The 902,108-nt window shown below is 64.5% G+C and carries 831 protein-coding genes, 12 tRNA genes, 2 pseudogenes and 2 riboswitches (2 of these 847 running past the window's edge); of the genes and pseudogenes, 390 read left to right on the forward strand and 455 right to left on the reverse strand.

The annotated features are described in order from the left end of the window. From WJU17_RS02785 to WJU17_RS02795, 3 genes are all read left to right on the forward strand, one after another. Positions 1–489: the final stretch of a LysM peptidoglycan-binding domain-containing protein gene (locus WJU17_RS02785; RefSeq protein ID WP_346325819.1), read on the forward strand. It extends 615 nt beyond the left edge of the window; only the last 489 of its 1,104 coding nucleotides appear in the window; the start codon falls outside the window, past its left edge; it ends in the stop codon at positions 487–489. A gap of 115 nt (positions 490–604) precedes the next feature. Next, positions 605–955, forward strand: a complete 351-nt coding sequence (locus WJU17_RS02790) for a hypothetical protein (RefSeq protein ID WP_346325820.1) — start codon at positions 605–607, stop codon at positions 953–955. 10 nt (positions 956–965) lie between these two features. Beyond that, entirely contained in the window at positions 966–2,894 is a 1,929-nt protein-coding gene (locus WJU17_RS02795; RefSeq protein WP_346325821.1) for a pyrroloquinoline quinone-dependent dehydrogenase, read from the forward strand. A gap of 3 nt (positions 2,895–2,897) precedes the next feature. On the opposite strand, the gene WJU17_RS02800 is transcribed toward WJU17_RS02795, so the two are convergent. After that, entirely contained in the window at positions 2,898–3,767 is an 870-nt protein-coding gene (locus tag WJU17_RS02800; RefSeq protein WP_346325822.1) for an ATP-binding protein, read from the reverse strand. Positions 3,768–3,920: 153 nt separating this feature from the next. On the opposite strand from WJU17_RS02800, the gene yajC reads away from it, so the two are divergent. Both yajC and WJU17_RS02810 read left to right on the forward strand, forming a co-directional pair. Next, positions 3,921–4,238, forward strand: coding sequence for a preprotein translocase subunit YajC (yajC, locus tag WJU17_RS02805; RefSeq protein ID WP_346325823.1), 318 nt, complete (start codon positions 3,921–3,923; stop codon positions 4,236–4,238). Between the two features lies 1 nt (position 4,239). Further along, complete coding sequence (locus WJU17_RS02810) at positions 4,240–4,620, forward strand: Mth938-like domain-containing protein (protein WP_346325824.1); 381 nt, start codon at positions 4,240–4,242, stop codon at positions 4,618–4,620. A gap of 61 nt (positions 4,621–4,681) precedes the next feature. Here the strand turns inward: WJU17_RS02810 and WJU17_RS02815 are convergent, their stop codons facing one another. Next, positions 4,682–5,293, reverse strand: coding sequence for a urate hydroxylase PuuD (locus tag WJU17_RS02815; RefSeq protein WP_346325825.1), 612 nt, complete (start codon positions 5,291–5,293; stop codon positions 4,682–4,684). A gap of 149 nt (positions 5,294–5,442) precedes the next feature. Between WJU17_RS02815 and WJU17_RS02820 the strand changes: the two genes are divergently transcribed. After that, positions 5,443–6,291, forward strand: coding sequence for a phytoene/squalene synthase family protein (locus WJU17_RS02820; protein ID WP_346325826.1), 849 nt, complete (start codon positions 5,443–5,445; stop codon positions 6,289–6,291). A 6-nt stretch (positions 6,292–6,297) separates the two neighbouring features. On the opposite strand, the gene trmFO is transcribed toward WJU17_RS02820, so the two are convergent. Both trmFO and uvrA read right to left on the reverse strand, forming a co-directional pair. After that, the gene (trmFO, locus tag WJU17_RS02825; RefSeq protein ID WP_346325827.1) at positions 6,298–7,653 is read right to left on the reverse strand and encodes a methylenetetrahydrofolate--tRNA-(uracil(54)-C(5))-methyltransferase (FADH(2)-oxidizing) TrmFO; all 1,356 of its coding nucleotides are present in this window, start codon (positions 7,651–7,653) and stop codon (positions 6,298–6,300) included. Between the two features lie 69 nt (positions 7,654–7,722). Continuing rightward, positions 7,723–10,581 carry an excinuclease ABC subunit UvrA gene (uvrA, locus tag WJU17_RS02830; protein WP_346325828.1) on the reverse strand — a complete coding sequence of 953 codons (2,859 nt, stop codon included), beginning with the start codon at positions 10,579–10,581 and terminating at the stop codon, positions 7,723–7,725. A gap of 184 nt (positions 10,582–10,765) precedes the next feature. Here uvrA and WJU17_RS02835 point away from each other — a divergent pair, with 184 nt between their 5' ends. From WJU17_RS02835 to WJU17_RS02865, 7 genes are all read left to right on the forward strand, one after another. Beyond that, positions 10,766–11,152 (forward strand): hypothetical protein, encoded by a 387-nt coding sequence (locus tag WJU17_RS02835; protein ID WP_346325829.1) that lies wholly within the window; start codon positions 10,766–10,768, stop codon positions 11,150–11,152. 105 nt (positions 11,153–11,257) lie between these two features. After that, the gene (ssb, locus tag WJU17_RS02840) at positions 11,258–11,746 is read left to right on the forward strand and encodes a single-stranded DNA-binding protein (protein ID WP_346325830.1); all 489 of its coding nucleotides are present in this window, start codon (positions 11,258–11,260) and stop codon (positions 11,744–11,746) included. 97 nt (positions 11,747–11,843) lie between these two features. Next, complete coding sequence (locus WJU17_RS02845) at positions 11,844–13,280, forward strand: DUF4139 domain-containing protein (RefSeq protein ID WP_346325831.1); 1,437 nt, start codon at positions 11,844–11,846, stop codon at positions 13,278–13,280. Between the two features lie 273 nt (positions 13,281–13,553). Beyond that, the gene (gene gyrA, locus WJU17_RS02850; RefSeq protein WP_346327380.1) at positions 13,554–16,235 is read left to right on the forward strand and encodes a DNA gyrase subunit A; all 2,682 of its coding nucleotides are present in this window, start codon (positions 13,554–13,556) and stop codon (positions 16,233–16,235) included. An 11-nt stretch (positions 16,236–16,246) separates the two neighbouring features. After that, on the forward strand, positions 16,247–16,750 hold the full coding sequence (gene coaD / locus WJU17_RS02855; RefSeq protein ID WP_346325832.1) for a pantetheine-phosphate adenylyltransferase: 504 nt from the start codon (positions 16,247–16,249) through the stop codon (positions 16,748–16,750). A gap of 28 nt (positions 16,751–16,778) precedes the next feature. Continuing rightward, the gene (locus WJU17_RS02860; RefSeq protein ID WP_346327381.1) at positions 16,779–17,375 is read left to right on the forward strand and encodes a peptidylprolyl isomerase; all 597 of its coding nucleotides are present in this window, start codon (positions 16,779–16,781) and stop codon (positions 17,373–17,375) included. Between the two features lie 11 nt (positions 17,376–17,386). Continuing rightward, a complete protein-coding gene (locus tag WJU17_RS02865) occupies positions 17,387–17,863 on the forward strand; it encodes a peptidylprolyl isomerase (RefSeq protein ID WP_346325833.1) in 477 nt (158 codons plus the stop codon). A gap of 63 nt (positions 17,864–17,926) precedes the next feature. Here the strand turns inward: WJU17_RS02865 and WJU17_RS02870 are convergent, their stop codons facing one another. Beyond that, a complete protein-coding gene (locus tag WJU17_RS02870; RefSeq protein ID WP_346325834.1) occupies positions 17,927–18,535 on the reverse strand; it encodes a DUF2239 family protein in 609 nt (202 codons plus the stop codon). Positions 18,536–18,659: 124 nt separating this feature from the next. On the opposite strand from WJU17_RS02870, the gene queA reads away from it, so the two are divergent. Further along, a complete protein-coding gene (gene queA / locus WJU17_RS02875) occupies positions 18,660–19,715 on the forward strand; it encodes a tRNA preQ1(34) S-adenosylmethionine ribosyltransferase-isomerase QueA (RefSeq protein ID WP_346325835.1) in 1,056 nt (351 codons plus the stop codon). Here the strand turns inward: queA and WJU17_RS02880 are convergent, their stop codons facing one another. Beyond that, positions 19,716–20,657: a TIGR03619 family F420-dependent LLM class oxidoreductase gene (locus WJU17_RS02880; protein ID WP_346325836.1), complete on the reverse strand. Its 942-nt coding sequence runs from the start codon at positions 20,655–20,657 to the stop codon at positions 19,716–19,718. A gap of 84 nt (positions 20,658–20,741) precedes the next feature. Here WJU17_RS02880 and WJU17_RS02885 point away from each other — a divergent pair, with 84 nt between their 5' ends. The 4 genes from WJU17_RS02885 (at position 20,742) to WJU17_RS02900 (ending at position 25,202) form a co-directional block, all read left to right on the forward strand. Continuing rightward, on the forward strand, positions 20,742–21,473 hold the full coding sequence (locus WJU17_RS02885; RefSeq protein ID WP_346325837.1) for an SDR family oxidoreductase: 732 nt from the start codon (positions 20,742–20,744) through the stop codon (positions 21,471–21,473). A gap of 41 nt (positions 21,474–21,514) precedes the next feature. Continuing rightward, entirely contained in the window at positions 21,515–22,657 is a 1,143-nt protein-coding gene (gene tgt / locus WJU17_RS02890) for a tRNA guanosine(34) transglycosylase Tgt (RefSeq protein ID WP_346325838.1), read from the forward strand. Between the two features lie 182 nt (positions 22,658–22,839). Beyond that, complete coding sequence (locus WJU17_RS02895) at positions 22,840–24,381, forward strand: class I adenylate-forming enzyme family protein (RefSeq protein ID WP_346325839.1); 1,542 nt, start codon at positions 22,840–22,842, stop codon at positions 24,379–24,381. Beyond that, positions 24,378–25,202, forward strand: coding sequence for an SDR family oxidoreductase (locus WJU17_RS02900; RefSeq protein ID WP_346325840.1), 825 nt, complete (start codon positions 24,378–24,380; stop codon positions 25,200–25,202). The genes WJU17_RS02895 and WJU17_RS02900 overlap by 4 nt, the downstream gene beginning before the upstream one ends. A 2-nt stretch (positions 25,203–25,204) precedes the next feature. Here WJU17_RS02900 and WJU17_RS02905 read toward each other — a convergent pair whose 3' ends face one another. Together WJU17_RS02905 and WJU17_RS02910 are read right to left on the reverse strand one after the other, a co-directional pair. After that, the gene (locus tag WJU17_RS02905) at positions 25,205–26,212 is read right to left on the reverse strand and encodes an LLM class flavin-dependent oxidoreductase (RefSeq protein ID WP_346325841.1); all 1,008 of its coding nucleotides are present in this window, start codon (positions 26,210–26,212) and stop codon (positions 25,205–25,207) included. 81 nt (positions 26,213–26,293) lie between these two features. Beyond that, the gene (locus WJU17_RS02910; RefSeq protein ID WP_346325842.1) at positions 26,294–26,593 is read right to left on the reverse strand and encodes a hypothetical protein; all 300 of its coding nucleotides are present in this window, start codon (positions 26,591–26,593) and stop codon (positions 26,294–26,296) included. A gap of 142 nt (positions 26,594–26,735) precedes the next feature. On the opposite strand from WJU17_RS02910, the gene WJU17_RS02915 reads away from it, so the two are divergent. Next, on the forward strand, positions 26,736–28,604 hold the full coding sequence (locus WJU17_RS02915) for an ABC transporter ATP-binding protein (RefSeq protein WP_346325843.1): 1,869 nt from the start codon (positions 26,736–26,738) through the stop codon (positions 28,602–28,604). Here WJU17_RS02915 and WJU17_RS02920 read toward each other — a convergent pair. Next, positions 28,601–28,783 carry a hypothetical protein gene (locus WJU17_RS02920; RefSeq protein ID WP_346325844.1) on the reverse strand — a complete coding sequence of 61 codons (183 nt, stop codon included), beginning with the start codon at positions 28,781–28,783 and terminating at the stop codon, positions 28,601–28,603. The two genes, WJU17_RS02915 and WJU17_RS02920, sit on opposite strands and share 4 nt — an antisense overlap. Positions 28,784–28,938: 155 nt before the next feature. Next, positions 28,939–29,014: transfer RNA gene (locus WJU17_RS02925), tRNA-Lys, on the reverse strand. A gap of 205 nt (positions 29,015–29,219) precedes the next feature. Here WJU17_RS02925 and WJU17_RS02930 point away from each other — a divergent pair. Continuing rightward, positions 29,220–30,008 carry an SDR family oxidoreductase gene (locus WJU17_RS02930; RefSeq protein WP_346325845.1) on the forward strand — a complete coding sequence of 263 codons (789 nt, stop codon included), beginning with the start codon at positions 29,220–29,222 and terminating at the stop codon, positions 30,006–30,008. Positions 30,009–30,114: 106 nt separating this feature from the next. Beyond that, entirely contained in the window at positions 30,115–30,621 is a 507-nt protein-coding gene (locus tag WJU17_RS02935) for a hypothetical protein (RefSeq protein WP_346325846.1), read from the forward strand. A 61-nt stretch (positions 30,622–30,682) separates the two neighbouring features. Here WJU17_RS02935 and WJU17_RS02940 read toward each other — a convergent pair whose 3' ends face one another. Next, entirely contained in the window at positions 30,683–32,308 is a 1,626-nt protein-coding gene (locus WJU17_RS02940) for a peptide chain release factor 3 (protein WP_346325847.1), read from the reverse strand. Positions 32,309–32,460: 152 nt separating this feature from the next. Here WJU17_RS02940 and WJU17_RS02945 point away from each other — a divergent pair, with 152 nt between their 5' ends. The 5 genes from WJU17_RS02945 (at position 32,461) to WJU17_RS02965 (ending at position 38,356) form a co-directional block, all read left to right on the forward strand. Beyond that, positions 32,461–33,468: a TAXI family TRAP transporter solute-binding subunit gene (locus WJU17_RS02945; RefSeq protein WP_346325848.1), complete on the forward strand. Its 1,008-nt coding sequence runs from the start codon at positions 32,461–32,463 to the stop codon at positions 33,466–33,468. Beyond that, complete coding sequence (locus WJU17_RS02950; RefSeq protein ID WP_346325849.1) at positions 33,465–35,822, forward strand: TRAP transporter fused permease subunit; 2,358 nt, start codon at positions 33,465–33,467, stop codon at positions 35,820–35,822. Before WJU17_RS02945 ends, WJU17_RS02950 begins: the two co-directional genes overlap by 4 nt. Positions 35,823–35,937: 115 nt before the next feature. Then, the gene (locus WJU17_RS02955; protein ID WP_346325850.1) at positions 35,938–37,116 is read left to right on the forward strand and encodes an acyl-CoA desaturase; all 1,179 of its coding nucleotides are present in this window, start codon (positions 35,938–35,940) and stop codon (positions 37,114–37,116) included. A gap of 39 nt (positions 37,117–37,155) precedes the next feature. After that, positions 37,156–37,938, forward strand: a complete 783-nt coding sequence (locus tag WJU17_RS02960; RefSeq protein WP_346325851.1) for an SDR family oxidoreductase — start codon at positions 37,156–37,158, stop codon at positions 37,936–37,938. Positions 37,939–37,948: 10 nt separating this feature from the next. Continuing rightward, positions 37,949–38,356 carry a GFA family protein gene (locus WJU17_RS02965; protein WP_346325852.1) on the forward strand — a complete coding sequence of 136 codons (408 nt, stop codon included), beginning with the start codon at positions 37,949–37,951 and terminating at the stop codon, positions 38,354–38,356. A gap of 18 nt (positions 38,357–38,374) precedes the next feature. On the opposite strand, the gene WJU17_RS02970 is transcribed toward WJU17_RS02965, so the two are convergent. Next, positions 38,375–39,184, reverse strand: a complete 810-nt coding sequence (locus WJU17_RS02970; RefSeq protein WP_346325853.1) for a sulfotransferase — start codon at positions 39,182–39,184, stop codon at positions 38,375–38,377. A 70-nt stretch (positions 39,185–39,254) separates the two neighbouring features. Beyond that, entirely contained in the window at positions 39,255–39,851 is a 597-nt protein-coding gene (locus WJU17_RS02975; RefSeq protein WP_346325854.1) for an AAA family ATPase, read from the reverse strand. 110 nt (positions 39,852–39,961) lie between these two features. On the opposite strand from WJU17_RS02975, the gene WJU17_RS02980 reads away from it, so the two are divergent. Both WJU17_RS02980 and WJU17_RS02985 read left to right on the forward strand, forming a co-directional pair. After that, positions 39,962–41,287 (forward strand): NCS2 family permease, encoded by a 1,326-nt coding sequence (locus tag WJU17_RS02980; protein ID WP_346325855.1) that lies wholly within the window; start codon positions 39,962–39,964, stop codon positions 41,285–41,287. A gap of 63 nt (positions 41,288–41,350) precedes the next feature. Next, complete coding sequence (locus tag WJU17_RS02985; protein WP_346325856.1) at positions 41,351–41,818, forward strand: hypothetical protein; 468 nt, start codon at positions 41,351–41,353, stop codon at positions 41,816–41,818. A 67-nt stretch (positions 41,819–41,885) separates the two neighbouring features. Here WJU17_RS02985 and WJU17_RS02990 read toward each other — a convergent pair. After that, positions 41,886–41,959: transfer RNA gene (locus WJU17_RS02990), tRNA-Gln, on the reverse strand. 114 nt (positions 41,960–42,073) lie between these two features. On the opposite strand from WJU17_RS02990, the gene WJU17_RS02995 reads away from it, so the two are divergent. The 6 genes from WJU17_RS02995 to WJU17_RS03020 all read left to right on the forward strand — a co-directional run bounded on the left by WJU17_RS02995 (position 42,074) and on the right by WJU17_RS03020 (position 49,089). Next, entirely contained in the window at positions 42,074–43,126 is a 1,053-nt protein-coding gene (locus tag WJU17_RS02995) for a Ppx/GppA phosphatase family protein (RefSeq protein WP_346325857.1), read from the forward strand. Then, positions 43,110–43,820: an RlmE family RNA methyltransferase gene (locus WJU17_RS03000; RefSeq protein WP_346325858.1), complete on the forward strand. Its 711-nt coding sequence runs from the start codon at positions 43,110–43,112 to the stop codon at positions 43,818–43,820. The genes WJU17_RS02995 and WJU17_RS03000 overlap by 17 nt, the downstream gene beginning before the upstream one ends. Before the next feature lie 73 nt (positions 43,821–43,893). After that, entirely contained in the window at positions 43,894–45,345 is a 1,452-nt protein-coding gene (gene guaB / locus WJU17_RS03005; RefSeq protein WP_346325859.1) for an IMP dehydrogenase, read from the forward strand. Between the two features lie 6 nt (positions 45,346–45,351). Beyond that, positions 45,352–46,623, forward strand: a complete 1,272-nt coding sequence (locus tag WJU17_RS03010; protein WP_346325860.1) for an RsmB/NOP family class I SAM-dependent RNA methyltransferase — start codon at positions 45,352–45,354, stop codon at positions 46,621–46,623. A gap of 10 nt (positions 46,624–46,633) precedes the next feature. Continuing rightward, positions 46,634–48,181 carry a glutamine-hydrolyzing GMP synthase gene (guaA, locus tag WJU17_RS03015; protein WP_346325861.1) on the forward strand — a complete coding sequence of 516 codons (1,548 nt, stop codon included), beginning with the start codon at positions 46,634–46,636 and terminating at the stop codon, positions 48,179–48,181. A gap of 26 nt (positions 48,182–48,207) precedes the next feature. Continuing rightward, the gene (locus WJU17_RS03020) at positions 48,208–49,089 is read left to right on the forward strand and encodes a hypothetical protein (RefSeq protein WP_346325862.1); all 882 of its coding nucleotides are present in this window, start codon (positions 48,208–48,210) and stop codon (positions 49,087–49,089) included. A gap of 164 nt (positions 49,090–49,253) precedes the next feature. On the opposite strand, the gene WJU17_RS03025 is transcribed toward WJU17_RS03020, so the two are convergent. Next, positions 49,254–50,156, reverse strand: a complete 903-nt coding sequence (locus WJU17_RS03025) for a LysR family transcriptional regulator (protein WP_346325863.1) — start codon at positions 50,154–50,156, stop codon at positions 49,254–49,256. A gap of 126 nt (positions 50,157–50,282) precedes the next feature. Between WJU17_RS03025 and WJU17_RS03030 the strand changes: the two genes are divergently transcribed. Together WJU17_RS03030 and WJU17_RS03035 are read left to right on the forward strand one after the other, a co-directional pair. Then, complete coding sequence (locus WJU17_RS03030; protein ID WP_346327382.1) at positions 50,283–50,612, forward strand: nuclear transport factor 2 family protein; 330 nt, start codon at positions 50,283–50,285, stop codon at positions 50,610–50,612. Then, entirely contained in the window at positions 50,609–51,388 is a 780-nt protein-coding gene (locus tag WJU17_RS03035; protein WP_346325864.1) for an SDR family oxidoreductase, read from the forward strand. The genes WJU17_RS03030 and WJU17_RS03035 overlap by 4 nt, the downstream gene beginning before the upstream one ends. 19 nt (positions 51,389–51,407) lie before the next feature. Here the strand turns inward: WJU17_RS03035 and WJU17_RS03040 are convergent, their stop codons facing one another. After that, entirely contained in the window at positions 51,408–52,109 is a 702-nt protein-coding gene (locus WJU17_RS03040) for a glutathione S-transferase (RefSeq protein WP_346325865.1), read from the reverse strand. Positions 52,110–52,295: 186 nt separating this feature from the next. Here WJU17_RS03040 and WJU17_RS03045 point away from each other — a divergent pair, with 186 nt between their 5' ends. The 5 genes and pseudogenes from WJU17_RS03045 (at position 52,296) to WJU17_RS03065 (ending at position 55,968) form a co-directional block, all read left to right on the forward strand. Next, positions 52,296–52,574: a hypothetical protein gene (locus WJU17_RS03045; protein ID WP_346325866.1), complete on the forward strand. Its 279-nt coding sequence runs from the start codon at positions 52,296–52,298 to the stop codon at positions 52,572–52,574. Position 52,575: 1 nt separating this feature from the next. Beyond that, positions 52,576–53,142 carry a DNA-binding protein gene (locus WJU17_RS03050; protein WP_346325867.1) on the forward strand — a complete coding sequence of 189 codons (567 nt, stop codon included), beginning with the start codon at positions 52,576–52,578 and terminating at the stop codon, positions 53,140–53,142. A gap of 262 nt (positions 53,143–53,404) precedes the next feature. Next, complete coding sequence (locus tag WJU17_RS03055; protein ID WP_346325868.1) at positions 53,405–54,016, forward strand: glutathione S-transferase; 612 nt, start codon at positions 53,405–53,407, stop codon at positions 54,014–54,016. A gap of 31 nt (positions 54,017–54,047) precedes the next feature. Next, a pseudogene (locus WJU17_RS03060) lies at positions 54,048–55,010 on the forward strand (pyridoxamine 5'-phosphate oxidase family protein); the annotation flags it as partial. Between the two features lie 64 nt (positions 55,011–55,074). Further along, positions 55,075–55,968: a LysR family transcriptional regulator gene (locus WJU17_RS03065; RefSeq protein ID WP_346325869.1), complete on the forward strand. Its 894-nt coding sequence runs from the start codon at positions 55,075–55,077 to the stop codon at positions 55,966–55,968. A 14-nt stretch (positions 55,969–55,982) separates the two neighbouring features. Here WJU17_RS03065 and WJU17_RS03070 read toward each other — a convergent pair whose 3' ends face one another. Next, positions 55,983–57,224 (reverse strand): acyl-CoA dehydrogenase family protein, encoded by a 1,242-nt coding sequence (locus WJU17_RS03070; RefSeq protein WP_346325870.1) that lies wholly within the window; start codon positions 57,222–57,224, stop codon positions 55,983–55,985. 266 nt (positions 57,225–57,490) lie between these two features. Between WJU17_RS03070 and WJU17_RS03075 the strand changes: the two genes are divergently transcribed. From WJU17_RS03075 to WJU17_RS03090, 4 genes are all read left to right on the forward strand, one after another. After that, positions 57,491–59,020, forward strand: coding sequence for a cryptochrome/photolyase family protein (locus WJU17_RS03075; RefSeq protein ID WP_346325871.1), 1,530 nt, complete (start codon positions 57,491–57,493; stop codon positions 59,018–59,020). Then, positions 59,017–59,187 (forward strand): DUF2256 domain-containing protein, encoded by a 171-nt coding sequence (locus WJU17_RS03080; RefSeq protein ID WP_346325872.1) that lies wholly within the window; start codon positions 59,017–59,019, stop codon positions 59,185–59,187. Before WJU17_RS03075 ends, WJU17_RS03080 begins: the two co-directional genes overlap by 4 nt. A gap of 62 nt (positions 59,188–59,249) precedes the next feature. Next, positions 59,250–59,492: a hypothetical protein gene (locus WJU17_RS03085; protein ID WP_346325873.1), complete on the forward strand. Its 243-nt coding sequence runs from the start codon at positions 59,250–59,252 to the stop codon at positions 59,490–59,492. Between the two features lie 27 nt (positions 59,493–59,519). Beyond that, positions 59,520–60,032: a methylated-DNA--[protein]-cysteine S-methyltransferase gene (locus tag WJU17_RS03090; protein ID WP_346325874.1), complete on the forward strand. Its 513-nt coding sequence runs from the start codon at positions 59,520–59,522 to the stop codon at positions 60,030–60,032. On the opposite strand, the gene WJU17_RS03095 is transcribed toward WJU17_RS03090, so the two are convergent. Next, positions 60,033–61,241, reverse strand: coding sequence for an FAD-dependent oxidoreductase (locus WJU17_RS03095; RefSeq protein WP_346325875.1), 1,209 nt, complete (start codon positions 61,239–61,241; stop codon positions 60,033–60,035). A 134-nt stretch (positions 61,242–61,375) separates the two neighbouring features. Then, entirely contained in the window at positions 61,376–61,918 is a 543-nt protein-coding gene (locus tag WJU17_RS03100; RefSeq protein WP_346325876.1) for an Rrf2 family transcriptional regulator, read from the reverse strand. Between the two features lie 295 nt (positions 61,919–62,213). Here WJU17_RS03100 and WJU17_RS03105 point away from each other — a divergent pair, with 295 nt between their 5' ends. Further along, positions 62,214–64,010, forward strand: coding sequence for an ABC transporter ATP-binding protein (locus tag WJU17_RS03105; RefSeq protein WP_346325877.1), 1,797 nt, complete (start codon positions 62,214–62,216; stop codon positions 64,008–64,010). Further along, entirely contained in the window at positions 64,007–64,732 is a 726-nt protein-coding gene (locus tag WJU17_RS03110; RefSeq protein WP_346325878.1) for a 2'-5' RNA ligase family protein, read from the forward strand. Before WJU17_RS03105 ends, WJU17_RS03110 begins: the two co-directional genes overlap by 4 nt. Here WJU17_RS03110 and WJU17_RS03115 read toward each other — a convergent pair. Both WJU17_RS03115 and WJU17_RS03120 read right to left on the reverse strand, forming a co-directional pair. After that, a complete protein-coding gene (locus tag WJU17_RS03115; RefSeq protein ID WP_346325879.1) occupies positions 64,680–65,147 on the reverse strand; it encodes a GNAT family N-acetyltransferase in 468 nt (155 codons plus the stop codon). The genes WJU17_RS03110 and WJU17_RS03115 overlap by 53 nt on opposite strands. After that, positions 65,147–65,611 (reverse strand): DUF4126 domain-containing protein, encoded by a 465-nt coding sequence (locus WJU17_RS03120; RefSeq protein ID WP_346325880.1) that lies wholly within the window; start codon positions 65,609–65,611, stop codon positions 65,147–65,149. The genes WJU17_RS03115 and WJU17_RS03120 overlap by 1 nt, the downstream gene beginning before the upstream one ends. Before the next feature lie 46 nt (positions 65,612–65,657). Here WJU17_RS03120 and WJU17_RS03125 point away from each other — a divergent pair, with 46 nt between their 5' ends. Then, positions 65,658–66,962, forward strand: coding sequence for a M48 family metalloprotease (locus WJU17_RS03125; RefSeq protein ID WP_346325881.1), 1,305 nt, complete (start codon positions 65,658–65,660; stop codon positions 66,960–66,962). Further along, positions 66,959–72,382: an AAA domain-containing protein gene (locus WJU17_RS03130; RefSeq protein ID WP_346325882.1), complete on the forward strand. Its 5,424-nt coding sequence runs from the start codon at positions 66,959–66,961 to the stop codon at positions 72,380–72,382. Before WJU17_RS03125 ends, WJU17_RS03130 begins: the two co-directional genes overlap by 4 nt. A gap of 6 nt (positions 72,383–72,388) precedes the next feature. On the opposite strand, the gene WJU17_RS03135 is transcribed toward WJU17_RS03130, so the two are convergent. From WJU17_RS03135 to WJU17_RS03145, 3 genes are all read right to left on the reverse strand, one after another. Beyond that, entirely contained in the window at positions 72,389–72,754 is a 366-nt protein-coding gene (locus WJU17_RS03135; protein WP_346325883.1) for a nuclear transport factor 2 family protein, read from the reverse strand. Beyond that, positions 72,751–73,428, reverse strand: a complete 678-nt coding sequence (locus tag WJU17_RS03140) for a YceI family protein (RefSeq protein ID WP_346325884.1) — start codon at positions 73,426–73,428, stop codon at positions 72,751–72,753. The genes WJU17_RS03135 and WJU17_RS03140 overlap by 4 nt, the downstream gene beginning before the upstream one ends. 76 nt (positions 73,429–73,504) lie before the next feature. Continuing rightward, positions 73,505–74,074 carry an SRPBCC family protein gene (locus WJU17_RS03145; protein ID WP_346325885.1) on the reverse strand — a complete coding sequence of 190 codons (570 nt, stop codon included), beginning with the start codon at positions 74,072–74,074 and terminating at the stop codon, positions 73,505–73,507. 184 nt (positions 74,075–74,258) lie between these two features. Between WJU17_RS03145 and panB the strand changes: the two genes are divergently transcribed. From panB to WJU17_RS03170, 5 genes are all read left to right on the forward strand, one after another. After that, positions 74,259–75,074, forward strand: a complete 816-nt coding sequence (gene panB, locus WJU17_RS03150; RefSeq protein WP_346325886.1) for a 3-methyl-2-oxobutanoate hydroxymethyltransferase — start codon at positions 74,259–74,261, stop codon at positions 75,072–75,074. Positions 75,075–75,162: 88 nt separating this feature from the next. Further along, positions 75,163–75,834, forward strand: a complete 672-nt coding sequence (locus WJU17_RS03155; protein WP_346325887.1) for a tetratricopeptide repeat protein — start codon at positions 75,163–75,165, stop codon at positions 75,832–75,834. 13 nt (positions 75,835–75,847) lie between these two features. Then, positions 75,848–77,206: a PQQ-binding-like beta-propeller repeat protein gene (locus WJU17_RS03160; RefSeq protein ID WP_346325888.1), complete on the forward strand. Its 1,359-nt coding sequence runs from the start codon at positions 75,848–75,850 to the stop codon at positions 77,204–77,206. Positions 77,207–77,316: 110 nt separating this feature from the next. After that, positions 77,317–78,672, forward strand: a complete 1,356-nt coding sequence (gene der, locus WJU17_RS03165; protein WP_346325889.1) for a ribosome biogenesis GTPase Der — start codon at positions 77,317–77,319, stop codon at positions 78,670–78,672. 74 nt (positions 78,673–78,746) lie between these two features. Beyond that, positions 78,747–79,553 (forward strand): SDR family NAD(P)-dependent oxidoreductase, encoded by an 807-nt coding sequence (locus tag WJU17_RS03170; RefSeq protein WP_346325890.1) that lies wholly within the window; start codon positions 78,747–78,749, stop codon positions 79,551–79,553. 33 nt (positions 79,554–79,586) lie between these two features. On the opposite strand, the gene WJU17_RS03175 is transcribed toward WJU17_RS03170, so the two are convergent. The 10 genes from WJU17_RS03175 to rpsF all read right to left on the reverse strand — a co-directional run bounded on the left by WJU17_RS03175 (position 79,587) and on the right by rpsF (position 88,293). Continuing rightward, the gene (locus WJU17_RS03175) at positions 79,587–80,306 is read right to left on the reverse strand and encodes an SDR family NAD(P)-dependent oxidoreductase (protein WP_346325891.1); all 720 of its coding nucleotides are present in this window, start codon (positions 80,304–80,306) and stop codon (positions 79,587–79,589) included. Further along, positions 80,303–81,757: an amidophosphoribosyltransferase gene (purF, locus tag WJU17_RS03180; protein ID WP_346325892.1), complete on the reverse strand. Its 1,455-nt coding sequence runs from the start codon at positions 81,755–81,757 to the stop codon at positions 80,303–80,305. Before purF ends, WJU17_RS03175 begins: the two co-directional genes overlap by 4 nt. Positions 81,758–81,853: 96 nt before the next feature. Further along, entirely contained in the window at positions 81,854–82,420 is a 567-nt protein-coding gene (locus WJU17_RS03185; protein ID WP_346325893.1) for a CvpA family protein, read from the reverse strand. 7 nt (positions 82,421–82,427) lie between these two features. Next, a complete protein-coding gene (radA, locus tag WJU17_RS03190; protein WP_346325894.1) occupies positions 82,428–83,780 on the reverse strand; it encodes a DNA repair protein RadA in 1,353 nt (450 codons plus the stop codon). A 1-nt stretch (position 83,781) separates the two neighbouring features. Further along, a complete protein-coding gene (locus WJU17_RS03195; protein WP_346325895.1) occupies positions 83,782–84,555 on the reverse strand; it encodes an ATP-binding cassette domain-containing protein in 774 nt (257 codons plus the stop codon). Further along, positions 84,555–85,340, reverse strand: coding sequence for an ABC transporter permease (locus tag WJU17_RS03200; RefSeq protein ID WP_346325896.1), 786 nt, complete (start codon positions 85,338–85,340; stop codon positions 84,555–84,557). The genes WJU17_RS03195 and WJU17_RS03200 overlap by 1 nt, the downstream gene beginning before the upstream one ends. Further along, positions 85,337–86,794: a replicative DNA helicase gene (locus tag WJU17_RS03205; RefSeq protein ID WP_346327383.1), complete on the reverse strand. Its 1,458-nt coding sequence runs from the start codon at positions 86,792–86,794 to the stop codon at positions 85,337–85,339. The genes WJU17_RS03200 and WJU17_RS03205 overlap by 4 nt, the downstream gene beginning before the upstream one ends. Positions 86,795–87,109: 315 nt before the next feature. Next, on the reverse strand, positions 87,110–87,670 hold the full coding sequence (gene rplI, locus WJU17_RS03210; protein WP_346325897.1) for a 50S ribosomal protein L9: 561 nt from the start codon (positions 87,668–87,670) through the stop codon (positions 87,110–87,112). Between the two features lie 9 nt (positions 87,671–87,679). Further along, positions 87,680–87,931 (reverse strand): 30S ribosomal protein S18, encoded by a 252-nt coding sequence (rpsR, locus tag WJU17_RS03215; protein ID WP_346325898.1) that lies wholly within the window; start codon positions 87,929–87,931, stop codon positions 87,680–87,682. Further along, positions 87,931–88,293, reverse strand: coding sequence for a 30S ribosomal protein S6 (rpsF, locus tag WJU17_RS03220; RefSeq protein ID WP_346325899.1), 363 nt, complete (start codon positions 88,291–88,293; stop codon positions 87,931–87,933). The genes rpsR and rpsF overlap by 1 nt, the downstream gene beginning before the upstream one ends. 222 nt (positions 88,294–88,515) lie before the next feature. Here rpsF and fabD point away from each other — a divergent pair, with 222 nt between their 5' ends. The 5 genes from fabD (at position 88,516) to mltG (ending at position 92,924) form a co-directional block, all read left to right on the forward strand. Beyond that, the gene (gene fabD, locus WJU17_RS03225) at positions 88,516–89,457 is read left to right on the forward strand and encodes an ACP S-malonyltransferase (RefSeq protein ID WP_346325900.1); all 942 of its coding nucleotides are present in this window, start codon (positions 88,516–88,518) and stop codon (positions 89,455–89,457) included. Positions 89,458–89,467: 10 nt separating this feature from the next. Next, positions 89,468–90,205, forward strand: coding sequence for a 3-oxoacyl-[acyl-carrier-protein] reductase (fabG, locus tag WJU17_RS03230; RefSeq protein WP_346325901.1), 738 nt, complete (start codon positions 89,468–89,470; stop codon positions 90,203–90,205). 129 nt (positions 90,206–90,334) lie between these two features. Continuing rightward, on the forward strand, positions 90,335–90,568 hold the full coding sequence (locus WJU17_RS03235) for an acyl carrier protein (protein ID WP_346325902.1): 234 nt from the start codon (positions 90,335–90,337) through the stop codon (positions 90,566–90,568). Between the two features lie 34 nt (positions 90,569–90,602). After that, a complete protein-coding gene (gene fabF, locus WJU17_RS03240; protein WP_346325903.1) occupies positions 90,603–91,868 on the forward strand; it encodes a beta-ketoacyl-ACP synthase II in 1,266 nt (421 codons plus the stop codon). Between the two features lie 93 nt (positions 91,869–91,961). Further along, entirely contained in the window at positions 91,962–92,924 is a 963-nt protein-coding gene (gene mltG, locus WJU17_RS03245) for an endolytic transglycosylase MltG (protein WP_346325904.1), read from the forward strand. A 2-nt stretch (positions 92,925–92,926) separates the two neighbouring features. Here mltG and WJU17_RS03250 read toward each other — a convergent pair whose 3' ends face one another. Further along, positions 92,927–93,760: an SDR family NAD(P)-dependent oxidoreductase gene (locus WJU17_RS03250; protein WP_346325905.1), complete on the reverse strand. Its 834-nt coding sequence runs from the start codon at positions 93,758–93,760 to the stop codon at positions 92,927–92,929. Between WJU17_RS03250 and WJU17_RS03255 the strand changes: the two genes are divergently transcribed. Further along, positions 93,744–94,634 carry a YicC/YloC family endoribonuclease gene (locus WJU17_RS03255; RefSeq protein WP_346325906.1) on the forward strand — a complete coding sequence of 297 codons (891 nt, stop codon included), beginning with the start codon at positions 93,744–93,746 and terminating at the stop codon, positions 94,632–94,634. The genes WJU17_RS03250 and WJU17_RS03255 overlap by 17 nt on opposite strands. After that, positions 94,631–95,275, forward strand: a complete 645-nt coding sequence (gene gmk, locus WJU17_RS03260; protein ID WP_346325907.1) for a guanylate kinase — start codon at positions 94,631–94,633, stop codon at positions 95,273–95,275. The genes WJU17_RS03255 and gmk overlap by 4 nt, the downstream gene beginning before the upstream one ends. Here gmk and rsmA read toward each other — a convergent pair. From rsmA to lptD, 4 genes are read right to left on the reverse strand one after another with little or no spacing between them, the layout of a single operon-like run. Next, positions 95,250–96,095, reverse strand: coding sequence for a 16S rRNA (adenine(1518)-N(6)/adenine(1519)-N(6))-dimethyltransferase RsmA (gene rsmA, locus WJU17_RS03265; protein WP_346325908.1), 846 nt, complete (start codon positions 96,093–96,095; stop codon positions 95,250–95,252). The genes gmk and rsmA overlap by 26 nt on opposite strands. Next, positions 96,092–97,081, reverse strand: a complete 990-nt coding sequence (pdxA, locus tag WJU17_RS03270; RefSeq protein WP_346327384.1) for a 4-hydroxythreonine-4-phosphate dehydrogenase PdxA — start codon at positions 97,079–97,081, stop codon at positions 96,092–96,094. The genes rsmA and pdxA overlap by 4 nt, the downstream gene beginning before the upstream one ends. A 25-nt stretch (positions 97,082–97,106) precedes the next feature. Then, positions 97,107–98,363: a peptidylprolyl isomerase gene (locus WJU17_RS03275; protein ID WP_346325909.1), complete on the reverse strand. Its 1,257-nt coding sequence runs from the start codon at positions 98,361–98,363 to the stop codon at positions 97,107–97,109. Beyond that, the gene (lptD, locus tag WJU17_RS03280; protein ID WP_346325910.1) at positions 98,360–100,636 is read right to left on the reverse strand and encodes an LPS assembly protein LptD; all 2,277 of its coding nucleotides are present in this window, start codon (positions 100,634–100,636) and stop codon (positions 98,360–98,362) included. The genes WJU17_RS03275 and lptD overlap by 4 nt, the downstream gene beginning before the upstream one ends. A gap of 206 nt (positions 100,637–100,842) precedes the next feature. Between lptD and WJU17_RS03285 the strand changes: the two genes are divergently transcribed. After that, complete coding sequence (locus tag WJU17_RS03285; protein ID WP_346325911.1) at positions 100,843–102,348, forward strand: leucyl aminopeptidase; 1,506 nt, start codon at positions 100,843–100,845, stop codon at positions 102,346–102,348. Beyond that, on the forward strand, positions 102,345–102,794 hold the full coding sequence (locus WJU17_RS03290; protein WP_346325912.1) for a DNA polymerase III subunit chi: 450 nt from the start codon (positions 102,345–102,347) through the stop codon (positions 102,792–102,794). The genes WJU17_RS03285 and WJU17_RS03290 overlap by 4 nt, the downstream gene beginning before the upstream one ends. A 3-nt stretch (positions 102,795–102,797) precedes the next feature. Here WJU17_RS03290 and WJU17_RS03295 read toward each other — a convergent pair whose 3' ends face one another. After that, the gene (locus WJU17_RS03295) at positions 102,798–103,202 is read right to left on the reverse strand and encodes an ester cyclase (protein ID WP_346325913.1); all 405 of its coding nucleotides are present in this window, start codon (positions 103,200–103,202) and stop codon (positions 102,798–102,800) included. Positions 103,203–103,305: 103 nt separating this feature from the next. On the opposite strand from WJU17_RS03295, the gene ndk reads away from it, so the two are divergent. Beyond that, positions 103,306–103,728: a nucleoside-diphosphate kinase gene (gene ndk, locus WJU17_RS03300; protein WP_346325914.1), complete on the forward strand. Its 423-nt coding sequence runs from the start codon at positions 103,306–103,308 to the stop codon at positions 103,726–103,728. A gap of 10 nt (positions 103,729–103,738) precedes the next feature. Here the strand turns inward: ndk and WJU17_RS03305 are convergent, their stop codons facing one another. The 3 genes from WJU17_RS03305 to purM form a co-directional block, all read right to left on the reverse strand. Then, positions 103,739–103,879 (reverse strand): hypothetical protein, encoded by a 141-nt coding sequence (locus WJU17_RS03305; protein WP_346325915.1) that lies wholly within the window; start codon positions 103,877–103,879, stop codon positions 103,739–103,741. Positions 103,880–103,963: 84 nt separating this feature from the next. Further along, a complete protein-coding gene (purN, locus tag WJU17_RS03310; protein ID WP_346325916.1) occupies positions 103,964–104,614 on the reverse strand; it encodes a phosphoribosylglycinamide formyltransferase in 651 nt (216 codons plus the stop codon). A 4-nt stretch (positions 104,615–104,618) separates the two neighbouring features. Then, positions 104,619–105,671, reverse strand: coding sequence for a phosphoribosylformylglycinamidine cyclo-ligase (purM, locus tag WJU17_RS03315; RefSeq protein ID WP_346325917.1), 1,053 nt, complete (start codon positions 105,669–105,671; stop codon positions 104,619–104,621). 115 nt (positions 105,672–105,786) lie between these two features. On the opposite strand from purM, the gene WJU17_RS03320 reads away from it, so the two are divergent. The 4 genes from WJU17_RS03320 (at position 105,787) to WJU17_RS03335 (ending at position 111,412) form a co-directional block, all read left to right on the forward strand. Beyond that, entirely contained in the window at positions 105,787–106,881 is a 1,095-nt protein-coding gene (locus tag WJU17_RS03320; RefSeq protein WP_346325918.1) for a DUF2066 domain-containing protein, read from the forward strand. An 18-nt stretch (positions 106,882–106,899) separates the two neighbouring features. Further along, positions 106,900–107,547, forward strand: a complete 648-nt coding sequence (locus WJU17_RS03325) for a DnaA/Hda family protein (RefSeq protein ID WP_346325919.1) — start codon at positions 106,900–106,902, stop codon at positions 107,545–107,547. Positions 107,548–107,662: 115 nt separating this feature from the next. Continuing rightward, on the forward strand, positions 107,663–109,792 hold the full coding sequence (locus WJU17_RS03330) for an RNA degradosome polyphosphate kinase (RefSeq protein ID WP_346327385.1): 2,130 nt from the start codon (positions 107,663–107,665) through the stop codon (positions 109,790–109,792). A 96-nt stretch (positions 109,793–109,888) separates the two neighbouring features. Then, complete coding sequence (locus WJU17_RS03335) at positions 109,889–111,412, forward strand: Ppx/GppA family phosphatase (RefSeq protein WP_346325920.1); 1,524 nt, start codon at positions 109,889–109,891, stop codon at positions 111,410–111,412. A 24-nt stretch (positions 111,413–111,436) separates the two neighbouring features. Here the strand turns inward: WJU17_RS03335 and rnd are convergent, their stop codons facing one another. After that, complete coding sequence (gene rnd, locus WJU17_RS03340) at positions 111,437–112,585, reverse strand: ribonuclease D (RefSeq protein ID WP_346325921.1); 1,149 nt, start codon at positions 112,583–112,585, stop codon at positions 111,437–111,439. 114 nt (positions 112,586–112,699) lie between these two features. Between rnd and aspS the strand changes: the two genes are divergently transcribed. Further along, positions 112,700–114,478, forward strand: coding sequence for an aspartate--tRNA ligase (aspS, locus tag WJU17_RS03345; RefSeq protein WP_346325922.1), 1,779 nt, complete (start codon positions 112,700–112,702; stop codon positions 114,476–114,478). Here aspS and WJU17_RS03350 read toward each other — a convergent pair. Further along, positions 114,475–115,695, reverse strand: a complete 1,221-nt coding sequence (locus tag WJU17_RS03350; protein WP_346325923.1) for a bifunctional alpha/beta hydrolase/OsmC family protein — start codon at positions 115,693–115,695, stop codon at positions 114,475–114,477. The genes aspS and WJU17_RS03350 overlap by 4 nt on opposite strands. 82 nt (positions 115,696–115,777) lie before the next feature. Here WJU17_RS03350 and WJU17_RS03355 point away from each other — a divergent pair, with 82 nt between their 5' ends. After that, positions 115,778–116,929 (forward strand): CaiB/BaiF CoA-transferase family protein, encoded by a 1,152-nt coding sequence (locus tag WJU17_RS03355; RefSeq protein WP_346325924.1) that lies wholly within the window; start codon positions 115,778–115,780, stop codon positions 116,927–116,929. Here the strand turns inward: WJU17_RS03355 and WJU17_RS03360 are convergent, their stop codons facing one another. Together WJU17_RS03360 and WJU17_RS03365 are read right to left on the reverse strand one after the other, a co-directional pair. After that, positions 116,930–117,535: a DUF4136 domain-containing protein gene (locus tag WJU17_RS03360; protein WP_346325925.1), complete on the reverse strand. Its 606-nt coding sequence runs from the start codon at positions 117,533–117,535 to the stop codon at positions 116,930–116,932. It lies immediately after the preceding gene. Between the two features lie 31 nt (positions 117,536–117,566). After that, positions 117,567–119,345 carry an extracellular solute-binding protein gene (locus tag WJU17_RS03365; protein WP_346325926.1) on the reverse strand — a complete coding sequence of 593 codons (1,779 nt, stop codon included), beginning with the start codon at positions 119,343–119,345 and terminating at the stop codon, positions 117,567–117,569. 239 nt (positions 119,346–119,584) lie between these two features. On the opposite strand from WJU17_RS03365, the gene WJU17_RS03370 reads away from it, so the two are divergent. Together WJU17_RS03370 and WJU17_RS03375 are read left to right on the forward strand one after the other, a co-directional pair. Beyond that, positions 119,585–119,857, forward strand: a complete 273-nt coding sequence (locus WJU17_RS03370; protein ID WP_346325927.1) for a DUF1971 domain-containing protein — start codon at positions 119,585–119,587, stop codon at positions 119,855–119,857. Positions 119,858–119,983: 126 nt separating this feature from the next. Beyond that, positions 119,984–121,210 (forward strand): diguanylate cyclase, encoded by a 1,227-nt coding sequence (locus tag WJU17_RS03375; protein WP_346325928.1) that lies wholly within the window; start codon positions 119,984–119,986, stop codon positions 121,208–121,210. Here the strand turns inward: WJU17_RS03375 and WJU17_RS03380 are convergent. Continuing rightward, positions 121,207–122,166 (reverse strand): alpha/beta hydrolase, encoded by a 960-nt coding sequence (locus WJU17_RS03380; RefSeq protein WP_346325929.1) that lies wholly within the window; start codon positions 122,164–122,166, stop codon positions 121,207–121,209. The two genes, WJU17_RS03375 and WJU17_RS03380, sit on opposite strands and share 4 nt — an antisense overlap. Positions 122,167–122,243: 77 nt before the next feature. On the opposite strand from WJU17_RS03380, the gene WJU17_RS03385 reads away from it, so the two are divergent. Beyond that, positions 122,244–123,050: an alpha/beta fold hydrolase gene (locus WJU17_RS03385; protein ID WP_346325930.1), complete on the forward strand. Its 807-nt coding sequence runs from the start codon at positions 122,244–122,246 to the stop codon at positions 123,048–123,050. A gap of 4 nt (positions 123,051–123,054) precedes the next feature. Here the strand turns inward: WJU17_RS03385 and WJU17_RS03390 are convergent, their stop codons facing one another. After that, on the reverse strand, positions 123,055–123,882 hold the full coding sequence (locus WJU17_RS03390) for an SDR family NAD(P)-dependent oxidoreductase (protein ID WP_346325931.1): 828 nt from the start codon (positions 123,880–123,882) through the stop codon (positions 123,055–123,057). Positions 123,883–124,015: 133 nt separating this feature from the next. Here WJU17_RS03390 and WJU17_RS03395 point away from each other — a divergent pair, with 133 nt between their 5' ends. Beyond that, the gene (locus tag WJU17_RS03395; RefSeq protein WP_346325932.1) at positions 124,016–124,555 is read left to right on the forward strand and encodes a hypothetical protein; all 540 of its coding nucleotides are present in this window, start codon (positions 124,016–124,018) and stop codon (positions 124,553–124,555) included. On the opposite strand, the gene WJU17_RS03400 is transcribed toward WJU17_RS03395, so the two are convergent. Then, positions 124,524–124,670: a DUF3096 domain-containing protein gene (locus WJU17_RS03400; RefSeq protein WP_346325933.1), complete on the reverse strand. Its 147-nt coding sequence runs from the start codon at positions 124,668–124,670 to the stop codon at positions 124,524–124,526. The genes WJU17_RS03395 and WJU17_RS03400 overlap by 32 nt on opposite strands. A gap of 174 nt (positions 124,671–124,844) precedes the next feature. Here WJU17_RS03400 and WJU17_RS03405 point away from each other — a divergent pair, with 174 nt between their 5' ends. The 3 genes from WJU17_RS03405 to WJU17_RS03415 all read left to right on the forward strand — a co-directional run bounded on the left by WJU17_RS03405 (position 124,845) and on the right by WJU17_RS03415 (position 127,300). Continuing rightward, complete coding sequence (locus WJU17_RS03405) at positions 124,845–126,665, forward strand: monovalent cation:proton antiporter-2 (CPA2) family protein (RefSeq protein WP_346325934.1); 1,821 nt, start codon at positions 124,845–124,847, stop codon at positions 126,663–126,665. 165 nt (positions 126,666–126,830) lie between these two features. Beyond that, positions 126,831–126,920, forward strand: a tRNA-Ser gene (locus WJU17_RS03410). 143 nt (positions 126,921–127,063) lie between these two features. Continuing rightward, entirely contained in the window at positions 127,064–127,300 is a 237-nt protein-coding gene (locus tag WJU17_RS03415; protein ID WP_346325935.1) for a helix-turn-helix transcriptional regulator, read from the forward strand. A 37-nt stretch (positions 127,301–127,337) separates the two neighbouring features. On the opposite strand, the gene WJU17_RS03420 is transcribed toward WJU17_RS03415, so the two are convergent. The 3 genes from WJU17_RS03420 to WJU17_RS03430 all read right to left on the reverse strand — a co-directional run bounded on the left by WJU17_RS03420 (position 127,338) and on the right by WJU17_RS03430 (position 133,281). Next, positions 127,338–127,652 carry a hypothetical protein gene (locus tag WJU17_RS03420; RefSeq protein WP_346325936.1) on the reverse strand — a complete coding sequence of 105 codons (315 nt, stop codon included), beginning with the start codon at positions 127,650–127,652 and terminating at the stop codon, positions 127,338–127,340. Then, on the reverse strand, positions 127,639–127,806 hold the full coding sequence (locus WJU17_RS03425) for a hypothetical protein (RefSeq protein WP_346325937.1): 168 nt from the start codon (positions 127,804–127,806) through the stop codon (positions 127,639–127,641). Before WJU17_RS03425 ends, WJU17_RS03420 begins: the two co-directional genes overlap by 14 nt. A gap of 204 nt (positions 127,807–128,010) precedes the next feature. Next, positions 128,011–133,281, reverse strand: a complete 5,271-nt coding sequence (locus WJU17_RS03430) for a hypothetical protein (protein ID WP_346325938.1) — start codon at positions 133,279–133,281, stop codon at positions 128,011–128,013. Between the two features lie 299 nt (positions 133,282–133,580). Here WJU17_RS03430 and WJU17_RS03435 point away from each other — a divergent pair, with 299 nt between their 5' ends. From WJU17_RS03435 to WJU17_RS03480, 10 genes are all read left to right on the forward strand, one after another. Further along, a complete protein-coding gene (locus WJU17_RS03435; RefSeq protein ID WP_346325939.1) occupies positions 133,581–134,588 on the forward strand; it encodes a lytic murein transglycosylase in 1,008 nt (335 codons plus the stop codon). A gap of 3 nt (positions 134,589–134,591) precedes the next feature. Beyond that, complete coding sequence (locus WJU17_RS03440; protein ID WP_346325940.1) at positions 134,592–135,428, forward strand: septal ring lytic transglycosylase RlpA family protein; 837 nt, start codon at positions 134,592–134,594, stop codon at positions 135,426–135,428. Between the two features lie 90 nt (positions 135,429–135,518). Further along, positions 135,519–136,733, forward strand: coding sequence for a D-alanyl-D-alanine carboxypeptidase family protein (locus WJU17_RS03445; protein ID WP_346325941.1), 1,215 nt, complete (start codon positions 135,519–135,521; stop codon positions 136,731–136,733). Further along, on the forward strand, positions 136,733–137,362 hold the full coding sequence (tmk, locus tag WJU17_RS03450) for a dTMP kinase (protein WP_346325942.1): 630 nt from the start codon (positions 136,733–136,735) through the stop codon (positions 137,360–137,362). Before WJU17_RS03445 ends, tmk begins: the two co-directional genes overlap by 1 nt. Then, a complete protein-coding gene (locus WJU17_RS03455) occupies positions 137,362–138,468 on the forward strand; it encodes a DNA polymerase III subunit delta' (protein ID WP_346325943.1) in 1,107 nt (368 codons plus the stop codon). Before tmk ends, WJU17_RS03455 begins: the two co-directional genes overlap by 1 nt. Continuing rightward, positions 138,465–140,012 (forward strand): methionine--tRNA ligase, encoded by a 1,548-nt coding sequence (gene metG, locus WJU17_RS03460; protein WP_346325944.1) that lies wholly within the window; start codon positions 138,465–138,467, stop codon positions 140,010–140,012. The genes WJU17_RS03455 and metG overlap by 4 nt, the downstream gene beginning before the upstream one ends. Before the next feature lie 12 nt (positions 140,013–140,024). Further along, positions 140,025–140,804 (forward strand): TatD family hydrolase, encoded by a 780-nt coding sequence (locus tag WJU17_RS03465; RefSeq protein WP_346325945.1) that lies wholly within the window; start codon positions 140,025–140,027, stop codon positions 140,802–140,804. Continuing rightward, positions 140,801–141,556 carry an MBL fold metallo-hydrolase gene (locus WJU17_RS03470; RefSeq protein ID WP_346325946.1) on the forward strand — a complete coding sequence of 252 codons (756 nt, stop codon included), beginning with the start codon at positions 140,801–140,803 and terminating at the stop codon, positions 141,554–141,556. Before WJU17_RS03465 ends, WJU17_RS03470 begins: the two co-directional genes overlap by 4 nt. Positions 141,557–141,570: 14 nt before the next feature. After that, the gene (locus WJU17_RS03475; protein WP_346325947.1) at positions 141,571–142,107 is read left to right on the forward strand and encodes an MAPEG family protein; all 537 of its coding nucleotides are present in this window, start codon (positions 141,571–141,573) and stop codon (positions 142,105–142,107) included. A gap of 146 nt (positions 142,108–142,253) precedes the next feature. Then, positions 142,254–142,937 carry a sulfotransferase family protein gene (locus WJU17_RS03480; protein WP_346325948.1) on the forward strand — a complete coding sequence of 228 codons (684 nt, stop codon included), beginning with the start codon at positions 142,254–142,256 and terminating at the stop codon, positions 142,935–142,937. A 4-nt stretch (positions 142,938–142,941) separates the two neighbouring features. Here the strand turns inward: WJU17_RS03480 and WJU17_RS03485 are convergent, their stop codons facing one another. Next, on the reverse strand, positions 142,942–143,727 hold the full coding sequence (locus tag WJU17_RS03485) for a sugar phosphate isomerase/epimerase (RefSeq protein WP_346325949.1): 786 nt from the start codon (positions 143,725–143,727) through the stop codon (positions 142,942–142,944). A 91-nt stretch (positions 143,728–143,818) separates the two neighbouring features. On the opposite strand from WJU17_RS03485, the gene mazG reads away from it, so the two are divergent. Genes mazG through WJU17_RS03505 form a run of 4 tightly spaced genes read left to right on the forward strand, consistent with a single transcriptional unit; the run spans position 143,819 to position 146,163 of the window. Then, positions 143,819–144,661 (forward strand): nucleoside triphosphate pyrophosphohydrolase, encoded by an 843-nt coding sequence (mazG, locus tag WJU17_RS03490; RefSeq protein WP_346325950.1) that lies wholly within the window; start codon positions 143,819–143,821, stop codon positions 144,659–144,661. Next, on the forward strand, positions 144,639–145,283 hold the full coding sequence (locus tag WJU17_RS03495; RefSeq protein ID WP_346327386.1) for a glutathione S-transferase family protein: 645 nt from the start codon (positions 144,639–144,641) through the stop codon (positions 145,281–145,283). The genes mazG and WJU17_RS03495 overlap by 23 nt, the downstream gene beginning before the upstream one ends. Positions 145,284–145,304: 21 nt before the next feature. Continuing rightward, on the forward strand, positions 145,305–145,814 hold the full coding sequence (locus WJU17_RS03500) for a GNAT family N-acetyltransferase (protein WP_346325951.1): 510 nt from the start codon (positions 145,305–145,307) through the stop codon (positions 145,812–145,814). Then, positions 145,804–146,163 carry a carboxymuconolactone decarboxylase family protein gene (locus WJU17_RS03505; protein ID WP_346325952.1) on the forward strand — a complete coding sequence of 120 codons (360 nt, stop codon included), beginning with the start codon at positions 145,804–145,806 and terminating at the stop codon, positions 146,161–146,163. The genes WJU17_RS03500 and WJU17_RS03505 overlap by 11 nt, the downstream gene beginning before the upstream one ends. Here WJU17_RS03505 and WJU17_RS03510 read toward each other — a convergent pair whose 3' ends face one another. The 10 genes from WJU17_RS03510 to dusB all read right to left on the reverse strand — a co-directional run bounded on the left by WJU17_RS03510 (position 146,164) and on the right by dusB (position 158,251). Further along, positions 146,164–147,246, reverse strand: a complete 1,083-nt coding sequence (locus WJU17_RS03510; RefSeq protein ID WP_346325953.1) for an LLM class flavin-dependent oxidoreductase — start codon at positions 147,244–147,246, stop codon at positions 146,164–146,166. An 85-nt stretch (positions 147,247–147,331) separates the two neighbouring features. Continuing rightward, on the reverse strand, positions 147,332–147,622 hold the full coding sequence (locus WJU17_RS03515; RefSeq protein ID WP_346325954.1) for a co-chaperone GroES: 291 nt from the start codon (positions 147,620–147,622) through the stop codon (positions 147,332–147,334). 101 nt (positions 147,623–147,723) lie between these two features. Continuing rightward, a complete protein-coding gene (gene hflX / locus WJU17_RS03520; protein ID WP_346327387.1) occupies positions 147,724–148,995 on the reverse strand; it encodes a GTPase HflX in 1,272 nt (423 codons plus the stop codon). Positions 148,996–149,097: 102 nt separating this feature from the next. Next, positions 149,098–149,352: an RNA chaperone Hfq gene (gene hfq, locus WJU17_RS03525; protein ID WP_346325955.1), complete on the reverse strand. Its 255-nt coding sequence runs from the start codon at positions 149,350–149,352 to the stop codon at positions 149,098–149,100. A 134-nt stretch (positions 149,353–149,486) separates the two neighbouring features. Beyond that, entirely contained in the window at positions 149,487–150,863 is a 1,377-nt protein-coding gene (gene trkA, locus WJU17_RS03530; RefSeq protein ID WP_346325956.1) for a Trk system potassium transporter TrkA, read from the reverse strand. After that, complete coding sequence (locus tag WJU17_RS03535; RefSeq protein ID WP_346325957.1) at positions 150,860–152,269, reverse strand: sigma-54 dependent transcriptional regulator; 1,410 nt, start codon at positions 152,267–152,269, stop codon at positions 150,860–150,862. Before WJU17_RS03535 ends, trkA begins: the two co-directional genes overlap by 4 nt. 12 nt (positions 152,270–152,281) lie before the next feature. Next, positions 152,282–154,555 carry a PAS domain-containing sensor histidine kinase gene (locus WJU17_RS03540; protein ID WP_346325958.1) on the reverse strand — a complete coding sequence of 758 codons (2,274 nt, stop codon included), beginning with the start codon at positions 154,553–154,555 and terminating at the stop codon, positions 152,282–152,284. A 143-nt stretch (positions 154,556–154,698) separates the two neighbouring features. Beyond that, the gene (gene ntrC, locus WJU17_RS03545; RefSeq protein WP_346325959.1) at positions 154,699–156,141 is read right to left on the reverse strand and encodes a nitrogen regulation protein NR(I); all 1,443 of its coding nucleotides are present in this window, start codon (positions 156,139–156,141) and stop codon (positions 154,699–154,701) included. Then, a complete protein-coding gene (locus WJU17_RS03550; RefSeq protein ID WP_346325960.1) occupies positions 156,138–157,265 on the reverse strand; it encodes an ATP-binding protein in 1,128 nt (375 codons plus the stop codon). The genes ntrC and WJU17_RS03550 overlap by 4 nt, the downstream gene beginning before the upstream one ends. Further along, positions 157,265–158,251: a tRNA dihydrouridine synthase DusB gene (gene dusB, locus WJU17_RS03555; RefSeq protein ID WP_346325961.1), complete on the reverse strand. Its 987-nt coding sequence runs from the start codon at positions 158,249–158,251 to the stop codon at positions 157,265–157,267. Before dusB ends, WJU17_RS03550 begins: the two co-directional genes overlap by 1 nt. A 138-nt stretch (positions 158,252–158,389) precedes the next feature. Here dusB and WJU17_RS03560 point away from each other — a divergent pair, with 138 nt between their 5' ends. From WJU17_RS03560 to WJU17_RS03570, 3 genes are read left to right on the forward strand one after another with little or no spacing between them, the layout of a single operon-like run. Then, positions 158,390–159,544, forward strand: a complete 1,155-nt coding sequence (locus WJU17_RS03560) for a bifunctional 2-C-methyl-D-erythritol 4-phosphate cytidylyltransferase/2-C-methyl-D-erythritol 2,4-cyclodiphosphate synthase (protein WP_346327388.1) — start codon at positions 158,390–158,392, stop codon at positions 159,542–159,544. Continuing rightward, complete coding sequence (locus tag WJU17_RS03565; RefSeq protein WP_346325962.1) at positions 159,541–160,017, forward strand: phosphatidylglycerophosphatase A; 477 nt, start codon at positions 159,541–159,543, stop codon at positions 160,015–160,017. Before WJU17_RS03560 ends, WJU17_RS03565 begins: the two co-directional genes overlap by 4 nt. Beyond that, positions 160,014–160,502 carry a CinA family protein gene (locus WJU17_RS03570; protein WP_346325963.1) on the forward strand — a complete coding sequence of 163 codons (489 nt, stop codon included), beginning with the start codon at positions 160,014–160,016 and terminating at the stop codon, positions 160,500–160,502. The genes WJU17_RS03565 and WJU17_RS03570 overlap by 4 nt, the downstream gene beginning before the upstream one ends. On the opposite strand, the gene WJU17_RS03575 is transcribed toward WJU17_RS03570, so the two are convergent. The 12 genes from WJU17_RS03575 to tpiA form a co-directional block, all read right to left on the reverse strand. After that, entirely contained in the window at positions 160,476–160,931 is a 456-nt protein-coding gene (locus WJU17_RS03575) for a type II toxin-antitoxin system RatA family toxin (protein ID WP_346325964.1), read from the reverse strand. The genes WJU17_RS03570 and WJU17_RS03575 overlap by 27 nt on opposite strands. A 17-nt stretch (positions 160,932–160,948) precedes the next feature. Next, a complete protein-coding gene (gene lipA, locus WJU17_RS03580; RefSeq protein ID WP_346325965.1) occupies positions 160,949–161,878 on the reverse strand; it encodes a lipoyl synthase in 930 nt (309 codons plus the stop codon). A 117-nt stretch (positions 161,879–161,995) separates the two neighbouring features. Next, entirely contained in the window at positions 161,996–162,232 is a 237-nt protein-coding gene (locus WJU17_RS03585) for a DUF4170 domain-containing protein (RefSeq protein WP_346325966.1), read from the reverse strand. Between the two features lie 116 nt (positions 162,233–162,348). Continuing rightward, positions 162,349–163,737, reverse strand: a complete 1,389-nt coding sequence (locus WJU17_RS03590; protein WP_346325967.1) for a 2-oxo acid dehydrogenase subunit E2 — start codon at positions 163,735–163,737, stop codon at positions 162,349–162,351. Between the two features lie 3 nt (positions 163,738–163,740). Further along, positions 163,741–165,147, reverse strand: coding sequence for a pyruvate dehydrogenase complex E1 component subunit beta (locus WJU17_RS03595; RefSeq protein ID WP_346325968.1), 1,407 nt, complete (start codon positions 165,145–165,147; stop codon positions 163,741–163,743). After that, complete coding sequence (pdhA, locus tag WJU17_RS03600; RefSeq protein ID WP_346325969.1) at positions 165,147–166,175, reverse strand: pyruvate dehydrogenase (acetyl-transferring) E1 component subunit alpha; 1,029 nt, start codon at positions 166,173–166,175, stop codon at positions 165,147–165,149. Before pdhA ends, WJU17_RS03595 begins: the two co-directional genes overlap by 1 nt. 204 nt (positions 166,176–166,379) lie before the next feature. Beyond that, complete coding sequence (locus WJU17_RS03605; protein WP_346325970.1) at positions 166,380–166,670, reverse strand: septum formation initiator family protein; 291 nt, start codon at positions 166,668–166,670, stop codon at positions 166,380–166,382. A gap of 124 nt (positions 166,671–166,794) precedes the next feature. After that, entirely contained in the window at positions 166,795–168,069 is a 1,275-nt protein-coding gene (eno, locus tag WJU17_RS03610; protein ID WP_346325971.1) for a phosphopyruvate hydratase, read from the reverse strand. A 37-nt stretch (positions 168,070–168,106) separates the two neighbouring features. Then, on the reverse strand, positions 168,107–169,732 hold the full coding sequence (locus WJU17_RS03615; RefSeq protein ID WP_346325972.1) for a CTP synthase: 1,626 nt from the start codon (positions 169,730–169,732) through the stop codon (positions 168,107–168,109). Between the two features lie 43 nt (positions 169,733–169,775). After that, positions 169,776–170,123: a preprotein translocase subunit SecG gene (secG, locus tag WJU17_RS03620; RefSeq protein ID WP_346325973.1), complete on the reverse strand. Its 348-nt coding sequence runs from the start codon at positions 170,121–170,123 to the stop codon at positions 169,776–169,778. Between the two features lie 62 nt (positions 170,124–170,185). Next, positions 170,186–172,204 (reverse strand): prolyl oligopeptidase family serine peptidase, encoded by a 2,019-nt coding sequence (locus tag WJU17_RS03625; RefSeq protein WP_346325974.1) that lies wholly within the window; start codon positions 172,202–172,204, stop codon positions 170,186–170,188. 51 nt (positions 172,205–172,255) lie between these two features. Further along, positions 172,256–173,017: a triose-phosphate isomerase gene (gene tpiA / locus WJU17_RS03630; protein ID WP_346325975.1), complete on the reverse strand. Its 762-nt coding sequence runs from the start codon at positions 173,015–173,017 to the stop codon at positions 172,256–172,258. A gap of 165 nt (positions 173,018–173,182) precedes the next feature. Between tpiA and WJU17_RS03635 the strand changes: the two genes are divergently transcribed. After that, positions 173,183–175,087 carry a SurA N-terminal domain-containing protein gene (locus WJU17_RS03635; RefSeq protein WP_346325976.1) on the forward strand — a complete coding sequence of 635 codons (1,905 nt, stop codon included), beginning with the start codon at positions 173,183–173,185 and terminating at the stop codon, positions 175,085–175,087. Positions 175,088–175,124: 37 nt separating this feature from the next. Continuing rightward, entirely contained in the window at positions 175,125–176,645 is a 1,521-nt protein-coding gene (trpE, locus tag WJU17_RS03640) for an anthranilate synthase component I (RefSeq protein WP_346325977.1), read from the forward strand. 2 nt (positions 176,646–176,647) lie between these two features. Here trpE and WJU17_RS03645 read toward each other — a convergent pair whose 3' ends face one another. Further along, positions 176,648–177,724, reverse strand: a complete 1,077-nt coding sequence (locus WJU17_RS03645; RefSeq protein ID WP_346325978.1) for a divergent polysaccharide deacetylase family protein — start codon at positions 177,722–177,724, stop codon at positions 176,648–176,650. 122 nt (positions 177,725–177,846) lie between these two features. On the opposite strand from WJU17_RS03645, the gene WJU17_RS03650 reads away from it, so the two are divergent. From WJU17_RS03650 to lexA, 6 genes are all read left to right on the forward strand, one after another. Next, the gene (locus tag WJU17_RS03650; RefSeq protein WP_346325979.1) at positions 177,847–178,431 is read left to right on the forward strand and encodes an aminodeoxychorismate/anthranilate synthase component II; all 585 of its coding nucleotides are present in this window, start codon (positions 177,847–177,849) and stop codon (positions 178,429–178,431) included. Then, entirely contained in the window at positions 178,431–179,447 is a 1,017-nt protein-coding gene (trpD, locus tag WJU17_RS03655) for an anthranilate phosphoribosyltransferase (protein WP_346325980.1), read from the forward strand. Before WJU17_RS03650 ends, trpD begins: the two co-directional genes overlap by 1 nt. Next, positions 179,444–180,238 (forward strand): indole-3-glycerol phosphate synthase TrpC, encoded by a 795-nt coding sequence (gene trpC / locus WJU17_RS03660; RefSeq protein ID WP_346325981.1) that lies wholly within the window; start codon positions 179,444–179,446, stop codon positions 180,236–180,238. The genes trpD and trpC overlap by 4 nt, the downstream gene beginning before the upstream one ends. Then, entirely contained in the window at positions 180,238–180,714 is a 477-nt protein-coding gene (moaC, locus tag WJU17_RS03665) for a cyclic pyranopterin monophosphate synthase MoaC (RefSeq protein ID WP_346325982.1), read from the forward strand. Before trpC ends, moaC begins: the two co-directional genes overlap by 1 nt. Positions 180,715–180,718: 4 nt before the next feature. Beyond that, positions 180,719–181,918 (forward strand): gephyrin-like molybdotransferase Glp, encoded by a 1,200-nt coding sequence (glp, locus tag WJU17_RS03670; protein WP_346325983.1) that lies wholly within the window; start codon positions 180,719–180,721, stop codon positions 181,916–181,918. Positions 181,919–181,993: 75 nt separating this feature from the next. Then, positions 181,994–182,686 (forward strand): transcriptional repressor LexA, encoded by a 693-nt coding sequence (gene lexA / locus WJU17_RS03675; protein ID WP_346325984.1) that lies wholly within the window; start codon positions 181,994–181,996, stop codon positions 182,684–182,686. On the opposite strand, the gene WJU17_RS03680 is transcribed toward lexA, so the two are convergent. After that, positions 182,680–184,818 carry a ComEC/Rec2 family competence protein gene (locus WJU17_RS03680; protein ID WP_346325985.1) on the reverse strand — a complete coding sequence of 713 codons (2,139 nt, stop codon included), beginning with the start codon at positions 184,816–184,818 and terminating at the stop codon, positions 182,680–182,682. The two genes, lexA and WJU17_RS03680, sit on opposite strands and share 7 nt — an antisense overlap. Before the next feature lie 118 nt (positions 184,819–184,936). On the opposite strand from WJU17_RS03680, the gene gltX reads away from it, so the two are divergent. Together gltX and gltA are read left to right on the forward strand one after the other, a co-directional pair. After that, a complete protein-coding gene (gltX, locus tag WJU17_RS03685) occupies positions 184,937–186,367 on the forward strand; it encodes a glutamate--tRNA ligase (protein WP_346325986.1) in 1,431 nt (476 codons plus the stop codon). Between the two features lie 39 nt (positions 186,368–186,406). After that, positions 186,407–187,705, forward strand: a complete 1,299-nt coding sequence (gene gltA, locus WJU17_RS03690; RefSeq protein ID WP_346325987.1) for a citrate synthase — start codon at positions 186,407–186,409, stop codon at positions 187,703–187,705. A 78-nt stretch (positions 187,706–187,783) separates the two neighbouring features. Here gltA and fabZ read toward each other — a convergent pair whose 3' ends face one another. The 13 genes from fabZ to dnaE form a co-directional block, all read right to left on the reverse strand. Next, a complete protein-coding gene (gene fabZ / locus WJU17_RS03695) occupies positions 187,784–188,257 on the reverse strand; it encodes a 3-hydroxyacyl-ACP dehydratase FabZ (protein ID WP_346325988.1) in 474 nt (157 codons plus the stop codon). A 121-nt stretch (positions 188,258–188,378) separates the two neighbouring features. Further along, positions 188,379–188,963: an OmpH family outer membrane protein gene (locus WJU17_RS03700; RefSeq protein ID WP_346325989.1), complete on the reverse strand. Its 585-nt coding sequence runs from the start codon at positions 188,961–188,963 to the stop codon at positions 188,379–188,381. Continuing rightward, positions 188,963–191,290 carry an outer membrane protein assembly factor BamA gene (gene bamA, locus WJU17_RS03705; RefSeq protein WP_346325990.1) on the reverse strand — a complete coding sequence of 776 codons (2,328 nt, stop codon included), beginning with the start codon at positions 191,288–191,290 and terminating at the stop codon, positions 188,963–188,965. The genes WJU17_RS03700 and bamA overlap by 1 nt, the downstream gene beginning before the upstream one ends. A 39-nt stretch (positions 191,291–191,329) precedes the next feature. After that, the gene (gene rseP, locus WJU17_RS03710; protein ID WP_346325991.1) at positions 191,330–192,418 is read right to left on the reverse strand and encodes an RIP metalloprotease RseP; all 1,089 of its coding nucleotides are present in this window, start codon (positions 192,416–192,418) and stop codon (positions 191,330–191,332) included. A gap of 27 nt (positions 192,419–192,445) precedes the next feature. After that, positions 192,446–193,624 (reverse strand): 1-deoxy-D-xylulose-5-phosphate reductoisomerase, encoded by a 1,179-nt coding sequence (locus WJU17_RS03715; protein WP_346325992.1) that lies wholly within the window; start codon positions 193,622–193,624, stop codon positions 192,446–192,448. Then, entirely contained in the window at positions 193,617–194,429 is an 813-nt protein-coding gene (locus WJU17_RS03720) for a CDP-archaeol synthase (protein WP_346325993.1), read from the reverse strand. The genes WJU17_RS03715 and WJU17_RS03720 overlap by 8 nt, the downstream gene beginning before the upstream one ends. A 27-nt stretch (positions 194,430–194,456) precedes the next feature. Continuing rightward, a complete protein-coding gene (locus WJU17_RS03725) occupies positions 194,457–195,194 on the reverse strand; it encodes an isoprenyl transferase (protein ID WP_346325994.1) in 738 nt (245 codons plus the stop codon). A gap of 3 nt (positions 195,195–195,197) precedes the next feature. Next, complete coding sequence (gene frr / locus WJU17_RS03730) at positions 195,198–195,761, reverse strand: ribosome recycling factor (protein WP_346325995.1); 564 nt, start codon at positions 195,759–195,761, stop codon at positions 195,198–195,200. A 9-nt stretch (positions 195,762–195,770) separates the two neighbouring features. Then, a complete protein-coding gene (pyrH, locus tag WJU17_RS03735; RefSeq protein ID WP_346325996.1) occupies positions 195,771–196,490 on the reverse strand; it encodes a UMP kinase in 720 nt (239 codons plus the stop codon). 149 nt (positions 196,491–196,639) lie between these two features. After that, positions 196,640–197,563, reverse strand: a complete 924-nt coding sequence (tsf, locus tag WJU17_RS03740; RefSeq protein ID WP_346325997.1) for a translation elongation factor Ts — start codon at positions 197,561–197,563, stop codon at positions 196,640–196,642. Positions 197,564–197,650: 87 nt separating this feature from the next. Next, a complete protein-coding gene (rpsB, locus tag WJU17_RS03745; protein ID WP_346325998.1) occupies positions 197,651–198,460 on the reverse strand; it encodes a 30S ribosomal protein S2 in 810 nt (269 codons plus the stop codon). A 155-nt stretch (positions 198,461–198,615) separates the two neighbouring features. Further along, on the reverse strand, positions 198,616–199,374 hold the full coding sequence (locus WJU17_RS03750) for an NUDIX hydrolase (RefSeq protein ID WP_346325999.1): 759 nt from the start codon (positions 199,372–199,374) through the stop codon (positions 198,616–198,618). Between the two features lie 4 nt (positions 199,375–199,378). Next, positions 199,379–202,813: a DNA polymerase III subunit alpha gene (dnaE, locus tag WJU17_RS03755; RefSeq protein ID WP_346326000.1), complete on the reverse strand. Its 3,435-nt coding sequence runs from the start codon at positions 202,811–202,813 to the stop codon at positions 199,379–199,381. A 154-nt stretch (positions 202,814–202,967) separates the two neighbouring features. Here dnaE and WJU17_RS03760 point away from each other — a divergent pair, with 154 nt between their 5' ends. Beyond that, positions 202,968–203,474, forward strand: coding sequence for an energy transducer TonB (locus tag WJU17_RS03760; RefSeq protein ID WP_346326001.1), 507 nt, complete (start codon positions 202,968–202,970; stop codon positions 203,472–203,474). Between the two features lie 4 nt (positions 203,475–203,478). Here WJU17_RS03760 and WJU17_RS03765 read toward each other — a convergent pair whose 3' ends face one another. The 33 genes from WJU17_RS03765 to WJU17_RS03925 all read right to left on the reverse strand — a co-directional run bounded on the left by WJU17_RS03765 (position 203,479) and on the right by WJU17_RS03925 (position 234,771). Continuing rightward, entirely contained in the window at positions 203,479–204,159 is a 681-nt protein-coding gene (locus WJU17_RS03765) for an ABC transporter ATP-binding protein (RefSeq protein ID WP_346326002.1), read from the reverse strand. Further along, positions 204,152–205,417: a lipoprotein-releasing ABC transporter permease subunit gene (locus tag WJU17_RS03770; protein ID WP_346326003.1), complete on the reverse strand. Its 1,266-nt coding sequence runs from the start codon at positions 205,415–205,417 to the stop codon at positions 204,152–204,154. The genes WJU17_RS03765 and WJU17_RS03770 overlap by 8 nt, the downstream gene beginning before the upstream one ends. Further along, positions 205,417–206,724, reverse strand: a complete 1,308-nt coding sequence (gene proS / locus WJU17_RS03775; RefSeq protein WP_346326004.1) for a proline--tRNA ligase — start codon at positions 206,722–206,724, stop codon at positions 205,417–205,419. Before proS ends, WJU17_RS03770 begins: the two co-directional genes overlap by 1 nt. 465 nt (positions 206,725–207,189) lie before the next feature. After that, the gene (locus WJU17_RS03780; RefSeq protein WP_346326005.1) at positions 207,190–207,447 is read right to left on the reverse strand and encodes a DUF1467 family protein; all 258 of its coding nucleotides are present in this window, start codon (positions 207,445–207,447) and stop codon (positions 207,190–207,192) included. Positions 207,448–207,457: 10 nt separating this feature from the next. Beyond that, positions 207,458–207,862 (reverse strand): methylmalonyl-CoA epimerase, encoded by a 405-nt coding sequence (mce, locus tag WJU17_RS03785; RefSeq protein WP_346327389.1) that lies wholly within the window; start codon positions 207,860–207,862, stop codon positions 207,458–207,460. Between the two features lie 26 nt (positions 207,863–207,888). Beyond that, positions 207,889–209,553 (reverse strand): ribonuclease J, encoded by a 1,665-nt coding sequence (locus WJU17_RS03790; RefSeq protein ID WP_346326006.1) that lies wholly within the window; start codon positions 209,551–209,553, stop codon positions 207,889–207,891. Positions 209,554–209,561: 8 nt separating this feature from the next. Continuing rightward, the gene (locus tag WJU17_RS03795; protein WP_346326007.1) at positions 209,562–210,308 is read right to left on the reverse strand and encodes a biotin--[acetyl-CoA-carboxylase] ligase; all 747 of its coding nucleotides are present in this window, start codon (positions 210,306–210,308) and stop codon (positions 209,562–209,564) included. A gap of 10 nt (positions 210,309–210,318) precedes the next feature. Next, positions 210,319–211,770, reverse strand: coding sequence for an NADH-quinone oxidoreductase subunit NuoN (gene nuoN / locus WJU17_RS03800; protein WP_346326008.1), 1,452 nt, complete (start codon positions 211,768–211,770; stop codon positions 210,319–210,321). Further along, positions 211,767–213,296 carry an NADH-quinone oxidoreductase subunit M gene (locus tag WJU17_RS03805; protein ID WP_346326009.1) on the reverse strand — a complete coding sequence of 510 codons (1,530 nt, stop codon included), beginning with the start codon at positions 213,294–213,296 and terminating at the stop codon, positions 211,767–211,769. The genes nuoN and WJU17_RS03805 overlap by 4 nt, the downstream gene beginning before the upstream one ends. Further along, positions 213,296–215,230 carry an NADH-quinone oxidoreductase subunit L gene (gene nuoL / locus WJU17_RS03810; RefSeq protein WP_346326010.1) on the reverse strand — a complete coding sequence of 645 codons (1,935 nt, stop codon included), beginning with the start codon at positions 215,228–215,230 and terminating at the stop codon, positions 213,296–213,298. The genes WJU17_RS03805 and nuoL overlap by 1 nt, the downstream gene beginning before the upstream one ends. A 7-nt stretch (positions 215,231–215,237) precedes the next feature. Then, entirely contained in the window at positions 215,238–215,546 is a 309-nt protein-coding gene (gene nuoK, locus WJU17_RS03815) for an NADH-quinone oxidoreductase subunit NuoK (RefSeq protein ID WP_346326011.1), read from the reverse strand. 1 nt (position 215,547) lies between these two features. Next, the gene (locus WJU17_RS03820) at positions 215,548–216,159 is read right to left on the reverse strand and encodes an NADH-quinone oxidoreductase subunit J (protein ID WP_346326012.1); all 612 of its coding nucleotides are present in this window, start codon (positions 216,157–216,159) and stop codon (positions 215,548–215,550) included. A 41-nt stretch (positions 216,160–216,200) separates the two neighbouring features. Continuing rightward, the gene (gene nuoI / locus WJU17_RS03825) at positions 216,201–216,689 is read right to left on the reverse strand and encodes an NADH-quinone oxidoreductase subunit NuoI (RefSeq protein ID WP_346326013.1); all 489 of its coding nucleotides are present in this window, start codon (positions 216,687–216,689) and stop codon (positions 216,201–216,203) included. Between the two features lie 9 nt (positions 216,690–216,698). Next, positions 216,699–217,730 carry an NADH-quinone oxidoreductase subunit NuoH gene (gene nuoH / locus WJU17_RS03830; RefSeq protein ID WP_346326014.1) on the reverse strand — a complete coding sequence of 344 codons (1,032 nt, stop codon included), beginning with the start codon at positions 217,728–217,730 and terminating at the stop codon, positions 216,699–216,701. Further along, positions 217,723–219,783: an NADH-quinone oxidoreductase subunit NuoG gene (gene nuoG, locus WJU17_RS03835; protein WP_346326015.1), complete on the reverse strand. Its 2,061-nt coding sequence runs from the start codon at positions 219,781–219,783 to the stop codon at positions 217,723–217,725. Before nuoG ends, nuoH begins: the two co-directional genes overlap by 8 nt. Positions 219,784–219,797: 14 nt before the next feature. Next, a complete protein-coding gene (gene nuoF / locus WJU17_RS03840) occupies positions 219,798–221,084 on the reverse strand; it encodes an NADH-quinone oxidoreductase subunit NuoF (RefSeq protein ID WP_346326016.1) in 1,287 nt (428 codons plus the stop codon). After that, positions 221,084–221,689, reverse strand: a complete 606-nt coding sequence (nuoE, locus tag WJU17_RS03845) for an NADH-quinone oxidoreductase subunit NuoE (protein ID WP_346326017.1) — start codon at positions 221,687–221,689, stop codon at positions 221,084–221,086. The genes nuoF and nuoE overlap by 1 nt, the downstream gene beginning before the upstream one ends. Beyond that, entirely contained in the window at positions 221,686–222,864 is a 1,179-nt protein-coding gene (locus WJU17_RS03850; protein WP_346326018.1) for an NADH-quinone oxidoreductase subunit D, read from the reverse strand. Before WJU17_RS03850 ends, nuoE begins: the two co-directional genes overlap by 4 nt. Continuing rightward, positions 222,864–223,484, reverse strand: a complete 621-nt coding sequence (locus tag WJU17_RS03855; RefSeq protein ID WP_346326019.1) for an NADH-quinone oxidoreductase subunit C — start codon at positions 223,482–223,484, stop codon at positions 222,864–222,866. Before WJU17_RS03855 ends, WJU17_RS03850 begins: the two co-directional genes overlap by 1 nt. A gap of 8 nt (positions 223,485–223,492) precedes the next feature. Further along, positions 223,493–224,080, reverse strand: coding sequence for an NADH-quinone oxidoreductase subunit B family protein (locus WJU17_RS03860; protein ID WP_346326020.1), 588 nt, complete (start codon positions 224,078–224,080; stop codon positions 223,493–223,495). Next, positions 224,050–224,415, reverse strand: coding sequence for an NADH-quinone oxidoreductase subunit A (locus tag WJU17_RS03865; RefSeq protein WP_346326021.1), 366 nt, complete (start codon positions 224,413–224,415; stop codon positions 224,050–224,052). The genes WJU17_RS03860 and WJU17_RS03865 overlap by 31 nt, the downstream gene beginning before the upstream one ends. A gap of 140 nt (positions 224,416–224,555) precedes the next feature. Then, positions 224,556–224,632: transfer RNA gene (locus tag WJU17_RS03870), tRNA-Asp, on the reverse strand. A 93-nt stretch (positions 224,633–224,725) separates the two neighbouring features. Next, positions 224,726–224,802, reverse strand: a tRNA-Asp gene (locus WJU17_RS03875). 336 nt (positions 224,803–225,138) lie between these two features. After that, a tRNA-Val gene (locus WJU17_RS03880) sits at positions 225,139–225,214 on the reverse strand. Between the two features lie 79 nt (positions 225,215–225,293). Beyond that, positions 225,294–225,566, reverse strand: a complete 273-nt coding sequence (locus WJU17_RS03885) for an HU family DNA-binding protein (RefSeq protein ID WP_346326022.1) — start codon at positions 225,564–225,566, stop codon at positions 225,294–225,296. Positions 225,567–225,732: 166 nt separating this feature from the next. After that, entirely contained in the window at positions 225,733–228,141 is a 2,409-nt protein-coding gene (gene lon, locus WJU17_RS03890; RefSeq protein WP_346326023.1) for an endopeptidase La, read from the reverse strand. A 127-nt stretch (positions 228,142–228,268) separates the two neighbouring features. Further along, the gene (clpX, locus tag WJU17_RS03895) at positions 228,269–229,537 is read right to left on the reverse strand and encodes an ATP-dependent Clp protease ATP-binding subunit ClpX (RefSeq protein ID WP_346326024.1); all 1,269 of its coding nucleotides are present in this window, start codon (positions 229,535–229,537) and stop codon (positions 228,269–228,271) included. Between the two features lie 112 nt (positions 229,538–229,649). Further along, positions 229,650–230,279 carry an ATP-dependent Clp protease proteolytic subunit gene (locus WJU17_RS03900; RefSeq protein WP_346326025.1) on the reverse strand — a complete coding sequence of 210 codons (630 nt, stop codon included), beginning with the start codon at positions 230,277–230,279 and terminating at the stop codon, positions 229,650–229,652. A 120-nt stretch (positions 230,280–230,399) separates the two neighbouring features. Further along, positions 230,400–231,743 carry a trigger factor gene (gene tig / locus WJU17_RS03905; protein ID WP_346326026.1) on the reverse strand — a complete coding sequence of 448 codons (1,344 nt, stop codon included), beginning with the start codon at positions 231,741–231,743 and terminating at the stop codon, positions 230,400–230,402. Positions 231,744–231,796: 53 nt separating this feature from the next. Next, positions 231,797–231,881, reverse strand: a tRNA-Leu gene (locus tag WJU17_RS03910). Positions 231,882–231,976: 95 nt separating this feature from the next. Beyond that, on the reverse strand, positions 231,977–233,431 hold the full coding sequence (locus tag WJU17_RS03915; RefSeq protein WP_346326027.1) for an NAD(P)H-hydrate dehydratase: 1,455 nt from the start codon (positions 233,429–233,431) through the stop codon (positions 231,977–231,979). Between the two features lie 64 nt (positions 233,432–233,495). Next, positions 233,496–233,572 (reverse strand) — tRNA-His (locus WJU17_RS03920). A 44-nt stretch (positions 233,573–233,616) separates the two neighbouring features. Further along, positions 233,617–234,771: an aminotransferase gene (locus WJU17_RS03925; protein WP_346326028.1), complete on the reverse strand. Its 1,155-nt coding sequence runs from the start codon at positions 234,769–234,771 to the stop codon at positions 233,617–233,619. A gap of 205 nt (positions 234,772–234,976) precedes the next feature. Between WJU17_RS03925 and WJU17_RS03930 the strand changes: the two genes are divergently transcribed. The 5 genes from WJU17_RS03930 to WJU17_RS03950 all read left to right on the forward strand — a co-directional run bounded on the left by WJU17_RS03930 (position 234,977) and on the right by WJU17_RS03950 (position 242,288). Continuing rightward, the gene (locus WJU17_RS03930; protein WP_346326029.1) at positions 234,977–235,315 is read left to right on the forward strand and encodes a P-II family nitrogen regulator; all 339 of its coding nucleotides are present in this window, start codon (positions 234,977–234,979) and stop codon (positions 235,313–235,315) included. A 43-nt stretch (positions 235,316–235,358) separates the two neighbouring features. Continuing rightward, on the forward strand, positions 235,359–236,768 hold the full coding sequence (gene glnA / locus WJU17_RS03935; protein ID WP_346326030.1) for a type I glutamate--ammonia ligase: 1,410 nt from the start codon (positions 235,359–235,361) through the stop codon (positions 236,766–236,768). 200 nt (positions 236,769–236,968) lie between these two features. Next, a complete protein-coding gene (parE, locus tag WJU17_RS03940; protein ID WP_346326031.1) occupies positions 236,969–238,951 on the forward strand; it encodes a DNA topoisomerase IV subunit B in 1,983 nt (660 codons plus the stop codon). 160 nt (positions 238,952–239,111) lie between these two features. After that, on the forward strand, positions 239,112–241,382 hold the full coding sequence (locus tag WJU17_RS03945) for a DEAD/DEAH box helicase (protein WP_346326032.1): 2,271 nt from the start codon (positions 239,112–239,114) through the stop codon (positions 241,380–241,382). Between the two features lie 111 nt (positions 241,383–241,493). After that, positions 241,494–242,288 carry an enoyl-CoA hydratase/isomerase gene (locus tag WJU17_RS03950; protein ID WP_346326033.1) on the forward strand — a complete coding sequence of 265 codons (795 nt, stop codon included), beginning with the start codon at positions 241,494–241,496 and terminating at the stop codon, positions 242,286–242,288. Positions 242,289–242,335: 47 nt separating this feature from the next. Here WJU17_RS03950 and WJU17_RS03955 read toward each other — a convergent pair whose 3' ends face one another. The 4 genes from WJU17_RS03955 to WJU17_RS03970 are packed head-to-tail and all read right to left on the reverse strand — an operon-like array spanning position 242,336 to position 245,333. Continuing rightward, positions 242,336–242,698, reverse strand: coding sequence for a TfoX/Sxy family protein (locus WJU17_RS03955; RefSeq protein WP_346326034.1), 363 nt, complete (start codon positions 242,696–242,698; stop codon positions 242,336–242,338). 1 nt (position 242,699) lies between these two features. Further along, on the reverse strand, positions 242,700–243,035 hold the full coding sequence (locus WJU17_RS03960) for a ferredoxin family 2Fe-2S iron-sulfur cluster binding protein (RefSeq protein ID WP_346326035.1): 336 nt from the start codon (positions 243,033–243,035) through the stop codon (positions 242,700–242,702). Between the two features lie 4 nt (positions 243,036–243,039). Then, positions 243,040–244,206, reverse strand: coding sequence for an aminotransferase class V-fold PLP-dependent enzyme (locus WJU17_RS03965; RefSeq protein WP_346326036.1), 1,167 nt, complete (start codon positions 244,204–244,206; stop codon positions 243,040–243,042). Continuing rightward, positions 244,206–245,333, reverse strand: a complete 1,128-nt coding sequence (locus WJU17_RS03970; protein ID WP_346326037.1) for a cysteine desulfurase family protein — start codon at positions 245,331–245,333, stop codon at positions 244,206–244,208. The genes WJU17_RS03965 and WJU17_RS03970 overlap by 1 nt, the downstream gene beginning before the upstream one ends. Before the next feature lie 301 nt (positions 245,334–245,634). Here WJU17_RS03970 and WJU17_RS03975 point away from each other — a divergent pair, with 301 nt between their 5' ends. After that, the gene (locus WJU17_RS03975) at positions 245,635–246,273 is read left to right on the forward strand and encodes an alpha/beta hydrolase (protein ID WP_346326038.1); all 639 of its coding nucleotides are present in this window, start codon (positions 245,635–245,637) and stop codon (positions 246,271–246,273) included. A 26-nt stretch (positions 246,274–246,299) separates the two neighbouring features. Here the strand turns inward: WJU17_RS03975 and WJU17_RS03980 are convergent, their stop codons facing one another. Then, complete coding sequence (locus tag WJU17_RS03980; protein WP_346326039.1) at positions 246,300–247,424, reverse strand: anhydro-N-acetylmuramic acid kinase; 1,125 nt, start codon at positions 247,422–247,424, stop codon at positions 246,300–246,302. A 58-nt stretch (positions 247,425–247,482) separates the two neighbouring features. Between WJU17_RS03980 and tyrS the strand changes: the two genes are divergently transcribed. Next, positions 247,483–248,736, forward strand: coding sequence for a tyrosine--tRNA ligase (gene tyrS, locus WJU17_RS03985; protein WP_346326040.1), 1,254 nt, complete (start codon positions 247,483–247,485; stop codon positions 248,734–248,736). Between the two features lie 35 nt (positions 248,737–248,771). After that, positions 248,772–249,164: a DUF6491 family protein gene (locus WJU17_RS03990; RefSeq protein WP_346326041.1), complete on the forward strand. Its 393-nt coding sequence runs from the start codon at positions 248,772–248,774 to the stop codon at positions 249,162–249,164. A gap of 17 nt (positions 249,165–249,181) precedes the next feature. Here the strand turns inward: WJU17_RS03990 and WJU17_RS03995 are convergent, their stop codons facing one another. After that, positions 249,182–249,658, reverse strand: coding sequence for an isoprenylcysteine carboxylmethyltransferase family protein (locus tag WJU17_RS03995; RefSeq protein WP_346326042.1), 477 nt, complete (start codon positions 249,656–249,658; stop codon positions 249,182–249,184). After that, positions 249,655–252,723: an AsmA-like C-terminal region-containing protein gene (locus WJU17_RS04000; protein WP_346326043.1), complete on the reverse strand. Its 3,069-nt coding sequence runs from the start codon at positions 252,721–252,723 to the stop codon at positions 249,655–249,657. Before WJU17_RS04000 ends, WJU17_RS03995 begins: the two co-directional genes overlap by 4 nt. Positions 252,724–252,859: 136 nt before the next feature. On the opposite strand from WJU17_RS04000, the gene WJU17_RS04005 reads away from it, so the two are divergent. From WJU17_RS04005 to WJU17_RS04025, 5 genes are all read left to right on the forward strand, one after another. Then, entirely contained in the window at positions 252,860–255,865 is a 3,006-nt protein-coding gene (locus WJU17_RS04005) for a bifunctional [glutamine synthetase] adenylyltransferase/[glutamine synthetase]-adenylyl-L-tyrosine phosphorylase (RefSeq protein WP_346326044.1), read from the forward strand. Next, on the forward strand, positions 255,849–256,319 hold the full coding sequence (bcp, locus tag WJU17_RS04010) for a thioredoxin-dependent thiol peroxidase (RefSeq protein WP_346326045.1): 471 nt from the start codon (positions 255,849–255,851) through the stop codon (positions 256,317–256,319). The genes WJU17_RS04005 and bcp overlap by 17 nt, the downstream gene beginning before the upstream one ends. Continuing rightward, positions 256,316–257,137 (forward strand): ferritin-like domain-containing protein, encoded by an 822-nt coding sequence (locus tag WJU17_RS04015; protein ID WP_346326046.1) that lies wholly within the window; start codon positions 256,316–256,318, stop codon positions 257,135–257,137. The genes bcp and WJU17_RS04015 overlap by 4 nt, the downstream gene beginning before the upstream one ends. A gap of 68 nt (positions 257,138–257,205) precedes the next feature. Then, positions 257,206–258,507: a peptidoglycan DD-metalloendopeptidase family protein gene (locus WJU17_RS04020; protein WP_346326047.1), complete on the forward strand. Its 1,302-nt coding sequence runs from the start codon at positions 257,206–257,208 to the stop codon at positions 258,505–258,507. 43 nt (positions 258,508–258,550) lie between these two features. Beyond that, positions 258,551–259,012, forward strand: a complete 462-nt coding sequence (locus WJU17_RS04025) for a polymer-forming cytoskeletal protein (RefSeq protein WP_346326048.1) — start codon at positions 258,551–258,553, stop codon at positions 259,010–259,012. A gap of 83 nt (positions 259,013–259,095) precedes the next feature. Here the strand turns inward: WJU17_RS04025 and prfB are convergent. The 3 genes from prfB to WJU17_RS04040 all read right to left on the reverse strand — a co-directional run bounded on the left by prfB (position 259,096) and on the right by WJU17_RS04040 (position 263,976). Further along, positions 259,096–260,227, reverse strand: a protein-coding gene (prfB, locus tag WJU17_RS04030; RefSeq protein ID WP_346326049.1) for a peptide chain release factor 2 whose coding sequence is annotated in 2 segments (ribosomal slippage) — positions 259,096–260,163 and positions 260,165–260,227 — 1,131 coding nt in all. Because the reading frame shifts where the segments join, the coding sequence is not laid out codon by codon here. Between the two features lie 25 nt (positions 260,228–260,252). Continuing rightward, on the reverse strand, positions 260,253–262,682 hold the full coding sequence (locus tag WJU17_RS04035; protein WP_346326050.1) for a penicillin-binding protein 1A: 2,430 nt from the start codon (positions 262,680–262,682) through the stop codon (positions 260,253–260,255). An 85-nt stretch (positions 262,683–262,767) separates the two neighbouring features. After that, on the reverse strand, positions 262,768–263,976 hold the full coding sequence (locus tag WJU17_RS04040) for an N-acetylmuramoyl-L-alanine amidase (protein WP_346326051.1): 1,209 nt from the start codon (positions 263,974–263,976) through the stop codon (positions 262,768–262,770). Between the two features lie 452 nt (positions 263,977–264,428). Here WJU17_RS04040 and WJU17_RS04045 point away from each other — a divergent pair, with 452 nt between their 5' ends. From WJU17_RS04045 to WJU17_RS04060, 4 genes are all read left to right on the forward strand, one after another. After that, positions 264,429–266,852: a ribonuclease E/G gene (locus WJU17_RS04045; RefSeq protein WP_346326052.1), complete on the forward strand. Its 2,424-nt coding sequence runs from the start codon at positions 264,429–264,431 to the stop codon at positions 266,850–266,852. 75 nt (positions 266,853–266,927) lie between these two features. Beyond that, a complete protein-coding gene (locus tag WJU17_RS04050; RefSeq protein ID WP_346326053.1) occupies positions 266,928–268,358 on the forward strand; it encodes a M48 family metalloprotease in 1,431 nt (476 codons plus the stop codon). Positions 268,359–268,360: 2 nt separating this feature from the next. After that, positions 268,361–269,128 (forward strand): DsbA family protein, encoded by a 768-nt coding sequence (locus tag WJU17_RS04055; protein WP_346326054.1) that lies wholly within the window; start codon positions 268,361–268,363, stop codon positions 269,126–269,128. A 1-nt stretch (position 269,129) separates the two neighbouring features. Continuing rightward, positions 269,130–269,432, forward strand: a complete 303-nt coding sequence (locus WJU17_RS04060; protein WP_346326055.1) for a hypothetical protein — start codon at positions 269,130–269,132, stop codon at positions 269,430–269,432. A gap of 6 nt (positions 269,433–269,438) precedes the next feature. Here the strand turns inward: WJU17_RS04060 and trxC are convergent, their stop codons facing one another. Continuing rightward, a complete protein-coding gene (gene trxC, locus WJU17_RS04065) occupies positions 269,439–269,891 on the reverse strand; it encodes a thioredoxin TrxC (RefSeq protein ID WP_346326056.1) in 453 nt (150 codons plus the stop codon). A gap of 69 nt (positions 269,892–269,960) precedes the next feature. Next, positions 269,961–270,941 (reverse strand): sulfur carrier protein ThiS, encoded by a 981-nt coding sequence (gene thiS / locus WJU17_RS04070; RefSeq protein ID WP_346327390.1) that lies wholly within the window; start codon positions 270,939–270,941, stop codon positions 269,961–269,963. Between the two features lie 81 nt (positions 270,942–271,022). Between thiS and aroQ the strand changes: the two genes are divergently transcribed. Genes aroQ through aat form a run of 4 tightly spaced genes read left to right on the forward strand, consistent with a single transcriptional unit; the run spans position 271,023 to position 273,968 of the window. Beyond that, a complete protein-coding gene (aroQ, locus tag WJU17_RS04075) occupies positions 271,023–271,478 on the forward strand; it encodes a type II 3-dehydroquinate dehydratase (RefSeq protein ID WP_346326057.1) in 456 nt (151 codons plus the stop codon). Between the two features lie 17 nt (positions 271,479–271,495). Further along, positions 271,496–271,939, forward strand: coding sequence for an acetyl-CoA carboxylase biotin carboxyl carrier protein (gene accB, locus WJU17_RS04080; RefSeq protein ID WP_346326058.1), 444 nt, complete (start codon positions 271,496–271,498; stop codon positions 271,937–271,939). A gap of 4 nt (positions 271,940–271,943) precedes the next feature. Beyond that, on the forward strand, positions 271,944–273,287 hold the full coding sequence (accC, locus tag WJU17_RS04085) for an acetyl-CoA carboxylase biotin carboxylase subunit (protein ID WP_346326059.1): 1,344 nt from the start codon (positions 271,944–271,946) through the stop codon (positions 273,285–273,287). Between the two features lie 30 nt (positions 273,288–273,317). Further along, positions 273,318–273,968, forward strand: a complete 651-nt coding sequence (gene aat / locus WJU17_RS04090) for a leucyl/phenylalanyl-tRNA--protein transferase (RefSeq protein ID WP_346326060.1) — start codon at positions 273,318–273,320, stop codon at positions 273,966–273,968. Here the strand turns inward: aat and WJU17_RS04095 are convergent. The 3 genes from WJU17_RS04095 to WJU17_RS04105 are packed head-to-tail and all read right to left on the reverse strand — an operon-like array spanning position 273,920 to position 275,277. Next, positions 273,920–274,363, reverse strand: coding sequence for a DUF2155 domain-containing protein (locus WJU17_RS04095; protein WP_346326061.1), 444 nt, complete (start codon positions 274,361–274,363; stop codon positions 273,920–273,922). The genes aat and WJU17_RS04095 overlap by 49 nt on opposite strands. Further along, positions 274,360–274,866, reverse strand: a complete 507-nt coding sequence (gene mlaD, locus WJU17_RS04100; protein ID WP_346326062.1) for an outer membrane lipid asymmetry maintenance protein MlaD — start codon at positions 274,864–274,866, stop codon at positions 274,360–274,362. The genes WJU17_RS04095 and mlaD overlap by 4 nt, the downstream gene beginning before the upstream one ends. A gap of 30 nt (positions 274,867–274,896) precedes the next feature. Beyond that, entirely contained in the window at positions 274,897–275,277 is a 381-nt protein-coding gene (locus WJU17_RS04105; RefSeq protein WP_346326063.1) for an NADH:ubiquinone oxidoreductase subunit NDUFA12, read from the reverse strand. A gap of 437 nt (positions 275,278–275,714) precedes the next feature. On the opposite strand from WJU17_RS04105, the gene WJU17_RS04110 reads away from it, so the two are divergent. The 3 genes from WJU17_RS04110 to WJU17_RS04120 all read left to right on the forward strand — a co-directional run bounded on the left by WJU17_RS04110 (position 275,715) and on the right by WJU17_RS04120 (position 281,081). Further along, a complete protein-coding gene (locus WJU17_RS04110) occupies positions 275,715–279,362 on the forward strand; it encodes a vitamin B12-dependent ribonucleotide reductase (protein WP_346326064.1) in 3,648 nt (1,215 codons plus the stop codon). A gap of 54 nt (positions 279,363–279,416) precedes the next feature. Beyond that, entirely contained in the window at positions 279,417–279,833 is a 417-nt protein-coding gene (locus WJU17_RS04115) for a YbaN family protein (protein WP_346326065.1), read from the forward strand. A gap of 93 nt (positions 279,834–279,926) precedes the next feature. After that, complete coding sequence (locus tag WJU17_RS04120; RefSeq protein WP_346326066.1) at positions 279,927–281,081, forward strand: GGDEF domain-containing protein; 1,155 nt, start codon at positions 279,927–279,929, stop codon at positions 281,079–281,081. Between the two features lie 3 nt (positions 281,082–281,084). Here the strand turns inward: WJU17_RS04120 and phoB are convergent, their stop codons facing one another. From phoB to WJU17_RS04155, 7 genes are all read right to left on the reverse strand, one after another. After that, complete coding sequence (phoB, locus tag WJU17_RS04125) at positions 281,085–281,777, reverse strand: phosphate regulon transcriptional regulator PhoB (RefSeq protein ID WP_346326067.1); 693 nt, start codon at positions 281,775–281,777, stop codon at positions 281,085–281,087. Positions 281,778–281,798: 21 nt separating this feature from the next. Continuing rightward, on the reverse strand, positions 281,799–282,515 hold the full coding sequence (gene phoU / locus WJU17_RS04130; RefSeq protein ID WP_346326068.1) for a phosphate signaling complex protein PhoU: 717 nt from the start codon (positions 282,513–282,515) through the stop codon (positions 281,799–281,801). Between the two features lie 24 nt (positions 282,516–282,539). Beyond that, positions 282,540–283,334: a phosphate ABC transporter ATP-binding protein PstB gene (pstB, locus tag WJU17_RS04135; RefSeq protein WP_346326069.1), complete on the reverse strand. Its 795-nt coding sequence runs from the start codon at positions 283,332–283,334 to the stop codon at positions 282,540–282,542. Between the two features lie 23 nt (positions 283,335–283,357). Then, positions 283,358–284,674 carry a phosphate ABC transporter permease PstA gene (gene pstA / locus WJU17_RS04140; protein WP_346326070.1) on the reverse strand — a complete coding sequence of 439 codons (1,317 nt, stop codon included), beginning with the start codon at positions 284,672–284,674 and terminating at the stop codon, positions 283,358–283,360. Further along, positions 284,667–286,040, reverse strand: coding sequence for a phosphate ABC transporter permease subunit PstC (gene pstC / locus WJU17_RS04145; RefSeq protein WP_346326071.1), 1,374 nt, complete (start codon positions 286,038–286,040; stop codon positions 284,667–284,669). The genes pstA and pstC overlap by 8 nt, the downstream gene beginning before the upstream one ends. Positions 286,041–286,122: 82 nt before the next feature. Next, a complete protein-coding gene (locus WJU17_RS04150; RefSeq protein WP_346326072.1) occupies positions 286,123–287,148 on the reverse strand; it encodes a substrate-binding domain-containing protein in 1,026 nt (341 codons plus the stop codon). 148 nt (positions 287,149–287,296) lie between these two features. Then, complete coding sequence (locus WJU17_RS04155; protein WP_346326073.1) at positions 287,297–288,604, reverse strand: ATP-binding protein; 1,308 nt, start codon at positions 288,602–288,604, stop codon at positions 287,297–287,299. A 223-nt stretch (positions 288,605–288,827) separates the two neighbouring features. Between WJU17_RS04155 and WJU17_RS04160 the strand changes: the two genes are divergently transcribed. Continuing rightward, the gene (locus WJU17_RS04160; protein ID WP_346326074.1) at positions 288,828–289,961 is read left to right on the forward strand and encodes an acyl-CoA dehydrogenase family protein; all 1,134 of its coding nucleotides are present in this window, start codon (positions 288,828–288,830) and stop codon (positions 289,959–289,961) included. Between the two features lie 20 nt (positions 289,962–289,981). Next, positions 289,982–291,178, forward strand: coding sequence for an acyl-CoA dehydrogenase family protein (locus tag WJU17_RS04165; protein WP_346326075.1), 1,197 nt, complete (start codon positions 289,982–289,984; stop codon positions 291,176–291,178). A gap of 59 nt (positions 291,179–291,237) precedes the next feature. Here the strand turns inward: WJU17_RS04165 and WJU17_RS04170 are convergent, their stop codons facing one another. Both WJU17_RS04170 and WJU17_RS04175 read right to left on the reverse strand, forming a co-directional pair. Beyond that, positions 291,238–292,260, reverse strand: a complete 1,023-nt coding sequence (locus WJU17_RS04170) for an alcohol dehydrogenase catalytic domain-containing protein (protein WP_346326076.1) — start codon at positions 292,258–292,260, stop codon at positions 291,238–291,240. Between the two features lie 3 nt (positions 292,261–292,263). Next, positions 292,264–293,520 carry a cytochrome P450 gene (locus tag WJU17_RS04175; RefSeq protein ID WP_346326077.1) on the reverse strand — a complete coding sequence of 419 codons (1,257 nt, stop codon included), beginning with the start codon at positions 293,518–293,520 and terminating at the stop codon, positions 292,264–292,266. A gap of 150 nt (positions 293,521–293,670) precedes the next feature. On the opposite strand from WJU17_RS04175, the gene WJU17_RS04180 reads away from it, so the two are divergent. Then, positions 293,671–294,768 carry an NAD(P)-dependent alcohol dehydrogenase gene (locus WJU17_RS04180; protein ID WP_346326078.1) on the forward strand — a complete coding sequence of 366 codons (1,098 nt, stop codon included), beginning with the start codon at positions 293,671–293,673 and terminating at the stop codon, positions 294,766–294,768. On the opposite strand, the gene WJU17_RS04185 is transcribed toward WJU17_RS04180, so the two are convergent. Next, positions 294,737–295,633 carry a hypothetical protein gene (locus tag WJU17_RS04185; protein ID WP_346326079.1) on the reverse strand — a complete coding sequence of 299 codons (897 nt, stop codon included), beginning with the start codon at positions 295,631–295,633 and terminating at the stop codon, positions 294,737–294,739. The genes WJU17_RS04180 and WJU17_RS04185 overlap by 32 nt on opposite strands. 136 nt (positions 295,634–295,769) lie before the next feature. Beyond that, the gene (locus WJU17_RS04190; RefSeq protein WP_346326080.1) at positions 295,770–296,342 is read right to left on the reverse strand and encodes a carboxymuconolactone decarboxylase family protein; all 573 of its coding nucleotides are present in this window, start codon (positions 296,340–296,342) and stop codon (positions 295,770–295,772) included. 98 nt (positions 296,343–296,440) lie between these two features. On the opposite strand from WJU17_RS04190, the gene WJU17_RS04195 reads away from it, so the two are divergent. The 8 genes from WJU17_RS04195 to WJU17_RS04230 all read left to right on the forward strand — a co-directional run bounded on the left by WJU17_RS04195 (position 296,441) and on the right by WJU17_RS04230 (position 303,606). Next, complete coding sequence (locus tag WJU17_RS04195) at positions 296,441–296,806, forward strand: limonene-1,2-epoxide hydrolase family protein (RefSeq protein ID WP_346326081.1); 366 nt, start codon at positions 296,441–296,443, stop codon at positions 296,804–296,806. Continuing rightward, complete coding sequence (locus WJU17_RS04200) at positions 296,806–297,198, forward strand: hypothetical protein (protein WP_346326082.1); 393 nt, start codon at positions 296,806–296,808, stop codon at positions 297,196–297,198. The genes WJU17_RS04195 and WJU17_RS04200 overlap by 1 nt, the downstream gene beginning before the upstream one ends. A gap of 244 nt (positions 297,199–297,442) precedes the next feature. After that, positions 297,443–298,171, forward strand: a complete 729-nt coding sequence (locus tag WJU17_RS04205; RefSeq protein WP_346326083.1) for a metallophosphoesterase — start codon at positions 297,443–297,445, stop codon at positions 298,169–298,171. Between the two features lie 149 nt (positions 298,172–298,320). Next, positions 298,321–298,776 (forward strand): very short patch repair endonuclease, encoded by a 456-nt coding sequence (locus tag WJU17_RS04210; RefSeq protein ID WP_346326084.1) that lies wholly within the window; start codon positions 298,321–298,323, stop codon positions 298,774–298,776. Positions 298,777–298,781: 5 nt separating this feature from the next. Beyond that, the gene (locus tag WJU17_RS04215) at positions 298,782–300,128 is read left to right on the forward strand and encodes a DNA cytosine methyltransferase (RefSeq protein ID WP_346326085.1); all 1,347 of its coding nucleotides are present in this window, start codon (positions 298,782–298,784) and stop codon (positions 300,126–300,128) included. After that, positions 300,115–300,948 carry an endonuclease gene (locus WJU17_RS04220; protein ID WP_346326086.1) on the forward strand — a complete coding sequence of 278 codons (834 nt, stop codon included), beginning with the start codon at positions 300,115–300,117 and terminating at the stop codon, positions 300,946–300,948. Before WJU17_RS04215 ends, WJU17_RS04220 begins: the two co-directional genes overlap by 14 nt. A gap of 340 nt (positions 300,949–301,288) precedes the next feature. Continuing rightward, entirely contained in the window at positions 301,289–302,638 is a 1,350-nt protein-coding gene (locus WJU17_RS04225) for an ATP-binding protein (protein ID WP_346326087.1), read from the forward strand. Next, positions 302,635–303,606: an O-methyltransferase gene (locus WJU17_RS04230; protein WP_346326088.1), complete on the forward strand. Its 972-nt coding sequence runs from the start codon at positions 302,635–302,637 to the stop codon at positions 303,604–303,606. Before WJU17_RS04225 ends, WJU17_RS04230 begins: the two co-directional genes overlap by 4 nt. Before the next feature lie 107 nt (positions 303,607–303,713). Here the strand turns inward: WJU17_RS04230 and WJU17_RS04235 are convergent, their stop codons facing one another. The 7 genes from WJU17_RS04235 to WJU17_RS04265 all read right to left on the reverse strand — a co-directional run bounded on the left by WJU17_RS04235 (position 303,714) and on the right by WJU17_RS04265 (position 310,944). Beyond that, a complete protein-coding gene (locus WJU17_RS04235) occupies positions 303,714–304,382 on the reverse strand; it encodes a hypothetical protein (protein WP_346326089.1) in 669 nt (222 codons plus the stop codon). Positions 304,383–304,500: 118 nt separating this feature from the next. After that, positions 304,501–305,256 carry a ThuA domain-containing protein gene (locus WJU17_RS04240; protein ID WP_346326090.1) on the reverse strand — a complete coding sequence of 252 codons (756 nt, stop codon included), beginning with the start codon at positions 305,254–305,256 and terminating at the stop codon, positions 304,501–304,503. Positions 305,257–305,300: 44 nt separating this feature from the next. Continuing rightward, positions 305,301–305,687: a Rieske (2Fe-2S) protein gene (locus tag WJU17_RS04245; RefSeq protein ID WP_346326091.1), complete on the reverse strand. Its 387-nt coding sequence runs from the start codon at positions 305,685–305,687 to the stop codon at positions 305,301–305,303. 8 nt (positions 305,688–305,695) lie between these two features. Beyond that, positions 305,696–307,000: an aromatic ring-hydroxylating dioxygenase subunit alpha gene (locus WJU17_RS04250; protein ID WP_346326092.1), complete on the reverse strand. Its 1,305-nt coding sequence runs from the start codon at positions 306,998–307,000 to the stop codon at positions 305,696–305,698. Between the two features lie 201 nt (positions 307,001–307,201). Beyond that, complete coding sequence (locus WJU17_RS04255) at positions 307,202–308,506, reverse strand: aromatic ring-hydroxylating dioxygenase subunit alpha (RefSeq protein ID WP_346326093.1); 1,305 nt, start codon at positions 308,504–308,506, stop codon at positions 307,202–307,204. Between the two features lie 44 nt (positions 308,507–308,550). Further along, a complete protein-coding gene (locus WJU17_RS04260) occupies positions 308,551–309,393 on the reverse strand; it encodes an enoyl-CoA hydratase (RefSeq protein ID WP_346326094.1) in 843 nt (280 codons plus the stop codon). A 48-nt stretch (positions 309,394–309,441) separates the two neighbouring features. After that, positions 309,442–310,944 (reverse strand): aldehyde dehydrogenase family protein, encoded by a 1,503-nt coding sequence (locus WJU17_RS04265; protein ID WP_346326095.1) that lies wholly within the window; start codon positions 310,942–310,944, stop codon positions 309,442–309,444. Between the two features lie 233 nt (positions 310,945–311,177). Here WJU17_RS04265 and WJU17_RS04270 point away from each other — a divergent pair, with 233 nt between their 5' ends. Beyond that, positions 311,178–311,564, forward strand: coding sequence for a RidA family protein (locus WJU17_RS04270; protein WP_346326096.1), 387 nt, complete (start codon positions 311,178–311,180; stop codon positions 311,562–311,564). A gap of 179 nt (positions 311,565–311,743) precedes the next feature. Here the strand turns inward: WJU17_RS04270 and WJU17_RS04275 are convergent, their stop codons facing one another. Both WJU17_RS04275 and WJU17_RS04280 read right to left on the reverse strand, forming a co-directional pair. Next, positions 311,744–313,306, reverse strand: coding sequence for a long-chain-fatty-acid--CoA ligase (locus WJU17_RS04275; RefSeq protein ID WP_346326097.1), 1,563 nt, complete (start codon positions 313,304–313,306; stop codon positions 311,744–311,746). Positions 313,307–313,483: 177 nt separating this feature from the next. Beyond that, positions 313,484–315,052 (reverse strand): fatty acid--CoA ligase, encoded by a 1,569-nt coding sequence (locus WJU17_RS04280; protein ID WP_346326098.1) that lies wholly within the window; start codon positions 315,050–315,052, stop codon positions 313,484–313,486. 163 nt (positions 315,053–315,215) lie between these two features. On the opposite strand from WJU17_RS04280, the gene WJU17_RS04285 reads away from it, so the two are divergent. Beyond that, a complete protein-coding gene (locus WJU17_RS04285; RefSeq protein ID WP_346326099.1) occupies positions 315,216–315,563 on the forward strand; it encodes an antibiotic biosynthesis monooxygenase in 348 nt (115 codons plus the stop codon). 158 nt (positions 315,564–315,721) lie between these two features. On the opposite strand, the gene WJU17_RS04290 is transcribed toward WJU17_RS04285, so the two are convergent. Both WJU17_RS04290 and WJU17_RS04295 read right to left on the reverse strand, forming a co-directional pair. Then, the gene (locus tag WJU17_RS04290) at positions 315,722–316,957 is read right to left on the reverse strand and encodes a cytochrome P450 (RefSeq protein ID WP_346326100.1); all 1,236 of its coding nucleotides are present in this window, start codon (positions 316,955–316,957) and stop codon (positions 315,722–315,724) included. A gap of 99 nt (positions 316,958–317,056) precedes the next feature. After that, entirely contained in the window at positions 317,057–318,067 is a 1,011-nt protein-coding gene (locus WJU17_RS04295) for an NADP-dependent oxidoreductase (protein ID WP_346326101.1), read from the reverse strand. A gap of 143 nt (positions 318,068–318,210) precedes the next feature. Here WJU17_RS04295 and WJU17_RS04300 point away from each other — a divergent pair, with 143 nt between their 5' ends. Continuing rightward, the gene (locus WJU17_RS04300; RefSeq protein ID WP_346326102.1) at positions 318,211–318,972 is read left to right on the forward strand and encodes a glucose 1-dehydrogenase; all 762 of its coding nucleotides are present in this window, start codon (positions 318,211–318,213) and stop codon (positions 318,970–318,972) included. Positions 318,973–318,992: 20 nt separating this feature from the next. On the opposite strand, the gene WJU17_RS04305 is transcribed toward WJU17_RS04300, so the two are convergent. The 3 genes from WJU17_RS04305 to WJU17_RS04315 form a co-directional block, all read right to left on the reverse strand. Then, positions 318,993–319,319 (reverse strand): hypothetical protein, encoded by a 327-nt coding sequence (locus WJU17_RS04305; protein WP_346326103.1) that lies wholly within the window; start codon positions 319,317–319,319, stop codon positions 318,993–318,995. Positions 319,320–319,434: 115 nt separating this feature from the next. Continuing rightward, complete coding sequence (locus WJU17_RS04310; RefSeq protein ID WP_346326104.1) at positions 319,435–320,343, reverse strand: ThuA domain-containing protein; 909 nt, start codon at positions 320,341–320,343, stop codon at positions 319,435–319,437. An 84-nt stretch (positions 320,344–320,427) separates the two neighbouring features. Continuing rightward, positions 320,428–321,921: a lipopolysaccharide biosynthesis protein gene (locus WJU17_RS04315; protein ID WP_346326105.1), complete on the reverse strand. Its 1,494-nt coding sequence runs from the start codon at positions 321,919–321,921 to the stop codon at positions 320,428–320,430. A 251-nt stretch (positions 321,922–322,172) separates the two neighbouring features. Here WJU17_RS04315 and WJU17_RS04320 point away from each other — a divergent pair, with 251 nt between their 5' ends. Beyond that, a complete protein-coding gene (locus WJU17_RS04320) occupies positions 322,173–322,526 on the forward strand; it encodes a DUF1801 domain-containing protein (protein ID WP_346326106.1) in 354 nt (117 codons plus the stop codon). A 21-nt stretch (positions 322,527–322,547) separates the two neighbouring features. Here WJU17_RS04320 and WJU17_RS04325 read toward each other — a convergent pair whose 3' ends face one another. Genes WJU17_RS04325 through WJU17_RS04335 form a run of 3 tightly spaced genes read right to left on the reverse strand, consistent with a single transcriptional unit; the run spans position 322,548 to position 325,461 of the window. Further along, a complete protein-coding gene (locus WJU17_RS04325; RefSeq protein WP_346326107.1) occupies positions 322,548–323,714 on the reverse strand; it encodes an acyl-CoA dehydrogenase family protein in 1,167 nt (388 codons plus the stop codon). A gap of 35 nt (positions 323,715–323,749) precedes the next feature. After that, a complete protein-coding gene (locus tag WJU17_RS04330; protein ID WP_346326108.1) occupies positions 323,750–324,541 on the reverse strand; it encodes an enoyl-CoA hydratase/isomerase family protein in 792 nt (263 codons plus the stop codon). Positions 324,542–324,570: 29 nt separating this feature from the next. Continuing rightward, a complete protein-coding gene (locus tag WJU17_RS04335; RefSeq protein ID WP_346326109.1) occupies positions 324,571–325,461 on the reverse strand; it encodes an LLM class F420-dependent oxidoreductase in 891 nt (296 codons plus the stop codon). Between the two features lie 99 nt (positions 325,462–325,560). Here WJU17_RS04335 and WJU17_RS04340 point away from each other — a divergent pair, with 99 nt between their 5' ends. The 7 genes from WJU17_RS04340 to WJU17_RS04370 all read left to right on the forward strand — a co-directional run bounded on the left by WJU17_RS04340 (position 325,561) and on the right by WJU17_RS04370 (position 332,382). Then, on the forward strand, positions 325,561–326,292 hold the full coding sequence (locus WJU17_RS04340; protein WP_346326110.1) for a dienelactone hydrolase family protein: 732 nt from the start codon (positions 325,561–325,563) through the stop codon (positions 326,290–326,292). Between the two features lie 210 nt (positions 326,293–326,502). After that, entirely contained in the window at positions 326,503–326,763 is a 261-nt protein-coding gene (locus tag WJU17_RS04345) for a hypothetical protein (protein ID WP_346326111.1), read from the forward strand. A gap of 67 nt (positions 326,764–326,830) precedes the next feature. Next, positions 326,831–327,793, forward strand: coding sequence for a hypothetical protein (locus WJU17_RS04350; protein ID WP_346326112.1), 963 nt, complete (start codon positions 326,831–326,833; stop codon positions 327,791–327,793). 78 nt (positions 327,794–327,871) lie between these two features. Next, the gene (locus tag WJU17_RS04355; protein WP_346326113.1) at positions 327,872–329,563 is read left to right on the forward strand and encodes a tetratricopeptide repeat protein; all 1,692 of its coding nucleotides are present in this window, start codon (positions 327,872–327,874) and stop codon (positions 329,561–329,563) included. A gap of 116 nt (positions 329,564–329,679) precedes the next feature. Beyond that, entirely contained in the window at positions 329,680–330,108 is a 429-nt protein-coding gene (locus WJU17_RS04360) for a peptidylprolyl isomerase (RefSeq protein ID WP_346326114.1), read from the forward strand. Positions 330,109–330,186: 78 nt separating this feature from the next. After that, on the forward strand, positions 330,187–330,726 hold the full coding sequence (locus tag WJU17_RS04365) for a DUF882 domain-containing protein (RefSeq protein ID WP_346326115.1): 540 nt from the start codon (positions 330,187–330,189) through the stop codon (positions 330,724–330,726). A 36-nt stretch (positions 330,727–330,762) separates the two neighbouring features. Next, a complete protein-coding gene (locus tag WJU17_RS04370) occupies positions 330,763–332,382 on the forward strand; it encodes a L,D-transpeptidase family protein (protein WP_346326116.1) in 1,620 nt (539 codons plus the stop codon). Positions 332,383–332,387: 5 nt separating this feature from the next. On the opposite strand, the gene WJU17_RS04375 is transcribed toward WJU17_RS04370, so the two are convergent. Then, positions 332,388–333,224 (reverse strand): aspartyl/asparaginyl beta-hydroxylase domain-containing protein, encoded by an 837-nt coding sequence (locus WJU17_RS04375; RefSeq protein ID WP_346326117.1) that lies wholly within the window; start codon positions 333,222–333,224, stop codon positions 332,388–332,390. Between the two features lie 176 nt (positions 333,225–333,400). Here WJU17_RS04375 and gntA point away from each other — a divergent pair, with 176 nt between their 5' ends. The 5 genes from gntA to WJU17_RS04400 are packed head-to-tail and all read left to right on the forward strand — an operon-like array spanning position 333,401 to position 337,324. Further along, the gene (gene gntA, locus WJU17_RS04380) at positions 333,401–334,066 is read left to right on the forward strand and encodes a guanitoxin biosynthesis heme-dependent pre-guanitoxin N-hydroxylase GntA (RefSeq protein WP_346326118.1); all 666 of its coding nucleotides are present in this window, start codon (positions 333,401–333,403) and stop codon (positions 334,064–334,066) included. A gap of 9 nt (positions 334,067–334,075) precedes the next feature. Next, positions 334,076–334,666 carry an urea carboxylase-associated family protein gene (locus tag WJU17_RS04385; protein ID WP_346326119.1) on the forward strand — a complete coding sequence of 197 codons (591 nt, stop codon included), beginning with the start codon at positions 334,076–334,078 and terminating at the stop codon, positions 334,664–334,666. Between the two features lie 22 nt (positions 334,667–334,688). Beyond that, a complete protein-coding gene (locus tag WJU17_RS04390) occupies positions 334,689–335,783 on the forward strand; it encodes a hypothetical protein (protein ID WP_346326120.1) in 1,095 nt (364 codons plus the stop codon). A 60-nt stretch (positions 335,784–335,843) separates the two neighbouring features. Then, a complete protein-coding gene (locus WJU17_RS04395) occupies positions 335,844–336,620 on the forward strand; it encodes an SDR family oxidoreductase (RefSeq protein WP_346326121.1) in 777 nt (258 codons plus the stop codon). 2 nt (positions 336,621–336,622) lie between these two features. Beyond that, positions 336,623–337,324, forward strand: a complete 702-nt coding sequence (locus WJU17_RS04400; RefSeq protein WP_346326122.1) for a hypothetical protein — start codon at positions 336,623–336,625, stop codon at positions 337,322–337,324. Positions 337,325–337,327: 3 nt separating this feature from the next. Here the strand turns inward: WJU17_RS04400 and WJU17_RS04405 are convergent, their stop codons facing one another. Beyond that, complete coding sequence (locus tag WJU17_RS04405; protein WP_346326123.1) at positions 337,328–338,128, reverse strand: glucose 1-dehydrogenase; 801 nt, start codon at positions 338,126–338,128, stop codon at positions 337,328–337,330. Further along, entirely contained in the window at positions 338,125–338,970 is an 846-nt protein-coding gene (locus WJU17_RS04410) for a hypothetical protein (RefSeq protein ID WP_346326124.1), read from the reverse strand. Before WJU17_RS04410 ends, WJU17_RS04405 begins: the two co-directional genes overlap by 4 nt. Positions 338,971–339,312: 342 nt before the next feature. Here WJU17_RS04410 and WJU17_RS04415 point away from each other — a divergent pair, with 342 nt between their 5' ends. After that, positions 339,313–341,190, forward strand: coding sequence for an LTA synthase family protein (locus WJU17_RS04415; protein ID WP_346326125.1), 1,878 nt, complete (start codon positions 339,313–339,315; stop codon positions 341,188–341,190). A 7-nt stretch (positions 341,191–341,197) separates the two neighbouring features. Here the strand turns inward: WJU17_RS04415 and WJU17_RS04420 are convergent, their stop codons facing one another. Continuing rightward, positions 341,198–341,626: a VOC family protein gene (locus WJU17_RS04420; RefSeq protein ID WP_346326126.1), complete on the reverse strand. Its 429-nt coding sequence runs from the start codon at positions 341,624–341,626 to the stop codon at positions 341,198–341,200. Positions 341,627–341,750: 124 nt separating this feature from the next. Here WJU17_RS04420 and WJU17_RS04425 point away from each other — a divergent pair, with 124 nt between their 5' ends. Both WJU17_RS04425 and WJU17_RS04430 read left to right on the forward strand, forming a co-directional pair. Then, positions 341,751–343,028, forward strand: coding sequence for a hypothetical protein (locus WJU17_RS04425; protein WP_346326127.1), 1,278 nt, complete (start codon positions 341,751–341,753; stop codon positions 343,026–343,028). A gap of 65 nt (positions 343,029–343,093) precedes the next feature. Further along, positions 343,094–343,993 (forward strand): phytanoyl-CoA dioxygenase family protein, encoded by a 900-nt coding sequence (locus tag WJU17_RS04430; protein ID WP_346326128.1) that lies wholly within the window; start codon positions 343,094–343,096, stop codon positions 343,991–343,993. Between the two features lie 12 nt (positions 343,994–344,005). Here the strand turns inward: WJU17_RS04430 and msrB are convergent, their stop codons facing one another. Next, complete coding sequence (msrB, locus tag WJU17_RS04435) at positions 344,006–344,404, reverse strand: peptide-methionine (R)-S-oxide reductase MsrB (RefSeq protein ID WP_346326129.1); 399 nt, start codon at positions 344,402–344,404, stop codon at positions 344,006–344,008. Between the two features lie 85 nt (positions 344,405–344,489). Between msrB and aac(3)-IV the strand changes: the two genes are divergently transcribed. After that, complete coding sequence (gene aac(3)-IV / locus WJU17_RS04440) at positions 344,490–345,284, forward strand: AAC(3)-IV family aminoglycoside N-acetyltransferase (protein ID WP_346326130.1); 795 nt, start codon at positions 344,490–344,492, stop codon at positions 345,282–345,284. A gap of 145 nt (positions 345,285–345,429) precedes the next feature. Next, the gene (locus WJU17_RS04445) at positions 345,430–345,768 is read left to right on the forward strand and encodes a hypothetical protein (protein WP_346326131.1); all 339 of its coding nucleotides are present in this window, start codon (positions 345,430–345,432) and stop codon (positions 345,766–345,768) included. A 1-nt stretch (position 345,769) separates the two neighbouring features. Here the strand turns inward: WJU17_RS04445 and WJU17_RS04450 are convergent, their stop codons facing one another. After that, complete coding sequence (locus WJU17_RS04450; protein ID WP_346326132.1) at positions 345,770–346,801, reverse strand: DUF2235 domain-containing protein; 1,032 nt, start codon at positions 346,799–346,801, stop codon at positions 345,770–345,772. A 462-nt stretch (positions 346,802–347,263) separates the two neighbouring features. Here WJU17_RS04450 and WJU17_RS04455 point away from each other — a divergent pair, with 462 nt between their 5' ends. From WJU17_RS04455 to WJU17_RS04465, 3 genes are all read left to right on the forward strand, one after another. Beyond that, a complete protein-coding gene (locus tag WJU17_RS04455; RefSeq protein WP_346326133.1) occupies positions 347,264–347,734 on the forward strand; it encodes a pyridoxamine 5'-phosphate oxidase family protein in 471 nt (156 codons plus the stop codon). 165 nt (positions 347,735–347,899) lie between these two features. After that, positions 347,900–349,435 (forward strand): GMC family oxidoreductase, encoded by a 1,536-nt coding sequence (locus WJU17_RS04460; protein ID WP_346326134.1) that lies wholly within the window; start codon positions 347,900–347,902, stop codon positions 349,433–349,435. Beyond that, positions 349,432–350,334, forward strand: a complete 903-nt coding sequence (locus tag WJU17_RS04465) for a glycosyltransferase (RefSeq protein WP_346326135.1) — start codon at positions 349,432–349,434, stop codon at positions 350,332–350,334. The genes WJU17_RS04460 and WJU17_RS04465 overlap by 4 nt, the downstream gene beginning before the upstream one ends. On the opposite strand, the gene WJU17_RS04470 is transcribed toward WJU17_RS04465, so the two are convergent. Continuing rightward, positions 350,335–350,817, reverse strand: a complete 483-nt coding sequence (locus WJU17_RS04470; RefSeq protein WP_346326136.1) for an SRPBCC family protein — start codon at positions 350,815–350,817, stop codon at positions 350,335–350,337. Between the two features lie 46 nt (positions 350,818–350,863). Here WJU17_RS04470 and WJU17_RS04475 point away from each other — a divergent pair, with 46 nt between their 5' ends. Next, positions 350,864–351,190, forward strand: a complete 327-nt coding sequence (locus tag WJU17_RS04475; protein ID WP_346326137.1) for a metalloregulator ArsR/SmtB family transcription factor — start codon at positions 350,864–350,866, stop codon at positions 351,188–351,190. A gap of 78 nt (positions 351,191–351,268) precedes the next feature. Here WJU17_RS04475 and WJU17_RS04480 read toward each other — a convergent pair whose 3' ends face one another. Continuing rightward, positions 351,269–351,733: a MaoC/PaaZ C-terminal domain-containing protein gene (locus tag WJU17_RS04480; RefSeq protein ID WP_346326138.1), complete on the reverse strand. Its 465-nt coding sequence runs from the start codon at positions 351,731–351,733 to the stop codon at positions 351,269–351,271. 76 nt (positions 351,734–351,809) lie between these two features. Further along, the gene (locus WJU17_RS04485; protein WP_346326139.1) at positions 351,810–352,457 is read right to left on the reverse strand and encodes a DUF1345 domain-containing protein; all 648 of its coding nucleotides are present in this window, start codon (positions 352,455–352,457) and stop codon (positions 351,810–351,812) included. Positions 352,458–352,654: 197 nt separating this feature from the next. Here WJU17_RS04485 and WJU17_RS04490 point away from each other — a divergent pair, with 197 nt between their 5' ends. Genes WJU17_RS04490 through WJU17_RS04500 form a run of 3 tightly spaced genes read left to right on the forward strand, consistent with a single transcriptional unit; the run spans position 352,655 to position 354,628 of the window. Next, positions 352,655–353,221, forward strand: a complete 567-nt coding sequence (locus tag WJU17_RS04490; protein ID WP_346327391.1) for a LemA family protein — start codon at positions 352,655–352,657, stop codon at positions 353,219–353,221. Further along, positions 353,221–354,009, forward strand: coding sequence for a TPM domain-containing protein (locus WJU17_RS04495; protein WP_346326140.1), 789 nt, complete (start codon positions 353,221–353,223; stop codon positions 354,007–354,009). The genes WJU17_RS04490 and WJU17_RS04495 overlap by 1 nt, the downstream gene beginning before the upstream one ends. Positions 354,010–354,013: 4 nt before the next feature. Then, on the forward strand, positions 354,014–354,628 hold the full coding sequence (locus WJU17_RS04500; protein WP_346326141.1) for a TPM domain-containing protein: 615 nt from the start codon (positions 354,014–354,016) through the stop codon (positions 354,626–354,628). 16 nt (positions 354,629–354,644) lie between these two features. Here the strand turns inward: WJU17_RS04500 and WJU17_RS04505 are convergent, their stop codons facing one another. Continuing rightward, positions 354,645–354,923 carry a DUF427 domain-containing protein gene (locus WJU17_RS04505; protein WP_346326142.1) on the reverse strand — a complete coding sequence of 93 codons (279 nt, stop codon included), beginning with the start codon at positions 354,921–354,923 and terminating at the stop codon, positions 354,645–354,647. A gap of 61 nt (positions 354,924–354,984) precedes the next feature. Beyond that, positions 354,985–355,518 carry a VOC family protein gene (locus WJU17_RS04510; protein ID WP_346326143.1) on the reverse strand — a complete coding sequence of 178 codons (534 nt, stop codon included), beginning with the start codon at positions 355,516–355,518 and terminating at the stop codon, positions 354,985–354,987. A 109-nt stretch (positions 355,519–355,627) separates the two neighbouring features. On the opposite strand from WJU17_RS04510, the gene WJU17_RS04515 reads away from it, so the two are divergent. Continuing rightward, the gene (locus tag WJU17_RS04515) at positions 355,628–355,801 is read left to right on the forward strand and encodes a DUF1328 domain-containing protein (protein WP_346327392.1); all 174 of its coding nucleotides are present in this window, start codon (positions 355,628–355,630) and stop codon (positions 355,799–355,801) included. Between the two features lie 62 nt (positions 355,802–355,863). On the opposite strand, the gene WJU17_RS04520 is transcribed toward WJU17_RS04515, so the two are convergent. From WJU17_RS04520 to WJU17_RS04530, 3 genes are read right to left on the reverse strand one after another with little or no spacing between them, the layout of a single operon-like run. Beyond that, the gene (locus tag WJU17_RS04520) at positions 355,864–356,271 is read right to left on the reverse strand and encodes a DUF350 domain-containing protein (protein WP_346326144.1); all 408 of its coding nucleotides are present in this window, start codon (positions 356,269–356,271) and stop codon (positions 355,864–355,866) included. Between the two features lie 18 nt (positions 356,272–356,289). Further along, positions 356,290–357,420 (reverse strand): glutathionylspermidine synthase family protein, encoded by a 1,131-nt coding sequence (locus WJU17_RS04525; protein ID WP_346326145.1) that lies wholly within the window; start codon positions 357,418–357,420, stop codon positions 356,290–356,292. A gap of 5 nt (positions 357,421–357,425) precedes the next feature. After that, positions 357,426–357,953, reverse strand: a complete 528-nt coding sequence (locus WJU17_RS04530) for a DUF1190 domain-containing protein (RefSeq protein WP_346326146.1) — start codon at positions 357,951–357,953, stop codon at positions 357,426–357,428. Positions 357,954–358,154: 201 nt separating this feature from the next. Between WJU17_RS04530 and WJU17_RS04535 the strand changes: the two genes are divergently transcribed. Genes WJU17_RS04535 through WJU17_RS04545 form a run of 3 tightly spaced genes read left to right on the forward strand, consistent with a single transcriptional unit; the run spans position 358,155 to position 361,246 of the window. Continuing rightward, positions 358,155–359,108 (forward strand): diacylglycerol kinase family protein, encoded by a 954-nt coding sequence (locus tag WJU17_RS04535; protein WP_346326147.1) that lies wholly within the window; start codon positions 358,155–358,157, stop codon positions 359,106–359,108. Then, a complete protein-coding gene (locus tag WJU17_RS04540) occupies positions 359,105–359,929 on the forward strand; it encodes a metallophosphoesterase (RefSeq protein WP_346326148.1) in 825 nt (274 codons plus the stop codon). The genes WJU17_RS04535 and WJU17_RS04540 overlap by 4 nt, the downstream gene beginning before the upstream one ends. Before the next feature lie 39 nt (positions 359,930–359,968). Continuing rightward, complete coding sequence (locus tag WJU17_RS04545; RefSeq protein ID WP_346326149.1) at positions 359,969–361,246, forward strand: cytochrome P450; 1,278 nt, start codon at positions 359,969–359,971, stop codon at positions 361,244–361,246. A 59-nt stretch (positions 361,247–361,305) separates the two neighbouring features. Here the strand turns inward: WJU17_RS04545 and WJU17_RS04550 are convergent, their stop codons facing one another. Beyond that, positions 361,306–362,061 carry a glucose 1-dehydrogenase gene (locus WJU17_RS04550; RefSeq protein WP_346326150.1) on the reverse strand — a complete coding sequence of 252 codons (756 nt, stop codon included), beginning with the start codon at positions 362,059–362,061 and terminating at the stop codon, positions 361,306–361,308. Positions 362,062–362,371: 310 nt separating this feature from the next. On the opposite strand from WJU17_RS04550, the gene WJU17_RS04555 reads away from it, so the two are divergent. Beyond that, positions 362,372–362,803: an SH3 domain-containing protein gene (locus WJU17_RS04555; RefSeq protein ID WP_346326151.1), complete on the forward strand. Its 432-nt coding sequence runs from the start codon at positions 362,372–362,374 to the stop codon at positions 362,801–362,803. Between the two features lie 51 nt (positions 362,804–362,854). Here the strand turns inward: WJU17_RS04555 and WJU17_RS04560 are convergent, their stop codons facing one another. Then, complete coding sequence (locus WJU17_RS04560; RefSeq protein WP_346326152.1) at positions 362,855–363,733, reverse strand: rhomboid family intramembrane serine protease; 879 nt, start codon at positions 363,731–363,733, stop codon at positions 362,855–362,857. A gap of 117 nt (positions 363,734–363,850) precedes the next feature. Further along, positions 363,851–364,558 carry a tetratricopeptide repeat protein gene (locus WJU17_RS04565; protein WP_346326153.1) on the reverse strand — a complete coding sequence of 236 codons (708 nt, stop codon included), beginning with the start codon at positions 364,556–364,558 and terminating at the stop codon, positions 363,851–363,853. Between the two features lie 167 nt (positions 364,559–364,725). Here WJU17_RS04565 and WJU17_RS04570 point away from each other — a divergent pair, with 167 nt between their 5' ends. Continuing rightward, on the forward strand, positions 364,726–365,715 hold the full coding sequence (locus WJU17_RS04570) for a L,D-transpeptidase (protein ID WP_346326154.1): 990 nt from the start codon (positions 364,726–364,728) through the stop codon (positions 365,713–365,715). Between the two features lie 4 nt (positions 365,716–365,719). Beyond that, positions 365,720–366,424 (forward strand): extensin family protein, encoded by a 705-nt coding sequence (locus tag WJU17_RS04575; RefSeq protein WP_346326155.1) that lies wholly within the window; start codon positions 365,720–365,722, stop codon positions 366,422–366,424. Between the two features lie 2 nt (positions 366,425–366,426). Here WJU17_RS04575 and WJU17_RS04580 read toward each other — a convergent pair whose 3' ends face one another. Both WJU17_RS04580 and WJU17_RS04585 read right to left on the reverse strand, forming a co-directional pair. Beyond that, complete coding sequence (locus WJU17_RS04580; RefSeq protein ID WP_346326156.1) at positions 366,427–366,864, reverse strand: hypothetical protein; 438 nt, start codon at positions 366,862–366,864, stop codon at positions 366,427–366,429. Between the two features lie 79 nt (positions 366,865–366,943). Further along, complete coding sequence (locus WJU17_RS04585) at positions 366,944–368,248, reverse strand: aromatic ring-hydroxylating dioxygenase subunit alpha (protein WP_346326157.1); 1,305 nt, start codon at positions 368,246–368,248, stop codon at positions 366,944–366,946. A gap of 152 nt (positions 368,249–368,400) precedes the next feature. On the opposite strand from WJU17_RS04585, the gene WJU17_RS04590 reads away from it, so the two are divergent. From WJU17_RS04590 to WJU17_RS04600, 3 genes are all read left to right on the forward strand, one after another. Next, positions 368,401–369,240 carry a TauD/TfdA family dioxygenase gene (locus WJU17_RS04590; protein WP_346326158.1) on the forward strand — a complete coding sequence of 280 codons (840 nt, stop codon included), beginning with the start codon at positions 368,401–368,403 and terminating at the stop codon, positions 369,238–369,240. 132 nt (positions 369,241–369,372) lie between these two features. Beyond that, complete coding sequence (locus WJU17_RS04595; RefSeq protein ID WP_346326159.1) at positions 369,373–370,449, forward strand: hypothetical protein; 1,077 nt, start codon at positions 369,373–369,375, stop codon at positions 370,447–370,449. After that, positions 370,449–371,747, forward strand: a complete 1,299-nt coding sequence (locus WJU17_RS04600; RefSeq protein ID WP_346326160.1) for a glycosyltransferase family 1 protein — start codon at positions 370,449–370,451, stop codon at positions 371,745–371,747. The genes WJU17_RS04595 and WJU17_RS04600 overlap by 1 nt, the downstream gene beginning before the upstream one ends. Here WJU17_RS04600 and WJU17_RS04605 read toward each other — a convergent pair. The 9 genes from WJU17_RS04605 to WJU17_RS04645 all read right to left on the reverse strand — a co-directional run bounded on the left by WJU17_RS04605 (position 371,744) and on the right by WJU17_RS04645 (position 380,980). Next, positions 371,744–372,583: an FkbM family methyltransferase gene (locus tag WJU17_RS04605; protein ID WP_346326161.1), complete on the reverse strand. Its 840-nt coding sequence runs from the start codon at positions 372,581–372,583 to the stop codon at positions 371,744–371,746. The genes WJU17_RS04600 and WJU17_RS04605 overlap by 4 nt on opposite strands. A gap of 70 nt (positions 372,584–372,653) precedes the next feature. Continuing rightward, complete coding sequence (locus WJU17_RS04610) at positions 372,654–373,079, reverse strand: hypothetical protein (protein ID WP_346326162.1); 426 nt, start codon at positions 373,077–373,079, stop codon at positions 372,654–372,656. After that, positions 373,069–375,258: a glycosyltransferase gene (locus tag WJU17_RS04615; RefSeq protein WP_346326163.1), complete on the reverse strand. Its 2,190-nt coding sequence runs from the start codon at positions 375,256–375,258 to the stop codon at positions 373,069–373,071. Before WJU17_RS04615 ends, WJU17_RS04610 begins: the two co-directional genes overlap by 11 nt. Continuing rightward, positions 375,258–375,905, reverse strand: coding sequence for a tetratricopeptide repeat protein (locus WJU17_RS04620; RefSeq protein ID WP_346326164.1), 648 nt, complete (start codon positions 375,903–375,905; stop codon positions 375,258–375,260). Before WJU17_RS04620 ends, WJU17_RS04615 begins: the two co-directional genes overlap by 1 nt. Beyond that, positions 375,892–376,539 carry an ATP-binding cassette domain-containing protein gene (locus tag WJU17_RS04625; protein WP_346326165.1) on the reverse strand — a complete coding sequence of 216 codons (648 nt, stop codon included), beginning with the start codon at positions 376,537–376,539 and terminating at the stop codon, positions 375,892–375,894. The genes WJU17_RS04620 and WJU17_RS04625 overlap by 14 nt, the downstream gene beginning before the upstream one ends. Continuing rightward, entirely contained in the window at positions 376,536–377,357 is an 822-nt protein-coding gene (locus tag WJU17_RS04630; RefSeq protein ID WP_346326166.1) for an ABC transporter permease, read from the reverse strand. Before WJU17_RS04630 ends, WJU17_RS04625 begins: the two co-directional genes overlap by 4 nt. Further along, positions 377,354–378,562 (reverse strand): capsule biosynthesis protein, encoded by a 1,209-nt coding sequence (locus tag WJU17_RS04635; protein ID WP_346326167.1) that lies wholly within the window; start codon positions 378,560–378,562, stop codon positions 377,354–377,356. Before WJU17_RS04635 ends, WJU17_RS04630 begins: the two co-directional genes overlap by 4 nt. Before the next feature lie 8 nt (positions 378,563–378,570). Then, entirely contained in the window at positions 378,571–379,890 is a 1,320-nt protein-coding gene (locus WJU17_RS04640; RefSeq protein ID WP_346326168.1) for a glycosyltransferase family 1 protein, read from the reverse strand. A gap of 7 nt (positions 379,891–379,897) precedes the next feature. Further along, the gene (locus WJU17_RS04645; RefSeq protein WP_346326169.1) at positions 379,898–380,980 is read right to left on the reverse strand and encodes a polysaccharide biosynthesis/export family protein; all 1,083 of its coding nucleotides are present in this window, start codon (positions 380,978–380,980) and stop codon (positions 379,898–379,900) included. A 465-nt stretch (positions 380,981–381,445) separates the two neighbouring features. On the opposite strand from WJU17_RS04645, the gene WJU17_RS04650 reads away from it, so the two are divergent. After that, complete coding sequence (locus WJU17_RS04650) at positions 381,446–382,198, forward strand: CDP-alcohol phosphatidyltransferase family protein (protein ID WP_346326170.1); 753 nt, start codon at positions 381,446–381,448, stop codon at positions 382,196–382,198. On the opposite strand, the gene otnI is transcribed toward WJU17_RS04650, so the two are convergent. From otnI to WJU17_RS04680, 6 genes are all read right to left on the reverse strand, one after another. Next, positions 382,134–382,913: a 2-oxo-tetronate isomerase gene (gene otnI / locus WJU17_RS04655; RefSeq protein ID WP_346326171.1), complete on the reverse strand. Its 780-nt coding sequence runs from the start codon at positions 382,911–382,913 to the stop codon at positions 382,134–382,136. The two genes, WJU17_RS04650 and otnI, sit on opposite strands and share 65 nt — an antisense overlap. Positions 382,914–382,915: 2 nt before the next feature. Further along, complete coding sequence (locus tag WJU17_RS04660) at positions 382,916–383,677, reverse strand: SDR family oxidoreductase (protein ID WP_346326172.1); 762 nt, start codon at positions 383,675–383,677, stop codon at positions 382,916–382,918. Further along, on the reverse strand, positions 383,678–384,958 hold the full coding sequence (locus tag WJU17_RS04665; RefSeq protein ID WP_346326173.1) for a cytochrome P450: 1,281 nt from the start codon (positions 384,956–384,958) through the stop codon (positions 383,678–383,680). A gap of 163 nt (positions 384,959–385,121) precedes the next feature. Beyond that, the gene (locus WJU17_RS04670; protein WP_346326174.1) at positions 385,122–386,426 is read right to left on the reverse strand and encodes an aromatic ring-hydroxylating dioxygenase subunit alpha; all 1,305 of its coding nucleotides are present in this window, start codon (positions 386,424–386,426) and stop codon (positions 385,122–385,124) included. A gap of 120 nt (positions 386,427–386,546) precedes the next feature. After that, the gene (locus WJU17_RS04675; RefSeq protein ID WP_346326175.1) at positions 386,547–387,188 is read right to left on the reverse strand and encodes a glutathione S-transferase; all 642 of its coding nucleotides are present in this window, start codon (positions 387,186–387,188) and stop codon (positions 386,547–386,549) included. A 34-nt stretch (positions 387,189–387,222) separates the two neighbouring features. Then, positions 387,223–388,575 (reverse strand): aromatic ring-hydroxylating dioxygenase subunit alpha, encoded by a 1,353-nt coding sequence (locus WJU17_RS04680; RefSeq protein WP_346326176.1) that lies wholly within the window; start codon positions 388,573–388,575, stop codon positions 387,223–387,225. 175 nt (positions 388,576–388,750) lie between these two features. Between WJU17_RS04680 and WJU17_RS04685 the strand changes: the two genes are divergently transcribed. Next, positions 388,751–390,421 (forward strand): solute carrier family 23 protein, encoded by a 1,671-nt coding sequence (locus WJU17_RS04685; protein WP_346326177.1) that lies wholly within the window; start codon positions 388,751–388,753, stop codon positions 390,419–390,421. A gap of 22 nt (positions 390,422–390,443) precedes the next feature. Here WJU17_RS04685 and WJU17_RS04690 read toward each other — a convergent pair whose 3' ends face one another. Then, positions 390,444–390,830 (reverse strand): Rid family hydrolase, encoded by a 387-nt coding sequence (locus WJU17_RS04690; RefSeq protein ID WP_346326178.1) that lies wholly within the window; start codon positions 390,828–390,830, stop codon positions 390,444–390,446. A 369-nt stretch (positions 390,831–391,199) separates the two neighbouring features. On the opposite strand from WJU17_RS04690, the gene WJU17_RS04695 reads away from it, so the two are divergent. From WJU17_RS04695 to WJU17_RS04715, 5 genes are all read left to right on the forward strand, one after another. After that, positions 391,200–392,138 (forward strand): beta-1,6-N-acetylglucosaminyltransferase, encoded by a 939-nt coding sequence (locus WJU17_RS04695; protein ID WP_346326179.1) that lies wholly within the window; start codon positions 391,200–391,202, stop codon positions 392,136–392,138. Between the two features lie 67 nt (positions 392,139–392,205). Then, positions 392,206–392,925, forward strand: a complete 720-nt coding sequence (locus tag WJU17_RS04700) for an inositol oxygenase family protein (RefSeq protein WP_346326180.1) — start codon at positions 392,206–392,208, stop codon at positions 392,923–392,925. 20 nt (positions 392,926–392,945) lie between these two features. Continuing rightward, positions 392,946–393,587, forward strand: coding sequence for a glutathione S-transferase family protein (locus WJU17_RS04705; RefSeq protein WP_346326181.1), 642 nt, complete (start codon positions 392,946–392,948; stop codon positions 393,585–393,587). Positions 393,588–393,646: 59 nt separating this feature from the next. Further along, entirely contained in the window at positions 393,647–393,985 is a 339-nt protein-coding gene (locus WJU17_RS04710) for a metalloregulator ArsR/SmtB family transcription factor (RefSeq protein ID WP_346326182.1), read from the forward strand. Then, on the forward strand, positions 393,975–394,442 hold the full coding sequence (locus tag WJU17_RS04715) for an SRPBCC family protein (protein WP_346326183.1): 468 nt from the start codon (positions 393,975–393,977) through the stop codon (positions 394,440–394,442). The genes WJU17_RS04710 and WJU17_RS04715 overlap by 11 nt, the downstream gene beginning before the upstream one ends. 70 nt (positions 394,443–394,512) lie before the next feature. On the opposite strand, the gene WJU17_RS04720 is transcribed toward WJU17_RS04715, so the two are convergent. Next, on the reverse strand, positions 394,513–395,121 hold the full coding sequence (locus tag WJU17_RS04720; RefSeq protein WP_346326184.1) for a hypothetical protein: 609 nt from the start codon (positions 395,119–395,121) through the stop codon (positions 394,513–394,515). Between the two features lie 59 nt (positions 395,122–395,180). Between WJU17_RS04720 and WJU17_RS04725 the strand changes: the two genes are divergently transcribed. Continuing rightward, positions 395,181–395,438 carry a hypothetical protein gene (locus WJU17_RS04725; protein WP_346326185.1) on the forward strand — a complete coding sequence of 86 codons (258 nt, stop codon included), beginning with the start codon at positions 395,181–395,183 and terminating at the stop codon, positions 395,436–395,438. 646 nt (positions 395,439–396,084) lie between these two features. On the opposite strand, the gene WJU17_RS04730 is transcribed toward WJU17_RS04725, so the two are convergent. The 5 genes from WJU17_RS04730 to glk all read right to left on the reverse strand — a co-directional run bounded on the left by WJU17_RS04730 (position 396,085) and on the right by glk (position 400,651). Beyond that, positions 396,085–396,161 (reverse strand) — tRNA-Met (locus WJU17_RS04730). A 66-nt stretch (positions 396,162–396,227) separates the two neighbouring features. After that, complete coding sequence (locus tag WJU17_RS04735) at positions 396,228–396,917, reverse strand: hypothetical protein (protein WP_346326186.1); 690 nt, start codon at positions 396,915–396,917, stop codon at positions 396,228–396,230. 97 nt (positions 396,918–397,014) lie between these two features. Further along, positions 397,015–397,791, reverse strand: a complete 777-nt coding sequence (gene xth / locus WJU17_RS04740; protein ID WP_346326187.1) for an exodeoxyribonuclease III — start codon at positions 397,789–397,791, stop codon at positions 397,015–397,017. 14 nt (positions 397,792–397,805) lie between these two features. Next, positions 397,806–399,584: an SLC13 family permease gene (locus tag WJU17_RS04745; RefSeq protein ID WP_346326188.1), complete on the reverse strand. Its 1,779-nt coding sequence runs from the start codon at positions 399,582–399,584 to the stop codon at positions 397,806–397,808. 77 nt (positions 399,585–399,661) lie between these two features. Further along, a complete protein-coding gene (gene glk, locus WJU17_RS04750; protein WP_346327393.1) occupies positions 399,662–400,651 on the reverse strand; it encodes a glucokinase in 990 nt (329 codons plus the stop codon). Between the two features lie 198 nt (positions 400,652–400,849). Between glk and WJU17_RS04755 the strand changes: the two genes are divergently transcribed. Continuing rightward, a complete protein-coding gene (locus WJU17_RS04755; RefSeq protein WP_346326189.1) occupies positions 400,850–402,631 on the forward strand; it encodes a glycoside hydrolase family 15 protein in 1,782 nt (593 codons plus the stop codon). 119 nt (positions 402,632–402,750) lie between these two features. Further along, positions 402,751–403,119, forward strand: coding sequence for a hypothetical protein (locus WJU17_RS04760; protein WP_346326190.1), 369 nt, complete (start codon positions 402,751–402,753; stop codon positions 403,117–403,119). A 54-nt stretch (positions 403,120–403,173) separates the two neighbouring features. On the opposite strand, the gene mnmA is transcribed toward WJU17_RS04760, so the two are convergent. Beyond that, entirely contained in the window at positions 403,174–404,337 is a 1,164-nt protein-coding gene (mnmA, locus tag WJU17_RS04765; RefSeq protein ID WP_346326191.1) for a tRNA 2-thiouridine(34) synthase MnmA, read from the reverse strand. Between the two features lie 107 nt (positions 404,338–404,444). Between mnmA and cysQ the strand changes: the two genes are divergently transcribed. Genes cysQ through WJU17_RS04785 form a run of 4 tightly spaced genes read left to right on the forward strand, consistent with a single transcriptional unit; the run spans position 404,445 to position 408,010 of the window. After that, positions 404,445–405,224, forward strand: coding sequence for a 3'(2'),5'-bisphosphate nucleotidase CysQ (gene cysQ, locus WJU17_RS04770; protein WP_346326192.1), 780 nt, complete (start codon positions 404,445–404,447; stop codon positions 405,222–405,224). A gap of 55 nt (positions 405,225–405,279) precedes the next feature. Further along, positions 405,280–406,713 (forward strand): class I adenylate-forming enzyme family protein, encoded by a 1,434-nt coding sequence (locus WJU17_RS04775; RefSeq protein WP_346326193.1) that lies wholly within the window; start codon positions 405,280–405,282, stop codon positions 406,711–406,713. Beyond that, positions 406,713–406,982, forward strand: a complete 270-nt coding sequence (locus WJU17_RS04780; protein WP_346326194.1) for an acyl carrier protein — start codon at positions 406,713–406,715, stop codon at positions 406,980–406,982. Before WJU17_RS04775 ends, WJU17_RS04780 begins: the two co-directional genes overlap by 1 nt. Before the next feature lie 44 nt (positions 406,983–407,026). Further along, a complete protein-coding gene (locus tag WJU17_RS04785; RefSeq protein WP_346326195.1) occupies positions 407,027–408,010 on the forward strand; it encodes a hypothetical protein in 984 nt (327 codons plus the stop codon). A 6-nt stretch (positions 408,011–408,016) separates the two neighbouring features. Here the strand turns inward: WJU17_RS04785 and WJU17_RS04790 are convergent, their stop codons facing one another. Beyond that, the gene (locus WJU17_RS04790) at positions 408,017–408,646 is read right to left on the reverse strand and encodes a LysE family transporter (protein WP_346326196.1); all 630 of its coding nucleotides are present in this window, start codon (positions 408,644–408,646) and stop codon (positions 408,017–408,019) included. Beyond that, complete coding sequence (locus WJU17_RS04795) at positions 408,639–409,979, reverse strand: dihydroorotase (protein ID WP_346327394.1); 1,341 nt, start codon at positions 409,977–409,979, stop codon at positions 408,639–408,641. Before WJU17_RS04795 ends, WJU17_RS04790 begins: the two co-directional genes overlap by 8 nt. 130 nt (positions 409,980–410,109) lie before the next feature. On the opposite strand from WJU17_RS04795, the gene WJU17_RS04800 reads away from it, so the two are divergent. The 3 genes from WJU17_RS04800 (at position 410,110) to WJU17_RS04810 (ending at position 412,712) form a co-directional block, all read left to right on the forward strand. After that, the gene (locus WJU17_RS04800; protein WP_346326197.1) at positions 410,110–410,970 is read left to right on the forward strand and encodes a folate-binding protein; all 861 of its coding nucleotides are present in this window, start codon (positions 410,110–410,112) and stop codon (positions 410,968–410,970) included. Beyond that, entirely contained in the window at positions 410,967–411,536 is a 570-nt protein-coding gene (locus WJU17_RS04805; RefSeq protein WP_346326198.1) for a DNA-3-methyladenine glycosylase I, read from the forward strand. The genes WJU17_RS04800 and WJU17_RS04805 overlap by 4 nt, the downstream gene beginning before the upstream one ends. A 120-nt stretch (positions 411,537–411,656) precedes the next feature. Beyond that, a complete protein-coding gene (locus WJU17_RS04810) occupies positions 411,657–412,712 on the forward strand; it encodes a dienelactone hydrolase family protein (RefSeq protein WP_346326199.1) in 1,056 nt (351 codons plus the stop codon). A gap of 126 nt (positions 412,713–412,838) precedes the next feature. On the opposite strand, the gene WJU17_RS04815 is transcribed toward WJU17_RS04810, so the two are convergent. The 5 genes from WJU17_RS04815 to WJU17_RS04835 form a co-directional block, all read right to left on the reverse strand. Beyond that, positions 412,839–413,732: a methylmalonyl Co-A mutase-associated GTPase MeaB gene (locus WJU17_RS04815; protein WP_346327395.1), complete on the reverse strand. Its 894-nt coding sequence runs from the start codon at positions 413,730–413,732 to the stop codon at positions 412,839–412,841. Between the two features lie 57 nt (positions 413,733–413,789). Next, complete coding sequence (gene ppdK / locus WJU17_RS04820) at positions 413,790–416,456, reverse strand: pyruvate, phosphate dikinase (protein WP_346326200.1); 2,667 nt, start codon at positions 416,454–416,456, stop codon at positions 413,790–413,792. A gap of 153 nt (positions 416,457–416,609) precedes the next feature. Next, a complete protein-coding gene (gene glyS, locus WJU17_RS04825) occupies positions 416,610–418,652 on the reverse strand; it encodes a glycine--tRNA ligase subunit beta (protein WP_346326201.1) in 2,043 nt (680 codons plus the stop codon). Beyond that, positions 418,652–419,515 carry a glycine--tRNA ligase subunit alpha gene (locus WJU17_RS04830; RefSeq protein WP_346326202.1) on the reverse strand — a complete coding sequence of 288 codons (864 nt, stop codon included), beginning with the start codon at positions 419,513–419,515 and terminating at the stop codon, positions 418,652–418,654. Before WJU17_RS04830 ends, glyS begins: the two co-directional genes overlap by 1 nt. An 81-nt stretch (positions 419,516–419,596) precedes the next feature. Further along, positions 419,597–420,553, reverse strand: coding sequence for a phosphoribosylaminoimidazolesuccinocarboxamide synthase (locus WJU17_RS04835; RefSeq protein ID WP_346326203.1), 957 nt, complete (start codon positions 420,551–420,553; stop codon positions 419,597–419,599). Positions 420,554–420,733: 180 nt separating this feature from the next. Here WJU17_RS04835 and WJU17_RS04840 point away from each other — a divergent pair, with 180 nt between their 5' ends. After that, positions 420,734–421,027, forward strand: a complete 294-nt coding sequence (locus WJU17_RS04840) for a hypothetical protein (protein ID WP_346326204.1) — start codon at positions 420,734–420,736, stop codon at positions 421,025–421,027. 3 nt (positions 421,028–421,030) lie between these two features. Here the strand turns inward: WJU17_RS04840 and WJU17_RS04845 are convergent, their stop codons facing one another. The 12 genes from WJU17_RS04845 to WJU17_RS04900 form a co-directional block, all read right to left on the reverse strand. Further along, on the reverse strand, positions 421,031–421,786 hold the full coding sequence (locus WJU17_RS04845; RefSeq protein WP_346326205.1) for a serine protease: 756 nt from the start codon (positions 421,784–421,786) through the stop codon (positions 421,031–421,033). Continuing rightward, positions 421,786–423,324, reverse strand: a complete 1,539-nt coding sequence (gene xrtA / locus WJU17_RS04850) for an exosortase A (protein WP_346326206.1) — start codon at positions 423,322–423,324, stop codon at positions 421,786–421,788. The genes WJU17_RS04845 and xrtA overlap by 1 nt, the downstream gene beginning before the upstream one ends. Continuing rightward, positions 423,321–424,514, reverse strand: a complete 1,194-nt coding sequence (locus WJU17_RS04855; protein WP_346326207.1) for a TIGR03087 family PEP-CTERM/XrtA system glycosyltransferase — start codon at positions 424,512–424,514, stop codon at positions 423,321–423,323. The genes xrtA and WJU17_RS04855 overlap by 4 nt, the downstream gene beginning before the upstream one ends. A 3-nt stretch (positions 424,515–424,517) precedes the next feature. Next, complete coding sequence (locus WJU17_RS04860) at positions 424,518–425,549, reverse strand: FemAB family XrtA/PEP-CTERM system-associated protein (RefSeq protein WP_346326208.1); 1,032 nt, start codon at positions 425,547–425,549, stop codon at positions 424,518–424,520. Between the two features lie 24 nt (positions 425,550–425,573). Continuing rightward, positions 425,574–426,398 (reverse strand): XrtA system polysaccharide deacetylase, encoded by an 825-nt coding sequence (locus WJU17_RS04865; RefSeq protein ID WP_346326209.1) that lies wholly within the window; start codon positions 426,396–426,398, stop codon positions 425,574–425,576. 20 nt (positions 426,399–426,418) lie between these two features. Continuing rightward, complete coding sequence (locus tag WJU17_RS04870; protein ID WP_346326210.1) at positions 426,419–427,801, reverse strand: XrtA/PEP-CTERM system-associated ATPase; 1,383 nt, start codon at positions 427,799–427,801, stop codon at positions 426,419–426,421. Positions 427,802–428,012: 211 nt separating this feature from the next. Beyond that, a complete protein-coding gene (locus tag WJU17_RS04875; protein ID WP_346326211.1) occupies positions 428,013–429,485 on the reverse strand; it encodes a TIGR03016 family PEP-CTERM system-associated outer membrane protein in 1,473 nt (490 codons plus the stop codon). A 31-nt stretch (positions 429,486–429,516) separates the two neighbouring features. Beyond that, a complete protein-coding gene (locus tag WJU17_RS04880) occupies positions 429,517–430,464 on the reverse strand; it encodes an XrtA-associated tyrosine autokinase (RefSeq protein ID WP_346326212.1) in 948 nt (315 codons plus the stop codon). A gap of 254 nt (positions 430,465–430,718) precedes the next feature. Beyond that, positions 430,719–432,293, reverse strand: a complete 1,575-nt coding sequence (locus WJU17_RS04885) for an XrtA system polysaccharide chain length determinant (protein WP_346326213.1) — start codon at positions 432,291–432,293, stop codon at positions 430,719–430,721. Positions 432,294–432,538: 245 nt separating this feature from the next. Next, a complete protein-coding gene (locus WJU17_RS04890; RefSeq protein WP_346327396.1) occupies positions 432,539–433,168 on the reverse strand; it encodes an XrtA/PEP-CTERM system exopolysaccharide export protein in 630 nt (209 codons plus the stop codon). Between the two features lie 227 nt (positions 433,169–433,395). Beyond that, positions 433,396–434,607, reverse strand: coding sequence for a pyridoxal-dependent decarboxylase, exosortase A system-associated (locus tag WJU17_RS04895; RefSeq protein WP_346327397.1), 1,212 nt, complete (start codon positions 434,605–434,607; stop codon positions 433,396–433,398). Positions 434,608–434,612: 5 nt separating this feature from the next. Further along, positions 434,613–436,145 (reverse strand): acyl-CoA ligase (AMP-forming), exosortase A system-associated, encoded by a 1,533-nt coding sequence (locus WJU17_RS04900; protein WP_346326214.1) that lies wholly within the window; start codon positions 436,143–436,145, stop codon positions 434,613–434,615. 64 nt (positions 436,146–436,209) lie between these two features. Here WJU17_RS04900 and WJU17_RS04905 point away from each other — a divergent pair, with 64 nt between their 5' ends. From WJU17_RS04905 to WJU17_RS04925, 5 genes are all read left to right on the forward strand, one after another. After that, positions 436,210–437,271, forward strand: a complete 1,062-nt coding sequence (locus WJU17_RS04905; protein ID WP_346326215.1) for a GNAT family N-acetyltransferase — start codon at positions 436,210–436,212, stop codon at positions 437,269–437,271. Next, positions 437,264–437,542 carry an acyl carrier protein gene (locus WJU17_RS04910; protein WP_346326216.1) on the forward strand — a complete coding sequence of 93 codons (279 nt, stop codon included), beginning with the start codon at positions 437,264–437,266 and terminating at the stop codon, positions 437,540–437,542. Before WJU17_RS04905 ends, WJU17_RS04910 begins: the two co-directional genes overlap by 8 nt. A 20-nt stretch (positions 437,543–437,562) precedes the next feature. Continuing rightward, positions 437,563–438,387 (forward strand): hydrolase 2, exosortase A system-associated, encoded by an 825-nt coding sequence (locus WJU17_RS04915; RefSeq protein WP_346326217.1) that lies wholly within the window; start codon positions 437,563–437,565, stop codon positions 438,385–438,387. After that, complete coding sequence (locus WJU17_RS04920) at positions 438,374–439,225, forward strand: hydrolase 1, exosortase A system-associated (RefSeq protein WP_346326218.1); 852 nt, start codon at positions 438,374–438,376, stop codon at positions 439,223–439,225. The genes WJU17_RS04915 and WJU17_RS04920 overlap by 14 nt, the downstream gene beginning before the upstream one ends. Positions 439,226–439,485: 260 nt before the next feature. Then, entirely contained in the window at positions 439,486–440,856 is a 1,371-nt protein-coding gene (locus WJU17_RS04925) for a putative O-glycosylation ligase, exosortase A system-associated (RefSeq protein ID WP_346326219.1), read from the forward strand. Here WJU17_RS04925 and WJU17_RS04930 read toward each other — a convergent pair. From WJU17_RS04930 to WJU17_RS04940, 3 genes are all read right to left on the reverse strand, one after another. Then, entirely contained in the window at positions 440,853–441,938 is a 1,086-nt protein-coding gene (locus tag WJU17_RS04930; protein ID WP_346326220.1) for a glycosyltransferase family 4 protein, read from the reverse strand. The two genes, WJU17_RS04925 and WJU17_RS04930, sit on opposite strands and share 4 nt — an antisense overlap. A 40-nt stretch (positions 441,939–441,978) precedes the next feature. Continuing rightward, a complete protein-coding gene (gene prsT / locus WJU17_RS04935; RefSeq protein WP_346326221.1) occupies positions 441,979–444,702 on the reverse strand; it encodes an XrtA/PEP-CTERM system TPR-repeat protein PrsT in 2,724 nt (907 codons plus the stop codon). Positions 444,703–444,853: 151 nt separating this feature from the next. Then, positions 444,854–446,245, reverse strand: a complete 1,392-nt coding sequence (locus tag WJU17_RS04940; RefSeq protein ID WP_346326222.1) for a TIGR03013 family XrtA/PEP-CTERM system glycosyltransferase — start codon at positions 446,243–446,245, stop codon at positions 444,854–444,856. A gap of 203 nt (positions 446,246–446,448) precedes the next feature. On the opposite strand from WJU17_RS04940, the gene WJU17_RS04945 reads away from it, so the two are divergent. The 5 genes from WJU17_RS04945 to WJU17_RS04965 all read left to right on the forward strand — a co-directional run bounded on the left by WJU17_RS04945 (position 446,449) and on the right by WJU17_RS04965 (position 453,748). Beyond that, positions 446,449–447,873: a mannose-1-phosphate guanylyltransferase/mannose-6-phosphate isomerase gene (locus tag WJU17_RS04945; protein WP_346326223.1), complete on the forward strand. Its 1,425-nt coding sequence runs from the start codon at positions 446,449–446,451 to the stop codon at positions 447,871–447,873. Positions 447,874–448,075: 202 nt separating this feature from the next. Continuing rightward, a complete protein-coding gene (locus WJU17_RS04950; protein WP_346326224.1) occupies positions 448,076–450,232 on the forward strand; it encodes a PEP-CTERM sorting domain-containing protein in 2,157 nt (718 codons plus the stop codon). 120 nt (positions 450,233–450,352) lie between these two features. Continuing rightward, a complete protein-coding gene (locus WJU17_RS04955) occupies positions 450,353–452,248 on the forward strand; it encodes a hypothetical protein (protein WP_346326225.1) in 1,896 nt (631 codons plus the stop codon). Between the two features lie 31 nt (positions 452,249–452,279). After that, positions 452,280–452,882: a TetR family transcriptional regulator gene (locus WJU17_RS04960; RefSeq protein WP_346326226.1), complete on the forward strand. Its 603-nt coding sequence runs from the start codon at positions 452,280–452,282 to the stop codon at positions 452,880–452,882. Positions 452,883–452,938: 56 nt separating this feature from the next. Next, the gene (locus WJU17_RS04965) at positions 452,939–453,748 is read left to right on the forward strand and encodes a phosphatase PAP2 family protein (RefSeq protein WP_346326227.1); all 810 of its coding nucleotides are present in this window, start codon (positions 452,939–452,941) and stop codon (positions 453,746–453,748) included. Between the two features lie 33 nt (positions 453,749–453,781). Here the strand turns inward: WJU17_RS04965 and WJU17_RS04970 are convergent, their stop codons facing one another. From WJU17_RS04970 to WJU17_RS04985, 4 genes are all read right to left on the reverse strand, one after another. After that, positions 453,782–455,518: an amidohydrolase family protein gene (locus tag WJU17_RS04970; RefSeq protein ID WP_346326228.1), complete on the reverse strand. Its 1,737-nt coding sequence runs from the start codon at positions 455,516–455,518 to the stop codon at positions 453,782–453,784. Between the two features lie 33 nt (positions 455,519–455,551). Further along, the gene (locus WJU17_RS04975; protein ID WP_346326229.1) at positions 455,552–456,778 is read right to left on the reverse strand and encodes an aromatic ring-hydroxylating dioxygenase subunit alpha; all 1,227 of its coding nucleotides are present in this window, start codon (positions 456,776–456,778) and stop codon (positions 455,552–455,554) included. 116 nt (positions 456,779–456,894) lie between these two features. Continuing rightward, positions 456,895–459,534, reverse strand: coding sequence for an aminopeptidase N (gene pepN / locus WJU17_RS04980; protein ID WP_346326230.1), 2,640 nt, complete (start codon positions 459,532–459,534; stop codon positions 456,895–456,897). Positions 459,535–459,676: 142 nt separating this feature from the next. Beyond that, positions 459,677–461,776 (reverse strand): 3-hydroxyacyl-CoA dehydrogenase NAD-binding domain-containing protein, encoded by a 2,100-nt coding sequence (locus WJU17_RS04985; RefSeq protein WP_346326231.1) that lies wholly within the window; start codon positions 461,774–461,776, stop codon positions 459,677–459,679. Between the two features lie 153 nt (positions 461,777–461,929). On the opposite strand from WJU17_RS04985, the gene WJU17_RS04990 reads away from it, so the two are divergent. From WJU17_RS04990 to purU, 3 genes are read left to right on the forward strand one after another with little or no spacing between them, the layout of a single operon-like run. Beyond that, on the forward strand, positions 461,930–464,734 hold the full coding sequence (locus WJU17_RS04990; protein WP_346326232.1) for a 2Fe-2S iron-sulfur cluster-binding protein: 2,805 nt from the start codon (positions 461,930–461,932) through the stop codon (positions 464,732–464,734). Next, on the forward strand, positions 464,727–465,305 hold the full coding sequence (locus WJU17_RS04995) for a sarcosine oxidase subunit gamma family protein (protein ID WP_346326233.1): 579 nt from the start codon (positions 464,727–464,729) through the stop codon (positions 465,303–465,305). Before WJU17_RS04990 ends, WJU17_RS04995 begins: the two co-directional genes overlap by 8 nt. Before the next feature lie 42 nt (positions 465,306–465,347). Then, positions 465,348–466,217, forward strand: a complete 870-nt coding sequence (gene purU, locus WJU17_RS05000) for a formyltetrahydrofolate deformylase (RefSeq protein ID WP_346326234.1) — start codon at positions 465,348–465,350, stop codon at positions 466,215–466,217. 8 nt (positions 466,218–466,225) lie between these two features. Here purU and WJU17_RS05005 read toward each other — a convergent pair whose 3' ends face one another. From WJU17_RS05005 to glpD, 3 genes are read right to left on the reverse strand one after another with little or no spacing between them, the layout of a single operon-like run. After that, the gene (locus WJU17_RS05005) at positions 466,226–466,894 is read right to left on the reverse strand and encodes an aspartate/glutamate racemase family protein (RefSeq protein ID WP_346326235.1); all 669 of its coding nucleotides are present in this window, start codon (positions 466,892–466,894) and stop codon (positions 466,226–466,228) included. 60 nt (positions 466,895–466,954) lie between these two features. Beyond that, the gene (locus WJU17_RS05010; protein ID WP_346326236.1) at positions 466,955–468,106 is read right to left on the reverse strand and encodes a tetratricopeptide repeat protein; all 1,152 of its coding nucleotides are present in this window, start codon (positions 468,104–468,106) and stop codon (positions 466,955–466,957) included. Then, positions 468,103–469,605: a glycerol-3-phosphate dehydrogenase gene (gene glpD, locus WJU17_RS05015; RefSeq protein WP_346326237.1), complete on the reverse strand. Its 1,503-nt coding sequence runs from the start codon at positions 469,603–469,605 to the stop codon at positions 468,103–468,105. The genes WJU17_RS05010 and glpD overlap by 4 nt, the downstream gene beginning before the upstream one ends. Positions 469,606–469,628: 23 nt before the next feature. On the opposite strand from glpD, the gene glpK reads away from it, so the two are divergent. Both glpK and WJU17_RS05025 read left to right on the forward strand, forming a co-directional pair. Then, complete coding sequence (gene glpK / locus WJU17_RS05020) at positions 469,629–471,131, forward strand: glycerol kinase GlpK (protein WP_346326238.1); 1,503 nt, start codon at positions 469,629–469,631, stop codon at positions 471,129–471,131. Further along, positions 471,128–471,814, forward strand: a complete 687-nt coding sequence (locus WJU17_RS05025) for a cytochrome b/b6 domain-containing protein (protein ID WP_346326239.1) — start codon at positions 471,128–471,130, stop codon at positions 471,812–471,814. The genes glpK and WJU17_RS05025 overlap by 4 nt, the downstream gene beginning before the upstream one ends. On the opposite strand, the gene WJU17_RS05030 is transcribed toward WJU17_RS05025, so the two are convergent. Further along, a complete protein-coding gene (locus WJU17_RS05030) occupies positions 471,815–472,273 on the reverse strand; it encodes a cytochrome c (RefSeq protein ID WP_346326240.1) in 459 nt (152 codons plus the stop codon). It abuts the gene before it with no gap. Between the two features lie 164 nt (positions 472,274–472,437). On the opposite strand from WJU17_RS05030, the gene WJU17_RS05035 reads away from it, so the two are divergent. Then, positions 472,438–472,947, forward strand: coding sequence for a hypothetical protein (locus tag WJU17_RS05035; protein WP_346326241.1), 510 nt, complete (start codon positions 472,438–472,440; stop codon positions 472,945–472,947). Here the strand turns inward: WJU17_RS05035 and WJU17_RS05040 are convergent, their stop codons facing one another. Continuing rightward, positions 472,948–474,939: a response regulator gene (locus tag WJU17_RS05040; protein ID WP_346326242.1), complete on the reverse strand. Its 1,992-nt coding sequence runs from the start codon at positions 474,937–474,939 to the stop codon at positions 472,948–472,950. A gap of 149 nt (positions 474,940–475,088) precedes the next feature. Beyond that, positions 475,089–476,267, reverse strand: coding sequence for a putative 2OG-Fe(II) oxygenase (locus WJU17_RS05045; protein WP_346326243.1), 1,179 nt, complete (start codon positions 476,265–476,267; stop codon positions 475,089–475,091). A gap of 62 nt (positions 476,268–476,329) precedes the next feature. Here WJU17_RS05045 and WJU17_RS05050 point away from each other — a divergent pair, with 62 nt between their 5' ends. From WJU17_RS05050 to WJU17_RS05060, 3 genes are all read left to right on the forward strand, one after another. Next, positions 476,330–477,880 (forward strand): AMP-binding protein, encoded by a 1,551-nt coding sequence (locus WJU17_RS05050; protein WP_346326244.1) that lies wholly within the window; start codon positions 476,330–476,332, stop codon positions 477,878–477,880. A gap of 184 nt (positions 477,881–478,064) precedes the next feature. Next, entirely contained in the window at positions 478,065–479,774 is a 1,710-nt protein-coding gene (locus WJU17_RS05055; RefSeq protein WP_346326245.1) for an NAD-dependent malic enzyme, read from the forward strand. Positions 479,775–479,821: 47 nt separating this feature from the next. Further along, positions 479,822–480,277: a cupin domain-containing protein gene (locus WJU17_RS05060; protein WP_346326246.1), complete on the forward strand. Its 456-nt coding sequence runs from the start codon at positions 479,822–479,824 to the stop codon at positions 480,275–480,277. A gap of 1 nt (position 480,278) precedes the next feature. On the opposite strand, the gene WJU17_RS05065 is transcribed toward WJU17_RS05060, so the two are convergent. Further along, positions 480,279–481,124 carry an LLM class F420-dependent oxidoreductase gene (locus WJU17_RS05065; protein ID WP_346326247.1) on the reverse strand — a complete coding sequence of 282 codons (846 nt, stop codon included), beginning with the start codon at positions 481,122–481,124 and terminating at the stop codon, positions 480,279–480,281. Positions 481,125–481,331: 207 nt separating this feature from the next. Here WJU17_RS05065 and WJU17_RS05070 point away from each other — a divergent pair, with 207 nt between their 5' ends. From WJU17_RS05070 to WJU17_RS05080, 3 genes are all read left to right on the forward strand, one after another. Then, positions 481,332–482,261: a thiamine pyrophosphate-dependent dehydrogenase E1 component subunit alpha gene (locus WJU17_RS05070; RefSeq protein ID WP_346327398.1), complete on the forward strand. Its 930-nt coding sequence runs from the start codon at positions 481,332–481,334 to the stop codon at positions 482,259–482,261. A 17-nt stretch (positions 482,262–482,278) separates the two neighbouring features. Continuing rightward, positions 482,279–483,289: an alpha-ketoacid dehydrogenase subunit beta gene (locus WJU17_RS05075; RefSeq protein WP_346326248.1), complete on the forward strand. Its 1,011-nt coding sequence runs from the start codon at positions 482,279–482,281 to the stop codon at positions 483,287–483,289. Between the two features lie 82 nt (positions 483,290–483,371). Further along, a complete protein-coding gene (locus WJU17_RS05080) occupies positions 483,372–485,372 on the forward strand; it encodes a PQQ-binding-like beta-propeller repeat protein (RefSeq protein ID WP_346326249.1) in 2,001 nt (666 codons plus the stop codon). A 46-nt stretch (positions 485,373–485,418) separates the two neighbouring features. On the opposite strand, the gene WJU17_RS05085 is transcribed toward WJU17_RS05080, so the two are convergent. The 5 genes from WJU17_RS05085 to tenA all read right to left on the reverse strand — a co-directional run bounded on the left by WJU17_RS05085 (position 485,419) and on the right by tenA (position 493,071). Continuing rightward, positions 485,419–487,263 carry a response regulator gene (locus WJU17_RS05085; RefSeq protein ID WP_346326250.1) on the reverse strand — a complete coding sequence of 615 codons (1,845 nt, stop codon included), beginning with the start codon at positions 487,261–487,263 and terminating at the stop codon, positions 485,419–485,421. 48 nt (positions 487,264–487,311) lie between these two features. Next, entirely contained in the window at positions 487,312–487,755 is a 444-nt protein-coding gene (locus WJU17_RS05090; RefSeq protein WP_346326251.1) for a response regulator, read from the reverse strand. Continuing rightward, positions 487,752–490,370, reverse strand: a complete 2,619-nt coding sequence (locus WJU17_RS05095; RefSeq protein ID WP_346326252.1) for a PAS domain S-box protein — start codon at positions 490,368–490,370, stop codon at positions 487,752–487,754. The genes WJU17_RS05090 and WJU17_RS05095 overlap by 4 nt, the downstream gene beginning before the upstream one ends. 261 nt (positions 490,371–490,631) lie before the next feature. Next, on the reverse strand, positions 490,632–492,329 hold the full coding sequence (locus tag WJU17_RS05100; protein ID WP_346326253.1) for an amidohydrolase family protein: 1,698 nt from the start codon (positions 492,327–492,329) through the stop codon (positions 490,632–490,634). A 79-nt stretch (positions 492,330–492,408) separates the two neighbouring features. Further along, a complete protein-coding gene (gene tenA, locus WJU17_RS05105; protein WP_346326254.1) occupies positions 492,409–493,071 on the reverse strand; it encodes a thiaminase II in 663 nt (220 codons plus the stop codon). Positions 493,072–493,451: 380 nt separating this feature from the next. Between tenA and WJU17_RS05110 the strand changes: the two genes are divergently transcribed. The 6 genes from WJU17_RS05110 (at position 493,452) to WJU17_RS05135 (ending at position 509,171) form a co-directional block, all read left to right on the forward strand. Then, positions 493,452–496,019 (forward strand): TonB-dependent receptor, encoded by a 2,568-nt coding sequence (locus tag WJU17_RS05110; protein WP_346326255.1) that lies wholly within the window; start codon positions 493,452–493,454, stop codon positions 496,017–496,019. A 349-nt stretch (positions 496,020–496,368) separates the two neighbouring features. Then, positions 496,369–498,852 (forward strand): TonB-dependent receptor, encoded by a 2,484-nt coding sequence (locus WJU17_RS05115; RefSeq protein ID WP_346326256.1) that lies wholly within the window; start codon positions 496,369–496,371, stop codon positions 498,850–498,852. A gap of 367 nt (positions 498,853–499,219) precedes the next feature. Continuing rightward, entirely contained in the window at positions 499,220–501,790 is a 2,571-nt protein-coding gene (locus WJU17_RS05120; RefSeq protein ID WP_346326257.1) for a TonB-dependent receptor, read from the forward strand. A 338-nt stretch (positions 501,791–502,128) separates the two neighbouring features. Continuing rightward, complete coding sequence (locus WJU17_RS05125) at positions 502,129–504,825, forward strand: TonB-dependent receptor (RefSeq protein WP_346326258.1); 2,697 nt, start codon at positions 502,129–502,131, stop codon at positions 504,823–504,825. A 177-nt stretch (positions 504,826–505,002) separates the two neighbouring features. Next, entirely contained in the window at positions 505,003–506,097 is a 1,095-nt protein-coding gene (locus WJU17_RS05130) for an efflux RND transporter periplasmic adaptor subunit (protein WP_346326259.1), read from the forward strand. A gap of 2 nt (positions 506,098–506,099) precedes the next feature. Next, positions 506,100–509,171 carry an efflux RND transporter permease subunit gene (locus WJU17_RS05135; RefSeq protein WP_346326260.1) on the forward strand — a complete coding sequence of 1,024 codons (3,072 nt, stop codon included), beginning with the start codon at positions 506,100–506,102 and terminating at the stop codon, positions 509,169–509,171. A gap of 3 nt (positions 509,172–509,174) precedes the next feature. Here the strand turns inward: WJU17_RS05135 and WJU17_RS05140 are convergent, their stop codons facing one another. The 3 genes from WJU17_RS05140 to WJU17_RS05150 all read right to left on the reverse strand — a co-directional run bounded on the left by WJU17_RS05140 (position 509,175) and on the right by WJU17_RS05150 (position 511,074). Then, positions 509,175–510,173, reverse strand: a complete 999-nt coding sequence (locus tag WJU17_RS05140) for a serine hydrolase (RefSeq protein WP_346326261.1) — start codon at positions 510,171–510,173, stop codon at positions 509,175–509,177. A gap of 101 nt (positions 510,174–510,274) precedes the next feature. Then, complete coding sequence (locus tag WJU17_RS05145) at positions 510,275–510,577, reverse strand: hypothetical protein (RefSeq protein ID WP_346326262.1); 303 nt, start codon at positions 510,575–510,577, stop codon at positions 510,275–510,277. After that, positions 510,577–511,074: a nuclear transport factor 2 family protein gene (locus WJU17_RS05150; RefSeq protein ID WP_346326263.1), complete on the reverse strand. Its 498-nt coding sequence runs from the start codon at positions 511,072–511,074 to the stop codon at positions 510,577–510,579. Before WJU17_RS05150 ends, WJU17_RS05145 begins: the two co-directional genes overlap by 1 nt. A gap of 59 nt (positions 511,075–511,133) precedes the next feature. Between WJU17_RS05150 and WJU17_RS05155 the strand changes: the two genes are divergently transcribed. The 5 genes from WJU17_RS05155 (at position 511,134) to WJU17_RS05175 (ending at position 515,931) form a co-directional block, all read left to right on the forward strand. Continuing rightward, positions 511,134–512,219: an SDR family oxidoreductase gene (locus WJU17_RS05155; RefSeq protein WP_346326264.1), complete on the forward strand. Its 1,086-nt coding sequence runs from the start codon at positions 511,134–511,136 to the stop codon at positions 512,217–512,219. 8 nt (positions 512,220–512,227) lie between these two features. Next, positions 512,228–513,298 carry an isocitrate/isopropylmalate dehydrogenase family protein gene (locus WJU17_RS05160; RefSeq protein ID WP_346326265.1) on the forward strand — a complete coding sequence of 357 codons (1,071 nt, stop codon included), beginning with the start codon at positions 512,228–512,230 and terminating at the stop codon, positions 513,296–513,298. 133 nt (positions 513,299–513,431) lie between these two features. Further along, on the forward strand, positions 513,432–514,556 hold the full coding sequence (locus WJU17_RS05165) for a DUF47 family protein (RefSeq protein ID WP_346327399.1): 1,125 nt from the start codon (positions 513,432–513,434) through the stop codon (positions 514,554–514,556). Positions 514,557–514,568: 12 nt separating this feature from the next. Further along, the gene (locus WJU17_RS05170; protein ID WP_346326266.1) at positions 514,569–515,573 is read left to right on the forward strand and encodes an inorganic phosphate transporter; all 1,005 of its coding nucleotides are present in this window, start codon (positions 514,569–514,571) and stop codon (positions 515,571–515,573) included. A 61-nt stretch (positions 515,574–515,634) separates the two neighbouring features. Next, positions 515,635–515,931: a hypothetical protein gene (locus WJU17_RS05175; protein ID WP_346326267.1), complete on the forward strand. Its 297-nt coding sequence runs from the start codon at positions 515,635–515,637 to the stop codon at positions 515,929–515,931. On the opposite strand, the gene WJU17_RS05180 is transcribed toward WJU17_RS05175, so the two are convergent. Continuing rightward, entirely contained in the window at positions 515,932–518,994 is a 3,063-nt protein-coding gene (locus tag WJU17_RS05180) for an efflux RND transporter permease subunit (RefSeq protein ID WP_346326268.1), read from the reverse strand. It lies immediately after the preceding gene. Positions 518,995–518,998: 4 nt separating this feature from the next. Next, entirely contained in the window at positions 518,999–520,153 is a 1,155-nt protein-coding gene (locus tag WJU17_RS05185) for an efflux RND transporter periplasmic adaptor subunit (RefSeq protein ID WP_346326269.1), read from the reverse strand. A gap of 104 nt (positions 520,154–520,257) precedes the next feature. Between WJU17_RS05185 and soxR the strand changes: the two genes are divergently transcribed. Next, a complete protein-coding gene (gene soxR / locus WJU17_RS05190) occupies positions 520,258–520,725 on the forward strand; it encodes a redox-sensitive transcriptional activator SoxR (protein WP_346326270.1) in 468 nt (155 codons plus the stop codon). Positions 520,726–520,750: 25 nt separating this feature from the next. Here soxR and WJU17_RS05195 read toward each other — a convergent pair whose 3' ends face one another. Both WJU17_RS05195 and WJU17_RS05200 read right to left on the reverse strand, forming a co-directional pair. Next, a complete protein-coding gene (locus WJU17_RS05195; RefSeq protein ID WP_346326271.1) occupies positions 520,751–521,002 on the reverse strand; it encodes a hypothetical protein in 252 nt (83 codons plus the stop codon). After that, positions 520,999–521,256, reverse strand: coding sequence for a hypothetical protein (locus WJU17_RS05200; RefSeq protein WP_346326272.1), 258 nt, complete (start codon positions 521,254–521,256; stop codon positions 520,999–521,001). Before WJU17_RS05200 ends, WJU17_RS05195 begins: the two co-directional genes overlap by 4 nt. A 181-nt stretch (positions 521,257–521,437) precedes the next feature. Here WJU17_RS05200 and WJU17_RS05205 point away from each other — a divergent pair, with 181 nt between their 5' ends. The 5 genes from WJU17_RS05205 (at position 521,438) to WJU17_RS05225 (ending at position 531,063) form a co-directional block, all read left to right on the forward strand. After that, positions 521,438–522,952, forward strand: a complete 1,515-nt coding sequence (locus tag WJU17_RS05205) for a L,D-transpeptidase family protein (protein ID WP_346326273.1) — start codon at positions 521,438–521,440, stop codon at positions 522,950–522,952. 103 nt (positions 522,953–523,055) lie between these two features. Continuing rightward, the gene (gene paoA, locus WJU17_RS05210) at positions 523,056–523,694 is read left to right on the forward strand and encodes an aldehyde dehydrogenase iron-sulfur subunit PaoA (protein ID WP_346326274.1); all 639 of its coding nucleotides are present in this window, start codon (positions 523,056–523,058) and stop codon (positions 523,692–523,694) included. Further along, entirely contained in the window at positions 523,691–524,641 is a 951-nt protein-coding gene (locus tag WJU17_RS05215; protein WP_346326275.1) for a xanthine dehydrogenase family protein subunit M, read from the forward strand. Before paoA ends, WJU17_RS05215 begins: the two co-directional genes overlap by 4 nt. A 3-nt stretch (positions 524,642–524,644) precedes the next feature. Then, positions 524,645–526,843, forward strand: coding sequence for an aldehyde oxidoreductase molybdenum-binding subunit PaoC (gene paoC, locus WJU17_RS05220; RefSeq protein WP_346326276.1), 2,199 nt, complete (start codon positions 524,645–524,647; stop codon positions 526,841–526,843). A gap of 161 nt (positions 526,844–527,004) precedes the next feature. Then, positions 527,005–531,063, forward strand: a complete 4,059-nt coding sequence (locus WJU17_RS05225; RefSeq protein ID WP_346326277.1) for a helix-turn-helix domain-containing protein — start codon at positions 527,005–527,007, stop codon at positions 531,061–531,063. Between the two features lie 169 nt (positions 531,064–531,232). Here WJU17_RS05225 and WJU17_RS05230 read toward each other — a convergent pair whose 3' ends face one another. Next, positions 531,233–531,994, reverse strand: a complete 762-nt coding sequence (locus WJU17_RS05230) for a Sir2 family NAD-dependent protein deacetylase (protein ID WP_346326278.1) — start codon at positions 531,992–531,994, stop codon at positions 531,233–531,235. 168 nt (positions 531,995–532,162) lie between these two features. Here WJU17_RS05230 and WJU17_RS05235 point away from each other — a divergent pair, with 168 nt between their 5' ends. Further along, entirely contained in the window at positions 532,163–532,423 is a 261-nt protein-coding gene (locus tag WJU17_RS05235; protein WP_346326279.1) for a DksA/TraR family C4-type zinc finger protein, read from the forward strand. 6 nt (positions 532,424–532,429) lie between these two features. On the opposite strand, the gene WJU17_RS05240 is transcribed toward WJU17_RS05235, so the two are convergent. Beyond that, positions 532,430–533,623 carry a CaiB/BaiF CoA-transferase family protein gene (locus tag WJU17_RS05240; RefSeq protein ID WP_346326280.1) on the reverse strand — a complete coding sequence of 398 codons (1,194 nt, stop codon included), beginning with the start codon at positions 533,621–533,623 and terminating at the stop codon, positions 532,430–532,432. Between the two features lie 106 nt (positions 533,624–533,729). On the opposite strand from WJU17_RS05240, the gene WJU17_RS05245 reads away from it, so the two are divergent. Continuing rightward, the gene (locus WJU17_RS05245) at positions 533,730–534,653 is read left to right on the forward strand and encodes a hydroxymethylglutaryl-CoA lyase (RefSeq protein ID WP_346326281.1); all 924 of its coding nucleotides are present in this window, start codon (positions 533,730–533,732) and stop codon (positions 534,651–534,653) included. Positions 534,654–534,726: 73 nt separating this feature from the next. Then, on the forward strand, positions 534,727–536,229 hold the full coding sequence (locus WJU17_RS05250; RefSeq protein WP_346326282.1) for a hypothetical protein: 1,503 nt from the start codon (positions 534,727–534,729) through the stop codon (positions 536,227–536,229). Positions 536,230–536,237: 8 nt separating this feature from the next. On the opposite strand, the gene WJU17_RS05255 is transcribed toward WJU17_RS05250, so the two are convergent. Further along, complete coding sequence (locus WJU17_RS05255; RefSeq protein ID WP_346326283.1) at positions 536,238–537,497, reverse strand: LLM class flavin-dependent oxidoreductase; 1,260 nt, start codon at positions 537,495–537,497, stop codon at positions 536,238–536,240. Positions 537,498–537,624: 127 nt separating this feature from the next. Here WJU17_RS05255 and WJU17_RS05260 point away from each other — a divergent pair, with 127 nt between their 5' ends. From WJU17_RS05260 to WJU17_RS05270, 3 genes are read left to right on the forward strand one after another with little or no spacing between them, the layout of a single operon-like run. Beyond that, entirely contained in the window at positions 537,625–538,581 is a 957-nt protein-coding gene (locus WJU17_RS05260; RefSeq protein WP_346326284.1) for a DMT family transporter, read from the forward strand. Continuing rightward, on the forward strand, positions 538,582–539,430 hold the full coding sequence (locus WJU17_RS05265) for a TIGR02587 family membrane protein (protein ID WP_346326285.1): 849 nt from the start codon (positions 538,582–538,584) through the stop codon (positions 539,428–539,430). 13 nt (positions 539,431–539,443) lie between these two features. After that, positions 539,444–539,857, forward strand: coding sequence for a TIGR02588 family protein (locus WJU17_RS05270; RefSeq protein WP_346326286.1), 414 nt, complete (start codon positions 539,444–539,446; stop codon positions 539,855–539,857). 67 nt (positions 539,858–539,924) lie between these two features. Here the strand turns inward: WJU17_RS05270 and thiC are convergent, their stop codons facing one another. Continuing rightward, positions 539,925–541,778 (reverse strand): phosphomethylpyrimidine synthase ThiC, encoded by a 1,854-nt coding sequence (gene thiC, locus WJU17_RS05275; RefSeq protein WP_346326287.1) that lies wholly within the window; start codon positions 541,776–541,778, stop codon positions 539,925–539,927. 43 nt (positions 541,779–541,821) lie between these two features. After that, a riboswitch (TPP riboswitch) is annotated at positions 541,822–541,932 on the reverse strand. Between the two features lie 100 nt (positions 541,933–542,032). On the opposite strand from thiC, the gene WJU17_RS05280 reads away from it, so the two are divergent. Then, complete coding sequence (locus tag WJU17_RS05280; RefSeq protein WP_346326288.1) at positions 542,033–543,799, forward strand: hypothetical protein; 1,767 nt, start codon at positions 542,033–542,035, stop codon at positions 543,797–543,799. A 44-nt stretch (positions 543,800–543,843) separates the two neighbouring features. Here WJU17_RS05280 and mtnA read toward each other — a convergent pair whose 3' ends face one another. The 4 genes from mtnA to dtd form a co-directional block, all read right to left on the reverse strand. Then, on the reverse strand, positions 543,844–544,932 hold the full coding sequence (gene mtnA, locus WJU17_RS05285) for an S-methyl-5-thioribose-1-phosphate isomerase (protein ID WP_346326289.1): 1,089 nt from the start codon (positions 544,930–544,932) through the stop codon (positions 543,844–543,846). Continuing rightward, positions 544,929–545,588, reverse strand: coding sequence for a class II aldolase/adducin family protein (locus WJU17_RS05290; RefSeq protein ID WP_346326290.1), 660 nt, complete (start codon positions 545,586–545,588; stop codon positions 544,929–544,931). The genes mtnA and WJU17_RS05290 overlap by 4 nt, the downstream gene beginning before the upstream one ends. A 78-nt stretch (positions 545,589–545,666) precedes the next feature. Beyond that, positions 545,667–546,020, reverse strand: a complete 354-nt coding sequence (locus tag WJU17_RS05295; protein ID WP_346326291.1) for a VOC family protein — start codon at positions 546,018–546,020, stop codon at positions 545,667–545,669. A gap of 50 nt (positions 546,021–546,070) precedes the next feature. Further along, positions 546,071–546,517, reverse strand: a complete 447-nt coding sequence (gene dtd / locus WJU17_RS05300) for a D-aminoacyl-tRNA deacylase (protein ID WP_346326292.1) — start codon at positions 546,515–546,517, stop codon at positions 546,071–546,073. A gap of 73 nt (positions 546,518–546,590) precedes the next feature. On the opposite strand from dtd, the gene WJU17_RS05305 reads away from it, so the two are divergent. Continuing rightward, complete coding sequence (locus WJU17_RS05305) at positions 546,591–547,256, forward strand: MBL fold metallo-hydrolase (RefSeq protein WP_346326293.1); 666 nt, start codon at positions 546,591–546,593, stop codon at positions 547,254–547,256. A gap of 142 nt (positions 547,257–547,398) precedes the next feature. On the opposite strand, the gene WJU17_RS05310 is transcribed toward WJU17_RS05305, so the two are convergent. After that, positions 547,399–549,378 carry an ATP-dependent helicase gene (locus tag WJU17_RS05310; protein ID WP_346327400.1) on the reverse strand — a complete coding sequence of 660 codons (1,980 nt, stop codon included), beginning with the start codon at positions 549,376–549,378 and terminating at the stop codon, positions 547,399–547,401. A 12-nt stretch (positions 549,379–549,390) separates the two neighbouring features. Beyond that, positions 549,391–550,038 (reverse strand): hypothetical protein, encoded by a 648-nt coding sequence (locus tag WJU17_RS05315; RefSeq protein WP_346326294.1) that lies wholly within the window; start codon positions 550,036–550,038, stop codon positions 549,391–549,393. Positions 550,039–550,167: 129 nt separating this feature from the next. Between WJU17_RS05315 and WJU17_RS05320 the strand changes: the two genes are divergently transcribed. After that, positions 550,168–551,202 (forward strand): hypothetical protein, encoded by a 1,035-nt coding sequence (locus WJU17_RS05320; RefSeq protein WP_346326295.1) that lies wholly within the window; start codon positions 550,168–550,170, stop codon positions 551,200–551,202. A 4-nt stretch (positions 551,203–551,206) separates the two neighbouring features. Here the strand turns inward: WJU17_RS05320 and WJU17_RS05325 are convergent, their stop codons facing one another. The 3 genes from WJU17_RS05325 to WJU17_RS05335 form a co-directional block, all read right to left on the reverse strand. Further along, positions 551,207–551,644 (reverse strand): hypothetical protein, encoded by a 438-nt coding sequence (locus WJU17_RS05325; RefSeq protein WP_346326296.1) that lies wholly within the window; start codon positions 551,642–551,644, stop codon positions 551,207–551,209. 307 nt (positions 551,645–551,951) lie between these two features. Further along, complete coding sequence (locus WJU17_RS05330; protein WP_346326297.1) at positions 551,952–554,009, reverse strand: TonB-dependent receptor; 2,058 nt, start codon at positions 554,007–554,009, stop codon at positions 551,952–551,954. Between the two features lie 68 nt (positions 554,010–554,077). Next, positions 554,078–554,494: a DUF2946 family protein gene (locus WJU17_RS05335; RefSeq protein WP_346326298.1), complete on the reverse strand. Its 417-nt coding sequence runs from the start codon at positions 554,492–554,494 to the stop codon at positions 554,078–554,080. 120 nt (positions 554,495–554,614) lie between these two features. Between WJU17_RS05335 and WJU17_RS05340 the strand changes: the two genes are divergently transcribed. Further along, positions 554,615–555,481, forward strand: a complete 867-nt coding sequence (locus WJU17_RS05340) for a pirin family protein (protein WP_346326299.1) — start codon at positions 554,615–554,617, stop codon at positions 555,479–555,481. Between the two features lie 6 nt (positions 555,482–555,487). Here WJU17_RS05340 and WJU17_RS05345 read toward each other — a convergent pair whose 3' ends face one another. Beyond that, positions 555,488–555,883 (reverse strand): hypothetical protein, encoded by a 396-nt coding sequence (locus tag WJU17_RS05345; RefSeq protein ID WP_346326300.1) that lies wholly within the window; start codon positions 555,881–555,883, stop codon positions 555,488–555,490. Between the two features lie 218 nt (positions 555,884–556,101). On the opposite strand from WJU17_RS05345, the gene WJU17_RS05350 reads away from it, so the two are divergent. Beyond that, positions 556,102–556,389 (forward strand): FeoA family protein, encoded by a 288-nt coding sequence (locus tag WJU17_RS05350; RefSeq protein ID WP_346326301.1) that lies wholly within the window; start codon positions 556,102–556,104, stop codon positions 556,387–556,389. Continuing rightward, positions 556,386–558,254 carry a ferrous iron transporter B gene (locus WJU17_RS05355; RefSeq protein ID WP_346326302.1) on the forward strand — a complete coding sequence of 623 codons (1,869 nt, stop codon included), beginning with the start codon at positions 556,386–556,388 and terminating at the stop codon, positions 558,252–558,254. Before WJU17_RS05350 ends, WJU17_RS05355 begins: the two co-directional genes overlap by 4 nt. Here the strand turns inward: WJU17_RS05355 and WJU17_RS05360 are convergent. Next, positions 558,251–558,592 (reverse strand): cupin domain-containing protein, encoded by a 342-nt coding sequence (locus WJU17_RS05360; RefSeq protein ID WP_346326303.1) that lies wholly within the window; start codon positions 558,590–558,592, stop codon positions 558,251–558,253. The two genes, WJU17_RS05355 and WJU17_RS05360, sit on opposite strands and share 4 nt — an antisense overlap. Continuing rightward, positions 558,579–558,782 (reverse strand): ferredoxin, encoded by a 204-nt coding sequence (locus WJU17_RS05365; protein WP_346326304.1) that lies wholly within the window; start codon positions 558,780–558,782, stop codon positions 558,579–558,581. The genes WJU17_RS05360 and WJU17_RS05365 overlap by 14 nt, the downstream gene beginning before the upstream one ends. A 176-nt stretch (positions 558,783–558,958) precedes the next feature. On the opposite strand from WJU17_RS05365, the gene WJU17_RS05370 reads away from it, so the two are divergent. Then, complete coding sequence (locus WJU17_RS05370) at positions 558,959–560,407, forward strand: NAD(P)/FAD-dependent oxidoreductase (RefSeq protein WP_346326305.1); 1,449 nt, start codon at positions 558,959–558,961, stop codon at positions 560,405–560,407. Between the two features lie 4 nt (positions 560,408–560,411). Here WJU17_RS05370 and msrA read toward each other — a convergent pair whose 3' ends face one another. Continuing rightward, positions 560,412–560,948: a peptide-methionine (S)-S-oxide reductase MsrA gene (msrA, locus tag WJU17_RS05375; RefSeq protein ID WP_346326306.1), complete on the reverse strand. Its 537-nt coding sequence runs from the start codon at positions 560,946–560,948 to the stop codon at positions 560,412–560,414. Between the two features lie 87 nt (positions 560,949–561,035). Then, on the reverse strand, positions 561,036–561,836 hold the full coding sequence (locus WJU17_RS05380; RefSeq protein WP_346326307.1) for a DUF4412 domain-containing protein: 801 nt from the start codon (positions 561,834–561,836) through the stop codon (positions 561,036–561,038). Positions 561,837–561,966: 130 nt separating this feature from the next. Here WJU17_RS05380 and WJU17_RS05385 point away from each other — a divergent pair, with 130 nt between their 5' ends. Both WJU17_RS05385 and WJU17_RS05390 read left to right on the forward strand, forming a co-directional pair. Continuing rightward, positions 561,967–562,479, forward strand: a complete 513-nt coding sequence (locus WJU17_RS05385) for a hypothetical protein (RefSeq protein ID WP_346326308.1) — start codon at positions 561,967–561,969, stop codon at positions 562,477–562,479. 106 nt (positions 562,480–562,585) lie between these two features. Further along, on the forward strand, positions 562,586–563,122 hold the full coding sequence (locus WJU17_RS05390; protein WP_346326309.1) for an invasion associated locus B family protein: 537 nt from the start codon (positions 562,586–562,588) through the stop codon (positions 563,120–563,122). Positions 563,123–563,128: 6 nt separating this feature from the next. Here the strand turns inward: WJU17_RS05390 and WJU17_RS05395 are convergent, their stop codons facing one another. Then, positions 563,129–564,328 (reverse strand): putative nucleotide-diphospho-sugar transferase, encoded by a 1,200-nt coding sequence (locus WJU17_RS05395; RefSeq protein WP_346326310.1) that lies wholly within the window; start codon positions 564,326–564,328, stop codon positions 563,129–563,131. Between the two features lie 128 nt (positions 564,329–564,456). On the opposite strand from WJU17_RS05395, the gene WJU17_RS05400 reads away from it, so the two are divergent. Continuing rightward, entirely contained in the window at positions 564,457–565,089 is a 633-nt protein-coding gene (locus WJU17_RS05400; RefSeq protein ID WP_346326311.1) for a PEP-CTERM sorting domain-containing protein, read from the forward strand. A 23-nt stretch (positions 565,090–565,112) separates the two neighbouring features. Here WJU17_RS05400 and WJU17_RS05405 read toward each other — a convergent pair whose 3' ends face one another. Beyond that, positions 565,113–566,249: an alanine--glyoxylate aminotransferase family protein gene (locus tag WJU17_RS05405; protein ID WP_346326312.1), complete on the reverse strand. Its 1,137-nt coding sequence runs from the start codon at positions 566,247–566,249 to the stop codon at positions 565,113–565,115. Positions 566,250–566,496: 247 nt separating this feature from the next. Here WJU17_RS05405 and WJU17_RS05410 point away from each other — a divergent pair, with 247 nt between their 5' ends. Beyond that, positions 566,497–567,021: an invasion associated locus B family protein gene (locus WJU17_RS05410; RefSeq protein ID WP_346326313.1), complete on the forward strand. Its 525-nt coding sequence runs from the start codon at positions 566,497–566,499 to the stop codon at positions 567,019–567,021. 71 nt (positions 567,022–567,092) lie between these two features. Here WJU17_RS05410 and WJU17_RS05415 read toward each other — a convergent pair whose 3' ends face one another. The 7 genes from WJU17_RS05415 to WJU17_RS05445 all read right to left on the reverse strand — a co-directional run bounded on the left by WJU17_RS05415 (position 567,093) and on the right by WJU17_RS05445 (position 580,690). Then, positions 567,093–567,341: a ParB N-terminal domain-containing protein gene (locus WJU17_RS05415; RefSeq protein ID WP_346326314.1), complete on the reverse strand. Its 249-nt coding sequence runs from the start codon at positions 567,339–567,341 to the stop codon at positions 567,093–567,095. A gap of 68 nt (positions 567,342–567,409) precedes the next feature. Beyond that, positions 567,410–567,862: a YaiI/YqxD family protein gene (locus tag WJU17_RS05420; RefSeq protein ID WP_346326315.1), complete on the reverse strand. Its 453-nt coding sequence runs from the start codon at positions 567,860–567,862 to the stop codon at positions 567,410–567,412. A gap of 6 nt (positions 567,863–567,868) precedes the next feature. Continuing rightward, positions 567,869–569,503 carry a tetratricopeptide repeat protein gene (locus WJU17_RS05425; RefSeq protein ID WP_346326316.1) on the reverse strand — a complete coding sequence of 545 codons (1,635 nt, stop codon included), beginning with the start codon at positions 569,501–569,503 and terminating at the stop codon, positions 567,869–567,871. 86 nt (positions 569,504–569,589) lie between these two features. Beyond that, the gene (locus WJU17_RS05430) at positions 569,590–570,591 is read right to left on the reverse strand and encodes an NADP-dependent oxidoreductase (RefSeq protein ID WP_346326317.1); all 1,002 of its coding nucleotides are present in this window, start codon (positions 570,589–570,591) and stop codon (positions 569,590–569,592) included. Between the two features lie 11 nt (positions 570,592–570,602). Further along, the gene (locus WJU17_RS05435) at positions 570,603–572,744 is read right to left on the reverse strand and encodes a molybdopterin-dependent oxidoreductase (RefSeq protein WP_346326318.1); all 2,142 of its coding nucleotides are present in this window, start codon (positions 572,742–572,744) and stop codon (positions 570,603–570,605) included. A 60-nt stretch (positions 572,745–572,804) separates the two neighbouring features. Then, entirely contained in the window at positions 572,805–574,931 is a 2,127-nt protein-coding gene (pbpC, locus tag WJU17_RS05440) for a penicillin-binding protein 1C (protein ID WP_346326319.1), read from the reverse strand. Then, positions 574,928–580,690 (reverse strand): MG2 domain-containing protein, encoded by a 5,763-nt coding sequence (locus WJU17_RS05445; RefSeq protein WP_346326320.1) that lies wholly within the window; start codon positions 580,688–580,690, stop codon positions 574,928–574,930. Before WJU17_RS05445 ends, pbpC begins: the two co-directional genes overlap by 4 nt. A gap of 249 nt (positions 580,691–580,939) precedes the next feature. Between WJU17_RS05445 and WJU17_RS05450 the strand changes: the two genes are divergently transcribed. Then, entirely contained in the window at positions 580,940–581,341 is a 402-nt protein-coding gene (locus WJU17_RS05450; RefSeq protein WP_346326321.1) for an MAPEG family protein, read from the forward strand. A 261-nt stretch (positions 581,342–581,602) separates the two neighbouring features. Further along, positions 581,603–582,229 (forward strand): hypothetical protein, encoded by a 627-nt coding sequence (locus WJU17_RS05455; protein ID WP_346326322.1) that lies wholly within the window; start codon positions 581,603–581,605, stop codon positions 582,227–582,229. Positions 582,230–582,234: 5 nt separating this feature from the next. On the opposite strand, the gene gcvPB is transcribed toward WJU17_RS05455, so the two are convergent. Genes gcvPB through gcvT form a run of 4 tightly spaced genes read right to left on the reverse strand, consistent with a single transcriptional unit; the run spans position 582,235 to position 586,622 of the window. Then, complete coding sequence (gene gcvPB / locus WJU17_RS05460) at positions 582,235–583,782, reverse strand: aminomethyl-transferring glycine dehydrogenase subunit GcvPB (RefSeq protein ID WP_346326323.1); 1,548 nt, start codon at positions 583,780–583,782, stop codon at positions 582,235–582,237. After that, on the reverse strand, positions 583,779–585,122 hold the full coding sequence (gene gcvPA, locus WJU17_RS05465; protein WP_346326324.1) for an aminomethyl-transferring glycine dehydrogenase subunit GcvPA: 1,344 nt from the start codon (positions 585,120–585,122) through the stop codon (positions 583,779–583,781). The genes gcvPB and gcvPA overlap by 4 nt, the downstream gene beginning before the upstream one ends. A 10-nt stretch (positions 585,123–585,132) precedes the next feature. Continuing rightward, a complete protein-coding gene (gcvH, locus tag WJU17_RS05470; protein WP_346326325.1) occupies positions 585,133–585,510 on the reverse strand; it encodes a glycine cleavage system protein GcvH in 378 nt (125 codons plus the stop codon). Between the two features lie 11 nt (positions 585,511–585,521). Continuing rightward, positions 585,522–586,622 (reverse strand): glycine cleavage system aminomethyltransferase GcvT, encoded by a 1,101-nt coding sequence (gene gcvT, locus WJU17_RS05475; RefSeq protein WP_346326326.1) that lies wholly within the window; start codon positions 586,620–586,622, stop codon positions 585,522–585,524. Between the two features lie 170 nt (positions 586,623–586,792). After that, a riboswitch (glycine riboswitch) is annotated at positions 586,793–586,880 on the reverse strand. A 217-nt stretch (positions 586,881–587,097) separates the two neighbouring features. On the opposite strand from gcvT, the gene WJU17_RS05480 reads away from it, so the two are divergent. From WJU17_RS05480 to WJU17_RS05490, 3 genes are all read left to right on the forward strand, one after another. Continuing rightward, a complete protein-coding gene (locus WJU17_RS05480; RefSeq protein WP_346326327.1) occupies positions 587,098–587,262 on the forward strand; it encodes a hypothetical protein in 165 nt (54 codons plus the stop codon). A 22-nt stretch (positions 587,263–587,284) separates the two neighbouring features. Beyond that, on the forward strand, positions 587,285–588,568 hold the full coding sequence (locus WJU17_RS05485; RefSeq protein WP_346326328.1) for a tetratricopeptide repeat protein: 1,284 nt from the start codon (positions 587,285–587,287) through the stop codon (positions 588,566–588,568). Positions 588,569–589,023: 455 nt separating this feature from the next. After that, positions 589,024–589,527: a GNAT family N-acetyltransferase gene (locus WJU17_RS05490; protein WP_346326329.1), complete on the forward strand. Its 504-nt coding sequence runs from the start codon at positions 589,024–589,026 to the stop codon at positions 589,525–589,527. 50 nt (positions 589,528–589,577) lie between these two features. Here WJU17_RS05490 and WJU17_RS05495 read toward each other — a convergent pair whose 3' ends face one another. The 3 genes from WJU17_RS05495 to WJU17_RS05505 form a co-directional block, all read right to left on the reverse strand. After that, positions 589,578–590,039, reverse strand: coding sequence for a hypothetical protein (locus WJU17_RS05495; protein ID WP_346326330.1), 462 nt, complete (start codon positions 590,037–590,039; stop codon positions 589,578–589,580). 161 nt (positions 590,040–590,200) lie between these two features. Further along, the gene (locus WJU17_RS05500; RefSeq protein ID WP_346326331.1) at positions 590,201–590,728 is read right to left on the reverse strand and encodes a hypothetical protein; all 528 of its coding nucleotides are present in this window, start codon (positions 590,726–590,728) and stop codon (positions 590,201–590,203) included. Positions 590,729–590,801: 73 nt separating this feature from the next. Continuing rightward, entirely contained in the window at positions 590,802–591,263 is a 462-nt protein-coding gene (locus WJU17_RS05505) for a hypothetical protein (RefSeq protein ID WP_346326332.1), read from the reverse strand. A gap of 600 nt (positions 591,264–591,863) precedes the next feature. Between WJU17_RS05505 and WJU17_RS05510 the strand changes: the two genes are divergently transcribed. Beyond that, positions 591,864–592,331 (forward strand): hypothetical protein, encoded by a 468-nt coding sequence (locus tag WJU17_RS05510; RefSeq protein ID WP_346326333.1) that lies wholly within the window; start codon positions 591,864–591,866, stop codon positions 592,329–592,331. 1,258 nt (positions 592,332–593,589) lie between these two features. On the opposite strand, the gene WJU17_RS05515 is transcribed toward WJU17_RS05510, so the two are convergent. Further along, positions 593,590–594,252: a transposase gene (locus tag WJU17_RS05515; protein WP_346326334.1), complete on the reverse strand. Its 663-nt coding sequence runs from the start codon at positions 594,250–594,252 to the stop codon at positions 593,590–593,592. A gap of 127 nt (positions 594,253–594,379) precedes the next feature. Here WJU17_RS05515 and WJU17_RS05520 point away from each other — a divergent pair, with 127 nt between their 5' ends. The 3 genes from WJU17_RS05520 (at position 594,380) to WJU17_RS05530 (ending at position 596,049) form a co-directional block, all read left to right on the forward strand. Continuing rightward, a complete protein-coding gene (locus tag WJU17_RS05520) occupies positions 594,380–594,976 on the forward strand; it encodes a cytochrome b/b6 domain-containing protein (protein ID WP_346326335.1) in 597 nt (198 codons plus the stop codon). Between the two features lie 229 nt (positions 594,977–595,205). Next, positions 595,206–595,541, forward strand: a complete 336-nt coding sequence (locus WJU17_RS05525) for a hypothetical protein (protein ID WP_346326336.1) — start codon at positions 595,206–595,208, stop codon at positions 595,539–595,541. A 265-nt stretch (positions 595,542–595,806) separates the two neighbouring features. Further along, positions 595,807–596,049 (forward strand): hypothetical protein, encoded by a 243-nt coding sequence (locus WJU17_RS05530; protein ID WP_346326337.1) that lies wholly within the window; start codon positions 595,807–595,809, stop codon positions 596,047–596,049. Positions 596,050–596,070: 21 nt separating this feature from the next. Here the strand turns inward: WJU17_RS05530 and tesB are convergent, their stop codons facing one another. After that, positions 596,071–596,943, reverse strand: a complete 873-nt coding sequence (gene tesB / locus WJU17_RS05535; protein ID WP_346326338.1) for an acyl-CoA thioesterase II — start codon at positions 596,941–596,943, stop codon at positions 596,071–596,073. Between the two features lie 175 nt (positions 596,944–597,118). Between tesB and WJU17_RS05540 the strand changes: the two genes are divergently transcribed. Continuing rightward, a complete protein-coding gene (locus WJU17_RS05540) occupies positions 597,119–598,744 on the forward strand; it encodes a GNAT family N-acetyltransferase (protein ID WP_346326339.1) in 1,626 nt (541 codons plus the stop codon). Here the strand turns inward: WJU17_RS05540 and WJU17_RS05545 are convergent. The 4 genes from WJU17_RS05545 to WJU17_RS05560 form a co-directional block, all read right to left on the reverse strand. Next, a complete protein-coding gene (locus tag WJU17_RS05545) occupies positions 598,741–600,318 on the reverse strand; it encodes an ABC-F family ATP-binding cassette domain-containing protein (protein ID WP_346326340.1) in 1,578 nt (525 codons plus the stop codon). The two genes, WJU17_RS05540 and WJU17_RS05545, sit on opposite strands and share 4 nt — an antisense overlap. Positions 600,319–600,431: 113 nt before the next feature. Continuing rightward, positions 600,432–601,079 carry a TIGR02466 family protein gene (locus WJU17_RS05550; protein ID WP_346326341.1) on the reverse strand — a complete coding sequence of 216 codons (648 nt, stop codon included), beginning with the start codon at positions 601,077–601,079 and terminating at the stop codon, positions 600,432–600,434. Positions 601,080–601,146: 67 nt separating this feature from the next. Continuing rightward, positions 601,147–601,707: a hypothetical protein gene (locus WJU17_RS05555; RefSeq protein ID WP_346326342.1), complete on the reverse strand. Its 561-nt coding sequence runs from the start codon at positions 601,705–601,707 to the stop codon at positions 601,147–601,149. 20 nt (positions 601,708–601,727) lie between these two features. Next, a complete protein-coding gene (locus WJU17_RS05560) occupies positions 601,728–601,967 on the reverse strand; it encodes a CDGSH iron-sulfur domain-containing protein (protein ID WP_346326343.1) in 240 nt (79 codons plus the stop codon). 141 nt (positions 601,968–602,108) lie between these two features. Here WJU17_RS05560 and thrB point away from each other — a divergent pair, with 141 nt between their 5' ends. Then, complete coding sequence (gene thrB, locus WJU17_RS05565; protein ID WP_346326344.1) at positions 602,109–603,071, forward strand: homoserine kinase; 963 nt, start codon at positions 602,109–602,111, stop codon at positions 603,069–603,071. Continuing rightward, positions 603,071–603,520, forward strand: a complete 450-nt coding sequence (gene rnhA, locus WJU17_RS05570) for a ribonuclease HI (RefSeq protein ID WP_346326345.1) — start codon at positions 603,071–603,073, stop codon at positions 603,518–603,520. The genes thrB and rnhA overlap by 1 nt, the downstream gene beginning before the upstream one ends. 63 nt (positions 603,521–603,583) lie before the next feature. On the opposite strand, the gene WJU17_RS05575 is transcribed toward rnhA, so the two are convergent. After that, on the reverse strand, positions 603,584–604,066 hold the full coding sequence (locus WJU17_RS05575) for a peroxiredoxin (protein WP_346326346.1): 483 nt from the start codon (positions 604,064–604,066) through the stop codon (positions 603,584–603,586). A 232-nt stretch (positions 604,067–604,298) separates the two neighbouring features. Here WJU17_RS05575 and WJU17_RS05580 point away from each other — a divergent pair, with 232 nt between their 5' ends. Beyond that, positions 604,299–604,892 carry a YqgE/AlgH family protein gene (locus tag WJU17_RS05580; protein ID WP_346326347.1) on the forward strand — a complete coding sequence of 198 codons (594 nt, stop codon included), beginning with the start codon at positions 604,299–604,301 and terminating at the stop codon, positions 604,890–604,892. A 13-nt stretch (positions 604,893–604,905) separates the two neighbouring features. Here WJU17_RS05580 and WJU17_RS05585 read toward each other — a convergent pair whose 3' ends face one another. From WJU17_RS05585 to coxB, 9 genes are all read right to left on the reverse strand, one after another. Continuing rightward, positions 604,906–606,168: a pitrilysin family protein gene (locus WJU17_RS05585; RefSeq protein ID WP_346326348.1), complete on the reverse strand. Its 1,263-nt coding sequence runs from the start codon at positions 606,166–606,168 to the stop codon at positions 604,906–604,908. Then, a complete protein-coding gene (gene thrC / locus WJU17_RS05590) occupies positions 606,165–607,565 on the reverse strand; it encodes a threonine synthase (RefSeq protein ID WP_346326349.1) in 1,401 nt (466 codons plus the stop codon). The genes WJU17_RS05585 and thrC overlap by 4 nt, the downstream gene beginning before the upstream one ends. Positions 607,566–607,568: 3 nt before the next feature. Further along, positions 607,569–608,285: an SURF1 family protein gene (locus WJU17_RS05595; protein ID WP_346326350.1), complete on the reverse strand. Its 717-nt coding sequence runs from the start codon at positions 608,283–608,285 to the stop codon at positions 607,569–607,571. 72 nt (positions 608,286–608,357) lie between these two features. After that, positions 608,358–609,176: a cytochrome c oxidase subunit 3 gene (locus tag WJU17_RS05600; protein WP_346326351.1), complete on the reverse strand. Its 819-nt coding sequence runs from the start codon at positions 609,174–609,176 to the stop codon at positions 608,358–608,360. 17 nt (positions 609,177–609,193) lie between these two features. After that, positions 609,194–609,694: a cytochrome c oxidase assembly protein gene (locus WJU17_RS05605; RefSeq protein WP_346327401.1), complete on the reverse strand. Its 501-nt coding sequence runs from the start codon at positions 609,692–609,694 to the stop codon at positions 609,194–609,196. A 46-nt stretch (positions 609,695–609,740) separates the two neighbouring features. Next, positions 609,741–609,878 carry a hypothetical protein gene (locus tag WJU17_RS05610; RefSeq protein ID WP_346326352.1) on the reverse strand — a complete coding sequence of 46 codons (138 nt, stop codon included), beginning with the start codon at positions 609,876–609,878 and terminating at the stop codon, positions 609,741–609,743. After that, the gene (locus tag WJU17_RS05615) at positions 609,878–610,744 is read right to left on the reverse strand and encodes a heme o synthase (RefSeq protein ID WP_346327402.1); all 867 of its coding nucleotides are present in this window, start codon (positions 610,742–610,744) and stop codon (positions 609,878–609,880) included. Before WJU17_RS05615 ends, WJU17_RS05610 begins: the two co-directional genes overlap by 1 nt. 74 nt (positions 610,745–610,818) lie before the next feature. After that, on the reverse strand, positions 610,819–612,450 hold the full coding sequence (gene ctaD, locus WJU17_RS05620; protein ID WP_346326353.1) for a cytochrome c oxidase subunit I: 1,632 nt from the start codon (positions 612,448–612,450) through the stop codon (positions 610,819–610,821). Between the two features lie 31 nt (positions 612,451–612,481). After that, positions 612,482–613,363, reverse strand: a complete 882-nt coding sequence (gene coxB / locus WJU17_RS05625) for a cytochrome c oxidase subunit II (protein ID WP_346326354.1) — start codon at positions 613,361–613,363, stop codon at positions 612,482–612,484. A gap of 272 nt (positions 613,364–613,635) precedes the next feature. On the opposite strand from coxB, the gene tldD reads away from it, so the two are divergent. Continuing rightward, positions 613,636–615,069, forward strand: a complete 1,434-nt coding sequence (tldD, locus tag WJU17_RS05630) for a metalloprotease TldD (protein ID WP_346326355.1) — start codon at positions 613,636–613,638, stop codon at positions 615,067–615,069. A gap of 234 nt (positions 615,070–615,303) precedes the next feature. Further along, the gene (locus WJU17_RS05635; protein WP_346326356.1) at positions 615,304–615,699 is read left to right on the forward strand and encodes a hypothetical protein; all 396 of its coding nucleotides are present in this window, start codon (positions 615,304–615,306) and stop codon (positions 615,697–615,699) included. 3 nt (positions 615,700–615,702) lie between these two features. Here the strand turns inward: WJU17_RS05635 and WJU17_RS05640 are convergent, their stop codons facing one another. Together WJU17_RS05640 and WJU17_RS05645 are read right to left on the reverse strand one after the other, a co-directional pair. Next, complete coding sequence (locus WJU17_RS05640; protein WP_346326357.1) at positions 615,703–617,070, reverse strand: glutamate--cysteine ligase; 1,368 nt, start codon at positions 617,068–617,070, stop codon at positions 615,703–615,705. 66 nt (positions 617,071–617,136) lie between these two features. Further along, positions 617,137–617,901: a 16S rRNA (uracil(1498)-N(3))-methyltransferase gene (locus WJU17_RS05645; protein WP_346326358.1), complete on the reverse strand. Its 765-nt coding sequence runs from the start codon at positions 617,899–617,901 to the stop codon at positions 617,137–617,139. 67 nt (positions 617,902–617,968) lie between these two features. Here WJU17_RS05645 and ubiA point away from each other — a divergent pair, with 67 nt between their 5' ends. The 5 genes from ubiA (at position 617,969) to WJU17_RS05670 (ending at position 622,817) form a co-directional block, all read left to right on the forward strand. Beyond that, on the forward strand, positions 617,969–618,907 hold the full coding sequence (gene ubiA, locus WJU17_RS05650; RefSeq protein WP_346326359.1) for a 4-hydroxybenzoate octaprenyltransferase: 939 nt from the start codon (positions 617,969–617,971) through the stop codon (positions 618,905–618,907). A gap of 9 nt (positions 618,908–618,916) precedes the next feature. Continuing rightward, positions 618,917–620,431, forward strand: coding sequence for a UbiD family decarboxylase (locus WJU17_RS05655; protein WP_346326360.1), 1,515 nt, complete (start codon positions 618,917–618,919; stop codon positions 620,429–620,431). A gap of 43 nt (positions 620,432–620,474) precedes the next feature. Beyond that, the gene (locus WJU17_RS05660) at positions 620,475–621,608 is read left to right on the forward strand and encodes a DUF3089 domain-containing protein (protein ID WP_346326361.1); all 1,134 of its coding nucleotides are present in this window, start codon (positions 620,475–620,477) and stop codon (positions 621,606–621,608) included. 64 nt (positions 621,609–621,672) lie between these two features. Then, positions 621,673–622,248, forward strand: a complete 576-nt coding sequence (locus WJU17_RS05665) for an OmpH family outer membrane protein (protein ID WP_346326362.1) — start codon at positions 621,673–621,675, stop codon at positions 622,246–622,248. Then, positions 622,245–622,817 (forward strand): OmpH family outer membrane protein, encoded by a 573-nt coding sequence (locus WJU17_RS05670; RefSeq protein WP_346326363.1) that lies wholly within the window; start codon positions 622,245–622,247, stop codon positions 622,815–622,817. Before WJU17_RS05665 ends, WJU17_RS05670 begins: the two co-directional genes overlap by 4 nt. A gap of 2 nt (positions 622,818–622,819) precedes the next feature. Here WJU17_RS05670 and WJU17_RS05675 read toward each other — a convergent pair whose 3' ends face one another. Together WJU17_RS05675 and cobA are read right to left on the reverse strand one after the other, a co-directional pair. Further along, positions 622,820–623,605, reverse strand: a complete 786-nt coding sequence (locus WJU17_RS05675) for an enoyl-CoA hydratase-related protein (RefSeq protein ID WP_346326364.1) — start codon at positions 623,603–623,605, stop codon at positions 622,820–622,822. A gap of 10 nt (positions 623,606–623,615) precedes the next feature. Further along, positions 623,616–624,374, reverse strand: coding sequence for a uroporphyrinogen-III C-methyltransferase (cobA, locus tag WJU17_RS05680; protein ID WP_346326365.1), 759 nt, complete (start codon positions 624,372–624,374; stop codon positions 623,616–623,618). A gap of 131 nt (positions 624,375–624,505) precedes the next feature. Here cobA and WJU17_RS05685 point away from each other — a divergent pair, with 131 nt between their 5' ends. Both WJU17_RS05685 and WJU17_RS05690 read left to right on the forward strand, forming a co-directional pair. After that, positions 624,506–626,596 (forward strand): TonB-dependent receptor, encoded by a 2,091-nt coding sequence (locus tag WJU17_RS05685; protein WP_346326366.1) that lies wholly within the window; start codon positions 624,506–624,508, stop codon positions 626,594–626,596. Positions 626,597–626,684: 88 nt separating this feature from the next. Next, positions 626,685–628,415: a hypothetical protein gene (locus WJU17_RS05690; RefSeq protein WP_346326367.1), complete on the forward strand. Its 1,731-nt coding sequence runs from the start codon at positions 626,685–626,687 to the stop codon at positions 628,413–628,415. Here WJU17_RS05690 and WJU17_RS05695 read toward each other — a convergent pair. The 4 genes from WJU17_RS05695 to WJU17_RS05710 are packed head-to-tail and all read right to left on the reverse strand — an operon-like array spanning position 628,394 to position 632,635. After that, a complete protein-coding gene (locus tag WJU17_RS05695) occupies positions 628,394–629,839 on the reverse strand; it encodes a right-handed parallel beta-helix repeat-containing protein (protein WP_346326368.1) in 1,446 nt (481 codons plus the stop codon). The two genes, WJU17_RS05690 and WJU17_RS05695, sit on opposite strands and share 22 nt — an antisense overlap. Positions 629,840–629,855: 16 nt before the next feature. Further along, positions 629,856–630,476, reverse strand: a complete 621-nt coding sequence (locus WJU17_RS05700; protein ID WP_346326369.1) for an LUD domain-containing protein — start codon at positions 630,474–630,476, stop codon at positions 629,856–629,858. After that, positions 630,463–631,884, reverse strand: a complete 1,422-nt coding sequence (locus tag WJU17_RS05705; protein ID WP_346326370.1) for a LutB/LldF family L-lactate oxidation iron-sulfur protein — start codon at positions 631,882–631,884, stop codon at positions 630,463–630,465. The genes WJU17_RS05700 and WJU17_RS05705 overlap by 14 nt, the downstream gene beginning before the upstream one ends. After that, positions 631,874–632,635, reverse strand: coding sequence for a (Fe-S)-binding protein (locus WJU17_RS05710; RefSeq protein ID WP_346326371.1), 762 nt, complete (start codon positions 632,633–632,635; stop codon positions 631,874–631,876). The genes WJU17_RS05705 and WJU17_RS05710 overlap by 11 nt, the downstream gene beginning before the upstream one ends. Positions 632,636–632,778: 143 nt before the next feature. Here WJU17_RS05710 and WJU17_RS05715 point away from each other — a divergent pair, with 143 nt between their 5' ends. Further along, positions 632,779–633,150 carry an EF-hand domain-containing protein gene (locus tag WJU17_RS05715; RefSeq protein WP_346326372.1) on the forward strand — a complete coding sequence of 124 codons (372 nt, stop codon included), beginning with the start codon at positions 632,779–632,781 and terminating at the stop codon, positions 633,148–633,150. A gap of 58 nt (positions 633,151–633,208) precedes the next feature. Here WJU17_RS05715 and WJU17_RS05720 read toward each other — a convergent pair whose 3' ends face one another. Then, complete coding sequence (locus WJU17_RS05720; protein WP_346326373.1) at positions 633,209–633,940, reverse strand: energy transducer TonB; 732 nt, start codon at positions 633,938–633,940, stop codon at positions 633,209–633,211. 125 nt (positions 633,941–634,065) lie between these two features. After that, positions 634,066–635,694, reverse strand: coding sequence for a 3-(methylthio)propionyl-CoA ligase (locus WJU17_RS05725; RefSeq protein ID WP_346326374.1), 1,629 nt, complete (start codon positions 635,692–635,694; stop codon positions 634,066–634,068). Between the two features lie 297 nt (positions 635,695–635,991). On the opposite strand from WJU17_RS05725, the gene WJU17_RS05730 reads away from it, so the two are divergent. The 3 genes from WJU17_RS05730 (at position 635,992) to WJU17_RS05740 (ending at position 637,256) form a co-directional block, all read left to right on the forward strand. Then, positions 635,992–636,225: a hypothetical protein gene (locus WJU17_RS05730; RefSeq protein WP_346326375.1), complete on the forward strand. Its 234-nt coding sequence runs from the start codon at positions 635,992–635,994 to the stop codon at positions 636,223–636,225. Further along, on the forward strand, positions 636,222–636,941 hold the full coding sequence (locus tag WJU17_RS05735) for an autoinducer binding domain-containing protein (protein ID WP_346326376.1): 720 nt from the start codon (positions 636,222–636,224) through the stop codon (positions 636,939–636,941). The genes WJU17_RS05730 and WJU17_RS05735 overlap by 4 nt, the downstream gene beginning before the upstream one ends. 117 nt (positions 636,942–637,058) lie before the next feature. Then, complete coding sequence (locus tag WJU17_RS05740; protein WP_346326377.1) at positions 637,059–637,256, forward strand: hypothetical protein; 198 nt, start codon at positions 637,059–637,061, stop codon at positions 637,254–637,256. Here the strand turns inward: WJU17_RS05740 and corA are convergent, their stop codons facing one another. Continuing rightward, positions 637,257–638,408 (reverse strand): magnesium/cobalt transporter CorA, encoded by a 1,152-nt coding sequence (gene corA / locus WJU17_RS05745; RefSeq protein ID WP_346326378.1) that lies wholly within the window; start codon positions 638,406–638,408, stop codon positions 637,257–637,259. 148 nt (positions 638,409–638,556) lie between these two features. Here corA and WJU17_RS05750 point away from each other — a divergent pair, with 148 nt between their 5' ends. The 4 genes from WJU17_RS05750 (at position 638,557) to WJU17_RS05765 (ending at position 641,397) form a co-directional block, all read left to right on the forward strand. Beyond that, on the forward strand, positions 638,557–639,120 hold the full coding sequence (locus WJU17_RS05750) for a DUF2062 domain-containing protein (protein WP_346326379.1): 564 nt from the start codon (positions 638,557–638,559) through the stop codon (positions 639,118–639,120). A 133-nt stretch (positions 639,121–639,253) separates the two neighbouring features. Continuing rightward, positions 639,254–639,868 (forward strand): hypothetical protein, encoded by a 615-nt coding sequence (locus WJU17_RS05755; protein ID WP_346326380.1) that lies wholly within the window; start codon positions 639,254–639,256, stop codon positions 639,866–639,868. Between the two features lie 121 nt (positions 639,869–639,989). Then, positions 639,990–641,006, forward strand: a complete 1,017-nt coding sequence (locus tag WJU17_RS05760) for an aldo/keto reductase (RefSeq protein WP_346326381.1) — start codon at positions 639,990–639,992, stop codon at positions 641,004–641,006. Positions 641,007–641,010: 4 nt separating this feature from the next. Then, positions 641,011–641,397 (forward strand): DUF4345 domain-containing protein, encoded by a 387-nt coding sequence (locus WJU17_RS05765; RefSeq protein WP_346326382.1) that lies wholly within the window; start codon positions 641,011–641,013, stop codon positions 641,395–641,397. 30 nt (positions 641,398–641,427) lie between these two features. Here WJU17_RS05765 and WJU17_RS05770 read toward each other — a convergent pair whose 3' ends face one another. Next, a complete protein-coding gene (locus tag WJU17_RS05770; protein WP_346326383.1) occupies positions 641,428–641,730 on the reverse strand; it encodes a host attachment protein in 303 nt (100 codons plus the stop codon). A gap of 203 nt (positions 641,731–641,933) precedes the next feature. Here WJU17_RS05770 and WJU17_RS05775 point away from each other — a divergent pair, with 203 nt between their 5' ends. The 4 genes from WJU17_RS05775 (at position 641,934) to arsB (ending at position 644,458) form a co-directional block, all read left to right on the forward strand. Then, complete coding sequence (locus tag WJU17_RS05775; protein WP_346326384.1) at positions 641,934–642,314, forward strand: metalloregulator ArsR/SmtB family transcription factor; 381 nt, start codon at positions 641,934–641,936, stop codon at positions 642,312–642,314. Then, positions 642,311–642,775, forward strand: a complete 465-nt coding sequence (locus tag WJU17_RS05780) for an ArsI/CadI family heavy metal resistance metalloenzyme (RefSeq protein WP_346326385.1) — start codon at positions 642,311–642,313, stop codon at positions 642,773–642,775. The genes WJU17_RS05775 and WJU17_RS05780 overlap by 4 nt, the downstream gene beginning before the upstream one ends. A gap of 11 nt (positions 642,776–642,786) precedes the next feature. Beyond that, the gene (locus tag WJU17_RS05785; protein WP_346326386.1) at positions 642,787–643,302 is read left to right on the forward strand and encodes an arsenate reductase ArsC; all 516 of its coding nucleotides are present in this window, start codon (positions 642,787–642,789) and stop codon (positions 643,300–643,302) included. 64 nt (positions 643,303–643,366) lie between these two features. Further along, positions 643,367–644,458, forward strand: coding sequence for an ACR3 family arsenite efflux transporter (gene arsB, locus WJU17_RS05790; protein ID WP_346326387.1), 1,092 nt, complete (start codon positions 643,367–643,369; stop codon positions 644,456–644,458). A 31-nt stretch (positions 644,459–644,489) separates the two neighbouring features. Here the strand turns inward: arsB and WJU17_RS05795 are convergent. Continuing rightward, positions 644,490–644,565, reverse strand: a tRNA-Ala gene (locus WJU17_RS05795). 219 nt (positions 644,566–644,784) lie between these two features. Between WJU17_RS05795 and WJU17_RS05800 the strand changes: the two genes are divergently transcribed. After that, positions 644,785–646,227, forward strand: a complete 1,443-nt coding sequence (locus tag WJU17_RS05800; protein WP_346326388.1) for a peptidoglycan DD-metalloendopeptidase family protein — start codon at positions 644,785–644,787, stop codon at positions 646,225–646,227. A 68-nt stretch (positions 646,228–646,295) separates the two neighbouring features. Here WJU17_RS05800 and clpB read toward each other — a convergent pair whose 3' ends face one another. The 10 genes from clpB to WJU17_RS05850 form a co-directional block, all read right to left on the reverse strand. Beyond that, positions 646,296–648,950, reverse strand: coding sequence for an ATP-dependent chaperone ClpB (clpB, locus tag WJU17_RS05805; protein ID WP_346326389.1), 2,655 nt, complete (start codon positions 648,948–648,950; stop codon positions 646,296–646,298). A gap of 141 nt (positions 648,951–649,091) precedes the next feature. After that, entirely contained in the window at positions 649,092–649,769 is a 678-nt protein-coding gene (locus tag WJU17_RS05810; protein WP_346326390.1) for a DUF4167 domain-containing protein, read from the reverse strand. 220 nt (positions 649,770–649,989) lie between these two features. Further along, a complete protein-coding gene (gene prmC / locus WJU17_RS05815) occupies positions 649,990–650,859 on the reverse strand; it encodes a peptide chain release factor N(5)-glutamine methyltransferase (RefSeq protein WP_346326391.1) in 870 nt (289 codons plus the stop codon). Further along, the gene (prfA, locus tag WJU17_RS05820; protein WP_346326392.1) at positions 650,860–651,957 is read right to left on the reverse strand and encodes a peptide chain release factor 1; all 1,098 of its coding nucleotides are present in this window, start codon (positions 651,955–651,957) and stop codon (positions 650,860–650,862) included. It abuts the gene before it with no gap. 1 nt (position 651,958) lies between these two features. Next, positions 651,959–653,200 (reverse strand): histidine--tRNA ligase, encoded by a 1,242-nt coding sequence (gene hisS / locus WJU17_RS05825; RefSeq protein ID WP_346326393.1) that lies wholly within the window; start codon positions 653,198–653,200, stop codon positions 651,959–651,961. Positions 653,201–653,222: 22 nt separating this feature from the next. Beyond that, on the reverse strand, positions 653,223–654,350 hold the full coding sequence (gene ispG / locus WJU17_RS05830; protein WP_346326394.1) for a flavodoxin-dependent (E)-4-hydroxy-3-methylbut-2-enyl-diphosphate synthase: 1,128 nt from the start codon (positions 654,348–654,350) through the stop codon (positions 653,223–653,225). A gap of 117 nt (positions 654,351–654,467) precedes the next feature. Further along, positions 654,468–655,049, reverse strand: coding sequence for a helix-turn-helix domain-containing protein (locus WJU17_RS05835; protein ID WP_346326395.1), 582 nt, complete (start codon positions 655,047–655,049; stop codon positions 654,468–654,470). Between the two features lie 155 nt (positions 655,050–655,204). Continuing rightward, positions 655,205–657,475: a phosphoenolpyruvate--protein phosphotransferase gene (gene ptsP / locus WJU17_RS05840; RefSeq protein ID WP_346326396.1), complete on the reverse strand. Its 2,271-nt coding sequence runs from the start codon at positions 657,473–657,475 to the stop codon at positions 655,205–655,207. Between the two features lie 4 nt (positions 657,476–657,479). Next, on the reverse strand, positions 657,480–658,496 hold the full coding sequence (locus WJU17_RS05845; RefSeq protein ID WP_346326397.1) for a nitronate monooxygenase: 1,017 nt from the start codon (positions 658,494–658,496) through the stop codon (positions 657,480–657,482). Between the two features lie 4 nt (positions 658,497–658,500). Continuing rightward, positions 658,501–659,721, reverse strand: a complete 1,221-nt coding sequence (locus tag WJU17_RS05850) for an aspartate kinase (RefSeq protein WP_346326398.1) — start codon at positions 659,719–659,721, stop codon at positions 658,501–658,503. 137 nt (positions 659,722–659,858) lie between these two features. Here WJU17_RS05850 and ubiG point away from each other — a divergent pair, with 137 nt between their 5' ends. Continuing rightward, entirely contained in the window at positions 659,859–660,608 is a 750-nt protein-coding gene (gene ubiG, locus WJU17_RS05855; protein WP_346326399.1) for a bifunctional 2-polyprenyl-6-hydroxyphenol methylase/3-demethylubiquinol 3-O-methyltransferase UbiG, read from the forward strand. Positions 660,609–660,611: 3 nt separating this feature from the next. Here ubiG and WJU17_RS05860 read toward each other — a convergent pair whose 3' ends face one another. After that, positions 660,612–661,037, reverse strand: a complete 426-nt coding sequence (locus WJU17_RS05860) for a DUF1178 family protein (RefSeq protein ID WP_346326400.1) — start codon at positions 661,035–661,037, stop codon at positions 660,612–660,614. A gap of 189 nt (positions 661,038–661,226) precedes the next feature. Between WJU17_RS05860 and WJU17_RS05865 the strand changes: the two genes are divergently transcribed. Further along, positions 661,227–661,757, forward strand: a complete 531-nt coding sequence (locus tag WJU17_RS05865) for a methyltransferase domain-containing protein (RefSeq protein WP_346326401.1) — start codon at positions 661,227–661,229, stop codon at positions 661,755–661,757. Here WJU17_RS05865 and WJU17_RS05870 read toward each other — a convergent pair. From WJU17_RS05870 to WJU17_RS05880, 3 genes are read right to left on the reverse strand one after another with little or no spacing between them, the layout of a single operon-like run. Next, positions 661,754–662,578, reverse strand: a complete 825-nt coding sequence (locus tag WJU17_RS05870; protein ID WP_346327403.1) for a carbon-nitrogen hydrolase family protein — start codon at positions 662,576–662,578, stop codon at positions 661,754–661,756. The two genes, WJU17_RS05865 and WJU17_RS05870, sit on opposite strands and share 4 nt — an antisense overlap. Further along, entirely contained in the window at positions 662,578–662,835 is a 258-nt protein-coding gene (gene grxC, locus WJU17_RS05875; protein WP_346326402.1) for a glutaredoxin 3, read from the reverse strand. The genes WJU17_RS05870 and grxC overlap by 1 nt, the downstream gene beginning before the upstream one ends. Positions 662,836–662,861: 26 nt before the next feature. Then, positions 662,862–663,611 (reverse strand): ComF family protein, encoded by a 750-nt coding sequence (locus WJU17_RS05880; protein ID WP_346326403.1) that lies wholly within the window; start codon positions 663,609–663,611, stop codon positions 662,862–662,864. Positions 663,612–663,664: 53 nt separating this feature from the next. On the opposite strand from WJU17_RS05880, the gene WJU17_RS05885 reads away from it, so the two are divergent. Both WJU17_RS05885 and WJU17_RS05890 read left to right on the forward strand, forming a co-directional pair. Then, positions 663,665–664,588 carry a methyltransferase domain-containing protein gene (locus tag WJU17_RS05885; protein WP_346326404.1) on the forward strand — a complete coding sequence of 308 codons (924 nt, stop codon included), beginning with the start codon at positions 663,665–663,667 and terminating at the stop codon, positions 664,586–664,588. A gap of 48 nt (positions 664,589–664,636) precedes the next feature. After that, on the forward strand, positions 664,637–665,107 hold the full coding sequence (locus tag WJU17_RS05890; protein WP_346326405.1) for a host attachment protein: 471 nt from the start codon (positions 664,637–664,639) through the stop codon (positions 665,105–665,107). On the opposite strand, the gene WJU17_RS05895 is transcribed toward WJU17_RS05890, so the two are convergent. Genes WJU17_RS05895 through WJU17_RS05915 form a run of 5 tightly spaced genes read right to left on the reverse strand, consistent with a single transcriptional unit; the run spans position 665,104 to position 668,343 of the window. After that, entirely contained in the window at positions 665,104–665,754 is a 651-nt protein-coding gene (locus WJU17_RS05895) for a TIGR02117 family protein (protein ID WP_346326406.1), read from the reverse strand. The genes WJU17_RS05890 and WJU17_RS05895 overlap by 4 nt on opposite strands. After that, positions 665,751–666,164 carry an 8-oxo-dGTP diphosphatase MutT gene (gene mutT, locus WJU17_RS05900; RefSeq protein WP_346326407.1) on the reverse strand — a complete coding sequence of 138 codons (414 nt, stop codon included), beginning with the start codon at positions 666,162–666,164 and terminating at the stop codon, positions 665,751–665,753. The genes WJU17_RS05895 and mutT overlap by 4 nt, the downstream gene beginning before the upstream one ends. Before the next feature lies 1 nt (position 666,165). Continuing rightward, positions 666,166–666,696 (reverse strand): GNAT family N-acetyltransferase, encoded by a 531-nt coding sequence (locus WJU17_RS05905; RefSeq protein ID WP_346326408.1) that lies wholly within the window; start codon positions 666,694–666,696, stop codon positions 666,166–666,168. Next, positions 666,693–667,928: a bifunctional glutamate N-acetyltransferase/amino-acid acetyltransferase ArgJ gene (gene argJ, locus WJU17_RS05910; RefSeq protein WP_346326409.1), complete on the reverse strand. Its 1,236-nt coding sequence runs from the start codon at positions 667,926–667,928 to the stop codon at positions 666,693–666,695. The genes WJU17_RS05905 and argJ overlap by 4 nt, the downstream gene beginning before the upstream one ends. Before the next feature lie 52 nt (positions 667,929–667,980). Further along, positions 667,981–668,343: a hypothetical protein gene (locus tag WJU17_RS05915; protein WP_346326410.1), complete on the reverse strand. Its 363-nt coding sequence runs from the start codon at positions 668,341–668,343 to the stop codon at positions 667,981–667,983. 184 nt (positions 668,344–668,527) lie between these two features. Between WJU17_RS05915 and secA the strand changes: the two genes are divergently transcribed. Continuing rightward, a complete protein-coding gene (secA, locus tag WJU17_RS05920) occupies positions 668,528–671,245 on the forward strand; it encodes a preprotein translocase subunit SecA (protein ID WP_346326411.1) in 2,718 nt (905 codons plus the stop codon). A gap of 38 nt (positions 671,246–671,283) precedes the next feature. On the opposite strand, the gene WJU17_RS05925 is transcribed toward secA, so the two are convergent. Genes WJU17_RS05925 through WJU17_RS05935 form a run of 3 tightly spaced genes read right to left on the reverse strand, consistent with a single transcriptional unit; the run spans position 671,284 to position 673,074 of the window. After that, on the reverse strand, positions 671,284–671,697 hold the full coding sequence (locus WJU17_RS05925; RefSeq protein ID WP_346326412.1) for a VOC family protein: 414 nt from the start codon (positions 671,695–671,697) through the stop codon (positions 671,284–671,286). Then, positions 671,694–672,128: a hypothetical protein gene (locus tag WJU17_RS05930; RefSeq protein ID WP_346326413.1), complete on the reverse strand. Its 435-nt coding sequence runs from the start codon at positions 672,126–672,128 to the stop codon at positions 671,694–671,696. The genes WJU17_RS05925 and WJU17_RS05930 overlap by 4 nt, the downstream gene beginning before the upstream one ends. Continuing rightward, positions 672,118–673,074: an acetyl-CoA carboxylase carboxyltransferase subunit alpha gene (locus WJU17_RS05935; protein WP_346326414.1), complete on the reverse strand. Its 957-nt coding sequence runs from the start codon at positions 673,072–673,074 to the stop codon at positions 672,118–672,120. The genes WJU17_RS05930 and WJU17_RS05935 overlap by 11 nt, the downstream gene beginning before the upstream one ends. Positions 673,075–673,218: 144 nt before the next feature. Here WJU17_RS05935 and WJU17_RS05940 point away from each other — a divergent pair, with 144 nt between their 5' ends. After that, on the forward strand, positions 673,219–673,911 hold the full coding sequence (locus WJU17_RS05940) for a DsbA family oxidoreductase (protein WP_346326415.1): 693 nt from the start codon (positions 673,219–673,221) through the stop codon (positions 673,909–673,911). Positions 673,912–674,016: 105 nt separating this feature from the next. Here WJU17_RS05940 and WJU17_RS05945 read toward each other — a convergent pair whose 3' ends face one another. From WJU17_RS05945 to WJU17_RS05960, 4 genes are all read right to left on the reverse strand, one after another. Further along, positions 674,017–674,994: a CoA ester lyase gene (locus tag WJU17_RS05945; RefSeq protein WP_346326416.1), complete on the reverse strand. Its 978-nt coding sequence runs from the start codon at positions 674,992–674,994 to the stop codon at positions 674,017–674,019. Between the two features lie 89 nt (positions 674,995–675,083). Further along, entirely contained in the window at positions 675,084–676,022 is a 939-nt protein-coding gene (locus tag WJU17_RS05950) for a site-specific tyrosine recombinase XerD (RefSeq protein WP_346326417.1), read from the reverse strand. 9 nt (positions 676,023–676,031) lie between these two features. Further along, positions 676,032–677,792 (reverse strand): hypothetical protein, encoded by a 1,761-nt coding sequence (locus WJU17_RS05955; RefSeq protein ID WP_346326418.1) that lies wholly within the window; start codon positions 677,790–677,792, stop codon positions 676,032–676,034. Positions 677,793–677,967: 175 nt separating this feature from the next. Next, a complete protein-coding gene (locus WJU17_RS05960) occupies positions 677,968–678,114 on the reverse strand; it encodes a hypothetical protein (protein ID WP_346326419.1) in 147 nt (48 codons plus the stop codon). An 86-nt stretch (positions 678,115–678,200) separates the two neighbouring features. On the opposite strand from WJU17_RS05960, the gene WJU17_RS05965 reads away from it, so the two are divergent. The 5 genes from WJU17_RS05965 to WJU17_RS05985 all read left to right on the forward strand — a co-directional run bounded on the left by WJU17_RS05965 (position 678,201) and on the right by WJU17_RS05985 (position 682,568). After that, positions 678,201–678,770, forward strand: coding sequence for a shikimate kinase (locus WJU17_RS05965; RefSeq protein ID WP_346327404.1), 570 nt, complete (start codon positions 678,201–678,203; stop codon positions 678,768–678,770). Position 678,771: 1 nt separating this feature from the next. Next, entirely contained in the window at positions 678,772–679,887 is a 1,116-nt protein-coding gene (gene aroB, locus WJU17_RS05970; protein WP_346326420.1) for a 3-dehydroquinate synthase, read from the forward strand. 4 nt (positions 679,888–679,891) lie between these two features. Beyond that, complete coding sequence (locus WJU17_RS05975) at positions 679,892–681,160, forward strand: HlyC/CorC family transporter (protein ID WP_346326421.1); 1,269 nt, start codon at positions 679,892–679,894, stop codon at positions 681,158–681,160. Beyond that, positions 681,160–682,035, forward strand: coding sequence for an AEC family transporter (locus WJU17_RS05980; protein ID WP_346326422.1), 876 nt, complete (start codon positions 681,160–681,162; stop codon positions 682,033–682,035). The genes WJU17_RS05975 and WJU17_RS05980 overlap by 1 nt, the downstream gene beginning before the upstream one ends. Before the next feature lie 167 nt (positions 682,036–682,202). After that, positions 682,203–682,568 carry an Mpo1-like protein gene (locus WJU17_RS05985; protein WP_346326423.1) on the forward strand — a complete coding sequence of 122 codons (366 nt, stop codon included), beginning with the start codon at positions 682,203–682,205 and terminating at the stop codon, positions 682,566–682,568. 19 nt (positions 682,569–682,587) lie between these two features. Here WJU17_RS05985 and WJU17_RS05990 read toward each other — a convergent pair whose 3' ends face one another. Both WJU17_RS05990 and WJU17_RS05995 read right to left on the reverse strand, forming a co-directional pair. Then, positions 682,588–682,860 (reverse strand): hypothetical protein, encoded by a 273-nt coding sequence (locus WJU17_RS05990; RefSeq protein WP_346326424.1) that lies wholly within the window; start codon positions 682,858–682,860, stop codon positions 682,588–682,590. An 8-nt stretch (positions 682,861–682,868) separates the two neighbouring features. Beyond that, complete coding sequence (locus tag WJU17_RS05995) at positions 682,869–683,150, reverse strand: BolA family protein (RefSeq protein ID WP_346326425.1); 282 nt, start codon at positions 683,148–683,150, stop codon at positions 682,869–682,871. 50 nt (positions 683,151–683,200) lie between these two features. Between WJU17_RS05995 and WJU17_RS06000 the strand changes: the two genes are divergently transcribed. From WJU17_RS06000 to WJU17_RS06015, 4 genes are all read left to right on the forward strand, one after another. Further along, on the forward strand, positions 683,201–683,824 hold the full coding sequence (locus WJU17_RS06000) for a J domain-containing protein (protein WP_346326426.1): 624 nt from the start codon (positions 683,201–683,203) through the stop codon (positions 683,822–683,824). Further along, entirely contained in the window at positions 683,808–684,824 is a 1,017-nt protein-coding gene (gene cobS / locus WJU17_RS06005; protein ID WP_346326427.1) for a cobaltochelatase subunit CobS, read from the forward strand. The genes WJU17_RS06000 and cobS overlap by 17 nt, the downstream gene beginning before the upstream one ends. A 12-nt stretch (positions 684,825–684,836) precedes the next feature. Further along, a complete protein-coding gene (gene cobT, locus WJU17_RS06010; RefSeq protein ID WP_346326428.1) occupies positions 684,837–686,693 on the forward strand; it encodes a cobaltochelatase subunit CobT in 1,857 nt (618 codons plus the stop codon). A 68-nt stretch (positions 686,694–686,761) separates the two neighbouring features. Then, entirely contained in the window at positions 686,762–687,037 is a 276-nt protein-coding gene (locus WJU17_RS06015) for a hypothetical protein (RefSeq protein WP_346326429.1), read from the forward strand. Here the strand turns inward: WJU17_RS06015 and WJU17_RS06020 are convergent. Then, positions 687,034–687,825 carry a dienelactone hydrolase family protein gene (locus WJU17_RS06020; protein WP_346326430.1) on the reverse strand — a complete coding sequence of 264 codons (792 nt, stop codon included), beginning with the start codon at positions 687,823–687,825 and terminating at the stop codon, positions 687,034–687,036. The genes WJU17_RS06015 and WJU17_RS06020 overlap by 4 nt on opposite strands. Before the next feature lie 83 nt (positions 687,826–687,908). On the opposite strand from WJU17_RS06020, the gene WJU17_RS06025 reads away from it, so the two are divergent. After that, positions 687,909–688,919, forward strand: a complete 1,011-nt coding sequence (locus WJU17_RS06025) for an esterase-like activity of phytase family protein (RefSeq protein WP_346327405.1) — start codon at positions 687,909–687,911, stop codon at positions 688,917–688,919. A gap of 86 nt (positions 688,920–689,005) precedes the next feature. Here the strand turns inward: WJU17_RS06025 and rpmB are convergent, their stop codons facing one another. From rpmB to WJU17_RS06060, 7 genes are all read right to left on the reverse strand, one after another. Beyond that, positions 689,006–689,296 carry a 50S ribosomal protein L28 gene (rpmB, locus tag WJU17_RS06030; RefSeq protein ID WP_346326431.1) on the reverse strand — a complete coding sequence of 97 codons (291 nt, stop codon included), beginning with the start codon at positions 689,294–689,296 and terminating at the stop codon, positions 689,006–689,008. A gap of 108 nt (positions 689,297–689,404) precedes the next feature. Then, positions 689,405–690,385, reverse strand: a complete 981-nt coding sequence (gene meaB / locus WJU17_RS06035; protein ID WP_346326432.1) for a methylmalonyl Co-A mutase-associated GTPase MeaB — start codon at positions 690,383–690,385, stop codon at positions 689,405–689,407. Between the two features lie 123 nt (positions 690,386–690,508). Beyond that, positions 690,509–691,585 carry a phosphotransferase family protein gene (locus WJU17_RS06040; RefSeq protein ID WP_346326433.1) on the reverse strand — a complete coding sequence of 359 codons (1,077 nt, stop codon included), beginning with the start codon at positions 691,583–691,585 and terminating at the stop codon, positions 690,509–690,511. A gap of 43 nt (positions 691,586–691,628) precedes the next feature. After that, positions 691,629–692,537: an LLM class flavin-dependent oxidoreductase gene (locus WJU17_RS06045; RefSeq protein WP_346326434.1), complete on the reverse strand. Its 909-nt coding sequence runs from the start codon at positions 692,535–692,537 to the stop codon at positions 691,629–691,631. An 89-nt stretch (positions 692,538–692,626) separates the two neighbouring features. Next, positions 692,627–693,919: an acyl-CoA dehydrogenase family protein gene (locus tag WJU17_RS06050; protein WP_346326435.1), complete on the reverse strand. Its 1,293-nt coding sequence runs from the start codon at positions 693,917–693,919 to the stop codon at positions 692,627–692,629. A 151-nt stretch (positions 693,920–694,070) separates the two neighbouring features. Then, a complete protein-coding gene (locus tag WJU17_RS06055) occupies positions 694,071–695,447 on the reverse strand; it encodes an aromatic ring-hydroxylating dioxygenase subunit alpha (protein WP_346326436.1) in 1,377 nt (458 codons plus the stop codon). Between the two features lie 87 nt (positions 695,448–695,534). Next, on the reverse strand, positions 695,535–695,903 hold the full coding sequence (locus WJU17_RS06060; protein ID WP_346326437.1) for a group 1 truncated hemoglobin: 369 nt from the start codon (positions 695,901–695,903) through the stop codon (positions 695,535–695,537). A gap of 101 nt (positions 695,904–696,004) precedes the next feature. On the opposite strand from WJU17_RS06060, the gene WJU17_RS06065 reads away from it, so the two are divergent. Next, positions 696,005–696,946 carry a DMT family transporter gene (locus WJU17_RS06065; RefSeq protein ID WP_346326438.1) on the forward strand — a complete coding sequence of 314 codons (942 nt, stop codon included), beginning with the start codon at positions 696,005–696,007 and terminating at the stop codon, positions 696,944–696,946. On the opposite strand, the gene WJU17_RS06070 is transcribed toward WJU17_RS06065, so the two are convergent. Beyond that, on the reverse strand, positions 696,943–697,479 hold the full coding sequence (locus WJU17_RS06070; RefSeq protein WP_346326439.1) for a DUF6817 domain-containing protein: 537 nt from the start codon (positions 697,477–697,479) through the stop codon (positions 696,943–696,945). The genes WJU17_RS06065 and WJU17_RS06070 overlap by 4 nt on opposite strands. Positions 697,480–697,602: 123 nt before the next feature. Next, complete coding sequence (gene typA / locus WJU17_RS06075; protein WP_346326440.1) at positions 697,603–699,426, reverse strand: translational GTPase TypA; 1,824 nt, start codon at positions 699,424–699,426, stop codon at positions 697,603–697,605. Positions 699,427–699,597: 171 nt separating this feature from the next. Here typA and WJU17_RS06080 point away from each other — a divergent pair, with 171 nt between their 5' ends. After that, positions 699,598–700,896 (forward strand): MFS transporter, encoded by a 1,299-nt coding sequence (locus tag WJU17_RS06080; protein ID WP_346326441.1) that lies wholly within the window; start codon positions 699,598–699,600, stop codon positions 700,894–700,896. 22 nt (positions 700,897–700,918) lie between these two features. Further along, positions 700,919–701,413, forward strand: a complete 495-nt coding sequence (locus WJU17_RS06085; protein ID WP_346326442.1) for a nuclear transport factor 2 family protein — start codon at positions 700,919–700,921, stop codon at positions 701,411–701,413. 19 nt (positions 701,414–701,432) lie between these two features. Here the strand turns inward: WJU17_RS06085 and WJU17_RS06090 are convergent, their stop codons facing one another. From WJU17_RS06090 to WJU17_RS06115, 6 genes and pseudogenes are all read right to left on the reverse strand, one after another. Further along, positions 701,433–702,194, reverse strand: a complete 762-nt coding sequence (locus tag WJU17_RS06090; RefSeq protein ID WP_346326443.1) for an SDR family oxidoreductase — start codon at positions 702,192–702,194, stop codon at positions 701,433–701,435. 540 nt (positions 702,195–702,734) lie between these two features. Beyond that, positions 702,735–703,390 (reverse strand): annotated as a pseudogene (locus WJU17_RS06095) (NAD(P)H-binding protein). Between the two features lie 116 nt (positions 703,391–703,506). Beyond that, positions 703,507–703,593, reverse strand: a tRNA-Leu gene (locus WJU17_RS06100). Positions 703,594–703,798: 205 nt separating this feature from the next. Continuing rightward, on the reverse strand, positions 703,799–704,173 hold the full coding sequence (locus tag WJU17_RS06105) for a hypothetical protein (protein WP_346326444.1): 375 nt from the start codon (positions 704,171–704,173) through the stop codon (positions 703,799–703,801). A gap of 364 nt (positions 704,174–704,537) precedes the next feature. Continuing rightward, complete coding sequence (locus WJU17_RS06110; RefSeq protein WP_346326445.1) at positions 704,538–705,299, reverse strand: competence/damage-inducible protein A; 762 nt, start codon at positions 705,297–705,299, stop codon at positions 704,538–704,540. A 118-nt stretch (positions 705,300–705,417) separates the two neighbouring features. Next, a complete protein-coding gene (locus WJU17_RS06115) occupies positions 705,418–706,875 on the reverse strand; it encodes a VWA domain-containing protein (protein WP_346326446.1) in 1,458 nt (485 codons plus the stop codon). Positions 706,876–707,733: 858 nt separating this feature from the next. Between WJU17_RS06115 and sfsA the strand changes: the two genes are divergently transcribed. The 4 genes from sfsA to WJU17_RS06135 all read left to right on the forward strand — a co-directional run bounded on the left by sfsA (position 707,734) and on the right by WJU17_RS06135 (position 710,769). Further along, positions 707,734–708,435, forward strand: a complete 702-nt coding sequence (gene sfsA / locus WJU17_RS06120) for a DNA/RNA nuclease SfsA (RefSeq protein WP_346326447.1) — start codon at positions 707,734–707,736, stop codon at positions 708,433–708,435. Between the two features lie 24 nt (positions 708,436–708,459). After that, entirely contained in the window at positions 708,460–709,281 is an 822-nt protein-coding gene (gene map / locus WJU17_RS06125) for a type I methionyl aminopeptidase (RefSeq protein WP_346326448.1), read from the forward strand. A 25-nt stretch (positions 709,282–709,306) separates the two neighbouring features. Next, positions 709,307–709,990, forward strand: a complete 684-nt coding sequence (gene radC / locus WJU17_RS06130; RefSeq protein ID WP_346326449.1) for a DNA repair protein RadC — start codon at positions 709,307–709,309, stop codon at positions 709,988–709,990. 101 nt (positions 709,991–710,091) lie between these two features. Next, complete coding sequence (locus tag WJU17_RS06135; RefSeq protein ID WP_346326450.1) at positions 710,092–710,769, forward strand: hypothetical protein; 678 nt, start codon at positions 710,092–710,094, stop codon at positions 710,767–710,769. A gap of 8 nt (positions 710,770–710,777) precedes the next feature. On the opposite strand, the gene WJU17_RS06140 is transcribed toward WJU17_RS06135, so the two are convergent. From WJU17_RS06140 to WJU17_RS06180, 9 genes are all read right to left on the reverse strand, one after another. Further along, positions 710,778–712,736, reverse strand: a complete 1,959-nt coding sequence (locus WJU17_RS06140; protein ID WP_346326451.1) for an acetoacetate--CoA ligase — start codon at positions 712,734–712,736, stop codon at positions 710,778–710,780. Between the two features lie 26 nt (positions 712,737–712,762). Further along, positions 712,763–713,545 carry a 3-hydroxybutyrate dehydrogenase gene (locus WJU17_RS06145; protein ID WP_346326452.1) on the reverse strand — a complete coding sequence of 261 codons (783 nt, stop codon included), beginning with the start codon at positions 713,543–713,545 and terminating at the stop codon, positions 712,763–712,765. A gap of 10 nt (positions 713,546–713,555) precedes the next feature. Continuing rightward, positions 713,556–714,692 carry a patatin-like phospholipase family protein gene (locus WJU17_RS06150; protein ID WP_346326453.1) on the reverse strand — a complete coding sequence of 379 codons (1,137 nt, stop codon included), beginning with the start codon at positions 714,690–714,692 and terminating at the stop codon, positions 713,556–713,558. Positions 714,693–714,841: 149 nt separating this feature from the next. After that, a complete protein-coding gene (locus tag WJU17_RS06155; RefSeq protein WP_346326454.1) occupies positions 714,842–715,330 on the reverse strand; it encodes a pyridoxamine 5'-phosphate oxidase family protein in 489 nt (162 codons plus the stop codon). 142 nt (positions 715,331–715,472) lie between these two features. Then, complete coding sequence (locus WJU17_RS06160) at positions 715,473–716,450, reverse strand: nitronate monooxygenase family protein (RefSeq protein ID WP_346326455.1); 978 nt, start codon at positions 716,448–716,450, stop codon at positions 715,473–715,475. An 11-nt stretch (positions 716,451–716,461) separates the two neighbouring features. Beyond that, a complete protein-coding gene (locus tag WJU17_RS06165; RefSeq protein ID WP_346326456.1) occupies positions 716,462–717,682 on the reverse strand; it encodes an acyl-CoA dehydrogenase family protein in 1,221 nt (406 codons plus the stop codon). 13 nt (positions 717,683–717,695) lie between these two features. Further along, positions 717,696–718,823 carry an acyl-CoA dehydrogenase gene (locus WJU17_RS06170; RefSeq protein WP_346326457.1) on the reverse strand — a complete coding sequence of 376 codons (1,128 nt, stop codon included), beginning with the start codon at positions 718,821–718,823 and terminating at the stop codon, positions 717,696–717,698. 3 nt (positions 718,824–718,826) lie between these two features. Continuing rightward, a complete protein-coding gene (locus WJU17_RS06175; RefSeq protein ID WP_346326458.1) occupies positions 718,827–719,672 on the reverse strand; it encodes an enoyl-CoA hydratase-related protein in 846 nt (281 codons plus the stop codon). A gap of 385 nt (positions 719,673–720,057) precedes the next feature. After that, positions 720,058–720,741, reverse strand: coding sequence for a TetR family transcriptional regulator (locus WJU17_RS06180; RefSeq protein ID WP_346326459.1), 684 nt, complete (start codon positions 720,739–720,741; stop codon positions 720,058–720,060). 150 nt (positions 720,742–720,891) lie between these two features. Here WJU17_RS06180 and WJU17_RS06185 point away from each other — a divergent pair, with 150 nt between their 5' ends. Next, positions 720,892–722,226: an aromatic ring-hydroxylating dioxygenase subunit alpha gene (locus WJU17_RS06185; protein WP_346326460.1), complete on the forward strand. Its 1,335-nt coding sequence runs from the start codon at positions 720,892–720,894 to the stop codon at positions 722,224–722,226. Positions 722,227–722,233: 7 nt separating this feature from the next. Here WJU17_RS06185 and WJU17_RS06190 read toward each other — a convergent pair whose 3' ends face one another. Together WJU17_RS06190 and WJU17_RS06195 are read right to left on the reverse strand one after the other, a co-directional pair. Continuing rightward, positions 722,234–722,959 (reverse strand): hypothetical protein, encoded by a 726-nt coding sequence (locus WJU17_RS06190; protein WP_346326461.1) that lies wholly within the window; start codon positions 722,957–722,959, stop codon positions 722,234–722,236. A gap of 11 nt (positions 722,960–722,970) precedes the next feature. Then, complete coding sequence (locus WJU17_RS06195) at positions 722,971–723,471, reverse strand: type II toxin-antitoxin system antitoxin SocA domain-containing protein (RefSeq protein WP_346326462.1); 501 nt, start codon at positions 723,469–723,471, stop codon at positions 722,971–722,973. 268 nt (positions 723,472–723,739) lie between these two features. Here WJU17_RS06195 and purB point away from each other — a divergent pair, with 268 nt between their 5' ends. Further along, positions 723,740–725,047: an adenylosuccinate lyase gene (purB, locus tag WJU17_RS06200; RefSeq protein WP_346326463.1), complete on the forward strand. Its 1,308-nt coding sequence runs from the start codon at positions 723,740–723,742 to the stop codon at positions 725,045–725,047. A gap of 89 nt (positions 725,048–725,136) precedes the next feature. Here the strand turns inward: purB and WJU17_RS06205 are convergent, their stop codons facing one another. Continuing rightward, complete coding sequence (locus tag WJU17_RS06205) at positions 725,137–725,463, reverse strand: DUF1476 domain-containing protein (protein WP_346326464.1); 327 nt, start codon at positions 725,461–725,463, stop codon at positions 725,137–725,139. Positions 725,464–725,617: 154 nt separating this feature from the next. Between WJU17_RS06205 and purC the strand changes: the two genes are divergently transcribed. The 6 genes from purC to grxD are packed head-to-tail and all read left to right on the forward strand — an operon-like array spanning position 725,618 to position 730,070. Beyond that, positions 725,618–726,385, forward strand: coding sequence for a phosphoribosylaminoimidazolesuccinocarboxamide synthase (gene purC / locus WJU17_RS06210; RefSeq protein WP_346326465.1), 768 nt, complete (start codon positions 725,618–725,620; stop codon positions 726,383–726,385). Then, positions 726,382–726,624, forward strand: coding sequence for a phosphoribosylformylglycinamidine synthase subunit PurS (gene purS / locus WJU17_RS06215; RefSeq protein ID WP_346326466.1), 243 nt, complete (start codon positions 726,382–726,384; stop codon positions 726,622–726,624). The genes purC and purS overlap by 4 nt, the downstream gene beginning before the upstream one ends. Beyond that, positions 726,621–727,283: a phosphoribosylformylglycinamidine synthase subunit PurQ gene (gene purQ / locus WJU17_RS06220; protein WP_346326467.1), complete on the forward strand. Its 663-nt coding sequence runs from the start codon at positions 726,621–726,623 to the stop codon at positions 727,281–727,283. Before purS ends, purQ begins: the two co-directional genes overlap by 4 nt. After that, positions 727,280–729,469, forward strand: a complete 2,190-nt coding sequence (gene purL / locus WJU17_RS06225) for a phosphoribosylformylglycinamidine synthase subunit PurL (protein WP_346326468.1) — start codon at positions 727,280–727,282, stop codon at positions 729,467–729,469. Before purQ ends, purL begins: the two co-directional genes overlap by 4 nt. Positions 729,470–729,488: 19 nt before the next feature. Further along, the gene (locus WJU17_RS06230; protein ID WP_346326469.1) at positions 729,489–729,722 is read left to right on the forward strand and encodes a BolA family transcriptional regulator; all 234 of its coding nucleotides are present in this window, start codon (positions 729,489–729,491) and stop codon (positions 729,720–729,722) included. A gap of 9 nt (positions 729,723–729,731) precedes the next feature. After that, the gene (gene grxD / locus WJU17_RS06235; protein ID WP_346326470.1) at positions 729,732–730,070 is read left to right on the forward strand and encodes a Grx4 family monothiol glutaredoxin; all 339 of its coding nucleotides are present in this window, start codon (positions 729,732–729,734) and stop codon (positions 730,068–730,070) included. Positions 730,071–730,074: 4 nt separating this feature from the next. On the opposite strand, the gene WJU17_RS06240 is transcribed toward grxD, so the two are convergent. Continuing rightward, positions 730,075–730,386, reverse strand: a complete 312-nt coding sequence (locus WJU17_RS06240; RefSeq protein ID WP_346326471.1) for an antibiotic biosynthesis monooxygenase — start codon at positions 730,384–730,386, stop codon at positions 730,075–730,077. 84 nt (positions 730,387–730,470) lie between these two features. Here WJU17_RS06240 and WJU17_RS06245 point away from each other — a divergent pair, with 84 nt between their 5' ends. Next, complete coding sequence (locus WJU17_RS06245; protein ID WP_346326472.1) at positions 730,471–732,474, forward strand: PhoX family phosphatase; 2,004 nt, start codon at positions 730,471–730,473, stop codon at positions 732,472–732,474. An 80-nt stretch (positions 732,475–732,554) separates the two neighbouring features. Here the strand turns inward: WJU17_RS06245 and rpsD are convergent, their stop codons facing one another. The 5 genes from rpsD to WJU17_RS06270 all read right to left on the reverse strand — a co-directional run bounded on the left by rpsD (position 732,555) and on the right by WJU17_RS06270 (position 736,654). Further along, on the reverse strand, positions 732,555–733,172 hold the full coding sequence (gene rpsD / locus WJU17_RS06250; protein WP_346326473.1) for a 30S ribosomal protein S4: 618 nt from the start codon (positions 733,170–733,172) through the stop codon (positions 732,555–732,557). 278 nt (positions 733,173–733,450) lie between these two features. Continuing rightward, positions 733,451–733,741, reverse strand: a complete 291-nt coding sequence (locus WJU17_RS06255; protein ID WP_346326474.1) for a putative quinol monooxygenase — start codon at positions 733,739–733,741, stop codon at positions 733,451–733,453. A gap of 25 nt (positions 733,742–733,766) precedes the next feature. Next, the gene (locus WJU17_RS06260; RefSeq protein ID WP_346326475.1) at positions 733,767–734,513 is read right to left on the reverse strand and encodes an RNA methyltransferase; all 747 of its coding nucleotides are present in this window, start codon (positions 734,511–734,513) and stop codon (positions 733,767–733,769) included. A gap of 13 nt (positions 734,514–734,526) precedes the next feature. Beyond that, entirely contained in the window at positions 734,527–735,012 is a 486-nt protein-coding gene (locus WJU17_RS06265) for a DUF934 domain-containing protein (RefSeq protein ID WP_346326476.1), read from the reverse strand. After that, the gene (locus WJU17_RS06270; RefSeq protein WP_346326477.1) at positions 734,999–736,654 is read right to left on the reverse strand and encodes a nitrite/sulfite reductase; all 1,656 of its coding nucleotides are present in this window, start codon (positions 736,652–736,654) and stop codon (positions 734,999–735,001) included. The genes WJU17_RS06265 and WJU17_RS06270 overlap by 14 nt, the downstream gene beginning before the upstream one ends. 247 nt (positions 736,655–736,901) lie before the next feature. Between WJU17_RS06270 and WJU17_RS06275 the strand changes: the two genes are divergently transcribed. After that, on the forward strand, positions 736,902–738,455 hold the full coding sequence (locus tag WJU17_RS06275; protein WP_346326478.1) for a choice-of-anchor I family protein: 1,554 nt from the start codon (positions 736,902–736,904) through the stop codon (positions 738,453–738,455). Positions 738,456–738,562: 107 nt separating this feature from the next. Beyond that, positions 738,563–739,147 (forward strand): uracil-DNA glycosylase family protein, encoded by a 585-nt coding sequence (locus WJU17_RS06280; protein ID WP_346326479.1) that lies wholly within the window; start codon positions 738,563–738,565, stop codon positions 739,145–739,147. Here the strand turns inward: WJU17_RS06280 and WJU17_RS06285 are convergent. Further along, entirely contained in the window at positions 739,118–740,725 is a 1,608-nt protein-coding gene (locus WJU17_RS06285; protein ID WP_346326480.1) for a tetratricopeptide repeat protein, read from the reverse strand. The two genes, WJU17_RS06280 and WJU17_RS06285, sit on opposite strands and share 30 nt — an antisense overlap. Positions 740,726–740,807: 82 nt before the next feature. Here WJU17_RS06285 and WJU17_RS06290 point away from each other — a divergent pair, with 82 nt between their 5' ends. The 7 genes from WJU17_RS06290 to WJU17_RS06320 all read left to right on the forward strand — a co-directional run bounded on the left by WJU17_RS06290 (position 740,808) and on the right by WJU17_RS06320 (position 746,607). Then, on the forward strand, positions 740,808–741,296 hold the full coding sequence (locus WJU17_RS06290; protein ID WP_346326481.1) for a MaoC family dehydratase: 489 nt from the start codon (positions 740,808–740,810) through the stop codon (positions 741,294–741,296). Positions 741,297–741,304: 8 nt separating this feature from the next. Then, positions 741,305–741,940 carry a carbonic anhydrase gene (locus WJU17_RS06295; RefSeq protein ID WP_346326482.1) on the forward strand — a complete coding sequence of 212 codons (636 nt, stop codon included), beginning with the start codon at positions 741,305–741,307 and terminating at the stop codon, positions 741,938–741,940. A 169-nt stretch (positions 741,941–742,109) separates the two neighbouring features. Then, positions 742,110–743,207: a polyamine ABC transporter substrate-binding protein gene (locus WJU17_RS06300; protein ID WP_346326483.1), complete on the forward strand. Its 1,098-nt coding sequence runs from the start codon at positions 742,110–742,112 to the stop codon at positions 743,205–743,207. Between the two features lie 4 nt (positions 743,208–743,211). Beyond that, entirely contained in the window at positions 743,212–744,354 is a 1,143-nt protein-coding gene (locus WJU17_RS06305) for an ABC transporter ATP-binding protein (RefSeq protein ID WP_346326484.1), read from the forward strand. After that, positions 744,351–745,289, forward strand: coding sequence for an ABC transporter permease subunit (locus WJU17_RS06310; protein ID WP_346326485.1), 939 nt, complete (start codon positions 744,351–744,353; stop codon positions 745,287–745,289). The genes WJU17_RS06305 and WJU17_RS06310 overlap by 4 nt, the downstream gene beginning before the upstream one ends. Continuing rightward, positions 745,286–746,089 (forward strand): ABC transporter permease subunit, encoded by an 804-nt coding sequence (locus tag WJU17_RS06315; RefSeq protein ID WP_346326486.1) that lies wholly within the window; start codon positions 745,286–745,288, stop codon positions 746,087–746,089. The genes WJU17_RS06310 and WJU17_RS06315 overlap by 4 nt, the downstream gene beginning before the upstream one ends. 161 nt (positions 746,090–746,250) lie before the next feature. Continuing rightward, positions 746,251–746,607 (forward strand): hypothetical protein, encoded by a 357-nt coding sequence (locus WJU17_RS06320; RefSeq protein WP_346326487.1) that lies wholly within the window; start codon positions 746,251–746,253, stop codon positions 746,605–746,607. An 11-nt stretch (positions 746,608–746,618) separates the two neighbouring features. Here the strand turns inward: WJU17_RS06320 and WJU17_RS06325 are convergent, their stop codons facing one another. From WJU17_RS06325 to wecB, 5 genes are all read right to left on the reverse strand, one after another. Next, on the reverse strand, positions 746,619–749,204 hold the full coding sequence (locus tag WJU17_RS06325; RefSeq protein WP_346326488.1) for an amino acid adenylation domain-containing protein: 2,586 nt from the start codon (positions 749,202–749,204) through the stop codon (positions 746,619–746,621). Next, a complete protein-coding gene (locus tag WJU17_RS06330) occupies positions 749,162–750,034 on the reverse strand; it encodes a class I SAM-dependent methyltransferase (RefSeq protein ID WP_346326489.1) in 873 nt (290 codons plus the stop codon). Before WJU17_RS06330 ends, WJU17_RS06325 begins: the two co-directional genes overlap by 43 nt. 330 nt (positions 750,035–750,364) lie before the next feature. Next, positions 750,365–750,439 (reverse strand) — tRNA-Gln (locus tag WJU17_RS06335). A 58-nt stretch (positions 750,440–750,497) separates the two neighbouring features. Continuing rightward, positions 750,498–751,745: a UDP-N-acetyl-D-mannosamine dehydrogenase gene (gene wecC / locus WJU17_RS06340; RefSeq protein WP_346326490.1), complete on the reverse strand. Its 1,248-nt coding sequence runs from the start codon at positions 751,743–751,745 to the stop codon at positions 750,498–750,500. A gap of 3 nt (positions 751,746–751,748) precedes the next feature. Further along, the gene (wecB, locus tag WJU17_RS06345; protein WP_346326491.1) at positions 751,749–752,906 is read right to left on the reverse strand and encodes a UDP-N-acetylglucosamine 2-epimerase (non-hydrolyzing); all 1,158 of its coding nucleotides are present in this window, start codon (positions 752,904–752,906) and stop codon (positions 751,749–751,751) included. Between the two features lie 169 nt (positions 752,907–753,075). Between wecB and WJU17_RS06350 the strand changes: the two genes are divergently transcribed. Together WJU17_RS06350 and WJU17_RS06355 are read left to right on the forward strand one after the other, a co-directional pair. Further along, positions 753,076–754,044 carry an NAD-dependent epimerase/dehydratase family protein gene (locus WJU17_RS06350; protein ID WP_346326492.1) on the forward strand — a complete coding sequence of 323 codons (969 nt, stop codon included), beginning with the start codon at positions 753,076–753,078 and terminating at the stop codon, positions 754,042–754,044. Positions 754,045–754,050: 6 nt separating this feature from the next. After that, positions 754,051–754,818 carry a YdcF family protein gene (locus WJU17_RS06355; protein ID WP_346326493.1) on the forward strand — a complete coding sequence of 256 codons (768 nt, stop codon included), beginning with the start codon at positions 754,051–754,053 and terminating at the stop codon, positions 754,816–754,818. Between the two features lie 3 nt (positions 754,819–754,821). Here the strand turns inward: WJU17_RS06355 and WJU17_RS06360 are convergent, their stop codons facing one another. The 5 genes from WJU17_RS06360 to WJU17_RS06380 all read right to left on the reverse strand — a co-directional run bounded on the left by WJU17_RS06360 (position 754,822) and on the right by WJU17_RS06380 (position 760,433). Continuing rightward, entirely contained in the window at positions 754,822–755,622 is an 801-nt protein-coding gene (locus tag WJU17_RS06360) for a dienelactone hydrolase family protein (RefSeq protein WP_346326494.1), read from the reverse strand. Between the two features lie 48 nt (positions 755,623–755,670). Beyond that, complete coding sequence (locus tag WJU17_RS06365) at positions 755,671–756,567, reverse strand: 4-(cytidine 5'-diphospho)-2-C-methyl-D-erythritol kinase (RefSeq protein WP_346326495.1); 897 nt, start codon at positions 756,565–756,567, stop codon at positions 755,671–755,673. Between the two features lie 3 nt (positions 756,568–756,570). Further along, on the reverse strand, positions 756,571–758,214 hold the full coding sequence (locus tag WJU17_RS06370; protein ID WP_346326496.1) for a tetratricopeptide repeat protein: 1,644 nt from the start codon (positions 758,212–758,214) through the stop codon (positions 756,571–756,573). A gap of 146 nt (positions 758,215–758,360) precedes the next feature. Then, positions 758,361–760,007 (reverse strand): electron transfer flavoprotein-ubiquinone oxidoreductase, encoded by a 1,647-nt coding sequence (locus WJU17_RS06375; protein ID WP_346326497.1) that lies wholly within the window; start codon positions 760,005–760,007, stop codon positions 758,361–758,363. 135 nt (positions 760,008–760,142) lie between these two features. After that, positions 760,143–760,433, reverse strand: coding sequence for a DUF1244 domain-containing protein (locus WJU17_RS06380; RefSeq protein ID WP_346326498.1), 291 nt, complete (start codon positions 760,431–760,433; stop codon positions 760,143–760,145). 96 nt (positions 760,434–760,529) lie between these two features. Between WJU17_RS06380 and WJU17_RS06385 the strand changes: the two genes are divergently transcribed. The 6 genes from WJU17_RS06385 to WJU17_RS06410 all read left to right on the forward strand — a co-directional run bounded on the left by WJU17_RS06385 (position 760,530) and on the right by WJU17_RS06410 (position 766,791). Further along, positions 760,530–761,351, forward strand: coding sequence for a uracil-DNA glycosylase (locus WJU17_RS06385; RefSeq protein ID WP_346326499.1), 822 nt, complete (start codon positions 760,530–760,532; stop codon positions 761,349–761,351). Between the two features lie 74 nt (positions 761,352–761,425). Then, positions 761,426–763,174 carry a lytic transglycosylase domain-containing protein gene (locus WJU17_RS06390; RefSeq protein ID WP_346326500.1) on the forward strand — a complete coding sequence of 583 codons (1,749 nt, stop codon included), beginning with the start codon at positions 761,426–761,428 and terminating at the stop codon, positions 763,172–763,174. After that, positions 763,171–763,719: a molybdenum cofactor biosynthesis protein B gene (gene moaB / locus WJU17_RS06395; RefSeq protein WP_346326501.1), complete on the forward strand. Its 549-nt coding sequence runs from the start codon at positions 763,171–763,173 to the stop codon at positions 763,717–763,719. The genes WJU17_RS06390 and moaB overlap by 4 nt, the downstream gene beginning before the upstream one ends. Positions 763,720–763,850: 131 nt before the next feature. After that, positions 763,851–764,957, forward strand: coding sequence for a PA0069 family radical SAM protein (locus tag WJU17_RS06400; protein ID WP_346326502.1), 1,107 nt, complete (start codon positions 763,851–763,853; stop codon positions 764,955–764,957). Positions 764,958–764,983: 26 nt separating this feature from the next. After that, entirely contained in the window at positions 764,984–765,598 is a 615-nt protein-coding gene (locus WJU17_RS06405) for a ribonuclease HII (protein ID WP_346326503.1), read from the forward strand. Positions 765,599–765,705: 107 nt separating this feature from the next. Next, the gene (locus WJU17_RS06410) at positions 765,706–766,791 is read left to right on the forward strand and encodes a site-specific DNA-methyltransferase (protein WP_346326504.1); all 1,086 of its coding nucleotides are present in this window, start codon (positions 765,706–765,708) and stop codon (positions 766,789–766,791) included. Here WJU17_RS06410 and mutY read toward each other — a convergent pair. Next, the gene (gene mutY / locus WJU17_RS06415; protein WP_346326505.1) at positions 766,788–767,849 is read right to left on the reverse strand and encodes an A/G-specific adenine glycosylase; all 1,062 of its coding nucleotides are present in this window, start codon (positions 767,847–767,849) and stop codon (positions 766,788–766,790) included. The two genes, WJU17_RS06410 and mutY, sit on opposite strands and share 4 nt — an antisense overlap. 62 nt (positions 767,850–767,911) lie before the next feature. On the opposite strand from mutY, the gene WJU17_RS06420 reads away from it, so the two are divergent. From WJU17_RS06420 to WJU17_RS06455, 8 genes are all read left to right on the forward strand, one after another. Continuing rightward, positions 767,912–768,397 (forward strand): DciA family protein, encoded by a 486-nt coding sequence (locus WJU17_RS06420; protein WP_346326506.1) that lies wholly within the window; start codon positions 767,912–767,914, stop codon positions 768,395–768,397. A 71-nt stretch (positions 768,398–768,468) separates the two neighbouring features. After that, entirely contained in the window at positions 768,469–769,212 is a 744-nt protein-coding gene (locus tag WJU17_RS06425) for a DsbA family protein (protein WP_346326507.1), read from the forward strand. Between the two features lie 18 nt (positions 769,213–769,230). Continuing rightward, positions 769,231–772,686, forward strand: coding sequence for an AAA family ATPase (locus WJU17_RS06430; protein WP_346326508.1), 3,456 nt, complete (start codon positions 769,231–769,233; stop codon positions 772,684–772,686). A gap of 155 nt (positions 772,687–772,841) precedes the next feature. Next, positions 772,842–773,159, forward strand: a complete 318-nt coding sequence (locus tag WJU17_RS06435; protein ID WP_346326509.1) for an AtpZ/AtpI family protein — start codon at positions 772,842–772,844, stop codon at positions 773,157–773,159. Next, positions 773,159–773,908, forward strand: coding sequence for a F0F1 ATP synthase subunit A (locus tag WJU17_RS06440; protein WP_346326510.1), 750 nt, complete (start codon positions 773,159–773,161; stop codon positions 773,906–773,908). Before WJU17_RS06435 ends, WJU17_RS06440 begins: the two co-directional genes overlap by 1 nt. A gap of 45 nt (positions 773,909–773,953) precedes the next feature. Continuing rightward, on the forward strand, positions 773,954–774,181 hold the full coding sequence (locus WJU17_RS06445; RefSeq protein ID WP_346326511.1) for a F0F1 ATP synthase subunit C: 228 nt from the start codon (positions 773,954–773,956) through the stop codon (positions 774,179–774,181). A gap of 25 nt (positions 774,182–774,206) precedes the next feature. Continuing rightward, positions 774,207–774,704, forward strand: a complete 498-nt coding sequence (locus tag WJU17_RS06450; RefSeq protein ID WP_346326512.1) for a F0F1 ATP synthase subunit B' — start codon at positions 774,207–774,209, stop codon at positions 774,702–774,704. Beyond that, a complete protein-coding gene (locus WJU17_RS06455; RefSeq protein ID WP_346326513.1) occupies positions 774,705–775,265 on the forward strand; it encodes a F0F1 ATP synthase subunit B in 561 nt (186 codons plus the stop codon). A 60-nt stretch (positions 775,266–775,325) separates the two neighbouring features. Here WJU17_RS06455 and WJU17_RS06460 read toward each other — a convergent pair whose 3' ends face one another. Beyond that, the gene (locus WJU17_RS06460) at positions 775,326–775,955 is read right to left on the reverse strand and encodes a glutathione S-transferase family protein (protein ID WP_346326514.1); all 630 of its coding nucleotides are present in this window, start codon (positions 775,953–775,955) and stop codon (positions 775,326–775,328) included. Between the two features lie 215 nt (positions 775,956–776,170). Between WJU17_RS06460 and WJU17_RS06465 the strand changes: the two genes are divergently transcribed. The 4 genes from WJU17_RS06465 (at position 776,171) to WJU17_RS06480 (ending at position 778,631) form a co-directional block, all read left to right on the forward strand. Then, a complete protein-coding gene (locus WJU17_RS06465; RefSeq protein WP_346326515.1) occupies positions 776,171–776,341 on the forward strand; it encodes a DUF1328 domain-containing protein in 171 nt (56 codons plus the stop codon). 41 nt (positions 776,342–776,382) lie between these two features. Beyond that, entirely contained in the window at positions 776,383–776,703 is a 321-nt protein-coding gene (locus tag WJU17_RS06470; protein WP_346326516.1) for a hypothetical protein, read from the forward strand. 122 nt (positions 776,704–776,825) lie between these two features. Further along, the gene (locus WJU17_RS06475; protein ID WP_346326517.1) at positions 776,826–777,152 is read left to right on the forward strand and encodes a hypothetical protein; all 327 of its coding nucleotides are present in this window, start codon (positions 776,826–776,828) and stop codon (positions 777,150–777,152) included. Positions 777,153–777,242: 90 nt separating this feature from the next. Next, positions 777,243–778,631 carry an aspartate aminotransferase family protein gene (locus WJU17_RS06480; protein ID WP_346326518.1) on the forward strand — a complete coding sequence of 463 codons (1,389 nt, stop codon included), beginning with the start codon at positions 777,243–777,245 and terminating at the stop codon, positions 778,629–778,631. Between the two features lie 3 nt (positions 778,632–778,634). Here WJU17_RS06480 and WJU17_RS06485 read toward each other — a convergent pair whose 3' ends face one another. From WJU17_RS06485 to WJU17_RS06510, 6 genes are all read right to left on the reverse strand, one after another. Then, positions 778,635–779,270 (reverse strand): exopolysaccharide biosynthesis protein, encoded by a 636-nt coding sequence (locus tag WJU17_RS06485; RefSeq protein WP_346326519.1) that lies wholly within the window; start codon positions 779,268–779,270, stop codon positions 778,635–778,637. Between the two features lie 31 nt (positions 779,271–779,301). After that, positions 779,302–780,780, reverse strand: a complete 1,479-nt coding sequence (locus WJU17_RS06490; RefSeq protein WP_346326520.1) for a helicase HerA-like domain-containing protein — start codon at positions 780,778–780,780, stop codon at positions 779,302–779,304. 10 nt (positions 780,781–780,790) lie between these two features. Next, a complete protein-coding gene (mtgA, locus tag WJU17_RS06495) occupies positions 780,791–781,435 on the reverse strand; it encodes a monofunctional biosynthetic peptidoglycan transglycosylase (protein ID WP_346326521.1) in 645 nt (214 codons plus the stop codon). Between the two features lie 150 nt (positions 781,436–781,585). Further along, entirely contained in the window at positions 781,586–782,788 is a 1,203-nt protein-coding gene (locus tag WJU17_RS06500; RefSeq protein ID WP_346326522.1) for an epoxide hydrolase family protein, read from the reverse strand. A gap of 70 nt (positions 782,789–782,858) precedes the next feature. Further along, positions 782,859–783,410 (reverse strand): glutathione peroxidase, encoded by a 552-nt coding sequence (locus WJU17_RS06505; protein WP_346326523.1) that lies wholly within the window; start codon positions 783,408–783,410, stop codon positions 782,859–782,861. 33 nt (positions 783,411–783,443) lie between these two features. Beyond that, positions 783,444–785,132, reverse strand: coding sequence for a diguanylate cyclase (locus tag WJU17_RS06510; protein WP_346326524.1), 1,689 nt, complete (start codon positions 785,130–785,132; stop codon positions 783,444–783,446). 324 nt (positions 785,133–785,456) lie between these two features. On the opposite strand from WJU17_RS06510, the gene WJU17_RS06515 reads away from it, so the two are divergent. The 3 genes from WJU17_RS06515 (at position 785,457) to WJU17_RS06525 (ending at position 789,065) form a co-directional block, all read left to right on the forward strand. Next, positions 785,457–786,134, forward strand: a complete 678-nt coding sequence (locus tag WJU17_RS06515; RefSeq protein WP_346326525.1) for an outer membrane beta-barrel protein — start codon at positions 785,457–785,459, stop codon at positions 786,132–786,134. 126 nt (positions 786,135–786,260) lie between these two features. Next, complete coding sequence (locus WJU17_RS06520; protein WP_346326526.1) at positions 786,261–788,156, forward strand: ABC-F family ATP-binding cassette domain-containing protein; 1,896 nt, start codon at positions 786,261–786,263, stop codon at positions 788,154–788,156. A gap of 84 nt (positions 788,157–788,240) precedes the next feature. Continuing rightward, the gene (locus WJU17_RS06525; protein ID WP_346326527.1) at positions 788,241–789,065 is read left to right on the forward strand and encodes a peptidoglycan-binding protein; all 825 of its coding nucleotides are present in this window, start codon (positions 788,241–788,243) and stop codon (positions 789,063–789,065) included. A 3-nt stretch (positions 789,066–789,068) separates the two neighbouring features. Here the strand turns inward: WJU17_RS06525 and WJU17_RS06530 are convergent, their stop codons facing one another. The 3 genes from WJU17_RS06530 to WJU17_RS06540 all read right to left on the reverse strand — a co-directional run bounded on the left by WJU17_RS06530 (position 789,069) and on the right by WJU17_RS06540 (position 791,256). Next, a complete protein-coding gene (locus tag WJU17_RS06530; RefSeq protein ID WP_346326528.1) occupies positions 789,069–789,530 on the reverse strand; it encodes a hypothetical protein in 462 nt (153 codons plus the stop codon). A 91-nt stretch (positions 789,531–789,621) separates the two neighbouring features. Continuing rightward, positions 789,622–789,933 (reverse strand): ferritin, encoded by a 312-nt coding sequence (locus WJU17_RS06535; protein WP_346326529.1) that lies wholly within the window; start codon positions 789,931–789,933, stop codon positions 789,622–789,624. Positions 789,934–789,990: 57 nt separating this feature from the next. Continuing rightward, positions 789,991–791,256: a DUF2254 domain-containing protein gene (locus WJU17_RS06540; RefSeq protein ID WP_346326530.1), complete on the reverse strand. Its 1,266-nt coding sequence runs from the start codon at positions 791,254–791,256 to the stop codon at positions 789,991–789,993. Between the two features lie 463 nt (positions 791,257–791,719). Here WJU17_RS06540 and leuA point away from each other — a divergent pair, with 463 nt between their 5' ends. Beyond that, entirely contained in the window at positions 791,720–793,402 is a 1,683-nt protein-coding gene (gene leuA, locus WJU17_RS06545) for a 2-isopropylmalate synthase (RefSeq protein WP_346326531.1), read from the forward strand. Positions 793,403–793,488: 86 nt separating this feature from the next. Continuing rightward, a complete protein-coding gene (locus WJU17_RS06550) occupies positions 793,489–793,923 on the forward strand; it encodes a DUF1810 domain-containing protein (RefSeq protein WP_346326532.1) in 435 nt (144 codons plus the stop codon). 36 nt (positions 793,924–793,959) lie between these two features. On the opposite strand, the gene WJU17_RS06555 is transcribed toward WJU17_RS06550, so the two are convergent. Continuing rightward, entirely contained in the window at positions 793,960–794,778 is an 819-nt protein-coding gene (locus WJU17_RS06555) for a ThuA domain-containing protein (RefSeq protein WP_346326533.1), read from the reverse strand. A 151-nt stretch (positions 794,779–794,929) separates the two neighbouring features. Here WJU17_RS06555 and WJU17_RS06560 point away from each other — a divergent pair, with 151 nt between their 5' ends. Continuing rightward, positions 794,930–796,744 carry an acyclic terpene utilization AtuA family protein gene (locus WJU17_RS06560; protein WP_346326534.1) on the forward strand — a complete coding sequence of 605 codons (1,815 nt, stop codon included), beginning with the start codon at positions 794,930–794,932 and terminating at the stop codon, positions 796,742–796,744. A 59-nt stretch (positions 796,745–796,803) separates the two neighbouring features. Beyond that, a complete protein-coding gene (locus WJU17_RS06565; RefSeq protein ID WP_346326535.1) occupies positions 796,804–797,175 on the forward strand; it encodes a VOC family protein in 372 nt (123 codons plus the stop codon). Positions 797,176–797,223: 48 nt separating this feature from the next. Here the strand turns inward: WJU17_RS06565 and WJU17_RS06570 are convergent, their stop codons facing one another. Next, positions 797,224–797,892: a DUF3313 family protein gene (locus tag WJU17_RS06570; protein WP_346326536.1), complete on the reverse strand. Its 669-nt coding sequence runs from the start codon at positions 797,890–797,892 to the stop codon at positions 797,224–797,226. 225 nt (positions 797,893–798,117) lie between these two features. On the opposite strand from WJU17_RS06570, the gene WJU17_RS06575 reads away from it, so the two are divergent. From WJU17_RS06575 to WJU17_RS06590, 4 genes are all read left to right on the forward strand, one after another. Continuing rightward, on the forward strand, positions 798,118–799,320 hold the full coding sequence (locus WJU17_RS06575) for an acyl-CoA dehydrogenase family protein (protein WP_346326537.1): 1,203 nt from the start codon (positions 798,118–798,120) through the stop codon (positions 799,318–799,320). 135 nt (positions 799,321–799,455) lie between these two features. Next, the gene (locus tag WJU17_RS06580) at positions 799,456–800,832 is read left to right on the forward strand and encodes an aromatic ring-hydroxylating dioxygenase subunit alpha (protein WP_346326538.1); all 1,377 of its coding nucleotides are present in this window, start codon (positions 799,456–799,458) and stop codon (positions 800,830–800,832) included. A gap of 162 nt (positions 800,833–800,994) precedes the next feature. Continuing rightward, complete coding sequence (locus tag WJU17_RS06585) at positions 800,995–801,831, forward strand: outer membrane beta-barrel protein (RefSeq protein ID WP_346326539.1); 837 nt, start codon at positions 800,995–800,997, stop codon at positions 801,829–801,831. A 168-nt stretch (positions 801,832–801,999) separates the two neighbouring features. Continuing rightward, a complete protein-coding gene (locus WJU17_RS06590) occupies positions 802,000–802,173 on the forward strand; it encodes a Nif11-like leader peptide family natural product precursor (RefSeq protein WP_346326540.1) in 174 nt (57 codons plus the stop codon). A gap of 69 nt (positions 802,174–802,242) precedes the next feature. Here the strand turns inward: WJU17_RS06590 and WJU17_RS06595 are convergent, their stop codons facing one another. Then, entirely contained in the window at positions 802,243–804,705 is a 2,463-nt protein-coding gene (locus WJU17_RS06595; RefSeq protein ID WP_346326541.1) for a TonB-dependent receptor, read from the reverse strand. Between the two features lie 294 nt (positions 804,706–804,999). Between WJU17_RS06595 and WJU17_RS06600 the strand changes: the two genes are divergently transcribed. The 3 genes from WJU17_RS06600 (at position 805,000) to WJU17_RS06610 (ending at position 807,129) form a co-directional block, all read left to right on the forward strand. Next, on the forward strand, positions 805,000–806,328 hold the full coding sequence (locus tag WJU17_RS06600; protein WP_346326542.1) for an aromatic ring-hydroxylating dioxygenase subunit alpha: 1,329 nt from the start codon (positions 805,000–805,002) through the stop codon (positions 806,326–806,328). Positions 806,329–806,345: 17 nt separating this feature from the next. Beyond that, complete coding sequence (locus WJU17_RS06605) at positions 806,346–806,759, forward strand: nuclear transport factor 2 family protein (RefSeq protein WP_346326543.1); 414 nt, start codon at positions 806,346–806,348, stop codon at positions 806,757–806,759. A 115-nt stretch (positions 806,760–806,874) separates the two neighbouring features. Continuing rightward, entirely contained in the window at positions 806,875–807,129 is a 255-nt protein-coding gene (locus WJU17_RS06610; RefSeq protein ID WP_346326544.1) for a GlsB/YeaQ/YmgE family stress response membrane protein, read from the forward strand. Positions 807,130–807,147: 18 nt separating this feature from the next. Here WJU17_RS06610 and WJU17_RS06615 read toward each other — a convergent pair whose 3' ends face one another. From WJU17_RS06615 to WJU17_RS06630, 4 genes are read right to left on the reverse strand one after another with little or no spacing between them, the layout of a single operon-like run. Continuing rightward, positions 807,148–808,506 carry a TolC family protein gene (locus tag WJU17_RS06615; RefSeq protein WP_346326545.1) on the reverse strand — a complete coding sequence of 453 codons (1,359 nt, stop codon included), beginning with the start codon at positions 808,504–808,506 and terminating at the stop codon, positions 807,148–807,150. Beyond that, entirely contained in the window at positions 808,503–809,465 is a 963-nt protein-coding gene (locus tag WJU17_RS06620; RefSeq protein WP_346326546.1) for an HlyD family efflux transporter periplasmic adaptor subunit, read from the reverse strand. Before WJU17_RS06620 ends, WJU17_RS06615 begins: the two co-directional genes overlap by 4 nt. Next, complete coding sequence (locus WJU17_RS06625; protein ID WP_346326547.1) at positions 809,455–810,171, reverse strand: ABC transporter ATP-binding protein; 717 nt, start codon at positions 810,169–810,171, stop codon at positions 809,455–809,457. The genes WJU17_RS06620 and WJU17_RS06625 overlap by 11 nt, the downstream gene beginning before the upstream one ends. A gap of 3 nt (positions 810,172–810,174) precedes the next feature. Further along, positions 810,175–811,320, reverse strand: a complete 1,146-nt coding sequence (locus WJU17_RS06630) for an FtsX-like permease family protein (RefSeq protein ID WP_346326548.1) — start codon at positions 811,318–811,320, stop codon at positions 810,175–810,177. A 95-nt stretch (positions 811,321–811,415) separates the two neighbouring features. Between WJU17_RS06630 and WJU17_RS06635 the strand changes: the two genes are divergently transcribed. From WJU17_RS06635 to WJU17_RS06655, 5 genes are all read left to right on the forward strand, one after another. After that, positions 811,416–812,075 (forward strand): TetR/AcrR family transcriptional regulator, encoded by a 660-nt coding sequence (locus WJU17_RS06635; RefSeq protein ID WP_346326549.1) that lies wholly within the window; start codon positions 811,416–811,418, stop codon positions 812,073–812,075. A 90-nt stretch (positions 812,076–812,165) separates the two neighbouring features. Beyond that, positions 812,166–813,119, forward strand: coding sequence for a LysR family transcriptional regulator (locus WJU17_RS06640; RefSeq protein ID WP_346326550.1), 954 nt, complete (start codon positions 812,166–812,168; stop codon positions 813,117–813,119). A gap of 96 nt (positions 813,120–813,215) precedes the next feature. Next, positions 813,216–814,016 (forward strand): hypothetical protein, encoded by an 801-nt coding sequence (locus WJU17_RS06645; protein ID WP_346326551.1) that lies wholly within the window; start codon positions 813,216–813,218, stop codon positions 814,014–814,016. 17 nt (positions 814,017–814,033) lie between these two features. After that, a complete protein-coding gene (locus WJU17_RS06650; RefSeq protein ID WP_346326552.1) occupies positions 814,034–815,119 on the forward strand; it encodes a putative urea ABC transporter substrate-binding protein in 1,086 nt (361 codons plus the stop codon). Positions 815,120–815,142: 23 nt separating this feature from the next. After that, positions 815,143–816,183: a 2-oxoglutarate and iron-dependent oxygenase domain-containing protein gene (locus WJU17_RS06655; RefSeq protein WP_346326553.1), complete on the forward strand. Its 1,041-nt coding sequence runs from the start codon at positions 815,143–815,145 to the stop codon at positions 816,181–816,183. Here the strand turns inward: WJU17_RS06655 and recQ are convergent, their stop codons facing one another. Then, positions 816,184–818,010 carry a DNA helicase RecQ gene (gene recQ / locus WJU17_RS06660; protein ID WP_346326554.1) on the reverse strand — a complete coding sequence of 609 codons (1,827 nt, stop codon included), beginning with the start codon at positions 818,008–818,010 and terminating at the stop codon, positions 816,184–816,186. After that, positions 818,010–818,990, reverse strand: a complete 981-nt coding sequence (locus WJU17_RS06665; protein ID WP_346326555.1) for an aldo/keto reductase — start codon at positions 818,988–818,990, stop codon at positions 818,010–818,012. Before WJU17_RS06665 ends, recQ begins: the two co-directional genes overlap by 1 nt. 135 nt (positions 818,991–819,125) lie before the next feature. Here WJU17_RS06665 and WJU17_RS06670 point away from each other — a divergent pair, with 135 nt between their 5' ends. After that, positions 819,126–819,932, forward strand: coding sequence for a hypothetical protein (locus WJU17_RS06670; RefSeq protein ID WP_346326556.1), 807 nt, complete (start codon positions 819,126–819,128; stop codon positions 819,930–819,932). 54 nt (positions 819,933–819,986) lie between these two features. On the opposite strand, the gene WJU17_RS06675 is transcribed toward WJU17_RS06670, so the two are convergent. Genes WJU17_RS06675 through WJU17_RS06685 form a run of 3 tightly spaced genes read right to left on the reverse strand, consistent with a single transcriptional unit; the run spans position 819,987 to position 823,691 of the window. Beyond that, complete coding sequence (locus WJU17_RS06675; protein ID WP_346326557.1) at positions 819,987–821,453, reverse strand: amidohydrolase family protein; 1,467 nt, start codon at positions 821,451–821,453, stop codon at positions 819,987–819,989. Next, complete coding sequence (gene allB, locus WJU17_RS06680) at positions 821,450–822,871, reverse strand: allantoinase AllB (protein WP_346326558.1); 1,422 nt, start codon at positions 822,869–822,871, stop codon at positions 821,450–821,452. Before allB ends, WJU17_RS06675 begins: the two co-directional genes overlap by 4 nt. Before the next feature lie 28 nt (positions 822,872–822,899). Next, complete coding sequence (locus WJU17_RS06685; protein ID WP_346326559.1) at positions 822,900–823,691, reverse strand: SDR family NAD(P)-dependent oxidoreductase; 792 nt, start codon at positions 823,689–823,691, stop codon at positions 822,900–822,902. Between the two features lie 318 nt (positions 823,692–824,009). Between WJU17_RS06685 and WJU17_RS06690 the strand changes: the two genes are divergently transcribed. Beyond that, positions 824,010–824,948 carry a LysR family transcriptional regulator gene (locus tag WJU17_RS06690; protein WP_346326560.1) on the forward strand — a complete coding sequence of 313 codons (939 nt, stop codon included), beginning with the start codon at positions 824,010–824,012 and terminating at the stop codon, positions 824,946–824,948. Position 824,949: 1 nt separating this feature from the next. On the opposite strand, the gene WJU17_RS06695 is transcribed toward WJU17_RS06690, so the two are convergent. From WJU17_RS06695 to WJU17_RS06705, 3 genes are read right to left on the reverse strand one after another with little or no spacing between them, the layout of a single operon-like run. Then, a complete protein-coding gene (locus tag WJU17_RS06695; protein ID WP_346326561.1) occupies positions 824,950–826,608 on the reverse strand; it encodes a hydantoinase B/oxoprolinase family protein in 1,659 nt (552 codons plus the stop codon). After that, positions 826,605–828,710 (reverse strand): hydantoinase/oxoprolinase family protein, encoded by a 2,106-nt coding sequence (locus WJU17_RS06700; RefSeq protein WP_346326562.1) that lies wholly within the window; start codon positions 828,708–828,710, stop codon positions 826,605–826,607. Before WJU17_RS06700 ends, WJU17_RS06695 begins: the two co-directional genes overlap by 4 nt. Then, positions 828,700–829,710: a 2OG-Fe(II) oxygenase family protein gene (locus tag WJU17_RS06705; RefSeq protein WP_346326563.1), complete on the reverse strand. Its 1,011-nt coding sequence runs from the start codon at positions 829,708–829,710 to the stop codon at positions 828,700–828,702. Before WJU17_RS06705 ends, WJU17_RS06700 begins: the two co-directional genes overlap by 11 nt. Before the next feature lie 150 nt (positions 829,711–829,860). Here WJU17_RS06705 and WJU17_RS06710 point away from each other — a divergent pair, with 150 nt between their 5' ends. The 12 genes from WJU17_RS06710 (at position 829,861) to WJU17_RS06765 (ending at position 843,178) form a co-directional block, all read left to right on the forward strand. Then, positions 829,861–830,934, forward strand: coding sequence for an ABC transporter substrate-binding protein (locus tag WJU17_RS06710; RefSeq protein ID WP_346326564.1), 1,074 nt, complete (start codon positions 829,861–829,863; stop codon positions 830,932–830,934). 138 nt (positions 830,935–831,072) lie between these two features. Then, positions 831,073–831,864, forward strand: coding sequence for an ABC transporter ATP-binding protein (locus tag WJU17_RS06715; protein WP_346326565.1), 792 nt, complete (start codon positions 831,073–831,075; stop codon positions 831,862–831,864). After that, positions 831,857–832,621, forward strand: coding sequence for an ABC transporter permease subunit (locus WJU17_RS06720; RefSeq protein ID WP_346326566.1), 765 nt, complete (start codon positions 831,857–831,859; stop codon positions 832,619–832,621). The genes WJU17_RS06715 and WJU17_RS06720 overlap by 8 nt, the downstream gene beginning before the upstream one ends. Beyond that, positions 832,618–833,418 carry an ABC transporter permease subunit gene (locus WJU17_RS06725; RefSeq protein ID WP_346326567.1) on the forward strand — a complete coding sequence of 267 codons (801 nt, stop codon included), beginning with the start codon at positions 832,618–832,620 and terminating at the stop codon, positions 833,416–833,418. The genes WJU17_RS06720 and WJU17_RS06725 overlap by 4 nt, the downstream gene beginning before the upstream one ends. After that, positions 833,415–834,197 (forward strand): SDR family NAD(P)-dependent oxidoreductase, encoded by a 783-nt coding sequence (locus WJU17_RS06730; protein ID WP_346326568.1) that lies wholly within the window; start codon positions 833,415–833,417, stop codon positions 834,195–834,197. The genes WJU17_RS06725 and WJU17_RS06730 overlap by 4 nt, the downstream gene beginning before the upstream one ends. 13 nt (positions 834,198–834,210) lie before the next feature. Beyond that, positions 834,211–835,407: a cystathionine beta-lyase gene (metC, locus tag WJU17_RS06735; RefSeq protein WP_346326569.1), complete on the forward strand. Its 1,197-nt coding sequence runs from the start codon at positions 834,211–834,213 to the stop codon at positions 835,405–835,407. Then, complete coding sequence (locus WJU17_RS06740) at positions 835,404–835,820, forward strand: DUF3830 family protein (protein ID WP_346326570.1); 417 nt, start codon at positions 835,404–835,406, stop codon at positions 835,818–835,820. The genes metC and WJU17_RS06740 overlap by 4 nt, the downstream gene beginning before the upstream one ends. Further along, complete coding sequence (locus tag WJU17_RS06745) at positions 835,817–836,206, forward strand: NUDIX domain-containing protein (protein ID WP_346326571.1); 390 nt, start codon at positions 835,817–835,819, stop codon at positions 836,204–836,206. The genes WJU17_RS06740 and WJU17_RS06745 overlap by 4 nt, the downstream gene beginning before the upstream one ends. Continuing rightward, the gene (locus WJU17_RS06750) at positions 836,193–837,671 is read left to right on the forward strand and encodes an aldehyde dehydrogenase family protein (protein WP_346326572.1); all 1,479 of its coding nucleotides are present in this window, start codon (positions 836,193–836,195) and stop codon (positions 837,669–837,671) included. The genes WJU17_RS06745 and WJU17_RS06750 overlap by 14 nt, the downstream gene beginning before the upstream one ends. A 255-nt stretch (positions 837,672–837,926) precedes the next feature. Beyond that, on the forward strand, positions 837,927–839,261 hold the full coding sequence (locus WJU17_RS06755; RefSeq protein WP_346326573.1) for an aromatic ring-hydroxylating dioxygenase subunit alpha: 1,335 nt from the start codon (positions 837,927–837,929) through the stop codon (positions 839,259–839,261). After that, entirely contained in the window at positions 839,258–840,694 is a 1,437-nt protein-coding gene (locus WJU17_RS06760) for a glutamine synthetase family protein (protein ID WP_346326574.1), read from the forward strand. The genes WJU17_RS06755 and WJU17_RS06760 overlap by 4 nt, the downstream gene beginning before the upstream one ends. A 102-nt stretch (positions 840,695–840,796) precedes the next feature. Further along, positions 840,797–843,178 carry a TonB-dependent receptor gene (locus WJU17_RS06765; RefSeq protein WP_346326575.1) on the forward strand — a complete coding sequence of 794 codons (2,382 nt, stop codon included), beginning with the start codon at positions 840,797–840,799 and terminating at the stop codon, positions 843,176–843,178. 223 nt (positions 843,179–843,401) lie between these two features. Here the strand turns inward: WJU17_RS06765 and WJU17_RS06770 are convergent, their stop codons facing one another. From WJU17_RS06770 to WJU17_RS06815, 10 genes are all read right to left on the reverse strand, one after another. Then, positions 843,402–843,782, reverse strand: coding sequence for a hypothetical protein (locus WJU17_RS06770; protein WP_346326576.1), 381 nt, complete (start codon positions 843,780–843,782; stop codon positions 843,402–843,404). A gap of 447 nt (positions 843,783–844,229) precedes the next feature. Next, positions 844,230–844,817 carry a DUF4291 domain-containing protein gene (locus WJU17_RS06775; protein WP_346326577.1) on the reverse strand — a complete coding sequence of 196 codons (588 nt, stop codon included), beginning with the start codon at positions 844,815–844,817 and terminating at the stop codon, positions 844,230–844,232. A gap of 190 nt (positions 844,818–845,007) precedes the next feature. Then, positions 845,008–845,777, reverse strand: a protein-coding gene (locus tag WJU17_RS06780) for an IS5 family transposase (protein ID WP_346326578.1) whose coding sequence is annotated in 2 segments (ribosomal slippage) — positions 845,008–845,460 and positions 845,463–845,777 — 768 coding nt in all. Because the reading frame shifts where the segments join, the coding sequence is not laid out codon by codon here. Positions 845,778–846,328: 551 nt separating this feature from the next. Continuing rightward, positions 846,329–846,643 (reverse strand): hypothetical protein, encoded by a 315-nt coding sequence (locus WJU17_RS06785; protein ID WP_346326579.1) that lies wholly within the window; start codon positions 846,641–846,643, stop codon positions 846,329–846,331. Positions 846,644–846,651: 8 nt separating this feature from the next. Continuing rightward, the gene (locus WJU17_RS06790; RefSeq protein WP_346326580.1) at positions 846,652–846,930 is read right to left on the reverse strand and encodes a hypothetical protein; all 279 of its coding nucleotides are present in this window, start codon (positions 846,928–846,930) and stop codon (positions 846,652–846,654) included. Further along, positions 846,927–847,331: an HNH endonuclease gene (locus tag WJU17_RS06795; protein WP_346327406.1), complete on the reverse strand. Its 405-nt coding sequence runs from the start codon at positions 847,329–847,331 to the stop codon at positions 846,927–846,929. The genes WJU17_RS06790 and WJU17_RS06795 overlap by 4 nt, the downstream gene beginning before the upstream one ends. After that, positions 847,298–847,630: a hypothetical protein gene (locus WJU17_RS06800; protein ID WP_346326581.1), complete on the reverse strand. Its 333-nt coding sequence runs from the start codon at positions 847,628–847,630 to the stop codon at positions 847,298–847,300. The genes WJU17_RS06795 and WJU17_RS06800 overlap by 34 nt, the downstream gene beginning before the upstream one ends. A 627-nt stretch (positions 847,631–848,257) precedes the next feature. Next, the gene (locus WJU17_RS06805; RefSeq protein ID WP_346326582.1) at positions 848,258–848,626 is read right to left on the reverse strand and encodes a hypothetical protein; all 369 of its coding nucleotides are present in this window, start codon (positions 848,624–848,626) and stop codon (positions 848,258–848,260) included. Positions 848,627–848,747: 121 nt separating this feature from the next. Continuing rightward, the gene (locus WJU17_RS06810; RefSeq protein WP_346326583.1) at positions 848,748–849,260 is read right to left on the reverse strand and encodes a hypothetical protein; all 513 of its coding nucleotides are present in this window, start codon (positions 849,258–849,260) and stop codon (positions 848,748–848,750) included. Between the two features lie 115 nt (positions 849,261–849,375). Continuing rightward, entirely contained in the window at positions 849,376–849,930 is a 555-nt protein-coding gene (locus tag WJU17_RS06815; RefSeq protein ID WP_346326584.1) for a hypothetical protein, read from the reverse strand. A 386-nt stretch (positions 849,931–850,316) separates the two neighbouring features. On the opposite strand from WJU17_RS06815, the gene WJU17_RS06820 reads away from it, so the two are divergent. Next, positions 850,317–851,105 carry an SDR family oxidoreductase gene (locus WJU17_RS06820; RefSeq protein WP_346326585.1) on the forward strand — a complete coding sequence of 263 codons (789 nt, stop codon included), beginning with the start codon at positions 850,317–850,319 and terminating at the stop codon, positions 851,103–851,105. A 9-nt stretch (positions 851,106–851,114) separates the two neighbouring features. On the opposite strand, the gene WJU17_RS06825 is transcribed toward WJU17_RS06820, so the two are convergent. Then, on the reverse strand, positions 851,115–851,990 hold the full coding sequence (locus WJU17_RS06825; RefSeq protein ID WP_346326586.1) for a 2OG-Fe(II) oxygenase family protein: 876 nt from the start codon (positions 851,988–851,990) through the stop codon (positions 851,115–851,117). Beyond that, positions 851,990–852,991 carry a 2OG-Fe(II) oxygenase family protein gene (locus WJU17_RS06830; protein ID WP_346326587.1) on the reverse strand — a complete coding sequence of 334 codons (1,002 nt, stop codon included), beginning with the start codon at positions 852,989–852,991 and terminating at the stop codon, positions 851,990–851,992. The genes WJU17_RS06825 and WJU17_RS06830 overlap by 1 nt, the downstream gene beginning before the upstream one ends. 149 nt (positions 852,992–853,140) lie before the next feature. On the opposite strand from WJU17_RS06830, the gene pcaD reads away from it, so the two are divergent. After that, positions 853,141–853,941, forward strand: coding sequence for a 3-oxoadipate enol-lactonase (gene pcaD / locus WJU17_RS06835; protein WP_346326588.1), 801 nt, complete (start codon positions 853,141–853,143; stop codon positions 853,939–853,941). Here pcaD and WJU17_RS06840 read toward each other — a convergent pair. The 7 genes from WJU17_RS06840 to ahpC all read right to left on the reverse strand — a co-directional run bounded on the left by WJU17_RS06840 (position 853,931) and on the right by ahpC (position 860,899). Next, positions 853,931–854,713, reverse strand: coding sequence for an SDR family NAD(P)-dependent oxidoreductase (locus tag WJU17_RS06840; protein ID WP_346326589.1), 783 nt, complete (start codon positions 854,711–854,713; stop codon positions 853,931–853,933). The two genes, pcaD and WJU17_RS06840, sit on opposite strands and share 11 nt — an antisense overlap. Then, positions 854,710–855,573 carry a phytanoyl-CoA dioxygenase family protein gene (locus tag WJU17_RS06845; protein ID WP_346326590.1) on the reverse strand — a complete coding sequence of 288 codons (864 nt, stop codon included), beginning with the start codon at positions 855,571–855,573 and terminating at the stop codon, positions 854,710–854,712. The genes WJU17_RS06840 and WJU17_RS06845 overlap by 4 nt, the downstream gene beginning before the upstream one ends. Continuing rightward, complete coding sequence (locus tag WJU17_RS06850) at positions 855,570–856,346, reverse strand: DUF1445 domain-containing protein (RefSeq protein ID WP_346327407.1); 777 nt, start codon at positions 856,344–856,346, stop codon at positions 855,570–855,572. The genes WJU17_RS06845 and WJU17_RS06850 overlap by 4 nt, the downstream gene beginning before the upstream one ends. A 209-nt stretch (positions 856,347–856,555) precedes the next feature. Next, positions 856,556–857,908: an aromatic ring-hydroxylating dioxygenase subunit alpha gene (locus tag WJU17_RS06855; RefSeq protein WP_346326591.1), complete on the reverse strand. Its 1,353-nt coding sequence runs from the start codon at positions 857,906–857,908 to the stop codon at positions 856,556–856,558. A 222-nt stretch (positions 857,909–858,130) separates the two neighbouring features. After that, entirely contained in the window at positions 858,131–858,538 is a 408-nt protein-coding gene (locus tag WJU17_RS06860) for a GFA family protein (protein ID WP_346326592.1), read from the reverse strand. Positions 858,539–858,645: 107 nt separating this feature from the next. Then, complete coding sequence (ahpF, locus tag WJU17_RS06865; protein ID WP_346326593.1) at positions 858,646–860,226, reverse strand: alkyl hydroperoxide reductase subunit F; 1,581 nt, start codon at positions 860,224–860,226, stop codon at positions 858,646–858,648. Between the two features lie 109 nt (positions 860,227–860,335). After that, positions 860,336–860,899, reverse strand: a complete 564-nt coding sequence (gene ahpC, locus WJU17_RS06870) for an alkyl hydroperoxide reductase subunit C (protein ID WP_346326594.1) — start codon at positions 860,897–860,899, stop codon at positions 860,336–860,338. 162 nt (positions 860,900–861,061) lie between these two features. Here ahpC and WJU17_RS06875 point away from each other — a divergent pair, with 162 nt between their 5' ends. Then, entirely contained in the window at positions 861,062–861,973 is a 912-nt protein-coding gene (locus tag WJU17_RS06875) for a hydrogen peroxide-inducible genes activator (RefSeq protein WP_346326595.1), read from the forward strand. Here WJU17_RS06875 and WJU17_RS06880 read toward each other — a convergent pair. Then, positions 861,970–864,126, reverse strand: coding sequence for a xanthine dehydrogenase family protein molybdopterin-binding subunit (locus tag WJU17_RS06880; protein ID WP_346326596.1), 2,157 nt, complete (start codon positions 864,124–864,126; stop codon positions 861,970–861,972). The genes WJU17_RS06875 and WJU17_RS06880 overlap by 4 nt on opposite strands. 5 nt (positions 864,127–864,131) lie before the next feature. Next, entirely contained in the window at positions 864,132–864,593 is a 462-nt protein-coding gene (locus tag WJU17_RS06885; RefSeq protein ID WP_346326597.1) for a (2Fe-2S)-binding protein, read from the reverse strand. A 110-nt stretch (positions 864,594–864,703) separates the two neighbouring features. Here WJU17_RS06885 and WJU17_RS06890 point away from each other — a divergent pair, with 110 nt between their 5' ends. Both WJU17_RS06890 and WJU17_RS06895 read left to right on the forward strand, forming a co-directional pair. Next, a complete protein-coding gene (locus tag WJU17_RS06890) occupies positions 864,704–865,276 on the forward strand; it encodes a pseudouridine synthase (protein ID WP_346326598.1) in 573 nt (190 codons plus the stop codon). Between the two features lie 417 nt (positions 865,277–865,693). Continuing rightward, a complete protein-coding gene (locus WJU17_RS06895) occupies positions 865,694–865,960 on the forward strand; it encodes a hypothetical protein (RefSeq protein ID WP_346326599.1) in 267 nt (88 codons plus the stop codon). Positions 865,961–866,057: 97 nt separating this feature from the next. Here the strand turns inward: WJU17_RS06895 and WJU17_RS06900 are convergent, their stop codons facing one another. Both WJU17_RS06900 and WJU17_RS06905 read right to left on the reverse strand, forming a co-directional pair. After that, positions 866,058–868,142, reverse strand: coding sequence for a catalase (locus WJU17_RS06900; protein WP_346327408.1), 2,085 nt, complete (start codon positions 868,140–868,142; stop codon positions 866,058–866,060). 299 nt (positions 868,143–868,441) lie between these two features. After that, positions 868,442–868,924: a hypothetical protein gene (locus WJU17_RS06905; RefSeq protein ID WP_346326600.1), complete on the reverse strand. Its 483-nt coding sequence runs from the start codon at positions 868,922–868,924 to the stop codon at positions 868,442–868,444. 139 nt (positions 868,925–869,063) lie between these two features. Here WJU17_RS06905 and WJU17_RS06910 point away from each other — a divergent pair, with 139 nt between their 5' ends. Further along, on the forward strand, positions 869,064–869,663 hold the full coding sequence (locus tag WJU17_RS06910) for a peptidase S14 (RefSeq protein ID WP_346326601.1): 600 nt from the start codon (positions 869,064–869,066) through the stop codon (positions 869,661–869,663). 66 nt (positions 869,664–869,729) lie between these two features. Here WJU17_RS06910 and WJU17_RS06915 read toward each other — a convergent pair whose 3' ends face one another. The 16 genes from WJU17_RS06915 to WJU17_RS06990 all read right to left on the reverse strand — a co-directional run bounded on the left by WJU17_RS06915 (position 869,730) and on the right by WJU17_RS06990 (position 899,108). Then, entirely contained in the window at positions 869,730–870,122 is a 393-nt protein-coding gene (locus tag WJU17_RS06915; protein WP_346326602.1) for a helix-turn-helix transcriptional regulator, read from the reverse strand. A gap of 65 nt (positions 870,123–870,187) precedes the next feature. After that, on the reverse strand, positions 870,188–870,835 hold the full coding sequence (locus WJU17_RS06920; protein WP_346326603.1) for a response regulator transcription factor: 648 nt from the start codon (positions 870,833–870,835) through the stop codon (positions 870,188–870,190). 407 nt (positions 870,836–871,242) lie between these two features. Then, positions 871,243–877,374, reverse strand: a complete 6,132-nt coding sequence (locus WJU17_RS06925) for a DEAD/DEAH box helicase (protein ID WP_346326604.1) — start codon at positions 877,372–877,374, stop codon at positions 871,243–871,245. Then, the gene (locus WJU17_RS06930) at positions 877,371–880,502 is read right to left on the reverse strand and encodes a hypothetical protein (RefSeq protein WP_346326605.1); all 3,132 of its coding nucleotides are present in this window, start codon (positions 880,500–880,502) and stop codon (positions 877,371–877,373) included. The genes WJU17_RS06925 and WJU17_RS06930 overlap by 4 nt, the downstream gene beginning before the upstream one ends. Before the next feature lie 369 nt (positions 880,503–880,871). After that, positions 880,872–882,929 (reverse strand): BREX system Lon protease-like protein BrxL, encoded by a 2,058-nt coding sequence (brxL, locus tag WJU17_RS06935; protein WP_346327409.1) that lies wholly within the window; start codon positions 882,927–882,929, stop codon positions 880,872–880,874. A gap of 7 nt (positions 882,930–882,936) precedes the next feature. Continuing rightward, positions 882,937–885,465 carry a PglZ domain-containing protein gene (locus WJU17_RS06940; RefSeq protein WP_346326606.1) on the reverse strand — a complete coding sequence of 843 codons (2,529 nt, stop codon included), beginning with the start codon at positions 885,463–885,465 and terminating at the stop codon, positions 882,937–882,939. After that, entirely contained in the window at positions 885,462–887,273 is a 1,812-nt protein-coding gene (locus WJU17_RS06945) for a DUF262 domain-containing protein (RefSeq protein ID WP_346326607.1), read from the reverse strand. Before WJU17_RS06945 ends, WJU17_RS06940 begins: the two co-directional genes overlap by 4 nt. After that, positions 887,270–889,171 carry a type II restriction endonuclease subunit M gene (locus WJU17_RS06950; RefSeq protein ID WP_346326608.1) on the reverse strand — a complete coding sequence of 634 codons (1,902 nt, stop codon included), beginning with the start codon at positions 889,169–889,171 and terminating at the stop codon, positions 887,270–887,272. The genes WJU17_RS06945 and WJU17_RS06950 overlap by 4 nt, the downstream gene beginning before the upstream one ends. After that, complete coding sequence (locus WJU17_RS06955; protein ID WP_346326609.1) at positions 889,168–891,069, reverse strand: SAM-dependent methyltransferase; 1,902 nt, start codon at positions 891,067–891,069, stop codon at positions 889,168–889,170. Before WJU17_RS06955 ends, WJU17_RS06950 begins: the two co-directional genes overlap by 4 nt. 3 nt (positions 891,070–891,072) lie before the next feature. Continuing rightward, the gene (gene brxC / locus WJU17_RS06960; RefSeq protein ID WP_346326610.1) at positions 891,073–894,684 is read right to left on the reverse strand and encodes a BREX system P-loop protein BrxC; all 3,612 of its coding nucleotides are present in this window, start codon (positions 894,682–894,684) and stop codon (positions 891,073–891,075) included. Positions 894,685–894,715: 31 nt separating this feature from the next. Beyond that, on the reverse strand, positions 894,716–895,291 hold the full coding sequence (locus WJU17_RS06965; RefSeq protein ID WP_346326611.1) for a BREX protein BrxB domain-containing protein: 576 nt from the start codon (positions 895,289–895,291) through the stop codon (positions 894,716–894,718). Then, positions 895,272–896,057 (reverse strand): BrxA family protein, encoded by a 786-nt coding sequence (locus tag WJU17_RS06970; RefSeq protein WP_346326612.1) that lies wholly within the window; start codon positions 896,055–896,057, stop codon positions 895,272–895,274. Before WJU17_RS06970 ends, WJU17_RS06965 begins: the two co-directional genes overlap by 20 nt. After that, positions 896,054–896,560, reverse strand: a complete 507-nt coding sequence (locus WJU17_RS06975; protein ID WP_346326613.1) for a BrxE family protein — start codon at positions 896,558–896,560, stop codon at positions 896,054–896,056. Before WJU17_RS06975 ends, WJU17_RS06970 begins: the two co-directional genes overlap by 4 nt. 935 nt (positions 896,561–897,495) lie before the next feature. Beyond that, the gene (locus WJU17_RS06980; protein ID WP_346326614.1) at positions 897,496–897,963 is read right to left on the reverse strand and encodes a hypothetical protein; all 468 of its coding nucleotides are present in this window, start codon (positions 897,961–897,963) and stop codon (positions 897,496–897,498) included. Between the two features lie 570 nt (positions 897,964–898,533). Beyond that, positions 898,534–898,779, reverse strand: coding sequence for a hypothetical protein (locus WJU17_RS06985; RefSeq protein WP_346326615.1), 246 nt, complete (start codon positions 898,777–898,779; stop codon positions 898,534–898,536). Beyond that, positions 898,776–899,108, reverse strand: a complete 333-nt coding sequence (locus WJU17_RS06990) for a hypothetical protein (RefSeq protein ID WP_346326616.1) — start codon at positions 899,106–899,108, stop codon at positions 898,776–898,778. Before WJU17_RS06990 ends, WJU17_RS06985 begins: the two co-directional genes overlap by 4 nt. Before the next feature lie 330 nt (positions 899,109–899,438). On the opposite strand from WJU17_RS06990, the gene WJU17_RS06995 reads away from it, so the two are divergent. The 3 genes from WJU17_RS06995 to WJU17_RS07005 all read left to right on the forward strand — a co-directional run. After that, the gene (locus WJU17_RS06995; protein WP_346326617.1) at positions 899,439–899,696 is read left to right on the forward strand and encodes a helix-turn-helix domain-containing protein; all 258 of its coding nucleotides are present in this window, start codon (positions 899,439–899,441) and stop codon (positions 899,694–899,696) included. 120 nt (positions 899,697–899,816) lie between these two features. Beyond that, positions 899,817–901,487 carry a site-specific integrase gene (locus WJU17_RS07000; protein WP_346326618.1) on the forward strand — a complete coding sequence of 557 codons (1,671 nt, stop codon included), beginning with the start codon at positions 899,817–899,819 and terminating at the stop codon, positions 901,485–901,487. 2 nt (positions 901,488–901,489) lie between these two features. Further along, on the forward strand, positions 901,490–902,108 hold the 5' portion of the coding sequence (locus WJU17_RS07005; RefSeq protein WP_346326619.1) for a site-specific integrase. The gene runs 437 nt beyond the window's last position; the window shows 619 of its 1,056 coding nt (coding positions 1–619); its start codon is at positions 901,490–901,492; the stop codon falls past the right edge of the window.

A 902,108-nucleotide genomic window follows, 5' to 3' on the forward strand; every position in this document is an offset into this window, starting at 1 on the left:
TTGCTGGTCATCCCGGCGGCCACCGGCGGCGCGCTCGAGCCGGCGACCTCGGTGGCGGCGGTCGTGCCCGCCACTCAGGAGGCGGCGCCGCGCAAGCAGGAGAAGGTGCCCGGCGGCTTTATCTGGCCGGCCAGCGGTGAAGTGATCGCGACCTTCGGACCTCAGCGGGGCGGGGCCCACAGCGACGGCATCAACATCCGTCTCCCGCGCGGCACCAAGATCCAGGCGACCGCCGCCGGAACCGTCGTCTATACCGGCAACGAGCTCAAAGGCTTCGGCAACCTCATCCTGCTGCGGCATACGGCGGGCTGGGTTTCCGCCTACGCGCATAATGACGATGTTCTCGTCAGCAGAGGGCAGGCGGTCGGGAAGGGCGCCGTGATCGCCCGGGCCGGATCGAGCGGATCGGTCCAGGAACCCCAACTTCACTTCGAACTCCGCCAGGGCGCTCGGGCCGTCGATCCGATGCAATATCTCCCGCCCGTCTGACTTTTCTGCGCGCCATGTTTTCGTGGTAGCCGGTTCCGATTTGCGACTAGAGTGACGCTCCGCCAAACCGCGAGTCCACAATCGCGGGCGGAGCTGTTTCGAACCGGGGAACTTCATGATCGCCATGGCCAGCCAGCGCGCGCCCAGAACTCGGCCGCCGCGCATCTTCGCTTCCATCCTCATGCTCATTGGGCTCGCCTTGCTGGGAGGCGGAGCATGGCTCGCCGTGTTGGGCGGGTCCGTTTATTACGCCCTGGCAGGTCTCGACATCGTCGTCGCCGCGTTTTTGCTGTGGCGCGGCCGGTGGGCGGGCGTGCTGATCTACTGGACCATGCTGATCGGAACAGTGGTCTGGGCGCTCTGGGAAGTGGGGCTCGACGGCTGGCAGTTGCTGCCCCGCCTCTGGCTCTTCACCGTGCTCGGGCTTTGGATGCTGACGCCCTGGGTGCGTCGCGGTCTGGATTGAGGGTCTGATCATGAACATCCTCCACCGGGCGGCGATACTGGCGCTCCTGATCTCCATACCCGCCGGCGCCGCCGCGCAGGACGGCGAATGGCATCACTACGGTAACGATCAGGCCGGAACCCGTTATTCACCCTTGACCCAGCTCACGCCGGAAACGGTGCAAGGGCTGAAACCCGTCTGGACCTTCCGTACCGGCGCCGGCCAGCCAGCCAAAAGCCATTTGCAGGTCACCCCGCTCATGGTCGGTGACAGCCTCTACGTCTGCACCCCGGACAATCAGGTCATCTCACTCGATGCCGAAACCGGTGCCCAGCGCTGGCGGTACACGCCGCCGCCGCCCAACGACAGGCGGCGCACCTGCCGGGGGGTGACCTACTACAAGGTGCCGGACTCGGCCGGGGAGTGCGCGGAACGCATCTACACCAGCACCGCCGATGCCCGCCTGATCGCGCTGGATGCGCGCACGGGGGCGCTGTGTCCCGGGTTCGGGGTGAACGGCTCGGTCGACCTCAAGGCCGGCATGGGAACGGTGCGGCCCAATTATTATTTCGTGACCTCCGCGCCGGCGCTGATCCGGGGCAAGCTGGTACTGGGCGGCTGGGTGGCCGACAATCAGCATGTCAATGAGCCGCCGGGCGTGGTCCGTGCCTATGACGCCGTGACCGGCCAGTTCGCCTGGGCCTGGGATCCGGGAAGGCCGGGCGTGCATACCGAGCCCGGGCCGGGCGAGACCTATACCCTCGGCACGCCGAATTCCTGGGCGCCCATGAGCGCAGACGAAGAACTGGGCCTGGTCTATGTGCCGACCGGCAACGCGACGCCGGACTACTGGGGCGCGCACCGGACGCCGGAATCCGAGGAGTACACGAGCGCCCTCGTGGCGCTCGATGCCGCGACCGGCGAGCCCCGCTGGTCCTACCGGACGGTCCATCACGACGTCTGGGACTACGACGTCGCCTCGCAGCCGACGCTGACGGACATGGTGGTGGGCGGCCGCGCCGTGCCGGTGGTGATCCAGCCGACCAAGCGCGGTCAGCTTTTCGTGCTCGACCGGCGTACGGGCAAGCCGGTGACCAAGGTGGTCGAGCGGCCCGCGCCGCAGGGCGCCGCGCCGGGCGACTGGCTGGCGCCGACCCAGCCCTTTTCCGTCGGCATGCCCAGCTTCGCGGGCGAGACCCTGACCGAGCGGGACATGTGGGGCATCACGCCCTTCGATCAGCTCTGGTGCCGCATCAAGTTCAAGCTCGCCCGCTATGACGGCACGCTGACTCCGCCCAGCGTCAAACCCTTCATCACCTCGCCGGGCTATCTCGGCGGCATGGATTGGGGCGGGGTGTCGGTCGATCCTGAACGCCAGGTCATGATCGTGAACTGGAGCCGGATGCCCAACTACTCCAATCTCATTCCCCGGGCCGAAGCCGACGCCATGGGCATCAAGCCGGGACCGGAAGGGATCGTGCCTCGCAAGCCGAGCGCGCAGGGCGGCACGCCGTTCGCGATCCGCACGGGCGCGTTCCTGTCACCCCTCGGTGTGCCCTGCATCGCGCCGCCTTACGGTCTGATCACGGCCGTCGACCTGAAGACCCGCGAGGTGCTCTGGACAAGGCGCCTCGGCACCGCCAAGGAGAACGGCCCGTTCGGTATCCCCTCCATGGTGCCGCTGACCATGGGCGTGCCCGCCATCGGCGGGTCGGTGGTCACCAAAGGCGGCCTGATCTTCATCGGCGCCAGCATGGACAGGATGTTCCGCGCGATCGACCGCCGCACAGGCGAGGTCGTGTGGGAGGATCGCCTGCCGGCGGGCGGCCATGCCACCCCGATGACCTACATATCGCCGAAAAGCGGCCGGCAGTTCGTCGTCATCGCGGCGGGCGGTCATCTCGGCCTTGCCAGCCCTCTCGGCGATTACCTGATCGCCTACGCGTTGCCTCGGAACTGAACCTTAGTCCAGCGTCCGGCCCAGACGTCCGGCCAGTTCTTGGATGAACTGCCAGGCGACGCGGCCGGACCGGGCGCCGCGCGTCACCGACCATTCCAGCGCCGCGGCGTGGATGTCCTCGCGGTCGCCGGTCAGGCCGTGCCGCGTGCAATAGCCATCGATCATCGCCAGATAGTCTTCCTGGCTGCAGGTATGAAAGCCCAGCCACAGGCCGAAGCGGTCGGAAAGCGACACTTTCTCCTCGACCGCTTCCGCCGGATTGATGGCGGTGGAGCGTTCGTTCTCCATCATGTCGCGCGGCATCAGGTGACGGCGGTTCGACGTGGCGTAGAAGATTACATTGTCCGGCCGGCCTTCCAGGCCGCCTTCGAGCACCGCCTTCAGCGACTTGTAGGTCGTGTCGTCATGATCGAAGGACAGATCGTCGCAGTACAACACCGCCCGGCGGCTCTGGTCGCGCAACCCGTGCAGCAGGCGGGGCAGGGTGGGAATGTCCTCGCGATTGATCTCGACCAGCGCCAGCCCGCCGCCCGTATCCTTGTTCACCCTGGCATGCGCCGCCTTCACCAGCGAGCTCTTGCCCATGCCACGCGCGCCCCAGAGCAGGGCGTTGTTGGCGGGAAAGCCCTCGGCGAACCGGCGTGTGTTCTCCAGCAGGATGTCGCGCACCCGGTCGATACCATGCAGCTGCTCGATGTCCACCCGGTTCACCTTTCGGACGGGTGTCAGCCGATCGGGATCCGGATGCCAGATGAAGGCATCCGCGCCGTCCAGCGACAGCGCCTCGACGGGCGGCGGCGAACGCCGCTCCAGCGCCTCGGCAATACGCGTCAGGGCGGCCAGAATCTCATCGTTACGGGTTGTGTCGGTCACGGTCGATCCCCACATGGGCAAAAGGCGCGGGACGTTACCATGCGACCGCGCGAGGTCCAACGCTCGCCGCCACGAAACCGTCATCGGCCCTGCATTTGCAAACGGGCCGGTGGCTTGTATAGTCCCGGCGCATTCTGAATAGAGGAGACGTTAATGCCCGCTGAAGGCGCAATGGGACAAATCCTGCTGCTGGTCGCCATGTTCGCGGTTTTCTACCTGCTGCTCATCCGGCCGCAGCAGAAACGCGCCAAGGAACACCGCGCGAAGATCGCCGCCATCCGGCGCGGTGACACGGTCATCACCGCCGGCGGCGTGATCGGCAAGGTGATCAAGGTCGAAGGCGAGGAAGTCGTGGTCGAGATCGCCGAGAACACGCGCGTGCGCGTCGTTGCCCCAACCATCGCCGATGTCCGTTCCAAGGGCGAGCCGGTGAAGGTCGCCGACAAGGCGCCCGCCAACGACGCCGGTTGACATGCGGCTCGAGGAACAGGCGCAGCCCGGCGCGCTCCTGGTCCAGGGTTATGGCAGCGGTGGCTTCCGGCTGGGCGGAAAGCGCCATGAAGGATCGCTGATGATCCTGCCGACCGGTCCCCTGGACTGGCCGGTCGTCTCGGCGGAGGGAATTTCCCTCGCGCAGCTCGAACCGGTGCTGGCCCTGGCGGACCGCATCGACATCCTGCTGGTCGGCTGCGGTCTCGCCATGCGCCCCGTCGATCGTACCTTGGCCGAGAGCCTCCGTCAGAGTCACGGCATCTCGGTCGATTTCATGGACACCGGCGCGGCCTGCCGCACCTTCAACGTCCTGATGATGGAAGGCCGCCAGGTCGCGGCGGCGCTGATCGCCATCCAGTAAGGATGCGGGAGACAAAAAAAGGGCGCCGTGAGGCGCCCTTTTCGTTTGTCTGCGAGACGGCTTACATCGAAAAGCCGTTCGAGCTCTGACCGACCATCGCATAAAGCATGGGAATGGACAGCATCGTGTTGATCCGCGAGAACATCTTGGCGCGGGCGGCCGCCTTCGGCTTCTGATCGGCGGGGGCGTCCACCAGACCCAGCGCGATCTTCTGCGCCGGCCAGATGATGAACCACACGTTGAACCACATGATCATGGCGAACCACATGCCGTAGCCGATGCCCAGCTTCAGGGCGAGCGCATCGACCAGATAGTTGGACAGGATCGCGAGCAGCAGGCCCGTGATCAGTGTCGCCATGGCGCCCCAGCGGAACCAGAACAGCGCTTCCGGGGCGATGTGTTTGCTCACGCCGGGCTTATGTTCGTCCGGAATCTTGGGCATGGTCGGGATCTGGACGAAATTGAAGTACCAGAGCAGACCGATCCACATGACGCCGCTGATCACGTGCAGCCAGCGGACGATGAAAGCCGTGTAGCTGCTGGCGTGATCCGGCGCGCCTTGCCAGCCGCCAAGGCTGGCGCCGATGGTTGCCTGGGCCGCGAATACCATGAGAATGGTGAGAATGATGCCGGCGATAATTGTCGCCGGCAAAGAGTCGGTGATCTTAGACATATTGTCTCTCCCCCTTTTGGCTCTAGATCAAGGCCCTGAGCAAGCGTTGATCCGTGGGCGGCGATGATACCACAACATCATGGGGGAACAAGCTGCACAGGCCACAAACAGGCCTTTGCATCCTAGGGCTTACAGGATAAATCCAGCGAATGCAGGCCATCCCCCGACACATCTACCAATGCGCCGCGACCGTTCGCCGCGATGATCACGACAGGTACCTCACCGTGCTTCATGCGCGGACGCAGGACCGTCCCGCATTGTTCGGTCTCTACGCCTTCAACATCGAGATCGCCAAGACCCGCGAAGTGGTGTCCGAGCCGGCGCTCGGCGAGATCAGACTGCAGTGGTGGCGCGAAACCGTGGAACAGCTCTATGCCGGCCAGTGCCGCGAGCACGAAGTGGTGAAGGCGCTCGCCGACATCCTCGCCGCGCGCCCGCTGCCCCAGGCCGCGCTGCTCGATCTCATCGACGCCCGCGAAGGCGACCTCTACGACGAACAGCCCCAGACCCTCTTGGAGCTGGAAGCCTATGCCGAGCGGACCGGCGGCGGCATCCAGGCGCTGGCGGCGCTGTGTGTCGGCGCCACCAATGGCGCGTTGGAAGCCGCCCGCCACGTCGGCATCGCCTGGGCCCTGACCGGCCTGGTCCGCGCGCTGCCCTATCATGCGCGCCAGGGCAGGGTGTACATGCCGGCGGATCTGATGCGAGAGGAAGGTCTGGTCGATCCGCTGCGGCCCGACCGGGAACAGACCGAGGCGCTGGCGCGCATCCTGCGCCGCATCGGCGACCGTGCCCGCGGTCACCTGATCTGCGCCCGCCAGAAGGCCGGCGCCATCGCCGCGCCGGTCCGGCCGATCCTGCGCCTGGCCTGTCTCGCCGACGGCTATCTGGCCTGCTTGGAGCGCAGCGACTACGTGCCCGACACGGTCAACTACGAACGCGGCGCGCTCGGCCGCCAGCTGCGGCTGACCTGGGCCGGCCTGACCCGCAAGTTCTGAGCCGGTCTATTCCGCCGCGGCGCGGTCGGTGACGCCGAGCCACGCATCGAGGTCGCGCAGCGCCCGATGTGCCACGGACTTCTTGCGCTCGTTCTTGCGCACCTTGCCGTCCGGCGGCGGCAGCAGGCCGAAATTGATGTTCATGGGCTGGAAGCTGTCCGGCACGTCGCGGCCGGTGGTGTGGCCGCCCGTGATGTGATTGAGCAGGGCGCCCAGCGCCGTCGTCTCCGGCGGCGGCGAGACCGGCTCGCCCCGCGCCTCGGCGGCGGCGAAACGGCCCGCCAGCAGGCCGATCGCGGCGCTCTCCACATAGCCTTCCACGCCGGTCACCTGACCGGCGAAGCGGATATGCGGCCGCGCCTTCAGGCGCAGCACCGGATCCAGCACTTCGGGACTGTTCAGGAACGTGTTGCGGTGAATGCCGCCCAGCCGGGCGAACTGGGCGTTCTCCAGCCCCGGAATGGTGCGCAGCACCTCGGTCTGGGCCGCGTGCTTCATCTTGGTCTGGAAGCCGACCATGTTGTAGAGGCTGCCCAGCTTGTTGTCCTGGCGCAGCTGCACCACGGCGAACGGCCGGCGCGGATTGTTCGGATCGGTCAGCCCGACCGGCTTCAGCGGTCCATAGGCCAAGGTCAGCGGCCCGCGCTCGGCCATCACCTCGACCGGCAGGCACGCCTCGAAATAGGGCGTGTCCTTCTCCCACTCCTTGAACTCGGTCTTGGGCGCGGCCACCAGCGCGGCGACGAAGGCGTAGTACTGTTCCTCGGTCATGGCGCAGTTGATGTAGTCGGCGCCGTCGCCCTTGTCGTAGCGCGACTGGAACCACGCCTTCGAGAAGTCGATGCTGTCCTTGTAGATGATCGGCGCGATGGCGTCGAAGAAGGCGAGGGAGTCCGTGCCCGTCTCCGCCCGGATCGCCTCGGCCAGCGGCGCCGCCGTCAGCGGACCCGTGGCGATGACCACGCTGCCCCAGTCTTCCGGCGGCAGCGTCTCGACCAGGCCGCGTTCCACCGTGATCAGCGGCTCGGCGCGGATCGCCGCCTCGACCGCCGCGCTGAACGCGTCGCGGTCCACCGCCAGCGCGCCGCCCGCCGGCACCCGGTGCGCGTCGCCCGACGACAGGATCAGCGAGCCGCAGCGGCGCATTTCCTCGTGCAGCAGCCCGACCGCGTTGTTCTCCATGTCGTCGGACCGGAAGGAATTGGAACACACCAGTTCCGCCAGACCCTCGGTCTGGTGCGCGTCGGTCATGCGCAGCGGCCGCATCTCGTGCAGCACGACCGGAATGCCCGCGCGCGTGATCTGCCACGCCGCCTCGCATCCCGCCAGTCCGCCGCCGATCACATGAATGGGTTTGCTCACGCCACTCGCCCCGCATTGTTTTCGCTGCGGCTGATTTAGTGCATTTGCCGCCACGGAGCAAATCCGTGCTCAGGCCCGCTTGCGGCGTTCCTTCGGCTTCAGCAGCGGCGCCAGGAACTGGCCGGTATAGCTCTCCTTGCACGCGGCCACGTCCTCGGGCGTGCCCTCGACCACGATCTGGCCGCCGCCATTGCCGCCTTCCGGCCCCATGTCGATGATCCAGTCGGCGGTCTTGATCACATCCAGATTGTGCTCGATGACCAGCACCGTGTTGCCCGTATCGACGAGCGCGTGCAGCACCTCGAGCAGCTTGCGCACATCGTGGAAGTGCAGGCCGGTCGTCGGCTCGTCCAGGATGTAGATGGTCCGGCCCGTCGCCCGCCGCGACAACTCCTTGGCCAGCTTGACCCGCTGCGCCTCGCCGCCGGACAGGGTCGTCGCCTGCTGGCCCACCTTGACATAGCCCAGGCCAACCCGCTGCAGCATCACCAGCTTGTCGCGGATCGCCGGCACCGCCTTGAAGAACTCCGCGCCATCGTCCACCGTCATGTCCAGCACGTCGGCGATGCTCTTGTCCCGGTAGTGCACTTCCAGCGTCTCGCGGTTGTAGCGCTTGCCATGGCAGACATCGCATTCCACATAGACGTCCGGCAGGAAGTGCATCTCGATCTTGATGACGCCGTCGCCCTGGCACGCCTCGCAGCGGCCGCCCTTGACGTTGAACGAGAAGCGCCCCGGCTTGTAGCCGCGCGCCTGCGCCTCGGGCAGCGCCGCGAACCAGTCGCGGATCGGCGAGAACGCGCCCGTATAGGTCGCCGGGTTCGACCGCGGCGTGCGGCCGATGGGCGATTGGTCGATATCGACGATCTTGTCGATATGGTGCACGCCCTCGACGGCATCGTGCTCGCCCGGATGGCTGCGCGCCTTGTGCAGGGTGCGGGCGAGGGACTGGTAGAGCGTGTCGATCACCAAGGTCGACTTGCCGCCGCCCGACACGCCGGTGACGCAGGTGAAGGTGCCCAGCGGAAAATGCGCGGTCACGTTCTTCAGATTGTTGGCGCGCGCGCCCTTCACCGTCAGCTGCTTCGACTTCTGCAGCTTGCGCCGCGTTGCCGGCACGGCGATCTGCTCCAGGCCGACCAGATACTTGCCGGTCAGGCTGTCGGGGTTCGCCATGATGTCCTCCGGCGTGCCCTCGGCGACGATGGTGCCGCCATGCACGCCGGCGCCCGGTCCCATGTCCACCACGTGATCGGCGGTGCGGATCGCGTCCTCGTCATGCTCGACGACGATCACCGTGTTGCCCATGTCGCGCAGATTGCGCAGCGTCTCCAGCAGCCGCGCGTTGTCGCGCTGGTGCAGGCCGATCGACGGCTCGTCCAGCACGTACAGCACCCCGGTCAGCCCCGAGCCGATCTGCGAGGCGAGCCGGATACGCTGGGATTCGCCGCCCGACAGGGTGCCTGACTGGCGCGACAGGGTCAGATAATCCAGGCCCACATTGTTCAGGAAGCCGAGCCGCTCGACGATCTCGCGCAGGATGCGCGCGGCGATCTCCTGGTCCTTCGGGCGCAGCTTGTCGTTCAGCCCCGCGAACCAGGCATGAGCCTGGGCGATGGACATCTCGGACACCTCGCCGATATGCAGCCCGTCGATCTTGATCGCCAGCGCTTCCGGCTTCAGGCGGAACCCGCCGCAGGCATCGCAGGGCGTGGCGTTCTGGAAGCGGCTCAGTTCCTCGCGGATCCAGGCGCTGTCCGTCTCCCGCCAGCGGCGCTCCAGATTGGGAATGACGCCCTCGAAGGCGCGGGTGGTCTCATAGCGCCGCTTGCCGTCCGCATAGATCATCGGCAGCGCCTCACCGCCGGAGCCGTAGAGGATGACCCCCTGATGCTCCGGCGACAGATCCTGCCAGCGCGCCGTCATCCGGAAGCCGTAGTGCTTCGACAGGCTCTCCAGCGTCTGGTTGTAATAGGGCGACGGCGCCGCCGTGCGCGACCACGGCGCGATGGCGCCGCCCTTGATGGTCAGGTCGTCGTCGGGGATCACCAGCTGCGGATCGAAGGTCAGCTTGCTGCCCAGCCCGTCGCACACCGGACAGGCGCCGAACGGATTGTTGAACGAGAACAGGCGCGGCTCGATCTCCTCGATGGTGAAACCGGAAACCGGGCAGGCGAATTTCGACGAGAACACGATCCGCTCGGCGGTCTCGTCCGCGTACTCGGCGATGGCGAGCCCGTCGGCGAGGCCAAGCGCCGTTTCGAAACTGTCCGCCAGCCGCTGCTGCAACCCGTCGCGCACCACGATGCGGTCCACCACCACGTCGATGTCGTGCTTGATGTTCTTCTCCAGCACGGGCGCTTCGTCGATCTCGTACATCACGCCGTCGATCTTCACGCGCTGGAACCCGCGCTTCTGGAATTCCGCCAGATCCTTGCGGTACTCGCCCTTGCGCCCGCGCACCACCGGCGCGATCAGGTAAAGCCGCGTGCCCTCGGGCAGCGCCATCACCCGGTCCACCATCTGGCTCACGGTCTGGCTCTCGATCGGCAGGCCGGTCGCCGGCGAATAGGGCACGCCGACGCGGGCGAACAGAAGGCGCATGTAGTCGTACACCTCGGTCACCGTGCCGACCGTCGAGCGCGGGTTGCGCGACGTGGTCTTCTGCTCGATGGAGATGGCCGGCGACAGGCCTTCGATGTGATCCACGTCGGGCTTCTGCATCAGCTCCAGGAACTGGCGCGCATAGGCCGACAGGCTCTCCACATAGCGGCGCTGGCCCTCGGCGTAGATCGTGTCGAAGGCGAGCGACGACTTGCCCGACCCGGACAGGCCGGTGATGACGATCAGCTCGTCGCGCGGCAGCGTGACGTCGATGCTTTTCAGATTGTGCTCGCGCGCGCCGCGGATGGTGATGGACTTGTTCATGGAATGTCGTTGCCGGGACTGCACTGTGCTACCGTTCCGCGAGAGGGCATGAAGCCAACGGGCGAAGGCGAGGGACCGTTCCGGGTCCGCCCGATCCGCTCGGCGGCATTGGATGGTGCGGCATGCACGACGTCACCGCCTCGGGCGGTTTCCGGCGTGTCAGACCGCAAAGGTACATGGTGTCATGACGGCGATAAATCTCGCTCTTTTTTTTCTGATCTGCGTCGTCGCGGCTTACCCCGTCGTTGTCGGCCGCAGGCCGGATCGCGCCGTTTTGCTGGACCGCATGCGGCCGTTCCGCGTCCTGGCCGGCGCGGCTGGCCTGTGCCTCGGGGTGATCCAGATGGCGGCGTTCCTGCCCGTACTGGGATTGATGCTCGATCATGTCCCCACGGCGGTGGTGGCGATGATCGTCGGGCTGGAGATCGTGCTCAGCACCATGCTGGTGTATCCGCCTCTCGGCCGCCGTCTGATCGGCAAGCCGGCCCAGGACCCCGTTCTCGTGCAGGCCCCGCTGGCGACGCTCGGCATCGGCCTGGTCGCCATCTGCCTGATCGATCTGGCATCGTGAGCGTTGAGGATGCATAGTGTGCGCGAATGCCCGGTGTTTCTGCTTTGTTCTCATAGCGGTTTACAGTAGGGTTCGACCAATTTCAATCTTCGAAAGGATCGTGCGATGGCCGGGAGCGTCAACAAAGTCATTCTGGTGGGCAATCTGGGCCGCGATCCGGAATCACGCAGCCTGGGCAATGGCGGCAAGGTGGTGAACCTGAACGTCGCCACGTCCGAATCGTGGCGCGACCGGCAGTCGGGCGAGCGCCAGGAGCGCACCGAATGGCACCGGGTCGTGATCTTCAACGAGAATCTGGCCGAGATCGCCGAGAAATATCTGCGCAAGGGCTCGAAAGTGTATCTGGAAGGCCAGTTGCAGACCCGCAAATGGACCGATAATTCGGGCGCCGAAAAATACACCACCGAAATCGTCCTGCAACGCTACCGCGGCGAGCTGACGTTGCTCGACGGCCGGGGTGACGGCGGTAGCGGAAGCGGCGGTGGCGGCGGCTTCGGCGGTCGGGAACAGGACAGCTGGGGCGGCGGCGGCTCCTCGTCCAAGGGCGGCATGGGTGGCGGTGCCAGCGATCTGGACGACGAAATCCCCTTCTGATCACGCCGAATTGTTACGGCGCCGACGCCTCGGGCCGTTGCGGTAACGCTTTGCCGCGATAGCTCTATGTCCAATGCACGGACAATGGAGACCGACCATGACGAACAAGGCCCTGGCGACGGCGCTGATGATTTCCACCGCGTGGTGCGGCGCGGCGCTGGCCGATACCGCCATCGGCACCGACGCACGCAAGTCCCTCAGCGTCACGGTCTATAATGGCGGCTCGGCGTTGGTGCGCGACACGCGCACCGTCTCGGTGGACGCGGGACGCAGTGTCCTGTCCTTCGTCGATGTGGCGGCCCAGATCCAGCCCGAGACCGCGCTGCTCAAGGGCGCGCGCTTCGACGTGCTGGAGCAGAATTTCGATTTCGATCTGCTCAGCCCGGACAAGCTGCTCGAAAAGGCGCTCGGTGGCCCCGTGACCCTGGTCAAGACCAACCCCGCGACCGGCGAGGAAACGTCCCAGCAGGCGACCCTGCTGGGTGCCGCCAACGGCGTGGTGCTCCAGGTCGGCGACAGGATCGAGACCATGAACGGGACCAGCGGTCCCGCCGGTCGTCTGGTTTTCGACACGCTGCCGGCGAATTTGCGCTCGCGGCCGACCCTGTCCATGACCGTGAACGCGGCGGCGCCCGACACCCGCGATCTGATGCTCACCTATCTGACGGACGGGCTGGGCTGGAAGGCCGACTACGTGGCGAATCTGGCCCCGGACGAAAAGTCCCTCTCCCTGCAGGGCTGGATCACCGTTACCAACACCAGCGGCTCCGCCTATCAGGATGCGCGTTTGCAGGTGGTCGCCGGGCAGATCAACCGGGTGTCGCAGGGGATGCGCCGGGATATGGTCGCGGCGGCGCCCATGGCGGGCAAGATGTACGAGTCCGCGCCTCAGGAAGAGTCGTTCTTCGAATACCACCTCTACACGTTGCCCCAGCCTGTCACCCTGGCCGAGAACCAGACCAAGCAACTGACCCTGCTCGAAGCGCCGAAGATCGCCGCGACCCGCGTGCTGGAAAGCCGGGGCGGCGGGTACTGGTACATGTCCCGGGTCGGCGAGATGCAGCCCCAGCCCGCCAACATCAGCCTGAAGTTCGACAATCGCGACCAGGCCGGCCTGGGCCGACCGCTGCCGGGCGGCGTCATTCGCGTCTACAAGGACGATGCCCGCGGCGACGCCCAGTTCGTTGGCGAGGATCGCATGAACCACACGCCCAGGAACGAGGAAGTCGTGCTCAATCTCGGCCAGGCCTTCGACGTCACGGTCAAGCGCACCCAGACGGACTTCCGCCAGCAGAACCGGCCGGACGGCCAGCTGTCCGAGGCGACCTCCACCTGGGAAGTCACGGTGAAGAATGGCAAGAAGGAGCCGGTCGACGTGCGCGTGATCGAGACCATGCAGGGCGACTGGACCGTGACCGCCGAGAGCCTGCCCCACAAGAAACAGTCGGCCAACGAGGCCATCTGGACGGTGCGCGCTCCCGCGGAAGGCCAGACCACCTTCACCTATACGGTCTTGACCCGCAACCAGCCCTGACCATGCCACGCGGTTTTCCGCGTCTCTCCTGGCGGGCAACGCGAGGTTTGCCGCGCGAAACCTTAACGATGGCAAGGGCTTGAGAGGGCCATGAATCCTTGTTCCCCACACCCCGGACTGGTATAGTGTGGCCCTCTTCGCTACCACATGTTGCGCCGCGGTGACGCGGCGCGCTGCATTTCTGGAAGGCAGTCAAGACCCTTGACGGACGATACCAACCTACCGCCGGACCCGCCCGAAGATCTTTCCGCCGGACCCGCTGGCGGCCCAAGCCTGCCCTCGATCACCATCGAAGAAGAGATGCGCCGCTCGTACCTCGATTACGCCATGAGCGTGATCGTGTCCCGTGCGCTGCCCGATGTGCGCGACGGCCTGAAGCCGGTCCACCGCCGCATCCTCCATTCCATGAACGAGAACGGCTACACCCACGACAAGGCCTACCGCAAGTCGGCCCGTATCGTCGGTGAGGTGCTGGGTAAGTATCACCCGCATGGCGACCAGTCCGTGTACGACGCCATGGTCCGCATGGCGCAGGATTTCTCACTGCGCCTGCCGCTCATCGACGGGCAGGGCAATTTCGGCTCCATGGACAACGATCCGCCCGCGGCCATGCGATACACGGAAGCGCGCCTCGCGCTCTCGGCCGAGGCGCTGCTCGACGACATCGACAACGACACCGTCGATTTCGTCGCCAACTATGACGGTCAGGAACGCGAGCCCGTCGTCCTGCCGGCGCGGTTTCCCAACCTGCTGGTCAATGGCGCCGGCGGTATCGCCGTGGGCATGGCGACCAATATTCCGCCGCACAATCTGGGCGAGATCATTGACGCCTGCTGCGCCTATGTGGACGATCCGGGCGTCACCGACGACCGTCTGATCGAACTGGTGCCCGCGCCCGATTTCCCCACGGGCGGCATCATCCTGGGCCGCTCCGGCGCCAATTCGGCGGCGCGAACGGGCAGGGGCTCGGTCATCATCCGGGGCAAGGTCCACTTCGAGGAGATCCGCAAGGATCGCCGCGCCATCGTCATCACGGAAATTCCTTTCCAGGTGAACAAGGCGGGCATGGTCGAGAAGATTTCGGACCTGCACCGGGCCAAGCGTGTCGAGGGCATCGCCGAGTTGCGCGACGAGTCCGACCGGCACGGCATCCGCGTCGTCGTCGAACTGAAGCGTGACGCGGTGCCCGAGGTGGTGCTGAACCAGCTCTACAAGTTCTCGCCGCTGCAAACCTCGTTCGGCGTCAATGCCCTGGCCCTCAATGGCGGCCGGCCCATGCAGATGACGCTGAAGGAGATGATCGCGGCCTTCGTCGAATTCCGCGCCGAGGTCATCACCCGCCGCACCCGTTTCCTGCTCCGCAAGGCGCGCGACCGGGCGCACGTGTTGGTCGGCCTCGCCATCGCGGTCGCCAATATCGATCAGGTCATCGCCCTGATCCGCGCCGCGCCGGACACCGGCACGGCCCGTCAGCAGCTGATGGAGCGCGACTGGCCCGCCGCCGACGTGGAGCCCCTGATCGAACTGATCGCCGATCCGGGCTATGCCGTGGTCGATGGCAAGTATCGCCTGTCGGAAGTCCAGGCCCGCGCCATTCTCGACCTGCGCCTCGCCCGCCTGACGGCCCTGGGCCGCGACGAGATCGGCGACGAGCTGAAGGGGCTCGCGGCGGACATTATCGATTATCTCGAGACGCTGCGGAACCATTCCAAACTGATGGGCATCCTGCGCGCCGAACTGGTGGACGCACGTGAGAAATTCGCCACGCCCCGCCGCACCGCCATCGAGGAAAGCGAATTCGATTTCGAGGACGAGGACCTCATCGCCCCCGAGGACATGGTCGTCACCGTGACTAACGCCGGTTACGTCAAGCGTGTCCCGCTCAGCACCTACCGCGCGCAGAACCGGGGCGGCAAGGGCCGCTCGGGCATGTCGACCCGCGACGAGGATTTCGTCACCCAGCTGTTCGTGGTCAACACCCACACGCCGCTGTTGATCTTCACCGCCAATGGCCGTGTCTTCAAGCTCAAGGTCTGGAAGCTGCCGGTGGGCACGCCCCAGTCGCGCGGTCGTCCGCTGATCAATCTGGTGCCGCTGGACGAAGGCGAGGGCGTCGCGACCATCATGCCGTTGCCCGAGGACGAAACCACGTGGGGCTCTCTCAACGTCATGTTCGTGACCTCCCGCGGATCGGTGCGCCGCAACACGCTGGACGACTTCTCCAACGTCATGTCCAACGGCAAGATCGCCATGAAGCTGGAGGACGGCAACCGGCTGGTCGCCGTGGCGGCCTGCACGCCCGATGATGACGTGCTGCTATCCGCCCGTTTCGGCAAGTGCATCCGCTTCCCCGTCGATGAAGTCCGCGTCTTCGCGGGCCGCTCGTCGGAGGGCGTGCGCGGGATGCGGCTCGCGGAAGGCGACGAGGTCATCTCCATGTCGATCCTGCACCACAACGAGATCACGGTGGAGGAGCGCGACAACTTCCTGCGCGCGCGGCGCCGCGAGGAAGGCGCGCCGCTCGAAGGCATCACGCAGGAGCGGGTCGCCGAGCTGGAAAGCCAGGAGCAGTTCATCCTCAGCATCACCGAAAAGGGCTATGGGAAGCGCACCAGCGCCTATGAGTACCGGATTTCGGGCCGCGACGGTCAGGGCATCATCGATATCGACACCTCGGAACGGAACGGCACTGTGGTCGCCAGCTTCCCGGTCGCCGACACCGACGAGATCATGCTGACCAGCAATGGCGGTCAGCTGATCCGCATGGGCGTCCACGACATTCGCGTCACCGGCCGCGCCAGCCAGGGCGTGACCCTGTTCAAGGTCGCCGAGGGTGAGAAGGTCATGTCCGTCGCCCGTCTCGCCGATGTCGAACAGGACGAGGACAGCCAGCAGGATGACGAACCGGCGGGCGACGATGGTCCGGCCGACGAGAGCCCGGGCGAGGCGGAATAAGCGGAGGTATCATGGGTAAAGAGAAAGTCGGCCTGTATCCGGGAACCTTCGACCCGATCCACAATGGCCATCTCGACATCATCGGCCGTTCGCTGCGTCTCGTGGACAAGCTCGTCATCGGCGTCGCGATCAACGCGGGCAAGGGTCCGGTCTTCACGCTGGAAGAGCGGGTCGACATGGTGCGCCGCGAATGCAGTCGACTGCAGGCGGATGGCGCGGTCGACGTGCGGCCGTTCAGCGGGCTCGTGGTGAACTTCGCCGACGAGGTCGGGGCCACCATCCTGGTGCGCGGCCTGCGCAGCGTCACCGATTTCGACTACGAGTTCCAGATGACCGGCATGAACGCTCGCCTCAATCCGGCGGTCGAGACCGTCTTCCTCACGGCGAGCCTGGGTCAGCAGGCCATCGCGTCGAAACTCATCCGCGAAATCGCCATGTTTGGCGGTGACATCGCCCCGTTCGTACCCGCCGACGTGAAGGAACGCACAATGGCGCGCATGAAGGAACGCGAGTAAACCCATGAAAATATTCCGTCATGTGATCATGGCCGTCATGATGGCCTGCGTCGCGTCGCCGGCTCTCGCCATCGATTGGTCGACCGTCGATCCCGAGAATGTGCTGGTGCTGGAGTTGCGCGATGGCCGCGTTCTCATCGAAATGCGGCCGGACAAGGCGCCGAACCATGTGGCACGCATCAAGGAGCTGACCCGCAAGGGTTTCTATGACGGGCTGAAGTTCCATCGCGTCATTCCCGATTTCATGGCGCAGACCGGCGACCCCAAGGGCGATGGTACCGGCGGCTCGGGCCAGAACCTGAAGGCCGAGTTCAACAGCCTGCGCCATCTGCGCGGCACCGTGTCCATGGCGCGAGGTCCTGACAATGACGACAGCGCCGACAGTCAGTTCTTCATCATGCTCAACGCCAACCGGTCCCTGGACAAGAAGTACACCGTCTGGGGCCGTGTCATCGAAGGCATGGAAGCAGTCGATCTGATCACCAAGGGCACCAAGGAGAATGACGGCAAGGTGGATTTCCCCGACCGCATCGTCTCCCTCAAGGTGGCCGCCGACATGACGCCCGAGGAGCGCGGTCCGTCCACACCATCAACGCCGGCCGCGCCCGCTGACGCCGCCGAATAGGAGAGAAGACCATGAGCAACGACAACACCCTGTATCTCGACCTGAAGAGCGGCCGCGTCACCATCCAGCTGTTGCCGGAGAAGGCGCCGGGTCATGTGGCCCGCATCAAGGAACTGGTCCAGGAAGGCTTCTACAACGGGCTGAAGTTCCACCGCGTCATTCCGGGCTTCATGGCCCAGACCGGCTGTCCGCAGGGCACCGGCACCGGCGGCTCGGGCAAGAAGCTGAAGGCCGAGTTCAACGACGTTCCGCACAAGCGTGGCACCGTTTCCATGGCCCGCGCCATGGACCCGAACAGCGGCGACAGCCAGTTCTTCATCTGCTTCGACGACGCGCCGCACCTTGACGGCCAGTACACCGCCTGGGGCCAGGTCACCGATGGCATGGAACATGTCGACGCCATCAAGAAGGGCGATGCCCGCGCCAACGGTTCGGTCAACGATCCCGACACCATCGTGAAGGCGACCCTCGCCGGCGACACCGTCTGACCACCGAGTTCGAGGCCCATCCGGCTGGCATCTCGCCGCCGGATGGGCCTTTTCTTGATCGGGTCAGGCCGCTTCGCTCCGGAACACCGGCGCCGCCAGGCCGTAGGCGTGATCGCGGATGTCCACGGGCCACGAGCCCGTATGCTGCTCGAACCCTTCCAGATTCCCGGCGAACAGCGCGCGCGTCGCCTCCTCGAACCCCTCGCGGTCGCCCGCCATCACCATCATGAAGCGATAGGCGGCATCCTGCGCCTGCCGGACCCGGTCCTTGCTGTTCGCGGCGCGCCGTGCCTCGTCGACCAACCGGCGCAGCGTCACCGACGCACCGCCGGGCTGCTCGTTCAGCCATTCCCAATGCCGCGGCAGCAGTGTGATTTCCCGGGAGATGACACCCAGCTTCGGGCGGCCGGGACGCCGGACCGGCGCCTCCGGCGACCGGGCCGCTTCCCCGGCCAGGTCGCGCGCCGCGACGCCGCGCAGCACGTCGTCGCGGCTGCCGCGCAGATCCAGGTCGATGACCCGGCTGGTCCGGTCGTCGAAGATCAGCAGGGCCGCGGTCTCGTCGGCCTCCAGCGACTCCTTGACCACCAGAGCCACCCAGGTGAGGTCGCCGGTGGCGATGCGGGACACGCCATTGAAGGCGGTGCAGGTATGTCGGTCGGTGTCGCTCATGTCGGTCTCCCAGAAGATGCCGCTATTTACCCGGGTATAAAGGACGGAGTCAATATCGCCCGGGTAAAAATACCGCCAGAATGTCCTTTCCTTCCGCGGTCTCTTCCGGCATTCACGTGCCACCATGAAAGTCTCGGATTTCGATTTCCATCTCCCCGAAGAACGGATCGCCCTGCGCCCCGTAAAGCCCCGTGACGCCGCCCGCATGCTGGTCATCGGCGATGACGGCCTCATCGATTCCTCGGTCGCGGACCTGCCTGGCCTGCTTTGCGCCGGCGACGTCATGGTGTTCAACGACACCCGCGTCATCCCCGCGCGCCTCCACGGCATCCGCCCGGCCGACACCACGCGCGGCGAGGTCCGGATCGAGCTCCTGTTGCACAAGCGGGTGGACGGCGAGAGCTGGCAGGCCTTCGCCCGCCCCGGCAAGCGCCTGCGCATCGGCGACACGGTCCTGATCGGCGACCTGGCCGCCTCGATCATGATGAAGGGTGATGGCGGCGAATTGCTGGTCCGCTTCGACCGCTCGGGCCGCGACCTCGACCTGGCGATCATGGAGCGGGGCGAGATGCCCTTGCCGCCCTACATCGCCGGCAAGCGGGCGACCGACGAGGGCGACCTCAGCGACTACCAGACCATGTTCGCCGCCCGCGACGGCGCCGTCGCCGCGCCAACCGCGAGTCTGCACTTCACCGAGGGGCTGATGACCCGGCTGGGGGAGGCGGGGATCGGTCATGTCACCCTGACGCTGCATGTCGGCGCAGGGACCTTCTTGCCGGTCAAGGCCGAGGACACCAGCGATCACAAGATGCACGCGGAATGGGGGGAAATCAGCGCCGCGACGGCGAAACTGTTGAACGAGACGCGGCGAAAAGGCGGCAGAATTGTGGCGGTGGGCACCACGTCGCTCCGCCTGCTCGAGAGCGCGGCGGACGAGCAAGGGACGATTCATCCCTTCGCCGACGAGACCGACATCTTCATCACGCCCGGTTACCGCTTCCGCGCCGTGGACGTGCTGATGACCAATTTCCACCTGCCCAAGAGCACTTTATTCATGCTGGTCAGTGCCTTCGCCGGGCTGGACACCATGCAAGCGGCCTACGCGCATGCCATCGACACCGGATACCGGTTCTACTCCTATGGCGACGCCTGCCTGCTGTTTCCCGAACGGGCGGAATAATCAGCGCGCCTCGTGCGCGACCTCGACCAGCGGCGCGAATGTCTCGACCTGGCGCTCCCAGTCATCCTCGGTGCCGTCGTCGAGGAATCGGTTGCTGTCCATGATGACTTCGTCCACGCCGGCGTCCCGGGCGGCGCGCAACTGATCGGCCATTTCCTCAATGGAACCAAACCAGTAGGCGACGATCCTGTCACCGATCTGCTTCGGCGCCTGGCGCTTCGAGAAAGGCGGAATAGCCCAGACGCGCCAGTAACAGGGCAGGCGGCCCCGCCCGAAATCCTCCTGCGCGGCGCGGTTGGCCTCCTGATAATCGGCCATGGCTGTCTCCAGGTCCTTCCCGGCGGTCTGCCAGCCATCGCACAGCTCGGCCGTCCGGCGCTGGCCCGGCTTGGAACTGAAGCCGCCGATGATCGGGATCGCCGGCTCGCCGGCCGCGTTCCGCTGGATCGGCTTGGGACTGGTGGCAGACGGCGGGATATCGAAGAACGTGCCGCGGAACTCGACCGGGTCCTCCTTCCAGCAGGCGCGCAGCGCGTGGATGAACTCGGCGCTGCGCTTGCCGCGGGTATGGAAATCGATATCGCTCTGCCGGTACTCTTCCTTGTTGAGCCCAAGGCCGATGCCCAGCACGGCGCGCCCGTCCGACAGGATATCCAGCGTCGCCGACTGCTTGGCGAGCATGATCGGGCGGTGATACCCCAGCGTGATCACGGAGGTGCCGAGCTTGATGCGGTCCGTGACCGCCGCGGCGAAGGACAGCAGCTCGAGCGGTGATAGATCCTGTCCCGGCGCGTCCGCACGCGGCGGATTTTGCGGGTTGAACAGGCGCTCATGCACCCAGAGGCTGTCGAAACCGGCCGCTTCCGCGTCCATGGCGAAACGCTTGATGACCTTGGGCGTGGCGGCGAGGCCGAGTTGGGGCAGGGCGAGTCCGATGCGCATGGGTGTTTTCGATTGTCCCCGTTGGTTCGTGATCTAGAGTGTCGATCGACACTACCTCATACGAAACAAAAAACGGGAAAGATCATGTTCAGGGATGCGCTCGACTTCACGGGAAAAACCGTTCTCATCACCGGCGGCTCAAGCGGGATCGGCAACGGCATCGCCCGCTGTTTCCGCGACTGCGGCGCGACCGTGGTCATCACCGGCACGAAGGCGTCGGCGGCCGATTATCCCGATACCGATTGCGCGGACATGCGCTTCTTCCAGCTCGATGTCGGCGACGACAAGGCGGTCGAGGCCTTCGATCCCGGGATCGACCGTCTCGACGTCCTCGTGAACTCGGCCGGCACCGTCGCCTACAAGCGGCAGGAGTACGAGATGGAAACGTTCCGAAAGGTGATGGACGTCAACATCATGGGCATGATGCACATGTGCACCAAATTCTATCCCATGCTGGTCGAGACCAAGGGCTCCATCGTCAACGTGACCTCGGTGGCCAGTTTTCGCTCGACGCCCGGCAATCCCGCCTACAGCGCCTCCAAGGGCGGCGGGCTGACGCTGACGCGCACCCTCGCCAATGCCTGGGGCCGCAACGGCGTGCGGGTGAACGCGATCCTGCCCGGCCTGGTGGACACCAAGCTGACCAAGGTGACCCGCGACAATCCGGAGCTTTACGAGGCCTCGATCAAGCGCACGCCGCTGCGGCGCTGGGGCACACCGGAAGAGATGGGCGGCATCGCCCTGTTCCTCGCCAGCCCGCTGTCCGGGTTCGTGACCGGCGAAGGGATCGTGGCTGACGGCGGCGCGAATGTCTGATAGGTCCTGCGCCTGATGACCTCCAGCAAGTCAAAGGGCGCATGAACGATCGTTTCTCCTTCTCCCTGATGGCCCGTGACGGCGAAGCCCGTCGCGGGACTCTGCGCACCGTGCGCGGCTATGTGGAAACCCCGGCCTTCATGCCGGTGGGCACCGCCGCGACGGTCAAGGCCATGATGCCCGAGAGCGTGGCCGCGACGGGCGCGCAGATCATTCTGGGCAACACCTACCATCTGATGCTGCGGCCCGGCGCCGAGCGCGTCGCGGCGCTGGGCGGGCTGCACAAGTTCATGAACTGGTCCGGCCCGATTCTGACGGATTCCGGCGGGTTCCAGGTCATGTCTCTCTCCAAGCTGCGCAAGATCGACGAACAGGGCGTGACCTTCCAGTCGCATCTGGACGGTACGGCCTTCAGCCTGACGCCCGAACGCAGTATGGAGATTCAGCGGCTGCTCGGCTCGAACATCGTCATGGCCTTCGACGAATGCACCAAGTTTCCGGTCGAGAAGACCGAGGCGGCCACCTCCATGCAGCTTTCCATGCGCTGGGCGCGTCGTTCGCGCGAAGCCTTCAATGGCGGCGGGGACCATGCGGCACAGAACGCGCTGTTCGGCATCGTCCAGGGCAGCACGTTCGAGGATCTGCGCCATGAATCCATCGCCGCGCTGACCGAGATCGGCTTCGAGGGCTACGCCGTCGGCGGTCTGGCGGTGGGCGAGGGGCAGGAGACCATGTTCGATGTGCTTGATTACACAGCCCCGGCGCTGCCGCAGGACCGCCCGCGCTACCTGATGGGCGTCGGCAAGCCGTCCGATCTGGTGGGCGCGGTCCAGCGCGGCATCGACATGTTCGATTGCGTGCTGCCGACACGCTCTGGCCGGAACGGTCAGGCGTTCACCCGCCGCGGCACCGTCAACATCAACAATGCGCGCCATCTCGACGACCCGCGCCCGCTGGACGAGGCGTGCGGCTGTCCGGCCTGCCGTCAGTACAGCCGGGCCTATCTGGCCCATCTCGTCCGCTCGGGCGAGATCCTCGGCGCCATGCTGATGACGTGGCACAACCTGCAATATTATCAGGACCTGATGGCAGGCCTGCGCGGCGCCATCGAGCGCCGGGAGATGGCGGCCTTCGTGGCCGAATTCCATGCCATGCACGAGCAGGGCGATATTGATCCGCTGTAGATCCTCGCAAGGACAAATCGCGGTTCTCCTGTGCTTTCCCAACGAAACAGGCAGTCGTTAGGCTTATGAAACAAGACTTGTTGCGCCCTGATAACCACGCCAGTATTCGGGGCAAGCGCCCGCCGGCCCGGAAGCGGTCGACCGTCCGGCCGGCGCCGGATACGCGCAGGGATGAAATCGCCATGACGGCTGCCTGGACCAATGTTACCGACGCCGTGTTCCACCACGCCGCGACGCGCCCGGATGCCGTCGCGCTGGTCGAAGGGCCCACCTGGCTGACCTTCAGCGAGTTCGCATCCCTCATCGCCAAGGCGACGGTTTACTTGCGCCAGCAGGGCATCAAAGCGGGCGATCGTGTCGGCGTGCGCATGACCAACAGCGCCGATCACATCATCCTGTCGCTGGCCTTGCTGCGTCTGGGAGCGGCCAAGTTCGAGCTGTCACCCAACGCGGAGGCGGGCGAACTCGAGGCGATCACGCGCAAGTTCTCGCTGGCGACCCTGTTCATCGAGCCGCCGATGAAGCTCTATCGCGGCGCGCGCTGCTTGCCGGTCGACCTGTCATGGCGCCCGTCCTTGCTGGCTCTCGAGGGAGACGCCCGTCATGATGACGGTATCGAGCCCTTCTATGTCGCCCTGACTTCGGGCAGCTCAGGTACGCCCAAGGCTATTCCGGTCTCGCACCGTCAGATCATCGGCCGCTTCGTCGATCTGGCCAGCGGGCATGCCCAGACCGGCATGATCTCGCTCGAGCGACCGGGTAATTTCATGCTGATCGGCAGCCTTGCCTTCAGCGATTTTCATAATTTCATGCTGACCCAGCTCATGGCGGGCGCCTGCATCGTTGTCCTGCCTGAGTTCGGGAGATTCTATGACATCGTTCGCTATCTGAACCATTACGACGATACCGTGACCATGTTGACGCCGGCCATGTGCGACGCGCTGCTCGCCTGCGCGCCCAAGTCGGGCGTCCTGCTGCCGCGGATGCGGTTCATGACGGTAGGCGGGCAATCCACACCGCCTGATATCAAGAAGGCGATGATCAACCGGGTCACGCCTCATTTCCACGATCTATACGCCTGTCCGGGCGCGGGTGTCATCGCGCTCCAACAGCCGTCCGAAATGCCACGCCGTGGCGACAGCGTCGGGAAGCCGGTGACCGGCGTCGAGGTGGAAATCGTCGACGCCGCGGGCAAGCCACTCGGCGCCAACCGGATCGGATATCTGCGCTGCCGAGGAGACTTCGTCTCGGCTAACTTCCTGATGGGAGAGGACGCCACCTGGGAGCCCGGCGAGGGATTCAGAGACGGATGGTATTATCCGGGTGATCTCGCCAGCATGGACAGCAGCGGCTTCGTGTTCATCAAGGGACGGACGTCGGACATCATCCGCCGGAATGGCATCGAGGTCTATCCTGCGGAGATCGAGGCGGCCATCGCGTCGCACCCGTCCGTGAAGGAAGCGGCGGTAATCGGGCTGCCGGCCAGGCGCGGTGGTCACGACGTCATCGCCATCGTCGTCCCGAAGACACAGCCCGATCACGACGAAATCACCCAGCATTGCGAGACCAAGCTGACGCCTGAAAAGCGCCCCGGCGGGATTGCCTACATGGACGCGCTACCCAGAACCGCCAACGGCAAGGTCAACCGGACCAGAGTCCGCGAACTGGCGCAGATAGCACTCAAACGCGCCGAAGCCATGCGAAAGACCAGAGGGACCGCATGACGCGCGTGGTCGTGACAGGCGGCGCCACGGGTATCGGCGCCGCGACCGTCGATCGCTTGGAGAAGCGCGGATGCCAGGTCATCGTTCTGGATGTGGTGCCACCCCAGGAGGCGTCCGCCGGTTTCATTTGCTGCGATCTCTCCGATCCGGCTGCCATCGAAAGGGCTACCTCCGAGATCGACGGCCCTATCGATGCTCTGGTCAACGTCGCGGGTATTCCGGGACCGAGGCCGGCAGAGCCCGTCGTGGCGGTCAATTTCCTCGGGTTGCGGGCGCTGTCGCTGAAACTTCTGCCCCGCATCGTTCCCGGCGGCAGTCTCGTCATTGTCGCCTCGACCGCGGGCCGGGATTGGCAACGCCGTTCCACCGTCGTCAATCAGTTGCTCGACACCGCCGACTTTGAATCCGGCATCACATGGTGCCGGGAGAATTCCGGTCTCTGGGACAGGGATCCTTACACGTTCTCGAAACAGTGCGCGGTAGCCTGGATGTACCGTGCCGCGGGCCTTGCACTGCCGCGCGGTGTCCGGGTCAACAGTGTCAGTCCCGGCGGCACCCAGACCAGGCTGACCAAGAACTTCACCGAGCAGATCGGCGCGGAGCAGGTGGCCTGGATGAACGAGCGGATTGGCCGAATGGCCAGACCGGACGACATCGCGGCGATCATCGAGTTCGTGGCCATCGGGGATTGCGGCTGGCTCAACGGCATCGACATTGTCGCCGATGGCGGGCTGAGCGCCGGCATTCTGGGAGGCTGGATCGACTTCAGCCAGTCTCCGGCTGCCAGAGCCAAAGCCGCGCGGCAGCCGACCGAGAGCTGAGCCTAGACGGGCATCGGTGCCGGCACCATGCCAGCGACCTCGGCGGCGATCGCGTAGGATCGCTTGCGTGCCTCATGGTCGAAAATCTGCGAGGCGATCATCAACTCGTCGGCGCCGGTACGGGCGATGAAGGCTTCGAGGTCGCGCTTCACGGTCTCCGGCGACCCGATGGCGGAACGTTCCAGGGTCTGCTGGATCAGGTGCCGCTCCGATGGGCCGAGTGTATCCTCATAGTGCTCAACCGGCGGCTGCAACTGGCTGGGGCGGCCGGTGCGCAGATTGACGAAGGCCTGCTGCATGGAACTGGCCAGAAGACGCGCCTCGGCATCGGTCGGCGCCGCGAACACGTTATAGCCCAGCATGAGGTAGGATTTGTCGAGGAACTCGGATGGCTTGAAACGGGTCCGGTAGATCTCGATCGCCTGCATCATCTGGGCCGGAGCGAAATGCGAGGCGAAGGCGTAGGGCAGGCCAAGGGCGGCCGCGAGCTGGGCGCCGAAGGTACTGGAACCCAGAATCCAAACCGGCACATGCGTGCCTTCGCCCGGGATCGCCCTGACATACTGGTTGGGCTGAGCGTCGCGGAAATAGCCGATCAATTCCATGACGTCGCGCGGGAACTCGTTCGGGTCCGACTCCAGGGTCCGGCGCAGGGCGCGCGCCGTCATCTGGTCCGTGCCCGGCGCACGGCCGAGGCCGAGTTCGATTCGTCCGGGATAGAGCGATGCCAGCGTTCCGAACTGCTCGGCGATCACGAGCGGCGCGTGATTGGGGAGCATGATGCCGCCCGCGCCGACCTTGATGGTCGAGGTGCCGGCGGCCACATGGCTGATGACGATGGACGTCGCCGCGCTGGCCACGCCCGGCATGCCATGATGCTCGGCGAGCCAGTAGCGATGGTAGCCCAAGCGTTCGGCATGCCGCGCCAGATCGCGCGAGTTGCGGAACGCGTCGCCGGGCGTGCCGCCTTCAACGACGGGGCAGAGATCGAGAACCGAGAGTTTGATCATGGCGCACATATGGGATGAGAAGCGAGAGGCGCCAAACCCTAAAAGCAATGAGCCGTCATGGATACCCCAAATGCCGGCGAGTCACTTGCTCAGGCGGCGCCGGTTGGCGCGGACCTTCCGGCGGTAATGCGCCACGGTCCTGGCCGCGGCGCCCACCGCCGACGTGCCCAGCCCACCGCGCAGCGCCAGCTGCTGGAGCGCCACACCGGCAGCGATCTTTTCTTCCACCATCTTCCGGGCTTCCGCATCGGCAGCGCTGCCGCCGGCGCCAATCTTCATGGTGCGCAGGGTGATCACCGTCGAGGCTTCGATCCCCAGCGTCCATGTGTCGAACCACAGATCCATCCAGGGATTGCTTCGGCCGCGTGTCCGTGACGCCATTCTTGTTTCCTTTGAGAGGTTTCGCGCCTTGGCGCGGTGCGGCGGGGCATGCGATCATTCGGGGATCGGAGATCAGTATGACGCCATTCGCTCACCGCGACAGTGCTAAATCGGCGGGCGAGACGTCCGCGAGAGCGACCCTGTGAACAAGCGGCCCGGCGCGGACACGGGAGCTGGGGCCCAGACATGGCGCGAACGCTTCGGCGCCCTGCGCAATCTGCCGCCCTTTCTCAAGCTCGTCTGGCGCACCAGCCCGGCGCTCACCACCGCGACGCTTTCGCTGCGCCTGGTGCGCGCCCTGCTGCCCGTCACCACCCTGTTCATCGGCAAGCTCATCATCGACGAGGTGATCGCGCTCTCGCGCCTGCCGGACACGCCGGACAGCCCGGGCGGATGGCTTGAGAGTGGCCTGCTCGGCGATCTTGGCCTGCTGGTCGCCCTGGAATTCGGTCTCGCCGTCGTCGCCGATATCAGCGGACGGGTGGTGTCGCTGCTCGATGGCCTGCTGTCCGAGCGGTTCAGCAACGAAACCAGCATCCGGCTGATGCAGCATGCCGCGACGCTCGATCTCGAGGATTTCGAGGACAGCGAGCTGCAGGACAGTCTCGACCGCGCGCGCCGGCAGGCGGCGGGCCGGATGTCGCTGATGAGCATGATGTTCGGCCAGGCGCAGGATCTGGTCACCGTGGTCAGCTTCGCGGCCGGTCTGATGGTCTACGCCCCCTGGCTGATCGCGCTGCTGCTGGCGGCACTGGTGCCCGCCTTTCTGGGGGAGGCGCACTTCAACGCCCAAAGCTATTCCCTGGCCTATATGCGCACACCGGAACGCCGGGAGCTGGACTATGTCCGCCAGACCGGCGCCAGCGTCGAGACGGCCAAGGAGGTGAAGATCTTCGGGCTGAACGCGTTCCTGATGGAACGCTATCGCGTGTTGTCGGGCGAGATCTACCGCGCCAACAAGCGGCTGGCCATCCGCCGGGCCGGCTGGGGCGGCGCCCTGACCGCGCTCGGCACCATCGCCTACTACTTGGCCTATGCCTATCTGGTGTGGCGGACGCTGGCCGGAGCGTTCAGCATCGGCGACCTGGTGTTTCTCGCGGGGTCGTTCCTGCGGCTGCGCGGCCTGCTGGAAGGCCTGCTGCTGGGCGTTTCCCAAGTGGCGGGACAGGCGCTTTATCTGGACGACCTGTTCGACTTCTTCGAGATCAGGCCGGAGATCGTCTCGCCGCCCGATGCACTGCCGTTCCCGTCGCCCATCCGGCAGGGCTTCAGCTTCGAGAATGCCGGCTTTACCTATCCCGGTTCAGGCCGCTGGGCCGTCAGGCATCTGACCTTCACCCTGCGGCCCGGCGAAGTGCTGGCGCTGGTGGGCGAGAACGGGGCAGGGAAGACCACGCTGGTAAAGTTGTTGGCCCGGCTCTACGACCCCGACGAGGGCCGGATCCTTCTGGATGGCCGCGATCTGCGCGAGTACGACCTCGACGCCCTGCGCAGCAATATCGGCGTCATCTTCCAGGATTTCATGCGCTATCATCTGAGCGCCGCGGACAACATCGCGGTAGGCCGGATCGAGGCCCGGGACGACCGGGACCGGATCGAGCGGGCCGCCCGGCGTTCCATGGCCGACGAGGTGATCCGCAAACTGCCTGGTGGCTACGACCAGATCCTGGGTAAGCGGTTTCGCACCGGCATCGACCTCTCCGGCGGCGAGTGGCAGAAGATCGCCATCGCGCGTGCCTACATGCGGGATGCGCAGGTGCTGATCCTGGACGAGCCCACCGCCGCCCTGGACGCCCGGTCGGAGTTCGAGGTGTTCCAGCGGTTTCGCGACCTCAGCGAACAGCGGACCGCGGTGCTGATCAGCCACCGCTTTTCCAGCGTGCGCATGGCGGACAGGATTCTCGTCATGGCCGATGGCGGCATCGAGGCGATGGGCAGCCACGAAGAACTGCTGGCGGCATCACCGCGATATGCCGAGCTGTTCGAGTTGCAGGCGGCGGGTTACCGTTAGCCAGCCGGAGGGGCGTGGCGCATCTGCCGCCGCATGGCGAACTTGCGCGCCGCCTCGCTGGGCAGCATCTCCAGCGTGATGACCTTTTGCGCGATGAGCACTTCGATCAGGTCTTCGAGAACCCTGATGAAGTCGCGATCCTGCTCGTCGAGAATTTTGTCGAGGATGTGTTGGACCATCGTCGTTCCAGTTGGGCGTGAACCACGCGGCGCCCCCAAGGGCCTCGCCGTTCCGCGAATGAGTTAAAAAACGATATTCAAGTATTTTATCGTACGCCTCTACATGGCGGCGCCGCATGTTAAGTTTTGTAATGAAAGTCCCTCACAGAGGGAGATGGTGAGCTCGCCGGGACTCGAACCCGGGACCTACAGATTAAAAGTCCGTTGCTCTACCAGCTGAGCTACGAGCCCTCACCAGACGGAACCGAAGGCTCCGAAAACGCGCGGACCATACGGTTGGCGGCCATGCCGGTCAATCCCTGTCTCGCCTGGTCTTTCATTCGTCCAACACGTGTCATTTAAAACGACTGTTGTGTCGTTCCCAGGGCTCCCGTACGGTTTCAGCGGGACGTTTGGGGCGTCCTGTCATTCAGTGCAAGCGAAGCGGGAGTTGGACATGAAACAGCTGCAGGACAAAGTTGCCATCGTCACGGGCGCGGGCAGGGGCATCGGCCGCGCCATCGCGCTGGCCTATGCGGCCGAAGGGGCCAAGGTCGCGGTCGTCTCCCGCACGCCCTCGACGGTGGAGGCGGTGGCCAAGGAAATCAACGACGCTGGCGGCACCGCCATCGGTATCGCCTGCGACGTGGGCAAGCGCGACGAGGTGTTCGGCGCCGTCGAGACGACCGTGCAGGCCTTCGGCACGGTGCATATCGTCGTCAACAACGCCCAGGGTTTCGGCACGGAGTCGGATCCGCAACCATCGACCGTGTTCGTCGCCATGGAGGACACGAACGAGGACGAGTGGGAATACACCTTCCGCACGGGGGCGACCGCCTCGCTGTGGTTCATGAAGGCCGCGTTCCCGCACATGAAGGCGCAGGGCTATGGCAAGATCATCAACTTCGCCTCCAGTTCGGGGCAGACGGGCTTTCCCGGCAACACTTGCTACAACGCCACCAAGGAAGCGATCCGCGCTTTGACGCGCACGGCCGCCAATGAATGGGGCCAGTACGGCATCAACGTGAACGTGATCAATCCGGCGCTGGAGACCCGCGCGTTCGAGAAGTGGAAGACGGCGCGTCCCGAATTCGTCCAGGCGCTGGTCGAGAAGATTCCCATGCGCCGGCTGGGCGATCCGGAACGTGATGGCGGACCGCTTGCGGTGTTCCTCGCCAGTCCAGGCTCGGATTACATCACCGGCCAGACGTTCCTGCTGGAAGGCGGCATGCACACCTTCGCGTGAAGGGAGGCGGACAAACCGCATAATTCCGTCAACCCTGCTTGCGAATGGTTTCGTGCGCGCAATATTCCAAATGTCGCCAATCGCGGCGATCTTTGGGAGACGGGACATGAGTATGGGGATGACGGGTCTGCGTTTGGCTGCCGGCGCACTCGCGATTGCTCTGGCATCATCGGGAGCCCACGCGGCCTCCGACTATCTGATGAAACTGGATGGCGTTAAAGGTGAAGCGTCGGCGGGAACGATCGAGGTGCAGTCGTTTTCATGGGGCGCCCACAATGCGGGAAGCAGCGCATCGAGTGGCGGCATGGCACAGGGCAGAGCGGCCGCGGCGTCGCCGCCCGCAGGTCCGGGAACGGTCCTCGTAACGGCGGCCGCGGAGTCGAGTTGCCCGAAAGGGAAACATTTCGCGACCGTGGTCCTGACCGGACGAGGCACGAGCTATGCGCTGAGCGACGCGACGGTGACAGAATGCTCGGTCCATGGCGATCCGCATGTCATGGAGCTGAGTTACGGGAAGGTATCCGTCAGTGATCTGTCGATCACCAGCGGCCCGCGCAACCGCACGGCGCCCGTGCCTTCTTCCGGGGATGTCGCGCCCGCGCCGTCACGGTAGATCGAACGACACAGGGTAGGCTGAACGGGCTCCGGAGCGATCCGGAGTCCGTTTCAGTGACTCAGGCCCGTTCCTTGGTGCGGTAGAACTGGATCTGGGGCCATTCCTCCATGGTCCGGTTCAGCTCCCACATGTTGCGGGCGAGCAGGACCGGCGCACCGTCGCGGTCCTCGGCCATCACCGAGCGGCGGTCCTCGAGGAATTTCCTGAGCTGCGCGGGGTCGTCGCTCGCGACCCAGCGCGCGGTCTCGAAGGGCGCGGGCTCGAAGGCGATGCCGACCTTGTATTCGACGGCGACACGCGAGGCCATGACCTCGAGCTGGAGCTGGCCGACGACGCCGACGATCCAGTTCGAGCCGAGCATGGGCCGGAAAGCCTGCACCACGCCTTCCTCGGCAAGATCCTCGAGCGCGCTGCGCAACTGCTTGGATTTGCTGGGATCCTCGAGGCGGACGCGGCGCAACATTTCCGGCGCGAAGCTGGGGATGCCGGTGAAGCGGATATCCTCGCCCTCGACCAGCGCGTCGCCGACCCGCAAGGTGCCGTGGTTCGGCACGCCGATGATGTCGCCGGGATAGGCCTCCTCCGCGAGCTCGCGTTCCTGGGCGAAGAAGAAGATCGGGTTGGCGATGGCGAGCGGCTTACCGCTGCGTACCTGCTTCAGCTTCATGCCGCGCCGGAAGCGGCCGGAGACGAGGCGCACGAAGGCGATGCGGTCGCGGTGGTTCGGGTCCATGTTGGCCTGGACCTTGAACACGAAACCGGTGACCCTTTCTTCGGAGGGATGAACCGGCGCCGGTTCGGCCGGCTGCGTCTGCGGCGGCGGCGCGAAGCGTTCCAGTGCGTCTAGCAACCGGTCGACGCCGTAATCCTTCAGCGCGCTGCCGAAATAGACCGGCGTCAGGTGACCCTCGCGATAGGCCTGGACGTCGAAGTCGGGATAGGCGCCCTCGGCCAGTTCGGCCATCTCGCGGAACGGATCGAGCACGTGCGGCGGGACGCGCTTCTCCAGTTCAGGATCGTCGATTCCGGTGACGTCCACGGCCAGATCGAACTTGCCGTCGCGGCCCGAACTGGAGGTGAGGTGCTGGCTGGCGCCCAGATCGTAAAGTCCGTGAAACGCGGTACCCGAGCCGATGGGCAGCACCATGGGGCAGACATTCAGCGCCAGCGTGCTCTCGATCTCGTCGAGCAATTCGAAGACGTCGCGGGCTTCCCGGTCCACCTTGTTGATGAAGGTGATGATCGGAATGTCGCGCAGGCGGCAGACCTCGAACAGCTTCTTGGTCTGTTCCTCGATGCCCTTCGCGGCGTCGATGACCATGATGGCGGAATCGACGGCGGTCAGCGTGCGGTAGGTGTCCTCGCTGAAATCCTGGTGGCCGGGTGTGTCGAGCAGGTTGAAGGTGATGCCGTCGCGCTCGAAGGTCATGACCGAACTGGTGATCGAGATGCCGCGGCTGCGCTCGATCTCCATCCAGTCCGACTGGGTGCGGCGGCGTTCGCCGCGCGCGCGCACGTTGCCGGCCAGGCGGATGGCGCCGCCGAACAGCAGCAGCTTTTCCGTCAGCGTCGTCTTGCCGGCGTCGGGATGGGAAATGATCGCGAAAGTGCGCCGCGAGGCGTAAGGCGGTGAAGCCTGACCGGTCCGGTCCCGCGCCACGGCGGCCGTGCTGGAATCCGTCATCGTTCTCGCAGTGCCGTTTGGGTTGGCCGCACATATACGGCTGACCGCCGCGTATTGCCACGCTTATGTTGATCCGGCAGGGGCCGGTTGTACCTGACTCGCCGGGCCCGTTATGCTCTATTGGCCTCATCCGCCGCCAACAGGGTTGATCCGTGACGCTTTTTCCTTACTCCGGCGCTTCGTTCCTGTCTCGCCGCAGGCTGCTCCAGCTCAGCGCGGGCCTGGCAGGCGCCAGTGCGTTCGGCGTTCCGATGCCTGCCCTCGCGCGGCGCCTCAGGATGGCGATCGTCACCGGCGGCACGGGCGGCGTGTTCTATCCCTATGGCGGCGGATTGGCCAAAGTCCTGACCGAGAAGGGCGACGACATCCAGGCGACGGCGCAGGTCACCGGCGGGTCGGTGGACAACATCATGCTGCTGGACGCGGGCGAGGCCGAGATCGGCTTCTCGACCGTCGATTCCACCTTCGACGCCATTCGCGGCCTCGCGCCCTACGACGTGGTCGGCCCGCAGAAGGTCAACGCGCTGGCGGTGCTGTATGAGAGCTTCCTGCATGTGGTGGTCAACGCCAACCTGCCGATCCAGCGCATCGCGGACCTGAAGGGCCGGCGGGTGTCGGTCGGCTCGGCCGGTTCCTCGACCGAAGCCATCGCCGACCGCGCGCTGGCTGCCGCCGGTCTCGATCCCCGGCGCGACATCGTGCGCGACAATCTGTCGGTGGCGGAATCCGCGAGCGCTCTCAAGGACGGCAAGATCGCGGGTTTTTTCTGGGTCGGCGGCGTGCCGACTTCGGCGATCAGCGACATGGCCAGCATGGGACAGCCGCCGCTTCGCATCCTGCACGCGGAGGAGGAGCGGCGGGTGATGGAGCGCAAATGGCCCGGTATCTATGAACCTTTCGCCCTGCCGGCCGATATCTATGTGGGCCAGACCGAGGCCGTGGCCGGAATCGGCGTGGCCAACCTTCTGGTCGTGTCGTCGCAGGTCGATGGCGAGTTCGTGACACGCGTGCTCAAGACGATCTTCGACAATCTGGACACGGTGCATGCGATCCATCCGGAAGCGCGCAAGCTCAGCATCGAGCGCGCGGCCCGCGAGACCGCCGTTCCCTTCCATCCGGCGGCCAAGGCGTTCTACCGCGCGCGCGGAGCCGGCGCATGACCGATCGGACCGCCGGCCAGCCGCAGCGCCCAGCGCTCGATTTCCCGGTGCCGGAGGATAGCGAACCGGAATCGGTGCGGGGCTGGATGGTGTGGTTCACCGGCGCCATCGGCTTCGGGCTTGCGGCATACGCGCTCTACTGGACGCAGTTCTCCATCAACACGACGTTCTACCGGGCCAGCTTCCTCGCCATTGCCCTGGGCCTGATCTACCTGCGCCGGCCACTGCTGGAGGCGGGTACGCCGCTGCGCCGGAGCACCATCGAGGAATGGCTCAGCGCGGGTCTGGCGCTGGCCGTCATCGCGCTCGTGCTGAACGATACCGGCATGATGGGCGGCAATCCGCTGGCGCTGGCGATTACCGGCGTGCTGGCGCTCTGCTTCGCGCTCTATCCGCTGGCCGTGTCCACGCGCCTGTTTTCCCGGTTGCGGATCTCCGACTGGGTGTTCGGCGCGCTGGTGCTGTGGTGCGCCTTCTACCTGTGGACCAATGTCGATCTCTACAAGAACCGGGCGACACGGCCGAGCATGGAAGAACTGGCGCTGGGTCTGGCGCTGCTGCTGATCATTCTGGAAGCGACGCGCCGGGCCATCGGCTGGATCCTGCCGGCGATCACCGTGACCTTCCTCGTCTACTGCTATTTCGGCCCTTATGTGCCGCTGCCGTTCGATCATCGCGGCTTCTCGGTGATGCGGATCATCGCCCAGAACTTCCTGACGCTCGAGGGCATCTTCTCGACGCCCATGGACGTGGCCGCGACCTTCATCATCCTGTTCTCCCTGTTCGGCGCGGTGCTCGCGAAGGGCGGGGCGGGGCAGTTCTTCATCGACTGGTGCTTCGCGCTGTTCGGCAAGAAGCCGTCGCCGTCGGCGCCGGGACGGGCGGTGGTCGCCTCCGGCTTCCTGTTGGGCACGGTGTCCGGTTCCGGCGTCGCGACAACGGTCACGCTCGGCTCGATCGCCTGGCCCATGCTGAAGCGAAGCGGCTATCCGCCCAACGTCGCGGCCGGCATGCTATCGGCGGCCGGCATTGGCGCGATCCTGGCACCGCCGTCGCTGGGCGCGGTGGCCTTCATCATCGCGGAATATCTCCAGGTGCCCTACCTGCAGGTCGTGATCTACGCGACGATTCCGGCGCTGCTGTATTATTTCTCGTGCTGGCTGACGACCGAGGCGGATTCGCGCCGGTTGCGCATCGCGCCGGTGCGGACCTCGGACGCCTCCCTGTGGCACCTGACCAGCCGGTATGGATATCATTTCCTCTCGCTGGTCACGATCGCGGCGCTGCTGATCATGGGCTTTTCCGCCTTCATGGCCGTGTTCTGGTCCATCGTCCTGTCATTCATGCTGTCCATGCTGAGGGCCGAGAACCGTCTGGTGACCCCGGCCGCTTTTGGCGCCGGGGCGATGGCCGGCCTTCTGGCATACGCCTATGGCGCGACGGGCCTGGCGCGCGACCACGGACTCGGGGCGCTCTTTGACGACCGCTTGTCCGTCGCGCTGTTCTGGATGGTGGCGGCGGCCATGGCGGTTTCCGCGCTCCAGGCCGGCCGACGGCTGCGCCGGGGCGAGGCGCCGGCCGAAGACTCGACCCGCATGATCGTCGCGCTGCGCGACGGCGCCCTGTCGACCACCGGGATCATCGCCACCTGCGCCTGCGCCGGCCTGATCGTGTCGGTCGTCAACCTGACCGGCCTCGGCCTGACCATCTCCTCGATCATCGTCGGGGTTGGGGGCGGCGACAGGCTCATGGTAATCCTGCTGGCCGCGCTGGCGATGTGGGTCATCGGCGCCGCGCTGCCGGTAACCGCGAGCTACATCATCGCGGCGGTGATGCTGGTGCCAGCCCTGACCGAAGTCGGCATTCCGGCGCCGGCGGCGCACATGTTCATGTTCTACTATGCCGTTCTGGGCGAGGTATCGCCGCCAACCGCGCTTGCTCCGTTCGCCGCCTCGGCGATTACCGGCGGACAACCGTTCCGCACCATGATGCAGGCCTGGAAGTACACGCTGCCCGCGTTCCTGATTCCGGTGATGTTCTGTCTCACACCGGAAGGCCTTCAACTGCTGGCGCTCACCGTGAGCGGCGACGCGCCATCGAGCGCCTCCGATTGGGGCGGGATCCTGCTGGTGGCGGGCACGTCTTGCCTCGCGCTCATCGGACTGTGTGTTGCCCTGACGGGCTATGCGCGGCGACCTGCCTCGGTTCCCGAGCGTGTCCTGTGCGGCGTCGGCGGCGCCTTGCTGCTGGCCATCGGCACGGTCACGGATGTGGCCGGCGTGCTGCTGCTCGGCGCCGGATTGAGCCTTCACTGGTGGCGTTCGCGCCGCAGCGCGTCCCTTCGGTCGCCTTGATGGTTTTGAAAAACCCGGGGACGCCTATATAAGGGAGACACGGGCGCCGACCGATGGGACAGAACGGTCCGCGCCTGCCGCGCCAACTCCTGTCCGTTGAAAGACTTCCTGCCGGATGCAGCCTGCTCCTCGCGCCGAGCGATATCTTTTCGCCACCTCCATTCCGTTCGTTCTCGCCCATCTCGCCTGCTTCGCGGCGATCTGGACGGGCGTGTCGGTCGCCGACCTGATGTTGTGCGCTGGCCTCTATGCCGCGCGCATGTTCGGCGTGACCGGTGGCTATCATCGCTATTTCTCGCACAAGACGTACAAGACCAGCCGGGTCTTTGCGTTCGTGCTGGCCTTCCTGGCGCAGAGTTCAGCGCAGCGCGGCGCCTTGTGGTGGGCCGGCACGCACCGCCATCATCACCGGTATTCCGACGGGGCTGAAGACGTGCATTCTCCGGTACGGCGCAGCTTCTTCTATTCCCATGTGGGCTGGATCTTCAGCGAGAAGTTCGACAAGACCGATCTGAGCCTTGTGCCCGATCTCGCCAAGTATCCCGAACTGGTTTGGCTCGATCGCAATCCATACGTGCCGCCGTTCCTCACGGGGCTCGTCGTCTGGCTCCTTGCCGGCTGGTCGGGCCTGGTCGTCGGCTTTTTGTGGTCGACGGTGCTGTGCTGGCACGCCACCTTCGCCATCAACTCGCTGGCGCATGTGCATGGCAGCCAGCGTTACGTGACCGGCGACCAGTCCCGCAACAACTGGTGGCTGGCGCTGCTGACCTTCGGCGAGGGCTGGCACAACAATCACCACCATTATCAGGGTTCCGTGAAGCAGGGCTTCCGCTGGTACGAGATCGATATCAGCTATTATGTGCTGCGCGGCTTCGCGGCCGTTGGTCTTGTCTGGGACCTGCGTCTGCCCAGTGCACGGGCCATCGAATATGGCCAGAAACTGCCCAAGGCCGTCGTCGAGAAGGCCGCCGGCCAGCTTGCCGCGAGCTTCCCCGTCGCGCCCATCGCCGCGGATCTTCGCGCCCGCCTTCAGCACGATCTCGCCGAGATGATGGAGCGCTGGCACCGGCAGCTGGACGAAAAGGTGGAGACCATCCGCCACGATCTGGACGAACTGTTCCACGCCATACACATTCCGGCGATGCCGACCGTCGCCGAATTGAGGGACAAGGCCTCCGGCATGTTCGCTCATTCTCCCTGCATGAACGATATCGTCGAACGGACGCGCCAGATCCTGCTCGAGGGTGTTCGGGACGAATTGCTGGGGCGGCGTCCTGTGGCGGCGGCGGCCTGACCCGTGCTAGGGTCCCCCGGGCCTAACGGGGGGAGCCGCATGATATCACTTGAAGGAACAGTCGCACTGGTGACAGGGGCGGCCGGCGGCATCGGCCGGGCCACCTGCGCCGCCTTGATCGAGGCCGGCGCCGTGGTCATCGCCACGGGCACCAACGGCACGGCGGCGGCGCGCAAACCGCCCGGGACCGAATGGCTCGACCTTGACGTCACCGACGAGGCCGCCTGGGCCGCAGCGGCGGCGGACATCGAGCACCGGCATGGTCGCCTCGATATTCTCGTCAACAATGCCGGTGTCTCCATCGTCGAGCGCTTCGAGGACGTGACCTATGCCTCATGGCGGCGGACCATGGCCATCAACACGGATGGCGTCTTCCTCGGCATCCGCGCCATGCTGCCGCTGTTGCGAGCCGCCGGACCCCGCCGCGAGGGAGGCGCGTCGGTCATCAGCGTGTCTTCCGTCGCCGGCATCGTCGGTGCCGAGTTCAACGCCGCCTATTGCGCCAGCAAGGGCGCGGTCCGGCTGCTGACCAAGTCGCTGGCGCTCGAATTCAGCGCCTTCGGCTATCCGGTCCGGGTCAATTCCATCCATCCGGGCGGCGTCGATACCGACATGGTCGAGTCGATCTTCCAGAGTTACGCCGATGTGGGCGCGGCCGAGACAGCGAAAATCGCCTATGATGCGGCGGTCCGTTCCCATCCGCGGGGCCGGATGGCAAAGCCCGAGGAAATCGCCGCCGGCATCCGCTTCATGGCCAGCGACGAGGCCAGCAACATGCACGGCAGCGAGATGATTCTCGATGGCGGCTTCACCGCGCGATAGGGAGACGGAAATGAGCGAGCGTACCGGAGGGTGTCTCTGCGGCAGTGTCCGCTACACGCTGGCGGCCGATCCGCCCGCCGTCGTGGTATGCCATTGCCGCAACTGCCAGAAGCAGGCCGGTTCGGCCCTGTCGGTGGTGGCGGTGTTCGCCCGTCCGGCGCTGACGCTGACGGGCACGACGAAAGTCTACGAGGACCGGGGGACGAGCGGGCAGGCGGTCTACCGCACCTTCTGCCCGGCGTGCGGCTCGCCCGTGCTGACCGACACGCCGCAGGCTAAGGAGCAGGGAATCATCTTCATCAAGGCGGGCACACTCGATGACGTGAGCGACCTGAACCCGACAGCGCATTACTGGACCGGCAGCGCACAGCCCTGGTTCACCATCCCCGAAGGCGCCGCGGCGTTTCACCGGGAGTAATACCGAGACTTCTGCCGATCATGGCGGCGCATCGGCGACATAGCCGAAATGCGCCATCAACTCGCCCGGGACGCCCTCGAACAAGCGCGCCGCGATTTCGGGCGGCAGGTCGCCGCGCCATTGTCCTGTACCGTTGAAGATCGGCTGGTTCAATTGCCAGGCGCGCAGCGCCCGATGCTCTTCGCCTTCCTGACCGCTGCCTTTGCGGCTGCCATCCGTGCCATTCCAGGTCACGGCGGTCCGGTGATAATCGAGCATGGCCGGATCGAAGGGAAGACCGATGAACCGGCACACCTCGCGGATCCGACCTTCGGTGTCTTCGGTCAAGTCCTCGTAGCGCAAGATCGTGGTGTCGGGCATCGCTTCCGCCTGGCGCGACAGCAGCGTATCGCCGACCCAGCGTTTCATGCCTTCGGCGGGATCGCCGATGCGCCGGGCGATGGAGGCGGTCACATCACGTCCGTCGCGCACCATCACCACGAAGCGCGCGCCGGGCACCGCCTGCCTGATCCGGTTCATATGGCGGATGTGCTGGGGCGTCTTCTCGACCAGCACCCGTTTGCCGGCCGCCGTGCAGTCGCGCCGCAGGTCGCGCAGGAATGGCCAGGGCGTCGTCGCCATGAATGCCTTGGTCTCCGCCATCGGCGCGTAGACCGCGGGATGCGCGGCGAGGATGCGGAGCAGGAGGCTGGTGCCGCTATGGCCGCAGCCGCAGACGAACACGACCTGATCGACCCAGGACCGGTCGCGCCAGCGCGGCGGCTCGGTCACGGCAAGAACGATCCGTTTGCCGAGAAAGCGCGCGCGGGACAGGGCATGAGAGGGCATCAGACATCCATCGAAGCCGGATCAACCGGTACGAGAGCACCGGCGGGTCCACTCTAGGGCAGAGGCTTCCTCATGGCGATGACCGAGCAAGCCGGGCGATGACAAAATCCGCGCGGGCCGCGATGGAATCCCGCGGAATTTCCAGCGGGTCGTATCCGAACGACCGGTAGGTCTTCACAAGGGTCCGATAGGCCGCGACCGCTTCGTCGAAGCCGTGGCGGCGTTCTTCGTCCGTGCGGTAGATCTCGCCCCAAGGGGGCACCATGAAGACGATGCGCCGATAGCGCAGGAGGGCCGCGGCCCTGCTCATGGGGGCGGGGGCCGGCACGCCCAGCGTGCCGTAGCCGCCGATCTGATCGATGATGCCCCTGTCGAAAAAGGCCGTCTCATTGCCCGACGCGGCGTCGATCATGTGGTTCATGGCGCGCGATATGGTCAATTCCAGGAACTTGCCCAGATCCTCCCAGGGCAGGGCATCACCACCGACGAACAGCTGCTCCTTCACGACCTGGCGCCCGGCTTCCGGGTAGCAGGCGAACCCCCGCCGCGACAGTTCGCCAAGCAGCGAGGATTTGCCGCCGCCCGAGCAACCGGAGATGACTACGAGCCTGTCCGACGCCCCCTGTACGTTGGCCGGCCGGTATGCGGTTTCATCCTTGTGCCTCATCGTCTGCTCCTTGCGGCGTCTATCCTCTTGGCAGGGTCCCCGAAAAGCGGGAACATTTTATCCCACGTTTCCCTGACGCACGGGTCCCCGTCCGTCGCTGCCGACGGATGATGGATTTGCTCGAACGACTGTTCCGACTCAGCGAGAACGGCACCTCTGTCCGGACCGAATTGCTGGCTGGTCTGACCACCTTCCTGACCATGGCCTACATCATCCTGGTCAACCCGACCATTCTGGCCGATGCCGGCATTCCCATGGCCGGCGCGGCGGCGGCGACCTGCCTGGGCGCGGCGTTTGGCTCGATCCTGATGGGACTGTTCGCCAGATCGCCCATCGCGCTGGCGCCGGGCATGGGGTTGAACGCCTATTTCACCTATACGGTGGTGCGCGGCATGGGCCTGCCGTGGGAAACGGCGCTGGGCTGCGTGTTCCTGTCGGGTCTCGCCATGCTGCTGCTCACGGTGGCCGGTCTGCGGCAGCTGATTCTCGCCGCCATTCCCCAGTCGCTCTACGCCGCGATCGCCGCCGGTATCGGCCTGTTCATCGCCTTCATCGGCCTGCACGGCGCGGGCATCGTGGTCGCCAATCCGGCGACGGCGGTCGCGCTGGGCGATCTGGCGAGCCCGAACGCCGGTCTGGCGGCGTTCGGCCTGGCGGTGACGGCCGGGCTGATGGTCTGGCGGGTGCGGGCCGCGATCATCATCGGCATTCTGGCCACCACCGCGCTGGCCTGGGCGCTGGGACTCGTCGACTTCAAGCCCGGACCCTACAGCGTCGAGGCCTTGGGCTCGACGGCGTTCAGCCTGGACATTCCCGCCGCCCTCGGCCTGGGCGGCGGCACCCTCGGCATCGCCCTAATCGAAATCGTCTTCATCTTCCTGTTCGTCGACCTGTTCGACAATCTCGGCACCCTGGTCGCGGTCAACCGGCGCGCCGGGCTGATGCGCCCGGACGGCACGATTCCCCGCCTCAGACGCGTTCTGCTGACCGATTCGGCGGCAACCATGGTCGGCGCGGTCGCCGGCACCAGTCCGGTGGTAAATTATATCGAGAGCGCGGCGGGCGTCTCGGCCGGCGGCAGGACGGGCCTGACCTCGATCACCGTGGGCGTCCTGTTCCTGCTCGCGCTGTTCGCCGCGCCCTTCGCCCAGGCGATCCCGGCGGCGGCGACGGCGCCGGCGCTGATTCTCGTCGGCGCCATGATGATGGCGCCGCTGGCCGAGGCGGATTGGAACGATCCGGCGGTGGCCATCCCGGCGTTCCTGACCCTGATCGGCATCCCGCTGACCTTTTCGATCTCCAACGGCATTGCGTTCGGCGTCATCGCCTATACGGTCCTCAAGCTGGTTCAGGGGCGGGCAGGGCGCAAGGATTGGCTGATGTTCGTGCTGGCGGCGCTGTTCCTTGCACGGTTCATCTGGTTGGGAGCGGGTTGAACGAGGCTGACAAGCAAACGCCGTCCATCGTAGTCTCGTGCCTTTCAACGGTCGTGAATGAGCATGAAATCGGTTCAGGCGACGCTTCTTTTTTCCGCGACACTCCTCGCATTGGCGATCCCCATCGAATCTCCTGGAGAGGAGGCGGTTGACGATTTTCCACCGCTCGTGGACATGTATGACGAGTCTTCCGACACCTGGAACTGGGCCGTCATCCACATCCGATGTGCCGGGGTCTACATGTTGGCCCAGGGCATCGCGGCGGCTGATCCAAGCGTGACAAACCGGTACATCGACAAAGGTCAATACCATGTCGATGCCGCGGCCTTGCACCAGAGCAGACGGCTCCAGCAGGACTACAATCAAGCGCAAGGCGAGGCGGTGGCCCGTGCGCACGAGACCGGCTACCGCTACGGCGACTTGGCCGCCGATAGATTCGATGCATGGGAAGATGTTCTCAAGGAACCGACCATCGCCAGGGATCTGAGTTTCTGCGAGGGTATCGAGGCGCCCTACAGCTACGCACCGTAAAGAAATTCATTGAACTGCGGAGCGGAGCGGTGGCCTGGCACCGTCAACAGCCTGTCTCAAGGCTGTTTGGCTGGGGGACTAGGATTCGAACCTAGACTGGCGGAGTCAGAGTCCGCTGTCCTACCGTTAGACGATCCCCCAACGAAGGCGGGCGCAACATAGGAACAGTTCGCGTGGCTGTCAACGCCTTGCACCATTCATAAAGCGAGTTACATTGGTGTGAAACCAACGCCAGTTCCGGAGCACGAGAGTCAGGTGAACCATCCAGCCGACAATCTCGCCACGCACACCGGAAACGGTGCCGGTGCAGGGCGTTGGGGGCACACCTACGCGGCGGTGGACCTGGGCACCAACAACTGCCGGCTGCTGATCGCCAAACCCGCCAATGGCGGCTTTCGTGTCATCGATTCCTTTTCGCGCATCGTCCGGCTGGGCGAGGGCGTCGCCAACAAGGGCGCGCTGTCGCGCGAGGCCATGGAGCGCACCATCGAGGCGTTGAAGGTCTGCGCCGACAAGATCGAGCGCCGCGGCGTGACCCGGCAGCGTCATGTGGCCACGGCGGCGTGCCGGGCGGCGAGCAACCACGCTGAGTTCATCGAGCAGGTCCGCGACCGCACCGGCATCGACCTGCACGTCATCACGCCCGAGGAAGAGGCACGGCTCGCCGTGTCGGGGTGCATCTCGCTGTTCGACGACGGATCCGAGTTCGCCTTCGTGTTCGACATCGGCGGCGGCAGCACCGAGCTGATCTGGGTCGCGGCCACTCCGGACCGCGCCTGCGACATCCGCGCCTGGACCTCGCTGCCCTGCGGCGTCGTGACCCTGGCCGAGATGTTCGGCGGCCGCGAGGTAACGCCGGACGTGTACCGCCGCATGGTCAAGCATGTGGAAGACATGCTGGCACCGTTCGAGGCGCAGCACCGGCTGACCGAGCGGGTCGCCTGCCACCAGGTGCAGATGATCGGCACGTCAGGGACGGTCACCACCATTGCCGGCATCCATCTCGGCCTGAAGCGGTACGACCGCAGCCGCGTCGACGGGATGTGGATCGCCCGCGAGCACATTCACGAAATTTCCCAACGCCTGACCGGCATGAGCTATGAAGAGCGCATGGCCGAGCCGTGCGTGGGTCGCGACCGGGCCGATCTGGTCGTCGCGGGCTGCGCCATTTACGAGGCGATTGCCAATATGTGGCCCTGCGCGCGCCTTCGCGTCGCGGACAGGGGCCTGCGCGAGGGACTGTTGCTGGATCTGATGATGGATGCCGACCGAGACCGGAACCGGAGCGCTCATGGCGCGTCCGCCTAGAAGCACGCGCGGCACGACGCGCGGATCGGGCGACCGGGAACTGAGCGTGCGGGTCAAGACGGCCTCGGGCCGCCGCCTGTCGTCGACCCTATGGCTGCAGCGCCAGCTGAACGACCCTTATGTGGCCGCCGCCAAGCGCGAGGGCTATCGGTCGCGCGCCGCCTACAAGCTGATCGAGCTGGACGAGAAATACGGCCTGCTGAAGAAGGGCGGCCGCATCATCGATCTGGGCGCGGCGCCGGGCGGCTGGAGTCAGGTCGCGATCAAGAAGGTCGGCCCGTCGGGCAAGGTCATCGCCATCGACAAGGACGAGTTCGACGCCATCTCGGGCGTGGAGATGGCCCAGCTGGATTTCCTCACACCGGAAGCGCCCGATGTATTGATCGCGATGGCCGGCGGACCGGTCGATCTGGTGATGAGCGACATGGCCGCCTCGAGCATCGGTCACCGCGCCACCGATCATCTGAAGATCATGGCCCTGTGCGAGGCCGCCGTGGACTTCGCGGTCACGGTGCTGGCGCCGGGCGGCAGCTTCGTCGCCAAGGTGCTGAAAGGCGGCACCGAGAACGAATTGCTCGCCATGATGCAGCGCCACTTCAAGTCCGTGCGGCACGCGAAACCCAAGGCCAGCCGGCAGGATTCCGCCGAAGCCTATGTGGTCGCGACCGGATTCAAGGGCCGTTCGGAAGGCTGATACTAGGTCTTGTACCCGAGCGGCCTCGGTGTCATATTCCGCGCCACTTCGGCGCAGGGTATCAGGAGTCCCGATGCACATTCGCGAGGCACTCACTTTCGACGACGTCCTACTCGTGCCCCGTGAATCGAGCGTCATGCCCGGCCAGGTCGACACGAGGACGCGTCTTACAAGCACGATCGAACTCGGCATCCCGCTGTTGTCCGCCGCCATGGACACGGTCACGGAAAGCCGGCTCGCCATCGCCATGGCCCAGACCGGCGGCATGGGCATCCTTCACCGCAACATGACCGCGGCCCAGCAGGCCGAGGAAGTGCGCCAGGTGAAGAAGTTCGAATCCGGCATGGTCGTCAATCCGGTGACCATCGAGCCGCATCAGCCGCTTTCCCACGCGCTGGAGCTGATGACCCGGCACCGCATCTCGGGCATTCCGGTGGTCGAGAAGGGCGGTAAGCTGGTCGGTATACTGACCAACCGCGACGTGCGCTTCGCCACCAACACCGCCCAGCCGGTCAGCGACCTGATGACCCAGAGCGTCATCACCGTGAAGGACAATGTGGGCACGGAAGAAGCCCAGCGCCTGCTGCACCAGCACCGCATCGAAAAGCTGCTGGTGGTGGACGATGCCTATCGCTGCATCGGCCTGATCACCGTGAAGGATATCGAAAAGGCCCAGCTTCACCCGAACGCCTCCAAGGACGCGAAGGGCCGCCTGCGGGTCGGTGCCGCCGTCACCGTGGGCAATGAGGGCCTGGACCGGGCCGCCGCGCTGATCGACGCGGAAGTGGACGTGATCGTCGTCGATACGGCGCATGGCCATTCCAGCCGCGTCATCGACACCGTCGCGCGCCTGAAGAAATCGGGCCAGGTGGAAGTGATCGCCGGCAACATCGCCACCGCCGACGCGGCGCGGGCGCTGATGGACGCCGGCGCCGACGCGCTGAAGGTCGGCATCGGCCCGGGCTCGATCTGCACCACCCGTATCGTCGCCGGCATCGGCGTGCCGCAGCTGACCGCGATCATGGACGTCATGAGCGTCGCCGGCAAAGGCAACATCCCGGTGATCGCCGATGGCGGCATCAAGACCTCGGGCGACGTGGCGAAGGCCATCGCCGCCGGCGCCAACTGCGTCATGGTCGGCTCGCTGCTGGCCGGCACGGAAGAAGCGCCGGGCGAGGTGTTCCTCTATCAGGGCCGCTCCTACAAGGCCTATCGCGGCATGGGCTCGGTGGGCGCCATGGCGCGCGGCTCGGCCGACCGCTACTTCCAGGAAGAAGTGAAGGACACCATGAAGCTCGTGCCGGAAGGCGTTGAGGGCCAAGTGCCTTTCAAGGGTCCGGCCGGCAATGTGGTGCACCAGCTGGTCGGCGGCCTGCGGGCCGCCATGGGCTATACCGGCGCGGCGACCGTGCCCGATCTGCAGGAGCGGGCCGAGTTCGTGCGCATCACCAACGCGGGCCTGCGCGAGAGTCATGTCCATGACGTGGTGATCACCCGCGAATCTCCCAACTATCCGGGTTCCTGAGCCGTCATGCGAGCGGGCGCACGCATCCAGGCCGCGATCGACCTGGTTGCGGCGGTCGACACCTCCACACGCGGCGGCGGCGCGGCGGCCGACGACATCCTGCGCGCCTATTTCCGCCAACGCCGCTATGCCGGCTCGAAGGACCGGCGCGAGGTCGGGACACTGCTCTATGCCGTGCTGCGCCGGCGGGGCGAGCTGGCGTGGCGGCTGGGCGAGGCGGCGTCGCCGCGTCTCATGGTGCTGCTCGAGCGTTGCCTGAGCGGCGCGGCGCCGGCGGCGCTCGATGCCGAGTTCGAGGGCGACACGCACGCGCCCGAGCCGCTGAGCGAATCGGAAACTCTCCTTATCGACAAGGCCTTGTCGGCTGATGCTGAGGCGGCGCCGGCCTGGGCGCGGCACAATTTCCCCGCCTGGATGGAGGCCTCGCTGCGGCGCCGTTTCGGCGCGCGCATGGACGAGGAGATGGACGGGATGACCGGCCGCGCTTCGGTCGATCTGCGCGTCAACACGCTGCGGGGCAAGGTCGCCGATGCCCGCGCCGCGCTGCCGCAGGCCGTGCCGACGCCGTGGATCTCCACCGGCCTTCGGCTGGAGCAGGATGGAGATATCTCCAGCGATCCTCTGTATTTGGGCGGCTATGTGGAAGTGCAGGATGAAGGCTCGCAGATCGCGGCGCATCTGTGCGGCGCGCGCCGGAGCATGCAGGTGATCGACTTCTGCGCCGGCGCCGGCGGCAAGACGCTGGCGCTGGCCGCCGCCATGGGCAACACGGGCCAGATCTATGCCCATGACAGCGACGCGCGCCGGCTGGAGCGGCTGCGGCCCCGCGCCAAGCGGGCCGATGCGCGCACCATCCAGTATGTGGACCGGGCCGACCGGCTGCCCGCCGCCGCCGACCGCGTGATCCTCGACGTGCCGTGCAGCGGCACCGGCACGTGGCGGCGCAATCCGGAGGCGCGCTGGCGCCTGACGCCGGAGCGGCTGGACGAGGTGACCGCGCTGCAGGACTCGCTGCTCGATGCGGGCGCGGCGCTGGTGGGTAAGGGCGGCCAGTTGGTCTACATCACCTGTTCGCTGCTGCCCGAGGAAGGCGAGGACCGGATCGCCGCGTTCCTGGCCCGCGCGCCCGGGTTTTCCGCCTTGCCCTACACGGTCAACTGGACGGACGAAGGGCCAGTGCCGTATACGCTTTCGCACATTCCGGAATATCTGGTTCTCAGCCCCGCAAGCCATCAAACGGACGGGTTTTTCGTCGCCGTCCTGGAACGCAAGGAATAGGGTCCGCCCCATGACAGAACATGTCCTGATCGTCGATTTCGGGTCGCAGGTGACGCAGCTGATCGCCCGGCGCGTGCGCGAGGTGGGCGTGTATTGCGAGGTGGTGCCGTTCAACAAGGTCGATGGCATGATCGACGCCTTCGATCCCAAGGGCATCATCCTGTCCGGCGGCCCGGCCAGCGTCATCGAGGCCGACACGCCGCGCATTCCCCAGTCGGTGCTGCAGCGGGGCGTGCCGATCATGGGCATCTGCTATGGCGAGCAGGCGCTGTGCGCGCAGCTCGGCGGGTCGGTGGAGAAGGCCGATCACCGGGAGTTCGGCCGCGCCTTCCTCGACATCAAGGAAAACTGCGCCCTGTTCGACGGCGTCTGGGCGCCGGGCGAGCGGCACCAGGTGTGGATGAGCCATGGCGACCGGGTGGATTCCATCCCCGAGGGCTTTCGCATCGTCGCCGTCAGCGATGGCGCGCCCTTCGCCGCCATCGCCGACGAGGCGCGCCGCATCTATGCCGTGCAGTTCCACCCGGAAGTGATCCACACGCCCGATGGCGGCAAGCTGCTGAAGAACTTCGTGCTGAACATCGCCGGCTGCGTCGCCAGTTGGTCCATGGCCGCGTTCCGCGAGACCAAGATCGCCGAAGTGCGCGCCCAGGTCGGCGACGGCAAGGTGATCTGCGGCCTGTCGGGCGGCGTGGACAGCTCGGTGCTGGCCGTGCTGCTGCACGAGGCGCTTGGCGACCAGCTGACCTGCGTGTTCGTCGATCACGGCCTGCTGCGCGCCGACGAGGCCGAACAGGTGGTCAGCCTGTTCCGTGGCCATTACAACATCCCGCTGGTGCATGTGGATGCGGGGCCGCTGTTCCTCGGCAAGCTGGAGGGCGTGTCCGACCCGGAACAGAAGCGCAAGATCATCGGCGCCACCTTCATCGACGTGTTCGAGGCCGAGGCCAAGAAGGTGGGCGGCGCCCGCTTCCTCGCCCAGGGCACGCTCTATCCCGATGTGATCGAAAGCGTCTCCTACAGCGGCGGCCCGAGCGTGACCATCAAGTCGCACCACAATGTCGGCGGCCTGCCGGCGCGCATGAACATGGCACTGGTCGAGCCGCTGCGCGAGCTGTTCAAGGACGAGGTGCGGGTGCTGGGCCGCGAACTGGGCCTGCCCGAGACGCTGGTGGACCGCCACCCGTTCCCCGGCCCGGGCCTCGCCATCCGCATTCCTGGCGCCATCGAGGAAGACAAGATCCGCATCCTGCAGAAGGCCGACAAGATCTATCTGGAGGAAATCCGCCGCGCCGGCCTCTACGACGCCATCTGGCAGGCCTTCGCCGTGCTGCTGCCGGTGCGCACCGTGGGCGTGATGGGCGACGAGCGGACCTATGACTATGTGTGCGCGCTGCGCGCGGTGACCTCGGTGGACGGCATGACGGCGGACTACTATCCGTTCGACCACGAGTTCCTGGGCCGGGTGTCGAGCCGCATCATCAACGAGGTGCGGGGGATTAACCGGGTCGTCTACGACGTGACGTCGAAGCCGCCGGGGACGATCGAGTGGGAGTGAGGTTTTCAGCTTTAGGTAGATAGCCCTTGAGCAAGAAACAACCTTGGATGGATCATTTTCGGATCCAATCTATTACAGAATTAGATTTTGTAATTGGTGAGGAGTTAGGTATACCCGTAGGAATGCCGAGAAAAAGCGACCCGGCTTTTCGTAGACGTATCGCAGCTGCGGCAGTTTCCTATCAGTTACTTCTTAAATCGATAGATTACGCGTCAAAAAAATATATTCCTGAAGATTTGTATGAAGAAGATAAAAATTATTTAGGCGACTTAATAAGTGATTATCTAAAAGAAAGTGCCGAAATACTACAAATCGAGTTAAAAAATTTTCACGGTGCTGGAGATGAGACATTTGGGGTAATCGGGACGGAGATTACACTTTTTAAGATCCCTGATACCTTTGATGTGGCTAGAATGCTCGCCAATCGAGGATTGTTGATTGAAGTGCTGCCTATCCTTCGGTTGTGCCTAGAAATGGGCGCATGGGCCAAAACGGCGTTCATCACTACGGACGAGCATAAAGTTGTTGCGTTGAAGGCCAACAATTGCATCCAAAAACTTAAATTAATATATCCGCCTATTGGGAAAATATATGGCTATCTATCGAACTTTACCCATTGGGGCTATATTGTGCATAAGGAATTTTTGTTATTTGAGGATGAAAAGGCTGCCGTGTTACATGCATCTGTTACCTATCGCGCACAATCCCTAGCGCTCTGCCTTCTTGTGCTAGACGTCCTTCTAGAGGTGATTCGAGACATTTACGGAGAGAATAGTAGTGACCTCATCCGGAAAATCCAGGGCAGCTCCGATGAAGTTGCCTCAAGAAACACTCGGGCACTCATTGCGAGCATGGTTGAGTTGTGTGAAATTGATGAACTCAGGAGAATACAGCTCTTTTTCAAGTAAGTTTTCCTGATAGCTGGTTGCCCTCGGCGTCTATAGTGTTGAGCTTAGCGTGCTGGTCGTCGTTCTGGTAGCTTTGTGAACCGATCCAAGCTTAGCCAGGAGCAGAACTGACCGAAGTTGTGGGGGCGCTGGTGGCGCACGCGGTCGAAGCGTTCCGCTTCCCATCAGCTTCCTTCCTTCGCCATCTCCCGGGCCAGGGCGATGAAGGTCTTGAAGGCGGCGGAGGGGTGGCGGCGGCCGGGGTAGTAGAGGCTCAGGGGCGCGAGCGGCGGTGTCCAGTCGGTGAGGACGCGCTCCAGACGTCCGGCCGCGATGTCCTCGCGCACGTCCGATTCCATGAAGAAGCCGATGCCCATGCCGTCCAGCACGGCGATGCGGGCGAGGCTGGCTTCGTCCAGGGTGATGCGGCCGGTGACGTCGACCTGCACCGGCTGGCCGTCCTTTTCGAACTGCCAGCGATAGAGCGCCCCGTTCGGGAGCCGGATGCGGATGCAGGCATGGCCGAGCAGGTCCGGCGGCACGCGCGGCCGCTCGTGCGCCTGGAAGTAGGCGGGCGCGGCGACCACGGCGTTGCGCCGGGGCGGACCCAGGGGCAGGGCGATCATGTCGCTGGGTACCAGGTCCGCGCTCCGGACGCCGAAATCGAAGCCATCGGCGACGATGTCGACCAGCCGCCCCTCGGTGACCAGATCGACGTGAACCCTCGGGTAGAGCCGCAGGAAACGCAGCACGAGGGGCGAGATGATCTCGCGCGCGGCGGTGGGGAACGCATTGATGCGCAGCGTGCCGGACGGCGTTTCCTGCTGCGAGCGGGCGGCGTTCATCGCCTCGTGGATGTCGTGCAGGGCCGGGCCGATCCGGGCGACGAAGTCCCGCCCGGCGTCGGTCAGCGATACGCTGCGGGTGGTGCGGTTGAACAGGCGCACGCCCAGCTGCTGCTCCAGCTTGCCGATCACATTGCTGAGCGCGGTCGTCGACAGCCCCAGCTCGAGCGCCGCGGCGCGGAAGGAACCGCGCCGCGCGATGGCGAGCACCGCATCGAGATCGATCAGGCCGTGCCTGGACATTATCCCGCCAATCGCAACACTTTATCCCGATTTGTCCCAATTATCGCCGCAAAAGTCCAGGGGTAGAGTGTCCGTGCCTCAACCATGCCGAGGCATCCCAGGCACTGGACACAACGGAGACGAATGATGGCGATCACTCTACCGGCGGTAATTTCGGACTACTTCGCGGCCGACAAGGGCAGGAACCCGCAATCGGTCGCCGCATGCTTCACCGACGCGGCTGTCGTGACGGACGAGGGGAATACCTACAGCGGGCGCGAGGCGATCCGGCAGTGGATGGCCGACTCCTCGACGCAATACACCTACACGGTCGAGCCGTTCGCGCTCGCCGAAGAGGGCGAACGGGTGGTCGTCACCAGCCATCTGGAGGGGAACTTCCCGGGCAGTCCGGTGGATCTGCGGTATTTCTTCGTCCTGGAGGGCGGCCGGATCGCGGCGCTGGAGATCATCCCGTGAGGCCGTTCCTCACCCTTGAAGGTAAGCGCGCGCTGGTCACCTCCGGCACGCGCGGCGCGGGCGCCGCGACCGTGGCCCTGTTCCGGGAACTGGGCGCCCAGGTCCTGACGACGGCGAGGACACGGCCGGACACGATCCCTGCCTCGGACTTCGTGCGCGCGGACCTCACGCGGGCCGAGGACTGCGAGGCGCTGGTCGCGGCGGTGGCCGAGCGGCTGGGCGGGGTGGACATCATCGTTCACATGCTCGGCGGCTCGTCGGCGCCGGCGGGCGGGTTTGCCGCGCTCGGCGATGACGAATGGCGCAGGGAGCTGGACCTCAACCTGATGCCCGCGGTCCGGCTCGACCGCGGGCTTGTGCCGGGAATGGTGGCGCGCGGGCAGGGCGCGGTCATTCACGTGACGTCGATCCAGCGGGTGTTGCCGCTGCCGGAGGCGACCACGGCCTATGCCGCGGCGAAAGCGGCGCTGTCCACCTACAGCAAGAGCCTGTCGAAAGAGGTCTCGCCGCACGGAGTGCGGGTGGTGAGGGTATCGCCCGGCTGGATCGATACCGAGGCATCCAAGGACCTGGCGATGCGGCTGGCGGCGGAGCACGGCGTGGATGTGGAGCAGGGCAAGCGGATGATCATGAACTCGCTGGGCGGCATCCCGATCGGCCGGCCCTCGACGCCGGAGGAGGTGGCCAGCCTGATCGCGTTCCTCGCGTCCGACCGGGCCGGGACCATCACCGGGACCGAGTATGTGATCGATGGCGGTACGGTGCCGACGGTGTGAGGGCGTCGAAGAATTTCCGCTAGGAGGCAACGACCCTTCTCAATGACGCCTCGATCTGCCCGCCGCACCACGCCGCGCCGTAATCCTGCCGCGTCTTTTCGGCCAGATCGGCCAGCGGCGGCAGGGCCGCGACGCGGCGGGTAAGGGCGGCGGTCACCGGGGCGGTATCATCGAGAATCTCGCCGATGCGGGGGAAACGCTCGGTCATCGTCGACCACAGCGTGGCGGTGACGATGTCGGCGATGCCGGGCGCGGCGCCGCCGAGCAGGTAGCCGCTGTATGGCTTCAGGCCGTGACGGCGGCCGGTGTCTTCCCACAGGCGCATCCATTTCCGCAGGCGCGGCACGAAGTCGCGCCAGCGCTCGGGCGTCCACATCTGACGGCCGCCGTCCAGGGTCAGCTCATCGATCAGGTCGTTGGCATCGCATACGCTCTTCAGGGCGAGGGCGCGCATGGCAGGCTCGGGAGGCAGGAGGGCCAGCGTCTCGCCCAGATAGAGGAGGATGGCAGGCATCTGGGCGATGGCGGCGCCGGTCCCGTTGTCGACAAGCAGGGGCGGTCCCATGAAGGGCACGGGCATGTCGGCCAGTTCGCCCTCCATCAGGGCGGAAATCGCCGCGTCGCCGGCTTCGTTCCAGCTCTTGCCGGCATGGGCGAGCACGGCGCGCACGAACTGGCCGCGAAACGGCACGGACCAGTAGTAAAGGGTATAGTCGGACATGTCGGCGGCTCCCGGCAAGAGGAGATCGGCGCGTTGGCCATGGGTAGGAGGTGAGGGCCGTCGGTACGCCGTGCAAGGCGGTGCATGCTTTGGGGACCCAAGTGTCCGCAGCGGTGGCTTGAAGCGGCCGTCAATCTGCACTATGTTGAACATTGAGACAATTTGTTCAACAGGGGGTGAAGCTCAATGTCCAAAAAACCTTCCGCGTCCGCGGCTGATCCGTCCCGCGTCGATGCCGTGCTCCGCGCGGCGGAAAGGTCCGGACTGCTGGGCGAGAAGCGGGGGCGTATCGGCGGCCGTGTCAGCCCGGCGCTGGTGGCTCACGCCAAGCAACGGACGGGCATTGAGGCCGATACCGACCTGATCGAGTTCGCGCTGGCAAACATTGCCCTCGACGAAGGCTTCGCCGAGGTCTTTCGGAAGGCGCGCGGACAGGTAGACCCGGACCTCGATCTCGGCTTCTGACGTGTCCGCCTTCGATTTCGATGCCGCCCGACGATGGGCGCGCCTCGATCCGAGCCGAACACTAGCCCGGCGTCCGGATCGGGAACTGCCGTTTATCGATGATGCCGATGCGGGCGGCGCTGCGCTGCTGCTCGACACCTGCGTCTATATCGATCAGATGCAGGACCGCACGCCGCCGCGCATAGACGAGGTCATCGCGGTTCGGCAGGTCAATCACTCCACCGTCGCCATCCAGGAACTGATGCACACGGTCGGTGTCCTGAGTCCCGCTGATCCGCGTAGCGCCGCCGCCATCGCTGAAATAAGGCGGCAGATTCGGGCCATGCCAGCGCACCGAGTCTTTACGCCGGATCCGGACGTGCTGGGCCGCGCTGCGCTGCTATCCGGCATGCTGTGCCGCCTCCAGGGCTATACCGCCGATGCGCGGATGCGCGCACTGATGGACTGCACCTTGTTCCTCCAGGCCCGAAAACTGGGACTTGCCGTGCTGACGGCCAACATCGGCGACTTCGACCTGCTGCTTCAACTCGTGTCCTCCGGCTCTGTCCTGTTCTACCGAAGAACGTAAGGCTGGTTCGCAACACGCCTCAGCGGGCCTCTACTCTTTTCGGCAGGGATGATAGACCGATCTCCCGCAGGAGGTCACAAGCAGCGTCATATGACATTCAACAGCTACCTTTGACGGGCGAACCAGTTCTTGCGACGGTTCATTGTTTCACCGAGCGCAACAATGAAATGCCGACGACAGGCATTCATCTCATTGGCGCGGGCGCGCACTCTGGCGATGCGGAACGGGATAGGCCTGTTCCGATGCATCGCGGGAGTTGACCATGAAGCTCTACCACCACCCCTTGTCGGGCCATGCCCATCGCGCGCGCCTGTTCATCTCGCTTCTGGGGCTGCCTCATGACCTGATCGAGGTCGATCTGGCGGCCGGCGCGCACAGGACGCCCGACTTCCTGGCGCTCAACCCGTTCGGGCAGGTGCCCGTGCTCGATGATGGGGGTATCATCATCCCGGATTCCAACGCGATCCTGGTCTATCTGGCCAAGAAGGCCGGGCGGACGGAATGGCTGCCGGATGACCCGCAAGGCGCCGCCGCGGTTCAGCGCTGGCTGTCCGTCGCGGCGGGCGAAGTGGCCTACGGCCCCGCTGCGGCTCGGCTGATCACGGTGTTCGGCGCCGCTTACGATGCGGATGAGGTCATCGCGCGGGCACATTCTTTCCTGGGCAAGCTGGAGACCCATCTGACGGGGCGACGCTGGCTGGTCGGAGAGGGTCCGACGGTCGCGGACATCGCGATTTACAGCTACGTCGCGCGGGCGCCGGAGGGCAATGTGGACCTTTCGGCCTACACGGCGGTCAATGAATTCCTGCGCCGGATCGAGGGCTTGCCCGGCTTCGTTCCCTTCGCGCAGACACGCGCCGGCCTTGCCGCCTGACCGATTCCTCGCGCTCAACAGGACATTCGAGATGACCAGAACATTGCCAAGTCTGCCGGCGTGGCACGAGGGCGAGACCTTCCTTCAGGAAAAGCTGGGCGTGGCGGAGCGGATGGCGGCCATCGGCGACCGCGTCATTCGCGATGTCATGCCCGATCAGCACCGCGCCTTTTACGCCCAGCTTCCGTTCATCGTGCTGGGCAGCGTCGATGCCGGCGGAGATGCGTGGGCCACGATCCTCACCGGCCGGCCAGGCTTCCTGTCGTCGCCAGACCCGGCAACGCTCGACATCGGCGTACAGGCGGACCCGAGCGATCCGGCCAGCGAAGGCCTGCGCGAGGGCGATTCCATCGGCCTGCTCGGCATCGAGATGCATACGCGGCGCCGGAACCGCATGAACGGTATCCTCGCGCAGACCAGGAAGGGTATGCGGGTGATGGTGGACCAGAGTTTCGGCAACTGTCCGCGCTATATCCAGCTTCGCGATTTCGAGATCGCGAGGGACCCGGGAACGACGTCCGAGGGTATCGTGGAGACGCTGAGTCACCTCGATGCGCCGGCGCGCGGCCTGATCGAGGCAGCGGACACGTTTTTCGTCGCGACCTATGCCGACCGGGGCGGACGCCGGCAGGTCGATGTCTCCCATCGCGGCGGCAAGCCCGGCTTCGTCCGGATCGGGGCGGATGGCACGCTCACCGTACCGGACTTCAGCGGCAATCTGTTCTTCTCGACACTCGGCAACATGGTGCTCAACGGGAAGGCAGGGCTCGTCTTCATCGACTATGAGCGCGGGGATGTGCTGCAGATGACCGGCGACGCGGAGGTGATCCTGGAGTCGCCGCAGATCGACGCATTCGAGGGCGCGGAAAGGCTGTGGACGTTCGAGCCACGCCGCATCGTCCGCCGCCAGGACGCGCTGGCGCTTCGGTGGTCGTTCCGCGAGAATGGCTGGTCGCCCAGCTCGCTCGAGACGGGCGACTGGGCGCAAGCCGCAATTACGTTGCGGAACGCCGCGCCGGGGAACTGACGGGCACGGTCCGAGGAGGGGTGGAGCGGGCATGGATCGCTGGCAGGCCATGCGGATTTTCGTGAAGGTGGCGGAGACGGAGAGTTTTGCCGAAGCCGCCCGCCAGCTTCACATGAGCGCGCCTGCGGTTACCCGCGCGGTGGCGGCCCTCGAGGATCTGATCGGCGCGCGTCTGTTCGTGCGCACCACGCGCTCGGTAAAGCTCACGGAGCCGGGGAGACGCTACCTGGACGACTGTCGGCGTATTCTGGCCGACATTATCGAGGCCGAAGCCGCGGCGGCCGGCTCCTATGCCACGCCGTCCGGAACGCTGTCCGTCACGGCCTCCGTCATGTTCGGGCAGATGTACGTCCTGCCGATCATGCACGAGTTCCTCGCAACCTATCCCTCTGTCTCCGGCAGGCTGCTGTTCGTCGATCGGCCGGTAAACCTGGTCGAGGAGGGCATCGATGTGGCGATCCGCATCGGCCACCTGGCTGATTCCGGGTTCGCCGCCATCAAGGTGGGCTCGGTCCGCCGTGTGGTCTGCGGCGCCCCAGCCTATTTCGAGACCCATGGCATCCCGCTCGTGCCCGCCGACCTCAGGCATCATCGGATCGTCGCCTCGACCAGCGCCTGGGCGTCACCGGCGTGGAGATTCGCACGCGATCAGCGCGTGACGGTCGACAGCTGGCTGCAATGCAACACCAACGATGCCGCGATCGCGACGGCCATGGCCGGCTCGGGATTGACGCGCGTGCTTCACTATCAGATCGGTCCCGCCTTGCTCGACGGCAGGCTGCGGATCGTCCTCGCCGAGCACGAGGACGCGCCGCTGCCGATCCATGTCCTGCATCCCGAGGGCCGTCAGGCGCCGGCGAAGGTGCGGGCCTTCGCCGATCTCGCGGTGGCGCGCCTGCGGGAGAACCGGCTGTTCAACGCCTGACTCAGGCCGCCTGCTCACGCATCGACGGGCCGGCACAACTCCAGGTACATGGCCGCAGGTTCATGGCCCAGGAAGGTCTTGCCCAGCTGTTCGTAGTGCCGGTAGGAGATCAGCGCGTGGTTCGCCGCCTGCTGGGCGTCGCGCAGCTGACGCTCGAGCGGGCTGTCCATGCGGCATCCGGTAGTGCCGGCCGTGTTGTTGATGACGCCGACCACTTCCCGGCAGGTCTGCGCGGCATGAGCGCAGGCGAGCAGGGCGGGCCAGAAATATTCCCAGTCGGGCTGCAGCCGGCCGCCCTTCGCGGGCAGCGGGCCAAGATGCTCCTCCAGCCGGTCCTGCGTCTCCATGACGAAGGCGCGCACCGCCATCAGCTTGGCCTGCGCCTCGCCGACGCGGTACTGGACGACAGCCTGGTCCTTGAGCGTCGTGCTCAAGCCCCACGGCACCTTGCCCATGGCGAGATCGATGAAATTGTCGATGGCGCCCCGGCACACGCCGAGCGCGACGGCCGCCTTGTTGTAGATGGCGTGGGTCGGATTCCGGTAGGTCGGGTTGTCCCAGATCTCGCTGGGCGCCAGCGAGCGGCCCGGCAACAGGCGATCGGGCGGCACGTAGCAGTTTTCCATGCGCACGTCGTGGCTGCCCGAGCCGCGCATGCCGGAGGTGTCCCAGGTGTCGATGATCTCGAACTCGCCTTTGGGCACCATGAACGAGGCTTCGGCGGTCTTACCCGTGTCCTCGTCGGTGCACATGGAGCCCATGAGGAAGTTCCAGGTGGCATTCTGCGAGCCGCTGGCGAAGCTGCCCTGATAGTTCAGGCGCCAGCCATCGCCCTCGCGCCGGGCGCGCCGGCCGGGATTGGGGCCGTTGGCCGGGCCGTGGCCGGAGCAGACCAGCGCATACCAGTCGTCGAAGATGCGCTCGGCGAAGGCGGGCGGCATCTGGCGGATGACCAGCGCGTTGATCTCGGACGAGATCTGGGTGCACCAACCGACAGAGCCGTCGATGGCCGAGACCGCCTCAATGATCTCGATCTGCTGGCGCGCCCGCAGGTCCTCGCCGCCCAGCTCGTCCGGCAGCACGTAGCGATACAGACCGATCTCGGCCATTTCCTTCGATGCCCAGGCGGGCAGATGGCGCAGGCGCTGCGCCTCGTCGCCAGCCGCCGCGAGCTTGTCCCTGATGCCGGCGATCCGCTGCAGCATGGGTGTTTTGGAAATCTCTCTCTGGCGGTCCAGAATCTCGGTGTTCATCATCTCGGTGTCCCTCCCGTTTCAGCATGGCTCCGGCCAAACGCCGCGTGCACGGCGATGACCGGTTCGCGGACGCGCCGGCTCCCCAGCGTGCGCATCCGCCAGCATGCTAACCGCAAGGCGAGCCTGACACTCTTCCTAAATTCGCCGTCTGATCCGTGGCGGGCCGGCGCCAGTACCATGTCGCGTGGCCGACGGGTCGCCATGACGACAGAGGAGCCTTGGGCCGTGATCCAACCCGATTGCCGCAGGAACATCGGCGTGCGCTGATGGCGGGCACACGCACTCTTATCCTGGTCCTTGGCGACCAGTTGACGCCGGCGATCAGCAGTCTCGCGGCAGGCGATCCGGCCCGGGATCGGATCCTGATGGCGGAGCTGCATGACGAGACCACCTATGTGCGCCATCACAAGAAGAAGATCGCCTTCCTGTTCTCGGCCATGCGCCATTTCGCCGACGAGCTGCGGGGCCTCGGCTGGCGCGTGGATTATGTGAGGCTGGACTCGCCCCAGCATCGCGGCGGCTTCACGGCGCAGGTGGCGCACGCGGCCGGCGCGCTGCGGCCCGAGCGGATCGCCGTCACGCAGCCGGGCGAGTGGCGCGTGGCCCGGATGATGAAGGGCTGGCACGAACAGCTGGGCGTGCCGGTCGACATCCTGCCCGATGACCGCTTCCTGTGTTCGCCCGCCGCCTTCGCGGACTGGGCGGCGGGCCGCAAGCAGCTGCGCATGGAGTATTTCTACCGTGACATGCGCCGCCGCACGGGATTGCTGATGGACGGCGACGAACCGGCAGGCGGACGCTGGAACTTCGATGCCGAAAACCGCAAGCCCGCCGACACCGACCTGTTCATGCCGCGCCCGCTGGCCGTTGCGCCGGACGCGATCACGCGGGAAGTGCTGGCGCTGGTCGAGGGGCGGTTCGGCAACCATTTCGGCGACCTGATGCCCTTCCGCTTCGCGGTCCGCCGCGACGATGCCGAAGCGGCCTTCTCGGCGTTCGTCGACACGGCCCTGGCGCGGTTCGGCGATTACCAGGATGCGATGCTGACGGGCGAGCCGTTCCTCTATCACGCCGTCATCGCGCAATACCTCAATTGCGGGCTGCTCGATCCGCTCCGGGTCTGCCGCGCGGTCGAGGACGCGTACCGGACCGGCGCCGTGCCGCTGAACGCCGCCGAGGGATTCATCCGCCAGATCATCGGCTGGCGCGAATATGTGCGCGGTATCTACTGGCTGCGCATGCCGGGGTACGAGCACAGCAACGCCCTCGGTCATACCCGGCCGCTGCCGGATTTCTACTGGACCGCCGAGACGGAGATGGCCTGTGTCCGGGCGGCCGTGACGCAGACCCGCGAGCACGCCTACGCCCACCACATCCAGCGGCTGATGATCACCGGCAATTTCGCCCTGTTGGCCGGGGTCGATCCGCACGCGCTGCACGAATGGTATCTGAGCGTGTATGCGGATGCCTATGAATGGGTCGAGCTGCCGAACACGGCCGGCATGAGCCAGTTCGCCGATGGGGGACTGCTGGCGTCGAAACCCTATGCGGCCAGCGGCGCCTATATCAACCGCATGTCGGACTACTGCCGGTCCTGCCGCTACGACGTGACGTGGCGGACCGGTCCGGATGCCTGTCCGTTCAACGCGCTCTACTGGAATTTCATCGCGCGGCATCGGGAGCTGCTGAGCCGGAACACGCGCATGACGCCGATGCTGCGCACCTATGACAGGTTTTCCGGCGACGAAAGGCAGCGCATCGCGGACAGCGCCGCCGCCTTTCTGGCCACGCTATGACGAAGAAGCGCTACACCAAATCCACGCTGCCGGAGAAGCCATGCGCGGCCTGCGGTCGGCCGTTCGCCTGGCGCAAGAAGTGGGCGCGGGACTGGGACGCGGTGAAGACTTGTTCCGAACGCTGCAAGGGAGAGCTGAGACGGCGGCGGAAGACGACGGCCGTCTAGCACTGGCATGCCCGTGCGCACCCGCTATAGTGCCCGCGAAGCACCAGAGGAGAGCGTTTTCCATGAGCCGCCGCGACAGCCTTGCCGCCGTTGAACGCCGCATCCGCCGCCTCGTGGTTCGGCGCGGCTGGCACATGATGAAGGCAGAGAAACCGGACAAGCGCGTGCTGGCCCATGGCGGCTATATGCTGCGGGACCCGGAAACCTTCGCCATCGTGTTCGGCGACAAGGACTATCCGTACTGCGCCGACCTGGACGATATCGAGGCGTTCCTCGCCAGTCTGGACGAGACGCAGGGCCAATAACCGATCCCGGAAACGCACCAGACCCTCATGACAGCATGCTCCACCATCGCAAAGACGCCTGTCGGTAGACTGACGCTGGTGGCGGGCGGCAAGGGATTGCGCGCCATCCTTTGGCAGAACGACGATCCGGGCCGGGTGAAGATCGGTCCCGTCACCGAGGACGACCATCATCCGGTACTCGTGGAAACGCGGCGGCAGCTCGACGAGTATTTCGCCGGACGGCGGACCCGGTTCGACCTGGCTCTCGATTTCATCGGCACGGACTTCCAGAAGCGGGTCTGGGCAGCGCTGCTGACAATCCCCTATGGCGAGACCAGGACCTATGCGGAGATCGCGGCGGCGCTGGGCAGGCCTTCGGCGGCGCGCGCGGTCGGCGCGGCGAACGGGCGGAACCCCATTTCCATCGTCGCGCCGTGCCACCGCGTCATCGGCACCGGCGGCGCGCTGACCGGGTTTGCCGGCGGACTCGGCGCCAAGCGCTTCCTGCTCGATCTGGAAGGCGCCGGCGCCGTATCCGTGCAACGCGTCCTGCCGCTCTGATCAGGCGACGATGACGTAGTCGGGGTTCGCCACCGCGAAGACCGCGTCGCGGTCCGGCGCGGGCGGGTAGATCCATTTGGTGTTGATCTCCCGCTTGACGGCCTTTCCTTCCTCGCGTGTCAGCTTCACCTGCCGGTCCCAGCCTTCGGTGAAGATCGCGCCCCAAGGGCCGAGATCGAGGCAGGTAACGTATTTCGGCTGGCTGTAGGGATGCAGGGGCAGGCCGACAAGCTCGGCGGCGGCATTATGTCCGGCCACCCGCCCCAGGCTGAGCGCGTGCTGGCATGACATGGACGCGACATGGCCCTCATCGTCCGTCGCCGCCAGCGCCGTGTCGCCGGTGACGAAGATCCCGGGCGCCGCCGGCGCGCGCAGGTAGGAATCCGCCGCGACGCGGCCGAGGGCGTCGTGCTCGCCCGGTATCTGGGCCGCAAGAGCGCTGGCCCGCGCGCCGGCGGTCCAGATCACGGTGCTGGAGGGAATGTATTCGCCGCTCGAGGTCGTCACGCCGCCCGCGTCCACGCCGACCGCGCCGGCCCCGGCGATGATCTCCACGCCGCATTCCGCCATCGCCTCAAGGATGATGGGGCGCGGCACCGGTCCCAGATCCCAGCCGATCGCCGGCGCCCGTTCCAGAACCACGACACGCACTTTCGCGTCCGGTCCCAGGATGCCTTGCAACCGCGCCGGCATCTCGGCTGCCGTCTCGATACCGGTGAAGCCGCCGCCCGCGATCACGATCGTGTTGCGCGCCGGGGTGTCGGGCTGACTGGCCAGCGACGTGAGATGCGCGTGCAAGGCCCGCGCGCTCGCGAGCTGGTCGACGTTGAACGCATGCTCCTTCAGACCGGGGATATCAGGCATGAACAGCCCGCTGCCGGTCGCCAGGACAAAACGGTCATAGGGCAAGGTCGTGGTGGCGCCGTCATTGCCGTGTACGGTTACTTGCCGCGCCGCGCTGTCGATGGCTTCGACTCGGCCAGCCACGTGCCGGACGCCGACGGCGGCCAGCAGCGGCCCCACATCCGGCGCCATCTCGTCGAAGGCGGTTTCATAAAGGCGCGGGCGGATGTGCAGGCTGGGCTCGGGCGAGACGACCGTAATGGCGACGGCCTCGTCCTTGCCGGCCAGGGCGACGGCGCGGGCGGCGGAGAGAGCGGCCCACACGCCGGCAAAGCCGGACCCGGCGATGATAATGTTCTGTGTCATGGCGATCTTCCTTCCGAATGCCGGACAAGGGACGCCCGTTCGCCGCGCACAGGGGTGACGGCGTTCCCGAATGCCGGCGAGGACCGGGATGGGGCAGGATCAGGAAACTGGGTGGTAGAAAGCGGCGGGCGCGGTCAGTCGTCCGCGTCGGCGGTCTTCGATTTCCGGGGTGAGGCGCGGGACCTGGCACGGCCCTCGATCCAGCCCGATACGTCGCCGAAGAAGGCCGGCGGCGCCTTGCGCCCGAACCGGTTCGCCACATCGGCGAGGGTCGTCCGGCCAAGAGATTCCCGCATGGCCTTTTCCGCCTGCAGCATGGCCGCGTGGATGGCGCAGGTGCCCTCCATGGCCCAGCCCGGCGGCTGTCCACCGAACACGGCGCAGCGGCCGCGGATTTCCTGGCAATCGAAGAGGGGCTTGGCGCCCTCGATGGCGTCGACCACCTGCAGGAAGGTGATCTCTTCGGCAGGCCGGGCCAGCCGGTAACCGCCGCGAACACCCTCGCTGGCGGTGACGATGCCGGCCTTCTCCAGCTTGGGGAATATCTTGGCCAGGAAGGAGGGCGAGATGCCCTGCAATTCGGCCAGATCCCGGCTGCTCAGCGGCGTGTCGCCCGAGCCGACCAGGAAGAGGAGACAGTGGATGCCGTATTCGACGCTTGATGTGATATGTGCCATAACGCGGACCATAACAGTCCGCGTTATGAGGCGCAAGCATTAAACGCAGACTAATATTGTCCGCGTTTGTAACGCCGCCTCTGTTGCTCCGCCGCGCGCCCGGTGGTAAAAACACCCCGTTCCATTCGCAGCAGAGGAGGGCCTCAGTGATCGACCAGACCGCCACGCGCCTTCCGGGCAAAGCGTCAGCCGGCACAGCCGGAGCCTGAAGCGTCCCTGGTCCGGCATTCATCCCGGACCATTTTCCACAGACTGCAATGGAGACGGCGCCTGTCGCGCGCCGGATTTCGACATCATGACACGTAAAGACACCAAGAGCCGCGCTGGCATCATGCGGGCCGTTCTTCCCTTCGTTTTCGCCCACTGGGCGCGGCAACGCGGCAAGGCGATTTTCATCGGCGCGACCATCTCGGCCGCCACCGTGACCGAAGTCTTCGTGCCCATGGTCGCCGGCAAGCTGATCGACGCGCTGGCGGCCGACGCGCGCGGCAACGTGCTGCCGCTGTTCGCGCTCATGGCGGTGCTCGGGCTCGTCATGATGGCGCTGCGGCATCTGGCGTGGATGGGCGTGGTGTCCTTTACCCTGAGGATCATGCAGGACGTGGCGGCCGAGGCGTTCCGGCGGGTCCAGCGCTTTTCCACGGACTGGCACGCCAACAGCTTCGCCGGCTCGACCGTGCGCAAGATTTCGCGGGGCATGTGGGCACTCGATCTGCTGAACGACGTGCTGCTGCTCGCCCTGCTGCCGTCGCTGGTGGTGCTGGCGGGGACCGTGGTCCTGCTGGGCTGGCACTGGCCGCTGCTGGGCGTGGTCATCGGCGTCGGCGCCGTGCTCTACGTGGCGCTCACCGTCGTGCTGGCGACCCGCTGGGTCGCGCCCGCCGCGTCCATCTCCAACGCCTGGGATACACGGATCGGCGGCGTGCTGGCCGACGCGGTGGGCAGCAACGCCGTCGTCAAGGCGTTCGGCGCCGAGGAGCGTGAAGAGGCGCGTCTGTCGTGGCATATCGCCAAATGGCGGCGCCGCACCCGGCGCACCTGGGTGCGCGGCACATGGTCCGGCACGATTCAGATCGGTCTGCTGTGGGCGGTGCGCACGGGGCTGGTGGGCAGCGCGCTCTGGCTGTGGTTCGCGGGTCACGCCACGCCGGGCGAGGTGACCTATGTGCTGACCAGCTACTTCATCCTGCATGGCTATCTGGTGAATATCGGCCAGCATGTGAACCATCTTCAGCGCTCGATCAACGAGCTGGAGGAGCTGGTCGCCATCCACCGCGAACCGCTGGGCATCGACGACCGGCCCGACGCGCGGGAGATCCGTATCGAGGCCGGAGAGATCCGTTTCGATCACGTCACCTTCCGCTATGGCGGCCACGCGACGCCCCTGTACACCGATCTGTGCGTCACGATCCCGTCCGGTCAGCGGGTCGGGCTGGTCGGCCATTCCGGGTCCGGCAAGACCACCTTCGTGAAGCTGCTCCAGCGGCTCTATGACGTCACCGAGGGCCGGGTGCTGATCGATGGGCAGGACGTGCGGCAGGCGAGCCAGCGCTCGCTGCGGTCGCAGATCGCCATCGTCCAGCAGGAGCCGATCCTGTTCCATCGCACGCTGCTCGAGAACATCTCCTACGCGCGGCCAGGCGCATCCCAGGCCGACGTGGAACGTGCCGCGCGGCTGGCCAACGCCCATGATTTCATCGCCCGGCTGCCGCGCGGGTACGCCACGCTGGTCGGCGAACGCGGCGTCAAGCTGTCCGGCGGCGAGCGGCAGCGGGTGGCGCTGGCTCGGGCATTTCTGGCGGACGCGCCGGTCCTGATCCTGGACGAGGCGACCTCCAGCCTGGATTCTGATTCCGAAGCGCTGATCCAGGAAGCCATGGACCGGCTGATGAAGGGACGCACCTCGATCATCATCGCCCACCGGCTGTCGACCGTGCGCACCCTCGACCGCATCCTGGTGTTCGACCACGGCCGGATCGTGGAAGACGGCGACCATACATCGCTGGTGACCCAGCAGGACGGCATCTACCGCCGGCTGTTCGAGCGCCAATCCGGCCGGCTGAATGCCCATGAGGTGCTGATCGACGCGTGACCGACCGGCGCAAGGGTATTTCAAGGCACATATGTTCATGTTATGTTCTCAACATGCCTGCGCCCGTCACACAACTCTGCCTGGCCGGAATGGATCGCCCCGCGCGCGACCACCTGTTCTTTGCGCTGTTGCCCGATCCGCAGGCCGCCGAAGCCGCCAGTGCCGTGGCCAGCCGTATCAGGCAAGAGAATGGACTTTCCTGCAAGCCGGTCGATCCGGCGCGCCTTCACGTGACCTTACAGGTCCTCGGTGCGTATGACGGCGTGCCGCGCGGAATCGTGGCCAAGGCCAGGGATGCCGCCGCGCGGATCACCAGCACCCAGTTCGCTGTGGATTTCACGCGGGCCTGCAGCTTCGGGGGCGAGGCGGGGCACAGCCCCTTGGTGCTGCGTGCCGGCAGTTCTCTGCCCACATTGGTCAAGTTCCACACGGCGTTGCTCGGCGGCATGGCGCAGGCTGGAATGAAGGCCCGCCGCGCGCGCTTCACGCCGCACATGACGCTCTTCTATGGCGCGCCGGTGATGGCGTCCGAAACCGTCGCTGCGGTAAAGTGGACCGCGACGGATTTCGTGCTGATCCACAGCATCTTCGGCGAGGGCAGGCATGTCAGGCTGGGACGCTGGCCGCTACGACGCGTGGAGGCCGCGGAGGGCATGGCGGCGGCCGCCGCTACAAGCGTTTCTCCATCGCAAAATTATGGATCGGAACAGAGTCCAGCGTGAAGTCACGGCGCGCGAGTTCGGTGAAGCCGTGCCGCAGAAGCAGCCGACGAGCGGCTTCGCTCGCCTCCGTGTACAGCCTCGCGATCCCTTGGGCCCGCGCTTCCGTCTCGATCCGCTCAAGAAGCGCGGCAGCAACGCGGGTGCCTGCCACCTCGGGCACGCAATAGAGCAGGTCGATATGGCCATCGGGCTCAAGGTCGCAAAATCCCACGCGCTGATCCTCCTCGCCGAGGGCGACGATCACGACACGGCCGTCGCCCAGACGGGCCGCCATGGCATCAGGACCTGGCGCGCGCCCCGCCCACGCGCTGACCTGATCCGGCCTGTAGTCACGCGGACCGAGGCCGAGGACTGATCTCACATACACGCTGGAGAGGGCAGGCGCATCGGCCGGCGCATAACGCCGCAGACGCATCAGGGGATCGCAAGGACGATGAGGACGGCGCCGCCGATGGCGACCGCGTCCTCGATCAGGGCGGCGGGCCGGTCGCGGCCGAATGACCGCGCCATGCGCGCCCGGGCCGCCGCGCCGCCCAGGGTTCCCGCAACCGCCCCCAGAACACCGATGACCACCCCCAAAGCCATTATGCCGCCCGCGGCACCGATCGCCGCGCCCGCCAGACCGCCGCTCAACAGCCGGGCGCCGAACTGCATCGGCACCTTGCGGCTTGGTGTACCGGGCAACTGGTCCACCACAAGTTCGCCAATCGCCATGATGATGAGCACCCAGGCGGTAATGCCGGAGCCAAGAAAGGCGAGGGGCATGCCCGCAAGCGGCAACCATCCCAGATGGGCGGCCCAACTCACCGCGGCCGGCGCCGTCATGGTACGCAGGCCGGCCACGACGCCGATCAGGAAGGCGAGGAGATAGAGGGTCATCTGGTGCCTCCGTACGGGCGGATACTCATTACGGGCAGGATAGCCCGTGGCCGATGACAACACTGTAAAAATGCGTGGCGATACCGGGTCGGCAGCATGGAATTCCGGTGATACTGTGCGACGAATAATCCACCAATCATGCTGCGGTCGAAAAGCACGCGCGATGACAGACCTGGATCCCTCAGCCGCGCTGCTCGGGCCACTTTCCTACCATCAAGCCATCGTCGCGTATCTGCGGACCGAGGAACCAGAAATCTGGTCGTGGGCGACTTCGGCCCGGGTATGGGACGATGAAGCGGCGGAAACGCGGGCTCTCCTGCTGCGCGACACCTATCGCCTCGACCCGGAATCACATTCCGAGGTGCATACCGCATGCCGAGCGGCCATGAAGACGTTGGACATCCAGGCGCCGCTCACCCTCTATCAGGCTGGCGATGGCGCCATGAATGCCGCGCTCTGGTATATTCCGGGCGAGGTTCACCTGGTGTTCTTCGGCCCGGTACTGGAAAAGCTGTCCCCGACGGAACTGCTGGCCCTTCTGGGGCACGAGTTGGCGCACTACCGGCTCTGGTCGTTGGAGGACGGGGCATTCCACGCGGCAAGCCGGGTTCTCGATCATGCGCTCGACTATCCCGGCGCCGCCGCCAGTCACCATGAGACCGCGCGGTTGTTCCGGTTGAACACGGAACTTTATGCCGATCGTGGCGGTGCCTTGGCGGCAGGCAGCATCGCTCCGGCCATTGGCGCATTGGTCAAGATCATGACGGGTCTCGGCACCGTCGACACGGACGCTTACCTCCGGCAGGCGATGGAACTGGACGGGGCCGAAGCAGGGACGTCGGGGATATCGCATCCCGAAACTTATATCCGCGCGCAGGCCTTGGAAAAATGGTGGCGCGGCGAAGCGCGGCTTGACGAGTGGATCGACCGGCGGGTCGCCGGGCCGCTGTCTCTCTCACAGCTCGATCTGCCGCGTCAGAAAGAACTGACGGCATTGACGCGTGGCTTTCTTTCGCGGCTGCTCTCCGACCCTGCCTTGCGGCCCGAAGCGGCGGTTATCCAGGCAAAGCGGTATTTCCCCGACTGGGGGGAGGAGGAGCCCGGCATCGAGCCCGCAATTCTGAAGTCCGACAGGCTGGACAGGTCGGTTCGCGACTATCTTATCGCCGTCATTTTCGACCTCGCCATGGCGGACCCGGATCTGAAGGGCGAAATGCTAGCAGCCGGCGCACGGGCGGCACACGGCTTCGATGGACTGGACCTTTACCGCGCGGCGCTGAAGCGCGATCTGGGGATGTCCAAGCCTGCCATAGACAAGCTGCTGACGCGCGCCGGGAAGGGCGGCGGATGACAGAAAGCCCCAGAACATTTCGCCAGGTGACCGCCGCGCATGGCGGCGTGCTTCCCGTTCAGGACCTGCTCCACCTCTTCGCGCCCCTGATGCGGGCCGTCGTGATACTGCATGAAAACGGCCGGGTCGCGGCTCTCGCGCCGGACGATATCGTCGAGCAAGCCGATGGATCGCTGGCGTTGGCGAAACCCGGCGGGCTGGAGCCACGGTTCAACGATGAGAAATTGCGCGATATCCAGCCCCATGCCGAGTCAGCCCTGAAAATAGTCGGCGAATATCGTGTCACCACGGGCGCCGGCAGGGGCAGCATGGTGGAAGACCTGGACGCTGAAATCAGCGGTGACGGGGCGGTGACGAAGCCGATCTATCTGCGCGCCTATGCCTGCTGGGAACAGCGCATCGGTCACCATGACGAACTCACGGATGTCTTCTGCCTGGGACTTTTGCTGGCCAGCCTCGCTTGCGGGCTCGACTTCGAGGACGAAGATGACGTCGCTCGGTTCTCCGCCAACCGGGGAAACCTTTTCGCGCTGAACAGATCACTTCACCCCGTCGTCGCGTCGCTTGTCGTCGAGATGACCATGCTCAACCGGCACGAGCGCGCGAGCGACCTGATCAATCTGGCCCGCCGGCTCGAGGATTACCGGGATCAGCCCGTTGGTCTCGACGTGGACCGCGTGCTGTCCCAGGCCACTGGTGCGCGGGGACGCCGCGGCGCGGTGCTGGAGCATCTGCGGGACCGGCTGTTCGATCTGTCCCGGCGTAACAGGCTGATCCATTTCAGGCCGACCCAGGCCAGCGTGAACCTGACCGTCGCCAGCGTGCCCATCGTTCTGCGGCTCGAGTCCGTCAAGGCCGAGGAGCTCTGCACCTGGGAGAGCCGCTTCGCTTCGGATGTTCTTGGCGGCGGGCACGTGTCGCTGGGCAAATGGCTCCGGTTCGAGGACCAGCCCTACCTGCCGTCCGCGTTCGACCGCATCCTGCAGGAGGCCCGCAGGGATCGCGCGGAGTATGGCTTCAGTCACCTTCGACTGGTCGTCGCCTTTCTCCGCTGGCACAATCTGAAGGAAGCGCCCGACGAGCGCATCGTATCGCCCCTGTTGTGGTTGCCCGTCGAGGTCACCAAGAAGAAGGGTGTCCGCGACCAATACATACTGCGCTGCGCCGAACCTGAGGCGGAGTTCAATCCCGCGCTTCGGCACCATCTTCGCCAGCTGTATGACATCGACCTGCCCGAGACGATCAACCTCACCCAGGTCTCGCTCGCCGATATACATGCCGAACTGTCGGCTCAGATCCAGCGCAGCGAACCCGGCGTCAGGCTCAATCTGCAGACGAGGCCGGAAATCCGTCTGATCCATGAAAAGGCGGTGCAGCGGTTGCGCCAGTTCCAGCGCCGGCGCGAAAACCGGGGGCGAGGTGAACCCGTCGCGCGCCCGGATTTCAGCTACGAGCAGGATGATTATCGGCCCCTTGGCCAAGCACTGTTCGAAAAATTCGTCCGTCCGAGCCCGTTGCCGCAAAGGATCGCGGTGGGCGCGGCACTGCCGCCGCGTGCGCAAAGGATGGCGGCCCAGGCAGGCGAGGCGGAGTCCAAGGCCTATGCGCTCGCGGGCGGCGAGGGCCACCGTTTTTCGTGGGAGATCGATCTCACGCAGGTCACGCTCGCGAACTTCAACTACAAGAAGATGTCGCTGGTCCGCGACTACACGCAGTTGATCGACGACCCAGCACCGCAACCTTCGTTTGACCGGATATTCTCGATCGAGCCGCGTGCCCTGGACAGGGAACTACCGCCAACGTTGCCCGCGGCCGAACAATGGAGCGTCGTGCCCTCCGACGCGACACAGGATGCCGCCGTCGCGCTCGCCCGCACCGGGCGCAGCTTCATCATCCAGGGGCCACCCGGCACGGGCAAATCCCAGACCATCACCAATCTGATCGCCGACTTCGCCGCCCGGGGCAAGCGGGTCCTGTTTGTGTGCGAAAAGCGCGCGGCCCTGGATGTCGTGTTCAACCGGTTGCGTCAGGCCGGTCTCGAGGGGCTAGCCTGCCTGATCCACGACTCCCAGGAAGACAAGAAAGGCTTCGTCCTCGATCTGAAGGATCGCTACGAGACCTGGGTGAAGGGAGACGATCAACTCGACCATCATCAGGCGGTAAGGCAACGCACGCTCGAGGCGCTTGATCGCCATCTGGGGCGCATCGAGGAGGTCGAGCAAGCCATGCGGCACGTGCCGGAGGCGGCGGGCGCCAATCTCCGGACGCTCATACGGCGGCTGCTCGCGCTGCCTAGCCCCGAAGACGCGGGTCCGGCGATCCGCGAACGTCTGCCTTCGCTCGGCGAATGGGACCGTCATGGCGCGCTGATCGTGCGCGTGTATCGCTCCATGACCGAGTCCTTCGGGCTCGATAGCCTGGCGGCACACCCGGTTGCCCGCGTCTCCGCCGCCACCGTGGCGGGCGAACGGTGCTATGCCGAGGTCGAGCATTTCGTCGGCGAGGCCGAACGACTCCTCGACCTACTGGATGCCTGGTTCGAACACGAAGGCGTACCGATGTCGCCGGCGCTAGGTCTCGATGATGCTCTCGAACTGACGCGAGGTGCGCGGGAGGCCGCCACGTTGAACCTGGCGGGCAATCTGGCGCTGCTAGAGGTGTCTTCTTCAGCGTCGGCCGAAATGGCTGCGCGACGATCCGACATACTCGCACGCGAGACGGCTCTGGCGGCCGCGGCGGAGGCTGCCCGTCACTGGCGCGATCCCTTGAGCGTTGACGATACACGCCGTGCGCTGGAGCAGGCGCGCGATCAGGAACCCTCGTTCTTCAAATTTCTCAGCGGTTCCTGGCGTAAGCTCAAACGCACCGTCACCCAGCGCTATGATTTTTCGGCGCATGCCGTGGCACCGAGCATAACCGATGCGCTGGCACGCCTCGCGGACAAGCAGTCCGCCGATACCGAGCTGCGCCAGGCCGGCGCGGCGCTCGACCAGCGTTTCGCCACGCCGGACGCCGCCGCGCTGTCGGCTTTGGCGCAGGCCTGGAGGGAACGGCCCCATCCTGTCGTCGGCCGGCTCATCGCGATGGCGAAGGCCAGCGGCGATCCGTCGGAGCTCATCACCGACACGGCAAAAGCCGCGCCGACAGTGGAGGCGCTGCACGATTTGTGCCTGCGTCACCTGGATGGAGCAGGGCATCTGTCCCTCGAAGATCTCGCCGAGCTCGTGCGCGACCTGCGCGAGGGGCTCGCCGATCTGCCCGACCTGCTTCCCCTGCTGCGCGCCATCGACGAGGCTGGACCACGGCTGTCGTTCGTCCTCCGGTCGCTCGCGCTCGCACCCGAGGCCATGGAGGCGCTGATCGTCGATGAAGCCATCGCCGCCATCCTCAGGGCCGAACCGGCCCTGCACCGCTTCGATACCGCCGAGCTTGCGTCCAGCGCACGGCGTGCGGCTCGCGCCAAGGAACTGCTCCACGACCAGAACGCCGCCGCGATCCGGGCGCTCTGCCAGCGGCAATTTCTCGAGCACGTCAAGCAGTCCGCCATGTCGGTCACCCAGCTGGACGGGGCCGGCCGCCAGTTCAAGAAGCTCTACGCCACCGGCCGGCGCGAACTGGAACATGAGTTCGGTAAGACCATGCGCTTCCGCTCGATCCGCGATCTGGCGAGCAGCGAGACCGGCGCGGTCGTTATCGACCTGAAACCCATCTGGCTGATGAGTCCGCTTTCGGTATCCGATACGCTGCCGCTGGCCCCTGATCTGTTCGATGTCGTGGTGTTCGACGAGGCAAGCCAGATCCCGATGGAAGAAGCCGTTCCCGCCCTCTGCCGCGCGCCGCAGGTAATCGTCGTCGGCGACGAGATGCAGCTGCCGCCCACCAGCTTCTTTGCCTCGGCGCGTGACGAGGATGAGATGCAGGTCACGGCGGAGGAAGAGGGCGAGGCCGTCACCATCGTGCTGGACGCGGAAAGCCTGTTGAACCAGGCAGCGCGCAATCTTCCCGCGACATTGCTGGCCTGGCACTATCGCAGCCGCTCGGAAGCGCTGATCAGCTTCTCCAACGCGGCGTTCTATGACGGCAGGCTGGTCACTGTTCCCGATCGGAATTTCGGAAGCAGCAACGCCGACTCCCGCCCCATCCGGTCGGACGATGTCGAGATGGCTGCGGGCGCGGCGAGCCGGGTGCTGGACAGGGCCATCAGCTTCCACACCGTTGCGGATGGAGTCTATGACAAGCGCGCCAATCCGCCCGAAGCACGGACTATCGCCCATATGGTGCGCGACCTGCTGGCCCGCGAGAACGACCTGAGCATCGGGATAGTCGCATTCTCCGAGGCGCAGCAGAGCGAAATCGAAGCCGCGCTTGAGTCTCTGGGCGAGCATGACAGCGCGTTCGCGGCCAGGCTCGAGCGGGAATATGTTCGGGAAGAAGACGGTCAGTTCAACGGACTGTTCGTGAAAAATCTGGAGAACGTCCAGGGTGACGAACGGGACATCATTCTCCTCAGCATCTGCTACGCCCCAGGCGCGGATGGCCGCATGCCGATGAATTTCGGCCCCATCAATCAACGGGGCGGTGAAAAACGCCTCAACGTGATTTTCAGTCGGGCCCGTCGCCACATGGCGGTGATCTCGACCATCCGCGCCGAGGCCATCACCAATACGCACAATGACGGTGCGCGCGCCCTTCGGACATTCCTTGCATTCGCCGAGGCCCAGGATCGAGGCGACCTGACGCATGGCCAGGCGATTCTGGCGACCTTGAACCCGGATGCCGAGCGAGTCTTCGCCCGCGGCGCGCCCGCCGACGCGTTGCGCGCCGCGATCGCGGAGGCATTACGTCAGCGCGGGCATGAGGTTCGCGCCGATGTCGGGAGCGCCACGTTCCGCTGTGACCTCGCCGTCGTGGATCCGGACGGGACATCCTATCGTCTCGCGATCCTGCTCGATAATTTGACCGTGGGCGATACCTATGAGCGCTTCGTGTTCCAGCCCACATTGCTACGCCGCTTCGGCTGGCGGGTGATCGATATTCCCTCGTCGAGCTGGCTGCGTGATCCCGAAGCCGTCATCGACCAGATCGAACGTGCCCTTGAGCAGGTCGAGGACACGGACGACGATCCGTTCGATCTGTCGATCCCGTTACCCGCGATGGCGCCATCGGCTCCAAGCACCAAGGCGTCCGCCACGCTTCCGACAGAGACGCAGGACTTCACCGAACTGCGTCTTCAGCAGGGACGGTCGGACAAGTTCTGGAAAGTGGCCGTTAACGGCCCGGAGATGACCGTGATGTACGGCCGAACGGGAACCAAAGGCACGACCCTGGTCAAGGTCTTCGACAGCGCCGAACGCGCCGAGCGTGAAGCCCGGAAGCTGATGCTGGAAAAAACGCGCAAGGGCTACGAGCAGACAGGCTGACGCCGCTCAGCCGCTGACCGGCGTTTGCTGATGAAAGGCCAGTTTCCAGTCCTCGCCGCGCCTGACATAGACGCTCGTGGCGAGCACGACGGTGCTCGCCGTCTCGTTCTTACGGCGGGCAGCGGCCTTGTAGGTCAACAACGCCGCGTTCTGGTCAAGCTGCAGGGTCGTCGCATCTCGAATATCCGCTTTGTCCCAAGCCCGATCACTGGCGAGAGCGTGTTCCAGGGCGTCGAGCGCCGCCGACCGGCCTATGGCGCCGGTTTCCGCGAAGACGAACATGGCTTCCTCGATCACGGCCGTGCGATAGGCATCGGGATCACTGCGCCAGAATGTACGTTCGATGGTCAGGAGCTGGTCGTGAAGGCTCATTTCGCCCCTCCCGATGCTCCGGCGAGCGGCGGGCCGGTGAATTCGGCTTCGATGACGACCTTCACCTGGTCGCTTACACCCATGGTCGTTCCCGGCGCCGGCACGCCATAGGCGATCCCGAAATCGGAGCGGTTGAAGCTGCCCGTCGCCGAGAAGCCAATCCGGGCATTGGGGTCCATCTCATGGCCGGCGTAACCCCCATTGAAGGTCGCTTCAAGGGTGACGGGCCTGGTCACGCCGTGCAGGGTAAAGTCCCCGGTGATGCGCGCCGTTTGCTCACCCGTCGGCTCGACCTTGGTAGACTTGAAGGTGATCGTCGGATATTTGGCCGTATCCAGCCATTCCGGCCCTTTGAGCGTCTCGGTAAAGCCGGGCGGCGGAGACGGAAGTTCGAGAGAGTTCGGATCGATGGTGGCTTCGACGGAGGCCGCGCTCACATCCGCCGGATCGAACCGCAGCTTGGCGTCGAACTCTGCAAAACGCGCCGTGTACCAGGAAAACCCCAGATGATTGACGCTGAACGTCAGGCTGGCATGAGCCTTGTCCAGCGTATAGGCGCCGCCGGGAACAGGCGCGGTGGACGCGGCCGTCCCATTATCCTGCGCCGCGGTCGCCAGAGCCGGGCTCCCTATCAACGCGACGGCCGCGCAGGCCGCGAAAAGCATTCTCTTCATCAAATTCTCCCTCGGATGGGTAAAAGCCGCAGATTGTAATTAGCGCGTGCCGATGGCTTCGCCAGTCGGGCGCCGATCACCGTTCCACGACCGCCTTGAGACCGGCAAGACCGCGCTCGAAGTCCTTGCCGACCATTTCGTCAATATCGAAGATCATGCCCATGAATTTGGCGAGCAGGGGCTGCGGACCGCGCATCGACCAGGTTACCCGCGTCTGGCCGCCGACGGACGTCAGGGCGAACTCGGCGACGTTGCTCGCCTCGAAAGGCGCGGTGAACCGGAGGTCGATGAGAATCCGGCGCGCCGGCACGCTTTCAATGATCTCCATCCGGCCAGCGCCGGCCTTTTCGCCCTCCCATTCGTAGACGGCGGCCACGCCCTGTGGCGCGCCGGTATAGGCGCGCGCCAGATCCGGATCGAGACCTTCGTAGGGCGACCACGTCCGCCACTGGCGGAAATCGTTGATGAGCGGGAAGATACGTTCCGGCGCCGCGCTGATCGCGATGCTTCGTTCGAGCCTGAACGTGTCCGGCCGCGTCGCGGCCACCGCCAGCAACAGGCCAACGCCCAGAAGCATGACGACAAGGCAGCCGAGCACGATGTTGCGCAGCCTGCGGGACGTCGATCGAGACACCTCGATGGTCATCGGCCGCCTCTCCATTTGCGGAGCCGACATTAGGATTGATATCAATCTATTAATCAAGACTGGCGGTTGGACGGGGATCGGCTTGAGTGCTATGAAGGCGCGCACACCCGAGCGGGTGCGCGGAACAGGTTCCTGAAAAGACGGCGACGCCCCGCGCGATCGCCGGAGCGAACGGGGAAAAGGCATGTCCAAGTTCGAGAAGCAGCGAAACATCACGGTGCGCGACATCGCGGCGCGCAAAGGCAAGGAGCCGGTGGTCTGCCTGACGGCCTATACCGCCCTCGTCGCCCAGCTGCTCGACCCTTATGTGGATCTGCTGCTGGTCGGCGATTCCGTGGGCATGGTCATCCACGGGTTGCCCAACACGGTCGGCGTCACTATGGAGATGATGATCCTGCACGGACAGGCGGTGATGCGCGGTGCGCCGCGCGCCTGCATCGTCGTCGACATGCCGTTCGGCAGCTATGAAGCCTCGCCGGAAGTCGCCTTCACCAACGCGGCGCGCATCATGCGCGAGACCGGCTGCGCGGCGGTGAAGCTGGAAGGCGGACGCGTGATGGCGCCCACCATCGAATTCCTCGTCCAGCGCGGCATTCCGGTCGTTGCCCATGTCGGCCTGCAGCCGCAGAAGGTCAACATGCACGGCTACGCCGCCAAGGGCCGCCGCCGCTCTGAATGGGACGACGTCATCGACGACGCCAAGGCCGTCGCCGAAGCGGGCGCCTTCGCCACGGTGCTGGAAGCGGTCGCCGCCGAGCTGGGCGAGAAGGTCACCGCCGCCGTGCCGAACGTGGTGATCGGCATTGGCGCGTCCGCCGCCTGCGATGGCCAGATCCTGGTGACCGAGGACATGATCGGCCTGTTCGCGACCACGCCGACCTTCGTCAAGCGCTACGCCGAATGGGGCGCGGCGATCGACGAGGCGGCCGCGCATTATGCCGAGGAAGTAAAAGCGCGGCGCTTCCCGGCGCAAGAACATACATATTCCATGCGGGATTGATCCCGCGATGGGTTTGGACTGCCTGAGCGTTTGCGAACCAGGGGGACGCAAGCTAAGGTAGCCGCCCGTTCCCGAGTAGGAGGCCTGAGTGAGCGACATCTTCCGCGAAGTCGATGAAGAAGTCCGCCAAGAGCAGATCGTCACGTTCCTGAAGCGCTACGGCAAGTACGTGGCCGCGGTGATCCTGTTGGCCATCGTCATCGTTGTCGGATATCGCTACTGGGAAGACCGGCAGCGTCACGAGCACGCCGCCACGGGCGACGAGTTTGGCGCCGCGATGACCCTGGCGGCCGAAGGTAAGACCGCCGAGGCGCTGGCGGGTCTCAAGACGCTCGCCGCGGAGGCGCCCGATGACAGCTACGGTCTGCTGGCTCGTTTCCGCCAGGCCGAACTGGAGGTCGAGGCGGCCGATACCAAGGCCGCGCAGGCGACCTATGACGCCATCGCGGCCGATACCGGCGTGGAAAAAGTCTATCGCGATCTGGCCGCCTATTATGGCGCGCTGCTGATGCTCGACGCGGGCGGCGGCGCTGAACTGGACAAGCGGCTGGACGGGATGTCGGGCACCGACAATGTGTGGCGCCTTTCCGTAATGGAACTCAAGGGCCTGAACCAGTACAAGACGGGCCAGCGCGACGCCGCGGTCGCCACCTTCCGCGAACTGCTCGCGGCGGCGCCGGACGATGCCAGCTTCAAGGTCCGCGCCCAGCAGATGCTCGCCGTTCTCGGCGTTCCCCAAAGTGAATTCGCGACTAAGTAGAGTGATGCGCCCGATGTCGATTACCCGTCGTGAACCCGTATCCGCCAAGCGGATCGGCGTGGCCACCGTTTCCGCTATTGCCCTGCTGGCCTTCCTGACCGCCTGCGGCAACAAGGAGAAGAAGGTCATTCTGGAAGGCGAGCGCAAGCCCATCGTCGAGTTGAACGATGAACTTGCCATCGACGAGGCGCTCAAGGCGGTCGACATCCGCCTGCCGGCCCCCTACCAGAACCCGGACTGGCCGCAGTCGGGCGGCTATGCCAACCATGCCATGCATCATCTGCAGCTCGGCGCGTCGCCCCGGATCGTCTGGCGCGCGCGGGTGGATGGCTCGACCTCGAACCGTAATCTGGTCGCCCAGCCGGTCGTCGCCCAGGGCATGGTTTTCGCGATGGGGTCGGGGTGGGAGGTTTCGGCTTTCGACGCCCAGAGCGGACGTGAGGTGTGGTCGGTCAATCTCCGTCAGAAAGAGCGCAAGCGCGACAAGGCGGATGCGGCCGCAGGCGGCGGGATCGCCTTCGATAACGGCAAACTCTATGTGGCGCTGGGGACGGGTGCCGCGATCGCGCTCGATCCGCGCACCGGCGGCGAGCTCTGGCGGACCCAGTTCGACGTGGCGCTGCGCGGCTCGCCGACCGCGTCTGAAGGCATCGCGTTCTTCACCACCCACGATAATCAGCTCTACGCGCTGAACGCCAATGACGGCAGCATTCTGTGGCAGCATGTCGCCATCGCCGAAGCGGCCGGCCTGATCGGCGCCGCCAGCCCGGCGGTCATCGGTGGCACCGTGGTCGCCGCATTCTCGTCGGGCGAGCTTTTCGCGCTGCAGGCCAGCAACGGCCGTGTCGCCTGGGCGGATTCCCTGACCCGTGTCGGTCGCATGACCGCGCTCTCGACGCTGAACGATATCGACGGCAGTCCGGTCATCGACCGGGGCGTCGTCTATGCCGTGGGTCACAGCGGACGCATGGCGGCCATCGATCTGAAGACAGGCTCGCGCCTCTGGGAAAACAACGTCGCGAGCGCCCAGACCATCTGGGTCGCCGGCGACTATCTTTATGTCGTCACCGCCGACAACCAGTTGATGGCGCTGTCGCGCCGCAACGGCCGGGCCAAGTGGATTTCGGATCTGCAGCGCCACAAGGCCAACAACCGCAAGAAGGCGCCGATCATCTGGACCGGTCCCGTGCTTGCCGGCGACCGTCTGCTGGTCGTGACCAATAACGGCATGGCCGCCTCGTTCTCGCCCTATACCGGCGAGTTCCTCGGCGCCATCGACATTCCCAGCAAGCGGAATTACGTCTCGCCGGTCGTGGCGAACGGCACGCTGTATCTGCTGGGCGACGACGGCGAACTGGTGGCCATGCGCTGATCCGCATCCCGGGGCGGCGGCAAGCCGCCCGGGGCGCCGCGACAGAAAACCGACTCAGAAGAGGCATCAGGCCCTTGCGGCTTGATGTCTCCATAGGCAATACAGTCCCCATGTCCTTTACAGCCGCCATTATCGGCCGACCCAATGTCGGCAAATCGACCCTCTTCAATCGCCTGACCGGGCGCCGGCTGGCGCTGGTCGACGACAGGCCGGGCGTGACCCGCGACCGACGTGAAGCCGCCGCCCGCATCGCCGGGCTGGAATTCACCTTGGTGGATACGGCCGGGCTCGAGGATATCCATGACGAGTCCATGGAGGCCCGCATGCGCCAGCAGACCGAGCGCGCCGTGGCCGAGGCGGACGTCGTGATGTTCCTGTTCGACGCCCGCGCGGGTATCACGCCGCTGGACACGCACTTCGCCAACTGGGTGCGCCAGACGGGCAAACCCGTCATCCTGGTCGCCAACAAGAGCGAAGGGACGAGCGGCGACAGCGGCTACTATGAGGCGTTCTCGCTGGGTCTTGGTGAACCCGTCCAGATTTCGGCCGAACATGGCCAGGGACTGGGCGAGCTGCATGACGCGCTCGCCGAGCACGCCGAGATCATCGTCCCCCGGGCAGACGATGAAGAGGACGAGGGCGAGGAGCAGGAAGACGGCACGCTGCATCTCGCGATCATCGGTCGCCCCAATGCAGGCAAGTCGACCCTCATCAACACATTGATCGGCGACGAACGTCTTCTGGCGGGACCGGAAGCCGGCTTGACGCGCGATTCCATATCCGTCGAATGGGCGTTCGAGAGCACCAAGATCAGGCTGTTCGATACGGCCGGCATGCGCCGCCGGGCAAAGGTAGTCGACAAGCTGGAAAAGCTATCCGTGGCCGATGGGCTGCGCGCCGTCAAGTTCGCGCAGGTCGTCGTGCTGCTGGTCGATTCAACATCCCCGCTCGACCGCCAGGAGAAGATCCTGGCCAGCCTGGTCGCGCGCGAGGGCAGGGCGCTCGTGGTCGCGCTCAACAAGTGGGATCTGGTCGAGGACAAGCCCGCCGTGCTGAAGGAGGTCCAGGATATGCTGGAACTCGATATGCCGGAAATCCGCGGTGTCGAACTGGTGCAGTTCTCGGCGCTGACGGGGCGCGGCCTCGACAAGCTGATGCCCGCGGTCATGCGCGCCTATGGCTCCTGGGACAGCCGCATTTCCACCGCGCGCCTCAATCGCTGGCTGGATGCCGCGACCCAGGCCCATCCGCCGCCGGCGCCGTCGGGCCGCCGGATCAAGCTGCGCTATATGACCCAAGTGAAATCGCGGCCGCCGACCTTCGTGATCTTCTGTTCTCGGCCCGACGAACTTCCCGATTCCTACATGCGCTATCTGATGAATGGTATCCGCGAGACGTTCGACCTGTGGGGTACGCCGATCCGCATTCGTCTCAAGAAAGGCGAAAATCCTTTCGCGGAGAGCTGACAGTCACCCCTGCTTGTGAGTTGGCGATCCGGCCTGCTAAGGTTGCCGCCAACGACAATGGGGAGATCGACACAATGCGGGAATTTTCGGGACGCACGGCATTCATCACCGGCGGCGCCAGCGGGATCGGCCTGGCCATGGCGCGTGCCTTTGCCGACAAGGGCATGCGGCTGGTCCTGTCCGACGTCAACAAGGCGGCGCTGGATGCCGCCGAGAGCGAATTGAAGCCGCGCACCGACGTGCTCGTTCTCGCGCAGGATGTGACCGACCGAGCCGCCTGGGCGGAGGCGGTCAGCCAAGTCGAAGCGTTCGGAAAACTGCATGTCGTCTGCGCCAATGCCGGCCTGCCGCCCGCGGGCTCGCCGGTGGCCGACACCGATCCGGCGAAATGGGACCGGATCGTCGCGGTCAACCTGACCGGTGTGTTCAACACGGTGCATTACCTGACGCCGTTGGTGCGCGCCCATGGCGAAGGCGGCCACGTGGTCATCACCTCATCCATGGCTGGCGCTGTCGCGGCCTCGCCGATCGGCGACTATGTGGTGACCAAATATGGCGCGGTCGGCATGGGCGAGGTGATGCGGTACGAACTGGCGCCCCACAATATCGGCGTCTCCCTGCTGTTGCCGGGAACCGTCGGCACGGCGTTGAGCGGCGCGCCGACGCCGGGCAGCATGAACGCGGCGAATGTGGGCGCGCGGGTGGTGAAGGCGATCGAGGGCAACGAGCTCTACATCTTCACCCATCCCGAATACCGGCCGATGGTTGAAGCGCGCTGCAACGCCGTCCTGGCGGCGTTCGGAGAGTCGGCGCAGCCGGGATTCCAGGAGCCGGACAAGGTCATGGAGATGATGCGCCAAAACGCCTACGGCGCCCCCTGAGAGACGATCGGTCGTTCCCGGGGCAACGGTCTCTTACGAGAAACTGTCCCGGAAATTGACCATCTCGCCCTGGCCGCTCCAGTCGGGCGACACCATCCGCAGGATGCTGGGCGCGATGTCGGCCGGGGTGGGCAGGCTGCTCGGATCTTCGCCCGGCATGGCCTTGGCACGCATGTTGGTGCGCGTCGCGCCCGGGTTGAGCAGGTTCACGCGGACCGGCGTGCCGGTCAGTTCATCGGCATAGGTCCGCACCAGGGTTTCGAGACCCGCCTTGCTGACGGCGTAGGCGCCCCAATAGGCGCGCGGCCTGTGGCCGACTGTCGATGTCAGGAACAGCGCGCGGCCGGCGGGCGCGGCACGCAGCAACGGATCGAAGGCGCGGATCAGGCGCCAGTTCGCCGTCAGGTTGACCGCGATGACCTCGTCCCACTCCTTGGGTGACAGATGGGGCAGGGGCGACAGTTCGCCCAGAATGCCCGCATTGCCGACAAGAACGTCCAGACGGCCCCAGCGCTCGGCGATCGCCGCGCCGATCTTGTCGATCAGGTCGCCCTGGCGCAAATCGAGCGGTGTCAAGGTCGCGGTGCCGCCGTCGGCCTGGATTTCGTCGTCCAGCTCCTCGAGTCCGCCTACCGTCCGCGCGACGGCGATGACATGAGCACCCGCAGCGGCTAGCGCACGGGCCGCGGCGCGGCCAATACCACGGGACGCGCCGGTGACCAGCGCGATCTTTCCGGAGAGGGGCTGGGTCATGCGCCGGACAGCAGGGAGAGCTGCGACTGCTGCCCGCCGTCGTGATCCACCAGGCGGATGGGATAATCGCCGGAGAAGCAGGCGTCGCAATATTGGGGCTCGGCGTCATTGCGGCCAGTCTCGCCGACGGCGCGATAAAGACCGTCCATGGATAGAAACGCCAGGGTGTCGACACCGATCAACCGCGCCATCTCGTCGACGCCCATGCGCGCCGCCAACAGCTTGTGACGCTCGGGCGTGTCCACGCCGTAGAAGCAGGAATAGGTCGTCGGCGGGCTGGCGATGCGCATGTGCACCTCCTTGGCGCCGGCGGCCCGGATCATCTCGACGATCTTGATCGACGTCGTGCCGCGCACGATGCTGTCGTCCACCAGGATGACGTTCTTGCCCTGGATCTGCGCCCGATTGGCGTTGTGCTTGAGACGCACGCCGAGATGTCGGATCGAGTCCGTGGGCTCGATGAAGGTGCGGCCCACATAGTGGTTGCGGATGATACCCAGCTCGAACGGAATACCGGACTCCTGGGAATAGCCGATCGCCGCGGGCGTGCCGGAATCAGGGACGGGAATCACCAGATCGGCCTGAACCGGCTTTTCGCGGGACAATTCCGCGCCGATCCTCTTGCGGATCTCATAGACGCTGCCGTCGCGGGTGAGGGTGTCGGGACGCGAGAAATAGATGTTCTCGAAAATGCAGGGACGCGCACGCAGCTTCGGGAACGGATAGAGGCTTTCGATGCCGTTTTCGGTGAACACGATCATCTCGCCCGGCTCGATCTCGCGCACATATTTGGCGCCGATGATATCGAAGGCGACCGACTCGGATGCCAGGACGGGAACGCCGCCCTCCAGCTCGCCCAGAACAAGCGGGCGGATGCCGAGCGGATCGCGAATGCCGATCATCTTCTTCTGGGTCAGGATCACCAGCGAATAGGCGCCTTCGATCTGATGCAGCGCATCAACGAGGCGATCGACCAAACGCGGCTGCTGCGACAGCGCGACGAGATGGATGATGGTTTCCGTGTCGGAGGTCGACTGGAAGATCGCGCCCTTGTTGACCAGCATGCGACGAAGGGTCATGGCGTTGGTCAGATTGCCATTATGCGCCACGGCGAAACCACCGCCCGAAAGCTCGGCGAACAGCGGCTGGACATTGCGCAGGATGGTTCCGCCGGTGGTGGCGTAACGGTTATGGCCGACGGCGCTGTCACCGGGCAGCGAGGCGATCACGGTCTCGGAGCTCAGCGTATCGCCGACCAGTCCCAGCGCACGCTGGGAATGGAACTGCTTGCCGTCATAGCTGACGACGCCGGCCGCTTCCTGACCGCGGTGCTGCAGCGCATGCAGACCAAGCACGGTCAGCGCGGCGGCGTCCGGATGGCCATAAATGCCGAAAACGCCGCACTCTTCGCGCAGCTTGTCATCATCGAATGGATTGGTGGTTACCGTCACGTCGGCCCTGGCTCCACGGTTGGACTCTTAAGCAGGTACGGGGTGTCTTCGGTGAGCGGGTGTATAGACTGTTTCCCACGCACTGTCAGTCTCTGTTTACGCTTTCGTTCCCTGCGGTTTTTCGCCGTCGGGATCGCTGTCGGGCGCCGCTGGCGCCCAGTCCTCGGGGACGAGACGCTGCAGGCCCGCCGCGAGGGTCCTTACATGGGGCAGCAGGCGCGAGGTTTCCACCCAGGCGCGTTTCGGCTCCTCCGGATTCTCCGGATCGGTCGTCAGATGCACCGCCGCGATATAGCCGACGGCGACGATGACCGCGCCCCGCATGACGCCGAACAGCAGCCCCAGGATCCGGTTGGCCGGCCCCAGCATGCTGGTCTTTTGCACCCCGCGCGAGAGGAAGCCGGCGACCAGCATCAGGATCACGAGACTGACGATGAAGATGGCGCCGCCGGCGACGAAGGCCGACATGGTCTGATTCTCCACCATGCCGGAGATCAGCGCCTGGCCATGGGCGTGAAAGGTCAGTGCCAGCCAGGCCGCGCCCGCCCATGCGGCGAGCGACAGCACCTCGCGAACGAAGCCGCGAAAGAAGCCGATCAGCGCCGACAGCCCGATCACCAGGAGGAAAAGGGCGTCGAGAGAATTGATGGGGAGTGTTTCCATGAGCGCGTCAGGACATAAACAGGTCTTTGACGGCCTGCAACTTTTCCAGCTCTGTCAGCTTCAGACTGGACTTGGCGGTCTTCGACGATTGCGGCAGCCAGGCGCGGGCAAAGCCCAGCTTCTCGGCTTCCTTGAGCCGCGCGTCGGACTGCGCGACGGGCCGAACTTCGCCGGCGAGGCTGATTTCGCCGAAGATCACCGTCTCGGCCGGGACCGCGATATCGGTCAGCGAAGACACCAATGCCGCCGCGACCGCCAGATCCGCCGCCGGCTCGCTGACCCGCAGTCCGCCGGCAACGTTCAGGTAGACATCCTGGCCACCGAAGCCCAGTCCGCATCGGGCATCGAGCACCGCCATCACCATGGCCAGGCGTCCGGTGTCCCAACCGACCACCGCCCGCCTCGGCGTCGCGAGCGGCGAGGGCGAGACAAGAGCCTGGATTTCCACCAGGACGGGACGGGTGCCCTCGATTCCCGCGAACACGGCGGCGCCACTGACGGGCTCGCGGCGATTGGTCAGGAACAGGGCCGACGGGTTGGGCACCTCGCTCAAACCGCGGTCCGTCATCTCGAACACGCCGATCTCGTCGGTGCCGCCATAGCGATTCTTCACGGCGCGCAGAATGCGGAATTGATGACCGCGCTCGCCCTCGAAGTACAGCACCGTGTCCACCATGTGCTCGAGCACGCGCGGTCCGGCGATCTGCCCGTCCTTGGTCACGTGCCCGACCAGAATAACCGTACAGGCGCGGCGTTTGGCGAAGCGGATCAGCTCCTGCGCGCAGGCGCGAACCTGGCTGACCGAGCCGGGCGCCGATTCCACATTGTCGGCGAACACCGTCTGGATGGAATCGATGACCACGACCTGCGGACGACGTGCCTCGAGCGTGGTCAGGATATCGCGCAGGCTGGTCTCCGAACCCAGCTCCAGCGGCGAATCCGCCAGGCCGAGGCGCAGGGCGCGCGAGCGGATCTGGGCCGATGCTTCCTCGCCGGAGATATAGACGCAGTTGACATTCCGCTTCGCGAGCAGGGCGGCCGCCTGGAGCAGGATGGTCGACTTGCCGATACCAGGATCACCGCCCACCAGCAGCGCGGAGCCGGGCACCAGCCCGCCGCCGCAGGCGCGGTCGAATTCGGCGATGCCGGTGATCATGCGCGGCGCCGACTCGGTTTCTCCGGTGAGACCGCTCAGTTCGATCAACCGTCCCTTGCCGCTGCTGAGGCCGCGCGGCACCACGTCGCCGCCAGCCTCCTGAACAATGCTGTTCCACTCGCCGCAGCCGTCGCACTTGCCCTGCCATTTGCGATAGACGGTGCCGCAATGCTGACAGACGAACCGATCCGCGCCCTTGGCCATCTCAGGGGCGCCGCACATCCATGGAGATCGGCCCCTCGGCGCGTCCATGAATGAACTGGTCCACATAGGGGTTGCCCGAACGATCGATCTCGGTCGCCGGGCCGATCCAGATGATCTTCCCCTCATAGAGCATGCCGATACGGTCGGCGACCTTGCGGGCGCTGGCCATGTCATGGGTGATGGTCAGCGCCGTGGCGCCGAGATCACGAACACGCTCGACGATGAGTTCATTGATCACGTCCGCCATGATCGGATCGAGGCCGGTCGTCGGCTCGTCGAAGAAGATGATCTCCGGATTGGTCGCGATGGCCCGCGCCAGCGCGACGCGCTTCTGCATGCCGCCGGAAAGTTCGGCAGGGTAGAGCATGCCGACCTCGGGGCTCAATCCAACCTTGGCCAGATTCTCGTCGGCTTTTTCCTTGGCCGGCTTCTTCTTCATGCCGTGCGCCGAAATGAGACCGAAGGAAACGTTGCGCCACACCCGCAGGCTGTCGAACAGAGCGCTGCCCTGGAACAGCATGCCGAAGCGCCGCAGCAGGTTTTCCCGCTCTCGCCCACGCAGATGGGTGACATCCTCGCCATCCACCAGGATGCGGCCGGCATCCGGCGCCATGAGTCCAAGGACACAGCGCAGCAGCACGGACTTGCCAGTGCCAGAGCCGCCGATGATGACCACGGATTCTCCGGGATAGATATCCAGGTCGAGACCGTTCAGCACGATCTTGTCGCCGAACCGCTTGGAGACGCCCTGCAGGCTGAGTTTAGGCTCTGTCATCAGTCGGTGAACGCGATCGAGGTGATGATGTAGTTGGCCGCCAGGATCAGGATCGACGCCGAGACAACCGCATTGGTGGTGGCACGGCCCACGCCCTGCGCGCCGCCGCTGCTGTTGAAGCCCTGATAGCAGCCCATGAGAGCCAGGATGAAGCCGAATACCGCGGCCTTGATCAGGCCGGAGATGACGTCCCACGCCTCGAGGAAGTCGACCGTGTTCTGGAGATAGGCGACGGAATTGTAGTCGAGCACCGTCGTGGCGATCAGCCATCCGCCCATGACGCCAATGACGTCGCCGAGCAGGACGAGCAGGGGCATCATGAGGGTCGCGGCCAGCAGGCGGGGCGCGATGAGATATTTGAACGGGCTCGTCGCCAGGGTGGTGAGGGCGTCGATCTGCCCGGTGACGCGCATGGTACCCAGCTCGGCCGCCATCGCCGCGCTGACACGGCCCGCGACCATGAGGCTGGCGAGTACCGGGCCGAGTTCGCGGGTAATGCCGAAGACCACGATGGTCGGCACGGTGGATTCGGCGTTGAAGCGGCCGGTCCCGATGTAAATCTGCTGCGCCAGCACCGCGCCTGTGAACACGGCGGTCAGACCCACGACCGGCAGCGAATAGAAGCCCACCGAAAGGAGCTGTCGGCCCAGATTGGCCAGATAGAAGGGCGGGGTGAAGATGTTCACGACCGCCTGGGCCATGAACAGACACAGCCGCCCAACATCACTGAGAAAGCCGAGCGTGGCGCGGCCGATATTGGCGACAGGATTGGATGCAGAGGTCAAAATGTTTGTTCCGGCAGATGGTCCAGTTCGGCAAGGTCGCCAAACTTGGTCGTCTCCTTGGCGAAGTGCAAGCGTGCAACGCCCGTTGGTCCATGACGCTGCTTGCCGATGATCACTTCGGCGACGCCACGGACGCGTTCGCCACGCTCCAGCCATTCGGCATGGGCCGGCGTGCCCATCTCCGGCTGCTTGCGCTCGTGGTAGTACTCGTCGCGGTAGACGAACATCACCACGTCGGCGTCCTGCTCGATCGATCCCGATTCTCGCAGATCCGAAAGCTGCGGCCGCTTGTCCTCGCGCTGCTCCACCGAGCGGCTGAGCTGCGACAGCGCCAGCACCGGCACGTTCAGCGTCTTCGCGAGAGCCTTCAGGCCGCGGGTGATCTCGGACACTTCCTGCACACGGTTCTCGGTCTTTTGCTGTCCCGAGGGCCGGGCCAGCTGGAGATAGTCGATCACCACCATGCCCAGATTGTGCTGGCGCTTCAACCGCCGCGCCCGCGACATGACGCCGGCGATGGACAGGGCCGGCGTGTCGTCGATGAACAGGGGAATGTCCTCGATCTCCTGTGACGCCCGCACCAGGGCCCGGAACTGCTCGTGGCTCATGTCGCCTCGGCGCAGCTTTTCCGACGGCACTTCGGCCTGCTCCGACAACATACGGGCGGCGAGCTGCTCCGCCGACATTTCCAGCGAGAAGAAGCCGACCACGGCGCCGCCGCCCTGCATGGGATCTTCGCCGTCCAGCTTGGACTGATGCCACTTCTTGGCCGCGTTGAAGGCGATGTTGGTGGCCAGCGCCGTCTTGCCCATGGAAGGACGGCCGGCGAGGATGATCAGATCCGATTTGTGCAGACCGCCCAGCAGCTCGTCCATGGCGCGCATGCCGGTCGATACGCCGGTCAGCTTGCCCTCGCGCTTGCGGGCGGCGTCGATGTTCTCGATGGCGGCATGGATCGAACGGGAGAACGGCTTGAAGCCCTCTTCGGACTGGCCGCTCTCGGCCAGGGTGAACAGCTTCTGCTCCGCCTGTTCGATCTGGCTGGTGGCCGACAGTTCGGTATCGGCCTCGGTGGCGTTGTGGACCGTTTCCTCGCCGATCAGGATCAACTGCCGGCGCAGCGCCAGATCGTAGATCGTGCGGCCATATTCCTCGGCATGCAGCATGGAGGTGGCGGCGGCGGCGAGGCGGGCGAGATATTGCGGGCCGCCCACTTCGCGCAGGCCGACATCGCTTTCCATGTAGGTCTTGAGCGTGGCCGGAATGGCGAGCTGGCCGCGTTCGATCAGGCGCATGGCGGTGGCGAAGATGCGCTGGTGCAACGGATCGAAGAAGTGTTCGGCCATCACGAACGACACCCGGTTCGCGGCGTCGTTGTTGTTGAGGATCACGCCCAGCAGCGCCTGCTCGACCTCGAGATTGTGCGGCAGAACCGATTGCCCTTCGAGAGGCATGTCGTTGGCTGCGAATTGGCCTCGGTCGGCGAGTGCGGAAGGCATCGGCGATGTGGTCCTCTGGTCGTATCGGAAGCCCGCCATTGAGCACGGCGGGACAGGCCGCGGCTACGCGAACATATCAGGAACCGGGTTTGTTCCACAGGGGATTTATCCACAGGGGAACAACAATGGGGATAACTCCCTCACGGTGCGCGCCGGACAAAAGAAAGGCGGCTTGCGCCGCCCTTCGGGAGTTTCCTGTTTTCTTATTATTTGTTTGTTTTCGTTAGACGATGGTTCAAGTCGCCTTCCCTAAACTTCAGGCCCGAGTTCTCAGGCTTCGTCTTCTTCCGAGATACCCTCGGCGGCCTCGCGGGCCAGTTCCTCGTTCTCGAACACGTCCTCGTCGTCCTCGGCTTCGGCCGGGGCGTTCTGGTTGTTCGCTTCGGCTTCCGAACGCGCGACCGAGACGACGACGTTGATCGCGACTTCCGGGTGCAGGAACACGCGGATGTCGAAACGGCCGATGGTCTTGATCGGACGATCGAGATCGACCTGGCTGCGCTCGACCGTGTAACCGGCTTCCTTCAGCGCTTCCGAGATATCGCGCGGGCTGACCGAGCCATAGAGGTGGTCGCTCTCGCCGGCCTGACGGATGATGATGACCCGGGCGCCTTCCATCTTCTCGGCGACGGCTTCGGCGTCCTTGCGGCGCTCCAGGTTCGTCGCTTCCAGCTGGGCGCGGCGAGCCTTGAAGGATTCCAGGTTCTGCGCGGTGGCGCGCAGCGCCTTCTTCTTCGGGAGCAGGAAGTTGCGGGCGAAGCCATCCTTCACGGAGACGACGTCACCCATCTGGCCGAGTTTCTCGACCCGCTCAAGCAATACGACTTGCATCGGGCTCTCCTATTGCAGGACGAAGGGGAGCAGGGCGATGATGCGCGCGCGCTTGATGGCACGGGCGAGTTCACGCTGCTTCTTCGCCGAGACGGCGGTGATGCGGCTCGGCACGATCTTGCCGCGCTCGGAGACGTAACGCTGCAGCAGCTTCACGTCCTTGTAATCGATCTTCGGCGCGTTCGGACCCGTGAACGGGCAGCTCTTGCGGCGGCGGAAGAACGGGCGGCGGGCGGTGCGGGGACGGGCGGCGGTAGCCATTAGAAGCGTCCTCCTTCACGGCGGCGGTCATCACGGTCGTCGCGGCTGCGCAGAACCGGCGACGGCTCCACATCCAGTTCCTCGACGCGAATGGTCATCGAACGGATGACGTCCTCGTTGATCTTCTCGAGGCGCTCCATCTCGGCGACGGCGGCAGCCGGCGCGTCGAGGTTCATCATGATGTAATGACCCTTGCGGTTCTTCTTGATGCGATAGGCGAGGGTGCGCAGGCCCCAGTTTTCGGTCTTGGTGACCTCACCGCCATTTTCGCGGATGATGCCGGCGAATTCTTCCGCCAGGGCATCGACTGCCTGGCTGGAAATATCCTGCCGGGCAATCAGGATGTGCTCGTAGTAAGCCATATGGACTCCTTCTGGCTGTTACATTGCCTGCCGCCAACGGGCCGCACAGGCATAGCCGGCACGTGCCGGCAAGGAGCGAAGGCGCGCACTATACGGTAAAACTTCTCTGTGGCAAGCAGTGACTGCAGTGTAGGACAGTGCGCTGGACCAGCATGCTTGACACGGACGGTCCAGACGTTATCTGTGGCGCGCCTTTCAGGGCAATGAGGGAAAAGGAACCGCATGACCCGAGCATTCACATTTCCCGGCCAGGGCAGCCAGGCCGTCGGCATGGGCCAGTCGCTCGCGGAAGCCTCGGCCACCGCGCGCGAGGTGTTTCAGGAAATCGACGAGGCGCTGGGCCAGAACCTCTCCAAGCTGATGTTCAATGGTCCCGAGGACCAGCTGACCCTGACCGAGAACGCGCAGCCGGCGCTCATGGCTGTCAGCGTCGCGGTCATGCGCATCCTGGAAAAGGAAGGCGGCATCAATCTGGCGGACAAGGCCAGGTTCGTCGCCGGTCACTCCCTGGGTGAATATTCCGCGCTGGCCGCCGCCGGGAGTTTCTCGCTGGCGGATACCGCCCGGCTGCTGAAGCGCCGCGGCCAGGCCATGCAGCGCGCGGTGCCGGTCGGGCAGGGCGCCATGGCCGCGCTGCTGGGCGTCGAGCTCGACGTGGCCCGGGAGATCGCCGAACTGGCATCGCAGGGCGAGGTCTGCACCGCGGCGAACGACAACGCGCCGGGCCAGATCGTCATCAGCGGCCACCGCGCCGCCGTCGAGCGGGCCATCGAGATCGGCAAGGAAAAGGGCGCGCGCCGCTCCATGCTGCTGCCGGTCAGCGCGCCGTTCCACTGTTCATTGATGGCGCCGGCCGCCGAGGAAATGAAGGAAGCGCTCGCCGCCGTCACCATCACCGCGCCCGCCGTGCCGCTGGTCGCGAACGTGATCGCCGCGCCGGTCAGCGACCCGGACGAGATCCGCCGCCTTCTGGTGGAACAGGTCACCGGAGCCGTTCGTTGGCGCGAATGCATTCTTTATATGGTCGATCAGGGTGTCACCGAAGTGATCGAGCTGGGCGCCGGCAAGGCCTTGACGGGCATGGCCAAGCGCATCCACAAGGACCTCGCGACCACCTCGGCCCAGACACCGGACGAGATCGACGCGCTGTTGAAGACGCTGTAGGAGCCGCCGCATGTTCGATCTCACCGGCAAGACCGCCCTCGTCACCGGCGCGAGCGGCGGTATCGGCCGCTCCATCGCCGAAGCCCTCCACGCTCAGGGCGCGACCGTCGCGCTGTCGGGCACGAGGCAGTCAGCGCTCGACGAAGTGGCCGCCGCCCTTGGCGACCGTGTCCATGTGGTCCCCTGTAATCTCTCGGATGCCGCGGCGGTCGATGCGCTGCCCGGACAGGCCGAGGCCGCGCTGGGCCAGATCGATATCCTGGTCAACAATGCGGGCGTGACTCGCGACAATCTGGCCATGCGGCTGAAGGACGAGGACTGGGATATCGTTCTCGACGTGAACCTGAAGGCCGCCTTCAAGCTTTCCCGCGCCATGCTGCGCGGCATGATGAAGCGCCGCTATGGCCGTATCATCTCGATCACCTCCGTCGTCGGCGTCACCGGCAATCCGGGGCAGGTGAACTATGCCGCATCGAAGGCCGGCCTGATCGGCATGTCGAAATCGCTGGCGCAGGAAGTCGCCAGCCGCAATATCACGGTCAACACGGTCGCGCCGGGCTTCATCGAGACGGCGATGACCGATGCGATCGCCGGGCCGGCCCGGGACGCGCTGATCGGGAAGATTCCCGCCGGACGTATGGGTTCCGGCGCCGATGTCGCCTCGGCCGTCGTCTATCTGGCGTCGGAGGAAGCGGGTTACGTCACGGGCCAGACGCTGCATGTGAATGGCGGCATGGCGATGATCTGAGGTTGCTGGCCAATGTCACCGAATTGTGTTACGACACGGCAGCAAACGGTGACCAGCCGGTTAAGACAGGCCAATCTAATTGGCTTTTATATCAACGGTTTAACGACAAACCTTCAAGGGAATGCTGAAATGAGCGACGTTGCCGAACGCGTAAAAAAGGTCGTGGTCGAACATCTGGGCGTGGACGAGGACAAGGTCACCGAAAGCGCGAGCTTCATCGACGATCTTGGCGCGGACAGCCTGGATACGGTTGAGCTGGTGATGGCGTTCGAAGAGGAATTCGGCATCGAAATCCCGGACGACGCCGCTGAAAAGATCCTGACGGTGAAGGACGCGGTCGATTTCATCGAACAGACCCGCTAAGTCCTAACCGGGATTGCAGGAACGGATGGAGCCGATGCGTCGAGTAGTGGTAACAGGCCTCGGGCTGGTAACGCCCCTGGGTGCAGGTGTCGATATTCCATGGCGCCGGTTGATCGATGGTCAGTCGGGTGCGGGGTTGATCACCAAATTCGACACGACGGACTATGTCGCCAAGGTCGCCTGCGAGGTACCTCTGGGTGATGGCAGCGACGGTTCCTTCAATCCCGATCAATGGATGGAGCCGAAGGAACGCCGCAAGGTCGACGACTTCATCCTGTTCGGCGTCGCCGCCGCCGATATCGCGCTCGAGGATGCCGGCTGGCATCCGACGGACGAGGAATCCCTCGTCCGGACGGGTTGCATGATCGGCTCCGGCATCGGCGGCCTTCCGGGTATCGAGGAAGCCGTCACGACGTTGAACGACAAGGGGCCGCGGCGCGTCAGCCCGTTCTTCATCTCGGGCCGCCTGATCAATCTGGTCTCGGGCCAGATTCAGATCAAGCATGGCTTCAAGGGCCCGAACCACGCGGTCGTCACCGCATGTTCCTCGGGCGCCCACGCCATCGGCGACGCCGCCCGGCTGATCATGCTGGACGATGCCGACGTGATGGTGGCGGGCGGCGCGGAAGCGGCGATCTGTCCCATCGGCATAGCCGGCTTCTCGCAGGCCAAGGCACTGTCGACCCAGTTCAACGATCAGCCGACACGGGCGTCGCGTCCTTATGACCGCGACCGCGATGGCTTCGTCATGGGCGAAGGCGCCGGCATCGTCATCCTCGAGGAGCTGGAGCACGCCAAGAAGCGCGGCGCCAAGATTTACGGCGAAGTCGTGGGTTATGGCATGTCGGGCGATGCCTATCACATCACCGCCCCGTCACCGGAAGGCGATGGCGCCTATCGCGCCATGCAATCGGCCTTCAAGAGGTCCGGCCTAGCGCTGGAAGACATGGACTACGTCAATGCCCACGGCACCTCGACGCCGCTGGGAGACGAAATCGAACTGGGCGCGGTCCGCCGTCTGTTCGGGTCGGCGTCCAGCAACCTGTCCATGTCGTCGACAAAGTCCTCAATCGGGCATCTGCTCGGCGCGGCGGGCGCGGTGGAAGCCATTTTCTGCCTGCTGGCCATGCGTGATCAGATCGTGCCGCCGACGCTCAATCTGGAGAATCCCTCCGACAATTGCGTGGGGATGGACCTCGTCCCGCTCAAGGCCAAGGAACGCAAGGTCCGCGCCGTGATGTCGAACTCGTTCGGGTTTGGCGGCACGAATGCGAGCGTCATCTTCAAGAAGGACATCTGACGGCCGGCCATGGCGGACGACCCCGCGACCGCACCACAGCCGACCGCCGGTTCATCGCCACAACGACACGGATTTTTGCGCCGTCATCCCTGGATGACGGCGTTCGTCGTTCTGACGTTCATGGGCGCCATCGCCATCGGCGCCTACGGCTTCTGGGCATTCAGCATCGCCAAGGGTCCGACGGACGCGGCCACCGTCGTCATTCCAAAGGGCTCGGGCGTGCGGGGCACGGCGAGCCTGCTGGAGCGCGCCGGTATCATCGCCAATGACACGATTTTCATGGCGGGCATCAAGCTGCACGGCGCCGAACGCGACCTTAAGGCCGGCGAGTACCTGATCCCGGCCGGCGCGACCATGCGCGAGGTCATGGCCCTCCTTCGCTCGGGCAAGACGGTGATCCGCCGCTTCACCGTGGCGGAAGGGCTCAGCGTCCGCCAGGTCGTCGCCCTGTTGCAAGCCGAGCCGGCGCTGGCGGGCGAGGTCGCCGACATGCCGCCCGAGGGCAGCCTGATGCCCGAGACCTATCATTTCGCTTATGGCGACAGCCGCGCGGCGCTCGTCCAGCGCATGCGCACCGCCATGCGGGACACGCTGGCACGTCTGTGGGAAGAGAGGGCGAACGATCTGCCGGTCTCGACGCCGCAAGAGGCCCTGATCCTGGCCTCGATCGTCGAGAAGGAAACCAGCGTGCCGGCCGAGCGGCCCCGCGTCGCCAGCGTCTTCGTCAACCGGCTGCGCATCGGCATGCCGCTGCAGTCGGACCCCACCATCGTCTACGGGATCAGAGGCGGCGAGAAGCTCGGGCGTCCCATCCTGCAGTCGGATCTGGCGTCGGACACGCCCTACAACACCTACAAGATCACGGGCCTGCCGCCGACACCGATCGCCAATCCCGGGATCGAGTCCCTGCGTGCCGTGCTGAACCCGGCCCGGACCGAGGATTTCTATTTCGTGGCCGACGGAAGTGGCGGCCATGCCTTCGCCCGGACTTATGAGGAGCACCTGCGCAACGTCCAGCGGTGGCGCGCCATCGAACGTCAGGGCGGCGCCCGATAACCTCACTTCCTCGGCGCGCGGCGCGCCAGCCAGTCGATCACTCCCATCGGCAGGTTGATGAGAATCCTGCCTGCGATGACCATTTGCCAGGGGAAGGTGATGCGTCCCCTGTTGCGTGCAAGCCCCTTCGCGATGATCCGTGCCGCGCGCGGCGCCTCCATGAAGAAGGGCATCGAAAAGTCGTTTCTGGCCGTGATCCGGCTTTCGACAAATCCGGGACAGATGACGGAGACCTCGATTCCCTCGGGCTCGAGAAAGCCGCGCAACGCTTCACCATACGCTTTCACCGCCGCCTTCGACGACGAATAGGCGGGGGTCGAGGCGAGCCCCTGATATCCCGCCAGCGAACTGACGATGGCGATCTGGCCACGACCGCGCGGGCGCATCCTGTCGATGGCGGGATGGGCGGTGTTGAAGACGCCGTCCACATTCACCGCGAAGGTTTCCCGAGCGACCCGATCCATCGATTCGCCGAACTGCGGCAGGCCAACCCCGGCGTTGGCGATAGCGAGGTCCAGCGGCGCGATCACATCGCTGGCGTCGATCCAGGCGCGGCAGCGGGCCGCATCCGTGACATCGAGGACCATGGCGTGCACATCAGCGCCCAGCGCCCTGCACGCGTCGGTCACGCTCTCGAGACGCTCGCGGTTCCTGCCGCACAGATGCAGGACGATCCCGGGCGCCGCATAATGGCGGGCCAAGGCCTCGCCAATGCCGCTGGAGGCACCGGTGATCAGGATGGATTTCGGATTTTTCATCGACGCCCCTTGTAGTTGGGCGATATAGTCCGCGCCCACCGAAACGATTTCTGGAGCGCCCATGGCCATCGCGAGCATGACGGGTTTCGCCCGAGTTGACGGCGCCTGGCAAGATTATCGCTGGACGTGGGAGGTTAAAAGCGTCAACGGCAAGGGCCTCGATGTCCGCATGCGGCTGCCGCAAGGCCTGGAAATTCTCGACATTCCCGCGCGCGCCGCGATCGCCGCCCGACTGTCGCGCGGCAATGTCAATTGCTCGCTGCAGTTCGACCGCGTCAATCCCAATGCGGGCGTGCAGGTGAATCATCAGGTGCTCGACAATCTGGTCGAGGCCGCCAAACAGGCCGCCAAGCGCCATGGCCTCAAGAAGCCGCGGATCGAGGAACTGCTCGAGTTGCGCGGCGTCATCGAGGTCAAGGAAACCGGGCTGAACGAAGAGCAGCAGGCCGAGCGCGATCGCCTGCTGCTGTCCGGGCTATCGGAGACCGTCGACGGGGTGCTGGGCATGCGCCTGGCCGAGGGCCGGAAAATGTCCGAGGTGCTCCGGGATCAGGTGCGCACCATCTCCGATCTGGTCGCCCAGGCCCGCGCCATTCCATCGCAACAGCCCGAGGCCGTGCGCGACCGCCTGCACAAGCAGATCACCGATCTGCTGAATGGCTCCAGCGTGCCGATCGATGCCGACAGACTGGCCCAGGAAGCCGCCTATCTGGCGGTCAAGGCCGATGTGCGCGAGGAGCTGGATCGGCTGAACGCGCATGTCACGGCCGCGACCGAACTCCTGGACAAGGGGGGACCCGCCGGACGCAAGCTCGACTTCCTGGCGCAGGAATTCGGCCGCGAGGCGAACACGGTCTGCTCGAAGGCCTCGGATTCCGCACTGTCCCGGATTGGCCTCGACCTCAAGGCGGTCATCGACCAGTTCCGCGAACAGGTACAGAACATCGAATGAGCACCGCGACACCGCCCTTGGGCCGCCGCGGCCTGATGCTCGTGTTGTCGTCCCCATCGGGCGCTGGCAAGACGACCTTGTCGCGCCTGCTGCTGGCGCAGGACCCCGAGATCGCCATGTCGGTTTCGGTGACGACGCGTCCGCCGCGTCCGGGCGAGATCGAGGGCAAGGACTACTTCTTCGTCGATCACGCCCGGTTCGAGCAGATGGTCGAGCAGGGCGAGTTGCTGGAGCATGCCAGGGTCTTCGGCAACATGTACGGCACACCCCGCGCCGCTGTCGCGCAAGCCCTGGACGCGGGCAGGGACGTCCTGTTCGACATCGACTGGCAGGGCACCCAGCAGCTCGACGGCACGGTCGCGCCTGACATGGTCAAGGTGTTCATCCTGCCGCCATCGACCGAGGAACTGGAGAAGCGCCTGAAGACGCGCGCGCAGGATTCCGAGGAAGTGGTTGCCGGCCGCATGGCCAAGGCAGCCGACGAGATGAGCCACTGGCGCGAATACGACTACGTCATCATCAATACTGACGTGCAGGAGAGCCTCGCCCGGCTGACGACGATACTCGCGGCCGAGCGCCTCCGGATCAACCGGCAGGTCGGGCTCGCGGATTTCGTCAACCGGCTGCGCGGAGCCGATTGAGCGACCGGGCGATGGCGCAGAACTGCGCCACGTTCAATGTTTCCGCGCGCAGGGTCGGCTCGATCCCGGCATCGGCGAGCAGAATTTCCGTATCGATCCCGACGCCTTTCAGGCTCGAGCGCAACATCTTGCGCCGCTGGTTGAACGCGGCATCGATCACCCGTTTGAGATCGGACAGTTCCGCCTCGGCGACCGGCTGCGGCAGGACGGCGAAGTGAACGACCGTCGAGGTGATCTTGGGCTGCGGCACGAACGCCGAGGGGGGAATGTCGAAGAGACGCCGCGGCGCCGTCCGCCACTGGCTGAGCACCGAAAGGCGCCCATAGGCCTTGCCGCCCGATGGCGCCGTGATGCGGTCGGCGACCTCGCGCTGGAACATCAGCGTCAGGCCCGCATACCACGACGGCCACTCGGCGACGGTGAGCCATTTGGCGAGCAGCACGGTCGAGACGTTGTACGGCAGGTTGGCCACGACCTGGACAGGCCCGCCTTCCGGCAGCAGGGTCCGCTCGTCCACGTCCAGCGCGTCGGCCGAGACCACCGTCAGACGTCCGGGATAGGCGTCCTGGACTTCGGCGAGGGCCTCGACGCAGCGATCATCCTTCTCGACCGCGACGACGCGGGCGCCGGCCTCCAGCAAGGCACGTGTGAGGCCTCCCGGGCCAGGCCCGACCTCATAAACTTGAGAAGCGGGACCAACACCGGCGCCCCGCGCGATCCGGGCGGTCAGGTTGAGGTCCAGCAGGAAGTTCTGGCCCAGCGACTTGCGGGCCGCCAGTCCGTGGCGGGCGATCACGTCGCGAAGCGGGGGCAGTGTCATGGGGCGTTCCTGACGCGGTGTCGGGCACCGGCGATATCATGCGCGAGCTTGAGGGCGGCGACGAGGCTGCGCGGATCCGCCGTGCCTTTGCCCGCGATATCCAGCGCGGTGCCATGGTCCGGCGACGTGCGCACGAAGGGCAGTCCCAAGGTCACATTGACCCCGTTGTGAAAGTCGATGGTCTTCAACGGGATCAGCGCCTGGTCATGATACATGCACAGCGCCGCATCGTACCGCGCGCGCGCCTCCGGGTGAAACAGGGTATCGGCCGGCGCGGGGCCGAACAGGTCGATTCCTTCGGCCCGTAGCACCGCGAGCGCGGGGGCGATGATGTCAACCTCCTCACGCCCCAGCGTGCCGGCTTCGCCCGCATGCGGGTTGAGGCCGGCGACCGCGAGGCGAGGCGCCTCGATGCCGAAATCGCGGCGCAGCGCGGCGGCGACGATCCGCGCGGTGCGCACGATCAGGTCCACGCTCAGCGCGCCCGGTACGCTGGCGAGGGCGCGGTGCACCGTGACCGGCACCACGCGAAGCCCGGGCACGGCAAGCATCATCACCGCCTGCGAGCCGGCGCCCGCCAGGGTCTCGAGAAACTCGGTATGACCCGGGTGGGGAAACCCGGCCGCGTAGAGCGACGCCTTCTGGATCGGATTGGTGACCACGGCCGAGGCCAGATCCTGCCCGTAGAGGGAGACAGCGGTTTCTATGGCCTCGATCACCGCGCCGGCATTCGCGGCGGCCGGAGCGCCCGGGACCGCGTCGACGGGGCGCTGGAGCGGCAGAACGGGCAGGGCGCGCTGAAACATGCCCGCCACCTCGGCCGGCGATGAAATCTCCTCGACGGGAACGTCGAGACCGAGCAGGGCCGCGCGTTGGCGGACCAGCGCCGGGCAGGCGAGCAGGAAGAAGCACGGGACGCCGCTGTCGGCACGCCTTCGCCAGACAGCAAGGGAAATGTCGGGTCCGATGCCCGACGGCTCGCCCATGGTGAGGGCGAGCGGCGGCGCGGCGTTACTTGTAGTCGATGATCGCGTCACGGCGCAGATCGCGGAGATAGCGCCGCGCCATCATCGACAGGCGCTGGTTGCTCAGGAAGTCTTCGATCTCGGCGGCCGTGGGCTCGCGCACTTCGGCGTCCTTGCGGCCGCAAACGACCAGCACGCGCACGTCGGTGCCCGTCTTCAGCGGCTCGGTCGCCTGGCCGATCTGGAGATTGCGGATGGCGCGGTTGACCGGCGGCGGCAGATCGCCCAGACGGACGGTGCCCAGGCTGCCCTGGTCGCTGGCGCCGAGCGCGGCGGCGACCCGCGGAATGTCGCTGCACTCCTTGATGGTCGAGGTCGCGGCCATGATGCGCTGGCGCTGCGCGTCGGCATCGGCGGTGGGCGTGATGACGATCTGCTGCAGGTCCACCTGGGTTTCGTCCGGATCGGCGCTCAGCACCTCGCGTTTGTCGGCGACGGTGACGATGTAGTAGCCGCTGGTGACCCTGATGGGATCGGAGACCTGACCCTCGGGCAGTTTCAAGACTTCCGTCCGGATATCAGGATTGATGTGGTCGCCGATCACCCAGCCGGTGTCGCCGCCGACCGCGCCGGTGGCGATGTCGGAGAACTGCCGGGCGACGGCGCTGAATTCGGCTCCTTCGCGAATCTGGCGGACCAGCCGTTCGGCGGTCTGACGGGTTTCAGCCTCTTTTTCCGGAGAATCCACGGCCAGGAAAATCTCGCCGATCCGATATTCGGGCTGGCCCTTGTTGGATTTCAGATTGTCCAGATAGGCGCTCACTTCGCCTTCGCCAATGGCGAGAAAGGGCCGGAGTCGGGCGTTCACCACTTCTTCCCAGGCGAGGCCGGCCTTGACCTGCGCGAGGATGGCTTCCTTGCTGGCGCCCATTCGGGCCAGTTCCTGCGAGAACTGTTCCGCGGAGATGTTGTTGCGCGCCGCCAGCTCGTTGAAACGCTGGTTCACCTCTTCGTCGGTGATGGTGATCTTCTGCTCCTTGGCTTCCTGAACCTGGAGCTTCTCATCGACCAGAAGCTGGATGACCGTCTTGCGGAGCTGGTCATATTCCTCCTGCGTGCGCAGCGCGCCCGTGGTGGAGGTGATCAGCTGCATGCGTTCCTTGATGTCGTATTCCGAGATGATCTCGTCATTGACCACGGCCACGATGCGCTGCACGTCACCGCGCGACTGGGCCTGAACCGGACCGGCGGCGCTGGCGAGGACCAGCAGAATCCCGGCTAACGTATTGATGCGTCGCGTCATTCTAGTCCGCTTACCGTTTTTCTGTAGTACTTGGGCTTATTCCCGAACGTCGGGCTGAAGGGAAGATCCTGCAGATCGACATCTTTCGTCGCGGGATCGCTCACCACCTTGAAGACAAGCTGGAAACCTATCGACGTCGATGGCCGCACATCCCGATCCTCGGTAAAGTCCCGCCGCGCCCTCAGCCGGAACCGGAAACACTCGTCTTCGTACGTGAAGCCGCCACCTGCCGTCAAGGCACCACCGCCGCGCTCGAAGTCATAGGCGAAGTCGGCGTTCATGGTCCAGTACCGCGTCAGCTTGATGCTGGCGGCCGTGCGGATTTCCTGACGGTCGGGCAGGGTCGGATCGAAACCGTTCCGCTTCACATCGGTATAGCCGACGGCGAACCTGTACTTTTCCGGGCCGAACACGACCAGTCCCTCATTGCGCACGATATTCAGCCCGTCATCGTCGAACCGCATGCGGTGATAGTAGTCGAAGAATCGCGGGATGCTCAGCATGGCCGTCATGACGATGTCCGAGGTGCGCTCGCGCAGACCGGAATCGGCCGGCAGGCTGAAGTCGCGCCGCAGCCGGTAGCTCTGGCCGACGAGCAGCGACGCCCGCACGCCATTGTCGGCATAATGCCGGAACCGCATGCCGTAGGCGACGCGCGTGCCGCCTTCCCAGCGGTCGTCGCCCGGAAAACGGTCGATGGAGAACAGGTTGGACGTGTCGAAATCGAACGCCTGACTGTCCTCGTTCGGGATCTCGTCATTGTTGGCGTTGGTGGTGCTGGAGACCACCGTGACAATCGGCTCGATGATCTGGTGCGACTTGCCGGCATACCGAATGAAAGGGTAGCGCCATTCGAGCGCGGCGTAGGGAACGTAGCGTCCCTCGAAATCCTTGCCCGTCAACACATCCGGCTTGGCGACGAGATCGTCCGCGCTGGGTTCCTCGAAATCGTTGAGGTAGTAGGTATCCGCGCGCATGCCCAGCGTCAGCTTGTACATGTCACCGAGCGGCGAGGTGAATGGCACCTGCCACCGGCCATCGATGGAAATCCGGCCCGTATCGGCGCTGTCGGTCCGTGTCAGCATCGCCATGCTGGCATCAGCGGTGAAATAACCGCCGAGCCAACCCGGCTTGCCCACGAAACTGTACTGGATCAGCGGAATGGCGAGCGGCGTGGTGCCACCCATGTCTTCCTCGCGCAGGCCCTGGAAGGCATACGCGCCGATGTGCAGATAGCTGCGCTCCCAGAATCGCTCCAGGTACAGGTGATTGATCAGGCTGTCGGCGCGCGAGATGTCATAGCGGCGCAGATAGGTGTCGTCGCTGGCCAGCGCCAGATCGAAGCCCCAGCGCCAGTCCTTGTCGATCTGAAACTGACCGGTACCGAAGATATGGCCGCGGAATTCGTCTCCCGGCACCTCGTTGTTGTCGTTGTCGCGCTTGCTGACATAGGTGCCGCTGCCGTCGAGCGTGTATTGGCCGGTCTTGGTTCTGTGCCGGTACTCCAGTTTCAGCACCGCCCGCTCCGACGTGGTCAGCAGCGGGGTGATCGTCAGGTCCTGATTCGGCGCGATGTTCCAGAAGTAGGGCAGCTCGGTCGTGACGCCGAGGATGGAGGACTGGCCGAAGTCGGGAGTCAGGAAGCCGCTCGCCTTCTTCACCGACGCATCGGGATGCTTCAGCCAGGGCGTATAGATGATCGGAATGCCCATCAGTTCCAGATAGGCGTTCTTGTAGGTGAGGGTGCGGCTTTTCTCGTCATGCACGACCTTCACCGCCTTGATCTGCCATACGGGCGCCCTGTCGGGCTGCTCCTCGCAGATCTCGCACGCCGTGTAGACCGCGTGATCGAGGACATTGGTGTCGCCGCCCATGCGGCGTCCGCTGACGGCGGCGAGACGCTCGCCCTCCCTGAACAGCACGTACATGCCCTGTACGGTGCCTTCCTTGAGGTCGCCGGTCAGCTCCAGCGTCTTGCCTGTCGCGACGTTGCCGTCCTTGTCGGTCAGACGGATATTGCCGGTGGCAACCGCCTTGTCCGTCTTTCGGTCATAGACGATCTGATCCGCCTTGAGATTAGTGTCGTCATAGGTGATCTCCACATGACCGCGCGCGGTCAGCAGGTCGGAGTTCTGATCGACTTCGATCTCGTCGGCGGCCCAATAGGCCTTCTTGGCCTCCTGCGCCCACGCAGGCACGGCTAGGACCGTGCCGCAAACGCCGGCGAACGCGCTTAGCGCCGCCAGTCTCCGCAATGTATCGAGCCAAGCCATCAACGGAATCCAACAGGCGGGCAGGTGAGGTGATCCATAAAGGACAGGGTCATCGTGAGACGGTAACTACACGCTAAGCAAGGTGGAAGCTACTCCGTTGACGGCATTGGAGAGGCATAGCTGTTCCCTTTCAATTTCGATGCCGATGGCTAAGATGCAAGCGGACGGGTGCCGAATGCCCCAAGATTGATAGATAAGAGGTCCGCATGCGCATTTCCTTTACCGACGACCGCGATCAGCTTTCCGGCGCTCTGGCCGTCTTCGCTCTCAAGGGCAAGATGCTCTCCCAGACGGCCGAAGCCTTCGATGCGCGGACCGGTGGCGCGGTGCGCCGGGCCATGGAAACCTCGCGCGCCAAGGGCGACAAGGGCAAGTCCGTCGAGCTCCTCGCGCCCGCCAACATGGACGCCGATCGCCTGCTGGTCGCAGGATTGGGCGATGCGGACGCTCTGACTATCGCCGGCGCCCAGGCGGCGGGCGGCGCCGTCGCTGGGCATTACAAGACCTCCGGCCAGGATCAGGTCACCGTGTTCGCCGACCCCATCGAGGGCGCGGCGATCGGCGCGGCCGAGTTCGCTGCCCATGTCGCCTACGGAGCGCTGCTGAAATCCTATTCCTTCGACAAGTATTTCACCAAGAAGAGCGACAGCAATTCGCGCGTTACCCTGAAGCGCATGGTCGTCGTGACCGACGACCCCAAGGCGGCCAAGAAGGCGTTCGAAAGCCTCGAGAAGATCGCCGAGGGCGTCTTCCTGACGCGCGATCTGGTCAGCGAACCGGCCAACATCATCTACCCGGAAAGCCTCGCCGATGCCTGCCGCGCCCTGGCCTCGCTGGGAGTCGAGGTCGATGTTCTCGGCGAGGAGCGCATGGCCGAACTCGGCATGGGCGCGCTGCTCGGCGTCGGCCAGGGCAGCGCCCGCGAGAGCCAGCTCGTCGTCATGGAATGGAATGGCGCCAAGAGCGGGAAGAAGGGTCCCGTGACTTTCGTCGGCAAGGGCGTGACGTTCGATACCGGCGGCATCTCCATCAAGCCGGCCGCCGGCATGGAAATGATGAAATGGGACATGGGCGGCGCCGGCGCCGTGATCGGACTGATGAAGGCGCTCGCGGGCCGCAAGGCCAAGGTTCACGCCGTCGGCATCGTCGGGCTGGTCGAGAACATGCCCTCCAGCACGGCGCAGCGGCCGGGCGACGTGGTCACCTCCATGTCCGGCCAGACCATCGAGGTCATCAACACGGACGCCGAAGGCCGGCTCGTGCTCGCCGACGCCCTGCATTACGCGCAGGAACGCTTCAAGCCCCAGTTCATCGTCGATCTTGCCACCTTGACCGGCGCCATCATCACGTCCCTGGGCAACGAGTATGCGGGCCTGTTCTCGAACGACGACACGCTGAGCGCGCAGCTTGCCAAGGCCGGCGAGGCCGAGAACGAGAAAGTCTGGCGTTTTCCGCTGACCGATGCCTACGACAAGATGATCAACTCGCAGATCGCCGACATGAAGAATGTCGGCACCGGCGGCAAGGCCGGCAGCATCACCGCCGCGCAGTTCCTGCAGCGCTTCATCCGGCGCGGCACGCCCTGGGCCCATCTGGACATCGCCGGCACGGCCTGGACGGATTCGGAAAGCGCGACCGTGCCGAAAGGCGGCACCGGCTATGGCGTGCGCCTGCTCAACCGGCTCGTCGCGGATCATTACGAGGGCAAGTGACCGACATCAGCTTCTACCACCTGCAGCGGCGCAGCCTGGAGGAGACCCTCCCCAAGCTGCTCGAGAGGGTGATCGCCTCGAAGCAGCGCGCTGTCGTTCTGGCCGAGTCCGAAGAGCAGGTGGAGGCGATCAGCAGCCGCCTGTGGACCTATGATGCCGACTCGTTCCTGCCGCATGGATCGGCGCGCGACGGCTTTCCGGCCGAGCAGCCGATCTATCTGACCAGCGGCGAGGAAAATCCGAACGGCGCCAGCATCCTCGTGCTGATCGATGGCCGCCTGCCGGGTTTTCTCTCCGGGTTCGCCCGGTGCCTCGACCTGTTCAACGGCCATGATCCCGAGTCCGTGCAGGGCGCGCGCGAACGCTGGCGCGCCTACAAGGCGGACGGTCATCCGGTCACCTACTGGCAGCAGAACGATGACGGGCGCTGGGAAAAGAAGGCCTGAGCCCTACGAAAGCTGCTCGAACAGCGCCTCGCGGTCGCCCAGCACCCAGACCTTGCAGATGCGCATCTGCCGGAACTGGAAAAACGCCGCGCCCGCATAGGAAATCTCGCGGCCCGTCGCCGGGAGACCGGGCAGATCGCCCTGGTGGGTGCCGGTGCACAGCAGCCGCGCCGACGCGCCGCCATTGTCGGCGACCAGCGTTTCCAGATGGCTGCGGAAGTCGGGAAACGCGCGCCGGACCAAGTCCATGTAGCCGAAGAAATCGGCCAGCCCTTCAGTGGACACGCCCATCGATCCATCGAACTCGACATCCATGGTCAGGATGCGCCGGCCGGTCTCCACGTTCCACTGATTCCACATGACATCGTAGAACTGTCGGACGAGCTGGCGGTGCAGAATGGCCGTCAATGAGGTCTCCTGGCTGGGATGTCGTCAAATCTTCGGTTGCCCGGCTCAAGCGATAAAGCTAAGAACCCGCCGATCCGCACTCCTATAACGATGAAGAAGAACCATGGCCACTGAACGTACGCTGTCGATCATCAAACCCGATGCCACGCGCCGCAACCTGACCGGCAAGATCAACACGCTGCTGGAAGACGCCGGCCTGCGCATCGTCGCGCAAAAGCGCATCCAGCTGACCAAGGCGCAGGCGGAAGGCTTCTATGCCGTGCACAGCGAGCGTCCGTTCTTCAACGATCTGGTCAGCTTCATGATCTCCGGCCCGGTCGTGGTCCAGGTCCTGGAAGGCGAGAACGCCGTTCAGAAGAACCGTGACGTGATGGGCGCCACCAATCCGGCCAATGCCGCCGAGGGCACCATCCGCAAGACCTTCGCTGAATCCATCGAAGCCAATTCGGCGCACGGTTCGGATTCGCTCGAGAACGCGGCGATCGAGATCGCCTATTTCTTCAGCGGCCTCGAAATCGTCGGCTGAAGACCACGCCTCATTGCCGGCCCTCGTCGAGGGCCGGCAATACCAGCAGCGTGACGATGGCGGCGAGATGAACCGCCGCCGAGCCGCCGGCAAGAGCCGGCAGCCCCGCCGTGATGAACGGCGCGAGCAGGGCGGTTCCAGCCGCCGTCACCCCTAATACCGCCAGAATGACGAGGGCCGCGCCGCGTGCATCGTCGCCCCGTGCCGCGACGATGGCCCGAAGAAAACCGGGCGGTCAGGCGATCTCCGGGCAGGGGCTCATCAGTCCGTCCTGAACTCGCAGCGGTGTGTCCAGCAGGACGCGCGAGCCCTCGACCCGCAGCTTGCCCTCGGCCATCAGCCGCAGCGCCAGCGGATAGAGCTTGTGCTCCCACGCCAGAACACGGGCGGCGAGCGCGTCCTCGGTATCGTCGGCGCGCACGGGGACGCAAGCCTGGAAGACGATGGGACCTTCATCCATCTCGGACCGCACGAAATGGACCGTGCATCCCGAAAACCGGACACCATCCTCCAGCACCCGCTGATGGGTGTGCAAGCCGCGATACGCCGGAAGCAGGGAAGGATGGACGTTGAGAATCCTGTCACGCCACCGGTCGACGAACTCGGCCTCGAGCAGACGCATGAATCCGGCGAGGCAGATCACCTCGGCGCCGCTATCGATAATGGCGTCATGCAGCGCGTCGTCGAACGCCTGACGCGACGGATAATCCCGGTGACTGATGACTTTCGTCGGCACGCCGTGGGACTCGGCGATGGCCAGGCCCGCCGCATCCGCCTTGTTGGAGATGACGATGACGGGCTTTGCCGGATGATCGGTGGCGGCGCAGGCTTCCAGCAGCGCCTGCATGTTGCTGCCGCGTCCGGAAATCAGGATGGCGAAGCGCACGGCGCTAGATCAGGCTGACGGCGGGCTCGCCGTCCTGGCGGACCCTGATGCGTCCGATGCGGAATACCGTCTCGCCATGCGCTTCGAATACCGCCGTTGCCGTGTCCACGGCATCGGCGGGAACGACGACGGCCATGCCGATACCGCAATTGAACGTGCGGACCATGTCGTCCTCCGGCACGTTGCCCTCATGCTGCAGCCAGCCGAAGACGTCCGGACGGGACCATGATCCAACCTCCAGTTCGGCGACCAGGTCCTTGGGAAGGACACGCGGCAGATTCTCCACGAGGCCGCCGCCGGTGATGTGCGCCAGGGCATGCACGACACCCTCACGCAGCGCGGCGAGGCAGCTGCGGACATAGATTCGCGTCGGCGTCAGCAAGGCTTCACCGAGCGAGCGGGAGGGATCGAACGGCGCGGGATCGGCATAGGACAAGCCGGTCCGCTCGACAACCTTGCGCGCGAGGGAAAATCCGTTGGAATGCAATCCGGTGGATGCGAGACCCAGGACAATGTCACCGGCGGAAACGGCGGCTCCGGTCAGCTGCTGGCCACGCTCGACCGCGCCCACGGCGAAGCCCGCGAGGTCGTAGTCATCCCCCGCGTACATGCCGGGCATCTCGGCGGTCTCGCCGCCGATCAACGCGCATCCGGCCTGCCTGCAGCCATCGGCGATGCCCGCGATGACAGCGGCCGCCGCGTCAACATCGAGCTTGCCTGTCGCGAAATAGTCGAGGAAGAGCAACGGTTCGGCGCCCTGGACCACCAGATCGTTGACGCTCATGGCGACAAGATCGATCCCGACCGTGTCATGACGGCCGCTGTCGATCGCCACTTTCAGCTTGGTGCCGACCCCGTCATTGCACGCGACGAGGATCGGATCGGAGTAGCCGGCGCCCTTCAGGTCGAAGAAGGCGCCGAACCCGCCCAGATCGGCATTCGATCCGGCGCGGCGGGTCGATGCGGCAAGCGGCTTGATCCGGTCCACAAGCGCGTTGCCGGCGTCGATATCGACACCAGCGGTCTTGTAGCTGAGGGGCTCGGTGTTGCGTGTCACGGTGCTGTCGTCCGGCGTTCGGGTGATTTCGGCGCGAACTTACGGATTTGTCGCCCTGAAATCGACTCCCATATTCTAATGGAGGCAGGTCGCCTTGCATTGGTATAGTGCGCGCATGACACACACGCTTGGGGGCGCGCGCCCCGCATTATACGCCTTCATCGGATTCGTGGCCCTGACCGCGAGTTGTTTCGCCACGCTGCCGGCAGTGGCCGCGGGGTCCTTCCAGGCCTTCGCGGTACCGGATGTGCCCGTCGACGTCACCGCCGATACCGCCGCCGCCGCCCGCAATATCGCCATCGGCGAAGCGCAGGGCCAGGCCTTCGGCATGCTGTTGCGGCGCATGACCTTGAAGGAGGACCGCGGCCGGCTGCCGCGTCTCGATGGCAATTCCGTGTCCTCCCTGGTGCAGAGCATCGAGTTCAGCGAGGAACGCTATTCCTCGACCCGCTACATCGCCAAGGTCACCGTGGCGTTCAGCCCCAACGGCATCCGTTCGCTGCTCCAGCGCAACAACATCCCGTTCGCCGAGGCGCCGGAGAACCCGATCCTCGTTCTTCCCGTCTTCAATGGCGCGTTGGGACAGGCCAATCCCTGGTGGAACGCCTGGGAGCGGCAGGACTGGCGCGAAAATCTCCTGTCGTTCGAGTTGCCCCGGGATACCGCCTCGGGCGGGCCGAGCGCGGCGGAAATCATGCAGGGCGCCGGGCCCTGGCTGGAGAACATCGGACGCCGGCATGGTACCGCCGAGGTGCTGGTGGCCATGGCCACATGGGACAATTCGAGCAGTCCGCTGAAACTGGTCGTCGACCTGCGCCGCTATGGCGTCGCCGGCGAGACGACCCAGAACGTCACCTTCAGCCAGATGACCGGAGAAACGCCGGAGGCGTTGCTGACCCGTGCCGCCCGGGACATCGGTAGTGACATCACCACGGAGTGGAAGCGCTACGCGATGATCGGGCAGGGCGCCCAGACCCAGATCCTGGCGATCATGGACCTTCGCTCGCTACAGGATCTCGTGGCCGTGCGGGAACGGCTCGCCCGCGCCCCCATGATCAAGTCGGCGAGCGTGGAAAGCATGAACACCCACCGCGCCATGTTCAATCTGACCGTGACGGTACCGCCCGAACAACTCGGCGGCGCCCTGGCCCAGTACGGCGTCATGATCGACCAGCGGGACGGCGACTGGCACATGGCACCGCGCCGTTAGCCGGCGGCGGACCATCAGATGCAACTCGCCTTTGACTTGCCCGCCCGTCCGGCGATGGAGCGCGAGGATTTCCTCGTGGCGCCCTGCAATCACGATGCGGTCGAATGGATCGACCGCTGGCCGGCATGGCCGTATCCCGCGCTGGTCCTGCACGGTCCGGCGCGCAGCGGGAAAACCCATCTGGCGCGGGTCTGGCAGAAACGGGCCGGCGCGTTCTGGGCGACCCGGGCCGACGCACCCGACTGCCTTGCCGCCGCGGGCGCGGGGCAGGGAATCTGCCTCGATATCGACGGTACGATCGAAGACGAAACCGCGCTGTTCCATCTGTTCAACTGGACGCGCGAACATGGCGGCAGCCTGCTGATCACCGGCAATGCCCCGCCGCGCGACTGGGGCGTGACATTGCCCGATCTGCGCTCGCGCCTACAGGCCGCGCCGACCGCTATGCTGGCCGAGCCCGACGACGCCCTGCTCGCCGCGGTGACCGTCAAACTGTTTTCGGATCGACAACTTGCGGTCGCGCCCGACCTGCTGAATTATATCCTGCAGAGGACCGACCGCTCCTTCGCCGCGCTGGGCGATGCGGTGGACAGGCTCGACAAGGCCGCTCTGCAGGAAAAACGCCGCATCACACCGCGTTTTGCAAAGCAGGTCCTCGGGTACTGACACCGAATCCGCTCCCATATGTCACGCGACTGTCACACGTCGCGGCTAGCGTGTGCGCGACCATGGTGTTCAGGGGATTCAAGTGACCGACAATTCCACGTCGCAGAGCGCACCGATCGAGGATATTGACGGCGCGTCCGTCCAGTCGGGCATGCCGTCGCGCTTCATCAATCGCGAATTGTCCTGGCTCGCCTTCAACAACAGGGTGCTCGAGGAAGCGATGAATCCGGCGCATCCGCTGCTCGAGCGCGTGCGCTTCCTGTCGATCTCGGCGAGCAACCTCGACGAGTTCTACATGGTGCGCGTGGCAGGCATCCGCGGCCAGATCAACGCCGGGATCGAGACCGTGAGCGATGACGGACTGACGGCCACGCAGCAGATCGATGCCATCAACGCCATGGCCGCCAGCCTGCTCCGTAACCAGCAGAACGCCTGGCGGCACCTGCACGCACTCCTCGCGGATGCCGGCATCGCCGTCGTGGATAATGGCGATCTTGGCGCCGATGAACGCGCATGGCTGGAAGACCGTTTCCTCGACGACGTGTTCCCGGTGCTGACGCCGCTCGCCATCGATCCGGCGCATCCGTTCCCCTTCATTCCCAATCTGGGCTTCGTGCTCGCCATGCAGCTGCGCCGCACGAGCGACGGCACGCCCATGAACGCGCTCATTCCGCTGCCGCGTCAGGTCGACCGGTTCATCCGTCTGCCGGGACAGGCGATCCGCTTCATCTCGCTTGAAAATGTCATCGCGCTGTTTCTGGACCAGCTGTTCCCCGGCTATTCCCTGGTCGGGCGCGGTGAATTCCGCGTCGTCCGCGACAGCGACATCGAGATCGAGGAAGAGGCCGAGGATCTCGTCCGCCTGTTCGAGACCGCGCTGAAGCAGCGCCGCCGCGGCAAGGTCATCCGGCTCAAGGTCAGTCAGACCATGCCTGAGTCGCTGCTCAGCTTCGTCATCGATGAACTGCATGTCGATCATCATGACGTGATCGTGGTTGACGGTATTCTGGGCCTGTCGGACACCAAGCAGCTCATCGTCGATGACAGGCCCGATCTCAAGTTCGAGCCGTTCAACCCACGTTTTCCCGAACGCATTCGCGATCATGGCGGCGACTGTTTCGCGGCGATCCACCAGAAGGACATCATCGTCCACCATCCGTACGAGAGCTTCGACGTGGTGGTTCAGTTCGTGCGCCAGGCGGCAGCCGACCCGAACGTCGTCGCGATCAAGCAGACCCTCTACCGGACCAGCGAGCACTCGCCCATCGTCAAGGCCCTGGTCGACGCCGCCGAATCGGGCAAGTCGGTCACGGCGCTCGTCGAACTGAAGGCCCGTTTCGACGAGGCCGCCAACATTCAGTGGGCGCGGGACCTGGAGCGCGCCGGGGTTCAGGTGGTCTACGGCTTCCTCGAGCTGAAGACCCATGCCAAGGTGTCGCTGGTCGTGCGCCGCGAAGGCAAGGAGCTGCGCACCTACGTTCATTTCGGCACCGGCAACTACCATCCGATCACGGCACGCATCTACACCGACCTGTCCTTCTTCACGGTCGATCCGGTGATCGCGCGGGACGCCACCCGGCTGTTCAACTACCTGACGGGATATGCCGAACCGCGCGATTTCGAGAAAATCTCGATCTCGCCCATCACGCTCCAACCCAAACTGGTGGAACTGATCGACCGGGAGATCGAACATGCCCGCGGCGGCCGGCCGGCGGAGATATGGGCGAAAATGAACTCCCTGGTGGACTCCAGCATCATCGACGCGCTCTATGAAGCCAGCCAGGCCGGCGTGAAGATCGAGCTGATCGTGCGCGGTATCTGCTGTCTTCGGCCAGGCGTGAAGGGGCTCTCCGAGAACATCCGGGTCAAGAGCATCGTCGGTCGGTTTCTCGAACATTCCCGCATCATCTGTTTCGGCGACGGTCACGAACTGCCTTCGGCCGAGGCCAAGGTCTTCATCTCGTCGGCCGACTGGATGCCCCGGAATTTCTATCGCCGGGTCGAAACGCTCATTCCGCTGGAAAACCCTACCGTGCATGCGCAGGTGCTCGACCAGGTGATGGTGGCCAGCCTGAACGACGAGCAGCAAACCTGGTGGCTGCAGCCCGACGGCTCGTATATCCGCGAGGAAGCGGGGCCGGACGGGTTCAACGCTCACAGATATTTCATGACCAATCCCAGCCTCTCGGGCCGCGGCGAAGCCTTGCGCGACAAGCCGGCACCGACCCTTGTATTGGACGACTGATGCTCTCCGAGGGGCCGACCTGCTGATTTTATGCTCGCATGCGGCTGGGTCAGGCACTAGGTTGGCCGCGCCGTGAAGGAGCCTTACCAGAGCCTCATGAACGTTTCCGTCCAAAGCGTTACCAAAAACGTCGTCTGGCAGGTGCCGGCGCGTATCGCCGTCATCGACGTGGGTTCCAATACCGTTCGTCTCGTCGCCTTTGACCTTCAAGGCCGCATCCCGCAACTGATCTTCAACGAGAAGGCCTTTTGCGGGCTGGGCAAGACCTTGGCCACCACGGGGAAGATGTCCGCCGACGGGATGGCGACGGCCCTCGCCACGATCCACCGCTACGTCACGCTGGCGGATCAGATGCGGGTGTCGCATCTCGACATCGTCGCGACCGCCGCCGTGCGCGAGGCCGCCAATCGGGATGAGTTCGCAGACGAGGTCGAGAAGATCACCGGGGGACGACCACTGCGCATCATCAGCGGCGCCGAGGAAGCCCACTACGCGGCGCTCGGCGTCATCGCCGCCATTCCGGACGCGGATGGCTTGGCCGGTGATCTTGGCGGCGGCAGCCTGGAACTGGTGGGAATCACTCGCGGCGACGTCGGCCAGGGCGAATCGCTGCCTCTGGGCACGCTCCGGCTCATGGATGCCCATGGCAGCGACCTCGATGCGACCGCGCGGGCGGTCGAGGACGCGCTGGCGGGCCAGGACTGGATGAAGGGCTTCAGCGGCCGCAACTTCTACGCCGTCGGCGGTACGTGGCGGGCCATCGCGCGCCTGCACATGGCCACCAGACACTATCCGTTGCAGATCCTGCACAATTACGAGATCGGCACCGAGGACCTGAAACGCTTCCTCCGCGATATCCATCTCCATGCCACCGACGCCGCGATCGCCGAGGCGGGGATATCCAAGAAGCGCATCGGCATGCTGCCAGTGGCTTCGATCGTCCTGCAGCGCGTGCTGCGGCGGCTGGCGCCCAAGCGCATCGTGATCTCGGGCCTGGGGCTGCGCGAAGGCATCCTGTTCCATCACGCGCCCGAGGAACTCAAGCGCGCCGATCCGCTGCTCGCGTTCTGCCGCGAGATGGCCACGCGCCGCAGCCGGTTTCCCGAGCATGGCGATGATCTGATGCGTTGGATCGATCCGCTGTTCGGACGCGAGAATATCCGTGAGAAGCGGCTGCGCTATGCCGTTTGCCTGTTGAGCGACATCGCATGGTCGGGACATCCCAGCTACCGTGCCGAACTGGCCATGGACCAGATCATGCTCGCGCAGGTCCTGGGGACGGACCATCCGGGCCGCGCCTTCATCGGCATGTCCCTGTTCGTGCTGAATGGCGGCTCGGTGGATGCGCCGGCCACCGCGCGAACCCGCGCCTTGCTGGACCAGACGGAAATCAACCGCGCCAGATCCGTGGGACTGGCGCTGAGACTCGCCCAGCGGATTTCGGGCGGAACCCAGGAACTGCTGGGGCTGGCGCATCTTGGGCTTGACGGCGACCGGGTGGTCCTCGTCCTCAACCGAGATGGCGATTACATGGCGGGCGAGGCGGTCTACCGACGGCTCGAGCATCTAGCTGCGGCGCTGGGCAAGCAGCCCGCCGTCCAGGTCATCGACTCAGCCTGACCGGAGCCGGGCCGCCGACGCGGCCTAGAGTTCGGTCAGCACCACGTTGCCGCGCTTGATGGAGAGGGCGAGCTTGCCGTGCTTGAGGGCGAGCGCATCCTTGCCGAACACGTCATAACGCCAGCCCTGCGCGGCCGGCACGTCGGCCTTGTCATCGGCGGCGAGCTCTTCCAGGTCGGACATGTTCGCGACCAGCTTCTGGGCGACGTTTTCTTCCTCGCACCGCAACTTGAGCAACACGCGCATCAGGTCGACGATGGGCCCGATCCCGCGCGGCAACTGCCGGCGCTGTTCGGCGGCGGGCAGCGCGTCTTCCGGCAGGTTCCGTGCGTCCTCCAGTGCCTTCATCAGACTTTCGCCGGCCTGTCCGCGCGCGAGATTGTCGGCGAGACCGCGCACGGCGCGCAGCTCGTCCATGGTGGAGGGCGGATGGGCAGCGATTTCCAGGACCACGTCGTCGCGAATGACCCGGTTGCGCGGCACATCGATCTTCTGCGCACGAACCTCGCGCCAGGCGGCGACCGCCTGGACATAGGCCATGAAGCGCCGGTTCGAGCTCTTGGGTTTCAGGCGCAGCCAGGCATCCTCGGGCTCGACCCGATAGGTCGCCGGATCGATCAGGACATCCATCTCCTCGGTCAGCCAGGACTCGCGGCCGTTCTTGGCCAGGATCTTGGCCAGGCCGGTATAGATGTCGCGCAGATGGGTCACATCGCCCAGCGCGTACTGCACCTGCTTGGAGGTCAGCGGACGGCGCGACCAGTCGGTGAACCGCGACGATTTGTCGACGCGGGCCTTGGTGAAATGGTTCACCAGCGTTTCGTACCCCACAGAATCTCCGAAACCGGCGACCATGGCGGCGACCTGGGTGTCGAACACCGGCGTCGGCAGCGCGTTGAAATCGTGCAGGAAGATTTCCATGTCCTGGCGCGCCGCGTGCAGCACCTTCAGCACCTTGTCGTTCGCCATCAGCTCGACGAAGGGCTCCATGGACAGTCCTTCGGCCAGTGGGTCGATCGCCCAGGCGTCGTCGGGCCCGGCGATCTGGATCAGGCACAGCTTTGGCCAGTAGGTATTGCTGCGCATGAACTCGGTATCGACGGTCACGAATGCCGCATCGCGCAGCGACTCGCAGACGGCGGCCAGATCGGCTGTTTTCTCAATCACTTTCATCGTTCGTTCCTATACAGGCAATCCGGCGTGTCGTCATCAGTCCCGTCCGTGGCTTGACAAATTGCCGACAAGTGTGTGCTTTACCCCGCGCCCGCACTAAAGGAATCCAAGAAAATGCACGCGTACCGCACGCATACCTGCAACGAACTGCGCGAAGACCATGTCGGCCAGACCGTCCGGATCTCCGGCTGGGTCCATCGCAAACGCGACCATGGCAATCTGCTGTTCGTGGACCTGCGCGATCACTATGGCCTGACCCAGTGCGTGATCGAGGCCGGCGAGGCGGGATTCGACGTGATCGACGGCGCTCGCGCCGAAAGCGTCGTGACCATCGACGGCAAGGTGGTGGCCCGCACCGGCGACACGGTGAACCCGGATCTGCCCACCGGCCAGATCGAGGTCCGCATCCTGGGCGTCACCGTCCAGTCGGCGGCGCAGGAACTGCCCATGCCGGTCTTCGGCGAGCAGGAATATCCCGAGGAAATCCGCCTGAAGCATCGCTATCTCGACCTGCGGCGCGAGCGCATGCACAAGAACATCGTGCTGCGCTCCCAGGTGATCTCGAGCATTCGCCGCCGGATGATCGATCAGGGCTTCATGGAATTCCAGACGCCGATCCTGACCGCCAGCTCGCCCGAAGGCGCGCGCGACTTCCTGGTGCCGAGCCGCATCCATCCGGGCAAGTTCTACGCGCTGCCGCAGGCGCCGCAGCAGTTCAAGCAGCTGCTGATGGTCGCGGGCTTCGACCGCTACTTCCAGATCGCTCCGTGCTTCCGCGACGAAGACGCCCGAGCCGACCGTTCGCCCGGCGAGTTCTACCAGCTCGACATCGAGATGTCGTTCGTGACCCAGGACGACGTGTTCGCGGCCATCGAGCCGGTGATGCACGGCGTGTTTTCGGAGTTCTCGGACCGAAACATCACGCCCGCGCCGTTCCCGCGCATTCCGTACCGCGAATCCATGCTGAAATATGGCAATGACAAGCCGGATTTGCGGAATCCGCTGGTCATCACCGATGTCACCGAGGTCTTCCGCGGCTCCAATTTCGGCGTATTCGCTCGCGCGATCGAGGGCGGCTCGGTGGTTCGCGCCATCCCGGCGCCCCAATCCAGCGACCGCCCGCGCAGCTTCTTCGACAAGATGAACGAGTGGGCCCGCGGCAACGGCGCGCCGGGCCTGGGCTACATCATTTTCGCCGATGGCAGCGGCAAGGGGCCGATCGCGAACAATCTGGACGCGGACCGTATCGCCCAGCTCAAGACGCTGACCGGCCTTGGCGATGGCGACAGCCTGTTCTTCGCCGCCGGCACGCCCGACAAGGCGGCCGAACTGGCCGGTCTGGCCCGCACCAAGCTGGGCCAGGATCTGGGGCTGATCGAGGCGAATGCGTTCCGCTTCTGCTGGATCGTCGACTTCCCCATGTATGAATGGGACGACAAGGAGAAGAAGATCGACTTCTCCCACAATCCGTTCTCCATGCCGCAGGGCGGTCTCGAGGCGCTGCAGACCAAGGATCCGCTGGATATCCTGGCGTTTCAGTACGACATCGTCTGCAACGGCATCGAGCTGTCCTCGGGCGGCATCCGCAACCACAGCCCGGACATCATGATCAAGGCGTTCGAGGTGGCCGGCTATACCCAGGACGACGTGGAAAACCGCTTCGGCGGCATGCTGAACGCGTTCCGCTACGGCGCGCCGCCCCATGGCGGCATCGCGCCGGGCATCGACCGCATCGTCATGCTGCTCGCCGATGTGCCGAACATCCGCGAGGTCATCCTGTTCCCGATGACCCAGCAGGCCGAAGACCTGATGATGGGCGCGCCGGCCGTGGCGACCAACAAGCAGCTGCGCGAGCTGCACATCAGGGTCGTCCAGGAAGAAAAGAAGGCTTAAGCCTTCGCGCGCGTGACGATGTCGACTTCGCTGACAAGCGTCCGGTGGACCGGGCACTTGTCGGCGATCTCCATCAGTTTCGCCCGCTCCGCCTCGCTGAGGTTTCCCTCCATCTCGATCTGACGCTCGAAGCGGTCGATCTTGCCCTCGCGTGTCTCGCACTCGGCGCAGTCGGCGGCATGAACCTTGTCATGACGAACAACGACCGAGACACGGTCCAGCGGCAGCTTCTTGCCGTTGGCGTAAAGCCGCAGCGTCATCGCCGTGCAGGCGCCCAGCGCGGCTGACAGCAGTCCGTAGGGCGACGGTCCGTTGTCGCCGCCGCCCACCGACCGGGGTTCGTCCGCCACCAGCAGATGCGGCCCGATCCGGATATCCTGCTCGAAGGTGCCGCGCCCGGTTTCACGGACCACCACATTTCCCTCGGAGCTCGCGGTCTCTTCCGCCTCGGCCGCGCCCATGTAGCGACGGCTCCAGGCACCCAGTAGATCGGCCACGTAATCGGCATCGGCGGCGTTGCTCAGCAGGTGGTCGGCGCCGTCCAGGCTGATGAAGCTCTTGGGATGCAATGCCGCTTCGTAGATTTCCCGCGCATTGTCGATCCCGACCGTCTCGTCCAGCGGCGCATGGAACACAAGCAGCGCCTTCTTCAGACGGCCGATGTAGTCCCGGGGCCGGTGCGTGTTCAGATCGTCGAGGAACGCCTCGCCGATGTCGAAGGGACGGCCGCCCACATCCACGGTCGCCTTGCCCTTGCGCCGGATTTCCTCCGCCGAATCCCGGATAAGCCGGCCGACATGGGCCGGATCCGCTGGCGCGGCGATGGTCGCGACCAGCGCCGCCTCGGGAATGTCCAGCGCCGCCCGCAGCACCGCCGCGCCGCCCAGGCTGTGGCCGACGAGAATGCGCGGCGCCTTGTGCTCGTGCCGCAGATAATCGGCGGCCGCCAGCAGATCCGCGATGTTGGACGAGAAACTGGTGTTGGCGAAGTCGCCTTCGGAAGAGCCGAGACCGGTGAAATCGAACCGCAGCACGGCGATTCCCCGATCCGAGAGGCCGCGCGCGATCCGGCTGGCGGCGAGCACATCCTTGCCGCAGGTGAAGCAGTGGGCAAAGAGCGCATAGGCCAGCACCGGCCCGCGCGGCATGTCGAGACGCGCGGCGAGGGCCTGTCCGTCGGCGCCGTTGAAGGTGATCTTCGCACTAGGGGAGGGCATGGCGATTCCTGTTGGTTTCGGCCTGTTCGCTTTCTATGGTAACCGCAAAACAACGGGAACTTCAGGGAAAAGGGAGACTGCAATGGGTCCGCTTCAGGGCATCAAAGTCATCGAAATCGCCGGCATCGGACCGGGTCCGTTCTGCGCCATGATGCTGGCCGACATGGGCGCCGACGTGATCCGCATCGACCGCAAGGATCCGTCGGGCAGGGGCGGCACCACGGCGGGCGGCAATGCTCGCTTCGACGTGCTGAACCGGGGCCGTCGTTCGCTGGCGCTGGATCTCAAGAACCCGGAGGCCATCGAGACGGTCCTCAAGCTGTGCGAAACCGCTGACGTCATCACCGAGGGTTTCCGTCCGGGCGTGATGGAGCGCCTGGGCCTGGGTCCGGACGAGGTCATGAAGCGCAACCCCAAGATCATCTATGGCCGCATGACCGGCTGGGGCCAGGAAGGCCCGTACGCACCGGTGGCCGGCCACGACATCAACTACATCGCCCTGTCGGGCGTGCTGCACTGCCTGGGCCGCGAGGACAGCAAGCCGGTGCCGCCGATGAACCTTGTGGGCGACTTCGGCGGCGGCGGCATGATGCTGGCATTCGGTATCGCCTGCGCGCTGATCGAGGCGAACAAGTCGGGCAAGGGTCAGGTGATCGACACCGCCATGGTCGATGGCGCGGCGCTGCTGATGGCGCCCATGTACGGCATGCAGGCCATGGGCCGCTGGGATGGCGACAAGCGCGGCGTCAATATCCTCGACACCGGCGCCCATTTCTACGAGGTCTATGAGACCGGAGACGGCAAGTACGTGTCCATCGGCTCCATCGAACCCCAGTTCTACAAGCTGCTGGTCGAGAAGTCGGGTATCGACGCGAGCGAGTTCCAGGACCAGCACAACAAGGACAAATGGCGTGGCTACAAGGCCACGCTGGAGAAGGTGTTCAAGACCAAGACGCGCGACGAGTGGTGCGCGATCATGGAATACACGGACATCTGCTTCGCGCCGGTCCTGTCCATGAACGAGGTTCACGAGCATCCGCACAACGCCGAACGCGGCACCTTCATCGAGGTCAATGGCCTGCGCCAGCCCGGCCCCGCGCCGCGCTTCTCGCGCACCAAGCCCGTCGTGAAGCGCCCGCCGCCGCTGCCCGGCGAGCACAACGAGGAAGCACTCGGGGATTACGGCTTCAGCGCGTCGGACATCGAGAAGCTGAAAGCCAGCGGCGCGATCTGATCAGCGGCGCTTCCGGTCGATGGCGGCCTCGACCGTGATGGTCTGGCCGCTTTGACCCGGAAAGTTGCTGAACAGCGCGTCGATCATGTAGGGGACCGCGCCGGCGAAGTTGTCGGCCGGTCCCATGCTTTGTGCGCGCCCCTCGAAGATTCTTGCGCCGGTATCGCGCCTCGAGATCACCAGCGTGACCGTCCGCGCCGCCATCCGTTCGCCGCCGCCCAGGCTGAAGCTGGTGCCCAGCCCGACACCCACCCCGGAGCCATAGCCGCCGCTGCCGCCGCCCACGCCCAAGCTCATGCGCGGGCCATTGTCGATGCCGTCATCGCTGGCGACAGGCTGCTGGTAGTAGTCCAGTTCAGCGATGTAGTCGGGCGCTGCGCCGGAGACGGGGCTGAATCCCGCACGCGACAGGTGGGCCGTGGTCCTGGCGGCATAATCGCGAAACGCCATGCCCCCGGACTTGCGATCATCTGGCGCGACGATCGCCACCGTACCGCCAGGGGGCGGCATCTGATGGAAGCGCGTGACATCGGATGAGATCGTCTGCGCTCCGGCACAAGCCGACAGCAGCAGGGCGGCGACCAGGGAAATCATCATGCGGGTCATGGCGGCCTCGTTTGGAAGTAAACGGCTTGGATCAGTTGCCGGTCGCCCACCAGGTTTCCGGGCTGTAGCCGGTCAACGGCGGAACGGGCGGCATGGCGATCCGGTTCCAGTAGGCGACCCGGTCGCCGCGCAGGTGATAGAGTGGCAGCACATAGGCGCCGGCCCTGAACACCCGGTCCAGCAGCCGCGTCGCCGTCACCAGTTCGGCCCGGGTCTTGGCGCCGGTGATCCGCCCGATCAGCTTGTCGATCACGGGATCGCGCACCCCCATGTAGTTTCGGGTGCCCGGCTGGTCGGCCGACGCCGCGCCCCAGTAGAAGCTCTGTTCGTTACCGGGCGAGAGCGACTGTCCCCAGAAATAGACGATCATGTCGAAATCATAGGTCGTCAGACGTTGCTGATACTGAGCGTTGTCCACGAGCCGCGGCTCGGCGTGAACGCCCAGACGGGAAAGATCGCGCGCATATTGCTGCGCGACGCGCATATTGGACGGATCGTCCAGCAGGATTTCGAATGCCACCGGCTCGCCAGCCGGGTTCAGCAGACGGCCGTCACGGACAGTGTAACCCAGCGCGTCGAAGGTCTGTTTGGCACGGCGCAGATGCTGCCGGCCACTGTCTTTGCCGTCCGATTGTGGAAGCAATGCGAGCGGGCGGGAAAGCGCCGGATGCCGGGCCGCGCCCAGTTCAGCGGCCAGCGCCCGCTCGTCCGCGCCGGGCGCCAGGGGCGCGGCAAGCTCGGAATTGTCGAAGATGCCCTGGGTGCGCGTATAGGCGCCGTAGAACAGTTTCTGGTTCATCCATTCGAAATCGAACGCGTCGATCAGCGCGCGGCGAACCCGCGCGTCGCGAAATACATTCTTCCTCGTGTTGAAGACCAGCGCGTTCAGGCCGGCCGGCCGGCCATTCGGCAACACGGCGCGGATGATCCGGCCGTCGCGCAGCGCCTTGCTGTCGTAGCCCGTCGCCCACTTGCGCGGACTCGGCTCATCGCGGAAATCAATGGCGCCGGCCTTGAAGGCCTCGAGCGCCATGTCGTCATCGCGGAAATATTCGTAGCGCACCGTGTCGAAGTTGAACTTGCCGCGGTTCACCGCCAGATCGCGGCCCCAGTATGCAGGATCACGGCGATAGACGATGGCGCGGCCGGGATCGACCGTCTGGACCCGGTAGGGGCCTGTGCCCGGGATGACATCCAGGCTGACCTGCTCGAAGTCCCGCCCCTTGAACCAGTGCCTGGGCAGAACAGGCAGAAGGCCGAGGATCAAGGGCAGCTCGCGGTCCTTGGCGGAGGCGAAGGTAAACTTCACGCCGCGCGCGCCGACCCGCTCGATCCGGGACACCTGCGAATAATAGGTATGGTGGTTCGGACGCCCGTGATCGCGTAGCGTCTCCAGCGAAAAGATGACGTCGTCGACCGTGACCGGTCGGCCATCGTGGAAGCGGGCTTCGGGCCGCAGCCGGAAAATGACCCAGGACCGGTCTTCCGGAACCTCGACCGATTCCGCCAGCAGCCCGTAGAGGGTAAACGGCTCGTCCAGGCCTCGGGTCATCAGCGTCTCGAAGACCAGGGTTCTGCCGTCCGCCGCGTTCCCCCGGATGATGAAGGGATTGAGGCTGTCAAAGGCCCCGGCGCGAGCCATAACGAGCCGGCCGCCCTTGGGCGCCGAGGGCTGCACATAGTCGAAATGCCTGAATCCGGACGGGTATTTCGGGTCTCCGTGCATGGCGATGGCATGACCGGCCGCCGCCGCAGCAGCGGAGATGGGAGAGACCAGAAGAAGGAGAATGACGACGAGGGGCAGGCGCATCGCCAGACTATGACCTGCCAGAGGTTTCGTCGCAAATACCGCTCGTTCGCGGGACCGGCGCGGTAAAAAAGAAGGGCGCCCACCGGCGCCCAAGTCTGGAGGAATACCACACATCGAACGGAGATCGCGACCAATGCCGCGTGCCGCCGCCGCTGTCGAATTCGATGGTTGCATCATGCCCATGGAGTTGGGCAGGATTTGGGCGAAAACCACCGTTTCAATAAAAAAGGGGACATGGAATGGCGACGATTCCTGAAACGATGCAGGCGTATCAGAAGACCCAGATCTACACCGACAAGACCACGCCCGGCATGATGAAGAACGATCACAGCGTGCGGAACGGTGTCTGGGCCAAGATCGTCGTTCAAAAGGGCGAGGTCGTCTACGAGGTGCCCACCCGCCAAGAGACCCAGACCTTGACGCCCGAGTCGCCCGGCATCATCGAACCTATGGTCACCCATCGGATTCTGCCCCAGCCCGGCGCCAAATTCTATCTGGAGTACTATCGCTAGGCAGCGACATCAGCCACTCCGCAGGGCGCCGCCGGCTCGTTACGTACCCACTTGCGCCGGCCAGCAATAGGGTGCCTTCTCTCAGTCTCGCCGGTGCGGGAGGAGTCGTTGTGGGGGAGGCTCGCTATGCCTGACGGCCGATCAGGAACCGACAATGTGGCCAGCCAGGAGATTTCGGGAAAGCTCCTGACCTTCCGCTATGTCATCGCGCTGGCGATCATGGCTTTGATCGCGATCGCGTCTCACCTGGCCTTCAACAGGGTGCTGCACGAGCATGGCGGGTCGGCCTATCTCAATCAGGTCAACGCCCGACAGCAGGTTCTCGCGCAGCGGATCGCCCGTCACGCACTGCAGTACGTCCATGGAGATAGCGCCGCGCGTGACCTGCTGGCGGCGGCCGTGGCCGATTTCGATCGGACTCATACAGCGCTGATCGAAAGGATCACCGACCAAAGGGTTCCCGTACGGGCGCGGAAAGCGCTCCAGCAGGTCTATTTCGATCCGCGCAACCTGCATTCTGAAGTGACCGAATTCATAGCGGCCGGTCAGCGGGTACTGGCGGCATCAGCCCCCTCGGCCGTCGCTGCCGACGTCGCCCTGTTGCAACGGCATGCCGACGGCACGCTGGAGCGGGACCTGAAACATGTCGTCGACATCTACGAGAAATCGAGCCTGGCCCAGCTCATCCAGCTGGACAAGATGCAGAACGCCCTGCTGGTGCTCGTCTTCCTCGCCCTGACCATGGAAGCGGCGATCATCTTTCAGCCCATGGTCCGCCGGATCACGCGCTATACCGCCGATCTCCTCAAACTGGCCACCACCGACCCGCTGACGGGACTGCTGAACCGCCGCAGCTTCATGGACCGTGGGTTCGCCGCGGCGCGCGAGTCGCGGCGCGAGGGGAAACCGAGCACCCTGATGACCATCGACGCGGACTATTTCAAGCGCGTCAACGACACGCACGGCCACGCCACCGGCGACGAGGTGCTGCGGGCAATGGCCCATACATTGCAGTCCAATATACGCGCGTCGGACCTGCTCGGGCGCATGGGCGGAGAGGAGTTCGCCGTGCTGATGCCGGATGTGGATGCGGAAGAAGCCCGGCACCTGGCAGAGCGCCTTCGATGCGCGGTCGAGGGTCTGGAGACGATCACTGAGACCGGCACCATCCAATTCACGATCAGCGTCGGCATTTCCGCCATCCGGTTCGACGAGAACGATCTGCTGCCCGCCCTGAGGCGGGCCGATCAGGCGCTCTACAGCGCCAAGAACGCAGGCAGGAACCGCATCGTCTTGGCGCCTCCGCCCGAACCCGTCATGGTGGAGACCGCGCCGGTCAGAGCCACGGTTTAGCCGAGGCGCTCTTCCAGGAACCGGTCGACCCGTGCCGTGAAGCGCTTCGCCAGCGGCCCGCCGAAACTGGAAAATCCATGGGCGCCACCCGGGAAGAGCTCGATCTGGGCGTGATTTCCTGCCGCCATCCAGCGCGCATGCATGAACAGGGTGTCGTCCAGCAACGGGTCGAGCGTGCCGCAGGTGAAAAGCGCTGGCGGAAGCCCGCGCAGATCGCCCTGGATCGGCGAGACGTCGGGCGATGCCCAGGTTGCCGGATCGGGCGCGAAAACATCTCGGAACCAGGCGATCGAATGCGTATTCAGCACGAGTCGCCTTGGTCCCCAGTTGCGCACGCTCGGCGTCAGCGCCATGTCGAAGACACCGAACACCAGATTGGCCGCCTCGAACCCGTTATAGCCGTGCCGGTCCCGCATCCGCAGCAACGTGACGGCGGCGAGATGGGCACCGGCGGACTCGCCGCCGATCGCCAGCCAGTCGGTACCGAATTCAGACCGCGCATTGGCGACGAGCCAGCGCGCCGCCGCCTCGCAATCGTCGGGCGCGGCTGGATAGGGGTTCTCCGGCGCGAGGCGATAATTGACGCTGACCACCGCTAGGCCGAGCCGGTCGGCGAAGTGCAGCAGCAACGGATCGTTCTGATCGTTGGCGCCATTCACCCAGCCGCCGCCATGGAAGTGCAGGTACACGCCCCGGGGAGCGGCCGGCGCGACGATGCGCAGGCCCACCGGACCGCCCGGGCCCTCGATGTCCCGAACGACCGCGCGTTCGGTTTTCGGCCGGGCCGCGAACACTCCTTCGCCGCGGGCCCGCGCGTCGCGCATCACCTGAGGCGGGACCGTGTCGATGGGCGGTGCGTTCTCGAAGACCTTGTCGATCCGCGCATTGATCGCTCTTGTTTCCTCGTCGATGGCGCTGTCCTCGAACACCGCCGGATCAAACCCCGAGCCCGTCATGGAATCCTCCCTAGCCGCTTGATCCATCATCATGCCTGGCGCACGCTCCGGCGCAAGAAGACCGATGGGAGACATCCATGCCCTATGCCAAGGCGGGCGACCTGAACCTTTATTACGAGATGGCGGGCGAGGGGCCGCGCCTGCTGTTCATCAGCGGCACGGGCGGCGACCTGCGCAATCCCCTGGGGCCGTTCCAGTCGCCGCTCGCCAGGCGGTTCAGCTTGTTGTCCTACGACCAGCGCGGCCTCGGGCAGTCGGACAAGCCGGACGTCGCCTACAGCATGGCCGACTATGCCGACGACGCCGCGCGGCTGCTCGATGCTGTCGGCTGGGATCGCTGCCACGTGCTGGGCTATTCCTTCGGCGGCATGGTGGCGCAGGAATTGGCGATCCGGCACCCGGACCGACTGCAACGCCTCGTTCTGTGCGTCAGCGCGCCGGGCGGCGCGGGCGGCGCCTCCTATCCGCTGCACGAACTCGCCGGACTCGGCCCCGACGACAAGGCGCGCGCCTCGATAAGGCTTGGCGATCTGCGGCGGACGTCTGAATGGGAAGCCGCCCACGCGACCGAAATGGCGTCCTTCATCGACCAGGCCAAGGCCGCCGAGAATGCCTTCAGCCATGAGCCGGACTGGGCGATGGGACGGCGGCGCCAGCTTGAGGCGCGGGCGGGACACGACACGTTCGCGCGCTTGGACCAGATCACCGCGCCGACGCTGATCTGCGCCGGCCGGTACGATGGTATCGCCCCGGTCGCGGCGCAGGAAGCCATGACGCGGCGCATTCCCGGCGCCGAATTGCGCGTGTTCGACGGCGGGCACCTGTTCGTCATGCAGGACCGGTCGGCCTATCCCGCGATCACCGAATGGCTGACTCGGCCCTGACGGCCTATTTCGGAAAAGCCTCTGTCTTGTCGAGCGCCGCGCTCATTTCCTGGTAGCGACCATCGACCAGACCGCGAATGTAGTCGTGGGTGAAGACGTAGAAATCCCCGGCCTTGATCCCTTCGACGGTCATGCGCCCGACGATGGCCGGGTCCATGCCCAGTTCCTGGATGAGTTTGCGCGACTCCTCGTTGGACTCGCCGCGCGCGCCAAATTCCGGCGGCCGGTCGCGCTCGATATCCCAGATGTCCGTCGCGACCGGGCCGGGGCAGAGCAGGGTGACCGCGACGTCGTTCGCGGCGTAGTCGGCGCGGATGGCATCGGCGAAGCCCAGCACGGCATGCTTGGACGCGGCATAGACCGGCATGCTGCCATAGGGTGTCATGCCCACGCTCTGTTCGGAGCCGGTGATGACGATATGCGACGGCGTACCCTGGGCGAGGAAACGCTTCACGAAAACCGAGCAGGCGAGATAGACGCCCCTGACATTGAGACCCATGAGCCAGTCCCAGTCATTGTCGTCGATCTTGTGCATCTCGCCGCGAAAACCGACACCGGCATTGGCCACGAGAATGTCGACGCGGCCGAATTCCCGGAATGCCAGATCGGCAAGCGCCTCGACGGCGTCCCGCTTGGCGGCATCGCTGCCGACGCCGAGGACGCGGACACCGAATTCCTCCGCCAGCGCCCTGGCGGCGCGCTCCGATTTATCGGCGTGCAGCCCGCTGAGGACGAGATGCGTGCCCTCGGCCGCCAGCGCGCGGGCGATGCCCAGCCCGATGCCGCTATTGCCGCCGGTAATGACGGCGACCTTGTCCTTCAAATCCTTCATCGAAACCTCCCCTTTGTTCCGGATAGGATAGCCAGCAGGTTCGGTGCTGCCTATGGGGATGTGCCGTTTGACGCGGGCGCATGCCCGTTCGTAAGCTGTTCGGATGCCGGAACACACGCGATGCGTCCTGTTGATGACCGGGTTCGAGCCGTTCGGACGCTACCGCATCAATTCAAGCTGGGAAGCCGTAAGACTGGCCGCCGCACGCCTTGGGCCTGGCGTCGTGGTGGCGCGTCTTCCGGTCGACCGCCGGCGCGCCGCCGCGGAACTCCACCGTCTTCTGGAACTGCACAACCCGCACGCCTGTCTGCTGACGGGGCTGGCGGGCACCAGGCTGGTGCGGGTGGAGAGTGTGGCCCGGCGCCCGCGTGCTCTGGCCGGACCGGATGATGCGGTATGGCTGCGCGGGCAGTGGCCGGTCGCGGAACTGGCCCTGCCGCTGCGGCGGAGGAAGCTTCCCGTGAAGATTTCACTGAATGCAGGAAAATATGTCTGCGACAGCACTTACTGGGCGCTGTTGAAGTTCCGCCAGAGGCGGGGGTGGCCGGCCAAGGCCTCCTTCCTGCACGTTCCACCGCTATCGCGGCGGTTTACCGCTCGGGTTCTGGGAGAGGCGGTCGCTGACGTGGCGAGGCGGTATCTCAATTCCAGAGATTGGGAAACAGGCCGATGAGGCCCGCCAGAATCAGATAGATCGCGATAACGTAATTGAGAATCTTTGGCGCGATCAGGATGACGATGCCGGCGATGAGCGCGATGAGCGGCTGGATGTAGACGGTGTCCACCATGTGTCTCCCTCTGGAAGCGGCGCCGATCCCGGTAAACGCCGCCCCGATGGCGTGGTTCCGGCAACACCGGAAAGGCGGGCGACGGAATGTCTGGCGTGCGGTTGCCGGACTTGATCGGGCGGCGGAAGCTGCGCACTCTTTCCATCCCGCTACCTTCTCGAGTCCCCGCGTTCCATGGCCACAGAATCCCACGGTATCGACCTTTTGCACGTCGTCGCGCTGCTGGGTGCCGGGGTCGTCGCCGTGCCCATCTTCCGCAAGCTCGGGCTGGGCTCGGTCCTGGGCTATTTCGCGGCTGGCCTCGCCATCGGACCGTTCGGTCTCGGACTGTTCTCGGACACGGGCACGATCCTGCATGTAGCCGAGTTCGGCATCATCATGCTGCTGTTCATCATCGGACTGGAAATGCAGCCGTCCCGGCTGTGGACGCTGCGGCGGGAAATCTTTGGGCTCGGCGTCGCCCAGGTCGTCGTGTGCGGCGGACTGCTGACCATCGCGGGGATTGCGGCGGGGCTGACGCCGGCCATCGCCTTCGTCGCGGGCATGGGTTTCGTGCTGTCGTCCACGGCGGTGGTCATGCAGATGCTCGACGAGCGGGGCGAGACCTCGACCGCGCAGGGACAGCGCGCCGTGTCCATCCTGCTGCTCGAGGATCTGGCGATCGTGCCGCTGCTCGCCATCGTCGCCTTCATCGCGCCCGCGGCGGCCGGCGAAACCCAGTCACGCTGGATCTCCGTCGGGATTGGGCTCGGCGCCATCATCGGCCTGATCGCGGCCGGGCGATGGCTGCTGAACCCGCTGTTCCGTATCCTGGCCTCGGCACGGGCGCGCGAGGTGATGACGGCGGCGGCGTTGCTGGTGGTCCTCGGCGCGGCGCTGCTGATGCAGCTCGGCGGCCTGTCCATGGCCATGGGCGCCTTCCTCGCCGGGGTGCTGCTGTCGGAATCCACGTTCCGGCATCAACTGGAGGCGGATATCGAGCCGTTCCGCGGCATCCTGCTCGGTCTGTTCTTTCTTGCCGTCGGCATGTCGCTCAACCTGACCGTCATCGCGCAGGACTGGCCGACCATCCTGATCGCGGTCGCCGCCTTCATTGGCATCAAGGGCGTCGGTATCTACGCGGTCGCCCGTCTCTTCGGGGGCGGCAATCGGGAAGCGCTGGAACGGGTGACCCTGTTCGCCCAAGGCGGCGAGTTCGCGTTCGTCCTCTATTCCGCCGCCGCGGCGAACGGAATCATGGATGGCCGCGTCAATGCGATCTTCACCGCGACCGTTATCATCTCCATGGCGCTTACGCCCCTGACCGCCTCGCTGACCCGCCGCCTGATGCCCAAACCGCAACCGTCGCTGGAGGGGATCGAGGAGGCGGACGGGCTGGAAGGGGCCGTGCTCATCATCGGCTTCGGGCGCTTTGGCCAAACAGCGAGCCAGCCCTTGCTGGCGCGCGGCTTCGACGTCTCGATCATCGAGAACAGCGTGTCCATGATCCGGGCCGCGGAACGGTTCGGCTTCAAGGTCTATTATGGCGACGGCACCCGGCTCGATATCCTGCACGCCTCGGGCGCGGCGACGGCGGAGGCGATTCTCGTGTGCATCGACGACAAGGCCGCCGCGACCCGTATCGCCGAATTGATCCGGTGGGAGTTTCCCATGGCGCGGCTGTACGTGCGTGCCTATGACCGTGGCCACGCGCTGGATCTCATCCAGGTCGGTGTCGACTATCAGTTGCGCGAAACCTTCGAATCCGCCCTGCGGTTCGGCGAGGCAGTACTGGAAGGGCTGGGCGTGCCCCAGGAGGATGTGGCCGACATCAGCGAGGATGTCCGGCGGCGCGACCAGGAGCGTCTGGAACTGCAGATCGCGGGCGGTCCGCAAGCCGGGACAGGTCTGGTGCGCAACAACGCACCGGTGCCGGCACCACTGACGGTACCGAAGCGGACAGGCAAGGTGTTCGGCGACGTGCCGGCGGAGGAGGGTGGCCTGGCGGATACCTGACCCGTTGGGAAAATAGGCGGCCCGGTCGCTTGGGGGGCGTTAAGTCCGGAACCGCCTATCTCTCCCCCCGGAGTTTCTGTTACGCCCGACGGCGCCATTTGGATCCCCGCCGATCGCGTCCCGGAAATTGCGCGCCCGTGCGGAACACGCTAGAACGTCGCCAACGGATGAGTGGCCGAGCGGTTGAAGGCACCGGTCTTGAAAACCGGCGTGGGTGCAAGCTCACCGTGGGTTCGAATCCCACCTCATCCGCCAGCTCCCAAAACATGCGGCCCAACGAGACGTCGATCGCGGCGACGGAGTAGGGTCACGCCGTGCCCAGCATTATCATGGGTTAATACGTCTCTGGTTGACCCCCTATATTATTCACGCGGGCATAATATTTTGGGGGCTTGGGCATGGCGCGTCTGCGGGCGAAGAAGGCTGAACTGACGCGGCGACAGATCGAGTGTCTGGAATGGGTGGCACTGGGCAAGAGTTCGTCCGATATCGGATCGATACTCGGCATCTCGCCGATGACTGTGGATGAGCACGTCAAGCTGGCCTGCGACCGCCTGGGCGTAAGGACGCGTATCCAGGCGGCAATCCTCTATCAGGACACGGCCATTCGAGAACCGGCGTCGCGACGGTCATGAACCCGGCTTGCTGAAATTGGCCTGCGATGCCGGGCCATCACCGGCTATACAGCACACTATCCTGCGCGGGGCACTCCAGCGGAACCAGCTCGCCTTCGTCCGCCAGTCTGACGGTATAAAGCAGCTCATCCCTGAATCCCGCGATCGCGGCGGCGCTTTCATTGCCCGGGCCGGGCAGGTGTGCCGGCAACGCCCATCGCTCGGCCGCGAGGCGTGCCGCTGCCGCACTGCGGGCGTTCACGATCACTTTTCGCCAGATCCGCCGGTCCTGCCACCGCGGGTCGTCATCGCCCGTGCGGGGTTCGAGAACCCATAAGCCCAGCTCGGGCTCGGCCGCGTTATTCGGCGTCACCGGTCCGTTCCTCCTGATTGGCCGCACGGGAATAGGTTATGGAAGCATTCGGATGGTCCGCCTTGACCGCCTTGGCCGCTTCGAGAGCATCCTCGGCATCCAGTGTCGTATGGGCGGATACCTCGTCGACGCGATAGCCTACGGTGTAAAGCATCTGTTTCTCCTGATTACCTGAATTCGCGATCGCCCTTGTCGCCCTCGCTCCGTCGTCGTGGATAGGCAACGGGGATGTCGAAGTCTTGTTCCCTGACGGGTCTCACGGATGATCGCTGGCGCCGCGCCCTGGACGAGCAGTGCGGCGCAAGAAAAAGGGCCGGAGTGTGCCTCCGGCCCTGTGGTAAAATACACGCGGCGAAGGTCAGTCGCCGGAGATGGCGCTGACCGCCGCGTTGCCGATGGCCGACGCGCCTACAGTGTTTCCGCGAACCGTGAACGAGCTCCCCGAGCTGGGGCCGTTGATGAGGCCGCCGCCGAGCCCGATACCCACCGAGACGTCGTCCGTGCTGGCGCTCACCGCGGAATCCGAGGTGACCTGAAGGTTGGACACCGAAGCACTGGGGTGCTGGAAGGTGCCGGTGGACAGAACAAGGCTGTTGAGGGCGTTGTTGGCCGTGGTCTCGGCGACGACCTGGTTGCCATTCACCGTAACGGCGCTGGTGTCCACACCCTGGGTTCCGGCGAGGCCATCGACACCGATGGAGGCGGCGATGACCTGGGAAGAGAGCGCCGCGGTCGTCGACTGGCTGTTCAGGACGGCATAATCCGCCCCGGTGACCGTGATGCCGGAGGCGGGATCGATGGTCGCACCCGCCGCGCTGCTTTCCTGCAGGCTGGCGTCGGCCGTGGTGCGCAGGGCGTTCAGGGCGGTATTGCCCGTCGTCTGGGCAGCGACCGAGTTGTCATCGACCGTGACGCTGCTGTCGAGGGCGCCGCCCACGATCTGCGAGCGGACAAAATTGCTCGCGGCCGTGCTGGTCAGCACCGCGCCGACGACGATCGCCTGACGGTTGGCGACCTGTCCGGTGGCATCGCTCGAGGAACCCGCATCGAGCACCAGGCTGTTGGTCGAGGCAAAACCGGTCGAGCCGGCCTGAACGATATTGTCGCGCACGTCGACCGTATCGTTGACAAGGGGCGTGGTCGCATCGGTGCCCACGTCCGCGGATACGCCAGTCGGGCCGACAAGCGTACTGATGTCGGTTTCGCCCAACTGCACGTTCAGCACCGAGAAATCGGCGTTCACGGTGTACGCCGATCCGGCAAAGACCGGAGCCGCCGCCGGCGAGGCGCCGGTGATGGCCGCATCGGCGAGACCGTTGAGCCGGTTCGACGCCGTGCCGCCGGTGGCCAGAGACGAGAGCTGGTTGCCTGAAGCGGAGATGGATGCCGACCCCGCATCCGACATGGTGTCGGATGTCGCCTGAATGAAGGCGGCCGTCAGTGCGACCGTCGCGCTACTGCCGGATGTCACGATCTGCTGCGAGATCACCGATGCGCTTGCCCCGGCGATATTGGCGTCAGCGTCCAGCGTGGCGGTGTTCGTGGCACTGTGAATGGTCGCCTGACCCAGCACCAGATTGTTGTCCACCGTCGCGCTGCCGCTCACGAACTGATTCAGATCGACGAGGACACTGTTCGAATCGACGATGATCAGCAACGTGTCGTTCTGGGTCGAGGCAACGGCTTCGGCGCCCTGCACGTTCACCACCGCAAGATCGGCCACCACGGTCACGTCGGACGCGACCGCCGGATTGATTGTGGCGGTCGGGCTCACGGTGCCGGTGCCGCTGGACAGGTTCGTGCCGGTCGCGGTCGCGCTATTGGTGGCACGGTTTGCCGTCGCGATCGCCGCCATGGCATTGCCGTCCGCGGCGAAGCTGCTGTCGGTCAGGACTTGCGGGTCCAGTTCGGCTTCCACGGCGATGGTGCTGCTGAGAACCTGGCTGATGATACTCGCGCCGCCATCATCGGTCTGCTGCAGGTTTGCGACGAAGCCAGACACATTGTTCGTGGTGAAGTCAATGGTCGCCGCATTGGCAACGTCATTGCCGCGCGCCTCGGAAACGAGAAGGTTTCCGCTGGCCGACAGGGCGGAACTCGAGATGAACGCTACATCGGAAGCATCGGCGTAGACCGAGGCGGCGTTGATGAACGAATCCACGTCAAGCGCATTGAGTTGATAGGATCCGATCCCGAATGCCAGATCTTCGACGGTCAGTTCGACATTGGCCGCCACATCGAGGACTTCGATGGATGGCGCCGCCGTCACGAGTTCTTCGTAGGTGGTGCCCGTGACGCTCAGCACATTGGTGGCATTGTTGACGCGGGCGAGAGTGCGCACGCTGTTGCCGTCGGCGCTTACCTGAGATCCCGAGACGCTGGTATCGATGCCCGATACCGAGGACACAACAGCAATGGCATCGGCCGTGGCGCTGATCGGGCCAGTGCCGCCATCGTCCTCGCTGCCCCGCTGATGGTTGGCGATGATGGCGAGCGGACCATTGGTGGCCGTCGCCGAACCGGCATCGGTCAGATCGAAGGTGCCGACATCAAGCGTCAGGCTGTTGGCGGCGTCATTGCCCAGCGACAGCGCAGAGAGGCTGTTGCCGTTCGTCTGCACCACGCTGTCCGCCAGGGCGCCGCCCACGGCGTCCATGGTGGTCGACACCACCACGCCAGTCAGGTCAACGCTCAGACCCGTGGCGCGAAGGCCGCCGAATTCCTGGCTGTTGAGCAACCCGGTCTCGGCGCGCATTAGCGTATTGCCGGCCGTTACCGTGCCGACCGTCGCATAGCCCATCTCGATGGCGTTCACGTCGCTGCCGGTCACCACGTCCACGACCGTCTGGGTCTGGGCCGTGACGGACACGGTGCTTGCGGCGTTGTTGATACGGCCCGAGGCAAGTACCGTGTTGCCGTTGGTCTCGGCGTTGACTTCGGTAATCGTGGCCGCGCCGGCCGCCACGCTGGTCAAAATCCCGCCGCTGACATCCACCTCGATGCTGCCGGAGAAACCGCTGGTGCCGCCATCCTCGTTCCAGAAGGTCTGGGTGTTGACGAGGGTGGAGGTAGCATCGAGCGTCACGGCGCCGACCGACAGCAGATTGCTGCCCTGGTTCCCGGTGACAGCGCCGGTCACCGCGTTGCCACTGGCGCTGACATCGGTCTGCGTCACCGTCGCGGTCGCCGCGGTGCTGCCGACACGGACCTCGACGAGGTTGCCCGAAACGGTGGCCGAGAGCGGCACGTCGCCCAGCGCGTCGGCGCTGATGTCCTCAATGCTCTGGTCGTTCACCAGCACGAAGCCGCCCTGGACAACCGTGTCCGGAAGTCCGTCCGGCGCGGCGTTGGGGATCACCGCATCGGTCAACGACCGGTAAACCGTCGCGACCGGCGTGGCCAGCTGATCGGTCGGCGTCGGCACGCCGTCGCCGACGGTCACCGCGCTGATATCGATCCGGTTGGCCTGCGCGTCGGCCAGATTGCCCACGACGCGGGCGGAAATGGCGTTCGCGTCCGCGCCAATATTGGCCTGGTCCACGGCGAGGGCCGTCGCATCGACGTCGATGATCGCGACGGTGGCCGCGTCATCGGTCGGTCCGACCGCCGCCGTCATGGTGAGATGGTCCGTGGCCGTGGCGTCGGATCCTTCCGCAAGCTGGAAGTTGATCACGCCGACGGTACCCGAGAAGCTGGAGGTCGGTCCGTCGCCGCCGATGGTGAAGCTGTTCTGGGTCACCCGGTTGGCGACCGACAGCGCCGCAGCACTGTTGCCGGACGCGCCGATCGTGGAATTGGTGATGCTCGAGCCGTCCGCGCCGCTCACATCCGCCGCATCGACGATCACGCTGCCGATGACTTGGGCGTTATATTCAGTTTCCCGGTTGAACTGGCCGCTGACCACGCCGAAATCGGCCGCGACGCGCGGCTCGATGGTCGCGTGAGCACTCTGGACGAAGTTGAACTGGGGATTGACCTCGGCCCCGATGATGGTGGTGCCGTCAATGCTGACGCTGTTGCGGCCGACATTGCCGAAGGCCTCGCCGTACAGCCGGTTATCGTCGGCGCCGACCGCGCTGTCGGCGATGTCGCCCGTCACCGTGCCCAGGGTCGCCACGCTCACCGTGACATCGCCATTGGTGGTCGCGGACCCGCTGCTGCCGTTGGTCAGCACCTGGCCGCTGCCGAGGGATACGAGGCTGTCGAACGTCGCCGCGCCTTCGACCAGGATGGTGTTCGTGGCATTGTTGCCGGTGACGCTGGCGCCAATGGCGTTGCCTGTGGCCTCGACCGTGGACGAGGCCACGCTTTCCACCAGGACATTCATGTCGGCGTCTTCGGAATCGCCCGCGATACCGCCCGCGATGGCGTTGATCTCAAGTTCACTGAACTGGTGATTGGCGATGAACAGATCGCCGATCACGTTGACGTTGCCGTCCGACCCGCTGCCGGCCACCAGCACGGTGGACGAACGGGTCAGCCCGATCGCGCCGAAGGGGAAGGTGCCGGACTGGCTGATGCCGTCGCCCAGCCGCACCAGATTATCGGCGGTGTTACCCGTGCCCGTGGCGCTGATATTGTTGTCGGAGAAATCGATGCTGCTGCCGGTCAGGTTGCTGATCGGTGTCGCCGCGCTCAGGCCGGCCTCGATATCCGACTCGCTCACCTGGACGAGGTAGGTCCGTCCGGCAACGGTATTCCGCTGCGCGCTGGCGACCCCGGCCGAGCCTTGCAGCGTCACGGCGCTGGTATTGGCCGCGTCCAGCGAATCGTCGAGGTTGACCTGGTTGGTCGCGTCATTGCCGGTGATCGTCGCCTCGATGGCGTTACCGGTCACGACCAGCGGAATACCCTGAATGGTGCTGGTGGTGTCCAGTTCCACCGCAAGCGAACCGATCCGGGTATTGTCGATCGTGCTGGACGAGGCCGCCAGAGTGTTCTCCTGCACCGATGCGACGAGCGCGGTCGCGCTGGCGCCGAGCGCGGTGCCGGTCGCCGGATTGCCGAGCGTGGGACCGCCGGAGATGCCGGCAAAGCCGCCCTCGGTGCTCGTCAGCAGCGGGTTGATGTCGCCTGAGATCACATTGGTCGCCAGATTGCCCATGGCATCCGAGGTGATGGCGTTGTCCGTCACCTGCTGCGCACTGCCGGCGAACAGGTCGGATGACGAGGCGCGAATTTCTGAATTGGCGACGGACGCGATCATGGACGAGCCATTTTCGCTGCTCTGGAGCGAGGCGATGGTCGCCGCCGAGGACGCGCCCGACCCGGTCGCGGTCCAGAACTCGATACTGTTCGCCATGGGCACCGTGGTCAGGGTGGCCGACGAGAAGATCGTGTTGTCATCAACGATAATGGCATCCAGGCCATTATAGTCCTGCATGCCGGTTGTCGGCACACCCACCTGAACAGTGGTGACCGGCGGTGTCACATCGACATTGCTGTTGTTCTGAGAATTGTTGACCACCACAGAACTGGACGACCCCGCCACGGTGGCCACCTCGGTGCTCCAGTTGATGGTCGCGTTGTACTGGTCGGATGCCCAAACCGAACCAGAGTATCCAGCCGTGGCGAGCGCAATGACGCTCACCGTCGCCAGCGTGTGCCGGCCACGAAAAGAAGATCGCATAAAGATAGCCCCCAACTGACGGCATCCATAATCGAATACCGCGCCTCATCCTGAATGCTAACGCGCGCCCTGACGCATCCGCAAGTCGTTACAGCATCGTAATCGTGAAAATTCTTAAAAGCTTGACGAAGCCCCGCCGCTGAATCGGCGGATCGAGGAGCGCAAGGCTGGCTTATTGCCGCCCGGCCCGCTAAAAATCTCGATAGAGGGACGCCACCGGCGAATTCGTTTGCGAGCGCCCGTCCGAAAGGCCAGTTATTACCGGACCTTGAGGGATACAAAGAGGATCGTCGTCCGCCATGCGCCTGTTGTTAACGCTGTTGCTGCCACTCGCCTTCATCTCTGCCGCCTCGGCCCAGGAAGCCCAGCCGAAATGGGAAGACTGGCTTGCGGGTGTCCGGCAGGAAGCGTTGTCGAAAGGGATCAAGCCGGGCATTCTCGATGAAACCCTGACCGGCCTGCAGCCACTGGAGCGCATCGTCAAGGCGGACCAAAATCAGGCCGAATTCGTCGAGACACTGGAGACCTACCTGGCCAAGCGGGTCAGCCAGCTCCGCATTGACAATGGCCGCAAGGCGATGGCGGAACATGGCGAATTGCTGCGTCAGGTCGCCGACCGGTATGGCGTGCAGCCTGAATATATTGTCGCGATCTGGGGCATGGAGACCAATTACGGCAAGTTTTTCCCCAAGGAGGACGCCATCCAGGCACTGGCGACGCTCGCCTATGACCCGCGGCGCAGCGGCTATTTCCGCAAGCAGCTATTCGCCGCGTTCGAGATCCTGAACATGGGCTTCATCTCTCCGGCGGAGATGAAATCCTCGTGGGCCGGCGCCATGGGCCAGCCGCAGTTCATGCCTGATTCCTACCTGGAATCGGCGCAGGATTTCGACGGCGACGGGCACCGCGACATCTGGAACAATTATGGAGACATCTTTGCCTCCATCGCCAATTATCTGAAGAAGTTCAACTGGAAGGGTGAAGAGCCCTGGGGCCAGGAGGTCAGCCTTCCTGAAGGATTCACCGCCAAGCTCGCGACCGTCGGCACCTTCGACGAAAGCGATTGGCGGCCCATGCGGATCCACTCGCGGGCCTTGCCGCTGGCCGAATGGGACCGTCTCGGTGTTCGTGACGTGAGCGGCGCCGAGCTGATGAAGAGCGACCGCAAGGCAACGCTTGTTCAACCTGATGGCGAAACCGGTCGCGCCTTTCTGACCCACACCAATTACCGCGCCATCCTGCGCTATAATCCCGCCAACTACTATGCCATCGCCGTCAGCCGGCTGGCCGATCTGGTAAAGCAATAAACCATGCGCCTTCGCGGGCTCCTTCTGATCGCCGCCTGCGCCGCGCTGGCGGCCTGCGCCACCAAGCCACCGCCGCGCCCAAGCGCTCCACCACCCGTGGCGGCGCCCCAGCCCGCGCCGCCCAAGGTCGCGCCGCCGCCGTGGGGCGAGGCGCCGGTACCGGACGGGAAGGGAGGCATCTACAAGGTCGGCAATCCGTACAAGATCAACGGTGTCCTGTATGTGCCCCGCGAGGATCCCACGTACTCCGAAACCGGGATCGCGTCCTGGTATGGGCCGCAGTTCCACGGCGAACGGACCGCCAATGGCGAAATTTTCGACATGGAACTGGTCAGCGCCGCGCACCGGACCCTGCCCATGCCGTCCATGGTACGGGTGACCAATCTGGAAAACGGCAAGTCCATGGTCGTGCGGATGAACGATCGCGGGCCTTTCGCGCGCGGCCGCATCATCGACATGTCGTCGAAGGCGGCCGAGCTGCTCGGCTTTCGCCAGGCGGGGACGGCGCGCGTGCGCGTCGAGTATGTCGGCCGAGCCCCACTCGAAGACGGTGCTCCTCAGATGGTCCAGGTACGACAGGAAGCGCCCAAGGCTCTCAAGGCCGAGCCGAAAGGCATCTATGTGCAGGCTGGCGCTTTCGGCGATCCGCGCAACGCCGAGCGCCTCAAGGCGCGGCTCGCCGCCATTGGGCCCACGCGCGTGCACACGGCGATCGTCAATGGCGCGAACTTCTACCGGGTGCGCATAGGACCTCTGCCCGATGTGGACTCGGCTGATATCGCCCTGTCGCAGGTGATCGGGCTCGGCGAAGTGAATGCGCTGATAGTTGTGGACAAGTAGCGCCACGCTACAACCGATAGTGCCGCGCGCCTTGCGATGCGTGGTCTGGACGCCTAGAATCAACCTGCATCAACGAAACGGAAAGATTTCATGCCGCAGCTTCGCAGTTTGCCGCTTCTCCTCGTTCTACTCGCGGCCGTGCCGCAGGCCGCCCAGGCCGCGCCCCCGCCGTTCGAGATCCAGGCCAAGCAGGCGATCATGATCGATGCGACCACCGGCACCGTTCTGCTGGAGAAGAATCCGGACGAACAGATGACGCCGTCGTCGATGACCAAGATGATGACAGACTACGTGATCTTCGAGGCCCTGAAGAAGGGCGCCATGAAGATGGACGAGGAACTGCCCATCAGCGAACGCGCGTGGAAGATGGGTGGATCCCAGATGTTCCTCGAGGTTGGCAACAGGGCGAGGGTCGAGGATCTGATCAAGGGCACCATCATCGTCTCCGCCAACGATGCCTGCGTCGTCCTCGCCGAAGGTCTTGCCGGCACCGAGGAGAACTTTGCCCGCCTGATGACCGAGAAGTCGCAGGCTCTGGGCATGAAGAACTCCAGCTTCATGAACTCGCATGGGCTGTCGGCCGAGGGGCATTATTCGTCGGCGCGCGATCTCGCCATTCTGGCGAGCCACATCATCAACGATTTCCCTGAGTACTATCACTACTACTCCGAGAAGGAATTCTCCTACGGCAAGAACCTGAAGACCGGGGAGCCCATCCCGCAACAGAACCGCAATCCGGTGCTGGGCGTGGTGCAGGGCGTCGATGGCCTGAAGACCGGCTATACCGAAGCCGGCGGCTACGGCGTGACCGTGTCCGGTAAACGGGGCGACACGCGCCTGATCATGGTCATCAACGGCCTGCCCAGCGTGCGCGCCCGGGCCGACGAATCGCGCGCCCTGATCGAATGGGGTTTTCGTAATTTCGACACCTACACGCTGGTCAAGGCCGGCAAGGTGATCGACGAGGCACCGGTATGGCTGGGCGTGAAGGCCAAGGTGCCGCTGACCGTCTCCAAGGACGTTACCATGACCCTGAGCCGGGAAGCCAAGATGGGCGCCAAGGCCCGCATCAAATACACCGCGCCCGTCGTCGGCGGTACCGCCAAAGGCACGGAAGTCGGCACGCTGACCCTGACCCTGCCGGGCATGAACGACATCACCGTCCCGGTGGTGGTGGCCGAGGATGTCGAAAAGGTCGGGACGTTCGGCAAGGTGGGTTCGGCGATCGATTACCTGCTGACCGGCTCCTCGGGCGCCGCGACCGATGGCGCGGAGAAGGCCGCCGAGGACAAGAAAGAGAAGTGATGCCGATCTCCGGCCCCGGCAGGTTCATCACCATCGAGGGCGGCGAGGGGGCGGGCAAGTCGACCCAGCTCGGTCTGCTGGCTGCCCGTCTGAAGCTCGAGGTGAAGAACGCTGGCGTTGTCGAGACGCGCGAGCCGAACGGGCCGATCCGGAACCTGCTGGTCCAGGGCGACAGGAGCTGGACGCCCATGGCGGAAGCGCTGCTGCATTTCGCCGCCCGGGCGGAGCATCTCGAGGAAACGGTCAGGCCATCCCTTGCCGAAGGGCTATGGGTGCTCTGCGACCGCTTCGCGGATTCGACCATGGCCTATCAGGGCTATGCGCAGGAACTGGGGCGCGACAGAGTGGAAGCGCTTTACGAGATGGTCGTGGGCGAGTTGAAGCCTGATCTGACCCTGATCCTCGATATTCCGGTCGCCATCGGCCTTGACCGCGCGATGCGCCGGGACATCACTGAAACCCGCTATGAGCGCATGGGCCGGGCGTTTCACGAAACGCTTCGCACCGCTTTTCACGATATCGCCGCGCGCGAGCCCGAGCGGTGCGTGGTGATCGATGCCAACGGCCCGGTCGAGACCGTGCATGAGGCGATCTGGGCAGCGGTAAAAGACCGTCTGAACGTGGAGTGATGGCGGAAGCCGCGCGCAAGCCCGGCGATGACGAACGCCATCCCCGATTGTCGTCGTCACTGATCGGCCACGACGCGGCGGAGGCGGTCCTCTTGGCGGCCTATGCCAGCCGCAGGCTGCCACATGGCTGGCTGATGACCGGCCCGCGCGGGATCGGCAAGGCGACACTGGCCTATCGGTTCGCGCGTTTCCTGCTCGAGCATGGTGACATGCCTCAGGACGACGGGCTGTTTGGCGCGCCGCCGCCGCCCGCCAGTCTTCACACAGACCCCGCTTCACGCACGTTCCGCCTGGTGGGGCAGGGCGGCCATCCCGGACTGGCCGCGGTCGAGCGCGCATGGGACGACAAGAACAAGCGGCTGCGCGGCGAAATCGTCGTCGATGACGTCCGGGCGCTGCACGGATTTTTTGGCATGACGGCGGATGCGCCGTGGCGGATCGCGATCATCGACAGCGCCGACGACATGAACCGGCAGGCGGCGAATGCACTGCTGAAGATGCTGGAGGAACCGCCCAAACGGTCGATCCTGATCCTGCTGGCGCATGCGCCCGGACGTCTGCTGCCGACCATCCGGTCGCGCTGCCAGACCCTGAGCCTCCGGCCGCTCGCCGAAAACCAGATCGCCCGCGTGATCGAGGAAAATGGCGTCGAGATGGCGCCTGAGGACCGCGACCTGATCGTCGCCCTGGGCGAGGGCAGCCCGGGCCGTACCATGGCCCTCGCCGAAAGCGGCGGCGCCGAGCTCTACCGCAAGGCGGCGGCCCTGTTCGAGCAGCTCCCGAGACTCGATGCCTCCGGGCTGCACCGGCTGGGCGATGCCGTCGCCGGACGCCAGAGCATCGACGATTTCCGGCTTCTCGGCGACCTGCTCGATGGCATCCTCAAACGGTTGATCGCGTTTCAGGCGACAGGCGGGGACGAGGAGGGGGCGGTTCCCGGGGAAGCCGCCCTGTTTGCCCGGATCGGTCCCCGGGCCGGCCTTGATCAATGGATCGAGGTATGGGAGAACACCCGCCACCTGTTCGCCCGCGCCGAGGCCGTCAATCTCGACCCGAAACAGGTTACACTCGTCGTTTTCAGCAAGTACCAGGCCATCACGGCATGACCAAATCCGCGTTCTACATCACCACCGCGATTTCCTATGTGAATGGCGCGCCGCATCTGGGGCATGCCTATGAGGCGATCGCCACCGACGTGATCGCGCGGTTCAAGCGCCTGGACGGCTACGACGTGCTGTTCCTGACCGGCACCGACGAGCATGGCGAGAAGGTCGAGCAGTCGGCCGGCCGCGCCGGCAAGCGGCCCATCGAGTTCGCCGACGAGAACGCCGGCAAGTTCGAGGCCATGTGCAAGCTGCTCGAGATCAGCAACGACGATTTCATCCGCACCACCCAGCCGCGCCACTATGCCGCGGTCGAGGAGATGTGGAACCGGATGATCGCCAAGGGCGACATCTACCTGGACAAATATGCCGGCTGGTACTCGGTCAGCGACGAAGCGTTTTTTCCCGAATCCGAACTGGTGAAGGGTGAGGATGGCACGTTCCGCACGGCGGAAGGCAAGGCCGTGCAATGGGTCGAGGAACCCAGTTATTTTTTCCGTCTATCGGCCTACGAGGACCGGCTGCTCGACCTGTACGAACAGAACCCCGGTTTCATCCTGCCGGACACGCGCCGCAACGAGATCGTCAGCTTCGTCAGGGGTGGCCTGAAGGATCTGTCGGTGTCGCGGACCAGCTTCACCTGGGGCATTCCGGTTCCAGGCGACGACAAGCATATCGTCTATGTCTGGCTCGACGCGCTGACCAACTACATCACCGGCGCGGGATTTCCCTCCGACGGCGAGAAACTCGCCCGCTACTGGCCGGCTGATATCCATGTGATCGGCAAGGACATTATCCGTTTCCATACAGTCTATTGGCCGGCGTTCCTGATGTCGGCCGAACTGCCGCTGCCCAAGCGTGTCTTCGCCCACGGCTTCCTCAACCTGGAAGGCGTGAAGATGTCCAAGTCACTGGGCAACGTCATCACGCCCGAGACCTTGGTCAGCGAGTTCGGCCTGGATCAGATCCGCTATTTCCTCGCCCGCGAGGTTCCGTTCGGCAAGGACGGCAGCTTCTCGCGCGAGGGGATCATCCACCGCATCAACGGCGATCTGGCCAACGGCATCGGCAATCTGGCGCAGCGCACCTTGAGCATGATCTTCAAGAACTGCGACGCCGCGCTGCCGCGCCCGGGCGCTTTCGATGCCCATGACGAGGCGCTGTTCACCTATATCGACACCACCGCGGCGCACATGCGCGCGGCGATGGAAGACCAGGAAATCCATAATGCGCTCAGCGCGTTGTGGGCGCTTGTTGCGGAAGGGGACGGGTATATCGCGCGCACCGAGCCGTGGGCGTTGAAGAAGAATGATCCAGCCCGCATGGCGACGGTGCTTTATGTGGTCGCCGAGACGCTGCGCAATATCGCCATCCTGAGCCAGCCGGTCATTCCGAATGCGGCGGCCAGGCTACTCGACATGCTCGGGGTCCCCGGCGACCGGCGCGACTTCAGCTGGCTGGGCGCGGCGGGACGGCTGGCGCCGGCTGTGCCGATCGCGCAGCCGCAGGGTCTGTTCCCCCGCATCGTCGAAGAACCGGCCTCCTGAAAGCAGTTGCCGATGCTTGTTGACTCCCACTGTCATCTGGACTTTCCGCAACTGATCGCCGATATCGACGGCGTGGTCGCGCGGGCCGAGGCGGCGGGTGTCGGCATGATGCTGACCATCTCGACGGCGCTCAGCCGTTTCGACGGCGTGCTCGCCATCGCCGAGAGATACGACAACATCTACTGCACGGTCGGCGTGCATCCCCATGAAGCGGAAGCGGAACCCGATACGGTAGCGCGCCAGCTGATCGAGCGCGCCAGGCATCCGAAGGTCGTCGGGATTGGTGAAACCGGACTCGACTATTTCTACGAGCACAGTCCGCGCGAGGTGCAGCAGCACGTCTTCCGCGAGCATATCAAGGCCTCGCGCGAAACCGGCTTGCCGCTGATCGTCCACACCCGCGACGCCGACGATGACATGGTACGCATTCTGGGCGAGGAAATGGGGCAGGGCGCCTATCCCGGGTTGATCCACTGCTTCAGTTCCAGCCGTGAACTGGCGGAGAAATCTGTGGAACTCGGTCTCTACATCTCCATTTCCGGCATCGCGACCTTCAAGAAGGCGCAGGATCTGCGGGATACCATTCGCGACCTGCCGCTGGACCGGCTGCTGGTCGAGACGGACTCGCCCTATCTCGCGCCGATCCCGTTCCGGGGCAAGGACAACGAGCCGTCCTACGTCGTGCACACCGCCAAGACCGTCGCCGGGCTGAAAGACCTGACGCCGGAAGCACTTGCGGCGCAAACCACCGACAATTTCTTCCGTCTGTTCACCAAGGTGCCGCGGCCGTGAAGATCACGGTGCTGGGCTCTGGCACCTCGGGCGGCGTGCCGCGCATCGGCAACCATTGGGGCGCGTGCGATCCCGCCAACCCGAAGAACCGGCGCCGGCGCGTGTCCATCGCCGTGGAGCAGGGGATGACCCGGCTGATCGTCGACACCTCGCCCGATCTGCGCGAACAGTGCCTCGACGCCAATATCAACCGGTTGGACGGCGTGCTTTACACGCACGACCATGCCGACCACACCCACGGGATCGACGATCTGCGCGCGCTGGCCTGGAGCAAGGGTGGCCGCGTGCCGGTCTACGCGGACGCGAACACGCTGGCGACGCTGATGCAGCGCTTCGACTATGTGTTCGCCTCCAAGCAAGGCTATCCCGCCATCTGCGAGCCGCACGAGATCGACGGTCCGTTCCGCATTGGCGAGATTCCCGTCGTACCCTTCGCGCAGGCCCATGGCGACATTCAGTCTATCGGCTACCGCTTTGACAAGGCAGCCTATTCCACCGATCTCAACGGTCTGGACGAGGCCGCGTTCGAGGCGCTCGAAGGCATCGATCTATGGATCGTCGATGCGCTGCGCTACGAGCCGCACCCAACCCACGCGCATCTCGACCTGACCCTGAGCTGGATCGACCGGATCAAGCCTCGGCATGCCGTGCTGACCCATATGACCTGGGACATGGACTACGAGACCCTGAAGCGCCAGCTGCCCGAGGGCGTCGAGCCGGCATATGACGGCATGGTGCTGGAGATCGACTGACGAGAGGTCCGCTGATGGACTCCGACGCGCCGCCAAACCTGCGCCGTTCCCAACTCGAAGTCATCGCCGGCATGGCGATCGGCATCGGACTGGGAGCAGGGATCGGCTTTCTGCTCTGGCGCCACCTGGGCGTGTCCGCGCGCCCGGCGGAAATCCATGAGCGCCTCGCATTCGCCGCCAAATGGTCGCTGATGCCGGCCATCTGCCTGCTGGTCGGCATCGCCATGGTCGCCAATCACCGGTTTTTCTCCCGCTGCATCGATCCGCTGGACACCGCGCCGGATCGGACATTGGCCATCTGGCGCCACTATCTGGCGAACACCCAGGAGCAGACCGTGCTCTTCGTGATCGGCACCGCCGCGTTCGCGGCCGTGACGCCGCTGTACTGGCTGAAGGCGATCCCGATCATCGCCGCGCTATTCGTGCTGGGACGGATCCTGTTCGTCACCGGCTATCTGATCCGGCCCACGTTGCGGGCGACAGGTTTTGCGCTGACGTTCTATCCCATCGTGGGGCTCTATGCGGTCACCACGTGGCTTTACTGGTTCTGAGAGACCACTATCTGATCGCCGACCAAGCTTCTGCTTCATTTACCACATCTATAATTTAACATAATATACATTATGCGATTTTAATATGGCGGCAGCGACGGGCGTTTTTTTGCTATCCTTGCCCGCCGTTCCATGAGGACCACGCCATGTCGCCTCCCGTCGCCCTGCGCCGTCTGTTCCGCCACCTCGTTCCCGAGAGCGCGCGGATTCGCCTACGCGAGTGGCGCGGCGTCGGCCTGTTCGGAAAATTCGCCGATGAGCATCATGCTGTCTTCATCCACATCCCCAAGACCGCCGGCGTCAGCGTGCGCCGCGCGTTGAGCATCGACCACACGCCGTCCAGCGTTCATGCGACCTATCTGGACTATCAGCGTGCCGACCCGCGCAAATGTCGCGACTATTTCAAGTTCGCCTTCGTGCGCGACCCGTTCGACCGCGTCCTGTCCGCCTACTCGTTCCTTGCCGCCGGCGGCATCGAGAGATTCGACGCGCGGCGCCGCGAGCGCGTGCTGCACGGCATCGACGGGTTCGAGCAGTTCGTCCACGAGCGCTTGCCTCGGGTAACGCATGAATTGCATTTCCGGCCGCAGCACGAATTCCTGTGCGACGGGTCAGGCACCGTAAAGGTGGATTTCGTCGGCCGCGTCGAGACCATGGACCATGACTTTGCCGCCATCCGCGACCGGCTCGGCATCGACGGCGAGCTCGCCGTGCACAACAGCTCGGTCCACGAAGCCAGCGCCCAATCCTACACGACCGCCATGCGCGCCATCGTCGGCCAGCTTTATGCCCGCGATTTCAGCTTGTTCGGCTACGATCCCGATCGCTAGGCGGTCAGCGGGCCAAAAAGCGGGTCGTGGCGTCCAGAATTGCCTTCGCCCGGTCCGTCGCGTCCGGATAGGCATCCCGCAGCGGCTTGGAACGCTGCTCCGGCGCCAGAGGCAGATCCTTGGGCAGATTGGCGACCAACTCCTTCACCGGCAACGCGCCCTCGCCCGGCATCAGGCGGCCGTCGACGGCCTCGTAAAGGATTGTGTTGAATTCCATGTCGGGCAGGCTCGCCGGCGCGTCGCAGATCTGGGCATAAGTGAACAGGCTCTCCGGCAATCCCTTCAGCATGTCCGGGTGGCCGCCCGATCGCGCCAGATGCAGCGCGTCCACCAGCAGCTTGCCGCGCGGATGTCCGACCGATTGCACGATGTCGAGCGCCATGGGCAGGCTCTTGACCTCGGTGATCGGCAGAAACTCGAAACAGGCGTTCACGCCATAGCGGTCGGCGATCTCGCACAGTGCCTCGAAGCGTCGTTTGGTGGCGTCCATGTCCGGGTCGGAACTGACCATCAGCGCGTTACGGGCGCCGATCTCGCCGCCCGCGGCCAGCAGCCGCTCATGGTTCGGATCGGCGTCGCCCGGCCGGATCCAGACCACCTCGATATCGAGCGGCACGAGCCCGGTGCGCTCGAACGCGGCCCTCGTGTCGCGCGTCGTCTGCGCCGTCCAGCTTTCCGGATCGAACCAGATGCCGCAGGCCTTCCAGCCGGCATTAGCGGCGGCCTCGACCACCTGAACGGGCGTGAATTCCGGCAGATTGCCGGTGGCAAGCGACAGCAGACGGCTCATGGTTTCTCCCCTGTTGCCGGGATGGTATAGGAGGGAGACAGGCGGTTCCACCCCTTCCCTGTCCTTTTGACCTCAGACCGAGCGGCGGGCCATGGCACAGCACAGCATCGACGATCTCCTGGGAATCATGCGCCGGCTGCGCGATCCGGAACAGGGCTGCCCGTGGGACCGGGCGCAGGATTTCGCGTCCATCGCGCCCTATACGATCGAGGAATCCTACGAGGTCGCAGAAGCCATCGCCGACAATGACATGCCCTCGCTCAAGGACGAGCTGGGCGACCTGCTTTTCCAGGTGGTCTTTCACGCCCAGATGGCGGCCGAGTCCGGCGCGTTCGACTTCGGCGACGTGGTCGACGCCATCTGCGGCAAGATGCTGCGCCGTCACCCGCACGTATTCGCCGATGCCACCATCGAGGACGCAGATGCCCAGACCGTCGCCTGGGAAGAGCACAAGAGGCGCGAGCGCGACGAGAAGGCCAAGGCCGAAGGGCGCGTGCCCAGCGTGCTGGACGGTGTCGCCTATGGCTACCCTGCCCTGATGCGCGCGGTGAAGCTGGGCAAGCGCGCGGCGCAGGTGGGCTTCGACTGGCCGAACGCCGATCAGGTGCTGGACAAGATCCAGGAAGAAACCGTCGAACTGGCGGTCGAGCTGGCCGATGCCAAGGCGGGCGCCAACAATCTGGACAAGGTGGAATCGGAGCTCGGCGACATCCTGTTCGCCTATACCAACCTGGCCCGCTTCCTGAAGATCGATCCGGAACAGGCGCTGCGCGGCACCAACCGGCGCTTCGAGCAGCGCTTCCGCCGGATCGAGGAAATCCTCGCGGCGCGGGGCGAAAGACCGCGGGACAAGTCCCTGGAAGAGCTGGAAGATCTGTGGCAGCGCGCCAAGAGGGAGTTGAGGGATGAGCTTGCAGCTTCTGATCGCCAATAAGAACTATTCATCCTGGTCGGTACGGCCCTGGCTGGTCCTGACCCATTTCGGCATCCCGTTCGAGACCACGCTCGCCGCGCTGTTTCAGGACGATCACGCCCCGGCCCTGATCCGCTCGTGGTCGGGCGCGGGCAAGGTGCCGGTGCTGCGCGACGGCGACCTGACCGTTTGGGAAAGCCTCGCCATCATCGAATATCTGGCCGACCGGCACCCCGAGCATGCAATCTGGCCCGAGGATATGGCCGGGCGAGCGCGGGCCCGCGCCGTTAGCGCCGAGATGCATGCCGGATTCCAGAACCTTCGCGGCGAGATGCCGATGAACGCGAGGCGCCGCTATGACTCCTTTTCCTGGAGCGATGCCTGCGCCGCCGACATCGCCCGGGTGCAGCAGCTCTGGACCGAGTGTCTGAGCAGGTCTGGCGGCCCGTTCCTGTTCGGGCCGTTCTGCGCGGCCGATGCCATGTTCGCGCCGGTTATCAGCCGTCTGCACACCTACGGCGTGGCGCTGGACCCCTTGCCCGCGTCCTACGCGGCCGCGGTCTGGGAAGTCCCTGCCGTCAAGCAATGGCTGGCGGATGCCGCGGCCGAACCGGGTATGCTCGCCCGGTATGAGTTCGATTGACCTGACCAAAGGAGAGCCGCCGTGACCCTTGCGATCCGCGCCGCCGCGCCAGGCGACGCCGCGCTGCTGCTCTATTTCATCGAGGCGCTGGCGGAGTACGAGAAGCTGCGCCACGAAGCCGTCGCGACCGAGGCCGATCTTGACGCCGCGCTGTTCGGGCCGCGTCCCTACGCCGAGGCCGTCATCGCCGAGTGGGGCGGCATTCCCGTCGGCTTCGCTCTCTATTTCTTTACCTTTTCCACCTTCAACGGCCGCCCGAGCCTCTACCTGGAAGACCTGTTCGTATTGCCGGAGCATCGCGGCAGGGGCATCGGCCGTCGGCTTCTGAGCCATCTCGCCGGCATCGCCGTCGATCGCAATTGCGGACGCTTTGAATGGAGCGTGCTGGACTGGAACGCGCCCTCGATCCGCTTCTACGAAAGCCTGGGCGCGCGGCGCATGGCGGAATGGCTGATTTATCGCCTCACCGGCGATGCCCTGAGTACACTGGCAAGCGAACGACGCAATGGGGAGACCGGCGATGGACAATGATGACCGCAGGCAGCGCGGGCTCGAGGTGCGCAGGAAGCTGTTCGGCGACGCCGACGCACCCAATCTGGACGATCCGCTGATCGAGGTCACCATCGACCATTTGTTCGGTGACATCTGGAGCAGGCCGGGACTTGAACTGCGCGACCGCTCGCTGATCACCTGCGCCGTTCTCGTCGCCCTCGGCAAGGAGGCGCAGCTCAAGGTGCATCTGCGCGGTCTGCTCAATCAGGGGCTCTCGCACGCGGCGGTCGAGGAAATGATGATCCACCTCGCCCACTACGCCGGCTGGCCGTGCGCGGTGAACGGTATCCGCGTCGCGCGCGAGGTATTCGCCGAAACCGCGTCCTGATCAGTAGCGCGGCAGGACGTGTTCCGCGAAATCCCGGAACACGTCCCGCGCATGCTCCAGCGACGGCAGCAGCACGATCTCGCGCAGGCCGGCGGCTTCCTGCTCCTTCAGCCGGGCGATGATCTCGTCGGGTTCGCCGACCAGGGCGCCGCTCGCCTGGATCAGCGCCGGCGTGACCAGTTTGCGCTCCTCGGGCACCAGAAAGGTGGCGTGGCCCAGATGCAATCGCTGGTGCATCTTTTCCTTGGGCATGTTCCAGCCGTCGATCATGCGCAGATATTGCGCCCATTCATCACGGCAGGAATCGGGCACCATGCTGTCGTTGCCCCACGCCCTGTAAAGCTCGTACCACATGTGCATGACGGAAACGGCGGTCGCGCCCACCTGATCGATGACACGGTCCGAGGTCAGCGCCTCGCCCGGCTTCAGGACCGCGGCCGACACCAGCGCCGCCGCCGGGAAGTCCTCGCCGAGCACCCTGCCCGCCTCGGCGGCACCCTGCCGCGCGATCTCGAGACTCTGCACCATGCGCTCGGGCGTCGGGTCGAGACCCGACACGCGGCCATCGCCATAGGCGCCCGCCGCTTTCAGCGCGATCGGCCCATCGGCGCCCACGTAGATCGGCACCGGATGATCCGTGTCGATGTAGCCTTGGTCGGGGTGGAGAAAGCGGATCGCCTTGGTTTCGCCGCCGAGCGTGTACTCCACCTCCTCGCCATGCAGCAGCGCCCGCACGACGCGGAGATAATCGCGGAACGCCGGCCCCTTCATGGTGTCGAAGCCCATGGCGCGCATGGAGGTGTGGCCACTGCCGATACCCAGGAACGTCCGTCCAGGCGCGAGCTGATTGATGGAGGCGATGGCATGCGCCGTGACCGGCGCCAGCCGCGTCGGCGCAATGGCGACGCCGGTGCCGACACGGATGCGCGTCGTATGGGCGGCAACCAGCGACAGGACGGCGAAGGTGTCCGACCAGATCATCTGCGAATCCGGGACCCAGGCGCTGTCGAACCCCATGGCCTCGGCCTCGACGAAGATCTTCCAGTCCGACATGTTCGGCGCGGCGGCCGCGGCAAATCTCATCCCAGCTCTCCCCAGACGGTAAAACGGCCCACACAGCAAAAGGGCCGCACGCAGCGGCCCTTCCACATCGACGGCTTAGGGGTGCCTACTCCAGCACGCCCAGGATATCCGATTCCTTCATGATGAGGTAATCGGTGCCCTGCAGCTTGATCTCGGTGCCCGAATACTTGCCGAACAGGATCTTGTCGCCGACCTTCACGCCGATCGGGTCGATGCTGCCATCCTGGCGGCGCGCGCCGGTGCCGGCGGCGATGACTTCGCCCTGCTGGGGCTTTTCCTGCACCGAATCCGGAATGATGATGCCACCGGCGGTCTTTTCTTCGGACGGCAGACGCTTGACCAGAACGCGGTCGTGCAAGGGTTTGAATGTGCTCATGGTCGACTCCGTACGTGTTGACGGCCAAGGCGTTGAGCCCCGGCGTTGTTTCGGACGCGACGATAGAAAGCCGCCGAAGGCAAGTCAACCGGCGCTTGGGCTCAGGCGGCGTCGGCGAACACCGCCGCAGGCTGCTTGCGCAGTTTGCCCACGTCCTGATCCGAAAGACGCACCTCGAATTCGGCGCCTTCTTCCACGTCGGTACGGCGGATGACATTGCCGTGATCGTACAGCCACGCCATCAGCGCCCCCTCGGCATAGGGCACACGGACAGTGATCAACTGGTCGTCGCGAGCGAGAAGCTCGTCCAGCCGGCCCAGCAGGCGATCGATGCCCTCGCCAGTCTGCGCCGAGACGGGGATCAGCATGTCGTGCCGTTCGACTCGGGCTTCGAGCGCCTGTCGCTGTTCGTCGGAGAGCAGGTCGATCTTGTTCTCCACGTCGATCAGCGTCTGTGTGTCCTCGTCAGGCACGTTCAGGCTGGTGAGCACGTCGATCACGTCCTGGCGCTGGGCATCCGTGTCCGGATGCGAGATATCACGGACATGGACGACGATGTCCGCCTCCATCACCTCTTCCAGGGTCGCGCGGAAGGCGGCGACCAGATGGGTCGGCAGATTCGAGACGAACCCGACCGTGTCCGACAAGATGATCCGGCGCCCGGACGGAAGCGTCAGGCCGCGCATGGTCGGATCGAGCGTCGCGAACAACAGGTCCTCGGCAAAGACGTCGTCCCGGGTCAGCCGGTTGAACAGGGTCGACTTGCCGGCATTCGTGTACCCCACCAGCGCCACGATCGGGTAAGGCGCGCGTTGGCGGCTTTTCCGATGCAGCAGCCGGGTGCGCGTCACCGTCTCCAGTTCGCGGCGCAGCTTGATGATCTTCTCGTTCAGCATCCGCCTGTCGGCTTCGATCTGCCGCTCACCCGGACCGCCCAGGAAGCCGGCGCCGCCGCGTTGGCGCTCCAGATGGGTCCAGGACCGGACAAGACGGCCCTTCTGGTAGCTCAGATGGGCAAGCTCCACCTGCAGCACACCCTCGCGGGTCTGCGCGCGCTCGCCGAAAATTTCGAGGATGAGGCCGGTCCGGTCGATGACCTTGGCGGACAGGGCCTTTTCGAGATTGCGCTGCTGCCCGGGGCTGAGCGCGGTGTCGACCACCACCAGTTCGGCGTCCACGGCCCGAATTTCCGCGGCGAGATCCTCGATCTTGCCCTCGCCGATATAGGTGCGCGGCCGTATCGAGGACAGCGGCGTGATGCTGGCGCCGACGATATCCAGCCCGATGGCATGCGCGAGCCCCTTGAGCTCGTCAAGCGCCGCCTCGGGCGACCGGCGGTTCCCCTCACCCTTCTGATAGGGGTGAAGGAGCACCGCGCGGGTTCCCTGGGTAACTGCCTGCCGGTCGCCGAACGCCGCCGTGTCGGTGGTTTGAGCGCGCGAGCGGGTCTGGGTCTCGGTAGGGTCGGTCAAAATCTAGTCTCCGTCGGAGTCACCATCGGCCGGTTCGAACAACTGGATCGGCGCCGACGGCATGACCGTCGAAATGGCATGCTTGTAAACAAGTTGCGAGTGGCGGTCGCGGCGCAGGAGGATACAGAAATTGTCGAACCAGGTGATGACGCCCTGCAGTTTTACGCCATTCATCAGGAAGACGGTAACCGGAGTCTTCTCTTTTCGGACGTGATTGAGGAAGACATCCTGAACGTTTTGGGACCGGTCAGAAGCCATGGAGGGGTTTTTCCTTCTCTTTTTATTCACAGGCACCGTTGGGCGGCACCCTTCACAAAATGGGATGTTTTACCCACGAGGACAAGGGCGGATCGTACCCGTCACGCAACACTTTTGTGCAACGCAAAACGTGCTCAAAAATATCCCAATTGCACCGAGAACATCTGTTCCACCTTCTTGATTTGTTCGGCCAACGCAAAGATGATCACCCGGTCTCCGGCCTTGATGACCGTGTCGCCGCGGGGGATGATCACATCCGCGCCACGCACGATGGCGCCGAAGCGCACGCCCGCGGTAACCTTCAGGTCGCGCAGCGGCGTATCCAGAATATCCAGTGTCTCCAGCGCTTCGGCCTCGATCAGTTCGGCCTTCGCCCCACTGAGCGAATGCAGCCCGCGAATACGTCCGCGGCGTACATGACGCAGGATCGTGGACACCGTGGTGGCGCGGGGATCGATGTACACATCCACGCCCAACGAAGGCATCAGCGGCCCGTAAACGTTGTTGTTCACCAGAACGATGATCCGCTGCGCCCCTTCCCGCTTGGCGAGCAGGGCCGACAGGATGTTCACCTCGTCATCATTGGCCACGGCGATCACCGTATCCGCCATGGCCACGTTCGCCTCGCGCAGGATCTCCTGCTCCAGCGCGTCGCCGTGCAGCACGACGCATTTATTCAGCGCCTCGGCGATATACTGGGCCCTGCCCTCCGAGATTTCGATGATCTTCACGTTGAACGAAGCATCGCTGGCCTCCAGCTCTCGCGCCAGATTGAGGCCGACACTGCCGCCGCCGATGATGACGATCCGCCGGGCCTCGGTCTCTTCGTGGCCATAGGCCGCCAGCACGCGGTTGCGCATGGCCTTCTCGGTGACCACGTAGACCTGATCCCCGGGAAGCAGCTGGTCCTCCGACGTCGGCACGAATGTGGTGTCGCCGCGCCGCATGCCCACGACCCGCACATTGAGGTCCGGAAACAGCTCGGTGAGCTGCTGAAGCGGCGTATCGATGATCGGACAGTCGGGACCGATCGCGATGCCCATCATGTAGATTCGGTCTTCCGCGAACGGCACCACTTCAAAGGCACCGGGCGTATCGACCCGGCGCCGGATCGCATGGGCGACTTCGTGTTCGGGCGAGATGATGAGGTCCACCGGCAGATCGTCGGGACCGAACAGGGTCCGCCGGTCGCGCATGAGATAACACTGGGTCCTGACGCGCGCGATCTTGGTGGGGACGCTGAACAGCGAGTGGGCCACCTGACAGGCGACCATGTTCACCTCGTCCGAATAGGTCGCGGCGATCAGCATGTCGGCGCTGGCGGCCCCGGCTCTCTCCAGGACATCCGGATGCGAAGCGTGTCCGACGATGCCTTGCACATCGAGCGAGTTGCTGAGGCGTTTGATCAGCTCGGGCTCGATGTCGATCACCGTCACGTCGTGATGCTCATCGGCGAGCTGTCTCGCGATGGAGGCGCCGACCTGCCCGGCGCCGCAAACGATGATATTCATTCCTCGTCGTCCCCCGCCCGGCGATCGCCGGTTTGCAGCCCCAGTGACTTCAGCTTGCGATGCAGGGCCGACCGCTCCATCCCGACGAAGCTGGCCGTTCGCGAGATATTGCCACCGAAGCGGGTGATCTGGGCCTGCAGATATTCCTTCTCGAACGCCTCGCGCGCCTCGCGCAGCGGCACCGACATGATCGCCTCGCCCTGCCCGCCGCGCAGCACGGCGCCCGCGGTCCCGTTGATTTCCGCTGGCAGCATGTCGGCGCCGATCTGGTCCAGCACATCGTCGGCGGCCAGGATCAACATCCGTTCCACCACGTTGCGCAGCTGGCGCACGTTCCCCGGCCATTCATAGGCCTGCAGCGCCGCGATGACGTCCGCGTTGACCTCGCGCCGCGCCATGCCGCCCGAGATGGTCAGGCGATCCATGAAATGCTCGATGAGCAGCGGGATGTCGTCGCGCCGCGCGCTCAGGGGCGGCACCTGGATGGGCACGACGTTGAGCCGGTGATACAGATCCTCGCGGAACCGCGACGCCTCGATCAGCTGACGAAGGTCCTTGGTGGTGGAACTCATCACCCGGACATCCACCTGCACCTTGCGGCTGCCGTCGACCCGCTCGAACATCTGTTCGACCAGAACGCGCAGAATCTTGTTCTGAGTCTCGATCGGCATGTCGCCGACCTCATCGAGGAACAGGGTGCCGCCATGGGCCTGTTCGAACAGACCAATCTTGCGGCTCTGGACCTGCCCGACCGTCTTGCGTTCGATACCGAACAGCTCGATCTCCATGCGCTCCGGCGCGATGTTGGCGGCGCTGACGACGACGAAGGGGCCGTTGGCGCGCGACGAGAGCTTGTGGATCTGGCGGGCCACGACTTCCTTGCCCGAGCCGGTCGGCCCGGAAATCAGGACACGGCTGTTCGCCGGCGCGACCCGCTCGATGATCTGACGGACGCTGTTGATCGCCGGCGACAGGCCGACCATCTCATCGGTGGGAATGAAGCGGGCGCGCAGTTCCTCATTCTCCCGGCGGAGCCTGATGGTTTCAGTGGCAGCCTGAACAAGATGCAGCAAGTGATCGGTCTTGAATGGCTTTTCGATGAAGTTGAAGGCGCCGCGCTTGATCGCGGAAACGGCGGTCTCCACATTGCCGTGACCACTGATGATGATCACCGGCACGTCCGGATGATCGCGCCGGATGAAGTCCAGCAACTCCAGACCGTCGAGACGGCTTCCCTGCAGCCAGATGTCGAGGATCACCAGATTGGGACGACGCTGTTCGATCTGGGCCAACGCGCTGTCACTGTCGCCGGCCGAGCGGGTTTCATAGCCCTCGTCCTCCAGAATCCCCGCGACCAGGTCCCGAATGTCGGCCTCATCATCGACGACGAGAATGTCCCTTGACATGAAGTTTTCTTCCTAACCTACGGCTGCTGCGCGTTTTTCGACCTGAGTTTCCGATTTGTGCGCCAAGTCGCGCGCGGCCTCTCGCGAAAACACGAGACGGACCCTGACGCCGCTCGACGGCCTGTCGTCCAGCAGCAATTCGCCGCCATGGTCGCTCATGATCTTCTTCACGATGGCGAGCCCGAGGCCGGTCCCCTTCTCACGGGTGGTGACATAGGGTTCCGTCAGGCGCGCCCTGTGCTCCCTCGGCAATCCCAGTCCATTGTCCTCGACGCAGATGACGGTCGAGGCCGCGTCCTCGGTCAGCTTCAGGTCGATGTGCCCCCTTGGCAGGGACTCTCCCTCGGCGCATTTGCGCCCCTGGATGGATTCCGCCGCGTTCTTGATGATATTGGTCAACGCCTGGGCCACCTGCCGGCCATCGCAATTCAACATGATGGCCTGATCGCCCCCGTGCCAGACGAAGTCGATGTCGGGCCAGGAGACTTCGAGGAACAACAGGGTCTGGCGGGCGATCTCGGCGATGTTCTCCTCGCGGAACGTCGGTGCCGGCATGCGGGCGAACCCGGAGAATTCGTCGACCATGCGGCGGATGTCTCCGACCTGACGGATGATCGTATCCGTACAATGGGTGAACACGTCGGGATCGGTCTGGATTTCCTTGCGGTACTTGCGCTTGAGCCGCTCGGCCGACAGCTGGATCGGCGTCAGCGGGTTCTTGATTTCATGCGCGATCCGCCGCGCGACGTCGGCCCAGGCGGCGGTCCGCTGCGCCGCGACCAGTTCGGTGATGTCATCGAAGGTCACGACGAAGCCGGCGATCTCTCCGCCCACCCGCTCCGACGAGATCCGCACCAGCAGGTTCTTCGGCCGGCCCTCGCGCAGAATATTGATCTGCTGCTGGACGAACTGGTCGGGATTGTCCTCCGCTTCCGACAGCAGCTCGGTCAGTTCCGGAACGGTATCGACCAGGCGGGTGCCCTTGAAGGCTGACTCGGTCTCCTCCAGCATGGACAACCCAGCGCGGTTGGACAGATCCACTTCACCGCGCGCGTTCAGGCCGATGACGCCGACCAGCACGCCCTCCAGCACCGCCTCGGTGAAACGCCGCCGCTGATCCAGCTGGATATTGGCGTCGATCAATTCGTTCCGCTGGCTCTGGAGCTGATTGGTCATCCGGTTGAAGGTGCGCGAGAGCACCGTGATCTCGTCGTCGCCCTCGCCTTCATGCACCCGCACGCCCAGGTCGCCGCCCCTGATCCGTTCCGAGGCGCGCACGAGGTCGCTGATCGGCGCGATGAGCCGGCTGGCGAACCAGATGCCGACGAAGACCGCGATCATCAGCATCAGCAGCGCCAGCACCACGAACATGATGTTGATCTTGGTCTGGAGCGAGGCGCGCTGCTGCTCGAGCTGCTCGTATTCGGCGGCGTGGTGCTTGGTCTTCTCGAGCTGCTCGACGACGCGCTGGTCCACATTCCGCCCGACATACAGATACCGGTCCAGATAGCCGCTCAGCTTGATCAGCGCACCCATGTAGTCGTCATTGGCATTGGTCATGGTCGCGACCGCGCCGGCCTCAGCCTCGGCCATCGCACGGCGTGGAATGCCCGACGTCCGCGCCATGGTGTCGCCGAACAGGCCATTGTACTTCGCCACGATGGTGCCGTTGCGCGAGAGGATGATGGCCTCGCTGAAACCGCGGCCACGGGCCTGGTTCTCCATCTCCTCGATCAGCCTGTCGGGCTCGAAGCGATATTCATCGGCGCGGGTGTTGAGCATGGCGGACATCTCCAGCAGATCGCGGGAAATGCTCTTCTTGTGCTCTTCCATGTAGTCTTCGGCGATGCGGACCGAATTGTGGACGGCGCCGCGCACCTGGTCGCTGAACCAGTTCTGGAACCCCAGATTGAAGTAGAGCGCCGAGAACATGGCGACGATGATCGTCGGAATGATGGCGACCAGGCTGAGCAGCGTGACCAGACGGACGTGAAGCCGGGACCCGGCCGCGCCGCTGCGCCGCGCCACCCAGAGGCGGACCATCCGGCGCATGATGAGCATCGCCAGCACGACGACCACGGCGAGATTGCCGAAGATCAGCGCGATGGCGCCGTTGGAGTCCATGGCCAGGGTGCCGCTGCTCAGAACAGCGTAGGTTCCGATGCCCCAGAGGATGGCGATCGCCGCGAGCGTGATGGGAGTCCATCGGCTCCGGCCGAGCTGCTTTATCCAGCTGGGGAACAGCACCCGCTTGGGCCTGTCAGGCGTGCCGCTAAGGCTCGACATTCAGTGCGGTTCGAATCCGTCAGTGCTTCCGCGCCGGGGCTCGGCGTTGGGGCGCAGGTTATCACAATGTTGCAGATTTGCATCACTGGATTTGGGGATCCCAGCCGCCTCGCGCAACGGGGCGACTGTCGCCGGATATGGATTTACTTCAATCCCCGGTTCACGGGGATTTCCAGTTCCCGGATCTTTTTCCGGAGCGTGTTCCGGTTCAGACCCAGCAACTCGGCCGCGCGGATCTGGTTGCCGCGCGTCGCCGCCAGAACGATGTTGAGCAACGGGCGCTCGACCTCCTTGATGATCCGGTCGTAGAGGCCCTTGGGCGGCAGGCCGTCGCCATGCGCCGAAAAATAGCGCTCGAGATGGTTCTCGACGGCGCCGGCCAGATTGTCGGCCTCGATCCCGGCCGAGGGCACGGACCGCCGTTCGGTTTCCGCAAGCTCGGCGGCGATGACCTCGACACCGATGACCTCTTCGGAATAGAGCGCCACGATCCGCTTGATGACATTTTCCAGCTCACGGACATTGCCGGGCCAGGTATGGCGCTTCAGACGGTCGATCGCGAACGTATCCAGGGATTTCTGCGGCAGCCCTTCCATGCCCGCCTGGGACAGGAAGTGGCGCGCGAGATCCGGAATGTCGTCCAGGCGGTCCCGCAGTGGCGGCAGGCGCAACGGCACGACGTTGAGGCGGTAGAACAGGTCCTCGCGGAACAGACCTTGCTGAATCTGCTGACGCAGATCGCGGTTGGTGGCCGCGATGATCCGTACATCGGTCGGAATGGGTGTGCGGCCGCCCACCGTGGTGTACTCGCCCTCCTGCAGCACGCGCAGCAGTCGGGTCTGGGCCTCGGGCGGCATGTCGCCGATTTCGTCGAGGAACAGGGTGCCGCCCTGGGCCTGTTCGAAGCGGCCGCTATGGCGCGAGGTCGCGCCGGTAAAGGCGCCCTTCTCGTGACCGAACAGCTCGCTTTCGATCAGCTCGCGCGGGATGGCCGCCATATTGATGGCGACGAATGGGCCGTTGCGGCGCTTGCCGAACTGGTGGAGCGCCCGGGCGATCAGTTCCTTGCCCGTGCCGGATTCGCCGAAGATCATCACCGTCAGGTCGGTGGGCACCAGACGCGCGAGGACGCGGTAGATCTCCTGCATGGCGGGTGAGCGGCCCACCAGCGGCATGCCATCGTCATCCTGGCTGCTCGGCTCCATGGAATCGGCCCGTTTCGGCCGCGCCAGGGCGCGCTTGACCACATTGGTCAGCTCGGTCAGATCGAACGGCTTGGCCAGATAATCATAGGCGCCCCGCTCCGTCGCCTTCAGCGCCGTGCTGAGGGTGTTGTGGGCGCTCATGACGATGATCGGCAGGTCGCTCCGCACCTTGCGGATGCGCGGCAGCAGGTCGAGGCCGTTCTCGTCCGGCATGATCACGTCGGTGATGACCAGGTCGCCCTCGCCATTGGAAATCCAGCTCCACAGCGTGGCGGCGTTTCCCGTGGTGCGGACATCGTAGCCAAGGCGTCCCAAAGCCTGATTCAGTACCGTCCGGATCGCGCGGTCGTCGTCGGCGACCAGGATCGTGCCGTCGCTCATGGGCGTTGCCTATTCTTCGTTGGCCGGGGTCCCGTCGGCAGAAGAACGCGAAACACGGTCCTGCGCGGGCTTGAGTCGCATTCGATGATCCCCCCATGGTCGCCGATGATCTTGGCGACGAGGGCCAGCCCCAGCCCGGTCCCTCCCGGCTTGGTGGTCACGAACGGATCGAAAAGGTGCGATTGGAGATCGCTGGGAATGCCGGATCCATTGTCGATGACGCAGATCTCCAGCGGCAGATTCATGCGTTCGCGGGTGCCCGGCACCGCCACACGCACGCCGTGACGATAGGCGGTGGTGAGCGTGATCTCGCCGCCATCGGCGGGCACGGCCTCGGCCGCGTTCTTGATCAGGTTGAGGAACACCTGGATCAGCATGCCCCGGTCGCCCTGAACCGGCGGCAGCGACGGGTCGTAGAGCTCGATGAACTTCACCTCGCGGGCAAAACCGTTCTCGGCGACGCGCCGGACATGCTCCAGCACTTCGTGGATGTTGATCGGCACGCGGTCGATGGGACGCGGATCGGAAAACACCTCCATCCGATCGACCAGCGCGACGATCCGGTCGGTTTCCTCGCAGATCAGGCGCAGCAGGGCCTTGTCCTCGGAGCCGACTGACATTTCCACCAGCTGGGCCGCGCCGCGAATGCCCGACAGCGGATTCTTGATTTCGTGGGCCAGCACCGCCGCCATGCTGACGATGGACCGGTTGGTACCCCGGTGCAGCAGCTGGTGATCGATCTTGCTGGCGATGCCCCTCTCGCGCAGGGTCACCAGCAGCAGGGTCGGATCTTCCGCCACCGGCGAAATCTGCACGTCCACATTGTGGATGCCGATCCGCGGCGTCGCCAGCACGAGCCCATATTCGGACACCGACGACGCGCGCGTCCGCACCTGCCCGACGAGCGCGAGAAGCGGGCTGTCGAAGGGAATGATCTCGCTCAGGCCCTGGGTCTGGAGCACCTTGGCGCTGGACTGGAAGAACTGTTCGGCGGCGAGGTTGACGAACCGTATCCGCTCCGACTGGTCGAGCACGAAAAGCGGATCGGGCAGCGTATTGATCAGGACGTCGGCGCTGATGGGCGTGGCGCTTTTCCCTTTGAACAGGTTGGCCACGGACGGCATCAAGCAGCCAGCCTTTCAAGCTTGGGTTCGTAGAACGCCCGGATCATGGCGATCACCCGGGCGGGATCGTCCAGCCGGTTCACCTGGTCACGAAACTCGCTCGACCCTTCCATGCCCTTGGAATACCAGCCGATATGCTTGCGCGCGACGCGCACGCCGGTATCGCTGCCATACAGGCGAAGCATCTCGTCATAATGCTCGAGCAGAATCTCGAGCTGTTCCGAGAGCGGCGGATCGGGCAGTTTCTCGCCCGTGCGCAGGTAGTGGACGATCTGGCCGGGAAACCAGGGCCTGCCATAGGCGCCGCGGCCGATCATGACGCCATCGGCGCCCGACTGGGCCAGCGCCTCGACGGCATCCTCGAACGTGTTGATGTCGCCGTTCACGATGACCGGAATGCCGACGGCCTCCTTGACGTTGCGCACGAAGGACCAGTCGGCATGCCCCTTGTACAGCTGGTTCCGGGTCCGTCCGTGCACCGTCACCATCTTGATGCCGCGCTCCTCGGCGATCCGGGCCAGTTCCGGCGCGTTGCGGTTGGTGTGATCCCAGCCTGTGCGCATCTTGAGCGTGACCGGCACCGACGAGCCCGCGATGGTGCCCTCGATGATGGCGGCGGCATGGTTCAGGTCGCGCATCAGCGCCGACCCGGCTTCGCCATTGACCACCTTCTTCACCGGACAGCCCATGTTGATGTCGATGATGGCGGCGCCGCGATCCACGTTGAGCCTGGCCGCCTCGGCCATCACGCGCGGCTCGCAGCCGGCGAGCTGGACCGACATCGGCTGCTCTTCCGCCGCCTTGGTCAGCATCTGCAGCGAGCGCCGGGTCTCGCGGATCATGGCCTCGCTGGCGATCATCTCGGAGACGACCAGACCGGCGCCGTAGCGTTTGACGAGGCGACGAAACGGCATGTCGGTCACGCCTGACATGGGCGCGAGAACGACGGGATCGGATATGGTGACGGGGCCGATTTGAATGGTCATTTTTTAAGCAACCTGCGGGGCTGCCGGTTTCTTAAGCAAAGAAGGGATTTTGTGCAAGTGTTTATCACAAGGTTGACCAATGATAGAAACTCTCGCACACGGATAAGTGAACTTTACCTTACAGCAACGACAGGACCAATCGTGAAAGTTGCAGCCCTGATCGTCGCCGCCGGACGTGGGTACCGCGCGGGCGGCCCGGTGCCCAAGCAATATTTGCCGATGAAGGGAAAGCCGATCCTCCATCATACCGCATGCTCGTTTGTCGAGAGTGGTTTGGTGGACGTCGTTCAGATCGTGATTCACCCCGACGACCACAAATTCTACGCCGCGGCGACCGAAAACCTGCCGCTTCTGCCTCCCTGCGCCGGCGGACAAAGCCGACAGGAATCGGTTCGGCTCGGGCTGGAAGCCCTGGCGCCGCACGAACCGGACATGGTGTTGATCCATGACGCCGCGCGTCCGTTCGTGTCCGCTCGCCTGATCCGCGCCATCATCGAGGACTTGGCCAATAATGAGGCAGTCATTCCGGCGCTCGCGGTCACCGATACCATCAAGCAGGTCAGCGGCGACCGGATTTTGGGCAGCGTGGAGCGAGACACCCTCAGGCGCGCGCAGACGCCGCAAGGGTTCAGGTTCCCCCTCATCCTGTCGGCGCACCGCGCCCTGGCGGCGGAACACGGCCTCACCGACGACGCTGCTGTGGCGGAGCGGGCGGGCTTTGCCGTACACATCGTCGAGGGAGAAGAAAGGAATATCAAAGTGACCACGCCTGACGATGTCGCCGCCCTCGCCCGCGGTGCCTGGCTGCCCTGCAGCGGCACCGGCTTCGACGTGCACCGGCTCGGACCCGGCGATCACGTGATGATCTGCGGCCACCGCATTCCTCATTCACAGGGGCTCATCGGCCATTCCGACGCCGACGTGGCGCTGCATGCGCTCACGGATGCATTGCTGGGCGCCGTCGGTGCCGGTGATATCGGGCGGCACTTCCCCCCCAGCGACCCGCAATGGAAGGGCGCGCCATCGCGTCTGTTCATCGAGAAGGCCGTGGCGCTGATCCGCGATCAGGGCGGCCGCATCGCCAATGTGGATGTGACGATCATCTGCGAAGCCCCCAAGATCACGCCGCACGTGACCCCGATCACCGCCGTGCTGGCCGACATCCTCGGCATTCCGCCGGCGCGCATCAACGTCAAGGCGACCACCACCGAAAAACTCGGCTTCACAGGCCGCGGTGAAGGCATCGCGGCCCAGGCCGCCGCCAGCATCCTGCTGCCCGATCACGCCGCATGAGGCCCGCGAACTTTCACCCCGCGACCATCCTGGCAACCTGGTTCTGGATCGGCCTGATCCGTAAGGCGCCCGGCACCTGGGGCTCGGTGGCCGCGCTGCCCCTCGCCTGGCTGATGCAGCATTTCTGGGGCGATCTGGCGCTGCTGGGGGGATGTGTCCTCATCTCCGTGGTGGGCGTCTGGGCGGCAGGACATCACGCGACCCGGAAGGAATTGCACGACCCGGGCGAGATCGTCATCGACGAGGTCGCCGGCCAATGGATCGCCTGCCTGGCCCTGCCTACCGATGAACTCTGGCCCTATCTTCTCGCCCTCGTGCTCTTTCGCGTGTTCGACATCGCCAAGCCCTGGCCGATCAGCGTGCTCGATCGCCACGGACGCGGCGGCCTGGGCATCATGCAGGACGATATCCTGGCTGGCCTGTTCGTCTTCTCCCTGATGCAACTGCTCCTTGTGGCCCTGGAGGTCCTATGAATACCGATGAAATGATGCCCCTCGCCGCCGCCGTCCTTGCCGCCGCCCGAGCCAAGGGCTTCAAGCTGGCGGCGGCCGAATCCTGCACGGGCGGCCTGGTGATGGCCTGCCTCACCGAGGTTCCCGGCAGCTCGAACGTGGTCGACAGGGGATTCGTGACCTACAGCAATTCGGCCAAGAACGAGATTCTCGGCGTGCCCAAGAAAACGCTGGTCGCGCATGGCGCGGTCAGCGAACCCGTGGCCCGTGCCATGGCGCAAGGGGCGCTCGAGAAATCCCGCGCCGACGTGGTCGTTGCCATCACCGGCATCGCCGGCCCACCCAAGGATGACACGGACAAGTCGGTTGGGCTGGTGCACTTCGCGGCGGCCCGCCGGGGCGGCGAAACCATCCACCGCAAAATGGAGTTCGGCGATCTGGGCCGCTCCGTCGTTCGGCGCAAATCGGTTGAACTCGCCCTAGAGCTGATGCAGTCGCTTTTCTGAACCGTAGAGCGCGTCGGCCCGGGCGACGAACGCCCCGACCATGCGCTTGACGATCTCGTCGAAGACACCGCCGACAAGCTTCTCGAACAGCTTGCTGCGGAATTCGAATTCGATGAAGAAATCCACGGTGCAGGTGCCGTCGCCATTGTCGACGAAACGCCAGTCGTTGCGCAGGTGTTTCATCGGCCCGGTCATGTAGGTGACCTGGATGCGCTCGGTGGGAAACAGCTCGACCTTCGAGGTGAACTTTTCGCGGATCACCTTGTAGCCGATCATCAGATCGGCCAGGAACGTGTCGCCGTCGCGCTTGAAAATGCGCACGCCCGTGCACCACGGCAGGAACTCGTCATAGTGTTCCACGTCGGCGACGACAGCGAACATCTGTTCGGCGGTGTGTGGCAACACCCGCTTTTCAGCGTGTTTATGCATATCCCCCGCTGTGTCTTCTAGCGGCGCGCCTGGGCGAGCTGCGCTTCCCGGTTGGCCCGGAGTTGAACGAAATCCTGTCCGGCATGATAGCTGGACCGGGTGAGCGGCGAGCTCGACACCATCAGGAAGCCCTTGGCGCGCGCCATCTTTCCGTAGGAGGTGAACTCGTCGGGCGTGACGTAACGCGCCACCTCGGCGTGACGCGGAGTCGGGCGCAGATACTGCCCGATGGTCAGAAAATCCACCTCGGCGGCACGCATGTCGTCCATCACCTGATAGACCTCGCGCTTGTCTTCGCCCAGGCCGGCCATGATTCCCGATTTGGTGAAGATGGAAGGATCGAGCCGCTTGACCGTGTCGAGCAGGCGCAGCGAGTTGTAGTAGCGCGCCCCCGGCCGGATCGTCGGGTAGAGCCGCGGCACCGTTTCCAGATTGTGATTGTAGACATCGGGCCGCGCCTCGACCACCGCTTCGATCGAACCCTTCTTGCGCAGGAAATCCGGCGTCAGCACCTCGATGGTGGTATTCGGCGCGTATTCGCGAATCTTGCGGATCACCTGGACGAACTGGCTAGCGCCGCCATCCGGCAGATCGTCCCGGTCGACCGAGGTGATGACCACGTGCTCGAGCCCGAGCTCGCCCACCGCCGTCGCGACATGCTCCGGCTCGTCCTTGTCGACCATGCGCGGCATGCCGGTCTTGATGTTGCAGAAGGCGCAGGCCCGGGTGCAGATATCGCCCAGGATCATAACGGTCGCGTGCTTCTGGGTCCAGCACTCGCCAATATTCGGGCAGGCCGCCTCTTCGCATACCGTGTTCAGCTTGAGATCGCGCATCAGCTTGCGCGTCTTCATGTATTCCGGCGACCCCGGCGCCTTCACGCGCAGCCAGTCAGGCTTGCGGACGTGCTCGGGCGTCTCGCCCTTGATGATCTCGACGTTGCTCATGTCTCACCACATATGCCAAACCGGTGGCCAAGTCCAATGCGCGCACGGCAGCACCGCGCCTGCGGCATCGGACCGTCACGTTACCCTATCGTTTCCGGAAGAGCACGCCGCGCCGGATCAGTGATCGTGGTCGTGCTCGCTGCCGGGATCGAGCAGCCGGTGCAGGTGGACGACGAAATAGCGCGTCCGGGCGTCATCGACCGTCGCCTGGGCCTTGCCGCGCCATGCTTTCACGGCCTCCGCGTTGCTGCCATAGACACCGACGATATCGATCTCGTCGAGGTCCTCGAATTCCGCGCCTTTCGGGTCCTTGACCCGGCCACCAAGCACAAGGTGGAGAAGTTGTTTCGTCATCTGCTGTCTCGTTCATGAGTGAGCCATTACAGACGTGAAGGTTCCCTGAGATGGAGCGTATCAGCTTCCGCGCGGAACGCCACAGTCAGCACGCGGCAATCGCAGGCTCCCCAGCCCTAGATCAGCAACCGGACCGGATGCTCCAGCAAGGTCTTGAAGACCTGAAGAAACTGGGCGCCGACCGCGCCATCCATCGCCCGGTGATCACACGCCATGGTCACACTCATCAGCGTGGCGATGGCGAGCTGATCGTTCCGCACCACCGGTCGCTTCTCGCCCGCGCCGATGGCGAGGATGGAGGCCTGCGGCGGATTGATCACGGCGAGAAACTCCTTCACGCCGAACATGCCCAGATTGGAGATGGCGATGGTGCCGCCCTGATATTCCTCGGGCGCCAGCTTGCCGTCCTTGGCCCTGCCGGCCAGTTCCTTCATCTCCGACGAGATCGCCGCGACGCCCTTCAGGTCGGCTCCCTTGACGATCGGCGTGATCAGGCCGCCTTCGATGGCGACCGCCACCGCCACGTCAGAACGCGAGAACCGGCGCAGCTTGTCGCCGGCGAACTGGACGTTGGCGTCGGGAAACTGCTTGAGCGCCAGACCGGCCGCGCGAATGATGAAATCGTTGACCGAGACCTTCGGTCCCTCGCCCGCGTCATTCAGGTCCTTGCGGATATCCAGCAGCTTGTCGATCTCCACCTCGATGGTGAGATAGAAATGCGGCACGGTCTGCTTGGCCTCGGTCATCCGCCGCGCGATGGTCTTGCGCATGGTGGACAGCCGCACTTCCTCGTAGGGCGTATCACCCTGCACATCGGCCGGGCGCGGCTGCTGGACAATGGATGACGCCGCAGCAGGCGTGAATGCTTCCACATCCGCTTTCACGATACGGCCGTCGGGACCGGACCCCGGGATATCGGACAGCGTAAACCCCTTGTCTGCGGCGATCCGGCGCGCGACCGGGCTGGCGAACACACGGCCGCCCTTCGCCTTGGACGGTTCCGGGGACGGCGTTTTCGCCTTGGGCTTCCCGCCCTCACCCGAGAGCGCGACCACGTCGCCCTTGGTGATACGCCCATGCGGGCCGGTGCCCTTCACGCCGGACAGATCGATCCCCTGTTCCTCGGCCAGGCGCCGGGCGGCGGGATTGACCAACAGGTCGCCATGTTCGGCGGACTCGGCCGTTGCTTCAGCGTCCACTTTTGGTCCGGCGTCCTTCTTCGCCGGGCTCCTGGCCGGCGCCTTCAGGTCGGCCGCGTCCTCGCCTTCCTCCAACAGCATGGCGATGACGGAATTGACCTTCACGCCCTCGGTGCCCTCGGCCACCATCAGCTTGCCGACGACACCGTCATCGACCGCTTCCACTTCCATGGTCGCCTTGTCGGTTTCGATCTCGGCGATGATGTCGCCGGATTTCACGCGGTCGCCTTCCTTCACCCGCCATTTGGACAGGTTGCCTTCTTCCATGGTGGGAGAAAGCGCCGGCATCGTGATGGATATGGCCATGGATCAGGCCTTGTAGCAGACGGTCTTGGCCGCCTTGACCACGTCGTCCGGCTGGACGATGGCCAGCTTTTCCAGATTCGCCGCATAGGGCATCGGTACGTCCGCGCCGCCAAGGCGCAGCACCGGCGCATCCAGCCAGTCGAATGCCTGCTCCATCAGCAGCGCCGAGATTTCGGCGGTGACGCCATAGGCGGTCCAGCCCTGCTCGATCACCACCGCCCGATTGGTCTTCTTGACCGACTCGATGATGGTTTCGGTGTCCAGCGGTCGGATCGTGCGCAGATCGATCACTTCGGCGTCGATGCCCTGCTCGGCCAGCTTGTCCGCCGCGTCCAGCGTCGCCAGCATGGTGTAGGAGAAGCTGATCAGCGTGACGTCCTTGCCCTCGCGGACCACTTTGGCCTTGCCGATCGGCACGGTGTAGTCGTCCAGCTTGGGGACCTCGAACTTGCGGCCGTACAGCAGCTCCTGTTCGAGGAACACGACCGGATTGGGGTCGCGGATCGCCGATTTCAGCAAGCCCTTGGCATCCGCCGCCGAATAGGGCGCGATCACGCGCAGGCCCGGAATATGGCCGTACCAGCTTGCGTAGCACTGGGAATGCTGCGCCGCGACGCGCGAGGCGAAACCGTTGGGGCCGCGAAACACGATCGGCACGCTGAGTTCGCCGCCCGACATGTAGCGGGTCTTGGCGGCCGAGTTGACGATATGATCGATCGCCTGCATGGCGAAGTTGAACGTCATGAACTCGACGATCGGGCGCAGCCCCGCGAAAGCCGCGCCGGTGCCAAGCCCGGCGAAGCCGTTCTCGGTAATCGGCGTATCGATGACGCGCTTGTCGCCGAATTCCTCCAGCAGCCCCTGCGACACCTTGTAGGCGCCCTGATACTGGGCGACTTCCTCGCCCATCAGGAAGACGTCCGGATTGGCGCGCATCTCTTCCGCCATGGCATCGCGCAGCGCCTCGCGGACGGTCATTTCAACCATTTCCGTTCCGGCGGGAATTTCGACGTCCCTGGGAGCGGCCGCGGCGGGCGCACGCGGCGCCGGCTCTGCTTTGACCTCGGGCGCCTCGTCCCCGTCCTCGCCCTTGTCCGGCGTGTCTTTCGCCGCCTGCTTGTCCGCCTTGGCGGCCTTCGGCGCGGGGTCGGCCTCGTCGGCGCTTTCCCCTTCCTCGACCAGGCGCGCGATCACCTCGTTGACCTTCACGCCTTCGGTGCCCTCGGGTACCAGAATCTTGGCGACCTTGCCGTCATTGATCGATTCCAGCTCCATGGTCGCCTTGTCTGTCTCGATCTCGGCGAGAATGTCGCCCGAGGAAACCGTATCCCCTTCCTTGACCAGCCATTTGGCCAGGGTGCCCTCCTCCATGGTGGGCGACAGTGCCGGCATCAGGATATCGATGGACATCAGGCGTATACCTCGGTGAAGAGCTCGGCCGCATCGGGTTCGGGACTGTCCTGCGCGAAGTTGGCGGCGTCCGAGACGATGGACTTGATCTCCTTGTCGATGGCCTTCAGGTCGTCCTCGGTGGCGGCCTTGGCCTTGATGAGCATATCGCGCAGGTGATCGATGGGATCGTGATCGGTGCGCATCTTCTGCACCTCGTCCCGGGTGCGGTATTTGGCGGGATCCGACATGGAATGGCCGCGATAGCGGTATGTCTTCATTTCCAGGATGATCGGTCCGTTTCCGTCTCGGACCCAATCAATCGCGTCCTGCGCGGCGGCTCTGACCTCCAGCACGTCCATGCCGTCGACTTCATAGCCCGGGATGCGGAAGCTGGTGCCGCGCTTGTAGAAATGGGTTTCCGAGGACGACCGCTCGACCGAGGTCCCCATGGCGTACTGGTTGTTCTCGATGACGAAGACCACCGGGAGCTGCCACAGCTCGGCCATGTTGAAGGTTTCGTAGACCTGGCCCTGGTTGGCCGCGCCATCACCGAAGAAGGTCAGCGCAACGCCGTTGTCGCCCCGATACTTGTGGGCAAAACCCAGCCCGGCGCCGAGCGGCACCTGTGCCCCGACGATCCCGTGTCCACCGAAGAAGTTCCTTTTCCGGTCGAACATGTGCATGGAGCCGCCCTTGCCCTTCGACACCCCGCCCGCGCGTCCGGTCAGCTCGGCCATGACCTTATTGGGATCGGTGCCCACAGCCAGGATATGACCGTGATCGCGATAGGCCGTGATCAGGGAGTCTGTTTCCTGCATGGCATCCTGAACGCCAACTATGACCGCTTCCTGTCCAATGTAGAGGTGGCAGAATCCGCCGATCAGGCCCATGCCATACATCTGACCGGCGCGTTCCTCGAATCGCCTGATCAGAAGCATGTTCTTGTAATATTTGACCAATTCTTCGGGCGAGGCCTTGTAGGGCGGCGGCGCCGACGTCCGAGCAGGCCTCTGTTTGTCCTGCGGTGCCGATTTCTTGCTCGCCATGCACTCCCCTTCCGCGACGGTCGCTCCGGGCAACGCTTCGCCGCTGCCCCAGCCTTCACATGGGGGTTATTACCGCCAGTTTCACGCTGAAAATCAATCGTGCATCCGCCACAATTCCCAGATCGTCAGTTTGTTAGGACAGAGCGAGTTTCCGGGACCGGAAGTTACGCCCGGCGCGGCTTGCGCGAAACAAAATGAGCGGGACTATTCGGGCGGGTTGAGAATCACGATATCGTCGGCATGGGCAAAACCGAGCTCGTAGCGCGACAATTCATCCAGCAAATCGGGATCGACTCCGTCGGGCGACATCAGCTTCACCCGGTGCTCGAGCGCCGCGCGTTCACCGGCGACGGCGGCGGCTTCTGCCTCGAGCGTGCCAATCTGGCGTTCGAGGCGGAGATAGGACAGGAGGCCGAGTTCGCCCTGCACCGCGTGGTAGCAGAAATAGGCGATAAGGCACATCACGACCCCGGGCAGGATCGCGTCCAAAGTCATTCTTCTGATTGCACCTTTACGCATGACCATAGGGAATCACGCCCGATTCCGCCGGTCAAGCGGAAACAGGCGTCGATTCAGCGGCTTGTGAGAAATTACCGAGTCCGCGCGGCAGAACCGCGGCTCAACCCCTGAGGATGGAGCGTCCGGCATACACCGCCATGTCGCCCAGCTGCTCCTCGATACGGATGAGCTGGTTGTACTTGGCGAGCCGGTCCGAACGCGCCAGCGAGCCGGTCTTGATCTGACCGCAATTGGTCGCCACCGCCAGATCGGCAATGGTCGAATCCTCGGTCTCGCCGGAGCGGTGCGACATGACCGACGTATAACCAGCGCGGTGCGCCATGTTCACGGCTTCCAGCGTCTCCGACAGGGTGCCGATCTGGTTCACCTTGACCAGGATGGAATTGGCCAAACCAGTCTTGATCCCCGACGACAGCCGCGCCGGGTTGGTCACGAACAGATCGTCGCCCACCAGCTGAACCTTGTGGCCGATGGCCTTGGTCAGCGCCGCCCAGCCTTCGAAATCATCCTCCGCCATGCCGTCTTCGATGGAAATGATCGGATAGCGGCCCACCAGATCAGCCCAGTAATCGGTCATGGCGCCGGCATCCAGCTTCTTGCCTTCGCCTTCAAGGTGATAGAGACCATCCTTGAAGAACTCGGTGCTCGCCGCGTCCAGCGCCAGCATGACCTCGTCGCCGGCACGGTAGCCTGCCTTTTCAATCGAGCGCATGACGAAGTCCAGCGCATCCGTGGTGCTGGCGAGTGCCGGCGCGAAACCGCCCTCGTCGCCGACACTGGTGCTGAGACCCGCGGCGGACAGCTCCTTTTTCAGCGTGTGGAAGATTTCCGCGCCGATCCGCACCGCGTCCGCCATGGTATCGGCGGCGACCGGCATGATCATGAATTCCTGGATGTCGATGGGGTTGTCGGCATGCGCGCCGCCATTGACGATGTTCATCATCGGCACCGGCAGGATATGCGCGGCGGCGCCGCCCACATAGCGGTACAGCGGCAGCCCGGATTCCGCCGACGCCGCCTTGGCGATCGCCAGGCTGACGCCCAGGATGGCGTTGGCGCCCAGGCGCGACTTGTTGCCGGTGCCATCGAGGTCGATCATGATCTTGTCGAGCGACCGCTGATCCTCGGCATCCAGACCGGCCAGCGCCTCGAAGATTTCCGTGTTGACCGCGGTGACCGCCTTGGTCACGCCCTTGCCCATGTAGTTGACGCCGCCATCGCGCAGTTCGACCGCTTCATGCGCGCCCGTCGACGCGCCCGACGGTACGGCGGCACGGCCGGCGGCGCCGGATTCCAGCACCACGTCGACTTCGACGGTTGGGTTGCCACGGCTGTCGAAAATCTGACGGCCGATAATATCGACGATGGCGGTCATGTTTCCCTCTTTGATTGGTCCGGCCGGAGTGACGCGCCTAGACGAGGCGCGACTGCTCCACGGCGGCGCGGATGAACGACACGAAAAGCGGATGGGGATCGAACGGCTTGGATTTCAGCTCCGGATGGAACTGGACGCCGATGAACCACGGATGCGCGGGATTCTCGACGATCTCGGGCAGGCGGCCATCCGGCGACATGCCGGAGAACAGCAGCCCGGCCTGCTCCAGCCGGTCCTTGTAGTTGATGTTGACCTCGTAGCGATGACGATGCCGCTCGGAAATCGATGCCGAACCATAAATGTTGGCGACCTGCGAGTTGCCGAGCAGCGACGCCTCGTAGGCGCCGAGACGCAAGGTGCCGCCCATGTCCGACTCCGCCGAGCGGGTCTGCGTTTCGCCGCCATGCTCCCATTCCGTCATCAGGCCGACGACGGGATCGGAACAAGGCCCGAACTCGGTGGAACTGGCGCCGGTGACGCCGGCGAGATTGCGCGCCGCCTCGATCACCGCCAGTTGCATGCCGAAGCAGATGCCGAAATACGGGACATACCGGAGCCGGGCGAAGGTCGCCGCCGCGATCTTGCCCTCCGCGCCCCGATTGCCGAAGCCGCCGGGCACCAGAATGCCGTGCACGTGCTCGAGGTGGACCACGGCGTCCTCGGATTCGAATATCTCCGAGTCCAGCCACTCGATATTGACCTGGACATTGTTGGCGATACCGCCGTGGACCAGCGCCTCCTGCAGCGACTTGTAGGCGTCCTTCAGGCCGGTGTACTTGCCGACGACGGCGATGGTGACCTCGCCCTCCGGCTCCTTCACGCGCTTCACCACGTTCTGCCAGGCGGACAGGTCCGGCGCCGGTGCGTCGTGGATGCGGAAGGCCTTGAGCACCTGCGTGTCCAGCCCCTGCTCGTGATAGCGCAGCGGCACCTCGTAGATGGTACCCACATCGAGCGCCGGGATCACCGCCTCCTCGCGCACATTGCAGAACAGCGCGATCTTGCGGCGGTCGGATTCCGGAATTTCCCGTTCGCTGCGGCACATCAGGATGTGCGGCTGGATACCGATGCTGCGCAGCTCCTTCACCGAATGCTGCGTCGGCTTGGTCTTGAGCTCGCCAGCCGAGGCGATATACGGCACCAGCGTCAGATGGATGAAGATGGCGTTGTCGCCCAGCTCATTGCCGAGCTGACGGATCGCCTCGAGGAACGGCAGGCTTTCGATATCGCCGATCGTGCCGCCGATCTCGCACAGGATGAAGTCGCAATCATCCTGTTCGTCGATGGCGAACGCCTTGATGGCGTCGGTCACGTGAGGAATGACCTGCACGGTGCCGCCGAGATAGTCGCCCCGGCGTTCCTTGGTGATGATGGTCTGGTAGATGCGGCCGGACGTGACGTTGTCGCTCCGGCGCGAAGCCACGCCGGTGAACCGTTCATAATGTCCCAGGTCGAGATCCGTCTCGGCACCGTCGTCCGTTACGTAGACTTCGCCGTGCTGATACGGGCTCATCGTCCCGGGATCGACATTGAGATACGGATCGAGCTTGCGCAGTCGAACCTTGTAACCACGCGCCTGCAACAGCGCGCCGAGAGCGGCGGAAGCGAGCCCCTTCCCCAACGAAGAGACCACTCCCCCGGTAATAAATATAAATCGCGTCATGAACCGGGGGCACGCATGAGCTGTTGACGGGAAAGGGTGAAGCCTACTCCGAGAAAGGCACCGTAGGCGCCTCGGGCTTGGCCGGGGTCGCGGGAGCGGCCGGGGTCGCGGGCGTGGCGGACGCGGGAACGCGCTCCATCACCGAACTGCCACCGCCATCGACGCGCGCCGCCATGAACGCCAGCACGAGGCTGGTCGCGATGAAGGACGCCGCCAGGATCGCGGTGAGACGGGTCAGGAAGTTGGCCGCGCCACGGGCCGACATGAAGCCGCCCGTTGCGCCGGCACCACCGGTCAGACTGGCCGCACCGCCCTCGGAGCGCTGCATTAGGATGACGATGACCAACGCGACGGCGAGCACCAGATGGATGATGAGAACGACTTCTTGCATGGCGCTTTCTTGGATCAGGGTTGGGGGGCTTTTACACCAAGTGGGTTGCTGGTGCCATACCGTTATTTGGCCGGTTTTTCAGCGACCGCCGACGAGGGAACTGCACCCAGCCCCAGATGCTCCTGCAGGAAGGAATCCATGGCCTGAAAGAAGGCGAGACGGTGTCTTTCGTGTGTCAGATAGTGGTCGCCATCCTTCAGCTCAAGTTCCACCACCTGTTTGCCGGCCCGTTTCAGAGCCGCGACCATCGCGGTTCCCTGGTCGTAACGGACACTGAGATCCTTGGTGCTGTAGGCGATCAGGATGGGCGCCGTCACCTTGTCGGCATGATGGACCGGCGAGACCGACTTCGGATCCTCCTGAGACAGGTAGTCGCGAGTCATCATGAAACCCGCGTAGTTGCGTTCATCGTTGATCATGCCCTGGATATCGGAAACGCCATTGAGCGACACGGCGCAGCGATAGAGCTCGGGCGTGCTGACGGCGCCCTGCAGGGCGACGTAGCCGCCATAGCTGGCGCCGACGACGCAGACGCGTGCCGGATCGGCGACGCCCTGCCCGACCGCCCACAGGACGCCATCGCTGACATCGTCCTGCATGGCCTTGCCCCATTCGTGCTCCCCGGACTTCTCGAACGCCTCGCCATAGCCCGTCGATCCGCGAAAGTTCATCTGCAGCACCGCCCAGCCGCGGCTGACGAAGTACTGGACCCAGTAGTCATAGCTCATGCTGTCACGGCTGGCGGGGCCGCCATGGGGGTGGACAATCATGGGCAGGTTCTTCGCCTCGGCCCCCTTGGGCAAGGTCAGATAGCCGTCGATATCCAGCCCGTCGCGGGCCTTGTAGCTGATCGGACGCGTCTCCGAGAGCGTCATGCCCGCCAGTTGCGGAAAGGCGCTGCCCAGGTTGGCATACACATTCTTTCCCATATCGAAGTAATGGTATTCGGTCGGGCTCGAGACATTGCCGGTCTGCGCGATCAGCTTGGTGCCATCCAGGCTGCGGCTGACCACCAGGCCACTGCGTCCCGGGAAAACCCGCCCGAGCGCCTCATGATCCTCGCGCTCGGTTTCGTCGAAAAAGATGTGCCCCGGTTCGTCCGCAAGGTAGCTCACGCCAACCATTCGATCCGTGCCCGGCGCGAAACGGACGGCGCCCACATCGTATTTGTCATGGGAGAACACCGTGCCCACGATCTTGGCCGTCGTGATGTCGAAGCGGTAGACCGCCACCCGGCCCTGCTCGTTCGTGTCGGTGATCAGGACGATGTTGGGCTCTTCGGTAAAGCCGACGACTCCGAACGCGTCGCCTTCGAGATCTCGCGGATCGAACGTGGCGTGGGTCTTGAAATCTTCCTCGTCACTCTGCCGGAAGACCAGCCTGGCTTCCGGCTTGAGATACCCACTCGAGGCACGGCGCAGGCCATATCCCAGGCGGACGACGCCCTTCGCATCCATTGCCCAATACTGTATCCCGGCCAGGTCACGCATGACGCGGGAGCCCGTCGAGCCACCGGAAAGCGGGAACTTGTAGATGCCCGGGACGCCCGGATTGTCCCGGTCCAGCGCAACCAGGACCTCATCCCCCTTGACGGGAAGACGGCTGACGACCTGATCCTGAAACTGCGGGAAGTGGATCGGGGGATCCTTCGGATTGAAGTCTTTGTGACGGACCAGAATATCAAGCTTGCCGGTCTCGACATCGAAGACCGCCAGCCGGGTCTCCAGCGTCTGGATGCCATAGCGACGGGTGGTAAAGGCGAAGCTGATCAGTAGATAGCGATCGTTGGCCCATCTGAACCAACGCGGCTGATAGTCGCCATAGCGGGTGAACTTGACGTTCGCCGATCCATCCGTCGGGATCGCGGCCAATGCCGGTTCGCCGTCCAGAGAAATGATGGCCGCATACCGGCCGCCATCGGGAGACAACGCGATCGAGGTGTTGGCGCTGGGGCCGCCGATCATCGGCAGCTTGGCGAAATACTCCACCGGCAGCGGGTCCGGACCTTGGGCCTGCACCTGCGCACTAAGGGGCGCCGTCACCAGCGCGCATAGAATCAGTGTACGGACCGATAGCCGCATTATCGCTTTCCCCCAACGCCCTTGCGCCGGGAGAAAACGGAACCCAGGCGCCTATTTCTTGTACGCGGCTATGATCCCCAGAAAATCGTCGGCTTTCAAGCTTGCTCCGCCTACCAGAGCACCGTCTACATTCGCCACCGCCATGAGTTCAACGGCGTTCGATGGCTTGACGGAGCCGCCATACAGCAACCGGACGCCTTTTCCCTCGTCGCCCAGCTTCGACACCAGCGTCTCGCGGAGGAACGCGTGAACCTGCGCCACATCGTTCGCGGTCGGCGTGCGGCCGGTGCCGATGGCCCAGACGGGTTCATAGGCGACGACCGTATTCGCCGCCGTCGCGTCACCTGGAACTGATCCGGCGATCTGAGCGCCAACCACATCGAGGGTCTGGCCGGCCTCACGCTCGGCTTCGGTCTCGCCCACGCAGATGATCGCGGTCAGGCCCGCTCGCCAGGCAGCCTGGGCTTTCTCGGCCACCAAGGCGTCGGATTCGCCGTGATCCTGGCGACGTTCGGAATGACCGACGATCACGGCCTTTGCCCCCACGTCGGCCAGCATCTCGGCACTGACATCGCCCGTATGCGCGCCGCTCGCCTTCGGGTGGCAATCCTGCGCGCCGACCATGATCGGCCCTTGCGCGAGCACCCGCGCCAGAAAACCGACGAGCGGAAACGGAGGGCAGATCGCGACCTCGCAGTGGACGGCGCCAAGGGCGGCCAAACCCTCCACCATGCGCTTCGCCTCGTCGGCGCTGGCGACGCTGCCATTCATCTTCCAGTTGCCCGCGACGAGCGGCTTCGGTGCCTTGGTCATTGCTTAATCCCATTGCTGCGGAGTGCGCTTCCCGATAGCAGAGGCCCGCCACGGTTTCCAGCCCCGGCTTGCAGGTTGCGGGGGGTGCGCCGCGTGACTATGATGCGCGCCCAAATCCAGCCCGGCCCACGCCGGGCATCCGCACGTCCCGGGAGAGTTGCACCGATGCTGAACGCCATGCGCCGCGGCGCGAATTCCTGGATCATTCGCGGCCTGCTGATCCTGATCGTCGTCAGCTTCGTCATCGTCGGCGTTGAATCCGGACGCTTCGGCGGCCCAACGACCGTCGCCAGCGTGGGTGATGTGAGGGTCACGCCGGAGGAGTACGGGCGTGCCTTCCAGCTGGAGTTGAACTCGCGGTCCCAGGCCTCGGGCGAGCGCTATACCACCGAGCAGGCCGTGGCGGCTGGTCTCGACAAGCAGGTCATGGAACGCCTCGTGTTCGGCGCCGCGCTCGACAAGGCCGCCCAGGAACTGGGACTGCACATTTCCGACGCGCGCCTCGCCGAGCAGATCCATGAATTCCAGAGCTTCAAGGGCGTCGACGGCAAGTTCGACATGCAGGTCTATCGTCAGGCCCTGGCTCAGCAGCGGATGAGCGAACACGACTTCGAGCGCGAAACCAGGCACCTGATCCTGCGCGCCGACCTGATGGGCGCCCTGCGCAGCGGTATCCGGGTGCCCGAAGCCATCGTCCAGGCCATGTATGGCCACGCCAGTGAAGTGCGCTGGGCGCGTTACATCCGGGTGCCCTCGGCGGGAATGACCGTCCCGCAACCGACCGATGCTGACCTGAAGGCTTATTACGACGGCCACCAGCAGGTTTATTCGCTGCCGGAGTTCCGTGGTTTCAGCTTCATCGTGCTGAATAACGCCGAAATGGCGTCGAAGGTCGATGTCACCGAGGACATGATCGCGCAGGAGTACGCCGCCCGGAAGGACACCCTGTCCGAGCCGGAAAAGCGTGACCTGAAGCAGATCATCATCGCCGATGAGGCCGCGGCCAAGGCCGCGAAGGAGAAGATCGACGGCGGCGCCGACTTCCTGGCCGTCGCACGCGAGGCCGGCATTTCGCAGGCCGAAGCCGTGCAGCCCGGCGCCGACAAGGCCAAGCTCGCCTATCTGGGCGAGGAAGCCGCCAATCAGGCGTTCTCGCTCGAGGAAGGCGCTGTTGGCGCGCCGGTGAAGAGCAAGCTCGGCTGGGTCATTTTCAAGGTGGACGCGATCACGCCGGGCAAGACGGTCTCGCTGGAGGAAGCCAAGCCGCAGCTGACCAAGGATCTGGGCGAGCGTCTTGCCGCCCAGAAACTGGAAGAACTCGCGACCGAGGCGCGTAACAGGATCGCCGAGGGCGCCACCATCCAGGCGGTTGCCGAAGCACTCGGCCTGCCACTGCGGAAGGTCGAGGCCATGAACAACAAGGGCGAGGATGCGAATGGCGTGGCCGTTCCCAATGTCCCCGCGCCGCAGGGCTTCAAGGATTCGTTGTTTGCCAAGGTCGAGGGCGAATTCATCGATCTGGAAGACGACGGTGAGAACGGCTTCTTCATCCTGCAACTCGACAAGATCCGCCCGGCATCGGTCCAGCCTTTCGCCGAGATCAAGGAACTGGTTCGGGTCGACTGGACTCAGGACGCCCGCAACCAGGCCGCCCGCTCGATGGCCGAAAAGATCGCCGAGAAGGTTCGGGGCGGCGCCAGCATGGAAGCGGCCGCTCAGGAGGCGGGCACCAGCGTCGGCGTCACGCCGCCGGTGGCGCGTGGCAACGCGGCACGGCTCGCCAGCGAGTTCTCGCGCGAGTTGATCGAGGCCATCTACGCCGCCCCGAAAGACGGCGTGGTGCAAGGCGCTTCATCAAAAAACGACGGTTACTTCGTGGCTCAGGTCGCCGAAATCAGCCCGATGCCCGTCGACGAGACCACCGCCGACTACCGGCAGTTGCGCGACAGCCTCTACGTGGCCCAGCAGAACGACATGTATGCCCAGTTCCAGACCTATCTTTACAACACCTATTCGGTGACCCGGAATCCGGGTGTCGTCGACACCCTGATCGGCCAGCAGCAGCCGTGATGCGAGCGCGCCCGTTCATGCAGAACCCGGTGCAGGCATGACCGAGTTCCTCCCCGAGGCAGACGCCTTTCACGCCGCCTACCGCGCGGGAAAGCCGCAGGTCGTCTGGACGACGCTGGTGGCCGATCTGGAAACGCCGGTCTCGGCGTTTCTCAAGCTCACGCAAGGACGCGATCACGCCTTCCTGCTGGAATCGGTGGAAGGCGGCGCCATTCGCGGCCGCTATTCGATCATCGGTCTGATGCCCGATATCATCTGGCGCTGTCAGGGCGACAAGGCGCTGATCAACCGCCACGCCCTGACCGATCCGGAGGCGTTCGTTCCCGAGGCGCTCGATCCCCTAGGTTCCATGCGCGCCCTGATCGCCGAATCCCTCATCGACCTGCCCGACAGCCTGCCTCCGATGGCCGCGGGCCTGGTCGGCTACATGGGGTACGATATGGTGCGGCTGATGGAAAAGCTGCCGTCACCCAATCCCGACCCGCTGGGTCTGCCGGATGGCCTGTTCGTCCGGCCAACCCTGATGGCGGTGTTCGATTCCGTCAAGGACGTGGTCATGCTGGTCACGCCGGTACGTCCACAGCCCGACCTGAGCGCCGATGCCGCCTACAGCCGCGCGCAGGACAGGCTCTGGCTCGGCATTGACGCGCTGGACCGGGCGGTTCCTTCCGCACACAGCGCCAGCCTCGACGTGGTGGCATTGCCCGAGCCCGTCTCCAACACGCCGCAAGCCGACTATATGGGCATGGTGCGCAAGGCGCAGGAGTACATCGCCGCCGGCGACATCTTCCAGGTCGTGCTGTCGCAGCGCTTTTCACTGCCCTTCGATCTGCCGCCCTTCGCGCTGTATCGTGCGTTGCGGCGGACCAATCCGTCGCCCTACATGTACTACATGGATTTCGGCTGCTTTTCCGTCATTGGCTCCAGCCCCGAGATCCTGGTGCGCCTTCGCGACGGCGAGGTCACGATCCGGCCCATCGCCGGCACCAGGCCGCGCGGCGCCAACGCCGAGGAAGACAAGGCGCTCATGGAGAGCCTGCTCAGCGACCCCAAGGAGCTGTCCGAGCACCTGATGCTGCTGGATCTGGGCCGCAACGATGTTGGCCGTGTCGCGAAACCGGGGACCGTCGAGGTCACCGAGCAGAACACCATCGAGTACTATTCCCACGTCATGCACATCGTCTCCAACGTCCGGGGGCAGATCGATCCCGCCCATGACGGAATCGATGCGCTGTGCGGCGGCTTCCCCGCCGGCACCGTCTCGGGCGCGCCCAAGGTGCGGGCGATGGAGATCATCGACGAACTCGAAGTGGAAAAGCGCGGCGTCTATGGCGGCGGCGTCGGTTACTTCTCGGCCGGCGGCGCCATGGACACGGCCATCGTCCTGCGGACCGCCGTGGTCAAGGACGGAATCATGTACGTCCAGGCTGGCGCCGGCATCGTCGCCGACAGTGTCCCCGAGAGCGAGGATGCCGAGTGCCGGGCCAAGGCCCGCGCCCTGATCCGCGCCGCGCAGGAAGCCGTCCATTTCGCGGCCATGCCGGGCCGAGGGCAGTAAGCTCAGTCGGCCTCAGGTGTCGTGGCCAGCGCCGGCACGCCACCTGTTGCATCCAGTAGAGCTGTGATCGGCACCAGGGAAACGTCCTTCAGCGTCGGGATCCACGCCCGCAGCGCCGCGATGGTGGCCTCGTGCGGGTGGCCGATGATGATGGCGTGCCCCTTCTCGCGCGCCATGGCGGCGGCCTTGTCCAGTTGCTTGCGGACAGCCGCCTCGGTGGCGACGTTGTCGATGAAGATGTCGCGGCTGAGCGCCGGAACGCCGAAACGGGCCGCCGCGGCGCCGCCCTTGCTGTGCGGCGTGGTGCGGGAATCGAGAAACATCAGGCCCCGGCTCCTGGCCGCCTCCATCACCGCGCCCATGCCGGCCTGGTCAGCGGTGAACTTGCTGCCCATGTGGTTGTTGAAGCCGACATAACCGGTAAAGCTGTCCATGTTCGCCGCGATACGCTCGCCCAGCGCGCCGGGCGGCAGGCTGGTGAGCAGTGCCTGAGGGCCCGGATCATCCTTGTCGCTGTCCGGCTGCATGGGCAGATGAAGCATCACCTCATGCCCCATGGTGCGCGCCTTGTCCGCGAGTTTTTGAAGGTCGTCACCATAAGGCAGGAACGCCAGGGTCACCGTCGCCGGCAGCGAGATCGCATCGTTCGTCCGGGCGCGGTTCAGGCCCACATCATCGATCACCACAGCGATTCTTGGCTGGCCCTCGGGCACGGTCACCGCGGTCGCGTAGCGCTTCCACGCGGGCTCACCATCCACACTTGAAGGATCTGCCGGCGCCGTCCCCGTCGAAGTCTCGGGTCTGGCGCCAGACTGATCCGGCAGGCTCGCGATCAGGTCACCGATCGGGTCGGCGCCCGCCTGCTTTTCCGGCGGTAAGGTTTCCGCAGGCACCGGCTCGGCTGGTCCCGCGATATCCGAAGACTGCTTGGGCGCAGGCTCGGGCTCGTCGCTGCCAAGCATGACGACAATAACCACCACCACCGAGGCAGCCGTCATGGCGGCGGCGACGATCAGCGGCAGGTTGGAGCGATTGAGGGAAAAGCGGGACGAACGGCTCTTACGATTTCTCGACGACAATTTTCACCTTATGGACAGTGCACGTCGCAGCGACACCGCATGGCAACGGCAGGCATGTTTTGCCTGACATGAACGCCCCCTATCGCCTATATATGCGCGAACGCCCACGGAATCGACGGCAGATGTTCGTCCTCATCGATAACTACGACAGCTTTACCTACAACCTGTTCCACTATCTGGCGGAACTGGGCGCGGACATCGCCGTGCACCGCAACGACCTGATCACCGTGGCGGATGTCATCGCGCTTCGGCCCGAAGGCATTGTGCTCTCGCCCGGCCCGTGCACGCCCAACGAGGCCGGCATCTGCCTGGACCTTATCGCCGCCGCAGCCGGAAAGATTCCGCTGCTGGGCGTCTGCCTGGGTCACCAGGCCATCGCGCAGGCCTTTGGCGGCAAGGTAATCCGCGCGCCAAAGCTGATGCACGGCAAGGTCAGCGAGATATCCAATCATGGTCAGGGCATCTTCCGCGGGCTGCCCGCCCGGTTCCGTGCGACGCGCTATCATTCCCTGATCGCCGAACGGGAAAGCTTGCCCGATTGCCTGGAGATCACGGCGGAGACCGATGACGGGCTGATCATGGGCCTGCAGCACCGCCAGCACGAGATCCATGGCGTGCAATTCCATCCTGAAAGCATCGAGTCCGAGCACGGACACGACCTGCTGCGCAACTTCCTCGAGCGGGCCCGCACCCGCGACGCCGCCTGATGGCCGATATCAAGCCGTTTATCGCCCGGGTCGCGGCGGGCGAGACCCTGTCCCAGGACGACGCCTACGCGGTGTTCAGCGCGATGATGGACGGCGACGTCACGCCTGCCCAGATCGGCGCCTTCCTGATGGCGCTGCGCATTCACGGCGAGACCGTCGACGAGATCACCGGCGGCGCGCGCGTCATGCGCGAGAAGGCGCTGCGGATTCATGCACCGCCGGGCGCCATCGACACCTGCGGCACCGGCGGCGACGGCAGCGGCAGCTACAACATCTCCACCGCCGTCGCGCTGGTCGTGGCGGCGCTGGGCGTGCCGGTGGCCAAGCATGGCAATCGAGCCCTGTCGTCCAAATCCGGCTCGGCCGAGGTGCTCGCGCAGTTGGGGGTGAACATCGACGCGCCCCTGCCCGTGCTGGAGCAGTGCCTGAACACGGCCCATATCGCCTTCCTGATGGCACCCAAGCATCACACGGCCATGCGGCATGTGGGCCCGGTGCGCGTCGAACTGGGAATAAGAACCATCTTCAACCTGCTGGGACCATTGTCCAATCCCGCCGGCGCCAAATTCCAGCTGCTGGGCGTGTTCGACGGCAAGTGGGTCGTCCCCATGGCCGAGGTGCTGCGCAATCTGGGGTCGGAACGGGTCTGGGTCGTGCATGGCGAGGATGGCCTCGACGAGATCACCACCACCGCGCCGACCCGCGTCGCGGAACTGCGCGGCGGCCAGGTGCGTGAGTTCACCGTGACGCCAGAGGATGCCGGACTGCCGCGCGCCACCGCCGCCGATCTGAAGGGCGGCGATCCGGCTCACAACGCGGCGGCGCTGCGCGCTGTTTTGCGCGGCGAAACCGGCGCATACCGCGATATCGTGCTGCTAAACAGCGCCGCAGCGCTGGTGGTGGCGGGAAAGGCGCAGGATTTGCGCGGCGGCGTGGCTCTGGCCGCCGGCGCGCTGGACTCCGGCGCCGCGAACGCTACGCTGGAGCAACTCGCAACCCTTTCGAACGCCTCATGACCGACGTCCTCTCCAGAATCTGCGCCGACAAACGCGACCATGTGGCCGCCTGCAAGACACGCCGCCCGCTGTCGGCCATCGAGGCCGCCGCGCGGGATGCCTCGCCGACGCGGGGCTTCGCCGCCAGTCTGCGTAGCATGGTCGATGCGGATCGTTTTGGTCTCATCGCCGAGATCAAGAAGGCCAGCCCGTCCAAGGGATTGATCCGCCCCGACTTCGATCCGCCGGCCCTCGCCCGAGCCTATGAAGCGGGCGGCGCCACCTGCCTGTCCGTACTGACCGACGTGCCCTATTTCCAGGGCGACGACGCCTATCTGGTCGCGGCACGAGAGGCCGTCTCCCTGCCCGTCCTGCGCAAGGATTTCATGCTCGATCCCTACCAGGTGACCGAGGCCCGGGCGCTGGGCGCCGACTGCATCCTGCTGATCATGGCGGCCATCGACAACAAGCTGGCGCTCGAGTTGGCCGCAGCGGCCGCCGACTGGGACATGGACGTGCTCGTCGAGGTTCATGACGCCGATGAACTGGACCGTGCGTTGACCCTCGACCTGCCGCTGATCGGCATCAACAACCGCAACCTGAAGACCCTGACCGTGGATCTCCAGACCTCCCGCGACCTGGCGCCGCGCGTGCCCATCGATCGGATCGTCGTCGGCGAGAGCGGTATTTATAGCCACGATGAACTTGTCGATCTAAAGCACTACAATATCAGCTGTTTTCTTGTGGGAGAATCGCTGATGAAGCAGGCGGACGTGGCACACGCCACCGCGGCACTGCTCGGCACGGCCTGATGGCCGACTTCACCCATTTCGATCGTGACGGCAATGCCGTGATGGTCGACGTGTCCGGCAAGGCCGTCACGCAGCGGGTCGCTATCGCCCGCGGCCGTATCGTCATGCAGCCCGAAACCCTCGCCATGATCCGCGCCGGCGGGCACAGGAAGGGCGATGTCCTGGCGGTCGCTCAACTGGCCGGCATCATGGCGGCAAAGCGCACCGCCGATCTGGTGCCGCTCTGCCACCCGCTGGCGCTCGACAAGGTGACGGTCGATCTGACCCCCTCCGACACGGATTCCGCCGTCGAGATCGAGGCGACCGTAAAGGTGACCGGCAAGACCGGCGTGGAAATGGAAGCGTTGACAGCCGTTTCCGTCGCGGCGCTCACCGTCTACGACATGTGCAAGGCGGTCGATCGCGGCATGCGGATCGACGCGATCCGTCTGGTGCACAAATCGGGCGGCAAGTCGGGAATTTTCGAAGGAGACTAGGCCGGTGATTTCCGTCGAGGAGGCCCTTTCCCGCATCACCGACCAGTGCCGGCTGCTGCCGGCCGAGAGCGTCGGGCTCGGCGAAGCGGCGGGCCGGGTTCTAGCCCTGGACGCCGCGGCACGCCGCACCCAGCCGCCCTTCGATGTCTCGGCCATGGACGGATATGCCGTCCGCGCGGCCGACACCGCCAGCATCCCGGCCAGTTTGACCGTCGTCGGCCATGCGCCGGCCGGCGGATCGTTCGACGGCGTGATCGGCCCGGGACAGGCGGCCCGGATCTTCACCGGCGGTCCCGTGCCGAAAGGCGCCGATGCCGTGGTGCTGCAGGAAGATACCGAAGCGAGCGGCGACCGCGTCACGGTCCTTGAGGCATCCGAACCCGGAAAGCACATCCGGCGCGCCGGCATCGATTTCGCCGAAGGCGACGTGCTGCTGCGCGCCGGACGCATTCTGTCGCCGGCGGCCATTGGTCTCCTCGCCGCCATGAACACGCCCTGGGTGGATGTCCGACGCAAGCCGCGCATCGCGCTGCTGGCGACGGGCGACGAACTGGTCAGGCCCGGCGAGGCCATCGGCGTCAACCAGATCGTCAGCTCCAATTCGGTCGCCCTCAAAGCCCTTGTGGAGCAGCACGGCGCCATCGCCGTCGACCTCGGCATCGCCCGCGACGACGAGGCCTCGCTGAAGGCCTTGGCGGACGGCGCGCGCGGCGCGGACATTCTGGTGACCATCGGCGGCGCCTCCGTCGGCGAGCACGATCTGGTCAAGCGGGTGCTCGGCGATGTTGGTCTCGAAATCGATTTCTGGAAGATCGCCCTGCGCCCGGGCAAACCCCTGATCTTCGGACGGATGAACGACGCGCTGATGCTGGGCCTGCCGGGCAATCCCGTCTCCGCCATGGTCTGCGCGCTGCTGTTCCTCGTCCCCATGATCCGCACCATGCAGGGCATCGCGCCGGCAGAGCTGCCACGCGCCACCGCCGTGCTGGGCTGCGACCTGCCCGGCAACGGTGATCGCCGCGATTTCATGCGCGCCACGCTCGATCGGACCGGCGAAGGTCTCGTCGCCACGCCGTTCCGGAAGCAGGACAGCTCCATGATCTCGCTGTTCGCGAATGCGGGTGCCCTGGTCATCCGCCCGCCCCACGCCCCTCCGGCCAGTGCCGGCGACCCGGTGGAAATCCTTCAGTTGAGCGTGGGTTGAGCCGCTTTCCTGTTGACCGGAATCAGGAACCAAAGTAGAACATTTGAGCATACTTTGTTCCGGTCGGGAGGCCCCATGCTCACGCGCAAGCAGCACGAACTTCTTACGTTCATTCATGAGCGCCTCGAGGCGACCGGGATCTCTCCCTCCTTCGAGGAAATGAAGGAAGCGCTCGACCTGAAATCCAAGTCCGGTATCCACCGGCTGATCACCGCGCTGGAAGAAAGGGGCTTCATCCGGCGGCTCGCCCACCGCGCCCGCGCGCTCGAGGTCCTGCGGCTGCCCGAAGCCAAGGTCGCGCCGAAGAAGCCGCGCAGCAACGTGATCGAACCCAATTTCAAGCGGCGCCCCGAGGCGCTTGTCGGCGCGGTGGCGGACGCCAACGGCGTCGTGGAGATGCCGCTGTGGGGCAAGATCGCGGCCGGCACCCCCATCGAGGCGCTGCAGAGTCACGACAGGACGGTCGGATTCCCGGCCGGCATGCTGAGCAGCCGGGAACATTACGCGCTGGAAGTGGCGGGCGATTCCATGATCGAGGCCGGCATCCTCGACGGTGACACCGTCATCATCGAGCGCTGCGACAGCGCCGATAACGGCACCATCATCGTGGCGCTGGTCGACGACCAGGAAGCGACGCTCAAGAAGCTGCGCCGCAAGGGCGCGTCCATCGCCCTCGAAGCGGCCAATCCCGCCTATGAAACGCGGATTTTCGGGCCGGATCGGGTCAAGATTCAGGGCCGTCTCGTCGGCCTGCTCCGGCGCTACTGATCTCCCGGCTTCCCGACCCGCCGCGCGTAGAGCGACCACGGCCGCGTTCCCTGCTCCGCCGCGACGCTCTGAACCCGATAGACGCCATCGTCGAACCAGATGGCGTGCGCGCCGCCGCGCCAGAGATCGAACCGGTCGATCACGACGGCCGGGCCGCGGCAGCGCCAGAAGGTCGGGACCGCGCTGATCAGGATGTCGGCCCGGGCGCAGTCTTCGGCCAGCGCATCGCCCTGCTGGACAAGGGCGATGACATCATGGCCCGGCGTCCGGTAAACGCACCCGAGACTGTCGCAGGATAATCCTTCAGGCTTTTGCGTCTCCTCGTCTTTTTGCGCGTCGCGGCGCAGCCAGGTTTCCCGGGCGAACGAGTTCCTGCCGCCGCCAATTACGGCCATCCTGCCGTCCGCGCCTCTGATGGCGACCATCTTGCCCTTCTCGTCGACCAGCATCTCGGGCCCGCGCGAGACCAGAATCGCGAGCACGCCGCAGGCGATGGGCAGCAGCCCCAGCCACCGCCAGCTCCGTGTCCAGAGCAGCAGCCAAAGCCCGCCCGATACGACCAGAGGCATGGCGATCACCGGCATGGCCTGCACTCTGATATCCGCTCCCGGCAACGCCGCGACCCAGCGAGCGACGTGCAAGGTAAGCTCGACGCCCCATTCGACCCCGCGCAGCGGGATTCCCTCGAGGCCGAATGGCAGGGCGATGAAGATGGCCAACACGCAGGGCATGATCCAGACCCCCATAAGCGGCACGGCGATCATGTTTGTCAGCAGTCCATAGGTGGCGAAATTATTGAAATGATACGCCGCGAAGAAGCCCGTCGCCGCGCCTGCCGCCAGGCTGGTGACCGCGACGCCGACCAGATAGATCCATGCCTTGCGGACCAGGCCGCCGCTCGAGATCAGCCAGCCGCCGACACGGGCCTTTTCGTAGATGGCCACCAGCGCGACGACAGCGGCGAACGACATCTGGAAGCTGACGTTCAGCAGGCTTTGCGGCGCGATCAGTAGAAGCAGACCGCCCGTGATCGCGACGAGCCGCATGGTGATGGCGATCCGGTTGAGAAGAATGCCGATGAAGACGATGGATGAGGCGAGAAACGCGCGCTGCGTCGGAATGGCGGCGCCGCTGACCATCAGATAGAGCGCACCGGCCATCAGCCCCGCGATGGCGGCCCACTGCTTGATGGGATAGCGCAGCGCCCAGCCGGGCACGCACGCCAGCAGAAAGCGGACGACCACGAAGACGAACCCGGTCATCAACGCGATGTTCATTCCGGAAATGGCCAGAAGATGGGCAATCCCGGCGATGCGCAGCTGCTCCAGCGTCTCCTCGGTGATGGCGGCGCGCTCGCCGGTCACCAGTGCGACCGACATGGCGCCGGTATCGCCGCCGGTCTGGGCGAGCAGGCGGCGTCCCAGATCATCGCGAAACCGCGCGACCCGCCACCATCCCCACTCCGAGCCGGCGGGGCGGGCAATCCGGACAGGGGCGATCGCATAGCCGACCGCGCCGATCCGCTCGAACCATGCCTGGCGCCCGAAATCATAGCCCCCGGGCACGCTGGGGCCAGCTGGCGGCAAGAGCCGGGCCCGCACCGTGATGGTGTCGCCGGGCCGGGCATCGTCGCCCCTCGTCCGCACGCCGATGCGCACGCGGACGGGCATCGCCGCCGCTGTCCATCCGGCGATCTCGACCTGCGATAGGGTGAGACGGATATCCCGTTCACCGAAGCGCTCGATCCTGTCGATCCTGCCGCTCAGATGAAGGGTGCGTGTCTCACGGTCAAGGACGGGCCCTTCGGACCACCGGGCGTGCAGCACCGCCGCGGCGAATCCGAGCATGACGCACAGGAGCGCGACAGCCGCCATTCGGTACCGTCGCCCCGTGATGCAAAGCAGCGCCAGGGAGGCCGCCAGACCCGCTACCGTCAGTAAAACAGAGGGCTCCACCGGAGCGGCGAAATAGCCCGCGATGCCGACGCCGCCGAGCACCGGCATCCAGAGAACCCAACGGTCCCTTTCTTGCTCGGAGTCCCGCTTTATCCAGTCAAGAAGCGAGTTCAATAACAGGTTCCATCTATATGAATTTGCTTTCGAAATCTTCTTAACGATCTCCCGCATGTCCATGGCCGGACAAACTTAGCCAAAAGTCACGCGTGATAGTTTCACCGTCGCCACCTTCGTGGTAGAACCATGTTGCGCTGCGGCAGCGCGCTCGTCTATTACCCTGTCCGTCAGGAGTTCCGTGACCCCTTCGTCCAGCCCCCCGACTTCCGTCGTAACCCGCTTCGCGCCCTCTCCGACGGGATACTTGCACATTGGCGGCGCACGCACCGCCCTGTTCAACTGGTTGTTCGCCCGCCACCATGGCGGCCAGTTTCTCCTGCGAATCGAAGATACGGACAGGGAACGCTCCACGCAGGCCGCCATCGACGCCATTATCGCCGGCCTTGACTGGCTTGGCCTAGATCATCACGGCGAGATCGTGCTGCAGTCCACCCGCGCCGCGCGTCATGCGGCGGTCGCGCACAGTCTGCTTGAATCCGGAAAGGCCTATCGCTGCTACGCCTCGGTCGAGGAGCTGGCCGAAATGCGCGAGAAGGCAAGAGCCGAAGGGCGCCCGATCCGCTACGACGGACGCTGGCGCGACCGCGACGCGGCCGATGCGCCCGCCGGCGTTTCTCCGGTCATCCGCCTCAGAACCCCGCAAGACGGCGATACGGTTATCGATGATGCTGTCCAGGGTACCGTGCGGATCGCCAATGGCCAGTTGGACGACATGGTGCTGTTGCGCGCCGACGGCACGCCCACATACATGCTGTCGGTCGTCGTCGACGATCACGATATGGGAATCACCCATGTGGTGCGCGGCGACGATCACCTCACCAATGCGTTCCGTCAGTTCCACATCTACGACCTGATGGGATGGGACATCCCCGTTTTCGCCCATATTCCCCTGATTCACGGTCCGGACGGCGCCAAGCTGTCCAAGCGCCACGGCGCCCTTGGCGTCGAAGCCTACCGTGACATGGGCTACCTGCCAGAGGCATTGCGCAACTACCTGCTGCGCCTGGGCTGGGGCCATGGCGACGACGAGATCATCTCGACCGAACAGGCCATCGAATGGTTCGATCTCGGCGGCGTCGGCCGGTCCGCCTCGCGCTTCGATTTCGCCAAGCTCGAGAATCTCAACGGCCATTACCTGCGTCAGGCCGATGACGCGCGTCTCGCCGATCTGACCGTGCCGCTGGTGGAATCATTGCTGGAGCGGAAACTTGATGACGCGGCGCGGCGTCGTATCTTCCTCGCCATGCCTGGTCTGAAGGAACGGGCCAAGACCCTCGTCGAACTCGCGGACGCCGCCCTCTTCCTCGCAGCAGAACGCCCTCTGAAGGTGGACGAGAAGGCCCGGACGTTGTTAGATAACCCGGAAGCCCAGACGATCCTGGGTCACGCCTATTCGGGGCTAAGGTCCGTGCCGGAGTGGCATGCCGAGGCTCTCGACCTGAAACTGAGACAAATGAGTGAGGCCGAAGGGATAAAGTTCGGCAAGATCGCACAGCCGCTTCGCGCGGCGCTTTGCGGGCGCACCACCTCGCCCGGTATATTCGATGTTCTTGCGGTGCTCGGGCGCGACGAGAGCCTGGCCCGCATCGCTGATCAGATGAACGCATGAGACGGCACAAGGGGCCGCCGGACAGACAGGGGAATGCAGATGGCTGAAAATGGAAAAGTGTCAAAACTGTCGGTAGGTGAAAAGTCGGTCCAGATGCCGATCCTCGAAGGAACGCTCGGCCCGGACGTGGTCGATGTGCGCAAGCTGTATGGCGATGCGGGCGTGTTCACCTTCGATCCCGGCTTCACCTCGACCGCGAGCTGCCAGTCGAAGATCACCTATATCGATGGTGACGAGGGTGTCCTGCTCCATCGCGGCTATCCGATCGAAGAGCTCGCACGCCATTCGGACTTCGAGGAAGTCAGCTATCTGCTGCTCTACGGCGAACTGCCGAACAAGGAACAGCGCGCGAATTTCGTTCGCGGCATCACCTATCACACCATGGTGCACGAGCAGCTGCGCGAATTTTTCCGCGGCTTCCGCAGGGATGCGCATCCCATGGCCGTCATGTGCGGCGTCGTCGGCGCCCTCTCCGCTTTCTATCATGACAGCACGGACATCAACGACCCGCACCAGCGGATGGTCGCGTCCTATCGTCTGGTCGCCAAGATGCCGACCATCGCGGCCATGGCCTACAAGTATTCGGCGGGCCAGCCGTTCGTCTATCCGCGCAACGACCTGAATTACGCGGAAAACTTCCTGCACATGATGTTCGCCGTGCCTGCCGAGCCCTACACGCCGAATCCGATCCTGGCCCGCGCCATGGATCGCATCTTCACCCTGCATGCCGATCACGAACAGAACGCCTCGACCTCGACTGTGCGTCTTGCCGGTTCGTCGGGCGCGAACCCGTTCGCCTGCATCGCCGCTGGCATCGCCTGCCTGTGGGGGCCCGCCCATGGCGGCGCCAACGAAGCGGTGCTGTTGATGCTCGAGGAGATCGGATCGAAGGACCGCGTCGCCGAATACGTCAAGAAGGCCAAGAACAAGGACGACCCGTTCCGCCTGATGGGCTTCGGCCACCGTGTCTACAAGAACTACGATCCGCGCGCCAAGGTGATGCAGGAAACCTGCCATGAGGTCCTCGGCGCCCTCGGCAAGCAGGACGATCCGCTGCTCGAGCTGGCCATGGAGCTGGAGCGGATCGCCCTCGAGGACGATTATTTCGTCGAGAAGAAGCTGTACCCGAACGTCGACTTCTATTCGGGCATCATCCTGCGCGCCATGGGTTTCCCGACCAGCATGTTCACCGTGCTGTTCGCCGTCGCCCGTACCGTCGGCTGGGTCGCCCAGTGGAACGAGATGATCGAGGACCCGATGCAGAAGATCGGCCGTCCGCGCCAGCTGTACATGGGCGCCCCGCAGCGCGCCTATGTGCCCATCGAAGACCGCAAATAGGCGGCAGGCGCCCTATCATGAAAAAGGCGGCCTCGATGGCCGCCTTTTTTAATGGATGCGCTGCGTGGCCGGTAATGGTCAGCGCGGACGCTTCTCGATCACCGCCGACAGCGACGCCTCGGTGACGACCTTGCCGTCGACCTTGGCCTGTACGGCGAGACGCCACAGGAACGAGCGCGCCTTTTCCTTCTGCACATGCAGATGGAGCTGATCGCCCGGCACCACCTGCTGGCGGAATTTCGCGTTATCGACGGAAGTGAGATAGACCAGCGCCTCTTCCTCGTCGGACAGCAGGATGTCCATGGCGAGAACGGCCGCGGTCTGCGCCAGCGCTTCGATGATCAGAACGCCGGGCATCACCGGTTTCTCGGGAAAATGGCCCATGAAGAACGGTTCGTTGGCGGTCACGTTCTTGATGCCGATGGCGCGCTCGCCACGTTCGAGCACATGGACCTTGTCGACCAGCAGCATGGGGTAACGATGAGGGATAAGGCGCTTGATGCGCTCCAGATCGAAGGTGGCGACGATCTCTTCCCCGATGAACCCGTTCATGCCCGCTGCCCTTTCCGCCTGACGAATTTGGTGGCCTTTAATAGCAGATGCTGAACAAAGAGAAAGTCCCCCGCGAGAGGCTCGCGAGGGACTTTCAAAATTCCCCGTTGGTATCGGGACGTTACGGCTTGGGTGCCGCGCTGGCCGCCGGGACGTTGACCTTGATGGTCGGCATGGACTGATCCAGCTTCTGGATCACTTCACGCGTCACGTCGATGACCTGGCCCGTGGCCAGGAACATGCGGCTTTCGGCAACCATGTTGGCATTGTACTTGGTCAGCAGCTGCTGATAGATCGGGTTCAGAGCCGCCATGATGTCTTTTTCCGCATTGCTCAGAGCGGTCTGGACGCGATTGGCCTTATCCTGAATGGCCGCGCGCGAATTCATGTACTTCTGCTGATATTCCTGAGCCTTCGCCTGGAGCGCGTCCTTGGCGAGAACGGCTTCCTGCCGGCGGATCTCCGCTTCGAACTCGCGGCCCTGCTGTTCGTTCTTGGCGTTGTCCGCCTCGATCTCCGAACCGTAGGTCTTGCCCTGGCGGATGAGTTCCTTGCCCGCCATCGAAGTGCTGATTACTTCCCCAAGATTGACGACGATGATCTTCGCTGGCGCAGCTTCCTGCGCGAAGACATTGGTGCTAGCACAAAACACGAACATGGCGGCGATCACCGCCAGCCCAGTACGCGTGAAGTTCCGGTTTTTCATTAGAATCTGGTCCCGACGTTGAATTGGAAGAACTGCGTTTCGTCAAAGCTCTCTTTGCGAATGGCTTTGGCGAAGTCAAAGCGGATAGGTCCGAAAGGCGATTTCCACGAGAAACCAATACCGGCTGACATGCGGATGCTGCCCGAAGAAAGCACAGACTCACACGTGGTTACGCCCTTGTCATCCGTCTTACAGATGCTGCCATTCGTAACCCCGTCCAAGCCATAGAGGGTACCGAAGTCAACGAACGCGCTCGCTGTAATACCAAACTCTTCAACCGCCCCCAAGGGAATAAAGACCTCGAAGGAGCCGGCGAAGAATGTATTGGCGCCCAGTGCGTCATCCGTGCTTACGAGACGCGGGCCGACGCCTGCCTGCTCGAAGCCGCGAAGACGGCTGCCACCAAGGAAGTAGCGCTCGTTGATCCGGATGTCCTGACCGAGGCCGAAGATATGGCCTGCCTCGAGCGAGATGTTGGCTACCCAATCCTCGCCGATGAACAGCAGCGGATAGTACCAGTCGTAGTTCAGGCGACTGCGAAGATAGCGCGTATTGCCGCCGAGGCCGGCCACGTCCTGGGACAGGACGATGTTGAAGCCGCGGGTCGGCTTGATCCGGTCGTCGCGCACGTCATAGGCCAGCGTATAGCCGACCGACGAGGTGAAGAACGTGCCTTCATCGATGTAGACGGACTGAATGAGCTGCTGCTGATCGGTCACATCGTCATAGCGGAACTGATAGCGCAGACCCATCGAGAGATACTCGGTGATGGGGAACACGGCGCGCAGATTGGTACCGCTAGAGGCCTGAGTGAACGACGATTCCTTGTAGTCGACGCGCCGGTGGAACAGGTCGAAGCCGGCCGCCAGATTGCGATTGAGGAAGTACGGCTCGGTGAAGCCGAGATCGATCTGCTGGCGGCGGCCGGAGGCGGCCAGCGATACACGCAGATCCTGACCTTTGCCGAGCAGGTTGCGCTCGCGGATACTGACTTCGCCGATCAGGCTTTCACTGGACGACACGCCGGCACCGATGCTGAGTTCGCCGGTCGACTGTTCCTGCACGGTGGCGGTCAGGACCACGCGGTCGGGCGAGCTGCCCTGCGCCTGATCGATTTCCGCTTCCTCGAAATAGCCCAGACCCTTCACGCGGGTCCGCGACCGGCGCAGCTTGGCGGTATTGAACGCGTCGCCTTCGACCAGGCGGAACTCGCGCCGAATCACCTTGTCCAGGGTCCGGACGTTGCCAACGATGTCGATGCGCTCGACATAGACTCGCGGCGCGTCCAGCACACGGTAGGTGATGCTGATGACACGGTTTTCCTTGTCGCGCGTGATCTTGGGACGCACGTTGACGAAGGCATAACCGGCCTTGCCCGCGGCCTCGGTGATCGCCTCGACGGTCTTTTCGATTTCCTGCGCGTTGTACTTCTCGCCCTCTTGCGTCAGCACTAGGTGCTTCAGCTGCTCGGGGTCGACGTCCTCGATCTCGCTCTCCACGTCGACCTTGCCGACGGTGTAGATCGGGCCTTCTTCGAGGGTGATGGTGATGAAGAAGTCCTCGCGGTCGCGGCCCAGTTCGGCCACGGCGGAGATGGTCCGGAAATCCGCGAAGCCGCGCTGCAGGTAGTACTGGCGCAGCAGTTCGCGATCGTACAGCAACCGATCCGGATCATAGGTATCGTTGGAGGTCAGGAAGCGCCACCAACGGGCTTCCTTGGTCGCCACTTCGCCGCGCAGGTCACCATCCGAGAACTTCTCGTTGCCGATGATGTTGATGCGGCGCACCGTGGTCTTTTCGCCCTCGGTGATCTCATAGATCAGGTTCACGCGGTTCTGGGGCAGTTCGATGATCTTCGGCTCGACCGTCGCGGCGAAACGGCCGGACCGACGATAGAGTTCGATCAGCCGCTGCAGATCGGCCTGAACTTTCGCCCGGGTGAACACCGTACGCGGCTTGATCTGCAGCTCCTGGCGGAGCTTGTCGTCCTCGAGCTTCTTGTTTCCCTCGAAGGCGATACGATTGACGATCGGGTTCTCGACCAGCGACACGACGAGAACGCTGCCCTGCAGCTCGATCCTGACATCGGCGAAAAGTCCGGTGCCGAAGAGACGCTTCAGCGACTGATCGACCACATCGGCCTGGTACCGGTCGCCCGGCGCCAGAAGCAGGTAGGACCGGACCGTGTCCGGCTCGATACGCTGATTGCCTTCAACCCTGATCGCCGACACGACGCCGCCCGTCTGGGCGAGCACAGGGTGCCCAGCCGCCGGTACGGTCACCAGAGCTGCGGCGAGCAGCCACGACTTCCACGAATACTGCCGCATCTCGTTACTCGACCATCTCTGCTATGCTCTTGATTGACTTCAGGGTATCCAGCTGCTGACGTCGTTGAACGTGACAACGACCATCAACAGCAGCACGAGAGCCATTCCCACACGGAATCCGTACTCTTGGACCTTCTCGCCCAACGGGCGGCCGCGAACGGCTTCAAAGGCATAATAGAGAAGATGCCCGCCGTCCAGCATGGGAATCGGAAACAGGTTGATAAGGCCCAGATTCACCGAGAGCATGCCGGCCAGCATGACCAGCGCGACAAGGCTTACCTGAGCGACTTCACCGGATACCTCGGCGATCTTCAGCGGCCCGCCCAGCTCCTTCACAGACCGCTCGCCTCGCAGCATCTCGCCGACCACGTGCAGAATCATGACCACATCGTCGCGAATCTGCCTCACGGCGTAGACCGGCGCTTCCAGCGGACCGCGCTGGACCGTCTCGCGTCCGGTGCTGGTGATGCCGAGCTGGCCGATCTTCATGGAATTGCGCTCGAACGTGGCGGGCGTCGCGGCAAAGACCATCACCTCGCCATCGCGCTCGACCCGCATGCTCAGTTCCTTGCCCGGGTTCATCGCGATCAGGTTCGCGACCTCCTCGAAGGTCTGGACCTCGAAAGCCCCCACGTTCAGGATCCTGTCGCCCGTCCTGAGACCGCCCGCTTCAGCCGGCGATCCGGCGACCACCTTGTCGACGACAGGTGGCGTATAGGGCTGCCCTACGGCCATGAACATGACGGTGAAGATGACAAAGGCGAGCAGGAAATTGGCGATCGGACCCGCCGCCACGACGAGCGCGCGCTGATGCAGCGGGCGGAAATGGAAGCAGTCCCGCTTGTCCTCTTCCGACAGGGACTGAATGTCGCTGTTCTGGTTGCTGGCTCCGCTGGCGTCTCCGAAGAATTTGACGTAACCGCCCAGAGGAACAGCCGAAATTCGCCATTCGATGCCGTGGCGATCCTTACGGCTCCAGAGCGAGGGGCCGAAACCGATGGAGAACACATCAACCCGGATGCCGAAGCGGCGGGCGACCCAGAAATGCCCCAGCTCGTGAAAGAACACGAGGACCGAGAAGACGACAACGAACGATACGGCTGCGATACCTATGGATAAGATGTCCATCGCTCTCTTTACTGCACCGAGGGAAACTCAGCCGAACATGGCAGTGGCGCGCGATCTCGCTTCGCTGTCGATTTCCGCGAGATCATCCCATCCGCGAAGGGGACAAGAACCCATCCGCTCAAGCACATCCTGCACGATCTTCGGGATATCCAGGAAGGCAATTCGCTCCTGCAAAAAACCCTCCACGGCGACTTCGTTGGCTGCGTTGAGGATAGTAGGAGCGCCACCCCCGCTTTGCAAGGCTTCGCGCGCCAGCCGAAGGGCCGGAAACCGCTCAAGATCCGGCGCCTCGAAGTCCAGCCGGCCGATCGAGCCCAGATCGAGACGGGTAACCGGGGTTTCCATGCGGTCGGGCCACGCCAGCGCGTGGGCGATCGGGGTGCGCATATCCGGAGAACCCAGCTGCGCCAGGACGGAGCCATCCACATAGGAGACCATGCTATGGATCACGGACTGCGGATGGACAAGAACCTCGATCTGCTCGACAGACACGGGAAATAGATGAAAGGCCTCAATGGCCTCCAGCCCTTTGTTCATCAAGGTCGCCGAATCGATGGAGATCTTGGCGCCCATGGACCAGTTTGGATGCTTGACCGCCTGCGCGGGCGTGACGCGCGACATTTCCTCGAGCGTGAAGGTTCGGAACGGTCCGCCAGAGGCGGTCAGGATGATCTTTTCCACCCGCTCGGGATGGTCGAAGTCGAACACCTGGAAGATGGCGTTGTGCTCGGAGTCGACCGGCAACAGCGTCGCGCCCGATCGGGTGACTTCCTTGGTGAAGAGTTCACCGGCGCACACCAGGCATTCCTTGTTGGCGAGGGCAACGGTCGCGCCTCGCCGCACGCCCGCCAGTGTGGGCTCCAACCCGGCGGCGCCGACGATCCCCGCGATCATCCAGTCGGACGGATAGCTGGCGGCTTCCACGAGGCCTTCGGGTCCCGCGAGCACGGTGATGTTGGTGCCGGCGAGCGCGTCCCGCAGGTCCTGATATTTCGCCGGATCGCCGATGGCGACCACGCGCGGCTGAAACTGCCGCGCCTGCTGCGCCAGAAGGGTAACGTTGGAATGCGCGGTCAGCGCGACTACGTCGTAGGCGTCCAGGTTACGTGCCACCAGATCAAGGGTGCTGAGCCCGATCGAGCCGGTTGACCCCAGCAGGGACAGGGTACGCGGACGGGATGCGTTGTTGTTGAGCGGTTCAGCCATTGAGCGGGATACCGTATTCACCTATCAGAAACAATGACACAGCCACGAAAGGGGCGATGAAGACCAGGCTGTCGATGCGGTCGAGGATTCCGCCATGCCCGGGAATGAGCGTGCCGCTGTCCTTGACCTTGAAGTGACGCTTGATCCAGGACTCGACGATGTCGCCCACCTGTGACCCAACAGCCAGCAGCAACCCGAGCAGGACCAGAAGTGCCAGTGGGACGGCCCGCGCCCATCCCTCGCCGTGCCAGAACAGCAGCGCGGATGACAGGATCGCGGCGAGCATGCAGCCGCCGACAAGGCCCGCCCAGGTCTTGTTCGGACTGATCCGCGGCACGAGCTTGGGACCGCCGATCAGCGAGCCCGACAGATACGCTCCGATGTCGGTCGCCCAGACGATCACGAACAGCCACAGGACGCTCACCCAGCCGGCGAACTCGCGAATCCAGAGCAAAGCGATCATGGCGCTGCCCAGATACAGCAGCCCCAGGACGGGCCACAACGGACCGGTCCGCGTCAAGATGCCCACGATGACGGCGAGCGATGCGCCTGCCCCGAGAAACAGCAATGCGACCGCCACGCCCTGGCCGACGAAGGAAATTCCGGCAAGGATGAACACGACGGCGTTGAGGATGCTGAGCGCGGCGTGCGCGGACGATGTCATCCGGTTCCATTCGATCGTCGCGTAGGTGCCGACCAGCGCCAGCAGGCCGGCGAGCCACCAGCCGCCCGCCCAAGCCGCACCCAGCGCCACGGGTGCCATGACCAGTGCCGAAGCCGTACGGACGAGTAAACGCTTTGGCAATCCGGTGTTCCCTGCCGCGAAGTTCCCTCAGGAACTCGATGTCGCCCCATAGCGCCGGTCGCGTGCATTGAACTGGTCAATGGCCGACACCAGGCATTGCTTGTCAAAATCGGGCCAGAACACATCCATGAACAGCAACTCGGCATAGGCCGATTGCCAGAGCATGAAGTTGCTCAGCCGTTGCTCGCCGCTGGTCCGGATCACCAGATCGGGGTCGGGCAAGCCACCGGTATAGAGAAAGCCGGAAAAGGTCGTTTCCGTGACGTCGTCGAGCGACAGTTCTCCACGTTTGTGCGCCGCCGCGATGGCGCGGGCCGCGCTGACGATCTCGGCCTGGGCGCCATAGCTGACGGCGATCGTCAGGGTGAGGCCGGAATTGAGCGCTGTCCGTTGCTCGCATTCCTCGATCAGCGCCCGGATGTCCACCGAAAGCCGGCTGCGATCGCCGATGATCTTCAACCGGACGCCGTTGCGCGCCAGATCATTGATCTCGCGGCGCAAATAGAGGCGAAGCAGCCCCATCAGGTCATCGACTTCCGACGCGGGCCGCTTCCAGTTCTCGGACGAGAAGGCGAACAGGGTCAGGTAGGCGACACCCAGTTCGCGGCATCCCTCGACGGAGCGGCGAACCGCTTCGGCGCCTTGTCGGTGTCCGGCGATGCGCGGCAAGCCGCGCGACTGCGCCCAACGTCCATTGCCGTCCATGATGATGGCGATGTGCGTCGGCGTGATGCCGTACTCCTGCTTGGGCGAGACATCGAGCATGCGTCAGACCTGCATGATGTCCTTTTCTTTGCTCGCCAACATCTCGTCGATGCGTTTCACCATGCGGTCGGTCATGTCCTGGATCTCATCGCCATACAGCTTCTGATCATCCTGACTGATATCCCCGCCCTTTTCGAGCCGCTTCAACAGATCCATGCCGTCGCGCCGCACGTTTCTGACCGCGACCTTCGCCTGCTCGGCATAACGGCCGGCGACCTTGCTCAGCTCGGCGCGCCGTTCCTGGTTGAGCTCGGGAATCGGTATACGCACCAGCGTGCCGTCGACGGCGGGATTGAGGCCCAGACCCGAATTGCGGATCGCCTTGTCGACGGCCGAGACGTTGGCCCGGTCCCAGACCTGCACGCTGATCATGCGGGATTCCGGCACGCTGACCGTGCCGACCTGGTTGATCGGCATCGCCGATCCGTAGACATCGACGACGATGGGGTCGAGCAGCGAGGCCGAGGCCCGGCCTGTCCTCAAACCGCCAAACTCGGTGGCAAGAACTTCCACGGCGCCCTGCATGCGGCGCTCGATGTCGCCCAGGTCTACGTCTTCCTCAGCCATGTTCGGCTCCTATTTACCTATGGTCGTGAACGTGCCCTTGCCGGACAGCACCCGTGTCAGGCCGCCCGGCTCCTGAATGGAGAAAACAAGGATCGGAATGTCGTTTTCGCGGGCCAGCGAAACCGCCGAGGCATCCATCACCTTGAGATCATTGGACAGGACCTCGAGATAGTTCAGATGCGTATGGTAGATGGCGTCCGGATTCTTCTTGGGATCATCGGAATAGACGCCATCGACCTGCGTCCCCTTCAGCAGGGCGTCGCACCGCATCTCGGCCGCGCGCAGGGCGGCCGCGGTATCGGTGGTGAAGAAAGGATTGCCGGTGCCCGCCGCGAAGATCACCACCCTTCCCTTCTCCATGTGCCGGATCGCCCGGCGACGGATGTAGGGTTCGCAGACGCTGGACATCGGGATGGCGGACAGAACCCGGGTCGCCATGCCCTTGTTTTCCATGATGTTCTGCATGGCCAGGGCGTTCATGACGGTGGCCAGCATGCCGATCTGGTCGGCGCTGGCACGGTCCATGCCCTGAGCGGCGCCGGACAGGCCGCGGAAGATGTTGCCGCCGCCGATCACCAGGCAGACCTCGGTCCCGGCGGTGACGACACGCTTTACGTCATCGGCGATACGGTCGACCGTGGCAAGATCGATGCCGTAGGACTGGTCGCCCATCAAGGCCTCGCCGGACACCTTGAGCAGGATGCGGCGGTATGGACTTGGCGTTACCAAAGCATTCCCCTTCTTGCGTCATGGCGCGGCAGGCCGCGCCGCCAAACTCGGCGGCGCACCTTACAACAACTCGGCTGGGCTTATGTAGCCCGTATTGCAGCTATATGTCGAAATTGCCGCGCCCCGCGGGGGAGCGCGGCAAACAGGAATCAGCCGGCAAGGCTGGCGACTTCGGCCGCGAAGTCGCCCTCTTCCTTCTCGATACCCTCGCCCAGCACGAAGCGGACGAAACCGGTTACCTTCACCTCGGTACCGAGGCTCTTGGCCAGGTCGGCGACGACCTTCTCGATCTTGCTTTCGCCATCGATCACGAAGGTCTGCGACAGCAGAACGACTTCTTCATAGAACTTGCGCATGCGGCCATCGACCATCTTCTGGATGATGTCTTCCGCACGACCGGACTCGCGCGCCTGCTGCACCAGCACCTGACGCTCGCGGGCGACCAGCTCCTGATCCAGATCGTCCGTCGAAAGCGATTGCGGCGCGGCGGCGGCGATATGCATGGCGAGCTGCTTGCCGAACGCATCCAGCTTGGCTGTATCGCCGGCCGATTCCAGCGCGACGATGACGCCGATCTTGCCCAGGCCCGGGATGACCGGGTTGTGGACATAGCTCGAGACAACGCCCTGGCTCACGCTCAGGCTGGCCATCCGGCGGATCGCCATGTTCTCGCCAATGGTGGCGACGAGGTGGGTCAGCTGCTCGGCCACGGTCCGGGTCTCGTTCGGGTAACCGCTGGCGAGCACCACGTCCTGATCGCCATTATTGGCCAGCGCCAGATCGGCGACGGTCTTGACGAAGGACTGGAACGTTTCGTTACGGGCGACGAAATCGGTTTCGGAATTGACTTCCGCCACCGCGCCGGCCTTGCCGCCGACACTGATGCCGACCAGACCCTCGGCAGCCACGCGGCCGGACTTCTTCGCCGCGGCGGCAAGACCCTTCTGGCGCAGCCAATCGATCGATGCTTCCAGGTCGCCCGAATTCTCGGTCAGCGCCTTCTTGCAATCCATCATGCCGGCGCCGGTCTTCTCGCGAAGCTCTTTAACGAGAGCAGCGGTGATCTCAGCCATGGTTCTTCCTTCCAACGAACGGGTATTCAGTGACAAATGGGGGCCGTTTTAGACGGCCCCCGTTACGACTGGATGAAGGCGGCGGCTTTAGCCGTTGGTGGCTTCGGCCTGCGCTTCGCCTTCGGCCGAGGCGATGGCCTCGGGCTCGGGCAGCTCGTCGATGACCGGCGCTTCGGACTCGCCGATATCCACGCCGCCCTGGACCAGTTCGCGCTGGATGCCTTCGAGCACCGACGCGGCGACCATGTCGCAGTACAGGTGGATGGCGCGGCTGGCATCGTCATTGCCGGGGATCGGGAAATCGATGCCGTCCGGGTTGCAATTGGTGTCGACCACGGCCGCGACCGGAATGCCGAGCTTGTTGGCTTCCTGAATGGCGATCGATTCCTTGTTGGTGTCGATCACGAACAGGAGGTCGGGCAGACCGCCCATGTCCTTGATGCCGCCGAGCGAACGGTCGAGCTTCTCATACTCGCGGTGCAGGCTCAGACGCTCTTTCTTGGTCAGACCGCTGCTCTCGCCGCCATTCATCTCTTCCTCGAGCTGCTTCAGGCGACGGATCGACTGCGAGATCGTGCTCCAGTTGGTGAGCATGCCACCGAGCCAGCGGTGATTGACGTAATGCTGGCCGCACTTGTGCGCGGCCGAGGCGACCACTTCGGCGGCCTGGCGCTTGGTGCCGACGAACAGCACGCGGCCACCGCCGGCCGTGATGTCACGGATGGCCAGCAGGGCGCGGTTCATCAGGGGAACCGTTTCCGACAGATCGATGATGTGGATCTTGTTGCGCGCGCCGAAGATGTACGGACCCATCTTGGGGTTCCAACGGTGCGTCTGGTGACCGAAATGAACGCCTGCTTCGAGAAGCTGGCGCATAGAAACCTGGGGCAGAGCCATTGCTGCTATCCTTACTTTACCGGTTTGTCCGCCGCGAGGATGAGAGCCGGCTTCCGCCGACACCGGACCGATCAGGCAACACACCTGACCGTGCCCCGCGTGAGTGATGGGCGGTCAAATAGCCCGAGAGATGATCAAATGCAAGGGATTTGGGGTTACTTCGGCCCCGGCCGCTCATCCTGCCGAACCATGTCGTAGTCGGCTTCCGGCGGGATCTGAATCTTGCCGTCGATGACTTCGGGCAGGACCGTGACGATCGTCGACTGGCGAGCCGCGTCCAGCGCGGCGTCCACCGTCTTGCTGCGGCCCAGCTTGGCGAGCTGCATGCGCGTGGGGAACGTGATCTCGCGGAGTTTGGCGGCCTCGTCGGCGAGCGCCTGGGACGGGCTGATCCAGACCGAATCGATGGACTCGCCGCCATCATGGGCGTGGATATGGTCTTCCGGCACCCGCACCATATAGAACCAGGTGTCGTAGCGGCGCGGCGCGCCCGTCGGCGTGATCCAGTGCGCGAAAGGCACCAGCAGTTCGGTGCAGAACTCGATGCCTTCGGCCTCGGCCAGCTGCACCATGTTCATCTCGCCCTTTTCCAGCTTCTTGCGATGCCGGGCCGCGATCTGGTCGCGGTGCGCGTCGCCGACGAAACCGCCGGTGCCCTTTTCACGGGCGAGAAGCACGCCGCATTCCTCGAAAACCTCGCGAATCCCGGTGATACGCAGCGCCACGTCCTCGGAGGTGCAGGTCGCGCACACGGCCGCGTCGGCATCGGCCGGATCGTGCTTGCCGCCAGGGAACACCAGCGCGCCGCCCATGAACTGCATGTTGCGGTGCCGCTGCACCATCAGCACTTCCATCTCGTCGTCACGGTCGCGCAGCAGCATGACCGTGGCGGCCATCGGGATCTTGTCGGTCATGGCGTCAGATTTCCTGAACTTCGAGAATGCCGGGGATCACTTCGAGGCTGTCCCGCAGCTTGGGCGATATCTTGTATCGGTCGGCAAGCGTCAACTCAACCTGCCTGCTCATCTCCGGCAGGTTGAGCGTGACGTGCACGAAACCCTTGCCCCGCCCGCCGGTCTCGAGAATCTGGCGCACGATATCAAAGGGCGCTTCCTCGTCGATGACCAGCCGCAGTCCCGTCCCGGCCAGCGCCACCACGTCATCGACCGACTGCATCGACTGCGCGACCAGCTTGGGCGCATCGTTCTCCATTCTGGCCTCGACGGTCAGCACGACGGCCTTGTTCACCTCCAGCATGTCGCGATTGGCCGAGAGCTGCTGGGAAAAGAACATCACCTCGAACGCCCCGCTGGAATCGGACAGCTCGACGAAGGCGTAGGGCTTGCCCTTCTGCGACTTGCGCTCCTGGACCCGCGAGATCACGCCGGCCAGCCGGAAGCCGGTCATGCCGGTCAGCATCCGCGCATGCGCCTCGGACCAGACCAGCACGTTCTGCTGCGTCAGCGCGCGCTTGTAGGCATCGAGCGGATGCGACGTCAGGAAAAAGCCGACCGCATCGAACTCGTGCGAGAGCTTTTCCATGGTGGACCAGTCACGCACCGTCGGCAGCTTCAGCGCCACCACGTCACCGCCCGCCGCTCCGCCGAACAGGCCGACCTGGCTCGACGCCCTTTCGTTGGCGGCGGCGGTCGCGTGGCGCAGCACGGTCTCGACCGCCTCGAAGGACTGGCCGCGATTGCCATTGAGGCAATCGAATGCGCCGGCCCGGACCAGATTCTCCAGCTGCCGCTTGTTGACCTGGCGCGGATCGAGCCGCCGCGACAGGTCGCTCAGGTCGCGGAATGCTCCGTCCTTCTCCCGCTCGGCGACCAGGGTTTCCATGGCGCCCGTGCCCACATTCTTGACGGCGGCGAGCGCATAACGAACACCGAAGCGGCCCTCGCCCAGATCCTCGACCTCGAACTCCACGCCCGACTTGTTGATGTCCGGCGGCAGAAGCGGAATCGACAGCCGCTCCAGCTCGCGGCGGAACATGTTCAGCTTGTCGGTATTGCCCGCGTCGAGCGACATCGAGGCGGCCAGGAACTCGACCGGGTAGTTCGCCTTCAGCCAGGCCGTCTGATAGGCGACCAGCGCATAGGCCGCCGCGTGACTCTTGTTGAAGCCATAGCCGGCGAACTTGTCCACGAGATTGAAGATGAAGCTGGCCTGTTCGGGATCGACGCCCTTGGCCGATGCGCCCTGCACGAAGCTGGCGCGCTGGGCGTCCATCTCCTCCTGCTTCTTCTTGCCCATGGCGCGGCGCAGCAGATCGGCCTGCCCCAGGCTGTAGCCGGCCAGGATCTGGGCGATCTGCATCACCTGTTCCTGATAGATGATGACGCCGTAGGTCTCCTCCAGCACCGGCCGCAGCCAGTCGTGCATGTAGGTCGGCGCTTCCTCGCCGTGCTTGCGCTTCACATAGGTCGGGATGTTGTCCATCGGACCGGGGCGATACAGCGCCACGAGCGCGATGATGTCCTCGAAGGAATCGGGCTTGAGCGTCTTGAGCACGTCGCGCATGCCCGAACTTTCAAGCTGGAAGATACCCGCCGCGTCGCCCTTCGCGAGCATCCTGAACGTCTTCTCGTCATCGAGCGGCAGCCGCGCGATATCGATCTCGATCCCGCGCCGCCGGATGAACCGCACGGCGCGCTCGATCACCGTTAGCGTCTTCAGGCCGAGGAAATCGAACTTCACCAGCCCTGCCGGCTCGACCCACTTCATGTTGAACTGGGTCACCGGCATTGGCGAGCGCGGATCGCGATAGAGCGGCACCAATTCGTCCAGCGGCCGGTCGCCGATCACCACGCCGGCCGCGTGAGTCGACGCGTTGCGGTAGAGCCCCTCCAGTTTCAACGCCGTCTCCAGCAGATGGGCGACCGCCTGGTCACCGTCCCGCTCGGCCTGCAGTCTCGGCTCTCCGGCGATCGCCTCGGCCAGCGTGACCGGTTTGGCAGGATTGTTCGGCACCATGCGGCACAGCCGGTCGACCTGTCCGTACGGCATTTCCAGCACGCGGCCGACGTCGCGCAGCGCCGCGCGGGCCTGCAGCTTGCCGAAGGTAATGATCTGCGCGACCTGATCGAAGCCGTACTTGTCCTGCACGTAACTGATGACCTGGCCGCGCTTTTCCTGGCAGAAATCGATGTCGAAATCGGGCATCGACACGCGCTCGGGATTCAGGAAGCGCTCGAACAGCAACCCGAATCGCAGCGGATCGAGATCGGTGATCTGCAGCGCCCAGGCCGCGACCGATCCGGCGCCCGAACCACGTCCCGGTCCGACGGGCACGTCGTGATCCTTGGCCCACTTGATGAAGTCGGACACGATCAGGAAATAGCCGGGGAAGCCCATGCGGATGATGACGTCGAGCTCGAATTCGAGCCGCTTCTCGTAATCCTCGGCCGTGAAGCCGTCCTGGAACACGACCTGTTCCAGACGCAGCGTCAGTCCCTCGCGCGCCTGCCGGCGCAGTTCCTCGACCTCGTCGCCGTCGCGGGAGAATTTCGGCAGGATCGGCTTGTGGGTGCTGACCATGAAGGCGCAGCGCCGGGCGATCACCACCGTATTGTCGATCGCTTCCGGCAGGTCGGCGAACAGCACCTTCATCTCTTCAGCCGACTTGAAATAGTGCTCCGGCGTCACGCGGCGTCGCTCGGTCTGTCCCACATAGGCGCCGCCCGCGATGCACAGCAGCGCGTCATGGGCCTCGTACATGTCCTTCTTGGCGAAATAGACGTCGTTGGTGGCGACGAGCGGCAGGTCGAGCCGGTAGGCGATGTCGAGAAACGCACCTTCGGTGCGCTGCTCGTCATCCTGCATGTGGCGCTGGATCTCGATATAGGTGCGGCCCTGGAACGCCTCGGCGATACGCTTGGCCAGATCCTCGGCGGCGGCGGCCTGATTCTGCTGAACCAATCGCCCGAGCGGTCCTTCCGGGCCGCCCGACAGCAGCAGCAGCCCCTCATTGGCCTGCAGCAACGCGTCAAGCATCACCTTCGGTTCCGAGGTCGCGTCGGACTCCATGAACGAGCGGCTGACCAGCTTTATGAGGTTGCGGTAGCCGGTCTCGTTCTGCACCAGCAACACGACGGGCGCGGCGTCGGCCGCCGTCTGGCCAAGCGCCGCCTGGGCATAGGCGACGCGGACGATGCAGCCGATGATCGGCTGGATTCCGGCCTCCGACAGCAGCACCGACTGCTCCAGCGCGCCGAACAGATTCCCGGTATCGGTCACCGCCACCGCCGGCATCCTGTGCGCGGCGCACAGCTTGGTCAGCGCCTTGAGATGGATGGCGCCTTCCGACAGCGAGTAGGACGAATGGACCCGAAGATGGATGAAATCTGCCAATGCCTCGTCCTATACCGGGAAACCAGAATCAACAATACCGGGTTGGCGATGTGCGGACAATCGGTCGCGGTGACCTCGAAGGTAGCTCATAGGGTTGAACATATGAGCATACATATGAGAAGGTGACGAGATAATACCTGAATGAGGTTGCCTGATGGGATCTGCACGGCCTTTAATAATTTCACTTTTAACCGCTTTACAGTTACCTGCTTCTGCCCAGTCAGAACAAATCACAAGCTCACAGTCAGATTTGACAGTTATAACCTACCCAGCGCAGAAACCGAAAAGTCCTATTTCTCAACCCGATTACCCCGCTTCCTCAGTGTTCAATAACGAAGAAGGAGCAGTTATATTGAAATTCAACGTGAGGGTCGATGGCAGCGTTGATCCTTCGACAATCGTCGTGGGAGAAAGCAGCGGCTTCAGATCACTCGACATGGCCGCAATTGCGGAAGCTGAAAAATGGACGTTTGAGCCTGGTACAAAAAACGGAAAACCTGTCGAAAGTCCGCACCATTTTCGTGTGGTTTTCGAGCTCCGAGGCCAGGGCGGGCCTGTAATGGAAATGCGGGCAGAGGACTTTCCTGGAACGCTCAACGGCGATCCTGGCCTCCCTTTCGTCCCGATGAACATCGAAGGCGGCGACGGTTACGCCCCCTGAGCCCCTACCCCGCCTCCAGCACCCCATTATGCATGAGGATCCGCCGGTCCATGCGGTCGGCGAGCGCGCCGTTGTGGGTGGCGATGAGAGCGGCGACGCCGTCCTCGCGGGCGATGCGGAGCAGTTCGGCGAACACCGCGTCGGCGGTCGCCTCGTCCAGATTGCCGGTCGGCTCGTCGGCATAGAGCACCTTGGGGTTGTTAGCGAGCGCCCGCGCGATGGCGACGCGCTGCTGTTCGCCGCCGGACAGCTGCGCTGGGTAATGGTCGAGCCGCTGACCCAGCCCCAGGCGCGACAGCAGGTCGCGGGCCCGCTCGCGCGCCTTGTCCGGCGTCTTGCCGGCCACCATCTGCGGCAGCGCCACATTGTCCTGAGCACTGAATTCGGGCAGCAGATTGTGGAACTGGTAGACGAAGCCCACGGTCTCGCGCCGGATCGCCGTCCGCTCGCTGTCGGACAGGCCCGCGCAGGAGCGGCCGCCAATGGCGATCTCGCCGCTGTCGGCGGTCTCCAGCAGGCCGGCGATGTGCAGCAGCGTGGATTTGCCGGCGCCGGAAGGCCCCAGCAGCGCGACGACCTCGCCGCGTGCGATCTCCACGCTCGCGCCGCGCAGCACCTCGAGCCGTCCCCGGCCCATGTCGAACCCCTTGCGGACATCGGACAGACGCAGCGCCGTGTTACTCATAGCGAAGCGCCTCCACGGGATCGAGGCTGGCCGCGCGCCAGGCCGGATAGATGGTCATCAGCAGACTGAGCAGCATGGCGATGCCGACGACCAGCCCGATCTCGACCGGATCGACCGTGGCGGGCAGGCCATCGATGCCATAGACCTCGGGCGGAAAGAAGGTCGTGTTCAGCATGCGGCCCAGCCCATCGAGAATCTGGTTCCGGAACTGCAGCAGGATCATGCCCACGGCAAACCCCAGCACCGTGCCGGTGATGCCGAGCATGCCGCCGCACAGAATGAAGATCTTCATCACCGATTGCCGCGACGCGCCGATGGTCCGCAGCACCGCGATGTCCCGGCCCTTGTCCTTCACCAGCATGATGAGGCTGGACATGATGTTGAACGCGGCCACGAGGATGATCAGCACCAGGATGACGAACATGACGTTGCGCTCGACCTTCAGCGCGCTGACCATGCCCGCGTTCAGATCCTCCCAGTTGATCAGCCGGAAACCGTCGCCGACCGCCTGCCTGACGCGCGGCTGGATCTGGGCGATGGCGCGTGGATCGCTCAGCACGATCTCGATCTCGCTGATCTGGTCCTTCAGTCGGAAATAGGTCTGCGCGTCTTCCATGGGCATGAAGACATAGGTCGTGTCGAACAGAACGTTGCCGACCGAGAAGATGGCGACGACCTGATAATCCCGCATGCGAGGCGCCGACCCGAACGGTGTCGCGGTGGTCTGCGGCGATACCAGCGTCACCAGATCGCCCGGGCGCACGCCGAGCGAATCCGCGAGCCGCGAGCCGAGAATGAGCGAATCGCCCGGCACGAAATCCTTCAGGTCGCCGGCGATGATCTTGCTGCGGCCATTGGAATCGACCTTCGCCACGTCGTGATGCATCAGGTCTTCCGGCCGGATACCATGAACCATGACGCCGGCGGACTGCCGCGGACCGACTGCCATGGCCTGTCCCTGCACGATGGGCCGCGCCGCGACGACGCCGTCGACCTTGCGCAGCTTGTCGACGATCGGCTGATAGTCGCGCAGCGGGTCGGTATAGGCCGTCTGGACCAGAATATGGCCGCGCAGGCCGAGGAGCTGGTTGATCAGCGTGTTCTGGAAGCCGTTCATCACCGACATCACGATGATCAGCGTCGCGACGCCGAGCAGGATGCCGACGACCGACAGCACGGCTGTCAGTGAAATGAACCCGTCCTTGCGCCGCGCCCTGAGGTAGCGCAGCGCCATCATCCATTCGAAGGCGGCGATCATCAGGCCCCGGCCAGCAGGCGGCTGATGGCGGCTTCGGCCGAGAGTTCCTCGGTCTGTCCCGTCGCCCTTGTCTTGAACTCGACGACGCCGGCCTTGACGCCGCGCGGTCCGACCACGACCTGGTACGGCAGGCCGATCAGATCGGCATCGGCGAATTTCACGCCGGGCCGTTCGTCGCGGTCGTCGTAGAGCGTGTCGATGCCCGCGTGCTGGAAGCGCTCATACAGGCCATCCGCGGTCACGGTGCAGTCGGCGTCGGTGGGACGCAGATTGATCAGCGCCGTATCGAAGGGCGACACGCTCCTCGGCCAGATGATGCCATTCTCGTCATGGCTGGCCTCGATGATCGCGCCGACCAGGCGCGAGACCCCGATGCCGTATGACCCCATCTCGGCCGTCACCATCTCCCCGGTCGCCGAAGCAACGGAGGCGCCCATCGGGGCGGAGTACTTGGTGCCGAAATAGAAGATGTGACCCACTTCGATGCCGCGGCGCTGGCGCAGGCGCTCGGCGGGAATCGGGCAATTGTTCGCGTCGTGCTTTTCATCGGCGGCCGCATACAGGCTTTCCAGCTCGGCGACCATGTCGAGGTCGGCGTTCAGCATCTGCTCGGCGGTGTAGCTCTCGAACTTCTCGTCGAAATAGACGTCGCTCTCGCCCGTGTCGGCAAGGATGTGGAACTCATGGCTCATATTGCCGCCGATGGCGCCTGGGTCGGCATGGACCGGCACCGCGCGCAGGCCCATGCGGGCAAAGGTGCGAAGATAGGCGACGAACATGTTGAGGTAGGAGTTGCGCGCGCCCTCCTTGTCGAGGTCGAAGGAATAGGCGTCCTTCATCAGGAACTCGCGGCCCCGCATCACGCCGAAGCGCGGGCGGATCTCGTCCCGGAACTTCCACTGGATGTGATAGAGATTTTTCGGCAGGTCGCGATAGCTGCGGACCGAGCTTGCGAAGATGTCGGTGATCAGCTCCTCGTTGGTCGGCCCATAGAGCAGTTCGCGATCATTGCGGTCGACGATGCGCAGCATTTCCTTGCCGTAGTCGTCATAGCGACCGCTCTTGCGCCACAGGTCCGAGGACTGGATCGTGGGCATCAGCATTTCCTGGGCTCCGGCCCGGTCCTGCTCCTCGCGGACGATCTGCTCGATCTTGCGCAGCACCTTGAAGCCGAGCGGCAGCCAGGAATAGATGCCCGCCGAAGACTGACGGATCATGCCGGCGCGCAGCATCAACCGGTGCGAGGCGATCTGCGCCTCGGTGGGTGTTTCCTTCATGGTCGGCAGGAAAAATACGGAACGGCGCATGATGGACTGGATCACTCCCGGCTGGTCTCGCTGTACAGGCGCGAGACTTTAGGGCCGCAGCGCGTCTAAAGCAATTGGCGCCCGCGTACCGCGGAAGCCCGCTGTGGTGTTTTTGCAACAGGCGACGGAAAAGTAACACGCGGCAGGCATTGAAGGCCGTTGGGTCGATGACAGGCCCGAACAAATCACCTACATTCCAATCATCAACGAAGCGCGGCGGACAAAAAACAACAAGCCAGCGCAAACAAACAGGCACCGAGCAACTGCAAAGTGGTCCAAGTTTGGGGAGTTAAAGTTCCTAGGGAGGGGACTTAACAAGTCAAGAACGGCGAAATGCCGATAAATAAAAATTTAGACTATCAAAAAAGCAGGCTTTCTTGAAAGCCTGCTTTTTTCTTTATCAGGTTGTGTCACGAGAAAGACGTCTTTGTGCCACGATGCCCGACGCCCCCGCGAGAGAGCCCGTTATCCGTGGAAGTTGGGTCTGAGGGAGATGAGCCCCGAGCCCTGGATCCAGAAATAGATCCCCCACAGGGCGGCCGCGATCAGGCTCGCGGCCAGCACCTTGCGCCAGATATAAGGGTTGACCGGGGCGCTGTCGGCATGACCCGGCTCGGCGTCACCACCGGCCTCGCGCGAGGTCCGGACACCGACCGGCAGCAGGGTGAAGAACACCAGCCACCACAGGATCACATAGACGACAATTCCCGATACGGGGCCCATGGAGCGCCCGTCAGATTTGTTCGATTTCGACGAGCGTGCCGCAGAAATCCTTGGGCGACAGGAACAGCACCGGCTTGCCGTGAGCGCCGATGCGCGGCTCGCCATCACCCAGGATGGTGGCGCCCTCACCCTTCAGTTTGTCACGAGCCGACAGGATGTCCTCGACCTCGTAGCAGACGTGGTGGATCCCGCCCGACTTGTTCTTTTCGAGGAACTTGGCGATCGGCGATGTCTCGCCCAGCGGATGCAGCAGCTCGATCTTGGTATTCGGCAGCTCGACGAAGACGGTGGTCACGCCGTGTTCGGGCATGTCGACCGCTTCCGTGACCTTGGCGCCCAGCGTATCGCGATACACGGCGGAGGCGGCGGCCAAATCAGGAACCGCGATGGCAACATGGTTGAGACGCCCGATCATCATGCACTCCTTTTGTCGGCTGACCCCTATTTAGGATTTTCGCCAGTCGGCGGCAATCGCAGAATCTGCACGTCCGTCACCGGCTTCTTGTCCGTCGTCTGCCGCACGGTGCGCCGCGCGGCGACGCGGACCCCCTCGCGCAGCACGGCATCGTCGCGCCGCTGGCCGCGCGGCATGCCCTTGACCGCATTCAGGACCGCGTCGGCGATAGCGCCGGCCAGCCCGCCTTCGTCGGGAATACCGAACAGGGTGACCGCAGGATCGGTCAGCAGGCGCCCCTCCGCGTCGACACCGAGCGCGATCACCAGATGGCCATTATGCAGGCCGCGCCGGCGCTCGACGATGGAGACGCTGTCATCGGCGACGAGGACGGTCCCGTCCCGGACCAGGCGCCCCGCCGTCACACGGTCGATGATCTCCGGATTGCCCGGCGCCAGCCGGATCAGCGTGCCGTTGGCGGGCACGACGCACCGGGGGACCTGAAGTTCGCGGGCCAGATCGGCGTGCTCGAACAGGTGGCGCGCCTCGCCATGCACCGGCACAGCGATTTCCGGCCGAATCCATTGATACATGCGGGACAGCTCCTCCCGCCCCGGATGGCCGGAGACATGAACGAACTCGTCCTTCTCGGTGATGATCTTGACACCCTTCTTGGCCAGCTCGTTGTAGAGCCTTCCCAGCGCCAGTTCATTGCCCGGAATGATCTTCGATGAGAAGATCACCGTGTCGCCTTCGGTGAGCGCCACGTTCTGGTTGTCGCCGCCGGCGATGCGCGCCATGGCGCCGCGCGGCTCGCCCTGGCTGCCGGTACAAATCAGCAGCACCTTATCCCTGGGCAGGTAGCCGGCCTCGGCCTCGTCGACGAAAGGCGGCAGATTGGTGAGGTATCCGGTCTCCTGGGCAATCGCCACGTTTCGCCGCAGCGAGCGGCCGACCAGCACCGCATGCCGGTCATGGGCGCGCGCCACTTCGGCCAGCGTCTCGAGACGGGCGATGTTGGAGGCAAAGGCCGTGATGGCGACCCGGCCGGTTTCCTTGCCGACCAACTCGAGCAGATGCCGGCGCACGTCCGCCTCGGACCCGCTCGCGCTCGGGTTGAACACGTTCGTGGAGTCGCAGACCATGGCCAGAACGCCCTCCTCACCCAGGGCCGCGAGAGCACCCTCGTCCAGCGGATGGCCGATCAGCGGATCGGGGTCGATCTTCCAGTCGCCGGTGTGAAAGATCGTCCCGAGCGGCGTCCGGATCGCCAGCGCGCTGGGCTCGGCGATGGAATGGGTGAGCGTCATGAATTCGACGTCGAACGGACCGAGCGTGATCCGGCTGCCCAGAGCCACCTCGATGATCGGCACCTCGTGCAGCAGGCCCACTTCCGCCAGCTTGGCGCGCAGGATCGCGGCTGTGAACGGCGTGGCATAGACGGGACACCGCAGGCGCGGCCACAGATACGGCACCGCGCCGAGATGGTCTTCATGGGCGTGGGTGAGGACCATGCCGACCAGCTTGTCGCGGCGCGCGGCGATGAAGCTGGGATCGGGCATCACCAGGTCGATGCCGGGCAGCGAGGGCGTTCCGAAGCTCACGCCGAGATCGACGATCAGCCACTGATCGTCATACCCGAACACGTTCAGGTTCATCCCGATTTCGCCCGCTCCCCCGAGCGGAACGAACAGCAATTCCTTTTCAGTCATGCCCGTCCTCAAATCGCACCGGGGAAATAAACATCTCCCGCGGTGATATGCCGGGTCACGCCCGGTGACGTTTCGACCACCAGCGCGCCCGTCTTATCCAGTTCGGCGAACCGGCCGACGACGGTCTCGTCGCCGAGCATGACCTGAATGGTCTGCCCGAGACGGTAGGCGCGGATCAGCCAATCAGTGCGAACGGAAGCAAAGCCAAGGTCGCGCCATGCGGCGTAACGTAGCTCGAAGGCCTCCAGCAACCACGTCAAAGCCGTGTCCGGATCCACATCACCCAGTCCCGCGTTGGCGAAGTCGGTCGCCGCGTAGGGCGTGTCCGCCGGATGGCTGGCCAGATTCAGCCCCATCCCGACGATCATGGCGTCGACCCTCGCACCGGTGGACGATGCTTCGAGCAGGATGCCGCAGATCTTGGCGCCGTCCACAAGGACGTCGTTCGGCCACTTCAGCGCCACCCTGTCACCCGCGCCGGCCTTGATGAGCACGTCGCTGACGGCCAGCGCGCTCACAAAGGAGAGTTGGGCCGCCTGCGCGAGCGGCAGATCCGGCTTCAGCAGCAGCGAGACGAAGAGATTGCCCGGCTCGGACATCCAGGAGCGGCCGCGCCGACCCCTGCCCGCCGTCTGGCGCTTGGCCCAGTAGACGGTGCGGTCGGCGGCGTCAGTGGCATTGCGCCGCGCTTCCTCATTGGTGCTGTCGATACTGTCGAAGATCGCGATGCTGTATCCGTCCGGCAGACGGGGCAATACAAGTCCCCTACTGGAACAGCGAACGCGCGGCGTAACCGGCGGCGCCGACAACCGAAGCGGACAGGAGCGGTACCGCGAAGAGTACCGTCACGAGCGCCGACGCGGAGGCGACGACCTTGATCCCCATGCCGGTATCGACGTCGAAGGCCGGCGCGGGCTCGTCGAAGTACATGACCTTGATGATCCGCAGGTAGTAATAGCAGCTCACGGCGCTGGCCAGGGCGCCAATGATCGCCAGCGCGATCAGGCCGGCATCCACGGCGGCGATGAACACATAGAACTTGCCGAAGAACCCGGCGAGCGGCGGAATGCCGGCCATCGAGAACATGAACACCGCCAGCGCCAGCGCCATGGCCGGACGGGTGCGCGACAGCCCTGCGAGATCGGCGATGGATTCGGTGGCCCCATCCTTGCGGCGCATGGCGATGATCAGCGCGAAGGTGCCCACGTTCATCGCCAGATAGATGGCGAGATAGACGAGGACCGACGTCACCCCTTCCGGCGTGGCCGCCGCGAGCCCCATCAGCGCATAGCCCACATGACCGATGGAGCTGTAGGCCATCAGCCGCTTGATGTTGGTCTGCATGATGGCGAAGACCGCGCCAACCGCCATGGAGGCAATCGACAGGAACACCAGGATCTGCTGCCACTGGTCACTGATCTCGGGGAACGCGCCGAACATGGTACGCACGAACAACGCGGTCGCCGCGATCTTGGGCGCCACGGCGAAGAACGCCGTAACCGGCGTCGGCGCACCTTCGTAGACGTCAGGCGTCCACATGTGGAACGGCACCGCCGACACCTTGAACGCGAGGCCGGCGATCAGGAACACGAGACCGATCAGCAGGCCCATCGGCACCGCGCCCTCGCTGCTGACCGAGGCGGCGATCAGGTCGAAGTTGGTGGCGCCCGTGTAACCGTAGATCAGCGAGCAGCCATAGAGCAGCATTCCGGACGACAGGGCGCCCAACACGAAGTACTTCAGACCCGCCTCGGTGGAACGGGCCGAATCCCGGCTCATGGACGCCAGTACATAGAGCGCGAGGCTCTGCAGCTCGATCCCCATATAGAGCGAGATCAGGTCGTTGGCCGAGACCATCATCAGCATGCCCAGCGTGGCGAGCACGATGAGCACCGGATACTCGAAGCGGCGCAGGTTCTCGCGCTCCAGATAGTCCGTGGACACGATGATGGAGATCGCCGATCCGGCCAGGATCAGGATCTTGCAGAAGCTGGAGAAGGAATCCGACACGAACATGCCGGCGAAAGTCACGCTGCGGGTCTCGTAGCCGGGGATGACGGCAATGGCCGTTCCGGCGAGCAGCAGAACCGCGAGCAGCGACACCGTGCGCAAAGAGGTCTTCTCGTTGCTGAACACGCCGATCATCAGCAACGCCAGCGCGCCAACGGCCAGGATGATTTCCGGAAGCGCCGGAAGAAGGGCCGGTACCTCGATCATGGATGCGCTCCCTGAGCGATCGCGGGTTGCGCCGATTCATGGGCGGCCAGCGCCGCGTCGTAATTCTGCAGCAGATTGTCGACGGAGACGTGCATGACGTCGAGGAACGAGCCCGGGAAGATGCCCATCCAGAACACCAGGACGATCAGCGGCGCGAAGATCAGCTTCTCGCGCGGCGACAGATCGACCAGCTTCTTCAGGTCTTCCTTGGTCAGGTCTCCGAAAATCACGCGGCGATAAAGCCACAGCATGTAGGCGGCGCCCAGCACCAGACCGGTCGAGGCCAGCGCCGCGACCAGGATGTTGCCTTGGAAGACACCCAGCAGGACGAGGAATTCGCCGACGAAACCGCTCGTGCCCGGCAGACCGACCGAGGCCATGGTGAACACCATGAAGACCAGCGCATAGCGCGGCATGTTGTTCACGAGGCCGCCATAGCGATCGATTTCGCGGGTGTGCAGCCGGTCATAGACGACGCCGACGCACAGGAACAACGCGCCTGAGACGATACCGTGGCTGAGCATCTGGAAGATGCTGCCCTCGACGCCCTGCGGGTTCATGATGAACATGCCCAGCGTGACGAAGCCCATGTGAGCAACGGACGAATAGGCGATCAGCTTCTTCATGTCCTGCTGCATCAGCGCGACCAGCGAGGTGTAGATCACGGCGATGACCGACAAGGCGAAGACGAGCGGCGCGAAATAGTCACTCGCCACCGGGAACATGGGCAGCGAGAAGCGCAGGAAACCGTAGCCGCCCATCTTCAGCAGCACGCCGGCCAGGATCACCGAACCGGCGGTCGGCGCCTCCACGTGCGCGTCCGGCAGCCAGGTATGCACCGGCCACATGGGCATTTTCACCGCGAACGAGGCGAAGAACGCGAGCCATAGCCATGTCTGCAGCTCGGGCGAGAAATGGTCGCCGGTCAGCAGCTCCGGGATACTGGTGGTGCCGGAGTAAATGTAGATGGCGATCATCGCCAGCAGCATCAGCAGCGAGCCGACCAGGGTGTACAGGAAGAACTTGAACGAGGCGTAGATCTTACGCGCGCCGCCCCAGACACCGATGATCAGGAACATCGGGATCAGGCCGGCCTCGAAGAACAGATAGAACAGCACCAGATCCAGCGCGCAGAACACGCCGATCATCAGCGTCTCGAGCAGCAGGAACGCGATCATGTATTCGCGCACGCGCTTGGTGATCGAGGTCCAGCTGGCCAGGATGCAGATCGGCATCAGGAAGGTGGTCAGGATCACGAACAGCATGGAGATGCCGTCGACACCCATGCGGTAATGGATCGCGCCGCCCAGCCATTCCCGGTCCTCGACGAACTGGAAGGCCGGGGTCGAATAGTCGAATCCGATCCACAGCAGCAGCGAGACCACGAAGGTCGCCGTCGTGGTGAGCAACGCCACCGCGCGCACATTGCGCGCGACCTGTTCCTCATCCCCGCGCGGCAACAGCGCGAACAGCGCCCCCAGCAGCGGCAGGAACGTGATGAGGGAAAGAAGCGGCCAGTCGGTCATCAGTGTCCCCCGCCCATGCGGAACATGTACCAGGTGACGAAGCCCGCCACGCCGATGAGCATCGCGAATGCGTAGTGGTAGAGATATCCGGTCTGCAACAGACGCGCCTTACGGGCCACGAAGCCGATCACCGCGGTTACGCCGTCAGGCCCATAGCCGTCGATGACCTTGCCGTCGCCCTTCTTCCAAAGCTGGAAGCCGAGCCACTTGGCCGGTCGCACGAACAGGGCGTCGTACAGTTCGTCGAAGTACCACTTGTTCAGCAGGAACCGGTAGAGGGGCGCATTGGTCTTGGCGATCGACCCCGGAATGTCGGGGCGGCGGACGTAGAAGAACCACGACAACCCCAGCCCGGCGACGCCCATCACCAGCGGCAGGTACTTGACCCAAGCCGGGACATGGTGCGCGGCCTCGAGGACGTTCGGACCGGCCACGAAGAGCGCCTTGCCCCAGAACTCGGCATAGTGGTGGCCGACGAAATACTCATAGAACACGAGACCCGACAGAATGGCGCCCGCGACCAGGACGACCAGCGGCACCAGCATGATCTTCGGCGATTCATGGACGTGATGCATCACTTCATGGCTCGCGCGCGGCTTGCCGTGGAACGTCATGAACAGCAGACGCCCCGAATAGAACGCCGTCATGAACGCGGCGGCGATACCCATCCAGTACGCGTACTGCCCGACCGAGGTCCCGGCCGCGAAGGCGGATTCCAGCACCATGTCCTTGGAGAAGTACCCGGCGAAGGGCGGTATGCCGGCGAGCGCCAGTGAACCTATCCACATCATGGCGTAGGTGATCGGCATCAGCTTCCAGACGCCGCCCATCTTGCGCATGTCCTGTTCGTTGGACATGCCATGAATCACCGACCCGGCGCCAAGGAACAGCAGCGCCTTGAAGAAGGCATGCGTGAACAGGTGGAACACGGCCGCGCCATATGCCGAGACGCCCAGCGCGAAGAACATGTAGCCCAGCTGCGAACAGGTCGAATAGGCGATGACGCGCTTGATGTCGTTCTGCACCAGGCCGACGGTGGCGGCGAAGAACGCGGTAGAGGCGCCAATGATGGTCACCACCATCAAGGTCGTGGGCGCCAGTTCGAACAGGGGCGAGCAGCGCGCCACCATGAACACGCCCGCCGTCACCATGGTGGCGGCGTGGATCAGCGCGGACACCGGCGTCGGGCCTTCCATGGCGTCCGGCAGCCAGGTGTGAAGGCCCAGCTGGGCCGACTTGCCCATGGCGCCGATGAACAGCAGGATGGTGATGGTCGTCAGCAGGTCGAACTGGTAGCCCAGGAACTCGATGCTCTTGTTTACCATGGTGGGCGCGGCGGCGAAGACCGTCTCGAACTCCACCGAGTTGAACGCGAGGAACACCGCGAAGATACCGAGCGCGAAACCGAAATCGCCGACCCGGTTCACCAGGAACGCCTTGATGGCGGCGGCGTTTGCCGACGGCTTCTTGTACCAGAAGCCGATCAGCAGATAGGACGCGACACCCACGCCTTCCCAGCCGAAGAACATCTGCACGAAATTGTCGGCGGTCACCAGCATCAGCATGGCGAAGGTGAACAGCGACAGGTAGGCCATGAACCGCGGCTTGTGCGGATCGTGGCTCATATAGCCGATCGAGTAGAGATGGACGATCGAGGAGACGACGTTGACGACGACCAGCATGATGGCGGTCAGCGTGTCGATCTTGAATGCCCAGTTGATCCTGAAGTCGCCGGACAACATCCATTCGGCCAGCACCTGATGGTGCACCGTATGGCCCATGGCGATCTCGGAGAACGCCCAGACGGACAGTAGGGCCGACGTGATGACGGCGCCGCAGGTGACGATCTGCGCGCCGCGGTCGCCGATCCAGCGGCCGCCGAAACCGGCGACGATGGCCGCGAACAGGGGCAGGAATACGATCAGGGAATACATCTGTCCCTCACCCCTTCATCTGGCTGATGTCTTCCACGGCGATGGTGCCGCGGTTACGGAAATAGATCACCAGGATCGCGAGGCCGATGGCGGCTTCGCCCGCCGCGACGGTCAGCACGAACAGCGCGAAGACCTGGCCGACCAGATTGCCGAGGAAGGTCGAGAACGCCACCAGGTTGATGTTGACGGCGAGCAGCATGAGCTCGACCGACATCAGGATGATGATCACGTTCTTCCGGTTCAGGAAGATACCGAAAATCCCGAGGGTGAACAGGATCGCGGCGACGGTGAGATAATGTGAAAGGCCGATGTCCATCTCAGATACCCTGCCCCGGCGGAATTTTCTTCACTTCGATGGTGGTCTTGGGATCACGATAGACCTGGCTCGAAATGTTCTGCTTCTTGACTCCCGGACGGGTCCGGTGGGTCAGCACGATGGCGCCGATCATGGCCACCAGCAGGACCAGCCCAGCCGTCTGGAACGCATAGACATACTGTGTGTAGATGACGCGGCCGAGCGCTTCGGTATTGGTCAGGCCCGCGACGGAAGCCTGAGGCTCGCTCAGCCCTTGAACGGCCGGCGCGAACTGCCACACACCGAGGACCATCAGGAGCTCAACCAGAAGAATCAGGCCGATCAGGACGCCGATGGGCAGATACTGCAGAAATCCCTGCCGCAGTTCCGTGAAGTTGATGTCGAGCATCATGACCACGAACAGGAACAGCACGGCCACGGCGCCCACATAGACGATTACCAGAATCATGGCGATGAATTCGGCGCCGATCAGCACGAACAGGCCCGCCGACGTGAAGAACGCCAGGATCAGGTACAGCACGGAATGCACCGGGTTACGCGCCGATATCACCAGGAAGCCGGCGGCGACGGTGATCGCGGCGAAAAGATAGAATGTGATCGTTTGCAGGATCATCCGGTGAGCGTTCCTGGTTACGGCTTCTTTCGGCCGGGTTCTTAACGGTAGGGTGCGTCGGCTGCAAGGTTCGCGGCGATCTCGCGTTCCCAGCGGTCGCCGTTCGCCAGCAGCTTGTCCTTGTTGTAGTAGAGCTCCTCGCGCGTTTCAGTCGCGAACTCGAAATTCGGCCCTTCCACGATGGCGTCCACTGGGCAGGCTTCCTGGCAGAAGCCGCAATAGATGCACTTCACCATATCGATGTCGTAGCGCGTGGTGCGGCGCGAACCGTCGGCGCGCGGTTCGGCCTCGATGGTGATGGCCTGCGCGGGACAGATCGCCTCGCACAGCTTGCAGGCGATGCAGCGTTCCTCGCCGTTGGGATAGCGGCGCAGCGCGTGTTCGCCGCGAAAGCGCGGGCTGAGCGGACCCTTCTCATAGGGGTAGTTGATGGTCTGCTTGGCCTTGAAGAAATACTTCAGGGTCAGCGCCATGGCCTGCACGAACTCCCAGAGGAGGATCGTCTTGGCGGCGCGTGAGAAGCTCGTCATGGCGTGCTCCTAACCTTTGTTCGGCAGCAGGTCGAACGCGACCAGGAAGCCCGACACCACCACGACCGCGCCGAGGGAAATCGGAAGGAAAACCTTCCAACCCAGACGCATGAGCTGATCGTAGCGATAGCGCGGCACGGCCGCCTTCACCCACGAGAAGACGAAGAAGAAGATGGCGATCTTGATGATCAGCCAGATCGGTCCCGGCACCCAGTTAAACGGCGCGATGTCGACCGGCGGCAACCAGCCCCCGAAGAACAGGACCGACATCATCGCGCACATCAGCAGGATGTTCGCGTACTCGCCCAGCCAGAACAGGGCGAAGGTCATGGACGAGTATTCGACCTGATAGCCGGCGACAAGCTCGGCTTCCGCCTCGGGCAGATCGAAGGGAGGACGATTGGTTTCCGCCAGTGCCGAGATCAGGAAGATGATGAACATCGGGAACAGCGGAATGAAGTACCAGAGGCCCCGCTGCGCCTCGACGATGTCGTTGAGGTTGAGCGAGCCGACGCACAGCAGCACCGTGATCAGCACGAAGCCGATGGAGACTTCGTAGGACACCATCTGCGCCGCCGAGCGGAGGCCGCCCAGGAACGGGTAGCGCGAGTTGGATGCCCAGCCCGACATGATGATGCCGTAGACGCCCAGCGACGAGACGGCGAACAGGTAAAGGATACCGACATTGATGTCGGAAATGACCAGTTTCACCTCGCCCCAGTAGCCCCAGGGAATCACCGCCCACGAGACCATGGCCAGCACGAAGCTGATGACCGGCGCGACGACGAAGACCACCTTGTTGGCGCTTGCCGGAATGACGGTTTCCTTGAGCACCAGCTTGAGGCCGTCGGCGAAGCTCTGCAGCAGGCCGAACGGGCCAACCACGTTCGGGCCGCGCCGCAGCTGCATGGCGGCCCAGATCTTCCGGTCGAAATAGATGACGAAGGCGACGGCCACGACGACGGGCAGCATGACTGCGAGAATACCGCCCAGCATCCACAGGCCGGGATAGGCGTAGCCTTCGAGGAAAGCATTATCCATGAGTGCCGGTCCCTTCCCGCGCGACCTGGCCCACGGCGGTACATTCCTCCATGGTCACGGACGCGCGGCAGATCGGATTGGTCAGGTAGTGCTGCCGGATCGTCGACGTGAATGGCGTATCGCCCAGCGCGCCGGACCGGCCGAACTGGCCCCAGGCCGCCGGCACCACATCATTGATCGCGGTCGCATGAGGCACCGCGTCGGCGATACGGCGGCGCAACTGCGCCAGATTGTCATAGGGCAGCTTGCGGCCAACCACGTCCGACAGGGCGCGGATGATGGTCCAGTCCTCGCGGGCATCGCCCGGCGGAAAGACGGCGCGCTTGCCGAGTTGCACGCGACCTTCCGTATTGATCCAGGTCGCGTTCTTTTCGGTGTAGGCGGCACCCGGCAGGATGACGTCGGCGTGACGCACGCCGGCATCGCCATGGCTGCCCTGATACACCACGAAAGCGTTCCTCAGACGATCGACATCCAACTCGTCGGCATGCAGCAGGAAGACCGTGTCGATCTCGCCGCTTTCCGCGCCGGCGAGAATGCCTTCCACGTCGCGTCCGCCCTGCCCGGGCACGAAACCGAGATCGAGACCGCCCACGCGCGCGGCGGCGGTATGCAGCACGTTGAAACCGTTCCAGCCATCACCGATAAGCCCGTAGGCATCGGCGAGTTGACGGGCCAGATCCAGGATCGCCGCGCCGTCCTGACGCGCGAGCGCGCCCTGGCCGAGAATGATCATGGGACGCTGCGCGCCGCGCAGCGCTTCGGCGAAGGAATGGGCGCCCGAGACAACGTCGCTGAGGGTTTCCGGACCGGCACCAAGATAATCGTAATCATAGGTCAGTTCGGGCCGTTCGCCGATGACCGCCACCTTCAGACCGCCCGTCAGCCAGCGCTGGCGGATTCGGGCGTTGACGATGGGCGCCTCGATGCGTGGATTCGATCCGACGATCAGCAGAGCGTCGGCCTGATCGATCCCGGTGATCGTGCTGTTGAACAGGTACGACGCGCGCGAGGATGCATCGAGCCGGGCGCCGTCCTGACGGCAATCAATGTTGGCGGAACCGAGCGCGGCCATCAGGTCCTTCAACGCCGCCATGGCTTCCACATCAGCGAGATCGCCGGCGATGGCCGCGATCCGCATGCCGTCAACCTGCGCGATACGCGCGGCGATGGTCTCGAATGCCTCGTTCCAGCTCGCCTCGACCAGCTTGCCGTCGCGGCGCACATACGGCCGGTCCAGCCTGCGGCGGCGAAGCCCGTCATAGGCGAAACGGGTCTTGTCCGAAATCCATTCCTGATTGATGTCCTCATTGAGGCGCGGCAGCACACGCATGACTTCCTTGCCGCGCGCATCGACCCGGATGTTGGAGCCGACGGCATCGTGCACGTCGACGCTCTCGGTCTTCTCCAGCTCCCAGGAGCGCGCGGTGAAGGCATAGGGCTTGGACGTCAGGGCACCCACCGGGCACAGATCGATGACGTTGCCGGACAGTTCCGACGTCATGGCCTGTTCCAGATAGGTCGTGATCTCCATGTGCTCGCCGCGACCGACCGCGCCGATCTCCTCGACACCGGCGACTTCCTCGGCGAAGCGGACACAACGGGTGCAGTGAATACAGCGGGTCATGACCGTCTTGATCAGTGGCCCCATGTACTTCTCTTTGACCGCGCGCTTGTTCTCGTGGAAGCGGCTCGAGCCGGCGCCATAGGCGATGCTCTGGTCCTGGAGGTCGCACTCGCCGCCCTGGTCGCAGATCGGGCAATCGAGCGGATGGTTGATCAGCAGGAACTCCATCACGCCTTCGCGGGCCTTCTTGACCTGCGGCGTGTTGGTATGGATCACCATGTTGTCGGCGGCCGGCATGGCGCAGCTGGCGATCGGCTTGGGAGACTTCTCCTGCTCGACCAGGCACATGCGGCAATTGCCCGCGATGGAGAGGCGCTCGTGGTAACAGAAGCGCGGGACCTCGACGCCGACGATCTCACATGCCTGCAAGACCGTGGTGCCCGGTTCGACCGTGACCTGCTGTCCGTCAATGGTAAGCGTCGGCATTCCCCGTCTCTCCCCTACGCTGCCTGAACCTGGGCGTTCTTGTAGGCAGCGATGCGCGCTTCCATTTCGGGACGGAAGTGACGGATCAGGCCCTGAATCGGCCAGGCCGCCGCGTCGCCCAACGCGCAGATGGTGTGTCCCTCGACCTGCTTGGTCACCTGCTGCAGCAGATCGATCTCCGGCACTTCGGCCTGGCCGCGCACCATGCGGTCCATGACGCGCCACATCCAGCCAGTGCCTTCACGGCACGGCGTGCACTGGCCGCAGCTTTCATGCATGTAAAACTTCGACAGCCGCGCGATCGCCTTCACGATGTCGGTCGACTTGTCCATGACAATGACGGCCGCCGTGCCGAGGCCGGACTGAACCGCCTTCAGCGAGTCGAAATCCATCAGGACGTCGTCGCAGATGCTCTTGGGCAGCACCGGAACCGACGAACCGCCCGGAATGACCGCGAGCAGATTGTCCCAGCCGCCGCGCACGCCGCCGCAATGCTTGTCGATCAGCTCGCGCAGCGGAATGCTCATCGCCTCTTCCACGGTACACGGCTTGTTCACGTGGCCCGAGATGCAGAACAGCTTGGTGCCGGCATTGTTCGGGCGACCGATGCCGGCGAACCAGGTGGCGCCGCGGCGCAGGATGGTCGGAATGACCGCGATGGATTCGACATTGGATACCGTGGTCGGACAACCCCAGACACCCATGTTCGCCGGAAATGGCGGCTTCAGGCGCGGCTGGCCCTTCTTGCCTTCCAGGCTTTCGATCAGGGCGGTTTCCTCGCCGCAGATATACGCGCCCATGCCGCGATGCACGTACACATCGAAACGATAGCCGGTGCCACAGGCGTTCGCGCCGATCAGACCGGCATCATAGGCCTCGTCGATGGCGCGCTGGAGATTCTCGGCCTCCCGGTAGAACTCGCCGCGGATGTAGATGTAAGCGGCGACGGCGCGCATGGCGAAGCCCGCGATCAGGCAGCCCTCGACCAGCTTGTGCGGGTCATGGCGCATGATCTCGCGGTCCTTGCAGGTCCCCGGTTCGCCTTCGTCCGCGTTCACCACCAGATAAGACGGGCGGCCATCGCTTTCCTTGGGCATGAACGACATCTTCAGGCCCGTCGGGAAACCCGCGCCGCCGCGGCCGCGCAGCCCGGATTCCTTCACCTGCGTGATGATCCAATCCTGGCCATTGCCGATGAAACCGGCCGTCCCGTCCCAGTCGCCGCGCGCACGGGCGCCGTTGAGGAACGGGTCCTGCAGGCCGTAAAGGTTGGTGAAGATGCGATCCTTGTCCGCCAGCATCACGCGGTCTCCTTCAGCGTCGTCGGACCGCCTTCCGGCGCCGAATTCTGGCGGTTGATCTGCGGACCGGCCTTGGGTTCGCGGCCCGCCGCGAGATCATCGAGGATGCGCGCGGTGGAATCCGCGTCCAGATCCTCGAAATAGTCGTCGCCGATCTGCATCATGGGCGCGTTCACGCAGGCGCCGAGGCATTCCACCTCGAGCAGCGTGAACTGGCCATCGGGCGTGGTCTGGCCGTTCTTCACGCCCAGTTTCTGGCGGCATGCTTCCATCACCTGATCCGAGCCACGCAGCCAGCACGGCGTCGTGGTGCAAACCTGGACGAAATGCCGGCCGACCGGCACCAGATTGTACATGGTGTAGAAGCTAGCCACCTCGTACACGCGGATATACGGCATGTTCAGCATCTCGCCGATCACCCGGATCGCCGCCTCGGGCAGCCACCCGCCATTCTGGCGCTGGGCGATATCGAGCAGCGGCATCACGGCGCTCTGCTGACGGCCCTCGGGATATTTGGCGATATGGCGGTTTACCTGCTCCATGCTCTCGGCGCTGAACGCGAAGCTGGCAGGCTGAGTAAAGGGGGCAGCGTGTACGCCGCTCATCGGTCGATCTCCCCGAACACGATGTCGAGTGAGCCGAGAATCGCGGGAATGTCCGCCAGCATATGTCCCCGGCACATGAAATCCATGGCGGCAAGATGCGGGAAACCCGGCGCGCGGATCTTGCAGCGATACGGCTTGTTGGAGCCGTCGGATACCACATAGACACCAAACTCGCCCTTCGGCGCCTCGACGGCGGCATAAGCCTCGCCTTCCGGCACCTTGTAGCCTTCGGTGTACAGCTTGAAGTGATGGATCAGCGCTTCCATGGAACGCTTCATCTCGCCGCGCTTGGGCGGCACGATCTTGCGGTCGAGCGAGGCGACCGGACCGGACGGCATTTCGTTGATGGCCTGCTTCATGATGCGCAGGCTCTGGCGAATTTCCTCGAGGCGCAGGATGAAGCGGTCGTAGCAGTCGCCGTGTTTCCCGATCGGGATATCGAAATCCATCTTCTCGTAGCTGTCATAGGGCTGCGACTTGCGCAGATCCCAAGCGATGCCCGAGGCGCGTAGCGGCGGACCGGAAAAGCCAAGATCGAACGCTTCATCGGCGCTGACGATGCCGATATCCACGTTGCGCTGCTTGAAGATGCGGTTCTCGATCAACATGGTTTCCATGTCGGCGAGCACGGCCGGGAACGTATCGGTCCAGGTATAGATGTCGGCGAGCAGCTCGGGCGGCAGGTCCTGATGAACACCGCCGGGCCGGAAATACGCCGCGTGGAGACGCGCGCCACACGCCCGCTCATAGAACACCATGAGCTTTTCCCGCTCCTCGAAGCCCCACAGGATCGGGGTCATCGCGCCCACGTCCATGGCGTGAGTCGTCAGGTTCAGCAGATGGTTGGCGATCCGGCCGATCTCGGAATAGAGGATACGGATGTACTGGCCGCGCGCCGGCACTTCGCACGCGAGGAGCTTTTCCACCGCCAGGGCGAACGCATGCTCCTGGTTCATGGGCGCGACATAGTCGAGCCGGTCGAAATAGGGCACCGCCTGCAGATAGGTCTTGTACTCGATGAGCTTTTCGGTGCCGCGATGCAGCAGGCCGATATGCGGATCAAGCCGCTCGACGATCTCCCCGTCAAGCTCGGTGATCAAGCGCAAAACACCATGCGCCGCAGGATGTTGCGGACCGAAATTGAGATTGTAGTTCTTCAGTTCGACGTCAGCCATCAGCCTTGCTTTCCAGCCTCGCCCGCCGCCTTCTCGTCGCCGGGCAGGATGTATTTCGCGCCTTCCCACGGGCTCATGAAGTCGAAGTTGCGGAACTCCTGCATCAGGCTGACGGGTTCGTAAACCACTCGCTTCTGCTCTTCGGAGTAGCGCACTTCCACATAGCCCGTCAGAGGGAAGTCCTTGCGCAGCGGGAAACCCTGGAAGCCGTAATCCGTCAGGATGCGGCGCAAATCCGGATGGCCGGTGAACATCACGCCGTACAGATCCCAGCACTCGCGCTCGAACCAGCTCGAAGACCCGAAGATCTCGATCACCGACGGCACGGGCGTATCTTCGTCCGTCTGCACCTTCACACGGATCCGGTGATTATGGGTCAGGCTGAGCAGATGGTAGACCACGTCGAACCGCAGCGGCCGGCTCGGATAGTCGGCGCCGCAGACATCGATCAGCTGACGGAACTGGCATTGCGTGTCGTCGCGCAGGAACTTCAGCACCCTCACGATGGACGCGGCCTGGGCCGTCAAGGTCAGCTCACCGAGACGGACCGAAAAGCCAGTCACGTCTTCCGCAAGGCTGGTGGCGATGAACTCGCCAAGCTCGTTTAGCGCGCCGTCCATCTGGGCCTCTATCGCGACAGGTTACCGGTTCGCCGGATTTTCTTCTGCAACTGCAGGATGCCGTAGACCAGCGCCTCGGCGGTAGGCGGACAACCCGGGACATAGATGTCGACTGGCACCACCCGGTCGCAGCCGCGCACGACGGAATAGGAATAATGATAGTACCCGCCGCCATTGGCGCAGCTGCCCATGGAAATCACGTAACGCGGCTCGGGCATCTGATCGTAGACGCGGCGCAGCGCCGGCGCCATCTTGTTGGTCAGGGTGCCGGCCACGATCATGACGTCCGACTGGCGCGGTGAAGCGCGTGGGGCGAAGCCGAAACGCTCCATGTCATAACGCGGCATGCTCGCCTGCATCATCTCGACGGCGCAGCACGCCAGGCCGAAGGTCATCCACCACAGCGAACCGGTGCGCGCCCAGTTGATGAGGTCGTCGAGACGGGCGACGATGAAGCCCTTGTCGGTCAGGTCTTCCGAAAGGCCCTGGAAATACGCCTGCGAGGCGGCGGTCGATGCGTCAAGCGGCGCTCCGGCGGGACGCACGGCCGGCGCGAGTGGATTTTCTATTCCCATTCCAGCGCCCCTTTCTTCCATTCATAGACGAAGCCGACGGTAAGCACGCCCAGAAACACCATCATCGACCAGAAACCGAACAGGCCGATCCCGCCCAGTGAGATAGCCCACGGGAACAGAAAGGCGACTTCGAGGTCGAAAATGATGAAGAGGATGGCCACCAGATAGAACCGGACGTCGAACTGGCCGCGCGTGTCGGCGAACGCGTCGAAGCCGCACTCGTAGGCTGACAGCTTGTCGGGATCGGGGTTCTGGCGGGCAACGAGGACGGACGCGCCGACGAGGATCAAAGCGAAGGCGATCGCGACGCCAAGGAACAGCAGAATAGGTAGGTATTCGGCGAGCAAACCCTGCATCGGAAACCGTCTTTTTTGAGTTGTGAGTTCCGGCTTACCGATCGGTCCGGCTGGGACTGATCGGGGCGCAGTATAGTCGGCGCACCCCCCAAGTCAAACCGATTGGACCCTAGATTTTGCAGGCCAGAACTGTGGGAAAGTGGCGAGAGTGACGGGACTCGAACCCGCGACCTTCGGCGTGACAGGCCGACGCTCTAACCAACTGAGCTACACCCCCACGAAGGGATTCTGCTGAACCGATCGGCGCGCCAGAGGCGCCTGGAACCCGTGTCAGGAGACCACGATCGGAACGCGAAAGAACGAAGTAAAGTGGCGAGAGTGACGGGACTCGAACCCGCGACCTTCGGCGTGACAGGCCGACGCTCTAACCAACTGAGCTACACCCCCGCAAGGGAGGCTTCGTTTACGGCACCGCCCGTATGGTGTCAACGCAGAATCGACCGGGGAGCGCCTAAGTTTGCGAGGCTGTTTGGCACTGGCCCGAATTCCGGCCGGACGCAGGTCTTTGTATCCGGCAACTGGCGCGGCCCGTCTGCGCCAAACAATGCGCTTGGGCCGAACCTAGAGAAATATCAGGAGGCTACACGAATCACTTCATGTGAGATGACAAGAGCCAAACCATCGGTCCCTCGAACGCCCGGCGCCACCGAGGACGCGCGGCGCCCTCGGAGCGGACTGCTGAGGTGCGTGAGGCTTTGGACAGGCCGCTCGGGGCCTGGAAAATGGTGGGCGATGACGGGCTCGAACCGCCGACCCTCTCGGTGTAAACGAGATGCTCTACCAACTGAGCTAATCGCCCGGAAGAATGCATAAATGAATCCGACCGCCTAGAGGCAGGCGGCCGGAATCGAAATCTTGGATCGTTTAAGAAAAACGATTTAGTTAACTGCGTCCTTCAACGCCTTGCCAGCCTTGAACTTGGGCTGCGAGGACGCAGGAATATCGATCGTGTCGCCGGTCCGCGGGTTACGGCCGGTCGTCGCGGCGCGCTTTGCCACGCTGAACGTGCCAAAGCCGACGAGGCGAACTTCTTCGCCCTTCGCCAACGCGCCCGAGATGCCGTCAAGAACGGCGTCGACCGCACTGGCCGCATCAGCCTTCGAGAGGCCTGCACTGGTTGCAACGGCCGCGATCAGGTCGTTTTTGTTCACGACAACCCCCTTGTTTGTAGATGATTTATCCAACAGGTCTCTCTTTGAGAGAGAGCGGAGTTTAGTTCGCACCTTTTGGAGCGTCAAAGGAAAAGCCCCCGAAGAGCGCAGAAAATCTACGCTTTTCGGGGGCACGATGGCTCACTCGGATATGACCGTCCGGTGCTTAGTGCGTAACGAGACCTTCCCCGTCGGCCGCCGGCTTGTCCTTGGCAAGGCTCGTTACCGAATCATCCTCTTCCCAGGTGATCGGCACGAGCGGCTTGGTCAGCGCATGACCGAGGACTTCCTCGACCGTGGATACCGGAATGATCTTCAGTCCGGTCTTCACATTGTCGGGCACCTCGGCCAGGTCCTTCTCGTTGTCCTTGGGAATCAACACGACCTTGATTCCGCCGCGAAGGGCCGCGAGCAACTTTTCCTTCAGGCCGCCGATGGCGAACACCCTGCCCCGCAGCGTCACTTCGCCGGTCATGGCGATGTCCTTGCGGACCGGGTTGTTGGTCAGCACCGACACGATCGAGGTGACCATACCGACACCGGCCGACGGACCATCCTTCGGCACCGCGCCTTCCGGAACGTGGATGTGGATATCGCGCTTCTCGAAGATCCGCGGATGAATCCCGAAGGTGGTCGCCCGCGACTTCACGAAGCTGGCCGCCGCCTGGATCGATTCCTGCATCACGTCACCGAGCTTGCCGGTGATGGTCATCTTGCCCTTGCCGGGTACGAGGACGGATTCGATGGACAGCAACTCGCCGCCCACTTCGGTCCAGGCCAGGCCGGTCACGACACCGACGCTGTCTTCCTCTTCGGCAATGCCGTAGCGGAAGCGGCGCACGCCCGAATAGTCGCCCAGATTCTCGGCGGTGACCCGCACCTTGTCGGTCTTGCCACCGACCAGTTCACGGATCGCCTTGCGCACGAGCTTGGCCAGTTCGCGCTCGAGACTGCGCACGCCGGCTTCCCGGGTGTAGTAGCGGATCAGGTCACGCAGGGCTTCGTCGGTGATCTCCCACTCGCCCTTCTTGATGCCGTTCTGTTCGAGCTGCTTGGCCACCAGGTGACGCTTGGCGATCTCGACCTTTTCATCCTCGGTGTAACCGCTGAGACGAATGATCTCCATGCGGTCCATCAGCGGACCCGGAATGTTCAGCGTGTTCGCCGTGGTCACGAACATCACCTTCGACAGGTCATAGTCGACCTCGAGGTAATGATCGTTGAACGTGCTGTTCTGCTCCGGATCGAGCACCTCCAGCAGCGCCGACGACGGATCGCCGCGGAAATCCGCACCCATCTTGTCGATCTCGTCGAGCAGGAAGAGCGCGTTGTTGCTGCCCGCCTTCTTCATGCTCTGGATGATCTTGCCGGGCATGGAACCGATATAGGTCCGGCGGTGACCGCGGATCTCGGCCTCGTCGCGCACACCGCCCAGCGACACGCGCACGAAGTCCCGGCCCGTCGCCTTGGCGATCGACTTGCCAAGCGAGGTCTTGCCGACGCCGGGCGGGCCGACCAGGCACAGGATCGGGCCGCGGATCTTCTTGGTGCGTTGCTGCACGGCAAGATATTCCAGGATCCGTTCCTTGACCTTCTCCAGACCATAATGATCCGTGTCGAGAACCGTCTCGGCGACCGAAATGTCGGTGCGTACCTTCTTGGACTTGTTCCACGGAATGTTGAGCAGCCAATCGAGGTAGTTGCGCACGACCGTCGCTTCCGCCGACATGGGGCTCATGTTGCGCAGCTTCTTCAGCTCGCCTTCGGCCTTGGTGCGGGCTTCTTTCGACAGCTTGGTCGCGTGAATCTTCTCTTCGAGTTCGGCGATCTCGTCCGCGCCTTCCTCGCCCTCGCCCAGTTCGCGCTGAATGGCCTTCATCTGCTCATTCAGGTAATACTCGCGCTGGGTCTTCTCCATCTGCTTTTTGACACGGCTGCGGATCTTCTTCTCGACCTCCAGCACGCCGATCTCGTTCTCCATCAGCGCGTAGACGCGTTCGAGACGCGAGCCGACATCCTCCATCTCCAGCAGTTCCTGCTTCTCGGAGATTTTAACGGACAGATGCGAGGCAAGGGTGTCGGCAAGCTTGGCCGGATCATCAATTTGATTCACCGAAACAAGAACTTCCGGCGGAACCTTCTTGTTCAGCTTCACATACTGCTCGAACTGCGAGACGACCGAGCGCGCCAGAGCTTCAAGCTCCGCGCGTTCGGCGAGGCTTTCCTCGATCTCGGAGGCCTTCGCCTCGAAGAATTCCGGATTGTCGACGAACTCATCCAGGCGCGCGCGCGAGCCACCTTCCACCAGCACCTTCACGGTGCCGTCGGGCAACTTCAGCAGCTGCAGAACGGACGCGATGGTGCCGACGCGGAAGATGTCGGCGTGGCCTGGGTCGTCCTGCCCGGCGTCCTTCTGCGTCACGAGAAGGATCTTCTTGTCATCCTTCATCACATCCTCGAGCGCCCGCACGGACTTCTCGCGCCCCACGAACAGGGGAACGATCATGTGCGGGAACACGACGATGTCGCGCAGCGGCAAAACCGGAAAGGTCGTTGACTTGTCTGATTTCTGCATGGCTTCCCATTCGATCCAGATTTGGGGGCCGACGAATCGACCGCCCCCACATTATCGTACCCGCTCAAATGGAGATTGGATCAGGAAAGATCAACCCCCGGGCCATCCGCCGGGGGAGCGGGGAAGTTCAGGCGCCCTTGCCCACGTCATCCCGGCGATCGGAATAGATATAGAGCGGCTGGGCGCGGCCTTCGACAACCTCGTTGTTGATGACCACCTCGCCAACGCCTTCCAGCGCCGGCAGATCAAACATGGTGTCCAGAAGGATCGCTTCCATGATCGAGCGCAGACCCCGCGCGCCAGTCCGGCGCTTGATCGCCTTGCGGGCGACCGCATGAAGCGCGTCCTCGGTAAAGCCGAGCGACTTGCCTTCCATCTCGAACAGGCGCTGATACTGCTTCACCAGAGCGTTCTTGGGCTTGGTGAGAATTTCGATCAGTGCCTCTTCGTCCAGATCGCGCAGGGTGGCGAGCACCGGAAGACGGCCGACGAATTCGGGGATCAGGCCGAATTTCAGCAGATCCTCTGGCTCGACGCCCTGCAGAACCTCGCCCGTCCGGCGATCTTCGGGGCCGACCACATTGGCGCCGAAGCCGATCGACTTGTTGGTACCGCGCGCGTCGATGATCTTTTCCAGGCCAGCAAACGCGCCGCCGCAGATGAACAGGATGTTGGTCGTGTCCACCTGCAGGAATTCCTGCTGCGGATGCTTGCGGCCGCCCTGGGGCGGCACGCTGGCGACCGTGCCTTCCATGATCTTCAGCAGTGCCTGCTGCACACCCTCGCCCGACACGTCCCGCGTGATCGACGGATTGTCGGACTTGCGGCTGATCTTGTCGACCTCGTCGATGTAAACGATGCCGCGCTGCGCCCGTTCGACATTGTAGTCGGCCGACTGCAGCAGCTTCAGGATGATGTTCTCGACATCCTCGCCCACATAACCGGCTTCAGTCAGCGTGGTGGCGTCGGCCATGGTGAAGGGCACATCCAGGATGCGCGCCAGTGTCTGGGCCAGAAGCGTCTTGCCGCAGCCCGTCGGACCGATCAGCAAAATGTTCGACTTGGACAGTTCGACGTCATTGTTCTTGGACGCGTGGTTCAGCCGCTTGTAGTGGTTATGCACCGCGACCGACAGCACCCGCTTGGCGGTCTGCTGACCAATGACGTAGTCATCCAGCACACGGCAGATTTCCGCGGGCGTGGCAATGCCTTCGCCGGACTTCACGAGCGAGTTCTTGTTCTCCTCGCGGATGATGTCCATGCACAGTTCGACGCATTCATCGCAGATGAACACGGTCGGTCCGGCAATGAGCTTGCGCACTTCGTGCTGGCTCTTGCCACAGAACGAACAATAGAGCGTGTTCTTGGAGTCGCTGCTTCCGCTGGTCTTGGTCATAGCCCGAGTCGTACTGCCATTTGCGAGCATGCTAGCCGGGCGCGGCCCGGCCAATCAATGCCTATGTTGCGGCGCGTTGCCGCGTTAGGGGCACTCTTGAAGGCCAAAACCCTTAAGCCGCCTTGCTCTGCGGGTCCGGGCGCTTCTCGAAGACCTCGTCGATCAGGCCGAACGCCTTGGCGTCGTTGGCCGTCATGAAGTTGTCGCGTTCGAGCGCGCGGCGGATGGTTTCGATGTCCTGGCCCGTGTGCTTTACGTAGATCTGGTTCAGGCGCTCGCGAATGGCGAGGATTTCCCGCGCATGAATTTCGATATCCGTCGCCTGACCCTGGGCGCCGCCCGACGGCTGATGCAGCATGACGCGGGCATTCGGGGTCGCGAAGCGACGGCCCGGTTCGCCAGCCTGCAGCAGCAGCGAACCCATGGACGCGGCCTGACCGATGCACACGGTGGACACCGGCGCCTTGATGTACTGCATGGTATCGTAGATCGCGAGTCCCGAGGTGACGATGCCGCCCGGCGAGTTCACGTAGAGCGCGATCTCCTTGCCGGGATTTTCGGCCTCGAGGAACAGCAGCTGGGCGCAGATCAGGCTGGAGACGCCGTCATCGATCGGCCCCACCAGGAAGATGATCCGCTCCTTGAGCATGCGCGAGTAGATGTCGTACGCACGCTCGCCGCGATTGCTCTGCTCGACCACCATGGGAACGAGAGCACTGTAGATTTCGTAAGGATCCCTCATCGCACCGCCTTGTTTTCCGGAGGCCCAGTTCAACGTGAACTAGGCCTCATGATTGGTTTTCAAAGGGTCTGACCGCTGACGGCCGCACCCCGATCGGTTCGACGCGTGGGCAGGCCAGGATTAGCTGGCGGCGGCCTCGGTCTCCTCGTCGGGGTCGCGGAACAGAGTCTCGCGATCGACTTCCTTCTCCGTAACTTCGGCCTTCTCCAGGATAAAGTCTATCACCTTATCCTCGAAAAGCGGGGCGCGGATCTGCTGCAGCGCGTCGGGGTTCTTCTGATAGAACTCGAACACGCGGCGCTCCTGGCCCGGGAAGCGCTGGGCTTCCATCATGATGGCCCGGTTCAGCTCTTCCGCCGTCACGGTGATCTCGTTGGTATCGCCGATCGTCGACAGCAGCAGGCCGAGGCGCACGCGGCGGATCGCGATGTTGCGATACTCCTCGCGAAGCTCCTCTTCCGGCTTGTCGGCCGTCGACAGGTCCTTGCCTTCTTCCTTCAGGCTGCGCTCGAAATCCTGCCAGATCTGGTTGAACTCCATGTCGACCATGCCTTCCGGCACCGGGAAATCATGCATTTCCGCCAACTGATCGAGCATGGCCCGCTTCAGCTTCATGCGCGAGACCCGGTTGTAGTCGGCGCCGATCTGTTCCTTGAGGCGCTCGCGCACTTCGTCGAGCGTCTCCATGCCGAGCTTCTTGGCCAGCTCGTCATCCACAGCGACTTCACTCGCGGTCTTGACTTCCTTTACCGTGACCTCGAACACCGCGGCCTGCCCGGCAAGATCGGCCGAACCGTAATCCTCGGGGAAGGTCACGTTGACGTCGCGGCTGTCGCCGGCCTTGACACCGACGAGCTGGTCCTCGAAGCCCGGGATCAGCGAGTTGGAGCCGAGTACCAGCTGATAATCCTCGGCGGCGCCGCCCTCGAAGGCCTCGCCATCGCGCTTGCCGACGAAATCGATCACCACCGCGTCGCCGGTCTGGGCCTCATGGCCGTCCGGCGCGGTCTCGTAGCTCTTCTGCTGGTCGGCGATGCGCTTCAGCGCGTCATCGATCTCGCTGTCCGGAACCGGCGAGAATTCCTTCTCCAGCTTCACGGTGGACAGATCGCCCGGGACGATTTCCGGCAGGATCTCGACCGACATTTCATATTCCAGATCGCTGCCCTTCTCGAAGGACTTGATCTCGATGTTCGGGCGCATGGCCGGGCGCAGGGAGTTCTGCTCCAGCGCCTCGCGCGAGGTGGTATTCACCGTTTCCTCGAGCACTTCGCCCAGCAGCGCGTCGCCATGCAGCTTGCGCAGATGCTTGACCGGCACCTTGCCGGGGCGGAAGCCCGGCAGGCGGATCCTGGTCGCAAGCTGCTCCAGCTTCTCGTGCAGCTTGCTGTCGAGCACGTCGGCCTCGACGGTGATTTTATACTCGCGCTTCAGGCCTTCGGCGCTGGTCTCGGTGACTTGCATAGTACGTCCGAACTCTGTTGGTGCTTCTAAATACAGACGGATTCTTGCGTTGTTGGTGCGGGCGAAGGGACTCGAACCCCCACGAGTTTCCTCACTGGAACCTAAATCCAGCGCGTCTACCAATTCCGCCACGCCCGCCACCTTCGTGGCGCAACTGCAATCCCGCCCCGCTCAGGGGGCGGACCTATAGCACACCTTTTTCGCGCAACGCCAGCGATCTTGAAACACAGGGTTCACGCAAGCTCGCGCAGCACGGCAGGAATGGTTTCCGTCAGGTCCTCGGCGATCAGGCCGGGGCCGAACAGCGTGGCGGCACGGCCATGTAACCACGCTCCGGCGGAGGCGGCCTCGAACGCGGGCATGCCCTGGGCGAGCAGCCCGATGATCAGGCCGGCCAGCACGTCGCCCGAACCGGCCGTGGCCAGGGTCGGCGGCGCGTTGGCGTTGATGGCGGCGCGCCCGTCCGGCGCGGCGATCACCGTGTCCGCCCCCTTGAGAAGGACCACCGCCCCTGCCCGGCGCGCGGCCGCCCGCGCGCGGTCGATCCGGCAGCCCTCGACCAGATCCGGAAAGACCCGCGAAAACTCGCCGTCATGGGGGGTGAGCACGCACGGACCGTCGATGGCGGCGAACAGATCATCGGGCCGGTCACGGAAGGACGTCAACCCGTCGGCGTCGATCACGCAGAAGCGGCCGCTGGCCAATGCCGCGCACGTCATCTCGCGGGTCTGCGGGCCGACGCCGCCGCCCGGTCCGATCAGGATCGCGTTGCGGCGCGGGTCCGCGAGCACCGTCGAGAAGTTGTCAAAGGCAAGTGTCATGACCGCGTTGAGCTGGGCCGCATGGGCCGGCAGGGCATCGGGTGGACATGCCACGGTCACCAGCCCCGCGCCCACTCGCAACGCCGCGCGCGCCGCGAGCCGCGCCGCCCCACCCTGGGCCAGCGGCCCCGACACCACGACCGCGTGCCCGCGCGCGTACTTGTGAGCCTCGATCCGCGGAAAGGGATAGGCCGCGCGCCAGAGCGGCGGTTCGTTCTCCCAGAGTTCCGGCCGAATCGTCTCCAGCACCGCATCGGGGATGCCGATGTCGGCGACGGTCACGGGCCCCGCGAGCACCCGCGAGTCGATCAGCAGATGGGCCGGCTTCTTGCGGAAGAAGGTCACCGTACGCGATGCCCGGACCGCCGGCCCCTTGATGAAGCCCCTCGTGCCCTCGACCCCGCTCGGCACATCGACCGCGAGAACCGGGACGCCGCGTGCATTGACCGCATCGACAACCGCCGCCGCCACTCCTTCAATGGGCCGGTCCAGTCCGGCACCGAACAGGGCATCGACCACGAGGCCGGCATTGGCGAGAAGATCGGGTGTCAACGGCTCGATGGGACCGTTCCAACGCGCCGCCATCTCCGCCGCGTCGCCTTTCAACCGCGCCACCTCGCCCAGCAGGCCGAGCCGTACCGTCCAGCCACGTTCGGACAGCAGGCGCGCCACGACGAATCCGTCACCGCCATTGTTGCCCGGTCCACACAGGATCGCGACAGGGCATGGCGCATGGGCGGCGAGGATGACATCCGCGACCGCCCAGCCGGCATTTTCCATCAGGACAAGGCCCGGAGTTCCGGCGGCGATCGCCAGCGCGTCCGCCCGATACATCTGTTCGACAGTGAGAAGCTCGACCCCGTTCATGACGCGACTGTACGGGCCATCCGGTCGGGAGGCCAAGAATTCCGTGACACGACAAAGGGGAAATTGGGGTGGCTGATGGGAATCGAACCCACGACCTCAGGTACCACAAACCCGCGCTCTAACCAACTGAGCTACAGCCACCGCAGCGGCGCAGTACTTACCCGCATTGATCCGGCCATGCAAGATCAGAAGAATGCTTTCATGCGCGCGATCGCCTCATCGAGCACCTCGTCCCGCTTGCAGAAGCAGAACCGGACCAGATGGGTCGGCGGATCGGCGGGATAGAAGGCCCCGACCGGCACGCAGCCAACCCGCGCGCCCGCCACCAGCATGCGCGCGAAGGCGAAATCGTCGCCCTGGTCCCAAAGCCCCCGGAAGTCAGCGGTCACGAAATAGGTCCCCTCCGACGGGAGGACGGCGAAGCCGACTTCCGCGAGTCCGGCGCTCAACCGATCCCTTTTGCGCGCCATCGCCGCGGCCAGTCCGGCGAAATACTCATCGTCCTTTCGCAGGCCGTGGGCCACACCCGCCTGGAGACTCGGCGGCGTGGTGAAGGTGATGAACTGATGCGCCTTGGCGACGGCATCGATCAGCGCGGGTGCCCCGGTGAGGTAGCCGACCTTCCAGCCCGTCAGGGAAAAGGTCTTTCCAGCCGATCCGACCCGAAGCGTCCGCTCGGCCATTCCCGGCAATGTCATCAACGGGATATGGCCGTGGCCGGAGAACACGAGATGCTCATAGACCTCGTCACAAAGCGCGTAGACGTCGTGCTCCTCGAGCAATTCCGCGATCAACGCCAGCTCGGCAGTGCTGAACACCTTTCCCGTCGGATTCATCGGGCTGTTGATGACCAGCAACTTGGTGCGAGGCCCGAATGCGGCGCGCAGCTCGGCCTCCGGCAGCGACCATTCCGGCGGTCGCAGCCGCACCATGCGCGCCGTCGCGCCCGCCAGCCGGACGATCGGCAGATACGAATCGTAGACAGGTTCGATCAATACCACCTCGTCGCCCGGACGCAGGAGGGCCAGCAGACTCGCGGTCAGTGCCTCGGTGGCGCCGGAGGTAATCAGGACCTGACTTTGCCAGTCGACCTCCAGGCCATGGAACCGGCGGCCGTGATCGGCGACCGCCTGACGCAGCGCCGGCAGACCCGTCATCGGCGGATACTGGTTGGGGCCGTCCAGCACGGCGCGCGCCGCCGCCGCCCGCACGTCCTCGGGTCCATCTTCGTCCGGAAACCCCTGCCCCAGATTGATCGCCTGGTGCTCGACAGACAGCGCCGACATCACGGTGAAGATGGTTGTGCCCAAGGCAGCGATGGTTTCGTTGACCTGTTTCATATGCCCGCCCCGCCGGCACTTTCCCTGCCTACATATTGACCATTTTGCCCGAAAAATGTGCAGCCATGGGTCAAGGACGGTCGATTCAGCATGGGGTGGACGCTCCGGAAATGGGAAGTTAGGCTGTGACGCAGAGTTGGCACGTATCGTGCTTGAAGCGACGTACTACGAAAATCCAAATCACTGGGGTTGGACGAACGCGAGCATGAAGAAGATTGAAGCGATCATAAAGCCGTTCAAGCTGGACGAAGTGAAGGAAGCCTTGCACGAGGTTGGCTTGAGCGGCATCACCGTCATCGAGGCCAAGGGCTTCGGGCGGCAGAAGGGCCACACCGAGCTGTATCGCGGCGCCGAGTACGTCGTCGATTTCCTGCCCAAGGTGAAGATCGAGGTCGTCCTGGACGACGCCCTGGTCGAACGGGCCATCGAAGCGATCCAGCAAGCGGCCCAGACCGGCCGCATCGGAGATGGCAAGATTTTCGTCTCCAACGTGGAGGAAGCCATCCGCATCCGCACCGGCGAGACCGGCGTCGACGCCATCTAACCTACCAGCCAACAAACACGAATCGGGAACGAGAGGAATATCCATGAGTGACGTGAACGCCCTGCTCAAGCGGATCAAGGACGAAGAGATCGAATATGTCGATCTGCGCTTCACCGACCCGCGCAGCAAATGGCACCATCTTTCCATGCACAAGGACGTCGTCGACGAGGACATGTTCGTCGAAGGCGTGATGTTCGACGGTTCCTCCATCGCCGGCTGGAAGGCGATCAACGAGTCGGACATGGTCCTGATGCCGGACGTGTCGAGCGCCGTCATCGACCCCTTCTCGGCCACCAAGCAGCTGATCGTGATCTGCGACATCCTGGAGCCGGGCAGCCATGAAGCCTATGGCCGCGACCCGCGCGGGACCGCCAAGGCGGCGCTCAACTACCTGAATTCGACCGGCATCGGCGACGCCGCCTATTTCGGCCCCGAGCCCGAATTCTTCATGTTCGACAACGTCCAGATGGACGTCGGCTACAACACGGCGTTCTACAAGTTCGACGACGTGGAAAGCCCGCACATGGCCGGCGCCGCCATCGAAGGCGGCAACATGGGTCATCGCCCGCGCATCAAGGGCGGCTACTTCCCCGCCAGCCCGGTCGATTCGGGCCATGACATCCGCGCCGAAATGCTCGGCACCATGCGCGCCATGGGCGTGCCGATCGAAAAGCACCACCACGAAGTGGCCACCTCGCAGCACGAACTGGGCATGAAGTTCGGCACTCTGGTGACCGCCGCCGACGCGGTGCAGATCTACAAGTATGTCTGCTCGAACGTCGCCCACGCCTATGGCAAGACCGTTACCTTCATGCCGAAGCCGGTCGCGCTGGACAACGGCTCGGGCATGCATGTGCATCAGTCGATCTGGAAGGGCGGCAAGCCGCTGTTCGCCGGTAATGGCTACGCTGACCTGTCGGAAGAGTGCCTGTACTACATCGGCGGCATCATCAAGCATGCCAAGGCGATCAACGCCTTCACCAACGGCACGACCAACAGCTACAAGCGTCTCGTCCCGGGTTATGAAGCCCCCGTGCTGCTGGCCTATTCGGCCCGCAACCGGTCGGCTTCGTGCCGCATCCCGTACTCGCCGAGCCCCAAGGGCAAGCGCGTCGAGATCCGCTTCCCCGATCCGGCCTCAAACCCCTATCTGGGTTTCGCCGCCATGATGATGGCCGGCCTCGACGGTATCGAGAACAAGATCCATCCGGGCGAGCCGATGGACAAGGATCTGTACCACCTGCCGCCGGAAGAACTGGCAGCCGTCCCCACCGTGTGCGGCAGCCTGCGCCAGGCCTGCGAGGCGCTGGACTCCGACCGCGACTTCCTCAAGAAGGGCGGCGTGTTCAACGACGACCAGATCAACGGCTATCTGGAACTGAAGATGGAAGAAGCGCTGGCGTGGGAAACCGCTCCGCACCCCATCGAATATATGATGTACTATTCCGCCTGACGCGAAGAGGCGGGCACCCCGCCCGCTTCACCTCTACACGGAAAGCCCCGGTTCGCCGGGGCTTTCTCTGTTTAACCCGGCGCACGCGCTGGGCCGCCCTGTACCCTGATGTCGTGTAACACCATATATCGGGTGCCTCTGCCGCTCTGCATACACTATACTGCGGCGCTCCTGATTCACGGTCCGTTCCCAAGGAAACAATGAGCACCAAGCCCGACGACGATCTCTTCGCCTCCAGCGCCGCCACCAGCGACTACTCGGCCAAGGATATCGAAGTCCTCGAAGGGCTGGAGCCGGTGCGGCGCCGGCCAGGCATGTACATTGGCGGCACCGACGAAAAGGCCTTTCACCATCTGGCCGCCGAGGTGCTCGACAACTCCATGGACGAGGCCGTGGCGGGTCATGCCTCGCGGATCGAGATCACCCTCTCCGAGGACGGCAGCCTGACCATTCGCGACAATGGGCGCGGCATCCCGGTCGATGCCCATCCCAAGTTCAAGAATGTCTCTGCGCTCGAAGTGATCCTGACCACATTGCATTCGGGCGGAAAGTTCGAGGGCAAGGCTTATGAAACGTCGGGCGGCCTGCACGGCGTCGGCATTTCCGTCGTCAACGCTCTCTCCGAATGGCTCCTGGTCGAGGTCGCGCGCGACAAAACCCTGTGGCGTCAGACCTACTCCCGCGGCAAGCCGACATCCAGGCTGGACAATATGGGGCCGGTGCACAACCGGCGCGGCACGACCATCGGTTTCCTGCCGGATTCGCAGATCTTCGGCGACGCTCTGGCGTTCAAGCCCTCTCGGCTTTACCGCCTCGCCCGCTCCAAGGCCTACCTGTTCAGGGGCGTCGAAATTCGCTGGAGCTGCGCGGCGTCGCTGCTGAAGGGAGACGACAAGACTCCCGAAGCCGATACCATCCATTTTCCCAACGGCCTGCTCGACTTCCTCAACCAGGAGATCGAGGGCGCCGATCTGGTGACGCCGACCCCCTTCGCCGGCACCGGCGAACTGGACGGCGGCGGCAAGGTGGAATGGGCCATCGCCTGGCCGACGGACCGGGACGGTTTCTTCAATTCCTATTGCAACACCATTCCGACCGTCGAGGGCGGCACCCATGAATCCGGCCTGCGCAACGCGCTGGTGAAGGGTCTTAAGGGCTACGCCGAACTGGCCGGCAACCGCAAGGCGGGCCAGATCACGGCCGAGGACGTGCTCGCCAATATCGCCGCGACCCTCTCGGTCTTCATCCGCGAGCCGCTGTTCCAGGGCCAGACCAAGGAACGCCTGTCGAGCCCCGAGGCCACGCGTCTCGTGGAAGCTGCGGTGCGCGACCATTTCGATCACTGGCTGTCAGGCGCGCCCCAGGTCGCCGACACCTTGCTCGCCTACGTGCTGCTGCGCGCCGACGAGCGGATCCGGCGCAAGCAGGAAAAGGAAACCGGCCGCAAGAGCGCCACGCGCAAGCTTCGCCTGCCAGGCAAGCTCACCGATTGCTCCAATGCGGGCACGGCCGGCACCGAGCTCTACATCGTCGAAGGCGACTCGGCTGGCGGCTCGGCCAAGATGGCCCGCGACCGCGCCAACCAGGCCGTGCTGCCGCTGCGGGGCAAGATTCTCAACGTGGCGAGCGCCGGACAGGACAAGACCGCGGCCAACCAGGAACTCAAGGACCTGCTGCAGGCGCTTGGCTGCGGTACCGACAGCCACTACCGCGAGGCAGATCTGCGCTACGACAAGGTCATCATCATGACCGACGCCGACGTGGACGGCGCCCATATCGCGACCCTGCTGATGACCTTCTTCTATCGCTCCATGCCGCAGATGATCCGGGAGGGCCATCTTTATCTCGCCCAGCCGCCGCTCTACCGGCTGACCCACAAGGGAACCACGGTCTATGCCCAGACCGACGCCGAGAAGGACCGGCTGGTGCGCGAAGTATTCAAGGGTAGCGACAAGGTGGATGTCGGGCGCTTCAAGGGTCTGGGAGAAATGCGGCCGGATCAGCTCAAATCCACCACAATGGATCCCAAGACCCGGACGCTGTTGCGGGTGAAGATTCCCGAAGGCTACATCGAACGGGAAGAAACTTCTGATCTGGTGGAACGCCTGATGGGCAAACGACCCGAGCTGAGGTTCGAATTCATTCAGAAATTCGCCTCTACTGTCAGCGATATTGACGTATAAACAAGGTGTGCGCGCGTGAATACGGCGTTGACTTCGCAGGCAAACCGCCTATGTTGCGACGCGTGATAATGCACAACTGGCTCGGCCGACGAATCGCCCACATCGACGAGACTTTATGGACACGTGGGCTCGCGTGTCGTGGGTGAACGGTATATCTGACGTGAACTTCGAATATCTAGGATTGGCCCCGGAAACCCTGCGGGCTGTTGAAGAAGCTGGCTACACGACGCCAACGCCGATCCAGGCGCAGGCGATCCCTGTCGTATTGCAAGGGCGCGACGTTCTCGGCATCGCCCAAACCGGCACCGGCAAGACCGCCAGCTTCACCCTGCCGATGATCGACATTCTGTCGCAAGGCCGCGCCCGGGCACGCATGCCGCGCTCGCTCATCCTCGAGCCGACCCGCGAACTCGCGGCCCAGGTCGCCGAGAATTTCGAGATCTACGGCAAGTATCACAAGCTCAACATGGCGCTGCTGATCGGCGGCGTGAGCTTTGACGATCAGGAGCGCAAGCTCGACCGCGGCGTCGACGTGCTGATCGCGACCCCGGGCCGGCTGCTCGACCATTTCGGTCGCGGCAAGCTGATGATGAACGGCGTCGACATCCTGGTGATCGACGAAGCCGACCGGATGCTGGACATGGGGTTCATTCCCGACGTCGAGCGTATCTGCTCGCTGATCACCAAGAAGCACCAGACCCTGTTCTTCTCGGCGACCATGCCGCGCGAGATTCAGAATCTGGTGTCCAAGTTCCTGACCGATCCCAAGCGGATCGAGGTCGCGCCGCCCTCCTCCACCGGCGCCAATATCGAACAGTTCCTCGTGCCGCTGAACACCAGCGAGGCGGGCGCCAAGCGCGCCAAGCTCCGCGACCTGCTGCGCGGCGAGGACGTCAAGAACGCCATCGTCTTCTGCAACCGCAAGCGCGACGTCGACGTCGTCTACCGGTCGCTCAAGAAGCACGGCTTCAACGCCGCCGCGCTGCATGGTGATCTGGACCAGGGCTCGCGCATGGAAGTACTGGAAAGCTTCAAGTCCGGTTCCGTGCAGCTGCTGGTCGCGAGCGATGTCGCCGCGCGCGGTCTCGATATTCCTTCCATGTCGCACGTGTTCAATTACGACGTGCCGTCCCATGCCGAGGACTACATCCACCGCATCGGCCGTACCGGACGTGCCGGTCGCAGCGGCCGCACCTTCATGCTCTCCACACCAGCGGATGCGAAGTGGCTGCGCAATGTCCAGAGCCTGATCGGCAAGCCGATCGGCATTCTGGGCAACGACACCGCCACCGCCATCGTCAACGACGCCGCACCGGACGCGGAAAAGTTTCGCGCCGAGGCCGGTGACGAGAAACGCGGCAAGCGCCGCCGCCGTCGCGGCAAGGGTGACCGCGGCACCGCCGCCGCCGCGCCTGAAATCGCAGAGGCTCCCATCGAACAACCCGAGACCATCGAGCAGCAACCCGTGCAACAACAGGCCACCCGCATGGACGAGACGCGGCGTAACAAGGACCAGCATCGCGGTGATGACCGTCGGCGCGACGACCGCCGCCCCGATCGCGATCGTCGCCAGAGCCGCGACGGCCGCGGCGAGCGCCGTTATCGCGAGGATGATTTCGAGCCCGTGCTCGGCCTGGGCGACCATGTGCCCGAGTTCCTGCTCCGTACCTTCACCATCGCGCCGATCGGCCTGGATGAAGACGAGGAAGAAACGGATTTCCTCGATGCCGATGGCGATGCCGATGATGGCCTGGTGCCCGAAGTCGTGGAGGCCATCGCCAGGGCGGAACCGGACGCAGCAGCGCCTGATGCCGCCCCTGCCCCGACCGCCAAGCCCAAGCGCAAGCGTAAGCGCAAGTCGGGCAAACCCGCCGCTGCCGCCGTGGATGTTTCCATCGAGATCGACGCCCTCACGGACGCCGCCGCGCCTCAGCTGATCGTCGAAACGGCCGCACCGGAGCCCGTCAGCGCGCCCGAACCGATTATGGAAACCGCGCCGTTGGTGGAAGCCGAGCCGGTCGCCGAAGCCGGGCCAGCCGCCGAAATTGAGCCGGCCGAAGCCAAGCCCAAGCGCGCCCGCAAGCCCGCCGCCAGGAAAGCCAAACCGGCGGAACCCGCGCCGGTCGTCGCGGCGGACCCACAAGTGGATGCGGAGAAACCTGCCGCCAAGCCGAAGCGCACGCGTAAGCCTGCGGTAAAGGCGGACGCCGCCATCCCAGAGACGTCCGCGGCCGACACGGCGCCAGCCGAAGCGGAAGCCCCGGCCAAGCCGAAACGTGTGCGCAAGCCCGCGGCGAAAAAGGCGGCTCCTGCCGAAGCCGCCCCTGAGGCAAACGCCGCCGACGCTGTCGCCGAAGCGAAGCCGAAAGCCAAGCGCAAGGCTCCTGCCAAGCCGCGTGCGCCGCGCAAATCACCCGCCGACGCCAGCTGATACCCGCGTCGCTCGACATCAGTTCCATGGGCCGGCGTCGCCGGACCATTGTCGTCTTGCCCGCCTATCGCATCCCCTTTAAGCAGGGGCATCGCAACAAGGGAGATGACCATGGAACTGGAAAAGGTGTCGCTCGACATCAATGACGGCGTCGCCGTTTTGAAGCTCAACGATCCGGAGGCGATGAACGCCGTCTCCCTGCCGATGCTGCAGAGCCTCAAGCAGGCCCTCGACGTGATCGAGGACCGCGAGAGCAAGGTGCGGGCGTTGGTCATCACCGGCGAGGGCCGTGCCTTCTGCGCCGGCGCCAATCTGAAGAATCGCAAGCCCGCCGATCCCGACGATCCCGACAATACGGTGGCGACTCTCGACGTCTATTACCACCCCATGCTGAAGCGCATCCGCGACCTGAAGGCGCCGGTCATCACGGCCGTCAATGGCGCCGCCGCGGGCGCGGGCATGAGCCTCGCCATTACCGGCGATCTGGTCTACGCCGCCCGCTCCGCCTATTTCATGCAGGCGTTCATCAACATCGGGCTGGTGCCGGACGCGGGCAGCACCTTCATTCTGCCCCGGCTGATCGGCAAGGCGCGGGCCGCCAAGATGATGATGCTGGGCGAGCGCGTTCCGGCCGAGAAGGCGCTGGAATGGGGCATGATCACCGAGGTGGTCGATGACGACAAGCTGATGGAGACCGTCATGGCGCTGGCCGAGCGCATGGCCAAGGGCCCGACCAAGGCCTATTCCTTCATCCGCAAGGCGCTCGCCGCCACCTGGGCCAATAATTACGACCAGCAGCTTGAGCTGGAGTACAACCTTCAGATTCGCGCCTCCAAGACCTACGACTACACCGAAGGCACGACCGCGTTCCGCGAGAAGCGCCCGGCCAAGTTCGAAGGCCGCTGATCGTCTGGTTGCCGCTCCGTCATCCCGGCGGGATGACGGAGCGATCTTTACGATTTCCCGGATTTCACACGCTTCGTGGATGCCGCCCGCACTGCCTCGTCGAGAGCCTTGCGCGCCCACTCGGCCATGTCGTCCGGTTCATCGAGCAGCGCCTCGGGCACCTCGTGATAGGACAGGATGCCGCGCGCTCCCTTGGCCGTCTCATAGCTGAAAGGCCGGCAGCCGGCGGCCTCGAAGTCTGGACGATTGCCCGCGCCTGATTTCAGGTACAGCCGGTCGCCGGCGATCAGGCCGAACATGACGCCATCCCGAAAAAGACCCACGCCGCCAAACATGCGTCTCGGGGTAACGCCCTGCAACGGCTCCATCAGTTCCATGATGAAAGCCGCGAATTCGGCGCTGACCGCCAACTCAGACGTCCATCATGTTGACCGTGGCGCCAGGCAGGCGAACGACGAGCCCATCCACCTCGTCGGTCAACACAAGCTGACAGCCAAGTCGCGACGTCGGACGCAGGCCGAACGCCAGGTCGAGCATGTCTTCCTCGTCCTGGCTCGGCTTGGGTAATTTCGCATAGAACGTCTTGTCGACGATGACATGACAGGTCGAGCAGGCCATCGACCCCTCGCATACACCCTCGATGTCGATGTCGTTGTCATGGGCAATTTCCAAGACCGACTCACCGGCCTTGGCGGTCACCTCTTTACGGGTCTGTCCATCCGCGCTGACGAAAATCATCCTGGGCATCGGGTCAAACCGCCTTTCTCAGTCTGGTTACGTTGCTCGTCACCGTATCGATGGCGTAATCGATTTCAGCATCCGTGGTAAAGCGGCCGATGCCGAAGCGGATGCTGGCCTGCGCCAGCCTTTCCGGAATCCCGAGCGCACGCAATACATACGACGGTTCAGCCACCGCGGATGCACAGGCGGCGCCGGACGAGACCGCCAGCTCGCGGAGCCGCGCCAGCAGCAACGCACCGTCCACATCGGGAAAACTCAGGCTGACATTGCCGGGGATCCGGCGGTGTCGATGGCCATTCAGCACGGCGTCGGGCAGGCGGGCGCGGATGCCGTCCACAAACCGGTCGAACTGGCCGCGCAACCGTATCGCCTCGGCAGCCATTTCGCCGCTCGCGGTGGCGCACGCGCTGCCCAGCCCCACGCAGAGCGCCGGCGAGAGCGTGCCGGAGCGCAAGCCGCCTTCCTGGCCGCCGCCGCTCATGATGGGATCCAGCTTCAGGCGCGCGCCGGCCCGCACATAGAGCGCGCCGATGCCTTTCGGACCGTAGAGCTTGTGGCCGGAAATGCTCATCATGTCGATGTTATCGGCGGTGACATCCAGCGGCATCTTGCCAACCGCCTGGGCCGCATCCGTGTGGAAGAATACACGCCTCTCACGGCAGACAGCGCCGATCCCGGCCAGGTTTTGGATCACGCCAATCTCGTTGTTCACCGACATGACCGACACCAGCAGCGTTCGCTCGGTGATCGACTCGCGCAATCCATCTAGATCGACGATCCCATCGGCCGCGACCGGCAAATAGGTGACCGAATAGCCTTCCCGTTCCATCGCCGCCATGGATTCGAGCACGCATTTGTGTTCGGTGGCGACGGTGATCATATGATCGCGGTACTTGCGATAGAACCGTCCCGCGCCCTTGATCGCCAGGTTGTTGGACTCCGTGGCGCCGGAGGTGAATACGATCTCCTTCTCCTGCGCGCCGATGGTGGCGGCGACTTGCGCGCGAGCCCTTTCCACGGCGTCCGCCGTTTCCCAACCATATTTGTGGCTGCTGGAATGCGGGTTGCCGAACTTGCCCGTGAGATAGGGCATCATGTCCTCGAGCACGCGCGGATCGAGCGGCGTGGTCGCCTGATAGTCCATATAGATCGGCAGGGAAATCTTGGCGTCGGACATCAGCCGGCCTTTCTGCGCGCCATGCGCGCGCGCATCGCGCTCCAGGCGTCGAAGAGCCGGTCCATGTCCCGGGCTGTCGTGGCCCAGCCCAGACTGACCCGGATCGCCGATCCGGCGATCCTGGCATCAAAGCCCATGGCCGAGAGGACTCGGGAAGCGCGCACCTTGCCCGAGGAACAGGCAGCGCCGGCACTAACGCCAACCCCCGCCAGATCGAGCGCCATCACCTGGGTCTCGCTGGGTGTGCCTGGCAACCCGACGCAGCTGGTGTTGGGAAGCCGCGCGGCCGAACCGGCGACGATCACCGCCTCTGGCGCCTCCGCCATCACTCGGCGCTCCCACGCGTCCCGCAACGGCGCCAGCGCGTCCTGCAACGACACCGCGGCCTGTGCCGCCACGCCGAAGCCGACGATCCCGGGCACGTTTTCCGTCCCCGAGCGCCTGCCCTGCTCCTGCCCGCCGCCGCGAACCAAAGGCGTCAGCGCGCAGACCTCGCGCACCACGAGCGCCCCGACCCCTTGCGGCCCGCCCAGCTTGTGCGCCGACAGGCTGAGACAATCGGCGTCCATGTCCTCGAACGACAAGGCGATCTTGCCGGCGGCCTGCACGGCATCGCAATGAAGGCGCGCGCCCATGCGGCGAACCAGCGCGGCGACCGCCGCGACGGGCTGCGCCACGCCCGTCTCGTTATTGGCCACCATGACCGACACCAGCGTGCCGCCATCGCGCGGGAAGCCCGAGAGCACCGCCTCCAGCGCCGCGAGATCGATGACGCCGTCGTGATCGACCGCAACAGTCGTCACGGGCAGGCCGCTCCCCGCCGCCGTATCGGCGATGGAATCGTGCTCGACGGCGGAGATGACGAGCCGCGCCGCGCCCGTTCGCGTCAGGGCCGCCGCATTGGATTCCGAGCCGCCGCTGGTGAACACGATCTCCGAGGGCTTGCAGCCGACCAGTCCGGCGACTTGGGCCCGGGCCTGCTCGACCGCCGCGCGCGCCGCCCGTCCCGGCCGGTGCACCGAAGACGGATTGCCGACGCGCGAGAGGGTCTCGCTCATGGCGGAGATGACGTCGGGACGAACGGGCGCGGTCGCGTTGTAGTCCAGATAGACGTAAGGCAGCGTCATGACCTCACCTTGACCCATGGGCGGACGTGGACGCCGCCAGACACAGATTCGCTAAGAAAGCCATGATCCGATGCTCGCATTGCCACGGTTTGGTGTTATAACACGCCGCGCTGCGATTTCCGGCTATGGCCGGACTCGACCTCTTGCAGCCTTAGAATTACGTGTTATCTGCGTGTCGTTCCGCGCGCGTCAAGATGCGGTCAGCGCAATGCCCTGGCTGTAAAACATTTTGGGGCCGCTGCCAAACGTGTTTTGGCACTGTCGGACCGGACACCCAGGTCAAGCTTGGGAGAAGCTGTGAATGCCCGAGGTCATTTTCCCCGGCCCCGACGGCCGACTGGAAGGCCGCTACCAACCGCCAAAGATGAAGAATGCGCCCATTGCGCTGATCCTCCACCCGCATCCGCGGTTCGGCGGCACCATGAACAACAAGGTGGTCTATCACCTGTACCACGCCTTCGCGCGCCGTGGCTTCGCCGTCCTGCGCTTCAACTTCCGGGGTGTGGGCCGCAGCCAGGGCGAATTCGACAATGGCATCGGCGAGCTCAGCGACGCCGCGTCGGCGCTGGACTGGCTGCAGACCTATAATCCGGATGCGCCGAGCTGCTGGATCGCCGGCTTCTCGTTCGGCGCATGGATCGGCATGCAACTGCTGATGCGCCGCCCTGAAATCCAGGGCTTCATCTCGGTGGCCCCGCCGGCGAGCATGTACGACTTCAACTTCCTGGCCCCCTGCCCATCATCGGGCATCATCATCCAGGGCACCGCCGACGAAGTCGTGCCCCAGGAGTCCACCGCCAAGCTGGCCGAAAAACTGCAGGCGCAGAAGGGCATCACCGTGGACTACGTCACCATCCCCGGCGCCAGCCATTTCTACGAAAACCACATGGACCAACTGGTCGGTTCGGTCGATGGCTACCTGGACAAGCGCCTGATCTGATCTGGGAAGCGCGGTCCGCCGGACCGCTAACCCGCCCGGTAGAGCCGTCCACCCGTCAGCGGCTCTGAAACACCCGTGGTCGTCGGCAGGCTGAGGGGCATGCCCTTGGCCGACCGCACCGCCAGAAACGCGAACGCCTCGGCTTCGAGGAAATCGCCCCGCAGCCCGACCGCCTCGACGGGATCCACCGGCACCTGAACCGTCCGCTGCAATCCTTCCATGATCACGGGGTTCTTCCGTCCGCCGCCGCAAACGAGCCAGCGCCCCGGCGCGGTCGGCATAATCTTACGGCTCGCAGCGATGGTCGCGACGGTCAGCGCCGTCAGCGTGGCGGCGCCATCCTCCGGCGAGAGCGCCGCGACCATGTCGATGGGAAAATCATTCCGGTCCAATGACTTGGGAAATGCCCTCGTGAAATAGGGATGGGACAGAGCCGCGGCGACCACCGAGTCATCCACACGTCCCGACGCCGCCAGCGCCCCGTCCAGATCCAGCTCGGCACCGGTGTGCGTCTGCAGCCAGTCATTGATCAGGGCGTTGCCCGGCCCGGTGTCGAACGCGATCACGCCTCCGTCCCGGTCCAGATAGGTGATATTGGCCACGCCGCCGATGTTGAGGATGGCGACCGGCCAGTCGTCGTCGGCCAGTCCGGCTGACCGCAGCAGCGCCTGATGATAGAGCGGCACCAGGGGCGCCCCCTCGCCGCCCGCCGCCACGTCGGCGGAACGGAAATCATTCACCACCGGGATTCCCAGCTCCTGCGCCAGCAGCGCGCCATCGCCGATCTGCCATGTCCAGCCTTCGACAGGACGGTGCAGCAGCGTCTGGCCGTGAAACCCGACCAGATCAATCGCATCCGTATCCAGTCCGGCGCCCTCCAGAAGGCTCTCCACCGCCCGTGCATGGGCGCGCGTCAGGTCCTGTTCCACGGCGTGCACGACCGGGGACCCGAACAGCCCCCGCCCCTGTTCGGCCGCCATGTCCAGCAACATCCTGAGACGCATGGTTTGCGCCCGGCTGTACGGCTGGAAATAGGTAGGGCCAAGATGCTCGACAGTTTCACCATCGGTGCGCAGCAGCGCGACGTCGATTCCGTCGAGCGAGGTGCCGCTCATGAGGCCGATGGCCGTGAGTTCCGCCTTTTTGGTCATATGCTCTTGTGTTAGGTACGGGCGCGAGTTCGCCGTTACCCTAGCATCGAGCACTGCAATGACCGAGCCGAAATCAGATTTCCTGCGCGCCATCGTCGATCGTGGCTACCTGCATCAGGCCACGGATTTCGAAGGTCTCGACGCGGCCCTGACCAAGGGCACGGTCACGGCCTATATCGGTTTCGACTGCACCGCGCCCAGCCTGCATGTGGGCAGCCTGCTGCAGATCATGGTCCTCCGGCATCTGCAGAAATCCGGTCACAAGCCGGTCGTGCTGATGGGCGGGGGCACCACCAAGATCGGCGACCCGACGGGCCGGGATCTGTCGCGTCAGATGCTGACGGAAGACGTGATCCAGGCCAACAAGGCCGGCATCCGCAAGGTGTTCGACAGGTTCCTGACCTTCGGCGATGGGCCGACCGACGCCGTCATGGTCGACAATGACGACTGGCTGTCGCAGATCAACTACATCGCGTTCCTGCGCGATTTCGGCCAGCACTTCTCCGTCAACCGCATGCTGACCTTCGACAGCGTCAGGCTGCGGCTGGAACGGGAGCAGCCGCTGAGCTTTCTCGAATTCAACTACATGATCCTCCAGGCCTATGATTTCCTCGAGCTGAACCGGCGCATGAACTGCACCCTGCAGATGGGCGGCTCGGATCAGTGGGGCAATATCATCAACGGCGTCGAGCTGGGCCGCCGCGTCGATCAGGCCGACCTGTTCGGGCTGACCTCGCCGCTGATGACCACGGCCTCGGGCGCCAAGATGGGCAAGACCGCCCAGGGCGCCGTCTGGCTCAACGCCGACCAGCTGTCGCCCTATGATTACTGGCAGTTCTGGCGCAATTCGGACGACGCCGATGTCGCGCGCTTTCTGAAACTGTTCACCGAACTGCCGCTGGACGAGATCGACCGTCTTGCCGCGCTCGAGGGCGCCGGCATCAATGAAGCAAAGAAGGTGCTGGCGACCGAGGCCACTGCCCTCGCCCACGGCCGGGACGCGGCGACACAGGCCGAGGAAACCGCCCGGATCACTTTCGAGCGGGGCGGGCTGGGCGAAGATCTGCCTACTGTCGAAATTGACAAGGCCGTGCTTGAAAAGGGTGTGAGCATCCTCAATCTTCTAAAGCAAGCGGGGCTCAGCGCGTCCAATGGCGAGGCCAAACGCCTGGTACAGGGAGGCGGCGCCAGGGTGAACGACGCGAAGGTAGAGGACGAGAGCCAGATCTTCGGTCTGGACGCATTGAACTCCGATGGTGTCATCAAATTGACGGCTGGCAAGAAGCGTCATGTGATCGTACGACCGGTCTAGCTTGTCCGCCGCGTAATCGAGGAACGGAGACGGTAATGATCAAGGTGCTGAGCTTGGGGCTGATCGCCGCGGGAATTCTGGTGACCGGCCAAGCGCCGGCAAATGCCGCCGACTCCTCTTCCGACAAGCCTCTCGTGCGCTGCATCGACATCACCCGGATGAAAAGCAGCAAGGTCATCGACAATCGCACCATCATCCTGAACATGCGCGGCGGACCGGACTACAAGATGACCCTCGCGCACCGCTGCCCGGGTTTGAAGTCGCAAGGAACATGGCGTCACGATGCGCGCTCACTGGCCAAGCTCTGCGAGGTCGACACCATCGAGGTTCCCGTGACCACAAGCGGCAACGTGCTCGACAACAACTTCACGCCCTGCATCATCGAGAGCATTACCGAGCTTCCGGAGAATGGCGCCAAGGCGCAGTAGCGCCTGCGCGCACCTGGTCAGATCCAGCGCCTCACTTCCGAGCGATAGGGCCGATAGGCTCGCTCGAGCTTTGCCATCAGATAGTACTCCTCGCGCCGGGCGACGGAATCGGCGTAGAGGAAAAACAGCGGCAACAAAAAGAATATCCACGCATTGTCGGTGGTCAGGCCAATCCCCGCCATCAGCAGCATGTAGGCCAGATAGGCCGGATGCCGTGAAAACGCGTACGGACCGGAGGTGATCACCGTCTCGGTGGTGTACTTGTGCGAGAACACCTCGCCCTTGCCGCGGAAAGTCCGCCACGCCCATAACCACAGCACGGCACCCATCAGGACGACCACGGGACCCACGGCGATCCGGATGATGTTCTGCGGTGCGATGGCCACCGGCTTCAGCAACAGATTGATGGCGACGGCCAACAGGATCGCCAGCAGGCAGGCAATCGCCGGAGGAAAGACGCGGCTGGGCTTGGAGCGCTTTGGCGGCTTGCTCATGGCGTGGCTGGCTTCTCCGTCTTCTTTTCGCCCTGCGAGAACACGTCGAAGATACCGCGCAGGAATCCCGGCGTCAGCGCGGAAAGCGGATTGACGGACACGTCCGGCTTGTCCGTGGTGCCCCCTACCGAAAAGCGTATGGCGATCAAACCCTCGTTTTCCCCACCGGAAAGCATCGACCCGACCACGGGAACATAATCCAGCACGGTATTCAACGTGTAGGCCGGTGCCAGAGTACCTTGGATGTCGAGTTTTTTCTGTCCGTCGTAGAGGCGGCCGGACATGCGCACGCCGAGCTGGGACCCCATGCCCCGCCCATCCTTGAGCAGCAGCGTTCCCTCGCCCAGATCGAAATCCACGTCGAACCGGTCGAAACCGATGCCGTCGCCGGTCAGGATGTCCCTCAGTCCCGAAAGAGACCCAAGAGTCAGCAGTTGGGCCATCATCGGCGAATCCTTGATCCGGAAATCCCGCGCCGTGATCATGCCGACGGTGTGCCGCTTGCCGCGCTCTCCCGAGATACGCGCGCTGAGGCTGAGCTGTCCGCCCGTCACGCCGTTCAGCATGCCCAGCGTCCGCAGCAACTCGCCGCCATCCTCGGTCTTGACGTCGAGACCCGGCTTGTCACCCTGGAGACTATAGTCGATTGAAACCGGCTTGCCGCTTCTCAGGATCCCGTGAATTCGGCCATCGACCAACTCGCCCTCGGCGATCCGCAAGGACGCGTCCATGTCGCGGATCGGCACGCCCTTGGGCGCGATGGCCGTATCGACATCGACATCCGCGGTCGCGGCGAAATCGGACGGCTCTTCATCCTCCTGCGCCGGACGGGCCTCCGCATCATCGTCCCCTTCGAGGAAGGGGCGCAGATCGATCTGGCGGCCGGATATCTTCAGGTCCAGCGGCTCGTTCGCCGGCTGGGTCGCCAGGACGGATATATCCGTCTCCAGTACCTTGAACCGTGACAGGTCGGCGGAGGCGAAGTCTCCCGTGTCGGTAAAGGACAGGCGACCGGCCAGATCGAGATCGGGCATGGTCACGGTGAACGCATTCGGACGCAGGCCGCCGGTTTCCGTCGCCATCGACGCCTTGAGAGTGCCAGGTTTGCCGGCTGGCTTCGACCATTCGAGCAGCGGAAATCCCAACGCCGCGCCGGCCAGGTCGGCGACCAGCGTCCCCTGCGTGATCTTGGTCCCCTTGCCCGCCAGTTCCACATCGATGCGCGCCGCGCCCGTCATCTCGATGGCCTCGGGCAGGCCCTTGCGCCGCAGCAGCTCGGCCGGAACCATCGCCCTTCCCCGGTACAGCGTCGGCGTCCCGTCCCGAATGCCGAAGCGCTCGGTCCAGTCCACGTCGACAGGCTGGCCCAGAAACGACAATTGTCCGTTCGCCCTCACCCCGGACGGATCGAGCACCAGCGTCAGGGTGCCGGGGGCAGGTTCCCAGTCGTCGAAGCCCTCGCGCAGGAGGAACTCGTCCGCCGTCAGCCACGCGCCATATTGCACGTCCCTCATGGTCAGCTTCGTGATGAGGGGAATCCGGAAACGCGCCTTGACCCGCGCGTTACCGCCCAGCGCCTGAGGCGTCACGCCGAACGCCGTGGTGTAGCCCAGCGGTTTGTAGTCCAGCAGCGTCAGCAACTCGGGCACGGACATGGCTGCGGCAAGCGTAATGTCCGCCTCATGCATGGTCGGCTTGTCGAGATGGTCGATGAGGCCATAGAGCCCGACTACATCAATATCCATGTCCGTGGCCGGATCGACGATTCGTCCCCGGTCGACCCAGAGCTCGAAGGCGGCTGGCGTCAGGCTGGCGCGGCCGCGCCCGTCGGTAATCGGAGGCACCGGCCGCAGGTAATGCGCCTCCATGCCCTCGAACTCGAAGCCAAGGCTGAAATCGACACGCGGCGGTGCGTCGGCGACGGTCGGCTCGGCCTGCACCCGAACCGTGCCCACGGTGATGTGCCCCGCCTTCACGTTGCGCTCGAACCAGCCGCGGGTGTTGGTCTTCACCCCGGTGGGCCACAACGCCGCGACCGTGGCGAAAGGGATATCGCGGATCGTCACGTCGATCTCGCCGCCTTGCCCCGACGTGCCGGTGAACAGCACGCCCTTGCCTTCGATGGCGCCGCCGGCCACGGCCAGTCGCATGGGAGCGAACGTCAGGCGCCCGCTCTGGCGATCCAGATTGCCCTTCAGGACGGCGCCCGTCACGGCGACCGGCCCCGCGAGCGCGGGAATGGCGATCGTCCCCTTGTCCGCCGTAAGAGAAAAGTCGACGCGGCCGACCCTGCCGTCGGTCCGCGCCGTCATGCTGACCTTGCCGCTGACCGGCAGATCCCAGCCCCGCAGCACCGTCAGGTCTCCCGTCGGCCTCGCGAACATCGCCGGCCGGGCGCCGGCGACATCCAGCGACACGTCGATCTTGCCGCTGGCGCGGTCAAAGTCCGCGCGCAGATTGAAGGATGTCTGACGCTGGACGCCCTTCAACGTGCCGGTCAGGGTCGCGCGCGCGCCGTCATTCGTGCGCCTGATATCCAGGGTCGTGCCGACGACCCGCCAGTTTTCCTCATGGGCGAGATCGTCGATATCGAGCAGCGCATCCTCGATCACCAGTCGCCGCAGCTCATCCTTGGCCGATGGCGCCGCCAGCACCTTCTCCAGCAACTGGCGAACCAGCTCGGAATCCTCCGAGACCCGGTTGTCACGGCGAAACCCGAAACTGCCATCGGCCCGGCGCGACAACTGAATGGTGGGCGAGAACAGGTCGATGCGCCGGGGCGAGAAATTGCCGGTCAGCATCGCCACCGGATTGATCCCGACAGCCACCTGCGGCAACGTGACGACCGGCAGTCCCTGGCGGTCCTTCAACGCCACGTCGGTCACGCGGATATCGAGAGCCCGGCGCCAGCCGCCCCATACGACGACCGTGTGGGAAAACTCGACCGTCTGTCCGTCAAGCTGGGCGTTGAGGCTGCGCTCCATGATCGGACGTAGGAAATCCACGCGGATGGGGCCGAGCATGGCGCGGCCCGCGATCAGCGACAGGGTCACGACAATGGACACGATCGTCCATATCGCCCCTCGCCATATCCATGCTTTTACCGCCAAGCGCACCAATCCGTTCTGAGCCGAGGCGGCTTGACCGAGCCGGTACAACTACGCAGTGTCGTGCCGTCTTTTCAAGAACGAGCCTTACCCCATGCTAGACTTAACTCTGCGCATCGCCGCCGACAAGGTGCCCGAGCCGTTCGATCGCTCCCTTGCGACCCAGAAACTGGCGGATTGGCATGCGCGGATCGCCCAGGACCATCCAGAACACGACGCCCTTTTCCGCAAGCCCGAGGTCGAGGCGCTGTTACTGGGCCTTTTCGGCAACAGTCCGTATCTGTCGGCCAGCGCCTTCAAGACGCCCGAGGCATTGATCGCGGTCCTGACCCAGGGACCGGACGCCGCCGTCGAGACCCTGTTCGAGAGCCTGACCGAGACGCTGCCGAAACTCGACACCCAGGACGCCCTGATGCGGGCACTGCGCCAGGCGAAGCTTCGTCTGGCGCTTACGGTCGCGGTCGCCGACATCACCGGGCACTGGCCGCTCGAAAAGGTCACGGGCGCGCTGAGCGAATTCGCCGAACTAGCCGTGGATCACGCCGTCGCGCATATCGTCCGGGCGCGCATGGTCGCGGGCGACCTGGCATGGACGGGCGAAACCGGCGCGCCGGCGACGCCGGCTCTCGCCCGGTCGGCCGGCTATATCGTGCTCGGCATGGGCAAGCTCGGCGGGCGCGAGCTGAACTATTCCAGCGACATCGACCTGATCGTGATGTTCGATGGCGAGGTCGTCCAGTATGTCGGCCGACGCGATCCTCATGACTGCTTCATCCGCATGACCCGCGATCTCGTGAAGGTGCTGCAGGAGCGCACCGCAGATGGCTATGTGTTTCGTGTCGATCTCGCCCTGCGGCCCGACCCGGGCGCCACGCCGGTGGCCATCTCCGTCGACGCCGCCGAGATTTATTACCAGAGCGTCGGCCTGAACTGGGAGCGGGCCGCCATGATCAAGGCGCGGCCCGTGGGCGGCGACCTGAACGCCGGCCGGGGCTTCCTCGACCGGATCAAGGCCTTCGTCTGGCGCAAGCACCTCGATTATGTCGCGCTCGAGGACATCCACGCCATGAAGGCGCGCATCCACAGCCACCACAAGCACGGCGGCGTCAAGGTGGCGGGCCAGGACGTCAAGCTGGGACCGGGCGGCATCCGCGAGATCGAGTTCTTCGTGCAGGCCCATCAGCTCATCTCGGGCGGCCGCACCCCGGAACTCCGGATCAAGCAGACCATGACCGGCATCGAGGTGCTCCGGCAGCTCGGCACCATCAGCGAGGACGACGCCACCGACCTGCTGGCCGCCTACCGCTTTCTGCGCACCCTGGAGCACCGCATCCAGATGACCCGCGACGAGCAGACCCACAAGATTCCCGACCGGCCGGAGGGCGTCGCCGCCATCGCCGCCTTCATGGCCTATCCGTCGGCCGAGGCATTCGAGACCGACGTGCTGCATCATCTCAACGCGGTCCGGCGCCGGTATGACGACCTGTTCAGCGAGACCCATACCGTGAACGCCGACGAGCGGTGGAACCGCCTGTTCGCGGGCGGAGAGGCGCCGGACGACATCGTCGACGACATCGCGGCGCTGGGCTTCGAGAACCCCGGCGCCATCGTCGACATGGTGCGCTCTTGGCAGACAGGGCGCTTCAGGGCGCTCCGGACCGACAGGGCAAGGGCATTGCTGAAGATCCTGCTGCCGGTCATCCTGCGGGCGTTCGCCAAGACGGCCGAGCCGACGCGGGCGCTGCAACGGTTCAACGACTTCCTGTCGCGGCTGCCTTCCGGCGTGCAGCTGCTGACGCTGTTCCAGGCCAATCCGAACCTGCTGGAGCTGGTCGCCGAAATTCTGGGCACCGCGCCCGCCCTGTCGGACTTCCTCGCCCATAATCATCTGCTGCTGGACTCGGTGCTCAGTCCCGGCTTCATGACCGGCCTGCCCGACCAGCAGGAACTCGAGGACGACCTGACCCGCGCGCTGGCGTCCGCCGCCGATTTCCAGGACGTGATGGACCTGTCGCGCCGCTGGGCCAACGAACGCAAGTTCCAGATCGGCGTCCAGCTCCTGCGCGGCATCATCACCGCGTCTCACGCGGCGACGGCCCACACCGCGCTGGCCGAAGCGGTCATCCGCTGCATGCTGCCGGCCGTCGAGGACGACTTCGCCCGTCGCCATGGCAGGATTCCCGGCGGCGGCATCGCCTTGATCGCCATGGGCTCTTTCGGCGGGTTCGAAACCAGCTTCACCTCGGACCTGGATCTGATCTTCATCTACCAGGTGCCCGAGGCCGATCTGTCGTCGGATGGCGACCGGCCCCTGCCGGCCAGCCAGTATTTCGCCAGGCTGGGACAGCGGATCATCAACGCCCTCACCGCTCTCACCGGCGAGGGGCGGCTGTACGAGGTCGACATGCAGCTCAGGCCCTCGGGCCGGGCCGGGCCGCTGGCCGTCTCCGTCGAGGCGTTCGAGACGTATCAGCGGGGCCAGGCCTGGTTGTGGGAACACATGGCGCTGACGCGCGCCCGGCCCGTGGCCGGCACGCCCGGGCTGATGGGCAGGGTCGGCGAGGTCATCCGATCCGTGCTCGCCACGCCGCGCGAGCCCGACAAGGTCCTGTTCACCGTCGCCGACATGCGGCGGCGCCTCGCCGCCGAATTCGGGACCGAGAATCCATGGGGCGTCAAGCATGTCCGCGGCGGACTGCTCGATCTCGAATTCATCGCCCAGTATCTCCAGCTGCTGTACGGCGCCAACGATCCCTCGATCTTCAGCCCGCACACGGTGACCGCCTTCCGCAATATTCGGCGCGCGGGCCTGATCCAGCCTGAACTGGCCGACGAACTAGAGCGCGCGTGTATCCTGATGGACGCGATTCGCGGTTTCAGCCGGCAGATTCTCGGCGGCGACTTCGACCCGGCGCAGCACGCGTCCCCGGCCCTGCTGAAGGCCTTGACGCGCTCCACCGGTTTCGAGAGTTTCGACGCGCTGAGCGAGGCGGTGACCGCGAACGAAACACGCGTGAAAGCGATCTTCGACGACATGATCGCGCACCCTGCCTCGCTCCTTAAGAATCCGGAGGATCAAGACCATGGCGAAAGACCTTGAAATCGGCGACAAGGCCCCGGCGTTCAGCATGACCCGCGACGGTGGCGGCCAGGTATCGCTCGGTGCCCTGGCCGGCAAGAACGTGGTCGTTTATTTCTACCCGAAGGACGACACGCCCGGCTGCACGACCGAGGCGCTCGACTTCACCCGGCTCAAGCCCGAATTCGACAAGGCCAACACGGAAGTGATCGGCATCTCGCGCGATACGGCCGCCAAGCACGACAAGTTCGCCGCCAAGCATAAGCTGGCGGTGACCCTGGGCGCCGACGAGGACGGCGCGGTCACCGAGGCCTACGGCGTCTGGAAGGAAAAGTCGCTCTATGGCAAAAAATACATGGGCATCGAGCGGGCGACGTTCCTGATCGATGCGACCGGGATCATTCGCCGGATCTGGCCGAAGGTGAAGGTCAAGGGCCACGCGGACGAGGTCCTCGCGGCCGTCCGGGCCCTGTGACGCACTACGCCAGCCTGACCGAGGCCGCCTGCGCCGTCCTCACCACCCCAGGCGGCCGTGACAAGGCGACGCTGTCGCGCGTGGTGGCCGCTGCCTGGGCACGGGGGGAGATTTCCGTGCTCGGGGCCGCCATTCCGCCCGACCGGCCGGCCCGTCCCGGCACGCCGGAACTCTTGCCGCCGGCCCAGATGCCCAGACGACGTTCGGCGGGCTCCACGGGCACGCGTATCGCCCTCCTTCACGCGCTCGCGCACATCGAGCTCAACGCGATCGACCTTGCCTGGGACCTCATCGCCCGGTTTGCCGCCGATGACCTGCCCCGCGAATTCTTCGATCAGTGGGTGACGGTCGCCGCCGAGGAAGGCCTCCACTTCCTGTTGATCGAGGATCGTCTCGCTGCCCTTTCGGCGCATTACGGCGCGCTGCCCGCCCATGACGGCTTATGGGAGGCCGCGACCGAGACGGCGCACGATCTGCGCGCGCGTCTTGCCATCGTGCCCATGGTCCTTGAGGCGCGCGGTCTCGACGTGACGCCGGCCATGATCGGACGCTTCGAGCGGTCGGGCGACGAGGAAAGCGCGGCCATCCTGCGCATCGTGCTGCGTGACGAAATCGGCCATGTCGCGGTGGGGAAATTCTGGTTCGATTATCTCTGCGCCAGAACCGGTGACGATTCGCCCACACTGTGGCGAAATTTGGTCAGAACTCACTTTCGCGGCGCGTTGAAGCCGCCATTCAACCGTGAAGCCCGGGAAAAGGCCGGATTTCCGCCGGATTTGTATCTGGGGGCGGACACGACAGGCGTGTCGGTTTCGTAAGAGTCGCTTAAGGTGGTGAAGTTTGTTAGAACCGCTGGCAGGAATCACAGGGCTCAGATCGAGGTCGAATGGGATTGCACAAGCGTGAGCGGCCGCGGTGGGATCGGTTTCGCGACTATCTGACGAAGCAGTACCAGCACCATTTTCCCGAGCGGCAGATCTATTTCCGCTCGCGCGGCGTCGTACGCTTCGTCTCCCTCTCCCCCCGCTTCCAGTCCATTTCGCTGGCGGTTGCCTTCACCATCACCTGCTGGGTCGGCATCGCGTCGGCCAATCTGGTGTTCGGCAATCAGGTCATCGAGCGCAAGGACAAGCAGATCGCCGATCTGCGCGAGATTCGCGGCGACCTGCACAAGCAGCTGGTGACGCTTCAGGATGACATCCTGAACCGCACCCAGACCCTGCAGCAGCGCCAGGAAATGATCGACGGTCTGCTCGCGCGATCGAAGGACGCCATGCTGGGCAATCTCCCCGGCAAGGCGGTCGCGCAGAAATACCCCTCCTTCGATACCCGTCCCGGCGAGGCGCCGCTGCCGATCGGCGGCCCGGACGATCTCGATGCGCCGGTTTTCAAGCCGTTGCCGGCCCGCACGCCGGACATGCGCAAGAAGGATCAGCAGAAGCTCCCGATCGTGCTGCGCGGAGAGCAGCAGTCGAGCGCCAGCGATCCGCTGAGCGAGAAATTGAGCGAGCTTGAAGGCATGCAGGACGTGCTCATCGTGCGCATGGACACGCAGGTCCGCAGCACCATCGACCGTTTCGAACAAGCGCTCAAGATCGCCGGCCTGACCACCGAAAAGGTTCTCGCCGGCTCGCGTCCGCTTCCCGCCAATCAGGGCGGCCCTTATCTGCCGCTGGTCTGGAACACTTTTGAGAACGAGGACCAGAACAAGGCGCTGATCTCGCTGATGCAGAATGTCGATCGCCTGAGCCTGCTGTACAAGACGTTCGAGCGCGCGCCCCTGGCGCTGCCGGTGGACGACTTCTATATCTCCAGCACCTTCGGTGGGCGCCGCGATCCGTTCAACAACGCCCCGTCCTTTCACAGCGGTGTCGACCTGGGCAGCCAGCAGGAAAATGCGCCGATCTTCTCCACCGCACCGGGCAAGGTGACCTTCGCCGGGCGGGACGGACCTTACGGCCTCATGGTCGAGATCGATCATGGCAACGGGTTCGTAACCCGTTATGGGCACATGAAAAATATCGTGGTAAGACAGGGCCAACGTGTCGCCTTGCGCGAGGCAGTCGGGGTCATGGGCAGCACCGGTCGCAGCACCGGAACGCATCTGCATTATGAAGTCCGGTTCAACGGCACGCTGTTGAATCCGGTTAAGATCTTCAAGGCAGCGCAGCATGTTCAGGCAATCTGAGTCTCGCGGGGGCAAGTTCATCAAAGAAAAGGAAGACAACGTCGTGTCCACCACTCCGAACCGCTCCGCCGCCAATACGCCATCCATCATCGGCGGCGACGTCCAGCTCAAGGGCAACCTCGTCACCACCGGCGAGGTGCAGTTCGACGGCCGCATGGAAGGTGATCTGCACTGCGGCTCCCTGACCATCGGCGAGAGCGCCGAAGTCACCGGCAGCGTGGTTGCCGAAACGGTTATCATTCACGGCAAGCTGAAGGGCACGATCCGCGCCCGTCGCGTCCGTCTCGAGCGGACCGCAAAGGTCGTCGGCGACGTCTGGCACGAGATCATTTCCATCGAAGCCGGCGCCCATATCGAGGGCACCTTCATGCATGTCGACAACCCCCTGGAATCGGCGACGGGTCGTCCGGGTTCCAAGCCCGCCACCGTCGGCGTCTCGGTCGAAACCGCTCCCGGGGTCACGGGCACGACCACGCCAGCCCGGGCGACGACCCCGGCCAGCTGAGCCACGCATCATTCCGGAATGAAGGAAGGGCGGCGAGTTGATCTCGCCGCCCTTTTTCGGTTCTGGATCTGAACGCTGGCCGGTCAGCCCAGGTCTTCGATGCCTTCGGCCTGCTTGCCGTCGACCTTGGCCGCCAGCGCGGCGGCGACGAACTCGTCGATGCCGCCGTTGAGAACGAGATCCGGTTGCGAGGATTCCACCCCCGTCCGCAGATCCTTGACCATCTGGTAAGGCTGCAACACGTAGGAGCGAATCTGGTGTCCCCAGGCGATATCCGTTTTCATCGCCGCCGCGGCCTGCGCCTTTTCTTCTCGGGCGCGCAATTCGGCCTCGTACAACCGGCTTTGCAGCATCTTCATCGCCGTCGCCCGGTTCTTGTGCTGGGACCGTTCGTTCTGGCACTGCACCACGATACCCGTCGGAATATGCGTGATGCGGATGGCGCTGTCGGTGGTATTGACGTGCTGACCGCCCGCGCCCGACGAACGATACGTGTCGATGCGCAGATCCTTGTCGTTGATCTCGACCTCGATGGTGTCGTCCACCACTGGATAGATCGACACGCTGGCGAAACTGGTATGGCGACGCGCGTTGGAATCATAAGGTGATATCCGTACGAGCCGGTGCACCCCGGCTTCCGTCTTCAGCCAGCCAAAGGCATTCTCGCCCTTGATCTGAACGGTCGCCGACTTGATCCCGGCTTCCTCGCCGTCGCTCTCTTCCATGATCTCAGTCTTGTAGCCCTTGGAGTCGGCCCAGCGCGTGTACATGCGCAGCAGCATGCCCGCCCAGTCCTGACTTTCCGTGCCGCCGGCGCCGGCATGCACTTCCAGATAGGCATCGTTACCGTCGGCTTCACCCGAAAGAAGCGCGGCGATCCGCCGCTGGTGGGCCTGCCCGGCCAGGTCGCGAAGTGCCTGCTCGGCCTCGTCGATCAGCCCGGTATCACCCTCGGCCTCCGCCATCTCGACCAGTTCGAGATTCTCGGCCAGGGTGCTCTCGATCTGCTTGCAGGCGGAGATGGATTCGTCCAGCCGGGTGCGCTCGCGCATCAGCTTCTGCGCCTTGCCGGGGTCGTTCCACAGATTGGGATCTTCGGAGAGCTGGTTCAGCTCATCGAGCCGTCGAAGTGCGCGATCCCAGTCAAAGTGACCTCCTTAGCAGTTCCAGCGACTGCTCAATGGAGTCAACCTGTGCTTCAATTTCAGCACGCATTGTATTGTATTTCCTTGTCTTTTTACTAGTAAAGCCCGCCGGTTCCCACCGGTGCGACCCTCTCGGCAGGCAATGGCATATCGGACTCCGATCCGTCAAGCACCGACCGCTGCCCATTGGGTTCCGTACCCGCCTTAAATGCCTCGAGGATCACGTTGCGATCCCCCGGCGAGGTCGGCTGGCCGGTCTTGCTGTTCACACGCACGAGGCGAATGCCCGGCGGAATGCGGAACGGTGTGGCCGGCTGGTCTTTCAGGGCCTTTTCCATGAACTCCTGGAAGACAGGCGCGGCCGAACTGGCGCCGGTTTCACGGCTGCCCAGGCTCTGCGGCGTGTCGAAGCCGATGAACACGCCGACCGCGATATCCGGGGCGAAACCGACGAACCAGTTGTCGAAATTGTCGTTGGTCGTGCCCGTCTTGCCCGCGAGCGGCTTGCCGATGGCGGAAATCCGGGCCCCGGTGCCCCGCAGGACGACGCCTTCCAGCATGGACACCATCTGATAGGCGGTGCCGGGGTCGATCACCTGCTCGCGGTTATCCGGCAGCTCCGGCGCCGGCTGACCGTTCCAGGACGCCGCCTCGCAGCCCGGGCAGGCCCGCTTGTCGTGCCGGAACACCGTCTGTCCTCGCCGGTCCTGGATGCGATCGATGAGGCTCGGAGTGATCCTCTTGCCGCCATTCACCAGCATGGCGTATGCGGTCGTCAGTTTGAGGACGGTGGTTTCTCCGGCCCCCAGCGCCATGGAGAGGACGCGCGGCATCTTGTCGGTGATCCCGAAATTATGCGCGTACTGGGATATCTTGGTCATGCCCACGTCCTGGGCCAGCCGCACGGTCATCAGGTTGCGGGATTTCTCGATCCCGAGGCGCAGCGTGCTGGGACCGTAGAACTCGTTCGAATAGTTCTGCGGGCGCCACTTGGGCAAACCCGGCCCCTGATCCATGACGAAGGGAGCGTCCAGCACCAGATCGGATGGCGTGTAACCACTGTCCAGCGCGGCGGCATAGACGAACGGCTTGAACGCCGACCCCGGTTGCCGCACCGCCTGCATGGCCCGGTCGAACTGGCTGGCGTGATAATCGAACCCGCCGACCAGCGCCAGCACGCGGCCGGTATGCGGATCGATCGCCACGATGGCGCCCTCGGCGGCAGGAATCTGCCGCAGGTGATAGCGGCCAGCGCCAGCGCCGTCGCCGGTCATCTTTTCGACCACGATCACGTCGCCTGACTTGACCACGTCGGAGGGCTTGGACGGGGCCGCGCCGACGTTCTGTCCCTTGAGCCACTTGCGCGCCCAGGCCATCTGTTCGAACGCGATCCGCCCGCGCGTGCCATCGACCAGCCCCACGTCGACGCCCTCGGCGTCCACGGCAAGCACGGCGGCCAGGCGCCAGCTGGCTGGCCCGGTGGAGATCTTGAGTGCCTGGAGCTTCTTCTTCCAATCCTCCAGCGTGATCTGGGCCAGCGGTCCGCGCCAGCCATGGCGCCGGTCGTAGGCGATGAGGCCGTTGCGAAGCGCCGTCTCGGCAATGGCCTGCAGCCGAGAATCCAGCGTGGAACGTATGGACAGCCCGCCTTCATACAACGCGTTGAAGCCATAGAGATTTGCGACTTCGCGCCGGATCTCCTCGTTGAAATAGTCGGCGGTGTAGATCCCGCCATCACCGCCGCCCTTCATCTCCAACGGTTCGGCGATCGCTTCGTCGCGCTGATCCCGGGTGATGAAGCCGTCTTCGGCCATGCGCCTCAAAACCCAGTCGCGACGGCCCTTGGCCGCCTCGGCCCGCTTAATCGGGTGATAGTTGCTCGGCGCCTTGGGCAGCGCCGCCAGATAGGCGGTTTCCGCCAGAGTCAGCTCGGACAGCGACTTGCCGAAATAGGACAGCGCGGCCGCCGCGACGCCGTAGGAGCCCTGCGGATGCATGCCCTGTCCCAGATAGATCTCGTTGAGATACAGCTCCAGGATCTGATTCTTGTCGAACGCCTGTTCGATCCGGTAGGCGAGGATCGCCTCCTTGATCTTGCGCTCGTAGGACATCTCGTTGGTCAGCAGGAAGTTCTTCGCCACCTGCTGCGTGATGGTCGAGGCGCCGACCAGCCGGCGACCGGCCACGTAATTATAAAGATTATCGAACAGCGCGCGGACCACGCCGAAATAGTCGATGCCGCTATGGCTATAGAAATTCTTGTCCTCCGCGGCGAGGAAAGCCTGGATCACGGGCTGCGGAATCGCCTCCAGCGGCATGAACAGGCGCCGCTCCCGCGCATATTCGCCGATGAGCCGCCCGTCCGCGGCGTGGATGCGGGTGGTGACCGGCGGCTGATAGTCCTGCAGTTGATCCACATCGGGCAGCGCGGCGCCGAAGCGGTACAAGACCACGGTGATGAGGATAATGCCGAGAACCACGGCACTGCCGATGGCGATGGCCGCTATCTTGAGGTATCGGTTCATGCTGCTCGCTTGAGCCCCTGGCCGGTTTCAGTTGCCGCCACGCCTGTCGAGGGAGCCGCAGGGTTCCCCGCAAAATATTGCACGCTCACGGCGAGGACAAGCGCGCATCATGGCGATCGAAATATGCGTCGACCGCATCGGCGACGGCCGAGGCGATCTGCTCGATACCCCGGCTTGATTTCAGGAATTTCGTATCCTGTGCATTCGACAGATATCCCATTTCCACCAACACCGAGGGCACGTCCGGCGCCTTGAGGACACGGAAGCCGGCGAACCGGTGGGAGTTGGTGCGCATGGCAATGGCCCTTTCCATACGGGGAATGAGAATGCTGGCGAACTCCACCGAATAGTTCATCGTCTCGCGCTGCATCAGGTCGATGAGGATCTCGGCGACCTCAGGTGTGCCTGCGCCGAGATCGACGCCGGCGATGATGTCGGCCTTGTTTTCCTTGCTGGCGAGCGCCGCCGCTTCCTTGTCCGACGCCGTTTCGGACAATGTATAGATGGTACCGCCATTGATCGACCTGTTCGCGATGGCGTCGGCATGCAGCGAGATGAACAGGTCCGATTTCTCGCGCCGTCCGATCTCGACGCGTTCACCCAGCGGAATGAAGATATCGCGGTGGCGCGTCAGCTTGACGTTGTAGCGCCCCCGCTTTTCCAGCTGCTTCTTCAGTTCCTTGGCGGCGGCCAGGGTCACTTCCTTCTCATAGGTCCCGTCAGCACTGATCGTCCCCGGATCGACGCCGCCATGTCCGGCGTCGATGGTGACCGTGCGCCTGCCATCAACGCGCTTTTGCGGCGCGGGTTCGATTTCCGCGAGCGGTTTCGAGCGCTCGGGGACCGGAGCTTGGACCGAGGCCATGAAGCGGTCACGCCCGACCGGCTCCAGATCCAGCACGAACCGGTAACCGGCGCCTGCCTGCGGGGGCAGCACGAAAGCCTGCTTGATGGCGGCCGGGTTTCTCAGATCGAGCACCAGGCGGGCATTTCCCTGCTGGAACAAGCCAAAACGGTAGCGTGCGATCAAACCGCGCGTTTCATCCGCCTCCGTCTTCGCCATCTTCCAGTCCATGTCCGGCAGATCCACCACCACGCGGTAGGGATCGGCGAGCGTGAAGACGCTGAACTTCACGTCGCTGGACAGATCGAGGACGAAGCGGGTCGATTCCGGGGTGCTGCCGATACGCAGGCCCGTCACCGACGGCTTCGCCGCCGCGCCCGCGCAAACCGCGAAGCACGCCAGGAAAACGATGAAAGCCCGCCGGAAAATGTCGTATCGCCAGTTCGTCACACGCACCGTTGACCTGTTATTGGATACCCCGTGCCGGCAAAAGTAATCACGATGATGCGGCTTGGCCAGCATGAGATGGTACTATTGGCGGCACCCGCCGGTTTTCATTGCAATTCAGGGGGTTGTCACGCTAATGTTCACCCGCTTTTGTCTTTCGCGGCAACCGAAGCGGGTTTCCGGACGCAGCGATGGCAGTCGGCCACGGGTAAGGCGCCGCGTTTACAGCGGCGACGATACGCCGGTCGAGCGCCACACCGCGGGATAAAGACAGATCGTAAGGATAAAAATGAACCCGCGGCCCTTTTCTGACCTCGATTTAGCACTGAATCCAGGCGTGGCGCTCCTTGCAGGAGCGTCTTATCGGGCCGTATTCCCCCTCAACATACCGCGGCAGGACGCGCCCTCAAGACGCGCCGCCGATCGGTTTGGAGCCCCCTTTTATGTCTACACGCATGCTTCTAGATTCGGCCCACCCGGAAGAAACCCGGGTTGCGGTCGTCCGCAGCAACCGCATTGAGGAATTCGACTTCGAAGCCGCCAGCAAGGCTTCGCTGAGAGGAAACATCTACCTGGCCCGGGTGACACGGGTCGAACCGTCGCTCCAGGCGGCCTTCGTTGAATATGGCGGCAATCGCCATGGCTTCCTGGCCTTCACCGAAATCCATCCGGACTATTACCAGATCCCCGTAGAGGACCGCCGCGCGCTCCTCGCCGAGCAGGCCGCCCATGACGCGAGCCGCCGCGACGAGTTCAGCGACGACCCCGGTGATCGGCATCGTGACCGCGAGGAAGGCGACGAAGTCGAGCATGTCGGCGCCGACGACAGCTATGACGACGCCTCGGAGGTCCGCCGGTCGCCCCTGCAGCGCCGCTACAAGATCCAGGAAGTCATCAAGCGCCGGCAGATCCTGCTGGTCCAGGTGGTGAAGGAAGAGCGCGGCACCAAGGGCGCGGCGCTCACCACCTATCTCTCCCTGGCCGGACGCTACTGCGTCCTGATGCCGAATACGGCCCGCGGCGGTGGCATCAGCCGCAAGATCCCCACCTCGACAGATCGCAAGCGCCTGAAGTCGATCCTCGGCGAGTTGGACGTGCCGGAAGGCATGGGCACCATCATCCGGACCGCCGGCGCCAGCCGCACCAAGGCGGAGATCAAGCGCGACTACTCCTATCTGCTGCGCCTGTGGGGCAACATCCGCGACCTGACCCTCAAATCCATCGCCCCGGCGCTGATCTATGAGGAAGGCAGCCTGATCAAGCGCGCGATCCGCGACATGTATGTCGGCGAGATCGACGAAGTGCTGGTCGAAGGCGCCGAAGGCTACAAGGTCGCCAAGGAGTTCATGAAACTCCTCATGCCGAGCCACGCCAAGAAGGTGAAGCAGTACAAGGACCCGATCCCCCTCTTCCACCGCTTCCAGGTGGAGAGCCAGCTCGAGACCATGTACAGCGCCAACGTGCCGCTGAAATCGGGCGGCTACCTGGTCATCAACCCGACAGAGGCGCTCGTCTCCATCGACGTCAATTCGGGCAAGTCCACCCGCGAGCGCAATATCGAGCGCACCGCCTTCCGCACCAATCTGGAAGCCGCCGAGGAAGTGGCGCGACAGCTGCGCCTGCGCGATCTGGCCGGTCTGGTCGTGATCGACTTCATCGACATGGAGGAAAGCCGCAACAACCGCGCCGTCGAGCGCAAGCTGAAGGAATCGCTGAAGACCGACCGCGCCCGCCTGCAGGTCGGCCGGATCAGCGCGTTCGGCCTGCTCGAGATGTCGCGCCAGCGCCTGCGGCCCGGCCTGCTGGAGGCGAGCACGGTCATGTGCCCGGTCTGTAGCGGCGCGGGCGTCGTACGCTCGGTCGAATCCAGCGCGCTGCAGATCATGCGCGTCATCGAGGAAGAGGGCATCAAGGGCCGCGCCCAGATGATCCACCTTACCCTGCCGATGGAAATCGCCCTCTACATCCTCAATCACAAGCGCCGCGACCTTGGCGCCATCGAGGAACGTTTCCACATCACCGTGCAGATTTCCGGTGATGCCACCATGCACCGGCCGCACTATCTGCTGCGCCGCGAGGGTGTTCACGAGGTGGAAAACGAGCCCCGGGTCATCACCCAGGACAATTTCGTCGTCGCCGAGGACGAGGACGACAATACGCCCGATCCGATCGAGGAAGAGGCCGAAGTCGAAACCGAGGCTGAAGGCGTCCAGGACGAACAGGACGAGGACACCGGCCGCGACGAGGCGCGTCGCGAGCCGCGCGAAGGCCGTGGCCGTCGCCGTGGTCGTGGCAAGGATCGTCAGCGGGGCGACACGCCGCGTCCGGTCCAGACCATCGACCCGTCGGCGGATCAGCCGGACGTGCCCGAGTTCGAGGCGCCGGCGGAAGCCGCTGTCGCACAGCCTGAAACCGAGGCCGCCGCCGACGCGGGCGAGAACAGCGAAGAGCAGCGCAGCAAGCGTCGCCGGGGTCGCCGCGGTGGCCGCCGGCGGCGGAAGCAGCGCGGTGACGAGACGACCGCGTTGAACGCCGAGACCGGCGAGGGCGACGAAAATGATCAGGGTGACTGGGCGGATGGCGATGATGACGCGACCGCGCAGGCCGACGAAGCCGTCGTGACCACGGCCGACACCGCGCCCGCCGAGCCCGCGTGGGAAGATGCCACGCCGGCCTGGCAAGAACCCGCCGCCGCCGAACAGGTCGAGGCGCCCGTCCCCGCCCACAGCCCGACGCCGGAGCCGGAGCCGGTAATGGCCAGTCTGGCCGCGGCCGCCGAACCTGCCAACGACCAGCCCGAGGCGGCGCCCGCCGTCGCCGAAGAACCGGTCAAGCGGCCGAGACGTGCCGGCTGGTGGAATCGGGCGGGCGGTAACTGACCGATTCCTCGCCGGTCACGTTGACCGTTGGGGAAGCGGCACCTACTTTTGTCTCAACTCTACGGTGAGGCAAGTTTGCGCCATTTCCTGCAATCCACATTGTGCGCCCTGCTGATCGTGATCATCGCCGCGTCCCCCGCAAGGGCGCAGCAGATCTCGATCATCAGGGACTCCGAGATCGAACGGGACATCAAGCTCTATGCCACGCCGATCTGGCGCGCCGCCGGTCTCGATCCCGAGGCCGTGCGCGTCCACTTGGTCAATGACGATTCCGTCAATGCGTTCGTCGCCGCCGGCCAGCGTATCTTCGTCTTCACCGGCATGCTCAAGGTCGCGGACGATCCGCTGCAGGTGATCGGCGTCCTCGCCCATGAAACCGGCCACATCACCGGTGGCCATCTGGCGCGGTTCCAGGACGGCCTGAAGGGCGCCTCGACCATCTCCATCCTTAGCCTGGTGCTCGGCGCCGCCGCGATGGCGGCGGGCGCGCCGGCGGCCGGCGCGGCAATTCTGGGCAGCGGCGGCGACTTCGCGACCCGGTCGTTCCTCACCTACAGCCGCACCCAGGAATCCGCCGCGGATCAGGCTGGTCTGCAGTTTCTCACCGCATCGGGTCAATCCGCGTCGGGCCTCATCAGCTTCTTCGAATATCTGGGCGACCAGGAAGCGCTGATGACGAACAACAAGGATCCCTATGTCCGGTCGCACCCCCTCACTCAGGACCGTATCTCGCGTCTGCGTCAGGACGCCGAAAAAAGTCCTTACTGGGACAAACCCGCGTCGCCCGAGGACGTCGAACGGCTGAAGCGGATCAAGGCCAAGCTGATCGGCTTTCTCGACCATCCGACGCGCGTCTTCCAGATCTACCCGATGGACGACACGAGCCGATACGCGCGCTATGCCCGCGCCGTCGCCTACCACCGTCAGGCGCTCACCCAGCAGTCGCTGGCCGAACTCGACTCGCTGTTGGCGGAATCGCCGCACGATCCCTACTTCCTCGAGCTCAAGGGACAGATTCTGTTCGAGAGCGGCAAGACCGAGGAAGCGATCGAGCCCTATCGCGAGGCCGTCAAGGCCGCCCCTTACGAACCGCTGATCCGGGTCGCCCTGGCGCAGGCCCTGCTGGCCAAGGAAGATGCAGGGCGCGCCGACGAAGCCATCGCCAATCTCGTGGCCGCCAATAACATGGAAGAGGACAACGGCTTCGCCTGGCACCAGCTGGCCCTCGCCTACAATCTCAAGGACGATCAGGCCATGGCGGCGCTAGCGGCGGCCGAGCGTTTCACCATCGCCGGGCGCGCCCCGGAAGCGGCCAAGCAGGCCAAGATCGCGGTCGACAAGCTGAAGGCGCAGTCTCCCGAATGGTTCCGCGCGCAGGATCTGTATATGGTGGCGCGCAATGCGGTCGAGGATACCTACCGCCGCCGCGGCAAGGAACCGCCGACCGATACTGACGATGACGACACGAGCGATGGGGACAGCCCCAGCGACAAGGCCGGAGGATGATCATGAAGTCCCATCACGCGCTGCGGGGCATCGCCGCCGCGGCGATCGCGCTCTGGACGCTGCAAACCGCCGCGCCCGCCCTCGCGCTGTCCGAACGGGACAAGACGCAGGTCGAGCAGATCGTGCGCGACTATCTGCGCAACAATCCCCAAGTGCTCGAGGAAATGATCACCGCCCTCAACGCCCAGCGCGTGCAGCAGGCGGCCGCCGACGCCGAGAAGGCCATTGCCGAGAACAAGGACATCATCTTCGCGGATAACGGCCTCGTGGCGGGCAATCCCCAGGGCGATGTCACGCTTGTGGAGTTCTTCGACTACCGGTGCGGCTATTGCCGGCTGGCCCAGCCGAACATCGTGAAGCTGCTGGAGGAAGATCCCAACATCCGGATTGTCTTCAAGGAATATCCGGTGTTGGGGCCTGAATCCATCACGGCCTCGCGCGCGGCAGTCGCCTCCGCGAAGCAGGGCAAATATGTCGAGTTCCACATGGCGCTGATGGGACTGGAAGAGCCGCTGAACGACGACGTCGTATACCGCGTCGCCGGCGAGGTCGGTCTCGACGTGGCGCGGCTGAAGGAAGACATGAAGTCCGAGGACATCGACGCCATGCTGGCCGAGAATCAGAAGCTCGCCGAGACCCTCGGCATCGGCGGCACGCCGAACTTCATTATCGGCAGTCACCTCTTGCAGGGTTTGGTGACCTACGAGACACTCACCGAAACGGTCGAGAAAGAACGCAAAGCCAACACAGTAAAGCCGGTGGAAGGGTGATATGAAGCGCGCTGTCCTGACGATCGCACTCTGTCTGACGATGCCTGTCGCGGCGCTGGCCGTCGACGATGTCGAGCTCCGCAACGCGCCGTCCGGCGACGTGGAGCCGGCGGACGAAACCGGTGGCGCGCCGCTGAATACCAGCGACGGGATGACCGGTGACGATTACCAGGAACCGGATTTGGGCTCGGGCGTGGGCAACAAGCTCAGTGACGCCCAGTGCGTGGCCTATGCGCGCTATCTGCAACAGACCCAGACAACCGTCGAGGTTCAGCAGAATCTCAAGGCGCGGGGCTGCATTTAACGGACGTCAAAGGACGTCCCGAACCCACTGGGCGATCGCCGGCGCCGGCATGACGCCCGAGGTGCGGGCAATTTCCCTCCCCTTTCGGATTAGGATCATCGTCGGAATACTGCGGATGCCGTAGCGCGCGGCAATGCTCTGTTCGGCTTCGGTATCCAGTTTGCCCAGCCTGATCATGGGCTCCAGAGTCCGCGCCGCCGCCTCGAACTGCGGCGCCATCTGCCGGCACGGGCCGCACCATGCCGCCCAGAAATCCACGAGCAACGGCAGATCGCTTCTGGCCGAATGCTTGTCGAAATTCACCGACGTCAGCACGACGGGATGCGCTTGAAACAGCGGCTGCCCGCAGGTGCCGCATTTCGGGCCCTGCAGCAGGCGCACGCTCGGGACACGGTTGAGCGCCGCGCAGGAGGGACAGGCCACGATGGTCGCCTGATTGTCACCGGAGGGTTCGGCCATGGACACCTCTGCCAGCAGGACGCCCATGCGCCCGGATGAGGAACGCGCGCCGGATCGTCCCGGCAGCCGCTAGATCAACCCCGCCAGCGGCGAAGACGGATCGGCGTACATCTTCTTGGGCATGCGGCCGGCCAGATAGGCCAGGCGTCCGGCCTCGATCGCCAGCTTCATCGCCCGCGCCATCCGGATCGGGTCCTTGGCCTCGGCGATGGCGGTATTCATCAGCACGCCTTCGCAGCCCAGTTCCATGGCCACCGCCGCGTCCGACGCCGTCCCGACGCCCGCATCCACCAGCACCGGCACCTTGGCGTTCTCGATGATGATGCGCAGGGTCACCGGATTCTGCACGCCCAGGCCGGAGCCGATCGGCGCGGCCAGCGGCATGATGGCGCAACAGCCCATTTTCTCCAGTTCCATGGCCATGATCGGATCGTCCGAGCAGTAGACCATCACATCGAAGCCGTCCTTGATCAGCATCTCGCTGGCGCGCAGCGTCTCGATCATGTTCGGATAAAGCGTCTTCTGGTCGCCTAGGACCTCGAGCTTGACCAGCGACCAGCCACCAGCTTCCCGCGCCAGCCGCAGCGTCCGCACCGCGTCCTCGGCCGTGTAGCAGCCGGCCGTGTTGGGCAGGTAGGTGTAGGTCTTCGGGTCGACGTAATCCATCAGCATGGGCTGCTTGGGATCGGAGACGTTCACCCGCCGCACGGCGACCGTGACGATCTCGGCGCCGGACGCGGCGATGGCGTCGCGCGTCTCGTCGAAATCCTTGTACTTGCCCGTGCCGACGATCAGCCGAGAGGTGAATCGGCGGCCAGCAACCTCGAACCCGTCATCCTCGGGCTCATCCTTGCCACCGCCGATGAAATGGACGATCTCGAGCCTGTCGCCGTCACCCACCATCACATCCGCATAGGCCGAGCGCGGCACGATCTCGAGATTGCGCTCAAGCGCGACCTTTCTCGGATCGATGCCCAGATCTCCAAGGAGGGCGGCGAGGCTCTGCGGCGCGTTCAGCTGCCGGGTCTCGCCATTGATGCTGACGTGAATCACGTGCTCCTTCCGTGCGCTTTTGACTTGGTCGTTCGAGGGATTTACAAGGTCCTCCTCTAATATAGACGGGATTTGGCCATGGCAAGCGCAGCAGCCCCGACGGTTCTCGTGCTGAACGGTCCCAACCTCAACATGCTGGGGACCCGGGAACCGGAAATCTACGGCTCGCAGACGCTGGCCGACATCGAGGCCATGGCGCGGCAACGCGCCACGGACCTCGGTTTGATCATGGACTTCCGGCAGTCGAATTCGGAGGGCGAACTGGTGACATGGATTCAGGAAGCCCGGCACGGCGCCGACGCGATCATCATCAATGCCGGCGCCTATTCCCACACTTCGGTGGCGATTCTCGATGCCCTTCAGGCATTCCAGGGGCCCATCGTCGAGGTACACCTCTCCAATATCTACAAACGCGAGACATTCCGCCACCACTCCTACGTCAGCGGCATCGCCCTTGGCGTCATCTGCGGTCTCGGCGCCAAAGGGTATCTCTTGGCGCTGGACGCGGTTGCGGATAAAGTCGCGCGTTCCTGAGAACAAGGCACGAGTTGATGGGCAAACTTACGGTCGACAAGGAACTCATCCGCGAGCTCGCGGCGCTGCTCGACGAAACCGGGCTGACGGAAATCGAGGTCGAGGACAATGACGTCCGCATCCGCATCGCGCGGGGCGGCACCATCGTTCATGCATCGGCGCCCGCTGCCGGGGCAGCCCCTGCGCCGGCCGCCGCCAGCGCGCCTGTGAATGATGTCCAGGGCCATCCGGGTCTGGTCACCTCGCCTATGGTCGGCACCATCTACACGGCCGCCGAACCGGGTTCGCCGCCCTTCGTCAAGGTTGGCGACAAGGTCACCGCGGGCCAGACGGTGCTGATCGTCGAGGCGATGAAGACCATGAACCCGGTGACGGCCCCGAAATCCGGCACCGTCTCGCGCATCCTGATCAGCAACGAGCAGCCGGTGGAATACGGCGAGCCGCTGCTGATCATCGAATAGCGCCATGTTCGAGAAAGTCCTGATCGCCAATCGTGGCGAGATCGCCTTGCGCATTCACCGTGCCTGCAGGGAGATGGGCATTCGCACGGTCGCGGTCCACTCGCAGGCGGATGAAAACGCCATGCATGTCCGTCTCGCCGACGAATCGATCTGCATCGGTCCAGCATCGGCCACCTTGAGCTATCTCAACATTCCGGCCATCGTCTCGGCGGCCGAGATCAGCGGCGCCGACGCGATCCATCCGGGTTACGGCTTTCTCTCGGAGAACGCCAATTTCGCCGAAATCGTCGGCGACCATGGCATCACGTTCATCGGCCCCAAGCCCGAACATATCCGCGTCATGGGCGACAAGATCGAGGCCAAGCGCACCGCACGCAGCCTGGGTATTCCCTGCGTCCCGGGTTCGGACGGCGAGTTGGCGACCCTTGCGGACGCCCAGAAGACCGCCCGGGAGATCGGCTATCCGGTCCTGATCAAGGCCGCGTCGGGCGGCGGTGGCCGCGGCATGAAAGTAGCGCGCTCGGATGCCGAGATCGAGGCGGCCTATTCCACCGCCCGTTCCGAGGCCAAGGCGGCGTTCGGCGACGATGCCGTCTACATGGAAAAGTACCTGGACAAGCCGCGGCACATCGAGGTGCAGGTCATGGCGGACAGCCACGGCAACGTCCTGCATCTGGGCGAACGCGACTGCTCGCTGCAGCGCCGGCATCAGAAGGTGCTGGAGGAAGCCCCCTCGCCCGCCCTCAACGCGCGTGACCGTGCCCGTATCGGGGACATCGTCAACAAGGCGATCAAGAAACTCGGCTATCTGGGCGTCGGGACCGTCGAATTCCTGTACGAGGATGGCGAGTTCTATTTCATCGAGATGAACACCCGTCTGCAGGTTGAGCATCCGGTCACCGAGATGATCACCGGCATCGACATCGTCCGTGAACAGATTCGCATCGCCGCCGGCCTGCCGGTTGAGTTCAAGCAGGAGGACATCGTTTTCTCGGGTCATGCGATCGAGTGCCGGATCAACGCGGAGGATCCCGTCACCTTTTCGCCGACACCGGGAAAGATCACCGAGTACCATCCGCCCGGCGGACTGGATGTTCGGGTCGATTCGGCGCTGTATGCGGGCTATTCGGTACCGCCCAATTACGACAGTCTGATCGCCAAGCTGGTGGTTCATGGCAAAACCCGCAACGCCTGCCTGATGCGGCTGCGCCGGGCGCTGGAAGAGTTCGTGGTCGGCGGCGTGTCGACGACGATCCCGCTGCACGCCAAGCTGATTCAGAACCCTGACTTTATCGACGGCGTGTATCATATACACTGGCTTGAAGAGTTTCTGGCCAAGCGGGATTAGGCTCGCGGGGCCTCTCCCGCCGCGGAACCCATGAAACAGCTCACCGCAGAGATCGTCCTGTCTGCCTACGCGTCAGGCGTTTTTCCCATGGCGGAAAGCGCCGATACGCCGAACCTCTTCTGGGTCGATCCCGAGCGGCGCGGAATCTTGCCCCTCCAGGGCTTCCACGTGCCGCGCCGCCTGGCTCGCACGGTGCGGTCCGAGAAATTCGCCGTGCGCGTCGACACCGCCTTCCGCGAGGTGCTGACCGGGTGCGCGGAGTGCACCGAAGAACGCCCCTCCACCTGGATCAATGGCGAAATCCTCAGCCTGTTCGTCGATCTGTTCGAGCGCGGCGCGGCCCACTCCGTCGAATGCTGGCGGGAAGAGCGTCTGGTGGGCGGTCTCTACGGCGTATCGCTCGGCGGCGCGTTCTTCGGCGAAAGCATGTTTTCGCGCGAGCGGGATGCCAGCAAGGTCGCCCTGGTCCATCTGGTCGCCCGCTTGCGCGTCGGCGGCTACACCTTGCTGGATACCCAGTTCGTCACCAGCCATCTTTCGGGATTCGGCGCGATCGAGGTGCCGCGGACCATGTACCACCGGATGCTGGGCCAGGCCCTCTCGGTGCGCGGCGATTTCTACGCGCTGGGCGCTCAGCCGCGCGGCGACCTCGTCTTGCAGTCGATCACCCAGACGTCATAGACCGGGTGCTCCAGCGCTGACAGAGCGGGGCTGGAGGCGAACATCCATCCGCTGAACAGATTGTCCTTCTGGCCATCCGCCTTCACGTCGGCGATCTCGAGAAAGGCCGTGACCTCGGGGGTCTCCTCCGGCGGCCGCTTGGAACAGGTGCGGGCGAGGATTTCCAGCGAGCCGTAACGCATCGGCGTGTTGAGCGGTGCCTCGATATCGGTCACCCGCGCGCTGATCTTATCGACGCCGCGCAGGACCGCGACCAGGTCCTTCGGCGATGCGGCCTCGCGGCGGGCGATGATGGCCAGATCCTCGACCGGATCTTCGGCGACGGCGGTGGTGGCGACCGCGGCTCCCATGGTCAGGAGCACGGCGCCGAGCCAGCGCGACCCGCGCCGCTTCATGGCGCGGCTTCCGGGGTGGGCGCGGTGGGCGCGGTCTCGGGTGTGGCCGTCTGGCCGCCGCTGTCGGTGGAGCCGTAGACGAAACGGCCCAGCAGCCCCATCAGGTCGACGGCGCCCTGGGTGTAGGAAATGGTACCGCCATTCGCCAGCATCTCCTCGGATCCGCCCGGCTCGAGCATGACATAGGAGCCGCCGAGCAAGCCGGCGGACGCGATCTTGGCGCTGGTGTCTTCCGGCAGCTTCACATCCGACTGGATACCCATTTGGACGACCGCCTCGTAGGTCGCCGGGTCCAGGGTCTGCGAGACCACGGTGCCGATCTTGATGCCGCTGAGCTTGACGTCCGCGCCGCTGCTCAGGTCGCCGACCTTGTCGAAGCGAGCCGATACCTGATAGCCGCCAACCGGCCCCATCTCCGTCCTGGAATAGGCGAAGTAAAGGAACCAGGCGGCGACGAGGAGGACCACGGCGCCGATAAGAGTTTCAACCAGAGTGCCGCGCATGGATATGGAGTCGCCTCGATTGGGGCGCGCCTATTCCGGCCGCCATGCTTCGTAATCGCCGACCACTGCCGGCCGTTCGCCGCGCGAATTCAGACTGCCGGGCGGATAATACGCACCGCTCGTGCCCGTCAGGTTCGGGATATGGTCCTTCTCCCAGGCCTTCACGACGGGCGGCTGCTTGGTCGGCGGCTGGTCGGCCGTATGGTGAAGCCAGCGGTGCCATTCCGGCGGCACGCGCGAGGCCTCGATGGCGCCATTGTAGATCACCCAGCGCCGGCGGCCGGCTTTGTCCTGATAGTACTTGTTGCCTTGGCCATCCTGCCCCACGGCCTGCCCACGCAGGGCCGTGTCGAGCCAGGTGCCCACGGTCTGACCGTTCCACCAGGTGAATATGGAGCTGAGAACACCCATTGCCGTACCATCCTGTTGCGCGCCGGGCGGAATATGGCACCCGCACGCGTAGACGTCCAGTGTCGATACTCGCCCGCCATACCCCGCATTTTCGCCGCAACCGGACCTCCGCTCCCAAATCCGCACATGGGTCATCGCTTCAGAACCGCATCAACGCTGCGTCCTACGTGTTTGATCCATATCGGATTAGCGGATCGGGCCACGCGGCTTTTGACAACCGTGCCGCCCTGCGGGTTGAAGACCAGCGGCTAAACGTTTGCACTACGCAACATTTGGTGTTTGCAAACAGTTTTTTTCCCACATCTGGGAAAAAGCTCCTTGCCTGCACCTGCATCCTCCCCCACCATTTGGGTCCTTTCCGGGCGAGAACACCACATCTAGTGTGCCGCGTTCGCCCGGTTTCCAAGCCGAACGACCGATACCCAAGGGGGAATGTCATGCGAATCGAACGACGCTATACCACGGAAGGCCAGTCTCCCTACGCCGGGATCCCTTTCCGCACGGCCGTCAGCGAAATTCGCAATCCCAATGGGTCGGTGGTGTTCCGCCTCGACAATGTCGAGGTGCCGGAATCCTGGAGCCAGGTCGCGACCGACGTCGTGGCGCAAAAGTACTTCCGCAAGAAGGGTATCCCCCTCGCCCTCCACCCTGTCGCCGAAGACGGTGTTCCCGAGTGGCTTCGACGCAGCATCCCCGGCGACGACGCCGGCGATCCGCGCACCTATACGGGCGAGACCAGCACCAAGCAGGTGTTCGATCGTCTGGCCGGCGCGTGGACCTATTGGGGCTGGAAGGGCGGCTATTTCGACGGGGAGAGCGATGCCAGCGCATTCTATGACGAACTGCGCTATATGCTCGCGCGCCAGATGTGCGCCCCCAACTCGCCGCAATGGTTCAACACGGGCCTGCATTGGGCCTATGGCATCGACGGCCCGGCCCAGGGTCACTTCTACGTGGACCCCGCCACGGGCGAAGCCGTTCGGTCCGAGAGCGCCTATGAGCGGCCGCAGCCGCACGCCTGCTTCATCCAGGGCATCAGCGACGATCTCGTCAACGAAGGCGGAATCATGGATCTCTGGGTGCGCGAGGCGCGCCTGTTCAAGTATGGCTCGGGCACCGGCACCAATTTCTCCCGTATCCGCGGCGAAGGCGAGAACCTGTCGGGCGGCGGAACCTCGTCGGGCCTTATGAGCTTTCTGAAGATCGGCGACCGTGCCGCCGGCGCCATCAAGTCGGGCGGCACGACGCGCCGCGCCGCCAAGATGGTCGTGGTGGATGTGGATCATCCGGACGTTGAGAAGTTCATCAACTGGAAGGTTGTCGAGGAGCAGAAGGTCGCGGCGCTGGTCGCCGGCTCGCGCCTGTCGGAGAAGCACCTGAACCAGATCATCGCGGCCTGCGCGGCGCATGACGACCTGACCAATGACGACCGCTTCGATCCCAAGCAGAACTCCCAGCTGAAGAAGGCGATCATCGAAGCCCGCAAGGCCATGATCCCGGAAAACTACGTGCAGCGGGTGATAGAGTTCGCGCGTCAGGGTTACACCAACATCGACTTCCGTACCTACGACACCGACTGGGATTCCGAGGCGTACAACACCGTCTCCGGCCAGAACTCGAACAATTCGGTGCGCGTCACCGACGAGTTCATGCGCGCCGCCGCCGCCGACCGCGACTGGCAGCTGATCCGCCGTACCGACGGCAAGGTGGCCGAGACCGTATCGGCCAAGGCGCTCTGGGAATCCATCGGCAACGCGGCCTGGGCTTGCGCCGATCCGGGCCTGCAGTTCCACACCACCATCAATGACTGGCACACCTGCAAGGCGTCCGGCGACATCCATGCGAGCAATCCGTGCTCCGAGTACATGTTCCTCGACGACACGGCCTGCAACCTCGCCTCGCTCAACCTGATGACCTTCCTCAAGGCCAGCGGCGAGTTCGACGTGGACAGCTTCGAGCACGCCACCCGGCTTTGGACCGTGGTGCTGGAAATCTCGGTGTTGATGGCGCAATTCCCGTCGCGCGAGATCGCCGAGCTCAGCTACCGCTACCGCACGCTCGGCCTGGGCTACGCCAATATCGGCGGCCTGCTGATGGCCTCGGGCCTGCCCTATGACAGCACGGAAGGCCGTGCGCTGTGCGGCGCCATCACCGCGCTGATGACCGGCACAGCCTATGCCACCTCGGCCGAAATGGCCGGCGAGCTCGGCGCTTTCCCCGGCTATGCGCCGAACCGCGAGCACATGCTGCGCGTCATCCGCAACCATCGCCGGGCCGCGCGCGGCGAGGCCCAGGGTTATGAAGGCCTGAACACCCCGCCGGTCCCGCTCGACATCGCCCACTGCCCCGAGCCGGCGCTGACGGAAGCGGCGTCGGATGCGTGGGATCGCGCCCTCTCCCTCGGCGAAAAGCATGGCTACCGCAACGCCCAGGCGACCGTGATCGCGCCGACCGGCACCATCGGCCTCGCCATGGATTGCGACACCACCGGCATCGAGCCCGACTTCGCCCTGGTGAAGTTCAAGAAGCTGGCCGGCGGCGGCTACTTCAAGATCATCAACCAGATGGTCCCCAGCGCGCTCCGCAAGCTGGGCTATGAGGAGTTCGAGATCGTCGAGATCGTCGACTACGCGGTTGGCCACGGCACCCTCAAGGGCGCGCCCGGTGTCAATCATGAGAGCCTGGCGGCGAAGGGCTTCGGCGAGGAGCAGCTGCGCGTCGTCGAGGACGCGCTCGGCAGCGCCTTCGACATCAAATTCGTGTTCAACAAATGGTCGCTCGGCGAAGCCTTCTGCACCGGCACGCTCGGCCTCAGCGCCGCGCAGATGGAGGATTACAGCTTCGACCTGCTCGCCGCCCTCGGCTTCACCAAGGCCGAGATCGAGGCCGCCAACCTGTATTGTTGCGGCGCCATGACTCTTGAAGGCGCCCCGCGCCTGAAGGAAGAGCACCTGCCCGTGTTCGACTGCGCCAATCCTTGCGGCCGTATCGGCAAGCGCTTCCTGTCCGTCGACAGCCACATCCGTATGATGGCCGCCGCGCAGCCCTTTATCTCGGGTGCGATCTCCAAGACCATCAACATGGCCAACAACGCCACCGTGTCGGATTGCCTCAGCGCCTACGAGCTGTCCTGGCGCTTGGCGCTCAAGGCCAACGCGCTCTATCGCGACGGCTCCAAGCTCAGCCAGCCGCTCAGCTCGTCGCTGATCGATGACGAGGACCTGGAAGAGGAAGTCGCCGTCGCCGCGGCGCCCGCGCAGGTCGAGCGGATCGTCGAGCGCATCATCGAGAAGATCGCCCCCGCCGCGCGCGGCCGTCTGCCCCACCGCCGCAAGGGCTACACCCAAAAGGCCGTGGTCGGCGGGCACAAGGTCTACCTGCGGACCGGAGAATATGATGATGGCCGGTTGGGCGAAATCTTCATCGACATGCACAAGGAAGGCGCCGCCTTCCGCTCGCTGATGAATAATTTCGCCATCGCCATCTCCATCGGCCTCCAGTATGGCGTGCCGCTGGAGGAATATGTCGACGCCTTCACCTTCACCCGCTTCGAGCCCTCGGGCCTGGTCGAAGGCAACGACAGCATCAAGATGGCGACCTCGCTGCTCGACTACGTGTTCCGCGAACTGGCCGTCTCCTACCTCAGCCGCTACGACCTCGCCCATGTGGAACCGGCGGAAACCCGATTCGACGCTCTCGGCAAGGGCCAGGGCGAAGGCGAGGAACCGGCGGAAGCCAAGTCGGCGGCCCAGCAGACCATCGCCGCCCTGCGCGAAGTCGCTTCGACCGGCTACATCCGCAACAAGCTGACCGTGGTCGATGGCGGCATCTCGGCCAAAAAGGAAACCTTCGCCCGCCAGACCGTCATCGAGCGCACCAGCAGCTTCGCCGTCGGCCAGACCGGCGACGCCGTGCTGCTCACCCGCGGCGAAACGGTCGCGGCGACCACCGTCGAAATGGCCAAGGAAGCCCGCATGAAGGGCTATGAAGGCGACGCCTGCGGCGAATGCGGCAACTTCACCCTGGTGCGCAACGGCACCTGCCTCAAGTGCAACACCTGCGGAGGAACGAGCGGCTGTTCGTGATCGAAGGTTTCTGCAACTGCTTGTCTGTCGCAAAAACTGGTCCATGATCAGTCCATGGACAAACAGGACGATCCCGCCGAAGTAACCCTTTCGCCCACCGCGCGCTATCTGCTGCTCGCGGTGGGCTGGTTCTTTCTGGCCCTGGGCGCCATCGGCGCGTTCCTGCCGGTGCTGCCAACGGTGCCGTTCTTGCTGATCACCGCCTGGGCGTGGTCGAAGAGCTCCAAGCGACTGCACCGTTGGCTCTACAGCAATCCGACATACGGCCCCTATCTCATCGCCTGGCACAAATACGGCGTCATCCCGCGCCGGGCCAAGATCATGGCGATCGGCATGATGGCCGCAGGCTGGCTCTCCTTCACCGTGTTCTTCGCCACCAACTGGTGGGTGCCGGCGCTGATCGCCGCCGTCGAACTGGCGGTCGGCTGGTTCATCATCACCCGCCCGAACGCGCCGCCCGCCATTCGCTAAATCCTGGCCGCGCCATTTTAGGTGCGCGCGTGCGCCGAATGGCTAAAGTGATCCTGTCAGGCGCGTGGGGGTCGCGCGGCTGAGGGGAATTGAATGCTCGACGCGCGTACATTGCTGTTCTCCATCGCAGCGGGCTTTGCCGCCATGGGCGCGATGGGAATCTTTCTCAGCCTGCTGCACCGGAAGGAAGTCGCGATCCGTTACTGGAGCGCCGGCTGCTTCACCTTGGCGGCGGCCAACGGCCTGCTCACGATCCGCGAATCCGTCCCGGGCTTCGTCTCCGTGGTCATCGCCAACGGCCTGGCGGTTTCGGGCGTGTATCTGCTCCACGCCGGATTCGCCGCCTTTTACCGCAGGGCGCCCCTGTTCGGCGTCGGCATCTCGATCAGCCTCGGCGCCATGGCGATGCTCGCCTACTGGTACTACGAGGTGCCCGATTTCCACGCCCGTGTCATCGTCTGCACGGCGGCGCTGCTCCCCGCCTTCGGCATGATCGCCGCGCTGCTGGTCCGCGACTCGCTGGGTCCCTACCGGCCGATCCGCCTGGGTCTCGCGGTCCTGCTGATGCTGTTGATCGTCGCCAGCCTTCTGCGCATCGTCTACACGATCATCGATCCGGGCCCCGACGACATGACCCTGTTCGACTACCGGGGCATCGAGACCTTCTGGTACATCGCCGTGCTCACGGTGATGTTCATCAGTTCGCTCAATTTCCTGCTCATGCCGAGCCAGCGCGCCCAGATGGAGCTGAGCGATCTGGCGGCCATCGACGAGCTGACCGGGCTGCTGAACCGCCGCGCCTTCAACGCACGGTTGCGCGACCGCGCCGCCTCCGTCGGCATGAGCGGCGGAGCGAGCCTGATGCTGCTCGATCTGGACAGTTTCAAGTCGCTGAACGACGAGCATGGACATGCCGCCGGTGATGCGGTGCTGTGCAAGTTCTCGTCCACGGTCGCCGATCAGCTGCGCCGCCGCGACGTGTTCGCACGCTATGGCGGCGAGGAATTCGCGGTTCTGCTGCCCGAGACCGATCTGGCCCAGGCCAGCGTGGTCGCCGAGAGAATCCGCCGGGCGGTCGAGACCATGCGCGTCCAGGCCGGCGGCAGGGAACTGGTCACGACAGTCAGCATCGGCGTCACCGCAGTGCCGGAGCGGCCGGACGACTACGAGGCCGCCATCGCCTCGGCGGACGAGGCGCTCTACCGTGCCAAGAATCTTGGCCGCAACAGGGTCTGCGTTCTCGGCTAGCCGTCAGACGGCTTCGAGGTCGAGCGCGTAGCCCGCCGACCGGACCGTTCGGATCACGTCCTGCGCCCCATCCTCGTTCAGCACCTTGCGCAGGCGCCTGATGTGCACGTCCACCGTGCGCGGCTCGACATAGACATCGTGTCCCCAGACCGAATCGAGCAGCTGCTCGCGCGAGAACACCCGGTCAGGATTTTCCAGGAAGTGGCGCAGCAGGCGAAACTCGGTCGGCCCGAGCCGCACCGGCTTGCCGGCGCGCGTCACCTTGTGCGAGGTGGCGTCGAGGGCAATGTCGGCATAGGTCAGCACCTGCCCTGAATAGGCGGGCCGAACACGGCGCAGCACCGCGTTGATCCGGGCCAGCAGCTCGCGCGGCGAATAGGGCTTGGTGATGTAGTCGTCGGCGCCCATGTCGAGCCCGCGAATTCGGTCCCCCTCCTCCGTCCGCGCGGTCAGCATGATGATCGGTATGCCGGCCGTCTCCGGCGCCTTGCGCAGCCGGCGACAGACCTCGATGCCCGGCACGAAGGGCAACATCCAGTCCAGCAGGATGAGATCGGGCGCCTGTTCGCGCGCCATGGCGAGGCCTTCATCGCCATCGGCGGCGTGGAGCACCGCGAACCCTTCCTTGTCCAGATTGTATTTGACCAGCTCGACCAGGCTCAGATCATCTTCGATCAGCAGGACATTCGGCTTCATGTCAGGCTTTCCCGTCACGGATTAATCGTCGCTCGGGCGCACGACCGTGAAACTGGTCCGGTCGCCCTTGGGGCGCGTATCCTCGAGGATTTCACCGCGCACCAGATAAAACACGATCTCGGCCAGATTGGTCACGTGATCGCCCATGCGTTCGACATTCTTGGCGGCGAACAGCAGATGGGTGCAGGGCGTGATCGCCCTGGGATCTTCCATCATGTAAGTCAGCAGCTCGCGGAACAGGCTGTTGTACAGCTCGTCGACGGCGGCATCGCGTTCCCACACGTCCAGCGCCTTGGCATCGTCCAGGTCGATATAGGCGTCGAGAACGTCCTTCAGCATCTTCTGGACCAGATGCGCCATGTCGCCCACCGTGCGGACGATACGGAAATTCTCCGCTTCATTGATCGCTGTGACGCGCTTGGCGATGTTCTTGGCGTAATCGCCGATCCGCTCCAGAATGCTCGACATCTTCAGCGCGGAAACGATTTCGCGCAGGTCCGACGCCATGGGCTGGCGCCGTGCCAGGACGGAGATGGCCTCCTTCTCGATGGCGATTTCAAGCACGTCGAGGGCCTTGTCGCCTTCGACGACCTGGGCGCCGCGCTCGGCGCTCCGTTTGAACAGCGCGTCGACGGCGCCGGCGATCTGGGTTTCGGCCAGCCCGCCCATGCGGGCGATGCTGGACCGAAGGTTTTCCAGTTCCTTGTCGTAGGCGGAAACGATGTGGTCGTTGGTCATTTGTCCGGCCCTTGGGTGCCAGCGCTAGCCGAACCGGCCCGTGATGTAGTCACGGGTGCGTTCCTCGCGCGGATTGGTGAAAATCTGTTCCGTGTTGCCATGCTCCACCAGATCGCCCAGATGGAAGAACGCGGTCTTTTGCGACACGCGCGCCGCCTGCTGCATGGAGTGGGTGACGATCACGATGGCATAGTTCTCACGCAATTCGTCGATCAGTTCCTCGACGCGCGCGGTCGCGATCGGATCGAGCGCCGAGCACGGCTCGTCCATCAGGATCACCTCCGGGCTCACGGCAATGGCGCGTGCGATGCACAGGCGCTGCTGCTGGCCGCCTGACAGGGCGGTGCCTTGGGTGTCGAGACGATCCTGCACCTCGTTCCAGAGGCCGGCCTTGCGCAGGCTCCGCTCGACGATCCCGTCCAGGTCCGCCTTCTTGGTGGCCAGACCGTGAATTTTCGGGCCATAGGCGACGTTCTCGTAGATCGACTTCGGGAACGGGTTGGGCTTCTGGAACACCATGCCCACGCGGGCCCGCAACTGCACCACGTCAACACGCTTGTCGTAGATGTCGACGCCATCCAGCAGGATCGACCCGGTGACGCGCGCACTGTCGACCGTGTCGTTCATCCGGTTCAGGCAGCGCAGATAGGTCGACTTTCCGCAACCCGAGGGGCCGATCAGCGCCGTGACCTCGTTGTTGTAGATATCGAGATCGACGCCCTTGATGGCTTCCTTGGGGCCATAATAGACGTGAACGTCCTTGGTGACGAACTTGGCTTGGGTGTGATCCTGCGCGATCAGCTGCTTCTCAGCCGCCATTGAGTGGCTCGTGTCCATTGTGTTTACCATCTCCGTTCGAACCGCTTCCTGAGGATGATTGCCGTTGCATTCATCGTAAGCAGAAAAGCCAGCAATATGATAATGGCCGATGAGGTGAGCGCGACGAAGCCGCGCTCGGGAAGACCCGCCCACATGTAGATCTGCACCGGCAGCGCCGTGGCCGGGTCCATCGGACCTCCCGGCATGTCGAACACCGCCGCGACCATGCCGATCATGATCAGCGGCGCCGTTTCACCCAGGGCATGGGCCAGACCGATGATGAGACCGGTGAGGATGCCTGGCATGGCGAGCGGCAGGATGTGGTGGAAGATCGCCTGCATCTTCGAGGCGCCGACGCCCAGAGCCGCGTCCTTGATGGAGGGCGGCACCGCGCTGAGCGCCGCGCGGGTGGCGATGATGACCGTCGGCAGGGTCATCAGGGACAGCACGAGACCGCCCACGATGGGCGCCGACCGCGGCATCTCGAAGATGTTGATGAAGATGGCCAGACCGAGAATGCCGAAGACGATGGATGGCACCGCCGCCAGATTGTTGATGTTGACCTCGATCAGGTCCGTGATCCTGTTGCGGGGCGCGAATTCCTCCAGGTAGATCGCCGCGCCGACACCAATGGGCAGCGCCACGACGACGACCAGCACCATCATGAAGAACGACCCGATCAGGCCGACGGCGATGCCCGCCAGTTCCGGATCGGCCGAGGCGCCCATGGTGAACAAACTGCTGTTGAACTTGAGCGCGATCCGGTCCTGCTCTTCCAGTTGATCGAGCCAGCCGAGCTGGACGTCGTTGAGAAGCCGGCGTTCCTCGGGCAGATCGCGCGAGATGTTGCCCTTGAAGAAGGGATCGACCGTCCCGTGGGCCAGCAGCCAGACATCGACCGTCGATCCGACGATCTCTGGATCATCCAGCAGGATGTTGCGCAACTGGACGTCGATGCCATTGCTGAGCATCTTGTCCGCTAGGGACTTGCGATCCCGATCATCGGGCGAAATCCCGAGAGCATCGTAAAGTGCCGAGCGCGCGATACGTGTGAGCTTGAAACCCGACAGTTCCCGTATTTCATCTTCCGACGCGCCCGGCTGCAGGTCGAGCGCCTCGGCCGTCAGGGGCACCTGGACCTTGATTTGGGTCGACATGAAGCCCTGAATGCCGACACTGAAGATCGTATAGAACAGGATCGCCAGGAAGATCAGACCGATGCTGACCATGGCCAGGCCATAGAAGCGGAAACGCTTCTCGGCCGCGTAGCGTTGCTTCAGCCGTTTCGCCGCCGCTTCGGACAGGAAATACGACGGCGCCTTCTGCGTTTCCTCAGTCATATTGTTCTCTGTACTTCCGGACGATGTGCAGGGCGTAGATATTCAGCACCAGCGTGATGACGAAGAGCGTCATGCCCAGGGCGAAGGCCACGAGCGTCTGCGGACTGGTGAATTCGTGATCGCCCGTCAACTGGCTGACGATCTTCACGGTAACCGTGGTCACCGCCTCGAAGGGATTTGCCGTCAGGTTCGCGGCGACACCCGCGGCCATCACGACGATCATGGTCTCGCCGACCGCTCGTGAGACGGCCAGGATGATACTGCCGACGATACCCGGAAGCGCGGCCGGCATGATGACTTTCCGGATCGTCTCGGACTTGGTCGCGCCGAGCGCCGCCGAACCGTCCCGCAGCGACTGGGGCACGGCGTTGATGACGTCGTCGGACAGCGACGAGACGAACGGAATGATCATGATGCCCATCACGACACCGGCGGTCAGCGCGCTTCTGGCGTCGATGTCGAGCCCGATGGTCGCGCCCGCGTCCCGCAGGAATGGGCCGACGGTGACGACGGCGAAGAAGCCGTAGACGACCGTGGGAATACCGGCGAGAATCTCGAGGATCGGCTTGGCCGTCGACCGGAACCGGGGACCGGCGTACTCGGCCAGGTAGATCGCCGACATCAGGCCGATCGGAACGGCGACGAGCATGGCCAGCAACGTGATGAACAAGGTGCCCCACAAAACGGGCACCAGTCCGAACTGACCGGTTTCGCCGCCGGCCGCGGATGAAAAGCGCGGATCCCAGGTCAGGCCGAAGAAGAAGTCCGCCGGCGCCACCATGGTGAAGAAGCGAATGGATTCGAAGAGCATGGACAGGACGATGCCGACGGTCGTCAGCACGGCCACGCTGGAGCAGAGGATCAGGATGATCTTGATCACCGACTCGACCCGGTTCCGCGCCCGGGTTTCCGGCTTGACCTGCAGATAGCAGATCAGCGCGGCGATCGCGGCAACCGCCAGCACGGCGCCCGTCATGTAAAGGCGGCTGGTGGCGCGCATCTCGTTGTAGCGGGCGGCCAGGTCGGTGACATAGGGTTCGGCGCCGAAGCTGTTGCCCGTCTTCGCCGTGTTGACGATCTGGCCGAGGATCAGGTCCATCTGGGCCGGCGAGCCCGTGCGGACCGCCTCGGGCAGGGCATCGACCAGCGCCGCGTGAATGACGAAGTTCTCGCCGATCAGCCAGGCCACAAGCGCGACAAACGCCGCCAGGCCCGAGATCAGCGCGACATAGGTGCCATAATAGGAAGGCCGGGAATGAAGCGCGGCGAGATTGCCGCCGCTCGTTACCCGTGCCCGCATCAGGCCGCTCAGATAGGCCGCGAAGACCAGGCCGGCGGTTAGCAGAACCAATACAGATAAGGACATGTTTGCTCGCTTGGCGGCTTCGTCACGTCGTAACGAGAAAGGGAGCGGCCCTCGAACCGGCCGCTCCCTCCCTGGCTTGGATTTAGTCTACGGTCTTGCCGGCTTTCCAGGTCGCGCGGAACTGCTCGCGCTGGCTGGCCGGAGCCGGGATCAAGCCCTTTTCGATCAGCATGCCGTCATCGCCGATCATGTCTTCGCTGAGGAAGAACTCGGCGTACTGCTTCAGGCCGGGAATGGCCGCCAGATGGGCCTTCTTCACGTAGAAGAACAGCGGCCGCGACACGGGATATTCGCCGCTGCCGATGGTGTCCATCGAGGGGGTCACCCCATTGACGGTGGAAACCTGGATCTTGTCGCGATTCTGGTCATAGAAGCTGAGGCCGAACACGCCGACGCCGTCGGGATTGGACTTCAGGCGCGCGAGCGTCTCGGTGTAGTCGCCGTCGATATCGACCGCCAGGCCATCCTTGCGGACGTGGTTACAGGCCTTCTTCTTGGCATCCTTGTCGAGCTTGGCGATTTCCGGAAACTCTTCACAGCCCACGGTCAGCACCTTCTCTTCGAAGACTTCGCGGGTGCCGTGCTTCTCGCCGGGAATGAACGCCATGATCGGCGCGTCCGGGAAGCTGGGGTTCACGTCTTTCCAGGTCTTGTTCGGATTGGCGACAAGCTTGCCCTTCACCGGGACCTGGCTCGCCAGGGCGAGATAGATATCCTTGGGCGTGAACGCCATGGCGGTCTTGCCGACGGGCGTGGCGAAGACGATGCCGTCGTAGCCGAACTTCACTTCCATGATGCCGGTCACGCCCGCCTTGTTGCAGGCTTCGACTTCGCTGGTCTTGATGGCGCGCGACGAGTTCGCGACGTCGATGTAATTGGGGCCGACACCTTCACAGAACTTTTTCAGGCCGGCCGAGGAGCCGCCCGATTCGACGACCGGGGACTTGTACTTGCCCTGCTTGCCGAACTGTTCGGCGACGACGGTCGCGAAGGGCAGCACGGTGGACGAACCGGCGACCTGGATCTGGTCGCGGGCAAAGGCGGCCCCCGAGGCGGCGGCGCTGACTACCGCGACGGTTGCCAGTCCGATGAGCGTCTTATTGAACACGATGTTTCTCCAGTCATCAGTGGTGAGCCACGTCTCTGGGCGCGGTCTCTCCGCCGCCCGTGGCAGGACCCTACGGAGCGGCAATGAACGGAATAAGACACTAATGTTACAGTATTGTTGCAGTCAGCCATGTGGCTGGGACGAAAGGCTATTTTCCCTCGCCACCATCAACCTTGGCGCGCAGGTACACCGTCACCGTGGTGCCGACTCCAAGCTCGCTCTCGAACACCAGCCGGCCCCGATGCCTGTTGACGATGTGCTTGACGATGGCCAGCCCCAGGCCCGTGCCGCCCTTCTGGCGCGAGCGCGCCGGATCGACCCGGTAAAAGCGGTCGGTCAGGCGCGGCAGGTGCTCGCGAGCGATCCCCTCGCCCTCATTGATCACCTTGATGGCGACGCCGGGACCGCCGGTTTCCGGCAGTCGCGCCACGCTTTTTCCGGTGATCCGGACAATCGTGCCCGTACGGCCATATTTGATCGCGTTGTCGATCAGGTTCTGGAAAACCTGTGTCAGCTGGTCCGCGTCGCCCAGAACGCGGGGGAGTGCCGTCTCGATCTCGACCGCGATGCTCATGCCCCGGTCCGCCGCAACCAGCGACAGCACCTCGACCACGTTTTCAACGATCCCGACGATGTCGATGCTGTCGGACGGCACCACATGCTCGTCCAGTTCGATTCGCGACAGGGACAACAGGTCGTTGATGAGGCGGGCCATGCGCGCCGACTCCAGCGACATGATTTCAAGAAACCGTTCCTGAGCGACGGGATCGTCCTTGGCCGGTCCCTGCAAGGTTTCGATGAAGCCGATCAGGCTGGCCAGGGGCGTGCGCAATTCATGGCTGGCGTTGGCGACGAAATCGGCGCGCAACTGTTCCGAACGTTTGAGGGCCGTGACCTCGTGCAGCGCGATCGCCATGGCGGGCGCCGCCGGGTCTTCGCTGCCTTCCCCCGACGTCATCGGCAGGGCCGTCAGCACGAAGTGCCGCTCGCCGGGACTGAGAAGAGTGATCTCCTCACGCGAAACGTTGCTGCTGGCGAGCACCCGGTCCATGGCCTCGATGGCGGAGGGGTGCCGGAGAACCTGCGTGAAATCCCGGCCGGTCAGCCTGAGGCCGAACAGTTCGCGGGCGGCCGAGTTGGCCTCGATAACGCGCCGGCCGGAATCGAGCAACACGAGGGCATCGGGAATCACGTCGATCACCGACTGGGCGTAGTTGCTCAGCAAGGAGGGAACGGCCTGTCCGCTGACCTCCGACTTTATCGGCACGACCGCGTGGTCACGCCTGTTCTGCCAGAACAGGTAGATGATCGGCAGCAGGGCAAGCCCCAGCACGACGGCATGCGCGGCATGCAGCGCGCCGATTGAAACCAGCCCCGTCAGCACTGCCGCGGGGGCCAGAACAGCCGCTCTCCACCATCCGTCACGCACCGTGCGCCATCCCCGTGTCCCGGCCATGTTCCTGGCCCGTGTTCTGCTTCGACTCGCCGCGAAAACCCCCGGCGCGCCGGGGTTTCCGGCGTTCCAAGACTACAATCACAGTTTCTCACGGGCGCGCAACCGCGCTCTCATGACATCTATGGCGTCCGGCCGGACGAACCCCTTGCCTGAGCGGCGGAAATGGCGCAAAAACGTGACCCAGAACCGACCAGCCGGTAACAAAACAGAGGATTCCCGAAGGATGGACCTGTCCTATTCCGACGAACAGATCATGCTCCGCGACAGCGCCGAGCGCTTTGTCGAAGCCAACAGCGGCGCCGAGAACCTGCGCAAGATGCGCAACAGCGACGAAGGGTTCAGCCGCGACAACTGGAAGCAGATGGCCGAACTCGGCTGGCTGGCCCTGCCCTTCACCGAGGCCCAGGGCGGCCTGGACGGCACGGCGGTGGACACCAACGTGCTGATGGAAGCCTTCGGCAAAGGCTTGGTGCTCGAGCCGTTCCTGACCACGGTCGTGATGGGCGGCGGCGCCTTGAAAGCCGCCGGCAATGATGCCCAGATCGAGGCGCTGGTGCCGCAGATCATCGAGGGCAACCTGCTACTGGCCGTCGCCTATGCCGAGCCGCAGGCACGCTTCGACCTGTTCGACGTGGCGACCACCGCCCGCAAGGATGGCAGCGGCTGGGTCATCGACGGCCACAAGGCCGTCGTGCTGCACGGCGACAGCGCCGACAAGATCATCGTCAGCGCCCGCACCTCGGGCGACCGCCGCGACAAGGACGGCATCAGCCTGTTCATCATCGACCGGGGCGCCGCCGGCCTTGAGCGCCGCGCCTATCCGACGGTGGACGGCTCCCGCGCCGCCGAGTTGATCTTCAACAGCGTCAAGGTCGGCGCCGATGCGCTGCTGGGCGCCGAAGGCCAGGGCCTCGCCGTGCTGGAGAAGGTCTCGGACGACGCCATCACCGCCCTGTGCGCCGAAGCCGTGGGCGCCATGAAGGTGCTGCTCGACACCACCGTCGAGTACACCAAGACCCGCGAGCAGTTCGGCCAGCCCATCTCCAAGTTCCAGGTGCTGCGTCACCGCATGGCCGACATGATGATGGAATACGAGCAGGCCAAGTCCATGGCCCTCGTCGCCGCCCTCAAGGTGGACAGCGCCGACCCCGTCGAGCGCCGCAAGGCCGTTTCCGGCGCCAAGGTGCAGATCGGCAAGAGCGGCCGCTTCGTCGGCCAGCAGGCCGTTCAGCTGCATGGCGGCATGGGCATGACCGACGAACTGTCGGTCGGCCACTATTTCAAGCGCCTGACGATGATCGACATCCTGTTCGGGAACGTAGATCATCATCTGAAACAGTTCAGCGCCGCCGCCTGACCTTGCTGGGGAGATAGACCATGGACCTGTCATTCACACCCGAGGAAATCGCCTTCCGCGACGAAGTCCGGGAGTGGGTGCACGGGGCCATACCGGACGATATCCGGGAAAAGGTCGAAGCCGGCGAGAAGCTGCCCAAGTCAGATCTCCTGCGCTGGCAGAAGATTCTGCACGCCAAGGGCTGGATCGTCCCCGCCTGGCCCGTCGAATATGGCGGGCCCGGCTGGACCGCGACCCAGCGCTACATCTTCGCCAACGAGATGGCGCTGGCCGGCGCCCCCGACCTGCCCGCCTTCGGGCTGAAGATGGTCGGCCCGGTCATCTATACCTATGGCAGCGAGGAGCAGAAGGCCCACTTCCTGCCCCGCATCCTGAGCGGCGAGGATTGGTGGTGCCAGGGCTATTCCGAGCCCGGTTCCGGCTCCGACCTCGCGTCCCTGAAGACCAGGGCCGTCAGCGACGGCGACGACTACATCGTCAACGGCTCGAAGATCTGGACCACCGGCGCCCATCAGGCCGACTGGATCTTCTGCCTCGTCCGCACGGACGACAGCGGCAAGAAGCAGGACGGCATCAGCTTCCTGCTGATCGACATGAAGACGCCGGGCATCGAGGTCAGCCCGATCATCATCATCAATGGCGACCACACGGTGAACCAGGTGTTCTTCACCGATGTGCGGGTGCCGAAGAAGAACCTGATCGGCACCGAGGGCGAAGGCTGGACCTATGCCAAGTTCCTGCTGGTCAACGAGCGCAACGGCATTGCTCAGGTGGGCGGCAAGAAGCACACCCTGAACCGCATCCGCAAGCTGGCGGACAAGACGCAGATTCACGGCCAGCGTCTGGCCGACGAGCCGGGGTATCAACGCCGTCTGGCGGAAACCGAAGTGGCGCTGATGGCGCTGGAATATTCGGAGCTTCGCTTCCTGTCCGGTCAGAAGACCGATCATGCGCCCGGCACCGAGGCGAACATGATGAAGGTCGCCGCGACCCAGCTGCAACAGAGCATGTCCGAGCTGTTTATCGAGATCGCCGGCTACTACAGCTTCCCCTATGACGGCTTCCGCGACACCAAGGGCTCCAACGAGCCGCCGGTCGTGCCGTCCGAGGCAGGCGGCGCCATGCACGACTTCCTCTATGGCCGTGCCTCGACCATCTACGGTGGATCGAACGAGATCCAGCGCGATGTCATCGCCAAGGTGCTGCTGAGTATCTGACAGGTTCCGATGTCATCCCGGCAGGCTGCCTGCCGGGATGATTTTCGGCGTACGACGGCTCACAGAGCCGGGTCGAGAAGCACCTTGCACTGGCTGGTCGGCGTGCGAAGCGCCTCGAAGGCGCCGGGCAGTTCGCCGAACGACACCACATCCGTGACCATGTGCTCCACGTCGATCCGGTTGGCCGCGATCATGTCGACGACGAACTGGAAGTCGGACTTGTCGTGGGCGACGACGAACCGCATGGTGAGTTCCTTGGCCATGGCCAGCGCCGGCATGATGGTATCCGGCTTGCTGCAGAAGCCCACGACCAGTATCTCGGCGCCATAGGGCGCGAGCTCGACGCATTTGGCGATCATGCCGGGCACGCCAACGCACTCGATGATCAGTTCCGGCGGCGCGCCGGTCAGTTCGCGGAACTGCTCGCCCACATCGCCGGCGGCGTCGACGAGGCCCGTCGCGCCGTAGCGCAGCGACATCTGTGCCCGGCCCTGGTCCAGTTCGCTGACGATCACATGGCGCGCGCCGAAGAACTTGCACCACAGCACGGTGGTCAGGCCGATGGGACCGGCGCCGATGACGAGGACGTTCTTGCCCGCGAGACCGTTGCGGATACCGCGCACGCCGTGGAGCGACACCGCCAGCGGCTCGACCAGCGCGCCTTCCTTCCAGCTCACCGACGCGGGCAGCTTGACCGCCTCGTTCAGATGGACGCGGGTATATTCGGCGAAGCCGCCGGTCAACGCGCCAAGGCCGATGATCTGCTTGGTCTCGCACTGCCAGGGCGTGCCCTTGTAGCAGGCGAGGCACTGGCCGCAGCCGATGAACGGCAGGGTGCAGAGCCGGTCGCCTTCCTTCCAGCCCTGCGGCACATCCGGACCGATCGCCACGACCTCGCCGGCGAATTCATGGCCCATCACCGTGCCGCGCGGCAGGCCGTGCTGCTCGGTGGCGTGGAGGTCGGTGCCGCAGATACCGCAATGCTTGACGCGGATGATCACCTCGCCGCGCTGGGGCGTGGGATCGGCGATGGTCTCGATGGCGAGCGGCTTCCCGACTTCCAGGAAAACGGCGGCTTTCATGGGCTAATCCTTGTTGATCTCGTCGAACGTGATCCAGAGTTCCTTCAACCCGCGCAAGCACAGATGCGGGTGATGCTCGAAGCTGTTACGGCTGCTCGCATAGCCCAGATTGCCCATGCGCGCCAGGATGGCCTCGAACGACGCGATCATCTCGTAGCGGGCAAGCTGTGCCCCGAGGCAGTGATGGATTCCGGCCCCGAACGCCAGATGCGCGCCCGCATTGCCGCGGCAGACATCGAGGCGTTCGGGCTCCGCGAACTTCGCCCCGTCGCGGTTGGCGGCGGCATAGCGCAGCATCACCCGCGCTCCTTTGGGAAGGGGGAAGCCGCCCAGTTCGGTGTCTTCCTTGACGATGCGGAACAGCCCCTGCACCGCGGATTCGAGCCGCAGCGTCTCCTCGACGAAGGTCGGAATGCGGGCCGGGTCCTCGCGCAGGATGCGCTGCTGTTCCGGATTGTCGATCAGCAGGGTCATGCCCGCCGCGATGGAGTTGGTGGTGGTCTCGTTGCCGGCGACCAGCACCTGGGAGATGATCGACAGCAACTCGCCATTGTTCAGCGGCTGACCGTCGTCGTCCCTCACCTCGAGCAGCGCCGACAACAGGTCATCGCGCGGGCTCTCGCGGCGCTCATCGAGGGCGGCGACGAAATAGCGCTGGAATTCCAGCACCTTCCGCGCGCTGTCCACCCACTGGTCGTCGCTGAGCATGAGCCCGAGCGGCGCCACCGAGGCATCGGACCAGATCTTGAACTTCGGCGCGTCCGCGCGCGGCACGCCGAGCTGGTCGGCGATCACGTAGAGCGGCACCGGCACGGCGAATTCATGGATCAGCTCGACCTCGCCGCGGCCGATGAACTTGTCGATCAGCATGTTCGCGATCTCGTCCATGTAGGGCTTCATCGCCCGGACGCGCTTGGGCGTGAACGCGTAGTCGACCATCTTGCGATAGCGCGTGTGGCTGGGCGGATCGTTGGTCACCATGGTGTTGACCTTGGGCCAGCCCTGCGCCTCGATTTCCTTCACTTCCGGCGGCGGCGCGCGCATCTCGGCGGGCGCCTGGCTGCCGATGTTGGAGAAAACATCGGTGCGGCGGATGGCTTCCATCAGGAGGTCGTAGCGGGTGACGATGTGGACTTTCAGGTGCGGGTCGAAATAGACCGGCGCCTGGTCGCGCAGTACGTCGTAATAGTCGTAGGGGTTCTCCTGAACCTCCAGATGGGCAAGGCTGCGGTCGCCTGGCGCGCCCGTTACGGCATCCATGATCGTCTCCCCGGTTCAGCTCGTTTCTCACGCTAGGGCGCTAAAAAAAACCAGTCAAGGCCTATGGACTCGACGTAGTATCCATGCGGTAACAGAGGCTCGGACGATGGGGGAAAACATGCGCGCGTTCAGTCGGTTGGGGGCTGCCCCATGAAGATCACGGCCGCCGTCGCGAACGGTCCGGAGACGCCGTTTTCCATCGAGCCGGTGGAGCTGGACGAGCCGCGTGCGGACGAGGTGCTGGTGCGCCTGGCGGCCACGGGCATCTGCCATACGGACGTGTTTTTCCGCGATCTGATGCCGGTGCCGGCGGTGCTGGGGCATGAGGGCGCGGGCGTCGTCGAGGCCGTCGGCAGCGCCGTCACCCGGGTCCGGCCCGGCGATCATGTGGTATTATCATATGCTTTTTGCGGTGTTTGCCCCAGCTGTGACGCCGGTTCGCCATATTATTGCCACGATTTTTTCCGGTTTAACGCCTCCGGCGCGCGCGCGGACGGCTCGCCGACGCTGACCCGCGCCGGCGCGCCGCTGTTTGGCAATTTCTTCGGCCAGTCGTCCTTCGCCACCCACGCGCTCGCCAACCAGGCGAACACGATCAAGGTCCGGAAGGATGCCCCGCTCGAGCTGCTCGGTCCGCTCGGGTGCGGTATCCAGACGGGGGCCGGGTCGGTGATGAACGGGCTCGAGCCGCTGCCGGGCGAGCCGCTGGTCGTGTTCGGCGCGGGGGCGGTCGGGCTGGCGGCGATCATGGCGGCGAACCTGATCGGCTGCGAGCCGATCATCGCCGTCGACCCCCTGCCCGCCCGGCGCGACATGGCGATCGGCCTCGGCGCGCATCACGCGCTGGACCCACATTCGGTGGACCCGGTCGCCGCGATCATGGAGCTCACCAAGGGCGGCGCGCTTTATACGCTGGAGTGCACCGGCATTCCGGCGGTGTTCGAGCAGGCGGTGCGGGCGCTGGCGCCGCGCGGGTCGTGCGGGCTGATCGGCGCGCCGCCGCCCGGCAGCCTGGGCAGCATCGATCTGGGCAATCTGCTGAGCAAGGGCATCCGCATCCGCGGCCTGATCGAGGGCGAGAGCCAGAGCGAGGCGTTCATCCCGCACCTGCTGGAGCTGTTCCTCGACGGCCTGCTGCCGTTCGACCGGCTGGTCACCTTCTATCCGCTGGACCAGATCGACACGGCGATCCGCGACAGCCTGGAGGGCCGGACGATCAAGCCGATTCTGAGGATGCCGGGGGCGTAGCCGCGTCGAGCGGCAGGGAATACTGGTAGGCCCGGCCCGAATGCTCGCCCGGCAGCGGAAAGCCGGTCAGATGGGCATGGGCGAAGGTCCCCGCCGCCGCGACCAGCACGGTCATGGCGACCAGCGCGGCGGCGATGCCGAGCAAGCCAGCCCAGACGGACCAGTCGGAGAAGTCCGGGACGAAGCCGAGCGCGTCGAGCACGTACCAGTCGATGACGCCGATGAGCCCCGCCCAGGGCAATGCGACGAGGGCGATGAGGGCGAGCAGCCGCCAGCCATGGCCGCGCGTCTGGCGCCAGGCGAGGCTGAGGTTCAGATCGTGTCCGGCGGCGGCCTGGTTGAACAGGAACAGCGTCCGCACGACCAGCAGCACGTAGAGGGCGAAGCCGGCCATGACGAAGGCGTAGTAGGCCAGCGCGATGGCCGGGTTCAGCGCCGGTTCGTTTTCGATCAGGGTATAGAGATCGCCGAGCGGCAGGAGCGCGAGGGCGAAGACCAGGGAGATGGCCAGGATCGGGGCCGTGCCGGGCGGGAAATCGTCGAGGGCATCCCGGGCCACCGTGCCGCGCCCGAACATGAACAGCCGGTAGGCGGCGACGGTCAGCGGCGTCAGCAGCACGGCCTGGGCGATGGCTTGCAGGGCGGAGAGAATGGTGACGTCGATCCAGGTCTCGGCGACGCCGGCGGCCTGCCGGATGCCGCCTTCGAGGATCACCAGCAGGACGAAGGGCAAGGCGGCGAAGCGGGCCAGCGGCCGGGCCGACGCGGCCGCCCGGCGCCAGGCGTCGGCGCACAGCCGGAGCACCGGCAGACGATCGGGATGCCGCGGCGGCAGGAGAATGGTCGACACGAACATGCGCAACACGGGACTGGCCGGCTCCGGAACGGGTCACGCCCCAAGCGCGGGCGCCGCGCCCGATTCCATAGCACGAAACCGGCCGCGCCGCCCTGCCCTTCGGCGTCCCTGCCCTAGCTTGGCGAGCCTATTCGGCGGCGCCCCCTTATTCGGCGGCGCGCTGCGGCACGAAGGGGCAGTATTCCTCCTTGGCGACCAGATCGAGCACGAAGGCCATCTTGTTCATGCCGCCCAGGATGGAGCCGACCATGGACAGCTCGACGATGTCGCCATCGCTGAAGTGCTGCTTCAGCCGGGCATAGAGCGCCGGGGTGAGCGAGCCGGCCATGTTGGTCAGCGCCAGCTGCTCGGCCAGGGCGATCACCGCCTTGTCCGCGTCGGAGAACGGGCCGTTCTCGTAATCCTCCATGGCGTCCAGTTCCGCCTCGGTCAGCCCGGCTTCCTTCGAGGAGGCCCGGTTGTTGAGGTTGCAGTAATGGCAGCCATGGATCAGCGACAGGCGGTAGCGCACCAGTTCCTTGTAGCGGCGCGGCACGTCGCCTTCGAAGAACAGCTCCTTGTAGAAGTGCTGGGCGAACATCTTCGACGCCTTGGGCGAATTGGCGAACACTTCGAGGATGGTGGTGTCCTCGCAGATCGCCTTGGAGCGGTCCCAGCCGGCCTGCTGTTCGGGCGACAACTGCTCGCGCGGCACCCGGTTCATCAACGTATTGGTCATATGCCCGTCTCCCCTGACGATTGAACCAAATTTTCAAACTTACCCACTGGAAACATATGCTAGAAAGGCGGCGGATTGCAATTCATGGGGAGGACACGATGAGCAATACGAAAATCGTCGAGGATTTCATCGCCGCCTGGAACGCGAACGACATCGACCGCGCCTGCGACATGATGGCCGAGGACATCTTCTATCACAACATCCCCATGACCCCGGTGACGGGCCGCGAGGCGGCGCGCGCCATGCTGAAGGCGATGGGCCCGCTGACCGACGTGAACTGGGAGCTGCTCGCCATCGCCGAGAATGGCGAGGCGGTGCTGACCGAGCGCGTCGACCGCATGACCATGGGCGGCAAGAAGGTCGCCATTCCGCTGATGGGCATCTTCCGCATCCGGAACGGCGAGATTTATGAGTGGAAGGACTATTTCGACCTGGGCGACTTCCAGCGCCAGATGGCGGGGTAATGGACGAAGATGACCGCGTCTTGACGATTGATGACTATTTCGATCAGCCGCTGAAAGGCGTCGCTGAATATCGAGGTCGCCCGCATTATTATAATCGTCAGTTCGACCGCGAGACCGATGCATATCTGGACGTCTTTATTTTGACGCCCCTTGATGCCGAGGCATTCGAACTTGCCATGGCTGCTTGGGGTATCTGGCTTGATTGGAAAATGGCGTTCCGTCGCGGTGAAGTTCCTGCGAACTCCCACCCGCCGCATGAGCCGGAAACATCTTCATACGGCCAGCTAACCCGTGACTTTTCCAAGTATGTTGAACAGAACCAAGGCTCGTCTTTTGAAGCGAAGGGCGTCATGGACAGCAATACAGACCGCGTACGGTGGTTGACAGTCTAAGTATAGCAGCCAGATCCCCATCGCCGGGAATGGCGACACGGTGCTGACCGAATGCGTTGGTCGCATGACCAGGGGGCGGGAAGAAGGCGCGGTGCCGGTGATGGGCATCTTGGCGGGGTAAGTCCGCCGGAAACCCCGCGCCGCGCCATGCGTTGATGACGCATGACCCGGAGGCGCGGTGGATGAAGACAGTGAGGCCGATCAGCGAAACGGCGGCCCGAACGGCGCTTGCCAAGCGCGCCTCATGAGCCGGCTGTTCCACATTTCCGACGTGCATTTCGGCCGCGAGGACACGGAGGCGCTGGCCTGGTTCGCGGCGCTTGTCGCCGCCGAGCGCCCCGACGGCGTGGTGCTGACCGGCGACCTGACCCAGGCGGCGCGCCGGTCGGAATACCAGGCGGCGGGCGCATGGCTGGAGACGCTGCAGGCGCCGGTTTCAGTGCATATCGGCAATCACGACATTCCCGTGTACAACCCGCTGTTGCGCCTGACCGCGCCCTATCGCCGGTATGAGGCGCTGAAGCGCAAGATCGACCGGCCCATGCGGCTCGACGGCATGACCATCGTGCCGCTGCGCACCGCGACGCGGGCGCAGTGGCGCACCAACTGGTCGTGGGGCGTGGTGCGCCGGGCGAGCCTGGCGGCGGCAAAGGACGCGCTGGCGGCGGTGCCGGCGGGGCATCTGGCCATCGTGGCCTGTCACCATCCGTTGGTGGACCACCGCGAAGGCACGCGGGGCCGCACCAAGGGCGGCGAAGCCGCGCTGGCCGACCTCGCCGCGGCGGGCGCCCATGCGGTGATCACCGGCCATGTGCACGACCCGTTCGACACCCAGTGGCCGGCCGGCGGCCAGACGATCCGCATGATCGGCGCCGGCACGCTTTCGGAGCGGGTACGATCCACCCGGCCGTCGTTCAACGAGATTCGGCGGGTGGGCGATGGGCTGGAGGTGAGGCTGCGGGAGTTTGGGTAGGAAGTTGGGCGCAGTTGGAACGTTCCGGCCGCGAAACTGGCTGGCATTCATAGCTGTAAAGCGATCAGCCATCGCGGAGCGAATTTTGCTTTATAACTCTTAGCCTCTCAGGTGTCTCCTTTTGAGACCAAAGGAAATTGCAGAACCCGATGGCCGATACGAGATCGCCCGAGCAGCGGCGAAAGATTATGCAGTCGGTAGGCACTGTTGATACGGGTGCCGAACTGGCTGTGCGCCGCCTCTTGTTTCGGATTGGCTATCGCTATCGCCTGCACAAAACCGGGCTTCCGGGCCGACCTGACATCGTTTTCCCGCGAAAGAAAAAGGCGATCTTCGTACATGGATGCTTCTGGCATAGTCACGATTGTTCAAAGGGGCGACCGCCAAAATCCAAGCTAGATTACTGGGGGCCGAAGCTGGAGCGCAACCGCGAACGTGACCGGCAAAACATTGAGGATTTGCACGCTCTCGGATGGGATGCACTGGTTGTCTGGCAATGCGAGATCAAAGACAGCGAAGCGTTGGCAAAACGTCTTGTCGCCTTCCTGAGTAAAATCCGATCGACACGATTGGTCGAATCGTCTAGCTTTGCCTCAGGGAGTTAAGATGCATGTCAGGAAGACCGATTGGAATCGACCTGTTCGCAGGTGCTGGGGGAATGTCGCTGGGGTTCGAACAGGCCGGGTTCGACGTGGTTGCGGCTATCGAAATCGACCCAATTCATTGCGCCGCCCATAAATTCAATTTCCCCGACACAGTTGTCATTCCGCGCTCAGTCGTTGGCCTGTCAGCTGCGGACGTCCGCAAGCATGCTGGTATCGGTGACAAGGAAATAGACTGCGTCTTCGGCGGGCCACCCTGTCAGGGCTTCTCGATGATCGGGCAACGTTCCTTTGAGGATCCACGTAATTCTCTCGTTTTGGAATTCGTGAGGCTCGTTGCCGAACTGGACGCTAAGACCTTCGTGTTCGAGAACGTGAAGGGGCTTACTGTCGGCAAACAGCGCAATTTTCTCGGGGAGCTTGTCGCTGAGTTCCACCGCGTCGGATATGAGGTTCGCATACCTTGGTCCGTCCTCGATGCCGCCAATTATGGGACGCCGCAACACCGCGAACGTCTCATCCTGATTGGCGCGCGCAAAGGTGCTAAAATCCCTTCCTATCCGGCGCCGCTCTTCAGCGCAGCTGACGGCAAGCGCGCGATTGCCGGGCTCGCGCTCGGGCCGACGGTAGTAGATGCTATCGGAGACTTGCCGGATGCCGATAAGTTTTCCACGCTACTAGACAGCGACACCGTCCGCACGACGAGCTATGGCGATCCTTCCGCCTATGCCGCCGAAATGCGCTGCCTCACTAACAATGCATGGCATTTCGGTTATATGCGCGATTGGTCGCCTTCAATCATGACGTCAAGCGCGCGCACCATCCACACCGATGTTTCCCGTCGCCGCTTCTCCGAGACAGCGCCGGGTAGAGTCGAGCCGATCAGCCGCTTTTACAAACTGTCGCCTGTGGGCTTGTCCAACACGCTACGAGCAGGGACAGACGGTGCGCGCGGTGCATTCACAAGCCCGCGTCCGATCCATTTCAGTCACGACCGTTGCGTCACCGTGCGCGAAATGGCTCGCCTTCATGGCTTTCCAGACTGGTTCCGTTTGCATTCGACGAAATGGCACGGTGCACGACAGATCGGGAACTCGGTGCCGCCGCCTCTGGCACGGGCCATCGCCTCTGCCGTAATGAAGGCTCTTAACGCTAAGCCTAAGCGTCCAGAGGGGACGTTACAGCTCGGCGATCCCTCGCTTCTCTACCTGGAGATGTCGGAGGCAGCTGAGCACTTCGGCGTGGAGCCGCCTATTTCGCGCCGGGACCGGAAGAGCGGCGCAAAAAAGCGTAAACAGCATGAAATAGAGGCCGAGCGCCTCGGCTTAAAGGTGGTGAGCGGTGGACGGCGATAAGCTGGCAAAAACGAAGCGAGGCACAACGACGGCTCAGCCGCCACCGAACCGCTACAAGATACTCATTGATCGCATTTTCTTCCGGCACTGGTCGGAGGGCACTACCGAATTCGAGTTTGCCCGTGACGAACTCGAAAGCGCGGCTGCCGAACTCGAAATGAAGCTTCCCAAAAACCTAGGCGATGTTCTCTATGCCCTGCGTTTCCGGATCGGGTACCCCGACAGCATTGTCGCCACTCAACCCGACGGGCGTGAGTGGGTAATCGAAGGCGCAGGCCGCGCCCGCTATCGCTTTCGGCTCGTGAGGGCGATCCGAATTCACCCCAACCCCAATCTCGCCCGCACCGCCATACCAGACGCGACGCCCGAGCTAATTCGGGCCTATGCTCTCGACGACGAGCAAGCGCTGCTGGCCATCGTTCGATACAATCGCCTTATCGATACGTTTCTCGGTATTACGACTTACAGTCTACAGAACCATCTACGCACGACGGTGCGGGGGATCGGGCAGATCGAGATCGACGAACTATATGTAGGCCTCGACAAGTACGGATGTCATTTCGTAGTTCCAGTTCAGGCCAAGGGCGGCAAGGACCAGATTGGCGTCGTGCAAACCACCCAAGACGTAAAGTTTGTCGAGCAAAAGTTCCCCGGTATGCGCTGTCGAGCCGTGTCCGCCCAGTTTATGGACGATGGCGTCGTCGCTCTATTCGAGCTGACGCTGCAGGAAGATGAGATCAAAGTCGTGGAGGAGCGGCATTACAAGCTCGTACCAGCGGGCGAACTCAACCCGGACGCCATTCGAAGCTACCGATCCTAAACGGACGAATTATCCATATATCGTGATTAATGTTATAACTCACCCTCATCACATGAAATATGAGTAAGGAATTTAACAAGTATTTTTAAATACCATTTTCACTAATCAAGAATTCAAATAAATACCCAAGGATATACGAATCAATCCCAGAACTAAATGATGTTCGACAGCCTGGCGTTAGCGCGGAATCCCTGACGCCGTATTTCTCAATCCGAGAATGGGTCAATGAAATCGTCAAACCGATTCGCAGCTATCTTTCTGAAAAAAATAGATTGCTTATTAGGATTGCCTCTCGTTAACTTAGATTAGTGCGGTCAATAATACGGCCTAGAGGACTTATATGGAAGACGATACACTCGGCCAAAACGAAATCGACGCAACGCCGACGAAGGGTTTTTTTATCGACATGCTGACGCGGGACATCCCGCTCGATCAAGCCATCCTCGACCTGGTCGACAACTCAGTGGATGGCGCGAAGGCCATGCGTGCGCAGCTAGGCGGCAACTTCTCTGACCGCTGGGTCAAGATGACGTTCGACGCAGATCACTTCAGCATCATCGACAATTGCGGTGGATTCGGAAAGGACGCAGCTAAAAAGTATGCGTTCAAGTTTGGCAGGCCCGACAGTGCCGTGCGGACCCCGCATTCGATCGGCCAATTCGGCGTCGGCATGAAGCGCGCTCTGTTCAAATTCGGTCGACATTTCGTCGTTCGGTCCGCTACGACCGATGAAAGTTGGGAAGTTGAGGTCCCCGTAGATGGATGGGAAAGTGAACCTGGCTGGCATTTCCCGATCGCCGATATCGATGGTGACAGCGCCGTTTCAACCGCATCGCCGGGCACTGAGATCATTGTGACCCAGCTGCGAGCAGAGGTTAGTTCCCGCTTCTCCCTTACGACTTTCCGTAACACCATATTCGAATTGATTAAATCTAAGCATCGTCAATTCATCGCCGAAGGGCTTTCCATTTCCGTAAACGGGCATCATGTCGATGCCACTAGCCTCCACTTGCTGACCAATGACGGCCTCATCCCCGGCACAGACAATCTGACTTTTAAAGACAAGGACAAGGCGCAGGTCGATGTGCGGATAATTGTTGCGGTCGGCCCATCGTCACCGCGAAAAGCAGGCTGGTACGTCGTCTGCAACGGCCGTGTCATCCTCGAAGCAGATCGCTCACCCGTTACGGGATGGGGCTTGGTTGAAGAAGCAGCCAATACGACTCTGATACCTTCATACCACAATCAATATGCGCGCTTTCGCGGTCTCGTTTTCTTCGATTCAGAGGATTCATCGCAGGTTCCTTGGAATACGACTAAGACTAGCGTCGACCAAGATAATAAGTTTTGGCAAGCCGCCTTCGTCCGAATGACTGAGATGATGCGACCAGTCATTAATTTCCTTAATGAGCTGGACGCAGACATCGACGAATATTCTCGTTGGGAAAGCCCTCTCGCCAAATTCATCGAAAAGGCGCGGATGGTAGCGCCAGATTCGTTACACGCAACGGTGACTTTCAAAGCACCGGCACGCTCGGCTTTTGTAAAAGGCCCGAAGACCATCAAAATACAGTATTCGAGGCCAGTCGAAGACGTCGAATTACTACAAGAGGCGCTCGATGTGCATACGGCTAAGGCAGTCGGAGAAGCCACCTTCGACGCCATTCTCAAACGGCAGAAGCGCGGATGACGGATAGTTTTCGTCGTATTGATTATTCCATTCGGCCGGCCAAGCACGCGGAACGTCGCATGCTGTGCGACATCTTTCGAAAGCTCGCGGCCTTTGAGCCGGTCGAAAACTATCGCTATGTGGGTTTCGGGTCGGTCTGGTTCGCCGATTTCACGCTGTTTCACCGTGCGCTGGGCATCAGGAACATGCTGTCGATCGAGCAGGCTGTCAGTTCCAAGGATAGATTCGAAGCCAACAAGCCGTTCAATCTCCACATCGACTTTCGTATGTCGACGCAAGCGCTTCCTGAAATGGGATACGAGCGACGGCAGTTCATTTGGTTAGACTACGACGATCCGCTGTCGCCCGAAATGCTGCACGATGTGGCGATCATCGCCACAAGAGCTCGGTCGGGAACGGTTCTGGTCGTCTCCTTACAGTGCCATCGAGCGCGCGAAATCGCAGAGGCCGACCGGGAATGCGCCCGGGACGAAAGCGCTGCCACCGCAGAAGAGCGCTTCAGAACGAAGTTCGGCAATCGCATAGACCCCAACATCGGGAGGGAAGACCTTGTTGGATGGTCGTTCGGTACACTCAGCCGCGGCATCGTCATATCGGAGATCGAAGCTTCGCTAGAAACGCGTCGATTGGCAAATCCCGCCGACCAAGTCACATTTACGAAAATTTGCGACTTTGAGTATGAAGACGGCGCGAAAATGACGACTTTGGCGGTCGTATTTTGCAGCCCAGACGAGGAAGAACGACTGAGCATGTGCGGCTTCGACAATCTTGAGTTTGTCGAAGATCCCAACCTACCCGTTTACATTCCGACCCCTAAGTTGACGCCACGTGAGTTTCGCCAACTTGAGAGCCAGCTTCCGCTAGCTGAAGGCACTGAATTGGCCATAGGACACATCCCGCTAGGTGAAGCAAACAGTTTCAAACGATTGTATAGGTACTTCCCCAACTTCGTCGTCATAGAATCCTAGAGCCTCCTGTGGCCATTGCACGCGACAGGGTGTTGGGGCGCTAGTCCAGAGCCCCGCGTACGCACGGATGACGGCTCGGGGAAAATCGAGCCAAATGATCCCGCCCGCTATCCAACCGGGACCGGCAATTCGTCGAGGGGCGGGTATTTGAAGGCTGCGCGGCGGCGGTTGATCGCGGAGAGCAGTTCACGCCTCAGCCGGTCGGGGTCCGCCAGCCCGGCCATGAGCGCTTTTGCGCGCGCATGAATGAGAGGCTGCGGTCCCGAGCCATGGGATACCGTTGCGAGGATTGTCCTGGCCTCGTCGATCCGGCCGGCCAGCACGCACGCGACCCCGGCGTGACAGGCCTGCCATCGACCGCCCCTGCCCTCTTCCGCGAACGCGCGTTCCTGCGCCAGCAGCACATCCGCCATACTCTCGATGGAGTGGAATTTGGTGCGCAGGCGCACCGCTTCCTGTGCCGCCCGTTCAGCCAGGCTGGCCGCTTCCACGGCGAATTGTTGTTCCGACTGGAACACGATGGAGGAGTCGATACGGCCACCGACATCATAGCTCAGGGTGAAGGTTGAGCCAGTGGACGCCGGTGTCCAGAGCCAGTGGGCGTAGACATTGAGGTAGCTGCCCTTGCTCGACCCGCTGGGCTGGAATTCGACCACGCCGAGCCAGTGGCCGTGATCCGCCAGCCAGATCCTCGACTGGCCCTTGCGGCGGAAGCCCAGAGGGGCGAGCGCCGCTTTCGCCGCCCTGGCGATGATCGAATTGTGAGCTTCCACCATCCTGCGATCGGCCTTTCGATGAACCGCCGGCGCCCTGTGAAGAGCTGGGTCCCCGCGTGCGCGGGGATGACGGCGGAGGGTGGGCGGATGGCGGTGGAGGACGACGCGGTGGTAGGGCCTACGCCAGGTCGCCGGCGCAGTAGCGGATGCCGCGGCGGAGGATTTCGTAGAAGACCGGCTGGTCCCAGGCGCAGCGGTCGACGGTGGGCCATTCGTCCATGATCGGGATCATGTCGTACTTGCCCCGGCAATGGCCGAGGGCGCAGTAGACCACCTCGCCCGCGCCCTGCTGCTTGGTGTAGAGCATGTAGTGGCGGCCGGTGCCGCCGGTCCAGTCGCCTTCGACGAAGCCGTCGCAGGTGCCGTGCCAGTGGGTTTCCAAGAGCACGCGGTTGTCGCCGTAATATTCGGCGCAGTAGATCTCGTCATTGATGGTGAAGGCGTCGATGCCCTTCACCAGCGGGTGGTTTTCGGCGCCCGGGGTGACGGTGACCTGGAAGTCCTGCAGCGGCGGGTGGGCGATGAACTGGCTGCCGATCATTTCCATGAAGCGCGGCGCCTCGCGCGGGGTGGCGACGCCGCCCTCGACGAAGCGGAGCACCGAGTTGGTGCCGTGCAGGGCGAACCATTTGCCGCCGCGCTGGAGGAACTGGTGGAGCGCCTCGGTCTGGTCATCGGTGGGCTGGACGTCGCAGGTGTAGGTGATCAGCACGTCGCAGGCGGCGATGCTGGCGGTGTCGGCATAGTCGACCGACACGGTGGCGAGGTAGCGCTGATCCTCGGCCAAGAGCTTCAGCAGCTCGACGCGCGCGAAATTGATGTCGTGATACTTGCCCGACGCCACCAGATGGAATCTGACCGGCTTGCTCGCCATTCCCCGTCTCCCCGTTTTGTGCCGCCCGCGGGCGGGTCGTTCAGTCAGAACCCCGAGACGCCCGGAATGGCGAAGGGATTCTTCGGCTTCTTCGGCGGCTCCACCAGCTGCACCAGCACGTCGTCGCCTTCGACTTTCGTCGGATAGACGGTGATCGGCAGCACGGCCGGCGGGCTCATCGCCTTGCCCGTTTCCAGGTCGAAATTGGCGCCGTGATGGGGGCAGACGATCTTGCCGGCACGGATGCGGCCGCCTTCAAGCGGCTTCTTTTCGTGCGAGCACTGGTTCTCGATCGCCTTGAACCCGCCATTGGGCATGTGGATGACGAGGACCTTGCGGTCCTCGACCTCGAAGCAGCGCGTCTTGCCCGGCTCCACGTCGCTCGTCTTGGCGACGATTCGGAAGGGAACCTCGTTGGTGGATGCGTCCATTATCTGCCTTAGGCGTCGTTTGCGTATACGCCGTTAATATAGTCCATCAGCGTCTTGTGCATATGGCGGATGCGGCGTTCCTGATGGCTGATGTGCAGGCCCTTGAACGCCGAGGAGTTGTTGCCCTTCTGCACATGCGGCAGGTTCACCGAATCCTGGTCGAGCACGAGACCGAGCGAGCGGCCGCCATGCTTGTGCTGCTCGTGATCGGGCAGCGGCGGGCGCGCCTGGCCCTTCTTGAGCCGGGCGTACATGGTGACGTCGTAATACATCTTGTTCGGGTCGCTCTCGTGCGGCCGCTGGCGGAACATCATCATCCGGTCGGCGAAGATGTTCAGCGTCAGGTTCGGGAAGATGTTGTAGTGGTAATCGTCGGTGAGCTGGTCGTCGTTCAGCTCGGAATAATCGACGCCGAGCGCTTCCTGGTTCTCGCGCTTGAACACCTGGATGGCGCGGCGCGCCTCGGAGACGCGGCCCTTGAACTCGTCCGGGTTCATGCCGAGCGCGGTCATCTTGCTGGCGATGATTTCCGGCACCTCGTCCAGATCCTCGCCGAGGCGCGGGCTGTAGGTGTGGAACGGCACCAGATAGCGGTTGTGACGCTCGTACAGGTCGATCTGCACGTCGACGTCGTCATTGTCGTAGAGCAGCTCGGGGTGGATGCACTGGACGTGGTAGACCTCGTTGAAGGCGTCGACCGAGGTCTTCCAGTTGCAGTCCCATTCCATGGTGACGTTGAGCGTCATCACCATCTTCTCGAAATGATAGGCCTCGAGATGGGCCGGAACGACGCCGAGATACTCCATCAGCGGCTCGGCGTCGGGGTTCAGATTGTACCAGACGAAGCCGCCCCAGACGTCGGTCCTGATTTCCTTGAGGCTGAGCACGTCCTTCGGACAGCCCTGGTGGAAATCCTCCTCGTCGGGCACGTTCACCAGGCGGCCGGTGAGATCGTATTCCCAGAAGTGATAGGCGCACTGCAGGGTGCGCGAGTTGCCGCACTTGTCGAACTTCACCTGGTTGCCGCGGTGATTGCAGACATTATAGAACGTCCGCGCCTTGCCATCCTCGCCGCGCACGATCAGCAGGGATTCATTGCCGATCTCGGTGGTGATGTAGTCGCCGGTGTCGGGGATCTCTTCCTCGCGGCAGCCGATGAGCCAGACCTTGGTCCACATGCGGTCCCATTCGAGCTGCATGAAGTCCCTGGAGATATAGCGCTCCTGCGGGATCAGCTCCGTGCCCAGATCGGGCTCGGGCGCCTTCTCGGCCACCGTTCCAACGCTATCCTTGATCCTGACGACCGCGACCATATGGGACTCCCGTAAAATTCTCGCAACCTGCGGACGCCCTTTTTGCCGTCAAAGGGCGTATCGACGCAACCTCATTCATACACGACTTTTTTATATCGCAATATAATTATTCTTCCGGCGGGCGGCGCCGCCGCCGCGCAAAGAAAAGGGGCGGCCGACCCGATGGCCGACCGCCCTGATTCCTCGTGGCCTCCGAAGGACTTACGCGTCGTTGGCGTAGACGCCGTTGACGTAGTCCATCAGGGTCTTGTGCATGTGGCGGATGCGGCGCTCCTGGCTGGAGATCCACAGGCCCTTGTAGGCGTCGGAGTTCATGCCCTTCTGCACGTGCGGCAGATTGACCGAATCCTGGTCGAGCACGAGGCCGAGCGAGCGCTCGCCATGGTTGACGTGCTCGTAATCGGGCAGCGGCGGGACCGGCTTGCCCTTGGGAATGGTCATGAACATCTGCACGTCGTAGTACATCTTGTTCGGGTCGCTCTCGTGCGGGCGCTGGCGGAACATCATCATGGACTCGGCCATCACGTTCATCGTGATGTTCGGGAAGATCATGTAGTGGTAGTCGTCCGACAGCTGGTCGTCGTTGAACTCGGAATAGTCGTAGCCGAGCTTGTCGGCGTTCTCGCGCTTGTAGAGCTGAACCGCGCGGCGCACCTCGCCGACCCGGCCCTTGAAATCATCGGCGTTCATGCCGATCGCCGCCAGTTCCTCGGCCAGCGCTTCCGGCACTTCGTCGAGATCCTCGCCGAGACGCGGGCTGTAGGTCTTGAACGGCACCAGATAGCGGTTGTGACGCTCGTAGAGGTCGATCTGCACGTCGACATCGTCGATGGTGTAGGACAGCTCGGGGTGAATGCACTGGACGTGATAGACCTCGTTGAACGCGTCGACGGCGGTCTTCCAGTTGCAGTCCCAGTTGACGGTGACGTTCATCACCATCGCCATGTTCTCGAAGTGGTAGGGGTCGAGATGCTTGGGGATCATGCCGAGATAGTCGGCCAGCGGCTCGGCGTCCGGGTTCAGGTTGAACCACACGAAGCCGCCCCAGGTTTCGGTCTTGATCGCCTTGAGACTGAGCTGGTCCTTGGGGCAGCCCTGGTGGAAATCCTCCTCGTCGGGGACGTTCACCAGACGGCCGGTGAGGTCATATTCCCAGAAGTGGTAGGCGCACTGCAGGGTGCGCGAGTTGCCGCACTGGTCGAACTTGACCTGGTTACCGCGATGGTTGCAGACGTTGTAGAAGGTTCGCGCCTTGCCATCCTCGCCGCGCACGATCAGCAGCGATTCCTTGCCGATGTCGGTGGTGATGTAGTCGCCGACCTCGGCGATTTCCTGCTCGCGGCAACCGACCAGCCAGACCTTGGACCACATGCGGTCCCACTCGAGCTGCATGAATTCCTTGGAGATATAGCGCTCCTTCGGAATGATCTCGTTGCCCAGATCGGGCTCCGGCGCCTTCTCGGCGGGCGTATGGATACTTTCCTTGACGCGTGTGATCGCAACCATCAGTAACTCCTTCTGAACCTCGTTTCCCCAGATGGGGCAGCTACTTACTCAGCAGCCTTGATCTCTTCCCTGAACTTCTCCGGCACGCCTTCGCGGCGAACTGCACGGGTTTCCATCTCGTAATTGTGCGCATGGCACATATGGTGCAGGGCGATGACCGTGTCCATGGTCGAGCGCTGGCCCATGTTGTCCTGTGCGACGTTTACCGCCTGTTTGGTTAACTTAAGCGCGAATGCCGGTTTTTCCGCAATTCTTTTCGCCATGGCAAGACAGAACTCTTCCAGCTCGGGCCGCGGCACCACGTGATTGACCATGCCGAGACGGTGCGCTTCCTGCGCGCTCCACCAGTCGGCGGTGAACAGCAGCTCCTTGGCCTTGCGGATGCCGAGCTCGTAGGGATGGTTGAAATATTCCACGCCGCACACGCCCATGGCGACGACCGGGTCCATGAACTGGGCGTCGTCGCTGGCGATGATGATGTCGCAGATCCAGGCGAGCATCAGGCCGCCGGCGATGGTCTTGCCCTGGACCATGGCGATGGTCGGCTTGGGGAAGTCGCGCCAGCGGCGGCACATGCCGAGGAAGACTTCCTGCTCGAAGCTGTAGCGGCTGTGGACCCCGCCTTCCTTGGACGGCACCCACGTGCCGACGGCGTCGTCCACCGGACCGAAGCCGCGCAGGTCGTGGCCGGACGAGAAGTGCGGCCCCTCGCCGCCGAACAGCACGACCTTGACGTCCTCGTCCCGCGCGGCGAGATCGAAGCAGGCATTGAGGTCGTAGGTCAGGCGGCCGTTCTGCGCGTTCCGCTGCGCGGGCCGGTTCTGCATGATCCTGGCGATGTGCGGCGCCACGACTTCATAGGTCGCAGTCTCGAATTCCTTCTTCATTCCCCGAACTCCTTACTAGGTGTGGCGCCGCCCGCCGAATGATCCCCGTTAAAGGGCGACGGCCACCGATTTCACTTCAGTATAGGCCTCGATCCCATCGAAGCCCATCTCCCGGCCCCAGCCGGATTCCTTGTAGCCGCCGAACGGCAGCGACATGTCGGACGCGCCGTGGCAGTTGATCCAGACGCTGCCGGCGCGGATCTGCGCCGCCAGCCGGTGCGCCCGGCTGATGTCGCGGGTCCAGATGCTGGCCGCGAGGCCGTAGCGCGTGTCGTTGGCGAGGCGCGCCACTTCGTCGAGATCTGCCACGGGCTGTACGGTGATGACCGGCCCGAAGATCTCTTCCCGGTTCACGCGCATGTCCTGGGTGGTGTTGACGAGGATGGTCGGCTCGATGAAATAGCCCGAATTGCCGACGCGCTTGCCGCCGCTGGCGATCTCGGCGCCCTCGTCGAGACCGGCCTGGATCATGGCCGACACCTTGTCGTGCTGCTCCTGCGAGACCAGCGGCCCCATGCGCGTGTCGGCGGCCATGCCCGGGCCGACCTTGAACGCCTGGGCGGCGGCCGAAAGGCCTTCGACGACGCTGTCGAACGCGGACTTTTCCACATAAAGGCGGGTCGCGGCGATGCAGACCTGGCCGCTGTTGAAGAAGGCGGCGTTGGCGAGACCGGGGACCGTGCGCTTCATGTCGGCGTCGGCGAAGACGATGGTCGGCGACTTGCCGCCCAGCTCCAGCGTGACCTTCTTCAGATTGCTCTGCGCGGCCGAGGCGGCGATGATCCGGCCCACTTCGGTCGAGCCGGTGAAGGCGACCTTGTCGATGTCCGGATGCGACGAGATGGCGGCGCCGGCCGTGTGGCCGAAGCCGGTGACGATGTTGACGACGCCCGCCGGGAAACCGGCCTCGACAATCAGCTCGCCCAGCTTGATGGCGGTGAGCGGCGTCTGTTCGGCCGGCTTGAGCACCACGGTGCAGCCGGTGGCGAGCGCTGGCGCCAGCTTCCAGGACGCCATCAGCAGCGGGAAATTCCACGGCACGATCTGGCCGCAGACGCCGATGGGCTCGCGGCGCACATAGGCGTGGAACTGCTGGAACGGGTTGGACGGCGTGACCGTCTTGCCCTCGATCTTGGTGCAGTAGCCGGCGTAATAGCGGAACGCCTCGGCCGACGACATGACATCGACCATCTTGGACAGGCTGAACGGCTTGCCGTTGTCCAAGGTCTCGAGCTCGGCCAGCTCTTCCAGATTGGCCTCGATCAGGTCGGCCAGCTTCCAGATCAGGCGGGCGCGCTTGGACGGCGGCATGGCGGCCCAGTCCGGATTTTCGAAGGCGCGGCGCGCGGCCTTCACGGCCTCGTCGATGTCGCTCTTGTCGCTCGCCGCGCAGCGCGCGATGACGCCGCCGGTGGCCGGATTGACCACGTCGAAGGTGCCGCCATTGCGGGCATCGACCCATTCGTTGTTGATCAGGTTCTTGCGATTCTGCGCGAGGAACGCGCCTACCTTGGGGTTGGTCGCCGCCTGCTCGAGCGCTGCATCCGTCATCGTCGTCTCCACGATTGCGGAGAGGCTGTCGCCTCTCCTCTGCCACTGTCGGAAAAAGAGGGCGTGAGCTTCCCGTCCCACCCCGCTTCGCGCGGCAGTCTAAGACCCGATCTGGCCAAATTCCATACTTATCGCCCCGCCGCGCTTCCCGTAAGCTGGGCCGGAACCATGCGGCAAGCTACGGCATGCCGCCTAAAAGTCAAGCGTGATGGAAATGTAAGGGGAGATTCTTCATGGGCGGCAAGGCAGTCATCCCGGCGGGCATGCGGGGAAGTTACGAGCAGTTCCAGTTCGCGCCGGCGACGCGGGCGGGCGACCTGCTGATCCTGTCCGGCCAGATCGGCGTCGGGCCGGACGGCAACGCGATCCCGGACCTGGAGGCGCAGTTCACCCGCGCCTTCGAGCAGATCGGCGAGATCCTGCGCGAGGCGGGCCTGTCGTTCGCCGACATCGTCGACCTGCACACCTTCCATGTGGGCCTGCAGGCGCATCTGGGCGCGTTCATGGCGGTGAAGTCACGCTACATCGCCGAGCCGTTTCCGTCCTGGACGGCGATCGGCGTGAGCGAACTGGCGCTGCCGGGGATCGCGGTCGAGATCAAGGCGACGGCGGCGTATTGAGTTCGCATTAACCCGCACCCACGGTGTCACCCCGGATTTATTCCGGGGCCTGTGGGTGGGCGAGATCCTTAGGATGGGAATAGCGGCCGCGCTGGTGCCACTCTCGTACGGCCATCGCGTGGAGAGGCAGGCCCCGGAATGAATCCGGGGTGACAGTCCTGGGTGGGGAGAATGGTGGCTTACCCCACCCGCCGCACATGGCCGGCCCAGTACGGCTCGCGCAGGTCTTTTTTCAGCAGCTTGCCGGAGGGGTTGCGGGGGAGGACGTCGATGAAATCCACCGACTTGGGCACCTTGTAGCCGCCGATGCGGGTGCGGGCGAAGGCGATCACCTCCGGCTCGGTCAGGGACGCGCCGGGTTCGAGGACGATGACAGCCTTCACTTCCTCGCCCCAGCGCTCGCTGGGGACGCCGATCACGGCGACGTCGGCGATGGCGGGATGGTGCGACAGGGCGCTTTCGACCTCGGCGGGGTAGATGTTCTCGCCGCCGGAGACGATCATGTCCTTCACCCGGTCGTGGATGTAGATGAAGCCTTCAGCGTCCATGTAGCCGGCGTCGCCGGAATGGTACCAGCCATTACGCATGACCTGGGCGGTGGCCTCGGGCATGTTCCAGTAGCCCTTCATCAGCCAGGGGGCCTGAATCAGGATTTCACCCACCTGCCCGCGCGGCACCTCGTTGTCGTTCTCGTCGCCGATGATGACCCGCGAGCCGGGGAACGGGATGCCGCAGCTGCGCAGGCGGGGCGAGCCGGCCACATGCTGTTCCGGCGGCAGGTAGGTGATGGTGCCGCTGGCCTCGGTCATGCCGTAGCGCTGCACGAAGGGGCAGTTGAAGGTGGCCATGGCGCGCACCAATACATCCTCGGGGATCGGCGACGCGCCGTAATGCACCACGCGGACATGGGAGAAGTCGGCGCCCCTCGCCGCCTCGTGCGACAGCATGGTGCGCAGCACGGCCGGGACGACGAAGACGTTGTTGACCTTGTGCCGCTGGATCGCCTCGATGATGGCGCCAGCCTCGGCCTGGGCCAGGATGACCTGGGTGGCGCCGTGGTAGAAGCCCTGGAAGCCCCAGCCCGTGCCGCCGACATGGAAAACCGGCATGGGGATCATGGCGATCTCGTCGTCGCTCCACTGCGCCCATTCCTCGCCGGTCATCAGATAGCCGAGGCGCTGGGCGATTAAACCGGTGTGCATGATCTGCACGCCCTTGGGCAGCCCGGTGGTGCCGGAGGTGTAGAGCTGGACGCAGACATCCTCGGGGGCCGAGGGCACCATGGGATCCTCGCCGGACTGCCGGTCGCGCCACGAGGCGAAATCCTCGATACCGTTGGGCGCCTCGCCCATGACGACGATCTTGCGCACGCCCGGTCCGGCGGTGCGGACCAGACCCATGAACTCCGGTTCGACGAAGAGGATTTCGGCCTGGGCGTCGCCGACGATGTATTCAATTTCGGGCGCCGCCAGCCGCGAGTTGATGGCGACCATGACCACGTTCGCCTTGGCCGCGCCGAACAGCAGCTGGAAATAGAGGTCGGAATTCTTGCCCAGATAGCCGATGCGCCCCTGCGGCCGGACGCCTTCCGCGATCAGGCCGGTGGCGACCCGGGTACACTGCCGGTCGAACTCCGCCCACGATACCAAGCGGTCCTCGAAGATGGTGCATGTCCGCGACGGGCGAAGGCGCGCCCAATGGCGCGGAACGTCGGCGAGCACGTTGATGCCGTCGATCAACATCTGGTCATCCCATAGGAAATATCGGTCGGCCCTACTTACGGGGTCGCATGACGCGGTTCAATATGGATCCGTCATTGCAAGGAGGCGAAGCCGACGCGACAACCCAGGCGCTCGTGCAGCGGAACGGCCGGTTCCGGGTTGCTCCGTTGCTGCGCTTCTCGCAATGACGGCTGAGTTTTACCCAACCCGACGTTCGCGCCCCGCCCAATAGGGCTCGCGCAGTTCCTTCTTGAGCAGCTTGCCGGAGGGATTGCGCGGCAGCGCCTCGACGAAGTCCACGGATTTGGGGGTCTTGAAGCCGGCGATCTGGGTGCGGGCGAAGGCGATCAGCTCGTCCTCGGTGAGGCCGGCGCCCTTCTCGCGCACGATCACCGCCTTCACTTCCTCGCCCCAGCGCTCGCTGGGCACGCCGATCACCGCCACGTCGGCGACGGCGGGATGCCGCGACAGGGCGCTTTCGACCTCGGCCGGATAGATGTTCTCGCCGCCGGAGACGATCATGTCCTTGACCCGGTCATAGACGTAGATGAAGCCGTCATCATCCATGTAGCCGGCGTCGCCGGAATGGTACCAGCCGCCCTTCAGCGCCTCCTCGGTCGCCTTGGGCAGGTGCCAGTAGCCCTTCATGATCGAGGGCGTCCGGATGAGGATTTCGCCGACCTGGCCGGGCGGCTGGGCGTTGCCCGCGGCGTCGGCGATGATGATCTCGACGCCGTGGAACGGGATGCCGCAGCTCTTGAGCTTGTTGGAGCCGGCGACATGCACCTCGGGCGGGAGATAGGTCACCGAACCGCTGGTCTCGGTCATGCCGTAGAGCTGGACGAAGGGGCACTTGAACGTGGCCAGCGCCTTGACCAGCGTATCTTCCGGAATGGGCGACGCGCCGTAGAGCACGACCCGGACATGGGAGAAATCGGCTGTCTTCGACGCCTCGTGCTGCAGCATGAAGGCCAGCACCGCCGGCACCACGAAGACCTTGGTCACCCGGTACTTCTGAATCGTCTCGATGATGAGGCCGGGTTCGGCCTGACCGAGGATCACCTGGGTGGACCCATTGTAGAAGCCCTGGAAGCCCCAGCCGGTGCCGCCGACATGGAAGACCGGCATGGGAATCATGATCACGTCACGCTCGTTCCAGGTGGCCCAGTCGCCCGCCATTTCATCGGCGGCGCGCAGGGCGAAACAGCTGCGGTTGGTGATCTGGACGCCCTTGGGCCGTCCCGTGGTGCCGGAGGTATAGAGCTGGACGCAGACATCGTCGGCGTCCACGGGCAGATGGGGATCGGTGCGGGGCTGGCGCGCCTGCCAGCCGGCATAGTCCTCCCAGCCATCGTGATGGCCCGACATGGCGATGAAGGTGCGGGTGCTGGTCAGGTTGCCGGCGATCTGGTCGATCAGGCCGAAGAACTCCTCCTCGACGAAGAGGATCTCGACCTCGGCGTCGTTGGCGATGTACTCGACCTCGGGCGGGGCGAGGCGCCAGTTGATGCCGACCATGACCACATTGGCCTTGGCGCCGCCGAACAGCAGCTGGAAATAGAGATCGGAATTCTTGCCGAGGAACGCGATCCGACCCTGCGGCCTAACGCCGGCCTCGATGATGCCATTGGCGACCTGGCTGCACAGCACGTCGAAATCCGCCCAGGTGACCGCCCGGTCCTCGAATACGGTCGCGGCCTTGTCGGGCCGGCGCGGCGCCCAGTGGCGCGGAATGTCGGCGAGCAGGTGCAGACCTTCGATCGGCATGGATTTTCCCCGGTTCAGTGTTCCCCGCGCCGAATCTACGGTGCGGTTGATGGCCGGGCAAGGCCGCGCATTGGCGCAAGCGCCGCGTGCGGCAATAAGAGTCCCTTGCGGGGCCTGGCTTCTTTAGGAGATTGTTTCACCACGTCAACAAAAGGGGACCCTCATGACTGTCATCGTTGCCGGCATTCTGGAATTCGACGCGGCCATCGCCGAGGAAGCGCTGACCAGCGCGCGCGCCCACATCGAAGGCGCCTATACCGAGAAAGGCTGTGTCCATTACGCCTGGACGCTGGACCCGCTGAATCCGGGCCGTGTCTACGTGTTCGAGGAATGGGACACGGTCGAGGACCTGGCGGTGCATCTGGACGATCACTGGTATGCCGACATGCGCGATCATCTGGGCAAGTACGGCCTGAAGGGCGCTTCGGTGAAGAAGTACCGGGTCGACCTGTCCGAGCCCGTCTACGACCAGACCGGCAAGGCGCGGGCGGACTTCTTCACCGCCGGCTGATCGAGCGGATCAGCTCGACGTCCCCTCTGGACCCGGCGTTGCCGAGGGTCTGGAGGGGACGTCGAGCGATATCATTGAACCGGGCCGCCAATCCCGCATCCTGCCTGCCGACGGTCGAGGTGGCGCGGGCCGGTCCGTTCCGGCGGCCCGCGCGCGTCCTAGAACTTCTCGATCTCGAGGTGCAGCTCGCCCAGGCCATGCAGCAGGGCGTTCGGCACATAGACCAGTTCCTCGTGCCCTTCCGCCAGCTTCCAGCTTTTCAGCTCATCGAGAATGATGTTGAAGGCGACCATGAGTTCCTGGCGGGCGAGGACATGGCCGAGACACATATGGATGCCGTAGCCGAAGGCCAGATGCTCCATGCTGTTCTTGCGGTCGAGATCGAGGGTCTCGGCATCCTCGAACACCGTCTCGTCCCGGTTGGCCGAATCCCAGCGGATCAGCAGCTTCGAGCCGGCGGGGATCTGGACGCCGTGGACTTCGGTGTCCTCGAGCGTGACGCGCCACATGCCAGCCGAGGGGGATTCGAGGCGCAGGATTTCCTCGATGAACTGGCCGATCAGCGACCGGTCGGCGCGCAGCCGCTCGAGCACGTCGGGACGGCGCACCAAATGCACCATGCCCGCGGCGAGCGTGGCGGTGGTGGTCTCGTTGCCGGCCACCAGGATCTGCTGGATGATCGACAGCATCTCGGGGATATCGAGCGGCCGTTCGCCCTCGATGCGGGCGTGGACCAGCGCCGAGACCACGTCATCGGCCGGGTTCAGGCGGCGCTCCTCGATGCGCTCGACGAAGTAGTGCTGGAATTCGACCACCTGCTCGGCGATGTAGATGTCCTGCTCGGGCGTTGTCACCAGCGAGAAGCGGGCAACGGCGCAATCGGACCAGTGCTTGAACTTGGGCAGGTCGTCGCGCGAGACGCCGAGCGCGTCGGCGATCACCCAGACGGGCAGCGGCACCGCGACCTTGTCGAAGAAGTCCACCGTACCGCTTTGCGGCAGCTGGGCCATCAGGTGATGGACGATTTCTTCCATGTGGGGGCGCAGCTCGCGCACCCGCTTTTCCGAGAAGGCGGGATTGACCAGCGCGCGGTAGCGGTTATGGGCGGGCGCATCGCGCGTCAGCATGGTGGCGACGCCCGGATAGCCCTTGGCGAGGACTTCGGCGACGCGGGGATCGGGCGCGGCGGGCTGCATCAGCCGGTCGAATTCGCTGGAGAAGATCTTGGGCTTGCGCGCGACCAGCTTGACGTCGGCGTACTGGGTGATGAAGTAGACCTCGGCGCCCGGCATCTTGTAGACCGGCGCCTCTTCCCGGGCCTTCTTGTAGAATTCGAAGGGGGATTTCATCACTTCAGGGCTGAAGAAGTTGAACTCCCCAAGGGCCTTGTTCATGTCACGCTCCGTTGATCCAGCACCAAAAAAGTTCGGCGGCGCTGCCGGTTTTATCACCGGAGGCGCCGCCGTGCAGCGTTAATTTTTGGTACGGCGCGGTCAGGCGATCCGGATCAGCTGCTTGCCGATATTGTCGCCGGTGAAGAGCCGGATCAGTCCCTTGGGCAGGTTCTCGAAGCCGTCGAGCATGTCGATGCGGTACTTGAGTTTGCCGTCGGCGATCCACTTGCCCATGATTTCCGTCCACTCCTTGTAGCGGTGGACATGGTCGACGATGATGAAACCGGTCATGGTCGCGCGCGAATAGACCAGGTTGAAATAGTTCTTCGGTCCCTCGATCGGGCCTGACTTGTTATAGCGCGAGATGCCGCCGCAGATAACGACGCGGGCATTCATGGCGAGATTGGCCAGCGCGATGTCGAGGATTTCGCCGCCCACATTGTCGTAGTAGATATCGAGACCCTTGGGGAACAGTTCCTTCACCCGCGCGGCGACGTCTTCGGTCTTGTAGTTGATGGCGGCGTCGAAGCCGAGCTCCTCGGTCAGCCAGCGGCATTTCTCATCCGAGCCGGCGATGCCGACCACCTTGCCGGCGCCCAGGATCTTGGCGATCTGCCCGGCGAGCGAGCCAACCGCGCCGGCGGCGCCCGATACGAGCACGTTGCAGCCGGGCGTCGGCTTGCCCACTTCGGCCATGCCGTAATAGGCGGTGAAGCCGGTGCCGCCGAACACGTAGAGAGCCGCCTCGCCCGCGACGCCGTCGGGGATGCGGCTGACCATGCCCTTGCCGTCCGACACCAGATAGTCCTGGAAGCCGAACAGGCCCTGGACGCGCTGGCCGACCTTGTAGTCCGGATTGTTGGACTCGATGACGGTGCCGACGCCGAGCGCGCGCATGACGTCGCCGATCTGGAGCGGCGCGGCGTAGTTGGCCCGGTTTTCCATCTGGCCGCGCAGGGCGGGTTCGACGGCGACGATTTCCTGATGGATCAGGAATTCGCCCTCGCCCGGCTCGGGCATGGGCGTCTCGACGTATTTGAAGTCGCTTTCCTTGACCAGGCCTTCCGGCCGCGCGGCGATCAGAAACTGACGGTTCTTGCTGTTGGACATGCCGAAACTCCTGCACACATGAATAATCTTCCCGGCGGAAAACCTAGCATAGGAAGCGCCGTCCACAAGGCGAATTGGCTTTCCATGCCGGGTAGCCTGTTGCCATACTTCCCGCGCGCAGAACCAGAAAACGGGAGACAATGATGGGACGCGTTCAGGGAAAGATTGCCATCGTCACGGGTGCGGCGTCCGATCCAGGGCTGGGAAGGACCACGGCGATGACGCTAGCGCGCGAAGGCGCCAAGCTGGTCGTCACCGACGTGGATGCCAAGGGCGCGGAAGACTGCGCCCAGAAAATTCGCGACGCGGGGGGCGAAGCCATCGCGCTGCATCAGGACGTCACGTCGGAGGAGGTCTGGCAGCAGGTCATCGCCAAGACCATCGAGACCTATGGCCGGCTCGATATTCTGGTGAACAATGCCGGCATCGCCGTGCTCAAGCTGCTCGACGATCTGTCGCTGGACGACTGGAACCGGCAGATCAACGTCAACCTGACCAGCGTCTTCCTGGGCTGCAAGTACGCGGTGCCGGAGATGCGCAAGGCGGGCGGCGGCTCGATCGTCAACCTGTCCTCGGTCGCGGGCCTGATCGGGCTGAAGAGCTGCATCGCCTACAGCGCGTCGAAGGGCGGCGTGCGGCTAATGACCAAGTCGCTGGCGCTGGAGCTGGGCCAGGACCAGATTCGCTGCAATTCGGTGCATCCGGGCGTGATCTGGACCAACATGCAGTCCGGCGCGCGCCAGGGCAGCAAGGAAGTCGGACAGGCGATGGCGGCCGGCCTGCCGCTGGGCCGCCTGGGCGAGCCCGAGGACATCGCCAACTGCATTCTCTATCTGGCGTCCGATGAATCCAACTATGTGACCGGCGCGGAATTCACCGTCGATGCCGGCATGACCGCCATGTAGGACCACGTACCGCCGGGCCTTTACCGGCTCGGCGGTTCCGCCACGGCCATGCAGTCGCGGGCGACCTTCTTCATCAGACGGGACTCCCGGGTCTGGAAGGGTCCGCTGGCGCCGACGCGCAGGAAGAACTCCTTCAGGTCTTCCTTGGGAATTTCCTTGCGGATCCCCTGCCACTGACAGCGGCATACCTCGCCCGCGTTCTCGATGGTCGGCGGCAGGTAGGTGGCGCAGAACTTCACGAATTTCTTCTCGGCCTTGGCCTCGGCGCTGTCGAACAGGCCGCAGCCCGAAAGGGCCGGCAGACAGGCCAGCATCGCCAAAAGCGTCAGTGATCCGTGCCGAACCATCCCGTCTCCCCCAAGAGGCGCCTCATCCCACTATAGCAGCGGCGGGACCGGGCGGAAGCGACGGCAGCAAAAAAGGGGGCCACGAGGCCCCCTTCCCGCCGCGACGATGCGCGTGTTACTCGGCCGCCTGCTTGGCCTGCGAACGGGCCCAGGCTTTCGCCTCGTCCGAACAGGCCCAGTTGATGGCCTGCCGCAGGATCTTGCGGAACGTCTCGTTCTTGTAGGTGGCGGGACCGTCGCCGAACTGCAGGTAGACGATCGGGCTGTTCTTGTAGGTCTTGATCCAGCCGACCAGATTGCTGCTCGGCGGATGCTCCCAGCCCTCGTTGGAATTGAAGTTGCCGGCGAGCGCCAGCTTGGAGGAGTAGAAGTTTTCCTTGGTGAACGGATAGTCGCTGCGGAACAGCGGCGTCACCGAATCCTCGAACACTTCCGACATGTAGACTTCGTCGACGATCTCGAACGGCTCGATGCCTTCGGTGATCGGATGGTTCATCACCGGCGACACCTTGTGCGGCACGTCGATGTTGTAGCCGGAATCCGGCTTGTCGACGCCGCGCGACTTCATCGGCTGGTAGAGGAAGTGGCCGCCAACGATCTCGGACCATTCCGGCCAGGCCGGCCAGGCGGCGCAGGCATGGTGCATGATGACCAGCGGGAAGCCCTGCTCCAGCATGGCCATCAGGCCATCCTTGTAGAACTGGGGCGGCTCGTGGAAGGTCGGGACGCCGCCGCTGCCCGGCACGCGGTTGAACTCGATACCCGGCATGTCATAGAGCACGTAGCAGTCGAAGTGCTTGGCGGTTTCCGGGTTGAACATGGTCTGCGCGGCAGGGTGTTCGACGGCGGAATATTCCACGTCCTGATTGGATTCGAAGATGTTGTAGAAGGCGTCGCGCGCGAACGGATGTCCGCGCGTCACCAGCAGGATGTTCTTCTTGTCCGTGGGAAAGAAGGTCTGGCCGGTCGGCGCGGACCGGCTGCTGCTGCTGTGATAATCGGGTACGTCGTCTGCGGTTCCCATGGTCTTCCCCTTGCAAGAGTCTCGGTTCGGCCCCAACGCTAGATCAAGCGGCCTAGCGGCGCAACAATTGGCGGCCGGGAACCTTCAGGATCGCCGGAACCTGCGGCAAAAGCCCGACCAGTAATCGCCCGCATGCTCGAGGACCTCGGTCTCGACGCCTTGAGGGCGCCCCGAGAGCGCCCAGAACAACAGCACCGCGATGCCGTACACGGCCGCTCCCAGCGGGACGTTGAAGCACAGCGACGCGATGGGGCCGAGCGGCAGCAGGGACTGGCTGAGCCTGATGGCGATCACCATGACGATGGCGGCCAGGAACAGGCGGCCGAACACCTTGAGAACGGCGAGGAACAGTCCCCGATGCGGCGACAGCGCCAGCACCATCACCGCGAGGGCGACGCCGATGTCGATGACGCTGCGCGAGACCGCGACGCCGACGATCTCGGCATACCAGTAGGCTGCCGGCATGAGCACGGCCGAGATCGCGACCTGTCCCCAGGACATGAGCGCCGTCAGACGCTGCCGCCCCTGCGCCACCAGCAGCGGCGCGGTGACCGAGCGGATGCAGGCTCCGAGCGCGGATAGCGCGAGTATCTGGAGCAGCAACGTGGCGCCGGACCACTGGTCGCCATAGACCGACAGGACGAACTCCTCGGCCAGGGCAAAGAGTCCGAGACTGGCCGCGAAGCCCAGCAAGGCCGCCGCGCCCAGCGCCTTGGTGACCGCCGAGACGAGCCGGACCGGGTCGTCATGGATACGGCTGTAGACCGAATAGACGACGGGATTGAGCGGCGCGACCAACTCGCGCGTCGCCATCTCGGCCACGTTGGTCGCCAGATAATAGAGGCCGAGCCGCGTCGGCGTCACCAGCCCGCCCAGCACGAACTGGTCAAGCCGCTGTTCCAGGAACGAGCCCAGGCTGCCGAACGAGGTCCAGAGGGAGAAACTGATCAGCTCGCCGCGCGCCGCCAGGGAAAAGCGCGGCCGATAGCGGTGCATCATGTAGCTGGTCGCGACCTCGGCGACGGAGCGGGCGAGGATGCCCCAGATCAGCGCCCAGTAGCTGCGGAAGATGAAGGCCAGCGCGACGGTGGCGATGAAGCCGATCAGCTTGGGCCAGAACTGGAACCAGAAATGGCGGCCGAACTGGAAGTCGCGGCGGAACTCCATGGTGCCGATGTTGCCGAAACCGGCGATGGCGGTGGCGAGAGCGATGATCAGCAGCACCTCGACGAGGCGTGGGTCGTCGAAATAGAGCGGCGCCAGCGGCGACAAGATGGCGATGGCGACCGCCGCGCCGACGCCGAGAATGACGTTGAAGGTCCAGGCCGTGTCGTAGTGCACGCGCTGCGGATCGGGATGCCGGATCAGCGCCATGAAGGAGCCGGCCTCGGTCAGGGCGGTGACGAAGCCCGAGGCGAGAATGCCCATGGCGATGAGGCCGAAATCGTCCGGCGTCAAAAGGCGGGCGAGGATGACGGTGCTGACGAAGCCGAGCAGGCGCATGGCCCAGCGCAGGCCGATCATCCAGATCGACCCGGCCACCACCTTCTTGCCCATGGGCTCGATATCGGAGGACACTATTCCCCTCGGCGTCCGCGACGGATAAAGGCTTCGGCATGCCCCGCGGCGCCGCGGGAAGACGGCGATGCCGAACGGGGCCATGATGGTGTGGCGGCACCCGAGGCGCCAGCGTTTCTTTCCGACAGTTCAAGTCCATGCCTGATAGCGCAGCGTGGATCGTGTGGGGGCGGTCATGAGAGGCCCATCACCAACGTTTACTCGGTGCCCCATTGATTGCCTTCGGATACGCGAACAGGCATGCTTCTGGCATGATGAATGATGACCATGACGGCTATATCGCAGCCGCACCGGAGCAGTTTCGCGTCATGCTGGGCCAATTGCGGGCACAACTATCGCGAGCACTACCCGACGCCGAAGAAGTCATTAAGTACGATATGCCCGGGTTTCAAATCGGAGAGACGATCATTGCGGGCTACGCTGCGTTTAGCAGACAATGCGGTCTGTACGTCGACGCTGGTGCGATTGCAGAGCACGCGAAAGAGATCTCTTCCTTGAAACTCAAGGCAACCAAGACAGGCGTGACGTTCTCGGTAGCCAAACCCATCACCGGCCAACTCGTCGAGAAACTGGCGATCAGTTCGCGCCGGAAAAAAGGGTTCTGACAGTCATTGGGATTTGAATCCCTAGTACGACTTGGGCAACCCCAGCACCCGTTCGCCGATGAAGTTCAGGATCATGTGCGGGCTGACGGGCGCGATGCGGCCGAGCATGCTTTCGCGCATGTAGCGCTCCACATGGAATTCCTTGGCGTAGCCAAAACCGCCATGGGTCATGACCGCGTTCTGGCAGGCCTGGAAGCCGGCCTCGGCGGCGAGGTATTTGGCGGCGTTGGCCTCGGCGCCGCACGGCTCGCCGCGGTCGTACAGGCTTGCCGCCTTGAGCACCATCAGCATGGCGGCCTCCAGCTGCATCCAGTCGAGCGCCAGGGGATGCTGGATCGCCTGGTTCTTGCCGATGGGCCGGTCGAACACGGTCCGCTCCTTCGCGTAGTGCGCCGCCTTGGCCAGGGCCGCCTGACCGAGGCCGATACATTCGGCGGCGATCAGGATGCGCTCCGGGTTCAGGCCGTGCAGCAGGTACTCGAAGCCCTTGCCTTCCTCGCCGATGAGGTCGTCGGCGGGGACCGGCAATCCGTCAATGAATACTTCATTTGAATCAACGGCTTTCCGGCCCATCTTCGAGATTTCTCTTACCTGGACGTAGCGCCGGTCGAGGTCGGTATAGAACAGGCTGAGGCCGCCGGTCGGCTTGGCGCACTGCTCGCGCGGCGTGGTGCGCACCAGAATGAGAATCTTGTTGGCGGTCTGGGCGGTGGAGGTCCAGACCTTCTTGCCGTGGATGACGTAGCCGGCGCCAGAGCGGTCGGCGCGGGTCTTGATCGCCGCCGTGTTCAGGCCCGCATCCGGTTCGGTGACGCCGAAGCAGGCCCGGTCCCGCCCGGCGATGATGGGCGGCAGGATGCGGCGGCGCTGTTCGGGAGTACCGAAGACCACGACCGGGTTGAGGCCGAAGATGTTCATATGGACGGCCGAAGCACCGGAGAAGCCGGCGCCCGAGCGGCCGATGGCGTGCATCATCAGCGCCGCTTCGGTAACGCCAAGGCCGCTTCCGCCCACCTCTTCCGGCATGGCGATGCCGAGCCAGCCGCCCTCGACCACCGCGCGGACGAACTCCTCGGGGAATTGTCCGTCGGTGTCGCGGGCGAGCCAGTAGGCATCATCGAACGGCGCGCAGAGCCGCTCGATGGCGCGGCGGACGGCTTCCTGCTCCTGCGTCAGCGCGAAGTCCAAAAGCCGCCCTCCCCTTTTCTAATAATAACAGCTACTTACGAGGCGTAGTTCGGCTTGCGCTTTTCAAGGAACGACTTGATTCCCTCGGCCACGTCGCCATTGGACACGGCGAGGATCTGGTTGCGGTCCTCCATGGCGATGGCGCTGTTCAGATCATTGCCGTCCACATTGGCCCAGAAGCATTCCTTGGTCATGCGCAGGCCCAGCGGCGCGGTGGCGATCATGTCGTCGGCCAGGGACTTGCCCGCCGCGACCAGCTCTTCCATCGGCACCACGTCGGACACGAGGCCGGTGCGCAGCGCCCGGTTGGCGTCGATGAAGCGGCCGGTCATCAGCAGCTCGGCCGCGACCGAGGTGCCGACGAGGCGCGGCAGGTGATAGGAGGCGCCCATCTCGCAGCCCGACAGGCCGATCTTGATGAAGGCGCAGTTCATCTTGGTGCCTTCGGCGGCGATGCGCACGTCGCAGCCCAGCGCGATGGAGAAGCCGCCGCCTGCCGCGTAGCCGTGCAGCAGGCCGATGATCGGCTGCGGGCAGCGACGCATACGCATGACGATGCCGGAGAAGTTGCGCTGGCTCTTCATGCCCGTGTTGGTGGTGCTGTCCAGCGGCCGTTCCGGGTCCTTCATGTCGAGCCCGGCGCAGAAGGCGCGGCCATTGCCCTTCAGCACCACGACGCGGACGTCGTAGTTGTTTTCCAGGCTTCCGAAATAGTGGTTCAGTTCGCGCACCATCTGGCGGCTCAGCGCATTCAGATTGTCGGGACGGTTGAACGTCACCCAGTCGATGGCACCGTCCTTCTCAATCAGCAGATTCTTGTATTCCATGGCTCTTACCTTTCTCTTCCCTGAGTATTCTAAAGGGCTTGCACGCCGTTCTTTACTTCAGTCAGCAGGCTGAGATGGCCTGATACATCGGTGCCCAGCCCGATCATCGAGGTGCCGATCGCCAGATGGGTGGCGCCGGCCTGCTTCCATTTCGCGGCGCTGGCGAGCAACTGGTCGATGGTCGCCGGCGGATGGGCGCGAAACGCGTTCTGGAAGCCGGTCATCGCCTCGATGCCGATGGTCGCCGGATCGCGGCCGGCCTTTTCGGCGGCGGCATGCATGATGTCGAACTGGGGTTTCAGCGCCTCGGGCGTGCCGATGGGAATCCAGCCGTCGCCGATCCGCCCGACACGGTCCGCGACCGCGTCCGACATGCCGCCGAACCAGACCGGGATCGGCTTCTGGATGGCATTGGGATTGAGGCCGGATTCGGCGAGGTCGTGCCAGGCGCCCTTGAACGCGGTGGTCCGGTTGGTCCAGAGGGCGCGCATGATCGCCACCTGCTCCTCGGACCGCTTGCCGCGCGTGTGCCAGTCCATGCCCAGCGCGGTGTATTCGAGCGCCTGCCAGCCGACACCGACCCCGAGGCGCAGGCGGCCGCCCGAGAGCACATCGACTTCGGCGGCCTGCTTGGCGACGAGCACCGCCTGGCGCTGCGGCAGGATCAAGACGCCGGTCGCAAGGCCGATCCGCCGGGTACAGGCCGCCATGAAGCCATAGAGCACGAAGGGCTCGTGGAACGCGTCGTCCAGCGTGTAGGGCGCGAAGATGTTCGGGTCGCCCTTGGGATCGACGCCGAGAACATGATCCGTGGTGGTGATGTAGTCGAACCCCAGTTCCTCGGCGCCCTGCGCGAAATCCCTGATGGCGGCCGGATCGTTGCCGATCTCGACATTCGGAAAACTCGCTCCGATCTTCATGGCATCCTCCCCAAAATGCTTCCGATCTCCCCCGCGCCGGATACTATAGCCAAGACAATCATGAATGCATGCCGATTAACGGCGCCTGGGGAGAGACCGATGGCTGAACTAGAGACGGATATTCCGACGCCCGACGGCAGGATGAACAGCTTCGCGGCATGGCCCGACACGGGCGGGCCGTTTCCGGCGGTCATTCTGTACATGGACGCACCGGGCATCCGCGAGGAGCTGAGGGATTTCGCGCGGCGGATCGCCTCGCAGGGCTATTTCTGCCTGCTCCCCGACATGTACTACCGTAACGGCGTGCTGCGCTTCGATTTCTCCATGGACCGGGACAACGCGTTCAAGCTGGTGATGGCGACCATGGCGACGCTGAACGTGGACCGGGTGATGCGCGACACCAAGGGCATGATCGACTGGCTGGAGGCCCGGCCCGAGGTGCGCGGCCCTTATGGCTGTGTCGGCTACTGCATGAGCGGCCAGTACGTGGTGGCGGCGGCCGGCACCTTCCCGGACAAGATCGTCGCGACCGCGTCGCTGTACGGGGTCGGCATCGTCACGGACCAGCCGGACTCGCCGCACCTGCTGGTGCCGAACATCAAGGGCGAGTTGTATCTGGGGTTCGCCGCGCACGATCCATGGGTCGCGGACGACGTCATTCCCACCCTGACCAAGACGCTGGACCAGCATGGCGTTGCCCATGAATGCGAGATCCATCCTGAGACCGAGCACGGCTTCTGCTTCCCGCAGCGCCCTGCCTATGTGAAGGACCGCGCCGAGATCGCCTGGCGCAAGATGTCCGACATGTTCGACCGGCGGCTGAAACGGTAAGGCGCGAGCATGTCAACGCCATTACATTGAAGACTTTCAGGTTTTCTGACGTCAATGTAATGCTCAGGATTGCGCCGTGTGGCTTCGTGAGGGGGCCGCACGGTCGGACGAGACCCTGCGATCATGGGAGGCCAATCGATGAATCGCATTCTTTCGAGAGTTGCAGTCATTGCCTGCGCGGCAATACTGGCGAGTTGCGCGACGGAACCGGTGACCCAGAACACAGGCTCGGACGCCACCGTCACCAACCGGACCGGACGCCCGATCGCGTCCATCGTGTACCAGGCGTGCGGGGCGGATCCGGCGAGCTGGACCCCGCTTCCGGTTCCCGCCCTGGCGCCGCAGACGACCGCACCCTTCAAGCTGCCCGAACCCTGCATCAACCTGCGCGCCTATTACGCCGACGGCAAGGTGGCCGGGATGCACACCGGCGTTCGGTGGGATTTCCCGTTCACCTGGGTTCTCTCGTGACACCCGTTCAAACCGATATCATCGCCGTTTAGCAAGCCGGCGTCGAAGCACATCAAGGGGGGCCAAGATGTCGTTCAAGAAGTTCGCATTCCTGCTGTTACCAGCCATCATCGTCGCGGCGTGCGCCACGGGACCGACCTATGTCTATTACCGGGTGAGTTCGAAATACGTCTCGAGCGCCCAGGCGCAGCAGACACCCGAGATCATCCCGACGCCGGCTTATAACCAGCTTGCCGGATCGGCCAGAACGGTGGCCGTGCGGGCGCCCGACCGCTGCAGCAACAACACGACCAATCAGGCGACGGGCAACGCGGCCTCCGCCGGCGCGATCATGCAGACCGATTGCGGCGTCGAAATGGGCGAGATCGAGCGATCGCTGACGCGAGCCGGTTACAACGTGATTTCATGGACCATTCTCGACCGGGAAATGTCCCGCACCGGCTCGCCCGTCGATGCCGCCAGCGCGCTGGGCGCGCAGGTCCTGTTCCAGATCAACTCGCTGGAAAACTCCCGCAAGACCCTGGGGCAGGATGCCCTCTGGGAACGGAGCTATTACGTCAGCAACGCGCAAGGCGCCGTCGGGCAGCCCCTGTCCCTGCCGCCGGACCAGCGGGCACTCGTCGCCCGCAACTACCTCGCGCCCATCGAGGCGCAGAACGTGCCGCGCGCCTATGCGGTGACGCTCGACGCGGTCGCCGTGTGGGTGCGGACCGGCCAGTCGATCTGGTATTATCGCTGGACCCACGCCCGCGCGCCGGACGAGGTCGCGTCCGGATACAGCGTGCTGCTGGCCTGCATGGACGGAGTCCTGACCCAGTGTCAGGCCAACCAGCTGCGCCGCGCGACCGCACTGGCGCCGGGGCAGTCCGCGGCCGGCGAGACGGTCGCCGTCAGCGTGTCCGAGCGGCCCGAGGACGCCGAGCGGGCTGTCTACGCGGCCCTGTACAAGGAAGTGGTCGGCGATTTCGTCACCTCCTTCTCCAAAAACGCGGCGTCCGGCCGTCCGGCGCCGACGCTGCAGACCTGGTAAGGCATGTCTCGACACGCTTCACCGGGCGCTCCTCGCGTCGGCCGTGCCGCCGCCAGAAGCGCATGGGCCGCGCTCGCGATGCTGCTGCCCCTTCACGCGGCATGGGCGCAGCCCTACACCGCTCCGGGTGTCAGCCCGCTTGAGCAAGGCCGCGAACTCGTGGTCAGCGGACGACCGGGTGAAGCGGTCCCGCTGCTGAGACAGGCCGTGCAGGTATCGCCACAGGACCCGGCCGCTCATTACGCGCTGGCCGAGGCGTATTTCCGCAACGGGGAGCTGGAGAATGCGTTGAGATCCCTGCGGGCGGCCGCCGCCCGCTCGCAGGATCCCGCGTTCCGGCAGAACGCCGACAGCAAGGCCGCAGCGATCGAAGGCATGCTGGCCGAACAGGGTGTTGCTCCCAGGCCGTATGCCGAGGCCGAACCACCGCCGCCGCGTCAGCCGGCCATGCAGCACGCGCCGTCCGGAACGGCGGGGCCCGTGGACCGCGCCACGCAGCCGCTAACAGACTTCGACGCGGCTGACGCAGCGCTGGCGGCGAACGACATCGACAAGGCGCATATCCATGTGCTCACCGGCCTGCGCGCCGAGCCTAGCAGCGGGCGCGGGAACGGCCTTCTGGGCGATATTCTCGCCCGCAAGAACGATCTGGGCGGCGCCCGTGACGCCTATACGCAGGCGCTGGGCGGCACCGACCTGACACCCGGTGAACAGCAGGAGATCGAACGCAAGTTGCTGCGGATCGAGATCGATCTGGAGCCAGGCCTGGCCGACGCGCCATCGCGCCCTTCCCGTCCACAAGCGACCGCTGCACGCGCGCCGAGCCAATTGGGCACGCCTGATCCGGCGCCTGCCGCAGCAGCGCCGGAAGACGATGCCTATCGCTCGCCCGTCAACGCGGCGACCACCCTTGCCGCCGCAGGCAACCTAGAGGGCGCCATCGAGACCTTGCGCGCCTATCTGGCCTCATCGCCGTCGGACACGAAAGCCCGAGCGGCGCTCGCCCGTTACCTGCATGACGCCGGGGACGATGCCGGTGCGCTCGACGAGGTCCGGCTGGTGCTGGCGGCAGAGAGCGGTAACGACAATGCCCGGAATCTGCGGATTTCGATCCTGATGGCGCGCGGCGACTTCGCCGGCGCTCTCGCCGATCTCGATGCGCTTGCCGTGTCCGGACGCGCGACGGCGACCACCTACGTTAATCGGGGCGTGGCCAACCAACGCCTCGGCAATCTCGATCTGGCGCTGCAGGACTATGATCAAGCCATCGCCATGGATGCCGGCAACATCGGCTATTACGTCAACAAGGCGGCCGTGCTGGTCGAAAAGCGGAACGAGCGGGCCGCGATCGATGTGCTGACCGCCGCCATCGCGCGGGGCGGGCCTTCGGTCAACGCGGTTCTCTATCGCGGCATGGCCTACTTCAATATCGGCCAGTACGATGCCGCCATCACCGATTTCGGACAGACGCTCGCGCTGGCGCCTGATAATCGGCAAGCCCTGCTCTACAGGGCTCAGGCGCACAAGCTGAACAACGCGCCCAGCCTCGCGCTTGCCGACCTGGACCGCCTCATCGCGCTCGCGCCATCGGACGCCGAGGCGCTTACCTTGCGCGGCACCTATCGCGCCGCCATGGGCCTGCACCGCGACGCCATCGCGGATTACGACCGTGTTCTTGCCCTGCAGCCCGGTAATCGGGACGTCATTGCGCGGCGCAGCCTCGCGGCCGCCGAACTGGCAAAAGCAGCGCCCGGCCCGGGGCCGATGTAGCGGCGCCGGGCCGAAAGAGTCCTTGCCCCATCCGGCCGAGCCCCCTAGGCTTGCCCCGACCCCACATTGACGCCCGGCCCATGCCGGGCGTTTGTCTTTGTTCAAGGAGCATTCCCATGGCGACAGCAAAACCCGGCGATACGGTCAGCATCCACTACACCGGCACGCTGGATGACGGTTCCCAGTTCGATTCCTCGCGCGGCCGGGCGCCGTTCGAGTTCACGCTGGGCGCCGGCCAGGTGATTCCGGGCTTCGAGATCGCCGTTCAGGGCCTGGAAGAAGGCGAAAGCCGCACGGTGCGCATCGATCCCGATGACGCCTACGGTCCGCATCAGCCGCAGCTGGTCCAGAAGATCGGCCGCGACAATCTACCGCCGACCATCGAGATCGAAAAAGGCGTGCAGTTACAGGCCGGCCGTCCCGATGGCAGCTCGCTGATCGTCACCATCACCGACTTCGACGCGGAGACCGTAACCCTCGACGGGAACCATGAACTGGCCGGTCAGGCGCTGACCTTCGAGATCGAGCTGCTGAAGGTATCATGATCCGAAAATGACGTGTGATGGCGGATTCCTTCGATTTTTCCTTGTCCTGGGCGCCGGGTCACCGGTAGGTTTTGCCCCATGACGATCAATCGCAGACAGATACTCGCTGGACTGGGCGCCGCCACACTCTTCTCTTTCGCGGGCCTCCCTGCCGTCGCACGCGCATCGGCAGCGCCGCTCAGCCCACTGAACCTCAACCTCGTCAACCTGCACACGGGTGAGCGTTTCAAGGGCACCTTCTTCGAGAAGGATTTCCTGCCCGATGCGCTCGGCGAACTGAACAAGGTGCTGCGCGATCACCGTACCGGCGACGTTCACGCCATCGACAAAACGCTGTTCGAGTGGATGGCGTCGCTGAACCAGCGGCTCGAGGGCAAGGAGTTCGGGATCATTTCCGGCTACCGCTCGCCGGCGAGCAATGCCGGTCTTCGGGCGAACAGCACCGGTGTCGCCAAGAAGAGCCTGCACATGCAGGGCAAGGCCATCGACATCCGTCTGGCCGGCGTCAAGACGGCCAGCATCCAGAAGATGGCGATCAAGGATCATCGCGGCGGCGTGGGCTACTACGCCAAATCGGACTTTGTCCATATCGACACTGGCCGCCCGCGTTCCTGGTGATTTTCACTTAAACAAGCGCACACGTTGGGGGCGGCTATGACACAATTCAAGGTCGCCCGATGGGCAGCGGCATGCGCTGTCCATCTTCTCCTCGTGTCGCCCGCCTGGGCCGAGGTCGACAGCGGTGCCGTCAGGGCCGCGCTGGTTGCCTGGTCGGAGGCTCAGAAACCTGGCCGAGAGGTCGAGAGCACGCCGCTGGACGCACCCGGGGTGATCGCGGCGTTCTATGCCGCGCGCGACCACAAACCGGTCTGGACGAACGAGGCCCGAACCACGTCGCTGCTGGAGGCGATTGCGCGCACGCCCGAGCATGGGTTGCGGCCCCAAGACTATCACCTGCCGGCGATCATGGCGCTGCGCAGCGCCGACCGGGATGCAGGCGAAGCGGCACAGCTTGACCTGCTGCTCACCCAGGCGGCGGCGAAGCTGGCGGCGCATCTGCACTACGGCAAGACCGACCCGCGCAAGTTCGACCGTAACTGGAACATCAGCGCGCCGGTCAAGCAGGAGGATCTGCTGCGCCTGCTGGGCGGCGTGGTCGCGGGCGGCACGCCGGACGGGGCGCTGGAGAAAATGGCGCCGCAGCACTGGTTCTACGAGTCGCTCAAGACCACCCTCGCGCTTCAGCGCCAGGCCGTGGCCAAGGGCGGCTGGGGCAAGGTGGATGGCGGCGAGACGCTCAAGCCAGGCATGGACGATCCACGGGTAAAGGGACTGCGCGCGCGACTGAAGGCGTCCGGAGACTACAAGGGCGAGGCCGACGGCACGGTGTATGACGATGAACTCGTCGCCGCGGTCAAGCGCTTCCAGGAACTGCACGGCATCGATCCGGACGGGGCGATCGGCAAGCGGACGCTGGCGGAGCTGAACGTCACCGCCGAGCAGCGGGTCGATCAGGTGCGGGTCAATCTGGAGCGGGCGCGCTGGGTGCTCAACCAGCTCGGCGACGAGTTCATCGTCGTCAACATTCCGGGCTTTCACCTCTACATCATGAAGGATGGCCAGCCGGTCTGGAACACGCGGGTCATCGTCGGCAAGACATACCGGCAGACGCCCATGTTCAAGTCGAACATGCGGACCGTGGTGCTGAATCCGACCTGGACCGTGCCGCCGACCATCCTGAAGCAGGATCTGCTGCCCAAGATCGCCAAGGATCCGGGCTACCTGGCCTCGCACAACATGAAGGTGGTGGATTCCAGCGGCACGGCGCTGCCGGCCGACGCCGTCGACTGGCAGGCGGCGCGCAAGCGTTTTCCCTACAGCCTCGTGCAGCAGCCCGGCCCGGAGAATTCACTGGGCCAGGTCAAGTTCCTGTTCCCCAACGAGCACGCCGTCTATCTGCACGACACGCCCAATCGCGGCCTGTTCAACCGTGCCGACCGGGCGGCGAGCTCGGGCTGCATCCGGGTGGAGAACCCGATGCATCTGGCCGATTACCTGCTCAAGGACGACAAGGACTGGAGCAAGGAAAAGGTCGAGGCCGCGTTGGCCGCCGGCAAGACCCAGAACATCTCGCTGAAGCGGACCATTCCGGTCGTGCTGATGTACTGGACCACGCAGATGGACCGCGACGGCACGCTGCATTTCTTCCCGGACCTTTACGACCGCGATCCGCCGGTGCTGCGCGCGCTGGGCCGGGAGACGGCGCAGCTCTAGCGGCTTCAGCCAATGGTGACGGCGTTCTTGCGGATGCGGCGGATCGATGGATCGAGCTGGAAGAACAGCAGGCAGAAGCGGTTGAACAGCCGCAGATGCAGCGGCATGCGGCGCATGATGTCGAGCCACATGACGACCCGGACCTGACCGGAGCCATTCGCGGCATCGTGCAGGAAGGCGTCGTCGAACATGACGCCCTGCCCGTTCTTCCAGAAATATTTCTCGCCGCGTTCCACCAGCGACTTGTCGCCGGTCGCGTTGTCGGCCGGATCGGCGTTGATGCGCAGCCAGCAGGCATTGTCCCGGTTGTCGTCGGGCACGAAGACGGCAAGGTGATAACGGACGAAGCCCTTCCAGTAGCCGTAATGGGGCGTGATGTACTGGTGCGGGTCGAGGATGGAGAAGAACGCGGTGTAGAGGCCGGGGACCTGGCGCAGCGCCTCGGCCGTCTTCGGGGCGCGGCGGCAATTCTCGTCGACGAACAGCCCCGCTTTCAGCACGAAGCTTTTCCACTGGATGGTGTGAATGCCGCCCGCGGTGTAATTGCCGCCCAGATCCTTGATGTCCATGATCCGGTCCTTGATCTGGAGCAGGTCGAGGACTTCGCGGCGGATATCGGGATAGGCCGCCTCGACAGCGCGCAGCGCCGGGTAGTCGCCGTGGTAATCATGAACGAAGGCCGGAAGACGGCAGATCTTGCCGGCGTCCTCGGCGCGCGCGAAGACATTATTGGCGGCGTCCCGGAGCCGCAGCTTGCTGGGGCCGTCAAGACGGTGAACAACCAGCGCGGCGACGCCGACGACGACCACCAACGCCAGCAACAGCACCCCGATCACGGTCATCGCCCGGTTCCCTTTTGGCCGGCGGTTCGTTCCGCCATGCTTCGGAAAGAGATATTTCTTCGGCCGCGCTCCGCAACACGGCGCGTCCGCCGCGACGGGCCGGACATCAAGTCCATCGGAACAAAGCAGGCTTGAGCGGCGTTCCCACCGCACATCGATCATCCCAAGAGGCCGACTTGAGCACGCTCTCGAGACCGTTGACCCTTGCCCGTAAACTGGGCGATTTCATCGAACAGGCGCAGTTTCCCTGCGTCGGCGCGAAATCCGCGCTGTCAAAGCAGCAGATCACCACCGTCGAGGCCGGCAGCCTGCTGGATGGCGCGGATGACGGTCGAATTCTGCGGGCCTTGTACCGGTTTATCGCCGGCTATAGGTCCGACCCGAAGCTGTTCTCCAGCTTTGCCCTGATCTTCGAGGGGCCGGGCGATCTGACGGAGAAGCAGTTCGAGGCAGCGCTGTGGCGCAGGCTGGCCGCGCTGAACCGGCTCGACGCGCCGCGGTATTCCTGGAGCGAGGACGTGAGCAGCGATCCGGCGTCGCCGCACTTCGGATTCAGTGTCGGCTCGCAGGCGTTTTTCGTGGTCGGACTGCACCCGCATGCCAGCCGCACGGCCCGGCGCTTCGCCCATCCGACGATCATCTTCAATGCCCACGACCAGTTCACGGCGCTTCGCGAGGATGGCCGGTACGAGCGCATCCGCGACCGGATCATCGACCGGGACCGCGAACTGGACGGCGTCGCCAATCCCATGCTGGCGGAACACGGCACGAGCAGCGAAGCGCGGCAGTATAGCGGGCGGCGGGTCAGCGATGATTGGCGCTGTCCGTTCGATCCCGTGTAGGCTGGGCGCATGACCAACAACATTCCTCCCCGCAGCGGAACGGCTTTCGAACTGGCGGCCGGAGAGCGTCTTCGGGTCATCGACCCGCAGGGCGAGCAGGTCGCCGATCTCGTTGCGTTCAACCGGCACGATACGCAGGAGATGCTGTCGAACGGTAGGACGTTCGATTATCTCAGCAAGATCTTCCTCAGCACGGGCGATCCGGTCTATTCCAACCGCAGCCGCATTCTTTTCGACATCGTCGAGGATACGGTCGGCCGCCATGACTTCCTGCTGACGCCCTGTTCGGCGGACACATTCCGGATCATCTATGGCCACGAGCATCCGCATCGCGGCTGTTTCGGCAATCTGGCGGCGGCGCTCGAGCCTTATGGCATCCAACCCGACGACATCCCGACCGCCTTCAACGTGTTCATGAACGTGCCCGTCGACGGCAAGACCGGCGCGCTGACGGTCGAGCCGCCGCTCAGCCGGGCGGGCGATCACCTGATCATCGAGGCGCGCATGGACCTGATCATCGGCCTGACGGCATGCTCGGCCGAGCAATCGAACAATTACGCGTTCAAGCCGATCCACTACGAAATTCTGCCTGCTCGCTGAACCCTAAGCCGAGAGCACGTCCATGGCCGTGACCGTTGCGAGACTCAGCGCTACGTTGAGCGGATGGCACGGCCGTGGCCGGGCGGAACGGGTGGCGGCGCCGGTCGAAATACTGCCGAAATGGGCGCTCTTCACGCCCATCACCCTGCAGTGGCTGTGGCTTGGCCTGAAGTATGGCAGCGTCACCTTGCCTTCGGCGGTCAATCCGGGGATCGAGACCGGCGGCCTCGTCGGCGAGTCCAAGATGAGCTGTCTCGCGCTGATCGCTCCCGAATTCCATGACTGGCTCGCGCCGACCATTCTCGTGCACCCCGGCGAAGATCCCGAGCACGCACGCGAGCGGGCCGGTCTTCCCTATCCCGTGATCGCCAAGCCGGATATCGGCTGGTGCGGATATGGCGTGCGCCGGATCGCCGATGCCGAGGCGCTTTCACGCTATGCGGGGGCGTTTCCGGCCGGGCACGCCTTTATGCTGCAGCGTTTCATCGACGCGCCGCACGAGGCGGCATTGCTGTATGTACGGCGGCCGGGCGACGCCCGAGGCCGGGTCGCCGCGCTGACGATCCGACACCTGCCACAGGTGACGGGGGATGGCGCCGCGACGGTCGAGGCGCTGATCGTTGCGGACCCGCGCATGAGGCGGAACGCCCGCATCTATCGGAATAGTCTAAGTGAGGACGTGCTCGAGCATGTTCCCGCGGCGGGAGAGCGGGTGCCTCTGGCAAGCATCGCCTCGATCCGGGCGGGCGGACGCTACAAGGATGGCGACGCGCTGATCACCCAGGCGCTCGAGGACGCGGTGGATGCCCTGAGCCGCTCGATGGCGGGGTTTCACTATGGCCGGTTCGATGTGAAATTCGCGTCGGTGGAGGCGCTTCGGCAAGGGCGCTTCACCATTCTGGAGGTCAACGGCGCGGGCGCGGAGGCCATCCAGTTCTGGGACCCGAAATACGCGTTCCTCGACACGTTTCGCGGCGTCTTCGCCAAGCAGCGCGACCTGTTCGCGCTGGGCGCGGAGATGCGGCGCCGGGGCCATCGGCCTATTGGCTGGCGCGCGCTGGTCCGCGCGCATCTGAAACAGCGGCGGCTGATCAAGTCCTATCCCGCCTCCAACTGATCTTTCCACACGCGGCCCGACTGGATTACCGTGTGCGGCATCATTGTCGGGAGCAAGCGCATGGATCTGAACCTTCGGGGCAAAAGCGTGCTGATCACGGGCGCATCGAAGGGCATCGGCCTGGCTGCGGCCGAAGCTTTCGCGGAAGAGGGCTGCGACCTGCATCTCGCCGCGCGCAACGAGGCGGCGCTGAACGAGCACGCCGCGCGGCTGCGTGCGGCGCATGGCATCGCCGTGACGGTCCATGTGGTGGATTTGCGCGAGAGCGATCATATCGACCGGCTGGCCATCGCCTGCGCGGATATCGACGTGCTGGTGAACAATGCGGGTGACATTCCGCAAGGCACGCTGGCGCAGATGGACGAAGCGCGCTGGCGGTATGCGTGGGAGCTGAAAGTGTTCGGCTACATCATCCTGACCCGGGCGATCTACGAGCGGATGAAGGCGCGCGGCCATGGCGTGATCATCAACGACATCGGCGCGGCCGGCGAGCGATTCGACTTCAACTATATCACCGGATCGGCCGGCAATGCGGCGCTGATGGCCTTCACCCGCGCGCTCGGCGGGCGCAGCCTGTTGAACGACAATATCCGCGTCGTCGGCATCAACCCGGGACCGGTGGAAACCGACCGCATGATCAACCGGCTGAAGGAACAGGCCCAGGCCAAGTGGGGCGACGAGTCCCGCTGGCGCGAGCTGACCGCGCAGATGCCGCAGGGGCGCGCCGCGAAGCCGCGCGAGATCGCGGACCTGATGACCTTCCTCGCCTCGGACCGCGCCGGCTACACGACGGGCGCGATCTACACGGTCGATGGCGGGATGAGCGCGCGCAACTGACCATGAACGGCGCGGCCAACAGTCTGGCGCTGGACGGCGCTTTCGCCGACGCCGCGCTGGTCCAGAACCTGCAGGCGTCCTTCGGCATTCATCTGCCGTACGAGGAGACGCAGAACTGGTACTTCGTCGGCGATATCTATCGCTCGCTGGTCTATCGCATGGATCCGGCCCGGGACGAAGGCCGGGCCAGCGCGACGGCCATCGCGTTCTATTACCTGCGCCGCGCCATGCTGACGCTGACACCCGAGGAAGAGATCACCCCATCGACGCGGCTGTCCCGGCTGGAGCGCTTTCAGGTGCGGCGTTTCCTGAAGCTGGTGTCGGAACGGTCGCTGCTGCGCCTGCCCGACCATGACGGATCATGGCTAGGCTGGGGCGCGGTGATCGCGTGCCTGCTGGCCACCATCGGCTTCGGGTTCGGCATTCCGCCCTTCCCGTCCGCCATCGGCTACGCTTTCCTGTCGCTGAGCCTGGCGGCGGTGCTGCCGCTGTTCGATCCCGGACGGTTTCCCTCGGGCTGCCGGACGGTCGGGGACCTCGCCGAAAAAGCCGCCGGGCTCAATTACGCCAAGCTGCGCGGCGACGGCGCCGCCGCCGACGGACGGGCGATCTGGCGGGCGCTGGTGGCGGTCCTGTCGGAGCACACGGCGGTGCCGCCGAAGCAAATCACGCCGGAGACCCGCCTGCTGGCGCCGGCGGCCTGACGATCAGCGGGCGGTCATGCCGCCATCCACAACCAGTTCGGTGCCGGTCATAAAGGCACTTTCGGAGGATGCGAGGAACACGGCGGCATCGGCGATGTCCTTGGCGGTACCGAGACGCCCCAGCGGATGACCGCCGATCAGGAAACGGCGGACCTTGTCCGCGTCCATGCCGCGGGCGTCCATCTGGCCGCGCGCCACATCGGCGGCCATGTCGGTATCGATCACGCCGGGATGGATGGAATTGACCCGGATGTTCTGTTTGAGGTCGGCGCATTCCATGGCCAGCGACTTGGAGAACAGCCGCACGGCGCCCTTGGTCATGCTGTAGACGGTCTGGAAGGAGGCGCCGATGAGGCCGGCGACCGAGGACAGGTTGACGATGGCGCCGCCGCCGTCCCAACGATGCGCGCGGGCCGCGATGGACGGGATCGTCAGCTTACAGCCCAGCATCAGGCCGGTGACGTTGACGGCCAGCATGCGGTTCATCTCCTCGACACTGGTTTCCGCCAGGGGCTTGCCGAGGAACAGGCCCGCATTGTTGACCAGTACGTCGACGCCGCCGAACCGGTCGGCGGCCTTGTCGAGAACGTCCGTCCAGCCCGCTTCGGAGGTTACGTCGTGTCGTACGAACAGGGCGTTCGGGCCCAGCGCGGCGGCCGTGTCGCGGCCCGCATCCTCGCGGATGTCGGTCAGCACGACGGACGCGCCCTCGCGGACCATGGCGGCGGCGATGGCCGCGCCGATACCGCGCGCCGCGCCCGTGACCAGTACGACTTTCCCGTCGAGCCGTGCCCCGGTGGTCATGGCTTCTTCTTACGCATCTCGAGCCCCTTGCCGACGACGATCCGCGCCAGGTTGACGCCGGGGATCAGCAGATCGGCCGCTTCCACGCCGGCATCGAGCAGGAAGCGCGTGTCGAGCATCTTTCCCAGATAGGTCTCGAAGGTCGAACCGCCTGCCCGCACCTCGCCGGTCAGACCGTCCAGTTCCACCACCGCTTCCTTGTTCTGGCGGCGGTATCGGAACGCGTAGACCGGGCGGTAATAGAGATCGACAGCGGTGAACACCACCGATTCCTCAATGACACGGTCGGCCTCGATCTTGTTCATCAGCCCGGTGATGACCTGACGGACCACCACGGAAGAGGTGGCGTGCGGCGGCACGACGACGGTGCCTTCCTGGGTGATGGTCGCCATGCGCTCGTCGGTCACCTGTTCGGAGGCATACTGCAACCGTCCCGCCAGATCGGGCGCCACCTGCCCGTTCAGTGCGTCGAACGTCATGTCCCGGTGCACGTCCTCGCGGCAGGATTCGAGCACGGACACGCTCACCTGCTGGCCGGTGACGGCGCGCACTTCGTTGCAGATGGCGATCTGGTGAACTTCAGGGGCGAGATGAAGCGTATGGTTGCGCTGCCGCTCGTAGGCGAAGACCGCGTCGCAGGTCACATGCCAGAAGGGCTGCAGGCGCCGTTCCCGGTAGATCAGCTCGAATTCGTTTTCCTTGGGCTTGGAGAGAAAGCCCGCGACCTTGGCCATGGTGCCGAACGCGTCGATCCGCTTTGTGGCGGCGCGGCCTTCCGCGTGATCCATGGTGAACTGATCGGTCAGCACCATGATGCGTTCTTCGGTGAGTTGCACGTCCATTCGGATCACCTGTCAATGCCCGGCCGGCGGAACATCGGGGCCGGAACGAATCATATTGCCCGGGCGTGAAGACGCCGTTGGCGTACCGCGCCGGATGACAAATAACGATGGCGTAAGTATTGCCGACCCGGCGGCGACGTCCAGCGCTAAGTGCTGCGTATCACAAAGATTTTCGCCGATGACGGGGTTGGCCCCACCGCGCCGGCGACGCCCGCGCCGGAGGGACGTTCAGACACCGTTCAGATGCTGTTGCCACTATGACGTTTCTGTTACATGTCTGTGAAGGCGCGACGGTGACAGAGCGTTGAACGACACGACTTCCACGGGAATAGGTCTGTAGCGATGGATCGTCTCAAGCCACTGTTGCTGAACTGGATTGCGCCCCTCGCGGCGGTTGTCGCGCTCTATTTCGCGCTCCAGTTCGCCGCGTCCCATTTCCTGGGAACCGAGCTGCGGCCTGGCGCGGTCTATGCGGATCTCGGCTTCCATATGGTGCTCGGCGTCCTGCTGCTCGCCATGGCACGCAATCGCTGGACTTTCCTGGTGCTGATGAGCGTCATCATGGTGCTGCTGCACATCGGCAACGCCATCAAGATTTCCGTTCTCGGCGGGCCGATGATGCCCGACGACGTGCTGGCGCTGCGGTCGCTCCTGCTGCTGCTGTCCGGCTGGCAGCTCGTGCTGGCCGTCGGCTTCCTGCTGTTGATGGCCGGCGCCATCGCCATGGCCGTCAATTTGCGCCCGTGGCGCGGCCGTATCGCGGCAGGCGCGCTGGCCGCCATCGTCGCCGGAATTTTCTGGCAGCCCAAGCCCGTCGTGACGGCGATGGACGAGACGTTCGGCAACGTGGTGTGGAACCAGCACGGCAATTACCTGTCGCGCGGCCCCATGGTGCATCTGGTCCAGGAAAGCGCGCGCTACGCGGCGCGAGTCGACGGCGTTCCCGACCGGGCGACGGTCGCCGCCGCGGCGGAGCTTCTGCGCCCGACGCGGCATCTGGCGGCCCTGACGGTGCCGGCCGAGACCGACCTGGCGATCATCGAGAACCCACGGCAGCCGAAGCGCAACGTGCATGTGATCCTGCTGGAGTCGTTCTGGGACCCGTCTGTTCTGAAGGAAGCCAAATTCTCGCGCGATCCGTTCGACAAGGATTTCCGCGCGCTGTGGAACAAGGCAGGCAATTCCCGTGCGCTGGTGCCGGTGTTCGGCGGCTATACCGCGAATTCGGAATTCGAGGCGCTGTGCGGCTTCCCCGTCACCCAGGACTGGGTGTTCTTCGAGGGCCGTCTGCGCAACCCGTCCCCGTGCCTGCCGCGGACCCTGCAACAGGCGGGCTACACCACGCTGGTGTCGCACCCGAACATCGCCGCGTTCTGGAACCGCGTGAACGCCTATGACCGCGCCGGTTTCAACCTGTACTGGTCGTCCAAGGATTTCGCGCTGGACGACATGAATGGCGAGTTCCTCGGCGATGCCTCGCTCTACACGCAGGTGCTGGGCAAGATCGACGCCCTGCTGGAGACCGGTACGCCGACCTTCAATTACATCCTGACCTTCTTCGGCCATCTCGAGTATCCGCTGAACGAGAGCCGTCCGACCGTGGTGAAGGTGCGGGGCGAGAACGTCGATCCAGTGGTCGAGCGCTACGCCAACACGGTCTATTACAAGTCCCATGAACTGATGGCTTTCCTGAAGGAGCTGCGGGCGCGCGATCCGGACTCGCTGATCGTGATGTTCGGCGATCACCTGCCTTTCCTGGGCGGCAATTTCGACGCCTATGCCCAGTCCAAGGTCCTGGCCTCGAGCCGTGACCAGTTCGACGACCGCATGTTCCGTGATCAGTATTCGACGCCGCTGATCATCATCGACGGTAAGAAAGGCCCGCTCGAGCTGGGCACGGTTCCGCTCTTCCGGCTGCCGAGCATCGTGCTCTCGCTGCTCGATGAACAGGACCCGTCGGTGATGGATCTGACCCGCATGCCCGAGGACATGGTGGTGCGCCCGCTTCCCGGTCTCAACATCGTGCTGACGCCGGATGGCGGGGTCACGGCGTGCCGCGACGGCAAGACCGAGTCCGACGTCTGCACGCGGGCCGATGAGTGGCTCGGCGCGGTCTCGGCGGTGAGCGCCGATCTGTTCTGGGGCAAGCAGCATGCATTGCGCGAAGACGTCCTGCCAGCGCGTCCGCCCTTCCGGCAGTCCGCCGAGCTACGCATCTGATGGTCCTTTAACGCGCGAACAGACTTTCCAGGCTGGCGAAGGCCTTGAACTCCAGGGCATTGCCCGATGGATCGACAAAGAACATGGTCGCCTGTTCGCCCGGCTCGCCGACGAAGCGGACATGGGGCTGGATGATGAATGACAGTCCGGCGGCGGTGAGGCGCGAGGCCAAGGCATCCCAATCCCCCCGCTCCAGGACGACGCCAAAATGCGGCACCGGCACGTCGTCGCCATCCACCACGTTGCCGTGGGCGCGCCGCGACGTGTCGAGACCCGGGGACAGATGGGCCACGATCTGGTGACCGTATAGGTTGAAGTCCACCCACGTGTCGGCGCTGCGTCCTTCCGGGCAGCCCAGGAGATCGCCGTAGAACGCCCGCGCCGCGGCCAGGTCGTGAACGGGAAAGGCGAGATGGAACGGGCGTAGGTCGGGCATGGTCTCTTCCGGCTGATGTCGGCGCCATCATAGACCATCCCGGGCGTCCGGCCACAATCCCGCCTGAATCCGGCCCGAAACTTACCGGCGCGACAGCTATTGTCGTCGCGGCGGGGGAAATGCCATGCGGGCCAGGTGGAAGCAGTTGCTCACGGGAGGCGTGCTGTTCTGGAGCGCGACCGTTCTCGCCGCCGGGACGCCGCACGCCCAGGAACCGGAACGTATGCGGCGTCCGGCCGATCTGGCCGTATCGCCGGAATTGGCGCGATCGCCCGCCGCCCTGCGCGATCTGCGCCTGCGGATCGTGCGCAGCCAGGCGACGCCGGTGGATCTGACGCAAACGCCAGCCACGCAGGAGATTCCCACCGCGCCGGTGCCGGCGTTGCAGCCGCTGCAGCTGGGAGACGCCCGGTTCGTCAGGCTGGGGCGGGAGGACGAGATCAAGACCAAGGCACTTGCGCAGGCGGCTATTCCCGCCGCCCTGCGCGCCGATGCCGCCGTATTCGAGGGCGTGGTGCAGACGGTCGATGACAACGCCCAGGAACTGATCCTCAAGGCAGTCGCCTTTCCGCGCGCGCCGCTGCGTCTCAACCCGGCCACCGGCAAATTCGAGGGTGGCGTCAGCGTGGGCGTGATCGAAGTCGGCGGCACGGTGGCCCGGACCTTGTCCGCCCCGATTGCCTTCCAGGTCATCGGTCCGGTCAGCGCCGATCCCGATACGGTCAGCGCGACGCAGACCGCGCCACCCTACAGGGAAATCAGGGTGCAGGCCGACGCGCCCGACGCCGCCGTGAAGATCACCGTGGTCTCCAACGTCGCACCGGCAGGAGAGGAGCTGGTGTTGACGGTCCGCCCATCCCTCGGGGTCTCGGTGAGTCCGGCCAGGATCCAGGGCTGGGGTCTGGAGACGGCGGATGTGCTGGTCAGCGCGCAGGGGTTCGAGGCCGCGCGCGACAACCGGCTGCAATTGTCGAGCACGCTGGGGCGCCTCTCGGCGACGCAGACGACGCTCGATCCGGGTGGGCTGGCCCAGGTGTCGATCCGTTCCGAATCCGTGGGGAGCGGCACGATCTCGATCCGAGGCGCGGGGCTGGACGGCGCGACGGCGAGCATCGTCTATGTCTTTCCCTGGCGGTTCCTGGGCGCGGCGCTGATCGGCGGCATCGTCGGCGGGCTGCTGCGCAAGCGAACACGGTCACGCAGCACGGCCACGCTGGTCAAATCGCTCGGCATCGCGGTGCTGAGCGCGGCCGTGGTCGTCGGCCTTTATGTCCTGGGCATCAACCTGATCGGCTTCGCGCTGCCGGCCCATGGCGGCGAGGTGCTGGTGTTCGTCGTCGCCGCACTGGGCGCGCTCTACGGCACCAAACTTCTGTCGGTGCATCCCGCCGCGGGCACTTAGGATGGTTTCCCCGGCCTGAAAACCGCGCTACGGTTTTCCCATCCGTACCAATGGGGAGATTGGGGATGCAACTGGCCGAGATCGACACGCCGACGGGCGCCAAGGGATGGGACGATCCGCTGGGACTGATCACGCCCGCGGTGATCGAGCAGTACAGGCGGGACGGCGTCGTCTATCTGCCGCAGGCGATCCATCCGGAATGGCTGACGCTGATCGACTACGGCATCCAGCGCATCCTGGCGAGCGGCAGCCCGAACATCCAGACCTTCTTCAAGGACATGCCGGGCGAGTTCAAGGACATGGTCCGGCACTTCGCCGTGACGCCGGAATTCCAGCGGCTGCTCTATGACAGCCCCATCGCCGACATGATCGGGAAGCTGATCGGCTCGGAAAATGTCTGGCTGCTGTTCGACCACGTCTTCGTCAAGGAAGGCGGTTTCTGCCGCAAGACGCCGTGGCACCAGGACATGCCTTACTGGCCGGTCGGCGGCGAGCAGATCGCGTCGATGTGGATCACGCTGGACCCGATTCCCAAGGAAGAATGCCTGGAATTCGTGCCCGGCTCGCACCGTCAGATCATGTATGACGGCTTCAGCCCGCCCGACGCGCATGTGGACCCGACGAAGGGCTTCTACGGCAAGGAACTGCCGCGCCTGCCGAATATCGAGGAAGAGCGCGAGAAGTGGAACATCGTGTCCTTCGACATCACGCCCGGCGACGTGGTGCTGCTGCATCCGGGCGTGCTGCATGGCGGCGGCCACACGACCAACGGACGACGGCGCCGCACGCTTTCGGCGCGGCTCTATGGCGACGATATCGTGTTCGCCACACGCCCGGACAGCCGCCCGACCGTGCCGCTGACGCCGGGGTTGAAACTCAAGCTGAAGCCGGGCGATCCGCTGCGCAGCCCGTACTATCCGCGTCTGCGGCCGTTGCCGGCGCGCGAGGCGATGGCCTGGGAGTAAGGGCGCCCGCCCCTACTCCTTGGGCTCAAGCTTCAGCGAGGCCGAATTGATGCAGTAGCGGAGGCCGTCGGGACCAGGACCATCGGGAAAAACGTGCCCGAGATGAGCGTCGCATTTGGCGCACAGCACCTCGACGCGAACCATGCCGTGGGTGCGATCGACTTCCTCGTCGATTTTCGAGGCATCGATGGGCGCCGAGAACGCCGGCCAGCCGCAATGGGACTGAAACTTGGCGTCGGATTCGAACAATTCCTCGCCGCAGCAGATGCAACGATAGACGCCCGGCGCGAAGACCGCGTCATATTCATTGGCATAGGGCCGTTCCGTCGCCTTCTGGCGGGTTACCGCGTACTGGATCGGCGTCAGCATCGCCCGCCATTCGGCCTCGGTCTTGGTGATCTTCTCGCTCATGGCAGTCTCCTCGGTCTCCGGCGCTTGAGGCGCCGCTCAGGGCCACTACATGATGCCGCAGAGCATGGATGAAAAGGAATAATCGATGATGCGGGAGCCGCCGGCGCCGCGCCCTGTCAGACGTGCCGAACTGACCGGCCAACTCCGCGCGCTGGGTGTCCGGGAGGGCGGCGTGTTGCTCGTCCATACCTCGTTCCGGGCCATCCGCCCGATCGAGGACGGACCGGTGGGGCTGATCGCCGCGCTACGCGACGCCATCGGCTCCGAAGGCACGCTGGTGATGCCGTCATGGACCGGGGACGATGAAAGTCCCTTCGACCCGGAGAGCACGCCCGCTTCACCTGACCTGGGCGTGGTCGCCGATATTTTCTGGCGCCAGCCGGGCGTGCGCCGCAGCCATCATGCCTTCGCCTTCGCGGCGGCCGGTCCCGCCGCCGGCGCGATCACGCGGGACCCGTTGCCATTGCCGCCCCACATTCCGGAGAGCCCGGCGGGGCGTGTCCATGAACTGGATGGGCAGGTCCTGTTGCTCGGTGTCGAGCACGACAGCGATACGACCATCCATCTCGCCGAGTTGCTGGCATCCGTCCCGTACGGCGTGCCGAAGCACTGCACGGTTCTGAAAGACGGCGTGCCGGTCCGGATCGGCTATCGGGAGAACGATCACTGCTGCGACCGTTTCACGCTGGTTGATGAGTGGCTGCGGCAGCGGAACCTGCAGGCGGAAGGTCTCGTGGGGCACGGCCATGCCCGTCTGGCCCGGGCGCGAGATATCGTCTCCGTTGTCTCCGAGGCGCTGGCGGCGGATTCGCTGATCTTTCTGCACGATCCCGACGAAAGGTGCGCCGATTGCGACGACGCCCGCGCATCCATTGGCTGAAACCCCATGAAACCATCCTCTTGGACTATTTAAAAAATCAGCTTCCTCACAACAGTGTGAAGTCAAATTTTCATAACTCATTGCGAGTATGAAATATTCGTCCTACTTCTGGTCTTGGGGGCGCACTCTGAACCAGAGACACATCATGAAACAGGGATTTTTCTTCCAGTCGGCGGCTGTCGCGGCCGTTGCCTTCGTACTGATCGGCCAGGCCATGGCCGGACAGGGAAGCGGCATATCCGCCCCGGCGGATGCCTCTTCGTCGGTCCATTCGTCCAGCTCGAGTTCCAGTTCCAGTTCAAGCTCGACCTGCCTGGACGCCACCGGCAAACCGGTCACCGACGTTTCGGTCTGCTCGTCCGGGGCCTGCACCGACGCGAGCGGCAAGAAGATCACCGACACGTCCGCCTGCGCGGTGACGTCGCCGCGCGACGCCGCCAGCGGCATGGCGACCGGCAAGCGCCAGCACAAGCCGATGCCGTAAATCAGTCGCCGTCCCGATCATAGGTGTAGCCGCCGCTGAGCAGCCACGGCGCATATCTGGACGGAGCGGGTTTGTTATCACGGCCCATCGTGCGCGCCAGGACACTGGGGTGCACGATGGGATTGCCGTGGGTCTGCACCGGCCAGGAGCGGACCTTGCGGCGAAAGAAGCGCGCAACACCACTAGCCATGGAATCGTGCAGCATGCCGTCGGGCCGCGGGTCCAGCGTCACCCGGTGGTTCGGATACAGAAGCAGTCCGTGGCGCACCGCGTTGTCCACCATCCACTGCAGCGCGATATCGGACAGGCCCGGTTCGGCATAGCCGCCGCCCACATCCGTGTGGGCGCCGCAGAACCAGACCTGACGCATGGTCTGATAGGGTTCGATCTGCGGGTCCCAGAGGACCGGGTGAAACGTCTCGCGCTCCTCGTCGATGGCCAGAGCCTGATAGGCGTTCTCGACGCTCCTGCTGAGCTTCAGGTCATGGAACTTGTGCCGGAACCACGGCATGGCGTTGACGACCGCGTTCAGTGGCCCGATCGGCACGCCCAGCGCGGCGACCGTGTCCCAGACACCGAGAAACTTGATGCGCACCCACATGGTGTGATTGCGGGCGATGAATTTTTCCGCCGCCGCGACGCGCCTGTCGCGGTCCTCGATCTTGTAGATGTCATAGGCGGTGTCGATCAGTTCCGGGCGCGACTGGGGCAGCATCCCGAAAAGATGGATCATTCCGGACAGGCTGCGCACGGTGGTGGCGCCCCTGCTGAAACCGAACAGGAATATCTGGTCGCCCGCCTGATAGTTTTCGAACAGGAAGCGGTAGCAGTCGATGATGTTCCGCGAGATGCCGTAGCCGGTGGCCTGCGCCAGCAGCCGGCGCGATCCGGTGCCCAGCCCCTTGTCGTAGAACGCGGTCTGCTGCGGCGAACGGTCGAGCACCATGTTGAAGAGCTTGTAGACGTTGGTATTGACGCCGCTGCCACCTTCCTGGCCCGTCCCGTCCGAGAAGATGACGATGTTCTTGCTCATGTTTTTCCCCGTGATCGCAGCCGGGGAGACGGAAGCGGCCGCCACGCGCGGTCAATAACCCACGATTGTCCGCCGACCCCGTCCCCCTTGCCGCCCCCTTCTTGGCTCTTGAGGCCGCGCGGTCGGGCGCGGCCATGCGACGTCAGGCCGCCATGCCGGATCTCGATCATGATGGGAGGCAAGGCGGGCGATGCCGCCGCGGGAACAAGCCTCCAGATCATGCCGGCTCCGTCCAGAGCGGCACATTTTTCTACAGGCCTCGCCGACATTCCCGGCGTCCTTCCCCCAAAGGTGTCGCCGGTCGCCGCGCCGACGCCGCCGATCAAAGGCAGGCCGAGCGGACTTCGTCTCTCACACGTTTCAACCAGAGGGGTAAAAATGTCAATTCTGTAATGTTCCAGGACGGAACTTCACGGGCACCCCGGCTGTTAGGGTCTGGTCCAAGAATCAGGAGAGAGAACGATGTCCGACCGACAGGAACTTTGGGATTTGATCGACGATTTCCATTTCTGCATGGCCACCACCCATCAGGGCGGCACCATGCGCTCACGGCCCATGTCCCCTTATGTGGACAAGAGCGCGGGCGTGATTTACTTCCTCGCCGACGCGGGCGCGCCGATGGCCGATCAGATCCAGGCGGATCAGGACATCAACCTGGCCTTCATCGCCCCCAAGGACAAGAACTTCATTTCGCTGTCCGGCACGGCCGGCGTGAGCCAGGACCAGGCGATCATCAAGGACCTGTGGAATCCCACCGCCGAAGCATGGTTCCCCGGTGGCCCCGGCACGGTGGCCCTGATCACCATCACGCCGTCGAGCGCGGAACTGTGGGATGGCGAAAGCAGCAAGATCAAGACCATGTGGGAGATGGCGAAGGCGCGCCGCAAGGATCAGAAGCCCGACGTCACCGAGCACAAGAAGATGTCGCTCTAAGACCAAGCGAATACCGTGCGAAGGCCGGCCTCAGGGCCGGCCTTATGCTGTCCGGAGCCGGTCGACAGGTCGCGGGCAAGGCCCGGCCAGAAAAATCGGAGTCGTTGTTATCGCCTCTCGGCATGCTGTGGCATGATGCCGCCCTCAACATGCAAGGGACCATACATGGGAGGAGGCTCGGTCGACCTGGACGTCGATGATCACGGCGATATCGAGACCGACATCTGCATCGTTGGCGCCGGCCCTGCCGGGATCACGCTGGCGCACGCGCTGACGAACGCCAACCTCCGGGTCTGCCTGCTGGACAGGGGCGGACTCGAGGCGGCCGAGCCCGAGCGGCTCGACGTGATCGGCCGCCCCTATCCACCATCCGATGGCGGCCGCGCCCAGCGCTTTGGCGGCACGAGCCATCTCTGGGGCGGGCATTGCGTCCCGCTTCGCGCCCTTCACATGGGCGCGCGCGACTGGGTGGCGGGCGGCGAATGGCCCTTCGGCCTCGAAACCCTGGCACCCTATTATGAGCGCGCCTGCCGAATGCTCGGCCTGGGCGGACAGGATTTCGACGCCGCCGCCGCGTCGCGGCGCCTGGGGCGGGAGCTGCTGCCGCTGGCGGGAGACCATTTCGAGACCACCCTCTCGCGCTACCAGCCGCTGGAATTCGGCGCGGCGTTCGGCCCGGCGCTGGCGGCCGACCGCAAGATCAGGCGCATGCTTCACGCCCGGGTCACACGGATCGTACTGGCGCCTTCGGGCCGCGCCGTGGCGAGCCTGACCGTCAAGAGCCGGAACGGAACGACGCGCGCCGTTCGCGCCAGGCGCTATGTGCTGGCGGCTGGCGGCATCGAGAATGCCCGCCTGCTGCTCGCCTCGGGCGAGACCGGCGTGGCCAACGGAACGGATCTGGTCGGGCGCAATTTCATGGAGCACCCGGTCTATTTCAGCGGCGTCGTGAGCCTGGACGAGGCACGCGACGTCAGAGACGAGCTGGCCCATTATCACACCGGCGTGGCGCTGGACGGTCACAGGGTACGCTTCCACCTGGCGGCGACGGAGTCGCTGGAGCGGAGATTGCGGATTCCCGGTTTCCGCGCCGAGATCCTGTGCGTGCCGCGCCTGCGCTGGGCGGCCAAGCGCACGGCCGGGCGTCCGGCGTTCGGGTCGCGGCCAGCGACGCGGATGGCGGCGGCGACCCTTGCCCGGCATCCCTTGGAAGCCCTCAGGGTCCTGACCGGGCGGAAGCCGTCCCACTGGTGTTTGTGGCTGATGAACAATGTCGAACAGGTGCCCAATCCAGAGAGCCGGGTCACCCTTTCGCGCCAACGTGACGCACAGGGCGAACAGCTCGCCGCGCTGGACTGGCGCCTGAGCGCCCAGGACCGGGACGGAATCGCCAAGGCCCATGCGGTACTCGCGACCGAGCTGGCCAGGGCCGGCATCGGCCGCTTCATTCACGAAATGCCGGTATCGGAAAGGCAGATTCTCAAGGGCACGACGACCGCCCGTCATCACATGGGCACGACCCGCATGAGCGACGCTCCGCGCCGCGGCGTGGTCGACAGCAATTTGCGCGCCCACGAGATCGACAACCTCCATGTCGCCGGATCATCGGTGTTTCCGAGCGGGGGCTGGGCCAATCCGACCCTGACCATCGTCGCGCTCTCGCTCCGTCTCGCGGACCATTTGCGGGGCGATCTGTCTTGAGCCGATTGAATCAGGCGGACTGGGCCGGCGCGCTGCCGGTCGTTCCCGAGGGCGACCGCGTTCCCCGGATCATCCACCAGACATTCCCGGACAAGACCCTGCCGCCCGCCCTGCGGGTCATCGTTGACGCGCTGCGTGACGGTAATCCCGGCTGGGAGCACCGTCTTTACGACGACCGGGACGTGGCCGAATTCATCGGCCATGCCTATGGCCCGGCGGTGCTGGATCTGTTCAACAGGCTCGATCCGTCGTACGGCGCCGCCCGCGCCGATCTGTTCCGATACCTGCTGATGTACAGGATGGGAGGCGTGTACCTGGACATCAAAAGCGGCAGCCACGTGCCGCTCGATACGGTGCTGCGGCCCGGCGACCGTTTCCTGCTGTCCCACTGGGGCGACCGCGATGACGGCGCGCGGCGTCATTGGGGATCCCATCGGGAGCTGACGGCGTTGCCCGGCGGAGAATTCGAGCAGTGGTACATCGCGTGCGCGCCGGGCCACCCGTTCCTGCGGGCCGTGATCCTGCGGGTTCTGCGCAACATCGAATGCTATGAACCGCTTCGCCACGGCGTCGCGCGCAAGGGCGTGCTGCGGGTCACCGGACCGATCGCCTACAGCCTGGCGATCGCGCCGCTGCTCGACCGCGCGCCGCACCGGCGCTGGGTCAATCACGGCGAAGATGGCCTGGTTTACACCATGGTGGATGCGGCCGACGATATGGCGCATGAAGCGTTCTTCGCGACGCATTACAGCCACCTGACGCGCCCCATCGTGCGATGCGGTCCGGTCAAGACCGCCGCCGTCGAGACGCTCATGCGGATGAAGAAGACGATCAAGCGCTGGATCGGTCCGCTCCGGCGGCGATTGCGGCCGACGTCCGGACCGACGCCGTCGCGCTGATCAAATGTACATGCCGTCGCGCAGATTGATGCCGTGCTCGAGCCAGGCCTTCATGGCGCACAGCATCTGGGACCAGCCCTGGCAATTGCCATAGGACGCGCTCAGACCCGTCGGCGTCTCGCGCCAGCCTTCCTCGGCGATGGTCACCAGCGTGCGGCCATCCTCGAGCGCCTCGAACTCCATGGTGACCGTGGTGCTGTAGCCGGCCGAGGCGGTCACGGCCGCTTCGCCGTCGGACGGCGCGCCGTCATTGGCCTCCCAGCGCAAGACGATGCGCCTGTTCTCCTCGACCGCCACGACTTCGACCGGAAACGCGCCGGGAAAGTCGGCGAAGTCCCAGTAGACGGTGACGCCGGTCTCCAGCCGCCCCTTCGCGCCGCCCGTGGTGAAATAGCGCGACAAATGGTCCGGGTTGACGACGGCCTCGAAGACCTCGGCGACGGGACGGGCGATGCGGCCGGCGACCTTGAACTTCAGCTCCATGGCGATTCTCCTTGGGTTCAGCGCCATTATGTTATAAATTTATAACATGTCAATCGAGGCGCAAAACGACCGCATCTTCAAGGCGCTGGCCAATGCCAGCCGCCGGTCGATCCTGGACGCGCTGAGGGACCAGCCGCGCACGACGGGCGAGCTGTGCTCGTACTTCCCCGATCTGGACCGATGCACGGTCATGCAACATCTGAAGGTGCTGGAAGACGCCGAGCTGGTGATCGCGCGCCGCGAGGGGCGCGAGCGCTGGAACCATCTGAATGCCGTGCCCATCAAACAGATCCACGACCGGTGGATCGGCGCCTACGCGGCGCAGGCGGTGGACAAGCTGGCACGCCTCAAAGGCGCGCTGGAAAAACGGTGACGGGAGGCTGTCGGCAAAACAAAAGCCATGCCGTCGGGAACGGCATGGCTTGTCAGAAAAAGCGAGGCCGAGAGGCTGTCAGCCTTCCGTCTTGCACTTCATCATGCGCAGAGGGGTGTAGATCATGACGGTCTTGCCGTCCTGATTGACCACGGTGTTGCGGGTGCGCACGAGGGCACGGTCGGGACGCTTGCTGGTGCGGCGGGATTCGATCACTTCGCAGTCCACATGGATGGTGTCGCCGGCGAAGACCGGGCCCTTGATGGTCATTTCCATGTCGAGGAAGGCGACGCCCGTGGTCTGGATCGAGGCGGTCATGACCAGGCCTTCGGCGACACTCAGCACCAGCGCGCCGGGGACGAGACGGCCGGGGAAATCGGTGTGGTTGTGCAGATAATCGAGATTGGTGAACAGCACCTCGGTGATGCCGGTGGCGCCGAGGAAGTTGGCGATGTCCGGCTCGGTGATCGAGCGGCCGAGGGTACGGAAGGTGCGCCCGACGGGCATTTCCTCGAAATAGAAGCCGAGTCCGATGGTCTCCATGCGCGTCACTCCGTCAGCATTGTTCGATGGAGCGGCACCCTAAACCAGCACGGTCGCGGAAATAAAGCGCGAATGCTCAACTGGTACGGGCGATGGCGACGTTGACGGCCAGCGCGACGATGACGGCGTTGAAGAAGAACGAGACCACGCCGTGCAGCAACGTCATGCGGCGGGTCGCGCCATCGGTGACCTGAACGTCGGATACCTGGGCGGTCATGCCGATGGTGAAGGAATGGTAAAGGAAATCCCACGCCGACGGCTCCGGCGTGTTCGGGAATTCCAGCCCCCTCGCGTCACCGCCACCCGGCGCGACCGCGTAGAAGCGGTGGGCGTAATGGAAGGCCATGACGGTGTGGAGCGTGGTCCATCCGAGCGGAACACCGAGCAGCGACAGCAGGAACAGGGACGTTGCCTCGCGCTCCGGCGCATTGACCAGACCGAAGATCGATTCAAGGCTGAGGGCCACGGCCGCGAGAGTGATGAGCATGATGATGACGATGCCTTCATCGCCCCGCTCCGCCCGCTTGCGGATCATCCCGGGCGATGACCCGCGAAGGCGGACGATAGCGGCGAGAAGATAGGTCGCGAATACCATGTCGCCGGACAGGGCGAGCCTGAGAGACGGCCGCATGCCATCGAGCGCGGCCCAGAGAGCAATGCCCGCCAGTACCGCGAGATAGAACCAGAGGTGACGCCGGAGATGCGCGTGAACGGAGTGGACCATGATGCGCCCCTGTCGAGAGCGCGAGGATACCACGCCAATGGCTGGCGCGCGCCTGGCCCATATTGCCATCGCCTCCTTGCAGCGCCCCGTCACCATCACCACATCGCTGACAGCGCCGTCATGTTATGCTGGCGAGATACATGCGAGGGAGAGCAACCGTGTTCCGCACCTGGATTTCCACCGGCAAGACCGTCCTGATGGCGGCTGCGCTGGCCGTTGGCCTGTCGGCCTGTGGCATCAACAACGTGCCGACCTATGACGAGGAAGTGAAGGCCGCCTGGGCCGAGGTGCAGAACCAGTATCAGCGCCGCGCCGACCTGATCCCCAATCTGGTGGAGACGGTGAAAGGCTACGCCAGCCACGAGCAGGAAACGCTGACGGCCGTGGTCGAGGCGCGCGCCAAGGCCACCCAGATGACATTGCCGGAAAGCGTCACGGAAGATCCCGCGGCGTTCCAGCAGTTCCAGCAGAACCAGGCCGGGCTGACGAGCGCCCTCGCCCGGCTGATGGTGGTCGTCGAGCAGTATCCCGACCTGAAGGCGAACCAGAATTTCCTGGCGCTGCAATCCCAGCTCGAAGGCACCGAGAACCGGATCACCATCGCGCGGCGCGACTACAATCTGACCGTGCAGAAATACAATACGGAGCTGCGCACCATTCCGGGCCGCTGGGTCGCGGGCATCTTCTATCCCGACGCCAAGGTGAAGGAGACCTTTGCCGCGACCTCTGAAGCCCAGACCGCACCCAAGGTGAATTTCCAGTGATGAAAAGCGTCGTCCGGCATCCGCTGTTGCCGGGATTTTTCCTGGCACTGTTGCTGTGCGTGGCGGCGCTGCCCGGCTTCGCGGCCGAGCCGAAATTTCCCGCGCTGACCGGCCGTGTCGTCGATGACGCGGACGTGTTGTCGCAGGCGGCGGAGCTGCGGCTGACGAGCTGGCTGCAGGGCTTCGAGAAGGACACGGGAAAGCAGGTTGTCGTCGCGACGGTCAAGAGCCTGCAGGACCGGCCGATCGAGGATTATGGCTATCAGCTTGGCCGGCATTGGGGCATCGGCCAGAAGGACAAGAACAATGGCGCGATCCTGCTGGTCGCGCCGAATGACCGGCAGGTCCGCATCGAGGTCGGTTATGGCCTCGAGGGCGAGCTGACCGACGCGCTGAGCCGGGTCATCATCGAGGAGCAGATCCTGCCGGCGTTCAAGGCGGGCGATTATGATGGCGGCGTGGTCAATGGCACCGCCGCCATCCTGAAGACGCTGGGCTGGAACGGCGCCGCGCCGGTGCCAGTGGACGCGCCGTCACAGCCAGACAATGTGGACTATGGCGCGCTGCTCTATATCGGCTTCATCATTCTGTTCTTCGTGCTGCGCGGGTTGTTCGGCCGGCGCCGTCCGGGGGTCTGGGGCCGGCGCTCGCGCGGTGGACTGGCGGGCGGACTGGCCGGAATCGCCCTCGGCGGTCTGGGCCGCGGCGGCGGCTGGAGCAGCGGTGGCGGCGGATTTTCCGGCGGCGGCGGCTCGTTCGGCGGCGGCGGCGCCTCGGGCCGATGGTGACGCCATGCCTTTGAGCCCCGACGAACAGAACCGGATCGAGGCGGCGGTGATCGCCGCCGAGAAGCGCACGAGCGCCGAATTCGCGCTGGTGGTGGCGGATGCCGCCGACGACTACGACGCCTATCCGATCCTGTGGGCCGCCCTGCTCGCGCTGGTCACGGGCGGCGCGATCGCGGTGCTGGAGCCGGGACTGGGCCTGAAGCTGGCCTTCGCCGCGCAGGCCATGGTGTTCCTCGTGGCGGGGCTATTGCTGCACCTGCCCGTCCTGCGCCCGTTTCTCGCCCCCGCGTCGGTACGGCGCGATGAAGCCGCCAAGCTGGCGCGGCTGCAATTCGCCGCACTGGTGCAGGAGCGCACGCAGGGCAGCGCCGGCCTTTTGCTGTTCGTGTCGCTGGCGGAGCACCATGTGGAGATCCTGCCGGACCGCGCCATTGCCGAGCGCATTCCAGAGGCGGCATGGCGCGAGATCGTCGACGGTTTCGTTACGCAGATGCGCGCCAGCCAGTTGGCGGACGGCTTCGTGACGGCCGTCGAACGCTGCACGGCGATCCTTGAAAGCCATTTCCCGGTCGAGCCAGGCGATCGGGACGAGCTGTCCAATCGGGTCACGCTGATCTGAGCGCCGGGACGCCTCCTCAGCTCACTTTGACGCCCTTCCAGAACGCGACGCGACCCTTGATCTCCTTCGCCGCCGGCTTGGGGTCGGGATAGTACCAGACCGCGTCCTTGTTCTCCTGCCCGTCCACCACCAACGTGTAGTAGTGCGCCGTGCCCTTCCAGGGACAGAACGAGGTGGTGGCGCTGGGCCTCAGCATGTCGCGCGGCACCGCGCCTTCCGGGAAGTAGTGGTTGTTCTCCACCACTACGGTATCGTCGCTATCGGCGACCACGACCCCGTTCCATTCGGCCTTCATGTCGATCTCCTGTTGGCTGACACCGCTCGTGCAGCGGCGATCGTGGGCCTTATACGGCCGCTCAGGCCCAGGGGATGATCAGTTCCTTGCCATCCCAGGTCTCGGCCGCGCGGCGGGTCTGCTCGTACATGCCGCGAATGATGTCGCTTTCCGGATAGAGCTCCAGCATGTGGCCGAGGCTGTCGCGCGCGTCGACGTAGCAGATCTTGGCGCCGAACCCGACGGTGAACTCGCTGGCCACGGGATAGCCAGCGGCGACGAAGGCATCGCGCTCGGCCTCGTAATCGTCGCAGAAGAAGGCGACGTGGTGGAAGCCTTCCTTGCCGTTCGGGAACATGTCGCTGAAGGCGCACGGGCCTTTCGAGACCAGCTGAACCAGTTCGATGTTGAGGTCGCCGGACTGGACGAAGACGCCTCGAATCTCGATCGGGTCCGCCTTTTGTCCCCGGTAATAATGTTCATTCAAGACACCGTTGCCACCGCCGAGAAACGGGCCGATGCCGTAGAGCTTGTTCATGCGCGCGCAGGCCTGTTCAAGGTCGCGCACGATGTAGCAATTCTGGATGATGCTGGTTCGGTTCATGATCGGTGTCATCGGCGTCTCCCCTGATTTCGATGATGCGAAAGCGACTGTGTCACATGCGACACACGGAACAAATCGCTTAATGGCCGCGTTGGCTCTCCATAATCACGGAGGTACCATCATGCTCAAATGGGCGCTTATCTTCGCCGTCATCGCGGTCGTCGCGGGACTGCTCGGTTTCACGGGTATTGCCGGCGCTGCGGCCGGTATCGCCAAGTTCCTGTTCTTCATCGCCATCGCGATCTTCGTGATCTTCCTGGTGATCGCGGTCTTCATCGGCAAGGCAATAACATGATGGCCGAGTGATCGGCCTCGAAACAGGGGCGCGCACCTTGCCGGGTGCGCGCCTTTTTTGTGTCAGTAGCTCATGCAGGCGGCGTTCAGCACGCCGATGGCGACCGACGCGCCCGCGAGCGTGATGCCGGCGGCAAGATTGCCGTCCTCGATCTGCCGGGAAATGGCGCGCAGCAGGAAGTTCACCACCAGATAGACCGCGAGCTGGACGGCGATGGCGATGGCGCTCCAGACCGCCATGTCGGCGAGCGACACGCTGTATTCGATCACCGCCCCGAGCGGCAGCGTGAAGCCGATCAGCGCGCCCATCAGGCTGATGGCGCCAGCGGTGTTGCCCTTGCGGATCAGCGCCGCCTCGTTATGGGGCGTCACCGCCATGTAGAGCGACAGGAAGATGGCCAGCGCGACCAGCGCGGCACCGAAATAGAGCGAGAAGCTTCCCAGCGTCTCCAGCGAGGTCGAAATAGCCATGGTTCGTGTTCCCCCTGTTCAGTCGAAAAAATGCGGTATGAAACGGCTCGTATCCCGGGTGATCGGCGACGAATCCTCGCGGATACCCATGCCCGCCGACTGGCTGGCGACGACCCAGGAGCCGATCACCGGATATTGCCCGCCGAAACAGGGCAGCTCGGCATATTCCTGCCAGACAAAACCTTCCGCGCCATAATCCCCCGCGGATTCCGCGAGCACAGCGGCGCCGTCGCGCACCTGCACGTTCGCGCCCTCGCGCCCGAAGATCGGCTTGCGGACGGTCTTTCCGGCGAAGGCGGACGGGTCGAGGGATGCAGGCAGCAGGTTCGGATGGCCAGGCGCCATCTCCCAGAGCAGCGCCAGCATGGCCTTGTTCGAGAGCACCATCTTCCAGGCCGGCTCGATCACCTTGGTGACGCCGGTCAGCAGGTGCGCGCCGAAATCCTCGTTGACCAGCCACTCCCAGGGATAGAGCTTGAACAGGATGGCGATTTCACGATTGTCCAGATCGAGGAAGCGCTCGCCATCCCAACCGATATCCTCGACGGCGATCGGCGCCGTGTCGAGGCCGGCCTGGATGGCCGTGTCACGCAGATAATCCGCCGTGCCCGCGTCCTCGATGCTGTCGCGGATCGCCGAGAAATACACCCGCTCACGGCCGAGGCCAAAGCCGCGCCATGCCTCGATGAGGCGGTCATGGATGGAGTTGAACTGGTCCCGGTCCGGCCACTGGGTCTCCAGCCAGTCCCACTGGACCACCGCGGCCTCGAACAGGGAGGTCGGCGTGTCGGCATTGTATTCGAGCAATTTGGGGGGACCGGCACCATCATGGCGCAGATCAAAGCGGCCGTAGAGGTTCTTTTCCCCCACATGCCAGCTTCCGGCAATGGCTTCCCAGGCGTGACGAGGGATATGCAGCCGCTCAAGGGCCTCCTCGCCCTTGTCGACCACCTTGTCGACCAGTTCGAGACAAAGACCTTCAAGATCGTTGGTCGCCGCCTCGATCTCATCCACCTCGTCGGTGGTGAAGCGGTAGCAGGCGCTTTCGTCCCAGTAGAGGGCGCCATCCATGGTGTGGAAGGCAAAGCCCAGATCGCGTTCGACATGCGCGCGCCAATCAGGACGCGGCTCGGCCGCCAGCCGTTCCATGCCGCTCAGCCGCCCGAAGAACGGTAACGGGACGAGGTGCCGCCAAAGCCACCGCGCGAGACTTCGGACACGCGGGACGCGGGCTGGAAAGCGGTGGCGCCGACGCCGCGGTTGAAGTTGCCGACGTTGTACATCCGGCCATTGGCCGGCATCACCGCCTTGCCGTCCCGCCCCTGATAGACCGGCTGGCTGAACCGGTTGCCGCCGCTCATCATGTTGCCCATCATGTAGCCCATCAGCAGCGGCATGAAGAAGCTGCCGCCGCCGGACGCCTGCTGGGTTTCGCAATTGCCCGCGCCGAACTCGGCCTCGCATTGTTCCTTGCGGGCGAATTTGGGAGCTTCCTGCGCGTGCGTCTTCTCGCTTTCCGCCTTGGCCGCCTCGCAGGCCTGGGCATCGCCGGTCTGCGAGGTGCATTCCTTCACGTCGGCGAAGAAGCGCGAATCGGGAGGTGGTCCCGCATCGCCACAGGCGGCCATGGTCATGGCGGCGGTTCCCATGAGGGCAAGCTGAACGGAACGGGATTTCCGCATGGGGAGTCTCCTTCGATTATCCACGGGCCGCCGTGCGGCGGTAACTGGAACCAACGGGTCCGTCATAGCGTATAGCAGGAGCCTCGGCGCCGCTTCTATATAAGAGGGCCGCGCGGAGGCAGAAGAGCCAACGGAAGGATCCACCGTGAAATCCAGACAGTCGCCGCCCTACCGCGCCGCGCCGTTGCCGCGAGCCGCGTCATGACTGCCGTTTCCTACACCCCTGAAACCAAGCTCTTCGTCATCCTGAATGCCGCATCCGGCAAGAAGGACGCCGACGACAAGCAGAAGATCATCGCCGAGATTTTCAACGAGGCTGGGCGCGCCCACGAGATCGTGCTGGTGAAGGAACCATCGCGCATCGTGGAGATGGCGAAAGCGACCATCGCCAAGGCAAAGGCCGAAAATGGCGCCGTGGTCGTCGCGGGCGGCGACGGCACGATCAACGCGGTGGCGCAGGCCGTTCTGGGCAGCGGCTGCCCGTTCGGGGTGCTGCCGCAAGGCACGTTCAACTATTTCTGCCGGACCAATGGCATTCCGCTGGAAACCGAAGACGCCGCGCGCGCGCTCCTGACCGCGCGGGTCAAGCCGGTACAGATCGGTTTCGTCAACGACCGGGTGTTCCTGGTCAATGCGAGCCTGGGGCTCTATCCGCAACTTCTGGAAGACCGTGAAGTCTTCAAGGAAACCCACAGCCGCAGCCGCTTCAATGCGTTCCGTTCGGGCGTCCTGACGCTCATGCGCTATCACCGGCAGCTGCGCCTTCAGATCGAGAGCCAGGGCGTGACCGAGGACGTCAAGACGCCAACCCTGTTCGTGGGCAACAATCCGCTGCAACTGGAACAGATCGGCATTCCGCTCGCGACCAGCGTCGAGACGGGTCATCTCGCCGCCATTCGGCTAAAGCCCATGGGTACGATGGCCATGCTGGGCCTGATGCTACGGGTGGTCGCTGGCCGACTGGGCGACGCCGAGAATGTCATCAGCTTCAGCTTCCGCCGGCTGACGGTGACGCCGAAAGGATTGTCCCGAAACCGGCGCATGAAGGTGGCGATCGACGGCGAGATCGTCTGGCTGGACACGCCAATCGTCTTCAAGGTGGCGGACGAGCCGCTCTACACGCTGATCAGCGACGACGCGGAAGCCCCGGCATGAAGCTGATCCAGATATCGGACACGCATTTCGGTACGGAACAGCCGCCTGTCGTCGAGGCTTTGCTGGAACTGGTTACGGAGGCGGCGCCCGATCTGGTCGTCATGTCGGGCGACATCACCCAGCGCGCACGCCGCGACGAGTTCGACCGGGCGCGTGCCTTCGTCGACCGGCTGCCTGTGCAACGGGTAATGGTCATTCCGGGAAATCACGACATCCCGCTGTATAACCTGCCCGCACGGCTCTTCGCGCCCTATGGCGGTTTCAGCCGGGTGTTCGGCGAGGAGCTCGAGCCTTCCCACGACACCGACGACGCGCTCATCATCACCGTGCGTACCACGCGGCGTTACCGGCACGTGGATGGCGAAGTCTCCCGCGCCCAGATCGAGGCCGTCGCGGCGCGGTTGCGCAAGGCTCGCGACTCGCAGTTGCGGATCGTCGTCACGCATCAGCCGGTGTGTGTCCAGCGACCCCAGGACGAGGTCGATCTGCTGCACGGCCACAAGGCCGCCATCGCCGGCTGGTCGGCGGCGGGCGCCGATATCATCATGGGGGGGCATATTCACCTGCCCTATGTGTGCCCGCTGCACGAGACCAATGTACGCCTGCCCCGCAAGATCTGGGCGGTACAGGCCGGGACCGCCACGTCGTGGCGAGTCCGGAACGAAGTCGGCAATTCGATCAATATCGTGCATTATGACAGCGGGGGCGTCTGCTCGGTGGAACGGTGGGATTTCCGGCCGGCCGAGAGTCGCTTCAGGCAAGCTGTCCGCCATGAATTGCATCTCGACGAAAGTCGGATATATAAGTCAATTCACGAGTGACTTTAAGGCGGCTCCGTGCCGCCGCACGGGGAGAGTATCATGAACGAGCAAGCAACCGGTTGCCCCTTCAAGTCGGCGGCCGAGATCAATTTCATGGATCCGGTGGTCCAGGAAAACTGGTTCCCCGCCTATGACGTGCTGCGCGAGGAAGCGCCGGTCTATTTCATGCCGGAAATCGGCATGTATGTGCTGACCCGTTACGAGGATATCGAGTACGTGGTGCGGCGCCCCGAGCTGTTCACGACCGGCCCGGACGTGCAGTCCACCGAACCGCTGATCAAGTTTCCCGAGAACCGCGCGATCTATGAGAAGACGGGCTGGAAGCGCTACACGCCGCTGGGCGAGAACCTGCCCAAGCACGCGCATTACCGCGAACTGGTGGACCCGAAGCTGACCATGTCGGCGGTGCGCACCCGCGAGCCGTTCATCCGCCAGACGATCAATGAACTGATCGACAGCTGGATCGACAAGGACGAAATCGAGTTCATGCGGGACTTCGCCGAGCCCTTGCCGATGATCGTCATCGCCGAGTTGCTGGGCTTCCCGCGCATGGACTTGCCCATGCTGAAGGAATGCTCGTTCGCGTGGGTGCTGCCGTTCTCGCGCGGCCTGACCCAGGAGCGCGAGCGGTGGGCGGTGGAGAAGCATATCGAGCTTCAGCACTATATTTTCGACACCATCAAGGACAAGCGGAAGAACCCGAAGGACGACATCATCTCGCATCTCACCCAGACCGAGATCTTCGATGTCGAACTGGACCGAAAGCGCCCGCTGCACGATCACGAGATGATCGGCATGATCGATCATTTGCTGATCGGCGGTAACGAGACCACGACCTTCGCCATTTCCAACGGACTCTGGCTGCTGTTCCGCTTCCCGGAGGTCTATGCCGAGCTTCAGGCCGACCGCGGCAAGATCAAGACCTTCGTCGAGGAGGTGCTGCGCCTGGAATCGCCGACGCAGGGTCTGTACCGCTTCGTCAGCCAGGATGTGGAAATCGGCGGCGTGAAGATTCCGAAGGGCGCGACGCTGAGCATCCGCTACGGCGCGGGCAACCACGATCACCGTCAGTTCCCCGATCCCAACGTGCCCAAGCTGGACCGCAAGAACGCCGGCCGTCACCTGGCCTTCAGCCAGGGCGAGCACCATTGCCCCGGCGCCTCGCTCAGCCGTTTCGAGCAGAACTGCGCCTGGGACATCCTGCTCCAGCGGGTTCACAACATCCGCCCGGTTCCGGGCAAGAACGCCTATGACCACGTTCCGGGCATCTGGCTGCGGGCGCTGAAGGAACTGCACGTTACCTTCGACAAGGCCTGATCGTACCGCATGAATGAAGGGCGCCTGCCGTTCCGGCGGGCGCCCTTTTTCGTGGCGTCTTACAGGATCATGCCGCCATCGACGGAGAACACCGCGCCGGTGGCGAAGCGGGATTCATCGGACGCCAGATACAGCACGATGTTGGCGATGTCGCTGGGCTGGCCGATGAAGCCGATGGGGTGGCTCGCCTCGAACCCTTTCAGCATGGCGTCGGGATCGGGCACCTGTGCCAGCACCTTATCGATGATCGGCGTGCGGATGGCGCCGGGTGCGACGACGTTGGCGCGGATGCCGTAGCGGCTTTGGCCGCAATGCAGGGCGATCGACTTGGTGGCCGCGATCACCGCCGCCTTGGCCGCGTTGTAGGCGAACAGACCCGCGCTCGCCTTGATGCCGGCGCCCGAGGCGATGTTGACGATGGAGCCGCCCGTGCGCTTCATCAGGGCGATGCCGGTACGGCAGCCCCAGTAGACGCTGTCGACATCGACGGCGAAGGTCTGGCGCCACTGCTCCCAGCCGATATCCTCGACCGAGCCCATGAGGGTGATGCCGGCATTGTTGACCAGCACGTCGAGCCGGCCGTGGCGATCCTCGATGGCGGCCATCACCGCTTCCCAGCGCGCGCCGTCGGTAACGTCATGGTGCAGGAACATCGCGTCGCCGCCGATCTCCCGCGCCGCCGCCTCGCCGGCCTGCGTGTCGATATCCGTCAGCACCACATGGGCGCCTTCCTCGGCCAGCCTGTCGGCGATGGCCCTGCCCAGACCCGAAGCCGCGCCGGTCACCAGCGCAATCTTGCCTTCAACCCGTCCCATCAGATTCTCCCCTGTTGCAGCCAGCATCGGTTGACGGTTCGCAGCCGTCAACAACCGGATCGGCGGGCCCGAAAATCACGCCAATCGCGTCCGGATCGATACGCGCCTGTAAATAGTTCAATTTAAAGTATTTAGATACCACAAGCGGCGTATTTCGAGGGAACTTCACGTCCTTACAGAGTGTTCGTCTGCGGTGGAGGGAGAAGATCGGACAATAAAGCGGCGTCTGCCGCGGTCGATCTCTCCCGCAGCCGGCGCGCGAGACATGCCGGACAAGAATTCGCAAAGACACCTTTTGGAGGTTTGCACCATGATGAAGAAAATCCTTGCCGGCACGGTCGTCGCTGCGGGCGCCCTTGTCGCTACCCTGCCGGCTCAGGCCGCCGAAGGGTTCACCACCTCGAGCATCGAACTTCGGTCGGGCCCCGGCGCGGAATACCCGCCCGTCGGCGTGATCGAGAACGACAGCGCGGTCGAAGTCAATGGCTGCCTGGAAAGCTGGAGCTGGTGCGACGTGTCCATCGGCGGCGATCGCGGCTGGGTCGAGGGCAACGCCCTCGCGCTGGAGTACCAGAGCACGCGCGGCGCGCTGGTGAAGATGGCGCCGCAGGCGAATGTGGGCGTCGTCACCTTCAGCTTCGACGATTACTGGGACACGAACTACAAGACGCGCACCTTCTATAAGGAGCGCCCGCGCTGGCAGCAGTACTACAAGGAAACCTACCATCCGCTGCCGCGTTAGGCCGGCAGGCTCACGGGATGAAGGCGCCGGAACCTGGTTCCGGCGCCTTTTCTACGCGGTCATGGCCAGTGTCCATGCCAGGACGACCAGCGAGACCGCCGCCACGCCGCACCAGATCTGAACGCGCCGGCGCGCGATGAGCGTCTGGCCGTAGCGGCCGGCAATCAAGCCGACAAGCGCGCCGACGAAGAACCCCGCCACGTGGGCCGAGACGTCCGTGCGCTCGCCCGCCGTGCCGAGGAAGACCAGCAGGGCCGCGCCGGCCGCGACGGGTCCCCAGCGGCGCAGCCCGCGATGCCAGGCCAGCGCGGAAGAGACCTGGTTGAAGCCGGCCAAAATCCCCAGAGCGGCGAAGACCGCGGTCGATGCGCCGATGGATGCGTGCGCGGCCGGGTTGATCAGGGCGTTGACGCCATTGCCCAGCGCGCCCGCCACCAGAATGGCGAACCATCCGGCGCCGGAGCCGAGCACCATGGTCACGAGGACGCCAACGGCGCTGCCCAGCACCATGTTGCCGAGGATGTGGCTGGCGTCCGCGTGCAGGAAGAGGGCCGTCACCGCCCGCCACCATTCTCCCGATACAATCGCGCCCGCCTGCGCGGCGCCGTGCGCGGTCCAGCCGGTGCCGAACACGCCCCATGTGTCCACTGAGAAGAAGAAGAGCATGAGCGCCCAGACGGCGAGCAGCCCCTCGAGCCTTGGCAAGCGGCTGCGGAACGGCCTGCGCGCGCGTTGCCGGCGGCGTTCTTCCTCATCATAGGCGCCAAGCTGGCGCCGTGCCTCGGCCTCTGTTTCCGGGCTGGTATAGAGCCCTATGCGATCATCCTCGCTGATCACGAAGGATGGGATCCCCAGCGCCGTCAGCACCAGCGCGTGCTGATCGGCATCGGCGACCGACATGCAGGCACGTACCTTGACAAGATCCATCATGGGAGGACGACATCCTGCGGATTGAGGGACCGTGACGCCGGTCCGGGGTCCTCACTTGTGGCCTGAGCTGGACGGTTTCAAGGGCAACCCGGACGATGCGCCGGCATCGCGGCCGGATCAGTCACACTGGGCGAAGCTGCTCTGGATGCACAGCATGGCAAGCTGCTGGGCCTGGGTGATTTCATCCTTGCTCATCTGCTTGGCGACGCGGCGGCGCGCCGTGCTGGCCAGTTTCCAGCCGTTCGACGCGGCGAGGTCGAGCCACAGATAGGCGCGCACGGGATCGCGCTCGACGCCGCGCCCCGTCTCGTAAAGATTGCCAAGGCTGTAGCGCGCCGACGGGTTACCCCGCGCGGCGGCCAGACGATACCAGTGGAGCGCCTCCTGCGTGTCGGGCGGAACGCCCTGTCCCGTCTCGTACATGGTGCCGAGCGTGAACTGGGCGGATGAGTCGCCCTGCCCGGCCGCCAGCTTGTAGAGCCGAACGGCCTCGTCATAATCGAGCGGCACGCCCCGGCCCGTCATATAGAGCGCCGCCAGGCTGGACTGCGACACGGCAACGCCCTGTTCGGCCGCCAGACGGTACCAGCGCGCCGCCTCGACATAATCCTGCCGGACACCCTGGCCATTGGCATACATGATGCCGAGAATCGAAAACGCCATCACCTGTCCTGCTTCGGCAAGGCCGTGATAAAGGTTCGCCGCGACGGCGTAGTTGCCGCGCTGATAGGCGGTGGTCGCGTCCTGCAGCGTATTGGCGCTCGCCTGGCTAGGCAGGATCATGACGCCGAGGGCGACAACGGCCGCCCGCAAACGCACTCGCATAATTGGCCTGTTCCCCCAAAAGTTGCAGCCCCATCAACGGGTTTAGCAGAAAGATACGGTGTTGTGGAGAGATCAGGGTCGGGAACACGACGTTGTGAGAAAGCCGGCGGCGGAACTTCGGCGCGCCATTGTGGTTCACCTCCGGTATTCACGATCAATGGTGGCCAATGTCCCTGCTTCGCGCGACCGCCCGTCACGGCGTCCTGCTCTGCCTCATCGCCTCTCCCACGCTAGCGGCGGAGCCCGATCTCAGCGCCGCCGCGGTCAATGGCGCCGTGTTCGACGGTACGGCGCCCGACACGGCCGAACGCAGCGCCCTCGCCATCAAGACCCAGGTGCTGCTCGACCGCCTGCATTTTTCGCCCGGCGTCATCGACGGCTACTGGGGCGAGAACGTTGCAAAGGCCATCGCCGCCTATGAGGAGGCGAACGGGCTGCAGGCCGATGGCCAGCTGGACTCGGAAGTCTGGGCGAAACTGACGGCGGCGGGCGATGCCGACATCATCACCATCTACACGCTTTCGGACGCGGATCTGAAGGAGCCCTATGTCGACGAGATACCGGAAGATTACGCGGCCATGGCGCAGCTGGAGCGCCTGTCCTTCACCGGTCCGGCGGAAATGCTCGCCGAGCGCTTTCACATGGACCGCAAGCTCTTCGACCTGCTCAACCCGGACGCCGCCTTCGACCAGCCCGGCGTGCCCCTGACGGTCACCGGGACCGGCGACGCGAAGCCGCAGGGCAAGGCCGCCACCATCGTCATTTCCCGCTCGAGCGGCTCGCTTCGCGCCCTCGACGCCGAGGAAAAGCTGCTGGCCTTCTATCCGGTCTCGGTCGGCAGCGATAGCGTGCCCAGCCCGACCGGCACGCACACCATCAAGAACGTGGTGCCCATGCCGAATTATGCCTACCGACCCGAGGTGAACTTCCAGCAGGGCCAGCTGACGGAGAACCTGATGATCCCGCCGGGGCCGAATGGTCCCGTCGGGTCTGTCTGGATCGGTCTCGACAAGCCGACCTATGGCATTCACGGGACAGCCGAGCCGTCGCCCATCGGCAAGCACTTTTCCCATGGCTGCGCGCGCCTGACCAACTGGGACGCCGAGGAGCTGGCCACGCTCGTCGCGCCTGGCATTACCGTGACTTTCGTGGACTGAGACCATGCCGAAGCTGACCGCCGCCGTCCTCGCCGCTCTTTTCATCGCCGTCGTGATCATGGTGGTGGCCAGCAGAGAGAAAGCCGGAATCCACGACCCTGCCGGGCCGGCGATGGCCACGGGCATGCTATCGGTGGCCAAGGCCGCGACCGCGCCGGCGAACGATCCTGCCGCATTGACGTGCGAGGAAGAACTGAAGTCCCTCGGCGCCACCTTCGAGACGCTCGAGCCCATCGCCGAGCAGGACGGGTGCGGCGCCGAACGGCCGATGAAGCTCCTATCCGTCGGGATCGCACTCAAACCGGCGATCACCACGCGGTGCGAGGTGGCCAAGGCCCTGACGGTGTGGACACGCCACGTGGTGATCCCCTCCGCCGAACTTCACCTGGGCGCCAAACCGACGGCGATCTCGACGGGCGATTCCTATCAGTGCCGCCAGCGACGGGGCGACGGGGAGGTCAAGATGAGCGAACACGCGCTGGCGAACGCCGTGGACATCGGCGCCATCGAACTGGAGGGCCGCGAACCCATCGCGGTCATGGAGCAGGCCGAAGGCGACGACGCCGCTCGCGCCTTCCAGGCGGCGATTCGCGGCGGCGCCTGCGCCTATTTCACGACCGTTCTCGGGCCCGGGACAAACGCCGCCCACGCGGACCATCTGCATCTGGACATGATCCAGCGGGACAGCGGCTACCGCATCTGCCAGTAGGGTCAGGCGACCGAGAAGCGGTTGCCGCAATCGGCGCAAAGCCGATGGTCCATGTCGACATGCCCCTCTTCGGTCGCGGGCACCACGTGGTGAGACCCGCATTTCGGGCAGGCCTTGCCCGCCGCCATGTCGACGATTTCCGACTGGGTCGAGATGCTTCGCATGTCGATGGCGTCACGCTCGCCCCAATGGGCGTCCATGTGGACTTCCACATGATCGACCGGCTCGAGGTATCCGGCCTGCAAAAGCCAGATGACGAAGGCTTCCCACTTCGGGAGCGCCTCGTTCGTGTCGAGAAACTCGGCGCGGGCGGAATCGATGCTGAAATCACGCAGCGCGCGGCCGAGAAAGCGGGGCACGTCATCCTGATAGCGGCCCGAACTGAACAGCACGATCTGCCCCTTGGCGCAGATGTGGTTGACAAGATCAGTCATTGTCATGTCGCCCTCCCTTTCCCTGAACATAGGAACGGCGCGGCCCGCCGGTAAGGAGGGCCGCGCCGAAATCCCGCCGTCATGCTCAGGCGTCGTTGCTGTAAACGCCGTTGATGTAGTCCATCAGGGTCTTGTGGGTGTGACGAATGCGGCGCTCCTGCGAGCTGATCCAGAGGCCGCGGAAGGCTGTCGAATTCATGCCCTTCTGGACATAAGGCAGATTGACCGAGTCCTGATCCAGCACCAGACCGAGCGAGCGCTCGCCGTGCTTGCAATGTTCGTGATCCGGCAGCGGCGGCTTCGCCTTTCCCTTCGGCGTCATCACATAGCGCTGCACGTCGAACAGCATCTTGTTCGGATCCGTGGGGTGCGGCCGCTGGCGGAACAGGCCGAAGCTCTCGGCCATGATGTTCAGCGTCAGGTTGGGATAGATGCAGTAGTGATAATCGTCCGACAACTGGTCGTCGTTCAGCTCGGAATAGTCGATGCCCAGCTTGTCCTCGTTCCCGCGCTTGTAGACCTGCACCGCGCGGCGGATGTCGGCGACACGGCCGGTGAACTCGTCCGGGTCCATGCCGATGGAACTGATCTGCTCGGCCAGATGCTCGGGCACTTCGACCAGTTCCTCGTTGAGCCGTGGGCTGTAGGTCTTGAACGGAACCAGATAGCGGTTGTGGCGCTCGTACAGGTCGATCTGGATGTCCACGTCATCGATCGTATAGGACAGCTCCGGATGGATGCACTGGACGTGGTAGATCTCGTTGAAGGCGTCGACGGCCGTCTTCCAGTTGCAGTCCCATTCGACCGTGACATTGAGCACCATGTCCATCTTCTCGAAATGGTACGGATCAAGATGCTCGGGCAGGATGCCCAGGTACTCGGACAAGGGTTCGGCGTCCGGGTTGAGGTTGTACCAGACGAAACCGGCCCAGGTTTCGGTCCTGATCGCCTTGAGGCTGAGCTGCTCCTTGGGGCAGCCCTGATGGAAATCCTCCTCGTCGGGGACATTCACGAGCTTGCCGGTCAGGTCGTATTCCCAGAAATGGTAGGCGCACTGCAGGGTGCGGGAATTGCCGCACTGATCGAACTTCACCTGATTGCCGCGATGGTTGCAGACATTATAGAAGGTCCGCGCCTTGCCATCCTCGCCGCGCACGATCAGCAGCGATTCAGGGCCGATCTCGGTGGTGATATAATCGCCCACATCCGGGATCTCCTCCTCGCGGCAGCCCATGAGCCAGACCCTGGACCACATGCGCTCCCATTCGAGCCTGGCGAAGTCCTTGGAGATGTAGCGTTCCTTGGGAATATAGTCACCGCCCATATCCGGCTCGGGCGCCTTGTCGATGGGCGTCCTGACGCTTTCCTTAACCCGTACGATGGCAACCATTCTCGCTCTCCTCGGCCAACGCTGCAGCAGCGGCCTGAGTTTATGCGTCAATGCTGGTTTTTCAAGAACGCTTTATGGGTGGCATTGCACCATTCGTTCCGATGCGCTTATCTCTGTTCCCGCATCGGGACCGGTTTCTTGAGGGAGAGGTCATGTCGATCGAGATAGAACCGCTCGGCGCCGCCGCTGGCGCCCGCATCCACGGCGTGGACCTGTCGCAGCCGCTCGATGAGGCGGATTTTGCCCGGGTCCGCCGGGCCCTGCTGGATCATCTGGTCATTTTCTTTCCCGACCAGCATCTGTCACCCGACGAGCACAAGGCATTCGGGCTTCGCTTCGGCACGCTCAACATTCATCCCCACGTCAAGCCGCTGGATGGCCATCCGGAAGTGCTCAATATCGTCAAGGAGCCAGACGATCGCCTGAATTTCGGCGGCGGCTGGCACTCGGACATGTCGTTTCTCGACAAGCCGGTGCTTGGGTCGATCCTCTATGCGCGGGAGATTCCCCGCACGGGCGGCGATACCATGTGGGCCAACATGTGCCTCGCCTATGACGCGCTGAGTACCGGCATGAAGCAGATGCTGGCCGGCCTGACCGCCATCCACACGGCCGAAGACATCTATGGCGCGCAAGGCATCTACAACAATGACGACCGGCGAAGCATGCGGACCCAGGCGGCGGAACAAGCCTCGGGCCGTGCGGAGCATCCCGTGGTGCGAACGCACCCGGAAACCGGGCGGAAGCTGCTGTTCGTCAACGAGGCCTTCACCACCAAGTTCAAGGGAATGACACGCGCCGAAAGCCGGCCGCTGCTGGATTTTCTGTGCCAGCACGCGACCAGCGCCCCGTTCGTGTATCGCCACCGCTGGACCGAAAACGAGGTCGCCTTCTGGGACAATCGCTGCACCCAGCATTTCGCCCTCAACGACTACGCCGGCCAGCGCCGGGTGATGCACCGGGTTACCGTCAATGGCGACCGGCCGTACTGACACCGGGATTACATTCCTGTCACCGTGACACTGGCGCGGCGGCGCCCCGATCATAAATCCTCGTAAACGACGTTCCGGCGAAAACCCGGGGACGTGCATTGACCTGACCGTCCACGAGGATGAGCCACCGCCTTGACGATGATCGCGAATGATTTGAGCGGCGATACCGCGGGACGCCTCACGGTGGCCTGTGTCGTCGGCCTGCCCGGCCCTCTCGCCGAACGGTGCGCCGCCCTGCTGTCCGAGTTGTCCGCCCTGCCCGGCCGCGGCAACATCCCGGTCGTCTCGGCCAATTCACTGGGCGAACTGGGTCACCGGCTGCTGACGGTGCCGACCCCGGCGGTGCTGCTGGCCGAGCGCCCGGAATCGAGCCTGCTTCAGGCCCTGATCGAGACCGAGCGACGCTTCCTCGTCGTCCTGGAATCACCGCGGACCAGCCTCGACACGCTGGTAAACGAGCGCGGAATGTCCGTCGCCGATGCCATCCGCTTGGTGGCAAACGGGTGCGCCGCTATCACCGGCCTCGCCGTCACGCCAGGCGCGCTGGTCATTCGCCCTTCGGACGGCGCCGACAACCGGGTCTTGCGCGATGCGATCGCCGCCCATTTCGGCATGGCCTCCCAAGAGGCGCCGGAGCCTGACAGCGAGGTCTCCCTTCCCGCGGCCGGCATACAAGCGGCCGAACCCGACTGGAAAGAGCTGATCGAAGAAAGCCTGGCGGGCGGCGACAGAGGGCTACCGCTTCCAGCCCTGGCTGGCGGCGCGCTCGATGCGTTCGGGTCGCTGGATGGCGGCGGCTTGCGCGGACCGCTGACCTGGGGCCGCGACCTGCTCACGGCCGCCGGCAGTCCGCAGCGGCCAGCGACCGGCGCCGTCGACATCACCGGCGCGAGCCGATGCCTGGTCTACGGCCCCTACATCCGGCTGCCGCGTGGCTCCTGGTCCTGCGCGCTGCTGTTCGGGTGCTCGGCCGAGACCGTCGGATTGCCGATGATCGCCGAGGTTTTCGCGGGCAACGTTCTCGCGACCGCGCGCTTCACCATCGAGGACGCCGGTATCTTCGAGATCGAGATGCCCTTCGAGAACCCCGATTCCGATGCCCTGATCGAGGTGAGGCTGTTCAACGGCAAGGCCGCGTTCGAGGGCCGGATCGCCATCGGCAAGGTCACGATGACCCCGCTGCAGACCAGAAGATTGCGTGTGAACTGATGACCAAGCGGATTTTCTTCGACGGGCTCAATCTCGCCCTGCGACAAGGCACGGGCGTCGCCACCTACACCAAGGTACTGACCCACCTGACCAAGCAGATGGGTTACGAGAACGGTGTGCTCCACAGCACGCGGCACCGCCTGCCCAAGGCGCCGCTGGCGCGCGAGATCGCGTTCTTCGACGCCCAGGTCGGCAGGGGTTTGCCCCGTCCGCTCCAAGCGCTGTCGGATGTCGCTGGCTATTTCGGCGGCCTAGGCGGCGTGACGCCGCAGCAAGTGCCCGTCACGGGCGCGGTGGTGACGCAGCCGCTGGGCGGACGCTGGGCGCCGACCGATCATGTCTACGCCGCGCCGCGGGTGTTCGACCAAAGCCGCGGATACTTCACCCTGTTCAACGACCTGATGAAGGTGAAGCTGCCGCTGGACGTGGACCTGTTCCACTTCACCTATCCGGTGCCGATGACCTCCAGCGCCCGGGCCAACATCTATACCATCCACGACATCATTCCCCTGCGCCTTCCCTACACGACGCTGGACTGGAAGGCGTATTATCTGCGGTCCATGCGGAAAATCCTGCACAAGGCCGATCACATCGTCACCGTCTCGGAACACTCGAAACGGGATGTGATCAACATGTTCGGCATCGACGAGGCGCGCATCACCAACACCTATCAGGCGGTGAACATTCCCGAGGCGATCGTCAACCGCCCGCAGGACGAGGTGGCCGCGGAGGTCTCGGGCGTCTTCGGCCTGGAGCATCGGGGCTATTTCCTGTTCTACGGTTCGCTGGAGCCCAAGAAGAACCTAGGGCGCGTCGTCGAGGCCTATCTGGCATCGAACTCGAAACTGCCGCTGGTGGTCATCGTCGGCCAGTCGTGGCTGGGCGACGACGAGGTGCGGCTGCTGAACCAGATCGAGAAGGATTCCAAGGGCAAGGACAAGCGCATCCGCCGCTATGACTACATGCCCTTTCCCATGCTGATGACCCTGATCCAGGGCGCGCGGGCGGTGCTGTTCCCCTCGTTGTACGAAGGTTTCGGCCTGCCGGTGCTGGAGGCGATGACGCTGGGCACGCCGGTCATTACCTCGACCCAGTCCTCGGTGCCCGAAGTGGCCGGAGACGCGGCACTCATGGTCGATCCCTACAGCACCGACCAAATCCGCGGCGCGATCCGCACCATCGGGTCGGATGACGGCCTGTGGCACGACCTGCGGGCGCGCGGCCTCGAGCGGGCGAAGATCTTCTCGATGGACATCTACAGGGAAAAAATGCGCGCCCTGTATGAAAGCCTGGGCTAAGCCTGCAGGAACAACAGCCAGTCCTCGCCGCGTTCGCGCTCGAGGATCTGGTCCATCGTCACCGGCACGGCCTCGCCGGCGTGATCGATCGTCTTGAAGGCTGGATAGTGCCGAGCGAGCGCCGCCAGGAAATCCCGTGGCGAGTCGTACCGCGCCGTATTGAATTCCAGCACGATGGACGGTCTGCAGCGCTCGATGAGGCCCGCCATGCCGCGCAGGATCGCTTCCTCGGCGCCTTCGGCGTCGATCTTGAGGAAGTCGATCCGCGCGTGGGCCGCTGTCAGGGATTCAAGTGTGCGTGCCGACACGGTGTGGATGACGCCCGCCTCGCCGCCGGTCTCGCCATGGGCCACGGTCGCGTTCTTGGGCTCGTCCTCCGGCACGAACAGCGATATCTCGCCGCCATCCTTGTCGCCCGCCGCGGCCTCGCAGACCGTGACGTTGCCGGCCAGACCGTTCAGGGAGAGGGAGCGGCGCAGCCACTGCGCCGCGTGGGGGTTGGGCTCGACGGCGTAGACATGTCCGCCCTGACCGACCAGATCGGCGAGCAGCAGAGTGTAGTAACCGAAGTTCGCGCCCACGTCGGCAACCACCATGCCGGGCGTGACGTGACGCGCCATGAACTGCGTCAGCCACATCTCCCAGAACCCATCGAGCAGGACATGGGAGCCGAAACCGATGTCGCGGGTATCGACGTAGAATTTGTAGCGCCCAAGCACCCGGCACAAACCGATCCGGTTGCCCAGATAGGCCGATTGCGCCTGCGCGCGGCATACCGCTTCGAGCTCGAACCGGTCCCATGTCCCGATCTCCGCCAGGTTGAGAAACGTGTACATGGACCTCCTCACTCTTACTGCGGCCACGACCATCCATCATGCCGGATGGCGTCTTTCCCGTCCGGGCAGTCTAGCCGTTCGTTCCGGAAATGCGCATATGCGCGTCGAAGACGCCAGGCTGCGCCTGAGCCGTTGTCTCGCGCAGCCGCGACGCCGCCGCGTCGGTCTCGCCGGTGCCGGCGATGTCGCGGTCGATAAGCATGCGGAGTGCCGCCGCCGTCGCGCGCCAGCCATCCGAGACGGCAAAAGCATCGGCGACTGGCGTGCCCTGCATGGCGGGCGGCATATTCCCCATCGGCATGCGCGACGCCGCGGCGGCAAGCGCGGCGCTGATCGCCGGGTTGTCGGCGAATCCCCGCCGCTTCAGCAGCAGATGGGCCAGCGCCTCGTCGGGGGCGCCCAGCAGATCGAGCATGCGTTCGGCGTCCGCGAGCGGCAACACCTCGCCCGCTGCGAGATGAAAGCCATGGCGCAAGAGATGAACTTCAGGCCGCATCACGCGCCTCGCTGTTCGCGTCGATCACATGCCGGTACAGCGCCTCGATCCCGTCGACCATCGCGGCTACCCGGTAGCGCGCCTCGTAGGCGCGCCGCGCCGCCTCTCCCATCGCCGCCAGCGCGACACGGTCGGCGTCGAGCCGCGCGATCGCTTCGGCGATCCGCCGCGCGGCGTCGGGACCGTCCTCGAACAACAGACCGGTGACGCCATCCTCGATCACTTCGGCAAGGCCACCGACACGCAAGGCCAGAACCGGCCTGCCCGCCGCCATCGCCTCGATGCCGATCAGGCCGAAGGACTCGAAGCGGCTGGGCGCCAGCAGCAGGTCGCACGCGACATAGGCATCATCGAGCGCCGCGCGCGATATCACGCCCGGGAAATGGACCAAGGCGTTCCCGGCAAGGCGATCCGGCGGCACGTCCCCCGCGAACCAGACCTGGGTACGGCCATCCCTGGTGAGCAGGTCGGCAACGTCCGCCGCGATATCGAATCCCTTCCGGCGTTCGAAGCGTCCCGCGAACAGAACGCGCAGCGGCGCGCCCGCGCGGAGTTCGGCGCGGCGCGCCAGGGCCGCCTGTTCGCGGCCGGGCAACGGGTCCGGCGTGCCATGCGGCACCAGGATGCTGCGCGCGGCAATATCGGCGCCGTAGGACGCATCGATCTCGGCGATGATGGCCTGGCTGTTGGCCAGGATGACGGGCGCGCGGGCCAGAGCGGCGCCCTCGGCGGCGATCATGCGGCCGATGGTGTGATGCTCGAACAATGGCCGCGCGTTCCATTCCGGCTTGAACGGCTTGGTCAGCGCATAGGTGGTGTGGAGACTGAGCACGGTCGCGAAGTCCGGATCATCAAGCAGCGGCAGGCCTTCGAGATCCCAGACGGGGAAGGACACGAGGCGCACGCCGAATGACTTGAGCATCTGTGCTTCCCGCCAGACGCGGGCACACCACGCCGCCATTTCGAGCGGCAGATCGTATCGCGCTGCCATGGCGGGGGCGCCGCCGTCATCGGGCAGCATGCGATGCACCCAAACGCCGTGGTCGAACACGACGCTCTCATCGTCACTTGTCCGGGTGAGGACATGGACTTCGTAGCCACGCACCGCCAGCCCGCGCGCCACCATTTCCGTCCAGCGGGCGATCCCGGCTTCGGCCTCGGGCGGCCAGCCCTGGCTGACCATCGCGACACGAAGCGGTTCGGCGCGCGGTAGGGGCAGGGGCAGGAAGGACACGGGATCGCCGGTTTGCAGATCGCCACCGCGCCTCTGGCTGTTCGAGGCCGCCAGACGCTGGCCTTCGGCCAGACCGGCCGCCAGTTCCTGGTCGAGTTGAAAGCGGTGTCGCCCGCTGATCCGTTCCCTCGCCTCCAGCGAGCCATTGGACTCCCGCAGCCACGACGCGTACCGGTCGATTTCAGTCGCGGCGTCCTGCAAGGAGACGGCCGCGCCGTGCCGCATGATGAAATACCCCTTGCTGACGGCGCTCGGGAGCAACGTCCGCGCGATGCGATCGGTGGAGCGGATGTGGCTGGCGGCGAACTGGTGATAGATCAGGGCCGTCGGCTCATAGAGGATTTTCCATCCGGCATCGACGAGGCGCAGGCACACATCGGTTTCCTCGAGCAGGTAGGCAAAGACGTTGTCGAAACCGCCAATGCCGTGCAACGCCTCGGCGCGAAACGACGAGTTCGTCCCCAGCAGGCTGGGATAATATGGCGTTCCCGGCCGATTCAGGGGCCGCTCGTCAAAGAAGTCCGAGACATTGAAGGCGTTGCCGAAGCGGTCGCAGACCGTCTTGCGGACCTGCCAGCGCACGCCGGTATTGTCGATGGTGAAGCCGCCGACGCCGCCGACCGCAGGGTCCGCATAGGCGCTGGCGAGCCGGCGGAGCCACTGGGGATGGGGCGCGGCATCGTCGTCCATGAAACAGATGATCTCGCCCGATGCCGCCGCGATCCCCTTATTGCGGGACATGGAGATGTTGGCTTGCGCACAATCCGCCATTTTGATGCGGCCGCGCCAGGCATCGAGACTCCGCGCCGTATGATCGGTCGACGGACCGTTCACCACCACGACTTCAAAGTCGGGGTAATCAAGGCGCTCGACCGCCTGAAGGGCGTTCTCCAGGTGCGGCGCCCGATTGTAGGTGCTGATGATGATGGAGGCGCGCGGCAGCATCACGATGCCTTGTGGATGATTTCAAGCAGACGGGCGTTCCGGCGAACGAACCGTTCGTCGCCGATGAGGGCGATGGCAAGCGCCTCGCAAGTCGCCGCGCTCCGCATGAAGCCGACGGTCTCTTCCGCGGGGACGTGGGCCGCGTGCCAGAACAGCCAGACGAGCGTGCGAAGATCGGCGGCGCATGGCGATGCCGCCATCGGCGGCTCATCGATCCGGCACGGAAGCGCCGGGGCGTGGTGGTCCTGTCGGGCGCAGACAAAGGCGAGATGCTCGCGCGTGTCGGCGGATTTGTCCCCGAGCGCGATGGCGCTGCGATACTGGATTTCGGCATCAGGGAAGCGGCCCTGCTCCTTGAGCATGTGGCCGAGCTGGACGCTGTAGCCGGCATGCAGCGGGTAGCGCTCGAGCGCTCGGCCGAAGCGTTCCGCCGCCGTCTGCCAGTCGCCGCGGTCACGCGCCGCGTCGCCTTGGGCGATCAGCGCGGCGAAATCGGCATCGACGGCGCAGCGCTGGTACGTCAGAGCGATTTGGGCCGCGCGGGTCGGTCCATCGAGAACGTCCCGCGGACTGGAGTCAACCGACGCCGCCGCATCCCGCCGACGTCCGCCGAGCACCGTCTGAATGAAGCCGTCAGAAGCCATCATAAATGTCCAGCGCCAGGTCGATATCGTCGAAGACCTTGCCTCGCCCGCCCTTGAGCAGCAGGGCGCGGTCGCAATAGTCGCGGACGATGTCGGCATAATGGACGGCCAGGATCAGGGCGCGGTCGGCGCGCTTGACGAAAATCTCGTCGAAGCATTTGCGCTGAAACCGCTGGTCGCCGACGACGATGGCCTCGTCGATCAGATAGCAGTCGAACTCGATCGCGAGCGACAGGCCAAACGCCAGGCGCGCCCGCATGCCGTTGGAATAGGTGCTGACCGGCTCGCCCAGCTTGTCACCCAGTTCCGCGAAATCCTCGGTCTTGGCGAGGATGTCCTCGAAGCTCTGGTCGTAGAGCCGGGCGATGAACCGCGCGTTGTCCCGGCCTGTCAGGTTGGGGTGAAAGGCGCCCTGGAACGCGATGGGCCAGGACTGGGACATATGCCGGCGGATCACGCCGGAGGTGGGATGCTCGACGCCGCCGATCAGCTTGATCAGGGTGGACTTGCCGGCGCCGTTCGCGCCGAGCACCGCCAGTTTCTGCCCCTTCTCGATGGTGAAACTGATGCCGTCGAGCACGCGCTGGGACCCGGCGGAGGTGGGATATTCCTTCACGATGTCGCGGATTTCGATCATTCGACCGCGACCCATTTGCGCAGGCCCCGGATCGCCGCGATGGCGAAGAAAGTCTGCGCCAGGCAAACGGCGGCCAGAAACGGAATGTCGAAATGCACGCGGATGGACGCGCCGAAATAGCCGCTGCGGATCAGCTCGAAACAATGAACCGTCGGCACCCAGAGCGCGACCTTCTGATAGTCGGTGGGGAGCCAGTCGACCATGAAGAAGCAGCCGCTGATGACGATGAACAGGTAGGACAGCGGATGCGAGATCTTCTCGATCAGGGTGTGCATCTCCGCGCCCACGCTGAGCAAGGCGGCGAAGCCGGCCGAGAACCAGATCAGGAAGAACAGCCCGGCATAGATCGGGATCAGGTCCTTCGGCGGCTCCATGAAGCCGAGCAGGGTCAGCGCGCCGCAACCGAACACGAAGGCGGCGATCCCGCCGACGATTTCCAGGATGAAACGAGCCGCGTACAGGTCCAGCAGGTTGACCTGACGGTGATAGAGCACGCTGTGATTGGCCTGGACGCAGTGCATGCCTCGCTGCAGCAGGTTGCGGAAGATCAGGAACGGCAGGTAGCCGGTCATCAGGAAGGGGACGAGGTCGATGCCGTGGTTGCTCTTGCCGTAGGGCAGGACCGAACGGAGCGCGATCACGCCGCCGGCGAACAGGATCGGCTCGAACATCAGCCACAGGAAGCCGATGTTCTTGCGCCCGTAACGCATATGAACCTCGCGCATCACCAGCGCGGTGATCACCCTCACCTGGATGCGCAGCGCGTCCGCGAAACGCGGGGCGTCGGCGGACGGGCTGGTGCCGGTCTGCCGGGTCATCGGCCGACATGTTCCTTCACGCTCGATGTCACGAGCCGCCCGATGCCGTAGATCATCAGCACGCTGATGGCGGCGATGAGGAACGAGTAAAAGCGACGAGGATAAAGCGGGTAATCGGCCAGGTTGGGCTCGACGATCCGTTCCAGATAGATGTGCTCGCGCTGTGCCTTCAGCCGCGCGGTCTCGAGCGAGAGCGTGGCCGAGGCGAGAGCCTTGTCGGCGAATTGACGCTGCAGGAACAGGCGCTCGTACTCGGAGATCTTGGTAACCATGGAGCTGTTCTGGCCCACGACCTTGCCCCGTTCCTGCGCGATCTGGCTCTGCAGCGCGGCCGCCCGGTCGCGGAGCGGCTTGATCTGCGGGCTGCGCGGCGAGGCCGACTGAATTTCGCCAAGCTGCGCCTGCGTGGCCGCCAGTTCGGCCGACAGCTTGCCGATCAGCTCCAGCAGCGGCATCGATCCGGTCTCGGGATCGATCATCTTGTTGCGCAGCCGATATTCGGTGATGCGGGCCTGCGACGCGATCACTTCCTGCTCGGCGCGCCGTACCTCGGCGCGGGCCAGATCAAGAGTATCCTGCTGGGCGCGGTCGTTCAGGCGGTTGATGAGGTTTTCGCTCTCTTCCAGCAGGGCGGCGGCCAGAGTGCGGGCATCGTCGGCGCGGAAGGCGTAGGCCTTGAGCGTGGTGATGCCGCTGGAGGAATCCAGCGTGACCTCGACGAAATCCTCGTAGCGCTGGTGCAGTTCCTCGAAGGTCTTGCCGTCGAACGGACCGGGGAACCGGTTGATGAAGTCACCCTCGGGACGCGACAGGATGGCGCGCAGGGCGATGTCCTTTTCCAGATCGCGCACCGCATCGCGCGACATGATGAAGTCCTGGATCGCCAGGCTGTCATCCTGCGCGGGCGCGAGACCGGCGGTCTGCAGGAAGCCGCCAAGGGGCAAGGTCTGCTCGCCATTGGCCTTGCGCACGATGAAGCGGGCCTCGGAGACATACTGGTCGGATGCGATCAGGCCATAGTAGATACCCGCGAGAAGGATCGGCACGACGGCGACGCCGAGGAACCAGCGATGCTTCCAGGCACGGGCGCCAAGCCGCGCCCTCATGCCGCCCGGGTCCCCGGGCGCATCGCCCCGCAGCCGCTCCAGCAGGCGAAGGCTGCTCCTGTCCGTTTCGGGCAATCCGGTATCAGCGTCGTGTCGCATGGTCGCAGTCATTCGGCAGCCGCCCTTATCCGTTCCGCCCTGCCTTCGCCCTGGGCCATGAGAAAGGGCTCGATACGCCGGAAATAATCATCCCATGTCGCGGGCAGGTACCCATCGAGCGCGGCCCGGCGCGCCGGGTTATCCCGGACATGCTCGCGGATCGCCCGCATCCAGCCGATGCCGTCGATGGGCGACAGATAGGTGGCGAAACGGCCGCCGGCTTCCATATGCGCGGGGATGTTCGAGGCGATCACCGGCGTGCCGACCGAGAGGGCCTCCACGATGGGCAGCCCGAAACCTTCGGCGAAGGACGGCATCAGCAGAGCCTGCGCACCCGCCAGCAATTGCACCAGGCCGGGCGTCGAGAGGCCGGCGATCTCGATGACGTGGTCGGCCAGCAGCGGCGAACGCTCCAGCAACCTGACCGCTTCGCTGCCGGTGTTCCAGCGCCGGCCGACAATGACCAGCTTCGGTGCCGCGGCACCCTGCTTGCGCACCAGCTCACGCCAGACGTTCAAGACCAGCAGGTGGTTCTTGCGCGGTTCGATGGCGCCGCAGATGACGAAATAAGGCGTGTTCCCGATGCGCTCCGCGGGCAGCTCGTTGCCGACGAACGCCGCTGAGGGCGGCAAGGGCGCGGCGGCGATAGCCATGTCCGATCGGCCATTCAGCGCCAGTTCGCGCCGGATGTCGCCTTCGGCCGCCCTGGTCGTGACGATCAGCCCCTGCGCGTAACGGGCGGCATTGACGATCATCTTCTGGTGATAATCGCGGGACACGACGGGGACATGCTCGGGATAGTCGATCGGAATGGTGTCGTGCAGCATGAAGACCGGATGGATATCCGCGCGCCGGTTCAGCCAGCCCAGCAGGCGGGAGTCCGCGATGCCGATCTGCCCCGTGTTGACGTAAACCGAATGCGGCGGAACCTTGCGGATGGCGGAGGCACCCAACGGAATGCCCGCGCCGCGCAGAATGTTCGCGACCGCCGCCGAGATCGCCGCATATTTCGACCGGGAGGGCTCGGGCATCACGCTGATCGAAGGCTCGCCGTTCAGATACGCCCTGACCTTGGTATAACAGGGATCTTCGGCGGGCGTCGTCGTCTCGCCCCACAGCCGCTCGACCGTTCGCAGGATACGGACAGCCCTGTCGCGGTCGAGAAAATGGGCACCCCAAGGCAGTGAGAGCGTCGCGACACAATCGCCGCGCCAGTGCTGCAGGAACCGATCGGCATAGGCCAGATCCACCCGATCGATGCCTCGGGGCGTGGTCCATGCCGGACCAATGGCCAGCCGTGTCAGGTCGATGGCGATGCATGAGGACATGGCGCGCCTATCGGCTGAGGGTCACGCCGGTCGCGACAGGCGCGAGCACGGACCCGATGATGTTGAGGAACTTCTGCAACTCGTTGAGCTGGGCGTTGGCGACATAGACGATGTCCTTGTCGGCGACCGCGAACTGGCGGGCGCAGAAATAAGACGCCGGATTCTTCAGGTCGAGCCGGTAGATGACCGGCACCGCGCCGTCCGCCGCCGGCGCGATCTTGCCCGGCGCGATCGATCGGAGCGTCTCGGCGCGCTCGAAGCGGAACAGGAAAACAGCGGACGGGTTCGCCCGCTGATCCTGCAGCCCGCCGACCTTGCCCACGGCCTCTTCCAGTGAAAGCCGATCGCCGTCGAACGCCACCACGCCGTTCGCGCCGGTGGCGCCGAGGGCCGTGAACGTCTGGGGATTGCGGATGACGGTGAGAATATCGCCGCCGCGCAGAAAGACGTTTTCCTCGGGCTGGGCCAGCAAGGCGTTGTAGGACATGCTTGCCGTTTCGCCGCCGCGCGTCAGGCGAACGAAAACGTCATGGGCGGCCACGCGCAATCCGCCTGCCTGGGCGATGACGTCAAGCACGCGGTCTCCGCCGACGGCGAGGGTCAGTCGGGCGCCGCCGACCGCGTCGCCCGCGACGGTGACGCTGTTGGCACTGCTGCTGCGCACGGCCACCATGGCCTGCGGTTGCACTGCCCTGTCCTTGAGCGCCGCGATGATCGCCTGCTCGATCTGGGCCGGCTGAAGTCCCGTCACCTTGAGACGGCCCGCATAAGGCACCGAAATCGTGCCGTCAGGCGCGACAGTCTGATCCGGGAGCACGGCGGACCGCGCCCCGATCTGCGCCTCGCCACCGAGTGTCATCGCCGGCGTCGAGAAAAGGCCCCCCGGGCCAGCCTCCCACATGGTGACGGCCAGCACATCGCCGACGGCCACCGTCGGCACGGGAGCTGGCGAGGCGGCGTGGAAACTTTCCCGCAGTGAGACTTCAGGTCTGACCGCCAGCGCGCCGCACACGGCTTCGTCCACGTCGACAAGCGCATAGCGGGTCGATGGGGCAGGCTGCGCGATTGACGCCGTATCGAAGCTGTCCATCGAAGGGCCCGATTTGGGCAAGCCGGCGCACCCGCTGACTTGTATGCCGATGGCGAGCGCTCCCACCAAAAATTTGACGTTCCGCATGCGGTCGCTTCTATCCAGTCGCTCAAAATCCGGGCGGGAAATGGCCTCACCACACCGAAACCGTCCGATCGCGCGGCGCGGTCGGTGGTTCGGTATCAGAGGGCGCATGGGGATGCCCACGAAGATGTAGGCAGCGCACATGGCAAAAAAAGCGCCAACTACGTCAAAAATGTGTCCGACTACCCTATTACCATTCCGGAGTCATAATGATCGTCTCATCCTAAAGGTCGTTTCGATACCGTATGGAAATGAATGACGGAACATTATTTCGGGACAATTATGAATTCTAGAATTGTGTCCCAGTAGCGGGCCGATGTCTTGCGAAGTGACTCCCGACGCCAACATTCTGAGACGTGTACACTCCTGCGGAACCCGTTCATGACCGACCGTCGCCAAACCAACAAGACCGGCCCGAGCCGGCTCAACCGCGGCCTGCTCCAACCCTTCGAGGCGGTGCTGTTGCAAAAGCTCGTGCGCAAGCTGCCGGCCGGCGTAACCCCGGACATGCTAACTTGGCTCGGACTAGGGGGCGCGGCACTGACGGGCGTGGGGTACTTCCTGACGACCTGGCACGAAGGCTTTCTCTGGCTCGCGAGCTTCGGTCTGCTGGTCAACTGGTTCGGTGACTCACTCGACGGCACCCTGGCCCGATACCGACAGATCGAGCGACCGACCTACGGCTTCTTCGTCGATCACACCACCGACATCGCGGCGCAGCTGTGCATCGGGCTTGGCCTTGGGCTGTCGCCCTATGTCCAGCTGGAGATCGCGCTGGCCCTGATGGTGACCTATCTGGCCATTTCCTGCGTGGCGTTCATCAGGAAGTCGGTGTCCGGCGTGCTGCAGATTTCATTCTACGGCAACGGCCCGACTGAAATGCGCTTCATGCTGATCATGGTGAACATGGCGCTGTTTTTCCTGCCGATCATGACCTTCGGCACGGATTTCGGCCCCCTCACCCTGTTCGACATCGGCATCATGGCGATCTGCGCCGGTTCGCTGCTGCTGCTCGCCTATATGGTGAATGGCGAGCGCCGCGCGCTTGCCCTCCGGGACCCCTCGCCGCTCAAGCGTCCCGCGCCGCTGACGCCGTTTCCCAGCGCGCCTTCCAGGCCAAACCGTCCTCGGTAAGGCCGCGCGGCCGGTACTCGCAGCCGATCCAGCCATCATAGCCGAGGGACCGGAGCGTCCCCAGCACCTGATCCAGCGCCAGTTCGCCCGTATCGGGCTCGTGCCGGCTCGGCACACCGGCGATCTGGACGTGGCCGATGATCGGCATGGTCTGACTCAGGCCGGTGGTGACGTCGCCGTGAAGGATTTGCCGGTGGTAGATGTCGAACTGCAGGCGCAGACTGTCACTGGCGACCGCGTCGATGACCGCGACCGCCTGTGCGAAATCCGCGAGGAAATAGCCCGGCATGTCTCGCCGGTTGATGGGTTCGATCAGCGCGGTGACGCCACTTCCCTCGAAACGACGGGCCGCGACCTCCAGGTTCCCGCGGTAGACCTGCGGCGCGCCGCCAATCCCGGCCATGATGTGGACACGCCGGGTGTCCATGGCCTCGGCGTAGCGCAGCGCCGTGTCCAGCGAGGCCGCGAACTCGGCTTCGCGGCCGGGAAGCGCCGCCAGACCGCGCTCGCCCGCCGTCCAGTCGCCGGGCGGAGCATTGAACAGCACCTGTTCGAGACGGTTGTCCCTGAGCCGCGCCACCAGTTCGGCAGGGTCATGATCATAGGGGAACAGATATTCGACGCCGGTGAAACCGGCCCGCGCGGCGCGCTCGAAACGGTCGAGAAAGGCCGCGTCGCCGAACAGGAAACTGAGATTGGCGGCGAAGCGGAACACGCTCAGCCCCGGCCGATGAACGGCATGAGCGTGGCCATGATCGTCAGCGACGGGATGTTGGTATCGAGCGGCAGGCTGTCCATGAACACCACGGCCCTGGCGACCTCATCGACGCTCATGCGCGGCTCGGCCCGGGTGGAGCCGTCGGCCTGCAGCATGCCGACCGCCATCTGCCGGGTCATGTCGGTGGCGGCATTGCCGATGTCCAGTTCGCAGCAGGCGATGTTGTAGGGCCGGCCATCGAGCGCGGTGGATTTGGTCAGCCCGGCGACACCATGCTTGGTGGCGGTATAGGGCGCCGAGTGCGGCCGCGGCACCTGCGCCGAGATCGACCCGTTGTTGATGATCCGGCCGCCTTGCGGGTCCTGCGCCCGCATCAGCGCGAAGGCATATTTGGTACACAGGAAGGTGCCGGTGAGGTTGGCGTTCACCACCCGCATCCAGTCCTCGTAGCTGACCTCGTCGATGGACGAGCCCAGCGCCGCGCCGCCCGCGTTGTTGAACAGCAGATCGAGCCGGCCGAAGCGCTCCCGCACGGCCGCGAACATGGCGGCGACGCCGCCGGGATCGGATACGTCCGTATCGAAGACCATGGAACGCATGCCGTCTGGATCCCGCGTCGAGGCCGCGTCTTCCAGGCGCGCGCGCCGGCGGCCGTTGAAGACGACGCTGTAGCCGGCGTCGAGCAGCGCCCAGGCCGCCGCGCGGCCGATACCGCTGCCCGCCCCGGTCACAAGGGCGATCTTTCCGGAAGACTGTCCCACCTATTTCGCCCTGAAGCCGATATGCAGTTCCTCAAGCGCGTGAACGACGAAGTTCGGCTGGTGGCGGAAATCGTTCCGGCCGGGAATGAACCACATGTCGTCGATCCGGTCGACCAGAGCCTTGAAGCCCCAGTAAAGCTCCCGCCGGGCCAACGGCGCGCCCATGCAGTGATGCACGCCGCCGCCAAAGGCCAGATGACTGGCGGCGTTGGCGCGCTCCAGATCCAGCTTGTCGGGGTTCTCGAACCGGGTCTCGTCGCGGTTGCCGGCGGTATAGCGCACATAGAGGACCGAGCCCTTGGGCACGTGGGTTCCCGCCAGTTCGCAATCCTTCTGGGCGATCCGGACCATGGTGTGGGCCGGCGATTCCAGTCGCAGCACTTCCTCGATGAAGGTACGCATGTATTTTTCCGGCTCGGCCTTCAGCAGCGCCCAAGCCTCCGGGTTCTCGATGAGCAGCTTCACGCCGGCGGACAGGGCGTTGGTGGTGGTCTCCGAACCGCCGCCGAAACCGTCGGACATGATCTCGGCATGCAGTTCGTTATCGTTCAGCGGCCGGCCCCATTCGGGGATCACCACATTGACCAGATCGGACAGGAGGGTGTCGTCGGGCTCGCGGCGCAGGCGCTCGAAGATGGGCTGGAAATAATGCTGCATCTCCACTTCCAGTTCGACGCTGCGCAGATCCTCTTCCTCGGTCTGCATCCGGCCGATGCGCTTGATCCAGGCATCGGTCCAGCGCTTGATGTCCCACATGTCCTCGATGCGGCCGCCCATCTGCTTGATGATGACGATCAGCGGCAGCGGTACCGCATAGGCCTTGACGAAATCAGCCTCGTTGCCGGCGGCGATCATGTCGTCGGCCAGCTTGTAGGCGGTTTCCTCGACGAACGGGTCCATGGCCTTGATGCGGCTGGCGCGGAATGCCTGCTCGAACAGGCCGCGCATCTGCTTGTGGTTGGGATCGTCGCGCCCGGCCAGCGTGCGCGCGGGCACCCAGCCCTTATCGTCGAAGACCTGGATCATGCGGCGCATCTTTTCCTGCTGGATCGGCATGTCCTCCTGGCTCTTGCTGTTGCTGAAGTTCGCCGGATCCATGATCACCTGCCGGATCACGTCGTAGCCGGAGACGGCGAAGCCGCCGAGCTTGTCGCTCCACCAGACCGGCGCCTGCTCACGCAGCACCTTGTTGGCGTGGTGCGGGCAATCGAGCACGTCCCGGTGCAGCAGATCGACCTGCTCGGGCGATGACGGACGGACTGGATCGAAAGTGGTGCTCATGGCGATATCTCCCCGACAGACTGTGGCGCGGCGCCAAGGCAGGCGCCGCCGCTCCCCGGGGATACGCTAGCACAGCCGGTTTCCACGGCGCCAGCCGCGCCGGCACGACGAAAGAGGCTGGACCGCGAGCGGCCCAGCCTCGGGAAGAGTTAACGAGGACGGATCAGGCGTCGTTGGCGTAGTGACCGTTGATGTAGTCCATCAGCGTCTTGTGCATGTGCCGGATGCGGCGCTCCTGATGCGAGATCCAGAGACCCTGGAAGGCTTCCGAATGCAGGCCCTTCTGCACATGCGGCAGGTTGACCGAGTCCTGATCGAGCACCAGACCCAGCGAGCGTTCACCGTGCTTGACCCGTTCGTGATCGGGCAGCGGCGGGCGGGATTTGCCCTTGGGGATCGCCTGGAACATGCGGACATCGAAATACATCTTGTCCGGGTTGGTCTCGTGCGGCCGCTGGCGGAAGAACAGCATGGATTCCGCATGCACGTTCATCGTGATGTTGGGGAAGATGTAGTAGTGGTAGTCGTCCGAGAGCTGATCGTCGTTCATTTCCGAATAGTCATGACCGAGCACGGACTCGTTCTCGCGCTTGAAGAGCTGCACCGCGCGGCGGATTTCAGACACGCGCCCGGTGAACTCGTCGGGGTTCATGCCCAGGGCGCGCAGTTCACCGGCCAGCACTTCCGGCACCTCCTCCAGCACCTCGCCGAGGCGCGGGCTGTAGGTCTTGAACGGCACCAGGTAACGATTGTGGCGCTCGTAGAGGTCGATCTGCACGTCGACGTCGTCGATGGTGTAGAACAGCTCTGGATGAATGCCCTGAACGTGATAGACCTCGTTGAACGCGTCGACGGACGTCTTCCAGTTGCAGTCCCACTCCACCGTGACGTCCATGGTCATGGCGAGATTCTCGAAATGATAGGGATCGAGATGCTGGGGCAGCACGCCCAGATACTCGGCCAGCGGCTCGGCGTCAGGATTGAGGTTGAACCAGACGAAGCCGCCCCAGGTTTCGGTGCGGACGGGCTTCATGGACAGCTTTTCCGAGGGGCAGCCCTGGTGGAAATCCTCGACGTCGGGGACGTTGATCAGCTTGCCGGTCAGGTCGTATTCCCAGAAATGGTAGGCACAGACGAGAGTCTGGGAATTGCCGCACTCGTCGAACTTCACCCGGTTACCGCGGTGATTGCAGATATTGTAGAGAGTCCGGGGCACACCGTCGTCGCCGCGCACGATCAGCAGTGATTCCTGGCCGATTTCGGTGGTGATGTAATCGCCGATTTCGGGAATTTCCTCCTCGCGGCAACCGATCAGCCACACCTTGGACCACATGCGCTCCCATTCGAGCCTCATGAAGTCCTTCGAGATATACCGCTCGTGCGGAATCAACTCGTTGCCCATCGCCGGTTCGGACGACTTGCCGGCCGGTGTCTTGATGCTTTCCTTTACCCGTACGATCGCGACCATCTCGCTGCTCCTCATCTGCTTCCCGAAAACCAGCATCCGTGAATGCCGGCGTCAGGCGATGAATCGCGCATACGGGCCAGGCGGGCATTGACCGAAATCAAACCCGCCCGGGCAAGAGGGTCAGGTGAGTTGGGGCGGCAGGTCAGGATCGGCCTTGTGCATGGCCCGCTGGTAGGCGGGACGCGCGCCGATCCGCTGGAGGTAGGCGAGGAGATTGGGATAGGGCGAGATATCCCTCGGCGCGAACAGGCGCATGGTGGTGAGCGGAAACAGCATGATGATGTCCGCCGCGGTGAACGCGTCGCCCGCGAAATAGGCCGCCTCGCCCAGCCGGTGCTCGACCATGGCGAAGGCGCGGTCGCCGCGCGCGGTGAGCGACTTCGCCACCGTCGAGTCCGAGCCGCCGCCCAGCATGTTGAGGATGAGCCCCGTCATGCCGGCCGGCATCATGGAGGCGTTGGCGAAATGGAACCAGAACAGGTAGTCGGGATAGTTGGCCTGATCGGGCGTCACCGCGAGCCGACCACCGCCATGGCGGGCGATGATGTACTCGATGATCGCGCCGGATTCGCCGAGAACCAGATCGCCGTCGGTGATGACCGGCGCGGTGCCGAACGGGTGGATCGCCTTGTATTCGGCGGGCGCCAGCCGCGTGACCGGATCACGGTCGTACCGCACCAGTTCGTAAGGAATCTCCAGTTCCTCGCACAGCCAGACGATCCGGTCGGACTGGGAAATACCGAGATGATGCACGGTCAGCATGCCAGATCTCCTGTTCGGGGTTACCGCGCGCCGGTCAGGCCTTCAGGTACTTGTCCAGGGTAATGTGCACCTGACGGATGCGGGCTTCCTGGTAGTTGGCCAGCGACTGGGCCCGTTTGCCCGACGCCTTGAATCCGCGCTGCTGGCGCTCCAGGTTGGACGTGTCCTGCTCGTAGATGGCGGCGAGCGGCTTGTCCATGTTGGGCACGGTGTCATAGGTCTCGGTCAGCCCCAGCTTCACCACGCGCGGCGGCTCGGGATGCTCCTCGCCCTCCTTCAGCGGACGCAGGAACATCAGGTCGAACCAGCAGGTATCGACGTCGGTGCCGGCGGGCCGGAAGCGGTAGATCATCGGCAGGGTGATTCCGGGGAAGATGAACATGTTCGGGAACACGAAATACTCGATGGAATCGAGCATCTCGCTTTCCGAGAACTGGCTCATGTCGATGCCGTATTTCGGCTCGAGCTTGTCGCGGTTGGCCTGCGCCGCCATGATCCGCTCGGCCATGGCGTTGGCGATATCCTCCTCGGTTTCCGGCTCGGGCCAGGTCGGCGTGGGATAGCCGATGGTGTGGATGAACCGGTTCACATTGTCGCCGAAGATGTCGTACTGGGCGTTGGTGCAGGCATTGCCGATGGGCGTGCCGCCCATATGGGTCTCGCGCGAGTGATAGGCTTCTAGGAAGGCTTCCATGCCCGCCTTCCAGTTGCACGGCAGGGTGCGGCGAAGATGGACCTCGATGTAGCGCCGGTCCAGCGGGAAGAAGTGCTTGAAGTGCTCGGGCAGGACTTCGAGATACTCCTCCAGCGGTTTGGCGTCGTGGTCCATGTTGATGAACACGAAGCCGCCCCACAGACCGACCTTGGCCTCGGGCAGGCAGAGCTTTTCCTTGTCGAGGTGCGGGAAATCCCAGTCGCAGGGCAGGTCCTTCAGCGTGCCGTCCATGTTCCACGTCCAGGCGTGGAACGGGCAGCGGAAATCATTGCCGGACAGGGCATAGCCTTCCTCCTCAGCGCCGGGGCGAAGCTGGGTGCCGCGGTGCAGGCAGGAATTGTAGTAGGCCTTCACCTCGCCGCTGTCGGTCCGGGTGATGATGAAGGAATAATCGCCGATCTCGTACACCATGTGGTCGCCGGGCTCGGGGATGTGCTCCTCGCGGCACACCCACTGCCAGACCTTCGGCCAGAGCTTCTTCATCTCCAGGTCGAAGAACTCACGCGAGGTATAGCGGTCGAATGGGATGTCGGCGTCGCCGATGAACTGGTACTGCTCGGCGACCAGCGGCCAGGGCGCGGGATTGGGATCGCGCAGGATGACGTCCTTGGTGCTCTGTCCCGGTGTCCGGGCTTCACCCGGCTTCAGCGCCTTCGGGCTTTCGATATTCACGGCTCAACTCTCCCCTTGTGTTCCGCTGCGGCACGGAACCCAGAGAGTACCCAGCGCACGGCCGGTAAACAAGTTGGCACGGCCGCTGAATTATACCGGCCCGGCGATCGCGTGGAGGATTGGCGCGCCGGCGGCGGTGATCTAGCATCCCCGCAGGCCAACTGGGGGCGCGGGCATGTCATCGATCACTTACGCCGTGGACGCGGTGCCACCGCCGAGGATCACCTGGCTCAACGCCCTGCAGCATATTTCCCTGAGCGCGGTGACGCTGGTCTTCCCGCGCATCGTCGCCGAAGCCGCGGGCGCGGATCCGGGAACCATCACCGCCTATGTCAGCCTGGCCATGGTGGCGATGGGCATCGGCACGCTGATTCAGGCGTTTGGGCGCCGCGGTATCGGCTCGGGCCATCTGCTGCTGGGTCATTGCACCATCCTCTATGTCCCCTTCGCCGTCGAGGCGGCACGCGTGGGCGGACTGGGCGCGGTCGCGGGCCTGACGATCATCGCCGGATGCACCGAAATGCTGCTGTCCCGCTGCCTCCGGGCGCTGCGGGCCTATGTGCCGCCGGAAATCATCGGCGTGGTGATCCTGTTGCTCGGGATCATGCTCGGCGTCTTCGGGATCAAGCTGATGATCGGCGCTGGCCCCGGCGGCGCGGCTGGGCCGCTGGAGATGGCCGCGTCGGCCATCACTCTGGTCACGATCATCGCCGTCGCCCTGTGGGCCAGACCCGGTTTGCGCTCGCTGGCGGTTCTGGTGGGGGTCGCGACCGGCTGCGCGGCCTATGTCACCCTTGAAATCGTCGTGGGCGACATCGGCGCGGCCACCGGGGAGATCGCGCTGGTCGGTCCCGTCTGGCCGCTGGCCATGCCGTCCTTTCCCGCCGAATTCGTGCCGGGTTTCCTGATCGGGGCGCTGGCCTGCTTCATCCGCGCCATCGCCGACCTGACCGCCTGCCAGCAACTGGCCGACCCGAACTGGAAAGCGCCGGACTTCAAGGCGATCCGCGCGGGCACGCTGGCGGACGGGCTGGGCTGCGTGGTGGCTGGCGTGATCGGCGTGCTGGGCACCAACACCTATTCGGGCAGCGTCGGCCTCGCCGCCGCCAATGGCGTCCTGGCGCGGCGGGTCGGCATCGCGGCCGGGGTGGGCTGGATCATCCTTGGCCTCACGCCCGGCGCCGCGAGCGTGCTCTATGCCATTCCGGCCGGCATTCTCGGCGCGGCCTGCTTCTATTCGGCCACCTTCACGGTCAGGACGGGCATCGCCATGCTGGCGCAGCGGCTGGTCGACAGCCGGCGCACGCTGATCATCGGCTCGGCCATCGTCATCGCCACGCTCGCGCCGGAGCTGCGCGGCGTTCTGGAACTGCCGCTGCTCGGCCAGCAGGTGATGAACTCGCCGCTCGCGGCCGCCATGCTGGCCGCGCTGGCTCTGAACGCCGTGCTGCGCCTCGGTATTCCCCGGACGGCGACGCTCCGCTGGACGCCGGAAAACGGCGCGGCCGCGCTGCAGGCGTTCACCGACGCGCAGGGGCGCGCGTGGGGCGCGCGGGTGGCGCTGATGGCGCGCGCCGGAAATTTTCTGGAGGAGTTCGGCGCCCTGTTGCCACGCCTTGCCGAAGCCGGCAGCGAGGCGGAAGCGCGCTTGCGCTATGACGAGGTGGGGCTACAGATCGCATTGTCATGGCAGGGCGCGCCGCTGGCCATCGACGCCGCGCCCAACCCTGACGCGGACGATGGCAGCCTGCAGGTCGCGCTGATGCGGCACTGGGCGGACGAGATGACCCATGACGGCGAGACCGATGGACGGCAGGTGCTCACGGTCTATGTGGATGACCGTTGAGACACCCGCCGAAACCGGGAGATCAGGCCAGCGACGCGACCGCCTTGACCTCGACCAGCGCGCCCGCCATGGCGAGGCCGGTCACGCCGACGGCGGTCCATGCCGGCGGATGGCCGGGGAAGTGCTTCTTCATGGCGGCGACGAACAGCGGCACGTGCTGCCCGATATCGCCCACATGGAACGACGAGATTTCGGCGATGGCCGTGAAGTCCCGGCCCGCTTCCTTGAGCACCCGGGCGACATTGGCGAGCGCGGCGTCGATCTGGGCCTCGAGACCGTCGGCGAGGACCCGGTCATGGGTGCCGAGCTGGCCCGAAATAAAGAGGAAATCGCCGGAAATGCGGCCGGCGACGAAGTGAAACGCCTCGGTGACCTTCTCGCTACCCGGGGGAATGACGGTATTCTGCATCGGTATGCTCCATTGATGGCGACTCGCGCGCCACCCTGAAGCCCGGCCCGGCGGAGATCAAGCGGACTTCGCGGGCGCCGCCACACTGCCACGGCGGAGTAGTCTCCTTGAGGGCCAGTGACGGAAAACAGAGTCGACGCTGACGGTAAGCTGGTATGAGGCGCCCCCTGTTCCATCAGGGCCACGTCTGCTATTTTCGAGGAAGCCGCCGCCCTCCCCGATGGCATCGCGCCGCAAGCGTCTGATCCACGGCCGAGGTGACAGGCCAGTCGTCAGGCGGCGTATTCATTGAAATCTTCTTGAGCAGATCGTCACCGCCATGGTCACCGCCCCTAACGGAAGTGCCGCGCCTTTCGCGCGGCGGCACGCGTGAAGATCGCCTATCTGATCCGTGCCCACAGGGCACCGGCCCAGGTGGCGCGTCTGATCGGCGCATTGCGTCACGAGGGCGCGCAGTTCTTCGTCCACATCGACGCGAAGGTGGATGAAGCGCCGTTCCGCGCGGCGCTCGCGGCGCCCGACGTCCGGTTCATCGTCCGGCGCACGCGGATGAACTGGGGCGGCTACAGCATGGTGCGGGCCACGCTGCACTGCCTGCGTGAATTGCTCGCGTCCTATGAGGACGGCGCGCCGGACCGGGTCGTCAATATGAGCGGGCAGGATTACCCGCTGATCTCCAACGCGGCCATCGCCGCCTATTTCGCCCGCCATGCGGACATGGAGTTCATCAGTTACGGCGCCATGCCGCCGGCATTCTGGGGACCGGTGCAGATGCAGCGGATCGAGCGCTATCAGTTCTATGATTGCGAGCCGCTGGTTTGGCCGTCCAACACCAATGGCGCGATTTCGCGGCGGCTGCCTTGGCGGCTTCGCGCGGCGCACAAGCTGGCCCACTGGCTGCTGCCGCGTCGGTCGCCGCCGGCCGGCGTCACGCCCTATGGCGGCTCGGCCTGGTGGTGCCTGACCGGGGCGACGGCGCGCCGGCTGCTGGCGCTGGCCGACGCGAACCCGGCGCTCGCGCGCTTCTACCGGTATACGCTGCACCCCGAGGAGATGTACTTCCAGACGCTGCTGATGAATTCGGGCATGGACCCTGCCCGCGTGCGCGGCGAGTACCGGGAGAACGCGCTGGGCGATTATTTGTGGTTCGTCGACTGGCGGGGCGCGTCGCCGCGCATCCTGCGCGCCGGCGATCTGGATCTGCTGCTGGGCGCCAACCGCATGTTCGCGCGCAAGTTCGACGCCAGCGTGGATTCCCGCGTGCTCGACCTGATCGACGAGGCGCGTCCGTACCACACGCTGCGATAGCGGCCGCTACTTGTCGGAGGCCGATCGCGGGCTTACGCTCCGGTTGCAGGATCGGACTATCGGTGTCATGGGCGCATTTCGCAGATTCATCGGCCAGAGGCTGAAGCGGCACGGCATCGTGCGCGCGCCCCGCCATCTCGACGCGTTCGAGGCCGAGGCCAATCGCATCGTGGCGCGGCACCAGCGGCAGACCCTGGCCGATGTGGCGGCGCTGAGGGCACGCCATGCCGAGCCTATCTTCGGCGACGTGCTGGTCTGGGACCTCATCAACCGGCTGGGCGAGATCCACGATCCCACCGATACCGGGCTGGGCAGCACCAGCCAACTGGTGCACACCATCAACGTCGCCGCCGCCATGGAGCGCGACGGGGTGACGGACGAAGACATGCTGGTCGCGGCGCTGATCCACGACACGGGCAAGCTGCTGATGCTCGCCGGCGAGGCGCCCGAGAACGTGGTCTGCATGAACGATCCCATCGGCGTGTATGAAGATGGCGCCGGCCTCGACACCGTTACCTTCCAGTGGAACCATGACGAGTTCGGCTATGACCGCTTTCGCGATCACGTGCCCGAGCATATCGCCTGGCTGCTGCGCTATCACAGCATCCATTTCCGGCGAGAGGCGCGGCTGATGAACGCCCGCGACAGGGAATGGACGGCAAAGTACCTGAAGCCGTTCCATCACTATGACCAGAACTTCAAGTCGCCCTTCCGGCCGGCGGAGCAGACGCTGTCGCACTGGCGCGACCTGATCTTCGACCGGTTCCCGCGGCCGATCCCGTTCTGACCCACAAGGCAGGCCATGGCATGAGCGATCTGATCATCTGGACCTATGACTGGGTGCCCGAAGGACCGCGTGGTTTCGTGCGCGATCTGAGGCTGCGATGGGCGTGCGAGGAAGCCGGACTGGCCTATTCGGTGCGGACCGTGGCGTTCGACGGCCGCCAGACCAACCACCTGGCGCGCCAACCTTTCGGCCAGGTGCCGTTCCTGAACGACGGCGAGTTGGAGATCTTCGAGAGCGGCGCGTGCCTGCTGCATCTGGCGCGCAAGAGCGAGGCGCTGATGCCGCGCGATCCCGCCGGCGAAGCGGACACGGAACAGTGGATCATCGCCGCGCTCAACAGCATCGAGATGGTGAGCGTGCCGTGGTGGTTCCTGAAGCTGTCCGGCCAGGCGGAGAACGGCCTTGCCGGATGGATGGACAGCCGCCTCGACCAGATCGAGCAGGTGCTGCGCGGCCGGGAGTGGCTGGCCGCCGGGCGGTTCACCGCCGCCGATCTGCTGATGGCGGACGTGCTGCGGGTGCGCGACATTCGCGCCCGTGGCGACCGGCCGGCGACCGAGGCCTATGTCGCCCGCCTGACCGCCCGCCCCGCGTTCAAGAAGGCGCATTCCGATCAGCTGGCGCATTTCGCGTCGGGCGACCGGACGCGCGGCGCCTCGTAACACTTAGCCATTCAGCGAAGTGTCTTGACGCAGCATTCGGCGTGCATATAGTTATCCATATGGCTAACCTTGATTCGATCTTCCACGGCCTCGCCGACCCGACCCGCCGCGCGGTGATCGCCCGGCTGGCGGCGGGACCGGCGCCCGTTTCCGAACTGGCCGCGCCGCACGACATGGCGCTGCCCAGCTTCCTCAAGCATCTGAAGGTGCTGGAGATCGGCGGCTGGATCGACTCGCGCAAAGACGGCCGCGTCCGCACCTGCCGGCTGCGGCCCGAGGCGGTGGCGGCGGCGGAAGGCTGGCTGGGCGAACAGCGGGCACTGTGGACCGCCCGCCTCGACCGGCTGGACGCGTTTCTCGCGGTCATGAACGATGAAGGAGAAGACGATGAATTATGATCCTACTCTCGACCTGGTGCTGGAGCGCACGGTGAGCGCCAGCCCCGCCAAGCTGTGGCGCGCCTGGACCGAGCCTGACCTTTTGAAGCAATGGTTCGCGCCCAAACCCTGGAGGGTGGCGCGGGTTGTGATCGAGCCGCGCGCGGGCGGCATCTTCTCGGTGGTGATGGCCTCGCCCGAGGGCGAGGAAATGGACGGCCCGCCCGGCTGCATCCTGCTGGCAGAGCCGCACAAGCGGCTGGTATGGACCGACGCGCTGGGCCCCGAGTTCCGGCCGAACGCCGAGAGCTTCATGTCCGCTGAGATCACCATGCAGGCGGTGGACGGCGGCACCGCCTATCGCGCGCTGGTGCGCCACAAATCGGACGCCGACCGCCGCAAGCACGAGGAAATGGGCTTTCATGACGGCTGGGGCACGTGCCTCGACCAGCTGGAAGCGCAGGCGGGAGGGTTGTGAGGGGTGGGATCCAGCCACCCAGCGTCGTCTGGGTGGCTGGATCCCATGTGCACAGAAATACTATGAAGACCTAACGGCCTTGGTCGGTCAACGCACCAGAGTTAACCAATTTATAGACCATATTCTCCATCGTGCGCTTGATGGCCTTCTCCGTGGCTTCGGCCGATGCTTCGGCCCCATCGCCACAACCACCGTCACGTCGTCCTGTGCCTTCCCCCGCGATGGTCGTTCGGCCGACAATCGCCTCGCCGTTTCTGGATACATCGACCTTCAGAACGAGTTCGGCCTGAGCATTCGCTTTGGCAGACCAGAATCCGGAATCGAAAGCTAAATCGACTTTGAAAGACTCTAGACCCACTCGCATGTCGAGATCCGGGCCGCTGTAAGTGGGTGTCTCCCGCAGTTCATAGCCAGCGAACGCCTCTTCCACCACCTTGCGCACCGATGTAGCCACCGCAGATCCGGCTTTCACCGGAAATTTGTGCGCGGAACAGGTATAGCCAGTGTCGGCTTCGGTCTCGAGGTCCATAAGGTCCGGCGCTAGATAGAGGCTGACCCTTTCTCGGGAAATACGGTTAGTCTGGATTTCGGACGCCGCAGAGGTCACTGCCACCGGCTTGGCGTCGTACGTACACGCGGCCAGTAGGGACGCCGCCAGACACACAACCAAAAAACGCATAATCTTCCTCCCCTAAAATAAGTTAGCGGACCATAGCACCTCACGGTTCATAGAACCGCATGTTCCGCTGCTTTCTTGAAAGTATTTTCCGCATTCAGATCACGAGCGAGAACGATCCTGCCGGCGATGGCCGAAAAGTCTTTAACGGCATCCCAACGAGCTATCGTCGAATAATGGTGAGCATATTAGCAAAGGAAGGCATTGCGGTGACGCTGCGCTTTAATCATTCCGTCAATGGCGCCCTCGATCGCCATGTGCAAGCGCCTAATCAGAGGAGTTTAGCGCAGTATCGCCGGAACACACGCTGGATGACGTGATGCGGCAGGTCAGGAATGAAGATGCGGCGAGGCGGGCCATTCCCCACTATCGCCGGATCAGCGTTGGCCGCTAATTGAATGCACTGGCACCGTAACCACGCGACTTGGAGGAAGCGAGTAACGCGCGGCAGGCGTGTGCTATCGGCTCGCGCCATTGATCTTCGGCCGACAATAGTTCGGACCGCTTCTGTTCGCGGACCTGGGGAGCCCACCGTTCGACGTCTTCACCCAGAAAGTGGCATTTCTCGGCGGCATCCGCAGCTTCGTAAAAGGCCAATAGCGGGCCCTGGGCGCCGCCAGTTCGTTCCCAACATGGAAGCCAGGCAATGTCCAAACTTCCCATTCTCGACGCGGCTTCAAGAGGCGAAAGACGATCTGCCAGATATTCCAGCGCAATTGTGACAGCTACCTCAGCGCGGTCCATAAAAAAACCTTATCTACTTTGGGGGCAACGTCCCAACTGTTCTGTACACAATCATGAGACACGGAACGGCAGTTTTCCACCCGTAACGGCCATAGGCCTTAGTGCCAAAGGAACCGCCGATTAGTGCCAAAGCAATCGCCGCGCTACAATAAGCGAGCTAGGTTGTTACCGATGTCTCCGGGACCAACGGTATCCAGGTCTTCAGTCTAAACAAGGGGATTTTGGTAGCGGAGGAGGGACTCGAACCCCCGACACGCGGATTATGATTCCGCTGCTCTAACCAGCTGAGCTACTCCGCCCCGAAGGACTCGCCGTGAGGCGTCGAGGCGCGGATATAAGGCGGCGCCCTGCCCTCTGTCAAGCGATCACGACCGGCCGGGCGACGTCTTCGTGGCGAACCAGATCACGTGGCGCGAGCCACTGCCGGACTTGCGGGCGCGCACGGTGACCTCGTCGACGGCGAAACCGGCGCGGCGCAGGCGCTGGGTGAACCGTGTGTCGGGGCCCGAGGACCACACCGACAGCACGCCGCCGGGGCGCAGGGCGCGGTGGGCGGCGGCGAGGCCGGTGTCATCATAGAGGCTGTCGTTGGATTTGCGGCTGAGCCCGGTGGGGCCGTTGTCCACGTCGAGCAGGATCGCGTCGTACCGCGCCGCCTGCCCCCGGATCAGCCCGCCCACGTCGCCTTCATGGATGCGTACGCCCGGCGCGTCGAGGCAGTCGCCGAAGACGGGCGCCATCTCGGCCCGCGCCCAGGCGATCACCTCGGGCACCAGTTCGGCGACGGTGAGGATGGCGCCGGGCGGGACCACGGCGAGCGCCGCGCGCAGGGTGAAGCCCATGCCGAGGCCGCCGATCAGCAGATGCGGCGCGGCGCGACCCCCGAGGCGGGCGCAGGTCATGGTGGCCAGCGCCTCTTCCGAGCCGCCGAGCCGGCTGTTCATCAGCTCGACCGGGCCGGTCATGATGGAGAACTCGTCGCCCCGGCGCATCAGCCGGAGATCGGGGCCGCCGCCGGGCATGGCGGCGGAGGCCAGCTTGATCCAGGGAATCACGTCGCGGGGCTCCGGCGAATCGACAGAAGTGCGGCGGGACCATACACGCCTGCCCGCCGCCGGCCATGGAGAATCGGGCGGGTCCGCTAACCTAAGCTCAGGCCTTGCGCAGGGTCAGCCAGGCCGGGGCGTGGTCGCTGGCCTTGTCGCGGCCGCGCACCGCGCGGTCGACGCCCGCCTTCGCCAGCCGGCCGGCGACGGAGGGGCTGAGCAGCAGATGGTCGATGCGCAGCCCGGCGTCGCGGCCGAACGCGTTCCGCCAGTAATCCCAGAAGGTGTAGATGATGGCGTCCGGATGGAGCGCCCTGATCGCGTCGGTCCAGCCCTGATCGAGCAGACGCTGGAACGCCGCCTTGGCCTCGGGCGCGAACAGGGCGTCGTCGCGCCAGCGCTCGGGCTTGTAGACGTCCTGGTCGGTGGGAATGATGTTGAAGTCGCCGGCCAGCACGGCGGGCACGCCCGCCTCGATCAGCCCGGCCGCATGGGCCAGCAGCCGCTCGGTCCAGGCCAGCTTGTAGTCGAATTTCGGCCCCGGGCGCGGGTTGCCGTTGGGCAGATAGAGGCCGCCGATCAGCACGCCGCCGACCGCCGCCTCGATATAGCGGGCCTGGGCGTCTTCCGGATCGCCGGGCAAGCCGCGCCGCGTCTCGACCGGGTCGGCGCCGCGCGCCAGGATGGCGACGCCGTTCCAGCGCGCCTGCCCCTGCCAGATGGCGCCGTATCCCGCGTCGCGAATCGCCGCTTCGGGAAACCGGTCGCCCGGCGCCTTCAGCTCTTGCAGGCAAACGGCGTCAGGTTTCGCCTCGGCCAGCCATTCGAGCAGGCGCGGCAGGCGGCCATTGATGCCGTTGACGTTGAAGGTCGCGATCTTCATGGCCGCCCTCTCCGTCAGCCGACCGGCCAGAACCACATGATCAGCGGCACGCCGACCAGCACCACGAGCACAGAGAGCGGCGCGCCCAGCCTTGCATAGTCACTGAAGCGGTACCCGCCCGGTCCCATCACCAGCGTGTTGCACTGGTGGCCGATTGGCGTGAGGAAATCGCAGCCCGCGCCGACCGCCACCGCCATCAGGAACGCCTCGGGCCGGTATCCCAGTTCCGTGCCGAAGGTGACGGCGATGGGCGCCATGACCAGCACGGTCGCCGCGTTGTTGAGGAACGGCGTCACCGCCATGGCCGCGACCAGGATCAGCGCCACGGCGCCCCAGGGCGGCAAGACCGCCGCCGTCTGCGACAGCCACGCCGCCAGCAGGTCGGTGCCGCCGGTGGTGCGCAGGGCATCGCTGACCGGGATCAGCGCGCCGAGCATGATCAGGATGGGCCATTCGATATGGTCATAGGCCTCGCGGGCGGTGAGCGCGCCGGACAGGATCACCGCGACCGCCGCGCCAAAGAAGGCGACGGCGACGGGCACCAGTCCGGCGGCGGTCAGGCCCATGGCCACGGCGAGGATGCCGACGGGGATGAGACCGTGCCGGACGCTGCCGAGACGCAGCGGCCGGACGGCGAGCGGCAGGCAACCGAGCTCGCGAAGAATCTCCGGCATGCTGTCCAGCGGTCCCTGCAGCACGACCACGTCGCCGGCCGACAGGGCGATATCGCGCAGGCGTTCGGTGAAACGCTGGCCCGCGCGCGATATGGCCAGCAGGTTGATGCCGTGCCGATCGTGCAGCAGCATGCGGCCGGCGCCGCGGCCGACCAGCTGGGACTGCGCCGTCACCACCGCCTCGATCACGCCCAGCGATCCCGCCGCGCTCTCGGTGACGGTGGCGCGGTCCTGCCCTGTCAGGGTCAGCCCGCCGCGCGCGATCACCCGCTCCAGCGCCTCCGGATCGCCTTCCAGCATCAGGACGTCGCCTTCGCGCAAGACCGCGTCCGGCAGCGGCGTGGTGCGCTTGGTGTCGCCGCGCAAGAGGCCGGTGATCTTCACCTCGCCGCTCGCCAGTCCAACGAATTCGGACACGGTCATGTCGATGGCATCGGCATCCTCGTCGATGCGCGCCTCGGTCACGTAGCCCTTGATGTCGAGCGCTTCGGCCATGGTGGCCGCCGCCCGCCTTTCGGCCGGCAGCAGCTTGTAGAAGAGCCAGAGGAAGGTGATGCCAACCACGGAAAGCCCCAGCCCCACCGGCGCGTAGTCGAACATGCCGAAGGGCTGGCCGGTCATCTCCTCGCGCACCCGCGACACGATGATGTTGGGCGAGGTGCCCACCAGGGTGATGAGGCCGCCGAGGAGCGAGCCGAACGCCATGGGCATGAGGAAGACCGAGGGCGAGGCCGAGGATTTCTTCGACATCTGGAAGGCGGCGGGCATGAGCATGGCGAGCGCGCCGATGTTCTTGACCAGGGACGACAGCAGGGTGACGCTGGTCACCAGCAGCAGGAGCTGCGAGCGCACCCGCGTCAGCCGGGTGCCGAGCCGCGCCAGCGCCGTCTCGATGATGCCGGACCGGGCGATGGCGCCGCTGACCACCAGCGCGTTGCCGACGATGATGACGATGTCGTCGCTGAATCCGGAGAATGCCCGTTCGGCCGGCACCACGCCGACGATGATCGCCGCCAGCAGCGCCAGCGTGGCGGTGACGTCGTAGCGGAGCTTGCCCCAGATGAAGAGGAGCATCATTCCGCCGAGAATCGCGAAAGCAAGAACCTGAGGCTGCGTCATGTGTCCCCCATGAAAGGCGACCGTTAACGCACGGGAAGGCCGTTGGTCCCCGGGCCCCGACGAAATATGGCGAGCGTCTAGGGGGTCGGGTCGAGATGTCCGCCGGCCCAGCGCGCGGCGCCCAGCAAGCCCACGTCCGGATCGGTCGAGACCCGGACCGGGACGGTCTCCAGCAGGGCCTGCATCCTGCCCTTGGCGTTCAGCGCGGCGATGAACTCCGGCCGGCGCAGCAGCGGCAGCAGCGCGCCCGCGACGCCGCCGGCGATGCAGACGCCGCCGGTCGCCAGATAGCGCAGCGCGGCGTTGCCGCATTCCCGCGCCAGGGCGGCGGCGAAGAGATCCAGCGCCTCGACGGCCAAGGGGTCGCCGCCGTTCAGACCCAGCTCGGCGATCATCGCCGGCCATCGCACGGGCGGGACATCGGCCAGCGCGGGCGGCAGCGCGTGCACACCGGTCTCGGCGAGAAACCGGGCGATATTGGTCAGCCCGAGGCCGCTGATGACATGCTCGCTGCTGACATGTCCATGCCGCGCCGCGAGGAACCAGCGCAGCGCCACTTCCGTCTCCGTCGCCGCCGCGAAATCCGCATGGCCCGCCTCGGACGGCACTACATGATGGCGCCCGCCGTCGAACAGCAGCCCCGCCTCGCCCAGTCCGGTCCCCGGCGCGACCACCGCCATGCTGCCCGCCGCCCATGGCCGGGTGCCCTGCTGGAGGACGGCGAAACCGTTGTCGGGCAGGCACAGCACGCCGAGCGCGATGGCCGCGAGATCGTTGATCAGCGACGTCCGAGGCGTCCCGAGCACACCGGCCAGAGTACGGGCATCCAGAATCCAATCCAAATTGGTCAGGCGGCAGACGCCATCCTCCACCGGGCCGGCGACGCCAAAGCAGGCCGCGCGGATTGGCGCGCCGCGTAGCCCGTCGCAACCGGCCAGCAACAGCTCCATGGACGGATAGTCGGCATTGAGCAGGGTCTGTTTCCAGCGGAGCACCGGCGGGCCGCCAGAGATTTCAACCAGGCCAAGCCGGGTTCTCGTGCCGCCGATATCACCAGCGAGGATCATGCCGTTCACGGACTCTCCCACCCCATATGCGCCGCAGGCTGCTTGCCCGGCGAACGCCCTGATTCCGGTTCCTGTTCCGCATCGGGCGACATGGAACCTCGCGTTCTGGCAAGATGTTTACCAAATACCGACGCAGAAGTCCGTCCGCCTGTCCGGGCATGACGCGGCATTTCCCAACACGTCAAGGAGCCATCGCCCATGCGCAGTCTGGAAGTGGCAATGATCGGCAACTGCAACATCGCCGCGCTGATCGACGAGAAGGCCAGTATCGTCTGGGGGTGCTTCCCCCGGCTGGACGGCGATCCGCTGTTCTGCGCCCTGCTGAAAAGCGACGAGGACGGCACCGGTTCCTTCGATATCGGCCTGCATGACTTCAGCCATGCCGAACAGAGCTACCGGCGCAACACGGCCATCGTCGAGACCACGCTGCATGCACATGACGGCAGCGCCGTCAGGGTCACCGATTTCGCCCCGCGCTTCAAACGGGCCGGCCGCACCTTCAGGCCGATGATGCTGGTGCGGCGGGTCGAGCCGGTCGCCGGGCGGCCGCGGATCACGGTTCGGGCGCGGCCGCTCTGCGCGCACGGCGCGGCGCGGCCGGAGACGACCTATGGCAGCAACCATATCCGCTTCATCACGCCGTCGGTGACCCTGCGTCTGACCACCGACATGCCCATCGCCTATCTGATGGAGGAGCGGACCTTCAATCTCGACCGCACGACAACCATGATCCTGGGGCCGGACGAAAGCCTGCAGACCGGCATCCACGACACCGGCCGCGATTTCTTCGAACACACGGAAGAATACTGGTTCGAATGGTGCCGCTATCTGTCGCTGCCTTTCGAATGGCAGGACGCGGTGATCCGCGCCGCCATCACCCTCAAGCTGTCCAACTACGAGGAAACCGGCGCCATCGTGGCCGCCATCACCACCTCGATTCCCGAGGCGCCCAATACGGTACGAAACTGGGATTACCGGTATTGCTGGATGAGGGATTCCTACTTCGTGGTCCATGCGCTGAACCGCCTGGGCGTGACCCGTACCATGGAAGGCTATCTGCGGTTCCTGATCAACGTGGCGACGCTGGAGGACGTGGACGACCTGCAGCCGCTGTTCGGCATCACCCAGGAACGGCGGCTGGACGAGAGCATCGTCGAGAGCCTGGACGGCTATCGCGGCATGGGTCCCGTGCGCATCGGCAATCAGGCCTATGACCAGGTCCAGAACGACAGCTATGGCCACATCGTGCTCGCGGCGACACAGAGCTTCTTCGACAGCCGGCTCCGTCAGCCGGGCGGCCAGGACCTGTTCGAGCAGCTGGAGGCGCTGGGCGAAAAGGCCGTGCGCAAATGGGACAAGCCGGATGCGGGGTTGTGGGAGTTCCGCTCGCGCGCGGCGGTCCACACCCATTCGGCGGTGTCCTGCTGGGCCGCGTGCGATCGGCTCGCCAGGATCGCCCGGCGACTGTCGCTCTCCGAGCGCGCCGCGTACTGGCAGGAGCATGCCCGGACGATACGCGACGGCATCCTCGCCCGCGCCTGGAACGAGGAACTGGGCATCATCACGGCCTCGTTCGGCGGCAGCGAACTGGACGCCAGCCTGCTCTTGCTCGCCGAGGTGGGCTTCCTCGCCTATGACGATCCGCGGTATGTCGCGACGTTCCACCGCATCGAGGCGGACCTGCGCTCGGGCCGCCACCTCTACCGGTACATCGCCGAGGATGATTTCGGCGCGCCGGAGACCGCCTTCAACATCTGCTCGTTCTGGTACATCGACGCGCTGGCCGGGATGGGCCGGCGCGAGGAAGCGCGGGAGATCTTCGAGGAGATGCTGCGCTCGCGCACCCGTCTCGGCCTGCTGTCGGAAGACATCGACACCCGCACCGGCGAATTGTGGGGCAACTTCCCGCAGACCTATTCCATGGTCGGCCTGATCAACTCGGCCATGCTGCTCAGCCAAAAGTGGGAGGACGCATTCTGAAGCGACTATTGCCGGGCCGGAACGGAACCGGTGCATCGGCGTGTCGTTAGCGGGCTGCTGAGAGGACGCGAGAAGGTTCGCCGCTCAGCGGATCGCAACAACCGAAAGCGAATTTTCAGATGAAAATGCCAGCAGCCATTATCGCCGTCTCCATCGCCCTTGGCGCCACCGCCGCCTATGCCGACAGCCCGGCCCAGTCCGCGGACAAGCGACAGGAAGAAATTCAGCGCGAGTTGCTGAAAGATGGCCAGAAGGCCCGCGAAAAGTCGCTGAAGAACGAGCAGGAACTGGAGCGGGAAGCGACGAAGGACGCTCAGAAGGTCGAGCGCAAGATCGTCGATCCGGTCACCAATGATGACGCGGTGAAGGAAGTCCAGGAAGACGAGCGCGAGGCGCAGAAAGCCGTGCAGAAGTCCGAGCGCAAGGCGCTGGAGAACGCCGACGAAGCGCAGCGCGAGCGCCTTAAGGATGCCCAGAAGGCCGACTGATCGCGGCCGCAGGAACAGGACGGCGCGGAATTCCGGTTCCGCGCCGTTTTCGTGTCAGGGCCTGACGCGCTCGGCGCCCATGATCCAGCCGCCGCCGAGGACCCTGTCGCACGAATAGATCACACACGCCTGGCCCGCCGACACGCCCTCTTCCGGACGCAGCAGCGACACGATCGCGCGTCCGCCGGACAGCGGGCGAATGAGGGCCGGAAGCGGCGGGCGGGTCGAGCGCACCTTGACCGCGACCTCGACGCCTTCGGCGGGCAGCGGCGCACCCAGCCAATTCAGATCCTTCACATAGACGTCGGTGACAGCCAGCGCCTCGCGCGGTCCGACCACGACCTGGCGGGCATCGGGCTCGATCCGTACCACATAGAGCGGCGCGTTGCCGTCGGTCATGCCGCCGCCGATGCCGAGGCCGCGACGCTGGCCGATGGTGTAGTGAATGATGCCATCGTGCCGACCAAGAACACGTCCATCCAGATGAACGATGTCGCCGGGCGCGCCGGCGCCGGGGCGCAGCTTCTCGATCACCGCGCCGTAATTGCCTGACGGGACGAAACAGATGTCCTGGCTGTCGGGCTTGTCGGCGACCGAGAGGCCGAAGCGCGCGGCATGGGCGCGAGTCTCGTCCTTGGACAGGCCGCCGAGCGGAAAGCGCAGATAGTCGAGCTGCTCGGCCGTGGTCGCGAACAGAAAATAGCTCTGGTCCTTGGCCGGATCCGCGCCGCGATGCAACTCGGGACCGGCCGCGCCATCGACGCGCTGCACATAGTGGCCCGTCGCCAGGCATTCCGCGCCCAGATCGCGCGCGGTTTCGAGCAGATCGCGGAACTTCACCGTCTGGTTGCAGCGCACGCACGGAATCGGTGTTTCGCCGCGCAGATAGCTGTCGGCAAAATCGTCCATGACGGATTCTCGGAAGCGGCTTTCGTAATCCAGAACGTAATGGGGAATGCCCAGCGCCTCGGCGACGCGGCGTGCGTCGTGGATGTCGGACCCGGCGCAGCAGGCGCCCTTGCGCGACACGGCCGCGCCATGATCGTAGAGCTGCAGAGTGATGCCGACCACGTCATAACCGGCTTCCGCCAGCAGCGCCGCCGTCACCGAACTGTCGACGCCGCCGGACATGGCCACGACGACGCGCGAGGATGCCGGAGGCTTTCCCAGACCCAGATCGATCGCGGGGGCCGCCCGCTGCGCCGCTGCCAGTGCCATGGGCAGCCTATATAGCGGGAGCGGGCCCGGGAGCAAGGATGGCATATTCATCCCTGCCCTCGCTTGCCGCGTGACTCGCGGCGGACAGCCGATTAAAACCCTGCCCCATGACAAATCATGCCGCCCTTTGCGCCCAGATCGAAGCCATCGCCCGCGACGCCGGCGAGGCCATTCTCGCCATTTACAACACGGAGTTCGAGGTGCGCCGCAAGGACGATGCCTCGCCCGTGACCGAAGCGGACGAAGCCGCCGAGGCCGTGATCCTGGCCGGGCTGGCGAAAGTGTCGCCCGACATTCCCGTGATCGCCGAGGAAAGCGCCGCCGCCGGACATATTCCGGACGTGTCGGGCGGCCGATTCTGGCTGGTCGATCCATTGGACGGCACCAAGGAATTCATCAACCGGAACGGCGAGTTCACGGTCAACATCGCGCTGATCGAGCACGGCGTGCCCGTGCTCGGCGTGGTCTACGCGCCCGCCATCGGCCGCATGTTCTGTGGCTCGGACGCCGGCGCGACGACGTCTACCCGTGCCGCCGACGGCAGCTTCCCGGCCGCCGCGCCCATCGCCGCGCGCCCGGCGCCGCAGGACGGACTCACCGTCGTCGCCAGCCGGTCGCACAAGGATTACAAGACCGAGGAATTCCTGAAGGGCTTCGACGTCAGGGAACTGAAGTCGGCCGGCAGTTCGCTGAAGCTGTGCCTGATCGCGGCGGCGGAAGCGGACATGTACCCGCGCCTCGGCCGGACAATGGAATGGGACATCGCCGCCGGTCACGCCGTCCTGCGCGCGGCAGGCGGCAGCGTGACCACGGTGGACGGAGCGCCGTTCCTCTACGGCAAACCGGGCTTCGAAAACCCGTTCTTCGTCGCCTGGGGCAAACGCTGAAGCGCGACCTGTAAAGCATTTGCATCGTCCGAGGGATGACGGGCATTCTTGACCTATGTCGAGCAATCTTTTGGGGTCGGCGGCCACCCCTGAACGCCTAGCCATCGTTTCCCAGACAGACACCATCACATTTGGTGAGATGGATCGACGTGTCCGCGCGCTGGCCGGATGGATCGCCTCGGAAGGCATCGGGACAAGCGATGTCGTCGGTGTCTCCATCGCCGACGAGCCCCTGCACCTGATGGTCAGCCTGGCGCTGTTGCGCATGGGGTGTCCGCATATATCGCTCGCCACCCATGATCCAGCACCGCTGCGTCAGGACCTGATCCGCCGTTGCGGCGTGGTCGCCGTGATCGGCGAAAACCCACTGGATGATGGCGTCCGCACCATTACCATCCCGGGCGTTTTGCCACGGGGCGGCGCGGCGGACGCCGCATTGGACCTGCCTCACCCGCGAGACGACGCCATCGCGGTTTACATGGCGACGTCGGGCACGACGGGCGCAGCCAAGATCATCGCATACACGTACCGTCAGATGGCGCAGCAGGGATTGACGCGCCATATGCCGCCAGCGGCCAGATCCGAATACATTCCCTCGTCGATCCAGTTTCTCTATGCGAAGAAGCACCGCCTGCGCAGCGCGATGAACGGTTACACGGGGGTGTTCCATATCGCCGCGCCCGCCGAAATTCCTGGTATCTGCCGCGCATACGGTGTCGACGTGCTCAGGCTTTCCCCGCCCCAGGCCCGTTCGCTGATCGATATCGCGGCCATGCCCGGGTGCCGGCTGCCGGAAGAGCTGCACGTATATGTGGGCGGCGCGCGCATATCCGGCGCGATGCGAGCGGACTTCCAGCAGCAGCAGGTCCATTCGCTCCACGTCGAATATGGCGCGACCGAGTGCGGCAATATCGCGGTCGCTGGCCCGGAATTGCATGCGCGCCATCCTGATAGTGTCGGCCGCCCGCTGGACGGCGTTATGGTGGAAATCGTCGACAGCGCGGATAGGCCCTTGCCCGCAGGCGTCGATGGCCTGATCCGGATACGCACGCCTGGCATGGTCGCGGGATATGTGGGCGATCCCGCCCTGACCGCGAAGACCTTCCGTGACGGATGGTATTACAGCAGCGATCGTGGCCATCTGAACGAGGACGGTCTGCTGGTTTTCGAGGGCCGTGCCGACGACATGATGATCCTCAATTCCATCAACATTCATCCGGCCGAGATCGAACGGGTGGCCGAGACGTTTCCGGGCGTCATCGAGTGCGCGGCCTTCCCGCTCCGCTCGATGGTGCATGGCGACATTCCCATGCTCGCGGTGGTCACGACCGACACGTGCGATCTGAAGCAGCTTGCCGCTCATTGCACGCGGCAGCTCGGCGTGCGCGCGCCACGCAAGATTTTCCGCGCACGGGATCTTCCACGAAACGACGCGGGCAAGATTGTCCGCCATGAGCTGTCGGCGCTGGCAGCGCAGAGGCAGCTTTGATGTCACCGGAATTTTCTCTGATGCGCGAGCGGATCATCGCCGCGATCCTGGCAAACCCCGCGCTTTCTGCCGAGAGCGCGGCGATGCTGAGCCAGCACGCGGAGCCCGGTGCCGATCATACCTTCGAGGCGCTGGCGATGGACTCGCTGGCCCGTATGGAGCTTTGCATCCACTTCGAGTGCGAGTTCGGTATCCTTATCAGCAGCGGCCATCTCGACATCTATCCCAGCATCAACGCGCTGGCCGATTTTCTCGCGTCCGGAAAATGATCCTGTGGCAAACCATCAGGCGGCGGACAGCTCGCCTGAAGACAATGCTGCGCGACACCCTTCATCCTGACAACATCACCTGCAACGGGCCGCGCGCGGTCGAGCCCTACCCGGCCCGTATCGAGGCCATCGTGACGGAACGGCGGACGCTCATGGACGAGAGCCGGAACGCGTCCATCGACTGTATCATCCGCCGCCCGGCGTCGGCCGCCACGGCAGCGCTGCCCGTCGTCATCAACTCCCTGCCGGCGCCGTGGCGGGCGACCGAGCCCAGCGTCTCCATGAGTCATGTCACGCGCTATCTCGCCGCGGCAGGGTACGCTGTCGTGGACGTCTACCACCGCAGCGGCGACAAGCGCCTGTTTCCCGTACTGGCCGGAGAAGCCCGCGGCAAGGGTGACTATCTGCGCACGCGCATCGCCGACATCACCAGTCACCACCACCGCTTCCTCGATATCGCCATGCTGATCGAGCGGCTCGCCGACTTGAGTTCGGGTGGCGCCCTGAAGGGCCCGATGGACATGAGCCGTATCGGAATCGGCGGCCATTCACTGGGCGCGCTGACCGCGCTGTCGCTGGGCGGGTTGCGCTGGCCGCCCGCTTTCGAGAGCTACCGGCATCCCGGAATCAAGGCCGCGATCCTCTACAGCAACGCCTTGCAACGGAGCCTGGCGAGCAAGACCATGATGTCGGGCCTCTCGGTTCCGTGCCTGCACATGACCGGCACCCGGGACAGGAGCATCGATGGCCGCGAAGGATGGCGGGAAAAGCTGCTGGCCTATCACATGGCCCCGAGCGGCGATCAGTACGCCCTGATCCTGCGCGGCGCGGACCACCAGACCTTCGGCGGGCAACGCGCCGACCAGCTGTTGGCGAACCGGCGGGAAGAACTGTGCCACCAGTTCATCCGATGCGCCTCGCTGGCGTTCTGGGACGCTTACCTGAAGAACAGCCCGCAGGCGCGTGACTGGCTGCGACACCGCCTCCCATCCGCGCTTGGGCGAGACGGGTCCCTGGAATTCAGATAGGCGTGGTTAGCTGAATATCTTCAGCGTGACTGAGTCGATGGCGTAGAGCCCGAACGCGATCACGGCGGCGGCTGTGATGCGGTTGAGCAGCAGCATGTGGCGGTCCTCGATCTTGCTGTGCAGCAGGCCGATCAACACGACGAGCGCGACCCACCAGACCATGGATCCGACGAAGACACCGGAAACCACCTCGGCGGATTGCGGGACGTCCAGTCCGGAACTCATCCCCCACGCGACGAACAGCGCGACGAAGGCCGCGATAGTGATCGGATTGCTGACGGTAAGGATGAAGGTCGCCGCCATGGACCGCGCCATGCCGTGGCCGTTGATCTCGCGCTGCTCGTAATGGGGGTGGGAAAGCCAAAGCTTGAGGCCCAGAATCAGCAGCAGGATGCCGCCGGGTATCCTGAACCAGGCTTCGTGCGCCTCGACGAAGGCCGATACCGCGGTGATCCCCGCCGCCGCCACGAGGGCGAACGCCGCATCGCCCAAGGCCGCGCCCAGTCCCGTGGTCAGCCCGGCCACACGGCCGCAGGTGATCGTCCGGTGAATGCAGAGGATGTTGACCGGCCCCATGGGGGCGGCGACGATAATCCCGATCAGCAGGCCCTTGATGAATAGCGGCAGGCTATCCATGAGCTCGCAGTGTGTCGTTGAACCGAACGGGCGCGCCGGCGGGGGCGCTGGCCAGCTGGCCTTCCCACATCACCTTTTGCCCCCGGATGATCGTGCCGACCGGCCAGCCCGTCACGGTGCGGCCATGGAACGGGGTCCAGCCGGATTTGCTGGCGATCCAGCTGTCTTCGATGGTTCTCGAGGCTTTCATGTCCACCAATGTGTAATCCGCGTCCCATCCCACCGCGAGCCTGCCCTTGCCGGCAAGCCCCCAGATGCGCGCCGGCCCGGCGCTGGTGAGATCGACGAACTGCTGCAGGTTAAGCCGTCCGGCATTGATATGATCGAGCATCAGCGGCACCAGGGTCTGGACGCCGGTCATGCCCGACGGGCTGTTGGGATAGGCCTTCGCCTTCTCTTCCAAGGTGTGCGGCGCATGGTCGGAACCGAGCACATCGACGATGCCGTCGGCGATGCCGCGCCAGAGACCGTCGCGGTGCGCGGCGGTGCGGATCGGCGGATTCATCTGCGCCCGGGTGCCCAGTTGCTCGTAGCATTCCGGCGCCGCCAGCGTGAGGTGCTGCGGCGTGACCTCGACCGTGGCGATATCCTTGTGACGGGACAGGAGTTCGATCTCGTCGGCGGTGGTGATATGCAGCACATGGATGCGGCGCCCGGCCTGACGCGCCAGGGCGAGAAGCCGCTGGGTCGCGATGATGGCCGACTGATCGTCGCGCACCACGGGATGGGTCAGCACGTTGCCTTCTTCCGCGAGACCCTTGCGCTCGCGCATCCGGTATTCGTCTTCCGAATGGATGGAGACACGTCGGGAGCCACTGCGCAGCACGCGCAGGATCACCTCATCCTCATGCACGAGCAGGTCGCCGGTCGAGGCGCCCATAAACAGCTTCACGCCGCAGCAGCCGGGCAACTTCTCCAGCTCGGGCAGGAGGTCGATGTTCTCGGCGGCCGCGCCGACATAGAAGGCGTGATCGCACCACATGGTTTCGGCCGCGCGATCCAGCTTGTATTGCAGCGCTTCGGCGGTCGTGGTCGATGGTTTGGTGTTGGGCATTTCGAACACGGCGGTCACACCGCCCAGCACGGCGCCGCGGCTGCCCGATTCAAGGTCTTCCTTGTATTCCAGGCCGGGTTCGCGGAAATGCACCTGGCTGTCGATGACGCCGGGCAGCAGGTGCAGCCCCGTCGCGTCGATCACCTGGTGAGCCGAGGCCTGCGACAGATCGCCGATCGCCGCAGTCTTGCCGTCCCTGATCCCCACATCCGCCGGCCCGATGCCGCGGTGGGAAACGCAGGTTGCGTTGCGTATGAGCAGGTCGAAGGATGTACCCATAAGATCCATGGTCCTGTTGGCTTCCGCGTTATATGTCACATAATCCGGTTGCAAAAGCCCGTAACCGGCCATCACCATGATTTATGGCTGCGCCCTCGAAGCGCCAGTCATGTCCACCAGGGAGGCACCATTGAAAACCGCTGTGATTCTCGAGGAACGGGGCGTTCTCGCCATCGGCGGCTCCCAGCGGCGCTCGTTCCTGCAGGGATTGATCTCCAACGATGTCGAGCGGATCGCTCCGTCGCAAGCCATTTATGCCGCGCTGCTGACGCCGCAGGGTAAATTTCTCTTCGACTTCTTCATCGCCGAGCAGGGCGAGACCCTGCTGCTCGACGTCGACCGGGAGCGCCTGCCCGATCTGCTCAAGCGGCTGACCATGTACAAGCTGCGCTCGGATGTCAGTCTGAGCGACCAGTCGGCGGACTGGTATGTCGCCTCCCTGCTCGATCCGCCGGAGAATTTCGGAGATACCCTTGGGACGGCCGCCGCTCTGTCGGATGGCGTTGCCTTCATCGATCCGCGATCGGCCCGGCTGGGCGCCCGCGCGCTGCTGCCCCGCTCGATCGCGCTGGAGACACTCGGTTACAGGACGGCGCCGTTCGAGACCTACGAGGCGCGGCGCGTGTCGCTCGGTATTCCGGATACGCGCCGCGACCTGGAAGCCGACAAGACGCTGCTGCTGGAGGCCAATTTCGACCAGCTCAACGGCGTCTCCTTTAACAAGGGCTGCTATGTCGGGCAGGAACTGACCGCCAGGACAAAATATCGCGGCAATGTCCGGCGCAAGCTTTATCCGGTGGTGCTGGACGGCGTCGCGGCGCCGGGCACCGAGGTGATGCTGGGCGACCGGGAGGCCGGCGCGCTCCGATCGGTGGCCGGTGACCGCGCCATTGCCCTGCTGCGCATCGAGGACGTGGACAAGGCGCGCGAAAGCGGCACGCCCCTGATGGCCGGCGGCACCACGATCCAGGTGGAGACTCCCGTTCCATGACCGACCTGACCCGCTGCGCCTGGCCGGGCACCGACCCGCTTTATGTCGCCTATCACGACGAGGAATGGGGCGTGCCGGAGCGTGACAGCCGCGCCCTGTATGAGAAACTGATGCTCGATGGCTTCCAGGCCGGACTGTCGTGGATCACCATCCTGCGCAAGCGGGAGAACTTCCGTGCCGCGTTCCAGGGATTCCAGCCCGAAATTGTCGCCACCTTCGGTCCGGCCGACGTGGATCGTCTGCTGGGCGATGCGGGCATCATCCGCCATCGGGGCAAGATCGAGGGCGCCATCGCCAGCGCCAAAGCGTATCTGGCCATGGAGGAACGGGGCGAGAGCTTTTCCGACTATCTTTGGCAGTTCACCGGTGGCCGGGTAATCCAGAACAGCTGGAGCGACATGAAGCAGGTGCCGACTGAAACACCCGAGAGCCGGGCCATGTCGAAAAGCCTGAAGCAGAATGGCTTCAAGTTCTGCGGCCCGACCATCTGCTACGCCTTCATGCAGGCCGTCGGCATGGTGAACGATCACATGAGCCACTGCTATAGGCACGGCGAATTAATTTAATATCAGCGTATTAGGATGCTTTCCTAAGAATCTGGTTGCATCAAGACTCCCGCGATTTCTGCTACCTCCCTTGCCTAAAGGCCGGGGTGACAGGCCTGTCCGCCGTGACTATCAAGACTCATGTTCACCCGACCAAGACATCGACGAGTTCCTTTGGGGCCCCTCGTACTGGCGTTGATGCTCGCCGCCTGCGGCGCGCGGGCGCCGGCGGACCGGGAAGCCGTGATGCTGCACAGTCGCACCTTGGGATTCATCGACCAGATCGGACGATCTGGCGAAGGCACGCCGCAAATGGTGGCCGGCGCCCTGATGATGCCGGCCGGCGTGCCAACCGGAGCCAAGGTGCCGGCCATGGTGATGCTACATGGCGGCACGGGCCAGGGCGCGCAGGACTGGTACTACGCCAAACTGTTCAACAGCTGGGGGATCGCCGTGCTGGCCGTGGACAGCTTCGGGGAACGCGGCGTCGAGAACACGATCTTCGACCAGTCCGCCGTTTCCGAGGCGTCGATCATGGCCGACGCCTACGCGGCCTTGAACCAGCTCAGTTCGGATCCGAGAATCGATTCACAACGGATTGGCATCATTGGATTTTCAAAGGGTGCGGCTCCTGCACTTCTCGCATCTCTCAAGCGCTTTCGTAGCGGCTTGGCGGCAGGAGACAACCGCTTCGCGGTGCATGTCGCGTTCTATCCCTGGTGCGGTTTTTCATTCCTCGACGAGGCGGCGACCGGCGCGCCGGTGCTGATCCTGAGCGGCGGGCTGGACCGGGTCACGCCCGCCGGGCTCTGCAACGACCTCGCGGCCCGGCTGAAGCAGGATAATCCGGCGCTGCCGCTCGACATCGCCATCTATCCAAGGGGCGGCCACGCCTTCGATTACCCGCATCCCTATTTCCGTTTCGTCGAGAAACTGCCGGTGCGCGGCAACATCCCGAGCCGGTGCTTCTTCACGGAGACCGCCCCCAATGTCTATGTGGAGCAATCCTCGCGGCTCGGTGTGACGGCTCAGTCGCTACGCTATGCCCTCAGCTTGTGCAGCGAGCCCGATCCCAAGGCGCAGGCGATCTATGACCCGGAGGGCACGCGTGACGCGCTGGGCCGGATGGAGACGCTGATCCGCAACAGTTTGTTGGGTCCGCCGCCGCAAACGGCTACAGTGGATGCTTCCAGGTAACGCCCTGACAGTTTGAACCGGAACAGGCGGCCCAACGGATGAGCTCACGCAGGCGCAAGCGCAACAAGAACGAATTATGGCTCTGGATCGTGCTGGGCGCGGGCCTTGGCTTGGCGATCCTGCTGATCAGCCTGGCGGCGTAGCGCGGTTCCGCAGGCGCGCCGAAAGCGATGCGTCCCGGGCGAAAGGCGACGCGTCGGGGTTTTCGTCGATGGCCGGACCGAGGAAGCCAAGCCCGTCGCGGCCGAAGCCATCCCGGAGCGTTTCCTCCAGCCAGTGACGATCCTGTTGGCGGCGCGCGGCGACGAGCCGACCCGCCTCGCTCAGCCACGACCAGCGGGCTTCCAGCGCGTCGAAAAGCTTGTCCATGCCCACACCGGACGAGGCGGACGCCAGCAGGACCGGCACCGACCAGCCCTCGGGCGCGCCATTGAGAGAGAGCGCGCCCTTCACGTCGGCGCGCGCGCGGACGGCCGCCGGCCCGATGTCGGCCTTGGTGACGAGGATGATATGCGGCACCTCCATGATGCCGGACTTCATGAACTGGAGGCTGTCACCCGATCCCGGCTGGATGCAGAACACGACGCTGTCCGCCACTGTCACCACGTCGGTCTCGGACTGGCCGACCCCGACGGTTTCCACCAGGACGACGTCATAGACGGCCCGCATCAGCACCATGGCGGCGAAGGTCAGCGACGCCAGCCCGCCGAGCCGGTCGCGCGCGGCCATGGACCGGACGAAAATGCCCTGGTCTTCCGGATCGGTGGCAAGGCGGGTGCGGTCGCCCAGCAAGGCGCCGCCCGTGCGCCGGGACGAGGGATCGACGGCGATGATTCCGACCGTCCGGCCGGAGGCCCGCCAGGAACGGATCAACGCGCCGGTCAAGGTCGACTTGCCGACGCCGGGCGGGCCGGTCAGGCCGATCACATGGGCCCGGGGCAACGCCCAGGCACGGTCGAGGAGCGCAACGACATCGGGATGGGCCGGGTCGGCCTCGATGGCGGCCAGCGCCGCCGCCATCGCCGGCTTGCCGCCGGCCTCGAGGGTCTGGAAATCCGGGACCCGGGTCCGCAATCCTCAGTCCTTGGCGGGCGCGTTGTTCAGCACGGCCTGCGCGGCGGCCAGACGCGCGATCGGCACGCGATACGGCGAACAGGACACGTAGTCGAGGCTGACTTCCTCGCAGAAGGCGATGGAGGCCGGGTCGCCGCCATGCTCGCCGCAGATACCCAGCTTGATGCCTGGACGGGTCGCACGGCCTTTTTCCGCGGCGATGCGGATCAGTTGGCCGACGCCCTCGCGGTCCAAGGTCACGAAGGGGTCCTTCTCGTAGATGCCGCTGCGCAGATAATCGTCGAGGAAGTTGGCGCTGTCGTCGCGGCTCAGGCCATAGGTGGTCTGGGTCAGGTCGTTGGTGCCGAAGCTGAAGAACGCGGCGGACTGCGCGATCTGATCGGCCAGCAGAGCGGCGCGCGGCAATTCGATCATGGTTCCAACGATATAGCCGCTTTCCTTGAAGCCCAGTTCGGCCGCGATGGCGTCGATCTTGCCCTTCAGGATATCCAGTTCCTTCTTGGCTCCGACCAGCGGGATCATGATCTCGGGAACAACCGTGTCGCCGGTTTCACGGAAGACCTGCAGCGTCGCCTCGAAGATGGCGCGCGCCTGCATCTCGTAGATTTCCGGATAGGAAATGCCCAAGCGGCAGCCGCGATGGCCCAGCATGGGGTTGAATTCGTGCAGCTCGTTGGCGCGCTTACGCATGGTGGCGAGCGAGACGCCGGCCTGATCGGCGATCTCCTTCAGTTCCTCGTCGGTCTTGGGCAGGAACTCGTGCAGCGGCGGATCCAGCAGGCGGATCGTGACCGGCAGGCCCTTCATGATGTGGAACAGCTCGGTGAAGTCCTGGCGCTGCACCGGAAGCAGCTTGGCGAGCGCGGCGCGGCGCTCCGCTTCGGTTTCCGACAGGATCATCTCGCGCACCGCCATGATCCGGTCCGCCTCGAAGAACATGTGCTCGGTGCGGCACAGGCCGATGCCCTCGGCGCCGAACTCGCGGGCGGTGCGGGCGTCGAGCGGCGTTTCCGCGTTGGTGCGCACCTTCATGCGGCGCACCTTGTCGGCCCAGCCCATCAGCGTGGCGAAATCGCCGGACAGTTCCGGGTTGATGGTCGGCACCGCGCCCTTGATGACCTCGCCGGTCGAGCCGTCGAGCGTCAGCACGTCGCCGCGCTTGAGCACTTCCGTGCCGATGGTCAGGGTGCCGGCGGCATAGTCGATGCGCAGGGAACCAGCGCCCGAGACACAAGGCCGGCCCATGCCGCGCGCCACGACGGCGGCGTGGCTGGTCATGCCACCGCGGCTGGTCAGGATGCCCCTGGCCGCGTGCATGCCGTGAATGTCTTCCGGGCTGGTCTCGATGCGGACCAGGATGACATCGCGGCCTTCGGCGGCCGAGCGTTCGGCCTCGTCGGCATCGAACACGATGATGCCGCTCGCCGCGCCCGGCGAGGCCGGCAGGCCGCGCGTCAGGATTTCCTTGTGCGCCTTGGGGTCGAGGGTCGGATGCAGCAACTGATCGAGCGCCTCGGGGTCCATGCGGCCGATGGCCTCGCGCTCGGTGATCAGGCCTTCGCTGGCCATCTCGACGGCGATCTTCAGAGCGGCGGCGGCGGTGCGCTTGCCGCTGCGGGTCTGCAGCATCCACAGGCGGCCCTTCTGGACCGTGAACTCGATGTCCTGCATGTCGCGGTAATGGGCCTCGAGCTTGTCCATGATGGCGGAGAGCTCGGCGAAGGTCTGCGGCAGCGATTCTTCCAGCGACGGATCGGTTTCGCCCGCCGCCAGCTTGGCGGCGGTGCTGATGTAGCGCGGGGTGCGAATGCCGGCGACCACGTCCTCGCCCTGGGCGTTCAGCAGATATTCGCCGTAGACCTCGCGGGTGCCGGTGGCCGGGTTACGGGTGAAGGCGACACCGGTCGCCGAATCCTCGCCCATGTTGCCGAACACCATGGCCTGGACGTTGACGGCGGTGCCCCAGGCTTCCGGAATGTTGTGCAGGCGGCGATAGACCTTGGCCCGGTCGTTCTGCCAGGAGTTGAACACGGCGCCGATGGCGCCCCACAGCTGCTCGTGCGGATCGGTCGGAAACGGGCTGCCGAGTTCTTCCTGGACCTTCGCCTTGTAGGCCGCGACCAGCTCCCTCAACGCTTCCACGTTAAGTTCGGTATCGAGCGTAACCCCAAGTGACTCCTTGTGAATGTCCAGGATTTCCTCGAAGTGATAATGATCCACTTCAAGGACCACGTCCGAGTACATCTGGATGAACCGGCGGTAGCTGTCATAGGCGAAACGGGGGTTGCCAGACAGCGCGGCCAAGCCTTCGACGGTCTCGTCATTGAGGCCCAGATTGAGCACCGTATCCATCATGCCCGGCATGGACGCGCGGGCGCCCGAGCGGACCGAAACCAGCAGCGGGTTGGCCTTGTCGCCGAAATTGGCGCCGACGATGCCCTCGACCTTGGCCAGCGCCTCGGCAATTTGTGCCTTTAGTTCAGCGGGATAGACGCGGTTGTTATCGTAATAGGCGGTGCAGACCTCGGTGGAGATGGTAAAGCCCGGCGGCACCGGCAGGCCCAGATTGCTCATCTCGGCCAGGTTGGCGCCCTTGCCGCCCAGCAGATTGCGCAAGCCGGCATCGCCATCCGACGCGCCGCCACCGAAACTGTAGACCCACTTAGTCATGCACAAACCCTCGATAGTCACTACCCCGCGCCGCCTCACCCGCGCATGCGGGAAAGCGGTCTGGGAAAGAAAGCCGCCCAGTGAAGGGCTGGGTCCCCGCCAGGGCGGGGATGACGAATGTTAAGAGGCTGCGCGGAATTGGCAACGTCCGCGTCATCCTTCGATCTTCGAGAAGTCGGCCACCCTGTGCAGCGTCGCCCGGATTTGCGACAGCAGCAACAGACGGTTTCGGCGCAGGTCCGGATCCTCCGCATTCACCGTGACGTGATCGAAGAAGGCATCGACCGGACGGCGCAGACCGGCCAGGGCGGCCATGGCGTCGGTGAAGCGTTCCTCGCGCACCGCCGTCTCAGCCTGGGCCATGGCGTCGGCGAGACGGGCGTGGAGAAGCTTCTCCTCCTCCTGGGCCAGCCGCTCGTATTCGGCGGCGCCGTCATAGGAGACCGAGTCCTTCTTTTCCTCAATGCGCACGATGTTGGTGGCGCGCTTGTAGGCGGCCAGCAGATTGGCGCCGTCCTCGGTGTCGAGGAAACCCTGCAACGCCTTCACCCGGTCCAGCAGACGCACCAGATCGTCCTCACCGCTGAGCGCGAAGACGGCGGTAATCAGGTCGTGCCGGACACCCTGTTCCTTCAGATAGACCTTCAAGCGGTCGGCAAAGAAATCGAGCAATTGCAAGGCCGTATCGGAAGAAGCTCCAGCCGCCTGAAAGGTGTCGAGCAGGCGTAAACGCAGCCCGTTCTCCAGCACCAGCCGGATGACGCCCAGCGCGGCACGGCGCAGGGCGAACGGGTCCTTGGAGCCGGTAGGCTTTTCGTCGACGCCGAAGAAGCCCACCAGCGTGTCGACCTTGTCGGCCATGGCGACGGCGACGCTGACGGGCGCGGTCGGGCACTGGTCGTTGGGGCCCTGCGGCCGGTAATGATCGGCGATGGCCTCGGCAAGCTCGGCTGGCTTGCCTTCGGCGAGGGCGTAGTAGCGACCCATGATGCCCTGAAGCTCGGGGAACTCGCCCACCATCTCGGTGCGCAGATCGGCCTTGGCGAGACCGGCGGCCTGCCGGGCCAGCGCTGGATCGGCACCCGGGATCGACGCCGCCAGCTCACCGGCGAGCGCGGCGACGCGGCGAACCTTGTCGCCCAGCGTGCCCAGCTTTTCGTGGAACACCACCTCTTCCAGCGCCGGCAGCCGGCTTTCCAACGTGGCCTTGCGGTCCTGGTCCCAGAAGAACTTGGTGTCGGACAGGCGGGCGCTCAGCACGCGCTCGTTGCCGGCGACGATGGCCTTGCCGCCATCCCTGGCCGCCAGATTGGAGACGATGGCGAAACGCGGCGCCAGATTGCCCCGCGGGTCGCGGAACATGGGGTATTTCTGGTGGGTCTTGATCGCCGAGATCAGCGCCTCGGGCGGCACGTCCATGAAAGCCGTGTCGATGTCGCCCACCAGAACCACCGGCCATTCCACCAGTCCGGCGACCTCGTCGAACAGGCCGTCATCCTCGATGGGCTTCAGGCCGTGCTGCTCGCCATACTGGTCGAGGTGCTCGCTGATATCCAGCTTGCGCTCGCGCGGGTCGACGATGACGAAAGCGGCGCGCAGCTTCGACTTGTAGTCGGCGAAATCGCTTACCTCGATGCGCTGCGGCGCCATGAACCTGTGGCCGACCGTGCTGTCGCCGCTGGCGATCCCGTCGATTTCGAGCGGCACGACCGCGCCGTCGAACAGGGCGATGATGGAATGGAGCGGGCGCACCCAGGTCAGGCCGCCGCTGCCCCAGCGCATGGATTTGGGCCACGGGAAGCCGCGGATCACCTCGGGGACGATCTGGGCGATGACATCGGCGGTCGCCCCGCCCTGCTTCTCGATGATGGCGACGAGGAAGGTGCCCTTCTTGTCCTCGACCTCGGTGAGCTGATCGCGGCTGAGGCCGGTCGAGCGCAGGAAGCCGTCGATGGCTTGCTGCGGCGCGTCGGTGCGCGGGCCCTTGCGTTCCTCGCGGACGTCGGGCTGGGCGACGGGCAGGCCATCGATGACCAGCGCCAGGCGACGCGGCGTCACGAAGGCGTCGGCGCGGGTCCAGCTCAGGCCGGCGGCCTTGAGCTTTTCGGTCACGAGGCGCTTCAGATCCTCGGCGGCCCGCGCCTGCATGCGGGCGGGAATCTCCTCGGACAGGAGTTCGAGCAGGAATTCGGCCATTATGCGGCCTCCGTCTGGCTTTTCAGCCAGGCTTCGCAGCAGGCCTTGGCCAGCGCGCGGACACGGCCGATATAGGCTTGGCGCTCGGTGACCGAGATCACGCCGCGCGCGTCCAGCAGATTGAAGTTGTGGCTGGCCTTGATGCACTGGTCATAGGCCGGCAGCGCCAGACCGGCGGCCAGCAGCGACTGGCACTCGCCTTCGGCATCGCGGAAGTGCTGGAACAGGATGTCGGCGTTGGAATATTCGAAATTGTAGGTCGACTGCTCGCGCTCGTTCTGCAGGAACACGTCGCCATAGCTGACGCCGTTGCCGTAATGCAGGTTGTAGACGTTGTCGACGCCCTGGATGTACATGGCCAGACGCTCGAGGCCGTAGGTCAGCTCACCTGAGACAGGGCTGCAATCAATGCCGCCAACCTGTTGAAAATACGTGAATTGGCTGACCTCCATCCCATCGCACCAGACTTCCCAGCCCAGGCCCCACGCGCCCAGCGTCGGGCTTTCCCAGTCGTCCTCGACGAAGCGCATGTCGTGGATGGCCGGGTCGAGACCCAGCTCCTTGAGCGAGCCCAGATAGAGCGCCTGGATGTCAGGCGGCGACGGCTTCAGGATGACCTGAAACTGGTAGTAGTGCTGCAGGCGGTTGGGATTCTCGCCGTAGCGGCCATCCTTGGGACGGCGCGACGGCTGGACGTAGGCGGCCTTCCAGGGCTTGGGACCCAGCGCGCGCAGGGTGGTCGCCGGATGAAATGTGCCCGCGCCCATTTCCACGTCATAGGGCTGGAGAATGACGCAACCCTGACGGGCCCAATAGGCCTGCAGAGTCAGTATCAGTTCCTGAAAGGACGGCGCGGAAGACATGCGTGGCGGAACCCCTGTGGACGGCGGGCGCACCGTAACGTCGGCCCGTGAACGGGTCAAGAAAACGCGGCGGGGCGCGGCCTAGAAGTACCGCGCCAGATTCCGCCGCACCCGCTCCAGCGGGGTACCGCAACTGGTATCCGGCTCGAATGGCTTGCCGGTTATCGCCTCATAGGCCTTCATGTAGACGCGCGACGTCTGATCGATCAGTTCGGCGGGAATTTCGGGAATCGGGTCCGTGTAGGGGTCGCACCGCGCCGTCACCCAGCTGCGGACGAAATCCTTGTCGAAACTGTCCGGGCGCTGGCCGGCCTCGAAGCGCTCGCGATAGGTATCGGCGATCCAGTAGCGGCTGCTGTCGGGCGTGTGAATCTCGTCCGCCAGAACGATCCGGCCTTCGGCATCGGTGCCGAACTCATATTTGGTGTCCACCAGGATGAGGCCGCGAGGTTTGGCCAACGCCTGCCCGCGGGCGAACAGCGCCAACGCATAGCGGGATACCGTGTCCCACTGCTCCTGGGTCAGCAGCCCCTGCCCGACGATATCCGCCGGCGTCAGCGGCTCGTCATGGCCGCCGTCGAACGCCTTGCTGGTCGGGGTGATGATGGCGCGCGGCAGCACCTGGTTGTCGCGCAGATCGTCGGGAAAGCGCACCCCGTACATCTCGCGCGCACCTTGCTTGTACATGGTGAGAACCGATGTGGCCGTCGTGCCCGCCAGATAGCCGCGCACGACGATCTCCACCGGGAGAATGTCGAGGCGGCGGCCGACGACGACGTTGGGATCGGGATATTCGATCACGTGGTTCGGGCAGATATCAGCCGTCTCCTCGAACCAGTAGCGCGCCGTCTGGGTCAGCACCTGCCCCTTGAACGGGATGGACGCGAGCACACGGTCGAACGCGCTGATGCGGTCGGTGGCGATGATGATCCTGCGGCCGTCCGGCAGATCATAGTTCTCGCGTACCTTGCCGCTGTAGTGACTCGGCAGCTCGGGAATGAAGGCGTCGGGCAACGTATAGGAGTCGGTGGTGCTCATGGTCTTCCGCTACCGGTTGGGAGCGAGACCGTACCACAGGAATGTCGCCATCCCGAGTGACGGTTGTTGCAGTGCGATGAATTTTTGCGGGCGGGATCATCCGGTCCGGTCGCGGCGTTTGTCACTGTCATCTCTATCCACCAGCGGCCCGATCGCCGCCGCAATACCGAGGGAAATGTCATGAAGCAGATGCTGAAGATGATCGCCATCCCGGGTCTCGCGCTCGCCGCGCTGCTGGCGGCCCCCGCCGCCGGTTTCGTCGCGCCGGCTCAGGCCGCCTGTGCGTCCGGTGACCGGATCGACGGCACGACCGCCGACTGGGCCAAGGAGAAAGCCGCCGCGGCGGGCTACAGCGACGTCACCATGGAGCGCAAGGGCTGCGACAATTTCTGGCACGGCGTCGCGATGAAAGACGGTCGGCAGACCCGAATCGTCGTCTCACCCGACGGCGACGTCAGGCCCGAGGGGGACTGACGGTCAGGGCTGCAGTCCCGCTTTCTTCAGCATCTCGATGGCGGGCGGGATCGGGATCGCGAAGGTAATGCCCGAGGGGCGGTCGAGAGCGCGCTCCTTGGTTTCCTGGACGAAGGTGGAATTGATGATGCCCACCACCGAGCCATCGCCCGGATCGACCATGGGACCGCCGCTGTTGCCGGGATAGCTGGTCGCGTCGAGCTGGTACGCCATGGTCTTCTTGTCCAGCGCCCGGATCATCTCCGGCGTGAGGTCGGCCGGATTGGCCTGCGAGCGGGCGATCGGCGTGATCGCCGAGATGATTCCCCTGTGGGTCGCGGGATAAAGCCCGTAAACCGCGCCAACCGGGAAGCCGGTGAAGGCGATTTCCTCGCCCTCCATCAGCGGCTGGCCCAGGAACAGACGGAGCGCCGGCAGTGTCTTGCCCTCGATCTTGAGCAGCGCGATGTCATGATCGGCATCCGCGGCGACTTGGGTCACCCGGTGGATGGTCGCGTTGTCGCCCTCGCCGACGAAGATCGAGAGGCTGCCGGTATTGGCGCCGCGCACCACATGCAGCGCTGTCATGATATGCGTGCCGTCACCGACGGCGAAACCTGTGCCGAGAATCACGTCCTGCGGCTGCCGGGCCGGGTCATGCGTACCGATGGCGACGACGCTGGGCTTCACGGCCGCGATCAGTTCGACAACCGGATCGGCATGCGCCGACGGCACGGTCGCGGACAAGGCCAGGGCGGCGGCGAGAAACAAGGCGCGCATCAATAGGTCTCCGAAGTCAGAAGGGATGTCGGCGAAAACGCGCGCACGAAGTCGCGCGTCAGGGTCAGGGCCGCGTCAAGATCGCCGTCGAAATCGGTGGCAATGGCGAACACGGCCGATGGCTGAGGGCCGCCCAACAGGCGCGCCCTGGTCGTTTCCAGCTTGGCGGCGATATCGCTGCTCACATTCTTTCCGTTCACGCGGTACCAGTAGAACACCAGCCGCTGACGTCCCGGCCGAATGAGGCGGACATATCGAACGCTTACGGTCTCGCCGTCAACCTCCAGCGTGGCCCGTTGGCGTTCGCCGGCATCGTCCCAGCCCGGTCCCGCCAGATCATTGCCGGCATTGATCAATTCTGCGCCTTGCCGCTGGCGGTCGTAGCGGGCGACGTACATGTCGACCGCCTGCCCTCCCGAGATGTAGCGGGCGATCAGGCTGGCGTCGGCGCCACGATAGAGCGGCTTCCAGTCCAGCCCCTGATAGGCGGTCCGTCGCCAGCCGTGCGCCTCCTCGGGCGCCGACATGGCGCCGCCGGCCGGTGCTTCCCGCGCCTCGACGATCATGGCGTAGGCCGGCCCTACGCCCGCCACCAGCAGGACCGCGGCGGCGGCGGCGACCATGGTCCGTCGGACGCGGGAAGACGTCCCGTCATGGGCGAACGCGTGCGCCAGCCGCTTCGGCGGCGATTCGGCGAAGAGCCAGCAGGTCCCGATATAGAGCGCTAGGACGAACAGGAAGAACCAGAAGCCGTAGATCAGGTGGTCGACGTCCATGCCGCGCTCGCCCTCGCTGTAATAGCCGAGAAGGACGATGCCGAGGGCGCGCAGCCAGTTGGCGACGATGGGGATGATCACGGCGAAGGCGATGGCCGCGACGCGGCGCGGCCAGGTCCGGAACAGCAGGTATGCGGTCAGCAAGCCGATCTGGAACATGGCGGTCAGATACCGGATGCCCGAGCATTCCTTGGCCACGTGATAGAGGTGATAGGGCTGCGATCCATCCTCGAGGGTGATGAGAAAGCCGTCCGTGGTGATGGGTATGCCGAGCAGACGCACGGACCAGACGAGGAAATCGGCGGTCCAGCGCTGCAGGGTCGGCACCAGGAAATCGCCCATGGGGACGAGAAACACCATGAACCCCAGCGGGAACAGGAGCACGCGCACCACCGGCCAGCCGAACAGCGCCAAGACCGCGCCTTGCACCATGCCCACCAGCGCCAGCTGCTGGACCGCCTGAACCTGGGCGGCCCAGCCGGCGAGCCAGCCAAGCGACGCGCCCAGCACGAGAGCCAGACCGCGCCAGTCCACGCGCGGCACCAGAGCCGCGAGACGATCCCTGTCCTCCCAGACCAGATAGGCAAGGATGAACGGTACCAGATAGGTGTGCTGGAAACTGTCCGAGCCGCGCCATGTTCGCTCCATGGAGGCGGCGGTCTCCCAGAAAACCGCCAGCAGCACGAGCAATACGGCGCCGAAGGCGAGCGCCGACCACTGCCACCGCGACATGCCGGCCAGCGCCGCAGGCGCCGCCGTCACGGAGCCATCACCCGGTCCAGGGTTCTCAGATTGGCGTCCCAGCCATAATCGCTCAGCACCCGCCGCCGCGCGGCGGCGCCATCGGGAGCCCCCTCGCCCCCGGTCAGCACGGTGATGACGGCCCTGGCCATGTCGTTGGCTGAGTCGGCGACGGCCACCTCGCCAGGCTGGATGCCGCGCAGGCCCTGCGCCGCCGCACCGGAGGTCACGACCGGCCGGGCCATGGCCATGGCCTCGAGCACCTTGTTCTGGATTCCGCGCGCCACCCGCAGGGGCGCGACGACACACGCGGCATGGGCCAGATAGTCGCGGGTATCCGGCACCGCGCCGGTGACGGTGACGCCGGGCAACGCCGCGAGGGCCATGACTTCCGAGGAGGGATTGAAACCGACGACATGAAACGAGGCCCGCGGCACGCGCTCGCGCACCAATGGCAGGACATCGGCCGCGAACCAGCCGACGGCATCGATATTGGGCCAGTAATCCATGGCGCCGGTGAAGACGATGGCCGCGTCATCCCCTTGGTAGGGATCGGGATAGGCACGCTCCGGCGAGAACCGATCGGTATCGACGCTGGAGGTGAGCGCAAAGGTCCTGCGCGCGGCGGCGGGGACCCGTTGACGGAACAGGGCCGCTTCCGGTTCGGACACCAGCAGGCAGGCATCGACCCGGCCCGCGACCGCCGCCTCGAAACGGCCCAGCGTTCGGGCCTCGCGGCGGTAGAGCCATTGCAACGGGCCCTGGCGGGCGTCGGCATATTGCGCCCACTTGTCCGAGTCCACGTCGACGAAGTCCATGACCCGGCGCATGCCATCAAGCTGGTCGAGATAGAGCCCGGTCTGCGAGGAGTAGAGGAAGGCGGCCTTGGGCGCATGGCGGGCGACGGTCTCGCCGACCCAGGCGCGCATGCCCGAATCCCTGTAGCACGCAACGCTGAGCGGCTCGCTGCGCAGCAGCCCGGTCAGGCTACGCATCCGCGCCAGAGATTTTGGCAGGGCCGTGAAATGGGTGCTCGCGCACAGCGCCTCGAGTACGCCCACATGCTGCCAGTCCTCGCGGTAATCGATGAAACAACCGAGATGGACACGATAGTGCTGCGCGAGGTGCCGCAGGATGTGCCACGAGCGGATCTTGTCGCCCTTGTTGGGCGGATAGGGAATCCGGTGCGCGAGGAAGATGAGATCGTCCACGGATTACCCCAGATAGCGGGAGACGCGCGGGCCAAGCGCATTGGCGACGCCCAGCGGCAGCCGCGACCAGACCTGGATCATCAGGCGGTATTTCGGATTGTTCGGGCTGGCATCCGGTAGCGGGCCGCCCTGCGGCAGGTAGTATTCGTAATGCAGCGGCGCCGCCTCAAAACCGAAATTGCGCTTGAACGCGAAGGCGCCCGAGCCGACCTTGCTGCGCCCGAAATCGAACAGGGTCGCGCCGCGCGCGCCGGCCCGGCACATCAGGTCGTAGTACATGAAATCGTTCGCACCCAGAGCCCGCGCCTCCCGTCCGCCGCCGCCATAATAAGGCAGGACCTCGTCGCGGAAGTAGAAATTGAGCACGGAGGAGACCGGGCGTCCGTCATGTTCGATGGTCAGGATATCGCTGGAGCCATGGAAGACGCGCAGCAGTTCGGCGAACCAGCGCCTGGGAAACACCGGCGTGCCCAGATTGCGGACGCTGGTGGCGTACTGGAGGAAAAACCGGTCGAGGCCGGCATCGACCGTCCCGGTCAGGCCGCGGTCGATCGCCTTGCGCACGACGGCGCGCTGCTTGCGGGGGATGGCCTTCAGGTTCGCATCCGGATCAGCGCTGATGGCGCGGCGGAACGTGGCGTAGGTCTGATCCTTCGCCGGCCAGCCCAGGCCGGTCGGCGCGCGGCCCCGCAGTTCGAGATAGTCGGCGCCGACGGAATCGGTCAGGGCGCTAGCCGCTTCGACGAGGGCACGCAGCGCCGCCGGGGTGTCGGCGACCGGGCCGCCATAGACGGCGAAGGCGCTCGAGCTGATCATGTGGCCGAACAACAGGCTCTTGATCCGGACCAGAGGCAGCACGCCGACGATCTCGCCCGCGGACTCGGCCAGCAGATAGGGACAGTCATGGCCGAACGCGTTCTCGATGGCGACCTTCCAGCCCGAAAGATGGAAGAAGGTGGCCGACGGGGCACGCTGGACATAGGCGTCCCATTGTTCATGCCGGTCGGCTGAAAGACGTGTAACGATAAGGCTCACGCGGCACCCGGCGGGATCGCGGCGTCAGGCAGCGCCAAGAAAGACCCGGTCCATCCGGTCCCATTCGAAATCGCGCAGCGCGCGGCGGATCTTGCCTTCCATGGCGGACAACCGCGTGTAATGCCGCAGGCGCGACCGCAGCGGCGCGCCATGCTGGCGGGGCTGATCCGGGTCGATCTCCCACGGATGGAAATAGAGCATGGCGGGCTGGCGATCTGCATGGTTCACACGATGCCATGCCCAGCGCGACCACGCATAGGGAAGAAGCCGGAAATAACCGCCGCCGCCGCACGGCAGACGCCGGCCGGCCACCTCGACCGTGCTCACCGGCACCTCGGTCAGGCCTTCGGTCGCGTAGGCGAAGCGGTTGCCGCCGGGCATGCCATAAATGTCGTGCGCGATGGGATAGATGCTGGAGCTATAGCGGTGCCCTTCCTCGGCCAACGCCTCATGCGCCCACAAGGTGCGGGCATCGATGGAAAAGCTGGCCGCCCGGTAGCCGTTGACGGCGGTCCCGGACAGATCCTCCAGCAAGGCCTTCGTGCGGCGGGTATCCTCGCGAAATTCGACCGGGGTCATGTCGCCGACCCGGCGGTGGCGAAAACCGTGGCTGGCGACCTCGTGTCCTTCCGCGGCCATGCGGCGGACAAGCGCCGGATAGCGCTCCGCCACCCAGCCGAGGGTGAAGAAGGTCGCCTTCACGCCGTGATCGGCGAACACGTCCATGACCAGATGAGTGTTGCGCTCGACGCGGTGCGGCAGGCTATCCCAGTCGCCCTCGCCGATCTGGCCGGCGAAGGCCTGGACCTGGAAGTAGTCTTCGACGTCGACCGTCAGTGCGTTGCGCATCGTTCGGCCGATGTCCTTTTCTAGCTGTCGCGTGCCGAATCCGACAGCAGTTCATCCAGCGCCCGCACCGTCTTGTCGAGCAGCCGGTCATGAGCCCGGGCCGATTCCTCCAGACGCTCCAGACGCTCGAGCAACTCGTCCTTCGGGGCGGCTGCCGGCGCAGGAGACGCGGACGTCCCGTTCCGGACCACTTCGGCCAGCACACGGGCAATCTCGTCCGGGTCGCGCAGGCGCGCTTCCTTGAGGAAACCATACATCAAAAGCTGCGCGCAGTAGGCATCCATGGAGCCTCCCGCCGAAGACGACGGGGTGACGGGCGTGCTGCCCGAGCCGGAAAGCGCCGTGGCCAACAGGTTCAGCACCCCGGGGTCAAGCCGGCGCATCTGCTGCAGGAAGCCGTACATCAACACCTGGGTTCCCAGATCGTCGAGGCGGGACGGCGTCAGCGGGCCGGTAGCGGACGGCGGCGTCACCGTATCGACCTCCGGCTCGAGGCCGGTCTCGACCGCATCGGCCGTGAAACCGACCGAAGGGGCACGATGGACGACCGATGCCGTCTGGTCGGGCGCACCCAAACCTTCCGAATTGCGCTCGACGATGAATTCCGAAATCACCTGCTTCACGATGGCCTCGTCAATTTGATGCAGTTCCTCGAGATATCCGAACAGCAGCAGGCGCGAGCACAGCTGGTTCAGCCGGCGCGGCATGCCGCCGCAGAAGTCGTGAATGGCCTGGATCGCGTCATCCGTGAATGCCGGGTCCTGGTCCCATCCCACAAGCCGCAGACGATGGTGGATGTACTCCCGCGTCTCGTCCCAGTCGGCCATGGGCAACAGGTGATAGGCGGCGATCACCCGCTGGCGCACCTGCTCGAGCGCCGGATCCTTGGCGAGGCGCCGGCGGAATTCAGGCTGTCCCACGAGCACCAGCTGGATCAGCGCCGCGCCGCCCACCTGGTAGTTGGACAGCATCCGCAGTTCCTCGAGCGTGGCGTTGCTGAGGTTCTGCGCCTCGTCGACGATGACCAGCACCCGCTTGCCCGCCTGATGGGCGTCCTGCAGGAACGCCTGCATCCGGCCCAGGACGGCGGCCTTGTCCAGCCCTTCGTGCTGGATACCGAGACCGCCCGCGACCATGCGCAGGATGGTATCCGGCTCGAGTTGGGTGGTCACGACCTTGGCGATGAAGTAGCGGTCGCGATCGATGGTATTGAGCAAGTTCCCAACGACGGTGGTCTTGCCCGCCCCGATCTCGCCGGTGATGACAATGAAGCCTTCGCCCTGGCTGAGCCCGTAGGTCAGATAGGCCATCGCCTTACTGTGGGTCCGGCTGCCGTAATAGAAGCGCGGATCAGGCGTCAGCTGAAAGGGTATTCCGGTTAGCTTGTAGAAACTGCTGTACACAGGCACACCTCGTCATGCGGTCAAGCCCGGCCCGGATAGCCCCCACCATCCCTTGCCAAACCAGGCACTCGTTCCACGTGCCTAATGAGGTAGTGAGATTCACGACGGGAGGCAAATGGATTCATTTGAATGAAATCAAACGCATATATGAATCGACTTGAACGCAAATCTTAGCATTCGGGGGCCTCGCCCGGACCATATCTAGACTCGGTCAGAAGTTGGCGCGCAGAGAAAGCTGCACCACATTTTCCGTCTGGTCGCGAACATTGACGTTCGAATCGAGGGTCGAAAAGATATAGGCCAACTCGGCCTGGGCATATTTCGAGAAGTCGTAATGGATTTCGGCGCGTACACCGTAGAAATTATCGACCCGGCTTGGGCCCAGATCGAAATCGGTATGACGGTGGCGCAACTGCAGCACCGCGCGCAGGCGTTCGTTCAGACGGCGTGAAAGACGACTCTTGATGTCGTATTCATGCACTTCCCGGCCGGTCGTGTCGAACACCCGCTCTTCGTAATAGGCTCGCGTGTCGAAGGTCGTGCGGCGGTGATCGTACTGGAAATTCACTTCCAGACGATTGCTGCGGAACGTGTCGTTCTCGACGCCGAACACGATGTCGTCGGGATCGAGAATGCTGCCGAAATCGCTGACGAAGAAATCGAAGTCGTTGAACTGCCCGTCCTCGTTGATATCGGCGAAGCGCCGCTGGGTCGTGGTGATCTCGTGCTTGTAGCTGAGCCCCACCTTGAAGCGCTTGCGGCGATACATCGCCTCGGCACTGAAGGAGGTATCGCCGTCCATCTTGCCGTAACGCACGGTGACGTCGGTATTACGGGTCGGATTGAACCGCAGGCCCGCATCCCAGACAAAATCGTCGATGTTCTCGCTGAGATCGGGATCCTCGATCTTCTCCCAGCCGGCCGAACCGACGAGCCCGAGCCAGCGCACGAAGCGGTACTCGGCCTCGGCGCGGGCGAGGATTTCCCGGGACTGCCGTCCATCGCCGCGGCTGCGATCGTCATAGCGTCCAAGCAGGTTCCAGCGCAGCCGGCCGAGGCGATCGCCGCTATCCGCGCGGACTTCGCCCGTATGGCTGAGATAATTGTCGATGAAGCGCGGCGTCGGATCGTTCGCCTTGGGCTGCGACACGGTGACGTAGCGCAGCCGGTACATCCAGCGCATATCGGCGATATCGAAGAGCCGGTGCACGAAATAGGGCTCGACCGTATAGGACTGCGTCTGACGCCGATTGATGGAATAATTGTCGGACGAGAAGGTCACGGACTGCGTGTTGTCGACGAAGGGTTCGGCGATGATGCCTGTCGCGTCGATGTAGAAATGATCCTCGATCGGCTCGATGCGCAGTTTCGACGTGAGATGATTGCGCCACTCGGTCCGGCCATCGCGCGAGAACTGGAGGAAGCTGCCCTCGTAGTCGGCCTGGAACTTCAGCCTTTTGCCGTCGACCTCGACGGCAAGCCCGGGATTGACCCGGAACACCACGTCGGATTCCTTGCCCGGATTGTCCAGGTCCACATTGTCGGTATAGCTGACCTGGGCGTCCATGCGCGGCGTCACGCGCCATTTCGCGGCGGTGGCGGCATGCGCGGCGGCCAGCGCCGACCCCGCGACGACGGATATTACAATAAGACGTTTCGGGTCTCTGACCCGGCGGCGAGTCACACCCAGCGCCCTCCCCCCAAGAACGCCAAGGCTAGCTCCTATAGTACTCGTAATAGGACCCGAATCTGACCTTGCCGCCCATGAAGCGGGACTTATTCAACAGCATGCTGATGTTGCGGCAGTCGCTGATCAGCGACAGCGCTTCCATCACCTGGGTCTCCCTTGTCCGGTCGGCCTCGACCACGAAAAGGATCTGGCCCATGCGGGCCGCGAGCACGCCGGGCGCGCTGCTGGCGAGCACGGGCGAGCTGTCGAAGATCACGATACGGTCATGATAGCGCCGCGCCATTTCCTGGAGCAGGGCCGCCATCTTGTCGCTGGACAGCAACTCGGTCGCGCCGGGATGGGGCCGGCCGGCCGGCAGCACGGTCAGATTGTCGATATTGGTGCGCAACAGGCAGTCCGCCACATCGAGGCGGTCGTCGACCAGCACGTCGATGAGGCCCTTGTCCGCCTCGATATCAAGGGCGCTGAGCAACTGGGGCCGCGCCACGTCGGCATCGACGAGCATGACCGTCAGATCCCGCTCGGACGCGATGCTGAGCGCCAGATTGATGGAACAGAAGGTCTTGCCCTCGCCCGGCTGGGTACTGGTCACCATCAGCAGATTGCCGTTGGGAATCAGGTCCGGGCTGCTTGGCAGCGCCTTGCGCAGCAATTGCCGCTTCACGATGCGGAACTCTTCCGCGACGCGGGTCGGCGCATCATCCGGCACGATGAAACCACCCTGGCGCAACCGGTCCAGATCAATCATCGCCGATTGGGACCGGCGGCGCTCCCGCGGGGTCCGGCCTTCGGTCGCCGTTGGCTGAGCGTGGGGCTGGAGCTGGCGGAACGGCACCGCCTGCGGCGCAGGCTGCTCGACGACAGGGGGAGCCGCCTGATCCGTGGACGGAGCGCCGCGGGGAACCGAGGCGATGATTTCGGGCCGGAACGGCGGCCGGACCGCTTCCGTTTCAGGCGCCGACGGAATCGTCACTGGACCGGCGTCCGGCGACTGCGCCAACGGCGGCTCGACCGGAGATGGCTCAGCCGGAAGCTCGGTGTGGGGCTGCTGGCTCTGCGGCGCCGGCGCCGCGGGGACGGCCGCTGCGTCCGCGTTGATCGACTCCCCATCTTCCGGGGATTTTTCGGGCTGCCTCTCCTCCGGACGCTCAGGTTCCAGAGAAAAGGCCGAAGAAATCCGTTGGGCTGCGCGTTCGATCAGGCTTCTGCTCGACTCCTGCGCACCCATCAACCCGTTCCCCACAGCGCCACTGGTCCGATCCGGTAGGTCATGACGAATACATATGCCACAATAAGACCGACCAGGACGACAGAGAAAGACGCGATCTCGACCCTTTTCCGCCGACTGTAACTATCGAACGACACTGCCGAAATGGTGCCGAGCACCGGAAGATCGAAACTGGCGCGCAGGCGGTTCGCGGTGGAGAAGGTGTGATGGACCTGGCTGAGCAGGAATGCCACGCCCAGACCGGCGCCGAGCCCGACCAGCAGGGACGCGGACAGCAAGGCGGCGCGGTTGGGGCTGCTGGGGCCACGCGGCAGATCCGGCGGCTCGATGACGCGGAACTGCACCTTGTCGGTCTTGCCTTCCAGATCCTGTGTGATCCGCGCGGACTCGCGGCGCTGCAACAGATCTTCGTACTTCTTCTTCACGATATCATAGTCACGATCCAAGCGAAGCAACTCGGCCTCGACATTCGGGACCGTCTTGGCGAGCTCGTCCAATTGGGCGATCATCTGCTCCTGCTCGGCCATGCGCGCACGCAAGCTGGCGATCGCCGTGTCGGTTTCCACCAGCTTGACCTGAATCTGCTCCCATACGGGATTGACCATGGTCGCGTTCGGATTGAGCGGGCTTTCCTCGCCGCCATCATTGGAGGCCGCCGCCGTCGCCTTCTCCTGATTGAACGTCTCGATGGCCTTGTCCAGTGACTCCTGCGCGGCGATCACGTCGGGATGAACAGGCGTGTATCCCATCGCGTCCAGTTCGGCCAGCTTCCGACGCATCTCGGCGACCTGGTCTCCTGACGTGAAGGAATCCTTGTTGGTCCCGCCCGCGGTTCGGATGGCGATGAACTTTGGCACGTTCACCGCCTGCTTGCCCAATTCGGTGCGGGTCAGCACCGCGTCGTTGTACTGACGCCGGCGATCGACCAGTTCGCTCTTCTCGCGCTGCATGCGCGCATAGTAGTTGTCGTCACCGGGAAGCATGCCGATGTTATCGCGGCGGAACGTGGCGCGGCGCTGTTCGGCCTCGGACAGCTGCTGCTCGTAATCCCGGATCTGTTCGTCCAGGAAGCGACGCGCCTGGGAAATGTCCTGGCGGCTCAGACCGAGATTGCTCTCGACGAAGATGGTCAACAGCGACTGGACCACACGCTGGGCCTTCTGACGATCGTGATCCTCATAGGACAGGCGGAACAGGTTGGGGGCCACGGGCGTCAGCTGCACCTTGCTGCGGATCTGGTTGGCCATGGCGGCGACCTGAGCGTCGCTGGTGGCGCCGAGATCCAGATCGGACATGCGCAGCACGCGTTCCATGTTGGGACGGCTGAGCAGCGTCTGCTGCATCACCTGAACCTGCCGGTTGACATCGACGGCGACGGTCACGCCCTCGAGCAGGTCCTTCAGCATGGTGTCGGTGTCGATGTAGATCTGGGCCGAGGATTCATATTTGTCGGGAATGGAGGTGACGTACATCCATCCGCCCAGCGTCACCAGCCAGGCGACGCCTAACGCATACCAGCGCCTAAGCCAGAGCGACCTGAGCAGGAGAAGCAGTTGTACATAGTTATCGTTCATGATTCGTCTTCGGAGCCGTTGAGCTTCTAAAGCCCCTTCCTCGTTAGGTTTATCGCGCTCCCATTCGCGAACCCGTTGATAGGCCAGTATACCGCGAAAGCGGCGGAACCGACAGTAGGGCCTTTGGAGAGTTCCCTCACGCCGGAAAACATCCGAACCGGACGCCTTCCCCTCGTGTTCTCCAGGGCGACAACCGCCAACTTCCTAACGAACAATTCCTCGACTATGTGTGGCTGCCCAGCCGCTCAGAAAAAGCTTTCCGGGATGATGATCACATCGCCGGGATTGATTTTCACATTGGCGGAGGTGTCACCATCACGGATCAGGTCGCTGATCCGTACAGTGTACTCCTCCTGCTTGTTCTCCTGTACGTTGTAACGCACGAGCGTGGACCTGTTGCCGGCGGCATATTCCGTCAGTCCGCCCACGCTGATCATCACATCGAGCAATGTCATGTTGGAGCGGAACGGGATCGCCTGCGGCTCGGTTGCCTCGCCGACGACGCGCACCTGCTGCGCGAACGGGCCGGTGAATCCCGAGACGATCACGGTCACGATCGGGTTGCGAATATACTTGGAGAGCGCCTGTTCGATATCGCGCGCCAGCTGCGTCGGCGTTTTGCCGGTGGCGGCCAGATCCTCGATCAGGGGGACCGAAATACGGCCATCGGGGCGCACGGTCACGGTCGTCGTGACTTCCTGGTTGCGCCAGACGAAGACGTTGATGGTGTCGAGGGGACCGATGATGTAATCCGGCCCGGGCCCTTCATTGGGGGAGACGAATTCGGCGGAGGGCAGCGAACCATGGCGGGCACCGCAGGCGGCGACCAACAGGACCATGACCCCCAGAATGATTGACCGCGTCACGTTCTTCACAATTCCGACCGTCAAGCCGACTTCCCTCGCCTAGTAACCTGGTTACCAAGACACCGCCCCAAGACGACGTCATTCCGAGCAGCGGATGTGTAGCCCACCAAGATGCCAGCACTTCTCGGAACACTTGATCCGAGGATATACTGACAATTCCTTTGTTTCACTAGCAAATTGTGTATTCCGGGTATGCTCCGGAGCGACGCAGGCCGTGGCGGATTCGACCCTGCCGGTCAATCCAGGAAGACCTCCACCGGCGCCGCGTGGCCCAGAAACGCGCCTGGACTGGCCGACGGGCCATAGGCGCCGGACTGGAACACGATAAAAAGATCTCCCACGTCAGCCCTCGGCAGCCCCACATTGTCCCCAAGACGGTCGAGGGGCGTGCACAAGCAGCCCACGACATCCACCGTCTCCTCCGGCGCACGGCCGATCCCGCCATCGATCGCGACGGGATAATTCTTGCGGATCACCTGACCGAAATTGCCCGAGAGCGCCAGGTGATGGTGCAGGCCGCCATCGGTCACCAGGAAAGTCTTGCCGCGCGAGACCTTCCGGTCGACGATCCGGGAAACATAGACGCCGGCCTCGCCCACCAGGTAGCGGCCCAGTTCAATCGCGAAGACGGCCTGCGGCAATGCCTGCCGCGCCGGGATCAGCATCTCGGTCAGCGCCGCGCCGACGCGGGCAAGATCCAGCGGCGTCTCGCCGGGGAAATACGGTATGCCGAAGCCGCCGCCCAGATTGACGTAGCGGACCGGAGATGGCGCGGCCTCGGCGAGCCGGAGCGCAAGCTCGACCGTGCTGCGCAAGCAATCAATCAGGATGTCCCCGCCGAGCACCTGGGAGCCCGCGAAGATATGGAATCCGGCGAAATCCAGCGGCAGTCCGGCAAGCTCGGCCAGCAGCGCGGGCACTTGTTCCTCGTCCACGCCGAAGGGTTTGGCGCCGCCGCCCATGCGCATGCCCGATTGCCGCGTCTCGAACAGCGGGTTGACGCGCACGGCGACCCGTGGACGGCGGCCCAGCGCGGCGCCGATAGCCGCCAGCCGGCGCATCTCGCCGGCCGATTCCAGATTGACCGTCACGCCGGCGCTGGCCGCCGCGGTCAGTTCGGCATCGGTCTTGCCCGGTCCGGCGAAGCTGATCCGCGCCGGGGCAGTCTGGCTCGCCAGCGCCCGGTCCAGTTCGCCGCCGGACGCCACATCCAGGCCATCCACGAGGCGGGCGAGATGAGCGATCACTTCCGGCATGGGATTGGCCTTGATCGCATAGTGGAGATGCAAGCCGTCCGGCATGACGGCGCGCAGCGCCGCCACACGCCTTGCCATCAGGCGTCCGTCATAGGCGAACAGCGGCGTGCCCCGCGCGGCAGCGATCTCCGCCAGCCGCGTGCCGGCCACCAGCAGCGCGTGATCGCGGACCTCGAAATCGCCGGGTGGCATACCGGTCACGGCGTCCTCCCGAACATGCCCGCCATCTCAGCCGTCAATCCCACGCGGTCGATCTTGCCATTCGGATTTCTCGGCAGCGCCTCGCGCAGGATGATCGCCTTGGGCACCATGTAGGACGGCAGCTGCGCCCGGCAGTACGCCAGCACGTCATCCGCGGAGACGGCGTCCTCGTCACGCAGCGTGATCAGACCCACGATGGCCTGCCCCAGCGACGGATGCGGCAGGCCCAGCGCGATGGCCTCGGCGACGCCTTCGGCCTCGAAGAGCACATCCTCGATCTCGGTCGGGCTCACCCGGTAACCGGAGGTCTTGATCATGTTGTCCTGCCGCTCGACGAAGTAGAGATATCCCTCCTCGTCGCGGATGACCGTATCGCCGGACCAGACGGCGGGAGCCGTCACGCCGAACGTCTCCGGCAGCGGCCGGAAGCGGCGTGAGGTGCGCTCCGGATCGTTCCAGTACCCTTGCGCCACAAGCGGGCCGCTATGGACCAGTTCGCCCGGCTCGCCCGGCGCCGCCGGCCGTCCGTGGGCATCGACGACATCGATACGGGCATAAGGGATCGCCATGCCGATGGAGTCGGGACGTGTATCGACCTGGTCCGGGTCCAGATAGGTCGACCGGAACGCCTCGGTGAGACCGTACATCAGGTAGATCCGCGTCGATGGCGCGCGGGCGCGGATCGCGTCGATGGCATGCCGCGGCATCCGGCCACCCGAATTGGTGACGTAGCGCAGGGTCGCGGCGATCTCCGGCGGCCAGTCCAGACCCAACACCTGCAGCCAGAGTGGCGGCACACAGGCAAGGCCCGTGATGCGCTCGCGGACCAGCACATTGATGATATCCTGCGGGAACAGGTGGTTGATCAGAACAGCGGTCGCGCCGCTCAGGAACGCCGTCGAGACCTGCGAGAGGCCATAGTCGAAACTTAGCGGCAACGCGCACAGGATCCTGTCCTCGGCATGGTTGCCGAGATAGGACGCGACGCTGCGGGCACCGGTGACGAGGTTGCGGTGAGACAGCATCACGCCCTTGGGCAGGCCGGTGCTGCCGGAGGTGTAGAGGAGCGCGGCGAGATCGTCGGGCGCCGGGTGTCCGATGGCGTCGGATGTCTTGGCCAGGAACGCATCCCAACCGGTCTCGACGGTCACGACGTGCCTGATCGTCTCGGGCAGGCCGCCCGCGTCGGCGCGGAGCGCGGCCAAGCGGTCCGCCGAGGTCACGAGGATGGCGGCCCCTGAGTCGGACAGGATATGATTGACCTGCCGGGCCTTGAGCACCGGATTGACCGGCACGAAAACGCCGCCCGCGCGCGCCGCGGCGAACAGCGATATGACGGTCTCGAACGATTTGGGCAGGTAGACGGCGACGCGCTCGCCCGCCCGCAACCCGTGGGCGAGAAACGCCCCGGATGCACGCCGGATTTCGCGGGCTGCCGCCACATAGGTCAGCGACTCCGGTCCGAGGCGCAGCGCCTCGCCCAGCGGATTGAGCGTCAGACCGCGCTCGATGAGGTCGCCAAATAGCATGATGAAGCGGGTGCCTTCACGCAGTAGGGTAACCAGTGTCCATACCCGGCAGCTTGTTAGACGAATGACCGTCATAGTGGAAGAGTTTCGCGATGTTGCGCGCATGCCGGCGCGCTTCGGCCCGCTGTTTGCCCGTCACGAAGCGCGCAGCATCTTCCTGACCCGCGACTGGTTCGCCCTGCTTCCGGCCTGCGGATTCGAGAGGAACAGCGCGCTGGCCTTCATGGCGGCCAGCGCGCCGTCGGGCGAACCGCTCGCCGTCCTGCCTCTGGCTTTTTCCGGAGCAGGCGCTTCCTCGCTGGCCAATTTCTATTCCCTTCGCTTCGCGCCGCTGCTGAACGAGGATGCATCACCGGGGCTCAGGATCGAGGCCCTCGCCGCCATCGGCGCCGACCTGAAGCGGCGCTGCACCCTGGTCCACCTGAAACCCATGGCGGGCGACGACCCATCCCTGCCCTTGATGAACGAGGCGTTTCGCCGCGCCGGTTTCCTGGTGGACAGCCACGCCGGATCACCGATGCGCTATCGCGACACGGCCGGGTTGAGCGGGTCGGACTTTGCCGCGCAGCTCGGCTCGCGCCTGCGAAACAGCATCCGGCGCAACATGAAGGTCCGTGAACCGTCCGATGGCTTCTCGCTGTTCACCGCGCAGGAGGACACCGCGCGAGGCATCGGTCTTTTTGAAGCCGTCTACGCCCGAAGCTGGAAGGGCGCCGAGCCGTTTCCCGCCTTCATGCCGGCATTCGCCGCCATGCTGGCCCGCCGCGGCGCGCTCCGGCTGGGCGTGTGGGAGATCGACGGCCGGCCCGCGGCGGCGCAGCTCTGGATCGTTCACGAACGTCAGGCCACCATCTACAAGCTGGCGCATGACCCGGACTATGACGACCTGTCCGTCGGGTCGGCGCTGACCCTGCGCATGTTCCAAGAAGTCCTCGACCGCGACAGCCCCGCGCGGATCGACTTCGGCCTCGGCGACGAGCCGTTCAAGAGCGACTGGACGCCGTGCCGCGCGGACGGGCTCGGCTGGCTCGCCTTCAATCCATCGACCGTCACCGGACTGCTGCAGGCGGCAAGACACCGCGCCGGGCGCCTTTTCAGCTTATCAGGCGGACGGAACGGTGTATAAACCCGAAAATTTCGACAGGGCGACCATGGCCACCATCGACAAAGTTCGCGACGTGCTGGGAGAGACACTGGGGCTGGGTGACCGGACAGCCTCCATGCTCGCCTCCACGCCGCTTCTGGGAAATCTGCCGGAGCTCGACTCCATGGCGGTGGTGGAAATCGTCACCCGTCTCGAAGCGGATTTTCAGATCAGGATCCACGATGACGAGATCAGCGCCGAGACCTTCGCGACGCTCGGCAGCCTGACTGGCTTCATCGAGGGAAAACTCTAGCCGCGACGGGGCCAGCGCCAGTGAAGGCCGAGTTCATTGCCGGTCCAAGGGGCGAACTCTTCACCCTGTACTTTCCGACTGCGCCTGGCGTGACGCCACGCGGCGCCATGGTGTTCGTCCCACCCTTCGCCGAGGAAATGAATCGGGCGCGCGCCACGGTCACCGCGCAGGCGCGGGCCTTCGCGTCGGTCGGCGTCGCCGTTCTCGTGCTGGATCTCTACGGCACGGGTGACAGCGAAGGCGCCTTCGCCGACGCCCGCTGGGAAACCTGGCGCGAGGACGTGCGGGTCGCCGGCCAGTGGCTGCGCGATGCCGGGCATGGCCAGGTCGGTCTCTGGGGTTTGCGATTGGGTGCCCTGCTGGCGGTGGACACGGTTTTCGATGCGCCGGATTCCTTCGACTTCATCCTGCTGTGGGAGCCCGTCCTGTCCGGAAAGGCGTTCATGGACCAGTTCCTGCGGATCGGTATCGCCGAAGGGCTCGAAGCCGGTGGCCGCAGCATCACGCTCAACGAATTACGCTTGAAGCTGAGCCGCACGGAACCCGTGGAAGTCGCCGGCTATGTGGTCTCACGAATTCTGACTCACGCCATCGACAGGTCGGACATGATCCTGCTGGCCGAGGCATTGCGGGTGCCGCTCACCTGGCTCGACGTCTCGCCTCCCGGCCCCGACCGCCGCGATGCCATCGACGAGATCATGCGTGTCTGCGGCGCGGCGGGCGTGAGCATCGATTACCGGGAAGTCCGCGGTCAGCCCTTCTGGGCGGTCCAGAACGCCGCAGCCAGCCCGTCGCTGATCGAGACGACACTCAGCGCGGTCGCGGATACCCATGGCCCAGTCTGAGGAACGCAGTCTCGTCTTCATGGCCGACGGGACGCTTCTCGTCGGCGTGCTCCACCTGCCCGAAGAAGACACCGCGCGCGCGGTCCTGATCGTGCCGGGGGCGCCGCAAACCCGGGTCGGGCCGCACCGGCTGTTCGTCGATCTGGCCCGGCAACTGACCGCGCACGGCGTCGCCGTGATGCGGATGGACCGCCGCGGGTTTGGTGACAGCAGCGGCCCGCAGGTCGAGTTCGAGAATGCCGGCGCCGACATCGCCGCCGCCGTCGCGGCGCTGCGGAACGCGCAACCCGGCATTCGCTCGGTGTGCGTCATGGGTCTGTGCGACGGCGCCAGCGCCGCGCTGCTGCATGCCACGGTAATTCCCGGCGTCGACGAACTCATCCTGATCAATCCCTGGGCGCGAACGGACGGCGGGGAAGCCAGAGCGGTGCTGCAGGCCTATTACCTGCCCCGCCTGCTGCGCTGGCGGCGCTGGCTGGCCGTCATGACCTCCTATGCCCGGATGCGCGGCGCCCTGGGCAGCCTTGCCACCGCGGTCGTCGATGCGGTCAGGACCAGCGCGAAACCCGGGGGACAACCCGAGTTCATCGCCGCCATGCTGGGAAACTGGGTGTCCTTCAAGGGCCGCTCCCTCGTGATCCTGAGTGACCGGGACCTTACCGCGACCGCCTTCGATGACGTGGTCCGCCAGACGCTGAGCTGGCCGGTGCTGATGCGGTCCACCCGCGCGGAGGTGGCCCATATCCGGGACGCCGATCATACCTTCAGTTCGCGCAAGCAGAAGGCACTGCTGGCCGGCTGCATCACGGCGTGGCTGGAAACGGAGAGCGGCTCCTAGGAACCCTGCGGACCGTCGCCATCGGGCCGCTTGGGTGGTGTCGGCCGCCAGGGCCCCTTCTTCGCGCCTGGCCCGCTTTTTTCAAGCCGGACAAGCACATAGGCGACGACCGGAACGGCCGCGCAGAAGAGGATGAACATGGCCGTGTCGAACACAGGCGGGCTTTCGTCGGGACGCCGGAACGGCCGCGCGCTTGTGCGTCGGCCTGACGCCTGATACCACAGACGCACCGGCGCGAAAACGGAGACGATTACCAGCCGATGCGCAGCCTGTTTGTCATGGCACTGGTTTTTGCCTGGGTTCCCGCCATCGCTATGTGGCCCTATCTGGGCATCGTGGTGTGGATGTGGATTTCCTACATGAACCCGCACCGCCTCACCGATGGCATGGCGTACGACTTTCCCGTCGCCGAAATCGTCGCCATCGCCACGCTTCTGGCCTGGGTGTTCTCGCGCGAGCGCAAGGAACTGCCCATGCGTCCGCTCGTGGTGCTGATCCTCGTCTATACGATCTTCACGACGATCACGTCCGCCACGTCGCTGAACCCGCCGCTGGCGTGGGAGAAGTGGGAGGTCTTCGTCAAGGTGATCCTGTTCACGCTGATCACCATCCCGCTGATCAACACCCGCGAGCGGCTGCACGCGATCATCTGGGTGATGGTGATCTCCTGCGGGTATTTCGCCATGCGCGGCGGACTGTTCACCGCGCTGACCCTGGGCGCCTACCGGGTTTTCGGCCCGCCGGGCACCTTCCACGGCGACAACAACGGCATCGCGGTCACCTTCCTGATGATCCTGCCGCTGATCCGCTATCTGCAACTGCAGACCGAAAACCGCTTCGCCTGGTTCTGCTTTCTCGGCGCGCAGATTCTGACCCTGTTCGCGGTGTTCGGCACCCAGTCTCGCGGCGCGCTGGTCGCATTGCTCGCCATGACGATCTATCTGCTGATCCGGTCGCGCCGGATCGGCACCATGATCGTCATCGGCGTCGCCGGGCTACTGGCGTACAACTTCATGCCGGAGGAGATGAAGGAGCGTCAGGGCACGACCCTCGACTACCAGGAAGACGCCTCGGCCATGGGTCGGATCACCATGTGGAATTTCGCCATCGACGTGGCGAACGACCGTCCGATCGTCGGCGGCGGCTTCAACGTCTTCTATGACAACCCGACCCGCGCCCGCCTGCTGCCGCGCAACGAAAAAGGCGAGCAGGAACAGGGCCGCGCCGCCCACAGCATCTATTTCGAAGTCCTGGGCGAGCACGGCTATGTCGGCCTCGGACTCTACCTGCTGACCGGCGTCTGGGCTTTCTTCGCCGCCGAGCGCCTGGCCGCGCGCGGCCGGCGGCGGCCCGACACGAAATGGGCGTCGGATCTGGCGCGGATGATCCAATACAGTCTGATCGGGTTCGCGGTCGGCGGCGCGTTCCTGACCAAGGCGACCTTCGACCTCTACTATCATCTGCTGGCCCTGATCGTGATCACCGAACTGCTGGTGGCCAAGGCGGCGAAGACGGAAGTACCGGAGGTGATTCCGCCCGGCGACCCGATCCTCGCCTTCTTCCTGAAGCCACGGCTCAAGGCGTTCAAGCCGCCAGCCGGCGGCGCGCGGGATTTCCGCAAGCCCCGTTAGGCCGAGACCAGCGCGCGGTAGGCCGCGACCATGCCGCCGAGATCGAACGCCTCGAAGGCGCGGCGCCTGTTGGCCTCGCCCAGGCGGCGGCGCAAGGACGGGTCCCGGGACAGCGCGAGAATGTGCCGCGCCAGACCATCCACGTCGCCAGCGGGCGTCAGGTACGGTGCGCTGTCGGGGGCGATCATCAGCCTGACATCGCCCACATCCGTCGATACGACCGGTAATCCGGCCGCCATCGCCTGCAGCACGCTGTTTGGCGTCTGCTCGGTCTCCGACGACAGGACGAACACGTCCAGTTTCGGATAGACGTTCTCCACATCCGTGACAAAGCCGGTGAATTCAGTATCCGCCGTCAGACCAAGCGCCGTGGCGCGCGCTTCGAGGGCCTGCCGCTCGAGGCCATCTCCCGCGATGACCAGCCGCGCAGGGACCGTGGCGCGGACGATGGCGAACGCGTCCAGCAGTAGATCCAGTCGCTTCTCCTCGCGCAGCACCGCGACAGTTCCGATGGTGAACGGTCGTGGGCCGGCAGGGGATGCCTCGGCGGCGGCGGCGAAGAGCGCGCAGTCGATGCCGTCCGGCACCAGCACCAGCCGCGCCGGGTTCAGCCGCCAGCCGGACACGGCACGATCGCGCAACCGGCGCGAGGGCACGATCACCCGTACGTCGCCGCTCAGGACCAGTCGGCGGATCAGGGCGCGGCGGCGGTAGTCCCTGTCCGCTTCCTCGGACCCGAACCCGCTTTCCACATGCAGCCGCCGGCAGCCCGGCAGTCCGCATGCGGCCAGCACCCATTCGATGCTGCCCCAGTTATTGGTGAGCAGCACATCGGGTCGCAGCCGGCGCAGCAGACGCCGACAGGCCAGCAAGTGCCCCGGCGGCCCGCCGCGCGCCGCCGGCGCGTCGACGAAATCGATCTCCAGATCGGGGGCCAGCCGGTCGCGGCACTCCAAATTGCCGTTGAGCGAAATGATCGAATGCCGGAAGCCTTTGCCCAGCGCATTGATCCAGGTGGCCGTCCGGGTCTGGACGCCGCCCAGTTCGAACGCCGGGAAAACATGAACAAGATGCCGCGTCACGGTCCAGCGCCGGCGTGGTGGCGCGTGCCGGGTCGAGCGGTCACTTGCAGGATTGCGCTTCCCTGAGCTTGCGTACGGCGTCGCGCTGGGCAAAGTCCGTGCCGCTTTGCATCACGGTGCCCAGGAGGCCACAAGCCTCGTCCTTGCGGCCCTGCTTCACGCGCGCGAGCGCCAGATGATACTGGATTTCAGGCTCATCGGGCGCCAATGCCGATGCCTCCTCGAGCAGGGCGGCGCCCTGGTCCACGCTCCCCTGCTCGATCAGCACCCAGCCATACGTGTCCTTCACGACCGCCGCGTTGGGCGCCAGTTCATAGGCGCGCTTGGCCTCGGGCAGCGCACGGGGATCTCGGACGGTCTGGTACAGCCACGCCAGATTGTTGAGCACCATGGGATTGTTGCCATCCTGCTCCTTCAACTTCTGATGGTGCAGGATCGACTTCTGCGGATCATCCGCCGTCAGATAGGCGCTGGCCAGGATACGGCGGATCTGTTGATCGCCCGGCGTGCGGGACAGCCAGTCCTCGAGCACCTTGAAACCGTCTGCCTGCCTCTTGGCCTCGGTATAGCCGTAGTAGAGCCGCAGCGCCGATTCCGCTGAATCGATTTTCTTCTCCGCCGCGCGGTATGCCTCGAGCGCCTGCTCCATCTTGCCCATTTTGGCGTTCACATGGCCGACCAGCAGATCGCCCATGGGCATCTGCGGCTGGGCCGCCCGTAGCGCCGTCGCGATTTCCATGGCGGTCTGGTAGCGCTGGCTGTCGACTTCCAGATTGATCAGGTCCATCACCGCCGGCACCAGCTTGGGATCCAGCTTCAAGGCCTGCTGATAGGACGCGCGGGCGCCCAGAGCGTCGCCGGAGAGCAGCTGAGCCCGGCCCAGCGCATACATCACGTTGGCGTTGTCCTTGGCGAGACCGGACAGCCGCGTATAGGTGGCCACCGCGCTGACGGAATCGCCCGCCAGCATCTGCGTGCGCCCCAGCGCCTCGATGACGTCGGGTCGGTCGGGAATGCGCCGGTCGAGCGCGCTCGCCGTCGCCAGCGCCTTCACCACGTCGCCTGCCTGCAGGTAAAGCTCGATGAGCCTGAGACCGGCGACGGGCGACTTAGGGTTCTCCGCCGCGGCCTTTTCCAGCCACTTCACCGCGTCGGCCCGCTTGTTGCGGCTCAGCGCGACGCGAGCCAGTTCGATCATCGCCCCCTCGTTCTTGGGGTCGCGCTTCAGGACTTCCTGAAAGCGCCCCTCGGCGGCCGCGTAATCCTTGCCCTGAACGTCGAGCCGGGCGAGATTCTGGGCCGCGGGCAGATAGTTGGGGTCGGCGGTCAACGCGGCCTGGAACGCCGCGCGCGCCTCGGCGGGGTTGTTCTTGCCCCGAAACACCACGCCCTTGAGATTGAGCGCGACCGGATCCTTCGGCGCGGTGCGCAGCATGTCGTTGATCTGCTTGAGCGCCGAATCATAGTCGCGGTTGAACAGGTGGTAACGGATCAGCAGGAGCTGCGGCCGCTTGGCTTCCGGGTCCTCGCGCACGGCGGTCTGCAGGTCGCGCACCGCGTCGCCGCCCTGCCCCGCGGCCATGCGGGCCACGGCAAGCTGCGTCTTGTAGGTGCTTTCGCCCGGTGCCAGCGACGAGGCCTTCTGAAACAGCTCGATCGCCCTGGGATAGTTGCCAGCCCCCATATGGGCGGCGCCCGCCAGCGCCAGAAGGCGCGCATCGGGCTGAGGCAGGGTGGTAAGCGGATCGAAAATCTTCACCGCGTCGTCGAAGCGGCCCTGGCGCACCAGCGTGGAGCCCAGAAGACGCCGGCCGTTGACATTGTCGGGCACCGCCGCGACGAACGCATTGAGACTGGTAAAAGCCTGCTCGAGATTGCCCTGGGCGTACGCGATCGCGCCCCTGAGATACTGGGCCGGAAGATAGGAATCGAGCGCGGTGCCCGCGCGCTGCAGGACCGACTGGGCGCCGGCGTAATCCTGCTTCTTGGTCAGGATCAGCGCATTGAGATAAAGGGCTAGCGGATGCTTGGCCGCCAGTTCCAGGGCCGTATCGATATTTTTCTGCGCTTCGGCGTCCCGGTCCATGTCGATGAGCGCGGCGGCACGGCCGAGCAGGGCTTCGACATGGCGCGGGTTGGCCTTCAACAGCCCGTCAAAGGTTGCCAGCGCGGCGGGAAGCTGGCGCTGCATGCGCTGCATCTCGCCCTTCAGCACCTTGGCGCCCGCGAAAGAGGGATCGATCACCAGCGCTTCATCGATCAGGGCGATGGCCCGCTCGTTCTCCTTGCGCTGGATCAGCACCCGCGCGTGGCCGATCTTGGCCGAGGTCGATCGCGGCGCCAGTTCGGTCGCCGCCTCGAAGGCCGCCTGTGCCTCGTCGAAACGCTCGAGGCCCAGATAGGCGCGCCCCCGCAGCGCCATGGCGGCCGACCGCTGCACCGCATCGACGCCCTGCGGCTGGATCTCCTTGAGGACGTCCTGGAACTTGCCCTGCGCCAGCATGGCCTCGCCGATCTGGTTGCGCACCTCGTCTGTGTCGCGGCCATAGGCGAGCGCGGCGCGGAACTCCTTTTCAGCCGACGGCCCCTGCTGGGCCATCATGTACATCTGGCCGAGCATGAAACGCGCGTCGGCGTCCTTGGGGTTGTCCTTCAGGGCGTTCTTCAGCAGGTCGACGGCTTTCTGCGCCTCGCCCTTGTCGAGATGCGCCTGGGCCTCGATCAGGAGCGGCTTTCGCGAGGCGGGCTCCGGCGCGCCATACACGACCGTCGGTAGGATGCAGAGAGACAGCAGTACCGATCCTGTCCGGACTAAGTGTCGTGCAGATCCGACTGGAAACATGCGCTGAACCCCTCGCTTCGCTGTGGTGCGCACTATAGCCCCCGCCCTCATGCGATCAAAGCCCAACCCTCGCTCAACGCGCGCCGCTGGGAAACAGGATGACGCGGACGGTCTTGATCAGGATCAGGATATCCAGAACGACCGAGAAGTTCTTGATGTAGTACAGGTCGTACTGAAGCTTCTGCCGGGCGTCCTCGACCGACGCACCGTAAGGATAGTTGACCTGGGCCCATCCCGTGATACCTGGCCGTACCGTATGCCGTTCGGCGAAATAGGGCAGCTCGCGCGACAATTCCTCGACAAAATAGGGCAATTCCGGCCTCGGACCGACAAAGCTCATGTCGCCCTTGAGCACGTTGAATATCTGGGGCAGCTCGTCGATCCTCAGCTTGCGGATGACACGCCCGACACCGGTGATGCGGGGATCGTTCGTCGACGCCCATTTTGGCCCGCCGGCTTCGGCGTCGGTGCGCATGCTCCGAAACTTGTAGAGGCGGAAGACACGTCCATGCTGGCCGACCCGGTCCTGGCGAAAAAAGACCGGGCCCGGGCTGGTCAGGCGGATCAGCAGCGCCGCGACAATAGTCACCGGCATGGTCAGTGTGACCAGCACGGCACTGGCCAGCAGATCGATACCGCGCTTGATGAACAGCCGGAGCTGTCCACCGGTGGATCCTTCGGAATAGATCAGCCAGCTGGGCAGGAAGCCGTGCAGATCCACCTTGCCCGTCTCCCGCTCCATGAAGGCGGCGTAGTCGGTGATCCGGATGCCGGCCAGACGGCAGTCGAGCAGGTCACGCACCGGGAGGCTGCCACGGCGCTCCTCCATGGCGGTGACGATCTCGTCGATCTGCTGGCTGACGGCGAAATCCCTGAGCGAGCCGATCTCGTCGCGATACCGCATCTGATCGGGCCCGACGGCGACCTGTTCCTGGGCCATGCGCACGAACACCACGCTGTGGAACCCCCGCGAGCGCTCGGCTTCCTGAATCTCCAGTATCCGGGACGCAAGCTTGCCGGCACCGAGAACCAGGAGCCGGCGCTTGAACACGTCGAGGTCCAGAATACCAAGGAAGACGGCGCGCAGCAGCACGATCGCCGAGAATCCCAGAACGACGCCGGAGACGAAGATGCTGCGCCAGATGGCCACCCGCGGATAAAGAAAAAAGATCAGCGCGAGAATCAGGGCGCTGAGGGCAAACGCCGCCGTCAAGGTGACCATGGTCCGGCGCAGGTTGCGGCAGGTGTCGCGCTGGTAGAGCCCCAGCACCAGCATCACGGACTGGATGGTGACGATAAAGACCAGGTATTCGATCGTGGGGTCTTCGAGACTGTGATCCGACAAGCCGGCGAATGACAGGCGCAGATACTGCGCGCCATAGATGGCGCCCAGCAGCACGATCGTCTCAAGCAGCGCGAGCCCCAGTACCGCCCGAGAGAAATAGTGCCCGAACACTCTGATCATGAAGCCGGGCCTTTCTTGCGTCGGTGGGGCAGCTTTTGAAGCGTCACCTGGAATCCCCCAATCCCGCCATCAGCATAACCGCCCCCGGCCGGAACCCAAACAGCAACATGGCGGTGGCGCGCATGCGTTCCTATTTCTCGGGGGTTGACCCTCTCCATCGCATGGCCGCACACTTCAAGCGGGCCCTAATATCGAGTAAGCGGATGTCTCATAAAATCCACCCCGCCATCCTGTGTGGCGGGTCGGGGACGCGCCTATGGCCGTTGTCGCGCCGCAGTCACCCCAAGCAGCTGCTTTCCCTTGTCGATCCGCTGAGCCTGTTGCAGGTCACCGCTCGCCGCTTCGCCGATACCGGGCTGTTCGCACCGCCCATCGCCCTGTGCAGCGAGGCCTACCGGTTCATCATCGCCGAACAGATGCACGCCGCCGGCATGGCGCCGGGCGCCGTTATCCTGGAGCCGGCTGGCCGGAACACGGCGCCGGCGGCGGCGGTCGCCGCGCTATGGGCGCGCCGGCAGGATCCCGAGGCACTCGTGCTGCTGTCCCCATCGGATCATGTCATCGGCGACCTCGCGGCGTTTCGAACGGCGATCGACGCCGCCGCCGAGATCGCCGTCCGAACCGGCGCCCTGGTCACCTTCGGTATCAAGCCGGACCGGCCCGAGACGGGCTATGGCTACATCGAGGCTGGCGAGCCGATCGACGGGACCACTGCCCTTGCCGTGACACGATTCGTCGAAAAACCCGACCTTGCGACGGCACGCGCCTATGTGGACGGAGGCCGCCATCTCTGGAACAGCGGCCTGTTTCTGTTTCGCGCCACGGACTTCCTGTCCGAGTTGGCCCGGCTCGAGCCGGACATGCTGGCCGCATGCGAGGAAGCGTTCGAGAAGGCCCGCACCGATCTGGATTTTGTCCGTCTCGACGAGGAAAGCTTTGGGCGGTCCCCATCCAATTCCATCGATTACGCCGTGATGGAACGCACCGAACGGGCAGCCGTCGTGCCCGTGTCGATGGGCTGGAGCGACGTAGGTTCATGGAGCGCCCTGCGGGACGTCGCGGAGCAGGATGCTGCTGGCAACGCGGTGTGGGGCGACGTCCTCGCCATCGATACGCGAAACAGCCTCGTCCGCAGCGAGGGGCCACTGGTCGTTACCTACGGTCTCGACAATCTCGTCGTCGTCGCGACCAAGGACGCGGTCCTGGTATCCACGGCCGATGCCGCGCAGGACCTGAAGACCGTCGTGTCCCGCCTGGAAGCGCTGAAGCGCGAGGAAACCGAGTCCCATGCGCGGGTCTTCCGGCCGTGGGGCTGGTTCGAGACCATGGATCTGGGGCCCGGCTTCAAGGTCAAGCGCATCGCCGTCAAACCCGGTCAGAGGCTTTCCCTGCAAAGCCACAAGCACCGGGCCGAGCATTGGGTGGTCGTCAATGGCGTGGCCGAGGTCACGCGGGGCGAGGAAGTGACCCGGCTCGAGGCCAACCAGTCCACCTACATTCCAGCCGGCACGACCCACCGCCTTGGCAACGCGGGCGACTCAGAGCTTCAGATCATCGAGGTGCAGTCCGGCGGCTATCTCGGCGAGGATGACATCGTCCGTTTCGACGACATTTACGGGCGGAGTTGAGGTTTTCCGGCCCAATTTACATAAAAATCGTAATACATTCTCCCATGAGCGATGCCGAGATGGTATTGGGATGAGATTCCTGACATCGTTCAGGGTCGCCTCCAGGTAGCTGCCGATCCATGTCGACGGATCCGGCTGGACGGCGCAGGGCCAATATCGGAGGGCGCGCCGCAGCGGGCAGGCCGTTTCCGGGAGTATCGGAATGAAGTCCAGGGACATCCTGGCCAGCGTGATCCTGATCGGCGCCGCGATCCTCGTCGCGGCCTCCATCTTTATCTCGCCGGCGACGCAGACCGAGAAAGATTTCGAGATCTACGGCTGGCTGTTCGAAAACCAGAAAGCCAGCGAGGCAGACTCCGAAGCGAAGGCCGCACCGGTCCGGGTCTATGACACCCCGAAAGCGCTGGGCGACGAGCTTTGGTCCATCCTGATGCCGAAAGACGCCCCGGCCCGCTTTTCCGGCACCGGCGGCTCGCTGTCCCTGCTGCAGGTCTCGACCGGGACTTTTCTGGGCGGCAGCGAAGGCAACGCCCTGCTCACCTCGCCCGAGTTCCAGGCCGCCGCCGATGGCGCGGTGAGCGGAACGGATGAAGGCATCGCCGCGCTGCTGCGGTTCTTCGACGCGGCCGGCGGCAACGAGACCATCATCGCGTACCGCGCGCAGGTGCTGCTGGAGGCCATCACGCGCGACAGTGCCGTGACCGGCTCGCTGACCGCGCTGCAGGAAGCCACCACCAATATTTCCGAAGCCGCCTTCACGGCCTTGTGGACCGGCTATGTCATGCCGGTGAATTTCCAGCCCGACTTCGCGGTTCCGCCCGGCGCGATCGGCTACGATCTGGGACCGCTCATGCTGTCCAACAACGAGATCAACCCGGTTTACGACGACTTCATCCGGGTGCCCGCCGATAGCAGCCATGTGGAGGGCGACGCCCGAGACATCGAGAGCGGCCCACAGCTGCTTTGGGGCGACGGCGTCCAGGGCCTGACCGTGTTCACCGCGCCGATCCCGAACGGCACCTACAAGGTGTTCGTGATGACCTCCTCGGAAGGCGGCGTCGATCCGTCCGTCGCCTTCGGGGACTACAACACGCTCAAGCGCGAGAAGCCGGTCCGGCGCATCGATCTGCGCCAGCGCCACGACGCGCTCGAGCAGTGGCGGGACGCGCAGTGTGGCTGCGGCGCGGGGCCGGCGGACATGGCGCGCTTCCTGACGGACGAACAGCGCGCCCTGCCCGAGGCCGAACGCCAGACGCTCCTGGAGCAGATATGGCAACGGCGGGGCTGCGGGGCACGGGATCAGGTTCGGCTGGAGAACCCCGTCTTCAGTCCCGATCAGGCAACGGCAGGCCAGGCGGTCTCCAATACTTCGGTCGAGGGCGCCGCCTCGTGCCGCATGCGCCATCCGGACGGCGTGCTGCCGGTCGCCGAGGTCCTCATGTCCCGCCAGGGCATGTCGCCGGAGATCGAGCCTGAACTGTCGACTGTTTCCCTGGGAAGCGACAAGACCGGCGGTCTTGGCTCGGTGTACGCGCTGCGCGAAGAGGTCAAGAACGGCACGCTCTTCATCGACTTCAACCAGGGCTACATTCCGTCCTATGTGGTCGGCATCATCGTCGTCGCGATCGACGATTCCTTCAGCGCCCAGATGTCCGCCATGGTCAGCGCCGTGCTGGAAACCGTGCATCCGGCGGTCGGCGCCGGCGGTCAAGGTCCCGGGCTTGCCACCAATTTCGCCGCGACCACCCTGCCGACCGGCACGCCCGGCGGCAGCGGCAGCGGAACGGGTGGGAGCGGCACGCCCGGCAGCGGCCTTCCAGGGACCGAAGCCAGCGCCGGAGATGGTGATGGGGACGGCGGTGATGGGGACGGAACGGGCGGAGACGGAGACGGCGACGGTACGGGCGGTGACGGTGATGGTACGGGCGGCGACGGCGATGGAACCGCGCAGCTCGTGGCGGAAGGCCTTGGCCCCTACACCGGCGTCTTCGGCGACGAACTGACGCTCGATGGTACCCAGTCCACCTTCAATGGCGAGCTCATCCTCAGCGCCATCGACAATCCGGCCGACCTTCTGGTCGAATGGCTGTTCGACCTCGATGGCGACGGCAGCTATGAAACCCTGATCTCGAACGATCTGGTCGCGCTGATCGACAGCAGCGTCTTCGGCAGTACCGGCGAGTTTCAGGGCATTCTGCGCCTGACGCTGAACGGGCTGGTCAGCATCGATCAGGTCATCGTGATCCTGATTGGCGAAGGCACGGCGGTTCCCGAACCGGGTATCGGCCTGTTGCTCCTGCTGGCGCTCGGCCTGTTGGTCTACCTGCACCGGCGACGGCGGGCCCGCGGCGCGCTGTAGGTCGCCCTACGGCATCGTGACCGTTTTATCCACCGTTCGGGGCGCGAAGCGGTTTCCGTTTCGCGCGATAGGCTCTAACATCGGCCACCGAACCGAAAGAGAGAGCCGGCACCTTCATCGATGGCGCGACGACGTAGAAGATCCGGCACGGCCTCCCGGCGCATCCTGATCGCCAGCACGCTGCTGTTCGCGGCCTCGGTTGTCGCCTTCGTCGCCATGAAAACCGATATCGGCGAAACCGTGCTGCAGCGGGCGAAGGCCCTGTTTCCCGGAAAGGAAGCCTCGTGCTGCGGCGCCGATGTGGTTCTGACCGAATTCCAGGTCCCGGTTCTCGCCCACGTGGTCAACGACCTCTGGCGGGACGGCCGGGCTCGCGACATCCCTCTTCCGCCCCGCCTGGCGACGCCGGCACAGGCCGTGAACGTGTCGCTGATCTCGCAGGGACGCGTGGTTCAGCAAGTATGGCTGCGCGAAGGCACGGTGATGGATGCGCTGACCGCCGCCCTCACCCAGTTCCGCAGCCAGCTGTCCGCCGAGCAGAAGGCCGGCATTGACGGCGTCGAGCTTTTTCTCGGCCACTCGTTCCGTACGGTCGATCTGGAAGATTATGATGAACAGGTCTTCGCCCAGCATCATCGCGGCATTCGCGGCCTGGAGATTTCCTACGAGGACCGAACCGCGCTCTATTCGCCCCTGATGCTGCTGCGCCGCAACCGCTCGGCGAGCCGGCTGGCCGACGAGTTCGCCGCCGACAGCAAGATCGACCGGGCCTCGCTGCTGCGTCACGGCGTGTTCAAGATCTTCGACGGCGAGCAGATCCGGGTCACCCTGGGCAGCAATCCCTCGGCCGTGCTGATGGAGCGCGGCAATGTCTACGTCAAGGTCACCGACATCGACGCGGCCGCCGTGCGCCGCGCCGCCGCGCTGGCGACCGACTGGCTGGCCGCCAACGTGGCGATCGATGGCGCCTTGCCCTACGGCTACCGGCCAAGCGACCTGAAACCGCTCGAGGGCAGCAACCGTATCCGGCAATGGATGGCGACCATCGCCTTGCAGCGTGCGGCACAGCCTCGTCTCGATCCCGAAATCTGGGAACTGGCCGAGCGCAACCTCGCCTACAACATCGCGACGACCTACCGCCAGGAAGGCGCGCTGGGCGTCATTACCACCGAAAACAACCAGGTCAGCCTCGGCAGCGTGGCGCTTGCCGCCCTCGCGATCCACGAGAGCCATGTCGGCGGTCGCCATGCGGCCGAGCAGGCCGCCCTCGGTGCCACGATAGACAGTCTGCATGGCGAGAATGGCGCCTTCCGGACGTTCCTTCGGCCCGCGACACGAAACGACAACCAGAACTTCTATCCCGGCGAAGCGCTGCTGTACTGGGCCTCGCTGGAAGCAAAACAGCCTGACCCCCAGCGGCTCGAGCGTTTCATGCAGTCGTTTCGCCATTACCGCGACCGGTACCGGGCGAAACGGAACCCGGCCTTCATCGGCTGGCACAGCCAGGCCGACTACACGATGTGGCAGGTGACGCGGGCACCGGAGCTGCGGGACTTCGTGTTCGAGATGAACGACTGGCTGATCAGCCTCCAGCAATGGGCCGTCCCGACCGAATATCGCGATCTGATGGGCCGTTTTTACGCACCGGGCGCCGGATATGGCCCGCCCCATGCCTCGTCCAACGGTATCTACCTCGAAGGGCTCGTCGATGCGTTCGCGCTCGCGCGGGAGACCGGCGACACCAAGCGTGCCGAAGCCTACCGGATCGCCATCCTGCGCGGACTGCGCAGCGTGTTGCAATTGCAGTTTTCCGATGATACGGACATGTTCTATGTGCCGCCCGGCTTTCGCCGTTACGTCAGGGGCGGCATCCGGACGACCGAATACGACAACGTCATCCGGATCGACAACGTCCAGCATAACCTCATGGCCATGCTGAAAATTCTTCAGGTCTTCAAGCCGGCGGATTATCGGTATCCCGACGCGTCAGCGCCGACGCCGCAGCCGAAACCTTGACTTTTTCTAAACATGTTTGACTATGTTGCCCATGGCTAGGACGGCGTCAGCGGCGAAGGCCGACCCCAAGGAAGAACTGATCGCGGCGGCGGACGAAATCCTCGCCGAGCAGGGCGCGGCGGCGGCAACCGTGCGGGCCATCACCGCGCGGGCCGGCGTCAACATGGCCGCGGTCAACTACCACTTCGGCTCGCGCGATGGCCTCTTCATCGCCATCTGTGGCCGTCACATGCACGAGGCGAACGCCCGTGTCCTGCAGAACCTCCAGAGTCTCGAGGACAGGCACTCCCCTCCGAGCGTCGCGGAAATCTTCCATCCGCTGGTCGAAACCGCGTTTCAGATCTGGGTCAACGACAAGGTCCTGCGCGCCCTGCGCAGCATGGTGTTCTTCAGTCCGGAAACGGCCGAGCGCCTGAACGTGTCCCAGATGTCGGAGGTCTACAACCGGATGCGCGCGGCGCTCATCCGCGCCTGCCCCCATCTGAGCGCCCAACAGATCAGGCAGCGCTTCGGCTTCGCCATCGGCGCCATCATGAACCACGTCCACAATCAGGACGCCCACCTCCAGTGGAACCACGATGACGTGTCCATGGAAGAACTGGTGGCGTTCATCGCCGCCGGCTTTCGCGCCTGATCGACGGCACACGCGGACGGGCATCCGGCAAGCGTCAGTCAGGGGAAGCAAATCAGATGAACAGAACGACCGGCGTCATCGTCGCCATGCTTGTGCTCCTTGCCACCGCCGGCGCGGACGCCGCCGAACAGGATGAACACGGCTTCCCCAAGCTGCCACCCGGCATGCCAGCGGGCTATCTGGGCACGTCGAGCCTGCCGGACAGCCTGGCGCTGCTGCCGCCGCCGCCCGAGGCCGGTTCCGCCGCCGCCGCGCGGGACGAAGACGCGCGTAAGGCGATGACGCGAGCACCGGACTCACCTCGGTGGAAACAGGCCACGAGTGATGCCGACCTGCATTTCCCGCACGGCGGGCAGGTCTTCGCCTGTACCACGGGCGTGGCGCCCGACAAGGACACCACGCCGGCGCTTTACAGGCTTTTGCAGCGATCGCTCCTCGATATCGGTCTGTCGACATACAAGGCCAAGAACCATTACAAGCGGGTCAGACCCTTTGTCGCCATGGGCACGGCCAGCTGCTCGCCGGGCGACGAGGCCATGCTGCGCGGCGACGGTTCCTATCCGTCGGGTCACGCCGCCGTGGGCTGGGGCTGGGCGCTGCTGATGGCCGAGATCGACCCCGACAACGCGGACGCCATCCTGCAACGGGGACGGGACTTCGGACAAAGCCGCCTCGTGTGCAATGTCCACTGGCAGAGCGACGTGGAGGCCGGCCGTCTGGTCGCCTCCGCCGCCGTCGCCCGGCTGCATGCCGATCCCGGCTTCATGGCCGACCTGCAGGCCGCCAAGGCCGAGTTCGCCGCCGCGCGCGTAGCCGGAAAACCGGCACTGGCAGATTGCGCCGCCGAGAGGGAATCGCTGCGATAGGCGGGACGGCGAGGCGCCGCCCCGCCTGCCGGCTCAGCGATTGTGGAGCAGCACCTCGCCCGGTGTGGCGCCGGTGCACTCCAGGCCCTCGAAGGTGATCTGGCCGTTGACGATGGTGAAGTTGAGCCCCTCGGCCCGCTGGGACCGCCGCCAGCCGCCGGCGGGCTGATCGTACAGCTTCTCCATCTTGTCCCATGACGGCGTGCGGCGGATGGTCTGCGGATCGTAGACCACCACGTCGGCCGGCGCGCCCTCGCGCAGGATGCCGCGATCCGGCAACCCGAGCACATGAGCCGGCAGGCGGCTGAGGCCGTAATGGGCCTGTTCGGCGGTGATCAGCCCTTCCTCGCGCACCATCCACTCCAGCAGGTCCGTCGGATAGGCGCCCTGCACCACGAAATGGCAGTGCGCGCCGCCATCCGAAATACCCGGCACGACATAGGGGTTGGCCAGCACCTTGGCCGTGGTCGCGGCGGAGGTGTCATAGGCGTTGCCGACAAACTCGGCCTTGAACTCCGACTCGATCGCGATGTCGAGGATGACGTCGGCGATATGCCGGCCTTCGGTGGCGGCGATTTCGGCCACGCCCCGGTCGACATATTTGTCGAGTTGCGCATATCCCGCCGAGCCATGCACCCGCAGCTCCTGCGCCACGCCGGACGTACCCAGCCCGCCGACCAGCCGCTTGTCGATATCCTCGCGCAGACCACGGCGGATGCTTTCGTCCTTCATCATGGCGACGCGCTGCTCATACGGACCGTTCATGACGCCGTGCCAGTGCGGTGCATTATCCCAAAGGCTCCAGTCCTCGAAGGTCAGCAGGGTCGGCGAGCGCACCGTGAACCCCATGCCATAGACCTGAAGGCCCTTTTCGTGGGATTCGTTGAGCCAGTCGATGAAGGCCTCGTGCCGCGCCGGGTCCTTGTCGTTCGCCAGCAGGATATTGCGCACGATCGGCCGGCCCGATGCCTCGGCCAGCGAGGTCATGAAATCCTCGACCGTGTCGTGGTCCGACGGCGCGCCATCGAACATCTCGATGAATCCCTCGCCCCGCTTGCCCAGCTCGCGGCCGAACTCGATCAATTCGTAGTCGGGGATCACGTCCGTGGGCATGGGCGAGCCGTCCCAGTCCGGCTGGACCGAGGGCACGCCGCAGCGCTGGTAGGAGAAGCCGCAGGCGCCGTGATCCATGGCCTCGTTCATCAGCGCGAACATCTGCTGCTTTTCCGCTTCCGTCGGCCGGCGGCTCTTGGCCTCCTCGACGCTGCCCATCACATAGGCATAGAGCGGGTTGAGCGGCACCAGTGTCTGGCAGTTCACGCCCTTGGGGATGCGCTTCAGATGCTCGATCCACTGCGGCAGCGTTTCCCAGCCATATTTGTCCCATTCCATGCCTTCCTTCATGGTCTCGAAGGAAATCGCCTCGTTGCGGGTCATCATCATCTGCGCCCGCTCGCGCATATGCGGCGGAATTGGTGCGAAACCGAAGCCGCAATTGCCCAGCAGCACCGAGGTGACGCCGTGCCAGCCGGAGATCGTGCAATACGGGTCCCAGAGGATCTGCGCGTCGTAATGGGTGTGGATGTCGATGTATCCCGGCGCGACGATGTTGCCGCCGGCATCGATCACGCGGTCGGCGCTCGCCGTCTTCCGGATGCCGCCGATCTTGGCCACCTTGCCGTTCTTGATGCCCACATCGGCGCGAAAGCGCGGAAGGGTCGTGCCGTCGATGACGGTGCCGCCGCGAATGAGAATGTCGTAGTCGGACATGATGGTCTCCCCGATTTCAGATGAGGTGAAGGGTCAGACCGCGGCAGCGGTCCTGACGATGCGGCCGGCCAGCAAGGGCTCTACCCGCAGACGCTCGGGCACGTGGTCGCCGAGCATGCGGTCCACATGCTCCTCCAGGTGATAGATGCGCTTTTCGTGATAGCTGCATTTCGGCCCGGCGAAGACGGGAGAGCGCAGCGAGTGCTGGATGTGCTCCATGTTCCAGGTGTCTTCGTCGAGCACGATGTCGAAATAGGCGGCGCGCTGCGCGTGGTCCGGCGGCGGATCGCCCTGCCCCCAATCCTCCTCGACCACCGAGGTGACGATCCGCGTGTGTTCGTGACCCAGCGGCCAGAACTCCATGAGGATGTAGCCGGTCTCGCTGGCCGGGGTCAGGAGGTTGGGAAAGATGTGATAGGACACGTTGGCCTCGCGGCGCAGCACCCGGCCCTCGTCCCAGTCATCGGGAATCACATCCGGCGGCGCCTTGTAGTTCTGCGGCGTCGCCGGCACGATCATGCGCGAGTGGCCATTCTCGAAGAAGGTCGACACCGTTCCCCGGTAGTCGATGGTGCCCGAGACCGTTTCCGGATGGATGGTCGTGATGTGGTAGACCTCGATGAAGGCCTCGATCGCGACGCGCCAGTTGCAGGCGATCACGCGCTCGCGGCGGTTCGAGGGCCGCTTGTGCGCCGCCCAGGCGAAATCCGTCGCTACAGGACCCAGCCACGCCGCGAGATCGGGCGCATCGGCATGGACATTGATGAAGATGTGATCGCCCCACAGCTCGCAGCGCACCGATTTGAGGTTGTGCTTGCTGCGGTCCATGTCCGGGGAGAAGTCCCAGGGACCGGGGATGCCGACCAGCTTTCCTTCCAGGTCGTAGGTCCAGCTGTGGAACTGGCACTTGAGACGGCTGCCGGCCTTGCCGCATGGCTCGCGGGTAATGGTCGCGCCCCGATGCTGGCAGGTATTGTAGAAGGCGCGGATGACGCCGTCGCGCCCGCGCACGAGCAGGATCGGCGCCCTGCCGAAATTATCGAATGACTTGTAGTCGCCGGGCTCCGGAAGCTCCCATGCCGAGCCGGCGTAGAGCCACGCCTTGTCGAAGACATGCTCCTGTTCCAGCCGGTGGAACGCCGCATCGATATAGCGCTCGCGCGGAATGGGCGGCAGGTCCGGAAACCCGTCCGGCGGCGCGTTGCGAGACCGCTCGCGCTGGATTTCCACACGTAGAAGATCGACTGTCGCGGTATCCATGGCTTCCTCCCCGAAGCTGGTGAACCGTCGTAAGCCGTATCAATTTCAAACATGTTACAATCAGAGTCAAGACAGAGCTTTGGCCTCCATCTTGACTCCCTCACAGCGACGAAATGTCAGCCGCCGGCGACGCTCTTGGACGCGATCTCGTACACGTCCTTCGACAGACCGGGCTGGCGCAGGATCCGGTCAATCTCGGCCCGCATCAGGCCACGCCGCTTCTCGTCGTAGCGGCGCCACTGGTTGAAGCCACCCACCATGCGCGCCGCGACCTGCGGATTGATCCGGTCCAGCTCCAGCACCGTGTCGGCGAGCAGTTCGTAGCCGCCGCCATGGGCGTCATGGAAACGGGGCATGTTGGATTGGGTGAACGCGCCGATCAGCGAGCGGACCCGGTTCGGATTCCTGATGGAGAATGACTCGTGCCCCATCAGCGACCGGACCCGTTCCAGCGTATCGGGCAATTCGGACATGGCCTGCACCGACAGCCACTTGTCGATCACCAGCGGATTCTTCGACCATTTTTCGTAGAACGCCTGCACGGCTTCCTCGCGCTCCGGCACATCCGTATTGGCGAGCGCGGTCAGCGCGGCCAGCGAATCGGTCATGTTGTCGGCCCAGAAGAACTGGTCGCGGCACAGTGCCACGGTCTCCCGCGACGGATTGGCCATGAGATAGAACAGGCAGGCATTCTTGAGGCTGCGGCGGCCCACCGCGTCGGATGCGAAGCGATAGGGCTGGCGATCGTTCAGGCGATGGTAGATCGCCAGGAACCTGTCACCCAGCCGACGCGACAGCTCGGCGCGCACGAACTGGTGCACATGCTCGATGGCCTCCACGTCGATCTCGGCCATCTGCTGCGCCAGATAGGACTGGCTGGGCAAGGTGATGGCGAGCGCGATGAACGCGGGATCGAGGCTGGCGCTGGTCAGCACCGCCTCGAACGCGGTGAGGAAGGTCGGGTCCAGCACCATGGGCTGGCGTTGGCGATAGGCCGTCACCAGATCGAGCATCAGGCCGGTCGCCAGGGTCTGGCCGGCTTCCCACCGGGCAAACTCGTCGGGATCATTGCTCAGCAGGAACGCCAGATCCTCGCGGCTGTAGCCTGCATCCAGCGTGACGGGCGCCGAGAACCCGCGCAGCAGCGACGGCACCGGCCGCTCGCCGATACCGGTGAAGGTAAAGCTCTGCTCGGGCTCCTTGACGTCGAGCACGCGGCTGAGCGGGCCGTCGTCATTGTCGCCCTCGAAGGTGAGCGGCATCTGGCGGCCGCCCGCGCCCAGCAGACCAACCGCCAGCGGGATATGAAGCGGACGCTTTTCCGGCTGGCCCGGAGTCGGCTTGGCCGACTGCCTGACCCTCAGCGTGTAGGTCTGCTCGCCCTCGTTCCAGGCGCCGCGGACTTCCAGATGCGGCGTGCCGGCCTGGCCGTACCAGCGGGTGAACTGGGTGAGGTCGACGCCGGAGGCATCCTGCATGGCGGCGACGAAATCCTCGACCGTGGCGGCGGTGCCGTCATGGCGCTTGAAGTAGAGGTCCATGCCCTTTCGGAAGTTGTCCTTGCCGATGATGGTCTGCATCATCCGGATGATCTCGGCGCCCTTCTCATACACGGTCGCCGTATAGAAATTGTTGATTTCAATATAGGATTCGGGACGCACTGGGTGCGCCTGCGGCCCGGCATCCTCGGGGAACTGGCGGGCGCGCAGCATCTTGACGTCGTCGATGCGCTGCTCGGCGGCCGACTGCATGTCGGCGGAGAACTGCTGGTCGCGGAAGACGGTCAGGCCTTCCTTCAGGCTCAGCTGGAACCAGTCCCGGCAGGTCACGCGGTTGCCGGTCCAGTTATGGAAATATTCGTGCGCGATGACGCTTTCGATGGCGTTGAAGTTGGCGTCGGTCGCGGTTTCGGGCGTCGCCAGCACATAGGCGCTGTTGAAGACGTTGAGGCTCTTGTTCTCCATCGCGCCCATGTTGAAGTCGCGGACGGCGACGATGTTGTAGATGTCCAGGTCGTATTCCAGACCGAAGACGTCCTCATCCCATTTCATGGATTTCTTCAGCGATTCCATGGCGTGCGCGCACTTGTCGCTGTCCTCGGCCACGGTATAGATCCGCAAGGTCACGTCGCGACCGGACGATGTGATGAAATGGTCTTCCACATGGGCCAGATCGCCGGCCACCAGGGCGAACAGGTAACTCGGCTTCAGAAACGGGTCTTCCCAGACCGCCTGATGCCGGCCGCCGTCGAGATCGTCGGTTTCCACCAGATTGCCGTTCGACAGCAGCACCGGATACTTCGTCTTGTCGGCGGTGATCCTGGTGGTGAAGCGGGACAGCACGTCGGGACGGTCGAGGAAATAGGTGATACGGCGGAAGCCTTCCGCCTCGCACTGGGTACAGAAATTGCCGCTCGACTGGTACAGGCCGGAAAGCTGGGTGTTTTCCTGCGGCTTGAGGCGCGTGACGATCTGGATTTCGGCCTCATGCCCGATCAGGGGAATGATCAGGCTGGCGGGCGTAACCGTGTAATCATCGCGCCCCAGCGCATGGCCATCGACCTTCACGGAGATCAGCTCGAGGTCCTCGCCATCCAGGGTCAGCGGGTCCTCGGACCGCGTCCGCCGCACCGACATGGTCGATGTGACGAGGGTGGATTCCTCGGCCAGATCGAAGCGCAGATCGACCTTCTCGATGGCGAAGGACGGCGAGCGGTAATCCTGCAGGCGGATGGTCTGGGGGCTGGCGTGGTCCATGAAACCCTTCGCGTCATGATGTGGAAGTAGCGCCGCGGCCCCGCTCGATCAGCGAAGTCGCGGCGCCGGAGGCTGTGATGTAGGGTGCCTCACCGAGGGGGCAAAGAGAAACCCGCCCGCTCGCCAAGGCACCCAATTCGGGTCAGACCACGTCTTTCCAGTCGGCGAAGCCCTTGCCGGCGCGGGCCAGCTTCTCGAGCAGGGACGAGTATTTCCAGCCCCGCTCGCCATACTTCTGCCGGTACTTCTCGACCGCCGCATGGACCTTGTCGACGCCGATCGTGTCGGCATAGAACATCGGCCCGCCGCGGTAGGACGGGAAGCCGTAGCCATTGATCCAGATGATGTCGATGTCGCAGGGACGCAGGGCAATGCCCTCTTCCAGTTCGCGCGCGCCTTCATTGATCGCGGCGTAGATGCAGCGTTCGATGATCTCCTCGTCGGAAATCACCCGCCGCTCCACGCCCCGCTTCTCGGATTCGGCGGCGATGATCGCCTCGACGTCCGGATCAGGCTGGGCCTTGCGGTCGTCGCCATACTTGTAGAAGCCGGCCTTGGTCTTCTGGCCGTAGCGGCCCTGCGCCACCAGGATATCGGCGAAGACAGGAAACGCCGGATCGATGGGGAACAGGTCGGGGAATTCGCTGCGGGCGCGGGCACCCACGTCGAGACCGGCCAGATCAGTCATCTGGAACGGCCCCATCGGCATGCCGAAATTGTACAGCACGGTGTCGATCTGATGCGGCGTCGCGCCTTCCAGCAGCATCTTGTTGGCTTCGGCGCTGTAGCGCGACAACATGCGATTGCCGATGAAGCCATGGCAAACACCGGCGACCACGCCGATCTTGCCGATGGTCTTGGCCAGCGCCATGCAGGTGGCGAGAACGTCCTTGGCGGTCTTGGCGCCGCGCACGATTTCCAGCAGCCGCATCACGTTCGCCGGGCTGAAGAAGTGCAGGCCGATGACGTCCTCCGGCCGCTTCGTCACGTCCGCGATCTCGTTCAGGTCGAGATAGGACGTGTTCGACGCGAGGATCGCGCCGGGCTTCAGGATGGCATCCAGCTTGCGGAACACCTCCTTCTTGACCTCCATGTTCTCGAAGATCGCCTCGATGACGATGTCGACACCGGCGATATCGTCATAGCTGAGGCTGCCGGTGATGAGGCCCAGGCGCTTGTCCACCTCCTCGGCGGTCAGGCGGCCTTTCGCCTGGGTGTTGCGGTAGTTCTTTTCGATGATGCCCAGACCGCGATCCAGCGCCTCCTGCGTCGCTTCGATCACCGTGACCGGAATACCCGCATTGGCGAAATTCATGGCGATGCCGCCGCCCATGGTGCCCGCGCCGAGAACAGCCGCCGTATTGATCGGCCGCAGCGCGATGTCCTTGGGCACATCGGGAATCTTGGCCACTTCACGTTCGGCGAAGAACATGTAGCGCATGGCCTTCGATTCGGTGCTGGCCATCAGCTCGGTGATGCCCTCGCGCTCGATCCGCATGCCTTCGTCGAACGGCAGGGCAACCGCCGCCTCGATGCACTGCACGATCTTCTCGGGCGCCGGGAAGCCGCGCATCTTCGCCAGGCCCTTGCGGAAGTCGGCGAAGAAATTGGCCGGCAGGCTGGAGGCATCGATCGGGATGTCGCGCACGCGGCGCGCGGGGGCGCCCTTGGCCACCAGATCCTGGGCAAAGGCGATGGCGCCCTGCTTCAGGTCGCCGTCAATGATCGCGTCGAGGATGTCCAGGTCCTTCGCCTCGGGCGCCGGAATGGGGTTACCGTCGACGATTACCTTCAGGGCGCGCTCCGGGCCGATCAGCCTCGGCAGGCGCTGGGTGCCGCCCGCGCCGGGCAACAGGCCCAGCTTCACTTCTGGCAGGCCAACCTTGGCCGACGGCACGGCAACCCGGTAATGCGCCGCCAGCGCGGTTTCCAGGCCGCCGCCCAGCGCGGTGCCGTGAATCGCGGCGACGATGGGCTTGGAGGCGTTCTCCATGGTTTCCTGCACCGACCGCAGGTCCGGCCCTTTCGGCGGCTTGCCGAATTCGGTGATGTCGGCGCCGGCAATGAAGGTCCGTCCGTCGCAGATCAGGACGATGGCCTTGACCTCCGGGTCGGCGTCCAAGGCCTTCACCCCGTCGAAAATACCTTGGCGCACCGGCGCCGAAAGGGCATTTACCGGCGGGCTATCGACTGTAATGATGCCGATATCACCCTGTTTCTCCCACCTTGCGGCTACTGACATGACTGGATTCCCTGAGTTGGTTCTTTTCTGGTTGGAAAGCTCGCACGACGGGTGGCCACCCGCGCGGAATTCCTGTTAGAACAGGTCGGACGAGCCGCCGACAATGTGCCAGACCAGCGATTTCACAGGCAAGACCTATAGATGCCAGCGTTAATGCGCCGACGTGAAACGGGGGGCCGGATTGATCGGTCTCGTCCGCTTTCGTTCAGCTTCAATGGACGGCCCTGCGTCGGCTTCGCGGGAGATACACTCGCGTCCGCCCTGCTCGCCAACGACATTTCCATCATCGGCCGCAGCCTGCGGCATAACCGGCCGCGCAGCATCATGGGGGCCGGATATTCCGACCAGACCTCCTACCTGAAGCTGCACGAGAACGGCGGCATGCGCATCGTGCAGGCGACTCAGGTGGAACTTTACGACGGCCTCACGGCCGAAAGCCTGTTGCCCTGGCCGCCACCGACCCTGATCGAACGGCTGCGCCGGGACCAGCCGAAAGCGCCGACGACCGATCCGGTCCACACCGCCATGCGGCCCGATTTCGCCGCCGAATCCGGCTTCGCCCATTGCGACGTGCTGGTGGTCGGCGGCGGCCCCGCCGGTCTCATGACCGCCCTGACCGCCGGCTACGCCGGCGCGCGCGTCATCGTGGCGGATGATGGATTCTCCATAGGAGGCAGCCTGCTCTGGTGCCCCGCGACCATCGACGGCATGGACAGCGATACCTGGCTGCAGGATGCGGAACAGGCGCTGCGCAGCCTGCCCGACGTTCAGATCTTCACCCGCAGCACCGTGACCGGCATCGACGGACGCGGTCATGTGGTGATTCTGCGCGAATGCGCCGGGCCTGAGACCGCGGGGTCATCGACGGGCGGCCAGTGGCAGGTCTGGAAGATCATCGCCAAGCAGATCGTCCTGGCCTCGGGCACCGTGGAACGCCAGATGGTCTTTCCGGACAACGACACGCCGGGCGTCATGCTGTCGAGCGCTGTGCTGGGTTATTCCCGCCAATTCGCCCTGCAACCCGTCGATGGCGCGGTGGCCGTGGTCAGCAACAATGACCGTACCCTCGAACTGGCGGCGCGCCTGTTCGACGAGGGATTGCGGATCGAGACGGTAATCGATGCCCGGCGCGAAATCCGCGCCGAAATGATTACCGCCATGTGCGACCGGGGCATCAATCTGTTTGGCGGCCATGTCATCACCAGGATCTCCGGTGAAACGCATGTTGATGGCATCGAGGTGAACCATCTGAGCGAAGGCCGCGTGGATGGAGACCGTAAGCATTTCGCCTGCCGGTTCGTCGCCACGTCGGGCGGCTGGAATCCCCGCATCGACCTGTTGCGCCAGGCCGGCGGCACGGTCGCCTACGATGCGGGCTCCGCGGCCCTCGTCCCCACCAGCCTGGGGTCGATCTCGTTCGCCGCGGGCAGCGTCGCCGGAAACGGATCGCTCAATTTCGCCCTGCAATCGGGCCGCGACGCCGGCGTCGCCGCCGCACGCGCCATCGGCCTGAAGGGCGGCGAGGAAATCACCGTCCCGGAGACCGATGCCCAGCCCGGACCCACGACCACCATGCCCTTGTGGCAGGTGCCGCAGTCGGGCCTGAGCAACCGGGCCCGGCAGTGGGTCGACCTGCGGCGGGACATGACGACCAGCGACTATTCGCCATCGGGCCGCGCCGCCGAGGATACCTGGCTGGGCGGGATCGCCGACGCGGCCCTGACGCCGCCGCGTCCGGCCGTGAGCTTCGACTTCGTCACCATGAACGTGGAACGCAAGCCGGAGCCGCCCTTGCGCCTTCTGCCCGCGCATCCATCCTATGCCGCGCGCGACGCGGCGTTCCGGCGCACCGGCGGATGGCTCAGCCCGGCCTACTATCCCGTTCAGGACGCGACGGCGGAACAGGCCGTCACCGCCGAGATGCATGCCGCCCGCAATGGCGGCGGTCTGATCGACTTTTCCTTCCTGGGCCGCATCGAGATTGCCGGCGACAACGCCCCCGACTTCCTCGAGCGGCTCTATTGCACCCCCATGGCCAACCTGCCGATCGGCACCGCCCGCTATGGCCGTATGCTGGACGAGGCAGGCGCGGTGGTCGATCACGGCATCGTCGCGCGGCTCGACGAGACACGCTTTCTGATCCACACCTCGCCAGGCAACGAGGGGCCTGTGCGTGAATGGTTCGAGAGCTGGCTGAGCACGGACCTGGCCAGAATGTCCGTGGTGATCGCGCCGCTGGGCTCCTCCTGGGCAACCTTCGCCGTCGCCGGACCCCGCGCCCGTCAGGTTCTGCTCGAGCTCGAGCGGGATATCGATATCTCCACGGCGGGCTTCCCTTTCCTCGCCGTGCGCGAAGGCACCTTGTGCGGCGCGCCCGTCCGGATGATCCGGACAGGCAATATCGGCGAGGTCTGCTTCGAGGTCAGCGTCCCCGCCAGCTACGGCAAGTCGCTGTGGGACATGCTGATGATGGCCGGCTCGCGCTTCGGCCTCAAGCCGGTCGGCGAAATCGCGCTTCACCGGCTGGCGGCGGAGAAAGGCCGGATCGATATTCCGGGCGTGGCGAGCCGCAGCCTGACGCCCTTCGACCTTGATCCGGCGGGTAAATACCGCCCGAAGGACGAGGAATTCGTCGGCAAGAGCGCTTTGGCCCGGGCCCGCAGCGGACCGCAGGAACGCCTGCAACTGGTGGCGCTACGCAGCGAGGACGCGGCCATCGTGTTGCCCCAGAGCGGCATGGTCGTCTCGCTCGACGGCAATCAGGACAACAGGCAGGGCCGGATCGTCCTCAGTTTCGACAGCGACGCGGTTGGACAGCCTGTGACCCTGGCGCTGATCGTCAACGGGCATCAGCGCCTGGGCGACACTGTCCGCGTCACCGCGCGCGGCGCCAGCGCGCCGGCCCGGATCGTGAAGCCGTTCATCTTCGACCCCAGCGGAAGGCGCCGTTATGGTTGATCTCGTCGCCCAGTCACCGCTGCAGGACCATTGGGCGGACAATTATCCGGCGCGCATTCAGCGCACCGGCCTCGATGTGCGCGAAAATCCCGGACGCCTGAAATATCTGCTGGCGACCGACGGAACCAGCGATGTGCTGCGGGCCGTCACCACCTCGCTGGGCGCGCCGTTGCCGGCCACGGCCAAGGACATCACGGGCGACGATCCCTGCTGCATTCGGCTGGCGCCCAACCGGTGGCTGATCTGCTACGAGCGCTCGCATGGCCTCGGCGAACGGCTGATCCGCACCACCGCCGCGCTGCAGGCCTCGGTCAACGATGTCAGCGACGGCTGGCTGTCCATCGATATCGCCGGTCCCCTCGCCTACGCGCTGCTGGTGCGCGGCTGTGAGCTGGACCTGCACCAGCGTGCCTTCGGCAAGGGACGCTTCGCGGCCACCCAGATCGCGGCCATCGACGTGCTGATCCATTTGCGGGTCCACGCCGACTCCTACGAGGTTCTGGTGGATCGCTCGCTTGCGGCGGACCTCTGGATGTGGCTAAAGGACAGGGCGAAGGAACTCACCGAGTAAGGGGAGCCCCCGCGCACCCGGCGAGTCCCAACGAGAAGACCCATGAACGGCCCTGAAGACAGCTACGTCCTGACCCTCACCTGCCCCGACCGCACCGGCATCGTTGCCGCCGTCACCGGATTCCTCGCCGAGCGGGACGGCTTCCTGACCGAGCTGTCCCACTACGCCGATCCGGTGTCGAAACGCTCGTTCCTGCGCACTGTCTTCCACGCCGGCAGCCCCAAACTGCCGACCCGCGAGAAGCTGCAGCAGGAATTCCTCGCCGTTTCCGACCGGTTCTCCATGGATTTCCGCATCGTACCCGCCGCGCAGAAATGCCGCGTCATGGTGCTGGTCAGCAAGTTCGGCCACTGCCTCAACAATTTGCTGCACGACTGGCGCAATGGCAGCCTGCCCATCGACATCCGCGCCGTCGTCTCGAACCACGAGGACATGCGCTCGCTGGTCGAATGGCACGGCATTCCCTACCAGTACCTGCCGGTGACGGCAGAGACCAAGGCGAGACAGGAAGAACGGATCAAGGAACTGGTGGGCTCGCTGGAGATCGATCTGGTCGTGCTCGCGCGCTACATGCAGATCCTGTCCGACGACATGTGCCGGGCGCTGGAATGGAAGGCGATCAACATCCACCATTCCTTCCTGCCCAGCTTCAAGGGCGCCAAGCCCTATCATCAGGCCCATGCGCGCGGCGTGAAGATCATCGGGGCAACCGCCCATTACGTCACCCAGGCGCTGGACGAAGGCCCGATCATCGAACAGTCGGTGGAACGCATCGACCATGTGCAGACGCCCGACGACATGGTGCGCATCGGCCGCGACATCGAAAGCGTGGTGCTCAACCGCGCCGTCCGCTGGCACGCGGAACACCGCATCCTGGACAACGGCAACAAGACGGTCGTGTTCAAGTCCTGAAGCGACAACTAGGCTGCCGTCGACGCTCGGTATATCGCCTCAGCGTGAACGTCGGCGCAATCAATGGTCTCGAAACCGACATCTTGATCAGCAAACGCCAAGAACATATCGGTTCCACCTAAAACCACAGCCTGAGCCCCTTTCTCGCACAATGCGCGGCCAGCTTCAAACAAGGTTCGACGCTGTTCTCCAGTTGATCGCCCATTCGTCGCAATACCCAAATACGCTTGATGTACGTCGTCGAATGAATCGGCAGGAATGACTAAGTCTGAGGACCTTAGCGCGCCATAGCATCCAGTCTGCATGACGACACGGGTGCCAAGCAAGCCCACCCGATGCAGTCCTCGCCCGGCTATAGTCGCTTCAAGCGCCGGAAGGGCGCTGATGATCGGAAGAGGCGACCGAGCCTCAACCTCGCGAACGCAGAAATGGCCCGTCATTGAGGTAATCGCAGCGACCTGGGCGCCCGCGTCGCGGAGCCTGCCGATGAGAGAGAGGAAAATTCCAGCCTGTTCGCTGGCTGCCCCCCGGGCGGCGTTCGCGCTCAACGTAGCGACGTCAGCGTGAGCGATTGTAATATCCAGTGAATGAGTTGACCCAGCGTAAAGCTGGATCAGCCTACGATAATAGTAGTCGGTGGCCGCCGGCCCAATTCCGCCAATAAGTCCAATATGCATCAATACACTCTGGAGATAACATCGGTTGAATATCGGTTTTAGTTACGCCGTCTCCCTCGGCTACCTTGCGAGCCTAACCGCTGGCTGCGGGGCGTCGCGCTGGCGCCATGTCCGGGCCGCCTGTTCGACGCGGCCCATGGTCTGCGAGGTCTGCGTCACCGCCAATTTGGGATAGATGTCGGCGGCGTTCCTGTCCCCGGCTTCCTTGGCGAGGTTCAGCCAGACCATGCCCTGAAACGTGTCACGCGGCACGCCCCTTCCCTGCACCAGCATCAGCCCATAAGCCGCCTGCGCGCCGGCGTCGCCGAGATCCGCCGCCCGCTGCAGCATGCTGGCGGCGCGCGTCGTGGCCGCGGCATCGGGTTTTCCGGAAAGCGCGGCCAGCGCCAGTGTCATCAGCGATCCGGCATGGCCATTGGCCGCCGCCTCGCGGCGCCAGCGATCGGCCGCGGCGCGGTCGGCGGCGACACCCGTGCCTTTTTCCAGCATGCCCGCCACCGCGGCCTGCGACACCGAATGACCGCCTTCGGCGGCCTTGCGGAACCAACCATAGGCGCCCGGCATGTCGCGTCGGTCGGCCAGGATGCGGCCCAGATGATACTGGGCGAGCGTGTCCCCGCCCTCGGCGAGAGGTCGCAATTGCTGAATGGCGCCATCGACGAAACCGACGCGCAGATTGTCCAGCGCGCCTTCGATCGTCTCGATGGATGCTTCGTCCCGCGCCGCCAGCAGCCCGCGCGGCGCCTGCAACGGCCCCTCGACGAAGCCATTGACGTAGAAGCGGAACAGTCGGGCACCGTCCGGCCCGGCCTGAACGACCCGCAAGCTTACCGTGTCCGGCGCCCCGGGCAGCCGGAACGCACAGCATGCCTCGCCCATCAGGACATTGAGCGGCTGGCCGTCACCGCTGCGAAGAAGCCGGAAATAGGTCTCGACCCGGCGGTCGAAGTCGCGTGCCGCCATCCCGCCGATCAGGATCGGCTTGTCCGGCGAAAAACCATACGCCGGATCCTGAGCCACGCCCTGAAGGCGGACCGTCCGGTCAGCCGCCGCCACAGGCGGTGGGGGCGCGTTGACACGCACCGGCGGACTGATTTGCGGCGCCTGCTGAACAGGGATGGTCTGCCCGGCGGGAACAGTATCCTGCGCATGCGATGCGGGCACCCATGCGAAGGCCAGTGCCGTGATGGAAAGAATCTGGGTTGGCCTCATCCGGTTCCGCTCGTCAGTCGTGCCCTAAGGCGCGCGACGGTGTCCGCTGCCGCGACCAGCCCCAGCTTGGAGCGCCGCCACAGAAAATCATCCACCGTCTCGAGCCACTCATGTCGCAAGAGATAGCCGATTTCAGCTTCGTAGACACCATCACCGTAATGCGCGCCGAGATCGTCCAGCGAACCCGCCTTGCCGAGGATCATGCGTGTCCGGCTCCCGTAGGAGCGGCTCAGACGGCGCGCCAGACCGGACGGCAGCCACGGATATTCGTTCAGGATATCGGCCAGAAGGCGCTCGAAATCTCCCTCCGGCAGATCGCCGCCGGGCAGCACCGCCTGAGCGGTCCAGGGGCCTGACGCATTAGGCAGGTGCGGCCCGAGCAGCGCCAGCGCCTGCTCGGACAAAACCCGGTAGGTGGTGAGCTTGCCGCCCAGGACCGACAGCAGTGGCGCCTCGCCGTGGGGTGCGTCCAGATCCATCAGGAAGTCGCGGGTGACGGAGGACGGATCATTCTCGGCATCGTCGACGAGCGGCCTGACGCCGGCGAAGGACCAGACCACGTCCGACGGCGCCACGGACTTGCGGAAGTAGCGATTCACCGCGCCGCACAGATAGTCCACTTCCTCCGGCGAAATGGTGACCGTGTCCGGCATCTCGGGCAACTCGACTTCGGTGGTGCCGACCAGCGAGTAGCGCTCCTGGAACGGCAGCACGAAAACGACCCGGCCATCGGTGTTCTGCAGCAGATAGGCTTCGTCGCCCCGGGTCAGGCGGGGCAACACGATGTGGCTGCCCTTGACCAGCCGCAGCCGGTCCCGCTCCGTGGTCTGAATCCGGTCCGTCATGAGATCCGCCGCCCAGGGCCCGGCCGCGTTTACCAGAACACGCGTCGCGACGGTTGTCGTCCGTCCGTTTCGCCTGTCGCGCAATACAGCCCGCCACTGTCCCGCCTCGCGCGCGGCGGAGACCAGCTCGGTGCGGGTCAGAATCGTCGCGCCCCTCGCCGCGGCGTCCATGGCGTTGGCGACGACCAGCCGAGCGTCATCCGCCCAGCAGTCCGCGTAGACGAAGCCGCGGCGGAATTCGTCCTTGAGAACGCCGCCCGCCGGATCGCCGCGCAGATTGACCGAGCGCGACCGGGGCAGTTTCTGACGGCCGCCAAGGCGGTCATAGAGCAGAAGGCCGATGCGCAGCATCCATCCCGGGCGCGAGGCCAGCCCTTGCGGCAGGACGAATTCCAGCGGCCATACCAGATGCGGCGCCGCCCGCAGCAGCACCTCCCGCTCCTTGAGCGCCTTGCGCACCAGCGCGAATTCATAATGTTCCAGATAGCGCAGGCCGCCATGGATCAGCTTGGAACTGGCCGAGGACGTCGCCCCGGCGAGATCGTCGCGCTCGCAGAGCATGACGCTGAGGCCGCGTCCCGCGGCATCCCGCGCGATCCCTGTCCCGTTGATGCCGCCGCCGACGACGAGCAGGTCAACCGATTGGCTTTGCACGTCTTCCATTGCATAGTCGTAGCATGACCGACCGACGCGCCATACTGGCTATTGATCAGGGAACCACCAGCAGCCGCGCGCTGGTTTTCGACATGGCCGGAAACACCGTCGCCCTGGCACAGACCGATCTCACCCAGCACTATCCAGGCGATGGCTGGGTCGAGCACGATCCGGAGCAGATCTGGCGCGACACGCTGGCGGCGTGCCGGAGCGTGCTGACGCAGGCTGCGGAAAAAGGCTTCGGCACCGTCTGCATCGGCATCACCAACCAGCGCGAGACGACCATCGTCTGGGACCGGCGCACCGGAGATCCGATCCACAACGCCATCGTCTGGCAGGACCGCAGAACCGCGCCGCTGTGCCGGACGCTGCGAGACGCCGGCCACGAAACCATGGTCGCCGAACGGACGGGACTTCTGCTGGACCCGTATTTTTCCGGCACCAAGATCGCCTGGCTGCTCGACAACGTGCCCGGCGCCCGCGACCGTGCCGAGCGCGGTGAGCTGGCCTTCGGCACGGTGGACAGTTTCCTGCTGTGGCGCCTGACCGGAGGCCGCCACGCCACGGACGCGACCAACGCCTCGCGCACCCTCCTGTTCAACATTCACACCCAGGACTGGGACGACGATCTGCTGGCCCTGCTCGGCATCCCCCGTTCCCTGCTGCCCGAGGTGACCGACTGCGCTGGTCCGCTCGGTGAAACCAGCCTGTTCGGCGACCTGCTGCCGGTCACGGGGATGGCCGGCGACCAGCAGGCCGCCACCGTGGGCCAGGCCTGCCTGAAGCCGGGCATGCTCAAGAGCACCTATGGCACCGGTTGCTTCGCCCTGCTGAACACCGGGCACACGCCCATCGCCTCGCGCAACCGGCTGCTCACCACCGTGGCCTACCGCCTTGATGGGGTGCCGACCTATGCGCTGGAAGGCAGCATCTTCATCGCCGGCGCGGCCATCCAGTGGCTGCGCGACGGGCTCGGCATCATCGGCACGTCGTCGGAAAGCGCGGCGCTGGCCCAGTCGCTGCCGGACAATGAAGGCGTCTACATGGTCCCCGCCTTTACCGGACTGGGCGCGCCCTGGTGGGACCCGGACGCCCGCGGACTGATCACCGGACTGACCCGCAACACAGGGCCGGCGCATCTGGCGCGGGCCGCGCTGGAAGCCGCCTGCTACCAGACCGACGACCTGCTCAGGGCCATGCGCGCCGACTATCAGGGCGACGTTGCCGAGATCCGCGTCGATGGCGGCATGGCCGCGAACGACTGGCTGCTGCAGTTCCTCAGTGACATCACCGACGCGCCGGTCGAGCGCCCGCACACCACCGAGATCACCGCGCTCGGCGCCGCGTTGCTGGCCGGACTGGGTCACGGCCTTTGGGAGTCGCCTGACGAAGCCGCCCTGCTCTGGCAACGCGCGGCGCGCTTCGCGCCGGCTATGTCGGCGGGGGAACGCAAGCGGCTGGTCGATGGATGGACGCAGGCCGTTCGCCGTTCGGTTAGTGATTTTGGACAGGAGCCCATGTCATGAAAACCAAGGTCTGGGATCTGCCGATCCGGCTGTTCCACATCGGTATCATCGTGCTTGTCGGTATCTCATGGTGGAGCGGCGAGCGGCTGGATCGCACGGAACTGGCCGGCCTCGACCCGCTGGACATCCACATCTGGAGCGGGTGCACCATTCTGGCGCTGGTCCTGTTCCGCATTCTCTGGGGCTTTGTCGGCAGCACCACCGCCCGGTTCAGCCACTTCGTCAAAGGCCCCGTCGCCGTCGCGCGCTATCTGCGCGGCATGGTCTCCCGCCAGTCGCGGCAGGAAGCCGGGCACAATCCTCTGGGCGGCTGGTCGGTCGTTCTGATGCTGGCCATGCTGCTGGCCATGCCGCTGATGGGATTGTTCGCCGCCGACGCCGATCTGTGGGGCGCCGGGCCAAGCGGGCCGCTGAGCAGCCTCGTGCAGGAAGACACGGCCGACAATCTGGCCCACTGGCACGAGGATCTGTGGGAGATCCTGATGATCGTGCTTGGCGTCCACATCGCGGCCGCCCTGTTCTATCTGGTCGTGAAGCGCCAGAACCTGATCGGCGCCATGATCACCGGGCGCGCCAATGTGGAAGGGGCCGAAACCCTGCGGTTCCGGCCCCTGTGGCTTGCTGTGCTGATCCTCGCCGTGACTGGCGGCGCCGTGGTGGCCGCCATCACGACCCTGGCGTGATCAGTCCTTGAACTTGTCGTGACAGCCCTTGCATGACGCACCGACGCCCTTGGCGGCGGCGCCGATGGCTGCCTGATCGCCTGCCTGCACGGCGGAGGCCAACGCGACGGCGGCCTTCTCGAAATCATCGGCCTGCTTGCTGAAGTCGGAACCGGCGGCCCAGATTGCATCCTTGGCTTCCGTCTTGACGCCGGAACCCGACGTGTTCTGGGCGAACGCGGCCTTCACCTGCTTGGAGGCGGCGGCCAGGGCGTCCGCATTATAGGCCAGCGCATCCTTGTGCGGCACCTTGCCCTGGAGAATGCTGAAGAAGTTCCCCGTATGGCCGCCGATCACCGACATCACCCCCTCGCGATATTTCACCGCGTCTTCGGGCTTGGCGTCCTGGGCGTGGGCCGGGACCAGGAACGCAGCGGCCAGCAAACCGCCGGCTACCGTGGCACGAGCAAAGATCTTCATATGATTTCCCCTGAGGTGAGTGCGCTTCCAAAGATGATGGTACCTGAGGAACGCGCCCTCTGAAAGGTGCTAGCGGATATGGCAGGAGGGCTCGTTTTATCTTGCTATTGCGAGTCATTATTAAATAAGCTGATACGACTGAACCAATGAATGGACATGATCCCATGCAGAACGACGCTCTCATGACCACCGAGGTGCACACTTTCGATAGCGACACCCGCAGTTTTGCTGATCAATTCGTGCTCTGGGCGATGCGAAAATGGGTGATCGGCCATAAGGGCGCGCCAGCGGCCCTCGCCCTGTTGCAGAACGCCTTCGACCGCACGAGCGCCCCCGACGCGGTTCAGCATCTGAATGGCCTGATGCAGGCGATCACGGCCGGCGCGTCTCGGCGCATCGCGGTCCATGCGCCCTGCTGTACGGCGGTCAGCGGCGATGAATTGCTGGTGCTCGACGCCATCGCCCTTGCCCAGGCGGAAGTGAAGGTCGACGTGGCATTTCTGCTTCGGCGTTTCCTGACACCGGCCGGGGCGCGCGCGGCCGCAGCGCCGTTGCGGGATCTGGCGGCGGCGCTGCGCGACAGCGGCCTGCGGCTCACCGTACGCTCGGGAACCTATCCGCTGGCCGGCGTGACCACGCTCGACATGGTCCAGGTGCCGGCGACCCTGCACTGATCAAAGATCGGCGGGACGCGACAAAAGCTCGTCGATCTTCGCCAGCAGGTCCTTCTTGGAAAAAGGCTTCTGCAACAGGACCATGCCAGCATCGACTCGACCGCCATGGACAAGCACGTTCTCGGCATAGCCTGACATGAACAGCACGCGGCATTCCGGCACGCGCAGCAACACGGCCTCAGCCACTTCGCGGCCGGTAATCCGGTCCGGCAGCACCACGTCGGCGACCAGCATCTGCGGACGGAAGCGCCCGGTATCGATCAGATCGATCGCCTCCCGCCCTGTCGCCGCCACCTCGACGGTATAGCCTTCCTTGCGCAGCATGACGCGCAAGGTGCGGCGGACATCGTCATTGTCCTCGACCACCAGAATCGTTTCCAGGCCCTTCGGCGCGACACGCGTTTCCGGCTGGACAGGTGCCGTCACGACCAGGGACGACGATGTACGAGGCAGATGGATCAGGATCGTGGTGCCGCGACCCAGTTCACTGACGATAGCGATATGGCCGCCCGACTGCCGCACGAAGCCGTAGACCATGCTGAGCCCCAGGCCGGTCCCCTTACCCACGTCCTTGGTGGTGAAGAAGGGCTCGAAAGCGCGGTCTATGACGTCGCTCGGCATGCCGGTGCCCGTGTCGCTGATCTCGATCGTGACATACTCGCCCGATTTGATCCCGCCGCCCTTGCCACCCAGTTCATCGTCGCCGAGCCACCCGCACCGTGTCCGGAGCGTCAGCGTCCCGCCCTGCGGCATGGCGTCGCCGGCATTGACCGCCAGGTTCAGCAGCGCATTCTGAAACTGACCGGGATCGATTTCGCAGGGCCACACCGTGTCGGCGAAATTGGCGAGGATCTGGATATCCTCGCGTAGGGTACGGCGCAGGAAGACCAAGGCATCGCCCATGATCTCGTTGACGTCCACCACCCGGGGCTCGAGCGGCTGGCGGCGGGCGAACGCGAGAAGCCGCTGGGTCAACTGTGTCCCGCGCTCCACCGCGCCAGCCAGCATCCGCAGTGAATCGGCCGCCATCGGGTCAGCATACGGCTGATCGTGCAGCACTTCGAGGCTGAGCTGCATCGCCATCAAAAGGTTGTTGAAGTCGTGCGCGACGCCGCCGGTCAATTGTCCGATCGCCTCCAGCCGGTGCGCCTGCTGCAGATCGGCCTGGGCTCGCTTGATCTCCGTCAGATCCAGAATCTCGGAGACGAAGTGCAGTGGTTCTCCCGAGCCGTCGCGGACCATGGAGACGCTCAGCAGCGCCCATACCGCCTCGCCGCCTTTCCGGAGGTACCGCTTCTCCATCTGGAAGGACGTGATATTGCCAGCCAGCATCTGCTGGACCTGATGGAGATCGGCATCCAGGTCATCGGGATGGGTGATGGCCTGAAAGTCGAGGGCGCAAAGCTCGTCCTGCGTATAATCCAGCATGGTGGCCAGCGCGGCGTTCACCATCAGCAGCCGGCCGCACGGCGACACCAGCGCCATGCCGTGGGGCGCGGTCTCGAAGACACCGCGGAATCTCTGCTCGCTTTCCAGCAGCGCGAGATTGGAGCGGGACAATTGCGCGTTCGTCCGTTCCAGTTCCGCAAGGATTTCATGCCGCTCGGTTTCCTGTCGCAGGCGAACCATCGCCGCGGCGATGGCGCTGCGGAAAGCAGGGCCGCGAAGATCATCGCTGAACATGCAGGCCTGCGCGCCGGATCGGATGGCCTCGGCCAGCACGCTCTCATCGTCCCGCTCGGCGATCAGCACGACAGCCGGACCGCGTCCGCCCCAATAGGACCGTACCCGCTTCAGAAAGTCGATCCCGTCGCCGCCGAACAGGCCTTCCTCGAGCAGGACGCAGTCAAATCTCTCCTCGGTGAGCAGGACGAATGCCAGATGACCATCCGCTGTCTCGGTCACGGACATGTTCGGCATGGCCTCACCGAGGACCCTGAGGATCGCGTGGCGCCGTGCCGCGTCATTCATCACGAGAAGCGTGTTGATCAAGCCTGGCTCTACAATCGCTGTCAGAAACGGGGCGGTGCAACCGGTCGAGGACAGCGAAACGGTCCAACGGTCCGGATCGTCAAATCTCGCTGCGCCGCAACATTAACGCCTGAACAATCCCGGATACAAACCGGATTTGACCCTGCGCTTCAGTAAATCGGCTCCACATCGAACGCCACGCAGACCCGTCGCTCTTCGCTCCGGAAAGGAACGGTACCGTGATACAGGTACGAAGGGAAAAGAAACATCTGGCCGAGGACGGGTCTGTACTGACGGATATCGAAGCCGCCGGCGACGTTCAGTTGTCCGGTGGGCTTGCCGAACTCCAGCCATCCTTCCGGACGGTGCGCAGGGTCGTCGATGACGGCGGGCAACTGCGGATAGAACACGCCGCTCAGCCAACCATTGGGGTGGATGTGCGGACGCTCGTGGCCGCGATTGTGCATCACCACGCCCCAGGCGGTCAGGCGCCATTTGTCCGGCGCCCAGCGAACCGCCGGATGTGACGGATCATCGGGCAATTGCGCCTTGTACCAGCGGACAGCCTCGTCGATCCGGGCGATCATCCCTTCCATGGGCCCGAGAGGCGGCTTGATCAGCTCGCCCGTATGCCGCCCGTTTTCAGTCGACATCACGCCGCCCTGCAAAGTCGGGTGAGTTCGGATGTAGCGTGACAGCGCCTTATTGAAGGACGCCATGTCGGCATAACCGTCCGGCGGCGCGAACGCGTAGCTTTTCACCAGTGTATCGAAGTCGAGCAGGCGCCCGGCCTCGTCCGTCCGGCCCGCGGCGGCCAGCGCGTGCGCCTGATAGGCCAGCGCGTGAAAGTCGCGGCCGCGCGCCACCATGCACGCATCGAAAACGGCGACGGCCTCGTCGGCGCGCCCCTGCGCCAGATAGAGATTGCCCAGATCGTAATAGGGGTCGCCATAGCGCGGGTCGCGGGCGATGGCCTCCCGGAAGGCCGCCTCGGCCTCTTCCGGCAGGCCCGCCTTGACGGAAGCGGCGCCCAGATTCATGAAATAGCCGGGCTCGGATGCCCCCAGCGCGATGGCGCGCCGGATCATCTCCAGCGCCGCGTCATAGCGACCCGCGTGGAACTCGATCATGCCAAGACCGCTGATCGCCCCCACATGCCGGTCATCCAGCGCCAGCAGCTGCCGGTAAAGGGACTCCGCCTCGCGAAACCTGTTCGCCTGGTGATAGCGCACGGCCGCCTGGAAGGCCGAAACCGCGTTCTCGCGTGACACCATCGGCGGCGCGGCGGCGGCCGAGGGCTGCTTGCGGAGCGACTTTTCCTGCATCCTGCGTTGCTGGCGGTTCGACATGCTTGTCCGGCGGGTCCCGTTGTGATTGCCTCGGCATCATAATGCGGTTTCGGGGAGCGACCATGCGGCAAATTCTCGACGCACCCAGCGTCTTCCTGCCCCACATCTGGGCCAGTCACGCACGCCACTTTCCGAACCGCGATGCCATCGTCTGCGGCGACACGCGCTGGAGCTGGCGCCAGTTCAACGAGACCATGAACCGGGTGGCGAACGGACTGGCTTCGCTGGGAATCGGCCAGGGTGACAAGGTCGCCGTCATCATGTCGAACGCCGCGGAAACGGCGGCCGTGCTCTACGGCGTCCTGAAGTCCGGCGCCTGCGCGGTACCGGTCTCGGCGCTGCTGTCGCCGGAACAAATCCTGGGCATGGTCGAGGACGCCGGCGCGCAAGTGCTGTTCGCCGATGCCCTCACCCACGCATTGATCGAGCCGGTGCGCGACCGCATGGCGCGCGTCCGGCGCAACGGCTTCTTCGCCCAAGGCTTCGCGGCGGATGGCTGGCGCGACCTGACGGACTGGCTTGCCAAACAGGACACCGTGGAGCCGGACGTGGCCTACGCGTCCGATGACGAGGTGAACATCATCTATTCGTCCGGCACGACAGGCCTGCCCAAGGGCATCGTCATGAGTCACGCCGCGCGGCTGCATTTCGCCTGGTCCAACGCGATCGAGATGCGCTTCTCGCGGCGAAGCCGCGCGCTGGTCACCACCGCGCTCTATTCCAACGGCACCTGGCTGATGGCGCTGCCGGTGCTGTTCACGGGCGGAACGCTCCACATCCTGCCCTCGTTCTCGCCCGACGCATTTCTGGCGGCGGTGCAGCGCGAGCGGATCACCCACACCTTCATGGTGCCGACCCAGTACATCGTGACCCTCGAACATCCGGCGCTCGAGACCGCCGACCTGTCGAGCCTCGAAGTCATGCTGTCGGCCGGATCGCCGCTGAGGGTCGAGACAAAGAGACAGCTCATCGCCCGCATCGGACGAGGCATCCACGAGCTATATGGTTACTCGGAAGGGGCAGCGACCATGATCAAGCCCGAGGACGCCGAGGCGAAATGGGGATCGGTCGGCACCCCGGTCATCGGGTTCGACATCTCGATCATCGACGAGAGCGGCAACGAACTGCCGTTCGGCGAAACGGGCGAGATCGTGGCGCGCGGCGGCGGCGTCATGACCGGATATCACAAGCGGCCCGACGCCACGGCGGCGCTCGTCTGGAAAGATGAGGCGGGCCGGGTCTGGATCAGATCGGGCGATATCGGGCGCTTCGACGAAGACGGTTTCCTTTATATTCTCGACCGTAAGAAGGACATGATCATCTCGGGCGGATTCAACGTGTTCCCCGCCGATATCGAGCAGGTGATCGGGACCCACCCGGACGTCTCCGACGTCACCGTCATCGGCATCCCGCACGAAAAGTGGGGCGAGACGCCGCTGGCACTGGTCATTCCCAGACCGGGCGCCGCCGCCGACGCGGGAAGCATCCGAAACTGGGCCAATGAACGGCTCGCCAAGCCACAGCGTGTCTCCGTGCTGGAGTTGCGTGACGAGTTTCCCCGCAACGCGCTGGGCAAGGTGGTCAAACGGCTGTTGCGCGAGCCCTATTGGTAACCGTCACAGCCGGCGCGAAAACACAGGCATGTCCGTCGACCTAGCTGTCCTGTCCTGCGGACATTGCGGGGGTAACTGGGTGCGCGAGCGGTTAGCCTGAGTGACCGACCTCCCCACTCCGCCATCTCCGCGCTGTAACACCTATCTTCTAGTGTGACGCGCACATCGTTCCCGAAGGCCTATCATGCACACCCGACATCGCGGCGACCTCTACCAGACCAGCCTGCGCGGCACCGAGCTGCTCAGCCAACCGCTGCTGAACAAGGGCACCGCCTTCAGCATCGAGGAGCGCGAAAAACTGGGATTGCTGGGTCTCCTGCCCCCACATGTGGCGACCCTTGGCGAACAGCTGACGCGAACATACGAGGCGTTCCGCGCGGCAAGTTCCGACATTGCCCGGCATATCTACCTGAGGTCCCTTCAGGACCGGAACGAGACCCTGTTCTATCGCCTGCTGACCGATCATCTCGAGGAGATGATGCCGATCATCTACACGCCGGTGGTCGCCGATGCATGCCAGCGCTTCAGCGAGATCTACCGCCGGCCGCGAGGGCTCTTCATCGCCTATCCGGATCGCGGCCGGATCGACGAGATCCTGAGGAACTGGGGCGCCGACCAGGTCGAGGTGATCGTCGTCACCGATGGCGAGCGTGTGCTCGGCGTCGGTGACCAGGGCGTGGGCGGCATGGGCATTCCCATCGGCAAGCTGTCGCTCTACACCGCTTGCGGCGGCATCGATCCCAACGCCACGCTGCCGATCTTCCTCGATGCCGGAACCGACAATCAGGAACACCTGAAGGACCCGCTTTATCTGGGCTGGCAGCACGAGCGCGTGCGCGGCCAGGATTATCTGGATTTCGTCGACGCCTTCGTCGCCGCCGTGCGCGGACGCTGGCCGAATGTCCTGCTGCAGTTCGAGGATTTCGCGCAGGTCAATGCCGGTCCGCTGCTCAGCCGCTACCGCGACCAGCTTTGCACCTTCAACGACGACATCCAGGGCACGGCGGCGGTCGCCCTCGGCACGCTCATGGCGGCCAGCAACGTGCTGGGGCTGAACCTGCGCGAGCAGACGGTCGTAGTTCTGGGCGCGGGTTCGGCCGGCTGCGGCATCGCCGAGCAGATCGTCGCGGGCATGGTCGCGGACGGCCTCACCGAAACCGAGGCCCGTGCCCGCATGTTCATGGTGGACAGGCCCGGACTGCTGCACGACGGACTGGACGGCTTGCTGGATTTTCAGCAGCGGCTGGCGCAGCCCGCGGAGCGGCTCGCGGACTGGGCTGTCGAGTCACCCGAGCGTATCAGCCTGTTCGACGTGGTGCGAACCGCACGGCCCACGGCGCTGATCGGCGTGTCCGGTCAGCCCGGCCTGTTCACCGAGGACATCGTCCGCGAAATGGCGGCCCACACGGCCCGTCCGATCATCCTGCCCCTGTCCAACCCCACATCGCGCGCCGAGGCACGGCCGGAGGAACTGATCCATTGGACCATGGGCCGGGCTCTCGTCGCCACGGGCAGCCCGTTTCCCGACGTGGTGTTCGAGGGCCGGACCCTGCGGATCGCCCAGTGCAACAACGCCTATATCTTTCCGGGCCTGGGCCTGGGCGTTGCCGCGACGGAGGCGACCCGTGTCACCGACGGCATGCTGATGGCGGCATCGCGCGCGCTCGCCGCACAATGCCCTGCCCTATCCAATGCCGGCGCCGATCTCCTGCCGCCACTGGGTGACCTGCCCCGCACCAGCGTGGAGATCGCCGTGGCCGTCGCGCAGCAGGCGCAGTTGGACGGCGTGGCCCCGCGCCGCACCGAGGCGGAATTGCGGTCACGGATCGAGGCGTGCCGCTGGAAAGCCGATTATCCCGCCATCGAGCCGGTCGACGAGCGCGCGTTGACTTGATGCCGGACCGCGCTCAGACTTCCCCGTTCCTGGGGAGGAGAACGAGCATGGATCGGGGTATTCTGGACAAGATCGCCCGCACGCGGTACGGCGCCATCGAGAACGTCAATTCCAACCTGGTCGACTGGCGCGAAGTCGAGGGCCAGAAGGGCAACTACATCAAGGTGCTGGCGCTCGATACGTCGCGTCACCGGGTGGACTTTCTGTTCCGCCAGGACCCGCACGCCGAATTCGCCAAGCACAATCACCGCTGCCTCGCCATCGCCTACACGCTGGGCGGACTCTGGGGCTACCGCGAAGGCGCCGAGCTGCATTTTCCCGGCACCTTTTCCTACGAGCCGCCGGGCAGCATTCACACGCCCTATTCCACCGCCGACGGCATGTTCCTCTATGGCAGCTTTCAGGGCGACAGCGACGTGATGCTCGACATCCTCGACGAGGACGACAAGGTGATCGATCAGCTCAAGCTGAACTTCTTCGCCCAATATTACGACGGGAAGTGATCTACAGCGCCGCGATCGCCTCGCCGACGGCCTCGATGACTTCCGCCGGCTTGCCGACCACGGGCACCAGCATGCGGTGGATACCCGCGTCGCGGTAGCGCCGGACCGTGTCCAACCCGGTCTGCATGTGCCACATGGCGGTGATCTCGATCTCGGCGGGATCGCGGCCCACGGCGCGGCAGGCGCTGGCGATCTCGTCGCGTCCGTGCATCACATCCTCCAGCTTTCCGCGCGGCGTGTACCAGCCATTGCCGTATTTGGCGATGCGCTCGAACGCCTTGCCCTTGTCGCCGCCGATGACCACCGGCAACGGGGACTGGACTGGCAGCGGATACGACTTGAAATTGTGCCAGCTCAGGAACTCGCTTTCATGCTCGACCACGTCGCCGGACCACACCTTGCGCATGGCCTGCAGATAGTCGTCGAACCGCGCGCCCCGCCGCTCGAACGGCACGCCCATGGCGTCGTACTCTTCCTTCAGCCAGCCAATGCCCAGGCCCAGCATCAGGCGGCCATTGGACATGAAGTCGAGACCGGCCGCCTGCTTGGCCAGCAGCAGCGGGTTGACCTGCGGCAGGATGTTCACGCCCGTTCCGAGACGGATCGTGCTCGTCGCGCCGGCGATGGCCGCGAGCGTGATCAGCGGATCGACCAGATTGGTCTCGGGCGGCACGCCCATCTTGCCATTCTCGTTGTACGGATAGGGTGAGCTGTACTCGAGCGGGATGATCACATGCTCGCCGGTCCACACGGACTCGATACCCAACGCCTCGGCGCGGCGCGCCAGTTCGATGATGGAATCGCCGGATTTGGCGCCGGTATTGATGAAGACGATACCCAATTTCATGGTTGCTCTCCCCGTTTTCGTACCGGACGGTAACAGGCTCGGCGCGGAAAACAACCGGCTTGGTGTCCGGGCGGGCAACTTGTCCCCTTGCCGCTGCGAAAAGCTGCCTTTACAGTGCGCCCCACAGTAAAGAACACACTCTATTATTCACTGGGGAGACCGACATTGCAGTTGAGCCGCGAGCAGCTGTTGAGCGCCTATCGCCGGATGCGCACCATCCGGGAGTTCGAGGAACGCCTGCACCAGGAGTTCCAGTCCGGCACCGTACCGGGGTTTCTCCACCTGTATTCGGGCCAGGAAGCCATCGCCGTCGGCATCTGCGAGCAGCTTGAGGATCACCGCGACTATATCGGCTCGACCCATCGCGGCCATGGCCACTGCATCGCCAAGGGCGTCGACGTGAAGGCGATGATGAAGGAGATCTACTGCAAGAAGAACGGCGTCTGCGGCGGCAAGGGCGGTTCCATGCACATCGCCGACCTGGACAAGGGCATGCTCGGCGCCAATGCCATCGTCGGCGGCGCGCCGCCGCTGGCGCTGGGCGCGGCGCTGACCGCCAAGACACTGAAGACGGGCGGCGTCGCCGTGCCGTTCATCGGCGATGGCGCCGCCAATCAGGGCACGGTCGCCGAATCCATGAACATGGCCGCCGTGCTGAAGCTGCCCATGGTGTTCATGTTCGAGAACAATGGCTACGCCGAGTTCACGGCCGCATCCTATGCGACGGCGGGCAGCATCGAGGCGCGCGCGAAAGCCTACGACATCCCGGCGGTGACCGTGGATGGCGCCGATTTCTTCGCCGTCTACGAAGCGTCACGCGAGGCGATCGAGCGCGCCCGCAATGGCGGCGGCCCGAGCGCCATCGAAGCCAAGGCCTATCGCTTCTGGGGTCACTTCGCCGGCGATCCGCAGCGGTACCGCGCGCCGAACGAGACCAAGGAACTGCGCGAAAATCACGACTGCCTCAAGCATTTCGCCGCGCGCGTCACGCAGGCGGCGCTGCTCGACCAGGCGGAGATGGACGCCATCGACGTGGAAGTGATGCAGCTGATCGAGGACGCGGTGATCGAGGCCAAGGCCGACGACCAGCCCGACCCGCAGTCGCTCTACAACGACGTCTACGTCTCGTACAACTGATCGATCGGAGATAGATCATGTCACTCAAGACCTATCGCGAGGCGATCAACGAAGCGCTGCGTCAGGAAATGGAAGCCAATGACCGCGTCATCGTCATCGGCGAGGACGTTGCGGGCGGCGCCGGCGGCTCGGCTGGCGGCGCGGAAGCCGCAGGCGGCGTCATGGGCATCACCGCCGGCCTCGCCACCAAATTCGGCCGCGACCGCGTCATCGACACGCCGATCACCGAATCCGCCATCATCGGCATGGCGGCGGGCGCCGCGCTGACCGGCATGCGGCCTGTGGCCGAGCTGATGTTCGCCGACTTCATCGGCGTCTGCCTCGACCAGATCTACAACCAGGCCGCCAAGTTCCGCTACATGTTCGGCGGCAAGGCACGCACGCCGCTTGTTGTCCGCACCATGATTGGCGCGGGCATGGGCGCCGGGCCGCAGCACAGCCAGGCCATCTACCCGATCCTGACCATGATCCCGGGCCTCAAGGTGATCGTGCCGTCCAACGCGTATGATGCCAAGGGCCTGCTGATCCAGGCGATCCGCGACGACGATCCGGTGATCTTCTGCGAACACAAGGGCCTCCTTGGCGACAGCTGCGAGGTTCCCGACGAGCCCTACACGATCCCGTTCGGCAAGGCGGCCATCACCCGCAAGGGCGATGCGCTCACCTTGGTCGGCATGTCGCGCATGGTGAAGCATTGCAACGAGGTCGCCGACCGGATGAAGAAGGATGGCATCGACATCGAGGTCATCGATATCCGTACCACCTCGCCGCTCGATGCCGCCACCATCCTGGAGAGCGTGAAGAAGACGGGACGGCTGGTGGTCGTGGACGAAGCCAATCCGATGTGTTCGGTGGCCTCCGAGATCTCCAGCATCGTCGCGTCGGACGCGTTCGACTATCTCGACGCCCCGATCAAGAAGGTCACGGCGCCGCACACGCCGGTCCCCGCTTCCCCCACGCTCGAGGCTCTCTACCTCCCAACGCCGGCCAAGATCGAGCTGGTCGTCCGGGAACTGCTCGACTACTAGACCGCGTCCTCGGGACACAAAACATTGAAATCGCGGAAGGGGGATGCCAGCATCCCCCTTCGTCTTTGTTGGGAGGCAAAGAATGACGGTTTCAGGACGCGGGCTCTGGCTGGCGCTGCTGCTGGTCTCGGGGCTTTCGGCCTGCGGACCGGAGGAAGCACCGCCTGCGCCCGTCCCGTCGACGACGAACGCGGAACACGACCCCCTCGACGTTCACGCCGGCGCCACCGGCGCGGGCCCCGAACTTTACCGTGCGCGCTGCGCCTCGTGCCATGAGGGCGGCGTCGCGGGCGCCGCGCACGCGGTCACCTTCCAGAACGGTCGTCCCGAAGCCATTCTGGATGCCATGGCAGGCGTGATGGCCCGGCAATCCGAGGGATTGACCCAGGAGGAGCGCGTGCTCCTCGCCGAATTCCTCACCGGCCAGACCCTGTCCCGTACCGGCGGCGCCGCGCCCGTCCAGATGTGCGCCGAATGGCAGAAGCGCTTTGATTTCGACCGACCGCCCGCCTTCCCCGGCTGGGGCCTGACGCGAGGCAACACCCGTGTCATCCCGCCGGCCACCGCGCGCCTGACGGCGACCGACCTGCCGAGGATGCAGGTGAAATGGGTCTTCGCCTATCCCAACGCCACGCGGGTGCGCGGACAGCCCGCGCTGGCTGGCGGCGCGGTTTTCGTGGGAAGCCAGGACGGCCATGTCTATGCGCTCGACGAGGACAGCGGCTGCGCCCGCTGGACCTTTCGTGCCGACGGGGAAGTCCGGACGTCCATCTCCATCAGCCCGTGGCAGGCCGGTGACAAGACCGCGACCCCCTCGGTATTCTTCGGCGACACCACCGCCAAGGCCTATCGCCTCGACGCCCAGACCGGAGAACTGATCTGGGCGGTACAGGTCGAGGAACACCCCAACGCGCGCATCAGCGGCACGCCGACGCTCTATGACGGCCGGCTATACGTGCCCATGTCGTCCACCGAATGGGCCTCGGCCGCCGATCCAGCCTATGAATGCTGCACCTTCCGGGGCAGCGTCACGGCGCTGGACGCGGACACCGGCCAACGCATCTGGAAGACCTTCTCGATCCCCGCGGATCCGCGGCTGACCGGTGCCACCAACCCGGCCGGCACGCCCACATGGCATCCGGCGGGAGCACCGATCTGGAACAGTCCGACAATCGACGCAAAGCGGAACCGGCTCTATGTCGGCACCGGCGAGAGCTATACCTCGCCCGCCGCGAGTACCAGCGACGCGATCCTCGCTCTCGATCTGGAGAACGGGAAAATCGTCTGGCACTATCAGGCGACGGCAGGCGACGCCTGGAACATGGCCTGCGCCCTGAAGGACAAGATCAACTGTCCGGCGGAAAACGGTCCGGACTTTGATTTCGGTGCGCCGCCCATCCTGCTGTCGCTCGACGGCAAGAAGGATATTCTGCTCGCAGGACAGAAATCGGGCTATCTGCACGCGATCGATCCCGATACGGGCCATCTGATATGGCGCCAGAAGGCCGGCGCGGCTGGCGCCTCGGGCGGCATCCAGTCGGGCATGGCGGCAGCCGACGAAACGGTCTACGCGCCGATCAACGGCACCGACTTCTTCGGCCGCGCCAAGGACCCGCGTCGGCCCGGTCTTTCCGCCAGCGATGCGGTAACGGGCGAGCAGATCTGGTTCACGCCCAACGAGGATATCTGTCCCGACGAGCTCCGCCCGCGCTGCGATCCCGGCTTGTCCGCGGCGCCGACCGTCACCGCCGATGCGGTCTTCGTCGGCGCTTTCGACGGCTGGCTACGCGCCTATGACCGCGCGACCGGACAGGTCATCTGGTCCTTCGACACCAGCGCGAACTTCGAGACCGTGAACGGCGTCACCGCCCATGGCGGATCGATGGATTCCGCCGGCCCCGTCATCGCCAATGGCCGCCTGTTCGTGAACTCCGGCTTCCTGTATGGCGGCCGCATGGCGGGCAACGTCCTGATCGTCCTCGAGGCGGCCCGCGCGCCCGCCATCGGCCGGCCTGCCCCGCCAGAGACGGCGGCACCCGAGACAGCCGTTCCCCAGGACGAATCCGGGGCGACACAGAACTGACGAACAGCAGCCATTTGGTCGCTCCGTACGCATCGGCCAGACGCGCCTACCGGCGGGCGCGTCGGTCCAGCACCGCGCGGATGCGTTCGGCGAGTTCTTCCTGCTTGTAGGGCTTTTGCAGCAGGTCCAGCGGTTCCTCGCCCGCTTCGACCTCCAGCACGTGGAGGTCCGTATAGCCTGAGCTGAACAGGGTGCGGATCCCTGGCCAGCGGGCATGCACCCGGTTCGCCAGCGTCCGGCCATTCAAGCCACCCGGCAGGATCATGTCGGTGAACAGCAGGTCGAACCGGCTGTCCTGTTCCAGCAACTCAAGAGCCTGATGCGCGTCAGGCATCGGCACCACCTCGTAGCCGAGCCGCCTGAGCAGAACCTGTACCGAGGAACGCACCAGGTCATTGTCCTCGACAAACAGAATCCTCTCGCTGCCGCCCCGGGCCTTCCGCGCGGCGGGCGCGGCATCCGGGGACAACGCGCGCTGCACGCTCGCCGGCAGATACAGGATGACCGACGTCCCTTGGCCCGGGATGGACTCGATTACCGCGCCGCCGCCGAGCTGCTTCATCAGGCCGTACACCATGCTGAGGCCGAGACCGGTTCCCTTGCCCTGTGCCTTGGTGGTGAAGAACGGCTCGAAGGCCCGCTGGACGACATCGGGTGTCATGCCGGTGCCGTCATCCGTCACCGCGATCTGCACATAATGGCCGGGGGCGACACCATCGCAATTGCTGGTGCGGGCCGCGTCGATCTGGATCGATTGCGCGGCGATGGTCAGATTGCCGCCTTCCGCCATGGCGTCGCGGGCATTCAGGCACAAATTGATCAGCGAGGTCTCCAGTTGGGCCTCGTCGGCGGTGGCCGCGGGAAGATCGGAGGAGACCCGGCTCCGCACCCGGATCGTCTCCCCCAGCGTTCGCCGCGCCAAAGCCTCCACGCGTTTGACCAGAGAGGTCACGTCGACCGCCTTCGTCGTCAGGGTCTGCCGCCGCGCGAAGATCAGCAGACGGCGGGTCAGGTCCGCCCCCCGTTCCGCCGCCAGCAGGATGTAGCGGGCATGGTTGCGCAGTTCCTCGTCCCGGTCGCTGTTTACCAAAGCCTCGGCGTTGCCGAGAATGACCTGCAGCAGGTTGTTGATATCGTGGGCGACACCGCCGGTGAGTTGTCCGACCGCCTCCATTTTCTGGGACTGGAAGAGCTTCTCCTCCATCAGATACCGATCGGTCATGTCGCGGATGGAGGCCAGCAGCGCGGGGCGGCCATGCCATTCGATGCGGGCGACGCGGACCTCGGCCCGGCGCTTTTCGCCGTCGCGCACCACTTCAATGCCGGTGACCTCGTCTTCACGCAACGGGAAATCCAATGTCCTTCCCAGCAACTCATTCTCGGAAATCCCGAACAGGTCGACGGCGGCTCTGTTCACGAAATGCACCGCATGCGCGGAATCGGTCACGATGACGGCATCGGGGTTGGCCGCGATGATCGCCTCGATCTGCCGCTGCATCGTCTGCGCCTTGTAGCGCTCGATGGAATACAGCAGCCCCCTTACCTGCACGCCATAACTGGTCGCATTCTTCTCGACGAAATCCAGCGCGCCCTCGCGCATCGCCTGCAAGCGCAGCTCCGGATCGCTGTCGCCGGAGTAGACGACGATGGCGACGTTTTCGCTGACCCGCCGGAGTTGGCGGAAGGTCTCGATGCCGGATGAATCCGGCAGATTGAGATCGAGGATAACGGCGTCGATGCGGGTCTGCTCCAGCACCTCGATCGCATGCTTCAGCCGATCGACCACGGTGATCTGGTGGTCGGGAACCTCCGCCAGACGCTCGGCGGCCAGATCCGCGTCGCCGGGATTATCCTCGACGAGAAGCAGTCGGAACTGGTCAATCTTGCTCATTTATCGCCCCCCTCCCGGCGTCCCTGGGCGCACACGGATTGCCGGTCATCACGTCATTTCGGCGGCGCCGGTCGGCAACGTCGCCACGGCGAACCAGAATCCTTCGAGCGCCTGCACCACATTCTGAAAGGCCTTTAGGTCGCCCGGCTTGGTAATGAAACAGTTGGCGCCAAGCTGATAACTGGCGAGTACGTCGCTTTCGGCGTCCGACGAGGTCAGAACCACCACCGGAATCTTTTTCAGGTCGAAATCGTCCTTGATGGCGACCAGCACCTGGCGTCCGTCCACCTTCGGCAGGTTGAGATCGAGCAGAATGAGATCCGGCCGCCCATCGCCCCCGCCGACACCGCGACGCGTCAGTATCTCGATGGCCTCGACCCCGTCCGAAGCGACTGTCAGATCCACATTGAGCCGGCTGGCCTCGAATGTCTCCCGGGTCAGATCCACATCAGCGTCGTTGTCTTCAACCAGCAGAACCTTGACAGGTTTCATGACCGATCTCCTGTGCCGTGCGCAAGCAGGGTAAAATAGAATGTCGTCCCTTCGCCTACTCTAGAATCAAAGCGGATGGTTCCGCCATGTCGCTCGACGATTTTCTTGGCGATGGCAAGCCCGATGCCGTTTCCCTCATACTCATCGCGCGCGTGCAGCCGCTGAAACATCTGAAAAATTCGTTCGGAATACTGCGCGTCGATACCGATGCCATTATCGCCTACTGAAAATATCCATGTCGCACCATCGCGGACGGCGCCTATGGTAATCCTCGGCGCGCGATCCGGCGCATGAAATTTCAGGGCGTTGCCGATCAAATTCTGGAGAAGTTGCCCCAACTGACCCTCGTCCGCCTGCACGACGGGCAGATCTCCGTGCTCGATCTGGGCGTGCTGACGCCTGATCGCGTCACCCAGCGAGCGGCAGACGCGCCGGACCACCGCTGCCGTGTCCGTGGGCTCGAACGCCTTGCCCTGCGTGCCGACACGGGACAGGGTCAACAGGTCGCTGACAAGCCGCTGCATGCGCTTGGCGCCATCGACGATGTAGCCGATGTACTTGTCGGCGCGCTCGTCGAGCGAGCCGCGATACCGTTCTGCCAGCAGTTCCGTGTAGCTCGCGACCATGCGCAGCGGCTCGCGCAGGTCATGGGACGCGACATAGGCGAACTGCTCCAGCTCGGCGTTCGAGCGCTCCAGCTCCCTCGTCTTGGCGGCAAGAGCCGCCGCCGCCTTCCGCCGCTCCGTGATGTCGAGGATCACGCCCAGCACCAGCAGGCCGGCCGCCGTCTCGACCGGCTGCAACGTGATCTCGATGGGAAACTCGCTGCCATCCCGGCGCAGCCCGAAGAGATCACGCCCTTCGCCCATGGCGCGTGCCGACGGCGCCGCGGTGAATGCCTGAAGGTCGAGCGGGTGTGTTTCGCGAAACCGGACCGGCACGAGACCGTGGACCGGGCGTCCGACCAGTTCGTCGGCGCGATAGCCGAACATGCGCTCGACCTGGTGGTTCACCAGTGCGATCACGCCGCCGGCATCCACCATGATCATGCCGCTGGGCGAGGCCTCGAACGCCAGCCTGAACTTGGCCTCCAACTGTCGCTTCTCCGCGACGTCGCTCAGAATGCCGAGCGAGCCGATGAGTTCTCCGGCCGGCCCTCTGATGGCGGAGACGCGCGCCTCGAGCAGCAGGCGGGTGCCATCCTTGGCCACATGCACCACATCCATGTCCTGGAAGCCGTGGCCGTCGCGGATGCGTTTCAGATTCCGCTCCAGCGATGTCTCGTTGCCAGGCTCGATGAGCATGCGCGCGGGGGCGCCGATCGCTTCTTCGGCCGTGTAGCCGTACAGCCTCTCCGCCGCGGGGTTCCATCCCGTGATGACACCGTCGAGCGTGGTGGCAATGACGGCATCTTCCGAAGAGTCGAGGGCCGCGCCGAACATGCGCTCCCGCAGGGCATAATGCTGAAAGGCCCGCGCCAGCACGCCCACTTCGCCAGCTGTGTCGACGGGCAGCGTGACGGCACGTCCCGATTGCAGGGCAGTAACGGCGTTCGTCATCTGAATGATGGGACGGGCCAGCGAACGGGCCAGTATGACGCCGGCGATCCCCGCGATCAGCGCCGCGACGACCCCCGCCAGCAATGCGGAATCCCGGATCGCCCGGACGGCGCCGACGATGTGCGCATAGCGCTGCGCCTGGATGACCGAGATACGCGGCCCTTCCGCCAGCGGCACCGATGCGATGGCGAGCCCGATCCGTCGGTCGCCAAGGGTCGTGATGGAGGTCGCGGCGCCCCCTTCCGGATCAATGTTCAGATCAGGAATGTCCTCCTGAACACGCCGCGGCCGACCGAACTCGAACGCGAATTCGTTCTGCGGGGCCGGGTGAAGAAGATAGTCGCCGCGTCCATTGACGACGAAGAGTTGGGTCTGAGGAAGGCGGCGCTGCCGCAGTTCGCGGAATGCCGGGCGCATGTCGATATTGAGGATCACGAGTCCGAAGGGCGTGCCGTCGGCGGCATGCACCGGCGTTGCCGTGCGGAGGACCGGCATGGCTGGCAGCACGACCCTGCCCTGCTCGACATTCAGGTCGATGTCCGAGACATAGACCTCGCCCGGCATGAGCCGTACGGTTTCCCCGACGAAGTCCCGCACGCCCTTGCGCTGCAACTTGTCACGGGCGACACGCCGGACCGATCCGTCCCCGGTCAGGCGATCAACCCGGACGATCTCGCGGCCACCATCATCAAGGCCGATCAGCCGCGCCTTGACATAAGCAGGCTTGGCCGCGAGCACCGCCGACAGAAGCTGGGCGAACTGATCCTCGTACTGCTTGTCGGTCAAGCCGGTGACGGGATCCCGTCCGCCAGAGCGCCGCGCCCGGACGAGGCCATCGACCGACGCGGAGCCTCGCAGGGAGAGAACGTCGGCGCGGGCCCCTTCCGCATGATCGGCGAGATGATCGGCCAGCAGCCGCGTGTCGCCTTCGAGCCGGCGCATCTCCACCGGCAGGACCGTCTCCTCCAGATCCCGGTAGACGAAGATACCAATGAGACCGGCTGTAAGCGCGGCCAAGCCAACCATGGCGCCCGTCAGTCTGGTGACAAGCGTCATGCCGGACACTCCGCGCCAACGCGGGCGAAACCATAACTCCGGCACTGGCGGCCATTACCGCCGGCGACGCCGAACAATCCACCCCAAGAACCCATGATCGTTTTCAGCGATCCCTGCCATGGGGAATTCTTTACCCTCATGATCGCTGGCCAGGTCTCGCTACCTTCAATGGCCTCACCAAATGCCGCTAGGGTACTCCGATTCCGGCTCCCGAACAATCAATGCGGGTGCTTGAGTACCGCGCGGTCCCGGCGCCGATCTCTATTCGGCGGCGAGCCGGGCCGCTGACGAGGCATGGCCATTGCGCAGCAGGCGTCCGGGTAGCGCGCCAGCGGGATCGACGTGGTCCGTTCCGTGATAGCGCAGCAGGGTGCCATTGACGATAACGGCATCAATGCCGATGGCGTCCGACTGCAGCCGGTCGGCGCCTCCCGGCAAATCATAGACGCGGCGGATGGGCGCCGGGCCGACGGTCGCGGGATCGAACACGACAACGTCGGCGGCGACGCCGACGGCGAGGCGCCCCCGGTCCGTGATGCCGAAGACTTCGGCGGGCCGCGATGTCAGCGCGCGCACACCCTGTTCGAGAGTGAGAGCGCCCTTGTCACGCACCCAATGACCGAGAAGATGCGTGGAGAAGCACGCATCGCAAAGCTGGCTGGCATGCGCGCCGGCATCGGAGAGACCGAGCACCGTGTTCGGGTCGTGCAACATCTCGCCGATGGCCGCCTCGTCGGTATTGAGGACGGCGGTACGGAAACGGGCTTTCAGGTCGGTCGCCAGCGCCATGTCGAGCGCCAGGTCGGTCGCATCGACGCCGCGCTCGCGCGCGACATCCACCAGATTGCGCTCCTCGAGCGCAGGCTCCGGCGGATAGACCGCGATGGTCGTGCGTTCGTCCCAGCCTTCCAGCACCGGGATCAGGCTCTCGCGCATCTGCTGGCGCCATGCCGGGTCCGAGAACCGGGCGATCCGCGCCTCGCGCGTGCCCGCGCCCAGTTCCGCGAACATGGGCATGGCCTCGAACGGGAATGGCGTCTCGAACTGGAACTCGAAGTTCAGCGGCCGGCAGGCGACCTGCGGGATGATGTTCAGCCCCTGCTCCACCAGATCGGCGGTACGGTCCAGCTGCTTGCGGTGCCCGCCCGGCCCGAAGAGGCCGGTGAGCATGGCGGTCCAGCTGATCCATTTGCCGGTGCGGCGGGCGATGGCCGACAGCTCCTTCAGATAGAAGCCGGGTCCGACATTCACCTGTACCATGCCGCCGACCTCGCCGACCGGGCTGGCCAGTTCCTCGATCTCGTCGAGCTCGGCCAGACGGCTCGGCACCGGCTTGCCGGCATAACCCCAATGGGTGATCGCCTTCGACGTCGCGAAACCGACGGCGCCTGCCTGCAGCGCTTCGCGCACGATGTCGCGCATGCGGGCGACCTCGTCCGGCGTCGCGGCACGCTCGACGGCGTCCTCGCCCATCACGTACATGCGCAGCGGCGTATGCCCGATCAGCACGCCCAGGTTGATCGCCATGCCCTTGCGTTCGATGGCGTCCAGATATTCCGGAAAGGTCTCGAAGCCCCAATCGTCGCCCAGTCCCGCCTCGAGCGCCTCCAAGGACATGCCCTCGACGTTCTCCAGCGTTTGCAGGATCAGCCGGCGATGATCCGGCCGGGTGGGCGCGACGCCAAAGCCGCAATTGCCGACCACCGCCGTCGTCACGCCATGCCAGGGCGAGATCGTCAGCATCCGGTCCCACATGATCTGGGCGTCGTAATGGGTATGAATATCCACGAAACCCGGACAGACCACGCGTCCTCCGGCATCGATGGTCCGCGCGGCGGGCTCGGGCGCATCGCCCAGCGCGACGATCCGACCGTCCTTGATTCCGACATCGCCCCGATAGCCAGGCGCGCCGGTGCCGTCGATGATCGTGCCGCCGACAATCTTGATATCGTAGCTCATGTCTGCTCTCCCCGCGTTTGACGGTAATTAAAGCAGGCGTGAAGGAGGATGTCGAGGCAGTGCTACCCCGGCGGTAACATCACACCGGCCAGCTTTCCCGGCGCCAGGCGCTGTCCCAGAACATCCATTCGAACTGCACCGACCTGACAAAGGCCGCCGCCATGCGGTCGACACGCGACGGCGAAGCCTCAGCGGCGAGCGCATCGGCGATGGCGATCACCCTGCGCACCGCCGCCGCGAAATCCTCGCTCGCATAGGTGTCGATCCAGGCCCGGTAGGGATTGTCCGCGGCGGCGCGCGCATGGATCGCGTTGCCTACTTCCTCATAGACCCAGAAGCACGGCAGGACGGCCGCGACCGCCTCCTCGATGCTGGCCTGATGCGCCGTGGCGACGAGAAAGTTGACGTAGTTCAGGCAGGTCGGTGACGGCTCCGCCGCCTTGACCGCGGCGTCGTCGAGTCCGTTCGCACGGAAGACGCCCTCGTGCAGCGACCGTTCCACCACAAGCGCCACCTGCGCCGCCTGGGCGAATTCCAGCATCATCGGTGTCTCCGGCGCCTTGGCCGACAGCAACGACAGGGTCCGCGAATAGCCTTCGAGATACAGACTGTCTTGCAGCATGTAGAACTGGAAGGTCTCGCGCGGCAACGAACCGTCCGACAGCGCCTTGTTGAAGGGCATTTCGGCAATGGCGGCGCGCAGCGGCGCGACACGGCGCCATACATCCTCGCAGAACGACATGAAAACTCCTGTTGGTTCCGATGCGGGCTAGTTCGGCGCATGCGCGGCCCGCGCGTCAAGCCCGGAATGCCGGATGCCGCGGCGGAACCGGCTCCTGGGACGGTGCCCGCCACAAGCCTGTTGCAGGATCGCCACACCCTTTGATCAAACGCACAGGTCGTCAGCAGCGCCGACTTTTTAAGGTTGCAAAGACGTTACCGGACGGTTTATTGCCGCCGCTGTAAGAGGATAAAAGCCTCTTACTAATCAGGTACTTGCAACGTCCGATTGAAACAATATGACCTGGCTGCCGGCCTCGCGCCGCCGGGATTGGCATGGGTGCCTTTCCCGATGACGACTTGGCCGGTCAAAGCGGGGTCTATCCGAAGGGAACTCTCTCCATGGACAAAGCTGACTTCAGGTCACGCTTTTGGGGTCCGGCTGCCGTCTTGGCCGTCTCCGTCTCCGGCTTCGCTCTCTCGACGAGCGTAGCACTGGCGCAGGCCGAGGATGCGGCCGCGGCGAACGCGGGCGCGCCCCGTACGTCGATCGAAACCGTCACGACCCAGGCCCAGAAGGTCGAGACGAACATCCAGTCGACCCCGGTTGCCGTCACGGCGATCTCCGGTGACACGCTGCAGCGTTCGTTCGCCCAGGATCTTCGCGATCTGAGCAAGAACACGCCGAACGTCATGCTTGAGCCGGTCGGCGCGTTCCAGAACGCCTCGGCCTTCTTCATCCGCGGCTTCGGCAGCACGGACATCGAGTCCGCCGGCGACCCCGGCGTCGGCATCTTCGTCGACGGTGTCTATCAGGCCCGTTCCTCGACCGGCCTGTCGGACATGCTCGACGTGGAAGCGGTCGAAGTCCTGCGCGGTCCGCAGGGCACCCTGTTCGGCCGCAACACCATCGTCGGCGCCGTCCTGCTGAACCACAAGAAGCCCGACGTCGATGAATTCGGCGTCTCCGGCTCGGTTCTGGCCGGCAATTACGGCCGTATCGACATCAAGGGCGTGGTCAACGTGCCGATCGTCGAAGGCGTCGCCGCCGTCCGTCTGGCGATGAAGTCGACCAATTTCGACGGCTTCTACACCAACACCGTCGACAACAAGCCCTATGGCGGCAACGAGCGCCTGACCTTCAACCCGAGCCTGGGTGTGGTCGGCGAAAACTGGGATCTGACGATCCGCGGCGAATTCGCCCGCATCCGCGACGATTCCTACGCCAACGTGCAGTACAGCCAGTGCCCGGGTACCAATGGCGTGCCGAATGTCGGCGCGTTCCAGACCGTCCCGCTGATCAGCGTGCTCTACAAGGGTAACGCCGGTCTCGACGCCTGCGGCATTGCGCCGAGCAAGGAATCGTTCACGGTCTCGCACGACAACACCAGCGGCCGCGGTTCCGACTTCGACGTGTGGGGCATCACCGGCGAGCTGAACTACAACATTCCGGACGTCGGCACGCTCAGCTACGTCGGCAACTACCGGAACACCGAAGAAGACGTGTATAACGACTTCGACGCCACCGACCTGCCGGTCTACATGACCCGCCGTCAGCAGGATCACTGGCAGACCAGCCACGAGTTGCGCTTCGCGTCCGAGTTCTCGGACACGGTCGATTTCGTCGCCGGCCTGTACTACTTCAAGCAGCGGTACTACATGGAACAGGACACTTTCGGGTGGCTGTTCGATGCCGGCTTCGGCAATGCGCTGCGTAACGCCCTGGGCGTGAACACCGGCACCACCACCACGTTCGACGATCTGAACCCGAACGCGGGCGGTTTCGGCGCCACCACCCAGACCAACGAATCCTGGGCCGCGTTCCTCAACGTGAACTACCACATCACCGACACCATCACCCTGTTCGGCGGTCTGCGGTACACGGAAGAGAGCAAGGACTTCGAAACCTGCGCGCCGTCGGCGGTGAACGACCGGATCAACCGGCTGTGCAACACCACCCCGGGCCTCGTCGGTTCCACCTACTACAACAGCCTTCTGCAGCTGGCGCCGGGCGACAGCAACTGGAGCAACGTGAGCCCCAAGGCGGGCGTGAACTGGCAGGCCACCGACGACCTGTTCGTCTACGGCAGCTGGACCCGTGGTTTCCGTTCGGGCGGCTTCAACGGCCGTTGCGGCACGCCGTTCTCGTGCACTCCGTTCGACCCCGAAGTGGCCGATTCCTATGAATTGGGCTTCAAGTGGGATCCGATGCAGGAACTGCGCATCAACCTGACCGGCTTCTGGCTGGAGTACAAGAACCAGCAGGTTCCGCTGATCCGTCAGTCTCCCGGCGGTTCGGGCGGCGGCAACGAGACCGTCACGGCCAATGCCGGTTCGGCCCGCGCCAAGGGTGTCGAACTGGAAGTGACCGCGGTTCCGACCGAAGGCCTGAAGATGTGGGGTGCTCTCGGCTTCCTCGACGCCAAGCGGACCAGCTTCTGCGCGGACGTCGATGGCGTTGGCGCCTTCCCGGGCGCGCCGGGTTCGTCGTGCAATCCGGATGACGAAATCCTGCTGACCAACCCGAACCCGATCGCCAACCCGAATGGCTACGGCTATTTCCCGGTCGACGCCTCGGGTCTGCCGCTGACCCGCGCTCCCAAGTGGACGCTGTCGGCCGGTCTGTCCTATGAAGTTCCAGTCGGCGACCTGGGCTTCGTCGAGTTCGCGGCCGACTGGCGCTATCAGTCCCGCTCGCTCCAGGCCGCAGCGGGCATTCCTCCGGGAAGCACCGCCGGCATCCAGAACTACAATGGCGTGCTGATCACCCCGTGGCGCGACAACGCGCACGTGTTCAACGGCAGCGTGACTTTCAACGAAGCCGACGACCGCTACCGCGTGTCGTTCTTCGTGAAGAACATCACCAATGTCCGTTACGTGCAGTCGATCACGGCGGTCGCCGCGCTGTTCAACTTCATGCAGCCGAACGAGCCGCGTCACTGGGGCGTCGAGATCTCCTTCGATCTCTGATCCCAGGCCACATGGCTGAACGGATTTCGGGGGACCTTCGGGTCCCCCGATTTTTTTTCCCCCGCGCCGGATCACTTACCGTCCCGCCGGAAACAAACAATCTATGTGGCATATTAATCACAGCCGGATTTAAACAATCCGCCTTGATGATTTTTTAGTTGCGGCCATTCCGACCCTGCACCAGCCTCATGCGATCGGCGCGCCCCAAGGGTGGCGTCGCGACCGCCAGCAGCGGCGGTCGCATCCTGTGCGGGCACCGATAGGGCGCCCCGGACGGGACGATGGAGAAGGGCCGTCATTTGAAACGGCTGCTGCTGGTTTGGGGTTCAACGCCTACTAGGGGAGTATCATGGAACAACCGAATATTTTCAGACGATTGCGCAGGCCGGCCGCCCTGCTGTCGGTGTCCGCCGTCGCGCTCGGCGCGAGCGCGGGCTGGGCCCAGGAGCCGCCGCCGGCGCCGCCCGCCTATAGCGGACCGCGCACACAGATCGAGACCGTCATCACGGAGGCCCAGAAGGTTGAATCGGACGTCCAGTCGACGCCCGTCGCCTTGACGACGGTAAGCGGCGCGGAGCTGGAGCGCACCTTCGCCCAGGACTTCCGCGACGTGGCCGGTACCGCGCCGAACGTCCTGCTGCAGCCTGTGGGCGCCTTCCAGAACGCCTCGGCCTTCTTCATTCGCGGCGCCGGCTCGGCCGACATCGAATCCGCCGCCGATCCGGGCATCGCGGTGTTGGTCGACGGCATCTACATGGCGCGCACATCCACCGCCCTGGTCGATTTCCTCGACGTGTCCGCCGTAGAGGTGCTTCGGGGCCCGCAGGGCACGCTGTTCGGCCGCAACGCCATCGGCGGCGCGGTGCTGCTGCGTCACAACGCGCCCGACGTGAATGAGTTTGGCGTTTCGGGATCGGTACTGGCGGGCAAACGTGGCCGTCTCGACATGAAGGGCACGGTCAACGTGCCGATCGTCGAGGGCGTCGCCGCCTTCCGTCTCGCGGTCAAGTCGACCAATTTCGACGGCTTCTACTACAACACCTACGACAACGAGAAAATCGGCGGTCAGGAACGCCTGACGATCCTGCCCAGCTTCCGTTTCGAGGGCGAGAACCTGGATGTCACCCTGCGCGGCGAATACAACCGCACCCGCGACGACAGCTTCCCCAACGTGCCGCACAACGTCTGCGAAACCGATCCGGCGCTGGGCACGGCCGGCAACGACCTGGTGATCACCACGGTGACGGCCCTCGCCGGCCCGGACGTGGCGCGCCAGTTCTGCGCCACCGAGGTCGGCAAGGACGACTTCACCATCAACCACGACCACTTCAACGGCTTCGGCGCCAATTTCGACGTCTGGGGCCTGACCGGCGAGGTGAACTACAACGTGCCGGACATGGGCACCTTCACCTATCTGGGCAATTATCGCGACGTGAAGGAGGACGTGTACAACGACTTCGACACCACGCCGTTCGACATCTTCAATACCCGCCGCCAGCAGTGGCACTGGCAGACCTCGCACGAATTCCGCTTTGCCTCGGAATTCTCCGACTTCGTCGACCTCGTCCTGGGCGGCTACTACTTCAAGCAGCACTACATGATGGAGCAGGACGGCTACGGCATCTTCAATGTCGGCGTGCCGAACAGCGGCCGCTCGAATGTGGGCCGCAGCGAGCAATGGCACGACCAGTGGTCGATCTTCGGTCAGGCCGACTGGCACATCACCGACTCCCTCACCCTGGTCACCGGCGTGCGCTATGACAGCGAACGCAAGGACTTCTACCATTGCGGCGTCGGCGCGGCCGATCCGGTCACCCGGCTGTGCCCGGTCAACGTACCGGGCATCACCGATGCCACCTTCGACAGCAAGGTGGATATCGGCGACGGTGTCGGTTTCGCCGACGGCACCAACAAGTGGTCCAACATCAGCCCCAAGGTCAGCCTGAACTATCAGTTCACCGACGACCTGTTTGCGTTCGCCAGCTGGTCGCGGGGCTTCCGCTCGGGCGGCTTCAATGGCCGCGCCAACTTCTCCTCCACGGCCGGTCCGTTCAACGAGGAAAAGGCCGACAACTATGAAGTCGGCGTGAAGATGGACCTGTTCGACCGCCGGCTGCGCCTGAACGTCGCGGCCTTCTGGACCGAGTTCTCCGATCTGCAGCGGACCATCATCCGCCCGGCGGCCAGCGGCAGCGGCGGCCAGGAAACAGTTACCGAGAACGCGGCCGACGCCCGTTCGCGCGGTATCGAACTGGAAATGACCGCGATTCCAGTCGAAGGCCTGACGCTGAATGGGTCGCTCGGCTACCTCGACGCCGACACGCTGTCCTGGTGCGCCGACCTCAACGGTCCGCTGGTCGGAACGCCCGCGGGCAAGGACAATTGCGGCACCGCCGTCAATCTCGGCGCCGCCGGCGTCCTCCAGCCCTTCGAGAACGCGGGTCTTGAAGTGACGCAGGCCCCAAAATGGACCACGCGCTTCGCGATCTCTTACGAGATCCCCGTGGGCAACGCAGGCTTCCTCACCTTCGCCGGTGACTGGCAGTACCGGAGCTCGCTGGCCCTCGTCGCCGCCGGCTTCCCGCCGGGCACCATGGATGGCGAGGTTCAGTTCAACGGTGATCGCGTCGTCGCCCGCCGCGACGCCGCTCACATCTTCAATGCCAACATCACCTGGCGCGAGGTCGAGGACCGCTACAAGGTCTCGTTCTTCGTGAAGAACCTGACCAACGAGCTCTATGTCAGCACGACCACCAACGTGGCCGGCCTGTTCAACTTCCGCCAGCCGAACGAACCCCGTCACTGGGGCGTGGAGATTTCCTTCGATCTTTGAGCTCACCATTCGGAACGACGTACTTGGGGGACCTTCGGGTCCCCCTTTTTTGTTGCCTGAAAGTCACGCATGAACGCCTGAACCGGGCAAAAATCCGATTTTGTTGCCTTTCGGCAACAGAAACTCCGCCAAATTCAAAACAAGTCAGCACTGTCGTTTTTTTCGATTGCGCTGCCCGTTCTCGATGGCGTTAAGATTTCCGCGGGGGCCATACCCCCTAAGCCCTTGCATATCAGCGAATACAAGTTGATGGGGCGGTTTCGGGGAAAAACAAACAGTCATTCCTGTTGCCGTCGGCTCTGTACAACCCCGCAGTTACAAGCGGGTCGCAAAATGCACCAGTCACGTCGTCCAGGGGGAGTAACTCATGGAAGCATACAACCGTTTCAGAACTTTGCGTAAACCACTCGGGGTTATGGCCGTTTCCGCCATCGCCCTGTCGTCGGGAGTGGCACTGGCGCAAGATGCCGCTCAGGAGGAATCCCAGAGCCGCGGCGTCCGCACCAGGCTGGAAACCGTCATCACCCAGGCCCAAAAGGTCGAATCCTCGGCGCAGACCACCCCGATCGCCACGACCACGGTCGAAGGCGACGAACTGCGCCGCGCCTTCGTGGTCGATCTTCGCGACCTTACCAACCAGGCGCCGAACGTCATGCTCGAGCCGGTCGGCGCCTTCCAGAATGCCGCCGCCTTCTCGATCCGCGGCTTCGGCACCGCCGACATCGAATCCTCGGCCGATCCGTCGGTCCCGGTCTTCATCGACGGCGTCTACATGGCCCGCAATTCGACTTCGCTGTCGGATTTGCTGGACATCTCCGCCGTCGAAATCCTGCGCGGTCCGCAGGGCACCCTGTTCGGCCGCAACACCATCGCCGGCGCGGTGCTGGTGCGTCACAACAAGCCGGACACATCCGATTTCTCGGTCAGCGGCAGCGTCGAGGCTGGCAATTACGGTACGCTGAACATCGAAGGCGTGGTCAACGTGCCCGTCGTCGAGGACAAGTTCGCCATCCGTCTGGCGGCCAAGTCGTCAAACAATGACGGCTTCTACAAAAATCTGACTGACGGCAGCAATTATGGCGGTGCGGACCGCATCACGCTCATGCCGTCACTCATCTTCACGCCCAACGACAATCTGGAAGTCATCATTCGCGGCGAATACGTCCGCGAACGGAACGATTCCTGGGCCAACACGCCCTACAGTGTGTGCCGCTCCGACGCCAACGGCAATTTCAGCCCGCTGACCTCACAGACCGTCCCCCTGATCGGCTGGGCGTATGAAGGCAACAGCATCACCCGGTTCTGCGGCCAGGAACGCGGCAAGCAGGATTTCGTGGTCGAACACGACAACACCAGCGGCCGCGGCTCCGACTTCGACGTCAAGGGCCTCACCGGCGAAATCAACTATTCGATCCCGGATGTCGGCACGATCACCTATGTCGGCAACTATCGCGACGTCTACGAGGACGTCTATAACGACTTCGACACCACGCCCCTGCCGATCTTCATGACCCGCCGCCAGCAGTGGCACTGGCAGACCACCCACGAACTGCGCTTCTCGTCCGACTTCTCCGACACGATCGAGTTCGTCGGCGGCGTGTTCTACTTCAAGCAGCACTACCGCATGGAACAGGACACCTTCGGCTGGCTGTTCGACCCGAATTTCGGCGCAGCCCTTGGCCAGGCCATCGGCGCCCGCCTGACCGGCGGTGCCAATCCGGGCCAGTACCTCGACGCGCTGAACCCGAACTCCGCGGGCTTCGGTGAAACCATCCACGATCACGAAGCCTGGTCGGTATTCGCTCAGGTCAATTACCACATCACCGACAGCCTGACCTTCGTTGCGGGTGTCCGCTACAATCAGGAAAGCAAGGATATCGAAACCTGCGCCCCGGCGACGGTCAACAGCTTCGTCCTGCGCGAATGCAACACCAATCCCAACGCACCTGGTTTCAACTACTTCGACAGCGACACCGACATCCTGGCCGGCAACAAGAACAAGTGGAACGATATCGGCCCCAAGGTCGGCCTGAACTGGCAGGCCACGGACGATCTGTTCCTCTACGCCAGCTGGACCCGCGGTTTCCGTGGCGGCGGCTTCAACGGCCGTTGCGGTTCGACCCAGACCTGCCAGCCCTACGATCAGGAGCGGGCCGATTCCTATGAAGTCGGCATGAAGTGGGATGGCCTCGACAACCGCCTGCGCGTCAACCTCACCGGTTTCTGGATGGAGTATGCGGACCAGCAGGTCGGCATCATCCGTTCGTCCGCCGGTTCGGGCGGTGGCCAGGAGACGGTTACCGACAACGCCGCCGACGCCGTGTCGCGCGGCATCGAACTGGAAATCACCGCTGTTCCGGCCGATGGCCTGAAGCTGTGGATGACCGGCGGTTATCTCGATGCCAAGCGGACCGATTTCTGCGTCGATATCGATGGTCCGTCGACCGTCAATCCCGGCCCGGCAAGCGGCTCGTGCGACCCGGACAATGCGTTCAGCTTCGTGTCGGGTGGCAGCACCTTCTTCATCTTCCCGACCGACAATTCCAACCTGCCGCTGGTGCGCGCGCCCAAGTGGACCTTCTCGGCCGGCCTGTCTTATGAAATCCCGGTCGGCAGCCTCGGCTTCCTGGAATTCGCCGGTGACTGGCGCTATCAGTCCAAGTCGAACCAGGCTTCCAACGGCGTTCCGGCGGGTTCGATCGCCGGTATTCCGAACTTCAACGGCTTCACCGTGACCCCGGTTCGCGATGCCGCGCACATCTTCAACGCCAGCATGACGTTCCGCGAGATCGACGACCGCTACAAGGTCTCGTTCTTCGTCCGGAACCTGACCAACGAACGCTACCTGCAGTCGCTGACCGCGGTGGCGACGCTGTTCAACTTCATCCAGGATAACAATCCGCGCACCTGGGGCGTTAAGATCTCGTTCGACATGTAGACCTCGTTTCAAGAGGCAGACCCTTTGGGGGACCTTCGGGTCCCCCTTTTTTTGATCTAAGGCCCGGTCGCTGGCAGACAACTGACATATTTGACAGAGTAAACGTCAGCATTACTGCCTAAATTTTATGCATTCACAGCGCTATGCTTTTGGGTGATGTTACGCAGTGGTAAATAGCGAAACCGAAACGGGGAAGGCTTCGGTTTTTCAAGGGGGTTAATCGACTTCCGGTCACGCCGGGAGACAGTGGATTTGTGTCTTGTAATAGGGAGGATTACACGATGACCAGGCGATTTGACTTGTGCACCGCATTTGGACCACCCATCCGGATTCTCACCGTGTCCGGCATCGCTCTCACCGCCGGCACGGCCATGGCCCAGGACTCGAAACCACCTGACAACACGATAGGTCGCCGCGTCATTGAACAGGTGGTCGTCAGCACCAAGCAGGGGCAGCAGGACGTTCAGAGCATCCCGGTCTCGATGACCGCCGTCACCACGGAACAGCTTGAGCGAACCTTCGCCCAAGACCTGCGCGACGTGACCCAGTACGCCCCGAACGTGTCACTGGAGCCTGTTGGCATCTTCCAGAACTCGGCCTCGTTCTACATCCGCGGCCAGGGAACAGCGGACATCGAATCCGCGACCGATCCCAAGGTGTCCATCTTCATCGACGGCGTCTATCAGGCCCGCGTCTCCACCGCCCTCGCCGACTTTCTCGACGTCTCCGCGGTACAAATTCTGCGCGGCCCGCAAGGCACCGAGTTCGGCCACAACACCGTGGCCGGCGCCGTGGTGGTCGAACACAACAAGCCGGACCCGTCGGATGCCAGCCTGTCCGGCGGCGTGCTCGTGGGACAGTTCGGACGCCTCGACGTGAAGGGCATCGTCAACGTGCCGCTGGTCGAGGACAAGGCGGCGCTGCGCATCGCCGCCAAGTCGACCAACTTCGACGGCTTCTGGTTCAACTCCTACAATAACGAAAAACGCGGCGCCAACGAGCGCCTGACCCTCAACCCGTCCATCCGCTTCACGCCCAACGACAATCTCGACGTCGTCATCCGGGGCGAATACAGCAGGACGCGGGACGACACCTATCCCGGACAGTCGCACAATTACTGCCGGCAGAGCACGCTGCAGGCCCTCGGGCCGGGCGGCGGCGGCTTCGGTCCCGGCGCCGCGAACGACCTCGGTATCCTGGCGGAATTCCTGTTCGCCAACGTGGTTCAGGGCAAGGACGCCCTGACCGCCGCCGCCCAGGCCGACGCCTTGTGCGGCAAGCCGATCGAGGATGTCACCGTCAAGGAGGAGTACACATTCTACAACGAGGAGGAACGCGGCAATTTCGCCAACAACGACATCTGGGGCATCACCGGCGAGATAAGCTATGACCTGCCGGATATCGGCACGCTCACCTATGTCGGCAACTACCGGAAGGTCTCGGAGAGCATCCGGTTCATGATCGAGACCTCGTCCATGGACCTCTTCGCCGGGCAGCGGGACCAGGAGCATTTCCAGACGACACACGAGCTCCGCTTCGCCTCGAGCTTCTCCGACCGGTTCGACTTCGTCACGGGGCTGTATTACTTCAAGCAGGAATATACCATGCTCCAGCAGTCCTACGGGACCTTGTTCGAGCCCAACATCCTGTTCGGCCCCTTCAGCGGCACCACCTTCACCAGCCCCGAGACCAACAGCCAGGGCGGCTGGACCAACCAGATCAACGAATCCTATGCTGCCTACGCGGCCGCCAACTGGCACATCAGCAGCCGCCTGACCCTCTCGGCGGGTATCCGCTATACGCACGAGACAAAGGACTTCCAGCACTGCGGCGTCGGCGCGGGCGACCCCACCGCCGAGTTCGCGGGCGACGCCTCGGGCTGCAACGACGTGCCCACCTGGACGCCGGATCTCGGCCTCGCCCCCTATCTGCCACCCGGCACCAACACGCCGCGCTTCCAGCTGGCGCCAGCCTATGGCTTCGACGCCAGCGGCGGCGTCGAGGGCGGCTGCCGCCCGGTCATGACCGGCAATCCGGCGGACGGTCAGATCTTCTGCAACAACCGTCTGCTGGGCAGCGCGAAGTGGAGCAATTTCAGCCCGCGCGTCGGCCTGAAATACGAGATCAGCGATGATGCCATGGTGTTCGGCACCTGGAGCCGCGGCTTCCGGTCCGGCGGGTTCAACGGCCGCGCCACCTCGCCCACCACCATCGGGCCATTCGACCCGGAACGCGCCGACAATTTCGAGGTCGGCGTGAAATCGGAATGGTTCGACAATCGCATGCAGCTCAACATCAACGGCTTCTGGACCATCACCCACAACCTGCAGCAGGCCTACATCCGTCCGTCGCAGGGTGCCGGCGGCCAGGAAACCGTCGTCGCCAACATCGGCTCGGTCACCAACAAGGGCGTCGAACTCGAATGGTCCGCCGTCCCGGTCGAGGGCCTCAGCCTGTTCGGCTCTCTCGGCTACATCGACACCAACCAGAAGGGCTTCTGCTCGGATGGCGATGGCTTCAGTGGCACCGATCCGAACAATCCGCCACCGCCGCCCTTCGACTTCCTCGAACAATGCGCCGAGGCCGAACAGGTCTACAACGAAATCGGCCAGTTTCTTGGCTGGCTCGTTCCCACCGATAACTCCAACCTGGTGCCCGGTCCCCGGACGTCGAAATGGACGTTGTCATTCGGCTTCGCCTATGAGCTGCCGGTCGGCAATCTGGGCAGCCTCACCTTCGCCGCCGATGGCCTTTACCGCACGAAGCAGTACATTTCCTCGTCCACGGCCGCCGAGCTGGACGGCGTTACCCAGTTCAACGGCAGTTTCCTCAGCCATTACAGGGGATCGTCACTGGTGCTGAACGGGTCGGTGACATGGCGGGAGGTCGAGGATCGCTACCGCCTGTCTTTCTTCGTCAAGAACATCACCAACGAACTCTACAATCAGGCGACCACCAATGTAGGCGGCCTGTTCGAGATTCGGGTGCCGAACCAACGGCGCCACTGGGGACTTGAGTTGACCTTCGACCTCTGAGGCGATGGTCGGAACATGGTTCGGAGGGAGCTTTCCTGGCTCCCTCCGTTTTTTTATTTCAAACGGCATTGGGACGGCACTGAAAGGTGACAAGCGGCGGCCCGCCGCTTACAGTTCATCAACAATTATGCGTCCGTGCTGGTTACTATCGGCAGGTCAGGATTTTCGAGTACCGGCATGCAGCAAACGACTGGGTCCAAGGCGAAAGAAAACAGGAAGGTTGGCTTTGTCCTTCTCGCCATCGTCCTGTGCGGCGCGGCTGCCTGGTGGCTGTTCTTCCGGGGCGACGAACCCGCCAACGCCCATGTGCCGCCTGCCGGCGTTGCCGTCGTGGTGGAAGCGTCGCCTGTCCGGATCGACTCCATAATCGATGAGGTCAAGGCGATCGGCACCTTGCGGTCCGAGGATTCCATCGTCCTCCGGCCAGAGATATCCGGCCGTGTGGTGGCGCTCGGCTTCAAGGAAGGTCAGCCCGTTCGCAAGGGGCAGGTGCTGGTCACCCTGGACGCTTCGATTCATCAGGCCGAACTGGCGCAGGCCGAGGCCAGCCTGACCCTGAGCCGGGCCAACAATGCCCGCGCCGCCGAACTGCTGGCGCGCGGCGCGGCGTCGAAGCGGACCGGCGACGAAACCCTGGCCAAGATGCAGATGGACGAGGCCAGCGTGGCGCTCGCCCGCGCCCGCCTGTCCAAGACCCGCATCCTCGCGCCCTTCGACGGCGTCGCGGGCCTGCGCAAGATCGCGGTCGGCGATTACGTCAGCCCTGGACAGGATCTGGTGGCGCTGGACGTCATCGACCCCATCAAGCTCGAGTTCCGGGTGCCGGAACTCTACATGGCGCAGGTGAAGGTCGGACAGGCCGTCCGGTTCGACATGGACGCGCTGCCCGGCCGCGGCTTCGAGGGCATCGTCTACGCCGTCGATCCGCAGGTGGACGTGGACGGGCGCAGTCTCGCCATAAGAGCGCGAGCCGATAACCAGGACCGACTGTTGCGGCCAGGCCTCTTCGCCCGCGTCTCTCTGACTCTCGCCCGGCACGACGAGGCGATGCTGATCCCCGAGGAAGCCATCGTACCCCAGGGCACCGACCATTTCGTCTACAGGATCCTCGACGGCAAGGCCGCCATGACCCAGATCGGCACGGGCATCCGGCGCGACAACATGGTGGAGGTGCTTTCCGGCCTGACCCCGGGGGACAAGGTCGTGACCGCCGGACAGCTGAAGCTGCATGACGGCGCGGCGGTCAGCATCCGCACGCCGCCGGCACCCTGAACATGCGTATTTCCGAACTCAGCATCCGGCGGCCGGTCTTCGCGACCGTGGTCAATCTGGTCATCGTGCTGCTGGGCCTGATCGCCTATGACCGGCTGTCAGTACGCGAATATCCCGATATCGACGTGCCCGTCGTCAGCGTCGAGACGCGCTATCCCGGCGCCAGCGCCAAGGTGATCGAATCCCAGGTGACCGTGCCGCTGGAAGAGGAACTGGCCGGCATCGACGGCATCGACTATGTCAGCTCGGTCAGTCGCGCCGAAAAGAGCGAGATCACCATCCGCTTCAAGCTGGACCGCGACGAGGACGACGCCGCCAGCGACGTGCGCGACCGCGTCGCCCGCGTGCGCGGCATCCTGCCCAGCGACGTCGACGAGCCGGTGATCGGCAAGGTGGAGGCCGACGCCAGCGCCCTGCTCTGGGTCGTCTTCTTCAGCGACAAGTACAACCAGCTGGAAGTCACCGAGACCATCGACCGGCTCATCAAGGACCGCCTGCAGGTGCTGCCCGGCGTCGCCAAGGTGATCTATTTCGCGCCCCGCTATTACGCCATGCGCATCTGGCTGGACCGGGAACGGCTTGCCGCCTTCGGCCTCACGCCCGCCGATGTCGAGGACGCGCTGCGCCAGCAGAACGTGGAAATCCCCGCCGGCCGCGTCGAGAGCAAGTCGCGCGAATTCACCGTACTGACCGAAACAGACCTCAACACGCCCGAGGAATTCGGCCAGATCATCCTCAAGAACGCCGATGGCTATCTGGTCCGCGTCAGGGACGTGGCGCGCGTCGAACTGGGCGCCGAGGAGAACCGCGAGATCGCCCGCTATGACGGCCGCGCGGCCATCGCGCTGGGCGTCGTGAAGCAGGGCAAAGCCAACCCGCTCGCCGTCGTCGAGGAAGTCCACGCGATCCTGCCCGACCTGATCGAGGCCCTGCCCGAAGGCATCAATGGCGACATCAACTGGGACCGCTCGGTCTATGTGAAGGCCTCCATCGACGCGGTCTTCGTGACCATCGCCGAGGCCTTCGTGCTGGTGCTCGCCGTCATCTTCCTGTTCCTGGGTTCATGGCGCGCGACGCTGATCCCGCTCGTCACCATTCCCATCTCGCTGATCGGCGCCTTCTTCCTGATCCTCGCCTTCGGCTTCAGCCTCAATTCGCTGACCCTGCTCGCCATGGTGGTCGCCATCGGCCTCGTCGTCGATGACGCCATCATCATGCTGGAGAACGTCTACCGCCACATGGAGGACGGGCTGGACCGCGTCCAGGCCGCTATCAAGGGCAGCGCCGAGATTGGCTTCGCCATCATCGCCATGACGCTGACCCTCGTCGCGGTGTTCGCGCCCGTCGCGTTCACGCCGGGACGGACCGGCAAACTGTTCACCGAATTCGCGCTGACGCTGGCGGGCGCGGTGCTGATCTCCGGCTTCGTCGCCCTGACGCTGACGCCGATGATGTGCTCCAAGATGCTGAGCCTGAGCGAGCGCGAATCCGGCTGGCTATCCCGCCGCATCGAGGCCGCCTTCCACCGCCTCAGCGGCGGCTATCGCCGGCTGCTTGGCCGGGTGATGCGGCGGCGCAATGCCGTTTTCCTCGTGGCGCTCGCCATCGCCGCCGCCACCGGCGCGCTCTACACGACCCTGCGCCATGAACTGTCGCCGCAGGAGGATCGCGGCTTCTTCGTTGGCTACTTCCTCGGCCCGGAAGGCGCCACGCCCGAATACATGGAGAGATACGCCGCCGAACTGGACAAGCTCTATGTCGGCACCAAGGACGTGGAGGACAAATTCTACACGGCGGTCGGCAGGCCGACGGTCAATCAGGGTTATGCCTTCGTCATCCTGAAGCCCTGGAACGAGCGGGATCGCGGCGCCCTCGACATCATCAAGGAACTGGGGCCGAAAATGGCCGCCGTTCCCGGCGTCATGGCCATCCCCAACAATCCCGGCGCCTTCGGCATGGCGCCCAGCGACGCGGCCATCGACTTCGTGCTGCAGACCAACGGCACCTACGAAGAACTCAACGACGTCCTCGGCAAGGTAGTCGACAAGGTCAGCAAGGTGCCCGGCTTCGCCGCCGTGCGCAACGATCTCAAGCTGAACAAGCCCGAGCTGAAGATCGACGTGAACCGCAACAAGGCCGCCGCCACCGGCGTGCGCATCGACGATGTGGGACGGACGCTGGAGACCATGCTGGGCAGCCGCGAGGTCACCCACTTCAAGCGTGGCAGCAAGCAGTATGATGTCATCCTGAAGATCGAGGACGTGGACCGGCGCAATCCGGAACATCTGCGGACCATCTTCGTGCGCAACCAGGACGGCCAGATGATCCCGCTCGACAATCTGGTCGACATGACGGAATCGGTCACGCCGCGCGAGCTCAACCACTTCAACAAGCTGCGCTCGGCCACCATCACCGTGAACCTGGCCCCCGGCTACAGCCTGGGCGAGGCCATCGAGACGCTGGAACAGGCGACCCGCGAGGTCGCGCCCCAGTCCATGCAGGTCGACTACAAGGGCAATGCCCGCGAATTCAAGCAGTCGGGCAGCACCATGGTCATCACCTTCATCCTGGCGCTGGGCTTCATCTACCTGTTCCTCTCGGCCCAGTTCGAGAGCTTCATGGACCCCATGATCGTCATGCTGACCGTGCCGCTCGCCATGGGCGGCGCGCTCGCGACCATGCATCTGACCGGCGGCACCATGAACGTCTACAGCCAGATCGGCCTGATCGCGCTGATCGGCCTGATTACCAAGCACGGCATCCTGATCGTCGATTTCGCCAACCGCATGGTCGAGGACGGCAAGAGCAAGACCGACGCGGTGATCGAGGCCGCCGTGCTCCGGCTGCGCCCGATCCTGATGACCACCGGCGCCATGGTGCTCGGCGCCGTGCCGCTGGCCATCGCCACGGGCGCGGGCGCGGAAAGCCGGCACGAGATCGGCTGGGTTCTGGTCGGCGGTCTGACCTTCGGGACCGTGTTCACCCTGTTCATCGTCCCGGCGTTCTACACCCTCCTGTCCCGGCGCAAGCCTGAGAGGGCGATGCCCGCCGGCGCGGCCATGCCGGCCGAATAAGCGCTACTCCTCGGGAAACAGCGCGACGATATCGCCGATCCAGCGATAGACGGCCGCATAGTGCGAATAGCCCGTACGCCCAAGCCGCACGATCACCAGATCGCGCGACGGCACCATGGCGATCACCTGCCCGCCATTGCCGGTCGCCATGAACAGGTCCGGCGCGCCGGGAATGCGGCCGCCGCCGTTCAGCCAGAGATGGGCCCCGTAAATCTTGTCCGGCTCGTGGGCCAGCGGCGTGCGCATGAAATCCACCCAGCCTTCCGGCAGGATGCGGCGCCCATCCCAGACCCCGCCGCGCAGCAGCAGCAAGCCGAAGCGCGCCCAGTCGCGCGCGGTGGCATGCAGCCAGGACGAACCGACAAACGTGCCGGACGCATCGAACTCCGGCTCGGCGCTGGTCATGCCGATGGGCTCGAACAATTCGCGCCGCATGAACGACAGGTACTGCGCCCGCGTGCCGCCCACCGCGTCGCGGATGATGCCCGAGAGAATGTTGGTCGTCCCGCTGGAATAGGACCAGTGCGTCCCCGGCGCGTGCGCCAGCGGACGGTCCGCCGCCCATTCCGCCATGTCATCACGGGCATGGCCGAACAGCATGGGCAGCACGTCCGAGGTGAACGGGTTGAAATAGGCTTCGGTGAAATCCAGCCCGTCGCTCATCTGCAGCAGGTGTCGCACGGTAATCGCGCGGCGCGGATCGCCCTCGCCGCGCCACCGTGCGACCGGCGCCGGATTGTCGAGCGCCAGCAAGCCATCCCGGACCGCGATGCCAGCGAGAACGCCGGTGACCGTCTTGGCCACGGACTGGGTCAGGAACTTGCGGTCCGCGTCAAACCCCGGCGCGTAGTGTTCAGCGACGATCCGGCCGCGATGAACGACGATCAACGCGCGCGTCCCTGGTAGCGCGTCAGGATCGGGATTGGCGAACGCCTCTTCCACCAGATCCTTGAGAGCCTTCCTGTCCGCTCCATCCAGCGAAGGCCCGAAACCCCAGGTCACTGTCGGCCAAGCCGGGCCCTCCGGCAGCGGCGGCGGCGTCAGTGCAACCGCCGCGCCCGGCGCAAACCAAAGCAGGGTAACGGCGTATAGTAGGCGCCGGATCATCGGACGACGCAGCCGATGCCCGGCTCATAGCGGGCGGAGGCATCCACCAGTCCCCAGATCGAGGTGGTCACCGAGCGGGCCGCCGCATCGAAGGTGAAATCCATCGGCGTGAAACCCACCGGATCCTCGTCCATGCAGGACTGCTCGCTGCCGCCATCGATGTATCGGCACTGACAGGCCCACTTGCCGCTGATATCGACCGCGAGCTGGCCGATCTGCGGCGCGCGGTACGCCAGATAGGCGGCGCCGGCGACCAGCGCCATGACCAGCGCGAATCCGATGCGCCGCCGCAGCCGCATCAAAGCGTGTAGGCGAGATCGTCCTTCGAGCGCTTGCCGTTCTCGAAGCTCTCGGCCTTGTAATAGGACCCTTCGATCTTGTCGGTCGTGCTCCAGTCACGCACGACGACGCGCTTGATGATCGACCACTCGCCATTGCGCTTCTTCAGCTTGTCCAGATACCGGCCGCCGAAACGATCCAGATACTGCGCGTCGCCATCGGTGCGCACATGATAGGCGACGAAATAGGTCTCGGCCTTGGCCGTTTCGTGATGAATGTCGATGATCGACTGGTTCAGCGTGTGCATGGTCGCATCGGTATGCTCGGCCAGCGCCTTGACGACATAGGGACCGAAGTCCTTGCCCGGTCCCTTGTAGCCGCCGTGGTCATCGGTGGATTCCACGTCATAGACCGAGCTGACGAGCTCGGCATCGCCCCGGTCCACACCGCGCGTATAGCGGTACAGAAGCTGGCGGATTTCATAGTCGTCGATCACGCGCTGCATCTTGCCGTCCATTCCGATCTCCCCTTCTTGGATGCGGCATGACTATAGTCGATCCAAAAGGGAGAGACGACATGGCAAACAAGGTTCTGGTCGCTGGGGCGAGCGGGCTGGTGGGACGCGCGGCCATCGAGCATTTCAGCGCGCTGGGCTGGGACGTGGTCGGCGTATCGCGCCGGCTGCCCGACGATCTCGATGGCGACGCCCAACTGATCTCGGTCGATCTGATGGACCGGGACGCGTGCGAGCGCGCATTCGGCGCCATGCACGACGTCACTCATCTGGCCTATGCCGCCCTGTATGAAAAGCCGGGCCTGTTCGCCGGTTGGCGCGAGCGCGACCAGATGGACACCAATTTGGCCATGCTGGCCAATCTGTTCGAGCCGCTCGAGCACGCCGCCGCCGGCCTGCGGCACGTCTCGCTTCTGCAGGGCACCAAGGCCTATGGCGCCCATTTCAAACCCATCGGGGTGCCCGCCCGTGAGCGCTGGCCGCGCGACGCGCACGAGAACTTCTACTGGCTGCAGGAGGATTTCCTGCGCGAGCGTCAGCTCGGCAAGGCCTGGAGCTGGACCGTGGTCCGCCCCCAGATCGTCTTCGGCCACGCGGTCGGCGCGCCCATGAACCCCATCGCCGCCGTTGGCGTCTACGCCGCCATCCGCCGCGAATTGGGCCTGCCGCTGTCCTATCCGGGCGGGCCACCGGTGGTGATGGAGGCCGCCGACTCGCGCATCGTCGCGCGCATGCTCGCCTGGGCGGCGACCGAGCCCGCCTGCGGCAATCAGATATTCAACGTGGCCAATGGCGACGTGTTTGTGTGGCCCTATGTCTGGCCCGCCATCGCCCGCTGTTTCGACATGGACACGGGCAGGCCCGAACCCATGTTCCTCGCCGAGGAGATGCCCAAATACGAAGCCGTCTGGCAGGACCTGGTGGCGCGCCACGGCCTGCGGCGTCATACCATCCGCGAACTGGTCGGCGACTCGTTCCATTACGTGGACGGCATCGGCGGCACCGGCCGCGAAAGGGCGCCGCCGCCGGCCATCGTCAGCACCATCAAGGCCCGCCAGATGGGCTTTCATGACTGCATCGACACCGAGGATATGTTCGCCTACTGGTTCGACAGGCTGCGCGCCCTGAAAATTCTTCCGCCGCTGTAGGAGTTTCCATGCATCTGGTCGTGCTCCCCGGCGACGGGATCGGTCCCGAAATCTGCGCGGCGACCCGCTCCGTCCTGGACCTGCTCAATGAAAAGCTGGCGCTGGGTCTCACTTTCGAGACCCATGAGATCGGCCTGGTCACGCTCGCGCGCGACGGAACCACCTTTCCGAAGACCGCGCGGAACGCGGCCATGGCGGCGGACGGCATCGTGCTCGGCCCCATCTCCCACGCGGATTATCCGCCGAAGACGGAATGCGGCATCAACGTGTCCGGCGACTTGCGCCTATCGCTCGATCTCTACGCCAATATCCGCCCGAGCCGGTCGCGCGATGGCCTGCCCTTCTGGGGCCGCACGCCCATGGACCTGGTGATCGTCCGCGAAAATACGGAAGGCTTCTACGCGGACCGCAGCATGCACATGGGCCCGGGCGAGTTCATGCCCACGCCGGACATGGCGCTGGCCGTGCGCAAGATCACCGCCCAGGCCTGCAACCGCATCGCCCGCGCCGCCTTCGACATGGCCATGGCCCGCCGCCGCCACGTGACGGCGGTCCACAAGGCCAATGTCCTGCGTGTTTCGGACGGGCTGTTCCTGCGCGAGGTCCGGGCCGTCGCCGCCGACTACCCCGACGTTGTTTACGACGAGCAGCTGGTCGATTCCATGACCGCCATGCTGGTGCGCGACGCCCAGCGTTTCGATGTGGTGGTGACCACCAACATGTACGGCGACATCCTCTCCGACGAGGCGGCCGAACTGTCCGGTAGCCTCGGTCTGGCCGGGTCGATTAATACCGGCGAACGCCATTGCATGGCACAGGCACAGCACGGGTCCGCGCCGGACATCGCCGGACAGGACCTGGCCAACCCGGTGTCACTGATCCTCTCGGCTGGACTGTTGCTGGACTGGCTGGGACGGCGGCATGGCCACCAGCATCTCAGCCACGCAGGCGCCTTGATCGAGTCCGTCACGGACTCGCTCGTGGCGCAGTCCGAGACCCGCACGGCGGACCTTGGCGGCAACGCGGGAACGCGGCGGTTTACCGAAGCATTCCGGGCCGAGATCATTGCCCGGCTCTAGGGCGGAGAGCCGCTCTGACAGGCCTCATCCCGCGTGCGTGACATGATCGCATCGGATACTCTCCAACTCGTTTGACACCGCTGCCCGCATGGCACTACAGGTGTCATAAATCTGTAACATTTGGGGACGGACCATTCGTCAGATCGCGGCATTGCCCTATCGGACTGTTGGCGGCGCACTGGATGCACCGGTCAACATTCTGTTGGTAACATCCCGCGAGACCAAGCGCTGGGTCCTGCCCAAGGGCAATCTGGTCACTGGTCTGTCCGATCATGCCTCGGCGGCTCACGAGGCCGAGGAAGAAGCCGGCGTGCGCGGCGCGGCCTGTCCGACACCGATCGGCACGTACCGCTACCGCAAGAAGCGGCGCAACGGCGCATCGCTCATGGTGGATGTCGCCGTGTTTCCCATCGCGGTCACCAACGAACTTGACGAGTGGAAAGAACAGGACTGGCGCGAGCGGCGCTGGTTCTCACTGTCCGCTGCCGCAGACGCAGTGGACGAGCCGGATCTCAAGCTTCTCATCCGTAATTTCAGGGCCAGCGACATTGAGCGGGAAATGCAATCCGGCTTCTCGCTGGGCAATGCCTGGAAACAAAAAAAAGGATTCAGGATGTTCCACTGGTTTCAGGAATTGCTGCCCAAACAGGGCAATTTCTTCGGCCTGTTCGAGGCCCACGCGGTCACGTTGACCGCGGGCAGCGATGCCCTCGTGCGCCTGTTGCAGGGCGGCGCGGGAATGGCCGACCACATCCGCGAGATCACCGAACGCGAGAACGAAGCCGACGACATCATCCGCGAGGTCCTGCACACGGTCCGCCGGACCTTCCTGACGCCTTTCGACCGCAGCGCCATCATCAGCCTGATCGGCTCGATGGACGACGCTATCGACCAGATGTACCAGACCGCCAGCGCCATCGATCTCTACGAGGTGAAGGAATTCGACCAGGAGATGAAGGACATGGCGGCGATCATCGTCGATGCCGCGCGCGTCACCGCCGAAGCCCTGCCCCTGCTGCGCAATATCAGCGCCAATGCGCCGCGCCTGCACGAGTTGACCGAACGGCTGGTACGCATGGAGGGTCAGGCCGACCAGATCCACGCGGCCGGACTGAAGGCGCTGTTCAAGGCCCATGGCGAGAGCAACACGCTGCGCTTTATCGTCTCCCGTGAAATCTACAGCCATCTCGAAAGGGTCGTCGACCGCTTCGAGGACGTGGCCAACGAGATCGACGGTCTCGTCATCGATCACGCCTGACGATCGCCCTCCATGACCACGACCCAGATTGCGCTGCCCTGGCTGATCGCGCTCATTGCGCTCGCCCTGGCGTTCGACTTCCTCAACGGCCTGCATGACGCGGCCAACTCCATCGCCACCGTCGTGTCGACCCGGCTGCTGTCGCCGGTTCATGCGGTGGTGTTCGCCGCCTTCTTCAATTTCGCCGCCTACTGGGTGTTCGGCCTGAAGGTTGCCGAGACCGTGGGTAAAGGCATCATCGACAAGGACATCGTCGATCCGCAGGTGATCTTCGGGGCGCTCGTCGGCGCCATGTTCTGGAATCTGGTCACCTGGTGGCGCGGTATCCCGTCATCGTCCAGCCACGCGCTGATAGGCGGTCTGATCGGCGCCGGCCTGTTGCGGGCCGGGCTGGACGGAATCATGTGGCCGGGCGTCATCAAGACCGCGTCGGCCATCGTGCTGTCGCCCATGATGGGCCTGTTCCTCTCCATGTTTCTGATCCTGATGACGTCATGGCTGTTCATGCGCGCCACGGCGAAATCCGCCGAGGGAATTTTCCGCAAGGTGCACCTGCTCTCATCCGCGGCCTATTCGCTGGGCCACGGCGCCAATGACGCGCAGAAGACCATGGGCATCATCACCGTGCTGCTCTACTCGCAGGGCATGCTCCAGGGTGAGTTTCACGTGCCGGGCTGGGTTGTCCTGAGCTGCTATGTCGCCATCTCGCTCGGCACGCTCTCGGGTGGCTGGAAGATCATCGAGACCATGGGCACGAGGATCACCAAGCTTTCGCACCATCAGGGCTTCTGCGCCTCGGCGGGCGGCTCGGTCATGCTGTTCGCCGCCACGGCGTTCGGCATTCCTGTCTCGACGACCCACACCATCACCGGCTGCGTCGTCGGCGTGGGCGCGGCCCGGCGCGCCTCGGCGGTGCGCTGGAGCGTGGCCGGCAACATCGTGGTCGCGTGGCTCGTCACCATCCCCGCGTCGGCCGCGGTAGGCGCCCTGTTCTACTGGCTCACCACATTGATCTGAGCCATCCGGACCCTTTGACGCGCGAGTGTGTTATCCTCGGGCGTCAATCAAGGGAGCACCGATGCAGATCGACCAGGAACCCGTGAAGCCGGGCAGTCTCGCACTGCGCGGCCTGATACTACCGGTCTGCGGCTCGGCGCTCGTCGCGCTGGGCGTGGGTATGACTTATGCCTGCGGCCCGGTGCCCGGCATCGGCCTTCTGGCCGCGCCCGCTCTCGCGGCGGTCGGCGCGGTCGGAGGGCCGGAGCGCAAGCTGTCCTCGCGTTTCTTGCTCGGGGCCGTTTCGACCGCGCTCAATCTCCTCGTCATGCTCATGTTGCAAACCGCGTTCTCGTGGAAATCCTGCGGCTATCTGTAATCATGGCGTGACCGCCGTGACCGGCGGTGCCTCCGAAGGCTTCGGCCGATGGTCCCGCGCGATCAGGCTGTAGGCCGTCGGCAGCACGAACAGGGTGAACAGCGTGCCGACCAGCATGCCCGTCACCACCACCAGACCGATGGCGAAGCGGCTGGACTCGCCGGCACCCGCCGCCGACAGCAGCGGCAGCAGACCGGCAACCATGGCCGCCGTCGTCATCAGCACCGGACGCATGCGTACCGCCGCCGCCCGCTGGATGGCCTCAAGCCGGCCCAGCCCCTCGCGCGCCTGCAGTTCGTTGGCGAAGGTCACCATCAGGATGCCATGCTTGGAGATCAGGCCGATCAGGGTCACCAGACCGATCTGCGTGTAGATGTTCAGCGTGACGAACCCCAGATAGAGCGGCGCCAGCGCCCCGCACACCGCCAGCGGCACGGTCACCAGGATGACCAGCGGATCGCGGAAGGATTCGAACTGGGCCGCGAGCACCAGGAAGATCACCACCAGCGCGAACAGGAAGGACACGGTCAGCCGGTTGCCCTCCTCCACGTACTGACGCGCGTCGCCCATCCAGTCGATGGAACTGCCGCGCGGCAGCTCCTGCGCCTTCAGGAAATCCACCGCCTGTCCCATGGTCACGCCCGGCGCCAGCACGCCCGAAAGGGTCGCACTGTTCATCTGGTTGAACTGGGGCAGCCGGTTCGCCTGAGGCCGCATCTCGATCCGCGTGACGGTGGACAGCGGCGCCAGCTCGCCCGAGCCGGTGCGAACGTAGTAGTGGCCCAGACGGTCGGGCGTCACGCGGTCGGCCTGCGGCACCTGGGTGATGACGTCATAGGACCGGTCGAAATAGTTGAAGCGGTTGATGTAGTTCTCGCCCACCAGCACCGCGAGCGTCTGGGCGATCTCGTCCATGGACACGCCCATTTCGGCCGCCTTCGCGCGGTCGATCTCGATCCGCGCCTCGGGACTGTCGAACGCCAGGTCGCTGTCGACGAAGGCGAACAGACCACTCTTCCAGGCCTCGCCCTTGATCCGCTCCATGGCCGCATGGATGGCATGAAAGTCCTCGGTGGAGCGCAGCGCCATCTGCACCGGCAGGCCGCCGGTCGACGCGGGCAATGCCGCAGGCTGGAAGGCGGCCGTGAAGACGCCGTCGATGGACGCGGCGCGCGTGTTCAGCTCGGCCTGCACGTCGTCGGCGCTGCGCTCGCGGTCCTGCCATTCGCTGAGGATCACGCCGCCGAAGCCGTTATTGACGCCGTCGGTCCCGTTATCGAACCAGCTTCCGGTATACTCAGGCAGACTGCGGAACAGGGTTTCGACCTGTTTGCTGTAGCGCTCCGTGTAGCCGATGCCCGCATATTGCGGCGCCTTGATCTGGGTGAACACGTAGCCCTGGTCCTCGCCGGGCGCCAGTTCGCGCTGGGCGCCCTGGAAGAACACCACGATCGCCGGCAGCACGGCGATGCCCACCAAAAGTACCGCCGCCGGCGCTGCCAGGGTATGTCCCAGAAGCCGTTCATAGGAGCGGGTCAGCGACGACATGGTGTGTTCCACCTTGCGCGCGAGCCGCCCCTCGCCGGTCGCCGAGGACAGCAGCCGCGCGCTCATCATGGGCGACAGCGTCAGCGCGATGATGCCCGAGACGATCACCGCCCCCGCCAGGGTGAAGGCAAACTCGCGGAACAGCGCGCCGGTCAGGCCGCCCATCAGGCCAATGGGCGCATAGACGGCCGCCAGGGTAATGGTCATGGCGATGACCGGCGAGACGATCTCCCGCGCGCCCACCAGCGCCGCGTCAAACGGCTTCATGCCCTCTTCGATATGCCGGTGGATGTTCTCGACCACCACGATCGCGTCGTCGACGACGAGGCCGATGGCCAGCACCATGGCCAGCAGGGTCAGCAGGTTGATGGACAGGCCAAGCGCGAGCATCAGCGCCGCCGTGCCCACGAGCGACAGCGGAATGGTGACCACCGGGATCAGCACAGCCCGAAGCGAGCCCATGAACAGGAAGATCACGACGATGACGATGAACACCGCCTCGACCAGCGTCCAGATCACCTCGTCGATGGCCGCGTTGACGAAGTGGGCCACGTCGAACTGGTTGACCACGGTCAGACCCGGGGGCGCCACGCGCTGCATGTCGGCGATGCGCGCCTTTGCTTCACGAACGATATCCAGCGGATTGCCGTCCGGCGTCGGCTGAACGGAGATGGTGATCGACCGCTTGCCATCCGTGAAGGCGCTGGCATCGTAGTTCTGGCCGCCGATTTCCACGGTGGCCACGTCTCTCAGATGCACGAGGCCGTCGGCGCTGGTCTTGATGACCATGTCGCCGAACTGGCTGACATCGGTCACGTCCGTGGCCGCGCTGATGTTGACCACCGAATCCTGGCCCTTCAGCGTGCCCGGCGCGGCCTGCACATTGTTGGCGCGCAACGCGCCCGCCACGTCGCCGGCCGAAAGGCCGCGCGCCGCCATGCGTGCGGGATCGAGCCAGACGCGGATCGCCAGCGTCTGGCCGCCCGAGATTTCCGCCGAGGCGACGCCGGGAATGGCCGTCAGCATGGGCTGCGCGACACGGCTGGCGAAATCGGTGATGCGCGGCACCGGCAAGGTCTCGCTGACGAAGGCGATGTACTGGATCGCCGACGCGCCATCGGTCACTTTGGTGATGACCGGATCGTTGGCGCCCTCGGGCAGCCGGTAGCTGACCTGCTGCACCTTGGCCAGCACCTCGGTCATGGCCCGGTCGGCGTCGGCGTTGAGCACCAGCTTGGCTTTCACTTGGCTGCGGCCGGCCGACGAGACCGACGTGAGGTAGTCGATGCCGTTGGCCGTGGCGATGGCCTGGGCGATCGGCGTGGTCACGAAACCCTGCATGACCGTCTGGTTCGCGCCCGGATAGGACGTGTCCACCACGATGGTGGCGCTCTCCAGATTGGGGTACTCCCGCAGCGGCAGCGACAGGAACGCGCTGACGCCCGCGAGCAGGATGCTCAGGCTGACCACGATGGACAACACCGGGCGGCGGATGAACAGATCGGTGAACCGCATGGGCTCAGCCCTCGCCCGGCGCGCCGGAGAGACGCACCTTCTGGCCCGGCATGATGCGGATCTGGCCGGTGGTCACCACCGTGTCGCCCGGCTGCAGGCCGGCATCGATGACGACGTCGTCGCCGACGCGCCGGCCGGCGGTCACGCTGGCGACGGTCGCGGTGCCGACCTTACGCGCGTCGATGTCCCGGACCACGACCACACTGTCGCCCATGGCCGAGGTCATGATCGCCGTCGCCGGCACCACCAGCCGGTCCGGCTCCGGCGGCAGGGCGACAGCCACCTTCACATACATGCCGGGGCGCAGCGCGCCGTCCGCGTTGGGCAGCACCGCTTGCACCGTAACGTTGCGGGTATTGTCGCTGATACGCGGCTCGACCGCGCTGACCTTGGCCGTGAAACTGCGGCCCGGCCACGCGTCGGACAGCACGGTCACATCCGCGCCCGGCCGCAGCAGACCGAGGCTTTGTTGCGGCACGGTGAAGTTGGCGTGCAGCTCGCCCAGGCTGGTCAGGGTCACCACCGTCTCGCCCGGCGAAAGGTACTGGCCCAGATTGACCCGGCGCAGACCGATCTCGCCCGCGAAGGGCGCGCGGATGGTCTTCTGGGCGATGCGCGCGTCCAGCTGGCGGATCGCCGCCTCGGCCCGGTCGCGCTCGGCCCGGCGCTGGTCGAGCAGCGACTTGGAAACCGCGCCGCCGGGCGCCAGCGCCTCGGCGCGCGAGAACTGGTTGCGGGCCAGGGCCGCGTCGGCCTGGGCGGCGGCCCGGTCGGCCTGCTCGGGCGCGTCGTAAAGCTGGATCAGGGGTTGCCCGGCGCGCACCGTGTCGCCCGCTTCGAAATGGATGGCGACGACTCGTCCCGCCACTTCCGGCGATACCATCAGCTGCCGCACCGCTTCCAGGGTGCCGATCGCCTCGAGGGTCGCGGGCATGGCGCGCGGCATCACCTGCATGGCCGAGACCGGCAATGGCGGCGCCGCGGGCGGGGCGGACGGCGCGGTGCGAATCATCCGCCAGCCGAAAATGCCGGCGAGTAGCAGCACGAGGACGACCGCCGTGACCGCGACCGGCTTCCAGGCGCGCGGCCCCGAGGTGCTGGAAGCCTGCGGATTCCGGGCATTGGAGCGAGATTGATCGGGATCGGTCGTCTGGAGCATTGTCGGCTTTCCTTGCAACTGGCGCGGCATACCGCCGCAAGCTTGCCCGCGCAAGCCGACACCGTCTATAAGACCTCAAGTATGGTTTAGGTCAAGGTTTTTGCATGGCTCCGACACCGAAGGTGACACAGACCCGGTTGCTGACCGTCGGGGAAGTCGCCGCGCGCAGCGGCGTGCCCGTCTCGACCCTGCATTTCTGGGAGAGCAAGGGCCTGCTGCACAGCCTGCGCAGCGGCGGCAACCAGCGCCGCTACGAGCGCGGCGTGCTGCGGCGGGTCGCGGTGATCCGCGTCGCCCAGCGTGCCGGCGTCCCGCTGGCCGCGATCCGCGCCACCTTCGACACCCTGCCCCAGGGCCGCGCCCCGGACATGGCCGACTGGCAGGCCTTCTCCACCACCTGGCGCAACGAGCTCGACCAGCGCATCGCCGAACTGGGCCGCCTGCGCGACCAGATCGACCAGTGCATCGGCTGCGGCTGCCTGTCGCTGGGCGACTGCCCGCTGCGCAATCCGGACGACACCCTGGCCGGCGAAGGCCCCGGCCCGCGCCTGCTCATGGAGCGCGGCGACTGACGGAACCAGGCCGCGCTGAAGCCGGTCAACTGACCCGGCGACGGCATTCCGGACAGGTCACCCGCGCGTCGGTGCAGGCGACGTTTCCGGCCGGGACGAGGCTGCCGCAGAGCGTGTAGAAGGCGGGAATGGCCGACGGGCTGGCCTGCCGCTGGATGCATTGATGGATGTGGCCGTCGGCCATCGCGGTCAGGCGCGGCGCGGCCCTGCGGCGGCCGGGCGACAACCGCCGGCCGGTCGGGGCGCGAAAGGCGGCGATACAATTGCTGTGCATCATGACGATGTCCTTCTGGTACCGAGGCGCAGAGCCGCGTCGCTCTGGCCATTGGCCAGGGCCCGCACGCCGACGACCAGGGTATTGAGCGCCGCGGCGTCGCGCAGGGCTGCCTCGGGCACACCCGCGGCACGGGCGGCGCGCAGCAGCCGGGTGACGATTTCGGCGGTTTCCGGATCGGTTGGCCCGAGCGGGGCGCCGCTGCCTACATGCTGCAGGGCCCAGTCGGTCAGGAACTTTTCGGCACGTCGGTGCATGGCTCTCCTCATCCTTGAGGAAAATATGCCGCGCGGTGGCTGAAGGTTTTCTGAACGGCGATTTTGCGGCGGAAATCGGGCGATACCAAGGAGTGGTCGGGGAACTCCCGCCGGATCAGGACGTTGGACAGACGCAGTGGACGTCAGGTCTCTGTCGGCATTCATGACTGGAGGGGACCCCATGAAAACCACGCGATTCCATCTTTGCCTGATCGTGGGCACTGCGCTTTTGACCGGATGCGGCGACATGTCCATGCCGGGCGGCGGGAACGAGCCACCGCCGGTCACCGCGGCCGATCTGACGGCCGCCGCGCCCGATGCCGGCGTCAAGGCGTTCTATGGCCAGCGGCAATGGGCGCCGGCCTGGTCGCGCAAGGCCGAGGAGACGCTGAAGGCCGCCATCGACGCCCGCGCGGCGCATGGCCTCGACCAGATGGCGCTCTGGCCGGACCTGAACGGCCGCTCGCCGGCCGAGCGCGAGGCGCTGCTGACCGGAGCCGCGCTCCGCTACGCAGGCGCGCTCGCCAATGGCGCAGCCGACCCGGCAAGCCTGTACGAGGTCTATACGCTCAAGGGTCCCGACACCAATGTCGCCGCCGGCCTGCAGCAGGCGCTGACCGACGGGAAACTGGCGGACTGGCTGAACGGGCTCGCGCCCCGGACGCCGGAATACAAGGCCTTGTCGCAGGCCTATCTGACGCAGCGCGAGGAAGCACAGGGCGCCCGCACCCAGGACATCGCGCCCGGCGAGGCGCTGAAGCCGGGCGCCGAGGATGCGCGCGTACCGGCGATCCGCGCGGCCCTGGCCGGTAATGGCTACCTGGCGTCCGCGTCGGGTACCGGCAATACCTACACGCCCGAGATCGCCAAGGCGGTCGAGGCGCTGCAGACCGATTTCGGCGTCACCGCCGACGGGGTAATCGGCCCCGATACGCTGGCCGTGCTGAACACCGGGCCGCAGGAGCGGGCGCGGGCGCTTGCCGTGTCCATGGAACGGATGCGCTGGCTGACGCGCACGCCTGCCGCCGACCGGATCGACGTGAACACGGCCGCCGGCGAGCTGCGCTATTTCAAGGGCGGCAAGGTCGCCGACAAGCGCAAGGTGATCACCGGCAAGCCGGGCAACGAGACGCCGCAGCTGGAATCGCCGATCTACCGCCTCGTCGCCAACCCGACCTGGACCATTCCCCGCTCCATCGAGCAGAAGGAGATGGCCAGCCGGGACGAAGAGTATTTCCGGCGCAACAACATCAGCCGCAACGCGGATGGCTGGCTGGTGCAGGAATCCGGTCCCGAGAACTCGCTCGGCCTGGTGAAGTTCGACATGCGCAACGAGCACGCCATCTACCTGCACGACACCAACGCCAAGCAGCTGTTCGACCGGCAGCAGCGCCAGCTGAGCCATGGCTGCGTGCGCGTGCATGACGCGCTCGGCTTCGCCGGCATGATCGCCGCCGCCGAAGGCGTCGAGAAGGAATGGGCCAAGGCCCGCGACTCCGGCAAGCAGAGCTTCGTCGCCCTGCCCCGCGAGATCCCCGCCCGGCTGATCTATCAGACCGTGCAGGTCGGCGAGGACGGCGAGATCCAGTACCGCACCGACCCCTATGGCTGGGACGACGCGGTGGAGAAAGCCCTGGGCTTCACGCCGGTCAGCCGCAACCGGTTCCGCACCGATGTGGAGGATACCGGCCCGTAAGGCCGGCTGTCAGGAAGGTTACAAATGGCTGCCCGGCGGAACTTTCGCCGCCGGGCAGCCTTCACCTGTTACCGAACATCAGCCCAAGGTGAGGAGCGCCGCCATGGACAACCCCTTCAATTACGATCTGTCGCGGCGAACCGTGCTGCAAGGCGCAGCGGTTTCCGTGGCGATGAGCGCCGTCCCGCTGGCCGCGAACGCCGCGGCATCGGCCAATAACGCCCAGCCATCCATGGCCAGCGTATCGTTCACCGTGAACGGCAAGGCCGAAACCTTGAAGCTGGACACGCGCACCGTCCTGCTGGACGCCCTGCGCGAGCATTTGCGCCTGACCGGCACCAAGAAGGGCTGCGATCACGGCCAGTGCGGTGCCTGCACGGTGATCGTCGAGGGCCGGCGGATCAATTCCTGCCTCAGCCTCGCCGTGATGCACGAGGGCGACAGCATCACCACCATCGAGGGTCTGGGCACGCCGGACGCGCTGCATCCCATGCAGGCGGCGTTCGTGAAGCATGACGGGTACCAGTGCGGCTATTGCACGCCGGGTCAGATCTGCTCCGCCGTCGCCGTGCTGGACGAGATCAAGGCCGGCATTCCCAGCCATGTCACCGCCGACCTCGGCGCCGCGCCGTCCGTGACCGGCGACGAGCTGCGCGAGCGCATGAGCGGCAACATCTGCCGCTGCGGCGCCTATTCCAACATCGTCGAGGCGATCACCGAAGTGTCGGGAGGCGCGGCATGAAGCCCTTCAGCTATCAGCGCGCCCAATCCGCCGAGGAAGCCGCCGCGTCGGCCGCCCGCATGCCCGGCGCCCGCTTCATCGCCGGCGGCACCAATCTGCTCGACCTGATGAAGCTGCAGATCGAGACGCCGGTGCATTTGATCGATGTCAACGGCATGGGGTTCGACAGCATCGAGCCGACCGAAGAGGGTGGCCTGCGCGTCGGCGCGCGGGTGCGCAACACCGATCTGGCCGCCGACAGTCGGGTGCGCCGCGACTATGGCGTGCTGGCGCGCGCCCTGCTGGCCGGCGCGTCGGGCCAGCTGCGCAACAAGGCGACCACGGCGGGCAATCTGCTGCAGCGGACCCGCTGCCCCTATTTCTACGACACCGCCCAGGCCTGCAACAAGCGCGCGCCGGGCAGCGGCTGCGCCGCGCTGGGCGGGATCAGCCGCCAGCACGCCATCATGGGCACCAGCGAGGCGTGCATCGCCACCCATCCCAGCGACATGGCCGTGGCCATGCGGGCGCTGGACGCCACCGTCGAGACCATGCAGGCGGACGGCACGGCGCGCAGCATCCCCATCGCCGACTTCCACCGTCTGCCGGGCGACACGCCCCATGTGGAGACGACGCTGGCGCAGGGCGAGCTGATCACCGCCGTGACCCTGCCGAAACCGGCCGGCGGCACGCACATCTACCGCAAGGTCCGCGACCGGGCGTCCTATGCCTTCGCGCTGGTCTCAGTGGCCGCCATCGTCCAGCGGGACGGCAGCGGCCGCGTCGCCGTCGGCGGCGTGGCGCACAAGCCGTGGCGCGTCGAGTCCGCCGAGCAGGAAATGCCGCGCGGCGCAAAAGCCGTCGCCGGCGCACTGCTGGCCGGCGCGCGCACCACCGAACACAACGCGTTCAAGCAGCCGCTGGTCGAGCGCACGCTCGCCTCCGTGCTGGCCGAAGCGAAGGGCTGAGCCATGAAGTTCGACACTCCCGCGACGCAGAATCCCATCGACCGCCTGCAGGTGATAGGCAAGGCCACCGACCGCATCGACGGTCCGCTGAAAACCACTGGGACCGCGCCTTACGCCTATGAGCGGCACGATGTCATCGCCGGCCAGGTCTATGGCCACGTGGTCCCCGCCGGCATCGCCAAGGGCCGCATCGTCTCCATGGATCTGACCAAGGCCAAGGCCGCGCGCGGCGTGCTGGCCATCGTCACCGCCGCGAACGCGGGTACGCTGGGCAAGGGCCGGATGAACACCGCCACGCTGTTGGGCGGGCCCGAGATCGAGCATTACCATCAGGCCATCGCGCTGGTGGTCGCCGAGACCTTCGAGCAGGCGCGCGCCGCCGCCGAGCTGGTCAAGGTGGAGTACTCCAAGGCCGAGGGCAGCTATGACCTCGCCGCCGTGCGCGACACCGGCGTGAAGCCCGACGAAGGCACGCCCGACAGCGGCGCCGGCAATTTCGACGGCGGGTTCGCCGCCGCCGAGGTCAAGCTAGACCAGACCTACACCACCCCCGACCAGTCGCACGCCATGATGGAGCCGTTCGCCTCCATTGCCGCCTGGAACGGCGACGAGGTCACCATCTGGACCTCCAACCAGATGATCGACTGGACGCGCGGCGACGTGGCCGCGACCCTGGGCATCCCCAAGGAAAAGGTGCGCATCGACTCGCCCTATATCGGCGGCGGTTTTGGCGGCAAGCTGTTCCTGCGCGCCGACGCGCTGCTGGCCGCGCTGGGCGCGCGCGCCGTGGGCAAGCCGGTGAAGGTCGCCCTCGCCCGTCCCATGATCTTCAACAACAGCACCCACCGCCCCGCCACCATCCAGCGCATCCGCATCGGCGCGGGGCGCGACGGCAGGATCAGGGCCATCGGCCATGAAAGCTGGTCGGGCAATCTGCCCGGCGGCGGCCCGGAAGTGGCGACCCAGCAGACCCGCCTGCTCTATGCCGGCCCCGACCGCATGACCCGCACCCGCGTCGCCCGGCTCGATTTGCCCGAAGGCAACGCCATGCGCGCGCCCGGCGAGGCACCCGGCCTGATGGCGCTGGAGATCGCCATGGACGAGATGGCCGAAAAGCTGGGCATGGACCCGGTCGCGTTCCGGGTGCTGAACGACACCCAGGTGGACCCGGAAAAGCCCGAGCGCCCCTTCTCCCAGCGCCAGCTGGTCAAGTGCCTGCGCGACGGCGCCGCCCGGTTCGGCTGGGACAAGCGCAACCCCAAGCCCGGTTCCGTGCGCGACGGACGCTGGCTCGTCGGCCTCGGCATGGCGGCGGCGATCCGCGGCAACCCGCTGATGAAATCCGCCGCGCGCGTGCGGCTGGGCAAGGACGGCGTGGTGACGGTGGAAACCGACATGACCGACATCGGCACCGGCAGCTACACCATCATCGCCCAGACCGCCGCCGAGATGATGGGCCTGCCGCTCGACAAGGTGGTGGTGAAGCTGGGCGATTCAGACTTCCCGGTCTCGGCCGGCTCGGGCGGCCAGTTCGGCGCCAACTGCTCCACCTCCGGCGTCTACGCCGCCTGCGTCAAGCTGCGCGAGGCGGTGACCCAGAAGCTGGGCTTCAATTCCGCCGACGCCGAGTTCACCGGCGGCCAGGTGCGATCGGGCAACCGCAGCGCCCCGCTGGCCGACGCCGCCCGCGACGGCGACCTGACCGGCGAGGACGCCATCGAATTCGCCGAACTGGAGGACAAGTACGAGCAGCAGACCTTCGCCGGCCATTTCGTGGAAGTGGCCGTCGACGCCGCCACCGCCGAGATCCGCGTGCGCCGCATGCTGGCCGTGTGCGCCGCCGGGCGCATCCTCAACCCCAAATCCGCCCGCAGCCAGGTGATCGGCGGCATGACCATGGCCGTCGGCGCGGCGCTGATGGAGAAGCTGGAGGTCGACACCCGCCACGGCTTTTTCGTCAACCACGACCTGGCCGGATACGAAGTGCCCGTGCACGCCGACATCCCGCACCAGGAAGTGATCTTCCTCGAAGAGACCGACCCGATCTCCTCACCCATGAAGGCCAAGGGCGTCGGCGAGCTGGGAATCTGCGGCGTCGGCGCGGCGGTGGCCAACGCGGTCTACAACGCCACGGGGGTGCGGGTGCGGGATTATCCGGTGACGCTGGACAAGCTGTTGGCGGGGATGCCGGAGATGGTTTGAAGGAGGAGCTAGTTTACGTCTAGGGCGTACCCTCTCTCACTTTCGACGCTATGGCGCTTGATGCCGCTTGGTGTTCTCAGCTGGCACGAACCTCTGGACGGCGTACACCCGTATCGTGTAGCGTGTATTGCGTATCCTGCAACACACTACGGCATATCTCCATGAATACAATCGGCTCCTACATTCGGGAACAGGTCATTCCGGAAGGAATGAGCGTAACCGATGCAGCACATAAGCTTGGCGTGGGGCGTCCAGCGCTCTCAAACTTGCTTAACGGCAGAGCGAAGCTCTCTCGAGATATGGCGCTCAAGCTGGAGCGGGCATTTGGCGCGAACGTAGAAGCGCTCCTCCATCTCCAATCCGAACTCGTTGGTGGAGGAGGCCTGGTTTCAGCACCCTCGACGTCGAATAATTCTCGAAACTCAGGATTTTTCAGGATCACTTCGCTGGAGATAGAGGCTTGGGCTGAATCGATTTCGGCGCGGACCACGTTGCCTGTGCTGATACGCCGCCTGATCTGCCTGGACGTGGAGAACACCGCGAAAGTCGAGTTTCTAGGTTATGATTCTGGTGAGCGTCAAGGGTGGGACGGCTTTACCGAGACAGTGAAGGCCGGCCGCCGAGTGCCAGCTGGGAAGACAGGATGGGAGCTTTCCAACTCAAACGACTTGCCCGCTAAACCCAATCGCGACATCCAAGCCCGCTTAACGCTTCCCAGAAGGGAACGGTCAAACACCAATTTCATTTTCGTCACCGGACAGAGATGGCCTGGTAAGACCGACTGGGCAAAGCGCCAACGTGCTCAGCAAGCTTGGCGTGAGGTTCGCGCCTATGACGCGGACGATATTGAGCAATGGCTCGAAGAGTCTGCTTCGGCGCAGATTTGGTTCATGCGCGAATTGGGACGTGACACCCAGGGCCTTCAACCCCTTAGCGAGAGCTGGCGGTCCTGGTGTGAGGCGACATCCCCGCGGCTGTCCCCTATGCTTTTTGACGACATGCTGAGCGTTCACCGCGCGAGCGTAGTCGATTGGGTCGAACAGCCTATTAGTCAGCCCCTGATCGTCGTTGCCGACTCAACAGCCGAGGCGCTTGCCTTCCTTTCTTTGGCCCTTCGAGACCATGACGGCAATGAGACTGCCGACTCTGACAGGGCAATCCTCATCACGTCACCTGACGCCGTGCAAAAGATTTGCAATGTAATGACCGATGCGCTCCTCGTCGTCGCCGATCACGAAACGGAGATGGCGATAGGTAGTTTTATCCATCGGCATCACCTGATAATTGTCCGCCCTCGTGCGAGCGGGGATCGCGTCGATATCGCACTCGAAGGTCCCAGCAGGGAGACTTTTGATAAAGCGCTCATCGAGATGTCCTTGGATGAAGTCTCACGCGATCGTCTACGGTACGAGTCAGGATTGTCGCTGACAATCATGCGCCGCCGACTAGCCGAAGCGCCCGCGCTCCGTCGACCGGACTGGGCGCAGAACAAAGCATTGCAACGTAAGCTCATGCCCATGCTGCTGGCTGGCGCCTGGAACCGCAGCGTTGAGGCCGATCGCATGCTCCTCCAAGAGCTCGCCGGCGGTAAGTCGGTTGACGATGTCGAGCAGGACCTCGTCGAACTCATTACGCTCGACGACACACCTATATGGGCCACCGACAACTACCGCGGCGTAATTTCGCGGAAGGACGCCCTATTTACTGCCGGCACCTCTCTTACCCAAGCAGATTTGGACCGCTTCTTCGAGGTGGCCGAGTTTATTCTGTCAGAAGACGATCCAGCTCTCGATTTGCCGCCGGAGGACCGCTGGAAATCAAATATCTTCGGTAAAAAACGGGAGATATCTGGTCCGATGCGGGATGCTGTCGGCGAAATGTTGGTGCTTCTCTCAGTCTATGGAGACCAAGTGCTGGGGCCACAGATCAATTCCGTGACAATTCGCGTAAACACGCTGGTTTCGAGATTGTTGCGGAATCGACCAGCGCGGAACTGGCTCTCGCAAGAGGCCGACCTGCCGCTGCTCGCCGAAGCTTCACCGCGCGCCTTCCTGGAGGCAATTCAAGCCGATCTCTCTTCCCAGAAACCTCAACTGCTGGACATGCTCCGTCCGGCGGGATCCGGACCGTTCGATAGCCCATCCCGCAGTGGACTGCTTTGGGCTCTCGAACTGCTGGCTTGGGACCCAGACTACCTCTTCTCGGTGGCCAGGATCCTAGGCCGCCTGAGTGAGGTAACGATTGACGACAACTGGGCCAATAGACCCGACGAAAGTCTGGGCTCTTTCGTTCGCGCTTGGTGGCCACAGACTGGAGCAGATATCGAACAACGTATTAAACTACTCGATTTACTTGCCCGAGAATTTCCGACCGCTGCGTGGAAAATCTGTAAAGCCCAGATCGATACGGGGCAAGACTTCGCATCTCTTAACCACCGACCGCGCTGGAGAACGCTCGAATTCGGGGCCTTCCGCACATCTCCAGAACTTCAAGATGGTGAAGAATTCCGTATGCGCCGCCATGCATTGGATCTGATGCTTGGCTGGCCGAGCATCGACATGATTCAGCTGGGCGATCTTATCGAAGCTTCGGCTGATCTGCCCACGAATGATCAGCGAAAGATTTGGGAGCGGGTTCAGGCGTGGATAGATAGCGGTGTAAGCGATTACGAGCGTGCTTCTCTGCGGGAGCGCATGCGTCGCTCAGTCTTGTCACGGCGAAACCGGCCCAAGACAAAACTCAGTAAAGTAGAAAAGCTTCGCAAGGCGGTCTTCGACAACCTGGCCCCGGCTGATCCTGTTGATCGACATCGGTGGCTGTTCGCCCAGCAATGGGTCGCAGAATCCGGCGACGACCTCTGGGACGATGGCTTCGATTATGAGAAGCACACCGCACACATCCAAACAATGCGCCGCTCGGCAATGGTCGAAATCAAGGAGGCCGGGGGGCTGGATGCAATTGGCCGGTTGCTGGAAAGCGTAGAAGCTTGGTGGCTTGTTGGGGGAATGCTTTGCGAGACGACACCTCCTGCGGAGCGTCCTGATCTTATTCAGTCGATCTTCGCCCGGGGGAGAAGTTCAGCCGAGCGCTCCTGGGGCGCTTGTTTGGAAGGAGCATTGCAAGCGCTAGACCAAACGGAGCGAGATGCGATTTTACGTACTATGATTGCAAATTTGAGCGATGGCGAAACGTTAGTTTTGTTCAAATCTGCACCTTTCAACAACCAGACTTGGCAACTCCTCGGCGAACTCCGCTCGGATCTCGAGCCGATATATTGGCGTGAGATTCAGGCGGCCGCGTGGCAGCACAGCGAGGCGGAAATCAACTTCATGGTGGAACGATTGCTAGACGCCGAACGTGCGATTTCGGCGTTCAATGCAGTATCGTTTGCTTTTGGGCGCCTTGACGGCACGATCCTCTCTAGGTTGATGAAAGCACTGTTGCGACCGTCGCCAGAGCTGAATGAAGCAGAGAAGTTAAATGCGGTTCGCGTTTCGGATGCGCTGGATGTGTTGGAAGCGGGTGGACATTGGTCGCAGGCCGAACTTGCTAGATTCGAGTACGTATTTATCAGCGCCCTATCGAACTCCCGCCACCGCATTCCGAACCTAGAAAAGCAAATCGAAGCGTCCCCTGCCGACTTCATCCATCTCATTTGCGCGCGATACCGTCGCGAGGACGATGGAGCGGATCCGCCTGAACTGAGAATCCCGGAGAATGTCGACAAACCCGCGTTGGTCAACCAAACTTACCGGGTACTCTCGATGCTCAAGCGCATCCCGGGTACGCGTCTTGACGGCACGGTCGACCCCACAGCGCTGATGGTGTGGCTTAGCAACGTGCGAGATCGTTTGAAACAAGTGGGCCGGGCTGAGGCCGGAGATGGTCAAATCGGTGAGCTGCTAGGCCGCTGCATGCCCGGTGCCGATGACATCTGGCCGAACGAAGCCGTGCGAGAAGCCCTTGAGGTTCATGGGAGCGATGCGCTTCTGGTAGGCATGCAAATCGGTGTTTTCAACAGTCGCGGGGCAACGTGGCGTGTCGCAGGGAGCATGCAAGAGCGTTCGCTGGCAGAACGATACAAGGAGTTCGGCCGGAAGCTACAGGCAGAGTATCCAACGAGCGCGCGCCTGCTGGAGAATATTGCTGAGATGTATGCTCGGCAAGCTGCGAGCTTCGATAACGAACATACAGTTCGTCGCCGCCTTCTTCTAAGTTAGGTATACATCACCGAGCTTACGGATAGGCCGCCCCGCACTCTCGGGAACAGTGAACCACCACGGCATGAGGTGTGTTGATAAGTCGTGCGATTTTCATCGCATGGCTTGAGCATTTGCAGTCGCCTCCCTCAATATCCGATTACGGCGATGAATTTTGAATGGGAATTCCTCACTCCATATCCGCATTCGTCAGCCCCACCACATCCGCCATCACCGGCCCGATCTCGTCGTTGATGACCAGGTCGGCGAGGCCGTCCAGTTCGGTGGGGTCGCGGTTCAGGATGACGAGGCCGGCGCCGTTCTGGTGGGCCATGATGGGGAAGCCGGCGGCGGGATAGACCACCAGCGACGAGCCGATGGCGAGGAACAGGTCGCAGTCCAGCGTGGCGTCGCGCGCGCGCATCATCTCGTCCTGCGGCATGGACTGGCCGAACGAGATGGTGGCGGTCTTCACCACGCCGCCGCAGTCGCATTCGGGCATCTGACCGTCCTCGTGCCAAGCCTGGCGCAAGGCGTCGATCTCATATCGGGTGCGGCACATCAGGCAGGTGGCATAGGTGGCGTTGCCATGCAGCTCGACGATGCGGTCGGCCGGAATGCCCGAGTGCTGGTGCAGATTGTCCACGTTCTGGGTGATGACGCGGCTGATCTTGCCGGTGCGCACCAGCTTGGCGATGGCCATGTGGCCCTTGTTGGGGCGGGCAGTCTCGAACGTGCCGTCGCTGTCGAACTTGCGCCGCCACGCCTCGCGCCGCACCTCGGCGCTGCGCATGTAATCCTCGAACTGGATCGGCTTGTTCTTCGTCCAATAGCCGCCGGGGCTGCGGAAGTCGGGAATGCCGGATTCGGTGCTGATGCCCGCGCCGGTGAACACGACGACGCGGCGCGCCTCGTCCAGCATGCGGCGCAGGGCGGCGCGCGCGTCGGTCATGGTCGGTGTCTCCCGCGATCGGTCATGGCGGCATTCTAGGAACGGAAGGCGGTCGCCGGAAGGGCAAACCGCCGCGCGGCGGCCCGGCGATGATGCAACCGGGGGTGGAAAAACGGCCGCGACCGCCTAAATCAGACTCCGGCAACGCAACGCACGGGATCATTCCACATGGCGAACGGCTGGGCGCGAGATGGCGCGGTTCAGGACCAGATCGACGACACGGTGAAGGACGCGGTCCTCAACGCCCGGGCGCGCATGCCCGCGGGCGAGAGCGAGACTCACTGCACCCTGTGCGGCGACGAGATTCCCGAAGGACGGCGCCAGGCGCTGCCCGGGGTGAAGACCTGCGTGCCGTGCCAGTCGTCGCGCGACCGCAAGCCGTCGGCCGGCTTCAACCGGCGCGGCAGCAAGGACAGCCAGCTGCGCTAGCGGCGGCTAGATCGTCCCCCGCGCCTTGAGCGCCGCGATCTCGCCCTCGCTCTTGCCCAGCAGCTCGCCATAGACCTCGTCATTGTGCGCGCCAAGCGGCTCGCCGACCCAGGCGACCTTGCCAGGCGTCGCGGACAGTTTCGGGAACACGTTCTGCATCCAGATGTTGGCGAAGTCCGGATGGGGCATGTGCACCAGCGCCTCGCGCGCCTTGAAGTGCGGGTCCGCCATCATGTCGGGCGCCTTGTAGATCTTGCCCGCCGGCACGCCGTTCGCCTCCATCAGCTCTTCCAGGTGCCGCGCCGGGAAATTCCGCGTCCACTCGCCGATCAGCGTGTCCAGCTCCTCCTGGTGCTGGCCGCGCGCCGTGTGAGTGGCATAGCGCGGATCGCTGGCCAGCTCGGGCCGGCCCATCGCCTCGCACAGGCGGCCGAACACGCTGTCCTGGTTGGCCGCGATCAGGATGTCGCCGTCGCTGGTGGGATAGACGTTGGAGGGCGACACGTTGGGCAGCACCGCGCCGGTGCGCTCGCGGATGAAGTTCGCCTCTGTGTATTCGGGCACGGTGGATTCCATCATGGCCAGCACCGCCTCGTAGATGGCGCTGTCGATCACCTGCCCGCGCCCGGTGACATGCCGCTGGTGCAGCGCCATCATGGCGCCCAGGCAGGCCATGGTGGCGGCCAGGGAATCGCCGATCGACAGGCCGACGCGCGACGGCGGCGTGCTGGGGTCGCCCGCCAGATTGCGCATGCCGCCCATGGCCTCGCCGATGGAGCCGTAGCCGGCGCGGCTGGAATAGGGGCCGGTCTGGCCATAGCCCGAGACCCGGATCATGATCAGGCCCGGATTGATGCGCGACAGCTCGTCATAGCCCAGGCCCCATTTCTCCAGCGTGCCGGCGCGGAAATTCTCGATCAGGAAATCGGCCTTGGCGACCAGCTCGCGCAGGATGTCCTGTCCGTCCGTCGTGCGCAGGTTGAGCGTCACCGACTTCTTGTTGCGGGCGATCACCGACCACCAGACCGGCTTGTTGCGGCCCCATTCGCGCATGGGGTCGCCCACGCCGGGCTGCTCGACCTTGATGACGTCCGCGCCATGATCGGCCATCAGCTGGCCGCAGAACGGGCCGGCGATCAGCTGTCCCAGTTCGATGACGCGCAGGCCCTTCAGGGCGCCGGTCGGCTGGCTCTCGGTCACGGGCTCGATCCTCTTCTTTCGCCGGGTGGGTCAGGCCGATATACATAAGAACATGTCCCGATAAAAGCGGCGGCGATGCCGGCCGCGCCCAGCAGGAAACCGGATCATGCGTCCCGTCACCATCCTCGAGGTCAGCCCGCGCGACGGGCTCCAGAACGAGAAGGTCGCCTTCTCCACCGGACAGAAACTGGAGCTGATCGACCGGGCCATCGCGGCGGGCGCGCGGCGCATCGAGGTGGCCAGCTTCGTGCACCCGGGCAAGGTGCCGCAAATGGCGGATGCGGAAGCCGTGGTCGCCGGCCTGCCGGACCGCAAGGACGTGCAGTATATCGGCCTGATCCTCAACAAGCGCGGCTACCTGAGGGCGCTGGCGACGCGGGCCGGCGACGCGCGCGGCGTCGATCAGGTGGGCTTCGTCACGGCCGCCTCCGACATTTTCGGCACCCGCAACCAGGGCCAGACGGCCGACGAGACCGTGGCCGAGGGGCTGGACATCCTGCGGCTGGCGCGGCGCGACGGGATCAGCGCCCAGGTCACCATCTCGGTCGCCTTCGGCTGCCCGTTCGAGGGCGAGGTGGACATGGGCCGGGTGATCGACATGGCGCGCCGCCTGGCCGAGGCCGAACCGGCCGAGATCGCGCTGGCCGACACCATCGGCGTCGCCATACCGCCGCAGGTCACCGACCTGCTAGGCCGGCTGAAGGAGGCGGTGCCGCACATTCCCACGCGGGTGCACTTCCACGACACGCGCCATACCGGCGTCGCCAACGCGTGGGCCGCCTACCAGGGCGGCGCCGACGTCATCGACGCCAGCATGGCGGGACTGGGCGGCTGTCCGTTCGCGCCCAACGCCACCGGCAACGTGGCGACCGAGGACGTGGTCTACATGCTGACGCGCGCCGGAGTCGCGACCGGCATGGATCTGGACGCGCTGATCGGCGGCGCGGCCTGGCTGGAAGGTATCCTGGGCCGCCGCGCGCCCAGCGCCGTCAGCCATGCGGGTGGTTTTCCCGCACGCGCAAGCGCCTGATCCCACTCAACCCTTGCAACAGGGGCACGGGCGTAAGAGAACTGTCCCGGGGGCAACCATACCGGGCCGATCCATGAAACGCTTGCTGACAGGAACCGCTACATCGCTTGTGGCCGGCCTGTTGGCGTTCGGCGCGGCGCAGGCGCAGATGCCCGACGTGCCGCCCGTGGGCAGCGCCAAGATCGAGGATTTCGGGCAGTGGCGCTCGCCCTATTTCTTCTTCCGCATGGACCGCTCGACCCAGATGGAGATGCCCGAGCTGACGGTGCAGACCGCCATCGAGGATTCCCGGCGGGCGCTGCTGGTGGTCAGCTTCTATTATGATGGCGGCCGCTATTCGAACTATCAGCAGGCGCTGCTGCGCCGCATCCTGTTCTACCTGTCCAGCCAGTTGAAGACCTACGAGGTGCGGCTGCTCGAGGTGATGGTCGCCTCGGCCGATGGCCGGCCGGTCTACGACAAGGAACTGTTCAAATATTACGCCAGCAACACGCTGGGCGAGTATGGCGGCACCATCGGCGGCAAGCCCGTGATGCCCTATGGCCAGGTCTATCTGGCGGGCGAGCTGGTCTATGACTTCTCGGTGATGTGGGAAGCGCGCGACGACGATCAGGTGGCCGAGAACGCCCGGGCGATCCAGTCATCCATGCTGAGGATCGCCAACGAGGCCAAGGACAATCCGCCGCCGCCCGAGCCGGAACCCGACCCCGCCGCCGGCGTGCGCGAGCCCGATCTGCCGGTCGAGGCGCCGGAGATCATCGAACGCGAGGTGATCGGCCCGCCCCTGCCCCGCCGCGCGCCGCCGCCGCAGGCGGCACCCGCTCCCGCGCGGCAGCCGGCGCCAGAGCCCGCGCCGGAGCCAGTAAAGGAAGCGCCGCCGGTATCGCCGGAAACAAAACCCGAGGCCGCCTCGCCGCCCGCGAGGACAGCCCCCGAGCCGGCGCCCGCGACGGTCCGGCCGTCGGAACCGGAGCCGGTCATCGTCCGGCAGCCGCCGACCACGCCCGCCGCCGAGAAAGCGCCCACAGCCCCGGCAAAGCCGGAACCAAAGCCCGAACCGGCACCCGCGCCTGAAGTCGCGCCGCCCACCGAACCGGCGGCACCGGCGGCACAGCCCGAGGCCCAGGTCCCTACACCCAAATCCACGCCGGAACCGGAGGCCGCGCCCTCGGCGATCGCGCCTGCCCCGATCAAGGTGCCGATGATCCAGCCGGAATCGCTGCGCCGCGCTCAGAACACGGCGCCGGCGCCTGCCGCAACGCCGGCGGCCGAACCGGCCGCGCCGCCACCAGCGGCGTCCCAGCCGGAGCGCCCGGCACCGGCGGCACCTACGCCCGAAGCCGAGCCGAAACCGGCAGCGGCCCCGCCCCCGGCAGCAACGCCAGCGCCATCACCGGTCGTGGTGCCCATGATCCAGCCGGAATCCCGGATACCGCCGACACGCCGTAAATCCGTGCTGCCCTTCGAGGTGATCGAAGACCCGGCACCGCCCGACACCACCAACGAGGCGGAGTCGTCCGACCTGGAGCCGCGCCTGCCCGAGGGACCGCAGGCCGTCGAGCCGCCGCCAGAGTAGTCTGCGGCTCAGTCCTGTTTCACCTTGCCCGACCGGCTGGCGGCGAACTTGCCGCGGTCGATGGACGCGCGGATCACCGGAATGTCCGCGTCGGCCAGCGGCGCCATCCAGCGCTTGCGCCGCAGCGCCGCCTCGATATAGGGCGCGAGCCGCTCGTCCTTGGCCTTCTCCCGCGCGTCGGCCTTGTCCTTGAACTCCGGCAGGATCTCGCGGGCGAACAGCTCCATTGAGTCGACGATCTCGCCATGGGGATTGCGGCCGGCCTGCTGCAGCAGCACGACCTGGTCGACGCCCGCCTTCTCGAATTCCTTCAGGTGCCGGCGGACGTCGTCCGGCGTGCCGATGCCCGAGGAATATTGCGGATCGAGCGCCGCCGTGCGCACGATCTGCTCGGTCTTGTCCCCGCGCGCCGCATGGAAATCGCGCCACAGCTGCGTGCGGCCGGGCACCGTGTCCTTGGTCACCAGCGAGCCCAGCGCATAGCTGAAGAATTCGAACCCGTCCTGGCCGCGCCGGATCGCCTCCGACCGGTCGGGATGCACGGAGAAGCTGGAGACCATGGCGATGTTCGCGTTGACCACATGGCCCACCGGCACGCAGGCCTCGCTCATGATGGTGCCGTAATAGATGTCGGCCCAGTGCCTGGCCTCTTCGGGATCGACGAAGGCGAAAGCCAGCGCGCCGACGCCCAGGCTGGCCGCGACCCGGATGGTGTCGCGGTTGGAGCAGGCCATCCAGATCGGCGGGTGCGGCTTCTGCAGCGGCTTGGGAATGACGTTCCGGCACGGCATGGAGAAGTATTTTCCCTCGTAGCCGGGATAGGGATTCATGGTCATCATGTTGGCCACCTGTTCGATGGCGTCGATGGCCATGGCGCGCTTTTCCTTGGCCGGAATGTTGTAGCCGTGCAGCTCCATCCGCGTCGCGCCCTCGCCGAAGCCCAGCTGAGCCCGGCCATTGGAGATCAGGTCGAGCATGGACACCACTTCAGCGGTGCGCGCCGGATGATTGTAGTTGGGGATCACCTGGCGGATGCCGTGCCCCAGCCGGATCCGCCGCGTCCGCGCCGCAGCCGCCGCCAGGAAAGTCTCCGGCGCCGAGCAGTGGGAATACTCGTCGAGAAAGTGATGCTCGACCGCCCAGGCGTAGTCGATCCCCAGACGGTCGGCCAATTCGATCTGGTCGAGCGCCTCATGCACCAGCCGGTGCTCGTCATCCTCGGTCCAGGGTTTCGGCAGCTGTAATTCGTAGAAAACGCCAAACCGCATGACTGATCTCCCCTGACTTCCCCACCGAAAGCCTACACGCGGACTCCGGAGTCAGCCATGCCCCAATTCTCCATGACGCCGGGCACCAGATCGAATGCCGGGCGTTCAGGCGAGCGGAGGGTCCAGCATGACGACGGAAGCAGCCACCATCGATACGTTCATCAAATCCGGTAAGCCCCAACGCCGTCCCTGGCGCCGGCACTTGTGGCATGCGGCGCTATTGCTCGGGCTGGCGTCCATGTGGGGCTCGTCCTTTCTGATGGTGGATGCCGCGCTGAAGGATTTCACCCCGCTCGCCACCACCGCGGGCCGGCTGGCCATCGCGGCGGGTTTCTTCACCATCGCCCTCTTCATCCGCCGCCGGCAGGTGGAGAAGAAGAAACGCGCCTGGGGGCTGATGATCGGCATGGCACTGCTGGGCAACCTGATCCCCTTTTTCCTGATCAACTGGGGCCAGCAGTCGGTGGAAACCGGCACGGCCGCGATCCTGATGGGCGTCGTGCCGCTCGTGACCGCCGTCCTTGCCCAAGTGCTGGTCCGCGGCGAGCGCTTTCACCTCTGGAAGGGGATCGGCATCGCCATCGGCTTCGCCGGCGTCGTGGTGCTGTTCGGCGGGCCGCAGATCTCCGGCGGCCGCGAGATGATGCTGGGCGCGGGCGCGATCCTGATCGCAGCGCTCGGCTATGCCTGCGGCAACATCCTTGCGGAAAAGGTCAGCGACTATCATTCGCTGGCGATCGGCTTCGGCGTGATGTGGATCGCGACCCTCGTCGCCGTGCCCATCTGGTTCGTCACCGATGGCGCCGTGCCGCAGTCACCTTCGTTGCAGGCCATCGGCGCGGTGGTCGCGCTGGGCATCTTCTGCACGGCGATCCCGACCCTGCTGGTGATCTATCTGGTGCGCAGCGCCGGGCCGACCTTCGCGTCATTCACCAACTATCTGGTGCCCGTGATCGGCGTCGCTTTGGGCATCGTCTTCCTGCACGAGCCGCTGACCATGAACGCCATCATCGCGCTGGGGCTGATCATCGGCGGCATCGTCATCGGTCAGATCGGCGGCCGGCGCGGCAAGAAAACGGCCTGAATGAACGCGGGCACGCTGGAGGACCGGCGCCGCCATCCGGAACGACGCTTCTGGATCGGTCTGGGGCGCGCCTTCGGCGGCGCGATCCTGTTCTCGCTGCCCATGTTCATGACCATGGAGATGTGGTGGCTCGGCTTCCACATGGACCGGGAAAGGCTCGCGATCTTCCTGATTGCCGGCATCCCCTTGCTCGTGGGCCTGTCGCACTATATCGGCTTCGAGGATACATTTGGCTGGGTCGATGATCTCGTCGATGCGTTCGTCGCCTATGCCGTCGGCTTCGTCGGAGCCGCGATCATGATGGTCTTCTTCTCGGTCATCGAGCCGGGAATGTCGCTGAGCGAAATCGTGGGCAAGATCTCGGTACAGGCCTTGCCCGGCGCCATCGGCGCGCTGCTCGCGCAAAATTTTTTCGCCGGCGAGGGCGAGGACGAACAGATCGAGACCCGCGACAAGAGCTATGCCGGCCACCTGTTCATCATGATGCTGGGTAGCCTGTTTCTCGCCTTCAACATCGCGCCGACGGAAGAGATGGTGCTCATCAGCTACCAGATGTCGAAATGGCATGCCGTCGCCCTGGCCATCCTGTCGCTGGCGCTGATGCACGCCTTCGCCTACGCGCTCGGCTTCAGCGGACAACAGGCGCGGCGGCCATCGGACACGCCGTTCTGGAGCCTGTTCATCCGGTTCACGGCGGCGGGATACGCCGTCGCGCTGCTGGTCAGCCTGTATGCGTTGTGGATATTCGGGCGTACCGATGGGGTCGGGCCGGAAGCCGTGCTGATGGCGACCGTGGTCCTGGGCTTCCCGGCGGCCATGGGCGCGGCCGCCGCCCGCCTGATCCTCTAAGCGAGAGGCCACCATGGCGAAGCCGGACAAGTCCTCCACGGCGAACGAGGCCAGGAGAATTCCCAGATCGGAATGGGCGGTGGCGCTACTGGGGCTGACCATGGTGATCGGCGTCATCGCCTATCTGGTCACCATAGCCCTGACCGACAAGGACACACCGCCTGACATTACCCTGAAGGCCGTCGATATCCGACCGACCAGCGGCGGCTATCTGGTTCGGGTCGAGGCACTAAATCATGGGGGCCAGGCCGCGGCGGATGTAAAGATCGACGCCACGCTGAAACGCGGCGAGGACGTGATCGAAAGACGCGAGATCAGCTTCGATTTTCTCCCGACGCGCTCAAAGCGCGTCGGCGGGGTGATCTTCAGCCAGGACCCCGCCACTCACGGGCTGGAATTGCAGGTCCTCTCCCACCGCGAACCATGACGGCGTGAGAAAAGAAAAACCCCATCCCGCCAGATGGAGGGATGAGGTTTTCATACTTTACAGAGGATTATTCGCCCGCGAGCAGCGCCTTGTTGCTCTCGACCACGGCCTTCAGCTCTTCCTGCTGCTGATAGACGTCGCCGCCCGAGTTGCGGAACACGGTGGCCATGTCGTCCATGCCCTTGGCGGCATAATCGCGCACTTCCTGCGTGATCTTCATGGAGCAGAATTTCGGCCCGCACATGGAGCAGAAATGCGCCACCTTGTGCGCTTCCTTGGGCAGCGTCTGGTCGTGGAACAGGCGCGCCGTCTCCGGATCCAGCGACAGGTTGAACTGGTCCTCCCAGCGGAACTCGAAGCGGGCGCGGCTGAGCGCGTCGTCATGCGCCTGCGCGGCCGGATGGCCCTTCGCCAGATCGGCCGCGTGGGCGGCGATCTTGTAGGTGATCACGCCCACCTTCACGTCGTTGCGGTCGGGCAGGCCCAGATGCTCCTTCGGCGTCACGTAGCAGAGCATGGCGGTGCCGAACCAGCCGATCATGGCGGCGCCGATGCCGCTGGTGATGTGGTCGTAGCCCGGTGCCACGTCCGTGGTCAGCGGCCCGAGGGTGTAGAACGGCGCTTCGCCGCATTCCTTCAGCTGCTTGTCCATGTTGATCTTGATCTTGTGCATCGGAACGTGGCCGGGGCCTTCGATCATCACCTGGCAGCCATGCTTCCAGGCGATCTGAGTCAGCTCGCCCAGCGTCTCCAGCTCGGCGAACTGGGCGGCGTCGTTGGCGTCGGCGATGGAGCCGGGGCGCAGGCCGTCGCCCAGCGAGAAGCTGACGTCATAGGCGCGCATGATCTCGCAGATTTCCTCGAAATGCTCGTAGAGGAAACTCTCCTTGTGGTGCGACAGGCACCATTTGGCCATGATCGAGCCGCCGCGGCTGACGATGCCGGTGACGCGCTTGGCGGTCAGGGGCACATAGTGAAGCCGGACGCCGGCGTGGATGGTGAAATAGTCGACGCCCTGCTCGGCCTGCTCGATCAGCGTGTCGCGGAACACCTCCCAGGTCAGGTCCTCGGCGACGCCATTGACCTTCTCCAGCGCCTGGTAGATCGGCACGGTGCCGATCGGGATCGGCGCGTTGCGGATGATCCATTCGCGGATATTGTGGATGTTGCGCCCCGTCGATAGGTCCATGACCGTGTCGCCGCCCCAGCGGATCGACCACACCATCTTGTCCACCTCGTCGGCCACCGACGACGTCACCGCCGAGTTGCCGATGTTGGCGTTGATCTTCACCAGGAAGTTGCGCCCGATGATCATCGGCTCGGCTTCCGGATGGTTGATGTTCGCCGGAATGATCGCCCGGCCGCGCGCGATCTCGCTGCGCACGAACTCCGGCGTGATGTAGTCAGGGATTTCAGCGCCGAAGGATTCGCCGTCGCGCAGCATGGCCTCGCGCGCCTGTTCGCGGCCGAGGTTCTCGCGGATGGCGACGTATTCCATCTCCTTGGTGATGATGCCGGCGCGGGCGAATTCCAGCTGGGTCACCATGGCATTGCCCACCGCGCGCAGCGGCCGGCGCAGGTTCGGGAACTCGGACACCAGGTTCTTGCCCGTCGCGCCGCCATTGTCCTCGGGACGCACATGGCGGCCCTCATATTCCTCGACGCCGCCGCGCTCGAGCACCCACGGCGTGCGCAGCCGCTCCAGGCCTTCATAGATGTTGATATTGACCGCCGGGTCCGAATACGGGCCGGACGTGTCGTACAGCTTCACCGGCGGCTCCTTCGCCGTCTCGTGCAGCGCCACTTCGCGCATCGGAACGCGCAGGCTGCCGTCGGCGCCGCCAGGCACGTAGATCTTCCGCGAACCGGGTATGGGTCCCGTCGTGACGGAGATTTTCGGGGCTTCGCTAATGTCGTTCATGATCGGACTCCGCGCTCGATGTGGGTCATGTGGCGGGAAATGGAGTATCCGGAACGCTCCTTCCCTTCGCCGGCATGACCCGGATCAGGTTCAAAGGGTTTGCGCGGATCCGCCCCGCGTCCTCTCAGCCCTATGGGCACCCCTGGAGCGCCCACTATGGGTTAAGGCGGCCTCATGCGTCAACCGGGTGTTGGCTCTTACCTTTCCGCGCCCGCGCATTGTAGAAAGGGGATCAGGGCAACAAGGGGGCGAGGATGACCGCATCGGCACAAGCGACACGTCGGTGGCCATGGCCGGTCGCGGTCCTGTTCTGGCTCGCCTTCAGCGCGTTCCTGCTGGCGGGGAAAGCCGGGCCGGTCTCGCAGCTGGTTCTGCCCGACGCCGACGATTATGTCCGCCTGGTGCAGGTCGAGCAGTGGCTGGACGGCGGCGGCTTCCGGGATGTCGGCCTGCCGCGCCTTGATCCGCCCGCCGGCGTGGTCATGCACTGGTCGAGGCTGCCGGACCTGCCGATCGCCGCAGTGATCCTGGCCGTCGAGCCGTTCAGCGACCGGCAGACCGCCGTGACCGCCGCCCTGCTGGTGGTCCCTGCCCTGTACATGCTCGGTTTCCTGCTGCTGGTGACGGCGATCTCCGCCCGTCTGTTCGGGCCGGGACCCGCGCTGCTGGCGCCGCTGCTGGCCATCTTCGCCGTGCCCGCCATCGGCGCCTTCATGCCGGGCCGCATCGACCATCACAATATCCAGGTCCTACTCGCCCTGGTCATGCTGGACGCCGCGACGCGGCTCTACGCCGGGCAAGGCCGGCGCTGGGCGATCGTCATGGGCGCGGCTGGCGGTCTTGCCATCGCCATCGGCGCCGAGGCCTTGCCCCAGATCCTGGCCTGCTATGCGGCGCTGGGGCTGGGATGGATCCTGGGCCGGCCGGCCATGCTGAGGGCCGGACTGCTGATGTCGACGACCCTGGCCGCGACTGCCTCGGGCATCCTCGTCCTCGCCGTCGCGCGCAATTCATATTTCGCCGCCGCCTGTGACAGCCTGTCGCTGGTCTATGTGGTCGCGACCGGGCTGGCGGCGGCGGTCTGGGCCATCCTGTGGGCGCTCGACCGGTTCCTGACGACCGCGGCGGCCAGAGCGCTGGTGGCGGCGGTGCTGGCGGCTGGCGCGCTCGCCATTCTGCTCGCCGCCTATCCGGCCTGCGCGGGCGGGCCTTATGGCGCGCTGCCGCAGGAGTTGAAGGAGTCCTGGCTGGCCAGTGTCGACGAGGCGCAAAGCGCGCTGCATCTGGCGCGCAAGGACATGACCCGACTCAACATCCATTTACTCCTGCCGGTCATCGCGCTTGTCGGCCTCTCCCTGGGCGCATGGCGGCACCGCGACAATCCGGTCTGGCTGCCGCTGCTGGTGTTCACCGGCGTGACGCTGGCGATCGCGATCCTGCAGATCCGGGCGACGACCGCCGCGAACGCCATCGCGATCATCGGCGCGGTCCATGCCTATGCCGCGCTTTATGACGGCGTCAGGCGGCGCGCGCGCGCGTTGCCCCATTTGGCTGCGAGCGCCGTCGTCATCGCGCTGCTGCCTCTGTCCATCTTTGCCGCCACCGGTGGGCTGAGCGAGCGAGCCGCCCAGACAGAACGCAGGGCCGTCGCCTGCGGCCTGCCGCAATCCCTCGCCGTCCTCGACACATTACCGCCCGGCGCGGTGATGGCGCCGGCCAATCTGGGCGCCATCATTCTCGCTCACACCCGGCACGCGGTCTTTGCCGCCCACTACCACCGGGACGTGGACGGCTTGCTCGCGGCCCAGCGTGTGTTCGAAGCGGCGTCGCCCGACGTCGCGCTGGCCGAGATCCGCCGGAAAAAGGCGGATTATGTGGTCGTCTGCCTGGGCAAAGGACCGTATGGCCTGAAGGCGCCGAATGCGGACAGCTTCGCCGGCAGCCTTGTGGCCGGCGCCGCGCCGTCCTGGCTATCCCGCGTTCCGGATGACAAGCTGGAAATATTCCGCGTGATGCCCTGAGCGAACGCGTGCTCAGCCGCGACGCGGCCTCGAGCACGGTGTGATCAGGCCTTCTCCGGGAACAGGGCGGCAAGCCCTTCCCGGCTGGCGGCGGCGATGCCCCGCTCGGTGATCAGGCCGGTGACCAGCCGGGCCGGCGTCACGTCGAAGGCGTCGTTGCGGATCGGCGTGTCGCCCGGCGCGATGGACACGGTGACGATCTCGCCCCACTTCGTCCGGCCGGTGATCTGCGACAATTCGTGGGCGCCGCGCTGCTCGATGGGAATGGCGAACCCGTCCGCCAGCGTCCAGTCGATGGTGGTCGACGGCAGCGCCACGTAGAACGGCACGCCATTGTCCCGCGCGGCCAGCGCCTTCAGATAGGTGCCGATCTTGTTGGCCACGTCGCCGGTCGCGGTCGTGCGGTCGGTGCCGACCAAGCACAGATCCACCAGGCCGTGCTGCATCAGATGGCCGCCCGCGTTGTCGGCGATCAGCGTGTGCGGCACGCCGTGCTGGCCCAGCTCCCACGCGGTGAGCGCCGCGCCCTGGTTGCGCGGCCGCGTCTCGTCGACCCACACATGCACGGGAATGCCGGCCTCGTGCGCCATGTAGATCGGCGCGGTCGCCGTGCCCCAGTCGACGCAGGCCAGCCAGCCGGCGTTGCAATGGGTCAGCACGTTGACCGGCTCGCCCGGTTTGCGGGCGGCGGCCTCCTCGATCAGCTTCAGGCCGTGGACGCCGATGGACCGGCAGATTTCCACGTCGGCCTCGCAGATTTCGGCGGCGCGGGCATAGGCCGCCTCGATCCGCTGGCCGCGCGGCTGGGTGTACAGCGCGCCCAGCATCTCCTCGACCGCCCAGCGCAGGTTCACCGCCGTCGGCCGCGTGCCCAGCAGCCGGTCGCAGGCATGGCCCAGCGCCACGTCGCTGGGGTCCATGCGCATGGCGAGGCACACGCCATAGGCCGCCGTCGCGCCGATCAGCGGCGCGCCGCGCACCAGCATGTTTTCGATGGCCCGCGCGGCTTCCTCGACCGTGCGCAAAGTCACCGCCTCATACCGGTGCGGCAGCCGCGTCTGGTCGATGATGCCCACGCTCCAGCCGTCCGGATTGACCCAGATCGGGCGCTGCGCTTCTCCGCCCACCTTCATGACGTTCCCCCAGCCTGTCTGCCGTATCCCGCATAGCGGGCCAGCGCTTCGTCCATTTCCGCCTCGCTCAGCAGCACGGGCGTGCCGGTCTGGCGGGCGATGCAATATTGCCGCGCCAGCGCCTCGACCTCGACGGCCAGCGACAAGGCGCGCGCCATGGTGGTCTCGCACACGATCATGCCGTGATTGGCCAGCAGGCACGCCTTGCGGCCCTCCAGCGCGACCAGCATGGCGGCGGACAGCGCGGCGCTGCCATAGACCGCGTAACCGGCGCAGCGGATGTCCGGCCCGCCCGCGGCGGCCACCATGTAGTGAAAGCACGGAATGCCCTCGCGCAGGCAGGCCAGCGCCGTCGCGTAGGGCGGATGAGCATGCAGCACCGCGTTCATGTCCGGCCGCGCGCGGTAGATGTCGCAATGCATGCGCCATTCGCTCGACGGCGCTAGGGTGCCGTGCGCCTGCCCGTCCAGCGTCACATAGACCATGTCGGCCGGCGTCAGCGTCTCGTAGCGCAGGCCCGTCGGCGTCACCAGGAAGCCGTCCAGCCAGCGCGCCGAGCCATTGCCCGACGTGCCGTGATTGACGCCGAGCGCCGTCATGGCAAGGCACGCGTCGATGACGGATTGGCCGATGGAATGGCGGTCGCTGGCGGTCATCTCGTTGTCGGTCGTCGGCGGGAAATGGTCGGAGAGGTACTACACGTTACCGGGGATTTCGCAACCTCCGCGCGGCCTCTACGCCATCAATGTCAGGACATTGCCGGACGGATCTCGGAAATAGGCCAGCGTGCCGCCCCAGGGCTGCGGCTCGGGCGGGCCGTTGAAGGGCACGCCCCGCGCCGTCAGGTCGCCATACACCGCGTCCATGTCCTCGACCGCGATGGAGACGCCGACGAACCGGCCGGGCGTGCCGCCCAGCAGCGCTTCCTCGCCCGCCGTCGTGACGATGAACTGCACCGGCTCGACCACCACGCCGAACGCGCCCACCTCGGCCATCTCCCACGCCAGCTCGAGGCCGAGCGTGTCCACGTAGAACGCGCGGGCCGCCGCGTAGTCGTCGACTAGGATCTGAATGCCATACACTTTCATCGCGGTTCCCTTCGCTGCCGGATCATCGGCGCGGACCCTAGCACAGCCCGCTAGCGCTCGCGCGAGTCCATCCAGATGGTGAACGGGCCGTCATTGACCAGGCTGACCTTCATGGACGCGGCGAAGCGCCCGGTTCGGACCGGCACGCCCTCGCCTTCCAGCAGCACGCAGAATCCCTCATAGAGCGCCTTCGCCGCCTCGGGCGCCGCGGCGCGCGAGAAACCGGGCCGGTTGCCCTTGCGCCAGTCCGCCGCCAGGGTGAACTGGCTGACCACCAGCGCCGCGCCCTTCACGTCCAGCACCGACAGATTGGTCTTGCCCGCGTCGTCGGCGAACAGGCGCATGCGCGCGATCTTGCCGGCGATGTAGCGGGCATCCGCCTCGGTATCGCCGTGTTCGGCGCACAGCAGGATCACAAGGCCCGCGCCGATGGCGCCGACCTCCTCGCCCTCCACCGACACGGCGGCTTCCGTCACCCGTTGCAGCAGTGCCCGCATCGCTTCCTCTGGTCTTGCGCCCCCATCGGCGCTATCTGTGTTCGTACCCCTTGGATGCCGTCAGGACAATGACATGAAAGCCGCCATCGTACCCGTCACCCCGTTCGCGCAGAACAGCACCGTGTTGTGGTGCGAGAAGACCATGCGCGGCGCCGTCAGCGATCCGGGCGGCGACCTGGACCGCATCCTGGCGGTGGCCGAGGAAAATGGCGTCACCATCGAGAAGATCCTGATCACCCATGCCCATCTGGATCACGCCGGCGCCACGGCCGACCTGGCCGAGAAACTGGACATCCCGATCGAGGGCCCGCACCGCAAGGACCAGTTCCTGATCGACCAGCTGCCCCAGTCGGCCGAACGCTACAAATTCCCCAAGGCCCGCACCTTCGTGCCGACCCGCTGGCTGGACGACGGCGACACCGTGACCGTGGGCGAGGAAGTACTGAAGGTGGTGCACTGCCCCGGCCACACCCCCGGCCATGTGGTGTTCATCAGCGAGACCGGCCGCATCGCCATCGTCGGCGACGTGCTGTTCCAGGGCTCCATCGGCCGCACCGACCTGCCCCAGGGCAACTACCAGCACCTGATCGACGCCATCACCGGCAAGCTGTGGCCCTTCGGCGACGACATCACCTTCGTCCCCGGCCACGGCGGCACCTCGACCTTCGGCAACGAGCGCAAGTGGAACCCGTTCGTGTCGGACTTCGCCATTAGCATGAATTCCGGGCAGGGCGTTTAGCGCGGGGGTAGGGTTTTGGGGTCTGTAAACACGCCCTAATGCGGACATTGGTTGTTCGGCGGCCATGCGCCCATTCTGTCCGTTCCAGGTGAGCAGCATTCCGAACTTTGCGTAGAGTTGATCGCGTGACGTCAATGTTATCTTAGCCCGCGACTGGTTGTGGCGCTGCCGGACCTAGCTCTGCGATAAATTGGCTCGCATGAAGAGACGCGATGCCATATTGCGTCTGCGCTGGTGCGATGCCAGCGCCAAGGGCGGATGCCACCGGCATCGCCTGTGAGTAGGTCAGAATCAACGTGCCCGGCTTGCCAGGATTTGGCATTGCTTTTACCCGCGTAATGCCGACATAGAACAGCCGCCGTTGCTCTTCCATTTCTAGGGCTTGCTGCGTAGCGGGGAGTTTGGTGTCGGGCTGCTTTGGGAGCAAGCCTTGGATGCAGCCCGCAATGATTGTGACAGGCGCGCTGAGCCCCTTGCTCTTGTGAAGACTCATGATCCTCACGTCTTGGATTTCCGAAGGAATGTCGGGCTGGTTGATCGCTTCTTGAAGCCGCGACAGGAACTCTCCGTTGATGTCTTCATCTGCAAGGGCGTCTTCAATGGTCAGTTCGGCAAGAATGTCGAGCGACAGTTGCCGGATGTCGCGTGTCGAAATCTGCCCGTCTGGAAATAGCTCATCGACGAGAGACACTAAATCCGCGAGCGCCTCCAACGCATTAAGCTCCGCCACGAGGTCATTGAAGGCGACGATGACCCCGCCAGTATGAGGCAAAGACAGATTTCCGGCCGCAATCTGCTCTAGTGCTTGCCACGGCGTCAGACCGGAAGCCTCGCAATGGTCACGCACACGGCGGTAGCCTGCCGCGTGCCAATTATTGCCATCAATGCCGACCAGCCATCGCAGGGCGACACGGTCGTCACGGTCGATAAGAAGTTTAAGCTTCGCGAACGCGCGGCGAGCTTCCAATGCATCAAGTTCCGCTTCCGCATAGTAGGACCGCACTGCAATCTGTCGGGCGACAAGCGCCTCGTATATCGGCGTTCCGATGATGCCACGCTGAGCAAGCACCAATATGTCCCCGGGTGGCGTGCCGTTCGCAACCATCGCTGCGATGATGTTCGCAACGCCGTTCACCTCATTTGGGAGCGCCTGATATTGGATAATCCGGACATCGCCCGGTCCATTGGCGGGCAGCGGGACCAGCGCACGAGGAACTGGTCTGATATGGTTGTGGCTGATTAGGCTATTGGCCATCTGAACGACGCGCGTCGGGCAGCGGCGACAATCATCTAGCCCAAGATCATCCGCGCCTGCGTTTGCAACAAGCCATTCCCGAATTCCGTCTGGATGAGCGTGCTTGAAGCTATAGATCGACTGGTCATCGTCACCGACAATGCAGACGTGTGCGTGATCGGAAAGAAGCTCGATGACCGATTGTTCCGCCCTGTTGAGGTCCTGATACTCGTCGACCAATATGTGCTGGAACTCACGGCGTTCCTGCGCTGCCGGGTTGTTACGGAGGTACTGGTAGAGCTGAGGGATCACCTCGCCGATTAGCATGGCGCGATGAAAGCGGAGCCAATTTATTAGGTCCTGTTGAAACGCCGCGTCTGCGGGATCAAGGACATATCCCGGCTGTTCGTATTGCAGTCGAGCCCAAGCTGCCTCATACGCTTGCTTGAGCTTCTTTACCGTCGTCTTTCCTCCATGTGCGCCCATTAAGTCGCAAATGAGGGGTTCCAGTTCAAATTCGTTAAGCGGCCTTGGTACTCGGCCGGTTGCGCCAAGCACGTGATTTCGCAGCAGCATACGCATGGCGAGACTATGGAGCGTAACACCCGTCAATCCGTCGCTTCCTGCCACGTCCATGTTGACTAGCTCACGATGGAGGTCTTCTGCGGCGACCCGAGTAAACGTGACCGGCAGAATCGACGCTGGCGCGATTTCTTCTTCCAAGAGTCGTGCCACCCGACGTTTCATCGCGAACGATTTACCCGTGCCGGGACCTGCCACGACGCGCACGCGGAGACTCGTTGATGCTGCAATCTGATAGGCAGGACTTCCTATCTCTAACCCTTCAAACCAAGGCATTTCCACCCCCAAAAATTCTTGTGCACACATTGCCTGCAATGGCTAGTCCGTTAAATATTCGACACCGTGTGCAGCATAAAACTGCGCGAGATATTTTTGGAACTTCTCGCCATCCATTCCAAGCTTCTCACGGATTGGCGCTAGTTCGACATAAAGGTCGCGCTCGATCTCTAGAAAGATATCGCCGTCATTGTGCAGTTCCGCTATCATCTTGTCGCGGCCGGTACGATTGCTGAATTCGACTGCCCTTTCCCTAAAGTAGTGATGGCTCAGAAAGTCTCTCCGCCTCTTAGCGTCTCGGAGCCTTTCTTTTATATAGTCACTAAGCTCGGGCATTGCCGAAACGCGCTTGATAAGATTGCCAAGTGTCTGCGCGTGTTGGCTCTCCATGAAGCGATCGAATTCAGCTTCGTACTGTGTCCGGTCAAATGACTTTCCCCCGTCAGCCAAATATTGATCGCGAACGTGACTGAGGAAACTGATCTGCATGAGCGCAATCGCTAGTCCCGCTTCCAGCACTCCCGCTTCGTAATAGGCCAGACCAAAATAGGCGAAGACCTCCTTGACGTGCTCGCCATCGTCATACGCCATTTGCGTCCGATCCTTGTAACGCTGCAGCTTAGCGAATGGCAGTTGTTCCACCATATACGCTTGAAAGCCGCCAGTCAGCTGGCGGCTAGAAGCAGACATTCGGTCCAATATCTCAAGTTACCCAATCCCACCTTGAGCGGACATCTATGATTGAAACACCACTCCGCCCCACACCCCGTTCCTATCCAGTAACACCCGCGCTATGCTGGTGCCAAACGGAGGGATATCATGGCCAAGCTGGCGCCCGGTCTGAAGCTGCGTCTCGATCCTCGGGACGAGTACACGCATCCTCCCGAAGCGGCGAAGAACTACAACGAGAGCATGTATTTCAACATGTTCGACCCGCAGCAGAAGATCGGCGGGTGGTTCCGCATCGGCAATCGGCCGAACGAGCACTATGCCGAGATGTCGTGCTGCCTCTATCTGCCCGACGGCTCGGTGGCGTTCATCTTCAAGCGCGCCGACATCGCCAACAACGACGCCATGGATGCGGGCGGCATGCGCATCGACGTGATCGAGCCGTTCCGGCGGCTGAAGGTTACCTTCGAAGGCGAGGCGTGCCTGCTGGCCGACCCGCGCCAGATGGCCAACCCCAAGCAGGCCTTTGCCTCCAATCCCATGGTGCCGGTCAGCATGAGCTTGGACTACACCGGCCTGTCGCCCATGGAGGGCGGCGAAGTGGTCAACGAGGACGGCTCGCCGCTCGATCTCGACCCGGAGAAGAGCTTTCTGCGCGGCCATTACGAACAGCACATGGCGGCCAGCGGCACCATCGCGGTGAACGGCCGGGAATGGCGCGTCGCCGGCTATGGCGTGCGCGACAAGTCGTGGGGGCCGCGCCACTGGCAGGCGATCCGCTGGTACAAATGGATGCCCATGAGCTTCGGCCCGGATTTCGGCATGGTCGTCACCGTGTCCGGCGGCGACGGCGGCGCGACGCGCGCCAGCGGCATGGTGTTCGAGGACGGCCGCTACTGGGCGATCGAGGACGCCGGCATCGACGCCGACTTCGACGGCGATTTCTACCAGACCGCCATCCGCGCCTGGTGCCGCACGGAACGGGGCGAGTACCGCATCGACGGCAAGGTGCTGTCGCTCATCCCCCTGCGCAACCGCCGCACCGCGCCGGATGGCACGCTGCTGAACACCCGCATCACCGAGGGCATGACCGAGTTCACCTGCAAAGGCCGCGTCGGCTACGGCCTGTCCGAGTTCCTCGACCAGGTCATCGACGGCGTGCCGGTGAGCCTAACTGCCGCGTGAGTGGTCACGCGTTCCAGGCGCGCACTTCATCCAGACGCGCGTCTTTCATGTAGACCGCGTCGATAAGGGCAAAGACCTGTGACGCCAACGGCGTACCGATGACTTCGGAACGGGTCAGCGCCGATCCCGCCAGTTCGCTCACCGCAATCCTGCGGCCCGGGGCATCGACAACCATGAACGCACCTCTGGCTTCGCTAACCCGGAAGTCGAGCGAGACAGCCGCCCGGTCTTCGCTGGTCGCCCCATCGCCCCATTTTCCGATAATCAGGTCGAAAGCGGCACCGTGATCGGGCCGGCCTTCCGACCAGCCCACATAGTAGACCGCGACGATCCCATCGGCGGCATGGACCTCCCCCCAGACACGGCGCGTAGTAGAGCCGCAGCAGTCGCAATGACCTGTGCTTGCCCCCGTCTGCTCGACAGCGAGAGAGCGCCCGTCCATTTCTTTCCTGCGCTTGAAACCAAACAACGTTCCGGCCCCGCGATCACATCCTCGAGCCGCCAGCTTAAACCAGCCCCCTATAGCGGCTAAGGACATTTAATGCGGTGGAGACCGCCGCTGAACCGCTTCTACCTTCGACCCAAAGCATCCGAAGGAACCTCAATGTCCTCAGCCATCGCACTGGTGATCGAACCGCGCGGCTACGGTCTGTCCGAGTTCCTCGACCAGGTCATCGACGGCGTGCCGGTGAGTCTGGCCGAGACTGCGGTTTAGACGGCCCCGTCGCCGGGGCCGGGATAGGGAAATGCTACCACTTGTAGCGAAGGCCGCCATACACGGACCGGCCGGTTCCAGGATTGAAGATTTCCGAGGTCGCGTCGGCGACGCCCGCGACGGCGACGGTGGAAATGTAGTGCTTGTCCGTCAGGTTGCGGCCTTCCACGTAGGCCGACCAGTGCGCGCCCACATCGAAACCGATCCTGAAATTGAGCAGCGCGTAGGGATCGACGGTGAGCGTGTTGGCATTGTCGGCGAAATAATGGCCCGGCGCCCATTCCACGTTCGGGCCGGCATGGAACCCGCTCGGATGCTTGTAGAGGACTTCTGCGCGCAGGTAGTGCCTGGGCACGCCCGGCAGGCGATTGTCGCCATAGATCGGGTCACCGCTGAAGAAGAAGTCGCTGTAGGTATAGGCGGCATTCAGCGCGAGGCTGTCGCCCAAGGCGAAGGCCGACAGCGGAATGGCCGCGCCAAGCCCGGCTTCGATGCCCTGATGCACGGTCCGGCCGGCATTGATGATGCTGCAGGCGCTGAACGGGCCAGTGGTCAGGCACTGCAGTTCGTCCCTGATCTCGGACCGGTAGAGCGCGATGTCCCAGTCGATGCCGCCCCGGCGGCCACGGGTGCCGATTTCGTAGGTGGTCGCGCGCTGGGCGTCCAGATCGGCGTTCGCCGGCGTGGCGAAGGAGTTGGCGTCGTAAGTCGGAACCTCGGCGCTGCGGGACACATTGGCGAACACCTGCCAGTCATCGTCCACATCCCACAGAACGCCGATCTTCGGGCTCCACAGATCATAGCTCTTGGCGCCCGACTGGTCGCCATTGGACAGGAACCGGTCCAGCCGGTCGCGGCTTGCATGCAGGTACTGAATGCCGGCGACCAGCGCCACGTCGGATCGCAGATAGAACGAATTCTCGGCATAGAACGAGATGTTCTTGGACGTATCGACCGTGGATGAAGCGAGCGGACCCTTGACCGCGCCCGGCAGATTGACGAACTGCTCGGTGTCAATCTTGCCGTTCTGCACGTTCGCCCCGACGATCAGACGGTTGCGGAAACCGCCCAGCGTACGGTCATCGACCGCGCGGACGAACCCGCCATAATCATCCACCGTGAAATCGAGCCACTGGAAGATCGGGTGTTTGACGTGGCGGTAATTGTAGAAGACGCCGACGTCGATCACCGTCTCGGCGAGGCGGAAGGTCGTCCTGTTCGCGAGCCGGATGGAATCCACGTTACGCTGCTGGTCCTGCAGCACCCAGAACGGGTTCGCCGAACGCGGCGAGTTAAGCGCCTGGGCCTTGCTGACCTCGCCGGGAATCCGCTGCTCGGTGGAGGTGGCGTAAAGGTGGAAACGCGTCTCCACGTCCGGCGTGATCTGATAGCCGAGATTGAGGTTGCCACGGAACGCGTTGCCGTTGCTGTGCTCGCGATAGCCGTCGATCCGCTGTGCCGAGACGGTGGCGAAGTAGTCGAACGCGCCGGCGGTGCCGCCCGTGCTGACCTGCCCTTTCACATAGCCGAAGCTGCCACCGTCGACGCGGCCATCGAAGGCCGCGGCGTCACGGCCCGTCGGCGTCACCATGTTGATGGCGCCGCCCAGTGCGTTCGAGCCGTAGCGCAGTGCGTTGGCGCCCTTGTAGACCTCGACATAGCGATAGGCGCTGGGGTCCACTTCGAAGAAATCGAGCAGTCCGTCCGACGTGTTCATGGGGATACCGTCGATGTACAGCGACAGGCCGCGACTGCCATAGGCGCGCGAGAGGCCCGAGCCACGGATCGAGACGCGGGCGTCATCTCCCATGCGAGGCTGCGTGATGACGCCGGGGACATAGCCGAGAATGTCCTTGATGTTCTGGACCGGCGTATTCTTGAACGCGGTATCGGGAATGACCTCGACCGCGCCGGGCGTGCGCTGGATGACGGCAGCGGCTTCGGCGGCGGTGGGCGTGCCGATCACGACCATGCTTTCCATATCGGAACGGGGATCGGGCGCATTGTCCCGGTCGGCGGCATGCGCCAGCGCGGGCGCGGCGAGAACACAAAACAGGGCACGCGCGGACGCGGCGGCAGGGAAAAATTTCACGGAAGGAACTCCAGTCGTCGGACAAAGGCAGGCCGGCCCGCGTCAGCGGCCGGCATCGGCGGGTGATGTCAGACGAGAGAGGGTGGCCCGGTCGCGGGCGGCGGCGGCGCGGCAAGTCCCCGCCCCGGCCGCTGGAGAACACTGGCCCATGATGGCGCGGTCGCGCTGAACGACAGCGGCCGGTCGATCACGGACGGCGCGGGAGGCGGCGCGGTCGCGGCCATGGCGGCGAACACGCAATGATCCCCCGCCTTGAGGCCATCCGTATGGTTCTGGGATCCCTCGCCCGGCACGCCGTATTTCCCGGCGTCGATGATCGCGGTGCCCGTGGAGGTGCAGATCACCAGCGTGGGAAGCCCGCCTGCTTCCAGGGGCGCCTGCATCATGGTGCCGGCGGGAATGGCGAAGCGCACCGCGAGGGCGAGCAGGCTTAGCGCCACGAAGACGCGCGGGATCATGCTCTTGATGGACGTGACGGGCCTCATGGCCGCTTCTCTACGCCCGTTGGTTCGGTGCTGTCGAGCGCGAAAACGGCTTTGTGCATGCTGGATATTGTTCACGGAACCCGGCTACGCTGGGACTCCAACACTCCAAGGGAGCCTCCCATGTCCTCAGCCATCGAACTGGTGATCGAACCGCGCGGCCGCGATCTGGGCGGGTTCGAGGTGCGGCGCATTCTGCCGTTCGCCAAGCGCCGCATGGTCGGCCCGTTCGTGTTCCTCGACCATATCGGCCCGGCGGTCTTCGCGCCGGGAACCGGCATCGACGTGCGGCCGCATCCGCATATCGGGCTCGCCACGGTGACCTATCTGTTCGAGGGCGAGATGATGCACCGCGACAGTGTCGGCGCGGTGCAGAACATCATGCCGGGCGACGTGAACTGGATGACCGCAGGACGCGGCATCGTCCATTCGGAACGCACCGCGCCCGAGGCGCGGGCGCGCGGTTTCGCCATGCACGGCATCCAGGCCTGGGTCGCCCTGCCGGCGGAATACGAGGAAGTGGCGCCGAGCTTCCACCATCACGGCGCGGCCAGCCTGCCGCTGATCCAGCGGGATGGCGTCACGCTGCGGCTCATCGCGGGCAGCGCCTATGGCGCGCGGTCGCCGGTCACGACCTATTCGCCCACCTTCTACCTGGACGCGCGCATGCCCGCCGGAACGTCGTTGCCGCTGACGGACGAGCACGAGGAGCGCGCGATCTACATCGCGGAGGGCGCGGTGATCGTCGACGGCGAGAAATATGGCGATGGCCGGTTGCTGGTGATCGCGAACGGCGCCGCGGTAACCATCGAGGCGACGGCGGACTCGCGGCTGATGCTGCTGGGCGGCGCCAATATCGGGCCGCGTCACATCTGGTGGAATCTGGTCTCGACCCGTCCCGAACGGATCGAGCAGGCAAAGGCGGACTGGAAGGAAGATCGCTTCCCTCCAGTCCCGGGCGAAACCGAATTCACGCCTTTGCCGGAATAGCCGGCGTTACTGCGCCGGCGCGTCCCGCTTGACCACCTTCTCGAAATCGCCCAGCGGACAAGGCGTGTTCACCGCCGCGCCGCCCACGGGCGTGATCGTATCCACGTTGCACAGCTCGTTCAGTCCGCGCAGCGTGTAGCCGAAACCGTCCTGAATCTTCAGACCCGAGCAGCGGTGCGGCAACCGGTTGACGTAATAGTCGCCGCCGTTCAGCCGGAACAGGATCGTCTGGTTGTCCAGAATATCCGTCTCGCGGATCATGTAGGTGGCGATGCACTGGCGCTTCTCGCCGGTTGGCTGCCACTGCGACAGCTTGTCCTCGGCGGCGACGGCGCCACCGGCGATCATCATGCTCGCAACGGCACCGGCCGCCGCGAGAAGTCCCATACGTAAGTTGTTCATCTGATCTTCCCCTAATGCCCCGATCACTTGGATGTAGGAGCGTAACGATATTTACCAAGGGCCTCGCACCCGTTCGCCTGCCTTCGCGCACGGGATCGTGTTCACCATGCCAGCAGGTGCCTGAATGCAGCCTTAACGGATCGGGTCCGCGACTGTTCCGAACATTCGCTTAACAAATGCCCGGAATCTGCTACATTTCGCGCCAAATTAGGAATGACTTGCAGTTGCATGGAGATGTGATGGACGCGCTGGCCAGCATACGCCCTCTCGGAAGCCTGCGCCCTGGAGAAGGCGGCCGGATCGTCGCGTTGACCGTGACGGGCCGCGAGCCGGAGCTGGAAGAGCGCCTGCTCCGCATGGGCTTCGCCGAGGACGCGCGCATCCAGGTGCGGCATGAAGGTCCCGTGGGCCGCGATCCCATGGCGGTCATGGTCGACGGCATCATCGTCGCGCTGCGCCGCCGCGAAGCGGAGACGATCATGATCGAGGTCGACACCACTCCATGAGTTCTTCCGCCACCTACCGCCTCGCCCTTGTCGGCAACCCCAATTGCGGCAAGTCCGCCCTGTTCAATGCCCTGACCGGCGGCCGCCAGAAGGTCGGCAACTATCCCGGCGTCACCGTCGAGCGGCGCGCCGGCCGCATGGACACGCCCTCGGGCACGGCCATCGACATCATCGACCTGCCCGGCAGCTACAGCCTGACGCCGCGCAGCGCCGACGAGGAAGTCACCCGCAACGTGATCACCGGGCAACTGGACGGCGAGGTGCCGCCCGACGCCATCGTCTGCGTCGTCGACGCCACAAATCTGGCGTTCCACCTGCCGCTGGTGCTGGAGCTGAAGCAGCTGAGGCGCCCCATGCTGCTGGCGCTGAACATGATGGATCTGGCCGCCCGCGACGGCATCAGGATCGACGCCGACAGGCTGTCGGCGGAGTTGGGCATTCCGGTGGTCGAGACCGTCGCCGTCCGCCGCGCCGGCACCAGGCCGCTGGTCGATGCGCTCTCGAGCGGGATCGAGGCCATGCGGCAACAGGCTGGCGCCGCCACCGCCGACATGCCCCGCGACACCCGCGCGCTGCGGCGCGAAGCCCGGCGGATCGCCTCTGCAGTCCTGCTGTCCGAAGGGACCGAACACCGGGTCACCCGCCTGCTCGACCGCGTCTTCCTCGACCGCATCGCCGGCCCGATCATTCTCTTTGCCCTGCTGTTCGTCATGTTCCAGGCGGTCTTCTCGTGGGCGGAAGCGCCCATGAACTGGATCGATGCCGGCGTGCTCTGGCTGCAGGAGTTCGGCACGGCCCAGATCGACAACCCGGCCTTGCAAAGCCTCGTGGTCGACGGCATCCTGGCCGGTGTCGGCAGCGTGGTGATCTTCCTGCCCCAGATCCTGATCCTGTTCGCGTTTATCCTGGTGCTCGAGGCATCGGGCTACATGGCGCGCGCGGCCTTCCTGATGGACCGGCTGATGGCCGGCGTCGGCCTGAACGGCCGCGCGTTCATCCCCCTGCTCTCCAGCTTCGCCTGCGCCATTCCCGGCATCATGGCCGCGCGCACCATCGACAACCCGCGCGACCGGCTGACCACCATCCTGGTGGCGCCGCTGATGACCTGCTCGGCCCGCCTGCCCGTCTACACCCTGATCATCGCCGCCTTCATTCCCAATCAGCCGGTGCTCGGCGCGTTCGGCCTGCAGGGCGTCGTGATGTTCGCGCTCTACCTGTTCGGCATTCTCAGCGCGCTGATCATCGCCGCCGTGCTGAAGCGCACCCTGATGAAGGGCGCCGCGCAGCCGCTGCTGATGGAGTTGCCGAAGTACCAGATGCCGGTCTGGCGCGACCTGCTGATCGGCCTGTGGGAGCGCGTGAAGATCTTCATGCGCCGCGCCGGCGGCATCATCCTCATCGCCATGATCGTGCTGTGGGCGCTCTCGTCCTTCCCCGCGCCGCCGCCCGACGCCGCCTATCCGCCCTTCCACTACAGCGCGGCGTCGTGGATCGGCGAGCACATGCAGGTTCTGTTCGCGCCCATCGGCTTCAACAAGGAAATCGCCATCGCCCTCATTCCGGGCCTCGCCGCGCGCGAAGTCGCGGTGGCGGCGCTGGGGACGGTCTATGCGCTGAGCGGTTCGGAAGACGCGATCGTCACCAGCCTGGTCGAGACCCTGCGCTCGGCCTGGAGCCTGCCGACGGCGCTGTCCTTCCTCGCCTGGTACGTCTTCGCGCCTCAGTGCCTGTCGACCCTGGCGGTGACCAAGCGGGAGACCAACTCCTGGCGCTGGCCGATCTTCATGTTCCTCTACCTGACGGCGCTCGCCTATGTGTTCGCGGGCGTGACCTACTGGACCGCCCGCGCCGTGATCGGCGGCTAGGCGAACGGCGGGAAATGCACGGCCAGCCACACCGTCGGCTGGCCGGCATCGGTCTCTTCCACCCGGTGGCGCGCGCCGGCGGGAATATGACACCAGTCGCCCGGCACGAGCGCCAGCCGCCGGTCGTCCGCCGCGAACCGCAATACCGCCGAGCCGGTCACCAACAGGACGAACTCGTCCTCCACCGAATCCTGCCAGTCGGTGGTCTGGCCGGTGGACACGATCCGGGTCACGCGCGCGCCGCGGCCGGCGGCGAGATCGCGAAACTGTTCCTCGGCCAGCGCGGACGGCACATCCGCGAAGAGATTGCCGGCGAGAGGCGGCCTATTCGTCGTCAAGCCGGATGGCGCCTTCGGGGCACATCATGAAGCCGGTCTCGGCCTCGCCGCGCAGATCGTCATTGTCGTCGGCGATTTCAGCGACCTTCACGACCGCGCGGCCCTTCGGACCCCGTTCGAACACGCCCGGCGCGAAGGTATAGCAACGGCCGTGCGCCTTGCACTTTTCCAGATCCACGAGAACTTTCATCGGTGTCTTCTCCCTTAACCTGACGGCATACCTATCGCGAGGTCGGGCCCCAAGGCAACGCTCCATTCATCCGTGATTGTAAGACCGTTTGCCTGATCCCCGCCATCGCGCCCTCCCCACCCGGCGGATGGCACGGCCGCGGGGCCGTGCTATGCTGTTACCGGGGAGGAACGTCCATGCTTCGGATCGCCATCATCGGCGCGGGGGTCGCGGGCCTGTGCATGGCCATGCGCCTCAAGCGCGCCGGCATCGACAGCTTCACGATCTATGAAAAATCGGCGGGAGTCGGCGGCACGTGGCGGGATAACATCTACCCCGGCTGCGCCTGCGACACGCCGTCCCACCTCTATTCCTTCTCGTTCGCGCCCAACCCGGACTGGAGCCGCATCTGGGCGGAGCAACCCGAGATCCTCGCCTATCTGGAACGCTGCGCCGAAACCCATGGCCTGGGACCGCACACGCGCTTCAACACCGCGGTCGCGGCAGCCCGGTTCGACAGCCGCAATCACCGCTGGTCGATCTTGCTGGCGAATGGCGAGGAGGCAGAAGCCGACATCCTGATCAGCGGCCTGGGACAGCTCAACGTCCCGGCCTGGCCGGAAATCGAGGGCCGCGAGGACTTCGGCGGCACCGCATTCCACTCGGCCCGCTGGCGCGAGGATCATGACATGACCGGCCTCGATGTCGCGGTGATCGGCAACGGCGCCAGCGCGACCCAGTTCATCCCGCGCATCGCCCCCCGCGTGAAAAGCCTCACCATCTTCCAGCGCAGCGCCAACTGGGTCGCGCCCAAGCCAGATGCGCCCTATACCCGCGCGCAAAAGACCCTCTTCGCGGCGTCGCCCTGGCGCCGCAAGCTCCACCGGCTCGCGATCTTCCTGCGGTTCGAGCTGCGCTTCGCCAGTTTCTTCAAGAAAAGCCTGCTCCGTCCCGCCTTCGAGAAGCAGCTCGGCGTCTTCATGAAGCACCATGTCAAGGACCCGGCCCTGCGCGCGGCGCTGTCGCCGGACTATCCGGCCGGCTGCAAACGGGTACTGCTGGCCAGCGATTACTATCCAGCCCTCACGCTGCCAAACGTCCGGGTCGTGTCCGACCCCATTGAGCGGATCGTCGCCGATGGACTCGTCACGCGAGGCGGCGCGCACCACCGCGTCGATACCATCATCTATGGCACCGGGTTCCGCAGCACGGAGTTCCTGACGCCGGTCGAGATCACCGGCACCGACGGAACCACCCTGAACGAGGCCTGGCGCGAGGGCGCGCACGCCCATCGCGGCGTCACCGTCGCCGGCTTTCCCAATTTCTTCATGCTGTATGGCCCCAATACCAATCTGGGCCACGCCTCGATCATCTTCATGATCGAAGCCCAGGTCCGCTACATCCTGCGCTGCCTGCGGCGCATGCGCCGCAAGGGACTGAGCTTCATGGACGTCAAGCCGTGGGCGATGGAACGCTACAACCGGCGCCTGCAACGCCAGCTGAAGGGCATGGTGTGGGATTCCGGCTGCGGCAGCTGGTACAAGAACGCGGCCGGCAGGATCACCAACAACTGGCCGCGCTTTGCGTTTCAGTACGCGCTGGCCATGCGCCGGCCGCGCTGGCGCGAATACGATCTGCGGCGGTGACCGCTCAATCGCCCCGCAGCAGCGGCGCGAACAGCTTGCGCGCCTTCAGCACCTTGGGCGCGACGACCGCCATGCAATAGGGCTGGCGCGGATTGTTGGCATAGAAATCCTGATGATAGTCCTCGGCCGGCCAGAAGGTCACGGCCGGGCGGATCTGGGTCACGATCTCGCCGTCCCAGATCTCGGCCGCGCGGGCGGCGGCCGCCTCGGCCGCCGCTTTCTGGGCGTCGTCGTGATAGTAGACCGCCGAACGATACTGGGTGCCGACGTCGTTGCCCTGCCGATTCAACTGGGTCGGGTCATGGGTGGCGAAGAACATGTCGAGCAGCGTGTCGTAGGACACCACCGACGGATCGAACCGCACCTGAACCGCTTCCGCGTGACCGGTCGTCCCCGTGCAGATTTGCTGGTAGGTCGGGTTCGCCGTCTGACCGTCGGTGTATCCGGACACTACGGATTCGACGCCGCGGACGGGCAGGAAAACCGCCTCGGTGCACCAGAAGCATCCGCCTGCAAGGGTCGCCGTCTCGAGTTGGGTCATGCTTTTCTCCTGCCTTGCGGGCCACTCCCGCGGTGCCATGCCGTCCGATAAGATCGGGCGGCATGGCGCGATTACAAGAACGGGCGGTCAGTTGCCGCCGAACATGTCTTGCCGCTTGTACCCTGCCGGCGCCTGGAAGAACGAGGGCGCGAGCGTCTGCGTCTTGGAGCTCTTGAACAGGACCTCGGACGTGACCTTGCCGCCCTCATAGTCCCTCACCCGCAGCGGAAAGCCGTTCAGCTTTTCATAGTCGGCGAGCGACTGGTCCATCGCCGCGCCGATCGAAGGCATGCTGGCCAGCATTTTCTGCATGAAACGCGACAGGTCGATGAAGGCGGGCATGGCCTCGGCCCCGCCCGGGAAGGCACTGCTGCCGGCGGCGCAGATTTCCTGGGTCTTCACGCCATTTTCCAGCGCCTCCCAGACCTTGCAACCGATCCCGGCCACCGTGTCGCCGCGGCCGGTGGCACGCAGCTCGCGTTTGGGCTCCTGCGGTGCGCCAGGTACCTGCCCCTGCTGCTTCATCATTTCCATGACCATGGCGCGCTGCTCCGGGGGAACGCTCTTCAGCGCCTCGTCCATCATGCTGCCCACGCGCTTCATGGAAGACTCGTCCATGACCGCATACGACTTCTCGCCATGGTCGATCATGAGCATTTCCGCCGTGCGGCCCGCGCCGCCGGGGCGATAGATCATATCCGCATCGGCCGCGCCGCCGGCGTGGACCGTCTTCATCTTGATGAACTTGCCCTCGACGAAGGTCTGTGACGTCGTCGATGTCTTTTCCGCGAGATCGCGATACTCCATCTCCAGCACGACTCCCGCATGCGCCGTCATGGAAACCGCCGCGAGCGGTAGTGCGAGCACGGCCTGCTTCAGGATTTTCAAAACGTCCCTCCTCTCGATAATAAGTCCGGCGATTATGGTCATAACCGAACCGCAATCAACCGCAGGCCCCTTGATATTGCGCGCCCGGTCGGCAGAATGCCGGGTCCGACCGGGACAAGGAGAAGCCGCCATGGGAATCGCCAAGACACCCTATACGGAATGGGAGACCGCCGCCGTGGCCGATCCGCGCGCCGCGACGGTGCCCCAACTCGTCCACGGCATGTCCCGCATCGCCGCGGCGGAAGGCCCGATCCTGGAGGAAAGGCTCTATGCGCTGTATGCGAGGGCTGGCGATCTCGGGCGAATTTATGACCACACGCGCCGCCGCTTCACCACCGCCCTCGCCCATGCCGTCAGCGAGGAGCTTCTGGTGGTCGAGAAGGAAGTCTTCGGCGGCCAGGAAGAGAAGGTTGTCAGACTGCCCAGCCAGCCGTCCGTGATCGTGCGCTCGCGCGGCAGCCGTACCCTGCATGAAGTGCCGGCGTCCGAACTGGCCGAGGTGATGATGGAAATCCGGGTCAACCACGACCTGATTTCGCGCGAGGAGCTCTTCCGGGCCGTGCTGGACGAGTACGAGTTGAAGCGGCTGACCCAGGCCACGGAAACGCGTCTGACCGATATTCTCAAGACCTGGCTGTCATAACCGGCAATCCTGCGCCAACATCTGGTGGATGTCCGTCACGAGCCATGATACCCCCTTGGTCGAGGGCAATATCCTGGCAGTGGCCGGGCCAGCTATGGGGGCTTGGATGAACTTGACGAAGGCGATCGGCGCCCTGCGCCGTACCGGGGCGATCGGCGTTTTTCTCGGGGCGACATTGATGGGGCATGGCGCCGCCGCCCAGACGCCGGCGGGCGAAGTCCGCGAGGACTTTGGCCAGTGGCAACTATACTGCGCGGCGCCGAAAGCCGGCACGCCGGCCGACTGCGAGACCCACCAGCTGCTGAAAAACAAGGAAGGCAAGCTGGTTGCCGGCATGTACCTGACACGCCGCGGTACATCGTCGGTCCTGATGGTTCGGGTCCCGCTCGGTGTACTGCTGGCGCGCAATCCCATGCTGCAGCTCGAAGGCGGCATCGGAACGGACGCCTTGTCCTACCTCCGCTGCGACATGAGCGGCTGCATCGCGCAGATGCTCGCCACCGAGCCGTTCCTCGACTCTCTGCGCAAGGGCGGCAAGGCCAAATTGACCGTGTCGGTCGACGCCTCTCGCACCATTCCGATCGACTTCAACCTGACCGGGTTCGCCGACGCGGAACAGGCGCTGATGAAGCAGGCCCGCTGAGGCTGCTCAGCCGCGTGCGACCGCACGCCGCAGTAGGCGTGCGGCCAGCGTCATGCCGCCAGCCATGCTGACCGTCCTGGCCGCATGAATGGCGAGCTCGGTTGCCGCTGGCCATGCGCCGAGACGCGCCAGCCGCGCCGACGCCTTGCGCGCCAGGTCAAATTCCAGATCGGCGCGGCCCACGAGGCCGCGAAGATGCCCCACTGCCTCGCGATGGCGGCCCAGCGCCGCCAGACCCATGCCCAGATTGAACAGGGTCGCACTATCGTGGGGGCGCAGCGATTGGGCCGCATCCAAAGCTTTGCCCGCTTCCACGGGACGGGACATCCGCAGGGAAAGCTGCCCCAGATGCGCCCAATGGGCGGGGTTGTCCGGACGGCGCTCCAGGAGCCAGCGGAGGGCTTCGCCCGTCGCGAAATCACGCGGCTTGATACCCTCGGGCGACGCGGCGATGGGGAACGATCCGGCACCGGTGACCGAGCCGGTTTCGTCGAGCAGCCCATCCATCAGGTCGACATAACTCCGGAAGAACTGGCGCTCGAAATACGGATGGGCCACGAAGGCGTCGGGCGCGCCATAAGGCGGCTCCCGCGATACGGTTGAATGGGGAAGCGCCAGAATGGAAAAACTGGCACCACCAACCCGGATCACGCACCTCTCCGCCTGCCGGCCCTCGACATCGACGGAGGCCCAGGTCGCGCCCATCTCGACCAATAACTCGTTCAATGCGAGTTGATCGTCCATCCGTCGCCTGGTCGCATCGCGCCAACGGGCGAAAAAGGCACGGGTGGCCGGGGTCGAGCGGGCAAGAAAGAAACCGCAACACAGGACGAACCCCCATTTCGCGGCGACTGTCCGGGGAATGCCGTATTCCCGGGAGAAAATCATATCGTCAGGCAATCCGCCCAACAGGGGCGATACCGGACGCAGCCAGAACGCATCGGCATCCGTGTGGAGCAGGTCATCCGCCTCATGAGCCGTGGCCAGAGCATCGAAGCGGCGCAACCAGAAGTCATGCCGCGCCGCGGTCGCGGGTCCGGAAGACGCACGCACGGCGTCCACGCCGTCCAGGAGAGCGCAACGTGCAAACGCGCCCTCATCCATGCACACGACCGTGGTGCTACCGGGAACATGACGGGAAGATTGGCGCCGCCACACGTCGAGCAGGCCGAGATAGGGTTCGTTGACCGAGGTGACGATCTTCATCGAGACCAGTCTACAAGCGCGTCCGCACCGCAGCCAGCGCCGCTTGAGGTTATTTCAAATTTATGGCTTTATTGGGGTGTAACGTGGGGTTGCTGCATCTGTCCCTCGCTCTCGTGGAGACCAACGGCATGAGCGCCAAGGCCTGTATTCTGTCGGCGGTTGCCGCTCTTGGACTGTTTGCTTTCGGCGGCGGTAATGCCGAAGCCACGTACGACGCGGGTTCCATACCAGGCCTGCAATATACCGGCCTCAGCTTCTCGCCGCCTTTCGGTTCCAGCCACCGCAACAACGTAGAGGCCGCGATTGAATCAACCTTGGCGCCGGGAATCGACGTGTCATTCGTCGGACGCCTGGACGGGATTGCCACCCAGTCCGCGACCGGCTCCGACCCTGTGTTCGATGACAGCCTGTCGGCGACGTGCACCAACGGCAGCCCTTCCGACTGCAAGGCGGGTACCTGGACGTTCGACGCGGGCTCGTCGGATTTTCTGATCGCTTTCATCGAAATCAGCGGTGGCGGTGCCAGCAAGCTGTACGAGGTCATCGACTATTCACTGGTCGGCCTGTGGAACACCTACGACCTGTTCAACGGCGGCGGCGGCAATCCGGGCCTTTCCCATCTGGATTTCTATGGCACGGTCGTGTCGTCTCAGAGCGGGGGCGGCGGTGTGCCGGTTCCCGAGCCGGCGGCGCTTGGGCTGTTGGCCGTGGGCGCGTTTTCTCTCGCTTTCCTTCGCCAGCGGCGCAAGACGGCGCGCTGACCGCGCGCCGTATGCGGAGCGGACTAGCGCCCTTGCGCCGCCAACGCGTCGCGCATGGCTTCCACGCACAAGGTGACTGACGAACGCTGGGCGGTCTGTCCCATCAGGCCAACACGCCAGATCTTGCCTGCCAGCGCACCCAGGCCGGCACCGATTTCAAGACTGAAGCGATCCAGCACGTGCGCCCGCACCGCGGCTTCATCAATGCCCTCGGGCACCTTGATGGCATTGAGCTGGGGCAGCCGGCTCTCAGGGGCTACGAGGAACTCTATCCCCAGCCCGGCGAGGCCGGCCTTCAATTCCTCGTGCATCGCCGCATGGCGCGCCCAGGAATTCTCGAGCCCTTCCTCGGCCAGCATGACCAGCGACTCATGCAGGCCATAAAGCGCGTTGACCGGCGCGGTATGGTGATAGGAACGGCCGCCGCTGCCATCCCAGTAGGCCATGACCTTGGTCAGGTCGAGGAACCAGCTCTGTACCGGGGTCTTGCGCGCCTTGACCGCTGCCACGGCCCGGTCGGAGAAGGAGACCGGCGACAGGCCGGGCGGACAGGATAGACATTTCTGCGTGCCCGAATAGACGGCGTCGATGCCCCACCCATCGACCTCGACCGGGATGCCCGCGACGCTGGTCACCGCGTCCATCAGCACGAGGCAGTCATGACGCCGGCCGATCTCGGCCAGCGTGGCGGCGTCCGCGCGCACACCCGTCGATGTTTCCGCGTGAACGAAAGCCAGGATCTTGACGTCCGGATTCGCCTTCAGCGCATCTTCGACCTGCTGCGGGTCGATCGTCGTCCCCCAGGCGAAATCGAGCGTGATGGGCACCCCTCCCGCATTCACCACATTCTCGACCATCCGCTTGCCGAACACGCCATTGACGGCGACCAGCACCTTGTCGCCCGGCTCCACCAGATTGACGATGCAAGTCTCCATGCCGGCCGAACCTGGCGCCGAAACCGGAAACGTCAGGGCGTTTCGAGTCCGCAAGGCCATGCGCAGGAGTTCCTTGAGATCCTCCATGAACCCGGAGAACCAGGGGTCGAGATGTCCGACGGTGGGCCTTGCCATCGCCGACAGCACCCGGGGATGCACGTTGGACGGACCCGGCCCCATCAGCACGCGCTGATCAGGGTGAAGCGAACGGAAGCTGTTGGACATCAGGTTTCTCCCGGCATTTTTCATTGGGAGCCCGTTTTAGCGCGATCCAGCCAACTCCGTCGCTGAAAAATCCTTCTCTTGTCGTCAAAGTCCGCGTCCACCGGCAAAGATGAGCCTTGTAAACGGGAATGGACGGGGACGGCCGAACAATGTTACCCATTCGGCCGCGCGATCGGCGGCCTGTGGGTGGCCGAGGGGGTCGCGGCACCCATATCCTAGTCAATCTTTCAGTCCCATGGAGGACAACTTGTTCGGAAACAACCTACGGTCCAACGCGCTTGCCTTGGCTTTTGGTGCGCTGACCCTCGCCGCGGCGGCGTCGGGCGCACAGGCACAGAACGCACAGCCTGCAGCCCAGGCATCAAAGACGGAGACGTTCGGCAGCTGGGGCATGACCTGCGCCCAGCCGAATGCCTGCCAGATCCAGCAGACGCTCGGGAACAAGGACAAGAAGTTCGTGGCCGCGCTGGTTCACAGCAAGGCCAACGGGCAGAACATTCTCATGGCGGTCGTGCCGCTTGGCTTCCGCCTGCAGAACAATCCGGAACTGCGCATCGACAATGGAGCCCCGGTTCCCGGCGCCTATGTCCAGTGCCTGGCCGCCGGCTGCCGCATTGGCTTCGAAGGTTCCGACGCGACCATGAAGGCACTTCAGAGCGGCGCGAAGGCGAGCGTGACGCTGATGTCGCCGCAGAACAAGCCTGTGCCAGTCGTGTTCGACCTGAAGGGCTTCGGCGACGCCAAGAAGGCCCTGGACCAGAAGGTCAAATAATCAGCTCCGACGTCTGACGATCTTGCGGCCACCGTCCTCGACGGTGGCCGTTTTCGTTTGCAGTGGCCGCGTCAGGCCCGGTGCGCCTGGACGATCAGCGACGTGATGGCCGGCTCGCCCAGGGAACGGGCCGCTTCCAGACGATGCAGGCCTTCCACGAGAACATAGCGGTCCTTGTCGCGCCGGACATGGATCGGGATCCTGAGGCCGTTTTCGAGGATGTCCTTGGCAAGCTTCTCCACCTTCCCCTGATCGAGCCCCTTGCGATGCTTGACGGGGATGTAAATCTGGTCGATCGGCACCTGGACGGTTTTCATCATGGCGTTGGCAGCTCCCTCACCGCCGATGATAGCAGGCTTTCGGGACGCGTCCACGATACCGGACACTCTCAGCCTCGTGGCAGCAGGCTCTGGATCATGCGTTCGAGTTCACCCAGGAACCGGGAGCGATCCTGCTTGGTGTAACCTGGCACATAGCCCTTGATCTCGCCCGTCTCGCGCAGATGGGTGTTCAGGTCGCGCATGGCGAGCGCCATGCCGATGCCGTGCTCGGTAAACGGCTTGCCGGACGGCCCCAGCACCAGCGCTTCCTGTTTCAGGCAGCGCGCCGCCAGCGGAATGTCCGCCGTGATGGCGATGTCCCCCGGCCCGATATGCTCGGCGATCCAGTCATCGGCCGCGTCGAAGCTTTCCGGCACCACGACCTGGCGAACATTGGGCGCGTTGGCGCGGCGGCTCCACCGATTGCTGACAAAATAGACCTGCAATCCATGACGGTCCGCGACCCGCAGCACCTCTTCCTTCACGGGGCAGGCGTCACCATCCACATACAGATCGAGCATGGGCCATCAGCGCCGCTTGCCGGCCGCCTCTGCCGCGGCCTGCGCGGCGGCGATGGCTTCCAGCGTGGCGCGGCGGCCCAGCCCCGCCTGGGTGCTGTTCGGATCGATCACCAGAGCCTTGTCGAAATCGGCCAGGGCGCGATCGTAGCTCTTCCATGCATGGTAGACCCAGCCTCGACGGGTATAGGCATCGGCGTCGATATAGTCGCGGTTGATCAGCTGGGTCAGATCCTCGACCGCCTTGTTGTACTCGCCCTGCTGCTGGAACAGCATGGCCCGGCCCTTTCGGGCCTCCAGATTGCCCGGCACGATCCGCAGCGCCTCGGTGTAATCGGCCAGGGCGGACGCCACATCCAGTTGCCGCTGATACACGCGGGCTCGCGCGATGTAGGCGTCCACATCGTCCGGTCGCAGATCGACCAGCGTGCTGAAATCGGCCAGCGCGCCGCGGCTGTCGCCCCGGTATTGATAAAGCAGTCCCCTGCCCCGATAGGCTTCGGCCAGCTTCGAATTCTTCTCCAGGGCAGCGGTATAATCGGCGATGGCCTCGTCGACCCGGTTCAACGCGTAATAGGCGAGCGCGCGCCGGTAAAGCGTATCGGCATCGGCGCGGCCGCCCTCGATGGCCGCCGTGTAGTCACGGACCGCATCCTCGAAGCGGGCATTGTCGTGGTAGACATAGGCGCGCGCCAGCCGGTAGCTCATGTCGCCCGGCGCGAGGTCGATGGCCCGGCTCAAATCCTCGATCGCCAGCTCGACCAGACCGGCCTTCTGACGCGCCATCGCCCGCTCGCGCAGCACCTGCACGTCGTTGGGATACCGTTCAAGGTACTGGTTATAAAGCGCGTTGGCGTCCTCGAAACGGTCTAGCGACTGCATGTAGCGGGCAAAGTCGATAACGATGTAGCCGCGCCCGGCGCCCAGTTCCACGGCGCGGGTGAAATCGGCCTGTGCCGCCGGAACGTTGCCCAGCCTGGCATGGGCCTGCGCCCGGCGCAGATAACCCTCGAACGACTCCGGCGCCTGCTGGATGACGATGGTGAACAGGTCAACGGCCCGGCCGTAATTGCCGCTGTCGAACGCCTGGCGCCCTTCGAGCAGTTCACCGCCGCGATACTCGTCGCGGTGGCTGCCATCCTCGGGCACCGCCTGTCCTTCCGGCGTCGGTTCCTCGAATTCCGGCTGCGGCTCGGCGAGAGCGACACCGCCCACAGGCGCGTCGCACAGTCCCGCGCCGCGGGTCTGGCGCACGCGCTCGAACAGCGCTTCGGCGGTGCCATAACCTGCGTCGCCGGGAACCGAGGCGTTGAAATACCGGTCCAGCGGCTGCTGCGCTTCACAGACACGATCCATCGAGGCCAGCGCCTCCGCCTCGACCAGATAGAACGAGGTCGGCAGCCCGCACAGCATGGTGGCCTGAGCCTCGCGGGCGATCTCGACCATGCGGGACTGGTTGCCCGCCTTGCGTGCCACCTCCAGATCCCTGTCCAGTTGCTGGATGAGGCTCTGGAGCAGAACGCCCTGCTGACTGTCCGCCGGCACGCACCCGGCGCCGCCGGCCAGCTGTTGCGCCCAGCCTGGCGTTCCCCAGGCCGCCAGCACGCCGACCGCCAACCATCCTGCCGCGCGTAGACCCTTCATCCCGTCGTCGCCTCCCGATGCCCATTGCCGAAGGAACAGCATACAAGATCGACCGGCGGGTTCCAGAGAGGGTTTGCCCGGGTCGCTCAGACCCGGATCACCATCTTGCCGGTATTGGCGCCCGCCAGCAGGTCGATGAACGCCTTCGCGGTATTTTCCAGCCCATCGACGATCGTCTCCTCGACCCGAAGCTCGCCGCTTTTCAGCATCCCGGCGAGGTCGGCCATCATCTCGCCGCGCCGCGCCGCGAACAGGCCGATGTTGAAGCCGGTCAGCGTCAGCCCCTTCTCGATGGCCGCGAACAGATTGCCCGGACCCTGACGGTAGTTGCCGGAATTGTAGAGTTCCACGGCGCCGCACAGCGCGAGCCGGCCGAAAATCTTCATGGAATCGATGGCCGCCTCTAGATGCGAGCCCCCCACATTGTCGAAATACATGTCGATTCCGTCCGGCGCGAACGCCCTCAACCGTGCGCGAAGATCGTCGGTGCGGTAATTGATCGTCGCCTCGACGCCCAGTTCGCCGAGCAGCCGTGCCTTGGCCGGATCGCCCGTGCTGCCGATCACCCGGCAGCCGCGCCGCTTCGCCAGCTGGCACACCACCATCCCGACGGCGCCCGCCGCGCCGGAGACGAAGATCGTCTCGCCCGCCTTCGGCTGCAGGACGAACTCCAGCCCGGCATAGGCCGTCATCCCCGACAGGCCGAGCACGCCCAGATAGGCGCTGAGCGGCCCCAGATCCGCATCGACCGGCGCGACCTGGCCGGCATCGGCGACATAAAGGTCACGCCAGCCCTTGAGCGGCGAGAACACATGCGCGCCCACGGGCAGCCGGTCGGACCTTGACTCGACCACCTCGCCCACCGCGCCGCCATCCAGTTCGCCGCCGATCTCGGTCGGCGCATGCACGCCCTTCAGCGTGGTCAGCGACAGCCGCATGTAAGGATCGACCGACAGCCAGCGGTTGCGCACCTTGACCTGTCCCGCCTCCAGCGGCGGCAGCGGCACCTCGGCCAGCTTGAAATCGTCGGCGACCGGCGCGCCATCGGGACGCCTCGCCAGCTGGAAGACCCGGCTCGTTTTACTCATGCTGTTTCCCCTTAGTGATTGGTAGGTTCGATGCGGACTGGAATGGCGGACATCACCGGCATCCGGTTGATGTCCTCGGCTGCCCAATCGGCGCTGACAAGGCGGCTGGTCGGCGCGTAGCGACCGTCCGTTTCATCGGCGTCGCCGGGCAGCCCGCCCCAGCAATGACTCATGGAAATCACGCCGCCGCGCACGGTCTCGTCCGCCCTGACCCTGGCGAGCAGGCTGTCATGCGGCGAGACGATGCGCACCCGGTCTCCGTCGGCGAGGCCCGCCTGCGCCATGTCCGCCGGATTCATGAAGGCCGGGTTGAACGGCATGCGCTCGCGCACGAGCGGCAGATCGGTCCCGGTGGAATTCATCACCTCGCGGAACCGCCGCGACACCAGCCGCAGCGGATAGGCCGCGTCGTCAGGCGCCGGCGCGCGCAGCTCGGCGCACAGGCCCGCCAGTTCCGCGAGCACATCCGGCGCGGCGACATCCAGCCTGCCCGCATCGCCCGGCGCCGGCGCGACGGTCTGTGGCGGCACGTCGTGAAAGCGTCCGCCATCATGGCGGCGGATCTCGTCATAGGGCACCTGCGCGGCCCGCGCCATCAGCGCCAGGATCTCGTCGGTCGTCGGCGCCTCGTCCATGGGCAGCGGCGTGCCCGCGAAATTCAGGGTCACCCCGAGGCGCTTGGCCAGACTCCAGAACACGTACCACTCGTCCACCACATCCCCCGGGCGTTCGATCAGCGCGGGCGTGTACTGGGCATAAGGTTTGGGAAAATACTTGTCGAAGAAGCCGGTATGGTCGGGCCGCTCGAAGGCCAGGGTCGGCGCGATGACATAATGCGCCAGCCGCGCCGTCGCCGACAGGCGCGGGTCGATGCTCACCAGCAGGTCGAGATGGCCAAGCGCCTCCAGCGCCTTGCGCTGGTCCGGCAAGGCCACGGCCGGATTGGCGCCCATGCAGATCAGCGCCCTGATCCGCCCCTTGCCCGGATGCAGGATTTCGTCGGGCAGGATCGCCGACATCATCTGCCCCTTGATGGTCCCGAGGCCGTGACGCCGGCTCCTGGCGCCGTCACGTTCCCATTCGCGGGTCGGCGCCGCCGCCGCTTCCGCCCGCTCCACCCGCGGCGACAGCACGCCCGGGTTCGCCACCGCATCGCCCGCGCGCAGATATCGCCCGCACACCACGTTGAGGCATTGCACCAGATGTTCGGACAGGTTGGAACGGCGGGCCATGTCCGGGCCGGTGCCGCTGCCTGCCATGCCGCTGCGGGAGCCCGCGAACAGCCGTGCGGCCGCGACGATCTGATCCGCCGGAATCCCGGCGCGCTCGCCCGCGCGCGCCGGCGTCACGTCGCGCAGGGCCACGCGCAACGCCTCGACGCCCTCCACATGGCGGGCGCAGAATGCCTTGTCCTCCAGCCCTTCCTGCAGGATCACATGCAGCAAGGCGCCCAGGATCGCCGCGTCCTCGCCCGGCTTCGGCTGGATGAAGATGTCCGCGTGACGCGCCGTCTCGCTCCGGCGCGGGTCGATGACGATGAGCTTCATGCCGCGCGCCCGCGCCTCGGCCAGGCTCTTGACCGGATTGAAATTGTCGAAGCCGGAGAGACCGGGACCGCCGGTGACGGACACCAGCGGATTGGTGCCGACGAACATCCAGACATCGGCGCCGTCGAACGCCTGGAAGCCGCCGCCGAACTCGCCGATCCGGCCCGCGGCGATCCACTTGGCCGACTGATCGATGGTCATGGTCCCGAACAGGCTGGGCGAGCCGATGGCCGCCGCGAAGCCGCCCGCGAAACCGGGATTGGGCGCGGCGAACAGGCCCTGGGTGCCGATGAACACGGCCACGGACCGTGGCCCATCCTCGGCGATGATGATCCGCAACCGTTCGGCGATTTCATCGAACGCATCTTCCGACGCGATCGGCAGGAAATCGTCGCCCGACCGCTTCAGGCTGTTGGTCAGGCGTTCGGGCCCGTGATGAAATTCGGGATTGCGCAGCCCCTTGTAGCAGGCGTAACCGCGCGTCAGCGGGTTGCTCTTGTCACCCACGACCCGCGTGACCCGGCCGTCCTCAATGGTCGCCTCCAGGCCGCAGAAGCCCTGGCAGACGCGGCAATAGGTCTTGCGCGTTTCGGTCCCGTTCGCCATGGCTCTCTCCCCATCCAGCCACGCACATCATTACCAAACATTATAAAATTATAACATAACCTATTTTTGTTGCGCCTTGACATCCCGAACCGTAATGCGCGCCTTGTCGGCCACGCTGCCATCGGCGCGTTGCAGCACGACAAGATGCGTTCCCGGGCGCGGCGCCCACAGATAGTCGCGGGTCGCCGGCCCCAGGACCCGGTCGCCGATCTTGAGCACGAGCGATGGATCGCCGCCTTCCGCCCGGATCGGGACACGCGTGTGGCTGGCCGGAATATCGGGATCGAGGGCCACCACCACGCCATCCGCCGGGCTGACGATCCGTGCGAATGGCCCTGCGGGAACCGCCTCCATGACCGCGATCTCGGTTCCCTTCAGGAACCAGTCCTCCCGAGGCGTTTCCACGGCAGGCGAAAAGCGCACCTGTGACGCGACGACATCCCCCGGGGGCACCGGCGGCGCTTCCGTCTCGTCGCGTGCAAGCTGACTGATCACATCCTGCCAGATCGGCGCGGCGCCGCTGACGCCCGAGACATTATGCATGGAGTCGCCCTCGAAATTGCCGACCCAGACCCCCACCGTGTAGCGGCGGGAATACCCGATGCACCAATTGTCGCGCATGTCCTTGCTGGTCCCCGTCTTCACGGCGCTCCAGAAGCGGGTGTTGAGCGTGTTGGCGAGGCCGAAGGTGGTGATGCGCGCCGCCCGGTCGCTCAGGATATTGGAGACGAGGAACGCCGAGGCCTCCGACATCACGCGGCTGTCCGCCGCGACGGCGGCGTCCGGACTGACCGTGAGCGACGACAGCAGGCCGCCGCGCGCCAGCGCGCGATACGCCGTCACCTGCTCCCACAAGGTCACCTCGGCCGACCCCAGCGCCAGCGAGTAGCCATAATACTCACCGTCGCGGTCGATCCCCGCATATCCGGCGCTGTGCAGGCGGTCGCGGAACGCCTCGACACCCACGAGGACCAGCGTGCGCACGGCCGGCACGTTGAGGGAACTGGCCAGCGCGGTGCGCACGCTGACCATGCCCTTGAAATCCCGGTCGTAATTCTGGGGAATATACATGCCGAGCGCTGTCTGGAGATTGAGCGGTGAATCATCCAGCAGCGACGCTGGCGTCAGGTATCGGCGCTCGAGCGCCAGCCCGTAAAGGAACGGCTTGAGCGTGGAGCCCGCCTGCCGCGGCGCGCGGATGCCATCAACCTGCGCCGAGCGGGACAGACCGCCGCCCGAGGCCACATAGGCCAGCACCTGACCGGTCAGGTTGTCGACGACCAGCACGGCGCCGTCCCGCACATTGGCCTGGGTAAGCCCGCCCAGATGCCGGTCCAGCGCCTCGACGGCGACGCGCTGGATATCGAGGTCCAGGGTGGTACGGCGCCGCTCACCCGCCTGACGCAGCAGCGCATTGCCAAGCTGCGGCGCCAGGTTTTCCTCGGCCATTCGAGCCCGGGCGTTATCCAGAAGCCGCGCGGCCACGGCTCTGATCTCAGCGCAATCGGACAGACGTGCCCGCGCGCAGGCCCGGGCCGCGACGCGCTCCGACGACGCACCCGGGCTGGGCAGTAGGGCCGCGAGCACCAGGCTCTCGCTGGTACCAAGGCCGGACGGGTGCTTGCCGGACAGAAAACGAGCCGTCGCCCCGATCCCCTGCAGCTCGCCCCTGAAGTCCAGAAGGTTGAGATAGGCCTCCAGAATCTGCGGTTTGCTCCAATGACGCTCGAGGCTGTTCGCCGCCCGCATTTGCGCCAGCTTCTGTCTCCAGCCCCGCCGGCCGCCCGCCTTCAGACCGGGATCGATCAGCCCGGCGACCTGCATGGTGATGGTGCTGCCGCCGCGACGGGCGCCGCCGCTCAGCTGGCTCCACACCGCGCCGGCCGCCGCCGTCCAGTCGACGCCGCCATGGCGTTGGAAACGCCTGTCCTCGCCCGCCACGATGGCGTCCTTGAGCGCCGGCGACATGCCATCGAGCGGCACCCAGTCGAGCCGCCTGATGCCGAAATCGACGCGCTTGACGGCGATGACCCGGCCCTCCCGGTCGAGCAGATAGGCTTCGGAGGGGCGATAGGCCTCGCGCACCTCCTTATAGGACGGCATGGAGACCGGCCAGAACAGGACTGCCGCCAACGCTGCCACCAGCACCACTGGTGGCAGCAGCAGGAACAGCCGGCGGCGTGTCACTTCGCCTTCACCTCCAGCGCGGCGTTGGGATACTCGCCGAACATCTCGGGCGCATACATCGCCTCGATGCGCGTGGTCGGCAACTGGAACGTTCCGGGATTATTGAAACGCACGGTGTATTCCACCGTCCACTTTCCCTTCGGCACGAACCGGTAGTAGGCGATGAAGCCGTCGAAACGCCGCTCCTCGAACGCCTTCGCGACCCAGCCTTCATCCCGTTCTCCCTGGGTCAGGGTCCGGGACTGGTTGGCGAGGCCGCTGCCCAGGATCGTCGCGCCGGCGGGGATGGGATCGTCGACGACGACCCAGCTCATATCGGACTGCGCTTCCAGGTCGAGGCGGATACGGGCCACGTCGCCGCGGGTCCAGACACCCTTTACCGCCTGCTCGACCGGCGTCACCGTCCGCACCGCCGTGAAGCCGGTCGTCAGAGGCTGCTTCAGCGGCAAGGCCGCCTTGGCCTGTACGATCGTCCAGGGCTTTCCGGCCCCCTGCTGTGTCAGCACGAGATCCTGCCGGCCGTCCTGCCACGGAAACGATTTTTCATGGACCGGAGCGCCGGTGTCCCAGGTCACGGAATCCGAGGCGGCACCGTAAGTCAGAGCGGTCGCGCCGGTCACCGGCGTCGCCTCGAATCGCGCGCTGAACTTCTCCATGGCAAGCACGCCCCACGCGTTCGCGACGGTCGTGTTCCAGTGACCCTGCTGCATGCGGCCCAGCGCGCCCCGAACCATGCGCGGGATGTCCGCCTGCCACTGCGGCGACTCCATGACCGACAGCAGGATGCGGTTGGCGTTGGAATCGGGCGAGATCATCAGCCACCACAGCGCGTCGCTGCGTTCGGTGGAAAAGCCCATGGTCGTGCCCTGGAAGTTGAGCCGCGACCGCAGAATGTTCTCGGCCTGGGCCAGCTTCTGGTCGCGGCCCGGAATGGTGTCCATGCGCTGCAAGATGTTGCGCCAGTCGATCACCGCCGACGTCGGCCACAGATTCGGCTCGATGGCGATGCTGGTCAGCATCTCCGGCATCGCCGCGCCATACCGCGAAAGCGCTTCGATCGCCGCGATCTTGCGGATCGCCAGATCCGCCGTGGGCAACGCCGAGCCCCGGACGATCCGGCCTTCGACGAAGCCGGCGAGACCCTGGAGAAGAATGTTCCGCTCGTTCTCGGGAATGTCCCAGCCCGCCTCGTGCGACACCGCCAGCACATAGGTGGTCAGCGTGTCCTCGCCCTGCAGCAACTGGCTGGGGAAATAGCGCAGCAGACCGTCGCGGTCCCGATATTCGGGCATCAGGCTGACCATCCTTTGCCACAGCGCCTCGTCGCGCAGGGCAATCGAGCGGGAGACGTTCTGCTCGAAGCAGGTGTACGGGTACAGCGACATGTAATCGCGCACCCCATCCAGTCCGTCACCCAGCCTGGCGCGCAGGGTGACGTCAAGACCGCCGCGCCCCGGAATGGCGTCCGCCGGCCGCTCCGCCGGAATGCTGAGGCTGCCATCGACCTGCTCCAGCGTCGCCATGTAGGTCCGGACAGGCACGGCCTCGCGGACCGCCTGCTTCACGCGGAGCTGGTCACCGGTCGCGGTGCCCTTCTTGCGCACCGAAATATCCCAGCCCAGCTCCTTGGGCCCGTTCGGCACCGTCACCATCCAGTTCACATCCCGCGCGGCGCCCGCCGGTACGTCGATCTCACGGACGTCCAGCGGCGCGGGCAAAGCGGGCGTTACCACCGCCTCGACCGCGACCTTCATGTTCTTCTTCGTGGTGTTGCGGACAGTGAACATGGCCGTGAATCGGTCGCCTTCGCGCACCATTTGAGGCAGCCCCGAATGCACCATCAGATCCTGGCTGGTGGCGATGGTGGCGCTGCCCGTGCCGAACAGGTCCGCCGCCGCGTTGGCAACCGCGACGATCCGGAAGCTGGTCAGCGAGTCGTTCAGCGGAATGGTCACCACGGCATTGCCATCGGCGTCCAGCTTGGCGCGTCCCTGCCAGAGAAGCAGTGTGTCGAACAGCTCGCGCGCGCCTTCCCGTCCACCGCCGCCGCCGGTCGGCACGGCCTTGCGGCCATAATGCCGTTTGCCGACGACCTGCATCTGCGCGGTGGAACTCCAGACCTCGATGGCACGCTCGCCCATCATGCTGTCCAGCAGGTTCCACGACGGATTCGGCGACAAGGCCAGCAGTCCTTCATCGACCGCCGCGATCGCGATCTCGGCGCCGGCGGGCAGCTTCTTGCCGTTCGCGCGTTCGACATGGATCGCGACCTCGACCTTGTCCCGGACGCGGAACGTATCTCCCTTCGGCTTGACCGTGACATCGAGCCGATGCGGCTTCCAGCCAACGCGGATCTTGCCCACGCCGAGCCGGTAGGCGGGCTTGCTGAGGTCGACCAGCGCCGATGCCTTGCCGCCATCACGGGCAACCAGCCAGCGCGGCAGGTCGTATTCCCGTGCCATGTCGGACATCCAACTGCGCCAGTCCCCGACCCGGCCGCGCACGGCCAGCACGGACACAAAGATGTTCGGCGCGTAATTGTCCTTGATCGGCACCTCGATGACCGGGTTGCTGCCGGAGATCTCCGTGACGAAGCTGTCGATCACGCCTTCGCGCTCCACGGTCACCAGCGCGGTGGCATGGCGGAATGGCGAGCGCACCTGGAAGCGCGCGGTGTCGCCGGCCTGATACTCCGGTTCCTCGGGCAGCACGTCCATGCGGTCGCTGGCGGCCTGGTCGAACCAGCTGTCACTGCCCGCGACCCAGGCGGACTGGGTCGCGCCGGAGACACGACCCTCCTTGTCCTTGGCCTCGGCACGCAACAGGATTTCGCCGGAGACGCCGGGCGCGACATCGCAGTGCATCAGCCCGTTGCGGTCGGTGTCGCCTTCGCACGACGCCGGAATGCGGCTGACCTTCGTGCTGCTTTCATAATCATAGAAGCCGCCGATCAGACGCTTCCGGTATGAATAGGTCGTGCGCTGGTAGAGCGAGACCCGGACCTCACGGCCGCTGACGGGCTTGCCGTCCAGATCGAGAACAACCACCGAGAAGCGCAGATTGTCGCCGCTGCCCGTCCACTGGTCGCGTTTGATGCCCACGTGAATCGCGGAAGGACGAAGGGAAACCCGCCCAGCCACGGTCTGGATCTCGCCATTGGCGTCGCTGTATTCCAGCTCGGCGACCAGTTGCGCCGGTTCGTCCAGGGTTTTCGGCACCGGCACGCTGACCCGCCGCGCACCCTGCGCGTCGAGCGTCAGCGGAATGACCTGGGTCCTCGGCTGGGACGTATCGCCGTTCTGCTCCGGATCGATATCATACGGCGTCCCTTCGCTCTGCTGCAGGCCTTCCTTCACCGGCTTTCCGCCGAAGCCGTAATTGTCGTAGTCGGCGAACGAGACCTGTTGCGGTGTAACCACGGTACGTAACTTGACCGGCGCATCGCCCGCGCCGCCGCCGGAGAGATATTTGACGTAGAGGTCGAACTGGACGTCCTTGGGCTTTACCTGCGGCTTGTCCGGCCCCTGGACGACCGCCGACATGGTCGGCACGCGGAACTGTTCGACCTTGAACGTGCCGGCGCTGAATGTTTCGGTCGGGCTGAAATCCAGCGACACGGTGTACTCGCCCAGCTTGGCTTCGGCCGGTATCTGCCATGTTTGCTCGGCGATGCCGCCCGCATCGAACGACGCGGCCAGCTCATAGGACTGATCGCTGCCGCGGTGGGTGATGACCAGCTTGGCCGCTCGCGGCTTGTCATCCATCCGGACGATGCCGTCGGACGTATGACGGCGCAGGAAGAACTTCATCGAAACGGTCTCGCCCGCGCGGAACAGGCTGCGGTCGAACACGGTGCGCACCAGGCTGGGATCGGCGCCATAGGCCGGCAGGTTGAAGTCGTAGGGGCCGATACCATTGTTCCACGACGTCAGCGTGAAACTCATGTCGTCATCGGTGCGCGCGCTGATCATCAAGGCCGGCGACGACCAATCGACACAGCGCTCGGACGTGTAGGTCGGCGGCGGCAGCTTGCCCGCCTCCACCGTGGCCGTTCCCTTCTTGCCGGTCGCGCCCGTCCACAGCACGTTCCCGGTACAGAAGTCACTGATGCTGATCCGGGCATTCGCCACCGGCTTGGCGTCGTGCAGGCTTGTGACCCAGACGGCCGAGCGCTCGCGGCCCCATTTGAAATGGACTGTCATGTCCGTGACCAGCGCGGTGGTGGCCACATGGCGCACCTTTCCCTTGGCCATCAGCGCTTCGCCCAGGATCGGGCTGGCCAGCTCGATGACATAGAAGCCCGGATTCTGCAGCGGAATGCCGACCACCTCGAACGCCTTGGCGCCCTCGGCCTTGGGCAGTTTGAACGCCATGGTTTTTGCCCTGGCGCCGAACACCGAATTGTCGCCGGTCCGTTCGATCCAGCGGGCCGGCTTGCCCGCTTCGGTGGTCTCGTAGCTACCGCGATTCTCCATCCCGGTTGAAACGCGGCGCAGCCATTCGGCGATCTGCTTGTCGTCCTGGGAGAGGACCAGCGCATTGCCGGCGATCGGTGACGTCAGCGCCGCCTTGCCGGGAACAAGCGGTTCCACGTTGCGAAGGGTGACCGGGAGCACGCCGCCCTCATGCGCCTCGATGATGCCGAACTCGCCGGAGAACTTGGCAAGCGGCGGATATACATCGACGGCCATCTGCAGTGGAAAGCGCTGCGCATTCTCGAGCGTGCGGCCGGCATCATCCGTCAGTCCGGCCGGCAGGTTGACAATCATCGACGTTTTCTCGGGGAACGGCCCGGTGAATTCCAGGTTGCTCAGCGCCGCTTCCGCGCCTTCCAGCTTCGGCTTGTAGACCTTGCCGCCTGGGGCCGTCAGTGTCACGCCGAGGGCCTTCTCGCGCGGCACCGGCGAGGAAAAATTGACCCGGATCGGCCGCATGGGCAGACAACCCGCCTGTGCGTTGGTCCTCTCGCATTCGACGCGCGCGGTGAAGGCCGGACGCACGCGGTAGGACAGGCGCTGCTCCTGGCCGTTGCCGACGCCCTGAGGGGTCGCCACGCCCTCGCCCCAAACCAGTTCGACCCGCGTTGCCGGTGCCAGGTCGCGCTGGCAGCGGACCACCGAGACCAGCTGCTCGGCCTTTTCCACCGCGCGGTCACGCACGCGGGCATAGGATTCGCCGCCATCCTTCCAGAGGAGATAGTAATAGGAATATCCGGTCCGGCGGCTGGCTTTCAGGATCGCCTCGCGCTCGTCGCCACGCAGGACCTGCAGGGGAATACGCTCGCCCACGCCCTCGACGGCGCAGTAGGCGTTTTTCTCGATGGACGCGGGATCGGCCGGCGCGTCCAGCGCCAGGACGAAGACCTGACGCTCGTCGATGCTTTCGGAGCCCTGATAGGGAAGCTGGGCCCGGATCGAAGGCCCGCCGGTGTTGAAACTGTAAGAAGGGGTGCCCGAAATACCGCTGCCATCGAGCGCCCGCGCCGTCTCCTTGGCGGTGAAACTACAGGTGACGCCGCCGGGCACATCGGCCTCGAAGTCATAGACCCAGTTGCGCGTATCGGCCCAGCGACCCTTGCCCTTGGCCGGACACTGGACGTCGAACGGATCGTCGAGACGGGGATCGCCGAGCGCGACCATGTTGGAGGAGAAGCGAACCGCGACCTGCCGCACGTCCTTGACGGTCCCGGTCGGCGTGAACACCTCGACGGAAACCGCGTTGGCGGCCGTGGGGGCCATGACGGTTGTCAACGCCGTCACCAGCGCGAACCCCAACCCGGAAATGCGAGCTTTCCAATTCCGCGTCATGTCCCTGCCTCCAGGCATCCGGCCACTTGAAAAACGTTGGCGCCGTTGGCCGGCCGGGCGCGATTGTACGCGCGTAAACCGGTTAAGTTCTAGCGGTCGCTCAAAAAATTCTCGTTCCCACCCCGACCGTTCCGTCACGACGATATCAGCCACCGACAAATCGGAGTATGTTACCCGGCGGTTCATTTCGGGAGGGAAACCATGAGCGAAACACCGAGCCAGGAACTCGTCATTCTGGTCTGGAGCGTCATCCTGACCTTTGTCCTGATCCTGATACCGGCAACCCAGTCGGTGATGGTCAATGGCATGAAGACCATGACGGGCGCGCGCGACAACCTGCCCGAGCCAGGCACGGTCAACAAGCGGCTGCGCCGCCTGGCCGGCAACATGATCGAGAACATGGTCCTGTTCACGCCGCTGGTGCTGGCGGCCGCCGTCGCCGGTATCTCCAACGAGTGGACGGTGCTGGGCGCGCAGCTCTTCCTCGGTGGACGCATCGTGCATGCCCTGGTCTATGCCTTCGGCGTCCCCTGGATCCGCCCCGTGTTCTGGGGCGTCGCGGTTACCGGCATGGGCATGATCGCCTGGCAGCTGTTGTCGTAATCGCATTAACCATCCGATGTTGATGGGAAATTTCCGGATGGTGTAAACTGAGTGCCCTTGTAGCGCAGAGCCAGGTTCATCATGTGGCGGGCATTCGCGAACCGGTCACTTGGACTACTCGCCTGGCTTGTCTGGCACTGCAGTTCTCCGCGACACGCGCAACTGGCGGCATGGCGCGTGATCGTCGTCTCCCACCCGATGCTTTCCCTGATCTATCGGACCGGTGTGTCCAGGCGGCTTCGCAAGGATTGGCGCGGGTCCATGCTCAACCGGTTTCTCAGCGTGTTCGCCCGTATTGATCCGGCGTTCAAACTCCATGTGGACATGAGCGGGATCCATTATCTGGACGACGCCCGTCGGCGGCATGGCGGCGTTCTGATCTGCACGGGGCATTTCGGACTGACGCTGGCCGCTCACAAGGCGCTTCTGGACCTGAGTATCGAACCCGTCTTCGTTGGTTCCGGCTTGGAGGGTGCGCGCGATACATCCGGGTGGAACTGGGGAACGCCCAAGCCGGTCGAGTTGCTGGATTCAGACCGGCCCGATGTTCTCCTCCAGGCCAGGCGGCGGATCGACGCCGGCGCCGTGGTCATCGCCTATGTGGATTACGACCCGGAAGAGGGCCGTGCCGGCAAAGGCGGGCCGATGGCCATCTCGCCCAATGCCTTCGCCTGGGCCGCCTTGAACCGCGTCCCGCTGCTGTTCATGGCGTCCCATCCGGGCAAAGACGGCAGGATCCAGCTGGAATTCACGTTGCCGCCGCATCCGCTGCCCGACAATCCGCGCGCAGCGCACGAATGCGCGACCGGGTTCCGGGATTTCATGGCGGCCCGGATGGACCGCGATTATGTGATCCTGCGCCCCAAGGACGCTGGTCCGGCTCTTTGAGACGCCTATTCCGCCGCGACCTTCGGCTCCGGCTCCTGCCACGTCAGGATCGGCGAACGGGCCGCGCGGGTCTCGTCCAGACGGCTGACCGGTGCAAAGCGCGGCGCCGACGCGAAGCGTTCCGTGTCGCCCGATTTCGCCGCCACGGCCAGCGCCCGCATGGCGCCGATGAACTCGTCCAGGCTGTCCTTGCTCTCGGTTTCCGTCGGCTCGACCAGCATGGCGCCGTGGACGACCAGCGGGAAATACATGGTCATGGGGTGATAGCCCTCGTCGATCAGCGCCTTGGCGAAGTCGAGGGTGGAAACGCCCGTATCCTTCAGGAAGCGGTCGTCGAACAGCACCTCATGCATGCAGGGCCCGTCGAAGGACGGCGTCATGACGTCCTTGAGGCTCTCGCGGATGTAGTTGGCGTTCAGCACCGCGTCCTCGGCCACCTGCTTGAGGCCGTCGCCGCCGTGGCTGAGCATGTAGGTCAGCGCGCGCACGAACATGCCCATCTGGCCGTGGAACGCGGTCATCCGGCCCACCTGGGCGTGCGGCACGCTTTCCTGGATGCTCAGGCCGTCCGGGCCGCGCACCACGATGGCCGGCGGAATGAAAGGCGCCAGCGCCTCGGAGAACACGACCGGTCCGGCGCCCGGACCACCGCCGCCATGCGGCGTCGAGAACGTCTTGTGCAGGTTGATGTGCATGGCGTCGATACCCAGATCGCCGGGACGCACCTTGCCGACGATCGCGTTGAAATTGGCGCCGTCGCAGTAAAAGAAGCCGCCCGCCTCGTGCACCTTTTCCGCGATCCGGATGATGTCGCGCTCGAACAGGCCGCAGGTGTTGGGATTGGTCAGCATGATCGCCGCCACGTCGGGCCCCAGCTTGGCGATCATGGCGTCCACGTCGACGCGGCCGTCGGCCGTGGCCGGGATCGGGTCGACGTCATAGGCGCACAGCGCCGCCGTCGCCGGGTTGGTGCCATGGGCCGATTCCGGCACCAGCACGCGGGTGCGCGCATCGCCGCGGGCTTCCAGCGCCGCTCGAATGACCATCAGGCCGCACAGCTCGCCATGGGCGCCGGCCTTGGGGGACAGCGCCACGCCGGGCATGCCGGTCAGCACCGACAGCCAGTTTGTCAGCTCATCCATGACCTCCAGCGCGCCCTGCACCGTCGAGACCGGCTGCAGCGGATGGATGTCGGCGAAGCCCGGCAGCGAGACCACCTTCTCGTTCAGCCGCGGGTTGTGCTTCATGGTGCACGAGCCCAGCGGGAACAGGCCCATGTCGATGGCGTAGTTCTTGCGGCTGAGGCGGGTGTAGTGGCGCACCGCCTGCGGCTCGGACAGGCCGGGCAGGCCGATGGGCCTGCCGCGCCCGAGGCCGCCGAGACGGTCGGTCACCGGTTCGGCGTCCGGCAGATCGACGCCCGTGCGCCCCCAGCCATTCAGCTCGAACAGCAGCGGCTCGTCGAGCGCCAGCGCCCGGTTACCGGTCCAGGTCGGGCCCGCGCCCTCGCCCGTGGATGTCGTCGGCCCCGTAGGACGGCCCTGTCTGTTCATTGCAGCACCTCCGTCAGCGCGCGGGCGAGCGCGGCGATGTCTTGGTCCGTGTTCGTTTCGGTGACCGCGAGGACGATGAGGTCGTCATGGTCGGGATGGAAGCGGGAGACCGGGACGCCGGCGAGCACGCCCTGGGCCGCCATGCGTTCGATCGCCTGCGCGGCCGAGCCGGGCACGCGGATGGTGAATTCGTTGAAGAAACTGTCGTTCAGCACCTCGACGCCGGGGACGCGAGCCAGGGTTTCCGCGGTTTTCACGGCCTTGGCGTGGTTCAGCGCGGCCAGCCGGCGCAGGCCGGTTTCGCCGAGCAGGGTCATGTGGATGGTGAACGCCAGCGAGCACAGGCCCGAATTGGTGCAGATGTTGCTCGTCGCCTTCTCGCGCCGGATGTGCTGTTCGCGGGTCGACAGGGTGAGCACGAAGCCGCGCCGCCCCTCGGAATCCACAGTTTCGCCACACAATCGCCCCGGCATTTGCCTCACAAACTTCTGCCGGGTGGCGAAAAGCCCCAGATAAGGACCGCCGAAATTGAGCGCGTTGCCGATGGACTGCCCCTCGCCCACGACGATGTCGGCGCCCATCTCGCCCGGCGACCGGATGGCGCCGAGCGACACCGCCTCGGTGAAGACGACGATCAGAAGCGCGCCCGCCTGGTGGGCGGCGGCGGCGAGACCGGAGAGGTCCTGGAGGCGGCCGAAGAAGTCCGGGTTCTGGACGACCACGCAGGAAGTGTCCTCGTCGATCAGGCCGACCAGATCCTCGTCGCCCTGGGGCGCGGGGGCGCGGCGCAGGACGCGCTCGTCCTCGCGGGTGAAGCGGGTCACCGTCTCGACCACGTCGGCATATTGGGGATGCAAATTGCCGGACAGGATGACCTTGCGCCGCTTGGTGATGCGCTGGGCCATCAGCACCGCCTCGCCGCAGCCGGTCGAGCCGTCATACATGGAGGCGTTGGCCACATCCATGCCGGTGAGGCGCGCCACCTGGGTCTGGAACTCGAACAGGTACTGCAGTGTGCCCTGGCTGATCTCCGGCTGGTACGGCGTGTAGGCGGTGAGGAACTCGCCGCGCTGGATCAGGTGCTGCACGCTGGCCGGGATGTGGTGGCGGTAGGCGCCCGCGCCGACGAAGAACGGCACGCTGCCGGCGGCCACGTTGCGCGCGGCGAGCGCTTCCATGTGCCGCTGAACCTCGAGTTCGCCCTGATGGCGCGGCAGGTCGAGCGGTCCGTCGAGCCGCGCCGCCTCGGGCACGTCGCGAAACAGGTCGTCGACGGAGGCCACGCCCATGCTGGACAGCATGTCGCGCCGGTCGTCCTCGTTCAGCGGCAGGTAGCGCATGGTGTTCTCCTCAGTCCAGGCCGTCGACGAAGGCCTTGTAGTCTTCCTCGGTCATCAGGGCGTCCACGTCGCCCGGATTGGCCAGCTTCACCTTGAAGATCCAGCCCTCACCCTGCGGCGACGAATTGACCAGCGCCGGGTCCGCCTCGAGCGCCCCGTTGCCCTCGACCACCTCGCCGGTGACCGGGGAATAGATCTCGCTGGCCGCCTTCACGGACTCGATCACGCCCGCCTCGCCGCCCGCCTTGAGCGCCTTGCCGGCCTCGGGCACTTCCACATAGACCACGTCGCCCAGCGCGTTCTGGGCATAATCGGTGATGCCGACGACGCCGACCTCGCCTTCCAGCCGGATCCATTCATGTTCCTTGGTGTATCGAACGTCGCTCATGGACACGGCTCCTATTTCCAGCCTTTGGGGACGAAGGGTAGCGGCGCGACGTGCGCCGGATGAATCTTGCCGCGGATGACCAGCCCGAGGGCGGTGCCGTCGGCGGCGAAAGCGGGCGTCACATACCCCATGGCGACGGGCCCGCCAATGGTGGGGCCGAACCCGCCGGAGGTGATCTCGCCGATCACGGTGCCGTCGCCATCGACGATCGGCGTGTGCGCCCGCGCCGGGGCGCGGCCTTCCGGGCGGATGCCGACGCGCACCCGCGCCGGACCGTCGAACAGCTGCCGCATGATGATGTCGGCGCCGATGAAGCCGCCTTCCATCTTGCGCCGCTTGCCGATGGTCCAGGTCAGCGCCGCCTCGACCGGCGTGGTGGTCTCGTCCAGGTCGGCGCCGTAGAGGCACAGGCCCGATTCGAGCCGCAGCGAATCCCGCGCGCCCAGACCGGCGGCCTCCACCTCGGGCTGATCGAGCAGCCGCCGGGCCAGCGCCTCGGCACGGTCCGAGGGCACCGAGATTTCCACCCCATCCTCGCCCGTGTAGCCCGAGCGGCTGACCCAGCAGTCGATACCGTTCAGGGTCAGGGCGGCGGCGGCCATGAAGGGCACGGTGCGGATGCGCGCGTCGAGCCGGGCGATGACATCGATGGCCTTTGGCCCCTGCAGCGCGATCAGCGCGCGGTCGTCCAACAAGGTGACGGTGCCGGCGGGCATATGCGCCTGGAGATGCGCCAGGTCGGCGCCTTTGCAGCCCGCGTTGACGACCACGTAGAGATCATCCTCGCGCCGCGTGATCATCAGATCGTCGAGGATGCCGCCGCGCGCGTTGGTGAACATGGAATAGCGCTGGCGGCCCGGCTTGAGCGCCGCGATATCGCCAGGCACGAGCCGCTCCAGCGCGGCGATGACGCCCTCGCCCTTCAGCACCACCTGCCCCATGTGGGATACGTCGAACAGCGCCGCCGAGGCACGGCAGTGCAGATGCTCGGCCATGATTCCGGCCGGATAGCGAATCGGCATGTCGTAGCCCGCGAAGGCGCCGAATTCGGCGCCCAGTTCGCGGTGCAGGCCATGCAGCGGGGTGGTCTCGAGCGTTTCCGGAGCGGACATAAGGTTCCTGACATGTGGGCAAGCCACCCGCGCCCGGATGGACGAAGGCTGCCCCCTCTGTCTTCGGAACCTGAGAGATTTGCCCGGCAGCGGCCCGCGCTGGGCCGCCATCGGCTTACTCCTTCGGTGAGCAGCACCGGGTAACCGATGCGTCTGCTTTCCAGAGTGCCTGTACCCGTGCGGTCCTTTTGCCTGAAAGTTTCCGGGGCGGTTGCTTCTTCGGCGCCGGCAAGGACCGGACTCTCCCGCACGGGCGTGAGGCTGAGGAGGAAGGTAGCAGGCGCCCGGCGGGAGTCAAGGCGGGGCTACGCGGGTTCGGCATGCATGGTGTGCGGCGCGGCAGCACTCACTCCGCCGTCTCGACGCTCATGCGACCGGGCCGCCGAGCGCGCGGCTTGCGGATGACGATTTCCACGTCGCGGCCCTCACGAATTTCAAGATGGCAAAGCGGCTGGGCGCCATGGAATAGCAGCTAGTGATCGACATCAAAGATCAGCAAATTGTCATCGAAATGCCGACCGGCGGTGATGACATGAGCGAAACGAGCAATACCATACTATCGTCGGGCCACCAGCTGGCGCAATTAAAGGCCCTGGCACCGCAACCACAGGGTTATTGTCTGGAGCGGGAATGCGAGTGATATCGGTACCGTGGGGAGGTCGATGCGAGCTTTATGGCGTCTGGTCAGCACCAGGCAGGCAGCGTTACTGCTTGTGCTGGCTATTGGCGGCCTGTGCGCGCTTCTCGCCTTCAGATTAATGTGGATCGGCAAGGACTACTGGCGCAGGAGCTGTCCTTCCGGCACGTTCGCGGCGAATAGCCTCAATAGCCTTGAACTGTTGGTTGGGCTGCTCGCCCTGTCCTGGATTCTTTACCTGCTGATCTGGGGCATGAAGATCCGTGATGAGGCTTTCGCACGACCAGGGCTCCGTTCGATATTCATCCGGCGAGCGAGGCAGATACTGACCCACCTGATCCTGTCGGCTGTCCTTCTCCTTTGTTTGTTCGCTGTATTCGGATTCAGAGGTTATTGCGCTATGTCGGGTGGCGTAATCGTCGCCCAGTGGCCGTGGACGGCCGCCAAACATTATCAGTGGCAGGACGCCACACGGGTGCAGGTCGACTGTAGAAAGGGGCGGCGGTCTGGATATAGCGGCAGACTCCATGTCACGCTGGGAGACAGTGAGATTTCCTTCATGGAAGCTGACCTGGAGGGAACGCATTACGGCTCACTGAGCAACGCCCTTCGGTTCGTCCCATTCAAGTTTGAAGACGATCACGTGCCTCCTGCATGTGAAGAGTGGGTTGTCCGGCAGGTTCCGCGCCGCCCAGGAGCCGCGCAGCCTTATTCCAGTCCTGTCAGTGAAGAACTGGCTCTGGCGATCAGTCGCAACGAGCGAGGCTATCCCGGCTGGGCGCGTCCGGTATTTAGGACGCTGGCGGCGGCGGGGGACCCCGTGGCGCAGGTGGAGTTGGGAAACATGTACACCGAGGGGCGCGGCGTGAAAGCCGACCCCGCTCATGCCCTATCGCTCTACCGGCGAGCGGCTATGAGTGGCGAGGCGGCGGCGCTGAATGCCATAGCAGTCGCCTATGATTATGGTGCCGGCGTGCCGGCCGACCGAAGAGAGGCGATCCGCTGGTATGGGCTCGCTATCGCCGCCGGCAGCCCAGCAGCGATGAACAACATCGGTCTCTTTTACTATCACGGCATCGAGGTGCCGGTGGATTATGCAAAAGCCCGGGAGCTTTGGGAAAGCGCCGCCACTCTCGGCTATGCGCCGGCAATGAACAACTTGGCGGAGTTGCTGGAGAAAGGCTTGGGAGGTCCTCGCGATCGCGAGGCCGCAATCCGGTGGTGGCGTGTGGCGGCCGCCCACGGTATCCCCGCAGCGGTCAGATCAATAAACGGGATTATTGGCCGAGCAAGCCAGATAGGGTCCTAGCGCAGGCAGCACGGCAGGCGCGCCGCTCGCCTCCAGTCGGTCGGAGCTCTGCGTAACTGCCACCATACCGGACCTACCTCCGTCCCAAGGAAGTTCTGCGACAGGGCACTCGACCTGTCCTTCTGCTTCGGATTCCGCTCCCCGGGCTTGAGCGTACGGTTTGCGGTGTCTTCCAGATCCCGGTGAACTTGGCGTCGACAAAGAGACCACCGTTGCCACGCTGAGTAACATGGTGGGGCATACGGCGAATGATACGCGGGCGAAACGTGCCATGATGAAATCGCGACGGATCGGGCGCGGGCGTCAATTAAGTGCACTATCACCGAAATTCGTGTCTTGGACCGCAGTAGGATCACGGTAAAGCCCCCGTCGCCGATATCGTTGACCGTGAACCTGACCTGACCCACCGTGATCATTCGCTATTGAGGGCAGAGGATAAGGGGTGAGAATTGCCCGTGACGATAGAGAACAACGTGGAAGCCGTTACCATCAGGCCCTTGCGGGCAGAAGACGGCGAAATTGCCGGAGAGATCTTTTTCGACGCGGTCCACCATGGGACCGGGGAGCATTACACGCACGAACAGCGAACAGCCTGGGCCGGGGCGTCGCCGAACCCGTCCGGGTGGCGAAACAGGCTCGTCGATGTTGATGGGTTCATGGCGGAGCTGAATGGCACTCCGGCAGGCTTCATGACGATCGATGCGTCGGGCTATATCGATCTTGCTTTCGTCAGACCAGGTGCACTGGGGATGGGCGTGGGCTGGCTGCTGTATCGGGCCATCGAGGCGCGTGCGGAGCAGCTTGGTGTGGCCTGTCTCACCACGGAGGCAAGTAGGAAGGCCAGGCCGTTTTTCGAGCGGCAGGGCTGGACCGTGGAGCGGGAGCAGCGGGTCGTGAAACGCGGCGTGTCCCTCACGAACTTCAGGATGACAAAGTGGCTGAGCAGTCTAAAGGATTAGCAGGCGACGATGGAATTTATTAGCAAAGATATTAATTAATTCACAAAAAATTATCGATTTATTGATAATTTCTTATTTTTAATAAATCTATGAATCAAATTAAAACTCCTCCCATTAGCATCCGCATTCTGAAGAGTAACCACTTCCTCGGGACTTACCTCTGCTATCAGCATTTTCTCCAACCAGGTAGTTCCAACTCCAACAAAATAGCCACAACCTCTCGCCGCCATCATTCTTTCTTCAAAATTTTCCCTAAACTCATCTGCACCCTCCGGGAAGTAAAATCGCGATCCAGGCGGGCTGGTTCTGGATGCCGCCCTTATGGTGAGCACATCCGGCATCCAATTTCCGTTCAAAGGGACAAATTCGTAGGCCCTGAGAATGACGATGCGCGATTCAGCTAGGGGAGAAAATCTCATGGCCGCCCCTGAAGGGAAGACTATCAGTCCATTCTCCGGCCCATCGTAAAAATCCAGCATTATCACTGTATGGAACCCCATATCATGGGTCACCCCTGACCTCTTTGACAATTCTCTCAAGGTATCCAATGAAGAGCGGGGCATGCCTCGATCCATCTCAATCTATTTCTGAGCTCTATATAGCAATAAAATTTCTGTTCTGCTGAATTAGAAAGATTAAAAGGAAAATTTAGCAAACAATCACTGCAACTAACTCACCATATCTCCACCGACGCGCAGCCGAGCTCCCCTGCGACCGCTCTCACCGGCGCTTCGGAAAAATACTCTATCATGGTTGCCCCATGAGGGAGGCGCACGACCTCGCCCTTGTCGTTACGCACTGTTTCAAAGCGCCAGATCCCGGCGCTTGATTCTACGTCCAGCTTTTTCCAGTCCCAGCCATTCATCGCCCCGCACGCCAGGGCGCGGCCGGTCAGGCTGTAGACGGCACCACCGACATGCACGACAGGACAGTTCGAGTGTTCGGCGGGCACACACTCGACACCAGCCGACGGAAACTCGTAGGGCCAGTTTTCGGGATCATCCTTTTCGCAAATGACCCGACGCTTTCCTTCGGGCCAGGGACCGGAGACGAACTCGAATTTGGGATCGCACATCTCATCTACCGGCTCCCAAGACAGCGCAGAACTCATCTGTATCGAAATTATACCAGCGGTTACCAGCAGACCAAAGCGCGTGACACGGCCCATCACGTTCTTTTCCTGTGGGTTAATTTCATTCACACATCTGGTCCGCAATGTCGTTGATGAGACCACCTCCGGGCCTACACCATCGGTTAAGTTGATGGCGCGCCCGCTACCGCACCTCAAGAAAGTGAAGCAATGCTTTCGCATAGGCGGTGCGGCGCTCCTGCCTGCCACCTTCAACACCCTTCCTAATAAAGTCGCGCAACTCCAGTTTGTAAATTTCCACCGCAGGATCATCCATTACAAGATCCGCAAGCAGGTTCATGCCGCCCCCTTGAAGACCGAGATGCCATAACCCAAACCAGAAATATGAAAATCGTTGTGGTTGAGGCATCTTCGCCACCTCTTTGTAATAATAATCGTGATAAACGCTCGATATAGGCCCCGATCCGAAAGCGTAAATATCTCCGAACTCAACATACTCGGCATCATACCTAACGATTATATCGCCAATTATCTGCTTAAGACGCTGATCCACCGACGCTTCTTCGGCCTTTACGGGACTGTAAAAGACCAACGCTCCCATCAGAAACAGAAATTTACAAACCATCGATGCTTTTCGGAGTTTCACTAACAACCCTTTCCCCAAGTAACGTGACTTTTTAACCGAATTAACGAATAGTTTTACGAGTCCTCCTGGCTTCGCACAACATTCACTCGTCGAACCCTCGACTTTGCCCCCCTTGCCCGGCTTAAGCGTGAGGTTTGTCGCGTTCTCCGGGCCTGCGATGAACGCGTCGTTGCCGAGAGGAGCCTGTTACCACGATGGGTGGCATGGCGCGGCAGACCGAGAATCACGACACTAGCGAGACGGGCCATGCCCCACAATTTGCAGGATCAGCGGCGGGCGTCAATTAAGTACACTGTCACCGAAACCCACTTTACTACCGCAACTATGAGATGTGACCTTGGCGGTTACGGTAACAGGTGCAAACCTCCCGCCCCTTGCCGGCTACCGCCGCGGCTTGACGGATCGTCAGGCAAGGGTAAGCTTGCCGTCCAAAGGCGTTGCTCATTTGAAGGAATATTCATGGTCCGCCCGATATCGGCCGCCTTACTCGTCTGGGTCGCGCTGACGGTTCCTTACCAGGCATTGGCAGATTCAGCACCGAAACCTTGCGCCGAAATGCCGGGAACGCCCAGCAGGAAGCCGAAGCCGTTATGGAAGTCGGTGCCGCTGATGTCCGTGCTCACCAAGGTGGAGGAACGCGGGGAGGCCGGGTTTCGGTTGGCGTGGTCGCCGCCCCTGTCGCAGTGCCTGGTGGAGACACTGGATGCGGGGGGCATGCCGATCAATGCGGTGCACGCAACATTCCTGAAGGACGGCAAGGATCTTGAGGACAGGCTGATCTACCGCTTCTCGGGCGGTGAAGCCGATGGCGCGCGCGATGTGGTCGTGCTGTTCGACCCCTTATCGTCCGTCCTCACGAAGGTCCATCTGTTCTATGTCGCGGAAATGCGCGGCGGCCAGATTTTCTACTATGCCATGTTCGACGGATTGCCACCCTACGAGACGCTCAAGCAGACCGTGGCCGGCGTGCTGAGCGGTGAAGAAAAGCCGCTGGCGGTGGTCCATTGGCAACCCGGCGCCAAGGAGGGCAGCATCGACGTTTTCGACGCGGACAGGCTGAAGCGTTAGGCGCCGATTTTCGGTCGGGGGGCGGAATGACGATTCACGGTTCTGAAGAACGTGCCCGAATCGGACTCTTGCGCTCCATCCTCCAAACAACGCTGGAACGGGCGTCATTATCGATACAGGTGGACCATTGAGTACCGGAGAGAATTTTATAGCTCATTGGATCTGGATGGCAGGTCTCGCAATATCTTTCGTTCTGATAGTCAGCCTACCCCTTCTTGTTGATGGCGAAAGACTTGAGTTGTTCGCGATAGAAGATGTAGAAGTCTACTCAAGCCCAGAGGGTTCGACCGTAACGGCGCTTATTAGATCCGGTGAGCTCGCTCCCATTATCGCATGCGACTACACCAAATCAGATAGAATTTTGGAAATTGAAGTAGATGGAAGAGCCGGTTATGTTATTGATGGAAAATATACTATAATCAAGAAATCCAGATCAGAACATTCTATCTCTCCGGTCTCATTTTCATGCTAAACTGACAGGCTCGTCGAGCGACTGTTATTAGTGATAGTGTCGACGGCCCTTGCAGAAATAACCCACCCGCATCGCCGAAGAACGTACGCACCCGCCCATTGCCACGCTAAAGGTAATATGGTGCAGCAGGCCGGGAATGACGGCACGGGCGCGGCGGGCCACGCCCCATTGTCAGCGTAACTCGTAATTCTAGCGTACTTTTACGTACGAAATCGCAAAATCAGGATTTACTCTTAACAAAACATCCCCCAACAGAGTTCTTTCTAATTCAGGACTCCAGAACCCCTGGGTTCTTTTGGGTCGGAGATGACCATCATACCCAAACACATAATCATTAAAACCCAAACGTACAGTCGAATCATAAGTCAAATAATGATACCACGTATTAGAATTTTCGACTACAAGCCTGCCCTGAACCCTGTATTCCAAACTATACGTGCCATCTTCGTATAGCACTAGTCGCTCATCACCCTGATCATGAGTCGCAACGTACAACCCGATGACTGACGCTCGATCCACCGAATCGGAACAACCTGATAAGGCTATCGCGTACAATACACAGGCCATCTTCAGCACATACCCAAGCATCAATACCTACCAAATCCGGTGACACAGCGTAATCGAGGCATGCCGATGCCAAGCTGGTCACCCTCCTCCACACCATCACCGATACATTTCCGCCGGCGTCCACCCCGCCTGATCTGCCTCGCCCTCCGAAAAGAACCATCGTTCCCCGGCGGACTGGTTGATCACTGATTTCGGTGACAGATTTCGGTGACAGTGCACTTAACTGTCCTTCGGCTTCGGGCCCCGCTTGCCGGGCTTGAGCGTACGGTTTGTCGCGTGTTCCAGGCCGACGATAAACGCGTCGTCGCCGAGGGGGCGGCCGATGGTTTCGGCGCGGCGCAGGCCGTCGAGCAGCGCCGGGTCGCCCTCGGTGGCGATGAAGTCGGCGAAGGGCGCGAACCGCTCCAGCACCGGCGCCAGCGTGGTGATGCCGTCGTCGCGGCCGGACAGGTGGGCATGCACGCTGGACCACGGCCAATCCTGGGCCCGCGCCGCCAGCCGCGCCCGGACGGGGTTGAGGGCGATATAGCGCACCGCCGCGCCCAGATGCGCCTCGTCCATGGCGGCGGCGCCGAACCGGCCCTGCCAGAAATGCCCGCTCCGCCGCTCGCGCGCGTGCACCGCGCCGGCATAGCGCCGGTGCACCGGCGCCAGCGCGCGCCGCAGCCCGTCCGCGTCGGATGGCACCAGGATCAGGTGGACGTGATTGGGCATCAGCACCCAACTCCAGACCTCGACGCCCGCCGCGCGGCACGAGGCGGCCAGCAGGTCGCGGTAGAGCGCGTAGTCCGCGTCGCTGAAGAACGTCCGCGCCCGCCCGTTGCCACGCTGGGTGACATGGTGCGGCAGACCGGGAATGACGACGCGGGCGAGACGGGCCATGACGCACTCTCGCCGGATCGGCGGCGGGCGTCAATTAAATGCACTGTCACCGAAATTTGATTGAGCCCGGTCAATGCGCACTCGCACTTGGGTGGGCAGAATGCTCGTTCCCTTTCAGGAGCGTTTCATGAAAACCCTATCGCGGCTTCGGATTTTTCACGCCTGCCTGGCGATCGTCGCCGTAACTGCTTACGCGACCGGTGAGGCGGGCAGTATCCATGCGTGGTTCGGTTACGGGGTTGCGTGCCTGATCGTCGTGCGCCTGATCTGGGCGACCACCGGCGTAACGCAACTCGGACTCAGCAAGTTCTACCCGAATTTCGTGGGTCTAAAGCTCGGCAATGCGGCCACCCATCCTGCGATCAGTCGAACTCTTCTGGCAGGCATTGCCTTGCTGGTCGTGGGTGCGGCGGCCACGGGTATCTGGATGGACCAGGGCAAGACCATCGGTTTCGGCCAGGCGCGGCCCACTGCCTATATTGCTGAGGCTGCGGATGGTGGCGAAGAGGAGCATGGGGATGGAGGGATGGTCGGCGAGGTGCATGAGACGCTCGCCAACGCGCTCGTGGTCGTCGTCGCGTTCCATGTCCTGTATCTGCTTCTCTTCAAGAGGCCGCTCGCCCTGTTCATGCTGTTCATCCGCGCGCCGCATGGAAACCGGCGCCGGCGAGATGCACGTGAAGGCGAAAGCGTTGCCGATGGAGATGATCGCCAGCTACCCTGATTTGTTCAGGTAGGGCGAGCCGCCAGGAGCGATGACCGGAGAGGCGCTCAAGGGCGGCCGCGCCTGCACCCTGCGAATTCGGTGCCAGTGCACTCAACCATCCTTAGACTTCAGGCCCCGCTAGTCGGGCGTGAGCGTGCGCTTCGAGCGGACTGATACCCCGGTCGCGGGCCGTGTGGTAAGGTGACTGCACAGGTGCACACCGCACGTTCAGGCAGTTCAGATCAGCATGGCCCGCAAACGCTCGAAACCCGATCCCGTTGAAGACCTGCCCGACGACGAGGCGCCCGCCCCGGTGGTGCATTGCTGGCTCTGCGGGCGGCCCACGGGCGAGACCATCGTCTGGCACCATCCCGTGCCCAAGAGCCGGGGCGGGCGTGACGTGGTGCCGATGCATCCCATCTGCCAGCAGACGCTGATGGCCAATTTCACCAATTCCGAACTGCAGCGCCACGGGCTGGACGTGGAGGGCCTGCTGGCCAACCCCAACGTGCGCAAATTCGTGGATTGGGTGGCGAAGAAGGACCCGGATTTCACCGCGAGCACGGCCAAGAAGCAGCGCTGAGCGGGCATCTGGCGCATTCGGCATCTGGCGCTTTCGAACGTGCCATACCCCTTGCCGCCGGATCGGCGGCGAGCGGAAATTAAGTACACTGTCACCGAAATTTGGCGCCGACATTGGGTGCTGGCCGTCGCGTCCGAGCCATAAATATTCGTGTGAATTCAGCGGATAAATGAACCAAATATACAAATATTAATTTAACAACTTGTAAACAATACCCTTGATCACCAAGTACGCTGATATAATAAAACATGACAAGGATCGCCCGATGTATACGCGCCTTGATAGTTATATTGAGACCTGGTTGGATCAGAATGTCGGGTCCGGCCCCGAGTTGCTTCCGAATGATTCCGAACTGAGGGAACTGGCCAGGTCCTTGGCCTGCGACGTGAACAATCACGCGTTCGACAGCATGGACCTCGACTCATACGGCCCGTTCGCCCGGCGCATCGGCGAGGCGAGGCGCGCCGCGAACGCGCCCGCCAGAGCCAATCTGAATGGCCCTGCTTAACCGAGGCGGCGAAAGACCGCCCTATCCCCGGTAGCGGAACAGGCCTTCCTGGGCGACGGAGGCGACGAGCAGGCCGTCGCGGGTGTAGATGCTGCCGCGGTTGAAGCCGCGGGCGCCGGAGGCGCTGGGGCTGTCCATGGTGTAGAGCATCCAGTCGTCGTCCATCTTGAAGGGATGATGGAACCACATGGCGTGATCGAGGCTGGCGGATTGCAGCTTGCCCGACAACCAGGTGATGCCGTGCGGGCGGAAACAGGTGTCGAGCAGGGTCATGTCCGAGGCATAGGCGAGCATGCACTGGTTGAGCGGCAGATCGTCGCCCACCGAGGCGCGCGGGCGGAACCAGACGTGCTGCACCGGCTCGGTCGGCTGCGGGTTGATGAAATCCTGGCGGTTCACGTGGCGCATCTCGATGGGGCGCGGGCGCGAGAAGTGCTTGGCGATGTGCTCGGGCACCTTGTCGATCACGGCGAGGCGCAGTTCCTCGTCGCTGGGCAGGGATTCGGGCGGCGGCACGTCGGGCATGCTGGCCTGGTGCTCGAAGCCGTCCTCGGGAATCTGGAACGAGGCGGCCAGGTTGAAGATCTGCTTGCCGTGCTGGATCGCCACGACGCGGCGGGTGGTGAAGCTCTTGCCGTCGCGCGAGCGGTCGACCTCGTAGATGATCGGCACCTTGGGGTCGCCCGGGCGGATGAAATAGGCGTGCAGGGAATGGCAGATGCGGTTCTCGACCGTGCGATAGGCGGCGACCAGCGCCTGGCCGATCACCTGGCCGCCGAACACGCGCTGCCAGCTGACATCCGGGCTGAGGCCGCGGAATAGGTTCACCTCGAGCGGCTCGAGATCGAGCAGCTTGATCACGTCCTCGACGGCATCCTCGTGGGTTTCGGTCATGACAGGCTCCGTCGTCGGTGAAAAGGTGCCCGGTATTATGCGCAGACGCGCCGGTGTGTCACGCGTTTGCGAAAGCCGCGCATGCATGGCAGGTGCCCCGGCACCGCGCGCGCTTTCCACCGTTCATGAGCGGCCCATATACTGACACCGACGCCCGCAATGCCAAGGAGGCCCGATGGCCCGCGTTCCCGCCCCCAAGAAACCCGCCGCGAAAAAGGCACCGCCCCGCAAGGTCGCGGCCAAGAAGGAACCCGCGCGCAAGGGAGAGGCCGCCAGCCTGGTGATCCGCAACGCCACGCCGGACGACGTGGAAGCGATCATCGCCCTGGTGCAGCGGGTCTATCCGGACGACCAGCCTTATACGCAGGGCATGGTGCGCGGCCAGATCGTCACATTTCCCGAGGGCCAGTTCGTCGTCGTCTATGAAGGCGAGGTGGTGGGCTATGCCGCCAGCTTCCTGATCGACGAGGCGACCGGCATGAGCCAGCACCGCTGGAGCGAGATCACCGGCTCGGGCTATGGCTCGCGCCACGATCCGAACGGCGAATGGCTCTATGGCATGGAAGTGTGCGTCGACCCGAGCCGGCGGCGGCTGCGCATCGGCCAGCGGCTGTACGACGCGCGCCAGCGGCTGTGCGAGGTGCAGGAGCTGAAGGGCATCGTGTTCGGCGGGCGCATGCCCGGCTGGGCGCGGCGGCGCAAGGCCTGGCCGGACCCGTGGGAGTACGTGCAGGCGGTGGCCGCGCGCAAGATCGACGATCCGGTGGTGAGCTTCCACATCCGCGCCGGGTTCGAGCCCATCGGCGTGCTTAAGAACTATCTGCGCGGCGACCGGGCGTCGGGCGGCTATGCCACGCACATGGTCTGGCGCAATCCCTATGCGCTGGAAGAACCGAGCCCGCATTCACCGCCGCAGGGCGAGAAGGAAGCGGTGCGCGTCGCCACGGTGCAGTTCCAGCAGCGGATGATCGGCAGTTTCGACGAGTTCGTGTCCAACGTGGAGTATTTCGTCGACGTCACGGCCGATTATCGCTGCGACTTCGTGGTGTTCCCGGAGCTGTTCACCCTGCAGCTGCTGGCGTTCGAGAAGCGCAAGCTGACGCCGGCCGAGGCCATCGAGACGCTGACCGAGTTCACGCCGCGCTTCATCGCGGCCATGCGCGAGCTGGCCATCGGCTACAACATCAACATCATCGGCGGCTCGCACCCGACGCGGACCGAGGATGGCGACATCCAGAACGTGGCCTATGTGTTCCTGCGCGACGGCTCGGTGCATGCGCAGGAGAAGATGCACCCGACGCCCAACGAGCGCCACTGGTGGAACATCAAGGGCGGCGACCACACGGCGGCGATCCAGACCGATTGCGGGCCGATCGGCGTGATGGTCTGCTATGATTCCGAGTTCCCGGAACTGGCGCGCCGGCTGGTCGACGAAGGCGCCAAGCTGCTGTTCGTGCCGTTCTGCACCGACAACCGGCAGGGCTATCTGCGGGTGCGCTACTGCGCGCAGGCGCGGGCGATCGAGAACCAGTGCTATGTGGTGATGTCGGGCAATGTGGGCAATCTGCCCAATGTGGACAACATGGACATCCAGTACGCCCAGTCCTGCATCCTGACGCCCTGCGACTTCCCGTTCGCGCGCGACGGCATCGCCGCCGAGGCGACGGAGAACGTGGAGACGGTGACCATCGCCGACCTGGACATGACCGACCTGGCCTGGGCACGGGCGCAGGGCACGGTGCGCAACCTGCGGGACCGGCGGTTCGACCTGTACAAGATCAACTGGCGCGACGGCGGCTAGGGCAGCGGAACGCGCTCGGCGCCGAGAGCGTCGAGGGACGCCTCGTCATGGCTGGCGAGGAGCAGCGCGCCGCCATAGCCGGCGAGCGCCGCCTCGATCACCTCGATGGAGGCGAGGTCGAGGTGGTTGGTCGGCTCGTCGAGGATCAGCAGGGACGGCGCCGGGCCGCCGAGCACGCAGGCGAGGCCGGCGCGCAGCCTTTCGCCGCCGGACAGGGCGTGGACCGGTTTCAGCGCCGCCTCGTTGCGGAACAGGAAGCGGGCGAGCAGCGCCCGGGCGTCATTGTCGGACAAGGCCGGATTGAGCCGGCGGCAATTGGCGAGCACGCTGTCGCCGGGGCGCAGCAGGGTGACGTGCTGATCGAGCATGGCGACGCGGCCGGCGCACGAGACCGTGCCTTCCGACGGCGCGATCCGGCCGGCGGCAAGGCGCAGCAGGGTCGTCTTGCCCGCGCCGTTCGCGCCGCGGACCGCGAGGCGCGCGGCACCCTTTAGGGTCAAGGAGACGTGGCGCAGGATCCAGCGCCCATCGGGCGCCTGCCATCCGGCGTCGTCCATCACGAGGACGTGCCGTTCCGCTGACGCATGCGCCTGCGGGAGGGCGACCCGCAGCGGGGTGAGGATTTCGACGCGCCGGCGCGCCTCGTCCAGCGCATCCGCCGCCTCGCGGCGTTTCCGGCCGGCCAGCGCGCTGCCCCTGCCCGCCGTCGTCTCGGCCCGCTGCCTGCGGGCATCGAGAAGGATTTTCGGGGCGTCGCCCTTTGCCCGCTTGCGCAGGCCCGCGCCGTCGCGGCGCGCCTGCCGCTCGCGCGTGTCCTGGATTTCGCCCTCGGCCTGGCGGATCGCCCGTTCGGCGGCGGCGGCGTCACGCGCGGCGGCGGCCCGTTCCTCGTCGCGGCGGGCGGCATAGACGTCCCAGTTGCCGCCATAGGCGCGCGCGCCAAGCGAGGACAGCTCGACGATGCGGTCCATGCCGGCGAGCAGGGCGCGGTCGTGGCTGGCGACGACGGCGCCGCCCTTCCAGCCGGACAACAGTTCCATCACGGCGTCGCGGCCCCGCGCGTCAAGATTGTTGGTGGGTTCATCGAGCAGGATCATGTCCGGCGCGTCGAGGAGGAGCGCGGCGAGCGCGGCGCGGACGGCCTGCCCGCCCGAGAGCGTGGACAAGGGACGCAGCGGGTCGAGGTCCGTCAGGCCCATGCGGCCCAGCGCGGACTCGATCCGGGCCGGCAAGGTCCAGTCCGCGTCGGCCAGATCGCGCTCGTCGCCCTGCCCCGCCACGATGCGCTCGAGACGCTCAAGGCCAGCGCGCACGCCGAGGGCGTCGGCGACCAGCGCGTCCGCCGCCGCGCCCGTCTGCTGGGACAGCATGGAGAGACGGCCGTGGCGCGCGATGCTGCCCGAGGACGGCGACAGCGTGCCGGCCATCAGACCCAGCAGCGTGCTCTTGCCGCTGCCGTTGCGGCCGACAAGCCCGGTGCGTCCGGGACCAAAGGCGATGGTGAGATCGGAGAGGAGGCGATGCCCGTCAGGCGTGGTCCAGGAGACGGATTTCAGGTCGATGAGAGGAAACATGGCATACCGATGCAGCAGTGACGACGCGGGTGACAGCGGCGGTCGTCATCAGTTTCATCGGCAGGGTCCTCCTTCTCGCGACAGGCTGGAAGATAGGCCGCGCAGCGCGGGCGTCAAGCCTGCGGGGTGGGCGCGGGAGCCGGCTTGTTGACCAGCTTGCCGTTGAAGGCGATGGAAATGCGGATGTCGTCCTGCTCGTTGGGATAGACCCAGTGGCGCAGATAGGACGGGAAGATCAGCATGGTTCCGGCGACGGGCATCTTGCGGATCTTCGGCGCGAAGTGGATGGATTGCAGACCGTCCATCTGGGAGACGGTGCCGCGCGGATCGAGGAATTCGATGGAGCCGCTGCGGCCGCTCGGGGCCGGCGGGACGGTGACATAGTAGCTGCCCGACCACTCGTGGTGCGGATGGGTGTGGGGCGTGTTGTAGGCGCCGCGCTCGTTGACGTTGATCCAGCCCTGGAGCGCATACGCCTTGTTGGTGAGGTCGAGCCCCGGCGCGACCTGACGGGTCGCGGCGCCCAGCGCGACGTAAATCTGCTGCGCCAGGGTCCGGAAGGACGCCTCGGGACGGCGGAAGAAATCCGTGTCGGAATGCCAGCCATGCTGGTTGCTGCGCTGCATGCCGGGCGCTGTCCGGCGATAGGCCAGCACGTCGGCGATCAGCGCCTGGTTGAGCGCCTCGGCGTCCTCCACCTTGAAGGTGAAGACCGGCGATGGAAAACACGGCTCGGACGCGAGCAAGGTCGGCGACGGCATTGGACACTCCCCCTCTGGCCGGCGCCATTTTCCGCCAGCCGGCGCGTCGGCTCAAGCAGGCAATCGCCTACCGGACGCCGGCGCGGGCGATGTTGTAGCCGAGTTCCTCGCGGGTCAGCTGCAGGCCGATCAGGATTTCCTCGTAGGGGATATCCTCGCCCTTGAGCGGCACCACGGCATCAATGGTCTCGCTCGAGGTGCTGATGCCGTTGCTGCCGAAGCTGTGGCTGCTGTCGTAGACGTCCTTCTTGGCGACGGTCTTGCTGTCGGGCGTGATGGCGACGAAATATTGCAGCGAGGCGCCGGAGTCGGTCGAGGCCGGTCCGCGTTCGGCGACCACGTCGAAGGTGATGCGCGCGTTCACCGCGCCCTTGTCCTCGCTGTTGACGCAAACCACCTTGAGGTTGGTGATTTCGGCCCGCAGGGCGACATCCTGCGCCAGGCGGCCGAGGCCGGCGAAGCGGGTGACCTGACCCGTATAGGCGACGATGCCGACGGGCGGGCATTTCTGCTTCATCTCCTCCGACATTCCCTGGTCGACCTTGCCGCCGAACAGGCTGCACCCTGACAGCACCAAAGCACCGCCCAGAACCGCGGCAACCCGCAGCGCGCCGATAGTACGCTTCATCAATCCGCCTTTTTACCGAGCTAAAGCTTGTTATGCGCGCCGTCGCACAGGGGCGATGCGCCCGTCTGCTTGCAGCCGCAGAACCACACCGTCATGTCCTTGGACGCCTTGTATTCCAGCGGCTCCAGCCCCGAACCCTTGTGCCTGCCATCGCAGAAGGGCTGCTTGGCGCTTTGGCCGCATGCGCACCACCAATAGCTCTTGCCCGCCTTCACGTCGATGGCGTAGGGCTCTTTCTGGGCTATGACCGGCTCAGTCATGATGGTATGTCCCTTGCACTTCTATACAAACGACGCGTCGCAGCGGCATATTAGAGAACGCCATGGGTCAGGACAAGCACGCCCGGCCCGGCGCCCGCAATATCCCGCCGCACGCCCTCAGTAGCACGATTCCGAAGCAGCATGGCCGTATATACGCACGTCGACGAAGAAGCCCTCGCTGACTTCCTCAGCCATTACGATACCGGCGCGGTCGTCGCGTTCAAGGGCATCGCCGAAGGCGTCGAGAATTCCAACTTCCTGCTGCAGACGGAAAACGGCAGCTACATCCTGACCCTGTACGAAAAGCGGGTGAAGCCGGGCGACCTGCCCTTCTTCCTCGGCCTGATGAGCCATCTGGCCGCCAAGGGCATCGCCTGCCCGACGCCGATCGTGGGCGATGACGGGGAGGCGCTGCGCGAGCTCTGCGGGCGTCCGGCGGCGCTGATCTCGTTCCTGCGCGGGCTTTCGGTCGTGCGGCCCACCATCGCCCACTGCGCCGGCATCGGCCGCGGCATGGCCGAGATGCACCGGGCCGTCGCCGACTTCACCATGCCGCGCCCCAATGCGCTGGGCCTTGCCGGCTGGCACCAGCTGGCCGATGCCTGCCGCGACCAGGCGGAAGCCGTGCGCCCGGGACTGATGGGACTGATCGACGACGAGCTGGCGTATCTGGACAAGGCGTGGCCAAGCCATCTGCCATCCGGCGTCATCCATGCCGACCTGTTCCCCGACAATGTCTTTTTCATGGGCGAGCGGCTGACCGGCCTGATCGACTTCTATTTCGCCTGCAACGATTTCCTGGCCTATGACCTGGCCATCGTCATGAACGCCTGGTGCTTCGAGCCGGACCGGGCGTTCAACGCCACCAAGGCGCGCCGCCTGCTGGCCGGCTATCAGGCCGTCCGGCCGCTGGAGAGAGACGAAACCGCCGCCCTGCCCGCCCTGGCGCGCGGCGCGGCGCTGCGCTTCCTGCTGACCCGGCTGTACGACTGGGTGAACCAGGTCGAGGGCGCGCTGGTGCGGCCCAAGGACCCGGGCGAGTATGTCGAGAAGCTGCTGTTCCACCGCCGGATCAAGAACCCCGGCGAATACGGGCTGAACTGATGGGACGGGTCACGATTCACACCGACGGCGCCTGCTCGGGCAATCCGGGTCCCGGCGGCTGGGGCGCGCTGCTGCAGTACAACGGCGCGGAGAAGGAAATCTGGGGCGGCGAGAAACCGACCACCAACAACCGCATGGAACTGATGGGCGCGATCAAGGCGCTGGAGGCGCTGAAAAAGCGCAGCGAGGTCGATCTCTACACCGACAGCACATATGTGCGCGACGGCATCACCAAATGGATCCACAACTGGAAGCGGAACGGCTGGCGCACGGCCGACAAAAAGCCGGTGAAGAACGCCGAACTGTGGCAGGCGCTCGATGCCGCGATCCAGCAGCATGACGTCGCCTGGCACTGGGTAAAAGGCCATTCAGGGCACGCCGAGAACGACCGGGCCGACGAACTGGCGCGGCGCGGTGTGGAAGAGGTTCGAAGTTCGGGCCAACCCTAACTCATTAAATGAAAAAAGGGGCGCCGGAGCGCCCCTTTCCCATCGCCCGAGAGCGAAAAACCCTTAGAGCTGGCCCAGGGCCACTTCGGCGCTGGAATTCTGGAAGGCGCCGCCCTCTTCCGTGTTGAGGTGCGTCACCACGCCGTCTTCGGCGATCAGCGAGAAACGCTGCGAGCGGTGGCCGAGGCCGAGGCCGCTGAGGTCGAGCTCGAGGCCGAGCGCCTTGGTGAAGTTGCCGCTGCCGTCAGCCAGCATCACGACCTTCTCGCCCACGTTCTGGTCCTTGCCCCAGGCGTTCATCACGAACACGTCGTTCACGGCCATGCAGGCGATGACGTCGGCGCCCTTCGCCTTGATGGCGTCGGCGTTCTGGACGAAGCCAGGCAGGTGCTTGGCCGAGCAGGTCGGCGTGAACGCGCCGGGAACGGCGAAAAGGACAACTTTCTTGCCGCCGAACAGTTCGGCCGTGGTGATCGGGGCCGGACCCTTCTCGGTCATCTGGGTCAGCGTGCCTTCGGGGATCTTGTCACCAACTTTGATCGTCATGGGAATCTCCCTATTCCTTCGGAATCTCGAATATCGGCGCCGCCGGAATGGCGGCAGCGGCCGGGATCATAGCAGCAGCATGGGCGTAAATGTATGACGGAATCGCGCCGAAACGGATGGCACGGGATGGCTCCCGGAAACGTTTCGGAAAACACGGTATAGTACCCCCGGACGAGGGATTCTTTCCCGCCTGCCCCTTGAGCCCAACGCGAGAAGGCACACTTAAAAGACCATGCCCCAGTATCCCTTCGCCGCCGACCGCGCCGCCAAACCCGACTATCTTCGTGGCAAGCTGCTGCTCGCCATGCCCAACATGGGCGATCCACGCTTCGAACGGAGCGTGATCTGCCTGTGCGAGCATTCCCCGGAAGGCGCCATGGGCATCATCGTCAACCAGCCGGCGGATCACATCGCCTTCCCGGATCTGATGGAGCAGCTGAATATTCCCACGCCGGAAACCTGCGCGCCAGTCGGCATCTTCACCGGCGGTCCAGTCGAGCCGAACCGCGGCTTCGTGCTGCATTCGACGGACTATCTGCACGAGACCAGCCTGATCATCTCGGAGCTGGTCGCCCTGAGCGCCACGGTGGACATCCTGAAGGCGCTGGCGGCGGGCGAAGGCCCGCGGCACAGCCTGCTGGCCCTGGGATACGCGGGATGGGGGCCGGGTCAGCTCGAGGCGGAAATCCAGGACAATGCCTGGCTCCACACGGAAATCGACACAGACCTGCTGTTCGCCACCGAGGCGGCGCTGAAGTGGCCGCTGGGCATGGCGAAGCTGGGAATCGACCTGTCCATGCTGTCGCCGGTCGCTGGCCACGCCTGAGACGGCGTGTGGATCAGGCGGCGAAGCGCCGCGTGATCGCGTCGTAGTCGGGCAGCTTCTTGAGCGGCCCGACTGCCGCCATGGTCGCCTTGCCCTCGCTGAGGATGAGACGCGCAGAGTCCGTCACCGCATCCATGGTGACGCTGTCGATGCGCGAGACGATTTCCTCCAGCGGGATCACCCGGCCGAACATCAGCAACTGACGCGCCATCTGCTCGACCCGTCCCGACGAGCTCTCCAACGCCATCAGCGTGCTGGCTTTCAGCTGGGCGCGGGCGCGGGCGAACTCGCGCGGTTCCACATGATCACCCATCTTGCGGACTTCGTCGGCGATGACGGTGACCAGTTCGTCGATCTGGTCCGGGCTGGTGCCCGCATAGATGCCGAACAGGCCGCCATCCATCAACGCGGCGGTGAAGGAATAGACCGAGTAGGCCAGACCTCGATTTTCGCGCACTTCCTGGAACAGGCGCGAGGACATGCCATCGCCCAGAATGGTCGACATGATCTGAAGCGCGAAGAAGCGGTCGTCGGTGAAGGCGACGCCCGGAAAACCGAAGGTCAGATGGACCTGTTCGAATTTGCGGTCGCAGCGCGCCTCGCCGCCGCGATATTCGGCCAGCGGCACCTCGTCGCGCTTGTTGGGCTTCAAATCGCCGAACTGACGGGTCGCGAGGTCCACCAGTTCGGCATGATCAATGCGGCCCGCGGCGGCGACGACCATGGAATCGGCGGCGTAGTGCTGTCCCATGTAACCGGCCAGACCATCGCGCGAAAAAGCGGAGACGGTTTCAACCGTGCCGAGGATGGGGCGGCCGACGGCCTGATCGGGATACGCGGCTTCCTGCAACAGGTCGAAGACCAGATCGTCGGGCGTGTCCTGGACTTCGCCGATTTCCTGGATCACGACACCGCGCTCGCGCTCCAGCTCGACGGGATCGAAGGTCGAGCGCTGCAGGATGTCGCCCAGCAGATCGACGGCCAGCGGCACGTCGTCGCCCAGCACGCGGGCGTAATAGGCGGTCTGCTCGCGCGACGTATAGGCGTTCAGATGCCCGCCCACATCCTCGATCGCCTCGGCGATATCGCGGGCCGAGCGGGTGGTGGTGCCCTTGAAGGCCATATGTTCGAGCATATGCGAGACGCCGTTCTGCTCGGCGGATTCGGCGCGCGCGCCGACGCCGACCCAGACGCCGATGGAGGTTGTCTGCAGCCGGTCCATCGCCTCGGTGACGACGCGCAGGCCATTGGGGAGTGTGGTGATTTCAACGCTCATTGCGTCAGTGCACCTATGTGATCCTGAACCGACTTCAAGTCGTTCGGTAAAATTTCGTAGCGTTCGGGCCGGGTCAGGAGATCGGCAAGATGCGGCGGCAGGCCGGGATAGATTCCGCTGGCGGCCTGGACCGCATCGGGGAATTTCGCCGGATGGGCCGTGGCGAGGGAAACCAGCGGAACCTCGGGACCGGTCCGCAGCTTGCGCCCCGCGGCAACGCCAACGGCGGTGTGCGGATCGATCAGCGTGGCGTTGTGCCGCAGGACATGGGCAATGGTCGCCCGTGTCTCGTCCTCGTCGATACGCGTGGCCGCGAACAGGCGCGAGGCATCCGTCACCTGGCCGTTGCCGATGGCCAGCCTGCCTGTGGCCGCGAAATCATCCATCAGCGCCGCGATGCGTGCGCCATCGCCGCCATAGAGATCGAACAGCAGACGCTCGAAATTGCTGGAGACCTGGATATCCATGCTAGGGCTGATGGTCGGCTGCACCGTGCCGCGGCTGTAGTCGCCGCTGCGCAGCGCGCGCGAGAGGATGTCGTTCACATTGGTGGCGACGATGAGCTTGTTGACGGGAGCGCCCATGCGGGACGCCACGTAGCCGGCGAAGACGTCGCCGAAATTCCCGGTGGGAACCGAGAAGTCGATCCGGCGTCCGTCGTGACCGCCCAGCGCGAGCGACGCCTGGAAATAGTAGACCACCTGCGCCAGAACCCGCGCCCAGTTGATGGAATTGACCGCGGCGAGATTCAGCCGGTCGCGGAAGGCGTGGTCGTTGAACATGGCCTTCACCAACGCCTGACAATCGTCGAACGTGCCCTGCACGGCGATGTTGTAGACGTTGGCGGATGGCACCGAGGTCATCTGCCGGCGCTGCACCTCGGACACGCGGCCGTGCGGATGGAGCATGAAGATGGTGACGTTCTCGCGGTCGCGGCAAGCCTCGATGGCCGCGGAGCCGGTATCACCCGAAGTGGCGCCGACAACGGTGATCCGCTCGCCCCGCTTCTTCAGGATATGCTCGAACAGGCGGCCAAGCAGCTGGAGCGCCACGTCCTTGAAGGCCAGGGTCGGGCCATGGAAAAGCTCAAGAAGCCATTCACCGGCGTCGAGCTGGCGCAGGGGCGTGACCGCCGCCTGATGGAATACGCCCGGGACGGCATAGGTTTCGTGAACGATGGCCGCAAAGTCATCCTCGGAGATGCCATCGACGAAGGGACGCATCACCTCGACGGCGACATCCGCGTAGGACAGAGATTCCCAGCGGCGCAGTTCATCCGGCGCGATCGCCGGCCAGGATTCGGGCACGTACAGGCCGCCATCGCGCGCCAGACCGGCCAATACCACATCCTCGAAGCCCAGCGCGGCCGCCGCGCCGCGCGTGCTGACATAACGCATCGATCAGTCTTTCCGCCGGTGATAGAGAACGAAGATCACCAGCGCCGTGATGGCGAAGGCGAACCATTGGAGCGCATAGGACAGATGGGGATCCTGAAGCTTCAGGACCGTCTGCCCGCCCTTGGGCCAGCCGCCCGGGTTGAGGGTCTCGTCGGCCTCGACGAAGACCGGCAGGGTCTTGAGGCCATGAGCCCGCGCCATGTGGGCGAGATCGCCCTCGAAGAACAGTTTCTTTTCCAGATCGGCGGGCGGAATGAAGTGGCGGGCCAGCCATTTCTGCTGCCAGGGCAGGCGGACGAGGCCGGTGACCGTCACCGTGCCGGATACGAGGCCATCGGGCCGCGCCTCGGGCGCGCGCTGCTCGTAGGGCACCCAGCCGCGATTGACCAGAACGACCGTGCCGTCGTCGCGGCGCAGGGGCGTGATGACCTGCCAGCCGAAATTGCCGTTGCCGGACTGGGCCTGGAGATAGCTCTCCTTGTCGTGGAGGAACTCGCCCGTCACGGTGACGTGGCGGTACTCCCAGTCGTCAGGCACCTCGATGGCCGATGGCAGCGGCGTCGCCGGCAACTCGACCCGCTGCTCGATCTTGTCGACCAGATCATGCTTCCAGACCATGCGCTGGAGCTGCCAGATACCGCAGGCGGCACACACGAGGACCGCCGCCACCGTGATCAGGGTCGGGATGAATTTTGGCTTCTGCAGAAAGAGTGCTGTCATGATCCCTAAAACAGTTTCGGTCCCGCCGAAGGCGGGACCGACTGCAAACAGAAAACTGGTGTGTGACGGCGATTAATGGGCCGGACCGCCAGCGCCCTGACCACCGATGTAGATGACCAGGAAGAGGAAGAGCCACACCACGTCGACGAAGTGCCAATACCAGGCCGAGGCCTCGAAGCCGAAGTGCCGCTCGGGGGTGAAGTGGCCCCGGTAGGCGCGGATCAGGCAGACCGCCAGCATGATGGTGCCGACGAGCACGTGGAAACCGTGGAAGCCGGTCGCCAGGAAGAAGGTCGAGGCGTAGATGCCATCGGTGAAGCCGAACGCGGCATGGCTGTATTCATAGGCCTGAACGACACTGAACAGCGCCCCGAGCAGGATCGTGCACCACAGGCCCTGCTTCAGGCCCTTGCGATCACCTTCGATCAGCGCGTGATGCGCCCAGGTCACGGTCGTGCCGGACAGCAGCAGGATGAGGGTATTGATGAAGGGCAGATGCCACGGATCGAAGGTCTGGATGCCTTCCGGCGGCCAGGTGCCGCCGATGAAGTGAGTCGGATAGATCGCGGCGTTGAAATAGGCCCAGAACCAGGCGACGAAGAACATCACCTCGGAGGCGATGAACAGGATCATGCCGTAGCGCTGATGCAGCGCGACGACCGGCGTGTGATGGCCGGCATGCGCCTCGTTGATCACGTCGCTCCACCAGACAAACATGGTGTAGAGCACGCCCAGACCGCCGATCGCCCACAGCCAGGGACCGACGATATTGTGCCAGTCGAGCGCGCCGCCGAGAGCGAGGACGAAGACGCTGACCGAGCCCATGAACGGCCAGAGGCTGGGGTCGACGAGATGGTAGTCGTGATTGGGTTTGGCGTGCGCGTCGGCCATGGTTATCCCCTGCTCGCTTATTGCACGGCCGCGGTCTTGTCCGCGGCCTCCTGAGTTTGGTTGTAGAAGGTGTACGACAGCGTGATGGAGGTGACGTCCTGCATGTTGCTGTCGGCCATGAAGGCGGGATCAATAAAGAAGCTCACAGGCATGTCAACCTTCTGTCCCGGCTGCAGCGTCTGTTCGGTGAAACAGAAGCATTCCACCTTGGTGAAGTAGGCACCAGCCTTGGGCGGCGTGACATTGAACACGGCCATGCCCGTCACCGGCTTGTCGGAGCGATTCTCGGCCCTGTAGAAGGCCAGCTTGTTCTCGCCGACCTTGAGATCCATGGAGTACTGCTCGGGCTTGAAGGTCCATGGCAGATTCGACGCGGTGTCGGCGTTGAAGCGCACCTTCACCTCGCGGTCGAAAATCTGGTCCGGCGTGGCATCGGCGCGCATGGGGGTGCCGCCATAACCGGTCACCCGGCAGAAGATCTCATAGAGCGGCACCGAGGCGTAGGCGAGGCCAAGCATGCCCACCACGACGCTCGACAGGACGATGACCGTCCGGCGGTTACGATTACTGCCCCCAGATATTGCCGCCTCCCGCCATTTTCGCGATGGATGCGAGATAGAACAGAACCACCAGCACAAACAGCACGCCGGCGATCGCCCAGTTGCGGGCGCGGCGCTTCTTGTGCTCTTCGGACAATGGCATCAGCTCAACCCCACCAGTTTCTCGACCAAGAGCGCCGCGAAGAGCGCGAACAGGTAGAGGATCGAGAACAGGAACAGCCGGCGCGGCTGGGTCATGTCCTCGCCGCGCCACACGCGCCATGCCAGGACGAGGAACCCCGCGCCGAGGACCGACGAGACGGCGCCATAGAGGGTGCCGGCCATGCCGAGCAGGCTCGGGCTGATGGCGAGCGGCACCAGCAGGACGCTGTAGATGAGGATCTGCTTGCGCGTCTCGCGCTGACCGGAGACGACCGGCAGCATGGGAACGCCGACCTTTTCGTAATCGCCCTTGGCGAACAGCGAGAGCGCCCAGAAATGCGGCGGGGTCCACATGAAGATGATGGCGAAGAGCAGCAGCGGCTCCCAACTGACCGTTCCGGTCACGGCGGCCCAGCCGATCACCGGCGGCAACGCCCCGGAGGCGCCGCCGATGACGATGTTCTGCGCCGTCCGGCGCTTGAGCCACATGGTGTAGACGACCACGTAGAACAGGATCGTGAACGCCAGCAGCGCGGCCGAGAGCACGTTGATGAACAGGCCGAGCACGACCACGGAGCCGACCGACAGAGCGACGCCGAAACCGAGCGCGTCGCCATCGGTGAGCCGACCGGCCGGAATAGGCCTGCCCTTGGTGCGCGACATGACGGCATCGATGTCGGAATCGTACCACATGTTGAGCGCGCCCGAGGCGCCGGCACCCACGGCGATGCACAGGATCGCCAGGATCGCCAGGACCGGGTGGATGTCGCCGGGCGCCGCGACCAGCCCGACGAGGCCGGTGAAGACGACGAGAGACATCACCCTGGGCTTCAGCAGCGCGAGGTAGTCACCGACACGCGGATGCATGTCGGTGACGATCCCCGGAGCGTCGTTGGACTGGACCGATGCGATTGCCGCGTCGGACACGTCGTTTCTCCCGATTACTTAATCCGCGGCAGGTCGTTGAACTGGTGGAACGGCGGCGGCGACGACAGGGTCCATTCCAGCGTCGTGGCACCTTCGCCCCACGGATTGTCGGCGACCTTGCGCTTGCGGGCGAACGCCTCGGCGATGACCACAAGGAACAGGATGGCACCGGCATAGGACAGATAGGCGCCCATCGACGAGATGTGATTGAAGCCGGCGAAGGCGTCAGGATAGTCGATGTAGCGGCGCGGCATGCCGGCCATGCCCAGGAAGTGCTGCGGGAAGAAGATCAGGTTCACGCCGATAAAGGTGATCCAGAAGTGAATCTGCCCGAGGACCTCGTTGTACTGAACGCCGCTCATCTTGCCGAACCAGTAGTAGAAGCCGGCGAAGATGGAGAACAGCGCGCCCATGGACATGGTGTAGTGGAAGTGCGCGACCACGTAGTAGGTGTCGTGCAGCGCCTGATCGACGGCCGCGTTGGCCAGCACCACGCCGGTCACGCCGCCGATGGTGAACAGGAAGATCATGCCCAGCGCGAACAGCATCGGCGTCTTGAACTCGATGGAGCCGCCCCACATGGTGGCGATCCACGAGAAGATCTTGATGCCGGTCGGCACCGCGATGACCAGGGTCGCCGCGACGAAATAGGCCTGGGTGTCGACGTTCATGCCGACGGTGAACATGTGGTGCGCCCACACGACGAAGCCGATCACGCCGATGGCGACCATGGCGTAGGCCATGCCGAGATAGCCGAACACCGGCTTCTTCGAGAAGGTCGAGATGATCTGGCTGATGATGCCGAAGCCGGGCAGGATCAGGATGTACACTTCGGGGTGGCCGAAGAACCAGAACAGATGCTGGAACAGGATCGGGTCGCCGCCGCCCTGGGCGTCGAAGAAGTGCGTGCCGAAGTTCCGATCGGTCAGCAGCATGGTGATGGCGCCGGCGAGAACCGGCAGGGCCAGCAGCAGCAGGAACACGGTCACCAGCACCGACCACACGAACAGCGGCATCTTGTGCAAGGTCATGCCCGGGGCGCGCATGTTCAGGATGGTGGTGATGAAGTTGATGGCACCCAGGATCGAGGACACGCCCGCCACGTGAAGGGCGAGGATCGCGAGATCGACGGACGGGTTGCCCATGGCGCTGGAACCGTTACCGATCACCGAAAGCGGCGGGTAGATGGTCCAGCCGCCGCCCGGGCCTTCACCGATGAACAGCGACAGGACCAGAAGGGTGAAAGCGGGAATCAGCAGCCAGAAGCTGATGTTGTTCATGCGCGGGAACGCCATGTCCGGCGCGCCGATCATCAGCGGCACGAACCAGTTGCCGAAACCGCCGATCAGGGCGGGCATGACCATGAAGAAGATCATGATCAGGCCGTGCGCGGACACGAACACGTTGAAGAGCTGCTTGGCCTGGTCGGGATCGGCGGCCAGATGGGTGAAGATCTGGAGGCCCGGCTCCTGCAATTCCATGCGCATGAGGACGGACAGGCCGCCACCGACCAGACCCGCGATGATCGCGAAGATCAGGTAGAGCGTGCCGATGTCCTTGTGGTTGGTCGACATCACCCAGCGACGGAAGCCCGTCGGCAAGTGGTGGTCGTCGTGACCGGCGTGGGCGGTTTCACCGTAAGCCATCTTTAGAGCGTCCTTCTAATTCCGGCGCGGATTACTCCGCGTGCCCCGTGTTGAGGGCAAGAGTCTTGGTCTCGGCCGCGCCACTGTCGGCGGCCTTCGTCGTCGCCAGCCAGGCCTCGTACTCCGCCTTCGACACGACATCGACGGTAATCGGCATGTAGGCATGGCGCTGGCCGCACAATTCGGAGCACTGGCCATAGTAGCGCCCTTCCATGCCCGGCAGTACGCGGAACCAGCGCTCGTTCAGACGGCCGGGAACGGCGTCGACCTTCACGCCGAAGGACGGGATGGTCCACGAATGGATCACGTCCTGCGGGTTGGCCGTCACCTGGAGCCGGATCACGGTGTTGACCGGGATGACGATATGGTTGTCGACGGTCAGCAGGCGGGGCTGGCCCGGTTTCAGGTCCGCTTCCTCGACCAGGATGGAGGAGAAGGACACTTCTTCTTCCGGATACTCATATTCCCAGTACCAGCGGTTGCCGGTGACCTTCAGCACGATCTCCTCGGCTTCGGGAGCGACGCCCGAATAGGCCGCGAGATCCGCCGGCGGCGCATCCTGGAAATACACGGCGCGCACGCTGATGATGCCGATGATCGCGACGATGATGGTGGGCACCACCGTCCAGACCACCTCGATCATGGTGTTGTGCGAGGTGCGGCTGGGAACCGGGTTGGCCTTCGCGCGGAACCTGAAGAGCGTGTAGGCCATCAGCGCGGCGACGATCACCGAGATGACGACGATCAACGGCATGAGGATGTCGTTGTGGAACCATTCGATTTCCACCTTCACATCGGTCGCGGCGACCTGGAAACCGAGCTGCCAGGGTTTGGGCTCGCCTTTCGTCACGATGTCGGCGAAAGCCGCGCCGGGCGCGGCAAGGGAGAGGAGCGAGCTCAGAGCGGCCGCCATTGTTTTTACTTTAGACATTCTCGTCCTTCGGTTCGCAAAGGTCCCGGCCGGGGGGCCTGAAAAGTCGGCGCGACACTACACCCAGTGTTTTGCCTTCACAACCGGTTATCGAGCCTCGCAAGGCCCGTTGGCAAGCACAATTCACGGGCAATGGGTGTACATCGGAATGGCGTCTCTGGCTCTGTGCGGAAGGCGCATAATTGATGGTCGAAATGCGCATGGTGCCGGTCCATATTAGGGATCACAGACGCTTGAATGATCGGAAATCCCCCATGTCGGACGAATCAATCGCCAGAGATCTCTTCTATACGCAGACCGGCCTTGACGAGGCGGCGGCGCTGGCGATCACGGAAAACGCGCTGCACGGGTGCGACGACGGCGAGCTGTACCTTGAGTACACCCAGTCCGAGAATTTCGTTTTCGATGACGGGCGGCTGAAGAAGGCCAGCTTCGACACGGCGCGCGGATTCGGCCTGCGCGGCGTGTCCGGAGAGTCGACGGGCTATGCCCATGCCTCGGAACTTTCGGAACAGGCGCTGAAACGTGCCAGCGACACCGTCAGCGCCGTGCGGCGCGGCCGGTCCGGCATCATGACACCTGCCCCGAACGGCACCAACCAGAAGCTCTACGCGCCGGACAACCCGCTCGATCAGGTCGCGTTCGACGCCAAGGTCGGCATTCTCGAAAGCATGGATGCCTATGCCCGCTCGCTCGACTCACGCGTCCGGCAGGTGTCGGCCTCGTTGTCGGGCGAATGGTCGGTGGTGGAAATCGTCCGGGCCGACGGCAAGCGCGTGCGCGACATCCGTCCGCTGGTCCGTCTCGACGTCTCGGTGATCGCGGGACAGGGCGACCGCCAAGAGAGCGGCCACATGGGCGCCGGCGGCCGTTGGGGCTATGCCGAACTGCTCGATCCGACCAATTGGCGCGGCCAGGTCGACGAGGCGCTGCGCCAGGCGCTGGTGAATCTCGACTCGGTCGATGCGCCGGCGGGCGAGATGGAAGTGGTGCTGGGCGCCGGCTGGCCCGGCGTCATGCTGCACGAGGCGATCGGCCACGGCCTGGAAGGCGACTTCAACAGGAAGAAGACGTCGGCGTTCGCCGGGCTGATGGGCGAACGCGTCGCCGCGCCGGGCGTCACCGTGGTCGATGACGGCACGCTGGAAGGCCGCCGCGGATCGCTGACGGTGGATGACGAGGGCACGCCGACCCAGTCCACCCTGCTGATCGAGGACGGCATCTTGCGCGGCTACATGCAGGACCGGCTCAACGCCCGGCTGATGGGCATGGCCCCGACCGGCAATGGACGCCGCCAGAGCTATGGCCACATGCCCATGCCGCGCATGACCAACACCTACATGCTGGGCGGGGACCGGGATCCGGGCGAGATCATCGCCGCGGTGAAGGATGGCATCTACGCGGTCAATTTCGGCGGCGGACAGGTGGATATCACCAGCGGCAAGTTCGTCTTCACCTGCACGGAAGCCTACAGGGTGCAGAACGGCAAGATCGGCGCCCCCGTCAAGGGCGCGACCCTGATCGGCGTCGGGCCGGAGGCGCTGAAGCGGATCCGCATGATCGGCAACGACATGAAGCTGGATTCGGGCATCGGTACCTGCGGCAAGAGCGGTCAGGGCGTTCCCGTCGGCGTCGGTCAACCGACCATGCTGATCGACGGCCTGACCATCGGCGGCACGGCATCCTGAGGACTAAAAAAACCTTCAGGCCTGCATAATCCCTTAACAAAACTTAACCAAGCGGCCCGAACGCCGCTGGAAAAGCCGTGCTATTGTCGCGCGGTGAAGGGAACTGGCCGTTCCCCGGCGCTGGAGAAATGGGTCCAGCGCAGGGAGCGGGCCGCTCGGTTCCGGATTTGGCTAGCCATTTAAGTAGGGCGGATGGGTCGCGGCATCGTCCGAAATATTCCGTCCAGGACGCAGATGAATATGTATGCCGGGCAGCGCATGAGCTTCAAGCGCGACAAGGTCTATCACGACATCCTGTCGGAACGGCACGACGTGCCCGAGGCGCACCTCATCGTCAGCACGCCGCTGCGCTGGGCGGCGGGGCTGGCCGCGTTGACCTTCTACGGGTTGATCACGTGGTCGCTCTACTGGGTGAGCAATGTGGGATTCCGGGAATCGGCCGATCCCAGCGTCGTGCCGGTCTGGCGCCACTTCCTCGGCCTGGTGCTCAACACGTCGGCCATCGGCTTTAGCGCGATCTTTCTCGTCTCGCTCGTCCTGTGGGCCGCGCGGCAGGCCAGCCCACGCTATCCCTTCGCCTTCGGAAGCCTGGGCTTCATCGCCGGCCTGCTGATCGCCACCGTTCTCTGACGCCTAATAGGCGTATTCGTCGAACACCGGCAGCACACTGCCATTCCAGCGGGTGTTGTAGGCCGCGAGCAGATCGTCGGCCTGGGTGCGGCCGGTTTCCGCGATATGGCGCAGGGACGAGAGGAAACCGGTTTCGTCGTCGCCTTTGTAGTCGAGCCGGGCGCGGCGGCGCAGTCCTTCGGCCGACAGATCCAGTACCTTCCGGGCCACGTCCTGAATGGTGCCATCGCCGATGCGGGCCTTGAGCGCGAGACGCGGCACGTCGGCGCGCAGCCGCTCGTGATCCTCGATGCTCCAGTCCTTCACCAGATCCCAGGCGGCATCCAGCACGGCATCGTCATAGAGCAGGCCGACCCACAAGGCGGGCAGCGCGCACAGGCGCTTCCACGGGCCGCCATCGGCGCCGCGCATTTCCAGGAATTTCTTGAGCCGCACTTCCGGGAACACGGTGGTCATGTGCTGTTCCCAGTCGTCCATGGTCGGCAGCTCGCCCGGCCGACCCGGCAGACGGCCCTCCATGAACGCGCGAAACGACTGGCCGGCGACGTCGATGTACCGACCGTCGCGATAGATGAAGTACATGGGCACGTCGAGCACGTAGTCCACATAGCGCTCGAAGCTCATGCCGTCCTCGAACACGAAGGGCAGCACGCCGCAGCGGTCCGGATCGGTGTCCTCCCACACATGGCTGCGATAGGACAAGTAGCCGTTGGGTTTGCCTTCGATGAAGGGCGAATTGGCGAAAAGCGCCGTGGCGACCGGCTGAAGCGCCAGCGACACGCGGAACTTCTTCACCATGTCGGCTTCCGACCGGTAGTCGAGATTGGCCTGCACGGTGCAGGTGCGGAACATCATGTCGAGGCCCATGGTGCCGACCTTCGGCATGTAGTTGCGCATGATCTGATAGCGGCCCTTGGGCATCATGGGCACGTCCTCGCGCCGCATGTTGGGCGTGAAGCCCAGGCCGATGAAGCCCACGTTCAGCTCGCGCGAAACCTGCTGCACCTGATCGAGATGGGTGTTCACCTCGTCGCAGGTCTGCCAGATGGTATCGAGCGGGGCGCCCGACAACTCGAACTGGCCGCCGGGCTCCAGGGTGATGGAGGCGCCGTCCTGCTTGAGGGCGATGATGTTGTCGCCCTCGGCGACGGCTTCCCAGCCGAAACGGCACATGCCATTGAGCACGGCCTGAATCCCGGACGGCCCGTCATAGGGCAGCGCCTGCTTGTCGGAAAGGCGGAAGCCGAACTTTTCGTGTTCGGTGCCGACGCGCCACTGTTCCTTCGGCTTGTTGCCGCTCTCGATGTACTCGACGAGCTGCGTCTTCGATTCGACGCGCGTCTGGTTGGCTTGGCCCGGTACTCCGGCCATGGCTATGGGCTCCTACCCGTTTGAGTATCGCCAAGTAACGACTGGCGCAGCGCCTTTCAAGAGCAATCACACCTGACCGCTTCGCGGCGGTGTGGCCCAATCTCCCAGCGTTGCCTGGAACAGGCTGAGCGCCGCCACCGCCGCCGTATCGGCGCGCATGATTCGCGGCCCCAGACTGATGGGGACGGCGCGCGGCAATCGCCGAATCATGTCCCGCTCGGCGTCGGTGAATCCGCCTTCCGGTCCGGTCAGCACGGCCCACGAGTCGCCCTGCCCGCGCAGCCCCTGCAGCGTCTCCAGCGCCGGTCTGTCGCCGCCCTCGTCGCAGAAGATCAGGCCGCGTCCCTCGGGCCAATCGCCGAGGATGTTGCGCAGCGGGCGCGCGGCCTGCACCTCGGGTACGCCGAGACATTCGCATTGCTCGGCGGCTTCGACCGCGTTGGCGCGCAGCCGGTCCTCGTTGATGTTGCGCACGATGGTGCGGTCGGTCAGTGCCGGCACCAGCGCCGCGGCGCCCAGTTCGGTCGCCTTCTGAACAATGAAGTCAAGTCGCGCGCCCTTGATCGGCGCGAAGACGAGCCAGAGATCCGGCACGGAACTCTGCATCCGGACGGACGCTTCGGCACGCGCGGCGCCACTCTTCTTGCCCAGCGCCGTCAACGCGATGGTCCATTCGCCGTCGCGGCCATTGAACGCATGCAACCTGTCGCCTTCGCGCTGGCGCATGACCGCGCGCAGATAATGGACCTGGTCGCCGGTCAGCGCGATATCCGCGCCGGGAGTCAGCGGCTGGTCGATGAACAGACGGATTTTCGAGGGGTCGTAGGCCATGACGGTGTGTTGCTCCAGAACCCCGATAGCGCTAACACACTTCGATGACGAAGCGAAAGCCAGCCTGATGGAGCCCGCAACCGCCCGCCCCGCCGACGCCGTGCCCGATGGCTGGGTCGACCGGTGGCTCCCCGCCGACCTGCGACCATGGGCGCGGCTCATGCGGCTCGACCGGCCGGTCGGTGCGTGGCTGCTGCTGTGGCCATGCTGGTGGAGCACCGTGCTGGCCGCCGGCGCGGCCGAGGTTAGGCCCTGGGACATGCGCGTGCTGGCGCCGCTGGCGGCCTTCGCCGCCGGCGCGCTGGTGATGCGGGCGGCCGGCTGCGCCGTCAACGACATCTGGGACCGTGACATCGACGGCAAGGTGGCGCGTACCGCAGGACGCCCGATCGCCAGCGGCGCCATCAGCGTCACGGGCGCGCTGACCCTGGTGGCCGCGCTGGGGCTGCTGGGTCTCGCGATCTTGCTGTCGTTCAATGCGCCGACCATCGTGGTCGCCATCGCCTCGTTGCCACTGGTCGTGCTCTATCCTCTCGCGAAGCGCGTCACTCACTGGCCGCAGGCGGTGCTCGGGATCGTCTTCAACTGGGGTGCCCTGCTCGGCTGGACGGCGGTCACGGGCGACTACCCGGGTTGGCCTGCCGCCGCGCTTTATGCCGGCTGCTTCTTCTGGACGCTGGGCTACGACACCATCTACGCGCACCAGGACCGGGAGGACGACATCAAGGCCGGCGTACGGTCGTCGGCCCTGGCGCTGGGCTGCAACACCGCCCCGGCTCTGGCGGTCTTCTATGGCCTTGCCGTGCTGTCGTGGGGATCCGCCGGCTGGCTGACCGGCGCCGGGCCGGTGTTCTACGCTGGCCTCGCGCTAGCCGCCGCGCATTTCGCCTGGCAGATCCGCAGGCTCGACATCGATGACCCGGCCAACTGCCTGGGTCTGTTCCGGTCCAACATACGCTTTGGCTGGATCGTCTTTGCTGCCATCATGGCTGGCCAACTGGGGTAAGACCGACAGATGCCCTATTCTTCCCTGCGCGATTTCATGGCGACCCTCGAGGCTCGCGGCCTGCTGGCACGGGTCAGCGAGCCGGTGTCCACGGTGCTGGAGATGACCGAAATCCAGACCCGCCTGCTGGCCGAGGGCGGCCCCGCCGTACTGTTCGAGAACGCCCTGAAACCGGACGGCACGCGGAGCGACGTACCGGTGCTGGTCAACCTGTTCGGTACGGTGGAACGGGTGGCGCTGGGCATGGACCGCAGGCCGGAAGAACTGCGCGAGGTCGGCGAGACGCTGGCGTTCCTGCGCCAACCCGAGCCGCCCGGCGGCTGGCGCGAGGCGCTGGACATGCTGCCGCTGCTGCGCACGGTGATGGCGATGAAGCCGAAGACGGTGTCCTCGGCGCCGGTGCATCAGGTCGTGCTCAAGGGCGACGACATCGATCTGTCGGCCCTGCCCGTCCAGACCTGCTGGCCGGGCGAGCCCGCGCCGCTGATCACGTGGCCGCTGGTGGTGACCAAGGGTCCGGGCAAGCGCAAGGAGGACGATTTCAACCTGGGCATCTACCGCATGCAGGTGACGGGCCGAAACACGGCCATCATGCGCTGGCTCAAGCACCGTGGCGGCGCGCAGCATCACCAGCGCTGGGCGCAGGAAAAGTCCGAACCGCTGCCCGCCGCCGTGGTCATCGGCGCCGATCCGGGCACCATCCTCGCGGCGGTGACCCCGGTCCCCGATACGCTGTCCGAATACCAGTTCGCCGGCCTGCTGCGTGGCCGCAAGGTCGAGCTTGTCGATTGCAAGACGGTGCCGCTCAAGGTTCCGGCCGAGGCCGAGATCGTCCTGGAGGGCCACGTTTCGCTGACCGACTACGCCGATGAAGGCCCGTATGGCGATCACACGGGCTACTACAATTCGGTCGAGAAATTTCCGGTGTTCACCATCTCGGCGATCACCATGCGCCGCGACCCGATCTACCTGTCCACCTTCACGGGCCGTCCGCCCGACGAACCCAGCGTGCTGGGCGAGGCGCTCAACGAGGTGTTCATTCCACTGCTGCGCCAGCAGTTCCCCGAGATCACCGATTTCTGGCTGCCGCCGGAAGGCTGCTCCTACCGCATCGCGGTGGTGTCCATGCGCAAGGCCTACCCCGGCCACGCCAAGCGTGTCATGCTCGGCGTCTGGTCCTATCTGCGGCAGTTCATGTACACCAAGTGGGTGATCGTGGTGGATGACGACATCGACGCCCGGAACTGGAAAGATGTCATGTGGGCGATCGCCACCCGCATGGACCCCGCGCGCGACATCACCCTGATCGAGAACACCCCCATCGACTATCTGGACTTCGCCTCGCCCGAGGAGAGCCTGGGCAGCAAGATCGGGCTGGACGCGACCAACAAGTGGCCGCCCGAGACCAAGCGCGAATGGGGCCGCGAAATCCGCATGTCGGACGAGGTGATCCGGTCGGTCACGGAAAAATGGGCGCGCCTCGGTCTTCCGGGCAGCGGCAAGCCGATCTGGAGCGACCGATGAACCCGGAAGCCCCGTCTTCCCCTGTCACACGGAGCCGTTGAGCATGGCGCGGATCTTTCTGCTGATCGTCGGCGGCATCGTCATCTTCATCATCGTGGCGCTGCTGGTCATCGCGGCGTTCAAGGACGAGCTGGCCTATCTGTCGATGACGCCGGGCGATCCGTTCGACGCGGCCGCCGTGCCGCCGGCGCCGGATTACGCGCAGCCGTCGGCCTGGGCCGCCCGTCCGGAAACCCGGGACGCCGCCGACCAGATTCCCGCGGCCTCGCGCGCCCGCAACAACCAGGCGGACGCCGAGGTCGACGTGTTCTTCATCGCGCCGACGACTTATTACAACCGGAAGAGCTGGAACGGCGCCATCGACGACGCCGACGCACGCGAGCGCATGGACGAATTCGTGCTCAAGTATCAGGCGAGCGCCTTCAACGGCGCTGGCCGCATCTACGCCCCGCTCTATCGCCAGGCCACGCTGGGTGCCTTCTTCCCCAAGAACAGGGAGGACGGCGACAAGGCGCTGGAGGTTGCGTATGAAGATGTCAGACGCGCCTTCCGCCACTACATGGACACCGACAACAAGGGCCGTCCGTTCATTCTCGCGGCGCACAGCCAGGGCAGCCGCCATCTGGTCAACCTGCTGCGCGACGAAATCGACGGCACGCCGCTGGCCCAGCGCATGATCGCGGCCTACGCCGTGGGCTTTGCCCTGCCGACCGACCTGTTCACTCGGGTATACAAGACGATCCAACCCTGCGCGGCACCCACCCAGACCGGGTGCGTGGTCAGCTGGAACAGTTTTTCCGCGCAGGATTCCGATCCCAGCAGTCTCTTCGACAATATCGGCTTCCAGTTCGACGGCGCCTACGAGAGCAACACCGGCAAGACGCTGCTCTGCGTCAATCCCCTGCGATGGACGCAGACCGGTGACGTCGCGCCCGCCAATGAAAACCTCGGCGCGATCCCGACGACCGATGGCGCGATGAGCAAGCCTGAAGCCGGTGTGACCGGCGCGCGGTGCCGGGACGGTGTCCTCTACATCTCGCCGCCGCAGGAGAACGGTTTCAGCGGCCTGGTGCTGCCGGGCGGCAACTACCACATCTATGACTACAATCTGTTCTACATGAACATCCGCCGCAACGCGGAGGAACGCACGAGAGCCTATCTCGCCGCCGCTTCGTGAATTTTCCGTGACAGCCGCATGACCGGCTTTACCCAGTCAACGCGCCCTCCTATAGACGGTCGCCATGAGAATATTGCTCCGTAGCGCCCTGCTGCTTGCCTGCCTCGCCGGCGTCTCGCCGGCCTGGTCAGCCCCTCTTCCACCACCGCGCATCGCGACCGTCGATCTGCAGGAATTGAGTCGTATGTCGAAGGCGACGGCGGATCTGGACCGCAAGGTCAACGCGGCCAAGCAGGCGTTCCGCGAGAACGCCAAATTCAAGTACGAGAAAATCCAGGAAGAATTGCGCGACTTCCGCGTCGAGTCCGCGGCTATCCCACAAGCGGAGCGGGCCGAGCGGCAATCGTCGCTGGAACAGCGCATCGCCGGATTGGCCGAGGAAGAAAAAACCGCGATGGCGGCGATCGATTCGCGCGGCGAGGCGACGATGGCCGCGCTGCAGGGCAAGCTTACCGGGATCATCAAGGAGATCGCCGACGGCCTGACCGTCGATCTGGTGCTGGAGAAGACGTCCTACGACGCTCTGGTTAAGGACAAGCTGCTGGCGGCCGGGGCCAACGACATCACCGGCCTCGTCCTCGTCTTCCTCAACGACCAGATTCCGACGGTCGAGCTGGCCCCCGAAGGAGCCGCGCCATGAAACGCTTCCTCGCCATCGCCGCCCTCGTCCTGATGCCCGCCGCGGCCATGGCCCAGGCCGCTCCGGCCGAGACGGCGAGCGCCTCCAGCGCTTTTCTGGTGCTGGACACGGATCGCGTCGCCGCCGAAGCCACGGCGATGCAGGCGATCTATGACCAGATCGAGCGGCAGAAGACCATCGAAGCCGCCGCCTACAACATGGCGCTCGACAAGCTCGAGAGCGAGTTCGATCCCGTCCGCGCCCAGAGCGCGACGATGGACGCGGCCGAGTACGAGAAAGCGGTCACGCGCTTCAACGAGATCAAGGCGGAGATCGACGGCGTGCTCAAGCAGGCGCAGGACCGGCTGATGGCGGCGGGCGAAAAGGCCATCGCCGAATTCAACGCCGCGGCCAACGAGGTCGGCCAGCAATTGCTCAAGGAGCACGGCGCCAGCCGTTTCCTCGATGGCGCGGCTGTCCTGTATGTGCGCGAGGGGTCCGGTTACGACGTGACCAGCGAGGCCATCAAGCGCATCAATGCCCGTCTGCCGACCGTGAAGGTGGATATACCTCCGCCGGCCAAGTCCTGAGGTCAGGAGAAGGTGAACCGCGGCGGCCGCTTGCCGAGGAACGCCGCCACTCCCTCCCGGTAATCCTCGCCTTCATACGCGCCCATGGCGAGCGCCCAGCTTTCCTCGGTCTCGGCCAGCGCGCCATCCGCGATCAGGCCAATCACGCGTTTCAGAGCCCGAACGGAATATTGCGAGTTGCGGCAGATCTGCGCGGCGAAGGCACGCGTCTGCGCCTCGATTTCATCCAGCGGATAGAGCGCGGTCGCCAGACCGATCGCCAGTGCCTCGTCCGCCGCCACGGCGCGGCCGGTGAACATCATGCTCTTGGCATGAGACGGCCCGACGACATCCACGAGTTGCTTCATGTCCTCGAGCGTATACGCCAGACCAAGCCGGGCCGGTGGAATGCCGAACCGGGCCTCGGGCGACGCGAAGCGGATGTCGCAGGTCAGGGCGATGGCGCAGCCGCCGCCCATGCAGATTCCCCGCACCATGGCGATGGTGGGCTTGGTCATGGCCGTCAACGCGCGCAAGCCCTGGGTGATGGCGGCGCGGTTGGCGTCGCGCAGGGCGGCATCGGTATTGAGGACCTCGAATTCCGAGATGTCGGCCCCGGCGCTGAATGCTTTCGGCGCCGCGCCGCGCACCACCAGCACCTTGATCGCCGGATCGGCCTCGGCCTGGGCGGTCAGATGGGGAATCGCTTCCCACATGGCCTGGCTGAGGGCGTTGTGCTTGTCGGGCCGGTCGATGGTAAGCCATGCCAGCTCGCCATCCTTTTCCAGATAGATGGGGCCTTCGCTCACATGATTTTCCTTAGGTTCGGGGCGCCGGATCGCGGCCCAGTGTCTCCCTGAGCGACACGACGCGGCCGATGAGGATCAGCACCGGCGGCGCCAGATGCACCTCCCGGACCCGGGCGGGAAGGCTTTCGATGGTGCCCAGAACGACCGTTTCGTCCTCGAGCGTGCCTTTGGATACGGCCATGGCGGGCTGGTCCGCCGGCATGCCGGCGGCGATCAGATTGGCGCTGATCTCGGGCAGCTTGGCGAGGCCCATATAGACGACGAGCGTGGTGTCCGGATCGGCCAGACTGGCCCAATTGAGATCGAGGGGTACGTTCTTGCCGCACTGGCCCGTGACGAAGCGCACGCCATTGGCAAGGCCGCGATGGGTCAGCGGCACGCCCAGGCCGGCCAGAACGCCGGAGGCCGCGGTAATCCCGGGCACCACCTCGAACGGCACGCTCGCCTCGGCGAGCACGAGAGCCTCCTCGCCGCCCCGGCCGAAAATGTAGGGATCGCCGCCCTTCAGGCGCACGACCGTCTTGCCTTGCCGCGCGAGCGTCACCAGCAACTGGCTGATTTCGGACTGGGGCAGCGAATGGGTGCCGCCTTCCTTGCCTACATAGACGCGCACGGCATGGGCCGGAATTTCGGACAGAATCTCGTCCGATACCAGACGGTCGTAGACGACGGCGTCGGCGGCGCGCAGCACGCGCAGCGCCTTGACCGTGATGAGGTCGGGATCGCCGGGACCGGCGCCGACCAGGTAGACCCTCGATTCTCCTGCCATAGCCCCAACTAGGCAACCCGGCGCGGAAAAGCAAGTGCGGCTATCGGCGGCCCGGCTTGTCCGATAACCGGCGTTGACCGGATAGAATGTTATGTTATTACATCCTCTGAATTCACCGATAGGAGATCACCGTGCGATACCTGGCCCTCGGCACCGCCCTGCTCACCGTTTCCACCGGCGCGATGGCGGCCGAGACGGCGACGCCGGTGCGCCCTGGCGAAGAGATCGTCGTGACGGCGCGCCCCACGGCGACCGACCGGTTCAGCCTGCTTCAGAGCACCACGGCGCTGTCGTCGGACAGCCTGCAGCTGCGCATGGAAAGCTCCATCGGCGAAACGCTGGCGAGCCTGCCCGGCTTCAGCTCGACCTTCTTCGGCCCCGGCGCGTCACGACCGATCGTTCGCGGCCTGGACGGCGACCGCATCCGGGTGCTGGTCAACGGCCTGGGCTCCATCGACGCCTCGTCGGTCAGCCCGGATCACGCTGTCGCCACCGACCCGCTCGGCGCGCAGCGAATCGAGGTCGTCCGGGGTCCTGCCAACCTGATGTATGGCAGCAACGCGGTGGGCGGCGTGGTGAACGTGATCGACGGCCGCATCGCCGAGCGCCTGCCGGAAGAGCCCGTCAGCGGTCAGATCGACCTGCTGTATGGCAGCGCGGCCAATGAAGTCGGCGGGGCCGCGCATGTGGATGCGGCCATGGGCAATTTCGTCCTCCACCTCAAGGGCTTCTACCGCGACACCGGCGACTACCGGGTGCCGCGCGGCGCGCTGCTGGAAGACCATGACGACCATGAGCACGCGCACGAGGAAGGCGAGGAGGATCACCACGGCGAGACACCGCTGCGCCGGGTTGGCAACAGCGCCACCGAGAGCGTTGGCGGTACGGTCGGTCTTTCCTACGTCTGGGAGAACGGCTTCCTTGGCGCCGCGTATTCACGGCTCGATACGCGGTACGGCATTCCTTCCGGCGGGCACGTCCATGCCGGCGAGGAGGAAGAGGATCATGATCATGATCATGATCATGATCACGACCACGGTGAGGAAGAAGAATCCGTGGGAATCGACCTGGTGCAGGACCGCATCGACGTGGCGGGCGAAGTGCGCGGCGACATGCTGATCTTCGAGGCGGCGCGGGTGCGTTTCGGGTACGCCGACTACACCCATACGGAGCTGGAGAACGGCGAGGTCGGCACGATCTTCAACAACAAGGGCTGGGAAGGCCGGCTCGAACTGGTGCAGAAGCCGCTGATGGAGGGCAACTGGACCGGCGCGTCCGGAATCCAGCTGACGTCGCGCGACTTCGAGGCGATCGGCGACGAGGCGTTCGTGCCGCCGAGCGAGACCTTCAACTGGGGCGCCTTCACCTTTCAGGAATGGGTGCTGGGCCAGCTGACACTGGAGCTGGGCATGCGGTTCGAGAGCCAGTCGGTCGAGGCGCTGGGGGTGAAGCGGGATTTCGACAATGTCAGCGCGTCCAGCGGCCTGGCCTGGAGCCCGAACGACGACTGGCTGGTCGGCGTGACGCTGGGCCGCTCGAAGCGCGCGCCGACGGCGGAGGAGCTGTTCGCCGACGGGCCACATCTGGCCATCGGCGCCTTCGAGATCGGCGACCCGACCCTGAAATCCGAGACCTCGGTCAATCTGGAGGCGTTCGTGCGCAAGCGGTCCGGCCCGGTGACCGGCGCGCTGACCGGCTACATGACCTGGTACGACGATTTCATCAGCCAGTCGTTCAACGGGGCCGAGGAGGACGGCCTGCCGGTGCTGGTGCGCGGCCAGACCGACGCCCGTTTTCAGGGCGTGGAACTGGAGCTGGGCGTCGAGGCCATCCGCACCGATAGCTGGTCGCTGAAATTCGACGGCACGGCCGACTATGTCCGCGCCACCGACCGGGCGACGGGTACGCCCCTGCCCCGCATCCCGGCCTTCCGCTTCATGGTGGGCGCCGAGTACGAGCGGGACTGGGTGACCGGCCGGGTCGAGGTGCAGCGCGTCGGCAAGCAGAACCGGGTGGCCGCGTTCGAGGAAGAAACCGATGGCTATACCTTCCTGAATGCCAGCCTGGCGTTCCGGCCCTTCACCGACCGCCGGAACGTGACCCTGCTCATTCGCGGCAAGAACCTGACCAATGCCATTGCCCGGGCGCACACCTCGTTCCTGAAGGAGGTCGCCCCGCTGGCGGGCCGCGATGTGCGGGTGTCGCTCCAAGTGGGATTCTGATCGCCGGCCGGCACGGGTGCGCCTACAAACACCTGTGCCGGCGCCGGAAATCCGATAGCCTGACCGGCGACCTTCACTGGGAGTCCGGATGGGCCAGTTCCTGATTTGCCCCGACAGCATGGGCGCCTATGCCGATGCGCTGGACGCGCGGCTGGCGGGCCATGGCTTTCGGGCCGGCTTCACCGCGTCGGTGGATGGCTTCCGGGTCATGCTGCACCGGCGCCTGAACGGCTCGGCCTGCAACGCCGTGACCCTGGAGAACGGCGATTTCGCGGCGCATACCGGCTCGTTCTTCTTCGACGGCGAGATCGGCGCGGCGGCGCTGCGGGGGGTGCACGCCGCCTTCACCGAGAAGACAATGCCGTGGGACAGGTGCCGGGGCCATTACGCCCTGATCCTGCGCAAGGACGGGGCGCTGTACCTGGTCACCGACCGGCTGGGGAGCTATCACGTCTATCACCGGCGCGACGAGGCGGTGTTCTCCAGCAGCTTTATGGCCGTGCTGGACAGCATCGACGCGCCGGTGCCCGATCCGACCGGCATCTTCCAGTATGTCTGGAACGGCTCGACCTTCGGCGACCGCACGGTGTTCGACGCCGTCCGCCTTCTGCCCGCGCCCGCTGTCGTCCGCTTCGGCGAGACGGTGCGCATCGGCGTCGCCGGGCCGGCCATCGACCTGTTCGAGGAGACGCGCGCGGCGACGGTCGCGGCGCATGCGCGGGAGCGTTCGGACGCGCTGCGGTCGCTGTTCGCGACCTATGGCGCGCTGGCGCCGAGGCCGGTCCGCTCGGCGCTGTCCGGCGGCTATGATTCGCGGCTGATCCTGGCCGCGCTGCGGGACGCCGGGATCACGCCGGAGCTGTTCGTTTTCGGCGGCGAGGCCGACCCGGACGTCACCACGGCGAAACGGATCGCCGCCGGCGAAGGACTGGCGCTGCGCCATCTGGACAAGGGCCGCGCCGCGCCGTCGGCGCCGGACGCGTTCCCGGCGCAGGTGGAACGCGACCTGGTCGCATTCGACGGGCTGAAATATGACGGCCTGTTCGATTCGGGCGCCGATTACCGCGACCGGATGGACCGGCAGGCGGGCGACGCCGTGGTGCTGAACGGCTCGGCCGGCGAGATCTACCGCAACTTCTTCTACCTGCCGGACAAGCCGCTGGCGCTCGATGACCTGATCTCGGCCTTCTTCAGCCGCTATGATCCCGCGGCGATGACATCCGCCTTCTCGGAGGACGCATACCGCGACACGCTCGCCGCCGACATGATGGCCGCGCTGCGCACCGACAAGGTCAAGGTGAGCCGTCCCATGATCGAGGCGCTCTATCCGCTGTTCCGGGGCCGATACTGGTCGGCGCGGGACGTGTCGGTGAACCAGCGCTTCGGCTGGATGCTGTATCCGTTCCTGGAGCCGGAGATCATCGCGGGGACCAACACCATTCCCTATGGCGTGAAGCAGTTCGGCCGGCTGGAAGCGGCCATGATCCGGCATCTGTCACCCGAGCTGGCGCGCTATCGGACCGCATACGGCATGAGTCTGGAGGGCGAGCCGCCGCTGTCGTTCAAGCTGAAACAGCTGGCCTCGATCCATCGTCCGGCGGCGATCCGGCGGCGCACTTACCGTTTCGCCCGTCACGCGCCGCCGCCGCCCTGGCTGACCCGGCCGTGGCTGGGCACCGTGCTGGACATGGAGCTGCCCTATATGCGGGCGCTGTTCCGGACGGGGCGGATGAAGGCCCCCGAAGCGCTAAACCGCATGCTGACCATCGAATATCTGTGCCAGCGCGCCAACGCGCCCTACTTGCCGGTGAACTCGTAGGCGCCGGCGTCCAGCTTGCCGTTCACCACGCGTTTACGCGCCTTCATGGGGTGGACGTATTCCTGCGACGGCGTGAGGCTGAGGCCGTCCAGCTTGCCCGCGTCCGCGCCCTTGTCGATGGCATCGGCGCCGGGCTTCAGCCGATAGTCGAAGGCGGCGGGATTGACGAAGCTGGAGATCGAGCTGGCCACGTTGTTCTTCGAGGTCATGGAGCCTTCGTACATGGCGCCGCCGACCACGAGATTGTTCATCATCACGCCGATATCGCCCGAATGGTTCTTGATGAACGGCCCGCTGCCGAGCCCGTTCACATAGGTGTTGCTGACCACCTGCAACTTGTGGCCGGCGCCCTTGCAGCCTTCGGCGCCAAAGGCGATGGCGGTGTGATTCTCGGCGTTCGAGCCCTTCTGCAGCACGTTGCCCATGACCACGAGCTTGCCGCAGTTTGAGGCGTCGACGAGGTAGCTGCCGACTCCGTCTTCGTCAGTCAACCGATTGTAGAGAATGAAGGATTCAGCCGCGCGGGTCTTCACCTGATGGCCGCGATGGTTGTGGTGCACGTAGGAATTGACCAGAGTGAACTTGCGGATCGCGCCGATGTAGATGCCGTGCGCGTAATTGTCCTTGCGCAGATTGTAGGCGAATTCGGAATTGGCGATGTAGACCTCCTGCTCGGGAATGTTCGCCGACAGGAAACCGAACTCGTTGTGGTGGAAATAGCTGTTGCGGATGATGATCTTGCCGCCTTCGGCCCGGATGCCCGCGCCATTGTCGTCGCCCACATCCGCGCCGGAGAACTCGATGTTGTCGATGGTGACGTTGTCGCCGGAGACGACCCAGATCGCCTTGTTGTTGGGCGGCGAGACCGAGGCGCGGAAATGCGGGCGGCCATTGATGCCCTTGATCCTGATGTTGCTGGCGGTGATCTCGGCGAAGTCGTTGATGTAGAGGCCGCCTTCAATCTCCACGCTGTCGCCGTTTTGCAGGGTCGAGACCACGTCGCCGAAGCGTTCGTACTGCTTGCCCTTGCCGATCTGGATCACGCGGCCGGACTCGCCGGAGCCGGTCGCGGCGCCGGGCGGCGCGAAAGCGCCTGCCTTGAAGGTGGAGGCGCCGGGCAATGCCGGCCCGCTGGCGGCGGCGGCCTCGGACGGCGGGATCGGCGGCTGGGCGTAGGCGGGAGACGCGCCCGTGACCTTGACCGGCGCGGGCGCGGCGGGCGCCGGTGCGGGCGCGGATTGCGGCTGCGGGGCCGGCGACTTGCCGCCGCCCTCGAAGCCGATGGAGGCAATGTCCTCCTGGGCAACCGGCACCTTGATCTCGACGCCGTTCTTCAGGCGGATGACCATTTCGCCCCAGGCGACGGGGGCGAGCAGCAGCCCGGCCGCGGCGACGACGAGGACCAGTGCGGGGAGTTTCTTCATCGGGTCGTTTCCTTGCTCACGGCGTTTCGTCCGACACGAGGACGTGCAGCCGGCGCGGCCCATGCGCGCCCCATTCGATGGTCTGTTCGATGTCGGCGGTGCGCGACGGGCCGGTGATGAAGCTGACCAGCCGGGGCGCTTCCCGTCCCGTGCGCACCCGCAGCCGCGTCCAGACCTCTTCATAGGCATGGACGATCTGGTCGTCGCCGACGATGACGATGAGCGTTTCCGCCAGATAGTTGAGGCGCTGGTCCCGGCCCGGGCCGCTGGCTGCGACGAAGGTACCGGTTTCGGCGACGGCGGCGACGCAGTCGGTGAGCACGGCGATGCCGTCGGCCACGGGCAGCGCGTCCTCGACGGTCACGGTGTCGAACGCCATCCTGCCCGCGAGGCCCGGCGCCAGGCAAATCCGCGCCGGCAGATTCTGCGCCGCCAGATAGCGCGCGACCGCCGCCGGCGCGTCCGCCAGCGAGGGGATCGCCTCGGTGGTGGTCCGCGCCGCCGTCAGGCGCTCGATGAAGCGCGCCCGGGGCGACAGGGGCGAGGCCGGCGGCGGCGACGGCGTCGCGCGCGCCACGAAGGGCGCGGCGCCCCGGCGCAGGCGCGCGAGGATGTCGGCCCGGCTATCGGCGGCCACCGCGTTTCCTCCACTGCCTCTGAAAGGTACCGCCGGAGGGCGCGCGCATGTCGCGGAACGCGGTCCAGCCGCCGCCGGCCAGCGGCAGCCGCGATATCCAGCCGCGCCAGGCGATCAGCCGCAGCGCGCGGGACGCGATCCAGAGACCGATGCGGTAGGTTCGCGGATGGTCGGTCAGCACGGCCCAAAAGCCCATGCCCCAGCGCATGCCGCGCGGCGACAGATGCCGCTCGAACTCGCGCTCGCGCCAGTGGCGCATCATGCGGGGCAGCGGGATCCGAACCGGGCAGACCTCCTCGCAGCGGCCGCAGACCGTGGAGGCGTTCGGCAGATGGCCCGCCTTCTCGATGCCCGACAGGCTGGGCGTCAGCACCGCGCCCATGGGACCCGGATAGACCGAGCCATAGGCATGGCCGCCGATGTTGGCGTAAACCGGGCAATGGTTGAGACAGGCGCCGCAGCGGATACAGCGCAGCATCTCCTCGAACTCGGTGCCGATCATGTCCGACCGGCCATTGTCGACCAGCACCACATGAAAGGCGGACGGCCCCGACAGGTCGCCGCCGCGGCGCGGGCCGGTGAAGAAGCTCATATAGGTGGTGATGTCCTGACCGGTCGCCGAGCGGGTCAGCAGGCGCAGCAGGGTGTGGCAGTCGTCCAGGGTGGGCACCAGCTTCTCGATGCCGGTCACGACGATGTGCGTGTCCGGCAGCGAGGCGGTGAGGTCGGCGTTGCCCTCGTTGGTGACGACCACGGCCGAGCCGGTTTCCGCGATCAGGAAATTGGCGCCGGTGATGCCCACATCGGCCGCCACGAACCGCTCGCGCAGGATGGAGCGGGCCTCGCGCACCATGTCGCCGCGCTCTGTGAGGCGCTCGTGGAAGCCATACTGGGCATGATGTTCGTGGAAGGTGTCCGCGACCTGCGCCTTGGACAGGTGGATGACCGGGGCGATGATGTGGCTGGGCTTTTCCTTGCGCAGCTGGATGATGTACTCGCCCAGATCGGTTTCGACCGGCACGATGCCCTGCGCCTCCAGATAGGCGTTCAGCTCGATCTCCTCGGTCACCATGCTCTTGCTCTTGGTGACCGTGCGCGCGCCCGCCTGCCTGCAGATGTCGCCAACGATGCGGCGCGCTTCCTCGGCGTCCCGCGCCCAGTGGACATGGCCGCCGACACTGGTGACGTTGGCTTCGAACTGCTCCAGATAATCGGCCAGATTGGCGATGGTGCGCGCCTTGATGTCGCGGGCGTGATCGCGCATGGACTCGAAGCCGGGCAGGTTTTCGGCCGCCCGCGCCCGCGCCTCGACGAAGCCATGCTTGATGTGCTTCAGGGCGTGCTGAAGCGTCGGGTCGGCCAGCGCCACCCGCGCCTTTTCGACGAACGCGCCGCTGTCAATTTCCACCGGGGGTCTCCAGCGTGCCGGCCAGCAATTCGGCCACGTGACAGGCACGCACCGAGGAGCCTTCGCGCCGCAGCCGCCCCTCGATGTTCATCAGGCAGCCCACATCGCCCATGGCGACCACCGACGCGCCGGTCGCGGCGATGTCGGCGGTCTTGTTGGAGACCATCCGGTTGGAGATGTCCGGATATTTGATGCAGAAGGTGCCGCCGAAGCCGCAGCAGACCTCGGGCTCGGACAGCTCGACCAGCCGCAGCCCGTCGATCCGGCGCAGCAGCGCCCGGGGCTGGTCATGGATGCCGAGCTCGCGTAGGCCGGAACAGGAATCATGGTAGGTGACGCGCGTCGCCGCCAGCTTCACGGCGGGAACATAGCCGTTCGCGGCCAGGAAAGTGGTGAGTTCCTGGGTTTTGTCGGCGAGCGCCCTCGCCTTGCCGAACAGCGCGTCGGCCTCGTCGAAGAGCGACGGGTAATGCAGCTTGATCATGGCGGCGCAGGAGCCGGAGGGTACCACGACGCGCTCGTAGCGCTGGAGCAGCGCGATGGTCCGCTCGGCCATGCGCCGGGCCGCGTTGCGGTCGCCGCCATTGTAGTTGGGCTGGCCGCAGCAGCTCTGTCCCTTCGGCACGACGACCTCGAAGCCCGCCGCCTCGATCAGCGACGCGCTGGCGAATCCCACTTCGGGACGCATCAGGTCCACGAGGCAGGTAACGAACAGGGCGACCTCGCCCTTGCTTTCAGACGGCTTTTTCACGCCGGCCATACTGCCAGACTGGCGCGGAAGGACAAAGGATGGAAGCGACAGCGACCATACCGGACATTTGCAAGGAACCAGATGCCACCCGGGCAGTTGCCTCTGTGTCACCGACACACACGGCATTAAAACGGGAGATCGTCATGAAACGTACCATCATCACCATCGCAGCCACCTTTGCCCTCAGCTCCGCGGCGCTCGCCGGCGGCGACTGGAAGGACAAGGATACGGATGGCAACGGCCAGATCAGCAAGGCGGAACACGATGCCAGCGTAAAGGCGTCGTGGACCAAGAAGGACAAGAATGGTGACGGCAAGCTGTCCGCCGAGGAAGCCGGCATGACACCTGGCGCCGACTGGACGGCAGCGGACAAGGACGGCGACGGCAGCCTGTCTCCCGACGAATACACCGCCAAGAAGGCGGCCTGGTTTACCAAGGCCGACACAGATGGCAATGGCAGCCTGTCGCAGGCGGAAGCCGATGCCGCGAAGGCCGCGAAGAAATCCAAGATGTAATTCGGACCGGCGCGGCCCTGCATCGCAGTAGGGTCGCGCCGTCCTGACATCCGGGCTTTCAGTCCGGGCGTTGTTTCTTTTTCAGCGCAAAAACCACACGGAACTCGTGAGGCGACGCCACCGGGGTGCCATAGAGAGTCGCAGGCTGAAACCGCCAGTTCCGGGCCGCTTCGTCCACCGCCGCCTTATCGAGATCAGCGAATCCGCTGCTCTTCTTGACGACGATGCTTGAGGGGTCGACATATCCATCCTCCTTCACGATGAACCGCAGAAGCACATCGCCCTCGGCGCCCGCCTCGACCGCGCTGCGTGGATAGGGCGGCTGCGTGATCGGCCGTGACTGTCGTGGCAACGGCGTCTTTTCCTGCGGGTTATTTCCGCCTGCTTGCATCCCCTGAACAGAACTCAGCTCGAATACCACCCGGAACAAATGGGGACTGGCGACAGGTACCCCTGCGGACGTCGCGGGCCTGAATCGCCAATTCGCGGCCTCGGCCACGGCGGCGCCATCAAGGACGGCGGAGCCACTCCCTTCCTCGACGGTCACCGTGGCGGGATCCACCGAACCATCGTCCCGGACAATGAACCGCAGGATCACCGCGCCTTGCTCCGCCGCCATTACCGACATCAGAGGATAAGGCGGCTGGGTGATGGGGTAGGCCGGATCCTGAGTGGGCGGCTTTACCATGGGGTCGTCGAGAATGGGCCTGACGCCGGGCGGCGCGGCGCTTGCCGGGCAGGCCCCACAGAAAATGGCGAGGATGAGAAAAACCAGAGCGCGGATATGCATGCATCGTTCCCCCGAAACAATGCAGTCATGTGAACGGATACCGACACGAGGGGCAAGCACAACCGTCCCACCGGATGACCAAATCGCCGCGGACGGCGTATTGGCCCTCAAACGCGCGGCAGCCGTTAAACCGTCGGCAGCTTGTAGTCCTTGAAATCCTCGCGCAGCCTCGTTTTCAGCAGCTTGCCGGTGGCCGTGTGCGGGAGTTCGTCGACGAAGACGACGTCGTCGGGCATCCACCATTTGGCGACCTTGCCGGTCATGTAGTCGAGCACGTCCTGCTTGGTGACGGCGCTGCCCTTGGCGCGGACGCAGACCAGCAGCGGGCGTTCGTCCCATTTCGGGTGGACGACGCCGATGACGGCGGCCTCGGCGATTTCGGGGTGGCCAACGGCGGTGTTTTCCAGGTCGATGGAGCTGATCCATTCGCCGCCCGACTTGATGACGTCCTTGGCCCGGTCGGTCAGCTGGACGTAGCCATACTGGTCGATGTTGGCTACATCGCCGGTGTCGAAATAGCCTTCCTCGTCGAGGATCTGGCCGCCCTCGCCCCGGTAATATTCGCTGACGGTCCAGGGGCCCCGCACCATCAGGTGGCCGGCGGCCTTGCCGTCCCAGGGCAGTTTGTTGCCCTCGTCGTCGGTGATCTTCAGGTCGACGCCCCACATGGCGCGGCCCTGCTTCATCTTCAGATCGAGCTGGGACTGGTAGTCCATGCCCCGCATGACGGCCTTGGGCGAGCCGAGGGAGCCGATGGGGTTGATCTCGGTCATGCCCCAGATGTGGTTGACCGAGGTGGCGTACTTGGTCTCGAAGGTTTCGATCATGGAGCGCGGCGCGGCCGAGCCGCCGATCACCACGCGCTCGAGATGCGGCAGGTCGAGGTTGTTTTCCTGCAGATAGGCCAGCAGCATCAGCCAGACGGTCGGCACCGCGGCGGTCAGCGTCACCTTTTCCTCGGTCAGCAGCTGATAGATGCTGGCGCCGTCCATTTCCTTGCCGGGCAGCACCATCTTGGCGCCGGTCATGGGCGCGAAATGCGGAATGCCCCAGCCATTGGCGTGGAACATGGGCACGACCGCCATGATGGTGGTGTTGGAGCCGGCGCCCATCACGTCCGGCAGCGCCGCCGACAGGGCATGCAGCACGCAGGAGCGGTTGGTGTAGAGCACGCCCTTGGGATTACCCGTGGTGCCGGAAGTGTAGCACATGGCGGCGGCGGCCTTCTCGTCCAGCACGGGCCACTGATACTCGCCATCATGGCCGGCGATCAGGTCCTCGTAGCAGAGGACGTTGGGCAGGGTCGTGGCGGGCATGTTCGCCCGCTCGGTCATGATGATGAAGCCTTCGACGGTGGGAATGCGGTCGAGGATGCCTTCCAGCATGCCGGTGAACATGGCGTCGAGCAGGATGAACCGGTTCTCGGCATGGTCGATGATGTAGGCGAGCTGGTCGGCGAACAGGCGCGGGTTCAGCGTGTGGGTGACTGCGCCCATGCCGGTGATGCCGTACCACGCCTCGAAATGGCGGTAGGTGTTCCAGGCGAGGGTGCCGACGCGGTCGCCTTCCTTCACGCCGAGCGCCAGCAGGGCCTTCGCCAGCTGCCGCGACCGCTTGCCGGCGTCGGCATAGGTATAGCGGTGGATCGGCCCTTCGACCGTGCGGCTGACGATCTCGCGTTCGCCGTGGAATTTCTCGGCATAGTCGATCAGCGACGATACCAGCAGGGGAACGTCCTGCATCTGTCCAAACATATGTCTTTTCCCCGTGTCGACTGAGCCTGTGGATGAGCTGCTTATACAGAACGCGGCGCCGCCGCGCACAGCAAGGCTTCCATCCGGCGCCAAGAAAATCAACCGGCGGCGGCGGTCCAGGGTACCGAAAACCTGCACACTTAATGGTTGTGCTTTTCTGTTGCGCGCATCGGGCGTTTCGCGGCTAAATACCGCCGGGGACAACACGTCCTGGCGGATTTTGGCGAATTTATAGACGAGGCCAGCCGGCAGGGCGGCCGGACCATCGGTCCGGATGGGCAGGGCTGACGTTTCAGGATGAGCAATCGGGCCGAGAGGCTGACAGAGCGCGAATATTTATGCCTGCGGCTGGCGTGGCTGGGCGATGCCGGCGACGCCGTCCTGTACCGTCACGACCTGACCAGACTGGCGTTCCGCGAATCGCTGGACCGCGCCGCGCTGAAGCTGCGCGTGGCGTCGGCCTGCGAGGCGGTGGTGGCGGCCGTGCGGCTGGGCCTGATCGGGCGCGGCGCGCCGAGGCGGCCGGCATGATGATCGTCGGCGATTTCTTCGCCGCGTCGGCCCAGACGCGCAACCGCGAGGATCTGCTGACGGCGTTTCGCGGCGCGATGGCGCATATCGGCTACGAAACACTGCATTATTTCTGTTATCCCAGCCCATCGACCCGCGGCCCTCTCGCCGACCTCGTGCAGTTCAGCATGCTGCCGACCGACTGGATCGCCCATTACGACGCCGAGAAATATGAAGAGATCGATCCGCTCGGCGACCGGGTCGTGCATACGAGGGCGCCGTTCACCTGGGCGGAAGCCATCGCCAGTCTAGACCTGTCGCGCCGCCAGAAGGCGCTGATGGACGATATCAGGGATGCCGGTCTGTGGGATGGAATCACGGTACCGGTGCACGGTCCGTTCGGCCAGGTCGCCGGCGTCGCCTTAGCGCGCGGCGCGGCCGTGGGCGTGACGAGCGAAGCCGTGCATATCGCGCGGGTGCTGTCGATCCAGTTTCATCAGGCCTATACGGCGCTGGAAGAGCTGACGGAAGCGCCCGTGTCGGCGCTGACGGCGCGCGAGCGCGACGTCCTGCTGCGGCTGACAGAAGGCCTGAACAACGCCGAAGCCGCCGCCCGCATGGGCGTGACCGAACACAGCGTGAAATTCCACGTGCAGAACGTGTGCCGCAAGCTGAACGTCAATTCCCGGGTGGCGGCCGTGGTGAAGGCGATCCGCCTGGGCCTGATCGTGCCCTGACGGGCCGGCGAAACCCTACTGAGGTTGCTAGGTTTCGCCGGACGCGGTTTCACGGTTGAATGGCATGGTCGCAAAAATCGCCGTGCCGGGGGGCCGGCCCTACCGGAGACTGTCCCTTTGACGGATCGCAGCGGACTCAGCATCGACCGAGACTTCATCCTGGCCCATGAGACACAAGAGGAAGCCGCCGACGCCATTCTGGGCGGCCTGGAATATCTGGTACGCGAGGCGCATGCCGCCGGCCTGAAGGATCTTGCCCGCGCCCTGACGGGCGTCATTCTCAGCCCGAACCACTGGCCGGTCGCGCCGCGCTGATCAGGGATCCGGCCGATTTGCGGGCCGTTCCCATTCCAGCCAGCCGCGGCGCTTGAAGAACCACACCAGCAGGCCGGCCACGATGGCCATGAAGCCGAGCGCGGCGGGATAGCCGTAGCGCCATTTCAACTCGGGCATGAGCTCGAAGTTCATGCCCCAGACGCCGGCGAAGAAGCTGAGCGGAATGAAGATGGTCGCGATGATGGTCAGGATCTTCATGACCTCGTTCAGCTTGGCGCTCATGCTGGACAGGTAGACGTCCAGCAGACCCGAGGCGATCTCGCGATAGGTCTCGACGATGTCCATGAGCTGGATCGCATGATCGTAGCAGTCGCGCAGATAGACCTTGGTGGCGTCGCGGATCAGCGGATTTTCGTCGCGGATCAGGGCGTTGAGCAGCTCGCGCGTCGGCCAGACCGAGCGGCGCACCTCCAGCAGATCCCGCTTGATGCCGTGCAGGCGTTCGATCAGCGCCGGGGCGGGCGCGCTGACCACCGCGTCCTCCAGATCCTCGATCGCCTCGCCATAGCGCTCGAGCAGCGGAAAGAAATTGTCGATCACCGCGTCGATCAGCGCATGGGCCAGCGCGTCCGGCCCCTGCCCGCGCAACTGGCCGCCGTCGCGGCGAAGCCGGGCGCGGGTGGGATCGAAGCAGTCTCCGGGGCGTTCCTGGAAGGTGATCAGGAAATCCTGGCCGACGATGATGGACATCTGCTCGGTCAGACCGGTTTCGGTGGCGTCGAGCATCTTCATGACGATGAACACGTAATGGTCGAAGACTTCCACCTTCGGCCGCTGGTGCAAATTGACGATATCCTCGAGCGTGAGGCGGTGCAGGCCGAAGCTTTCGCCGATCGCCTTGATCGCGGCGGTATCGGCCAGACCGGCGACATCGATCCAGAGCACGTCGCTGTGCTTCTGAAGCTGGCGCAGCGCCGGCACATCCAGATGAGACTGTTCGTGGAACTGGCGCTCGTCGTACCAGATGGCCTGGATGTGGGTCGGCGCGGCGGCGGGATCGGCGATGACGGTGCCGGCGGGCTGGCCAAGCGAGCGGCGGCGGTCCCGGCGCAGGCGCCGGCGCGCCTTGCGGGATCTCTCATGCGCCGGCGCGCCGGGGCCGACGGGGGAAACTGGAGCATCCGGTGGCATGGCGCGGTCCCTTCGGTCGCATCTGTCCCGGCAAGCTGTACCATGGCGCTTAAGGCGTTGGAAACGGGCGTGCGATGTACCACATTAGTGTGATGCGTCTTCCCCGGCGCGCGCGTCGCGTCCACCCCGGCAAACAGATCGCACGGCGATGAAGAAGCGGATCCAGCGCTATCTCCCGGATGCCGAGCGGCTTCGCTCCAGCCGCTGGTTGCGCTGGCTCGGGCCGGCGCTGCACCATCGCCGGCTGTGGCACCTGTCGCGGCGCGGGGTGGCCCTGGGCGTAGCCATCGGGATGTTCTTCGGCCTGTTGATTCCGTTCGGGCAGATCGCGGCGGCGGCGGTCCTGGCGCTGGCGCTGCGGGCGAACCTGCCCGCGGCCGTGGCCGCGACGTTGGTCAGCAATCCGCTGACCTTCGCCCCGTTCTATTATCTCGCCTACCGGATCGGCGCCGCCCTGACCGGTCATCCGCCCGTGCCCGACGGGGCCCTGCCGCCTCTGCCCGAGGTCGACGGCGTGCTGGCATGGCTCGGCGCGTGGTGGCAGCATGTTCGCGGCCTGGGCAAGCCGCTCATCGTCGGGCTCGCGGTCATGTCGGTGACGGGAAGCGTCCTGAGCTATGCTCTCATTTCCGGCACGTGGCGCCTGGCGACGGTGCTGGCCTGGCGGCGGCGCGGCCAGCGCGGGGGAACGCCGCCGCCGCCGAAAACGTAGTTTGGGTACAGCCTGGCTCCCGGGATCGCGCACCATGGGACCGGGTCCGCCGCGCGGGAAGCGGCATGGGGCTGGCCGTTGCGCCGGCGCCGCCGATCTGTATGGTGTGCGGCCGTGAGCGAAAGGGTCCGCGATGGCGTTTCGATTGGTGCTTGGCTCGTTGGCTGGACGGCTGTTGACCGGCGTGCTGGCCATGGCGCTGCTGGTCTGGCTTGCCGCGTCGCCCGGCGGCGAATGGCACTGGCGGTGGGTCCCCGCGATCTTCTTCGCGGCGGGGCTCGCCCTGTGGATCTGCGCCGAACGCTTTGCCGCCTGGACCCGTCAACCCCATCCGCAGGACGAGAAGCTGGTGCACCATTTCCGCCGGCAGGTGCCGTCCTATCTGCGCATCTTCCTGCGCAAGCATGATTTCGCCGATCCGTTCCACCGCGACCTTCTCCACCCGCTGGAGGAAATCGCGGCGGACTGGAAGGGCGCGGAGTTCGAGTTCAGCGACCGGATGCTGCAGGGCGCCTTCGCCCGGGTGCTGGACGCCAACGGCAAGTTCACGGCGCTGATCGCCGACCGCATCCATCCGGCGGACGGCAACAGCCGGATCGGCACGCCGAAGACCGAGGCCGACAGCCTGCGCGCCGTGACCGAGCCGACGAAGGCCGGCATCCGCAAGATGAACGCGCAGGCGCGCCGCCTCGCCGCCGCCATCGACCGCTTCGAGCGCGTGGCCCGCGAGCGCGTCCCGACGCTCTGAGCACGGAAGGCCAGAAGCGCGGGACACTGGGAGCGCGGGACACTCGAGCACGGACACTGGCCATCGACCGCATCCATCCGTAAGCTGCGCCGCAGCACCGATAAACGGGGGAGAATGACGGATGCAGTACCGACGCCTTGGCCGCAGCGCCATCTATGTTTCCGATATCTGCATGGGGACCATGACCTTCGGCTCGCAGGCCGATGAAAAGACCGCCTTCCGCGCGCTCGACATGTCGCTGGACGCGGGGATCAACTTCTTCGACACGGCCGAGAACTATCCCGTGCCGCCCGATCCCAAATGGGCCGGGCAGACCGAGGAAATCTTCGGCCGCTGGATGAAGACCAAGAACCGCGACGCGATCATCCTGGCGACCAAGGTGTGCGGCCCCAGCCATGGCTGGATCAAGGGCGCGATGCGCGCCGGCATGACGGCGCTGGACCGCCACAACATCACCCGCGCGATCGACGCGAGCCTGAAGCGGCTGGATACGGATTATGTCGATCTGTACCAGACCCACTGGCCGGATCATGGCACGCCCTATGACGAGACCATGCAGGTGCTCGACGAGCTGGTGAAGGCGGGCAAGGTCCGCATCGTCGGCTGCAGCAACGAGACGACCTGGGGCCTGATGAAGAGCCTCGCCGCCTCGGAACGGCACGGCACGGTGCGCCACCAGACCATCCAGAACAATTTCAGCCTGAACAACCGCCGGTTCGAGGACGAGCTGGCCGCCGCGTGCCGGCACGAAGGCGTCAGCCTGATCCCCTATTCGCCCATCGGCGCCGGCGTGCTGGCGGGCAAGTACAATGATGGCGCGCGGCCGGACAATGCCCGCTTCACCAAATATCTGGCCATGGGCGGCCGGCAGGCCGCGATGGCGCGCCGTTTCGTCAACGACAAGACCATCGAGAGCACCAAGCGCTACATGGAAATCGCCGCAGAGGCCGGCCTGTCGCCGGTGACCATGGCGGTGGCCTGGAGCAAGCAGCACGACTTCGTCGCCTCGACCATCGTCGGCGTGACCCGCGAGGACCAGATGGATGAGATCCTGGCCGCCGCGGACATGGTGCTGGCCGATGACGTGATGAAGGCCATCGATCAGGTGTCGAAGGAGATCCTCTATCCGATGGGATAGGCGCATGAGCCGGCGGGGGCTGCAGGCCGCCGTCGGCGTCCTTGCCTGCATTCCGGTGACGGTCGGGCTGATGGGCGTCGTGCAGGGTCCCGGCGAGGTGATGCCGGGCGAGGACTGGCCGGTCAATCTGGACAGCCATTACCGGTTCCTGTCCGGCATTTTCCTCGCCATCGGGCTGACGTTCTGGTGGTGCGTACCCGCCATCGAGCGCAGAACGGCGGCGTTCCGCATGCTGTGCCTGCTGATCTTCACCGGCGGCCTGGGGCGCGGCCTGTCGCTGGTGCTGGCCGGCCCGCCGGTGACGGAGCACCTGATCGGCCTGGGATTCGAGTTGGTGCTGGTGCCGGTGCTCGCCTGGTGGCAGGGCCGCGTGGCCGCCGCGTCGGCGTGACGGCCGGCCGGCGGCGCCAGCGGCTCCGGACTACGCCCGCAGCGCCGCGAGGAGCGCCGAGCCCTTCTGGCCGACGAGATCCTTCGGCAGTTCCTTGAGCAGCACGGCGTCCAGTGGCCCGCTGTAATGGCGGCGCATTTCGCCCAGCGCCCGGGGCGGCGCGATGACGACGAGGCTGGCGATCCTGCCCGCCCGCGCCTCGCGGTTCAGCCAGCCCGCGACCGCGGCCACATGGGCGTCCTCGTCATGGATATGGCCGTCGGGATTGGCGGCGCTGGCATGGTGGCCCGTGCCGGCGCCCTTGTGATGCGCGCCCATCGACCAGCGCGACAAGGGTTCCGTGCGGCAGCAGCATGTCCGGCTCCTCAAGATGTGACGAACGTTACATCACACCATCGGCGCGCGTTGGGCAAGGGGCACGGTGCCCAGGCTGGGAGTTGGCCCAAGGCTGCGCATAGGGAGATCCCGGACGTGCGACACTCGAATTTCCTGCCATTGACTAACTATTATATTTCTGCAAATATCGAATCATGGAAATGAAAGACGCCGTCCAGACACTCGCCGCCCTGGCCCAGGAGAGCCGGCTCAGGGTTTTCAGACTGCTGATCACGCAGGGGCCGGACGGCATGGCGGCGGGCGACATCGCGCGGGAGCTCGATATTCCGCCGAGCACGCTGTCGACCCACCTGTCCGTGCTCAGCAATGCCGGGCTGGTTTCTTCGACCCGGCATAGCCGATCGATCGTCTACATGATCGATGTGGAGGCCACCCGTCGACTCCTCGCCTTTCTGCTGGAGGATTGCTGCCGGGGGCAGCCGGAGATCTGCGCGCCGCTGCTCGACAATCTGCTGTCGTCCTGCTGTGAACCGACCACGTCCAATTGTTCCGTCCCGCCCGTCAAAGGAACCGTTCAATGAAGCGCCTGCACATCAATCTCGCCGTCGGCGACCTGGACCAGTCGGTCAGGTTCTACTCGGCGCTGTTCGCCGCCGAACCGGCGGTGATCAAGCATGACTACGCCAAATGGATGCTCGAGGACCCGAGGGTCAACTTCGCGATCACCACCCGTGGCGAGCGCAAGGGCATCGATCATCTCGGCATCCAGGCGGAGAACCCCGACGAACTGCGCGACGTGTACGGCCGCCTGAAGAATGCCGGGCGACCGCTGCTGGAGCAGGGTGAAACCACCTGCTGCTACGCCAGATCGGAGAAAACCTGGGTACACGACCCCGATGGCGTCGCCTGGGAGACATTTCTGACCACCGGAGAGAGCCCGGTCTATGGCGAGGATGTCGACACCGCGAGCCTGGCGGCGCCGGGCGCCTGCTGCTCTCCGTCACCGGCCGCCGCCAAACCCGTCCCATCGGCCTGTTGCTGAGGAGCCTGTCCATGCACGCCGAGACCATCCCCTACAACGTGCTGTTCCTGTGTACCGGCAATTCCGCCCGTTCCATCATGGCGGAGGCGATCATGAACCGCCTTGGCCAGGAGCGCTTTCGCGCCTATAGCGCCGGCAGCCAGCCGAGAGACCAGGTCCATCCCTTGACCCTATCGCTGCTGAAATCGCTGAATCATCCGACCGACGGGTTGCGGTCGAAGTCGTGGGACGAGTTCGCCGCCCCGGACGCGCCGAAGATGGATTTCGTTTTCACGGTATGCGACAGCGCGGCTGCGGAAGTGTGCCCGGTCTGGCCGGGACAGCCGATGAGCGCCCATTGGGGAATACCCGACCCGACGGCCGTCGGAGGAACCGACGCACAGAAGCACCTGGCCTTCGCCGACACGTACCGGCAACTGAGCAACCGGATTTCGATCTTCGTCAGCCTGCCCATACGCTCGCTCGACAAGATCGCGCTGCAGAAACGGCTCGACGAGATCGGCCGCCCGCTGTCCGCGGCGTCGTGACAGATCCCGGCGCCAAAGCGGTGTCCGACCGATCCGTCACCACCCAGCCTTATCGGGAAAACAGATGACCGATGATATCGCGGCGCCCTCCGAGGCCGAACCCGTGCTGGGCCTGTTCGAGCGCTATCTCAGCCTGTGGGTGGCGATCTGCATCGTCGCCGGGCTGACGCTCGGCACTCTGTTGCCGGGCCTCTTCGGTGTTCTCGCCGGCCTCGAATACGCGTCCGTCAACTTCGTGGTGGCGGTGCTGATCTGGGCGATGGTGTACCCGATGATGGTGGCGGTCGACTTCTCCAGCCTGCGTCATATCGGCGACAGGCCCAAGGGCCTGATTCTCACCCTGGCGGTGAACTGGCTGATCAAGCCGTTCACCATGGCGGCGCTTGGCGTGCTGTTCTTCGAGTATGTCTTCGCCGATCTGATCGCGCCCGCCGATGCCCAGCAATATCTGGCGGGGCTGATCCTGCTGGGCGCCGCGCCGTGCACGGCGATGGTGTTCGTATGGTCGCAGCTGACGCGGGGCGATCCGACCTACACGCTCGTGCAGGTCTCGGTGAACGACGTGGTGATGATCTTCGCCTTCGCGCCGATCGTCGCGTTGCTGCTCGGCGTCACCGACCTGATCGTGCCGTGGGAAACCCTGCTGCTTTCGGTCGGGCTTTACATCATCGTGCCGCTCGCCGCAGGAGCCCTGACGCGTCGCTGGCTGCTCGGCCATGCCCCGGCGAGCGACGAAGAAACCGCGGTCGGCCGCTTCACGGCGGCGGTGAAGCCGTTCTCGGTCATCGGGCTGCTGGCCACGGTGGTGCTGCTGTTCGGCTTTCAGGGACAGGTGATCATCGACCGGCCGCTGGTGATCGCGCTGATCGCCGTTCCCCTGCTGATCCAGTCCTATGGCATTTTCGCGCTGACCTACGCGGCGGCCTATGCGTGGCGGGTGCCGTTCAACATCGCGGCGCCCTGCGCCCTGATTGGCACGTCGAATTTCTTCGAACTCGCCGTCGCCGTGGCGATCAGCCTGTTCGGCCTGCAGTCGGGCGCGGCGCTCGCGACGGTGGTGGGGGTGCTGGTTGAAGTGCCCGTCATGCTCTCGCTGGTCGCCTTCGCCAACCGGACCAGGGGCCGGTATCAGGCGCGGCGCGCGTCCACTTCCTGACGCGGGAAGACCATGGCGAGATGGGGAGGAATGGTGGAGCCAGACGGGATCGAACCGACGACCTCAAGCTTGCAAAGCTAGCGCTCTCCCAACTGAGCTATGGCCCCACGGACGCGCACCTATATCGGCAGCGGCGTGGTCCGTCAACGTCCCGTTTGGGGGCATGGTTTCGCTTGTGCACAAGAAAGCAGCGGAAAACCGGACATTCTGCGTTGACAGGGATTCCCCGCCCCTGCATCTTGAGGGCGTCACACTGATCTCCAACGGGAGGCAGCGCGGTGACTCTGTTTTTTCCGTGGAGAGATGGGCGATAGCTCGATAGCTGAATGACCAACGAAAACAACCCGGTAGACAACATGAAACCGCGTCGGCGCATGAGTTTGGGCCAGCGCATGGGCTCGCCGGGCTGGTTGTTCAAGACCACCGCCATCGTCACGCTGCTCGGCAGCGCTCTCGGTCTCGCCGCCTACATCAACAGCACGGCCAGCGATTCGTACAACGCGGCCATGGGCGAGAAAGTTCCCTCGCCCTATTCGCTCGTGGCGTCGCTGGGACCGGACTCCAGCAGCGGGCAGCCCGGGCTCAGCCTCACGGCGCCCATTTTCGATCGTGACGCGCCGCAGGTCAGCGCCGCCGAGGACGAGGAAGAAACCTCGCCGGTGAAGCAGGCCAAGGTGATGCGTGGCGACACGCTGGCCGGCGTGCTGGTGAAGGCCGGCGTCGAGCTGGCCGACGCGCACAGCGCCATCACGGCACTGTCCGAACACTTCAACATGCGCCGCCTGCGCGAGGGCCAGGAAATCGAGCTGACCTTCAGCCCGGAGAGCGAGCCGACGCTGCAGACGATCCGCCTGCAGCCGGACGTGGAACGCGCCGTGACCGTCGAGCGCCAGAATGACGGCTCGTTCGCCAGCACCGTCCAGGCCATCGAGCTGGCGCCGCACAGCACCCGCGCCGGCGGCCGGATTTCCGACAGCCTCTACATGGCCATGCAGAAGGCCGGCGTGCCGCACAACGTGATCTCGGAGTTCATCCGGGTCTATAGCTGGGACGTGGATTTCCAGCGCGAAATCCAGCCGGGCGACACGTTCGAGATCTTCTTCGAGCGCTTCGAGGACGATGCCGGGCAGATGGTCAAGACCGGCCCGCTGCTCTATGCCGGCCTCACCCTCAGCGGCAAGCCGCACAGCCTGTACCTCTACACGCCGAGCGACGACAAGAATCCGGACTATTTCGACGAGAAGGGACACAGCGTGCGCAAGGCGCTGCTGAAGACGCCGATCGACGGCGCGCGCCTGACCTCGGGCTTCGGCAAGCGGCATCATCCGATCCTCGGCTATACCAAGATGCACAAGGGCCTGGATTTCGGCGCGTCCAAGGGCACGCCGATCCATGCGGCCGGTGACGGCGTCATCGAGAAAGCCGGCATGAACGGCGCCTATGGCAACTATGTCCGCGTCAAGCACAATGGCCAGTTTTCCACCGCCTACGCGCATATGAGCGGTTATGGCAAGGGCATCAAGGCCGGTGCCCGCGTGCGCCAGGGCGATGTCATCGGCTATGTGGGCACCACCGGCCGCTCCACCGGCCCGCACCTGCATTACGAAGTGCTCAACAAGGGCAAGCAGGTCGATCCGCGCGGCCTGAAGATGCCGACCGGCCGGCAGCTGGACGGCCCGCAGCTGATGGCGTTCAAGAAGTCCGTGCAGGACCTGAGCGTGCAGATCGCCGCCATTCCCATGGCCACCACCCTGGCGAGCAACCAGTAACCAGCCCTTTCCGAACATGAAGAAGGGCGGCGCCGCGCGGCGCCGCCCTTCTCATTTCCGGCGCCGGATCAGTTGATCGCGGCGCTGCCCGGCGCGATGCCGGCCTGACGGGCACGGTGGCCCGCCATGCCGCCGGTTTCCGCCGTGGCATGGCCGTTGATGACCAGCTTGCCATCCGCCACCGTCACGCGGATCTCGTCGCCATCCATCACCTCGCCCTGCAACAGCAGCTCGGCCAGCGGGTCCTGCAGGAAGCGCTGGATCACCCGCTTGAGCGGCCGGGCGCCATAGACCGGATCGTAGCCGGTGTTGGCCAGCCAGGTCCGGGCTGCCTCGTCGAGCACGATGGTCATCTTGCGATCGGCCAGCAGTTTCTCCAGCCGCTTGAGCTGGATGTCGACGATGCCGACCATGTCCGCCCGGCCCAGCCGGTGGAACAGGGTGATCTCGTCCAGCCGGTTGAGGAATTCGGGCCGGAACGACGCGCGCACGACCTCCATCACCGCGTCGCGCACCAGTTCCACATCGGCCCCGTCCGGCTGGGCGGCGAGGATGTCGCTGCCGAGGTTGGATGTCAGGATGATCATGGTGTTGGTGAAGTCCACGGTGCGGCCCTGGCCATCGGTCAGACGGCCATCGTCGAGCACCTGCAGCAGCACGTTGAAGACGTCGGGATGCGCCTTCTCGATCTCGTCGAACAGGACGATCTGATACGGGCGCCGGCGGACGGCCTCGGTGAGAACGCCGCCTTCCTCGTAGCCCACATAGCCAGGCGGCGCGCCGATCAGCCGGGCCACGGAGTGCTTTTCCATGAACTCGGACATGTCGAGACGCACCATGGCGTGCTCGTCGTCGAACAGATAGCCGGCGAGCGCCTTGGTCAGCTCGGTCTTGCCGACGCCGGTGGGGCCGAGGAACAGGAACGAGCCGATCGGCCGCGCCGCGTCCTGCAGACCGGCACGGGCGCGCCGCACGGCCTTGGAGACGGCCTCGACGGCCTCGCGCTGGCCGACGACGCGGCGGCCGAGTTCCTGCTCCATCTGCAGCAGCTTCTCGCGCTCGCCCGCCATCAGCTTGTCGACCGGGATGCCGGTCCAGCGCGACACCACATAGGCGATGTCCTGATCGGTCACCTCTTCCTTGAGCATGCGCTCGTGGCTCGAAGACGCCGCCTCGCGCAGCTTGCGCTCCAGCTCGGGGATCACGCCATAGGCCAGTTCGCCGGCGCGGGCCAGATTGCCGTCCCGCTGGGCGCGTTCCAGCTCGATGCGCGCGTTGTCGAGCTCTTCCTTCAGGCGTTGCTCGGCATTGAGCATGTCCTTTTCCGAGCGCCACTGGGCGGTCAGGGCATCGGAGTTCTCCTCCAGCCCGGCCAACTCGGTCTCGATCTTCTTCAGCCGGTCACGCGACGCATCGTCGGTTTCCTTCTTCAGCGCCTCGCGCTCGATCTTGAGCTGGATGATGCGCCGGTCGAGCTGTTCGATCTCCTCGGGCTTGGATTCCACCTCCATGCGCAACCGGCTGGCGGCTTCGTCCATCAGGTCGATGGCCTTGTCCGGCAGGAAGCGGTCGGTGATGTAGCGGTTGGACAGGGTCGCCGAGGCGACGAGGGCGCTGTCGGTAATGCGCACGCCGTGATGCAGCTCGTACTTCTCCTTCAGGCCGCGCAGGATGGAGATGGTATCCTCCAAGGTCGGCTCGTCGACGAAGACGGGCTGGAAACGGCGCTCGAGCGCGGCGTCCTTTTCCACATACTTGCGATACTCGTTGAGCGTGGTCGCGCCGATGCAGTGCAGCTTGCCGCGCGCCAGCGCCGGCTTGAGCAGATTGGAGGCGTCCATGGAGCCTTCCGCCGCGCCCGCGCCGACGATTGTGTGCATCTCGTCGATGAAAAGGATGATCTCGCCCTCGGACGAGGCGACCTCTTCCAGAACGCCTTTCAGGCGCTCCTCGAACTCGCCGCGATACTTGGCGCCGGCGATCATGCTGCCCATGTCGAGCGACAGAACGCGCTTGGTCTTGAGCCCTTCCGGCACGTCGCCATTGGCGATGCGCAGGGCCAGGCCTTCGACGATGGCGGTCTTGCCGACGCCGGGCTCGCCGATCAGTACGGGATTGTTCTTGGTGCGCCGCGCCAGTACCTGGATGGTCCGGCGGATTTCCTCGTCGCGGCCGATGACCGGATCGAGTTTGCCCTCGCGCGCGGCCTGGGTCAGGTCCTGCGCGTATTTCTTGAGGGCGTCATAGGCGTTCTCGGCGGAGGCGGAATTGGCGGTGCGCCCCTTGCGCACCTCGTTGATGACCTGGTTCAGGCCTTGCGCGGTCACGCCCGCCTTCTGCAGGATGTCGGCGGATCTGGTGCCCGACGCCAGGGCAAGCGCCTGCAGCAGGCGCTCGACGGTCACGTAGCTGTCGCCCGCCTTCTTGGCCATGTCCTCGGCCGACTGGAACAGCTTGGCCATCTGGGGCGCCATGTAAAGCTGGCCCGCGCCGCTGCCCTCGACCTGGGGCAGCTTGCCGAGTTCGGAATCCACCTGAAGCAGGACCTGCTTGGCGTCGCCGCCGGCGGCCTGGATCAAATTGGCCGCGAGGCCTTCCTCGTCCTCGACGATAATTTTGAGAAGATGCTCAGGCGTGAACTGCTGATGGTTCATGCGCTGGGCAAGGAACTGCGCGGACTGGATGAAGCCCTTGAGCCGGTCGGTGTATTTTTCGATGTCCATTATGTCCCCCACCTTTCGAAGGTGCAGTTGTCAGTGTCGAGCTCCATATGGTGTTGCAGATAAGCAACACAAGAGCCTGAAGCAACAAAGGGGACATCATTCCCGGACAACCCGCTGGGCCGTCCGGGAAGAGGAAACTCGTCAGTCGGCGTCGCTGCCTTCGGCGGCAGCGGCCGGCGCCGGAGCCGCTTCATCGGCCGCCGCTTCGGCGCGCGGGGCGACCCGACGCGGACGACGGGCCCGCGGGGCACGCGGCGTGGCGGTCGGTGTCGGCGGCACGATCACCGGGACATCGGCGGAAATATCGGGCTGGTCCTCGACGCCGAGGATGACCGGCTGCGGCTGCGGCGGCGTAACCGGCGCAGGCGCGGCGACCGGCTGCGGCTGAGCCTGCGGCCGGGCATGGTCGTTGCCATTGCCGCCGCCGTTACCGCCACCATTGTAGGAGCCTTGGCCGTTGCCGTTGCCATTACCGTTGCTCTGGCGGACGTTGCCGTTCGCGCGCTCATCCGGCTGGTCGTCATAGCTGCCCTGATCGTCATCATCGACCGCTTCCGGCTCGAGGCCCTGGGCGATCATGATCTCGTTCATGATGCGCTGATAATGCTCGGCGTGCTGCAGGAAGTTCTCGACCAGCACCCGATCGCGGCCCACGCGCGCATCGCGCGCCAGGCTGACATACTTCTCGACCAACTGGGCGGCGGTCCCGCGCAGCTTGCCTGCCGGACCGTTGCTGTCGTAAGCGCGATTGATATTCTGCTGAGGCGCTGGCCGTCTGCCAGAGCGCCCCCTAGAGCGCTTACCGTTGCTGTGTCTCATTGAAGCGTTCACTTATTTGTTTTCTCATTTCGGTTTTAGCGGCCATGCCACCGATTGATCATCCCGACGAGCTGCCTGCCGGCTCCTAGAGTCCGAGGGGTGCAGTCGATCAGACTGCATCCAGCAGCTTTGGTTCTGGATGACTTCAAGAGCGCCGGACCAACGATCACCGTGCTTCTCTCCGTCGCGACCCTAACCACCCCAAGGGCATTTTCCAACATCAAAATGGTGCCCGAGCGCCGGGCTCGTCAAAAAAAGCGCCCAGGCAACGCACGCGCCCGGCCAGATCGGTAAAGGGCCGGACCAGGATCGCTCCGGCATCCTTCAGCAGCGCGGCGACCGGCTCCTGCTGGCCCATGCCGATCTCGAAAAAAAGACCTCCGCCCGGCTTCAGCACGCGCTTCACATCGGCCGCCAGCGCACGGTAGGCATCGAGCCCGTCACGACCGCCATCGAGCGCGCCCATGGGGTCATAGAGCGTGACCTCGGGCTCCAGCCCTTCGATATCGGCGCGGGGGATATAGGGCGGGTTGGACACCACCAGGTCGGCGAAGGCCGCGGGCAGGCCGGCCGACCAGTTGCCGAGCACGAAGGAGGCGCGGCTTTCGAGACCCAGCGCCGCCGCGTTGGCGCGCGCGACATCGAGCGCGGCGGCGCTCACATCGACGCCCAGTCCCTCGTCCCGCGGCCTTTCATGGAGCAGCGACAGGAGGATACAGCCGCTGCCGGTGCCCAGATCCACCACGCGGCACGCAGGCCGGTCACGCAGCCAGGCCAATGCCGCCTCGACCAGTGTTTCCGTGTCGGCGCGCGGGTCGAGCACATGGCCGGTCACGCCGAATTCGAGCCCCCAGAATTCCCGCCGGCCCACGATGCGCGAGACCGGCTCGCGCGCGACGCGCCGGCGGATGAAGGACAGGTAATTTCCCGCCGCGGCCGCCTCGACCTCGCGTTCCGGATAGCCCATGAGAACTTCACGGCGCACGCCCGCCGCATGGCAGAGCAAAACAGCGGCATCCAGCGCCGGCGAAGCGATGCCAGCTGCAACGAGCTGCTCCCGTCCGGACCTGAGAAGCTCGCCAAGGGTCACTCAGAAATCTCCCGCGGACTCCATCGCCGCCAGCCGCTCGGCCTGATCCTCCGACGACAAGGCATCGATCAGTTCATCGAGCCCCTGCCCCTGCATCATCAGATCGAGCTTGTAGAGCGTCAGGTTGATCCGGTGGTCGGTGATCCGGTTCTGCGGAAAATTATAGGTGCGAATGCGTTCGGAGCGATCGCCGCTGCCGACCTGGCCGCGCCGCGCCTCGGACCGCTCGGCATCCAGCTGGGCGCGCTCGTGCTCGTACAGGCGGGCGCGGAGGATCTTCAGCGCCTTGGCCTTGTTCTTGTGCTGCGACTTCTCGTCCTGCTGCGACACGACGATATTGGTCGGCAGATGGGTGATGCGCACGGCGCTTTCGGTCGTGTTGACGTGCTGGCCGCCGGCGCCCGAGGCGCGGAACACGTCGATGCGGATGTCCTTGTCCTCGATGACTATGTCCACTTCCTCCGCTTCCGGGAGGACCGCGACCGTGGCCGCGGAGGTGTGAATACGGCCGCTGGCCTCCGTCACCGGCACGCGCTGCACGCGGTGCACGCCGGATTCATATTTGAGCCGGGAATAGACGTTGCGCCCCGCGACGGAGACGATGATCTCCTTGTAGCCGCCGACGCTGGACTCGCTGGCGGACATGACCTCGATGGTCCAGCCATGCAGGTCGGCGTAGCGCTGGTACATGCGGAAAAGGTCGCCGCTGAACAATGCCGCCTCGTCGCCGCCGGTACCGGCGCGAATTTCCAGGATGACGTTCTTGTTGTCCGCTTCATCGCGCGGCAGCAGCCGAAGCTGCAGGTCGCGCTCGACCTCGGGCAGACGGTTGTTCAGCTCGCGCAGTTCCTCCTCGGCGAGGGCGCGCATCTCGGCGTCGCTGCCCGGGTCCTTGACCATGTCGCCGAGCGCATCGATCTCCTGGCGGATGCGGCGCAACTCGCGCGCGCCGACGACGACCTCGGTCAGTTCGGAATATTCCCGCGACAGCTTGGCGTAGGCATCGCCCGACAGACTGCCGGCGTTGGCCATCTGGGCTTCCAGCCCCTCGAAACGATCGATGAGCTGCTTGACCCGTTCCTGGCTGATGCCGGCCACGTCAGTTGCCGCCCAGACGCGCGACGATCTCGCCCCGCGCCACCTCGACCTGCTCGCCGGTATCCAGGTCACGCAGCGCCACGGCACCGCGCGCCAGTTCGTCGCCGCCCACCAGAATGGCGGCGCGGGCGTTGACCTTGTTGGCCTGCTTCATCCGCTTGCCCACATTGCCCCGGAACGCGATGTCGGTCTTGACGCCAGCGCGGCGCAGCTGCTGGGTCAGCACCAGCGCCTCGGTCTCGCCGTCGGCGCCCACGGGGATGACGGCGACGGGACGCTCGGCCGCGGGCGGCTCGTCGAGCAGCATGACCAGCCGTTCGATGCCGCAGCCCCAGCCGATGCCGGCCGTGGACGGACCGCCCATGTATTCGATCAGATGATCGTAGCGGCCGCCGCCAATCACGGCGCTCTGCGCGCCGAGCAGGGTGGTCGTGAACTCGAAGGCCGTATGGGTGTAGTAGTCGAAGCCGCGCACCAGACGGTCGTTGACGGTGTACGCCTGCCCCAAGGCATCGAGGCCGTCCTTCACGCGGGCGAAGAAGTCCTTCGAGACATCGTTGAGGTAATCGCCCATCTGCGGCGCGTTGGCGACGATCCTGCGATCGCCCTCGTCCTTGGAATCCAGGATACGCAGCGGATTGCGCCTGAGGCGCATGCGGCTGTCCTCGCTGAGGCTCGCCTCGTGGCCGGAGAAATACTCGACCAGCACGTCGCGGTAGGCGGTACGGCTTGCCGTGTCGCCCAGGGTGTTCAGCTCCAGCGTGACCTTTTCGCGCACGCCGAGGATTTCCAGCAGATGCGCGCCCAGCGCGATGACCTCGATATCGGCCTGCGGCTCGGGCACGCCGAGCACCTCGATATCGAGCTGGTGGAACTGGCGCAGACGTCCCTTCTGCGGCCGCTCGTGGCGAAACATGGGGCCATAGGCGAAGAACTTGAGCGGTAGATGCTGCGCGAGACCGCCGGAGATGAAGGCACGCGCGATGCCGGCCGTGGGTTCGGGACGCAGCGACAGGCTCTCGCCGCCGCGATCCTGGAAGGTGTACATCTCCTTGGTCACCACATCGGTGGTTTCGCCAAGCGACCGGTCGAAGACCTCGGTGAATTCGAAGATCGGCGTCTCGATCTGGCCATAGCCATACCGTTCCGCCAGATCGCGGAACGTGGCGATAACGTACTGATGACGGCGTGCCTCTTCGGGCAACAGGTCATGGGTGCCGCGAACGGGCTGCAGCTTTGCCACTTTGGGCTCCGGTATTAAATCGTTACGAGGCTTCCGCGAGGGCCGCGCGGGCGCGATCGGCCTTCAGCTGCGCCGCCTTCTTCTCGACCAGATCGACGATATGCTCGACCATGTTGTCGTCGTCGATCTTGTGATCGGTGACGCCCGAGAGATAGATCATGTGATTGCCGTTGCCGCCACCGGTCAGGCCGATATCGGTCTCGCGCGCCTCGCCGGGACCGTTGACGACGCAGCCAATGATGGACAGGGTCAGGGGCGTGTCGATATGGGCAAGGCGCTTCTCCAGCGTCTCGACCGTCTTGATGACCTGGAACGCCTGGCGGGCGCAGGACGGACAGGAGATGATGGACACGCCGCGATGCCGCAGACCGAGCCCCTTCAGGATCTCGAAACCGACCTTCACTTCCTCGACCGGTTCGGCCGAGAGCGAGACACGGATGGTGTCGCCGATGCCGGACCACAGCAGCATGCCCATGCCGATGGACGACTTGACCGTCCCGGTCATCAGGCCGCCGGCCTCGGTGATCCCGAGATGGAGCGGATAATCACAGGCCTCGGCCAGGCCCTGATAGGCGGCGACGGCGAGGAAGACGTCCGATGCCTTGACCGAAATCTTGAACTCGCGGAAATCGGCGTCCTCGAGGACCTTGGCGTGGTTCAGGGCGCTTTCGATCATGGCTTCGGGACACGGCTCGCCGTAGCGTTCGAGCAGCTCGCGTTCCAGCGAGCCGGCGTTGACGCCGATCCGCATGGAGCAGTTGTTGTCCTTGGCGGCCCGCACCACTTCCCGGACACGGTCCATGGAACCGATGTTGCCTGGATTGATGCGCAGGCAGGATGCGCCCGCCTCGGCCGCTTCAATGGCGCGCTTGTAGTGGAAATGGATGTCCGCGACGATCGGCACGTTCACGGCCTTGATGATGTGCTTGAGCGCCGCCGTCGATTCCTCGTCCGGGCAGGAAATGCGCACGATGTCGGCGCCAGCCTTCTCGAGCCCCAGCACCTGATCGATGGTGCCCTGGATATCGGTGGTGCGGGTATTGGTCATCGACTGAACGGCAATAGGCGCGTCGCCACCGATCGGCACATTGCCGACGTGAATCTGGCGCGACTTGCGGCGTTCGATCTGTCTGTAAGCGCGGACGGTCATGTGATTTCGCGGTCCCGTGTCAGTTGAGCGGGCTTATACCCCATCGCTCCCTTGGTGTCAGCCCACAGTTGGGGCGAAGCGGGCGGGTGTCCAGACCTGACGGGTCGAGCGGCAGGCCTACCGTTCCTGCATGATGGCGGCGACCTGTCCCTGATAGGAGTTGGCCGCCTCGGACGTGCCGAGCGACGGGTCCTGCGACAATTCCCAGGCGAGGCAGACGCCGGCCGCGAGCAAGGCGGCGACGATCAGCAACGAGAGCTTCGGCATGGCGTTTTCCTGCGTGAGCCCCCACATCCGGCGGCGTTCGCCATTGGGATGGGTATAGCCGTGCCTGACACGCGCGACAGCCTCGGGAATATCGATGCCCAGGGCCGAGCCGCCGAGGAACTCGGCGTAGGAGCGGAGGAAACCTACCGCATAGGTGACCGGCAGTTCCTTGATCTCGCCATGTTCGAGCGCTTCGACATAATCGGCGCGAAATTTCAGGACCAGGGCGACATCGTCAATGGACAGGCCCCGCGCCTCGCGCGTCTTGCGCAGGCGCTCGCCCAGCTCGACGGCCGCGTCCATGGCGGAATGATGACGGCCCTTGATGGAAACCACATTGCTGCGGGCATGACGCACGGGCGGCAGGGCGTCCCCCTGCTCATCCAGGATCAGGAGTCCCTGCACCGTCTCTTCGACCTCAATTTCCGGCACTGTGTCGGCTTTGTGCACAGACCGCGTCAGCTTTACCACCGAGTTTCGACCCACTTTGCTGGAGCTGTATCCGGGAAATCACAGTCAAGGAGATTCGCTTGCTTCGAGGGTAACGATTCACTGAAGGGCTTTCAACGGCGTTGCAGTGCAAAAACCTACAATTCGACGCCGTGGTCGCGGGCGAAATTCGTCAATTTGGTCCGTAGGCTATGGTCAGGGAGAGGCAGCAGCGTCAACAGATACGACCGCAATTTGGCAACATCAAGGGTACGGATCATTTCCTTGACCGGGCCGACGGACGCCGGAGTCATGGACAGGCTGCGCAGCCCGATCCCGATGAGCGCCATCGCCTCGACCGTCTTGCCAGCCGCCTCGCCGCAGAGCGACACGGACACACCGCCCCGCTGCAGCGTGTCGACGATCATGCGCAGGAACGACAGGGCGGCCGGGGACAGGATGTCATAGCGGTCCGTCAGCATGGTGTTGCCGCGATCGGCGGCAAACAGATACTGCATCAGGTCGTTGCTGCCGATGGACACGAAATCCACGTGCGGGATCAGGGCATCGAGTTGCCACGCGAGCGCGGGCACCTCCAGCATGGTGCCGACCCAGAGCCGGCCCGGCGGCTCACGCCCGACCCTGACGTGACGCTTCAGCTCCTTTTCCAGGATCGAGCGGGCGGCGAGGAATTCGGACACATCCGATACCAGCGGGAACATCACCCGCAGGTCCCGCCCCGCGGTGGCGGCGAGCAGGGCGCGTAACTGGTAGCGCAGCAGAGCCGGACGATCGAGGCCCATGCGGATCGCCCGCCATCCCAGCGCCGGATTCTCTTCCTTCGGCCGTTCCAGAAAGGGAACGACCTTGTCGCTGCCGATATCGAGTGTCCTGAACACCACCGGCTTGTCGCCAGCGGCGTCGAGAACCCGGGAGTAGAGTTCACGCTGCGCCTCGTGGCGCGGAAAGGTCGAGCCGACCATGAACTGGAATTCGGTGCGGAACAGGCCGATCCCATGAGCCCCCGTGTCCGACAGGTGCGGCAGATCGACGAGAAGGCCCGCATTCATGTGCAGGCCGATCTCGACGCCATCCTTGGTGATGGCCGGGAGATCGCGGTGTTCGGCATAGGCGGCGCGGCGGCGCTCGCGAAGAGCCAGCGCTTCCTCGTAGAGGTCCACGACGTCCTGGGTCGGCAGCAGGAAGACCTGGGCGGTCATGGCATCGACGATGATCTGGTCACCCGGGTCGACGAGGCCGACGATGCCTTCGACCTGTCCGATCACCGGAATGCCCAGCGCCTTGGCGATGATCGCCACATGGGCGCTCGGGGTGCCTTCGGCGAGGATGACGCCGCGCAGCCGGGCGCGGTCGTAATCCAGCAATTCGGTGGGCCCGAGATTGCGGGCGACGACGACCGTCTGCTCGGGGAGATCGATGACACCGCCCTGATCGAGGCCCATCAGGTGACGGATCAGCCGATTGGCCAGATCGTCCAGATCGCTCAGGCGCTCGCGCAGGTACGGGTCGTTGATCTTGGCCATGCGGACGCGGTTGTCGACCTGGACGCGCTGAACGGCGGCCTCGGCCGTCAGACCGCCCCGAATGCCGTCGCGAATTTTTTCGACCCAGCCGCGATCATTGGCGAACATGCGATAGGTCTCGAGCACGTCGAAATGATCGCCCTCGATGCCCAGATCCGCCCGTTCGAGCAAATTGTCCAGCGACGAGCGTAGCGAGCTGAGCGCTTCATCCAGCCGCACCAATTCGATCGCCTCGTCCTCGGCGATGAGACGAGTCACCTGAACGCGTGGCTCGTGCAGCACGACCTGGCCGATGGCGATGCCTTCCGCCATCGTGACGCCATCGATCTTGGGCGGATGGCCCTGGGCAAAGGTGCCCTCGTGGACCTCGCTCGGGTCGATCAGTTCGCCGGAGCCGACCAGTTCGGCCAGCACCATGGCGACGGTCTGGAGCGCCTCGGTCTCTTCCTCGGTATACAGCCGCTGGGTGACGTTCTGCACGGCGAGAACGCCGAGGACACGGCCGCCCCGGATGACGGGCACGCCCATCAGCGAATGGTAGATGTCCTCGCCGGTTTCGGGCCGGTAAGCGAAATTGGGATGAGATTGCGCATCGGCCAGATTGAGCGGGGCGCCGCGCGCGGCGATTTCGCCGATCAGACCCTCGCCGACCCGCAGATTGGTCTTGTGCACCGCCTCGGCCTTCAGGCCGACGGTGGCGAACAGCTCGAGGATATCGCCGGCGCGCACCAGATAGATGGAGCACACCTCGGCGACCATGTTGTTGGCGATCACCCGCACCATCTGGTCCAGCTTTTCCTGCGGCGGCTGCGGCGAGGCCATGACCTCGCGCATGCGCCTGAGCAGAAGCCTCGGGCCAGCGGGATTGACGGGTGTTGGGGCCATCGCGCTACCTGCCCGCCAGCGCGGCGGCAGCCTGATCAACCAGTTCAGCGATGATGTCGGCGGTCGGCTGCTCGGCGGTCACCATGCCGACGCTCTGACCCGCCATCAGCGAGCCATGTTCGACATCGCCCTCGATAACGGCCCGGCGCAACGCGCCGGCCCAGAAATGTTCGATCTCCAGCTGCGCCGCCTGCTGGTCGATCTGACCCGCCTGGAAGCGGGCCACCAGCTCGCGCTGCGTGTCCATGAACGCCTCGGTCGCCGCGTTGGCCAGCGCGCGCACCGGGATCACCGGAAAACGCTTGTCGACCTGCACCGAAGGCATGGCGTCACGCGCGTTGGCGCGGATGAATGCCTTCTTGAAGGCGGGATGAGCGATGGACTCGGTCGCGCAGACGAATCGCGTGCCGAGCTGCACGCCGCTGGCACCCAGTTCAAGATACATGGCGATCGCCTCGCCGCGGCCGATGCCGCCCGCCACGAAGACCGGGACATCGCGGATATGAGGCAGGATCTCCTGGGCCAGAACCGCCGTGCTGACCGGACCGATATGACCGCCAGCCTCGCTGCCCTCGATCACGAGGGCGTCGACGCCGCTGCGCACCAGTTTCTTGGCCAGTCCAAGCGCCGGGGTGAAGCAGATCAGCCTGGCGCCATAGGCCTTGACGGCATCGATCGCCTTGCCCGGCGGCAGGCCGCCGGCCAGCACCACGTGCCCAACCTCTCGCTCCCGGCAGACGGCGATCAGATCCTCCAGATCCGGATGCATCGTGATCAGGTTCACACCGAACGGCTGGTCCGTCAAAGCGCGTGTCGCGCGGATCTCCATGTCGAGCAGATCAGGACTCATCGACCCGCAGGCGATGACGCCGAAGCCACCGGCATTGGAAATGGACGAGACAAGATTGCGCTCGGACACCCAGGTCATCGCGCCGCCAAGAATGGCGTGGCGCGTGCCGAGGAATTCGCACCCCCGGCGCCACAGCTCGTCGAGACGTGCCCTCCCCCGCTGGTCTGTCATGCGATCAGGTCGCGTCGAGCTGGTAAGCGGAATGCAGGGCCCGCAGCGCCAGTTCGGTGTATTTGGAGGCGATCAGCACACTGATCTTGATCTCCGAGGTGGAGATGACCTGGATGTTGATGCCTTCATCCGCCAGGGCGGTGAACATGCGGCTGGCGATACCCGCATGACTGCGCATGCCGACGCCGATGACCGACACCTTGACCACATCGCTGTCGGTGCTGATGGCCCGGTAGTCGAGCTCACCCTGCAGACCCTCGATCACCTTGACCGAGCGGGCGAGGTCGGCGCGCGGCACGGTGAAGGTCAGGTCGGTGGTCTTGCCGTCGGCCGCCACGTTCTGGACGATCATGTCGACGTTGATGCTGGCTTCGGCCAGCGGTCCGAAGATCGAGGCGGAGACGCCGGGCCTGTCGGCCACGCCCCTTACCGTGATCTTGGCTTCGTCGCTGGTGTAGGCAATGCCGCTGATATCTGCTTGTTCCACGATCTGATCCTCGTCGACAACCATCGTGCCGGGTTCATCCGAAAAGCTGGAGCGCACCTGAACGGGCACCTTGAAGCGCATGGCGAGCTCGACCGAACGGGTCTGCAACACCTTCGCGCCCAGAGACGCCATCTCCAGCATTTCTTCGTAAGTGATTTTATCGAGCTTGCGGGCCTTGGCAACGATCCGGGGATCGGTGGTGTAGACGCCGTCCACATCGGTGTAGATGTCGCAGCGATCGGCGTTCAGCGCCGCCGCGAACGCCACCGCGGTCGTATCCGAGCCGCCGCGGCCCAATGTCGTGATGCGACCATCCTGGGCGATGCCCTGGAAGCCGGCGATGACGGCCACCTGCCCGGCGCTCAGACGCTTCTCCAGTTCGGCCGTCTCGATCTCGAGGATGCGCGCCGAGCCGTGGGCGGACGATGTGCGTACCGGTACCTGCCAGCCCAACCAGGAGCGCGCATCGACGCCCATTCCCTGAAGGGTGAGCGCCAGCAAGCCGCTGGTGACCTGTTCGCCCGTCGCCACGACCGAGTCATATTCCCGGGCGTCGTATATGTTGGATGCTTCGGAAACCCACGCCACCAGCTGGTTGGTGACGCCGGACATGGCCGAAACCACCACCACGACCTGGTCGCCGGCGTCGACCGCCCGCTTGACCTTGGTCGCCACGTTGCGGATGCGATCCATATCCGCCACGGAGGTTCCGCCGAATTTTTTGACGATCCGCGCCATCGTCCCTCGCGTTAGAAGTGATAGTGAGGTGAAGGCCCACATGCGGCTTTACAGGAATGCCGCTTGCCCTCACAAAAGCGGCCCTTACATACTCGGTCACCAACGGCAGCGCAAGCAGCGCGGGAAGGCACAATCCCTTGTCGGACAGCATCACCACCAGCATCGACGCCGAAGAAGTCGCCCGTTTCGAGGCCATGGCGGATCTGTGGTGGGACCCGACCGGCCCGTTCAAACCGCTGCACCGGTTCAACCCGGTGCGACTTGAATTCGTGCGCGACACCGCGCTCGCCCATTGGGGCCGGACGGGCGGATCGCTCCGGCCGCTGAGCGGATTGTCGGCCGTCGACATCGGCTGCGGCGGCGGTCTGATCAGCGAACCCCTGGCGCGCATGGGCGCCTCGGTCACGGGCATCGACCCGTCCGAGAAGAACATCGGCACGGCGCGTCTTCACGCCTCGCAAACCGGCACTCAGATCGACTACCGCGCGATGACGGCCGAGGACCTTGCCGCGTCGGGCGCGCGCTTCGACATCGTGCTCAATCTGGAAGTGGTCGAGCACGTCGCCGACGTCGACGGCTTCCTGGCCGCGTCGGGCATGCTGCTGAAGCCGGGCGGCCTCATGATCTGCGCCACCCTCAACCGGACGATCAAGAGCCTGGCCATGGCCAAGATCGGCGCCGAATACATCCTGCGCTGGCTGCCGCGCGGCACCCATGACTGGCGCAAGTTCCTCACGCCGTCCGAACTGGTCGGCTCGCTGCGCCGCGCCGGGCTGTCGGTCACCGCGCTGCAGGGCGTGACCTACGCGCCCTTGCGGGATTCCTGGTCGCTGAGCCGGGACACGGACGTGAACTACATGGTGGTGGCGGTCAAGCCGGCCGGGTAAGACTCAGGCGTCGTCGCGAACCCACGGGATCGCCACCACGTCGATCCCCTCCTCCTGCAGCTCATGCGCTTCGTCCGGCGTGGTTTCGCCGTAGATGCCGCGCTTGTCCGTCTCTCCGTAGTGCATCTTGCGCGCCTCGGCGGCGAACGCGTCGCCCACATAGTCGCAATTCGACTCCACGTGGCGGCGTACCTCAAGAACCATGCGCCGGATCTCGGCCTTCATCCGCGCCTCGCTCATGGGCGCGGCGGCGTCGCGGCGGCGCACGGCGATATTCGGCGCCATGATCGCCTTGCCCACATCGCTGCCCATGCAGAACGGACATTCGATCACACCGGCGGCGGCCTGATCGTCATAGGCGGCACTGTCGGCGAACCAGCCTTCGAACTGGTGGTCGCAGCCACGGCACTTGAGTTCGTACTTGATCATGAAACGCTGTCTGGCCTGTCGGACGGATTGCCCGCAGCAACATGTTGGCCCACGCGCCGGATTTCAATGAATTGTTTCACGCCGGTGACGCGCCCGGGCGGCGGCGATACCCGCGAAGACCGTTGCCTTCGGACGGCAACCGGCATAGACGCGGTAGCACACCAGCGCAAGCGACCTGCGGAGACCTTCATGAGCGACGGCCAGTTTTCACGTCCGACGACACCCAGCCCCTGGGTCATGGCCCATGCCGGCCGGATCACGCCGGGCGCGGACGTGCTGGATCTTGCCTGCGGCGCCGGACGGCACGCGCGGTTCCTGCTCGAGCAGGGCTTCCGGGTCATGGCGGTGGACATCAACATATCCGGCCTCGACGATCTGATCGGCCATCCCGGTCTGGCGACCCTGGAGGCCGATCTGGAAAACGGGCCCTGGCCGCTGGGCAATGCCAGCTTCGGCGCGGTGGTGGTGACCAATTATCTGTGGCGGCTGCTGTTCCCACGGCTGCGCGACGCCGTGGCGCCCGGCGGCGTGCTGATCTACGAGACCTTCGCCGAGGGCAACGAGGCTTTCGGCAAGCCGAGCAATCCTGATTTTCTGCTCAAGGAAAACGAGCTAACTGATTGGTTCAGCGACTGGAACGTCATCGCTTATGAACACGTCACCGTTGATCGCCCCAAACCGGCGGTGGTGCAGCGCATCTGTGCCGTCAGGCCCGCCTAGGCGGCGCCATACTCCCTGTCGTGCAGGAGCGAGGGCACGCGGCCGCGGGCTTCGCGGACCTTGGCGGGATCGATCCGCGCGCTGATGAAGCCGACCTCCTCGCCGCCATCGGCGATCACCTCGCCCCAAGGATCGATGATCAGGGAATGGCCATAGGTCTGGCGTCCGTTCTGATGCGTGCCGGTCTGCGCCGCCGCGAACACGAAGCAGCCGCTTTCGATCGCACGGGCACGAAGCAGCACGTGCCAATGGGCCTCGCCGGTGACCTTGGTGAAGGCAGCCGGAACACACAGGAAATCCGCGCCAGCCTTGGCGAGCGCACGGTAGAGATGGGGAAAGCGGAGATCGTAGCAGATCGAAAGCCCGAGCCGGCCCCAGGGCAGGTCGGCCACCACCGCGCGGTCGCCGGGCTGATAGTTCTTGGATTCCCGGTAGGTCTCGCCGTTGGGCAGATCCACGTCGAACATGTGGATCTTGTCGTAGGTCGCCGTCACCGTGCCTGACGGATCGATGAGGAACGACCGGTTGGCGATCTTGGTGTCGGAGAGCCTGATCGGCAGCGAGCCGGTATGAAGCCAGATGTCAAGTTCCGCAGCCAAGTCCCTGAAAGCCTTGAGGGCTTCGTCGTCCTCCTGCGGCTTGACCTGTTCGAAAACAAGCGCCGAGCGGGTTTCCATGAGGGACACGACCTCGGGCAGCATCACCAGATCCGCACCGGCGCCGTGCGCGGCGCGGATCAGATTGCTGACCGTGACCACGTTCGGCCTGATCTGGTTGCCCGAATTGGTCTGAACCAGGGCGACGTTGAAGGGCGAGTCCATCACGCCGCCAGCATCTTGTCGAGATCGCCGCGGGCGTCCAACTCGTACAGATCGTCGCAGCCGCCGACATGCGCGCCGTTGATGAAAATCTGCGGCACCGTATAGCGTCCGCTCGCCTTGGCCTGCATCTCTTCCCGCAATTCTGGATTCATGTCGACGCCGATCTCATTGAAATCAACGCCTTTTTCCTTCAGCAGTCGCTTCGCGCGGGCACAGTAGCCGCAGAATGCGGAGGTGTAGATGACGACATCGGCCATGATCGATCTCCTGTTCGGTGACTTTTCTATACAGCCGCCCTGTCCGGTAACGCAACACGCGCCAGCGTCAGGACGTCGACCCGTAACGCGCCAGCCTTGCGCAGGGTTCGCGCGCAGTGATCGACCGTGGCGCCCGTGGTGAGGACGTCGTCGACCAGCAGAATACGCTTGCCGGACACACCGTCGAGATGGCGCGCGGCCACCGCGAAGGCACCGCGCACGTTGCGGCCCCGCTCCTTCCGGCCCAGCGCACCCTGGCTCGGGGTTCGCCGGGTGCGCACCAGGAGGTCGGGGATGAATTCCCGGTGATCCGAGGCGGCGATCAGCCGCGCCAGAATGGCGGACTGGTTATACCGGCGCATGAGAAGCCGACTCCAATGCAACGGAACCGGACAAATGATATCAACGTCTTGCAGAAGAGTACTCCCACTTCGCCTCATCCATCTCGCGAAGGCCGCCGCCGGATCCAGTCGGTCGCCATGTTTGAATTTCAGGATCAGTCCACGGCTGAACTCGTCATAGAGCATCACCGATCTTGCCCGCTCGAAGGCGGGGCGCTCGGTGAGACATGGCAGGCACAGGGTCTCGGGCCCGCTGTCGACTTCCAGGGGCAGGCCGCAACACGCGCAGCACGGCTCGGCGATGAAGCGGATGCGCGACCAGCAGGCGCCGCAAAGATGGGCATGCTCCTGCACCGTCGCGCCGCACGATGGGCACTGGGGCGGAAAGACCGCGTCCACCAGATGCCGCCCGATACTGGAAATCGCCCCCAACATCAGGAAACTCTATCAGACTTTGCCGCGGCCGGAAGGCGTGCCATATAGCCCGGATGAGTTCATCGGCAGACATTTTCGACCGGCGGCTGATCCGCGAGAGACGGGACCGTAAGGCGGCCGGCTTCGGCGCCTACGGTTTCCTGAAGGCGGAAGTGGCCGAGCGGCTGGCGGACCGCCTGCTGGACATCAGCCGCCGCTTCCCCTCCGTCCTCGACCTTGGCTGCCACGATGGCGGCGTGGGCCGGTTGCTGGCCGCGCGCGAGGATGTGGAGCTGCTGGTCTCGGCCGACCTGTCGCCCCGGATGGCCGCCCAGGCGCCGGGCTGCCGGGTCGCCGCGGACGAGGAGTTCCTGCCCTTCGCCGAGGCTTCCTTCAACCTCGCGGTGTCCGCCCTGTCGCTGCACTGGGTCAACGACCTGCCCGGCGCGCTGATCCAGATCAACCGCGCACTGAAGCCGGACGGCTTGTTCCTGGGCGCCATGCTCGGGGGCGATACGCTGACCGAGCTGCGTCACGCCATGATGGAGGCGGAACTCGCCGTGGAGCCCGGCGTGGCGCCGCGCGTCTCGCCCTTCGCCGACATCAGGGACGCGGGCGGCCTTTTGCAACGCGCGGGATTCGCGCTTCCGGTCGCCGATAAGGAAAGAATAACAGTGGATTACGCCGATGCCTTCAGGTTGATGCGAGACCTGCAGGGCATGGCCGAGAGCAACGCTGTTCTGGCCCGGCACAAGGCACCGCTCAAGCGCCGAACGCTGCTGGCGACGATCGACGCCTATCACGATCTTTATGGCCGGCCGGACGGCCGCATCCCGGCCACGTTCGACATCCTGTTCCTGACGGGCTGGTCGCCGCATGAAAGTCAGCAGAAGCCTCTGGCACCGGGAAGTGCTACCATGCGTCTCGCCCAGGTTCTGGGCGCCGAAGAAAAGTCGGCCGGGGAAAAAACCTCACCCAGGCCTTGGAAACGTCCCTAACGGCACCGATGTACGTTTATGGAGTAACGACAGAGGGTTAGGTGCGACATGCATGGTAAGAAGATCAGATCGTGGATCGTGGTCGCCGATAGCGCGAAAGCACGGATTTATTCCAACACCGGGCCTAAGCTGGACCTGGCACTCGTCAGCGAAATAGACTCCGATGGAGCACGACGCTCCAGTCAGGAACTGGTCACCGACAAGCCGGGCCGCACGTTCTCAAGCGCCAGTCCAAGGCGCTCGGGCATGGAGCCGCCCAGCGATCCACAGGACGTGGAAAAGCATAAATTCGTCAAACATCTGGTCAGCATTCTCGACACCGCCGCCCTCGGCGACGAGTTCGACGACGTCTATCTGGTCGCCGCGCCGCGCACGCTGGGGGAAATCCGCAAGCTCGCCAACGGGCACATCACAGACAAGGTCCGAGGCGAACTGGCCAAGGACCTGACCAACATTCCCGAACACGATCTGCCGAAGCATCTGGAGGATCTGGATATCGGCAAACCCGTCCTGGCCTAACCGGCCCGCCCGACCTGCCGCATCACGCCTTGCGGCAGGGGCGACCATAAGGCTGCGCGGACTCCGGCATGCCGGAGTCCGCGGTTCAGCCATTCGTTACACGTGAGAAACGCGGTGTAAGTCCCTCTTCCCACATAGAAATCGTCGCCATAGCCGTAGCTTGCGCCCGGCACCTGGATGATGTGGGGCGCGAAGCTGGCGCGGACATAGTCCGCCAGCTTCCTGTACTGAGTATCCGACAGGCGCAGCCTGACGGCGCCTGAGCGCGGCGCCGTGGTCCTTTCCGCGACGTGCACGAGGACGTCGGTCTGCCAGAGCAGCGCGCCGGCGCCGACGATCGGATCGAAATCCGCCCATGTCGGGGTGCGCAGGTAGAAGTCCGCCTCGCCCCAACCGAAATCGAGAAACACGGCGTTGGGCCCGGCCGCGAGACCCGCCGCGCGCCAGTCGATCACATGATTGGCGACAGGCAGGACCAGATCCACATGCACCCCGTTCGACAGCACGAAGATGTCGATGCCTGATTCCTGCTGGCGGAAATCGCGGTTGACGGGGATGAAGGCCGAGATGGCGGCCACGAAGCCATAGAGCAGCACCGTGCCGGCGATCGCGCCAAGAAGGCGGATCGGCCAGCGCGGCCAGTTCACAACAGATCCCGCAGCATGGCCACCAGTGGAATATCGGCGGGCGGCATGGGGTAATCCTGAAGCTGCTGGGCGCGGACCCATTTCAGGGCATCATGTTCGCGGGCCATGGGCGTGCCCTGCCATTTACGACAGACGAACAGCGGCATCAGGAGATGGAACGTCTCGTAGGTATGCGACGCGAATGTGAAGGGCGCCAGGCAGCTGGACCAGGTTTCTATCCCCAGCTCTTCCTCGAGTTCCCGGATCAGGGCGGCTTCCGGAGTCTCGCCAGGCTCGACCTTGCCGCCGGGAAACTCCCACAGACCGGCGAGGGATTTTCCCTCCGGCCGCTTGGCGATGAGTACGCGCCCGTCGACATCCACGAGGGCGACAGCGGCGACCAGGACGATCGGTTTCGGTTCAGCGGTCACGTCACTCACTCCAGACATCGCGTTCGAGGCGATAATACAGGACGTCCCCCTCGCCATCACGCAAACGGTAACGGCGGGTTCCCTGCCAACCGAACCCTGCGCGCTCGAGCACCCGGCACGATTTGTCATTGCCGGGCATGACGCCAGCCCAGAGATATTTCAGCCCATAACGGTTGAACACACGTTCGGTGATGCCCCTCACCGCTTCCGTCGCATAGCCGTTGCCCCAATAGGGCTTGCCCATCCAGTAGCCGATCTCGTTGTCGTCGAAGCTGACGCCGATGCCGCCCAGCACGGCGCCATCGTCTCGGCGGGTCATGACGTAAGGCAGCCCTCGCCGCCACCAGCGGATGCGGCGCGAGATGCCCAGCCAGTCGCGGGCATCCTGATCCGTGTAGGGAAACGGTGCGCGCGAGAGCCATCGCGCCACGTCCCAATCGCCGATGAGCGCCGGGATGAACGGCAGATCGGCCCGCTTGTACGGGCGCAGGACGAGACGGACGGTCTCGATCGGCCGGTAGATCGGAATCAACTGCGGTAGTCGGCGTTGATATCGATGTAGCCGTGGGTCAGATCGCAGGTCCACACGGTCGAGCACCCGTCACCGACGCCCAGATCGACGGCGATATCGATTTCCTGGCCTTTCAGATGAGCCGTCAGCTGGCCCTCGTCATAGCCGTCGCGAACCCGGCCATTATCCGTCACCTGCTGGCCGCCGAACCTGACGCTGAGGCGCCTCGGGTCCACCTTCTCGTAGCTTTTGCCGACCGCGGCGACGATGCGGCCCCAGTTGGCGTCCTCGCCCGCGATGGCCGTCTTCACCAGAGGCGAATTGGCGATGGTCTTGGCGACCTTCCTGGCGGCGGCGTCCGTCTCGGCGCCGGTGACCAGCACCGTGATGAACTTCGTGGCGCCTTCGCCATCCCTGACCACCTGACGCGCCAGATCTCCCATCACCGCCTCCAGCTTCGTCCGGAAGTCGGCAAGGCGCGGATCGGTGGAGTCGTCGACCGGCGCGTTGCCGGCGGTGCCCGTGGCGAACAGCAACAGGGTGTCCGACGTCGAGGTATCGCTGTCGACGGTGATCGCGTTGAAGCTGCGCTCGTTGACATCGCGCAGCAGCGCGTCGAGGACGTGTTGGCCGATGGCCGCGTCGGTCGCCACATAGGCCAGCATGGTCGCCATGTTCGGCTCGATCATGCCCGAGCCCTTGGCGATGCCGTTGATGGTGACGGTCTTGCCGTCGATCACCGCCGTGGCTGTCGCACCCTTGGGAAATGTGTCGGTGGTCATGATGCCGCGCGCCGCGTCCTCCCAGCTCTCTTCGGAGAGAGCGACGGCCGGCAGCGCGTGGACGATCTTCTCATAGGGCAACGGCACGCCAATCACCCCGGTCGAGGACACCATGACATCCTCGGGTGCGCAACCGACCAGCCGCGCCGCGGCCCGCGCCGTCTCGCCCGACGCGTTGTAGCCTTCTTCGCCGGTGAAGACGTTGGAGTTGCCGGCATTGACCACCAGGGCCCGGCTGCGCCCGCCGCCCGCGCGCAGGGCATCGCGGCACCACAGGATGGGGGCGCCAGGAGTGAGCGAGCGCGTGAAGACGCCCGCCACGACAGTGCCTTCGGGGAACGTCACAAAGGTGACGTCCGGCCGATCCTTGTACTTGATGCCAGCGGCGATGGTCCCCAGCCGCACACCGGAAAGCGCCGGCAGTGACGGGAAGGACTCGGGCGCGAGCGGAGACAGGGTCGTCTCGACCATTCTCGTCAAACTCCTCGATATGGATCCGTATGAAGGGGCCGGCGCCCGACAATCAGCCGAAAAGCAGATCGTCCGGCTTGGCGATCGGCTGCTTCTTGTCGAAGGCCATCCAGCCCTTCACGAGGCGGACGATATACCAGATGGCGAGACCGAGGAGGACCAGAAATCCGAGCCCCAGCAAGGGGATCAGCAACATGCCGATGACGCTGCCGGCGACGCCTAGCCAGAACGTCCTGATCAGCCAGGTGTTGTGGCTTTCCTTCCAGGTTCCGCGGGTCGCATCGCGATCCATGTAGGCAATGACCACACCGACGATCGCGGTAATGCCGGTGATGAACGCGGCAGCATAGCAGATATACGCAATCAGGGTCATGTCGGTACCGCCGGACTGCGGTGCGATCTGGTTGTCGCTCATTCTAGCCTCCGCTCACTCAATGATGGTCCGCTGATTGTGCCTGCGAAATCGGCAAGTCTCAAACCCTGTTGCGTACCGGCGAACCACCTAGGGGGACGCGCGTTCATTGACATCATCATGCACCGGTCTTATCTGTGCCGGTGTCAGGGACGCCCGCGCGCTGGGCGCAGAAGCAGGATATTGCATGCTCGGAATAGGTAGCCTCGCCAAGCGGCTCTTCGGCTCCGCCAACGACCGTACCGTCAAGGGGTATCAGAGCCGTGTCGGCGCCATCAATGCGCTGGAGCCGCAGATCAAGGCGCTATCGGACGACGAGTTGCGCGCCAAGACGGTGGAGTTCCGCCAGCGTCTCGATAATGGCGAGACCGTCGACAAGCTGCTTCCGGAGGCCTTCGCGGTCGTTCGTGAAGCCGCATGGCGCGTTCTGGGTCAACGGCATTTCGACGTGCAGCTGATCGGCGGCATGGTGCTCAACGAAGGCGGCATCGCCGAAATGCGCACCGGTGAAGGCAAGACCCTTGTATCGACCCTGGCCGCCTATCTGAACGCCGTCGGCGGCAAGGGCGTGCATGTCGTCACGGTCAACGATTACCTGGCCAGCCGCGACTCCAAGTGGATGGGGCAGATTTTCAACTTCCTCGGCCTGAGCGTCGGCTGCATCATTCATGGCCTGACCGACGAAGAGCGGCGCGCGGCCTATGCCTGCGACATCACCTACGGCACCAACAACGAATTCGGCTTCGATTACCTTCGTGACAACATGAAGTTCTCGCTCGAAGCGATGGTGCAGCGACGGTTCAACTTCGCCATCGTCGACGAGGTCGACAGCATCCTGATCGACGAGGCGCGGACGCCGCTGATCATTTCCGGCCCCACCGAGGACAATTCGGAGCTGTATCGCGCCGTGAACGCGTACATCCCCGAACTGGGCGACGCGGATATCGAAAAGGACGAGAAGGCCAAGACCGTCGTGCTGACCGAGGAAGGCACGGAGCGGATGGAGCAGATCCTGAAGCAGGCCGGCCTGATCGAGGGCGGCAATCTCTACGACATCGAAAACGTGTCGATGGTCCATCACGTGAACCAGGCGCTGCGCGCCCACAAGATGTTCACCCGCGACGTTGACTACATCGTGAAGGACGACAAGGTCGTCATCATCGACGAGTTCACCGGCCGCATGATGGAAGGACGCCGCTATTCCGAGGGCCTGCACCAGGCGCTGGAAGCCAAGGAAGGCGTCAAGATCCAGAACGAGAACCAGACCCTCGCGTCGATCACCTTCCAGAATTATTTCCGCCTGTATCCGAAGCTTTCCGGCATGACCGGCACGGCCTCGACCGAGGCGGCGGAATTCGCCGACATCTACAATCTTGGGGTAGTGGAAATCCCCACCAATCTGCCGGTGTCGCGCATCGACGAGAATGACGAGGTCTATCGGACCGCCAAGGAAAAGTACGACGCGATCATCGACCAGATCGAAGTCTGCACCAAGCGGGACCAGCCCGTTCTGGTCGGCACGGTCAGCATCGAGAAGTCGGAGTACCTGTCCGAACTGCTGAAGAAGCGCAAGATCACGCACAACGTGCTGAACGCCCGCTATCACGAGCAGGAAGCCTACATCATCGCGCAGGCCGGCCGGATCGGCGGCGTGACCATCGCCACCAACATGGCCGGTCGCGGCACCGACATCCAGCTGGGCGGCAATATCGAAATGCGGATCGCCGCCGAGACGGCGAACGTCGCCGACCCAGCCGAGAAGGCGCGCCTTGCCGCGTCGATCACCGAAGAGATGCTCGCCGAGCGGGCCAAGGTGAAGGCCGCCGGCGGTCTTTACGTCATCGGCACCGAGCGTCACGAAAGCCGCCGCATCGACAACCAGCTGCGCGGCCGTTCCGGCCGTCAGGGCGACCCGGGCCACTCCAAATTCTACCTGTCGCTGGACGATGACCTGATGCGCATCTTCGGGTCCGAGCGCATGGAGAGCATGCTGGTCCGCCTGGGCCTGGAAGAAGGCGAGGCCATCACCCATCCGTGGATCAACAAGGCGCTCGAGAAGGCGCAGATGAAGGTCGAGGCGCGTAACTTCGATATCCGCAAGAACCTTCTCAAATACGACGACGTGATGAACGATCAGCGCAAGGCGATCTACGAGCAGCGCCGCGAGCTGATGGAAGCCGAGGATGTTTCCGAACACATCACCGACATGCGCCAGGACGTGATCGAGGACGTGGTCAGCACCCATATTCCGCCGCGCTCGTTCCCGGAACAGTGGAACATCGAAGGTCTGCGCGTGGAATTCCACCGCATCTTCGGCATAGAGGCGCCGCTGGCCGAGTGGCTGCAGGAAGATGGCATCAGCGAAATCGAGATCAGCGAACGGCTCACCCGCATGGTGGATGAGCGCACGCAGGAGAGAGCCGACCGCTTTGGCCCGGATGCGACGCGCTGGCTGGAAAAGAACATGCTGCTGCAGACCATCGACCAGCAGTGGAAGGAGCACCTGCTGCAGCTCGATCATCTACGCCAGACGGTGACGCTGCGCGCGTATGGTCAGCGCGACCCGCTCAATGAATACAAGAGCGAAGCGTTCGAGATGTTCCAGTCCATGATGGGCCGGGTCCGCACGGACACGATCGGGCTGCTTTCGCAGGTCGAGTTGCGCATGGACGAGGAGCCGCCGCCCATGGAGGAACGGGTCCCGCCACAGCGCATGCACGCGACCCATCTGGATCCGCAGACCGGTGAAAATGAAATGGACGAGATCGAGTTCGTCAACGCCCGCCAGGCGTTCGACAAGAACGATCCGTCGACCTGGGGCCGCGTGCCCCGCAACGCGCTGTGCCCGTGTGGGTCTGGCCAGAAGTACAAGCGTTGCCACGGCGCATTGACCAACGCCCAGTAGCCTCTCCGTCCTAAAAGCCGCCCCGAAACGGGCGGCCTTTACTCTGACGGTCCCTTGAGTTCGACCACATTGCCGTCGGGGTCGGCCACGTAGATGGACGGGCCTTGGCCTTCGGCGCCATAGCGCCGGCCGCTGTCGGTCACGCGCACGCCGTGGATGTCGAGGTGGGCCGCGATGGCCGCTTCGTCCCACGGATCGATCCTGAGGCAGAAATGGTCCATGTTGCGTCCCAGCTCGCCAGGAGCCGGTCCACCGGCCCAACCGAGCGGCCCCGCGACGTCGACGAGGTCGATCAGCGCGGAACCGGCCCGAAGCTGGGTCAGCCCGAACGCCGCCTGTACCTGTTCGACCGCGCACCCCAGCACATCACGATAGAAGGCGACGAGCCGCGCCACATCGGCGGTCCGGAGCACCACATGATCCAGCCGGACGATGGTGAAGGGCGCGGTCACGGCTTCTTGCTGAAATCCATGTTGGCGTTGACCTGGAAGCTGTTGACCAGTTTGACGATCTCCGGGTGGGTGCAACCCTGCGCCGCGATCGAAGACTTCACGACTCCATCGAGCTTTTCGGCGCGGGCATTCAGCAGGTCGATGATCTCCGGCTCGGATTTGTCGGGCAGGAGCTGCCTGTAATGGTTCACGGCGAGTTGCTGGATGGCCAGCATGTTGCCGAAGAAGCGCTCCATGGTCGTCTGGTCCGGGCTGCCGCAGGTGCGGGCGGCGACGAGCGAGATGAAGAAATTATCGAACGCCTTGGTGACCGCGTCCCTTTCCTGGGTCCCCGGAGTCAGCGACTCACCGGGCACCTCCGTCTGCGCCGCGGCGGGCATCGAGACGGCGAGCAGCACTGCAATGGCGATCGCCCTGCCTTTACGCGACACCGGCCGTCCCCAGCGCGAGGAACTTGCGGCGGCGCTCGTCGCGGAGGGTCTCGGGCGACTTGCCGGACTGCAGGTCCAGCGACGCGGCGACGGCGTTGCCGAGGCGTTCTATGGCCTTGGCCGGGTCACGGTGCGCACCGCCCAGCGGTTCCTGAACGATGTCATCAATGACCTTCAGCCGCTTCAGGTCCTGCGCCGTCAGCTTCAGGGCGGTCGCCGCTTCCTCGGCGTGGTCGGCGCTGCGCCACAGGATCGACGCGCAGCCTTCCGGGGAGATCACCGAATAGATCGCGTGCTCGAACATGAGCACCCTGTTGCCGGCCGCAAGCGCCACCGCGCCGCCCGAGCCGCCTTCGCCGACGATCACCGACACCACGGGCACGCCGAGATTGAGGCACGCTTCGGTCGAGCGGGCGATGGCCTCGGCCTGACCGCGCTCTTCGGCGCCGACGCCGGGATAGGCGCCGGGCGTGTCGACCAGGGTGATCAGCGGCAGCCGGAAGCGATCCGCCAGCTCCATCAGCCGAACCGCCTTGCGGTAGCCTTCTGGACGGGCCATGCCAAAATTGTGCTTTACGCGGGTTTCCGTATCGCGCCCCTTTTCGTGCCCCATGACCACGACCGCTTCGCCGCGAAAGCGGCCCAGACCGCCGAGAATTGCCTGATCGTCGCCGAAGTTCCGGTCGCCGGCGAGCGGCATGTAATCCGTGAAGAGCCCGGCCAGGTAATCGCCGAAATGAGGACGGCGCTGATGACGGGCGACCTGCGTCTTCTGCCAGGGCGTCAAATCCTTGTAGGTCTGACGCATCAAGGCCTCGAGCTTGCCTTCGAGACGGGCCACTTCGTCGACAACGTTGACACCGCCGCCGTCGGAGAGGCGTTTCAGCTCGCGGATCTTGCTTTCCAGCTCCGCGATCGGTTTTTCAAATTCCAGGACTGCTTCCATGATGGGATGTGGTTGAAACCCTGTTGTTTCCACGGTGGCGCTCAGCGCCGGATCGACAGACTTGTACCCGAAACCGGCCCAACTTGCTAACGCCGATCAAGACGATAGACGTCGCGCGATGCCGTGCGTCAGCGCACCGGGCATGTGAGGAAATTGGACTCGCTGGTCGATCTGGCCGGGACTATCGTGCATCACATGCAAATAGACGTCATCTCAGACACGATCTGCCCGTGGTGCTACATCGGCAAGAAGCGCCTGGAAAAGGCCATTGCCGCCCGCCCCGACATCGCCTTCGAAGTGATCTGGCGTCCGTATCAGCTGAACCCGGAAACGCCCCGCGAGGGTTATGACCGCAAGGCCTATCTGAAGGCCAAGTTCGGCGACAGCGACCAGGCGAATGGCGTCTACAAGATCGTCTCGTCCACGGCGGCCGAGGAAGGCCTGGATCTGGCGCTGCAAAAGCAGAAGCGATTGCCGAACACGCTGGACTCGCACCGCCTGAATCACTGGGCGCATACGGCCAGGTTGCAGAACGAGGTCGTCGAGATCCTGTTCCGCAAGTACTTCATCGACGGCGAGGACATCGGCGATCCCGCCGTGCTGGTCGGCGTGGCCAAGGAAGCCGGCATGGACGCGGCGATCGTCGCGCGTCTGCTGTCGGGCGACGCCGACAGGGACCTGATCCTGCGCGAGGAAGCCGTCGCCCGCCGGATGGGCGTCACCGGCGTGCCCTGCTTCATCATCGACCAGAAGCTGGTGATGGTCGGCGCGCAGGAAACCGACATGCTGCTGCGCGCCATCGACCACGTGGCGCAGTCGACGCAGGCCGCCGAGTAGCACTGCGCCCGCCGCTCAGGGCATGGCCCGACCGATTCTCCGAAACGAATTGGGCCCATCCTGCGCTGGAGCAGGATGGGCCCAAAGACGTCAAGCGTCGGCCTGTCAGAGAGCCTTCAGCTTCTCGACGGTCGCGATCAGAACTTCGGCCTGACGGATCGAGGCCAGATCGATCAGCTTGCCGTCGAGCGCCACGGCGCCGCGGCCTTCCTTCTGGGCAACTTCCATGGCCTCGAGGATGCGCTTGGCCTTGGTCACTTCCACCTCCGACGGGCTGAACAGCTCGTTGCCCAGCGCCACCTGCGACGGATGGATCGCCCACTTGCCCTCGCAGCCGAGAACGCCGGCGCGGTTGGCCTGGGCACGGTAGCCGTCAGGGTCGGAGAAATCGCCGAACGGTCCGTCGATCGGGCGCAGCCCATGCGAGCGGGCGGCGACAACGATGCGCACGATGGCGTAATGCCACATGTCGCCCCAATAGGTATCGCGGTTGCCATTATCGTCGGCGTTGGACAGAACGACGTAGTCCGGGTGCGGGCCGCCGATCTGGGTGGTGCGCATCTTCATGGAGGCGGCGAAGTCGGCGACGCCGAAATGCAGCGATTCGTTACGCTTGGAGGCGCCGGCGATGGCATCGATGTTCATCAGGCCGCGCGCGGTCTCGATGATGAGTTCGAAGCCGACCCGCTTCTTGCGGTTCTTGGCGGTCTCGATCTGAGTGCAGAGCATGTCGAGGGCGTAGACGTCCTCGGCCACGTCGACCTTGGGCAGCATGATGAGATCGAGGCGTTCGCCCGCGTTCTCCATCAGATCGACCACGTCGCGGTACATGTAGTGAGTGTCGGTGGCGTTGATGCGCACGGACACGGTCTTGCGGCCCCAGTCCAGATCGTTGATCGCCTCGATCACGAGCTTGCGGGCGCGGTCCTTGTCATCGGGCGCAACCGCGTCTTCCAGATCGAGGAACACCACGTCGGCATCAGACTGCGCGGCTTTTTCGAGGAACCGTGAATTGGAACCGGGTACGGCCAGTTCGCTGCGGTTGATGCGGGCCGGAGCCTGTTCGACGGGGAGGAACGCCATGGATCGCCTCTTTTTTCTGGGGCTGATGAATGGGTGGCACGCTATCCAGCGCGTCCGTCCGAGTCAATCGAGGCGGACAGGTAGGAGACTCAAACCTGTCCGGCGGTTTTGGACAAAGGGTGGCCGTCTCGCACAAGGGCCTGGAGACGCTCTTCCAGCACATGGGTGTAGATCTGGGTGGTGCTGATGTCCGCATGGCCCAGCATCTGCTGCACCGAACGGAGATCGGCGCCATTGTTCAGGAGATGGCTGGCGAACGCATGGCGCAGAACGTGGGGACTGACGCGGCGCGGATCGACCCCGGCCTCGACGGCCAGTTCACCCAGCAGCTGGAAGAAGCGGATGCGGGTCAGATGGCCGTCCTTGCCACGCGACGGAAACAGGAACGCGGCGCCGCGCGGACCGGCCTGGGCCAAGAACACCGGGCGGACAGCCAGATATTCCGTCATGGCGGTCTTGGCCGGGACGCTCAGTGGCACCAGCCGTTCCCGTCCGCCCTTGCCCTGGACGAGCAGCACCCGCACATCGCCGCGCGCGGCGGCGACCGAGAGCTTTACCAGTTCGGACACGCGCAGGCCGGTGGCGTAGACCACTTCGAGCAGCGCGAGGAGACGAACATGCCGAGGCGTGCGGTCGCCGTCCAGGCGCGCCCGCGCGGCGCCCAGGAGCCGGTCGACCTCGCCGATGCTGAGGACCTTGGGCAGGTCCCTGCCCCGCTTCGGCCCCTCGAGCGTCGCGGCGGGATCGTCGCCGCGCATGCCGTCCGCGTAGAGAAACCGGTAGAACTGCTTGAGCGCCGACAACCGGCGGGCAGCGGTTCTGACGGCGAAACCGGCATCCTCCAGGCGGGCGAGATAGGCCCGGATGGCTTCGGCGTCGGCCTCGCGCAGCGATACCCGGCGGCGGCCGACGAATGCCTGGAAATCTTCGAGATCGCGGCGGTATGCGTCGAGCGTGTTCAGCGCCGCGCCGCGTTCGGCGGCGAGCATTTCGAGAAAGGCTTCGATCAGATGCGGATCGTCAGCCATGCGCCGCGCCTAGAGGCCGGTGGCGATCAGGGCCTCGAGCGCGAGGGCACGGGCGTCCCGCTCCAGTTTCACCTTGCGCAGGGTCTTGATGACATCCGCGAGGACGGCGGGGCCGACCTTTCCGGGTCCGCCGTCGCCAAGAACGACGAGGCAGAGGAGAACAGCCTCGCCGACCCTGCCAGCATCTCCCGCCGCCACGAGCCCGCGCCAGACCGGAAGCGGCGGCATCGACCCGTTGGCCTGTTCACTGCTGTCATAGAGACCGATCCAGTAGGTCTGGGGCACGGGGTGGCCGAGCGCTTCGACGATGGCAGGCAAAAGGGCGCCGCCGCGCGGGCGATCACCGTCCGCCGCGCGACTGGCCCACGCCTCCAGCGCCTCTTCGGAATAGGGCATGTCGGGATCGGCGACGAGCATGAAGGGCCATACCGCGTCCCGGGCGGCGGACGCTGCGTCATCCGATGGGGCGCTGGACGCGATCCGTGCGTACCACTCGCGCGCCGCCTCCAGTTCACCGGCCAGCAGCAGCGCCCTGATGATGTCCGGGGCGGCTTGCGTCATGTCAGGGGCGGCGGGCATCGGCGTCTCCAGCTCCGGCGGAGCCAGCTCGTCCGGGAGCAAATCCGCAGGCGCGGAGCCATCGATGTCCGTCGGGAGCGGCGTTTCGACCGAAAGCTTTTTGGTCGCTTCGGCGTTCACACGGGCCGCGAGCGGCAACGTGCCTTCGGCGCGGGCGCGCTGCCAGATCGCCTGCAAGACCGCCAGCCGCGTCCCGGCGTCGGGAGCGTCCATGGCCGCGCGGTACAAAAGGGCATTGCCGCGCGCGCCGGGCTGACTGGCGGCGGCGGTGATCGGATCGGCGAGATCCGGCGCATGGAGCGTGGCGCCCGCATAGGCCGACGCCAGGTCGTTCGCACCAATCGCGCCGGCCAATGCCGCGCGCTCGGCCGCTTCCAAGCGGATGTCGCCGGGCAGTTCATTGTCACCGGCGACCGCGACGAGCACCATCGGGTCCGCGGCCTCGAGCGTCGCGGCGCCGACCTCGCTGCCGGACATTTTGAGCATGGCGAGCTTGAGCGGTGTCAGCGGCTTGTCGTTCGCCAAGGCGGGCTTTTCGCCGCGCTCGCCCTCGGGCAGTCCCAGCCAGGACAGCAGGGCGAAGTAATCCGGATCGTCCCTGCCGGTGTCGCGCAACAGGTCGGCGCTAAGGCTCGCGCCGGGTGCATCGCCCGCGACAGCCTTGCAGAAGCCGACAACATCGAGCCAGACAGTCTCGTCGCTGCGCTGGTTGGCGCTCATGGCCTCGTCGCACGCGGCCTGTGCATTGCCTACAAGCAACAGGGAATCGACACGGGCGCGAGTCAGCCTGGAATTATCGATCCTTTCCGAAACACGGCCGAAAAGATCCGCGAGTTCGCTGGTATAGCCTCCGGTGGCGAGACGATCGACGCGCGCCTGCAGAACATCGTACGGGTTATGATCCGGCGTCCGCGCCTCGGGAATCCGGGCTTCGGTCAGCAGCAGCCGCTCGGCCAGGGAGCGCATGGCGGGCGAGCCCTTGCCGATGGGCATACGGGGCAAAAGCGCCACCAGGGTGCGCCGGTCGCTGCCGTCCCACATGGCCCGGGGCAACCCGCCATCGCCTTCGGTCAGCGTGCCCGGCGAGGACGGGTCAAGGCTGTCGAGACCGCGCTGGTAGACGCCGCCAGGCGGAAGCGCGCCATCCTGTGTCGGCGCGGCGTCGGCCGGTTCGCCGGGAACGATCCGCATTGGGCCGGAGGGCGCATCAAGCGGCGCCTGCTCGACGGCTGGCGCGCGAGTGGGCGCCGGCCGGGCTGGCGGACCGTCCGGAACAACCGTCCCGTCAAACTGGGCGGACGCGGTGGACGCCACCGCAATCACCACACCGGCCAGGACTCCAGAAAGACCGCGCCTCTGGCGCGGGCTATTGCTGGAGTGTCTCATTGGGCAGGTCTTTGTCCACTTCTGTCGAGGGCGCGGGCGGATCCCAGAAGGTCAGGAAAACCAGCGCCGCGCCGGCGACGATGATGAGGATGACGAGGGCGATGATGATGGTACGGAGCTTGTTCAAGAGCGGCTCATTCCCTTTTTTGCCAGAAGGCTGATTTTCAGAGCGAATGCATATAACATAAGGCGAAACGAGTTGCATTGAAGCACATGGACATGCTGGACGACGACGGCGCGACCACCACGCAGCCGCCTTTCGAGTTGGACCGCTCCATCGTTCTTGTCGGGCTGATGGGCGCCGGCAAGACGACCATTGGACGTCGCCTCGCCAAACGGCTGGGCGTGCCGTTTGTCGACGCGGATGCGGAGATCGAAAAGGCCGCGGGGTGTTCCATCAAGGATATCTTCGAGTGCTATGGCGAAGCCGCCTTCCGGGAAGGCGAACGCCGGGTGATCTGCCGTCTCATGGCGGGTCCGCCGCAGATCGTGGCAACAGGCGGCGGGGCGTTCATGAACGATGAAACCCGTAAACGCGTGAAGGAGGCAGGAGTTTCCGTCTGGCTCAAAGCCGACATCCCCACCCTTGTCGCCAGGGTCGGCAAGCGGGACACCCGGCCGCTGCTGTCGAAGGGCGATCCGGAAACGATCCTCCGGGAACTGGCGGCCAAGCGCGATCCATTCTATGCAGAAGCCGACATCCATGTGGAGAGCCGCGACGGACCGCATGACAACGTGGTCGATGCGGTGATCGACGCTCTCAGGAACCGGCAGGCCGCTTGACATGATTCACGATACCGTAACCGTAGGTCTGGGCGACCGGTCCTACGACATTCTCGTCGGCACCGGCCTGCTCGCCCGGGCCGGCGACCTGATCGGCCCGATGTTGAAGCGTCCCCGCACCTTCATCGTGACCGACGACAACGTCGCGGGGCTCCACCTCGAGCCGCTGCGCGCGGCACTGGCATCGGCGGGCATCGACTCCGCCGCCCATGTCCTGCCCGCGGGCGAGAAGACCAAGAGCTTTGGCCATCTGGAAGCGCTGCTGGAGGCCATGCTGGACGCCAGGCTGGAGCGGCGCGACCGGGTCATCGCGCTGGGCGGGGGGGTCATCGGCGACCTGACCGGGTTCGCCGCCAGCATCCTGCGGCGCGGCATCGACTTCATCCAGGTGCCGACAACCTTGCTGTCACAGGTCGACAGCTCCGTCGGCGGCAAGACCGGCATCAACACACGTCAGGGCAAGAACCTGGTCGGCACCTTCCATCAGCCCAGCCTGGTGCTGGCCGACACGGATGTGCTGAACACCCTGCCCCGCCGGGAACTGGGCGCCGGGTACGCCGAGGTCCTGAAATACGGGCTCATCCGCGACGTGGCGTTCTTCGACTGGCTGGAGGAACACGGCGCCGCCGTCCTGGCCGGCGACCAGAACGCCCGCGCCCATGCCATCGCCACCAGCTGCCGCGCCAAGGCGGAGGTGGTGGCCGCCGACGAGTTCGAAACCGGTGACCGCGCGCTGCTCAATCTGGGGCACACCTTCGGCCATGCGCTGGAGGCGGAAACCGGTTTCGGCGACCGGCTGCTGCATGGCGAGGGCGTCGCCATCGGCATGGTGCTGGCGTTCGAATTGTCGGCCCGGCTCGGCCTGTGCGATCCGCAAGCGCCTGTTCTGGTGCGCACGCATCTGCGGCGCCTCGGCCTTCCCTCGTCGCCGGCGGATATCGCCGGTCCGCGCATGCACGCCAAGACGCTGATCGCGCACATGGCGCAGGACAAGAAGGTCAAGGACGGCCGCATCACCTTCGTCCTGGCCCGCGGCATCGGCCAGGCATTCATGACCAGCGACGTCGAAACTCAAGCCGTCGAAGCCATGCTGAACGACGCGCTACAACCCGCATAGGTCAATGCTCACCATAGGCTGCATTTTCATCCTGCTTCTGCTCTCCGGCTATTTCTCGGCGTCGGAGACCGCGCTGACAGCCGCATCACGTGCCCGCATGCATTCGTTGTCACAGGCCGGCAACACCCGGGCTGCGGCCGTCGAGCTCCTCAAGAAGGACAATGAGCGCCTGCTGGGGACCATCCTGGTGGGCAACAACGTGGTCAACATCCTGGCGACCGCGCTGACCACGGCGCTGTTCACCCAGATGTTCGGTGAATATGCCGTGGCCATCGCCACTGGCGCCATGACGGTCCTGGTCATCCTGTTCGCTGAAGTCATGCCCAAGACGCTGGCCATCCGCAATCCGGATCGCGGCGCCATGATGGTCGCCCCCACCATCGGCATCCTGGTGCGCCTGCTGTCACCCCTGACATGGGCGATCCAGGCCGTTGTCCGCTTCGTTCTCGGGGCGCTCGGCGTCGGCATCAGCGCCGATCAGCCGGTGCTGTCGGCCCATGAAGAGATCCGCGGCGCCATCGACCTGCATGCCCGCGAGGGCGGCATGATCAAGCCACACCGCGACATGCTGGGCAGCGTCCTGGACCTGGACGAGCTGGAGGTCTCGGAGGTCATGATCCACCGGCGCAACATGCAGATGATCGACGCGTCCATCGGCCCGGACGCCATCGTCGAGGAAGTGGTGCGCAGTCCGTACACCCGCATTCCGCTGTGGCGCGACAATCCGGAAAACATCATCGGCATCCTGCATGCCAAGAACGTCCTGCGCAGCGTGCGCAACACGCCGAAACTGTCCATGGAGCAGATCGAGGCGTTGATGACGCCGCCCTGGTTCATCCCGGACACGACGAGCTTGCGCGAGCAGCTCAACGCGTTCCGCAGCCGCCGCTCGCATTTCGCGCTGGTGATCGACGAGTACAGCGTGCTCAAGGGACTGGTGACTCTTGAGGACATCATCGAGGAGATCGTCGGAGACATCGCCGACGAACATGACGTGGCCCGCCGCGTCATCCGGCCTCAGGCCGATGGCCGCCTGATCGTCGAGGGCACCACGACCATCCGGGACCTGAACCGCGAGATGGACTGGAACCTGTCGGACGAGCACGCGACCACCATCGCCGGTTACGTCATTCACGAGGCCCAGACCATTCCCGACGCCGGGCAGGTGTTCAAGTTCGACGGGTTCAAATTCGACGTGCTGGAGAAGCGCCGCAACCAGATCGTACTGTTGCGCATCACGCCGCCGGAACCCGTCGACACCGACACCATCTGATGGGAGAACTGTTCTCCATCATCGCTCCGGTATTCCTGATCTCGGCCCTAGGCTACGCCTGGGCGAAGATGGAGCAGCCTTTCGATACGCTGCTGGTGACGGCACTGCTGACCAACGTCACCTCACCCTGTCTGATCTTCAGCCGCGTCGCGTCGCTGGACGAGGATTTCGCCACCTTCGGGGGCGTGGCCGGTCTCGCCATGCTGTCGATCACGATTTTCGCGGCCACCGGTTATGCGGCGGCCAAGGCGCTGAGGCTGCCGGTTACCGCGACGGTAGGCCCCATCATGTTCCCGAACAATGGCAACATGGGGCTGGCGCTTTGCCTGTTCGCGTTCGGCGAGGTCGGCATCGGGCTGGGCATCGGGTTCTTCATCGTGTCGGCGACCACCCAGTTCACGCTGGCGCCGTGGATCGCCTCGGGCCGGTTTTCCCTACGACAGATCCTCCGTTCGCCGGTCATCTACGCCTCGACCGCCTCGATCATCTTCCTGGGCGCGGGCATCCAGGTGCCGGAATGGCTGCACAACACGACAACGCTGTTGGGCGATGTCTCGATTCCTCTGATGCTGATCACACTGGGTGTCTCTCTCGCGCGCCTCAAGGTCGTCAGCCTGCGGAACAGCCTGATCGTCTCGCTGCTGCGTCTGGGCATAGGCTTCACCACCGGAGTCGGTCTCGTCTGGGCCTTCAACCTGACGGGCGTGACGGCTGGCGTCGTCCTCATCATGTGCTCCATGCCGCCAGCGGTGTTCAACTATCTGTTCGCGGCCCGGTACGGCGATCACGCCGAGGAAGTGGCCGGCACGGTGATCATCTCCACGGCCCTCTCCTTTGCCACAATGCCCCTGTTGCTGGCCTATGCGCTGCGCTGAAGCCGGCAACGGCGCGGACTGGGGCGCCTGATCAGGGGCCGCGCCCCGGCAACAAAGTCACTACCGTCGCAGGAAAGGCTATCCGCCGGACCAATGGGCCGGTAGCATGGACTCATCCGGCGTTTGGGGGCGCCGCGTGCCATCATGATTAAACGGAGGACTGCTTCATGGGACCATACCGCGACTTCTGGCCCGTCTATCTGGGCGCCCATCGCGGCGTATGGACCCAGCGCGCTCATCTGTTGGCATCGCTCGTCGGTGCCGTTGGTGTCTTCAGCGCCATCGGCACAGGCGAGCCCCTGCTGGCGCCAGCGGGCATCCTGCTTGCACTGGCCATCGCTTTCTCGAGCCACTTCATGCTCGAGGGCAACCAGCCGACCATCGCCCTCAACCCCCTGTGGAGCGCAGTAGGCGACGTTCATATGTGCATCCTGCTGGTGACCGGCCGCCTGCCTGCAGAAATGGCGCGGCTGGGTATTTCCCGCGCGGGGCCCACCGGCCCCCGGTTGACCCCGGTCAAGGTGAAGCGCTAGACACCTCGCGCGATCTTCGTCACAGGTCCGGCCGTGGCGCCTTCACGGTCCGGGACCGTGCCATCAGCACGAAGCCGATGAGCGCGAGACCAGCGCAGACGAGCGTGAGAGACAGGTAAACGACGCCGCTCTGGGCGTGATAGACGACACCGTGCCCGGGGACGAAACAGCGGCCCGCATCGTCGAAGCATCCGCGCCAGCGCCAGTACATCGCGTGGTACAGAACGCCGAAGACCAAGGCGAGCCCCAGCGAGACCACCACCACGGACCATCCAACAAGGGATCGGCGCACCGGCGGCGCTATCCGGCGCGTTTTCCCTCGCCGGGGGCGACGGTCTCCAGCGACAGCGCATGCACGGGACCGGCCAGCTCATCGGCAAGGATGCCGTAGACCAGACGCTGGCGCGCGACGCGCATCATGCCGGCGAACCGCTCCGCGACGATCACCACGTGGAAATGGGTTTCTCCTTCCGGACGCGCGCCGCGATGCCCCTTGTGCTTGTGCGATTCATCGATCACCTGCAACTCGGACGGCGCGAGCGCGTCGGTCAGCTTGGATTTAATTGTCTCGGCGACGCTCATTCTACAGCCTTGCTCTTTCCAACCAGCCCGGTCGTTACCATAATCCCCGGATGATGCACAGCCACGCCCATACCGCCACCCAAGACCGAGCCTGCGACTGGCCCGGCTGCGACGGGCATGGCGAGCACCGGGCGCCCAAGGATCGCGACCGGCTGGACGACTATTACTGGTTCTGTCTCGGCCATGCGCGCGAATACAACAAGGCATGGGACTATTTCGCCGGCATGCCCAACGTGGAATATGAAAGCCTGATCCGCTCCAGCGCCACTTGGGAGCGGCCGACCTGGCCGCTGGGAAAGCGCAGCAGCGACCGTTCGGCCTGGCCGTACTGGGCCGCGCGGGAGGCGATGGGCGCGTTCTCCGAGAACCCGGATCCGGGCGAGAAACCGCTGCAAACTCCCGAGACTCTCGCGACCGTGTCCCGACTGGGACGACGCGAGCGGCAGGCGCTCGCCACGCTGGAGTTGCCGGAGACAGCGTCGTTGCAAGACATCAAGAAACGCTTTAAGCAATTGGTGAAGCGATACCATCCTGACGCCACCGGCCCGGCCAGCAAGCCCAGCCGCGCCATTGAAGAGCGTCTTCGTAATGTGATTCAGGCCTATTCCGTGCTCAAGGAGAGCGGCCTGTTCAAGGACACAATGTGGAAGAAGGTCGATGACGTCGGAAAATAACATGCCCGGCCACAACGGGTTGCCGGATACCAAGGTTTCGGTCCGCGAGGTTTTCGGCCTCGACAGCGACATGACGGTTCCCGCGTTCTCGAGCGGCAACGAGTACGTTCCGCCGAAGGATGATGCCTACCTGTTCGACCATGACACGACCATGGTCATCCTGGCCGGATTCGCCCACAACAGGCGCGTCATGGTGCAGGGCTATCACGGCACCGGCAAATCGACCCACATCGAGCAGGTCGCCTCGCGCCTGAACTGGCCGTGCGTGCGCGTCAATCTGGACAGCCACATCAGCCGTATCGACCTGATCGGCAAGGACGCCATCGTCCTGAAGGACGGCAAGCAGATCACCGAGTTCCGCGAAGGCATCCTGCCTTGGGCGATCCAGAACCCGGTCGCGCTGGTGTTCGACGAATACGATGCCGGTCGCCCCGACGTGATGTTCGTGATCCAGCGCGTGCTCGAGGTGGAAGGCCGCCTGACCCTGCTCGATCAGAACAAGGTCATCCATCCGCACCCGTCGTTCCGGCTGTTCTCGACCACCAATACCATCGGCCTCGGCGACACGACCGGCCTCTATCACGGCACGCAGCAGATCAATCAGGGCCAGATGGACCGGTGGAACATCGTCACCACCCTGAATTATCTGGAGCATGACGCGGAAGTGCGCATCGTGCTCGCCAAGTCGCCGAGCTACAACACGCCGGAAGGCCGCGACACGGTGAACCGCATGGTCCGCATCGCCGACCTGACGCGCGCCGGCTTCGTGGCCGGTGACCTGTCGACGGTCATGTCGCCCCGTTCCGTGATCACCTGGGCGCAGAACAACGAAATCTTCAAGGATCTCGCCTTCTCGTTCCGCGTCACCTTCCTCAACAAATGCGACGAACTCGAGCGGCCGCTGGTGGCCGAGTACTACCAGCGCGTGTTTGGCCACGAACTGCCGGAATCGGCGGTATCGCAGGCCGCCAGCGCCGCAAAGAAAGTCGTCAACGCCTAAGAGTCCTGCATCATGGCCGCTCCAGAAAGCCCGGTAGAACCGTTCAAGCGGGCCGTCGTCGGCGCGGCGCGGGCCATGTCCGAGGACCGCGAGCTGGAGCTGACATTCAGTGCTCAGAACGCGCCCGGTCCGGGCCGCCTGCCGACTCCGTCGCGCGACCTGACGGCGCGGGACGCGGCGCTGGTGCGCGGCGCCGCCGACGCCATCGCGCTGCGGATCAAGCACCATGACAAGGGCGTGCATTCGACCCTGCTGCCCGTGGGCGGTACGGCGCGCGCCATCTTCGACGCCGCCGAACAGGCGCGCATCGAGGCGATCGGCACCAAGACCATGGACGGCGTCGCCATCAATCTGGCGGCGGCGGTGGCCGAGCGGTCGCGGATCAAGGGCTATGACCAGATCCGCACCACGGACGACGTGCCGCTGGCCGACGTGGTCGGCTTCATGGTGCGCGAGCGCCTGACCGGCGCGGCCCCGCCCGAAGGGGCGAGGGAAATGGTCGATCTTCTGCGAGGCATGATCGAGTCCAAGGCGGGCAGCGACCTGGATCAGCTGGACGGGACCGTCGAGGACCAGAAGCGCTTCGCCCGCATCACCCGTCAGATCATCGCCGATCTGGATCTGGCCGACGAGCTGGGCGACGACCGGGAACAGGACGCCGAGGGCGAGGAGCAGACCGAGTCCCAGCAGATGGCCAAGGACGGGGACGCGGACAATTCCGAGGATTCCAGTCCGGACGGCAAGAGCGTGTCCGATGTGGAGATGCGCGAGCAGCTGACCGACGACGAGTCGCTGGAGACGGTCACGATCGAGACCGAACAGCAGATGGACGGCGAGCAGGGCGACCAGGAGAATCAGGGCGAGGCGCCCTATCGCCCGGAGCATGGCCGCAACGACAAGCGCGACCGCGCCTATGTCACCTTCACCGAAGAGTTCGACGAGATCATCTCGGCTGAAGATCTGGCCGACCCCGAGGAGCTGCATCGCCTGCGCACACAGCTCGACCGGCAGCTCGATGCGCTGCAGGGCGCCGTCGCCAAGCTGGCCAACCGCCTGCAGCGCCGCCTGATGGCGCAGCAGAACCGGTCGTGGGAGTTCGATATCGAGGAAGGCATGCTGGATCCGGCCCGCCTGCCCCGCATCATCATCGACCCCTATTATCCCCTGTCGTTCAAGCGCGAGAAGGACACCGACTTCCGCGACACGGTCGTGACCCTGCTGCTGGACAATTCGGGGTCGATGCGCGGCCGGCCGATCACCATCGCCGCGATCTGCGCCGACATCCTCGCCCGCACGCTCGAGCGTTGCCACGTGAAGGTCGAGATTCTCGGCTTCACCACCCGCGCCTGGAAGGGCGGCCAGTCGCGCGAGAAGTGGCTGGCGAACGGCAAGCCGGCGACCCCTGGCCGCCTCAACGATCTGCGCCACGTCGTCTACAAGAACGCCGACGCGCCCTGGCGCCGGGCCCGCAAGAATCTGGGCCTGATGCTGAAGGAAGGCCTGCTGAAGGAGAACATCGACGGCGAAGCGCTGCTGTGGGCGCACAACCGCCTGATGGCGCGCTCGGAGAACCGCCGCGTGCTCATGGTTATCTCCGATGGCGCGCCGGTGGACGACTGCACCCTGTCCGCCAATCCGGCCAACTATCTGGAACAGCATCTGCGCCATGTGGTGAACTGGATCGAGTCCAAGTCCCCCGTCGAGCTGATCGCCATCGGCATCGGCCACGACGTGACGCGCTATTACAAGCGGGCCGTGACCATCACCGATGCCGAACAGCTTGGCGGCGCCATGACCGACCAGCTCGCCTCGCTGTTCGAGGAGGACGGCAAGAACGCCCGGAAGGGCAAAGGACGCCGCGCGGCCTGACCGCACCGCCTCTCGAACCCTGCCGAGAATCGCGTTATGGTCATTGCCTGACCTCTCGGAGAACTCCCATGCGAATCAAGCACCTGACGCTGGCTGGCGCGGCCGCCGTCGCCTTGGCCGTTGGCCTGACGGCCCTCTGGACACCCGGCAACGCTCAGTCCCCCAATGCGGGACTGGCATTTTCCAATGGCTGGCAACCCGTCGGCATGAACACGACCGGCGATCCGGCTCTTCCCAGCATCGCCTGGTTCTATAACCGGGACGATGGCCGGGTCATCTCGTGCCAGCATACGGGCGATGCCAAGGCGGCGCCGTCCTGCACACCCGCCGCCCGGTTGCCCTAAGCCGCGCCGAACAGGTGCTTGCCGAGGAAGGTCGTCGTCCGCTCCCACGACAGCTGGGCGTCGGCCTCGTCGTAACGGGCTGAGGTCGGATTGGCGAAGGCGTGATCCGCCTCGTACCAGTAGATGGTGAGGTCCTTTTCGGCCGTCGTCATATTGGCTTCGAAGCCATCGACCATCGGTTTGTTGATGAACGTGTCCTTCGTGGCGAAATGGCCCTGAACCGGTCCTTCAAGCCGCCTGAGGCGCTCGACCGGCTGGTCGACCCGTCCATAATAGATGACGGTGGCGTCCGTCCCGGCCTCGATGCCCGTTTCCAACGACCAGAAGCCGCCAAAGCACCAGCCCACCGACGCCACCTTGCCGGTTCCCTGCTTGTGGGTGCGCAGCCAGTCGGCCCAGGCGCGTACCGTTTCCACACCCTCATCCTGTTTCACCTGCTGCATGTAGCCCATGGCTTCCTCGCGCGTGCCGCCGACCTTGCCGTCATAGAGGTCGATGGCCAGGGCGATGTATCCCAGGCCGGCCATGTCGGCGGCCACCGACTTGATCTGGTCGTTCAGTCCCCAGAACTCGTGAATCAGGATCACGGCCGGCGCCGGTGTCACGGCGGGCAGCGCCAGGCTCGCGCTGATGCTGCGTCCCGACGGCGTCTTGATGGTCTGCTGCTGTGTGGACGCAGCAGCGATCCTGGCGAGGGCCGGGTTGGCCAGCACCGCCGCGAGTGGCAGGGCGGCGGCCGTTTTCAGCAGATCGCGCCGGTTCGGCCCATTGGCGAGGCTATCGTCCATGTCATCTACCTTCCCTTTTCATCACCGGCTTCCATAATAGCCACGCTCTCCTGCCGGCAACAAACGAGACCTCAGCCTTGACCGTGTCCTACAGCCTCCCCATCGGCGCCGCTCTCCTTGCCCTGTGCCTGTCATTTCCCGCGTGGGGCGACGAACCGAAGGCGAGAACGCCGGAGATCCTGGTCGAGGCATTGCCGCTCAATTCGCATAACCCACAGGAAAACCGCGTCGGCAGGTTGACCTATCTCGGCGGGATGAAACTGTCGTCGAAACATTGGCTCTTCGGCGGTTTTTCCGGCCTGGAGGTTAGCGCCGACGGCAAACAAATGCTGTCCATGAGCGATCGGGGGACCTGGTGGACAGCCCGGTTTATCCTGAAGGACGGCGTTCCCGTCGGCTTCAAGGACAATGTGCTGCTGGACATGGCGGATACGGCGGGACAGACCCTGCCCAAGGACGATCAGGATTCAGAAGGCCTGACGGTGGCCGGGGGCTATGCGTATGTCTCCTTCGAGCGCAACCACCGCGTCCAGCGCTACCGCCTGTCCGACCCCGCCGACATCACCAGTCTGGCCGGTGCGAAGGCCGAGACGCTGCCGGTTGGCGACGACTGGAAGACCATGCCGTTCAATGGCGGACTGGAGGCGATCACGACCCTGTCGGACGGCACCCTGTTCCTGCTGTCGGAGGAAGGCGCCGGGGCCGAGGGCTATTTTCGGGGCTGGCTCAAGCGCGAGAACGGCCCTTACGAGCCCTTCGACTATCCCCGCAAGGCGCCGTTCAATCCGACCGATGCCGAACGCCTGCCCAATGGCGACATACTGGTGCTGGAGCGGCGTTACAGCCTGCTGGGCGGGCTGGGAGCGCGCCTGTGCGTGATCGAGGCGGCGACGATCAAGCCGCACGCCAGGCTCGTCTGCGACACGGTGGCCGAGCTGCAGCCGCCCCACAATATCGACAACATGGAAGGCCTTGCCGTCCGCCGCAACAAGAAGGGCGAGACCATCGTCTACGTGATCGCCGACAACAACTTCTCCGCGCTGCAGCGTACGGTGCTGCTCGTGTTCAGGCTGGAAGACAAACCGGCGCGCTGACCCGGCTGATTCGCCGCGCCCTCAGGACAAACGAAAAGGGCACGCGCCGAAGCGCGTGCCCTTTTCAGATGGCGTAAAACGAAAGCTTAGGAAGCGGTTTCCAGCTTCTTGCGCAGACGGCGCTTCAGCAGCTGGGCGTTCTCGGACAGCTCGTCATTGCTGGCCTTCAGCAGGAAAGCGTCCAGACCGCCGCGGTGCTCGACCGAACGCAGGGCATTGGCCGAAATACGCAGGCGATGGGTCTCGTTCAGCGCGTCGCTGATCAGCGATACCTGGCGCAGGTTCGGCAGGAACCGGCGACGGCTCTTGTTGTTGGCGTGGCTGACGTTGTTGCCCGTCTGGACGCCCTTACCAGTCAGTTCGCAAACTCGAGACATCTGCTTTTCCTCTAGAAACAATTGCGGCGCGCCGCCGCGCGCCGGGTCAGGGCGTGGTGTATAGGACAGGCATACCCTGCCGTCAAGCCCGGGAAACCGCTCATTCCGCTATTCCGCGCCATGCTGGAACCGCTTGAGCAACATGTCGGCGGCCGCGCCCGGAGTCATGCGGCCCTCGGCGACGTCCGCCTCGAGTTTACGCACCCTGGCGGCGACGTCCGGCTCGGCCTTGAACGCCTCGATCAGCCCTTCGCGAATCTCGTTCCACATCCAGGCGCGGGCCTGTTCGGCCCGGTTCGCGGTCAACTCACCCGTGTCGAGCATGATGGACTGATAGTTGGTGACCGCATCCCAGACTTCGTCGATGCCCTTGTTGCTGAGGGCCGATGTCAGCAGCACGTGCGGTTTCCAGTTGGGACTGCGCGGCCGCATCAGGTGCAGCGCGGAGACAAGTTGCGAGCGGGCCAGCTTGGCCGGCTGCTCCAGCGCGCCATCGGCCTTGTTGACCACGATCAGGTCCGCGAGTTCCATGATGCCGCGCTTGATGCCCTGCAGATCGTCGCCGCCGCCCGGTGACTGCAACAGAACGAACATATCGACCATGTCGGCCACCGCCGTCTCGGACTGGCCAACGCCGACCGTTTCGATCAGCACCACGTCGAAGCCGGCGGCCTCGACCAGCAGCATGGCCTCGCGCGTGCGCCGCGCGACGCCGCCCAGGGTCGTGCCCGCGGGTGACGGCCGGATGAAGGCATTGGGGTCGCGGGACAGCTCTTCCATCCGGGTCTTGTCACCCAGGATGGAGCCGCCGGAGCGGGCGGAGGACGGATCGACGGCGAGGACCGCCACCTTGTGGCCCAGGCCGGTGACATGGGTACCCAGCGCCTCGATGAAGGTGGACTTGCCGACACCCGGAGCGCCGGACAGGCCCAGCCTGATGGCCCTGCCCGTATCGGCCATCACCCCGTCGAGCAGCTTCTGGGCCTGCTGGCGGTGATCGGCACGGGTGGATTCGACCAGAGTGATCGCCCGGGCGAGCGCCCGGCGCTCTCCGGCGCGCAGTCTCTCGATCATTTCGTCGGTATGCATGGACCGGTGGATGCCATGAAAGAGCGTGGATGAAAAGGGGGTATGCCGGTGCCATTCGCGAACCAGACACGAAGACGCCGCGACCGGTCCCCCGGATCGCGGCGTGCTCGGGCTAGTAACAGATCAGTCGGTCGCGCCGGCCTTCTTCGCCTCTTCCCAGCCGGCCTTGGCCAGCGGCGGGACGCGCGCGGCGTTGGCGGCGGCGTTCGGATCGTTGGCCGTGCCTTCACGGGCGCGCCCGACGATGCCCTGGATGATCGCGCCGATCCGGAACAGGTTGTACGCCTTGTAGAAGGCGACGTTCTCCAGCGGCGGCCGGTTGGTGCGCTCGCAGTAGCGGGCGATGTAGTCCTCGAACGACGGAATGCCCAGCGCCTCGAGATCGGCGCCCGCCAGATTGGGGCGGCCGCTGTTGGGCTTGGGGCCATACCAGTTCAGCGTGTTGTAGGTCAGGTCGCCCAGCGGGTGGCCCAGCGTGCTGATCTCCCAGTCCAGCACCGCGAGCACGCGCGGCTCGGTCGGGTGGAACATGATGTTGTGCGTCGCGTAGTCGCCGTGGACGATGGACGTCTCCTCGCCTTCCGGGATGTTGGCGGGCAGCCATTCCATCAGCTTGTTCATCTCGGGAATGGTCACGGTCTCGGACGCCACATACTGCTTGGACCAGCGCGAGATCTGGCGCGCGAAATAATTGCCCGGGCGACCGTAATCCTCGAGACCCAGCGCCGCCGGATCGTAGGAGTGCAGCTTGGCCATGGTCTCGTTCATGGAATCGTACATCTTCGACCGGTCGGACTTGCTGACATCCTGCATGGTCGGATCCCAGAACACCCGGCCCGGGAGGAAGCTCATGATGTAGAAGGGCGTGCCGGTCACGGTTTCGTCCTCGCACAGCGCATAGGCGCGCGGCACCGGGAAATCCGTCTGGTTCAGCGCCTTGATCACGCGGAACTCGCGGTCTACGGCATGAGCCGACGGCAACAGCTTCCCCGGCGGCTTGCGGCGCATCACATAAGCGCCCGAGGGCGATTCCAGCTTGTAGGTCGGGTTGGACTGGCCGCCGGCGAACTGCCCCACGGTCAGCGGACCGCGAAAGCCCTCGACATGCTCCTCCATGTAGCGCTCGAGCCGCTTGGTATCGAAGCGGTGGCGCTCGGCCACGTCGACGGTTTCACCCTGGGAAACTTTCATCTCAGCCATCTGTCTTCCTTAGTCCCGATAAATGTCGCGCGCCCGATCTACCTCAGGCAAACGCCTCGAACAATTCCTCAGCCGCCTTGACCATGCCGCCCGAAACGGAGGACGGCACCAGGATCGGCGTGGTGATTCCCGCCTCGCGCCAAGCCTGCACGCCCTCGCGGACTTCGGCGGCGGTGCCGAACAGCGTGACGTCGGCGAGCCAGCGGTCGCCCGCGACATGGGCGATGGTATCGCCCTTGCCATCGGCCAGCGCCTGTTCGACAGCGGCCATCTCGGCCTCGTAACCGGCGGCCTTCCAGTAGTTGCGGTAGTTCGGCAAGGTCAGATACATGCGCAGGGTGCGCCGGTGGATTTCCTTGGCCGCTTCCTTGTCGTCCGTGATGACGGTGGGGATCATGACCGCCGTGGTAAAGCCGGCGACGCGGGCGGATTGCGGAATCTCGGCGATCTGTGTCGGCGTGTAGCTGCGCGCGGCATTGGCCCAGACCGCGCCCTGCGCCACCTCGGCGGCGAGCGCCAGCATCTTCGAGCGCAGCGTTGCCAGGATGACCGGCGGCAGCGGTCCCGAATCCTTCTCGGCCGCCCGCATGTCGGCGACGTAGTCACGCATGTCGCTGACCGGCTGGTTGCGGCCCTCGACACCGTACTGGACGCGCGAGACCTCATGGCTGACGCCAAGGCCCAGGCGGAAGCGGCCGTTGCCGACCTCGTGCAGATAGCCGGCGATCCGCGCCATCTCGCGCGGGTTGATGTAGTAGATCGGCTGGATCGACGTCGCGACCTCGATGGTCGACGTGGCCTCCAGCACCGACTGGCAGAACTGCATGGCCGCCGCCAAGCTGGGCACGTAGATGCCCGCGAAGCCACGCTTCTCGGCCTCCTGGCACAGCGCGACCATCTTGCCGCGCCGTCCCGGCGTGGCGACAAGGGTGATTGCCGGCATTTGCGTCATCGTGGTTCCCCGTTCTTCGCGTGGCGAATGGAACGGGCCTCACCCACCCTGTCCCGGGTGACCGAGGCCCCTTCCTTCTTCATTCAGCCTCAGACGTGCTCGACTTCCCGCTCGATCACATCGGCGTAGCGGCTGAGCGCCTCGGCACGCTTGGCCGGGATGTGAGCGGTGGGGAACATGCCGTTGGTGCCGTTGTATTCACGCAGCACCTGGCGCGCCACGGTCACCTTGTGCACCTCGGTCGGGCCATCGGCCAGACCCATGTGGAAGCTTTCGGTGATGAGATACGAGAACGGCATCTCGCCGGACACGCCGAGGGAGCCGTGCACCTGGAGGGCGCGGGCCGCCACATCGTGCAGGACGCGGGGCATCATGGCCTTCACGGCCGAGATGTCCTTGCGGACCTTCATGTAGTCCTTGTAGCGGTCGATCTTCCACGCGGTCTGGAGCACGAGCAGGCGGAAGGTCTGGATATCGGTCCACGAGTCCGAGATCTTTTCCTGGACCATCTGCTTGTTGGCCAGCAGTTCGCCCTGCGTCTCGCGCGACAGCACGCGCTCGCACATCATGTCGAAGGCCAGCTGGGCCTTGCCGATGGTGCGCATGGCGTGATGGATGCGGCCGCCGCCGAGACGGGTCTGCGCCACGGCGAATGCCTTGCCGCGCTCGCCCAGCAGGTTTTCCTTCGGCACGCGCACGTTCTCGTAGCGGATATAGGCGTGGGTGCCGGTCTCCTCGGCGCCGATGCCCACATTGCGGATGATGTTCACGCCGGGGGTGTCGGTCGGCACCAGGATCATGGACATGCGCTCATAGGGCTTGGCCTCCGGATCGGTGACGACCATCACGATCAGGAACTCGGCGTAGCGGGCGTTGGACGAGAACCACTTCTCGCCATTGATCACCCATTCGTTGCCGTCGAGGACCGCGCGGGTCTGGAACACCTTGGGATCGGCGCCGCCCTGCGGCTCGGTCATGGAGTAGCAGGACACGATGTCGTTGTTCAGCAGCGGCTCGAGATACTTCTTCTTCTGCTCGGGCGTGCCGTAATGGGCCAGGATTTCCGAGTTGCCTGTGTCCGGCGCCTGGGCGCCGAAGATGATCGGCGCGAATTTGGCGCGACCGAGAATCTCGTTCATCAGCCCCAGCTTCACCTGGCCATAGCCCTGCCCGCCCAGATCGGCGCCCAGATGGCAGCCCCACAGCTTGCGCTTCTTGACCTCGGCCTGCAGCGGCTTGATCAACTTGTTGCGCAGCGGGTCCTTCATGTCGTTCGGATGCTTGATCACGTGCTCAAGCGGCTCGATCTCGTTCTTCACGAAATCGGCAATCCAATCCAGTTGCTTCTGGAATTCCGGGTCGGTTTCAAATTCCCAAGACATCGCATCATCTCCCTGAGGGCGCCCGCCGATCGGACGCCGCCGTTTCCCCAAAAAAGTCGCGCCCGACTTTACGCCGGGCGCGCACTGGATGACTAGTGTCCTGTTACTGAACGGTAGCCGCCGCGACGAGACGCGGTCCCGCCGCCGCTAATCAGGCATTCAGGTAGAGGTCGAGCGTCTTGTGAATGCGGCGCAGGCGAATCTCCTGGTAGTTGCCCAGGGTCTGCGCCCGCTTCTTGCCGGCCTTGAAGCCCTTTTGCTGCATTTCGAGGTTGTTGGTGTCCTGGTCGTACACATGGCCCAGCCAGGCATCGATGCCGGGCGCATCGGCATAGGAGGTGCCCACATCGACCTTGTAGGGCTCAGGCGCCTCGGGACGCTCCTCGCCCGGCGCCAGTGGCTGGAGGAACAGCAAGTCGAAGATGGCGCTGTCCACATCCATGCCATTCGGGCGGAAGCGGTAGATCATGGGCAGGGCGATGCCGGGGAACAGGAACATATTGGGAAACAGGTGGTATTCGATCGAATCGAGCATTTCGCTGTCCGAGCATTTGGACAGGTCGATGCCGCGCTCGGCGCCGAGCTTGCCACGCAGATATTCGGCGGCGAAGGCACGGGCGCGCATCCCGTCGGGCACCTTGGCGCCCTCGGGCATCAGGCGCATCTGTTCCAGGATTTCCTGCTCGGTCTGCGGCTTGGTCCAGCTGGGGTCCGGATAGCCGAACGTATGCAGGAAGCGGGTGACCCGCTCGCTGAACACATCGTACTGGGCGTTCAGATTGGCCGAGATCGGCATGGCCTGCCAGTGAGTCTCGAGGCTGTGATAGGCCTCGACGAAGGCCTCCTGCGCTGCTTTCCAGTTCGCCGGCAGGATCTTCTGCACGTGCATGGTGGTGTAGCGCTGGTCCAGCGGCCAGTTGGCGAAGTGCTGCACCAGCGGTCCGAGATACTCCTCGAGCGGCATGGCGTTCTCGTCCATGTTGATGAAGATGAAGCCGCCCCAGCGGCCAACCTTCACCTCGGGCAACTTGAATTCCTCGTCGGTCACCTTGGGGAAATCCCAGCGGCAGGGGATTTCCTTCAGCGAGCCGTCCAGGTTCCAGGTCCAGCCGTGGAAGGGGCAGCGGAAATGCTGGACGCTGCCGGTGCTGTCGGACGGCCGCAGCTGCGTGCCGCGGTGCAGGCAGGAATTGTAGAACGCCTTCACCTCGTCCTCGGCCGAGCGGACGACAAGGATGGAGTGATAGCCGACATCATAGGTGTAGTAGTCGCCGACTTCGGGGATGTGTTCCTCGCGGCAGGCCCACTGCCATACACGCGGCCACAGCTTCTCCATTTCCAGCTTGAAGAAGTCCTGCGAGATGTAGCGTTCGAAGGGAATGTCCTCGTCGCCCAGGTACTGATAGCTCTCGGCGATCAGCTCGGGCGGTACGTCCCAGCCGTCCGACAGGATAAGCTCTCGCGTGCTCGGCCCGGGACAGCGGGCCTCACCGGGCTTCATGGTCGGCTGTGGATCGTAGATGTTCATGGTTTTCCCCGTTCACTCAGTTTTCCCGGGGCAAAACTAACATAATGGTCAGTCGCGCCCAAAAGAAAAGGCGCGGATATCCGGGGCTCAGTGGGCGCGCCCGGCCACGATGAGGGGCTGCTTGGCACGGAAAGCCTGCATGACGATATCGACGTCGTCGAAGGCAAGATCGAAATCCTCCATGGTTTCCTGAAGGATGCCGGCCATCTCGACGAAATCCTCCTGAGTGACGTCCAGCGACGCATGGACCCGGTGGAGTTGTTCGTCGGTAAACGATGGCGGCCCGCCCATCAGCGCGGCGATGAACTGGGCCTGATGATCGATCAGCGGCCCCATCTCCGCCTTCTCGAAGTAAGGGTGGAGCTGCGCCGAATCGAGGACGCGCTCGTAGAACTCGGCCACGATCTCGCGGACCGTGTCGATGCCCCCATAGCGTTCGAACAGGCTTTCAGCCATCGTACCCTCTCGTGACTCTCCCTGTTCCGTGCGGGACCGTATACACCGACAGGACGACGACGGGAACCAGGCGTTATGACCCGACACCGCGCGCTAGCACCGTGAGCCCCTTCCCGCTCGGTATCCTGCTGATGATCGGGACCTGCGCCGTATGGGCGCTGGCCTTCGTGGCGCCGCTCGCCTTGCCCCACGCGACCGCCATGGAGGTGACGCTGGGTCGCACGGTCGCGTATGGCCTGATCTCGCTGATGCTGTTCGACCTGCGCCGGGCGCTGCGCCTGCCGCCGGCGGTGCTGTGGCGCGCGTTCGTCTACGCCATGACCGGCAACGTGCTGTATTACTTCCTGCTCGTGCTGGGCATGCAATGGGCGGGCGCGGCCATGGGGGTGCTGATCATCGGCATGGCGCCGGTCACGGTGACCATCGCCGGTCGCCTCCAGCACGGCATGGGCGCGCTGAAGCCGCTCGCCGTTCCGCTGGTCCTGTTCTGCGGGGGCGTCGTGCTGGCCAATACAGGCGGCACGGACTTCACCGCCGCGTCGTCCGAGCTTGCGCCGCTGGGCATGGCGGCGATCTTCGCGGCGCTGGTGATGTGGACCTGGTATGCCATCGTCAACGCCCGTTTCCTGCAGGAGACGCGGCTGGTGACGCCGGGCGAATGGAGTTCGGTGGTCGGGCTGGTATCGTTGGCGGCCGCCCTCATCGCCCTGCCCATCGCCTGGAGTACCGGGCTGGCGCGCCTGCCGACACAGATCGGCGGCGGCGAGTTGGCCATGCTTGCGCTGTGGAGCGTCCTGCTCGGCGGCGGCTCGACCTGGCTGGGCACGGTGCTGTTCAACATGGCGTCGAAACTGCTCGACCTGACGATCCTGGGCCAGATGATCATTTTCGAAGCCGTGTTCGGCATGATCTATGTCTTCGCCGCCGTGGGCGAGGCGCCGAGCGTGCAGGAGGTCGCCGGGATCGGCGTGGCCCTGTTCGCGGTCTGGCTGTCGATCAGGCGGCTCTATGGCGGGCGCCCGCCGCCTCAGGGCGCGAGCTAAAACCCGTACAACCGCCGGGCATCGGCGAGGGCGTGGGTGCTGATCAGGCCTTCCATCCGGCCGAACAGGTCGCGGAAGATCAACCTGTTCTTGTCGAAGAAGGCGGGCGTGCGGCTGGCGATGTCGTTCTCGTTGGCCACGGTGAGTTCGCAAAAGTCGCGCAGCGCCTGGGCGGGCATTTCGATGATCCGGTCGGCGAAGCGGTCGCGGAACTTCACCGGGTCCTCGATGCCGATACGCGGCCACGTGTGGCCCCGGTCGCAGGAACAATAGAGATAGACCAGCGCCTCGGCCTGCTCGCCGATGATGGCGGCGATCTGGGTGCGCTGGTCGAGCGAGACCATGTTGTCGCCGAAGTGATCGGTGCCGTAGGCGGCATGAAACAGGGCCGCATCCAGCAGGACGGGCCCAGCGCCCCATGCCGCAAGACGCTCATGGGTGCCGACCAGATGTTCTTCCAGCGAGCCGTTGATATGGGCGAAATCGCCCGCGCCCAGCCTGGCGAGCGCCTCGAATTTTTCCTGAAGCAGCATGGGCGGACCTCGCGGCTATCGATGCCGAGAGGTTAGTCCCAACGCTTTACAGGGTCGAGCGCGAACTCCACTTTGCCTCAGCCCGTCATTCCCGCCGATGCGGGAATGACGGAAGGCTGGCCTTTAGGCCGCGCGCGAGGCCTTCTTGCGCTCGTGCTCGAGCAGCTGCTTCTTGCGGATACGAATGGACTTGGGCGTGACTTCGACCAGCTCGTCCTCGTTGATGAATTCAAGGGCGTATTCCAGCGTGGTCTGGATCGGCGGCACCAGGATCAGCGCCTCGTCCGTGCCGGCGGCGCGAATGTTGGTGAGCTGCTTGGCCTTCAACGGATTGACCACCAGATCGTTGTCGCGCACATGAATGCCGACGATCATGCCTTCATAGACCTCGGCGGCGTGACCGATGAACATGCGGCCGCGCTCCTGCAGGTTGAAGATGGCATAGGCCAGCGCCTTGCCGGACGCCATGGACACCAGCACGCCGTTGTGGCGGCCGCCGATGACCGCGTTGACCCGCGGGGCGTAGCGTTCGAACGTGTGATAGATCAGGCCGTCGCCCGCCGTCGTCGCCATGAATTCGGAACGGAAGCCGATCAGGCCGCGGCTGGGGATGTAATAGTCGAGACGCACGCGGCCGCGCCCATCGGGCACCATGTCGCGCAGTTCGCCCCGGCGCTCGCCGATCTTCTCCATCACGGCGCCCTGATGTTCTTCCTCGACGTCGATGGTGAGCGATTCCCAAGGCTCGCACACTTCGCCGTCGATGGTCTTCAGGATCACCTCGGGACGCGAGATGGCCAGCTCGTAGCCTTCGCGGCGCATGTTCTCGATCAGGATGGAGAGATGCAGTTCGCCACGGCCCGAAACCTTGAACTTGTTGGAGTCGTCGGCCTGCTCGACGCGAAGCGCCACGTTGTGGATCAGTTCCTCGTCGAGGCGCGCGGCGATGTTGCGGCTGGTGACGTACTTGCCCTCGCGGCCGGCGAACGGCGAGTCGTTCACCTGGAAGGTCATGGTGATGGTCGGCTCGTCGACGACCAGCGGCGGCAGCGCCTCCACATTGTCGGGATCGCAAATGGTGTCGGAGATGTGCAGCTTCTCAAGGCCGGTGAAGGCGATGATCGCGCCGGCTTCCGCCTCCTCGACCTCGATCTTTTCGAGACCGTGGAAGCCCAGGATCTGCAGCACACGGCCGCTGCGGGTCGCGCCGTCGGCGCCGATCACGGTGACGCGGGTGTTGCGCTTGATCTTGCCGCGCTGGATGCGGCCGATGCCGATGACGCCCACATAGCTGGAATAGCTGAGCGCGCTGACCTGAAGCTGCAGCGAGCCTTCCAGATCGACGTCCGGCGCCGGGACATGTTCGACGATGGTCTCGAACAGCTCGGTCATGTCCGTGGTCTTGCGGTCCAGGTCACGGGTGGCGAAGCCTTCGAGCGCCGACGCGTAGATGACCGGAAAATCAAGCTGCTCGTCGGTGGCACCGAGGCGGTCGAACAGTTCGAAGGTCTGATCGACGACCCAGTCGGGACGCGCGCCGGGCCGGTCGACCTTGTTGATGACCACGATCGGGCGCAGGCCGCGCTGCAGCGCCTTGTTGGTCACGAAGCGGGTCTGCGGCATGGGGCCGTCCACCGCATCGACGAGCAGCAGCACCGAATCCACCATGGACAGCACGCGCTCGACCTCGCCACCGAAATCGGCGTGGCCGGGAGTGTCGACGATGTTGATCCGCCAGTCATTCCACGTGATGGCCGTGTTCTTGGCCAGGATGGTGATGCCGCGCTCCTTTTCGATATCATTGGAGTCCATCACGCGCTCTTCCTGCTCGCCCCGGGTCTCGAGGGTGCCGGATTGACGGAGGAGCTTGTCGACGAGCGTGGTCTTGCCGTGGTCGACGTGGGCGATGATGGCGATGTTGCGCAGGCGGCGAATCGTGTCGGTCATAGGATAGAGTTATCCGAGTTTTGTGAAGGCGCGGTTATATGGACCGAAATTGTCTCGCGCCATAAGCTTTTTTAGGAGGCTGCCAACAATTTACGCACGATTTGGGTGGCTTCACGCCGCGCGTGATGTTTTTCTGAGCATAATTAACAAACGGGAAGACGGGAGGGGAGCATGGCTCACACTGGAGCCGATGGGGAAGTCGTGGATGTGGGGACTCGGCGATACACGATGTTCCTGCTGGTCCTCGTCTATACATCCAGTTTCATCGACCGCAGCATCATCAATATTCTGATACCACCGATCAAAGAGGCCTTTCAGGTGTCCGACACCGCGATGGGCCTGCTGACCGGTCTGGCCTTCGCGGTCTTCTACGCCACGCTCGGGCTGCCCGTCGCCTTGCTCGCCGACCGGTCGAACCGGCGCAACATCATCGCCTGGGCCGTGGCGATCTGGTCCGGCATGACCGCGCTGTGCGGCGCGGCGCAGAATTACTGGCAGCTGGCGGCCGCCCGCGTGGGCGTGGGTATCGGCGAAGCCGGCGCGGGGCCGCCGGCTCATTCCATGATCGCCGATCTCTATCCGGTGCATGAGCGGACATCGGCGATGGCGATCTATTCCTGGGGCATCCATCTCGGGTTGATGTTCGGCGCTCTCGCGGGCGGGTGGATCGCCCAGTTCTTCGGCTGGCGCGCGGCCTTCCTCGTGGTCGGCCTGCCCGGCCTGCTGCTGGCGCTGCTGGTCCGCTTCACCATGACCGAGCCCGCGCGCGGCCTGACCGGCGCGCCGGGTCATGCCCCCGCCAAGCAGGACATCATGGCCGCGTTCCGCCACATGTGGCAAACGCCGACCCTGCGCCACACGGTGATCGGATGCACGCTGGTGGCCGTCGTCGGATATGGCGTCTCCAGCTGGGGCGCTGCCTTCCTGGTCCGCTCGCACGGGCTGTCCCTGGGCGAGGTCGGCACCTACACCGGCCTGATCGGCGGCTCCATGGGCATTCTCGGGGCGATCACGGCGGGCAAGATCGCCGATCGCCTGAGCGTTACCGATCCGCGCTGGACGCCGTGGATCGTGGCGCTGTGCAAGGTCATCGCCCTGCCCCTGGTCTTTCTCTTCTATCTTCCGGACACGCTGTGGATCGCGCTGATCGCGTTCGTGCCGATGATCGCGCTCGCCGCGACCTATCAGGGATCGACATTCGCCATGGTGCAGACCCTGTCGCCGGCCGGCATGCGCGCGCAGGCATCGGCGATCCTGCTCTTCATCATCAACCTGATCGGTCTTGGTCTCGGCCCGACGGCGGTGGGCGCGCTGAGCGACGCGCTGATGCCCTATTATGGCCAGGACTCATTGCGTTACGCATTGCTGATCGTGTCGGTCCTCGGCCTGTGGGGCGCCTGGCATTATTATCTGGCGGGTCGCTATTACCGCGAGGACCTGGAAATCTCGCAAGGCAAGGTGATGGCGTGATGCATTCAACGGGGAGGTTGGCATGACGGCACTGACGGCCGAAGAGATCGGCCTGGTACGGGAGTTGCTGGAGGTCGAGGCCGTGCGCAAGCTGATGGTCAAGTTCACCCAGCTGATGGACGCCAACGAACTGGACAGGATGATCGAGCTGTTCCTGCCGGACGCGCGCTGCGAGTTCGGCCATTATGGCGTCTGGGAAGGCCGGGAAGCGATCCACGACGGCTTTCGGGCCCGCGCCGAGGGCAATGGCTGGGTGCCGATGAAGGTGCTCCGCGCCAACACCAATCACTGGGTCGAGTTGACCGGTCCCGACAGCGCCGTCGGACGGCGCTACCTGCTGAACGGGGCGAGCTTCAAGGATCCGACGGACTCACCGATCAACTATCTCGGCCTGTATGACGAGGACTACCGCAAGGTGGACGGCGAGTGGAAAATCCAGCGCAGCAGCCTCTACTTCTTCTGGCCCACGCGCGAGGTGAAGGAAGGTTTCCCGGGCGAATTCCCCCCTTCCCCGTAATCACCAGCCGTGATCGCCGTCAATCCACGGCGGCGACCTGGCCGCCATCGACGACGATATGGGCCGCGTTGATCCAGCAGGCCGCCGGGCTGGCGACGAACGCGATGACCCGCGCCAGTTCCTCGCCGGTACCGAGGCGCCCGAGCGGAATGGACTTTTCCACCGAGGCGTAAAAGTCCGGCATCTCCTTCTTGCGCTTGTCCCACGAGCCGCCAGGAAACCAGACCGCGCCGGGTGAGATGGCATTGGCGCGGATACCCTTGCGGCCGAACTTCTGCGCCAGTTCGTTGGCATAGACCCGCATGGCGCCCTTGGCCGGACCATAGGAAGACGAGCGGCCGAAATAATACTTGCTGGCCATGGAGCCGATGAAGGTGATGCTGGCCGCGTCCGATTGCTCCAGCGCCGCCTGGCATTCCTCGACCGCGCGGACGCCGGCCATCATGTCGACCTGAAAGCTGCGCATCCAGCCCTCCTCGCCGCCCGCCATGTCGAACCCACTGGCGTTGTGGATCAGCATGTCGCAGCCGCCGAGCGCCGCGATCGCATCACGGCAGAACTGGCGGGTTTCCTCGCCATTCTCCAGATTGGCGGCCGCGCCGTAGACAGTGCCCGGCCCGATCGCCTGCAACTTGTCGGCGGCGGCCTTCACACCGTCAGCGCCGCGCGCGCAGAACGCCACCTCGGCGCCCTCGCGGCGCAGCAACTCGCCGGTGTACCAGCCCATGCCGCGGCTGCCGCCGAGAATGATCGCCTTCTTTCCCTTGACGCCCAGATCCATGTTCCGTCTCCCGTTTGCTGGTTGGACGGCAGCTTAGCGCGTCGACCAGGCGATGAAAGCCCCTTACCAGCACAACTGCATAAAGCGGGGGATTGATCAGGATCATCTCCCGGCCATCGCGGACGCGGTATGTCCGTGAGGCTTCCCTTCCTCCGTCCGGGAGTACGATACGGTCATGACGCGGCGCACCGCTCACTGGTTGGCCATCGCAGCGGTTCTGCAGCAGGTGCTCCTGACCTCGTTCCCGGCGGAAGCGGCTTCTGTCGCGGGATCGGGCGGGATCGAAATCTGCACGCCGGCCGGACTGATTCGACTCGCCGTCGAGGGGCCGCCCGTCAAGACTGACCGCCCCGTCCCCGCAAACCATGACGGAACATGCCTCGCCTGCTGCATGGGGCAGAACCAGACCATGCCCTCGGCGGCAGGAACGGTGAGCGTGCCCGCCGGCTCGGAGGTCATCCATGCCGCCGGCGGCGCGCGGCACTGGGCTCTGCCGGCGGCGCTCACACCGCGCCCACGCGGGCCTCCCTGCTGCTGGCCTCAAAGTCTGTTGATGTCGGCGGTTTCGAGGATTTGAGTTTCATAGCCGACGCGCGCCACGCGGATCATGGCCTTGCCGATCTGTTCCGTCGTCGTGAGGCTGCCGGGCAGCCAGCGTTGCAAGGGCGGGAGCAACGGCCCGAGCAGGGCATAGAGAATGCTGTAGAGCGCGGTCCGCGACCGGATGCCGTGCAGCGGCCGGATCAGGCCCGGCCGGAAGATGAAGGTGCGCAGCGGAAGCTTGAGCAGAGCGTTCTCCGTCCTGCCCTTGACCCGCGCCCACATGGTAGCACCTTTTTCGGAACTGTCGGCGCCCATGCCTGAGACATAGACGAACGCCGCCCGCGGATTGAGCCTGACCAGGGCATAAGCGGCCGCCATGGTGAGGTCGTATGTGACTCGTGAATAGCGCGATTCGCTCATTCCGGCCGACGAGACGCCAAGACAGAAGAAACACGCATCCGCGCCCGACATATCCACATCGAGTGGCGCTAGATCGGTCAGATCACGGTGGACGACGCAGCGGAGCTTGGCGTGCGCCAGGGGGCCGGACTGCGGCCGATGCTGACCACCTCGCCGATGGCCGGGTCGCGGAGACATTCGCGCAGCACGCCCTGCCCCACCATGCCCGTCGCTCCGAAGAGAAGAATCTTCATGCCAAGGTCCTCATACGGCGAACGGACCGGCAGTTTACTCCATGGCGCAGGCATCAACGGCCGGCGATTCCACAAGGAACCCGACAGGTAACAACATGGAGGCGGGGGTAAGCCCATGGTGCGAGCGACGGGAGTCGAACCCGTAAGCCCTGACGGGCGGCAAATTTTAAGTCTGCTGTGTCTGCCAGTTCCACCACGCTCGCGCCATCGGCAACCTATGCGAGGCGGGGCTTTGCGTAAAGCGGCGACGACAAGGCCGGCCGGGGTCTGGCCTGAATGGCGCCGGGCGCGGTCGGGGAGTAAGAGCGGGTCGGCTCCCCACCCGGCGCGGTCCGCACGGCGTATTCAGGACAGACCGCGGCCGGCCTGCCGGGACCGGGAGACCCGGTCCCAAAGCACCAGATTGGCTCAGCCGTTGCCGGCGCAGATCCACCACTGGCACTTCACGGCGCGGGCCTGGGTCTCGTTGGCGCCGCAGGTGTGGGCGACTTCTTCCGCCATGCGCCAGTGGCCCTGCGGGCCGCTCAGCCACTTGCGCCCTTCGGCGGTCTTGGGATCATACTTGGCGGGCATGGCGACGGTGCCGCCCTTGACGGGACCGGCGGGCGTCCAGGCGGCGCCTTCACGATTGCCGTAGATGACGGTGGGATCAGCCGCCGGGCATTGCAGGCCGGTGACCTTGGTGGTCAGTGCCTTCATTTCGGCGATATGGCTGGTGGCAGGGCCTTCGGCGCAGGCAGTCAGAAGCACTGCCGCCGCGACGGCGAAATAAACGATCTTCATTGGCGTTGTCCTCGTGTAGCGGGCAAGCAATGGCTGCCCGGTGTTGGCCTTCAGTGTCGATGGACGGGATTTGCCAAACAGGCCCCGCCTTGCCCGCAAAAGCGGACAGGCGCCACCGCACGATGACCAACGCGACCGGCTACAACCGGAACACGCAAGGACTAGACAATTTCGCGTTCGCTCCAGCCGGCATCATCGACACCGGTTCCAAGCCCGAAGCTCAGCGAAACCCAGGGTTACCGGCAGCCCTGCCCCCAAGGAGGGCCGCCGGTACGTTGGAACCTGATTCTAGTTGGCCGTGGTGGCTCCGAGGCACTTTCTACAGGTGCTTCAAATTTGATGCAACTTTTAATTGTGTCGGAGGCTAAACGGATTCCTCAAATTGGGGATCGCCTCCGAGCTCGAACGCCATCTTGTAGACTTCCTGCGCGAGGCGGCTGTTCAGATCGTCATCGGTGGACCGGATCACGATGCTCGTGCCGCCCTTGCCCTGCCGGTAGAACGGATAGGATCCAATATCCGCCGTCGGATTGCGCGCCTGCATGTCCCGCAGGTTCGCGGCAATAAGGCTTTCCGCCAGATGCAGCAGAACCGAGCGCGACCGGACCGGCGCACCGCCCGTCAGACGGTGCTTCAGGCTTTCCAGCATGGCCTGCATGATCAGCGGGATTCCCGCGAGGACAAACACGTTCTCCATCTGGAAGCCGGGTGCCTTGGAAATGGGATTATCCACCAGCTTGGCGCCGCGCGGCGTGCACGCCATGCGTGCACGGGCCGAGGTCAGGCCTTCCGGTCCATAATATTCCTTGAGGATTTCGTGTGCCTCGGGATGCAGTTCCCACTGCACGCCGAATGCCTTGGCGATCGATTCGGCGGTGATGTCGTCATGGGTGGGACCGATTCCGCCCGTGGTGAAGACATAGTCGAATCGCGCGCGGCATTCGTTCACCGTGTTGACGATCGTGTCCTCGATATCGGGAATGACTCGTGTCTCGGTGAGCTGGATGCCGCACTGCTCATTCAGCCATTTCGCCAGATAGGCGAGATTGGCATCCTGCGTCCGGCCGGAGAGGATTTCATTGCCGATGATGATCAGGCAGGCGGTAACTTTTTTCGGTTCTGTCATGGCCGCATTTATACCAGCGCGCCCCGGACCAGACACGTCAAAACGGCCGGAAGCAGGAACTTCCGGCCGTTTCGCCGCGCGCCCCAGAGGGAGGGGGATGCAAGGGCGCGCTGTTTCCTTAGTCTCTTGTCGTCCCGCTGCCTGCCGTGCCGGGATCGAGCCCGGCGGCGGTCTTCACGAGGTTGACGAACTCCGCGCGGTAGCCGTGCTCGTCACGCCCTCTGCTCTCACTCGCGAGCGCGGCGATTCGATCCCAGCCGAACTCACCCAGATAGGCGCCGTGCCGGAGTTTCTGCCCGAAGGCGGCGACGGCGGCGGCGAAGCGAAAGTCGGCGGAGGGCGACGCCGTGCCACCGAGCAGGGTCCGGGCCAGCGGCACTTCCATCAGCGTGCTGGCCGTCTCTCCGGGTAACTTATAACGCAGCTTCACGAAGGCGAACTCTCCACCGGACGGCGCCGAGGCGGCGGGCGGCGCATAGCGCAGCGGGTCGAGGCGCAGGCCCTTCGAGCCGACCAGCGCGATTTCATACAGCGCCGTCACGGTGTGGCCGGCGCCGATCTCGCCGGCATCCACCTTGTCATTGTTGAAATCCTCGGTCTTGAGCATCCGATTCTCGTAGCCGATCAACCGGTATTCGGCGACGACGCCCGGGTTGAACTCGACCTGGATCTTGGTATCGCCGGCGATGGTGAACAGGGTCGAGCCGAGCTGTTCCACCAGCACCTTCCGGGCCTCCTGCAACGTGTCGATATAGGCGTAGGCGCCGTTGCCCACATTGGCGAGCTGTTCGGTCATCTCGTCGTTCAGATTGCCCGTGCCGAAGCCCAGCACCGACAGGGAAACGCCGGTCGCGCGCTGGCGGGCCACATAGTCCTTCAGCGTCTCGACCCGTGTGTCGCCCACGTTGAAGTCGCCATCGGTGGCCAGGATGATGCGGTTGATACCGCCCTTGATGAACGCGCGCTGCGCCATGGCATAGGCCAGGGCGATCCCCTCGCCGCCGGCGGTCGACCCGCCTGCCCGCAACTGTTCCAGCGCCGTGAGTACCGCGCTGCGGTCGCTACCCGCCGTCGGCTCGAGCACCACGCCAGCCGCCCCGGCATAGACCACCACCGAGATGCGGTCGTCGTCGCGCAGCTGGTTGGTCAGCATCTTCAGCGACGCGACCAGTAGCGGCAGCTTGTCGGGCGAGTCCATGGACCCGGACACATCGAGCAGGAATACCAGGTTGGCCGGTGGCCGCGCGGCGCGAGGTGCCTCGTAGCCCTTCAAACCGATGCGCAGCAGATAGGTCTGGGCGTTCCAGGGCGTCCGCGCGACCTCGGTGGCGACCGAGAAGGGCTGCGTGCGGTCGGTGGGCGGGCGGTAGTCATAGCTGAAATAATTGATCATTTCCTCGACCCGCACGGCGTCGGCGGGCGGCAACTGGCCATCGTTCAGGAAACGCCGGACATTGGCATAGGCGCCGGTGTCGACATCGACGCTGAAGGTAGAGACCGGCTCGGCGGCGGCCTGTTTGACGGGATTGGTATCCAGCAGAGCGTAATTTTCCCTATCCTCTTCTCTGTTAAGCAAAGACAGATCAATAGAGGATGGTGGAAACTCCATCGATACGTACTCCACTCGCGCCGAGGGATCTGGTCCTCCAATATTCATCACCGGCATGTCTATAGAAGTAATTTCCGTAGTATTGAGCGTGTATTGATAAGGCTCGTAGCGCGGCGGAGATGGAGGTGGATCAATTCTATTGATAATCTCTGCCTCCATCGGGCCATAGACCATGGCCGTGTATGAAGACGGCGTAGGGCCGACGACCAGAGAGATCTGAACAGTAGCGGCCCAAACTACCACGACGGCCATCAGGCAATAGTCATAGGCTCGCAGAATCATGTTCTGCATCACTCACTCCTCGGTTCTTATTTGTCCGGCGCCTCGGCTAATGCCTGAGGCTCTGCCGTCTTACGTCACGACTGCCCGCCGGGTCGGCGCGGCGTGGCAACGAGCCTGTCCAAGTCGTTGCGTGGCCCACGGGGCCGAAAGGCACGCCGCGCCGGGTGCGGCGACGTGAATCCGTTCGTCGCCGGGCGGTCTTCCCGCCGGTGGGCGGGAAATGGCTGGATGGAAGAAGCGCTCTAGGTGGGCGCTGCGTCAGAGTCCGCTTCGGTCTGAAGCGGCGGCGCGGATGGTCGTCGGACCGCGCTGTCGATGACGAAATAGAAGGCCGTCATGGCGACAACCCAAACCGCGAAATATTCCCAGAAAACACTGCGCATCGTCATCCTCCCCAGGACCAGTTGCGTAGGTAACTATATGAAAATATTAGCACTTGATTGCCGTCCATCCCGTTAAATCGGGTTCATGTACCGTTTTGCGGGATTAATTCGCGTTCATGCCGGGATTGCTTGCGGCTTCAATGGCTTATAGGGTCGCGCCATGAAATTTCATGCTCCCCTCGTGCGCGGCACGCTGGTCCAACGTTACAAAAGATTCATGGCCGACGTGATGCTCGACACGGGCGAGACCGTCACGGCGCACTGCGCCAATTCGGGCGCCATGGCCGGGTTGAAAGAGCCGGGCTCGGTCGTCTGGCTGTCGCCGGCGGCCAATCCTGACCGCAAGCTGAAATATTCGTGGGAGCTGATCGAGGCCGATGGCGATCTGGTCGGGATCAACACCAGCCATCCCAACCACATCGTCGCGGAGGCCATCCGCGCCGGCGCCATCGACGCGCTGACCGGCTATGGCGCGCTGCGTCAGGAAGTGAAGTATGGCAAGAATTCGCGCATCGACATCCTGCTGGAGGATGCCGGCCGACCGCCCTGCTATGTGGAAGTGAAGAACGTTCATCTGCGGCGGGGCGGCACGCTGGCCGAGTTTCCCGACGCGGTCACGGCGCGCGGTACGAAACACCTGCTGGAGCTGGGCGACATGGTCGAGGCCGGTCACCGGGCCGTGATGTTCTATCTGGTCCAGCGCATGGACTGCGACCGTTTCGCCATCGCCCGCGACATCGACCCTGTCTATGATGCCGGGCTGGTCGCGGCCCGCGCGCGCGGCGTTGAAGTTCTGTGCTACGCCTGTAGACTGACGACCGAAGAAATTACCGTTGACCGCCCGCTGTCGCTGACCATTTAAGCATCCGGGTTTGAAGGACACCGAATGAACGACCAGTTGACCAAGGCCGGCGACACACGTGTGAGCGGCATCAAGATTCATGGTGCTGACGGCTTCGAGGGCATGCGCCGCGCCGGTCGGCTTGCCGCCGATACGCTCGATTTCATCGCCGCCTATGTTAAGCCGGGCGTCACGACGGAATATCTCGACAAGCTGTGTCACGACTTCATCATCGACCGCGGCGGGATTCCGGCGCCGCTCGGTTACCGTGGCTTTCCCAAGAGCATCTGCACCTCGATCAATCACGTGGTCTGCCACGGCATTCCCGGAGACAAGGTGCTGAAGGATGGCGACATCCTCAACATCGACGTGACGCCTACGGTGGATGGCTGGCACGGCGACAGCAGCCGCATGTATCTGGTCGGCGAAGTGTCGGTGAAGGCGCGCCGCCTGTGCGACATCACCTTCGAGGCCATGTGGCGCGGCATCGAGCAGGTCAAGCCCGGCGCGACGCTGGGCGATATCGGGCATGCGATCCAGAAATTCGCCGAGGCGGAGCGTTGCTCGGTGGTGCGCGACTTCTGCGGGCACGGTCTGGGCAAGGTGTTCCACGACGCGCCGAACGTGCTGCACTATGGCGAGCCGCATTCGGGCGTCATCCTGCAACCCGGCATGTTCTTCACCATCGAGCCCATGGTCAATCTGGGCCGCTTCGACGTGAAGATCCTCTCCGACGGCTGGACGGCGGTGACTCGGGACCGGTCGCTTTCGGCCCAGTTCGAGCACTCGCTGGCGGTCACCGAGACCGGCTACGAAATCTTCACCGCCTCGGCGCGCGGGCTCGACAAGCCGCCGTACAACATCTGAACCGCCGCGCTGTCGGGCTGGGGGCATGACCGACGACAAACCGCATCATCTGGGTCACCGCCAGCGCCTGCGCGAGCGCTTCATGAATGGCGGGGCATCTTCCATGCCCGATTACGAACTGCTGGAAATGATACTGTTCCAGGCGCTGCCGCGCGGCGACACCAAGCCGCTGGCCAAGCAGCTCATCGCCGCCTTCGGCAGTCTGGCCGACGTGCTGAGCGCGCCGCCCGAGCGACTGGCCGAGGTCAAGGGCGTTGGCGACGGCATCATCGCGACCCTGAAACTCTTCCGCGAAGCCGGCCTGCGCATGACAAGGGCCGAGGCACTGAACAAGCCGGTCCTGAGTTCCTGGTCGGCGGTGCTGGATTATTGCCAGGCCGCCATGGCGTACGAGAAGCGCGAGCAGTTCCGCATCCTGTTCCTCGACCGCAAGAACACCCTGATCGCCGACGAGGTCCAACAAACGGGCACGGTCGATCACACGCCGGTCTACCCGCGCGAGGTGGCCAAGCGCGCCCTCGCCCTTGATGCGACGGCGGTTATCCTCGTGCACAACCATCCTTCGGGCGATCCCAATCCCAGCCGCGCGGATATCGAGATGACCAAGCAGGTCGTCGCCGCCGCCGGCGCGCTGGGGATCGTCGTGCACGATCATCTGGTAATCGGGCGCGGCACCCACGCGAGCTTCAAGTCGTTGGGATTGCTGTAGGCGTACGCTGAAGCGTTTACCGTGGCCACGGGATGGGCGAGACTGTTTCCGCCTCGTCCATCGGAACCTGTCGCCGGTTCCACCAGCAACGGGATCAGATCATGGACCTCATGCGCATCGTCCAGTCGCTCGAGGAATTCCTCTATACCGTCATGACCTGGCTGCTGTTCTACCCGAGAACGTTGTGGCGGGTGATTACACGGCCATTCGTGATCGCCGAGCGGGTCGAGACGGAAATGAGCGCGGCGCCGGACAGCCAGTTCAGCGACATGGTCAGTCCGCCCCTGTTCCTGATCCTGTCGGTCGTCATCGCCCATGTGCTGGAGCTCACGCTGCATGTGAAAGTCCTGCAATCCCAGGCGACGCTCGCATCGGAAATCTTCGGCTCGGAGCAGGCCCTGCTGGCATACCGGTCGGTGACCTTCAGCACGTTTCCGCTGGTGATGGCCTCGGAATTTCTGAGGCTGAAAGGGTCGCAGATCGACAGGGAGAGTCTGAGACACCCGTTTTTCGTTCAATGCCTGTTTACCGCACCATTCGCAGTGATCTTTTCCGCCGCCATCGTGCTGATGCGCACGGAGACGCCCGATTTTCAACTGGCCGGTCTCGTCCTTGTCCTGGTGATCATCGGTTGGTATCTCCGCGTCCAGACGCTCTGGTTCAAGGCGGCCTTCGAGATTCACTGGTTCCGCGCGTTCATGATCGCCATGAGATGCTTTCTGCTGGTCCTGTTCCTCGTCACGGCGATCGGGCTCGTCCTCATGTCCGGTACCAACTAGGGACGCCGTCACAGCGCCAGTTCGGCGCGCGCCCTGAACTCCTCGAGCGCCTCGGGATTGGCCAGCGCCTCCATGTTCTTCACGGGCCGGCCATGCACGACCTCGCGCACGGCAAGCTCGACGATCTTGCCGCTCTTGGTGCGCGGGATATCGGTGACCTGCAGGATGCGTGACGGCACATGGCGCGGCGTGGTGTTGGAGCGGATCTGGACCTTGATGCGCTTCTCCAGCGCTTCGGTCAGTTCAACTCCCTCGCGCAGCCGCACGAACAGGACGATGCGGGTGTCATTGTCCCAGTCCTGGCCGATGACGAGGGATTCGACGACCTCGTCGATCTGCTCGACCTGGCGGTAAATCTCGGCCGTGCCGATGCGGACGCCGCCCGCGTTCAGGGTGGCGTCGGAGCGGCCATAGATCACATAGCCGCCGTGCGGCGTGCGAGCGATGAAGTCGCCATGGCACCAGATGCCGGGGAACTTGTCGAAATAGGCGGCGCGGTACTTCGCATCGCCCGGATCGTTCCAGAAACCCAGCGGCATGGAGGGGAAGGGCTTGAGGCAGACCAGCTCGCCCTTCTCGCCATCGGGCACCGGCTCGCGGTCATCATCCAGGATCGCCACCGCCATGCCGAGGCCGGCACACTGGATCTCGCCGCGCCAGACCGGTAGCAGCGGGCTGGAGAGCACGAAGCAGCTCAGCAGATCGGTGCCGCCCGATATGGACGACAGATGGATATCGGTCTTGATGGAGCGATAGACATAATCGAAGCTCTCGGCCACCAGCGGCGAGCCGGTGGAGCCGAGCACGCGGACGCTCGACAGGTCGTGCGTCCGCATCGGCTCGATCCCCGCCTTGTTGCACGCGTCGATGAACTTGGCCGAGGTGCCGAAGAAGGTCATGCCGGCGGCATCCGCGTAATCGAACAGGGTGTTGCCATCGGGATGGAAGGGCGAGCCGTCGTAAAGCAGCAGGGTCGCCTCGGACGCCAGCGCCGACACCAGCCAGTTCCACATCATCCAGCCACAGGTGGTGAACCAGAAGACCCGGTCGCCGGGCCTGATGTCGCCATTGAGCTGCTGCTCCTTGAGATGCTGGAGCAGCGTGCCGCCCTGCCCGTGTACGATGCATTTCGGCACGCCGGTCGTGCCGGACGAGAACATGATATAGAGCGGGTGATTGAACGGCAGCTGCGCAAAGTCGATCTCGCGCGGCGCATAGGGTTCAACGAACGCCTCCAGGGTGACCGCCCGCTCGGGCAATGCGCCGTCCTTGTTCACATAGGGCACCACGACCGCTGTCTCGATGGTCGGCATCCGATCCAGGATCTCGCCGAGCTTGTCGAGGCACGCGACGGTCTTGCCACCATAATAGTAGCCGTCGGCCAGGATCAGCAGGCGCGGCTCGATCTGGCCGAAGCGGTCGACAACGCCCTGCACACCGAAATCCGGCGACGCCGACGAGAAGATCGCGCCGATGCTGTTGGCCGCCAGCATGGCGATCACCGTTTCCGGCATATTGGGCATGTAGGCCGCGACCCTGTCACCTTCCTGCAGCCCCATGCCGCGCATCGCCTGCGCCATGCGCGAGACAGAGTCGTACAATTCGTCCCACGAGAGCTCGCGAGCGACCTTGTCCTCGCCGCGAAAGATTAGCGCGGGCGCGCCGTCACGGCGGCGCAGCAGGTTCTGGGCAAAACTCAGCCTGGCATCGGGAAAGAAGCGTGCGCCGGGCATTTTGTCCGCGTCGGCCAGCACGACCGCACCGCGATCCTGAGCGATCACACCGCAGAAATCCCAGATGGTCGACCAGAACTGCTCTGGCTGCTCGACCGACCAGCGCCACAGCGCGTCATAGTCCGGCAGCGCAAGTCCATACGTCTCTTCGGCCACGCGCATGAACGCGACCATGTTGCTGTCGGCGACCCGTTCCCGCGATGGCGTCCACAAGGGGGTTTCTGGCGATTCCACGGATACTCCTTCCATTGTCCGCACCGTCACTCCATGAACCAGCCATGGCTGACGATCAGCGACTGGCCGGTCAACGCGTTGGTCGGGAACGACGCGAACAGCAGCGCCACTTCCGCCACATCTTCGGCCGTGGTGAACTCGCCATCAACCGTGTTGCCCAGCATGATCCGCCGGATCACCTCGGATTCCGGAATACCCAGCGCGGCGGCCTGCTCGGGGATCTGCTTTTCCACCAGCGGCGTCTTCACGAAGCCGGGACAGATCACGTTGGCGCGCACGCCATGCTCGGCGCCTTCCTTCGAGATCACGCGCGACAGGCCGAGCAGGCCGTGCTTGGCGGTCACATAGGCGGATTTCAGCGGTGAGGCTTCCTTGGAGTGCACCGAGCCCATGAAGATGATCGAGCCGGACTTCTGGGCGTACATGTGCGGGATGCACGCGCGGGCCGTGAGAAAGGCGCCATCGAGATGGATCGACAGCATTTTCTTCCAGTCGGCGAAGGGGAAATCCTCGATCTTGTGCACGATCTGGATGCCGGCATTGGACACCAGCACATCGACCGTGCCCCACCGCGCGACGACCCGCGCCACACCGTCGCTGACCGCCTGCTCGTCGGTGACGTCCATGGCCACGCCCATGGCCGATCCCGGCCCCATGGCGGTGAGCGATGCGGCGGTTTCCTCGGCGGCGGCCAGTTCCAGGTCGGCGATGGCCACGCGCGCGCCTTCCGCCACATAGCGGCGCGCCACCGTTTCGCCGATGCCGCGCGCGGCGCCGGTGACGATGCAGACCTTGTCCTTCAGTTTCACGGCAATCTCCTCATGCCCGGCCGTCGCGGGTCAGATCGAACACGCGCACGCCGTCGCGCGGTTTGGTCCGGGTCCGCCAGGCCGTGTGATTCAGGGTTCGTCGCACGTCGTCATTTCCGGCCGACCAGTGCTCGTTCACCGTATGGCGCGAAAACTCCACGTCCTTGGACTGGGTAAAATAGTTCTTATGGCGATGGATCAGGTGGACGATGGTCACCGCCGCGTCGCAGCTGAAGGCGTCGAGCAGTCTCGCGTCCGGATCGTCCCGCAACTCCTCGGGCAGTTTGGCGATCAGCCGTCGCGCCGCGCGGCGTAGCGACTGCACCTGCCGCGCCACATCGGTGTTCAACCGCGTCCGGCTGGAAAAGCGGATATCCTTCTCGCGCTCGGCCGCGTCGATCAGGGTTTCCGGCATGGGCCCGCGGGCGCTGAACAGATCCACCTGGAAGATCAGCATGTCGCGGCGCGGCTGTTCCTCGAGCACATATTCCAGCGGGGTGTTGGACACGATGCCGCCATCCCAGTAATGCTCGCCATCGATCTCGACCGGCGGAAAGCCAGGCGGCAGCGCGCCGCTCGCCATGATGTGATCCGGCCCGATGGTCTGATGGGCGCTGTCGAAATAGGCGAAGTTCCCGGTTCGGATATTGACCGCGCCGACGCTGAGCCGGGTGACGCCGGAATTGATCAGGTCGAAATCGACCAGTTTCAACAGCGTCTCCCGCAACGGTCCGGTGTCATAGATGCTCAGAGCCTGAGGCGCCCCTTCCGGATAGAAGAGAAACGGCGGCACTCGCGGCCTGAAGAAGCCGGGCAAGCCGAAGATCGCGGCCCACGCGGCGCTGACGTCGCCGAAGAGAGAGCGTGCCTTGCTGCCGGGAATGAGCGGATCGGCCAGGAGGCTGCCCGACACGGTGTCCCAGAACGTCCTGAGGCGCTCGACACGGCGGCCCGGTGGATTCCCCGCGATCAGCGCGGCGTTGATCGCCCCGATGGAAATGCCGGCCAGCCATGTGGGCGCATGCCCGGCCGCCGCCAGCGTTTCATAGACACCCGCCTGGTAGGCGCCCAATGCGCCGCCGCCCTGCAGGACCAGAACTGTCCGGGGATGGGAGCCGGCCGCATCGGCCGGTTCGGGTTCGCTCATCGGGGCCTCGGTTCAGGACACGCGCGATTGCCCCAATGAGGCGCCTTATTGCAGCGCGGTACAACCCCTTGAACCCTGCCGCACATGCGAAAGGGGGTTGCAAAACAGACATGCTTCGCAACCCCCGATCCAGTTCAGTCCGAATGATATCAGCTGAGGGAGACGTCCGCGACCTTGTCGCGGTAGTCCTTCTTGGGGTCGATGCCCAGCAGCATCTTCACGCCAGCGATCAGGCTGTTGGCGTCGAGCCAGATTTCCGCACGCTCGGCGTCGAAACGCAGCAGGACCAGATCGGGATCATCCTTACCACCTTCGTACCAGGCAGCGATCATCGGGTTCCACAGCCGCTCGATGGCCTCGCGGTCATTGTCGATGACGAGCGTGCCTCGCACGGTGGCAAAGAGATCATGGCCTTTCGAGGTGAAGGTTCCGATGGCACGGGATGCGCCCGCACCGCACGCGCCGACCAGTTCGCTTTCCCGCGACGTGAAGAACCAGATGGGGCCGTGCTTGCCTTCGATCAAGCCGGTCATGGGCCGCGGATGCGGCTCCTCCACCCCGGCAAGGCCGAGCATCATCGTCCGTTCGGAATCGAGGGCCTTCCAGAACTTCTCTTCGAATTCGTGGGGTTCGCGCATGGGATTCTCCAGTGAGTGACTGCACTGGAAACAGCGGGTGCGCGGAAGAGTTCCCCTGTCGCACCAGATCGCCTGCCGCCCGAGGAGCGGAAACGATCGCGGGGCCAACCACCGGGGCGGCCCCGCTGAATACGCCTAGTGTCTAGTTGGCGATACGCGCCAGACGCTGGTTGATGATCTCTTCCGCCTCGCGGATGATCCGGTCGACCAGTTCCTTCACCGTCGGGATATCGTTGATGATGCCCATGACCGTGCCCGCGCTCCACACGCCGGTCTCCATCTCGCCGGTCTCGAGCAGCGAGCGGCCCTTCACGCCGACGACCAATTCCTTGATGTCCTCGAACGTGGCATCCGGCTTGGTGGTCTCGATCTCGTGCACGCGCTTGGCGATATCGTTCTTGTAGATGCGCGCCGTGTTGCGGAACTTGCGGTAGACGAGCTGGGTGTCGCGCTCGGAGCTGTCGACCAGCTTGCGTTTCACGTTCTCGTGCACCGGGGCTTCTTTGGTGGCCATGAAGCGGGTGCCCATGTTGATGCCTTCGGCGCCCAGGGCCAGCGCGGCGACGAGACCGCGGCCATCGCCGAAACCGCCCGAGGCGATCATCGGAATGGTCAGCTGATCGGCGGCAGCCGGGAGCAGCACCAGGTTCGGCACGTCGTCCTCGCCCGGATGGCCGGCGCATTCGAAGCCGTCCATGGACACCGCGTCGCAGCCGACCTGCTGGGCCTTCACACCGTGACGGACGGATGTGCACTTGTGGATCACCTTCACGCCGGCTTCCTTGAACCAGGGCATGTAGGGTTCCGGATTGCGGCCGGCGGTCTCGACGATCTTTACGCCGCCGTCGATGATGGCGCGGGCGTATTCATCATAGGGCGTCGGCTTCACGGTGGGCAGGATGGTCAGGTTGACGCCGAACGGCTGATCGGTCATCTCGCGGCACCGCTTGATTTCCTTGGCCAGGTCTTCCGGCGTCGGCTGGGTCAGGGCGGTGATGAAGCCGAGCGCGCCGGCATTGGCGACGGCCGACACCAGCTCGGCGCGCCCCACCCACTGCATGCCGCCCTGCAGGATCGGGTACTTTATGCCGAATTCTTCGGTAAAACGGGTCTTGATCACGGATAGTCCTCTTAATTCGCCCCGGAAGGGATCTTGTTGAACGGCAGGTCCTTGTCGACCCGGATGTCGCCCGGCAGGCCCAGCACGCGTTCGGCGATGATGTTGCGCAGGATTTCGTCCGTGCCGCCCTCGATACGGTGGGCAACCGCGCGGAAGAAAATCTCGTGGAACTGTCCGCCGTTCACCGCCAGGTCCTTCTGGCTGATGACGCCATAGGTATCCTGAATGTCGAGCATGGTCGAGGCCATGTTCTGGCGGTTGATGCCCAGCACCAGCTTGCTGATGGAGGCCTCCGGACCCGGCGCCTGACCGCGCGAGAGCGCCGACATCATGCGGTTCTGGGTGTTGCGCAGGCCAGCGGCACGAATGTACCAGTCCGCCAGCTTCTCGCGGACGGCGGCATCGTCGATGGCCGCGCCATTATCGCCCTCGATGACCTTGGTCATCTCGAACATTTCCTCGAAGTTGGTCGGGAAGCCGCCGCCCACCGCGAGGCGCTCGTTCATGAGCGTGGTCAGCGAGACCTTCCAGCCGTCACCCACCTCGCCCAGCCGCTGGCTGTCGGGGATGCGCACATCGGCGAAGTAGACCTCGTTGAAGTCGGAGCGGCCGGAGACCTGCTTGATCGGCTTGATGGTGACGCCGGGCGACCGCATGTCCAGATAGAACATGGTCAGGCCTTTGTGCTTGGCCACGTTGGGGTCGGTCCGGGTGATCAGGATGCCGTAATCGGCATAGTGCGCGCCCGACGTCCAGATCTTCTGGCCATTGATGACCCACTCGTCGCCCTGCTTCTCGGCCCGCGTGCGCAGACCGGCGAGGTCGGAGCCGCTGCCCGGCTCGGAGAACAGCTGGCACCAGATCTCCTCGCCGCTGGCGATCTTGGGCACGTGGCGTTCCTTGGCCGCCTGCGAGCCATGCGCCATGATCGTCGGGGCGCACATGCCCTGGCCGATGATGAACACACCGCCGAGCTGGCCCAGTTCGCCCTCTTCCTGCGACCAGATCACGCGCTCGATGGGAGTCGCGCCGCGGCCGCCGAATTCGGTCGGCCAGTGGATGCAGGCCCAGCCGGCGTCGTACTTCTTCTTCTGCCAGGCCTTCGACGTGGCGATGCCGTCATCGTCGCGCCCGGTGCGGGTCTGCCAGCCATCGGCGGGACGGTTGGCGGCGATCCATTCGCGGGCCTGCGCGCGAAACGCGGCCTCCTGCGGGGTATCGTTGAAATCCATCTGCTGTCTCCGCTCAGGCCGCGTTGCGTTCTTCGAGACGGCTGATCAGGCGGTCCTTCCAGCGCGGCAGGCTGCCCAACACCAGGCTCAGCACCTTGGAGCGGCGATAATGCAGGTGGCAGTCGAACTCCCAGGTGAATCCCATGCCGCCATGTACCTGAATGTTCTCCTTGGAGCACTCGTGGTAGGCCTCGGTGGCGCTGACGCGCGCGGTGGCGGCGGCGACGGCGAGTTCCGGGGCGTCGGTCGACAGCGCCCAGGCGCCGTAATAGGCGTTCGAGCGCGCCAGCTCGGTGGCTACGTACATGTCGGCCAGCTTGTGCTTGATGGCCTGGAACGAGGCGATCGGACGGCCGAAGGCGTAACGGCCCATGGCGTAGTCACGGGCCATTTCCAGCGCGGCCTGCGCGCCGCCGACCTGCTCGAAACCGAACAGCACGGCAGCCCGGTCAAACACACGGTCGAGGATCGCCCAGCCCTGCCCGGCCGCGCCCAGCGGCTCGGCGGCGGCGCCGTCGAAGGTGACCTTGGCGTGGCTGCGGGTCGGATCGACCGTCTCGATGGCCTCGGCCTTCACGCCCGCCGACTTCATGTCGACGATGAACAGCGAGATCGAGCCTTCGTCGCTGCCCGAGCCGGTGCGCGCGGCGACAACCGCGTAATCGGCCACGTCGCCATCGGCGACCGGCAGCTTGGTGCCGGTGATCTTGCCGCCGCTCGCGCTGCTCTGGATGGTCTTGGGCGTCACGGCGCCGGGACCCTCGGACAGGGCCAGCGCGCCGATGATCTCGCCGGCGGACACCTTCTCCAGGTATTTCTGCTTCTGCTCTTCGGTGCCGGCGGCCAGGATCGCCTCGGCGAACAGGTAGACGGTCGACGAGAAGGGAATCGGCGCCACGGCGCGGCCCAGTTCCTCGGCGATCACGCACAGTTCAAGATAGCCAAGGCCCAGCCCGCCATATTCCTCGGGGATGGAGGCGCCCAGCCAGCCCATCTCGGCCACGCCCTTCCACAGTTCCGGATGGAACGGCTCGTTGCCGTCCAGGATACGGCGGACGTCCTTGCTGGACGATTTGCTCTGCAGGAAGCCGCGAGCCTGTTCCTTCAGCAGCTTCTGGTCGTCGGAAAATTCGAAATTCATGGCTTAGTCCCCTGCTTTCTTCTGTCCCTGGGTGCGGTAGTCGCCGAACGTCTCGTCGCGCTTGGAGAGCGCCTGGGTTACCCCTTTTCGGAGTTCGGCTCGGTAGGTTTGCGAGGTCTCGGTAAAGAAGGCCAGCGCCTGCACTTCCGTGCCCGCGCGGATCGCCGCGCGCATCCCCATGATCTCCATGGCGTGATGTATACTGCGCTTGTTCATCTGTTGGATGTCGGCCGGCACCTTGGCGACGCGCTCGGCGTGCTCGAGCACCTTCTCGTCCAGCTGCTCGGCGGGATAGGCGCGGTTGGCGAAGCCCTTCTCGACCGCCTCGACGCCGTTCATGGCATCGCCGGTCAGCATCAGTTCCATGGCGTGACGCATGCCCAGCATCCACGGATGGAATTGCATGTCGGGCGGGCTCATGGTGCGCACCGGCGGATAGCCGATCTGCGCGTCCTCGGCCACATAGACCAGATCGCATGCCGTCGCCAGCTCGGTGCCGCCGGCGAGGCAGTAGCCATGCACCTGGGCGATCACCGGCTTGGCCAGATCCCAGATGGTGAACCAGCCCTGCACCACGTGACGCGGCCAGTTGCCGATGCCGCCGGGCGTGTAATAGGGCTGTTCCTGGCCGTTGGCGCCGGCGAGGTCGTAACCGGCGCAGAACGCCTTGCCCGCGCCGCGCAGGATGGTGACGCGGATGCTGTCGTCGCGGTCGGCGATCTCCAGCGCCTTGAACACCTCGCCGCGCAGGGCGTTGTTCATGGCGTTGCGCTTTTCCGGCCGGTTCAGCGTGATCCGGCGCACCCACGGCGCGGGATCATCCACCAGAATGAATTCGTAGTCGGACACAGCTCATGCTCCCCAGCGTGTGGGGTCTTCCCCAAGAAGACGGTGCGAGCACTTTAAAGAGTTTGGAAGGGGCCGCAAGCCCGCCCGGCGCGAAAATAACCGGCGGGTAACATCATGGGTGATGGTTGGAACAGCGGCGCACGAGGGACTGTTGACAGGACCACGCTTGGCACGCGCGATCCGCGTCCCCAATCACCTCACCTGTCATCCCCGATTTAGTGGGGGACCCGCCTGTGGGCGAGACCGGTTGAAGAAGTTCCCGCATCGCTGTCCGTGCCATTCCCTCACAACCGGTCGGGCACTGGCGCGGGTCCCCGAATAAATCGGGGATGACAGGTGGAGGAGCGTCCACGGTTGAACTAAAATTCAACAACCGTTCAATAACTCAATCCCGCCCTGCCAGCGCGTAAAAGCCCGCGGCGAAGTAGGGCACCATGCGCTCCAGGATGGCGTCGAAGTCGGAGGCATCCACCAGCTCGCCCGACTGGCGGTTGATGGCGCCGGTTTCGGCCAGGGCATAGACGATAGCGCCCTGAAGGAAGAACACGGCATAGTGGATGTTGCGCGGCGAGGCCGCCGGCAGCGCGCGCTTGAACGCATCGGTATAGGCGGCGACGACGGGATCGTAGCGCTCGTTCATGGGCGCGAGGAAACCGTGGCTCTGCGTCGTGTTGGCCGTGTGTGACAGCAGCTTGAGATAATGTTTCCAGCCCGGGCCGCCGCGCATGGTGCGCTCGAACATGGGGGCGCAGAAGGCGCGCACCAGCGCCTCGATGCCGGGCGGTCGTCCGCCGGCTTGCGCGATGGCGGCCTCGAGCGAGGCGATCTGCCGGCTGCTGTTCTCGTCGGCGCGGCGGGCGATCACGTGGCGGAACAGGTCTTCCTTGGGCCCAAAATGATAGTTGGCCAGCGCCAGTTCCACCCTGGCATGACGGGTGATGTCGCGAATCGATACGCCGTAGTAGCCGCGTTCGGCGAACAGCTCCTCGGCCGCATCGAGGATCTTGTCCTTGGTCGAGGTCTTCGCACCCTCCATGGGCGCAGAGGCGGCCGGATCGGCGATCTCCATGACATCACACCCTTTTCCCGAACCTTTCCGGCCAGCGACTGCGGCCCGGAAACCGACTCTCTTGACAATAATTGGCGCGGGCCACACTCTTTCTGAACGATCGTTCAAACTTTGCACGATCATCGGTCACGACGCAACGGGGACATTGCCATGAGCACGGTTAGCACGAAGCTGGACATCGAACGGCCCGCCAAATTTCCCGAGCCCGCCTTGCGCGGCGACGTGATCGACGCCGAACGCTACATCTCGAAGGACTATTACCAGCGGGAATGGCAGCGCGTCTGGATGCGCACCTGGCAGATCGGCGGCCTATCCTATCAGATGCCGGAAGCCGGCGATTACCTGAACGCGACGCTGGGCCGCGAGTCGATCCTGATGATCCGCCAGCAGAACGGCGGGGTCCGCGCCTTCTTCAACGTCTGCCAGCACCGCGGCGCGCGCCTGACCTTCGCGGACGAGGGCTCGGCCATCAACGGGCTGAGCTGCCCCTATCATGGCTGGGTGTGGGGCGCCGACGGCCTGCTGAGCGCCATGCCCGACGCCGACGACTTCCCGGGCGGCAATCCGTGCGGCGAGATGAGCCTGATCGAGATGCCATGCGAGGAGTTCGCCGGCTTCGTCTGGTTCAACATGGACCCGAATGCCCTGCCCCTGCGCGAGGCGCTGGGCACCTCCGGTGACGAGATCGAAGGCTACCGCATGGAGAACATGGTGCGGGTGCTGAACATGACCGCCGACGCCAATTGCAACTGGAAGGTCATTACCGACAATTTCAACGAGGGCTATCACGTCCAAGTGCTGCACCCGGAACTGGCGCCCTACATCGAGACCGTGTTCTCGGAATGCCAGTTCGACCTGCGCGAGAACGGCACCAACAGCGGCTGGTTTCCCTCGCACCGCCCGACCGCGTCCTACAAGGGCGACGAGCCGCCGGCCGACGTGGCGGCGATGATGGAGAAGTGGGAGCTCGACCCCGCCGATTACCACGGCAACGCCCGCATGAAGCAGATCCGGCTCGATATCCAGAAGCAGAAGCGCACGCTGGGACCGGCCAAGGGCTACGCGCACTACGCGCATCTGAAGGACTATCAGCTGACCGATTACGTCATCTACAACATCTTCCCCAACAACGTGATCACGGTCGGCCCGGACGGGGTGCAGCTGCTGCGCCCGCGCCCGCACGCCACCGACCCGCAGAAGTGCGAGTTCGATCACTGGTACTTCGTGCCGCATATCGAGGGCGTGAAGAGTGTCCCCTCGCCCGCCGGCGGCCCGGACCTGCCCGTGGAGGACGCGCCGGTCGATCATTTCCGCTATGGCGAGAAGTCGCTGGGCCGCACCAACGACCAGGATCTGAGCATCGCCGAGAACCAGCAGCTCGGCTTCAACTCGGCGGGCTATCGCGGCGCGAACCTCACCAACCAGGAACGGCGCCTGCAGCACTTCCACGAGACGCTGAACGATTACGTGGAGGGGCGGAAGTAGGGCAGCGCTATATCAGCGAAAGCTGGGAGTCTCCGTTCTTGTCCCGTCCGGGGCTGTCGCCTGTTGCTGGCGGCGTCTTAGCGGAAGATAGCTCATAAACCGCCTGCAAGTAGCCTTCTGCAAAAGTTGAAAGCATCTCCGATATTCGCGAAGGATTCAGCCGAGGAATCCCAGTTGTATCACGGACAACTAGCTGCCTTGGTTTCTTTTTGCCCGGCGCAGCAAAATCCAATATTTGGAACCTTGCACCTTCAAGTTCAGGGTCGTTTCTCAGCATTTCCTCGACAAGCGTCACAAAGAGAGACAGCCTTTCACCCAACAAGGGGTTTATACGCCAGAAACTAAGCCACGGAAAATATACTTCTCCTTTTTCTCCATAAATGATTGGAGGATCAAACGGTACCAATAAACCCCTTCCAACAGGATAATATCTCCTGCCCACTCTCTGAACGTAAGTGGGATTTACACACTGGAAGTACTTGTATATTAATGCAAGTGTTTCCAAATAGTTTTCCCGAAGCGCTATCCACTTAATTTTTCTTCGGATTCCCTCGCAGATATGTTCGTAGGGAACATTCAACACCAACATATCAACTACCGCTGAAAATAGCGGGTTATAATTAAATGTAGGTGGGTTATTTGCCAATTCAATCAATTGTTTGGCAATCCCACTTGGGGTGCTTTGCCAATTCCGCGCCAAGTGCTGCAGAGAAGGAATTTTTAGATTGGTCACGTTACACTCGCCTATTGCAAATGGTGGGGTCGTTTTGCCTGCTGATAGTAATTCAAAATCCGATCATTGCTGATCTTCATACCTGGATTAATCTGGCTTTCATGATTCCAGACTTCGTCCCAAGGCCCCCCCTTTACGTGACTCAGCTCTACAAGCGCCCCCGCACTCATTCTGCTATAGAACTGTATAGTCTCAATTAAAAGCCGCTCCGCCTCCTCATCAAAAGAATAACCTACAGTTCTCTTTTCGCCACTCTCTCGATCTGTAGCCATTGCTCGTCTACTGATGGGCATGGCGTCAAAGTCCTTAAATTCGCGATAAACATACTGAAGAACAGGGCCAAATTGCCACGCTTCAAAATCGTGTCGAATCAATGGCTTGCCCAAATCGGTTAAAAATCTTGCGTGGCAGAAGAATAGGATTTTCTGCAAGGCCAGATTACTAATTCTGCGCCCATGTTGCTCGCAGACATCCAGAATGAAGTTAGCGACCGCTCTCCCGTCAAAACTCATTGGAATCGGTCCTTGTACTCGCCTTCTATTTTAGCCCATGTATGACTGCTGATCAACCCCGCATACACAACCCCTAGGGATATGACAACAACCCAGACCTATTAGTAGGATCACAGTTAGAAGATTGCAGTGTCGGGCATGCGGTCGCAACCCAAATGAGCCTACCATATGACGCCCGAATCTGGATGGCGGTATTGTAGCCCTGCTGTCGGTCTGCTAACCAACGCGCAATCCCACATCGGTGGATGATCAACTCACGAGTGACACCATGATCCCGCGCTATACACGTCCCGAAATGGCCCGCATCTGGGAACCGGAAACCAAGTTCCAGATCTGGTTCGAGATCGAGGCGCATGCCTGCGATGCCCTGGCCGAGCTGGGCGTGATCCCGAAGGAAGCGGCCAAGGCCGTCTGGGAGCGCGGGGCCTTCGAGGTCGACCGGATCGACACCATCGAGCGCGAGGTGAAGCACGACGTCATCGCCTTCCTGACCAATCTGGCCGAGCATGTCGGGCCAGAAGCCCGCTTCGTGCACCAGGGCATGACGTCGTCCGACGTGCTCGACACCTGCCTGAACGTCCAGCTGGTGCGCGCCGCCGACCTGCTGATCGAGGACATGGACAAGCTGCTGGCCGTGCTGAAGCGCCGCGCCTTCGAGCACAAGAACACCATCACCATCGGCCGCAGCCACGGCATCCACGCCGAGCCCACCACCTTCGGCCTGAAGCTGGCGCAGGCCTATGCCGAATTCAGCCGCAACCGCGACCGCCTGGTGATCGCGCGCAAGGAAGTGGCCACCTGCGCCATCTCGGGCGCGGTCGGCACCTTCGCCAATATCGACCCGCGCGTGGAAGAGCATGTGGCCAAGGCGCTGGGCCTCGAGGCCGAGCCGGTCTCCACCCAGGTCATCCCGCGCGACCGGCACGCCATGTTCTTTGCCGTGCTCGGCGTGGTCGCCAGCTCCATCGAGCGGCTGGCCACGGAAATCCGCCATCTGCAGCGCACCGAGGTGCTGGAGGCCGAGGAATATTTCTCGCCCGGCCAGAAGGGCAGCTCGGCGATGCCGCACAAGCGCAACCCGGTGCTGACGGAAAACCTGACGGGTCTCGCCCGCCTGGTGCGCATGACGGTCGTTCCCGCCATGGAGAACGTGGCGCTGTGGCACGAGCGCGACATTTCCCATTCATCGGTGGAACGCGGCATCGGCCCGGACGCGACGGTGACGCTGGACTTCGCCCTGGTGCGCCTGACCGGCGTCATGGACAAGCTGCTGGTCTATCCCGAGAACATGCAGCGGAACATGGACAAGCTGCGCGGTCTGGTGTTCTCGCAGCGCGTGCTGCTGGCCCTGACCCAGGCGGGCGTGTCGCGCGAGGACAGCTACTCCATCGTGCAGCGCAACGCCATGAAGGTGTGGGAAGCGGCGCAGGTCGGCGGCGAGGCGGATTTCCTCGCCCTGCTGAAGGCCGATGACGGCGTGATCATCCCCGATGCCGACCTGGATGCGGTCTTCGACATCGGCTACCACACCAAGCACGTGGACACGATCTTCCGCCGGGTGTTCGGCGAAGCCTGAGCGCCGCCATAACGGAGAAACCCGGCGCAAGCCGGGTTACCACCGAAGATTGAATGTCCTGAAGACCGCCGAGGCGACCGGATCGCCGACTACTGCAGCTCTTCCATGACCTGACGCTTGGCCTCGACCAGAAGGTCTTCCATCTCCTTGCGCAGGCGGTGATCTGTGATGGCGACTTGCTTGGCGTCGAGGTCAGCCTTGACCTTGCGGAATACGTCATCATCGCCCGCTTCCTGGAAGTCGGACTTCACCACGTCCTTGGCGTATTCGGCCGCGGCATCGCCGCTCAGGCCCATCTCGCCTGCCGCCCACAGGCCCAGAAGCTTGTTGCGCCGCGCCATGACCTTGAAGGCAAGCTCCTGATCGTGGGCGTATTTCGATTCGAACGCTTTTTCGCGATTGTCGAACTGGGTCATGGCTGAAGGCTCCCGCCGGGTGGACATGGAATTCCTAACCAGATAGCGAGCGCACCGGCTATAATCAACCTTGCAAATGGATTGTCGCCGCGTTGGGTTTGCTCTATGGTCCCGCGCTTCCCACATCTGCCCTCACCGCGGCAAGGAACAAACCATGAGCCGTCGCCGACAAATCTACGAGGGCAAGGCGAAGGTCCTGTTCGAAGGACCCGAGCCGGGTACGCTGGTCCAGTACTTCAAGGACGACGCGACCGCCTTCAACAATAAGAAGAAGGGCACGATTACCGGCAAGGGCGTGCTCAACAACCGTATTTCCGAATTCGTCATGCTCCGGCTGGGCGAGATCGGCATTCCGACCCATTTCGTGCGCCGCCTGAACATGCGCGAGCAGCTCGTGCGCGAGGTCGAGATCATCCCCATCGAGGTGGTGATCCGCAATGTCGCCGCCGGATCCATCTCGCAGCGTCTGGGCATCGCCGAGGGCACACCACTGCCCCGGTCCATCGTAGAATACTTCTACAAGAACGATGAACTGAACGACCCGATGGTGTCGGAAGAACACATTACCGCGTTCGGCTGGGCGACGCCGCCCGAGCTGGACGAGATCATGGCGCTCGCCCTCAGGATCAATGATTTCCTGTGCGGCCTGTTCCTGGGCATCGGCATCAAGCTGATCGACTTCAAGCTGGAGTTCGGCCGCCTGTATGACGACCAGGACCAGATGCGCATCGTCCTCGCCGACGAGATCAGCCCCGACAATTGCCGCCTCTGGGACCTCCATACCCTCGAAAAGATGGACAAGGACAGGTTCCGGCGCGGGCTCGGCGGGGAAGCGGAAGCCTATCAGGAGGTCGCACGCCGGCTCGGCATTCTGCCGGAAAGCGGCCCCACGGACATGAAGGGACCGGAGGTCATGCAATGAAGGCACGTGTTCACGTCACCCTCAAATCAGGCGTTCTCGACCCGCAGGGCCGGGCGATCCAGCACACGCTGGGCTCGCTGGGTTTCGGCGGCGTCAGCGACGTCCGCCAGGGCAAGTTCCTGGAACTGGACCTGACCGAAACCGACCGCGCCGCGGCCGAACGTTCGGTCAAGGACATGTGCGAGAAGCTCCTCGCCAACACGGTCATCGAGAACTACAGCATCGAACTGGTTGAATGAAACCGGCTGTCATTGTCTTCCCCGCCTCGAACTGCGACCGCGATGCCGCTGTCGCCATCGAGAAAATTTGTGGCGTGAAGCCGCATATGGTCTGGCACGGCGATAGCGCGCTGCCGGACGTGGATCTGATCGTGATCCCCGGAGGGTTCTCCTTCGGCGATTACCTGCGCTGCGGCGCCATGGCGGCGCGTTCGCCGATCATGCGCGAAGTGGTGGCGCGGGCGAACCAGGGCACGCCGGTCCTTGGCATCTGCAACGGCTTCCAGGTCCTGACCGAAGCCGGACTGCTGCCGGGCGTGCTGATGCGCAACGCGCATCTGAAGTTCGTCTGCCGGGACGTGCAGCTTCGGGTCGAGAGCGATCAGTCTGTGTTCACCCGCACATACTCGGCGGGCGAGACCATCACCATTCCCGTCGCCCACCACGAAGGCAACTATTTCGCCGACGAGGCGACGCTGGACGATCTGGAACAGAACGGACAGATCGCCTTCCGCTATGTGAACGGCAATCCGAATGGCGCCCAGCGCGACATTGCGGGCATCTTCAACAAGGAACGGAACGTGCTGGGCATGATGCCGCACCCCGAGCGCATGATCGAACCGGCGCTGGGCGGCTCTGACGGCGCCAGGATGTTCGAAAGTCTGGTAGCATCCCTATGAATGCGATCACGCCGGCCCTGGTCGCCGAACACGGCCTGAAGGAAGACGAATACGACCGCATCGTGCGGGCGCTGGGCCGCGAGCCCAACATCACCGAACTGGGTATCTTCTCGGTGATGTGGTCGGAGCATTGCTCCTACAAATCCTCGCGCCGCCATCTGCGCAAGCTGCCGACCGAGGCGCCGTGGGTCATCTGCGGACCCGGCGAGAACGCGGGCATCATCGACATCGGCGATGGCCAGGCCGCCATCTTCAAGATGGAAAGCCACAACCATCCCAGCTTCATCGAGCCCTATCAGGGCGCGGCGACGGGCGTGGGCGGCATCCTGCGCGATGTGTTCACCATGGGCGCGCGTCCCGTGGCGAACCTGAATGCCCTGCGTTTCGGTAGCCCGGACCATCCCAAGACGCGCCATCTGCTGGCGGGCGTGGTCGCCGGCATCGGCGGCTATGGCAATTGCGTCGGTGTGCCGACCATCGGCGGCGAGTGCAATTTCCATCCGGCCTATAATGGCAACATCCTGGTCAACGCCATGACCGTGGGCGTCGCCGACACCGACAAGATCTTCTACTCGGCTGCCGCCGGCATCGGCAATCCCGTGGTCTATGTGGGCTCGAAGACGGGCCGCGACGGCATTCACGGCGCCACCATGGCCTCGGCCGAGTTCGGCGAGGACAGCGAGGAGAAGCGCCCGACCGTGCAGGTTGGCGATCCCTTCACCGAAAAGCTGCTGATCGAGGCCTGCCTCGAGCTGATGGCCTCGGACGCCATCGTGGCGATCCAGGACATGGGCGCGGCCGGCCTGACCTCGTCCTCGGTCGAGATGGGCTCGAAGGGCGACGTCGGCATCGAGCTGGATCTGGACAACGTTCCCCAGCGCGAGACCGGCATGACGGCGTACGAGATGATGCTGTCCGAAAGCCAGGAGCGCATGCTCATGGTGCTCAAGCCGGGTCGCGAGGATTTCGCGCACGCCATCTTCCGCAAGTGGGATCTAGACTTCGCCATCATCGGCAAAGTTACCGACACCAAGCATCTGGTGCTGAAGCACAAGGGCGCGGTCGTCGCCGACATTCCGCTGGGTCCGCTGGTGGACGACGCGCCGAACTACGACCGTCCGCACGAGGAAACGCCCAAGCAGGACGTCCTCGGCCCGGACGCATTCACCGCGCCGGAGAGCAATTCGGAAGCCCTGCGCGACCTGCTCGCGACGCCGGACCTCGCCTCCAAGCGCTGGATCTGGCAGCAGTACGATCACATGGTCATGGGCGACACCATCGGCCGTCCCGGCGGCGACGCCGGTATCGTGCGCGTCCATGGCACGTCGAAGGCACTGGCCATCAGCACCGACTGCACGCCGCGCTATTGCAAGGCCGATCCGGTCGAGGGCGGCAAGCAGGCCGTGGCCGAGACCTGGCGCAACATCACCGCCACCGGCGCGACCCCGCTGGCAATCACCAATTGCCTGAACTTCGGCAATCCGGAGAAGCCGGCCATCATGGGCCAGCTCGTCGGCTGCCTGGAGGGCATGGCGGAAGCCTGTCTGGCACTGGACTATCCGGTCATCTCAGGCAACGTATCGCTCTACAACGAGACCAATGGCCAGGCCATCCTGCCGACGCCCGCCATCGGCGGCGTGGGCCTGCTGGCCGATGCCTCGCAGCGAGCGTCCATCGCGTTCGCGTCTGCCGGCGAGACCATTGTCGTGATCGGCGAGACCAAGGGTCATCTCGGCCAGTCGCTCTATGCCCGCGAACTGTGCGGCCGAGAAGACGGCGCGCCGCCGCCGGTGAACCTGTCGGTAGAGCGGCACAATGGCGATCTGGTTCGCGACCTGATCCTCGCGGGTGTCGCGACCGCCTGTCACGACGTATCCGATGGCGGCCTGCTGGTGGCCCTGGCCGACATGGCCATGGCTTCAGGCATCGGCGCGGCGCTGGATTACGACCGAGACGGCGTGCCCGCCTATGCCTTCCTGTTCGGCGAGGACCAGGGCCGCTACGTGCTGACCACCGCCAGTCCCGAACTGGTGCTGGAACAGGCGGCGGTTGCCGGCGTCAGCGCGTCGGTGATTGGCGTCACGGGCGGCGATACGTTGAAAATCGGCGAAGCCGACGCCATATCAGTGGCCGAACTGACCCAGGTTCATGAAGGCTGGTTGCCCGCCTACATGGCCGTTCCCTGACCGCAGGAGTTGTTGCCACATGGCGATGGATGCCCACGAGATCGAACGGCTGATCAAGGATGCCCTGCCGGATGCCAAGGTAACGATCGAGGATCTGCGCGGTGACGGCGACCATTATGCCGCGCACGTGATTTCCGAGGCGTTCCGGGGCAAGAATCGGGTACAACAGCACCAGATCGTCTACAAGGCGCTGCAAGGCAACATGGGCGGCGTTCTCCATGCCCTGGCCCTGCAGACCTCGGCCCCTGAATAGGATCATGCGATGAGCGACAATCCCGCTTTCGAGTACATCAAGTCCGAACTGGAAAAGAACGACATCGTTCTGTTCATGAAGGGCTCGCCCCTGTTTCCGCAGTGCGGTTTCTCGGCCACCGCCGTGGAAATTCTCAATCGCATGGCGGTGCCGTTCAAGGGCATCAACGTGTTGTCCGACGATACCGTGCGCAACGGCATCAAGGAATTCAGCGACTGGCCGACCATTCCCCAGCTCTATGTGAAGGGCGAGTTCGTCGGCGGCTGCGACATCATGCGCGAGATGTACGAAACCGGCGAGTTGCACGAGTACATGAAGACCAAGGGCTTCGACCCCGAATACGTCTAGGTCCCTACTCGCGTTCGAACCCGTACGTTCGCTCGACACGGCACATATCCAGCCTGAACCATTCGTAGAAGCGCTCGCGGCCCATCTTCCGGGCCGCGAGATGCTCTGCTTGATCGCGCCAAGCCTTCAACGACTCTTCCGACGCCCAGTAACTGACGGTGATGCCTGATCCGTACGGGTCGCGCGTGCTTTCATGACCGAGGTAGCCAGGCTGCCTCCGGACCAGTTCCTCCATGCGCTCGCTCACCTCGGCATAGCCTTCGGCGTCGTCTGTAAGACGGGATGTGAAGATCGCGGCCCAGGCGCCTTTTTCCATGGCGAAGCCCTTTCACAAAAGTGACACTGGCATTCTGCTATGCATTGCCAGACACAGCCAACGACCGCCAGCCGGAAGACACCCATGCACGATGACGACGAGTATTGCGACCGCCCTTTCACCGCGCCCACGCTGGGGGAGATCATCGACACGCGGATCAGCCGCCGCGCCGTGCTGAGAGGCGGCCTATTCGCATCGGCGGCGCTGGCGTCAGCCAGTTCGATGGCCCTGGCGGCCGCGGAAAAGGCCACGGCAAAGCCGTTCACCTTCAAGGGACTGCCCCGGGGCGTCGACGAGATGCATCACGTGGCCGAAGGCTACAACGCGGACATACTGATACGCTGGGGCGACGCCGTGCTGCCGGGTGCGCCCGCATTCGATCCCTCCAACCAATCGGCCGAAGCTCAGGCGCTGCAGTTCGGCTACAACAATGATTATGTCGGCTTCGTGCCTCTTCCGGCCGGCTCCAACAACAGCGACCACGGGCTGCTGTGCGTGAACCATGAATATGTTTCCGCCGAGGTCATGTTTCCGAAACTGCCGGATGATGCTTCTGAAGAGGTGAAGGCCGCGTGGGCCAAACGACGCGCGGCCATCGAGATCCAGGCTCATGGCGGGTCCGTGCTCGAAATCCGCAAGCAGGCTGGCAAATGGCAGGTGGTCGAGGACAGCCGCTATGCCCGCCGCATCACCTCCGACACGCCGATGACCATCGCCGGGCCGGCGGCAGGGCATGACTGGATGAAGACCAGCGCCGATCCCACAGGCACGAAGGTGCTCGGCACCATCAACAACTGCGCCGGCGGCATCACGCCCTGGGGCACCTATCTGATGGCCGAGGAGAACTACAACAAGTATTTCGGCGGCAGCCTGCCGGGCGACGACCCGCGCCAGCAGGCGTTCTTCCGGTACAGCATGCCAGGCGGAGGCACCTGGATGGCGCTCGACGACCGGTTCGACGTCGGACAGGAACCGAACGAGTCCTTCCGCTTCGGCTGGGTAGTGGAGGTCAATCCGTTCGATCCACGATCCACGCCCGTCAAGCGCACCGCGCTGGGCCGCTTCTCCCACGAGGGCGCGGAATCCATCGTCAACAGGGATGGCCGGGTCGTTGTCTACATGGGCGACGATTCTCGCTTCGAGTATCTCTACAAATATGTCTCCACCGGTCGCTACGATCCCCGGAATCCGGCGAGCGCGACCGGACTTCTGGATGATGGCACGCTCTATGTCGCCAGGTTCGCGGAGGATGGCAGCATGACATGGCTGCCGCTGGTCTTCGGCCAGAATGGCCTCGATGCCTCGAACGGCTTCGACAGCCAGGCGCGGGTTCTGATCGAGACACGGCGAGCCGCCGACATCCTCGGCGCGACGCCCATGGACCGGCCCGAGGACGTGGAGCCCAATCCCGTGACCGGGAAGGTCTATGCCATGCTGACCAACAACTCACAGCGCGGCAAAGCCGGTCTGGCGCAGCCCGACGGGCCCAATCCCCGGGCGGGCAATTCCAGCGGGCAGATCGTGGAGATGACACCCGACGGCGGCGATCACACGGCGACGGGCGCGCGGTGGGAGCTGCTGGTTCAGTGCGGCGACCCCGCCCGGGATGGCATCGGCGCGGTATGGAATCCGGCTACGGACGCGAATGGGTGGTTCTCCTCGCCCGACAATTGCGCGGTCGATCCCGCCGGCAATCTGTGGGTCTCGACCGATCAGGGCGACAACTGGGTCTACAATTCCGGAAAAGCTGTCCCGGACGCTCCGAAGGACACGGCGCCGGAAGGCGTCAGTGCCGATGGCCTGTGGGCTCTCGAAACCGAGGGTCCCGGCCGCGGCCTCGCAAAGATGCTGTTCCGCTGCCCCATGGGAGCGGAAATGTGCGGCCCACGGTTCACGCCCGATGGCGAGACCCTATTCCTCGCCGTCCAGCACCCCGGCGATGACAGCTGCGACAAATGGCCGCTGTTCGAAGGACCCTCGACATTCGAGAACCCGGCCACTCGCTGGCCCGATTTCAAGCCGGGCATCCCGCCGCGGCCTTCGGTGCTGGTAATCACGAAGAAGGGTGGCGGGAAGATCGGGAGCTGACCGCTCCGGTGTCCCCATGACGCGAAAACAAAACGGGCCGGATTTGCATCCGGCCCGTCTGAAATCCTATGGCGCGAAACTTAGCGCGAGTAGAACTCGACGACCAGGTTCGGCTCCATGTGGACGGCGTAGGGAACGTCACCCAGCTTCGGCGTACGCACGAAGGTGGCGGACATCGCCTTGTAGTCCACTTCGAGATATTCGGGCGTGTCGCGCTCGGCCGATTCGATGGCCTCCAGCACCAGGAGGAGCTGACGCGACTTTTCCTTGACGGTGACGACGTCGCCTTCACGCACGCGGTAGGAGGCAATGTTGACGCGCTTGCCGTTGACCAGGACGTGACCATGGTTGACGAACTGACGGGCCGCGAACACGGTCGGCACGAACTTGGCGCGGTAGACGATCGCGTCCAGGCGGCGCTCCAGCAGGCCGATCAGATTCTCGCCGGTATCGCCGCGCAGGCGGACGGCTTCGGCATAGATGTTGCGGAACTGCTTCTCGGTGATCGAGCCGTAATAGCCCTTCAGCTTCTGCTTGGCCATCAGCTGATTGCCGAAATCCGACGGCTTGCGGCGACGGCGCTGACCGTGCTCACCCGGGGGATAGGACCGGTTGTTCACCGGGCTCTTGGGACGACCCCAGAGGTTTTCGCCCAGGCGACGGTCGATCTTGTACTTCGCGTTGATCCGCTTGCTCATTAAGCCGTTCTTCTCAGTTCGCTTGCGTGCAAAATAAAATGAACGGGCACTCCTGCCCGCTCGGGTGGGCGCACTATACGCAGCGACGGAGCGATGTCAACGCCTAGAGGCAATCCGCTGACCATCCGCGTCACCGATAGTCCAACGACACCGGCAACAGTGCCGACGTGCCTAAAGCGCCTCTTCCACTTCGTCAAATGCCGAAGGCCCCCGCCAATAAGTAAAGGGGCCGGCCAGGACGTTCTGTCCCCGCAGGCCCCTTCACAAAAAGCCGATTCTCAAACCTGCGGCAGGCGCATGATGTCGGGGCGGCCATCCATGAACGCGCCCATCTTGGGGCCCAATTCCTTGAAGTGCGCGGACTGGCCATGCGCCTTCATGGCGTCTTCGTTCTCGTAGCGCTCGACGAACACATAGAGCAGCGGATCGTCGGTACGGTGCAGTTCATAGAACAGGCAGCCCGGCTCGTTGGCGTTCACGGCCTTGACCAGATCGGCGGCGGCGGCCTCGAACTCGGCGGTCTTGCCTTCCTTCACCTTGATCTTGGCGACGATGGCCCATTTGCTCATTGATTCTCTCCCCTTTCAGTCCGGTTCAGTCGGTTTTGACGCCCCGAGTCTTATACGAAGACAGGGCGACGATGATACCTCGAAGCGTTCGTATGTCCTGCTCTCTCAAGTCGGCGCGCTGCCACATGTTGCGCAGGTTCAGGACCATGCTGGGGCGCTTGGCCGGCGGGAACAGAAAACCGGCCGCATCAAGGGCGCTTTCCATATGCTCCATGAAACCGACCAGCTCTTCCTTGGTCGCCGGGCGCGAACGGTCGTCGACAGGCTGCTCAGGCAAATCACGGCCGGTCGCCACGAACCATTCATAGCCCAGCAGCAGCACGGCCTGGGCGATATTGATGGAAGAGAAACCGGGATTGGTCGGGATGGTCACCACCGCATCGGCCAGCGCCACGTCTTCGTTGGCAAGGCCTGAGCGTTCACCGCCGAACAGGATGCCGGTCTTCTGCCCCTCGCCCGACCGCGTCCAGAGATCCTCGGCCGTGCCGCGCGGCGGCAGTACGGGCTTGATCATACCGCGCTGGCGGGCGGTGGTCGCGACCACATAATTGAGATCGGCGATGGCGTCCTCGGTGGTGCGGAATACCTTGGCATTGTCGAGAATGCCGGTCGCGCCCGCCGCCATGGGCACGGCATCCGGATTGGGCCAGCCATCGCGGGGACGCACCAGGCGCAGGTCGGTGAGCGCGAAATTGCTCATCGCCCGCGCCGCGGCGCCGATATTCTCGCCCATCTGCGGGACGACCAGAATGATGGCCGGTGCGTTCGACACGCGGCGGTCGCTCCTAGCCGCGGCGGCGCCAGAGCGGCTGATGCTCGTCGGCCGCCGGCTGATAGAGAACCGAGAAATCGTCGAAGGCCTTGATCGCGTCATCGACGCTGCGGTCCGCCCTCACCTCGAACGCATCGAAGCCACACCGGTGCATGTAGAAGATCTGGTCGCGCAGTACGTCGCCCGTCGCCCGCAACTCGCCCTTGTAGCCATACTGCTCGCGCAGCAGACGGGCCGTGGTGTAGGCCCGGCCATCGCGAAAGATCGGGAAGTTGAGCGCGACCGTCTCGAAATACTCGAGATCATCGGCGATCTCTTCCGCATGCTGGTTCGAGGCCAGCCTGATTCCGAGCCCGCTGTTGCGGCGGCCGATCAACGAATCGCGCTCGGCCTTCCAGCGCTCCAGCGAGACGATGATCTTGCCCTCGGGAAGATCGGCGCCGTCCTCGACGTGCTGCCAATCATCTTCGACGATCTGCCGCTGCTTAATGATCCGCATAGACACGTTCCTTGAAGGGCTCCATGCCGATACGCCGGTAGCAGTCCAGAAACCGCTCATCCGGCTCCCGGTGGGCCAGAAATACTTCGATGACCTTTTCGACCGCCGGCACGATGTCGTGCTCGGAGAACGCCGGCCCCATGATCTTGCCAACCGAGGCATCATCCTCCGGCGAGCCGCCAAGCGTGACCTGATAGAACTCCTCGCCCTTCTTGTCGACGCCCAGAATGCCGATATTGCCGGCGTGATGATGACCACAGGCGTTGATGCAGCCGGAGATGTTCAGCCGCAGATCACCCAGATCATGCACGAAATCGATATCGTCGAACCGGTCGATCAGCTTCTGCGCGATCGGGATCGACCGCGCGTTCGCGAGGCTGCAGTAATCCAGACCCGGGCACGCGATAATGTCGGTCAGGGTCTCGATCGTCGGTGACGCGATGGACAGAGCCTTGGCCTTTTCCCACAGCTCGGGAAGGCGGGAACGTTCCACATCCGCCAGCACGAGGTTCTGCTTGAAGGTGGTGCGCAGCTCGCCGAAGCTGAACTCGTCCGCCAGATCGGCGATCGCGTACATCTGATCGGTGGTCGCGTCGCCCGGCGCCACGCCCGGCACCTTCAGCGAGAATGTGACAATCGCATAACCCGGCACCTTGTGCGCGTCGACGTTACGATCGTACCACATCTTGAAGCGTTTGTCGGTGGCGAGCAACTCGTCCACCGCCGCGTCGGTCGCGGGCAGTGACCGATAGGCCGGCGGCTTGAAGAATGCCTGCATGCGCTCGAGCTCGCTGTCTTCCAGCTCCAGCGCGCGGTTGACGTTCTTTTCGAAATCCTCGTCCACTTCCTGGCGGAATTTCTCGATGCCCAGCTCCTGCACCAGGATCTTGATACGCGCCTTGTAGATGTTGTCCCGGCGGCCATAGCTGTTGTAGACGCGCATGATCGCTTCGGCATAGGCCAGGAGATAGCGCTTCGGAATGAATTCGCGGATCACCTTGGCGACGATCGGCGTACGGCCCATGCCGCCGCCCACCAGCACCTGAAAGCCGACGTCGCCTGCCTCGTTCCTGACACAGCGGAAGGCCATGTCGTGGAACGCCACGGCGGCGCGATCACGAGTCGCTCCGGTCAGCGCGATCTTGAACTTGCGCGGCAGGTACGAGAATTCCGGGTGGAACGTCGACCACTGGCGCAGGATCTCCGCATAGGGACGCGGATCCTCTATCTCGTCCTGGGCGACACCCGCGAACTGATCGGTGGAAATATTGCGGATGCAATTGCCCGAGGTCTGGATGGCGTGCATCTCGACCTTGGCCAGATCGTCCAGCAGGTCGGGCATCTCTTCCAGCTTGATCCAGTTGTACTGGATGTTCTGCCGGGTGGTGAAATGACCGTAATCCCGGTCATAGCGCCGGGCGATATAGGCGAGCTGACGCAACTGCGCCGAGGACAGCAGGCCATACGGCACCGCGACGCGGAGCATGTAGGCGTGAAGCTGCAGGTACAGCCCGTTCATCAGCCGCAGCGGCCGGAACTCTTCCTCGCTCAGCTCGCCGCTGAGACGCCGCGCGACCTGGTCGCGGAACTGGACGTTTCGTTCGGCCAGCAACTGGTGGTCGAACTTGTCATACTGATACATGTCGCCGCTCCTGAGCGCTCTTCGGCCAACGTCAACGGCGCCTGTTTAAACGCCAAGCCGGCCGATAGCAACCCCTATTGTACGTGAAACAAGTGTTGTTCACTCTATTTCACAATATAGATGATGGTTAATTGCGGATCAATGCCGGTGCGCAGTGTCGTGATGGTCACGAAACGGAAACAAATTCGTAACCGGACCGTCGTCTCCCGGGAATAGAGAGTTCGTAACGATAATTCGGGAGGTTGAGATGAAGGCCATGCGTACCCTTGCCCTGACGACGACGGCGATCACCGCCCTGTTCGCGGCCCAGACCGGCAGCGCGCACGCGCTGACATTGACCCAGGTTCTGCGCCATGAAAGCGGCATCTTCGACAAGTCGGCCGCGGAAATCGTCGCGTTCGACGCCGGCAGCAAACGCTTCTACGTCGTCGATGGCGCCGCGCCGTCCATCGAGGTCCTCCAACTGGGCGACGGCACGAGCGCGGCGGACGCAACGTGGAGCGAGGCCGGAACGCTGGCGCTGACCGCCGACGAGTCGCCCACCAGCGTCGCGGTCCATAACGGCGTGATCGCCGCGGCCGTACATGGTTCGAAGGACCAGGGCCGCCCCGGCAAGGTCATCTTCTTCGACGGCGCGGGCGCGCGACTGGCCGAAGTGGCGGTCGGATCCCTGCCCGACATGGTCACCTTCACGCCAGACGGCAAATACGTCCTGACCGCCAATGAAGGCGAGCCGACCGACGCCGCGGACCCGGACGGATCGGTCAGCATCATTGATATCTCCGGCGGCGTGAAGGATGCCAAGGCCGTCACGGTCGGTTTCGAGAGCCTCGATGCCGAGACCATGCGCAAGGCCGGTGTTCGCGTATTCCCCGGCAAGGCGCCCAAGGAAGATTTCGAACCCGAATATATCGCCGTCTCGCCCGACAGCCAGATGGCGTGGGTCGCTCTCCAGGAAGCCAACGCGTTCGCCCGAATCGACATTCCCGGCGGCGCGCTGATCGACGTGGTCGCCCTGGGGACCAAGGATCACAGCCAGCCGGGCAACGGCATGGACCCCAACGACAAGGATAGCGCCGTGAACATCGCGCCGGTCCCGGTGCGCGGCCTCTACATGCCCGATTCGATCGCGGCGGTCGAAATCGGCGGCAAGACCTATGTCGTGTCGGCCAATGAAGGCGACGCACGCAAGGAAGACGAACGGGTCGAGAAGGCCAATATCGATGACAAGGCACTGAGCGCCGACGAGAAGAAGCACCTCGCCCGCCTCAAGATCTCGACCATCGATGGCGATACCGATGGGGACGGCGACATCGACGTTCTGCATTCCTACGGCGCCCGCTCGTTCTCGATCTGGAATGCCGATGGATCGCTGTTATGGGACAGCGGCGACCAGATCGAAACCATCACCGCCGACCGCCTAGGCCAGAAGTTCAACACCAGCAACGACGACAACAAATACGAAGGCCGCAGCGACGACAAGGGTCCCGAGCCGGAGGCCATCGACGTCGGCGTCATCGATGGCAAGACCTATGCCTTCGTGGGTCTGGAGCGGGTTGGCGGCGTGATGATGTTCAACATTACCAACCCGGAGAAGCCCGTCTTCGTCGGCTACGAGAACAACCGCGACTTCGCCGGCTCGCTCGACTTCTCGCTGCCCAGTGACCTGAAGGTCGCCGGCGATCTCGGCCCGGAAAGCGTCAAGTTCATTTCCGCCGACAACAATCCGTATGGCGTGCCGCTGCTGGCCGTGGCGTCGGAGGTCAGCGGTACCGTCACCGTCTACACCATCACTCCCTGAGGATTTTCGCGAGGTTCCTCCCCTACTCTCCGTAGGTCACTGATCCCCGGCTGGAACGGCCGGGGATTTTTTTGCGTTCTCGCTGCGGTCATGGAAGAAGGGAGCGCATGAGCGGGGAACTGGAAAAGCTGTTGGGCGAGATCCGCGCCTGCCGGGTGTGCGAGGCGGTTCTGCCGCTGGGCCCGCGTCCCACGCTGAGGGCGCAAGAGACCGCGCGGGTCGTCATCGTCGGTCAGGCTCCCGGTACGAAAGTGCACGAAACCGGCATTCCCTGGAACGACCGGAGCGGCGATCGCCTGCGCGACTGGCTCGCCCTCGACCGGGAACGGTTCTATGACGAAAGCCGCATCGCGATCGTACCCATGGGATTCTGCTACCCCGGACGCGACCGTAATGGTGGAGACTCGCCGCCCCGTCCCGAATGCGCACCGCTTTGGCACGCGCGCCTTCGCGCGCTCCTGCCCCAGGCGGACCTGACTCTGCTCGTCGGCAGCTACGCGCAGGCTTGGTATCTGGGTGCGCGGCGCAAGGCGACCATGACGGAAACCGTCGCACACTGGAGGGACTATCTGCCGGATTTCTTCCCGACGCCCCATCCCAGCTGGCGGAACACGGCCTGGCTCAGGCGCAACCCGTGGTTCGAGGCAGAGGCGTTGCCGGTTCTACGGGAGCGCGTTCGCCGGCTGATTTAGATTTTCCCGGGCAAGCGCGTAAATCTCGTCGAGCCGCTCGCGCGCACGGCGAACAATGGAGGGTTCACGGGCCCAGGCGACGACGTGTTCGTAGCCATTCACCGCGGCCACCACCTCACCGCGCTTGAGGCGCAGGTTGGCCTCGACCAGCCTGATCTCGTGATTCATGGGCAGCAACAGCCGCGCCCGGGCGATCAGCGCCATCGCTTCATCCGAAGGTTTGCCCGGCCGGATAAGCCAGGTCCGCGCCAGCCCGATGAGGGCATCCGGCTCGTCAGGATTCATCGCGAGCGCCTGACGATAGACTTTCTCCGCCTCCTCCAGGGTGCCGGTCCAGGACGCATCGTTCGAGGTGAACTGCTGCGCGGCGCGCTGAACCATCAGATTGCCCTGCATCGCCAGCAATTCGGAACTGCGCCCCCGCGCGCGCTCGATGATGGATTCGGCGCGCGGAATGTCCTGATCCACCAGGGCGACCCATGCGAGCAGTGCCATCGCCCGCGTATTGTCCGGGTTCAGGGCCAGCGCCTCGTTCAGGAGAGCAATGCCCTGTTCACGGGCGGGCGAGAAATGCATGAGCGTGAACGCCACCTCTTCCTTGGCCTCATCGAGCGGCAGAACCCGCACCGAAGGCACCGGCAGCGGATCCGCCGGGCGGTCGAACTTATCGGCGTTAAAACGGCCTATGCGGCGATACTGCCGCATCGACCGCGTCGCCTCTTCGATGGACTGGCCGAAGATGTTCTCGAAGACCGGGACCGTATCGACCGTCGGCTGGTCCAGACGATCGAGAAACGCATAGAGCTTCTCGCGCCGGTCCGGGTCGGACATCAGGTAGTGCACGACCAGCCATGATTCGGCGTTGAAGTCGCCATTCTCGTGACCTGTCTCATAGCCCTTGGCGTTGAACAGCGCCCCGAGCGGAATCCAACGTGCTTTCTCAAGCGCCAGCACCCGGTGCATGGGTGGGTCGCCCAATCGGTAGCGACCATCATTGGAGATGTCGTAAGTGGACAGGTACTCGGCATAGCCCTCGTGAAACCACAGCGGATACCGGCGCTTGGCATCCACTTCGAGCAGGTAGTGGACATATTCGTGGAAGACGCCATCCATGCCGACGCCGCGCATGTTCTGCTTGGCTCGGTAGAGCGGGCCATAGGCGGTTTGCGTGACCTCGAGACTGTCGGTGCCGTCGGGTGCCCGCGCGGTCAGGTTGACCACGGCGAGTCCGCCGCGATGGCTATGCTGGAACGCCCCGAACACCTGATCGTCGTCGATCAACGCGCGGAACTGTCCGGTCGTCGACAGCGCCACGACGTGAAACGGCAAAGGGTTCGATTCGATATCGAGATTGGTCGCCTTGATGACCAGCCGCCTGAAATCCTCAAGATTCTGCACCAGGTATCGCGCCCGGTCCTCGCCGGCATTGGTCAGCACCACGAAATTTTCCGTGCGCGCTTCGATCCATGTGTCCTCGGCGACCTGCCGCAAGGTCGGCGTTGATCCGCAGCCGCCGAGCATAACCACGACAAAAAGGGCACATGCTGCCTTCACCATACTGAACGTGCTGTCCGCCATGCAGTCCAAGCCCCTTTACCAGGCTAGAGATGTGGGGATAGGGTCTGCGCCACAAGAGACAAAATGGGGAAAGGTCTTACTCGTGGCACAAGTGACAACGCACTTCGACACTATCGATACCCTAGTCGGTCAGAAGATTGGTACGTCCGATTGGCTGACCGTGGATCAGGAACGCGTCAACAAATTCGCCGAAGCGACCGGCGACTTTCAGTGGATTCACGTCAATCCGGAACGCGCCGCCAAGGAATTCATGGCCGGCGGCACCATCGCCCATGGCTATCTGACCTTGTCGCTGCTGCCCTGCCTGATGCAGGACATCCTCAAGGTCGAGGGCGTCGGCCATGGCATCAACTATGGTAGCAACAAGGTACGTTTCACCAACATGGTGAAGGTCGGATCGCGCGTGCGCGCTCACCAGACGCTGAAGAAGGTGGACAAGCGTCCGGACGGCGGCAAGCAGGCGACCTATGAAATCACGGTCGAGATCGAAGGACAGGAACGTCCGGCGCTGATCGCCGAGACGCTCGGGCTCATCTATCCCGGCGAAGGCTACTCTCTCTCGAAGGACTGACCACACGCATGCCGAGCCAATGGATCCGACGCTTTGCCCAAGGATACCGGTCGTTTCGACAGAACTATTTCGAGACCAACCGCGCGCTGTTCAAGGAACTGAGCGACGGGCAGGCCCCGAAAGTCATGCTCGTCGCCTGTTGCGACTCGCGGGTTGAACCGGCCATTATCCTGGACTCGGGTCCTGGGGATCTGTTCATCGTCCGGAACATCGCCAACCTGATCCCGCCTTATCAACCCGACACATTCCATCACGGCACCAGCGCGGCACTGGAGTTCGCCGTGAACAGTCTGGGCGTGAGCCACATCGTCGTGATGGGGCACGCCGGGTGTGGCGGGATCCGTGCGGCCCTGACCGGCATCGGCGGCGAGACCGAGTTCATCGGTCCGTGGGTTTCGATGATCGGTCCGGTCCGGGACGAGGTGGTCCAGGCCTGCGGCGGTCGTCCGGAAGCGGAACAACAGCGGATGCTGGAACAGCGTTCGATTGTCTCCTCGCTTCGCAATCTGGACAGTTTTCCATTCGTCGCGGAGGGCGTGAAGGCTGGCACGTTGTTCGTTCACGGCTGGTATTTCGATATCCACACGGGCGATCTGCTCGCCTACGATGCGGAGAAGGACGCATTCGGTCCTTTGCCGTTCTGAGCCATGCGGCCGTGTGGAGAAAACGCCGCCGGTGATGTCACATCCGTTTGACTGAGGCCGCCGATATCCCCAGAGTTTCCCTCGCTCGGCATTGTTTAGCCGACTCGTGCTAATCGCCCGAGATCAATCCCAGGTCCGGTCGGCCTTTATACATGCATGGAGGACTTTAATGCGTTCATGGCTCGCTCTGTCGCTGATGCTTCTGGCCGGTGTCTCCGGCTCCGCCAAGGCCGCCGAGGACAAGGTCCTGAACGTATACAACTGGTCGGACTACATCGCCGCCGACACGCTTGCCGCGTTCCAGAAGGAAACCGGGATCAAGGTCAACTACGACGTCTATGACTCAATGGCCATGCTCGAGGCCAAGTTGCTCGCCGGCCGCTCGGGCTATGATGTGGTGTTCCCGACCCTGACGCCATTCCTCGCCCAGCAGATAAAGGCGAAGATCTATCAGCCGCTCGACAAATCCAAGCTGCCCAACTACTCGGGCCTGTCGAAGACGATCCTCAAGACCATGTCGCATAACGATCCCCAGAATACCTACAGCGTGCCCTACATGGTCTCGCCGTCGGGTATCGGCATCAATGTGGACAAGGTGAAGAAAATCCTGGGCTCGGTCCCCGAAGGCAGCGGCGACCTGCTGTTCAGCCCCGCGGTAACCGCCAAGCTGAAGTCGTGCGGGATCAGCCTTCTCGATGATCCGGTCGACGTGATTCCCGCCGTTCTCGCCTGGATGGGCCGGAATCCGATCAGCCAGGAGAAGGCCGATCTGGACGCCGCGATGGCCGCGTTGCAGAAAATCCGCGGCAATCTGAAGTACATCCACTCCTCGTCCTACATCAACGACCTCGCCAATGGCGACCTGTGCGTGGCGCAGGGTTATGGCGGCGATCTCATCCAGGCGCGTGACCGGGCGCGCGACGCGAAGAACGGCGTGAATATCCTGGTGCTGCTGCCCAAGGAGGGAACGGCCTTCGTGATCGACACCATGGCGATTCCGGCGGATGCCCCGCACCCGAACAACGCGCATGCTTTCATCAATTACATGATGCGCCCGGACGTGGTCGCGGCGATCACCAATGAAACCGGATACGCAAACGCGGTCCCCGCGTCGATGAGCAAGGTCGACGACGCCATCAAGAACGACAAGTTCATCTATCCGAGCGACGCGGAGCGGGAGAAAGGATATTCGATCCCGCCGGCGCCGAAAGGCTACGAGCGCCTGCGCACGCGCGCCTGGAACTCGTTCAAGACCGGGGTGAAATAACCCCATGGCCAATGGCGCGCCGGGGCTTCAGGATAAACCCTGGACCGATCCCTCGGCTCGGCCCTTCGTCCAGATCGAAAACGTCTCGAAGCTTTATGGTGACGTGACGGCCGTCAACGGGGTCGACCTGAACATCTACCGCGGCGAGTTCTTCGCCCTGCTGGGGGCCTCCGGCTGCGGCAAGACGACGCTGCTCCGGATGCTGGCGGGTTTCGAAACGCCCAATGCCGGCCGCATCTTCATCGACGGCGTCGACATGGCCAGTATTCCGCCCTATCGGCGGCCGGTGAACATGATGTTCCAGTCCTACGCGCTGTTTCCGCACATGACCGTGGGGCAGAACGTCGCGTTCGGCTTGCATCAGGAGCGGCTGCCGCGCAAGCAGATCGCCGAGCGTGTGGACGAAATGCTGGACCTGGTTCAGATCGGCCCGCTGGCCAAGCGCAAGCCCGACCAGCTCTCGGGCGGCCAGCGCCAGCGCGTGGCGCTCGCCAGGGCATTGGTGAAACGCCCCAAACTCCTGTTGCTGGACGAACCGCTGGGCGCGCTCGACCGGAAGCTGCGCGAACAGACCCAGTTCGAACTGGTGAACATCCAGGAAGAACTGGGCATGACCTTCGTCATCGTCACCCATGACCAGGAGGAAGCCATGACCATGGCGAGCCGCGTCTGCGTGATGAACGCCGGCATGGTCGAGCAGGTAGGCACGCCTTCGGAAGTCTACGAATACCCCAACTCCCGATTCGTCGCCGACTTCATCGGCACGGCGAATATTTTCGACGGCATCGTGAGCGCCTCGTCCGCGGGCGAGGTGCGCGTGACGTCGCCCGATCTCGACGGCGCCATCCGGGTCGCCGGCGGCAGCGCCGCGCCCGTCGGTGCGAAGGTAAGCGTCATGGTGCGCCCGGAGAAGATCCAGGTGGTCGGCCCGGAAGGAGTGGCCGACGGCCACAACGAAGCATCGGGCATCGTGAAGGAGATCGGCTATCTGGGGGACATCTCCATCTATCACGTGGAGCTGCCGTCGGGGAAACGCATCCAGTTCTCGCGGCCCAACATGCTGCACACCGCCGATGCGCCCCTTTCCTGGGATGATCCTGTCAGCTTTCAGTGGCATCCCGCCAATGGGGTGCTTCTGCTGCTATGAACACGCTGCGCGCCTGGTTCGTTCGGTCCGCGCGCTGGCTGCAGCGCCCCGCCATGATCGGCCGCGGCGTCACACTGGCCATTCCCTATGGCTGGATGGCGCTGTTCTTCGCGCTGCCGCTGCTGATCGTCGCCAAGATCAGCCTGTCGGAAAGCGACATCGCCATTCCGCCCTACATGCCGCTGCTCGACTGGGTGGACGAAACCACCCTGCAGCTGCGCCTCAGCTTCGCCAATTTCGCGCTGCTGCTGGACGATGATCTTTACGCCATCGCCTATCTCAACTCGGTGAAGATCGCCGCGGTGGCGACGTTCATCTCGGTCTTCATCGGCTATGGCATGGCCTATGGCATTGCCCGCAGTCCCGAGCGCTGGCGCTATCTGCTGTTGATGCTGATCATCATCCCTTTCTGGACCTCGTTCCTGATCCGGGTCTACGCCATGATTGGCTTCCTCAAGGACAATGGCCTGCTGAACAATCTGCTGCTGGCCATCGGCGTGATCGATCAGCCGCTGGAGATCATGTACACGCCGATGGCGGTCTATATCGGCATCGTCTATTCGTACCTGCCCTTCATGGTGCTGCCGATCTACGCCGCCCTGGACCGCATGGACCCGAGCCTGCTCGAAGCGGCAAGCGATCTGGGTGCCCGTCCCTGGAAAGCATTTCTGAAGGTCACGCTGCCCCTGTCCATGCCCGGCGTCGTCGCCGGCGCGCTGCTGGTGTTCATCCCCGCCGTGGGCGAGTTCGTCATTCCCGAGCTGCTCGGCGGCCTGGGTTCTCCCATGATCGGCAAGGTTCTGTGGAGCGACTTCTTCAACAATCGTGACTGGCCGGTCGCGGCGGCGGTCGCCATCGCCATGCTGTCTCTGCTGGTGGTGCCGGTGATGCTGTTCGACCGGTTCGCCAGCGGCTATTTCAAGGGACGCGCATGACCGGCCGCAAACCCTGGTTCGCCATCACCGTCCTGATCCTGGGGTACCTGTTCCTTTACAGTCCGATCGTCGCGCTGATGGTTTATTCCTTCAATGAGTCCCGGCTGGTCACGGTGTGGGGCGGTTTCTCGACCAAGTGGTACGCGGCGCTCATGAGCAACGAGCAGTTGCTCAGTGCCGCGTGGCTGAGCGTGCGGATCGCATTCATGACGGCCAGCATTGCCGTCGTGCTGGGCACGATGGCGTCGTTCGCCCTGGTCAGATTCGGGCGGTTCAGGGGCCGTACGCTGTTCACAGGCATGATAACGGCGCCGCTGGTCATGCCGGAAGTCATCACCGGCCTCTCCCTGCTGCTGCTGTTCGTCGCCATGGAGGGCGTGATCGGCTGGCCCGCCGGTCGCGGTGTCACCACGATCGTGATCGCCCATGCGACCTTCGCGACCGCTTATGTGACCGTGGTCGTGCAGTCGAGGCTGAGCCAGATCGACATGAGCCTCGAAGAGGCCGCAATGGATCTGGGCGCCCGGCCGTTCAAGGTGGTGAGCGTTATCATTCTCCCGCTGATCTGGCCCGCCATGATGGCAGGCTGGCTGCTGGCGTTCACCCTCTCCTTCGACGATTTGGTGGTCGCCAGCTTCACCTCGGGACCAGGCTCGACGACCCTGCCCATGGAGGTTTTCTCCAGCGTGCGGCTCGGCGTCAGCCCGCAGATCAACGCCTTGGCGACCATTTTCATCGTCGCGGTGACAAGCATGGTGGTGATCGGAAACCATCTGGCGTTCAGGCGCCGCCAGCGTTGAGCGGCGGCCGCCAGCCCGCCGCGCTTGAATAAATACCCGATTCGTATACATGTAGGAAATCGATGGTCGTTTTCGACCACGGTCAACCGCGCATCGGGCACAGCCCGGCGCCGTGCGACCGCAGAGGCGGCTGAGCTTCCGCCTTCCGCGCTAGGTAGGGAATGGCGCTTCTTTTCGACCCAGCGATGACGACGCGTTTCCCGACGGTGACGCAACGCGCCTCCCTCCTCGCCGACACCGACGCGCCACCGCAGCGGCGAGTCACATCTTCTGGATATGCAAGGACAAGCCATATGACCAACCCCATCCGTTCAAAGGCCGAGGAAAAATTCGCGAAAATCCGGCAGCAGGATGAGGACGCGATCAAGGAACGTGATCGAGCCCAGAAGGAACTGATGGACAAGACCGCCCGACTTCGCGCGTTGCGCATGGCCAAGGAAGCGGCCGACAAGGAAGCCGCTGATGCGGCGGCTATCGAGAAGGCAGACAAACTGGCCGCCAAGAAGGCCAAGGTCTGACGAGGGCTCCATCAACCGTCCGGCGTGTCGGCGATCTCCCGTAGAAGCCGCCGCACGCCCACTTCGGCGCTGATCCGCCGCTGGCGTTCGACCCGCAAGTCGCCCTGTATCCATCCACGCCACCCGCAGGACCGCCGGAACGCGCCCCTGCGCCAGCCGGTGTGTCTTGTCAGCAGGATGGTCGCGGAGGAGTCGAGACGAGCCGACGGCGTAAACCGGCTCCCCGCGACCTGACGCCAGGCCCAGCCCGGACTCTTGAGCCTCGGTGGGAGAATCCGGGAGACCATACTGCTGCCGGGCGCTTTGGATCCGGAGGCCAACGCGCGCACGGACCGCATCAGGCGGCCGGCGACGGCAAAGGAATGGTCGGGAAACTCCGGAACGCTTTTGTCCACCAGCGCGAGGCGCTCGACCCGTTCTCCCGAAGCAGCCAACGCGACCGCGATCTCATAGGCCGCGCAGGCGCCAAGGCAAAATCCACCGAGGAGATAAGGACCGTGCGGCTGGACCGTGCGAATGCGCTCCAGCATGTGACCGGCCAGATCGGCGAAGGTCTCCTTTGTATTCTCCATGCGATCCGTGGTCGCCAGGTAAACTGGCTGAGGCATATCGAGCCCGTCGAGCATGGGAAAATCGAGGAAACTCGGCATGATCCAGAAAATGGGCCGGCCCTGTCGCTCCCCGCCCAGCACCTCGAAGGATTCCATGGGCGCCGCACGATAGCTTGCTTCGGCGATGGCGGCGATGCTCCAGCCCGTTTCGAGATCCGACGTCGATATCCGCGTTCCCAGGAGGTCTCCGAGACGCAACAGCAACTCCATTCCCATCAGGGAATCGCCGCCCACATCGAAGAAATCATCGCCCGGCCCGAACCGGTCATGGCCCAGCACGTCGCGCCATTCGCCCGCGATCACCGCCTCGCGCGCATCGAATCCCGGTGAACTTCCCACCGCCGGTGCCGGTGCCGGTGCCGGCGCGGGCAATGCGGCAAGGTCAGGCTTTCCGGTTACCGTGAGCGGAAATTCCGTCAGCACGTGGATGGAATGCGGCACCATGGCGGCTGGCAGGCGCAGGCGCACCAGTTCACGGATCGATACCGCATCCGCGGCTACGCCGCCGGCAGGAATGACCCAAGCCAGCAACCGGCTGTCGCCTCGTCCGTCGGGCCGCAGGTCAACCAGAGCCCGCTCAATACCCGGCAATGCGCCGATCATCCGCTCGACCGCATCCAGTTCCACCCGCATGCCTCGGATCTTCGCCTGCCTGTCGCGGCGGCCGTGAAATTCGAAGCGGCCATCCGGGAGCAAGGCGCCCAGGTCGCCGGAACGGTAGTATCGCCGCCTTTGGCCGTCGATGCCGGTCAGCTCGATGAAGGCGGCGGCGGTCAGATCCGGGCGTCCCCGATAGCCCCGCGCCAGGCCAATTCCGGCAATGCAGATTTCGCCGATGCTTCCAGGAGGGACGGGCTTCAGTGTCTCGTCGAACAACTCGACCCGCATGTTGGTGATGGGCTTGCCGATGATCCTGCCCTGATCCTGGTCGCCGCCCCACGCCATGACGTCGTTGCCCGTGCAGTAAATCGCCGCCTCGGTGGGTCCATAGGCGTTGACCGCCCGGCGAATGTCCGTCGTCGCCGTGAGATGACCGGCGAGCGCCGCGGGGCAGGCCTCGCCACCGAACATCACCGCACGAAGATTGGGCGGCAACGCACCGCCGGCCAGCAGGGTAGCGAGCATGGAGGGCGTCGCGCCAAAAGCGGTGAACGCATCGAAATGGACCGACGTCTTGAGCTGATCGAGGCCCGCGATAGGGACGAGGGTCCCACCGGCGCCGAGCGGCGCGAAAATCTGGTGGATACTAGCATCCGCCGCCGGAGAATCGATCCATGGCACAAGGGCGAGGTCGTCCGCTCCATAGACCGCGTCATGCGAATGCCGAACCGTATTGGCCGCGGCACGGTGTTCCAGTTCGACGATTTTCGGCTCGCCGGTAGTGCCCGATGTGGCGATCAGATAGGCCAGTCCATCCGGACGGACCGTCGCGGATAGCGCAGGCGCGTGCGCCTCCAGCATATCGCGGGTCAGCGGGATAACGCGCTGGGCAATCAGGTCGGCGCGGCGGGCCAGCTGCGCGCCGGCCAGACAAAGCCGCGCCTTGGAGACGGACAGGATACGGGCCAGGTGAGGGTCTGGATGTGACGGATCAAGCGGCAGGTAACACGCGCCTGCCTTCAGGATGGCCAGAAGAGCGACAAGGTGAACAGCCGAGCGTTCGGCAAGCACCGCGACCGGCTGTTCGGTCTCCAGCCCTTCCGCGCACAGCGCCAGCGCCAGCGCATTGGCCGCCTGATCCAGTTGCCGATAGGTCAGGCGCCCATCGGCCGCATCAACAGCCAGCCGGTCGGGATATCGCGCAGCACAGGTCTCGAACTGGGCATGCAGCACCAGATTTTCGGCTCCGGCGACCCGCGGCCCCAACGAGGCGTCGATCAGGAACCGCCGCTGCGCGGACGGCAGGCCTGAAGCCTCGCCGTCCGCGACGAACGAATCCGGACTTACCTCGGACATGGCGACAGGATGCAGTGGTGGCGGCGACATGCCAATCCGTTGGCGTCGGACGCATTGTGATCGAGGCCGCTGGTGATGCGAAGGTCACGGAATTCAAGACCCGCGGCTTGCAGACGCGCGGCGAAGTCCTGGAAAGGAATGAAATGCTCAAGATTGCCGAATGGCAATGTGACCGCGATGAAGCCCTCAGGCGTACGGATCAGGCGGTCGGCGTCAGAAAGGCTTTCGAGCGCCGCCTGACGGACAATCTCCGCCGTTCCCAACCGATAGTAAGCAAGGTCGGCACCGAGCCATTGCCGCAGGGGCTCGCCACTCGGCGTCGGAAATTCGCTGGGGTCGGTATAGTTCACCATCGCCAATCCGCCGACGCGCAGCACGCGGGTAATCTCGCCCATGATCGGTGCGTACTGGGTCACCGGAGCGCAGTTCATCAAATGGTCATTCAGCAGAAAATCGATGGTGCCCGCCGCAAAGATCGGGTTCAGGTCAGCGGCATCCGCCTGATGGTAATGCGCTCTGGGGTCGTGCTGTCCCAACGCGCGCAAGTCGATCAGATCGATGACGTGGATTTCTGGCGAGGGGATGCCCTGTTCCGCCAGGAACTGGATCAGGGTATCCACATTGTTCGTGGAGGCGCAGCCCTGGATGAGGCACCGAGGTGACGGCCCAAGCTGCTGGGCAAGCCAGCCCGCTTCCAATTCAGCGCGCCACAGGTCAAGCGGCGGCTGCACCGAAAGCCTGCGCTGACGATCCCGGCTGTTCCGCTGTTCATAGGACAACAGATACTTGGCAGGCTCGGCATAACCCAAGGAAAGAACTGGCGCGGGTTTGACACCCGAAGCGCCCATGGACAACGACATGACCACCACTCCGCCCTCGCTGCATCGGCTCGACCGATTGCACGCATTCTGATCAGTTTGAGCGACGGGGCCGCCAGAAAATCGACGTCACTTAATGAACTCAGACCTTTGTGCACCCGCTCTGAAACCAGTCGGATGGCTTCAGCTGTCGAGTGCGATGCCTGATGATCAAATGCTATGGGCCCCAAGCCTCGACATCATACTGGGCATGCCGCGCGGATTTTAACATAGCTATTTTATCATGGAGTTATGCGGCTATGAGCAGTGTGGCCACCACTTACCAACTGACTCTTAGACGGGAAACCTTGTTGCCGCGATGGAGGGGACAGATGGCTGGGGCGGCAGGGATCGAACCTGCGAATGACGGAATCAAAATCCGTTGCCTTACCGCTTGGCGACGCCCCACCAAGGCGGCGCACAATAGTCGGATCGAATTGCGCGATCAACGGTCCGTTACGCGTCGCTAGCGAAACAGGCCACGCGTATCGATCAGGACCTTGCGAGCCAGCTGTTCGTGTTCGATACCCTTGAAGCGTTCGTGATCCACGAGCACCAGCAGGATATCCGCGCGGCGCAGCGCCTCGTCGACGCCGACGAATTCTAGGTTGGCGAAACCGGCCAGTTTCTCCGGACATTCGCTGACGAAAGGCTCCACCGCCAGGACGGTCGCCACGTTCTGCCGCGCCAGCTCGGCGGTGATCGCCAGCGCCGGGCTCTCCCGCAGATCGTCAATGTTCGCCTTGAACGCAAGGCCAAGGCAGGCGACCACCGGGTCCTTGAAGCGGTCAGCCGCCGTTTTCACCTGGTCAATGACCCAGCGCGGCTTGCCGTCATTGACCTCGCGCGCGGTCTGGATCAGACGGCTCTCGCTCGGCGCGGAATGCACGATGAACCAGGGATCGACGGCGATGCAGTGCCCGCCGACGCCCGGGCCAGGCTGAAGGATGTTCACGCGCGGATGCCGGTTGGCCAGCGCGATCAGTTCCCAGACGTTGACGCCCAGCCGATCGCAGATCAGGGACAATTCATTGGCATAGGCGATATTGACGTCGCGAAAGGCGTTTTCCGCCAGCTTTGACAATTCGGCAGTGCGCGCCTTTGTGGTGAAGACGGTGCCGGTGGTGAAGGTCCGGTAGAAATCGGCGCCCACCTGCGCGGACTCGGAGTCGAGCCCGCCGACGATGCGGTCATTGATCACCAGCTCCTGCAGCACCTTGCCCGGCAACACCCGTTCCGGGGAATGGGCAAGGTAGAGGCGGTTCGGTCCCTTCGTGATCTCGGGTCCGAGATCCGGACGCATTTCCGCGATCCATCCGGCGATCTGCTCGGTCGCGCCAACGGGACTGGTCGATTCCAGAATGACGAGATTGCCTGGACGCAGGTGCAGCGCCAGTGCCCGGGTGGCCGCTTCGACGTAGGACATGTCCGGCGCATGGCCTTCGGCGAAGGGTGTGGGCACGGCGATGATGAAGATGTCGGCCGGCGCCGGTTCATAGGACGCGGTCAATTGTCCGCTGCCGACCGCGGACGCGACCAGGATATCGAGGTCCGGCTCGTGGAAATGCAGCGTGCCGGCCTGTACCGCGCCCACCACCTTTTCGCTGACGTCCACGCCCAGAACGCTGTACCCCCGGGTCGCCAGCAGACTGGCCGTCGGCAGGCCGATATAGCCCAGCCCCATTACGCAAACCGTCTTGTCGAAACGCGCCATCGTTTAAGCCGCCATATCCGTCCATGGTTCAGGCATCACGCCGTGACCCGCCAGTGATTCAAGGTAGCCGACGATCCGGCCCGCCGCCCTGCCGTCGCCATAGGGATTGTGGGCCTGGCTCATGCGCCGGTAGCGCGCCGGCTCGTCGAGCAGGCGGGAAGCCTCGGCGACGATGCGGTCCCGGTCCGTCCCGGTCATGAGCACCGTTCCGGCATCGACCGCTTCCGGCCGTTCCGTGGTGTCGCGGGTGACCAGGACCGGTTTGCCCAGTGAAGGCGCCTCCTCCTGGATGCCGCCGGAATCCGTGATGATCAGCGCGCTGCGATTCATCAGGTAGACGAAGGGCAGATAATCCTCGGGCTCGACGAGATGGATGTCGGGCAAACCGCCCAGGATCTCGTGCACCGGTCCCTTGACATTGGGGTTGAGGTGAACCGGATAGAGCACCGTGACATCGCCGCGCGCGGCCAGATCCGCCAGCGCCTGACACATGTTGCGCAGCCCATCGCCGAAACTCTCGCGTCGGTGTCCGGTCACCAGGACAAGCCGCTTGTCGCCCAGATAGCCGAAGCGCTCGTCATACCGCGCGATGGCGTCAGGGTCGGCCAGCAGCCGATCCCGCGTCAGATGGAGCGCGTCGATCACGGTATTGCCGGTGACGTAAATCGCGTCTTCGGGCGTGTTCTCCCGCAACAGATTGTCCCGGGCCCGGCTTGTCGGCGCGAAATGGCGGTCCGCGAGCGCGCCCGTCAGGCGCCGGTTCATCTCTTCCGGCCAGGGACTGTATCGATTACCGGTTCGCAGGCCGGCCTCCACATGGCCGACGTCGATCTTGCGATAATAGGCCGCGAGCGAAGCGGCGAAGGTGGTGGTCGTGTCGCCGTGAACCAGGATGCGATCCGGCTGCCAGTCCTCGAACACGCGTGCCAGACCAGCCAGGACCCCAGATGTGATATCGGTCAGGGACTGCGCCGCTTTCATGATGTTGAGGTCGTAATGCGGTCGGATATCGAACAGATCGAGGACCTGATCCAGCATCTGCCGGTGCTGCGAGGTCACGCAGACCCGTGCGTCTAGCACCGCGCTGCGCTCGAGCGCCTTGACCACGGGCGCCATCTTGATCGCCTCGGGCCGCGTTCCGAAAACAGTCAGAATCTTCATCGTCGGCGCCGCATCCCTCATTGCGCGTACCCCACGACCTTACGACGAAGCCGTGGATTTCACGACAGATTTACACGCTCAAGCCGTACCTGCCGATCCGGCACATGAAAGCGCAACCTGTTTCCTGTATCGTCGCCCGATCTTCAACCAACGCGAGGGCGAACAGAGCATGGCCGTATTGGTTACCGGCGTCGCCGGCTTCATCGGCTTCCACGTCGCCCGCACCCTGCTGGCGCGCGGCGAGGAGGTTGTCGGCATCGATAACCTCAACGACTATTACAGCGTGGCCCTGAAGGAATCCCGGCTGGCCGAGTTGCGGCCCCACAACCGATTCAGTTTCCACAAACTGGATTTTTCCGACGATGTTACCCTGATGGAGACCCTGCGCGACGCCGGGATCGACCGGATCGTTCACCTGGGCGCGCAACCGGGCGTGCGCTATTCCATCGAACATCCCATGGCTTACGCGAAGGCCAATCTGGTCGGTCACCTGTCCATGCTGGAACTGGCGCGGCATACGCCGGGTCTGAAGCATTTCGTCTATGCCAGCTCGAGCTCGGTCTATGGCGGCAATGCGAAGCAGCCTTTCGCCGAGACCGATCCCGTAGAGCACCCGGTTTCGCTCTATGCCGCGACAAAGCGGGCAGACGAGCTGATGAGCGTCTCCTATGCCCATCTCTACGGCTTCCCGCAGACCGGTTTGCGCTTCTTCACGGTCTACGGCCCGTCCGGTCGTCCCGATATGGCCGTCTGGCTTTTTACCGAGGCGCTATTCCAGAACAAGCCGATCAAGCTGTTCGATGATGGCCGCCTGTTGCGCGACTTCACCTATGTGGACGACATCGTCGCAGGCGTCCTCGCCGTGCTGGATGGACCGCCGAACGGGGAACGGCCGCACCGCCTCTACAACATCGGCAACAACAAGCCCGAGCCTGTCACCAAGCTGTTGGAGATCATCGAGCAGGCCGCGGGACGCAAGGCGTCCGTGATCAGCGAACCCATGCAGCCGGGCGACGTGCCAGCGACCTACGCCGACATCGACGCCATCAGGCGCGACCACGGGTTCGAGCCGACTACCCCGCTCGAGGTCGGCGTGCCGCGCTTCGTCGACTGGTACAGGCGCTGGCGCGGCCTCTGATCGCCCATGCGCATGCTGTGGATCATCTTCCAGCCGAGCAACTCGCTGTTCATCATGGCCGTGCTGGGCGGCGTGTTATGGCTGACCGGATGGCACGCCACGGCTAAGTGGTTGCTCGCGCTGACCGGAATGGTCTTCGCCGCGATCATGCTGACGCCGCTGGCGTCCTACCTGACCGTTACCCTCGAGACCCGCTTTCCCCATCCCCCACTGCCCGCCAGGGTCGACGGCATCATCAGCCTGGGCGGCGCCGTCAACACCAACACCACGGAACGCTGGGGCCGACCGCAGCTGAACGACAGGGTCGAACGGCTGACCGAAGCGGCCGCCTTGTCGCGCCGCTATCCGGACGCCACGCTGCTGATCTCGGGTGGACACTGGAACCCAAAGGACAAGCTGAGCGAAGCCGACGTGGCGCGCCGGCTGTTCGACGAGATCGGCCTGCCCCTCGAGAACGCGGTCTTCGAGGACCGGTCGACGACGACCTGGGAAAATGCGCTGATGAGCCGGGAACTGGTCAAGCCGCAGCCTGGGCAAACCTGGCTGCTGGTGACCTCGGCCTACCACATGCCTCGCGCGGTCGGAATTTTCCGGCGACTGGGCTGGGATGTGGTGCCCTTCCCGGTCGACTACTACACCGACGGCACGATTTCCGGCGACAGCTTCAGCAGCATCGGATTCCGGCTCGCCGCGATGGACTTCATCGTTCGGGAATGGGCGGCGCTTGTCGCCTATCGCTTGCAGGACCGGACCAGCGCGCTGTTTCCGCGCTGATGCCTATTTCCGGTTCCGGCCGAGAAAGCCGATGATCTCGGCGACGACGCCATCGTCGCCAATCACGGAATGGCTGGATCCGCGCTCCAGCACCAGCGATTTCGAACCTGGACGTTTGTCGCCGAAGAAGGCGCCGCAATCGCCCGCCTGCTTGCTGTTTTCGGCATCGTACCACGGGTCGTTCTTGCGCACGACGGACAGGATCGGCGTCGTATCTGGCCCATCAATGCCGCGCACCCACGTCGAACCATGGCAGGTCCACTGGGTGATCACCCGCGCGCGGAAGATGTCGCCGCGGAAATGCGCGGCGGCGAGGCCGCCCTCGCTGACGCCGACAATGAACAGATTGTCCCAGTCGGCCCATTTGTTGCCGACCATTTCCTGCAGGGCGAAATTGATCTCGGCCTGACGAAAGTCGAAGACGAACAGGTTGACGCCGCCCTTCTTGTCCCACGACGAGCACTGCAGCGGGCGATACTTTCGCGCCATGCTGTCCGGCGCAACGACCACGTAACCGGCGGCGGCGATCTTGCGGATCAGCCCGCGATCCTCATCCGCGAAACCGGTACAGCCGTGCATGTAGACCACCACGGGAAACTTGCGGTCCGCGATGTCCAGCTGCGCCTGACGCTTGGCGTCGGAAATCCGTGTGATCCCGCCCCCGCCGAGCGCCTCCGGCACCGCGCTGAGCGCATTGTGCCAAGTCAGTTCGATATCGGAGAGCGCGCTGGCCTGCCTGGCATCGGTCGCGCAGGCGGCGAACGACAAGGCAAGGGCGATGGTAACCAGATGGAAAATTTTCAAGACATGTCCGACGGCTGTAAGGCTGGCGGCGCATGATACGCAGCGCGGTCAGCCGCCGCCACTCCGAAGCACGCCATGCGCCGTCCACCACAACGCGTTTCGGGCTCCGAGTATCCCGGCGGCACGCGCGGCGGAGGACGAATCCGGAAAAAGACCGAAACAGGTGGCCCCGCTGCCGGACATTCGCGCCATCAGACAGCCGTCCTGCGTCTCCAGCGCGGCGAGCACGTCCAGAATGACGGGCGCCAGGGCAATGGCCGGTGGCTGGAGATCGTTGTGGCGCTCGCGCAAGGCGCCAGCCAGGGCCGAGGCGCGGTCCGCGGCGGGCAGCGGCGCCGGTGCACGAAACGCGGTGACATCGGCGTCGAAACGCCTGAAGACGGCCGGCGTGGCAACAGCGACGCCGGGATTCACCAGCACGACCCAGCAAGGCGGCAACGGCGCCGCGTCCGTGAGGATTTCGCCGATCCCGGACACCTGGGTCGGGATACTGCGCACGCAGGCGGGAATGTCGGCGCCCAGTCCTTCGCCGATCCGCTCCAGCGCTGGCGGAAGCAGACCCAGCCCCCAGACGCGGTTCAGCAACCGCAAGGCAGCGGCCGCGTCCGCCGAGCCGCCGCCGATGCCTGAGGCAACGGGCAGGTTCTTGGTCAGGCGGATCAGCGCCCCCTGCCGCGCCGGACCGGCGATGTCCGATAATGCGCGTGCCGCGCGCAGCACCAGATTGTCGTCACTGGCCGGAATGTCACCTGCGAATGGACCGTCCAAGGCCAGCGACAGAGTATCGGCAGGCTCGACGCTCAAGCGGTCGCCGATATCCGTGAAGACGAACAGGCTGTCGAGCTCATGATAGCCATCATCGCGAATGCGGGTGACGTGGAGATAAAGGTTGAGCTTGGCCCATGCCGTTTCAGCCAGCACGGTGCCTGCGGATGCCGTGTCCAAGCGTTACTTCTCGCTGCGCTTTTCGGTGTCGAGGCCCGATTTGATCTTGGCCTCGATCTTCACCAGTTCCTCGGCCTCGGGTTTCATCGCCGCGGCATGACGCCACTGGAAGGTCGCATCGAGGCGGCGGCCAGCCTGCCAGTACGCATCGCCCAGATGATCGTTGATGGTCGGATCCTCCGGAATCAGCGCGGCGGCCTTCTCCAGCCATTCGACGGCTTCCGTATAGCGGCCCAGTCGATACAGCGCCCACCCGAGGCTGTCGACGATGTACCCATCGTCAGGCCGCTGCTCGACCGCCTTCTGGATCATGACGAGCGCCTCGTCCAGCTTGACGCCCTGTTCGATCAGGCTGTAGCCCAGATAGTTGAGCACGAGCGGCTGATCGGGCGACAATTGCAGCGCCTTGCGGAAATCGGCCTCGGCCTCCTGCCACATTTCCATCCGTTCGAAAGTGATGCCACGCGCATAGAACAGCGCCCAGTGACGTTCCGCCGGGGTCCCGATCTTGGCCATGACCTTGTCATAGGCGGCACGCGCCTCGGGAAACCGCTCCTCGCTGCGCAGCGTATCGGCCAGCGACGTAAGAACGTTCAGGCTTTCGGGTCGCTCGGCGAGCATGCCCTGGAGCGCCTCGATCGATTTCTCGGGCTTGTCCATCTGGTTATAGAGCAGTGCGGCCTCGAAGCGGGCGTCCCAGCCGAGAACCGGGTCATCCATGACGGCCTTATACGCGGCAAGCGCCTCGTCGTACTGTCCGTCCCGGTCGAACACGTCACCGAGCAGCAGATTCGCCACCGGGAAATGGGGCTTCAGCGCCAGCGCCAACTGAAGATACATGACGGCGGAACCGCGCGAACGCTCCTGCGCCAATGCACGGCCGGTGCTGAAGAAGGCTTCGGCCGCGCCATCGGCTGCGGTCTTGATGACCGGATAGAGCGCGCCGTCATCGCGCACGCCCTGCTGGGCGGCTTCGATGAGAACGTTGCTCGGATAGGAATGCAGATAGGCGGCATAGACCGCCTTGGCCTGATCAGTCTTGCCGTGCCGCTCGAGGAAACGGCCATAGGCCAGCACAAGGCGCAGATCAGCGCCCTTCTGCAGCGCGATGGCCTCGTCATAGGCGGCCGTGGCCTCCTCGACCCGACCGGCGAAATCGAGGATGTAGGCGCGGTGGGTCTTCATGAAAATCACGAAGCCCTTGTTCGCGGCAAGCTGGTCCAGATCCGCCAGCGCGTCGTCCGTCTTGCCTTCCGCCGCGTCGATCCAGGCGGAGATGACCGGGGCCATCAGCTCGACGATACCATTACGCGCCATACCGTCGATCCGCGTGCGCGCCTCGGCGAGCTTGTCGCGCTTCAGATCATCCGCCAGCAGGACCAGATCGGTCAGACCGGTGGGCTTTTCCTTCAGGTCCGCGAGACGCTGGGCCATGCGCACCGCGTCGTCGTGACGGCCGCCCGCGATGGCGATGGTGAAGGCCTGATGCACCAGTTCTGTGTTGTTGGGATCGCCCGCGACCGCCCGGATGTAGTAGTCAGCCGCCGCTTCCGTGTCGCGGTTGACGATGGCGAAGCGGCCGGAGAGGTAGTCGCCGAAAGCCTTGGCGTCCGCCGCTTCCGCGGCGTCAGCCGCTTTGCCGATCACCGAATTTTGCTGCGTCGCGAACGCCCCCGAAGGGACTACGGTCAACGCGCCGCCGATCAATACAACCCGGCCCAGGGCCTTGAGGCCTGGTAGCACTCTGGAGGCTTTTCCGCGCCCCCGCCGGGATATTGCCGTCATTCCGCCCCTTACATGTTCGGGTAATTTGGTCCGCCGCCGCCTTCGGGCGTGACCCACACAATATTTTGCGTGGGATCCTTGATATCGCAAGTCTTGCAGTGCACACAATTTTGCGCGTTGATCTGCAATCTCGGATTAGCCCCGCCATCATCGCGCACGATTTCGTACACACCGGCCGGGCAATAACGCTGTTCCGGCGCGTCGTACTTGGCCAGATTGACCTCGATCGGAACGCTGGGATCCTTCAGCGTCAGGTGGATCGGCTGGTCTTCCTCGTGATTGGTGTTCGAAATGAACACCGAGGACAGCTTGTCGAAGGTCACGACGCCGTCCGGCTTGGGATAGGCGATGGGCTGGAATTCAGTCTTCGGGCGCAGACCTTCGTGGTCGGCCTTCTTGTGCTTCAGCGTGAAAGGCAGCTTACCGCCCAGCCAGCCGCCGATTCCGGTCATGAGCACGCCGGGAATGAGGCCATAGGCGAACGCCGGCTTCACGTTACGGACCGCCTTCAGATCCTCGTAGACCCAGGAATTCTCATAGGCCGTCACATAGGAACTCAGCGTATCGTGCCCTTCCGAGCCGCGCTTGAGCGCCTCGAACGCCGCCTCGGCGGCCAGCATGCCGGTCTTCATGGCATTGTTGGAGCCCTTGATCTTCGGCACGTTCATGAAACCGGCGGTGCAGCCGATCAGCAGGCCGCCCGGGAAGGCCAGTTTCGGCACGGACTGGAAACCGCCCGCGGTCAGGGCACGCGCGCCATAGGCGATGCGCTTGCCGCCCTCGAAGGTCGGCCGGATATCCGGATGGCTCTTGTAGCGCTGGAATTCGTCATAGGGAGACAGATAGGGATTGGCATAGTCCAGGCCCATCACGAAGCCCACGGACACCAGGTTCTCGCCGAAATGGTAGAGAAACGAGCCGCCATAGGTGTTCATGTCCATCGGCCACCCGAAGGTGTGCTGGACGTAGCCGGGCTTGTGCTTGGAGGGATCGATCTCCCACAGTTCCTTGATGCCGATGCCGAACTTCTGCGGGCCGATGCCGTCGCGCAGGCCAAACTTGTCGGTCAGCTGCCGGGTCAGGGAGCCACGCGCGCCTTCCGCGAAGAAGGTGTACTTCGCATGCAGCTCGATGCCCTGGGTATAGTTCGGCCCGTGCGTGCCGTCGCGGTGGACGCCCATGTCGCCGGTCGCGACGCCCTTGATGCTGCCATCTTCGTGATAGAGCACCTCGGCGGCGGCGAAACCCGGATAGATCTCGACGCCATGTTCCTCGGCCTGGGTCGCCAGCCAGCGGCAGACATTGGCGAGGGACACGATGTAATTGCCGTCATTGTGCAATACGGGCGGCATGATGAAGGTGGGGAAACTGACCGAGCCCTTTTCGGTCAGGTACATGAATTTGTCCTGCTTGCAGGGCGTCTCGAGCGGTGCGCCACGCTCTTTCCAATCGGGCAGCAACTCGCTGAGCGCGCGCGGCTCGAACACCGCGCCGGACAGGATATGCGCGCCGACTTCCGAACCCTTCTCGATGACGCAGACGCTGAAATCGACGTCGTTCTGTTGGCACAGCTGTTTCAACCGGATCGCCGCTGCCAGTCCCGCGGGACCGGCGCCGACGATGACCACGTCGAACTCCATCGATTCACGTTCCATTACGCGCCCCTTGTGTTTTCGCTCCTGAGCAGCCCGCCTTATATGCGCCGCAGGGCGCAGGGGTCAACGTTCGGGGCATGGCCCCCGGCCGCGATTGCACCAATTCCTGGCCGCGGAGAGCAAGCCTAACCCGTTTCAGTGGTTGTGCGGCTGGAATCCAGCCAGCTTCTCCGGCGCTACCTCGGACTGGTGCTTGGCCTTCCATTCCTCATAGGGCATGCCGTAGACCACTTCACGCGCGGTGCCCTTGTCCATCGGCACGCCGCGTTCACTGGCAGCTTCCTGATACCAGTTGGACAGGCAGTTCCGGCAGAAACCGGCCAGGTTCATCAGGTCGATGTTTTGCACGTCTGTACGCTCGCGCAGATGTTCGACCAGGCGGCGGAAAGCGGCGGCTTCCAGTTCTGTCTGCGTGACGGCGTCCATATCGGTGCTCCTCGATGTGGTTTTGTCATACTATATGCCCCGGATGATCATACAGCCAACACAGCGAGCCCTGAAATTCACGGAACCGGCCAGACCATGATGGAAGATCGAGACGCCCTGCTTGCCCTGCTGCGCTGGCAGGTCGAGATGGGCGCCGATGAAGCCATTGGCGACGCGCCGGTCAATCGCCTTGCCGAGCCCGTGAGCCGGGAACCGGCCGAACCGCGCTCGCCGACGCCTGCCGCTTCAGGTGGCATGCCGGAGCGCGCCCGCGCTCCGTCCTCGCTGCCCCTGGAACCCGTGCAGGAATCCGTCTCGGCGGCGCGACGCATCGCCGACGCCTGCGCCACGCTGGAGGATCTGCGCGCCGCGCTGGGTGAATTCGACCAATGCACGCTGAAGGCGACCGCCACCAATCTGGTTTTCGCCGACGGAAATCCGGCCAGCGGACTGATGTTCATCGGCGAGGCGCCGGGTGCCGACGAGGACCGCCAGGGCACACCCTTCGTGGGCCAGAGCGGCAAGCTGCTGGACAAGATGCTGGCCGCCATCGGCCGCGACCGCCGATCGGCCTACATCACCAACATCACCTTCTGGCGACCGCCGGGGAACCGGGCGCCGACGACACTCGAGGCCGAACTGTGCCTTCCCTTTCTCGAGCGTCATATCCAGCTCGTACAGCCCCGGCTCATCGTTCTCCTGGGAAAATCTGCCGCCGCAACGATCCTTGAAACGCAGGAAGGGATCACTCGCATCCGGGGAAAATGGCGCAGTTACGGCAAGAACGGGCTCGACGTACCGGTCCTGCCTACCTACCATCCAGCCTATCTGCTGCGTCAGCCTTCGGCGAAGCGCGACGCCTGGCAGGATTTCCTCAAGGTGAAAACCCGGCTGGAATCACTCGACACCCCTCAGTAACGAGACCGACGGAACAGAACGAACGCATGAAAGCACGGTTAGCAAACATCACCGCGGCAGGGCTCGCCCTGTTGATGACGACAACGGCAATCGGCCAAACGCCCGCCACGCAGAGCACCCAGACACCAGCCTCTGCCGCGGCGGCCAAGACCGTGCCGATGGGCATCGAGCCGCGTGTCCTGACCGCCAGCGACGCGGCGCTGTACCAGAAGGTGTTCGAGCTGCAGCGCGGCGGCAACTGGGCCGAGGCTGATAAGCAGATCAAGAAAATCCAGGACACGGCCCTGATGGGCCACGTGCTGCATCAGCGCTACATGCATCCGACCAAGTACCGCTCGAGCTATATCGAGCTGCGCGACTGGATGACCCTGTACGCGGACTATCCCGAGGCGGACGAGATCTACGCGCTTGCCATGAAGCGCAAGCCGAGAAAGGAAGTCGCGCCGGTTCCGCCCGTGCCCCAGCGCTACGTTCCTCCCGTAACAACCAGCGACGCCCAGCCGCTAAGCCCGCAGGAGCAGGCGCGCCGAAACCGAGCGGCGCAAGTGCGCGCATCGATCGCGTCGGCCCTGGCGGCGCGCGAACCGGAAAAGGCCGAAAGCCTGCTGAAGGCGGTGAAGGGCAAGGATGTTTTCGACGACGACGCCTATGGCACTCAACTGTCGCTGATCGCCAAGACCTATTACTTCAACCAGAAGTACAAGAAGGCGCTCGATCTGGGCGACGATGCGGTCGACAAGGGCAAGGGCGACATCGCCGAGGGCGCCTGGGTGGCCGGCCTTTCCGCCTGGCGCATGGGCAAGTACGGCAAAGCCGCCAAAATGTTCGAGAAAACCTGGGACGCCCCTGATTCGGGCACGCAGCTGGGTGTGGCCGGCGCCTATTGGGCGGCGCGCGCGCACATCAAGGAGCGCGAGCCGGAAAAGGCCGTCGCGCTGTTGGAAAAGGCCGCCGAGGCGCGCCGGACCTTCTATGGCATCCTGGCGGCACGGCAGCTGGGTATCGTGCCGGCCTATGACTGGACGCCGCCGACGATCACCCAGGGCGACCTGAACGAGGCGCTGTACTATCCGGGTGCGCGCCGGGCCGTCGCCCTGGCGCAGATAGGCGATCAGATCACCGCCGATGAAGAGATGCGGCTGGCCATGCGCCGTCTGGGTCCGGACGTGCCCCGCGACGGACTGGTGAAGGTGGCGGCGCGGCTGGACTTCATCGGTGCCGCCGTGACCTTGGCACGGTTCACCGAACGCAAGGGCGGCGCGATCGTCGAACCGGCCCTGTTCCCCATGCCGTCTTGGCAGCCGGAGGACGGGTTCAAGCTGGACCGGGCGCTGCTTTATGCCTTCATGCGCCAGGAATCAAATTTCATGGTCCGGGCCACCAGCTCGGCCGGCGCGCGCGGTCTGATGCAGCTGATGCCCGCCACCGCCGGCTACATCGCCGGCGACAACAGCCTGAAGGACCGCAATTCGGAACGGCTGTACGACCCCTCCTTCAACATGAAGCTGGGCCAGAAATACCTGATGTACCTGTTCGACAAGGGGGTGACCCAGAACAACCTCATCCTGGTCGCGGCCTCGTACAATGCCGGTCCGGGCAATGTGGCCAAATGGCTGGCGCGGGACGATTCCGGCAATGACTGGCTGCTGTTCATGGAATCCATCCCGATCTTCGAGACACGCGCCTACGTGGAACACGTTCTCGAGAACCTCTGGGTCTACAGGGCCCGGTTCGGTCAGCCATCCGCATCGCTGGACGCCATGGTCGTCGGCGCCGCGCCGACCTATGACCGCCATGACAACCGGGAACTGGCATCGCAATGAGTGGGATCGACGAGAGCAGGAATTTCGTGCCGGTCAACATCGCGGTGCTGACCGTGTCGGATAGCCGGACGCTGGAGGATGACAAGTCGGGCCAGACGCTGGTCGATCGCTTGACCGCCGCCGGCCACCTGCTCGCAGCCCGTGCCATCGTGACCGACGACATCCCGGCCATCGTCGACCAGCTCCGCGCCTGGATTTCCGACCCGGATGTCGATGTGGTGATCTCCACCGGCGGCACGGGTGTAACCGGCCGGGATGTCACCCCCGAAGCGTTCGAGCAGGTCTACGAGAAGAAGATCGAGGGCTTTGGCGAGGTGTTCCGCATGCTCAGCTACAAGCTGATCGGAACCTCGACCATCCAGTCGCGCGCCACCGGCGGCGTCGCCGGCGGCACCTATCTGTTCGCCCTGCCCGGCTCGCCCGGCGCGTGTCGCGACGGCTGGGACGGCATCCTGAAGGACCAGCTGGATTACCGGTTTCGGCCCTGCAATTTCGTCGAACTGATGCCCCGGCTGCAGGAACACGTGACCGGCCGCGGCAAGTGATGCTGGACCACTTTTGCGCTACCGCCTGAACTCTCACGCCAAACACTGACGATAGAAGACACGCAGGCATACGTGTTAGCACATCAAAAATGTTCTTGTTTTGTTCTATTTTGCCGCTCTATTGTTTCGAGATGTCACGCTCCTACAAACCGCCACGAACCGTCCACGACGTCCAGCCCGACGCCCGGAGGGGGCGCGGATCGGCGACGCGCACCACCGGGCGGTTCGAGCGCTTCCAGACCCAGGTCTTCGACGATGGCTGGGACACCATCGACGAGGAGCCGCCGCCCCTGCGGACCACGGTCCAGCCGGATACGGCGCGCACCGTCATCAGCTACAACCAGTCGCCGGATATCGCCTTCGACCGGTCCATCAACCCCTATCGGGGATGCGAGCACGGCTGCGTCTACTGCTTCGCGCGTCCCAGCCATGCCTATCTGGGTCTGTCGCCGGGGCTCGACTTTGAGAGCAGGCTGTTCGCCAAGTTCGACGCGCCCGAGGTGCTGGAGAGGGAACTGCGCCGGAAGGGGTACAAACCGGCCGTGATCGCGCTGGGCGTCAACACGGACTGCTATCAGCCCATCGAACGAATTCACGGCATCACCCGGCGTATTCTGGAGGTGCTGAGCGCCTTCAACCATCCGGTGACCATCATCACCAAATCCCAGCTGATCCAGCGCGACCTGGACATCCTGGCCGACATGGCGAGTCGCAATCTGGTCAGCGCGGCGGTCTCCCTCACCTCGCTGGACCGGGCCCTCGCACGGCGCATGGAGCCGCGGGCGGCGACGCCGTCGCGGCGTCTCGCGACGCTGGAGGCGCTGAACAAGGCCAGCGTGCCGACCACCGTCATGACCGCGCCGCTGATCCCGGGGCTTAACGATCACGAGATCGATGCGCTGCTTCAGGCCGCGCGCGATGCCGGCACCGGGCGGGCCGGTTACGTGCTGCTGCGCATGCCCTACGAGATCAAGGATCTGTTCCGCGACTGGCTGGAGGAGCACTATCCCGACCGCGCCCGGAAGGTGATCAACCTGGTCAGATCGACCCGTGGCGGCAAGGATTACGACGCCAGTTTCTTTACCAGGGGCAAGGGCGAAGGTCCCTATGCGGAGCTGATCGCCCAGCGGTTCCAGGCGGCGTGCCGCCGTCTCGGCATGGACCGGCCGCGGCATGCGCTCGATCTGTCCGCGTTCCAGCCGCCGCTCGCCGATGGTGACCAGTTCAGTCTTTTCTAGCCGGTTTCATGTGCTAAAGAATCCCCATGCCGGATTTTTCCATCGAACTGGAGATCGGCGGCATTGTCGCCGGCGTGGATGAAGCGGGGCGCGGCCCGTGGGCCGGGCCTGTGGTGGCGTCGGCCGTCGTGCTGGACATCGCGCGTGTTCCAGACGGCATCGACGATTCCAAGAAACTGCCGCGCGACCGGCGTGAGCATCTGCACGGGCTGATCGTGGCGTCGGCCCATGTGGGTGTCGGCATTGCCACGGTCGAGGAGATCGACCGCATCAATATTCTACAGGCCACGTTCCTGGCCATGCTGCGCGCGGTGGAGGCCTTGCCCGTACGACCTCACCACCTTCTGATCGACGGCAACCGCTGCCCCAAGGACGCACCGTGTCCGACACGCCCGGTCATCGGCGGTGACGCTACCAGCCTTTCCATCGCGGCGGCCTCGATTATCGCCAAGGTGACGCGCGACAGGATCATGGCGGAACTGGCCACCGCGCATCCCCACTACGGTTGGGAGCGGAACGCAGGATATGGTACGCCCGAGCATCAACGAGCACTATCGATGGTGGGAATAACCCCTCATCATCGCAAAAGCTTCTCGCCCATATATCGACTCATGAATCAGGATTCACCAACAAGTGTTTGATTCAACACCGTGAATCGCCGAACTTAATAGTTGACGTGAAGAATCGCCTGACTCACCATGGCGCGAATCGGTCCCAAGGCCGAGCGACATAATGAGGGCGGAAACAAATGGCAACCGAGACCGTAAGGGTCGACACGATCATCGAAGGCGACTGTATCGAGGCGATGCGCGCCCTGCCCGACAAATCCGTCAATCTGGTGTTTGCCGATCCGCCCTACTTCCTGCAGCTCAAGCAGGATCTGCACCGACCCGACAATTCCAAGGTCGATGGCGTGGACGACGACTGGGACAAGTTCGCCGATTTCGGCACCTATGACAATTTCACCCGCGCCTGGCTGACCGAGGCGCGCCGCGTGCTGAAGGATGATGGCGCCCTGTGGGTGATCGGCACCTATCACAACATCTTCCGTATCGGCGCGGCGCTGCAGGACCTCGGGTTCTGGATGCTGAACGACGTCGTATGGCGCAAGACCAACCCCATGCCGAACTTCAAGGGCACCCGCTTCACCAATGCCCACGAGACGCTGATCTGGTGCGCCAAGGACGAGCACCAGAAGCGCTACACCTTCAATTACGAGGCCATGAAGGTCTCCAATGACGATCTCCAGATGCGCTCCGACTGGCTGTTCCCGATCTGCTCGGGCCGCGAGCGCCTGAAGATCGACGGCCACAAGGCCCACGCGACCCAGAAGCCGGAAGCCCTGCTGCATCGGCTGATCCTGGCGACCACCAATCGCGGCGACGTCATCCTCGACCCGTTCTTCGGCTCGGGCACGTCCGGCGCGGTGGCCAAGAAACTGGGCCGCCACTACATCGGCATCGAGCGCGAGCGCCGCTATATCGACGTCGCCCGCGAGCGCCTGTCCAAGGTCCGCACCCTGCCCGACGACGTGACCGAGATCACCGAATCCAAACGGTCGCAGCCGCGCATTCCGTTCGGCACCGTGGTCGAGCGCGGCCTGCTGCCGGCCGGCACCATGCTGTTCGACCCGACTCGCCGCCATCGCGCCAAGGTCCGCGCCGACGGTTCGCTGGTGGCGCTGGACGCCACCGGCTCGATTCACCAGATGGGCGCCCGCGTCCAGGGCGCGCCCGCCTGCAATGGCTGGACCTTCTGGCACTTCGAGGACAAGGGCGCCCTGATCCCGATCGACCTGCTGCGCCAGAAGATCAGGTCGGAAATGGTGATCTAGGCTTTTCCCCGCGCGGCCTTTACCACCTTGGTCATCACCGTCGGCAGCGCGTAATCCTTCAACCGATCCAGCCGCGCCCAGACGCCATCGACCGGGCCCCGCCCCAGCATTGCGCCGCGCATGACATCCAGTTCCAGCCGGAAGTGGGTAAATACGTGGATGACGGGTTCGTCCACGGCTTCCCAGGCGACCTGGGCGGGTGCGTGGGACCAGCCATCGGCGGCGTCGTCCTCGGTCCACGGGCTGGAGGGAATCTCCATCATGCCGCCGAGCAGTCCTTCCTCGGGCCGGCGCCGGAGCAGCACCTCGCGGCCACCCACACCCTCGCGTTCGAGCCAGAACGCCATGCCGTAGCGCGTCGGGCGCGGCTTCTTGTCCTTCTTGTGCGGCAACTCGCCGGCAATGCCCGCGATCCGCGCCGCGCAGTGCGCCGACCACGGACACACCATGCAGGACGGATTGCGCGGCGTGCAGACGGTCGCGCCCAGATCCATCATCGCCTGCGCGAAGTCGCCGGCCCGCCGGACCGGTGTGATCTCGGCGGCGCGGCGATAGATCTCGGGCCGCGAGTCCGGCAGCGGATCCTGGATGGCATGGAGACGGCTGATGACGCGCTCCACATTGCCGTCGACCACGGTGGCCTGCCGGTCGAAGGCGATGGCGGCGACGGCCGCCGCCGTATAGCGCCCGATACCGGGCAGGGCCAGCAACGCGGCCTCCTCCGACGGGAAGCGGCCCCCATGCCGCTCCACCACCGCATTGGCGCATTTGTGCAGATTGCGCGCCCGAGCGTAGTAGCCCAGCCCGGCCCATTCCGTGAGCACATCGTCCAGCGGCGCGGCGGCCAGGTCGGCGACGGTGGGCCAGCGGGCGAGAAACCGGGCGAAGTAGCCCTTCACGGTGGCGACGGTCGTCTGCTGCAGCATGATTTCGCTCAGCCAGACCGCATAGGGATCGGCGGGGGCGCCGGGCAAGGCCCGCCACGGCAGGATGCGGCGATGCCGGTCGTACCAGTCGAGCAGGTCGCTCTGCAGGGTCTGCGCGGGAGTCTTGGTCATGGGCGGGCGGTTCTCCGGGGAAAATCGTTGCCAGCCGGAAGGCGCGCTGTCAAAAGAGTCCCATGAGCGCCAAACGCACGAGCACCGGAACACGCCGCTTCGGCGAGTTGGCCAGGCCGTTGCTGACGCCGGCGCTGCGCCGGCAGGGTTTTGCCCAGCACGAAATCGTGACGCGCTGGCGCGACATCGTCGGCGCCTTGCTGGCGTCCCGCTCGCTGCCGGAGAAATTGCAGTTCCCCTCGGCCGAGCGCACCGGCGGCGCCCTTTTCATTCGCGTCGAAAGCAGCTTCGCGCTGGAGTTCCAGCATCTCACACCCCAAATCCTTGATCGGGTGAACACCTATTACGGATACCGGGCGGTGACGAAGCTGATTCTGAAGCAAGGTCCGATTCCACGCCCCGCGCCCCTGCGACGGCAACCGCCGGCGCCCCTGTCGCCCGAGGTGGAACGCGACCTGAACGAAAGCCTCGACGCCCTGAAGCCCGGCCCGATGCGGGATGCGCTTGCCCGGCTTGGCCGGAAAGTGCTGGCAGACCCCTCACCCTAAAGGGCGCACCGCTCGGTTCTTGTCGATGCCCCCAGAAATCCGTATACTCACACAACATCTTGTGGATCGCCATGACACAGCATCAAAATCGACTGTCTTCTGTTTTCCGCTTTCCCGCCGCCGCGCTGCTTGCGCTCGGCCTCTTCGTCGCCGGCTGCAACGACGGCGACGCCAGCGGGCCTGACGAAAAGGAAGAACAGACCGACGCCGCGCCTGCCGCCGCCGAGGAAACCGCGCCCGCCGACCTGCAGCCGATCGCCGGCGTCCCGCTGGGCGACATGGCCGAAGGCTCGGTGGATGCGCCGATCACGGTGATCGAATATGCCTCCATGACCTGCTCGCACTGCGCCAGCTTCCAGCAGACCACCTTTCCGCTGCTGAAGCGCGACTTCATCGACACCGGCAAGGTGCGCTTCATCGTGCGGGAGTTTCCGCTCGACCCTTATGCGGTGGACGCGTCCATCCTGGCCCGCTGCACCGGCGAGGAGAATTTCTTCGCCGTGGTCGACAAACTGTTCGCCGAGCAGGGCAAGTGGATGCCGGCTCCGGGCCCGATCAACGAAGTCTCCCAGAACGCGACACGCGGCCGTCTGGCCGATTACGGCGAAGCGGTTGGCACCAGCGAGGAGCAGTTCCAGGCCTGTCTGCGCAACAAGCCGCTGAAGGAACAGATCGCCAACCGGATGGAAGAAGCCAAGTCGCGCTACAACGTGCATGCCACCCCGTCGATCGTTATCAACGGCACGCTGTACGAAGGCTCGCGCGCCTATGGCGATCTGGCCAAGTTCCTCAACGACCAGCTGCCCAAGCAATAGGATCACCGGAGACAGGGCTTGCAGTTCCAGCGCCTCAGACTGACCGGGTTCAAGTCCTTCGTCGATCCGACGGAGCTGTACATCGAGCCCGGTCTGACGGGGATCGTCGGACCGAACGGCTGCGGCAAATCCAATCTTCTGGAAGCCCTGCGCTGGGTCATGGGCGAGACCAAGCCGTCGAACATGCGCGGCGAAGGCATGGACGACGTGATCTTCGCCGGCACGGCGGTACGGGCGCCGCGCAACCTGGCCGAAGTCACCCTGATGATGGACAACACCGACCGGACCGCGCCGGTCGCGTTCAACGAACATGAGCAGATCGAAATCTCGCGCCGGATCGAACGCGAGAGCGGTTCGGTCTACCGGCTGAACGGCAAGGAGGTTCGCGCCCGCGATGTCCAGCTGCTGTTCGCCGATCTGGCGACCGGCGCGCATTCCCCGTCGCTGGTGTCGCAGGGACGGATCAGCGGCATCATCAACGCCAAGGCCAAGGACCGTCGCGCGATTCTCGAGGAAGCTGCGGGCACCAGCGGCTTGCATTCGCGCCGGCACGAGGCCGAGCTGCGCCTCAAGGCCGCCCAGACCAATCTGGAGCGGCTGGCGGACGTGATGACCCAGATCGAGGCCCAGCTGGCCAGCCTGAAGCGGCAGGCCCGGCAGGCCGCGCGCTACAAGACACTGAGCGGACGGCTGCGCGCGACGGAAGCGCTGATGCTGCACCTTCGGTGGCTGCACGCCACGGGCGCGCTGGAGATGGCGCAAAAGGCCCTGAAGGAAGCCGAGGCGCTTGTCGCCGAGCGCACTCGGGTCGCGGCGACCGCGAGCACCGCTCAGGCCGAGGCAAGCGCGAGATTGCCGCCCCTGCGGGAGGCGGCCGCCGAGGCAGCCGCGGCGACACACCGGCTCAAGATCGAACAGGACAATCTCGATGCCGAAGCCCGGCGGCTGCGTGACGCCATCGCCGGCTTGCAATCGCGGCTGAGCCAGATCGTCGCCGACATAACCCGCGAGGAGACCCAGGCACGCGACGCCGCCGGTCATCTGGAACAGCTTGTCGCGGAACGCGCGGCGCTGGCCAAGGAAGAGGACGGGCATCCCGCGCGCATGGCGGCGGCCAACCTCGCCGTCGACCGGGTCGCGGCGGAAACCAGCGAAGCCGAAGCCGCGCTTGATGCCCTGAACGCCAAGGCGGCGGAAGCCTCGGCACGACGGCGCGGCCTGAGCGATCAGGCCGGCCAGCTGGGCCAACAAGTCAACCGGCTGCGCGAGCGCCTGCAGGCGACCGAATCCGAGAAATCCCGGCTCATGGCGGGCAAGGCCGCCGACAACGCCGAGGAAGACGCGGCGAGGGCCGTCGACGCCGCACGTGCGCGGGTCGAGGACGCCCGGGCCGACGCCGAGGCCGCCAGCGCCGCCCGCGCCGCTGCGCAGGCAGAAGAAGCCGAGGCACGCGGCGCGTTCGATGAAATCCGCGGTCGAGTCCGCGAACTGCAGGCCGAGGAACGCGGACTGGCCGCCGTTACCGCCTCGTCATCGCGCGGCGGCTTCACGCCCATCCTGGACCGCATCAAGGTGAAGGCCGGCTACGAAGCGGCCCTGGCGGCGGCGTTTGGCGATGATCTCGACCTGTCCGATAGCAGCGAGGCCGCGACATTCTGGCAGACGCTGCCGCCGGCCGCCGACCAGCCTTTACCCGAAGGCGTCAAGGCGCTTGGCGGTTTCGTCACCGGTCCCGCCGCGCTCGATAGGGCCTTGGCGCAGATCGGCGTGATCGACGCGGCGGAAGGCGACCGGATGCAGGCCGGGCTTCGTCCCGGACAGATCCTGGTCAGCCGCTCCGGCGATGCCTGGCGTTGGGACGGCAAGGTTGTCCGCGCCGGCGCGCCCAGCGCCGCGGCGACACGGCTGGAGCAGCGCAACCGGCTGGAGGCCGTGCGCCGCGACCTCGCGGAGGTGGAACAGAGCCTGACCGCCACGCAGCAGGGACTTTCCGTGCTGGTGGATGCTCTCGACACGGCGTCCACACGCGACCGGCAGGCCCAGAAGCTGGTACGCGAGAGCGAAGAAGCGCTGATCGCGGCCCGCAACGCGGAAACCCGCGTCGCCAAGCAGCTGGCCGAACAGAACAGCCGCATCGCGGCGTTGCAGGACACCGAGGCGCGGCTGCGCGAGGAGCTGGCCGGCAACGAGGCACGGCTCGCCGAAATCCGCCAGTCGCTGGACGGGCTGCCGCCGGCCGACAGTTTCAACGAACCGGTGCAGCAGGCCCGCAAGGCGGTCGAGTCCGCGCGCAATGCCTTGGGCGAGGCCAAGGCCGCGCGCGACACCCTGACCCGCGAAGCCGGCTTTCGCGCCAACCGGGTCGCCGCCATTGGCCGGGACGAACTGGCCTGGAAGAACCGCGCCGCAGGCGCCGCCACCCAGTTGAGCCAGTTGACCGCGCGCAAGACCGAGGCCGAGGTCTCGCTCGAAGAACTGCGCGACCAGCCTGCCGGCATTGAGGACAAGCGTGCCCGTCTCGCCGAACAGATCACCGCGTCGGAGGAACGCCGCCAGGCGTCCGCCGCCGACCTGGCCGCCGCCGAATCCGAGCTGTCCCGCCTGGATGCAGCGTCGCGGGCCGCCGAGCAGGATCTGTCTCGCTCCCGCGAGGCGCGCGTCCGCGCCGAGGCCGACGCCGAGCACGCGCAGGAGCGCTTCGACAACGTGGTTGCCCAGATCGCCGAGGATCTGGATTGCAGGCCCGACGAAACCCTGGGCCTCGCCGAACACGACGAAGAGACGCCTCTGCCCGATATCGAGGACGTGGCCCAGCGCCTGGATCGGCTGCGGCGCGAACGCGACACCATGGGACCAGTCAATTTGCGCGCCGACGACGAAGCCGTCGAGGTCGAGACACAGCTCGCCACCATGATCCGCGAACGCGACGATCTCGACGCGGCGATCGGCAAGCTGCGGCACGCCATCGCCGCGCTGAACAAGGAGGGCCGCGAGCGGCTTCAGGCCGCGTTCGGCACGGTGAACGAACACTTCCGTGCCCTGTTCACCGATCTGTTTGGCGGCGGCGCCGCTCATCTGGAGTTGTCGGAATCGGACGATCCGCTCGAAGCAGGGCTGGAGATCTACGCCAGTCCGCCCGGCAAGCGTCTCCAGCACCTGTCCTTGCTGTCGGGCGGCGAGCAGGCGCTGACCGCGCTAGCGCTGATCTTCGCCGTGTTCCTCACAAATCCCGCGCCCATCTGCATTCTCGACGAGGTGGACGCCCCTCTCGACGATGCCAATGTGGAGAGATTCTGCAACCTGTTGCATCATATTTCAGGAAAGACCGGCACCCGCTTCCTCGTGGTCACGCATCACGCACTCACCATGGCGAACCTTCACCGCTTGTTCGGTGTTACAATGTCCGAGCGCGGCATCTCGCAACTGGTTTCCGTTGACCTGGGAGAAGCCGAGCAACTGGTGGCCGCCGAATAAGTCCGCGTCGTTATTGGACTATGTCGGCATGACGATTTTTGCATATCAGTCAATAACTTATGGCGTTCCCCCGTTTGCTTGACAGTCCAGGGGGTCCCGCCTATGGTGCCAGCGCCTTTGGGGAACCGAGTCGTGGTGCCCGGAAGGAGGTTTGCTTGGACGATCGTGACCCGCCAGTTGTGGCGCCGGACCTGCAAGCCCGCATCGACGAAGCCCGCCGCAAAGCGGCGGGGCCGCCACCCAAGCCACCGAGCGCGAAAGCCGCCGGTATGCGGGTAGCAGCCGAGTTGCTGGCGGGCGTTGTATTCGGCATCATCGCCGGTATCGCTCTGGACCGTTGGTTAGGCACTGCGCCCTGGCTGATGGTCACGATGATACTGCTTGGCATGACAGCGGGTATTCGTAACGTCATACGAGCAGGCAACGTGGAAAACAGGAAGGCCCGGGAAGAAGATTCCAAAACCGGGCCCTGATGCAGGGAACGCCCGTGGCCAATCCACTCGAACAGTTCCAAATCAAGACGCTCGTCCCCCTGGAAGCAGGTGGCTACGACATCTCTTTCACGAACTCTTCCGCCTTCATGATCGTCGCCATCGTGTCGATCACGCTGTTCATGCTGATCGGCACGAGCAAGAAAGCTCTGGTGCCTGGCCGGTGGCAGTCGCTGACGGAATTGAGTTACGAGCTTGTCGCGACGATGTTGCGCGACACCGTGGGCTCCGGCGGGAAGAAATTCTTCCCGTTCGTGTTTACCCTTTTCATGTTCGTGCTGACCTGCAACCTGATCGGCATGATCCCCTACAGTTTCACCGTCACCAGCCACATCGCCGTGACGTTCGCCCTGGCGGCCTTCGTCATCGTCGGCGTGACGATCCTCGGCTTCGTCAAGCATGGCTTCGGCTATCTGAAGCTTTTTGCCCCGAGCGGCGTGCCGATTCCGGTGCTGTTCATTCTGGTGCCGATCGAGATCATCTCCTACCTGATGCGTCCGATCAGCCTTTCCGTCCGACTGTTCGCCAACATGATGGCGGGCCACGTGATGCTGAAGGTTTTCGCCGGTTTCGTGGTGTCGCTGGGTGCGATCCTGATCCCGCTGGGCATCTTTCCGCTCGCGTTCCTGGTCGCGCTGACCAGCCTTGAAATGCTGGTGGCCGTGCTGCAGGCGTACATCTTCTCGATTCTGACCTGCATCTATCTCAACGATGCAATCCACCTCCACTAAGCTAACCACAAGAAAAACCACCAACTCAGACGTAAGGAACTGATCATGGAAGCTGAAGCCGCAAAGTTCATCGGTGCCGGTATCGCCGCCACCGCCCTCATCGGTGCCGGCATTGGCGTTGGCATGGTGTTCAGCAGCTACCTGCAGGGCGCTCTTCGCAACCCGGCGGCTGCCCCGAGCCAGACGACCAACATGTACCTGGGTTTCGCGCTTTGCGAAGCGACCGGCCTGTTCGGTCTGCTTGTGTCCATGATGATCCTGTTCGGTAACTAACGGACAGCCTTCGGGACACAGAGCCATGCCCCAGCTAGATATTTCGTCGTTTCCGCCGCAACTCTTCTGGCTCGCTATCTCGTTCGTGCTTCTCTATGTCGTGATGTCGCGGCTTGCCTTGCCGCGCGTCGGCGAGATCCTGCGCATTCGCGAGGAGCGGATCACGAGCGATCTGGACCGGGCCGAACGGCTGAACCGGGACGCGGAAGACGCGGTCAAGGCCTATGAGCAGGCCCTGGCCGAAGCTCGGGCCAAGGCGACCGACATCGCCACCAAGACCCGCGCCGCCGTCCAGGCCGAAGCCGAAGCCCGCCAGGCCGAAGCCGAAGCCCGGCTCACCGCGCAGCTTGAAGCCGCCGAAGCCCGTATTCGCGCGACCCGCGACGAGGCCATGAGCCACGTTCGCGAAATCGCGTCGGATACGGCGGTGGCTCTGGTGACGCGCCTGCTGGGCTCGGCCCCGGAAAGCGCCCGCCTGGACCAAGCCGTCGGCGAAGAACTCCAGCGTCGGGGAGCCAAGTAAATGGATGAAACCCTGCACGAAGGCGGCACGTCGACCGAAGTCGGTGTCGATCATGCCGCTCATCACGAGGGACCGCTCTACGCATCCCCCGAACTATGGGTCGCCGTTTCATTTCTGCTCTTCCTCGGCCTTCTCGCCTACGTCAAGGTGCCCCGGCTCATCGCCAGGTCCCTGGACAAGCGCTCGGAAGAAATCGCCCGGCAGATCAACGAAGCCCGCCGGTTGCGCGAAGAAGCGGAAGCCCTGCTCGTCCAGTACCAGCGCAAGCAGCGCGAAGCTCTCGACGAGGCCGCTGAAATCGTCGCCCATGCCGAAAGCGAGTCCAAGCGTTTCGCCGTCGAAGCGCAGAAGGCTCTCGACGTGAGCATCGCCCGCCGCGAACAGCTCGCGGTCGAGAAGATCGCCCAGGCCGAGGCTTCGGCCGTCAAGGAAGTCCGGGCGGTGGCCGTGGAAGTCGCCACCGAGGCCGCCCGCAAGGTGATCGCCGAGACCATCGACAGCGGCAAGGCCAACGAACTGGTCGACGACGCCATCCGCGAGCTTCCCAAGCACCTGCACTGAGAGCCGGCGCCAGACCAAGACGACAAGGCCCTCGTCCGCAAGGACGGGGGCCTTCGCTATTCAGCCTTTGTCCATGACGGACCGGAGTGCCGCGGCGATGCGCATGGGGGCGCGGGGACTCTGGTACATGGCGCTCATGTAGGCATGCAGGTTGGGAAGACCCTCGAGCAGGCCGATTTCGTTGGCCCAGTCCAGCGTGTACGCCAGCACGAAATCAGCCGCCGTCGCCGTCTCTCCGACGAGGAAGTCGCGACTTGTGAGGTGCCGCTCCAGCACAGCCGCCATTTCCCGGAAATCCTCCCTCGCCAAGGCGACATCCGACTCCTGCCGTTTGTTCTCGGGATAGAGCGAGGTGTTGCGCGCGATTCGCCACAGCGGCTGCTCGAGTTCGGTCGCCGTGAACATGACCCAGCTGTTGAAGCGCGCTCGCTCCGCCGGATCAGTGGGGATCAGGCCCTTCTCAGGATATTTCTCGCCGAGATACAGAACGATGGCCATGGATTCGCTGAGCACCAGATCACCATCGATCAAGGCGGGAAGCTTTCCCGCCGGATTGATCGCCAAAAACCACGGCGACTTGTGCTCGCCTCTCAGCATATCGACGGTGACCGCCTCGAATGGAACGTCCAGTTCCTGGAGCATCCAGCGGACCCGGATGGATCGCGTCGGGGCGAACTCGTAGAGTTTCATCAAATTGAGATCTTTCTCTCAGCCCGGCAGAGTATGAGACGCCCTTTGGGTGTTCGCAAGAGCCTGTCGGCCATTGACGAAGGGGCCCCACTGAGGTTGACGTTGGTAGAATCTTACCTATGTTCCTTTCAGGAACTGTTTCCGTGTCCCGACGTTAATGGCTTGAACGGGATGGCGAAAAAGCCGCTCGCCAAACCCGCAGAGGAGACGGAATCATGTTATACTGGGCTCTGATCTTTTTGGTGTTGGCGCTGATAGCCGGTTTGTTCGGTTTTGGCGGAATTGCCACGACGGCGGCTGGTATTGCCAAGATCCTTTTCGTGGTTTTCTTGGTTTTGCTGGTAGCCAGCTTGCTCTTTAATGCGTTCGGACGCCGTGGTCCCTGAACAGCCCCGGTCTCTCGATCGACTGACTCAACGGAAAGGATATGGCGATGGTGGAAATACCGGCCGATGAAGCGCAGACTTTGAAAGCTGATCTGCAGAAGCTGCAACAGGATTGGGACGCGCTGGTGTCATCGACACAGCAAATCCTTCGCGATGGAACGAGGACTGGTATGAACGAAGCACGAGCCGAAATCGAAGCTCTCCGCCGCCGGCTGGAGGAATTGGGTGTCATTCTGAACGATCGCAGCCAGCAGGCCGTGGACACCGTTCGCCTGAATGTCCAGAAGCAGCCCCTGACCAGCTTGGGCGTTGCGTTCAGTGTCGGCGCGATCCTGTCGCTGTTGCTCGCCGGACGTCGTTGATGGGGGCGCTTGCCAAAGCCGTTCAACTACTCTTGTCACTGACGGCTGCGGCGCGCCCTACCGCATCGATACCTTGGACACGGATCCCCGCCGGGCTGTTTCTCGGCGGGACCTGTTTTGCATTGCTGATGACCGCGGCGGGCTTTCTGCTCGCCGCGGCTTATCTTTGGCTTGAGCCACACTGGGGCCCGGCGGGCGCCGCTTTCGGCGTCGGCTTCGCCCTGTTGCCCATCGCGGGTTTCGTCGGCTTTTCACTCTACCGTCTCATTACCCGGCCCATAGACCGGGGGCCAGGTCTCGATATTTTCGATCTGACCGACGAGGCCGCCCGGGGAGTCGCGGCTGCGGAAGACTGGGTGTCGCAGCGGCCGTTGACAGCCACGGGAGGCGCCGTGCTTCTTGGAGCCCTTACAGCCCTCATGCTTACCCAGCGCCGGCGACGCTACTAATCGCCTGACACCCGAATCGGTTCCCTGATCCCCACGCGAGTGGTAGGCTCCGCGTGGGAGAGACACCATTCGCTTGGGAAGGCAACCGGCATGACATTCGATCTCGCCCGGCTGATGGCCGGCGACGCAGACAAGTACGATCTGCACGACCGGTACCTGAACACCCAGCTGGTCAAGGTCCTACGAACCATTGGCTTCGACCGCAACTATGTCCGGGGCAAGGGCCAGTATCTGTATGATCAGGACGGTCAGCGTCATCTCGACCTCCTGAGCGGTTTTGGCACATTCGCGATCGGCCGGAACCACCCCACCGTCATCGCCGCGTTGCAGCAGGTACTGACGGGAGAGTTGCCTAATCTGGTGCAGCTTGACGTATCCATGCTCGCGGGCCTTCTGGCGCAGCGCCTGCTGGGATACATGCCCGGTCTCGACAAGATGTTTTTCTGCAATTCCGGCGCCGAAGCTGTCGAGGCGGCGATCAAGTTCAGCCGGGCAGCCACTAGGCGTCCGCGCATCCTTTTCTGTGAGCACGCGTTCCACGGGCTGACCTATGGCGCGCTCTCGCTAAACGGCGACAAGATTTTCCGCACCGGTTTCGAGCCGTTGCTGCCCGATTGTACAGCCATTCCCTTCAATTCACTGGAGCGGCTGGAGCAGGAACTGAAGCGCGGCGACGTGGCGGCCCTGATCGTCGAGCCGATTCAGGGCAAGGGCGTGAACATGCCGTCGGACGACTACCTGCCCGAGGCGGCGCGCCTGTGCCACAAATACGGCGCGCTATTCGTGGCCGACGAGATTCAGACAGGCGTGGGCCGGACCGGCCGCTTCCTGGCCATCGAACACTGGGGCGTGGACGCCGACATGGTGCTGCTCGCCAAGGCGCTGTCCGGCGGCTTTATTCCCGTCGGCGCCGTCGCCGTCAAGAAATGGGTCTATGACAAGGTGTTCGACCGCATGGACCGGGCGGTCGTGCACGGCTCCACCTTCGCCAAGAACGAGATGGCCATGGCCGCCGGCCTCGCGACCCTGGATGTTCTGGAAGACGAAAAGCTGATCGAGCACGCCGACGCCATCGGCACCGAGATCCTGGCCGACCTGAGCACCTTCATCCTGAAGCACGAATTCGTCAAGGACGTGCGGGGCAAGGGCCTGATGATCGGCATCGAGTTCGGCACGCCGCGCAGCTTGTCGCTGAAGGCCGCGTGGGCGCTGCTGGAACAGGCGCGCAAGGGTCTGTTCTGCCAATTGATCACCATTCCGCTGATGAAGGACCACCACGTCCTGTCGCAGGTGGCCGGCGACGCCATGAACGTCATCAAGCTCCTGCCTTCGCTCACCATTACCCAGGACGACCGCACCTGGATCCGTGAAAGCTTCGACGCGGCCATCGCCGACAGTCACCGGGTCCCTGGCGCCGTCTGGGATCTTGGCAAGACCCTCGCCGGCCACAGCCTGCGCGCGAGGGCCGGCGCCGCCTGAGGCTCAGCCCAGCAGCGAGGAAATTCCCCGTTCCGCCGCCATGGCGCCGTAGGCGAGGACGGTGAAATAGCCAACGGTCGCGAGTACCAGAAGGTGGCCCAGAAGCACGACGACCCCGTCCCGCTGCAGCATGCCTACCGACAGACACAGAATGCCGTAAGCAGGCAGCGTGTTGGTGAACGGGATCATGCCCAAGGGAAACGCGAGCAGAATGGCCGCGAAGGTCAGCGACAGACCGTTGAACCGGCTGGCGACGGGCCCGTCCGTGAGCCAGCGCAGCCGCGGCCGGATGAACCGGTCGAGGCGTCCGACGAGAGCTGCCCCCTTCCACAAGGTGGGACGCAACTTCTTGGTCCGCACCGGCCGGTCCATCAGGAAGCGCGGCAACCACGGAACCCTGTTGATGGTGATGCCGGTGCCGATGAGAATCATGGCGCCGCCGAACACCGTGCTGACGCCGGGAATGGACACCGGCAGCAGGAACGGAATGGTCAGCAGGGTGCACAGGATCAGCAACCCCTGCTCGCCGATGATCTCGAGGAGCTGACGCAGCGTAACGGTTTGCCCCTTGATGGTGCGCACGGCCTTGCGCAGCACGACGCTCAGGCTTTCGGTGGTATCACTGAATTCTATCGACACGAATGATCCTTGTTCGAGTGGCGCCCCCAGGCTATCGCCGCCGAAGCGACCCCATAAGCCCGCGCAGCAGCGCCCGGCCCAGTTCCCGTCCGACCGAGGAGGCGATGGACTTGGCGAAAGTCTCGCCCACGCCCTGACGCTGGCGCCCGCCGGAGCGCGGCACGGAGGTGGTCCGTGTCTGGCCGGCCCCCTTGGAGTTGCCTGCCGCCCCGGCTTCTGGCGACCGGGCACGCCGGACCAGCATCTCATAGGCCGAGTCCCGATCCCGTACGTTATCGTAGCGGCCGGCAACCGGACTGGCCATCATCGCCTGCTGGCGCTCCTGCGGTGTGGCCGGACCGAGCCGGGATTGCGGTGGGCGGATCATGGTACGGTCCACCATGGTCGGAATGCCCTTGCCGTCGAGAGTGGATACCAGCGCCTCGCCCACGGCCAGCTCGGTAATGGCCGCCGCCGTGTCAAACGCCGGATTTTGGCGGAACGTCTGCGCCGCCGTGCGCACCGCCGCCGCGTCGCGCGGCGTGAAGGCGCGCAACGCATGCTGCACACGGTTGCCCAGCTGTCCCAGCACATCGTCGGGAATATCATCCGGACTCTGCGTCACGAAATAGACGCCGATGCCTTTCGAGCGGACCAGCCGCACAACCTGGGCCACCTTATCGAGCAGAACCTTGGGCGCGTCCCGGAACAGCAGATGGGCTTCGTCGAAGAAGAAGACGAGCACCGGCTTGTCCGGGTCACCCACTTCCGGCAGCTCCTCGAACAGCTCGGACAGCAGCCAGAGCAAGAAGGTGGCATAGGTCTTTGGTGACTGGATCAATCGGTCCGCCGCCAGGATGTTGATCAGGCCCCGCCCATCGGGGGCGCGCCCGATGAAATCATGAAGATCGAGCGCGGGTTCGCCAAAGAAACCTGCCGCCCCTTCGTTCTCCAGCGCGAGTAGCGCGCGCTGGATCGATCCGACCGACGCCTTGGAGACGTTCCCGTACTCGGTCGTGAGCGACGCGGCGTTCTCGCCGATATGGTTGAGGATGGCGCGCAGGTCCTTCAGATCGAGCAGCAGCAGTCCCTGCTCGTCAGCCAAGCGGAAAGCGATGTTCAGCACGCCTTCCTGGGTATCGTTGAGACCCAGCAGCTGGCTGAGCAGCAACGGTCCCATCTCGGACACGGTGGCGCGGATCGGATGCCCCTGCTCGGCGAAGAGATCCCAGTACACCGCCGGGAAGGCATCGAACTGATAATCGTCAAGACCGATCTCTGTGGCCCGTCTCAGCAGGAAATCCTTGGGCGCGCCAGGCTGGCAGATACCGGAGAGGTCTCCCTTGGCGTCGGCCAGGAAAACCGGAACACCGGCCCGCGAAAAGCCCTCCGCCAAAATCTGCAGGGATACGGTCTTGCCCGTGCCCGTGGCGCCGGCGATCAGGCCATGGCGGTTGGCGCGTTTCAGCGACAGATATTGTGGCGCCTGCCCGGTGCCCAGATAAATGCTGTTGGCTCTTAGCAAACTCATGCGCGCATCCTCAATTGCAGACGCCATCGCGGGTATAAGGCACCGAGTTCATCCGCCCCTGAATCACCCCCGCGCGCGAAGACAGGTAGCCGGTTGGTTTGGCCGGGTTGCTACGCAGCGGACTGGGCAGCGACACGGCGAGCAAGGCCGACTGTCGGGCGGTAAGAGCAGACGCCGGGACGCCGAAATAGTGCCGGGCAGCGGCCTCCGCGCCATAGATGCCCTTGCCCCATTCCGCGATGTTCAAATAGACCTCGAGCGTGCGCTGCTTGGGCCACAGCAGTTCGATCCAAACCGTCAGATAGGCCTCGATGCCTTTCCTGATGAACGAGCGGCCGGGCCACAGGAAAAGATTCTTGGCGGTTTGCATGGTGATGGTGCTGGCTCCCCGCGAGCGTTCGCCCTGCTCCAGCTTCTCCAGTGACTCCTTCAGCGAAACCCAGTCGAAACCATTATGATTGCAGAACTTCGCATCCTCCGACGCCAGAACCGCGCGCTGCAGGTTGGACGATATCCGCTCAATGCCAGTCCAGTCCTTGTCGATCCCATAGCCCTGGACGAGGCGGATGACCATCAGCGGCGTGCCCGGCGGCGGCACGAAGCGGTAGATCAGCAAGATCGCGGGCGGCACCAGCAGGACCATCAAGGCCAGCATGATGATAAAACGGGCTATCCGGCGGCCGAAGCCGCGTTTCGCTCTGGACTTGATGCGCCTGCCCTCCCGTCGATCGCTCTGGTTACCCGCAGGGCACATGATGCGTGCGGCCAGTCAGGCGCAGGATATAGGCAATACGATCGCCGGGCACTAGCGGAGCGCGCGGAACAGGCATCGAATGGCATCGACCACCGCGCCGGGTTCTTCGTAATGCCCGAAATGACCGCCAGTCGGATGGCTGGTCACCTGATGGAGATTGTACACCCGGGCCCGCTCGCTCGCCTGGAACGCCGCCACCGGGTCATCCACCGCGGGATCCCTCTCACCACCCAGGAACGTCAGACCCGTGGGCGCCTCGACGGCGGGCATCCGGTCGTGCGACGGCGTCCAGGGATGGCGCGCCGCCTCCGCGTAATAGCGCGCCGAGGTATGGAAGCTGCCGGTCAACCAGTAGAGCATGGTCGTGGTGATCAGATGTTCCTTCGGGAACCGTGCTTCGACATCACCATGGGTATCACCCCACGCGCGGCGCCGCTCGACCAGCCAGGACAGCAGACCCGCCGGGGAATCGTTGAGACCGTTCGCCAGGGTTTGCGGATCGAGCACCTGAACGGCGACATGGCTGGCGATCCGCCGCTGACGGGCATGCAACGCCTCGCGCAGTTCGCCGCGAATGGCGGGCGGCACCAGCGCGCCGCCCGTGATGTCCCATGGCCGTTCGGTGTTGAACAGGGTGAGCGGAATGGCGTGCATCATGTGCACCCCGTAAAGGCTGGCGGCGTATTTATGGCCAAGCTGCGCCGTAACCAGTGCGCCCCAGTCACCGCCACTGGCGCCGTACCGCTCGTAGCCCAGCCCCTGCGTCATCAATTTTTGCCAGAGGTCGGCGGTGCGCCACCAGTTGATGCCCGGCGTGCGCAGCGGCGTCGAAAAGCCGAAACCCGGCAGCGACGGCACGATGACGTCGAAGGCATCGGCGGGATCGCCGCCATGCGCCGCCGGATCGGTCAGCGGGCCGATGATGTGACGCATGTCCCAGAAGCACCAGGGCCAACCATGAGTGACGATCAGCGGGATCGCGCCCGACGCCTGGCTCTTCTGGTGGATGAAATGGACCGGCACGCCGTCGATATCGGCGCGAAAGTGCCGAAAACCGTTCATCTCTCGCTCGGCCGTGCGCCAGTCATAATCCCCGAGCCAATAGTCGACCAGGGTCTTCAAATAGGCCGTCGGGGTGCCATATCGCCAGTCGTCATTGCCGAAGTCGTCGGGGAAGCGGGTGGCTTCGAGCCGGCGTTTCAGGTCGGCGAGCGCCTGATCGGACACGGCAATGGAAAAGGATTCGATGTGCATCCGGCACCACTGCGAACGAGATGGCCATCCCGCCCGAGGCGGAACGGCCACGCTATCCCGGAAGACCTGCTTAGGCCGTCAGTTCCTTTTCGATGGCGCCCGTCAGGACCGGATCGTCCGGCGTGATGTCGGGCGCGAAGCGACCGACGACCTTACCATCGCGGCTGACCAGGAACTTCTCGAAATTCCAGAGAACGTCGGTCTCGCTCTTGGGGCTGAGCCCACGCTCGTCGAGAACCTTCTTCAACGGGCTATCCGGCTTGTTGACCCGCTGCGGATGGGCCGAGATCAACTCCTGGTACAGCGGATGCCGATCCTCGCCCGCGACGCTGATCTTGGAGAACAACGGGAAGTCCACCTCGAACTTGGTGGTGCAGAATTCCTGAATCTCGGCATCGCTGCCCGGCTCCTGGCCCGCGAAATTGTTCGCCGGGAAGCCCAGAACCTCGAAACCCTTGGCATGATAGGTCTTGTAGACCTTTTCCAGGGCGTCGTATTGCGGCGTCAGGCCGCATTTGGAGGCGACATTGACGACCAGCAGGACAGAGCCCTGATAGTCGGCGAGCGAAGTATCCGTACCGTCGATCTTGCGGACGGGAACGCTGTAAAGTGGCGCGGTCATGTGTCTTCCCCATGGTGAAACAGGCCGGGAAGCTTACGGTGCTTTTGCCTCGATGGGAACAGCAGCGGCGCGACTCTCCCCGGCCCGGTCGCGCGGTGTCCAGACGCAAACCCGGTTACGGCCGTTCTGCTTGGCCCGGTACAGGGCCTCGTCGGCCAGACTGTGAAGCACGGCGAACTTGCGCGCATGATGGGGGTAGCAGGCCACGCCCATGGACACAGTGACAGGCGGCAACTCGCCGCTATGCCAGCGGATGCGCAGATGCGACACGTCGTCGCGGAGCTTCTCCGCCATGGCGATGGCGCCATCCAGATCCGTGTCCGGCAGCATGATGAGAAGCTCTTCCCCGCCGAGCCGGCACACCAGGTCGGTGGCGCGGCATCCTTCCATGAGATAAGCGCTGACGCGTTTCAGCACCTCGTCGCCGGCGGCGTGGCCGTGCTGATCGTTGAAGCGTTTGAAATGATCGATGTCGATGGCGATGATGCTGAGCGCGGTCTCCAGACGATCCGCCCGGTTCAACTCGCGCTCCGATGCCTCGTCAAGATACCGGCGGTTATAGAGATTGGTCAGCGTGTCGCGCAGCGCCTGGTTCTCGAGCCGTTCGCGCAGATCCAGATTGACCAGCGCGAGCGCGACCTGCTCGCTCAGCGTCACCGCGGTCCGCCGTGTCTCGCCATCCGCTTCAAGCGAGTCCGCCTCGCCGCCCGAAATGGCGAGCATCCCCACCGTCTGGCCGCGGGCGGTGATCGGCACGCACAGCGCCACGCCCGTATCCGGCAGGTGATCGCACCGGACACTGCGCCCGACATGATTGATCTGCGGCTTTCCCTTGCGGATCGCCCAGCAGTCCGCCGGAGGAAACATGGTGTCGAGGGCATCGCCGCCGCCCCAGGACGTCGCGCGCCGCAGCTGGTCGCGCGAATGGTTGTAGACGAACAACTCGACCGTCACGTCCGGAAGCAGCCGGGCGCCGTGGTGGCTGATGATCCGGTAGGTTTCCCCGCGATCCGACGCCGCATGAAGCTCGTCGGCCATTTCGCTCAGCGCCGCGAGCTCTTCCCCTCGTCTCTCCGCCTGACGCTCGGCCCGCTGTGCGATGGTCAGCGTCCGGCGCATGGCGCGGGTCTGCAGCACCGCCAGCACCAGCATGACAAGGGTGAGAAGCGCGATGGCCGGCGCGATGAAGGTCAGCGAAAAATTCAGGCGCTGGCCGAGGCGTGCGTTCTCGGCCTCCACCGCGTCCTCGATGTCTCGGACCTGTCGGCGGATCTCGTCCATGATGAGCTTGCCTTCATTGGCCGAGATATAGGCGTGCGCCTGTTCGGGTCCGATCTGACGAAGGTCGATGGTGCGCGCCAAAGTCTCCTGTCGGCGCGCGACAAGGCGGGACAGTCCGGCGGCATCGAAGTGAGTGCCGAGCTTGGGCGGGATCATCCGGAGTATCCTCGCCAGCAGGTCATCCGCCCGCGTGAAACTGGTGTGATAGGGCTCCAGAAAAGTTTCGTTGCCGGTGATGGCGTAACCTCGAACCGCCGTTTCCCCGTCCAGCATGGCGATCAGGAAGCGCTGCGCGGTATGGTCCAGTTCCATGTTGCGCTGCAGACGCTTGCCGACATCGGCGAGATAAAGACCGCCGAACATCAGGACGGCAAAGAGCACGCTGGCGACGCCGAACTGACCATATCGGGCACGCTGCTTCTGCAGGAAACGGGAAGGCATTCCGCTGAATATCCGGGTTGTTGGAACATGGGCGTCTCGCGATGGCGGCACTCTGTTGCCGTCGCAAGAAACGCACGCCGCCCTTGTCGCAACGGGCAGCGGCCGAAAGAGCACCTATACTCTAGAAACATCCCGCGTGATTTCAAGCGCAATATTCCTTCTAATTTGTTGTTTTTATTAAATATTCAGCTCTTGCGGCCCCGTTGGAGCTACTTACATCCACGCCGTGGCCTACACAGAGAGGCCACGAAAACCAGTCAGGGACATGCGATTCAGGATGCATCTCGCGTCCACGCCACCCTTCTGCCCAGGAGAGGATTTTTCATGAACAAGGCCCTTAGCACTGTGACCGTCGCCCTCGGCGTCCTCGTCGCCGGCACGGCGGTCGCCAACGCGCAGCAGTCCGCCAATCAGAACCCGTTCAGCGGTTTCTATGTCGGCGGCGTCCTCGGTTATGACAATTACAGCCTCAACAGCAGCGCGACCCTTCCCACCTATGGCGTCAGTGGCGCGATCAACGGCCTCGGCGCGGACGGCGTCGCGGGCGGCGCGATCGTCGGCTACAACATTCCGCTGGGACCTCAATTCATTGCCGGCATCGAGGGCTCGTTTCGCTACAGCGACGCCGACGTGAGCACCACCGTGACCGGACTGGGTTCCGCTGGCGCCAAAGCGCGCGAAAGCTGGGGCCTTGGCGCCCGCGTCGGTTTCGTGCCGGTCGATAACGTGATGCTGTACGCGTCGGGCGGCTGGACCCAGGGCCGCTTCAAGACCGAAGTCGCGAACGCCGCCGGCACCACCATCTACTCCGGCAAGGACAGTCAGGACGCCTGGCGCATCGGCGGCGGCGTCGAGGCCGCGCTGGGCAGCCAGTGGACCGCCCGCATGGACTACACCTACGCCAACTATTCGAACTACGACATCGCGCTGTCCAATACGGACAGCGTCTTCATCAAGCCGACGAGCCATCAGGTGTCGCTGGCGATCTCCCGTTACTTTTGACAAGCGGTAGACTGGGGCCCGGCGTTACAGCCGGGCCCTTTTTTTGTGCGCCTGCCGTGCGTGAAGGGCCGACTCGGCGGGAACGCCCGTTGACAAGCGGCTTCTGAAAAGTCACTTGTTCGCGCCATGCTGGCAATCCGGAACATCACCTTCACCATGGCGGGCAACCGCCTGTTCGATAATGCCTCGGCCGTGATCCCGACGGGACACAAGGTCGGCATGGTCGGTCGCAACGGCACGGGCAAGACGACCCTGTTCCGTCTCATCCGCGGCGAGCTGTCGCTGGACGATGGTGAGATCGAGGTGCCGCGCGCCTTCCGGATCGGCGGCGTCGCCCAGGAAGCGCCCGCGACCGATCATACGCTGCTTGAGACCGTGCTGATGGCCGACATCGAACGCGCGGCCCTGCTCGATGAAGCCGAGACGGCGACCGAGCCGAACCGTATCGCGGAAATCCAGATCCGGCTGGCCGACATCGACGCCTATTCGGCGGAATCCCGGGCCGCCACCATTCTGTCCGGCCTGGGCTTCGACGCCGAGGCACAGCAGCGGCCGTGCCATGAGTTCTCCGGCGGCTGGCGCATGCGCGTGGCGCTGGGCGCGGTGCTTTTCTCGCAACCAGACCTGCTGCTGCTCGACGAACCGACCAACTATCTCGATCTCGAAGGCACGGTGTGGCTTGAAAGCTTCATCGCCAAATATCCTCACACCGCGCTGATCATCTCCCATGACCGGGAACTGCTGAACCGCTCCGTCGACGGCATCCTGCACCTGACCGGCGAGAAGCTGACTTACTACACCGGCACTTACGACCAGTTCGACAACGAGCGCCGGTTGAAGCTGGAACAGCAGATCTCGATGAAGCGCAAGCAGGATGCACAGCGCGCGCACATCCAGAGCTTCGTCGACCGGTTCAAGGCCAAGGCCTCGAAGGCCCGCCAGGCCCAGTCGCGGGTCAAGATGCTGGAGCGGATGAAGCCGATCGCCGCCGTGTCGGAAAACGCCGTGGCGCCCTTCCACTTTCCCGCGCCGGACGAGCTGGCGCCGCCGCTGGTGACGTTCGAGAACGCCAGCGTGGGCTATGACGGCAACACCATCCTGCGCAACCTGAACCTGCGGCTGGACCAGGACGACCGCATCGCCCTGCTCGGCTCCAATGGCGAGGGCAAATCGACCTTCGCCAAGCTGCTGGCCGGACGCCTGCCGCTGATGACCGGCAAGATCACCAAATCGTCCAAGCTGCGCATCGGCTTCTTCGCCCAGCACCAGCTCGACGAACTGGTGGAAGGCGAGAACTCGCTCCAGCACCTGATGCGCAAACTGCCCAACGAGGGTCAGGCTCAGTTGCGCGCCCGCCTCGGCGCCGCCGGGATCGGCGCCGACATCGTGCTCAATCCCGTCGAAAAGCTCTCAGGCGGCCAGAAGGCGCGCCTGCTGATGGCGCTCGCCGCGCTCGAAGCGCCGCACATCATGATCCTCGACGAACCGACCAACCATCTCGATATCGAAAGCCGGGAGGTGCTGGTTCACGCCCTGAACGAATATCCGGGCGCGGTGATCCTGGTCAGCCATGATCCCCATCTGGTGGAGACGGTCGCCGATCAGCTGTGGCTGGTGAAGGACGGCAAGGTCGCGCCGTTCGATGGCGACATGGAAGATTACAAGCGCCTGCTGCTGTCGCAACGTGGCCCCAAGAAGGAGCCGGGCGCCAACCGCAAGGGCGAGAACAAGCCTTCCCCGCCGGTTCAGGCCGCCGCGCCAGCGCCGTCGAAAGCCCAGCGCGCCAACGCAGCGCCGCTCCGCAACAAGGTACGCGATCACGAGAAGCAGATCGCCAAGCTGGAGGCCGATCTGGCGAGGGCGGAAGCAACCCTCGCCGATCCCAAGCTTTACGCCTCGGGTGATAAGGCCAGGATCGAACGCCTGACGCGCGCCGTGGCCGATATCAAGGCCTCGCTCGCCCGTGAGGAAGAGGCCTGGATCGCCGCGCAGGACGCGCTGGAACAGGCCCTCACCGCCTGACACCCTCCGCAAGACTCGCCGGGACAGACGCCGCGACGTGAGGTAGAATTCACGGATTAGGGCGTCGGGGGCGTGGAGGGGAAAATGCTGTCCATCGACACCATCCGGGTGCTCTATCCGCGCGCGCCGGACGCTCACGTGGCCGCCTTCGCCGCACAGGCCGCCACCGTTCTCAAATCCTTCGGCATCGATCAGACCACCAACCGCCTGCACTACTTCCTGGCGCAGATCGGCCACGAGTCGGGCGGCCTGACCATCATGCAGGAAAACCTGAATTACCGTCCCGAACGGCTGCCACAGGTCTGGCCGAGCCGATTCCGGGACCCGGCCGTGGTCTCGCGATGCGCCGGCAGGCCCGAAGTCCTCGCCAATACGGTATATTGCGACCGCATGGGCAACGGACCTTTCGCCTCCGGCGACGGCTGGCGTTATCGGGGGCGCGGATATATCCAGATCACCGGCAAGGACGCCTACGGGCTGGTCGGGCAAAGCACCGGCATCGATCTGTTGCGTGATCCCGACCGCGCCTTCGCGCCCGAGCACGCACTCAAGGTCGCGTGCGGCGTCTGGGCCTGGAAGGGCGCGAACGCTGCCTGCGATGCGGCGGACTTCACCGCCCTGACCCGCAAGATCAATGGCGGCACCATCGGACTGGCGGACCGCAAGGCGTGGCTGGACAAGGTGCGCCGCACGCTGGGCGCGCCCATCCCTGTCGAGGATCAGCCGGACGGACCGGACGTGGTTGCCATTCAGCGCAAGCTTCAGTCGCTGGGATATCGGGAACTGGGCGCGGCCGACGGGATCATCGGTCCGCGCACCCAGGCGGCCATCATACGTTTCCGGCAGGACCGCCGGCTGCCGGATGGCCTCATCGACGACATGCTGTTGCAGGCACTCGGCCTACGCTGACCGTCAGCGCCGGCCAAAGAGCAGGCGGAGCACGCTGCCCACGGTCCGGCGCTTGGCGGACGGACGGCGCTTGCGCGGCTCGGGCGGCACGCCGAGCAGCATCCAGAATTCGTGTCCATCTTCGGGGAGCTTTACCCGAGGAGCGCGGCGCTCCGCCCACAGCACGTAGGAGTGCAGCGACTTGGACATTTTCGCCTCCATGGAGGGCGTCCAGACGCCCGCCACTTCCTTGGCCCACTTCCAGGCGCCCGCCTCGGCGTAGAGACGGGGCTGCGACTGCCAAGGCCCCAGAACATGACCCAATTCGTGCAGCGCCACCGCGTAGGTGATCGCGCTCTTCACTGGCCGAATAGCGATGATGCGGGCTTCCTTGGACGCGCGGCCACCCCGCGAATGAGGCAAGACCCTGATGCCTTCGTTCCGGCAGATCGCGGCGACGTGCAGCCGCATGTCTTCGGGCGTCATGGATAAACGTGCTGCATGGGACCTGTCGGAAGGCGATTCAAAGCTGTGCGTGAGACCCGTCGAAACGCCTACTCGGTCGCGGCGAGGATGGTCAACCTTCGTCGTCGTGGCCGCCATGATCGCCAGCGATGGGACCTTCCTTGAACAGGTTGCTTCTCAATTGATGGTCGAACTCCGGACTGTTGCGGCGGATCCATTCCAGCACCATGGCGGCATGCTCCATTTCCTCGCGCATGTTGTGCAAAAGGATTTCCTTGAGCTGCGCGTCATCACAGTCATCGGCGCGCTGCCTGTACCAGTCGACCGCCTCCATCTCTTCCATAAGGGAGACGATGGCGTGATGCAGGGAAATGGTCTCCTTGGTCAGCCGTTCACGGGGGGCGTGCAAACCTTCGCTCGACATCTGGTGCGCTCCTTCATCCTGTAGCGTGATCGTCAAGAGTCCAAGGCGCGACCGGTCTCAACGCGCCAGGGCTCCTGCGCTATCCTGCACAAGTTCGTGGGCGATGACGACCTCCGCGATGTCGGCTGGCAGCGACAGCCCGCCGCGCGCCCGTTCCAGGGCTTCGTCGGACATGCGCAGGGCCGCCGGACGCAGTGTCGGCGAGGCATGAGAGATGGAGGCGAGCCCCTTCTGGAGCCGAATTCCCACCTCCACAAGCGCCGCGCCGTCTCTCGATATAGGGCGAAAGGCGTCCTCGATCATCTCGGCGCAGTCGATGGGCGCGGCATGAAGCCGGTCGTAAATCACCTCCGGATCGCTCTCGGCCAGATCGCGATCGAACCGGATGAGCAGACGGACCATAGTGCCGATCACATCGATCGCCGTGCCAGGGTCGTTAATGGCCGGCGACAGGGCGCGCGAGGCGATTTCGGACAGTGCGATGAGACCGAATCGGGGATCCTGCAGAAAGGTGCGGGTGTCTCCCAGCGTGAAAGCGGCGCGAATTCGGTCGCGCGTGGCGTCATCCACCTGCCGATCCAGGTAACAGAGAGCCCGACCCGGACTGATGAACACGCCGGACCGCACCGGATTATAGATTCGAACATCCGCTGTCTCCGCGCAGTTCTGCAACCGTCCCGCGTCCACATGCTGCACATAGGCGACGCGGTCCGTGTACAGCGGATACGCGTCCGCGGGAATCTGTGTCAGAGGATGGCCGCCCAGATGACGAGCCTTGGCATGTGAATTCAACGCCGCCTGCGTCACCTCCTCGACCTGATCGATGGTCTCGCCCACCCGCCCAAGGCGCGACAGCCGGTCGATCCAGCCCAGCAAGGTGACCACCACCAGCACGATCACCGCGATCGTGACGGCCAACAGAACAAGCCTGCCGCCCCCGCCGTAAACCCGGGTGCTCAACAGCACGATGCCGACGATGCTGTAGAGAAACGCGCCGATGAACGTCGCCAGCGCATTGTGCGAGGTCGTGTCCTCTATGAGCAGGGTGGCGGCGCGGGGGGTCGTGCTGTTCGAGGCGGCGGCATAGGCCGAGACCATGGTCGTCAGCGAAAAGGTTGCCACCGCGAGCATGCTCGACGCCAGGATCGCCAGGATCGAATCAACCGATCCTGCGCCAATCCGGTCGGAATAGGCCTCTGGCACCATCGGACCAAGCGCGATAGCCACCATCGCCGTCGCGACGCCAAGCAGACAATACAGCGTGCTTCGAAACCAGGTCTGCCTGGTGATCCGCTGCAGGATGAACTGCCATTTCGTATCCATCGGTCGGCCCCCTAGCGTTCGCCCCGCCGGGGCTGGTCCGGCGTGTAGGTGATCCGCGAACGCCTCGGACCGCCGAAGGTGTCACGCATCTTGACATTCCGCCCTTGTTCGATAGTTATATCGCCATGACCCGTCCGCAAAAATCGCTGTCGCTTCGACTTACCACGCTGTCCCTCTAAGGGACCGCGCCGGCTGGCCTTTGGCCGAAAAGACGAACACCACGCGATTGGATACAGGCAAGTGACGGCTCACCTCGACAATAATCATTTCAACTACCGTGCGGCCCGTTTATATGGCGGGGCCTGGCGCGCGCTACGACTTATCGGCGGCCCGCGGGCCTGATCGGGCGCCTTTCGCCTGTCCGCGAGCCGAATGCCGGCAGCACCCTTGCGCCGCGCCGAACCGCCGTCAGACCATTTCCGCCAGAGCGCCGCGCGCGCCGGCACCAGAAGGAACCAAGACCGTGAGCAAGACCGCCATCGACGCCGCCCAGAAATACGTCCCCTTCAAACAGGTCGATCTGCCCGATCGCAAATGGCCGGGCAATGTCATCACCAGGCCTCCCATGTGGTGCTCGGTGGATTTGCGCGACGGCAATCAGGCATTGATCGAACCCATGGACGCCGACCGCAAGGCCCGCATGTTCAAGATGCTGGTCGAGTTGGGCTTCAAGGAGATCGAGGTCGGCTTTCCAGCCGCCTCCGACACCGACTTCGCCTTCGTGCGCCAGATCATCGAAGGCGGCATGATCCCCCAGGATGTCACCATCCAGGTGCTGACCCAGGCCCGCCCCGAGTTGATCGAACGGACCTTCGAGTCGCTGAAGGGCGTGCACCGCGCCATCGTCCATCTGTACAACTCCACCTCGACGCTGCAGCGCCGCGTGGTTTTCGGACTGGACGAAGCGGGCATTACCGATATCGCCGTGCGCGGCGCCAAACTGGTCAAGCAGCTGGCCGACGCGAACCCGGAGACCGACTGGGTCTTCGAATACTCGCCCGAGAGCTTCACCGGCACCGAACTGGAATTCGCCCGCGACGTCTGCGCGGCGGTGATCGACGTGTTCGAGTCTACTCCCGACAAGAAGATGATCATCAACCTGCCCGCGACGGTGGAGATGGCGACGCCCAACATCTACGCGGACCAGATCGAGTGGTGTCACCGGAACTTCCACAAGCGCGACAGCTTCATCCTGTCGCTGCACCCGCATAATGACCGCGGCACGGGTGTCGCCGCCGCCGAGCTGGGCTTCATGGCCGGTGCCGACCGCATCGAGGGCACGCTGTTCGGCAATGGCGAGCGCACCGGCAATGTGGACATCGTCACCCTGGCGCTGAACATGTTCACCCAAGGCGTCAATCCGGAGCTGGATTTCTCGCGCATCAACGAGGTGCGCCAGACCGCCGAATACTGCAACCAGTTGCCGGTGCATCCGCGCCATCCCTATGCGGGCGACCTGGTCTTCACCGCCTTCTCGGGCTCGCATCAGGACGCCATCAAGAAGGGCTTCGACGCACTGGCCGCGTCCAACAGCAAGGTGTGGGAAGTGCCCTACCTGCCCATCGACCCGGCCGATCTGGGGCGCTCCTACGAGGCGATCATCCGCATCAACAGCCAGTCTGGCAAAGGCGGCATCGCCTACATCCTGAAAAGCGATTACGGCCTCGACACGCCGCGCCTGTTGCAGGTGGAGTTCTCGCGCGTGATCCAGCGGATCGCCGACGAAACCGGCAAGGAAATCGAGCCCAAGCTGATCTGGGATACCTTCCAGAGCGAGTACCTGAACCGGACCTCGCCCATCGAGTATCACAGCCACAGCACCCTGCCCGTCCCCGGCCATCCTGACCAGCGCGACATCCATGCCGAGGTGGTGCTGAACGGGGTAAAGCAGGAGATCGAGGGCTTCGGCAACGGCCCGATCGCCGCCTATGTGGACGCGGTGCGCAAGAACTGCGGCATCGAGTTCAACGTACTCGACTACCACCAGCACGCCATCGGCCACGGCGCCGAAGCGAAGTCGGTGACATATATAGAAGCGCAGCAGGGCGACGGTAAGACCGTCTGGGGTGTCGGCATCAGCGCCGACATCGTCGACGCGTCCCTGCTGGCGGTAACCAGCGCCGTCAACCGGATGCTCGCCAGGTAGTCCGGGATACCATCGGGCGCTTCAGCGGTTGATATAGGGCTCGGATGCCGCCAGCGGGGCGGCATCCCTGCACGATGGAGCGATCCGTGACATCCGACGATCTGAGCCTGTTCATCGCGGCGCAATCCCCCGTCTGGAACCAGGTCACCAGCGAGCTTGCCGCCGGGCGAAAGCAAAGCCACTGGATGTGGTTCGTGTTTCCCCAGATCGAGGGGCTGGGGCATAGCGCCATGGCACGGCGCTATGCCCTTGGCAATCTCGATCACGCCCGGCGCTATCTGGCCGATCCCGCGCTGGGCGAGCGCCTGCGCGAGGCCACCCGACTGGTGCTGCGACACGCCGGAGCCCCGATCCGCCATATTCTGGGCACGCCGGACGATTTGAAGTTCCGCTCCAGTATGACCCTGTTCGAACAGGCCGCGACCGAACAGCAGGACCGCGATCTTTTCGGGAAGGCGCTCGCCGCGTTTCATGCCGGCGAGCCCGATCCGAAGACGCTGGAGCTGCTGCGCCAGCGTTAGGCCGGAGCGCGGCGCGGATGCCGCGCTCCGATCTGCTTAGCGCTTTCGCGCCCAGGCTTTCGCTTCGTCCGAGGCAACCCATTTGATCGCATCGGCGAGGAACTGGCGGAATGCCGGGTTGGAATAGGCTGCCGGACCGTCGCCGGCTTCGCTGGCCACCACCGGACTGTTGCCCGTGCGCTTGGCCCAGGCGATCAGATTGCTCCCCGGCGGATGATTCCAGCGGTCCTTCTCGGCCTGCGGCGCCAGCGGCGGCGGGTTGAAGTTGGACGGCGAGTAATCGTAGTCGCTGCGCAGCAGCGGCACGATGTCCGGATTGCTCTCGAACCCCGATGTCTTCAGGTAGATCTCGTCGGTCACGGTAAAGCCCTTGCCAAGGTTCTTCGTCACCGGATGGGACGGATCGACCACGGACAGGAAGTGGGTACCGTTGCGGTGCGGCTCGCCGCCGCCGCCGCGATAGCCGGATCCCGGCACCTTCTCGCCATAGACCTCGGATTCCGACAGGGCGAATGACGTGCCCGAGATGTCGCGCCACAGGCTCCAGCCCGGCCATTGCACCAGCGCATGGTTCAGCAGGACGAGGCCCTTGCCGCTGTCGAGCAGCTTTTCGATGGTCTCGACGTAATGCGCCGGCGGCGCCTTGAAGGCGGCCGCGCCGTCATGTTCCGTGCCCCACATGTCGTAAAACACGACCGCGTCGTAATCCTTGACGTATTCCGGACGCAGGATGATCTGGGCGGCCGGCTGTTCGACCACCGTCGTGTTCAGATCGGGATTTTCGTCGAAGATCGCGTAGAAGCCATTGTAATCGAACGGATGGCCCTTGGTGACCAGCAGAACATTGACGGTCATTGTTTACTTCCCCTGTTTTCGTTGCGGTCGCTACGATAGCCCTGTTACCGGCGGTCTTGCCACGGCGGAAATCGGCCGTTAGGAACCAGCCGGACGAACCTGCGCCTGTGCAGGTTATCATATCGGGCAGCGCCGACGAGGGAAGAGACGGATGAGCAAAATCGTGAGGATCGGATCAGCAGGCGGCTTCCTGGGCGACAGTTCGGTGGCCGCGCCGCAACTGATCAAGGGCGGCAAGCTCGACTACCTGGTCCTCGACTATCTCGCCGAGGTGACCATGTCGCTGCTGGTGAAGTCCCGCGCCAAGAATCCGGACGGCGGCTACGCGCACGACTTCACCGAATGGGTCTGGAAGGAAAACGTCGCCGAGATCGCCCGCCAGGGCATCAAGCTGGTAACCAATGCCGGTGGCATCAGCCCGCGCGCCTGCCGCGCCCGGATGGAAAAGATCGCCGCCGAAGCGGGCGTGAGCCTGAAGATCGCCATCGTCGAGGGCGACGACATCCGCGACCGCATCCCCGCGCTGGCCGCCGAGGGCGTGACCGAGATGTATTCAGGCGCCGCCATGCCCGCGCCGGAGCGGATCACCAGCGCCAACGCCTATCTGGGCGGCCGGCCCATCGCCGAGGCGCTGGCGCGCGGCGCGGACGTGGTCATCACCGGCCGCGTCGTCGATTCCGCGCTGGTGCTTGGGCCATTGATGCACGAGTTCGGCTGGGCCGATACCGACTACGACATGATGTCCGCCGGCAGTCTGGCCGGCCACCTGTTGGAATGCGGCGCGCAGGCGACGGGCGGGCTGTTCACCGACTGGGAAGACGTGCCGGACTGGGCCCATATCGGCTATCCCATCGCCGAATGCCGCGCCGACGGCACGTTCGTCATGACCAAGGCGGAAGGCACCGGCGGCATCGTCACCGTCGGCACCATCTCCGAGCAGACGCTCTATGAGGTCGGCGACCCGCAGGCCTATCTGCTGCCCGACGTGGCCTGCGACTGGTCGGACGTCATCATCGCGCAGGAGGGCAAGGACCGGGTCAGCGTGTCAGGCGCAAGAGGCCGCGCGCCCACCGCCACTTACAAGGTCTGCGCCACCTTCCAGGATGGCTACCGCGCCATCGGCATCCTGCCCATCGTCGGCATGAATGCCGCGGCGAAGGCCGAAAGACAGGCCGCCGCGCTCATCGAGCGGACCGAGGAGATGCTGCGCGGCCGCAACATGGGGCCCTACCGCGCGGTCCATATCGAGAGCCTGGGCGCCGAGACGACCTATGGCGCGCATTCGCGCATGCGCGGCGCGCGGGAAGTAATTTCGAAGATCGGCGTCGAGCACGAAGACAAGGCCGCTTTGGAGATATTCTCGCGCGAGATCAGTGCCCCGATGACCTCCATGATGGTCGGCAACACCGGCTGGTATGCGGGCCGGCCCAATGTCACGCCTGTCATCCGCCTGTTTTCCTTCGCCCTCGCCAAGGACCGTGTGCGCGTCACCATCGACCTCAACGGCAAGACCGAAACTGTCGCCATCACGACAGCCGGCGGGTTCGATCCGGCCAAGATCACCCGGCCCGGCACCGAAAGCGCGAATCTCGGTCCAGACGCGGTGATGGTGAGGCTGGTCGATATCGCCTGGGGCCGCTCCGGCGACAAGGGCGACAAGTTCAACGTGGCCGTCATCGCCCGCCGTCCCGAATATCTGCCCTACATCCGCGCCGCCCTGAGCGTGGACGCGGTGCGCGACTGGTTCGCCCACGAGTTCGCGGGCGCCGCCCATCCGCGCGTCGAACGTTTCGACGTGCCGGGCATGCACGCCCTCAATTTCCTGTGCCACGAGGCGCTGGGCGGCGGCGGCATGGCCACCATGCGCCTCGACCAGCTGGCCAAGGGCAAGGCACAGCAATTGCTGGAGATTGAAGTTCCCCTTCCCGCATCGCTTGCGCAGAACCTGAAACGGGCTGCGGCGTGACACCACGGGCGCACGCGTGTTATTGATTTTCCGAAACAATCTTTGGGGAGAGACGCATCATGGCGAAGATCGGCTACTGCACCGTTGGATCGAACAGGCTGGAAGAGGCCAAGGTCTTCTATGATGCCCTGATGGCATCAATCGACATGAAGCCCCGGTTCGAGCATCCCTCGGGCGGACGTCTTTATGCTGGTGCCGCCGGCATGTTCGGCGTTCTCGGTCCGTATGACGGCAACCCCGCGACGGTGGGTAACGGCTCCATGATCGGCTTCAGCTTCGACACGACCGATGAAGTCGCCGCGTTTCACGCCAAGGCGCTGGAGCTGGGCGGGACCACCGACGGCGACCCGGGCGAGCGTGCGCCAGGCGCTTACTTCGCCTACTTCCGAGACCTGGACGGCAACAAGCTCTGCGCCTTCAAGTTCGGCTGATCGTTCCCGGACGCGGTCCGGGAACGTCTTGATGAACCTGGCCGGCCCCTACTTGGTGTCGGCCGGTTCAGCGCTATCGAGCCGCTTGCGCAGCGCGCCGGCCCAGAACGCAATCGCCTTTTCGACTTCGCTCCAGGCATCGTCGCTCGTCACCGGCGCCGATGCTTCGTGGACCCGCCCGCCCTGACGATCGGCCACCACCATAAGAACCTGGTTGGAGACGGAATCGATCAGTTCGGCCTCGAGGCTCATGCGCACGGCATATTCCGCGAGCGTCGGCTGTCCGCCGGCTTCCGCGCCTTTCGGGAACGCCAGCCAGACATTGGCCAAGGCCGCGCGGATCGCCAGCACGCCTTCGCCGGGCTCGGTGACCACGCTGTACCGGCCGGCCAGCTGCGTCTCCAGCACACTCGTCGCCAGCGCCTGAAGCTTGGTCATGTCCGCACGGCTCAGCCGGTACATGCGCTTGTCGTCACGCAGATAATTGACCGTGATCGGCTCGAGCATGACCGCGCGGTATGCGCCCAGATTCACGCCGGGTGCGGCGAACACCACGTCGAGCTGGCGGTCGCCGACAGGCTGGAGACCGGAAGCGACCGCGTCCGAAACGATGGGATCGGCGGGCTGTGCCGCGACGGGTGCCGCGAGAAACAGCGCCGGGATGAGGCAGACCGCCCGCAGGCGCAGCGATAAGCTGGCAAAAGCCGTGTGATTCAACAGTTCCTCCATTCAAAGCGCGAAGCCTAATGACAACCGCGGCGCGGCACCACAGGCCCGGCCGTCTTTCAGCGGCCTGATCGATCAGTTAAAGTAATGGCGTGCCGAGCGCGACGACTTATATGGCGGACACCGGCGCGATGAATGCCCCGCCAACGCTCTGGCGGCCAGACCGCATCGGCGCTACGTTACAGCCACCAGCACTATACCAGGATATAGTTCACCATGGACCTTTCCTTCGATGCCGAAACCCGCGCCTTCCAGCAGGAGGTCCGCGCCTTCCTCGCCGAGCAGCTGACGCCGGATATCCGCGAAGCGACCGCCAGGACCACCACGGTCTGGGTGGAGAAGGACGTGGTCATGGAATGGCATCGCCGTCTCTACAAGAAGGGCTGGGTCGGCTATTTCTGGCCGAAGGAATATGGCGGCACCGGCTGGACCCCGACCCAGCAGTACATCTTCCTGCAGGAGTGCGCCCAGGCGGGCGCGCCGCGTCTCATTCCCATGAGCCTGCGTTATGTGGGGCCGGTGATCTTCACCTTCGGCACCCAGGAGCAGAAGGACTTCTTCCTGCCCCGGATCCTGTCGGGGGAGCATTACTGGTGCCAGGGCTATTCCGAACCGGGTGCCGGGTCTGACCTGGCGTCGCTGAAGATGCGGGCGGTGCGCGAGGGCGACGAATACGTCCTGAACGGCAGCAAGATCTGGACGACCAACGCCCACGTCTCCGACTGGATCTTCTGCCTGGTGCGCACGGACAATACGGGCAAGAAGCAGGAGGGAATCAGCTTCGTGCTGGTCGACCTGAAGACACCCGGCATCAAGATCGATCCGATCATCACGCTCGGCCTCGATCACGAGGTAAACCAAGTGTTTTTCGACGATGTCCGCATCCCGGTCTCGAACCGGGTCGGCGCCGAGGGCCAGGGCTGGGACTACGGCAAGTTTCTGCTGGAATTCGAGCGGGCCGGCGGCGCGTCGGGCGAATACAAGGCGGCGATCCAGAAGCTGAAGGCCATGGGCGCGGCGCAGCGGAGCGACGGCGCGCCGCTGATCGCCGATCCCTATTTCCGGAGCGAGATCGCCAAGCTCGAGATCGGCGTCATGGGCCTGGAGATGACGGAACGCCGCATCATGTCCTCGGTCGCGGCGGGCCAGCGCCCGGGTCCGGAAGGATCGGTGATGAGCGCGACCGGCGTGGAGATCAACCAGCGGATCAGCGAACTCGCCATCGAGGCGATGGACTATTACGCCGCGCCACTACCGCCGCCGAGCCTGACCGGCATGGTGAATGACGACGAATATCCGGGGCCGTCCTATGGCGCGGCCGCCATGGGCAAGTACCTGAACAAGCGGGCCGCCTCGATCTATGGCGGCGCCAAGGAAATCCAGCGCGAGATCATCTCGAAGGCGGTGCTGCACCTCTGACCCTCGGGCGTTCCAGCGCTATTCGTGATGCCGGTGCCAGTCGGTCGTGACTCCGGACTACATTCCGATATAATTGACATGACTGTCGGTATTGATCGACTGTCATGGCGCTCGGCTGTCTGGGGAGAGACAAGAATGAACGTGGAAGTGAAGCAGCTGGAGGGCCGTTGCCCCGGCCCGAGCTATCAGGACATCATTCGCGGCGACAGCGGCCCGGTCGCCGAAGTGCTGACCCGCCAGTCCAATCCGCCGCAGAGCACGGCCGACATACCGTTCCATCGCTATACCTCGCCCGAGTTCTTCGAACTGGAAATGCAGAAGATCTGGCGCAAGGTCTGGCAGTTCGCCTGCCGCGACGAGCACATCCGCGAGACCGGCGACTATTACGTCTATGATATCGGGCGGTATTCCGTCGTCATCGTGCGCACCGACGATGGTCTCAAGGCCTATCACAACTCCTGCCTCCATCGCGGCACCAAGCTGAAGCCGTCCGCATCCTCGGGCTATTCGCCCACTCTGCAATGCCCCTATCACGGATGGACCTGGAACCTGGACGGCACGCTGAACGAGGTGCCATGCTCATGGGACTTCCCGCATCTGGACTACGAGGCCAACCGCCTGCCGGAAGTGCGGGTGGAAAGCTGGAACGGCTTCGTGTTCATCAACATGGACACGGAGGCGAAGCCCCTTCTCGATTATCTCGAAGTCGTGCCCGAGCACTTCAGGAACTGGGATTTCACCAACTGGTATCCCTACCTGCACATCCAGAAAGAGCTCAGCTGTAACTGGAAGACGGCGCAGGAGGCCTTCATGGAGGCCTATCACACGCCGCTGGTGCATCCTGAAATGACCCATGTGGTCGGCGACTGGAACATGCAGCACGACATCTTCGGCGATCATGTCAGCCGCGACCTGTGCCCGCTCGGCGTGTCCAGTCCGGCATCCAAGCTCGGCCTGAGTCAGCAGGACCTTCTGGACCGTTCTCTCCTGGGCGACCCGGAAATCGTTCCTGCGGAAAAACGCGTGAAGGTGCCCGAGGGCAAGACGGCGCGCGTGGTCATGGCCGAGGAGATGCGCAAGACGTTCAAGAGCACCTATGGCCTTGACATGTCGCATCTGACCGATGCGGAGATGATCGATTCACTGAAGTATAATATCTTTCCGAACCTGTTCATTTACGGCGGTCCCGGCCTGCCCCAGATTCAGCAGGTCCGGCCGCTCGGTACCGACGTGAACCGCTGCACGCTGGAGGTCATCGTCTTCCGCCCCGCCAAACCTGGGGAAGAGCCGGATCCGGCGCAAATCGTCCGGATCACCGAGAAGGACTCCTACAAGGATGTCCCGGGCGTCAGCGAGTTCATGGGCAGCGTGCTGGATCAGGACACCCAGATCCTGGCCTGGCAGCACGAAGGCATGCTGGCCAGCGAGAAAGGCGCCGAGACCCTGTCGCGCTACCAGGAATCGCGTATCCGATGGGTCCACGAGACCATGGATAAATACCTCTCGCGCTAGGCAGAGAAGACCCTTCCACCTCATGACGCGGCGGGCGGCATCAGCCGCGCCGCTTTATGTGGTATTTTAGCCGCACCGTAAGAATGTTTTCCGTCCTGTCGCATCCAATCACGCCGCCACGGCGTACAGCACCCGTTGGGGGCGCGATTGAAGGATGAAAGCATGAAGAAAGTTCTGGTGACCCTCACAGCGCTGGCCGGTGCGGCCGCCGCCTCCCCAACCCTTGCACAGACTGCCGGAGACCAGTGGACTGGCTTCTATGCCGGCGGCTCCGTCGGCTATGCGTTCCAGGGCGGAGACAATGGCTCGAGCATCCTGTTCGACAATGATCTGGACGGCTCGTTTGGCGACACCGTCAGGACGGGTATGGGCGCTGACGCCTTTTCCCCCGGCTTTTGCGGCGGCGCGGCGACCGGCCCGACCCCCGCATCCGGCTGCGACAGCGATGGCGACGGCATTGAATATTACGGCCACATCGGTTTCGACCAGCAGATCAACGACAACTGGGTCATCGGCGTGATCGCCGAGTTCGGTCGTGCCGAGATCGATGACAGCGTGTCCGGCTTCAGCACCACGCCGGCGTTCTACACGATGACCCGCAAGCTCAAGCACAATGCGGGCCTGCGCGCGCGCATCGGCTACACGCCCAACGGCACCACGCTGATCTACGCCACGGGCGGCGGCGCCTACGGTAAGGTCAAGAACAGCTTCACCACCAGCAACGGCGCCAACAGCTTCACCGGCAACGGCAATTCCGATGCGTGGGGCCTGAGCGTCGGCGGCGGTGTCGAGCAGAAGCTGAGCCGAAATCTGTCCGTCGGCATCCAGTACCTCTATACCGACCTGAAGGACAATGACTACCGAGTCGCGGTCGGCCCCGGCACCGCGCCGTCCACCAATCCCTTTCTGCTGGTCAATCCGGCGGGGACGGATTTCCGACGCAGCGACACCAGCCTCAGCTACCACAGCGTCAGGCTGACGGCGTCGTACCGGTTCTAGGCAGCTCTCGCCCGCCGTGTTTCCGTGCGACAAGGAGGCACGGCGGGCCATCATAAACGCGCCGTCCGACTTCACTGCCCTCTTGGCCCGCCCCGCTGAATGGCTTAAAACATTTACGCCTGCATGTACGCAGACCGAATCCAAGCGCGAAACAGGGGAATTCAAGAGATGTCAGTCGAAAACGCCGAGCGGTTTATCCGTTTCATGAAGGACGATGAGTCCTTGCAGCAGAAGATCAAGGCGGCCGGCCCGGAGCAGTTCGAGCAGGTCAGCGCCGAAGCCGGCGCGTCCTGCACGGCCTATGATTTCGTCTGCGCCGTCGTGGACGGCCTGAAGAAGTAAATCGGCCTGCATACCGAATAAAAAAACAGCGCCCATCGGGCGCTGTTTTCCTATCTGCGGCCATGTGTCTCAGTAACGCAGGGTGAGCTGGACCTCGACCGTGCGCGGCATGTTGGTGCTGTTGCCCTGGTCCGCCGCGAAGCCGCCGCCGAGGCAGGACGGACGCGGATCGCCCACACCCGAGCAACCGGTATTGCCGCCGGACAGGGCGAGATCGAGTCCGGGATAGAACAGGTACTGATTGGTCAGGTTCTTGCCGATAATGGCCACCTGCCAGCTATCATCATCACCGCCGATCCGGATCGCCGCGTTGAGCAGGAAATAGCTTCCCTGCACGTCGAACGGATTGGCGAAGACGGTCGCCCAGTATTTGCTGCTGTACTGCGCATCCACCGACAGCCCCAGCATCAATCCGTTCCCGATCGGCGTTTCGTAATTGGCGCCGAGCCCGACGACGATCTTGGGCGCCATGGCGCGCGGCGCGCCACTCAGATCCTGCTGCGGGACGCTGGCGGGCGGCGCCGTGACCAGCGTGCAGCCCTGCGCCGGCGTCTGGCCGGCCCAGCATGGACCGATGAACTGCTTGTAGCGGGCATTGTTGTAGTTGAGGGACCCCCGCAGGGTCAGACCATCGACCGACGGCGGCGCCCAATCCGCGCTGAATTCGAACCCTTCGCTCTTGGACTTGCCGGCATTGGTCGTGATGAAGGCGAAAGTCGGCGAATTGAAGAAGTCGATCTGCAGGTTCTTGATGGTGTAGCGATAGGCGTTCAGCTCCAGCCGCACCGTATCATCGGCCAGCGAGGCCTTGATGCCGCCCTCGAACCCTTCCACGTCCTCGGGCTCGAAGGCGAAATCCTCCACGGTGGAGAACACGCCGAGAATGCCGCTGTTCGAGAAGCCGCCTGACTTGAAGGCCTGCTTGTACGCGCCATACACCGTCAGGTTGGTGGTCGGGCGCCACGTCAGGGTCACCTCGGGCGAGACATCGTCGAACGACGCATCGTCGGTGATCGTGCCGAGAGCGAACAGGCCGACGAAGAACGGGTTCACATAGGGCTGGGTGAAGTAGGAATCCTTGCTCTCGTGCAGGTAGCGCGCGCCGCCCGTCAGTTCCCAGTTCTCCAGGAACTCCCAGATCAGCTGGCCATAGATCGAATAGGTCGATCCCTTGGTCGAAGAGACTTTTTCGTAGGCGGTGTAGACGTCGGTGGGATCGACCGCGGCGCTGTTCTCCGCGCCCGCGAAGATGACGTCCTGATCGAACTGGTTGCGCGTGGTCTGGTAGTAGCCGCCCAGGACGAAATTGATCGGGCCGTCGAAACTGCTCGACACCCGCGATTCCGCTGAAAACGCCCGGTAAGTGTAGCGCTCGGCCGCCCACACCATCGGCAGAGCCGTCAGGTCGTTGTCGTTGGCCCAGCGGTTGCGCAGCCGGTGATAGTTGAGCACGGTGTTCCACGAGAACGTATCGGTTTCGTAATCGACAGTGCCGGTAAGGCCCCACCGGAAGTAGTTCTCGAACGTGTCGCCGTCACGGCGACCCACCAGCGGATTGGTGTCCGCGACGACCTGGGGAAAGGGATTGGAGGCGCCGGTCCAGTCGCCCTTGCACACCTCGCCCGACAGTTGCGACACCCCGCCCAGCGGGCAGAATCGCGCCTCTGTCCCGTGCGTCATGGAGTGGGAGCTGTAGGACGCCACGTCCGGCTTCAGGGTGAGTGTCAGCCGATCGCTCGGCGTTGCCTTCATGGTCAGGCGCGCGAAGAAGTTCTCCTCGCCCGGCCACTTGCCCCAACGCGGCGCGTCGATCGGGTGCACGGTCGAGGCGAAGGTCGCGGCGTCGGTCGTGGTATAGGTGCTCGCGGTCGCCTCGTTGGTGATGTAACCGCCGAACATGTGCGAGGACTGGACGGCGAGGCGCATGCCCAGCTTGTCGCTGATCGGACCGGAAACGATCGCCTCGCCCTTGATGGTCTCGGTACGGAATTCATAGCCCAGCCGGCCGATGACCTCGAACTCGTCGGTCGGGTCGTTGGTCTCGATGGAAATCACGCCAGCCGTCGCGTTCTTGCCAAAGAACAGCGCCTGAGGACCTTTCAGGACCGCGACCTGGCTGGTATCGAACATGCCTTCGTTGATGACCCGGCCCTGACCGTAATAGACCCCGTCCACGATGACAGCCACCGACTGCTCGATGCCGATCGACGTCGATGGCGAGCCGATGCCTCGGATGCTGATGGACGCGCCGCTGCCGCTTTCGGATCGCACGATCATCAGCGAGGGGGTAATGGACGCCACGTCCTTCAGATTCGTGATACTGAAGCGATCGATGACCTCGCCTGGCAGCGCATCGACCGCGACGGGAATGTTTCTCACGTCCTCCTCGCCGCGCTTTCGCGCCGACACCGTCACCGTCTCCAACTGCGCGAGAGCCGCACCGGCATCCACCACGCAGATCGCCGCCACGCTGGCCAGCAACACAATCCTTCGGACGGACCTGTTCCCGGCCCGGGCCATGACGAAATTCATCAGAAATGCTCCCCGCGTCTAGCCCCTGCCGAGGCGTTATCCCGTTCATGGGAAAAGGCTTCTGATGAGGCCTGCTCCCCGTTGCGCTGGTGCCGGTTGATCCGGCCTCTCGCGCCCCGCCCGACCTTTGTCGGGCAGTTAACGCTAACTGACGGTAATGATGAAAACAAGCAATCCATTTGGCTTTAGACGGTGACGACGTTTTTTTGACTGGTTTCCTTAGGCCTTTTCAGCAAGCATGCTTGGACCGAGCCACAGATGGTCGCCTCGTGCGCATACGTCAGGAGCAGGAAAATGGGGAAAGACGAACTCGCCGGCGTGGCCGGCACCGCCGCCATCGAACCGGTTCTGCGCGGTGATCCCATCACCGGAGACCGGTATTATTCACGCGATTTCGCCCGCCGCGAATGGGATGCCATGTGGACCCGCATCTGGCATATCGCCGGGCGCGAAACCGACATCCCGGATGCAGGCGATTATATGCTGCACAACTTCCTGCAGGAGTCGGTGGTCGTCTTTCGCCAGCGGGACGGGGCGATCCGCGCCTTCTACAATTCGTGCCGGCACCGAGGGAACCGGCTGGCCTGGAGCGAACAGGGTAGCGGCGACGGGCTGACTTGTTCCTACCATGGTTGGAAGTGGGGCATCGACGGCGTGCTGGAACACGTCCAGGACCCGGACGACTTCGCGGACGGCAACCCGTGCGGCACACTCAAGCTGGTCGAGGTCGCCTGCGACACCTGGGGCGGCTTCGTCTGGTACACCATGGATCCCGAGCCCCGCCCGTTGCTCGACTATCTGGACCCGATCCCGCGCCTGTTCGCCAACCGCGACCTGAAGAACATGGTCCGACCGGTGTGGCGCACCTTCGACGTGGACGCCAACTGGAAGTTTTCATCGGACAATTTCAACGAATCCTATCATCTGCCAACGGTCCATCCCCAACTGGCGACGACCACCGACGAGGACTATCTGAACACGATCTTCGAGATGTATCCCAACGGGCACAACCGGATGATCGAACAGGGCCAGCCCTCCATGCGCGCGCCGCACCCCAACGAGGTCGAAGCCCCTTGGGACGCACTGCTGCAGCAATGGGACCTGAACCCCGCCGACTTCGCCGGGCGTGCCCGCGATGGCCGTCTTGCCTTGCAGAAGCAGCGCCGCGCGCTCGGCCCGGCGCGCGGTTACGCCTACTATGCCTCATGGTCGGACGACGAGCTGACCGACTATTTTCATCACACCCTTTTTCCGAACGTGACCATGACCGGCACCTTCGAAGGCGTGCATTTCTTCCGCACCGAGCCGCACCCGACTGATCCCGAGAGATGCACCTTCGATTACTGGTTCCTCGCGCCCAAGGTCGAAGGCGCCACGCAGGTCGCGACCATCGTCGGCATGCGCCCCCTGGAAGAGGCCGATCACGAGATCATTCCCTATGGCAGCGGCACGCCGATCCCCGACATGGCGGACTCGTTCCTGATTCAGGACCTCAGCGTCGCCGTGGGCCAGCAGAAGGGGTTTCACTCACGCGGCTATACCGACGCGCATCTGAGTGGACAGGAAAGCCGCGTTCGCCGGTTCCACGAGGTGCTGAACGACTATCTGGAAGGCCGCAGATAAAGACAGGAGAGATCGCCATGGCTTTCGAAGGGCCTGTTGAAGACCGCCTCGCCATTCGGGAACTGGTCGCGACCTATGGTGACGCGGTCACCCGCAACGATCCGGCCGAATGGGGCAGTCTCTGGGCGGAAGACGCCTCCTGGAGCATGCCCGATTTTCCAGGCTGGGAACTGATGGAGGGCCGGGAGACCATCGTGGCCACCTGGATCGAGGCGATGAAGAACTACCCGTTCCAGTGCAACATCCAGACGCCGGGCTCCCTGGCGGTGACCGGCGACCGGGCGACCGGCCGCACCTACACGTCGGAACTGGTGACCGACGCGACCGGCGCCACCTACCGGGTGACGGGCCGCTACGATGATGAGTATGTGAAATCGAACGGACGCTGGCTGTTCCAGCGGCGCGCTTTCAAGGTCCTGCATCAGGGCTGACGGCGCGGTGAGGTGGCGGCGCGGTCTGTGAATTGCCCGATCACGCCAGCCTTGCTACTCTGCGCCGGCCCGGCCCCGAACAACCGCCGTGGCGATCCTGGGAGGGACGATTTCCATGAGCATTCTCTGGACCATACTGATCGGCTTCGTGGCGGGTGTGATCGCCAAATTCATCATGCCCGGCAGCAACGAGCCGAAAGGCTGCATCCTCACCACCATCCTGGGCATCGTCGGCGCCGTGGTCGCGACCTATCTGGGACGGGCGCTCGGCTGGTACATGGAAGGCGAAACGAGCGGTTTCATCGGCGCCATCGTCGGCGCGATCATCGTGCTCGCCATCTGGGGCCTCATCGCCGGCCGCCGCCGCTAGATCTGCGGCGCTTCAGCCTCATCCCTCGCCGCCCAGACCCATGGCGACGCTGAGGTCGGCGTAGGCCAGCGCGGCATCCGCCCGGGCGGCGGCCAGCGCGGCTTCGGCATCGAAAGCAGCCCGCTGGGCGACCAGAACCTCGAGCAGCGGTGACAGCCCGGCGCGGTAACGGGCGCCGGCGAGAGTGGTCTGGTCCCGGGTCAACGCAAGCGCCTTGTCCAGATCGGCGCGCCGCGCCTCCGCCGCCGATCCGGCGGCCAGCGCACGCTCGACGTCGCTGAGCGCCCGTGCCGCCGCTTCGCGATAGACGTATGCCGCCGTCTGCAGGCGGGCATCGGCGCCGTCGCGCGCCCCTTCCAGCCGCCCGAAGCTGAGCAGCGTGCCAGCCGCGTTCGCCCCCAGCGCATAGACCGCGCCCGGCCCGAGAAAGGGCGTGGCCGGCGACACGTCCTGCCCGCCGACCATGGCGGACAGTGAAAGACGCGGCCAGAAATCGGCGCGCGCGGCGCGGGCATCGAAGCCGGCGGCGGCCAGCGCCTGCTCCGCCTCGCGCAAATCAGGACGGCGTACCAAGACTTCGGCCGGGGCCAAGGCCCGCGCGGCGACACTGGCCGGCGGGATCGCGGCATCTCCGGCCAGAACGCCGGCGAGCCCCCCCGGCGGACGGCCAAGCAACGCTTCGAGCGCCAGCCGGGCCTCCGCCTCCACGAGGGCGAGTTCTTCCGGGCGGGTCCGCGCCTGGGCAAACGCGGCGCGCGCCTGGACGGTGTCGAGTTCCGGCACCAGCCCCGCGCGGTGACGCGACGCAGCGATCTGGGCCGTCTCCTCCAGCGAGGCGGCGGTACGGATGGCCGCGCCGCGCTGCTGCTGCGCCTGGCGGATCGCGATGTAGAGGCGCACGGCGGTGTGCCTCACCTCCATTCTTGTCGCCGCCAGCCGGGCTTCGGCCCCCAGCGCCCGAGCATTGGCGGCGGCCGCGCGGCTGCGCTCCGCTCCGGAAATATCCGGCGACCATCCCAACGTCAGCGAACCGCCGTAGCTGTCCGAACGGACCGGGTCGTCTCCTGCCTTGCTGCGCGCCGCCTCGCCGCCGGCGGTGATCCGGGGCGCGAGTTCGGCACGGGCGCGGCGCAATCCAGCCCGCGCCTCCGCCAGCCGCGAGCGGGCGATCTCCACCGTATCGGCGGAACCGGCCTCGGCCACGATGCGCTCGAGCACCGGATCACCATAGCCGCGCCACCACTGGTCACTGATCTCCGCCGCCGGCAGGGTAGCCTGCGACCATGCTGCGGGAACCGCCCTGGGCTCAGCCGTTTCCGGGATGGACGTACAGCCGGCAAGAGCAGCGATGAGGATAAGCGAGGCAGGCGTCTTCATGACCGGCGCTCCGCCTGCCGGGCCAGCGGCGGCGCCTCGACGTAGACGTCCATGCGCTGGCCGACGAAGGCCGGCGTCCCGGCGGGCTCGAAGGCGTAAATGGCCTCGATTACCCGGCTGGCGACCCGCTCGGCACCGCCCGCAAGCGCCCGTTTCTCCACCGCCTGCGGCTCGAAACGCACGAACGTCAACGGAATGCGCCGGTCCGCGCGGCCGCGCAAGGTACCCGAGGCGGTCGCGCCATCGGCGACGCGGGGAATATCGGTCTCATCGATCTCGACCCGTACATGAAGTTTTTCGGCCGAACCCATCGTCATCAGGGGTGTCTGGGCGGGCCCCGCCGCCGCGAACTCGCCCGGACGGATATCCACGCTGAATACCCGCCCCGTGATCGGTGCGCGAACGGTCAGCCGGTCCAGTTCGGTCTGCACCGCGGCCACTTGCGCGTCGGCGGCACGCAGCCCGGCCCGGGCCTGCTTCACCGCCGCCGCCGCCCGCTCGGCACCGAAGCGGCGCCGGGAGACTTCGTCGATGCTGACCGCACGCGGATCGGCCACCGCCTCGAACAGCTCCAGGCGCTGACGCTCGTCCGCCAGCGCCACCTCGGCGGCCGCGAGAGCGGCCCTCGCCACCTCCTGCCCGGCGGCGGCCTGCGCGAGTGCGGCCTGCTGCGCCCGGTCGTCGAGCCGGAACAGCGGCGCATGAACCGTCACGGATTGCCCCGGTACGACGAACACCTCGCGGGCCACGCCCGGCAGTTCCGTGGCGATGGCGATCATCTCGCTCATGGGCTCCACCACGCCCACGCCCGCGACCGCCGACTCGAAGGGCGCGGCGGAAGGTGTGAGCACCGGTTCCGTCCGACCGCGCGCGGGACGCACGGTCGAGACGATCGCGAAGACCAGCAACCCGATGGCGATGACCGGAAGGCCGTAGCGCGTGACAATGCTAGTGGACATGCAGTTCCTCCGGCAGCGTGTTGTTGGCGGAATCGCCGGCGATGCGACCGTCTTCCATGGCGATGATGCGATCGGCGTAGTGGTAGATGCGGTTGTCGTGGGTCACCACCAGCACGGCACGGCCTGGATCCGCGCTAGCGTCCTTGAGCAGCGCCATAACCTGCCGTCCGGATTCCGCGTCCAGCGCGGCGGTCGGCTCGTCGCAGACCACCAGCGCGGGCTCGTGAACGATGGCGCGGGCGATGGCGACCCGCTGTTGCTGCCCGCCGGACAGCTGGCGCGGCAGCTTGGCCACATGCGCGTCCATGCCGAGGCGCTCCAGCACGTCCGCGGCCTTGCGTGCCGCGTCGCGCAGCGACAGGCCTGCGGTGACCAGGGGCATGGCGGCGTTTTCCGACGCCGTCAGCGCCGGCAACAGATTGTACTGCTGGAAGATGAAGCCGATGTGGTGCCGGCGAAACCTGACCTTCGCGCTGTCCGCCATGGCCGTGATGCGCTGGCCCATGATGTCCACCTCGCCGGCGGTCGGGCGAAGGGTGCCGGACAGGATCGACAGCAAGGTCGTCTTGCCGCAGCCCGAGGGCCCGACGAGCATGCTGAGCGCGCCCATGTCGACGCTGAAGTCGACACCATGCAGCACCCTGGTCCGGGTGCCGTTGGACCCGAACTCCATATCGATGGCGCGTGCCTCCACGGCGTGGCTCATGCCCTATCCCCTGAAGACGATGGCGGGATCGACCCGGAAGACCTTGAGCAGGCTGCCGAGCGACGCGATGACGATGATGAGGCCGACGACGCCGGCCACGCCGGCCAGCACCTGCCAGCGGAGGACGAAGCCTTCCAAAGCGGGCACGCTCTGCGTGAAGCTGAAAAAGATCGCGCAGGCGCCGATGCCGAAGCAGAAGCCGATGGCACCGACCACGGCGGCCTGCAGCAGCACCATTCCGGCGATCTGGCCATTGGTGGCGCCGATCGCCTTGAGCGCGCCGAACTGTTTCAGGTTCTCGATCACGAACAGGTAGAAGGTTTGCGCCGTGATCGCCGCGCCGACGATGATGGCCAGCATGATGGTGATCCCGAAATTGACGGGAATGCCGGTCCGGGTCAGATAGTAGAAGATGCTGCGCCAGGCGAAGCCCTCACGCGTATGCGCCTGCAGCCCGGTCTGCGCCTCGATCCGGCGCGCGAGCTCTTCCAGCGCGACTCCGTCCCGCGCCCGCGCCAGGACGAAGCTCATCTTGTTGCGGGTCGGCGGCGTGACCGACACCGCCTGCGAATAGCGCATGTAAGCGACGGGAAAGGTGATGAACGGCGCCGACGCATCGACGATGCCGCGCACCACGACCCGGTTGTCGTTGATCTCGGCTTCCTGCCCCATGGCGCTCAAGGGATCCTTGCCGGGCCAGATGAACGCGGCGCCCTGGGCATCGAACAGGATGGCGTCCGGCTCGCGCAGGCTCTCCAGGTCGCCCGCCTGCCAGATGCGGGGCGCGCCGACCAGCGTCTCGTCATCGACGCCGATCAGACTGACCTGATTGACGAGACCATCCGATGTACGGAAGATGGCCAGGCCCTTGTAGAACGGAACCGCCCACTCCACGCCCTGCACGCTGCGCACGCGGCCCAGCGCCTCGTCGGGCAGCGCTTCAACCTCGTCGATGTAATTCACCCGGGGATCCATGACCCAGACATCCGCTTCGCGCACGTCCAGCACCTGGCTCGCCGTCCGGTTCATCAGGCCGATGAAAATGGAGATCTGCTGGCTCATCAGCAGGGTGGCGAACGCGATGCCGAAGATCAGCGCGAAGTACTTGGCGCGGTCGCCGGTCAGCATTTTGAGCGCGACTATCCTCATCCTCGGAACCCTCCTGTTCCGCGGTGCGTCGCCGGTATCCGGCGCGGCGATTTGAACTGAGCTACATTTCTAATTACAATACTAGTCTGGCTAGTATGTCAATTGGGAGAGACGGTATTATCGAACCCACCGAAAAAAAGTCGCGCGGCCGCCCCCGCGATACGGCGAAGCAGCAGGCGATCATCGCGGCGGCGCAGCGCCTGTTCCTGCAGCACGGCTTCGAGGCGGTGAGCATGGACGCCATCGCCGATGCCGCCGGCGTGGCGAAGGCGACCGTCTATGCGCGCTTCAAGGACAAGGAAGCGCTGCTGCAGACCGCCATCATCGCCAAATGCTCCAGCTTCATGGACGAGGCGACGCTGGCGCCGCGCCCCGGCCAGCCGCTCGCCGAAAGCCTGATGGCCATCGCCCGCCGGTTCCTGGCGCTCATCACGGATTCCGATGCCGTCAGGATGCATGGCCTCATGCTCAACGAGGGCGAGCGCCATCCCCAGTTGCCGGACCTGTTCTTCCGGACGGCCATCGAGCCTACCAAGGCGAAGGTCGTGGCGTTCCTGCGCGCCGAGATGGAAAGCGGACGCCTGCATATCCCGGACCCGGAAATGGCGGCGTGGCAATTCCTCTCCATGGTGAAGGGAGAAGCACACATGCGCGCCCTGCTCCACCTCGACCCGAGGGACCCAGCGTACACCGAAGCCTATCTGGCCGACTGCGTCGACCTTTTCCTCGCCGCGCGCAGTCGCGGCGCCCGCTAGACCGGGATCGCGCGAGAGCCATGCGTCGCCGCCAGTTCGGCGGGCTGGCGACACCACCCTGGATCGCGCTAGCATTCAAGGGGCGCCGACATGGATGGCAAGGGCGAACGCGGACTCATGACCCAGCGGGATGGCCGGACCGAGACCTATCCGCTCTTTGCGCGGAATCTGGACTGGAACCTCTTGAAGGTCTTCCACGAGATCGTCTCGGCCGGCGGCATCACCGCGGCCTCGCGTGCCCTGAACAAGCAGCAGCCCACGGTCAGCGCCGCCCTGAAGCGTCTGGAGGATCATCTCGGCGTAACGCTGTGCGACCGGACGGCGCGCGGCATCGAGCTCAATCCGGCCGGCCGGGCGTTGTTCGCGGCGTGCGAAGACATCCACGGCGCCATCTGCCGTCTGCCGCTCGATACGGCGACGGCGGCGGGCACGCTGGCGGGCGCGGTCGCGGTCCGCATGATCTCGGACCTTGTGTCACCAGAGATGGATCGCGCCACCATCGCGTTTCACCAGCAGCATCCGGGCGTCGAGATCCGCTTCGACATCGCGCCGTGGCGTGCGGTGATCGACGCGGTCAAGGCGGGCGAGGTTGATATCGGCGTCGCCTGTGACAGCGCCCCCAGTGAAGAGCTGCGGTACGAGTCCCTGCTGGTCGAGGTGCAGCAACTCTATTGCGGCCCGAGTCATCGGCTGTACGGCCAGCCGCCGCGCCATCCGCGCGACCTGGTCGACGAGGCGTTCGTGCTGACCGGCCAGGATGAACCCGAGGATCTCGAACATTTCCGCCGGCGCTTCGGATTGGGTCGCCGGGCAGGTGGATTTGCCGAGACGCTGCACGAAGTGAAGAAGCTGATCGAACTGGGCATCGGCGTCGGCTTTCTCCCGACCGTCGTCGCGCAGGACGGCGCGCCTCTCTGGCCCCTGCTGCCCGAGGCACTCCTGCCGAGCTATCACGTCTATCTGGTCACCCGCCCCGATGAAACGCTGAGCGCGCCTGCACGATCGCTATTGGAGATGATCCTTGCCAGCATGGAGCGCCCATAGACTGGGTCTATGCCTTGCATTGACAGTGAACGGCTACCAGCCTGCCGACGTTGGCAGCAGACTTGCCGGATGCAGATACAAACGGCAATGCCCCGTATGGGCGATCTTCAAGGCCTCTGGCGGCGCTCGCTGATCGCGTGGCCGGACGGACGGCGCGACGAGACGACGAGCGTCCACTACCTGCAAGGCCCTTCCCGGTACGCCGATCTGCGCTGTCCGGCCAATCGGCCCGATTTCAGCCGGGTGCAGCGGCTGGATGACCTGACTGCGGACGATGTCGCCTGGCTCGCCGCTCAGGAGGGGTTCGCCGGCACTCTGGTCGCCGACGGCGATGCCTTCGAATGGCGCAGGACCATCGACTTTCAGCCCCCTAGCGACCAATCCGATGCCGGCCATTTGTGTTTCGAAGCCGGCATGCTGGTCGAACAGGGGCGCGACGTGCCCTACATCGAGCACTGGCACCGCGCGAGTGAGGTTAATCGGCCCTGCGGTGCGCTGCACCTTCGCCAATCGGATACCGGCATCGACGGATTCATCGTCCGCGTCGGCGACGCCTTCATGTATGCGCGGGACCGCGCGGCGCCGCTGCCCAGAAACGTCACCCTGTCGCAGTGCGTCGGCGGCAGCGGATCGCCCGCCGCCGCGCGCGCCATGATCGACTGCGAGATCTCGGCCGGGGGCATCCAGGCCGGTGTCTGGCGCATCGAGCAGTCGAGCCTGCCCTTCCGCGAGGGGCGCGAACTGGCGCTGATGTCCATTCCCGGCGCTGGCCGGCTTTCGTCGTCCGACATCGCCCCCGACGGCGCGCCCTTGTTCCGCGACTGGAAGATCATCGCCGCGGAAGGTGACACCGACTCGATCCTGAACTGTCTTTCCCCGCTGCCCTGCACCCCCTGACCCCTCTGGAGACCGAAATGACCCGCTGGAGCTTTCGCTGGACCCCGACTTTCCTGGTGGCCCTCATTGCTATGACCCTGTCGGCGGCCTTCGTGCCCGCCAAGGCCCAGACCAAGAAGAACTTTACCGTCGCATGGTCGATCTATACCGGCTACATGCCCTGGGCCTATGCCGAGCAGTCCGGCATCCTGAAGAAGTGGGGCGACAAGTACGGCATCTCCGTCAAGGCGGTGCAGATGAACGACTATGTTGAGTCCATCAACCAGTACACCGCAGGGCAATTCGACGCGGTGGTCGGCACCAACATGGACGCCCTGACCATTCCCGCCGCCGGCGGCGTCGATACGACAGCCTTGCTGATCGGCGACTATTCCAACGGCAATGACGCCATCATCCTGAAGGGTAAGGGCAAGAGCCTGAAGGACATCAAGGGCCAGACGGTTAGCCTGGTGCAGTTCTCGGTGTCCCACTACATGCTCGCACGCGCGCTGGGGACGGTCGGCCTGAAGGACAGCGATGTCGAGCTGCAGAACATCTCCGACGCCGATTTCGTCGCCGCGTTCCAGACCGGTGGCGTCGATGCCATCGTCGCCTGGAACCCCGGCCTGATGCAGATCCAGCAGAACAAGGACATCAGCGTCGTCTTCCTGTCGACCCAGATCCCGGCCGAACTTCAGGACATCCTGATGGTCAACACGGCCACTCTTCGGGCCAATCCCGCGCTCGGCAAGGCACTGACCGGCGCCTGGTTCGAAGTCATGGCCATCATGGGCAAGCAGGACGCGCAGGGGATCAAGGCACGCCAGTTCATGGCCGAGGCCTCGGGCACGACCCTGGCGGAATTCGACGCTCAGGTGAAAACGACCTATTTTTATTATGAGCCGGCGGATGGTGCCGCCTTCGTCGCCTCGCCGGAGATGATGGCCATCATGGACCGCGTCCGCGGCTTCTGCTTCGCGAACAATCTGATGGGCAGCAACGTGAAGTCGAAGGATGCCATCGGCATCGCCTTCCCCGGCGGCAAAGTGCTGGGCGACAAGGCCAACATCAAGCTTCGGTTCGACGATTCGTACATGCGGATGGCCGCTGCCGGCAAGCTTTAGTCCTCGTTCAAGGAAGATCACCCATGAGCACGCCCGAGCGATTCTCCCGCATTCCCATGGTCGATATCTCCGGCCTCTACGGAGATGACGCGGCTCAGGACCGGGTGGCCGAGGCACTGGGACGGGCGGCGCGGGAGGTCGGCTTTCTCTACGTCACCGGCCACCGCGTCGACGAAACATTGTTCGACGGTGTCCTCGATGCGGCAAAACGGTTCTTCGCCCTGCCCCTCGACCGGAAGATGGCGGTCTATATCGGCCGCTCGACCAACCATCGCGGCTATGTGCCCGAAGGCGAGGAGGTTTTCGCCTCCGGCAGCAAGGATATGAAGGAAGCGTTCGACCTGTCCCGCGACCTGCCGGACGACGACCCAGACTACCGGGCCGGCAACCCGCTGCTCGGCCCGAACCAGTGGCCCGATCTGCCCGGATTCCCCGAGGCGGTCAGCGCCTATTACGAGGCCGTGTTCGATCTGGGCCGAGTGCTTGCGAGCGGCTTTGCGCGGGCCATCGGCGAGGCGCCCGAGTTTTTCGAGCCTCATCTGATCAAACCGCCGAGCCAGCTCCGGCTGATCCACTACCCCGTCAACGACCGCGCGCGCGATCAGCCCGGCATCGGCGCCCATACCGACTACGAATGTTTCACGCTGCTCAAATCCACAAGCCCCGGCCTCGAAGTCCTGAACGGCGCGGGCGAGTGGATCGACGCGCCGCCGGTGCCTGGTGCCTTCATCGTCAATATCGGCGACATGCTGGAGTTGCTGACCAATGGACAGTTTGTCGCCACCTCCCACCGGGTCCGCAATCTCAGGGAAGAACGCTATTCGTTTCCGCTGTTCTTTTCCCTCGACTACGACACAGCCGTCCAGCCGCTCGAGCGGTTCGTCGCCCAGGGTGAAATGAGACGGCCGGGTCTGGTGGCCGGTGAACACCTCTTTGCCCAGACGGCGCAGAGCTTCAGCTACCAGAAGGCCCGGCTCGCCAAGGGCGAGATCTGCCTGCCCGATAACGCCGTGGGACTGTCGTCCTTCGGTCAGGAATCCCGGCTGGATCGCCCTCGCGTATGACTAGACCGTGTCACGGTGGTCGCGGATCGCCGTCAGGAACATGTCGCCGAATTCGCGCAGCTTGGCGGCGCCGACGCCATTGACCTCGGCGAACTGGTCGCTGTCGCGCGGCCGGCGCAGCGCCATGTCGGCGAGCGACCGGTCGGAGAAGATCACATAAGCCGGGACCTGCCGTTCCTTGGCCAGCCTGAGCCGCAATTCCTTCAGCGACGCGAGCAGCGACACATCCTCGCCGCTCATGTCCTCCATCGCCTCGATCTCGCGGCCCTTACGCTTGCCGGCGCGCTGCAGCACTTCGGGGCGGAAGCGGAACACCTCATCGCCATGCATCAGGGCCCTGCCTTTGGGCGTGATGCCCAGGCCGCCATAGCCGCCGATGTCGATCTTGAGGAACCCGGCGGCGACGAGCTGCCGGATCATGGAGCGCCATTCTTCCTTTTTGCGGCCGGCGCCGGCGCCGAAGACGGGCAACTCATGGTGACCGGCCGAGATCACCTTCTCATTATCCGCGCCGCGCAGGATATCGATCACGTGCGCCGCTCCATAGCGCTCGCCGCTGCGGTGCACCGCCGATAGTGCCTTGCGCGCGTCTTCCGTGCGGTCCTCCAGCGCGACCGGGTTGAGGCACAAATCGCAATTGCCGCACGGCTCCGATGGCTCACCGAAATAGGCGAGCAGGATCTGGCGCCGGCACATGGGCGCCTCGCAATACCCCAGGAGCGCATCGAGCCGCTGGTGTTCGCGCCGCTTGCGTTCCTCACCGGCTTCCTCCTGGTCGATGAACATGCGGCGCATACGGATGTCGGCGAGACCGAACAGCATGTGCGCCTCGGCCTTGCCGCCATCGCGACCGGCGCGGCCGATCTCCTGGTAATAGGCTTCAAGGCTGCCCGGCAGGTCGGCGTGGAAGACGAACCGCACGTCGGATTTATCGATGCCCATGCCGAAGGCGATGGTCGCGACCATGACCATGCCCGGTTCGGTCATGAAGGCATTCTGGTTGACCTCGCGGCCTTCCTTGTCCATGCCAGCGTGATAGGCGCGGGCAAGGACCCCGTTGGCGACCAGAAATTCGGCGGCTTCCTCGGTCTTCTTGCGCGACAGGCAATAGACGATGCCACTCTGGCCCGGGTGGCGCTTCACGAAGGAGAGCAACTGCTTCTTCCACTCGTGCTTGGGTTCGACCGTCAGCTTGATATTGGGCCGGTCGAAGCCGAGCACCAGCATCTCGACCCGGCCGCCGAACAGGCGCTGGGCGATATCGGCCCGCGTCACCTCGTCGGCCGTCGCCGTCAGCGCCGCGACCGGCACGCCGGGAAATACCTCGCGCAGCCGCGACAGCGCCTCGTATTCCGGCCGGAACGCCGGTCCCCACTGCGAGATACAGTGCGCCTCGTCGATGGCGATCAGCGAAATCGGCAGCTTGGAGAGCGCAGCGAGCATGCGATCGGTCATCAGCCGCTCCGGCGCCATGTAAAGCAGGCGCGTCTGGCCGGACGCCGCCCGCTTCCACGCCATCACATTGTCGTCCCGGTGACGCGAGGAATTGATGCTTTCCGCCGCCACGCCGGCAAGCCGCAGCGCGGCAACCTGATCCTGCATCAGTGCGACCAGGGGTGACACAACGATGGTCAGCCCGCCCATGACCAGCGCGGGCACCTGAAAGCATAGCGATTTGCCCGAGCCGGTCGGCATGACCGTCAGCACATGGTTGCCTGAAAGAATGGTGTCGACGGCCTGCTCCTGACCCGGACGGAAATCGTCGAAGCCGAAGACGTCCTTCAGGACCTGGCGTTTGGGATCTTGCGGGGAATCGGGGCGAGTCATCAGGCCCTTTTTAGTCCCAACCCATCAATGGATGCTACCTCCGCGTCCGATAGCGGCCCACGTTTCGCCGCCTCGACGCAGGCGGCGAGTTCAACCCGATTCTTGACACCCAACACGACCGTATCGACTCCGGGCATTGACAGCGCATAGCGATGCGCCAAGACGGCAGGGTCCTCGCCCCATGCGTCGCAGAGCGCGCGAAAGCCCGCGGCCGCTTGATAATCGACGACGGTTGCCTCGTCCTCTGGCAAGGCGCGATCGATGCTGGCGCAGAGCGACCCTGCCGCGACGGCGCGAATACCCATGACGCCAATACCGTTTCGACGTGCGGCTTCGATGATGGCACGAGGCTCGCCTGGCTCGTCATACATCTTCATGTTGCCTACGGCGTCCATCACATTGGCAACCGCCTGCACGACCGCGGGCCTGGTTTCCTCCGCGAGGGCCTGTCTCACCACCAAGGGAATACCGGTGCCAGTGATTCCCCACGCACCGATCAGGCCAGCCGATTGCAACCGCTCCATCGCGGGAATGACGGCATCAAGGTAAAGCGACCAGCGGGTCGCGAACCTGTCCTGACGCTCGGCGAACCGCGGGTAGAGATAATCGTCCGGACAGATGTTGGAGTGGAGGAAGAACAGGTCGACCCGGTCCAGTTTCATGTGATCGAGGCTTCGCCGCAGCGACGCTTCCATCTTGGAATAGACCTCGGCCGCCGCCGGCGAACCCAGCTGATATTTGGTCGTGACTCGCACGCCATCGGGCAATTGTCCGCCAAACGCTTCGCCGATCACCATCTCCGCCTCGCCCCGTCCATAGCCCGGTGCCATGTCGAGGAGCGTTATACCGGCATCGACGGCGGCTCGCGTCGTGGCGATCGCCTCTTCCCGCGTGGTTTCGCCCCAGACCTGACCAATGCCGCCGCCGCCCAGACTCAGGCTGCTGACGGGCCACAATCCGCCGAGATTCCGTTTCTCCATAGCCTTCGCTCCCCGTGCCGATGACCGTCACAGTGAACCTTCCCCATGACGATTCCAATGCGGAACCACGCTCTTCAGCCAGCGTTCAGCCTGCGGGCGGTATCAAGTGGCCACAAACACCAAGAGGAGACTCCGATGAAGAAATTAGGCCTGCTGGCGGCTGTCGTGCTCGGCGCGATGTCGACGCCGGCGCTTGCGGCGTGGGATACGATCGGCACGGTGGACTTCGACCGCGGCGGCGATAAGGCGCGCGCCTACACCAATTTCGGCGGCCCAGTGGAGCGGCTGAGCTTCGCCGTGACCAGTAACGACGTTGAATGCCGCCGCGTGACCGCGACGTTCAATAATGGCAAGACGCGCAAGATATTCGAAGGCTGGATCAGGCGCGGCAGCATCGCCACCGTCGATCTGCCCGGCAATGAACGTACGGTTCGCCGCCTCGACTTCGATTGCGCGGCGCTGGGGCGCCGCGAGGCGCGGATCACCATCGGCGCGGAACTCGGCGGCTACCGCGACGTGTGGATGCGTAATCCGGCATGGTCAAACTTCTTCCCGCGCCCGCCGCAGGGTCCGGGACCGGGCTGGGGTCCTGGCCGACCGGGGCGTCCGGGCGATGATGTTGACGGCTGGGTCCGTCTGGGCCGTGAAAGCTTCGAGGGTCGCCGCGATCGCGAAGCCGTCTTCACGGGCTGGGCTGGCCGCAACGTCGACGCCATCGGCCTCCGCGCCGCCAATGGCGATGCCCAGTGCACCCGGGTTCGCGTGACCTTCGGCAATGGCCGGACCCGCGACCTGGACATTGGCAACCGCGGCGTGCTGCGGATGGGCGATTTCCGTCGTATCGATCTGCCTGGCCGCGAACGGAACATTCGCAGTCTCGATATGCGTTGCCGCCCGGTTGGCGACCGTCAGGTCACCATCCAGGCCTTTGCTCGCAAGTAACGGCGGGCTCATCGCGTGAAACAAGTCCCCGGACAGAAATGTCCGGGGATTTTTTCATGGGCAGCGGTGATTGCCTCGAGCGTAAAAGCCCGCGATTCCTTCCTGAAGCCGTGCAATTCGCTCCCGGTCCGGCGGCGCGCGATTATAAGCGGCCCGCGCCTCGTCGGTCAGTCGCTGCTCAAGCGCAATCAGATCGACCGTGACGCACCGCCCATTCCGGACGACCTCTCGGCCAGCGACGAACAGCGACGACAGGTGCCGCGCCGTCATGCGCCCGAGCAGCAGATCGACCTCGTCCAGATCGTCATGGACACAGTCCCTGCTCATGCCGGCGAAATCCAGCAGGGCAAGATCGGCCGGCGCGCCGGGCATGATCCGTCCCCCGCCATCGTCCCCCAGAATCGTACGGCGGCCCGTGACCAGCGCCGCGTCAAAAATCTCGGCCGGGCTCATGGGCGGCGCGCCTGTCTTGCCCAGCGCATGGACATGCCGGACAAGACGCATCTCGCGCAGCATGTCCTCGTCATCGTCGAAACTGGCGCCGTCGAGACCGATACCGTAGTCCAGTCCCGCCGCGCGCATATCATCCAGCGGCGCGCCACCTGACCGCAGCCGCATGTTGGACGACACGTTGATCGACACCGTCACGCCGCGCTCGGCGAGCAGCGCGCATTCATCGGGCCGCAGCCAGACGGCATGCGCGACGGTCAGCCGCGGCGTGAGCAATCCAAGCGTATCGAGAAACGGGATCAGACCCTGCGGGTAATGGGCATCGGCCCACTGGCGCTGGCGCTCGGTTTCCAGCAGATGCATGTGAACCCGCCGGCCCGTCGCCGCCGACGCCTCGGCGATGGCGGCCAACGTCTCGTGCGTCGCCCATTGCGGGCCGACCGGACAATATTGCAGCCGAAAGCCATCATGTTCGAGCGCCGCGATCTGCTCGGCCAGCGCCATGTTGGCGGCCAGCGGCCGTAACGCCGCCGCCTGCGCCACGAGACCGGGACGATCGGCGGGATCGAGTGTCGCCAGCAGGGCATCCAGATCCCCATAGACCGCAGGGTTGCGATCGAAGAACGGCAAGGCGAAAGCCACCGCGATACCCACGTCACGCGCGGCGCCCGACACGGCCTCCGCTTCGGCGAGAAGCGCTGCCGGGTTCTGGGTGTTGTGACAATGATTGGCGGCGCAGATGCCGCCTTCGGCCATGCGCCCGAACGCCACCGCCGCGCAAAGATAGGGATCGACCCGGGGGTGTCGCGCCAGCGCCGGCAGCCACAATTCCAGCGGGCCGTCCGCGGCGCCATAGGCGAGGGTCCGCAAGCCGCGCCCATGATCGTGCGCATCGGCCGGCGCGGGCATCGCCAGCATGCCGGCCTCTTCGGGCGTGAGAGAACCTGCATCGACAGGCTCCAGCCTTGCGATACGGCCATGCTCCATGTGAATGACCGTGGGACCGAGCGGCGCCTCATGGCCTGGCGCGGTCAGCACCCGGCCGGCGCGGACGATCCCGGGCGCCGTCATCGCGACGGCTTGGCCGCCAGGATCGCGGCGGTCGTATGTTCCAGGTTTTTTGGAGTCGGCGTCGGCATCCGCTGGATACGCCGTACGGAAAGACCGTGCCCGCGCGCGTCGGTCATCAGGGTGCGGTCCTTCATTACGAACCGGCCGCGCACCAGCGTATGGATTGGCATTCCGGTCACCTCGGCCTTGTCGAACGGCGTGCTGGGACTCTTGGATTGCAGGCGCGCCGAGTCAACGGTTTCCGGACGGTCCATGTCGATCACCACCAGGTCCGCGTCCGAACCCGGCAGCAATGCGCCCTTACGGGGATAGAGGCCAAAGGCCAATGCCGGCGCGGTGGACGTCATGCGGACATAGTCGTTCAGGGTCATGCGGCCGGCGGACACCTGCGTCAGCATCAGCGGCATCTGGGTCTCGACGCCGGTAAAGCCGCAGTCGGCGCACCAGATGTCGTCCTTGTGCTTTTCCGCCGCGCTGTGCGGTGCGTGATCGGTGGCGATCATGTCGATGGTCCGGTCGCGCACGCCGGCCCAGAGCTGATCCTGATGGCTCTTCTCGCGCACCGGCGGATTGACCCGGATCAGCGACCCCATTTCCGTATAGGCGTGCTCGTCCAGCAGCAGGTAGTGCGGACAGGTCTCGGCCGTGATGTCCACGCCGCGTGCCTTCGCCTCGCGCAGCGGCCGCAACTCGTCGCCGGACGAGACATGCAGGATGTGAATGCGGGCGCCCGTCCATTCGGCCAGGATCGCCGCCCGGGCCACCGCCTCGACCGCGACCACGGGCGGGCGCGCCGCCAGATGCGCCAGCGGATCGTTGCGGCCCGCTTCTTTCAGCTTGGTCTCGCGCCGCGCCATGATCGAGGCGTTCTCGGCATGCAGGGCGATGCGGTAGCCATGCTTGGCGATGATCTCGAACCCTTCCAGGATCGCGCCCGTGGGCGGCGACGGCAGGTTGGCGAAGGTGTTGCCCATGAAGCACTTGAAGCCGGCGACGCCGCCCTCGATCAAGGCCTCCAACTGGTCGAGATTGCTCTCGCCCAGCAGACCGTAGATGCCGAAATCCACATAGGCGCTCTCAGCGGCCTTCAGCTTGAGGTTCAGCGCCTCGACCGTGCCGGTCGGCGGCTTGGTGTTCGGCATTTCGAACACGGTGGTGACGCCGCCCATGGCCGCGCTGGCCGTGCCGGTTTCCCAGGTTTCCTTGTGGCTGTAGCCGGGCTCGCGGAAATGGACATGAGCATCGATGGCGCCGGGCAGGATGTACTTGCCTGTCGCATCGAGCGTCTCCTTTGCCTCGGGCATGGCCGCGGCGTCGCCGATGGCGAGGATCGCGCCATCCTTGATGGCGATGGACGCGGAAAACTGCGCGGTGTCGGTGACGATGGTGGCGCCGGAGATGACGAGGTCAGCGATCATGGGAATGGCAACTCGCGTTTGGAAGGAATCAGAGCATGGCCCAGCCGCCATCCACGGGCATGTCGATGCCCGTGATCTGGCGGGAGACGTCGGATGACAGGAACAGGCACGCATTGGCGACATCGGCGGCGGTGCTGATACGGCGCAGCGCGTATTCGGCGGCATGCGCGGCAATGGCCTCGTCCTCGGTGATCCCTTTCGCCTTGGCATAGCCAGGCATCACCTTGGTCCGGAAGCGCGGTCCATCGACCATGCCAGGCGCGACGCAATTGACGTTCACATTGTAGGGTCCCGCTTCGATAGCGGTCGATTTGGTGATGCCCCGCAGGCCCCATTTGGAAGCCGAATACGCCATTCTGCCGGCGCGGCCGCGCATGCCGAAGGTGCCGCCAACATTGACGATCTTGCCGTAACGTCGCTCGATCATGCCGGGCAGCATCGCGCGCATGCTGTTGAAGCAGCCCGTCATGTTCAGCTGGACGATCTGGTCGAATTCTTCCTGCGTGGTCTCCCACGCCGTCTTGCCGACCGGCCCGGTGCCGCCGGCCATGTTGACCAGCACGTCGATGGTACCGAAAGCAGTCAGCGCCTCCTCGGCAAGCCGCTGCGTGTCCGACGCGACCGTGACGTCGCACGGGACCACGATGGTTTCCGCGCCCAGCGACCGGGCGCTGTCGGCCACGGCCTCAAGCGCCTGCAGATCGCGGCCCGCGAGCACGAGCCGGCATCCCTCGCGGGCGAACGCCTCGGTCACGGCTGGCCCCATGCCCTTGCCTGGGCCCGTGAAGACCGCCACCTTGCCCGATAATCCCAACTCCATCGGCACCCTCCGATATTGTCATCATATTCCTGAATACTACATGCAATTGAAGCACGATTGATTCTTTACTGATCATTATAGTCTTCAATGAGTGGTATATTTAAATATTTTGTTGACACCTCCTGTTGTTTTACTGTTACTACCTGAATACCAGTCATCCAGAGATTGGTAACCCGTTCGCGTTCTCGACCGTCGCCCGCCAGGCGCATTCCCGTTCGATCCGCTGCCGCTGCATTCCTGATTAGCGACCTTGGCTGTTGCCAAGGAAGTGCCGATTTGGACCACTGGTGTTGCCGGAATGGCTACGGAGAAGATTTCATGGCGCTCAGGAACATGCGCATTTGGCGCTACATCGACGAGGTCGCGCGGGTCGGATCGGTGCGGCAGGCGGCTTCCCGCCTCAACGTGACGCCCTCGGCTTTGCTCAGGCGAATCCAGGACGTGGAATACGATCTCAACGCCGCCGTGTTCGAGCGTCACGCCTCGGGTGTCCAACTCACGGCCGCGGGCGAGGTTTTGATCCACTGGATCCGCCGCCAGAATGCAGATCTGCGACGGGTTTATTCGCAGATCGAGGAACTCTCGGGGCTGCAGCTCGGCGAGATTCGCATCGCCTGCAGCCAGGCGGTCGCGCGCAGCTTCATCATCAAGGAAATCCTCGAGTTTCAGAAGCTGCACCCCAAGGTCCGCTTCCACATCACCGTGTCGGATCACCACAAGGCGCTGCAATCGCTGATCGCCTATGAAAGCGATGTGGTCCTCATCTTCCGCCCGTCGCTGGCGGCGGAGTTCCAGACCATCCTTTCGGTCGGCCAGGGCCTTGTCGCCATCATGGCGGCGGATCATCCGCTGGCGGCGCAGGAGACGCTGCGCCTGCGCGACTGCTCCCTCTACGACGTCGCCCTGCCCGACCGCTCGTTCGGCGGCCGCGAGATCATTGAGGACCGGCTTGCCTCCAGCTCCGCCAAGTTCAACGTGGTGCTGGAGACCAATTCCTTTGACATGCTGGCCGATTACGTCATGAGCAACCACGCGATCACCTTCCAGATCGACATCGGCGCGCTGGGCTGGCGCGGCGATCCGCGCTTTGCCGTTCGGCCGCTGCATCCCGCCGACAACCCCTATGGACCGCTGGTGCTCGGCCAGCTCAAGGGCCGCACCCTGCCGCTGGCCGCCGCCAAGTTCGCCGAACAGCTGTCCCGGCGGCTGGAGGATCTGCGCACCCTGCCCATGCGGGAGGATGCGCCCGCAGCCTGAGTTATTCCGTGAGCCCGTAATCGTCGCGGGCGGACCGCGGCGACACGAACCCGGCATCCACATCCGCCTCGACCGCCGCGCGCGGCCTTCCCTTCGGATCACCGAGACCGGCGCCGCCCGGCACCTCGAGCACGAGCCGGTCGCCGCGCGGGATCGGCTGCAGCCCTTTCGCGCGCAGCACGCCGCCCGAGGCCAGCCGGACCACGCCCGCGCTGCCGTCGCCGCCGCCGTCGCGGCCCCGCGCCGGCCGGTCGACCCGCTCGAACATGGCGAGCACCTCGAACGGCGCATCGCCGCGCCCGCCGACCACGACGGTCTGCCCTAGACCGCCGCGCCGTTCCCCGGCGCCGCCGCTGTCGGCCCGCAACTCCTTCTTCCAGATGACGATGGGCGCGCCCGATTCGATGACCTCGACCGGCATGGCGCGCACGCCGCTGGGAAACGCCGTTCCGGACAGCCCGTCCTGGACCGGCCGCGCGCCGCTGCCGCCGCTGTTGAAGAAGACGGTGTCGAAGGACTCGCCCGGTGCATTCCCGCCCGCGCTCGCGCGCCGCCCCCGCAACTGCACGCTCCAGAGGCAGGATGAGCCTTCGGCGGGCACGCGGCCCGGCAACGCCTGCGCCAGACAGCCGAACACCACGTCGGGCAGCATCTGGCCGATGACGTGACGGGCCGCGACCGGCCACGGCCGCTCCACGTTGACGATGCTGCCCAGCGGCGCCTTCACGACGAAGGGCGACAGGGCGCCGTTATTGTTGGGAATCTCCGGCGAGACCACGCAGCGCAGCCCGAACACCGTGTAGGCGCGGCAATAATTCATCACCACGTTGATCCCGCGCGGCACGGCCGGATCGGTGCCATCGTAATCCACCGTCACCGCGCCATCCGCGATGGTCAGCGTGGCGCGCAGGGTGATGGGATGGTCATAGCCGTCGATGGTCATCTGGGCCGACCATGTGCCCTCAGGCAACTTGGCGATTTCCGCGCGGGTCGCGGCGAGCGAGTGATCGATGATGTAGTCGGCGATGGGATCGAGACCGGGCATGTCGAATTCATCCAGCATCTCCCGCAGCCGGCGCGCGCCGGTCTCGTTGCTGGTGACATAGGACAGCACGTCGCCCTCGACCTGCAGCGGCGTGCGCACGTTCTGGCGCAGGATGTCCATCAGGTCCGCGTTCACCACGCCCCTGGAGACCAGTTTCAGCAGCGGAATCTGCAGGCCTTCCTCATAGATGGAGCGGCCGTCCGGCCCCTGCCCCAGCCCGCCGATATCCACCTGATGGCAGCAGACGCCCAGCATGGCCGTCACCGCGCCGCGATGGAACACCGGGCTGATGACCGTGACGTCGTGCAGATGCCCGGCGGTCAGCCACGGATCGTTGGTGATGTAGTGATCGCCCTCGGCCATGGTCTCGGGCGGAAACTTGGCGAGGAAATGCCGTACCCCCTCGGCCATGGAATTGACGTGTCCGGGCGTGCCGGTTACCGCTTCGGCGACCAGCCGCCCGCGCATGTCGAAGACCGCCGCCGACAGATCGCCCGCATCCCGGACCGTGGTCGAAAAGGCGGTGCGCATCAGCGTCTGCGCCTGTTCCTCGACCACCGAGATCAGGCGGGTCCACATCACCTGCATCCGCAGGTCGGAAAGGGCTGCGGTCATGGTACGAGAGCCTCCTTTGAAGCGCGGCGGGTCAGGACGATGTAGCCATGGCCGTCGATCATCCCGTCGAAGCGGGGCGACACCACCGTGGTGGTCTCGCGCTCGACGATCAGGGCCGGCCCCGGAAAGCGGTCGCCGGGCACCAGCGAGTCGCGCCGGTAGACACCGAATTTCTCGGTCTGGCCGGTCGCCGGGTCGATGACGTCGCGATAGGTCTCGGCGACCCCGTCCCGGCCTCGCCCGGTGCAGGAAGCAGCCGCCACGAGCGGCAATTCGGTGCGCACGACGACGCGCCAGGTCAGGATTTCCACCGCCAGCGGAATGGTCACCCCGCCATACTGATCGCGATAGGCGGCCTCGAACGCCGCCAGCAGCACGTCATGGTCGTCCTCCGTCAGCGCGCGCGGCGGCAGCGCGACGGGAATTTCGTATCCCTGCCCCACATAGCGGGCGAGACACGACCGCTGTTCGATCATGGGCTTGCCGGCCGCGCCCTGCGTCACCAGGGCGCGGGCTTCACCGGCCATGTCCTGCAGCAAAGCGTTGACCGCCGCGAAGTCGATCCGGTCGAGGCGCTGCGGCAGGCTGCGCGCCAGTTCGTAGGAGATGGGCGCCCGCAGGAAGCCGACCGCCGAGCCCACGCCGGCGCTGCGCGGCACGATGACCTCGTCAATCCCGAGCTTCTCGGCGATCCGCACGGCATGAAGCGGCGCGGCGCCGCCGAAGGCGATGAGCGTCCTGCCATCCGTCGTGGTGCCCTGCTCGACCGCGTGAACCCGCGCGGCGCTGGCCATGGTCTCGTCGACGATCTCGCTGACACCCATGGCCAGCGTCGCCGCATCCGCGCCCCAGGCATGGAGATTCTCCAGCGCCAGGCTGGCGGCCTCGGGCGACAGGGTCACCTTGCCGCCAGCGAAGGCTGACGGGTCGATCCGGCCCAGCACGATATCAGCGTCGGTCACGGTTGGATTGACGCCGCCACGCCCATAGGCCGCCGGCCCGGGTTCCGAACCCGCGCTTTGCGGTCCCACCCTGAGGCGCCCGGCGGAATCCAGGCCGGCGATGGAGCCGCCGCCCGCGCCGATCTCGACCATCTCGACCACCGGAATACGCAGTGGCAATCCGCTGCCCTTGCGGAAGCGATGCACCCGCGCCACCTCGAAACCGGGCAGCGTCCTCGGCTGACCGTGGTCGATCAGACAGATCTTCGCCGTGGTGCCGCCCACGTCGAGCGCCAGCATGTGCGCGATGCCGCGCTCGGCGGCGATGGACGCGGCGAAGATCGCGCCGCCCGCGGGACCCGATTCCACCAAGCGGACGGGAAAGCGCGCCGCCGTATCGACAGTCGTCAGTCCGCCCGACGACAGCATCAGGAAGAACGGGCAGTCGAAACCCAACTCGCGCAGCCGGGCATCGAGGCGGCGCAGGTAATGGTCGACCAACGGCTGCACATAGGCGTTGGCCACCGTGGTGGAAAACCGCTCGTACTCCCGCATCTCCGGCGAAACCTCGCTGGACAGCGAGACGCTGACGCCCGGCATTTCCGCGCGCACGATTTCGGCCGCGCGCCGCTCATGGGCCGGATTGGCATAGCTGTGCAGAAACGCGATAGCGACGCTTTCAACGCCGGCGCCGCGCATGGTGGCGGCGACCTCGCGCACGGCATCCTCGTCCAGGGGCAGCAGCACGACGCCATCGGCGGCGACCCGTTCCGGCACGCCGAGCCGCAGGCGGCGCGGGACCAGCGGCACCGGCTTTTCCATGGCGATGTCGTACTGGTCGAAGCGGCTTTCCGTGCCCAGCTCCAGCACATCCCGGAAGCCTTCCGTCGTCAGCAGCCCGGTCGTCACGCCGCGGCGCTCGATCAGCGCGTTGGTCGCCAGCGTCGTGCCGTGAACGATCAGCCCCACGTCGCCGGGCACGAGCCCGGCCTCGTCGAGCAACAGCAGGACTCCGTCGAGCAGCGCCCGTTCCGGCGCGTCGTAGGTAGTCAGCAACTTGGTGGAATGGCGGCCCGCCGGAGTCTCCAGCACCACGTCGGTGAAGGTGCCGCCGATATCCGCGCCGATCTTGACCGAGGCCTTGTCCCGTTCAGCGGCCATCGGCGGCCATCTCCAGCTTGGCGTAGAAACGGGCGAGGTGCTCCGAGACCTTGACCGGCTCGAAGCGCGGCGCGCCGGTCCGGTCGAGCATCTCCGGCAGCGGTCCCACCACCACGTCGCGATCGGGATTGGCGAAGAAGGCGACCGAGAAACGTTCGCCGCCCGAACGGTTCTTGACCCGATGCCAGTTGGACAGGAACTGTCCGTTGGACCACCACATCATCATGTCGCCCACATTGATGGTGAACGCGCCCGGTATCGGCGGCGCCGCGATCCAGACACCGTCGCGGCGCTTGACCTCGAGGCCGCCGACCTCGCCCTGCGCGAGGATGGTGAAGGGACCCTCGTCCGTATGGGAAACCGTGTTCGACACGTCGATATCGGCCCCTTCCGGCAGCGGCGGATAATAAAGCAGGCTGAGCTGTGAGGGCGGCTTGCGGAAGTAGCCATCGAACCGGTCTTCCGGCAGACCGAGTCCGAGCGCGAAAGCGCCGAGCAACTGGACGGACAGGCCATGCATGGCGGACAGGTACGCCTCGCCGGCGACCCGGAAATCCGGCATGTCGCCGGGCCAGCGATTGGGTGCGTCGAAGATGCGCGCATGGGGATCGCCCGGCTGGCCGGCATCGTCCCAGTTCAGTTGCAGCCGGTACTGATCGAACAGGCGGGTGTTCCGCGACAGGGTGGTCTGCGGCGGCGCGGGCACCCAGCCGCGGTACCATTCGGGCGTCGCCAGCGCGTCCGATCGCTCGTCGGCGGGCCGGTGATAGAAGGCCGCGCTCTGGTCGAAGATGGCCGTGCGCAGCGCCTCGGGCACCCCATGGCCGGTCAGGTAGAAGAAACCGATGTCCCGGCAGGCCCGGGCGATTTCGGCCGCGACGGCGGCACGGGCCTCGGCGTCTCTGGTCAGGAAGGGAGCGAAATCCACCACCGGCACCTCGGCGAGGTCGATGGTTTCCGCGACGATTCTGTCGTCTTCGCTCTGGTCGCTTCTGCTCATGAAAGGATCTCCGTCAGCACGGGCGATATCGCCTTTCTTCGACGAGTATCCCATGCGAGCGGCGTTGCTGCGGTGCTTTTTCAGCGCGGCACCGTCGACTAATCGTCTACGTACAGCGGGCGCGAGAGGCGCTAGTCTTCCACGATGGACATGGCGAACCCCTTCTTTCGGCTGAACCGCCGCGACGCGATGCGCCGCCTGGCCCTGACCGGTCTCGGCGCGGCCTGCGCCGCCGGAACGGGCGCTCTCTGGCTGCGCGCCGCGCAACAGGGCGCTTTCTCGAGCCAGACCGGGCCGGGCGGTTTCTTCCGCATCGACCATCAGCTGGGCTGGACCAAGGGCGTCCAGTTCGGCGGCAATTTCATCGCCCAGGAACTCGGGCTGTTCGAGCGCGAAAAGCTGGATGTCCGGTTCACCGCCGGCGGACCGGGCACGGACTATCGCACCTTGGTCTCCAGCGGCCGCGCCTTCGTCAGCGAGAGCAATCCACCCGGCATGATCGAGGCCGCGCTCAACGGCCAGCCTCTGGTAGCCTTCGCGGCCGTGTTCCAGCGTGACCCAGGCGCCATCATCAGCGCCGCCGACCGGCCGATCAATTCCCTGCGCGACATGATCGGCAAGACCATCGGCCTGCCCAACAGTATTCGCGGACAGGTCTCCGCGCTCCTTCGCCGTGCCGGCATGGACCCGGCCAGCGTCCGTTTCGTGCCGGTCGGCACCGACCCCAGCATGCTGGCGGCACGGCAGGTCGATGCGTATTTCAACTGGTCGACGACGGCCATCCCCGCGCTGAAGCTGTCAGGCTTCAATCCGCACGTTCTGCTGATGAGCGACATCGGCGTGCCCGGGTACGGCGAGTTGCTGATCGCCCGCCGCGACCGGCTGGAACAGGATTTCGACGTCTTCGTCCGCTATACCCGCGCGCTCATCGGCGGCTGGGGCTGGATGGTCGAGAACCCGCGCGAGGCGGCGCGGATCGTCGTCGAGAACTATGCGGAAGCCGGCCGCGATCTGCGCGAGCAGACCCTTCAGGCGGAAATGATGCGCGGCTACATCGCCCATGGCGACGCCCTCACCGAGGGTCTCCTCTGGGTCGGCCCGGACGTGTTCGAGGAGAATATCCGGCTGGCGCACGAAGCCGGCACCATTCCGGCCGGCCGCAAGATCGACGTCGAGAGCCTGTTCACCCAGGACGTGATCAAGGCCGCGCACGCGTCCCTCTGAACCGGCCAGCGATGCCGTTGCGGCATCACCCCCGATCCGAATTGGCATATCTGGTACACGCCGCGTTCGTGCAGACTGATCGTCATGAAGATCACTTCTCTCCTCACTCCCCCTGACCAACAGCTTCCGAGCGGCGACATGGCCCCACCCTTTCAGCTCGCGGTCCGCCAGATCACCAAGAGCTTCGATATCGACGGCCGTTCCGTGCAGGTGTTGGCGCCGACCGACCTGACCATCGCCGAGGGCGAGTTCGGCGCGCTGATCGGCCCGTCCGGCTGCGGCAAGTCGACCTTGCTGCGCATGGTGGCCGACATCCTGCCGCCGACCACGGGCACCATCACCATCGGCGGCCGTGAACCCGCCCGCGCCCGGCGCGACCACGAGATCGGCTTCGTCTTCCAGGACCCGACCCTGCTGCCCTGGCGGTCAGTGATTGAGAACATCAGGCTGCCGCTGGAAGTGGTCGGCGCGTCGGGCTGTCTGTCCGGCGCGACGCCGCAGGAACTGATCGATCTGGTCGGCCTGACCGGGTTCGAGCACGCCCGCCCCTCGCAGCTTTCCGGCGGCATGCAGCAACGCTGCGCCATTGCTCGCGCGCTGATCCTGTCGCCCAAGCTGCTGCTGCTCGACGAACCGTTCGGCGCGCTGGACGAGATCACCCGCTACCGCATGAACCTCGAGTTGCTGCGTATCAGGGCGGAGGCGCGGACCACCTCGCTGATGGTGACCCATTCCATCCAGGAGGCCGTCTTCATGGCCGACCGGGTTTTCGTTCTCGCGGCCCGTCCCGGCCGCATCGTCGACGTGGTGGAGGTCGACATCGAACGCCCGCGCCGGCTGTCGCAGATGAACGGTCCGGAATTCACCGAAGCCGTCGAGCGCGTGCGGCGCAGCCTGTTCGGCGATGCGATGGGGATGCTGGATGCCTGACGGACGCAGGCTCATCCTCCCCGCGCTGGTGCTGCTCGGCGCCGCGCTGCTGCTGGAAGCGGCGGTAGCGCTGGGAATGACGCCGGCCACCATCGCCCCGCCCAGCCGCATCGCCATGGCCCTCGCCGAGCACCGTTCGCTGCTGTGGTTCCATCTGGAGCCGACGCTGCTGGTGGCCGTCACCGGCTTCCTGATCGCCCTGACTCTGTCGCTGATGTGCGCCGTGCTGGTCTACCTCTTCAAGGCGGCGGAACCGGCTGTCGTCAGCATCGGCACCATTATCGACAGCATTCCCATGATCGCCATCTCACCGGTGCTGGTGATCTGGATGGGCCTGTCACTGCCGACCCGGATCACCATCACCGTGCTGATCTGCTTCTTTCCCATGTTCGTCGCGATCCTGCAGGGGCTGAAATCCGCCCCGGAGACGGCGGAGGAGATGTTCACCAATCTGGCCGCCACGCCCCTGCAGCGGTTCCGGCTGCTCGCCGTTCCCTATGCGCTGCCTTATCTGTTCGTCGGCCTCAAGATCGCGGCGCCGCTCGCCATGCTGGGCGCGCTGATCGCCGAATGGACCGGCGCCGAGCGCGGCCTGGGCGTCTTTATCCTGAACTCGCTGTTCGCCCTGCGGGTCACCGATCTCTGGGCTGGCGTGTTCACCGCCTGCGCCGTATCGACCAGCGCGTTCATGCTGGTGGTCCTGTTCGAGAAGCTGTCTCTCAACGGCGCCGCCGCCGACAGGCCGGAGACCGCATGAGCAGCGCGGCCCCGGTCTCCTCCCCGCACAATCCCTTCGCCGGCGCCGCCAAGCTGACGGCGCAGCGCATCGGCACGTTCGTGCTGCTGTTGCTGGGCCTGATGCTCATCTGGCAGGCGGTGGTCACCGTGTTCGGCATCCCGGCCTATCTGCTCCCGCCGCCCCATGCCGCGCTGGGCGCCCTGGTGAGCGAGGCAGGCAAGGTGGGCGGCGCGGCGCTCTTCACCATCATCTGTACCATCGCCGGCATGCTGATCAGCGTTGCCATCGCCATCGGCCTCGCCATCTCGTTCATCGCGTCCGAAGGACTCAGCCGGGCGCTGATGCCGCTGATCATCATCATCCGGACCGTGCCGATGATCGCCATCGCGCCGCTCATCATCCTGATCTTCGGACGCGGGCCGGGAAACACCATCGGCATGGTCGCCCTGCTGTCCTTCTTCCAGATCATGCTGGCCGCCAAGCGCGGCTTCCTGGCGCCGCCCTTCAACACGCTCGAGATGATGCACACCTATGGCGCCTCGTTCTGGCAGACCCAGCTGAAGATCAGGGTGCCGTTCGCCGTGCCCTACATCTTCACGGGTCTTCGCATCGCCGCCAGCTCGGCGATCCTGTGCGCCATGTTCGCGGAATGGCTCTCGGGCGCGCCGGGTCTCGGCACCCTGATCCTGGATTCCTATTCCACCCAGAATTTCCCCCTGATGTGGGCGACCGTGCTGACCAGCACCTGCGCCGCCTATCTGTTCTTCACCGCGACGCTCGCCATCGAGCGCCTTGTGCTGGACTGGAGCCGATGACCCAACCTCTTTCTGGCAAGACCGCGCTGATCACCGGCGCAACCCGCGGTCTGGGCCGCGAACTCGCGCTGGCGCTGGCGCGAGCCGGGGCCGATATCGCCGTGCTCGGCCGCGACGAGGCGACCGGCGAGATCACCGCCCAGGCGATCCGCGCTGAAGGCCGCCGTGCGCTTGTACTGGCCGCCGACGTCACGGATCAAACCGCCATGGAGGCCGCCGCCGCGCGCGCCGAAGCGGAATTCGGCGCCATTGACATTCTCGTCTGCACGGCCGGGATCGGGCTGCCGCGCATGCCGGTCTGGGAAAGTGACGCGGCAGGGTTCAATGCCTGCTTCGACGTGAACGTGCTCGGCGTCCTGCTGTCCCTGCGCGCCGTGATGCCGGGCATGATCGCGCGCGCATCGGGCCGGGTCGTCGTCATCGGCGGCACCTATGGCCACAAGGGCGTTGCCGGATTCGGCGTTTATGCCGCCTCGAAATGGGCGCTGCGCGGCCTGGTGAAGTCGGCGGCGCTCGACGCGGGCCCGCATGGCGTGACCGTGAACATGGTCGCTCCCGGCGGTGTCGACGGTGACCGGCTGCGCGGCGAATTCCGTAAATCGGCCGAGGCCAATGGCGAGACCGAGGACGAGGTGCTCGCGCGCTTTGTCAGCCGCAGCGCCCTGGGCCGCCTGGTGTCGGGCGAGGACGTGGCGGCGGCGGTACTGCATCTGGTCACCGGCGCGGGCCGGATGATGACCGGGCAGGACATCGTCGTCGACGCTGGAACGATAGTTTGAGCATGAGGCAGGAATGAACGATCTGAGCGCCTACCACCGCGACACACAGGCCCTGCATGCGGGGCGCGACCCGGATGCCAATGAGGGCGTGGTCAATCCGCCGGTCTATCACTGCTCGACGGTGATCTTCGAATCCGTCGAGGAACTGCTGGAGACCCGTCGCGACCGGGCCAGCGGCGCCTATGTGGGTTTCACCTACGGCCGGGAAGGCACCCCGACCACGCGTGCCTTCGAGGACGCGATCACCCTGCTCGAAGGCGGTTATCGGGCGGTCGTCACCTCGTGCGGCCTCGGCGCGATCTGCGCCTCGCTCACGGCGTTCCTGTCGGCGGGCGATCATCTGCTGATCGTCGACAGCCTCTATGGTCCCGCTCGCGCGTTCTGCGAGGACTTCCTGAAGAAGTTCGGCGTCGAGGTGACCTACTATCCGCCCTCGATCGGCGACGGTATCGAGGCGCTTTTCCAGCCCAACACCAAAGTGGTGTATCTGGAATCGCCCGGCTCGCTGACCTTCGAGATCACCGACGTGCCCGCCATCACCAGGCTGTGCCGGGCGCGCGGCATCACCACGATCATGGACAACACCTGGGGATCGCCCTTCTGCTTCAGGCCGCTGTCCCACGGCGTCGATGTCTCGATCAACGCCGCGACGAAATACATTTCGGGTCACAGCGACCTGATGCTCGGCATCGCGGTCTGCACCGAGGACAAGTTCATTCCGGTCAAGAAGACCGCGTCGGGATCAGGCTATTGCGGCGGCCCCGACGACATCTACATGGCGCTGCGCGGCCTGCGGACCCTGCCGCTGCGCATGCGGCAGCACCAGCAGAGCGCCACGAGAATCGCCACATGGCTGCAGGGACGGCCGGAAGTGGCGCGCGTGCTCTACCCCGCCCTGCCGGACGATCCGGGCCACGCGCTGTGGAAGCGGGACTTCACCGGCGCCTCGGGCCTGTTTGGCCTCGTCCTCAACGCCTGCACCGACCGTCAGCTTGCCGCCATGCTCGATCACATGAAGCTGTTCCGGCTGGGCTATTCCTGGGGCGGCTATGAAAGCCTCGCCGTTCCGACCTATCCATCGGACCTGCGTTCGGCCCAGAAATGGGAAGCGCCCGGGCCATCGATCCGGCTGCATGTGGGGCTGGAAAACGTCGACGACCTGATCGCCGATCTGGAAGCGGGCTTTGCCCGGCTGGCGGCGGCGGCATGAGTACGATCCGCATCGAAGCCGGACCGTTCGCCTTCACCGCGCGGCTTGAGGAAGCGCTCGCGCCGAAGACCTGCGCCGCCTTCCGCGCCATGCTGCCCTATGACGAGCGCCTGATCCATGTGCGCTGGAGCGGCGAAGGCTGCTGGATCCCCATGGGCGACCGGGTCTTCGACCTGCCCTGGGAGAATCACACCTCCTATCCGGCGCCGGGGCAGTTCATCTTCTATCCCGGCGGCGTCAGTGAAACCGAGATCCTGCTGGCCTATGGCAACGTGCGTTTCGCCAGCAAGTTCGGCCAGTTGCCGGGCAACCAGTTCCTGACCATCACCGAAGGGCTGGAAAACCTGCCGGAACTGGGTCGCATGATCCTGTGGCAAGGGGCGCAGCCCATCCGGTTCGGCGCGCCCGAATGATCCGCAAGCTCGCTTGGCTGTACATCGACCGCCGCCGCCTGCTCTGCGCGCGTACCGATGGCCGCAAGACGTTCTACGTCCCCGGCGGCAAGCCCGAGGCCGGCGAGAGCGACCTGGACGCGCTCGCGCGCGAAATCCGCGAGGAACTGGGCGTGTCGCTGATCCCGCTTTCCCTCGCGTTCCACGGCCATTTCGAAGCGCCGGCCGACGGCAAACCCGGCCTGGTCGTCGCGGTCGACGCCTATGAGGGCCGCTGCGACGGCACACCGGCGCCGTCCGGCGAAATCGCCGAGCTGCGCTTCCTCACGGCCAGCGACGCAGCGCCCGTCTCGGCGGTGACCCGCCTGATCCTCGACAGCCTCAAGGCCGACAATGTCATCGACTGAGCACCCCTTTCTGGACGGCACGGTCAAGCGGCTGCTGATCGATGGTCAATGGTGCGAGGCCCGGACGGGGCGCACCTTCGAGAGCCGCAATCCGGCGACCGGTGACCTCCTGGCCACCATCGCCGAAGGAGACGCCGCCGATATCGACCGGGCGGTCGCCGCCGCGCGCCGCGCCTTCGAAAGCGGGCCGTGGCCGCGCATGCTGCCCGCCGAGCGGCAAAACATCCTGCTGCGTCTCGCCGACCTGCTGGATGCGCGCTGCGAGGATTTCGCGCTCTTGGATACGCTCGACATGGGCTCGCCCATCCGCCACACGCAGGGCAGCGTCGGCCTGCTGGCCGGGGTGCTGCGCTACAATGCTGGTATGGCGCGCGCGCTGCACGGCGAGACGCTTCATCCCTCCGTGCCGGACATGTTCGCCGCCACCGTCAAGGAACCGGTCGGTGTCTGCGGCGCGATCATTCCCTGGAACGGCCCGCTCTGGGCGACGGTACTGAAGGTCGCGCCCGTGCTCGCGACGGGCTGCACGCTGGTGCTCAAGCCTGCCGAGGATGCCTCGCTGTCCCCGCTGCTGTTCGGCGCGCTTTGCCTCGAGGCAGGCGTGCCGCCGGGCGTGATCAACGTCGTGCCGGGCCATGGCGCCACCGCCGGCGCGGCGCTGGCCGCGCACCTCGACGTGGACAAGATGAGCTTCACCGGCTCGGAAGTGACGGGCCGCAAGATCGTCCAGGCATCGGCCGGCAATCTGAAGCGGCTTTCATTGGAGCTGGGCGGCAAGTCGCCCAACATCGTCTTCGCCGACGCCGACCTCGACGCCGCGGTGCCGGCCGCGGCCATCGCCGCCTTCGCCAATTCGGGTCAGGTCTGCAGCGCCGGGACGCGGCTTTTCGTGGAGCGCCCCATCGCCGAGGCGTTTGCCGCCGAAGTCGCGCGGTTCGCCGCCAACTTGCGGATCGGCGATGGCCGCGATCCGGAAACCGATCTGGGGCCGCTGGTGTCGGCGCGCCAGATGAGCCGCGTCGCGGGCTATATCGACGGCGCGCGGGCCGAGGGCGCGCGGGTCGTCTCCGGCGGCTGCCGCATGAGCGGCGCGCCCTGGGACGCCGGATATTTCATGCCCCCGACCGTGCTCGCCGACCTGTGCGACGAGATGCAGGTGGTGCGCGAGGAGGTGTTCGGTCCGGTCGTCAGCGTCCTGCCCTTCGACACCGCCGAGGAAGCCGTCCGGCGCGCCAACGCCACGCCCTTCGGGCTGGGCGCCGGTGTCTGGACCCGCGACCTCGCCCGGGCGCACCGCCTTGGCCGCGCCCTGCGCGCCGGGTCGGTCTGGGTCAACTGCTACAACATGATCGATCCCGCCGTGCCGTCGGGCGGCTACAAGGCCAGCGGCTATGGACGGGAATATGGCACCCTCCATTTGGAGGAACACCTGCAGGTGAAATCGTTGTGGTTCCGCACGGCCTGATCTGCGCCGCGCGAATACCCCCTCTGCGTATTCGATCAATAAAACATTCAGGGTTACAGATTTCGCCGTGACGAGATGGCGAACTCGTCAACAAATTTTCCAGTCCTCGCCGACCCCCGGTTTCAGCAACACCACTAGTCGCTTCGAGCAACAGCCAATCGGGTTTCTTTACGCCAGTATTACAGCATCGAAATCCTGCATGCCGGAGCCGAGATCATCGCCCCGGCAAGACCTGTAGACGGAGCGCGGCGCCCCATGATGAGCGAGGAGAAGAACAGGCTGATCACCCAGACCGGGGCAGGCACGGGCGGCGGAACCCTGCTGCGCCGCTACTGGCAGCCTGTGGCGCTTTCGCTCGAACTGGACGGCCCGCGTCCGGTCAAGCCGGTCCGGGTGCTGGGCGAGAACCTGGTATTGTTCCGCGACGAGGCGGGACAGATCGGCCTGATCGACCGCCATTGCCCGCACCGGGCGGCGGATTTGGCCTATGGCAGGCTTGAAGATGGCGGCCTGCGCTGCCTGTTCCACGGCTGGCTGTTCGGCGTCGATGGGCGCTGCCTCGACACGCCCGCCGAGCCGGCGCACCGCAAACTTCACGAGCGTATCCGGGCCCGCGCCTACCCGGTCCGGGAGAGGGGCGGCATCATTTTCGCCTATCTGGGCGACCGGGAACCGCCCGCTTTCCCCGCCCTTGACTGCTTTTCGGCACCGGAAAGCCACATTTTCGCCTTCAAAGGGCTCATGGAATGCAACTGGTTGCAGGCTTTGGAGGTCGGAATCGACCCGGCGCACGCCTCGTTCCTGCACCGCTTCTTCCATGACGAGGGCGCCGACGACACATACGGCCGACAGTTCCGCGCGAACTCCGCGAACAGCGACATGCCCATGACTCGGGTGCTGCGCGACTACCCTCGACCGCGCATCGACGTGGAGCGTTCGGAGATCGGGCTGCGGCTCAGCGCGCGGCGGGAGATCGACGGGGGGCACACCCATATCCGGGTGACCAATCTGCTGTTCCCGCAGGCGTTCGTCATTCCCATGTCGCCGGAGATGACGATCACCCAGTGGCATGTGCCGGTGGATGACGAGAACTGCTACTGGTACGCCATCTTCACCAGCTTCACCGGGCCGGTGGACAAGGAGGAGATGCGCCGCCAGCGGCTGCAGCTCTATACCCTGCCCGATTATCGCCCGCGCGTCGGGCGGCACAATGCCTATGGCTACGATCTGGGCGAGCAGCTGGCGCAGACCTATACGGGCATGGGCCACGACATCAACGTCCACGACCAGTGGGCGGTGGAATCGCAGGGGCGCATTCAGGACCGGACGCGCGAGAACCTGGGCACGACGGACAAGGGCATCGTCGCCTACCGGCGGCTGCTGATGGCGGAAATCCGCAAGGCCTCGGCCGGTGAGCCGGTGCTGCTGGAGATCGGCGAGGCCGAGGCCGCCGCGATCACCGGGCCGGCGACCATCGACGGGATCGGCCCGACCGACGAGTGGGAGACGTACTGGCGCGACGCCGACCGCACCCGGCGCGAGGCCGCGCCCTGGTTCCCCGCTCCCGCCGAGGAAGCCAGCGCCCGATGAGCTTCATCGCCCGCCATGATCTCTGGACCGACGCGCAGCGCCGCATGGCAGGCGAGCTGATGGCCCGCATCGAGCGGGACAAGATCGAGATCGTCCGGCTGTCCTTTCCCGACCTGCACGGCATCCTGCGCGGCAAGGCCCTGTTGCCGGACTCGCTGCCGGCGGCCCTGCGCGACGGCGTCTCGCTGACGTCGACCCTGCTGATGAAGGACACCTCGCACAAGACCGTGGTGCCCGTGTTCAGCGCGGATGCGGGGATCGGCATGCCGGAGATCCAGGGCGGGCGGGACATGATCATGGTGCCGGACCCGGCCAGTTTCCGGGTGCTGCCCTGGGCGGCCAATACGGGCTGGATGCTGTGCGACCTCTATTTCCCGGACGGCCGCAAGGTGCCGTTCGCCACGAGGCATCTGTGCCGCGACATGCTGGCGCGGCTCCGCGAGGCCGGATACGGCTTCATGTCGGGGCTCGAGGTCGAGTTCCACATCACCCGCATGGCCGACGCGCGGCTGGCGCTCGAGGATGCCGGGCAGCCTGGGACGCCGCCGGAGGTGAGCCTGCTGCATCAGGGCTACAACTACCTGACCGAGATCACCCTGGACCGGATGGAGCCGATCCTGGAGATCCTGCGCCGCGATCTGGTGGCGCTGGGGCTGCCGCTATCGTCCATCGAGGTGGAGTTCGGGCCAAGCCAGTGCGAATTCGTCTTCCGCGCCGCCGCCGGCATGCAGCCGGCCGACGACATGGTGCTGTTCCGCAGCGCCGTGAAGCAGATCTGCACGCGGCATGGCTATCACGCCAGCTTCATGTGCCGCCCGGCCCTGCCGCAGGCCATGTCGAGCGGCTGGCACATGCACCAGTCGCTGACCGACCTTACGGGCGGCAATGCCTTCGCGCCGGCGGCCAATGAGGATGGTCCGCTCTCGGCGCTGGGCATGCACTATCTGGCGGGACTGCTGGACGGGGCCGCCGAGGCCGTCGCCTTCACGACGCCGACGGTGAATGGCTACAAGCGCTACCGCGCCAACTCGCTCGCGCCCGACAGGATCGCCTGGGCGCGCGACAATCGCGGCGCGCTGCTGCGTGTCATCGAGGGCACCAGCCCGGCGGCGTGCCGCATCGAGAACCGCGCGGGAGAACCGGCCGCCAACCCGTATCTCTATCTGGCCTCGCAGGCCGCGACGGGTCTCGCCGGCATTCGCGCGGGCGCACAGCCGCCCGCCGCCGTGGACGCGCCCTACCAGAGCGAGGCGCGCATGCTGCCGACCAGCCTGGAGGCGGCGCTGGCCACGCTGCAGCACGGCGCGATCCTGCGCGGCGCCTTCGGCGACGGCTTCATCGAGTATTACCTGACGATCAAGAAGGCCGAAGTGGCCCGTTACAACGCGCATGTATCCGATTGGGAACAGCGCGAATACTTTGGATTATTTTAATATGAGTGGGCGCTCGCAGTGATGACTCGAAGAAATATTGCAAACAACAAGGGTGTGGGTGGTCGACTAAACGGGGTCATCGCCAGCAACGGGAGCGTCACCATGAAACGCAAGACCAATATTTCCGGCAACACAAGGGACGGAAACACGACAAGGCGGGCCCTCAACCGGCTCGCCGCCACCTCGGCGCTGATCCTGATCGCGCCGTTCGCCCAGCCTGCCTGGGCCCAGGAGACGCAAGTCGCCGACGCGGCGCCGCCGCCTTCCGCCGGGGGCGGATCGCAGATGGCGCCGGATTCGGTGATCGTCACGGCCCAGCGCCGCGAGGAAAACATCCTCAAGGTGCCGCTGTCGGTGACCAGCTATTCGCCCGAGATCATGGACAAGCAGGGCGTGCGCGACATCAACGACATCTCGCGCCTGACGCCCAGCCTGCGCTTCACCCGCACCGCGGGCGTGGCCGGCAACAATGGCGCCAACATCTCCATCCGCGGCGTGTTCTCGGACGTGGGATCGGCGACCACCGCCATCTATATCGACGAAACGCCGATCCAGATCCGCAGCGTCGGCTATTTCAGCGGCAATCCCTATCCCCGCGTGTTCGACCTGGACCGCGTCGAAGTGCTGCGCGGCCCGCAGGGCACCCTGTTCGGCGCGGGCGCCATGGGCGGCGCGGTGCGCTTCATCACCAAGCAGCCCAGCTTCAGCGATGTCAGCATCTATGGCAGGAGCGAAATCTCCACCACCAAGAACGGCAGCGAGAGCTACGAGGCGGGCGCGGCGCTGGGCATGCCGATCAACGACAAGGTCGCCTTCCAGGCCAGCGCCTGGTACCGCCATGATGGCGGCTACATCGACCGGGTCGCGCCGGTGACCCAGGCCCCGGTGGAGAAGGACATCAACTCCGAGGACACCTATGCCGCCCGGCTGGCGTTCGGTTTCCGGCCCACGGACAATCTAACCATCACGCCGTCGATCTATTACCAGCGGCTCGAGAGCGAGGGCCGCGACCAGTACTGGGAGCAGTACACCGACACGCGGACCAGCGACTACAAGACCGGCATCTACAACAGCGAGCCCAGCCAGGATGAGTTCTACCTGGCGGCCGTGAAGATCGAATATGATCTGGACAGCATCTCGATCATCTCCAACACGTCCTACTTCGATCGCGACCAGAGCCAGACGCTCGACTACATCACCTATCTGAGCTCGCTGCGCAGCGGCAATCCGTTCGGCTTCTATGGCAACAAGGATCCATCGAACGGCACGGCCAACCAGGACACCGGCCAGCAGAACTTCACCCAGGAAATCCGCATCCAGTCGACGGACACGGACGCCTTCATCTCGTGGCTGGTGGGCGGCTATTATTCCAACGCCAAGCAATGGTTCCAGAACCTGTCGGAATCCGGCCGCATCCCCGGCACCATCTCGGCCGGCTTTCCCCAATATCTCGGCCGCTACAACCTGATCGAGCAGATCCGGGCCAAGGACGAGCAGTTCGCCGGCTTCGGCAGCATCGACGTGCGGCCGACCGACGCCCTCAAGCTGACCGCCGGCTTCCGCTATACCAAGAACACCTTCGACTTCTGGAACCTGCGCGACGGCCCGACCAACAGCGGCGTGGAGACCATCGATGCCGCCATCCAGAAGGGCTCGGCGTTCACGCCCCGCTTCGTCGCCTCCTATGACCTGACCGAGCGCAACATGCTCTATGCGGCGGCCAGCAAGGGCTTCCGGCAGGGCGGCGGCCAGCGCCTCGTCGATCCCAACTTCTGCGCCGCCGATCTGGCGACGCTCGGGCTGACGCAGAGCCCGCGCGATTTCCAGTCCGATACGCTGTGGAGCTATGAAGTCGGCACCAAGAATTCGCTGATGAACGGCAAGCTGGTCATCGACATCAACGCCTTCATGATCAAGTGGAAGAACATCCAGCAGGTCATCCGCCTGCCGACCTGCAGCTTCTCCTTCGTGGCCAATCTGGGCAACGCCACCGCCAAAGGCGTCGACGCCTCGATCTCCTACATGCCGTTCGACGGCCTGACCCTGAACGCCAATTTGGGCTACAACCAGAACAAGTACAATCAGGACGTGTTCGGCGGCAACGGCCTGCTGCTGCGCGGCGAAGGCGACTATATCGGCGGGCCGAACTTTACCGGCTCGGTCTCCGGCCAGTACGATTTCGACATCGGCGACGGCACGGAAGGCTATATCCGCGCCGACTACAGCTTCGCCGGCAAGAACAACGACCCCAACCCGCTGGTCTTCGGCTATGACGCCAACCTGCCGGCCCTGGGCAGCACCCACTATGTCTCCATGCGGGCCGGCGTGCGGTTCTCCAACATCGACCTGTCGGTGTTCGTCGACAATCTGACCAACACCAAGGCGCCGCTGTCCCGCTCGCACGACACGCTGACGTCATCGCTCTACTACGTGGAATCCTATCGTCCGATGACCGTCGGCCTGACGGTCCACTACCGCTACTGAGCGGCGAGGCGCCGCAGGCACCCGCCTCGGCGCACTCCCGCAGGGCCAGAGGGGCCGCCCGGCAACGGGCGGCCCCTTTTTTTGCTGGTGATTGTAGGTTTTGCATATCCAGGCTTCAAAAGGCCTGCGGGTAGAGCCGCCTCTGGCTCGGCGATGCCGCTCGCATATCGTTTATGCTGCCCCAGAGGGTGTGGCAAACGGGCACTGGTGCAGAGAACTATAATTAAGCCGAGTCCGGCCGACGCTTGAAGCCCAATATAGCCCAGTAGAATCCGCCACCTAGCAACAGAACCGCCAGTGGCGGAAGCAGGGCTTGCTGCGCCAACGACAACGCTGCTTCTAACCTGTAGTTGGTATTCGTGTCGGCCTTCGGAGAATTCACAGGAACCCAGTCATCCACCACATAGCCCGGCGGGAGCTTCGCAATTCTTTCTAACTCTTCGGTGGAAAGCTTCGATGGATCGTCTGATAGCGGAGGCGCAAGCACATATACAGGCGCTGTCCCCAACACGTGCGGGGTATCGTCAGACGCGATGGAAACGAATACCAGCCAGATTGCCGAAAGGACCAGCCAGACACGTAACAGTCCACGCCCCCAACTCATTCCGCACTCCCCTGCTTCCCGGTCTTGGCCGGAGCCGTGCACTTCATAGTCTCGCGGATTTCCACCTCATCCTCACCGCAACTCGCTTCTCGATAGGCGTCGACGAAACAGTCACGCTGGGAACTTGGGGCCGATTCCAGCATTTCTGGCTTCTTCAGCTAGGGTGACACTGCACTTAATCATTCTGTCAGCATCATTCTTTCAGCGCCGTGTGGCAGGGCAAGAATAAAGACGGCGGCGAGACGAGAGATGTCCCACTATCGCCCGATAGCCTTTCCACTAATTGAGTGCACTGTCACCGGAATCTTGGCTAATTGCTATACAGGAACGCGACTGGGTCTGGTGGGGCGGTGAGAAGTCAGAAAATATGGGGCGCATCGTTCTAGATGTGACGGGTATTCCACCTCGGATCGATGCTTTTAGGCAAATCTTGCTGGCTGCCGGTGCTCAGATTTTATCCGAGGAAGACGATTGGGTATAAACGCGTTCGGTGGGCAGCATCGTGTTTGCAAGATCAAGTTGACCCCGCTCGACAAGGCCGTGAATCGTGTGCGTAAGATCGGTGATGTCCGTGATCTTTTGAATCCACTGGCTAACGTAAAGCGGTACCGCTTCGCCACCGACCCCGACTTGAATTGTACGATACGATAGCGGTTGAAGGAGCAGATCGCGCTCGGGGTCCCATTGAATCCGAACCGGCGAATCTGCCTTCAGCTTGGCCCATTCCTCTTTGCTCATCGAAGGCTCCGGGCGGCTCGCGCAACTGTGTGACAAGGCCCAATCAAAGCCTTCGCGGGCGATGTCGATCGCCAAAATCCGGCTTTGCCCCGCATCTTTGCAGCCCCATCCTGCGCGATACATCATCCATAGGAATGACGGTTTGATCCACGTCATCCGAGTCATGCTGAAGGGGGGTGACACGAACGTGCCGGCAGCCAGAGCGGTGTCGGCAATCTTGTCGTTATAGGCCTGATAAACGCGGATCGTACGCTCGTCAAAGAAGGCCCGAATCTGATTATTCGACGTAAAATTCATAGTCGAGTAGCATTTACAGACCGGTGGGAGCGAGGACAAGGCAATACTTGTAAGGCCTGCTAAACCCCCTTCTTCACAAATTTGGCCCATGCCCCGGATCGGTGCATCGGAGCGCTAGACCGATCGGCACACCCCACGTGAGGGCTCGAGTTACGGTGATGGTGTGGACGGCCCCTCCTTGGAGCGAACTCTAGGTGACCGACTCATAACTGCGCAACCAGATGCGGATTGAAGCAAGCTGGACGGAAGCGAGGAAGTTGTCGTCGCGCTTGTCGTATCGGGTGGCGACGGCTCTGAAGTGTTTGAGTTTGTTAAAGAAGCGTTCGACGGCGTTGCGCTGTCGGTAGACCCATGCGCTATACGGGAAAGTTTTCACACGGTTCGGCATGGCGCGGATATTGGCCCACGCGCCCCGCTCCGCCATCGCGGCGCGCAGGGCGTCGCCGTCATAGGCCCGGTCGGCGAGCAGGATGTGCCCGGCCTTGACGGTCTCGAACATGTCGGCGGCCGAGCGTCCGTCATGAGCCTGGCCCTCGGTCAGCTTGAGGCGGATCGGACGGCCCTCGACGTCGACAAGCGCATGTATCTTGGTGGTCAGGCCGCCGCGCGAGCGACCCATGCAACGGGATCGCTCGGCTTTTTTTGGCCATTGGCGGCGTGCTGGTGGACGCGGATCGAGGATGAGTCGATCATCTGCACGTCACCGTCGTAAGCGGCTGATATGGCTTCGAGAATGCGCGCCCAATGGCCACCCCGACGCCACCGGTTGAACCGGTTGACGCAGGTCGTGTGCGGACCGTAGCGCGCCGGAATGTCAGCCCAGGGAGCACCCGTGCGAAGCCGCCAGAAGATACCGTTAAGCACCTTACGGTCATCGGCGCGCGGCACCCCGCGCACCTTCGTTGGGAGATGTGGCTGGATCACCGACCACTCGAAATCTGTCAGATCGAAACGCGCCATGACCGCCTCCTGCCGATTGCAGAAAGGGAATCACAACGACCCACATTTGGGAATCCCATTTATGGGTATGTGACCTAGAGGGGAGCGACCGCCCACCTCGCTGGCCGAAGGCCCTACGCCGGCGCGCAAAGCGCGCCGACCGCATTGCCGGGCCGCAGGCACGGCGGGAGCGGCAGCGACCTGGCTGCCTCGCGCAGCCATCATCCACCCCCTCTACGGGCAGCGCCGTCGCCTCATCAATTGGGATCATTGGATAATTTGGCTCGGGCGACGGCAGGGCAGTTTCAGCGACGGCGCTTATTGCCCTGATAGATCAACCACATGCGCCACAAGCGACGGCGGTGCTTTTATCTTGCCGTACATTCCCGCCACCCCCGCAGTCTCGCGACGGTGCCGGTAATTGTGGAAGCGATTCAACCGCTTGGCGCCAACATGGCACCAGGTGTCTCCCCCATGGTGCCATCTATCTCCCTAAAAAATGATGTGCAGACCACAGCTTAGCAGTGGGTAGGAGCCACTGCTTTTATCTTGCACTCACTCCAGACCCCCTTTCAGCCGGCGAAGTTATCATCGACTACCATCTCGGCGAACGTCTGGGGGGCTAACGTCGCGCCATTAGCGCGAGCGATCTCAAGATTCCTGACCCACATATCCCGGATCGCGATCGGCATATCTGGTGGCATGTGAACAGAGGCAGCGATTGCCTCATGCCATTCCCCGTTTCCTCCATAGATTGACTGTAACTTAGGGGCCATTCTCTCAAGTGCTTGCTGCTCGGATTGAGACAACTCGCCGATCGCCCTAAGTACATACAGCTCAAGAAGGCGAAGCAGCGGCTTGCCATCATAGCGCGGATTGCTAGCCATTTTCGTCCCTAAGCATCATTAATCGCATAGTCTATCAAGCGCTGACGAGTAGTGGGCAGCGTGGGCCGCTCTTCCAATGAAGCAAGCCAGTCCTCTTCAAATTCTTGCGCGATACTGACTTCCAGAAAATACTTCATGCCTGCATCTGATGCCTCTGGGGGGACGCCGCCCTGATCCGGTTCCCGCGCCACCATCGCGTCGGAGTCTTCCGTCCAGGGCTCCGAAGCGTAGATGGTATCCTCGCTGTCGAACTCAGAAAGCCTGTCGAGCACATCGGCGAGCCTCATTGTTTGCCCCATATCGAGTATCCTCCCTTGCCGTTGGGATGCAGCGCGTCTTGGAAGATACTACCCGGCTGATGCTGCGATCGAGGGACAAGTTGCATCACCCCGGGCTCCTCGGCGTGATGCCAAGTCCAACCAGATGGAGAGGTGCGTGGCGCAAGCCCCGTAGGTGTCCGCTGAAGGTTGATTCCCAGGCCCTGCATATCCAATGCGAAAGCAGCATCTCCTTCCATAGCTCGCAAGAAATTCTCATTCGCCTCTTGGAAATGCGCTCCGCGCGAGACGCCAGGATACGACGTGGGGCTTAGCCTGGTTTCGTAAGCGACGCTGTAAAACTTGCCGTTGGGAACCGCTACCCTCTCTGGGGCAATTAACTCCTCATGATTTCTAATATTCTCCCGGATTTTTCCCGGATCGGGCCCATTTTTGGATCAGCAATGATCTCATTTGGGGCCCTATCGCTATCAATTTTGGAAAGCATCGCATCTAATTCACGAAGCTCATCCTCTACGCTATGGGAAAATCCGGTTTCTCTCTTTTGGAGAGAATCTCCCAGCCCGCTGTCTGTGAACAACTGCTCCACAGCCTCGGTAAACGAAGATATGTCTGAGGAGCCATCAGAAAGCCAACGCGCTTCTTGAAGCTGTCTGCTTGCTAACTCTCGCAAGCTCTCAACAATCATTTCTTTCCCAAGCCAACTCATTTGAAAGTCTCCGGATTAAATCTAAATTGTCCAAGGGGAATGTGCGCGTCCGGTGTCATTTTGGGTACAATATTCCCATTCACATCCAGTGCTTGTCCATTGCGCTGCCATCGGACGTAAGGTGCCTGAGAGTTCGAATATGGGCTACTCGGCTTGCCTTGCATTACCCGAACTGCGTTGCCCTTATTGGCAGGATCATAGTACCAAGTTCCACCCGGCTCACGAGTGGGTCTTATTCTCCACCCCTCGGGGATACCGTCAGGAATTGTACGAGTGCCCGGTGCGGGTCGCAATCCACGTGTGTGAAGCATCGAAGGGCCGATATCGGGAGCCCCCTTTGCGGCCATCTCTGGGGCCATCTCTGGGGCCTTGCCTCCAGCCCTCGTAAAAATTCCGGATATACCAGTGGTTGAACCACCCAATTTGACAGTGCCAAGCAACAGAGAGCCGCCCAATACGATTCCCCTGCCGCCCAAGGTGGAATCAACGGGGTCGTAACCTGCCGCGTCATACTGACCGCTGATGAAACTTCCAATGTGTTCCTCGCCCGCGGGGTTACGGTGACACTGCACTTAACCGTTCCTCAGCGCCGTGTGGCAAGGCTACCCTGCGGGGGCCCTAACCTCTTCACTCAATAAAATTCATGCTGATAGAATTCCCAGATATAATCTCCTTCAGATCCTCGGCATTCTCTAATTCGTACTCAATGTATGATATTTCAGATCCATCATCTGGACGAGCTTCATACTGAGGGGGACGTTCATTACAAATTGTGACAATCTTTCTAACTCCGCCATATATGCACTTTGCTGAATGTCCGTTGATAGTGGTTCCGTCGTTATTATTGACTTCATTGTCAGATATCAACTTGGCCTTCCCTAACGCGGAATGAGAGTTTTGTGCACAAACAAGATATATGTTTTCACATACGCTGATGGGACCAACGCCATCCTCGCGCTGAAAGGCAATGATTGTATGGGCGGCATACCATTCCATATTAGTCATCCTCTATTCTGATACCCGAGGAATTCTGCGCTGTCTTTATCCTCTGGCGATCCGCAGTATGGTTGAAGCTCGCTCTGTGAGAGCCCGCGCCAATCACATGGACCGTCCGGAGTTACGGATAAGACAATGAAGACAAAGGCCGGCCATGGACCGGCGCATTGCAGCCCTGACGGGTATAGGGATGAGGCTCGATATAGTGAAAGCGGTTACTTGGATCGACTATCAGCACCGCTCGCCCAACATAGCCGCACTTTTCGTAAATACGCCAATCGTCAGGATTTTCCATCCTGGACCAAAACGGCAAGTCAATAGCACTCAACTCTCCGTGATGGATATCAATTGACACCATTTTGAATTCCCCGAGAAAATTGCCAACATACTCGCCATCAAGCGAGAATTCAACACGCACAAATGCTGTTTCCAGGTCAAATATGCCAACGATATCTACAGATTCCGCAGGAATATCTGGCATCCACCGAGAGGCCCTCTCGTCCGCATTAACCTCATCCATATCCTGGAACCGATCTGGCCGGAGAAAAGCATCCCACCAGTATATTGCGCCAATCGCCGTGAGGCATAATACGGACACTACCAAAACCATTCGACTATTTTTAATCAAATTCATTCCTCTTCATATAGGGCCGGGTCTTCGGCTTAATATTCTCAAAGTTTTTGAGCAATGCTAATCGCGCTCAACCTCAAGCGAACATGTGTGAGTCCTGATGTTACCCTGCCGGCACTCAGATCGCGCGCACCCGGTCTGCCAACGAAGACATCTCGGGCGCCCATTCGACGTAGTCGAGCTCGAAGGTTTCACCCATGCCCACAAGCCTCAGCATGTCCGCGCCTGTAGTCGGACCCTCCAAGCCCACGACTTCTGACCCGAGCTTGATGCGCGCACCCGACGCGACCAAGCGGCCCCGGTAAACACGAGCCTGCACCTCAAGGCTGCCTTTGGCGACGGCATCGATCAAGGAAACAGTCCGCGGTAATGTTGCGGCGCCTGGCTCAAGGTACGCCGCGACATAATCGAGGGTACGTGCATCACCGGGACCGGAAACACCAGGGGCGACCACTCTATGGTTCAGCCTTTCCCAGCACTCCACCGTGAAGCCCACCGCCTCGCTCGCGATCATGATTTCGACTTTCGCCTTCTCCAGGACAGTTGGGACTATCTGAATCGCAACGTACTGGCCGTAGTCTAGATCGAAGCTGTCTTCGTGGACCGAAACAGCAATCTCGCTGGAGGCAAACTGGCGCGCCCATGCGGCGCAAGCAACTGCAAGGTCGGTCATTAGGCCGCGCCCTCGCAATCGAGTGCATCTACGCCACCGGCAGCAGGCGTGGTGAGGGGCTGGTGGAGGCGAACACCGCTCCGGCGCGCGCACCAGCTGGAACTTCGGGGATGCTCACGCACTTCAAATTTCCACCATGTCGGTATAGCCGCACCCCGAGGTCAATCAGACCTCAACGCGTTCGCGTTCTCTAAGCGCACAATGTCCAAAAGCGTGCTCTCATTCCACCGGAAATCGAATTCCACCGTATAGCAGTGCAGATGCTATCCGCCGCAGTGTTGCTCTCGAAACCGGGACAACCTGATACGACGGCCTAAAGAACCCTGTCGGTGTCTCCCGCCACAGCCAGTATCATGGCCGCTTGGCAGCACCATAGGGAGCATCAGGTGGATCTCGGGATCAGGGGCCGCAAGGCCATCATCAATGGCGGCAGCGCGGGGATGGGCAAGGGCAGCGCGAAGGCGCTGGCGCGGGAAGGGGTGGAGATCTTCCTGGTGGCGCGCGGCGAAGAGCGGCTGAGGGCGGCGGCCGAGGAGATCGCGGCGGAGACCGGAGCGCCGGTGACGCCCGTCGTCGCCGACCACAGCACGGTCGAGGGACGGGCCACCATTCTGGCCGCCTGCCCGGAACCCGATATTCTGGTGATGACCTGCGCGCCGCCCGCGACCACGGGCGATTACCGCGACATTTCACCGGAGGATTGGCACGAAGCGATCGACATCACGCTGCTGAGCCCCATCGAGATGATGCGGGCGACCATCGACGGCATGGCGGCGCGCGGGTTCGGGCGGATCGTCAACATCGCCACCGGCGCGGCCAAGTATCCGGCCGAGATCAGGCTGTTGTCGGGCGCGCCGCGCGCGGCGCTGGTGAACTACACCGTCGCGGTGTCGAAGCGGGTCGCGCGGCATAATGTGATCATCAATAATCTGCTGCCGGGCATGTTCCATACGGCGACCATCCACGACCGCATGACCGAGCTGGCGCAGCAGAACGGCACGTCCTATGACGAGGAAGTGCAGAAATTCGTCCGCGAATGGCGCATTCCCGCCGGCAAGTTCGGCGACCCGGACGATCTGGGCGCGTTCTGCGCGCTGTTCTGCAGCAAATACGCCAGCTTCACCGTGGGCCAGAGCCTGGTCATCGATGGCGGACTGATCAACTCGACCTTCTGAGCCACGCCTTCATTGAGTGACCACCTGCGCGGCGAACCGCGCCCGCAGGTGCTCGCCCACCGAGGTCGGCGGATGGAGCGGCGCCTCGCCCGGCGCCAGGCATGAGGGCAGGCAGACAATGGGATGGTCGGCCGCGCCGGTCAGGAAAAAGGGCGCCGAGAAACGCTCCCGGTTGCTGGCCGTGTCGACGCGGTGGAGGGTCGAGCGATAAAGGCCATTGGTCCAGCGCTCGAACAGGTCGCCCACATTGACCACGAAGGTGCCGGGAATGGGCGGCGCGTCGATCCAGTCGCCGGAAAGACGGTCGAGCACCTGCAACCCGCCGACGCCGTCCTGCAGCAGCAAAGTGAGGCTGCCATAGTCGGTGTGCGCGCCCGTTCCGGGCGCGCCGGCCGGATAGCGGACGATCCGGAGGGCCGCGATGGGGTCGGTGCAGAAGGCGGCGAAATGATCCTCGGGCAGGTCGAGGGACAGGGCAAAACCCGTCATCAGCAGGGCCGCGATGTCGTGCATGCGCTCGATATGGGCGAGGACCGCCGCCTGAAACCCCGGCACGCCGGCCGGCCAGCGATTGGACTGCGCAGGACCGGCGGGCGTCTCGCGCGCGGCGTAATATTCTTCCTTGGCGCTCGCCACCGTGCCCATGCGGGCATAGCCCCGATCGCCGTGGCGCTGGCCCGCGACCGCCTGCTTGGCGCTGTCGGGCAAGGCGAAGAGGCCGCGCGCCTGCCGGAACAGCCCGTCGAGTTCAGCCTCCGGCACGCCGTGGCCGCTGATATAGAAAAAGCCGTTGATGACGCAGGCGGCGCGCAGGGACGCGGCGACGGCGCGCCTGTCGGCCATGCTTCCCCGGAGGCCGGAGATATCGATGACGGGCAGGCCCATCAGCCGCCGCTCTTGGCCGCCGGGTAGAAGCGGGCCATGTGCCGGCCCGCATGGACCGGCGGATAGGCGGGCTCGGCGCCCGGGAGCACCAGTTCCGGCAGCGGCGCGATCACCGCGTCGCGGTCGGGGTTCATGAAGAACGGGACGGAAAAGCGCTCGCACCCGGCCCGGTTCTTCACCCGGTGGAAATTGGACAGGTAGCGGCCGTTGGAGAGCCACATCAGCATGTCGCCCACATTGATGGTGTAGCTGTCGGGGATGGGCGGCACGGCGATCCAGGCCCCGTCGCGCCGGCGCACTTCCAGCCCGCCCACATCGTCCTGTGCCAGGATGGTGAACGGGCCGTCATCGGTGTGCGCCACCGTGTTGGAGAGCTGGATTTCGGCGCCGCCGGGCAGCGGCAGGTAATAGAGCAGGGTCAGCTGGCACATGGGATGGGTGAAGTAGCCGTCCAGCCGGTCGGCGGGCAGCCCCAACCCCAGGGAAAACGCCTGCATCAGCGACCGGGCGAGACCCAGCATGGCATCGAAATAGGCCGTGCAGGCGGCGCGGAATTTGGGCGCGTCCTCGGGCCAGCGGTTCGGCTGGCTGTAGAGGCCGTTGAGATGCTCGTCGACGCCCTCGACCGGGCCGGCTTCGTGGTGAATCCGGTACTGCTCGAACAGGCGGCTGCGGTGCGCGCCGGGCTCCTGCGGCGGCTGCGGGATCCAGCCGCGGTACCATTCGGGTGTCGCGGCGACCCGGGCGCGATCCTCCAGCGGCTGGTGATAGAACTGAGCCGATGCGGCGAAGATGTCGCCGCGCAGCGACGGCGGGAACCCGACGCCCTTCAGGTTGAAGAAGCCGATACGCTCGCACGCCTCGCGGATCTGATCGGCCACATGGGCGCGGTCCCTGTCCGATCCCTCGAGGAAGGGCTGGAAATCGATCAGCGGAATATCGTCCGGCGCGACGCTCACCGCGAGAACGAGGTCGTCTGCAATCTGGTCCGTTCTGCTCATGTCTCATCCCTTTGCTCGCCCACAGAGTAGCGCCCGGCGGCGGCCGTGGGTTGTGCCGTTTGGTATCGGCCCCACTGCGCGATTGCGAACGGCCAGCGGCCACGCGCCTGTGGCACGATGGCGCGTCCCAACCCGCAGGAGATGTGCCCATGACGACGATCCGATCCGCCGATGGCACGCGGCTGAATGTGAGGATCGAGGGCGCCGGGCATGGTCCCACGGTGCTGCTGGCCCATTCGGTCGGCTGCGACCTGTCGCTGTGGGACGCGCAGATTCCGGCGCTCGCCGGGCGGTGCCGCGTCGTGCGCTACGATGCGCGGGGGCATGGCGGCTCGGACGCGCCGGCGGGCGATTACAGCATCGACCAGCTGGGCGCCGACGCGCTGGCGGTGCTCGACGCGCTCGATGCCCGAACGGCGCATGTGGTCGGCCTGTCGCTGGGCGGGACGCTGGCGCAGTGGCTGGCGCTTCATGCGCGTGACCGGCTGGCGAGCATGGTGCTGTGCGACACGGCGGCGCGGCTGGGCACGGATACGGGCTGGCAATCGCGGATCGACATGGCGCTGTCGCAGGGCATGGCGGCGATGGCGGACCTGTCCATGACCCGCTTCTTCTCGGACGGGTTCCGGGCGCGGTCGCCGGAGACGGTGGCGCGCTTCCGGCAGGGTTTCGTGGCGACGGCGGCGCATGGCTATGCCGGGTGCTGCGCTGTGCTGCGCGACTGCGATTTCCGCGCCGATCTGGAGCGGATGGCGGTGCCGACGCTGGTCATCGGCGGGCGGGAGGACGCACCAACACCGCCGGCCGACGCCGAGGCGCTGGTGCGCGGCATTCCGGGCGCCGCGCTGGTGCTGCTGGAGACGGGGCATCTGTCGGCGGTGGAGGACCCGGACGGCTTCAATGCCGCCCTGCTCGCTCATCTGTCCGCCCAGGCCGGCGTCAGACGATGACGCCGCCATCGACCACCAGTTCCTGACCGGTGATGTTGCGGCCGCCCGGGCCGATAAGGAAGAGGACCATGTTGACGATGTCGGCGGGCTCGCTGGGGCGGCCGAGCGGAATGCCCATGTCGGCGACATAGGTTTCGAGCACGGCGGCCTCGTCGGCGCCTTCGGCGGCGGCGCGTTCGGCCCAGGCCTTGCGCATGCGCGGCACCGCGATGGGGCCGGGCGCGATGTAGTTGACGGTCACGCCATCGGGCCCGGCCTCGAGCGCGGCGCTGCGGCTGAGGCCGCGCAGCCCCCATTTCGAGGCGGAATAGCTGGCGCGCCCTGCCCGGCCGCGCATGCCGTGATTGCCGCCGATATTGACGACGCGGCCGGTCCGGGCGGCGCGCATGACGGGGAGCAGGCGCGTCAGGATGGCGAAAGGCGCGCGCAGATTGGTGCCGATCACCGTATCGAAATCGGCAAGGCCGAAGCCGCCGATCTGGGGCGAGAGCGGGCCGGTCGTGCCGGCGGCGTTGACCAGCACGTCGACGCGGCCTTGCGACCAGTCGAGGAACCGGTCGATGCCCGCGTCGATGGCGGCGCCGTCGAGCAGGTCGATGGTGAGGACCAGCGCCCGGCGTCCCATTGCCGCGATCTCGGCGGCGACGTCTTCCAGCGCCGCTGTCCGGCGGCCGACGAGGGCGACGTCGTGGCCCTGCGCGGCCAGCGCGCAGGCGATCTCGCGCCCGGTGCCGGCGCTGGCGCCGGTGACGAAGGCGACGGGGGCGCTCAACCGGCGACCGCGAAATGACGCGCCTTCAGCCCGGCCTGGATCTTGTAGATCGAGCTGCCCGCGCGGGAGGGAAACGGCAGCTTCACACGATTGGGCTCGATGCGCACATGGCTGGCGCCGTCGCCCTGCACCATGCGCGACTGGTAGTCGGTCCAGTCGACCGCGTAGAACAGCGGATAGGCATCGGCGGCGGCGTATTCGAGGAACAGGATGCGGCGCGGGTCGCCCGAGAGATTGACGCCCGAGCCGTGGATGGTCAGCGGATGATGGAAGGCGATGGTACCGGCGGGACCGGTGAGCGAGACCGCCTTCGACAGGTCCGCGCCCGGGTCGCCCGGGGCGATGGCGCCGATGAAGTAGCCGTCCTCATCATGATGCTCCAGCAGCGCGCCTTCGTGGCTGCCGGCGAGCACCTGCATGGCGCCGTTCTCGGGCCGGGCCTCGTCGATCATCACCGACACGACGCAGGTGCCCATGTGGGTGTGCGGCGCGAACGCCCAGTCCTGATGCCATTCCAGCGCCGTGCCGCCGCGTGCCGCCTTCATGTTGATCTTGCTGTGGCTGAGGCGGATATGCGGGCCGATCAGCGCTTCGAGCACCTGGAGGATGCGGGGATGGCGGGCCATGGCGTCGTAGAAGGGATCGACCCGGTGCGGCTTCTTGATCCGCTGGATGGTGCTGCGTCCTTCCGTGTCCGTCTCGAAATCGAACACGGGGGTTTCCTCGGACTGGCCGGCGGCGGCGGCCGAGACCGCATCGGTCACGGCCCGCAGCCGGGCGACTTCGTCGGCCTGGAGCAGTCCGGCCGCGAGGGCGTAGCCGTGCGCGCGGTAGTGCCGGACGATGTCGTCGATGATCATGAGGGCGTTCCCGTGGGCAGGGGCACATCGGTGACCAGCATATGTGCCTTGTGATGGGTGATGCAGAGCGGCAGGCGGGCCTGGCGGGCGGCGATCTGGCCGGTGGCGCCGCAGGCCCAGAACACCGGCAGTTCATCGGGCGCGAGCCGGGTCAGGCCGTGGCCGCCATAGGATCGGGACAGGTCGGCGATGCCGATGCTCTCGGGCAGGCCGATGGAGACCGGGCGGCCGTGAAACTGGGGATAGCGGTCGGAAATGATCGTCGCGGCGATGGCATCGGCCGGGCGCAGCGCGCGCATGGAGACGACCAGCTTGCCGCCGAACGGGCCGGCGGGGAGCGTGTCGATGTCGGTCACGTACATGGCCGACACAGTGCCTTCATCCAGATGCCGCAGCCGCACGCCGTGGGCACGCAGCATGGCCTCGAACGAGAACGAGCAGCCGAGCGCGAAGGCGACGAGATCGCCGCGCCACAGATTGCGGATGTCGCGGGGCGTGTCGACCAGTTCGCCGTCGCGGAAGACCATGTACTCGCCCACGTCGGTGCGCACATCCATGTCCTGGGCGAGATCCGGCAGGCAGGGATCGCCGGGGCGAGAGCGGCCGAGCAGCGGCAGGGCCTGCGCGTTGAGGCGGCAATAGGCCTCGAAATCGTCGGCCCAGGCGTCGGGAACGATGACCAGATTGGCCTGCACGTAGCCCGGCGCGGCGAGATTGGTAAAATCGCGGAACGTGCCGGCGCGAATGGCGCGGCGCAGCCGGACCGGATCCATGAACTCTGGCGTGGGCGCGTTCAGCAAGGCAGTCCCTGAGATGATCGTCTGTCGGTCACTACCGTCAGATATATCAGCGGCGGGGCTGTGCTGGGGGATGCCATTTCGGCGGCCTTGCGTTGCCGAACCGGCTACTTGCGCCGCGCGTGCCCGGAAACGCAGAAAAGCGCCGCGAGGCGGCGCTTTCCCGGCGGCCGCGAACGACCCGCTTATGCGTTCAGGTACTTGTCCAGGGTGATGTGGACCTGCCGCACCCGCGATTCCTGGTAATTGGCGAGCGACTGGGCCTGCTTGGCCGAGGCCTTGAAGCCGCGCTGCTGGCGCTCGAGATTGGACGTGTCCTGCTCGTAGATGGCGGCGAGCGGCTGATCCATGTTCGGGACCGTCGCATAGGTTTCCTGCACGCCCAGCTTCACCACGCGCGGCGGCTCGGGATGTTCTTCGCCGTCCTTGAGCGGACGCAGGAACATCAGGTCGAACCAGGCGCTGTCCACGTCGGTGCCGGCGGGCCGGAAGCGGTAGATCATGGGCAGGCCGATGCCGGGGAAGATGAACATGTTCGGGAACACGAAATACTCGATGGAATCGAGCATCTCGCTTTCCGAGAACTGGCTCATGTCGATGCCGTATTTCGGCTCCAGTTCCTCGCGCTTGGCCTGGGCGGCCATGATGCGCTTGGCCATGGCGTCGGCGATGTCTTCCTCGGTCTCCGGCTCGGGCCATTTCGGGGCGAGATAGCCGCGGGTGTGGATGAAGCGGTGCACGTTGTCGCCGAAGATGTCGTACTGGGCGTTGGTCTGGGCGTTGCCGACCGGGTCGCCGCCCATGTGGGTCTCGCGGACGTGATAGGCCTCGAGAAATGCCTCGGCCGCCGCCTTCCAGTTGCACGGCAAGGTGCGGCGCAGATGCACCTCGATGTAGCGCCGGTCGACCGGGAAGTAGTGCTTGAAATGCTCGGGCAGGACCTCGAGGTATTCCGCCAGCGGCTTGGCGTCGTGGTCCATGTTCATGAACACGAAACCGCCCCAGGTATCGACCTTGGCCTCGGGCAGGCAGAGCTTTTCCTTGTCGAGGTGCGGGAAGTCCCAATCGCAGGGCAGATCCTTCAGCGTGCCATCCATGTTCCAGGTCCAGGCGTGGAACGGGCAGCGGAAATCATTGCCGGACAGGGCGTAGCCTTCCTCGTCCTGGCCGGGGCGCAGCTGGGTGCCGCGGTGCAGGCAGGAATTGTAGAACGCCTTGATATCCCCGGAATCGGTGCGAGTGATGATGAAGGAATAGTCGCCGATCTCGTAGACCATGTGGTCGCCAGGCTCGGGAATGTGCTCCTCGCGGCAGACGAACTGCCAGACCTTCGGCCAGAGCTTCTTCATCTCCAGGTCGAAGAACTCACGCGAGGTGTAGCGGTTGAACGGGATGTCGGCATCGCCGAGGAACTCGAACCGTTCGGTGACGATGGGCTCGGGCGCGGCCTTCGGGTCGCGCAGGATGATGTCCTTGGTGCTCTGGCCCGGCGTGCGAGCCTGGCCTGGCTGCAGGCCCTTCGGATTTTCGGCGTTCACCTGATCCCTCCCCGGAACGTGTGACTGAGGGCAGGAGAATTGAACAAATCGCCGCCGCCGCCAACTAGCGGAATCGATAGGCTCGGCGCATGGGCAAAAAGCGATGTGGTAGCCGGGAACTTTACGCCCGATCCGCCGTTGAATTCATACCACGCACTCGTGGCTGTCCAACTCTCTTCCCGAGATTCCTTGCCCGCCTTCACCGGCGGGCTTCTTTTTCGATCAGACCGGGATATCCGGCGGCGGTCCTTCGAGAAACCGCGGCGCCGTACCGCCGATATGGTCCCAGGGCGCTTTCGATCCCACGAAGATATGCATGTCGATCTCGACGCCCGGATCGCCATCGACGGTGCCGAGGGTGACGCCGTGAACCGCCGTACCGGCCAGACCGCACAGGGTGGTGCCGCAGGTTCGGCAAAAACACAGGCCCCAGCCGGGCGTGGTTTCGTACACGGTCAGATTGTCCTCTCCGGCCCGCCAGACGAACGCGCCGGGCGCGACTTCCGCATAGGCGGAACCGGCGCCGCTGAAAATCTTGCGGCAGCGGGAACAATGGCAACTGCGCGCCGCCTTCAGAGGCGCGGAGATCTCATAGCGCACCGTGCCGCATGCGCAGCCTCCGCTCAGCATTCTCTCGTCCCCCTGTTGATCCGGAGTAGTCTGGCCCAGCACCGCGAACGTGTGAAGAGGCCGCGGTGGCGTGCCGCGACCCCTCCATCCCCGACAGGTGCTCTGAACTACTCGGCGGCGATCCGTTCGACCGGCGCCGCGCGGATCAGATGGTCGAAGGCCGACAGCGCGGCCTTTGAGCCTTCGCCCATGGCGATGACGATCTGCTTGTAGGGCACGGTGGTGACATCGCCCGCCGCGAAGACGCCGGGAAGCGAGGTTTCACCGCGCGCGTTCACCTCGATCTCGCCGCGCCGGCTGAGCGCCAGCGTGCCCTGCAGCCATTCCGTGTTCGGCACGAGCCCGATCTGCACGAAGATGCCGTCGAGGTCGATCCTGTGGGACTGGCCGCTGGTGCGATCCGTGTAGGACAGGCCGACCACCTTGCTGCCGTCGCCATGCACTTCCGTGGTCTGGCCGGACAGGATGACCGTCACGTTGGGGAGCGAGCGCAGCTTGGTCTGCAGCACGGCATCGGCGAGCAGTTTGGAGTCGAACTCGATCAACACGACATGGGACGCCAGACCGGCCAGGTCGATGGCCGCCTCGACGCCGGAATTGCCGCCACCGATCACCGCCACGTGCTTGCCCTTGAACAAAGGCCCGTCGCAGTGCGGGCAATAGGCCACGCCCTTGTTGCGGTACTCGTCTTCGCCCGGGACGTTCATCTGCCGCCAACGGGCGCCGGTGGACAGGATGACTGTCTTCGCCTTCAGCGAGGCACCGCTGGCGAGCCTGATTTCCGTCAGGCCGCCGGGCGCGGACGCCGGGACGAGCGCCGTGGCGGTCTGGAGGTTCATGATGTCGACCTCGTAGTCCTTGACGTGCTGCTCCAGCGCGGCGACCAGTTTCGGGCCTTCCGTGTGGGAGACCGAGATGAAGTTCTCGATCCCCATCGTATCGAGCACCTGACCGCCGAAACGCTCGGCGACGACACCGGTGCGGATGCCCTTGCGCGCCGCGTAGATCGCCGCCGCGGCGCCGGCCGGGCCGCCGCCGACGACCAGCACATCGAACGCCTCCTTGCCGGCAAGCTTCTTGGCCTCGCGCTCGGCGGTGCCCGTGTCGAGCTTCGCCAGGATCTGTTCCAGGCTCATGCGGCCCTGCGCGAAGGGCTGGCCGTTCAGCAGCACGGTCGGCACGGCCATGATGCCGCGCGCCTCCACTTCCGGCTGGAACAGCGCGCCATCAATGGCGACGTGGCGAATACGCGGGTTAAGCGCGCCCATGAGATTGAGCGCCTGCACCACGTCGGGGCAGTTCTGGCAGGACAGCGAGAAATAGGTTTCGAACAGGAAATCGCCGTCGAGCGCCTTGACCTGCTCGATCACTTCGGGCGATTCCTTGGGCTGATGCCCGCCGATCTGCAGGATCGCCAGGATCAGCGAGTTGAACTCGTGTCCCATGGGAATACCGGCGAAGCGCACGGCGATGTCTGTGCCGGCGCGGCGGATCGCGAAGGACGGTTTCCGGGGATCTTCACCCTCCTCGACCAGCGTGATCTTGTCGGACAGCGAGGCAATGTCCTTGAGCAGGGTCTGCATTTCGCGGGACTTGGCGCCGTCGTCGAGCGCGGCCGCCAGTTCGACGGGCTGCGTGATCCGCTCGAAATAGGCCTCCAATTGTCCCTTCAGTTTCGCGTCGAGCATGTCTGTGATCTCCTGAATGGAAAGGGGGCTGCCGGGCCGGAACGGCCTGACGATGGCGGGAGGGCCGGCGCGTCCTCCAGAGCGATCCCCGGAAGACGCGCCGTCCGGATCAGATCTTGCCGACGAGGTCGAGCGACGGAGCCAGCGTCTCGGCGCCTTCCTGCCACTTGGCCGGGCAAACTTCACCCGGGTGCGACGCGACATACTGCGCGGCCTTTACCTTGCGCAGCAGTTCGGTGGCATCGCGGCCGATGCCGCCCGCGGTGATCTCGACGATCTGGATCTTGCCATCGGGATCGATGACGAAGGTGCCGCGATCAGCGAGGCCGACATCCTCGATCAGGACATCGAAATTGCGCGAGATGGTGCCGGTCGGGTCGGCGACCATCGGATATTCGATCTTGCCGATGGCGGGCGAGGTGTCGTGCCATGCCTTGTGGCAGAAATGGGTGTCGGTCGACACGCTGTAGATCTCCACGCCGAGCTTCTTGAATTCAGCGTAGTTGTTCGCCAGATCCTCGAGCTCGGTGGGGCAGACGAAAGTGAAGTCGGCCGGATAAAAGAAAACCACCGACCACTTGCCGCGCAGGTCGGCATCGCTGACGTCGACGAATTTTCCGGCCTGGAAGGCGGTGGCCTTGAACGGCTTCACTTCGGTGTTGATCTGGGACATTTCGTTCTCCTTGGTCGAAAAATGGCGCCCCCGCGATACCGGTCATCTGGGGAGACGGGTTAGGGATCGCGGCGACGGGCTATAGATAGACCAGATCACTAATCGACAGAAACAAGAAATTTATGATATTGTAATCGTATAAATCGATTAGTTGAGGATGCCATGAAGCCGCTTCCCACCCTGCGCCAGCTCCGCTTTCTCGTCGCGGTGGTCGACAAATGCCATTTCGGGCACGCGGCGGACGTCTGCCATGTCACCCAGTCGACGCTGAGCGCCGGCATCCAGGAGCTTGAAGCGCTGCTCGGCGTGCAATTGCTGGAGCGCACCAAGCGCTCCGTGATGCCGACACCGCTGGGTCTCGACATCGCCGCCCGCGCTGCCAAGCTGCTGAAGGGCACGGAAGACATGGTGGACATCGCGCAGGCGGCGCGGGCGCCCATGTCGGGCAAGCTGCGCCTGGGCGTCATTCCGACCATCGGCCCGTTCCTGTTGCCCAAGGCGCTGCCGAGCCTGCGGAGCATGTTTCCCCTGCTGCAGATCTACCTGCGCGAGGACCAGACCGAGCGCCTGTTGGATCGACTGGAGGCTGGTGAACTGGACGCGGCTCTCCTCGCCCTGCCCTATGACATCGGCGGCTATGACAGCATGGATATCGGCGAGGACCGCTTCTGGGGCGTGTTTCCGCCGGGGCACCGTCTCTCCGGCACCGCGCTGCGACCGCGCGATATCGCGGTGGAGAACCTGCTGCTGCTGGAGGAGGGCCACTGCCTGCGCGACCAGGCGCTGGCCGCCTGCTCGCTGGAAGGCGCGCAGCGTAACGCGGCATTTCAGGGCACCAGCCTCTACACCCTCGTCCAGATGGTCGCCAACGGGCTGGGCATGACGCTGGTGCCGCAACTGGCGCTGGACGCCGGCATCCTGCGCGGCCTCGATCTGGCGACGGCACCGCTTGAAGGCAGCAATGCGTGCCGGCGCCTCGGCCTGATCTGGCGCCGCACATCCGGCCGCACGGAAACCTTCCAGCGCCTGGGCAAGGCGCTCAGGGAAATCCAGGCCGCGCCCCGCGCCGCCTAAGCGAGCGTGGTCTTCGCCATGGGCAGCGTACGGATGCGCGTGCCGGTCAGGGCCGCGACCGCGTTGGCGACGGCTGGACCGATGGGCGGCACGGCCGGCTCGCCGACGCCGCTGGGCTTTTCCGTGCTGTCCATGATGTGCACCTCGACCCTCGGCATGCCCCCGAAGCGCAGCACTTCGAAGTCGGCGAAATTGCCCTGTTCGACGGCGCCCTTGTCGAGGGTCAGTTCGGAATAGAGCGCGGCGGACAGACCGAAGCCGACGCCGCCTTCCATCTGAGCGCGGACGATGTCGGGATTGACCACCTGGCCGCAATCCACGGCGACGACGACCCGTTCGACCTTCACGCCCCGCGCGTCGTCGAGACGCAGCTCGACCACCTGCGCCACGTAGGTTTCGAAGGACTCGTGGACCGCGACGCCGCGCGCCACGCCTTGCGGCAGGGCGTTGCCCCAGCCTGCCTTCTCGGCGGCCAGTTTGAGCACGCCCGCGTGACGCGGCTTGTCCGCCAGCAAAGCAAGGCGAAAGGCCACCGGGTCCTTGCCGGCCGCCGCCGCCAGTTCATCCATCATGGTCTCGACCGCATAGGCGGTATGGGAGTTGCCGACCGAGCGCCATACATGCACGGGCACGCCGACGACCGGCGAATGCAGGTCCACCCGCGCGTTGGGAATGGCATAGGGCATGTTCGAGGCGCCCTCGACGGACGAGTTATCGACACCGTTCTTGATGGAGGCGGCGAAGGGCGGAAAGCTGCCGAAGATGGACTGGCCGACGATCCGATGCGACCACGCCGTGATGTTGCCCTGCGCATCGACCGCGGCCTTGATGCCATGCACGTAAAGCGGCCTGTAATGGCCCGCGCGCATGTCATCCTCGCGGGTCCGCTGCAGCCGAACGGGCGCATCGCCGCCCATGGCCTTGGCGATATGCACCGCTTCCGTCACGTGATCGCCGTTGAAGGTGCTGCGGCGGCCGAAGCTGCCGCCCGAGGCCAGCGTGTGCACGACGACCTTGTCGGGACCGAGCCCGGCGGCGGCGGCGGCGTTGTTCTGGTCCATGATTGGCGCCTGATGCCCCGACCAGGTCTCCAGCATGCCTTCATGCAGCCAGGCGACACAGTTCATGGGCTCCATCGCCGCATGGGCGAGATAGGGAAACTCGTAGACCGCCTCGATCACGGTCCGTTCCGGGCCGAACCCGGACTCCACGTCGCCCCGGCTGAGCGCGACGGCGCCCGGCTTTTCCAGAAGTGCCTTGTATTCGGCCGCCAGATCCGCGCTGGAGCGGGTCTCGGCCTTGCTCTCGTCCCAAATGATCTTCAGGGCGTCCCTGGCCTTCATCGCGGGCCACATGCCGGTCGCGACGACCGCGACGCCTTCGGGGATCTCGACGACTTTGACCACGCCCTTGACCGCCAGCGCCGCCGACATGTCCACCGACTTGACGGTCGCGCCGAATTTGGGCGGATGGGCGGTGACCGCCGTGAGCAGCCCCGGCAATTTGACATCGATGGTATAGGTCTCGGTGCCCGTGCTCTTGGCCGGGGAATCGAGACGCGTCAGTTTCTTGCCGATATAGGCATACTGATCCGGGGTTTTCAGGGTGACCTGCGCCGGTGCGGTCAATGCCGCCGCGGCCATGGCCATGTCGCCGAAACTGGCCCGCCGTGTGCCGGATGACAGCGTGCCCTTTGACACGGTGATCGACGATTCCGGCACGCTCCATGCCTTGGCCGCCGCCGCGACCAGCATGGCCCGCGCCGTGGCCCCTGCCATGCGCATCTGCTCGAACGAGTTGGCGATGGAGTTGGAGCCGCCCGTCGCCTGGAAGCCGAACATCAGGTTCTTGTAGAGATCGTTGTTGGCCGGCGCATATTCGGTGCGGATCCGTGCCCAGTCGGCGTCCATTTCATCCGCCACCAGGGTCGCCAGTCCGGTCGTGACGCCCTGCCCCATCTCGTGATGCTTGATGATGATGGTCACGGTGTTGTCTGGCGCGACCCGCACGAACGCGTTGGGCGCCCAGGGTTCCACTGCGGAAGCCGCCAGCGCGCGGCCGGCGCCGGACAGGGTGACGCCGATAACCAGGCCGAGCGCGCCCGAGCCCTTGAGGAAGGCGCGGCGGCTGAAATCGCGGGTACGCATGGTCATCTCGATCAGCCCTTGAGGGTGCCGGCGGCGGCGTGAATGGCCTGGCGGATGCGCTGATAGGTGGCGCACCGACAGATATTGCCGTTCATGGCCTCGTCGATCTCGGTATCGGTCGGCGCCGGGTTGTCCTGCAGCAGAACGACCGCCGACATGATCTGGCCGGTCTGGCAATAGCCGCACTGGGCGACATCCAGTTCGATCCAGGCCGCCTGGACGGCCTTGGCCTCGGGCGAAACGAGCCCTTCGATGGTGGTGATCTGGGACGCGCCGACGCCTTCGACCGGCAAGGTGCACGAGCGCACCGCCATGCCATCGAGATGTACCGTGCAGGCGCCGCACGCCGCCACGCCGCATCCGTATTTGGTGCCCGTCAGTCCCAGCTGTTCGCGCAGCACCCAGAGGAGCGGCGTGTCCGGCTCCGCCTCGATGGTGACGGTCCTGGCGTTGACGGTGATCTGAGACGACATGGGATTCTCAACCTGAAGACACTCGGTGTTACCAAGCCGTAACGAAGATTGAGCAGACATTCAACAGGGTTCCGCTGGACCTCGGCCACACCGCGGGGCATAGGGAAAGCATGGTGAAACCGAAATCCATTCCGCCCGGGGCGCGGCGCGTCGTCCTGTTCAACAAGCCGTTCGGCGTGCTGTCCCAGTTCACGGAAGGCACCACGGGCGAAGGCGCGGTGACGCTGTCATCCTTCATCCATATTCCAGAGGTGTATCCGGCGGGGCGGCTGGACAAGGACAGCGAGGGCCTTCTGGTGCTGACCAATGACGGCAGGCTGCAGGCCCGCATCGCCGACCCGCGCTTCAAGCAGCCCAAGACCTACCTCGTCCAGGTCGAGGGCGAGCCGGACGAGGCCGCTCTGGAGATGCTGAGCCAGGGCGTGCTGCTCGATGGCACGATGACCAAGCCAGCGGAGGCCGAACGGATCGCAGCGCCCGACCTCTGGACACGCGACCCGCCCGTGCGATTCCGCAAGACCGTGCCGGACTGCTGGCTGCGGCTCACCCTCCGGGAAGGACGCAACCGGCAGGTCCGGCGTATGACGGCGGCGGTCGGCCACCCCACCCTGCGTCTGGTGCGCTGGAGCGTGGGCGAGTGGGCGCTTGACGGCCTGGGTCCCGGAGAGTGGCGAGACGCCTGAGAGCTTCCGCCATGTCCGCGACCGGAGCCAGCGCCGAGACGCTCAGGATCCCACGCCTGTTCGGCCGCGGCGGCCCATATCCTTCCCGTCGATATCCAGCGCGCGCGATATGATGTCGGCCAGATCACGGGGTTTGGCGCCGGCAGCGTCGCACGTCACGCGGCCACAACTCTTCGTGAAGCGCCAGCGGCAGAAACCAGTAGCCGGGGACGGTGAGACCGATTTTCGTTCCGCTCCCTAGCCGCGAGGAACAAAAACACCGCCTGACAATTAGACCGGTTTGGCAGAAGGACGCGCGATCAACGGAGAACGGCCTCCGCGCCGACCGGGGCGCGCGCCGCATGAGTACGACGCCGACCATGACCGCGCCGCGGACATCTAAATCAGGAAGAGGAAATGATGAGTAGAGATAAAGGCTTGAGCCAAGGGGTCCTGTTCGGCCTCATCATGGCGGGGTTGATGCCAGCCATGCGGGTGATCCTGAATGGCGTGACCAGGCCGCCATCATCGAGCGCGGCGGTCCATTCCAGCGATCCGGCGTCCCGCCTGGATGCAGGCACCTATGGCGCGACCCGGGATGCGGGACCGGCCAGCATGCGGGATGACTTACCGGAGGCATGGGACCAGGTGGACGAAGCGTCCGATGAATCATTTCCGGCCAGTGATCCACCTGCCCAATACTGACGCCCCGGCAGCATGCGTTGAAAGCTCCCGGTCCAGTGGGCCGGGAGCTTTGGGATCGAGCGGCGCTCCCGGCCCGTTGGGCCGGGAGCTTTTGAGTTCAAGCCTTCGCGTCCATGTCGACGTCCAGCTCCCTGGACCAGTGCCGGAGAGCACCACACGCCGAAATGAAGGCATCGACATCCTTGCCCGCCGCCAGTTGCATGCAGCCGTCATCGAGCTTGTCGCCAAGGCCGGCCTTCTGGAAGAGGGGCATAGCCTCCTTGGTAAACCCGATGAACTTGCAATGGGCAAAGGCGTCCCTGACGAAGTCCTGGGATACGGCGTCGTCGCTGACACGTCCGCTGGCGGCCTCGGACAGCACCACCACGACCGCATCGAAGAGCACCGAGGGCCCGCCATCGATCTTGAAGTCCGCATCGAGATGGCTGCCGTCGGACAGGCTGACACCGCCAATCTTGGGGGCGATGATATTGAACACGGCCTTTTCCTTGCCTACCGCCTTGGTCAACGCATCGACCAGCTTGGCGTCGGCGCCGTCCGTCACGTAGATGCCGAGTTTTCGGCCGGCGAAGCCGGGCGGACCGCGCCGGATAATGCTCAGCGCATCGGACGGCGGAAGATCCATGGTCGGCCTGGCCGCGACCGCGGGTTCCGGCATTTTCAGACCCAGACCGTCGGCGACGGTTTCCGCCAGACCGGCGTCGATGTTCGCCAGATGGGAGACGACCCTTGAGCGGATATCCGCCCGCTCGACGCGGCTGAGTTCAAAGACCAGCGCATCGCCGATGTGCTTCTGCTCGATCGGTGTCTGACTGATGTAGAACTGACGGGCCTGGCTGTAATGATCCGCGAAGCTTTCCGGCCTGAGACGCGTCTTGGGCCCGGACACGTCCTCGGCGAAGGATTTGAAGCCCCGGTCGGGATTTTCGCGGGGTCCGCCCTCGCTGCCCCAGCTGTTCGGTTCATAATTGACGCGGCCCGTCGGGTTACGCATCGCCATGTGACCGTCCTGCTGGAAGTGCGCCATGGGGCATTTGGGGGCGTTGATCGGGATATGGGTGAAGTTGGGGCCGCCGAGACGCTTGAGCTGGGTGTCGAGGTACGAGAAGTTCCGGCCCTGCAGCAGCGGGTCATTGCTGAAATCGATCCCCGGCGGCACGTTCTGGGTGCAGAACGCGACCTGTTCCGTCTCCGCGAAGAAATTGTCGACGACCCGATCGAGGACCATGCGCCCGACGATCTGCACCGGGACCACTTCTTCGGGAATGATCTTGGTGGGGTCGAGAATATCGAAGTCGAACTGCTCGGCGAAGGCATCGTCAAAGAGCTGGAGGCCCAGTTCCCATTCGGGATAGTCGCCCATGTTGATCGCATCCCAGAGATCCCGCCGATGGAAATCAGGGTCGGCGCCGTTGATCTTGACGGCCTCGTTCCACAACACCGACTGCAGCCCCAGCTTCGGCTTCCAGTGGAACTTCACGAAGGTGGAACGCCCCTCCTCGTCGACGAGCCGGAAACTGTGAACGCCGAAGCCTTCCATGAAGCGGAACGATCGCGGAATGGCACGATCGGACATGGTCCACATCACCATGTTGAGGCTTTCCGGCGTCAGCGAGATGAAGTCCCAGAAATTGTCGTGCGCGGTCTGGGCCTGCGGAAAGGCGCGGTCCGGCTCCGGTTTCGCCGCGTGGATGAGATCCGGAAACTTGATGGCGTCCTGGATGAAGAAGACCGGGATGTTGTTCCCGACCAGATCCCAATTGCCTTCCTTGGTGTACAGCTTGACGGCGAAGCCACGGACGTCGCGCGCCAGGTCGACGGAGCCCTTGCTGCCCGCCACGGTGGAGAAACGGACGAAAACCGGGGTTCGCTCGCCAACGCGCTGGAAGATGTCCGCGCGAGTCACGTCAGAAAGGGACTTGGTCAGTTCGAAGTACCCGTGCGCGCCATATCCCCTGGCGTGGACCACCCGTTCGGGAATCCGCTCGTGGTCGAAATGGAACATCTTCTCCCGGAAGTGGAAATCTTCCATCGCCGCCGGTCCCCGGGCGCCGATCCGCAGCGTGTTCTGATCATCGGCGACGGGCACACCCTGCTGGGTCGTCAGGGTAGGAACGGTTTCAGAGGCGCTCTGATGGGTCTCGCCGCCCTGACCCTGCTCTTCGCGGTAACTGGTCGAGATTTGGGGACCGTCATCCCTGGTCCCACCCTTGGCCTTGGCCTTGCCCTTGCGCTGGCTCTCGGCAGATTTCACCACTGCTAACTCCTTTTGATATCTCTGGTTTACCGATTCCGCACTTCGCGGAGATTGCTCCGCGAGGCGCCAGGATCACTTGCAGGCGTCGCAGAGTCGTGAACGGTCCAAGCGCTGCGGGCTGATCCTCAGCTACCGTTCGATCACGACCTCTGCTCACCGGGTGCATGGGGAAACCGCGAAACCGGTTTTGGTTCCGGCGAGACCGCCGCACCGGGCGACCGCGTCTATGGCGCGTCGGGCGTCCGCTTTCCCTGCAGGGCCGTGTCCGCCTGCTCAAGCCGCCGCAGGCCGGATGACAGGGCAGCGCCCCAGGCGGCATGGGCGCAGAGCATCAGAAGAGTGCGGCGGATCGGGTGCCGGGTGGGCGGCGCGAGGACTCGGGTCGCCGGCAACCACCCGAAATAACTCACCGCCCACACGGCCAGCCCGTACCCTGCACCGACGGGAAAGGAGCGCCGCCTGGTGAGCAGCGGAAACACGGCGCCCGTGAACGCGCCGTAGGCGAAGTGGGCTGCCATCGCCAGCGTGGCCGTCTTGTCGTCGCTGGTCTCGAGCTTGGTGCTCTCGAGAACCCGCTGGGTGATCTCCCTAGGCGGAAGGGGATACCGCTCACGTGACGGCAGCCATCTCCAGAGCCGTTCGGCCGTCGCCGTCATGGCCATGGTCGCGGCGAAACCGGCGAAGGCGCCGTAGAGAACACGTTGCATGGCGTACCTCAACCTTTCCTGGGATACCGGCCCATCCATATCGCCCGACCCGTGATCGCTTGATGGAAACCGCCTGTAATGTCGTACGACAGGAACAAGCTGGCTCGGCAGGAGTTCCCACTCGCCACAAGGAGGACGCATGAATACCCACCAGATCAGCCGGACCGATCCGGACGCCGCCGATATCGACATCAGCAGCCTGCTCGCCCCGCGCATCAAACTGCACGGGAAGGTCGATGACGGCATGCTCCACTCGTTTCTGTCGCAACTGGACGCCGCGCTGGGCAAGGATGGGCTCATCGGGGTCCAGGTGTTCACGGCCGGAGGCGACGCGGACGTTGGCCGGCGTATCGCCGATGAGATCCGGCTGTGCCGGGAGCATCGGGGGCGCGACCTGGCCTTCTTCGGCGTCACCAACGTGTATTCGGCGGGGGTGACGATCATGGGGGCGTTCCCGAGGGAACGACGCTATCTCGGCCGCGATGCGGTGCTGTTGATCCACGGGCGAAAGATCCAGGAGCAGAAACTGCCCGCCGGTCCTCTTCCTTCGGCGCTGCAGTTCGCCCGCCTCAAGGTTTCCGAGCTGGAAAACGGTCTGCGTCTCGAGCGGCAGGAGTTCGAGCGGCTGATCGTCGGCAGCACTCTCACGATCGAGGCGCTGGAAGAACGGGCGGCGACCAACTGGTACGTCACAGCGGAAGAAGCGCTGACATTGAAGCTGATCGGCGGACTTGTCTGACGCGAGACACCGAGTGGCGGCAGGCACGTCGAAGAATGACGCGATCGGTTCCGAGGCGGGTGACGGTCAGTGAAAGATGGCTATCGGCTCCAGGTCGTCCAGCTTGACGTGCAGGACGCTGGCGATCTTGCGGCGCGCCTCCAGGGTTTCCTCGGTCTGCCCGGTTTCCACGCCGACGATGTAATCATGGGGCAGGCCCGCCGCTTCCGCCAGACGGGTCGTCGAGAAGCCGCGGAGCTCGCGGTAGAGCTTGTGCGGCGTTTCACCCTGCATCAGCCGCTGCGCGAGCGCGATTGGCAGCGCGTCACGATTCATGGACGAATTGACCCATTCGGCGAGACTGCCGAGACTGGTCTCCTCGGCGACCTTCATCAGCCGATCAAAAAGCTCTTCGGAGACGATGACGATCCGCTCGTCGCCCGCCAACGCCCGAATTAACGTGTATCCGCCTATGTCCATGCCGATATCCCGATTTACCAAAAGCGAGAGATACCACCGGTCGCAACAAATCCGCAATCGAGGCGTCAGGGATTGGCGGATCCCAGGTTGTTCAGGGCCCAGATCGCGGCGGCCGTGCGATTGGGCGCCCCGATCTTCCGGAGAAGCGCCTTCATGTGAACCTTCACCATATTCTCGGTGACGCTCAGATGGACGGCAATTCGCTTGTTCGGCTCGCCCCGCGCCAGGCATTCGAGGATGCTTTCTTCCTGGGCCGACAGACTGGGCAGGGCTGGACGGCCCACCCGCGCCGGCGTGCTGATCAATGTGGGGACGAGTTCGCTCGGCAGCACCTTTTCGCCCATCAGAACCAGCGCGAGAGATTCCCTGAGCGCCGCGGGCCCGACATCCTTCACGAGATAGCCGCTGGCGCCCGCCTTCAGGGCCGCCACCAATTGCGGGACCGACAGCTCTGGCGTGAGGGTCACGACCGGTACGTCACTCCAGCGCGCGCACAGCGCCGTGAGCGCGCCTTCTTCAGCGCTCGGCGCCGAGAGGGATGACTGCAGGCTGACGATGATGATGTCCGGCTTCTGGCGGCAGGCCGTGATGTCCCCCAGCGCCGTCAACGAGGCGGCCTCCGCCGTCACCATGAAGTGGGAGTCCGCCAGAAGGCTCTTGAGACCCTCCCTCAGAAGCCGGCTCGGATCCACGATCCAGAGACTGTGTTGCATTATGGCTTCCCCGATCCATGGCGCCCCCTTACCCCCATCGCGCAACTATGTGCTTGCTTGATTAAGAAAGCACTAACAGGGATTAAGACCCGCCAAAATTTCCTGTGAGGGCGACCAGCAAGCGTGAGACGTCCGCGGGACGGGTTACGGCGGCGCCTCAGCGAGAGATACTGACGAGCGCGCTCTTGGTTCCCGGCATCGCCCCTTTTGGTAGGCGGGTTGTACAGCCTCGCGAGAGGCCAGAACGCGCAAATCCCCGCGTTATGCGGGGCATTTGTTGTGCTGGGTGTGTGTTTTGATTTGGTTGCGGGGACCCGCACCAACCGAGAGTACAGGAGGCTTAAAGCGCTCGTTTAGTGGGCCATCGCCTACCGGCAGCAGGCCGAGTGAATATGTACTCGCCCTTGTCAACGCGGTCTTGGGCGTGGTTTGGGAAGCGCTGCACGCGGTGCACTCGACGGTGGCGGTGTGGTGTTAGCCGGCATGCGTTGGCATGTATGGGTGATCGTGGCTTCGGCGCCGTCGTCGAGGTAATAGTCCAATCCGGACGATAAATCATAGCGGTGGACCCATTCCTCACCGTCCCTCGAAAGCAAAGCCTCGATCCACCGATCGTGGAACTCGCGGTTTGGTCCTTGGGTTCGCTCGATCACTTGGGTTTGCTGCGGCCTCTCCGTTGCGGGAAAGGCAGCGCGGATCGCCGTCTCTCTGGCAGAGCGATCGCGTCGCCCCGGTTCCTTCGCTCCATCAGGGCGCACGATGAGCTCCAGGCGCTTAGGCACGACGCCAGCGTAGGTAATGAGCTGCATTAGGAAAGCTGTCGTGGCAGGAAGGTTGTCCCGAACCTGGCCGTAATTGGTCTGCTGCCGTGCCAGCGCATAGGGGTCCCTGATAGTCAGACGCCTGATCTCCGAAGCACCCTTGAGCGCATCAAAGTCTGCCTCGAGACTTCTGCGATCTCCAGGCGCGTATACCGTACGCTTCGTTTCCTTAATGGAATAAGTCAGCGCCTCGTTGGCCATCGATGCGCCGTCGAGGGCTGCATTGATCGCGTCCAGCAGGTCCGGCGCATCCTTCGTCCGCCGCCGTCGCACTCTGCCAGGCAACAACTCCTCGAACAATGCCATGTCAGATTGATCGGAGTAGATCAGTAAGCCTGATGCTTGTTCGCCATCGATCACGACCCGTGGAAGAGAGGCTGCAATGTCCTTGCGCATTCTGCGAACCTCGACTTGCCCACGCTCAACCAGCGCGGTCAATTGCCGGACGACGACCAGCGCCGCCGTCGGCAACAGGTCTAGCCGCAACGTACCGACCTCCTCGGTCAGGATGGTGACGCGCCGGTCCGCGCCCTTCTTGCAAAACTCAGAGATGAGTTCGAACGACTCCGGAACCCGCGTGACATTGCCTTCGTGATCGAGTTCGGCCAGATCCGTTGCCGCGGCCGTCCATAGACGACGTGCTGTCAGGATCAGTCGCGATGCACCCCGAACCTCTTCACGAAGTCGCTGGGAGGAGGCATCCGCCCATAGTGGCCCAAAGCGATGATCGAGTTCTATATCGGTCCGCGCCCTTATCAGCCACGCCAGAACGGTTTCACGCCGGAAATCATCCCAGTTCGCTTGGTTGGAATAATCTCGCAGACATTTGCGGCACGACCCGGAACAGTTCGCTGGGCAATCGAGAATGCGCAATGCTTTGTCGACCAGTTCCGACGCGTTGTAATCTTCGCCCAACTTCCGGACGAACCCGGCGCCCCCGGATACGGCGTCATAAAGGATCACCTCCGGACGCCCCCCTCGATAGGCGAAAGTGGTGCGCATGTCTCGGCTGTCGCACTTAAGCAGGTCGGCCGCTCCCAGGCGGAGAGCCTCGGAAAGTGTCCTGATGAAACCGTCTCGCCACTTTTCCTCGTCATCCGGCAAGATATTTTCTGGAACTGGCGGAAGTGCGTCCGCGAAGAGATATCCTCTGACCTCGGTCTTGAAGACATGGCCAAGGTCGATCAATTCCAGGTTTCCCTTGCAGGGCTGGTCATCCCTGGGGCGCCGATGATCTTCTCCCGTTACATATGGCGCCGTCTCGCCCCGATGGGCCGCGCGCGCGAATTCACAACGCTGGCAACGGTAAAACCCCGCGCGATGCCGTCCTCTGTTCGCGATCAGCAGCTTGCCCTCGGTCTGTCGTGACTCCGGATCCGCGAAAGCCTTGAGGAACCATGTTTTGAGCCCTGGGACGTCGGTCGACTTGATCTCGTCCGAATGTGCGCGTGTAATCAGTTTGGCATCCGACGCCGCGCGGCTTCGTCGCCTCGATACGCCTGGCTCTCGGCCGCGACGGGCCCCGATGGTTGTGACGAAGCCCTTGGGTTCGATGAAAGGGCGTCGGTCGAAAAAACTGCGTGAACTGCCGCAATTGGAGCACTCGTCGCCGAGGGCGTCCCTGTCGTCATAGGGGATGTGGTCCACATGTGCACATTCCCGGCATGCCGCGTACCATTGCTTAGGAACAAATTCGTCCGGATACCGCGCAATCCCCCCACTCACCCAGACCCGGTGGCCTGAAACGACTTCTTCGCCTGGGGCGTACTCGACAATACCAAGAGCCGCATCCCGCGAGAGCTGAAGATCGTCTTCCAATGTCTGGGAGGCGCGTTGTCTTTTCTCGACGCTCTGCAGCACCTCGAGAACCACTGAACTTGTCGGAAAACTATATGTCGGTATCAGGGCGTATTCGGAAAGCACATCAACCAGCCGGCGGTTCATGAAATCTTTTATCTCATATCCCATTCGCGCTGCGAGCCCCGGATTGTCACCCTCCATTGCTTCCGATCGGCGCGAGTAGAGGGTTCCGCATCGGTCAGCGACCATCAGGGCAAAGCGCCGCAATTCGAGCAGCAGATCATCAGCAGCTTCCTCCGGGGACCCGAACCCTATCGAAGCTAGGCCCTGCTGGTCTAGATACTCGCGAAGGCTAAAGGCCTCGAGCAGCCAGCGCTCTCCGTCGTCGCCCTTCAGCCAGTTCTCAAGGGTTCTGAGGAACTCATGGACTGTCGCAAAATGGGGGCCGGGGACCCGAACAATTTCCGCTTCGCGCAGAAAGAGGGGAAGAGCATCGGCACCTAGGGCCGGAGCGAACAGGTCGCGCAAGCGTGGTGCAGAAATCTTGTCGCTAGGCAGGGCGCTACGGAGAAACCCGGCCAGCGCGACGGATCGCTGATGACGGCGGAAGAACACGGGGTTATCGAGTTGTACCCAGGGCGTGGCAGGAGACCGTCCCAGATACTCCTGGAAGGACACAAAGGATGCCTGGTCGAACTGTCCGGATCGGGCGAGCGTCAGGGTCAGCGGGGACGCCTGCAATCGTCGACCCGCGCGGCCTGCCCTTTGCTGGTAGTTGGCGATGGTCGGCGGGACATTTCGACAGAAAACCGCTTCCAGGTCGCCTAGGTCGACGCCCATTTCCATCGTTGTCGAGCAGCTCAAAAGATTGATCTCGCCATTTCGAAAACGAGTTTCGATCCGGTCTCTCAGTTCCGTGCCGATTGAGGCAGTATGTTCTCTTGCGGTCGCTGTCAGCGCCTTCGCATGCGTATATCGCCGTGCATAATGGTTCTGTTCCCCTAGGAGTCTTCGGCGCTCATCGGTCATCCTTTCCAGTGCCCCATCGCAGCCAAGTGCGAGACAGGTACCGGTCAAATTCCGGACGCTGCGGGTCCCGCAGCGGTCGCAGACGAACAGCGGCCGGTCGACTCCATTGACCAGTGTTATCTTGGATAGCCCGACGCCAAAACCGTTTTTGCCATCTCGGTTTTGTTGCAACAGTCCTTGCTGACACGCCGCCTTGAAAAAGTGCGTTAACAAATTCTTTCGTGTTGGCTGATCAGTGATACCTGCCTTCTCGATTAGAAGCCTTGAGCGGAAGTGCCGATCGCTCGATGGCAGCCAGGACTCGGTCGCGCCTTCCTTACTCTTCATGAGGTCTAAGGCCACGGACCGGCCTTTCTGGTTGAACTTGTCGGTCCAGGTATCGGGATCTCCCAGGTCAACCATATTGCTCTGGGATTTTACGATCTGTCGCCGGCGGCGGACGCCATCCAAAAGCAGGCGGGTCAGTTCTTCTGACTGACTGCTGTTCCAATCCGCCGGAACGAAAGGAGTTATGGCCGTCGCGATATTCCTGAGGCCGGCGTTCTCATACTCCACCGCCACCAGACCCAGCGACTCAAGTGTCTCACGGGAGGGCCGAGGGAGACAGAACTCGAATAGGATGCGACCCAGCACTTGAACCTTCACATCCGCGTCATCCAATTCTTCCATCGCGCCGGGCACGCGCCAGTCGAACAACGGCAGACGCTGCCAGTCGTCGCCTTCATTGAGGCGTCGACATACCTCCGTGCCTGCCCTCTCGATGGCGATCGGGCCCTCCGCCACGCACTGTGTCAGCGCCCGGCGAATGGCTTGATCCATTGCTGCCCGCTCGAAGAACGGCGCGAAAAACGCAGCATCCTGACGGTTGTCAGAGAACACCAGCAGCTTGCGGCCTTCTGCCGGCAGACGGGTATGGGTGGAAGGCGGCAGGGCTTCCAGCAACGCCTGAGCGACAACCGAGGCCAGCGCGTCATCTCCGGGATGGATGGGCGTCACAGCCTCAGAACCATCGAGCGGCTTGAAGCCGCAATTGGGGCAGACAGGAACAATGGGCGGCTCGTCGTCCGCACCTACGGCTCTCTCGACTCTCTCAAGGGAAAGGACATTTAGAGACCCTTGGTCGTTGGCTAAAGCGCCCGTTTCCGGGTCGAACCTGAGCTTGGCATTTTCCTGCGCCTCCTCATCCACCGACTCGTCGGCGGCATCCAGCGCTTCGCTTCCGGGTCGCAGCCGCAGGACTACACGGTCAGAAACCCGCGTTCTGCCGGGTTCGAAGCGAGGTTCGACGATCTGATTGTGGAGCCATCCTTCTACATGCGGTTCACCACAGTTGCGGCAACAGAGAAGGCTGTACCATTTCCCTCCCACGGAGGACCTGGAGCGACCTACCTCAACATTTGCAATGCCTTCCTGGCTGGTCGCGGAGAGTTGCACGATAAGCCCGTCCACCCCAGTCGCGGCCAAGTGATGCCGGGCGGGCAACAGGGCGAAGTCATCGGGCGCGGAGCGCGCGGTGACGCCCACGGAGATGACCCCAGCCAGTGCCGCGTATGCTGTCTGAAACTCGGCGTTCGGAAAGATCTGTCGCGCTACTTCATCATATCGTTTCCGCCCGTCCCTCAACATCGCCTCGGTGCGCCTTACCTCGACGTTCCTCTGGAACTTTTCGAGAAGGCCGCTACCCAAGTCCGTAGCGAACTCGTCCAGAAGGAGCGAACCTGGTAGGTCCGCCTCCTCGATCTCAGTGTTCCAGTCGAACGCGGATGTCGCTCCTAACCCCCGAAGCTTTCCGATCAGGCCGGGCAACTTTGCCCAGGAGCCGGCATCGAGCGACCAGACTTCGTCTTTTCGGGACAGACCGGCATGTGGCTGACGCTTGCCCGTGATCACACCGCCATCAAACCGTGCGTCGAACAGATGGGATGCGAATTGCTTGAGGCGGTCGGCCTCTGATTCGTCAAGGGATGCGCTGGTCCCTACGCAGAAAATCTGTCGGGTCTTGTTGCCGAAAATGCGGTTCTTCAGCTTTCGCAGCAAGAAAGCCGTCTCGACAGCCTGCGCCCCGGTATATGTATGCACCTCATCAAGAATGAGCGCTTGGAGTTGGCTGCCTTGCAAGAGAGGAGCGTTCCTGGGCAGGAGCAATACATGCTCGAGCATCGCATAGTTGGTGACAAGGATGTGGGGCGGCTGCGTCAGCATTTCGCCGCGAGACAACAACCAGTTGTCTAGTGACGCGCCATGCAAGACCTCCATCAGGGTTTCGTTGCGTTCAAGACGTGCCAGCTCCTGCTCCCGGCTGGAACCGGCACGCACTTGCCCCGTAAAACGCCCGAACCGAATACCGGGGTCTCCCAGGTCCCTAAGGAGGAGAGGCGCGATCCGGTAGAATAGCTGATCGGTTGCAAGCGCGTTCAGCGGATAGATGAGAATTGCCCTCACGCCCGGCGCCGACCGGTTTGGCTCCCTCAGCAATCGGTCGATCAAAGGGTAGAGGAAGGCCTCGGTTTTTCCCGAACCGGTACCCGTCGCGACTAGATAGTTTTTACCCTCGGACGCACCACGGAGCGCCTGCTCCTGGTGTCTGTGCAAACGCCGGTTGAGCAGTTTTCGGCCGTGGTCATGGCTGCCCAGGCGCAGCCACTCGTCGCAAAGGACCCCTTCTCGCACCAGTTCTGCGAGCGTGGCTCCCTTTTCGTAATCCGGAAGCGCCTCCAGATAGGGGCCCTTGACAAGCTCCGTGGCGCTGAGCGCTCCCCTGTATTTCTCTGCCAACACAGGCGAACGGAGCTGAGACACCGGCGCCGTCGTCGCGATAAATCGCGCGATGGTCCGTTCCAGCTCCTGCTTGAAGAGCATGGGGTCCAACTCATGTCGCGCCTGTGTCATGACCAGACCTCCATTGCCTGATTGAGGTACCAAGAGAGCAATTCGGGACCGAGACGGCAGAGAAAGCCGACTTCGGCGATGGGGGATCGCCTTGAGTCGACGTCTTCGAAGGTCCGGGCGCACCATGCATCCACTGCGCCTGGCATGGCCCTGTTCATTCGGGATGCCTTTGCGAGTTCCGCGAAAAAGGCTGGCGCTGCTTCGACGATCGACGCGCCCCTGCTGACCGCCGGTGGGGATTCAGGAACGCGATAGTTGGGTACGTCGCCCGAGCGGCCCAGCTCCCGATAGGCCAAGGAGCAGAGAGCGGCGGCATGGCTGATGCGCTCCTGGTTCGCCTCCCCTCGGCTTGCCCGCTCGACCCTGTCAGCGAAGCGTCTGCAAGCCTCGTCGTGACTCGCGAGGCGCTCGTTTTTTGCAGGAGGGTTATCCAGCCATGATGCCAGGTTTCTCGCCCCCTCATCGTCGGCGTCGCGCAGGTTACCTGCAAGCGCGGTGCGGTCGGCGGAAAACAGCCCCGGCCAGACTTCGAGCGGATGACGGAGCGGAACCCATGTCGGATTGGCGTCCGGGGGCGGCGCCACGCCTGCCGACCTAATCAACACATCGCGAGCTTCCGTATCACCGAGCGCTGCGGCGTCAGAGAGCTCTCTGCCTAGGACCGACCAGAGACGTTCTAGCGCGACGAGGTGATGATGCCAGCATTCTGGCGCCCAGCAGATGGCAAGGGCACTGCTCAATCTTGAAAAGGCCAGCGCCTTCGTATCCTCGGGTAGCTCCATAAGTTCAAGACTATCGAGCGGCACAAGCGTGCCGTTTTCCTTCGCAACCGCCAAACCGTAGTGATCGCCTCTTGCCGACCGCAACGGGCTGGGCTGGGCGCCTGGCCTGAGACGTGCTTGCGCCTCGAAAAGCCAGACTCCGTCGGCGATGCTGCGTTCGGCGCAGTAGAGGCGCCACACGCCTTGAACCTGTTCCTGCGAAACGCCATCGTTCCGCGACAGCCGCTCCACGTCCCCTGTCAACAGGTTGATGCCTTCGAATTCGAAAAGGCTGACGTCGTCGTCGAACGTGCATTCGAGTACCGAGCGGCCTCCTCTTCGCTCCACGCCAGCGCGGCGAGGCGTGCAGGGCTGCGCGATGATCGCAAGGGTTATGGCACTGACGGGATTTCCGCCGGGATAAAGTTCGACTTTCGCATCACCTTCATCGCCATGCAGTCCGGTCAGGGACAGGCGGCGGACACCGAGAGCGCCGAAAGCGCGGGTCTCGACCCTTGTCCCGAACGCGAGCGATGCCTCTCGGTCGTCGCAATAGACGCGGAGGTAAAGCGGGCGTCCGTCATCGAGGATCGTACTGCCTCGATCCAGGCCGCGCCGGTTCGCGCCCTCTTCCAGCTCGAGAAATATCCCCGGCCTCGGCAACCGGATACGGTAATGGCTCCCCTCAGCGCGGCGAAACGCCAGTTCGACCGATCTGTCCACGCCGGCTCCTATCGTTATGCCGCGGTCCCGGACGACCAGTCCAATGGAGGCCGACTGGTCGAAATTTTCGGGCACAGAACCCACGAAACAGCCGTCCTCCAGGCAGTCGAGCCTCGGCCACAGCCAAGCGCTCGCCGCCTGAACCAGCGCTCTTTGCTCGCCTGACCTCACCAGAGCCGCCGTAAGACGGTCGAAATTGGCACCAGGTTCCAGCACCGGAAAATCGGCGCGTCCGCTGCCCGCCTCGTCGAAAACGACCGCTGACCTGCTCAGTTCGCCCGTCGACGTTCGCAGCACGACCTCGTATGGCGTGTTGAGTAGCAGCATTTCCCTGGGCAAGGCGCTTTCGACGCCCAGTGATGCCCCGGAAAAGACCGGCACGCCGCCGATGTCGCAGACGGCTGGACTCGACCAGATAAGGCGCGGCACCGCATGAGCCATAATCGCATGTTCCGAACCGTCTGCTAGCCGGACGACGCGGCGGTCGCCATCGAACATTTCCACGGTCAGCATCCATAGCCCCGACAGCGACTGTGATGCCGGTTCCTGGTCGCAATTGAACGGTTCCCGCGACACCAGATAAAGCTGCCCCGCCGGTGCTTCCAGACTGACGTGCCGCCCGGAAGCCGCATCGAAGATGCTAAACCGGGATGCTGTCCAGATGGGGAATTGCCGCGATGTCACCGGCTCATCGTCTGCCTCGAAATCAAGCCGCCGGGTCTCTACCGACACGCTGTCTTCGAATGAAACCGGCAGTTCCTCGCCGGCCTTTATCACCACCTCGCCGCTCCAGGAGCCCCGAACCGTCCACGTCCAGCCTGTTGCCTGGAGAGGCGTGACGATGACGATCTCGTCGCCATTGAACAGAACTTCCGGCCTCGGCCCGAGGCGCGCATAGCTGTCTCGCACCAGACTCCTACTGGTATTGATCGCCGAGGCGAACCGCGCCTCGAAAGCAGACTGTGGAGGATTTCCGTCTGCGAGGCGGCCAAAAGCCAGCGAATGCCATCCCAGCACGTCGTGCCTGAGCACCCTTGGCAGGTTCTTCGGTCCCCGCTGCTCCAGTCGGTCGACAAGAGCCTCATGCCAGAACCGAAGGCCATCGGGATCATGCGGATCGGGTGCCCCCAACTCCCTTTCGACCTGCAGACAGGCCGAGGCCAGGTCCGGCAGTACGGTATCGACCGGGCCGGCCTGGAGCTGGTATTCGTTCCGGCGTCTCCATGTTCCGGTCTCCCGCAGTTGCAGTTCTGTAAGAACGGGTAGCCCCAGATCCACGCAGGCGCGGCGGAAAGCTTGGTAGAAGCGCTCCCTGTCGAGTGGAGATAATTTTGAGCCGAGTTCAGCCTCGAAATGAGGATAGAGTTCGCCTTGGCCGTCGAGCCCCGTCTCCCGCTGCGCCAGGGACGCGAAATAGGCAACGGCAACGGCAGGAGACAGTCGGAAGAGCGGCTCGATGCGAGCTATAGGCTGCGGTCCTTGCAGAAAGTCGTGAACCCCCCGAGCAACCTCTGCCGCGAGTTCATACTGACCCAGGAATGGCGACGCATCTACCAGAGTGAGCCGCGCTCGCAACGCCGCTTCGGCCTGTTTTATGGCCGCGTTCCTCACGAGTGAAATGGTTTCCGCCAGATCAAATTTCATTACGGCCCCCACCGCCTAAATCTTCGAACTTCACTGTAGCTTATCCGGGAATCCAAAAGCCCCTTTTTGAGAACCGGGCAACAACGCGCCCTAATTTACAGGGCCTGCATGGCTTGGCCTGCCCCTGAAAAGTGGTCCGGTTTCAACGATAGTTCATGGTTGGCCTTTGCACCAATGGTAACGCGCCTGGGTTAGCTGGTGCCGGTTGCGGGGCCGGCCGCGCAGGGACGTAGGTCTCGAGAGCTGGCGGCCGGCACCTTAACACCTTGACCAGCCACCCTCTTCGTCGATCACGAAGCATTAGCTTAGGACTAAACTGACCGATCCGAGTTGTCTGCCACTACTACTGTTTTGGGCGAGGAGTGGGCGTCATGGCATCTCGAATATGTCGACCTTAGTTTCGAGGCAACGGCGCAAGGCAAGATCGTTGCTGCCGATCGAATACCAACCTTCCGGGCGTTGATAAAAATCGAGACCACGCCCAATCTTCACGATCCAGCCGTTATCGACACGGATTTCCCGGTCGTGGAGGTTCTCGTTCAGCTCTATCGTCAGCAGGACATCAATTTCCAGCAGACTCTGCTTCAGTTCCTCCAGCTTCTCGTTCATGGCGGCTAGGTCCGTCTTATCATCGTAGCTAGTGACCAGCTTGATGTGACGCACGGTCGGCGCCTTCACGACGGCTTCGCAGAAACGAACAAAATTCGTGATCTGGTGCGGCAATCTGATGTACGGGTCTTCTATCATCAAAGCCTTTGCGCCGCGGAGATAGGGGCCGATGATGCTGTCGTACGTATGGCCGGTATCGCCATAGACGATCGTGAAGTGCTGTTCTTGGGGCTCGCACTCACTTTGACCCACGGCCACTTCGGTGGGCGCATCTATAGGCGGCGCGTCCCTGGCCGGTTCAGCCGCCTCAGGCTGTTCGATAGGCTCGGCTTGCAACCGGCGGCGGGCGGGTTCGAGCGTTGCATAGGCGCCAACGGACTCCGGGCAGCGAACAACGACTTCAGTGCCTTTGCTATCGATATAGGAGAGCTCGATCTGGGCAAATTCGTCGTCCGGCTTGCGCTTGTTCATCTGCTCCTTGATGCGGCGTCGGCATTCGACGGCATAGGCGACGTATTCCTCGAACTCCTCGTCGCTTGGCGGGTCCACCGGGTGCAAAATCTTCAGGAAGGCGCACAGGGTCTTCTTAATGCCCTTCTCGTCGCGCCCCTCCACGGCCTTGCCCAGCTTCACACGCTTGCTGACCTCCTCGTAGCGGTTGCTGTGCTTCAGCTGATAGTGGAAGGCCTCTGCCAGGTAATCGGTGATCAGCCCGAAGCGGCCGGTTAGGTACGCGCTGCTGTTCTTCGGCATCTCCCAGCCGGGAAGATAGCAGGCGAAACGGTCCATGATGGCGAGATCGAACTGCGGCGGCAGCGGCAGGAAGAGGTCGTAATCCGTGGACTTTACGATCTGTTCGATGGACTGGTCGATATTGCCCACGAAGGCCATGCTCGCGTTAGCGATCACCTCCACGCCGCGGGAGAAGCGACCGTTCGCCATGAAGTCCTTCATGATCTGGATCGTATCGGGATCCTTGATCTTGATCCCACCGACCTCGTCGAAGGCGACCGTGTCCCAGAACCCGACCAGACCGATCTTATGCCGGGCGTTGTTGTAGAACAGGATCGATTTGGTTGCCTGGCCGCCGCTGATCAGCGTGGAGTAGGGTGAAAACTCGCTGAAGAAGTAGGATTTGCCGGTTCCCCTGGGCCCCAGTTCGATGAAGTTGAAGTTCGCCTCCACCAGCGGGGCGAGACGGGCGATGAAATGGAATTTCAGGCGTTTCGAGAGTTTGGATGGCTCCAAGCCAACGGACCGCAGCACGCAATCCAGCCACTCGTCTCGGGTCAACTTGGAGCGCGCTTCGCCGTAAGCGGAGAAGTCGAAGCGGCTGAGCTGGATCGGCCGTAGATCTTCGACATAGAACGCATGATTGTCGCCGTCGATGTCGTTGTGGGCAATCACCACCTCGGCCCAAATGCCGCCTTCCAGCAACCGGTCGGTATCGCGATAGAAGCGCTCGCCGATGGCGATGCGCTGCGATGCGAAGTTCTCGAGCGAGGCCCAGTGCCGGCGCTCCTTCTCGACATAGCGCACATGTACCTTGTCGATGAACTTGTGCTTGCCGGTCATCGCCACACGGGACTGCGCCGCATTGGCTTCGTCGGGCCGCACATAGTTTTCATGCAACGTCGCCAGCACGGCTTCCATGCCGGCCTGGATCTCTGCTGGATCATTGCTCGCGCAATAGCGAGCCAGCAGGAACTCCAGCACGAAAGTCGGGATATTCGTGCCCTTCTTGATCCGGTGCAGCAGGTCCTTGCGAACGACCTTACCTTCGAACACGTCATTCAGCTTGCGGTCGAGGTCGTCCATTTCCGGCTCAGACTGCATAGTCAGTCTCCAGTTCCAGGGTGGCATAAGCAGCCATCGTCACCGGGTTGAGCGCCTTGAGCGTAAACTTGCCATGGAATTCCATGTCCATCCTTATAGCCACCTGTTCCCGCTGGCCGGGTTTGAGCGTCAACGTGCCCGTCGCTGGATCAACCGGGTCGCTCCGTTTCGCCTCGCCGACAACATCACCCTTTCGGTTCTGGGCTTCCAGCAGGATCTCGAAATCGACCGCCTGTGAGAACATGTCAGCGCTCTCCACCAGAAGATCGACGACCGGCAGCCGCGTCGTCACCCGTGTGGCGCCATTCTTGTAAATCAGTTTAACCGAAGCGACAGGCAGCGCGGCCTGGCTTACCGGTTTCAAGCGGACCGTGAGTACGGGCACGACTGCTTCCTGTAAGGAAAGGCCGCCGTGGAAATATTTGAGGCCGCGGCGGTAGGGCGCCATGGTGCGCGGTCCGGCGAACATTCCGAAGTCTCCGCGAATGCCGACTCTAGCTGCAGGAAGCGCAAAATTCTGGGCATCCTCCGCGCCGTCACCAAGAAGCGCACGGTCATGAATGGTGAGCCAGCTACCCGGCGGCCTCGCGCATAGATCGCCCGCTTCGCCATGGGCATTGAGATAAAATCCGTGGTCTGTGACGATCACAGCATCGGTGAAGCCGCGCTCCTTAAGCCGGTGGATTGCCACCCGTATCGAGTTCAAGGTTTGTCCGATAACCCCGAGAGTGCTTTCCGGATTGGTCTCCAAGAGACTGTCAATCTCTGTGCTTCGCAACACGAGCAGATCGACCGTTTCAGCGACCGAGCTCTTCTTATTGCCGATAAAGTCGGAAAGCGTGGTCTCGGCAAATCGATCTCCGAAACGCGCACGCAGCACTCCCATCCTATGCGGGACAGTTGCAACCGGATTTCCATCCAACTTGGGCATGATGCCACCATTCTCACGGGCGATGCTCAGCCCTGCACCAGCGCCTGGCAGCAAGCTGGCCATGCCCACCGGTGTGATGGTCGGCACTTGAGCATAGGCCGACACTAGGTCTGCCTGTCCCGCATCCATGAGCAACCGGTGTAGGACGACCCCAAGCTCGTAGCGCAGCGCGTCGACCAGGATGTATGCTAACCTACGCCCACGCTCGGCAAGGATCGGCGCTACGATACGATCGAACACGTCGGCGTTCGCGAGCCGGCCTTGCGGTGGCCAACCGGCTGTCGGCAGATGCCGGGTAAACAGCGTCTGAATCTTGGTCGCAACCTTTGCGTAGTGCTGTCGAGCATGGTCGACCACGTCATCCACCACCGGATCGTGAGACACATAGTCCCCGACGGCCTGCTCGAACTCCCGTTGCAGACGGTCCACTTCGCGCAGGCGCGTCCCATAATGATCGAGCAAAGCATCCATGCTCCAACCGCGATCTGCCAAGCTAGCGTCCGCGGATTGGCACTCTTCGACGAGCTGAAGCGCTGCCGTCACCAGCTGCCACTGCGCCTGGCTCTCGCCCTTGCCGAGCCAGACGGACTGCCGATGCCGCGTCACAATGTCGCGAATGTCATCTAGACGATCGTCCTTGAGCGCATTGACGGCGGCGGCCAGAAAGGTCCGCTCCTCGAACGGAAAAGTGTCCTTGATTCCAAGGTCAAAAATTCCTGCACAGGCCTCCACGAGACCGAGGTCGCCCTCGATCTCCTCCGCCCGTTCGATATAGGACTGCCGTCGCCTCGTATCCTGACGCAAAGTGTCGCAGAGATATTCGACGAGCGGCCGAGCGGCCTCGGATCCACGAGGTACGCTCGCCAAGTTGGCAGGGAGCGCGGCAGGCAGGTCGAAGACGAACTCGCTGAACAGCAGAAACCGCCACAGCTCATCCGCAATGGCCGACCATGTTTTGCCCCGAGTGGCCAGCTTCAGGCCGAGGGACGCAGCCAACAGCGCTCGCACCTCGCTAACCCAGGCATCCTTTTCCTTCAGCTTTGCTAGCTGCTGCTGTGACGGCGCCAACAGCGCCAGCAGAATGTCGCGGGCGGATTCGACCCCAAGGATGGTCCGAAGCACCGGATAGCCGACGCCGCCACCGATGTTATCGACGAGCTCAAACGAGGGCGAAGGATCAGAGTCGAAAAGGCGGCGAATTTCGGTGGCGTGATCAGGCTTCGCTCGGAGGCATAGGCTCAGATATTCGTCGCCAGCGCCATCGGGAAACACGGCCCCGCCTACCGCGAAAATACTGAAGGGATCGTTTGCTCGCTCTTCATCAGTCGTCGGCAACCGGGCCGGCACATAGATTAGCAGAGCCTTCGGCTCCGATGGGCGCGGTTGGCCGAGCTTCATAAACGTCTGGAGCGCAGCCTCGCGGCTTTCGATGCCGCTCGCTGAAGCATCCACAACAGCAACTGTGTCGGAGGCCATGCCTTGGCAGAGCTCTCCATACCGTTGCTCCAGGTCGTAGACCACAAGGCAGGTTGCCTTCGCCAACCGAGGACGCAAAACGTGGTCGCAAAAAAAGGAGCGCAAGCTCATTCCATCTCTCTCAGAACGAGAAGAGACTTCACCTCATCAAGCATTGTTCGAGTGCGCGTCCGTATCGCGCACTCGTTCCAGTCGTTACGGGTTGCGAGAGCGCGATTCAGGTACAGGCCGTTCTTGTAGCCTATATGGTCGCCCGCTTCATTAACCCGGTCCCGCTTCTTCTCGAAGGTCATTGTGCCTAGACGGGAATTGTAACCGCTGAGAGTTAGATTGCCCAGTTGATGCGCACTGCGCCGCCTAATGTCCTCAGCGCCTTCGCCCTTGCCGGCTGCTTCAAGCATAGAGATCCAGTCGTCGGATAGGTTCTCTGTTTTCGGCAGGATGTGCTCAACTGTGAAGATAGGGCGGCCATGCGGATCCTGCGCCCATAGGTCGCGCCGATTTTCCAGTGTCTGATGAGCCTCTTCCAGCTTGCACAGCATGAAGCGCGTTACATCGTAGTTTTCCACATATACATCGCCAGCAAGCTTCGCATCACAGATCTCTTGTAACGGTGCTTTGCTCATAAGCCATTGACGCGACGCCTTAATAAAATCGTTCAGGTCCTCGTATCCTCCCTTACGGAGAGGACCAATAAGATGGGCGACTAACTCCATGAACATCGGATCGAGTTCGCGAGTAGGCGGCATATCGGTCAGATTGCGCCAGAAGAACCACTTGGTGAGCAAAGACGCCAAGCGGTGAACTGCATCGCCCTCACTCCATTTCTGGCTTTGTGCAACCTGGCAGGTCCAAAGCAAGAATGCGTAAGCCGGCGCGGCCCCCAGGCGTTGGAGGTCCTGCAGGGCTGCTGCAGCGGCGTCGCCCCATTGCTCTCGCGCGGCGGTAGGGTTTAGCAACGCCGAATAGGTCTTTCCTTTAGTTTGCAATGCTTCAAACAGCCAGACTGGGCGTTTGCGCAGCAAAGTGTCGTAGATGGTAATCAGATTTGAGCGTGTGGCTCGGGTGCAGCCTTTAACCTCGACCTGCTTGAGGTACTTGAACATGTTGTACAACTGGCGCAGGAAACGCTCCTGAACCGCCGGGTCGGGCAGCGCGTCGACAAGGTCCTTCCACTCTTCAAACGCACGGTCGATGCCGTAGTCGGGGCGCTTGTCCAGCTCGGCCAATAGGTTGTTCTTGATGATGTCGATGGCCGAGAGTGGAATGCCCCGGTTGTTGATCGACTCGAACAACATGAAAGCGTCAGAGTGGCTGCGCACCTCGATCTTCACCAACATTGCGGCCTTAAGCTTTTCCAGCAGAGCCAGTGCTTGATCTTGCGAAAGACCATCGAGACGCTCAGAGAAATAATTGTAGGCGCGCGCGATGCGACGGTTACCAAAGTAGCTCAAGCCCTTCGGGGCCTTTACCTGCTTGGGAAACAAATCGCTCAGCACTTTCTGAAAGTCGGATTTGTTCTGCGCTTGCTCACTGGGTTCTAGGCGCCAGTGTCCGGTCGCGCGAACGAAAATGCGGCTTTCCAGGTTGTCTAGCTCGACCAGCAGACGGCGATCCGGGTTCGGAATGGCGTTAAGCTTGTTGTAAAACGCACAGAACAGCAGGCTGATGGTGGTAAACCGCTGTTGGCCGTCGATCAACTCGAGCCGACCACCCGCCATGCTGTCCTGCTGGGCATTCACGCAAATGATGGAACCCAAGAAGTGCCCGCTGGGTGACTCTTCCAGGTCGTTGAATAGGGAATCCCAGTTCTTGGCGCCCCACACATACTCGCGTTGGTACTTCGGAATGAAGAACGACGTTGCGCCATCGGGGCTGAAATAGAAGCTGACGGGCAGCGCTTTGACGTCCTGGATCATTCTTCGCCCCCAGCCTTCTTTTTGCGGGCCTTCTTCGGCTGGTTTTCCGGCTCGACGTACAGGTGCTCCAGGTCGTGCGCGATGGCCAGCGACTTGTCGGTCTTGCATTTCTCGCGCACGCGGTCGGGCCAATAGGCCATGGCCAGATGCGCCCAGTCGAAGTCGCCCTTTACCAGCCTGGCCCAGGTGTCCTTCAGAACCTTCTGCCAAGGCTTGTGGCGGAACAGCTGCCATAGGGGGGCTGCAGTGATTTGGACGCCGTCGTCATGGTTCGGTCGATAGGCCGGCGCGATCTGCAGCAGGGTGTCGCGCAGCTCTATCAGCTCCAGCTCGAGGGTTTGGAGCCCCTCGAACGCCTTCTCGTCGTCGCGCGAGCGGGCGGCGCCCTTGTCGCGCAGCGTGGTGGCATCGCGGCTGACTTCGCGAAGCTTCCGATCCACGAAGTCGTTCACGGCGGAATAGAGCGTCTGGCTGGTCAGGCTGGGGTAGTAGAGCCAGAGCGTGTAGCTGCCTGAACTGGTCGAGATCGGCCAGTAGATCGGTGCCTTGCGGCGGCTCTTGCTGTATTGCCTCAGGTGCAGGGGGAAGAAGTCCCGTTGGAGCCAGCGGCGCATATCGGCGGGCACTGGGGCTTCGACGCGGGCGAGCACTTCCTCGATCAGGCGGGCGAGGTCATGCGGATGCCCCTGGTCGTCCACCAGGATGCCGGAATGGGCATGGAACGGCTCCGCACCGTCAGGCAGCATGCCGGGGCTCTTGGCGGGCAGCGGGTCAAAGGGTTCCGGTTCGGGCGGGGCAGCGCGCTCGCCAGTGGCCAGGCGCCAGTCGAAACGGCTGAAAGCGACGCCCGCAGCCCAGCTGAGCAGTCCGTCAGTTTGGTCTATCGCTTCGGCGCCATCGTCGTCTTCGCTATAGTCGGCATCCTCAGTAGTGTCGCTTGCATCCTCGTCCGCCGTGCCAGACAACCCGAGCGCAGCGGCGCGGTCTTCGTCGCTGAACCCGTAAAGATCAAAGGCGATGTCATCGATCTCGGCCTGGATGACAGCCAGCTCGGCTTCAATCGACGGCGGGTCGTAGTCTCCAAGACGTGCGCGCAACGCCGCGGGCAAATGAAATGCGTGTGAGGTTTCCGATACGGTGTCGAGCCCTCTTTTGAGAGACCAGGCCCGCAGTCCGTGTTCCTTCAGCTGAGTTGAAATATCCCGCCTCAACTCTGGCCAGGGCATGATTTGGAGGATTCCAACGATAAATTCTGGATATCCAAACCGACCTAAAGCCGTCTTAAAGAGATAGTCAAATGGCGAACTGTTGAACAGTGCCAGTGTACTTAGCTCTTCCTTTGGCTCTGGAAACGCAGAATAGCCTCTAACAGAGAATACGCATTCTCTCGGAAGCGCTTGAGGCGAAAACCTCTTGGCGCGGAGAGGCCATGTCAAACCAGCCCTCCGAAAGTACTCAATATTTTGAGGGCGTGAATTAAGTTTTCCAGTGTCAGGATGAAAGAAGTTTCGAATTTCTGCTCCCTGGTTTCTCCAATTCACCGTTAGAAAGATGTCGTGATAGAATGGCGAAAATGAACCACCCTTTGCAAACCCAGGCCAGCGATCAACGTCTGCAGTTATTTCCCACCATGCCCTAACAAAGCGGAAGTCATCAGCTGTTGCCAGCCCTTGTCTAACTGCACGCCCGTTGCTTTCAAACTGAGAAAAATCTTGAAAAATTCGGCGAAGTTTTTCGCTAACCCAATAAGCGAACGGGGCACCTGGAACCGACCGAAACGCGTAAGGCTCAACTTCGCAGATCTGCGGAGAGTTAAGATTATTTCGAAAGCCGTTACAGGCTTCGCTCAGGCTGCGGGATTTGTCTGCTTCCGACAACAATCTCAGGAAAACCGTCATATCCGCTTCTCCAGCACATAAGCCGCCGCTTCTACCATTGCGTCATCCATCACACCGAGGCCGAGATCGGCCATGACCTCTGGCTTGGCGATTGCGAGCACAACCTCCTCCCGCCATTTTTGAAAGCTCGATAGAAAGAAACAGGTTCGTGAAGTAATCGCCCCAATGCGAGAACCGCTTCGCATCAAGGACAGGCCCCGCTCTACAAAAATCGCTAAAAGGTCATTCTTACTGTTTGGGTAGGCTTTCGTCATTTCTGCCTTAGTTGACGAAGCGAGCGCGCCGAATGGAGGGTTCATCACTACAACGTCGAAAACTTCGCGGCAGTGATCGATCATAAGAAGGCCCTGAAGCGCATCGTCAGCAAACAGTCGCCCCTGATAGGTGGACCGCGCAGCGCGTGCGAACTCGGTCAGGGCGTCCCGTAGACGTACCTCAGCCTTCCGCCACTGCGCCACGTCTTCTTCGCGGAAGAGGTCGCCATGCTCGCCAAACACAGCGCGCACAAGGGCAGGTAGTTCCCTCTCAACTTGCAGCAGCACCCCAAGCTCCGGCAAGCCCTTGAGCACGAACAGCGTCTTCTCGAACAGCTCTGCATCCAGGGGGTCGAGCTCTTCCATGAACCGCTTTCGCAAGTCCACCTCGGCCGGGGGCGCGACGGCCGCCACCACATGCCCACGCCCCACCTGAGGCCGGTCCTTGGCCTTCACGCCCGCCTGATGCCAGGCGCGTTGCGCACGCAACCACAGCGCCAGCGACGCGATCTGCGCCGCGCGCGGGTCGATATCGACGCCATAGATGTTGTGCTCAATGATCAGCCGCGGCACGTCGCGCAGGAAGGCATCCTGGTCGGCATAGGTTTCTGGCAAAGGCTTCAGATCGGGGCTGCCGCCGGTTGCCCGATCCAGCTCGTTCGGGCCATTAGACTGCTCCCAATCCCATGCCTCGCGATAGATCGCCTGGAACAGGTCGAAGGCATAGAGCCCGAAATGCATCGAACCGCAGGCCGGATCGAGCAGCTTGATCGTGCGCGGATCGCGCAGGCGGCCAAGCGGCTCGGACGCCTCATCCGGTTTCACCAGCAGGTACTGGCAGCGATCGCGCAAGCAGGTCTCCCCGCCCGTCCAGTTGAACCAGAGCCGCCCCAACGTGTTGTCGACCAGGAACTCCACCACATAGCGCGGGGTGAAGAACTGGTTGCGCACGGCCAGTTCACGGCTGTTGCGCGGCGCTTGAGACGCCTCGCGCATCGCTTTGCGCTCTTCCTTCGAATTGAAGTACTGGTAGATCCAGCCGATCGTCTCGTCCTCGGCCCAGAGCGATGCCAGATCGGGGGCAAGCAATTCTTGTAGCACATCATTTAGCGCAGGCTCTCTCGGGAAAAGGAGGCTCTGCGGCGCGTGTCGGTCGAACAGCGAGGTGAGGTCGGCGGCGAAGTGGTCGAACAGGCTGAACAGGTAGATCTGATAGGCCTCTCCGGTTTCTCCCAATGCACCATTGACGACCGCCTGATAGAGCCGAAAACCTTGCGACTGCGTTCCTCTGCCGATGGATTCCGTGATCAAGCCTCGAACTTCCATCATGCGCAGTGCGGCAAGGCGGTTCAGCACGGTGAAGGCCTGCTCCCGCACAATGCGCTTCAAGACGTTTCGCCGCGCCGCGCCTCCAGTGTCGCTTTCGGCGGCGAGGTAATGGTCTAGAATTTGCCGCAGAACGCTCGCCGTTTCCAACCGCCGATCATCCAGATGGACGAGGCTCTCGAGATCCGCTGAATTGCCGGTCATCGGGTCCAGACCGTAGACCTGCTGAAGTTGACGTGTGAACTCTTCGGTGAGGATGCCCCGCACCTTTCCGACAAAGCGGTTCAGGCGCGCCCTCGTTGCATCATCAAAGGCCATGGCTCAACCCTCGCCGATGACGAAGTCAAAGTCGCAATAAGGCGCGTCGATCCGCAGCGCCCGTAACCGCTCAATCAGGATATCGAGGTCCTCGGCCGACGAGACTTTTGCCGGCACGGTGATCCTGCGGCGGGTTTTCTCCGGTGTTTCCTGTCCTCGGACGATCTGGGCGGAAGGCGGAGCTAGACGCTGCCTCCCTTCCGCCGCAACCTTTTTTTTGAGCTGGTCAATAGTGGTGGTGAGATCGTACTGGCCCGCAAGGAGCTTCTTCAGTCCGCCGATCGTAGCATCCACGGCAGGTACCATGTTGCGTAGCTGCGCCAGGGAGTCCCGCTGTTCCTCGGTGGTGAGTTGCGCCCACTCGGGCAGGCGGGCCAAGTCCGCGTCCGCGCTTACGACCAGATCCTCCTGCAACTGCCCGAGCCGGTGCACAGCGGCCGCAACCTGCGCCTCCATCGCCGTCAGCCGGCTGCTGATGTCGTCGGCGTACTCGAAAAAGGTCCGCTGTCCCAGGCGGTCAGCCACAAGGGCGAGATCATCAGCGATCGCCGCCCGCAGCTCGCCGGGTATTCCGGTCGCAGGCAGATCACCGACGTCACGCTCGAAATCCCGCAGGTGCCGAAGGGTCGCTTCCAGGCCGTCATCGAATGCCCGCTTGAGCTTCCCTGCCCATAATAGCTCATCGTGAAGAGCTGATTGCTCCCCGCCGAAGGCCTGAGGCGCCTCTGACGCATCGGACAGCAGCAGGTCGGCAATCTGGCGGTTGACGGACTCCATCGTGTCGGTTCCGGGCAGCCGCAGTGCCGAAAGCCGTCCTCCGAGGGGGGACAAACGGTGCTGCAGCTCAGGAAGCAGCTTCTGGGCTTTCTTGCTGATCTCCTCTTCCAGAGGCAGCACGTCGTCGCCCGAAAGGTCGCGCAATCGCTCCGCAGCGCGCAGCAGCACATCCATGGACGGGCGGTCATGCCGAAGGGAGACCCCAATCGATTTGAAGGCATTGTTGGTCTTCAGCGCCTCGATGGCCTGCTGACCGACCGCCGTGACCTCGCGGCCGCCGACCTTGAGCTTGATCTCGCTGGCAAGGAGAAGTGCCGCGACGAGGTAACGGGTCGTGTCCGGAGACCAGCCGAACGGATGATCAGAGAAGTGCTCGAGCAGCTTTTTGCCCTCGATCACTCCATTCCGCTCAACGACATCGCGAATGCTGACGAGCGCCTTGTGCTTGGTTTCGATGCTCGGTTGGCCGCGGTCAAGGCGAACGAGGCTCAGCGGATCGAGCTGGGATGTGATGGCTCGAAGGTTGGGTGCCCGCAGAAACTTCTCGGGCAGCGCCGTGTCGACGCGCTCTCCCGCTTCCGGATAGCGATCGTAAATTTGGGACGCAGCATCACCGATGTGCTTTTTCGCCGCCAGCGGAAGCTGGGGATCGAGACTTTCGACGGCGGTGGAAGTGCCGCGAAAGATGTATGCGCCTTTGGCTAGTCCACGCGACAGGGACAGCTTGAGCTCATTATGCAGCTTGGCGGCGCGGTCGCTTTGGCTGGCGCAATACTCCTTCACCTCCTGATCAGGGTCGTTACGGTGAAGTTCGACAATGCGCGCACAGCGATAGATTTCGGTTGCCTTGTCCATGGCGTCGGCCGGCATGGACCCAAGGAGGTAGATCGTCGTCGACATTAGCCGCTGCCGGGATTCCTCGACCAGCTTTGTCCGGTCGGCATCGAACTCACCGGGCTCCGATAGAGCGATGAGGGTCTGAACGGTTTCCCGCTCTCCCGTCAGGGTGGTAGGGCGGCCGGAAACCAGACGCTTCAAGCCCGTAGTGACGGTCAGATTGCCGAAGATGCGCGCCGATGGGGGCGGGTCGAACACTTCGGCGAGTGCGGTATTGAAAATGCGCTGGACGTCGGTTGTGCGGAGCGGAATCTGCAGCCGTTCCTGCTCCACATCGTTCAGTCGCTCGCTGAAGAAGCGGAGGCTGCCGTCCTTTTCGCCCAGCGGGACGAACTGGTTTCTGATCATGGCATCGACGGCAGATTTTACCGCGTCCAGCACGGAAGCTGTGTCGACCTGGGGATGCATCAATGCCGCAACATTCTCAACGGTTGCGGGAATGTTGGCCAATATCTGTAGCACGACGACCGTCTTTGCGACCGCCTGAACCGTTGCGTTGTCTGGGAACTGGACGATGACCTTGTCTACCGCGGTGTGGAGCGACGGAAATGCGCGGCGAATGTCGCGCTCCAGGGAATCATAAAGCGTGACCGTGGTCGCCAGCCAGCCGGTCGGACGGTCGGCAACCGGCGGCTGATAAACGCTCGGTTCGACCAGAACGTCCTGGATGACTTTGATCGCGGAACGCAAGCCGATGCCGCCGGTCGATTTGGCGAGGGCACCAAGGAGGCGCAGCAGGATCTCGAAATGTGCCGGGAGAAACGGGTAGAGATTGATGAAGGCCTGGCGATCAAAACCGGCATCGTAGAATTTCGCATCAGCCAGCTTGGTATTGTGACGAAGCGCCTGGCCGTGGCGATCGAACAGGCCGCCGAGCTCGGCCTCACCGGCAGCCGACTTACCTAACAGGCGGCGATAGCAGATTTCCTTGATATCGCTCGATTCCAGTTCAACCGAGATCGGGAACCGGTCCTTGAGCTTGAACAGCAGGGGCGAATTGATCGCCATGCGAGGATCGTCTTCGGTCAGCGTTTGCTGGGCCGTGCCGAACATCCATACCTTGCCATGGCCGATATTCTTGATGTTCTCGGCGAGCCCTTGAAGGTCGTGGATCTTTCGCGTGTCGCCTCCGACATACTCGCCGATTTCGTCGATCACGAAGACGACGTGGTCTTTGCCTGTCTCCTCGCGGATAACGTCGATCATCTCCTGAACGCGGTCGTTCATGAGGTAGATCATATCGCTTGTGGCCGCGGAGAAAGCCTGATCGCTCTGGAACAATAAGGGATACATCTCGTAGGCGAGCGCGGGCAGCAGACTATCGACCACCAGTTCGTCATTGTGGTAATCGGTCCATATCTCACCGGTCTGATCGGCGAACAGCTTGACGAATTCTTCGTAGCGGCCATCCCGCTTGAGCTTGCGTTCCAGGGCCGCCACCTTGAGGTTTCGCGAATACCCCAGTTGCTGCAGCACCTTGTGGTAGAGGACGGTTGAAACCTCGGCGAGCGTGGCGCCGGCTATTTGCTGACTGGCAAGGTCCAGAAGGATGACCGCTGCGGACAGGCGAGAAGCAACCGCGTTCAGCAAGGCCTTGGTCTGAGGGCGGCGCAGACGGTCGTATAGGTGGCGCAGAAACGGCTGGCCATCAACGATCACCCGCTGGTCGAGCGCGAGCCCGAGATACTTCGTGAATGAGCTCTTGCCCGAGCCGTAGAAGCCCGAAACCCAGACGCCGACTTCATGGCTGCCATCGCTGTCGAGCGCTGCCTGAATGTTCTCGAGCAGTCGCTCCAGCTGCTGATCGATACTGTCCGTGACGATGTACTCGGAAATCTCGGCCTTGAGGCGCTCCTCCTGGGAGGCCTGATAGGAAATGACTTTTTCGATGGAGCGTTCGATGCCTCGTTGCGGATCGAAAAGAGAGCGAATCTGCGTCATGAACTTGAACCCGATGCTGAAATTGCGGCCGTCATCCGCCGACGTGAACCGATCGATAATTGCCGTCCTCAGGATAGAAGCCGAGGAAGCGCAGGCGCGTCTTACCCGTGCGGGTGCCAGGATAGAGGAAGACGGTCGGCACGTGAAACTTGCCCTGGAGCTGGGCCTCAATGGCGCCGATGCGCATGTAGGGGTGGAGCGCTTCCAAGTCGGTAACCAGGACAATCGCGTTGGGCTTGTTCTCAAGGCGCGTGAGCACTTCCTCCAACCGGTTTTGCAGCTGATTCTTGCTCGTTAGGGCGTTGGCCAGGCTCTTATTGGTCTTGTCCCATGCCAGCGGCGCTTTCCGATCAGCGGCTAGCCATATGTTACGCATGGGCGCGTTGCGCAGAATATCGAGCACGTGCTGGGCGACCGAGAATATTTCCACGTCCCAACCCTGATTGCGGAGCGCCGCCGTCCAAGCCGGCAACTGCCGCTTTACCTCCAGGATGTCTCGGGGCGGAAACACCAGATAGAAAATTGGCTCGAAGCTGGCATGCGCGAACTCGCGGCCGGCGTTCACGCGCCGAATAACCTCGTCGAAATCAGCCCTGAGTGAGGCCATGAGCGAACTCCTCCATCGACTTGGCCTTCCACGATATCTGAACCGCATTTCCGGCGGTCTGCACGATGATGTCACCGCGTAGCGCGAGACGTTTCAACTCGGACAGTACGTCACCCGGCTCAAGGCCGAACAGTCGCCAATCATCATGTTGAAGCAGCCCGTTATCACCGACCCCACCGAAATGAAGATCATGGGCGACGAATGCGATAACCATCTGGCCGGGACGGAACGACAGAATCGGTCGAGCTTCTCGTCTCATGGAGCCGAGGAGGCCGAAGTCTGCGCACGCGCCGAGAAGATAACTCGCTACACGGGTGATCGTGGATTCCGACCAGTGTGTTGTCGTCACGCCGTCCGAAACAGCGCGCCGAACGAATTCCAAAGCCTCCGCCTTGCTCACCTCGGTCGCGCCCGCCGCGTAACGCGCCCAAAACACATCCTGGACGAAGTCACCGAGGATTCGGTTAGCCCGGCAGGTGTAGAAAAAGAGCAAATGCTTGAAATCAGTGGCCGACAGCGCCTGCGACAGGGCCTTCAGCGAGTGGGCTGGGGCACCCGCCTCTATCAGATAGCGAGGGGCAAAGCCCTCAGTCACGATATTTCGCAGGCGCCGTGCAGCTACGTTCGGGAAGCTTCCAGAGGAAAGCGCCGTCTTGAGGAGGGTTTGGGCATCCATTTCCGGCTGCCAGAGATCAAGTAGCCGTATGGTTTCTGGCACAAGCCCCAGCCCGGCCTGTAGCCGCGTCGTGTAAGGAGGCTTAGTCACTGGCGATCAGCGAAATAGGGAAATGTCTGCACGGAGGCCGAAAACGCGGCTTGGTAATGTCCCGCGACCAGGGCGACCCAAGCTATCGATTCCAGGCTTTCCGGCGCGCCAACATTGATCGGGCCTGGGTTGACCTCAGGTGCAGCTGGAGAGAGGGATTTCAATGCCGTACGAGCAGCGTCGCCGTCAGCCAACGCCTTTACCAAATCTCCCTCGCTTTGGAGCAGGACCGCTTCATGCAACCGACGCTCAAGCCCTTCTGGAAGGCGGAACAAATGAAACACCCGGCCGACACCGATGCGCTCGTCATGCAGCCGGCGCGCTGCCTCGACTACTCCATGGTAGCGCGCCGGTCCGGTCCGCTCGCCATAGATGGGGCTGAGAAAGCCGACAGCTTGTGCCGACATGAACTTCGACGACCACCAACCGGCGTTGTCGCTCTCGCCAAGGAGGCCAACAGCTAGGCGTAGTGTGATGATGTCGGCGACGCCGTTGTCCAACATGAGCTCAGAACCCCGTATTCCGCCTGCGAACAAGGCACTCAGCCGATTTCATAGAAGGGACGCCATCCCAATAGGGCCAGCCTTATAAGGCTTATCGTGTCCTGAGGTGACGGCCGAAAACAAACAAAACATGCAAATCCTCCCCAACCCTCTAGGCAGCTAGCGCATCGAATTCCGCTTCCGGCACGACCATAGCCGATGGCACACCCCGCCTGTAACCCCTGTCGGGTAATAGCCTGAACGGCCGCATAACGTCTGTACGATAAATTGAGTCCCTCCGATCGAAGAAAGCTCAGGAGGTGGTCTTACGGAACCTACAGCACGCTGTAGTCAGCGCGCCTCCCGGCGCCGATCCGTTGCTACTAAATCCAGCAAGCCACGATTGCTTCCGCCAACTCGATCACATCGTTTGGCAGTTCGTTACCGGCCCTGGAAGACGCATTTCGGGCCCATGGACGGCGCGGCAGGTAAACACTGGGCACCGCCAGCGCAACGGAGTGCCTTTCAGGAGGAACCCCCATGGCGCGATGGCCAGCACTGAGATGCCGGCTGCATCGGACGACGAAGCCGCCTGTCAGACCGCGTTGAGCTCCGCGTCCTCTTGGACTCAACAGGCAACCCAGGCCGTTCTCCAGGCGAAGATGCGGGCGGGGCTAACCCGCACGACAGCGCCCATAGCTTGACTGGCGAGACTGGGGGCGCCGCGTCCACCAGCAGGGACTCGACCTGAGAGCCGAGGCCATCGCCGGACAGCTGCCCAAGCAGTTCCCGCTGCGCCAAGGTCTATGTTGTTTCGCGCCCTAACGCATGCAGCTCAATGCTTGCAAACCTCGAACATTCGGCGAAGGCCGGAGTCGCACGCCCTAGCGGGCGTGCCAACTTTTTTCGATTTGGCGCCGTTGGGAACCTTGATGCCGACGGCCCGCTTCCCTGGGTTACGCCTCGGCAATCAGGTACGTGCGGGCTTCGCGAACAAGCTCCCTCACGAGCGCGACCAGATCCCCGATCCGCCCCTCCTCGATGACGATCTCTCCCCGGTGGCTCCAGGGCCTGCCGTCGAAGGGCCTCTCGTAGCACTGGATGCGGACGACCGCGGAGTGACCAGCGACGCCGCGGACCGTTGCGACCCTCAGTTGCCGGAAACCGTTCAGCGCGAGGAGCTTGCCGTTCTGACCGGGTTTTCTCAAGCTCGCAAACAACGGCTGGAGCATGTTCGCCGAGCAGTAGACCACTCCCCGACCGCTCCGCCTTATCCGGACACCGAGGAACCGGTTTTCATGGTTGGCGACCACCTCGATCTCGAGGAGCGAGCCGTCGCCCATCGGCAACTCTCGCGCAAGTCCGGCCCTTCGCCGGTCCGGGCGTTTCCTGTTTCCCGCCGTCGCACGCTTGCCGAGGTCCATATCTTCTTTCCGTAAATGCCTGTTGGAGAGCTGATCCTGGGCATAGCGGGACCACCCCCAGACAATTCCGAGGGTGATCCCGCTATGCCCAAGCGATCTTGCATGCCCGTCCGAGCCGCCGCCGCTGGGCATGTCCGTCCTTTTCCTGCTCAGGCGGACACTCGCTCACTACTTCACGGCAGCTAGCAGGGCTGCCGGCGGTCCCTGGGCTTCGAGCTTTAGCGGTGCCCTGTGGGTGAATGACCGCACCCCGATGGTACCCGGTCCCTGAATGCCCCAACGGTTTGAGCCTTTCGACATTCAGGTGTTGGCAATACGCCAAAAGCCGGCGTATCGATCAACACGGCAAAATTATGCAGTCAGCATCAGGCGTTCAAGCGCGCTGTTGTTAAGCGAAGAACTTTTATAATGTCGGTACATCAATTTATCAGGAACAGAGCCGCCAGCTTCATTCGTGAGATTTTTGGAACCTTGTATTACGCAAGATCATACCCCGGATCCGCCGTGCGAATATTTAGGGCCGAATCATCACGGCTGGACGACTGCCCTCTGCCATGGGGTCATCCGCGATCAATGATTACCGCTGAGCAACCGGATCATCTGTGTCCGGATGCCTCCTTGAAGTGCGTCAATCTCTCCAGGTGTCAGATCGGACGCACTCAGATCCTTCAACGCCTGCCAGAGGAAGACCTCGATCCGGTCGGGGGGCCGCCCGCTGACCTGCGCCAGCGCCAGGGCCAGCTGGCGGACGAGATCGCCATCTTCCGGCTCTTCAGTGTGGATCATCGGCCCGGAAGCGGGCGGCCTCTCCCTCATTCATAGAGGTCCGCGAAGGTCGGGGGGCCGGCGGGCTCCTGTGGCTCGCCGGACGGCAGGCTCTCGATGAACGGCGCCGCATCGACACGCAGATCGAGCCCTGCCTGCAGGCGCTCGTGCATGTAGGTGAGCAGCAGGACCATCACCTGCGGGATCGGGCGCGTGCCGGTCATGTACCGGCGCACGGACGTCTCGTGGATCCCGGTGAGCCGCGCAAACTTCCGCTGCGAGCCATAGCCGCCGAACAACGCGGCGATCGCCTGGCGGAACTGGATCGGTGTCATGCTCGCCAGCGTCATGGGAGCCGGCGCAGAGTTGCTTTTCTTCATGTGACTGCCTCCTTGTCACGGCGCAGTCAGCGGTAAAACAGCGATAAAGTCCAGTATTTCAGCAACTTAAGTGATTTTTCATAATCGACGGCGGTGATGCGCCCTCGGCCCATTCTGCAATGTTCGGCCAATGTTCGTGTGGCATAAACTCGGAGATGGAGCACAGCGCAGCAGATCTTCCGGACTCGGGTTTTGCCTCTCTCTCGCCGAAGGAGGAGACCGCCGTATCGCCCGATCCCCATCTGGTCGAGCTCGCCCGCCTGCTGGGCCGGGCCGCGGCACGCGCCTGGATCGCCTCCCAATCTCCCCAGACAACACAGGATTGACCCCATGTCCCCTGCCTCCCGTCCGCTGCGCTTTTGCACCGTCAAGGATGTCGCCGATCGGCTGAGCGTGTGCGAGCGCACCATCCTTCGCGCCATCAAGGCCGGCGACCTGCCCGCGATCCGCGTCGGGCGCCAGCTCCGCATCTCCGAAGAGGCGCTGCGCGATTATCTCGAGCGCCGGCGCAGCTATCAGCCGCTCTGGGGCCTGTCCGCAAGAATACCCTGTTGTCCTTTCAAGTCATTGTTCTACAAATTAATATGAACACATACCTTTTTCGTTCACGAAAGACGAGTATACGACGGTTTCACAGAAGTTATTCAGAGGTACACTCAGGACTTTACTGTCCTTTTCTGTCAGGTTAACAGTGTCATGGAGGACCCCATGAAGACACATCCGCCTCTCACCCCGCTGAAGACTCTCTCGCTGGCCGATCTGGAACAGCTCGCCGCCACCATGCCGCTGGAACGGGAGGGCCGCCGGGCCCATCTGATCGGCGCGCTGCGCCGGATCGCGGGCGTGCTCGGCCGTCCCGGCGAGCAGATCCGTGTCGATGCCGGGTTCGCCGATAGCCTCCGGAAGGTGAAGCACCAGACGTTCGGCATCAGCGTCTCCCGCTGGCGCAACATCCTTGTCGAGCTGCGCTTCTGCTGCCGGGCCGCCGGCATGCCCGCCGGACGCTCGCTCACGCCCATGAGCCCCGCCTGGCAGGCACTGTGCGCCCTGGTGCCGCCCGAGCCGCGCCGCCGTCTGGTCCGCCTTGCCCGGTACTGCTCCGAGGCCGGCATCGCGCCCGAGGCCGTCAACGACCAGGTAGCCGCCGATCATCTGGACTGGCTGCGCGAGGGCGCGTTCAGCAAGAACCCCTGGCACGGCTACCGCCTGCTCGCCCGGACCTGGAACGATCAGGGCGAGCAGCACCCCCAGTGGCCGTCCTACCGCTTTACGCTGGAGGATCGCCGCCGCCGGGTGAACCTGTCCTGGAGCGACTTCCCCGAGAGCCTGGTCAATGATCTGGCCGCCTGGGAGAAGCAGGTCTCGAGCGGTTTCGACTTCGATGCCGAGAAGCCGGTCCCCTCCGAGCCGCTGGCGCCGCGCACCATCGCGACCCGCAAGCACCAGCTCCTGACCCTCGCCTCGGCGGCGGCACGGGCCGGACAGCCGGTGGAGACGCTGACCTCTCTGGCCTCCCTGTGCGACAAGGCGGTTTATGTCGCCGCCCTCAAGAGGCTGCGCACCGAGCATGGCAAGGAACGCTCCAGCTGGCTCGCCAACATCGCGGGTGCGCTTTTGCCCATTGCCCGTCACCATGTCCGTGTCGGCGAGGACGCCTACCGGCTGCTGAAGGCGGTCCACAAACAGGTCACGCCCCGGGGAGGCGGCCTCAACCGGAAGAACCAGCATCGGCTCGCCCAGTTCACGAACCAGCACCGTCTCAACGCGCTGCAGGCCCTGCCCGCATCGACCTTCCGCCGGCTGCGGCGCGCGGCGCCCGACCGCGCCGGTGCCCTGGCGGCGCAGGCCGCGCTGGCCATCCAGCTGCTGCTCGATGCGCCCATGCGTCTCGCCAACCTGACCGGGCTGCACCGCGAGCGCCATCTCGCCTTGCAACAGGATCGGAAGGGACAGCCGGTGCTGCGCATCCTGCTCCAGGCCGACGAGGTCAAGAACCGGCAGGATCTGACCCTGCCGGTACCGGCGGACACGGCACGGCTGATCGAGGAGTACCTCACGGTCTACCATCCGCTGATCGCACCTGCCGGTTCGCCCTGGCTGTTTCCCGGGCAGCCCGTGTCCCGCCACAAGGCAGCCGCGCGCCTGAGCACCCAGATCAGCCGGTTCCTGCTGGAGCAGCTCGGCGTCGAGATGCACGTGCACCTGTTCCGCCATCTTGCCGCCATGCGCTATCTGCGCCTCCATCCGGGCGCCTACGGGGTGGTGCAGATCCTGCTCGGCCACAAGAGCATCGAGACCACCATCTCGGCCTACGCCTGTTTCGAGCAGGAAGGGTCCATCCTTCAGTTCCAGGGCTCCCTCAAGGGCGGAGGACGCTAGGCATGCGCGCACCGGTATCCCTGCTCTTCGAGCATTGGCCCGCGGCCGAGCAGGCCGTCTGGCTGGCGCTGTTCCGCGAGGCCGATCTCGGCGAGATGGATGGGGCCGCCTCCCATCTGGCTTCCAAGACCCGCGAGTTGCACCTTCATGCCTGGGGACGCTGGCTCTTCTGGCTTCAGAACCGGGGCGAGCTCGGCGCCAGCCCCTCCTGGCAGCTGCTCACGCCGGAGAGGGGCCAGGCTTTTCTGGGCTCGGTCGCCCATCTGGCCCCCAACACCCAGGCCATGATCGCGCAGACGCTCGAGCAGTGCGCCCTCTGGATGGCGCCCGGGGGCGACTGGCACTGGCTCAAGCCGATTCGCGCCCGGATCCGCCACGAGCAGCACCGCCGTCGTGACAAGCGGCCGCGGCTCGTCGAGACACAGGCCCTGGTCGATCTCGGCTTTGCCTTGATGGAGGACGCCCAGGCCCGCGCCGGCCTCATCCCCGTGCGCCACCTGACCCGCTACCGGGACGGGCTAATGATCGCAATGCTCGCCGCCTGCCCGCTGCGGCTCGGCAACTTCACCTCCATCCGTCTGGGCCAGAACCTCTGCCACGACGGCGATCGCTTCCGGCTGC

This window comes from Iodidimonas sp. SYSU 1G8 (assembly GCF_039655775.1).
Classification (GTDB): domain Bacteria; phylum Pseudomonadota; class Alphaproteobacteria; order SMXS01; family SMXS01; genus RI-34.

Coding starts and splice junctions, on each gene's coding strand:
- WJU17_RS02790 (WP_346325820.1), top strand. CDS start 605: ATGATCGCCATGGCCAGCCAGCGCGCGCCCAGAACTCGGCCGCCGCGC.
- WJU17_RS02795 (WP_346325821.1), top strand. CDS start 966: ATGAACATCCTCCACCGGGCGGCGATACTGGCGCTCCTGATCTCCATA.
- yajC (WP_346325823.1), top strand. CDS start 3,921: ATGCCCGCTGAAGGCGCAATGGGACAAATCCTGCTGCTGGTCGCCATG.
- WJU17_RS02810 (WP_346325824.1), top strand. CDS start 4,240: ATGCGGCTCGAGGAACAGGCGCAGCCCGGCGCGCTCCTGGTCCAGGGT.
- WJU17_RS02815 (WP_346325825.1), bottom strand. CDS start 5,293: ATGTCTAAGATCACCGACTCTTTGCCGGCGACAATTATCGCCGGCATC.
- WJU17_RS02820 (WP_346325826.1), top strand. CDS start 5,443: ATGCAGGCCATCCCCCGACACATCTACCAATGCGCCGCGACCGTTCGC.
- uvrA (WP_346325828.1), bottom strand. CDS start 10,581: ATGAACAAGTCCATCACCATCCGCGGCGCGCGCGAGCACAATCTGAAA.
- WJU17_RS02835 (WP_346325829.1), top strand. CDS start 10,766: ATGACGGCGATAAATCTCGCTCTTTTTTTTCTGATCTGCGTCGTCGCG.
- ssb (WP_346325830.1), top strand. CDS start 11,258: ATGGCCGGGAGCGTCAACAAAGTCATTCTGGTGGGCAATCTGGGCCGC.
- WJU17_RS02845 (WP_346325831.1), top strand. CDS start 11,844: ATGACGAACAAGGCCCTGGCGACGGCGCTGATGATTTCCACCGCGTGG.
- coaD (WP_346325832.1), top strand. CDS start 16,247: ATGGGTAAAGAGAAAGTCGGCCTGTATCCGGGAACCTTCGACCCGATC.
- WJU17_RS02860 (WP_346327381.1), top strand. CDS start 16,779: ATGGCCGTCATGATGGCCTGCGTCGCGTCGCCGGCTCTCGCCATCGAT.
- WJU17_RS02865 (WP_346325833.1), top strand. CDS start 17,387: ATGAGCAACGACAACACCCTGTATCTCGACCTGAAGAGCGGCCGCGTC.
- WJU17_RS02870 (WP_346325834.1), bottom strand. CDS start 18,535: ATGAGCGACACCGACCGACATACCTGCACCGCCTTCAATGGCGTGTCC.
- queA (WP_346325835.1), top strand. CDS start 18,660: ATGAAAGTCTCGGATTTCGATTTCCATCTCCCCGAAGAACGGATCGCC.
- WJU17_RS02880 (WP_346325836.1), bottom strand. CDS start 20,657: ATGCGCATCGGACTCGCCCTGCCCCAACTCGGCCTCGCCGCCACGCCC.
- WJU17_RS02885 (WP_346325837.1), top strand. CDS start 20,742: ATGTTCAGGGATGCGCTCGACTTCACGGGAAAAACCGTTCTCATCACC.
- tgt (WP_346325838.1), top strand. CDS start 21,515: ATGAACGATCGTTTCTCCTTCTCCCTGATGGCCCGTGACGGCGAAGCC.
- WJU17_RS02895 (WP_346325839.1), top strand. CDS start 22,840: ATGACGGCTGCCTGGACCAATGTTACCGACGCCGTGTTCCACCACGCC.
- WJU17_RS02900 (WP_346325840.1), top strand. CDS start 24,378: ATGACGCGCGTGGTCGTGACAGGCGGCGCCACGGGTATCGGCGCCGCG.
- WJU17_RS02905 (WP_346325841.1), bottom strand. CDS start 26,212: ATGATCAAACTCTCGGTTCTCGATCTCTGCCCCGTCGTTGAAGGCGGC.
- WJU17_RS02910 (WP_346325842.1), bottom strand. CDS start 26,593: ATGGCGTCACGGACACGCGGCCGAAGCAATCCCTGGATGGATCTGTGG.
- WJU17_RS02920 (WP_346325844.1), bottom strand. CDS start 28,783: ATGGTCCAACACATCCTCGACAAAATTCTCGACGAGCAGGATCGCGAC.
- WJU17_RS02930 (WP_346325845.1), top strand. CDS start 29,220: ATGAAACAGCTGCAGGACAAAGTTGCCATCGTCACGGGCGCGGGCAGG.
- WJU17_RS02935 (WP_346325846.1), top strand. CDS start 30,115: ATGAGTATGGGGATGACGGGTCTGCGTTTGGCTGCCGGCGCACTCGCG.
- WJU17_RS02940 (WP_346325847.1), bottom strand. CDS start 32,308: ATGACGGATTCCAGCACGGCCGCCGTGGCGCGGGACCGGACCGGTCAG.
- WJU17_RS02950 (WP_346325849.1), top strand. CDS start 33,465: ATGACCGATCGGACCGCCGGCCAGCCGCAGCGCCCAGCGCTCGATTTC.
- WJU17_RS02955 (WP_346325850.1), top strand. CDS start 35,938: ATGCAGCCTGCTCCTCGCGCCGAGCGATATCTTTTCGCCACCTCCATT.
- WJU17_RS02960 (WP_346325851.1), top strand. CDS start 37,156: ATGATATCACTTGAAGGAACAGTCGCACTGGTGACAGGGGCGGCCGGC.
- WJU17_RS02965 (WP_346325852.1), top strand. CDS start 37,949: ATGAGCGAGCGTACCGGAGGGTGTCTCTGCGGCAGTGTCCGCTACACG.
- WJU17_RS02970 (WP_346325853.1), bottom strand. CDS start 39,184: ATGCCCTCTCATGCCCTGTCCCGCGCGCGCTTTCTCGGCAAACGGATC.
- WJU17_RS02975 (WP_346325854.1), bottom strand. CDS start 39,851: ATGAGGCACAAGGATGAAACCGCATACCGGCCGGCCAACGTACAGGGG.
- WJU17_RS02980 (WP_346325855.1), top strand. CDS start 39,962: ATGGATTTGCTCGAACGACTGTTCCGACTCAGCGAGAACGGCACCTCT.
- WJU17_RS02985 (WP_346325856.1), top strand. CDS start 41,351: ATGAAATCGGTTCAGGCGACGCTTCTTTTTTCCGCGACACTCCTCGCA.
- WJU17_RS03000 (WP_346325858.1), top strand. CDS start 43,110: ATGGCGCGTCCGCCTAGAAGCACGCGCGGCACGACGCGCGGATCGGGC.
- guaB (WP_346325859.1), top strand. CDS start 43,894: ATGCACATTCGCGAGGCACTCACTTTCGACGACGTCCTACTCGTGCCC.
- WJU17_RS03010 (WP_346325860.1), top strand. CDS start 45,352: ATGCGAGCGGGCGCACGCATCCAGGCCGCGATCGACCTGGTTGCGGCG.
- guaA (WP_346325861.1), top strand. CDS start 46,634: ATGACAGAACATGTCCTGATCGTCGATTTCGGGTCGCAGGTGACGCAG.
- WJU17_RS03025 (WP_346325863.1), bottom strand. CDS start 50,156: ATGTCCAGGCACGGCCTGATCGATCTCGATGCGGTGCTCGCCATCGCG.
- WJU17_RS03030 (WP_346327382.1), top strand. CDS start 50,283: ATGGCGATCACTCTACCGGCGGTAATTTCGGACTACTTCGCGGCCGAC.
- WJU17_RS03040 (WP_346325865.1), bottom strand. CDS start 52,109: ATGTCCGACTATACCCTTTACTACTGGTCCGTGCCGTTTCGCGGCCAG.
- WJU17_RS03045 (WP_346325866.1), top strand. CDS start 52,296: ATGTCCAAAAAACCTTCCGCGTCCGCGGCTGATCCGTCCCGCGTCGAT.
- WJU17_RS03055 (WP_346325868.1), top strand. CDS start 53,405: ATGAAGCTCTACCACCACCCCTTGTCGGGCCATGCCCATCGCGCGCGC.
- WJU17_RS03065 (WP_346325869.1), top strand. CDS start 55,075: ATGGATCGCTGGCAGGCCATGCGGATTTTCGTGAAGGTGGCGGAGACG.
- WJU17_RS03070 (WP_346325870.1), bottom strand. CDS start 57,224: ATGATGAACACCGAGATTCTGGACCGCCAGAGAGAGATTTCCAAAACA.
- WJU17_RS03075 (WP_346325871.1), top strand. CDS start 57,491: ATGGCGGGCACACGCACTCTTATCCTGGTCCTTGGCGACCAGTTGACG.
- WJU17_RS03080 (WP_346325872.1), top strand. CDS start 59,017: ATGACGAAGAAGCGCTACACCAAATCCACGCTGCCGGAGAAGCCATGC.
- WJU17_RS03085 (WP_346325873.1), top strand. CDS start 59,250: ATGAGCCGCCGCGACAGCCTTGCCGCCGTTGAACGCCGCATCCGCCGC.
- WJU17_RS03090 (WP_346325874.1), top strand. CDS start 59,520: ATGACAGCATGCTCCACCATCGCAAAGACGCCTGTCGGTAGACTGACG.
- WJU17_RS03095 (WP_346325875.1), bottom strand. CDS start 61,241: ATGACACAGAACATTATCATCGCCGGGTCCGGCTTTGCCGGCGTGTGG.
- WJU17_RS03100 (WP_346325876.1), bottom strand. CDS start 61,918: ATGGCACATATCACATCAAGCGTCGAATACGGCATCCACTGTCTCCTC.
- WJU17_RS03105 (WP_346325877.1), top strand. CDS start 62,214: ATGACACGTAAAGACACCAAGAGCCGCGCTGGCATCATGCGGGCCGTT.
- WJU17_RS03115 (WP_346325879.1), bottom strand. CDS start 65,147: ATGCGTCTGCGGCGTTATGCGCCGGCCGATGCGCCTGCCCTCTCCAGC.
- WJU17_RS03120 (WP_346325880.1), bottom strand. CDS start 65,611: ATGACCCTCTATCTCCTCGCCTTCCTGATCGGCGTCGTGGCCGGCCTG.
- WJU17_RS03130 (WP_346325882.1), top strand. CDS start 66,959: ATGACAGAAAGCCCCAGAACATTTCGCCAGGTGACCGCCGCGCATGGC.
- WJU17_RS03135 (WP_346325883.1), bottom strand. CDS start 72,754: ATGAGCCTTCACGACCAGCTCCTGACCATCGAACGTACATTCTGGCGC.
- WJU17_RS03140 (WP_346325884.1), bottom strand. CDS start 73,428: ATGAAGAGAATGCTTTTCGCGGCCTGCGCGGCCGTCGCGTTGATAGGG.
- WJU17_RS03145 (WP_346325885.1), bottom strand. CDS start 74,074: ATGACCATCGAGGTGTCTCGATCGACGTCCCGCAGGCTGCGCAACATC.
- panB (WP_346325886.1), top strand. CDS start 74,259: ATGTCCAAGTTCGAGAAGCAGCGAAACATCACGGTGCGCGACATCGCG.
- WJU17_RS03160 (WP_346325888.1), top strand. CDS start 75,848: ATGTCGATTACCCGTCGTGAACCCGTATCCGCCAAGCGGATCGGCGTG.
- der (WP_346325889.1), top strand. CDS start 77,317: ATGTCCTTTACAGCCGCCATTATCGGCCGACCCAATGTCGGCAAATCG.
- WJU17_RS03170 (WP_346325890.1), top strand. CDS start 78,747: ATGCGGGAATTTTCGGGACGCACGGCATTCATCACCGGCGGCGCCAGC.
- WJU17_RS03175 (WP_346325891.1), bottom strand. CDS start 80,306: ATGACCCAGCCCCTCTCCGGAAAGATCGCGCTGGTCACCGGCGCGTCC.
- WJU17_RS03185 (WP_346325893.1), bottom strand. CDS start 82,420: ATGGAAACACTCCCCATCAATTCTCTCGACGCCCTTTTCCTCCTGGTG.
- radA (WP_346325894.1), bottom strand. CDS start 83,780: ATGGCCAAGGGCGCGGATCGGTTCGTCTGTCAGCATTGCGGCACCGTC.
- WJU17_RS03195 (WP_346325895.1), bottom strand. CDS start 84,555: ATGACAGAGCCTAAACTCAGCCTGCAGGGCGTCTCCAAGCGGTTCGGC.
- WJU17_RS03205 (WP_346327383.1), bottom strand. CDS start 86,794: ATGCCTCTCGAAGGGCAATCGGTTCTGCCGCACAATCTCGAGGTCGAG.
- rplI (WP_346325897.1), bottom strand. CDS start 87,670: ATGCAAGTCGTATTGCTTGAGCGGGTCGAGAAACTCGGCCAGATGGGT.
- rpsR (WP_346325898.1), bottom strand. CDS start 87,931: ATGGCTACCGCCGCCCGTCCCCGCACCGCCCGCCGCCCGTTCTTCCGC.
- rpsF (WP_346325899.1), bottom strand. CDS start 88,293: ATGGCTTACTACGAGCACATCCTGATTGCCCGGCAGGATATTTCCAGC.
- fabD (WP_346325900.1), top strand. CDS start 88,516: ATGACCCGAGCATTCACATTTCCCGGCCAGGGCAGCCAGGCCGTCGGC.
- fabG (WP_346325901.1), top strand. CDS start 89,468: ATGTTCGATCTCACCGGCAAGACCGCCCTCGTCACCGGCGCGAGCGGC.
- WJU17_RS03235 (WP_346325902.1), top strand. CDS start 90,335: ATGAGCGACGTTGCCGAACGCGTAAAAAAGGTCGTGGTCGAACATCTG.
- fabF (WP_346325903.1), top strand. CDS start 90,603: ATGCGTCGAGTAGTGGTAACAGGCCTCGGGCTGGTAACGCCCCTGGGT.
- mltG (WP_346325904.1), top strand. CDS start 91,962: ATGACGGCGTTCGTCGTTCTGACGTTCATGGGCGCCATCGCCATCGGC.
- WJU17_RS03255 (WP_346325906.1), top strand. CDS start 93,744: ATGGCCATCGCGAGCATGACGGGTTTCGCCCGAGTTGACGGCGCCTGG.
- WJU17_RS03250 (WP_346325905.1), bottom strand. CDS start 93,760: ATGCTCGCGATGGCCATGGGCGCTCCAGAAATCGTTTCGGTGGGCGCG.
- gmk (WP_346325907.1), top strand. CDS start 94,631: ATGAGCACCGCGACACCGCCCTTGGGCCGCCGCGGCCTGATGCTCGTG.
- rsmA (WP_346325908.1), bottom strand. CDS start 96,095: ATGACACTGCCCCCGCTTCGCGACGTGATCGCCCGCCACGGACTGGCG.
- pdxA (WP_346327384.1), bottom strand. CDS start 97,081: ATGGGCGAGCCGTCGGGCATCGGACCCGACATTTCCCTTGCTGTCTGG.
- WJU17_RS03275 (WP_346325909.1), bottom strand. CDS start 98,363: ATGACGCGACGCATCAATACGTTAGCCGGGATTCTGCTGGTCCTCGCC.
- lptD (WP_346325910.1), bottom strand. CDS start 100,636: ATGGCTTGGCTCGATACATTGCGGAGACTGGCGGCGCTAAGCGCGTTC.
- WJU17_RS03285 (WP_346325911.1), top strand. CDS start 100,843: ATGCGCATTTCCTTTACCGACGACCGCGATCAGCTTTCCGGCGCTCTG.
- ndk (WP_346325914.1), top strand. CDS start 103,306: ATGGCCACTGAACGTACGCTGTCGATCATCAAACCCGATGCCACGCGC.
- WJU17_RS03320 (WP_346325918.1), top strand. CDS start 105,787: ATGACACACACGCTTGGGGGCGCGCGCCCCGCATTATACGCCTTCATC.
- WJU17_RS03325 (WP_346325919.1), top strand. CDS start 106,900: ATGCAACTCGCCTTTGACTTGCCCGCCCGTCCGGCGATGGAGCGCGAG.
- WJU17_RS03335 (WP_346325920.1), top strand. CDS start 109,889: ATGAACGTTTCCGTCCAAAGCGTTACCAAAAACGTCGTCTGGCAGGTG.
- rnd (WP_346325921.1), bottom strand. CDS start 112,585: ATGAAAGTGATTGAGAAAACAGCCGATCTGGCCGCCGTCTGCGAGTCG.
- aspS (WP_346325922.1), top strand. CDS start 112,700: ATGCACGCGTACCGCACGCATACCTGCAACGAACTGCGCGAAGACCAT.
- WJU17_RS03350 (WP_346325923.1), bottom strand. CDS start 115,695: ATGCCCTCCCCTAGTGCGAAGATCACCTTCAACGGCGCCGACGGACAG.
- WJU17_RS03355 (WP_346325924.1), top strand. CDS start 115,778: ATGGGTCCGCTTCAGGGCATCAAAGTCATCGAAATCGCCGGCATCGGA.
- WJU17_RS03360 (WP_346325925.1), bottom strand. CDS start 117,535: ATGACCCGCATGATGATTTCCCTGGTCGCCGCCCTGCTGCTGTCGGCT.
- WJU17_RS03365 (WP_346325926.1), bottom strand. CDS start 119,345: ATGCGCCTGCCCCTCGTCGTCATTCTCCTTCTTCTGGTCTCTCCCATC.
- WJU17_RS03370 (WP_346325927.1), top strand. CDS start 119,585: ATGGCGACGATTCCTGAAACGATGCAGGCGTATCAGAAGACCCAGATC.
- WJU17_RS03375 (WP_346325928.1), top strand. CDS start 119,984: ATGCCTGACGGCCGATCAGGAACCGACAATGTGGCCAGCCAGGAGATT.
- WJU17_RS03380 (WP_346325929.1), bottom strand. CDS start 122,166: ATGACGGGCTCGGGGTTTGATCCGGCGGTGTTCGAGGACAGCGCCATC.
- WJU17_RS03385 (WP_346325930.1), top strand. CDS start 122,244: ATGCCCTATGCCAAGGCGGGCGACCTGAACCTTTATTACGAGATGGCG.
- WJU17_RS03390 (WP_346325931.1), bottom strand. CDS start 123,882: ATGAAGGATTTGAAGGACAAGGTCGCCGTCATTACCGGCGGCAATAGC.
- WJU17_RS03395 (WP_346325932.1), top strand. CDS start 124,016: ATGACCGGGTTCGAGCCGTTCGGACGCTACCGCATCAATTCAAGCTGG.
- WJU17_RS03400 (WP_346325933.1), bottom strand. CDS start 124,670: ATGGTGGACACCGTCTACATCCAGCCGCTCATCGCGCTCATCGCCGGC.
- WJU17_RS03405 (WP_346325934.1), top strand. CDS start 124,845: ATGGCCACAGAATCCCACGGTATCGACCTTTTGCACGTCGTCGCGCTG.
- WJU17_RS03415 (WP_346325935.1), top strand. CDS start 127,064: ATGGCGCGTCTGCGGGCGAAGAAGGCTGAACTGACGCGGCGACAGATC.
- WJU17_RS03425 (WP_346325937.1), bottom strand. CDS start 127,806: ATGCTTTACACCGTAGGCTATCGCGTCGACGAGGTATCCGCCCATACG.
- WJU17_RS03430 (WP_346325938.1), bottom strand. CDS start 133,281: ATGCGATCTTCTTTTCGTGGCCGGCACACGCTGGCGACGGTGAGCGTC.
- WJU17_RS03435 (WP_346325939.1), top strand. CDS start 133,581: ATGCGCCTGTTGTTAACGCTGTTGCTGCCACTCGCCTTCATCTCTGCC.
- WJU17_RS03440 (WP_346325940.1), top strand. CDS start 134,592: ATGCGCCTTCGCGGGCTCCTTCTGATCGCCGCCTGCGCCGCGCTGGCG.
- WJU17_RS03445 (WP_346325941.1), top strand. CDS start 135,519: ATGCCGCAGCTTCGCAGTTTGCCGCTTCTCCTCGTTCTACTCGCGGCC.
- tmk (WP_346325942.1), top strand. CDS start 136,733: ATGCCGATCTCCGGCCCCGGCAGGTTCATCACCATCGAGGGCGGCGAG.
- WJU17_RS03455 (WP_346325943.1), top strand. CDS start 137,362: ATGGCGGAAGCCGCGCGCAAGCCCGGCGATGACGAACGCCATCCCCGA.
- metG (WP_346325944.1), top strand. CDS start 138,465: ATGACCAAATCCGCGTTCTACATCACCACCGCGATTTCCTATGTGAAT.
- WJU17_RS03465 (WP_346325945.1), top strand. CDS start 140,025: ATGCTTGTTGACTCCCACTGTCATCTGGACTTTCCGCAACTGATCGCC.
- WJU17_RS03475 (WP_346325947.1), top strand. CDS start 141,571: ATGGACTCCGACGCGCCGCCAAACCTGCGCCGTTCCCAACTCGAAGTC.
- WJU17_RS03480 (WP_346325948.1), top strand. CDS start 142,254: ATGTCGCCTCCCGTCGCCCTGCGCCGTCTGTTCCGCCACCTCGTTCCC.
- WJU17_RS03485 (WP_346325949.1), bottom strand. CDS start 143,727: ATGAGCCGTCTGCTGTCGCTTGCCACCGGCAATCTGCCGGAATTCACG.
- mazG (WP_346325950.1), top strand. CDS start 143,819: ATGGCACAGCACAGCATCGACGATCTCCTGGGAATCATGCGCCGGCTG.
- WJU17_RS03505 (WP_346325952.1), top strand. CDS start 145,804: ATGGACAATGATGACCGCAGGCAGCGCGGGCTCGAGGTGCGCAGGAAG.
- WJU17_RS03510 (WP_346325953.1), bottom strand. CDS start 147,246: ATGAGATTTGCCGCGGCCGCCGCGCCGAACATGTCGGACTGGAAGATC.
- WJU17_RS03515 (WP_346325954.1), bottom strand. CDS start 147,622: ATGAGCACATTCAAACCCTTGCACGACCGCGTTCTGGTCAAGCGTCTG.
- hfq (WP_346325955.1), bottom strand. CDS start 149,352: ATGGCTTCTGACCGGTCCCAAAACGTTCAGGATGTCTTCCTCAATCAC.
- trkA (WP_346325956.1), bottom strand. CDS start 150,863: ATGAATATCATCGTTTGCGGCGCCGGGCAGGTCGGCGCCTCCATCGCG.
- WJU17_RS03535 (WP_346325957.1), bottom strand. CDS start 152,269: ATGTCAAGGGACATTCTCGTCGTCGATGATGAGGCCGACATTCGGGAC.
- WJU17_RS03540 (WP_346325958.1), bottom strand. CDS start 154,555: ATGTCGAGCCTTAGCGGCACGCCTGACAGGCCCAAGCGGGTGCTGTTC.
- ntrC (WP_346325959.1), bottom strand. CDS start 156,141: ATGAGCGACGGCACGATCCTGGTCGCCGACGACGACCGCGCGATCCGG.
- WJU17_RS03550 (WP_346325960.1), bottom strand. CDS start 157,265: ATGCCGTCCGTGGCCAACCTGTTCAAAGGGAAAAGCGCCACGCCCATC.
- dusB (WP_346325961.1), bottom strand. CDS start 158,251: ATGACCATTCAAATCGGCCCCGTCACCATATCCGATCCCGTCGTTCTC.
- WJU17_RS03565 (WP_346325962.1), top strand. CDS start 159,541: ATGAGGCCCGCGAACTTTCACCCCGCGACCATCCTGGCAACCTGGTTC.
- WJU17_RS03570 (WP_346325963.1), top strand. CDS start 160,014: ATGAATACCGATGAAATGATGCCCCTCGCCGCCGCCGTCCTTGCCGCC.
- WJU17_RS03575 (WP_346325964.1), bottom strand. CDS start 160,931: ATGCATAAACACGCTGAAAAGCGGGTGTTGCCACACACCGCCGAACAG.
- lipA (WP_346325965.1), bottom strand. CDS start 161,878: ATGAGCAACGTCGAGATCATCAAGGGCGAGACGCCCGAGCACGTCCGC.
- WJU17_RS03585 (WP_346325966.1), bottom strand. CDS start 162,232: ATGACGAAACAACTTCTCCACCTTGTGCTTGGTGGCCGGGTCAAGGAC.
- WJU17_RS03590 (WP_346325967.1), bottom strand. CDS start 163,737: ATGGCCATATCCATCACGATGCCGGCGCTTTCTCCCACCATGGAAGAA.
- WJU17_RS03595 (WP_346325968.1), bottom strand. CDS start 165,147: ATGTCCATCGATATCCTGATGCCGGCACTGTCGCCCACCATGGAGGAG.
- pdhA (WP_346325969.1), bottom strand. CDS start 166,175: ATGGCGAGCAAGAAATCGGCACCGCAGGACAAACAGAGGCCTGCTCGG.
- WJU17_RS03605 (WP_346325970.1), bottom strand. CDS start 166,670: ATGACTTTGGACGCGATCCTGCCCGGGGTCGTGATGTGCCTTATCGCC.
- eno (WP_346325971.1), bottom strand. CDS start 168,069: ATGACCGCCATCGTCGATATTATCGGCCGTCAGATTTTCGACAGCCGT.
- WJU17_RS03615 (WP_346325972.1), bottom strand. CDS start 169,732: ATGACGCGATTTATATTTATTACCGGGGGAGTGGTCTCTTCGTTGGGG.
- secG (WP_346325973.1), bottom strand. CDS start 170,123: ATGCAAGAAGTCGTTCTCATCATCCATCTGGTGCTCGCCGTCGCGTTG.
- WJU17_RS03625 (WP_346325974.1), bottom strand. CDS start 172,204: ATGCGGCTATCGGTCCGTACACTGATTCTATGCGCGCTGGTGACGGCG.
- tpiA (WP_346325975.1), bottom strand. CDS start 173,017: ATGACCAAGGCACCGAAGCCGCTCGTCGCGGGCAACTGGAAGATGAAT.
- WJU17_RS03635 (WP_346325976.1), top strand. CDS start 173,183: ATGCTGAACGCCATGCGCCGCGGCGCGAATTCCTGGATCATTCGCGGC.
- trpE (WP_346325977.1), top strand. CDS start 175,125: ATGACCGAGTTCCTCCCCGAGGCAGACGCCTTTCACGCCGCCTACCGC.
- WJU17_RS03650 (WP_346325979.1), top strand. CDS start 177,847: ATGTTCGTCCTCATCGATAACTACGACAGCTTTACCTACAACCTGTTC.
- trpD (WP_346325980.1), top strand. CDS start 178,431: ATGGCCGATATCAAGCCGTTTATCGCCCGGGTCGCGGCGGGCGAGACC.
- trpC (WP_346325981.1), top strand. CDS start 179,444: ATGACCGACGTCCTCTCCAGAATCTGCGCCGACAAACGCGACCATGTG.
- moaC (WP_346325982.1), top strand. CDS start 180,238: ATGGCCGACTTCACCCATTTCGATCGTGACGGCAATGCCGTGATGGTC.
- lexA (WP_346325984.1), top strand. CDS start 181,994: ATGCTCACGCGCAAGCAGCACGAACTTCTTACGTTCATTCATGAGCGC.
- WJU17_RS03680 (WP_346325985.1), bottom strand. CDS start 184,818: ATGGACATGCGGGAGATCGTTAAGAAGATTTCGAAAGCAAATTCATAT.
- gltA (WP_346325987.1), top strand. CDS start 186,407: ATGGCTGAAAATGGAAAAGTGTCAAAACTGTCGGTAGGTGAAAAGTCG.
- fabZ (WP_346325988.1), bottom strand. CDS start 188,257: ATGAACGGGTTCATCGGGGAAGAGATCGTCGCCACCTTCGATCTGGAG.
- WJU17_RS03700 (WP_346325989.1), bottom strand. CDS start 188,963: ATGAAAAACCGGAACTTCACGCGTACTGGGCTGGCGGTGATCGCCGCC.
- bamA (WP_346325990.1), bottom strand. CDS start 191,290: ATGCGGCAGTATTCGTGGAAGTCGTGGCTGCTCGCCGCAGCTCTGGTG.
- rseP (WP_346325991.1), bottom strand. CDS start 192,418: ATGGACATCTTATCCATAGGTATCGCAGCCGTATCGTTCGTTGTCGTC.
- WJU17_RS03715 (WP_346325992.1), bottom strand. CDS start 193,624: ATGGCTGAACCGCTCAACAACAACGCATCCCGTCCGCGTACCCTGTCC.
- WJU17_RS03725 (WP_346325994.1), bottom strand. CDS start 195,194: ATGCTCGATGTCTCGCCCAAGCAGGAGTACGGCATCACGCCGACGCAC.
- frr (WP_346325995.1), bottom strand. CDS start 195,761: ATGGCTGAGGAAGACGTAGACCTGGGCGACATCGAGCGCCGCATGCAG.
- tsf (WP_346325997.1), bottom strand. CDS start 197,563: ATGGCTGAGATCACCGCTGCTCTCGTTAAAGAGCTTCGCGAGAAGACC.
- rpsB (WP_346325998.1), bottom strand. CDS start 198,460: ATGGCTCTGCCCCAGGTTTCTATGCGCCAGCTTCTCGAAGCAGGCGTT.
- WJU17_RS03750 (WP_346325999.1), bottom strand. CDS start 199,374: ATGACCGACAAGATCCCGATGGCCGCCACGGTCATGCTGCTGCGCGAC.
- WJU17_RS03760 (WP_346326001.1), top strand. CDS start 202,968: ATGGGATCTGCACGGCCTTTAATAATTTCACTTTTAACCGCTTTACAG.
- WJU17_RS03765 (WP_346326002.1), bottom strand. CDS start 204,159: ATGAGTAACACGGCGCTGCGTCTGTCCGATGTCCGCAAGGGGTTCGAC.
- WJU17_RS03770 (WP_346326003.1), bottom strand. CDS start 205,417: ATGATCGCCGCCTTCGAATGGATGATGGCGCTGCGCTACCTCAGGGCG.
- proS (WP_346326004.1), bottom strand. CDS start 206,724: ATGCGCCGTTCCGTATTTTTCCTGCCGACCATGAAGGAAACACCCACC.
- WJU17_RS03780 (WP_346326005.1), bottom strand. CDS start 207,447: ATGGGCCCCGTATCGGGAATTGTCGTCTATGTGATCCTGTGGTGGCTG.
- mce (WP_346327389.1), bottom strand. CDS start 207,862: ATGATCGGGCGTCTCAACCATGTTGCCATCGCGGTTCCTGATTTGGCC.
- WJU17_RS03790 (WP_346326006.1), bottom strand. CDS start 209,553: ATGACTGAAAAGGAATTGCTGTTCGTTCCGCTCGGGGGAGCGGGCGAA.
- nuoN (WP_346326008.1), bottom strand. CDS start 211,770: ATGATCGAGGTACCGGCCCTTCTTCCGGCGCTTCCGGAAATCATCCTG.
- WJU17_RS03805 (WP_346326009.1), bottom strand. CDS start 213,296: ATGACCGACTGGCCGCTTCTTTCCCTCATCACGTTCCTGCCGCTGCTG.
- nuoL (WP_346326010.1), bottom strand. CDS start 215,230: ATGTATTCCCTGATCGTATTCCTGCCCCTGTTCGCGGCCATCGTCGCC.
- nuoK (WP_346326011.1), bottom strand. CDS start 215,546: ATGGACATCGGCCTTTCACATTATCTCACCGTCGCCGCGATCCTGTTC.
- WJU17_RS03820 (WP_346326012.1), bottom strand. CDS start 216,159: ATGATCCTGCAAACGATCACATTCTATCTTTTCGCCGCGATCACCGTC.
- nuoI (WP_346326013.1), bottom strand. CDS start 216,689: ATGACGAGCTTCTCACGCGCCGCCAAGACGATCCTCCTCTGGGAGTTC.
- nuoH (WP_346326014.1), bottom strand. CDS start 217,730: ATGGATAATGCTTTCCTCGAAGGCTACGCCTATCCCGGCCTGTGGATG.
- nuoG (WP_346326015.1), bottom strand. CDS start 219,783: ATGCCGACGCTTACCATTGACGGACAGCAGGTCACGGTCGAACCGGGC.
- nuoF (WP_346326016.1), bottom strand. CDS start 221,084: ATGCTGGCGGACAAGGATCGCATCTTCACCAACCTTTACGGCCTGCAG.
- nuoE (WP_346326017.1), bottom strand. CDS start 221,689: ATGAGCGGCGTACACGCTGCCCCCTTTACTCAGCCTGCCAGCTTCGCG.
- WJU17_RS03850 (WP_346326018.1), bottom strand. CDS start 222,864: ATGGCTGACGTCGAACTGAAGAACTACAATCTCAATTTCGGTCCGCAA.
- WJU17_RS03855 (WP_346326019.1), bottom strand. CDS start 223,484: ATGGACGGCGCGCTAAACGAGCTTGGCGAGTTCATCGCCACCAGCCTT.
- WJU17_RS03860 (WP_346326020.1), bottom strand. CDS start 224,080: ATGGAAGAAAGGGGCGCTGGAATGGGAATAGAAAATCCACTCGCGCCG.
- WJU17_RS03865 (WP_346326021.1), bottom strand. CDS start 224,415: ATGCAGGGTTTGCTCGCCGAATACCTACCTATTCTGCTGTTCCTTGGC.
- lon (WP_346326023.1), bottom strand. CDS start 228,141: ATGCAGAAATCAGACAAGTCAACGACCTTTCCGGTTTTGCCGCTGCGC.
- clpX (WP_346326024.1), bottom strand. CDS start 229,537: ATGACCAAGACCAGCGGAAGCAGCGACTCCAAGAACACGCTCTATTGT.
- WJU17_RS03900 (WP_346326025.1), bottom strand. CDS start 230,279: ATGAGGGATCCTTACGAAATCTACAGTGCTCTCGTTCCCATGGTGGTC.
- tig (WP_346326026.1), bottom strand. CDS start 231,743: ATGCAAGTCACCGAGACCAGCGCCGAAGGCCTGAAGCGCGAGTATAAA.
- WJU17_RS03915 (WP_346326027.1), bottom strand. CDS start 233,431: ATGAACGGGGTCGAGCTTCTCACTGTCGAACAGATGTATCGGGCGGAC.
- WJU17_RS03925 (WP_346326028.1), bottom strand. CDS start 234,771: ATGAAACAGGTCAACGAAACCATCGCTGCCTTGGGCACAACCATCTTC.
- WJU17_RS03930 (WP_346326029.1), top strand. CDS start 234,977: ATGAAGAAGATTGAAGCGATCATAAAGCCGTTCAAGCTGGACGAAGTG.
- glnA (WP_346326030.1), top strand. CDS start 235,359: ATGAGTGACGTGAACGCCCTGCTCAAGCGGATCAAGGACGAAGAGATC.
- parE (WP_346326031.1), top strand. CDS start 236,969: ATGAGCACCAAGCCCGACGACGATCTCTTCGCCTCCAGCGCCGCCACC.
- WJU17_RS03950 (WP_346326033.1), top strand. CDS start 241,494: ATGGAACTGGAAAAGGTGTCGCTCGACATCAATGACGGCGTCGCCGTT.
- WJU17_RS03960 (WP_346326035.1), bottom strand. CDS start 243,035: ATGCCCAGGATGATTTTCGTCAGCGCGGATGGACAGACCCGTAAAGAG.
- WJU17_RS03965 (WP_346326036.1), bottom strand. CDS start 244,206: ATGTCCGACGCCAAGATTTCCCTGCCGATCTATATGGACTATCAGGCG.
- WJU17_RS03970 (WP_346326037.1), bottom strand. CDS start 245,333: ATGACGCTGCCTTACGTCTATCTGGACTACAACGCGACCGCGCCCGTT.
- WJU17_RS03975 (WP_346326038.1), top strand. CDS start 245,635: ATGCCCGAGGTCATTTTCCCCGGCCCCGACGGCCGACTGGAAGGCCGC.
- WJU17_RS03980 (WP_346326039.1), bottom strand. CDS start 247,424: ATGACCAAAAAGGCGGAACTCACGGCCATCGGCCTCATGAGCGGCACC.
- tyrS (WP_346326040.1), top strand. CDS start 247,483: ATGACCGAGCCGAAATCAGATTTCCTGCGCGCCATCGTCGATCGTGGC.
- WJU17_RS03990 (WP_346326041.1), top strand. CDS start 248,772: ATGATCAAGGTGCTGAGCTTGGGGCTGATCGCCGCGGGAATTCTGGTG.
- WJU17_RS03995 (WP_346326042.1), bottom strand. CDS start 249,658: ATGAGCAAGCCGCCAAAGCGCTCCAAGCCCAGCCGCGTCTTTCCTCCG.
- WJU17_RS04005 (WP_346326044.1), top strand. CDS start 252,860: ATGCTAGACTTAACTCTGCGCATCGCCGCCGACAAGGTGCCCGAGCCG.
- bcp (WP_346326045.1), top strand. CDS start 255,849: ATGGCGAAAGACCTTGAAATCGGCGACAAGGCCCCGGCGTTCAGCATG.
- WJU17_RS04020 (WP_346326047.1), top strand. CDS start 257,206: ATGGGATTGCACAAGCGTGAGCGGCCGCGGTGGGATCGGTTTCGCGAC.
- WJU17_RS04035 (WP_346326050.1), bottom strand. CDS start 262,682: ATGAACCGATACCTCAAGATAGCGGCCATCGCCATCGGCAGTGCCGTG.
- WJU17_RS04045 (WP_346326052.1), top strand. CDS start 264,429: ATGCTTCTAGATTCGGCCCACCCGGAAGAAACCCGGGTTGCGGTCGTC.
- WJU17_RS04055 (WP_346326054.1), top strand. CDS start 268,361: ATGAAGTCCCATCACGCGCTGCGGGGCATCGCCGCCGCGGCGATCGCG.
- WJU17_RS04060 (WP_346326055.1), top strand. CDS start 269,130: ATGAAGCGCGCTGTCCTGACGATCGCACTCTGTCTGACGATGCCTGTC.
- trxC (WP_346326056.1), bottom strand. CDS start 269,891: ATGGCCGAACCCTCCGGTGACAATCAGGCGACCATCGTGGCCTGTCCC.
- aroQ (WP_346326057.1), top strand. CDS start 271,023: ATGGCAAGCGCAGCAGCCCCGACGGTTCTCGTGCTGAACGGTCCCAAC.
- accB (WP_346326058.1), top strand. CDS start 271,496: ATGGGCAAACTTACGGTCGACAAGGAACTCATCCGCGAGCTCGCGGCG.
- accC (WP_346326059.1), top strand. CDS start 271,944: ATGTTCGAGAAAGTCCTGATCGCCAATCGTGGCGAGATCGCCTTGCGC.
- aat (WP_346326060.1), top strand. CDS start 273,318: ATGAAACAGCTCACCGCAGAGATCGTCCTGTCTGCCTACGCGTCAGGC.
- WJU17_RS04095 (WP_346326061.1), bottom strand. CDS start 274,363: ATGAAGCGGCGCGGGTCGCGCTGGCTCGGCGCCGTGCTCCTGACCATG.
- mlaD (WP_346326062.1), bottom strand. CDS start 274,866: ATGCGCGGCACTCTGGTTGAAACTCTTATCGGCGCCGTGGTCCTCCTC.
- WJU17_RS04105 (WP_346326063.1), bottom strand. CDS start 275,277: ATGGGTGTTCTCAGCTCCATATTCACCTGGTGGAACGGTCAGACCGTG.
- WJU17_RS04110 (WP_346326064.1), top strand. CDS start 275,715: ATGCGAATCGAACGACGCTATACCACGGAAGGCCAGTCTCCCTACGCC.
- WJU17_RS04115 (WP_346326065.1), top strand. CDS start 279,417: ATGGACAAACAGGACGATCCCGCCGAAGTAACCCTTTCGCCCACCGCG.
- WJU17_RS04120 (WP_346326066.1), top strand. CDS start 279,927: ATGCTCGACGCGCGTACATTGCTGTTCTCCATCGCAGCGGGCTTTGCC.
- phoB (WP_346326067.1), bottom strand. CDS start 281,777: ATGAAGCCGAATGTCCTGCTGATCGAAGATGATCTGAGCCTGGTCGAG.
- phoU (WP_346326068.1), bottom strand. CDS start 282,515: ATGACCAACGACCACATCGTTTCCGCCTACGACAAGGAACTGGAAAAC.
- pstB (WP_346326069.1), bottom strand. CDS start 283,334: ATGGCGGCTGAGAAGCAGCTGATCGCGCAGGATCACACCCAAGCCAAG.
- pstA (WP_346326070.1), bottom strand. CDS start 284,674: ATGACTGAGGAAACGCAGAAGGCGCCGTCGTATTTCCTGTCCGAAGCG.
- pstC (WP_346326071.1), bottom strand. CDS start 286,040: ATGTCCTTATCTGTATTGGTTCTGCTAACCGCCGGCCTGGTCTTCGCG.
- WJU17_RS04155 (WP_346326073.1), bottom strand. CDS start 288,604: ATGGCCGGGACACGGGGATGGCGCACGGTGCGTGACGGATGGTGGAGA.
- WJU17_RS04160 (WP_346326074.1), top strand. CDS start 288,828: ATGGACCTGTCCTATTCCGACGAACAGATCATGCTCCGCGACAGCGCC.
- WJU17_RS04165 (WP_346326075.1), top strand. CDS start 289,982: ATGGACCTGTCATTCACACCCGAGGAAATCGCCTTCCGCGACGAAGTC.
- WJU17_RS04170 (WP_346326076.1), bottom strand. CDS start 292,260: ATGAAAGCCGCCGTTTTCCTGGAAGTCGGGAAGCCGCTCGCCATCGAG.
- WJU17_RS04175 (WP_346326077.1), bottom strand. CDS start 293,520: ATGGATGCCGTAACGGGCGCGCCAGGCGACCGCAGCCTTGCCCATCTG.
- WJU17_RS04180 (WP_346326078.1), top strand. CDS start 293,671: ATGAAGATCACGGCCGCCGTCGCGAACGGTCCGGAGACGCCGTTTTCC.
- WJU17_RS04190 (WP_346326080.1), bottom strand. CDS start 296,342: ATGACCAATACGTTGATGAACCGGGTGCCGCGCGAGCAGTTGTCGCCC.
- WJU17_RS04195 (WP_346326081.1), top strand. CDS start 296,441: ATGAGCAATACGAAAATCGTCGAGGATTTCATCGCCGCCTGGAACGCG.
- WJU17_RS04200 (WP_346326082.1), top strand. CDS start 296,806: ATGGACGAAGATGACCGCGTCTTGACGATTGATGACTATTTCGATCAG.
- WJU17_RS04205 (WP_346326083.1), top strand. CDS start 297,443: ATGAGCCGGCTGTTCCACATTTCCGACGTGCATTTCGGCCGCGAGGAC.
- WJU17_RS04210 (WP_346326084.1), top strand. CDS start 298,321: ATGGCCGATACGAGATCGCCCGAGCAGCGGCGAAAGATTATGCAGTCG.
- WJU17_RS04215 (WP_346326085.1), top strand. CDS start 298,782: ATGTCAGGAAGACCGATTGGAATCGACCTGTTCGCAGGTGCTGGGGGA.
- WJU17_RS04225 (WP_346326087.1), top strand. CDS start 301,289: ATGGAAGACGATACACTCGGCCAAAACGAAATCGACGCAACGCCGACG.
- WJU17_RS04230 (WP_346326088.1), top strand. CDS start 302,635: ATGACGGATAGTTTTCGTCGTATTGATTATTCCATTCGGCCGGCCAAG.
- WJU17_RS04235 (WP_346326089.1), bottom strand. CDS start 304,382: ATGGTGGAAGCTCACAATTCGATCATCGCCAGGGCGGCGAAAGCGGCG.
- WJU17_RS04240 (WP_346326090.1), bottom strand. CDS start 305,256: ATGGCGAGCAAGCCGGTCAGATTCCATCTGGTGGCGTCGGGCAAGTAT.
- WJU17_RS04245 (WP_346326091.1), bottom strand. CDS start 305,687: ATGGACGCATCCACCAACGAGGTTCCCTTCCGAATCGTCGCCAAGACG.
- WJU17_RS04250 (WP_346326092.1), bottom strand. CDS start 307,000: ATGGTCGCGGTCGTCAGGATCAAGGATAGCGTTGGAACGGTGGCCGAG.
- WJU17_RS04255 (WP_346326093.1), bottom strand. CDS start 308,506: ATGGTTGCGATCACACGCGTCAAGGAAAGTATCCATACGCCCGCCGAG.
- WJU17_RS04260 (WP_346326094.1), bottom strand. CDS start 309,393: ATGAAGAAGGAATTCGAGACTGCGACCTATGAAGTCGTGGCGCCGCAC.
- WJU17_RS04265 (WP_346326095.1), bottom strand. CDS start 310,944: ATGACGGATGCAGCGCTCGAGCAGGCGGCGACCAACCCCAAGGTAGGC.
- WJU17_RS04270 (WP_346326096.1), top strand. CDS start 311,178: ATGGGCGGCAAGGCAGTCATCCCGGCGGGCATGCGGGGAAGTTACGAG.
- WJU17_RS04275 (WP_346326097.1), bottom strand. CDS start 313,306: ATGTTGATCGACGGCATCAACGTGCTCGCCGACGTTCCGCGCCATTGG.
- WJU17_RS04280 (WP_346326098.1), bottom strand. CDS start 315,052: ATGCCGATCGAAGGTCTGCACCTGCTCGCCGACATTCCGCGCCACTGG.
- WJU17_RS04285 (WP_346326099.1), top strand. CDS start 315,216: ATGACTGTCATCGTTGCCGGCATTCTGGAATTCGACGCGGCCATCGCC.
- WJU17_RS04290 (WP_346326100.1), bottom strand. CDS start 316,957: ATGAACAAGGCCCTTGGGGAGTTCAACTTCTTCAGCCCTGAAGTGATG.
- WJU17_RS04295 (WP_346326101.1), bottom strand. CDS start 318,067: ATGTCCAACAGCAAGAACCGTCAGTTTCTGATCGCCGCGCGGCCGGAA.
- WJU17_RS04300 (WP_346326102.1), top strand. CDS start 318,211: ATGGGACGCGTTCAGGGAAAGATTGCCATCGTCACGGGTGCGGCGTCC.
- WJU17_RS04305 (WP_346326103.1), bottom strand. CDS start 319,319: ATGGTTCGGCACGGATCACTGACGCTTTTGGCGATGCTGGCCTGTCTG.
- WJU17_RS04310 (WP_346326104.1), bottom strand. CDS start 320,343: ATGGGAACCGCAGACGACGTACCCGATTATCACAGCAGCAGCAGCCGG.
- WJU17_RS04320 (WP_346326106.1), top strand. CDS start 322,173: ATGATGAATGATGACCATGACGGCTATATCGCAGCCGCACCGGAGCAG.
- WJU17_RS04330 (WP_346326108.1), bottom strand. CDS start 324,541: ATGGAATACAAGAATCTGCTGATTGAGAAGGACGGTGCCATCGACTGG.
- WJU17_RS04335 (WP_346326109.1), bottom strand. CDS start 325,461: ATGAAGATCGGAGCGAGTTTTCCGAATGTCGAGATCGGCAACGATCCG.
- WJU17_RS04340 (WP_346326110.1), top strand. CDS start 325,561: ATGGCTGAACTAGAGACGGATATTCCGACGCCCGACGGCAGGATGAAC.
- WJU17_RS04350 (WP_346326112.1), top strand. CDS start 326,831: ATGTCGTTCAAGAAGTTCGCATTCCTGCTGTTACCAGCCATCATCGTC.
- WJU17_RS04355 (WP_346326113.1), top strand. CDS start 327,872: ATGCTGCTGCCCCTTCACGCGGCATGGGCGCAGCCCTACACCGCTCCG.
- WJU17_RS04360 (WP_346326114.1), top strand. CDS start 329,680: ATGGCGACAGCAAAACCCGGCGATACGGTCAGCATCCACTACACCGGC.
- WJU17_RS04365 (WP_346326115.1), top strand. CDS start 330,187: ATGACGATCAATCGCAGACAGATACTCGCTGGACTGGGCGCCGCCACA.
- WJU17_RS04370 (WP_346326116.1), top strand. CDS start 330,763: ATGACACAATTCAAGGTCGCCCGATGGGCAGCGGCATGCGCTGTCCAT.
- WJU17_RS04375 (WP_346326117.1), bottom strand. CDS start 333,224: ATGACCGTGATCGGGGTGCTGTTGCTGGCGTTGGTGGTCGTCGTCGGC.
- WJU17_RS04385 (WP_346326119.1), top strand. CDS start 334,076: ATGACCAACAACATTCCTCCCCGCAGCGGAACGGCTTTCGAACTGGCG.
- WJU17_RS04390 (WP_346326120.1), top strand. CDS start 334,689: ATGGCCGTGACCGTTGCGAGACTCAGCGCTACGTTGAGCGGATGGCAC.
- WJU17_RS04395 (WP_346326121.1), top strand. CDS start 335,844: ATGGATCTGAACCTTCGGGGCAAAAGCGTGCTGATCACGGGCGCATCG.
- WJU17_RS04400 (WP_346326122.1), top strand. CDS start 336,623: ATGAACGGCGCGGCCAACAGTCTGGCGCTGGACGGCGCTTTCGCCGAC.
- WJU17_RS04405 (WP_346326123.1), bottom strand. CDS start 338,128: ATGACCACCGGGGCACGGCTCGACGGGAAAGTCGTACTGGTCACGGGC.
- WJU17_RS04410 (WP_346326124.1), bottom strand. CDS start 338,970: ATGGACGTGCAACTCACCGAAGAACGCATCATGGTGCTGACCGATCAG.
- WJU17_RS04415 (WP_346326125.1), top strand. CDS start 339,313: ATGGATCGTCTCAAGCCACTGTTGCTGAACTGGATTGCGCCCCTCGCG.
- WJU17_RS04420 (WP_346326126.1), bottom strand. CDS start 341,626: ATGCCCGACCTACGCCCGTTCCATCTCGCCTTTCCCGTTCACGACCTG.
- WJU17_RS04425 (WP_346326127.1), top strand. CDS start 341,751: ATGCGGGCCAGGTGGAAGCAGTTGCTCACGGGAGGCGTGCTGTTCTGG.
- WJU17_RS04430 (WP_346326128.1), top strand. CDS start 343,094: ATGCAACTGGCCGAGATCGACACGCCGACGGGCGCCAAGGGATGGGAC.
- msrB (WP_346326129.1), bottom strand. CDS start 344,404: ATGAGCGAGAAGATCACCAAGACCGAGGCCGAATGGCGGGCGATGCTG.
- WJU17_RS04445 (WP_346326131.1), top strand. CDS start 345,430: ATGAAACAGGGATTTTTCTTCCAGTCGGCGGCTGTCGCGGCCGTTGCC.
- WJU17_RS04450 (WP_346326132.1), bottom strand. CDS start 346,801: ATGAGCAAGAACATCGTCATCTTCTCGGACGGGACGGGCCAGGAAGGT.
- WJU17_RS04455 (WP_346326133.1), top strand. CDS start 347,264: ATGTCCGACCGACAGGAACTTTGGGATTTGATCGACGATTTCCATTTC.
- WJU17_RS04460 (WP_346326134.1), top strand. CDS start 347,900: ATGGGAGGAGGCTCGGTCGACCTGGACGTCGATGATCACGGCGATATC.
- WJU17_RS04470 (WP_346326136.1), bottom strand. CDS start 350,817: ATGGAGCTGAAGTTCAAGGTCGCCGGCCGCATCGCCCGTCCCGTCGCC.
- WJU17_RS04475 (WP_346326137.1), top strand. CDS start 350,864: ATGTCAATCGAGGCGCAAAACGACCGCATCTTCAAGGCGCTGGCCAAT.
- WJU17_RS04480 (WP_346326138.1), bottom strand. CDS start 351,733: ATGGAGACCATCGGACTCGGCTTCTATTTCGAGGAAATGCCCGTCGGG.
- WJU17_RS04485 (WP_346326139.1), bottom strand. CDS start 352,457: ATGGTCCACTCCGTTCACGCGCATCTCCGGCGTCACCTCTGGTTCTAT.
- WJU17_RS04490 (WP_346327391.1), top strand. CDS start 352,655: ATGGCGGCTGCGCTGGCCGTTGGCCTGTCGGCCTGTGGCATCAACAAC.
- WJU17_RS04495 (WP_346326140.1), top strand. CDS start 353,221: ATGAAAAGCGTCGTCCGGCATCCGCTGTTGCCGGGATTTTTCCTGGCA.
- WJU17_RS04500 (WP_346326141.1), top strand. CDS start 354,014: ATGCCTTTGAGCCCCGACGAACAGAACCGGATCGAGGCGGCGGTGATC.
- WJU17_RS04505 (WP_346326142.1), bottom strand. CDS start 354,923: ATGAAGGCCGAATGGAACGGGGTCGTGGTCGCCGATAGCGACGATACC.
- WJU17_RS04510 (WP_346326143.1), bottom strand. CDS start 355,518: ATGACACCGATCATGAACCGAACCAGCATCATCCAGAATTGCTACATC.
- WJU17_RS04515 (WP_346327392.1), top strand. CDS start 355,628: ATGCTCAAATGGGCGCTTATCTTCGCCGTCATCGCGGTCGTCGCGGGA.
- WJU17_RS04520 (WP_346326144.1), bottom strand. CDS start 356,271: ATGGCTATTTCGACCTCGCTGGAGACGCTGGGAAGCTTCTCGCTCTAT.
- WJU17_RS04525 (WP_346326145.1), bottom strand. CDS start 357,420: ATGGAACGGCTGGCGGCCGAGCCGCGTCCTGATTGGCGCGCGCATGTC.
- WJU17_RS04530 (WP_346326146.1), bottom strand. CDS start 357,953: ATGCGGAAATCCCGTTCCGTTCAGCTTGCCCTCATGGGAACCGCCGCC.
- WJU17_RS04535 (WP_346326147.1), top strand. CDS start 358,155: ATGACTGCCGTTTCCTACACCCCTGAAACCAAGCTCTTCGTCATCCTG.
- WJU17_RS04540 (WP_346326148.1), top strand. CDS start 359,105: ATGAAGCTGATCCAGATATCGGACACGCATTTCGGTACGGAACAGCCG.
- WJU17_RS04545 (WP_346326149.1), top strand. CDS start 359,969: ATGAACGAGCAAGCAACCGGTTGCCCCTTCAAGTCGGCGGCCGAGATC.
- WJU17_RS04550 (WP_346326150.1), bottom strand. CDS start 362,061: ATGGGACGGGTTGAAGGCAAGATTGCGCTGGTGACCGGCGCGGCTTCG.
- WJU17_RS04555 (WP_346326151.1), top strand. CDS start 362,372: ATGATGAAGAAAATCCTTGCCGGCACGGTCGTCGCTGCGGGCGCCCTT.
- WJU17_RS04560 (WP_346326152.1), bottom strand. CDS start 363,733: ATGATGGATCTTGTCAAGGTACGTGCCTGCATGTCGGTCGCCGATGCC.
- WJU17_RS04565 (WP_346326153.1), bottom strand. CDS start 364,558: ATGCGAGTGCGTTTGCGGGCGGCCGTTGTCGCCCTCGGCGTCATGATC.
- WJU17_RS04570 (WP_346326154.1), top strand. CDS start 364,726: ATGTCCCTGCTTCGCGCGACCGCCCGTCACGGCGTCCTGCTCTGCCTC.
- WJU17_RS04575 (WP_346326155.1), top strand. CDS start 365,720: ATGCCGAAGCTGACCGCCGCCGTCCTCGCCGCTCTTTTCATCGCCGTC.
- WJU17_RS04580 (WP_346326156.1), bottom strand. CDS start 366,864: ATGACAATGACTGATCTTGTCAACCACATCTGCGCCAAGGGGCAGATC.
- WJU17_RS04585 (WP_346326157.1), bottom strand. CDS start 368,248: ATGGTTGCCATCGTACGGGTTAAGGAAAGCGTCAGGACGCCCATCGAC.
- WJU17_RS04590 (WP_346326158.1), top strand. CDS start 368,401: ATGTCGATCGAGATAGAACCGCTCGGCGCCGCCGCTGGCGCCCGCATC.
- WJU17_RS04600 (WP_346326160.1), top strand. CDS start 370,449: ATGACCAAGCGGATTTTCTTCGACGGGCTCAATCTCGCCCTGCGACAA.
- WJU17_RS04605 (WP_346326161.1), bottom strand. CDS start 372,583: ATGTACACGTTTCTCAACCTGGCGGAGATCGGGACATGGGACCGGTTC.
- WJU17_RS04610 (WP_346326162.1), bottom strand. CDS start 373,079: ATGCGGCCTGAAGTTCATCTCTTGCGCCATGGCTTTCATCTCGCAGCG.
- WJU17_RS04615 (WP_346326163.1), bottom strand. CDS start 375,258: ATGCTGCCGCGCGCCTCCATCATCATCAGCACCTACAATCGGGCGCCG.
- WJU17_RS04620 (WP_346326164.1), bottom strand. CDS start 375,905: ATGATGGCTTCTGACGGCTTCATTCAGACGGTGCTCGGCGGACGTCGG.
- WJU17_RS04625 (WP_346326165.1), bottom strand. CDS start 376,539: ATGATCGAAATCCGCGACATCGTGAAGGAATATCCCACCTCCGCCGGG.
- WJU17_RS04630 (WP_346326166.1), bottom strand. CDS start 377,357: ATGACCCGGCAGACCGGCACCAGCCCGTCCGCCGACGCCCCGCGTTTC.
- WJU17_RS04635 (WP_346326167.1), bottom strand. CDS start 378,562: ATGCGACACGACGCTGATACCGGATTGCCCGAAACGGACAGGAGCAGC.
- WJU17_RS04640 (WP_346326168.1), bottom strand. CDS start 379,890: ATGTCCTCATGCATCGCCATCGACCTGACACGGCTGGCCATTGGTCCG.
- WJU17_RS04645 (WP_346326169.1), bottom strand. CDS start 380,980: ATGGACAGCTTCGATACGGCGTCAATCGCGCAGCCTGCCCCATCGACC.
- WJU17_RS04650 (WP_346326170.1), top strand. CDS start 381,446: ATGACCGACCGTCGCCAAACCAACAAGACCGGCCCGAGCCGGCTCAAC.
- WJU17_RS04665 (WP_346326173.1), bottom strand. CDS start 384,958: ATGAGCACCACTTTCGATCCAGTCCGTCCGTCATCGCCCGAGCAGGTC.
- WJU17_RS04670 (WP_346326174.1), bottom strand. CDS start 386,426: ATGGTCGCGATCGTACGGGTAAAGGAAAGCATCAAGACACCGGCCGGC.
- WJU17_RS04675 (WP_346326175.1), bottom strand. CDS start 387,188: ATGCTGACCGTGCATCATCTCGGTATTTCCCAGTCCGACCGGATCGTC.
- WJU17_RS04685 (WP_346326177.1), top strand. CDS start 388,751: ATGTCATCGATCACTTACGCCGTGGACGCGGTGCCACCGCCGAGGATC.
- WJU17_RS04690 (WP_346326178.1), bottom strand. CDS start 390,830: ATGCAGAATACCGTCATTCCCCCGGGTAGCGAGAAGGTCACCGAGGCG.
- WJU17_RS04700 (WP_346326180.1), top strand. CDS start 392,206: ATGGGCGCATTTCGCAGATTCATCGGCCAGAGGCTGAAGCGGCACGGC.
- WJU17_RS04705 (WP_346326181.1), top strand. CDS start 392,946: ATGAGCGATCTGATCATCTGGACCTATGACTGGGTGCCCGAAGGACCG.
- WJU17_RS04710 (WP_346326182.1), top strand. CDS start 393,647: ATGGCTAACCTTGATTCGATCTTCCACGGCCTCGCCGACCCGACCCGC.
- WJU17_RS04715 (WP_346326183.1), top strand. CDS start 393,975: ATGAATTATGATCCTACTCTCGACCTGGTGCTGGAGCGCACGGTGAGC.
- WJU17_RS04720 (WP_346326184.1), bottom strand. CDS start 395,121: ATGCGTTTTTTGGTTGTGTGTCTGGCGGCGTCCCTACTGGCCGCGTGT.
- WJU17_RS04725 (WP_346326185.1), top strand. CDS start 395,181: ATGTTCCGCTGCTTTCTTGAAAGTATTTTCCGCATTCAGATCACGAGC.
- xth (WP_346326187.1), bottom strand. CDS start 397,791: ATGAAGATCGCGACCTTCAACGTCAACGGCATCAATGGCCGCCTGCCG.
- WJU17_RS04745 (WP_346326188.1), bottom strand. CDS start 399,584: ATGACGCAGCCTCAGGTTCTTGCTTTCGCGATTCTCGGCGGAATGATG.
- glk (WP_346327393.1), bottom strand. CDS start 400,651: ATGATCCTCGCTGGTGATATCGGCGGCACGAGAACCCGGCTTGGCCTG.
- WJU17_RS04755 (WP_346326189.1), top strand. CDS start 400,850: ATGCGCAGTCTGGAAGTGGCAATGATCGGCAACTGCAACATCGCCGCG.
- WJU17_RS04760 (WP_346326190.1), top strand. CDS start 402,751: ATGAAAATGCCAGCAGCCATTATCGCCGTCTCCATCGCCCTTGGCGCC.
- mnmA (WP_346326191.1), bottom strand. CDS start 404,337: ATGGCACTGGCAGCGGCGCAGCGGGCGGCCCCCGCGATCGATCTGGGT.
- cysQ (WP_346326192.1), top strand. CDS start 404,445: ATGACAAATCATGCCGCCCTTTGCGCCCAGATCGAAGCCATCGCCCGC.
- WJU17_RS04775 (WP_346326193.1), top strand. CDS start 405,280: ATGTCGAGCAATCTTTTGGGGTCGGCGGCCACCCCTGAACGCCTAGCC.
- WJU17_RS04780 (WP_346326194.1), top strand. CDS start 406,713: ATGTCACCGGAATTTTCTCTGATGCGCGAGCGGATCATCGCCGCGATC.
- WJU17_RS04785 (WP_346326195.1), top strand. CDS start 407,027: ATGCTGCGCGACACCCTTCATCCTGACAACATCACCTGCAACGGGCCG.
- WJU17_RS04790 (WP_346326196.1), bottom strand. CDS start 408,646: ATGGATAGCCTGCCGCTATTCATCAAGGGCCTGCTGATCGGGATTATC.
- WJU17_RS04795 (WP_346327394.1), bottom strand. CDS start 409,979: ATGGGTACATCCTTCGACCTGCTCATACGCAACGCAACCTGCGTTTCC.
- WJU17_RS04805 (WP_346326198.1), top strand. CDS start 410,967: ATGACCGACCTGACCCGCTGCGCCTGGCCGGGCACCGACCCGCTTTAT.
- WJU17_RS04810 (WP_346326199.1), top strand. CDS start 411,657: ATGTTCACCCGACCAAGACATCGACGAGTTCCTTTGGGGCCCCTCGTA.
- WJU17_RS04815 (WP_346327395.1), bottom strand. CDS start 413,732: ATGGCGGCGGCGCTGGCCGCCATCGAGGCCGACCCGGCCCATCCCGAT.
- ppdK (WP_346326200.1), bottom strand. CDS start 416,456: ATGACTAAGTGGGTCTACAGTTTCGGTGGCGGCGCGTCGGATGGCGAT.
- glyS (WP_346326201.1), bottom strand. CDS start 418,652: ATGGCCGAATTCCTGCTCGAACTCCTGTCCGAGGAGATTCCCGCCCGC.
- WJU17_RS04830 (WP_346326202.1), bottom strand. CDS start 419,515: ATGTCTTCCGCGCCGTCCTTTCAGGAACTGATACTGACTCTGCAGGCC.
- WJU17_RS04835 (WP_346326203.1), bottom strand. CDS start 420,553: ATGAGCACCACCGACTCCTATACGTTGCCCGACGCCTTCATTCCCGAG.
- WJU17_RS04840 (WP_346326204.1), top strand. CDS start 420,734: ATGAAGCAGATGCTGAAGATGATCGCCATCCCGGGTCTCGCGCTCGCC.
- WJU17_RS04845 (WP_346326205.1), bottom strand. CDS start 421,786: ATGCGCGCCTTGTTTCTCGCCGCCGCCCTGGCCTTGTCCGCGACCGTG.
- WJU17_RS04865 (WP_346326209.1), bottom strand. CDS start 426,398: ATGCGCAACGCACTGACGGTCGACGTCGAAGACTACTTCCAGGTCCAG.
- WJU17_RS04885 (WP_346326213.1), bottom strand. CDS start 432,293: ATGAACGATAACTATGTACAACTGCTTCTCCTGCTCAGGTCGCTCTGG.
- WJU17_RS04895 (WP_346327397.1), bottom strand. CDS start 434,607: ATGCCACCCGGCGATTTCGAGGTCCGCGATCACGCGCTGCTGGTGGCC.
- WJU17_RS04900 (WP_346326214.1), bottom strand. CDS start 436,145: ATGCTATTTGGCGACCTCATCGAGCGCGGTCTGACGCTCAATCCGCTG.
- WJU17_RS04905 (WP_346326215.1), top strand. CDS start 436,210: ATGACCGTCATAGTGGAAGAGTTTCGCGATGTTGCGCGCATGCCGGCG.
- WJU17_RS04920 (WP_346326218.1), top strand. CDS start 438,374: ATGGCCCAGTCTGAGGAACGCAGTCTCGTCTTCATGGCCGACGGGACG.
- WJU17_RS04925 (WP_346326219.1), top strand. CDS start 439,486: ATGCGCAGCCTGTTTGTCATGGCACTGGTTTTTGCCTGGGTTCCCGCC.
- WJU17_RS04940 (WP_346326222.1), bottom strand. CDS start 446,245: ATGATCAGAGTGTTCGGGCACTATTTCTCTCGGGCGGTACTGGGGCTC.
- WJU17_RS04945 (WP_346326223.1), top strand. CDS start 446,449: ATGTCTCATAAAATCCACCCCGCCATCCTGTGTGGCGGGTCGGGGACG.
- WJU17_RS04950 (WP_346326224.1), top strand. CDS start 448,076: ATGAAGTCCAGGGACATCCTGGCCAGCGTGATCCTGATCGGCGCCGCG.
- WJU17_RS04955 (WP_346326225.1), top strand. CDS start 450,353: ATGGCGCGACGACGTAGAAGATCCGGCACGGCCTCCCGGCGCATCCTG.
- WJU17_RS04960 (WP_346326226.1), top strand. CDS start 452,280: ATGGCTAGGACGGCGTCAGCGGCGAAGGCCGACCCCAAGGAAGAACTG.
- WJU17_RS04965 (WP_346326227.1), top strand. CDS start 452,939: ATGAACAGAACGACCGGCGTCATCGTCGCCATGCTTGTGCTCCTTGCC.
- WJU17_RS04970 (WP_346326228.1), bottom strand. CDS start 455,518: ATGTCCGACTACGACATTCTCATTCGCGGCGGCACCGTCATCGACGGC.
- WJU17_RS04975 (WP_346326229.1), bottom strand. CDS start 456,778: ATGGATACCGCGACAGTCGATCTTCTACGTGTGGAAATCCAGCGCGAG.
- pepN (WP_346326230.1), bottom strand. CDS start 459,534: ATGGACCACGCCAGCCCCCAGACCATCCGCCTGCAGGATTACCGCTCG.
- WJU17_RS04985 (WP_346326231.1), bottom strand. CDS start 461,776: ATGTCAGTAGCCGCAAGGTGGGAGAAACAGGGTGATATCGGCATCATT.
- WJU17_RS04990 (WP_346326232.1), top strand. CDS start 461,930: ATGCGCCGACGTGAAACGGGGGGCCGGATTGATCGGTCTCGTCCGCTT.
- WJU17_RS04995 (WP_346326233.1), top strand. CDS start 464,727: ATGGTTGATCTCGTCGCCCAGTCACCGCTGCAGGACCATTGGGCGGAC.
- purU (WP_346326234.1), top strand. CDS start 465,348: ATGAACGGCCCTGAAGACAGCTACGTCCTGACCCTCACCTGCCCCGAC.
- WJU17_RS05005 (WP_346326235.1), bottom strand. CDS start 466,894: ATGCATATTGGACTTATTGGCGGAATTGGGCCGGCGGCCACCGACTAC.
- WJU17_RS05010 (WP_346326236.1), bottom strand. CDS start 468,106: ATGAGGCCAACCCAGATTCTTTCCATCACGGCACTGGCCTTCGCATGG.
- glpK (WP_346326238.1), top strand. CDS start 469,629: ATGACCGACCGACGCGCCATACTGGCTATTGATCAGGGAACCACCAGC.
- WJU17_RS05025 (WP_346326239.1), top strand. CDS start 471,128: ATGAAAACCAAGGTCTGGGATCTGCCGATCCGGCTGTTCCACATCGGT.
- WJU17_RS05030 (WP_346326240.1), bottom strand. CDS start 472,273: ATGAAGATCTTTGCTCGTGCCACGGTAGCCGGCGGTTTGCTGGCCGCT.
- WJU17_RS05035 (WP_346326241.1), top strand. CDS start 472,438: ATGCAGAACGACGCTCTCATGACCACCGAGGTGCACACTTTCGATAGC.
- WJU17_RS05045 (WP_346326243.1), bottom strand. CDS start 476,267: ATGTCGAACCGCCAGCAACGCAGGATGCAGGAAAAGTCGCTCCGCAAG.
- WJU17_RS05050 (WP_346326244.1), top strand. CDS start 476,330: ATGCGGCAAATTCTCGACGCACCCAGCGTCTTCCTGCCCCACATCTGG.
- WJU17_RS05055 (WP_346326245.1), top strand. CDS start 478,065: ATGCACACCCGACATCGCGGCGACCTCTACCAGACCAGCCTGCGCGGC.
- WJU17_RS05060 (WP_346326246.1), top strand. CDS start 479,822: ATGGATCGGGGTATTCTGGACAAGATCGCCCGCACGCGGTACGGCGCC.
- WJU17_RS05065 (WP_346326247.1), bottom strand. CDS start 481,124: ATGAAATTGGGTATCGTCTTCATCAATACCGGCGCCAAATCCGGCGAT.
- WJU17_RS05070 (WP_346327398.1), top strand. CDS start 481,332: ATGCGCACCATCCGGGAGTTCGAGGAACGCCTGCACCAGGAGTTCCAG.
- WJU17_RS05075 (WP_346326248.1), top strand. CDS start 482,279: ATGTCACTCAAGACCTATCGCGAGGCGATCAACGAAGCGCTGCGTCAG.
- WJU17_RS05080 (WP_346326249.1), top strand. CDS start 483,372: ATGACGGTTTCAGGACGCGGGCTCTGGCTGGCGCTGCTGCTGGTCTCG.
- WJU17_RS05085 (WP_346326250.1), bottom strand. CDS start 487,263: ATGAGCAAGATTGACCAGTTCCGACTGCTTCTCGTCGAGGATAATCCC.
- WJU17_RS05090 (WP_346326251.1), bottom strand. CDS start 487,755: ATGAAACCTGTCAAGGTTCTGCTGGTTGAAGACAACGACGCTGATGTG.
- WJU17_RS05095 (WP_346326252.1), bottom strand. CDS start 490,370: ATGACGCTTGTCACCAGACTGACGGGCGCCATGGTTGGCTTGGCCGCG.
- WJU17_RS05100 (WP_346326253.1), bottom strand. CDS start 492,329: ATGAGCTACGATATCAAGATTGTCGGCGGCACGATCATCGACGGCACC.
- tenA (WP_346326254.1), bottom strand. CDS start 493,071: ATGTCGTTCTGCGAGGATGTATGGCGCCGTGTCGCGCCGCTGCGCGCC.
- WJU17_RS05110 (WP_346326255.1), top strand. CDS start 493,452: ATGGACAAAGCTGACTTCAGGTCACGCTTTTGGGGTCCGGCTGCCGTC.
- WJU17_RS05115 (WP_346326256.1), top strand. CDS start 496,369: ATGGAACAACCGAATATTTTCAGACGATTGCGCAGGCCGGCCGCCCTG.
- WJU17_RS05120 (WP_346326257.1), top strand. CDS start 499,220: ATGGAAGCATACAACCGTTTCAGAACTTTGCGTAAACCACTCGGGGTT.
- WJU17_RS05130 (WP_346326259.1), top strand. CDS start 505,003: ATGCAGCAAACGACTGGGTCCAAGGCGAAAGAAAACAGGAAGGTTGGC.
- WJU17_RS05135 (WP_346326260.1), top strand. CDS start 506,100: ATGCGTATTTCCGAACTCAGCATCCGGCGGCCGGTCTTCGCGACCGTG.
- WJU17_RS05145 (WP_346326262.1), bottom strand. CDS start 510,577: ATGCGGCTGCGGCGGCGCATCGGATTCGCGCTGGTCATGGCGCTGGTC.
- WJU17_RS05150 (WP_346326263.1), bottom strand. CDS start 511,074: ATGGACGGCAAGATGCAGCGCGTGATCGACGACTATGAAATCCGCCAG.
- WJU17_RS05155 (WP_346326264.1), top strand. CDS start 511,134: ATGGCAAACAAGGTTCTGGTCGCTGGGGCGAGCGGGCTGGTGGGACGC.
- WJU17_RS05160 (WP_346326265.1), top strand. CDS start 512,228: ATGCATCTGGTCGTGCTCCCCGGCGACGGGATCGGTCCCGAAATCTGC.
- WJU17_RS05170 (WP_346326266.1), top strand. CDS start 514,569: ATGACCACGACCCAGATTGCGCTGCCCTGGCTGATCGCGCTCATTGCG.
- WJU17_RS05175 (WP_346326267.1), top strand. CDS start 515,635: ATGCAGATCGACCAGGAACCCGTGAAGCCGGGCAGTCTCGCACTGCGC.
- WJU17_RS05180 (WP_346326268.1), bottom strand. CDS start 518,994: ATGCGGTTCACCGATCTGTTCATCCGCCGCCCGGTGTTGTCCATCGTG.
- WJU17_RS05185 (WP_346326269.1), bottom strand. CDS start 520,153: ATGCTCCAGACGACCGATCCCGATCAATCTCGCTCCAATGCCCGGAAT.
- soxR (WP_346326270.1), top strand. CDS start 520,258: ATGGCTCCGACACCGAAGGTGACACAGACCCGGTTGCTGACCGTCGGG.
- WJU17_RS05195 (WP_346326271.1), bottom strand. CDS start 521,002: ATGATGCACAGCAATTGTATCGCCGCCTTTCGCGCCCCGACCGGCCGG.
- WJU17_RS05200 (WP_346326272.1), bottom strand. CDS start 521,256: ATGCACCGACGTGCCGAAAAGTTCCTGACCGACTGGGCCCTGCAGCAT.
- WJU17_RS05205 (WP_346326273.1), top strand. CDS start 521,438: ATGAAAACCACGCGATTCCATCTTTGCCTGATCGTGGGCACTGCGCTT.
- paoA (WP_346326274.1), top strand. CDS start 523,056: ATGGACAACCCCTTCAATTACGATCTGTCGCGGCGAACCGTGCTGCAA.
- WJU17_RS05215 (WP_346326275.1), top strand. CDS start 523,691: ATGAAGCCCTTCAGCTATCAGCGCGCCCAATCCGCCGAGGAAGCCGCC.
- paoC (WP_346326276.1), top strand. CDS start 524,645: ATGAAGTTCGACACTCCCGCGACGCAGAATCCCATCGACCGCCTGCAG.
- WJU17_RS05225 (WP_346326277.1), top strand. CDS start 527,005: ATGAATACAATCGGCTCCTACATTCGGGAACAGGTCATTCCGGAAGGA.
- WJU17_RS05230 (WP_346326278.1), bottom strand. CDS start 531,994: ATGACCGACGCGCGCGCCGCCCTGCGCCGCATGCTGGACGAGGCGCGC.
- WJU17_RS05235 (WP_346326279.1), top strand. CDS start 532,163: ATGGCGAACGGCTGGGCGCGAGATGGCGCGGTTCAGGACCAGATCGAC.
- WJU17_RS05245 (WP_346326281.1), top strand. CDS start 533,730: ATGCGTCCCGTCACCATCCTCGAGGTCAGCCCGCGCGACGGGCTCCAG.
- WJU17_RS05250 (WP_346326282.1), top strand. CDS start 534,727: ATGAAACGCTTGCTGACAGGAACCGCTACATCGCTTGTGGCCGGCCTG.
- WJU17_RS05255 (WP_346326283.1), bottom strand. CDS start 537,497: ATGCGGTTTGGCGTTTTCTACGAATTACAGCTGCCGAAACCCTGGACC.
- WJU17_RS05260 (WP_346326284.1), top strand. CDS start 537,625: ATGACGACGGAAGCAGCCACCATCGATACGTTCATCAAATCCGGTAAG.
- WJU17_RS05265 (WP_346326285.1), top strand. CDS start 538,582: ATGAACGCGGGCACGCTGGAGGACCGGCGCCGCCATCCGGAACGACGC.
- WJU17_RS05270 (WP_346326286.1), top strand. CDS start 539,444: ATGGCGAAGCCGGACAAGTCCTCCACGGCGAACGAGGCCAGGAGAATT.
- thiC (WP_346326287.1), bottom strand. CDS start 541,778: ATGAACGACATTAGCGAAGCCCCGAAAATCTCCGTCACGACGGGACCC.
- WJU17_RS05280 (WP_346326288.1), top strand. CDS start 542,033: ATGACCGCATCGGCACAAGCGACACGTCGGTGGCCATGGCCGGTCGCG.
- mtnA (WP_346326289.1), bottom strand. CDS start 544,932: ATGAAGGTGGGCGGAGAAGCGCAGCGCCCGATCTGGGTCAATCCGGAC.
- WJU17_RS05290 (WP_346326290.1), bottom strand. CDS start 545,588: ATGACCGCCAGCGACCGCCATTCCATCGGCCAATCCGTCATCGACGCG.
- WJU17_RS05295 (WP_346326291.1), bottom strand. CDS start 546,020: ATGAAAGTGTATGGCATTCAGATCCTAGTCGACGACTACGCGGCGGCC.
- dtd (WP_346326292.1), bottom strand. CDS start 546,517: ATGCGGGCACTGCTGCAACGGGTGACGGAAGCCGCCGTGTCGGTGGAG.
- WJU17_RS05305 (WP_346326293.1), top strand. CDS start 546,591: ATGAAAGCCGCCATCGTACCCGTCACCCCGTTCGCGCAGAACAGCACC.
- WJU17_RS05310 (WP_346327400.1), bottom strand. CDS start 549,378: ATGTGTGCACAAGAATTTTTGGGGGTGGAAATGCCTTGGTTTGAAGGG.
- WJU17_RS05315 (WP_346326294.1), bottom strand. CDS start 550,038: ATGTCTGCTTCTAGCCGCCAGCTGACTGGCGGCTTTCAAGCGTATATG.
- WJU17_RS05320 (WP_346326295.1), top strand. CDS start 550,168: ATGGCCAAGCTGGCGCCCGGTCTGAAGCTGCGTCTCGATCCTCGGGAC.
- WJU17_RS05325 (WP_346326296.1), bottom strand. CDS start 551,644: ATGGACGGGCGCTCTCTCGCTGTCGAGCAGACGGGGGCAAGCACAGGT.
- WJU17_RS05335 (WP_346326298.1), bottom strand. CDS start 554,494: ATGAGGCCCGTCACGTCCATCAAGAGCATGATCCCGCGCGTCTTCGTG.
- WJU17_RS05340 (WP_346326299.1), top strand. CDS start 554,615: ATGTCCTCAGCCATCGAACTGGTGATCGAACCGCGCGGCCGCGATCTG.
- WJU17_RS05345 (WP_346326300.1), bottom strand. CDS start 555,883: ATGAACAACTTACGTATGGGACTTCTCGCGGCGGCCGGTGCCGTTGCG.
- WJU17_RS05355 (WP_346326302.1), top strand. CDS start 556,386: ATGAGTTCTTCCGCCACCTACCGCCTCGCCCTTGTCGGCAACCCCAAT.
- WJU17_RS05365 (WP_346326304.1), bottom strand. CDS start 558,782: ATGAAAGTTCTCGTGGATCTGGAAAAGTGCAAGGCGCACGGCCGTTGC.
- WJU17_RS05370 (WP_346326305.1), top strand. CDS start 558,959: ATGCTTCGGATCGCCATCATCGGCGCGGGGGTCGCGGGCCTGTGCATG.
- msrA (WP_346326306.1), bottom strand. CDS start 560,948: ATGACCCAACTCGAGACGGCGACCCTTGCAGGCGGATGCTTCTGGTGC.
- WJU17_RS05385 (WP_346326308.1), top strand. CDS start 561,967: ATGGGAATCGCCAAGACACCCTATACGGAATGGGAGACCGCCGCCGTG.
- WJU17_RS05390 (WP_346326309.1), top strand. CDS start 562,586: ATGAACTTGACGAAGGCGATCGGCGCCCTGCGCCGTACCGGGGCGATC.
- WJU17_RS05395 (WP_346326310.1), bottom strand. CDS start 564,328: ATGAAGATCGTCACCTCGGTCAACGAACCCTATCTCGGCCTGCTCGAC.
- WJU17_RS05400 (WP_346326311.1), top strand. CDS start 564,457: ATGAGCGCCAAGGCCTGTATTCTGTCGGCGGTTGCCGCTCTTGGACTG.
- WJU17_RS05405 (WP_346326312.1), bottom strand. CDS start 566,249: ATGTCCAACAGCTTCCGTTCGCTTCACCCTGATCAGCGCGTGCTGATG.
- WJU17_RS05415 (WP_346326314.1), bottom strand. CDS start 567,341: ATGATGAAAACCGTCCAGGTGCCGATCGACCAGATTTACATCCCCGTC.
- WJU17_RS05420 (WP_346326315.1), bottom strand. CDS start 567,862: ATGCTCGATCTGTATGTGGATGGTGACGCCTGCCCCGTGAAGGAAGAG.
- WJU17_RS05425 (WP_346326316.1), bottom strand. CDS start 569,503: ATGAAGGGTCTACGCGCGGCAGGATGGTTGGCGGTCGGCGTGCTGGCG.
- WJU17_RS05430 (WP_346326317.1), bottom strand. CDS start 570,591: ATGAGTAAAACGAGCCGGGTCTTCCAGCTGGCGAGGCGTCCCGATGGC.
- WJU17_RS05435 (WP_346326318.1), bottom strand. CDS start 572,744: ATGGCGAACGGGACCGAAACGCGCAAGACCTATTGCCGCGTCTGCCAG.
- WJU17_RS05450 (WP_346326321.1), top strand. CDS start 580,940: ATGAGCGAAACACCGAGCCAGGAACTCGTCATTCTGGTCTGGAGCGTC.
- WJU17_RS05455 (WP_346326322.1), top strand. CDS start 581,603: ATGCTCAACCGGTTTCTCAGCGTGTTCGCCCGTATTGATCCGGCGTTC.
- gcvPB (WP_346326323.1), bottom strand. CDS start 583,782: ATGAACAGACAGGGCCGTCCTACGGGGCCGACGACATCCACGGGCGAG.
- gcvPA (WP_346326324.1), bottom strand. CDS start 585,122: ATGCGCTACCTGCCGCTGAACGAGGACGACCGGCGCGACATGCTGTCC.
- gcvH (WP_346326325.1), bottom strand. CDS start 585,510: ATGAGCGACGTTCGATACACCAAGGAACATGAATGGATCCGGCTGGAA.
- gcvT (WP_346326326.1), bottom strand. CDS start 586,622: ATGTCCGCTCCGGAAACGCTCGAGACCACCCCGCTGCATGGCCTGCAC.
- WJU17_RS05485 (WP_346326328.1), top strand. CDS start 587,285: ATGCGAGCTTTATGGCGTCTGGTCAGCACCAGGCAGGCAGCGTTACTG.
- WJU17_RS05515 (WP_346326334.1), bottom strand. CDS start 594,252: ATGGCCCGTCTCGCCCGCGTCGTCATTCCCGGTCTGCCGCACCATGTC.
- WJU17_RS05520 (WP_346326335.1), top strand. CDS start 594,380: ATGAAAACCCTATCGCGGCTTCGGATTTTTCACGCCTGCCTGGCGATC.
- WJU17_RS05525 (WP_346326336.1), top strand. CDS start 595,206: ATGGCCCGCAAACGCTCGAAACCCGATCCCGTTGAAGACCTGCCCGAC.
- WJU17_RS05530 (WP_346326337.1), top strand. CDS start 595,807: ATGTATACGCGCCTTGATAGTTATATTGAGACCTGGTTGGATCAGAAT.
- tesB (WP_346326338.1), bottom strand. CDS start 596,943: ATGACCGAAACCCACGAGGATGCCGTCGAGGACGTGATCAAGCTGCTC.
- WJU17_RS05540 (WP_346326339.1), top strand. CDS start 597,119: ATGGCCCGCGTTCCCGCCCCCAAGAAACCCGCCGCGAAAAAGGCACCG.
- WJU17_RS05545 (WP_346326340.1), bottom strand. CDS start 600,318: ATGTTTCCTCTCATCGACCTGAAATCCGTCTCCTGGACCACGCCTGAC.
- WJU17_RS05550 (WP_346326341.1), bottom strand. CDS start 601,079: ATGCCGTCGCCGACCTTGCTCGCGTCCGAGCCGTGTTTTCCATCGCCG.
- WJU17_RS05555 (WP_346326342.1), bottom strand. CDS start 601,707: ATGAAGCGTACTATCGGCGCGCTGCGGGTTGCCGCGGTTCTGGGCGGT.
- WJU17_RS05560 (WP_346326343.1), bottom strand. CDS start 601,967: ATGACTGAGCCGGTCATAGCCCAGAAAGAGCCCTACGCCATCGACGTG.
- thrB (WP_346326344.1), top strand. CDS start 602,109: ATGGCCGTATATACGCACGTCGACGAAGAAGCCCTCGCTGACTTCCTC.
- rnhA (WP_346326345.1), top strand. CDS start 603,071: ATGGGACGGGTCACGATTCACACCGACGGCGCCTGCTCGGGCAATCCG.
- WJU17_RS05575 (WP_346326346.1), bottom strand. CDS start 604,066: ATGACGATCAAAGTTGGTGACAAGATCCCCGAAGGCACGCTGACCCAG.
- WJU17_RS05580 (WP_346326347.1), top strand. CDS start 604,299: ATGCCCCAGTATCCCTTCGCCGCCGACCGCGCCGCCAAACCCGACTAT.
- WJU17_RS05585 (WP_346326348.1), bottom strand. CDS start 606,168: ATGAGCGTTGAAATCACCACACTCCCCAATGGCCTGCGCGTCGTCACC.
- thrC (WP_346326349.1), bottom strand. CDS start 607,565: ATGCGTTATGTCAGCACGCGCGGCGCGGCGGCCGCGCTGGGCTTCGAG.
- WJU17_RS05595 (WP_346326350.1), bottom strand. CDS start 608,285: ATGACAGCACTCTTTCTGCAGAAGCCAAAATTCATCCCGACCCTGATC.
- WJU17_RS05600 (WP_346326351.1), bottom strand. CDS start 609,176: ATGGCCGACGCGCACGCCAAACCCAATCACGACTACCATCTCGTCGAC.
- WJU17_RS05605 (WP_346327401.1), bottom strand. CDS start 609,694: ATGCTTGGCCTCGCCTACGCCTCGGTGCCGCTCTATGAGATCTTCTGC.
- WJU17_RS05610 (WP_346326352.1), bottom strand. CDS start 609,878: ATGCCATTGTCCGAAGAGCACAAGAAGCGCCGCGCCCGCAACTGGGCG.
- WJU17_RS05615 (WP_346327402.1), bottom strand. CDS start 610,744: ATGCATCCGCGTGTCGGTGACTACCTCGCGCTGCTGAAGCCCAGGGTG.
- ctaD (WP_346326353.1), bottom strand. CDS start 612,450: ATGGCTTACGGTGAAACCGCCCACGCCGGTCACGACGACCACCACTTG.
- coxB (WP_346326354.1), bottom strand. CDS start 613,363: ATGGCGGCCGCTCTGAGCTCGCTCCTCTCCCTTGCCGCGCCCGGCGCG.
- tldD (WP_346326355.1), top strand. CDS start 613,636: ATGTCGGACGAATCAATCGCCAGAGATCTCTTCTATACGCAGACCGGC.
- WJU17_RS05635 (WP_346326356.1), top strand. CDS start 615,304: ATGAATATGTATGCCGGGCAGCGCATGAGCTTCAAGCGCGACAAGGTC.
- WJU17_RS05640 (WP_346326357.1), bottom strand. CDS start 617,070: ATGGCCGGAGTACCGGGCCAAGCCAACCAGACGCGCGTCGAATCGAAG.
- WJU17_RS05645 (WP_346326358.1), bottom strand. CDS start 617,901: ATGGCCTACGACCCCTCGAAAATCCGTCTGTTCATCGACCAGCCGCTG.
- ubiA (WP_346326359.1), top strand. CDS start 617,969: ATGGAGCCCGCAACCGCCCGCCCCGCCGACGCCGTGCCCGATGGCTGG.
- WJU17_RS05655 (WP_346326360.1), top strand. CDS start 618,917: ATGCCCTATTCTTCCCTGCGCGATTTCATGGCGACCCTCGAGGCTCGC.
- WJU17_RS05660 (WP_346326361.1), top strand. CDS start 620,475: ATGGCGCGGATCTTTCTGCTGATCGTCGGCGGCATCGTCATCTTCATC.
- WJU17_RS05665 (WP_346326362.1), top strand. CDS start 621,673: ATGAGAATATTGCTCCGTAGCGCCCTGCTGCTTGCCTGCCTCGCCGGC.
- WJU17_RS05670 (WP_346326363.1), top strand. CDS start 622,245: ATGAAACGCTTCCTCGCCATCGCCGCCCTCGTCCTGATGCCCGCCGCG.
- cobA (WP_346326365.1), bottom strand. CDS start 624,374: ATGGCAGGAGAATCGAGGGTCTACCTGGTCGGCGCCGGTCCCGGCGAT.
- WJU17_RS05690 (WP_346326367.1), top strand. CDS start 626,685: ATGGGCCAGTTCCTGATTTGCCCCGACAGCATGGGCGCCTATGCCGAT.
- WJU17_RS05695 (WP_346326368.1), bottom strand. CDS start 629,839: ATGAAGAAACTCCCCGCACTGGTCCTCGTCGTCGCCGCGGCCGGGCTG.
- WJU17_RS05715 (WP_346326372.1), top strand. CDS start 632,779: ATGAAACGTACCATCATCACCATCGCAGCCACCTTTGCCCTCAGCTCC.
- WJU17_RS05720 (WP_346326373.1), bottom strand. CDS start 633,940: ATGCATATCCGCGCTCTGGTTTTTCTCATCCTCGCCATTTTCTGTGGG.
- WJU17_RS05725 (WP_346326374.1), bottom strand. CDS start 635,694: ATGTTTGGACAGATGCAGGACGTTCCCCTGCTGGTATCGTCGCTGATC.
- WJU17_RS05730 (WP_346326375.1), top strand. CDS start 635,992: ATGAGCAATCGGGCCGAGAGGCTGACAGAGCGCGAATATTTATGCCTG.
- WJU17_RS05735 (WP_346326376.1), top strand. CDS start 636,222: ATGATGATCGTCGGCGATTTCTTCGCCGCGTCGGCCCAGACGCGCAAC.
- corA (WP_346326378.1), bottom strand. CDS start 638,408: ATGCCACCGGATGCTCCAGTTTCCCCCGTCGGCCCCGGCGCGCCGGCG.
- WJU17_RS05750 (WP_346326379.1), top strand. CDS start 638,557: ATGAAGAAGCGGATCCAGCGCTATCTCCCGGATGCCGAGCGGCTTCGC.
- WJU17_RS05755 (WP_346326380.1), top strand. CDS start 639,254: ATGGCGTTTCGATTGGTGCTTGGCTCGTTGGCTGGACGGCTGTTGACC.
- WJU17_RS05760 (WP_346326381.1), top strand. CDS start 639,990: ATGCAGTACCGACGCCTTGGCCGCAGCGCCATCTATGTTTCCGATATC.
- WJU17_RS05765 (WP_346326382.1), top strand. CDS start 641,011: ATGAGCCGGCGGGGGCTGCAGGCCGCCGTCGGCGTCCTTGCCTGCATT.
- WJU17_RS05775 (WP_346326384.1), top strand. CDS start 641,934: ATGAAAGACGCCGTCCAGACACTCGCCGCCCTGGCCCAGGAGAGCCGG.
- WJU17_RS05780 (WP_346326385.1), top strand. CDS start 642,311: ATGAAGCGCCTGCACATCAATCTCGCCGTCGGCGACCTGGACCAGTCG.
- WJU17_RS05785 (WP_346326386.1), top strand. CDS start 642,787: ATGCACGCCGAGACCATCCCCTACAACGTGCTGTTCCTGTGTACCGGC.
- arsB (WP_346326387.1), top strand. CDS start 643,367: ATGACCGATGATATCGCGGCGCCCTCCGAGGCCGAACCCGTGCTGGGC.
- WJU17_RS05800 (WP_346326388.1), top strand. CDS start 644,785: ATGACCAACGAAAACAACCCGGTAGACAACATGAAACCGCGTCGGCGC.
- clpB (WP_346326389.1), bottom strand. CDS start 648,950: ATGGACATCGAAAAATACACCGACCGGCTCAAGGGCTTCATCCAGTCC.
- WJU17_RS05810 (WP_346326390.1), bottom strand. CDS start 649,769: ATGAGACACAGCAACGGTAAGCGCTCTAGGGGGCGCTCTGGCAGACGG.
- ispG (WP_346326394.1), bottom strand. CDS start 654,350: ATGACCGTCCGCGCTTACAGACAGATCGAACGCCGCAAGTCGCGCCAG.
- ptsP (WP_346326396.1), bottom strand. CDS start 657,475: ATGGCCCCAACACCCGTCAATCCCGCTGGCCCGAGGCTTCTGCTCAGG.
- WJU17_RS05845 (WP_346326397.1), bottom strand. CDS start 658,496: ATGACAGACCAGCGGGGGAGGGCACGTCTCGACGAGCTGTGGCGCCGG.
- WJU17_RS05850 (WP_346326398.1), bottom strand. CDS start 659,721: ATGGCGCGGATCGTCAAAAAATTCGGCGGAACCTCCGTGGCGGATATG.
- WJU17_RS05860 (WP_346326400.1), bottom strand. CDS start 661,037: ATGATCAAGTACGAACTCAAGTGCCGTGGCTGCGACCACCAGTTCGAA.
- WJU17_RS05865 (WP_346326401.1), top strand. CDS start 661,227: ATGAGCGACGGCCAGTTTTCACGTCCGACGACACCCAGCCCCTGGGTC.
- WJU17_RS05870 (WP_346327403.1), bottom strand. CDS start 662,578: ATGGACTCGCCCTTCAACGTCGCCCTGGTTCAGACCAATTCGGGCAAC.
- grxC (WP_346326402.1), bottom strand. CDS start 662,835: ATGGCCGATGTCGTCATCTACACCTCCGCATTCTGCGGCTACTGTGCC.
- WJU17_RS05880 (WP_346326403.1), bottom strand. CDS start 663,611: ATGTTGGGGGCGATTTCCAGTATCGGGCGGCATCTGGTGGACGCGGTC.
- WJU17_RS05885 (WP_346326404.1), top strand. CDS start 663,665: ATGAGTTCATCGGCAGACATTTTCGACCGGCGGCTGATCCGCGAGAGA.
- WJU17_RS05890 (WP_346326405.1), top strand. CDS start 664,637: ATGCATGGTAAGAAGATCAGATCGTGGATCGTGGTCGCCGATAGCGCG.
- argJ (WP_346326409.1), bottom strand. CDS start 667,928: ATGGTCGAGACGACCCTGTCTCCGCTCGCGCCCGAGTCCTTCCCGTCA.
- WJU17_RS05915 (WP_346326410.1), bottom strand. CDS start 668,343: ATGAGCGACAACCAGATCGCACCGCAGTCCGGCGGTACCGACATGACC.
- secA (WP_346326411.1), top strand. CDS start 668,528: ATGCTCGGAATAGGTAGCCTCGCCAAGCGGCTCTTCGGCTCCGCCAAC.
- WJU17_RS05935 (WP_346326414.1), bottom strand. CDS start 673,074: ATGGAAGCAGTCCTGGAATTTGAAAAACCGATCGCGGAGCTGGAAAGC.
- WJU17_RS05945 (WP_346326416.1), bottom strand. CDS start 674,994: ATGGCGTTCCTCCCCGTCGAACAGGCTCCGGCCCGCATCAACCGCAGC.
- WJU17_RS05950 (WP_346326417.1), bottom strand. CDS start 676,022: ATGGCTGACGATCCGCATCTGATCGAAGCCTTTCTCGAAATGCTCGCC.
- WJU17_RS05955 (WP_346326418.1), bottom strand. CDS start 677,792: ATGCGGATCGTTCCCGGCGAACCGGCCGACGCCGCGCCGACACAGGAT.
- WJU17_RS05965 (WP_346327404.1), top strand. CDS start 678,201: ATGGACATGCTGGACGACGACGGCGCGACCACCACGCAGCCGCCTTTC.
- aroB (WP_346326420.1), top strand. CDS start 678,772: ATGATTCACGATACCGTAACCGTAGGTCTGGGCGACCGGTCCTACGAC.
- WJU17_RS05975 (WP_346326421.1), top strand. CDS start 679,892: ATGCTCACCATAGGCTGCATTTTCATCCTGCTTCTGCTCTCCGGCTAT.
- WJU17_RS05980 (WP_346326422.1), top strand. CDS start 681,160: ATGGGAGAACTGTTCTCCATCATCGCTCCGGTATTCCTGATCTCGGCC.
- WJU17_RS05985 (WP_346326423.1), top strand. CDS start 682,203: ATGGGACCATACCGCGACTTCTGGCCCGTCTATCTGGGCGCCCATCGC.
- WJU17_RS05995 (WP_346326425.1), bottom strand. CDS start 683,150: ATGAGCGTCGCCGAGACAATTAAATCCAAGCTGACCGACGCGCTCGCG.
- WJU17_RS06000 (WP_346326426.1), top strand. CDS start 683,201: ATGATGCACAGCCACGCCCATACCGCCACCCAAGACCGAGCCTGCGAC.
- cobS (WP_346326427.1), top strand. CDS start 683,808: ATGACGTCGGAAAATAACATGCCCGGCCACAACGGGTTGCCGGATACC.
- cobT (WP_346326428.1), top strand. CDS start 684,837: ATGGCCGCTCCAGAAAGCCCGGTAGAACCGTTCAAGCGGGCCGTCGTC.
- WJU17_RS06015 (WP_346326429.1), top strand. CDS start 686,762: ATGCGAATCAAGCACCTGACGCTGGCTGGCGCGGCCGCCGTCGCCTTG.
- WJU17_RS06020 (WP_346326430.1), bottom strand. CDS start 687,825: ATGGACGATAGCCTCGCCAATGGGCCGAACCGGCGCGATCTGCTGAAA.
- rpmB (WP_346326431.1), bottom strand. CDS start 689,296: ATGTCTCGAGTTTGCGAACTGACTGGTAAGGGCGTCCAGACGGGCAAC.
- meaB (WP_346326432.1), bottom strand. CDS start 690,385: ATGCATACCGACGAAATGATCGAGAGACTGCGCGCCGGAGAGCGCCGG.
- WJU17_RS06040 (WP_346326433.1), bottom strand. CDS start 691,585: ATGGCTGAGATGAAAGTTTCCCAGGGTGAAACCGTCGACGTGGCCGAG.
- WJU17_RS06045 (WP_346326434.1), bottom strand. CDS start 692,537: ATGACGCAAATGCCGGCAATCACCCTTGTCGCCACGCCGGGACGGCGC.
- WJU17_RS06050 (WP_346326435.1), bottom strand. CDS start 693,919: ATGTCTTGGGAATTTGAAACCGACCCGGAATTCCAGAAGCAACTGGAT.
- WJU17_RS06055 (WP_346326436.1), bottom strand. CDS start 695,447: ATGAACATCTACGATCCACAGCCGACCATGAAGCCCGGTGAGGCCCGC.
- WJU17_RS06060 (WP_346326437.1), bottom strand. CDS start 695,903: ATGGCTGAAAGCCTGTTCGAACGCTATGGGGGCATCGACACGGTCCGC.
- WJU17_RS06070 (WP_346326439.1), bottom strand. CDS start 697,479: ATGCTGCTTCAGGAAAAATTCGAGGCGCTCGCCAGGCTGGGCGCGGGC.
- typA (WP_346326440.1), bottom strand. CDS start 699,426: ATGACCGACACGATTCGCCGCCTGCGCAACATCGCCATCATCGCCCAC.
- WJU17_RS06080 (WP_346326441.1), top strand. CDS start 699,598: ATGGCTCACACTGGAGCCGATGGGGAAGTCGTGGATGTGGGGACTCGG.
- WJU17_RS06085 (WP_346326442.1), top strand. CDS start 700,919: ATGACGGCACTGACGGCCGAAGAGATCGGCCTGGTACGGGAGTTGCTG.
- WJU17_RS06090 (WP_346326443.1), bottom strand. CDS start 702,194: ATGGATCTGGGCGTCAAGGGAAAGAAGGCGATCATTCTCGGCGGCAGC.
- WJU17_RS06105 (WP_346326444.1), bottom strand. CDS start 704,173: ATGAAGATCGTTTATTTCGCCGTCGCGGCGGCAGTGCTTCTGACTGCC.
- WJU17_RS06110 (WP_346326445.1), bottom strand. CDS start 705,299: ATGACAGAACCGAAAAAAGTTACCGCCTGCCTGATCATCATCGGCAAT.
- sfsA (WP_346326447.1), top strand. CDS start 707,734: ATGAAATTTCATGCTCCCCTCGTGCGCGGCACGCTGGTCCAACGTTAC.
- map (WP_346326448.1), top strand. CDS start 708,460: ATGAACGACCAGTTGACCAAGGCCGGCGACACACGTGTGAGCGGCATC.
- radC (WP_346326449.1), top strand. CDS start 709,307: ATGACCGACGACAAACCGCATCATCTGGGTCACCGCCAGCGCCTGCGC.
- WJU17_RS06135 (WP_346326450.1), top strand. CDS start 710,092: ATGGACCTCATGCGCATCGTCCAGTCGCTCGAGGAATTCCTCTATACC.
- WJU17_RS06150 (WP_346326453.1), bottom strand. CDS start 714,692: ATGAGCGAACCCGAACCGGCCGATGCGGCCGGCTCCCATCCCCGGACA.
- WJU17_RS06155 (WP_346326454.1), bottom strand. CDS start 715,330: ATGCGCGAACCCCACGAATTCGAAGAGAAGTTCTGGAAGGCCCTCGAT.
- WJU17_RS06165 (WP_346326456.1), bottom strand. CDS start 717,682: ATGGATTTCAACGATACCCCGCAGGAGGCCGCGTTTCGCGCGCAGGCC.
- WJU17_RS06170 (WP_346326457.1), bottom strand. CDS start 718,823: ATGAATTTCGAATTTTCCGACGACCAGAAGCTGCTGAAGGAACAGGCT.
- WJU17_RS06180 (WP_346326459.1), bottom strand. CDS start 720,741: ATGGAGATCGCCGATCCGGCCGCCTCTGCGCCCATGGAGGGTGCGAAG.
- WJU17_RS06185 (WP_346326460.1), top strand. CDS start 720,892: ATGAGCACGGTTAGCACGAAGCTGGACATCGAACGGCCCGCCAAATTT.
- WJU17_RS06195 (WP_346326462.1), bottom strand. CDS start 723,471: ATGAGTTTTGACGGGAGAGCGGTCGCTAACTTCATTCTGGATGTCTGC.
- purB (WP_346326463.1), top strand. CDS start 723,740: ATGATCCCGCGCTATACACGTCCCGAAATGGCCCGCATCTGGGAACCG.
- WJU17_RS06205 (WP_346326464.1), bottom strand. CDS start 725,463: ATGACCCAGTTCGACAATCGCGAAAAAGCGTTCGAATCGAAATACGCC.
- purC (WP_346326465.1), top strand. CDS start 725,618: ATGAGCCGTCGCCGACAAATCTACGAGGGCAAGGCGAAGGTCCTGTTC.
- purS (WP_346326466.1), top strand. CDS start 726,382: ATGAAGGCACGTGTTCACGTCACCCTCAAATCAGGCGTTCTCGACCCG.
- purQ (WP_346326467.1), top strand. CDS start 726,621: ATGAAACCGGCTGTCATTGTCTTCCCCGCCTCGAACTGCGACCGCGAT.
- purL (WP_346326468.1), top strand. CDS start 727,280: ATGAATGCGATCACGCCGGCCCTGGTCGCCGAACACGGCCTGAAGGAA.
- WJU17_RS06230 (WP_346326469.1), top strand. CDS start 729,489: ATGGCGATGGATGCCCACGAGATCGAACGGCTGATCAAGGATGCCCTG.
- grxD (WP_346326470.1), top strand. CDS start 729,732: ATGAGCGACAATCCCGCTTTCGAGTACATCAAGTCCGAACTGGAAAAG.
- WJU17_RS06240 (WP_346326471.1), bottom strand. CDS start 730,386: ATGGAAAAAGGCGCCTGGGCCGCGATCTTCACATCCCGTCTTACAGAC.
- WJU17_RS06245 (WP_346326472.1), top strand. CDS start 730,471: ATGCACGATGACGACGAGTATTGCGACCGCCCTTTCACCGCGCCCACG.
- rpsD (WP_346326473.1), bottom strand. CDS start 733,172: ATGAGCAAGCGGATCAACGCGAAGTACAAGATCGACCGTCGCCTGGGC.
- WJU17_RS06255 (WP_346326474.1), bottom strand. CDS start 733,741: ATGAGCAAATGGGCCATCGTCGCCAAGATCAAGGTGAAGGAAGGCAAG.
- WJU17_RS06265 (WP_346326476.1), bottom strand. CDS start 735,012: ATGCGGATCATTAAGCAGCGGCAGATCGTCGAAGATGATTGGCAGCAC.
- WJU17_RS06270 (WP_346326477.1), bottom strand. CDS start 736,654: ATGTATCAGTATGACAAGTTCGACCACCAGTTGCTGGCCGAACGAAAC.
- WJU17_RS06275 (WP_346326478.1), top strand. CDS start 736,902: ATGAAGGCCATGCGTACCCTTGCCCTGACGACGACGGCGATCACCGCC.
- WJU17_RS06280 (WP_346326479.1), top strand. CDS start 738,563: ATGAGCGGGGAACTGGAAAAGCTGTTGGGCGAGATCCGCGCCTGCCGG.
- WJU17_RS06285 (WP_346326480.1), bottom strand. CDS start 740,725: ATGGCGGACAGCACGTTCAGTATGGTGAAGGCAGCATGTGCCCTTTTT.
- WJU17_RS06295 (WP_346326482.1), top strand. CDS start 741,305: ATGCCGAGCCAATGGATCCGACGCTTTGCCCAAGGATACCGGTCGTTT.
- WJU17_RS06300 (WP_346326483.1), top strand. CDS start 742,110: ATGCGTTCATGGCTCGCTCTGTCGCTGATGCTTCTGGCCGGTGTCTCC.
- WJU17_RS06305 (WP_346326484.1), top strand. CDS start 743,212: ATGGCCAATGGCGCGCCGGGGCTTCAGGATAAACCCTGGACCGATCCC.
- WJU17_RS06310 (WP_346326485.1), top strand. CDS start 744,351: ATGAACACGCTGCGCGCCTGGTTCGTTCGGTCCGCGCGCTGGCTGCAG.
- WJU17_RS06315 (WP_346326486.1), top strand. CDS start 745,286: ATGACCGGCCGCAAACCCTGGTTCGCCATCACCGTCCTGATCCTGGGG.
- WJU17_RS06320 (WP_346326487.1), top strand. CDS start 746,251: ATGGCGCTTCTTTTCGACCCAGCGATGACGACGCGTTTCCCGACGGTG.
- WJU17_RS06325 (WP_346326488.1), bottom strand. CDS start 749,204: ATGTCGCCGCCACCACTGCATCCTGTCGCCATGTCCGAGGTAAGTCCG.
- WJU17_RS06330 (WP_346326489.1), bottom strand. CDS start 750,034: ATGTCGTTGTCCATGGGCGCTTCGGGTGTCAAACCCGCGCCAGTTCTT.
- wecC (WP_346326490.1), bottom strand. CDS start 751,745: ATGGCGCGTTTCGACAAGACGGTTTGCGTAATGGGGCTGGGCTATATC.
- wecB (WP_346326491.1), bottom strand. CDS start 752,906: ATGAAGATTCTGACTGTTTTCGGAACGCGGCCCGAGGCGATCAAGATG.
- WJU17_RS06350 (WP_346326492.1), top strand. CDS start 753,076: ATGGCCGTATTGGTTACCGGCGTCGCCGGCTTCATCGGCTTCCACGTC.
- WJU17_RS06355 (WP_346326493.1), top strand. CDS start 754,051: ATGCGCATGCTGTGGATCATCTTCCAGCCGAGCAACTCGCTGTTCATC.
- WJU17_RS06375 (WP_346326497.1), bottom strand. CDS start 760,007: ATGGAACGTGAATCGATGGAGTTCGACGTGGTCATCGTCGGCGCCGGT.
- WJU17_RS06380 (WP_346326498.1), bottom strand. CDS start 760,433: ATGGACGCCGTCACGCAGACAGAACTGGAAGCCGCCGCTTTCCGCCGC.
- WJU17_RS06385 (WP_346326499.1), top strand. CDS start 760,530: ATGATGGAAGATCGAGACGCCCTGCTTGCCCTGCTGCGCTGGCAGGTC.
- WJU17_RS06390 (WP_346326500.1), top strand. CDS start 761,426: ATGACGACAACGGCAATCGGCCAAACGCCCGCCACGCAGAGCACCCAG.
- moaB (WP_346326501.1), top strand. CDS start 763,171: ATGAGTGGGATCGACGAGAGCAGGAATTTCGTGCCGGTCAACATCGCG.
- WJU17_RS06400 (WP_346326502.1), top strand. CDS start 763,851: ATGTCACGCTCCTACAAACCGCCACGAACCGTCCACGACGTCCAGCCC.
- WJU17_RS06405 (WP_346326503.1), top strand. CDS start 764,984: ATGCCGGATTTTTCCATCGAACTGGAGATCGGCGGCATTGTCGCCGGC.
- WJU17_RS06410 (WP_346326504.1), top strand. CDS start 765,706: ATGGCAACCGAGACCGTAAGGGTCGACACGATCATCGAAGGCGACTGT.
- mutY (WP_346326505.1), bottom strand. CDS start 767,849: ATGACCAAGACTCCCGCGCAGACCCTGCAGAGCGACCTGCTCGACTGG.
- WJU17_RS06420 (WP_346326506.1), top strand. CDS start 767,912: ATGAGCGCCAAACGCACGAGCACCGGAACACGCCGCTTCGGCGAGTTG.
- WJU17_RS06425 (WP_346326507.1), top strand. CDS start 768,469: ATGACACAGCATCAAAATCGACTGTCTTCTGTTTTCCGCTTTCCCGCC.
- WJU17_RS06440 (WP_346326510.1), top strand. CDS start 773,159: ATGCAGGGAACGCCCGTGGCCAATCCACTCGAACAGTTCCAAATCAAG.
- WJU17_RS06445 (WP_346326511.1), top strand. CDS start 773,954: ATGGAAGCTGAAGCCGCAAAGTTCATCGGTGCCGGTATCGCCGCCACC.
- WJU17_RS06450 (WP_346326512.1), top strand. CDS start 774,207: ATGCCCCAGCTAGATATTTCGTCGTTTCCGCCGCAACTCTTCTGGCTC.
- WJU17_RS06455 (WP_346326513.1), top strand. CDS start 774,705: ATGGATGAAACCCTGCACGAAGGCGGCACGTCGACCGAAGTCGGTGTC.
- WJU17_RS06460 (WP_346326514.1), bottom strand. CDS start 775,955: ATGAAACTCTACGAGTTCGCCCCGACGCGATCCATCCGGGTCCGCTGG.
- WJU17_RS06465 (WP_346326515.1), top strand. CDS start 776,171: ATGTTATACTGGGCTCTGATCTTTTTGGTGTTGGCGCTGATAGCCGGT.
- WJU17_RS06470 (WP_346326516.1), top strand. CDS start 776,383: ATGGCGATGGTGGAAATACCGGCCGATGAAGCGCAGACTTTGAAAGCT.
- WJU17_RS06480 (WP_346326518.1), top strand. CDS start 777,243: ATGACATTCGATCTCGCCCGGCTGATGGCCGGCGACGCAGACAAGTAC.
- WJU17_RS06490 (WP_346326520.1), bottom strand. CDS start 780,780: ATGAGTTTGCTAAGAGCCAACAGCATTTATCTGGGCACCGGGCAGGCG.
- mtgA (WP_346326521.1), bottom strand. CDS start 781,435: ATGCTGGCCTTGATGGTCCTGCTGGTGCCGCCCGCGATCTTGCTGATC.
- WJU17_RS06500 (WP_346326522.1), bottom strand. CDS start 782,788: ATGCACATCGAATCCTTTTCCATTGCCGTGTCCGATCAGGCGCTCGCC.
- WJU17_RS06505 (WP_346326523.1), bottom strand. CDS start 783,410: ATGACCGCGCCACTTTACAGCGTTCCCGTCCGCAAGATCGACGGTACG.
- WJU17_RS06510 (WP_346326524.1), bottom strand. CDS start 785,132: ATGCCTTCCCGTTTCCTGCAGAAGCAGCGTGCCCGATATGGTCAGTTC.
- WJU17_RS06515 (WP_346326525.1), top strand. CDS start 785,457: ATGAACAAGGCCCTTAGCACTGTGACCGTCGCCCTCGGCGTCCTCGTC.
- WJU17_RS06520 (WP_346326526.1), top strand. CDS start 786,261: ATGCTGGCAATCCGGAACATCACCTTCACCATGGCGGGCAACCGCCTG.
- WJU17_RS06525 (WP_346326527.1), top strand. CDS start 788,241: ATGCTGTCCATCGACACCATCCGGGTGCTCTATCCGCGCGCGCCGGAC.
- WJU17_RS06530 (WP_346326528.1), bottom strand. CDS start 789,530: ATGACGCCCGAAGACATGCGGCTGCACGTCGCCGCGATCTGCCGGAAC.
- WJU17_RS06535 (WP_346326529.1), bottom strand. CDS start 789,933: ATGTCGAGCGAAGGTTTGCACGCCCCCCGTGAACGGCTGACCAAGGAG.
- WJU17_RS06540 (WP_346326530.1), bottom strand. CDS start 791,256: ATGGATACGAAATGGCAGTTCATCCTGCAGCGGATCACCAGGCAGACC.
- WJU17_RS06555 (WP_346326533.1), bottom strand. CDS start 794,778: ATGACCGTCAATGTTCTGCTGGTCACCAAGGGCCATCCGTTCGATTAC.
- WJU17_RS06560 (WP_346326534.1), top strand. CDS start 794,930: ATGAGCAAAATCGTGAGGATCGGATCAGCAGGCGGCTTCCTGGGCGAC.
- WJU17_RS06565 (WP_346326535.1), top strand. CDS start 796,804: ATGGCGAAGATCGGCTACTGCACCGTTGGATCGAACAGGCTGGAAGAG.
- WJU17_RS06575 (WP_346326537.1), top strand. CDS start 798,118: ATGGACCTTTCCTTCGATGCCGAAACCCGCGCCTTCCAGCAGGAGGTC.
- WJU17_RS06580 (WP_346326538.1), top strand. CDS start 799,456: ATGAACGTGGAAGTGAAGCAGCTGGAGGGCCGTTGCCCCGGCCCGAGC.
- WJU17_RS06585 (WP_346326539.1), top strand. CDS start 800,995: ATGAAGAAAGTTCTGGTGACCCTCACAGCGCTGGCCGGTGCGGCCGCC.
- WJU17_RS06590 (WP_346326540.1), top strand. CDS start 802,000: ATGTCAGTCGAAAACGCCGAGCGGTTTATCCGTTTCATGAAGGACGAT.
- WJU17_RS06595 (WP_346326541.1), bottom strand. CDS start 804,705: ATGAATTTCGTCATGGCCCGGGCCGGGAACAGGTCCGTCCGAAGGATT.
- WJU17_RS06600 (WP_346326542.1), top strand. CDS start 805,000: ATGGGGAAAGACGAACTCGCCGGCGTGGCCGGCACCGCCGCCATCGAA.
- WJU17_RS06605 (WP_346326543.1), top strand. CDS start 806,346: ATGGCTTTCGAAGGGCCTGTTGAAGACCGCCTCGCCATTCGGGAACTG.
- WJU17_RS06610 (WP_346326544.1), top strand. CDS start 806,875: ATGAGCATTCTCTGGACCATACTGATCGGCTTCGTGGCGGGTGTGATC.
- WJU17_RS06615 (WP_346326545.1), bottom strand. CDS start 808,506: ATGAAGACGCCTGCCTCGCTTATCCTCATCGCTGCTCTTGCCGGCTGT.
- WJU17_RS06620 (WP_346326546.1), bottom strand. CDS start 809,465: ATGTCCACTAGCATTGTCACGCGCTACGGCCTTCCGGTCATCGCCATC.
- WJU17_RS06625 (WP_346326547.1), bottom strand. CDS start 810,171: ATGAGCCACGCCGTGGAGGCACGCGCCATCGATATGGAGTTCGGGTCC.
- WJU17_RS06630 (WP_346326548.1), bottom strand. CDS start 811,320: ATGAGGATAGTCGCGCTCAAAATGCTGACCGGCGACCGCGCCAAGTAC.
- WJU17_RS06635 (WP_346326549.1), top strand. CDS start 811,416: ATGTCAATTGGGAGAGACGGTATTATCGAACCCACCGAAAAAAAGTCG.
- WJU17_RS06640 (WP_346326550.1), top strand. CDS start 812,166: ATGGATGGCAAGGGCGAACGCGGACTCATGACCCAGCGGGATGGCCGG.
- WJU17_RS06645 (WP_346326551.1), top strand. CDS start 813,216: ATGGGCGATCTTCAAGGCCTCTGGCGGCGCTCGCTGATCGCGTGGCCG.
- WJU17_RS06650 (WP_346326552.1), top strand. CDS start 814,034: ATGACCCGCTGGAGCTTTCGCTGGACCCCGACTTTCCTGGTGGCCCTC.
- WJU17_RS06655 (WP_346326553.1), top strand. CDS start 815,143: ATGAGCACGCCCGAGCGATTCTCCCGCATTCCCATGGTCGATATCTCC.
- recQ (WP_346326554.1), bottom strand. CDS start 818,010: ATGACTCGCCCCGATTCCCCGCAAGATCCCAAACGCCAGGTCCTGAAG.
- WJU17_RS06665 (WP_346326555.1), bottom strand. CDS start 818,990: ATGGAGAAACGGAATCTCGGCGGATTGTGGCCCGTCAGCAGCCTGAGT.
- WJU17_RS06670 (WP_346326556.1), top strand. CDS start 819,126: ATGAAGAAATTAGGCCTGCTGGCGGCTGTCGTGCTCGGCGCGATGTCG.
- WJU17_RS06675 (WP_346326557.1), bottom strand. CDS start 821,453: ATGACGGCGCCCGGGATCGTCCGCGCCGGCCGGGTGCTGACCGCGCCA.
- allB (WP_346326558.1), bottom strand. CDS start 822,871: ATGATCGCTGACCTCGTCATCTCCGGCGCCACCATCGTCACCGACACC.
- WJU17_RS06685 (WP_346326559.1), bottom strand. CDS start 823,691: ATGGAGTTGGGATTATCGGGCAAGGTGGCGGTCTTCACGGGCCCAGGC.
- WJU17_RS06690 (WP_346326560.1), top strand. CDS start 824,010: ATGGCGCTCAGGAACATGCGCATTTGGCGCTACATCGACGAGGTCGCG.
- WJU17_RS06695 (WP_346326561.1), bottom strand. CDS start 826,608: ATGACCGCAGCCCTTTCCGACCTGCGGATGCAGGTGATGTGGACCCGC.
- WJU17_RS06700 (WP_346326562.1), bottom strand. CDS start 828,710: ATGGCCGCTGAACGGGACAAGGCCTCGGTCAAGATCGGCGCGGATATC.
- WJU17_RS06705 (WP_346326563.1), bottom strand. CDS start 829,710: ATGAGCAGAAGCGACCAGAGCGAAGACGACAGAATCGTCGCGGAAACC.
- WJU17_RS06710 (WP_346326564.1), top strand. CDS start 829,861: ATGGCGAACCCCTTCTTTCGGCTGAACCGCCGCGACGCGATGCGCCGC.
- WJU17_RS06715 (WP_346326565.1), top strand. CDS start 831,073: ATGGCCCCACCCTTTCAGCTCGCGGTCCGCCAGATCACCAAGAGCTTC.
- WJU17_RS06720 (WP_346326566.1), top strand. CDS start 831,857: ATGCCTGACGGACGCAGGCTCATCCTCCCCGCGCTGGTGCTGCTCGGC.
- WJU17_RS06725 (WP_346326567.1), top strand. CDS start 832,618: ATGAGCAGCGCGGCCCCGGTCTCCTCCCCGCACAATCCCTTCGCCGGC.
- WJU17_RS06730 (WP_346326568.1), top strand. CDS start 833,415: ATGACCCAACCTCTTTCTGGCAAGACCGCGCTGATCACCGGCGCAACC.
- metC (WP_346326569.1), top strand. CDS start 834,211: ATGAACGATCTGAGCGCCTACCACCGCGACACACAGGCCCTGCATGCG.
- WJU17_RS06740 (WP_346326570.1), top strand. CDS start 835,404: ATGAGTACGATCCGCATCGAAGCCGGACCGTTCGCCTTCACCGCGCGG.
- WJU17_RS06745 (WP_346326571.1), top strand. CDS start 835,817: ATGATCCGCAAGCTCGCTTGGCTGTACATCGACCGCCGCCGCCTGCTC.
- WJU17_RS06750 (WP_346326572.1), top strand. CDS start 836,193: ATGTCATCGACTGAGCACCCCTTTCTGGACGGCACGGTCAAGCGGCTG.
- WJU17_RS06755 (WP_346326573.1), top strand. CDS start 837,927: ATGATGAGCGAGGAGAAGAACAGGCTGATCACCCAGACCGGGGCAGGC.
- WJU17_RS06760 (WP_346326574.1), top strand. CDS start 839,258: ATGAGCTTCATCGCCCGCCATGATCTCTGGACCGACGCGCAGCGCCGC.
- WJU17_RS06765 (WP_346326575.1), top strand. CDS start 840,797: ATGAAACGCAAGACCAATATTTCCGGCAACACAAGGGACGGAAACACG.
- WJU17_RS06770 (WP_346326576.1), bottom strand. CDS start 843,782: ATGAGTTGGGGGCGTGGACTGTTACGTGTCTGGCTGGTCCTTTCGGCA.
- WJU17_RS06775 (WP_346326577.1), bottom strand. CDS start 844,817: ATGAATTTTACGTCGAATAATCAGATTCGGGCCTTCTTTGACGAGCGT.
- WJU17_RS06785 (WP_346326579.1), bottom strand. CDS start 846,643: ATGGCTAGCAATCCGCGCTATGATGGCAAGCCGCTGCTTCGCCTTCTT.
- WJU17_RS06790 (WP_346326580.1), bottom strand. CDS start 846,930: ATGAGGCTCGCCGATGTGCTCGACAGGCTTTCTGAGTTCGACAGCGAG.
- WJU17_RS06800 (WP_346326581.1), bottom strand. CDS start 847,630: ATGAGTTGGCTTGGGAAAGAAATGATTGTTGAGAGCTTGCGAGAGTTA.
- WJU17_RS06805 (WP_346326582.1), bottom strand. CDS start 848,626: ATGGAATGGTATGCCGCCCATACAATCATTGCCTTTCAGCGCGAGGAT.
- WJU17_RS06810 (WP_346326583.1), bottom strand. CDS start 849,260: ATGAATTTGATTAAAAATAGTCGAATGGTTTTGGTAGTGTCCGTATTA.
- WJU17_RS06815 (WP_346326584.1), bottom strand. CDS start 849,930: ATGACCGACCTTGCAGTTGCTTGCGCCGCATGGGCGCGCCAGTTTGCC.
- WJU17_RS06825 (WP_346326586.1), bottom strand. CDS start 851,990: ATGGGCCTGCCCGTCATCGATATCTCCGGCCTCCGGGGAAGCATGGCC.
- WJU17_RS06830 (WP_346326587.1), bottom strand. CDS start 852,991: ATGAGCAGAACGGACCAGATTGCAGACGACCTCGTTCTCGCGGTGAGC.
- pcaD (WP_346326588.1), top strand. CDS start 853,141: ATGACGACGATCCGATCCGCCGATGGCACGCGGCTGAATGTGAGGATC.
- WJU17_RS06845 (WP_346326590.1), bottom strand. CDS start 855,573: ATGATCATCGACGACATCGTCCGGCACTACCGCGCGCACGGCTACGCC.
- WJU17_RS06850 (WP_346327407.1), bottom strand. CDS start 856,346: ATGGATCCGGTCCGGCTGCGCCGCGCCATTCGCGCCGGCACGTTCCGC.
- WJU17_RS06860 (WP_346326592.1), bottom strand. CDS start 858,538: ATGCTGAGCGGAGGCTGCGCATGCGGCACGGTGCGCTATGAGATCTCC.
- ahpF (WP_346326593.1), bottom strand. CDS start 860,226: ATGCTCGACGCGAAACTGAAGGGACAATTGGAGGCCTATTTCGAGCGG.
- ahpC (WP_346326594.1), bottom strand. CDS start 860,899: ATGTCCCAGATCAACACCGAAGTGAAGCCGTTCAAGGCCACCGCCTTC.
- WJU17_RS06875 (WP_346326595.1), top strand. CDS start 861,062: ATGAAGCCGCTTCCCACCCTGCGCCAGCTCCGCTTTCTCGTCGCGGTG.
- WJU17_RS06880 (WP_346326596.1), bottom strand. CDS start 864,126: ATGACCATGCGTACCCGCGATTTCAGCCGCCGCGCCTTCCTCAAGGGC.
- WJU17_RS06885 (WP_346326597.1), bottom strand. CDS start 864,593: ATGTCGTCTCAGATCACCGTCAACGCCAGGACCGTCACCATCGAGGCG.
- WJU17_RS06890 (WP_346326598.1), top strand. CDS start 864,704: ATGGTGAAACCGAAATCCATTCCGCCCGGGGCGCGGCGCGTCGTCCTG.
- WJU17_RS06905 (WP_346326600.1), bottom strand. CDS start 868,924: ATGCAACGTGTTCTCTACGGCGCCTTCGCCGGTTTCGCCGCGACCATG.
- WJU17_RS06910 (WP_346326601.1), top strand. CDS start 869,064: ATGAATACCCACCAGATCAGCCGGACCGATCCGGACGCCGCCGATATC.
- WJU17_RS06915 (WP_346326602.1), bottom strand. CDS start 870,122: ATGGACATAGGCGGATACACGTTAATTCGGGCGTTGGCGGGCGACGAG.
- WJU17_RS06920 (WP_346326603.1), bottom strand. CDS start 870,835: ATGCAACACAGTCTCTGGATCGTGGATCCGAGCCGGCTTCTGAGGGAG.
- WJU17_RS06925 (WP_346326604.1), bottom strand. CDS start 877,374: ATGACACAGGCGCGACATGAGTTGGACCCCATGCTCTTCAAGCAGGAG.
- WJU17_RS06930 (WP_346326605.1), bottom strand. CDS start 880,502: ATGAAATTTGATCTGGCGGAAACCATTTCACTCGTGAGGAACGCGGCC.
- brxL (WP_346327409.1), bottom strand. CDS start 882,929: ATGGACGACCTCGACCGCAAGCTGAATGACGTGTTCGAAGGTAAGGTC.
- WJU17_RS06940 (WP_346326606.1), bottom strand. CDS start 885,465: ATGAGCTTGCGCTCCTTTTTTTGCGACCACGTTTTGCGTCCTCGGTTG.
- WJU17_RS06945 (WP_346326607.1), bottom strand. CDS start 887,273: ATGATCCAGGACGTCAAAGCGCTGCCCGTCAGCTTCTATTTCAGCCCC.
- WJU17_RS06950 (WP_346326608.1), bottom strand. CDS start 889,171: ATGACGGTTTTCCTGAGATTGTTGTCGGAAGCAGACAAATCCCGCAGC.
- WJU17_RS06955 (WP_346326609.1), bottom strand. CDS start 891,069: ATGGCCTTTGATGATGCAACGAGGGCGCGCCTGAACCGCTTTGTCGGA.
- brxC (WP_346326610.1), bottom strand. CDS start 894,684: ATGACGCAGATTCGCTCTCTTTTCGATCCGCAACGAGGCATCGAACGC.
- WJU17_RS06965 (WP_346326611.1), bottom strand. CDS start 895,291: ATGGCCTCACTCAGGGCTGATTTCGACGAGGTTATTCGGCGCGTGAAC.
- WJU17_RS06975 (WP_346326613.1), bottom strand. CDS start 896,560: ATGTTGGACAACGGCGTCGCCGACATCATCACACTACGCCTAGCTGTT.
- WJU17_RS06980 (WP_346326614.1), bottom strand. CDS start 897,963: ATGGACCTCGGCAAGCGTGCGACGGCGGGAAACAGGAAACGCCCGGAC.
- WJU17_RS06985 (WP_346326615.1), bottom strand. CDS start 898,779: ATGAGGGAGAGGCCGCCCGCTTCCGGGCCGATGATCCACACTGAAGAG.
- WJU17_RS06990 (WP_346326616.1), bottom strand. CDS start 899,108: ATGAAGAAAAGCAACTCTGCGCCGGCTCCCATGACGCTGGCGAGCATG.
- WJU17_RS06995 (WP_346326617.1), top strand. CDS start 899,439: ATGTCCCCTGCCTCCCGTCCGCTGCGCTTTTGCACCGTCAAGGATGTC.
- WJU17_RS07000 (WP_346326618.1), top strand. CDS start 899,817: ATGAAGACACATCCGCCTCTCACCCCGCTGAAGACTCTCTCGCTGGCC.